The sequence below is a fragment of the Gordonia sp. YC-XJ4 genome (assembly GCF_059511865.1).
The window spans coordinates 5,229,392-6,139,392 of sequence record NZ_CM183447.1; the positions used below are offsets into that span (position 1 = coordinate 5,229,392).

Consider the following 910,001-nt stretch of genomic DNA (forward strand, 5'->3'; position numbering starts at 1 on the left):
CCTTCCGCTTGCCTTCGCAACCGGGACAACCCTACTGGTTCGGTCAGCTCGATACCCTATTCCCATGTCTTTCGCGGTCATCACGTCATCGCAGGTGTCGGCGTCGGGCCTTTCTCGCCGCGCGATCCGGGACGCGGTGGCGCAGCGGATCGCCGACCCCGCCGTCACCCGGCTGATCGTGGAACCCGCGGCCGAGTCCACAAGTGCAGACAGGGGGTCGTCGACCCACCCCGACGCCCACCTCGCGCAGGTCATCGCCGCTTTGATGCTCTCCGAACGCCTCGACGTCGAGGTCGCCTACGTGGCCGATCGCCCCACCGGCGCGACCCGCACGTACGGGTTGCCGCACGGGTCGGCGGCCCGCGATCTCGCCGAGCACGGCGACGCCGTGGCATTGCCGCTGATCCGCGACGACGCGGCGACCGTGCTGGTGGGCGTGGCCCGGCACCTCGGCGCCGAGGGGGCGCCATTGCACGGCGAGAGCTATGTCGACAGCGTCCGACTGTTCACCGGCGAGGTCCGCGGCATCCGGATCGAGCCCACCCCGCACGAGCCGGGTCTGCGGGCGCGCCTGGAGACCGGTGCGCTGGGCCGCTGGACGCGGCGAGGCCGATGGCACGACGGTCGGGCGATCCAGACCGGCGGCACCAATATCGTCGTCGAGCGGGAGGGCGTGCTCACCGATCGGGTGGTCAAACGGTCGACCTACTACCGTCATCACGTGGATCTCAACCTGGTGTGCCCCCGATGACCGGCCCGGCCTTCGGCAGACGCCGCAACCCGACGATGACCGAGATGGCCCGCGCCATCCAGCCCGGCGTCGTGTTCTTCGCGCTGATCGCGGTGGCGGTGCTCGGCGGCTGGCTCGCAGCGACCGCCGGCTCCGATCGCTCGTCGGGCAAGGCGACCCTGGGTGTGATCCTGCTCGTGCTCGCGGGTTGGGTGATCTCGTTGTGTCTGCACGAGTTCGGTCATGCGGTCACCGCCTACCGATTCGGTGACCGCGACGCCGAATTGCGCGGATATCTGACCCTGAATCCGTTGCGCTACACCCATCCGGGGCTGTCGCTGGGGTTGCCGTTGCTCATCATCCTGTTGGGCGGCATCGGTTTTCCCGGCGGGGCGGTGTACCTCAACGAGCGTGGCTTCACCAAGGCGCAGCGCACCATCGTGTCCCTGGCCGGTCCGGCGTGCAACATTCTGCTCGCCGTCGTGCTGCTCGGGGTGATCCGCGGGTTCGGTCCGTTCGTCGACAGCCCCATCGGACGCCTGCTGACCTCAAGCGACAGCATCAATCTGTGGGACGGACTGGCTATGCTGGCGTTCCTGCAGATCACCGCCGCCGTACTGAACCTGATCCCGATGCCCGGCTTCGACGGCTACAACGCGATCGAGCCGTACCTCTCGCCGCAAACCCGGCAGAGCGCTGCCGCCGTCGCACCGTACGGCTTCCTGCTCATCTTCGCCCTGCTGTTCATTCCGCAGCTCAACAAGGCGTTCTTCGACCTGATCTTCTGGCTGTTCGAATTGTCCGGCGTCCCATCCGGTCTGGCCGAGTGGGGGTGGGACACCTTCCTGTTCTGGCGGCGTTAGGGCAGCGTTGCGACTCCGGTCGACGCCGGGTCAGCTCACCCGTTCCCAGAAGGCGCCTGTCGCCCGGATCCAGCTGCGGGTGTTGACGCCCGTGCCGATGTAGCTGCCCTGACCGCAGTCGGTGGCGGCGAACCCGCTGCGATCGGTCACGGCGCTGGTGCGGTGATAGAAGATCCGGACACCCTGTGTCTCACCGGAATTGCGGCCCACCCCGACGCAGTCGAGTTCGAGGACCACCTTGACACCGGCCGGGCAGTTCACCGACGCCCCGGCCCAGTAGTTGTAGATACGGCAGTCCCGCGGCGATGCGGCCTGCGCATCACCCGGCGCAACGACGGCGGCGCCCAAGGCGATTCCGGACACGGCGAAGCCCGTGGCGATACGTGCGGCGATGGTCATGCGAATACCTGCTCTCCTGTGGGGGCCACGTCACCAGGACATTCGTCACAATTGCGGCAATCGTTACGCCCGTCGTCATGGGGGTCGGGGTCACGGGGTCAGGATCGCGGGGTCGAGAACCCGACGAGTTCAGGACGATCGACTCGTCCGGCACGAGCGGCGGTCACCGCCGCCGCCCCTAGGGCTGCGACGGCCAGCACGAAGCAGGCGATCGCATACGCCAGGCTGCCGGTCGGGGTGCCCGCAGCGGTGACGCCGTCGACGGCATCGAGGTAGGCCGGCAGCGCACTGATCCACAGCACCGCGAAGACGACGAGGTAGAGGGCCCCGAACACCACGATGAACGGCATCGCACTGCGCGGGTCGACACCGCTGGTGCGCTGCGGATCTCGCAGGTGACGGGCGAGCACGACCAGTCCGATCACCCAGAAGGCGGCGAGTTCGGTGGTCAGCACGATGGTCTGTGCGGCGACGTTGGGGGTGCCCTGGCCGAAGATCGCCGTGGGAATGGAGAACACCACCATGCCGATCGGCGCGCACACCCCGGTGACGACGATCCGCCATCCGAGCGAGAATCCGCGCGGTGGAGCGCCGGCCGCGCTGCTCACGCCGATCAGACGGACCGCAAGGTAGATCAACACCCCGAACGACACCGACGCGAACAGCCAGATGCTGTTCATCGGCACCGACGCCAGCATCGGGGAATTGGCCTTGTTGCCCAGATCGCTTGCGGTTCCGCCGAAGAAGGGTTCGTCGACGTTCCATGCCCACCACTTCATCTGAGGGCCGAGCTGATCGAAGATCTCGTAGAACGCCTGATACACCAACGCCGTGCACGCCGCTCCGGCCAGTGGGCCGCGGCGGGTGAACACCCCGAGGGCGCGGACGATCTCGTAGGCGAGCTGGCTGACCGCCGGATAGAACGCGACGATGTAGAGCGGCAACCGGTCGTACATGAACTGCACACTGAACACGTTGTGGGAGAACATGAAACCGACGGAGTGTTGCAGACCGAACCATTGTGGGAAGTACAGCGGCGGCTCGATGACGAACAGGTAGAGCAGCGATGCCAGCCAGATCGCCAAGTTCGTCGGATCACCGTCACGCCGCCACCGCCGCATTGCATGAAGCAGTGCCAGCACCGCGCCCAGAATGATCGTGTACTCCAGCACCGGCAGCGTCCAGTTGGCCAGCTGCGCCGGATTACGCAGGGTGACAACCGGATCGGCTGCCGAACAATCGAACCCCAGGTATCTCGTGATCAACTCCGCCGCCGACCCCGGCACACAGACACTCATGTCGAACCCCCTACTCGGCGGTTGCGGCCGTCACCGGCCCGCGGTGAGACCGGCGGCGTCGGGCAGCGGAATCACCTCGGCGTTGCGGCCCGGGGTGGCCCGCCCGTCGACCCAGACGTCGGCGGGCGGATGCCCGGTGGAATCGAATCCCGGTGGCAGTACGGTACGTCCCGTGGCGCGTTTGCACCAGTACCACGCCAGGCCGGCGAGAACCCGTGGACTGCGGACCATCTGCACCGCCGGTTCGTCGAGATTGAAGACCTTGGCGAAGTGGTCCTCGACCACCGAATCCTCCCGGGTGGTGCCGGAGATGAGGTTGAACACCGGCCAGGCGAGTCGCCCGACGATCCGCCGTCGCCACGGCGGCACCACCTCGGTGCCCTCCGCGCTGTCGTATCCCTGATCACGCGCCAACGCCAGCGTCCACGGGACCTTCAGCGACTTCGCCTGTGCGCGATAGAAGTCGGTGAAGAAGTCCCGATCCAGAGTTGTTCGGGCGGTGAGCTTCTCGTCGAGCAGCAGCGCCGAGCGGGCCGCCGAGCTCATCCCCTGGCCGTAGAGCGGATTGAACCCACAGATCGCATCGCCGATCACCACGAGGCCGGTCGGCGGGGCGTCGAGCAGATCGTAACGGCGCCAGGCGTTTCCGGTCGATTTGGTGACGAAGACCTTGGAGATCGGTTCGCACACGTCCACCGCCGCACCGAAGGTGGGGGCCCGAACCGCGTGGGCGGCATCGACGAAGTCGTCTTCCCGCAGCGGCATCTTGTGTCCCCACGACCCCATGGTGACCAGCACCCGATCCTTTTCGATCGGGAAGATCTGACAGAGGTAGTCGTCGACAGCGGGATGCTCGCCGGTGTCGGTGGTCGGCAGAACCGACAGGTGATGCCACCACCACCAGTCCGGTCTGCTTGCCCCCGTGGGCTTTTGGTACCACCGCGTCGAGTAGGTCGCACCGGCGTCGAGCGTGCGTACCGGCACCTGCGGCCATCCCGCCCGGTGCAGCCACTCGCTGACGCGTGAGCCGCGACCGAGCGCGTCGACGATGAGATCGGCCTCCACGACGTTGCCATCGGGCCCACCCGGGCGACCCGACAACCGGACGCCGGTGACCCGACGACCGTCGGCACCATCGGCCGTCTCGAGGCCGCTCACCCCGACACCCTCCTCCACGGTCACATTCGGTATGTCGCGCAGCATGTCCCGCAGAACGCGTTCGACGAGCAGCCGGGAGGAGTAGATCATCGTCATCGTCGACTCCTGCCGCGGAATCCAGCCACGACCCTCGCAGTGCGCGGCCGCCATCGACGGCATCAGTTGCATCCCACCGGCCTGAACCAGCGCGCGCTCGAAGCCGGGGAAGATCGTATCCATCGCGCGACGTCCGGAGTTGAGCAGAAAATGCGGGTGCCGGCTCTGCGGCACACCCCTCCGGTGTTCGGCACCGTCGGGCAGCACGTCGCGCTCGACGACGATCACCTCGTCGACGTGCCGCGCGAGGACCCCCGCCGCGCAGATCCCCGCGATACTCCCGCCCATCACCACAGCCCGCCCACCGTGCGACATCGCCACTCCTCTTTCGTCATTCGTCTTGATCATACATTATCGCTTATGTGTATGACCGTAACCACGAAGGCGACGCGGAGTCAATGGTGAACTCAACGGGACGGGTACCCGAATACGTACGATGGGGGCGGCCGACCTGCACCGATACGCTCGGCACCACCCCCAGACGTGCCGGCCACACCCGAGGACCGAGGATGATCCCCATGGAGTTCACCGATTGCGCCGAGAGCGTTCGCTGATGCGCACCCGAGGATGGAACGGCACCCCGCCGGCCAGCGACGACGAGGCACGCGAACGCATCCTCGATGTCGCACGCCATGCGATCACCGTCGACGGCGCGATCAACCTGAGCATCACCGACATCGCCAGGGAACTCGGGGTGACCCGGCAGACGGTGTACCGCTATTTCCCCAGTGCCGACGCCGTTCTCATGGAGGCAGCGCTGCGGTCGGCGACCGCGGGCTTCCTCGATCGTCTCGCCGGGCACCTCGTCGGCATCACCGACCCGGCCGAAGCCGTCGTCGAGGGTCTCGCGACCACCCTCGAGGTGCTACCGGTCGATCCCTACGTCAGCGTGGTACTCAGTCCCGGCCACTCCAGCAGCCTGCAGTCCGCGATCACCTCCGAGGTGGCCATCGAGCTCTGCCGATCGATGTTGATGCAATTCGACATCGATTGGGCGCAAGCAGGTTTCGATGATGCCGAACTGGAGGAGCTGGCCGAGTTCCTGCTGCGGATCCTGCAGTCGTTCATCCTCGATCCGGGCCACCCGCCTCGCCAGGGCGCACACCTGCGCCGATATCTGCGGCGCTGGGTCTCCCCGGCGGTACGGGTGGCCGGTCTATCCGAAGGCTCCGGCGAATCCCGGACCCGCGCAGGTAGAAACACATGACCGCCAGCACGCTGCCCAGCACCCCGGTGTAGGCGCCGAACACCTGCGCCTCGACGGTCGAACCGACCTTGGTCAACCCCACGGCGAGCATGACGAAGAACGCCAGCGGGGCGAGATCGAGGATCGGGTGCAACGGCGGCGACGAGTCGGCGCGGGCGAGCCGCGCGCCGGCAGCCCTGGGCCCGATGACCCTGGTCAGCACGACCACCTGCAGGAACACGAGCAGCGTGAATCCCGGGAACACGCGCAGCGGCATCGCCATGTGGTCGGAGCCGATCGGCGACCCCCAGTAGCCCGCCACCTGCCCCGACTCGATCTGCGGGTAGGTGTAGGCACCGATCTTGATGCAGATGGCCTCGTAGATGACCGGCATCCACGAGACGAACATGCCGGCGATCAACGCCACCGAGATGGTTGTGAGCCAACTCCGGCCACGGTGGTCGACGGAGTAGTCGCCGCACAAGATGATCGAGGCGGCGCAGAACGCCGGCCACACCAGCACCGCGATCGAGACGGGCGGCACGATCGGCACGCCGAACAGCTGCGGCCCCCACAGACTCGTGTACGCGAAATGCGCTCCGTACCAACCACCGTCGGTGGCGATGTCGACGTACTCCGAGACCAGTTCCAGCGCCATCATCGTCACGAAGTAGACGATCATCGCGCGCACACCGAGCACACGTGTGATGTGCATGAGCAGCATCACCGCGATCACCAGCACCTGCGGGATCAGCAACCAGGCCGGCAAGAACGCGCCTTGCGGCAGAAAGAGATTGGCCGCGATCGAGACCATCCCGAGCCCGATCACCACCAGCAGAATGCGATCGAAACGAGTCCTCGTCGCCGAGCGGAGAACGGCGCGGATCGTCACCGCAGGCCGGTCGGTCGTTTCCGTCATGAGCGCCTCCCGGGGACCTTCAGGTCATACATTTGCCGTGCAGTGTATGACCGAGCGGGCAGTCACGTCCAGGGGTCATTGTGAGAACGTTGCCGTGGCGCAGTTCGGCGCGGGAACACCGCACGACTCGACGCAGGACCTCAGCACATGAGCTGGAGGCAGACCGCTGTCACCAGTTGAGATCTTCCGAGCATCTGTGCTGATCGTCGGCGGGATCGATCTGGACGGTCGCGTGACCGAGCCCATGGCGTGACAGCACGGCCTGCGCGGCCGGGAGTACTTCGGCATTGGGCCGGTCGCTGCCGAGGTGCACCGTCGCGACGTCCATTCCGGTGGTCAGCGACCAGACGTGCAGGTCGTGCACATCGGTGACCGAGGGGATCTCGGACAACTCGCGACGCACCTGGTCGACGTCGACGTGGGTGGGCGCCTGCTGATTGAGGATACGGAGGGCGTCGACGGCCAGCCGCAGGGCACGCGGCACGACCCACAGCGCGATGCCGACGGCCACGATGATGTCGGCGTAACCCCATCCGGTGGTCAGCGCCACGATGCCGGCGACGAGTACCCCGACACTGCCGACCGCATCGGCCAGCACCTCGAGGTAGGCGCCGCGAACCGCGATGGACTCCTGCGAATCGGCCCGCAACAAGAACATCACCAGCACGTTCACGGTCAGACCGACCAGCGCCACGACGATCAGGGTGAGACCGGGGACCTGGGGGTCCGACCCGATGCGCTCGATCGCCTCGTACAGGACGAAACCCGCGACGCCGATCAGCAGGACCGCATTGGCGACCGCGGTGAACACCTCGGCGCGGTGCCAGCCGAAGGTCCGGGTGTCGGTGGCCTTGCCGTGCCGGGCGAGCAGTAACGCGATGAGGCCCATGACCAGGGCGACGACGTCGGTGAGCATGTGTCCGGCATCGGCGATCAGCGCCAGCGAGTTGACCGCGAAGCCGACCAGGAGTTCGACGACGAAGTACGACCCGATCAGCCCGACGGCCACCGCCATCGGCCAGATGCGACGCTGCGACGCATTCGTCACGTCCACATGCGAATGGCTGTGGGAGTGCGACGGCGCGGCGGAGTGTGAATGTGAATGTCCCATGGCCCCGCCAATATATGCACGAGTACGCATATATAGCAAGGCTTAGGTGTGCCTGACCCCCCCGCCTCCGCCATCCCCGCCGATCGGGCGCCTATCTCCGTCGGCTGGGCGCTCATCGACGTCGACCGGGCGCCAAATCTCGTCGACCGTGCGCCATTTTTCACCGATCGGGCACAGCCACCCGAAATCGAGAGCACTACTCTTGCAATCGGCACCTCCGACGCGGATACTCGGGGGCATGACCAAGAGCACCGCTCTCGAAAACTCTCGTTCCCCGCACTCGGACGCCGTCACGCCACTGCCTCTCCACGGCACGGAGTACCTCTGGGGTGCCGGGGTGTTCGCCGTCGAGATCACTCTCTGGGCGGGCAGCGCGGCAGCCGGATACCATTGGGGTGCCCGGGCGGCGGGCCCGATCGGTGGGATCGGCCTGGCTTTGGCCGTGTTGGCGCTCATCGGGGTCTGCTGGGGTCGATGGATGGCCCCGAAGGCCACGCGACGATTGCGGGTGGCACCTCGCGTGGCAGTCGGCGTGATGCTGCTCTGCGCGGTCACCGCCGCTGCACTGCCGATACTGGGCGCCGGTGTGGCGATCGGATGTCTCGCGATCGCCGTCGGGGTCTTCGCGATCGGTCAGGTACGGATCGACGGCAAGGCCTGATCGAGCGCTTCGATGCTCATCGCCGCGGTGTCACCGGCCTTCACCAGGATCAACATCTCGTCGGCCAGGCGCTTGCGACTCAGGGACACCACCCCACGATAGAGCCCAGGCTCGCCTTCTACAGGTCGCAGCAGGTGCCCGTCGGCCCACACGCGGACCCCTGTCGCCTCCTTGGTTACCGACTCTTGTTCGGCTACACGCACTTTCACGTCCCACGAGCGGTCGGTATGCCCGATGTCGACCGAGTACGTCGGAGCCGGCGAACCGCCGTCACCAACGTCACCAGCCGGCTCGATCTGGTTGGCGGGCAACGTCGGCGTGAGGAACGCGGGTTCACGGCGCGTCGTCGCGGCCTCGTAGGCGCCCGCCAGATCCAGCAACCTGTCGTCACTGTAGGCCGCTCCGGCGAAGGTCAGTCCGACCGGCATCTGGATGTCGCCCATGACGCCCATCGGCACCGTCACACTCGGGATACCCAGATGGCGCAGCACCCGGTTGCCGTTGGAGTAGACGACGCCGTTGCGCATGGCCTCCTCACGACTCTCGGTCCGGGAGAACAGATCGGCGCGACCGACGCCGCCGGCAGCCGGGAATACCACTGCATCCAAGCCATTTTCGGTCAACCAGTCCTCGAAGTCCGCGGTGCGCGCCTGCTCGAGCCCGCGTAACAGATGGTCGATGTCCGGCACGTCGTCGTAGGACTCCGGAAGCCCCTGCTTGACGAGTTCGGCGAGCCGCTGCCAGTCGAATCCGCCGCGCGCGCGGGTGATCCACACCGCCACCGGTGCATCGTCGGCGGGAAACACCGTGTCGCCGTCGACGTCGGCCCAGCTGTTCAACGCGGGATCTCCGTTCTCGCGCAGGAATTGATCGAGGGCCATCGCGGTGATCGTGCCGCCCTCGAGCGCACGCCAGTTCGGTGGGACGAGGCCACGTTCCGCCGGCCCGTCGGCACTCGGGCGGTCCTGCTCGTAGTTCGACACGACGGGGAAGTCGACCTCCACCACCTCGGCTCCGAGCGCACGCAGATCGCCGAATGCCCTGTCCCACAAAGCGCGAACCGACGGTGTGATCACCGGGGGATCGAGTGGTACGCGGTCCTCGCCGATGTACATTCGCGGTACGCCGAGCCGCACACCGTCGAGTCGACTCGGTCGCGGGCGATGCACCGGCTGCGGGAGGACCTCCTCCGGGCCGCGCAAGGCTACGCGGGTCTGCTCTCGCCAGAAGTCACCGGTGCGGATCGGGTCGTCGACCGCCAACACATCGAGCAGGATCAGCAGATCCTCGACCGAACGGGTATGCGGCACAACCACATCGCAGGTCGGACGCAACGGCCAATTGCCGCGGATCGACAGCACACCCCGGGACGGCGTGTAGGCGACCAGTGCGTTGTTGGAGGCCGGTGAACGCCCCGACGACACCGTCTCCTCGGCCATCCCGAAGCCGCAGAAACTTGCCGCCACCGCCGTTCCGGAACCGTTTGACGACCCGGAACCATATGCGGCGGTGAGGAACTCCGGGTTGTACGGACTGCGCGCGTAGTCGTACACGCCGGGCTGGACACCACCGGCCGCCATCGGCGGCATGTTGGTCTTGCCGAGTAGCACCGCACCGGCGGCACGCAACTGCGCGACCGTGGCGGCATCCTCTCCCGCGACGACATCGGCCAACGCGGGCGAACCGCAGGCCACGGTCATCCCCTTGACCTTGTAGCTGTCCTTCACGGTGAACGGGACGCCTTCGAGCGGCCCGGCCACTCCGGCTCGCCGACGACGGTCGGAGTCGGCGGCCTCGTCGAGACAATTCGGGTTGAGCACGGCGATGGCGCGCAGACACTGACCGGTCCGGTCGTAGTAGGCGATCCGGTTGAGGTAGGCACACACCAGATCGACACTCGTCACGAGACCGGACTCAAGCGCATCGAGCATCTCTGCGACGCTCATCTCCACGACGTCAACGCGGTCCACCATCGACCCACCGGCCTTTCTCGTCATTGTCGACACAGGGTTGCGCGACTGAATTCTTGTATTTGCCGATTCAGCATTACTTCTCGCCGACTCAGCGCAGTGTCGCCACCGCAGACGATCGCCGCAATCCGGCGACCATCAACAGATCGACGAGCAACGACCGGATCTCGGCGAGCAGCGCGGTCTCTGACATCCCGCGTTCGGCGACGAGTTCGGCTCGCGCCTTGCGGGCAATAGTGCGCAGGACGCGTGCGGCGTCGGCCGGGTCCGGCGAGTGCCCCGGGTCGGCGAGCATCATCTCGCGCAGTATCTCGAAAGCGTCCCCGAGATCGCCGATGATCTCGATGAGTTCGGGACGCACCTCCTCACCACGCTGGGTGATCCCCAGGGCCCGTCGCGCGATGATCCGAAAGTTGCGGACCCCGTTGTCGATCGGGTCCGCGGTCGCCGAAATCCGTTGCAGCCGAAGCCGTGACCCCCAGTACAGCGGGGACAGCGTGCTGATCTCGCGGCCGCCGCTCATGTCCTGTCGCATCGTGTTGATCGCCCCCTGGGTTCCTCGCGCCTTCTCCAGCGCGGCGAACACCATGGATTCGTCACCGGCACGCATTCCCTCGGCCAGTTGCCGGGCGGCATCGCGGACCGTCGCGAGGACGGTGGCCGCGTCCCGGCGGGCGCGGGCAGCAGGATTCGCGGGCAGCAACGCACCGACCAGGATTCCGATCAAACCGCCGGTCAGGGCGTCGATCGCGCGATGGAAACCGCCGATTCCACCCGGCGGTAGCAGGGTCGCCACGAGCACCGCCGAGGACGCCGCCTGCATCGGGATGAGCGGGCCGTCGTCGAGGAAGACGGCCACCGCCATCGCGAGCGCCACCACCACGACGATCTGCCAACCGCCACTGCCGATTTCGACGATCAACAGGTCGCCGACGAGGATGCCGATGGTGACGCCGGCGACGAGCTCGACCGATCGGCGCCATCGGCGGCCCAGGGAGAGCCCGAGGGAGATGACCGCGGCGATCGGGGCGAAGAACGGTTGCTGGTGACCCAGCACCTCCAGCGCGAACCACCATGCGAGGCCGGCGGCGATCGCGCACTGCGCAATCGGGACCGCCGACAGCCAGAGTCTGCGGATGCGCACCCGCAACAATCGCGGCAACGCCTCGTAGCGGCGGCGAGCCCAGGTGGTCATCGGCGTCACGAAATCGGGTCGGAAGGAGTCCGAGTCAGTTCAGACCGAGCTGTCCGGCGGCATTCGGGTCACTGTCGTTGAGCAGATCGAGGCATCGCAGGTACTCGTCCTCCTCGCCGACCGCCTGGGCAGCACGGGCCAGCGCGCCGACACAGCGCAGGAAGCCCTGGTTGGGTTCGTGGCTCCACGGCACCGGGCCGAATCCCTTCCAGCCGTGGCGCCGCAACTGGTCGAGGCCGCGGTGATATCCGGTGCGGGCGTAGGCGTAGGCCTCGATCACCTTGAGCGTGTCCGGTGTGCCGCTCAACGCACGTTCGGCCAGGTACGCCCAGGCGATCGACGCTGTCGGGTGCGCAGCGGCCACCTCGGCCGGCTCGGCACCGTTGAGCAGCGCCGATTCGGCGTCGTCGTCGCCGGTCAGCAGGACGGGTTGAGGACCCAGGAGGTCTCCGAAGGAAGTCACCCCACCATTCAAGCATCGAGGCACGCGCGACCACGACACGTCGCGCGAGGTCGACCCCGAGACGGGTACGTCGGATTCATCCGTTCGATCGGATGACCAAGTCTCCCCAGGTGATGATGTGCGCGACCGTTCGCTAGTGTGAATGACGCACTTCGTGGCGTGACGTTGTGTGATGCCGTTCTCAGTGTCGGACGGATTTCTCGTGGGCAAACTTCGAGCGTGGTGTTCGAGGAAGGTTGGGTGATGACCGATGGCGCAGTCTGACGACCGGAAGTCAGCTGTCACCAGGGCTTTCTCGAAGCTGCGCAAGATGCGGGAATCACGCGGGTCCGAGCCTGCCGACGTCGGCCGACCCCCGCGGCCCACGGCTCCCGGGTCGCGGCCGACGTCGAATGTGCCGCCCCGACCACAGTCCGGACCGACCGGCGCACCCGGTGGATCGCGCCAGGGTGGACCGACCGGTGGGCGTCCCGTATCCCCCGGCACCCCTCCCGCTGGTTCGGATGCCCAGACGAGGCCGCTCCGTACGCCGCCCGCCGGGCCTGCTCGCAACGCGTCGCCGTCCGAGCGACCTACAGCATCCGAGCGACCGGATGACCAGAGCAGCGCCGACGGTAGTAATGCAGACACCACCTCGCCGGATTCGGCCGACACCACGGATACAGGAGACAAGGTGACCGAACACCCGAGGCCGCGCGGGGGACGTGGCATCGACTCGGCGACCAAGGTCATCAGCCGATCCAACCTTCCCGACGCCGCCGACCTCGAGGATCTCGAGAACGTCGACCCCTACGGCGGTGCACGGGACGAGAGCGCTGCGACTTCCGACTCGGAAGACGCGGCCGAACAAAGCGCGGCAGGTGCGGAGAACACCACCGATTCGGTGCCCGCGGAGGCGGCCGCCGAGCAGTCCGACGACAGTCGTCCCGACGAGGACTCCGACACCGCGTCGGCACCCGTCGAAGCAGCCGGAGCAGCCGAGGCAGAGGACACGGGGAAGGGCGACTCCGAGGAGACCGGCTCCGAGAATACCGACGAGACTCCCGCCGACGAGACCAGCTCGGACAAGACCGACTCCGACGGGACCGATTCCGACGGCGACCACAAGGCCGCGGCCACCGTCGCCGCGGCAGGTGCCGCTGCCGCCGGTACCGCCGCAGCGGTCGCGGCAACGTCCTCGGACAAAGACGACGCCGACACCGACGGCACCGACACAGTCGCCGACACGAGCGAAGCCGACCGGCCCGAGTCCGACGCGGCAGATGACGCTGCGACCGCTGCCCCGGACACCGAAGACCCAGCCGCCGAGCAGGCCGTAGCCGAACCCGTCGCGCCAGACTCCGACGAACCGGCCACGCCGGATGCCGAGGTGAGCGAGGCCGCCGACTCGGAAGACACCGAGTCCGAGAACACCCAGTCCGAGAACACCGACTCCGAGGCCGCAGCTTCCGAGGACTCCACCGTCGAGACCCCTGCTTCCGAGACCCCCGACGCCGAGACCCCCGAGGCCGAGGAGCCTGCCGCCGAGGTTGCGGAGTCGGCAGGCGAAGAAATCGTGCCAGAGACCGAGACCGAGGCCGACTCCGACCAGACCGAGGAGCACGTCGCCGAGGCCGATGCGGACGAGGCGCTCATCGACGAGGACGTCGCCGACAAGGTCGACGCCGAAGAAGCCGAGACCGCTGAGGCAGACGACGAGTGGGACGAGATTCCCGCCGACGCCGAGTCCAGCGAGGCCGAGACCGCCAAGCTGCCGGCAGCACCGGCCGCACCGGACACTGCCACCGAGACCCCCGCCGACGAGACTGGGGCCAACGAGACTGGGGCCGATCAGGTCCCGGCGGACGACTCGAAGACCCAGATCCTCACCAAGCCCGCCGCGGCGGCCGGAGCAGGTGCTGTCGCCGCAGGCGCAGCCGCCGCGACCGGAACCGCTGCCACCCAGGGCTGGTCGACCACGGCCCACCAGCCGCAGGTCATCCCCGGTGATCAGGAGAAGCAGCCGAAGCCGGCGAAGTCGGGCGGCGGCCGCCGTCGGACGGGCATCCTGATTTCGGTGGTCGCCGCGATCGTCGTCGTTGCCGCGATCGTCATCGGCGTCTTCGCGTACTTCCAGCTGCGACCGCAAGCACCCGAGGACGCGGCCGCCGACGCCGCGAAGACCTATGGCAACGCGGTGTACAACGGCGACCTGCAGACATTGCGCAACGTCACCTGCGGCAACAAACTCGCCTACTACCAGAACATGCAGGACGGCGACTGGACCAAGCTCTACCAGTCGCAGAAAGCCCGCAACGAGCTGGTCAAGGTGGAGAGCATCAACGCCGTCCGCGTCGATGGCAACACCGCGCTGGTCGAGGTGACGGCCGTCAATACGAGTACGCCCAACCAGCCGCAACGCGTCGCGATCAACCTGCAAAAGCAGGGCGACAACTGGAAGGTCTGCGACCAGCAGTGACCGACGAGCGCACCGCGGGTGATCCGCCGGCGGACCACGCCGGCGCCGACGCGATGCCCACTCGACCATTCGACGGTCAAGGTCGCCACCAACGTCCGGCGCCGCCTCCCGACCGTCCGCCGCTGCCGATGGGAGTGCGCCCGGCGGTCCCCAACGGCCGACCTCCCGTACCCGGCGCACATCACGCTGATCGACCTGCACCACAACAGAATTCGGGATTTCCCGCGGCACCGGCAGCCGACTGGGGGCCGCCCCCGGCGGAGGCGGACAGCGTCTTCACACACGCCACCGAGCCCCTCGTCACTCCCGCGCCACCGGTGCCGGGGGAACCGAACCCGCGCAGGATGCAGGCCCCTCCGCCACGGGGCCCCGTCGCGCCGCAGACACCTGCTGCACACGCCGGCCCACACGCCTACGCGCAGCCGCCGACACCCGACGCAACCCGGAGCGCGACGTCGCGGCCCGGCTCAGCGCGGCCCGACTCCTCACGCGCCTCGTCGACACGGTCCTCGTCGACACGGTCCTCGTCGACACGGTCCTCGTCGACACGGTCCTCGTCATCGCACTCCTCGTCGGGCCACGACGCACAGAGTCGGGCCCACCGACATCGTCGCCCCGACCCGATGGTCATCGGTGCGGCGATCGTGATGGTCCTGCTCGCGGTCGCTGTTCTCGTCGGCATCCTCACTCTCTGAGGTCACACCCGAGCGCGCCGACAGCGCTGTCCCCCCACGCCCACAGCGCCCACCAGAGCGCCGTCGGCGGGGACGAAAGCACAACGGCGGCGCCCGGATTCACCGGACGCCGCCGCCGACACCCCCGGGGATGCTCACCGGAGAGCGTTCAACTACTTCAGGCGCTGATCGACTTACCCACCGACTTGAGGTCGGTGCAGGCCTCGACGACGCGCTCGCTCATCGAGGTCTCTGCCTTCTTGCTCCACACGCGCGGGTCGTAGGTCTTCTTGTTGCCCACGTCGCCGTCGACCTTCAGCACGCCGTCGTAATTGCTGAACATGTGGCCGGCCACCGGACGCGTGTAGGCGTACTGGGTGTCGGTGTCGACGTTCATCTTGACGACGCCGTAGCTCAGGGCCTCGTCGATCTCGCTCTTCAGCGAGCCGGAGCCGCCGTGGAAGACGAAGTCGAACGGCTTGGAGCCGTCGGCCAGGCCGAGCGTCTTGGTCGCCACTTCCTGGCCGGTGTTCAGCACGTCGGGACGCAGCTTCACGTTGCCGGGCTTGTACACACCGTGGACGTTGCCGAACGTGGCAGCCAGCAGGTACTTGCCCTTCTCGCCGACGCCGAGCGCGGCGACGGTCTTCTCGAAGTCCTCGGGGGTGGTGAACAGCTTGTCGTCGATCGCGGCCTCGACGCCGTCCTCCTCACCGCCGACGACGCCGATCTCGATCTCCAGGATGATCTTGGCTGCGGCGGCCTTGGCCAGCAGTTCCTGCGCGATCTCGAGGTTCTCGTCGATCGGGACCGCCGACCCGTCCCACATGTGCGACTGGAACAGCGGATCCTTGCCCGCGTCGACGCGCTCCTGGCTGATCGCGAGCAGCGGCCGGACGTAGGTGTCGAGCTTGTCCTTGGGGCAGTGGTCGGTGTGCAGGGCGATCGTCACGTCGTACTTTGCGGCGACGACGTGGGCGAACTCAGCCAGCGCGACCGCACCGGTCACCATGTCCTTGACGCCGAGACCCGAGCCGAATTCCGCGCCGCCGGTCGAGAACTGGATGATGCCGTCGCTGCCGGCGTCCGCGAAGCCTTTGATGGCCGCATTGATCGTCGACGACGACGTGCAGTTGATCGCCGGGAACGCGTAGCCACCCTCCTTTGCCTTCTGGAACATCTCGGCGTACTGCTCGGGGGTTGCAATGGGCATTTCACGTCCTCCAACCGGATAAGGTTTCACGCTTCGAGTCGGGTCACTCCTGTTCAGTATGGCAAGGTCGCTCACACCGCGCGCAGCGGCGTCCGAGGGTCGCCGACCGGCAGGTTCTGCGAACGCTCGCCTCCGACAGGTACCCTCGGGACCCGTGACCGAATTCGCATTTGCCGCAAACACGACAAATCTGGCCCTGCTTCCGGGGTTCCTCGATCCGGTCAACCTGCTCAACTCGTTCGGCACATGGATTCTCGCGGGCTTGCTGCTGGTCATCTTCATCGAGTCCGGCCTGCTGTTCCCGCTGCTACCCGGCGACTCGCTGCTGTTCACCGCGGGGCTGATCGTCGCCGCGAAGTCCGCCGACATCGAGCCGTTCGCTCCACTGTGGGTGCTGCTGGTGACCATCCCGATCGCCGCCTTCCTCGGTGACCAGGTCGGTTATCTCATCGGCAATCGCCTCGGATACTCCCTGTTCCGGCCGAACGCGAAGGTGCTGAAGGAGAAGTACATCGTCGAGGCACACGAGTTCTTCGAGAAGCACGGTCCGATCACCATCGTGTTGGCGCGCTTCGTCCCGATCGTGCGGACCTATGCCCCGCTCGTCGCCGGTGCGGCGAAGATGCGGTACTCGATCTTCCTCACCTACAACGTCGTCGGCGCGATCCTGTGGGGTGCCGGCGTGACGCTGCTCGGGTATTTCCTCGGCCAGATCGCGTTCATCCGCGACAACGTCGACTACATCTTCCTGCTGATCGTGTTCGTCTCGGTGCTGCCGATCATCTCCGAGGTCGCCAAGCGGGTTCTGCGCTCGCGTCGGGCGATCGTCGAGGAGCCGGTGGCCTCACCCACGCCGGCCGACCACTCCTGACCGCACCACCCGTCCCCGGTCCGGCCCCACGCCACACACCGACCCGCCAGCATCCATCTGGCTAACCCTCAGGCTGCCCGCGTAGCCTGGTGACCCGTGATCGACTCCGCACTTGCCCACACCACCACCACCGTGGTCGCGCTGCCGGGCATCCTCGACCCCATCAACGTGCTCAGCTGGTTCGGCGCCTGGGCGTTCTGGGGTCTGCTCCTGGTGATCCTCATCGAATCCGGCGTCCTGTTCCCGGTGTTGCCGGGCGACTCGCTGCTGTTCGTGGCCGGCATGGTCGTCGCCGCGGGTGCCGGGGGCACCGAGGGCATCGACAAGTTCGCCTCGCTGTGGCAGCTGCTCGTCTTCGTCCCGATCGCGGCGATCATCGGCGGTCAGATCGGCTACTGGATCGGCCGCTTCATCGGTACCGAGATGTTCAAGCCCGACGCCCGGTTCCTCAAGGAGCGTTACCTCGTCGAGGCCAACGAGTTCTTCGAGAAGCACGGACCGATCACCATCTTCTTGGCTCGCTTCGTGCCGATCGTGCGCACGCTCGCCCCGATCGTCGCCGGCGCCGCGCGGATGAAGTGGGCGGTGTTCGCCGTCTACAACGTGGTCGGCGCGATCGTCTGGGGTGCGGGCATCGTATTGCTCGGCTACTGGCTCGGACGGTTCGAATTCATCCAGAAGCTCATCGAGCCGATTTTCATCCTGATCGTCATCCTGTCGATCGCACCGATGCTCATCGAGTGGTATCGCAGGCGCCGGGCCGCCAAGCGCGCCCCGGTCCCAGACGTCGCCGCCGCCGACGTCACAGCAGCACCCGCCGACGACCGGCGGACCGACACCGTCTGAGTCGACGGTGCCGGCGGTCAGACGCTACCCGCTCACCGCGTACGCCGCGGCCAGGTCGATGCGCACCCATCCCCCGTTGACACCGGCCTGATCCAGCGGATAGCCGGCGGGAATGGCGGTGCGTCGCAGGATGTCGAGGCGCGCGGCGTCACTGAGGTGCGGGAATCGCGAGCGCAGGAGCGCCGCGGCCTGCGCCGGGATGGCGTTCACCTGGTTCGGGGAGATCCGCGGGAATCCGAATGTCATCAGCTCCTGGGCATTGGACACCGCCTGCGACGTCGAGGCCACGGTCGGGTCGTCGGCGAGCGCCCGGGCCACCGGCTCACCGAGCGCGGTTCGGAGCTGCTCGCGCAACTGATCACCGGCGGCGTCGACGAGCCGGGCGAATGCGGGATCGGAGAGCCGCTCGGAGGCGACGGTCAGACCCATGATCCGTCCGCCCATCACATCGAGCGGATAGTGCACGCCGAGCACCATGCGACTGAGTCCGATGTGGCCGGACTGGGCGAGGATCTGCGGTCCGGCCTCGGGCAGCCAGTAGGCCAGCAGCGCACCCTGCCAAAACGCCTGGCTGGAGTGGCCGGACGGGTACGAGCCGTTGCCGGCGAGGTCGCCGTAGAGATCCGACCCGGGCCGGTTGTAGCGCTTGATCTGCGCGGGCGCGACGACGAAGGGCCGCGGATTGTTGTAGTACTGCTTCTCGATCAGCGTGGTCTGCAACGGGATTCCGGCACGCGCGGTGTCACCCTTGACCAACTGCGCGACCTTGGGCAGTTTGCCCGCGGCCAACAGCTGCCGGAACGCGGTACCGACCTTGGTGCCCAACGCCTGCGACAGGGAGACGATCCGGTCGTCGTAGTTGATCGCAACGGCGTCGGCCTGCTGGGCCGGTGTCGCGGAGTTGTTGACCGACACCACCTTTGCGAGGTTCTGCTTCATGAGGTCGGGCCGCTGGGCGCGCAGCGCCGCGAAGCCGTCGAGCTCGGGGAGATACGTTCCGCCCGGCGGGACGTCGGAGGCGAACGGACCGACGAGCTGCGCGGTGGAGAATCCCGCGGGCGCGGTGGCCGGTGCCGGTGCCGCGTGCGCAACGGGCGCCCCGAGCATCAGGAGCACCGCGAACATCGAGAGCAGGACCGAGCGCACACGCAACGACATGGCCATCACTCTGACTGATGTCCGACTCTCCGGGCAAGGCGGGGGCGGCTGTTCACGTCGCATTCGCCGCACCGTCACCCACGCCGGGCAGCTCAGCCGAGTGCGACTACCAGGCCTGCCCGAGGTCGGCGTGCTGACGAATCCACGCGTGCATGGCAATTCCCGCAGCCACCCCGGCGTTGATGCTGCGGGTGGAGCCGAACTGTGCGATCGAGACGGTCAGATCGGCCTGCTCCTGCGCATCCGCGCTGACGCCCGGCCCCTCCTGACCGAAGAGCAGCACGCATTCGCGCGGTAGTTCGGCGGTCTCCAACGGCTGCGCGCCGGGGGTGTTGTCGACGGCGACGACCTTCAGATTCTTTTCGCGCGCCCACGCGATCAGGTCGGCGACGGTGTCGTGGTGTTCGAGGTGTTGATAGCGGTCGGTCACCATGGCGCCGCGGCGATTCCACCGTCGACGTCCGACGATGTGCACCGCGGCCACCGCAAAGGCGTTGGCGGTGCGCACCACGGTGCCGATGTTGGCGTCGTGGGCGAAGTTCTCGATGGCCACATGCAGTGGATGCCGCCGGGAGTCGATGTCGGCGACGATCGCTTCGCGCGTCCAATATCGGTAGGCGTCAACGACATTACGGGTGTCGCCTGCTGCCAGCAGGTGCGCGTCGTAGCGCGGGTCATCCGGCGGCGGACCGTCGTGCTCGGCCGCCCAGGGCCCCACCCCGACCGCCGGCGCCGACCCGAACTGCCACTCCGTCGGACCTGGCTCGTCGGCGGTCGGCTGCGGGTCGTCGTCTGACACGCCTCAGGCGAGGCCGAGATCGGCCAGCGTCAACAGCGACCGGTAGGGCACGCCGAGCGCCTCGATGACCTCATCGGCGCCGGTATCTCGATCGACAACGGTCGCCACCCCGATCACCGTCGCGCCGGCTTCGCGTGCCGCCTCGACCGCGGTCGACGGTGACGCCCCGGTGGTCGAGGTGTCCTCGACGACCAGCACGCGGCGCCCGGAGATGTCGGGGCCCTCGATCCGACGTTGCATCCCATGGGTTTTGGCGGCCTTGCGCACCACGAAGGCATCAATGGCACGGCCACCGGCATGCATGATCGACGTCGCCACCGGGTCCGCGCCCAGGGTGAGTCCGCCGACGGCGTCGTATTCCCAGTCGGCGGTGAGTTGACGCATGAGCGTGCCGATCAGCGGCGAGGCCTGATGGTGCAGCGTCGCCCGGCGCAGATCGACGTAATAGTCGGCTTCTTTGCCCGACGAGAGCGTCACCTTGCCGTGCACCACCGAGAGTTCTTTGACCAGTTCGGCGAGGACCTCTCGATCGGCGGTATCGACGGACGGAATCGCTGCGGACACTACAGAACTCGCTCTCTTCTCGCGGATCGGGCACCGGCCCCGACGGGTCGGTCGTGTGATCAGTTGCGGCGGTGACGGTTCCGTCGCGAGGGCATTTCACTCGGACCGGTCCGTGCCTGTCGCGTCGGCGGCGCGACATCGTCGTCGTCGAGATCGACGTCGTCGTCGAGCTCCGGCGGTCGAGTTGCCTTGCCGCGCACCGGCATCGGTGCCATCGGACGGCCGGCGGGCCGGGGATCGGCCGGAGCCGAACGGCCTTCGGCAGGCGGGGCGGCACGTCGCGGCCGCGGTGCCACCTCGGCCGGCTTGCGCAACGCGGTCGGCACCGCGGCGTCGGAGCCCGTACCGTCACGCTCCACCCTGTCTCGACCTGCGGCCTCCATGCGTGCGCGCCGGTTCTTGTCGCGCATGTTCTCGGTCTTCTCGTCGGCCAGCTCGGCGCGGGTCGGACCGTGCGGATCGCGCGGGTCGGGGGCGTCCTGCGGCTCACGCAGCGGCGGCAGCACCCGCAGCAGGTCGGCGAAGCGCCGCACGACCTCCAGTCCGGTGTCGAGTTCGGTGGCGTCGTCGGTCAGCGGTAGCGACCCCAGCGCCCAGTTGCCCTCGTTCCACAGCACCTCGACGTAGGCCGGGGCCTTGTTGGCCAGCGCGACCATGCGCCGGTCACACACGCGGCGGGCGGCGTCGAGATTGTTGGAGAACATCACGCGCGGGCCCATCGCGCCGAGCAGTTCCACGTCCTCTTCGGCGGGGGCGAGGACGTCCTCGTGCCGCAGGTCGACGACCACGGCGGACGGGGTCGACCGGCGGACCGCGATCACCGTGGCGGTCTCGGAGAGGTCGAAGACAACTGCCTCGGCGCCCCCGTAGTGCCCGTAGGCCACGTTCTCCACGGCGACGGTGTCGGGCACGTTCATGGTGGCGCGGCGGAACACCGTACGGAGCTTGGTGTCGGTCTCGCGGAACTTGAAGTCGTGCTCGTCACCCCAGATCGCGCGCTGGTGCCTCGTGACCGAGGAACGGCGGCGATCGAGCCACAGCAGGGCCACCGCCCCGGCCAAGGCAATGGCGGCGATCACGAAATAGACGATGGTCATCGCGCTACAGACTACTTCAGGGTGTGTGCGGATCGCGCCGCACGACGTACCCCCGGGCCTTGTCGACGACGTTGTCGAGGTGCGTTTCGAGGTCGTCATCACCGGCGCCGACGTATCGCCGCAGGTTATCGAGGATCTGCGCGCTCAGCACATCCCGCCATCCGACGACGTCACCGCTGAGATGCGCCGAGATCGCGACGTTGTCCATCCCCCACAGCGGGCTGTCGGCGGGCAGGGGTTCGGTGACGAACACATCGAGCGATACCGCACCGATCTCGCCCGTCTGCAGCGCCTCGATCAACGCCGGTTCGTCGACGAGGTCGCCGCGCCCCACGTTGATCAGATGGGCGTCGGTGCGCATCGCCGCGAGCACCTCGGCGTCGATCATGGCGCGCGTCGCCGCGGTCAGCGGGGCGATCGCGACGACCGTGTCGAACCCGCCGACGTACTCGGCCAGTTGTGCGGTCTCGTGGACCACGCCGAAGTCGGGGTCGTGGTCCCGAGCCCGTCGTCCGGCACCGGTGACCTCGATTCCGACCGCGCGCAGCAGCCGAGCGATCTCCCGGCCGATGCCACCGGTACCGATGACCAGGGCCGACGTACCGGTGGTCGAGCGCGTCTCCCGCCAGCGCCACTCACGACGCGCCTGTAGGCGCATCGATTCGTGCAAGAGTTTGTCGCGGGCCAGGATCGAGGCGAGGACGAATTCCGCGATGGGTCGATCGAAGACGCCGTGGGCGTTGGTCACCACCACATCGGAGTCGGTCAGCTCGTCGAACAGCAGCGAATCCACCCCGGCCGCGCACACGTGCACCCACCGCAGCGCGTCGGCCTGGGCCCAGTTGTCCCGCAGTGCGCGCGAGAAGAAGTCCCACACCACCAGCACATCGGCGCCCGGCAGCGCCGAGCCGAGTTCGTCGGCGGTCGTGTGCCGGATGTCGGCAATGGCCTCGAGCGCCGCGAGATCGGTCGGCGGCGGAACGTCCGGCGAGCCCAGTAGGGCGATCACGGGACGGACCTCGGTGTCTCCGGTTGCCATGGCTCCAACGTAGCGGCGAGCACCGCTGTGATGACAGCCTGTTGTCATATTGACACGATGCTGTCATAGTGGGTGTGGGCCGGGGAAGCCGGACCTCATCGACCGGACCTCATCGACAGGGAGCACCCATGCAGACCGTCCACCTCGCCGTGTACGACACCCTCGCCGACTGGGAGTACGGCTATCTCGCCGCCGGCGTCAACAACCCCGAATTCCAGCGCACGCCGGGCGAATTCCGGATCGAGACCGTGGGCGCGACCGCCGATCCGATCACCACGCTCGGCGGTGTCACGATCACCCCCGACATCACACTCGACGATGTCGATCCGGCCGCGAGCGCGATGCTCGTAGTTCCGGGCGCACAGACGTGGGACAGCGGGAACGACGAATTCATCGACGCCGCCCGACGGTTTCTCGACGCCGGGATTCCGGTCGCCGCAATCTGTGGTGCCACAGTCGGACTCGCGAGGGGCGGGCTACTCGACGACCGCGCGCACACCAGCAATGCACCGCAACAGCTCGCGGCCACCGGTTACTGCGGAGCCGACCGGTACCTCGACGTAGCGGCCGTCACCGACCGCGAGGTCATCACGGCAGGCGCGGTGGCGCCCATCGAGTTCGCACGAGAGGTGTTCGCCCGCTTGGGTGTTTACGACGACGCCGTGCTCGACGCGTGGTATCGGCTCTATGCGCATCACGATCCGGCCGGATTCCTCGCCCTGGGACAGCAGTGACCGATCATCCGACGTCTCAGGAACTACTGAGCCGAAGTGCGCTCGCCGCATTCCGGCTCAATGGCCAGTTCCTTGCTCTCGCCGAACAACTCGCCCGGCCGGCCGGGCTCACCGCAACACGGTGGCAGGTCCTCGGGGCGGTACTGCCGGGCCCGTTGACCGTCTCCGACATCGCCCGCGCCATGGGCATCACGCGCCAGAGCGTGCAGCGCACCGCCGACCTCCTGGCCACGGAGGGGCTCGTCGAATATCACACGAATCCGGCACATGCGCGCGCAAAGCTGGTGGCCCCCACCGACGCCGGACTCGCTGCGATCAACGACATCAACCCGCAGCACCGCGCCGCAGCCACCCGCATCGCCGCGCGCCTCGGATCCGATCAATGGCACGCCACACTTACCGCCCTCGAATTGCTCAGCGCATCACTTGCCGAGATCGATAATGACCCCGGCGAAATGTGAGTTCGACACAACCTGCACTATCCATCGCCGCGGAGTACCAGCCACTTCCGTATCCCGTGTGTCCCAGATCACAATTCAGGGTTCGGGAATTCGGTGGCGTATATTGCCCTAGGTGATCGCGACGCTGGACGACAAATATGCAACCCATGTGAGAAATCTCGGGCAATTCGCCCGTTTCGGCATCGTGGGCGCATCCGGGGTCGTCGTCAACATGCTCGTCGCGGTCCTGATGAACAAGGCGCATGGCGGTACCGCCAACGCGTTCAATGTGATCTGGCATATTCCGGGTTCGGCCTACAACGTGCGTTTCACCGTGCTGGTGTGGATCGTCGGGTTCCTCGTGGCCAACTTCGTCAACTTCCAGCTCAATCGGTCGTGGACCTTCAAGAGTTCCCGGCATGCGACGTGGTGGTCGGAATTCTGGCCGTTCCTCGCGGTGGGCAGTGTCGCCGCGATCGTCGGACTGTTCCTGAAGGTGGGCTTCACCAACCCCACCTCACCGCTCTACCTCTCGTCGTCGTTCTTCCATGAGGCGGCCGGGCTGCACTCCCGTGAGTACTGGGCGCAGATCATCACGATCGTCATCACGATGCCGATCAACTTCATCGTCAACAAGCTCTGGACGTTCCGGGCGGTCCGCTCGCCGGCGGAGCCGGCTCCCGTCGACGCCGGCACCCCTGTCTGAACACCACCGTCTGAGCACCACCCGTCTGAACAACGCGGCTGGGCAACCCGGCTGGGCAACCCGGCCTGGGCACCAGTGTCGGCCGAGACCCCTAGGCTGGTCCTCATGACACAGCGGGCGCGCATCGCCGTTCAGGTCAAGCCCCAGCACGCATCGTTCGCCGATCTGCGTCGTGCCGCGGCGTTGGTCGAGGAACTCGGCGCCGACATGCTCCTCACGTGGGATCATTTCTTTCCGCTGTCCGGTGATCCCGACGGCCGCCACTTCGAGGCCTGGACCACACTGGCGGCCTGGGCCGAATCGACCGACCGCGTCGAGTTGGGCGTTCTGGTCTCCTCCGTGGGTTACCGGAACCCGAACCTGTTGGCCGACATGGCACGCACCGTCGACCACATCAGTGCGCGCGACGGTGCGGGCCGGTTGGTCCTCGGCATCGGCGCCGGCTGGTTCGAGCGCGACTACACCTCCTACGGCTTCGAATTCGGCACGGTGGCACAACGTTTACGGACCCTCGACGACGATCTACCGGTGATCCGCGAGCGCTGGGGCCTGCTGAATCCTGCGCCCACCCGCAGAATCCCCATCCTCATCGGCGGTGGCGGCGAGAAGGTGACCCTGCGGATCGCCGCGCAGCACGCCGACATCTGGCACGGCTTCGGTGACGCCGAGACCATTGCCCACAAGCACCGGGTGCTCGACGACTGGTGCGCCCGGATCGGGCGCGATCCCGCTGAGATCGTGCGCTCGGCCGGGGTGAGCCCGAAGCCGGGACGCTTCCCCGAGGATCTCGACGACTACCCGGCGTCGGCGGAGAAGTTGTACGCCGTCGGTACGCGGATCTTCACCGTCGGACTCGAGGCCCCGACCTGGGATCCCGGACCCATCCGCGATCTGGTCGCCTGGCGCGACGCGCGTAACGCCTGACGTCACCACCGGCCACACCTCCGGCGACGCTGTCCAATTGTTGACAATCCGACGATTGGCCGTCACCGTGGTCCCATGACCGCCGTCGAACACCTCACCCAGACCGCGACCCTGTCCCCCATCCTCAAACAGGCCACGCCGGTGATCGTCGATCACGCGCAGGGCTCGTGGGTGCACGGGACCGACGGCCAGTCCTACCTCGACTTCACCACCGGCATCGGGGTCACCAGCACCGGCCATTGCCATCCGCGGGTGGTTTCCGCCGCTCAGGAGCAGTGCGCCAAGGTCATTCACGCCCAGTACACGACGGTCATGCATCCGCCGTTGCTCGAGTTGACGGCGAAACTCGGCGGGGTACTCCCACTCGGCCTCGACTCGGTGTTCTACGCGAACTCCGGGTCGGAGGCCGTCGAGGCCGCGATCCGCCTGGCCCGGATGGCCACCGCGCGGCCCAATATCGTTGTCTTCCAAGGCGGTTTTCACGGACGCACCGTCGCCGCAGCCAGCCTCACCACCGCGGGCACCCGGTTCTCCGCAGGCTTCTCCCCACTGATGGGCGGGGTCCACATGGCCCCGTTCCCCTACGCCTACCGCTACGGCTGGGACACCGAGACCGCCGTCGACTTCGCCCTCACCGAACTCGACTACCTGCTCACCTCACGCGTGGCACCCGACGACACCGCCGCCTTCCTCATCGAACCTGTCCTCGGCGACGGCGGCTATCTTCCCAGTCCCCCAAGGTTTCTCGCCGGACTACGCGAGCGCGCCGATCGCCACGGCATCCTACTGATCCTCGACGAGGTCCAGGCCGGCTTCGGTCGCACCGGACGGTTCTGGGGCCACCAGCATGCCCCGATCAGCCCCGACATCCTGATCACCGCCAAGGGACTCGCCTCCGGTTTCCCGATCTCGGCGATCGCCGCACCCACCGAGCTGATGACCAAGGCCTGGCCGGGCTCGCAGGGCGGCACCTACGGTGGCAACGCTGTGGCCGCGGCAGCCGCGATCGCCACCCTCGACGTGATCGCCGAGGAAAACCTCGTCGACAACGCCGCCATCCGCGGGGAACAACTCCTCGCCGGCATCCGCGAGGTGACCACCGGACTCGACGCCGTCGGCGACGTCCGCGGACTCGGGCTGATGATCGGTATCGAATTCGTCACCCGCGTCGGTGACCGCTGCATGCCCGACGCCGCTACCGCACTTGCGGTTCAGCGCGCCACGACGGCCCACGGGTTGCTGACCCTGACCTGCGGCCCGGCCGGCAACGTCGTGCGCCTGATCCCTGCACTCGTCGTCACCGCCGACGAGATCGCGCTCGGCATCGAACGCTTCGGCGCTGCGGTGCACTCGGTTCTCGGCGCATGATCAGCTCATGACGAGTGTGTCGCAACAAGCACTGGGCCCGGATCTCGATACCGACGACGCGGCCGGCGCACTCCTCGACGACCTGACCGCCCACGATCTGCTCGTCGACGCCTCGACCCGCCGGCGCGCGGAATACTCCTACGACGCCTCCAACTATCGGGTACCTCCGCTGGCGGTGGTGTTCCCCCGCAATGCTGACGAGGTCGCACTCACCGCACGGCTGTGCCACCGCCACGGGGTGCCGATCATCGCCCGTGGCGGCGGAACCTCCATGGCGGGCAACGCGATCGGCGCCGGCATCGTCATCGACCTGTCCCGACACATGCGAACCGTCGGCGTCGTCGACGCCGACGCACGCACGGTCACCGCCGATGCCGGGGTCATTCTCACCGAACTCGCCGCGCAGGTGCGCACCCGCACCGACGGTCGGCTGACCTTCGCCCCCGACCCGTCGTCGGCGTCACGCGCCACCCTGGGCGGTGCTATCGGCAACGACGCCTGCGGCAATCATTCGGTTCGCCACGGACGCACCAGCGATCATGTCGAGGCACTGCATCTGGTGACCTCCGACGGTCTACGCCTCACCGCCACCCGCACCGGGGTGCAGGCCACCGAGCCCGACGACGCCGAGTCCGATTCCCGCGCAACCGAACTCACCGCGGCACTGCGCGATCTCGTCGGCCGCAACCTCGCGATCCTGCGCACCGACCTCGATACCATTCCGCGCCAGGTGTCGGGGTATCACCTGTCACACCTGTTGCCGGAGCACGGTTTCGACGTCGCCCGTGCGCTGGTCGGCAGCGAGGGCGGCTGCGCGATCGTCACCTCGGCCGTCGTTCGTCTGGTACCCGTGCCGACCTCACAGCTACTGCTCTGTGTCGGCTATCGCTCCGCCGCCGACGCCGCACGCGACGTGCCGGCCATCCTGCCGTTCGAGCCCTCGGCGATCGAGGGAATCGACCGCAAGATCGTCACCACCATGGCCGCCCGACGCGGACCGGAGACGGTCGCCGGACTTCCCGACGGTGACGCATGGCTGTTCATCGATCTCGACGACACCAGCGCGGCAGCACAATCGGCGGTCGACGTACCCGCCACCATCGATCGCCTGCTCGCCGAGTTGCGTGCCGCCGGCCGCATGGTGGACGCGACCGTCGTCTCCGACCCCACGGTGCGGTCATCGCTGTGGCGGGTCCGCGAGGACGGCGCGGGACTCTCGGCCCGCCTGATCACCGAGGATCACACCCATGAGTCGTGGCCCGGATGGGAAGATGCCGCCGTCGCACCCGATCGCCTTGCCGACTACCTCGTCGACTTCGAGCGACTTCTCGACGAGCATGGCCTCACCGGAGTCATGTACGGACACTTCGGCGCCGGGTGTATGCACGTGCGCATCACCTTCGATCTACGCACCCACGAGGGCCGCGCGGTCATGCGCCGATTCTGTACGGATGCAGCACATCTGGTGGTATCCCACGGCGGATCGCTGTCGGGTGAGCACGGTGACGGGCGAGCACGTTCGGAGTTGTTGCCGATCATGTATTCACCGGAGATGTTGCGCGCCTTCGACGATTTCAAACGACTCTGGGATCCGTCCGGGCTCCTCAACCCGACAGCCGTCGTCGAGCCGGCACCGATCACCGCCGATCTCGCTCTCGCCGAGGTGCCGAATCGGGCGTGGATCGATGCCGGTTCGGTCACCCAACAAGGCTCGACCCCCACGGGATCGTTGGACTCCTTCATTCATTCCGTGCAGGGCTGCATCGGGGTGGGCCGGTGCCGTACCTCGTCCGGCGGCGTCATGTGTCCGAGCTATCGGGCCACCCGCGACGAGAAGGACTCCACCCGTGGTCGGGCCCGCGTACTGCAGGAGATGGTCCGCACCGTACCGACCGTCGAATCCGGTTGGCGATCCACCGATGTCGCCGACGCCCTGGACCTGTGCCTGTCGTGCAAGGCGTGTTCCACCGACTGCCCGACGGGCGTCGACATGGCGACGTACAAATCGGAGTTCCTCGACCACCACTACCACCGACGACTCCGCCCGGCCTCGCACTACTCCCTCGGCTGGATGCCGGCGTGGCTACCGCTCGCGACCGCGGCGGCACCGCTGATCAATCGGTCGATGAGCGTACCGTCGTTGCGCCGCATGGCAGCTCGGCTCGGCGGTCTCGACGCTCGCCGTGCGATGCCCGCCTTCGCCGCCCGTCGCGAGGTGCGTACTCACCTCGCCCCGCTGCCCGCGGTCACCGACACCACCGACACGGTCTTGTTTGTCGATACCTTCACCCGAGCCTTCCGACCGCAGGTCGCGACCGCCACCGCACGGCTGCTCGGCGCCACCGGAGACAGCGTCGGCTGCCGCAGCGACGCCTGCTGCGGACTCACCTGGATCTCGACCGGGCAACTGTCCCGGGCCCGAAAGACACTCGCGCACACCGCCGAGATCCTCGACGACGGCACCGACCGGCCGATCGTGGTCCCCGAACCGAGTTGCGCCGCAGCCTTGCGCAAGGATCTTCCCGACCTCGTCGACACCGCCGCGGCCCGACGGGTGTCCGCGCGTGTGCACAGCGTCGCCTCGATCGTCGGACACCTCCTCGACGCCGGGTTCGCACCCACCGGTCTCCCTGCGGCGGTCACGCTGCAAACCCACTGCCACGAGTACGCGACGTTCGGCGCCCGCACCGGTGCACAGGTACTGTCCCGGCTCGGCGTACAGGTCCGCACCGCCGACGGATGCTGCGGTGTGGCAGGCAACTTCGGATTCGAACGCGGCCACTACGACGTCAGTGTCGCCGTTGCCGAGCACGCCCTCGCACCGGCGCTGCGCGCCCACGCCACCACGCCGGTCGTGACCGACGGATTCAGTTGCGCGATGAGCGTCGAGCACCTCACCGCCACCGACCCATTGATCAACGCCACCGGTATCCACCTCGCCGAACTCCTCGCACCCCAGCCGACAGCGCCCGACACCCACGGAGGTTCCGCATGACCACCACCGAATCCCGCACCGTCCCGCCCCTCAGGGGCATCCACACCGACCTCCTCATCGACGGCCATTGGCAGCCTGCGGCATCGGGCCGGCGGTTCGATGTGGAGAACCCGGCCACCGGCGAGATCCTGGCGTCTGTCGCCGACGCCGGAGCCGACGACGCGCTGGCCGCGGTGCGGGTCGCCGCCGACACGCAGGCACGGTGGGCCGCGACGAGTCCCCGCGCGCGCAGCGAGATCCTTTATCGTGCTTACCAACTCATCATCGACCGCACCGACGAGTTCGCCGCGGTGATGACCGCGGAGATGGGTAAGCCGTTGGCCGAGGCGCGGGGTGAGGTCGCCTACGGCGCCGAGTTCTTCCGTTGGTTCGCCGAGGAAGCGGTGCGTATCGGCGGCGACGCCACCACCACCGGCGACGGCGGTAACCGGATCGTTGTCACCCGCCGCCCGGTCGGTCCGTGCGTCCTGATCACGCCGTGGAACTTCCCGCTGGCCATGGGAACCCGCAAGATCGGGCCGGCCGTCGCGGCCGGCTGCACGATGGTGTTCAAACCCGCCGAGCTCACCCCGTTGACGTCGCTGTTGCTCGCCGACGTGCTGCGCGAGGCAGGTCTGCCCGACGGTGTCCTCAACGTCGTCACCACCTCCGATCCCGGGGCCGTCGTCGGGGCGTGGATGGCGTCGGGTCTGGCCCGCAAGGTCAGTTTCACCGGCTCGACCGAGGTCGGCAAGCTGCTCATCGCCCAGGCCGCCGAGCACGTCATGCGCACGTCGATGGAGTTGGGCGGCAACGCCCCGTTCATCGTGTGCGACGACGCCGACGTCTCCCGCGCCGTCGACGCGGTGATGGTCGCGAAGATGCGCAACATGGGACAGGCGTGTACCGCCGCGAACCGGATCTTCGTACACCGCAGCGTGTTCGACGAGTTCGCCGACGCGCTCACCGACCGGATGAGCGCCCTGACCGTGGGTGACGGCGCAGTCGAGGGCACCACCGTCGGCCCGCTCGTGGAGGAGAAGGCCGTGGCCAAGGTCGAACGTCTCGTCGCCGACGCCGTCGGCCGTGGCGCCCAGGTGCGCTGCGGCGGTGCCCGCGTCGACGGCGCCGGGCACTTCTACCTGCCGACCGTGCTGACCGAGGTCGATCCCGATTCCGACCTCGTGCACACCGAGATCTTCGGTCCGGTCGCGGCCCTGATCCCCTTCGACGGCAACGGTATCGACGCAGATCAGAAGGTCCTCTCCCTCGCCAACTCCACGCCGTGGGGACTTGTCGGTTACGTTTGCAGTGAGAACGCCGACAGGCTGTCCGATCTCGCCGATGCCCTCGAGGTCGGGATGGTCGGTCTCAACACCGGGCTGGTCTCCAACCCGGCGGCACCGTTCGGCGGGATCAAACAGTCGGGCCTGGGTCGCGAAGGTGGTCGGCTGGGCATCGAGGAGTTCCTCGACGTCAAATACACCTCCAGCCCGGTCCGCCGGCACTAACACCCACCGGCCGAACCAGGAGAGGCCACGACGCCACGAAGGAGGCGATGAATGTACCTCGGCGCGCAGCTGTTCACCGACAGCGAATACGAGCGGAGGCTGACCCGGGTGCGTGAAGCGATGGATCTGCAAGGTCTTTCGGCACTCATCGTCACCGAGCCCGCGAATCTCTTCTATCTCATCGGCTACAACGCGTGGTCGTTCTACACGCCGCAGATGCTGTTCGTGCCCATCGAGGGCGACATGGTCTTCTTCGCCCGCGAGATGGATGCCCATGGCGCACACCGCACCACGTGGCTTCCCGAGGAGCAGATCGTCGGCTACCCGGAGAGCTACGTCCACCGGCCGCACGTCCACCCGTTCGACTGGGTCGCGTGGGCACTGCGGCAACGCCACCTCATCGCCCCGGCGTCCAAGGCCGGCTCGGTCGGCCTGGAGATGGATTCGCACTATTTCACACCGAAAGCCTATCGGGCGCTGTACAACGCGATCCCGGAGTGGAAACTCGTCGACGGCTTCGAGCTGGTCAACTGGGTCCGGTCGGTCAAGTCCGACGCCGAGATCCAGCTGATGCGGCAGGCCGGGATGGTGTGCTCGGAGGCGATGCGCGCGGCGATCGACACCATCGATGTCGGTGTGCGGCAATGCGATGCGGCCGCAGTCATCTCCCAGGCGCAGATCACCGGCACCGAGGAGTTCGGTGGCGACTACCCGGCCATCGTGCCGATGATGCCGACCGGCGCGGCCGCCGACACCCCGCATCTCACCTGGAATCAGGGAACATTCGTCGAGAACGAGGCCGTCGTCATCGAATTGACCGGCGCACACAACAGATATCACTGCCCACTCGCTCGGACCGTCGCGCTGGGCAAGCCGTCCAACGATCTGGATTACGTCGCCCAGGCCACCGCCGAGGGCTTGAACAATGTGCTCGACGCGATCCGTCCAGGGGTGCCGACCCGCGAGCTCGCCTCCACCTGGAACTGGACCCTCGCCAAGTACGGCCTCGAAAAGCCGTCCCGGCTGGGCTATTCCATCGGTATCGGCTATCCACCGGATTGGGGCGAACGCACCATCAGCATCCGCACCGAGGACGAAGCGATCCTGGAGACCAACATGACCTTCCACATCATCTGCGGAATGTGGATGGACAACTACGGTTTCGAGCTGTCCGAGTCGGTGCGCGTCAGCCCGACCGGTGTGGAGACCTTCACGAGTTTCCCCCGCGAACTGATCCAGAAATGAGGTGAGGACATGACCACCATCCACCCCGCCACCACACACCCCGGCGCTGCGCACTCGACCCCCACTATCCCACTCGCCGGGCGCGCCAAGGATCTCGTCGGGTCGATGATCGACTCCTCGACCTCGCTGCTGGCGGCACAGAGCCACGACATCGTGCGATTCGCGATGGGCTCCCCCGCCGACGAGGCGGTGCCCGCCGACGAGTTCCGGGAGATCGCCGGGGCGATCCTCGACAACACCTCGTTCACCTACGGCGCCACCGAGGGCGAACCACGACTGCTGCAGTTGCTCGTCGACTACCTCGCCACCACCCCGGACCCGTCGAGCCACGACCGGCTCGTCATCACCACCGGGGGCATGCAGGGCCTCGACTTGGCGTCCAAGCTGTTCGTCGATCCCGGTGACCTCGTCGTCGTCGAGTCGCCCACCTACACCAACGGCAGCGCCACGGCGCTGTCCTACGGTGCGCAACTGCTCGAGGTGCCGGTCGACGACGACGGCATGCAGGTCGACACCCTCGTCAACCTCGTCGCCCGCACCCGCCGCACGCCCAAGGCGATCTACACGATCCCGACGTTCCAGAATCCGTCGGGCGTCACGCTGTCCGAGGAGCGCCGCAGAGAACTTCTGCGACTGGCCCACCATTGGGGTGCGGTGATCATCGACGACGACCCGTACGGGCTCCTGCGCTTCGCCGGCGAGGACATCCCCACCTTCCAGACCCTCTCGCCCGCCGATCCGCTGGTGTTCTCGGTGCGCACCTTCTCCAAGATCCTCGCGCCGGGCTGGCGGGTCGGCTGGGTCGACGCCGACCCGTCGCTGCGGCAACTGCTGATCAACGGCAAACAGGCCATGGACACCTGCACCAACGTCCCCAATCAGCACATCGTCGCCGAATACATCTCGCGCGGCGGCCTGACCGATCACCTCGCCTCACTGCGCACCCTCTACCGGGCGCGCAAGGACGCGATGCTCGACTCCATCGGGCGTCATCTGGGTGAACGCGTCACCACCACCAACCCCGACGGCGGCTTCTTCCTGTGGCTGACCTTGCAGGGCGAGTTCGCCGAGATCGACACCCGCGAACTGTTCGAGGTGGCCTTGGCCGACGGCGTCGCCTTCATTCCCGGCCCGGCACTGTCCCCGGGTGGACGCTTCCGCAATGCGTTGCGTTTGTGCTTCGCCTCGAGCACTCCCGAGCGAATCGAGGAGGGCATCCGACGCCTGACCGGCAGTCTTGAGAAGATGGCCGGGTGAACGGTGCACCCGGACCCCTGCCGACCGACGCCCTGCCCATCGACGCCGACGAGATCACCGATCTGACGGTCGCGCTGGTGCAGGCGCCCAGCGAGAACCCCGGCGGCACCGAGGCACAGGCCGTCGCCGTCCTCGAAAAGGCGTGTCAGAACGCCGGGTTCGTGGTCGGCACGCACGAGGTCGCACTCGGCCGGCCGAATCTCGTCGCCACCCTGCCCGGCGGCAACGGCCCGGGTCTGATGTTCCTCGGGCACTCCGACGTCGTGCCCGCGGGCCCGGGCTGGACCGGCGACCCCTACCGTGCGCGCGTCGTCGACGGATCGATCATCGGCCGCGGCACCACCGACATGAAGGGCGGGCTCGCCGCGATCGTGACCGCCATGTCGGCCCTGGCGTCCTCCGGCATCGAGCTCACCGGTCCGGTGCAGCTGGTGTGCACCGTCGACGAGGAGGAACACGGCAGCGGCGTGCGTGATCTCGTCACCGATCATCCCGGCGAGTTCCTGGGGTGTGTGGTGGCCGAGCCGACCGATCTCACCGTGGTCCGCGGCTGCCGCGGCGCGTCCTACATCGAGATCGACGTGACCGGCCGCGCCGCGCACTCCGGACGCCCCGACGACGGCCGCAGCGCCATCTACGCCGCCGCCGCGATCGTCGAGCTCATTCGCGCCGACCACGAGGCGATGACCGCCCGTGCCGACGGCCTACTGGGTTCTGGGACATGGAATGTCGGCACCATCTCCGGCGGGCAGGGCATCTCCGTCGTCGCCCCGATGGCCGCGCTCGGCATCGACCGCAGGCTGATGCCCGACGAGACCGCCGACGGCGTCGCCGACGCGTTACGTGCCCGAATCACCAAGGCGGGCATCGATTCCGACGGCATCGGCGTCGATGTGCGGGTCACCATGGAGATGCCCGGCTTCGAAACACCCGCCGATCACCGCCTCGTCGCCACGGCTGTCGGCGCACTCGAGAGCCTCGGCGTCGCCACCTCCGTGGGCGGATGGAGCGCCGCCTGCGACGGCGGCTTCGTCAGCCGCGACCTCGGCATCCCGGCCGTCGTCTGCGGTCCCGGCGACATCAACACCCAGGCCCACCAGCCCGACGAGACCGTCCGGATCGCCGACGTGGTCACGGCCGCAAGGGCATACACCCAGATGGCCCTGACCCTCCTCGGCCCGCGCGCCTGAACGCCCCATGAATGTGCGAACGCGGGGTCAGTTGGCAAACGCCGCTGGTACACCAACCGCGTTCGCCAACTCGACCAGCGAAAATTTCGATGGAGCCTTTCGGCCGCTTGGTGCGTCCAACCTTGCATGACATCACTTCCCACAGACGAGCACGGCATCGTTTATCGACACGCGTGCATCGCCGCAGGCTTCACCGACGACGAACTCCGTAAGGCTCGCCGGTCCGGGGCCATCGTGCCACTGGTGCGGGGCGCCTTTGTGACCACCGCCGATCGCTCACGCGCCGAGATGCACCGTCTGGCAGTCATCGCAACGCACCAGTTCGGGCGGTTCGGCACGGCGGTGCCCAGCCATCAGTCCGCCGCCACGCTCCACCGCCTTCCCATGCTCAAGCCCAACCTTCAGCGCTTGCACACCACTACCGGAAAAGCGGTCAACGGCTCCCGTACGTCCACCCGACACGACCACGTCGGCACCATCCCCGACGAACAGATGACCACCGTCGACGGGATCGACGTCGCGACCATCGAACGAACGGCGGTCGACGTCGCGTGTACGTCGTCGATGGGTTTCCCCGGCGCCTTCGCCATCTTCAATTCGGCACTCCGCGCCGGCGCCGACCGCTCCACCATGGTCGAGATCCTGCGCACCCAACGGCGCGGCGTCGCCGTCGCACGGCGGGCCCTGCACCATGCCAACGGAGAGGCGGAGAATCCCGGCGAGGCCTGGAGCCACGCCGTCATGATCGAGGCCGGACTACCCACACCCCGGCAGCAGCACGAGTTCTTCGACGATGACCGACGATTCGTGGCACGCACCGATTTCGACTGGGCCGGGAAGCTGGTCGGCGAGTTCGACGGCAGGATCAAGTACATGAAGTACCTTCGCCCGGGCGAACAGCCCGCCGACGCGGTGATCCGGGAGAAGAAGCGTGAGGACACTCTGCGACGCATGGGCGTCATGGTGGTCCGCTGGGTGTGGGACGATCTCGAGCAAGGACGCGTCGCCGCGATGCTGACGGAATGGCTGGTCACGCTGGCGTTGATGGCCCCACGCCACTCGGCCTGAAACCGCCCACCGAAATGGTGAATGCGGGTGGCGCACCACCCGCGTTCAACACATCACACCGCGGCCGTCAGCTGCGCACCCCCGCGTTTTCGTCGGCTACCGCGAAATCCTCGGTCCGCTCCGGGATCTCGGTGCCGCGGATCGAGCAGCCCGCGGTCTCCTTGAGGAACACCATCGCGATCATGCCGATGGCACACGCGCCCATCATGTAGATGGCCGGGAACAGCAGCCAGCCGGTATCGCCGACGACGGCGTCGTTGACCAGCGGAGCGGTGCCACCGAAGGCTGCGGTGGCGACGTTGTAGGAGATGGCGAACCCCGCGTAGCGCACCTGGGTGGGGAACATCGCCGGGAAGGTCGCCGAGATCGTGGCGAGCTGCGGGATGTAGAGCAATCCGAGGACGACGAATCCGATGATGGCCCAGGCGAATCCCTGACCCATCAGCCAGTACAGCGGTAGCGCGAGTACGAAGAGGCCGATCAGCGAGCCCCACCACATCGGTTTTCGGCCGGTCCGATCCGACCACGCGCCGAAGAACGGGATCGCGACCATCATCGCGAGCTGACCGATGAGCACGACGGTCGAGCCCGACGACTCCGACAACCCGATCGTGCTCTTGAGGTAGGTGGGTTGGTAGGCGAGCAGGGTGTAGTTGACGACGTTCAACGCGATCACCATGCCGAACATGGTCAGGATCGGCTGCCAGTAGTTCGAGAGGAGATCCTTGAACCTGGTCCACGCCGTGCCCTTGATCTCGTTGTCCTGCTCGAGTTCCTGGAAGACCGGGGTGTCCTCCATCTGCGAGCGCAGGTACAGACCGATGAGACCCATCGGCAGCGCGATCAGGAATGGGATGCGCCAGCCCCACGTCTGCATCTGATCGTCACTGAGTAGCAGTTCGAGCAGCAGCACGATCGCGGTGCCGGCCGAGAAGCCGGCGAGGGTGCCGAATTCGAGGAACGAGCCGAATCGGCCTCGTTTGCGATCCGGGGCGTACTCGGCCATGAACGTTGCGGCACCGCCGTATTCGCCGCCGGTCGAGAACCCTTGGATCACGCGTAGCGCGATGAGCAGGATCGGCGCCCAGATCCCCGCCACCGCATGCGTGGGCAGCACACCGATCAGTGCCGTTGCCCCCGAGATGAGCAGGATAGTCATCGCCAGCACGGACTTTCGTCCGATCCGGTCGCCGATCGGTCCCCAGATCATGCCGCCGAGCGGACGCAACACGAACGAGATCGCGAAGCCGAGCATGGTGCCGATCGTGCCGAGATGACCGGGAAAGAATGCGTGGGTGAGATAGGTGGTGGTCGCGGCGTAGACGCCGTAGTCGTACCACTCGGTGGCGTTGCCGATCGCCGATGCGGCGATCGCTTTGCGCAGTAGCGCTTTTCCTTCGCGCGATTCCGGATCGGGCGCGAGATCCTCATATGTTGCCGAGGAGTTTGCCGTAGCCATCTGTGCCTTCCTGGTGGAGTCGGGGCCAGTGTCGTCGGGCTGACTCACATCGGTGGGCGATGATCTCGAGGGCGATGTCGATCGCGTTGCCCTACAACGCGATCCCCGCAGTGGACCCGGACCCCTCCTGTCCGCCCACGACGTCACCGATCAAGCGGTGCAGCCCATCCCTCATGTGTTCGATCATCAGCACGTCGGCCGCCTGCGGATCTCCTGCCGCGATGGCGTCCACCAATGCCTGGTGTTCGTCGATTCGTTCCTTTCCCGAGGCGTACGTTCCTCGCATGGCCCGCAGACACATTCGCGTCTCCACGCGGATCGTCTCGTGCAGCCGCGAAAGACGCTGACTACCTGCGGCTTCCACCAATCGCTGATGGAACCGCATATCCGCTTCGGCCATGGCTTCACCGTTCGGATCATCGACGCACTCGCGCATCATGGCCACCGCACCATTGAGGGCCGCAACCGATTCCGGGTCATCGGCGGAGATGACCTGCTCGATCGCGGCCCGTTCGACGGCGGTGCGTGCTATGTACATGTCGCGTATGTCGTCATCGTCCATCGAGACGACGAACAGACCCCGGTTGCGGTGGCTCACCAGCAGACCCTCTGCGGTGAGCCGCTGCATCGCCTCGCGCAACGGACCACGGCTGACCCCGAGGTCGGCCGCCAGACCCGATTCCGTCAACTGCGAACCAGGCGGAAAACTACCGTTGGCGATGGCCTCATGCAACTTCCGGGCGATGATCGCAGGTGTGGACTCCTGCACGATCGGCGCCAGCACGCGTTTGCGTGCCGAGGCCGATCTCCCATCACCAGTAGACCGCATATTCGCCATCTCTGTTCTTCCTTCTTACTCGCTACACGGCCCAATGTCAGCTTTCCGCTGCGCATTTCGGCCTGCTCGCGCCGCATGCAACCCGGTGAGCTGCGACGATGCACCCGAGGTGGTGATTCGTCACGGAGACCACCCTTCGCATGCCGCAGCGTTAATTGTTAGATTGTTGACAATCTACCCTGGCGGTTGGTCCGGTGACAACAACATCGGACTCATTCCCGAACGAACCGGTAGCCCATCCCCGCCTCGGTGAGCAGATGCCTGGGGTGAGCGGGGTCCTCCTCGAGTTTGCGGCGCAGGCTCGCCAGGTAAACGCGCAGATAGTTCGACTGGCCGGTGTAGGTGGGCCCCCACACACCGGTCAGGATCTCGCGCTGGCCCACCAATTTGCCTTCGTTGCGCACCAGCATCTCCAACACGCCCCACTCCGTGGGAGTCAGATGTACCCGTTCGCCGTTGCGCGTGACCTGTTTGGCACCGAGGTCGACCGTGAACGACCCCGCCGACACCACCGGGTTCTCGGCGGTCGGCTCCCCCGACGAACCGGCCCCGCGCCGGATCGCGGCCCGCAGGCGTGCGACGAACTCCTCCATCCCAAAGGGTTTGGTCACGTAGTCATCGGCACCGGCATCGAGGGCGGCGACCTTGTCGACGGCCTCGCCGCGGGCCGACAACACGATCACCGGCACGTTCGTCCACCCGCGCAGACCGGCGAGCACCTCGAATCCGTCGATGTCGGGGAGCCCCAGATCCAGTACCACCGCCTGCGGGTTGGTCTTGGCCGCCGCCGCCAGTGCGGCTGCGCCGGTCGCCGCGGTCGTCACGTCGAAACCACGTGCCTTCAGGTTGATCCGCAACGCCCGCAACAACTGTGGCTCATCGTCGACGACGAGCACGCGCGCCCCGTCAGCCATGCGCCACCCCCTCCGCGGGCGCGGACTGCTCCGACTGCTCGATGGCGGGCAGATCCACCACCATCGTCGTACCGCCACCGGGCGTGTCGACGACGGCGAGGTTGCCACCCATCGTCGAGGTGAAACCCTGGGCGACCGAAAGGCCCAGCCCCACACCGCCATCGGAGCCGTTGCGGTCGAAACCCTGGCGGAAGTCGTCGAAGATCTGCTCACGCCGTTCGACCGGAATCCCCGGCCCGTGGTCGACGACCTCGATGATCGTGCGCGGCGACTGCGGGTCCGACTCGTCGAGCGAGGTGGCCACCTCGACCTGCCCGCCGCCGTGGCGCACCGCGTTGTCGATGAGGTTGGCCAGCACCCGTTCCAGCAGCCCACCGTCGGTCCATGCCCAGACATGACCGAACCGGAAGGCGATACCCGCGGCGGCCGGTCCGCTGCGGTTGGCCGCCCGGTGCACCACCTCGACGAGGTAGGTGCGCGCCATGTTCGGGCGGATCGCACCGGCCTCGAGCCGCGAGGAGTCCAGCAGATTGGCGACCAGTGCCGAGAGCTGATCGACGGATTCCTCGATGGTGGCCAACAATTCGGCGGTGTCCTCCGGCGAGAACGTCACCTCCTCGCTGCGCAGACTCGACACGGCCGCCTTCGCACCGGCCAGCGGGGTACGCAGATCGTGGCTCACCGCCGACAGCAACGCCCGCCGGAGTTCGTCGGTCTGTGCGAGGGCCCGTGCGGCGGCGGCGCCCGCCTCGAGGTCGGCGCGTTCGAGTGCGGCGGCCGCCTGGGTGGCGACGGCCGTGAGCACCCGACGATCCTGCGCCTCCGGCGACGCCCCGCACAGCAGCAACTCGTATTCGTCGCCCCGCGCGGGCAGGACGGTATCGGCCTCCGAATCACGTTGTGGTGGGTCCTCTCCCACCGCAGCACTGACCTCGACGCTGCCGTCGGCACGGCGGTGCACCACCGACACCGCGCGTTGATCGTAGGTCTCCCGGACGCGTTCGAGCAGACCCGCCACGTCCGCGCCGCCGAGGACGGCGTCACTGAAGACCGCGAGCAACTCGGCCTCACGCGCCGCCCGTTGTGCCTGAACCCGCCGAACCGTGGCCGAATCGACCAGTGCGGCAACCGCTATCGCGATGACGAGCATCACCAGGATGGTGATCAGATTGTCCGGTTCGTTGATGGTCAGGGTGAACCGCGGTGCGGTGAAGAAGTAGTTGAGCAGAACACCGGAGACCACCGCCGACAATGCGGCCGGCGCAACACCGCCGAGCATCGAGATCGCCAGCACGGTGACGAAGAACAACGCTGTCTCACTGGCGAATCCGAGCCAGCGGTCGAGAATGGCCAGGATACCCGTCATCACCAGCGGTACCACCACCGCCAGGACCCAGCTCAGCGGCCGATGAAACCGGGTCTCGCGGATGTCGAGGCGGTTGCGTTTCGCGGTTTCCTCGTGGGTGACCATGTGGACGTCGATCCGTCCACTGCTGGCGACGACCGTCGCGCCGACCCCCTCGTCGAAGATGCGCTTCCACCGCGGTCGCCGAGACGTGCCGAGCACCAGCTGGGTCGCGTTGACCCCGCGCGCGAACTCCAGCAAGGTGGTGGGGATGTCGTCGCCGACGATGGAGTGCACGCGCGCACCGAATCCGGCGGCGAGTTCGGTCAGTTCGGACAGTTCCACACCGGAGCGTCCGGCCAGCCCGTCACCGCGGACCACGTGTACGACGATGAGCTCGGCACTCGACCGTGAGGCGATGCGGCTGGCGCGGCGGATCAGTGTCGACGATTCGGCGCCACCGGTGATCGCCACCACCACCCGCTCACGTGCCTCCCAGGTATCGGTGATCGCATGGGCCGCACGATAATCGGCCAGATTGTCGTCGACGCGATCGGCCAACCACAGCAACGCGAGCTCACGCAACGCGGTCAGATTGCCCTGACGAAAGTAGTTGGCGAGCGCGCCGTCGATCCGGCCGCTGGGATAGACCTTGCCCGCCGAGAGTCGTTGGCGCAGCGCCTGCGGGGCGATGTCGACGAGCTCGATCTGGTCGGCGGCGCGCACCACCGCGTCAGGGACGGTCTCCCGCTGGGTGACGCCGGTGATCTGGGCGACCACATCGTTGAGACTCTCGAGATGTTGGATGTTGACGGTGGTGAGCACGTCGATACCGGCGTCGCGGAGGACGTCGATGTCTTGCCAGCGCTTGGCATTCGCCGATCCCGGGACGTTGGAGTGGGCCAGTTCGTCGACGAGGGCCACCTGCGGGCGGCGGGCCAGCACCGCCTCGAGGTCCATCTCCTCGAGTTCGGCGCCGCGGTAGACGATCCGGCGCCGCGGGATGACCTCGATGCCCTCGATCAGCCCGGCCGTCGCGATACGACCGTGCGACTCCACCACCGCGATGACCACATCGGCGCCCTCACCGATCAGATCGTGTGCGTGGGCGAGCATCTCATATGTTTTACCCACGCCCGGGGCGCATCCGAGGAAGACCTCGAGCGAGCCCCGGGCGTCGGCAGTAGAAACCATGCCTCCGAGTCTATCGGCGAGAGTGCCTCACGACCGAGGGCACACGGTGTGTCCCAAGGCGAGATTCACCTGGAGCACATCGACCGTGGGCTGGCCCAAGAAACCCCATTGGCGTCCCGAGGTGTACTTGTCGATGATCGCCTGCACCTGCGCCTGGGTGCGGCCGCTGTTACGGGCGATACGCGGTACCTGTAGCTTCGCGTACCCCGGGCTGATGTCGGGGTCCAGCCCCGACCCGGAGCCGGTGACCGCATCGACGGGTACCGCCGCCGGCGCCACCCCCTCGCGCTGAGCGATGATCTTGCGGCGCGCCTCGATCATGGTGGCCAGATCCTGACTGTTCGGTCCGTCGTTGCTCGACGCGGAGGCGGACGGGTCGCCGGGGGCCATCGGGTTGTCCGACGAACCCAACACCCGCGCGTGCAGGAACGAATCGGGCTGCCCGGCAACGGGTTGCGGATCGATCCCGATGATCGACGACCCGGCGTTGCAGCCGCGGGCATCGGAGATCTGTGATCCCTCCGCGGCGTGGGTGTCGAGCCGCGAGGCCGCCCACACGACCGCCGGATAGGCGCCACCGAGAAGGACGGTCAGCGCGATCATTACCCCGATCGCGGCGACGCACTGCCGCGCGAAGGTGGAGATGACGGTGTTCATGTATTCCTCACCCCATTCCCGGAAGGAAACGGACCACGAGATCGATCAGCCAGATGCCGAGGAACGGTGACACGACGCCACCGAGGCCGTAGATCAGTAGATTGCGGCCGAGCAGGCGCGAGGCCGAGCTGGGCCGGTATTTGACGCCACGCAACGACAGCGGGATGAGCGCGACGATGATCAGGGCGTTGAACACGATCGCCGAGACGATCGCCGACTGCGCCGAATGCAGGTGCATGATGTTGAGCACGTGCAGTTGCGGATAGATGACCGCGAACATCGCCGGCAGGATCGCGAAGTACTTCGCGAGGTCGTTGGCCAGCGAGAACGTCGTCAGCGCGCCGCGGGTGATCAGCAGTTGCTTGCCGATGGCGACGACCTCGATCAGTTTGGTCGGATCGGAATCGAGGTCGACCATGTTGCCGGCTTCCTTGGCTGCCGACGTCCCGGTGTTCATCGCCAGCCCGACGTCGGCCTGCGCGAGCGCCGGGGCGTCGTTGGTGCCGTCGCCGGTCATCGCGACCAGCCGTCCGCCTGCCTGCTCGGACCGGATCAGGGCGAGTTTGTCCTCCGGGGTGGCCTCGGCGACGAAGTCGTCGACCCCGGCCTCGTCGGCAATCGCCTTGGCGGTCAACGGATTGTCACCGGTGACCATCACCGTGCGGATGCCCATCGCCCGCAGTTGCGCAAAGCGCGAGCGCATTCCGGGCTTGACCACGTCGGAGAGCTGGATGGTACCGAGGATGCGTGCGCCGTCGACGTCGTGGACGGCGACCAGCAGCGGCGTGCCACCACCCTGCGAGATCTCCGCGACGCGATCGGTGACGACCTCCGGTACCGAGCCGCCGAGCCGGCCGATCCAGCGGGTCACCGCGTCGGCGGCGCCCTTGCGGTAGGCGACGTCGGACGGGCCGTCGTGCAGATCGATTCCGCTCATGCGGGTTTCGGCGGTGAAGGCGACGACGTCGTAGTTCGGGTGAACACCACCGCGCGCCGCGTCGGCGTCATCGGCGGCCATCGGGGTCACCTGATGCTCCTGCAGACAGAGATCGACGATGCTGCGGCCCTCGGGGGTGTCGTCGGCGAGACTGCACCGATACGCGGCGGACGCGAGGTCGGCGGTGGAGGTGTCGGGGCCGGGGAAGATCTCGGTGGCCCGCCGGTTACCGAAGGTGATCGTGCCGGTCTTGTCCATCAGCAGGGTGTCGATGTCGCCGGCGGCCTCGACCGCCCGGCCCGACATCGCCAGCACATTGCGTTGCACCAGTCGATCCATCCCGGCGATACCGATCGAGGACAGCAGCGCCCCAATCGTCGTCGGGATGAGGCAGACCAGCAGCGCGATCAACTTGATCGGATCGGGGCTCTGCCCGGCGTACTGCTGCATCGGACCGACCGCGACGACGGCGAGCAGGAAGATCACCGTCAGGCTCGCGAGCAGGATGTCCAGCGCGATCTCGTTGGGGGTCTTCTTGCGGGCGGCGCCCTCGACGAGCGCGATCATTCGGTCGACGAACGTCTCTCCCGGCGCCGTGGTGATCTTGACGATGATGCGATCCGACAGCACGACGGTGCCACCGGTGACCGCGCATCGGTCCCCACCGGATTCGCGAACCACCGGCGCGGATTCGCCGGTGATCGCCGACTCGTCGACGGTCGCGATGCCCTCGATGACGTCGCCGTCACCGGCGATCACCTCACCGGCCTCGACGATGATCCGGTCGCCGACCACGAGATCGCTGCCCGATACCGAGACCGTCGAACCATCGGCGCCGATCCGTCGGGCCATGGTGTCGCGCTTGACCTTTCGCAGACTGTCCGCCTGTGCACGGCCGCGTCCCTCGGCGACCGCCTCGGCGAGGTTGGCGAAGATCACCGTGAACCACAGCCATGCGGCGATCAGCCAGGAGAACCACGACGGCCGCCAGATCGCGAGCACCGTGGTGACGATGGCGCCGAGGAACACCACGAACATCACCGGGTTGCGCGCTTGGTCCTTGGGGTTCAGTTTGCGCGCCGCCTGCGGCAACGAGGTGATCAGGCTGCGGGCGTCGAATGCACCGCCCGACACCAGTTCCGGGGCATCGGCGGACTCGTCGGTGGGCTTGTGCCCGCCGTCGGTCCGGTCGATCGTATCCACACTCACAGAGCTGCCTCCGCGATCGGTCCCAGCGCCATGGCCGGGAAGAAGGTGAGTCCTGCGACGAGCAGGATGGTTCCGAACAACAACGCGCCGAACAGGAGTCCGTGCGTCGGTAGGGTCGATGCGGTGTCGGTGCGGGCCTCGAGCGCGACCGCGCCACGGCTGTCGGCGTCTGCGTCGTCACCATCGGCCGCCCCCTGACCGCTGGTCGAGGTGCGAGGCGCCCCGGCACTCACTGCGTCGCCACCTCTCCCCTGACCGCTGGTCGAGGTGCGAGGCGCCCCGGCGCCGAGCCTCGAGACCTCCTGCCCCGGTGCTGGTTCCAGCCCATCGGCCTTCGCACCCCGCGGCCGCTGGCGCGCCAGCAGACCGGCCAGCGCCAGCACGAACACGATCGGCAGGAACCGACCGAGGAGCATCGCGAAGCCCAACGAGCTCTGGAACCAGTCGCTGGTCACGGTCAGCCCACCGAATGCGCTGCCGTTGTTGTTGGCCGCCGACGCGAACGCGTAGAGCACCTCACTGAATCCGTGGATCGACCCCGCGGTTCCGGGCGACCCACCGTTGCCCTGCGCGTCGAGCGTCGAGGAGAGGACCACCGTGATGCCCGCACCGATCAGCACGAGTGCCGGCATCACCAGCACATAGAGGGCTGCCATGGTGATCTCGTTCTGCCCGACCTTCTTTCCGAGGAACTCCGGAGACCGTCCGACCAGCAGTCCGCCGACGAAGACGGTGACCACCGCCATCATCAGGATTCCGTAGAGTCCCGAGCCCACGCCGCCTGGCGCGACCTCGCCGAGCAGCATGTTCCACAGCAACACACCGCCACCACCGGCGGAGAAACTGTCGTGGGCGGAGTTCACCGCGCCGGTCGAGGTTCCCGTCGTCGACACCGCGAACAACACCGACGCCGGGATGCCGAATCGTTGTTCCTTGCCCTCCATCATTGCTCCCGCGACCTGCGCGGCCACACCGTTGGTGCGCGACTCGAAGTACCAGGAGACGGCCAGCATGATGCCCCACAGTGAGGCCATCACACCGAGCAGGGTGTATCCCTGACGCCGGTCACCGACCAACGTGCCGTAGGTCCGTGTGAGGCACACCGGGATGATCAGCAGCGCAATGATTTCCACGATGTTGCTCAGCGGCGTCGGGTTGGAGAAGGGGTGGGCCGAGTTGGCCGAGAGGGTTCCGCCGCCGTTGGTTCCGAGTTCCTTGATCGCCTCCTGTGAGGCGAACGGTCCGACGACGCTGTGTGCCGACGCACCGTTGAGCGTGGTGAAGTCGAAGCCGGTCTTGAACGATTGGACGGCACCCTGTGTGATCAGGATGACGGCCATGATGATGCTCAGCGGCAACAGGATTCGGATGACGCCGCGGACGAGGTCAACCCAGAAGTTGCCGAGCTGACCATCGCCGCGCCGGTTCACCAGTCCGCGGATGAGCGCGACGGCCACCGCGAGGCCCACCGCCGCCGACGCGAAGTTCTGTACCGCCAGACCGATCATCTGGGTGAGGTTGCTCATCACCTGTTCGGGTGAGTACGACTGCCAGTTGGTGTTCGAGACGAAGGAGACCGCCGTGTTGAACGCGGTCGCCGGGTTGATCCCGGGTTTGCCGTCGGCCCAGGGCAATACACCCTGAAGTCGCTGCAGCAGATAGAGGAACAGAACACTGACGACCGAGAAGGCGAGCACCGCAAGCGCATAGCCGACCCAGGTCTGTTGGCGCTTCGGATCGATCCGGGCGAGGCGATACAGCACTCGCTCGGCCCCGAGGTCACGTTCGCTGCGATAGACCGAGGCCATGTAGTCGCCCAGCGGCACATAGGCCAGGCCCAGCACCACGAGGAGGAGCGCCACCTGCAAGGTGGCGGCCAGAGCGGGATTCATCGGGCTCAGAACCTTTCCGGGAAGATCAGCGCGACCATCAGGTAGACGGCCGTCACCACCGCGAGGGCCAGCAGGACGGCGTTGATCACGCCGTCGGCGGTCATCGCCGGATCCTCACGTCGACGGCGCGCACGGCGAGCACGCACAACGCGAAGCCCACCAATGCGGCGAGAACGTACAGGAAGTCAGCCACTCTCACTCCTCACACCGCAACCGTCGAGTCAACCGACGGCCATGCCGATGCACCGGCCGGCGGCCGGTGCGCAGGACCACTCTGCGCTCCCGATGCCGATCGGACGAAGTGCCTTAACGCGATCAATACGCGCGGGCAGGCAATGTTGACGCGACCTTCTCATCAGGGGGTGCGACGGCCGGCTCGTCGATCATCGGGCCACGACGCTCGAGGGCCTCCGAACAGCTCGCGGTGCGCGTCAAGGACGCGTCAAAATCCCAGCGCACGGCGTCGAGATCGTGTGAGAACCCCTTACCGCGCGATGAGCCGCGGATTAGACCTGAGGTCATGAGCAGCACAGCACCGCGGCGCATCGTCGCCGGCGACTATCGATGGGGATACGTGCAGATCGGTTACGCCCGCCAGTGGGTCCGTGACCGGATGGTGCTCTACCCGCCGGGGACCTCTGTCGAACAGCGCCGCTGGATGCGGGCGTGGCGCTGGCTTCCGGCGATCGTCGCAGCCATCGTCCTGGGCACGGCTTTCATCTGCGGATACGTCAATTCCGCGCTCGTCGTCGCGTTTGCGGTGGCGATCGCGGTGTCGGTGGGTTTGGTGATCGTGGTCGCCGAACGCACCCGGGGCATCCGTACGGCCTCGGTGTCCGTCGAGGGCTGGACGGGTCCCGACGCCGACCTGACGTCGCTGTCGAACATCGCGCTGATCCGGCGCATCTCCGCGCGACTACGCGATGCCGACTCCGACCTGCGCGACGGTCGGATCGACGAGGTGGAGTACGAGGTCATCTGGGCGAGCTGTCACACCGACATGGCCCAGACCCTGCGGCTGACCACCCCGGACAAGCCGGTGTTCGAGCGACCGCGGTTCCGCAAGGCGAGCACCCAGACACCGGAGCGGCGCCACAACTCGGCCCTCAGGCGACAGGCCTGATCGCGAACCCGATGGTGCCTGCTGATCCGCGACGCAGTTTGCTGCCGACGATCACGAGTCGGGCGAGTAGCCCATACTTTCCGACCAACAACTTCTTGGCGCGATCGGTGCCCGCCTCGTCGAGCAGCTCGGCCCGACCCTCAACCGGATTGCCCTCCAACGTCTTTCCCATGCGATCACACGCCTGGACGACGACCTTCTGATCACGGCGAAGACGTTTGATCTTCCACGAGTCGGCAGGTGTCCACATGAACATCTCGTTGCCCTCGGTGACGCCCCACAGCGGTGAGGACACCGGGGTGCCGTCCTTGCGGTAGGTCGTCAGGAGGACGAACTTGGCGGTGGTCGCGGCGTCGAAGGGCGCGCCGGTGTTGCCGTGCGGGTCGCTGGTCACGGGTCCATCGTAGAGCTGCGCCCGCCGCGAACTTCGCAGAAGGTGCAAGTCACGTGGGCGCCGGCGGTGTGGGCGTACAAAGTAACGATGGACCGGGACGGCGATAGGCGAGACAGGAGCGACCCGTCACGGGAGGCGCTACGCGCCGAGCGCGCACGCACCGCGGCACTGATCGACGCTCTGTCACAACGACTCTCGGCGGTCATCGAGGCGACGGCCGACGAGGCCGCCGACGACGAGCACGACCCCGAGGGTTCGACGCTCGCGGTGGAACGCGGCCAGCTGGTGGCCCAGGTCGAGCGATCGCGGGCGCGCCTCGTCGAGATCGACGCAGCCCTCGAGCGCGTCGGCCACGGCAAGTACGGGCGGTGCGAGACCTGCGGCTCGCCGATCGGCGCAGAACGCCTGGGGGTGCTACCGGCCGCTCGGCAGTGCGTGGCCTGCGCGATGCGCAACCCGACCTCGCGGTGGTGACGTCCGCCCCTACCCGCGACAGCGCCCTCCAGCACGCCGACAGCGCCTCCCACCCCCGACAGCGCCGTCGCGAGCTCGGCGTTATCAAACCGTTATCCGCGTTGCTAATCCGTCGCGTTTGGTCACGGGCCGTGGTGGCAACCCGAATCGGTACATAGCGTCGAGACGCAGAGGCCGGACACCGGTGATTCGCCACCGAATCCACATCGGATGTCTGACCACCCGGCATTTAAGGAGTCCGATGAGCACACACGACGACGATCTCGACGTGCTCTTGACGCGTGTCGGCTCCGGCGATCAGGTGGCCTTCGGGCGGTTCTACGACCTCACCTCGGCACGCGTTTACGGCATGACCCGTCGTGTGCTGCGCGACGCCGGAATGAGCGAGGAAGCCACTCAGGAGGTGTATCTCGCGGTGTGGCGCTCGGCGGATGGGTTCGCCGTCGGTAACGGCTCGGCGATCAGCTGGCTGATGACCCTCGCGCATCGTCGCGCGGTGGATCGCGTGCGGTCGGAGACAGCGAGCCGGCGCCGCACGATCGATTACGGCACAGCCGATCTCGGCTCGCGGGTCGAGCGCGATGTGGTCAGCGAACTCGCCGAGCGTCACGATACGAATCGTGAGATCCGATCGAGTCTGTCGGTTCTCACCCCACTGCAGCGCGAGTCGATCGAGCTCGCCTACTTCGAGGGGCTGACCTACCGGGAGGTGGCCGATCGTCTCGGCGTCGCGCTACCGACCGTCAAGTCTCGAATCCGCCAGGGACTCAAGCGACTTGCCCCGCAGATGTCGGGCGTTGCGGCGTAGCAGCCGGCTCAATCATCAGCGATCGGGATGTTCTGACCGGCTGTCACCCACCATCGTCCGTCCCGCTCGACCAGCACGTACATCGCCATCTCGGAGAATCCACCCCCGCGTGCGTGGCGTCCGATCTGGGCAACCACCACTCCGGGCGCGATCATTGCGGCCTGCGCCACCGAGAAGTCCGACGGTGGCGCCACGGCTTGAGCGAACAGCCGCTGATGAATCCAGTTCAAGGTGGAGAAGCCTTGCAATACCGCACCTTTGGGTGATCCCCAAAGAATGTCGGCGGCGAACATCGCGTCGTAGGCATCCGCGTCCGAGCGGTCCATTCCGAGCTGTAGCGCGGCGACGAGTCGATGTGCCACGTCGAGCGCGTCCGGATGGGCGGGCGCGAGGTACGGCCTATCACCGTGGTTCGTCATGACAACGACGGTAAGACCTCAAGCTCGATTGAAGTCAAACCGTCGTGGTACGCCGCCCTACTGCACCTGACGCCACCAGCGCCGCGCCAGCCGTCGCACACCGCCGCCGTCGCGGATCGGGATCTGCGTCACGCGGAGTGTGCCGAGTACCGGGATGCCAAGTCGCCGACGAAGGCGGAAGTCGATCATGTACGACCACAGCAAACCCAAGGCGAGTTGACGTCCGCCGACGCGGTCGAGCACGCGCATCCTTGCCAGCGCCCGGTCGAAGTTGCGTTGGTCGCGATCGGTCCAGTCCCACCCCATCAGCTCCCGGAATCGCGGCGGCAGGTTCGCGCGGGTCATGAATTGGTAGTGCTTGCCCAGCAACAGTGGGAACGGACGTCCGAGCGGCCCCCACGCCTCGAGAACGAACTCCATGTTCGACAGCGTCTCGAAGTCCCGCTTCACCTCTGCGGAGATGGACAGGTGCGATTGCATGCCTTCCCAATACTGGGTGAACTCCGCCCACGTCTGCGGCCAGGACGCCGGACGCACGTTGACGCCGGTGGCCAGCGGTTCACCGGCACGGACGAGGACGTCGAGCTCGGCGGTCGTCAGATCGCCGTAGAGGATCGTGTACTGGTCGAGATAGAAGCGGAAAAGGCAAGCAGCGACCCACAATTGGAGGTCAGGACTGTTGCCGCTGTAACGCACCGGACTGTCCGGGGTGGAAACGACGGGTTTGTGCATCTGCGCGACCTCTGCGCGCAGCTGATTCTTCTCATCCTCGGTGCCGAGCAACGCCACCGCGAGATAGGTACCGGTGGTGCGCGTGCGCTTCATCGGATACCGCCGCGGGCTACCGGACACGACGCGACTCTCGTTGACGCCCGCACCGACCGGCGGCAACGACAGTTGCATGATGATGTTCGCGACGCCGCTGGTGAGACCCTCGACGGTGATCAGGTCGAGCATCGTCGTCGGATGTCGGCGGCCGACCGGCGCCGTTCGGGTCGTCGTTGCGCTCACCATGACCCAGCCCCTATCTGGATACAACTGTTACCAAATGTGACGCTACTCTCACGCCCTGCCGTCGGTCAACGATCACCTCACGCCGGTCGCGGGTGTGCGGAGATCGCGGCATCGACGACCGGCCGGATCGCACAGTCGAACGCATGGTCGTTGACGAATCCGGCGGCCTGCATCAGCGCGAACATCGTCGTCGGCCCGACGAACCGCCACCCGAGCTTCTTGAGATCCTTCGACAGCGCCAGCGATTCGGGAGAGGTCGTCATCGAGCCCGGCACATGGTCCCGGTCGGGTGCGTACCGCCAGAAGAACGCCTCGAGCGAGCCCTCGGCGTCGATGAGATCCTCGGCGTGGCGCGCATTGTTGATCGACGCCTCGATCTTGCCGCGATGCCGGATGATGCCCGCGTCACCGAGAAGCCGCGCCACGTCGGCCTCACCGAAGCGAGCAACCGTCGCAATGTCGAAGCCACTGAACGCTTTCCGAAAGTTCTCCCGTTTGGTGAGGATGGTCCGCCAGCTCAGCCCCGACTGGAATCCCTCGAGACACACCCGCTCAAACAGGGCGGTATCCCCCGACAGCGGGAATCCCCATTCGGTGTCGTGGTAGGTGGTCTCGGGCTCCCGAGCCGCCCAGGTACAACGGGAGATCCCGTCGTCCCCGACGATCACATCCGACATTCCACTCTCCTCGCGTTCCACCCGGCGAACGTATCTGTCGGGTCCGACAAATCGATCGTAGCCACCGAGAGGCCTGCGACTTTTCGCTATGGCACTACCACTCTCAGCTCGAACACGCCGACGGAGGATCGAGGCCCGCCCTACGGATGGTCAAAGCGGTAGGGCGACGGCCCTGTTCCTCCCGGTGGCCCCGCACTTCCGCCACCCGATGTTCGACCGTTCCTCCCCGGTGGTCGAGGTGCGAGCCGCGTGCGGCGAGCCTCGAGACCCGGCGAGATGACAAGCATCGCAACCACATCCACTACCCACTCGACGCAATCGAGCGCCCACTCGACGCGTCGGAAAAAAGTTGTCCACAGATTTCTCGAGCCGCGCGATCGCCGGACCGGTTTTGTCGGTACCCCTTCGTACACTTGTTCTCATCAAGTCCGATCGCGGGGGGAGGTTGTTCCGATGTCGAGTCAGCTGACGTTCACCGATCCGGATGCCGACACTGCCGCGATCACAGCAATGTCGCGCGATGAACTCACCGAAACCGGCCCGGACCTGCTACGCGAGTCCCGCAAATACGAAGCCCGGACAGTGCTGGCAGCCGCCGCACTGGCAGAGCGGGTATTTCACGAGCATCTGGCCGATCGGCCCGAGACCGGTGTGTGGGGTTCGGTCGTCGAGCATGCCGAGAGACTCGGCCGGGCCGAAGTATCGTTGCAGTTCAAGGTCTCCCGTAGCAAAGCCGGGAGTTGGATAGCGCTGGCGGACCTCCTGGAGAAGCTACCGCTGATCCGTGCCGCCTATCTGAATGGGGAACTGTCCACGAATCGGGCTTCGATCATGGCGCGCGCCGCCCAACGTGGCGCGGACACCGAGACCGACAGCGACACCGACAGCGACAGCACCGACGGTGACGAGTCCGAGATGTCGTTCGAAGAGATCGTCCTGGATTACGGATCCCGCGCCACCACCGACCCAGTGCTCTCGCAACAACTCGACGCCGCACTGATCTCGATGAACCCCGACAGCGTTATCGAGGACCGCGACACCATCACCGACCTGGTGGGAAACGTCACCATCACCCCCGACGTTGCCGGGCACTCCGCTCTCGACGCGGTCGTCCCCGCCCATTACGGGGTATTCCTCACCACCCAGATCGAGGCGCTGATCGATGAACGCACCTGCCGCAAAGACCCCCGCCGCGTGGGGTCGCTGCGGGTCATCGCACTGGGTGAGATCACCGGCGTACCCGGCGCTCGGCTCGACTGCCAATGCGGCTTGGCCGATTGCGCCAAGGGCCGTCCTGGCGACAGGAACGACTCCGCCGGAACACCCGCTGACGCCGACAACGCGGCAGCGTGGGACGACCTGTTGCCGGAACCTGTCGCCGCCGACGCTCCTGAAGTCGAGTTGGTGGAGCCGGTCGTCGAACCCGAGATACCCGACCCGATGGATGAGCCGACGCCGGAGGAGGTGCCGGTGGCATTTGGGCGGGCCCTGGTGGTGCCCGGCGCACCTGTGTTGACGGTGTTGAAGGACCCGGACGGGATTCTCGTGCCCCGGTTGCAGGGATACGGGCCCATCGACCATGACTACGCCACCACCCTCGCCCAGATAGCGAAAACCATCCACTACCCCGAATCCGCCCGGGCCGCGGGACCACTCATCCCGCAGATCGCCGACCGACCCCAGGCGCCGCCGGCGGATCCGACCGGACACGGCGGTCACACCGTGCCACCCCCTGGGGCATTGACGTATGCACCCAGCGCCACACTGCGCGCTGAGGTGCTGGCCAACGACGCCTGGTGCCGATACCCCTACTGCGGGATGCCGTCACACCTGTGCGACCTCGACCACTGGCGACCGTTCAACCACACCGACCCCGAGGCCGGAGGCTGGACAGTGCTCGGCGACCTGATCCCGCTATGTCGGGCCGATCACCAACGCAAACACCTCGCCGAATGGGTACCGACGCTCTACACCGACCGACGGGTGGAGTGGCGGAACCGACCGAGTGGGCAGGTGATTGTCACCTACCCACGGTGACGGTCGCTTCGTCTGTGGGGTGGAACCAGCTGTGGCTCAACGGGTCTCGAGGATCCTCGCTGGCGCTCGTCGCACCTCGACCACCAGAGAATGGCTCCTCGACCACCAGAAAAAGACACCTCGACCACCAGGGAAAGGGCGCCTCGACCATCGGAGGAAGGGTTCTCGACCATCAGAAAAAGCGCACCCGAAGATGAGAGATGGGCTGCCCCACCGCAGTGGGACAGCCCATCTCTTGGGTGAAATCAGCCGAGCACCAACGACTCTCCGTCGGCGCTGACGTTGACCGGAACGATGTCACCGTCGCGGATGTCACCGGCCAGCAGGGCTCGGGCGAGCTGGTCGCCGATGGCCTGCTGCACCAGACGCCGTAGCGGCCGGGCACCGTAGAGCGGGTCGAATCCGCGCTCGGCCAGCCATTCCTTGGCCTTCGGCGTGACCTGCAGTTCCAGTCGACGCTGCGCCAGCCGCTTCTGCAGTTGTGCCAGTTGGATGTCGACGATGGACACCAATTCCTCGGGGCTGAGCGCATCGAAGATCACCACGTCATCGAGACGATTGATGAACTCCGGCTTGAATGCCGCCCGCACCGCCGCCATCACGTGATCGGCGTCGCCGCCGGACCCCAGGTTGGAGGTCAGGATCAGGATGGTGTTGCGGAAGTCGACCGTGCGGCCCTGGCCGTCGGTCAGGCGTCCTTCGTCGAGGACCTGCAGCAGGATGTCGAAGACGTCCGGGTGCGCCTTTTCGACCTCGTCGAAGAGCACCACCGTGTACGGCCGACGACGCACCGCCTCGGTCAGCTGACCTCCCTGCTCGTACCCGACGTAGCCCGGAGGGGCACCGACAAGTCGTGCCACGGCGTGCTTTTCGCCGTACTCACTCATATCGATGCGCACCATCGCGCGCTCGTCGTCGAACATGAACTCCGCCAACGCCTTGGCCAGCTCGGTCTTGCCGACGCCGGTCGGTCCGAGGAAGAGGAACGATCCGAGCGGCCGGTTGGGGTCGGCAACCCCGGCACGTGCACGACGCACCGCATCCGAGACCGCCACCACGGCGGCTTGCTGCCCGACGACCCGGCGCCCGAGTTCTTGTTCCATGCGAAGCAGTTTGGCGGTTTCTCCCTCGAGCATCTTGCCCGCGGGGATACCCGTCCACGCCGACACGACCTGCGCGACGTCGTCGGGACCGACCTCCTCCTGCAGCATCACGTCCTGGTCGGGATCGGTGCCGGTCTTCTCGATCGCGGCCTCGAGTTCCTTCTCCAAACCCGGGATTCGGCCGTAACGGAGCTCTGCAGCCCGTCCGAGATCACCGTCACGCTCGGCGCGATCGGCTTCTCCACGAAGGTTTTCCAGCTGTTCCTTGACGTCGCGGACGGCGTCGATGGCGGTCTTCTCCGACTGCCAGCGCGCCGAGAGCTCGTTGAGCTTCTCGCGCTGGTCGGCCAGTTCCTGACGCAACTTCTCCAGCCGGTCCTTGCTCGCCTCATCGTGCTCCTTCTCCAGCGCGACCTCTTCGACCTCGAGGCGTCGGACGACACGCTCGACCTCGTCGATCTCGACGGGGCGCGAGTCGATCTCCATCCGCAACCGCGAGGCGGCCTCGTCGACGAGGTCGATCGCCTTGTCGGGGAGGAATCGCGAGGTGATGTAGCGGTCGGAAAGCGTTGCCGCAGCGACCAATGCGGAGTCGGTGATGCGCACGCCGTGGTGCACCTCGTAGCGCTCCTTGAGGCCGCGAAGAATACCGATGGCGTCCTCGACGCTCGGCTCCCCGACGTAGACCTGCTGGAAGCGGCGCTCGAGCGCAGCGTCCTTCTCGATGTACTTGCGGTACTCCTCGAGCGTGGTCGCACCGACCAGCCGCAGCTCGCCACGGGCCAGCATCGGCTTGATCATGTTGCCCGCGTCCATCGCGGATTCGCCGGTGGCACCGGCGCCGACGATGGTGTGCAGCTCATCGATGAAGGTGATGACCTGACCGGCCGAACCCTTGATCTCGTCGAGCACGGCCTTGAGCCGCTCCTCGAACTCGCCGCGATACTTCGCGCCGGCAACCATCGAACCGAGGTCCAGCGAGATGACGGTCTTGTTGCGCAACGACTCCGGCACATCGCCCTCGACGATGCGCTGGGCGAGCCCCTCGACGATGGCGGTCTTGCCGACGCCGGGCTCACCGATGAGGACCGGGTTGTTCTTGGTCCGGCGGGAGAGCACCTGCACGACGCGACGGATCTCGGTGTCGCGGCCGATGACCGGGTCCAGTTTGCCCTCTCGGGCGGCCTTGGTCAGGTCGGTGGAGTACTTCTCCAGCGCCTGATAGGTCGACTCCGGGTCCTCGGAGGTCACCCGGGCGTTGCCGCGCACGGCGACGAAGGCCTCGCGCAATGCCTGCGGTGTCGCACCGGCGTTGTGCAGCAGTTTGGCGACCTCGGAGTCGCCGGTCGCGAGGCCGACGACGAGGTGTTCGGTCGAGACGTACTCGTCGTTCAATTCGGTCGCGAGCTGCTGGGCGGCACTGACCGCGGCGATCGACTCGCGTGACAGTTGCGGCTGAGCGCTGGCGCTGGCCACCGTCGGCGCGCGATCGACCATGCCCTGGGCCTGCGTACGAACAGTCGACGGATCGACCCCCACCGCCTTGAGCAGCGGCGAGGCAATGCCGTCGGACTGGTCGAGCAGAGCGACCAGGATATGGGCGGGACGCACGTCGGGGTTACCAGCAGCGGCCGCCGCCTGCACCGCAGCGCTCAACGCCTGCTGTGTCTTGGTGGTCGGGGTGAAGCTGTCCACTTCGGGTGCACCTTTCTCTACGTTCTTAAGTCGGTACGGCTCAAGTATGGCCGTTCGACTCCTAGAACGCGAGCAAGGTTGAGTGCATTCCGCTCAATTTATGCAGCTTGGTGATATGGGTCACACTCGGTGAGTGCCGCGCGCGGTCAAAGTCTGCGCATGCATCCATGCGGAGGTCTTGTCGGCGGTCGTCGCGTACCCCGGCGCGCCCAGGGCCCGGCTATAGGACGCGCCGGCGACGAACATGGTGGCGGCGACTGCGATCGCGGCGAACACCGCGACGCTCGACGTTGCGCGCCGACCGGACGCCACCGGACCGCGGACGCGGACGCGGACGTAACGACCTCGGCCGCGCCCCCGCGTCATCGCCGAACCTGCTGAGCAAGGCGCGGACTGATCAGACCGGCTGTGAGCCGTGTGAACACCCATCCGACCATTGCTGCGGCAACAACCGCGATCCCGTAGATACCGTCAACGGCGGACGAGAGGGCCGCGGGTTCAGTCGGACTCGGCTTGGCCACGCACCCCACGAGAACTGCAAGAGCGAATGTGAGCACGGTAGCGGTGACCGTGAACAGGGCTGCGATAGTCGGTGTGAGCGGAGCGTACGAATCGTGGTGGTCCTCCTGCGGATGGACCGGGCGCGGATTGATCATGAAACAGCCGTCGATCGAGCGGCGGTACGCGCCGTATGTTGTTCGATCCGGTCGATGTGGGTCACGCTGAGGTACACCACGAGAGGAATCATCACGACCAGAAATACAAGGTTGGTCACGGTGGTACCCACACCGAAGCCACCGGCGTCGCGGGGTTGGGTCAGCAAGTCACCCAAGGAGGCCCCCAGCGGACGAGTGACGATAAAGGCGGCCCAGAATGCCAGCACGGCATTGAGACGAATCAGGTAATGAGAGGTGGTAGTCGCAGCGATAATGGCCGCAACGATGAGCAGCGACGTGATGTAGCCCAGTGCGAGTTTCTCGGCGATACCATCAGCGTCCATGGAGCGCAGCCTCTTTCGTTGCGAGAGGATCGGTGGGCCGAGCCCAAATCGGGAGTCGGTTGGGGAACTGCCGTTGTGCTTGGCGGAGGCCAGCATGCACCAATCGGGGAGCGGTGAGCGCTGCAGCGGTGGCTACGGCCATCGCCGCAATAACGTCGCTTAACCAATGCACGCCCAGATAGAGCCGCGTGAGTGCGGCGATAAGGGTGATCGCCATGGCAAGTGTGACAGCGAGCCTCCGAACCGTTTGCGACGCAGTGGCTGTGACGACCAGAGCAGTCGTCAGCGCCAATCCCGCTGTGCCGGTGACATGTCCGGACGGATATGAGTACGTCATCTCGGTGATGCCGGGGTGGTAGTACATGGGTGGGCGGGGGCGGGCGACAACCAGTTTGATCAATTCAGTGATCATCGCTGCTCCGACGACCCCTGTGACAACTGCCAGCGCACGTTCGACCGACCGGTCACGCACGATCAGTATCGCGGCCACCACAACTGACCACAGACTTACCAGCAGCGGGCCAAACAGATACGACACCGTCGACACCGCCTCCAGGGGTGCGACGCGGTGTCCGGCGATCCAGTTCATCACCGCACCGTCGATCCAGAAGGGCCCACCGTCGTAGGCCAGGCCCACCCCAAAGATGCACACTGCAGCGATGAGCAGCGGGGGTAGTTGTGCTCGCCACCAGGAGATTCTCATGTCGATCATGCTGACCCGCAGATGCTTAGGGGACACTGAGCTGCGCTTAGTGGTGCGCCCGGCGCGGAGTTATGGTCCGTCCATAAACTGTATTCCTCGCGTTAATATTGATCGACTTCCCCGAATGGCTTAATTGACCCTTTCATATAGCCCGTTCTTGAGCTGTCATGACAGAGACTCAACGGTAATAACTCGTGGAACCACTAAACGGACAATATCATTCTCGGGCGGCTCGGATATGACGCAGTCGAACTTGACGGCAATCGCTGTGAGCTTCTGACCTTTTCCGAACACCTCGGTCAGCGGATCGCCCGCACGACTTGACCCGCAGAGTCGGGAGCCGGTGACGATACGGAGCGCGACTTCGTTGGTGCGCAAGCTGAACCGAGCAGTGTCGTCACACCGAGACCGGCCCCACCGTAAATGAACTGCCGCCGGTTCACCGGTCACCACCTGTGCGCAGGACCGGTCGGTTGGGGTCGTCCCGACGCGTTCTCCAGAGGACCAGAACGAGAATCGCGGCAAGAGCGACTGAGCCCAGAGCAACCACCCCGTCTCCCCAACCGATCCCGACCGGGGAAGGCTTGCCGAGCCAATCGGCGATCGATGCACCCAACGGCCTGGTGAGGATATACGCTGCCCAGAATGCAACGATACTGTTGAGGCGCAGGAACTTCCACGCAACTCCGGGTACCACGATGAGCGCCGCGTACAGCACGATCGAACCCCCGAATCCCAGACCGAGGAAGAACGCACTCCAGTCCCCCAGCGCCGTGCCCAGGGCAAACGTCAGAAGAACCGTCCCCCAATAGAAGAGCTCGCGTCGGCGCGTGGTGATGTCATGAATGCTGAGAGTCCCTTCGCTGCGATACCACAGCACCATCCACACACCCAGAACGACGGCATAGAAAAGGCTCGTCACCGTGGTGGACACACCGACCGCGTGCAGCCCATCTGCGCCGACCGTACCGAATATCGCGATCGCTGCGACCGCACTCCAGTACGTGGGGGCGTGGTAGCGACGGGCACGTAGCTGCCTCACCATGGCCACCGCCACCGCGATGACACCGACCAGCACAGGCAATGCGATGCTGAACTTTGCCAGAAAATCCGACATCGCCTCGCCCATACCGGTGGTGATCACCTTGACCACCCAGAACGAGACGCCGATGAGCGGAACCTTCAAACCCAAGGGCTCGTCGAGAAAGCCCGAAACGCCCGGATCAGTGCGGTCACGATATGCGGAACGACCGGTACCAGACGGTTCGGTCGACTCGAGTGCGGGATCGGTCATGATCATCCGTTCTGCTTCTCATCAGCGAAAGGGTGCGTGTCAACCCAGCATCCACCCCGATCCTCGGGGCAGCCTGCGACTCGGCTGTGCGCCGCACAACCTCATTGCACCCAAAAGTACGGTCGGCCAACTTGTTCCGGCAACCAGACTTACGCCAATCGGACTCAGCGCGGCTTAATGTTGTGACACGGGCACGATGCACCGCAGCGGAAGGGTGAATCCCACCGAAGCGCCACCCATTGCCGAATCGTCGATGATGACTTCGCCGCCATGCGCGTGGATGATCTCGGCCGTGATGGCCAATCCCAGCCCTGCTTGCCCGGCGGTCCGGGAACGAGCGGGGTCCAAACGGACGAATCGATCGATGACTCTCGACTTGTCGGCATCGGCGATGCCGGGACCGTCGTCGGACACCAAGACCCGCACCGTATCTGTCGGGGATTCGGTAGTCATCTCGACGACCAGCCTGCTTCTCGCATGACGCGCACCGTTGTCGATGATGTTGCGCAGTGCACGCCGAACCTTTTCGGAATCCGCGTTGAGCTGTACAGGCACAACCGCCGCCTCGATGTCGAGGGCGGAGATGGCCTCCAGCCGGGCGACCTCCTCGCTCAACAGATCGTCGAGGTCCACAGAGCTCACTCGGAGCTGGAGGCCGCGCTCATCCGAGCGCGCCAGAAGCAGAAGGTCGGCAACCATATGTTGCAGACGCTGCGCCTCGGGAAACAACACCGTCGACGCGGTATCCGCATCGATCGGTTCCCTGGTGACGCGGCACAGGTCGAGCAGCCCGACCACGGTCGTCAATGGGCTGTTCAGTTCATGAGAGGCGTCGTTTACGAATCGCAATTGCTGCGTTCGAGCGGTCTCAATTCGATCGAGCATGGCATTCATGGTTGATGCGAGAGTCGCGATCTCGTCCCCGGTACCGGGGACGGGAACGCGATGGGCGAGGTCACCTCCGGAGATCGCATCGACGCGCCGCCGAATGTCATCGACCGGCCGTAGCGCACGACCGACGAAGTGGTGGGTCAGCAGTGCCATACCGATCACCACGAGTGGGAACACGATTGCGCAGATCAACGCCACGGCTCCGACTGCAGCATGAATGGGTCCCTCGGCGGCGCCGACCTCGATGGTGAGTTCCCCGTCGGGTGTGGCGACCTGCGTGGTCGCGAGCCGTAGATCATGCGCCTGCACGCGTGACACATCGCCGTCGTGACGCGACGGGTCCCGGGTCGTCGGGTTCGCGGCGGCCTGCGACAGAGTCGGGTTGCTGCTCAGCCGTACTCGGCCCGACGAGTCGATGACCGTTATGACGGCGATGTTGTCGCCGTTCGTCATCATCGAGCGATCGATCCCGGCGATCCCCTCGTCGGTCGCCGCCGCTGCGATCTGTTCGGCGCGGGCCGACGTGGCCGAATCGGCATCATCGACGAGGACGTGCCGGAACAGCACGATGATGAGAAGTCCCGCGACCGCGAGGGTCGCAGCGACCAACCCGGCGGCGACCACCGTCAGCCGCATCCGCACCGGACGGCATCGAGTCCAGAGCTGCGCTACCAGCGCGTTGGCCGTCCGGACCATGTACCGTCCGCTGTCAGACCCGACAGTGTCGACCTCAGACCGCCGAAGACGCACGGCGCACCCGCCTCGCGCGAATGGCCTTGATGATCAACGGCGCTACAGAGGCCACCACGATCACCACGAAAATGGGCTCGATCAACTTTTGCACGACCGCGAACTGGCCCAGCCAGTATCCCAACATGGTGACGACGGTCGTCCAGGTGACCGCACCGATCACGTTGTAGGCCAAGTACGTTCGGTGGCGCATGCCAGCGGCTCCGGCGACGATCGGGGTGAGTGTTCGCACGACGGGCACGAACCGGGCGAGCACGACCGTCGCCGAACCTCGTCGCTGGAAGAACTCATGCGCGTCGTCGACGTAACTCTGCTTCAGGATCCTGTTGCCGGGACCGAACCAACGGGTACCTACTGTCCGACCGATGGCGAAACCAACTTCGGCTCCGACAATTGCGGCCAGTGGCGCGAGCAGCAACACCTGCCATAGCTGCGCGAATGCATCGACCCCGTCCTTCCCGCCGGCGGCGATCACCATCCCGACCACGAACAGCAACGAGTCTCCCGGCAGAACCGGGAAGAGAATCCCTGACTCGACAGCGAGGACCAGGAGTAGCCCGACCAACGCCCACGAGCCGAAGTAACCCAGTAGTGTGACCGGATCGAGGATTCCCGTCATCGATCAACCTCCCAATCAGTGTGTGGCGACGCTGTTCTCATTCGCCGAGCCAAATCTACGAGCGCGCGGCTTAAGGCGCGCTTAGTGTCTTCAGACACCGACATCGAAGGGGCCGTCTCGTGACTGACCGAACCGCGACGTTGATTCACCTCGGTCCGGCGCTCGTGGTGGGCGTGCTGGTACTGATCGCCATCGCCATCGCTGTCAACTGGACCACGAGTGCGGTCCTCGCTCGCGACACGGCCGTCGCATCGATTCGCGCCGTTGTCCAATTGGCCGCGCTGGCCGCGATCCTTGCCGTGGTCATCACCCGGTTGCCGGCGGCGTTGGCTTTCGTCGGGGTCATGGCCGTCGTTGCGTCCTGGACTTCGGCGAGTCGTGTCGTCGCTCACCGTCCGTCCCCTCGTCAGGTCGTGACGTGCCTTGTGCCCGTTGCCGTACCGACCATGCTCGTCGTGGCCTGCTTCGTCGCTGTGGGAGTGATTCCCGCAACCGGCATCGCGATCATCCCCACCACCGGAATCATGTTCGGCGGTGCGATGAATACCACGTCATTGGCAGGCCGCCGCGCTCACGACGAGTTGGTCAGTCGTCATGGGGAGGCGGACGCCGCACGGGCACTGGGCTTCCCCGAACGCGACGCCCGGCTGGAGATCATTCGCACCGCGGCATCCTCGGCACTCATCCCCGGTCTGGACCAAACCCGATCCGTCGGACTGGTGACCATTCCCGGCGCCTTCGTCGGGATGGTTCTCGGCGGCGCGTCGACGACAACGGCGGCGATCATGCAGTTGTTCGTTCTCATCTCACTGCTTGCCGTCAGCTCAATCGCAATGGCAGCAACGGTGGAATTGATTGCCCGCGAACATTTATGACTCTGACTGCGAACGTCTATGACCGCGTGAGCGCTGTGACAAAGCTCAGCGTGGTCGTCCGACATGTCGCCGAACGCCCACCCAGCCGACGAAATCGGGCAACCAATCTGCGTCCGAGAAATGTGGCAGGACCAAGGCCACTGTGACCAGGAGCACCACACAGATTGCACCGATCCAGAGGGCCCTCTTGAGCAGCGCGCGCGCACTCACCTCCGTACCCGCGCCTCTCGCGCCACACCGTCGCGGACATCGTCCTCGATTCGGTCAACACGGGACATCGTCAGGTAGGCCACCAGTCCGACCATCACCATCAGGAACACGATGTTGACGAGAGTCGAATCAATGGCGAGTCCGCCGACATCGGCAGGTTGGGTCAACAGATCGCCGAGTGACGCGCCGAGCGGACGCGTGACGATATATGCGGCCCAAAAGGCCACCACTGCAGTGAGACCGAGAAACCGATGGCACAGATAGATGGCTGCGATGACCACGGCGAAGCAGACCAGTGACGTCCGATATCCGAGGCCCATGCGCTCGGCGATGAGGTCGCCGGCGGCAGTGCCGAGCGCGAAAGTCGTGAGGATCGTGGCCCAGTAGAACCCTTCGCGGCGGCGGGTACGGATCGAGTGGATGGACAGTGTCCGTTCCACCCCGTACCACAAGGCCAGCAGCAGGATCAGAATCGCGGCGAACACGGCTGTCGACACTTCCAGCGGGACTCCCCAGTGGTCGGTGAGGTTGTCGGTGATCAGCGTGCCGGCAACACTGATGACCAGCACACACCACCAATAGATCGCGGGGACGTAGCTTCGCACACCGAACTGAGCGAAGAGCGCGACCACCAACAGGGCACCGGTTATCACGGACGTGAATTGCAGCCCGAATCCCAGGGTCATGTTGAGATAGTCCGCAGCCGTCTCACCCACCGTCGTGGCAAGGATCTTGATGATCCAGAAGTAGATGGTGACCTCGGGAACCTTGCTCAACCCCACGCCGTGTGGTGGTTCGCTGGACGGATTCGACGCTCGACCGCTCTTCATGCCCACCACCCTGCTCGCGCATCGCTTAGTGGAGGCTGAGCACAGTTGAGACGCGAATGCGACCCGCGGCTGAGAACTGACTGAGTGCAGCTTGCGGCGCTGATTCTCGTCCGTAATGTCGATTCCATCGTCGCCCACGCCCATGATCAGCGGATGCCGCCTCGACAGGAGGAACCAACGTGGACAGCCCTGAACCACCCGTGAGCCCGGCCGGGATCAATTGTCTGCGAACGATATACAACCTCATGGAGGACAGCGTCCCGCTGCGCCGGATCCGTGTGGCGCAGCGGCTCGGTGTCGCTGGTTCGACCATCTCCGAGACCGTCGCTCGACTGCAGGAACACGGGTTGCTGACGACGACACCGGACAACCTGATCGAACTCACGCCCGCCGGCCACCGTATCGCCGCCTCCGTCGTACGCCGGCACCGTCTTGCCGAGCGCATGCTGACCGACATTCTCGGGGTACCCGTGTCGCGCGTGCATTCCGAAGCAATACGGTGGGAACAGGTCATCAACGACGACACCGAACGTGCGATCAGCAATCTCGTGGACGGTTCGGTGAAGTCCCCGTGGGGGAACCCCATTCCGTCGGCGGACGATGGCGAGGAGAACCGAGTGGTGCCGGCGCACACCGGAACATCGTTGACCGAGTTGGTCGCCGGGCGTGCGCCCACCGATGTCATCGTCGAATCCATTTCCGAGGAAGCTCAGAATGATCCGGATACGGTGCGCGCGTTGGTAAATGCCGGGATCGTCCCCGGGTCTCGCATCACGGCTGTCGCGCGGCGTTCACACTATCTACTTCGCGGCACCCATGCCTACGAATTGCCTACCGACAGCGCCCATCTCATCCACGTTGTCAGAATGTGAACTCACCTGAGCCACCGATCACGTCTGCACCACGACTCTGATCGCATGGACGTACTTCGTCGGGATCTCCAACTTGTCGAGACCGTGGACGATGTAGCACCCGGCCGCAGAGCGGACGCGTGCAGGAGCCCCCGGGATGATGCCGGCCGCGATGAGCGCGTCGATCATCCCGGAGTCGCCCTGCGCATCCTCAGAGATCGACCTGATCGTGACACGACAGTCGTGCGGAGGTGTCCCGAGTTCATCGAGTCGCTGCCCCGGCAGCACGATGTCCGTATCCTCGCGACGTGGGTCGAGCCCGGGAATCGGTAGCCCCCAGGGAGAGTCGAGGTCGCCCAGTAGTCTTGCGGCTATGCCACGTTCGGCATCGTCACTGAGAACGTGCTCCCATCGCAACGCCTCATCATGAGCACGTACGATCGGAACGTCGAGCAGATCGACGAGCATCCGTTCGGCGAGCCGATGCCGTCGGGTGACCGACTCGGCGATCTCGAACCCGTCGGAGGTCAGCGTGATCAGTTGATCGTCTCCGACGCTGATCAGATCGTCACGCACCAGTCGCAGGACGGCCTTGGTCACCGTTGGGCCCGCCTGTCCGAGCCGGTCGCGCAGGCGAGCGCGACGGACCGGAACACCGTCTTCGATGAGGTTGTACACAGTGCGGAGATAGGCCTCGATGGCACTGCTGACCTGCCTCATCGGCGTTGACTCTCCTTTCGCGCCGATCACAATCGACATCGCGCACGGTAGATCAGTGGTGTGCCGAGCCCTAATCGCTCTCAGCGGGCACCAAGCTTTCTGTCCCAGGCGATGGAGGGACACACTTGCTTCGCAAGTGCGTCCCTCCACGGCGTCACGTCCCGAGTACGATTCCCGGCACTTGCGACAATGAAGCCGACAGGGCATCGATCTTGTTGGACAGATCTTTTCTCTGTTCCGCATCGACCTGGGTGTAGGTGACGTAACCGTCGCCGTCGCGGAATCGGTTGATCGTCGCTCGCACGTCGGCGAACTGGGCGGTGATCTTGTTCATCAGATCCGGGTTCTTCGCGCTGATCATCGGCTGCATCTCGGCGATGAGTGTTTCCGACCCATCAAGGTTCGCCGCAAAGTCCCAGAGGTCGGAGTGCGAGTACCGGTCCTCTTCACCGTTGACCTTGGTGCGCGCAACCTCATCGATCAGGGCCTGTGGACCGGCGACGAATTGTCTTGTCTCAAATGAGAAGTCCGGCTTGTCGATTTCATTACGCAGCTTTGTCACATCGGCGACCAGTCCGTCGGCGACCTCGGCAATGCTCGTGGCATTGTCGGTGGCTTTGGCGTTGGCGGCGTCGGCCGGCGCGATCTGGCCCTCGGCGTCACCGATCTCGGACGCCGCAGGCGGCCACAAGTAGCGTTCGATGCGGTGGAATCCGGTGAACGACTGCGAGCCGTTCTCGGTATCGTCCCAACGCATGTCGATCGCCGGGTCCAGATCGGGGAACGATTCGGCGACCGGCTCGATACGTTCGTAGAAGGTGCGAACCCGACCGAACTCCGCACGGGCGGCAGCGAGGTCACCACTTTTGACTGCAGCCACGAACTGTTCGGTCTGCGACTGCAATCCGGCCGCCTGGCCGCGAACATAGTCGAGGTACCGGGCCTTGGCGGCGTTCACGTCGGCGGGTGCGTCGGTCTTCTGCTTCTTCTCGCCCGACACCGTGATCTTCTTCTCGATACCGGTCCCCACCATGCCCGGTTTGCAGGCAACGGTGTAGGTGCCAGGATCGGTGATCTCGACCGTCAGGTTCCCCGACAGTCCTGGGCCGATGTTCTCGACCTCGCCGAGTACCCGATTGTTGTTGGCGTACACATAGAATTCGGTGACCTTGGAGCCTGAGTTGGCGACTTTGAAGGACACGTTGCCGGTCTGTGCGGTCGAACTCGACAGGTCACACGTGTCTGCGGTCGAGGTCACCTCGATGCTGCCGGTACCGGAGTCCTTGGACGTGCAGGCAGCGAGCACAGCAGGCACGCCCACCATTACTGCCACCACCGCCACCGGCGTGGCGAGTGTTCTCTTCACCTCGAACATTTCCTTTCAGTGACCGGCGTCTGGAGTTGCCGGAGTCTGGGAGGTCTCGGCATCGCGGGCGCCGGCTGCGGGCCGCGCGATGCGGTTGGACCGAACAAACAGCGACAGGACAACGCCGACATAGGCCGCCCAGGCCACCACCTGTAGCACCGTCGGATCGGGTCGGAAGTTGAAGATTCCCGCCAGGAGCGTTCCATACCAAGAGGATTGGTCGAAAACAGCGGAGATGTCGAACGCGAGGTTCGTCCCACCCGGTAACCATCCGACGGTCTGGAGGGCGTGCACGCCGTATCCGAGAATTCCGGCGGCGACGAAGATGAGAAAGACACCGGTATAGAGGAAGAATGCATGAAAGTTGAGGTTGACCGCTCCGCGGTAGAGTCCGACGGTGAGTGCGACGGCCACCGCGACGCCGATGACCAACCCCAACAATGGCCAGAGTCCGCCGGAGACGCTGTCGGCGTAGCCGACCATCAGCAATGCGGTCTCGAACCCTTCTCGACCCACCGCGAGAAACGCCAGGCCGTACACCGCGAACCGGCCTCTCGTCAGCGCCGTGGACATGCCCGACTTGAGGTCGGCGGAGATGTGCGCGGAGGCCTTGCTCATCCACAACAGCATCGATGTGACGATCACGACCGCCACCAGCGACGCGACTCCCGCGATGAGCTCGGCACCGAGCGTGCTGACGGTCGAGGTCCCGAAGTGGATCACCAGGAAGATGATCACCACCATCGCGACCGCCGTGGCGACACCGGCCCACACCCACTTCAAGGCGTCACGGCGATCAGCCTTGACCAGGAATGCGATCAATACCATGACGACGATGCCCGTTTCGAGCCCCTCGCGGAGCCCGATCAATCCGCTACCGAAGAGCTGGGCCGGAACGGATGGGCCGGCGAGAGACGTGTGAACGAGAGTCATGTCGGGGTTCCAATCGAGGCGCTGCTACTGGCGAGAACTGTTGAGGGAGAACGGCGCTCAGGCCTCGAACAGGCGTTGCCCCCACCATTCGTCTGTGGAGAGTCCAGGAGGACAGGCGAAGAGCGCCGACCCGTTGTGCGTGATGTACTCATTCATTGCATCCTTGGCTGCCAGCGCGCGTTGCATCGGCACGAACTGGCTTCGCGGATCACGGCAATAGGCGATGAAGAACAACCCGGCGTCGAGATGTCCGAACCCGTCGGAGCCGTCGGTGAAGTTGTAGCCACGCCGAAGGATCTGTACGCCGTCGAGATTGTCCGGGTGCGCCAGCCGCACGTGCGCCGTGCGGGCGATGACGGGCGCACTACCGTTGGTGATGTTGAAGTCGGGCCGGTCGAATTCTGCGGCTTGTCCGAGTGGTGCTCCGGTTCCCTTACTGCGTCCGATCACCAGTTCTTGCTCGGACAGTGATGCACGATCCCACGTCTCGATGCGCATCCGGATCCGGCGGGCCACCAGGTAGCTCCCACCGGTCATCCATGCGGCCGAGTTGCGTTGGTCGGGATCGTTGTTGTCCGAGTTCGCGACCCACACCCAGCGGTCCGACGTAGCCGTGTCCTCGGACTTGATGTTGGCAGTACCGTCCTTGAAGCCGAACATGTTTCGCGGAGTCTCTTGAGCGGCGCTGGTGCTGGAGGTGCGGCCGAAGCCAAGCTGCGACCAGCGCACGCTGACCACGCCGAAACCCATCCGAGCGAGATTGCGCACTGCATGCACCGCCACCTGGGGATCGTCGGAGCACGCCTGGATGCAGATGTCACCACCGCACCGCGCCGGATCGAGCTGATCACCGACGAACGCGGGCAGCGGTGTCAGGGCCGCCGGCCGCCGGCTGGCCAGACCAAACCTGTCGGAACGCGTGGGGTCGCTCGCATCGGGACCGAACAGGGAGGGACCGAAACCTATCGTCAACGTCAACCGTGACGGCGAAAGATTCAGCGCCTCGCCGGTATCGGAAGGCGGAAGGTACGCGCCCTGACCGACCGCGCCGTCCGGCTCGGTTTCGAGCCCTCTGGTCATGCGTTCGGCCGCTGCGGTCCATGAGCGCAACAACGTGATGAGTTCGGTCTTGTCCTCGGTGATGACGTCGAAGGCCGCGAAATGCAGTCGGTCCTGTGCTGCGGTGGCGATTCCCGCCTGATGCGAACCGCGGAACTCCACCACACCGGGCGACGACTGCGCGGAGTGTCCTGCCATGACGACACCGCCGGCCCCAGCGGCTGCACCCACCGCGACACCGACCCCGGCGCCCAACACGGTGCGCCGTGACATCCCGGCCCATCGCGCGGTATTCATGAAGGGCATCCTTGCCTGAGTAAGCTTAGGAGACGCTGAGTAGGCAAGGTGCTGTGGAGTTGCGCGATTGCGTCTCGACAGTTTCTCGTGGTTTCCTTCGACCGTGCGGTCGCCGTTTTCAGGAGTTCATCGCCGGCTCTTGGGGTGGGTCCGTCCGGTCCGGATGCGACTGACACTCACCGCCACCGCCCTGGTCACCATCGCGCTCGCCATCGCTGCGATCGTCGTCGTCGAAGCCCTCCATCATGTGCTGTTGCGCAGTGCCGACGCCGCCACGTTCACTCGCGCGGAGCAGATTGCCACGCAATTGCGCACCAACGGGATTCAGGGAATCGACGAATCCCTGCTGACTGGAAGCCAGAACGTCGCGGTGATCCAGATTCTCGATTCGTCGGGCCGCATCCGTACGGTGAATGAACCCACGTACAACCGTCCGATGTCGGGCGCCCTCGCCCCTGGCGAACGACGAACGATCCATGGCGCGTACGCGACCGACACGACCGAGGAGTTCCAGACAGCAGGGCTCGGCGTTGCCTCACCTGACGGTCCGCTGACAGTCCTCGTCGGTGCCGCCGAGGACCCGATCAATCGCACGGTGGTCTTGGTTGCAATCCTGTGTTGCATCGTTTTCCCGGTCATCGTCATCGTCATGGCATTGCTGACATATTTCTCGACCGGGCGAGCCCTGCGACCCGTCGACTCCATTCGCCAACGCGTCGAGGAAATCTCCGGTGGTGACCTGAGTAGGCGTGTGCCGGTTCCCCAGACCGGCGACGAGGTGGCGCAACTCGCCGACACGATGAACGCCATGCTCGGCCGTATCGAAGAGTCGCGTCAACGACAGCTCCAATTCGTCAATGACGCTTCTCATGAGCTGAACAGTCCACTGACCACGCTGGTGGGGCTGCTCGATCTCGCGGGAAGCAAACAGCAACCCATCGATCCCGATACCGCGACCGACGTCATGCTGCCGGATGCGCTTCGGCTCCAACACATGGTCGCCGACCTACTCCTTCTCGCCCGTGCGGACGAGAGCGGGGTACCACTGCTTCTCGATGATGTCGACCTCGACGATCTGGTCAACTCCGAAGTTGTTCGACTCGAAGCCATCTCCGACCTGACTGTGACTGCACGTCTGGTCCCGACGAGAATCATCGGCGATGAGGAGAAGCTGCGTCGCGCGTTGCGCAACATCATCGACAACGCGTCCCGCCATGCGTACGGAAGGATCGCCGTCACGATGACGCGGACCGGACCCGATCATCGCGTCACCGTGATGGTCGGTGACGACGGTCCCGGCATTGCCGACGTGGACAAGTCGCGGGTCACCGAGCGCTTCGTGCGACTCGACGCGTCGCGTCAGCGCTTATCGGGAGGCTCCGGCCTCGGCTTGTCGATCGTCAGCGAGATCGTTCACGCCCATCGTGGGGAGACTGTGGTCCGGGACTCCGAATATGGTGGCGCGGCGGTCGGTTTCACGGTTCCCGTACCCACCTCGGAGGCCTAGCCTCCGCCGTCGGCGGCAAACCGGTAACCAACACCCCGGACGGTCTCGATGGACCGGCATCCGAATGGCGTGTCGATGCGCCGCCGCAGATAGCTCACGTACACCTCGACGACGTTGTCGTCGCCGTGGTAGTTGGCGTCCCACACCGAGGTCAGGATCTCGGCCTTGGTCACGACCTCGCCCTTGTGACGCATGAGGAACTCCAGTAGCGCGAACTCCTTGGGAGTCAATTTCAGGGTGGTGACACCACGGGCAACGGTATGCGCCGCCGGGTCGAGCGTGAGACTCCCCGCCTCCAGCACGGTCGGGCGCTCCGGCGCGCCCCGCCGTGCCAATGCGCGCATCCGGGCGATGAGAACCACGAAAGAAAAAGGCTTCGTGAGGTAGTCATCGGCACCGAAGTCGAACGCCTCGGCTTGATCGTACTCACCGTCCTTGGCGGTGAGCATCAGAATCGGCGTCCACACCCGCGCCTTCCGCAGTTCCCGAACCACTTCATAGCCGTTCAGTCGCGGCATCATGATGTCGAGGATGATCACGTCGTAGCGGTCCGTGGATGCGGCCTCGAGACCGGCCGCACCGTCGTGGACCACATCGACCACCCAGCCCTCGGCCAGCATCATCCGGCGCACTGTCTCCGCCACGTGACGATCGTCGTCGACTACCAGAACCCGCATCTGCCCACTCTTGCCTCGTTCGCCGAATTCATGAAGATGATCACACCGCACCATACGTTCCGGTTGCCTCGACGTGCACCGAACAGGCAATCGCAAGCGGAACCGTGGCCGAAGCGCGGGAATTCGCCAGTACCACTGCGCTTTTACCGATGGTCGCCATGATCTCGACACCCGGTTCGATCCCGTTGTCCAGAAGGGCTGCCAGCGCATCAACGTTGCTCTGCAAGTACTCGGAGAACCGGCGGATGACACAACGCGTCGGGGTGTGGAGTGGTAGCTCGGAGATCGGGGTACCGATCACCGCGGGCACGTCGGAGACCCGAGCATCGAGAGGCCCGGTATGGGATTGCCCCATGGGTCGGTCGCCGGATAGCCCAGCAACGGAACGAGCCGTCGCTCCACGTCATCGACCATCGCCTGCTGCCAGCCGCACGCGATCTCGTGAACATCGATGCGTGGAATCCCGATCATGTCGGCGAGCATTCGTTCGGCCAACCGGTGGCGACGCACCCGTGTCACCGCCAATCGGTTTCCGGATGGGGTGAGAACTATGCGCCGGTCCTCGGTGATCTGCACCAGGTCCGACTCACGCATCCGCTCGATCTTCTGGGACACCGCAGACTTGCTGTGTCCCAACCGCGAACTGATGCGCGCCCGGCGCGGCACAACGCGATCCTCGTCCAGCTCGAAGATGGTCTGAAGATAGCGTTCGGTTGCCTCACTGCGCTCCCTCGCGATCATCGACGAGGTAGCTGCGGCCGACGCGGTTGCCCCCGCAAGGTCTCCATGGTTGACCGATCCTCTCGGACGGTCGCTTAGGAGACGCTGAGTAAGCGCCGATCCCGTCTTGCGCTACCCGGGCGACGCACTGCCGGCGATGCGCTGCGCCGACCTGACGAACCGCATCAACATCAGGGCCGCGGTGGTGGCGAGACCGCACGTGAGTCCCCACCAGACCCCTGCCGCGTTCAGTCCGAGCGGGAAGGCCAGGATCAGTGCGGTGGGCACGCCGACTACCCAGTAGCCGATCAACGACAAGCGAAAGCCGGACACGGTATCGCCGAGCCCGCGCAGGAGTCCCACGCCGATCGCGGCGTCGCTCGCCACCACGGTCGGGATGGTTCTCGGGGGCGCTCTCGTCGTGGAGACGATCTTCAACTACCCCGGCGTCGGCGCGGTACTCGCCGGCGCGGTCACCGACCGCGATGCTCCGGTCGTGGCCGCGGTCGTGGCGCTGACGGGTGTGGTGATCACCGGTTTGTTGATTCTCGCTGATGCGTTGCGTACATGGGCCGTTCGGGGGCGAGCGTGAAGCGCGCGGTGTACCCGCGGTCGCCGTTGGCGAGGGTCGGTGTCCTGATCCCGGCCGGACTGATCATCGGCATGGCCCTGCTGGCGCCCGTGTTCGTCGACACGTCACAGACCGGGGGCGACATCCCCTTCACCGGGCCTTCGGCGAACAGCTGGCTGGGGACCGACCACCTGGGCCGGAACATGTTGCCGCAGTTGCTGGTCGGCGGCCGTGAGATCATCGTCGTGGCGATGACGATCGCCGTCGTCGTCACTTTCCTCGCCGCAATTCTCGGGACCACGGCAGCTCTGCGCCCCCGGCTGGGCGTCGTCATCGAACGGACGGTTGACGGCGCGATGCTGGTGCCACCCATCCTGGCCATCATGCTGGTGCTCTTGTCGTGGCCCGCCGGCGGTACCGTGGGCCTCGTCCTGGTGGCGGTACTCGTCGGAACTCCATACTCGGCGCGCGTGTTCGCCGCTGCGGCAGGCGGAGTGGCCGCGACCGGATATGTCGAGGTGGCCGTGGTCGGCGGGGAGAGCCTGCCGTATCTGGTCACTCGCGAGATCTTGCCGAACATTCGCGATACCACCCGCACCCAGCTCGGGCTGCGCTTCGTCGAGGCGATGTATCTGGTCAGTACTGCTGCTTTTCTCCAGCTCCCGGCGTCCCTGGGAGAGTCGAACTGGGCCTTGAACGCCACCCGCACGAACTGTCCGGCGGGCAACGGCAACGCGTCGCCATCGCGCGCGCTCTGGCAGCGCGATCCAGGGTACTGATCTGCGACGAGATCACCTCGGCCCTCGACACCGAAACCGCCCACGACGTCATGGACCTCATCGCCGAGGTGGCCGCGCAGCGTCGCATGGCTGTGGTCGTGATCAGTCATGACATCGACCTTCTCGAGCGTTACGCGACAACCGGATTTCTCATCGAGCAGGGCCGCATCACCGCTCACGGACCGATTCGAACGCGCCTCGGCATGTGACGGGCCGGCGAGCGCAAACAGTGTCCCTGCTTGGGCGAGACGTTGCGGTTGCGGCCGCCTCAGTGCCCGCACCGCCACATCCGACCGAACTGCGGCGCACCATCGATCATTCGTGACGGCGCGTCGTGTGCAGCCTTGATCGCGCGGTTCTTGTGTCAAGACGGAACGCCTTTGGCGAAATCCGCTGCGCGGCGACGAACCCTCAACACCCAATTGCCCAGCGCATACACGGCAGCGGCGCCCAGCAGCCCTCCCGAGACCGTCAGCATGGCAGATGCGCCGAGCGTGGTTCCGGCAAAGTAACCGAACGTGGACACTCCGGCAACCCAGACCACGCCGCCCACGACATTGCAGATCAGGTATGTCGCAACGGCATCGAGTACATGCCCGACACCAGCGGCACCAAAGAACGCAGAACTCCCACCCAACGTCCACCCACTACCGCTACGACGCCACGGCTCTTCGTCAGTCGTTCTGCTCTGCGCCAACGCGCTTCGCCAACGCGTCGGCCCATCGCGCTGGTGCGAATACGCGAACCGAGCGTGCGACCGAAGGCATATCCGAGGCAGTCACCGGCTATCGCGGCCACCAGCCCCACGCCCATGACACCGATCAATGTCGCGTGACCGGCGCCGGCGAGCGCAGCACCGGCGAGCAGCACCGTCTCGCCGGGTAGGACGAGACCGAGCAGCATGGCCGACTCACCGAAAACCAGCAGCCCGACGAGGCAATAGACGTACACAGCGGGCATGGTTGCGAGGGGCGGCGAACTGGTGAGACATACGACAAGCCTGCCCGGTCAACGTTGTGGGGCCGCTGAGAGTGCCTTGGCGTCACCTGCACACCGACTGTCAGGTGACTGCGCCGCTCAGGTGGCGGCCAGCACCCCGGTTGAGAGCAGGCCTATGAGTATGGCCCCCAGAAGGATTCGATATCCAACGAAGTAGGTGATGGGGTGGTGGCTCACGAAGCGGAGCAGCCAAGCGATCGTTGCGTAGGCCACAATCGCACTGACCAGTGTCGCGATCACAGTCGCCGTCCATCCGACTCCACCGGAGATGTCCGTCGCGGTGGTGGCAGCTTCGTAGCCGCCTGCAGCCGTGAGCGCGGGGATCGACAAGAAGAACGAGAGTCTGGTCGCTGCAACCCGATCAAGACCCAGAAACAGTCCTGCCGAGATGGTTGCCCCGGACCGAGACACCCCGGGGACCAGGGCGATGCACTGCACGGCACCGACAATGACCCCGTCACGGATCGTGATCCCCCGATCGCCGCGACGCTGTGTTGCCCATCGCTCGGCGGCGTACATCACCGCACTCCAGGCAATCAACGCGCCCGCAACCACCCAGAGACTCCGCAACGGACCCGCAACGACGTCCTTGGCGAGGAAGCCGATGACACCGATCGGCATCGAACCGACGATCACCGCCCACGCCAAGCGGTACTCCGGCTCGCGCCGAGCGCTTTCCGAAGTCAACCCTCGGCCCCACGTCGAGATCAACCTCACGATGTCGTGCCGGAAGTAGATGACCACGGCTGCGATAGCACCCACCTGAATGATGGCGGTGAAGGCGGTCACCGACGCGTCGTCGATCGTCAGTCCCATCAGTTCCTCGACAATCGTCAGGTGGCCGGTGCTCGACACCGGTAGGAACTCCGTGAGCCCCTCCACCACACCGAGTATCACTGCCTGGACGATGTTCAATGTGCGTCTCCTATCGGCGGGTGGCGGTAGCCAGGTCTCCGACATCAGATCAGACAGTTGCTGTGTCAACGCTGAGTCATCGCATCCTGAAAGCGCTCTCAGCCGTTGACAGCGAGGACTCAGTCGCCCGGTCGCATCATCGTGGTGAATCGCGATCCGCGACACTGCACCGACGAGCGGTCGGACCAGCGACTCATCGCCAGTCCACGAAAGGTCTTTCATGTCTGACACACCATCTACGGAAGCCGTCCAGAGCATCCGACTCAGGGCCTCATCACGCGACCGCGAAGACGCCGCCACCGTCCTGAGAGCCGCCATGGCAGACGGAATGCTCACCGTCACCGAGTTCGACGACCGCTCCTCGTCGGTGTACTCCGCAACCTACCGAGACGAAGTCGCCGATCTGACCGCCGACGTCGATCATGTCCAACACCTCGCGCGCACAAAACCGACCACTTCTTCCGAAGGCCGTATTCGCCACAGCCGCTCGCAGATCTCTGCATTACTGCTCGTATCGACCGGCTACCTGCTGCAGCACCGCCGCGTCGCGGTCGTCATCGGGTCCCTGTGCCTGCTGTTGCTGATGGGCGTGTCGGCCCTGACCGGGGGATGGATCCTCGACGGGCACGAGCACCACGCTGGAGACCTGCACCATGGTGACGAGTGACCACGCCAACGAAAACGGAGTCCTCCACCCTCCCGTGACGCATCTTTGCCGCTGCGCGAATATGCTTCCAGGGAAACATGATCCATCGTCGGATACCTGGAATACCGTACGCAGCCTTCCACGCACCCATGTGCTCGGCGACGCCCCCTGGGTCGCCCGGCAGTGCCACTCAGCTGCCGATCGCACCTCTGTGTCGACCGGTCCGACGGATTCTGATCTAGCCTGGACCTTCTGATGGCATTCGTGGCCTCGGCAGCTCCTCAGCAATCGATGTAGGTACTGCTACGTCTCTCATTCGTCGGTGCTACCCCCAGACGACCGACGAGAAGAAAAACGAGGAACGCGTCGAGGGCTTTGCTGCGAAAGTGCGTCGAGGCCTGTCTAGCAACGTCGTTCGCCCCATAATAGACCGCGCTGAGGCGGATAATGCGCGATTCGGTGTGGGTAACTACACCGATGACGCCGTGTCCGGGGCACAGCTGACCGTGCCCATCTCAAAGTCGACTTCGTCGAATATACATCGCCACCGACTGTCACCGCGCTGCCCCGAGACCGAAGTGAATGCACCCGTTGGACAGGACCAGTGGCGGGCCCAGCTGGTCACGAAGCGTGCACGACTCGACCCCAGCCGGGTAGCTCTCCGTCGCCGGTGAACTGGAATACCGGAAGCCGATGCGCGGTGCCAACCTTGACCGACGGGAGCGTGCGGTGTGACAGCTGCTGACGCACCCACCCCGGAGTAACACCCAGTCTGCCTGCAGCGTCCACCCCGCGCGGCGATGAGTGCGTTTGTGTGCCGACTTCGCCGTCGTGTGTCCTGCAGGACACACATTCCCCGAGTCGGCACACATTCGTGGCGATTCAGCCACCGACCCCGGACTTACGCCTGCGCATCCCCCACACCCCGATCACTGCGACGGCGACGACGCTGACCGCGGTGAACCACGGCAACCCGATCGCCACGATCAGCGGCACCGACAGCGCGGTGATCAAGCCGCCACCGAGGAACGGCTCGTACGGTAGCTGTTTGTAGCCATAGGCATTCGCGGTCGAGGTCTCGCGTCGGGGATCGACCATGTCGGCGAGGACGAAGCCGGTCGCGACATTGCCCTGCGATTGCCCGAAGTCGGCGATGGCGTGCTCGAACCAATCCGCACCGTGGAATCGGCGCCCCAGCCAGATCAGACAGACCACACTCCACCCGACACCGACGACGGTGAACACGACGATCGCCGGGACGTTGGAGCCGATGGTCGCCAGCGACATCGTGCCGATCGCACACACCAACAAGACGTCGAGGGCGATCGACGAGATCCCCTCGATCGCACGCTTGTCGACCCGGTGGGCCTGCCCGGTTCTCGTCACCACCCATTGCACGATGAACCCGCCGATGACTGCCACCGGGAACAACGGCATCTTGTCCAGGATGTCGGAACCGAGTGCGGAGACGATGGCCCGCGCTCCCCACAGGATGCCGACCGACACCAGAATCGTCACGCCGATCAGGGCGAAGGCGAGGGTGGTGGGGTGCAGACCGGTCTCGTTGGCGGGCTTGGCATCTGCCGGGACCACGTGGATGTCGTCGACGTCGTAGTTCTCATCGGACCGGAGGGGCTCGTTGCGGCGCAGCGGGATTCGGGGATGGCGGACCGCCCAGCGCACCAGCATCGATCCGACGACCACACCGGTCACCATGCTGATCGTCGCCAGGCCGAGCCCGATGTCGACGAGTTCGGGAGCGCCTTCGTCGCTGAAGACCTGACCCATGCCCGCGATGGTGCCGTGACCGCCGGCAAACGACATCTCCAACAGGGAACCGGCTTCGGCGGGTAGTCCGAAGAAGGGAGTGAGGACCAGGAGCACCGCGAGACCCCCGAGAGCGAACTGTCCGAACGACAGGAACGCACCGAACAATGCGTGCGGTGCCGCGGCGTCCCACAGGGCCCGCGGGCTGGGCAGCGTCTTGCCGAGCATGATGGCCGCGAAGACCACGTTGATCATCAGTCCGGGGATCACCCGCCAGACCTCGATGACGTCCGAGGGGAACAACCCGTGGCTGTCGGTGAGCCGGCCGAGCACCTGGGGTCCGAGGATCAACACCAGGAATCCCGACACCACGCTCGCCGGGATGAACAAGGTGTGCAGGAATCCGACCTTCATGCGCACGGTCCACCCGACGACGAGTACCGCGCCGAGGATGGCCAGCGACAGTCCGACGGTCTGGGCCTCACTGAGTTGTGCGAGCACTACCGCGCCCCCGATTCGGCTGCATGCATCGCCCCATCGTAGGCACCGACGTCGGTGGCGGACGTGTCGGGATCGCCCTACGGAGGCCGTGATGAAGCGAAACCGACGAAGGTGTTGACACCGCTTACTTCGGGTTCTACCGTGAGCCGGGAGGCGTCCACAACAGGAAACGAACCTCCCGAGATCCGACCCGGCCTTCCGGGCGGCAACTCAGCGCGGGAAATGCATTCTCCACCATCGATTCTCGTGCCGCGGTTCTGACACAACCACCCGCGTCGAAAACCTCAACTGCCAGATGCGACTGCAATCGACGCACGCTTCCAGAGGAAAGAGGCTCACCCCATGCCCGAGATTCCCGCTCCCCTGCCCCCCTATCTCGAACCCGCGGCGCAAGAGCTGTGCGCCGCCACCGATCCCCACCCGCGCATCTACGAGGTACCACCCGATCAGGGACGTCAGATCCTGCTCGACCTGCAGAGCGACGAGAGCGTCCCCCGACCCGAGGTCGACGAGGAGTGGGTGGATGTCAACGCCGGCGAATGGGGCACCGTCAGAACCCGGATCATCCGGCCGAAGGGCGCGAGTGGCCAGCTGCCGGTCGTGTTCTACATTCACGGCGCCGGTTGGGTTTTCGGGGACGACAGAACCCATGACCGACTGTTCCGGGAACTGGCCGTCGGCGCCGGCGCGGCCGGGGTCTTCCCGGTCTATGACCGCGCACCCGAACACAAGTACCCCACGCAGATCGAGCAGAACTACGCCGTTGGCCAATGGGTACTCGAACACGGTTCGGAGCATGGACTCGACACCAGCCGCATCGCGGTGACCGGCGAGTCCGTCGGCGGTTGTATGTCGGCGGTGTTCGCACTGATGAACAAGGAGCGCGCTGGCATCGATCTCAAGGCACAGGTGCTGCTCTACCCCGTGGCCAACGCCGACTTCAACACCCCGTCCTACCTCCAATTCGCCGAGGGCTACTACCTCACGCGCGACGGAATGAAGTGGTTCTGGGATGCCTACACCACCGATCCGGCACAACGGGCAGAGCCCCACGCGTCACCGCTGCAAGCGAGTGTCGAAGAACTGCAAGGACTCCCGACAACACTGGTCATCACCGACGAAGCCGACGTGCTGCGTGACGAAGGCGAACAGTACGCGAACAAACTCCGTGAGGCGGGAGTGGACGTCACCAGCGTGCGGGTCGCCGGCATGGTCCACGACTTCCTGCTCCTCGACAGCCTACGAGATACCAAGGCCGCCAACGTGGCCCGCACACTCGCGATCGATGCACTGCGGAGTGCGTTGCAGGGCTGACTCTCAAAGATCGGCGGCACCGGCCACCGTGTACGAGGTGCTGGATCCCTACGCACGTCCGAACTGACCCCGATACTCCCTCGGCCGCATACCGGTGTGCCTTGTGAACAGGTCCGAGAACGCGCCGCCATCCTGGTAGCCGACGGCACGGTGGACGTCGCCGAGGGTGCGGTCGGTGGACGCCAGAAGGTGCTGCGCACGCCGGATGCGGGCCCGCTGTAGATAGGTCAGCGGCGACTCCCCGGTTTCGCGTTTGTAGGTCCGGAGCAGAGTTCTGGTACTCACCGACATCTGCGCCGCAAGGTCTTTGAGGCTGTACGGCTCGGTGAGGTGACGCTCGAGGTGGCGTTGTACCCGCGCAGCGAACGACGACCCGGCGGGCGGCAGCAGCGCGGTGTCGACGTAGGGCGTCTGGCTGCTACGGGCGTCGTCGAGCAGCGCGATCCGCGCGGTGCGACGCGCGACGTCGTCGCCGTGGCGGCTCTCGATGAGGTCGATGACGAAGTCGTACATGGCGCTGAATGCGGCGGTCGTGGTGACCCCCTCGTCGGTGACGACGAGCTTCTCGTCGTCGACCACCGCGCACGGAAAGGCTTGTCGCAGAGCATCGGCGAACAACCACGCGGTGGTGACCGTGCGGCCGTCGAGTACCCCGGACGCCCCGAGCAGAAAGGCGCCGACGCACACCGAGACGACGGGCCGGCCATCGCAAACGTGCCGGCCGATCACCTCGATCTCCGGCGCCAGATCTGCGAGTCTGTCCGAAACATTTTCCCCGGGAACGAATTCGAAACCAGGGATCACCAATACGTCGGTGTCGTCGCCGGCCGCGGACACCTGCAGCGGGATGTCACCGGAGGCGACGACGCGACTGCGCGGCGAGACGATCGAGGTCACCAGCGACGGCTCCTGGTGGTGCGCCCGGGCGACGTGGCCACCCATGGTGAGCACGTCGGTGATACCGAAGATCTCCGAGGCGAAGCACCCCGGGTATGCGAGGATGCCGACACGCGTCAGGTCAGCCATGTTCCTCCGCAACGGTTTCGGAGCCTCCGAGCAGGGCCACGGTCAGGTAGTCCACGATCTCGTCTCGCGCCCGGATGGTCGGATGACCGGCCTCGTCGACGAGATGGGCGGTCACCACGCTGTGCGGCGTGCCGACGACGTCGGCGAAGAACGGCGGCGGACTCGGATTCGCCGACGACCCCGGCAGCACGCGCCCATCGAACCGGTCGCCGAGCAGCTCGGCATAGGCGGCGAATCGTGCTGCGGTACACCACCGATCGGTGTCGAACCGATACCCGATCACCCGCAGGTCGTCGGCGTCGAGCCGGCGACGGAGGGCACGGCCGTCGGCCTCGGACAGTTCGAGACCGCCCGGGTCGTCGAGCGGCAGTGACGGGTGATTGACGACGGCAGCGACGACCGAGTCGTCGAGCATCATCGTGAGGGCGAAGTTGCCGGTGAAACACAACCCGACAGCGCCCACACCCGGCCCACCGCATTCGGCATGCGCCACCCGCGCCAGCGCGCGCAGCGTCGTCGCGATCGGACTCGTACCGCCACCGGCGAAGGCATTGAACTCCCGGCTCACGCACGCCCGCTTCATGATCGACGTGCCGGCCTCGGCCTGCGGGTAGGCTCCATCCACCCCGAACAGCGACGGCAGGTAGACGGTCAGTCCCGCATCGCGTATCCACCGACCGAACCGCAGCACGTCGGGGCTGATGCCCGGCATCTCCGGCAACAACACCACCGCGGGGCCTCTGCCCGAGGTCCACACCGTCAGTTCGTCGCCGGCGAGATCGAGGTGGCGAGCAGTGAAATCGGTCATCGGATCATCAGTCGCGGAGGTCGGGGTCATGTCTTCATGCTCGGTCATGATCAGGTCACGCCGACAGTGGCGGGATCGCCATCCTTCCGGGTGATCCCGCCACGATACATTGCACGTCGTGGACAATGGGGTTCATGGCCGACGACGACCTCCACTTCTATTTCGACCCGGTGTGCCCGTTTGCCTGGATGACCAGCAACTGGGTGCGTCAAGTGCAAGCGCAACGGAACTATTCGGTCGACTGGCGGTTCATCTCTCTACGCCAACTCAACGCGCACATCGACTATGCGGCCCACTTCCCGCCGGAGTACGAGGCCGGGCACACCGCGGGGCTGCGGCTGCTCCGAGTGTGCGCGAGTGTCCGACGGGAGCACGGGCGCGAGCTGATGAACCCGCTGTATCAGGCGTTCGGCAGGCGGATCTTCGACGAACACACCGGCACCTACCTCGTCGACGGTCGTGATGTCCGGGGCACCGATGAGTTCCTCCGGCCCGTCCTGACCGAACTCGGGCTTCCCGCACACCATGTCGAGGCCCTCGACGACACCTCGCTCGACGCCGAGATCCACGCCGAGACCGACGAGGCCCTCGCACTGACCGGCCGCGACGTCGGCACCCCGATCATCCATGTCGAACCGCCCACGGGTGTCGCCTTTTTCGGGCCGGTCATCAGCCGCCTACCCGACGACGCCGACGCCCTCGAGTTGTGGGATCACGTGGTCGGCCTGGCGCGATTCCCGGGCTTCGCCGAACTCAAGCGCAGCCTCCGAGAAAAGCCACAGCTCAAGAGTTTCGGTGTCGACGTCGACGCCGTCGGCGAACAAGAAGACTGGCGCGGCGGGTCTCGGCGGACCAAGCATTGACGGCCTGGTTACTGTTTGCTCATGACGACCGACTGGCGAGCAGCCCGCGCCGATGAGGTGCGCACCCTGATCCTGCAGGCCGACCCCGACATCACCGAAGAGATCAAGTGGCGCAAGCCGTCCAATCCCGATGGTGTACCCACATTCTCGCTCGACGGACTGGTCTGCACCCTGGAGACCTACAAGGACAAGATCAAGATCAGCTTCCGACACGGTGCTTCCTTGCCCGACCCGAGGAAGGTTTTCAACGCGAGCCTCACCGCGGGTAGCCGTCGGGCCATCGACCTCAAAGAAGACGATCAACTCGATGCCGATGCGTTTGTCGAGCTGATCCGCGCGGCGGTGGCGTTCAACCGGAAGTAGATCGTCCCCACCCGTGTTCATCAGACCTTCCCATGCAGGGTAGCCTTAGCTAATTCTGAGGGAAGGGTGGTCGTGATCGAGGCCGCAGCGACCCCGGTGCCGTTCATCGGTGCCGGCACATTGATGACGATGCTGCTCGCGCTCGCCGTGCTGCTCGCCTCGGCGATCGCGCTGGGCTGGCTCGCCCGTCGAGTCGGCATGCCCGCGGTGGTCGGCGAGATCCTCGCCGGCGTCATTCTGGGTCCGTCCATCCTCGGACAGGCGTGGCCATGGCTGCAGCACACCCTCTTTCCGACCGATGCCGCCCGGTTGAACCTGATCGACGCCATCGGTCAACTCGGAGTCATCCTGCTCGTCGGATTGGCCGGCGCCGAACTCGACCTCGCATTCGTGCGGCGCCGCACCAGCGTGGTGACCTCGGTCGGGGTGTTCGCGTTCGTCGTTCCACTCGGCGCGGGCATCGGGGCCGGATTCCTCATCCCCACGAGCATGCGCGCCGACGACGTCTCCCCCGCGGTGCTGGCGTTGCTGCTCGGGACGGCGCTGTCGGTCAGCGCCATCCCGGTGATCGCCAAGATCCTCACCGAGATGGGGTTGTTGCACCGCAACATCGGCCAGTTGATCCTCGCCGTCGGCAGCACCAACGACGCCGTCGCCTGGGTCCTGCTGTCGGTGACGTCATCGATGGCGACCGTCGGGTTGCGCAGCGGCAACGTCGCGGCCGCGCTCATCGCAACCGTCGGCGCGATCGGAATTGCGGTGTTCGTCCTCAAACCACTCATCCGGCCGCTGCTCGACAAGCTCGAAAAGACCGAGGCCGCAACGGGATACCTCGTCCCGGTCTGCGCCACCCTCGTCATCGCCTGCGCCGCCGTCACCCAAGCACTGAACCTCGAGGCGATCCTGGGTGCTTTCCTCGCCGGCGTGGTGATCGGTCCGCGCCGACCCGCCCTCATCGAGCCGCTGCGTCTGGTCACGATGACGGTGCTCGCGCCGATCTTCCTGGCGACCGCAGGTCTGCGGGTGGACCTGCGTCTGCTGGCCGATCCTACGGTCGCGCTCACCGCCGCGGTACTGCTGGTGCTCGCCGTCACGTCCAAATTCGCCGGCGCCTACATCGGCGCCCGCCTGGTGCGGCAAACCCGTTGGGAATCGGTGGCATTGGGATCGGGGCTGAACACCCGGGGCGCCGTGGAGATCGTCATCGCGATGACCGGATTGCGCATCGGGGTGTTCTCGGCCAGCGTCTACACGGTGATCGTGCTGATCGCCATCGTCACCTCCGTGATGGCACCGCCGATGCTCAAGTATGCGATGTCGCGCATCACCAGTACCGAAGAAGAACACGTCCGCGAGGCGCTGCGGAAGGTCTGAGGCGGGCACTACCGGTGTCGTGGGGTCGGGGAAACCAATCGTGATGACATCGAGATTTCCCCTCTGACGCCGCTCCTCAACCTCAGGCCCTGCCGTGTAGCGTCGACGTCGCACACTTGTCGAGAGCGGGGGCCGCAGATGTCGAAGATCGTGTTGTTCGGGGCGACGGGATACACCGGGCGGCTGACAGCCGCCGCGCTTCGGGCGCGGGGTGTCGAGCCACTGCTGGCCGCCCGCAACCGGTCCGCCTTGGCCTCGGTGGCCACCGACATCGGCGGCGCCGACACCGCCGTCGCCGATGTCACCGACCCGACATCGGTTCGTGCACTGCTGGAATCGGGTGATGTGCTGATCAGCACGGTTGGCCCATTCCTGCGGTACGGGCGGCCCGCGCTCGACGCCGCACTCGCCGCCGGTGCGCACTACCTCGACTCCACCGGCGAGGGGCCCTTCATCCGCGCCGTGTTCGACCGGGACGCCGAGGCCCGCGAGAAGAACATCGGGCTGCTCAGCGCCTTCGGATTCGATTATGTCCCCGGCAATCTCGCCGCGGGCCTGGCTCTCGCCGACAGTCTCGAGGCGACGGGGGTCCGAATATGTTACGGCATCGTCGATCCCGGCACCAGCGGCGGCACCCGGGCGTCGATGGCCGGCATGATGTTCGAGTCCGGATTCTCGTTGCGCGACGGGCGACTTCGTCCGGCACGTCTGGGAGAACGCGTGCACACCTTCACCGTCAACGGCGCCTCCCGCACCGCGGCGTCGATTCCGGCGTCGGAGCATCTCGCCCTGCCCCATTCGTATCCGGGTCTGCGCGACGTCGACGTCTATCTCAGCTCTCCGCCGGCCGCGGCACGCGCCCTGCAGATCGGCACCCGGGTCACCTCGATCGCCGCGCAGATCGCTCCGCTCAAGGCCTTTGGCGACGCCGTCCTCTCCCGGGTCGTGAAGGGATCGACGGGCGGACCGACCGCGGAGCAACGGGCGAGCACGTCGTCGTGGATCGTCGCAGAGGCGCTCGACGCGAACGGCGCGGTGCTGGCGTCGACGACGCTCACCGGTGTCGATCCCTACACCTTCACCGCCTCGATCCTCGCCTGGGGCGCCCAGCGGGCACTGTCGGGTGGCCTGCGCACCAGTGGCGCGCTCGGACCGGTCGACGCCTTCGGCCTCGAAGAACTCACCGCGGGCGCAGCTGAAGCGGGACTGACGGCCCAGTAGAGCTGATACGGCCGTCGAGACTCTTGCGGGCAGTCGGCACTCCCGGAAGTCCGCACCGGGCGGTAGTAGAGTCGACCTCGGGCCGGGGCCTGCCGAACACCGAAGTGGAGACCGCGTGCGGGTGCTGGTCGTCGACGACGACGCGAATGTGGCCGAGACCGTCCGCCGGGTACTCACCACCGCCGGGTGGAACGTCACGGTCAGCGGCGACGGTGTGGACGCCCTGGCCCAGGCGAGCGCCGAGGAGTTCGATGCGATCGTGCTCGACATCATCCTGCCCGGCCTCAACGGGTTCGAGGTGGTTCGCGAGTTGCGGCGACGTGAGGTCTGGACACCGGTGGTGATGCTCTCGGCCAAGGACGGCGAGTACGACCAGGCCGAGGCCCTCGATTTCGGCGCCGACGACTACCTGGTCAAACCCTTCTCGGTGGTGGTGCTCAACGCGCATCTGCGGGCCGTGGTGCGGCGCGGCGGCCGGGAGCGCCCCGCCGTGCTCACCGCCGGAACGCTCAGTCTCGACCCGGCCCAGCGGGTGGTCACCCGCTCCGGGCAGGTCATCACGCTGACACCCCGGGAATACTCGGTACTCGAACACCTGATGCGCCGCAAGGGCACCGTCGTGTCCAAACATTCCATCCTGCAATCGGTCTGGGATGAGAACTACACCGGAGACGAGAACATCATCGAGGTGTACATCGGCTACCTCCGCCGGCGTATCGACCAGCCGTGGCGCTCCTCACGTAAGAGTGGGTCATTTCCGCTGCGGCAGAGCGGGACACGCTCCCCCGCGGGTCAGGGTTGCCATGGCGATCAATGCTTGTGGACTGTGAAAGCCGTAGGACCGCTTGGTTAATGCGCGCAGGTGAGTGTTGGTGGCTTCCACACGACCGTTGGACATGTTGCAGGTGACCGCGTTGTAGATCTGTATCTCGCGTGAGCGGACCGACCGAGCGACCGTCTGCATCTCGCTGATACCGCTGTTCTCGGCGGTACTGAGCCAGCGTTGCAGCTGGCGCCAGGTGTGGCCGAACTTCCTGGTAAGAACTTGGCGGAGCAGCTCTTTGAGCTGATAGGCCCGTGCCAACACATCGTTGGCGGCGTTGATGACACCCTGTCGAGCATGTTCTTGTTCGTCGGTCAGATCCTCTGGATTCTTCAGTAACGCCCAGCGCAGACGCCGCCGATCGTTCTGCGAGAGGCCGTCAATCCCGCTCAGCACTCGCGACCGACACCGGTCGAGGGCTTGAGAAACCCACTGCAGCACATGAAACGGATCCATACACACGTACACGTCGGGTGCTCGTTCGGCCAACACGGTCGCGATAAACTCAGCCCCGTCGGCAGTGACATGCGTGAGCATCCGGGTCCGTCGCGGCCCGAGGTCATCGAAGAACCGGTTCAAGGTGTCCTTGGTGGCACCCTCGCCGGCCCACACCAACCGGCCGGTGTCGTGATCAACCACAACGAGCAGATAGCGCCTACCCTTGCGATAGGCAATCTCATCGATACCGATGCGCCGCAACCCATTCAACCGATCAGTCTCGCCGACGTGATCGGCGACGACACGATCGACGATCCGCGAGACCGTCGCCCACGACACGCGCATCATCTCCTGCACCGAGGTCATCGGACAGTGCGCGGCCAGCCACGCCACCTGATCGTCGAAGGCTCTCGTCATCCGCGCCCCAGCTCGCGCCCACGGTACCGATTCGGTCACCACGCCATGCGTCGGGCACGACACCCGCACGCAGGCCATCTCGACGACGCACCGCCACCCTCCCAGGTCGAGGTGTCGCCACCGGCGATTCGCACTGCGCTGGTCATAACGGGCGCAACGCTTCTCGCAATGCGGACACCGCCCAGCGGACCGTTTGTGCAACTGCAGCGTGACCACGAGGAACTCGCCGTCCTCATCGTCATCGAAACGAACACCGATCACGCGGGATTTCTCCAATCCCACGACCTTCTGCAGTACACTCACAGTGCGCAACGCCGACTCCTCTAGGTATTGATCTTCGCAACTCAAAACCTATGCGAGAGAAGGCGTTGCGCCTAATAGGCGCGCTGTGGATAACCCACTTCAGGGTCAGAAGTGCCCCAGCCGTTCGGGGTGTCCTCCATCGAAACCGTGCGCGGAGCCGGCTACCGGCTGCGGGAGGACTGAGCAGGGCCTTGGTCCGCCGAAGAGAGATTCTCGGCCGCCGGCATCGGTAGTCGCACAACGAAGTCGACACCGCCACCGGTTCTCTCGGCCACCACGACGCTGCCGTCGTGGGCACGAACGATCTCCCGCACGATGGCCAGGCCGAGCCCGGCACCGGATCCCTGACGCCGGTCGGCGTCAACTCGGGCGAACCTGTCGAAGATGCGCTCGCGCTGCGCTTCCGGGATACCCGGACCGTCATCGCCGACGGTGATCACCGCGTCGTCTCCGTCGGCGCGCAACGACAACGACACCAGGGAGCGAGCGTACCGGGCGGCGTTGTCGGTGAGGTTGCGGACGGCGCGCGCGATCATCTCCCGGTCACCGACCACTCGAACAGGCGCCAGATGCGGTTCCACCACAACGGTGTTCGACGATCTGAGCCGAGCGATCTCGGCGCCGACGATGTCGTCGAGGTCGACCTCGATCCGCTGCAGCGGCAGCCCACGTTCGTCGGCTCGGGCCAACAGCAACAGGTCGTCGACGATGTGTTGCATTCGTCGTGCCTCGGGAAGCAGCACGGCCCGAACCGTTTCCGTGTCGATCGCGGTGTGGGAATCGTCAGCGAGGTCGAGGAGTCCGACGACGGTGGTCAGTGGGCTGCGCAGTTCGTGGGAGGCATCACCGACGAAGCGCAGTTGTGCGTCGTGGCTGGACTCCAGTCGGCGCAGCATCCCGTTCATCGTCACTGCCAGCGCTCGGATCTCGTCGTGCGCCTCGGGTACCGGTACGCGTTGCCCGAGACGGCTCGCACTGATCTCATTGACCCGCCGGGAGATTCGTGACACCGGCCGCAGGGACCGGCCGACGAGGAGGTAGACCGCCCCGGCGCCGAGGATCACGACCATCGGCAGTTCGACGGCCATGATCGAGGCCATCGTCCATTCACTGCTGCGAATGCCGCTCGCGCGGTCGAGCGCGATGACCGAATAGCGTTGTCCCGCATACCTGGCCGTCACCGCTGTCGCGCAGTACTCGCCATGGAATCCGGGGATGTAGACATCGTCGGCGTAGACCGGTGAGTCGTCGGCCGGTACGGTGCCCGCCCCGGCCGACTGGTATCCGGCGAGTGTCACCGCGCCGGTCGGCGCCCCCGGTGAGGCCACCACGACCTCGCCCTGCTCGTCGAGCACCTGCATCACATCCACACCGGCGCCGGGGGCGAGATCGTCGGAGTCAACGGCGGCGGGTCCGCCGTGGGTGATGGCGGTGGCGATCTGGTAGGCCTGCCGGGCGGTGGATCGATACATCGCGTCGGTGTTCGCGCGGTGCAACATGTACAGCGTCACCGCGCCGCCGATCCCGAGAGCGACGGCCACCACGATCGCCGCGATCACCGTCGACTGCACTCGCACACCCCATCGGGCGATGGGCGACGACAAAGTTCTCTTCACTGCTCGGTCCGTCCCGCGTCCGGCGGTCACGAGTCGGCTGGTAAGGGCATCGGTCCGCGTGGAACGCTGGTCGCACAGTCTATTCGATGCTTCTGGCGTCGACCAGTGTCGGCTTTCAGCGGCTCTTCAGGTGATCCGGCGAAGAGTGCAGAGCATGGTTGCCGCAGGTACCGTCGCCGAGTGCATCCTCGAGGCCGCACGTGAGCACGGAATCAGCGCGGTGTTCGGGGTCCACGGCGCCAACATCGAGGACGTGTACGCCACCGGAGCGGTGATCGGCATGCCGATGGTGGTTGCCAAACACGAGTTCGCGGCGGGCGCGATGGCCGACGGGGTGGCGCGGATGACCGGGCGGCCGGGCATGGTCGTGACCACATCCGGCGGGGGCGCGCTGAATGTGGTTGCTGCGCTGGCGGAATCCTACGACAGCCGGGTTCCGGTACTCGCGGTGATCGGTGCACCCCCGACACCACTGACCGGGCGCGGTGCCTTCCAGGACATGCTCGATCCCCCCGACACCATCGATCTCACCGCCGTCCTCGGCGGCATCACCGGATACTGTGCGGTGGTGCGCTCGGCGGCCGACCTCGGGTCTGCACTCGCCCAGTCGTTCGCCGCGCTGCGCCGCGGCCTGCCCGCCGCCCTGATCGTGCCGAAAGACGTTCAGACGCAGCGCTATGACGGGACGGTCAGCACCGGCATCGGCACTGCGGACGTTACCGATGCCGCGGAGGAGACATCGGCAGCCCTCGACACCCTGGCCACGTTCCTCGCCGAGCGCGTCACCGCAGGCGCACACACGTGTGTGTGGGTCGGCGACGAGGTGTCGCGCTCCCATGCGGGCGAGACCGTCAGCGCGATCGCGACGATGCTCGGTGCCACGATCGTCGCCGCTCCCGGTGGCGCCGATGCCGTCACCGACCTCACCACGCACGCAGGGGTCACCGGGGTGATGGGCCATCCGTCGGCACGGCGGGCCCTCGCCGACGCCGACGTGTGCCTGGCGCTCGGCACTCGGATGACGGTCACCGATCGTGGTGACCTCGACGACCTGCTCGACGGTATCGAGCTGTATCACGTTGGCGAACAGCCTCCTCGGTATCCCAGCAAGACCGTCGCGGTCACCTCGATCGCCACGGCGCTCATCCATCTCGCGGAGTCCGCGTCCCTGCGTCGGCTCCCGCCGCGTCGCCCGCCGCGTGCGGTTGTCGAATACCTGACGACACCGCCGGCCCCCGATCCGCATCTGCCGGGCCTACCGGCACTCATGACGGCGATCGACGCACACCTACCCCACGATGCGCACGTCTTCGCCGACGCAGGCAACGCCGGAGCCGCTGCGTTACACCATCTGACGCCGCGCCGCTCCGGCCGCTTCACCGTCGCCCTCGGCATGGGCGGCATGGGATATGCGATCGCCGCGGGGATCGGGGCCGCCATCGACGATCCGTCCCGGCGAAGCGTGGTGATCGCCGGCGACGGTGCGTTCTTCATGCACGGCATGGAGTTTCACACCGCCGTGGAGCACGACGCCCCGGTCACCCTGATCGTCCTCAACAACAACGCCCACGGCATGTGCGTGACGCGGGAGAATCTGTACTTTCCGGAGACGGTCGGTGTCAACCGATTTCGCACGTCGGATATCGCCGGCGCCGTGTCGGTGCTGTATACCGGCGTGACGGTCCGCCATCCCCACGATGCGGCCGGCACAAGCGCCGCCTGCGCGGCGCTCTTCGCCGAGCGCGGACCCAATTGTCTTGTCGTCGAATGCCACAGCGATGAGGTTCCACCGTTCGCCCCCTTCCTGCCCCGAGAGGACTCCGCATGACCAGTCAGCCCGCCCCGCTCGCCGACCTCGGGGACCGCGTCGCCGACATCGACGGGCTCATCCGCGTCGAGACCCACCCCCGCACGGTGGCGACCCCGATCATCGTCGACATGCTGCGCTCGGTGTACCCGCACGACAAGATCTTCGGGCAGTTCTGCCCGATCCAGGGATACGTGGACGCACCGCCCCGCGAGCTGTTCTCCTGGCTCTCCGACACCCGCTCGCTGGAGGAATGGACCTACAGTCTGCGCGGATTCACCGAAACCGACGAGCCCGGCCTGTGGGTCGCCCAGGACCGGCTCGGTGACAACACCGACATCTACACCCGCACCATCTCCGACCCGAATGCGATGACCGTCGACTACCACTGTGCATGGGATCAGGGCGAACACCTGTGGATGATCTACCTGATGCGGGTCGTCGATGCGCAGGTGGTGTTGAATCGTCCGGGTTCGGTGGTGCTGTGGAACAACTGCCGGCATCCCTTCTACGACGAGAATCCCTACCCCGACACCGCGCCGCCCGATCGCCCGGTATGGGTCGGCGATTTCTGGGAGATGTTCTCTGCCGGACACCAACTCGAGCTCGACAATCTCACGGCGATCGCCGAGTTCCGCCACCACAACAACCTGCCCCTCACCCCGGAATGGATGACGTCATGACCGCCTCGACCAGACTTGATCCGACCCGCTCACCGGTGGTCCTGCGTGATCTCGCAGCCTATCTCCCCGACAACCGGGTCCCGGCCGACTATTTCGCCCGGTACGCCGCCGACGACGACCTTGCGGGCAACGTGATGTTCGCGGCACCCGCTTTTCGCCATCATGCCGCCGACGGTGAGACGTCGGCGGACATGATGGTCTCGGCGGCAGGCGTTCTCACCGATCGCCACGGGTCCGAGTACCTCGATGAGGTGAGCATCGTGCTCACCCACAGTCAGCTGCCCGAGGTCCCGGTGCGGGGGTGTGGTGGCGAGTTGGCGCATCGGCTGGGATTGCGGCCCCGGACCGTCCTCGACGTCCACAACGCGGGGTGTGCGGCGTTCATGCACATGATCGACATCGCCGGTTCGTTGCTTCGCGCCGACGGTGGTGGAGCGGCGTTGATCGCGCTCGCACAGAACAGCGCGGCACAGATCTTCACCCAGGAGCAGGTGCGGGGCAAAGCCCAGGCCGCCATCCCCGGCGATGGTTCGGCCGCAGCACTGTTGACCCTCGGTGACGACGGGTCGCCGATTCTCGGGTCGGCCGCCCACTCCTTCGGTGAGTACTCGGCGGACATGGCGTCGGTGTCGTCTCCTTCTCGCAAATACTGGGAGGCCGGGCCCGGACAAATCCACATCGGCTTCACCGAGTCGCGCATCACCAAGGTGCTCGCGCGCGGTAACCGCATGGTCCCCGAGGTGGCGATCGAGGTGGCCGATGCGATCGGTATCGCTCCGTCGGCGCTGGATTGGTTCATCACCAATCAGCCCAATCGAATCTTCTTGCGCAACTGGCGCGAAGCGCTCGAACTCCCCGCCGAGCGTCACCCCGACACCTTCGACGAGTGCGGCAACCTGTTCGCGGTCGGTGTTCCCACCACACTCGACACCGCGATCGACGACGGACGTGTCCGACCCGGCGACGTGGTGATGATGTCGGCGTTCGCCCACGCCGGCGACTTCGCTGCGGCCACCGCCATCCGCTGGGCCGGCAGACGATGACCCGTCACCTGCGCCCGGCTCCCGACCCACCCCTTCAAATCTCATCACAGAGATCTGCTGCACCGCAACGAGTCCGGCTCGATCTCAACGAATCCGCATACGGGCCGCTGCCGAGCCTGGCGCGCGCCCTGACCGATGCGGTGCCCTCGCTCAACCGCTATCCCGAGTTCCTGCCGCACCGCACGCGCCGCACCATCGCCGGACATCTCGGCGTCGACGACGACGCGGTGACGGTGGGTCCGGGTGCCACCGGCGTGCTCGCCGCCGCGCTGCACTGCGCCGTGAGCCATGGTGCTCGACGCGGCGTATCGTCACCCGAATTACTGACGCCGATACCCACGTTCGGTGGCTACCCGATACTCGCCGGCAGCCTCGGGCTACGGCTCCGCGGCCTACCCCTCGATGTTCACGGCCGCCCCGATCTGCAGAAACTGTACGAGCGGGTCGGCCCCGAGACCGTCGCGGTCGCAGTGTGCTCACCGCACAACCCGACCGGCGCGGTACTCGATTGCTCGGAATTACTCGACTTCTGTACCGCGCTACCCGACGACGTGACCGTGATCATCGATCAGGCCTATCTCGAATTCTCGGATACCGCACCGGATCTCGCAGAGATGCTCTCAACACATCCACGTGTCGTCGCGGTCCGGACCTTCAGCAAGGCCCATGGCCTTGCCGGATTGCGCGTCGGGTACGGGGTGGGCCCGATTCCGTTGATCGACGAATTACGTTCTCACGAAGTGCCTTTCGCCGTCGGATCACTCGCCGAACTCGCGGTTCCACTGACCCTGGACTTGTCCGACGAGTTGTCGGAGCGGGTACGGCGGATGCGGATCGAACGCAGATGTCTTGCCGACAGACTGCGAGCCGCAGGCGCCAACGCGCTTCCCAGTCAGGCCAACTTCTTGTTCTTGCCCGGCGCCGAGGGCGTCGCTCTCGGCGAGGTCCTCATCGCGTGCGGGATTTCGGTCACACCATATCGGCCACACGGTCTGCGGATCACCATCGGTGATCGGTACGACACCGAGCGCGTGATCCGCACCCTGGAAACGGTCGCGGCCTCGGCGTGACCGGTACTCGTGTCCGGTTGGTCTGACTCGCGCGGCAACACCACCGGCTCCCCTACGCTGGGACGGTGCGCATCCTGGAGCAGACCGCCGAGAAGTGGCGTCGTTTCCGCGGGTCGCGTTTCCTCCCGGCGACCGTGGTCACCCTGCTGTGCAGTGTGGCGGTTGCCCTGTTCGTCGGTTCCTACACGTACGCGACGGCCAATCCCCGGCCGGAGACCATCCCGATCGCCGTCGTCGGCAGCCTTCCGACCGCACAGTCACGAATGCTCGAGAGTGATCTCGAGGACGCGATCGGCAGCTCGCTCGACATCACCTCTGTGGCCGACCGGGCGAGCGGCGCCGAGCAGCTGGCCGAGCAACGGGTGTTCGCGATCGTGGAGATCTCGACGCCGAATCGGCTGATGACCCTTGATATCTCGAGTGCATCGGGTCAGGCGGTGGCATCACTGCTCACCGATACCCTTCCGCCCGCCGCGCAGCGGGCCGGGTACACGGTCACGGTTCGGGACCTGCATCCGTTGCAGGACGGCGACCCGCATGGTCTGACGGTCTTCTACATGACGATCGCGGCGGTCGTCGTCGGGTTCGTCGGCGCCATCCAGCTCGGTGTACACGCGGCCGCGCTGAAACCGTGGGAGCGTATCGGATTCACGAGCGCCTACTCACTTCTGGGCGGGCTGTTGGTGACCTTCACCGTCGACCGGGTGGTGGCCACGCTCGATCTGCCGTTCTTCGAGGCCTGGTTCATCGTGGCGTTCACCATGTTCACGAGCGGCATGATCTTCACGATGTTCAGTTCGCTGATGGGCCGGTGGGCGATCCTGCCGACGTGGGCGGTGATGATCCTGCTCGGCAACCCGTCGTCGGGCGGTTCGGTGGCGTGGCCGCTCCTACCGCGCATCCTGGCGAGCATCGGTGGGTGGCTTCCGCCGGGTTCGACGGTCAGTGCCTTGCACACCGCCATCTACTTTCCCCATCACCAGCACGCGGCACCCTTCGTGGTGCTCGCGGCATGGACCGCGCTGAGCACCGCAGTCTATCTGGTCCAACAACGCCGCTCCCTTGCTGTGGTGACCGCCGCGTCCGCCGACGCCGCGGCCTGACGGCCGGTCACCCCGAGCGGATTCACCGGATCGCCAAAACCAGCTGTGGGTATCGGCTTTTCAGCGATTCTTCAGCGGACGAGCGCAACACTTCTGGCCCATGGACACGATCAACGGTATCCCTGCGCATCCCCTGTTCGTTCACCTCGCGGTCGTGGCGATTCCGCTCGCCGCACTACTCGCCGGCGCCAGCGCGGTCTGGCCGAGCGCTCGCCGCCGTCTCGGCATCCTGCCGCCACTCGTCGTCACGATCGCCGTCGTCGTGACCCCGCTGACCACCTCGGCGGGCGAAGCCTTGCAGAAACGTGTCGCCGCCAACCCCGACCTCCTCCGCCATGCCGAGCTCGGCGATCAGATGATCGCTTGGGTGGCAACACTGTTCGCGCTCACCGTGCTGTGGTGGGCGGCGCATGACGAGCGCATCCTGGCCCGTGTGCCGTGGCGGCCGTCGGCTCGGGTCATCCGGATGACGACGGTCATCCTGGCGGCGGCGACCGTCGTCGTCGCCGTCGGCACGCTCGTGATGGTGGTCCTGGTGGGCGACGCCGGCGCCCGGTCGGTGTGGGTGGACTGAGCACGCTGTCACTCAGAGCACGCTGTCACTCACCGCCAGCGCAATGCCCGCACCGGACACAGCCGGATCGCGGTGGCACCGAGGTCGGGGTCGACGTGCTCGTCGTGCACGATGGGGTATCCCCACTCGTCCGAGGTGAAAGCCGGCGCCAACAGCTCCGAACAGATCCCGCGCCCCTCGCAGGCGATCCGGTCCACGGTGAGCCGGGCATCGGTATCGGGTGCGGCGATTCCGGCGAGACGATCACGGATCGACATCACGCGACCTCGCCATCGGTGGTGGTCGAGAACGCGGCGAGCGCCGGCAGACGGTGACCGGCCACTCGCAACGCGGATTCGACGAACCCGGCCACACCGTCGGGATGACGGCACGCCCCACGCCCGTGCAGCAACGACAGTCGCCGGGCGAGCAGTCGGCGGTCCGCGACGGTTCCGCGACCTTCGATCACCCGGTGCACGACCTCGGCCAGTGCGGGTAGACCGAACACGCAGGGACCGCATTGTCCTGCGGACTCGCTGATCGCCCGTGCCACCACACCGGCCACCAACCCCCAGATGTTCGTGTGGGCGGGAACCGCATGGACGATCGCCGGACCGACTCCCAGACCGTGCGGACGCAGACCTGCACGTGACCATCGCACCGTCTGCGCCACCTGAGTCGGGATCAGACCACCGCCGACTCCGTTGAGCCACAGGAACTCCGAAGGCCCCGTCGGCCCGCCCGCCAGATCGAGTAGGTGGGCGAGGCTAACCCCGGCCGCCGTCTCGTACACACCCGGGCGACGGACCGCGCCACCGATGGTGACCAGCCGGGGTCCCGGTTCGTCGTCGGTACCGTACGACCGGAACCACTCCGGCCCGCGCCGCGCGATCTGCTCGATGCGCCATACCGTTTCGGCGTTGAACACCACGGTGGGGGCGATCGGACGGCCGGCGGCGTCGCGGGCGCCGGAGGTGATCGGCGCGAATCGCATGAGGGGCTGTGCGGGACCACCGGCGGCGAGCGACGCCAACGACGATTCCTCGGACGCCACATAGCGATTCGGCACCTCAAGCCACCTCGCCCCGGCGGCCTGCAGCCGGGCGAGTGTGTCCGATCCCCGGTGAGCGGCGATCACCGTGTTGTCCACGGCAATGCGATGCGCGGCCGCGCGCACCTCGTCGAGATGTCGCGCGATCACGGTGGCGTCCTTGGCCGCTCCCGACTCCCCGTCACAGGCATTGATCACCAATATCGCGTTGCGCTCCTGCGCGGCACGCAGTTTGATCGCTGTCGAGAAACCCGCGCCGCCGCGACCGCCGAGCCCTGCGCGGGACACCAGGTCGACGAGATCGGTCATGTCCACTCCCGCATCGGAATCGCCGATCGAGACGGTCGGCTGTGCGCTGTCAGCACGGGTTTCAGGAGACGCCATACCACGGCCAGCGCAGCGAGCACCGTGGCGCCGATGGTGATCCCGGTGAGCACCGGGGTATCGGAGGCCGCCATCAGGAGTCCGTGGGTGAGTGCGCACACCGCCACCGCATAGGTGGCCCAGTGGATGGAGCGCCACCACCGCTCGGGAATTCGGTACCGCAGAACCGAACTCACGATCACGGCGAGTGCGAGGTCGGCGGCGACGGTTCCGAACGCCACGTCCATCCGCTGATAGCCCGATGCCAGCGGCATCAGTGTGGCCCACCAGCCGACATGCACATAGGTGTCGAGGACCGCGGTGAGCACGTGCACCCCGAGGAACACGATGGCCGCCATCGCGAGTGCGCGATGCACAGCGGTCACGACCGTCGTCGTGCGCGCCGACCGGATGCCATCACCCGCGGTGAGTACGCCGAGTACGAGCACTCCGGTGAACATCAGCAGGGTGATCACCCCGGCGGCTCGCGAGAAGTACCACAACCAGGTGCTGTCCATCAGATCGCCTCACCGGTCGAGGCCTCCGGCCATCCGGCGACCCGATACTCGTGGCCGTCGTGGTCGACGAGAAGTGCCGGTATTCTCCTGCGCGTCAACCACTCCGGTGCGTCGTCCGCGGCGATCACCGCTGCCGTCGAGGCAGCGTTGGCGAGGACGGTGTCTGCGGCCATACAGGTGACCTGCGCCCACGGTGTTCGCGCCGGTGTGCCGGTGCGGGGATCGATGATGTGGTGCACGATCCGTGCGCCACGCCGCCAGGTCCGCACGCGAGTGGACGAGGTGGCGAAGGCCTGATTGGCATGGACACGCACCGTCTGTCGGGTGCGGCCGGTCCAGTCACGCACGCCGATCCGCCATCCGTCGCGCGGAGGTGTTCCGGCACAGCCGATGTCGCCGCCGAGGTCGACCAGCACACCGACACCGACATACTCGGCGATCCGATTCGCACTCCGTTGCGCGGCATGAGACTTGGCGCTGGACCCGAGGTCGAGCATCGTGCCCGCCAGCAGGGTGAGTCGACATCCGGTGAGCCCGATGCGGGGTGTCGGAGTGGGCTGGGGGCGAACGGGTTCCGTCGTGGTCTCGCTACTGCGCACCACGTCGAGGTCGGCGTCATATCCAGCGGCCACCAGGGCAGCACCGGTCGCGGGAGTCACCAGGCCGTCGGTCAGGTTCTCCACGCGCTGCGCGACGGTGAGGAGTTCGGCCAGTTCGGGTGACACGGTCACCGTCAGCTGTTCGCGCCCACCGCCTGCCGTCGCCGCTGCCAGACCGTTGGTGCGAGACAGTTCGGAATCGGGACGAAACCGCGAGGCGACCAGGTCGAGCTGTGCGAGCGCGACGACGAGGAACTCGCGTGCCTGCGGCAGGGCCGCCGGCTCGGTCACGACCACCCGTACGTCGGTGCCGATCGCGCGCAGCGATGACGCGTACACCGGCCGTCCGACGTCGGTGGTGGTGGCGGTCATGACGCACCCGTGTGGGCGTGCGGGGCGCTCTCGGTGGTCTGCGCGGGAGCGGTCGGCGTCCACCCCGATCCGTCGTTGTCACCGGTGTCCGGTGACGACGACGTGGTCGGGGCGGTGGTGCCGGTCGGGGCGGTGGCGCCGGTCGAGGTGGTCGCGGCGTGCGAATCGCCGCTCAAGGCCAGTCCGCCGGCGATGGCGCCGGTGGCGACGACTGCACCGGCGCACACCCCGGCGGTGATCCATCGGGCATGAACAAGGGGTGGTGGGGTGGGCACGGGCAACTCCTGGCACCGCCGGGTCGTTCACCGTGATCGACAGGTCACCGGCGGTTGTCCACTCATTGTGCGAAGCGTTGCTGAAGGGCCGCTGAATGCGACGTTCCAGCTTGCTGTCCTCCCCGGCCTCTCGGTCCCGCGGTCAGTCGCCGGTCGGTGACGCCTGATCGTTGTCCTGCATGGCACCCCAGCCGTACCACCGCTGCACAGCCATCAGCGCAGTCGTCCGGGGCCGCTCGTGGTCGGGGTACGGCCGGCCGCCGTAGTGCCGGGAGATGCGGTCGATGTCGGCGAACCCGTCGTCGGCGCGGAAGTCGACGACCTCGCCGATCAACGTCACGTGCGTGTACCAGCTGTCTTCCGCGAGGACCGTCAGCGTGACCCGCGGGTCGTTGCGCAGATGCCGCAGCCGGACGCGTTCGTCGTCCATGTTGAGCAGCACGTGGTCGCCGTCGAGGAGGTACCACGTGGCCGCCGACACGGGTGCGCCGTCGGATCGTACGGTCGCCATGACTGCGGGGTTGGCCTTGGCCAACAACTCGCGGGCGGCCTCGGGAAGCGGTGGACGGGACATCTGATCTCCTCGGAGTGGTTGGTGTCATGGTGGAACGGTCAGCCGGGGTCGACCCCCACCAATTGTGCCGATGCCGACCACAACCCGTCGATCAGTCGTTGATCGTGAGCCTGACGGTTCTCGGGTCCCTTGGCTTTGTGCCGATGAAAGTACACCCCGTTGATCTCCGGGTCGGGGCCGCGGCGGGCCAACTCGATCAGCGGTTGCGCACCCTTGTCGGGCGTGATGGTCCCGATGTGGCGCAGCGGCGTGCGATACAGGAGTCCGACGAACGCCGAGTCACGGCCGAAACTCGTCGCCGCGGGACCGGGATGTACTGCGGCGGAGACGATTCCATCGTCAATCCACCGTTGGGCGATGCCACGGGTGAACAGGATGTTCATCAGTTTCGCGGTGCCGTAACAATGCAGACCGATGGGGCGTCGGCGTCGGTAGTCCAGATCGGACAGGTCGACGTGACCGGCCAGGTTACCGACGCTGGCGGTGTTGACCACCAGGCAGGCGTCCGGCGCCGCCAGTCGATCCCGGAGCAGATTGGTGAGCAGAAACGGTGCGAGATGGTTGATCTGGAAGTTGGGTTCGTGCCCGTCGGGCGTGGGGTGCCGGGGATCGAAGGTACCGCCGGCGTTGTTGAGCAGTACGTCGATGTGGTCGGTGTGCTCGCGGATCTTCTCGGCGAGCCGGCGGACGTCGTCGAGTTCCGCATAGTCGGCGGTGAATCCCACCGCACCGGTGTCGGCGGTGACGGCGTCGAGTTTGTCGGCGGAACGGCCGACGAGGATCAGGTCGATATCAGGTGCCGCAAGGGTTCGGGCAGTGACCGCCCCGATGCCGTCGCTGGCACCGGTGATCACGATGGTTGTGCGTGGACTCATGGAATGGCAATCACTTTCGGCGATGAGGGGCGTCGGTTGCGTAACGCGTCAGCGCGGCGCGTCGCACGCCGGTGCGGCCGCATCCTCGAACAGCGGCTTGCCCAACGGGATCAGGTAGAGCACGTCGAGCACCACCGGTTCGGTACCGAGGTTTCGCCCGATGTGAGTATTCACTTGTCCTGCAGGCTCTTTGATGATGTCGCCGGTGCGGTAGACGACGGGTGCGCAGTCGGCGCCGGGATGGGTCAGCGTGCCGGCCCGCACCAACCCGATCAATTCCCCGTCGTGATAATGCCACCCGGTGCTTCCGCCGGGTGCGATGGTGATCTCCCGGACCGCCACATGCACCCCACGCGGCACGAACGGCAGCAGGTCGGCGGGTATGTCACCTTCGGCCAGGGTCACCGCCGTGACACCCGACGACGGCGTGGCATGCGCTGCTGCGGGCACCAGGGCCCCGAGCGTGGCCAACGCGGCGAGGACGACCAGGACGCGGGTGAGTGACCTCATGTACGGACCGTACCCGGACGCAATCGGCAGCGGGAGCGATTGACGGGGCCGATGCGCGACCACCGGCCCTGTCCTCCCGCGCACCGGTGCCTACCATCACTGGAGAAGCGACCATCAACGCCCAACGGAGGACCACGATGCCGAGCACGCCCGACAACTTCACCGCCCTGCTGGCCACCGAAGCCGACGGACAGATCTCCCTCGACCGAACCACGTTGTCCGCGAACGATCTTCCCGACGGCGAGGTGACGATCGCCGTGCACTACTCCGGCGTCAACTACAAGGACGCACTGGCGGTCACCCCGCGCGGCGGGGTGGTCCGCACGTATCCGATCGTCCCGGGCATCGACGTCGCCGGGGAGGTCGTGGCCTCCGATCACCCCGATTTCGCCCCCGGTGATCGGGTCATCGCACACGGCGGACCGATCGGCACCGAGGCCAACGGCGGCTACGCCGACCATGCGCGCGTACCCGCTGCACAGGTGGTCGCGCTGCGATCACTGAGCACCCGCGAGGCCGCCGCCATCGGGACCGCGGGCTTCACCGCGGCGATGAGCGTCGCCGCGCTACTCGATCACGGCGTGCGCCCCGACGACGGACCGGTGCTGGTCACCGGCGCTTCCGGCGGTGTCGGCGCGGTGAGCGTCGATCTTCTCGCCGGGGCCGGCTTCACGGTCACCGCGTCGAGCGGTAAACCCGACGCCGAATCCCTGTTGCGTGAACTCGGGGCCACCGAGGTCATCGGACGGCTCGTGGACGAGGAGACGAAGATCCGGCCGCTCGGCAAGTCGGTGTGGGCGGGTGCGGTCGACTGCGTCGGCGGCAAGACCCTGGCGTATGTCCTGAGCACCATGAACCACAGTGGTGCGGTCGCCGCGAGCGGACTCACCGGCGGTGCGGATCTGCCGACCACGGTGATGCCGTTCATCCTCCGCGGGGTCGCACTGCTCGGAATCGACTCGGTGCTCATCGGCGCGGAGCTGCGCCGGTCGATCTGGTCGCGCATCGAAAGCGATTTGCGCCCATCGCATCTCGACCGCGTCATCAGCGAGATCGGACTCGAGGAGCTGCCCGCGGCGCTCGAGCAGATCAAGGCCGGTAAGCTCACCGGCCGCACCGTCGTGCGGGTCCTCGGCGACGGGTGACACCGGCGGCGAAAGCCGGCGTCACGGGGGCGGGGTGCCCGCCAGATCCACACTCTCGATGCGCGCCCCGCCACGCGCCTTCGCCCGATACATCGCCTCGTCCGCGGCGGCCAGCAGATGCCAGGCGGTCGAGGCGTCCATCTCACGCGGTGCCCGGATAGACACGGACGCCACCCCGATGCTGAGGCCGACCGGCGCGATCCCAGGAACCGTGACGCGCACCGGCATGAGTGCTGTCGTCGCATCCAGTTCGTATGCGGCGCCGAGTGCGAGGAACACCGCGAACTCCTCACCGCCGTTACGCGCGACGGTCCCGGCATCTCCGACGGCTTCGACGAGCGCCTGTGCCACGGCTACCAGCACTCGGTCACCGGTATCGTGGCCGTGCTCGTCGTTGACCGACTTGAAGTAGTCGACGTCGATGACCATCGCGCCGAGGACGCCACGGGGCTGCGTCCGGGACACGGATTCGACGTAGCGGTCGAGGCCACGGCGGTTGGCAATGCGTGTGAGCGCGTCGACCTCCGACAGTCGGGCACGACGCCGCTGGGAGGCCCACACGATCTGGATGGTCATCGGTAGGCCGAGTACACCGGCGATCACCACGTCGGTGCGGGCGATGACGGTCGGCCAGTTCAGACCCTCGCGCACCGACAAGGCCGCCATCGACAAGATGAATCCGAGGACGAAGACGACGTGGACACGCATCCACGAACGCGGCAGATAGAACGTGAAGAACGCTCCGGTCACGGCAAAGAGGACGCACCCCACCAGCGCCTCACCCGGGTCGGCGAAGGTGATCAGCACCGACGCGGTCCCGACGTCTGCCCAGATCCCGAAGGCTCGTGCGCCCACGCCACGCGTCATGACGTCGCTGACGAACCAGACCATCGCCACGACGACATCGACGACGATGCACGCGATCACCCACGCACGCCCGAGGCCGCCGACCGGCCCGCGCGTCGGATCGAGCAGCGTCACCGCCGCCACCACCGCGAAGTTCAGCGTCGACAAACCCACCGTCGTGCGCGTGATCCTCTGGAGTGTGGAACTCAACCGTCTCCCCGTCGGCCTGATGGATGGGCTAGAGGATAGCGAACCACCGATCCGCGGACGTATAGACGACCTAATTCACAGCGTGAGGACTGTCAGGGGGTGGCTGTGGAGTACCTGCGCGATGTCCGCAGAGGTCGATGCCGTTCTCGCTCGGCCCGTCCGACGCGTCGTGACGAAAGGACGCCGACAAGACGTCCGACGATGTACATCGCGGCACAGGTCGCGGTGACGAAGAAGCCGATCGGCCAATCGGTCTGCACGGACAGGACGATGGCGGCCCACACCGCGCCGACCGACAGCAGCACCGAGGCCGCGATCGACCGACCCGGGCTGCGGGTGAAGCATCGGGCCGTCGCCGCCGGACCCACGAGCAGGGCGAACATCAGTAGGGCCCCGACGATCGGCACGCTCATCGTGGTGGCACATGCCAGGACCAGCGCGAAGGCCATCGAGGTGTACCGGGTGTCGACGCCGTGACCGGCCGCCATGTCGGGTAGCACCGAGCCGAGCAGCAGCGGCCGGTACACGACGGCCACCGTCAGCACACACAGCGCACCGAGAACCACCATCGGGACGATGGCGATCGTCGACACTCCGAGGATCTGCCCGAACAGCAGGGCATACACCTGCGACGAGTATTGGTCGCCACGGCTGAGGAAGAACTCACCGAGCCCCAACATGAGCACGAGGCCCAGCGCCGTCGCCACGTCACGTCGGGCGCGCGCCCCCAGCGCGGAGATCGTCACCGCACCGGCGGTGGCCGCGACACCCAGACCGAGGAGTGGGTTGGCGCCCACCAGGACCGCGGCCGCGGCGCCGGCGAAGGCACCGTGCGGAACCGCATGCGCCAGAAACGAATCCCCGCGCAGCACGACGAAGAACCCCACCACACCCGCGATGATCCCGACCAGGGTGCCGGCGATCCAGGCATTGATCAGAAACGGCTCGAACATCAGCTCGGCACCGGTACTGCGACGGGGACGTGGCGTCGGCGGCCTGCCGATACCACGCGCGCGAGGAGGTAGGCGAGGAACACCAGCGTCACGATGCAGAAGCTGACCGGCCAATTGCCGTGCGTACCAGCCCAATAGTGGCTCTCATAGGAGAGCAGACAGCCCAGCCAGGTGGCGGCCACGCCGAGAACGACCGAGAGCAGGATCGCGGTGGACAACCGCCGGGTCACCAGCAGCGCGGTCGCCGGTGGCCCGATGAGCAGCGCGGTGGACAGGATGACGCCGATCGTCAGCGACGACAACTCCACCGCCAGGGCCAAGGCGATCAGGAAGGCGCAGCCGGACAGTCGAACTCGCACGCCGGCGGCGGTGGCGAGGTCATGGTCGACGAGGTCGAGTTGCAGCCACCGGTACATGGCTGCCACCAGGGCGAGTGCGACGAGGCCGAGGGCGACGACGACCGGCACCAGTGCCCGATCGATGACGAACAGCGATCCGAACAGCACCGACACCGTGGCGTCGTGTGCCGCGCCGGAACCGTTGGTGGTCGCCAGATACAACAGCAGCGAGGTCAGGCCCAGACCGAACCCGAGGATCACCCCGGTGGCCACGTCGCGACCCTGGATACGGCGAATCCCGATGGCCTCCATGAGAAGTGCCGCGAGAACGCCGGCCCCGACGAATCCCCAGAGCTGACTGATACCGAGGAGGAACGACGCCGAACCGCCGACGGCGCCGAGATCGGCGAGTGCGTGACCGGCGAAGGACTGCCCACGCACGACGGTGAAGACGCCCACGACGGCGGCGACCGCGGCGACGAAACCACCCACCAGCAATGCGGTCTGGACCGATTCGGTGGTGAAGAACCCGGTGAACCACTCGTTGCTGCTCATGAGGCCCCTACACCCCGAGCTCGTCGTGCGTGACGAGCCCGGGCGACGACATCCGGTCGTCGGCGAGCACCAGGATTCGCCCGTCGGTGCGGATGACGCGGATGGGTCGTCCGTAGAGCCCGCTGAGCACTTCGGTGGTGATCACCTCGTCGGGGCGGCCGTCGACGGCCGTGCCGCCGGCGAGGTACACCACGCGATCCATCACCGGCAGGAGCAGATTGATGTCGTGGGCGGTCATCACGATGCTCACCCCCGTGGTGCGGCGCAAGGTGTCGAGGAGATCCACGATGTCCGAGGCGCTGCCGGGGTCGAGGCCGGCCAACGGTTCGTCGAGGAGCAGCAGTTGCGGTTTCCGGATCAGCGCGTGCGCGAGCAGGACGCGTTGCTGTTGTCCCCCGGAGAGCTCGCCGATGCGCTTGTCGGCGAAGCGCGACGCGCCCACCGCGTCGAGCGCCTCGTCGACGACGGGCCGTAACCTGCTGCGCCGCAGCGGTATACCGAGTCGCCCGCCGTCGATGCCGAGGGCCACGATGTCGCGGGCCCGCAGCGGGGTGTCGGCGTCGACGCCGACCTTCTGCGGGAGGTACCCGATCGCGCCACGCGGGGGCCGATGTACCTGCCCGGAATGCGCCCGCAGAACTCCGAGCAACACGCGCAACAGCGTCGTCTTCCCGGCACCGTTGGCGCCGATCAGTCCCACGAACTCTCCCGGCGCCACCTCGACGGAGACGTCGTCGAGCACCGGCTGGCCGCCCAGACTCACCCGGATGTTGCGCGCGGCGAGCACAATCGAGTCCGCGGGCCCTCCCACCGGCTCAGAGTTTCTCGGTCGAGGTGCCGTCGGTGACGGCCTTGGACATGGCGTCGAGTTCGGCGGTCATCCACCGCTGGTAGGTGTAGCCGGTGGGCATCGTCTCGTATACGCCGACCACCGGAATGCCGTGTGACTTGGACAGTGCCAGATACTTGCTGGTGGTGTCGTCGGTGACCTGCTGGTTGTAGAGGAAGACCTTGACCTGCTTGCCGCTCAGCAGCGAATCCTGCAGCGTCGAGTCCTGAGGCGACGGGTCGGTGTCGTTCATGATCGCCGCCTGCAGCGTCCAGGGGGTCTTGATGTCGGTGCCTGCCGCCTGCAGCATGTAGTCGGCGACCGGTTCGGTGACGGCAACCGGTGTCGCGGGGTGGGTCTTGGCGAAGCTCGCCAGGGCGGTCAGCCAGGGCTGCAGCGAGGCGGTGAACGCCGCCGCGTTCTTCTCGAACTCGTCCTTGTGGGCGGGTTGCAGCGTGCCGAGATCGTCGGCGATGGCCTTGGCCACCGCGGGCATCGTCTTGGGGTCGTACCACAGGTGCGGATTGGGGGTGGAGTCCGGGAGTCCGAGCACCTGTTGCGCGACAACGACTTTACGCCCGTTGACCGGGGACGCCTGCTCGAGCTTGGACATGAAGTCGTCGTAGCCCAGCCCGTTCTGCACCACCAGTGTCGCGTCGCGGAGTTCCTTGGCCACTGCCGGGCTCGCCTCGTAGGTGTGCGGGTCGGTGTTGGGGTCGCTCATGATCGCCGAGACCGACACGTAGTGCCCGCCGACCTGCGAGAGCACGTCGGCGTACTCGTTCTCCGCCGCCACGGCGTGGATCGTCGAGTCCTCGGTCCCGCTCGACGAACTCGAACATCCTGCGATACCGATCATCACCGCCGCGGCAGCCACCGCCGCCACCGCCATTCTGCTGATGCGCACTCTCGATCCGTCCCGGGCTTCACGCCCTACTGGCAACGACAACCATTAACACGAGGAGGGTACGACGCGAACCGAGCGGCAGCCACCCCGTCGGGCGATTTGCGAAGAAGATCGTCTATCGGGCGATAAGTACCAGATGCGCTGGCGCGCATGAATTTTCACCGGGGATCGGACCCGGGCCGGGGCTCGGTGGGCGGTCGTCGTCGATCCCGACGGCCTTAGTGCCGCCATAGTGCCTCCCACCGTCTGGGCAATCACCGCATCACGGGCGATTACGGCTTTTCCGGTGGCGTGCGCTGCGAGTATGCGAGCGCGGCCATATGTGGAGCACAATGGATGGTGCAGGCAATCGATCAGAGCCGCGCCACTCCCCCGACATCCCCCGGGTTGCGGCGTGCGCTCGGGAAGGACACCCGTGACGACAACCGTCAACGCCTACATCGCCACCGCACCCGACCAGCCGCTGTCGAAGACCACCATCGAACGTCGGGACCTCGCGCCGCGCGACGTCCTCATCGACATCGCCTACGCGGGCATCTGCCACTCCGACATCCACACCGCCCGCAACGAATGGGGCGGCACCACCTACCCGGTGGTGCCCGGCCACGAGATCACCGGCACCGTCTCCGCGGTCGGTTCCGAGGTCACCCGGCACAAGGTCGGCGACCGCGTCGGCGTCGGCTGCTTCGTCCAGTCCTGCGGCGAGTGCGGCCCCTGCAAGGACGGCGACGAGCAGTACTGCGTGAAAGGTGCTGTGGGAACCTACAACTCCACCACCTACGAGGGCGAATTCACCCACGGCGGCTATTCACAGCAGGTCGTGGTGACCGAGGACTTCGTGCTGCGGATTCCCGACAGCCTGGAGCTGGACGTCGCCACTCCCCTTCTGTGTGCGGGCATCACGCTGTACTCGCCGTTGAAGCATTGGGGCGCCGGGCCGGGCAAGAAGGTCGCCATCATCGGCATGGGCGGGCTCGGGCACGTGGGCGTCAAGATCGCCCACGCCCTCGGCGCCGAGGTGACCGTGCTCAGCCAGTCGATGCGAAAAGAGGAGGACGGCAAGCGGTTCGGTGCAGATCACTATTACGCGACCAGTGACGAGTCGACCTTCCGCACGCTGCGCAACGAGTTCGATCTGATCCTGAACACGGTGTCGGTGAACCTTGACCTCAACCAGTACCTCTCGTTGCTCGCGGTCAACGGCACCTTCGTCGAACTCGGACTGCCCGAGCATCCCCTGCAGCTCAAGGCATTCCCGCTGCTGAACAATCGGCGGTCGCTGGCCGGTTCGATGGTCGGCGGGATCGCCCCGACCCAGGAGATGCTCGACTTCTGCGCCGAGCACGGCATCGGCGCAGAGATCGAGACGATCAGCGCCGACGGGATCAACGAGGCATACGATCGCGTCGTCGACAGCGACGTGCGCTACCGCTTCGTCATCGACGCGGCGACCTTGGCCGACTGATCTGCCGCATCGCGACCGCGTCAGGGAAAACAATTGCGGGGCAACGGTTCACACCGGTGCCCCGCAGTTGTCGTACCAGGAATTCTTGTTCGGTGCGCCGCCGGTCAGAGCACTTTGTCGATGTCGTCGGTGAGCTTCTCCGGCTTGACCGTCGGCGCGAACCGCGCCACCACCGCACCCGACTTGTCGACGAGGAATTTGGTGAAATTCCATTTGACCCGGCTGCCCAGGATTCCCGACTTCTGTTGGCGCAGCCACTGATACAGCGGATGGGCGTCGTCGCCGTTGACGTCGACCTTGGCGAACATCGGGAAGGTCACGTCGTAGGTCAACGAGCAGAAGTTCTTGATTTCGTCCTCGTCACCGGGCTCCTGGTGGGCGAACTGGTCACACGGGAATCCGAGGACCACCAGCCCCTGGTCGGCGTACTCGCGGTGCAACTTCTCCAGACCCTGGTACTGCGGGGTGAATCCGCATTTGGAGGCGGTGTTCACGATGAGCAGCGGATGGCCGCGATAAGTGCTCAGATCGACGGGATTGCCATCGATATCGGTGGCGGTGAAGTCGTAGGCAGTGGTCACGAGATCCCCCGGGGTCGTATGTCGGTGACGTCACATCGAGCCTACGCCCGCCGGTTCATACGGCGATGGCGGTGGCGACACCGTTGTCGGTGACGCCACCGCCATCGATTACCGCGTCGGCGACACGGGCTCCGTGTGCTCAGCGCGAACCGGGCGTGCGCTGCTCGCCGGGGATCAGCTCCTCCTCCGTGTCGGGACCGTCATCGTGGGGCGTGTACGGATACTCGTCGACGCCGGAGTCGTCGGTGACCTCGACGGTCTGCTCCACCCAGTCGGCCTCGTCGGCCTTCGGAATCGGTTCTTGCGCGGGCATGTTCATCACAACCTCCTGCGTTGTCCTCGGTTCCCCGGCCGGCCATGGGTTGCCTCGGCCCGACCGCTTGTCTCAGCCCGATGTTCCGGCCGCGATCGCGTGCGGATCGCTCTTGGTCTCGACGGCGATCTTGCGCGGCTTGGCCTCCTCTGCGAGCGGGATGCTCACATGCAGCACACCGTTGTCGTAGGTCGCCGAGATGCGCGCCGGGTCGATGCCGTCGCCCAGGGTGATCTGGCGGCGATAGCTCCCCGAGAACCGCTCACTGGCCAGCCATTGCACTCCGTCGTCGGACGGGGCGCTGCGCTGCGCCGAGAGGGTCAGCACGCCGTTGTCCACGTTGACGTCGATCGATCCGGGATCGGCGCCGGGCATGTCGGCGATCAGCATGTAGTGATCGCCGACCTTGTACAGATCCAGCGGCATGAACCGCGGGGCGCGCTGACTACCGACCATCGAGCCGGTCATCAATCCACGAGCAAGCGCGTCGACATCACTGAACGGATCAAAACGAAGCACAGCACTCACCTCCTGAAGACCAGGCTGCCTGCCACCCTTTGACAGGCAGCTCTCACGCTGTACGGGTCCCAATATAACCCCGCTGCGCGCGCTCGTCTAGCACTCGAAGCAAAAGAGTGCTAATAGTCTTCAACGACGTCGTCATCGATCGTCTCACGGCGAAAAGACAAGGAGGACAGCATGACCGACCGTGAACACGATGCACCCGCCCGCACCGACGTGGTGTGGCCCGAGCCGTCGCCGCTGTCGACCTGGTGGTCGACGGTGATGGCGACGCCGGTGCGCGGCGATCACCGCAACGAGTCGACGAAGACCGCCGCGATGGCCTCCAGTCCGCGCTGATCCTCGGCGGTGAAACGCTCCGGTACCGGGCTGTCGAGGTCGAAGACACCGATCAACTCGTCGTCGGCGCCGACGAGGGGCACGACGAGTTCCGAGCGGCTCTGCGCGTCGCAGGCGATGTGGTCGGGGACCGCGTGGACATCGGCGACGCGCTGCGTCGTGCGGGTGCGTGCCGCTGCGCCGCACACTCCGCGGTCGAGACCGATACGCACGCAGGCGGGCTTGCCCTGGAACGGCCCGACGACCAGCTCGGTACCGTCGAAGAAGTAGAAACCGACCCAGTTCAGCTGAGGCAGTGAGTGATACACCAGCGCTGAGATATTGGCCGCGTTGGCGATACGGTCGTGCTCGCCGGCGACAAGGCCTGCTGCGGCCTCGGCGAGCTCGGTGTAGGTGCCGGTCTGGGCGGTCGCGATGTCGAAGCTCATCACTCCATCATGGACTCCGCCCGGATGGTTCCGGGTGATGTTGTACCCGGATGCCGGGCATAAGATCACCCGCGATCCGAACTGGTGAGCGTGCGGGAACGGATGAGCACTTCGCACCCGTTCTGCGGTAGTGTTCGCGGCAACTTGCCATGATTGTCTTCTTCGCCGCATTTCTCGCGCTCATCACCTTCTGGCTGCATCGTCGCCTCGTGCGGGCCACAGCGCTGCCGCGCCCCTGGTCGGTGATCGCCGACGCCCTGCTCGTCGCGTTCTGGGCGTTGGCCGTCGTCGGTATCGCCACCGGGCGCGGATTGAATCCCTCGACCTTTCGTCCCCTGGCGTGGCTCGGGCTGACCTGGCTGGCGACGGTGTTGTACCTGGTGCTCGGGTTGGCGGTGGTCGGTATCGGCGCGTTCATCTGGCGGCTGGTCATCCGGCGGTCATCGAGTGAACTCGCCGAGCCGAGACGCCGGCGCCGCCTGCAGGCGGTCCGCGCGGCGACCGGGGCCGTGGCCGTCACAGCCGTCGCACTCACCGCGTACGGGGTGGTCGAGGCGGCCGACCCGCGGGTCACCCACACCGAGATCCGACTCGCCGACCTCCCCGAATCCTTCGACGGCACGCGGGTGGCGCTCATCTCCGATCTGCACGTCGGACCGGCCCGCGACGGCGACTTCACCCGGCGCGTCGTCGACCTGGTCAACACGCAGCGGCCGGACCTGATCGCGATCGCCGGTGACCTCACCGACGGAACGGTCGCCGAACTCTCCGGCGATCTCGCACCGTTGACCGCACTTCGCGCACCACTCGGGGTGTTCGGGGTCAGCGGCAATCACGAGTTCTACAGCGACGACGGCGGACGATGGCTCGACGAGTGGGAGCGGGTGGCGTGACCACGCTGCGCAACCAGCGAGTCGCCGTCAGCCGCGCCGGCGCGACGATCGACGTGGTCGGCATCCACGACCACAGCGCGCCCGAACCGTACCGGCCCGACCTGGCGGGCGCGCTGGCCGGCAGTGACCCGCAACGCTTTCGCCTGCTGCTCGCCCACGAACCCCGACAGGCACTGCAGGCCTCGGATCTCGGTGTGGATCTGCAACTCTCGGGTCACACTCACGGCGGTCAGATCTGGCCCATCCGCTATCTGGTGCCGCTGCAGCAGCCGTCGGTCGAGGGCCTCGACCGGGTCGGCGAGACGACGCTGTACACGACGCGCGGCGCCGGCGCCTGGGGCCCACCGGTGCGGGTCGGTGCGCCACCCGAGGTGGCGATCCTCACGCTACGACGCGGGTGACCCCTCGGCCCGGACCGACGAATCCCGGTTCGCACGAGCCAGATTGGAGTGCGTGCGGCCGTAGAAGAAGTAGATACCCAAACCGATCACCAGCCAGACCACGAACCGTATCCAGGTCTCGATCGCAAGGTTCACCATCAGCGCGGCGCAGCAGATCGCCGAGATGATCGGCAGTACCGGCGACCACGGAACCCGGAACGGACGCTTCATCTCCGGTTGGGTTCGGCGCAGGACGGGGACGGCGACGGACACGACCAGGAATGCAAAAAGCGTACCGATGGAGACCATCTCGGCAAGCGCGGAGAGCGGGACGAAGGCACCGAGGAGCACGACGACCGCGGTGGTCAGCATCGTGATGCGGTACGGCGTCTGCCATTTCGGGTGAATCTTGCCGGCCGAGTGCGGCACCAGACCGTCACGGGCGAGCGCGAACCCGATCCGCGACATACCGACGATGTCGACGAGGATCACCGACGTCAGGCCGGCGACCGCAGCGATACCGACGAGCACGCCCGCCCAGCTCAAGCCCACCTGATTGAACGCATCCGAGAGCGGCGCACCCTCACTGAGGTCGGTGTAGTGCACCATGCCGACCACGACGAAACACACCCCCACGTAGAGCACCGTGCAGATGAGCAGGGTGCCGAGTAATCCACGGGTCATGGCGCGGGCCGGATTCTTGGTCTCCTCCCCGAGATTCGCGACGATCTCGAATCCGCTGTAGGAGAAGAACACGACCGCCGAGGCGAACAGCACCCCGGCCACACCGAACGCCGTCGCCTCGACGCCGGTGGCCCACTGCCACAACGGTTGTCTCAACCCGCCGTCGCCGCCGGTCGGCTGCGCAGGCGGAATGAACGGGGTGTAGTTGGCGGCCTTGATGAAGAACAACCCGGCGATGATGATGAACACGCAGATGCTCACCTTGAGATACACCAAAGCGTTGGTCAGCCAACCGGATTCCTTGATGCCGATGGTGGCGACCACGCCGAGCACCAGAGCGATCGCCACCGCTCCGAGGTTGACCGTCGAACTCTCGCCGAAGAAGGTCGTCGGCAGATTGAACACATCCTGCAGATATCCGGACCAGCCGCGCGAGACCACCGCCGCGCCGAGGGCGAACTCCAGGATGAGGTCCCAGCCGATGATCCAGGCGATGATCTCGCCGAGCGTGGTGTAGGCGTAGGTGTAGGACGATCCCGCGGTCGGTACCGCCGAAGCCAGCTCGGCGTAACAGAATGCGGCGAACAACGCGATCACACCGGCCACGACGAACGAGATCATGATCGCGGGACCGGCGTTGTTCTTGGCCTGCACGCCGGTGAGGGTGAAGATGCCGGTGCCGATGACCATTCCGACGCCGAACCCGATCAGGTCACGGGTCCGCAGCGCCTGCTTGAGTCGCCCGCCCTCGAGCTGATGCCCCTCATCGTTCTGGTGGATGACCGTATCGACCGACTTCTTCCGGAAGATCCCCCGGCTCTGCGTCCTTGGTCTCTCGGTCGACGGTCTCTCAGTCATCGCTCGACGGTAACCCGCCGCCGGGGTTGACGTCACCGAACACGCCGTGGGCGGCGTATCGCGCCATACGAATCCGACATGGCCCGACTCACGCACTCGGGGTTGACCCCGACAACGATTCCGGGGTGCGATCCCGGGGTTCGACCGGATGTGCCACGGTGGGCATCGGCCGAGGATGAGTGCATGACAGCACGCGCGTCCACCGCTCTGGGTATCGCCGCCGTCCTCGGTCTCGTTCACGCCGGGGCCAGTATCTACTGGGGTCTGGGTGGCGACGCTCTGCTGAACACTGTCGGGCAGACTGCGGACAGAATCTCCGAGGGCCAATTCGCCGACGGCCGTTGGCTGTTGGTCCTCATCGGGATGGCCAAGGCAGTTCTGGCCATGGCACCCGCACTGACGGCTCGGCGACCAGGCGCCGGCGTGCTTCGGCCCGGCTACTGGCTGGGTGCCACGGCGCTGATCGCCTGGGGCGCCATCAACACCACCACGGCGGGGCTGCTGCTCCTCGGAGTGTTACCGCGGCCCGAGCCGTTCGACAGCGCGGCGGCCGTCGGCCACGCACTGCTCTGGGACCCACTGTTTCTCGCGTGGGGTGTGGCGTTGGCGGCCGGAATGTGGCTCACCGCACCGGCGGTGACCGATCTGCGGCGCCTCGAGTCACGCGGTGGTGGCGAGCCGACCGAATCCGCTGCGGTGGAAGATGAGCGGGCTGCCGGTCTCGGGGTGGTCGACGCCGTGCAGCTCAAGCAGGACGATGATGTGGTCACCGGCCTCGACCTCGCGATAAACAGTGCAATCGAATTGCGCGAGACCGTCATCGAGGGTGACAGCCCCTTCGTCGGACGCGTTGAGGAGTACCCCGTCGAATCGCTGGGCCACCGGACCGGCGAGCTGGCGGCAGAGGACGTCCTGATGGTCGGCGAGCACGGTGACCCCGAGATGATCGGCGCGACGCAGATCCGGCCAGGTCTTCGAGGTGTTCGCGATCGACACCGACACCAGCGGCGGATCGAGGCTGACACTGGTGAACGAGCTCGCGGCCAGACCGATCACCACGCCGTCGACCTCCGCGGCCACCGCGACGACGCCGGTGGGAAAGATCCCGAACGCCTTGCGAAGTCGCGCGGCGTCGAGGTCCTGGTTGGTTCGGAAGCCGCTCACGCATGCACCTCCAGCAATCGGGATACGACCGGCGCGGTTGCCGCCAACCAGTCGGCGTACGCCTCCGGATCGTCATGGCGGGAATCGACGACGTAGAGCCCGCGACCGGGGACGGTCCCGCCGATCTCGGTCAACACCGGCCGCAAGGTCAGCTCGGGTGCAAGCGAGTGCGCGGGCGAACCACCGAGCATGAGGGGAATCGCGATACCGGAAAGCCCTGTGCCACCGGCGAACCGATCGAGGAACAGTTTGAGCAGTCCGGTGTAGGCGGCCTTGTAGGTCGGGCTGGCGAACACGACGAGATCGGCGGCGCCGACCTGCGTCACCAGCTCGCCGATCCCCGGGTCGGACCAGTCGAGAATCGCCGTACCGAGGGTCGCGAGGTCGACGACGAGATCGGGTGCGCCACCGGCGAGTTGGGTGGCCACAAACGTCGCGGCATCCAGGGTTCGACTGGCCGGCTTGGGATTTCCGACGACGACGGCCGTCGTCACGAGGCCGACACCGCTTTGACCGGCGCACCGAAGGGCACTGCGGCGCGAGCGGCGCGCGGCGGCGCCGGATGCTCCCACAGTCCACGACGGGTCAGCTCCGGCAGCACGCCCTCGCCGAACCAGTACGCCTCCTCGAGGTGCGGATACCCCGACAACACGAACTCGTCGATACCCACGTCGCGGTAGGCCTCGATGAGGTCGGCGATCTCGGTGTAGGAACCGACCATCGCCGTACCCGCCCCACCGCGCACCAGGCCGACACCGGCCCACAGATTCGGATAGATCTCCAGGCCGTCCTTGGAACCCTTGTTGAGTGCGAGCATCCGCTGCTGACCTTCCGACGCCGAGCGCTTCAGACCGGCCTGGATGCGGGCGATGTCCTCGGCGGAGATGTTCTCCAGCAACCGATCCGCCTCGGCCCACGCCTCTTCCGAGGTCGCGCGGGCGATGGTGTGCAACCGGATGCCATAGGTCAGTTCCCGCCCCTGCTCTGCGGCCGCCCGACGAACGCGCGCGATCTTCTCGGCCACCGCCTCGGGCGGTTCACCCCAGGTGAGGTAGACGTCGGCGTGGTTGGCGGCCACCGCAATTCCGGCCGCCGACGAACCACCGAAGTAGATCTCGGGAAGCGGGTCCGGGATCTGATGCAGGGTCGCGTTCTCCACCGAGAGGTACTTACCCTCGAAGGTCAGCGTCTCCCCGGTCCACAGGCGACGGACGATCTCGAGGAACTCGTCGGCGCGGGCGTAGCGCTCCTCCTTGGTGCTGAAGTCACCGAACATGGCCTGCTCGGCATCCTCACCACCGGTCACCACATTCAGCAGCAGGCGTCCGCCGGACAGATTCTGGAAGGTACCGGCCATCTGCGCGGAGAGGAACGGAGCGGTGACACCGGGCCGGAAGGCCACCAGGAACTTCAGCCGATCGGAGACGCTGCTGAGCATGGCCGTCGAGACCCATGCGTCCTCGCACCAGGCCCCGGTCGGGGTGAGCGCCGCGGAGAAGCCGAGCTGTTCGGCACTGCGCGCGATCTGTCCGAGGTAGGGCACCGACGCCGGCCGCGACGAGGCCTGCGCCACCACCCCGTGGCCGCCGCCGACCACCGTCCGACCGTCGCCGCCGTTGGTGGGGAGAAACCAATGAAACTTCACGCCTGATCAATCCACTTCCGAATCGGGGATACCGTGCACAACCACACCATTGCACCCGACCTGCTCGGCTCACCCAAGAGTTTTCCGCGCGGTGAGTCAATCCCTGCGGCCCGGCGACCCGAGGGGCTACCGGGTGACCCACCCGTCCCGGTGGTCGAGGTGCGCACTCCCACCTACGCACCACCCCACCCGCCAACCCGTGCGACGAACGCTCCCATGCCGGTGGTCGAGGCGCACGCCCAGCCGACGTGCGACGCACCCATTCCCGGTGGTCGAGGTGCGCAGGAGCGCCAGCGACGGAGCCTCGAGACCTCTTGCACCGGTGCTGGTTTCGAGTTTCAGCCTCGCGTTCAGGGGTCTCGAGACGCATCGTGCTCGCTGCGCTCGCGCGAGGCTCCTCGACCACCGAAGAGAAAAGGACCGGCTCCTTGCCCACCGGGGAAAGGGACCCACTCCTCGACCACCGGAGAAGGACCACCGGGGGAAGGGACCACTCAGTCGTCGGAGGTGATCAGTTCGTGGATGAACTCCATCTTCTCCAGGACCTTCGGCGGCAGCACGAAGGGATAGAGATCCTGATGGCCCATCGAGCGGTTGATCTGGTTGAGCGCCCAGGTCAGCGGCAGCCACCATTCGATGATGCGATCGAAGCCCACCTGACCGGGGAGGTCGGCGTCGAGAGTGGCGCCGGCCGGGGCCAGGGCGAACGCGGCCGCCGTGTCGAGGGTGTCGCGGATGTGGAGGTAGTGGGCGAAGGTCTCGGCCCAGTCCTCGGCCGGATGCATGGTCGCATAGGACGAGACGTAGTCGTCCTTCCAGTTCTCCGGCGGCCCGTCGCCGTAGTGGCGATCGAGCGCGGCCTGATAGTCCTCGTCGGGATCACCGAACAGTACCTCGTAGCGCCCGCGATTGGGGCCGTCACCGACGAGCACCATCTGATAGAAGTGGCCGATCTCGTGGCGGAAGTGGCCGATGAGGGTGCGGTAGGGCTCGTCCATCGACACCCGCAGCTGTTCGCGGTGCACATCGTCACCCTCGGCGAGGTCGAGGGTGACCACACCGTTGGCGTGGCCGGTGATGACCTGTTGGGTGGCGCTGGAGAGCAGGTCGAAGGCCAGGCCGATCTCCGGGTCCTCGTCCTTGCCGAAGATCGGCAGCTGCAGTTCGTCGAGTTCGACGATGACGCGTCGCTTGGCGAGTTCGGCCTCGGCGAACGCGGCCATGGAGTCGGTGTCGGAGTCGTCGGGACGGGTGCGGGTCAGCCGGCACGACTCGCATAGCGCGGGCAACCCCTCACCGATCTCGACGAGCCAGTTGCACGCTGCGACGCCACTGTTGGCGCAGCGACCGATCAGCGCGTCGTCGACCTGCGCCTGCTCCTTGTCGTCGAGGACCTGGATGGTTCGGGAGGGCAGATGGAAGCCCAGCTTGCTCTCGCAGTTCAGACACAGCGAGTTCTCGAAAATCAGCTGCTGGCCGCATTTACGGCAGTGGAAATCGCGCAACGTTGCACTCCTTGGGTGAATTCGAGCTCGTGGATCGCGGGGTCGCGTGGATCTCAGATTGGCCCGGGTGCGGCCCCCGCACATGCTCGACGCGGACCTGGCCCATCGATCGTTCTGTCGGAACACATGGCCCAATGTGCACATGTGAGTGCCCGACATCACACTACGGAGTGGGGCCCACCGCCGCAGGCAACTCCGGATCGGCGGACCACTGCGACCACGACCCCGGGAACAAGGCGCCCGAGAACCCGGCGATGGCCAGCGCCGCGAGCTCGTGCGCGGCGTTGATTCCCGATCCACAGTAGGCGATGATCTGCGCATTCTCGGTGACCCCGGCTGCGGTGAACCGTTCGCGCAGTTGTTCGGGTGACAGGAACCGCCCGTCGTCGGCGAGATTCCCGGCCGTCGGAACGCTGACGGCGCCGGGCACATGTCCGGCGCGAGGATCCATCGGTTCGGTCTCCCCGCGATACCGTTCGCCGGCGCGGGCGTCGAGGATGACCACGTCGTCGCGGCCGTCCCGGATCTCCGCGGACAGTCGCGCGACCTCGTCGAGCGACACGTGCGGGAGGTCGCCGCCGGTCAGGGTGACGGTGCCGGGACGCGCGGCGGTGTCGCCGGCGGAGACACGCATCCCGGCCGACCGCCAGGCGTCGAGCCCGCCGTCGAGCATCCTGACGTCGAGGTGTCCGGCCCAGGTCAGCAACCACCATGCGCGGGCCGCCGCCAGGTTGCCGATGTCGTCGTACACCACCACCGGCGACGTGTCGTCCACACCCCAACGTCGTGCGGCGTCCTGCAGGCGATCCGACGACGGCAGCGGATGGCGCCCGAGTTCGGCCGACGGCGGGTCGGCCAGTTCGGAATCGAGATCGACGTAGACGGCTCCGGGGATGTGGCCCTCCCGATACCGGTCACGCCCATCGGTCCGCCCCAGCGCCCAGCGGACGTCGAGGATCACCGGCGGACGGTTCGAGAGCATCTCCTCGGTCAGTGCGTCGACGTCGATCAGGTTCTGCGCCATGAACATTCACTCCTCTGTCGTCGGGGTGGCACCCGACTTCGTTTCGCCGCCGCGGGCCGCGATGACCGCGGGGGCCATGACCGCAGCGAGGTCGGCGGCGACATCGCGGTCGCTCTCGGGCGGCATCGCCACGTAGCTCAGCGCCATGCGCGTGATTGCCCGCGCGATACGCACGGCGTCGTCGGCGGCGAGCCCGAGCCACGAGGTGGTGAGCATGTCGGTGAGACGCGCGCTCGCGGTCGTGATCAGCGGCGCGGCATCGGTGGTGATCAGCCGCAGCAGATCCGGCTTGGCCTCACCACGCTGCAGCGAGGTGATGAGCGGGTCGGCCGCGGCCACGGCGAAGAAGGCGGCGAACGCATCGTGCAGCGCGCCGTGGATATCGTGTGGGCGCTCGGCGACAGTCGACGCGACGATGCCGGCGAATTCCGTGGCCAAGCGCATCGCATACGCCTGCGCCAGACCGTGGCGGGAACCGAACTCGTTGTACACGGTTTGCCGTCCGACGCCCGACGTCCGGGCGACGTCGGCCATCGTGATCGACGGCCAGTCCTTGTCGACCAGCAGATCCCGCAGACCGTCGAGCAGAGTTGTGCGCAGGAGCGCCCTACTCGCCTCCGCATAGGTCTGTCGGGTGGTCACCTCGACGAGGTTACCGAGCCGGCCGGCGTGCCCATCGCGAGAGTCGAGGTCACGCGGGCCGGTACGAATTCCGAGCGACGGTCTCATCGATCCCCTGTCGATGGCCGAGTCCGACCCGGATTCGACCTCAAGACAAATTATGTCAATTTGTCTCCAGTACAGACAATCACTCTGTTATTGTCGGGCAACACCGAAACCCAGCGAAAGCGATGGTTGTCATGCGCGTTGTCGATCGACTCATCAACAAAGCCCAGGCAGTGGTTCCGATGGACCGCCAAATCCAGGGCCTGCATCTGTTCCAGCGCGCCAAGAGGCTGATGGTGGACGATGGCCGGCCACGCTTCGAGGCGTCGGAGATCCCCGACGTTGCGGACCTGGATCTCACCGAGATCGACGTCAGCAATCCGTTCCTGTGGCGTCAAGGACAGTGGCAGCCCTACTTCAGGAGGCTGCGAGACGAAGCGCCCGTGCACTTTCGGGCCGACAGCGCTTTCGGCCCATTCTGGTCGGTGACCCGCTACGACGACATCGTCACCGTCGACAAGGACTTTCAGACCTTCTCTGCCGAACCCCAGATCATTCTCGGCGAGCCGCCCGAAGGACTCGATATCGAGATGTTCATCGCGATGGACCCGCCGCGCCACGACCAGCAACGCGCCGCGGTTCAGGGCGTTGTCGCTCCGCAGAATCTGGAGGAGATGGAGGGCCTGATCCGTTCGCGGGTCCAGGATGTCCTGGACGCGCTGCCGGTGGGTGAGCCGTTCGACTGGGTCGACCGGGTCAGTGTGGAACTGACCTCACGGATGCTGGCCACGCTGCTGGACTTCCCGTACGAGGACCGACGCAAGCTGGTGCAGTGGACCGACTTGGTGGCCACCAGTGCATCGGCCACCGGCGGGGTCAACAACACCGATGAGATCTATCGGGGCGCCGCCGACATGGCGCGGAGTTTCAGCGCACTGTGGCACGACAAGGCGGCTCGTCTGGCGGCGGGCGAGAAGCCCGGGTACGACCTGATCACACTCATGCAGCTCTCCGAAGACACCAACGACCTGATCAACCGCCCGATGGAGTTCCTCGGCAACCTCGTGTTATTGGTCGTGGGCGGTAACGACACCACACGCAACTCGATGACCGGCGGTGTGCTCGCGCTCAACCAGTTCCCGGAAGAGTTCGACCGCCTTCGCACCAACCCTGGGCTCGTGCCGAAGCTGGTCCACGAGATCCTTCGATGGCAGACCCCGCTGGCTTACATGCGTCGGGTCGCCACACGCGACACCGTGTTGAACGGCCAGTTCATCCGTCAGGGCGACAAGGTGGTGATGTGGTACGCCTCGGCGAACCGGGACGAACGCACCTTCGACGACCCGGACAGCTTCGTGATCGACCGGCGCAATGCCCGCCACCACCTGGCCTTCGGGATCGGTACGCACCGGTGCATGGGGAGCCGGCTGGCGGAGTTGCAGTTGCGCATTCTGTGGGAGGAACTGCTGACCCGATTCGACGACATCGAGGTTCTCGCGGAGCCGGAGCGCGTGCAGTCGAACTTCGTGCGGGGTTACAGCTCGATGATGGTGCGCCTCACCCCGATCGGCGGTCGGCGGCCGGAGCCGGGCCCCTACCGCACACATCCACGCGAGGCCGGCGACAACGACTCTGCAGCAAGCGGTTCGGCGGCAGGCAGTTCAACTCCCATGCCCGCACGGCCATCTCGTGGAAACCGTGGTGCAGCAATGCAGACGCTCGATCTGCGGGTGGCCCGCCGGCGGACCGCGGCCGAGGATGTCGTCGAGCTCACCCTGACCGATCCCACCGGCGGTTCGCTACCCGCCTGGACCCCGGGTTCGCACGTCGAGCTCCTGTTGCGTCCGGGGATGTCGAAGCACTACTCCCTGTGCGGAAATCCCGCGGACCGATCGTCATGGACCGTCGCGGTTCTGCGTGAACGCAACGGTCGCGGCGGATCCGAGTTCGTTCACGACGAGCTGGCCGAGGGGTCGCACCTGCAGGTCAGGGGTCCCCGCAACCACTTCCCGCTCGTCGGCTCACCGCGATATCGGTTCATCGCCGGCGGCATCGGCATCACCCCGATACGCACCATGATCGCGGCAGCCCAGGCGGAAGGGGCCGAATGGAACCTGTTGTACTGCGGTCGGTCTCGGGACTCAATGGCATTTCTCGACGAACTGGGGTCCAACGATCGGGTGACGGTCTGGGCCGGCGACGAACACAGCGAGCGGTTCGATCTCGACGCGATCCTCGGCGAGCCGCGGGCCGACACCCTGGTCTACTGCTGCGGACCCGCCGCGCTGATGGACGCCGTCGAGGAGAAGTGCGCAGCATGGCCGGACGGGAGCCTGCACCTCGAGCGGTTCGTGGCCGCGACCGGCGACGCACCCGAGGGCGCACTCGACTCCTTCGAGGTGGAGTGCGCGGTCTCGGGGGTGACTGTCACTGTCGAACAGGGCACGACGATCTTCGCCGCGGTCGAGGAGGCCGGTGTCGACGTCATCGGGTCGTGCATGGAAGGAATCTGCGGTACATGTGAGGCCGACGTTCTCGGCGGCGCCCCCGACCATCGCGACTCCGTGCTGTCACGTGCCGAACGCGAACGCGGCGACACGATCATGACCTGCGTCTCCCGATCACTCTCGCCGAAGCTGGTGCTCGACCTGTAGAACTCTGCAGCGTCAACCAGAGGTCACCTCCGGGCAGACGGCGGTCGGCGCCATGGTCCGTACGATCGGTCATATGAAGCAGGCTGACGGCGAGTACTACGTGACGGCGCAAGAAGTGGCGGCGTTCGAGAAATCGGGCAAACGCTACTGGTACATGCGCGAGGACGGATCGACCAACCTCTACCTCGACGATCTCGAGATCACCCATGGCTGGCCGATCTTCCTGATGGAACGCGACGCCGCATGGTTCGCCAAGTGGGGCGGCGACTACGAGAAGGCCGTCGAGACCGATCTGAACCCGCACCTCATCAAGAACTTCGAGGAGCTCCTGACGCAGGGCAACTGGCCTCACGACCAGGACTGAACAGCGACTGACAACTAAGTTGGGGTAGCCTTACCTCATCATGGGTTTCTCGTTCGCGACAGTCACCGGTACCGACGACCTCACCCCGCACATCCGTCGGGTGCACCTGCACGTCGAGCATCTCGCCCGTCTACAACTGCCCGGCGGGCCCGACGACGCCGTCGGCCTCTACTTTCCCGAGCCCGGCCGAAGCCGACCTCCCGCAATGGAATTGCGCGACGAGGTGTGGGGTTATCACGACCTCCCCGAGCCGCCGGAGGGCCGCAACTACAGCATCCGCGCCGTCGACCACCGAACCGCGACCGTCGACGTCGACTTCGTCATCCACTCGCGGGGCCCGGCGACACTCTGGGCCCAACGAGCCGACATCGGTGATGCGGTGGCGATGTCGCACGCGCGCGGCTGGTACCGGCCCGCATCGGGCACCGACTGGCTCCTGCTGGGTACAGATCTCGCCGGACTCCCGGCCGCCGCCCGCATTCTCGACGAGCTCGCCAACGATCCGCGGCCGGTGATCCTGGTGGTCGAGGTGATCGACGAGGACGACCTCGCCTATCTGGGCCGACCCGTTGACGGCGTCGAGGTCATCAGCCTCATCGGCAGCGGCAACGGTATCTCGGCGAGCCGCTTGGGCACCACCATCGCCGCTCTCGACGTTCCCGCCGGCACCGGATACTGCTGGTTTGCCGGCGAGGCCGCCGAATCCCGAATGGTGCGCAAACACTTTCGCCGCGAACATCATTGGCCCGCGGACCGCTACGACATCATCGGTTACTGGCGCTACGACGGTGAGGCGTGGGCCCGACGCTACGCCGAGCACGGCGCGGAGCTGCTCGCGGTATATCAGCAGGCGATCGCCGACGGCAAGGGCGAGAAGCGCGCTGCCGAAGAGTTCGACGAGGCGCTCGAACGGGCCGGATTGTGATCCCCGCACTCGTTTGAGTACCTGGCGACTCAGTACCGCGCGATCTGACCGTCCTTGGGGGCGCGATACATTCGCCACAGCACCCGTGGGACAGCCCGCAATGGCACGGCCCGGGGCCAGTCCCGTGCGCGCAGCAATGCCTCGGTACCACCGTCGACGGTGATCACCGATCCGGCCATGAAATCGGCGGCGGGCGAGAGCATCAGCATCACCCACTGCGTGATCTGCTCCGGTGTTCCGTACCCGCGCAGCGGAATCGGGAAGGACCGGACGTTCTTCGACGACGCGCCGGTCAGTTGCGACTGCAGCAGCGGGGTCATCACCGGCCCGGGGGCGATGATGTTGACCGCGATCCCCTCCCCCGCCCATTCGGGGCGGGTGCCGTGGACCCGACACCATCGGGTGACCGCGATCTTCGACGCCGCGTACGCCGCGGGACCCGACAGCGCCTTACCCCGCCTGCGCAGGATCCGGGTGGCCCCCTCGGTGTCGCCGGCCTTGAGTCGGGCGACCGCGCGGCCTGGTACCAGCGGCGTCGCTGTTGTCGAATTGGAGCCGAAGACAACCACTTTCGACTTCTCGCCGGCAGCGAGCAGCGGGCGAAAGGCGGTGAGCAGTTCGGTCACCCCGAGAAGGTTCACATCGACGATGGTGCGTTCGGCCCCGCGCGCCGGGCCGAGACCGGCCGCGAGGACGGCTCCGGCGAGTGCGCCCTCGGCCCGGTCCAGGACCGCGGCGATCGCCGACGCACGCCCGTGCGGCGTCGAGAGGTCCGCGGTCACCTCGGCGCCGTCCCGATCGATCCCGATCACCGTATGCCCGGTCGCACGCAACGAATCGGCAACCGCCGCACCCATTCCCGACGCCGATCCGGTCACCACGTATGTCCCCACACGTTCTCCCTCAGCCGTGGTTGCGCGAACGCGCGCCCCGTTGTTCTGCTCGCAGCGTACGGTCATAGGCCTCGTTGAAAGCGCGCAGTTCGCGCAACAGGACTTCCGGGGTACCGGGGTCGAGATCGGCGAAGACCTGTTTGAGGCGACTCACCCGCAGCATGCCGTCATGGGTGAATGCGGCCCGTCCGCTCTCGGTCGGGCGGATGAGCCTGCTCATCGAGCCCTCGACGTCGAAGCGTTCGAGGTAGCCGAGTTTGATCGCGGCGTTGACCTGCCGGTTGACCGTGGACTGTTCGAGGTCGAGTTCGTCGGTGAGTTCCCGCAGGGTCCGTGCACGGCCGTCGGAGAGGACGAGCAGGATCGCGAACGCCGAGCTCTCGAGCACCGACTCGGCGGGGTGTTCGCTCTTGCGTCGATGAAAGCGGCTGAGTTCCTCGACGATGTCGCGGTAGAGCGGCGACGGCCACGGTGCGTGGTCGGCCCCGTCGAAGGTCACCGGCGCCGGACGTGACGTGCCGTTGCGCTCGCCCTCGCGGAATCCGCCCACTGCGACCTCTTTCGACATCCGGCTCACCAACATTCTGCCGCAGCCGCCCGGTATGTCCGATTGAGGAGCCTCACGAGCTGCGCGGCTTGCATATGTACCTTACATATGTACGCTACATACAGCTTAGGAGGTGCGATGTCAGACACCAATTCGTCGCCGGCAGCAGAGAACCCGGCACCAGTAGAGTCCGTTCCGCGCAACGGGTCGTCCAATGGCGCCGCGATCGCCACCGTCATCGCGCTGTGTTTCGGTGGCCTCGTCGCATCCTTGATGCAGACGCTGGTCATCCCGATCCAGCCCGAGTTGCCCACCCTGCTGGGCACCTCCCATTCCAACGCGTCGTGGGTGATCACCGCGACATTGCTGGCCGCCGCGATCGCGATGCCCATCGCCGGCCGCCTCGGCGACATGTTCGGCAAGCAGCGGGTCCTGCTGGGCAGCGCCGCGCTGCTCGTCGCCGGTTCCATCGTGTGCGCCCTGAGCAGTTCGGTCATCCCGATGATCGCCGGCCGCGCGATCCAGGGCCTGGCCATGGGCTTCATCCCGGTCGGCATCAGCCTCATGCGTGAGGTCACGCCACCCAAGATCACCTCGATGGCGATCGCCGCGATGAGCGCGACGCTCGGTGTGGGTGGTGCGATCGGTCTGCCGCTGTCGGCGTGGATCGCGCAGAGCTGGAACTGGCACGGCCTGTTCTGGGTGTCGGCGATCCTGTCGTTGGCAGTCCTCGCCCTGGTCGTCGTGGTCGTGCCGCACGTACCCGACGCGGTCGGTGGGCGTCTGGACGTCGTCGGCGCGATCGGCCTGGCCATCGGTTTGTCGGCCGCACTCATCGCCGTGTCCAAGGGCAACGACTGGGGTTGGACGTCGGGCACCACGCTCGGCACGCTGATCGGCGGTCTCGTCGTGCTCGGGGCGTGGGGTTTCTATCAGCTGCGAACCCCCGAACCGCTCGTCGACCTGCGGACCACCGCACGTCCGGCGGTCCTGCTCACCAACATCGCCGCCGTCGCCATCGGCTTCGGCATGATGGCGCAGTCGATCGTCATCCCGATGCTGCTCGAGATGGACGTGCGCACCGGAGTCGGACTCGGCCAGACCATGCTCGAGGCCGGCCTGTGGATGGCGCCCGGCGGACTGATGATGCTGGTCTTCGCCCCGGTCTCGGGCACGTTGATCAACAAGATCGGTGCCAAGTACACCTTGGCCATCGGCGCGACGGTGCTCGGTGTGGGCTATCTGCTCGCGATGTTCCTGATGAACTCGCCGTGGCAGCTGATGATCGCGTCGATCATCGCCGCGTCGGGCGTCGGCATCGGCTATGCGGCGATGCCGACCTTGATCATGGGCGCGGTGCCGATGACCGAGGCCGGTGCGGCCGTCGGACTCAACGGATTGATGCGCTCGATCGGCACCACCGTCTCCTCGGCGGTGATGGCGGTGCTGCTCACCACCTCGACGATCAGCATGGCGGGCAACGACATTCCCACCCACACGACGTTCAAGTGGTGCTTCCTGGTGGGTGCCGTCGCCGCGTTCGTCGGTGTGGCCATCACGCTGTGTATCCCCAAGCGCGGCCCCAAGCCGACCCCGACGGGCGTGGTGATCGCCGACTCGGCAGCATCGGGCTCGGCGACACCAGGCTCGGCGACACCGGGCTCGGCAGCACCGGCCACCTCGCACTGACCCCGCGCTCGGCCTCGTCAGACCAGCCGGTCGCCGGTCTCGGGGTGGAACAGGTGAACCGCGTTGTCGGCCTGCCGCAACCGGATTCCCTCTCCACGCTTGGCCGGCGCCCGCTGTGAGGAGCGTGCCACCACGACCATCGGATCGCCGTCGAGGTTGTGGACCGATTCGTCGGCCAGCGAGGCGTAGACGTAGGTTTCGCTGCCGAGCTCTTCGAGGAGTGCGACGTCGGCGTTGAGTCCGGTGCCGTCGTCGGAGAGCGCGAGGTGCTCGGGCCGGATGCCGACGACGACCGAGCTCAGCCCGGACTTGCGTAGTGCTGCCTGCGATGTGGCGTCGATGTCGATGTCGGCTCCGGCGATCGAGATGGCGCCGTCGCGGATCGGCGCGGTGAACAGGTTCATGGCCGGCGATCCGATGAAGCCGGCGACGAAGGCGTTGACCGGGTGGTCGTAGAGTTCGGCCGGGGTGGAGAACTGCTGGAGTACACCGTGTTTGAGCACGGCGACGCGGTCGCCCATGGTCATCGCCTCGACCTGGTCGTGGGTGACGTAGACGGTGGTGGTGCCCAGTCGGCGTTGCAGCGCGGCGATCTGGGTGCGTGTCTGGACCCGCAGTTTGGCGTCGAGGTTCGACAGCGGCTCGTCCATGCAGAACACCTGGGGTTCGCGCACGATCGCGCGGCCCATGGCGACGCGTTGACGTTGTCCGCCGGACAGTTTCGCCGGCTTGCGATCCAGGTAGTCGGTGAGGTCGAGGAGTTTGGCGGCCTCGGCGACCTTGCGCTTGCGTTCGTCGGCGGGGATGCCATGCATCTTCAATGCGAATCCCATGTTTTCCCCGACGGTCTTGTTGGGGTAGAGCGCGTAGTTCTGGAAGACCATGGCGATGTCACGGTCCTTGGGCGCGACGCCGACCATGTTGTCCCCGCCGATGCGGATCTGCCCGGAATCGATCTCCTCGAGTCCGGCGAGCATCCGCAGTGCCGTGGATTTGCCAGAGCCCGACGGTCCGACGAGGACCACGAACTCGCCGTCGGCGATGTCGAGGTCGAGGGAGTCGACGGCCAGTGACTCGGCGCCCGGGTAGACGCAGCAGGCCTTGTCGTAGGTGATGGTTGCCATGGGGTTCTCCTGTTGATACGAAAGCGCTTGGGTGAGTGGGTGACCGACGCGATTACTTGATCGCGCCGAAGGACAGGCCGCGGACGAGTTTGTTCTGGGCGATCCAGCCGCAGATCACCACCGGCAGCGCGGCCAGGACCGACGCCGCCGACAGTTGCGCCCAGTACAGGCCCTGCCCGGACATGAAGCCGGTCAGGAAGACCGGCATCGTCTGCCCGTTGACGGCGGTCATGTTGACGGCGAAGAAGAATTCGTTCCACGAGAAGATGACACAGATCAGTGCGGTGGCCGCGATACCCGGGGAGATCAGCGGCAGGATAACCTCACGGACCGAGGTCCACAGACTCGCACCGTCGATGCTGGCGGCCTCGAGCAGTTCGCCGGGCACCTCGAGGAAGAACGACCGCATCATCCACACCGCGATCGGCAGATTCATTGCGGTGTAGAGGATCACCAGGGTCCACACGTTGTCGAGCATCCCGATCTTGCCGACGATCACATACAGCGGGATGATCGCGGCCACGATGGGCAGCATCTTCGTGGAGATGAAGAAGAACAGCGCGTCCTTGGTCTTGCGCACCGGGCGCAGCGATAATGCGAATGCCGCCGGCACACCGAGGACCAGAACCAGAATCGTCGAGACGATGGTGGCGAACAACGAATTGAGCAGTGGCGTACCGATTCCGGCGTCGAAGACGTTGCGGAACTGCTGCAGGGTCGGGGCGAAGAAGAACGTCGGCGGGTTGGTGGCGGCGTCGCTTTCCTTCTTGAATGCGGTCAGCACCATCCACAGCACCGGGAAGAAGAACCCGATGGCCAGGATCCAGGTGAGTGCGGTCAGTCCCATCTGGCGCGGGTTGCGGCTGCGGCGTACTTCGGGTGCCGACGTCGAAGTGGTGGTCGGGGCGGGGCGGGTGTCGGTACTCATCAGGCCGGCTCCTCTGTTCCGGTGAATGACTTGAAGATCAGGCGCAGGGCCAGGGACGCGACGACGATCGTGCCGATCACCGTGACCACGCCCATCGCGGCGGCCTGCCCGATGTCGAATCCGAGGAAGGCACGCTGATAGATGTAGTAGGACAGGTTGGAGCTGGCCACACCCGGTCCGCCGGAGGTCATCATGTAGACCGCGTCGAAGGTGTTGACCAGGTAGATGGCGCCGAGCACCGTGCCGAGCTCGATGAACCGCCGCAGGTGCGGCAGGGTCAGTTCGCGGAAGAGCCGGAAGTTGGTGGCGCCGTCCACGCGTGCGGTCTCCTGGATGTCCCGCGGCATCGACTGCAGTCCCGCGAGGATCAGCAACATCATGAAAGGTGTCCACTGCCAGACGAGTTCGGCCATCACGCTGGCGAGTGGGAACTCCGAGAGCCAGTCGGTGTGAATGCCGAACGGGCTCAACGCCCAGTTGACCAGGCCGTTGGTCGGCGAGAGCAGGCTCGTCTTCCACAGCAGCGCCGCGGCGACCGGTGTCACCAGGAACGGGGTGATCAGCAGGGTCCGAACCACCCCGCGCCCCAGGAACTTCCGGTCGAGCAGCAGGGCGAAGATCAGTCCGAGCACCACCGAGATGATCACGGTGCCCACGATCAGCAGGATGGTGTTGAGGGTGACCGTCCAGAATTGGCTGTCACCGAACACCGCGACGTAGTTGTCGAATCCGACGAACCGACGTGAGCCCGGACGCACCAGGTTCCACGACTGCGTCGAGTAGTAGAGCGTGAACACGAACGGAACCTGGGTGACCACGATCATGAAGATCAAGGCGGGCAACAGGGGTCCGCGTCGACGCCAGCCCTCGGCGCGACTGATCTGGTCCTTCTTCGAGGTCACCGGCCGCCCCTGATCGGGGGGCACCTGCGCGCCTCGCGTGGATACTGCGGTGGCCATCTCTACTGCTCCCTCTGGTAGGACTTGCCGACGACCTCGGCGTACTGCTGGGCCTGTTCGAGTGCGTCGTGGACGCTGATCTGCCCGGCGATCGCCGCCGAGATCTGTTGGCTCACGCGGGTTCCGAGGTCCTGGAACTCAGGGATCGCCAGAAACTGGATTCCGGTGTAGGGCACCGGCGCCAGCGTCGGCTTGTCCTGATTTGCCGCCTGCATCGCCTGCAGGGTCTGCTGCGCGAACGGCCCGGAGATCTTCTGATAGGCCGGCAGCTGGTAGGTCGAGAGCCGGCTACCGGGCGGGACGTGGGTGGCACCCAGGGTGTTCGCCACATGTTCGATGTACTTGCGGTTGGTCATCCAGTCGATGAACTTCCACGCGTCGTCGCGGTGTTTGCTGCTCGACGGGATCCCGAGCGACCAGGTGTAGAGCCAACCGTTGTCGCCCTTGGCCATTCGTGGGGCCGGCAGGTAGCCGACGTCGCCGGCGATGGTCGAGGTGTCCGGGCTCTCGAGCACCGACACCGCCGAGGTGGCGTCGTACCACATCGCGACCTGGCCCTGCGACATCAGGTTTCCGCATTCCTGGAAGCCCGACGACGAGGCACCGGCCTCCCCGTACTTGCGCACCGTGTCGACGTAGAACTGGACGGCGGCCTCGACCTGCGGACTGGTCAGCTGGGCGTTCCAGTTCTCGTCATACCAGCGACCACCGTAGGCATTGATGACGGTGTTCAGCGGGGCGAGCACCTCACCCCAACCGGGCTTGCCGCGCAGGCAGATTCCCGCGGTACGGTCGTTGGTGAGTTTGCGAGCGGCGTCGGCGACCTGCGGCCAGGTGGGGTCCGCGGGCAGCGTCACACCAGCCTGCGAGAACAGCTTCTTGTTGTACATGAGGAATGACGACTCGCCGTAGAACGGGGCCGAGTACATCGAACCCTGGTACGAGAGCGCCGATTTCAGAGTCGGAATGAAATCGTTCGCGTTGTAGGAGGTGTCGGCGTCCATGTACGGGGTGAGATTGACCAGCCACCCGTTCTTCGCCCACATGGGTGTCTCGTAGTTACTGATCATCACCACGTCGAACTCACCACCGCCGGTGGCCACCGACGCGGTGATCTTCGCGCGCGCTTCGTTTTCCGAGAGTGTGACGAAGCGGACCTTGGTGCCCGGGTTCTCCTGCTCGAACTGGCCGGACAGCTTGATCGCGTCCTGCATCTGCGAATTCGAGACCATTGCGACCGTCACTTCGCGGTCACCGCCGCCGGTGAGCGAGCCGGCACCGGCACATCCGGTGGCCAGCAGACCGATCGTGGCGGCCAAGGCCACCAGTCCGGCCTTGCCGCGGCGGCGTGACGGGGAGAGATGCCCGCTCGGGAATCTCGCTCGTAGGGATCTCACTGCTGACCTTCCTGTTGTGAGACAAGCCATTCCGCGGTCGGGACGTCGGTGACCAGGATGGTCGCGTAGCCGCCGCGGAGTGCGCCGAGAATGGATTCGGCCCGGTGGGTGCCACCGGAAATCAAGATCGCCGTGGGGCAGGCCTTCACCGCGTCGAGGGGGACTGAGACGGTCCGCTCCACCAGACTCGATTCGACGGCGATGCCCTGTGCGTCGTAGAAGCGCCCGCCGATCTCGCCGACCGCGCCGAGTTCGAGCAGTTCGTCGAGGACGATCGCATCGATGAATGCGCCCTCGAACAGGGTCGTCGATGTCGACACCGAACCCACTCCGAAGAGCATCACCTGCGCGCCACGTGCTGCCGACAGAGCCTGGGAGACAACCGAATCACGATTGAGGGCGGCGACGGTGTCGGGGTCGACGAACAAGGGTGCGACCAGGCGCAGCGGCTGCGCGTGCAGACGCTCGGAGAAGCGGGCCAGCGCGTGGTCGACGCCGGTGTGGTATTCGACGGAGGTCATCGAGCCGTCCATCTGCACCACGCGTTGCGCCGCCGCGTTGGCGGTCATCGCGTCGGCGGTCGCGACCTGCTCAGGGCCCCAGGTGAAGCCGAAGGTGTCGGCGGGTTGGATGCGCCGCGACAGGACCGACGCACCCGCGCGGCCGAGGGCGGCATTGCCCGACGCGGTGCCGTCGGCGACCTCGTCGATGATCAGCACCTCGTCGAGACCGAAGATCTGCTCCACCGTGCGTTCGAGGTCGGTGTGAATCGACGCCGACAGATGCTCGGGAGCGGTCACCGACACCTGGACGAGTCCCTGAGCACGTGCTCGCGCGATGAGCCGCCCGGCCGTCGGACGTGACACCCCGAGTCGGCCGGCGATGTCGGCCTGCGTCAGTCCCTCGAGGTGATACATCGTCGCGGCGCGCACGAGCAGCCGCAGATCCTGACCGGTGTCGGCGGCGGGCCGGCCGGCTGACCCACGCCCGGTGGCCGGTCGTTTCGGTGGACCGTCGGGCGGGTCCTTCGCGGCATCTGCCACATCTTTGCGAGAAGGCACTCGTCGACTCCGTTCGATCGCGGTGGTTCCTTTGGACGTGGTGAGCATCTGCTCACTAGCCGTGCATGTGCTCAGTACGCTAACATCCTCGATGTGAGACACGCAACAATGATCGAAAAACGTGATGCGCTGTCGGGGACCATGCGCGCCGGCGTTCTGCATCCCGACCTCCGTCTGTCCGTCGAGGAGCGCCCCGTTCCCATCCCGACTGCCGGCGACGTGTTGGTGCAGGTCAGCGCGGTGGGAATCTGCGGGTCGGACACCCACTACGTGCGGCACGGACGCATCGGCGACTTCGTTGTCCGCGAACCCCTGATCCTCGGCCACGAGGCCGCGGGCACGATCGTCGCCGTCGGCGCAGACGTGGACGCGGCACGGATCGGCGAGCGCGTATCGATCGAACCGCAGCGGCCCGACCCGGCGTCGGCGGAGACCATGCGGGGTGCATACAACCTGTGCCCACACATGCGCTTCTACGCCACCCCACCCGTCGACGGCGCTCTCGCCGGATTCGTGACCATCGGCGCCGCCTTCGCCCACCCGATTCCCGACGAGATCAGCGACGAGGCGGCCGCACTCTTCGAGCCGTTGTCGGTGGGCATCGCCTCGATGCGCAAGGCGGGCGTTGGGACCGGTGACGCCGTTCTCATCGCCGGGGCTGGCCCAATCGGACTGATGTGTGCCCAGGTCGCCCGGGCGTCCGGGGTGACCCGCATCGTGCTCAGTGAACCCGATCCCGAACGTCGCACGCGAGCAGAGGATTTCGGCGCGACCGAGACCATTGCCCCCGGCACCGGGTTCGCGCCGGTGGATGCCTTCATCGATGCCAGCGGTGTCACGGCCGCGGTCACCGCGGGCCTGCGGGCGCTGCGGCCCGGCGGACGGGCCGTACTGGTCGGGATGGGCGCCGACACCATGGAGCTGCCGGTCTCACTGATCCAGAATCGTGAGATCGTACTGACCGGGGTCTTCCGCTACGCCAACACCTGGCCCACCGCGCGCGCATTGGTGACGTCGGCCGCCGTCGACCTCGACGCGATGGTCACTGCCCACTACGGGCTCGACGAGACCGCCGAGGCGCTGAACTCCGACCGCGTGCCCGGAATGATCAAAGCCATTGTCCATCCACAGGTTTCCCGATGCCGCACAGGTGCACGAACCGAACCGACTCGAAAGGACCGTTCGTGAGCACTCTCGCCGACGCCCTCCCACTCAACACCACCATGCTGGATTCTCTCGGCGACGTGCCAACGCCGCGCTACGACCGATCCTCGGTCACCGCGGGCATCGTGCACTTCGGGGTCGGCGGCTTCCATCGCGCCCACCAGGCCTTCTACCTCGACCAGTTGCTCGCGTCCGATCCGTCGTGGGGAATCTGCGGTGTCGGCGTGCGGCCTGCCGACGCGCGGATGCGGGATGCGCTTGTGCCACAAGACGGTTTGTACACCCTGACCCTCAAACATCCCGACGGTGCGGTGGAGACATCGGTGATCGGCTCGATCGTCGAATACCTCTATGCCCCCGACGATCCGGAGGCCGTTCTGGAGAGGCTCGCCGATCCGGCCGTCCGCATCGTGTCCCTGACGGTGACCGAGGGCGGCTACAACTTCTCGGCGGCCACCGGCGAGTTCGACGCCGACAATCCGGACATCGTTGCCGATCTCACCGGAAATGCCGCGCCGACAACCGTCTTCGGACTCGTGGTGGAAGGCTTGGCCCGACGCCGCGAGCGGGGCGTGCCCTCGTTCACCGTGATGTCCTGCGACAACATTGCCGGCAACGGCCATATGGCGCACTCGACGTTCCTCGCCTACGCTCGGCTGCGCGACCCGGAGCTGGCGGCGTGGATCGACGAACACACGCGGTTCCCGAATTCCATGGTGGACCGCATCACCCCGGCCACTCCCGCAGAACTGGCCGGCGAGGTCGCTGAGCGTACCGGGATCGCCGACGCCTGGCCGGTGGTGGCCGAACCCTTCACCCAGTGGGTACTCGAGGACAATTTCTCCTGCGACAGGCCGGCTCTGGAGAATGTGGGCGTGCAGGTCGTCGCCGACGTCACGCCGTACGAACTCATGAAACTCCGGCTGCTCAACGCCGGACATCAGGCACTGTGCTACTTCGCCCATCTGCTGGGGTACCGCTACGTTCACGACGCCGCGGTCGATCCCGATCTGCGGGAGCTGTTGCGCCGCTATATGTCCGAGGAGGGCAAGCCGACGCTCGCGCCCTTGCCCGACGTCGACGTCGACGCCTACATCGACACTCTGCTCGAGCGATTCGGCAATCCGGCCATCGCCGATACGATCGCCCGGCTGTGTCAGGACTCCTCCAACCGCATCCCGAAATGGCTGGTACCGGTGATCCGGGATCGCCTCGCGCAGGATGGTTCCGTGAGACTGGCGGCCGCGGTGGTGGCCGGCTGGACGCGCTACGCCGAGGGTGTCGACGAGCACGGCAATGCGATCACCGTCGACGACCCGCTGGCCGACCGCCTCGTCCCGCTGGCGCAGCGCTCACGTACCGAACCGCTGGCCTTCTTGTCCGAGACGTCACTGTTCGGCGACCTCGCTGAGGACGAGTCGTTCACCGAGCCGTATCGGTGGGCGTTGGAATCGTTGCGCAGCAAGGGTACCCGCGCAACCCTCCAGGAGCTGCTGTCATGACCCTCGTCGTCGGCGTCGACTCCTCGACACAGTCGTGCAAGGTGGTCGTCTGCGACGCGGATACCGGCGCCGTGGTGCGCTCGGGCAGCGCGCCACATCCGGGCGGTACCGAGGTCGACCCCGAGGACTGGTGGCTGGCGCTGATCGCGGCCATCAGGGCGGCGGGCGGTATCGACGACGTCGCCGCGCTGTCGGTCGCCGGGCAGCAACACGGGATGGTGTGCCTCGATACAGCCGGGCACGTGGTGCGGGAAGCTTTGCTGTGGAACGACACTCGTTCGGCCGGTGCCGCCGACGATCTCATCACCGAGCTCGGCGGCCCACATAAGTGGGCGGAGGCTGTCGGCGTCGTGCCGGTGGCGGCGATCACGGCCGCCAAGCTGCGATGGCTGGCCGACCACGAACCCGACCATGCCGACGCGACCGCGGCCGTCTGCCTACCGCACGATTGGCTCACCTGGAAACTCGCCGGCGGCACCGACATCGGCGCTCTGACGACCGACCGCAGCGATGCGTCAGGCACCGGCTACTTCTCCGCCGCTGACGAGGAGTATCGAACAGATCTGCTGCAATTGGCATTTCGCGATCGATTACCGGGGATTCCGCGGATCGTCGGACCCGGTGAGGCTGCTGGGAAGACATCCGGCGGTGTCGTGCTCGGGGCCGGTGTCGGCGACAACGCCGCCGCGGCACTGGGTTTGCAGGCAGGTCCCGGTGACGGGATCGTGTCGTTGGGAACTTCGGGTGTCGTCAGCGCTGTCGGCGACGTCGCGCCGCGCGATGCGTCAGGTATCGTCGCCGGATTCGCCGATGCGACCGGACGGCACCTTCCGCTGGTGTGCACACTCAACGGCGCACCGGTGTTGGCGGCGACCGCGCAGATGCTCGACGTCGATCTGGCGAGGTTCGCCGACCTCGCGCTGTCGGCTCCCGCAGGCGCCAACGGCCTGACGATGGTGCCCTACCTCGGTGGTGAACGCTCCCCCAATCTGCCTGCGGCGACGGGAACGCTGGCCGGGATCACCCCCGCCAACTTCACCCCTGCGCACGTCGCACGCGCCGCCGTCGAAGGCCTGCTCTGTTCGCTCGTCTACTGCCGCAACCGGATCGAGGATCAGGGCATCGACGTGCAGCGGTTCCTGTTCATCGGCGGGGGCACCAAGTCGTCGGCGGTACGCGCGATCGCTCCCGCCTTGTTCGACGGCACGGTTGTGCTGCCCGCCGACGGTGAATACGTGGCACTCGGCGCCGCCCGCCAGGCCGCGTGGGCGCTGACCGGCGAGCTCCCGGAATGGCGTGTCGAGTCCGAAACGATCACGGCTACACCAACTCCAGAAGTATTCGCGCAGTACGCCGCCGCAGCGAAGTGGTACTCGGCGGCTGTCGGCGGGTAACACCCGAGGCTTGCTGTTCGAGGCGTGTTGCGTCCACCCACCGGTACGGCGGGTCTCGAGGCCTCGTCGCTGGCGCTCCCTTTTCTCCCGCTGGTCGAGGTGCCGAGGACCGCTAGCGGACTTCCCTTTTCTTCCGGTGGTCGAGGTGCCGAGGAGCGTTAGCGACGAGCCTCGAGACCTGTTGCGCCGCTGCTGGTTCCAACCCCGGACCGAATACGTGACGGTCTAGAACCCGCGGTCACCGAGCAGTTGGGCGAGTTGGGTTTCGATCGGCGAGTCCGGGCTGGGGTCGGGGGTGAGGATTTCGACGAGGTCGTAGTAGCCGTGCCCGATGGGGATTCGGCTGCGGCGGATTCGGTCGGTGGGCAGCATCGAGTCCCGGTCGTCGCTTGTGGCGAGATCGGTATCGGCACCACTTGGTGGTGGGTCGGGTGGTGGATGCAACTCCGCCCGGACGCGGGCCAACGCCGCAGCGTAGGTGGTGCCGACGTCGGGGAGCGCGTTGGTGCGTTTCGGGTTCGGTTCGGCTGCCCCGACGGGGGTGTTTTTGCGCCACCAGCAGCGTCCAGCCCACGGCCCGTCCCGATAAATCCCGGTCGTGAATTGTCCGGGTTTGTCGCCGACCATGCGGTTGTGTTTGCCGCAGGCGGGGGCGAGGTCACCGATGTTGGTGAGCCCACCTTTCGCGTGGTCTTTGGTGGCGTGATGGATTTCGACGTGCGCGGCGGGTTGAGTACATCCGGGAAACGAGCAGTATTCGCCGCCGTCTTTGGCGAACAACGCGATCCGCTGTCCTTGACTCGCCAGGCGTGCCCGCCCCAAATACAGGGGAAGATTCGTGTGGTCGTCGAACACCGCCAGCCACGGCTGGCACTGAGCGGCGAGTGCGATGACATCGGTGATCGGGAGCAGGGTGCCGGTCGCCGTGACTCCCATTCCGGTCTGCGCAATCAGGTCGGACAGGGTGGCTTTGATGATCAGGTGTGGTGGTAGGCCGCGATGGGATTGGGGGCCGAGGCCGGCATCCAGTCCGGCGCGTAGGACTGCTTCCAGGGCGTCGTGGTTGCGTTGGACTTGGTCGCGGTGATCGCGGGCTGCGGCGGCCGTCAACGCGTCGGGGTCGGCGTCTTCGCGACTGCCGGTGGGGGAGTCGGGGTCGGCGGGGTTGTTCATTCCTGGGGCTGCCCACGCGGCGAGTACTGCTTCGAGGTGTGCGGTGAGGGTGGGGGTCATCTGCCCGGACAGGCCGCTCATTTTTTGGGCGTCTTGGCGGCCGATGCGGATCTGGCGGTGGCGTTGCCGGTCGGTGTCGTCGGTTAGTTGGCCGTCAGGGTCGAGGTGCGCCAACACCCGTGCCCCCAAGATCCGGAGGTCGGAGGGGGTGTGGGTGCGGGCGTAGCGGGCCATCGTGGCGTCGGCCGACATTTTCTCGTCGAACGGCACTGCCGCGGGGATGCGGTCCAGCACGTCGATCACCACCGCCGCGTGCGAGGAGCCGGCCGCCCCGGACGCCATCGCTTCGGCGAGTGCTGGATATTTGGGGGCGGCGACCTCACCGGTGAAGGTGTGGAAGGTGGCGGTCGCTTTCAGTTGTTTCCACCGCCGCCACGGTTCCGACACACGGAGTAAGCCGATCATGGCGTCGGTGATCGACCCGAACCCGTACTCGCGGGCCAAATGCCGGTCGGAGAATTCGACGATCTGCCGATCGCCTTGGACGGTGATGCGGGTGATCAACTGTTCGGTGGACTGGGCGACGGTGACCAGGTCGTCGTTGGACAGGCCGGTCAAATCATCGGTGGCCAGCGAATCGACCAAGCGGTGGGCGAGGGCGAGTTTCTGGGTGGTCGACAACCCCGACACGTCGGGTAACGCGGTGTCGACCATGATTGTCACCCCCCTGGCGATAGCGAACACGTGTTTGTGTGTTGTTGTGTTCGAGTGTATGCCGGGTTTGCCGGGTTGGCAAGAGGTTGTCGAAAGTTTTTTCGGGTGGGTTCCAGCTGGGGGTTCGGCTCGGTCTCGAGGCTCGGCGCCTGGGGCGCCTCGCACCTCGACCACCGATCCGGGACGCACCTCGACCACCGATGAACGGCTCGGCGCCTGGGGCGCCTCGCACCTCGACCACCGATCGGAAAGGGCTCGACGGGAAGGCGGAAGAGCGCCCTTACCACCGTGGGGACGGTTCACTCACCTCCAGAACCCGCGCTCCTCCAGGAGCGCCACCGCACGATGACCGCCGCGGAGGAAGTGGCCTTCGGTCAACGTGCGCGCCATACCCGGCGAGCGGCCGGCGAGTGCATCGACGATCTCGCGATGATCCCGCAAGGACGACGCGACCGAGTCCGGGTGGGAGTCGAAGAAGCCGGACGGGATTGCCCCACTGAGGAGTTTGAGCTCGGCGATCAGGCGCCGTGAGCGGGTGCCGAGGTTGATCAGCCGATGAAAGCGGAAGTTGAGGCGCTCGATCTCGAGGAGATCGGTCGTCTCCTCCATCTCGGTCGCCAACACACGCAGCTCGTCGAGGTCGGCGTCGGACAGAGTCGCCGACGCACGTTCGGCGGCCAGCCCGGAGATCACGCCGAGCATCCAGTAGTGATCGCGAATGTCCTCGCGGGACAGGTCGGCCACAAAGGCGCCGCGCCGCGGAATCGTCTCGATGATCCCCTCCCCGCTGAGTGAGATCAGCGCCTCACGCACCGGCAGTTTGCTCATCCCGAGAGATTCGGCGACCGCATCCTGATCGACCTTGGTTCCCGGCCGCATCTCGCCGGCGAAGACCATGCGGCGGATCTCCTGGGCCGCGATCTGCTTGAGCACCGACGATGCCGCCTCGACCGATCGACCACCCACGGGCTGTGCCACCACTGCCTCCTCGACTCGCATCAACGCGCAGAGATTATCAAACTCAACTATCACTCACCCGCTATGCAATCCATAGCCTGGACATATAGCTCGGATGGTTGGCACAACCTCACAGATTTGATAATTTCGATCGCATGGCTCCACCCGCACAGCAGCACACTCCCGCCGTCAGCGCGGACGACTTCGAGCAGATCCGCTCGGTGGTCCACGACTTCATCCGCACCAAGGTCGTGCCGCGCGAGAACGAGATCGCCGAGACCAACGCCATCCCCGACGACCTGCGCGCCCAAGCAGCCGAGATGGGCCTGTTCGGGTACGCGATCCCCGAGGAATGGGGTGGCCTCGGCCTCGATCTCACCCAGGACGTCGAGCTGGCGATGGAGTTCGGCTACACGACGCTCGCTCTGCGGTCGATGTTCGGCACCAACAACGGCATTGCCGGGCAGGTGTTGGTGAACTTCGGGACCGACGAGCAGAAGAAGGAGTGGCTCGAGCGCATCGCCTCCGGTGACGTCGTCGCCTCCTTCGCTCTCACCGAGCCCGGCGCCGGCTCGAATCCCGCCGGCCTGCGCACCAAGGCGACGCTCGACGGCGACCAGTGGGTGATCGACGGGCAGAAGCGTTTCATCACCAACGCACCGATCGCCGACCTGTTCGTCGTGTTCGCCAGAACCCAGCGCCGGGAGCGAAGCGAGCGGGCTGAATCAGAACAGTCCGCAGAAGGCAAGAACACAGGTATTGCCGTATTCCTGGTTCCTGCCGACACACCAGGGGTCGAGGTCGGAGTCAAGGACAAGAAGATGGGCCAGGAGGGGGCGTGGACCGCCGACGTCAGCTTCGACGGCGTGCGTGTGCCCACTTCGGCGCTCGTCGGCGGTGATGAGGAGACCGGATATCGCGCCGCGATGACCTCCCTGGCGCGAGGTCGGGTGCATATCGCTGCGCTCGCGGTCGGGCAGGCACAACGTGCCCTCGATGAGTCGGTTGAGTACGCGGCCAATGCCACCCAGGGCGGAAAGCCCATCGGCTCTTTCCAATTGGTGCAGGCCATGCTCGCCGACCAGCAGACCGGGGTGATGGCCGGGCGCGCACTCGTACGTGACGCCGCGCTCAAATACGTCACCGGCGAGGACCGACGGACCGCACCATCGGTGGCCAAGCTCTACTGCACCGAGATGGTCGGCAAGGTCGCCGATCTCGCGGTGCAGGTCCACGGCGGCACCGGTTACATGCGCGAGGTTCCGGTGGAGCGGATCTACCGCGACGTCCGCCTGCTCCGGCTTTACGAAGGCACCAGCGAGATCCAGCGACTCATCATCGGCGGCAACCTCATTCGTGCGGCAAGCAAGTAGCCCACCGCGCCACACCATCCCAGCACACTCACACGACAGGATTCCCATGCCCGGACCACTCTTGAAGGACCAGACCGCCGTGATCACCGGTGCCGCACAGGGTATCGGCTTCGCCATCGCGCAATTGTTCGTCGACGAAGGCGCCCACGTCGTCATCGGTGACATCAATGCCGAGGCCGCGCAGAAAGCCGCCACCGAACTCGGTGGAGCCGGTGTTGCCGTCGGCGTGGCGTGCGATGTGACCCGCGGCGACGACGTGGACGCGCTACTCGCCGCTGCTGCAGAACATTTCGGACCCGTCGACGTGATGGTCAACAACGCGGGCATCACCCGGGACGCCACCATGCGCAACATGACCGAAGAACAATTCGACCAAGTGATCAACGTCCACCTCAAGGGCACCTGGAACGGCACCCGCAAGGCGGCGGCGATCATGCGCGAACGCAAGAGCGGTGCCATCGTCAACCTGTCGTCCCTGTCGGGCAAGGTCGGCATGGTCGGACAGACCAACTATTCGGCAGCCAAGGCCGGGATCGTCGGCATGACCAAGGCTGCGGCGAAAGAGCTTGCACACCATGGGGTACGGGTCAACGCCATCCAGCCGGGTCTCATCCGCTCGGCGATGACCGAGGCGATGCCGCAGAAGGCGTGGGATCAGAAGATGGCCGAGATCCCGATGGGACGGGCCGGTGAGGTCAGCGAGGTCGCCACGGTCGCACTGTTTCTCGCAACTCACCTGTCCTCCTACATGACCGGCACGGTCATGGAGGTCACCGGCGGACGGTTCATGTGACATGAGCAGCAACCGGTTACGCCGCGCGGCGATCGTGGCACCCTCGCGCACCGCCGTCGGCACCTTCGGTGGCGCGTTGCGTGATGTTCCTGTCGAGGATCTCGGCGCCGCGGTCGCCAAGGCCGTCGTCGCCCGTTCGGGCATCGATCCCGAACGCATCGATGACGTCGTCTTCGCGCAGTCCTACGCCAATTCCGAGGTTCCGTGCGTCGGTCGTTGGATCGCTCTGCACGCCGACCTACCGATCTCGGTGGGCGGCATGCAACTCGATCGCCGATGCGGCGGTGGACTGCAGGCTCTGGTCACCGCCGCGATGATGGTGCAGACCGGCGCCGCCGACGCCGTGCTGGCCGGTGGGGTCGAGTCGATGAGCCGGATCGAGTACTACTCGACCACGAATCGCTGGGGCGCCCGCTCGGGCAATGTCACCATGTATGACCGCCTGGACCGCGGACGCGAACGCTCCCAACCGGTGTGGCGCTTCGGGGAAATCTCCGGGATGATCGAGACCGCCGAGAATCTCGCCGCCGATCACCACATCACCCGTGAGGCTGCGGACGCCTACGCCGCCCGCAGCCATCAGCGTGCCGCCGCTGCCTGGGAAGCTGGGCGTTTCGACGACGAGATCGTCGAAATCACAGTGCCGCAACGCAAGAAAGACCCGATCGTCTTCGCCCGCGACGAGGGCATCCGGCCCGACTCGACTCCCGAATCGTTGGCACGGCTGCGCACCGTCACGCCCGGCGGCACCGTCACCGCCGGCAACGCCAGTCAGCAGAACGACGCCGCAGCCGCCTGCCTGATCGTCGCCGAGGACCAGCTCGATGAGCTCGGGCTCGAACCGATCGGCTACCTCACCGGATGGGCTGCTGCGGGATGCGATCCGTCGAGGATGGGCATCGGGCCGGTACCGGCGGTCGAAAAGCTGGCCACCCGTGGCGGATTCGACTCCGCCGCGGCACTACTCGAGACGTGCGATCTCGTCGAGCTCAACGAGGCATTCGCCGTACAGGTACTCAGTGTGCTCGACGGTTGGAAGTGGGACGATCAGGATCGGTTGAACGTCAACGGTTCCGGGATATCGCTGGGCCACCCGATCGGCGCCACCGGTGCTCGGATGACCACCACCCTGCTCCACGAACTCCACCGCCGAGGTGGCGGCACCGGACTGGTCACCATGTGCATCGGCGGCGGTCAGGGCCTCGCCGCGACCGTCGAGGCGGTGTGACATGCCGACCGAGCATTCCCGTCCGCTGGACGGGGTTCGAGTGGTCGAGGTGTCGAGTTTCGTTGCCTCCCCCTTGTGTGGGCTGACCCTCTCACAACTGGGCGCAGAGGTCATCCGGGTCGATCCGATCGGCGGCGCCGCCGACGTGAATCGTTGGCCGCTCACCGACGACGGCACCACCTCGATCTATTGGACGGGTCTCAACAAGGGCAAGAAGTCGGTCACTGCCGATCTGCGTTCTGCCGAAGGTCAGCGGCTGGTCCAACGCCTCGTCACCGAATCCGGCCCCGGCGGCGGCATTCTCGTCACCAACTCGGGCGGCCGGGAGTGGATGAGCCACAACACCCTTGCCGCTCTTCGCCCCGACGTCATTCTCTTGGAGCTGCTCGGCGGTTCCGACGGCTCCCCCGCCGTCGACTACACCGTCAATGCGGGGCTGGGATTTCCGCAGATCACCGGCCCCGTCGACCACGACGGCCCCGTCAATCACGTGCTACCCGCCTGGGATGTGGTCTGCGGCCTGTATGCGGCGCTGGCCGTCACCGCCGCGGTGCGTCGGCGCGAGCAGACCGGCCAGGGCGCGTCGATCCGCCTGCCGTTGGAGGACACCGCACTGTCGATCGCCAGCACCCTGGGCTATCTGACCGAACCGCAGGTCAATGCGCATTCACGCCCGGCGACCGGCAACGATGTGTACGGCACCTATGGCACCGACGTCGTCACCGCCGACGGCGACCGCTTCATGCTCGTCGCACTGACACCGCGACATTTCCGGGATCTGGTTCGTATCACCGGAACCGAGTCCGTCATCGCCTCGCTTGAGCAGGCGCTCGACGCGGACTTCTCCTGTGAAGCCGACCGCTACACCCATCGCAGCGTGCTGAATGCGTTGTTCGGCAAGTGGTTCGCCGAACACTCCACCGACGAGGCGGCCACCGCCCTCGACGGGTCGTCGGTGCTCTCGCAGCGCTACCGCAGCTTCGACGAGGTGGTCAGATCGGGAGCACTCACCGACAACCCGCTGTTTGCCGAACTCACCCAGACCGGCATCGGGACCTACCTCGCTGCCGGACATCCGGCGTCGTTCGACGGCGAACACTATTTCACCGGGCCGGCGGCGCGATTGGGAGAGGATACGCCGGAGGGGTGAGGATGGCTCGAGCCGACTCATCGCAGCACCGCACCGTCGATATAGTGAGGTGGTGACGCTTAACCCAGAATCAAAATCTCGCTCGCGGAAGCCCGATCGGGAAATGAAATCCGCGAGGACGCGAGCACGCATCCTCGATGCCGCGGCGCGCGTACTGAGTGAGAAAGGGTATGCGGGGACCAGACTGACCGACGTGGCGAAAGTCGCGGAGTTGCAGGCGCCGGCCATCTACTACTACTTCGACTCCCGCGAGAAACTTGTCGAGGAGGTCATGTGGTCCGGGCTGGCCGAGATGCGCGCCTATCTCCAGGCCGCGCTCGATCAGGCCACTCCGGAGGACACCCCCATGGACCGCATCATGATCGCGGTCGACGCCCATCTGCGGCACGAGCTCGAGGTGTCCGACTACACCACGGCGTCGATCCGCAATGCCGGCCAGATTCCCGAGCACATCAGGGACCGGCAACGCTCGGAAGAGAAGAAGTACGGCGACATCTGGCGTCGCCTGATCAAGGACGCGTTCGACGAGGGCGAGGTCCGCGCCGATCTCGATCTCTTCGTGGCGCGCATGCTGATCCTGGGCGCGCTGAACTGGGCCGCTGAGTGGTGGCGCCCACGCCGCGGCTCTGTCGACTCCGTGGTGGCCACCGCACAATCGATGGTTCGGGCCAGCCTCTCCCCCCGCTGACCCCTTTTTCCGCGCCGCGCCTCAGATCTCCGCCAGCGCTCCGCTCGCAATCGCCTCGACGATCGCGAACTTGCGCACCTTCCCGGTGGGGGTCACCGGTAGCGCATCGGCGATGAACCACCTCGCCGGGATCTTGAAAGGCGTCAGACACGTCACCAGGTGAGCCTGGACCTGCTGACTCACGTCGGAAAGGTCGACGGAGGTGTCACGCAAACGCAGGACAGCTGCGACCGTCTCGCCGAGACGGGCATCGGGCAAGCCCACGACCGCCACCTCGACGACCCCATCGACCTCGAGAATCCTCGATTCGACCTCGGCCGGTGCGATGTTCTCGCCGCCACGGATGATCAGTTCCTTGAGTCGCCCGGTGATCGTCAGATATCCCCGGCTGTCCATCGAACCCAGATCACCGGTGTGCACGAAGCCCGCACCGTCGACGGCGCGGGCGGTCGCTTCCGGATCGTCGTGATAGGCGACGAATTGCTGATATCCGCGAGCACAGATCTCTCCGACCACACCGACCGGGACGACTTCGCGGGTCACCGGGTCCACCACCGTGCACTCCACCTGGGGTAGCGGACGACCGACCGTGCGCAGTTTGTCCTCACGTGAATCATCTGGCCTCGTCGCCGTGAGCACCGGCGCGAGTTCGGTCTGCCCGTACACGTTCACCAGGCGACCACCGAATGTCGCTTCGGCGGACTCGATGAGAGTCGCGGCAATGGTGGCCGCCCCACCAAGCATGACCCGCAACTCTGGCGCGCCATCTCCGGTACTGCGCACGTACTCGACGAGCGCCGATAACACCGCGGGCACGAAGAACAGGACGTTTGCCGATTCGGACCGCATCACGTCGATGACCGGTCCGGGTGCGAACTGTTTGACCAAGATCATCGTTCCCGCGGCGCTCAACGGCCCCAGCGTGCCGATGACGCATGCAGCGGTGTGGAACATCGGCAGCGGATTGACCGCCGTCAAGTGGTCGGGCATCCGTGCTTCACGCATCGTCAGTCGCGCGACATTGATCAGGGACCGATGACGGAGTAAGACACCCTTGGGATTTCCCGTGGTTCCCGAGGTGTACTGGAGCATCGCGACGTCGTCGGGCGATATCCGGCTTTCGGCCTCGACGTCCGGCGCCGAATCCGTTCCGCGCCAACGGTCTCGGTCCGACAGGCTCACCGTACGAACGTCTCCCACCGTGGCGGCGACCTCCTCGGCCACCGCCGCCATGTCGTAATCACGTCCCCGATCGGCATGGATGAGCACCGTGGCCCCCGAATGCCGGAGCACGTACTCCAACTCAGGCGGCCGCAGCGCGGGATTGACCGCGACGAGCACCACGCCGGCCAGGGCCGCTCCGTACTGGATGATCGGCCACTCGGCCACGTTCGGCGCCCACAGTGCGATCATCTGGCCAGGGGCGACGAGCTGGCGCAACCGTGTGGCCACCCGACGCGATTCGTCCAGCAACTCCGAATAGGTGAGGCGGACGGCCGACCCGTCATGCGCGGTGGCGATCAGTGCCACGACGGTCGGATGGTCGTGTGCCCGGCGCACCAGCACCGCGCCGATCGTCGACTCGTCGAGATCGATCGATGTGTCCTTCTCCCAACGCGATTCACTGCGCAATCCAGGAGTCTCAGTACTGGTCATGCTGCGGTCCTTCGGTTCATCGCCCGGCGGCGACCTTGCGCTTCTCAGCCAATTCGAGCGCCTCGGCCCAGGAGGCTCCGCGCATGATCAACATGCGGTATTTCATGATGACGTTCTGCCCGTTGACCGCCAGCGCACCGGTGATCCGGTCGCCGGTGCGATACAGGGCAACCCATCGACGATCGGCCCCCGGTGCACCCTCGACCGGCCGGATCTCGTCGGCATCGGTCACCCCGACGAACTGAATCCGGCTGTCGTACCAGTCCGACCAGAAGTAAGGAACTGTCGCATACGGTTTCGGGGATTCCGGATGCAGGGCGTTGTGGATGGCTGCGCTTGCCTGTTCGGCTGCGCTCGTCCAATGTTCGAGTCGCTGATGTCTGTCGAAGAGACCGTTGTACCAATTGGCGACGTCGCCGGCAGCGAACACCCCGGGGACTCCGGTGGCAAGGTACTCGTCGCAGAACACGCCGTTGTCGAGCCGAACCGCGCTCCCGGTCAGCCATTCCGTCGCCGGGATACTGCCGATGCCGACGATCACCAGGTCCGCAGGCAGCACACGGCCGTCGGCCAATTCCACGCCGGTGACCCGTCCGGCATCCGAGAGGATCTTCGATACCCCCACACCGCAAAGCAGTTCGGTTCCGTTCTGCTCATGCAATGCGGCGATGGCCGTGCCCATGTCGGCCCCGATCGCCCGGACGAGCGGCGTCGGCAGCGCTTCGACCACGGTCACCTCGAGACCTCGTTTGTTGGCATTCGACGCAACCTCCGATCCGATGAAACCGGCACCGATCACCACCGTGCGTGCGCCGGATTCCAGTGCTTCACGCACTGCCCTGGCGTCATCGAGTGTCCGCAACGCATGTACACCGTCAATGCCGTCGGTGCCGGGCAATGATCGCGCACCCGCACCGGTCGCGATGACCAGGATGTCGTAGGGAACTGTTGTCTCGCCGACGATCACACATCGAGCGTCGGTGTCGAGGCCGGTCGCCGCGGCCCCGAGCATCAGCTCCACTCGCAACTCCTCGCGAAAGGTGTCCTCGGTGCGAAAAAACGGGACCTGCGGATCGCCGTCGTCGAGGACGTCGAGATACGCCTTGGACAACGGCGGACGGTCGTACGGCAGATGTTCCTCGGCTCCGATCAGGGTGATCCTTCCTTCGAAACCCTGTCTGCGCGCGGCTTCGACGGCGCGGAGCCCGGCGAGCGACGCTCCGACCACCACGAGTCGGCGGGGTGGGTTGTCAGTCATGGTCTACTTCCTCGTCTGTATCGCGTTGTCGGTGCGGGCGTTCTCGGTCACGTGGCCCACCAACCGGAACTTCTGAACCTTCCCGGTGGGCGTTTTCGGGAGGTCCTCGGGATCGAGGAAGACGACGCGTTTTGGCACCTTGAATCGAGCCAAGTGTTCGCGACAGATGTCCACGACTTCCTCTGCGGTGATGTCGTACCCGGGAGTCCGCACGATCACCACGACGCCGATTTCTCCCCACCGGTCGTCGACAACTCCCACGGCGAACACCTGCGAAATGGCGTCGTGCGCGGCGAGCAGATCCTCTATTTCCCTGGGCATCACCAGCTCACCCCCACTCTTGTAGAGCTCCTTGCTTCGACCGGTGATCTCCAGGTAGCCGTCGTGCCGCACCCTTCCGAGATCACCGGAAAGCAGCAGACCGTTGTGCGTCGACGCCGCGGTTTCGGCAGGTTTGCGCCAATAGCCGAGCATCGTCGTGGGTCCTCTGGAGGCCAGTTCACCTTCTTCTCCGGCGGGTAACACCTCGTGGGTGAGTGGGTCGAGCGCAACGTATTCGGTCAGCCTGCCGTGTGGCGGCATTCCGGCCGGGCCGGCCATCTTCGGCGCTCCCGCGGTCTCGGACGTCAAAGCCAAGGGGTCTTCGGGAAGAGTCAGGGTCATGGCACCACCACATTCGGTCATGCCATACCCGGTGACGATCTCGTCCACACCGAACTCTTCACATACCTTGTGCCACAACCAGATCGGCGCGGGTGCCGAACCACACAGAATCGCGGTCAGACTGCTCAGGTCGTACCGAGCGCGATCGGGGTGTTCGACCATCGCCACGGCCATCGTCGGTACGCACAACAGGTCGGTGGCATGGTGCCGTTGCACTCCGGCCAGATACTGTTCGGCGGAGAAGGACGGATACATCACCACCGACCCGCCGACGTACATGGCGGAGAGCAACCCCTCCACGTAGCCGAACATGTGATAACACGGCAGCGAGAACAGGATTCGACGACCGTCCTCGTAAGCGCGCGTGTACGCCGACGCGAAACCCGTGCGCAGGACCGCATCGTGGGTGACCATGACCCCTTTGGGTGATCCCGTTGTTCCGGACGTGTACAGGATGTCACCGACATCCTGCGGTGCGGCATTCTCCTGGGCGGCACCCGGATTCCGACGTCCGACCTCGGCCAACCACTCGACGGTAGATGTACCCGGTGCGCGACCGCCGGTGTCAAGGGTGATGACGTGCCGCAACGTGGGAACGCCGTCGGCGTCGGTCGCACGCTCGGCGAATCCCTCGGTGTCCCAGCCCGGGACGATGTCATCGAGCATCGCGCACTGGTCCAGACCCGCGAAGGAGGTCATCGTGACGAGCACCGAACACTCGGACTGTGCGAGCACGTAGGCGAGTTCGTCGCGACGATAGAGATAGTTGAACGGGACTGCGGTGGCGCCGGTTCGGGCGATGGCGAACTTGATCGCCACGAAGTCGGGATAGTTGGCCATGAGCATGCCCACCCGGTCACCACGCCGAACGCCGAGCATGTGCAGCCCGTCGGCCAGGTCGCGTGACCGCGCGGCCACATCGCGATAGGTCCACGTGATCTCATCGGTGAGGATGAACGGGCGGTCACCGTATCGCTGCACGCAGTCATCGAGCCATCGGCTCAGCGTGCGTGGTTGCCACTCGGGATGATCGTCCAGAATGCGGCGACGGCGTTCGTGCACGCCCGCACCGCGGGTGCCGGAAAGGCGGACCGGCGCATCCATCGACATCACCCCTTCGGATCGCTTTTTGACTTCCTCTTCGAAAACTCTCGCTCGCGCCTGCGACCGGCATCCATGGCCCGGGTGCTCCCACGTCCGTGTGCGCCCGGAGTTCGTGTCAGCCCAGAGTCGACCCCACCACCGAGACGAATGAGACACACCCTCCCGGACGGCCACCGAGATTGTGGGTCAACGCGAGCTTCGGGTCGCCGATCTGCCGTTCGCCTGCTCGCCCGCTGAACTGCAGCCAGCATTCGTAGAGCATCCGGAGACCGCTGGCACCCACCGGGTGACCGAACGACTTGAGCCCGCCGTCGATGTTGACCGGCAAGACGCCATCGGCGTCGAATTCTCCGGTGAGGACGTCTTTGTATGCCTGACCACGGTCGGCGAAACCGAGATCCTCCATGAGCACGATCTCCGTCGGGGTGAAACAGTCGTGAACCTCGGCGAACGAGAACTCTCCGCGCGGATCGGTCACGCCGGCCTGCGCGTAGGCGTCCTGCGCGCTGCGCACCACCTCGGGAAAGGTGGTGAAATCGTATACGGGATCGGCGGCGCCCTGCGCCGGGCCCGCGGCAAGGGACAGCCCCTTCACATACATCGGGTGATCGGTGTATCGATGCGCGTCCTCGGCGCGCACGATCACCGCGCACGCCGCGCCGTCCGACACCCCCGAACAGTCGAAGACACCCAGCCGCCCGGCGACCTTCGGTGCCGCCTCGATCTTCTCGACCGAGACCTCCGACCGGAACTGGGCCTTCGGATTTCGGGCGCCGTTCACGTGGTTCTTCCACGCCACGTGGCTCATGGCCGCGCGCATCTCCTCTGCGGAGACACCATAGCGGGCGCAGTAGGCCGGGTCGAGAAGGGAGAACGCAGCGGGGGCGGTGAACGACACCTCCGACGCGGTCTGGTCGGCCGGCGGGTCTCCTCTGAGCAGGCCCGAGAAGCCGGAGTCCTTGAGCTTCTCGACGCCCACCGCCATCACTGTGTCGTAGGCACCCGAGGCTACTGCATAGCAGGCGTTCCGAAATGCTTCAGAGCCTGTCGCACAGTAGTTCTCGACCCGGGTCACCGGACGGTAGTCGATGCCGAGGGGGCGCGACAAGGTCATCCCGCTCTGCCCGGAGGCCAGGGTGCCGAGCCAGAACGCCTCGACGTCGGCGAATTCCAGGTTCCGGGAATCGCCCATGCATTCGCCGACCGCTTCGATGAGCAGATCGTCGGTCGAGGACTCCCAGCGTTCGCCGAATCGCGTGCAACCCATGGCCACCACCGCAACGGCGTCACGAATACCCCTGCTCATGCGGGTATCTCCTCTCGTCGGCTTCCGACACCGCTCGACCTGCCACCGTCCTCGCCCGACCCGTTCCCGCTGTCGACGGTGGACAGAAGTCGCGCCTTCCAGAAATAGTTGTGTACCGATCCCGCGGTGTACAGCCGCCGAAACGTCGTGGTGACGCGCGCCCCGACCTCGATGCCCTCGGCGCCGTCGGCCACCTCGAACGTGTAACGGCCACCACGATCGAAATCGATGACTGCTCCCACCACCGGTGGCGACGGCGAGTACGCCAGCCGGTCAACCGTGTACGTGGCCACCCTGCCGCCTCGTCCGGCCACCCGCTCACGGGCCATGAGGTCACCCGCACCACATGACCGGCAGATCCGCATTGGCGGTAGGTGCAGGAAACCGCAAGCGTTGCAGCGAGTCCCGGTCAGCGCGAACTTCCATTCGACGTTACGCATCGAGGGAGGTGCGGCGGGCCGATCCGGCTCGGGTCGTCGCGGACTCTCCCGCGACAGCAGCCCCCGCCACTGCAGATACCGCGGATAGTCCACGCGGGTGCCGTGGGCACGTGATTCGGCGACCGGAACATCTTGCCGCGCATCGAGAATTGCACCGGTGGTACGAAAGACGAGCACATCGACCCCGTCGGTGACAGACACGGCGACGACAACCTCGCCGGGTTCGGCGACGTCGAAGGCGGCTGCGAGCGCGATACCGAGGTCGGCCGCACCGGAGTACCCCACGGGTGAGGTCGTGGTGCGCTGGGCGGGAACGAGTCTCGACGCCCGCTTGACCACCGACGGATTCCCGGATGCCACCACGGCGTGATCGACGTGCTCGATACCGGCCTGCGCCAGCGCATGCGCGACCACCGTGCGCACGGCGGGCTCGTAGATCTCCTGGCCGAGGCGCTCTTCCCATCGCTCGCCGGTGGTCGATGACGGTGCTCGCCAGCGGTCCAGGATCTCGATGGATCGGCTTGCCGCCCCGATCAGTTCGGCGATGACAGGTTTGTCCTGGCCGGTGCCGAACAGGAATGCGGCCGCGCCATCGCCTCCGCTCTTCTCGTCGAGACTGCCGGGCAGTCCGACCCGGACATCGGAGAGGACAGCCAGTCCACTCGTATGGCCCGCCAGGGTGAGGCCGGCAACCGCCGACTTTCCGGTCCCGACGAGGTCGGCGGCAACCACGTCTGATTCGATGCCCAGTGCGGTGTGTACCGTGACGGCATTGGTCTTGTCGGCGTAGGCAGGGGAACTGGTCACCAGGTACACCCCGCCCACCTGGTCCCCTCCGGACAGTGCGGCATCGGCAGCCGCCACCGCCATCGTGGTGCTGTCCTCGTCGAAGCCGGCGACCACCCGGTCGCCGCGGGCGCCGATGTCGGTTCCGTCGAGTCGCCAGGTCGGCAGATAGGTTGCATAGGAGACGATCCCGGCCGTCATCGGTGATCTCCGTTGCGTTCGTTCCAGCGGTCGGCGGACGGATCGAGCAGCCGGTTCAGGTGTCCGTCGGTCAGCCACACGATCGTCTCGAGTTCCAAGGCGTCGAGGTGGCGCACGCGCCCGGTGCGCAGGTCCTCGAGGCGCAGTCGGCTCGAGTTGCCCGCATGGTCGACACTCACCCGCACCTCGGCGAATTCACTGCCGATGACGTCACCACTGGACAGGACGGCATCGTCACCGTCGTCGGTTCCTTTCATCTTGATCACCGCCATCGTGTCTCAGATCAGGAAACCCAGAGTGGGAATCGCCTTTTCGTGATCGACCAGGACGACCTTCTTGTACGACAGCCGAAATCCGTCCGGTGAGCGCCTCAGGTGGTAGGTGACCCGGCCGCCCCAGAGTTCGTTGCCACGCTCGCGGGACTCGAAGATGAGCACATTGGCCCCGACCTCGAGGTCGGAGTCGCCGGACGGAGCTGCGATCGTGCCCAGGATCTCCACGTTCGAGATCAACCGTCGCAGGTTCGACGGCGGAGCCTGGGCGTAGCGCTTACCGGTCCGAACCTGCTTCAAGCGTGTGCTGATTCGGTTTCGGTTGTCGAAGATGACCGAGACCATCGTCAACGGATCCCCGTCGGCGTCGGCCGCGGGCACCCAGTAGATCGCATCGTCGGTCCACAGGGCCTCCCAGGCGTCGTAGTCGTTCTCGTCGGCGTACCGTGCCTCGCGATACAGGAACGCCTCGACGTCACGAATATTGACCTCGGGGGTCACCTCGGGTGCGGTCGTCGTCATCGGTTGGCCTCCATCAATGTCTTGTAGTGGGACCAGAAGCCCCGCATGCCGGTCTCATCGGTGGCGGTGCCGATGGTGAACCCGTTGTCGTCGACCGCTTCCCGCACCACCCCGCGCCGCACGTCGAGCCATTCCGGTTCACGCATCTGCACGCCGCGCTGATTGCGTTCGTACATCTCGGTGTCGTCGGCCAGGAGCATGCCCGCCGGACCCACCGAGCCGATCGACTGGGAGATCATGCGTTTGTTCAGTTCCGGCGCGCCGACCAGTTGGACCGCCGTCGAGTACTGCACGCATTCATCGGCCGCAACGGGCTGGATGTTGAACACCTGTATCTCGGCAATGAAGAGATTGGGGAAGATCATCACGTGCGGTGCGCCCTCGACGAGGATGCGCTCGGCGTCCGCCCCATGCGTGGCACGCATCGCGGCGACGTAGTCGGGGACGCGGGACTCGGTCGTCCCGAACCAGCGCATCGGTTCGTTGAACTTGCGGAACTCCGGCCGCAGATCGTTCTCGCTGTGCCCGCCACCGAGGTTGCGCGTGACGGCCGTGGAATTGTCGCTGTAGAGCGCACCGATCGGCGATCCGGTCACCCCGAAGATCGAGCCGTGCACGAATTGCGGGTGATAGCCGTCGGTCTCGTTCTCCGCCAGCAACTTCCAGTTTGCCTTGGTCTTGTGTTGCAGCCAGCCGGCATTCAGGGCGACCTTGCCCTCGGGCGAGAGCCGGGCGAGCCGGTCGATTTCACCTGCGGCGGCGCCGAGGTGCTCGACGAGACTCGGCCCCTCGGCGGCGAAACTCCCGAACACGAAGCCCTGGTAGGAGTCGACCCGGGTCACCGACCCCATCTTCAGGTCCACGGCGTTCTTGCCGCCGTAGCCCTTGTTGTACGGGTAGCCGAGCAGTTCACCGCTGTTGCGGTAGGTCCATCCGTGGTAGGGGCAGCGAAATGAGCTGGAATTGCCCTGCGCGTCGTCGCAGACGAGGTTGGCGCGATGCGCACAGCGGTTGAGCAGCAGATGGATCTGTCCGTCACGGTCCCGGGTCATGATCACGTCTTGTCGGCCGAGCTTCTTGCGGACGTAGTCGTTGGGTTCGGGGACCTCACTCTCGTGACCGACGAAAACCCAGGTGGTGTACCAGATTTTCTCCAACTCACGCGCGAAGATCTCGGGATCGGAGTACAGCGAACCGTGTACACGGGTCGGCTGGATGAGAGCGTCGAGACGCTGCTCGAAGGTCCAATCGGGTGGCAACGTGGTGGTCATCGTCGATGTCCTCTCGTGTCGCAGAGGTTCTGCGTGATGGGCCGGGAGTGGATGAGGTGTCGGGGTCGATGAAGGTTCATCGACCGCGGAAGTTCGGTGGTCGTCGTTCGCCGAAGGCTGCGACGCCCTCGGCGAAATCGTCGCTGTCCCAGAGTCTGACCTGATGCTCGACCTCGTCGTCGAGATTCCGGTAGCGGTCCTTGGGCCATTCGTTGAGTTGGGATTTGATGGCCGCGAGCGCAAGGGGAGGCCCTTGCGCCAGTCGGCCGGCGTCGGCGAGCGCTTCGGCCAACGCCTGCCCAGGCCCGCACACCGAGTCGACGAGTCCCATCTCCAGCGCCTCGTTGCCGGTGATCCGACGGGGAAGCATCAGCAGTTGCCTGGCCGTCGGAACACCCACCCGGGCAGGGAGACTCGCGAAGATTCCCATGTCCCCGGCCAGGCCGACGCCGGTGAATGTCGTGCCGAAGAGTGCGTCGGAGGCCGCGATGACCCGATCACAGGCGATGGCCAAGGCGGTGCCCGCTCCGAACGCGGGGCCCTCCACCGCGGCCAGAACCGGCTTGGGGCCACTCCAGATGGCACGGATCACCCGCTGAGCCGCCTCGGCGCGCGGGCGGGTCTGTGACTCCGGTTGCCTGCTCATGGTGGAGATGTCTCCGCCCGAGCAGAACGCTCCCCCGGCGCCGGTCAGGACCACCACGCGCACCGAATCGTCGGTCATCGCGGTTTTGATGGCCTCCGCGAGGGCGTACCTCAGGGGCAGGTCGATCGCGTTGCGGCGCTCGGGACGGTTAAGGGTGATCACGCGCGCGGTGTCCTCGTCGGTGACGAGCACAGGCGATTCGCTCCCGCTCGCGGTCCGTGTCGACTCGCTCATCGTCCGGTGAACCTCGGTGCGCGGCGCTCGATGACGGCTGCCAGACCCTCGCGGGAATCGGCGGTGCCCGACAGTTCGGAAACCGTCCTGGCCTCGTCGGGCAGTTGCGCGGCGACGGTGGCACCCACACCGTCCCATACCAGGCGTTTGGTCTCCGACAGTGCTCGCGGTGCGGCGGCGGCCAACTCGTCCGCGAGATCGTCGACGGCGGCATCGAGCTCCGCGTCCGGCACGACCCGAGAGACGATGCCGAGTTCCTTGGCCTCCGCCGCACTGAGGGTGGGATTGGTGAGCAAGATGTCCATGGCCCGTCGTAAGCCCACCAGTTGGGTGAGGGTCACCGTGGTCCCGCCGTCTGGCGCCATTCCCACCCGGACTGCTCCGGAGAAGAGTTTCGCGGATTCGGCCGCTATGACGATGTCGGAGGCACAGGTGAGTCCGAATCCTCCCCCGCCTGCCGCGAATCCCTGGATCTTGGCGATCACCGGCGCTTTCAATGCAATCAAGGCCGCGGTGGCCAACTGCAGCCAGGCCGTGGCCTCGCGAAGATAATCCGGCAACGACTCCCCCTTGGCGGCAAAGGTTTTCACGTCGCCGCCGGCGCAGAAATTGCGTCCCTCGCCGGAAAGGACCACGACCCGCACCTCCGGATCCGCATGCGCGGCAAGGATGGCCTCGTGCAGTGCACGGAGCAGCTCGACGTTCATGCCGTTGGCCGCCTCGGGTCGGTTCAGCCGGATTCGCGCGATACCGTCGGCGACGGCGTAGAGCACGGGCGCCGTCGTCTGGGTTGCGGCGATCCCGGCGTCGGGGATCGTGGTCACGAACGTCCTCCTCGTCCCGCGAACCGTTGCGCACCACGTGCTCCGGTCCCGGCGATGATGTGATCGACAACTGCATCGGTCTCGGCTGCCAGCCCCTCGGCCAGTGAACCCGTCAGACCGGAACGGACCAGCTGCTTTATCCGGCCGACGGCGACCGGATCGAATCCTGCGATTCGGCTTGCGAATTGTTCGGTGCGATCCGCGAATTCGTGGTCGGCGTACATCTCGTAGGCCAGTCCCCACGCGACTGCCTGTGCCCCGTCGATCCGATCGCCGCTGAGCATGTGGCCGAGTGCGCGCTGCGTGCCGACCAGGCGGGGCAGGCGTTGGGAGCCACCGCCGCCGGGGATCATCCCGAATCGGATGTGATTGTCCGAGATCCTGGCCGAGTCGCTGACGAGGACGATGTCCGATGCCTGCAAGAGCTCGAATCCGCCGGCCATGGCGTCGCCGGCAACCGCGGCGATGACCGGCACCGGGACGTCCCCGATCGCGGCACAGGCCGCACCGAACTCGTCGAACAGGCCTCGCAATGCGTCGGCGCCCCGCGCGCTGAGCGCGGTGACCTCATCGAAATCGCCTCCGCTGCAGAAATGTCCGCCCGCACCGGAGAGCACGATGACCCGCACGTCGGGCCGGTGGCCCACATCGGCGATCGCCCGGCGAAGACCCACCGCGAGGGCCGTGGTGACCGCGTTGTGTTGATGAGGACGATTGAGGATGATGCGCGCGACTGCGCCATCGACCTCGGCCAGTACCGGCGCGTCATGGGCGACCTCGCCTGGACCGTGTCCCCCGGATCCGTGCCCGTTGAACGTTTTCACCGGCACCCCTTTCCAAAAGCTTGAATCGAATCTAAATTAAAGAACCATCCGAGTCAATCGTCACCGACGCCGAATCCTCGCGAACACCACCGGGGAACGCGCTCGAGAAAGGACAGATGCCGCATGAATCTCGGTCTCGCAGGAGCGCGGGTGCTGGTCACCGGAGGGGCGTCGAACATCGGTCGTGGCATCGTCCACGGTTTCGCCGCCGAGGGTGCCCGGATCATGGTCGCCGACATCGACGGCCCACAGGCCGAGAAGGTCGCCGAGGAGTCGGAGCGCCTCGGCGCCGAAGCGGTTCTGACGAGCGTGGGCGACCTCACCGAGCCGCAGGTGCCCGAGCGCATCGTGTCGGAGATGACCGCGGCCTGGGGTGGTGTCGATTGCTTGGTGAACAACGCGGGATGGAGTGTTCCCTGTTTCCTTGCCGAGGACACCGACCGGACCCGATGGCAACGTCTCGTCGAGGTCAATGTGTTCGCGTCGGTGGCCACCACCCAGGCCGTTCTGTCTTCCATGGTCGATTCCGGTGTCGGATCGATCGTGTTCGTCGCAAGCGATGCCGCCTTCGGCCAGATCCGCCAAGCGGTGTACGGCGCCACCAAGGCGGCGGTGGTCGCGCTTGCGCGGACCACCGCCAAAGAATTCGGCCGCAAGGGAATTCGCAGCAACATCGTGTGCCCCGGACTGGTGATACCGGACGGCCCCGAGGCGGTCGGCGCGCAGAGTCTCTGGTCGGGCGGCGACGACGCCGTGTTCGACGACAAGCAGACCGAGTTCATGGTCAAGGGCACGCCTCTTCGGCGCCTGACGACCGCCGCGGACGTTGCCAAGTCGGTGGTGTGGTTGTCCTCCGATGCCGCGGCCAGACAGATCACCGGGCAGATGTTCTCGGTGTCCGGCGGATACACGATGCCGTGAACACCCGGGACCGAATCCTGCACGCTGCGGCGCGGGTACTCAGCGAACGCGGCTACGCCGCGAGCAGACTCAGCGACATCGCCGATCTCGCCGGCCTACGTACCCCCGGCATGTATCACTACTTCGCCTCACGCGACGACCTGGTGCTGGAGGTGATGCGCGCCGGACAACAGCGAGTCTGGACGCATGTGCGCGAGGCCCTCGACGCCTGCGCCGACCAGTCTGCCGCGGCGCGACTGCTGGTCGCGGTGGAGGCTCATCTACGCATCGAACTCGAACTCTCCGACTTCGCGACCGCAGTGACCCGCAATCTCGGTCATGTTCCTCCGGCTATGCGCAAGGAGTTGAGCGTGGACAGCGACGCCTACCACGACATGTGGCGTGGCCTGCTCACCGACGCGGAGAGCGAAGGACTACTCGAGCCGGGGCTGGACCTCGGGGTCGCACGAATGATGATCATCGGCGCCCTGAACTGGACCCCGGAATGGTGGCATCGCGACGGGTCGACGATCGACGTCGTCGTGTCGACCGCCCAGGCGATGATCACGCGAGGACTATTCGGCGAAATCGACAGCGCCGTCGGGAGCAGCCGTGCCAACTGACCACCGGACCGGTACGCGGTTACCGTGGGGCCATGGCACCCACGGCGTCACGCGAAACCTACTTCGAGACCGGACTCGCCGTCCTGTCGTCCGCGGGATACGGCGCGCTGAAGCTTTCGGAGGTATGCCGGCGACTCGGGGTGACGACGGGATCCTTCTATCACTTCTTCCGGAACTGGGCCGACTACACCGACCAACTGCTGGAATTCTGGTTCGACTCCCACACCCGGGTCGAGGTGGCGGAGGTGCTCGCACAACCCGATCCTGCTACGCGTCTCGACAGCCTGCTCGCTTACGGCTTGTCCCTGCCGTACGGCGCGGAGGGAGCCATCCGCATCTGGGGAGCGATCGACCCGAAGGTGCATGCCGTCGTGTCTGCCGTCGACAATCGCAGATACCAACTGGTCCACGACGTCGTGAGCCCCATCCTCGGGGACGAATCCGCACATCGGTATGCAAGCTGGGCTGTCTTCTTGATGACGGGGTACGAGCAGACCACGCTGACTCGCGACGTGGCCGTCCTGGAGTGGGCGGCCCAACAGTTGCTCGAGTCGCTTCGTCGCGAGGCGGCCATCGCGACGGGAGCCACCCGCAGGCGCTGACATCGCAGAACCGGGTGGCCGGTTTGACCGTAGGTGAGGTCCCCGGTGTCTGACCGCATTCGCGCCGCACACGCGGCAACCCGCGACGCCGCACGATCAAAGGCGGTCGGCCGACAGCACGATCGGGGCAAGCTGACAGCCCGGGAGCGCATCGAGATCCTCACGGGCGGTGCGACTTTCGTGGAGTTCGGTGCGCTGGCAACCCCCGGCGACCAGTCCCGGGCCGTCGACGCACCAGGTGACGGGGTCGTCACCGGGATAGGCCGTATCGACGGGCGGCCGGCCGCGATCGTGGCGTTCGATTTCACCGTGCTCGGCGGCAGCAACGGCGAGGTGGGCATGAGCAAGATCGAGCGCTGTGCCGCCCGTGCCCTGCAGGATCGAATCCCCTTGGTCCTGCTGTGCGACGGTGGCGGCCATCGTATCCAGGAAGGCCTCGATTCCCGGTCGGCCGCGCTCGGCTCCCCGATGCTGGCCCGACTCATCGACCTGTCCGGGTTGGTACCCACCGTCGCGGCGATGATGGGCCCCGGGTTCGGGCTGGCGACAAACCTGGCCGCGCTGTGCGATCTCGTCGTGGTGGTCCGCGGTACCGGAACGATCGGCATGTCGTCGGCGCCCTTCGTACGTGCGGGCACAGGAGAGGACCTGACCAACGAGGAGATCGGCGGCGGCGACGTCCAGGCCGAGCGTGGTGTCGTCGACATCGCCGCCGACGATGAGCACGAGGCACTCGACGCCATCCGCGCCTACCTGGGTTACCTCCCCGCGCACGCCGACGGACCGGCACCGCGCGTATCGATGCCGCAGCAGGCCGTCGTCGATCTCGATTCGATCATCCCCGACTCCCCCCGACGCGCCTACGACATACTCGACGTCGTCGAAGGCCTGGTAGATCGCGACAGCGTCCTCGAGATCCGGCCGACCGCAGCACCGAACATCGTGACATGCCTGACCCGCATCGACGGTCACCCGATCGGGGTGATCGGCAATCAGCCCCGACATCTGGGCGGCGCACTGGACTCCGCAGCCTGTGAGAAGGCGGCACATCTCGCCGCGGTCTGCGACGCCTTCGGCCTGCCACTGCTGATCCTGATCGATCTGCCCGGGTTCCTCATCGGCAGCGCCGCGGAATCGACGCAACTGGCCCGCCGCAGCGGACGCCTGATGTTCGAGCTCGGCCGTGCCACCGTGCCCCGTTTCACCATCGTGGTCCGCAAGGGTTACGGCGCCGCCTACATCGCGATGGGCGGCGGCCGCAGCATCGATGCCGATCTGTCGCTGGCCTGGCCGACCGCCGAAATCTGCGCGATGCCCATCGAGGGAGCGGTCGACATCGCCTTCGGACGCGAGATCGCCGCCGCACCGGACCCGCACTCGCGTCGGGAAGAACTCGTCGAAGGTTTCCGGGCGAATGTCCACCCAGTGCGCGCCGCATCGGGATTCGGTATCGACGACGTCGTCGCGCCGTCGGCGACCAGAGAACTACTGATCGAGTCGCTGTCGCGGTGCCGCAGGCACGCGGATCGGGTACCGGGGAAACGGCGCACCATTTCCCCGATCTGACCTGCCCGTACCCGATCCGGCCGCCTGGACTCAGCCCGGCATCAGGTAGCTGGGCAGATCGGCGTGTGAGGTGCCGATGAGCCCGAGCCAATTGAACGGCAGGTGGTAGACGAACACCAGGGTCACCATGCAGAACCCGAGGACCGCGAAGTTACGCACCCAGCCCCGCAGAGCCGGACGCCAGTGCACGAGACCGGATTCGATCGGCGACAGCCCGTCGGGATGATCCTCGGCCTCCATTCGCATCCAGGTGAACACACAACCGACCGCGGCGACAAGGATGGATTCGTAGATCGGGAACTGATGGACCGATCCCGACCACAGTGTCAGCGGCTCATAGGTTTTGGCGAACGCGTAGGCGTGCGTGGTGCGAATGACGGTGTTCTCGACGATGAAGTCGAACAAGAACTCGGCGACGAAGATGCCGACGAAGAGGGTCACCTTGCTGATGTCGGGCCACCGACGACGCACCTTCTTGGCGTGGTGGCAGGCGACGATGGCCACGCCCGCGCAGAAGTAGACGTACATCGGCGGGCCCCAGATGAGCGACTCCGCATAGCGACTCGGCGCATCGGGATTGTGGAACGGCAGAAAGCGCACCCAGACACCCATGTTGACGTTGGCACTGTTCCACGCGAACAGGTACTGCTGCACGTTGAGGAACGCATCGGCGACGAAACAGATCAACCCGCCGATCACGAATCTGCCGTCGAGGCTGAGCTTGCCCGTCTTCCGAATCGGCTGCACGACACTGAACCAGAGGAACAGCGCGAGCACGATCAGGCTGATCACCTCGAAGACACGCAACGCGATCATGCGCCAGTCAGCCATCTCATCCGGGCCGATCCGGGGGGCCGGCCGGAATTCCTCACTCGAGGACACCCATCGGGCGACGGTCACCACGCACACCGCGAACCACACGAAGCCGACGGCCGCGAGAATCGTGGTGGACCCACGCCGGGTCAGTGGTTTGACGTCGGCAGCCCCCAGCCGTGCATTCGGCTCGCTCGCTGTCGCCCCGGGCGCCGATTGGCCACCGTCATGCGGCGTTCGCCTCACCGTCGGTTCGGCTCCGGGCACCTTCGCTGCGGTGCGGACTGTTGCCATAAGACCAACCTCTCCTTCTCCCTGTGGGCCGCGACGAGGGCAGTGTGCGGCATCGTGTGTTCCAGAGCACAGTAACCCAACTTATGGTAGATTTCGAATGCCCATTAAATTTCACATCGGGGAGTCCCCACCATGAACGTCACCCCCGGCATCAGCGAACTCCATGCCGCAGTGAGTCCCACCGGACAGTGGATCGCGACGATCCTCACCTACGCACTGGCCCTGGCCGCACTCGCATACGTGATACGAATCTGTGTGCGCGAGCGGATCATCTGGCCGTTCCTCCTGCTGGCCTCGGGTGGTCTGGCGTGCTTGATGGAGCCCCTGTTCGACCATCTCTACGGGCTTGTGTTCTACCGCGACGGCCAGTGGCACCTGTACACGACCTTCGGCAGCGCACAACCGATCTGGGTCCCGGCGGCCTATATCGCCTTCTACGGCGGGGCGTCGGTGATCATCGCGCGCACGCTCGCGCGCAGGCCGTCGATGCGCACCGTGTGGACGATGTACGCGTCGATCGCCGCGATGGCCCTGATCGCCGAGGTCACCTACATCAGCGTTCTGAGCGTCTACGGCTACCCCGATGAGCAACCGTTCAAGGTTCTCGGGTATCCGCTGTTCCTGGCCTTCACCAACGCCATGTCGGCAGTCGTCAGCGGAATCATCGCGTACCGCCTCGTCCCGCTCCTGTCCGGCGTCGGTCAGGCCTACCTCATCCCACTGGTACCCACCGGTTTCGCGGCCGGACTGTTCGGCGGCGGCATTCTCTACCTCTCGGTCCGGCATTCGGGCGACAGCCCGCCGATGGTCGCCCTCGCGCTGGCCGCGCTCACCGTCGTCGGCGCGATCGCGTGGACCATCGGAGTCCTGGGCACACATCTGGTGGCCGGTCAGCTGCCACGAGATCCGTCCCTGCGGCCGGCTCCTGCACCGGTCGCAGGCGGTGGCCGCTCCCGACAACCGATCTCGTGACCGCGGTGCGGCGAATCCCCCGCAGCCGACGAGGACGGTGACGTGGCCCGGACAACCGAATTCGACCTCCAGCGGTCGGAGTCGGTCCCTCAATTCGATTCTATGTTAAATTCGATTCGTGGGACGGTTGCATCCGTCCACCCCCTAACGCCGACCGGCACGTCCCGTCGAGCAGTTGTCCAACCCGAGGAGTAAGAGATGCCCGAGGCCTATATCGTCGACGCGGCGCGCACCGCTGTCGGCAAGCGCGGCGGAGGATTCGCCGATGCGCACCCGGCGGACATGGCTGCACATGTGATCAAGACACTGGTCGGCCGCCACGATGTCGATCCCGCCGCGATCGACGACGTGATCCTCGGTTGCCTGGACAACCTGGGCTCCCAAGCCGGCGACATCGCCCGCACCTCCGCTCTCGCCGCAGGGCTTCCGGAATCGGTCCCGGGGGTGACGATCGACCGCCAATGCGGATCAGCGCAACAGGCAGTACATTTCGCAGCCCAGGGCGTGATGAGCGGCACCAGTGACCTCATCGTCGCCGGCGGGGTACAGAAAATGAGTCAGTACCCGATCCTGTGTGCGTTCGGTGCAGGCGAGCCATTCGGTTCGGCCGATCCGTGGACCGACTGCACCGGCTGGGAAGCCCGCTACGGTACGCAGGAGATCTCGCAATTCCGCGCCGCCGAGATGATCGCCGATCGGTGGAACATCAGCCGCGCACAGTGCGAGGAGTTCGCGCTGCGCAGCCACGCGCGCGCAGTCGCAGCCATCGACGCACACCATTTCGACACCGAGATCGTTCCCATGATGGGTGTGACCGTCGACGAGGGGCCGCGTCGCGACACCAGCGCCGAGAAGCTGGCCGGGCTCAAAACCCTCAGTGAGGGGGGCAAGGTCACCGCAGGTGTGGCCAGCCAGATCTCGGATGCGGCCGCAGCGCTGCTGATCGCGTCCGAGGACGCGGTACGCCGCTTCGGATTCACCCCCCGCGCACGCATCCATCACCTCTCGGTACGCGGCGCCGATCCGGTAATGATGTTGACCGCACCCATCCCGGCAACGCAGCATGCGTTGAAGCGCACCGGTCTGAGCATCGACGACATCGACACATTCGAGGTCAACGAAGCCTTCGCCCCGGTCGTACTCGCCTGGCTCGCCGACACCGGAGCCGACCCGGCCAAGGTCAATCCCAACGGTGGTGCAATCGCGCTCGGCCACCCCATCGGATGTACCGGTGCACGGCTGATGACCTCGATACTGCACGAACTCGAGCGCACCGGAGGGCGATACGGACTGCAGACCATGTGCGAGGGCGGCGGTCAGGCCAACGTCACCATCATCGAGCGGCTCGACTCATGAAGCGCACGCTGTACAACGCCGACCACGAGGCCTACCGCGAGACCGTACGCGAGTTCCTACGGCGCGAGGTGGAACCCTTCAAGGACCAATGGGACGCCGATCGGTGGATAGACCCCACGGTCTTCGCCCGAGCCGCCAAAGCCGGCATCTATGCCCTCCAGATCCCCGAACAGTACGGTGGGGCAGAGGAATCGGACTACCGGTACCGCATGATCGTGTGTGAGGAATGCGCACGCATCAATGCACTGTCCTTCAACACCACCGTCAGTCTCCAGGACGACCTCGTCCTGCATTATCTGCTCGATCTCACCAACGACGAGCAACGATCACGCTGGCTTCCCGGCTTCGCCACCGGCGATCTGATCGGCGCACTGGCGATGACCGAACCCGGCGCGGGCAGCGACCTCCGCGGCATCCGGACCACCGCGGAGCTCTCCGGCGATCACTGGATTCTCAACGGGCAGAAGACCTTTATCTCCAGCGGCATCATGGCCGACCTTGTGGTCGTCGCCGCACAGACCGACCCGGCTGCGGGGTCACGGGGTTTCAGCCTGTTCGTCGTGGAGCGCGATACCCCCGGATTCGAGCGCGGACGCAAACTCGACAAGATCGGCCTGCCCGCTCAGGACACCGCCGAGCTCTTCTTCGATGATGCACGGGTACCGGCCGCCAATCTGTTGGGCGAAGCGGGCAAGGGTCTGCATTACCTGATGAGTCATCTCCCTCGCGAGCGACTCGGTGTGACGGCCAAGGCATTCGCGGTGACCCGGGCGATTCATCAGAAGACGGTCCGATACTGCCGGGATCGCAAGGCCTTCGGCGGGTCACTGACCGATCTGCAGCACGTTCGCTTCGAACTCGCGGAGATGAAGACCGAGATCGACATCGCGGAGGCGTACGTCGACAAGTCGGTGCATGCCTACAACGCCGGCGAACTGACGCCCGTCGATGCCGCCGAGGGCAAGTGGTACGTCAGCGAACTTCAGAAAAGGGTCATCGACCGCTGCCTGCAACTCCACGGCGGGTACGGGTACATGGCCGAATACGATGTCGGCCGAGCCTATGTCGACACTCGCGTGCAGACCATCTACGGGGGCACCACCGAGATCATGAAAGAGATCATCGGTCGTGACCTCGTCGCGGAGTGACGACCAAGCCCGGTGCACAAGGGCGCGGATGACCGGGCAGGAGCCCCAACCATGAAACAGCAACTGGACATGCTCGGTTCTGTGGCGCGCGTGTCCGTGGCACGCGCGACAGAGCGGGTCACGGGGCTCAAACCGGTGATCGGGCCCCACGAGGTGCCCGCGTCGGTGGACCAACTGACCCCGGAATGGCTCGGCGCCACGGTCGGACGCGCAGTGCCCGGCGCACGGGTGACCGCCATGGCGCTCGGAGACGGCTCGGACGGAACCAGCTCACGTCGAGCGATCTCCGTCGAATGGAACGCCGCCGGATCGACGGCCGGGCTGCCCACCGCGCTCTACACCAAATCGACTCCGTCACTACTCAATCGACTACTCGTCGGTATCACCGGCGCAGCGGGGGCCGAGGCACTCTTCTACACCAGAATCCGCCCGACGCTCGACATCGGTGCTCCCGAGGGATATCACGGTGCGTGGGACCCGAAGACCTGCCGTTCGATGGTCGTCACCGAGAACATCGCCACGTCTCGCGGGGCCACCTTCGCCGACGCCTCTCAGATCTACATCGACCGTCCGTCCGCGGAGTCGATGGTCGCCGAGCTGGCGCGCTACCACGGACAACTCTGGGACGATCCCCGACTCACCGGCGAGTGGGATCTGATGCCTGCCGACCAATGGCAGCGATCATTCAACGCGCGCATCGGTTTCGATCGGGGAGCCACTTTCGCCATGCGATTCCTCGACGAGGAGATTCCGGTTGCGTTGCAGTCGAAGAAGAAGGACATCCGACGCGGCCTCATGCAGTCGGTCACCTACGATGTCAGCGGGCCGATGACACTGCTGCACCAGGATGTCCATCCGGGCAACTGGTTCCGCCTGCCCGACGGTTCGCTCAACCTCTACGACTGGCAGGGAATCGGTTGTGGCGGATGGGCACTGGATGTCAGCTATGCACTGAGTACCGCACTCACCACCGAGGACCGCCGCGAATGGGAACGCGACCTCCTCGCCCTGTACCTCGAGCGTCTGGCCGCCGAAGGCGGGAAGCCACCCACCGAGGGGGAAGCGTTCCTCGCGTACCGACAGCAGATGTTCCGCGGCTTCATCTACTGGACCTACACCCACCTGGTCGGGAAGTTCTCCGAACTCCAACCCGATGCGCACGTCCGCACCCTGGTCCAGCGCACCGGACAGGCCCTCGTCGACCTCGAGTCCCTCGACAGCCTCGACCGACCCCCACGATGGTGACGATCGCTTCCGGCGTTGCGCCCGAACGTGATTCGACCCGTCACACCATCAATGATCGGACACCCTCATGTCAGTGAGTTCCACGGCGTCGTTGGCACACCAGGTGGCACGTGTCGCAGGGCACCGCATTGCCGAATCGGTGCGGCCCGGTCGGCTCGCCGCGCCGGGTACGGTACCGATCGGCATCGACAACATCACCACGGACTGGTTGACCTCGGCGTTGTGCTCGTCGACTCCCGGCGCACAGGTCCGCGGATTCACCGTGTCAGAGGGGTCAGCGGGAACCAGTGCCCGCCATCCCGTCACAGTGGAGTACAACAGCGTCGGTGCCGACGCCGGGCTCCCCACCGAATTGTTCACCAAGACCACGCCCGACATGAAGACAAGGCTGTTCACCGGTCTATCCGATCTCTTCGTCGGAGAATGCAACTTCTACAACCTGATCCGACCTCGCCTGACCATGGAGGCACCATTCGGATACCACTGTGATTACGATCGCGGGTCGTGCCGGTCCATCGTCGTCATGGAAGACATCGCCCGCACTCGCGGGGCACAGTTCGGTTCTCCGCAGACCCTGCACATCGACAGGTCCCGCGCGTTGGACATGGCCTCCACGATGGCGTCCTACCACTCGGCCTTCTGGGATCTGGACCTGGACTCCGAGTTCAATTGGCTCCGAACCAGTTCCGAGTGGCAACGGCATCTCGATTCGATCATCAACACCGAGGCAATGGTGCGGCGCGGGATCAAGCGAGCACATGACGTGCTCCCCCGGCACCTGCTACGTCGAGCAGACACCATCTGGCCGGCCTTCGTCACGTCACTGGACCTGAAGGTACGCGGCCCAGTCACCCTGCTCCACCACGACGTCCACTCGAAGAACTGGTATGTCAATGCAGAGGGAAAGATGGGTCTGTTCGATTGGCAGACCATCGCCGCCGGAACGTGGGCGATCGACTTCTCCTACGCCATCAACTGCGGCCTCGCCATCGATGATCGACGCGAGTGGCTCCCGGAGATCCTGGATCACTACCTCGACTCGTTGAGCGGGGTCTCGCGCGCACCCGCCCCGGCCGAGGCCCGACTGCTCTACCGCCAGCAGTCCATTCACGGTCTCATCTTCTGGCTCGCGACCATCGGCGCCGGACGATTCCAGCCCGATCTACACGACGAGAAGGACTGTCTGATCAACATCGAACGCCTGGCGAGCGCAGTCGACGACGAAGACACCCTCGATGCACTCCTGAATCTCCAGTGAAACCCACCCGAACGGAGCCGACCATGCGGCACACATCATTCCGGTCCCGCAAAGCACTCGGCGCAGCCTGTGCAGCGCTCCTGACGTGCCTCGCGCCGGGTGCATTCGTCGGCGGTCCCGCCCGCGCGGACACCCCGGTCAACTTCGAAGGGCCGGCCGTCCCGGCGACCGCCGACCTGAACCACGATGGGATGCCGGACGTCGTGTTCAGCAACTTCGCACTCGGCAACGGGATCTCGGTCTTCCTCGGCCAACCGGGCGGTGGATTCCGGCCTGCGGTTCACTACCACACCGGCGGACAGGCCGACTACGTGGCCATCGCCGATCTCAACCATGACGGGGTCCCGGATCTCGCGGTCACCAACTTCACCCCCAGCACCGTATCGATCCTGATCGGCCGCGGCGACGGTACCTTTGAGCCCGCCGTCGATTATCCGACGGGGCCCGCACCCGGGGCGGTGGTCGCCACCGACCTGAACCACGACGGGAACCTCGATCTGACGACCTCCAACCAGAGCCCCTTGCTCTCTGTTCTGCTCGGTCACGGCGATGGAACCTTTGGCGCCACCCGAACCGTGTCAACGGAGCTGGGGACCGGATCAGGTTCGCTCGATGCCGCCGATTTCGACGGTGACGGCAATGTCGATCTACTCCGCGGCAACTACGTCAACAGCACGATCCAGGTATACCGAGGACTCGGCAATGGCGGCTTCCAGCGCCCGATGACGCTCACGCAGGGGGGACTCACCGCCTGGTACGGACTTGCCCGCGATGTCAACGGCGATCACCGGCCGGACATCGTCTTCTCCAACCTCGTCGCGAATACGGTCTCGATTCGCTTCAATCAGGGCGGCATGAGATTCTCTGCGCCGCAGGTGTACCCGACCGGCGGAGTCCTGCCACAGTGTTTCGACTTCGGCGATGTCAATGGAGACGGCATCGCCGACCTGGTGGTCGCCGACGCCGGTACATCGAGTTTCAGCGTGCTACTCGGGACCGGTGGCGGGCGGTTCGGTCCGCCGCATGTCCACTCGACCGGTGGTGCGTTCCCGCTGTCCACTCCGCTGCTCGGTGACTTCAACGCCGACCACAAGCTCGACGTCGTCATCGGCAACACCGCGACTGGCAATGTCGTCCTGCGCTACGGCGACGGCGCCGGGGGATTCGGACCGGCGCTCGATTACCCGGCGTGATCCCCCGGCCCCGCACAGGGAACGCTCAGGCGGCACTCGTCGATACGATGTGCACAGTCCCACCCACCCCGTCAACGCTGACCGTGTCACCCGTGGTGATCACCCGAGTCCCGTTGCCGGTGTTCATGACACAGGGAATTCCCAGTTCGCGTGCCACCACCGCGGCGTGGCTCATCATCCCACCGATGTCGACCACCAGCGCCGACGACAGGAACATCAACGACACCCATGACGGGTCCGTGGTGTGTGCGATCAGGATGTCACCGTCGTCGACGTCGGTCGTAGCCGGATCCGTGACCACCACCGCGCGACCGGTCACCGTGCCGGGAGAAGCACCGACACCGTTCAGACAGACCTCGGTGTCCGCTGCCGCGGCCGGTGCATCCGGTGGCGACATACGTTCGGGCACCGGGTTTCCGGTCCACGTCGGCGGCAGGATCAGCGACTCGTAATCGGCGCGCTGCGCTCGTCTCTCACTTACGATATCGCCGGCGCCGGACGGCAGCGGCCGTGCGAGTTCATCGGCGGTGAAGTAGAACGCGTCTTCCGGATCACTCAGTGATCCACTCTCTGCCGCGTCGGCTCCGAGGCGACGTGCACAGGCGCGCAAGACATCCAGCGTCTGCAAATAGGTCACCTTCCCCACGCCGCGCAGGGGGATGAAACGTCTGGCGAGGCGCAGGGTCAGATCCACGCGGATTCGTCCTGCCGACGAGTTGGTGCGGAGCTTCTCGGTGGCACTGGCGCCGCGCTGCTCGAGCTCAGCGGCTCTCGCCCGCGGACTCTCGGTCTCCGGTAGCGATCCGAATCGCGCGACCATGCGTTGCACGTGGCCCGGGTCCTCTCGCCAACTGACCGAGGACACCTCACCCTCGCCCGCACAGTGATACCCGTGCCTGCTCATGAACTCGTCCATGTCGAGTTCACGTCGTGACACCGCCCACATGTCGGTCAGTACCACTGATTCCTCATGGGAGCCATGGCCTCTCAGGAGATCCGTGAGATCCACGCCGGCTGAGTCGGCCAGTGACGAGATCTGGTCCTGCACGGGTTGAATGGCACAGGCGCTGACAACTGCCTGGAGGGCCAACGCGTCGGTGAATCTCGTTCGTGCATCGATCAGAAGACCACGAGCCCCGTCGGCGGACAGTTGCCCGAGCGATGCCAGCGAACGACGCCACCACGCGTCGACCTCGCGGCGATCGCGTTCGATACGACGCGCGATGGTGGCCAACGAGCGTGGGTACCGCAAGGCGATGGCGGGAAGTCGCCGGTTCGACGGATGACTGACGAAGTCGGGTGGGACAAATCCGAAGAAGTCCCTCGACAACGACTCTCCCGATTGACCGGGTACGAGATCACCCATCTCGCAAAGGAAGTCCACCCGCACCGCCATCCTCCCGAAGAAGGCGCCGGTGATCCGATCGGCCGGATCCGCCGGGATCACAGCCTGACTCGGAGGTAGCACTCCCATCTCCCGGAATGGCTGCCGAAGGCCCATTTCACTGGCCGGGACCCACACGCTCGAGGTAAGAGGCGTCATCACTCCCGGCACCGCCTCGGCGAGATTGACCGAACTCCACGAGGCGTCGGACGGGGAGACGAAGTTGAGGATGTTCATGAGGAGGACTCCATTTCGGCGGGCACATCGTTCGTCGGTGCACGGCACTGGGGACAAGATAACCGAGATAGCCCATTTTTCGAAGAAGAATTAAATTACTACACCAAGATCGGCTGCGGCACAGGTTCTTCGAATAACAAGCATGCCCCCGTCGTTCACACGGTCAGGAAGCCCTCGACGATCAGCGTGAGGCCGGCCGTGAAGGATCGGTCGGTGAGCTCGGCACCGGCCAGGCGATCGCGCAGGCCGGGAGCGCTGACCGACGGTACGTCGTCGGGGAGAACGCGGCGCCCCATCGTCGAGAACTCGCGCGTTCGAGAGATCCGATACAGGGCCGCGCCCACGGTGTAACTGAACATGCTGACCAACAGATCGTCGGCACGGGCGTCGGGGACGCCGACTCTTCGCAGCAGCTCCAGGATTGCCGAAGCAGCCTCGGTCGCCACCGGCCCCTGAAGGCGCCTCGTAGACATCACCTGCGCAAGCGACGGGTGCCCGACCAGCAGCGCGTGAAACGCCGAACCCCATCTGGCGAGTTCGACACTCGGATCGCCGTCGATGTCGACGGGGTCGACCGTGCGAAGCGACTCGTCGACGACCAGGTCGATCAGCTCCTCCTTGCCCGCGACGTGTCGGTAGATCGCCATCGGCGTGACGCCGAGTTCCGTCGACACCCTGCGCATCGTCACGCCGCCGATGCCCTCGACATCGGCAACGGCGAGTGAGGCCTCGACGATTCTCCGACGGTCCAGACCAGCGCCATGTCCCACGTTCGCCTCCTCTTGTGAGCCTTGTCACGCCGAAGTATACGTTGTAGACTCGCGCTCAGTTTTTACGAACGATTCAAAAATCTATCCGGAGGTACCCGTGCCCGTCAGCTCACAAGCCGTCTCGTTCCATTCCACTTCTTCCATACAGACCACATCATGGGGCCCGTTGTCCGAACCGGTGCACGACGACGCAGCCGGCAGCGGCGACCCGGTGTGGAAGGACAACGCATACCTCTCCTACTGGGACGTCGAACGGAAGATATTCGGCAGCTTTCACGTCTCGACCTCACCGAACGGCGACGGCGCTCGCCGTGCTCGTTGCTCGCTGATCGTCGGCCACGACGAGGTCGAGATCATCGAGACCCTCGATCGAGGATCGTTTTCGAGTGAGTCCATCTCCTTCGGCCTGGATGGCACCATCACCGTCTCGCACCCCGACCTCGAGGCGTCCTTCACCAACACGCCGCTGCACACTCCCGCGGACTTCTCCCTCCACGAGCTCATCCCGCCCCTGGTTCCGGGGAAACCGTTGCAGCACTTCCAGCAAGCGTGCAACATCCGCGGCGATTTTACTATGCACGGCTCGCAGCATCACCTCGACGGGCTCGGAATGCGCGACCGCACATGGGGTTTCCGCGACGAAGCGGCCCAGTGGGCCGAGTACGCCGGTCTCGTCTGCGTCTTCGACGGAGCATTCCTGACCGCCATGAAGTTCCTCGGCACCGACGGCCAACTCGGCACCGACGGCTACCTCATCGATCACGAGGGAGCGCGCCATCTTCGCGAAGTGACGTTCCGTCGGACCGCAGCCGCCCAATTCCTCGCCGCCACCTTGACCTTCGACGACGGTTCGAGCCGCCGATGCACGATGCACAGTCGGGAAGCGGGGTTCTTCGTCCCGATGGGGGTAGAGACCGAGGGACCCGCTTTCGGTACCTACGACGATTTCATGACCCTCGACCTCGACGGCGTACCCGGAGCCGGCTTCTTCGAGCAAGGCATCGTCCACCGCGTTGCGTGAGGAGACCACAGTGACCGACACCATCAGCGTTCTGCAATTGCTCCGTCTCAAGGGGCGCACCACCGTGGCCGCTCTCTCGGAATCCCTTGGCATTCCCGAGGAATCATGCGAGACCCGGATTCGTCCGTTGATCGACGAGGGGCGGGCCATCGAGACGAACGGCCGGCTCCGGGCGACTCCCGAAGGACGGGAACACCTGACCCAACTCCTCGCCGAAGAGCGCGCCGTTCTCGACACCTCCGAGGTCGAGACGCTCTATCGCGAGTTCGATTACCACAATGACGAACTGAAGTCACTGATGACCCGATGGCAACTCAAGTCCGAGGACACCCCCAACGACCACTCGGACGCCGACTACGACGCAGCCATCATCGACGACCTGACGGCGTTGCACCAACGGTTCACCCCGCTGTTGGCGCGAATCGTGACCGTCATTCCCCGACTCGGGCACTACCCCGGACGATTCGACCGCGCGATCTCCCGTATCGGCGACGGCGACCACTCATGGTTCGCCAAGCCGCTCGCCGACAGCTATCACACGGTGTGGTTCGAACTGCATGAAGACCTCATCGGCGCCGCGGGGCGCACCCGAGCCGACGAAGCCGCCGCCGGACGTGCGCTATGAGTGCGTCCACCATGCAGCCGCAGGCCGAGGCCGACGTCATCGAGCTCGATGGGGGCACCACGCTCGACCGCTCGCTGATCGGCGGGAAAGCCTGGAGTGTTCAGGAGATGCGCATGCTCGGCATTCCTGTCCCGCCCGCCTTCGTGATCACGACGTCGGTATGCCGCGAGTATTACGCCAACGATCGTCAGGTGCCCGAACGCATCTGGGATCACGTTCGCGCACAGATGAATAAGCTGGAGTCAGCCACCGGCCAGGTGTTCGGATCCGCCGAGAAGCCATTGCTGGTGTCGGTGCGCTCCGGTGCCGCGACCAGTATGCCCGGAATGATGGACACGATCCTGAATCTCGGGATGACCGCCGGGATCGAATCCGCACTCGTCCGTCAATCCGGCGATCGCGAGTACGCGGGCGACACCCACCGCAGATTCGTCGAGCAGTTCACGTCGGTGGTCGGCCGACCGCCCCCGGGCGACCCATGGGAGCAACTCCGCCAGGCGATTCGATCGGTACTCGACTCTTGGCACAGCCCGCGCGCGGTCGCCTATCGCGGCGCCCGCGGCCTCGACGACGACGCCGGCACCGCGGTGACGGTGCAGGCGATGGTCTTCGGCAACCTCGGTGAGAACTCCGGTACCGGTGTCCTGTTCTCCCGCGACCCGTTGACCGGCTGCAAGGAAATCTACGGCGAATGGCTTCCCGGAGGGCAGGGCGAGGATGTCGTCTCGGGCCGGATGGACGCACTACCCCTGAACCGTCTCGCCCAGACCCTCCCCGGCGTCCACGAGCAACTCCTGTCGGTCACCGGCGTCCTCGAGAAGCACGGCCGCGATGTCCAGGACATCGAGTTCACCGTGCAGGAAGGCCGATTGTGGCTGCTTCAGTGCCGCGCGGCGAAACGCACACCCGAGGCGGCGGTCCACTGCGCGGTCACCATGGTCGACGAAGGGCTGATCACCCCGGACGAGGCGCTGGACCGGGTGAGCGGAGACCAGATACGCGCACTGTTGCGCCCGCACCTCGATCCGGCCGCCGCTGCGAAAGCCGTTGTCATCGCACGTGGGAAACCGGCCGCACCGGGAATCGCCGTCGGAATCGTGCACACCGACACCGATCGGGCCGAGGCCGCAGCCGACTCCGGTGTCGACGTGATCCTGGCGAGACCCACCACCGACCCCGATGACGTTGCGGCCATGGCGATCGCGAAGGCGGTGATCACCGAACTCGGTGGAGCGACGTCACATGCGGCCGTGGTGTGCCGGGAGATGGCCATCCCGTGCGTGGTGGGGTGCGGCTCGCACACGGTGTCCGAGATGGACGGACGAACGGTGACGATCGACGCCGGAAACGGTGTCATCTACGACGGAGAAGTTCCGACGTTCCACATCGAGTCCGAGTCGGCCGAACTCCACCGCCTTCTCGCTTGGGCCACAGATGATCTCGGATTTTCCGTAGCTCGTGACGATTCTCCCGCCGACCTGCAGCTGCTTGCCGGCCTTCTCGACACCCGACTCGCGGAAGGCAACTCCCGATGACGACACGAGAGCAGATGCTCACCACCCTCGACAGCGCCGGGGTCGCGCCGGAGACCACGTGGACCACCGGCAACGTCGCCGAGGCATTTCCCGGGGTCTTCACCGCCTTCGGCATCAGTTTCGTCTTCGAGCCGATGGAGATGGCCTTTCGGCGGATGTTCTACGACCTGGGTGCATTCTCCACGGCCGACCTCGTGGTCCCCGACTCCGTCGATGACTGCTTCTGGAGCCTGTTCGCCGGCCGGGGAGCGGGAAACATCGACAAGTTCCGCCAGGTCGCCGATGTCCTTCCGGGCACCTCCGCGACGGCCATCGAAGCGCAGCTGTTCGGTTACGTGCGTCCGGAAACCGTCGATGGGAACACGATTCGCCGCTATCCGATGATCCTCGCCAAGGCACCTCGGTGGGTGGCATCGACCCCCAAACGCCACGACAGCATGTTCGCCGGCCTGCGACGGTGGAGACTCGACCAACTTCCCGGGATCGGCATCGCCGACGAGTCGACCTGCTTGGCCGTCCTCGCCGACGCACGTCGCCGATTCGAGGACATCATGACCATTCATATGGGCGTGGCGTTCGTGAGTTCGGCGCTCGCCGACAAGGTTGCCGAATTCGCCTCGGCTGCAGGGGTGCCCGGACTCGAACAACACCTCCTGTCTGGTGTCGGCTCGGACGAGAACGAGGTCGCCCACGACCTGTGGGCACTGGCGCACGACGAGATCACCGAACTGGACTTCGTCGATCGGCACGGCTATCACGGGCCCGGCGAGGGGCAGTTGTCGGGCCGAACGTGGCGGGAGGATCTCGGGCCCGTCCGGCAGCGTCTCGATGATTACCGATCCATCCCGGCCGGTAGCCCGAAGGCACCTCGGTCCCGCAGTTCGGCCCAGGTGACGCTTCGCGACTCCGCTCTGCGACAGCTCCTCGCCGCCACACCCGCCGTCAAGCGACGGCCCACGGCACTGCTCGTGCGTTGGGCCGCACGGTTCCTCGCCCTCCGAGAGCAGGGCAAGGCCGGATATCTGATGACCTACGACGTCGCGCGAGCCGCGGCCCGGCGGCTGGGTGACCACATGGTCGGCCACGGCGTCATCGCCGACCGCGAACACATCTTCCATCTCCGCTACGACGCACTGGTCGCCGGAGTGTCGGGAGACCAGCGGGCACTGGTGAACGACCGAATCGCCGAGTACACCCAACGCACCGAGTTACGGCTACCGCAGGCCTGGCAGGGTACGCCGGAGATCGTGAAGGTCGGTGAGGGCAGCGGTGAACTGCTGGGCCCCAACCAAACCCTGAGCGGAGTGGCTGCGAGCGGCGGCGTCGTCGAAGGCCGTGCGCGGGTGGTGCACGACCCGTCGGAGGTCGAACTCGACGACGGCGACGTGCTGGTATGCGAGACCACGGACCCGAGCTGGGTCTCGCTGTTCCTGGTCGCCGGGGCGGTGGTCACCGATTACGGCGGACTACTCAGCCACGGACCCATCGTGGCACGCGAACTCGGACTGCCCTGCGTGTGCGGAACCGAGACGGGAAGCAACCGCATACCCGACGGCGCGCACATCCGCGTCGACGGCGACAAGGGTGAGGTCACGATACTGGCATGACGAACTCAGACACCATGTCGACGAAAACACAGATCATCAAGGGCAACAACCCTTTTCAGGTCCATCCCGACACCGACCTGCTCCACCCTCCGTCGTGGTCGGTACCCGGGTGGAGCGAGACCATGTTCTTCCACGTCTGGTCGCCCGAGAACGGGGTGGGCGTCTTCATCCATTGTGGCCGATGGCCAGCCGATCTCGAACTGTGGTGGGCCCAAACGATCGTCATGCTCCCGGACGGTGAATTGCTGGTCGACCGCTCCTGGGGCCGTGCGCCAGACCGGCGGGGCCCGGCCACCGGCAACCTTCGGGTCGAGTGCCTCGAACCGCACCGCCGGTGGCGCCTGGCCTTCGACGGCGCCGGCGAGTCCACCGATCTGGCACGGATGGTGAGCGGAGCGACCGGCGCCGGACCGGCCGTGGCAGTCCGTTTCGACATCGAGATCACCGCAGCCGCACCGGTGTGGGATATGCACGGCGCCTTGGGTTTCGACAACCTCTCGTGGGCGTCCTTCCACCACACGCAGGGTTTCATCGCGCGTGGCCGGATACACACCGTCGACCAGGAGTGGCTGATCCGGGGTGTTGCGGTACGCGACCACTCCAGCGGTGCTCGGGACGTGAGCCGACTTGGTGGACTGCACTTCTTCGTCTTCGTGTTCCCGGAGACGTCGCGGGTGACCAACGGGCTGGTCAATTGGCAGGTCGACGGCACCGTGGATCATCGTGTGTTCACCGACCAGCTTGCCGGCACCGCCGAGACCGGTACACAGACACGCTGCACCGGCCTCACCGACTTCCGGACCCATGAGCCGCAACGGATGTCGGTGTTCATCACCCGCTCCGACGGGCTCCATGAATTCGCGGCGCAACGATTACACGGCTACACGCTGACCTTTCTCGCACCGAACGAGAACATCAACGGTGTCGCCCTGGACACCGAGCCGGATGCACTGGTGGTCACCCAGTCGACGGTTCGGGTCACCGGTCCCGACGGCGCCATCGGCTATGGGGTCATCGAGCGCGATTACCGTCCCTCCCAACTACCTTCTCCCGAGGAGCGCTGACACGATGTCGCGATTACATGCCACCGACACCACCACTCCACCTACGAACGACCATATCTCCGATGACTTCTCGGATAGTCCGGTACACGTACCGGGTCACTCACTGCGATGGACCACCGCCAACGTCGACGAGGGACTGCCGGGAATCGTCACCCCACTCACATGGTCGTTGTACTTTCCGCCGACCGAGCAGACCATGCGGGACTGCTGGGTCGACCTCGGGGTGATGCCGAGATCGAGTCGCCCCATCCCCGAGGATGTCGATCGCCGTTTCCTTTCGGTGGCCTTCGGTCATGCAATCGCCAACGTCGACAACATGGGACAGATGGCGGCGCGCGTGCCCGGCGGATCCGCGGCGATGATGGAGGAACAGCTATTCGGATCGGTGCAGGCCGGCGGCCTCCCCGAACCACGCGGATGGGCAAAGGTCCGCAGGTATCCGATCGTGGCCATCAAGTTCCCGATCGCTCTGCGGCGCGCCACCAAGGAGTTCCGGTTCATGGCGGCCGAGACCGAGCAGTGGTGGCGTACAACGGTCAACAACCTGGCCGAGGCGAATCTCGAGGAGGCGCTGGCCACGCTCGTCGAGGCGCGCGCCATGTTCGAGCGGGGCCTGTCGGTGCACATGGTGCTCTCGATGGCCGCCCAGGGGCTCATGGGCCAAGTGGAGAACATGGCCGTTGCCGCCGGGCTCCCCTCGGGCGGCGAACTCATCAAGAGTGATGAGGGCACAGCGGAATTCGAGCTCGTCCGCGACCTGTGGCGGCTCTCCCGCGACGAGATCGACATCCCCACCTTCTGCGATGCGCACGGTTACCACGGGTCACGCGAGGGATTGGTGGACTCGGTGGTGTGGCGGGAAAACCCCACGGCCGTGGCGACACTCGTGGAGCGCTACCGCAACCGACAGGGTTTCGAAGACGTCGACGCACTCGTTGCGCGACGCCGCACCGAGCACGCCGAGTCCGTCCGCCGCCTGCACGCAGGGCTGCGACCAGTACGACGCCGGGTCGCCGACGTGCTCTTGGCAGTCGCCTCGCATGTTCCGGCATGGCGTGAGACCGGGCGGGCCAACATCCTGCGCGGCGTCGACGTCGCACGCGCGTCGGCTCGTGTCGTCGGCGCCCGTCTCGCCGAGTCCGGCCGACTCCGCCGGCCGGAGGACGTCTTCTTCCTGACCATCGACGAACTCACCGAGCGCAACTCGCAGGATCTCACCGCACTCGTCGATCACCGTCGCGCGCAACATCGCGCATACCAGAGCATCGAGCTACCGCACGTCTGGCGTGGTGTGCCCACACCCGTGACAGCGACACCTTCGCCGATCGACGGCGTCGCGCCGGAGGTGTCGATCAGTGGTCTCGGCGTGAGTGCGGGGATCGCCGAGGGCGTCGTCAAGGTCATCACCGACCTCGACGACGCCGATCTCGACGATGGAACCGTCATGGTCTGCAAAGCCACCGACCCCAGTTGGGCGTCGTTGTTCCCCTTGGCCGTGGCGGTGGTGACCGATGTGGGCAGCGCGATGAGCCATGCGGCCATCGTCTGCCGAGAACTAGGTCTGCCCTGCGTGGCCAATACTCGTAGCGGGACAACAGATCTCAGCGACGGAATGCTAGTCCGCGTGGATGGTTCCACCGGTGTCGTCGAAATCCTCTCGGCTCGATGACCCCCCGCGCCCCGGTGAATCTCCGAGACCTGGGCACCATGGTGGTGGTCGGCGGTGGCCGCACACGGGTGGGAGCACTGCTGCGCAGCGATGCACCCTACGACGGGGACGACCTCTCGATCCTCGACGCCGTACCGGTGAGGACGGTGATCGACCTGCGCTCCGAGCACGAAGCCGCCCGGCGGCCGTATCGCTGGTCTCCGACGGTCACCGTTCACCGGCGCCCGCTCTATGACGCCGGGGACCTCGGTTCGCTCTCGCCGGCCATGACGCTCACCGAGCTGTATCGCGACATGCTGGCGGCGTCGAGGTCACGAATCGCTGCGTTACCAAAGATCGTCGGCCACGGCGGCGCGACACTGATCCACTGCACCGCCGGGAAGGACCGCACCGGCATGGCCGTCGGCGCGCTCCTGCTCCTGGTGGGCGTCGACCCCACCGATGTCGCACGGGATTACCGGGCGACCCAGGACAACATGCCCGCCGTCCTCGAACGCGCGCACGACGCAGGCGTCATTCCGTCGACCCTGATGCGACCGGAGTGGGCGCAGGCGCCCGACGTCGCCATCGATGTTCTGATCGACGAGGTGACCCGGTGGCCCGGTGGTGCCCGTGCGTGGTTCCTCGATCACGGTGCGTCACCCGACGACCTGGACTCGACGATCGCGTGGTTGACCGCGCGCGAGAACTGACGACCCCCCCCCCCCCCCCCCCGAAAGGACTCCACATGCACGCTTCGAATGCCCCCACCGCCGATGACCTCAGTGCTTACCTGATTGCCGGGCGGGTCACCTCCAGCACACCCGACGACGCCACCTCTGAAACTGACTATCGTACTGTGGCACAGGGGATTTCCGACGGAAGTGAAGCTGAAGAACTCGGTTTCCGCAACGTCTTCCTCTCCGAACGATGGAACCTCAAGGAGGCTGCGGTGATCCTCGGGGCAGTCGGTGCCCGCACCGGCCGCGTGGGTCTCGCCACCGGGCTGGTCTCCCCCGCGCGCCGCCATGTATTGCACATGGCGGCCTTCGGCGCGACCATGCAGGCCGCCTTCGGCCCCCGGTTCATTCTCGGGTTGGGACGAGGGGATCACGCGTACCTGCGCCACGAGGGTCTACGTACCGCGGGTTTCGACGGTATCTGCGACTACGTCGACATCCTGCACCGACTCTGGCGGGGCGAGAAGGTCACCTACGACGGCCCGGCAGGCACCTACCGCAACATCAAACTCGGCGATGTCTACGAGGGCGAGCACCCGCGGGTCTGGTACGGCACATTCGGTATGCCCCGCGCCGCCGACGCCGTGGCGCGCTCGTTCGACGGCGTGATCCTGCCGCCGATGATGAGCCCCGAGGCCACATCACGGTCGGTGGCCCGCCTGCGGTCGGCGTGCGAGCGGATCGACCGGGACCCGGCAACCCTGCGGATCGTGCAATGCGTGGTGACCGCGCCGGACCTCGACGAGCGTGAAACACGAGCACTGGCTCACGCACGCGCGGTCACCTACCTGCAGGCACCCGAGTACGGCGACGCGCTGGTCCGGGTCAACGGATGGGATCACGAGCCGGTCACGCACTTGCGGGCGGCACTTCGCGTGGCACAGGAGTCGTCCGGCGACGAGTTGGTCGACACCGCCTTTCACCGTCGACAACTCCTCGACGCCGCGGATCGCGTCCCCGACTCGTGGATGAGCGACTCGTGCGCATTCGGCACATCTCGGGAGTGCGTCGAGCGTCTGCGCGCCTTCCGTGAGGCCGGGGCCGATGAGATAGCGACCTACGGCAGCACGCCGGCGCAGAACGCGAAGGTCATCGCCCAGTGGCTCGAGTGAGCATCAGATGAGCCGTCTTCTGGGGTCACCGTCCGTACAGGGCACCGGTCCACATGGCCACCAGCGGGGCGACAGCCGCTGACTCGTCAGGCAATTCGGGTTCGACTCCCAGACCGGCAACATGCAGCACCCGCTCGGTGCCCCAGAACAGCGACGTGGCGAGCAGTCGACTGTCCACCTCGGAACTGACCATCCCCTCGGAACGCTCACGGTCGATCTCCAGGGCGCCGGCGGCGACAAATCGTTCCACGATCGCCAGCCAACGTTCGCGTAATTCTGCGTCCTCGTGCCAATGGCGACTCGTGGCCCGCAGGACGAGTCGGTGTCGTCGCCACGCATCGGCCACCGCAGCGATGCTCGTTTCCAGTGCCCGTTCCGCATCGGTTCCGTCGGAAGGGATCAGGAACGGCGACACCTTCTCGAAGATGTCGTCCATTGCCCGCGACAGCAGTCCGCTGAGGACACCGAACTTCGATTCGAAGTAGTAGTAGAACGACGCACGGCTCACTCCCGCCTCGGCGAGCACATCGGCGACGCTGAGATCGCCGAACTCCTTACGGGCCATCAGCTGCAGGGTCGCGCCGTAGATCTCGTCGGCGACCGGCGCCCCTACCGGCGCAATCCCCTGGCGCCGCGCTTTGGAGCGGGTCGTGTTGGCCACGCCGTCGACGATACCGTCGTCGCCGGCCACGCGACCCGGAGCAACCTGCTCTGTATCGTTTATTTTATTTTCAAATACCCATACACATTGTCAGGCCATCCTGTTAGTGTGAGGCAGTACACACTCCGAAAGCCGCTTCCGGCGGTCAAGGAACCGTCCACGACCTGACCGAAAGGACCACATCGTGTCATCCGCACTGACCTTGGCCGATGGCTGGATTCTGGAATCCACCGAGGGTTGGCCGCCCAATATGCAGCCAGCGCCCGGGCCGTTCGATGCCAGCCTCACCGCCGAGATCATCTTCTTCTTCGTCGCCGGCGCACTGGTCGTCGTCTTCGCGCTGCCGTGGGCCATCCGGGCCGCCGTCAAGAGCAAGAACTACATTCCGCTGCTCGTGATGGGCAGCGGTCTCATCTGCAGCCTGCTCGAGCCGATGCTCGATCTGTTGGGTCACCTGCACTGGGCCCGGAACCTACTGCCGGCATTCACCAACTTCGGTATCACCGTGCCCGCGTTGATCCCGCTGTGTTACGTCGCCTTCCTCGGACTCGAGGCCTATTTCTGCTACTTCGTCATCCGCAACGGCGCACGGCGCAGTCACTTCATCATGTTGCTGGGTGTCGGCATCATCACCGACGCGCTCATGGAGACAATCGGCATCAATCTCGGGGTCTATCTCTACTACGGCACCCAGCCCTTTGAGTTCCTGAAGTTCCCGTACTGGTGGGGCTTCATCAATGGTGGTTCGTTCGTCACCATCGGCGCGATCCTCGCCTTCGCGGTGCCCCGCTTGCACGGCGTCTCCAAGCTCCTGCTGCTTCTGGTTGCACCATTCGGCATGATGGTCGCCTACTTCGGCGTCGGCTGGGTGCACATCCTCGCCCACAACTCAGCGCTGCCGACCTGGGTTCGCTGGATTGCCGCGGCAGTCATGATGGTCATGATGGTCGGCTGGATGTGCATATTGCACCAACTCGTGGGACGCAAGGACGACGAATCCGCGCCGGCATGGAACCTGTGGCGGCTCTTCGCCTACTCACGCTTCGGCTTCAGCAAGGCCAGCCGACAGCGCCTGTGGGAACGCATGCTCGACGACGCCGGACCGCAGGCGCGTGCCACACTCGCCCGCGACCCGGAGGATCCGGCGCAGGCCGTGGTCGGACCCACCCCGCCGGCACGCACGAACACGCCAGAGATGGTCTGAATCAGCGGATCTCGACACTCACCAGGAGTCGGCCGGCAGCAACCGCTGCCGGCCGACTCCTGTTGCACCCTCGGCGAACTCCTTCCCACCGAAGTGGATAGCATTCGATCGATGAGCAAATCACCTGTAAACGAATCACCCATGGACGAACCACCGACGACCGAACTACGCAGAGCGCTACCGATTTTCGATGCCGACAATGCGAGTGCATCGATGGGTATCACCCTTGATGCACTCGACGCCGACGGAGCCGAATTCATTCAGGTGACCCAACCCTGGTTCGCGGGCATGGACGGCCACATATCCAGAGCATCCCTGGGACCGCTGCTCGATGCCGTACTCGGCGCGATGGCCTACATCCACACTCCCGAGCGAACATTCGTCGTATCCGCACTGCACGCTGCGTTCGTCGGCGACTACGGGGACGGCGATGCGCTGATTGCACGTCCGACGTCGATCCTCACCGATGCCGTGTCGGACACGGTGGTCGTCACCGCGCAGGTGTCCCGCTCCGCTGACGACAACCAGGTGGTGGCCACGGCGAGCTGTCGTGCAGTTCCGGTCGAACGCCCGCGAACCGACGTCACCACCGCGCACGGCGTTCTCGCCCCAAACGATGCGATCGGCAGTGCGCCAATCGATCCCGGCGTCTCCGGTCGCGAACAACTCGACGCCTGCATCGGTGGGACGTCACTACCTGCACCGCTACCACGGACGCTGCAGATGACGGTGACCGGGATTCACGAGTCGAGGGTCACCGGGCGGTGGCTACCCGCAACGTGGATGACCAATCCGCTCGGCTCCGTGCAGGGCGGGATCGTGTTCGCGGTGGCCGCCGAAGCCGCGTCACTGGCGGCCACGCTCGTGCGCGCTCCGCACCAGCAGCTGCGCTTCGGCGATGTCGCCGTCGACCTGTTGGCCTCACCGCAGCCCGATCTCGACATCGCGTGGACCGCGATGCTGGTCCGATCCGGCCGGCGCCTGGTCTCGGTCGAGGTCACGATCGGCGATCCGGCGCACTCCTCGGTCTACGCCCGGGCGCGCTGCACATTCTTCCGCGTCGACTGAACCAATCAGCCTCACACCGGGATACGCACCCCTCTCGACGTATCCCGGGCCGCCTGCTATCGGTCGATCAGAATGGGTGCCGTGTCCGCGACATCGGCGCCGTGGGCCTGTGCCTGGGCGCGGATCTCGTCCTCCTGCTCCATCGACTCGCGGATCGCGCGCTGGGCGTTTTCCGGCAGCGACGGCAGCAGTTCCAGGACGCGTTCGCGGTGACGGGCAACCGCCTTGCGTTCGGGCATACCGGGATTGGGCTGCACCTGCGGGATGATCTCCGAGAAGTCGTCCTTGGTACCGCCACCACCGATACCCGCGGCCTGCATCGCCTCTTCCTGCTTCTGGACCGCCTCGTCCTTCTCCTCCGACATACCGATCGGACCGAACCGATCACCGGAGAGGAACTGCTTGACCACCGGCTGCTCCGAAGTCAACAACTGCTCCCGCGGACCGAACATCACCAGCTCCTTGCGGAACAACATCCCGATGTTGTCCGGAATCGTCCGAGCGATGTTGATGTTGTGCGTCACGATCAGAATCGTCGCATCGATCTGCGCATTGATATCGATCAACAACTGCGAAATATAGGCGGTACGCACCGGATCCAAGCCCGAGTCCGGCTCGTCGCACAAGATGATCTGCGGATCCAACACCAGCGCCCGCGCCAACCCGGCACGCTTACGCATACCACCGGAGATCTCACCCGGGAGTTTGTCCTCGGCACCGGCCAGACCGACCAAATCGATCTTCTCCATCACGATGTCGCGGACCTCGTTCTCCTTCTTCTTCGTGTGCTCACGAAGCGGGAACGCGATGTTGTCATACAAACTCATCGACCCGAACAGCGCGCCGTCCTGGAACAACACACCGAACAACTTGCGGATCTCGTACAGTTCCTTCGCCGAACACTGGGTGATGTCGGTGCCGTCGATGATCACCGACCCCTGCTCCGGATGCAGCAGCCCGATCAACGTCTTCAAGAACACCGATTTACCGGTACCCGACGGACCCAGCAGGGCCGACACCTCACCCTCGGGCAAGGTCAACGACACATCACGCCAAATATTCTGCGAACCAAACGACTTGGTGAGGTTGGCGACGCTCACTTCGACACCCATTGGTGTGTCCTCTCACTGATCCCGTGATTACTTGGGCGCGACCGCGCCGTCCAGACCACCGACGTCGGTGATCAGCCAATTCTTCGAGCTGTCCATCGTGACGGTGTAACTCGCCGTGGACTGCACGCCGTCAGGAGCCTGCGCATTCTTCGTCATCACGCTCACGAACGCCGTGACGACGTAGGTGTTGCCGTCATGGGATTTCAGCTGGGCCGCAATGGGCGAGGCTGTCGAATTCCACTGCAGCGGAACGATCACCTGCTGCATCGCCGTCGAGGCGTTCGTCAGCTTCGAGGCCAGCTCGGGTGACGTACCCGCAGTGAGACGCTTGTTCCAGGCATCAAGATCCTGATATCCCATTTGTGCAGCGCCAGTGGCGTAGTCGAGCGCGATCTTCTCGGCGTGTGCGGTGTCTGCCGCCGACGACTGCACGGCATCGAACTGGTTGCTCTTGTCGTGATACAGGTAGGCGAAGATGCCGGTCGTGATTGCCAGCGCCACGACGACCACCGCGACGGCCGACACAACGAGCGCCCACCGACCCCGCAGGACGCGGTTCCCAACCGGGGCCCGACCTTTCGTGCTCCGTTGCGCGGGTGGTGTTGTTCCTTCGTTGGTATCCGTCTCGGCAGTGTCGTCGTTGGATTCCTCCGGTGTCGCGGCGGAGGCGTCCTCGGTGGCGGAAGCGGTATCACGCGTATCGTCGGGCACTTCTCGGGTTTCGGGATGCGTATCGGTGTCGATGATCTTGGTGCTCATGTCGAGTCTCCTTGTCTCACAAATGTTATGCCGGTCCGATCGTCGCGAGGTTGGATGTCACCGACCACCGACCCGGACCACGAGGCCGTCTCCGGTTCCCGCGGTCGCCAGCGCCGTGCGCATGAGATTGCTCAGGTCGGCGGTCCGCAAGGTCGCCGACGCCGAACTCACTGCCGGGAAGGCCGCATCACCGAGCACTTTCAGGTCCGGACCGCTCCGGTCGAGGAATCGCTGCACGCTTTCCAGCAACGGCTTTGCTTGGTTGTTCAATGAGTCCGGCGAGTGCGTCGAGACGATGAAACCGTCTTTCCCGTCCGGACTTCCGCTGCCGGCCTTCTTGCCGCCCTCGGTGAGGAACAGCGCGAGACCATCGGCGAACCGTGCGACCGGATCACCCGAGGCGGCCATCGAATCGCTCACCTCCGACCCGCGTTGCAGGAGTGGCTGGAATCTGTTGAGCAGGTCGGTGAGTGAGCCGCGAGTGGTCAGGATCGTCGTCTCCAGCAGTGCACTGGCGTTCGCGATGTTGTTCAGGACCTGCTGATCTGCAACCAACCCAGTGTTGATCTCGCCGATGATGCCTCGCACCTTCTTGGCGTTCACCTGCTCGAGTAGACGGGTGAATCGTGCGGAGAGTTCATCGATGGTCGTCGGCACCTCGACCTTCGTCGCCGTGAGCGTCACACCATCGCCGAGAGTCGGGCCGCTGCTGACGTTGGGAGTGATACCGAGGTACGTCTCCCCCAGGGCCGACAGATTGTCCACCCGATAAGTGGAATTGACCGGAATCTCGTACTGGTCCTTGTAATTCCAGTCGACTGTGACACCCGACACCGAGGGCTGTACGGCGGTGATCTTTCCGATCGCGACCCCCCGGAACAGCACTCTCGATCCCACGACGAGACCGTTCGTCTCCGGAACGGTCATCGACGCGGTACGGACGCCGTAATTGTCGGTCACGCTAAGACCCACCGAACCCAGGTAGATGAGTGAGGCAGCCACCAGTGCGAGCAGCGCCACTATCGACGCCATGGTTCGGGCGCCGGCTGCAGTGAATCGTCGGATCATCGGATCGCTCCCATCATGCGCAGCAGCCGCGTCATGTCGCCGATCATCTCCTCGCCCTGCGGCGAGGTGGCCGAGACGATGTTCAGACTGGGTTTCTGCAGAAACGGGAAGAGATGGTCGGACAGGAACGAACGGATTGCCTGATCATTCTGGCCGACAGCGTCGATCCCATCGCGAACGGTGTGGATCGATCCGTCCACCGACGTCAGCAAGGGCATCAGCCAGAACCCGCCGGCGAACACGCTACCGATACTGGGAAGCACGATGCCGATCCCGGAGAAGAGCGCCGAGAGTTGGCTCCAATAGTGCATCCCCGGCGCCGAAAGCTCCTCGGTCAACAGCGGGAGGTGCGGGATCACAGCCTCGCTCGTGGTGTTGAGACCGTCCAGCATCGTGTCGATCCGCCCCGTGTCGGTGGCCAGGCTCCGGAAGTCTCGCGCAGCGATGTCGGCGACCCGCTGGGTTTGGGCGTGTTGAGGCAGTGCACTGTTGACCGAGCGGATGACGTCCTGCATGTTCTGGATGCTCCCGCCGTTCACGAAGTTCGAGAGCACGGCCAACGTGTCCTCGAGCGGTGGCGGTGATGTGGTGCGGGACAACGGGATCACGTCGCCGGCGGCGAGCGTTTGTTGTCCGCTGTCTTGGGATTCGATCGCGAGATACGGATCGCCGAGGACCGTGTTCTGGCGGATCGACGCGGTGGCGTCGGCACTGACGTGCGAGTCGCTCTGCACCCGCGCCCCCACGTCGACGTGATCACCCTTGAGTGCAACGGTGGTCACCGATCCGACTCGCAAACCGTTCAGTGTGACGTCGGCTCCTTCCGGGAGGTTCAGTGCGTTGTCGAATTGGACGGTGATCGGCGTTCCCGATCCGGCCGACCGCACCGCCGACGCCATGTCACCCGGGTTCAACGAGCACCCGGCCACCACCATCATGAACACCACGAGCACCGCCGGTAACGTGACCCGACCAACAGTTCGCGCCGTGCGCGGATTCGCGATCATCGCGCCACCCCCATGAGGAGATCGAGTGCCCCGATGCGGGCGGTACGAGCCTGGCCGTCGTCGACCACGCAGCTGCCTTTCTGTTGAGCGTTGAGGTTGCGGCAGAGCAGGTTTGCGTCCGCGCTGCGGACTCGCACCCACGGCGCGGCCACCTGCACTCCGGCGCCCTGGTCACGTCGGGAGACGAGTGTCGCGGTTGAGGCGAGGACCGGCAGCGCGGTCAACGCCTTCTGGATGCTGCCGACACTGGTTGCCGCGATGTGGATCGGACCGGGCAGGAAGTCGAGGAGTGCGAAGAACTCCGGGCCGTACTTCGGGACGAAGTCATAGATGGCTTGCAGCACCGGCGTCATCCCGTAAATCATGTGGACCGCGCCGGGCCACAGCACTCGTGCACCGGTGTCGGTCGCCGCCGGCAACTTGTTGATGATGGAGGCGACGTCCGACCACCGCGCCAACGCATCACCGGTGAGTGGTGCGGTGGAGGTGATGATGGAGCCGATATCGGAGATCATCCGTTCCGGGGACTGCACCGCGGCCGCAGCCGTCGTCATAAACGATGCGACGTCGGGTCCGGTGCCGGCGACCGCAGTGGACATCTGATCGATCGATCCCTCGACGGCGCGGGTGTTCCCGTTCGGGGCGATCTGGTCGATCAGGTCGGCCGCCGAACCGGTGATCTGCGAGATACTCTTCGGCGTGTAGGCGTTCGAGATCGAAATGCATTGTCCCGGCGACAGAGCGGGTCCGTTGCCGTCCCCGATCAGTTCAAGGGATCGATCGGCGAGGATCGACTTCGACCGGGTGACCGCCTTGGCGTCCGCGGGAACCGAATGGGACCCGTCGAGCGAGAATTCCACGCGCACCCCACTGTCCGACGGTGTGATCGAGGTGATCTTGCCGATGGGATAGCCCATCGTCGTCACGGGATTCCCGGCATAAAGTCCGATTGTGTCGGGGAGGATCGCACAATACCCCGACTGAGCTGTGGAGCTCTTGGCGTCACCGCGGCCGATCGTCACGCCACCGACGATCACCAGTGCAACACATAGCAGAACGATCAATGACCACAACACTTTTCGCTTCATCAGCATGCCCTTCCCGGAACCGGTAGACACATCGATGTGGCGTCGAGGACGAACCCGGCATTCTGGTCGGCCGCATTTGCAGGCCCGATCAGCCGCATCAACTCATCACGCAGCGGTACCAATTGATTGATGAACCCGGAGGTGGTGTCGTTGAGGCGCCTCAGCGTGTCACGGGCGGCCACGACCGCCGGATACACCTGGTCGGTGTGATTGAGGTAGAACTGCGCCAGCACGCCGACACGTTCGAGTACGCCACCAAGCCCTTTGTACGCCTGGGAGAACCCGGCTCGATAGGTGTAGTACTGCGACAGAGCGATATTCACCTTCCGCACGAGCTCGAAGACGAAGTCGCGACTGTTGTCGAAGGTCGTGAGGTATTCGTTCGCCATGTCCAGGATGGACCTCACCTGGACCTTCTGATCGTCCATGACGGTCGACAAGGTCTGAAGTCCGTCGATCGCGTTGCGAATCGACGGGTTGGCCTGACTCAGCCCGTCCGCCACCTGTTGCAGGGACTGATCGATCGGCTTTCCGTTCACGTTGTCGGTGATGCGTGGCAGTTCCTGGAGGGTGTCGGCGATGGTGTACGGCACCGAGACCCGATCGGCCGCGATGGTGCTGGAGTCGTCGGTCACCTTTCCGCCGGGGATCAGACTGACGAAGTAGCCTCCGACTGCGGTCAGCAACTGCACCTTGACCCGTGTGGCGTCTCCGATGTGCACCTTGCTGTCGACGTCGAGGGTGACCTGGACGTTCTTGTCGCCGAGTGAGACTCGTTCGACCTTGCCCACCGACACTCCCGCGACACGAACGTCTTCGCCGCCGGCGACCGACGACGCATCGCGGGTCGTGAAGCTGATCTCTTGTCGTCCGGGAGGCGACAGGTAGTAGTACGCCACACCGGCCACGACCGCCGCGATCACCAGCACCGCGATCAAGCCTGCCAGCAGGTCGTTCTCGGCCAGTCGTTCGCGGAATCTCCTCAGCTGCGACATACGATCACCCCACTTCCGTTGATCAGGACCTTGCCGAGGGCAGGCAGCGGCAACTCGCCGTGCGAACAGGTGTTGGTCGGGCTCGAGGCGGGCACCTGAAGGCCCTCGAAGACCGTGGGCAGCATCTGTAGGGACTTCCACAAACTGTCCACCGTCGGAAAGGCCTTGGACAGTTCACCGTCGATGTTGGTGGTCGGCTCTATTCCCAGCCCGGACAAGATCGAGTTCACCGTGCCAGTGAACGCCGGTCCGTACAGACTGGCCTTCCGGAACTCGTCGAGGACCGTCAAGGTGGAATCCACCGGCCGCTCGATGTCGTGGAGGAATTCGATGATCTGGGGTGATTTTCCACCGAGCGTCTCCGAGATCCGCGACATATTGGTCACGAGCGTGGAGATGATCTTGCTGCGATCCGCCGTGTAGCGGCTCAGGGTGTTGATGCTTTCGAGCATCGGGCCCAACCCACTGCCATCTCCCTGCATCAACGTGACCGCGTTGTTGGAGAATTCGTTGATCTCCTGGGGACTCAGGGTCTGCAATACCGGCTGCAACCCGTTGAACAACTCGGTGATGTCGAATGAGGGAATGGTGTTGTCCACCCCCAGGTCTCGCACCTGCGCGCCGGAGTCGTCGGCGCCGGAAACGTCGAGATAACGCACGCCGGAAAGGTTGGCGTACTTGACCGCGGCCTTGGACTTGTCGGTCAGGTGATGGTCAGCGGCCAGGGTGAAGCTCACCGTGGCCACCGCGACGTTGTCGCTGTTCTGTGACAAGTCGATCGCCGTCACCTTGCCCACCTTGACACCCCGGATGCGTACATCGGCGTTGGGGCGCAAGCCGGAGGCGTCGGTGAACTCGGCGGTGTACGCACTCGTCGGTGTGTCGACGGGACTCTTGATCCCGTTGATGATCACGACGAACAGGACCAGTGCCACCGCTGCCGCCGCAACCAATTTCCAGAGCGGCTTGATGATTCGGGAGGCGCTCATCAGTCGATGTCTCATCGCTCAACGCCCTCCTGTCGGCAGGCCAGCGATCGGGCCGGCCATGGCGGGCAGGCTCTGCAACGCGAGCTTGATCTTGAGCACCTGCTGCCCGTCTGCGCCCTGGGTGAAGGCACCGTCGAGCCGGGAGACCAGGTCGCTGACCGTGACCGGAGTGACCACGCCCTCGCCCACTGCCGGGAGCACACTCGCCGCCGAGGTGATCGTGTCGACCAGCGGGGTGAGGTTGCCCTGGTTGGACTTCAACAGCCGACCGACCATCGAGAAGAAGTTGTCGGAGATGGCCTTGAGGGTGATGGTGAAGTTGTTCTGTACCTCGTCGCCTGCCGGACGCAGCGCACTGTTGTAGAAGCTGTCGATCGCTGACAAGGCACCGTCGGCGAAAGGTGGTAGCGCAGTGACGATGTCGTTGTAGCGGTCGAGGAGATATGCCGGGGTCTGTTGCTGGGTACGGGCGACCACGTCGGCGAACACGACCCCCGTGTGGATCAGCGGTTGGAACGCAGCGGTGTAGACCAATACCCTCTTGATCGCATTCATGGTGTCGGGCATCAGGGTTCCGTTGGCGACGTCGGATCCCTGCTCGATCATCGTCGACATCGTGTAGTCGCCGATATCGCGTCGGGTGACATGGTCGCCGTCGGTCAGTTCACCGGCGGCCGGGTCACCGGGATTCACCACACTGATACCCGTGATGCCGAAGTAATTCTTCGGCCGGAAGTCAACGACGAAGTCCTGGCCCATACCCTGTGCGAGCGAGCGCTCGAGATCCACTGTGATCGACGATGTTCCGTCGCTGTTCACGTGCAACCCGGTGACCTTGCCGATCGGGGCGCCCCGGAGCACGACCTCGGTGCCGTCCTCGACGCCCGGGCCCACCGCAGGAGCATCGATCGTGACACTCATGAGGCTGTGGTCACGCGGGGTCAGGGCAGGCACGATGTATCCGAAAATCACCCCGACAATCACCACGGCGATGACCACGAACAGACCCGTCTTGCGAAGCACGTGCTTCCGATGTTGCTCGGAGCCGATGAGAAATCCTGAGACCATCGATCATCACCCCTTGAACACCAGGTCGGGATGAAGACCCCACAGCACGATCGTCATCAACAGATTCATCACGATGATCAACACCAGGCTGGCTCGGATCGCTCGCCCGGACGCACGCCCGACCCCTTCCGGTCCACCGGAGGCGAAGAATCCGTAGTAGCAGTGGATGATCGTCACCACCGCACAGAACGTCACGGCTTTGACCAGTGAGTAGAACACCTCGACCGGATCGAGGAACTGGCTGAAGTAGTGGTCGTAGGTTCCAGCCGGCGCGCCCTGGACCACCTTGACGAACGTTCCCGCGGTGAGGAATCCGATGGCAAGGCTGAGCAGGTATCCCGGGATCACGCAGAGCATGCCGCCGATCAGACGGGTGCCGACGACGAAGGGGATCGACCGGATGCCGAGTGTCTCGGTGGCGTCGATCTCCTCGGCAATACGCATCGACCCGATCTCGGCGGTCATGCGGCACCCCACCTGGGCGGCAAAACCGATACCGGTCATGATCGGGCCCATCTCGCGGATGTTGAGGAAGGCGCCGATCACGCCGGTCAACGGTCCGAAGCCGATGAGGTTCAGGGTGTTGTAGGCCTCGATGGCAACGGCGATCCCGATGGCCACACCCAGGACGACGAGCAGGGAGATGACCCCGCCGTCGACGATGATCGATCCGCGTCCCCAGGCCATGCTGTTCATGGTGCGGACGGTTTGCTTGCGATAGTGCTTGAGGGTGAACGGGATCGAGATGATCGTCTGTACGGTGAACAGGGTCCACCGACCGATTCCCTCACCGACGTTGAAGACGCTCGTGCTCAGCAGGCGTCCACCGCGGGCGAGCAGGCGCTGAGTCGAATACGAACTCGGAGCGGTCACCTCGCCTCACCCGACCTGACTCGGAAAGAACATGGACTGGATCTGGGTGGTCATCAGGTTGGTGATGAACACCGCGACGAACCCCAGGACCACCGAGGCGTTCACACCGTCGGCGACGCCGCGCGGCCCGCCTTTCGCCTCGAGCCCGCGGAGACTGGCAATGATGACGACCTCCATCCCGAAGAGCATCGTCTTGATGATCGCGAAGAAGAAGTCGGTCTGTGTCGCGAAGGCGCCGAACGATTGCCAGAAGCTGCCCGGGATCACCCCGTTGATCGTGATCGCCAGGGAGAAGCCCGCTGCCACAGCCGAGGCGACGATGATGACGCAGAGAATCGGGGAGATGATGAGGATCGCCAGGAAGCGCGGAAGAACAAGCCGCTGAACCGGATCGACGCCCATCACCCGCATCGCGTCGATCTCTTCCCGAATCGAACGCGCGCCGAGGTCGGCGGCGATTGCCGAGGCAGCAGCTCCGCCCATCAGGAGTCCGGCGGCGATGGGAGCACCCTGCGAGATCACGCCGATTCCGCTGGCCGCACCGGCCAGGGACTTGGCGCCCACCTGGTTCACCACCGCGCCGACCTGGATCGAGATCTCGGTCCCGAACGGCAGCGCGATGAGTACTGCGGGCAGGGCGGTCACGGTGAGGAGGAACCACGCCTGTTCGAGTGTTTCCACCATCGGGATGCGTGCACGGAACACGCCGGTGATCGCGTACCACACCACTTCGACCGCCAGCCGAGCCGCGCGGCCGATGGTCGCCAACGACTTGGCCGGTACGGTCTTGACATAGCGAACAATGCTTCTGCCGGCGCGTGCCACCACGTCACCGGCACCCGTCAGCACCGGTGGCGGGGCCACCGCTTCTGACGCGCCCATGCTGAGGCCTTGCATCCTCACCTCTTCCCCTGAGCCGGCCATTCGTGGACGTCTGGCCGGTTAATTGACTTTCAATTAAATTTCGTTGATATCGATCCTTTGTGTGTCCCGGGTCACATGGGACCTTAGCATAAGTCCACATATGGTCAACCCGGTTCAACGACATCTCTTTCGCGACCATCACTCGGACCCGTTGGCGGACACACCAAGACGGCGGCGCCCACCTGGGGACACCACCGTCTCGGCACTTGCGTGTCTACCTACTCGCTTGCGACAGAAGCCTTTTCATAACGCGCAGCGAGTGTGTTCTCGCGGAGCGCGGCCGACCGCACGCGGTCACCGAGGCTTCCGTTGTCTTCTTTACGGAAGTCCTTGAGCATCGTTTGCGCGGCATTCTGGCCGGGCATACCGGAGATTCCCGCCACCGGGTGTGTGCCTGCGCCCGTGAGGTAGAGCCCCGGAATCGGCGTGCGATACCCCGCGAACTTGTCTGCCGGCTTGAGCGGCCCGAAGCGCGAGATCACCGGATCGACGTGATACACACTGCCGTCGATCGCCCAGAACCTCTCCTCGATGTCGGGGAGCGCGAGATCTCGGCGCGCCACCTCCAGCGATTCGATTCCCTGATAGTAGTGGGACGCATCGTTGATGACGCGTTCGGTGATCTGCTTCTTCGCCTCATCCCAGCCGATCCGCGGGTCCGTAGGGGTCAGTCCGGTCCAGAACCAGAAGATGTCACAGCCATCCGGGGCGAAGCCCTTGTCGAAAGCCGTTGTCGCGTGACCGAGCCCGGGAATGTGGTCCGGTACGTCGCCCCGCACGCACGCCTTGGCCGCATCGAGGCTCTCCTGATAGGTGTTGAATGAGTTGCATCCGAGTCGGAGATCGATCCCGTCACCGCGCCACTTCTCGTGCTTCTCCATCGAGATCTTGCCGCTCAGAGCGACATTGAGCTTGTAGTCGGCGATACCGCGCCTGCGGGTCGGGATCTTCTCGGCCTTGTTCTTGAGCACCCGGGGCAGGACACCGTCAGGCAGCAACCGGGTCAGCGTCGTCTTCGGGCTGCACGCGGTGAGGACGGCACGTCGTGCCAGGAGTTCTTCACCACCCTGGAGTCGCACCCCGGTCACCTTTCCGTTGTGCACGAGTAGCTGCTCGACCGGCGCGCTGGTGCGGATACGGCCTCCGTGGGACTTCACGCTCTTGGCCAGTGCCGCCGGGAATGCGCCGGTTCCGCCGTGGAACATCGAGACCCCGTATTTGCTGAGAACCCCGAGGTAGATCAGTGACCATCCCGAGAGATCGGCGTCGAACGGCATGAACGGCAGGGCGATGGTCAACGGCGCCCGGATGGCGTCGCTTTCGAAGCTGTCCTCTATGGCCTCGACCTGCGAGGACGCCATCCATCGGCCGATCGCGGCGAGTTCCTTGCGGTTCTTCGCCATGCCCTTGGCCGCCTGCAACACCTTCTTGATGTCGGGCGTCACCGGGCTGGTCTGCATCAACGGCAGCCCGATCTCAACGGCCGCGTCGATCACGCGATAGAGGTCAATGAGCGCCTCGGCGTCCGACGGAGAAAAGTACCGCAACTCATCGGCGGTACGGCGGGGATCACGCCACAACGCCAATGATGTTCCGTCGTAATTGAGTTGGACATGCGCGGGATCGATGACGGTCTGCCGTAGGCCGAATTTCGACGAGAGACCGAGGTCCTTGTCGATGGTCGTCGTACGGAATAGCGACGCCTGCATCGATGCCTCGTTGATGGTGTATCCCGGAGCCTCCGGCTCGAAGGGGTTGGTCGAGGTCATGCCACCGATTGTCGGTGAGGCCTCCACCACGAGCACGTCGAGTCCTGCTTGAGCCAGGTATGCCGCGGACACCATGCCGTTGTGCCCGGCGCCGACGACGATGACGTCGGCCGTGTTCTTCACTGCTGTTGTCACTGATCTTCCTTTTCGATTGGCGGGCATACCTCACCCGAGCGGATTGGTTCCCGGGACGGCTTCGTTCATGTCGGTGATCTCGTCCCACCTCGCGGCGACCTCGTCGACGGTCGGGGGTTCGGCGAAGGTGACTCCCTTGTTCGCAAAGAGTTCCACTCGTTGGACCAGACCTCCCCCGACGACGAACACCTCTCCGGAGTCGGTGCACGCATCTCCGAGCAGGTGCACCACCACCGGCGCCACGTGCGCAGGCGGGAGCTTGTCGAGCACCTCGGCAGGTGCGACGTCGGCCGTCATGCGGGTCGCGGCCAGCGGTGCAACGGCATTCGCGGTGATGCCAGACTTGGCACCCTCGATCGAGAGGGTGTTGACGAGACCGAACAGCCCGGCTTTGGCTGCTCCGTAATTGGCCTGCCCGAAATTCCCGTACAGCCCGCTCGTCGACGTCGCGACCACGATCCGGCCGTGCTTCTGACTCCGGAAGTGCGGCCACGCCGCACTGATCACGTGAAAGCCGCCGTACAGGTGCACCTTGAGTACCGCATCCCAGTTCTCCTCCGTCATCTTCGCGAAGCTGCTGTCGCGAAGAATGCCGGCGTTGTGGACGACGCCGTCGATGCTGCCGAAGGAATCGAGAGCGGTACCGATCAAGGCGAGGCCACCCTCATGGGTGGCGATGTTGTCGTAGTTGGCAACCGCCGTCCCGCCGCGGGAGCGGATCTCCTCGACCACGGTATCCGCCATCGACGAACCGGAGCCGGATCCGTCCCGCGCGCCACCGAGGTCGTTGACCACCACGCGAGCACCCTGCGCTGCCGCGGTCAGCGCATATTCCCGGCCCAGGCCGCCGCCGGCCCCGGTGATTGCGACGACGCGCCCATCAAGACTCAGCATCTCTCAGTCCTTGTCAATCCGGAGGGCTTCGGTGGGGCAGCCGGCCACGGCTTCCTCGACTTCCTGTAGCTCGTCATCGGAGATCTCCTCCTTGAGTATCAACAGCGTTCCGTCATCACCGATTTCGAAGAATTCGGGTGCCAACGACTCACAGATTCCTAGGCCGGTGCATTTGGTTCGGTCGAGATGTACTTTCATTGATTCCTCCTTGGACGCAGGCTGAGTGGACGGCGTCTGAGCGGCCGGCGCTGGGATCAGAACAGCTTGCGCATGAGCTTGAGGTCACGCGCCGAGTAGGGCGGATAGACCAGGCGCGGATCGGGTTTGGCCGACTTCGAGAGCACCGCCTTGCGGTGGCTCAGTCGCTCGAATCCCCAACTACCGTGATAGTCACCGATTCCCGAGTCACCGACCCCACCGAACGGCAATGCCGGCACCAGACAGTGCATGGCGATGTGATTGATGACCGCACCGCCGGAGGAGATCGACTCCGTCAGGTGTGACGCAGTCCGCTTCGACGACGTGAACGCGTACATCGCCAGCGGTTTGGGCCTGGCGTTCACGAATTCGACTGCGGCATCGATGGAGTCGACGGTCAGAACGGGCAGGATCGGTCCGAAGATCTCGTCGGTCATCAGTGGTTCTTGCGGATCGGGATCGACGACCACCGTGGGTTGGAGTCGGCGTCGGGATTCGTCAGCGGCACCGCCGAGGACCCGACCGCTGGTCTGCGAGAGATAGCCGGTCAGACGCGCATGCTGTCGCTCGTTGACGATCGGCAGAGTGTCATCCGATGCGTCCGAGCGGAATTCGGCAATCGTTGCGGTGATTTTCACGATCAGTTGCTCAGCGATCGACCGATGCGCAAGAACGTAGTCCGGTGCGATACAGGTCTGCCCGGAGTTGAGCAGTTTCACCCATGCGATGCGTCGTGCCGCGACGTCCAGATCGGCGTCCTCGGCCACGATCACCGGACTCTTCCCCCCGAGTTCGAGGGTTACCGGTGTCAAAGTGGGCGCCGCCGCGGCCATGATCTTCTTGCCGATCTCGGTACCACCGGTGAAGACGGCGTGGTCGAAGCCGAGTGAGAGCAGCTCCTGGGTGACCGCGGCGTCACCCTCGATGACACTCACCGCGGACGGGTCGAGGTACTGGGGAACCAGCGCAGTCAGCAAAGCCGATGTCGCCGGCGCCAGCTCCGACGGCTTGAGCACCGCGCAGTTGCCTGCCGCGACTGCCGCGATCAAGGGACCTAGGGTGAGATACACCGGGTAGTTCCACGGGCCGATCACCAGAACGACGCCGAGTGGTTCGTACTGCACCCATCCGCGCCCCGGCAACTGGTTGAGCGGCAAGCGCACTCGCCGCTTCCTCATCCACTTCTTGAGGTGCTTGCGTGCGTAGGACGCCTCTCCGGCCGTGGAGGCGATGTCGCCGAGCCATGCCTCCTCGGCGCTGCGTCCGAGGTCGGCGGCCAGCGCTGCGGCGATGTCGGACTCACGTTCGGCGAGCAACCGCTCGATGTTTTCGAGCTGCCGGATACGCCAAGCATAGGGACGTGTGGTGCCGGACGCGAACGTCGAACGCAAGGCGTCGACCTGTTCGGCAACCGGGGATGCGGTGGACTGTCGAGCGGTGAGAGGAGTGGCCATGTCGCGTCTCAGATCTCGGGCGCCGGAACCACGCCGGAGAGCACGGCACCTGTCACACCGCCGTCGACGGCGATCGCCTGCCCGTTGATCCATCGGGCGTCGTCGGACGCCAGGAACACCAGTACGTCGGCGATGTCACCCGGTTCTGCGTGTCGTCCCAACAGATTTCGCAAGCCGTCGAGGGTGTCCTTGCCCATCGACTCCTCGAAGTCGACGAGGATCGGTGTCTCCACGGGGCCGGGAAGCACGGCATTGATGCGGAATCCCATCTCCGCGAAGGCCAATCCCATCGACATGGTGTAGACGGTCGTGACCTCCTTCGAGAAGTTGTATGTGTTGCCCTGCTGGGGGTGTTCCTTGAACCAGGCGACGCCGTCCTCGAAGGTGTCGGTGGCCAACAGATCTCGGATCTGCTCGAGACGATCGGCCCAGCCGAAGCCGGCGGTGGAGCTCACGATGGTCACCGATCCACCGGGGCTGAGGCGTTCGAAGAAGGCCTCACTCAGGTGGCGAACAGCGAGCGAATTCACGGCGAGAACCAGATCCGACGGGGCGGTTCCCGGGATACCGGCGACGTTCAACAGACCGTCGAAGGAGCCGTCCAGCTTCTCGAGAGCGGCATCGATGCTGTTGGGATTGGCGAGATCCACCTCGGTGTGGCTGGTGACCGCGACCGTCGGGGTGTTGCGATCGAGACTGTGCACTTCGGCGCCGGCACCCAGAAGTCGCTCGGCGGTGGCGGCACCGATTCCGGATGCCGCTCCGGTGACCACGAATCGTTTGTTGGAGAGATCGGTCATGAGAGGAACTCCTGTCAGAGGGTGTAGGGCATGGACTTGACCGCGCGGACGAAGTTGCCGGTGAGGTACTCCGGCTCGCCGACGCGCAAGGTGGGCGCACGGTGCAACAGTTGATCGAAGAGCTCGGTCAACTGCATCTTCGCGACGAAGCTGCCCATGCAGAAATGTGGTCCTCCGCCACCGAATCCGACGTGCGGGTTGGGCCAGCGCGCGATGTCGAACCGGTTTGGGTTCTCGAATACCGCTTCGTCGCGATTGCCGGAGGAGTACACCATCGCCACCCACTCGCCCGCCTTGATCTCCTGACCGCCGAGGACCGTGTCTTCAGTGGCCGTGCGACGGAAGGTCATCACCGGCGAGGCCCACCGCACGAACTCCTCGACCGCCGGTTTGATGCGTCCCGCGAAATCGTCGAGCAAGTACGTACGCTGACCGGGGAAGTCCTGGAAGGCCTTGGTGGTGAGGCTGATCGTGTTGCGTGTGGTGTCGTTGCCGGCCACCGACAACAGCACGAAGAACGAGGCGATCTCCTCGTCGGTGAGTGCTTCGCCGTCGACCTCGGCCTGCACGAGCCCGGTCATGAGGTCGGCCTTCGGATGCGCGCGGCGCTCTTCGGCGAATTCGAATCCCATCGACAGCAGCCCGACCAGGGATTCGTTGAGAACCTCTCCCGGTTCCCGTCCGGCGGCGACGTCCTCGTCGGCCCACGACACCATGCCATCGGCATGATGAGCGGCCTCTTCACGCTTGTCGAGGTCTTCCAGACCCATCATTTCGTAGATGGTCCACATGGGTAGACGCTTGGACACGACGTCGACGAAGTCGCCCTCGCCCTTCTCGATCAACTGGTCCACGATGATTCGCGACTGGTTCTTGATCTGCTCGTGAATCTTCTTGACCTGTTTGGGCGTGAACGCCGAGCTGACCAGCTTGCGCAGAGCCGCATGCCGCGGGTCGTCCATACCCAGGAACGAACCCGCAGCCGACAACACGTCGTCGGGGATCTCCTCGAACTGGAAACCCTGCCCAGAACAATACAATTCCGGATGCTTACTCACCTCGGAGATGAGTTCGTGGGAAGTAACCACCCAGACGCCGTCGTTCTCCGGGGGCATGATGGCCCCCTCGAGCGGTGCGTGCCAACTGATCGGGCGCTGCGCCCGCAAGAGGGCGAACGTCTTCTCTCGTTCCTCGGCGGTCTGAGCCCAGAAGTCGAGACCCGAGATGCTCAGTTCGTCATAGGGCCGAGCCGGGCTGTGCAGAGTACTGGTCATGTCACGCACCACTTTCCACGAGGTAGTTCTTTTCGATATCCCGCTTGATCAATTTTCCGGTGGCGGTTCGCGGCAGCTCGTCGACGAAATCGACCGATCGGGGAGCCTTGAAATGTGCGATCCGTTCTCGCGTGTACTCGATGATCTCGGCGGCGAGATCGTCAGAAGGAACTTCGCCGTCGCGCAGTGCGACCACCGCCTTGACCTGTTGACCCATCTCGGCGTCGGGCACGCCGATCACTGCGACGTCGAAGACCTTCGGGTGCAGGGTCAGGACATTCTCGATCTCCTGCGGGTAGATGTTCACGCCGCCGGAGATGATCATGAACGCCTTGCGATCGGTCAGGAACAGATACCCGTCCTCGTCGACATATCCGAGATCGCCGACGGTGGTCCAGTTCTCGTGTTCCGGATGCTGCGCATCCCTGGTCTTCTCGGGATCATTGTGATAGGTGAACGGCCGCGTATCCCGTTCGAAATACACCTGGCCGACTTCTCCGGTCGCCAGCTCGTTGCCGCCGTCGTCGCAGATGTGCACCGGGCCGAGCGCCGACTTGCCCACCGAGCCCCGCTTGGTCAGCCACTCCTGAGTGGTGATGATCGTGGTGCCGTGTTGCTCTGTGGCGCTGTAATACTCGACCAGGATGGGACCCCACCAGTCGATCATCGACTGCTTCACCTCGGGCGGGCACGGTGCAGCGGCGTGGACGGCGACCCGCATACTCGAGATGTCATAGGCGTCACGCGTTCTCGCCGGCAGTTGTAGCATCCGAACGAACATCGTCGGCACCATCTGGGTGATGGTGACCCGGTACTTCTCGATGGTCGCCAACGCCTTTTCCGCATCGAACTTCTCCATCACCACCACGGTTCCACCCAGCGCATGCACCGCTCCGCACCACTTCAGGGGGGCAGCGTGATACATCGGGGCCGGCGAGAGGTACACGTCGGCGTCGGTGACCTTGAAGACGTGTTGAACGAGGCCGGTGATCGGGTCGCCGGGTTGGTCAACCTGGATGGGAAGCAAGGTGGGCTTGATCCCCTTGGGGCGACCGGTCGTTCCGGATGAATACAGCATCTCCGAGCCTCTGGGCTGATCGGCCGACGGGTTCACGTCGGCGACGAGCAGGTCGTCGTACCGTCCGAAACCGTCGATCTGCCCACCGAAGGCGAACGTCGCCAGATCCGTCTCGCCGACCTCGGCCACGGCCTTGGTCGCCAGTTCACCCAGCCTCGCCGATGCGAACAGCACTTTCGCACCACTGTCGCTGATGATGTAGGCAACCTCGCCGGGTGCGAGGTGCCGATTCACCGCGGTGATGTAGAGCCCCGACCTGATCGCTGCCCAGTACAGCTCGAGTACCTCGGCGGTGTTCTCCGAGAGCACGGCGATGACGTCGCCCTTGCCAAGTCCATTGTCGCGCAGTGCTGCCGCGAGTGCCGCCGACCGTTGTTCCAGCTCGCCGTAGGTGACGGTGTGTCCACTACCCGCCATGATGATCGCCGGCTTGTCGGGATTCACCGCAGCATGAGTGCCGGGATACATTCAGATTCCTCCTTGTTGCAACTCGACCGTTTCGCCATCGATGACCTCGGGTGGACGCTCTCAGACCAGAAGGTCTTTGCGGCCGTCGGTCGTGAGGTTGTCGATATAGACCGGAAACAGCTTCTTGCCGAGCGGAGCCAGCTTGAGCAGACTCGCGACGTTGCCACTGACCGAGATCTTCTTCTTGGCCATGGCCAGCGGGAGATTCACCTTGCCCTGCCAGTAGGCGTTCCCGGTGTCGGCGGGCATCGCCATGGTGGCGTGTGGCTCAGGGCTTCCCTCAAAACCGTCATAGACCTTCTTGTTCACCGCGTCGACGACCACCACCGCCTCCGGCGCGGTGAAGTCGAAGGCGAAGACCAGCCCGCTGTCGACGAGCTTCGGCCCGATCTCCGCATCGTCGAATGCGGTCTCAAAGATCCCGCCGATGTACTTCCTGACCTCTGCCGCGTCTGCGAACGCCATGACTCTGTCCTCCTGATTGAAATATAACTTTGATTCAAAACAGTCCACAGACCGTCCCTGCGCTGCGGAAACCTTCAGGGCTTGACTATGAGCTGAGTCACAAAGACCATAGCATAAGTTCACTTATGGACAAGCCCCGATCTCGGGCCGAACACACGAGGAGCCGCGGTGTCGACAAATCACTCCCCCGACGCGTACTACGAGACGGGGCTCGCGATCCTCTCCGACCTGGGCTTCGGCGGCCTGAAGCTCGCAGAGGTATGCCGGAGATCCGGCGTCACCTCCGGGTCGTTCTATCACTACTTTCCGAAATGGTCGGCCTATACGACCGGCCTCATCGAGTACTGGCGGGAGGATCGGACGGTGCGGTTGATCGCCGGCCTGGACAGCGAACCCGATCCGTGGGCACGGCTGCGACACATCATCGAGATCGGGGTGTCACTCCCCCATGGCGCCGAAGCCGCCATTCGGACGTGGAGTCACCTCGATACCGCCGTCCGCGGAGTACAGGCAGACGTGGACCGACAACGTTTCGATGCGGTGGCATCCGCGGTCGCCGAGATCACCGGCGACCGCGACGCCGGTGATCTGTTCGCGCACTGGGCCGTCTATCTGCTCGTCGGCTTCGAGCAGAGCAACCTCGGATCCGACACCGCGGCGCTGGAGCAGGCGATGAATCGGCTTGCGGGAGAGATCGAATCACTGATTCCGACCGCCGAGTAAGGGACGGTGTGCAGTCTCTCAGAGCTGATGCCGCGCCAGGAACTCCTCGATCGCACCGGCGAACACCTGATTATCGTCACCGGCGACCATATGCCCCGCCGCACTGACGTCGGCGATCTCCGCGTGCGGGACAAGGGCTTTCATGGACGCGATTCCGGAATCACTGACCACGTCCGACTTTCCGCCGCGCACGATCAGGGTGGGGATAGTAACCTGGCGTGCCGCCGCGGTGAGTCGAGCCGGATCGGTGTGCCGGCGCGGCTCGTCGTCGTCGGAGGCGATGAAAGCCGGGTCCCAGTGCCAGTACCAGCGGCCGTCCTCATGCAGCCGGACGTTCTTGCGCAGCCCGTCGAGATTCTTGGGGCGTCGACGTGTCGGGTTGTAGGCGGCGATCGCGTCGGCGACCTCCTCCAGCGACGCGAAGCCGTCGATGTGGTCGGTCATGAACGTCTTGATCCGGTCGATCCCCTCGGGTTCGACGTCGACGACCACATCCACCATCACCAGCGCCGAGGCGAGGTCGGGATGCTCGCCGGCCACGCACAGGCTCGTGATCCCGCCCAGCGACGCGCCGATCAGCACCGGCTTGGCCGGCAGGGTGGCGAGTATCGCGACAAGATCGTCGACAAAGCCGTCGAGCGCATAGTTGCCATCGGGCGCCCACGAACTGTCACCATGCCCCCGGGAATCGAAGGTGTACACCTCGCGCCCCTGCTCGGCCAGCGCTTTCGCGCTCCGATCCCACGAATGCCTGGTCTGACCGCCACCGTGGAGCATGACGATCGGTGCCGAGTCTCCGGGCGAGCCCCATCGGTCGCCGATGATCGTCACCGAACCCGACTCGACGGAGATCTGTACTGCTTCGGCATCATGCGCGGGAGTCATGGCGAGTCCTTTCCGAGGTCACATGGCTTGCACCTCTGACATCGACATAACCAGACTCACGGCTGGACGTGCACGTCGGCCACCGGAACGGGACTCGGGGCACCTCCGATCCCCCGATGGTCGAGGTGTGAGGCGAGTGTGCCGAGCATCGAGACCAGCTGCACCGGTGCCGTTCTTGCTCCACCGCACATCGGATGCCGCTCGGCGCAGGGGGTCTCGAGGTTCCTCGCCCCAGGGGGCTCGTCTCACCTCGACCATCGGAAGGGTGGTCACCGCCGGCAACCGAAGCAGACACCTCGACGATCTGGAGGTGGCCACGGCCACCATTGGAACGTGGCGACTACCCGGAATTCGCCATCGTGCAAACCGAGATCGTGCAGACCGAGGCAGTGATCGATGAAGCGGCCGAGGACCGGGTTCCAGCCCGCGACTGAGCGTCCGATACTCGCCGACAGCGCCCGTCACAACGCCGACAGCGCCCAGCTGGGCGTCGAGAGCGCTCTGACGGGCGCTGTCGGCGGTCTACTGGGCGCTGTCAGCGAACTACAGAGCGCTCTCGGCGAAAAGCCAGGCGCCGTCGGGGCGGTCAGCGGAACCTGATCAGAGAGCGCCCTTGTCCGCATCACCTGCGGGCACCGCGGTGAAGGTCTTGACGTCGAGCGGGCCGGCCAGCAATCCGCCGATCGCCGCTCCGAGTTCGGTCAATGCGGGGGCACCGCCATGGACCTTGAGCGCGTCGGCGGATTCCCACTTCTCGATCATCACGAACTCGTTGCCGGTCGCCGACTGGTGCAGTGCGTACAGTTCGCAGCCCGGTTCCTGGTGCACCTTGTCGATGGCGGTGAGGATGGCCGCACGGACCTCCTCTTCCTTACCGGGTTGCGGGGAAATCGTTGCCACCACGATCACTGCGGACATCGTCGTCACTCACCTTCGTCTCGTCGAACACAATCGAAGGATGACGCTACGCCGGATCGCTACACAGCGGAACAGACTGATGCGGAACAGACTGCTGCAGAACGGGCTCAGGCCAACAGTCGCCACAGCCCGATCAGCCCGACCACGACGATGAGGATCCGTAGCGACGTCGGCGGGAGCCGGCGCCCGTATCGGGCGCCGAGGACTCCACCGACCAGCGACCCGACGGCGATCAACCCGGCCGCGGTCCAGTCGATGCCATCGAAGGCCACGATCGTGTAGGTCACCGCCGCAACCACATTCACGATCAGCGAGAGCAGGTTCTTGGCGGCGTTGAGGCGCTGGAGGTCGTCAGGGGCGATCACGCCGAGCGCCCCGATCAGCAGGATGCCCTGCGCGGCGGTGAAGTACCCGCCATAGATGCCGACAAGGAAGGTCGCCGTGGTCATCGCGGCGATCCTGGTGGGGCTCAGCGGAAACGCCTCGGTCACGGCTCCGGCATGGTCGAGGATCCCGGACCGCCTCAGCGACCATCGCTGGATGCGTGGTCCGGCGACGACCAGGATCAGCGCCCCGACCAACAGGACCGGCACGACCTTCTCGAACACCGTCTCCGGCAGATGCAGGAGCAGGAAGCACCCCAGCAGCGCGCCGAGGAAGGAGCCGGGCATCTGCCAGCGCAGCCGTGGCCACTGTCCCTACAGTTCACGGCGGTAGCCCCAGGTTCCCGACACACCGCCGGCGAACAGACCGATCGCGTTGGAGATCGTGGCCGTCACCGGCGGCACCCCGAACGACACGAGGGTGGGGAAGGTGATCAGCGTGCCGCTGCCGACCAGCGCGTTGATGGCACCCGCCCCCACTCCCGCAACGAGGACGGCGACGAGCTCCCAGGTGGACATGCGCTCCAGGGTGCCGGGTGGTCCGGGCGGGATGGTCAGGTGGGTGGGGTCGACGAGTCCGCTATTCCACGAAGGTGATCGGCAACGATCCCCACGCGCGCAGCGTGTTGTTGTGGTGTCGACGCGGCGTGGCGGTGAGTTCGATGCGTCGGAAACGGCGCGCAAGGGCGGTCAGGACGGCCTCGGCTTCCAGGCGCGCGACGTGCTGCCCGACGCACTGGTGAATGCCCATCCCGAATCCGACGTGACCGGACGGGTTGCGGGTGATGTCGAAGGCGTCGGGGTTGTCCCAATGGCGCGGATCGCGATTGGCCGATCCGAGGAACATCAGGATCTTCTTGCCCGCGGGGATCAGAACGTCGCCGACCAGGATGTCGCGGGTGGCGGTACGGAAGAAGGTCTGCACCGGGGCCTCGACACGCACGGCCTCGTCGAATGCGATACGGGCGAGAGAGGGATTGGCGCGCAACAGGTCCCACTGGTCCGGGTTGGTCGCGAAGGCGTGCAAGACCGCGGCCAACCCGTGCACGGTGGTGTCGACGCCGGCCGAGAGGAGCGACCGCACGATCGTCGGCGCCTGATCGGTGGTGATGTCACCGCGATCGGCCGCAGCCCAGATCTGCGCACCAAAGGTGCCGTGGCCATCGCGGCCGACCGGCGTCAACCGGTCCCGCCCGCATTGCTCGTTGACCCAGCCGGACACCGCGGCAATCCGGGGCTCACCGGCGACGACGAGGTCGTTGTGCGGGCCGAAGGAGTTGAACAAGTGATCGCCGTAGGGCAACAGGTTCTCCCGGCCGTCCGCCCCGATCCCGACCGCGTCGGGGAACACGCGCAGCGGGAACGCCTCGGCGATCTCCGGGACTGCGTCGATCGGCGTGTTCGCCGGGAGTGCGGCCACCAACTCGTCGGCATCGGCGCACCAGAGATCGCGTAAGCGTCGCAGGGCCCGCACACTCAGGATCTCCGAGAGGACGGCGCGGGGCGCATCGTGGTGCGGCGGATCGGTTTCGAGCAACAGGCTCGGTGGTCGCCAGGGCCTCTCGAGCCGGAAGTTGCTCAGTCCGACGCCGGCGCCGGATTCGAAGTCCTGCCAATCGGTCAGCGCCGCATGCACTTCGGCGTAGCGCCCCATGGCATACAGGTCGTAACGGTTCAGATACACCACAGGACCGGAGTCGCGCAGCATGGCGTGGAAGGCGTCGGGCGACTCGAGGATGTCGTGGCCGAAGGGGTCGGCGTCGCTGAGTGGGGCGTGTGTCCGGGCGGTGTCGGTGGCGGTGGTCATGGTCTTCTCTTCAGAGGTCGAGGACGAGTGTGTCGGTACAGGAACGGGATACGCAGATGAACATGCAGTCGTTCTGTTCTCGTTCGGAATCGGTCAACAATGAATCGCGGTGATCGGGACGGCCGTCGAGCACGCCGGTGTCGCAGGTACCGCACGTGCCCTGGCGACACGACGACAGGACCGCAACCCCGGCGTCGGAGACGGCCTCGAGGATCGACCGGTCCGGGGGCACGGTGACGGTTTGTCCCGACCGACGCAACTCCACCTCGAACGGCCGGCTCCGCACGGGTGCCGAGAGTTCTTTGGGGACAAAGTGTTCGACACGTACAGCGCCAACCGGCAGGGCCGCACCGGAATCGACGGCGGCCGCGGTGAGTTCGACGGGCCCGCAGCAGTAGATCGTGGTTCCGGCGCCGACGGCGTCCAGTTCGGCGGCGAGGTCGGGACGTGGCCCCTCGTCGGTGGCATGGACCCGCACCCGCGGATCGTCGGCGAGGTCGTCCAGGTAAGCCATGGTGCGTCGCGACCGCCCGACATAGATCAACGTCCAGTCGATGCCCAGCAGGTCTGCCTGTCGGCACATCGGCAGGATCGGGGTGATGCCGATCCCACCCGCGACGAAGAGATACCGCTCGGCGGGCACCAGCGCGAAGTTGTTGCGCGGCCCGCCGATCGGCAGCGCGTCTCCTACCGCCAGCTGGTCATGAATGTATCGAGAACCGCCACGTGACAAGGGTTCTCGCAGAACCGCAATCCGGTAGTGGAACGGGTCCCAACGATCTCCGCACAGCGAGTATTGCCGGATGATGTCGCCGGGTAGGACGACGTCGATGTGTGAACCGGGCGACCAGTCGGGAAGTCGGTGTCCGTGCGCCTCGGCCAGGGTCAGTTCGACGACGCCGTCGGCGACGGGCGTGCCGGCGACGACGGTCATCACCAGGCCGTCGGCGGCGGCTGCGGCCACCAGACGGACCGGCGTGGACGACGCGTGCGGTGATGTGGTCATGGTCACAAGGGTTGGATATCGCCGACACCGCCCACAAGACGATTCCCATTGAATGGGAGTGCTACCACCGCCGTCAGCGCCGGTCGATCGGGCGACGCAGTTCGCGACCGATCCCTCGAGCCGCCGCCTGGAGTACCGCGACGTGGCTGGTCGGCCGGTCGTCGCGGGGAACCACCACCGAGATGGCCGCGACCACGAGGTCTTTGGAATCGCGGATCGGCACCGCGATCCCCGTCGCATCCTCGTGGATGAAACCGGGGCACACCGCGACGCCGGAGCGTCGAACCTCGGCCAAGAACGCCCGCAGGTGACGTGGATCGACGATGGTCTGCGCCGTGTACCGCGGTACCGTCCGGCTCAGCACGCGTTCCTGGAATCCGGCGGGCGCGTGGGCAAGGAGCACCAGGCCCGCCGAGGACGCGTGCAGCGAGAGCCGCCCGGCCACGCGTGTCACGTTGATGACCGCGCCGGGACTCGACAGGCGCTCGACGAACAAGACCTCGGCGCCATCGAGCACACCGAGTTGCACGTGGTGTCCGACGATGGCGTGCACGTCCTCCAGAAACGGCATCGCCGCCTCCCGCAACCCGAGCGTCGGGGATGCCCGAGACGCCAACTCCCACAGCCGTACCCCGATCCGGACCCGACGACCCTCGTCGCGCCGGAGCAAGCCGAGACCGACGAGGTCGTCGGCGAGGCGCGACGCCGTCGACAACGGAAGTCCGGCGCGTTCGGCGATGTCGGTGATGGTGACGGTGATGTGGTCGGCGTCGAAGACCTCGAGGATCCGTACGGCGCGCTCGAGTACCGACTCCCCCGACGTCGACCGGGCCATCACTTCTCCTGTCGCGTGCCGGACGCGCGATGTCCGGCGCTTGGGCACTCAGCGTAGACGCAGTGATGCTACAGATGGTGGGGTGATGCGCATCGTTCCGAACACAGCTGCGCCCCGGGTCCTGGTATCGGTGCTGTGCGGCGCCGCCCTCGGGGTCGGGGTCGGCCTGCTCGCCCGGGATGCCGGGCATGGCGTCCTCGCCGGAATCGCGACGACCGCCGGGGTTTTCGTCCTTCTCGGCTGGGTGGCGTTGTGGCCCATGGGCGCCGCCGACACCCGAGCGCACGTGGGCCGGGAGGACTTCCGTCCCATCGTCGACGAGGTGATCGTGGTGGTCGCGGCGCTCTCGGCGCTCGGCGGGATCATCGGACTACTCATCGACGGCGGATCGCACGCCCACTGGATACCCGCGGCGATCGCCCTTCTGGGCGTATTCCTGTCCTGGGCGAGTCTGCACCTGATGTACGCAACCCGATACGCATTTCTCTACTACGCCAAGGGAAAAGCCGGCGGGATCGACTTCAACTCCGACGACCCGCCGGCCTTTCGCGACTTCTTCTACTTCAGCTACAACCTCGGTATGACCTATCAGGTGTCGGATACCTCGGTCTCCGACCGCGAGATCCGGTCGGTGGCCCTACGACACTGCCTGCTGTCCTACGTCTTCGGAGCAGTCATCCTGGCGACGACGATCAACCTCGTCGCGGGGATCGTGGTGGGTTAGGTCCACGATCGAGCCGGGCGGACTTAGTCCGATGGTCGAGGTGTGACGAGCCCCCTGGGGCGAGGAACCTCGAGACCACCGACAGCCGACGCTGGTCCGAAACCAGCACCGGTGCAAGAGGTCTCGAGGCCCGGCGCCTGGGGCACCGGACACCTCGACCATCGGCTGGCAAGGCACCGCCGCCAGGGTGGAGAACACCGCGGGCGGAACGAGCACCGCCGACGGCGAGGCCCCTACAGGCCCATATCCCGCCCGATGAGGTCTTTCATGATCTCGGTGGTGCCACCGAAGATCGTCTGGATGCGCGAGTCGGTGTAGGCGCGAGAGACCTTGTACTCGTTCATGTATCCGTAGCCACCGTGCAGCTGCACGCAGCGGTCGATGACCTTCTTGGCGAGTTCGGTGCACCACCACTTGTTCTTGGCGGCGTCGACGGCGGTCAGGTCACCGTCGAGGACGGCGCGCAGGCAGCGGTCGATGTACTGCTCGGCGATGTCGAGTTCGGTCGACATCTCGGCGAGGTAGAACCGATTCGCCTGGAACGCACCGATGGGTTGCCCGAAAGCCTTGCGGTCCTTGGCGTATTGCAGGGTCTCCTCGAAGACGGCGCGAGCGCCGGCGATGGCTCCGATACCGATCGACAGCCGCTCCGACGGCAGGTTCTGCATGAGGTGGTAGAAGCCCTTGTTCTCCTCGCCGAGGAGGTTTTCCCGGGGCACCCGGACGTCGGTGAAGTGCAGTTCGGCGGTGTCGGCCGCCTTGAGGCCCATCTTGTCGAGCTTGCGGCCCCGCTCGAAGCCCTCCATGTCGCGTTCGACGACGAGCAGCGAGAACGCCTTGTGCCCGGCGCCCGGGTCGGGATTGGTGCGGCACACGACCACCACCAGATCGGAGTTGATGCCGGCCGAGATGAAGGTCTTGGAGCCGTTGAGGATGTAGTGGTCACCGTCGAGGCGGGCCGAGGTCTTGATCCCGGCGAGGTCGCTACCGGCGCCGGGCTCGGTCATCGCGACCGCGAGAATCGTTTCGCCCGTGGCCATCCCGGGCATCCACCGAGCACGCTGTTCCTCGTTGGCCAGATGCAGGAAGTAGGGGACGAGAACGTCGTTCTGCAAACTCAGACCGGGTGCCGCGCTGCCGAAGCGGGCGAATTCCTCGACGATGACGGCGTTGAAGCGAAAGTCGTCGGTGACCCCGCCGCCGCCGTACTCCTCGGGGATGTTGAAGCCGAGAAGTCCGGCGTCGCCGGCCTTCTTGTAGGCCTCGCGATCGACCTGGCCTGCGGCCTCCCACTTCTCGACGTTGGGTGCGCATTCGCGGGCGAGGAATTCGCGGGCGGATGCGCGCAGCTGCTCGTGTTCGGCCTCGAAGACGGTACGTTTCATGGATTCAGATCCGTTCGATGATGGTGGCGTTGGCCATTCCGGCGCCTTCACACATGGTCTGCAGACCATAGCGTCCGCCGGTGGCCTCGAGGTGATTGACGAGCGTCGAGAGCAGTCGGGTTCCCGAGGACCCGAGTGCATGGCCGAGGGCGATTGCCCCGCCGCGCGGGTTGAGCTTGGCGGGGTCGGCGCCGAATTCGTGCGCCCACGCCATCGGCACCGGAGCGAAAGCCTCGTTGACCTCGTAGGCGTCGATGTCGCCGATCGACAACCCCGAGCGCTTGAGCACCTTGTGGGTTGCCGGGATCGGCGCGGTCAGCATGAAGATCGGATCGTCGCCGGCGAGGGAGAACGCGTGGAAGCGGGCACGCGGCGTCAGGCCGAGCTTGGCGGCCATGGTGTCACTCATGATCAACGCCCCGGAGGCACCGTCGGTCAACGGCGAGGAGTTGCCGGGAGTGATGTGCCAGTTGATCTCGGGGAAGCGCTCGGCGTATTCGGGACTGTAGAACGACGACTTCAGTCCGGACAGACCTTCCTGAGTGGTCTGCGCGCGCACCGTCTCGTCGACGGCGTGGGTGACCCGGTTGCCGTCGCTGTCGGCGACCTCGATCGGCAGGATCTCCTTGGCGAAGAAGCCATCTGCGGCAGCCTGAGCGGCACGACGATGCGACTCCGCGGCGAAGGCATCCACCGCATCCCTGTCGAACTTCCACTTCGCCGCAACGAGTTCCGCCGAGATGCCCTGGCCGACAAGGCCTTCGGGGTAACGAGCGGCGATGCTCGGTCCGTACGGACTCTGCCCGACGGTGGTGAAGCCCATCGGTACCCGGCTCATGGACTCGACGCCCGCGGCGATCACGATGTCGTACGCGCCCGCGATGACGCCCTGTGCGGCGAAGTGTGCGGCCTGCTGACTCGACCCACACTGCCGATCGACGGTGGTCGCGGGCACCGACTCGGGGAATCCGGCCGACAACAGCGCGGTGCGCGAGATGTTGAGCGCCTGTTCCCCGGCCTGGCCGACGCAGCCACCGATGACGTCGTCGACGAGCGCCGGGTCGAGGTCGTTGCGCTCGACGAGGGCGCGCAGCACGTGCGCGAGCAGTTCGACGGGTTTGGTCTGCGAGAGCGCGCCGCCGGGCTTGCCCTTGCCGGAGGCAAGGCGGACGACGTCGACGATGACGGCTTCGGGCATGGGGAGAACCTCCGGAGGATTCACGGCGCCCGGGTCGCGGCGGGGCGTACGTCGCCCACGCGAGAATCCGAACCACCGACTGATCGTTCGCTAAGTTTGTAACACGGCGGTGTGATGCAGATCAACAAGATCGCAGGCTCGGACGCCCCGCGAGTCGGCCGACGCCGCCGTCCACGACCTGCGTCCGCACGTTCTGACGGCGTACATGATCGGCGCTACTAAGATCGGACCCTATGGCCCGCGAGAGGAGATCGACACCGTCGCGATACGCGCGCGTGCGGTTCCTCGAGGCAGGTCTCACCGTCCTCGCCGAGGACGGATTCGGTGCGCTCAAACTCGCGGCGGTCTGCGCCCGCGCCGACGCCACCACCGGCAGCTTCTATCACGCCTTCGACAACTGGGCCGAGTTCACCTCGGCGCTGATCGCCTACTGGCGCGAGGAGAAGAGCCAGCGGCCGATCGCCGAAGCGCGCAAGGTCACCGATCCGGTCGAGCGCCTCACGGCACTGATGGACGTCGGCCTGACCCTGCCCCACGATTCCGAGCGGGCCATCCGCGTCTGGGCCGCCCAGGATCCGGAGGTCCGCAAGCATCAGGAAGAAGTCGACCTCGAACGGCGCGACTTCATCGCCGAGACCTACCGTGAGGCCCTCGGCGACGACTTCGCCGCCGAGGAGTACGCCACCATCTCGATGTATCTGCTCGTCGGATACGAAAGCGGGACGCTGCGCTCCTACGAGGCCCTCGATCTGGGATTTCGAATGTTCCTCCAGAGCGCGATCGGCCCGCTCGGCGACGGGGCCACGACCCCCGACCACTGACGTCCGCCCGGGCTTTTCGGATCTACCCGGCTGAGCCACACCTCTTGCCGAGTGTGACCCCTTGCACAAAAGTGTAAGTCATCTTATAGTCGATGCCACAACGCAAGGAGGCAGCCATGCTCAGGATCGACCGCAACCACGGCCTCGACCCCGACACCGACTTCGGCGAGATCTACCGCAATCTCGTCACCTACGAGTTCCCCTGGGACATGAACCAGGCACTGAGCTTTGCCCTCTTCCGCACCTACGCAGTGCCGAGCATCGGACGGCTGCTCGACGAGACCGGCGAGTTCACCGAACGCGTGCAGAAGCGTTACGACGACACCGGCTTACTCCTGGAAGTACCTCTACTGGAGGGGATTTCGAGTCCACAGGGCAAGGCGGCCATTCGCCGCATCAACCAGATGCACAAGATGTACGACATCACCAACGACGACATGCGTTACGTCCTGGCCACATTCGTCGTCGTCCCCAAACGGTGGATCGACGATTACGGGTGGCGTCGGATGACCTACGAGGAAGTGCGCGCGTCGGTGCTCTACTACCGCTCGCTCGGAAAGCACATGGGGATCACCGACATCCCGGAGACCTACGAGGACTTCAGACGCCTGCTCGACGAGTACGAGGTAGCGCACTTCGCCTTCGACGCCGGGGCCCGCCGCGTCGCGGACTCGACCATGCACCTGATGACGACTTTCTACCCGAAACCGGCGGCTCCCCTGATCGACATCTTCAGCCGCTCGGTGATGGACGACCCTTTGTTGCAGGCGTTTCACTATCGCAAGCCGAATGCGTTGGCGCGCTCGCTCTCCGTCGCCGGACTCCGGGCACGCGCCCGGGTCGTCGCAGTGCTGCCCTCTCGGCGCACACCCCGCCTGGTCCGGGACATGCCTCGAATCCGCAGCTACCCCAACGGCTTCGAGGTCGACAAGCTCGGCACCTTCGCCCCCGGATGCCCGGTCCACCGGACGACGGACGTGGTCGAGCAGGTGTCGGCAGGCTGACCGGACCCCCGATTTCAGCTGTCGTCGGCGGCGCCGAACTCTACTGCGGCGAACTCCACTGCGGCGAGCGCGATCCGCACGTACTCCGCCGCCGTCTCCGCGGGCGTCTTGGGCCCGTCGGGGTGATACCAGCTCGCGATGCCCTGACACATGGACAAGATCGCCCGTCGCGCGGAGTCGGGAACCGATGTCGCGAAAACCCCAGCGCGGCAACCGTCTTCGATGGCGTCACGCAGCTGTCCGTCGATGGTGTCGCGATGCTCGCGGTACCATCGGCCGTTCTCGGCAGTCAGTGAGCGGCGTTCGGAGTCCAAGAAGGCCAGGTCCCGGTGGTTGGCCATGTACAACGCGGTCGCCTCGACCAGCGCCGAGAGCCGGCGTACCGGATCGTCGCCGGCCTCGGTGAGCGCGGCGTCGATGTGGGCGCTGACCGTGCTCATCGCGTGGTCGAACAGCGCGACGAGGATCGCCTGCTTGTTCTCGTAGTGGTAGTACAGCGCCGGAACCGTCACGCCGACCTCGGCGGCGATGGTGCGCACACTGGTGGCGTCATAGCCGTGCTCGACGATCTGCGTGAGGGCGACGTCGAGGATCTTCGGCAGAGCCAGCGGCGGATAGTGCCGCCAGTCGTCGACGGGAACGTCCACAGCCGAACGGGCGTGCACCGGTGTGGCCTGGCCCATCGCCGCTCCCATCATTGACAAGTATGTTCGGTCTACAAGTGTTCGCGATCGGCGTCAATGCTAGACGGCCGGCTGTGTTTCGCGATGCTCACGCCCGCCGCAACCACGTACTACCCTGACCTCGTCCGGGCACTGGGCCCGAGCACTCCCGACCGAGGGGAATGTCGCCGATCATGAGCGCGGACCCGATCACCGAGCTGGAAGCCGAACTCGCCGACACCTGGCGGCGCGGCCGCAATCGGACGCGCTCGCGCGCACATGCGATCGATCCGCGACTCGACCCGTCGGCCTATCCGGTCATCACCATCCTCGCCGGCCACGAGTCGTTGCCGATGTCGCGACTCGTGCATGAGCTCGGTCTGGACAAGTCCACGGTCACGCGACAAGTCGACGCGGTGGTGCGCCTCGGGTTGGTCGAGCGCTCCCCCGACCCACATGACGCGCGGGCGCGGGTCGTCCGCCTCACCGACGCCGGACGCAGTCGATACGACGAGGTTGTCGCCTCGTCGGTGGTCGAGTGGCGTAAGCGCTTGGCCGAGTGGGATCCCGAGGACATCAGGACACTCACCGACCTGCTCCACCGACTGAGCGACGACACCGACGACGCCTGAGGCGTCGAGCGGGTGGAGGCAACCGCTGAGGTACCGATCACATCCGAATCGGACAGGAATATCTCCCGATAGTTGCATGTTGCATCTATTACGCTTATGGTTGCGCTAGTCAACTAATTGCTGCGCGTCGGCTCCGCGCATATCTCGACCGGGCGGACCACTGGTCCCCTCGTCGTGACACCCGACTTGTTCCCCGCGTTCCGCGGACGGATTCGACCTGATCTTTGGGAGGTTTTCGCATGAGTACGACCGTTTCGAAGCGCGCACCCGCTTCGTCGACGGGCGCGCCGATGACTCACCGGCAGCGCATCGAGGCACTCGTCGGACTGCTGCTCGGCATGTTCGTCGCATTTTTGTCCTCGACCATCGTGTCCAACGCATTGCCGGTGATCATCACCGACCTGCACGGCACCCAGGACCAATACACCTGGGTTGTCACCGCCACCTTGCTGGCCTCGACGGCCACCACCCCGTTATGGGGCAAGCTCTCCGACCTCATCAGCAAGAAACTGCTGGTTCAGATCGCTCTGACGGTGTTCACACTCGGCTCGATCCTGGCCGGATTGTCCCAATCGGTGGGCATGCTGATCGGCTTCCGCGTCATCCAGGGCCTGGGACTGGGCGGCCTGCAGGCGCTCGTCGTGATCGTCATCGCCTCGATGTTCAGCCCGCGCGAACGTGGCCGCTACCAGGGGCCGATCGCCGCGGTCATGTCGCTGGCCACCGTCGCCGGCCCGCTGATCGGCGGCGTCATCGTCGACACCAGCTGGCTCGGCTGGCGCTGGACGTTCTACGTCTGCGTACCGCTGGCGGTGATTGCGCTGCTCGTCATCCAGCGCACCCTGAACCTTCCGGTGATCCGCAAGGAGGTCCGCATCGATTACACCGGCGCCGTGTTGATCGCCTCCGGGGTCAGCACCCTGCTCATCTGGGTCACTTTGGCGGGCAAGAACTTCGACTGGATCTCGGTGTGGTCGATCGGTCTGGTCGTGCTCGGCCTGGCATTGATCGCGGCGGCGTTGTTCGTCGAGTCGCGGGCCAAGGACCCGATCATCCCGCTGCGCCTGTTCCGGGACCGGACGATCGCCCTGGCCACCGTCGCCAGCGTCGCGGTGGGCGTCGCGCTGTTCGGCAGCGCAGTCTTCCTCGGCCAGTACTTCCAGATCGCACGCGGCTACTCCCCGACCTCCGCAGGCCTGCTGATGCTGCCGATGATCATCGGTTCGATGCTCTCGGCGACGGTCTCCGGACAGCTGATCACCCGATTCGGCCGGTGGAAGGGCTTCATCGTCGCCGGCGCGGCGCTGATGACCGCAGGATTCGCCCTGCTGTCGACGATCGGCGCGCACACCAACATGGTGCTGCTCGGCGGATACCTGTTCGTCCTGGGTGTCGGCATGGGCATGAGCATGCAGAATCTCGTGCTGGCAGTGCAGAACAACGTGTCCCCGGCCAACCTCGGGTCGGCGACCTCGACGATCACGTTCTTCCGTTCACTCGGTGGCGCGGCCGGCGTGTCGGTGCTGGGAGCGGTGTTGTCCAATCACGTCGCGGATCTGATTGCCAAGGGGCTCAGCGCACTTGGCGTCGACACCTCGACGACGGGCTCGGCGGGACTGGCCAATCTCAACGATCTGCCCGCGCCGCTCGCCGACCTGGTCCGCGGCTCCTACGGCGACGGCACCGCCCGGATCTTCCTGGTGGCCGGCGTGATGGCGGCGATCAGCCTGATCGCGGTGCTGTTCATCAAGGAGGTCGCGCTCAAGACGCACAGCGCGCTCGACGAGCACCTCGAGAACGTCGACGTCATGGCCGACGACGAGCAGAAATCGTTGCCGGACAACGTCATCGACGCGGAGCTGATCGACGCCGATGACAGCCGGGCGCGGGCCGACGGCGCCCGGGTACCGGCCACCTGATCGTCCAATACTGCAGCGGCTCACGGTGATCCACCGTGAGCCGCTGGTCGTCACGGGAGCCTTTCGAGCATCGGCGTGGCGCGGCGAACATGCGCCCCTCACCGTCCTCACCACCTCGGTCGCGACCACCGCCGCAGCCGCCATCGGGCTCGCTCACCACCAGCAGGTCGGTGACCACCTGCAGTAACGGTCGTGACGCGGAGGCCCGGGCGCTGGTCGGCGCGCTCGGGGTGAACCTGGTACTCAACGCGGGGTGGAGCGTGGTGTTCTTCGGGGCGCACCGGCTCGGACCCGACACCGGCGGGTTCGGCATTCGCGGATAGAATTCTCATCGGACGCGGGGGGTCTGAGCCAATAGCTGTATTCGTGCGCTGCACACGGAGGGATGCGCACTTGTCCCCAGAGGCCGACGACCGACGTGACATCCCATCGGGTACCCACACGAGGACCTTCGCCGCGGCGACCGACGCTCCGCCACTGAGGCACAGTTGGAGCACGGCAGGTCGTGCGGTCGAGGACGCCGGCGGCAGGGAAATACTGCTCCAGCGTGGAATCGCGATCCTGACAGTGCTTTTCGGCATCCTGGGATTCATCGCCGCCACGACTCCCGCAGGAACCCAGGGGTCTGCGGTGCGGACGACGATCCTTCTTCTCGTGGTCGCGTCGACGATCCCGGTCGCCTTCTCTGTGTCCAAGATCAGCTTCGGCAACGTGTGGTGGTCACGCCCTCGGTCGATGCGAGCACACAACCATCTGTTCGTCGCCTACGCCGACATCGGTGTGGCCGCCGCACTGTGCACCTTTGCGAGTCCACTCCTTGCCCTGCACGGCGCCACCACGTTCGCGGTCGTCGGTGCCTATGTCGCGCACTTCGTCAGGTTCCGCGTCGTCATCGCGCACTTGGTGTTCAGCAGTACGGTGATCGTCGCGCTCGCGGCACGCGCCGTGTACGACGGTCACCCGATCGGCATGGTGCTCTACTTCGCGTTGGTGTCCCTGGTCGCCTCGAACGGCATCGTGCTCCTGTTGAGCGCGTACTCGACGGCGTTCAAGAGCACCATGCAGACGCAGCTGGACTGGGCCAACACCGACGCCCTGACCGGCGTGCTCAACCGTCGCGGGTTCTCCGTCGCAGCCGACAGCATCGTCGCCGCTACCCCACCCGTCGCCGTGATCATGCTCGACGTCGACCGGTTCAAGCAGATCAACGACGCGTACGGGCATTCGGTGGGAGACGCGATCCTGAGCCGGCTCGCGGCGCGCGTGCAGGAGTTGGCAGGCCCCGATGCCGTCGTCGGACGTCTCGGTGGTGACGAGTTCGCCGTCGCGCTGCGTTCGTCGCCGCAAGCGGTCCGCATTCTCATTCACGCGATCCAGCAGACCCCGCTCGACGTACTCAGCGGCTCCCCGGTGACGGTGAGCATCGGGGCCGCGATCTACCGGGAGGGGCCGACGCTCTCAGACGAGTACCGCGACCTACTCGAGCAGGCCACCGCGCTGGCCGATGAAGCCTTGCTCATGGCCAAGAACGCCGGACGCAACACCCACACCATCATCGATCACGATCACGTGGCCGAGCGAACACAGGAACAGCGCATCGCTCCGATCGACTCGCTCCGGTCACGCCGACGGCGTCTCATCCATTCGCCGAATACTCACGGACCCGGTCGGCACAGTTAAGTGGGCCTAAACGAGGTCTCCACCCAGTCCGGGACGGTTCAGTATCTGCCCGCTGGCGGTCATGAAAACTGCCCATAGCCCGGTCACGAGGGGGCGCCCGGTGGCGGACACGGTTTTGCCCACTGGGGTCGGCCACCGGCGGCGGGATTAGGTCTCAGTTAAGTGACACTTTGCGTTCTTAACAAACCGCGATCGTCTTGAGCATTTGAGCATTTTGACAATCCGCAGTTGTCAAACGTCTGAAAGTCACTGTCGCTGTGGGCGCGCAACACCGGCACGAGCGTGGATAACATACAACAGATCACATCGGGGGAAGGTCGGCGAACATCTGAGTGCTACCAACAAAGAGAGGTCAATTCTGTGTCATCCTCTCTTTCGGGGCAGCATCGCCGCGCCGTGCGTCGCCGCGGCAACGAGGACGACGGCGCCGGGAACCTCCGCGAACAACAGGTCTCCACATCGGCCAGGTCGGCACTGTTCCTCGCGGGCGGTCGTGATCGAGTCGCGCAGTGGGGAATTGCGGCGTTGACGTTGTGCTTCGGCATCGTCGCAGCCCTCGGCACGACAACTCCCGACGGCACCCGCGGATCGGTGGTGCGCACCGCCGTGGTGCTCGCATTGGCCGCCTCGACCATTCCGGTGGCCATCGTGATGACGAGGATGCGTATCTACACCTCGTGGTGGTCGCGGGCGGTGGGCACGAACTCGCTGACCTCGTTGAACAACATCTTCGTTCTCTACGCCGACCTCGGACTTCTCATCGGACTTCTCTCCGCCCGAGATCCGCTGCTCGCGGTGCAGGGCAGTGTCCTTTTCGCGGTGATCGGGGGATTTGTCGCGCATTTCGTCCGGCTCGGAGTGATGTACGCGCACATGGCTTTCAGCAGCCTGGTGATCGTCGGCCTCTCGGTCTGGGCCGGGATCGAAGGCGCAGCGGTGGGGACCGTCGCGTATTGCGTTTTCGTCGCCTTCGTGGCATCCAACGGAATCGTGTTACTCCTGCGCTCGTACTCTGCCGCGTTCAAGCGGGCACTGCGCACCCAATTGGATTGGGCGAACACCGATCCGCTGACCGGTGTGCTGAATCGCCGTGGATTCAACTCCGCGGCATCGGAGTTCCTCGAGTCGGGTCGACCCGTCACGCTGATCATGATCGACGTCGATAGGTTCAAACAGATCAACGACGTCCACGGCCATTCGCTTGGGGATGCGATCCTCAGTCGCCTGGCCACTCGGATCGCTGAGGTCGCCGGGCCCAACGCCGCGACCGGGCGACTCGGTGGTGACGAATTCGCGGTCGTCGTGCGGGCATCCGGCGACGCGGCCGTCGCGCTGATCGAACAGATCCGTGAAGCTCCGTCCGGTACACAGGGTGATTTCCCGGCCACGGTGAGCATCGGCGCGGTCGTCTACCGCGATGCGGATCACTCCACGAATCCCGAGCGCGTGAGGCCATCGCTGGCAGAAGCGATGTCGATCGCCGACGCGGCACTTCTCGCCGCGAAAGATGCGGGCCGCAATACTCATATCGTCGTCGACGCCGACATGTACGACGTCTCGGGCAAACCGGAACCGTCGAAGAGCGCCGGGTGTACTTCGCGGCCGACCATGCGCGCGCGTGTGCGCCCCCGACCCGCCGAGCGCATCGCCGCCAACGGCGACGTCGAAACCCTGGTGTGATAACCCGATTTCGCTACTGCGACTGCGCGTCACTCCCCGGCTCCACCGGCCTCGCCACCGCGCGCGACGCCGCCCACGCCGAGAGCAACCGCAACGCATCCGCCGACGCCGACCCGGGCATGGCGTTGTAGATGGTCAATGCGTGTCCGGGATCGCTGGGCAGATCCATCGTGTGATACGACAGTTCGATCTCACCGACGGCAGGGTGGGTGAAGTACTTGGTGCCCGCGAAGTGCAGGCGAACTTCGTGTTCGGCCCACATCGTCCGGAATTCGTCACTGCGCGTGGCAAGTTCACCGACCAATGACGACAGTGCCCGAGCATTCGGATGCTTACCCGCCGCCAGACGCAGTTGCGCGGCCGCCACCCGGGCCGCGCCGTCCCAGTTCGGATACAACTCGCGCGACGCGGGATCGAGAAAGGCGAACCGCGCGAAATTCGCCCGCCCCTGAGAATTGTTGTCGAGCATTGGTGAATACAGTGCGCGGGCAAGATGATTCATGGCCACGACGTCGAGGAACGGACCGGCGACGAGTGCGGCCGCATCTGTCATCGCGTCGACCATCCATTGCAGGTTCGGGCGGGGCGCCGGGCCACCCGGCCGGTGCCGCGGTACGCCGCCACGGCTGTTCATCGCGGCGATCAGGTCGAGAAGGTGCGTGTGCTCGGCGTCGTCGAGTTCGAGCACACGCGAGATCGCCTCGAGCACCGACTCCGACGGGTTGGCGACCTTGCCCTTCTCCAAGCGCGTGTAGTAGTCGGTGGAGACCCCCGCAAGCATCGCGACCTCCTCACGGCGCAGCCCGGGGACCCGACGCGCTCCGATCGCGGAGATCCCGGCGTGCTCCGGGGTGATGCGGGCACGGCGGGTCTTCAGCAGATCTCGGAGCTCGTCACGCGGTTCCACACCGACCACGGTACGACCTACACCGCATGCGTGGGAGGGGGTCTGTCGCACCCCCGGCTGCCGATAGGGGGTACAGACAGGACCCCCTCCCGCGCTGGCGCGGCACGACCACGACGGGGCACCATCGGGGGGTGTCCGCAATCGACATCGAGTCCCGCGTGGTCTGCCACTCCGAGGCTCACGCCCCACGTCCGCCCAACTGACGGACCAGCCACCTGACAACCCGAAAGGACCTTGATCCCAATGGAAATCACCCGAAGCTCGATCAGCACCGCCAAGGGCCCGGCGGACTGGTTCACCGGCGACGTCTACATCGACGCGGTTGCTGCCGCGCCCGCTCCGTCGCGGATCTCGGCGAACCTCGTGCACTTCATGCCCGGCGCGCGTACCTTCTGGCACCGACATCCGTTGAGCCAGACGGTGTTCGTCACCGAGGGCGTCGGCCTGTGCCAGCGCCGCGGCGGGCCCGTCGAGGTGATCCGGCCCGGCGACCGCGTCCTGTTCGAAGCCGACGAAGAGCACTGGCACGGCGCGGCACCGGATCGATTGATGGTGCACCTGGCGATCAACGAGGCCGACGACGATCACGCGGCGGTGCACTGGCTGGAGCCGGTGAGCGACGAAGAGTACCGGGTGACGCCGCAGTGACAGCACACCGCGATCACGTGACGACCATGAGTGACAAGACATTCGAGCTCTCTACGAACGGAGCGAAAACATGACCATCCTCGACGAGACCTACACCCTGTCCAACGGAGTGACCATCCCGAAGCTCGGCCTGGGAACCTGGTTCATCGACGACGTCAAAGCCGCCGAGGCCGTCCGTGCCGCAATCGAGATCGGCTACCGCAACATCGACACCGCGCAGGCATACGGCAACGAACGCGGCGTCGGTGAGGGAGTCCGGACCGCCGGCGTCGCCCGGGAGGACCTGTTCGTGTCCACCAAGCTCGCCGCCGAGATCAAGGACCACGACAAGGCCGTGGCCGCGATCGACGGATCACTGGAGAAGCTCGGCCTGGAGTACATCGACCTGATGCTCATCCACAGCCCGCAACCCTGGGACGACTTCCGCGGGGGTGACTACGCCGACGGAAACCGCCAGGCGTGGCAGGCGCTCGAAGAGGCCCACGGCGCGGGCAAGATCCGCTCGATCGGGGTCTCGAACTTCCTGGAGCCCGACCTGGAGAACATCCTGGAACACGGCAACGTCACGCCGCACGTGAACCAGATCCTCGTGCACGCCGGCAACACCCCGACCGAGCTGATCGCCTACTGCCAGGCCAAGAACATTGTCGTCGAGGCCTATTCCCCCATCGCCCACGGCGAGATCCTCACCAACCGCGCCGTGGGAGCGATCGCCGAGAAGTACTCGGTGAGTGTGCCGCAGTTGTGCATCCGCTACACACTCCAACTCGGCACCGTGTCGCTGCCCAAGACCGCCAATCCCGATCACATGCGCGCCAACGCCGAGGTGGACTTCACGATCTCCGACCACGACATGGAGACGCTGCGCGACCTGACCGAGAAGGACTACGGCGACAGCGCGGTGTTCCCGGTCTACAGCGGGAAGTAGCGACGCGGATGAGGACGGGCGTCCGGATCAATGCGAAGACCGGCCGGTCACGCCAGCACCCCGTCCACGAACTGCGCGACCCCGTCACCGAAGGACCAGTCCTCGCGAGTGTTCGCCGCCACCGAGATCACCAGATCGGCACGGCGCAAACCGGTTTCGGCATGCAAGCGGTCGGCCAGCGCGCCGAACGCGGCGCGTTTCTGATCGAGGCTGCGGCCCTGCTGGAAGATCTGGATGACCACCGCGTCGTCGGTGCGCTCGAAGCCGAGTCCGGTGTCCTCGAGGATGATTCGTCCGGGTTTGTGTTCGGTGATGATCTGATAGCGATCGCGCGCCGGAGCGGCGAAGTGCTCGAGCATGACCTCTTGCACCACGTCGGCGAAACGTCGTAGCTCGGCATCGGTTCGACGGCCCTCGGTCACATGGATGTGCACCAGCGGCATGTGGGTCCTCCTTATTTGTCCTGACAAAGTGTCATGGTTACAGTATGTCCTGACATATCGGTGTTGGCAATCCCAGCCGACGTCTTCGGCTGGCCCACTTCGGCGCGACTGCGCGCCACAGACCCGCTTGTCGCGTTCGGGAACTATGCGGTGCGCTCATCGAATGACGGCGGTTCGACTTCTCCCACAATGGATTCAGCATCTCGACGATGGTGGGTATTGTCGTGCGACAAGCGTCGGTGCCAGCCGGCGCTCACAACCGGGGCGGGAGAAGGACACATGATCATGGGCGGTCCGCAATTCGCGACGAATCCGACATCGGTGACCTGGCAGCAGGTCAAGCCCGGAATGTTGACCATCATCGGTATCTGGGCCGCTGTGACGGTGATCGAAATCGCCTCTCTGGCCATCTCCATCGTGGCCGGCTCCGGTCTCGCCGTCGCAGCGACCGGCATCTCTCTGGTCATCTCCATCATCGCGCTGGCGTCGACGGCATTCGTGACCCACGGCAAACTCTGGGCATGGTGGGTCCTCTATGTCCTGGGACTCATGTCAGGCGTGGCCGTGTTCCAGTCGTTCACCAATCACCTGTGGATGTCGGTCGCGATCAACGTGCTCGCCTTCCTCACCGTGATGCCCCTGAGCACCGATCCGATCAAGCTCTATTGCGGACGCAAGATCACCCGACGCCGTCGGTGATGCGGTGACCCGTGTTCGACGCGAATCGCGGCACCCAGCACAGGGACCCCGCGCGATAATCGGTGGATGACCCACCTGTCTGTAGCGATCGACGCAGCCCACGGCCAGGAGTGGCGACAGTTCGGCGAACTCCTGCTCGCATTCGTACTGTCGTCGGTGATCGGGCTGGAACGCCAATTCCGGGGCAAGAGCGCCGGATTGCGCACCCAGACCATCGTCGGTACGGCCTCGGCACTCATCGTGCTGGTCAGCAAGTACGGATTCGGCGACGTCCTGGAGAACGGACAAGTCGTCCTCGACCCCTCACGTGTGGCCGCCCAGATCGTCTCGGGGATCGGATTCCTCGGAGCTGGACTGATCATCACGCGACGTGGCGCCATCCGGGGGCTGACCACCGCGGCGTCGGTGTGGGAGACCGCGGCGATCGGTATGGCCGCAGGCGCCGGGCTGCCGCTGTTGGCGTTGCTGGTCACCGGCCTGCACTTCGTCATCGTCTTCGCCTACACACCGCTCGGACGATTCGTGAGCGCACGCGGCCTGGCGGAGCGCTCGTACACCATCACCTACGAGGACGGCCGCGGCGTGTTGCGCGACCTGCTCGCGACGTGCACCGCCCAGTCATGGACGGTGGACTCCCTCACCATCGCCGATCGACATCGCCCCCGAGCCGCCGACGGGAACGAGATCCCGCTCGTCATGATCACCCTGCGCTTCCACGGCCGCGGAGCCGATGCTGCCACCGGCACGCTGGCGGCGATCGATGGGGTGGTCCGGGTCGATCACGGGGACGAGGACGACGACTGAGCTGTGCGATAGAGCTGCGTCACATCGAAAAACGCAGCCGCCCGGCCAGCCGTACCGAGTACGACGTGCCGGGCGTGTGCGTTGATGCGTCGGGTCAGATGAAGCTGACGACCAGGTTCCAGACCGAGGCGAAAACGTTCCAGATGGCGATGATCATGTTGATTCCTTTTCTGTGGCAGCAGATTTCGTTGAGTCGCTGCGTTTCTTGCTGACATGATCAGTCTGCAATCGCCGCTTGCGGATCGACAATGGGGAGAACTCCCCGTCGACCCTCGCAAGCGCGTGAACTGCGGGAATTCAATCCACGATCATTCGAATGATTGATGGTTACGGGCATGACCGGTTGCCCGAGCGGGCACTCGCTCATCCGAGCGCGTGATGCTCGGTGTTCATCTGCTCCTGCCCTGCCGCCCAGGACGCGAGCAATGCCAGGCCGTCGGCTGCGGGGGTTCCGGCCGCGGCGGTGTAGATGTTCAGTTGCAGGCCCGGTTCCGAGGACAATTCCATGCTTTCGAAGTCAAGGTCGAGTCGCCCGACGACGGGATGGTGGATGCGCTTGTGTCCGCTGCGGTGGAAGCGCACATCCTGCGACGCCCACCGCTGTCGGAAACGTTCACTGCACGTGGATAATTCACCGACGAGTTGGATCAGTGCCTTGTCGTGCGGATTGCGGCCGGCCTCGAGTCGGAGCATGGCGGCTGCGTCGGCGGCGATCTGCTCGTAGTCGACGAAGAACTTCTCGGCTTCGTCCGGCCGAAGGTAGACGAATCGAGAGGTGTTGGCGGGGCGTCGAGGATCTGCGAGAACCGGTGAATACAGTGCGCGGGCAAGCTGATTCATCGCTACGATGTCGTGCCGACCGTTGCGTACCCAGGCCGGGGCGTCGGTGACGGCGTCGAGTACCTGCTGGATGACGGGCCGCACCGTCGTCGCCGGCGTGCGGGGACGTCGGGTGCCGGCACCGGTCTGCGACGCGCGGGCGAGCGCGAACAGGTGGTCGCGTTCGGCCTCGTCGAGTTGCAGGGCCTCGGCAAGCGCGGCGAGCACGCCGTCCGACGCACCGGCGAGATTGCCGCGTTCCATGCGGACGTAATAGTCGACCGAGACCCCGGCGAGCATGGCGACCTCCTCCCGACGCAGCCCCTTGACGCGACGATTGCCGCCGTAGGCGGGCAGACCCGCCTGTTCCGGGGTGATTCGTGCACGCCGCGAACCGAGGAAGTCGCGGATTTGGGTGCGTAGGTCGGTGGTGCCCATGTTCTTCAGGGTAGGTACGACACCGCCGACCTGACAGGTAATGCCAGTACCTGGTTCGATGAGCCCTCCCTCGCCGGTCCCGCCGCGCGTAGCGTCGGACCCATGGCGATTCCCACCTTTGAACTCAACAACAACGTCCTCATTCCGGCCGTCGGATTCGGCGTGTTCCAGACTCCGCCGGAGGAGACGACGGCGGCGGTGACCACGGCGCTGGAAGCCGGATACCGCCACATCGACACCGCCGCAGCCTATCTCAACGAGAAGGGCGTCGGCGAGGCCATCCGGCGCTCCGGGCTCGACCGTGACGAGCTGTTCATCGAGACCAAGGTGTGGATCAGCGATTACGGCTACGACGCCACCCTGCACGCCTTCGACAAGGCCACGGGCAAACTCGGCGTCGAACAGATCGACCTGCTGATCCTGCACCAAGCGCTGCCCGGGGAATTCGACCTCACCATCGACGCCTACAAGGCCCTCGAAACCCTGCTGGCCGACGGCAAGGTGCGGTCCATCGGCGTCAGCAACTTCATGCCCGAGCATCTGACCCGACTCTTCGACGCGACATCGGTGATCCCGGCGGTCAACCAGATCGAGGTGCACCCCTACTTCCGGCAATCCGCTCTGCTCGAGGCGAACGCCGAACACGGCATCCTTTCGCAGGCGTGGTCGCCGATCGGCGGTATCACCTTCTACCGCGACGGCTCGCACGGCTCCACCCTGCAGGACCCGACCATCGGGACAATCGCTGACACACATGGGAAAACGCCCGCCCAGGTGATGCTGCGCTGGCACCTCCAGCAAGGACGGCAGGTCATCCCCAAGTCCGTGACACCGTCGCGGATCGTGGAGAACTTCGACATCTTCGATTTCGATCTCACCGCCGACGAGCTCGCCGCGATCGATGCACTCGACACCGGCGTGCGCGGCGGTCCCGAACCCGACGTCATCACCCGCGAGAACTTCGGTCGCGACATCCCGGAAGCGTGAGGACACCACCCATGAGCACTTGGCCGGCTGATGCCGTACATACCCTGACCGCGCCCCAAGAGGTGCATCTCGCGACCCGCCGACACGACGGCAGCCTACGCAATCCGCGGATCATCTGGATCGTCAGCGTGGGCGACCGGATCTTCATCCGCTCCACCAACGGACGCAACGCATCCTGGTTCACCTGGGCCATCGCCACCGGCAACGGACAGATCACCGCACGTGGCAACAGCTTTGACGTCACCTTCACCGAAGTCGACAGCGAGGACGACCTCGCCGCCGTCGACCGCGCCTACCGCGACAAGTACGGCAGCTACGCATCCATCGTCGACCACCTCGAAGAACCCGGCCCGCGCGCCGCGACCCTCGAACTCACACCCGCCTGACACACACGACCAAGGAGACACGCACATGCAGACACGCCCGTTGGGACGCACCGGAGTTCAGGTCAGTCCACTGTGCCTGGGAGCAATGATGTTCGGCCCCTGGGGCAACGACGATCGCGCCGACTCGATCCGCATCATCCACACCGCCCTCGATGCCGGCATCAACTTCGTCGACACCGCCGACGTCTACTCCGGCGGCGAATCGGAAGAGATTGTCGGCGAAGCACTCCGCGGGCGACGCGACGACGTGGTGCTGGCCACCAAGTTCTTCATGCCGATGGGCAAGGACCCCAACCATCGCGGCGGAAGCCGTCGCTGGATCATCCGCGAGGTCGAGAACTCGTTGCGCCGGTTGGGTACCGACCACATCGACCTTTACCAGGTCCACCGACCCGGTCCCGACACCGACGTCGAGGAAACCCTCGGCGCGCTCACCGACCTCGTCCGGGCCGGCAAGGTCCGCTACATCGGATCGTCGTCGTACTCCGGTTCACAGATCGTCGAAGCCCAGTGGGCGGCCAAGGACAACCACTTCGCCCGCTTCGTCACCGAACAACCGCCGTACTCGATCCTCGTGCGCGGCATCGAAGAAGACGTCCTGCCCACCACCCAACGCCACGGTATGGGCACGCTCACCTACAGCCCACTCGCCGGTGGGTGGCTGTCTGGCCGGTGGCGCAAGGACGCCGCCTCCACGCCGACCTCCGCCGCTCGTCCCGGCGCCCGATTCGACATGAGCATCCCCGCGAACCAGCGCAAGCTCGACATCGTCGAAGACCTCGCGCAGCTCGCCGAGCAGGCCGGGCTGCCGCTGATCGAACTCGCCATCGCGTTCGTCGTCAACCACCCCGGTGTCACCGCCGCCATCGTCGGCCCCCGCACCATGGAGCAACTGCAGTCCTACCTACCCGCCGCCGAGACCACGCTGTCCGCAGACATTCTCGACCGCATCGACGAGATCGTCGCACCCGGCGTCACCATCAATCCGGACGACAACAGTTACGGCACACACGAACTGACCGTCGGCGCCCGACGGCGCTGATTGAAGACGGTCACCAGGCGGCTGCTCGCCGTCAAGCGACCTTGCGCCGTACTGTTGTGTCGCTCCTCCGTGGCGCAAAAGTACGGCGCCGAGGTGTTGACTCACCCAAAGCAGAAGTGGGACCGCATAGGAGTGCGATCCCACTTCTCGTACTTCACCCTGAAATCAGATCACGGCGTCGGCCTCACCGTGCTGATCGGCGAAGACGGGCTTCTTCCGATGCCACAGTGGTGGCAGTCGATGCAAGAAGATGAATGCCACACCGCCGACTATGAAGCCCACGAAGTAGGAGAGGTCGCCCAATTCGGGGAAGCTCTTGGCCATCGGCCCGACGAAGAAGGACAGATTCCAGAATGGCATCGAAGCGACCGTACCGATCAGCCATGCGACGAATCCCCACTCGAGTATGCGACGTGAATCGTAGAGCTCGGCGATCCGACGCCGGTCGTGGCGGTGGCCGAGTACGTAATCCAGCAAAAGCACGGCACCGTAGGGCGCGATCAGGTAGGCACCCATGAAGAGGAACGTCTTGAACTTGGCCTCGAAACCCTCGTCGGCCCACAGACCGACCACATACGCCGCCGCGCAGATGAGGATGACTGCAGTTCGCCGGCTGACCGGGATACGAAGTGTCTGAACCGAGATCGCTCCTCCGTAGACGTTGAGGAAGTTCTGCGAGAACGACGAGATCAGCACGATCAACAGGGCAACCACGTGGAAGGGACCGGTGAGGCGTTCCAGGGCTTCGATCGGGCTCTCGCCACTGGCGGCAGAACTCCCCAGCAATGCCCCTGCGATGCCCAACCACGACAGCGAGATGAAGTTGCCGGCGAAGGTCCAGACACCGGTGGCGCGATTGATCTTGTCGTCATCGGGAAGGTAACGAGAGTAGTCGGAGGCGAACGGCCACCAGGCGATCAGGAATGACAGGAAGTAACCGGAGAACGTGATCCACCCTCCCCAGCCACCGATCCATCCCGAGGCGTGCGGGTTTGTACCAAACCCTCCTTGCCATCCCCGGCTCACCGACACGATGGTGATCATGGCGAAGCCGAAGAACAACACAACGGCGAGGATGCGCTCGAGGTAGTGGATCATGTTGTAGCCGAACACTGCAACGATGAGCTGCAACACCACCAGGACGAGGGTACCCAGCCAGTACGGTATCGCCGGCACGAGTGCCTTCAATGCTTGGCCGCCGAGGATGACGGTGACCGCAGCCCAACCGATTCCGGCGAAGATGTTCACATAGGCGACGGGGATGAAGTTTCCGAAGAAACCCAGGGGCCCTCGAGCCTGGATCTGTTGTGCCACACCGAGCCGGCCGCCCATCCGGGAGAGCACACCCATCACGATTGCTCCGACCCCGGAGCCGATGACGATCGCGGAGATCGCCGCCGGCAGCGATAGTCCAAAGCTGACCGCGACGAAGCCGAGCACCATGATCGGGAAGTTCATCCCTGCGGCGAACCAGATGAAGAACTGCGAGACGGGCTTTCCGTGTCGCTCGGAGTCGGGGATGGCGTCAACCCCGTAGGGCTCGACTTTCGCGATCTTGTTGCGGTAGTGGTAGTCGGGCGTGACTTCACCCGTGGACGCGACGGAGACGTCTTGACTCATCGCGGTCACCTTTCGTTGAGGGAGCGGGTTCGAGTTACGAGAACTCGGGTACGACGTGTTTGATGAACATCTCGAGCGAGTCGCGCTTGCGTTCGTGGGAGAGACTGTTGTCGATCCAGAAGCTGAATTCGTCGACGCCGAGAGCTTGATACTCGTTGAGGCGCTTGATGACTTCATCCGGCGTGCCGATCATTGCCGTGCGGTGCAGCGAGTCCAGCTCGAACTCGGGCCGGGACTCGAACTTCGATTCCGGACTCGGCTCGAGGAAGCCGTCGACCGGTGTGGTCTTGTTTCCGAACCAGGCGTCGAAAGTGCGGTAGTACTTCGAGACGCCCTCGGCGGCGACGCGCCATCCGTCGGGATCATCGGGCGAATGCACGTGGGTGTGGCGCAGCACCATGATCTCGGGCCGCGGTACCTCCGGGTGGTTGGCCACGGCAGTATTGAATTTCCGCGTCAGGTCGACGACTTCTTCGTCGCCTTTCATCAGCGGCGTCACCATGACGTTGCAGCCCTCGCGAACGGCGAAGTCATGAGAATCGGGGTCGCGCGCAGCCACCCACATCGGCGGCGTGGGTTGCTGGATCGGCTTGGGCACACTGGTCGAGGTGGGGAACTGCCATATCTCGCCGTCGTGGGCATAGTCGCCCTGCCACAGCTTGCGGACCGCAGGCACCAGCTCACGCAGGTGCTTACCACCGTCGGTGGCGGCCAGACCCGGGGTCATCCGGTCGAACTCGAATTGGTATGCACCACGCGCCAATCCGACCTCAGCGCGGCCGTTCGAAATGACGTCGAGCAGAGCGGTCTCGCCGGCGGCGCGGATCGGGTTCCAGAACGGTGCGACGATGGTTCCCGCTCCGAGGCGGATGGTGGAGGTCTGGCCGGCGAGTTAGGCAAGCAGCGGCATCGGGCTGGGCGCGATGACGTACTCCATCGAATGGTGCTCGCCGATCCAGACAGTGCTGAAGCCGCCGGCTTCGGCCATCTGCGTGAGTTCGGTCAGGTTGCCGAAGAGTTCTCGGTGGCTGACGCTGTCGTCCCAGCGTTCCATGTGTACGAACAGTGAAAATCGCATGGTGGTCTCCTTGTCTACTGTTCTGTCGGTGCTGTTGTTGGGTCCGCGGAGTCGCGCTCGGCGATGCTCACGTCGTTGGACGCCCACAGGTCGCGCGGGACCTGTCGGACGATGATGTGAACGTTGCGCGGGAGCGCGTCGACGGTGCGCACCGCGGCCGCGTGCAATTCATGCATCAATGCTCTGAGCTGATCCGGCGTGCGGCCCTCGGCGATGCTGACCTCGATCAACGGCATGTCAGCTCCGCATCACGAAGGGATCGGCGACGGGCTCCTCGGCGGTGTTGATCCAGATGCTCTTGAGCCGCGTGTATTCCTTGATGGTCTCGGTACCGTGCTCGACGCCCACACCGCTGGTCTTGAATCCCTGCCGCGGCGACATCGGCGACATTGCGCGGTAGGTGTTGACCCAGATGGTGCCGGCTTCGAGACGGCCCGCCATCCGGTGTGCGCGTGAGAGATTCGTCGTCCATACCCCGGCTGCGAGTCCGTAGTCGGTGTCGTTGGCGAGGCCGACGACCTCGTCCTCGGTGTCGAACGGCATGATCGCGGCGACCGGGCCGAAGATCTCCTCCCGGACCACCCTCATGTCGTTGTGGACGTCCACCAGCACGGTCGGTTCGTAGTAGTAGCCGCCGAGTCCGCCGTCGCTGGTGCTTCCGCCGGTCAGGACGCGCGCACCCTCGCCGCGACCGAGGTCGACGTACGAGGCGACCTTGTCACGCTGAGCTTCGAAGGCGAGCGGGCCGAGTTCGGTGGCGTCATCGAGCGGATCGCCGATCTTGATCCGGCGCGCCCGGTCGGTCACCCGCTCGAGTAACTCGTCGTAGACGCCGCGCTGGGCGAAGATCCGGCTGCCGGCGATGCACGTCTGTCCGGCGGCGGCAAAGATACCGGCCACCACGCCCATGGCTGCGTTGGCGACGTTGGCGTCGTCGAAGACGATGTTCGGCGATTTCCCGCCGAGTTCCAGCGTCGATCCGATGAAACGGGAGGCTGTGGCCGCGGCGATCCGCGAACCGGTGGCGGTACTGCCGGTGAACGAGATCTTGGCCAGTCCGGGGTGGTCGACCAGCGCTTGACCTGCTTCGGCACCGAAGCCGGTGACGACGTTGACCGCGCCGGGCGGGAAACCGGCCTCCAGGGCCAGTTCGGCCAGGCGCAGAATGGTCGCCGAGGTGTACTCGGACGGTTTGATGACCACGGTGTTGCCGACGCACAGTGCGGGCGCCAGCTTGCTGGTCGTGAGGGTCAGTGGCGAATTCCACGGGGTGATCGCACCGACGACGCCGAGCGGTTCGCGGTTGGTGTAGTTGATCACCGCGCGATCCGATGTGGGGATGACATCGCCTTGGATCTTGTCGGCAAGGCCGGCGTAATAGTAGTAGTACTCCGGTAGCGTCGCGAGCTGGCCTCGCATCTCGCGCAACAGTTTTCCGTTGTCCTGACTCTCCGAACGGGCCAGATCCTCGGCGTTCTCGGCGATGAGGTCACCGAGCCGACGCAACAGATGTCCACGGCGGGTCTGACTCAGGTCCCGCCATCGGGGATCGTCGAAGGCGTTACGTGCCGCGATCATCGCCGCGTCGATGTCGGCGGCGTTGCCACGAGCCACCTCGTAGAGCAGTGCGCCGGTGGCGGGGTTGGTGCTCTGGAAGTAGTCGCCGGATTTCGGGGCAACGTGTTCTCCGCCGATGAAGTGGTCGCGTCTGGTGCGGTCGGCCACGGTGTGCTCAGACATGGGCGTACTCTCCGATGAAGGTGATCAGGTGATTCGCTAGTTCGGCGGGACACTGCACCGGCAGCATGTGCCGGCCACCGGCGACGATGGCTTCTCGGCATCCCGGAATCGATTGGGCCAGACGATGGGTCATCTCCGGAGTGGATCCGGGATCGAGCTCACCGGTGACCGCGAACGACGGGACATCGATATGGTCGAGCTCGGGCCCGATCTCGGCGTCTCCGGTGGCGAAAACCCGATAGCAATTGAGGAAACTGTCGCGATCGGTGGCGCGCAGCACCTTCCCGGTCTCCTCGACGGTCTCCGACGGCACCTCGGTGCCGTCGTACCAGCGACGCAGCGACGCCGCTGCACTCGCGCTGAAGTCCTTCTCGGCGACGTGCAACCGACCCAGGACCGCCTCACGCTCAGCAGGGGTGCGCTTGCACACCGAGCTGACCGACGTGAGCGAAGCGATCGAGTCGGGCCGGAAACGCGCAATATGCTGTGCCACAAGAGCACCCAGCGAGAATCCGACCAGATGAGACCTCGCCGGGATCTGCGAGGCCACACCATCGGCGAGGTCGCGCAGCGTGATACCCAGCGGTGCCGGCGGATTGACGCCATGACCGGGAAGATCGGGACTGATCACGGTCATACGGTCGCCGAGGCGGTTGATCAATGGCGCCCACATCTGGTGATCGAGCCCCACTCCGTGGAGAAGGACTATCGTCGGTCCGGTCATGGCGTTGTGCTCCTCAGGTTTCGATCAGGGGCGTGTCGTCAGAGCGTGCTGGATCAGCGCTCGGTCGACAGATCGGCGAGGCGTTGCTGCGGCCGCCCCTGTGCGGCGGCAGCGAGTGCGATGACGATCTCGTCGGGGTGCGGCGCATCTGCGATGCGCACCTCGACAGTCTGATGATGTGACCGGATCGTCGCGTCGGTGATGTGCTTGAGCGGGATATCGAAAATCACCCCGGCCGGCCCACGCTTCTCGACGGCAGGAAGCAGAGTGGTGGCATCGGCGGCCTTGCGGAAGTGATCACCGAACTTGAGGGTGTGGATCAGACCGGACCCGTGCTCGATCTCGCCGTTGAGACCGACGATCGCCGCCTTGCCGTAGGCCTGCGCCGGATCGCCGAGCGCCTCGAGGACCGACGGCGCCAGCAGCGCACCCAGGTCGGAGGCGTTGGCATCGATGCCGGGCGCCAGATCATCCACGAACCCTTGTCCAGACCAAGGATTTTCGATCACGGCGGCGACGATAGCCACACGCGCGGCGGGAGTCACGGCACGGCCGCCCTCGGTCCGGATTTCTTCAACGATGGTCACGATCTTGCGGATGTTCAGCATGGGACACCTTCCAGGGTTGTGATGGAGACTGCAGGGTCGGTCTTACGGTCGCCGATGCGCGGATGCGGCCGGGGACCGGTGGAGCCGGCGGCGACGATGACCAGTTCGTCGGCGCGTGGCGCGTCAGAGACGCGGGCGGACACGGTCTGATAGTGACTGCGGGTGGCGGCGGATGTCTTGTGCCAGAGCGGTACGACAAGTGTCTCGCCGGCGTCGGCACGGGTGTCGGCGAAGCAGATGATCGACTCGCCCTCGAGGAACTCACGCATCAAGTTGCCGAAGTACGGGGTGTGTATGAGGGCGCCGCCGTGCTCGATCTCACCGGCGGACCCGACGATTGCCGCCTTTCCGAATGCCTCGATGGCCTCCACGCCACCAAGCGCGTCGATCAACTTCTCGGTGACCAGGCGTGCCAGGCCCGGCGCAACAGCTTCGACCTCGCGGGAGAGATCGCGCGTGGGGCCGGTGCCGACCCACGGGTTGTGTACCACCACGGCGACGCTGGCCTGAGCGATCGGCCGGACGGGCTCGGCCTGCGCCTCGGTGACGATCTGTTCGCGGTACACCACGACTTTGCGTATTTCAGCGTGAGTACCCGGTTCGTTCTCTTGCATGCCACAGCACGCTATGCGATGCAGTGACACAGGTCAAGAGAATGGCAGAAATTCCCTGCCACAATGGCCCAAACGATGATCGGAAGCGATGAAAGTCCTGTTAGAAGCATGTTAAATCACCTGATGGGCACGCTTGGCGCCAATGAGACCGAGAGGCGATCTGGCGCACTCGTTGACACCGCTCGTGATGCGGCTTACATTCTGTTGTATGCAACAGGGTCTCAGGTATGAGATCGGCTTGTATACCAGCCACATCAAGAGAGGACGAGAAGATGTCCACATCTGCACTTCGGGCCGGTCGAATCCGCGAAGTTTGGGATGCAGCATGGGATCGCGGCGACGTCGATGCCTTCGACGATCTACTGGGACCCGACTACCGCAGGATCGGCAGTTCTGGTGACGCCCAGGGCCGCGCAGCATTCAAGGACTCGATCGTGGCCACGCGAGCGGCATTTCCGTCGTTGGTGACCACGATCGACGACATCGTCGAAGATGGCGACCGGGTTGCGATCCGGTGGCACAGCACCGGGGTACACCAGAACTCCTTCCTCGGCGTTCCGGCGACCCGGCGCGAGGTGACGGTCAGCGGCGCCACCTTCGCCCGATTCGCCGACGACGTCATCGTCGAGGAACACGTGACCTGGGATCCGCGGGCCCTTCTCGCGGCGCTCGGCATCATCAGCATCGGACAGGACCAGTGACCATGAGTACAGCCGACCATCACACGCGCATGCACCCGGATATCAACGTGATGAAGCAGGTCAACCGCCAGTTCGTCACCGGGGTGACGGTGGTGACCGCGATGGACGCCGACAAACCCCGCGGACTCGCCGTCAATGCCTTCTCCAGTGTGACGCTGGAGCCGCCGACGGTGATGGTCGCCGTGCAGCGAACGTCGTCGACGCACGAATGTCTTTATCGCGCAGAGCATCTGGCTATCAACATTCTCTCGGTCGATCAGCTCGACGTTGTCGGGGTGTTCGCGACCAAGTCGGACGACAAGTTCGCCGCCCTGGACTGGACACCCGGCCCGTTCGGCAGTCCGCTGATCGATCGCAGTAGCGCGCAGATGGAAGTCGAGATCCGCGAGCGGCTGCAAGCCAGCACGCACACACTGTTCGTCTGCCGGGTCCTACACGCGACGGCGAGCGACCGCGCTCCCATGGTGTACGGCGCGGGTAAGTTCTTCGACGGTGGCGCACTGACACCGATCAGCTGACGCCGATGTGCGAGGCGGATGCCGTGACGACGGAGTCGTTGGGATGAAGGAGAATGCGATGGTCATCAATGGGACAGGCAACGGATCGATCCAGGCACGTCTGGTCACCGAGATCCGTCGTCGTATCATCGCCGGCGAGATCCTACCCGAGGTCAACATCTCCGAATTGGCTCTCGCCGAAGAGTTCGGTGTCAGCCGAACACCGGTCCGCGAGGCATTCAAACAACTGCAGACCGAGGGGCTCATCGAGATACGGCCTCGCGTAGGTACTTTCGTCACCACGCCCTCGCGCCGCGAGATCACCGAACTCTTCGAGATGAAGGAACTACTCGAGGGCGCAGCGGCGCGCTTACTCGCCCAACGCGGACGCGTCCCTGAACTCGACCTCCTCGAAGAGAACCTCCGCCAAGCCGATGAGGCAGTGGCCCGCGACGACCGCGACCGCTACGCCGAACTCGTCGAGGAGTTCCACAACCTGCTCATCGTCGGTGCCGACAACAAGAAACTCGAAGCGCACTACCGGACTCTGATGAACCAACTCGCCTATGCCCGCCTGGTCCATACCTCACTCGGTCAGCCCGGTCGCGCACTGCAATCCGACCGAGAGCACCACCACGTCGTCGATCTGATCACCGCCAAGGATGGCGACAGCGCCGAACGCGTGATGCGCGAACATGTGCGCGCCAGCCGGCAGGCGTTACTCATCGGACTCGACTCCACCCCCAAGGGAGGGCCAACCTCATGACTGCCACCCTCGACCGTCCAGCTCACACAGCAGACGAGCCCACGCCATCGCCGAAGGCGCAGAACGCCCGCCGGTGTTCTTCCGAGACAATCCTTCTCGATGAATCAGGCGCCCTACTGGTGTTCGCCGCAGATGTCGCCACGACAGCACAACTGGCTTTCGCCATCAGGCATTCGTCCGGACTGGTACACGCCGCCATGCCCTCGTTTCTCCTCGACAAGCTCCGCATTCCCGATCAGCCCGTGTTTGCTTCCGAGGACTCGCGGCTGTCGTTCACCGTCGCAGTTGATGCTGCTAACGGAATCGGCACCGGCATCTCCGCGCACGATCGGGCGCGCACCCTGCGCGTACTGGCGGACGGTTCGAGTGTTCCGGACGACCTGGTCCGGCCCGGTCACGTAATGCCGGTCCGGTGTGATGACGGCGGCTACCGGAGTCGTCGGCGCTGCTGGGAACTCGCCGTCGAGCAGGTAACCGCACAAGGCCATGCACCTGTGGCCGTGGCCGTGCGGCTGGTCGACGAATCCGGCGACATCCTCGACCCGGCAGCGGCCTTCTCGTTCGGAGTGACTCACGGAATCTCGGTCTCCGATGTGCGCGAGTCCTCCTACTAGACCCTGACACCTCATGGCGTGTGGCGGCGGTCGGTCGCCGACGCCTGCCCCCCTGCCTGCCCCCTTGCGCACCCCACCCCTCCCAATTATTGTTTTCCATACAAACACTAGGGAGTCACCGTGACCACTGCACGTCGCGCCAGCCGCGAGGCCGGCAAGGCCACCCGCAGCGCACTGCTGCGTGCGGCCGGTGAAGTGTTCGCCGAGGTCGGGGAGACCGCGTCGGTGGCGCAAATCTGCGCCCGGGCCGACGCCTTTCCCAATCAGGTCACCTACTACTTCGGGTCCAAGGAACAGTTGTTCGTCGAGGTGGCGTGTGCGGCGGTGCTGCGCGCCGGTCGGCATGCCGAGCAGGCCGCGGCGTCGGCGACAACGGTCCGTGACTACACCCGCACCCTCGTCGAGACCCTCCTCGGCCCGCAGTCGCGCAACGTCGAACTGTTCACCACCGCCATGCTGCTGGTGTCACGTCGCACCGATCTACGCCCCCACATCACCGAAACGCTGTCCACCCTGCACGACCGCGGCGAGGCCGCGCTCCTCGACACCCTGGTCCGCACCGGATGGCAGCTGCGGGCCGAGATCGGCGTCGAGGCCCGGGCCTTCTGGTCGGCGATTTTCGGTTTGACCGTCCAAAATGCAGCCACCGGAGACGAATTGGGGACATCCGTCGCCGAGGCCGTCACCGTTCTGTTCACCAACATGGGCATCCCCGACAGCGTGCTCGACCAGCCGCTGACCCCCACCGGAAAGGCATCGCCGTGACCTCGACCGACCCGACCACCACCAACCCGAGCACCACCGCCGAAACGGCCCACCCGCAGCCGCATCTGACCCACACGGTCTTCAATCAGTCCGGACCGCGCGTCGACGTCAACGAGTACGAGCTGAATATCGTTCTGCAAGAAGCTGTTGCGCGTCACGACGCGGGATGGGCCGAGGCAGAGCTGCGTGAGGTCGGCGCGCTGGTCGGCAGCGCGGAGTTCCAGCGCGACGCGCACTTGGCCAACACCATCACCCCTGAACTGCACACCTTCGACCGGTGGGGCCACCGCATCGACGAGGTCGAGTACCACCCGTCGTATCACCGCATCATCTCCGCATCGATTTCCCATGGCGCCCATACCCGTTGCTGGGCCGACCCGCAGCCGGGCTCACATGTCGCCCGGGCCGCGGTGTTCATGCTCTTCGGTCAGATCGAGCCGGGCCATGCCTGCCCGGTGTCGATGACCCATGCGGTGATCCCGTCACTGGAACTGCAACCCGACGTCGCCGCCGCCTGGGTACCGAAAGCACTGTCCCGCAGCTACTCTCCCGAACTGTCCGCCGACAAGGCATCGGCGATCTTCGGGATGTCGATGACCGAGAAGCAGGGCGGGTCGGATGTCCGCGCCAACACCACCGTCGCCCGACCGGTCGGCGCGGGCGGCCCGGGCGCGGAGTACCTGCTGACCGGGCACAAGTGGTTCTGCTCGGCGCCGATGTCGGATGCGTTCCTGGTGCTCGCACAGGCGCAGGGCCCCGGCGGTGAGGGACTGTCGTGCTTCCTGCTCCCCCGCGTGCTACCCGACGGAACCCGCAACGTCTTCCGCATCCAGCGGCTGAAGAACAAGCTGGGCAACAAGTCCAACGCGTCCAGTGAGATCGAACTCGACGGCACCGTCGCGCTGATGGTCGGCGAGCCGGGCCGCGGAGTGCGCACCATCATCGAGATGGTCGCCCAGACCCGACTGGACTGCGTGCTGGGCAGTGCCGCCGGGATGCGGCAATCCGTCGCCGAAGCGGTGTGGCATGCCCGCCATCGCGCGGCATTCGGTGCGACGCTGGCCGACCAGCCGGCCATGACCGCCGTATTGGCCGATCTCGCACTGGAATCCGAGGCGGCCACGGTCACCGCGATGCGCCTGGCCCGCGCCCACGACGAGGATGCCTCGGACACCGAACGTGCCTTCCGTCGCCTGGCGACCGCGGTGGCCAAGTACTGGATCTGCAAACGCGGCCCGCATCACGCCTACGAGTCCCTGGAATGCCTGGGCGGCAACGGATACACCGAGGACTTCCCGCTCGCCATGCGCTACCGCGAACAACCGGTGATGGCCGTGTGGGAGGGTTCGGGCAACGTCATCGCCCTCGACGTGTTGCGCGCCATGACCCGTGAACCGGAATCGGTCGGCGCCTTCGACGCCGAAGTGAACCTGGCACGCGGTGCGCACGCCGACCTCGACGCCCACCTCGACCGGTTGCGCAACCAACTCGGCGAACTCGCCGGACTCGATGCCGCAGCCGCTCAGCGCAACGCGCGACGGGTCGTCGAATCGATGGCGCTGGCGCTGGAAGCGTCTCTGCTCGTACGGTTCTCACCGACCGAGGTCGCCGAGGCATTCATCGCCGCGCGACTCGGCACCGACCGCGGATTCGAGTACGGCACCCTACCCACCGGCACCGACCTGGAGCTCATTCTGTCTCGTCAGTGATCCCGACCGCGTCGAGGATGGCGTTACGGATCCTCGACGCGGTGTTGGGCAGCCACATGGCCATCACCGGGGTCATCGGCGGATCGTCGAACGAGACGACGCGAATCTGGTTCTGGTACAACCATCCCGGCTGATTGGTGACGAACGCACACGCATCCGGATGGGTGATCACCGACATGTGCGGTGGAGTGCCACGCAGATTCGACACGACGATCTCCGGCTCGAAACCCGCTCGGCGACAGTACGACACGATCATGTTCTTGTAGTCGTCCTCGAGTTCGGACACCACGATCGGATGATCGGCGAGATCGCGCATCGCACACGTCGGATTCTCCGACAGCGGATTGTCGGCGTTGACCGCCAGCCGCAGCTCGTGTCGAGTGGCGATGGCGCCGGCGAGATCGGTCGGCGCGGTGTGCGAGCGGGCGAGCACCATGTCGACGTCGCCGGACATGATGGCATCGCGGATGTCACCCGGCCAGAGCGGCTTGACCGTGATCAGCAACGACGGATCGGCCAACACCGCACCCTCGATGACCTGGAACACCTCCGACGGCGCCAACCCCGGCGTGTGCCCGATGGAGAACGGGTCGGGCTTGTTGTCGTCGATCATCTTGACCTCGGCCGCGAGATTCGACCCGCCCGCCAACAACGGGATCGCCCCCTCGTAGAGCGCAACCCCGGCCGGCGTGGGCGTCAGGGTTCGTCGCGACCGAGAGAACAACTCGACGTCGAGTTGCCGCTCGAGTTCGCGAATCGCGACAGAAAGCGCCTGCTGGGAGATGTAGAGCCGCTCGGCCGCCACCCGCAACGACGGGGCATCGACCACCGCCATGAACATCCGCAGCCGTCGAAGATCGAGATCGCGCATTACCGGCCTACCGCCTTTCTCGCCCCACCCTCAAGGTCGCCTTGTTGGAAGACAACATATCCGATATCGATGAGCGTCGTTTGTCATTCTATTGTTGTCAATACCCCCAGTGGTTGACCGCGTCCGGGTGGACAATGAGTCAGAGCCCATTTCCCGCACGCGATCGGCGTGGCATCGGGGGTGCCATGTCGTCGACCGGCAGCCGACAAACAGCCGCACGCTGGCGCTTTACCGCGGGGCGATCCACATCACGGCCCCGCACGCCGCGGCACAGAGGGGTTGCCGCGGCGTACGGTCACGTCCTTTCCCGCGGCCCGTCGATCGTGCATTCTCACAGGCGCATCGGTAGCGCCGCCTGGTCACATGGAACGATGGTGAGCACATGTCTCATGTGACCGGGAGGACACCGCATGACCCACGAGGCCCAGTTGCACGACCTCGATCCGCGCACCCCCGTCATCGTCGGCGTCGGGCAGGCGTCCGAGCGCATCACCGACGCCGACTACCGGGGTCTGGGTGAGGCCGATCTGGCCGCCCGCGCGCTCGATGCGGCACTGACCGACACCGGCGTCGTACCCACCGAGGTGGCACGGGCCGTCGACACCGTCGTGGCGGTGCGATCCTTCGAGGTGTCGAGTCCGCTCTCGTCGTCGCCGCTGGGCCGTCCGGACAACATGCCGCGCGCGGTCGCCGGCCGGATCGGGGTCACGCCGCGGCGCGCGGTGACCGAGGTGGTCGGCGGACAGAGCCCGCAGAAACTGGTCGACGAGTTCGCGCAGTCCATCGCCGACGGCAATGCGGACGCTGTGCTGATCTTCGGCTCGGAGGTGATGTCGACGGTTCGGCACGCGCTCAAGTCTCCGCCCGCCGAAGCGCGCCCCGACTTCTCCGAGACGGTGCCCGGCGATCACGAGGACCGCGGATTCGGGCTCAAGGGCCTCACCTCGGTGCAGGAGGCGCGACATGGACTCCTCGAGCCGATCACCCAGTACGCACTGCTGGAGAACGCCCGGCGGCACCGTCGGGGACTGTCCCGCGCCGACTACGCGCGGTCGATGGCCGAACTGTTCGCCCCGATGTCGGCGATCGCGGCCACCAATCCGCATGCGGCGTCACCGGAAGCGCGATCGGTCGAGGAAGTCGCGACGGTGTCGGACTCCAATCGCGAACTGGCCGAACCCTATACGCGCCTGTTGGTCGCGCGCGATCAGGTGAACCAGGCCGCGGGGGTCGTCGTGATGTCGGTGGCCAAGGCCACCGAACTCAGAATCGATCCCACGCGTTGGGTATTCGTGCACGGACACAGCGATCTGCGGGAGCGGCCGTTAATGGAACGCGACGACCTGTCGACGAGTCCCGCGTCGATCGCCGCGATGAACACCGCCCTCGACATGGCCGGCCTCACCCTCGACGACATCGCCTTCCTCGATTTCTACAGCTGTTTCCCGATCGCGGTGTTCAACATCTGCGATGCCTTCGGCCTGCGCGCCGACGATCCGCGTGGGTTGACCGTCACCGGCGGACTGCCGTACTTCGGCGGGCCCGGCAACAACTATTCGATGCACGCGATCGCCGAGGTCGTCGATCGAGTGCGTTCGCGCCCTGGCACTTTCGGTCTCGTTGCCGCCAACGGCGGGCTGATGAGCAAGTACTCGGTGGGCATCTACGCCACCACACCGACCCCGTGGCAGGCCGGCGACGATGCCCGCATCCAGCGAGAACTCGACAGCCGACCGTCCGTCGACGAGCGACGCAATGCCGACGGCGCCGCGACCATCGAGAGTTTCACCGTGTTGCCCGCCGACAAGAATGGGCGCCGTAAGTCCATCGTCGTCGTCGGCCGGCTCGGCGACGGCGCGCGCTTCGTCGCCAACGGCGCCGAGGGCGATGACGAACTCCTCGAATTGCTGACCGGGAGTGACGATCCCATCGGCTCACCGATCTACGTCCGGTCCTTCGCCCGCGGCAATCGCGTGACCGTTTCCGATGAGCGGATGTCCGAGTTGTTCCCGGTCGGACCGCCCGGCTTTCGGGCAGAGTACGAGAACGTCGTCGTCCGTCGGGACGGCCGTGTCCTCGAGGTGACGATCAACCGGCCCGCGGCGCGTAATGCACTCGACCCGGCGGCCAACGCCGAACTCGACGAGATCTTCGACGCCTACTTCGCCGACCCCGACCTCTGGGTGGCAATCCTCACCGGTGCGGGCGACAAGGCTTTCTCCGCCGGAAACGATCTGGCGCACATGGCCGGTGACGCGATGCTCGCGGTCCCGAAGAACGGCTTCGGCGGACTCACCTCGCGCCGGGAACTACCCAAGCCGGTGATCGCCGCCGTCAACGGCGTGGCCCTCGGCGGTGGCCTCGAGATCGCCCTGACGTGCCACGTCATCGTCGCCGACGAGAAGGCTAGTTTCGGTCTGCCCGAGGTGAAGGTGGGCCTGGCCGCTGCCGCGGGCGGACTGGTGCGGTTACCGCGCGCAATCGGCCCGGCACTGGCCCGCGACATGATCCTCACCGGCCGCCGCATCGACACCGCCGAGGCCTACCGCATCGGCCTCGTCAGCCGCATCGCCGACCACGGTCAGGTACTCGTCGCCGCACGTCAAGTGGCGCAGGAGATCCTGGCCGGCTCGCCGACGTCGGTCCGGGCATCGTTGCAGGCAATGGCCGACGCCGACGCCATCGACGATCCGGTCGAGGCGATCGAGGCGACCTCCTCGGTCCTGGACTCGCTGCTGATCAGTCAGGACACCATCGAGGGGATCAGCGCGTTCGTCAGCAAGCGTCCGCCGCGGTGGACGGGGCGGTAGCCGTCGCCGGTGCAGGGTTGTGGCTCGGAAGGCATTGTTTCTCACCGGGTCTCGAGGCTCGTCGCTAACGCTCCTCACACCTCGACCAGCGGGGAAAGGCATCGTCACCAAGCGGCCACCACCCCACCGATCGTCGAGGCGCCCGAGCCCGCCCGGGCGAGGGCCTCAAGACCCCGCGACACGACAACGCCGATACGGAACCAGCACCGGCACAACAGGTCTCGAGGCTCGTCGCTAACGCTCCTCACACCTCGACCAGCAGGAGGAAGGGTCGCCGGCGGGTAGAAGCAACTCAGCGGGAGGAAGGGTCACCGGGGAGTAAAGCACCCCAGCGGGAGGAAACGTCGCCGGCGGGTGTTAGCACCCCAGCGGAGGAAGGAGCCGCCACCCGGAGGGGCGAGTCAGAGGATCACACCGGGATTCAGCAGGCCGTCGGGATCGAGGGTGGCCTTGATGGCGGCGGTCAGCTCCATGACGTCTGGGCCGACCTGATCGGGGAGCCAGCCCTTCTTCAGTCGGCCGACGCCGTGCTCACCGGTGATCGTGCCGCCCAACGAGATCGCCAGGTCCATCACCTGGCCGAACGCCGTCTGGGCGCGGTCGTGCTCGTCGGCGTCGTCGGGATCGAACACGATGAGCGGATGGGTATTGCCATCACCGGCGTGGGCGATCACCGAGATCATCACCGCGTTGTCGCTCGCGATCCTGCCGACCCCGTCGATCAGTGCGGGCAGGGCCGGTAGCGGCACCCCGACGTCTTCGAGCAGCAGCGAACCGAGTTTCTCCACCGCGGGGATCGCCGCGCGACGGGCAGCGGTGAACGCCTCCCCCTCGACGGCGTCGGTGGTGTCGAAAACCTCGGCCGCGCCGCAGGATTCGAAGGCCTCGCGGATGATCTCGACCTCGGCCACACCGGCCGGGCCGGGCGCATCGGACTGCGCCACGAGCAGTGCTCCCGCATCCCGGTCGAGTCCCATCCGGAGCATGTCCTCGACGGCGTTGATCGAGACCTTGTCCATGAACTCCAGCATCGCCGGCCGAATCCTGGCGGTGATCGCGAGAACCGCCTCGCTCGCCGAATGCACCGACGAGAAGGTACCGACCACCGTGCACGCCGACGCCTGCGGTGGCAGCAGCCGCAAGGTGACCTCGGTGATGATCCCGAGCAGGCCTTCGCTGCCGACGAACAGTTTGGTCAGCGACAGCCCGGCCGAATCCTTGAGTTGCTTGCCGCCGAGGCGGATCGCGCGGCCGTCGGCCAGCACCACCTGCATACCGAGCACGTAGTCGGTGGTGACGCCGTACTTGACGCAGCACAGCCCGCCTGCGTTGGTGGCCACGTTGCCGCCGATCGAGCAGATCTCGAATGACGACGGGTCCGGCGGGTACCAGAGATCGTGTGCCGCGGCAGCGGCCTTCACCTCGGCGTTGAACAGCCCCGGCTGCACCACCGCGGTTCGGGTGGCGGTGTCGATGCTCATCTCGCGCATCTTCTCCGTCGAGAGCATCACGGCGCCGTCGACGGCCGTCGAACCGCCCGAGAGGCTGGTGCCCGCGCCTCGGGTGATGATCGGGACGCGATGAGCGGCACACCAGCGGACCACCGTCTGAACGTGCTCGGTGGTCGTTGGGCGGATGAGCGCGAGCGGTGTACCGGCCGTCGGGTCGAAGGCTCTGTCCTGCCGATACCCGGCAAGGATGTCGGGGTCGGTGACGATCATCTGGTCGGGGAGGTCGGCGCGCAGATCGGCGAGGTCCACGCTGCCGGTCTCGGTACTCGTGTGCACACTGCTCATGGGTTCAGCGTAGGCGTGGCCGCCGGGTGCCCGTGTCCCTTCCTGAGACCCGCACCGGCACGCCCCTGCGGTGAACGTTTGGCCAACGTCCACACTCCACCGGCGCCCTCACGCACTATGGAGTGATGACCGACTTCAACAAGACCATCATCGACGAGTTCCACGCCAACGACGGCACCGTCACCACCATGGGCTTCGGCCGTAACCTCGTCCTCGTTCACTCGATCGGCGCCAAATCGGGGGCGCAGCGGGTGTCGCCGCTGATGTCGCTGCCCGACGGCGCCGGAGGCCGCTTCATCGTCGGCAGCGCGGCCGGCTCTCCGAAGGATCCGGCGTGGGTACACAATCGGCTCTTCGAAGTTAGGCGGGCACTGCTCAGCAGTGGAATTGCTGGATGCTGGCCCGCTGGGCGCGGGTGCAGTGGAATCGTATCCGGCGGCGTGAGTTTTCGGTGTTTCGGAACCCGCAGGCCACGCGTTTGACCTGTTTGACCAGGCGGTTGTAGCCCTCGGTACGCGCGTTGGTCAGACCGGTGTGCAGGAACGCCAAGACCGCTGGCCACCAGGTCTCGATCGTGGTCGCCAGCCTGGTGACCTCGGGGATCTGGGTGTCGGCACACCAGCTGTAGAACCGATAGAGACGTGCGCGGATCTCGGCATCATCGACGCTGTCACGAGCGGCGGCGAGCAGTGTGCGGAGCTCTTCTTTGGCGATGTAGGCAGCCAAGATCTGGCCGGTCGGATCGTTGTCGATCAGGGCGTTCCACATATTCGCAAATGACTTGTCCGACAGACGTTCTCGCGATGTCAGCAGCCGTCTCCGGTTGGCCCATTCCGGGTCTTGTTTGCGGCCGCGGCGGCCGTGGGTATCGAAAGTGACCCTGCGCCGGACCGCGGTGACCATGTCGTTGGCCAGCTTGACCAGATGGAAGTGATCGACCACCACCTGCGCGTTCGGCAAGAGGGTGTCGGTGACTGCGGCGGCGTAGGCGGCCGACGGGTCGATGACCACATGCCTCACCGCGTGGCGGAACTGCGAGGTCTGCTCGCAGAGCCAGTCGGTGACCGCGGCACTGGTGCGGCCCTCGACCTGGCCGAGTAGGCCCTGAGTGCCGCCGAGATCGACGAACCCGGTGTCCCAAGGGTCGGTGCGTAGCCAGGACCGGTCGGCAGCATCACGAGTCCAGCGGGGCTTGCCGCGGCGGGTCTCGTCAATACCGAGTACCAGCACCGGTTTCGGGTCGGTCAAGACCTCGTCGGCGTGGGCGGCGAACGCGGCGTGTGCAGTCGGCCACGACACGCCCGCCCCAGCGGCAACCTCGGTCACCGAGCGGGCTGCTTCACCGATGCTGCGGCCGATCTGAGTCCGCAGTCTGGTGGTGGTACGTCGTCGTGCCGGTACCTGCGGGATCGATTCGGTAAACGAGCGACGCACACAGCCAGCGTTACGGCAGTAGTAGCGTGTCTTGTTCCACCGCAACTGAATTGGTGCATCACCATAGCGGATGTCACGTGGACTGGTGATCGCGCGGCCCTTCACAGAACTCGAAGCAACCCGACAGTCCGGACACCTCGCCGCCGCCCGATCGGCCGTCACGACATCAACGATCCGAGTCCCGTCGGCGCGCCGAGAAACCCCGACGACCTCCACTCCTTCCAACCCCAACAACAACGACGTAGCATCGGCCATGCCCCTGGTACTCCTTCACCGAAATCTTGAATGCTTCGCAACATCCAGATTTCCGGAGACCGGGGGCGTCTCACCTCAACGACACGCCGGCCCGCTGACCAGGCCTCGCCCGCTCAACCTTGAAGAGCCACACAATCTGCGCAAGAATCCGGAGATCACCATCGAATACGCCGGCGAGAAATCCGGGATCGAAAAGCATCCGGCGACCGCCACCGAACTCGATCCGGCGCAGCGTGAACAAGCGTGGCAGGGTTTCGTCTCGGCGTCCGAGCAATTCCTGAAATACACCGAAACCGCCGAAGGCCGCGTCTTCCCGATCTTTCGCCTGACGCCCAAGAAGTGATTTCGGCGCAAGCCGATATCCTGACGAGATGTTCGGGGTTGGCGAGACGGTCGCGGGTTTCGAGATCGACGCCGTCGTGGGTCACGGCAGCAGTGCCGACGTCTACCGGGTGCACCGCACCGGCGAGTCGACGCCGCTCGCGCTGAAGGTTCTGCACGCCGACGACGGCGACACCGGCCGGGCGCGAGAACGCTTCGAGCGAGAGTTCGGGATTGCGTCGCTCCTCGACCATCCGCACATCGTGGCCATGGTCTCGCGCGGTGAGGTACTCGTCGATTCGTCTCCGCCGCGGACGCAGCTGTGGCTGGCGATGCAGTACGTGGCCGGTCCGTCGGCGATGTCGCTGATCCCGCGTGAGGATCAACAGCCGCGGGTGCCCGCGGTACTGCGCGTGGCAGCGCAGATCGGCGACGCCCTGGACTACGCACACTCCCGCGAGATCCTGCATCGGGACGTCAAACCCGCGAACATCCTGCTGACGTCCACCTCCGACGACACCGACGCCGTGCTCAGCGACTTCGGTATCGCGCGACTCCTCGACGACACCCGGCCCCTCGCCCGCAACGGGCGGGTCCAGGGGTCCATCGCCTACGCTGCCCCCGAATTACTTCAGGCACAACAACTCTCCCCGGCCACCGACGTGTATTCGTTCGCGTGCTCGCTGGTGGAGTTGTTCACCGGGCTGCCGCCGTTCCCACGGTCCACGCCGTTCGCCATCACCTACGCCCACCTGCGTGACGAGCCGCCGAAGCTCACCCGGCGCCGCGATTGGCTTCCGTCGGCGCTGAATTCGGTGTTCGCCAAGGCACTCGCCAAGAAGCCCGAGGAGCGCTACCAGACGTGCACCGAGTTCGTCGACATCATCACCCGCGCTCTGCGTGACGTGCCGGTACCGGCACACAATCCGCGACGGCGGCGCCGCGTGCGCGGATATCCGGGCTGATCGGCGACACACAGCCGGCGTGACGCCGACCACACCCGGCCGTCATGTTAAATCGGACATCCGGCCCACATCCCGTTCGGGGCAGGTCTTTTCGTGCCCAGTGGTCCGATTTCCGGGTCGGCGAATCGCGAATCTGTTTACATGGATCTCCCATTCATGTCACAACCACTCCCTAACTTGGGTTCCCGTCCATCACACATGTGCCGCAGCGCAACCCGCTCGCGGCCGACGACGCCGGTCGACCCACCACCTGTCGACCCACACCAAGGGGAACCATTGACGGCCGAATCATCGACCTCGTACGACAATTCCGCTCTCACCCATGAGGACGAGGGCTACCACAAGAGTCTGAAGCCGCGGCAGATCCAGATGATCGCCATCGGCGGCGCGATCGGCACCGGCCTGTTCATGGGCGCCGGCAGCCGACTCCACGATGCAGGCCCGGGCCTGTTCATCACCTACGCCGTCTGCGGCGTGTTCGTGTTCTTCATCCTGCGCGCCCTCGGCGAGCTGGTGCTCCATCGCCCGTCATCCGGGTCGTTCGTCTCCTACGCGCGTGAGTTCTTCGGTGAGAAAACAGCTTTCGTCACCGGTTGGCTCTACTTCTTCAACTGGGCGGCCACCGCCATCGTCGACGTCACCGCGATCGCGCTCTACGTCCACTACTGGGGCATGTTCGAAGCGATCCCCCAGTGGCTGATCGCGTTGGTCGCCCTGTGCATCGTGATGGCGATGAACATCATCTCGGTGAAACTGTTCGGCGAGATGGAGTTCTGGGCATCGATCATCAAGGTCGCCGCACTGGTCACCTTCCTCGTCGTCGGCATCATCTTTCTCGGCGGACGCTTCGACATCGACGGCGCCGCCACCGGATTCAGCGTGATCTCCGACAACGGTGGCATGTTCCCGACCGGCATGTTCTCACTGGTGATCGTCACCTCCGGAGTCATCTTTGCTTACGCCGCAGTCGAATTGGTGGGTACCGCCGCCGGCGAGACCGCCGAACCGGCCAAGGTCATGCCGCGCGCCATCAACTCGGTCATCGTGCGCATCGCCGTGTTCTACGTGGGATCGCTGGTGGTGCTGGCACTGCTGCTGCCCTACACCACCTACAAGGCCGGCGAGAGTCCGTTCGTCACGTTCTTCTCCAAGATCGGCGTCCCCGCCGCCGGCGGCATCATGAACCTCGTCGTGCTCACCGCGGCACTGTCGAGCCTCAACGCCGGTCTCTACTCCACCGGCCGCACCCTGCGGTCGATGGCGATGAACGGCAGCGGCCCGGCGTTCACGGCCAAGATGAACCGCAACGGCGTGCCCTTCGGCGGCATCGCGCTGACCGGTGCGCTGACCCTGCTCGGCGTCGTACTCAACCTGTTCGTCCCGGCCGAGGCCTTCAACATCGCCCTGGATCTCTCGGCGCTGGGCATCATTTCGACCTGGGGCATGATCGTCGCCTGCCAGATCCAGCTGTACCGATGGGAGCAGAAGGGCATTCTCACGCGGCCGGCGTTCCGGCTGCCGGGCACGCCGTACACCAGCTACCTGACGCTGTTGTTCCTCGCGGCCGTCGTGGTGTTGATGTGCTGGGACAACTACTGGAATCTCATCGCCATCATCGTCGGGATCCCACTGCTGACCGGCGGTTGGTTCGCCTGCCGCGGCAAGGTGTTGGCGATCTCCCGACAGCGGCAGGGCTACACCGGCGAGTACCCGGTGATGCCGCAACCGCCGGTGCCCGAAGGCCCCGGCGAGGCCGACGCGAGGGATCGGGACTGACGGACCGTCGCGCGGGGTGAGGGGTGCCGGAGCCGCACGCCTCACCCCGCGCGCGTGTGTTCCGGCGTGGTGATGCCGTACACGCGGCGCGCGGTGTTGCGAAAGACGTTGCCCAGCACGTTGTCTCCCCAGGGTTCGAGGATCTCGGTCAGGCTCGCGATGACGGTGTCGATCGATGCATTCGGTTTGTCGATCGGGAAGTTGGAGCCGAACATGACCCGGCTCGCACCGAAGTGACCGACGACGTGTTGGACCAGCGGGCCGACCATCTGTGTCAGGGTCTCGCGGGTACCGATGTTGCCCCACGGTTCACGACCGTAGCCGAGGACCGGCATGGCCAGCCCGGAAAGTTTGACCACCACATTGCGTTCGGCGGCAATCGAGGTCATGCGCTCACGCCACAGGCGCAGGATGTCGGCGCGGGCCGCCGCGGTGGTCCCGGTGCGCAGCCCGACGGGGCCGAAAGCGCCGACCGGACAACCGAAATGGTCGACGATGACGGTGGTGTCGGGGAATTCGCGGGCGAGGGTGATCACGTCGTAGAGCTGATGGGAGTAGACGAAGACCTCCACGGCGAGCCCGCGGGCGGCGACCTTCTCGACACCGGAGAGGAAGTCGGCCGATGCGAGCATGCCGTCGACCGGCCCGGCCGACCGGACCTTCGGGTCCGGATGGCGCGTCGCGGTGACCTGGATACCGCGCACCCGATCGCTGAGCGCGCGTTGCGCGTCCAGGCGCGCCTCGAAGCCCTCGGCCCGCGGATCGCCGCGCACCATCACCGCACCGAGCGTCGGGGCCACGCCGACCCCGAACGGCAGTCCCTGCAGGTAGTCGATCTCGTCGACGGCCTGCCGGCTCGCGTCGGGCTCCTCGACATCGCCGAGGCGCCAGTACGATTCGGACACCACCACCGACTCGATACCCACCCCGACCACTTGCGCCACCGGCGCGATGTCGGCGCCGTAGTGCCGCGGCTCATACGCACGGCCGATGATGTGCGGGGTCAGCACATAATCGCGCTCGGCCTGGGGAACGGCGACCGAAAAAAGCCTGTCCCCCACTTTGGGGACAAATCGGTATCCACGCGCGACGGGATTACGCGACCACGGTGTCCGACGCGGATTCCATTGTTGGACGTGGGCGTCGACGATCCCCGATATCGTTCCGGCCAACATTGTCACCATTCGAGATTGCCATAGTTGTTGACGCATCTCATGCGTTCGACGGACGAAAAGAATTGCCGGTCGACGCCATCCTCGGATCGGCTGCGCCACGGCGACGGCCCGCGGGTGAACCGAACTGTCGGTGACGCAGGGCAGAATGGAGATGTTGTCGGTTGTCCGGTGATCGGTGACCAGTGATCGGTGGGAGGTGTGCGCAATGGCGAGTCATTCCCGCCATGTGCTGCATCAACTCCGCGACCTGATCGCCCGCGATCCCGACCGCTTCGCCCGCAACATCTACACGCGACTGTTCGCCATCGACCCCGACCTGCGCGAACTGTTCGGCGCGATGATGGCGCATCAGCGCGAGGCGTTTTACCACGTCATCGACCACGTCCTCGACGTCATCCCGAGCCCCGACGGACAGGCCGAACTCGTGGAGTTCCTGGCGCAACTCGGGCGCGACCACCGCAAGTACGGGGTGCAGCCCGAGCACTATCAGGCGATCTTCCGGGCATTGATGGGTGAGTTCGCGGTCACGCTCGGCGATCAGTGGGACGACGAGGCCCAGCGGACCGTCGGGCAGGCGATGATGCTCGTCACCGGTGTGATGCGCGGAGCGGCGCAGACCGCGTCGGGGCCGGCGACCTGGACTGCCCGCGTGGTGGAGAAGTTCCGCATCAGCCGCGGTCTGGCGGTGGTGCGACTCGTCACCGACACGCCACTGCGCTTCAACACGGGCCAATACCTCGAGGCCCAGATCCCCCAATGGCCGAAGGTGTGGCGCAACCTCTCCCCGGCGATTCCGCCCAACCCGCACGGCGAGTTGGAGTTCCACGTGCGCGCGGTACCCGGTGGCACGGTCAGCCCGGCGATCGTCGCTCAGACCCAGCCCGGCGACGTGTGGACGTTCGGTCAGTCGCACGGCACGCTGCACATCGACGGCGACCGCGAGGTACTCATGGTCGCCGGCGGCACCGGCCTGGCGCCCCTGCGCGCACTGCTCATCGAGATGTCGGCGCTGGCGACCTCTCCGCCCACCCACGTCTACTACGGGGCGCGGTATCCCGGTGAGCTGTACGACCTACCGGTGTTGCGTCAGATCGCGGCGACCAATCCGTGGCTCACGATCACCGCGGTGTCGGAGGAGCAGACCGATCCGTGGTGGCTCGACGACCCGGTCCGGCCCGCCGAGCTCGGCATCGACCATCGCATCGGTCGGCTCGTCGACGTCGTCGGCGCCGCGGGCAGCTGGGACGACCGGCAAACCCTGATCACCGGCTCACCGATGATGGTGGAGAACACCCGGCGCGGGCTGATCATCGCCGGGGTGCGGGCCAGCCTCATCCAGCACGACCCGATGTTCTAGGACCCGTCTCGACGCTGCTGCGGCCGCTACCCACCCGCGCCCGGGTTGCCGGGGCCCAGTTGCGGCGCGGTGACGGTCGTCGTCACCACCGAGGTGACGGTCTCCTGTTCGGTGACCGTGGCCGTCGCTGTCGCCGTTGCCGTCGAGGTGACGGTCTGGGTGGCCGTACTGGTGACCGGTGGCCGCGTGACGGTACTGGTGACGGTCTGCTGGTCGACGACCGTCTGGGTGTCGGGTTGGCCGGTGCGGGTGACGGTGACCTCGCTGGTCGGGCCGGGCACCGTGACGGTCGAGGTGACCGCGGCGGGCGTGCCCGAGTCGTCCTTGCCAGTGAACAGCGCCACCAGTGCGACCACGCATAGCAACGCGGCGAGCCCGGCGGCGCCGCCGATGATCCACCAGCGCACACCCACCCCGCCCATCGCCGTGGTCGGTGCCGCGGCGGCTGTCCCGACCGATGCCGCCGCGGCCGGTCCGACGGCGGCCGCGGCGACCGGGATCGCGCGGGTGTCGGCGGCGATCACCTCGGTGACGCCCTGCGCCAGCGCGAACACGGGCGCGGCGGCCACGGTCACCGGTGAGCCCGTCGCCGTCTCGATGGCACGCACGGAGTCGGGCATTTGCGCTCCGGAACCGGCCGCGACCACGCGAGTCGCACCCGCTCCGCGCGTCAGCGAGTTCAGATGCGCCACGAGGCCGTCGGCACCCTGCGGATCGGTCAGCGGCACCGACTGGGGCGCGGCGACGGCGGCGGAGGCGTGTACCGACGAGTGCTCGGCGTTGACGAGGGCGATCGAGGCGCCGGAGGCGAGGGCGCCGGACCGGTCGAGGACGACTGCGGCGACATCGCCGGTGGCGTCGCGGTGCGCAACCTGGGCCAGGGCGTGCGGGAGGTCGACGAAGCTCACCGCCGATGCCCACTCGGGTGCGCCGGGTGCGTTCATCGAGAACTCGAGGTGTGCTCGTACGTCGGGACGGGCGCAGGTCAGGACGATGTGGTCGATCGTGAAGGGAGCGGAGTCGACGAGTTCACGCAGCGCGTCGAGCGCCGAATTCGGAGACTCGTCGGCGAGCTCCACGTGATTGCTGGCGACGATCTCGCCGGTGGCGTCGCGGACGACGGTCGCGATCTCGTCGCCCACCACCGAGACCCCGAGCACTGCGGGTTCGGCGATGGAGATCTCGGGTGACTCACTCACCATTCGCCTCCCTTGTCAGGTCACCGACCTCGGATGACACGCCGCCACAGACTAACGCGCGATCGGTGCGCGGCCCACAGGCCGCTTACCGATCGCTGTCGTCGGGGATCAGTGAATCGTTACTCGGACGGTCACACTGCAGGAGGGTCACACTGCAGGGTGTCACTCCTCGGTGCGTCGGCGCCGGGGCTGCCAGACGACGAGCGCATTGGTCCGCGGGACGGGGACCAATTCGCCACCGCGGCGGGCACGGTGTGCGTCGACCTCGCGTTGGAGCTCGTGCACCCGCTGTTGGAGCGCGTCGACCTGGTTGGTGAGCTCGATGATGCGTTTGATGCCCGCGAGATTCACGCCCTCCTCCTGGGAGAGCCGCTGGATCTCGCGCAGCACCTCGACGTCGTGCGAGGAGTAGCGTCGCCCGCCGCCGCTGGTGCGTTGCGGGGTCACCAGCCCGAGCCGGTCGTAGGTGCGCAAGGTCTGCGCGTGCATTCCGGCGAGCTCGGCGGCCACCGAGATCATGAAGGTGGCGGTCGCGCTCACCTCGCCCTCGAAACCCTCGAAACCGCCGGCCGGCCCGGCGCCCTCAGCGCCGGGCCGCCCACGATTCTTGCGTTCTGCCATGGCTCATCGCCCCCAACCCGCCCGAGGATCGAAACCGCTGGACTTCTCGGCCTCGGCGTAGGCACGCATGGCCTCCACCGCGGCGTCGTCGAGTTTGCGGGGCACCTCGACCTTGACGGTGACGAGCAGGTCTCCGGCACCGCCTGCGCGCTTGGGCACGCCGCGGCCACGGACCCGAAGGGTGCGGCCGTCGCTGGTGTTCGGCGGGATCTTCACCCCGACCGATCCGTCGAGCGTCGGCACCGAGACCGTCGAGCCGAGCACCAGTTCGGAGATGCTCACCGGCAGTTGGACGCGCAGGTCGTGACCGTTACGGGTGAACACCTTGTCGGGGGTCACGTGGACCACGACGTACAGGTCGCCCGACGGTGCGCCCCGGCGTCCGGCTTCGCCTTGTCCGGCCAGCCGGATGCGCTGACCGTCCTCGACGCCGGAGGGGATGCGGACGTTGATGGTGCGCGAGCGCACCTTGACGCCGCTGCCGTCGCAGTCGCTGCAGGGGTCGTCGATGCGGGAGCCGGTGCCCTGGCAGTCCTGGCACGGCTCACTGAATCCGAACGCCCCCTGGTTACGGCTGACAAAACCGGATCCGTTGCAGTTCGGGCACACTCGCGGGCTGGTGCCCGGCTTGGCGCCGCTGCCGTGACAGGTGGTGCACGGCGCCGGGCTGGTCACCCGGAGTGGGACGGTCGTACCCAACGCCGCGTCCTTGAACGACAACGTGGTCTCGGTCTCGAGGTCGTTGCCGCGACGCGGCCGGGTCGCGGTCGAGGTGCGCGTGCCGCCCGAACCGCCGCGGTTGAACAAGCCCTCGAAGAGGTCGCCGAAACCGCCGGCACCCTCGCCCGCACCGCCACCACCGAACAGGTCGCCGATGTTGAAATCGGCACCGGTCTCGGTCGAGTAGCGGGTGCCGGCGCCGGGGAAGCCGCCGGGAAAACCGTTGCCGCCGCCGCGGAATCGTCCGCCGGCGAACATCGCTCGCGTCTCGTCGTACTCTTTGCGCTTGTCCGGGTCGGCGAGCACGCTGTGGGCTTCGGACACCCGCTTGAAGCGTTCTTCGGCTTGCGTGTCACCCGGATTGGCGTCCGGATGCAGCTCACGGGCGAGCTTGCGGTAAGCCTTCTTGATCTCTTCAGACGAAGCATCAGAAGCAACGCCCAGGTCCTTGTAGAAGTCACGCTCGAGCCATTCTCGTTGCGGAGCCACCAGACGTCACCTCCTTCTCAATGAACATGTCTGGATGAAGTATGTTCCGATATCCGGCGATGCGCGAAGCCGCGTGGGCGTCCGCGCATCGCCGGATGGTTGTGCAGGTGATTATTGTGCACCGGTCGGAGCGTCCTGCGGGCCGCTCTCCTGCGCTGCCGGCGCCGGGTCGGTGACGGTGACCATCGCGGTGCGGATCACCTTCTCGCCCAGGCGGTAACCGCTGCGATAGACCGCGCCGAGGACCGGCTCGGAACCGCTGCCGTCGTTCTGGACGGCTTCGTGCAGTTCCGGGTCGAAGACGTCGCCGGGTTCACCGAACTTGACGACACCCTCACCGGTCAGTGTTGCGGCCAGCTTGTCGGCGACCGCACGCAGCGGACCGGACTCGAGGTCGCCGTGCTCGCGGGCACGGTCGAGGTCGTCGAGGACCGGCAGCAGCTTCTCGATGAGAACCTGCTTGCCGTAGGCCACCCGGCCCTGCTTCTCCTCCTCGGTACGCCGCTTGTAGTTGGCGAACTGTGCGCGTTCGCGCTGCAGTGCCGCCGTGAGGTCGGCGACCTCGTCGGAGTGCGGGGTGCTCGGCTCGGGATCGGGGATCGCCGCGGCGGGCTCGGCCTCTGCGGGGCCCGGCCCGGCGGCCGAATCCTCGCGCACCTCACCCGTTTCCGGGTCGATGCGACGACGATCGGTCACCGTCACCGGCTCCTCGGAACCAGCTCCGCTCCCGGCGCCCGGAGCGACATTGGGCCCGCTCGCTCCGCTCCCGGCGCCCGGAGCGGTCACTTCTTCTCCTCGGGCTCGTCCACGACCTCGGCGTCGACGACGTCGTTGTCGCCTGCGGTCGCGCTGCCACCGTCGGCGGCGTCAGCGGCCTGACCCTCGGCGGCCGATGCCGCGTAGATGGCCTGACCCATCTCCTGCGATTCGGTCGAGAGCTTCTCGATCGCGCTCTTGATGGAGGCGATGTCGTTGCCCTTGAGCGCCTCGTTGGCCTCGGCGATCGCAGCGTTGACCTTGTCCTTGACGTCGGCGGGCACCTTGTCCTCGTTGTCCTTGAGGAACTTCTCGGTGTGGTTCACCAACGACTCGGCCTGGTTGCGAGTCTCGGCCTCCTCGCGACGCTTGCGGTCCTCTTCGGCGTGGGCCTCGGCGTCCTTGATCATCCGGTCGATCTCGTCCTTGCTCAGGCCCGAGCCCTCCTGGATGCGGATGGAGTTCTCCTTGCCGGTGCCCTTGTCCTTCGCGGTGACGTGCACGATGCCGTTGGCGTCGATGTCGAAGGTCACCTCGATCTGCGGAACACCCTGCGGCGCAGGAGCGATGCCACCGAGCTCGAAGGAGCCGAGCAGCTTGTTGTGCGAGGCGATCTCGCGCTCACCCTGATACACCTGGATCTGCACCGACGGCTGGTTGTCCTCGGCGGTGGTGTAGGTCTCCGACCGCTTGGTCGGGATGGTGGTGTTGCGCTCGATCAGCTTGTGCATCACGCCGCCCTTGGTCTCGATGCCCAGGCTCAGCGGGGTCACGTCGAGCAGCAGGACGTCCTTGACCTCGCCACGCAGCACACCGGCCTGCAGGGCAGCACCGACCGCGACGACCTCGTCGGGGTTCACGCCCTTGTTGGGCTCCTTGCCGCCGGTCAACTCCTTCACCAGGTCGGTGACGGCGGGCATACGGGTCGAACCACCAACGAGCACAACGTGATCGATGTCGCCGACGGAGATGCCGGCGTCCTTGATGACCGCCTGGAACGGAGCGCGGGTGCGCTCGAGCAGGTCCGAGGTGATCTTCTGGAACTCGCTGCGCGACAGCTGCTCGTCGAGGAACAACGGGTTCTTGTCGGCGTCGACTGTGATGTAGGGCAGGTTGATCGAGGTCGACTGCGATGCCGACAGTTCGATCTTGGCCTTCTCGGCAGCCTCACGCAGACGCTGCATGGCCATCTTGTCCTTGGTCAGGTCGATACCCGAGGAGCTCTTGAACTTCTCGACGAGCCAGTCGACGATGCGCTGATCCCAGTCGTCACCGCCGAGGTTGTTGTCGCCGGAGGTCGCGCGGACCTCGACCACTCCGTCGCCGATCTCGAGCAGCGAGACGTCGAAGGTGCCGCCACCGAGGTCGAAGACCAGGATGGTCTGTTCTTTCTCGCCCTTGTCCAGGCCGTAGGCCAGGGCCGCGGCGGTCGGCTCGTTGACGATGCGCAGCACGTTGAGGCCGGCGATCTGGCCGGCTTCCTTGGTGGCCTGCCGCTGGGAGTCGTTGAAGTAGGCGGGCACGGTGATGACCGCATCGGTGACGTCCTCACCGAGGTAGGACTCCGCGTCGCGCTTGAGCTTCATCAGCGTGCGGGCACTGATCTCCTGCGGGGTGTACTTCTTGTCGTCGATCGCGACGTTCCAGTCGGTCTCGCCCATGTGGCGCTTGACCGAGCGGATGGTGCGGTCGACGTTGGTGACCGCCTGGTTCTTGGCGGGCTGCCCGACGAGCACCTCGCCGTTGCGCGCGAACGCGACAACGGACGGAGTGGTGCGGGAGCCTTCGGCGTTGGCGATGACGGTCGGTTCGCCGCCTTCGAGTACCGACACCACGGAGTTGGTGGTGCCGAGGTCGATTCCGACAGCACGAGACATCTTTGCTATTCCTCCTGGTTTCTGGGTGTGCACCCAAGTCCTGCTCCCCCGCGGCAGGCTTGGCGCCCACCACGAGAGTGTGGTTTGTGGCAAACCTGTGCTCCGGGGGCAGACTTCAGTGCCTCCGACTCATGTCCTACCGGGTTGAGCCGGTCCAGGTCAACTCAAGTTGAGCCAGCATCGCTCAGGTTTCTCGATGGGTGCAACGGGTGGGGTGGCGCGGATGTTCCCGATTCGACCAAAAAAGTTGAGCGGAGTTCGCTCAGGTTTGGCCCGCGTGGCCGCAATTCTCACGCTTCGATCGTGAGATCCGCTCACGACCAGGCGCGATTGGGCCGATAATCCCCTCGGGGGTCGCGCTGCGTGGGGTCCACCAAAGCGGTGGCCGCCGAGTTCGAGGAGTCGAGATCATGAATCGTCGTGTCCTGTCCTTCGTGGCCCTGGCCATCACGATGCTCTACGGCATCGGCTTCGCGGTCATCGACACGAACACGCCGTATGCCGTCGTCGGCGGCGTGGTGGTGGCGTTGAGTTGGGTCGCGGTCGGGATGCTCGGGCGTGAGGAGGACGATCCCGAGTGAGCCGGCCGGCACGTCACAACGGTCACCACCGCAAGGGCGCAGTCCCCAGGAGTGTCGGCGCGCGGTGTGCCGGGGTCGACAGACCCTCGAAGACCATCGGCACCGAGGGTTCGACGAGGCGCCCGAGCGGACCATCGCAGCCCTCGGCGGACGCGACCGGCGGCCCGATCGGTCGCCCCGGACGGGCGTCGACGATCCCCAATGAGCGAACCCAGGTGCACACCCGCGCCAATTCGACTCGCACGCGCCATGTCCCGCCCTCGGTGGCCCGTCGGCGCAATCCCGCCACGGCCCCGGCGGCCCCCAAATAGGCGGCGAGATAGTCGTTGAGCAGTTGCGTCGGCGGCAGGGCCGGCACCCCTTCACCCTCCTCGAGAGCAAAACCCGTTGCCGAGCAGGCGAGCTGATCGAAGCCGCCGCGGTCGCGCCAGGCCGACGCAGATCCCCAGCAGTGGTAGTCGACGACGACGGTGCCCGGATGTTCGAGCGCGAGATCGTCTGCCGCGAGGCCCCGGTTCTCCAGTCCCAGATAGGAGTTGACGAAGACGTCGCCGGCGTCGATCAGCGTGTGCAACGCCGCCGCTTGATCCGGCTGTCGCACATCGCAGTACGCGTTGCGCTTGCCCCCACCGGTGAGGGCGACCATCGCCAGGGGATCGGGAAGGTCGGGGCGGCTGACGTGACACACATCGGCACCGAAGGTCGCGAGCAGCTTGGTCGACACCGGCCCGGCGATCACGTGAATCATGTCGACCACCCGTATCCCGTGGAGCGGCGGCCACACCGACGTGTGGGGAAGGGGCCGGGGCGGGGCGTCACCGATGCGCTCGAGTCGGATCACCGGATGCGTGGCGCTCTCCCGGCCCACGGGGTGCTCGGCCCATTCGTCGGCCGTGCGCACCGCGGTCGCCACGCCCCCGGCGGCGTACACGGCGTCCTCGAGATCGACCGCACCCCATTCGGCGGCCGCGGCCGCGATCTTCGATTTGACCGGCGGACAGTTCAGGACCACACACACCGCGTCGCGTTGATGAGGATAGGTGGTGATCAGAAAGATCCCCCGACCGTCGCTCGTACGGTAGAAGTCGTTGTTGCCCAAAGCCGAGGGGTCCTCGACGACGGTGTGGACATGCCGGCCGTTGAGGGTGGTGAGAAAGGCCGCCCGGAGTTGATCGAGCGCCGTGGCGAGGTCGACGGTCACGCGCGGACCGCCCGCAAGTGCGGCGAGTTGGACCCCGAGGGCACCGATCCCTGTGGCCGACGCCTCCGCGATCCGATGTGGCGACGAGGTCGTCGGCGCTTCTCCGGTGATCACGCATTCCCCGGTGTCGGTACCGAGCAGGGCGGTGAGGTCGAAGACCGTCGCGGGTACCGAGGTGAACGAGTCCGGGGACGAAGGTGTCGGGGCCATGTCCCTACTGTGGCCATCGCCGACAGCGCACCGACCAGGCTTTCGTATATACGTAAGGTGGTGGACATGCGCCGACATCGCGCCATTCCACGCGCGGACCACATCCTCGAGTGTGTCGCCCGCGCCGGAAAACCCTTGTCGCTGAGCGATATCGCGCGCGAAATCGAAGCGCCGGTCTCCTCGACCCACGACCTCGTCGACGACCTTCGGGTATGCGGTTACCTGACCCGCGTCGGCGCGGGCTATCGACTCGGCCAGCGCCTACGCACGCTGCGGCTCATTGCCGGCCACGCCGATCAGCCGCCGCTGACACCGGACGAACTCACCGAATTGAACGCCGTCATCGAGGCCCCGGTGGCGCTTGCGGTGTTGGTGGGATCCGACCTGGTGTACCTGCATGGGGTGGGTGAGGTTCCCGCGGAGATCGGCGCCGTGGTGCGCGATCACGTGCCTCGACCGTTGCTCGCCACGGCGGGTGGTCGGGCCATGCTGGCGTTCCTACCGGCGGACGAGCGCGCAGCACTGCTCGCCGAGCACGCCTCACCCGGCGAAGCCGTCGCCTTCGGCCGCGAGATCGATGAAATTCGCGCTTGCGGATATGCCCTCAGCGATGGTTCGGTGCAGTCGGCGCTGCGGGTGGCCGGGGTACCGGTATTCGGCGGGAGACGACTACTGGCCGCGGTGGTCGTCGCCGCGCCGAGGATCTCGGGTCGACCCTCACCGGCTCTCCAACATGCCGCGCGACGCACGGCTGCCTGGTTGGCGGCCCACGCCCGGACATGAGTGGTGCTGCTGCGCGACGCCTCACCGCCACTGCTCAGAGGGACTCGATGATCCGCTCGAAGAAGAGTTCCTGGGCGCCGAACCGCCGACCGGGAAAGTACCGGGACACGACCGCTTCCAGCGCCTCTTGTGTGCGGATCGACAGGAGATGGCACAGCGCCACTGCGTCATCGATGTCCCCCTGCGACTTGCGCGTCACCATCGCCTTCATTGCGAGGACGTACTCCGGTGACGCGATACTGATGACCAGCGCCGGACCGATCTGCTCGCTTCGGGGATGGTCATCGGGTAGCGGAGGCATGAGCTGGGCGACTCCGTCGCTCAGCCAATTGGGGTCGAGATCACCCTCGCGCGCAGCGACCGATGCGGCCGCTTGAAGCACGACGTCGCGCGGCTCGAATGTTCCGTCCACATCCTCGGTCGCCCGATCGGCGTTGTACGCCAAGGCCATTGCCGCCCCGCCGACGATGAAGAGAACGCCGGCCTTTCCTCTCGCCTGCAACTCCGAGTCGAGAGCACGCAACAGCTCCCGGATCTCGGACGCCGTCAACGTTCGCGCCACGCTCAGACTCCCTCGAGATTGCCGACCGGCAACACCACGTTGCGCGTCTGCAGCTCCACCGGGGTCCGGAGGTAGTCAGTCCAGAAATACTTGGGCGGCACGCCAAACGGGTCGAACATCGCATCCGTGCAGAACCGGTCCGGTTCAAAGCACCATGCCAAGATCTCCGGATCGCTGACACGATCGCGCCCGGTGATGTGCGCGACCCCGCCCAGTATGGCGTCCCATCCGCGCGTGCCGGTGGGTGGCGGACGCCGATGGACCTCATCGATGTCGACGACGTCGGTCAACCGCTGCGTCCGGAGAACCAGTTCACGGAGTAGTCGGACCGCCAGATGCCAGTCGTACTCGCCGGCGGCCAGGGATTCCGCGAGCTCCGCATAGGTGAGCAACGTCCCGCGTCTGCGGATGGGTCGACGGACGTCAGCGGTCACACAGTCGATGATATCGGCGCGCAACGAGTTCGCCGCGCCCTTGATGCCACCGTCAGTCCGGCTTGGGCGCCAACGCGTCGCCCGGGAATCCGCGGACCGGGTGGACGTCGAACTCGAAGACGCCGGCCTGCACACCCGGGTCGTCGTTCATGATCTTCGCGGTCGTCTCGACGTCCTTGTCGAAGATCCCGAAGCCGCGGATGTCGGAGTCGTCCTCGGTGACACCGAGGATGACGGCGAGATCGCCCTTGGCGCGCAGGGAGAAGTTGCGTCGACTGTGTTCCCAGATCAGGTCCTTGGCCTCGGGGGTGCCGAACTTCGGTCCCGCGCGCAGAACCACCACCGAATACGGCTGCGAGTACTGGATGATCGTCCGCATCTCTTGGTCGGTGATCTTGGGCAGGTCGGACATGGAGAGCTCCTTTGCTGACACATATACGAGACTTCGTCTTTCACCGTAGTCCTCGCGTTCGGCGCAGATGCGGACCGCTGGATTCAGGGTGATCGCAAGACTTCCGGAGGCCCGGTACCCCGCTGTTAGCGTGGTGACGTGCGCTTTCAAGTTCTCGACATCGTTCCGCACACACCCCATCCGGTCACCGGTGAACTCCTCTCCTCGCACACGCGTCTGGCGCGCGTCGTCGAGAACGCGGTACTCGCCGAGCAGCTCGGGATCGACTCGTATGCGGTCGGTGAGCGTCATGCCGGGGAGTTCTTGTCGTCGTCGCCGACGGTGCTGCTCGGTGCGCTCGCCGCGGCCACCGACCGGATTCTGCTGTCGACCGGGGTGACCGTGCTCAGCCTGCTCGACCCGGTGCGCGTCGCCGAGGACTACGCCACCATCGACCAGCTCTCCGGTGGACGCCTGGAGATCGTGATCGGCAAGGGCAACGAGGACAAGCACTTCCCGATGTTCGGCCGTCGGCTCGAGCATCAGTACGACTACCTCAGCGAGAACTACGCACTGCTCCGGCGGCTCCTGCGCGAGGAGAATGTCACCTGGCGGGGCGAGCATCATGCACCGCTCGACAGGGTGAGCACCGTGCCGCGGCCGTTTTCCGGGCCGTTCCGGATCTGGCACGGGTCGGCGACCTCCACCGTCGCCGTCGACCTCGCCGCCCGATACGGCGACCCGATCGTCACCGCCAACGCCCTGCAACCGCGCGAGAACTATCAGGTGCTCATCGATCGGTATCGGGAGAAGTATGCCGAGTACGGACACGATCCGGCCCGGGCATATGTGGGGTCCGGATCGGGCGGTCTGTTCCTGGCCGCCACCACCGACGACGCGATCGCCGAGTATCGACCGGTCTACGAGGGCATCGCCGCCCGTAATCGCGAGAAGTTCGCGGGCGAGACCCGGATCGGCAAGGTCAACATGTTCGCCACCATCACCGACGCCGTCGAACGCGGGCCCGCGCTGGTCGGGTCGTCGCAACGGGTCGCGGAGAAGATCATCGACTATCACCGTTCGTATCATCATGATCTGCAGTCGATTTCGATCAATCCGGTGTTGCCGTACGAGCGTCAGCGCGAGGTGCTCACCCAATTCGCCGAAGAGGTGATCCCACTGGTGCGCCGCGAGCTGTCGACGACGCTGTGGAGTACCGACGACCCCGGACGCGCCGCCGGCTTCACTGCCGGCGACTTTGCTTGCGGCGGAACAAACTTCGGAATTCCGGCAAATTCGTCCGATGGGGGCGCAACTGCATACCGATGAGTACTGTGGCGTTGTTGCGTCACCGGTGTCATGAGGAGTGCACATGGACGAGAACCAGGTCGATCAGGCCTATCAGCAACTGCAGCAGCAAGGACAGCAGACGGCGACGGCACTGTCGGCGCTGGCCCAAAAGCTCCAGGCGGCAGCCGCATCCGGCAATTCCGACGCCCGCGAGTGGGCGCTGGACCTCAAGGAGGTCGCGCTCGCGATCCGCGACGAGGAGGGGCAGATGACCAACCTGCTCCAGTCGATGCACGCGATGATCGATTCGCACATGCAGCAGGTGGAGCCGGCAGCCCCGCAACCGCAGTACCAGCAGCCGCAGTACCAGCAACCCCAGTATCAGCAGCCTGCCCAGTATGCGCAGCCCGCCTACGGAGCCCCACAGGGCGGCGGGATGCTGCAACGATTCCTCGGCAGCGGTTTCGGGCGATCGATCGCCATGGGCGCCGGATTCGGCATCGGCGACGACATCGTCAACGACATCTTCCGCTGAGCGAACGCCCTCGTGGTTACTCCGGTCCACCGGTCATTTCGCCGTTCGTCATCGCCGAACCAGGCCTACGTCACCACCGAGCCCGGGAAGGCATACCTCCCCGGGCTCGGTCTTGTCGTGAACCGTCGGCAGATCAGGCCGCGGCACTCACCTCGTCGGCGGCAGGCTCGAGAGCCTGCTTGACGATCTCGGCGACGTCGACCATCGGGTGCACCTGCAGGTCGTCGAGGACCTCGGCTGGAACGTCGTCCAGGTCGGGCTCATTGCGCTGCGGGACGAACACCGTCTTGAGGCCGTTGCGTTGCGCGGCAAGCAATTTCTGCTTGACGCCACCGATCGGCAGCACCCGTCCGTTGAGCGTGACCTCCCCGGTCATGCCGACGTCCGCGCGGACCTTGCGACCGGTCGCCATCGACACCAGGGCGGTGACCATGGTGACGCCGGCGCTCGGGCCGTCCTTGGGCACCGCACCCGCCGGCACGTGCACATGGATGGTGCCCTCGAGCGACTTCGGGTCGACGCCGAGTTCGGTTGCGTGCGAACGCACGTAGGACAGTGCGATCTGTGCCGACTCCTTCATGACGTCGCCGAGCTGGCCGGTCAATTGCAGTCGGGTACCGCCCGCCTCACCCGGCTCGGAGCCCGTTCCACCGACGCGACTCACCTCGATGAACAGCACGTCGCCGCCCATTCCGGTGACCGCGAGCCCGGTCGCGACGCCGGGTACCGCGGTACGCTCCTCCGATTCGGGGGTGAAGCGCGGACGGCCCAGCAGATCCTTGAGCTCTGGCTCGCCGACGGTGACCGGTACTGCGGCACTACCGTTCTCGATGTTGGTCGCCACCTTGCGCATCAGCTTGGCCAGCAACCGCTCGAACTGCCGCACACCCGGTTCACGGGTGTAGTTCGCGGCGATCTCGCGCAGTGCGTCGTCGGTGACCGTGATCTCCTCGGCGGTCAGGGCCGCGCGCTCACGCTGGCGGGGCAGCAGATAGTCGCGGGCGATGGCCACCTTGTCGTCCTCGGTGTAGCCGTCGATCGTGACCAGTTCCATGCGGTCGAGCAGCGCCGACGGGATGTTCTCGATGACGTTGGCGGTCGCGAGGAACACGACGTCGGACAGGTCGAGATCCAGGTCGAGGTAGTGGTCGCGGAAGGTGTGGTTCTGCGCGGGGTCGAGGACCTCGAGCAGCGCCGCCGCGGGGTCGCCACGGAAATCGGAGCCGACCTTGTCGATCTCGTCCAGCAGCACAACGGGATTCATCGATCCCGCTTCGCCGATGGCACGCACGATCCGACCGGGCAGCGCACCGACGTAGGTGCGCCGGTGACCGCGGATCTCGGCCTCGTCACGCACACCGCCGAGGGCGACGCGCACGAACTTGCGGCCCAGTGCTCGGGCGACGGACTCACCGAGCGACGTCTTGCCCACTCCGGGCGGGCCGGCGAGGACCATCACCGCACCGGAGCCGCGGCCGCCGACGACCTGCAGGCCACGCTCGGCCCGACGTGCCCGCACCGCAAGGTATTCGACGATGCGGTCCTTGACGTCATCGAGACCGTGGTGGTCGGCGTCGAGGATCTCGCGCGCGCCCTTGATGTCGGTGGAGTCGGTGGTCGTGACATTCCACGGCAGGTCGAGCACCGTGTCCAACCAGGTTCTGATCCAACCGCTTTCGGGTGACTGGTCGCTGGAACGCTCGAGTTTGCCGACCTCGCGCAGCGCAGCCTCGCGGACCTTGTCGGGCAGGTCGGCGGCCTCGACGCGACCGCGGTAGTCGTCGGCGCCGTCGGGCTCGTCCTCACCGAGTTCCTTGCGGATGGCGTTGAGCTGCTGACGGAGCAGGAACTCCTTCTGCTGCTTCTCCATCCCGTTGCGGACGTCGTCGGCGATCTTGTCGGAGACCTCGGTCTCGGCAATGTGCTCGCTGGTCCAGTCGATCAGCAGTTGCAGTCGCGCGGCGACGTCGTCGGTCTCTAGAAGCTCACGCTTCTGGACGTCGGTCAGCCATGACGAGTAGCCAGAGGTGTCGGCGAGATCCGACGGGTCGCTCATCTTGTTGACCGCGTCGATGACCTGCCACGCCTCACGACGCTGGAGCATCGCGAGGACGAGTTTCTTGTACTCGGCGCCGAGCGCCTTGGTCTCGGCGGTGGCCTCGGCCTCGTCGATTTCGGTCACCTCGACCCACAGCGCGGTGCCGTGGCCGGTGGTGCCGGTGCCGATGTGTGCCCGCTTTTCGCCCTTGACGACGGCCGCCTGGCCGCCGCCGGGGATGCGCCCGACCTGCACGATCGACGCAACCACCCCGTGGGTCGGGTACCGGTCGTCCAGACGCGGCGCAACCAGCAGTTTTCCGGGCTCGCTGGCCCGAGCCGCATCAACAGTCGCCTGGGCTGCGTCGTCGAGGGGGATCGGCACGACCATGCCGGGCAGGACGACGAGATCAGGAACGAACAGGACCGGCAGTGAATATGTCTGCTCAGACATCTAACCTCCAAAGTTCAGTCTGACGGACTCAACTCTGCTGGCAGGAAGTTTGTTCCCGGGGCGGTTTCCGCCGTGGGCGAACGGGTGTAGCTTCTCACCGAACGTGTCATTTTCTCATCGGCTTGTCATAGGCGTGTCATCGTTCTCATCGGGCTGTCATGCGGCACGATAGCAAAATGCCTGATCAGATCGGTGCGACCGAGATTCGCTTCGTTACCGAAGCCGGTGACGAGACCATCAGTCAGGTCAGGGATCACTCGATCAGCTCGATGGCCCGAGCCCAGCCAGTGCGCCTGCCACCGTCCCACGCCGGCCAACGCCACTATCCAGGTCTTTTTTGGACCCGTACAACAGCCGACCACGTGGTTTACGAAAGCCTTCTCGAACGCGACCGCATCTTGCTTGCCGACTTCGATCCCGAAGTCGTTTGGATCACGGCGCAACCTTTCTGGATCACCGGCGACGACAGAGGTACCGGCCGACGCCACTGTCCCGATCTCCTACTGACGCGGGCTGATGGGTCATATTTGGTCGTGGACGTCAAGAATCCACGAATCGCGCAGAAAGACGAGGTCAAGGCCGTGTTCACGTGGACCAAGGTGGTGTCCAAGCGCCTCTCCGCCGATTATGAGGTTTGGACCGGCGAGGACTCGGCATTGATCAACAACATCAGATTCGCTTCTCAGGCTCGCCGCGAGTCGCGCGCGGCCCTGTTCCAGACGGTGCTCGAACGATTTCCAGAGGAGCTCTCAATCGCGCACGCTGAAGCCACACTCGCAGCCGAGCGGATTGCACGGCCTCGACACATCGTCCTCGAGCTTCTGTGGACGGGCACCTTCACGGCCGATCTCACCCGGCCATTCGGCGACAACACCTTGATCCATCGAGCCGAGGCCGTATGAGCAACACTTATCGACTTGCTGTTGGCGATCGGGTGTGGATCGACGGATCCGTGGTCCGCATAGTCGAGATCAGCGACAGTCGGTCGATAGTCGAATCGGATCGCGGCACACGAGCGGTGAGCACTCCACACCTCGTGAGGTCTTCTCAGCCGCTCGACGCACCTCGCAGGCCCTGCGAGACGTCCGGACAACTGCTTTCGAATCTTACGAAGAAACAGCAAGAGACTTACAACGCACGGCTCGCCGTCGTCGAAGCAGTACTGGAGATGCATCACAACAGCGGCGACTCTATCTGAACCGTCCTGGGTCTGGTGGAGACCGTGATCTCACCAGGAGAATACGGATATGGGAGCACCACGGAAGTTCGACCAGGAGACCCGTGAGCGGGCGGTGAGGATGTATCGGGATCGGCTTGCCGAGCCCGGCGAGTCCAAGTCAGGAGCGCGTCGTCATGTCGGGGAGTTGCTCGACATCAATCCGGCGACGCTACGCAACTGGATCGAGAAGGACACTCCGATCGTCTCCGGATCGGGGACGACGGTGGCCGCCCATGACGCGGAATTGCGTGAACTTCGGCGGGAGAACGCCGAATTACGCAGAGCATTGGTTATCTCAGGTCTGTTCGGTCGTTTGAATGGTTGAACAGGGAGTTCGTGTCATGAACAGTGTCTATGACACTGCCTGCTTCGAGGCGATGAGTGCGGAGTTGGCCGTGGAGCCGGGCGACTTGGTCGCGCAATTCACGATTTTCGGTATCGAGTTCGCGGATGCGAACGTGCGCGAGAGCGAGACGCTGCCGCAGTGAGGCATCCGACCCCCGCTCGATACCGACGGTGGCGGCCGGGACCGCCGGCGAGGTGGTGAGGCGACGGATGTCATCGCGGAACTCGGCCTGGTTGTAGAGCCAGGCCCGGGAGACTCCGGCGCGGGCGGCAATGTCGGTGACAGTGAACCTTTTCCCGGTCTCCTTGAGCTCATGCAGGGTTCGTCGGGCACGGGCAAGAGTGTCCATTCGGCGTCGCTGGGCGGCTGCGACGAGGTGGTGACTGTTGTCAGTCGGCATCGGATGATCCCTCTCGGCAGCAGGATGTATCGGTCGCGGGGTCCTCACCGCAGCGGCAGTGACTGTCACCTTCGAGGGTGGTGATGATGGTGAGCAGGTTGGTTTCGACGGTGCGGTTCATCTCGGCGAGACGGGTGTGGCCGTCCGCGTCGGCGCGGGCGATCAGCGTTCGGGTGTCGTCGAGTTGTTTGTGATGGTGCGGTAGGAACTCGGCGGTGGTGACGAACAGTGGGCAGGTCAGGCACGCGTTGGCATGCGGGCACGATTTCTGTAGTGGCAGACCGCAATAGCCGTTCGGAAGGACCATGGTGGCTCGGGACAGGTTCTGTTTCATCCACTCGGCATCGGCGAGTGGGCCGTCGATGGTGGTGTCGACGGGTTCGCCGCGGATGTTGATCTTCTGGGCGCGTTCCCACTGCTCACGGATGGTGGTGTCCGCCAGGCGTGCGTAGACCGCGGTCATCGTATGGCTGGTGTGATCGAGCAGACGCCGGACCACTTCCTGAGGCACCTCGTTGTTGATCAGTCGAGTCGCGTAGGTATGCCGGAACTGGTGTGCGGTGACATACACCGGACTTCCGAGTTCGTCTGTGATATTTCTACTTTCAAGCCAGAGTCCGAGCTGGCGGACGAAGGTGGCGGTGGGCATCGGCAACCGGCCGTCGGGGTTGGATGTCGTGCGCGGCAGCAACACCGCGGTGGTCGGGAACCGCTGCCGGGTGCGTGCCTGTTGCGCCTCGATCATGGCGGTGAGCTCGTCGTCGATGGGCACGATCGCGTCGCGTCGCATCTTGTGGTTGCGGTAGCGCAGATAGACCGCGCTCTGTCGGTCTCGAATCAGACAGTCCAGAGGCAACCGGGTCGCATCGCCTACACGCAGGCCGGTGCGGATGAGGATCTCCACCAGGAGCCGGATCCGAGGGTCGGCGATCCGGTCGAGGTTGTCGGTGCTTTCGATCTGGTTCATGACGAACTCGGGAATGAACCGTGGCCGGGATGTCTCGTCGCGGCGAGGATGGTCACTGGGATACAACTCGGCGTCGGCCGACAACGACGCCCAACGGTGCTGACGGACAGCACGCAGAAACCCGGCGACGGAACTGATGTCGCTACTGCGGGTCTTCGGGTGGGGAACCTCGACAGCGAGTCGGGCCAGGTATCCCTCCAACGCTGCCCGATCGAGATGCGCCGGGCCGGGCGCCGTGGTCAACCCGGGTGTCAGCTGTGACAGTCGCACCAGCGCGATCCGGTCCTTGCGCAGCTGACCCACCCCGAGCCCACACGATATCCGCCAGCGGCACCAGCGTTTGGCCAGCTCACGGAGCCATGGTGGGTGCACAGGGGTGAAATCGCATCGAGCATCGTCCCCGGCGGCGATGCCGAGCCGCCGTAGCAGCCACACATCTCGCCGGTATTCACCGTCCCATCCGGTGTCGTCGCGCAGGTCGTGCAGTCGCTCGATCGCGAAGCCGAGAAATGCTCGAGGCGAGTTGGTCGCGGCGGAGGCCGGTAGCCCGGCGAGCCACTCGGTCAGTGAACGCTCGAGCAGCGATTCGACACCGGAGGTGGCCAGATGGTCCAACAGTGGTTTGATCGAGCGTGGTGTGGTGCGGGTCCGGTGCGTATCGACCCGGCATTGCAGCGTGTACTGGATCTCGAGCCGCAGGTGCGGTGGCATCGCTCGCAGATCGAATCGGTCCTCGCCGTAGTGGGCGCAGTAGCTGATGAACTCGTCGACAGGTGGGCGGCCCCGTTGGCGCCAGCGGACATGGTGGGAACGACACCAGCCTTGTCCCAACTCGGCCCACAAGCGGCATTCCGGGATCGCGCAGATCGTAGTCTGTTCGCCGTCCACGTGCGGATGCCACTGCGCCACCGGTGGTCGTCCTGCCTTGTCCCAGTCTCGGGAATGCTTGTAGCACAGCTGATACCGATGCTGACCGAACCCGCATTCGGTGATCGAACACGACTGCAGCGGTCGATGGCCTGTCACCTCGGGATCCGCGGTGGCTGCCCAGGTCTGTCGGTCCGGATGGCCGGCACGCGTCCACCGATGACGATGCGCCAGGCACAGCCCGCCGTAACGGCTCGAGTGCACGCATCCCCGGACCATGCACGCGGGCGTGCCGAGAATCGGATCACCGACTGCCGGCACCAACACATCGACGCGGAACTCCGGGCGTACCACGGACGTCAACTGTCGCGCCGCTGCGGGAACGAGGGTCCTCGCCGCCGCCTCGGCACTCATTGTTGTTCCTGCTTTTCCGGAAGCCAGCCCACTGCCACCAACGCTCGCCGCGCATCCTCGACTTTCAGGTGTGCGTAGGCGTCGCTGGTGGTGGCGATCGAGGCATGTCCGAGCAGATGCTGTACCACCTCCACCGGCACCCCGCGACGCAACAACTCCGTCGCATAGGAATGACGAAAGGTGTGCGGACCGAATCGGATTCCGGTCCGAGACCGGATCCGGCAGACCAAGTCGTAGACACTGGGATAGGTCAGCGGATACCCGATCCGACCGGACCACAGGTTGACGAACACGTAGTCGCTGTCCAGGTCGCCGTACTCGCCGTGCAGGTAGTCGGCATAGAGGCGGATCACTCGGGCTGGTACCGGTACCTGCCGGGATCGTCCGCTCTTGGCCCGCGCCCGATTCACGTTCACACGCGGCACCACCGACACCAGCCGAGATGCAGCGTCGATGTCACTGTGCCGCAACCCCAATGCCTCACCCACCCGAAGCCCGGACTCGGCGAGCAGGACGAGCAGGAACCGGTCCCGCAGCCGATCGCACGCGGCCACGATCACCGAGACCTGATCGGTGTCGAGCGTGTCGGGAATGCTCCGATCGTCCCGCAGCCGGATCCGTTTGGTACGTTCCAGTCGAGATCCCAAGTGCGCCAGCAACGGACGCCATGACCCACCGTGCACTTCGCGCCGTTGCCAGGTTGTCAGGAGATCACCCAGATCCACGCCGTGACGTTGATGGAACTCGTAGAACGCCGACACCGCGGACAGTTTCCGGTTCACCGTCGCTTCCGAGCACACGCTCTCCGCGGTCGGCAAAGCGGCCACGCCGGCCGCCCGTGCCACCAGCGGCAGTCGCAGCCACGCAACGAAACGGCCCACATCCTCGAGGTGCACCCGCGACCACACCAGTGCGCGCTGGTTCAGGAACTCGAACCAGTCCCGCAGGTCATACGCGTAGGCCTTGACGGTGTTCGGTGAGTGTTCGATCGCGTGCAGATGCGACAAGAACCCCTCGATCGGTGCCACCACCGATGAATCGCGATCGACAACCGTCCACGATTCCGAATCGCCGAATGGCATCGCCACCGACTGCACTCGCAGACTACGGCTCGTCATGGACACCAAAGATAACCTGTCTACGGCACACTTCCCGGCATCTCGACCGGCGTGTCGTTTACATCCTTGACTACCTTGGTCGGGCCTCAGATAACCAATGAGATTTTGAAGACAGCGTCGGCGTTTTTCGCCGCGGCGGAGATCGACCGCCGACTTCGTTGATCGTCGAGTATATCGACGCTCACCGCGACCGGTTCGGGGTCGATCCGATCTGCCGGGTACTCACCGAGTACGGAATGCAGATCGCCCCGTCCACCTACTACGCCCACAAACAGCGGGGCACGATCTCGGCAGCGACACTGTCCGAGGCGTATGCCGCGCACGCCGTCTACCAGCAGTTTGAGAAGAACCGCAGTGTGTATGGGGTGCGCAAGATGTATCACACGATGTGGCGTGCCGGTCATATGATGGGACGCGACCAGATCGGCCGGCTGATGGGGATCTGCGGAATCTCCGGCGCGGTTCGTGGCTCGCATCGCATCACTACGACCCGTCGCGACGAGACGGCACCGCGCTTCCCTGATCATGTTGAGCGGCAGTGGAATACACCCACACATCCCGATCAGTGGTGGGTCGCCGACTTTACCTACGTGTGGACATTGGCCGGGTTCGTCTACGTGGCGTTCCTCGTCGATGTGTTCTCACGGCGCATCCTCGGATGGCGGGTCATGACCAGCAAGCACACACCGTTGGTGACCAGTGTGGTCGAACAAGCACTGTTCACTCGACGGAGGTCCGGATTCGCTTTTACTTCAACGGGTTTGGTGCATCACAGCGATGCGGGAAGTCAGTACACGTCGTTGGCGTTCACCGCCGCCTTGACCGAGGCCAACATCACCGGTTCCATCGGATCGGTGGGCGATGCTCTCGACAATGCGCTCATGGAATCGGCGATCGGCCTCTACAAGACCGAGTTGATCGACACCGGCCGCACCTGGACCGATCGGGGCCACGTCGAACGAGAGACCGCCGCCTACGTCCACTGGTTCAACACAGAGCGACTGCACTCGTCTCTGGACTACTGCCCACCCATCGAATACGAGACGCGCTACCGTGACACCGTCGCCTCCAAAGCGGAGGTGGCCTAAACCAGGTCTCCATCCGATCCAGGACGGTTCAATCGGTCGCAGCTCCGAAACGGTCGCTCTCGCACACAACATGTCTGACCGCACCGTCAAACGCTGGGTGAAGGCGTATCAAGAGTCAGGACCAGCCGGCCTCGTCGAAGCAAGGAAGCAGCGCTCGCCGATCGACCCACTCTGGCGGGAGGCGTGCCTCGACGTACTCAATCGGTACACACGCGAATCCACACCCAGCAGAAACATAGTAATCGACCAGGCCAACAATCTGCTGACCGAGCGGTGTGGCGCCGATCTGGCGCCCACCCCATCCAATGCGACCGCCTACCGCTGGCTGGACGAGCTCTCCAAGGGTCGCTATTCATTTGGCAGCGGAAAGGCACGGCGAATCGCCGCCGACCGGCCGGAGGCCCCGTATGGCCGTTTGCGCGCCACGCGCCCCGGAGAGTACTTCGTACTCGACACAACGCGCCTCGACGTGTTCGCGATGGAGCCGATCACGCTGCGTTGGGTGCCGGTCGAACTCACTGTGGCGCAAGACCTCTATACACGCTGCATTGTCGGTCTGCGCCTGACCCCGATTTCAACCAAGGCAATCGACGTGGCCAATGTGTTACACCAGTCGGTGACGCCCCAAGAACCGGTCGACGACGGAGCGTGGCCGTTTCACGGCGTGCCTAGTTCGATCGCAATCGAACGCGACGACCCGACCGCAGACGATGCCACTCCGAGCATCCCAGGCTGCCTACCCGAGTCAATCGTTGTTGACCATGGCAAGATCTACCTCTCGCACCATGTCAGATCCGCCTGTGCGCGACTCGGAATCTCGATTCAGCCTGCGATCGTAAAGAAGGCGTCAGACAAGCCAACTGTCGAACGCTTCTTCAAGACCATTCGGCTCGGCCTGCTTCAGCAACTGCCGGGCTACAAGGGACCCGACGTCTATCACCGCGGTGAAGACATTGAGAGTCAAGCGTTCTACTACGTCGCCGAGCTTGAGTCGATAATTCGCGAGTGGACAGCTCGGGTGTACCACCGGTCGAAACACGAAGGCTTGTGTCTCCCTGAGACGCCCGGCCTCGAGCTATCACCGCTCGAAATGTACGAGATCGGCCTGGCTCGCGCCGGTGGACTCACCATCCCGTCCTCACCGGACCTTGCGTACGAGTTTCTCAATGTGGAGTGGCGCACGATCCAGCACTATGGCATAGAAGTGGATGGGCGCCGATACGATGGCGCGGCGCTCAACCCTTACCGGAATAGCAAGTCCAACTTCGGTGGTCCGAAGGCTAGAAAATGGCCAATCCACATAGACAGCGGCGATGTTCGACGCGTGTACTTCCGCGACCCCTCATCTGGCAAATGGTCGCCTCTGGTCTGGGAGCACGCAGGTGGACTCGACCAGCCCTTCTCCTCGGACGCCGCCGACTACACCAAGCTTCTGGCCGTCCGCGAAAACCGGCATGTCGACCCACAGGACGCCGTCCGCAACCTCCTCGATGAGTGGTCCAAAGGCAACACCAAATCCAAGCGCGACCGCGCCCTCGCACGACGCCTGGCCAGCACCCGTTCCACGGCAAGCGATACTGGCGATGGCCAACCTGACGACGAGATTGCATCACTGCCAGGAGTTATCGACCTTCTCGCGAGGAGAGCAGAACGTCGCCCTCCAGGTTGGGATTTGGACGATGACCTCGATGTGTTTGAGAAGTACCAAGGTGCAGACGATTCGAGCTATGAGGTATTCGACGAATGAGTAACCCATGGGCACTATGGCTTCGAAACAATCAACCGCATCGCTACAACCTGGCGTCAAAAGTGGGCTGGCACGACTTCGTGCATTCGCCGCCGCGCGCGAGCCTGGAACTCCTCACGAAGGGACAGATCGCAGCGCTCAGCGACGACGAGCGCGAAGACTACAACGAAGCTCGCTTTGTATGGAATGCCAACCTCCCGACTGTCAAGACAGCTCAACTCACGCACGCCTTCGCTGTCATCGATCAAGTCATGGCGTCCAACCGTCGCGATGGCGACCGCCTCCGCGGATCGGTCGTGATCGACGCCCCGCCAGGTCTCGGTAAGACCACCATCGCCATCCGCTACGCCAAGGCAGTTCCATCGAACTGCAATTCGCCGCCTCAGCAGCGAGACCGCCGCAGGCGATCAGCGTATTCCGGTCGCCTTCATCCCGCTCGATGCTGGAATCACCCTCAAGGGCCTGAACAGAAAGATCCTCGCCTTCTATGGCCATCTGGGGGTAGCTGGTGCGAATACTTCTGGTTTGGGTGCGCTCGCGGTCGACTGCGTACGGAGCTGCGAGACTCAGATAATTGTCATCGATGACCTTCACTTCATCGACTTTCGAGACCGTCACGGTCGCGAAGTAAGCAATCATCTGAAGGGCTTGGCCAACGAAATGGCGGTCACGTTCATTTACGTCGGTGTACGCCTCACAGAGAAGAAGTTCTTCGACGAGGGCCTGGGAGGCGATGACGGTGCCGTGTACGCACAGACTGCCCGCCGTGCCACACGTGCACGCGTCGCGCCGTTCAACACCGACTCCGATGCCAGCAACGTCGCCTGGATCTCGCTTCTCAACGCCCTCGAATTGCACCTAATGCTCGCCGCGCAAACGCCTGGGACACTATCCGATTTCGGCAAGGAACTCTTCCGCCGAACGCAAGGGCACATCGGTTCACTGACGAACCTGCTCGATCGGGCCGCCTATCTGGCTATTAAGACGGGCACCGAGCAAATTACTGCGAGCATCCTGGAGGAGGTCGTCGTTGACAATGCCGCTCAGCGGCTCACCACTCCCAAGAGGTGAGAGAACCGACGCGGAGCAACTACCCTCCGCAATTGCGATACCAGACGGGTACAACCCGCGGCGGCTTCCCATACTCGTCGCCCCCAGGGACGATGAGACCGCACCGAGTTGGCTGCGCCGTTTCGGCCACCGCTACGGACTCACCGCACGCGCGCTACTCCGAGAACTCGGGATTCCAACGAGTGCCTGGTCCCCCACACGAGTCTCTGCGCATATCGCTGAGCACAGTGATTTGATTGTGGATACGGTGGGGCTACCGGACGAACGAGCCCGATACCTCCGGGCAGGACTCATATCCGAGGCTGTTTCCGCATTTCGCACGCACTGGGAACGGTACGGTAAGTCTTCGGAATCGATGCCCCTCGACCCTTCCTACTGTCCCGAATGCCTTGCTCAGCAAGGATACTGGAACTCGACATGGTCACTGCCGCTACACCGCGTCTGTGTCGAACATGCGATCTTGATGCCTACCAACTGCCCTCGGTGTGCCGAGACGCCGTGGGCGGGCACGAGTTGGCCCAATAGCACCGACCCCAACTGGGCCTGTCCGCAGCGCGACAATCGCCCCCGAACACCAAGAACTCGACACGCATACTGCGGCCACGACTTGCGCGACGTCGAGTTCCGTAGGGTTGCCCCCGAGATCGTTGAAGCTCAGGTTTGGATTCTCGAACTCGCACGCGGTGCATCAGAGCCTTCGACGAACAGCTTTGGCGGTCAGCGGTTCAGTACACGCGAATACTTCGACGCGGCTCTGACGCTGGGCAAGCCCATTATGAGCTGTCAGGCAGCAAGCGACCCTGACGCCGCGTGCCTCGAGCAACTCCTCAAGGTAAAGTCCATCCTCTGCGAGGAGGACGTTCATGCGGCTCATTCGCTCGCCGTAGAGCAGAGCGTCCTTACTCCAGGAACCTGGCTTCTCAGGGACGGCCGAGATTTGCCCCGTAGTCGGACGAATGCGGTTATCGGCCACCTCGCCATCACCCCGCTCGCCGAAAAGCTATCGCCGACGGCACAACTGACGTTTCGAGTTGCTAGTGGGTGTGCCCGTTATCCGACGGCCCACGAGATCCCGGGCAACCACATTCCTCTCTCGTCGATACCTCAAGTTCACTGGACGGGATTCCGCGACTACACGACTGCGAAGGATCGCGCCGTCCTTTCCATGCTCCTTGCACGGTCTGGGACCGCGAGACCTTGGGGCCATATCGCTTTCGCGCTAGGACTGCCTCACGAATTCTCGCGCTACCCACCACTACTCATCCGCCAGATCAAGCGCAGCGGCGATTGGACCGACACCCTGGATCAGATCGAGAACCAGACCCGGGAACTGCTCACCGGCCCGCCTCCTATCGATTACCACCGCCGGCGGCTTCAACTTGCCAATCCAGATCTCACGATCTCCATTGCGAGAATTCTTAGCACGAGCCGCACGTTCAGAGCAGTGACTCCACACGCGCTAGTGGCGCGCGTCGTAACTGACTGAACGGTTGGTTTGCTGCGATAATGGGGTATGGCGAATCGTCCTGCTGCGGCGTTGATGTTGGGTGATGGTGATCGTGAGGTGCTGGAGTCGTGGACTCGCTCGGGCTCGGTGCAGGCGTCGGCGGCGAAGCGGGCGCGGATGGTGCTGCTTGCTGCTGATGGTGTGGCGAATCGGCGGATCGCGGAGTTGGTAGACGCGTCGCCGACGACGGTGATCGCGTGGCGCGAGCGCTACCTTGAGCGCGGTCTGGCTGGCCTGACTGATCGTCCTCGCTCTGGGCGGCCGCGACGGCTCGATAGGGATGCGATTATCGTCGCCACGCTCACGCCACCGCCGAAAAGCCTTGGGGTGACGCACTGGTCGACTCGGCTGCTGGCGAAGAAGCTGAAAATCTCCGACGCCTCGGTCGCCCGAGCATGGCGAGCGTATGGGATCAAACCGTTCAAGGCCGAGTCGTTTCGGTTCTCCACCGACCCGGAGTTGGTGGGCAAGGTCACCGACATTTGCGGCTTGTACTTGAATCCGCCGGAGAACGCGATCGTGCTCTGCGTTGACGAGAAGTCCCAGATTCAAGCGTTGGATCGAACGGTGCCGATCCTGCCGATGCAACCGGGCAAGGTCGAACGCCGCTCCTATGACTACTACCGGCACGGCACCACCACCTTGTTCGCTGCCCTCGATATCGCGACCGGGAAAGTCACCGCCGCACTCAAGCCCAAGCATCGCCACCAAGAGTTCCTGGCTTTCCTCAAGCAGGTCGAACGGGCCTACCGCGACACCGTCGATGACACCGGTAATCCGGTCGACTTACACCTGGTGATGGACAACTATGCAGCTCACAAACATGCCAACGTGAAGAAGTGGCTTGCCGAGCATCCTCGGGTCATCGTGCATTTCACCCCAACACACGCCTCCTGGATGAACCTCGTCGAGGTCTGGTTCGGCATCATCGAACGCCAAGCGATTCGCCGCGGAGTGTTCACCTCCGTCAAAGACCTCAACACCAAAATCCGCGCGTTCATCGACGGATGGAACCCCAGAGCCCACCCATTCGTCTGGACCAAAACCGCCGAACAGATCCTGGAAAAAGCCAACCGTCCAACAACTTCAAACTCGCGCCACTAGCCGTCGCGATTTGGGAGGTCTACACCGGCGGGGCCGCCGAGTTCGCGACAGAATCGCTCTACTCTGAGGATTCCAACGACGGCGATCTCAGCTCGGCGCGCAACCTGGTACGCGAGCAGTGGTCCACAATCCGATCAAACAGCCTGTTGCCTGACCTGGGATTCGGCGAGGAGCCACTTGAATGGCGCCCACCTTGAAGGAGCTACGTGCAGACAGGACACTCCGGCAACAGATCTGACTCGCGCTCGTCAGTGGCTTCGAGAATGCCCTCACTCTACCGCGGAACGCTTGAGGCGGATCAGCACATGTGCCGCGCAGATGTCTACGAGGCGAATGAGTCATACCGACGCCACGGGCTCAAAGGAGTCGGGCAACTCAACTCACTGATGGAAATCCTCCTGCAGCACACCTTCAACGCCGCAAGTCCACGCTATACACCGTGGGAAATTGATCGAGAACCACCAGGGCGTGCAATCTCCCTGCCGCCGACGGCATGGCCGCCGAGTTCGGAACCGACCCTTGCGACACGCTACCCGGATGGTCCGACGAACTGGTAGTCGAACGCCTCGGTCTTGATCGGGCATCGCCCGCAGGGTCGCGCGAGGTGTGGGCATTCGTCGGCGTCGCTTGCAACAATGCCCATGTGAAGTTCCGTCGCCGCAACCTCGAAGCTCTTGGAAACCTCGTCGTGGGCAACCTCGGACGCGACGATGCCCAGAACGTCGACGAAGTTCGGTACTTCCCGTATCGCTCCAGCATGTACATCACTGAGTTCTTTCAAGAGTTGGAGACGGAGTACCAGCACGACGGCTCCACCCGCCACCGGTGGGTTGCCGACGTGTGACGTGTAAGGGCTCGGGACATGCTTGACGTCGTGTCGTCGGGACATCGTTGACGTCTCACGCTTGTCGGTGGTCGCAGTCAGAGTGTGGGGGGTGTCCTTCTCTGCTGAGACTGAATCCGATGCTGAGATCGCTGCACGGGTGCGTGTGGAGGTCAGGTTCCGTGCGGTCACCGAAGTCGCCGACGGTGCTCCGGTCATCGAGGTCGCTAACCGTTACGGTGTCTCTCGCCAAACGGTCACGGCGTGGCGCAAGCGCTATGCCGCATCAGGTCTGGGCGGTTTATCGGATCGATCTCGCCGACCGCGTACTAGCCCGAACCAGATCTCTCCACAAGTGGAGGCGACGATCTGCGAAATGCGACGCACCCACCGGCGGTGGGGTGCCCGGCGCATCGTCTACGAACTCGGACGCCTCGACCCTTATGCGCCCGCGCCCGCGCGGGCCACGGTGCACCGCGTGCTGGTACGCAACGGATTGGTCAATCCTCAAGAGCAGCTACATAAACGGGTCTACAAGCGATGGGAGCGGGAAGCTCCGATGCATCTGTGGCAACTCGACCTGGTTGGAGGTGTGTTCCTGGCTGGCGGCCGGGAATGCAAACTGTTGACCGGCATCGACGACCATTCCCGCTTCGTCACCGTCGCCGCGGTTCTCGAGCAGCCCAGTGGCAGTGCCGTGTGTGAAGCGTTCGTCGGGGCGATGAATCGATGGGGCGTGCCGTTCGAGGTGCTCACCGACAACGGCAACCAGTTCACCGGCAGACACACGCGGCCGTTGCCGGTTGAGGTGCTCTTCGAGCGGACGTGTCGCGAGTACGGCATCACCGCGCGGTTGACCAAACGCCGGTCACCGACCACGACCGGCAAAATCGAACGATTCCATCGCACATTGCGCCGGGAGCTTCTCGACGAGACTGGCGCCTTCGACACCATCGAGACCGCGCAAACGGCTATCTGTCAACGGCGGCCGAAAACTGACCCCTTATCGACGGTTGAAATTTGACCCCCTTTTGGTGTGGTTACTGGTCGGCGTTGACGAGTTGTCGTCGGGTCTTGGTGCGGTAGGAGTCGCCGTCGATGGTGATGACCTCGGCGTGGTGGACGAGGCGGTCGATGAGTGCGGCGGCAACGACATCGTCGGCGAAGACTTCGCCCCAGCGGCCGAATGGCATGTTCGAGGTGATCAGGATCGAGCCTTGTTCGTAGCGGCTGGCGATGAGTTGGAAGAACAGGTTGGCGGTATCGGAGTCGAACGGCAGGTAGCCGATCTCGTCGATGATGATCAGCCGGTAGCGGCGGAGCCGTTTGAGTTCGGAGACCAGGCGGCCGGTGGTGTGTGCCTCGGTCAGGTGTGGTTCCCCCGGAATCGTGGAGGACTCCTCTATGCGGCTTCGGGCTCGGTGACTGCGGTGTTCTCGTAGTCGACCGGACTCATCATCCCGATCGCGCTGTGGCGACGCTGGTGATTGTAGAAGCCGTAGCACCACTCCAACACGACCGCCTGCGCCTCCATGATAGTATGGAACTCGTTGCGTGACAACACTTCCCACTCCAAAGAAGAGAAGAATGCCTCCGCTGCGGCGTTGTCGAAACACGATCCGACCCGGCCCATCGACTGCCGGATACCCATCTTCTGGCACAGCCTGGTGAACCGTCTCGCGGTGTACGTCGACCCACGATCGGTGTGGAAAATCAGCTTCTGCGCATCGTCATCACGCCATATCGCCTGCATGCCGCCCCGCGTGGCGACCGCCATCTCGATCGCCGCACACGCCAACGCTGCATCCGGGTGACGACTGGTGGCCGCCCCCAGCAGGCGGCGACTGTAGAGGTCGATGACCGTGGCCAGATACAGCTTGCCCGCCGCGGTCGGGATCTCGGTGATGTCGCCGACCCACCGCTGATCGGGGCACTGTGCGGTGAAATCGCGACCCAACAAATCGGGGAACTTCGGGGCGGTCTTGTCCTGACGGGTCAGCCCGTTGCGCCGGCGGATCCGCCGCGCGACCAGGCCCTGACGACACATCGAATCAGCGACAGTCTTCTCGGTCACCGTCCACCCGTCAGCACGCAGATCCGCATGCAGGCGCGGTGACCCGTGCAGGCCGCGGGCCTTGTCGAACGCCACCGCCACGGCCCGGTCGATGGTGTCCCGGCGATAGTCGCGGGTGGTGTGCAAACCCGTTGCCGCACCCGGCGATTGGGTCCGCTTATGCCATTTGTAGAACCACGCCTCGCTGACCCCGAGCAGCCGGCAGGACACCGCGTGTGGCACCCGATAGTTGGTCCTCTGGTCGGCGATAAAGCGTGCCACGCTCACTTCGTCGCCTCCTTCACCCACAGGACCACTGATCGCTTGAGGACATCACGCTCCATGCGCAGCTCGGCGACCTCGTCACGCAACCGTTTGAGCTCAGCAGCGTCATCAACGGTCAGCTCGCCGCGGCCCTCCCGCTCGGCGCGCGCCCGGTTGACCCAGTTACCCAAGGTGCCCTCGTTGACCCCCAGGTCTCGAGCGACCTGGGCGATCGGCTTACCTGTCTCCTCGACGATCCGGACCGCCCCATCACGAAACTCCCGGTCGTACTTCTTCCGCTTCTCTGGCATCGTGCTCCTCATTATCGATGCCTCTACGGTTCGGGGGGAACCTCATTGACCGAGACCACGCAGAACGTCCCGACGACCCCGGCGATGCCCATCGGAATCAGCATCAGCAGATGGCGTCGAGGCGGCATGCGGTCCCAGCCGTAGAGGTAGATCCCGAGGAAGATCGCCTCGACGAAGAACGACAGCCCTTCGAACGCGAATGGCAATCCCAGCACGTCACCGAACCGGCCCATCAAACCGGGCCACAGCAGACCCATCTCGAAGCTGAGGATCGTGCCCGAGACCGCGCCGATCGCGAACAGCACTGCCGACACCTTGGCCCACCGTCGGGCCAGTCCCATTGCGACAGGGCCGTCGCGCACGATGCCGCGACGGCGCATCACGAAGATCATCGTCGGGAACGCCACCCCGAAACACGCAAGGACGATGTGCCAGCCCAGGGACACCGCCATCTGCTGCCGGGCCGGCATCAGACCCGGAGGTTGCTGACCCTCCGCCACAACCAGCAATGCCTCGGCCAGGTACACGGTCGTCACCGTCGAGCAGGGCCGGTTGTTCCAGCCCGACACGTCGTCATCTGTACCGAAGGTAATCGCACGCAGATGAGGTTCCCGCCGGGGGTGGCCGGTAAACGCCACTGCCCCGCCGCCGGCTCGAGCTCGTGTCCGCAACGACGAGGGTGGGTCCGAGTTGCTCGACGACGATGAACAGCGCGTCGGGGACGGTCCGGCGGGTCAAGTCAGCGGCGGGATACGGTGTACCGGAAACCCGATTTCCGGGTGAAAAACTTTGTTTCGTACTCTTTTCCCCGTCAATCCCGCTGCTGCCGATGCGTTCGTGACCGAAACCACTTCGAGTGTTTGCGTGTGGTGCTCGTCCACCGACGAAATCGCGGAGTTCCGCGGCGAGAGGCGCGGACGGTGCTCAACCAGACGCGCACGCAGACTCCCCCGCGTGCTGCTTCCCGGCGGCGAAGCGTCGAACCGCGACGACGACTGCCCACGAAGGCAGGCGGGAAGGCGGTGGCCACCAAGCCGCAGAATGTCAGGTCCGGCGTCGCCGGGCCGGCGAACGTCTCACGACCCGACCGCGCCGAGCTCATGAGCCGGGCGCAGAGCCTCCTGGCGCAGCTCACCGAGATCGAGGAACGTCTGCAGGTCGCGCAGAAGGATGGCGGCTTGAGTGGCAAGGCCAAGGTGTCCGACCTGACCGCGAAGCGCGACTCCGTGTTGCGCACGCTCGCCGCGTTGGAGAAGGCCAAGCGGGCGCTCGAGCCGGCCTGAGGTGGACGCACCACACCCCGTACGCTTCGTGACGGGGCACCTCGCTGCGCGCGGTGCGTCAGCCGCGTAAGGCGGACGCAAAGAGCGACGGCAGCCGGGTGGCCTTCGGATCTGCCGCGAATGCAACCATCTTTCGGCCTACATGGTGCGCATGCGTGTTCCTGACGAACCACGCCGGCTTCGGCGTGATCGACAGCTGGCCGGTGATCAGAGATCGGCTCAGCGGGCGGAACGGGCCGGTCACGACCGTGCGCTCTGTGTCGTCCACCAGTGATGCGTTGTGTACCAATCCGATTCCGCTCTCGACATCGACGAGGGTCGCACCGGGAAAGCCGCCCCATGGTGCTGCTGCGGTGAGATAACCGACCCCCGTCCACGCGTTGATCGCAATCGTGCCGTAGCGGAGCGATTCCACGAACCACTCGAACTCTCGACCGAGCTTGCGGCGGTATCTCGGGTGCACCAAGACGTTGGCGCCGAGAGTGCCCTCGAGCCGCTCATTGACGAAGCGGCTCGCTGCCCGGAGGTAGGCAATCCCGTCTCCGGGGATCTCCACGACGGCCAGCACGGGCGAGAAGTACTCCACGGTGAAGGCCTCGGCCACCTGGTCCGGTGAGAGCCCCTCGATCAGCAGCCGGCCGTTCTCGCGTGCGTTGGCCGTGGCGTGCCGGTCGGCTGCCGCGGCGACCCGTTGGTCGCTTCCGGGGTAATAGGCTGGCCGCGCGGGAGCCTTGTCGATCTGGTCGCGGAGTTCCCGGAGGAACTCCCCTTTCTTGGACCACTCGGACGGGATCACGGCAACCTGGGCGGCGATGCAGTTGTAGCCGCCGTTGTGCAGACGCTGGGTGGCCAGGTGCTCCGCCTGGAAACGGATGTCCTTGGCCGACCACCCGGTGGGGACGACGACGGTGGGTGATACGCCGCCGAGTTCACTGGTGATGGTCTTGCCGAGCTTCGGTACGCCGGCCCGGCGACGGGCCTCGCCTTCCGGGCCGGTGCCGAAGACGATGGCGTCGTGACTTGCCGAGCTTCCGGTGATGTGGACATGCGCCACATTCGGGTGATCGACGAGATACGAGCCGACCTCGACACCGCCCCTGACGACCTCCACGAAGCCGCGCTCGGACAGGGGTCGCAGGACGGCGTTGATCGCGTCGAACATCTCGCCCAAGACGGGGTTCAGTTTGAGGATCACGACGCGATTGTGCGCGATCAGCTCGTACAGGGTGTCCAGCACGGCGATCGAGGTGATGTTGCCGGCGCCGAGGACGACTGACATGCCGTGCGTCGTCGCGGGGTCGAGTTGCGCCAATCCCGCCGCCGACCGCGCCTGGGTGACACTCACCCCCGGCTTCAGCCAGACCTTGGCCGAGACGCCCGACAGCAGTAGCCGATCCCAGATCTGATGGGGAAAGACGTCGAGCGCAACACGACCGCCGGGAGCGACGGAAGTCGGTACGTGGGCGATGGGACTGTCGCCGCTGCTCAGGTCGCGCAGAGAACGGGCCAGCGTGGCAGCGTTCGTGATGACCGGGTACGGCCCCGACAGCCATTCTTCGCCTGCGAGCGGCGATGAGGGCGAGATCCGCTTCGCTCGGCACGCGGCCTCAACCCAATCCGATGCCTGCTCGGCCGCCTGGTGCGCCACCTGTTGCAGAAGGTCGGCGCGCCGGGTCAGCGGGAGGTCTGCCCACCGGCGCTCGCCTGCGCTGAGTCGTAGCAGCGCACTGTCGAGCTCCGCGACTGTGGTGAAATCGGTGGTGAGAGTCATGAGTTGTTCTCCATGGTGTGGTGTGGATGGCTCAGGGTTTCCGCGGCTACACCGGTGTGAATTCGGAGATCTTCCAGCGATCGCCGTCCTTGGCCATCTGGACGCGAATGCGGCTGCCGTCGAGTCGCGGCCCCTCAGCGTCCTTCTTGGACGTCGTCTGGTTGACGAAGAGCAGGACGGTTGCGTGATCGGCGTCCGACGCGACGAGTGCGGCGTCGACCACCTCGGCGTTCGTGACGATCTGCTCCTTCTTGGCAGCAGGTTGAATAACTGATTCGCCCAGTTGGGTGTATTCGTCGAGGAACCTGCCGGTCAGCATGGTCTCGGCAGCTTCGGGCAGCGCGGTGTCGACTGTTCGGTAGTCATAACTGAGCAGTTTGGGGATGTCGGTACGTGCCGATGCAAGCGCGGACTGCCCCGCCGATGCCTCCGTCGTCGCCGCGCTCGTCGCGAACCACACGTAGCCGAGTCCACCGGCGCCGGCGATCACGAGTGCCGCCAGCACCCTGACCAACCCGTTACGCGCCTTTGTCGAAAGTCTGGCGGGCCAGCTCACAACGACGGGGCCGAGTCGTTTGACATGACCGCCGCGCACCTTGTCCTGCTTCTCGGCGCCGTCGGTAGGCGCCGCGTCGGTGTCGACGTCGCGATCCACCTCCGCCTCGGCGAACTCGGATGAGATATCTTGCTCCACAACCTTGTTCATGGCTTCCTCCTCGGTTCTGCCGCCTTCGCGTCGGTCGACGCCTCTTGGTCCGCGCTCCCCGCGTTCATGACACGAACTCCACGTTGCTGACCTTCCACGCATGGTCGGCGGCCGTCAGATCCACCTTCATCCGATAGACGCGTTGCTGCCCGTCGGGTGCCTCGGTGTTCTTGACGATCGAGCTGACCGCGGCCAGGACCCGCGCGGCGTCGTCGTCGGCGGTGATGATCCCCGCCTCCTTGACCGATCCAGTCGAGAGGACCTCGCCGGAGGAAAGGACCTGCTCGAACGACGTAGCCAGCTGTTCAAACTGCTGCTGAAAGGATCCGGTGGCGACGGACTTGATCCGATCCAGGTCGGCCTTCGACCGGCGGTAGTCGAGGCTGACGAGTCCGGCGACCACCTCGCGGGTGACGTCGAGTACCTCAGAGTTCCGCTTCTCGTCCTGCTTGGCCTGATAGAGATCGGTGCCCTTCACGCCGAGCAGCGCGAGCACCGCCACGAGGGCCGCCACCAGCGCCCACACGGTGACCACGGACCGGAGTGGAGCAGTGCCCGCCCCTTCGCCGGCGCTCTCCGGGCCGACCGCGTCGTCGTCGACTTCCGGACCGGTGGCCTCTACTTGATCAGTAACGACTGCCATGTCGCCTTTCCTTTCGCCGAAGCTGAGTTGGTGGGTGTTCCCACGAAGTACGTCACCCCGTCGGGCCCTCGGAACCTTCCGGTGGTCTCCGAATACGGCACCGGCTTCGACGCTGTACGTAAGCGCTTCGGCACCCTCTTCGCCCCTGGGTCACCGCCGGCGTCGCCCATAGAGTGCGGACGCGACAACATCTCCGGCCACGTGGACGGAAGTCCCCCGGGGCAATCGGCCACTAAGGGAGTCCTCACGCGGGGGTCGGTCGCGCACGGGACGTTCCGGGCGCCACGCGCCACCTTCGGGTTGTCGGGGCGCGCGTCGCAGTACTGGTCCGGAACCACCGGCACAGTCCGCATGTCCGATGCGTCACGACGTCGGCTGCCGCCATATCCCTCGGTGCACGGGGGCGGGTTCAGCGTGTTTCCGAGCTTGATGTCGAGTGGAGCCTGCGGACTCTGGCCGAGCGCGTAGCCGTCGACCGAGTTCAGGGTTCCCGACGTGAACGCCGGATAGACGGTCAGGATGTGCCGGAGGTTGGGGACGTTGACGCGCAGCACCTGTCCCACGGACTGGAGGTCGGCGAGCAGCGTCGGCAGCGTAGGCGTCAGCTCGGTCAGGGTGGCCGACACCTGGTCGGCTGCCGACGGGGTCTGGGTCAGCAGAGTCCGCAAGTGTTCATCGCTCAGCGCGAGCTGATCGGTGAACGACGCGAGGTTCGCCACCGCAGAGGTCAGGTCGGCGGCCACCCGGTTGCCAGTGGTCAACAGCGGTTCGGCGTCGTCGATCAGCCGGGTGGTGGGGCCGATATCGATCTGCGCCAACTCGAGCAGCCGCTGTGATGCGTCGATCAACCGAGCCAGGCGATCACCGGTCTGTCCTAGCCCGTCGGACACCTCGTCGACGGTCGTCTCCAGATTCTGGGGCGAGATCGTCGCAACGAGGTTCATGGTCCTCTCCAGGACGTCTTTTGTGGGCGTGGGCGCCTCATTGCCCTTGGCCGACAACACGTCTCCGTCCGTCAGCGCGGGCCCGCCGTTGTCGCGGGGAATCAGATCCACGTATTGTTCCCCGACCGCAGACTGACTCCTGATGTGCGCCGCACTGTTTCGCGGGATCGTGTTGTCCGAATCGATGCGCAGGGTGATGCGAACCGGCGCCGACAAGTCGGCCAGATCGACGTCTACCGAATCCACCCGTCCCACGGTTACACCTCGATAGGTCACCAGTCCGGTCTCGTAAATGCCGCCGGCGGTGTCGAACTCGGCGACCACGCGATACGATCCGATGCCGGTGACCCGACCGATGCCGACGTAGGTGACAGTCCCGTAGACTACGCTGACCACGGTGAGGACAGCGAATACGACGAGCTGCCATCGCACCAGTCTGGTGAGTTTCATCGGGGGCCCCCATCCCGGCGGGCTGCGGTGAGGTCTTTTTCGATGGGCTGTGATCCGTTGTGGGGGTGCGCAGTCCGAATGGAGCGCGGAGTGGGTCCGCGGCTTGCCGCGAGGTCGCCATCCTGGCCAGGGCCACCTTGGGAATACTGCCGAGCACCTTGTCGCGTATGGCGCCCACCGACAGGTCGAGGGTCAGGAAGAGGTTCTGGTAGTCACCCTTCATTCCCTTGTCGATGACGGTCACCGGGAACGGAACGGTGAGCCCGACGATGAGCGAGCCGACCAGGTCGTCGCCGGACTCCTCGAGCCCCTTCAGTGCGGGACGGAGTTCCGCGGCAATGGAGTTCAGATCGGCGTTGCTGCGTGCGATCACGCTGCCCACCTTTGCGCCGAACACTCCTACGCGATCGAGCATCGTGACCAGCTCCTCGCGTTGGTCCGCCAGCACGGTCAGGGCGGGTTCCAGGTTGTCGATGCCCTCCGCCACGGTCGAACTCTGATCGGCCAGCGTGGCGCTGAGCTTGCCGAGCGAATCGATGGCGCGGCCGATGTCATCACGTTGCTTGTGTAGTCCGGAGACGAAGGTCTTGAGTTGAGATATCGCTCGGTTGGCAGCGGCTGTGCGGCCATCGGTGGCGTCGTTGAGCTCGGTCATGATCGACCGGAGCTGTTCGAGGCCACTGCCGTTGAGGATCAGCGACAAGGCCGCCAGCACCGACTCGGTCGACGGATAGGCTGCGGAGCTGTTGACATCGAGTGTGTCGCCGGGCAACAGCTTGCCCGGCGTCTGCTCCGCGGGAGGAATGAACTCCAGGTACTGCGCGCCCAGCACCGAGGTCTGTGCCAGCTTCACGGTCGAACCGTTCGGGATCTCCACTCCCTCGGAGAGCTCCACGTCCACTTCGGCGAACGACTCGCGCACTGTGATGGACCGGATCTGCCCGACATTCGCGTTGTCGAGCTTGACCAGGGAGTTCGACACCAGGTTCTGCACGTCGGCTAACTGGACGGTGATGCTGTAGCTGTCACCGGAGACGGCGTCGCCTGGCAGTGACAACGAGTTGGCGCCGTCGAACCGACAGCCCGCCACCGTCGACATCGCGACGGCCGCCGCGATCAGTCCCGCGCCGACGTGAAAGCGCTTGTGTCCCATCAGCGTCCTCCCTCCTCGGGGCGACCGGTCGAGCGTGCCATCTCGGACGTGATGACCCGGGTCAGGGTGGTCTCGGCCTTCTGGCATTCCGACTTGGGAGCGTCCACGGTTGTCAGCAGTGCACAGATGAGCGACACCGGATCCGGGAAGTCGGCCACCGCGAGACCGGCCGTCAGTGAGTTCGAGTCCGGGTCGTAGATGTTGTAGAGGTTCGACAGCGCGGTCGGCGCCGTGTGCAGGATCTGAGCCAGATCGTCCTGCCTGTCGACGAGCAGTCGGGACACCCTGGTGAGGTCCTTGACGTCACGGCTTAGCGCACCCTGGTTCTGCTTCAAGTAGTCGCGCAGGCGTGGGGCCATCGAGTTGAGGGCACGGATCGCGGCATCGAGTTGCGTCCGATTGTCGTCGAGCACGGCCGACGCGTCGTCGAGTTGCGAGGCGAAACCGACGATCTGCTGGTCGGCGGTGCGCAGCGCGGTGACGACCTGCTGGAGATTGCGGACTGTGCTGAACAGGTCGGGGCCGGCCGCGGAGAGCGTCCTCATCGCGTCGGAGAGCGCATCGACCGACTTCCGGAGTGAGCCGCCGCTGGTGTCGAGCGCACCGGCCGAGGTGTCGATGAGTCGGCTGAGCGCCCCCTTCTCATCGCCGGTGGAAGGTCCGAGTTGGTGCGCGAGGTCGGTCACCTGCTTCTTGATCTCGTCGTACCCGACCGGGACCGCGGTCCGGCCGACCTCCACCACGGCATCGTCTTTCAGCGCACCAGCCGGCGATCGCTTGACCGGGTTGACGAACTGAACATACCGACCGGAGACGAGGGTCGGCGCCACGATCGCCGCCCGTGCCTCGGAGTCCACGTACGCCGAGTCGTCGTACGAGACCTCGACGCGAACCTTCGCCGGTGTGGCCTCCACTGCTTCGACAGTGCCGATGGTGACGCCGCGCATCTTGACCGGATCGCCGACGAACAGCCCGGTGCCGTCCGTGAACCAGATTGTGGCCCGTGAGGTGTGCGTGCTCTCCCATACCTTCGCCGCGGTCACGGCCACCATGGCGACGATGACGAGGGCGATGACCGCGGGCCCGCCGAGTCGGTTGACGGCTGATGACGTGCTCATCGCCCGCCTCCCGGACTGCCCGGCTGCTGGCCGCGGAGATTGGCCGGCGTGATGTTCTGGAGCAGTACTGAGAAGAACGGTCCGCTGCCCAGGACGTCGGCGAATTGCATGACGAATGTGCGCATCCCCTTGATCGACTTTTCGAGGTTGGCGTAGTTGGCGTTGAGCGTGGCCGTCACCTGACGGACCTCCTCGAGCATCTGTGGGGTGGACGATCCGGTGTCATGGACGAACGTCTCTATCTCGGTGGATACTGCGCGCAGGCTGGTGAGCAGCCTGCGGATCACCTCGGCCCGATCGACGAGGGTCTCGAACAGCACCGACCCGTCGTCGATGAGCCTGGTGATGTTGCCCTTTCGCTCGGCCAGCACGTCGGAAACCGAATCGGCCTTCTGCAGAAGCGTCCGGATTCCGGCATCGCGCGACGACACCGTCCGTGCCGCAGCGGCGACGTTCTCCAGGGAGCCGCCGATGTCGGACGGGAGATCGTTCATGACCTTGTCGAGGCTCTCGACCGCGTCGACGACGCTCTTCTTGTCGGTGTCTCCGACGGTCTCGGTGAGCTGGTCGAGTGACTCGGTGAGGTCGAAGCCGGAACTTGTCCGCGACACCGGGATTCGGTCGCCGAGCTCGCCGGGGCCGGCGGTCGTGAGTTGGACGAAGCGACGCCCGAGCGCGGTCTCGACCTTGATCGAGGCCGTGGTCTCGGAACCGAGCTTCTCCCAGCCGTCGGTGAGCCGCATCGTCACGTCGACGTGGTCCTCGGCGAGCTCGATCGACTGCACACTCCCCGCGGCCACGCCGGCGATGTGCACTTCGTCGTCGGGATTCAGGCCACTGGCGTCGGAGAACTCGGCGACCACGACGGTCACGCCGGGCAGGAACGGAATCGAGCGGTAGTTGAACGCGAGCGCGAGAACCGCGAGTATCGCCCCGATTCCGATGAGACCGGCCCGGATTCGACGGCGGGAGTCGTCAGATCTCATGATGTTTTGACCTCATCTGGTTGTCTCCCTCACTTACAGCGCCGAGCTGGGACTTGGACCATCGGTGTGTCCGCATGTCCGCCGTCGAGCGTCGGATAGCGGATCGCGAGGCCGCACACGAAGAAGTTCACAAAACTGCCGTAGCCCGACGACCTGCCCAGAAGCCGATAGGCCTCCGGCATCTTCGCGAGCAGCATGTTGATCGTTGAAGTGTTGCTGTTCAGGTTCTGGGCCAGACCGCGCAGATGCTCGATGTCGGAGGTGAGATCGGGGCGGGCTCGGGACAGCAGCTCGTCGAGCTCGGTGGTCGCGCCCGCGATGTTCGTGAGGCCGTCGGCGATCAGCCGGCGATCACCGGCAAGCTCGGAGACCAGCTCCTGCAACTGGACGACGACGCTGCCGAAGGCCTCCCGGCGATCCGCTACCGTTACGAGCACGGTGTTCAGATCGGTGACCACCGATCCGATCGTCGCGTCGCGATCGGCGATGGTTTCGCCGAGTTCACCCATTTGGGTGATCAGATCGCTGATATCGGCTGTGCGGCCGTTGAGTACCGAGACCAGCGCAGCGGACAGCTTGTTGGTCTGCTCTGGATTCACCCCGGTCAGTAGGGGTTTGAACCCGTTGACGAGTGCATCCATGTCGAGAGCCGGCTTGGTCTGCGATACCGGGATCACGCTGTCGGCTGACCGCCTCCTACCCACGTCTCCGGGGTCGGTCTTCAGCTCGAGGTACCGATCACCGATCAGGTTCTTGTACCTGATGTAGGCGTTGGTGGTGGTCGTCACCGGGATGTGGGAGTCGACGTCCATACGGACCTCTGCTCCCAGACCCGTCTGCGCAGCCGCACCGGAGTCCACGATGTCCACATCGGTGACCTTCCCGACCACCACACCGGCCACCTTGACGTCGTCGCCGGTCCGCAGGCCGGATGCGGACATGAACTGAGCGCGGAAAACCGTTGTCGGACCGAAACGCAGGTCGCCGACGATCACGAACAGAGCCGAGGTGATCAGCGAGCTGACAGCGAGAAAGATCCCCAGCTTGATGGCCGGTCCGGTGATTGTCATTTCGTCATTCCGTAGATCATCGAGGCGAACGGGTTTCCGATGACGTCTTCGATCGACTTCACATCGCGGTACGCGTGACTGCCGTCGTCGAAGTCGACGTGCCCCGGCCCCTTTTCGCCGGGTGCGCGCGGGTAGCCGTAGCAGCTCGGTCCCGCCGTTCCTGCCGTGTGTTCGGGCGCGTCGATGCCCGGTCGGTATGGCGGGTCGCCGATGAGCAGGGTGCCGACGATGTCGAGGCCCGGTCTCGCTCCGCCGAACGCCCGCTCGAGATATTTGCGGCTCGTGTTCAGTCCGTCCAGGAAGCACGGGTAGATCGGTCCGTAGTCTCCGAGCACCTGCGCCGGCGGCGCCAGGGCGTCGGCGGCCTTCACCAGTGGCGTGCCCGCGTTAGTCATGAACCGGTTGCCGGTGTTCCCGAACTCGGTGAAGCTCAACAGGAACGCAGTCAGCTGCGACTGGTTCTCCACAATCGTCTTCGAGGTGGTGGTGAGGTGACGGACGGTGGCCATCAGGTCCGGTGACAGTCCGGCGAATGTGTCGAGATTGTCCGCACCGAGCTCGAGATCCCGTTGCAGAGTTGGCAGTGACTTGTTGAAGGTCGCGAGGTAGGTGTTCACCGAGTCGACCAGCTCGCCGAGCTTCTCGCCCCGATCGACGGTGCCGGTCTGCACAGCGGTCAGGGTTGCATTCACCCGCGCCGGGTCCACACGGTCGAGAATTCCGACAAGCAACTCGAAAGTGTCGTAGACCTCGACCGGCGTTTGCGAGGTGTCGATGGTGGCACCGGCGCTCAACGTCGATGCCGCCGGCTGCTCCGGCATCGTCAGCGCGACGTACTTGCGGCCGAAGAGCGTGGTCGGCTCCATCTCCGCCCGGACGTTCGTCGGCAGATCGCCGAGCTGGTCTTCCTCCACCGCCAGCTCGATGCGAGCGTGATCGCCGTACACGTCGACAGATGCGACACGACCGATCACTACGCCGTACAGCTTGACGTCCGATCCAGGCACCAGCAGCAGCCCCGTGCGCGGGGCGTTCAGGTAGATGGACCCGGTGGCCTGGAACCTGCCGTTGTACGACATCAGCGCAGCCACGACGACGCCCACCACCACGGCGAAGGCGACGAACGCGTACAGCAGGTGTTGTCTGCGTGAGTGTTCGATCATCCCGACACCCGCACAGTCGCGTGGACGCCGCCGTACAAGGCGATACCGACGATGAAGTCGACCATCATGATGATGATCAGTGACGTGCGGACGGCGTGGCCGACAGCGACGCCGACCCCGGCCGGTCCACCGCTGGCGTTGTAGCCGTAGTAGCAGTGCACCGCCATCACGGCGACCGCCATGACGATCACCTTCAACAGTGAGATCGCGATGTCACCGGGCTGCAAGAACAGCCGGAAGTAGTGGTCGTAGGTGCCCGGCGACTGGTCCGACAGGAACACGCTCACGAACTTGGTGGCGGCGTACCCGGTGAAGAGGGCGATCGCGTACAGCGGCACCACAGCGGCGAGTCCCGCCGCGATCCGCGTCGACACCAGATAGGGCAGCGACTGAACCGACATCACCTCGAGCGCGTCGATCTCCTCGCTCACGCGCATGGCACCGAGTTGCGCAGTGAAACCGGAGCCCACCGTCGCCGTGAGTGCGACGCCAGCAATGACCGGGATCGCTTCGCGGGTGTTGAAGAAGGCGGAAATGAAGCCCGACATCGCTTCCACACCGACGCGCCCCAGTGAACTCGATCCCTGTTGACCGACCTCGTATCCGGCTGCAGCCGTGAGGAATCCGATGATCACGACGGTCCCGCCGATGATGGCGAGTGCACCTGCGCCGAGCGACACCTCAGCTAGCAGGCGCAAGGTCTCGCGACGATAGTGGGTCATCGCCTTGGGTACCGCCCGCAGCGCCACCCCGTAGAACGCCAGTTTCTCTCCGAAGGATTCGGCGGGCTTCAGCGCCTTCCCGGCGTCCAACCGGTCGGTCAGTCGCCGCGACGGTTCGGTGGGCATCTGAGTCGATGTCAACGTGGTCCCTGCTCTTGTGTTCGCGCAGTCATGTCGAGGCCTTCAGTGCAGTGCGAGCGTGGTGATGACCGCGTTCGCGAGGAACAGCAGCACAAAGCTGAAGACAACGGTCTGGTTCACGGCGTCGCCGACACCCTTCGGTCCGCCTCCCGCGTTGAAGCCGAGATGGCAGGCCACCAGTGCGGCCAGCAGACCGAAGATGCCGGCCTTGAGCTCGCTGATGAGTAGGTCGGGAATTCCGGTGAGGATCGGGATCGCGGTGATGTATTGACCCGGCGTGGCACCTTGGAGGAAGACGCCGTACACGTATCCCCCGGCCAGGCCGATGGCGGTCACCAGGCCGTTCAGGAACACCGCGACGCCGCAGGAGGCGATCACGCGCGGAACTGCGAGTCGCTGGATCGGGTCGATACCGAGCACCTTCATGGCGTCGATCTCTTCGCGGATGGTGCGCGAACCGAGATCGGCGCAGATCGCGGTGGCACCTGCGCCCGCGACGACGAGAACCGTGACGATGGGTCCGATCTCTCGGATGACGGCCACACCCGCGCCCGCACCGGACAGGTCGATCGCACCGATCTCGTTCAGCAGAACGTTGATCTGGAACACCACCATGACGCAGAACGGGATCGACATCAGCATGGTCGGGACAATCGATACGCTCGCGATGAACCACGCCTGCGCCACCAGCTCACGCCACTGGAAGGGACGCCGTGGGAGCATCTTGACGATGCCCCAGAAGGTGAGGAAGAAGTCGCCGACCATTTCGGTACCGTGGCGCGCCTTCTTGAGAACCGGTGCGAGCGTTGACGATTGGCGTCGTTCCGGGAGCGCTGTTTCGGGGGCGAGTGCGCTCATCGGGCGTCGGAGCTCTCACGCGTTGCGGCCCGCGAGATCTTCTCGTCTGCCACTCGACGGACAGGAATGATGGGCAGTCGCAGCGCTCCAGGCGCCGAGACCGGCACGATCGGCGACCGGGGTTCGGTGGGCTCGATGCGCCGATAACCCGAACCCTGGATCGGGCGAAGGTCCTTCTCCCCCTTGTTCGGCCACAACGCGGCGGCCCGCTCGGCCTGAGCAGCTATGGTCAGCGACGGGTTGACGCCCAGATTCGCGGACACGGCCGAACCGTCGACCACACTCAGCGACGGATAGCCGTACACGCGGTGATATGGGTCGATCACACCGTTGTCCTCATCGTCCCCGATCACGCATCCGCCGAGGAAGTGTGCGGTCATCGGCACGTTGAACACCTCGCCCCACGTTCCGGCGGAGGTGCCGCCGATCTTCTCGGCGATGCGCCGCGTGGCTTCGTTGCCCGCGGGGATCCAGGTGGGATTGGGCTCGCCGTGCCCCTGCTTGCTGGTGAGCCGGCGACCGAACAGACCGCGCTTTGTGAAAGTGGTGATCGAGTTGTCGAGGTTTTGCATCACCAGTGCGATCACGGTCCGCTCGCTCCAGCCCTTCACCGCCAGGACACGTGCTGTGGCGAGTGGATCCCGGAGCGCGACGCCGATGAATCGCAGCCATCGCGGCAACCGTCCGTCGCCGTCGGTCATCGGCGCCTGCAACAACCCCATCGCGTTGGAGCCCTTGCCGTATCGGACGGGTTCGACGTGGGTGTCCGGCGTGGGGTAGAACGACGACGTGATCGCCACGCCCTTGGTGAGGTCGAGGGATTCGTCGACGCGGTAACGGGTGGCCCCGAGGATCGACTCGGAGTTGGTCCTGGTCAACTCGCCCAGTCGCGTCGAGAGCTCAGGAAGGCGGCCGGAGTCCTTGAGCTTGTGCAGCAACTGCTGGGTACCCCAGGTACCCGCCGCGAAGACGACATTGTGAGCGGTGAACGCCTTCTCGCGCTTACGAATCCAGGCACCGGTCTTGACTGTGTCGACTGTCCAGGAGCCATCGGGTCGCTGACGCACGTCGGTGACGGTGGTCAGCGGATTCACCACCACTCCAGCGCGTTCGGCGAGCCCGAGGTAGTTCTTGAGCAGCGTGTTCTTGGCACCGTGACGGCAACCTGTCATGCACTCGCCGCACTCGATGCAGCCGGTGCGATCCGGTCCGACCCCACCGAAGTAGGGATCCGACACGGTACGACCGGGCTCGCCGAAGTACACCCCGACCGGAGTCTGGACAAACGTGTCGCCGACACTCATGTCGTCGGCCACCGACCGGATGATCTCGTCGGCAGGCGTCATGTGCGGGTTGGTGACCACGCCCAGCATGCGACGCGCCTGGTCGTAGTAGGGCGTCAGCTCGTCTTCCCAGTCTGTGATGTGCGCCCACTGCGGATCGCCGAAGAATGCTGATCCCGGCTGGTAGAGGGTGTTGGCGTAGTTGAGAGAGCCCCCCCCGACTCCCGCCCCGGCCAAGATGACACAGTCGCGAAGTAGGTGGATGCGCTGAATCCCGTACGCACCCAGCTTCGGCGCCCACAGGAATCGTCGAACGTCCCAGCTGGTCTTGGCGAAGTCCGCATCGTCGAATCTGCGGCCGGCTTCGAGAACGCCGACCCGGTAGCCCTTCTCTGCCAGGCGAAGGGCGGTGACGCTGCCGCCGAACCCGGAGCCGATCACCAGGACGTCGTAGTCGGTGTCTTTCTCGCTCGCCTCAGCGTTCATTGGATGCTCGCAATCGTCTGTGGGCGTGGGTATTACGTGGCTGATTGAGCCTCTACAGGAACACGTCCCTGTGATGACCGTGTGCCGGTCGCCGCTTCTGTCCGTCCTGGCCAAGCGGGGCGGTGCGGTCGGACACAGTGTGTTGACACTGTGAGATGAACTGTATTGTTTTTACACATAATTGCCTAATGTGTCAAACACTCAGGCGGGCGCCTTAGGCCTGCATGCCAATTCGGGCATGATGGACACATGGCTACGCCCCCGAGCTTCCACGACGAAGTACGCGACCTGCTGCGCGATCGCATACTCGACTCCGCTCGCGATCTCGTGGTGGAACGGGGATGGTCCGCGGTGAACATGTCCCGGGTGGCGCGCGAGGTCGGAATCAGCCGTACGACCCTCTACAACGAGGTCGGGACCAGGGATCAGCTTGCGGCATCGCTGATCGCACGCGAGGCAGACCGCTTCCTCCACGGGGTCGTCGAGGGCATCGCGGACGAACAGGACATCGTTGACGGACTCACAGCCGCCGCGGAGCGCACACTGACCCTTGGTGAGGACAACGAGCTTCTGATGTCGATCATCTCGGGCAGACTCCAGGGCGGCGAACTCCTGTCGCTGGTCACCGTCGACTCAGAGGTCGTCCTCGGGCGGGCGACGCAGGTGGTAGCCGATCAGATCCGTTCTCGGAAGCCCGATCTCGACGAATTCGCGCTGGAGTCGATCACCGAGATCTTCGTACGACTCACCGTGAGCCACCTGCTCCAGCTCCGGGGTTCGCGTGCCGAATCCGTCGTGCAGATCCACGCTGTCATTCTCGCCTTGTTCGCAAGCCCGCCAGCTCCCCCGGCGGGATGACGCGTGGACGGAACAAGCCAAGCCGAGCGCTTTGAGAACACTGATCCCCATCTTCGGGAATCGCTTGTGCAGCCAGGTGGCCAGCGCCATTCCCAGGGAAAGATGGCCTCACGCCGGTTGGTGCGTATCGCCCGGACAGTTCGTCGAGCGACGTCTTCGGGCTCCAGAACCGGAAACCACTGCGACATCCGGGGGTACCACCCCATGTCTGCATCGTTCCGTTCGAAGTAGTCGGTGTTGACCTCCGAAGGGCAGACGAGTGAGACTCCGATGCCATAACGACCGACTTCCTCGCCGAGACTGTTCGAGAACCCCACCATGGCGGCCATAACGGTGGCTAGAACGAACCGGCTGGTGTCCTCGGCGAGGCGGCAGACGTTGAGGTGTGGCTGAGAATTGCCGCGTAGGCGATGCTGGCTGACTTGTAACGACCGTGCGCTTCGGACGGGGCGGGCCCGGGTTACCGTATCGAAACGTTATGAACCAGTCGCGAAATTCGTTGTGGTGTAATCAGCTGACGCCCCGATTGGGCTGGTCGAGCATTCATGCGGCTGGCGGGCGTGCACGTCGAAGTCGAAACTGCGACGGGGAGCAGCCGACCCACCGAGCAAACGCATGAGAAAAGCTTGCGACGTCGCAGTACCCCAGTTCGGTAGCAATCTGGCCGATTCCGACGCCGGGATCGAGAAGTCGGAGGATGGCGTGCTCCTGCATGAATTGCTGTCGTAGGCGGCGCAGGGTGGTGCCCTCGGCGTGTAGGTGCCGTTTGAGTGTGCTTACCGATACCGACAGCTCTGCTGCGATCCGACTAGCGTTGACTCGAGCAGGGTCTGCATCAAACTGGGCTCGGACGCGCTGCGTGTACGAGTTGTGACGCCGCTGATCGCAGAGCCGTCGCAGTTCGGCGGTACCGATCCGGTAGGCGACGGGATCGGAAAAGCGGCACACCTCATGAAGCGCCTCGGCTGGTATGCGAACAAATGACGCTGGCGCATCGAAGACGACTCGATGCCCTATCTCTCCCACGTTCAGCGGCTCGGTCGGCGCCGGGCAGGTCAGGTGTAACTCTGCTGAGGACACATCTCCTGTGAGTATTTTCACCAGACGCAGAACGGTCAGGCCCCCATAAGTGACGGCAAAGCAGTCGGTACCCGCGCTGTCGGTGCGCCCTGCGAGACCGATGGTAAGACCACTGGCGCCATGATGAAAGTCCGCACTTAGCGCCGTCGAGATCAACGGCAGAAAACGAAGCAACTCGACGATGTCAACGACCGACCCGGCACTGACCAGCGGCAGGCTCAGTGGACCGAAGGAGGTCAGCTGAGCGTGCTCAGCGAATGCGAGGCCCAGCCGAAACCCGTCGTGCGGCCCCATCGTCGGATACACGTCATGAAACCATTGCATCGGCACCTGCGCTTCTTGCGTGATCAACGTTCTGAGGTCGGTGCCCTCCTGGGCCATTATCCGACCGAATGCGCTCGTCGCCTCCGTGCCCAGCGCACCGCTGTCGAGAAGCTGTGCAAACGCCAACGGGGGCACACCGGATTCACCGAGGGTCACGTGAGCCAGATTAACAACAGATTGCGACGTTCACACATGGATCGGTCGGGATCCGCACATTCACACTCAAGGGGAACCTCATACGTGCAAGGAGGTGGCCATGGCCACGATCACATACATCACCCACGATGGAGACGACTACGAAGCCGATCTCGTGGAGGGGAAGTCGCTCATGCAGACCGCCGTCGACGAAGCCGTCCCCGGCATCGACGGTGATTGTGGTGGCGAAGCGGCCTGCGGTACGTGTCACGTCATTGTCGACCCGGCGTGGATCAAGACCGTCGGGCGCAGCGGCGAGGGCGAGGAAGAGATGCTGAGCATGCATCCGGAACGGGAAGGAACCTCGCGGCTGTCCTGCCAGATGATCGCGACTGAGGAGTGGGACGGCCTGACTGTTCGCCTCCCGGAATTCCAACTCTGACCCGCAACGACGAAGGAATGCAATCATGAGCATCGCAGCCACCGTCGCCGAGAAGGCGCAATCAATGATCCCGATCGACCTTCAGATCCGGGGGGCGCATGTCTATGACAAGACCCGCCGAATCGTCACAAGGACCGACGGCCAGAAGATCTTCACCGAGACCCCGATCCCGCCGGTGGACGAGGTCGATCTCGCCGAAATCGACCTGAGTAACCCGTTCCTGTATCGCCAGGGTATGTGGCGCTCGTACTTCGAGCGTGTCCGCAACGAGGCGCCGGTGCACTTCCGTTCGGAGAGCCCCTTCGGTCCGTTCTGGTCGGTCACGCGACACGCCGACATCATCGCGGTCGACAAGAATCACGAGGCGTTCTCCGCCGAACCGTTCATCATCATCGGCAGGCCCCCGCGTTTCATGGACATCGCGATGTTCATCGCGATGGATCCGCCCCGGCACGACAAGCAGCGCGCCGCAGTGCAGGGCGTGGTGGCTCCGAAGAACCTTCGTGAGATGGAGGGGCTCATCCGCGCGCGCGTCCGCGAAGTCCTCGACGGACTCCCACTCAACGAGCCGTTTGACTGGGTCCAGACTGTGTCGATCGAACTCACTGCACGCATGCTCGCGACGCTACTTGACTTCCCTTACGACAAGCGGCACAAGCTGGTCGAATGGTCCGACCTCGCGACCTCGATGGAGCAGGCCAACGGCGGCCCCTCGGACAACGACAGGGTCTTCCGTGAGATGGTCGCGATGGCGCAAGGCCTGAGTTCGCTGTGGCGGGACAAGGCGGCACGTACCGTGGCCGGCGAAGAGCCTGGCTTCGACCTCATCACCATGCTGCAAAGCAACGAGGACACCAAGAACCTCCTCGACGATCGCCCCATGGAGTTCCTCGGTAACCTCGTGCTGCTGATCGTCGGCGGCAATGACACGACCCGCAACTCCATGAGCGGCGGAGTGCTGGCCCTCAACGAATACCCCGAGCAGTTCGAGAAGCTCAAGGCCAACCCCGACCTCATCCCCAACGCGGTGTCGGAGATCATCCGCTGGCAGACCCCTCTTGCTTACATGCGCAGGGTCGCCAAGAAGGACGTCATGCTCGGCGGCCAGTTCATCCGCAAGGGTGACAAGGTGGTGATGTGGTACGCCTCGGGCAACCGAGACGAGCGCGTCTTCGAGCGTCCAGACGAGCTCATCATCGACCGGGCCAACGCCCGCAACCACATCGCGTTCGGTTTCGGTGTACACCGCTGCATGGGCAACCGGCTCGCCGAGCTCCAGCTACGCATCCTGTGGGAGGAGCTCCTCCCTCGCTTCGACAACATCGAGGTGGTGGGTGAGCCGGAGTACGTGCAATCGAACTTTGTCCGTGGGATCAGCAAGATGATGGTTCGCCTGACCCCCAAGGGGGAAATGTGACGGCTGATCAGGTCGTCATCCTCGGCGCGAGCCACGCCGGCGTCCAACTCGCGGGCGCTCTCCGAAAGGAGAAATGGGCCGGGGATGTCTTGCTGATCGGCGACGAGGGCAGGCTCCCCTACCAGCGTCCACCGCTGTCCAAGGCATACCTGGCAGGTGCATCACAGCTTGATGACTGCGCGATCCGCGGACGTCAGTTCTACGACAAGCAGCGGATCGAGCTCGTGGACGGAACGGCGACGGCGATCAACCGTTCCGCGCACACTGTCACCCTCAACAGTGGAGACGTGGTGTCTTACGCCACGCTGGCACTGTGCACCGGCGCGCGCGCCCGCGCGCTGACCGTTCCGGGCGCCGAGTTGACGGGCGTCCACTACTTGCGCACCGCCACCGACGTCGAGGCCATCCGTGCCGCGGTGGTGCCAGGTTGCCGGGCCGTCATCGTCGGCGGCGGCTATATCGGCCTGGAGACGGCCGCCTCACTTCGAGCTCAGGGTGTGGACGTCACTGTTCTCGAGGCTGCGGAACGCGTGCTCGAGCGGGTGACCGCGCCGGTGGTCTCGAGGTTTTTCGACCGTACCCACCGGACCGAGGGTGTCGATGTTCGCACCAGCGCGTTGGTCGAGGGTTTTCGCGGGGAGGGGCGAGTCGAAGAGGTGGTGCTCGCCGACGGTGAGACCCTGGCCGCGGACCTCGTCATCGTCGGTGTCGGCATCATTCCCAACACGGATCTCGCGGTCGCCGCGGGCCTCGAGGTTGACGACGGAGTCATCGTCGACGACCATGCACGCACCAGCGACCCCGACATCGTCGCCGCCGGCGACTGCGTCAACCAACGGATCGCACGGTACGACAGGCGCGTCCGCCTCGAATGTGTGGCGGCCGCCACCGAGCAGGCCAAGGTCGCGGCAGCGACCATCTGCGGCAACGAAGCCGGTCTCACCGCGCTGCCTTGGTTCTGGTCCGATCAATACGATCTGAAGCTGCAGATCGCCGGGCTCAACACCGGGTACGACGAGGTACTGGTCAGCGGTGACCCTGACCACGACCGTGACTTCACCTGTTACTACTTCAACGACGGCGAGCTGATCGCCGCGGACTGCGTCAACAGACCCAAGGATTTCATGAACGCGAAGCGTACGATCGCACAGCGTTCGTCGCTCGACAGGTCCGAACTGATCGGAGCCACACCATGACCACATCACCCGCGGCAGCGGAAAGGCCGGCGGCGGCGCTCACAGCATCGACCTTCCTCGACATCCATCACGCGACCGTGCAGGCCTTCACCCAAGACGCGGTCGGCGACGCGGACACCGATCGCGAGAAGGCGCGGCGCCTCTTCGCCGCAGTCCGAGACCAGATCCGTTACGACCCCTACACCGTCTCTGACAAGCCCGATCATTACCGGGCCAGCCATGTCATCGAGTCCGGACGTGGGTACTGCGTACCCAAAGCGGTCGTACTGACAGCCGCGTTCCGCGCGGCAAACATACCGGCCCGGCTCGGCTTCGCTGATGTACGCAATCATCTGCAGACCGACGCGCTGCGCGAACTCATGGGAACCGACGTCTTCGTATATCACGGATACAGCCACGTCTACATCGAGGGGCGCTGGTTGAAAGCTACACCCGCGTTCAACATTGAATTGTGCACTCGATTCGGGGTCCCACCTATCGACTTCACCGGCGATCGCGACGCGTTGTTTCACGCGCACGCGGCGGACGGCTCCGCGCACATGGAGTACGTGCACGAACGCGGCGTCTACAACGACTTGCCCCTCGAGGAAATCCTGGCGGGCCTGCGGCATGCCTACGGCCCTCGGATCTTCTCGGGACGGCCAGCTCCGTCCGACGCATTCCGCGCATAGTGTGCGCTCCGGCGGGCTACCGCCGCAGGTTACTGCCCGCTCGAACACCCGTGCCACCACCTGTCGGCCAGATCCCGTCGCACAGTGTCCACCACCACTAGGGAGACCATGACAATGTCCGAGTCATTGCTCGACACCTATCCACACCGAATGGGCGGCCATTGCGGCTCCAGCGCGATGCGCGACTTGATGGAGTGGTCGGGACTAGGCTTCGACGGGCCACCGAACGAGGGTCTGGTGTTCGCTCTGGGCGGAGCACTCTCGCTCACGTATGTTCGCACCGACGCCCTCGTGCCGCCGTTGTATCTGGTAGGACGTGGTCCTGACTTCGAGATGGACCTCCCCCGCCGTCTCGGCGCTACGGTGGAGGTCCGGTCCACCGACGATCCCCAGCTAGGGTGGGATCTCGTCCGCGACGAACTCGACCGCGGCCGGCCCGCGCTCGTGTGGGCCGAAATTGCTGAATTGCCCTACCTGCGCGTTCAGTTGCGCATGAGTCGCCACGATATCGTCATAGTGGGCTACGACAGCGACGCAGAAATCGCTTACGTCGCAGACAACGATCGCGTCGAAATTCAACAGGTTCCCTTCGACGCGCTGGCGCGAGCCCGACGCTCGATGACCTTCCCCGAGCCGACCCGACATACGCTCTTCCGCATTGACTGGCCCGAGGCGCTACCGTCAATCGCCGTCGTGGCTGCGGAGGCGTTCGCGCAATCTGCGGCATGCATGCGCGCGCCCGCAGGATCCACGATCGCCGGCCCTGTCGAACACTCGGGGACACACGGAATAGACGCAGCCCTAGCACTATCCTCTGACGTGGTGCTCTGGCATGAGCTGCCCTCCGACGTGCTCGAAGTCCACCTATTCAGTCTTGGTGCATTCATCGAGAAGGCAGGTACGGGTGGTGGCCTGTTCCGACGACTACTCGCGTGTGGCTGCGACGAGATCGCCCGACTGACCGGCGATGCTGCAACCAGCGACCTTGCCAGAGATGCTCACCGAGCGGCTGCAGCATGGACATCAGTCGCTCAGGCGGCCGTACACAAGGGCTCGACCGCTGCTACCCGGCTCGACCACGTCATCGAGGCCGCGGCGGTTCTAACTGACACTGAGTCGAGCCTTGCCACCTCACTGGACTCCGCCGCCAGATCCCTAAGGTCCGCCGTTTAGAAGAACTGCCAGCACCGCATCGGTGAGTGGCTGGCCCTAGCCCCAATACCGTTCAGTTAAGGTTACATGGGTGTAGTTTGTAGGGTATGCTTCGTGCTGGGTGGGTGAAGCCTGAGTCGGATCGTCGGTTGTCGGATGTGGTGTCGGTGGGCGTGTTGACGCGGACGTTTCCGCCGGATGTGGTGGACGAGGTGATCGCAGCGGCGGGCCGGACCGAGGTGCGTCATCGGGCGTTGCCGGCGCGGGTGATGGCGTATTTCTCGATCGGGATGGCGTTGTATGCCGAGGGCTCGTATGAGGATGTGTTATCCCAGCTCACGGATGGTTTGTCGTGGGCGTCGGGGTGGGAGGAGTCCTATCGCGTTCCGGGGAAGTCGGCGATCTTTCAGGCGCGGTCTCGTCTGGGGTCGGCGCCGATGAAGGCGTTGTTTGAGCGGGTCGCAGTGCCGTTGGGGCGGGAATCGACGCCTGGGGTGTGGTTGGCGGGGCGGCGGCTGGTTGCTGTGGATGGGACGTGTCTTGATGTCGCCGACACGCCGGTCAACGATGAGTATTTCGGGCGGCCCGGGGTGAACAAGGGTGAGCGGGCGGCGTTCCCGATGGCGCGGGTGGTGGCGCTCGCCGAGTGCGGCACGCACGCCATTTTCGCCGCCGCGGTGGGCACCTACGCCCAGTCCGAGGCGGTGCTGATCGAGTCGTTGCTACCGCATCTGACACCGGGGATGCTGGTCACGGCTGATCGTGGAGTGTTCTCGTATGCGTTGTGGCGCAAAGCTATAGCGACCAACGCGGATCTGTTGTGGCGGGTGAAGACCTCAGGTACAGGGCCGTTACCACGACATGTGAAGGACTTTCCGGATGGCTCGTGGCTGGCCGAATTGCACCAGACACATTCGGCCGCGGCGCGGCGCGCTGAGCCGATGCTGGTGCGGGTGATCGACTACACCATCGATGACGGCCGGGAGAACGCCGACCACTATCGGTTGCTGACCACGATCCTGGACCCTGACGAAGTCGGTGCGGTCGAGTTGGCTGCGGCCTATACCGAGCGGTGGGAGATCGAGATTGCCTTCGATGAGCTGAAAACCCACCAGCGCGGGCCCCGTACCGTGCTGCGTTCGAAGTCTCCTGATCTTGTGCTGCAGGAGATTTGGGGGCATCTGTGTTGTCACTATGCGATCCGGTCGTTGATGGTCGAGGCCGCCGGTCACGCCGGCCACGACCCCGACAGGGTCAGTTTCGTTGCCGCACTGAGGATTACCCGCCAATCGGTCGCCCACCAGGGCGACTTTCCCCCCTCACGACCCTGACACCACCAGCCGCAGCTGGCTCACCTTCCTCACTCGCCTCACACGCAGACTCAACCCCGCACGTCGACGACGAGCCAACCCACGCGTCGTCAAACGCAAATACGTGAAATGGCACGTCAAACGCGCTCACCACGCCTCCTGGCCGCAACCGACACAGTCACCGATCTACACAACCGACCCGCTTAACTGAACGGTATTGGCCCTAGCCCGGCCCTTTCGCATCTGGATCGACTGAGGTGGGTCGCTACCGGAGTCCGACGGGGTGAACCACGAGATCGTGGGCATCAGTTCCTACGAGTTGATTCGGTCCTACTGGTCGCGCCAGACCTGGGGCCTGACTGGCTCGCCGGCTTCATCACCGGGGGCGACGTGATGACACTAGATCAGGTGGTAGACGACGAGTCGTTCGACCCGCCCATCCGACACTTGGACAAGTGCTCCTCGCGATAAGGAACACAGTTGTGATCAAATACTGAGGGCGGAGACTGGGGCGGCACCGTCTCTCGCGAGCGGGATCAGTCTAGTCCGAGGCGAGTGGCGAACGCGGGGTCGCCGAAGGGTCTGTCTCTGCGGAAGCGAACGCCCACTGTGGCCGCAGCGCCGTCAATGATCCCCCAGACGTCTGATAGAGGTGCGCGGAGAACAGGTCCTTGCTCATTCCATTGAGCCGACCGTGATCGATCCACCATTGGGTAGCTGATAGGCCCGCCCCAAGATGGATCATGTCGCACCCGGATGTCGCCGAGGCCGCGGTGAGGCCACCGGCACCCCCGACGACGACCTGACCGCAGGGAGCCGACGCGCCCGATTCTTGTGTTCCCACACCGTCACCGTGGTCCCAGTTCGAGGTTGCACGGCAATCCCGTCGGCGGCGAGCTCTTTCACGAGCGGGTACAGCCTTTTCCCGGCAGGTTCGCCTGCGATAGATACGCCGCCGCTCGACGCAGCACCTCGTTCTCCTGCTCAAGCAGGCGGATCCGCTTACGGGCCTCGCGCAGTTCAGCGGACTCGGTCGAGCGTGACGTGTGCGGTCTCAGGAGATGCGTGACGTCGTGTTCTCGGGAGATGCTTACCGGCGGTGGGGCCGGTGGGCGTTGAAGTTGCGAATGGTCTTGGTGGTGGTTCGTGCGTGCAGTGACAGTTCTCTGGCGCCGTCGAGCACTCGTAGGTGGTGATCGTCGACGATGATGGTGACGATGGTGCCGGCGTAGGTCGGACTGACTCGGAGGCGTTGGCCGGCCACCATGATCTGACCGCTCTTGGGAACCCGGCGCTGCACGCTCTGCGGCCCTGACGGTGGCGCAGGCGGCAGCGGGGTGCTGGCTTCCCGAACTCCGGTCAAGCGGCGAATATTCTCTAGGTCAAGAGGATTGGGTAGCGTCTTGATCAGGTGGGTGCCGTTGGTCGCGTGGATCAACTCGCCGTCGATCCGCAGGGTGACCCGGCTGCCGGCCGTCACGACGCCGAGGGCGAGTTCATGTCCACGAACAATGACGATGCCGTCGCGGTTCGCGGTCCGGTCGATCTCGATAGCTCGCGGCCGATGGGTGGCGGTGGAGGTGTCGAACGCGGCTTGCGCCGGTCTGGGCCGGCCCGGGCGGGTGCCGCGGGCGCGGAGTCGTTGCAGGTCTGCGGTGGTCAGCTTCGACCGGACCGTCTTGATCACGATGTCGTCGCAGATGATGTACACGCTCGACAGGTCAGCCCACATCACGACACTGCGCTGCGCATAGTTTCTTTCCGACCCACACCTGTTGCACACCGGCAATAGTCACTACACCGGACGGCGGCACGACAGTGTCGAACTCAATGGAGTAGTGCCCCTTAGAGTGGTGTAACTCGGTGGCCGAGCCCGTCTACGAATCCGTGTTGTGCACGAATGTAGAGCGGCCACCGTGTGATCCTTCGAGTCAACCGTCTAAAGAATCCTCGAGGAGTCATCACGATGACCGCACCCCATATTGTCGACCCTGCAGGCCTGCTTAGCCAAGCCCTCTCCGACGCATCACCGGATCTGATGCGCGAGCTGCTGCAGACCATGATCAACGCCCTGCTTTCCGCCGACGCCGACGCCGTGTGCGGCGCCGAATGGAACGCCCGCACCGCCGAACGCACCAACCGGCGCAACGGCTACCGCCACCGGCCCCTGGACACCCGCGTCGGCACCGTCGACGTCGCCGTACCGAAGCTGCGCTCGGGCAGCTACTTTCCCGAGTGGCTGCTCGAGCGCCGCAAGCGGGCCGAATCCGCGCTGATCACGGTCGTGGCGGACTGCTACCTGGCCGGCGTCTCCACTCGCCGGATGGACAAGTTGGTCAAGACCTTGGGCATCGACTCGCTGTCCAAGTCGCAGGTCTCACGCATGGCCCAAGATCTCGATGAGCAGGTCGCCGCGTTCCGCCACCGGCGCCTGGACGAGGCCGGGCCGTTCACGTTCGTCACCGCCGACGCGCTTGCGATCAAGGTCCGGGAGAACAAGCAGGTCGTGAAGGCTTCGGTGCTGCTGGCCACCGGGGTCAACGGTGACGGGCACCGCGAGGTCCTCGGTATGCAGGTGGCCACCAGTGAGACCACGGCCTCGTGGAACACCTTCTTCGCCGACCTGGTCGCCCGCGGCCTGGGCGGCGTGCGGCTGGTGACCTCCGACGCCCACGCCGGCCTGGTCGAGGCGATCGCAGCGAACCTGCCCGGAGCCGCGTGGCAGCGCTGCCGCACCCACTACGCCGCCAACCTTATGGCGGTGTGCCCCAAGTCCATGTGGCCGGCCGTGAAAGCGATGCTGCACAGCGTGTACGACCAGCCCACCGCGGACGCCGTCAACGCCCAGTTCGACCGGCTGCTGGAGTACACCGAGCACCGCCTGCCCGAGGTCGCTGAGCACCTCGGCGATGCCCGCGAGGACCTGCTCGCCTTCACCGCGTTCCCCGACGACGTGTGGCGACAGATCTGGTCCAACAACCCCACAGAACGGCTCAACCGCGAGATCCGCCGCCGCACCGACGTGGTTGGGATCTTCCCCAACCGTGACGCCATCGTCCGCCTCATCGGCGCCGTCCTGGCAGAACAGACCGACGAATGGGCCGAAGGCCGCCGCTACCTCGGCCTCGAAGTTCTGGGCCGCTGCCGACTCACCCTGACCACCGGTACCAACACCGGCTCCACGACGGAGGTGAGCACCGATGACCTGATGCAACTGCCCGCCTGATCACCAACGAAGGATCAAAAACCAGTTACACCACTTCTAGGGGCTTGACCCTCAATGGCGGAACTCGACTGATCGGCCACGGTTGGAGCTGGCCGAACGACTTCGGCTTCCGGTCGGATCTCGGCACCAACAGGCTTGCTGGGCATGGTGTCGGGATCGGTGCTGCGACTGCGGAACACGCTGGCAGGGGTGGCCATGTTCAGCGACTGATGCGGTCTGCAGGTGTTGTAGGCGTGGACCCATTCGTCGATAGCCGTTTGCGCGGTCTCGATGGTGTCGAAGGCGCCAGTCTCGTCGAGATGAATCACCCTAGGTTTGATGCCGTTTCCTTCTGAGTTAGGAAGGATGAGCGTTATGCCGAAGAAGATCGATCCAGAGGTCCGTGAGCGGGCGTTGCGGTTGTTGCAGACCCATGGTGGTGAGTATGCGTCGCTGACAGCGGCGGCCGAGGCTGTGGCCAAGCAGGTCGGCGTTGGGAAGGAATCGGTCCGCCGGTGGGCGGTGCAGAATCAAGTCGATACCGGGCAACGCCCGGGCGTGACCTCGGAGGAATCGGCCGAGATCAAGAAGCTCAAGGCCGAGAACCGGCAACTGCGTGAGGACGTGGCGGTGTTGAAAGCGGCGACGACTTTCTTCGCGGGGGAACTCGACCCCCGCAATCGATGATCATCGCGTTCATCGACACGATGCGAGCTGAAGGTGTAGCGGTCGAGTCGATCTGCCGAGTCCTGCGGGAGCAGGGTTGCCAGATCGCCGCACGCACCTATCGGGCCTGGCGTTCGCGTCGGCCCGCCGCACGCACCATCAGCGACGCCCAGACTGTCGATGCGGTGCGTGAGGTCGCGTGGCGGGTCGATCACCAGGGACGGCGGCGGCTCACCCCGGAAGGGCTCTACGGACGCGTGAAGATGCGTGCACTTCTGGACCGCACCAGCATGCCAGGGGTGTCCTACGGTGCGGTGGACCGCGCGATGAAGATGTTGCACCTCAATGGTATTCGTCGTTCCAAAGGTATCCGAACAACGATCCCGTCCACGGATGGAATCCGGGCCGGAGACCTGTTGAACCGCACGTTCTGTGCTGCCGAACCGAACCGTGTGTGGGTCACCGACTTCACTTACGTCCGAACGTGGTCCGGATGGGTGTACGTCGTGTTCATCATCGATGTGTTCTCCCGCAAGATCGTGGCCTGGCATGCCTCCACGAGCAAGGACGCCACCTTGGTGACCATCCCTCTACGGATGGCGCTATGGCAACGTGACCGCGATGGTCATCCTGTCAAAGATGGTGAGCTGATACACCATTCGGATGCAGGATCGCAGGGTGAATTCAACTGGTCGTCGCAACACCTTGATCTTGGAGGTGTTGGCTTTGGCTACAGCAGACTGGAGCAAGAAGACCAGCGATGCGCCCACGGGGGTTCGTCGGCAGTGGCGAGCTGATCGTGCGTTGCGGCCGGCGATGCGTTCGCCGGGCCGGCCCGAGCCGTCGCGGGCGGTGCGACGTCAGTTTTGGGGGTTGATCGCGACGGGGATGAGCACGGCGGAGGCGTCGGTGGCGGTCGGCGTGTCGGTGCCGGTGGGGTCGCGGTGGTTCCGCCACGCTGGCGGAATGACGCCACTGAGTCTGGACGAGCCGGCGGGTCGTTACCTGTCGTTCGCTGAACGGGAAGAGATCGCGCTGCTCCGCGCCCAACAGTGTGGTGTGAGAGAGATTGCTCGGCAGATCGGACGCAGTCCGGCAACGATTTCGCGTGAGTTGCGCCGCAACTCCGCTACCAGGAGTGGGAAACTCGAGTATCGAGCCTCGGTGGCGCAGTGGAAAGCTGAGCAGGCCGCCAAGCGCCCGAAAACAGCGAAACTCGTGGCCAACGTCGAGTTGCGGGAGTACGTGCAGGAGCGGTTGGCGGGCACTGTCCGTAGCCCCTACGGCACGATCGTCGCCGGCCCCACGCCGCCGCCGTGGAAGGGGCTCAACAAGCCGCACCGGGCCGACCGGCGGTGGTCTCTGGCATGGAGTCCGGAGCAGATCTCCCAGCGCCTGCGGGTCGATTTCCCCGATGATGAATCCATGCGCATCAGTCATGAGGCAATCTATCAATCCCTGTTCATCGAGGGCCGTGGCGCGCTCAAACGCGAGTTGGTGGCGTGCCTGCGGACCGGGCGGGCATTGCGGGAGCCCCGTGCTCGCTCACGCAACAAGCCGCAGGGTCACGTCACCTCCGATGTCGTCCTCAGCCAGCGCCCGCCTGAGGCCCACGACCGTGCTGTCCCCGGCCACTGGGAGGGTGATCTCATCATCGGTGTGGGTCGGTCGGCTATCGGCACTATTGTCGAACGGCGCAGTCGCGCAACGATTCTAGTCCATCTCCCACGCTTGCAAGGGTGGGGTGAGCAACCGCCGGTGAAGAACGGGCCGGCACTCGGTGGCTACGGCGCCATCGCGATGAACGCGGCACTGACGGCGTCGATAGCGGCGCTGCCGCAGCAGTTGCGCAAGACGTTAACGTGGGATCGCGGTAAGGAACTGTCCGCTCATGCCCAGTTCGCGATGGATACCGGAACGCAGGTGTTCTTCGCCGATCCGCATTCGCCGTGGCAGCGACCGTCCAACGAGAACACTAATGGGCTGCTGCGCCAATATTTTCCGAAGGGAACTGACCTGTCACGGTGGTCTGCAAACGACCTCGAAGCCATCGCATACACCCTCAACAACCGTCCCCGAAAGGCCCTCGGCTGGAAGACCCCCGCCGAAGTCTTTGAAGGACAGTTACACTCACTACAACAACCCGGTGTTGCATGGACCGATTGAACCCGCCCAGTACACGTCAACACGGTTGACGCAGAAACTCTCACTGGAGAGTATCTCTGCGTCGATCGGATCGGTGGGAGATGCCTACGACAACGCGCTGATCGAATCAGCGAACGGCCTCTACAAGACCGAGTGCATCCGCACGACGATCTTCCACCAGGGCCCCTACAAGACCATCGCCGACGTCGAGTACGCCACCGCAGCGTGGGTCGACTGGTACAACTGCAGCCGGCTGCACTCGAGCATCGGCCTGATCCCACCCAACGAGTACGAGGCCAGCTACTACGCTGGACTCACCACCGAGCAAACCCCCACATTGGAGGCGGCACAAAACTTGGGGTGATTCACCCGGTTGAAACTCGCCGCCCACGCACCCTACGTCGACCTCCTGCTCGACGGAATTGTGGTTCCCCCGGAATCGTGGAGGACTCCTCTATGCGGCTTCGGGCTCGGTGACTGCGGTGTTCTCGTAGTCGACCGGACTCATCATCCCGATCGCGCTGTGGCGACGCTGGTGATTGTAGAAGCCGTAGCACCACTCCAACACGACCGCCTGCGCCTCCATGATAGTATGGAACTCGTTGCGTGACAACACTTCCCACTCCAAAGAAGAGAAGAATGCCTCCGCTGCGGCGTTGTCGAAACACGATCCGACCCGGCCCATCGACTGCCGGATACCCATCTTCTGGCACAGCCTGGTGAACCGTCTCGCGGTGTACGTCGACCCACGATCGGTGTGGAAAATCAGCTTCTGCGCATCGTCATCACGCCATATCGCCTGCATGCCGCCCCGCGTGGCGACCGCCATCTCGATCGCCGCACACGCCAACGCTGCATCCGGGTGACGACTGGTGGCCGCCCCCAGCAGGCGGCGACTGTAGAGGTCGATGACCGTGGCCAGATACAGCTTGCCCGCCGCGGTCGGGATCTCGGTGATGTCGCCGACCCACCGCTGATCGGGGCACTGTGCGGTGAAATCGCGACCCAACAAATCGGGGAACTTCGGGGCGGTCTTGTCCTGACGGGTCAGCCCGTTGCGCCGGCGGATCCGCCGCGCGACCAGGCCCTGACGACACATCGAATCAGCGACAGTCTTCTCGGTCACCGTCCACCCGTCAGCACGCAGATCCGCATGCAGGCGCGGTGACCCGTGCAGGCCGCGGGCCTTGTCGAACGCCACCGCCACGGCCCGGTCGATGGTGTCCCGGCGATAGTCGCGGGTGGTGTGCAAACCCGTTGCCGCACCCGGCGATTGGGTCCGCTTATGCCATTTGTAGAACCACGCCTCGCTGACCCCGAGCAGCCGGCAGGACACCGCGTGTGGCACCCGATAGTTGGTCCTCTGGTCGGCGATAAAGCGTGCCACGCTCACTTCGTCGCCTCCTTCACCCACAGGACCACTGATCGCTTGAGGACATCACGCTCCATGCGCAGCTCGGCGACCTCGTCACGCAACCGTTTGAGCTCAGCAGCGTCATCAACGGTCAGCTCGCCGCGGCCCTCCCGCTCGGCGCGCGCCCGGTTGACCCAGTTACCCAAGGTGCCCTCGTTGACCCCCAGGTCTCGAGCGACCTGGGCGATCGGCTTACCTGTCTCCTCGACGATCCGGACCGCCCCATCACGAAACTCCCGGTCGTACTTCTTCCGCTTCTCTGGCATCGTGCTCCTCATTATCGATGCCTCTACGGTTCGGGGGGAACCTCAGAATAGCCAGACTCGCAGTGCTTCCCGCGCCGGCCTGACCACCAGGCTCGATCCGATCATCGATCCAGAAAGGATGCTCCACCTCGGGACCGTGAACCCCGACGCCCACCGACGCCTCGGGCAACACGCCACGGCCCACACCCGGAATGCGGTCCTCAAACCACACCATCCGGACCACTCAACAAGGGACCGCCACCTCACGAAAGATTGAGGTTAGAGTGGTTGGCGGCCCAGAACCTTGATGGGCTCGGCGTGCCGGTGCTCCTTCAGCGCGAGAGTGAAGGCAAGCTCGGGGTTGCGACACAGCGTGCGAGACTGCACCGGAGAATGACTAGTTGTCGAGCTGACAACCAAGCGATTAAGCTGCGACAGGCCCGACGGCTGTGCTTTGCACACTGTCCGCCATGTCAACTTCCTTCATTTCGGCACTGATCGAATAATCCAGAAACCATTCCGGCATGGGGCACGACTTCGCGCGCTTTGTCCCAACTTCATAAGTTAGCCACGTATTGTGAGGGGGACCCGTTTGGTGGTCCAGTCGCTATGCGGCTTGGGATTGGTGGGTCGTGGTCCACTGTAGAGCGAATTCAGCGGGGCTGAGTTCGCCGTGGGCGCTGTGGGGCCTGGCGGTGTTGTAGTCGGTCCTCCAATCCTCGGTGATCACTTGGGCTTCGAGCAGAGAATCGAAGCGCCACGAGTTGAGCAGTTCATCGCGTAGTCGACCGTTGAACGATTCGATCCAGCCGTTCTGCCATGGCGAACCGGGGTCGATGAACAAGGCTCCGGTGCCGGTGAATCGGCACCAGTCGCGTACGGCGTGGGCGACGAATTCGGGGCCGTTGTCGAACCGCACGTAGACCGGCGCCCCGCGGGTCAAAGCCAGCGTGTCAAGGACTGCGACCACTTGGTCGGCGTCGATTGACCTGCCGATCTCGATGGCCAGACACTCTCGGGTGTACTCATCAATGATGTTGAGTAGCTTGATCGTACGACCATCAGCGAGGGTGTCGAATTGGAAGTCCATCGCCCAGATCACGTTCGGCCGGATAGGACACATCGCCCCTACGGTGACACCGACGCCGGTCAACCGCTTCTTTTTGCGGCGCTGGGGCACTCGAAGTCCTTCCTCACACCATAGTCGACGAATACGTTTGTCGTTGACCGCCCATCCGGATTTGCGTGCCATCTTCGCTGCTCGCCGCCACCCCCACCGGGGCCGGTCGGTGGAGAACCTGCGTAGCCAGGCCCTCAGCCTGGTGTCCTCGTCGTCCGCTGGTTGTGTCCTCAGGCGCATCGTCGAGCGGTGGATACCGACCACCGCACACGCCCGACGCTGAGACACCCCGAACCGTTCTTGCAGCACCGTCACGGCGCGGCGTTTACGGTTCGGGGTCAAAAGTTTCCCGACGACAGGTCCTTGAGCATGTCAATGTCGAGGGCCTGGTTGGCCACGAGCTTCTTGAGTCGGGCGTTCTCCGCCTCGAGTTCTTTGAGCCGCTTGGCGTCATCAGCTTTCATGCCGCCGTACTGGGCCAGCCAGCGATGCCACGTGGACTCCGCGACTTCGAGGTGCCGGCACACCTCGTCGAGTTCCTGACCAGCGGCGAGGAGCATATTGCCCTCGGCGAGCTTGCGGATGATCTGCTCCGGCGTGTGCCGGCGGCGCTTGTTCGATGTCATGACGTCGTTGATTCTTCCTGCTCGAACAATCGAGCAACAGAGTCCCACAACGACTGGACCACCCAGGAGGGCTCACCTCAGTCGCGCCAGACCTGGGGGCCTGACTGGCTCGCCGGCTTCATCACCGGGGGCGACGAGATGACACTAGATCAGGTGGTAGACGACGAGTCGTTCGACCCGCCCATCCGACACTTGGACAAGTGCTCCTCGCGATAAGGAACACAGTTGTGATCAAATACTGAGGGCGGAGACTGGGGCGGCACCGTCTCTCGCGAGCGGGATCAGTCTAGTCCGAGGCGAGTGGCGAACGCGGGGTCGCCGAAGGGTCTGTCTCTGCGGAAGCGAACGCCCACTGTGGCCGCAGCGCCGTCAATGATCCCCCACGACGTCTGATAAAGGTGCGCGGAGAACAGGTCCTTGCTCATTCCATTGAGCCGACCGTGATCGATCCACCATTGGGTAGCTGATAGGCCCGCCCCCAAGATGGAGGCCACTACGACGGCGACGAGGGACTCGTCGGCACCGACCGATTGGAGGCTACGGGCGAACTCGTCGGAAATAATATCCATTGCCGATCTCAGCTGATCCGCGGCCCCTCCCTCGCCGGACTCAGAATACTGAAACATGTGGTTCGTCATGAGGAAGCGGACGACCGCCGGATGCTCGTCGACCAATGACACGTATGCGGAGATCGCTGACCGGAAGAGCTCGTCGACGGAGTCCTGCTGTCCGGAGAGCAGAGTTGACTGTGCGGACTCCCACATCATCGAACCCAAACGTGCTGCCACAGCGGAATAGAGCCCAGCTCGGTCACCGAAATGGCGATAAAGCTTCGGCTTCGACGCCCCTGCCTCTTCCGCGAAGTCGTCCATGCTCACAGCGTCGCCAAACTTCTCGATCGCGCGTATTGCCGCGTCGACGAGTTCAGCCTTCACGATAGCGCGGTGGTCGTCCCAACGCGTGCTTCGTGCATCGCGCACACGACGTTGCACTTTCACCGGGGCTGCGGAGATTCGACGGACTACAGACATGACCCACCACGCTACCAGGATGGTTGACCGTCGCCCCAATAAGCACGTGGCGCACGCATGCAGTCGGCAGAGACATGGGTCGAAACGAGCTTCAAGCGGATCTGTCTAACCTGGCCACAGCTGAATTGAAGTCTTCAACGGCCTCTAGGTTGGACATGTGACCGACCTTGTCGAGAAGAGTGAATTCAAATAGAACGCCCTGCCGACCCAGTCGCGCTGCGAGATCCACCGAATGGGCCGCCGGGGTCAGTCTGTCGGCATCGCCCACGATGACCGCCGCCGGCACTGTCAGCGAGTCAACACCCCTGCTGACGTCGATTGTCGCCAAAACCGCACCCCACATCCCCCGCACCTGTGGTGGGCATCGCAACACGATGTCGGCGCACTCATCGATTACCTCGACAGTCGCGCCCGGGCCCAGGGTTCCGTAACGAATCAGGCGGCGAGACAAACGCGTGTCCTGCATCTCGGGTCCCGCGACCGCAAGACTAGCCGCGAAGGCCCGTTCAAGTCTCGGTCGTAGCTGGCGGGGAACTTTGAGTAACGTTGACCGATCCACCAACTGTGATGGCCCGGTGCTTGCCAGTACTACTCCGCGGGCCAGCTCCGACACCGAGGCTGGGTACTCAGCTGCCCAGCTCATGATGGACATACCTCCCATGCTGTGTCCGACCACGACAGCCTTGTCGGTGGGAGTGGCTACCGCCCGAACTACGGACTCCAAGTCATCGGCCAGAAGTCTCGCCGAGAACGGTACCCGGCCCCGGTCGCTCCACCCGTGTCCGCGTTGGTCGTAGACCACTACCCTATGCGTCGCCGCGAACTGTTCGATCTGTGGCCGCCAGAAACGCCCCTGACAGGCCCAGCCGTGACTAAAGACTAGAAGTGGAGCATCCCGGCCCGAGCCGAATTCCTGGGCGAACAACCTGGTTCCGTCGGAGGAGAGGACCTCGAGGTGCCGCGATCCTCGCGACTCGCTCGCTATCTCAGAGGTCATCGAAGCTCACCGTGACTGCATCCGTCAGCGGAAGTGCCTGACACGCAAGCCGTTCACCGTCGGCAATGTCATCTTCAACGAGGATGTGGTTTTGTGCCATTTCTACATCACCCTCAACCAGCTTGCATACGCACGCGCTGCAGGCCCCTTCTCGGCAGGAGTACGGGGCATTGTGACCTTGGGCCAATAGCACGTCGAGCAACGGAGTGTTGCGCGGCCACTCAGTCGTGATGGACTGCCCATTCAGATAGACCGTGGCGGTCGCCACACCATCGTCGTCACTGAGCTGACGCATCGTGGCTGTCTCGAATGGATCTCCGGTCAGTGACTGAAAGACTTCTCGATGTACCGAGGCGTGCTCGACACCGCAGGCCTCCGCCGACTTCTGAACCAGATCCATGAACGGCGCCGGACCACAGGTGTAGATCTGTGCACCGCGGTGCTCACGTATGGCGGATTCGACATCCTCAGGTGCCGGAATCCCCATAGCCGACTCCAACCAGTGGAAGACCGTGAAACGCTCGGGGAACTCGGAGGCGATCTGCGCCAGTTGGCCCTCGTACATGATCGACTCGGCATCGCGATTCGCGTAGAACAGTGTGACTTCGCCCCCGCCGCACACAAGCGCCGACTTAATCAGCGACAAGACCGGAGTGATCCCACTTCCTCCTGCAAAGAATAGAAAATCGACGTCGAGATTCTTAGCCGTGAAGTGCCCCGACGGCGGGAGGACGGTCAACTCCATTCCCGTCATCGCGTTGTCGCACAGCCAGTTCGATGCGTAACCGTTCTCCGTCCGCTTGATCCCGATCTCGAGACGGAAGTCCTCGACGTGAGGCGAGCTGCTCAACGAGTAGCATCGTGCGACATGACCGGTCCGATCAGATGGGATCTTCACGGTGATGAATTGCCCTGGGACATGCTTGAACTCCTCGACCATGGCATCGGGGATCTCGAACGAAATGGTGACGGAGTCTTTCGTTTCCTGGGTCACTTCTGAGACGCGCAAGGTGCGTGAGCGGGCTGCGGCAGCCGGACGTGCATCGGGTTCGACGGTCACTTGAGGATCCCCTGTCTACGTGCGACCGCGTAACCCGCCCGTGTCAGTGGCGCCGCGATGTCCTGGTAGCGGGGACCGATCACCCGTGCCACGAAGTCGAAACCGCGGGCGTCCGCACCGATCAACACTCGTGCCTTCTTCTTGTCCATACCTTTGAGGATTGTCGCCGCTGCTTTATCCGGGGTGCTTCGTGCGATCCTGTCGAACAGCGAGGCGACAGTCGCGGTGTCTGCCCCCATGGCGGAAACGCCTCGGGCATTGTTGACGATGTTGGTTTTTACACCCCCCGGGTGCACACATGTCACTGTGACCGGGTATCGACTGATTTTCATCTCCTGTCGGAGCGCCTCGGTGAAGCCTCTGACGCCGAATTTCGCGGCATTGTATGCGCTCTGGCTGGGGATTCCGATCAAGCCGAAGACGCTCGACGTGTTAATGAGATGTCCGTCCCCGGACGCGATCAGGTGAGGCAGAAACGCCTTCGACCCGTTAACGACTCCGCCAAAGTTGATGCCCATGAGCCAGTCGAAGTCTTCCCAGGTCATGTCGACCACGTCGACGCCCAAGGCCACGCCGGCGTTATTGAACACCATGTCGACGTGGCCCGACTCTGACCGCACTCCGTCGGCATAGTCCTGAAACGCACTGCGGTCCGCAACGTCTAGTACGGCGGCGGTTACCGTCGCCGCATACGTGGTGCGGCAAAGTTCTGCAGTCTCCTTCAAGTGCATCTCATCAATGTCGGACAGTGCCAGTGCGGCACCTCGCTCCGCCAACTGGAGTGCCAGAGACCGACCGATCCCTGACGCGGCACCGGTGATCACTGCCACCTTGCCTGTGTAATCATGCCGGTCAGAATTGCTCACTGTCGTCTCACCATTTCTACGAATCGTGTCTCTCCGTGCGTTCGGGCTCAGGCGATGTCGTACTCGGCGGGGTCGAAATCTTTTGTGGCGCGCCAGTACTGCCATGTGAAGCCCGGCCACACGGTCCGGTTGACGCCCTGCGAGTCGAGATACCAACTCGTGCAGCCGCCGTTGGTCCACACTCCCTTGGCCAGCTTCCGCTGGATGTCGGTGTTGAACTGTTCTTGCACGGACGGGCGTACGTCAACCTTCTCAGCGCCTCGGCTTTCTACTGTGTCGATGGCCTTCATGATGTATTTGATCTGTTGCTCGATCATGAACACCACTGAGTTGTGGCCGAGGCCCGTGTTGGGTCCGAGGAGGAAAAACAGGTTGGGAAAACCCTTGGTCGTGATGCCCAGGTGCGTGTTAATCCCCGTCTGATGCCAGTGGGACGGGAGATCCTCGCCAGTGGCACCTTTCAGGGCGAGCTGATCGAAACCATCAGTCACGTGAAAACCGGTCGCATAAATAATTACGTCGATGAGGTGCTCGACGCCGTCTGAGGTGATGATGGAATCAGCGGTGACCCTCTCAATCCGATCGCTGATGACGGTGGTGTTGGGCGCCGCAAGTGCAGGGTAATAGTCGTTTGATCCCAGAATTCGCTTACAGCCGATGCGATATGACGGGGTCAGTTTCTTGCGTAGTGCCGGATCAGAGATGGAGCGTTCAATGTTCCACCGAGCGACCCGTTCGATTGGCCGCATAAGGTTGGAGTGACCGTTGAGGCCGAAGGCTAGGCTCTCCGCACCCCAGTACACCGACCACCTGGCGATACGACGTGCAATCGGGAGTCTGCTCAGAAGAGTCCGCAGGGCCGGCGGAACGGTGAAATTCTTGCGGGGTAGGACCCAGGCAGGGGTTCGCTGGAAGACCTTGAGGGACATGGCCTCCTTCTGTACGAACGGCACAAACTGGATAGCGCTGGCACCAGTGCCGATCACGGCGACACGCTTGCCCTCCAGATCCACCGAATGATCCCACTGTGCGGAGTGAAACGCTTCGCCTTTAAAGTCCTCAATCCCCGAAATTTCGGGAAAATTGGGGATATGCAGCGCACCGACTCCTGAAACTACGAACTGAGCAATGTACTCACGTCCGGACTCAGTACGCAGGTGCCACCGCGACTCTGACTCGCTCCAGTATCCGGAAACCAACTTCTGACCGAAATGAATCTTTTGTGTCACGCCGCGCTTGTCCGCGACGTCTTGTAGATACCGCTCAATTTCTGGTTGTGACGACCACACCTTCGACCAGCTACCTCGACTTTCGAATGAGTACGAGTACATCAGCGACGGGACGTCACATGCACAGCCCGGATAGGTATTGTCGCGCCAGGTTCCACCGACGGAGCTTGCCTTCTCCAGGATTAGAAAGTCGCTGTACCCGCGACGTCTTAGCTGTGCGGCCATCCCGAGACCAGAGAACCCGCTTCCGATGATCAGAATCTTGGTCGAAATCGGGTCGTCGGTTGAGTCGGTTTTGGCGGCGGCGCGCGAGGCGCGCCGGGTAGTTGAAGATGCCATGTTTATGCTTTCTCCCTCGTGGGTTCGTTGGCACAACACATCACCTGCGCACAGTGGCAGCGGGTGATCTGTTGAGGCGGAAGTGATCGCGAAGCCATCGAGAATGCTCCGCACAGGTCTAACTGATGTCGACCGTGACGGCTCGGCCGCGTGAACGGAGATCAGCGGAGATCGTCGGGAAGGCTCCGCGTCGCGCGCCACATGGCCATTGTGAACTTGCCTTCCAGCATTCCCGCCTCATGGAAGAACCGAATCATGGGCTCCGACATGAACTGCAGGTTGGTCCGATAGTTTGGGCTGGTTTGTTGTGCCCATACGCCACGCCAGCGGCTAATTCCCACTGCGGGGTACACTTTCGGATTAATGAGCAGCGGGTACGCCAGGTTCGCGATGACGGCAAGCACCCCTCGGTGCCAAGCGCGCGTCGCCTTACGTCGACGCTGCATGCCTTCGATCATCTCCAGTCGCGCAAAGGTAATGTGACGGGCTTCCTCGAGGACATGGATCTTCATGAGCTGGCGAAGCTGAGGCTGCATACTGGGGTCGTTCATCGCCTCGCGCTGGGCGCGGTCCAGGATTTCCTCGATCAGCAGCGTGGCTCCGGACACCGACGGTCCGAGCGGGACGAAATGCAGGATCTTTGCGAAGCTCAAGAAGCCCTTAGGGAGCTTGTAAGGGGGCACGCCTGTTTTGTTAATGAGGCGCGCGAACATAGTGGAATGGCGGGACTCATCGCCGATTTCTGTTAGCGCGTATAGGGACTTCTGATCGGTTAGGGCCCCCTTTGCCGACATGCGCAGGAGCGCCGAACTCAAGAGGTTCTCTGCGTAGATGCCGAAACTGAGGATGCTCACGATCTCGTGGCGTCCCAGCTCGCGACGCTGCTCCTCGGTCATCTTGTTCCATAGTTTGGTGCCGTATAGCGACACCCGGTGCTCTGGCAGAAAGTACTTGCCTTCCTCCCAGGGCGACTCCCAGTCGATGTCGATCTCCGCGTCGTAGAACTTCTCCGCGGAAGACCGCAACAGACGACCTGCAGATCGTTCCATGTCGACGGGCTTGCGCCCGTTCACCCGGGCCATGCCCTCCTGTGAAAAGTCGGGCTTGATATGGGCATCCTGCACGGTCATGTCTTCTCCTCGGTCGTTCAAGGCTGGGAGTCGGGGCCTGGCGCCCAGTACCCATTACTCGCAGTATCTGGTACTGCTAGTATCCACGAACCGCGTTATTTGTCAACGCTCAATGCGAAGAAGGTAGGGCTGCATGTCTGACGACCATGACCTCGACTACTCCGGCGAAGGAACCCTGGTGTGCCGTGGGACGGAGATCCATGTCGAAGCGAAAATAAGAGGTTATTTCCAGCCGCTGAACGGCTTATACACCTGGTATGGCCGGATTCAGAAGAATGATGAGCTCGACGGGCTCCTGAAAGGCGCCCGCGCGATCGCTGTATTTACGACCGCTGAGGGGCGGGCGGAGTGTGTCGTCGGGGATCCCGACTTCTGGGGCCGATACCGCATCTCAGGTAAGAGCACCCCCCCATACCACCTGCCCACCACTCTCGAGGAGGTCGAAGACATGGCCGAGCACCACCACAAGTGACAATCATCCACCGCACGGACGTTCGCCAGACGGATCCGAACGATTGGGTCGCCCACTTCAGGTCGAGAGGATATTGCACATGGTGAGTTCGTCTCCCATTCGAACCCGCTCGTCGAGAGGGGGCGAGAAACTCGGCGAATACAGTCCGACCCTTGAGCGGGTTGCATGGTTTACCCTCCGCCGCAAAGGGATTGTGACGCTGGTTTGGCTCGGTGCCGCTATCGGCTTAGGCCTTCTCTTTCCTCAACTGGAGTCAGTGGTACGGGAACAATCTGTGGATCCGATCCCGGCCGGAGTCCCGTCTTTTCAGACCTTGGACCGTATGGGCGCCTCTTTCGACGAGCGCGGCGCCAAGACCACCGTATTCGTTGTGATGGAGAACAGTGCAGGCCTGTCCGACAACACCCGCGATCGATACCACGTGCTTGTCGACACCCTGCGGGCGGACGACAAGCACGTCATCGCCGTCCGAGACCTGCTGAGCGATCCCCTCACTGCGAGTCAGGCTCTCAGCAAAGACAAGCAAGCCTGGTATCTGCCCGTGGGAGTGACCGGCACACTCGGGGGACCCGATACCGCGGAGGCGGTCGCAGCGGTACGCGACACCGCGGAGAGAATCTTTCGCGACACTGAGACGAGAGTCCGTGTGACAGGCCCACCCGCGACCTTTAGCGACCAACTCGCCGTGGGCGAGTCGGATCTGGTCCTGATCACTGTCGCCACCGTGCTGCTGATCGCCGTGATCCTCCTCGTCGTCTACCGTTCGGTGTTCACCGCGCTGATGCCGCTGCTTGTCGTGGGCATGAGTTTGGCCGTGGGTCGCGGAGTTCTATCTGGACTAGGCGAGCTGGGCATGCCGGTATCCCAGTTCACCTCGATGTTCATGACCGTCATCATCTTCGGTGCCGGAGTTGACTATTCGGTGTTCCTCATCAGCCGCTATCATGAGGGTATTCGAGCAGGCAACTCTCCTGATGCCGCTATTGCCCACGCGAATGCAACTATCGGCCGCGTGGTTCTCGCATCGGCGGGCACTGTGGCCCTAGCCTTCCTGGCTATGGCCTTCGCCAAGCTCAGTGTGTTCAACACTTTGGGGCCGGCCTGCGCAATCGCCATAGCATTCGCATTCTTGGCGACGGTGACATTGTTGCCCCCCGTGCTCTCCTTCGCTGCCAAGAGAGGGGCCGGCCTTCCCCGCCGTGACCTGACGCGGGATTACTGGAGAAGAGTCGGAGTCATGGTTATCCGGCGGCCGGTCCCTCTGCTCGCGATCAGTGTAGTCGCGTTGATTGGCCTCGCCCTGGTCGCCGCAACAATCCAGATCACCTACGACGATCGAGAGGGGCAGCCAACTGACACAGGGAGCAACGAAGGCTACGCGCTGCTCAACCGCCACTTTCCGAAAGACATCATTATCTCGGAATTCTTGGTGGTGGAGTCCGAGAACGACATGCGCACGGCTCAAGGCCTTGCCGACCTCGACCAGTTGGCATCCCGCGTCGCGCAGATTCCCGGCGTGACCAGGGTCATTGGCGTGACGCGGCCAACCGGTGAGAAGCTGCAGCAGGCGCAATTGTCTTGGCAGAACGATCAGATCGGTACCAAGATCACCGAGGAGACCGGAGATGTACAGGCCCGCAAGGGTGATCTGGCCGTCCTGAAGACCGGATCAGAGCAGCTCGCCGGAGGCCTGGCACTGCTAGAAGACCAGATCTCATCCAATCTCGCTCCGCTGTCGGGGTTGCTAGACGAGGTGTCGTCATTTGGCCCACAACTCGATGAGTACCGGCCGTTGGTGAACCAACTCGCGAGCGCCGCCCCAACGCTTCGACAGTTCTCCCAGCGAGCGCCTGAGCTGTCTCAACTCGCACGTCGGGCCCAGTCTGCGGCAGACGCGGTCGCGCCAGCGTTGTCCGCATTGGAAGCTCCGTGGTGTCAGCAGATCGCGCAGTGCTCGGCACTGCGCGCGCAAACGGCCGACATCCGGGCACTCGCGGATGATCAGTCGCTCGCGAGGGTGGCTAACTTTGCCGCGCAACTCGGCCGCGTGAGTGCGCCAGGCTCTACCGACATGGCACAGCTGCAGCGTTCTCTTCAAACGCTGAATTCTGCACTACAGACCATCGGTGGACAGGACCTCGGGAACAGGGTCTCGCAACTCGAGTCCGGCGTCGGCGCACTCGCCGACGGCGCACGTCAGTTGTCGAACGGAGTCGGGGCTTTGGTGGACAGCAACGTTCAGCTACTCGGTGGACTAGCACAGGTCGCCGCACAGCTTCGGGCTCCCGCCCGCGAGATCGGCGATTCTGATTCGGCAACCGGCTTCTATCTCCCCGCGGATGCGTTCAAGGACCAGCAGTTCAGTCAGGTCGCTCGACAGTTCATCTCGCCCGACGGGAAAACCGTGCGCTATGCGGTACAGACCTCCTACGACCCATACTCTGCCGATGCAATGACGCTGGCGAACGAGCTGTCTAGCGTCGCCGAGAACGCGATGCCGAACACCACTCTGGAGGGCGGACGTGCTTCGGTCGCGGGCTTTCCTGCGATCAATGCCGACGTCCAGCGGTTGTTGTCGTACGATTTCAAACTGCTTGGCATAGCCACACTTCTCATCGTGGGTCTGATCCTGATGCTGTTGTTGCGGGCCGTCGTTGCACCGGTCTATCTCCTTGCAACCGTCGTCTTGAACTATATGGCGGCTCTTGGTATCGGTGTGCTCGTACTTCAACACATCCTCGGTGCCGGGATCGCCTGGCCAGCTCCACTGGTGTCGTTCATCGTCTTGGTGGCGGTGGGCGCTGACTACAACATGCTGCTGGTCTCACGCCTGAGAGAGGAGACGAGAGCGAGCGTGCGGGTCGGAGTAATGCGTACCGTCGCCTACACCGGTTCGGTGATCACCTCGGCCGGGTTGATCTTCGCAGCCAGCATGTTCGGGCTGATGGTCGGCTCCATCGATGTGATGGTGCAAATCGGGTTCATCATCGGTGTCGGTTTGCTGCTCGACACGTTCCTGGTGCGGACCTTAGTAGTCCCGGCACTAGCGGTGCTGCTGGGCACTGCAAGCTGGTGGCCGGGTGACATCGACCGCTTCCGGCGCGCCCCGGGACCATCGCAAAAGACACGCGGACGAACCCATGGGGATCTGACAAGCGTCGGTCCCTGAACTTCCCGACCATCCCGTCAACAGGTAAGGATCGGCATAGGGCATGACGCGGCACGGTCGCTCGTGATAGACGAATTGCGTCCGTACAACGCTAGACGGTATGGGTGACTCCACGGCGATGTGTTGGGGGTTGCGGGCCGGAGCCTCACGCACAGGGACTGAACGACCCGAGGTTTTGTGCCGCCTCCATTGTGGGCTGGTCCTCGGGCCGAGGCCAGAGTAGTGGAGCGTTTCGAACTCGGTCGGGGGGATCTGGCCGATACTCGAGTGCAGCCTGCTGTTGTTGTACCAGTCGACCCAACCAGCGGCCGCGAACTCGACGTCGGAGACGGTCTTGTACGGGCTGGAGTGGAAGATCGTGGTCCCGCTGTACGCCGGCGGCATGACGTTGCGCGATATCCAACACCATTTGGCCGCCACGATCGGCACCGATCTCTCGCACGAGACGATCTCCAAGATCTGCGACGAGGTCCTCGACGCGGTCGACGAATGGCAGAACCGGCCGCTGGAGCCGTTGTGTCCCGGCATCTACCTCGACGCGCTGGTGGTGAACGTCAAAGACAGTTCTCATGTTCGAAACAAGCACGCCCACATCGCTATTGGCGTCGACATGGCCGGCGTCAAGCATGTGCTGGGAATCTGGATACAGGCCGAAGAAGGCGCCAAGTTCTGGGCCGGGGTGTGTGCGAATCTGGCCAACCGCGGCGTCAAGGACGTGCTGATCGTGTGCTGTGACGGGCTCACCGGATTCCCCGAGGCAATCGAGGTGACCTGGCCGCTGGCCACCGTGCAAACCTGTCTGGTGCATCTGATCCGCAACTCGATGCGGTTCGTGAACCACAAAGACCGCAAAGACGTGGCCCGGGCGATCAAACCGATCTACACCGCCCCCGACGCCGAGACCGCCCGCCGCGAGTGGGAAGCCTTCCGCGACTCGGAACTAGGCGCCAAATATCCGAGTGCGGCAATGGCTTTCGACCGAGTCTGGGATCGGTTCATCCCCTTCCTGGCATTCCCGCCCGAGCTGCGCAAAGTCATCTACACCACCAACTCGATCGAGTCATTGAACTACCAGCTCCGCAAGGTCATCAAGAACCGCGGACATTTCCCCAACGACATCGCGGTCCGCAAACTCTTGTGGCTGGCCATCTGCGACATCGAAGACAAACGAGCCGCTCAACGCCTCAAAGAACGCGGGACCAGGCGGTCACAGCCCCGTAAGGCCCTCGGACGACTGGTCGAGGGACAGGTCGTCACCAACTGGAAACAGGCCCTCGGACAACTCGCACTGGCCTACCCCGACCGGATCGAACCCCACCTCAGCTAGTGGCGCGCGTCGTAACTGACTGAACGGTTGGTTTGCTGCGATAATGGGGTATGGCGAATCGTCCTGCTGCGGCGTTGATGTTGGGTGATGGTGATCGTGAGGTGCTGGAGTCGTGGACTCGCTCGGGCTCGGTGCAGGCGTCGGCGGCGAAGCGGGCGCGGATGGTGCTGCTTGCTGCTGATGGTGTGGCGAATCGGCGGATCGCGGAGTTGGTAGACGCGTCGCCGACGACGGTGATCGCGTGGCGCGAGCGCTACCTTGAGCGCGGTCTGGCTGGCCTGACTGATCGTCCTCGCTCTGGGCGGCCGCGACGGCTCGATAGGGATGCGATTATCGTCGCCACGCTCACGCCACCGCCGAAAAGCCTTGGGGTGACGCACTGGTCGACTCGGCTGCTGGCGAAGAAGCTGAAAATCTCCGACGCCTCGGTCGCCCGAGCATGGCGAGCGTATGGGATCAAACCGTTCAAGGCCGAGTCGTTTCGGTTCTCCACCGACCCGGAGTTGGTGGGCAAGGTCACCGACATTTGCGGCTTGTACTTGAATCCGCCGGAGAACGCGATCGTGCTCTGCGTTGACGAGAAGTCCCAGATTCAAGCGTTGGATCGAACGGTGCCGATCCTGCCGATGCAACCGGGCAAGGTCGAACGCCGCTCCTATGACTACTACCGGCACGGCACCACCACCTTGTTCGCTGCCCTCGATATCGCGACCGGGAAAGTCACCGCCGCACTCAAGCCCAAGCATCGCCACCAAGAGTTCCTGGCTTTCCTCAAGCAGGTCGAACGGGCCTACCGCGACACCGTCGATGACACCGGTAATCCGGTCGACTTACACCTGGTGATGGACAACTATGCAGCTCACAAACATGCCAACGTGAAGAAGTGGCTTGCCGAGCATCCTCGGGTCATCGTGCATTTCACCCCAACACACGCCTCCTGGATGAACCTCGTCGAGGTCTGGTTCGGCATCATCGAACGCCAAGCGATTCGCCGCGGAGTGTTCACCTCCGTCAAAGACCTCAACACCAAAATCCGCGCGTTCATCGACGGATGGAACCCCAGAGCCCACCCATTCGTCTGGACCAAAACCGCCGAACAGATCCTGGAAAAAGCCAACCGTCCAACAACTTCAAACTCGCGCCACTAGACCCCACAGACCACAAGAAAATCAGGAGCCACGTTCTTACACAGACATCTTGACAAGCTCTCGAGCCCCCGCGCACCAAGAGACCGCCCCGCGGCAGAAGCCACGGGGCGGTGTGTTCTTCTGTGAAGCGCTCAAGCGGTAGCTTCGTCTGATCCGGACTCGATCGATCCGGTGACCAGTTCGCCGACGATGTCGGTAATGATTGCGCCCACGATAGCCTCGGCCATGATGGTGGCCCCTTCGATGTTGTGTGCTGATGACTGCGAATGTGGAGCGCTGGCTGCGATGTCCACCTCGCAAACTCTACGACGCTCGATAAAACGGCGCCCAACGAACGATGAGTGAGAGATGAATGGCCGCGCAATTCCCAGTGACGGTTCTGTCTTTCCCACCGGGGCCATCGGGCAGACGGATCGCTCCAATAAATACGTGCCCACCGAACGCTGAGGACGTTCGGTGGGCACATCTGTGCCTTACCTCGGCGGTGTCCTATCTCGGCCAGTGCGGACGCGAAGCCGACCCCGTGCGGCGCTAGTTCGATACAACCGGCAGCTCGCCCTGCTCATGCTTCGCGCGCAACACCTTCTTGTCGAACTTGCCCACGCTCGTCCGTGGTATCTGCTCCATGAACGTCCAGTTGTTCGGGATCCACCAGTGCGGGATCTCCTCCGGGCAATTTCTTAGGCACCACTCGTGGAGCGTGTCAGCCGACACTTCGCGACCCGGTGCCGGAACCACAACAGCGAGAGCTGTCTCCTGCCATCGGGGGTCGGGCATCGCGACAACCGCGGCCTCGGCGACATCCGGGTGCGACATGATCCAGTTCTCGAGCTCCACTGACGAGATCCATTCGCCCCCGGACTTGATGACGTCCTTGGACCGGTCGGTCAGCGTCAGATACCCGTCCGGACTGATGTGTCCCACGTCGCCGGTCCGCAACCAGCCATCCCGAAACCTCTCGGTGTCCTCGAGTCGGTAGTAGCTGCCTGTGACCCACGGACCCCGCACTTCGAGTTCACCGACGGACTTGTCGTCACGGGGAACAGGCAGGCCGCCCTCGTCGATGAGGCGCATCTCCACCCCGCAAATTGCCCGTCCCTGTCGCTTGCGGTAAGATATTTCCTTTGTGGGGCCGATCCCGGCGGGAGGCCGACCTACCGCTGCAAGCGGGGACGTCTCAGTCATACCCCACGCCTGAATAATCTGTACGCCGAAGCGGTCCGCAAACCCCTCGATCAACGACTGCGGGACGGGAGCTCCACCACAGGCGACAAGGTCGATCGATGACAAGTCGACACCCGGATTCGCGATACCGTACTGAAGAAGATCGTTCCAGATTGTCGGTACTGCTCCTGCCTTCGTGGGGCGATGTTGTTGGATCATGTCAGCGAGCGGCGCTGCTTGAAGGTATCGATCAGGCATCAGCAAGTCCGCGCCGGCCATCAGCGACGCGTAGGGCAGACCCCAGGCGCTGGCATGAAACATCGGCACGACGGGAAGTACACGATCGGCTTCTGCGATCGCCAGAGCGTTACCGGTACACGCTGCCATGGAGTGCAGAAACACCGAGCGATGACTGTAGACGACCCCCTTGGGATCGCCTGTAGTGCCGCTCGTATAACACATACCCGCAGCCGACCGCTCGTCGGGATCGACCCAAGAGAACACTGGGGATTCCGCTGCGAGCGCGTCATGATATCGCATCACGGTCACGCCGTGCCCGTCGAGCGGGGAGGTGTCGCCGTCGCCGGTAACGAACACAACCCGAACCGTCGCCAAGCCCGGTAGGACCGCCGCCAACAACGGAACCAGCGACCCGTCCACGATAATGACCTTGTCTTCGGCGTGGTTCGCGATGAACTGCAGCTGAGCCGGTGACAACCGGATGTTCAGCGTATGCAGCACCGCGCCCATCGCGGGTACCGCAGCGTACGCTTCGAGGTGCTCCTGGTTGTTCCACAGCATCGTTGCCACGCGGTCGTCGCCGACCACGCCGACCCGACGCAGAGCATTCGCCAGACGTGCGCATCGCTCTTCAAGATCGCCGTAGGTCGCATACCGGGCAGAGCCGTTCACGGAATAGGTAATCACCTGCCTAACAGTGTGATTGGTTGCGACGTGGCGCAGTATCGATGACACTGTCATCGGCACCTCCTGCATGGTGCTTTTCATCTAACTCTCCTTTCGCGGCGGACGCTGGATCATTCGGCAGGTCCGTAATCCTGGATCTGCCAGCCGTTATCGGTCTTCAGCACGACGACTTTCAACAGTGTGGGGAGTTCGCTCGGCTGAGGGTTCTGAACATTCTGGGTCTTCTGGGTGGCGAAGACCAGCACCGTGTATTCCCCCCGGTTCTCGCTGGCGCTGCCGGTGACGCTGGTCGCCAGTACGCGTCCCGCCGCTTGGACCTTGGCCTGTTTCATGATTTGGGTCAGGGTGGGTTCGACATCGTCGTATCGCTTGACCAACGCATCGCTGGCATTCTCTTTCACTTCGGTAAAGAATGCGTCGGTGTTTTGGTAGCTGTACGTGAGCGACTTTGTGGTGTAGTCCGATGCTGCCTGCGCTGCCTGCGCTCGTTGTGTGGCGGCGTCCTCCAGGGACGTCTTTGCTTGCCGCATGTCAATGTAGAGGTAAGCAAAGAGCCCGGCCAGCACCGCGAGTACTACCACGAGAGCACCGACGGCCACCACCTGGAGGCGTGCTGATCCCCAGCGCTGCTCGGCCTCGGACGTCGGGGGGCTTGCCTCGTCCGAGGCGGAAACGTCCTGTGACGTCGCAGGTTCTGTGGCACTAGTGGCGTCGCCGCGGTCTGCCTTATCGGAAGCCGTAGTCAGCTCATTTTCGGTGCCGCTGTCCTCGGATTCTGATCCGTTGTCGTGTGCGGTCATTTGCTGCCTTCTGTAAATGCTGGGGTAGGGGGGGGAGACATCGGGCGTCAGCGGGGTGATGGTGTGACGGCGATCGGGATTTGCGCCTGTCCCCGATGGGACGCGGGGAATGTTCGCGCCAGGAGATCACCGATCGATCCGAAGTCGACGTATGTGTCTGCGACTTTCGCCGTCGCCGGTTTGACCGCGCGGGTGATGGCGACAATGTCGGGCTGAAGTATCTGGATGTAACCGCTGAGCTTTTCCACTAGCTTCAGGATTGGTGGCCATTTGTCGTAGGACGTAGAGGTGAAAACGATGAACGCACGTTGGATTCTCGCCAAACCGTCGACGGCATCCGGGGTCCGGACCGACGCGGTACTGAGCACACCGCCCACGTTCGACATGAGGCCCAGGAGGAACTCGGCATTGTCCGCGGTGGTACGGACCGCACCGTCGTCACCGACGAAGTCCACGAGGCGGTGCATCATGTCTCCGATCGTGTCGAGGTCCTTTTGCCGGCCGTCGACTGCAGCCGAGATCGTTTCGTTGATGGTCTGAATCGATGCTGGATCGAGCGCGTCGGCCACTGCCGACATTTTCGGGAGCACCTGGGGAACGGATTGGGACACGTGGATGGCGCTGGCGGGCACTAGGTCCCCACTACGCAAGTACTCACTGGTGGTGGTATCCGGTGGGATGAAGTTGATGTATTGCTCTCCCGCGACCGAGAGGTTCTGGATCGTCATGACACTGCCGCGAGGGATCTTGTAGCCGGAGTCGATGGACATGTCGACGGCGAGCTGATTATCTGTGACGCGAATAGATGTCACCTTGCCCGCCGGCACCCCCTCTAGCATCACCGGCGATGTGTCGAGCAGGCCGCCCGAGCTCTTGAGTATGGCCGAGATCGTGTAGTCGGAGCGGAACGGGTTTATTCGTGCCACGTCGATGGTCAGGTATGTTGCTCCGACGAGGAAGACGACGACAAGGGCAACCAGGGATACGACGGTGCTGCGGATCATGGCATCATTCCGATCGCTCGCAATACGTTAATGAACGACCCGGCATCACGTCGGGCTAGATCTTGGCCGTCGATAGACACGTCGGAAACGTTGATATCTGGCGAGCTGACGAATGGGATGAGCTTCTCGCGTATTACACGCGTCGCCTTGTCGGAAACATCCTTGGAGTAGATGTCCGAGTACGCGATGGACGCGATTACCGGCGCGATCGCTCCTACCGTTTCCTTGATGCGGGAATACTCAGGGTCGACGATACGGCCGGCAGATACTGCGAAGTCGCGCAGGTTGGCGATAAGTAGCGCGACGTCAATTAGCGAATAGCCCAGACCATAGAAGTTCACTCCCCCCTTGGTCAACATTCGGTCAGTACCTGACGGGTCGGCCAGGATCACTTTCAGTGTGCGATCGGCCGACTGCAGGACTACGTCGAGTTTGTCGGTGTTGGCGGACACCTCAGACACGGTGCGCAACGTCGTGCGGTAAAGCGTATCGAATTGGGCGGGGTCACTCGGAAAGGTCGAGTTCAGTGTCGATATCGCGGTATGGATTTTATCGAGTTCACCCCCGCCCAGTACATTAGCCATCCCCCGCATCACGTCCTCGACGTTGGCAGCCGGTTCGGTGCGTGAGAGAGGTATTACCGATCCCGCGTGCAGCAAGGCTTGGGTGGACTGCTGTGCGGGGGGAAGGATGGCCACATAAATCTCGCCCAGGAGAGTGTCTTGGCGGAGTTCCGCGCGCGAATCTTCCTGCAGTTGGGCGTCTTTATCAATTCGGGCGGCAACCAGCGCGTGGCCTCCGTCGTACGTGACGCTGGTGACGGCACCGACGTCAATCCCTCGAGAGAGGACTTTGGCACGGGCAGGCAAGTTCAGAGCACTCGTGAACTCGATCTCGATGTCGTAGCCGTCTCGGGCGGATGATCCGCCGATGGTCGGCGGGTTGTCGGCGTTGATGCTGCAGGCGGCGAGGGCGATGGTCGCTGCGAACAGCGTCACGATCGCGGCCGTGACACGGCGAAGGTAGCCGTAGGTCATCATTGAGATTGCCCTCCGATCAAGTTAGCGATCGTCGCCACTTCGTTACCCGTCCTGCAGACGCCGTTGACGGGGGGAGAGGCACACGCCGTTCTTAGGGTCTGCAGTGGGACAGACACGGCGAATGCCCGCAGGATCGACTTCGCATCCGGATGCTTGACGATGAGGTCAGCCGTTCGAGCGGCGACGGTCGCCAGGATGTTCTCTTGCTTGCCTACTTGCGCGAGGAGTGGAACCGCAGCATCACCAATTGCGAAGATCGGTGGACCGAAGTCGGACGCCAATCGCGACAGGATGGGGACGAAGGTACCTGCGTACTCTGTTGCGGCGCCGAATGTTTGACCGAAAGCAACAATCACCTCGATTGCGCCGACGAAGTTGTCGAACAGCTGGGTCACCTCAGCACTGTTCTCGGTGGCAACACCGGTTAAGGTCGCGAGGTTGGCTACAATTCTGCGTATCTGACCATCACGCCGGGTCGGATCGTTGATCAGCGTGGCCGAGTCCTTGAGAATGCCAGAGATATCGCCCTGGGTTCCCTCCATGTTCTTGGAGACGAGCGTGAGCGCCTGGAGAATCGCATCGGTGTCACGTCCGCCGTCCTTGACGAGTTCATCGGAAAGAGTGCTGATCGCGTCGAGCGTTTGACTAATCCCCAGTGGAGTCCTGGTTTTGTTCAGTGGTATGCACTTGGCCGACTCGTAATGCTCTCCGCCGCGATAGGGATGGGTGAACTCGATTTGTCTTTCGGTGACAATCGAGGTGGACACCAGGGTGGCCCCCACATCCGCGGGAAGCGGCACGGTCTTGTCGATCCGCATGTCGACACGCACGCCCCTCTGGCCCTCCTCGTGAATGCCTACGACCCTGCCCACCTTCTTGCCGAGCATCGCGACGGAGTTGCCTTCGTACAGACCTGATGCGTCGGAAAACTCCGCACATAGTGGCCGCGTGTCGTCGTCGGCTGTCGCATAGTTGATTCCTACGGCCGCGATCACTACTGCCAGTGTGACGATGGTGGCGATCGGGATCAGATGCTGACGCATCCGCTCTGTCAGCATTTTTGATCACCACTCGGGATGCAGATGCGGACAGTCGGTTCAGGACTCGCTGGACCGACCTCTGGAGCGTCGAGAAGAATGCTCAGTCGTCTGGTGATCTGATCGACCTGGGTCAGCGCGTTTGCGTAGGCGGGCATCTGGGCCGACACCTTGTTCAGAAGGGTCTTGAACTGTTGTACCGATGGTTCTATTCCGTCGCGGTACGCGACAAGCGGTCGGGTCAGTAGCTTGAAAAGACGGCGCAGATAATCGAATCCGTTCTGGACGTTGGCGATGTCTGGTCCAAGGGTGCGGGCAAGGAAGCTGAGCTGGCGGAGGAAGTCCACGAGTACCTGCTTGCGGTTTGCGAGGGCGGCGACGTACTCATCGGACAACGTCATCGTCTTGTCGAGTTGTGCGTACTGACGTTGCAGTAGGTCCATCAGGCTGCTCGCGTTTTGCAGGGCATCAGGGATATTGGTGTTTCCGTCGGAGAAAGCATTCTGTAGCAGCGCCGCTGTGCGCCGTAGATCAACACCACGCACGTCACGGAACACCGGTGTGGTTGTCTCAAGCGTGCTGGAAATGTCGTAGGTGCTGCTTGTCTGCTCCAGTGGGATTGCACCGTCGAGGGCCGACGGGCCTGAACCTGGGTCGAGGTCCAATACACGTCCACCAATAGGGGTGATGAGACGGACGTTCGCCGTCGCGTCCGACCGAACGGCAATCGAGTCATCCAGCCGGAATCGCACGGTGATGAACGTTCCGGTCAGGTCGACTGACGCGACCTTGCCTTTCCTGATCCCGGCGATACGTACCTGGTCGCCGGCTTCCAATCCGCCGGTATTGACTAACTTGGCACTGTAGATAGTTTGTCCGGGCGGTGAGATGTACACAGCACCCGCCACGACGAGGCCGGCCACCGTGACCATCGTAACGACTCCCGCCAGGATGAGGTCGCGCCGACGCTGCGGGCGGTGATGCGGACGCTTATCGAAGAAGCGGGTCACTGGCACACCACCAGTCGTTGACCCATCAGGGCGATCTGCGCTGTTCTCGGTAGGTCGAGCACTCCTCGGGCGCACCCTGCCGCCGAGGACGAAGGTGTCGCTTTGGATGTAGTTTCCAGGGCGTCCAGGAGTGGCTTCAGGAGAACGGCACCGTTCAGTAAGCTTTCTGTATCCCCTGGCTCCCGCACCAATCTCTGATAAATGGCCGCGAAGCTGGTGTCGTAGGTCGACTCGATCTGCTCACCGGAGAGCACAGTCTTCGCCATCGAACGGTTGACCTCCCGCAGCGAGGCCCTCAGGCGATCGCTCACGCGGCTGAACGCATCGACGATTGACCCCAATTTGTCTATCAACTCGACCAGTTCGGCGGAGCGCCCCATCAACTGATCAGACACCTGTCCCAGGCTCGTCACAATGTTGGTGATGATCTCTGAACGCTGGTTCCCGTACTCGGTGATGTTCGCGACTTGCTTCATGACTGGTGCGATACCTCGACCGTCCCCCTGGGCGACCCGTAGCAGGTTCGACTGAAGCTCATTGATCTCGGCCGTATTCAATGTATCGAATACTGGTTTGAAACTGTTGAATAGTGTCGATACGTCGAACGACGGGACGGTCTTGTTGAGTGCCACCTGTGTGATCGACTCCTGGTCGGCGCCTTGTCCGGCATTGATGAGCTCCACATACCGCTGCCCCAGCAGGTTTTGGTAACGGACGGCGGCAGTCGTCGCGGGGGTAATCGAGACGCCGTCGTCCAGTTGGAAACGGACGATCGCTGTTGATCCCTTCAGGTCGACAGCCGTTACATATCCCACCTTCACTCCAGCGAGTCGTACCCCGTCGCGGGGCTTGAGTCCGGAAGCGTCGGCAAAAACCGCGGAACGCTGCGAACTGGAGGATCCTTCGTTGGTCGGCTGCAGAATCGCGATGATGACATACGTAAGGACGCCGATGACAGCGGTGAACGCGGTGATCTTAATGATTGTGGGTGTCAGAGACCTCAGAGTCATCCCGTGGGCCCCCCCATTCTCAATGCGCTTTGTAGAGCAGGTGAGGTCTGGACCACCAGTGCTAGCTGGAGCTGGACTCGGTCGCCGAATTTCGGCAAGGCTTTGTCGATGCCATCGAGGATCTGCGGGATCGTGTACACCGTGCGAACGAGCCCCGAGGCGGATCTGGCGACGGGCCGCGCTAGATCAAGGCCGACGTCTAACAGCGAACTCAGGGCCGGGTAATTCTTGTCGAGCAGTCCGCCGAGTGCACCGAACAGAACCTTTCCCGTGTCGCCGAGATTGCTTTTCGTGCGATCGATGTTCTGTTGAGTGGCGAAAAAGTCAGCGATATCGACGTTCTTCAAGACGCCAGGGACGAACGGCGTCATGAAGTCGGCGACTCCGGTGGACAGATTGGCTGCAATTTCTAGGTCCTCCCCGACCGGCCGTTTCTGGACATCCCGCGTGAGCTTCGCGATCTGGAATACGAGTTTTCCGCTATCAGACATTGCCTGCGAATCCTCGACGATGAACCTCACCACCGCTTCGAACGAGGGCTGGTCCAGTGCCTCGACCAGCGTGGAGATCTTGCGAACAAGTGTTGACACCGAGGTCTGTTCAGACTGCAACCTGCTTACGTAGACACTCCCGCCGGAACCGATGGGCGGTCCGTGTCCAGGATCTACGATTTCCAGTGCCGTCGGTCCCAGTGCGTTTGCCGAAGTGTAATTCACCGTCATGCCCTGCCGGAGATCTAGGTCGTTGCCGGAACCGGTGAAGTTGATTTTGACCGTCGCGCCACGGTCTCGAACCGAGATGCTCGAGACCTCGCCCACGGTGAACCCAAGGTACTTCACTTCCGATCCCCCCTTCAATCCGTCGCCTATCGCGTCGGTGTTGATGGTCAACGACGTGTGATCGCTGAAGTCACCGTTAGCGTCACTTATCAGTAAGTAGGCAGCTATCGCGCCGAGGATTAAGAGGGCGACCCCCCGAAGGACCAGGTTCCCGTGCGATGGTTCGCGCCCGGACGGATCATGAAAGACAGCCACTGAACCCCCCTACCCAGAAATCCGTACGCCGGAATCGAATCCCCACATCAGAAGTGTCAGAATCATGTCCTCCACGACGATGACGATGAGGCTCGTGCGGATCGCTCGGCCGGACGCCCGGCCTACCCCCTCAGCTCCGCCTGTGGCGAAGTAGCCCTGATAGCTATGGATAATCACTACGGAAACGACAAATACAAGAACTTTGATGAGCGAGAAGATAAGGTCCTGAGGTTTGAGGAACTGGTCGAAATAGAAATCATAAGTGCCGCCGGATTGGCCGTGTACCTGTGTGACGACGAGCTTAGCGGCCGCGAATCCGAGAATAAGCGCGATGATGTACAAAGGAATCACGGTCGTGATCGACGCCACTACGCGAGTGCTGACGACGAAGGGAATGGGACGTACCGCCATAGCCTCGAGAGCGTCGATCTCCTCGGAAATGCGCATCGAGCCTATCTCAGCTGTCAACCGGCAGCCGGCTTGTGCTGCGAACCCGATCGCAGCGATCATTGGCGCAAGCTCTCGGGTGTTAGCGTAGGAAGAGATGAATCCAGTCAGTGAACCCATCCCTACGAGGTCCAGCGAGGCGTAACCCTGGATACCGATTGAGGCGCCGACGGCGATGCCGAGGATGGCGAGGACGATGGCCGTTCCACCACCGACCAAGACTGCACCTCTACCCCAGGCGAATTCTTGTATGTAGAGCAGGGTTTGGCGCCGGTATGTGGTGATGACATGGCGGATGCCGAGGACCGCGGCGATCACAAAGGTCGCGACGTGCCCCAAGCGTTCAGGTACTTGTGCAACGGGCGCGATCACGGCACCGACCGGCCGGGTGGCGGCGGAGAACCTCCGGGAGGGAACGGTGGTCACGAGGCGTTTCTCATCCAATGGTTTGGGGGACGAACATGGTTGTTAGTTGCGTGATAAAGACATTGATCACGAAGCACGCGACGACACCCAGCACTACGGTGGCATTGACCGAGGTTGCGACGCCTTTAGGGCCGCCCTTCGTCGACAGCCCGCGGTGACAAGCAATCGTCACCACGACAAGTCCGAACACAAGCGATTTGCATAGAGCGACAACGATGTCGGTTACCGATGCGAACGACGCGAACGATGCGACATAGCTGCCGGGTGTGATGCCTTGGACATCGACGCTGATGGCGTAGCCCGCCAGCAGCCCGGTGAAGACGATCAGCATGCAGAGCATCGGCGCAGTGATCAACACAGATACGAACCGAGGTGCTACGACGCGCCTGGTGGGGTTGAGTCCGAGTGTCTCCATGGCGGCAATTTCTTCGCGAATCGTTCGAGCGCCCAAATCAGAGGCAATCGCTGATCCGGCCGCGCCCCCGAGTAGAAGGGCGGTAACGATGGGCGCTCCCTGTTGAATGATCCCGAGGCCCCCAGCGGCGCCAGCAATTGACGTGGCCCCAACTTGCTGAGTGAGGCTTCCCACTTGTACCGACACGATGACACCGAATGGCACAGCTACCAGAATCGCGGGCAGAGTCGTCACGACAATAACGAACCAAGTCTGCGATACGGCTTCGCGAAACGGAAACCGTCCCGTAGCAATGTCTACCGCTACCCACCGCAGGGCCTGGCCAGCCAAGCCGAGGGTGCTACCGAAAGTGGCGGCGCCGTCCAGGAAACGGTTGGCGCCGGTCCGAGTGGTGATGGACCTCTCCTTCCCTCGTACACGGGGTATGCGCCGCTTAATGCTGGTGCGCGTTATGGACGGTACCAGGTACTGGCAGTATTACCTATAGTGTTTACAGAAAGACCGTGTCGGGACCTGCTCCCACACCTCATCGACCCCCGCACCCTGTTTGAGTAGGTGGCGGCTTAGTAAGGACAACGATCAGAAGATGACCTCAGAAGCAAGACTGCCGGCGCACTCGTCCCAGTGCATGGGCTGCGGAAGCGAAAACCCCCACGGACTTCAACTTGAGGTCTACCGGAGTGGCGAGCGGGTGTACGCCGATCACACCTTCGACGAGAGGCACCTTGGCGCGCCCGGGTTGGCGCACGGCGGAGCGATCTCGGCCGCTTGCGACGACATCATGGGTTTCACCCTGTGGATCGCGCGGACCCCCGCGGTGACCCGCACCCTGACCGTCGAATACCGTCAGCCGGTCCCTCTGCACACTCCCATTCGCCTCTCTGCTTGGATTGACCACGAGTCGGATCGCCTACTGCACATCGCGGCCGTTGGATCGTTCGATGATCGAACGTATTTCACCTCTAGCGGTGTCTTCGTCAAGGTCGACGTCGCTCATTTTCGACGGTATGCCGACCTATCAACAATCGATGACTTCTTCGCCAACTTCACGCGTACAGACTGACGCCGCAGGGGGGACTGTCGCTGATTCGGTGTAAGTGGTTTGATCGCCCCCGGCGTGGGGCAGGAGGAATCACGACGATGACCGACACAGTCGAGGGCGTGGATGCCCTGGTGGCAGGGCCAGTTGAGACTGGTCAAGAACACGATGTCACCACCGCGGATGAGGTGCGTGAGTGAGTAGCCGGCCGATCTACGCCGCGATCGGGGTTGATCTCGATGGGCACAAAGACATCCTCGGCATGTGGGCTGGCGACGGCGGCAGCGAGTCGGCCACGTTCCGGCGGGCGGTGCTCACCGACCTCAAGAACCGGGGTGCCAGGGGCATCTTCTCCCTTGTCTGTGACGGCTTGAAAGGGTCGCCCGACAGTGTGTCTGCCGCGTTTCCGTTGGCCACGGTACAGACGTGCATCATCCATTTGATCCGGAACACCTTCAAGTACGCCTCCCGCAAGTATAGGGACAAGATCAGCGCCGATCTCAGACCGATCTACACCGCGCTGACCGCCGCTGAGGCCCGGCTGCGATGGGAGGAATTCGCTGAGAAGTGGGGCACGCCGTACCCGGCGATCGTGACCCTGTGGGAGAGTGCGTGGGAGGAGTTCATCCCGTTCCTTGACAACGACGTCGAAATTCGACGAGTGTTGTGCTCCACCAACGCTAGCGAAAGTCTCAACGCCCCGCTAGCGGCGTGCGGTGCGCGCTCGAGGGCACTTCCCGAACGAGCAGTCCGCACTCAAAACGCTCTACCTGGTGACGCGGTCGTTGGATCGATCCCGAAGGGTATGTTGACGGCGCCTGAAAACTGACCCCCTGACGACGGGTGAATTTTGACCCCCGTCTTGTTAGGAGGGTGATTTCAGTGGAGCAGTGGGCGGAGATCCGCCGTTTGCATCGCAGTGAGGGTGTGCCGATCAAGGAGATCGCGCCGGTTGGGGGTGGCCCGTAACACGGTGCGGGCGGCGTTGGCCTCAGACACCGCGCCGAAGTACTCGCGACCGGCGAAGGGCTCGGTGGTCGATGCGTTCGAACCGCAGATCCGGGCGTTGTTGCGGGAGTATCCGACGATGCCGGCGACGGTGATCGCGGAGCGGATCGGGTGGACGAGATCGTTGACTGTCCTCAAAGACCGGGTCCGGGTGATTCGCCCGGAGTTTCGTGGGGTAGATCCGGCCGATCGGGTGATCTATGAGCCCGGCGGCTGTTCGCAGTGGGATCTGTGGTTCCCGGACTACCGAATCCCAGTGGGCCACAATCAATTCGCCATGTTACCGGTATTGGTGATGACATTGGCGTTCTCCCGATACCGGTCGGCGGTGATGATCCCGTCGCGCCAGGGCGGAGACATCCTGACGGGGATGTGGCTGCTGCTGTCGCAACTGGGCGCGGTGACCCGCAAGCTGGTGTGGGACCGCGAAGCCGCGATCGGCCCCAAGGGCACACCCACCGCGCTGGCCGCAGGATTCGTGGGCACCTTGGGCACTCGGCTGGAGCTGGCGCCACCGCGAGACCCCGAGTACAAGGGCATGGTCGAACGCAACAACCGATTCTTCGAGACCTCGTTCCTGCCGGGCCGCCAGTTCGCCTCACCGGACGATTTCACCGCCCAGTTCGATCGGTGGCTGGCCGATCATGCCAACACCCGAGTGGTGCGCGCGATCGGTGATCGACGCCCGTGTGATGCGCTCGCCGAGGACCTCGAGCAGATGGCCGGGCTTCCCCCGACCGCACCTCATATCGGGTTGAGTAGCCGGGTGCGACTCGGTCGCGACTACTACGTACGTGTGGCCGGCAATGACTATTCGGTGCACCCGTCGGTGATCGGTCGCTTCGTCGACATCACCGCCGACCTGCAGCAGGTGCGCATCCAGTGCGGCGAGGTCACCGTCGCCGACCACGCTCGCAGCTGGGCCAACCACGTCACCATCGCCGACCCTCAGCACGTGCGGGCAGCCAAAGAACTGCGCCGCGACTACCGCCGCCAAGACCTCGCCAACCGGGCCCGAAACGCCGCCCGCATCCGCGCCCACCCCGACGGCCACGAGGTACCGATCCGGGCGCTACCAGACTACGACGACCTGTTCGGGGTGCACTTTGCTACCCCGTCAGGTGCTCAACCACCCACCCCGTCCACTATCACTGAAAGGTGAAATACCATGTCCGACAATCACACAGGTAAGCAGATCGAGTTCGCGGCGCGGGCGTTGAAGATGCCAGCGATCCGCCGCTGCTGGGCCGAGTTGGCCGAGCGGGCCCGCACCGACAACTGGACCCACGAGGAGTACCTCGCAGCGATCCTTGACCGCCAGGTCAGTGAACGCGAAGCCAACGGCACCGTGCTGCGGATCAGTGGCGCTCGCTTCCCCGCGGTCAAGACACTCGAGGACTTCAACTTCGACCGCCTTCCAGGATTGCGTCGCGATGTTATCGCCCATCTGGCCACCAGCACCTGGATCGCCAAGAGCGACAACGTGATCCTTCTCGGACCACCTGGAGTGGGTAAGACCCACCTCGCGATCGCGCTCGGGATCAAAGCCGCGCACAACGCCTACCCTGTGCTCTTCGACACCACCACCGGATGGGTCACCCGCCTTGAGGTTCCCCCCGAACCGTAGAGGCATCGATAATGAGGAGCACGATGCCAGAGAAGCGGAAGAAGTACGACCGGGAGTTTCGTGATGGGGCGGTCCGGATCGTCGAGGAGACAGGTAAGCCGATCGCCCAGGTCGCTCGAGACCTGGGGGTCAACGAGGGCACCTTGGGTAACTGGGTCAACCGGGCGCGCGCCGAGCGGGAGGGCCGCGGCGAGCTGACCGTTGATGACGCTGCTGAGCTCAAACGGTTGCGTGACGAGGTCGCCGAGCTGCGCATGGAGCGTGATGTCCTCAAGCGATCAGTGGTCCTGTGGGTGAAGGAGGCGACGAAGTGAGCGTGGCACGCTTTATCGCCGACCAGAGGACCAACTATCGGGTGCCACACGCGGTGTCCTGCCGGCTGCTCGGGGTCAGCGAGGCGTGGTTCTACAAATGGCATAAGCGGACCCAATCGCCGGGTGCGGCAACGGGTTTGCACACCACCCGCGACTATCGCCGGGACACCATCGACCGGGCCGTGGCGGTGGCGTTCGACAAGGCCCGCGGCCTGCACGGGTCACCGCGCCTGCATGCGGATCTGCGTGCTGACGGGTGGACGGTGACCGAGAAGACTGTCGCTGATTCGATGTGTCGTCAGGGCCTGGTCGCGCGGCGGATCCGCCGGCGCAACGGGCTGACCCGTCAGGACAAGACCGCCCCGAAGTTCCCCGATTTGTTGGGTCGCGATTTCACCGCACAGTGCCCCGATCAGCGGTGGGTCGGCGACATCACCGAGATCCCGACCGCGGCGGGCAAGCTGTATCTGGCCACGGTCATCGACCTCTACAGTCGCCGCCTGCTGGGGGCGGCCACCAGTCGTCACCCGGATGCAGCGTTGGCGTGTGCGGCGATCGAGATGGGGGTCGCCACGCGGGGCGGTATGCAGGCGATATGGCGTGATGACGATGCGCAGAAGCTGATTTTCCACACCGATCGTGGGTCGACGTACACCGCGAGACGGTTCACCAGGCTGTGCCAGAAGATGGGTATCCGGCAGTCGATGGGCCGGGTCGGATCGTGTTTCGACAACGCCGCAGCGGAGGCATTCTTCTCTTCTTTGGAGTGGGAAGTGTTGTCACGCAACGAGTTCCATACTATCATGGAGGCGCAGGCGGTCGTGTTGGAGTGGTGCTACGGCTTCTACAATCACCAGCGTCGCCACAGCGCGATCGGGATGATGAGTCCGGTCGACTACGAGAACACCGCAGTCACCGAGCCCGAAGCCGCATAGAGGAGTCCTCCACGATTCCGGGGGAACCACATAGGCAGCCGTAGCGGGTGAGGATGCGGTGCACCGTGGAGACGTTCAACCCCAGGTGGTATCCGATCCGGGCTGGCCCCCAGCGGCGGGAGACGCGTAACCCGACGACCCGGCGTTCCCGGCGCCGGCTGGTGCGATGCGGACACGATCGGGGCCGGCTGGACCGATCACCCATTCCGGCCGGCCCGTGGTCGCGGTAGCGATCCGCCCATCGCTTGGCCGTGGTGACTGACACGTTGAACCGGTCAGCTGCGCGGCGCAGTGGCCACCGGTCGTCCACAACACACCGAGCCAGACGCAACCGGCCAGTCGGGGACAGCGGTGAATTACGGTGGGACATGAAGACCTCCGGGTTGAGGAGCGGTTCTTAGACAGCTCCACACCTCACTCGGAGGTCTTCCCTATGTCACGTCGACTCGCCGAACGCCGTACCTAACGTCCCGGGTCGGTACAGCTAGGCCGGGTGCTCCTGATTGGCGTTCGTCGAAGGTTAGATCAGCGTAGACGTGGTCGTCATGCCTGTATACCTCGAGCTGGAGTCCGCTGGGGTTGTCGCTGCCACATCCCATACATGATGGCGAGTGCGCTGGTAGCCGCTGATCGAAGCCCATTGGGTGGTCCTCTCTGCGGTCCTCGTTCGGTGTTCGAGCACTCGCAGTTTCGTTCTGTTACCGACGGTATCGTTTGTGCTGTTGGTCTGGAGCGGGAAGTGGGCAAGGGTGGAGATCGCCGATATCGATGATGTGGACCCGAGGCGGGTTCGCTCGCGGGCGCGGTTGTTGGATGCTGCCGCGACCCTGCTCAGCAGCGGTGGGGTCGAAGCGGTCACCGTGGAGGCTGTAACCCGGCTATCTCGCGTAGCCCGCACCACGCTGTATCGACATTTTGCGAGCACCACGGACCTGGTGGCAGCAGCCTTCGAGCGGTTGTTGCCTCAGGTGGACAACCCTGAAACCTCGCAATCGATTCGCGATGACCTGGTCACATTGATGCAACGCCAGGCTGCTCTCATCGAACAGGCTCCGTTGCAGTTGACCACACTGGCTTGGTTGGCAATGGTTCCCAAGCAACCTGGCGAAGAACCAAACGCATTGGGGCCGTTGCGGATGCGCGTAGTCAACCAGTACCGAGAACCCTTTGATCGAGTGTTGACAAGTAGCGCGGCCGCCGCTGAACTCGACGATCCGGACTTGACCATGGCGATCACTCAGCTGGCAGGCCCTCTGGTCTTCGCCAAGCTCACCGGGATTCGCGCGATGGATGTCGCTGATCTCGAGCGCCTCGTCGATGACTTTCTTGCGGCGCACAGGCGGCGCCCGCCTACATAGCCTCACCGCCTTCCACTTTTACGCTACAACTTGTAGCGTAGCGCTACCGATGGTTCCACTGTGGGCCAGATGAGTTGGTGAGGTACTGCGTATGGTGGTCCATCGTCCCGATGACAAGCGCTTGGCAAGGCGGCCGTTGGTCGAGCGCAGCGAGTACAGCTCCACGTTGGGACGAATCGCGCGGTTCACTTTGACGCACAAGTCCCTGGTCATCGGGGTGTGGATAGCTGTCGGGGTGGTGTTGGCGGTGCTGTTTCCTCAGTTGGAGACGGTGGTGCGGCAGCAATCGGTAGATCCGATCCCTGCAGGGGTTCCGTCCTTTCAAGCTCTTGATCAAATGGGTGGCGCATTCGGGGAAAAGGGCGCTAAGACCACTGTCTTCGTGACCATGGAGAACCCGAATGGGCTTACAGAGGTCACGCGAGAGCGATACGACGCGTTGGTCCTACAGCTCCGTGAAAATTTTGACGATGTGCAATCGGTTCGTGACTTGCTGTCGGATCCGATCACTGCCCGCCAGGCGTTGAGTGAGGATGGCAAGGCCTGGTATCTGCCCGTCGGGGTCTCGGGGACCCTGGGCGGTCCGGCGGCGACTCATGCGGTGGAAACCGTCCGCGAAACCGCACGCCGGGTGTTTGAAGATACTGGTACCGCGGTTCATGTCACCGGACCCGCAGCCACCTTCAGTGATCAGATCGTGAGTGCCGAGAGCGACCTGGTCGTGATCACTTTGGCCACAGTCGCGCTGATCGCCCTGATCTTGCTGGTGGTGTACCGATCGCTGTTCACAGCACTGGTGCCGTTGCTGGTGATTGGTGTCAGCCTTGGGGTGGGCCGCGGCGTCTTGTCCGCACTAGGTGAGCTCGGAATGCCGGTGTCTCAGTTCACCGTCGCATTCATGACGGTCATTCTGCTCGGGGCCGGGGTGGACTACTCAGTCTTTTTCATCAGCCGCTATCACGAGCGGTTGCGCCAAGGCGCGCCTACCGCGGATGCTCTTGTGGACGCTACAGCGACGATCGGACGGGTCATCTTGGCCTCGGCGGCGACGGTGGCACTGGCATTCCTGGCTATGGCGTTCGGCGAACTGAGCGTCTTTTCCACCTTGGGTCCGGCCTGCGCGATCGCGATCCTCATCGGGTTCCTCGCCACTGTCACCTTGCTGCCGCCGGTGCTGCAGTGGGCAGCCCGCTTCGGTTGGGGCAACCCCCGACGAGACCTCACGCGCAAGTACTGGAATCGCGTGGCGGTGCTTGTCGTCCGCCGCCCAGTCCCCCTTCTCGCTATAACGATGGTGGGGCTGATCGTGCTGAGCACGATCGCGATGGGTATCCACATCACCTATGACGACCGCCAGGGCCAACCCGCGACGACCGACAGCAACCAGGGATATGCGCTGCTTGACCGCCATTTCCCCACAGATGTGACGGTTGCTGAGTTTCTTGTGGTGGATGCGCCGATCGACCTACGCACCGCCAGCGGACTTGCCGACCTCGAGCAGATGGCTTCGCGGGTATCCCAAATTCCCGGGGTGACTCGCGTCATCGGCGTCACCCGCCCCACCGGCGACAAACTCGAACAGGCCGAGCTGTCGTGGCAGAACGGTCAGATCGGGGACCAGGTGGCAGGCGCCGTCGCAGACGGCCAGCAACGAAAAGGCGACCTCGAGCAGTTGCGCTCCGGTGCCAACCAGCTCGCCGACGGGCTGGCCCAACTCGACACCCAGCTACGCCTCAACCTGACGCCACTCGCCGGTATCCTCACCCAAGCAAGCACCGCCGGTCAACAAATCCAGCAGTACCAACCACTCCTGCGCCAGCTCGCCGCGTCCGCGCCCGCACTCGACCGCGCCTCACAGAACGCCCCACAACTTGCCGCCCTGACCCGCCAAACATCCGCGGCGCTGACAACAGTGACCTCAATCCTACCCCTCCTCGACTCAGCGCCCTGGTGCGCCCAAGTCCCCCAGTGCGCAACCCTGCGCGCACAGATTCGCGACCTCAACGCCACACTAGGGAGTGGACTGCTCGACCAGATCACCACCCTGTCAACACAACTCGCACAACTAGACACACCCCTCACGACGGTCACCGACCAACTCACCGCAACCGTCAACTCCCTCAACTCCACCCTGAGCACCATCAACAACCAAGACCTGCCCGCTAAGATCACTCAACTCCAAACTGGCGTGAGTCAGCTCGCCGCAGGATCACGACAACTCGCCGACGGCGTGTCCGCGCTGATCGACAGCAACCTTCAGCAACTAGCCGGGATGGCCACCCTAGCCACGCAACTCCAAACCTCCGCCCGCGAAACCGCCGGAACAGACTCCGCGACCGGCTTCTACCTGCCACCTCAAGCCAACGCAGACCGCCGCTTTGTCGATGTCGCTCGCCAATTCGTCTCGCCCGACGGCCATACCGTGCGCTACGCAATACAAACCAGCTTCGACCCCTACAGCACCGAAGCCATACAACTGACCAACACCATCACCGATGTTGCAAACGCCGCCAGACCGAACACCACCCTGGAGGACTCCCACATCGCAATCGCCGGATTCCCCGCCATCAACGCCGACCTGCAACGCCTACTCGCCGACGACTTTCAACTCCTGGCACTGGCAACCCTCATCATCGTCGGCCTGATCCTAATCCTTCTCCTCCGAGCACTCATCGCACCGCTGTATCTCCTAGGAACCGTCGTCCTCAACTACACCGCGGCACTGGGCATCGGCGTCCTAATCTTCCAACACATCCTCAAAACCGAGATCGCCTGGCCTGTACCGCTATTGGCTTTCATAGTCCTCGTCGCCGTCGGCGCAGACTACAACATGCTGCTCATCTCTCGCCTACGCGAGGAATCCCAGAACAACATACGAATCGGCGTTCTACGAACCGTCACCAACACCGGATCGGTCATCACCTCGGCCGGCCTCATCTTCGCTGCCAGCATGTTCGGCCTCATGGCTGGCTCGATCTCCATCATGACCCAAGTTGGACTGATCATCGGTATCGGACTACTGCTCGACACCTTTATAGTGCGCACCATCGTCGTGCCGGCCATCGCGACACTACTAGGCAAAACCAGCTGGTGGCCGAACAACGAAACCGTTTAACGTACTCCTGGTTTAGTTCCCCAGTATCCGCGCGGGACTGTCGCTAGGGACTGCTGCACGGATAGGTGACATCTGATCTGGCTTGCCTTCGGGCGGTCGGGAAGGATGTAGCTGTGCCCAAGCCGTACCCCCAGGAGCTCCGAGACGATGCGATCCGGGTGGCTCGTGATCGTGGAGAAGGCGTCACGATCGAGCAGGTCGCCAACGACTTCGGTGTGCACCCGATGACGCTGCACAAGTGGATGCGACGCGCGAATATTGATGGGGGCCGCAGCCCTGGCGTGACCTCGACCGAGTCCGCTGAACTGCGCGAGGCCCGTAAGCGGATCCGCCTGCTTGAGCAGGAGAACGAGGTGCTGCGTCGAGCGGCGGCGTATCTATCGCAGGCGAACCTGCCGGGAAAAGGCTGTACCCGCTCGTGAAAGAGCTCGCCGCCGACGGGATTGCCGTCGCGTGTCGTGTCGGGTACTTCAGCTCTCGCGCCAGCCCTACTACCGGTGGCTGGCCAGCCCGGTCACCAATGCCAAGCTGGCCGCGGCGTATCGGGCGAATGCCCTGTTCGATGCCCACCGCGAGGACCCGGAATTCGGCTACCGATTCCTCGCCGGGGAAGCCGCCACCGTGGGTGAGTCGATGGCCGAGCGGACCGCGTGGCGGATCTGCCGCGACAACGCCTGGTGGTCGGTGTTCGGCAAGAAGCGAGGTCGTAACGGCCGACGACCGGGACCACCAGTCCACGATGATCTGGTCCAGCGCGACTTCACCGCCGAGGAGCCACATCGGTTGTGGCTCACTGGTATCACCGAACACCACACCCGTGAGGGCAAGCTCTATCTGTGTGCAATCAAGGACGTGAATCACCCTAGGTTTGATGCCGTTTCCTTCTGAGTTAGGAAGGATGAGCGTTATGCCGAAGAAGATCGATCCAGAGGTCCGTGAGCGGGCGTTGCGGTTGTTGCAGACCCATGGTGGTGAGTATGCGTCGCTGACAGCGGCGGCCGAGGCTGTGGCCAAGCAGGTCGGCGTTGGGAAGGAATCGGTCCGCCGGTGGGCGGTGCAGAATCAAGTCGATACCGGGCAACGCCCGGGCGTGACCTCGGAGGAATCGGCCGAGATCAAGAAGCTCAAGGCCGAGAACCGGCAACTGCGTGAGGACGTGGCGGTGTTGAAAGCGGCGACGACTTTCTTCGCGGGGGAACTCGACCCCCGCAATCGATGATCATCGCGTTCATCGACACGATGCGAGCTGAAGGTGTAGCGGTCGAGTCGATCTGCCGAGTCCTGCGGGAGCAGGGTTGCCAGATCGCCGCACGCACCTATCGGGCCTGGCGTTCGCGTCGGCCCGCCGCACGCACCATCAGCGACGCCCAGACTGTCGATGCGGTACGTGAGGTCGCGTGGCGGGTCGATCACCAGGGACGGCGGCGGCTCACCCCGGAAGGGCTCTACGGACGCGTGAAGATGCGTGCACTTCTGGACCGCACCAGCATGCCAGGGGTGTCCTACGGTGCGGTGGACCGCGCGATGAAGATGTTGCACCTCAATGGTATTCGTCGTTCCAAAGGTATCCGAACAACGATCCCGTCCACGGATGGAATCCGGGCCGGAGACCTGTTGAACCGCACGTTCTGTGCTGCCGAACCGAACCGTGTGTGGGTCACCGACTTCACTTACGTCCGAACGTGGTCCGGATGGGTGTACGTCGTGTTCATCATCGATGTGTTCTCCCGCAAGATCGTGGCCTGGCATGCCTCCACGAGCAAGGACGCCACCTTGGTGACCATCCCTCTACGGATGGCGCTATGGCAACGTGACCGCGATGGTCATCCTGTCAAAGATGGTGAGCTGATACACCATTCGGATGCAGGATCGCAGTACACGTCAACACGGTTGACGCAGAAACTCTCACTGGAGAGTATCTCTGCGTCGATCGGATCGGTGGGAGATGCCTACGACAACGCGCTGATCGAATCAGCGAACGGCCTCTACAAGACCGAGTGTGGTTCCCCCGGAATCGTGGAGGACTCCTCTATGCGGCTTCGGGCTCGGTGACTGCGGTGTTCTCGTAGTCGACCGGACTCATCATCCCGATCGCGCTGTGGCGACGCTGGTGATTGTAGAAGCCGTAGCACCACTCCAACACGACCGCCTGCGCCTCCATGATAGTATGGAACTCGTTGCGTGACAACACTTCCCACTCCAAAGAAGAGAAGAATGCCTCCGCTGCGGCGTTGTCGAAACACGATCCGACCCGGCCCATCGACTGCCGGATACCCATCTTCTGGCACAGCCTGGTGAACCGTCTCGCGGTGTACGTCGACCCACGATCGGTGTGGAAAATCAGCTTCTGCGCATCGTCATCACGCCATATCGCCTGCATGCCGCCCCGCGTGGCGACCGCCATCTCGATCGCCGCACACGCCAACGCTGCATCCGGGTGACGACTGGTGGCCGCCCCCAGCAGGCGGCGACTGTAGAGGTCGATGACCGTGGCCAGATACAGCTTGCCCGCCGCGGTCGGGATCTCGGTGATGTCGCCGACCCACCGCTGATCGGGGCACTGTGCGGTGAAATCGCGACCCAACAAATCGGGGAACTTCGGGGCGGTCTTGTCCTGACGGGTCAGCCCGTTGCGCCGGCGGATCCGCCGCGCGACCAGGCCCTGACGACACATCGAATCAGCGACAGTCTTCTCGGTCACCGTCCACCCGTCAGCACGCAGATCCGCATGCAGGCGCGGTGACCCGTGCAGGCCGCGGGCCTTGTCGAACGCCACCGCCACGGCCCGGTCGATGGTGTCCCGGCGATAGTCGCGGGTGGTGTGCAAACCCGTTGCCGCACCCGGCGATTGGGTCCGCTTATGCCATTTGTAGAACCACGCCTCGCTGACCCCGAGCAGCCGGCAGGACACCGCGTGTGGCACCCGATAGTTGGTCCTCTGGTCGGCGATAAAGCGTGCCACGCTCACTTCGTCGCCTCCTTCACCCACAGGACCACTGATCGCTTGAGGACATCACGCTCCATGCGCAGCTCGGCGACCTCGTCACGCAACCGTTTGAGCTCAGCAGCGTCATCAACGGTCAGCTCGCCGCGGCCCTCCCGCTCGGCGCGCGCCCGGTTGACCCAGTTACCCAAGGTGCCCTCGTTGACCCCCAGGTCTCGAGCGACCTGGGCGATCGGCTTACCTGTCTCCTCGACGATCCGGACCGCCCCATCACGAAACTCCCGGTCGTACTTCTTCCGCTTCTCTGGCATCGTGCTCCTCATTATCGATGCCTCTACGGTTCGGGGGGAACCTCATTCGTCGATAGCCGTTTGCGCGGTCTCGATGGTGTCGAAGGCGCCAGTCTCGTCGAGAAGCTCCCGGCGCAATGTGCGATGGAATCGTTCGATTTTGCCGGTCGTGGTCGGTGACCGGCGTTTGGTCAACCGCGCGGTGATGCCGTACTCGCGACACGTCCGCTCGAAGAGCACCTCAACCGGCAACGGCCGCGTGTGTCTGCCGGTGAACTGGTTGCCGTTGTCGGTGAGCACCTCGAACGGCACGCCCCATCGATTCATCGCCCCGACGAACGCTTCACACACGGCACTGCCACTGGGCTGCTCGAGAACCGCGGCGACGGTGACGAAGCGGGAATGGTCGTCGATGCCGGTCAACAGTTTGCATTCCCGGCCGCCAGCCAGGAACACACCTCCAACCAGGTCGAGTTGCCACAGATGCATCGGAGCTTCCCGCTCCCATCGCTTGTAGACTCGTTTATGTAGCTGCTCTTGAGGATTGACCAATCCGTTGCGTACCAGCACGCGGTGCACCGTGGCCCGCGCGGGCGCGGGCGCATAAGGGTCGAGGCGTCCGAGTTCGTAGACGATGCGCCGGGCACCCCACCGCCGGTGGGTGCGTCGCATTTCGCAGATCGTCGCCTCCACTTGTGGAGAGATCTGGTTCGGGCTAGTACGCGGTCGGCGAGATCGATCCGATAAACCGCCCAGACCTGATGCGGCATAGCGCTTGCGCCACGCCGTGACCGTTTGGCGAGAGACACCGTAACGGTTAGCGACCTCGATGACCGGAGCACCGTCGGCGACTTCGGTGACCGCACGGAACCTGACCTCCACACGCACCCGTGCAGCGATCTCAGCATCGGATTCAGTCTCAGCAGAGAAGGACACCCCCCACACTCTGACTGCGACCACCGACAAGCGTGAGACGTCAACGATGTCCCGACGACACGACGTCAAGCATGTCCCGAGCCCTTACACGTCACATCCGGGAACATCGCCACGACACCGGCCGGCGTTCGATCGCCCTTGTTCAGCCGGTCGGACGGTTCGACCATTCACAAGCCGCAGTTCACGTCGCGTAGCGGTCTCCTAGCAACCCGCCGCTTCAGCACTGCAACCTCGAACTATGACGCGCCGGCCGGGGAGCAGTGCTGGCCTGAGGATTCTGACAAGTTAGTGAGAACCCACAGGTGACAAGATCATGAGAAACCCCAGTTCGCGACTGACAAAGAGGATGAGATCCTACACGGGCGCGTTTGTGTGCCGACCCGGCCGATGTGTGTCCTGCAGGACACGCATTCCCGAAGTCGACCCACATTCAGGGATCGACCCGCCCTCCGACGCTGCTCGAGGCAGGTCGGGGAGGCCGACAGCGTGGAGGACTCACTTCCCGAACGCCCACCGGACCATCAGCGAGAGTTCCGTATTCCAGAACGCCCCACCGTGCGATCCGTCCCGCTCATGCATGACGACGTCCGCTCCGGCTCCGTGAAGTGCGGTCGCCCATCGCGCAGCGTTCTCGAGGAAGAACGGTTCCGAGGTGCCCGCGACGAGATACACGCGCGGCAGTTGGACCGGCATGGTCACGGGCGGACGGTAACCGGCACCGGGCGACGCGCCGAGCGCCACGCCGTAGATCGACGGGTGCCGAAGCCCGAGAGCCAGCGCCAATTCGGCCCCGGCGGAGACTCCGAACACGGCAGTCCGCGCCGGCGGCAGGTCCACACCGAACCGCGACGCCACCCATCGTCGTACGTCGCCGACGAAGAACCTCTCATGCGCGGCGAACCGTTCCGGCGCGATCGGCGGCGAATACTCCTGCAGACGCACCGTTTCATCAGCCGATCGGTGCGTTCCGACCACCATGGTGGATTCGGCGGTGCCCGCGTCGAGCGCTTGCACCCGACGCCGGGTCGACTGACCATCGCCGGCGAAAACGATGGCCTCCGGCCTCGCCGGCGGGATATACACCGTGACGGGCCGACCACCATCGTAATCAAGTGTCTCGGTTGCGAATTCGCCAGCCATTGCAGCGTCGGTCGTCTCATCGTCCATCGTCACCCCTTGCCGGAGGCAAACGTGTGCCGACCTGGCATCTGTGCGTCCTGCAGGACACACATCCCCGAGGTCGACACACATCCAGGAGATCGACGCGCCACCTCAAAACAACGTCCCCTGACCCGAACCCCGCGCGGAGCGTCGACGCGGGACCGGCGGAGGTGATACAGCAGGCCCATCCGCCATCTCCATACCGATCCAGCAGCACACCACGTCGCAGACGTAGTCGAGTTCCGCGGCCGTCAGCGCGCGTCCCGTAGCGATCCCGTGCAGTCGGTAAAGGCAACCCCGACAACAGGTTCCGGTGGCGTGCTGCGCACGGAACACCGGGTGACCACCCCACGGCGTCTGTTTTCCGTCGTTACGCGGATATGCCGGGGCAAGTCGGGCACCCAGCAGATCGGCGGCGTGAATTCGAATGAGCTTCATGCCGTCTCGGGCGACGATGGCCTGCTCGTGGCGTCGCAGATGAAAGCGGGAGCGGAACCGATAGCCGGTGATCCGCTGCACGACGGCGCGGACCTCCTCGGTTGGCTGCTCATGCATGGGACCAGGTTAGAGGCGCGTGACGATCAATGGCCTCGGCTCGATGGGTGAACCTCCTCAGAAGCGACGCGATATTGCCGTCACAATCTCGTCAGGTGCCTCCTCGGGGACGAAGTGGCCGGCGCGCGGCACCTCGATGACCTCGGTGTCGGCGAAGTCGCGCTGAATGCGGGGCAAGCACCCCCTGGGGCGAAACACCACGTCGCGCATGCCCCACACCGCGATGGCAGGTTTGCCTCCCAGCGCACCGGGGATCTCACGCTCGAGTCGGCACAACCATTCACGTGCCGCACGAATCTCCCGGGGCATCACGCCAAGTGCCACGCGCGCATCGCGATTCGGTTGTACCTCCCGATAGTGATCTGCCTCGAGCGGAGTGAGGACATCGCCGAGGCCGGCGATCAGGAACTTCTCAACCAGGAGATTGTTGTCGAGTATCCGCCGCTGACACGGCCGACTACTCATCACAGCGCTGAACGCGCGGTTGGGCATCGCGTCGATGGGCCACAAAGCGGTGTTACACAGTACGAGTCCCCGCACTCGCTCGGCACGCGGAACAGCTGCACCGACCCCGATCGGACCACCCCAGTCGTGGCCCACCACCACGAACCCGTCGAGATCGAGGTGATCGACCAACTCGCCGAGTACCTCGGTCAACTCGGCAATGGTGAAACCGAAATCACTCGGACGCTCAGACAGGCCGAAGCCCATGTGGTCCAGAGCAATACACCGGTATCGGTCACGCAGGCCGGTGATCACGCGCCGATAGAGAAAGCTCCACGTAGGCGATCCATGGCAGAACAGTATCGGCGTCCCATCGCCTTCATCGACGTAATGCACGCGTCCCGATGACGATGCGAACCATCTCGATCGGAATGGGTACACCTCGCCGTCGGGCATGAAGCCGATCCGCACCCCAACCCCCGTCCTCTTTGATCACAAAGTAACTAGAGAAGTTCCCTAGAGAGTTTCTCTAGTGTCTACCATGGCCGCATGCCCGCGCAAGCACTCGACATCTCCCGCCGCGACGCGATCCTCGCCGCAGCACTGGCGTTGTTCGACGCGGACGGTTACGCCGTCACCACGATGTCAGCGGTTCAGCGCGCAGCGAGGGCGAGCACCGGCAGCCTGTATCACCACTTCCCCAGCAAGGCTCATCTTGCTGCCGAGTTACAGGTGCGAGCGCTCACCGACTATCGAGACGGACTGCTCACCGCCCTGGACAATGGCGATGCCGATGATGCAGAGGGCGGCGTACGGGCGGTTGTGCACTTCCACCTCCGGTGGGTCACCGACAATCTCGACCGCGCACGACTGCTGTACACGCTGCATGATCCACAGGTGTCCGAACTGGCGGCTGAGCGGATCGAGGCCGTCAACACCGTGCTCTTCGACGACGTCGGCTCGTGGTACGAGCGTCAGCGATCCAGCGGCCGGGTACGCGATGTGCCGATCCACGTCCTGTCGAGTGTGTGGATCGGCCCCGCCCAGGAGATCGGACGTACGCACCTGACGCGACAATACGACCCCGCCGGCGTGCTCGAGTTCGCGGACGACCTCGCAACCGCGGCATGGCATGCGTTGCGCGCGTAGCCGATTGGCGTCAATTCGTCCGATCAGCAAAGCCTTCGGGCAACTCTCGCGGTGCCACCGAAATCACCGACTCGTCGTCGGCGCCGACGAATTCGAACAAGGTGATCCGGGCGAACTCGGGCACGACGAACATCGGATAGGTGGGCCCGGCGTCGCGCAGGGCGCGCATCTCGTCGAGGTGGTCGTTCTGGAACACGACGGTGGCGGAGCCGTTCTCCTCGACCCATCGTGGGAAGAAGATCGTTCCGTGCAGTCTGCGCTTTCCCGGCAGGACGTTGACGACGACGCTCGTTCCGGTTGGCTCGTTCCAGGACACCTTGTACACGTCGTCGTCGAGCTGCACGAGGTCGACGCGTTGATCCTTCACCCACCGACCACCCACCATCCCTGAATGAATGCGGTAGTCGATCGTCGACGCGTTCTTCACGTACATCTCGTACTGCCACCCATTGGCGTAGGTGTAGATGAAGCGATGCCCGACGAGTCCGGACAGGTCCTGGATCGGCTCGATGTTGCTCATGGTGCCGATTGTGCCCGCGTCCATCCAAGGCCCTTCCCACCCCGGGGACGACGCCTCCGAGTAAACGGACTAGAGTCCTGTTAGACCTATCGTTAGGAAGGTGAACCACCCATGCCTCGTAGCTCGAAGAATTCCCGGGCACTCGATGCCGGCCTGCTGACCCTGCGCGTCGCGGTCGGGGCCACGCTGTTCGCCCACGGCACCCAGAAACTCGCCGGATGGTTCGGCGGCCCCGGCATCGACGGCACCGCCGCCGGGATGGAGAAGATGGGCTTCAAGCCGGCCAAGCCGTCGGCGGTGGCCGCCGGCATCAGTGAGGCCGCGGGCGGACTCGTCGTGCTCGGTGCGGGCACCCGGGTCGCGGCGGCCGTCGGCACCGCAGCGATGATCGCCGCCGCCGACGTCCACCGCCCGAGCGGATTCTTCTCACAGAACGGCGGTTTCGAGTATCCCGCGGTTCTCGGATTGTCCTCTGCTGCAATCGTTCTGACCGGCCCGGGGCGCTACTCGCTGGACGCCGTCGTCAAGCACCCGCTCGCGCACGAGAAGGTCGGTGTCGCTGCACTGCTGGCATCGGTCGGCGGCGCCTTCGGCGTCCTCTCACGCCGCAAGAAGGCTCTGGCCGCACAGTCGGCCTGAGCCCGCCGTCAGATCACCGTGAACCGCACGGTGCACGTCACCGGCGCAACCGGCACCAACCCCTTGGGTTGAGCGCTGATCGACACGTCGAGCGGGCCCACCCCGGGGTGGAGGTAGAGCGTCGGCATGCTCGACATGTCGACGAAGGGCATCAGCAGCTGGTAGCGCTGAATCGTGTCGGAGAATCGTTGGGAGCCATGCTGTCCGGACACCGGATTGCGCCAGGTGAGTGTGCCGCTTGCTGAGTAGGGGGCGAGGAACGTCACCGGCTTGGTCAAGTACAGCGTCACGCTGTTGTGGACGATCGGCTTCTGGGTCTGCTGCACGCGGATTCCCACGCTGTAGGGCAAATCGACGATGTTGGGACTGACACCCTGACAAGTGCGGTCATCGAGCCGACCGAGGGTGTCGTCGGCCGACGCGGTACCCGCGCCGATCAGCATTCCCGCCGCCGTGGCGACCGTGAGCGCTCCGGCTACCAGCCGGTTTCTCCATGTGCTGTTCATGTGCTGAGTATCGGCTGTGCCTTCACGATCGTTAACCCGACTAATCAAATCCTGATCCCGTCGTCCCCGAGACGCGGCCCGAGGACGGAAACCCCTACGGGATCGGCCAGTCGGTCGTGGCTCGCGCACCCGCCACCACGTCGTCGGACAATTGCGACGGATCGACCCGCCGCGTCTTCTCCCACGCATGATGCACGGGGCAACGCTGCACGCGCATCGGCCCGAACCGCGCGGCCTTGAACGAGCCCAACGGCCACCAGATCGTCGAGTAGTAGGCGCCTCGATCGCACCGGACGATCACCCTGTTCATCCCGACTCCGATCTCCCAACATCCAAGGGTCGGTAAACCGCCGGAAAAGTGGCCCCCAACGAGCTGGGCCGAATTGTCGCAGTTCTCCCAATCACTTTACGCCGCAGTATAATTGGTGACAATAATCTCAGGCAATCCTTACCCCACGAAGGGCAGCCAAGGCATACCTTTCTTTCTCATGAACTGGGCTGACGCGGTGCCGAATCTGCTGATCGGACTCCGGGAAGGACTCGAGGCCGGACTGGTCGTCAGCATCTTGCTCGCCGCCCTGCACAAGGCCAATGCCACCCTCCCCGCCGGACGGCAGGTCTCGACCGCCGCGATCTGGCTCGGCGTCCTCGGTGCGGTCTCGCTGGCCGGCAGCTTCGCCGCGGTACTGACCTACTCCACCACCATCCTGTCGAGTTCGGCGCAGGAGGCGATCGGCGGCGCGCTCAGTGTGGTCGCGGTCGTTCTGGTGACCGAGATGATCTTCTGGATGCGCAAGACCGCACGCTCGCTGTCGGGGCAGCTGCGCGGCGACGTCGACCGTGCCCTGGCTATCGGCGCGGGCGCGCTCACGCTGACCGCGTTCTTCGCCGTCGGCCGTGAGGGTCTCGAGACGACGCTGTTCCTGTGGACCGCGGTGAAGGCGTCGGGATCGACGGTGGCGCCGTTGATCGGTGCCGCCATCGGAATCGTCATCGCAATCACGTTGTGCTGGTTGCTCTATCGGCGAGCGATTCACCTCGACCTCGGCAAGTTCTTCAACTGGACGGCACTGGCACTGATCGTCATCGCGGCGGGCGTCCTCGCGTACGGTCTCGGCGACCTGCAGGATGCCGGGCTACTCCCCGGAAGCTCGTGGGTCGCCTTCGATCTGACGGCCCACATCGATCCCACCTCCTGGTGGGTGACGCTGATCAGCGGCACCACCGAGCTCACCCCCAAGATGACGGTGCTGCAGATCGTGGCCTGGGCCGTCTACCTCGTGGTGGTGCTGACGATGTTCGTGCGCACCGACGCCGTTGTCCCGGCTCCCGCGAGCACCCCCGAGGAGAATCTCGCCGCGCGCGACACCACCGAGCCGGCACGGCCACGGTGGGAACGGTGGGCCCAACAACGCACCCTGCCGGTTGCCCTCACACTGATCGCGGTTCCGGTGCTCGTCGCGGTCGTGGTCATCCTCGCCCTCCCCACTCCCACCTCGACCGACACCGCCGTGACGGTCACCGCGGACAGCTGTGCGCACGAATGGAATTCGGCGCATTCGGGTACCCAGAGCATCGACGTGGCGAACAAGTCCTCGCACGCCGGGGAGATCAACCTCGACGACGCGTCCGGCGGTGTCGTCGGTGAGATCGAGACACTCGGGCCGGGAACCACCGCCACTCTCACCGCCACGCTCGGGTCGGGGACGTACTCGTTCGTGTGTCTGATGCCGGGGGGCACCACCCGCAGCGCGGCGGTGACGGTGACCGGGCACGACGTCGCGAATGTCCTTGCCGTCAAACCGGTCACCATCGCCGACCTCACCGGCCCCAACAATGCCTATCAGGCGTATGCCGCGCAGACGCTGACGACCCTGGCAGGTGACGTCGCCGCCCTGCGTTCGGCGGTGGCATCCGGAGATCTCGCGGGCGCCCAAAAAGATTGGCTGACGGCGCAACTCGACTGGGAGCGGGTTGGCGCCTCCTACGACAGTTTCGGCGACAAGGGGCAGGCCGTCGACGGATTGCCCGATGGTCTTCCCGGCGGGGTGAACGATCCGGGGTTCACCGGACTGCACCGCGTCGAGTACGGCCTCTACCACGGTCAGGGACCGTCCCAGTTGCTGCCGGTGATCGACCAATTGACCACCGACATCGGCGTCGTCCGGCAGAATCTGACGACCGACGACGAGGCCGGTGACCCGACCAACCTGCCCATCCGGGTCCACGAGATCCTCGAGGACGCCCAACGCGACCACCTCTCCGGGATCGACGATCTGGGCTCGCACACCGCCTATGCGGCCACCTCCGCCGACACCCAGATCACGCGCGTGGTGCTCGCCGAGGTCGCCCCGCTGGTGCAGGCTCGTGACCCCGGTTTGGTCGCCACCATCACCCGAGGTCTCAACACCCTCGACGCCGCGCTGAACACCACCCGCACCCCCAACGGCTGGCAGCCCAGCGACACGGTGACCCTGGCCCAACGTCAGCAGGTCAACGCCGCGCTGGGCGCCGTGCTGCAGTCGTTGTCCGACGAGCCCGGGCTGCTCGAGGTCCCGCCCAGCTCGTGACCGCCACCGACCTGATTCCGACTACCTTGTAGCGAGAGCCGAGAACCCCACATGCGCAAGCATTTCGACCCCAGCCCCTCCGCGGTGAACCGACGGAGTTTCCTGCGTGGCGCGGCCGCCGGGACCGCAGGTACCGCGTTGACCGCAGGGCTGATTGCCGGTGGCGTCACCGCCGATGCACGCTCGGCGGACTCCGGTCCGTCCGAAAGTGATTCGTATCCTTTTCATTCCGAGCATCAGTCGGGAATCCTGACACCGGGCCCGGCCGACAAGCAGGCGTTCTCGGCCGTCGCCGCCTTCGACGTCGTCGACGGCACCTCGCGCGCCGACCTCGTCGATCTCATGAAGACGCTGACCACCCGTGCCCGCACCCTCACCGCAGGCGGCGCACCGACCGATTCCGGGGTGTCGGCACCGCCCGCAGATTCCGACGTGCTGGGCCCGCAGATGCCCGCCGACGGACTGACCACCACACTGGGTATGGGTGCGAGTCTGTTCGACGATCGGTTCGGTCTGGCGTCGTCGAAACCGGTGCAGCTCAAGCCGATGCGGGTGTTTCCCGATGACTCCCCGGATCCGGCGTGGATGCACGGCGACCTCTCGTTGCAACTGTGCGCCAATCACCCCGACACCATTCATCACGCGATCCGCGACATCACCCGTCACACCCGCGGCGCGATGCAGATCCGGTGGAAGATCGAGGGATACAACTCGCCGCCGCGCCCTTCGGGGACGGCACGGAACCTGTTGGGGTTCAAGGATGGTACCGCCAACCCGACCGGGTCCGAGGCACAATCGCTGGTGTGGGTGGATGATCCGCGTGAACCGCGGTGGGCTCGGGGTGGCAGTTATCAGGTGGTGCGACTGATCCGGATGCTCGTCGAATTCTGGGACCGCGTGTCGATCAACGAGCAGGAGAACATGTTCGGCCGCCGCCGGGACACCGGTGCACCACTGGACGGCAACGCCGAGTTCGACACCCCGAACTACGCGGCCGACCCGAAGGGCACCGTCATCCCGCTCGACGCGCACATTCGCATCGCCAACCCTCGCACACCGGCCACCGAGAACCAGCGCCTCATCCGCCGCTCCTACAACTACGATCTGGGCGTCGACGCGAACGGCAACATCCAGGCCGGCCATGTCTTCCTCGCCTATCAGCAGGACGTGGTACGCCAGTTCGAGACGATCCAGTTGCGCCTCGTCGGCGAGCCCCTCATCGACTACGTGCAGCCGTTCGGGGGTGGCTATTTCTTCGTGGTACCCGGTGTCCGCTCGGCCGACGACTGGTATGCCAGTGGCCTGCTGGCCTGACGGCGGTCAATTCCGCCGGTCAGTGATGGCTAGGATTGGTTGCACCACCATGGTCGTGTGCACACGGCCGTACCACCAGTACCTGCGGGGGGAGGATGCCGAAGTCACCGCAATCGGTCACCCCTGTCTCCACCGGGCTCGACCGCATATTCTCGCCCTGGCTACGCGTCGACGACCTCGATCCCGTCGGCCCGCTGTGGCGGGCCGCGCAGATCTTCCGGCTCGCATCCTTCTGCTATGCACTGGGCTTTCAGATCGTCGTGAACCACGACCTGGATCGGCCGGGCCTGACGTGGGCGTTGTTCGGCTTGTTGGCCGTCGCCAACATCTGGTGGGCGGCGGGCTATCTCGTGGGATTCGGCCGGCGCTGGTGGTTCGTGGCGTCGGAAGTCGCGGTCTCGGCGGTGATGATGCTGTCGACCTCCTACGTCGCCGACATGGCTTGGGTGGCGAACAACCAGACCTGGCCGACGACACTCTGGATGACCAATTGCGTTCTCTCCAGCGCACTTCTGGGCGGGCCCTGGTGGGGCCTGCTGGGCGGGGCCGCGGTGGGGTTGACCAACTTCTTTGTGAAGGGCGAGATCATCCTCAACTTCGGCCGCAACGCCACCGCGTTGCTGCTGTTGATGACCGGCATGGCGATCGGGCTCGCCGCGTCGCGGGCGCGCGTCACCCATGAACGGCTGACCATCGCGATCCGCGCGGCCGCGCAGGCCGCCGAACGCGAACGCCTTGCCCGTGAGGTGCACGACGGCGTGCTGCAGGTGCTGGCACTGGTCGCCCGACGAGGCACCGAGATCGGTGGTGAGACAGCACAACTCGCGGCTCTGGCGGCCCAACAGGAGCAGCGCCTGCGCCGGCTGATCGCAGCGCGGCCGGTCGACGGTGGCTCCGACGCGCAAACCGATCTCGCTGCAGCGCTGCAAGCCCTGGCCGCCGAGGGGGTGTCGGTCAGCGCACCGCCCGATCCGGTTCCGCTACCGGCAACGGTTCTCGCCGAGGTCATGTCGGCCATCGACAACATCCTCACCAATTCCGCACTGCACGCCGGGCCGGAGGCACACAGTTATGTCCTTCTCGAGGATCTCGACGACGAGGTGATCATCAGCGTCCGCGACACCGGGGTGGGGATCGCGCCGGGTCGGCTCGCGCAAGCGAGAAGTGAAGGCCGGATGGGTATCGATCGTTCGATCGTCGGACGCATCGAGCACCTCGGCGGCAGGGCACAACTACATTCGGCGCCGGGCATGGGAACCGAGTGGGAGCTGACGATCCCGGTGGAGAAAGGCCGACGGCGATGACAGTACGTGTGATGGTGGTCGACGATCACCCGATGTGGCGCGACGGGGTCGCCCGCGACCTGACCGACGAAGGGTTCGAGGTGGTCGCCACCGCCGATGGGGTGCGCGCGGCAACCGTCCGCGCCGCGGCGGTCCAGCCCGACGTGGTGCTGATGGACATGCAGATGCCCGACGGCAGTGGCGCGCAGGCGACCACCGAACTCCTCGCCGTCTGCCCGGGCGCCCGGGTGCTGGTGCTCTCGGCGTCCGACGAACGCGACGACGTCCTCGACGCCGTCAAGGCAGGTGCCACCGGTTATCTCGTGAAGAGCGCTCACCGCGACGAATTGGTGGCGGCGGTCCGCGCAACCGCCGAGGGGCAGGCCGTGTTCACGCCCGGCCTGGCCGGGTTGGTCCTCGGCGAGTATCGGCGGATCGCGCGCGATCCGGGCCCCGACACCCCCGTACTCACCGACCGGGAGACCCAGGTGCTGCGTGAGGTCGCCAAGGGTCTGTCGTCGAAGCAGATCGCCACGAGGCTGTTGATCAGCCCGCGTACCGTCGAGAACCACGTGGGCGCGACCCTGCGGAAACTACAGCTGGCCAACCGGGTCGAATTGGCCCGGTACGCCATCGAACACGGCCTCGACGACGACTGAACACCATCCGACCGAACGACGCCGACCAGGGCTCCTCCGCAGGTCAGCGGGCTTCACTCACGGCATCCGGGTAGATCTACTCAAGATCGGCAGCCTCCGGGCCAGCACAGTTGTCCCCATGAACCACACACCTGCCCCCGGCGGGCCCACGCCCGCCCCGAGTGACACGACGGTCACGGTCCTCGAGCGGATCAGCGGCCAGTTTGCCGACATCGCCCGCTCCATGACCTCCATCTCCGACGACATGACCACGTTGCAGAGCATCCTCGGTGCCGCGCCCGTCCCGCCGCAGCCGTCTCCTCAACCGGTTCCGCCGCAAGCCGTCCCGCCCTCGCCTCATCAGCATCAGCCGATGCCTGCGCCCTATGCGATCCCCACCTATCAGCCGGTGCGGCCCGCACCGTACGCGATGCCGGCGGGACCGATGCCGGTGGGACCCATGCCGGTTGGGCCGATACCACCCCGCCCGTCCTATCCTCCGGCCGGCCATCGTCCACCGATACCACCGATACCACCGAGAAAGACGATGTCCGAACGGATCTCGCAGGCCGCTGAACGTGGACTCGTCGGCAAGCTCCTTGCCGCGGCCGGCGTCGGGATCACGTTGATCGGCGTGGTGCTGTTACTGGTTCTGGCCGCGCAGGCCGGTCTGCTCCGGCCGGAGCTACGGGTGGCCGGCGGCGCACTATTGGCTGTCGCACTCGTCGGCGTCGGTGCCGTTCTCGGCCGAGATGCCAGAAGGCGTTCGGGTGCTGCGGCTCTCGTTGCCACCGGCGTGGCCACCGCGCTGTTCGACGTGCTGGCGATCACCGCGATCTATCACTGGGTACCCGACTACGCCGCGCTCATTCTGGCGGCCGTCATTGCCGCAGGTGGTCTCGGGATAGCGCACTGGTGGGACAGCCAGGCACTGGCGTTGATGGTCGGAATCCCGCTGGTGGTGTTCGCGCCGTTCATCACCGGCGAGATCGACGACGTGCTCGTCGGTTTCTTGCTCGGTTACACCGCCGCCACTCTGTGGATTCAACTGGGACGCAACTGGATTGCGATGTTCGCAACCAATACGGCGGTCGCCACGCTCCCCCTGTGTTACGCGGTGGTCGAGGGCATGCTCACCTCCCCGGATGCTGTGCAGTGGTTCGTCGTCATCGCTCTGGGCCTCAACATGCTCCTTGCGACGGGCTCGGCGCTTGTCCTGCTTCGTAGTTCGACGCAACCGCTGATCGTGACGCTCGTCGCGAGCGCCACTTTGGTGCCGATGCTCGGGGCAACTCCGGTCGCAGGACCGATGGTCGCCTCGATCATGCTGGCGCTGACAGCCGTCGTTTTGGCGACTCTGGCGCTGGGTACCGACCACCTGCGCGGTGTCACATCCGCGGTACGGACGGTGTGGCTGGCGGCAGGTGCGGTTGCCACCTGCGGTGCGCTGATGGCCGGTCTCGACGGCCCCGGTCTCGTCATCGGGCTTGCCGGCGTCGGCTTCGTCGTCGCTGTTGGCGCTTGCGTCACAAATCAATTGGCGTTGCAGTTGCGGATCGTCGGCACCGTGTTCACCGGCCTCGCGCTGTTGGGGTCGATGTCCCTCGGAGCCATCGATCGCATGGTGCTCAGGAACTCGTTGTCAGCGACCACGCAGGCTCAGTTGGTGATCGTCGCGGCGGTATCGCTTGCCGCGGTCGCCACGCTGACCTGGTCGTGGGCCCGCGTTCGTCGCTGCGACGTGCCCACCATCGGGACCATCGGCAGCCTGATCTCTCTGGGACTGGTCACCGAGATCTGCGTCGGCCTCGGTGGCGCCATCAGTGGCGGCGCTGACAGCGGGTTCCGCGCGGGACACACCGTCGCGACCATCACATGGGTGCTGACCGCCGCAGCCGGCCTCATCTGGGCTCGTCGACTCCACGGCTCGTCCCGCACCCTCACGGTGACGGTGAGCCTGGTGATCGTCGCCGCCGCGGTCGCCAAGTTGTTCCTCTTCGACCTCGCCGCCCTCGACGGGCTGTTCCGGGTCATCGCCTTCATCGTCGTCGGATTGCTCCTGTTGACGCTCGGTGTGGTCTACGCACAGTCGTTGAACTCCGACGACGGCCGGGCGCACCCGAGGACCCCGTGACCGTCGTGGCCTCACACTCAGCTGCCGGCCGCAACGATCTGCTCTGCCAGACCATCGAATTGGTGTCCACCCGAGGGATATTCATGGACGCGGCCCGACGGCAGCAGCGCAGCGTTGAGGGCGAGGTGATCGGCGCCGACGACCATGTCATCGCGGCAGTGGTGCAACGAGACGGCGATCGAGGGCTGCGGACTCGTGAGTGCGTATTCGGCGAGATCCCAGCCGTCGGGGCCCCAGTTGGGCATGGCCAACAACATCACCGACGCCGGGGTCGGTCGGGCCGTCTCCGCGAGAACCCGCTGCAGGATCGACGCTCCGAAGGAATGACCGACGACGACGTCATCGGCGCGCGTGCGCGAGAGCGCGATACGGACGGACTTCGCCCAGCACTCGTAGGACATGTCGTCCGCAGGCATCCGCGGGTAACGCACCACCGCGTTGAGCGCGGCGCCGAGTTCGTCGGCGAGCGTGGCGTCGTCGACGAATCCGCCCGCTCCGTGCAGAAACAACAGTCGTCTGGTCATGATGGCCCCCTTGCGTCGGAGAGTTGCTCACGAGGTTTACCACCGGGACCGACAGAACTCATCGGCCCGTTTTCCCGACGGTTGAGAACTCCTTCCCCCCGATGATCAAGGGCTTTCATCACCCGACGCCTGGCCTTCCCCCGAAGGTCGAGCGCTTCCATCACCCGACGCTCGCCCCTTTCCCCGATGGTACGGATGACGGCCGTTTCCTGACCGATGTTCGACCGTTCCTCCCCGGTGGTCGAGGTGCGAGCCGCGTGCGGCGAGCCTCGAGACCCGGCGAGATGACAAGTATCGCAACCACATCGACGCCCACTTGACGCGCGCGGAAAGAGTTGTCCACAGATTTCTCGAGCCGCGCGATCGCCGCGCCGGTTTTGTCGGTACCCCTTCGTACACTTGTGCCCATAAGTTCGATCACCGATCGCGGGAGGGGGTATCTGATGTCGATTGTGTTGACGTTCACTGATCCGGATGCCGACGCTGCCGCGATCACATCGATGTCGCGCGACGAGCTCATCGAGACCGGCCCTGATCTGTTGCGCCAATCGCGTCAGCATGAGGCCCGGACGGTCCTGGCTGCCGCGGCGCTGGCGGAGCGGGTGTATCGCGAGCACCTCACTGGTCGATCCGAGACCGGTGTGTGGGGTTCGGTGATCGAGCACGCCGAGAGACTCGGCCGCGCCGAAGTGTCGTTGCAGTTCAAGGTCTCTCGCAGCAAAGCAAGGAGTTGGGTGGCATTGGCGGATCTGTTGGAGAAGTTCCCGTTGATCCGTGCCGCCTACCTGAACGGGGACTTCTCCACGAACCGCGTCTCCATCATGGTGCGGGCTGCACAGCGTGCCGGGGACATCGACACCGGCGACGACGCCGGGTCGACGTTCGAGGAAATCGTGTTGGATCACGGGTCCCGGGCAAGCACTGATCCGGTGTTGGCGCAACAGCTCGACGCCGCACTGATCTCCATGAGCCCCGACAGCGTCATCGAGGACCGCGACACCATCACCGACCTGGTCGAGAACGTCACCATCACCCCCGAGGTTGCCGGGCACTCCACCCTGGATGCGGTCGTCCCCGCCCACAATGGGGTATTCCTCACCACCCAGATCAACGCCCTCATCGACGAACGCACCTGCCGCAAAGACCCCCGCCGCGTGGGGCCACTGCGGGTGATCGCCCTCGGGGAGATCACCGGCGTCCCCGGCGCCCGGCTCGACTGCGAATGCGGACAAGATGACTGCCCAAAACGAGGAGGCGGCACCGACAGCAACGGGTCGGCCGAGACTCCCGCTGACGCCGAGGATGCGGCAGCGTGGGACGACCTGATGCCCGAACCCGCCGATGCCGACGCTCCCGAACTCGATCCGGTGGAGCCGGTCGTCGAACCCGAGATCCCCGACCCCATGGATGAGCCGACGCCGGATGAGGTGCCGGTGGCATTTGGGCGGGCTTTGGTCGTTCCCGGCGCACCCGTATTGACGGTGCTCACAGACCCCGACGGGATTCTCGTACCCCGGTTGCAGGATATGGGCCCATCGACCCCGACTACGCCACCACCCTCGCCGACGTCGCGAAAACCATCCACTACTGCGAACCGCCCGGGCTGCTGGACCACTCATCCCGCAGATCGCCGACCGACCGCAAGCCCCACCGGCGGATCCGACCGGACACGGTGGTCACACCGTGCCACCTCCTGGGGCATTGACGTATGCACCCAGCGCCACCTTGCGCGCTGAGGTGCTGGCCAACGACGCCTGGTGCCGGTTTCCCTACTGCGGCAGGCCGTCGCACCTGTGCGACCTCGACCATTGGCGACCGTTCAACCATGCCGACCCCGAGGCCGGAGGCTGGACGGTGCTCGGTGACCTGATCCCGTTGTGTCGGGCTGATCATCAGCGGAAGCATCTCGCCGAGTGGGTGCCGACGCTCTACACCGATCGGCGGGTGGAGTGGCGGAGTCGGTGGAGTGGGCAGGTGATTGTCACTTATCCGCGGTGACGACTTCTTTGTCTGTGGTGTGGAACCAGCTGTGGCTCACTGGGTCTCGAGGCTCCTCGCTGGCGCTCGTCGCACCTCGACCACCATGAAAAGGCACCTCGACCATCGGGGGCCAGGGTCTCGCCCGCACAGTAATTAACGGGTTCGGGTCGTGGCGTCCTGGCATGCGGAGTTGACCGCGGGCATGACTTGCGGGCGGAAGCCGGTACCTTTCCGAATGGTCAGCAGCGCGACGAGACCACCTGCGGCGCAACACGCTGCGGCGATGATCATGGCGACCTGGAATCCGCTTCCGAGTGCCAATGCGGCAGAGGTCAACGGTGCCACCGTGATCGTCATACCGAGCCCGAACATCACCACCCCGGGCAACACACCCCCCAGATATCCGACTCCGGGTACGGCACGCGCCATCAATCCCAAACCAACTGCGGCCACAAGGGGTCCCACGGTCATCGGAAGGCGAGGCCCGGTGCGCTGCGCGATCTTTCCCGACAGCGGCGACCCGAACAGCATGATCACCGTGCTCGGGAACATCGCAGCACCGGCTTCCAACGCCGAATACCCCATGCTCTGCTGCAACTGCAGGGCAAGCAGGAACAGCGCTCCCCCGAGCGCGGCATAAACTAGCAGGGTCGTCAGGTTGGCTCCGGTGAACTGACGTGACCGAAACAGGCTCAGCGGCAACAGCGGATCACGCACCCGCAGCTCGACGATCACGAAAACAACCAGCGCCGCGCACCCGACTCCGGCGGCGCCGACCGACAGCGCAGACCAGCCCCGGGCAGGTCCCTCGATCAGCGCGTAGATGATTCCTGCCAGCCCCAGAATCATGGTGCCGGCGCCGAGCACGTCGAGCCGTGCATGCTCGGTCTGATCACGCGACTCCGGAACATGGCGCAGCGCAATCCATATCGCTCCCACCGCCAGCGGGACACTCAGATAGAACACCCCACGCCACGACACCGAATCGACGAGCCACCCGCCGACGAACGGCCCCAGCGCACTGGTGGCCCCGGACATCCCGGCCCACAGGCCGACCGCGGCACCTCGATCGTCGGGCGCGATCTCCGAGTTGATCAGCGCGAGACTACCCGGAACGACGGCGGCCGCTCCGACGCCCTGCACGAGACGGGCGACGACGAGCCACTCGATACTCGGGGCGAGTGCGCAACCCACCGACGCGACCGCGAACACCACGAGCCCGCCGATGAACACCGCCCGCCTGCCATATCGATCACCGGCCACCCCACCCACCAGCAGCAACGCACTCAGGGTGAGCATGTACCCGTCCAGAACCCATTGCTGCCCACGTAGATCCGTGTCCAGATCACGCGCGATCGCCGGCAAGGCGACGTTGACGACGGTCCCGTCGAGGAACGCGACGCCGGAACCCAGGACGGCTGCGACGATCAGCCAGCGGCCGCGCGCCGACGCGGCGGCAAGCGTGCCCGACTGATCATCGTGGCCGTCGGAGGTCATCGGCCCTTACGCGCCCCGTAGTCGCCGGCAGCCAGTGCCCACAGCACCAGTACCGGTTGACCGAACAGGCGCCCCAATCGCTTGGCATCCGAATCGAGTCCGAAAGCGTCGATGTGCGCGACATATTGGTGGATGTTGCCCGGGAACACCGCGATGAAGAACAGCGCCGTGATGCCGGCAACGATCCGCCGGTACCTCGGCAAGGCGATGAGCGCCGCACCCAGACCGATCTCCACCACCCCGGACGCCAAGACGGTGGCATCCTTGCCGAGGGGTACCCAATCGGGCACCTGCGCCTGGAACTCGTTGCGCTGGAAGGTCATGTGTCCGATGCCGGCAAGCGCGAGAACAGCACCCAACGCGGTTCGGGCCACGGCACGGCCACGGGTCTGGGGCATCGGGGATGGGGCCGGCAGACTACTCGTCCAGATCATCGGTGGCCGTTTTCAGTCGTCGGCCAGTGAGAGCGTGACCTCGACGTTGCCGCGGGTCGCGTTCGAGTACGGGCACACCTGATGAGCCTTCTCGACGAGGTCGCGCGCGGCTGCGGCGTCCACCGCGGGCAGACTGATCTCCAGATCGACGGAAATGCCGAACTTCCCGGCGTCGTCGGAATCCAACGATACCCGCGCGCCCACAGCCGAATCCGTGACGTCGGCCTTCTCCGACCGTGCCACCATCCGCAGTGCACTGTGGAAACACGCCGCGTATCCGATCGCGAACAGTTCCTCGGGATTGGTGCCCTCGCCGCTTCCGCCGAGTTCCTTCGGCGTGGCCAGATCGAGATCGAGGCGGCCATCGGCGCTGCGCCCGTGCCCGTTTCGGCCGTCACCGGTGGCGAGCGCCTCGGCGGTATAGAGATGGTTCATGCTGATACTCCCTTGTTGTCGGACTTGTCGAGGTTGTTGAGCCTGTCGAGCTCTCCGATGAGGTTGTGGAGCAACGATCGGAGCGGAACGACGTCGTCGGGAACGAACTCCGGCTCCCCGGGCTGGTCGGCCGCCGCGGTCAGGCCCTCCAGCAGTGCCGCCAGAACGCAATCCGACCGCTCCCCCAGCGCCGTGCCGGCCGGCGTCAGTTCGACGATGATCGACCGCTCGTCCTCCGTCGAACGCCTGCGTTCGACGAGACCGGCCCCCTCGAGCCTGCGGACCAATGGCGACACGGTTCCGGAATCGAGGTGCAGACGTTCACAGAGCCGGCCGACCGCCACCGACCGTTCTTCCCACATCACCAGCATCACCAGATACTGCGGATAGGTCAGTCCGAGTTCTTGCAGCCCAGGCCGTTGCGCGGCGATGACCGCGCGCGAGGCGGCGTACAGCGCGAAGCACAGTTGGTCGTCGAGACGAGGAGTCGCCATGTGTCTGACCATAACCCTTAACTAGGTGCCACACAACTAGGTGTTGCACAACCTAGTTGCCAAAACCATTTTCACCCTCACTCGACCTCGACGCGTACCGCATCGGGATAGAAGGCCAGATGATCGGCGATCTCGGCCACCGCCCGATAGGGCTCGGCGTAGAACCACGCCTTATCCGGGACCTCGGTACCGTCGGCCTCGCGCAGACCGTGATAGCCGGCGTCGCCCTTGTACGGGCAGTAGGTGCTGTGCGCACTCGTGGTGAGCACGTCGGCGACGACGTCGTCGCGCGGAATGTACTGCACCGGTGGATAAGTGGCCTCCCGCAGCGTCATCGCGTGCGTGGTGTCGGCGATGAGTTGCTCGCCCAGCCACACCCGTACCCGGCCGGGCGTCGGTTCGACGGTGATCGGATGGGTGGCGTCCGGGGTGAGTCGTGGTCGGTCGCTCATGATGCCTCCTGTTGATGGTCGGTTATCTGTCTGTCTTCGAGAAGCCTTGCCGCAGTGCGCAGATCCGCGCCAAGCGCGGCGGGAGCGAGGACGCGGATGCCGAACAGTCCGGCAACGGCGACCAACGGCACGGTCAGATGGGCACGTGCCCGCACGAGCGTCGAATGTTCGCCCTGCGCCTCGAAGTCGAGACTCAACGCCGCATCGACCGGTCCCCACCGCCCGATCTCGCGCCACCGCTGCGCTCGGCGGCTCTCCACGACCTCCATGGTCGGCCGGACGAAGGGGACGGCGGTGACATCGATCCAACTCGAACCGGCCTCACCCGGTTCCCCCACATCGGCCTCGTCGGCGACCCGGAGCAGGCTGGCCTGCCATTCGGCGCGGCGGCCGGGATCGCTGAGATAGTCGTATGCGACCTCCGAGGCGACACCGAATTGCACTGTCACATCGGCGATCTGCAGACGGGCCGTCGACTTCATCCCGACGCCGTCAGAGTGCGGGCCAGGACTGCGGGCCCGAACTGCCCGCGGGGTAGTCCTCCAGCGGCACCTTGTTCGCCTCCCACGCGTCGATCACGGGTTGCACGATGCGCCAGCATTGTTCGGCCGCATCACCGCGGACCGCGAGGGTGGCGTCACCGTCGAGGATGCCCGAGAGCACCTCGGCGTAGGCCCGGACCGACCCGTGACCGAGGTCGGCGTCGAAGTCGATGGTTTTGACGGCGAACGGGTTGGTGCCGTCGTGGATGTTCAGCTGCACGTTCATCACATCCGGACCGAGCTTGAGCCGCAACACATTCGGTGCCACTTCGGTGCCGAACTGCGCGGGTAGATGACGCACCGGCCGGAACGTCAGCGCGATCTCCTTGACCGGCGGCGCCAGGGCCTTGCCGGAGCGCAGCGTGAACGGCACCCCATCCCAGCGCGCGGTGCGCACGCCGAACGTCGCCTCGGCCAGCGTCTCGGTGTGGCGTGCGGGATCGACGCCCTTCTCATCGACGTAGGACGGCAACTGCTTGCCGTCGACCTCTCCCGCGGTGTAGCGCGCCCGACGGGAATGGGCGACCGCGTCGTCGCCCCAGATCTGCACCGCACGCAGCGCCGCGCCCGTCGCATCTCGCAGGTCGCGTTCGCCGAGCGTCGCCGGCGAATCCATCGCCACCACGGCGAGCAATTGCAACAAGTGGCTCTGCACCATGTCCCGCAATGCGCCGGTGCCCTCGTAGAAATCGGCACGCCCCTCCAGCCCGAGATCCTCGTCATAGCGGATGACGACGGACTCGATGTGGTCGGCCGACCAGACCGGCTCGAACATCCGGTTCGCGAAGCGCACGCTGAGCAGATCGAGCAGCACCGACTGCCCGAGGAAGTGGTCGACGCGAAAGACCTGCTCCTCGGGGACGAGTTGGGTGAGCAATTGGTTCAGCGCGTGCGCACTGGCCTCGTCGGTGCCGAATGGCTTCTCCGGGGCGAGGATCGTTCCGTCCGGAATGTCCACATCCCGCAACGCTTCACACGATTTCTCGGTGACCGCCGGCGGCACCGCGAAGTACAGCACGGGACGTCCCTTGGCCTCGCCGAGGAGCCGCGACAGATCGTCGGAATCGGTCAGATCGCCCTGCCGGTAGACGGTTTCGTCGGCGAGAGCCAGGGCGCTGGGGCCGGCATCGTCGCCGAACGCCTCGCGTACCTCGCCGCGCCAGGTGTCGGCGTCACGCTCCGATCGACCGACCCCGATGAGATGCACCCGGCGATCCGGCTCCCGGTCGAGCAACTGCCCCAGGGCGGGCAACAGCAGCCGCTTGGTCAGATCACCGGTGGCTCCGAAGATGATCAGGGTGGTGTCCGTCATGGCTTCTCCTGGTGATCATGTCCGGTGAACACCGGACCGGTGGACGCAGCAGGCCTCGTCCGAAGCCTACTCACACCCGCGACCGCGCAGGTGTGGATGCGAGCTCGGGCGGGTACCCACCGCGGTAGCAATGCACGTCGAAGGAAAGGAGCTCGATGATGTCGGGCACGGAGCCGATCGATGACCTGTGCGCCACGATCTCCCATCTGGCCGACGGCGATCGGACCCGCACGCTGGCCGTCGCCGAATCGCTGACCGGAGGAAACATCGCCGCGGCGTTGAGTCGGGCGGAGAACTCGGGCGCGTGGTTCGCCGGTGGCATCGTCGCGTACCGCCCCGAGGTCAAACACGGGCTGCTCGAGGTACCGCCCGGGCCGGTCGTCTGCGCGGAGGCGGCGTCGGCGATGGCCACCTCGACGGCGCGTCTGCTCGGCGCCGACGTGGCGGTCGCGGTCACCGGTGAAGGAGGGCCGCAGCCGCAGGAGGACGAGCCGGGAACGGTGTGGTTCGGCGTGTTCAGCGGCGGCCACGCCGAGACGCGGCGTCGCCGATTCGAGGGCGAACCCGCCGAGATCGTCGAGGCCACCACCATCGAGGCGCTCCGATTGTTCGTGTCGACGCTGACCTGAGAGGCCCATGAGCCGGTCGAGTGAGGGCAGAATCGACGGATGACCACCCGCATCGAGGACCTCGGATTCGTCGGCGACTGCCGGACGGGGGCACTGATCTCCCGCACCGGACGCGTGAACTGGCTGTGCGTCCCACGATTCGATTCACCGTCGATCTTCGCGTCGCTGCTCGGCTCCCACGAACACGGAAGCTGGTCGCTGAAGCCCGCAGGCGACGCGACCCCGGTCAGCCGCCACTACGACGGCAACACGCTCATCCTGGTCACCCGGTGGGAAACCGAAACCGGTGTCGCCGAGGTCCACGACTTCATGCCCGTCGACGGCGGGCGCGTCGACCTGGTACGCCGCGTCGTCGGGATCACCGGCACAGTCGAGTTCACGACATCGCTGCGCATGCGCTTCGACTACGCCCGGTCGGTCCCCTGGGTACGTCAGGTCGGCGAGGACGAACCCGCCCTCCTGGCGATCGCCGGACCGGATGCCGTGATACTCCGCGGCGTCACCCTGCGCGCCACCGACCACGTCCACCGCGCAGGTTTCTCCGTCGACGCCGGCGAGCACCGCGACCTCGTCCTCACCTGGTATCACTCCTACCGGCCGCAACCCGCACCACTCGACGTCGACACCGCCCTCGAGACGACACGACAGTGGTGGACCGAGTGGGCGAGCCACATCGAACATCAAGGGCCGCACCGCGATCGGGTGGTCCGATCCCTGGTCACCCTGCGCGCACTGTCGAACCTCGACACCGGTGGCATCGTCGCCGCCGCCACCACTTCGCTACCGGAAATGCCTGGCGGGGAACGCAACTGGGACTACCGATATGTGTGGCTACGGGATGCGGCACTGACGCTGGACGTCCTGATCTGCCACGGCTTCCTGCATGTGGCCGATCATTGGCGCACCTGGTTGATGCGTGCGATCGCCGGTGACCCGAAACGGGTACAGATCCTCTACGGCATTGCCGGAGAACGTGATCTGCCCGAACGCGAGTTGCCGCTGCCCGGCTACGAGAACTCGACCCCGGTCCGGGTCGGCAACGCCGCCGTCGACCAGTTCCAGGCCGACACCATCGGCGAGGTGATGGTCGCGCTACACACCGCGCGGACGGCCGGACTCCCCGAGACGGATTTCTCCTGGCCCCTGCAACGGCACCTGCTCAAGCGCGTCGAGGCCTACCTCGACCAGCCCGACCAGGGCATCTGGGAGATGCGTGGCGAACCGAGGTTCTTCACCCATTCACGGGCCCAGGAGTGGGCGGCCTTCGACCGCGGCGTCAAGGCGATCGAGGACTTCGGCCTGACCGGCCCGCTGGACAAGTGGAAGCGGCACCGCGACGATCTGCGAGCCGAGATCGACAGCCGCATGGTCGATCCCGACGGCGGTTACTTCGTGCAATACGCGGGGACCGGCGAGGTCGACGCCGCACTCCTGCAACTGCCGCAGATCGGTTTCTGCGCGCCGGACGACCCGCGGATGCTGGCCTGCGTCGAGCGCATCGAACGCGACCTGATGCCCGACGGACTGGTGGCCCGCTATCGCTCCGAATCGGGCGTCGACGGCGTCTCGGGCACCGAACACCCCTTCCTGGCGTGCACGTTCTGGCTCGTCGAACAGTACGCCCGCAGCGGGCGCGTCGAGGACGCCGAGACACTGATGACCCGGGCCTGCGACACCGCCAGCGACCTCGGGTTGTTCTCCGAGGAATACGACCCGGGCGACCGGCGGCAGGTGGGCAACGTCCCTCAGGCCTTGTCGCACCTGGCCTTTGTGCGTGCCGCGGACGCCTTGGCAGGTGCGGTCGACTGAAAGTGCCCACGAAAGCTGCAGCAGACCATGATCATTGCTGCGGCACAGGCGAATTGACGAACCAGAGGATCTCTTCACGCATGCCGCGGCTGCGCCAGCCGTCGGCGGTGCGGACCATCGTGTGGTGGTAATAGCCGCCGCACGTACTCAGCTCGTCGAAGCCGGGTATCTGCATCGGGTTGTAGAACTGCGCGGTGACCGTGGCGGTGTCACCGCTGATGGTCGCGTCGATGTTCATCACGTAATGCATGGTCATCGGCAGTGCCGAGAGTCCCGCCTCCAACCACTCCACCACCTCGTCGACGGACCCGACGATCCCGAACGGCGATGAGCGGTAGTCGATCGTCGCGTCGGCGGTGAACAACGAGCGGTATCGCTCCCAGTCGCGGGTATCCACGGCCCTGGCGTACCCGGTCAACAGGTGCTGTATCTCCAGCGTGTCGGCCACGCGCTGCGCATCCATGGCGTCCGACGCTACCCGGCTCTCACGAACTGCGTTCCCGATCGTCGAACTCCTCGGCCGCGACGATCCGTGCCGCCACCTCCGCGACCGGGGTGTTGGACTCCTGGGAGAGGCGCCGGATGATCTCGAAGGCCCGGACCGCGTCCACGCGGAAGCGCTCCATGATCATGCCCTTCGCCTGCCCGATGAGGTCTCGGCTGGCCAGCGCGCTGCGGAACTGCTCGCCCCGGTGCGCGGTGTTGAGCGCTATCGCCGCATGCGTCGCGAGGGTCTCGGCCAGATCGCGGGCCTCCTCGTCGAAGGCGTGCGGGGTGCCGGAAAACAGATTGAGCGCACCGAGTTCGCGGCCGGACACATACAGCTGGATCGACAGATTGGACCGGATCGGGGTGCGTTCACGCACCGCCCGCATGAGTTCGGGCCACCGCGGCTCGGTCTCCACGTCGTCGATGCCGACGATCCGCTCGTTCCAGATGGCCTCGAAGCACGGGCCGTCGCCATACTCGTGCTGCAGCACGTCGAATTGGCGGGCGATCAGATCGGTCTCGGCCGTCGACTCGAGCGTGGGTGTACCCGCCGCATCACGCACGACCATGGTGAACCCGGCGTGGTCGACGTCGGGCAGGATCTGCACCGCCGATTCGGTGACGTGTCGGATGACGCGGTCCGGCCCGAACTCCGCCTCGGACACCCCGTGGACGGCGCGCGCGAGTTCGGCGATCTTCGCGTGGATGGATGCGCCGGAGTCCTCGGTGTGCGTCACCCTTCCCTGCGTACTCCCATTCACCCCCGTCCGCAGCCGACCGACGGGACCAAGGTCCCGAATCCGCGGCCGGTATCCGCAAAACGCCTGGACCGCACCACTGCGCGGCGGCAGCGAAGGTGACGCGGGTGGGGCAGGTGAGTAAGGTGATCATGCCCGAGCCCGCTGGCACTTCTACTGGATTCACGTGTGGAGGTTTCTCAGTGCTCGATGACGCCGGACGTGATGCTGCCTTCGACGCCACGGCTCGCGCCCACAACGTCGGGAGTTTCCGCTTCTTCTTCGCCACGCAGCGATGGGAATGGTCCGACGAGGTCGCCGCTCTACACGGCTACGCTCCCGGCGAGGTCGAGCCGACGACCGAACTGATGGTCGGTCACAAGCACCCCGACGATCGCGAGGACTTCGAGCGCCTCGTGGAGCGGATGCTCTCCGAGCACAGCCCGTTCTCCAGCCGACACCGCATCATCGACACGCGCGGCGTGCTCCATCACGTCGTGGTGATCGGGCATCCGCTCCTCGATGCGTCGGGGGTCGCAATCGGCACCGAGGGCGTCTACCTGGACATGGACGGGTGGGAGACGAACGTCGTCAAGGATCAGATCGACCACCACATCAACCGTTTCCGCGAGAGCCAGGGTGTCATCGAGCAGACGAAGGGAATGATCATGTTCGCCTACCGCGTCAGCGCCGAGCAGGCCTTCGAGGTACTCAAATGGCGATCGCAGACCACGAACGTGAAGGTCAGCAGCCTGTGCCGCAGCATCCTCACCGGCAGCCAGGCGATCGAGGTACCCGACGCCGTCCGGCAAGACTTCGACCACCTGCTACTCACCGCCCACGAGTCGGTCGACCCGGTCGAGTCCGAGGGGGCACAGGTGATCGAGCCATGAAGCCCGTGATCGAGCACAGCACGGCGAGCCCGGACCAGGTGTGGTCGGTCCTGTCCGACGGCTGGCTGTACTCGTCGTGGGTGGTCGGAGCCGCCCGCATCCGACAGGTCGACGCGGGGTGGCCGGCTGCCGGCACCCGTATCCACCACTCGGTTGGCGCGTGGCCCGCGCTGCTCGACGACAAGACCTGGGTTCGTCGCATCGACACCACGAGCCCGGACGCCACCACGCTCGAGTTGTCCGCGGCCGCATGGCCGTTCGGCAGGGCGCGCGTGGTCGTGACGGTCCGGCCCGACCCCGACGGCACACAGCTGGAGATGGTCGAGCACGCCGAGACCCCGCCCATGTCCTGGTTACCCGACGAGGTGCAGCACCTCGCCATGGCACCGCGGCTGCGCGAGTGCCTCCGCCGGCTGGCGTCGATGGCCGAAGGTGTCGATCGCAAGGCCTGACGCGCACCCGGCCAGGTCAGGTCCGCGTGAATGCTCTCGGGCCGAACATGTTTGACGCACCCCATGTTTGACGCACCGCCGACCTGGGCACGCTGACGGGAGACCATCAGCGACCAGGAGGAACAGATGCGAGCGGTGACATGGCAGGGCAAGCGCACGGTGTCGGTGGACGAGGTGCCCGACCCGAAGATCGAAGAACCCTCGGACGCGATCATCAAGGTCACCTCCACCAACATCTGCGGATCCGATCTGCACCTGTACGAGGTCCTCGGCGCCTTCATGACTCCCGGGGACATCCTCGGACACGAGGCGATGGGTGTCGTCGAGGAAGTCGGCGCCGACACCGGCGAACTGCGGGTCGGCGACCGTGTGGTGATCCCGTTCCAGATCTCGTGCGGCACCTGCCGCATGTGCGACGACCGGCTCTACACCCAATGTGAGACAACACAAGTCCGCGATCAGGGGATGGGTGCGGCACTGTTCGGCTACTCGAAGCTCTACGGGTCGGTGCCCGGCGGGCAGGCCGAGTACCTCCGTGTGCCGCAAGCACAGTTCACCCACATCAAGGTGCCCGACGACGCACCGGACTCCCGGTACGTCTACCTGTCCGACGTGCTGCCGACCGCCTGGCAGGGCGTGGAGTACGCGGGCATCCCCGACAACGGCACCGTCACGGTGCTCGGCCTCGGACCGATCGGTGACATGGCCGCCCGCATCGCCGCCCATCGGGGTGCGCGGGTGATCGCCGTCGACCGGGTACCCGAACGACTCGCCCGTGCCGAGGCCCGCGGCATCACCACCATCGACCTCGACGCCGTCGACGACGTGGCCGAAGCGGTCCGGGAACGGACCGACGGACGCGGCAGCGACTCGGTGATCGACGCCGTCGGCATGGAAGCCCATGGCTCGCCGGTCAATCAGATGGCCCAGCGTCTGGTCGGTCTGCTACCCGACGCGGTGGCCGAGCCACTCATGCAGCACGCCGGTGTGGACCGAATGGCCGCGTTCTACACCGCGATCGACGCCGTCCGCCGCGGTGGCACCATCTCGTTGAGCGGGGTGTATGGGGGCACGGCCGACCCGATCCCGATGCTCACGTTGTTCGACAAGCAGATTCAGCTCCGGATGGGTCAGGCGAATGTGAAACGCTGGGTTCCCGACATCTTGCCGCTCCTCGGCGACGATGACCCGCTGGGAGTGGATTCCTTTGCCACTCATGAACTCTCGCTCGACGAGGCGCCGCACGCCTACGACATCTTCCAGAACAAGCAGGACGGCGCGGTCAAGATCACCCTCAAGCCCTGACGGCACGCGACAATCGCGGTCACCCGGCGGAAGGAGCGTCCTCCTCGGGATCGGTCAGCTCCTCCCGCAGGGCCCGCAGGGTCCGGGAGAGCAGCCGCGACACGTGCATCTGCGAGATGCCGACCTCCGCGGCGATCTCGCTCTGCGACATCCCACGAAAGAAGCGCAGCGACAGGATGTTTCGTTCACGCTCGGGGAGTCGGGCCATCGCCGGGGCCAGCGTGACGTAATCCTCCACCGCAGCGAGGTGTTCGTCGTCGTCGCCGAGCGTGTCGCCGATCGACTGCCGCTGCTCGTCGGCCTCGGCATCGATGGAGATGGAGTTGTAGGCCGACCGGGCCATCAGACCGTCGATGACCTCGTCGACGGAGAGGTCGAGGAATTCGGCGAGTTCGCTGGGTCGCGGCGAACGCCCGAGGCGTTGCACCAGTTCGTCGGCGGCCCGGCCGATCCGCAGTGAGATCTCCTTGCTGCGACGCGGCACGCGCATACTCCACGTGCCGTCACGGAAATGGCGCCGGACCTCACCCATCACGGTCGGCACGGCGAACGACAGGAAATTCGCGCCGCGCTCGACGTCGAAGCGATCCACCGCGTTCACCAACCCGATCCGGGCGACCTGGACGAGATCGTCGAAGGCCTCCCCACGGTCGGCGAAACGGCGGGCCACATGCTCGGCCAGCGGCAGGCAGCGCTCGATCACCCGATCCCGCAGAACCGAACGATGGTCGGCGTCGGATTCGGCCCGCATCTCCGCCAGCATCGGGATGACGTCGGCGTACTCGTCATCACGGCGATCCTGTCCTTGCGTAGACGGCGACAAACAAATCCTCCATGGCCCGAGGTGGCGTTCTCGGACGATTGACCGGCAGATATGGCTCTCTTGTCACCGTACCCAGTTGCGCCGGACCCGAAACTCCCCTTGAAGACCTACCCGCCGGTCCGTACGGTTGGACACAGCGGTTCAGTCAAGCAGCTGCGAGCGGCGCGGACTGGACCATCTCCGTCTCGTCGCATCCTTTCACCGACTCCGATCTTTCACTGACTCCGATGTCACCTATGCGACGGAGGCCGCCATGAAACAGCTCGACACCAACATGACTTTCCATCCGGCGAACGACCCGGATGATTCAGCAGCGACGTACTCGGCGCCGCATCGTGATCGCGCGTCCACACCGATGGCCGTCGGACGGTCGTTCTGCGTGCAGCATCTCTCCGGCGCCATCGACATGCAGACCACCGCCGATTTCGCGGTGGCCCTCGACAGGGTGCTGGCCAAGCAGCCCGAGGGTGTGGTCCTCGACCTCACCGATGTCCGATTCCTCAGCGCATCCGGACTCGGGGTTCTGGTCGGTTTCCATGACGAGGCCGCTCACCAGGGCATTCCTGTCGCCGTGGTCGGCGGTACCCCGATCGCACGGCCGATCCGCGCATGCGCCGGGGAGACGGGTATCGACGTCTACGATTCGGTCGAGGCCGCCGGGTGGGCGGTGATCACCGCTGCCGCGTCTTACCGATCGTGACGGTGAGATCCCGGTGATCGGGACGATCGACACACTCGATGGTGTGCGCATCGGTGAGCGTGGTCACCACCCGCCACCCGAAACCTGTTGTGTCGATCTCGAATCCGGGGATCACCGGGCTCGCGGCGCGGGCCACCGCACCGGTCGGACCGACGGTCAGCGACAGGTGCACCCGCGCACCGGCAACGGCTGCGGAGATGAGCTGGGAGCAGATCTCGTCGATCGCGATCTTGACGTCGGTGACCTCGTCGACGGTCCAGTCGGCGAGGTACAGGGTGCGCTCGACGACCGACCGGATGATCGAGAGTCGGTCGGACTCCGCGCCGACGGCGAGCTCCACCGGTTCTCCGGAGGCGTCCAACAGGTCGACGATCACCGTCTGCCCGCCGCCACCACTCACGCCGCTGTCTGTCACTGATCCTCTCCTCACGATGGTTGGCTTCTGACTTGGTTCTTACCCATCCCTTCGCCGGGCAAAACCCCCGTTGTGCCGGCGGTCGTCTTCGGCCTGCCGGCGGGTGCGCTCCCGGTAGCCGTAGGTGGCGCGCAGGACGTCATCGTAGCTGTCGGCGCTCGACCCGATGGCGCCTGCGAACATTCCCAACGACGTCGCCAGCCACGCCAGGCTCAGGTAGTTCCACACGTCGACCGGCGCCCCCAGCGTCTGCGTCATGAACCCGGAGTCGATGACGATGACCGCGGCGAGCAGGGTCGCGGTGAACAATCCGAGATAGAGCACCGCCGCACTGAAGGCGACGGTGACCACGGTGGCGATGTTGTAGAGCCGCGCACGCCGCGCCGTCGTGCGGCGCGGGGTGTCCCACAGCCGATTGTTGACCACCAGCCAGACGGTCGCGAGAACCAGCGACAGCAGCGAGATGCCCAGCAGCCGCCACACGCTCAGCGCATCGGCCATCGACCAGATCGAGGTGAAGAACACCCCGAACGAGGCCGCGGCGGCCGCGGCCGCGGTCATGCCGGTGAGCGTGGGGATCAGCCGCCACGGCCGGTTGCCCCGAACCATGCCCAGTGTCAACCGCATTCGGCCGATTCGCCCGCCGTCGAGCAGTCGGTCGGTGCCTGCTGTCGGGTCGGTCGACCAGCGGCGCCCGCCCGGCTGGGGCTCTCGCCGACCACCGAGTCGGCCGGCGGCGAGGCCGATCGCGTCGATCAGTCGCCTCCGCGGGAACGGGCCGAAGGCCGGCGCGGAGATCACCGCCGACTCGCGCCCGGCGTCGACCTCGATCGACACCACATCGGGTGTGCGGGTACGACTCTCGGCGAATCTCGGTATCTCGGTGAGGAACACCACCGCTTCGGGGCCGAGTGTCTCGCCCGAGCGCACGGCCTCCAGGTTGGATTTGGGTTCCAGCTCCAGCGACGATTCGTCGGCCACCGTCAGCCCCGCGTACTCGAATGCGTTGGGCTCCAGAACGTCGCGGATCTCGTCCTCGGACTTCTCCACGATGGTGGCGGGCAAGCCGGGTTCGGCGATGATGCGTAAACCGGGTGCCTCGTCTGCTGCTCGTGTCATATGGTCCGGGGTACCCATCGCGAACGCGGGTCAATCGCGGCGTTCTACGGGTTTGACCTCGGCGTCCCCGGGTATCCCCGGACAGCGGGAAGTCTTCCCCACCATTCAGACGAGGAGACGGCTATGGCCATCTGCGACATGTGCGGCAACGAGTATCCGCGGGCGATGACGATCACGATCGGGACGGATCCGCACTCCGGCGGGGTCTTCGACAGCTTCGAATGTGCAATCGCCGCTCTCGCACCGCACTGCGGACACTGCCGGTGCCGCATCCTCGGGCACGGACTCGAGAGCGGCAACGACATCTTCTGCTGCGCGCACTGTGCACGCGAGGCCGGCCATCGTGGCCTGGTCGACCACATCGGGGCGGCCGACGGCGGGTCCGGGCGCTGGCGGGTGTTCGACGACCGTCATGCCGAATCTGTCGACTGACGGAATCGGGGAACTGACGTTGGAGCGCCCGCGCTATCGCGTGAATGGGTTGCCGTCGAAGCGTTCTCGCGTCACGAAGTCCTCGACGGGTTCCCGCCGTAGCCGGGTGAGTTGTTTGACCGGCTTGCCCAGCGGCAGCACCGCCGCCACCGCGTGGGTGTCGGGGATCGCCAGGAGTTCGCGGACGCCGGGTTCCTCGGTGACGGCCATCGTGGTGATCGTGCCGCCGAATCCGCGAGAACGTGCGGTGGTGAGGATGTTCCACACCAGCGGATAGATCGAGCCACCCGGGACCACGCCGATGCGGTCGAGGTCCTTGTCCATCGACGCCACGACCTCCAGGTTCACCGTCACCACCAGCAGCACCGGCGCAGCGGCGAGCGGGGCGACGAACTCGTCGACGCCTTCGGTGACGGCGAGGTCGGCGTCGGTGACCGCGCTGGGATGCACGACGTTCCACGGCATTTCGCCCGCGGCACGCTGGGCCAGGTAGCGGCGGGCACCGGTCTTGCTCACTTCGGCGATCGCCTGCTTGGTGTCCGGGTCTCGCACCACGATCACATGTGCGCCCTGGCGGTTACCGCCACTGGGCGCGAAGCGCGCGGTGTCGAGGATCTCCCACAGCACCTCGTCGGTCACCGGATCGTCGGTGAACTCGCGTGCGGCGAAAGTCGTGCGGATGACGTCGTCGAATTCCATGTCTCGATCCTCCCACCACGAATACGGCTTCCACGCGAGCGGGCTCCGGACCCGGAAAATCGGGGGTCGGAGCCCGCTCACGTGGTATCTGTATTCGGCAGCCGAGCTATACCTTCTGCTGCATCGACGAGCGCGCCGGATTGCCCTGCTCGGCCTTCTTCGGGTCGGGCTCGTCGGCCTTCTCGGTGACACCCTTCTTGATCTTGGCGCCCAGATCGGTGTCGACCCGGCTCCAGTACTCGAAGGCCCGGGCCAGCACGGGCTCGCTGACACCGTTGAGCAGGTGACCGACGATGTTGTCCACCAAGCGATCCCGGGCGGCGTCGTCGAGGACCTCGCGCACCATCGTGCCCGCCTGACCCCAGTCGTCGTCTTCGGGATGATCGACGTAGGCGCTGCGGATGATGTCGCCGTCGGCGGCCCACTGCGGCTCGGCCTGCCCGGCGAACGTCGCTGCCGGACCGCCCTTGGAGTTCGGCGCATACACCGGGTCGGTCACCGGATTGATCCGCATCGCACCGTCTTTGGAGTAGGTGTGTACCTCGTTGCGCGGGGCGTTGACCGGGATCTGCTTGTAGTTGGCGCCCAGACGGTGCCGGTGCGCGTCGGCGTAGGAGAACACCCGGCCCAGCAGCATCCGGTCGGGACTGAACCCGATGCCCGGCACCACGTTGTTCGGCTCGAAGGCGACCTGCTCGATCTGTGCGTGATTGTCGGTGGGGTTGGTGTGCAACGTCATCCGGCCCACCTCCTGCAACGGATAGTCGCCGTGCGGCCACACCTTGGTCAGGTCGAACGGATTGAACCGGTACGAGACGGCGTCGTCGTAAGGCATGATCTGCACCTTGAGCGTCCAGCTCGGATGGTCGCCGCCGGCGATGGACTCGAATAGATCCCGGGTATGGAAATCGGTGTCCGCCGCAGCCATCTGATCGCCCTCGTGCTGGGTGAAGAACTCGATGCCCTGATCACTGATGAAGTGGTACTTGACCCAGGACTTCACACCCTGCGCATTGACCCACAGGTAGGTGTGCGAGCTGTAGCCGTTCATGTGCCGCCACGTCTTCGGGATGCCCCGGTCACCCATCAGCCAGGTGACCTGGTGGGCCGACTCCGGCGAGAGGGTCCAGAAGTCCCACTGCATGTCGTGGTCTCGAAGGTTGTTGTCGGCGCGACGTTTCTGCGACCGGATGAAGTGCTGGAACTTCATCGGGTCCTTGACGAAGAAGACCGGCGTGTTGTTGCCGACCATGTCGTAGATACCCTCGTCGGTATAGAACTTGAGCGCGAAACCCCTTGGGTCACGCCAGGTGTCGGGGCTGCCACGCTCCCCCGCCACGGTGGAGAACCGGGCCACCATCTCGGTTTTCACCCCTGGCTGGAACAACCCGGCGCACGTGTACGCCGAGACGTCCTCGGTGGTCTCGAAGGTGCCGAAGGCACCGCTGCCCTTGGCGTGTGGCTGTCGCTCCGGGATGCGTTCCCGGTTGAACTGGGCCATCTGCTCGATCAGATAGTGATCGTGCAACACGATCGGCCCGCCGGCGCCGACGGTCAGCGAATGTTCGTCGCTGCCCGCCGGGGCCCCGGAATCACGGGTGGTGTAGAAATCGTTGTTCTCGGACATATCGCCTCCAACGGCCTTGAGCCGGATTGATTGTGTCCATCGCCGACGCCGGGCTGTGGCGCCGGCTCGCATCGCAAAGGCGAGCGCGAGGGTGCCAGGCTTCTCGAGCACCACTGCTTCGAGGGTAGCCGCTCGCCGGGCGCCGATGTCCAGGTCGGTGTCAGAACAGCAGCGGACCGAGCGCCGAGGAGAGCCCCTTCGCCGCGTCGACCAGCGAACGGATCGCGTCGAGCCGGGTGGAGACGCCGCCGATCATCACCGCGCCGCGGACGTCGCCGTCGGCGTCGAGGATCGGCACGGCGACGTGGGCGTGGTCGCAGACGAGCTCACCGTCGTCGATCGCGACATCGGTCCGGCGGATCTGTGCGATCTCATCGCCGAGGCGGGTGAGGTCGATGATCGTTGCCGGGGTGATCGGTGCCGGTGAGGCGCCGACCACCTCCCGCCACTGCGACAGCGACGCGAGCAGGATCTTGCCCGGCGCCGACGCGTGCGGATAGCGCATGAGTTCGCCGATACCGGTCAGCGGGTGGTCGGGGTCTGGGTCGAGGATTCGCAGCGTGGTGGGCCGGAAGTAGACCAGGTGCACCGCGAAACGCACCGATGACCGGAACTCGTCGATCAGCTCCCGCGCCCGCGCGGGCACCGGTGGTGGCAGCACCCCCGACAGCATCGTCGAGAGCCGGGCACCCAGCGCGAAGCCGCGCAGGTCGGCGGTCCGTACCAGGTATTCGTCGGCGACCAGTCCGTTGAGCAGCCGGTAGGTGCTGGCCTGCGGGAAGCCCAGATGACGGGCGATCTCGCTGCCGGTGGTGCCCAGCCCCAGATCGGCGACCGCCTCGATGATCTGCAGCGCCCGAGCCACCGAATCAGCACGGTCGGGTCGTCCTATCGCCACGGGTGCACCTGCCGCGTCATCGCAGGGTCCCGCGTCATCGCAGTGTCACCGTGAGGATGTCGTCGCGGCTCGTGGCGTCGAAGACACCGACGCGGCCGAATCGGGTTGGTGTGTATCGCGCGATCACGGTCACCGCGGCAACGACAACGATCATCGAGATCACATAGATCGCGCACAGCACCCGCCCGCTGCGATAGTGCCCCGTGATGTGGTGGGAATCGGTTCCGCGTCTGGTCAGTCGCAGTGATCAACGAGTTCCGTGTTTTGATCATATCCGTTGCTGGCGTTGAGGGCGTGCTGCTTGGCGGCGATGACGGCTCGGAGTTCGCCCATGGAGCTCTCTGAGAGGTAGCGGCGACCGACTTGCCATTCGTCGTGTTGGTCGATCACCACCGAGGTCGCCAGCCGCAGGAAGGCCTCCGGGTTGGGGAAGATTTCTACGACGTCGGCGCGGCGTTTGATCTCTTTGTTGAGCCGCTCGATGGGGTTGTTGGACCAGATCTTCTGCCAGTGTCCGCGGGGGAACGCGGTGAACGCCAGCACGTCCGTTTTGGCCTCGCGCATCATCTGGTGCGCCTTGGGGAACGAGCCGGCGAAGGTGTCGGCGACCTGGTCCCACTGCGCGGCCACATCCTTGGGGTCGGTGTGGGCGAAGATCGTCTTGACCGCCGCGGTCACCGCGGGTGCGTGCTTTGACGCCACCGTGCCGTGCAGGTTGCGCATGAAGTGCACCCGGCAGCGCTGCCAGGAGGCGCCCACAAACTGCTTGGCTACGGCCGCCTTGAGGCCCGCATGGGCGTCGGAGATGACCAGGTGCACCCCGGATAGCCCACGGGCCTTCAGGGAGCGCAGGAAGTCATTCCAGAACTCGTACGACTCACTGTCCCCGACCGCCGTGCCGAGCACTTCGCGGGTGCCATCAGCGGAAACGCCAGTGGCCACGACCATGGCATGAGATACCACGTGCGCACCGATACGGACCTTGCAGAACGTCGCGTCAGCGAACACGTACGGGAACTCGGTGTGGGCCAGCGTGCGGGTACGGAACGCCTCCACTTCGGCGTCGAGCTCGGCGCAGATGCGGGACACCTCAGACTTCGAGATGCCAGTGTCTACACCGAGAGCCCGTACGAGATCGTCCACTGCACGTGTAGAGACCCCGTGTACGTAGGCCTGCATGATCACCGCGTACAGGGCCCGGTCGATGCGCCGGCGCCGCTCGAGCAGAGCGGGGAAGAACGACCCCGATCGCAGCTTCGGGATCCGCGCCTCGATATCGCCGGCCGGGGTCGAGACAGTCTTGTTTCGGTACCCGTTGCGGTGCGTGGTGCGGTCCTCGTTGCGCTCGTACCTGCCGGCGCCGATCTTGGCTGAGGCTTCAGCCTCGATCAGCGCCTGCAGGCCGGCCCGCACCAGTTCGGCGAACATCGCCTGCGGATCGGCGGACAGGAGTGCATCCAACTGGGCGTGTACGCCAGAATGGGAGTGGGTCATCGCGTGGTGTGTCCTTCCGTGAGCTACTTGGTCGTAACTCATTGACCACTACGCGATGGCCCACCCCCTTGGCGGGCCGCCACACCGTCGTCAGCCCAAACCCCGGCCCCCAAACCCCACCACTCCAGGGGACTTACCCCCCGCTGCCGACGTCGGTGGTGAAGCCGGTGACGAGAAGTACCACGAGGATCGTCGCCGTCACCGCACCCAGCACGGTGATCGCGCGGCTCGCCTCGCCAATCCGACGCAACATCGCCGGCGCCGCCAGGCATGCGGTGAGGTAACTGCCCATGTAGCCCAGCGCGCTCAGCGTCAAGAAGTCGCGGATGCCGGTCTGCGGGTTGCCGCCGCACCACAGGAAGATCAGCGGCCCGGCGACGACGGCGCCCATCGCGCACACCGTCGCGAACGCCGGGGTGTGGAACCGCCGGTGCGCCCGGCCGAAACCGGCGGGCACGACCTGCTCGCGGCCAAGCGTGAACAGCACCCGGACCAGTGCATTCACCGAGGCCAGCGCGCAGGCGAAGAAGGAGGTCGCGATGCCGAGGTCGAGGATCACCGACGCGACGCGGGTGCCTTCGGACAGGAACAGGGCGGCCAGTGGGGTGGGACTCTCCCGGATGCGCTCGGGGGCGCCGGCCATCGCCACCGACTGCGAGGTGACCGCGAGCAGATAGATCACCGCAGCGGCCGGCGGCGTCCACATCAGGGTGCGGGGAACGCTGCGGAAGGGACGTCGGGCCTCGGCGGAGAGGGTGGTCGCGGATTCGAATCCGACGAATGCGCTGACCGCGACGACGATGTTGAGACCCATCGAGCCGGGGTCGATGTGCGAGGTGAAGGCCGCCGAATATCCGGCACCGCGGTGAGTGATCCCCAACCACAGCATCAGACCGACCATGATGACGACGGCGACGATCTCGATGCCGAGGATTGCCGTTGCCGAGACCTTGACCCCGCGCACCATCAATACCGTCATCACCGCCGCCGACGCGACGACGATGACACACATCGCGATCACCGACGGCGCGGCGGCCACGCCGAGGCTGACCGCGATATGGCTCAGATATAGCCCGACGGCGAGCAATCCGGCCATGCTCACCGAGCCGTAGCCGAGGATCGCCGACCACGCCGTCGGTAGCGCCACACGAGGTCCGAACCCTTGGGCCACATAGGAATACAGCCCGCCGACCACCGCCAGTCGCTGGGCCATCGGCCGGATGCACGCAGCGACGAGCATGATGACGACGGCGGCCGCGGCGAAGGCGAGCACGCCACCGGAACCACTGATCGCCGCGATCACGAACAGGGGCGTCACCGCCGACGTGCCGGCCGGGGCGATGGCCGCGACCGATTGCGCGAAGACGGGTATGAAGGGGAGTTGACGACGCGTGAGCCCCCGGACGGGCGACTCGTCGGCGACGAGTGGCGATCCGGTGGCGCGACGGCGAGAGATCGACGAGGACATGGCGCCCTCCACGGTGGCCGAGAGCGCGTTTCCGCGCGTCGTTTTCATGTTTCATCCGTGTTAACCAGCGTGAGAATGTCGGCGTCTGTGATTCTCGACATGCCTTACATGGGCGCCATTGTGACGTGACACACACCTCGTAGCGTCGATTCTCGTTCCCTTCCCGGCGAGACCGACGCCGATCTCGCCGCCCACCGAAAGAGGCGCCCATGAGCACCACCGAACACGGTCGCGTCGCCGACGCCACCGCTGCCACCACCGACTACCTGGACAAACGCCGACTCGCGACGGGCACCGCCGGGTGGGTGCTGCTCGCCGGGCTCGGCGTCAGCTACGTCATCAGCGGTGACTACTCCGGCTGGAACTTCGGCCTGGCCCAGGGCGGTTTCGGAGGTCTCGCGATCGCCGCGGTCATCATCGCCGCGATGTATCTGGCGATGGTGCTGGGCATGGCCGAAATGAGTTCGGCACTGCCCGCGGCCGGCGGCGGATACACCTTCGCCCGTCGTGCGCTCGGGCCGTGGGGCGGGATGGCCACCGGCACCGCTGTGCTCATCGAGTACGCGATCGCCCCGGCGGCCATCGCGACCTTCATCGGGTCCTACGTCGAATCGCTGCATCTGTTCGGCATCACCGACGGATGGTGGGTGTACCTCGCCGCGTACGCACTGTTCATCGGCATCCACCTCGCCGGCGTCGGCGAAGCACTCAAGGTGATGTTCGTGATCACCGCGATCGCATTGCTCGGGCTACTGATCTTCGCGATCGCGGCGCTCGGCGACTTCTCGTGGGCCAACCTGACCAACATCGCGCCCACCGACGCCGCAGGTGCGAGTTCGTTCCTCCCGCACGGATTTCTGGGCATCTGGTCGGCGATCCCGTTCGCGATCTGGTTCTTCCTCGCGGTCGAGGGTGTCCCGCTGGCCGCCGAGGAAGCCAAGGACCCGGCCCGCAACGTGCCGCGCGGCATCATCGCGGCGATGTGCGCGCTGATGTTCACCTGCGCGCTGGTCTTGTTCCTGGTGTCGGGAGCCGGTGGCGCCGAGGCCATGCAGGATTCGGGTAACCCGCTGGTCGAGGCGCTGGGCAGCGGCGCGGCGCACACCGTCGTCAACTACATCGGCCTCGCCGGCCTGATCGCGAGCTTCTTCTCCATCATCTACGCCTACTCCCGGCAGCTGTTCGCGCTGTCGCGCGCCGGCTATCTGCCGAAGTCGTTGTCGGTCACCAACTCTCGCAAGGCGCCGACGCTGGCGTTGATCGTGCCCGGCGTCATCGGATTCGGCCTGTCACTGACCGGTGAGGGCGCGATGCTGCTGAACATGGCGGTCTTCGGGGCTGCGCTCAGCTACGTGCTGATGATGATCAGTCACATCGTGCTACGTGTGCGCGAACCGCAGCTGCCACGCCCCTACCGCACGCCGGGCGGCATCGTCACCACCTCGTTCGCCCTCGTCGTCGCCGTCCTCGCGGTCATCGCGACCTTCCTCGTCGACATCACCGCCGCCACCGGCTGTCTGATCGTGTTCGCGGTGATCATGGGCTATTTTGGCTTCTACAGCCGCAAGCGGCTCGTCTTCGCCACCGCCGACGAAGAGTTCCAGGCCATCGCCGACGCCGAAGAAGGACTCTCGTGACCTACCGTCAGACATTGCGCGGACAGACCTACACCTTCGCCGACCTCGTCGAGGTGCTGGCCAAGGCCACGCCCGCACGCTCGGGCGACGAGCTGGCCGGGTGCGCCGCGGAGTCCGACGCCGAGCGCGCCGCCGCCGCCTGGGTGCTCGCCGACCTCCCGCTGACGGTATTCCTCGAACAGATGGTGGTGCCGTATGAGTCCGACGAGGTCACCCGGCTGATCATCGACACCCACGACCGCGAGGCCTTCGCGCCGGTGTCACACCTGACCGTCGGCGGCCTGCGCGACTGGTTGCTCGAACAGGTCGGTGATCCGGAAGGACCACGCCGGCTGCGTGCCGTCTCACCCGGGCTGACACCGGAAATGGTTGCGGCGGTGAGCAAACTGATGCGCAACCAGGACCTGATCGCCGTCGCCCGTCGCGTCGAGGTGATCTCGGCGTTCCGCACGACCATCGGATTGCCGGGCCGCCTGGCGACGCGGCTACAGCCCAACCATCCGACCGACGATCCGCGCGGCATCGCCGCCGGACTGCTCGACGGATTGCTGCTCGGTTGCGGTGACGCGGTGGTCGGGATCAACCCGGCAACCGACTCACCGCACGCCACCGCCACCCTGCTGAGATTGCTCGACGAGATCCGCACCCGCTTCGACATTCCGATGCAGTCGTGTGTGCTCTCGCACGTGACCACCACCATCGGGCTCATCGAGGAAGGCGCGCCGGTCGACCTGGTCTTCCAGTCCATCGCCGGAACCGAGGGCGCCAACCGCGGATTCGGTGTCGACCTCGCCGTGCTGCGCGAAGCCGACGAGGCCGGACGATCGTTGGGGCGCGGCACGGTCGGCGACAACGTCATGTACCTGGAAACCGGTCAGGGATCGGCACTTTCGGCGGGGGCGCACCTGGGCACCGGCGGCCGGCCGGTTGATCAGCAGACCCTGGAGACCCGCTCGTATGCGGTGGCCCGGGCGCTGGACCCGCTCCTGGTCAACACCGTCGTCGGATTCATCGGGCCGGAATACCTGTTCGACGGCAAACAGATCATCCGCGCCGGCCTCGAGGATCACTTCTGCGGCAAGCTCCTCGGCCTGCCGATGGGTGTGGACGTCTGCTACACGAACCATGCCGAGGCCGATCAGAACGACATGGACACCCTGCTGAGTCTGCTCGGCCTGGCGGGCTGCCCGTTCGTCATCACCGTGCCCGGCGCCGACGACATCATGCTGGGCTATCAGAGCCTGTCGTTTCACGACGTGCTCTACCTGCGCGAGGTCATGGGACTGCGCGCCGCACCGGAATTCGAGGCGTGGATGCAGACCATCGGCATGGCCGACGAGGGCGGACGGGTCACCCCCCTCGATCCGCACACCTCACCGCTGCGCGGACTGGCCGCCTCATGAGCACCGGCAACACCCCCGCCCACGACCCGTGGGACCTGATGCGGCGCACCACACAGGCGCGAATCGGTTTGCGGCGCAGCGGATACACCCTCTCGACGCGCGACGTCCTCACCTTCCAGGCCGATCACGCCGCCGCCCGCGACGCCGTCCACACCCCGATGGACATCGACACCGTCGGCAAGGGACTGCGGGAGTTGGGTTTCGGCGAACCGATCGCGGTGACCAGCCGGGCCTCCTCCCGCGCCGAATACCTGCGGCGGCCCGACCTCGGCCGGATGCCCGCGGATCTGTCATCGATCGAGTCGTCGGGCGCCGACATCGGCATCGTCATCGCCGACGGACTGTCGGCGACCGCCGTCGACACCCACGCCGTCGCCCTCATCGACGCCCTGACGTCGGCTCTGACACCGCAATTCACCGTCGCGCCACCGGTTCTCGCCTCCCAGGCCCGGGTGGCCCTCGGCGACCACATCGGTGAGGCACTCGGTGTGGAGATGCTGATCGTCATCATCGGCGAACGGCCGGGCCTGTCGGTGGCCGACAGTCTCGGTATCTACCTCACCTATGCGCCCGAGCCGGGTCGGCGTGACTCCGAACGCAATTGCATCTCCAACATCCACCCACCCGACGGTCTCGGGTACGCCGACGCCGCCCGGATCGTCGCGGCGCTGGTCGCCGGCGCCCGGCAACTCGGCGCGTCGGGTGTCGCCCTGAAGGACACCTCCGCGGGTGAGGCCGCGGTGGCTGCGGCGGAGCAGTCGGGGCTCACCTGAGGCACGCCGGGCGTGTGTGCCGACAGTCTTCACACGATTGCACCGAACGCCTCGTCGGCGACCTCCAGTGTTCGGACGATGTCGTCGGAGGTGAGGGCGGCGTTGATGAAGTGGTTGTGGTGGGAGGTGAGAAACACCCCGCGTCGAACACATTCGGCGATCCAGCGTTGATGCAACATCAACGACGGATCGTCGGCGATGCGAAGGTAGAACAGCGCGGGCTCGCCGGAGGCGACAAGGGTCAGACCGTGACCGGCGGCGACGTCGACGAGACCTTCGGTCAGAGAAGTGCCGAGTTCCCGGAACAACGCAGGCGCATCGAGTTCTTTGAGCTTGGCGATGGTTGCCATACCGGCGGCGAACGGGACCGCACTCATCCAGTAGCTACCGGTGTAGGTGATGCTGCTGACCGCCGACCGCAAGCTCTCCCGGCCGCACAGGGCGGACACGTTGTAGCCGTTGGCAATCGCCTTGCAGAAACAGATGAGGTCGGCAGAAAAGCCGTAGTGATGGTCACTGCCGGCGAGGTCGAGACGAAAGCCGGCGCGCACGTCGTCGACGATGAGCACCACTCCGTGTTCGTCACAGAGTGCACGAACCGCGGCCCAAAACCCAGGCGCTGGTAGCTCGTTGTCGGCGAAGTTCCCGTGTTGGTACGGCTGTGCAATGAGGGCGGCAATCTCACCGCGATGTTCGACGAAAGTCTCTCTGAGCGAGTCGATGTCGTTCCACTTGACCTCGATGTTGCCACCGACATCCTGCGGCAGGACGCCGGGATAGTCGAGCTTCTGTGCCCACGGGTCGACGCCGTGATAGTAGCCGGAGAAGAAGACGATTCGGCGGCGTGCGGTGGCGGCGCGCGCGGTCATGATCGCCAGCGTCGTCACATCGCCACCGTTCTTGGCGAAGAATGCCCAGTCGGCGCTCGCGACGGTGTCGACCATCACCTCGGCGAAGTCGACGAGCGCCACCGACGGAACCGAGACGGTATCTTCCTTGCGCGCTTGGACATCGGCTGCGGCAGCAACATCGGGATCACCGTAACCCAGGACGTTGGGACCGTATCCGCACATGTAGTCGATGAATTCATTGCCGTCGAGGTCCCAGAATCGGGTGCCCTGGGCATGTGAGGAGAACTTCGGGAAGGCCGATCGCGGGATGTGCATGCCCTCGGTGGGCGACAGGTGGCCGTAGACACCTCCGGGAATCACCTTGGCGGCACGGGCAAATGCGGCGTCGCTCGCCGCGTATGTGTAAGGGCGGCTGGGGGATTGGATGTCGGTCATGTGACGATCATGGCTCCAGGTAGGCCCCGACACGGTCGAGGATGCGGTTGAGGTTGTCGATGAGCGGGATCAGTCCGTACATGGCTATGCGGCCGTCGCCAACGCAGGCCAACGACGATTCGCGCCCGGCGAGCACGTCGCCGACCACGGTCAGGTCGGCGAAACGCAAGACCGCGGTCGGGCGGGCAGAGGTGACGTCGGTGCGTCGCATGTACGACGAGGCGACCCGGAATCGATAGGTGTATTCGTCACCGATCTGCATGTCGATGCGCCCGTCGGACATATGCGCCGCCGAGAATCGGCCGCTATCATCATGATTGGCAACAACGGTGAGTGCGCCGGCCACCACCTCGAGGGTCAGCAACGTGGAGATCTCCCGGAACCGCGGGTCGGCGAGACGCTGAGGGTCGGGTCTCAGATACTCACCGAGAAGGTTGGTCAGCGGTGTGAACACCGTGGTGAGGAATCGTAGCCCGCGCGGTCCGGCGGCCGGGATGGGCGACGAATCACCGGCGACGACCGCGTTGAGATGGCAGGCTGAGGTGAAGAACAACGTGGGACCGCCTGCGCCCCAACCAGGTCGGATACCGCCGCTCCCGAAGGTGTAGCGCGCGTTCAGTCCGCCGGGCGCCCGGAGTGTCAACGTGGTGTCCGAGCGCATGGGCGACAGGATGTCGCGGGCGTCGGGCACCAATTCGACCAGGGTCGGCAGTGCCCCGAACACGGCGTCGAGGTTGATCTCGGCGCGGACGCGCTCGTCGACGTCGATCAGCATGGGCGGCCATCCTTTTCTCGAGGGCCGCTGCCGGCCCGGGTGGTCGATCGGGCGCCGACGGTCAGCACCAGCCGACGCGGGGCACATCGGGCGGCGAACGCCTGGATCCGGTTGCCGAGGCCGACGGTGACCACCGGCCCGGACGTGGTGTCGAGCGCGGCGAATGCGGCATCGACGACCTCCTCAACGGTGCCGAGCCGACCGACCTTGAACTGTTCGGAGCCCGAAGCCTCGAAGAACTCGGTGGCGGTCGGCCCGGGGCAGAGAGCCAGGACGCGCAGACCGCTTCCGCGGCTCTCCTCCCAGATGGCCGAGGTCAGCGACGTCACGAAAGCTTTGCAGGCGGCATAGACGGCGAGATTGGGCACCGGTTGGTGGCCGGCGGTACTTGACACGGTGATCAGTGCGCCTGCCGGACCGGCCGCCAGCAACGAGGGCAGGAGGTGGCGGGTGAGCAGTGCCGGCGCCACCACATCAACCGTCATCTCCTCGAGGATCCGATCGGCGTCCTCGTCGACGAACCGACCGGCCGTGCCGAAACCCGCGCAGTTCACCAGGATTCCGATCTCGAGGCCAACCTCGCGAAGATGTGCGGCGAGCGCGCCCGGCGCGGCAGGGTCGGCCAGATCGGCGAGTACGACGGCCGCCGACACCCCGAATCGACGCTCGAGACTCTCGGCGAGGGCGCGCAGTCGCTCGACCCGACGCGCGACGAGCACGACGTTGTGGCCGTTCCTGGCGAACCGTTCGGCAAAGCCCTTGCCAATACCCGAGCTGGCGCCGGTGACCAGCGCCGTCGGCGCATCTGCGCTCACAGCTCCCGCTTCCCGGAGACAGCGTGCAGTCACACACATCCCCAATTTCTGGACAAATGACTCGTTCGGCTGGCGACGCTGCCGCAGAATTCTCGAGTTTCATCGACGTAAACACTGAAACTTCCCACTTGCGGCGTCGACTTCCCGCACTCTTAATGGGAGTAACCGGGACATTAGTCCAGACTCTGGAGTCCGGCAAGGTTTCGGCGTCCACCACGCCACGGCGCCGGTGATAATTGACCCGCACACCGACAGGGGGACCAGGCATGCAGATCACGCCGACAGGACCGGGCACGGTCGAGGGACTGCCCTCACTGCGGGTCCGCAAGACCGCGGTGGCCTGCGGATACGCCGCACAGGGACTCGGTTACGCCGCGGTCATGACGGCGTTGCCGACCTTCCAGGACACCTGGGGAATCGACGACCAGGGCGTCGCGGTGATCCTGCTCGGCACGTGCGTCATGGCCGGAATCGGCTCGGTGGCCGCCGACCTGATCTCGGTACGCCGGGGCAGCCGGGTCGCGGTCTGCACCGCCCTGACGGTGCAGGTGGCGGCGATTGCGACGATGGCCTTCGCGCCCGTGTTCGCCGCGTTCATCGCGGCGGTGGTGGTCTACGGCATCGGCCTGGGCACCATGGACGCCGCCGCGAACATGCAGGGCACCATGCTCGAAGCCCGCACGGCCACACCCCATCTCGGACGCTTCTATGCCGCCTATACCGCGGCGGCCGCCCTCGGTGCGCTGGCCATGAGCGCTTTCCTGTCCACCGCGGCGGGCGCGATCGGAGCGCTGCTGACCGCCGGCGCGATCCAACTCGCGGTTGCGGTGTTCGGCGTCGTCGGCCTCGATCCGTCCCGGGAGGCGGTCCACGCCCAGCGTGATACCGAGCAGTCACCCGCGCCGGATGCGGAGCGAATTGCGTTGCCGCGCCGCGCGATCTGGCTCGTCGGTGCCACGCTGATGGCGATCTACATGCTCGACTCCGCGGTGTCGACGTGGAGCACCGTCTACCTCACCAACGCCTTCGACAACCTCGCCCACCTCGCCCCGCTGGGGTATGCGCTCTATCAGGTCACCACCCTGCTGTCGCGCCTGGTGACCGACCGCCTGGAAATACGGGTGGGCATCACCCGTCTGGCCCTGGCAGCGATCGGCATCGGCGTCGCCGGCTGTGTGGTGATCGCCGCCGTCCCGGCCTTCGCCGGGGCGATCGTGGGCCTGGCCATCGCCGGCATCGGCGGCGGCATCCTGATCCCCGTGACCTTCGCCGCGGCCGGACGCATCCTGCCCGCACGCCGGGACGAGGTCATCGCACGGGTGAACCTCTTCAACTACGCGGGCGTCATCCTGGGCGCGGTGATCATCGGCGCCATCGCATCGGGCTCCGGGATCGGTCTCGGGTTCCTGATCCCCGCGGCCGGTCTCGTCGCGGTCATCCCACTGGCGCGACGCATCGACTCGACGCGCTGGCGTCCGGCCCCGAGCGCGGTGTGATGACCAGCCACCAGACCACCGAGCGGGGCGTCCGCGGACGCAGCCGTCAGCGTCGGCAGAAGCTGCTCGACGCGACCATCGAGATCATGGCCGAACAGGGGCTCGCCGCCGTCACCCACCGGGCGGTGGCCGCCGCGGCCGGATTACCGGCCTCGTCGACGAGCTACTTCTTCGAATCGATCGACGAGCTCATGGCCGAAGCGGTGACCGAGGCGATGGACCGCGAGGTCGCCCGGCTCGGCGCACTCGAGGGCGCGTTCGGTGACGGTCCCGCGTCGGCGGGCCGGTTGATCGGCAGCTTCGTCGACTTCATCCGCAGCGAACACGACCCGCACACCGTCGCCCAGTTCGAAATCTACCTCTACGCCTCGCGCAAGCCGGAGCTGCGCGAACGGGTCGTCACGATCATCGAGGCCACCCGCGAGATCGCCCGCCGAGCGCTGAATGCCGCAGGTGTCGAGAACCCGCTGGCCGCCGACGCCATGCTCGCGATGATCGACGGATTCTCGCTGCATCGCATCGCCGATCCCGACAGCACCGACGTCGAGGGCCTACTCCTCGGTCTCCGCGCGCTCCTCGTCGGGCTGTCGGCGCTCGAGGTGGTCGGCGATTCCGATCCTCCGGGTCAGCGCTGATCAAGACCCTCCGGGTCAGCGCTGATCAAGACCCTCCGGGTCAGCGCTGATCAAGACCCTCCGGGTCAGCGCTGATCCAGGTACGCCCGGATCATGTCCTCCAACTCGGCCAGCAACGCCGTGTCCGGGGTGGTCGCACCGTCCTCACCCACCGCACTGAACGCCTCGTGCATCACCGCGTCGGCCGCGGCGAACACGGTGCGCGCCACCGTCATATCGCATCCGGTCAGTCCACACGCCTGCATCAGCTCACACACCTTGACCGCCATCCGTGCCTTGTGCGCACGGCTGGGTCCACCGGGCAGCCGCGCGATGGACCGCACGATCTGCACGCTGCGTTCGTCGGTGTAGATCCCCGCGATGTGACCGATCACCTCGGCGACCGGGTCGGCGATCTCCTCGACCTCGATGCGATCGATGACGTCGTCCATCAGGTTCTCGATGCGCTCGTGGTAGCGGGCGACGAGGGCGGCGGCGATCGCGTCACGGTCGGGCAGATACTGATGCAGGGCGCCGACCGAGAGCCCCGCCTCCTCGGCCACCCTGGTCAGGGTCAGCGCGTCGACACCCTCGCGCACCGCGATCCGGTCGGCGGCCGCGAGGGCCTTGCTGACCTTCTCGCGTGATCGCGACTGGGTGGGCGTGCGCTTCAGGGGTACCGACGAAAGATCGTCTGTCGGCGGAGCGGCCGGAGCCGGCTCGTCTGGAGCGGAATACACCGGCCCACCATATCCGCCGAACGTCGAGCGACACACAACCAAACTTGACTTTGGTTTTCCGTCCACTCACGCTGTTGTGCGTGACAGTCGACACCACCGTTCTGCGCGAACGCGTCGCCGCAATGTCCCGCCACCTCGGCGAACGCGGGCTCTTCATCGGTACCGCGGGCAACGTCAGTGCCCGGGTCGACGGGGTGGTGGCCATCACCGCATCCGGGATCGATCTCACCTCCGCAGACGCCGACGAGGTCACCGTCGTCGACCTCGACGGCGCGGTACTCGACGGTCATCTGTCGCCGAGTTCCGAGGTGGATCTGCATCTCGGGGTGTACCGGCAGCCGCAGTTCGCGGGCCTGTCCGGGGTGGTGCACACCCACTCCCGATTCGCGACGGCGCTGTCCATCGTGTGCACCGAGTTGCCGGTGATCCACTATCAACAGCTCTCCCTGGGCGGATCGCTGCGTGTCGCGCCGTTCGAGACCTTCGGCACCCCCGAGCTCGCCACGGCGGTGCACTCGGCGCTGAGCGGACGCCTCGCGGCACTGATGGCCAATCATGGTGCGGTGGCTCTCGGCAACGATCTCGCCGCCGCCGCCGACAACGCGCTGCTCCTCGAGTGGTTGTGTGAGATCTATTGGCGCGCACATGCCATCGGTGCGCCCCGTACTCTGAACGAGTCCCAGCAGCACGGCGTCATCGAGCATGCGCTGCGCATCGGATACGGCGGCACGAAGGAGATCGGATGACCGCAACACCCGGGCGTCAACTGGCCACCGGTCGCACCGCCGACATCTTCGAGTGGGGTCCCGACCGGGTCGTCAAGGTGTTCACCGGGGCCCTCGACGACGCCGCCATCGCCACCGAGGTCCGCGATTCGATCGAGGCGAATACGTTGGGCATCACCCCGATTCGCTGTCACGGCACCGCTGCGCTCGACGACGGGCGGGTCGGAATCGTCTTCGATCGTCTCCACGGGGTGGCCCTCACCACCGTCGCCGAACGACGCCCCTACCGCATCCCGGCGGTGGCCCGGATGCTCGCCGCCGAGCACGCCCGCATCCACGCCGCCCGCAGCGACGTCTTCCCCGATGTGCGGGAGGTGGCCGTCTCGCTGCTCGACACCGCTCCGTTGTCCGACCTCGACGACCCCGAACGCGACGTGCTGCGCCGTCGAATCCGCGCACTGCCGAGTGGTGATTCGGTGCTGCACCTGGACTTCCATCCGCTCAACGTGTTCGAACACGACGGCGGACTGGCCACGATCGACTGGCAGTCGGCAGCGCTCGGCGACCCCGCCGCCGACGTCGCCGCGACGTCCTTGCTGTTCACCGAAGCCGAATTGTTCCCCGGCATTTCGACGCTGCAACGCGTTGTCTACCAATCGGTTCGGCGGGTGATGTTGCGGTTCTACCTCGCCGAGTACCGACGTCGCACCGGCATCGGACCCGAGCGGATCGCACCGTGGATGACCACTGCCCGCATCCTGCGTCTGGGTTGGCTCAACGTCGAGAGCGAACGTACCGATCTACTCGCCCGCATCCGAGCCGACCTCGGCGGGGCCGATCCTTCCGGGACCGGCCGATGAGTCCCGCACCCCGGTTGCGGCGCAACGACTTCGGCGGTCGCACGACGACGGTCGACGTCCTGGTCATCGGTGGCGGCATCACCGGTGCGGCGATCGCCTATGAAGCGGCGAGCCGCGGACTCGACGTCGCGCTCGTCGAACGGTCCGATTTCGGCGGTGCGACGTCGGCGGCGACGGGCAAACTGATCCACGGCGGACTGCGATACCTCAAGCAGTTCGATATCCGGCTGGTGCGCGAATCCCTGGCGGAGCGGCGGACCCTGATGTCGATCGCCCCGAACCTGGTCTCACCGATCCCGATGGTGCTGCCCGATCCCGGCATCGTCGAACGCCTCGGACTGACTACCTACGACCTCCTCTCGGCCGACCGCAACCGGATCGGCGATCCGACCAAACACATTCCGCGCCATCGCATTCTCGATCACGACGAGCTCGCCGCGCGCGGCCTGGCCGACCTGCATTCCGGCGCCCTGTTCCACGACGCGATGATGGCCTTCCCCGAACGCCTCACCCTGGCCTTCCTGCGCAGTGCCGCCGAGCACGGGGCCCTTGTCGCCAATGGTGTTGCGGTGCAAACGATCATCGGTGGCGGTGGACGTGTGGTCGGGGCGCACATCTGCGATCGGCTGACCGGGGAGGTCGGTGAGGTGCGCGCCCGCGTCACCGTCAACGCGACCGGGCCGTGGGCGCGCGACGTGCTGGCGGGCAGTCCGCTCACCGAAACCCTCGCCGGACCACCGCCGACGGTCCGGTCCGAAGGCATCTATCTCGTCACCCGTGAACTGTCGACGACGATGGTGCTCACCGTTTCCGGGCACGGACATTTCAGTTTCGCGCCGTGGCGTGGGCTCTCACTGATCGGGCCGACCGAGACCCCGTACCGGGGCGCGGTCGAGGACTGGCGACTGACCCGCGCGTCGATCGAGACCTTCCTCGACGCGATCAACTCCGCATCGATGGTCCCGGTCCGGCTCGATCTCGACGACGTCGTCGCGGCCTACGGCGGCTTGCGACCACTGACCGAGCAGAACGGCGAGGACACCTACAACGCCAGTCGCGCTTCGGAACTCGTCGACCACCGCAGGGACGGACTCGCCGGCATCGTCACCGCGACGGGCGGCAAGTACACCAATTCGCGGGCCTTCGCACAGAAGGCGGTCACCACGCTGAGCGAGCGTGAGGGACTGTCGGTACGCCGGAGTTCCAGCGCGTCAACACTTCTCGCGGGCTGCCTACCCACCGGCGAGCACGTCCGGCAGGCCGGCGGGCTCGATGCACGGACGGTCGCGATCGTCGAGCAGATCTTTGGCAGCGACGCCGACGACGTGCTGGCGCGGGCGATCGAGCGCCCGGACCTGGCGCGCACGGTCACCCACGACGGCATCCCCCTCGCGGCCGTGGCCCACTCCGCGCGACACGAATCGCCACGCACCCTGCTCGATCTGCTACTGCGACGCACCGGTATCGGGACGGTGGGTCGGCCCGCCGACGACGACCTCACCGAGATGGCACAGATCGCCGGCGCCGAGCTCGGATGGGACGCGGCGCGGATCACCCGAGAGATCGCCGATGCGCGCGCCGGCCTGGGCGTCCCGGTGGATTGACCGGGTCGTCGGGAATAGGCCCTGGTGGGTCGGCCTTGACAGGGATATGAGTACACACGAGATCACTCTCGAGAACTTCGGAGCCACCGTCGAACAGGACGGCATCGTGCTCCTCGATTTCTGGGCCGGCTGGTGCGGGCCCTGCCGCCAATTCGCGCCGGTCTTCGACAAGGCCGCCCAAGCCCACCCCGACATCACCTTCGGCAAGATCGACACCGAGGCGCAGCAGCAGCTCGCCGGGAGCCTGGGTATCCGTTCGATCCCCACGCTGATGGCCTTCCGCGACGGCGTCCTCGTCTTCAATCAGCCCGGCGCGCTGCCCGCAGCGCAGTTCGAGCAGCTCATCGACGCCGTCGAGGGCCTCGACATGGACGAGGTCCGCGCCGAGATCGCGAAGTCGGAGTCGGATCAGGCCTCGTCCTGACCGCTCTCCTCGGTCGGCGCGAGGTAGGCGACGATGGCGTCGGCGAGTCCGCGACGCGCGACGTCGAGGTCGCTGTAGCTGCCGAGTTGTTTCTCCGAGACCAGCCCCCGCATTGCGCCGGGTAAGAAGGCGGCCACCGCCGTCACACGCTGTGGGTCGATCGTGAGATCGCCGAATGCGTTCTGGCAGGCGGTGTTCCACTGCGGCGCCCACGAGCGCAGTTCGGTGGCGGTCTGCGGGTAGAGGCGTTCGAGTTCTGCGGACTCGCGCGGCAGAGCGGCGCGCAGGGTCTCGATCGCGCGCGAGTCCGGCGCGGTGAGTCCCTCGTACATCAGGTCGACGATGGCGTGGACACGCTCGCGCAGCGAGGTGTGGTGGTCGAAGGCGCGCACCGGTAGGGTCCCGCGGCGCTCCGCGGTACGGCGCAACACCGCCGCCCAGAGTCCGTCGATGTCGCCGAACTGGTATTTGACCGCTCCCCAGGTCGCCCCGATGTCCTTGGCGATGCGGTTGCCCGAGACCGATCCCGGATCACCGGTGGCCAACGACGCCACCGCGGCGTCGAGCATCGCGTCGCGTGTGGCCTGTCCCCGCTTGTTGGGGCGACGCACCGCAGCCTCTGTCATGATCTGGAGCCTACTGCGCGAGGCTTTTCGTAGAACCCTCTTGTATTTTTTCGTAGAGGGTTCTACTTTTCTGGTGGGAATATCGCTCGCGACAGCCCGCGGGCGAGGCGAACTGCCGGAAGGACCCGAGGTGGCCAAGACTCCGTTGTCGATGGAACCGACCGGCTGGTTCCAGGTCGCGTGGTCGGCGGAGATCGAGGTCGGCGCGGTTGTCCGGATGACCTATTTCGGCCAGGAGATGGTCGCGTGGCGGTCGGCGTCGGGCCGGGTCTCGGTCTTCGACGCCTACTGCGAACATCTCGGTGCCCACCTCGGATACGGCGGACATGTCGAGGGCGAGAACCTCGAGTGCCCGTTTCACGGCTGGCAGTGGAACAGCGAAGGGCGCAACGTGTGCATCCCGTACGAGGCGCGCCCGAACAAGGGCCGCCGTATCCGTAGTCACCCGGTCGTCGAGCGCAACGAGTCGATCTGGATCTGGTACGACAAGCACGGTCGCGCACCGTATTTCGAGGTGCCCGACATCTTCACCGCGTTCGGGGACGACGCCGACGCCGCGCGTCGCTACTATCCGCCGGTGCCCGCGGCGATCCGCTGTTGGCGCGGGCTCGAGCTGCACCCGCAGTACGTGCTGGAGAACGGCGTCGATTTCGCGCATTTCCTCTTCGTGCACAAGACACCGTTCATGCCGGAGTTCACCCGGCACGACTTCGACGGCCCGGTGTCCTATGTCGACTTCACCATCGCGTTCGAGGAGGGTAAGACCCTCGAGAATGCCGGCAGCGGAGTCTTTTCCATCAACGCCGGGCTCGGCTGCTCGGTGACGAGGTCCTGGGGCATGATCGAGAACCGGACGATGCCCGCGGTCACCCCGGTCGACGAGCACACCTGCGACGTCCGGTTCACCGTGTGGATCGGCCGCAAACCCGGCGAGGAGAACGCCACCGGGATGACCCCCTACGGGCAGACGATGGCCGACCTGGTCATCGAGCAGTTCGCCGCCGACGTCGAGATCTGGTCGCACCAGCGCTACTCCGACCCACCGGCGTTGTCCCGCAAGGAGTTCGCCGGGTTCACCGCCCTTCGACGCTGGGCTGAGCAGTTCTACCCCGACGGCGAGGATCTGGGAACCGACCCACGCATGCCGCACAGTGGGGCCATCGTTCCGTTGCATCCGTCCGCGCACGTGACCAGCGCCTGATCCCCGACACCACACCACGGCGAGAGGTAATCCCGATGAGCCTTCCCATCCGCGTATTCCAGGTCGCCACCGGCAATCTGGGCACCGAGACCATCAGCCGCATCCAGCGCCACCCGGATCTCGAGCTCGTCGGGCTGCACTGCTACACCGAGGACAAGATCGGCCGCGACGCCGGTGAGATCGTCGGGATGGAACCGATCGGAGTGCGCGCCACCGGGTCCGTCACGGAGATCATCGCCGCGCGCCCGGACGTGGTGACCTTTCACGGTGTCTTCCCCGACGAAGACCTCTACGTGGCGGTCCTCGAAGCGGGGATCGACGTCGTGACCACCGCCGATTGGATCACCGGCTACCACCGCGACACCAACCACCCGCATCCGTCGGGGCGACGCGTCAGCGAGGTGATCGCCGATGCCTGCGCACGTGGCGGGGCAACCTTCTACGGGACCGGGATGAATCCGGGGCTTTGTCAGATCCTCGGCATCGTCAATTCCGCCGACGTCGCCGACATCGAGAACATCACCGTCACCGAGTCGGTCGACGTGTCCTGCCATCACTCCGCGCAGACCTGGCGAGAAGTGGGTTACGGCCTGCCCGTGGATGATCCGCGTCTGCCGGACATGTTGTACAAATACACCGCGGTCTTCGCCGACTCGGTGTATCTGATGGCCGACGCCTTCGACCTCCCACTCGACGAGGTCACGTTCGGCTATGAGCTCGGCGCCTGCACCAAGGACGTCGATCTCGGCTGGTATCAGCTACCGAAGGGATCGCTGGGCGGCAGCTACATCCGGTATCAGGGCATGGTCGGCGGGGTCCCGCGTGTGGAGTCCCACCTCGAGTGGCAGATGACGCCGCACACCGATCCCTCGTGGGACATCAAGGGCTGCTACCTGACTCAGATCCAGGGCGATCCCTGTGTCTACAACAAGCACATGATCTTCCCGCGGCCCGGCGTCGATCTCTCCGATCCGCAGAATTTCGCGTCGATCGGGATGACGGTCACCGGAATGCCCGCGCTGCATGCGATCCGCGCGGTCGTTGCCGCGCCGCCCGGTATTGTCACCAGCGCCGACCTGCCACTGCGTGCGTTCGCCGGACGCTTCGCCGGTTGAGCCTCGCGCGCAGGCATCGTCAGACAGCGACATGCCCCGATCCTCACCGAGGATCGGGGCATGCCCGGTCATGTTCTACTTGACGCCGCTGAAGATGTACTGCAGCACAGCGAGCACGGTGTCGTTGGATTGAATCGCGTTCCACAAGATGTTGTCGATCATGACGGCTCCCCCTTTCACGTGAGACAGGACCACAGAATACAGAACAAACCTGACAGTTGAACCCCGGACTGTAACGTCGAGCAGCGATCAGGTCGTCACCGATCATGTCGTCACCAATCGGGGCCTTCCCGTTCCGGACGTACACCGTGGTAGATCCCACGCCGCACGATGACCGGCCAGAGCACTCTCTCGACCGCCCACGCGGGGAACCGGAACGCGCGGCCGTTGGGCGCGAACACCTGCAGACCGTCGGTCTGCGGACCGAGAACCGACCCCCACCGTCGGGGTGGCGGCCGATAGGTCCGCAGCCGGCCGCCCTGTAGGTGGGCACGGACGTTGTGGGCAACCAGCCGGTCGGCGCGATTGCGTGCCGACGACCTCAGCGGATCGGTGGCGGCGACGTCGCCGACAGCGAAGATGTTCGGATACAACGGGTTCTGCAGGGTCGGCGTCACCTGCACGAAGCCGTCGTCGTCGAGCAGCGCAGTCGGCAGTCCGTCGGTGTTGGGGGCGGTGCGGCCGACCGCCCACACCACGAGGTCGGCCTGCGCCGGGGGCTGGCCGGTGGACCAGTGCACGGTGCCTGCGTCGAGTCGGGTCGTGTCGACGTCGTCGAGGACGGCGCGATGGTCGGGGTGCAGTCGAACACCAGCGCGTTCGAGACGTTCACCGACGGTGCGCCAGGTGCGCGGATGATGCGTCCGCAACGGCGATGGACCGGGAAAATACAAGTCCACCTTGGTATCCAGGCTGTGGGCGGCAATGTTGGCGGCCGCACTGACCGCCGACGCCCCGCCGCCGACGACGATCACCGAACGCGCCTGGCGGACCTGCCGATGATGGTCGGCCAATTCCGCGGACACCTGCTCCTCGTCGCGGAACCGAGTGGTCCGCCAGAACCCGTTGGTGACACCGGTCGCGATGACCAGGGCGTCATACGACTCGTCGAGGGTCGTGCCGTCAGGTCGGGCGACGGTGAGTCGCCGCACGTCGGGGTCCAGTGACGTGATGCGTCCGTGCACGATCGTCGCGGCGTCGAGCGCGCGATATCGCCGGTAGGGCAACGCATATTCGTGTGCCCACGCCTCGGGACGGGTCAACCGCATGCCGAGTTCCTGCCCGCTGATCAGACCCGGTGCGACGGTGATCCCGACGACGTCGGCGCGACGTGCGAGGTGGATCGCGGTGAGGGTGCCGGTGTCGCCGAGCCCGGCGATCACCACCCGTGGTCTGCTCACGCCGGATCGGTCTGCACGGTCGGTCGTGGTGGCCAGGGCACGAACTTCGACACCCGGCCGATCACTCTCGCATAGTCGGGGCGCCGGTCGAGGCTGCGCCGTTCCATCATCGGAATGCTGGCGCCGAGGAACATCGCCAGCATCACCACCGCGCCGACGAACATCCACCACGCATCGGAAGGAGCCGCCGCCACCCCGAACAACGCCAGCGAAAGCCAGAATCCGAACTCGCCGAAGTAATTCGGGTGTCGCGACCACGACCACACCCCGCGATCCATGACCGCTCCGGGCGAGGCCGTCGCAACGAACGCATGCAGCTGACGATCGGCGACGGTCTCGAGACCAAGTGCGGCCACCCCGACCACCAGCGCGACCGCGGTCAGCCACGGCGCCTCGGTATCGGGTTGGCGCACTGCGATGTAGGCGGGCATCAGCGCGAGGAACACCTGCAGCGTCGGGATCAGATGAATCGCGGTGAGATCGACGACGATCTCGCCGCGCCCGGCCTGATCGCGCAACATCGGGTACCGCCAGTCCTCATGGTGGAGTCCGGGAAACCCCTTGGCCCAGTTGACCGTCAGCCGGATCGACCATGCCACGACCAGCGCGGTGAGCAGCCAGCAGTGCACCGCCCCGATTCCCGCGTCGCCGTCGACCCACCACCACACCACCAGCAGCGGCGGGATCACACTCCAATACGCGTCGTAGAAGCTCGAATTGTGGTGTGCCCGACTGAAGATGAAGATCACCAGCGTCGCGAGGACGTCGGCGATCAACGCGTCCAACCATGGCATCGACAGGTGCGGACCCCACAAGAGCCAGACCAGACCGACCGCGATCGCGAGGGTGTAGGCGATTCCGATACGCAGGAAGCCGGCTGATCGAGTCATCGGTCTGATCGTACGGGTCGACGGTCACGTGTACGGGTGAAATCGCCATCGCCCGATTCCCCTACAGATCGACATGCACCCCGGTGAGCTTCTCCGCGCACTCCCACAGCTGCCGGCCCAGTACGGGGTCGGTGGCCTTCTCGGCCAACGGGATCTGGACCGGCGGGCCGCTGAACCCGATGGCGCCCCGCGGGCCGTAGTACTGACCGCCGAGCACCGCCGGATCGGTGGCGGCACGCACGGTGATGAGCGCCCCGCCGGAGGCCTCCATGATGAAGGTGCGCCGCAGCCAGCGCAGTGACGGTGTGGTGAACAGCCACTGCAGGAGTGCGTTCTGATCGCGCATGACACCGGACTGTGTGGCGCCGGGATGCGCGGCGACCGACAGCGCGCGCTGCCCGGCGCGGGTGAGTCTCCGCTGCAATTCGACCGCGTACACCAGCTGGGCGAATTTGGCGCGGGAGTATGCACGTGCGGCGGTGAACCCGCGGTCCATGGTCAGGTCGTCGAAGTCGATCAGGCCCGCGAGATACACCTTGGAACCGACTGTCACGAAGCGCCCCGCCTCGGCGGCCGTCACCGCGCCGAGCAACAACCCGTTGAGCGCGTAATGACCGAGGAAGTTGGTGCCGAAGTCCATCTCGAAGCCGTCCACGGTGAGTTCGCGGCGCTGGCGCATCAGGCCCGCGTTGTCGACGACGAGGTCGATGACGGGATACTCGGCGCAGAGCTTGTCCGCGCACTCCCGAACCGACGCGAGATCGCTGAGGTCGAGGCGCGCGACGTCGAGGTCGGCGTCGGGCACGCTTGCCGCGATGGCGTCACGAGCGTCGGCGGCAGACCGCGGATTGCGGCAGGCCAACACCACCCGCGCACCCAATCCGGCGAGCTGACGTGCGGTTTCCAACCCGATCCCGGAGTTGGCGCCGGTCACCACCGCCACCCGTCCGTGCTGCGAGGGGGCATCCGCCAGACCCCAACCTCTACCGCGCATCGTTGCCCCTCCTGACCTGTGGTGTGCCCTTTGGGTATCACACAGCCGAAATGTCGGTGTCGGATGGGCGGTTCCGACGCGATGGCGACACAATGTGGAGGTGCCCACCGAGCGCGTACCCCCGTCGCCGTCGCGTGTCGCGCGAGTGCGGTCGACGCTCGCGTACGCGGTCGTGGCCCTGTGCGTCGTGCTCGGACTCGCGGCCTGCGCGGGCACCCATGACGCGGCGCCACCCCCGGTGCCCGTGGCACCCGCCGGACTCCGGATTCAGCGCATCGACTACCCGGTGCCCCACGCCGATCCGACTCAGAACTGGATGGATCTGTATCTCCCCGACCATCAGCACCTGGGCCGGATACCGCTGGTGATCCTGATCCACGGTGGTGGATGGGGCAAGACCATCGGCGCAGGCAGCTTCAACGTCTTCGCCGCCACCGTCGCCGACCGCGGCGTGGCCGTACTCAACGTCGAGTACCGCCGTGTGGGCAGCGGCGGTGGCTGGCCGACCACGTTCTCCGACGTCGCCGCCGCCGTCAACGACATCCCGGTCGTGGCCCGGGACTACCCGATCATCGATGCGCGACGATCTGTGGTCGTCGGTCACTCGGCCGGCGCCCAGCTCGCGGTGTGGACCGCCACCCGCGACTACCGCAGCGTCGACGCCCTCGGCGTACCGGTGAGATATCGGCCCGCGGTGGCGATGTCGATCGCCGGGCCGCTCGACATGCGTCGTGCCGCAGCGCTCGGCGACCGCAATGTGGTGCGGGTGCTCGGCGGCCCGCCGCAGCGGGTGCCGCGTCGGTACTCCGCTGTCGATCCGATCCAGAATCTCGACCCGCAGGTCCCGGTGATCGGGCTCGTCGGCAGCCTCGACACCACCGTGCCGGCGATTCTCACCCAGGACTACGTCACCGCCGACACCGCGGTCGGCGGCAATGCCCGACTCATAGTCTTTGCCGGACAAACCCATTCGTCGATCGTTTCGCCGTCGTCAAGAACCTTCGATCGCCTCGTGGACGAAATCGTCGCCGCCGTCGGCCTGACGGCACCGGCGCACGACGATCGCTGATCGAACGCCCCGCATACGAATACAGATTCCACGTGAGCGGACCCTCGACCCCGAAAATCAGGGTTTTTCGGCCAACTTGGTGGAATCTGTATTCGGATGACACAACCGCGGCGGTCGAGAGACCACCGGTGATACCGCTCAGGCGGGGACGGTTTCCTTCTGCTCGGGAGCGGCACTGAACTCCCCGGCCGGTGTGAACCGGGCCAGCACATCGTCGGCGGGCTCGCCGGCCACCGCGGAGATGAAGCCCAACACGTCGTCGCGAGACTTCAACGACAGCAACGGATTCGGATCGGACAGCAGACCGAACAGGGCGGAGGCGATGTCGGTGTTCACCGCCGCTGCCGGGAACGCCAGCTCGAGGTGGGTGGCGAAGTCCGGATCGCCGAGATACAGACGGGTGACCTCGGTGGCCGCGTGACCACGCCGCTCCCAGTGCTTTTCGAACTCGGCGGTCAGCCAGTTCTCGTCGAGGGCGGCATCCGGGTCGTCGGCCAGCCGGGCGCGTGCCGCCTTCACCAGTTCGGCGACCTGGATGAGGGTGTTCGCCGCCCCCTGACCCGCGACGGGGTCGACGGCGATCGCGGTGTCACCGATGGCGGCGACCACATGACCACTCGCGGTGTGTCCGACGGCCTTACGAACCGTCGGAGTCACCGCGCCGGTCAGCCAGGAGTACGGATCGGACTCGATCACCTGCAGCCGCGAGACCACCGGGGCGTCCTTCGGGAAGAACTTCTCGAAGATGTCGAGGACGGTCTGGCGCGCCGATCGCGCGTCGACGACGTTGTCGATGAGCGGCGCCCACTGCCCGTCGGGCTTGGCGAACACGATGAACGACCACGTCGATCCGGCATCCTTGTGCAGGAACGGGCCGACGAAGATCTCGCCGTTGTCGCTGTCGAGATTGAACAGCGAGTGCTGCCCGCCCTCGCGCGAGCGGTAGGCGAATGTGTCCGGGCCGTGGTCGACACCCTCGAGGGTCACCTGGAGAAGCCGGCGCTGCGGCTCGTGATAATGCGTGCGCGATCCGTCGACCTCGAACAGCGCCGACAGGCCACCCTTGCCGGTGGCCACGAGGGTGACGTCGTGGGCGCCGGCGATCTCGTCGAGGCGAGCGGCGTCGACATGTCCCACCTCGAAACGCCCGCCACGGTCCAGGAAACGGCCGAGTCGGTCGTCGGCCCGCAGTCGGAGGTCCACCGCCTGCGCCACATAGCCGTAATCGGGATTGAATGCGAGCACGTCCGCGCGCTCGTCCCCACTGCCCGAATGCAGCCGAACGCTGATGCCGGTGGTGTTACCGACCTCGTAGAGATCCTCGATGATCTCCGCGTCCCACTCCCGCGGCTTGCCGAACAGCACGCCCACCCCCGTCGGCGGCACCTTGTCGCGGAGCTCTTCGCGGTTACGGTCGCTGTAGAGGGTGACGTCGAAACCGGCGTCGGCGAACCCGAGCGCCGCGCTGGTCCCGGCGAGCCCAGCGCCCACCACCGCCACCGACCTCTTCCGCGCTTCCCCGTTGTGCTGATCTGTCATGTGTTGTCCTCTTCCCTTGTCGACCTCGTGGTCCGCTCGGATTCGACGTCGCGGGTCAGGCGTCGCAAGTCGCCCGAGCGGGCAGGTGCGAGTCAGGGTGCCGGGTCCTCAGGAACGGCAAAAGGATTTCGTTCAGTGCAATCTCATCGGTCGCCTGCAGGGAAAGATGAGGTCAGGGCGACGTGCATCAGAAGAGCACATGTCGGATTCGCGAAATTCATGTGATGTTGTTCACTTGGGAACGTACGTCCAGAATTGTCTCAGCGACCCGCAAGGTGGCGCTGATACTGTGACGCTTGATCACGGATAGATCACGACGGTCTTCGGATGCGACGCCGCGTCCGCACGTCGGCGGTGTCGCGGACCACCCCGCGCGACGTGGCGATCATCCGTCCCGAGCAGCCGTTCGAGAGTTGAGGAATGACGACAGCACTCACGCGCGCGACCACCACCGGCGTGCAGACGCAGGCACCTTCGGCCAGCGCCCCGTCCGTCGGGCAGCGCTCCAAGCGGGCCTACCTGCACCACGTCGACCTCATCCGCGCGACGACGTTCTCCCTCGTCATCTTCGTACACTGCCTCACCCAGACCACCGACGAGTTCACCAGCCTGCCGGTCAACACCACCTCGATGCTGTTGCACTTCACCCGCAACACCTTCTTCGCGCTCACCGGCTTCGTGCTGATGTACCAGAACTTCGACAAGCGTGACTTCTCGACGTTCGCCTTCTGGCGTCGGCGCATCAAGCTCGTCATCTTCCCCTACGTGATCTGGTCGTTCATCTACTGGGTCGTCGAGGACATGTGGGTACACGGACGGCTACGCGAGGTCCCGACGAGCCTCAACGAGTTCGGCAAACTCGCGATGTGGGGCCTGTCGGGCTTCCAGATGTACTTCCTGTTCGTGATGTTGCAGGTCTATCTACTCTTCCCGTTGGTCCTGTGGCTGGTGCGGGCGACCGTGGGCAAGCACAAGTGGGTGCTGCTGGCCAGCCTCGCCGCGCAACTCGCGATCACCGCCACCATCACCTATTGGGAACCGCCGGCCTCGATCGCCACCTACTGGTGGCACAACTACGCGACCTTCATCCCGTACCAGTTCTTCATCCTCTACGGTGCGGTCGCCGCAGTGCATCGTGAAGAGATCGGGCGCTGGCTGTCCGGAAAGGGCTGGTGGCTGTTCGGCGCGCTGCTGGCCACGGCCGCCCTCGCCCTGGGTACGTACCTCTACGGGGTGTGGTATGACGGAAAGCCGGTGCACGACAACAACTCCGCGTTCTACCCCGCGCTCGTGCCGTTTCTCGTCGTGGCGATGACGTGCCTGTATGCGGTGGCCGCGCATTGGGGTGAGCACTGGCGCGAGATGACGCCTCGGTTCGCCCGCGCGGTCTCGTTCGCCTCCAACCGGTCCTTCAGCGTGTTCCTCTGCCACGTACTGGTGTTGTTCTTCATCCTGTACCCGCAGATGAACGGCAGGCCCGCGATGCTGGTTCTCATCGGCGAGCCCTGGAGCACCTTCGTCGTGTACCTGCTGACCCTGGCCGGCTCGCTGCTCCTCGTCGAGATCCTGCGTCACCTTCCCGGGTCGCTCTACGTCACCGGACGCCCACGCTTGCCGGTCCCGATGCCGTGGCGTCGGGACCGGGTGTCGCAGAGCTGACCGGGCGCACCGCGAGCACCACGGCCGACGCCGGCCGATAGCAGCTCCGGGCGAGGCATTCCGTCCGCACAGCCGCGCGAATGCACAATGGACCCGTGACGTCATCGGGGACACACCACACCGCTCGGTACCTCGTCACGCTCCTGGTGATCCTCGCGGGTCTCGTCGCGGCTTGCGGCGCACCCGAACCGGCAGGCCCGGCATCATCGCCGGGTGGATCGCCCTCGGACATATCGCGGTCACCATCGGCGCCACCGACGAAGAAGTATGTGGCGCTGGGAAGTTCATATGCGGCGGGACCGGGTGGGACGCGGCTGACCGACAAGCGGTGCATGCGCTCGGCCGACAACTATCCCAGTCTGGTCGCGCGGCGCCTCGGACTCACACTCACCGACGCGAGTTGCTCGGGCGCCGTCGTGGCCGACGTGGTCGACCGCGCCCAACCGGGACGGGCGAGTCGACCACAGATCGACGTGCTCACCCCCGACACCTCGCTGGTGACCGTCACGGTGGGCGGCAACAACATCCGCTACGTCGGACGAGTCATGGCCTACAGTTGCCAGGCGGTCGGCCCGGTCGTCGGGGTACGTCCGGAGCACTGCAATGCCAAGCCCTCCCCACCTCCGGGTGCGCGCGAATTCGCCCATCTCACCGACGATCTGGTTCGCATGCTGCGAGCGATTCACCAACGCGCGCCGCGGGCGTCGGTCCTGTTCGTCGACTATCTCCCGCTCGTCGACGGCACGCAGTGCGACCTGCTGCCCTTGACCACCGAGCAGCAGGCCGAAACCGACGCCGTGTATCGCGGGCTGAACGCCGCCATCGCGACCGCGTCGAAACGCGGTGACGCGCGCGTCGTGGCGGTGTCGACGGCCGGGCGAGACCACGGGGTGTGCTCACCGGTTCCGTGGCTGCTCGGATACCAGGGGCCGGCCCCCTATCACGAGACTCCGGCGGGCAAGGCGGCAATCGCCGACTTGGTGTCCGAATCGGCGCGCGGCACAACCTGATCGGCATTACGGAACCGGAGCGTCGCCGTCACCATCCGGTCACCGCCGTCACCAGTGCTCTGGGTCGTGCGAGCAGCGCCTCACGGATCACGTTGCGCGCCTGCGTGATCACCGAGCACTCGCACCGCGCATCCACACCGGTGGCGTCGACACCGAGACTGCGGCACAACGCAATCGCACGCGGGATGTGGAAGTCCTGCGTGATGAGCACCGGACGATCGACGCCGTACACCGTGTGCAGGCGTCGACAGGTGTCCGCGGTATCGAACCCCGCGGGATCGTCGACGATCACCCCCGACGGCACACCCCGCTGTTCGAGATAGGCGCGCATCACCGCGGGCTCGTCACCGGCATCGGCAGAACCGTTGCCGGAGTTGATGATCCGAGCAACCGCACCGGATCGGTACAGGTCCAGCGCGGTGTCGAGACGGCCCCGGACATAGTCGCCGGGATCACCATCGGAGACCAGGGATCCGAAGACGACAACCGTCGAGCCGCGGGGCACCCGATCCGGCGCCAGCACACGACCATGGGCAGCGACGAACACCCATGTCGCCGCGATGGTGACGACGAGTTCGACGACGATCAGCGCCACCGGGATCGCACGCCGGGCCGCGCTCCGCAGATCCACCCGCCCACCGTAGCCCGACCCGCCAACGGGCACCCGGGACCTTTGGCCTGCGTCGATGGATCTCGTGTGGGCGCCTGCCGCAAGAGGCGGTAGTGTGATCCCAGCCACAGTTCGAGTCAGCAGGAGGGGGTGGCCCGCATGCCGTACATGCCGATCACGGAATCGATGTTTCTCATCGCCGAGACCCGCGAGCAGCCGATGCACGTCGGAGGGCTGCAGCTGTTCGTCCCGCGCGAGGGCCAGTCGTCGAACGAGCTGGCCGAGGAGATGGTCGAGCGATTTTACGCCTGCACCGAGCTGCATTCACTGTTCCGCAAGCGCCCGGCGAGTCCGGCCAGCGTCATGGGATATACGGCGTGGTCGTTCGACGAGGAGATCGACTTCGACTACCACGTGCGTCGCGCCGTTCTACCCCGGCCCGGCCGCGTCCGGGAGCTGCTGCGTTACGTGTCGCTGCACCACAGCGCGCTGCTCGATCGCAATCGTCCGATGTGGGAGGTGCACATCGTCGAGGGTCTCGACGACGGCCGCGTCGCGCTCTACACGAAGATCCATCACTCGCTCATCGACGGCGTCTCGGCGCTGCGGATGCTGCAACGGACCCTGTCCACCGATCCCGACGACCGGAGCGGGTCGGCGCCGTGGGATCCGGCGCTCTATCGGCGATCCCGTAAACCCAAGGCGCCGAGCCCCTCCCGCATCCCCGGCCTGTCCGGCGCGATGGGACTGGCGGGTGCGGCTCTCGAGGTCGGCGGACAGCTCGTCGGCATGGTCCCCGCCACCACCAAGATCGCGTGGACGGCGATGACCAACAAGGACTTCGCCGCACCGTTCCGTCCGGCACCCAAGACGATCCTCGACGTCCCGATCGGCAGTGCACGCAGGTTCGCCGCCCAGCAGTGGCCCACCGAGCGCCTGCGGGCGGTCGCCCAGCAGATGGACATCACCCTCAACGACGTGGTCATCGCCATGTGCTCGGGTGCGCTGCGGTCCTATCTGATCGACCGCGACGCCCTGCCGTCGGCGCCACTGATCGCCGCGGTCCCGGTGTCGATGCACCTCGGTGGCCCCGACGGCAAGGACGGCAACTCGATCACCGCGATCCTGGCGAACATGGCCACCGATCAGCCCGATCCCGAGCGTCGGCTGCACACCCTGGTGAATTCGATGCGCGAGTCGAAGAAGGTGATCCGCGGACTCGCCCCGCTCCAGGCGCTCGCGTACGGCGCCGCGACGATCGCCTCGCTGGCGTTCGCCACCATCCCCGGCTTCGTGCGGTACACGCCGCCGCAGTTCAACATCATCATCAGCAACGTGCCGGGCCCGAGTGAGCACATGTACTGGAATGGCGCCCGCCTCGACGGCGTCTACCCGGTGTCGGTCGCCATGGAGGGCCTCGCGCTCAACATCACCGTCACCACGACCGCCGAGCACGTGAACTTCGGCCTGATCGGCGCCCGTAAGGAATTGCCGAGCCTGCAGCGGCTGCTGACCCATCTCGACACCGCCCTCGAGGAACTCGAGAAGGTCGCAAATGTCACACCCGCCGGTACTGACTAGACAGTAAGTTACCGGCGGGTATTCTTTTCTGGACAACTCCGAAGACCGACCGAACGTTACTTAGGTCAGCCTTGGCAGCGCTTGCACGTCCTCAGCAATTACGGTTACCCGTAGTAGACGTCGGACCCCGCGCACATCAGCCCGCGCCGGAAGGTCTCTAGACAACCAGAGAGGGGCCGTGACGCCGTGAATGCCACGACGATCACCATCGGCACGATTGCCGCGGTCATCAGCCTGTTCTGCTGGGCGTTGTTCCTGCGCGGCGTGTGGACAATGATCCGCGCCATCGCACAGGGCCAGCGCGTCGACAGTTCACGCTACTTCCCGATCCTCCCGCGACTGTGGACGATGCTCAAGGAGTTCGTCGGCCACACCCGGATGGTGAAGTTCCGAACGGTCGGCTGGGCGCACTGGCTGGTGATGTTCGGCTTCCTCATCGGCGCGATCTTTTGGTTCGAGGCCTACGGGCAGATCTTCGACCCGCACTTCCACTGGCCGGTCATCGGCGCCTGGAACATCTACATCTTCGCCGACGAGGTCCTCGGCCTCGGCACCGTCATCGGCATCACCGTGCTGATGATCATCCGCCAGCTCAATCACCCGCGGGTACCCGAGCGCCTGTCGCGCTTCTCCGGCTCCCGTTTTGGTGCCGCGTACTTCGTCGAGTGGGTGGTGCTGCTCGAGGGTCTGGGCATGGTCTTCGTCAAGACCTTCAAGATCTCGGCCGGCCTCGAGAATCCGCCCATCTGGACCTCCTTCTTCACCCACTACTTCGCCCAGCTCTTCGAAGGGTCCTCGGAGTACTGGGTCACCGGTGCCGCGGTCATCAAGCTAATGAGCGGCATGATCTGGCTGGCCGTGGTGGGCTCCAACATCGACTGGGGTGTGGCCTGGCACCGCTTTGCCGCGTTCTTCAACATCTATCTCAAGCGCGAGGCCGACGGCGGTGTCGCACTGGGTGCGGCCAAGCCGATGATGTCGGCGGGCAAGGTCCTCGACATGGAGACCGCCGACCCCGACGTCGACGCCTTCGGTGCCGGCAAGGCCGAGGACTTCTCCTGGAAGGCGTGGTTGGACTTCACCACGTGTACCGAGTGCGGCCGTTGCCAGAGCCAGTGCCCGGCATGGAACACCGGAAAACCGTTGAGCCCCAAGCTGCTCATCATGTCGCTGCGCGATCACGCGCAGGCCAAGGCGCCCTACCTGATCGCCGGTGGCCGCACCGACATGGGTGGCGACGAGGTGGGTCTCGTCGACGCCGACGGCAATCCCGACGAGGCCAAGCTCGCCAAGATCCCCGAGGCCGCGCGTGCCGAGGCCGCCCGCAAGCTGGTCGGCGAGTCGGCCGGCACCGGGGCGATCGACGGTGAACTCGGTGCGGTCATCGACACCGAAACCCTGTGGAGCTGCACCACCTGCGGGGCGTGTGTGGAGCAGTGCCCGGTCGACATCGAGCACGTCGACCACATCATCGACATGCGCCGCTACCAGGTGCTCATCGAGTCGGACTTCCCGACCGAGCTCGCGGGCATGTTCAAGAACCTGGAGAACAAGGGCAACCCGTGGGGCCAGAACTCCTCGGCGCGCACCAACTGGATCGACGAGATGGACATCGAGATCCCGGTGTTCGGCCAGGACGTCGAATCGTTCGAGGGCTTCGAGTACCTGTTCTGGGTGGGTTGTGCCGGCGCCTATGAGGACCGCGCGAAGAAGACCACCAAGGCCGTCGCCGAGCTGCTCGACATCGCCGCGGTGAACTTCCTGGTCCTCGGCGAGGGTGAGACCTGTACGGGTGACTCGGCTCGCCGCGCGGGCAACGAGTTCCTGTTCCAGATGTTGGCGCAGCAGAACATCGAGATGATGAACGAGGTCTTCTCGACGGCTCCGCAGCAGCGCAAGAAGATCGTTGTCACCTGTGCGCACTGTTTCAACGCGCTGGGCAACGAGTACCCGCAGCTGGGCGCGACATACGAGGTCGTGCATCACACCCAGTTGCTGAACCGCCTGGTTCGGGAGAAGCGTCTGGTCCCCGTCGCGCCGCTCGGTGAGGGCGTGACCTATCACGACCCCTGCTACCTCGGTCGGCACAACAAGGTCTACGACGCCCCGCGCGAGCTGATGGCGGCCTCCGGGTCGAACCTGCGGGAGATGCCGCGCCACGGCGAACGGTCCATGTGCTGCGGCGCCGGTGGCGCCCGCATGTGGATGGAAGAGCAGATCGGCAAGCGCATCAACATCGACCGGGTCGACGAGGCACTCGACACCCTCGGCGACAAGATCGGTGGCGACGTCCCGCAGAAGGTCGCCACCGGTTGCCCGTTCTGCCGCGTGATGCTCACCGACGGGGTGACCGCCCGGACCTCGGGCACCGAGAACGAGGGCAAGGTCGAGGTCGTCGACGTCGCACAGTTGCTGCTGGAGTCGGTTACGCGTGGGGCCCCCGAGGTCAAGCGTGGTGGACGTTTCCTCGGTCCGATTCCCAAGCCGGCACCGGAGCCGGAGCCCGAACCCGAGGAGGAGAAGGCTCCTGCCGCGGCCGCCGCATCTGCCGGTGCCACGACCGAGGCCAAGCCGAAGCCGAAGGTCGGCCTGGGTATGAAGGGCGGCAAGAAGCCCGGTGCTGCCAAGGCCGCCAACGCGGATTCGGCTGAGGCCGGCTCGGGCGAGGCCGCGGCAGCCGAGAAGAAGCCTGCCGCCAAGGGATTCGGGATGAAGGGCGGCAAGAAGCCCGGGGCCGCCGCGAGTTCTGCCCCGGCGCCTGCTGCCGACGCCGGCTCGACCGAGACCGCAACCGCCGAAAAGAAGCCCGCCGCCAAGGGATTCGGGATGAAGGGCGGCAAGAAGCCCGGTGCCGCCGCGAAGTCCGCTGCGCCCGCACCGGCCGAGCAGGAGTCGTCGGCCGCGGTCGCCGACGCCGCCACCGAATCCGGTGAGACCAGCGGTGCTCCGAAGAAGGCCGCCGCCAAGGGCTTTGCGATGAGTGGCGGCAAGAAGCCCATGAAGAAGCCCGGGAGCGCTGCAAAGGCCCCGGCGCAACCGAATGCGGCCGCTGCCGACGCCGGAGTGACCGCCCCCGCGGAAAACCAGGTGGACGACGCCGAGTCCGCGCCCGACGCCGCGGCGACCGCCGATACCGAGTCGGCCGGCACGGCGAGCGCGGTGACCGAGGCGAGTACCGCCAAGGCCAAGGGCTTCGGTATGGCCGCAGGCAAGAAGCGCCCCGGGGCGAAGACTGCCGCCGCACCCGCCGCACCCGCGACAGCGCCCGAAACAACGTCGACAGCGCCCGAAGAAACCGCGACAGCGCCTGCTGAGGAGCCGACGGCGCCTGCCGAGGACGAAACCCCTGCGGCGTCGTCCGACGGATCGGCGTCCAACGGATCAACATCGGACGATCGGACGATCGGCGAGGTCGGTGCGTCGAAGGCCAAGGGCTTCGGATTGGCCGCGGGCAAGAAGCGGCCCGGTCACCGGTCGTGACGATCGACGCCTGAATATCCGCTCACAACGAGCCCGCCCGGTGAATTCCGGGCGGGCTCGTTGCTTTCGGCTCGTCGAAGGGCGCTGTCGACGCCATGAGGAGCGCTGTCGGCGAAATGAAGGGCGCCGTCGCGGGTTTACTGGGCGCCGTCGGCGAAAACAGAGGGCGCTGTCGGCGAAACAGGGGGCGCCGCGAGCGCGCTCACCAACCCCGAGAAATCGATTTGCCTGCGGCTGCGACAATTGAACCCGTGAGTAGGCCTTACGTATCCCACCTGAACCAGAACCTCAAGCCGCTCGAGCAGTCCCTGAAGCTGCAGAACGTGTGCTACGAGATCAGGGGGCCGGTGCACGCGCACGCGGCCCGGTTGGAGGCCGAGGGCCACCGGATCATGAAGCTCAACATCGGCAACCCGGCGCTGTTCGGCTTCGAGGCTCCCGACGTCATCATGCGCGACATGATCCACGCCCTGCCCTACTCCCAGGGGTACTCCGAGTCCGCGGGCGTGCTGTCCGCCCGGCGGGCCGTCGTGACGCGCTATGAGCTCATCCCCGACTTCCCGTACTTCGACGTCGACGACGTGATCCTCGGCAACGGTGTCTCCGAGCTGATCACGATGACGATGCAGGCGCTGCTCAACGACGGCGACGAGGTCCTCATCCCGGCACCGGACTATCCACTCTGGACCGCGATGACCGCGCTGTCCGGCGGTCAGCCGGTGCACTATCGGTGCGACGAGAGCAACGGCTGGAACCCCGACATCGAGGACGTCGAGGCCAAGATCACCGACCGCACCAAGGCCCTTGTGATCATCAACCCGAACAACCCGACGGGCGCGGTCTACTCACGCGAGGTGCTCGAAAAACTGGCCGACATCGCGCGCAGACATTCGCTGCTGATCCTGGCCGACGAGATCTACGACAAGATCCTCTACGACGACGCCGTCCACACCAACATCGCCTCCTTGGCCCCGGATCTGTTGTGCCTCACCTTCAATGGGCTCTCCAAGGCCTACCGCGTGTGCGGTTATCGCGCCGGCTGGGTGGTCCTCACCGGCCCGAAGGAGCACGCGCAGGGCTTCATCGAGGGCCTCGGCATCCTCGCCTCGACGCGATTGTGTTCCAACGTGCCCGGCCAGCACGCGATTCAGGTGGCCCTCGGCGGGTATCAGAGCATCGACGCGCTCGTCGAGCCGGGCGGACGGCTGTACGAGCAGCGCAACGTCACGTGGGAGAAGCTCAATCAGATCCCCGGCGTCAGTTGCGTCAAACCCAGCGGCGCGCTGTATGCCTTCCCCCATCTCGACCCCGAGGTCCACGAGATCCACAACGACGAGCTGTTCGTCCAGGATCTGCTGCTACAGGAGAAGATCCTTGTGGTGCAGGGCACCGGCTTCAACCTCGACGACCACAACCACTTCCGGATCGTCACCCTGCCGTGGGCACGTGAGCTCGGCGAGGCGATCGAGCGGATCGGCAACTTCCTCTCCTCGTACCGCCAGTAGCCAACCCGCAGTCACAGGTACCGACACACCGACGTCCGAGCCCCGGACGTCGGTGTTCTCGTATGCAGAGCCTGCCCATTGGCTATTCCTGTAACCGTTGGTAACGTGTACTCCCATCCAGGGGATCGAGGAGTCGATGGTGAGTTGGAAGCGGCGCAGAAACGTCAACAGCGCAGGGGTGAACCTCGCACTGTTCGAGGCGGTCGCCGACGACGGCACCGCCACCGACGACGACCTGCCGACAATCCTTCTCGTGCACGGTTGGCCCGATACCCACGCCGTGTGGGACGGCGTCGCCTCCCATCTGGCCCGCCACGCTCGGGTCTTCGCCTACGACACCCGCGGCATGGGTGACAGCGATCGCCCGCTGCCGGTGTCGGCGTATCGGATCGAGAATCTCGCCGACGATCTGTTCGCCGTGGCGGCCGCGGTCAACCCGGGCGGCAAGGTTCACGTCGTTGCCCACGACTGGGGATCCATCCAGAGTTGGGAGGCCGTCTCGCGCAGCGGCGCCGCAACGCAGATCGCATCGTTCACCTCGATCTCCGGGCCGAGCCTCGACCACGTCGGAGCCTTATTGCGCCACAACATCACTCACCCGACGCCACGCAATCTGGGCACCTCCATCTCGCAGATGGTCAGCTCCACCTACATCGGCCTGTTCCATCTACCGGTGCTGCCTCGACTGTTTCTCGGAGTTCTCGGCTCCCCGCGGGTGTGGCGCGAGTTCCTGCATCTGATGGACGGCACACCGCGCGATGCGATCACCACCGCCCCGACGCTACGCCGCGACATGAACTCCGGGGTCCGGTATTACCGCGCCAACATCCTTCGGCGCCTGCTGTTCCCGTCCCCGCGTACGGTCGCGGTACCGGTTCTCGAACTGCTCAACACCCGCGACTTCGCGATCCGTCCGGCAACGTTCTCGACCACCCACCGCTACGTCACCCGGCTGTGGCGCCGCGACGCCGCGACCGGGCATTGGCTGCCCTCGACGCACCCCGCCTACATCGCCGAGAACGTACGCAACCTCCTCGCCACCCTCGACGGCGATCGTCTCGTCCCCGAGAGCTTTTCGCGAACACGACGTTTCGGCCCCGGGCAGGCGTTCACGGGCCGGCTCGCGGTCATCACCGGAGCGGGCAGCGGTATCGGCCGCGAAACGGCACGGGCCCTCGCCGAACTCGGATGCGACGTCGTCCTCGCCGACATCGACACCACAGGCGCCGAGGAGACCGCCCGCCTGTGCAAGGAAAGCGGCTCGGCCACAGCGGTATACCACCTCGACGTCGCCGACACCGACGCCTTCATCGACTTCGCGAAGGACGTCGAGCGTGAGCACGGGGTCCCCGACATCGTCGTGAACAACGCCGCGATCGGGCTCTCCGGATCGTCGCTCGACGCCACCGACGAACAGATCGATCGCCTGTTGGAGATCGATCTTCGCGGTGTCCTCACCGGGTGCCGGGAGTTCGGCCGACAGATGGTGACCCGCGGAACCGGCGGCCACATCGTCAATCTCGCGTCCGCGGCGGCCTTCACCCCGCAACGGGGGCTGGGCATCTTCGCCGCGGCCAAGGCCGGGGTGTTGCTCTACAGCGAATCGTTACGCGCGGAGCTGGCCGAGCATCACATCGGCGTCAGCGCCATCTGCCCCACCGTGCGCGACACACCGGACGCCGACGAGGTCGCCACACAGATCGTCACAGCGATCCGAGCCGACAAGGCCGTGGTGCCGGTGACAACCGAAGCCCGGATCGGTTATCGCCTCTACCGTTTCACCCCGTGGATCTCTCGTGTCATCGCCCGACGTCAGGTCGTCGGCGCGACGCGACCGTGAAAGGAACGATCATGTCTGCCCAGGCCCATTCCATCAACGACTCCCGCGAGCCCGCCGACGCCGACGGGTCCGACCCCGGCCCCGTCGAATTGCACGCCCGCAACGTTGCTTTCGACTGGACGCAGACACCACTGCACTGGATTCCCGGACACCCGGTCGCATCGAACTTCATCAGCGTGCTCAATCTCCTTCTCCCCGAGGGAGAACGGTGGTTCGTACAGACCTACAACGAGGCACTGCCGCTGGTGCGCGACGACGAACTCGCCGCAACGATGCGCGGATTCATCGGCCAGGAGGCCATGCATGCCGAGGCCCACGACCACGTGCTGTGGGAGTTCCTCGACCACCACGGCATCGATCCGCGCCCGTTCTGTCGGCAGATGGAGTGGATCTTCCGGAAGTTGTTGGGGCCACTGGAGAAAGCCACTCCGGCGGCACGCCAGAAACACCTCATCGAACGTTTGTGGCTGATCGCAGCGCTCGAGCACTACACCGCCATCCTCGGTGACTTCGCGCTCAACAACACCTGGGTCGAGCACGGTGCCGACCCGGCGATGACGGATCTGTTCACCTGGCACGGCGCGGAGGAGGTCGAACATCGGGCGGTCGCTCACGAGGTCGCGGTGTATTTCGGCGACAGCTACCTGCGTCGCGGGCGGGCCATGCTGGTGGCACTGCCGGTCTTGCTGCTGCTCGTCAATCGTGGGTTCCGGTTCATCATGAAGTCCGACCCGACGATCGACTACAACTTCTTCCAGCGCGAGTACCACTACTTCCGCGGGGTCCGGGCCGGGGTCCTGCCGAAGATGTGGAAGATCGTCTTCTCGACCTTCAGCTACTTCCGTCCGGGGTTCCATCCCAACGAAATCGGTTCCACCGCGCAGGCCGTCGCTTATCTGGCGGCCTCACCGGCGGCCCGGAACGCGAGCTGAGGAGCTGCGACAAGATGAACCAGCGCGCACATCCCCACACGACGACGTTGACCTCTCCGCCACCGCATCTCTACGGGCGCTGGCGCCACGACCCGTTGCTGACCGTCGGCACGGCCATCTCGAAGATCTGGTGGCCACTGTGGCGGCCGTTGTCGCCGCTGCACGACACCGTCGCCGACAACGGCATCACCGTGGTGCGCGTCGTCAGCCGTGAGGTGGTCGCCGAGGACGAGAACGTCGTCGCACTGACCTTCGCCGACCCCGACGGCGGGCTCCTGCAGCGCTGGCACGCCGGGGCACACCTGGATCTGCTGTTGCCGTCGGGCCGGATGCGTGAGTATTCGCTGTGCGGCGATCCCGCCGATCAGTACACCTATCGCATCGCCGTGCGCCGCATCCCCGACGGCGGTGGCGGATCGATCGAAGTGCACGACACGCTGAAGGTCGGTGATCTCCTCTCGATCAAGGGCCCGCGCAACGCATTTCCGATCTCGCTTCCGGGTCATGGCTCCGCGGCGACAAAGCTGCGGTTCATCGCCGCGGGCATCGGGATCACACCGATCCTGCCGATGCTCGCCGCCGCCGAACGCTTCGGTCTGGACTGGTCGATGATCTACACCGGCCGCTCGCCCGAGTCGATCCCGTTCCGTGACGAGGTCGCGCGCTTCGGCGACAAGGTGACCATCCGCACCGACGACGCCGACGGACTTCCGACGATGGACGCACTCCTCGGTGACGTCGACCCCGAGACCGGTCGTGCCCCATCGGGTCTCGCGGTGTACTGCTGTGGCCCGGTGCCGATGCTGGAAAGTCTGCGCCGACATCTCGCCGACCGCCCCGACATCGAGCTGCACTATGAGCGATTCACCCCACCGCCGGTGGAGAACGGCCGTGAGTTCATCGCGACCATCGCCTCCACCGGTGCCGAGATCACAGTCGGTGCAACCGAATCGCTGCTCTCTGCTGTGCAGCGCGAGATCCCGTCGGTGCCGTACTCGTGTCGACAGGGCTTCTGCGGAACCTGCAAACTCGGGACCCTCGCCGGGGCGATCGACCATCGCGACAACATCCTCACCGAGCCCGAGCGCGCCGCAGGTCAGATCCTGACCTGCGTCTCACGCGCCCAGGGCGATCACCTCACGCTCGATCTCTGACCAAGACGTCGGCGGTATCACTTTCGGCAGCAACGGAATCCGCGGCGGGCGACACGCCACGCGGCGCTCCGCGCAACAGTGCCGCCGCGGCCACTGCCGCGGCCGTGGTGATGGCCACCGCGACCCACACCGCCGAGTGCAGCCCGTCGACGAAGACGTCTTGCACGGCCGCGCGCATGGCGTCGGCCGCGGCACCCGGCGCCCGCCCGGCGACCTCGACACCGGCCATCACCGACTGTTCGGCGATGGCGCCCGCCGCATGGGGAACACCAAGCGCGGCAAGCTTGTCCCCGACCCCCGAGGTGTAGACCGAGGTGAGCACCGACCCGAGCACCGCAACCCCCAGCGTGCCGCCGACCTCGCGCGTGGTGTCGTTGACGGCACTGCCCGCACCGGCTTGTTCGGGCTTGAGCGCATCCATGATCAGTTGGGTGCACGGGCCGGAGATGAACGCCAATCCCATGGCCATCAGCGACATCGACCAGATGATCAGTTCCCAATAACCCGAAGTACGCGTGGAGAATTCGACCAGCGCGAAGCCGCCGGCCATCAGCAGCGCTCCGGCCACCACCACCGGACGTGGCGAGAAGCGGTGCGACAGCGCCATCGCGACCGGCGAGAAGACGGCCATCACCACCGCGAACGGCAGTGTGCGCACACCGGCGTCGAGCGGGCCGTATCCCTTGACTGCCTGGAAGAACTGGGTGATGAGGAAGATGAATCCGAACAGCGCGAAGAATGCGACGCTGACCATGCCTGCGGCGGTGGCGAAGTGGCGATTGGCGAAGAGCCGGACGTCGAGAATCGGATGTGCGATGACGAGTTGGCGCCAGATGAACAGCCCGATCACCACCACGGCACCGGCGAGACCACCGATGGTCCGCGGATCGCCCCACCCGAAGTGCGGCCCCTCGATCAGCGAATAGACCAGCAGGCCGAGGCCGACGATCGAGAGCAGCAGACCGCCGATGTCGAAGCGGGACACCGTCGTCGGACGCGTTCCGGGTACGACGGCGACGATCGCGGCCGCCGCGATCACCCCCATCGGCAGGTTCACCCAGAACACCGACGACCAACTGAAGTGCTCGAGCAGCCACCCACCGAGCACCGGACCGATCGCGACCGCCACGCCCGACGTCGCCGCCCAGACCCCCACGGCCGCAGCACGTTCGCGCCCCTCGGCGAAGATCGTGGTGATGAGGGCCAGGGTCGCCGGAAAGACCAGTGCGGCAAAGAGTCCCAGTCCGCCACGGGCGGTGATCAACTGCCCCAGGGTCTGCGACTCGGCCGCGAGCGCCGAGACGGCAACGAATCCGGCGATGCCGAGCAGCAGCATCCGGCGATGCCCGTAGCGGTCACCGAGATATCCGCCGGTGACGAGGAGACCGGCGAACACGAGGGTGTAGGCGTCGACGATCCATTGCAGTCCGGAGATGCCGGCGTCGAGATCGCGCGACATGGTCGGCAGCGCGACATTGACGATCGTGTTGTCGATCATCACGAGTAGTTCGGCGAAGCACAGGGCGCCCAGCGCCCACCAACGAGTCCGCATCACACGTCCTTTCGGGAAACGGCCAGAAGAGTTCTGTAACGGCGATCCATTGTTGTAGCACGTTGTTCTACACAAGAAGAACACTGTTCTAGTAGGTTGTCAATATGGCCAGCCCCTCGACCCCCGGTTCTCCGACGCGCGCTTCCTCACCCCAGCGCCGCACCCCTGCCACCGAGGTTCGCGCCAATCTGATCCGCGCCGGGCGCCGCATTCTCGAGACCGACGGGGTCAACGGCCTCACCGTGCGGGCGGTCGCAAAGGCCGCGGGGGTCGCGCCGATGGGTGTCTACAACCACTTCGACGGCAAGGAAGGACTGCTCGACGCCCTGGTCAGCGACGCCTTCGTCGAGTTGGGACGGGTTGTTGCCACCACCGAGGCCGACGCCACCGAGCGACTGGCCCACAGCGGGCGGGCCTACCGGCAGTTCGCCCTCGATTACCCGATGCTCTACGCGCTGATGTTCTCCGCGGACTGCGATCCGTCGACCGAGGCCGCCGCGTCGGCGTTCGACGCACTCGCCGACGTGATTCGCTACGGTCAGGTCGCGGGCGTGATCCGGGTGGGCGACCCGCTGGAATTGGCGATGCAGGTGTGGTCGTGTGTCCACGGCGCGGTCAGCCTCGAGTTGGCGGACGCGGGTCCACCCTTCATCGATCCCGCGCAGAACTATGGCGCGGTGATCGCACTGATCGCGCGCGGACTGCGCCCCTGACCACTCGCAGTTCGCCGACCTGGCCGAACGTCGAGGCCCATCTGAGAGAATGTGCAATCGTGACCGAATACCGGATTGACGACCTGGCGCGCGCGGCCGGGACGACCACCCGGAATGTGCGCGGGTATCAGGACCGTGGCCTGCTACCGCGACCGCTCCGACGCGGGCGCATCGCCATCTACACCGATGCCCACCTCAAGCGCCTGAAGGTGATCAACGACCTGCTCAAGCGTGGTTTCACGATTCGCCACATCGGCGAATTCCTCACCGGGGTACAGCGCGGCGACGACCTCGCCGACGTCCTCGGGCTGCGCGAGGTGGTCTCCGAGCGGTGGTCGACGACGCAATCGGCGACGGTGAGCGCCGACGAACTCGCCGAGATGCTGCACACCACCGACCCCGACAACATCGCTCGGCTCACCGAGTTCGGCCTCATCCGGCCCGACTCCGACGATCCCGACCCGAAGGGTTACGTGATCCTCGACCCCGAGACCGTCGCCGGATACGGCCGCCTCGTCGCGCTCGGTCTCACCCTGAGTCACATCCTCGACGTCCACGCCGAACTCGATCGCGCGATGGATGCCGCCGCGAACACCCTCATCTCCGCGGGCCGGCGTCAGGTGACGCTGGGGCATGCCGACGGGTGGATTCCGCAGACTGCCGAGGAGTCCGAGAAGACCACCCGGCTCCTCACCGAACTCCGTCGCTCAGGCCAGGTTTCGGCGCACAATGCGCTCGACCGCGCACTCGATCGGGACATGGCACGCCAGCTCGCCGACTACCTCGACGCCGCACGCGAATCCGGCCAGGACCCCGAGCTCGCCGACTGACCCATCGGGCGCAGAACTCGCCGGGCTCGCGCGCCTCACGGAATGACGATGGGCGGGCGACCGGGGATCGGGATGGTCAGTCGGGGCGCGGGTCGCGGCTGAGCCCGGCGTGGTGGGTTGTTGGGGGTGCGCGAGTTGGTCTGAACCGGCGGCGGAGGCGGCGGTGGCGTCGTATAGACGACCGCGGGTTGACGCGCCTGCACCAGATCGGACGGGTCGGCGAACTGCGGTGGCGAGGTCGGCGTCGACGACGTCGCGGCGGCCTGCTCGGTGGTCGTCGAGACCGCGGCCGCAGGCGGTGCCGGTGCGGGCGAGCTACCGGCGGACGACACGGCCATCGCGGCCCCGAAGACGAGCAGCACCCCGGCCACGGCACCGCCGAGCAGCCAGCGCGGCCGCGAATACCATCGGCGATCAGCCGCGTGGAGCTCCGAACCGGCAAACACACCGTGGTCGTAGAGGGAATCCTCGTGAAGTGGATCGTCGCTGTGGGGATGATCGTCGCCGTGTAGTACCGGAATCTTGTCGGTCACCGTGAGGATCTCCTCGGTGACGGCGTCGGCGACCTCGGGCGTGGACTGCTCGGCGGCGAGTGACCCTGGGGCAGGCGGCTCGGCGGCAGGCGGCTCGGTGGCAAGCCCTGTGGCGATCGGTGCGGGCTCCACGACGCTGACGACGTCACCGCTGACCGGGCCGGGGGTCGGGAAATCGCCGGACGGCGTCGGTGTCACGCCATGGGTCGGCGTGTGCAGGCTGGCCTCGTCGTCGACGACGATGACCGGCTTGCGGCGCGCGTCGGCGAGCATCGCGGGCAGTCCGGGCCACTGCGTATGGGTGGTGGTGAGCACGACGGGTGCATCGGTGGACCCGGTCTGCGCGAGCACCGCGTCGAGATGTACCGCGAGGTCGGCGACCAGCGCGGCGGTGGCCACCTCGACGTCGCGTCGCGTCACGCGGAACAGCCGGACCTGCCGCTCACCCATGATGAACGCACCGCCCGACGCCGCGAGCCGGGTGCGGGCCCGGCCGGCCAGTTTGCGGAGTTCGTCGCGCCACTCGTCATCGGTGGGGCGGTTGACCCGCCCGACCGCGACGAGGTGGTCGGCGAGTGCGCGATCGAGCTCGCGCGGCGTGATGTCGTGCAGCGGGGGTGCAGCCAGAAGTACCTGGTCATCGACGGTGTCGGCGACCACGATCACCGCTCCGGTGACGTCGAGGTCCACGACCGCGGCGACATGCGCGCCCAGGGTGGAGACCCGCTGTCGGACCGGCTCGGTGAGAGCCGCGTCGATCACGCGGGTTGCGGTGTGTGACTGTTCGATCATCGTGGGTGACATTCCTGCGGTCGTCGGGGGCGCGGCACTCGTCGACCGATTACCCCGGTCGAACCGGGATGAATCCCGGTCGCCCGGACGCCCACCTGCGCCCATCGATTGTCAACTTAGCATGTGACCGCGTCGTGACCGGACCGATGAGAGAGCAGTCATCCGGTCGGCGGGCCCGGCGACCTCCGCCGATGTGGTCACCGGCGATGGTCGGCGAACCTCGCCGCCGAGGGCCCGATACTCCCAACCGGCCGCCCGCCACTGCGCTGCTGCGAGGCATCGGCGGCCATCGACGATGACGCGGTGCGCGACGACGCCGTCGAACTCGTCGGGGCTCATGTGGACGAATTCGGCCCATTCGGTGGCCAGTGCGAGGACGTCGGCGTCGGCGGCCGCGGCGCGTGCGGTGTCGGCGAAGTGGAGCATCGGGTACATGCGGCGCGCGTTGTCGGAGGCCTTCGGGTCGAAGACCGTCACCGACGCACCCCGCAACGCGAGCTGGCCGGCCACCGAGAGGGCCGGCGAATCACGGACGTCGTCGCTCTCGGGTTTGAATGCGGCGCCGAGGATCGCGATGTTCGCACCGATGAGATCACCGGGGCAGGCGTCCTCGATCAAATCGACCATCGCCGCACGCCGGCGCATGTTGATCGCGTCGACCTCGTGCAGGAAGCGCAAGGTGCGCCCGGCGCCGAGCTCCTCGGCGCGTGCCATGAACGCGCGGATGTCCTTGGGGAGGCAACCACCGCCGAAACCCAAGCCGGCGTTGAGGAATCGTCGACCGATCCGGTTGTCGTAGCCGATGGCGTCGGCCAGGGCCGAGACGTCGGCGCCGACGACCTCACACAATTCACTGACGGCATTGATGAACGAGATCTTGGTCGCCAGAAAGGCATTCGCGGAGGTCTTCACCAATTCCGCAGTGGCCCAATCGGTGGTAACCATCGGGACGCCGGTGTCGAGGATCTCGCGGTACACCTCGCCGATCACCGCGACCGCGGCGCTCGACGACGGATCATGCGCCGGGTCGGTGCCGACGACGATGCGATCGGGGCGCAGCGTGTCCTCGACGGCGAATCCCTCGCGCAGGAACTCCGGACTCCATGCCAGTTCGACGTCGGCGAGGTCGCCGGTGATCGCCGCGATCCGCTCGGCGAGTTCGGCCGAGGTTCCCACCGGGACAGTCGATTTCCCGATGATCAGGTGCTCGCCGCGCACGAGCCCGGCGAGCGTTTCCACAGCCGAGAAGACGTGTGAGGTGTCGGCGCCGTAGCCGCGCGCCTGTTGCGGGGTGCCCACACCGACGAAGTGCACGTCGCCGTGGTCGGCGGCCGCTTGCATCGACGTCGAGAACTCGAGGCGGCCGGCGGCGATGTTGCGGCGCAAGATGTCGGAGAGTCCGGGCTCGAAGAACGGCACCTCACCGGCGCGCAGGCGGGCGACCTTCTCGGCGTCGACATCGACCCCGAGGACGTCATGCCCGAGTTCGGCCATGCAGGCCGCGTGCGTCGCGCCGAGGTAACCACATCCGATCACGGTGAGCTTCATAGGAGTAGACGTACGCGCGGCGTCGGGCGCACAGCCCACCATGGCGTGGCGACGCAGCGACGCGTCGGTGAACTCCCGCCCTCTCCCCGATGGTCGAGGTCTTCCCTCCGACGACCGTCGCCTTTCCCGATCGTCGACACCTCCCCCGATGGTCGAGGCCTCCCCCCGATGGTCGACGCCTTCCCCCGATGGTCGAGGTGAGAGGAGCGATAGCGACGAACCTCGAGACCACCCTCACCGACGCCGGAACCCGCCCACGACCCTTCAGTCCGCGTCGCGCACGAAGTTCAGATACGCCTTCGACGGCGTCGGTCCCCGCTGCCCCTGGTATTTCGAGCCGACCGCGGCACTTCCGTACGGGTTCAGCGCGGCACTGGTCAGCCGCAGCAGACAGAGCTGCCCGATCTTCATCCCCGGCCACAGCGTGATCGGCAGGTTCGCCACATTCGACAGCTCGAGGGTGATGTGACCGGAGAACCCCGGGTCGATGAACCCCGCGGTCGAGTGCGTCAGCAGCCCGAGACGTCCCAGTGACGACTTGCCCTCGAGTCGGCCGGCGAGGTCGTCGGGCAGGGTGCACACCTCCAGCGTCGACCCGAGCACGAACTCGCCCGGATGCAGCACGAACGGCTCCCCCGGAGCCGGCTCGACCAGGGTCGTCAGCTCGTCCTGGCGCTGTGCGGGGTCGATGTGGGTGTAGCGGGTGTTGTTGAACACCCGGAACAACCCGTCGAGGCGCACATCGATGCTCGACGGCTGGACGAGAGCAGCGTCGAACGGGTCCAGCGCGAGGCGCCCGCTGTCGATGGCGGCATGGATGTCGCGGTCGGAGAGCAGCACACTGCGAGGCTATCGGACCAGCGTGCGCAGACGTAGCAGAAGGTTCGCCCAGGGAGTGACGTTCTGCTACGTCTGCGACGCTGGGAAGACGTACCGTCACTACCCATGGACGACGGGCAGCTCTTCGCCGAGATCGCCGATGAGCGTCGGCGTCTGGCCGACCAACTGAGCGGGCTGACCGACGAACAGTGGGCCACACCGTCGTTGTGCGCGGGCTGGACCTGTCGGGACGTCGTGGCGCATCTGGTGATGCCGCTGGTGGTATCGACGCCGACGATCGTCCTCGCGATGATCCGCGCGTTCGGCGACTTCGACAAGGCCAACGTCGCGGTGACGACCAAGGTCGCGCAGCGTTACGACGACCTGGCCGCAGTGCTGCGCGACAAGGCCGACAAGCGATTCACCCCGCCCGGCAACGGACCGCTTGCACCCTTGAGCGACATCGTGATTCATGGAGCCGACATCCGCCGACCACTCGGTCTGCCATCGACCACCGATCCCGACCGTCGTCGGACCGTCCTGGACTTCCTCGTCACCCCCAAGGCGTCGCGCGGCTTCACCGACGGTGTTGCCCCGGTCCGCTGGGTGGCGACGGATCTCGACTGGACCTTCGGCGACGGGCCCGATGTCCGGGGTCCCGCCGAGTCGTTGATGCTGGTCATGACAGGCCGTGGCATCGCCATGGCCGATCTCACCGGCGACGGGGTCGCGACGCTGACCTGAACGCGCCGCATGTCGCGACCTGCTGCGACGCGCTCGACAGATCCTTTGCTAGCATTGCCGTCGCGGGTCCTCGGGTCCGCACGCCGATGTAGTTCAATGGCAGAACATCAGCTTCCCAAGCTGAATACGCGGGTTCGATTCCCGTCATCGGCTCCGCAGGTCAGAGGGCATTTTCGCCCTCTGACCTTTTTCATTGGATAGGCGCTGCAACCAATCAGGGTTACGTCCACGCGCTCGAAGACCCGATCACACCGGTATGGCGCGACGGCCAGGACGCCGCCGACCAGTACCTCCACCAGTTACCCGGACCCGTCGCGCCGGCACTACTCGCCGCGATCCTCGACGCCACACGGGACAAGGACGGCGGACCGCACTACGAGGCCGGATTCCGTGAGCGTCGTCGCGAAGCTCTCGACCCCAGATCCTGTCCGCTGACTTCCGTTCGCCCCGGACAGTTCAGCCGTGGCCGCGTCATGCGGCATCGAGCCCCTGAGCGCGCGTTGCCGATTCCCGACCTCGCGCCCGTCGTTCTCATACCGCTCGAAGCAAACCAGCGGGCAGCATGTAGCCCAGTCCTCACCCGTGCCGTGAGACCACCACTCTCGATGTCGCGAATTGCGAGCCGGTGTCACAGCGATACCGCCTACCCCTCGGGTCAGGTGGCAATCGGTCGTTGGTCCATGCGGTAAGTGCATGGTCCGTCGGTCGATTCCAGCGATGGGGGTTCTGGCTTCTACCACCCTAATGATGTATTTGGCACCCTCCCACGGATGGATTACACCGTAGGTGCTGTTCCTGTCTCGTCGATTCACAGCAGGTAAAATCGGACATGAGGAGGTAACCGTGACACGACCACAACTCACAATGATCGCTGGTGCGATCCTCGCCGCCTTCGGAACCGGCGGAATGGTAGCGCGCGGCTCGTACACCGAAGCCGCTATCGTCGCCGCCGCGTGGCTGATCCTCGTCGGCCTGTTCTTCATCGTTCGCCCCCGGAATGACGCTGAAGCCTCGTAGCCCCAGAACGCAGAGAAGCGCCCCACCGAATCACTCAGAGCCAGTGGGGCACGCACACACCGCAACCGACCTTCGGCCGGCATCGTCTTCTGGTACCGGCGGAACCGGTCATTGACCACGCCCGTCTCGACGATCAGGCCGCGAGTGCCGGTGTCGATCTACGCGGCGGACGGCGGGGGCCCACCGAAAGGGGCCGCGGTTCCGCTGAACATGGACTCCGACTTGACGTTCCGCGGAACGCGACGACGGCGAAACGACCCGCGGAACGCCGGTGTTCACGAACTCAGGCGTCGGGCGACGGTGCGGACGTCGTCGAGCGCGGCACGAATGAGAACATCCATCGCCCGCCCATTGTCCTCGTCGATCCATTGCGCGAACGCCGAGTTGAACGCGGTGATGCCCATTTCGGCGGCGAGTCGGGCCGTCGTCTCGTCGACGCCGCGATCGCACAGCCCGGCGGTGAGAGCCGCGGTGAGGGTGGCCATCTTGAACAATTCCCGTTCCTGCAGTTCGGGATTCGCGTCGATCACGGTTTGTCGGCGTCGTGAGAACGGCTGGCGTTCCATGGTGAAGAACGCGGTCACCGCGGCTTCGAGGGCATCGCCCACCGCTTCGAGCGGGCCCACATCCGGTGCCACTGAGTCGAGCGCCGACATCGCGGCGTCCCGCAGCCCGGCACCGCCGTCAAAGAGCACTTCGCGTTTGTCGCCGAAGTGGCGGTAGAAGGTGCGCTCGGTGACCTCGGCGCGCTCGGCAATGTCGGCCACCGAGGTTTTGTCGAACCCGCGCTCGACGAACAGATCCAGGGCAGCGAGCATCAGCCGCTCCCGTGAACCGTCCGGCCATCGTCCCATGTGACGATGATAGGTGATGACAGGTTCTGACATCACAGGTAAGGTCTGTGATGTCAGACCATGACATCACTCACCACAGGAGTCTTCCATGCGGGTATTCATCACCGGCGCTTCCGGCCACGTCGCGTCGGCACTCATCCCAGAACTTGTTTCCGCTGGACACCAGGTCGCCGGGTTGGCGCGCTCGGACGAAGCAGCCGAGGTGGTCGCCGCACGAGGGGCTCAGGTGGTGCGCGGTGACCTCGGCGATCTCGACGTCCTCCGCGGTGCCGCGGCGGCCGCCGACGGTGTCGTCCACCTTGCGTTCCGGCATGACCTGATGCAGGTTGGCGACATGGTCGGAGCCGCCGACGCCGACCTGGCCGCGGTGAACGCGATCGCCGACGAACTGACCGGAACGGGCAAGGCGCTGGTCGGAACCTCCGGCACCGCGATGCTCGCGTTGATGGGGATCACCGGACGGCCCGGGCTCGAGTCGGACGCCTTCGACGGCGGCCCTCGTATCGACACCGAGAACCTGATCATCGGCTTGGCGGACAAGGGAGTTCGGTCATCGATCGTCCGGCTGCCACCGACCGTGCACAGCGACCTCGACCACCACGGTTTCGTCCCCGGACTGATCGGTTTCGCCCGCCAAAATGGTGCGGCCGGCTACCTCGGCGACGGTGCCAACCGGTGGCCTGCGGTGCACACCCGCGACGCCGCGCGCCTTTATCGGCTCGCGGTGGAATCGGCCCCGGCGGGAACGCGCCTGCACGCGGTCGCCGACGACGGGGTGCCGTTCCGTGCCATCGCGGCTGCGATCGGACGCGGGCTCGACCTCCCGGTGAAGTCGGTGGGAGCCGACGACGCTCCGCAGATGTTCGGTTATCTCGCCGGGTTCGTCGGGGTGGACAACCCGACCTCGTCGTCGGCGACTCGCGCGTTGCTGAGCTGGGAGCCGACCGAGCCGGGTCTCCTCGAGGATCTCGGTCAGCCACACTACTTCGCCTGAGCCAGCTCGATCCGAGTACCACTTTCGCCGAAGCAACACGCTCCCAAGCCGAGTACATCCTCGGCTCCGGCACGCGCGATTCATGCGCTACTGCCACCCCGACATCGCGCAAAACATACCGCCCGGTTTGTCAAAACCTACCGGTTGGTTTATTCTCGACTCGTGAGTCCAGCCGAACCATCGACCGCCAAAGGTGCCGCCACCCGCGCCCACCTGTTGACGGTCGCTGCCCAGCGCTTCGCCGAGAACGGTTACAGCTCAACCAAGTTCGCCGACCTCATCGCAGCATCTGGACTCACCAAGGGGGCCTTCTACTTCTACTTCCGGTCGAAGGCCGAGCTCGCGCGAGCGGTTGTCGACCATCAGGAAAAGCTGTGGATCGAGGCCGTGCAGACGCGGGTACTCGCTCAGCCGACGCCGGTGCTGCAACTCATGGAGGTGATCCCGGCCATGTTGAACCACCTCCAGAACGACCCGGGCGCATGGAGCGTCATCCGTCTGGTTCGTGAGCTCGCCGGCGAGGACACCGACTTCGTCAAACCCGTGGACGCGTGGATCGCGCTCGTCGCCAACATCATTCGCGAGGGGCAAGACGCAGAACAGATCCGCACCGACATCGATCCCGACGCCCTCGCCGCAGTACTCGTGGGCGCGTTCGACGGCATCAAGACCTTGGTCGACGCGGGGGCCGCCGACAGACGGGATCGAGATCTGGCTCGCTACACCGACATCCTCATGATGCTGGCCGCCTCCGGCCTCGACATCAAACCCGACAGGGACATCAAACCCGACAGGACGTGATCACCATGGAGTATCGCACCATCACCACACTCATCACCGGCGCCAGTGGCGGAATCGGTGAAGAGTTCGCCAGAACGCTTGCGGCCAAGGGCGCCAACGTCATTCTGGTGGCGCGCAGCGTCGACAAGCTCACCGCCCTCGCCGACGAACTGCGCAACAAGCACGGGATCCGCGCCGACGTGATCGGGTCGGACCTGTCCGTGCCCGGCGCCGCGACTTCGCTTGTCGCCGAGGTCGACAAACTCGGCGTCGACGTCGACTTCCTGATCAACAACGCCGGATTCGGCACCCACGGCGATCTGGCCGACGCCGACCCCGACCGGATCCGCGACGAGGTCGCCCTCAACGTGGCCGCGCTGACCGACCTCACCACCATCTATCTGCAGCGCATGACGGCCCGCAAGACCGGCTCGATCATCAACGTCGCGAGCACCGCCGCCTTCCAGCCGGTGCCGCATATGGCCGTCTACGCGGCGACCAAGGCCTACGTCCTCTCGCTCAGCGAGGCGCTGTGGTGGGAGGCCAAGCGCGACGGCGTCCGCGTGCTCGCACTCTGCCCGGGCGCCACCGACACCGCGTTCTTCGACGTCGCAGGCTCCGACGACGCGGCCGTCGGCACGCGACGCAGCACCCGGCAGGTCGTCGACGCCGCGCTCTCGGCACTCGAGGCCGGCAAGCCCAGCGTCGTCGACGGAGCGTTCAACAAGCTCAGTGCGGGCTCCAGTCGATTCGCGCCACGGCGACTGGTGTTGGCCGTCGCCGAACGTGCGGTGCGGTCGCGGTGAAACCCCTACCCGATCGACGCGAAACAGCGCCCGATCGATGTAAAACAGCGCCCGATCGACGCAGATGAGCGCACGGTCGACGCCGAGGCGAGCCAGCCGCTCAGCCCTGAGGCCCTCGATGTAGCTGCCGCTGCCCTACCGCCAGCCGGGAGGCACGATGGACACACCACACCGTCCAGAACGCCGAGCACACCGCCAACGTCAGCAATTCGCTTGTCAGCCACCACAATCGGCCGCCATCGACGGTGTTGGACGGGTCTTGGACGATGAGGACGGCAGCTCCCACGCCCAACGCTGCCACCACACCCGACGGCCAGGCGGCGCGTGCCTCGAGATGATGCTTCTCCTCGATGACCGCGGCCGCGCGCACCTCCCTGCCCGACACGGCGGCGTCGTCGTCGAGATCCGCCAGTGCGACGAAGAGGTCGGGGTCGCGCCGCACCTGCGCTGACCGTCGATACGACAGCACCCACCCGCCCACCGCAACAACGGCGACGAGGAGTGAGAGGTAGACCACAACCCAGGCTAACCCTCATGCGGCGCCGGGGCGCGATGAATTCGGCCACCGCGTCGGGTCTACCTGTCTGACCCTGTCCGGAACAGGACACCGCACAACCGCAGGAGACCTCCGATGCACAACATGCTGTTCCTGAACCTGCCCGTCGACGATCTCGCCCGCTCGCGGAAATTCTTCACCGACCTCGGCTACACCATCAACGAGAAGTTCTCCGACGAGAACGCGATCACCGTGGTCCTCGGCGAGAGCTTCGTCGCCATGCTCCTCACACGCGACTTCTTCGGCTCCTTCCATCCCGCGACCACCGCCGATGCCACGACCACCAAGGAGTGCATCATCTGCCTCGACGCCGAGTCCCGCGACGCCGTCGACGCCTTGGTCGACCGGGCGATCGCGGCCGGCGCCAAGCCGGGTGACACCGAGGATCACGGCTTCATGTACGGCCGCAGTTTCGACGACCCCGACGGCCACTCGTGGCAGATCGCGTGGATGGATCCGGCTGTCATGCAGGGCGATACGGCCGAGTCCTGAGCACGGGGTCGGGTGCGCCGAGATGCACCGCGAGCATCCGCCGCACCGACTCGGGCCACGCGAACGCGGCGGCCCGCTGCCGAGCAGCCCGTTCACGCTGCGCACGCGGCACCGTCAACACCCGCTCGATCGCGGAAGCGAAAGCGGCACCGGTGTTCTCGGCGACAGCACCGCAGGTGTCGTCGACGAGTTCGTTGACCGCGGACGAGCGGGAGGCGACGACGGGCGTCCCCGACGCGAGCGATTCGAGTGCGGCCAGGCAGAAGGTTTCGTGCGGACCGGGCGCCAGCGAGACGTCGGTGCTGGCCAACAGTGCCGCCACCTGCCCGCGATCGGGGACGTGACCGAGGAAGGTCACCGGTAAGCCGCGACCACGTGCGCTGTGCTGCAACGCCGTTCGCATCGGTCCGTCCCCGGCGACGACGAGATGCGCGGGTATCCCGGCGCGGTCGAGTCGGGCCACCGCGGCGATGCTGCGGTCGGCGCGCTTCTCCACCGACAGCCGACCGCAGTGCACCAGCAACGCGGCATGCGGTTCGGTCCACCGCTGGTGCAGTTCGGGATCGAGCCGACGCGGATCGAACAGGTCGAGGTCGACGCCGAGCGGTACGCGAACGAGGTTGTGCGCACCGATCTTCTCGAACTCGGTGGCGGCAAATGCGGTGGTGCACACCACCGAGTCGTAGGTGTCTGCGGTGGCACGGTTGGCGCGGTCGGCGAGGACTCGGGCCGCGGCGGCCGGCAGCATCAGGCCGAGGAGTCGGTCGAGTCGCTCGTGCGACACCATCGTCGAGTGGATGCCACGGCGTCGGGCCCAATTTCCGAAGCCGCGCAACGTGAGTCGGTCCGACACCTCGATGGCGTCCGGTCGCAGCGTCGCAAGGATGTCGGCCACACGTCGTGGTGGGGCCAGCCGGTAGCCGCCGGCGAACGGCACCCGCGGTGCGGGTACCGACACCTTCGCGACGCCGGATGGCAGCACCTCTTCGGCATATCGTGCGCCGGGCACGATCAGCACCACCTGGTGTCCGGCGCCGACGTAACCCGCACCCCACCGATCGACGGCAGTCCGTAGTCCACCGGATCGCTCTCCATAGAAGTTCGCGAGTTGCACGATACGCATGAGCCCAGTGAGCCGTGCGCGTGTGAACACCGCGCCATCGGCCGCCGACCTGCATGTGAACCGCACGAGTACGTGCCGGCGACGCCGCCGCTCAGGCCTCGGGACGGTCCCGGCGCAGCAGGTCGCCGACGTCGGGCACGTCACGAACCGCGGGCGACGTCGGCTCGAAATACTCTGCGCGGCCCACATGATGGGCCGCGGCCACCCACCCCGACGGCATCGATTCGATCCGGGTGTTCAGTGCGCGCACGTTGGCGTTGTAGAGCCGACGTGCGGCGGCGATCCGGTCCTCGGTGTCGGCGAGTTCACGCCGCAGCGCGTCGTATCCACGCACCGCCTGCACCTGCGGGTACTGCTCGGCCAGCGCCTCCATCCGGGTCAGCGAGGTGCTCAACGACTCCTCGGCTGCGGCGACAGCGACGACGTCGGCGTCGTCGCGCGCCGTCAACCGTTGTGCGTCGGCGCGGGCACGCGTGACCGACTCGAGCACTCCCTGTTCGAATGATGCCGCCTGACGCACGGCCGCAACGAGATTGGGTACGAGGTCATGGCGGCGCTGCAACTCGACGTCAACCTGCTTCCACGACTCGGCCACCAGGTTGCGCAGTCGAACGAAAGCGTTGAACGCCGACAGGTACCACAGCCCGACACCTGCGAGGACGACCACGACGACGATCACCACGATCCAGGTACTCATGACACGCTCCGCTCGCCCGGACTGGCTGACACCCCGAAGTCGGTCCAGATGAATCTCGGGATCCCGTCGGCGATCAGCGCCATCGCGGCGAACACCTCCGAGATCTGGTGTGGCCGATTCCCGAGGGTCGTGACGGCGACCAGGCTGTCGCCGACGATCTCGAACTTCGTCATGATCACCGCGCCGCTCGTGCGGCCCAGTTCGGTGAGGCGCTCGATGGTGCGTGGCGTGAACACCGCGTGCGCGAAGGCCGGATTCGTCGAGTAGACGCTGAATCTCTCGTTGAAGTCCGCCGATTCGAACAGCACGCGTTCTCCGGTGGTGGTGTCGATGGTGACGCCCATCGTCAGTCGCGGCAGCGCCGCAGGCAACCCGAGGGTGAACACGTTGCGGTAGTGCGTCGTCAGATTCACCCGGTTGTTGTTGAGCCAGGTGTAGTGAAAGTACGTCGCCGGATACTCGCCGATGCGACCGGTCATCGCGTCGCGCACCCGCTTGCGTCGGGCCCGCCCGACGGAGAACGGTGTGAAGTCCCACGGCGGTAACGGCCACCCGGACTCGGGAAGATGGTGAAAACCATTGGCGGACGCCCACTCCCGAACCCACCGCCGGCGCGCACACTTGATGATCACCCCGGACGGCACGAAGGCCAGAATCGGGGTGCCCAGCAGGAGAACCCACAACAGGGGCCGTCCGTGACCCTGCCACCACCACACGTGAAAGGCGATCAGCGCGAGAAAGGTCAGCGCCGACAACGTATTCAGGAACCACGTGCGTGACCACCAGGGACCCGAGACGGGCCCACCCGCGCGAGCCCCGTGGCGCCAGTCGTCGATCCCGATCATGGCGAACACGCTAGTCCAGGAGATCCCGTGATCACCGATCGGAGCGGCCCGCCGGTCATTCGGTCGGCTGCTTCCCCGCGATGACTTCTGGGCGCCCGGCGAGTCAGCATCCTCGGAGCAGGAAATCAGACGGCCGGCAGATCAACAGCAGTGGAGGGTGACCGATGGGTTCTCGGCGCGAGGTATGGCCGGTCGTGCACGCCGAACGCCGACGGCTCGTCGATGCACTCGAGAACGTCGACGAGGATGCCTGGGCCACACCGTCGCTGTGCCCGGGTTGGGATGTCCACGACGTGCTGGCCCATCTGGTCGACGGCGCCCGCACCACACGGACCGCCTTCGTGTGGCGGATGATGCGCTCGCGCTTCGATTTCGACGCCGACAACGACCGCGGGATCGTCTCGGCGAAGGCTCCGGACCCACGTGAGACCCTTGCCCGTCTAGCACGGTCGGCGCAGCTGCGCCGCACCCCGCCGGCGGCACCGGCGACGCGGCTCGTCGAGGTGTTCATCCATGGTGAGGACATCCGCCGACCTCTCGGTATCGACGCCGACCTCCCCGTCGAGCACGTCATGACCGCGCTGGTCCATCAGACGCGCACCCGGGTCGCCTGGGGAGGCGGGCGCGAGCGGGTGGACGGGATGCACCTCGTGGTCACCGACGCCGAGATGCTCTACGGCGAGGGCCCCACGGTGCGCGGTCGGGCGATCGATCTCCTGCTCGCGGTGTCGGGACGACCGGTCGCCGACGGGGCTCTCACCGGGCCGGGCGCCGCACGGCTCCGGACTTACGCCGTCGCCCACTGAACCACGTTCGGACGTCAGTGAAGATCGGCCCCATCGGGCAGACCCGACATCACCGATGTACGTAATGTCCGAATCTTCCTGATCTGCAGAATCTTTCGGCGAACTTGTAACCCACTTCACACCGATCCGACGAGCGATCTGACGGGTACTTCGCTTAGAGTAACTAAGTAATTAGTTACCCAAGGTCAACTATCAATCCGTTCGGTGGTGAGTCATGGACGAGATGTCCGGCGCAGCGTCCGTCGCGACCCTCAGCGACGCGGCCGCGATCCATCGCGACCTCATCCGGATCGGACGGGCCATCCGCGCCCGGTCCGACGCCGGACCGTTGTCGCCGGGTCAGCTGTCGGCGTTGTGGACGATCGCGCAAAACGCCCCGATCCGCGCCACCGAACTCGCCACGCGGGAGTCGGTGGCCGGCCCGACCATGTCACGGGTCGTCGCGTGCCTCGAGCAATCCGGCATGGTCACCCGCACCACCGATCCGCACGACGGCCGCGTCAGCCTACTGACCCCCACAGCCACCGGCTACCAGTACATGCGCGGTGCCACCTCGCGGAAGTCGGACCTGTTCGAGGAGGCACTCGACCGCCTCGAACCCGCCGACCGCCTCGCGGTCACCCGCTCGATGCGACTGCTCGCCGACACCGTCTGCGAGCTCGACCACCCGTCCACAGCCCCACACACTGCAGAGGAAGGAGCCTGATGGAACCCGCCATCAACGGTCACGGAGGTTCAGGCCTCAACAATTCGGGTCGCGGCGACTCGGTTGTCGGCCTGATCCAGGGCGTGGTCCACCGCCCGGACGGTGGCCCGATCGCCGATGCCACCGTCACCGTCATCGATCCCGGCGGCAGCCAGGCCGCCCGTACCATCGCCGGTGCCGACGGCACCTTCGGTGTGCGGGTCGCCGGCGCCGGCCACTACGTGCTCGCCGTCTCTGCGGCCGGCCACGAGCCGGCCGCGGTCACCGTCACCGTGGGGACCGCCCCGGTCGACACCGAGATCATCCTCGCGTCGATGGGGACCCTCGCGGGCATCGTGACCACCTCGGCCACCGGCGAGCCGGTCGCCCGCGCGACCATCGCCATCGCCGACCGCACCGGTCAGGTCGTGGCGACCACGGTCACCGACGGTGCCGGCCACTGGCAGATCGGCGGGCTCGGCGACGACACCCTCACCGTCATCGTCACCGCTGCAGGCTGCGATCCGGTCGCCGAGACAGTCCACCTCGCCGACGGCGAGATCACCACCGTGCTGCGCACCGCAGCCGAACTCACCGGCGTGATCACCGACGGCACCACCGGCGCCGGGACCCCCGTGGGGCACAGCCAGGTGGCACTGCTCAACGACGCCGGGGAGATGGCCGCGAGCACCCTCACCGACGAGGTGGGCCGCTACCTGTTCGCCAACCTCACCCCGGGTGACTACACCGTCGTCGCCAACGGCTACGCACCCGTGGCTGCCACCATCGACGTCGCGGCGGGTCGCGTCGCCAACCACGAATTCGTCTTGGGCGCAAGGGGGCAGGCATGAACGCCACCATCACCGCACGCGTCGTCAGTACCGCCGGACGGCCGGTTCGCGACGCCATCATGACGATCATGTCCGACGCCGGCGCGCAGCAGGCCGTCGCCCGCTCCGACGACAACGGCACCGCGGTCGCCGATGACCTCGGCACCGGGACCTACACCGTGGTCATCGCCGCCGAGGGCTACCAGCCGACCGCGCGGGTGGCCGTGGTGGCCGGCGCCGGGACCGTCAGTCTCGGCGAGATCACCGCGGTACGCGCAGGCGACGCACCCACCCCGAGTACCGGCCACTGGGAGATCGACCCGGGACACTCGTTGCTCGAGATCAGCGTGCGCCACTTCGGGATCTCCACCATCCGTGGACGTTTCACCGATTTCACCGGGCACATCGAGGTCCCCGAATCGGTCGAGCAGTCCTCGGTGTTCGCCGAGATCAAGACCGCCAGCATCGACACCGACAACCGGACGCGTGACGAGCATCTGCGCTCGGATGCGTTCTTCGACGTCGAGAGCTTCCCGGTCGCCACCTTCGCCGCCTCCGGCGTCCGGCCGCGTGGTGACGACACCTGGACCCTGGCCGGCACGCTGACGCTGCGCGGGCATGCGGTTCCGGTCGAGCTGGAACTGAGCTATCAGGGCGAGGTCGACGATCCCTGGGGTGGCCGTCGCGCGGCCTTCGGCGCGACGGGGACGTTGCACCGCAACGACTTCGGCATCAGCTTCGACGACACGCTCATCAGCGGTGTGGCCCAGATCGGTGGCACCGCACGGATTTCCCTCGAGGTCGAGGCGGTCCGGACCGACGGATGACTCCGTCACCCCAGTTGTTCGCGGACACGGTCAGCGCCGACCGCACAGAATTGACATATTGATCTGAAAGGCAGGACATGTCGAATACCGCAGTCGCCGAGACCGGCGCCGCTGCCGGACCGCCACGCCGGTCCCGGCAGCGCTCGCTGGAGGAGCTCGGTCCTCACTACAAGTGGATTGCGTTGTCCAACACCACGTTGGGCATGCTCATCGCCACCATCAACTCCTCGATCGTGCTCATCGCACTGCCCGACATCTTCAAGGGCATCAACGTCAACCCCCTCGACAGCAGCAACACCAGCTACCTGCTGTGGATGATGATGGGCTTCCTCGTCGTCACCGCCGTCCTCGTCGTCAGCTTCGGCCGCCTCGGCGACATGTTCGGCCGAGCCCGCATGTACAACATGGGCTTCGCCATCTTCACCATCTCCTCGATCTTCCTCGCCATCACCTGGTTCGACGGCAGCGAAGCAGCGATCTGGCTGATCTTCTGGCGCATCGTCCAAGGCGTCGGCGGCGCCTTCCTCATGGCCAACTCCTCAGCCATCCTCACCGACGCCTTCCCCGCCAACCAACGCGGACTGGCCATGGGCATCAACGGAGTCGCCGCCATCGCCGGCTCCTTCCTCGGCCTACTCATCGGCGGCATCCTCGCCCCCATCCAATGGCACTACATCTTCCTCGTCTCGGTACCCTTCGGCGTCATCGGCACCATCTGGGCGTATCTGAAGCTGCACGATCTCGGTGAACGCAAGCACGCCAAGATGGACTGGTGGGGCAACATCACCTTCGCCGTCGGCCTCATCGCGATCCTGATCGCCATCACCTACGGCATCCAGCCCTACGGAACCCACGCCATGGGCTGGACCAACCCCTGGGTGCTGACCGGGCTGATCGGCGGCGTCATCGTGTTGGCCGCGTTCGTGTTCATCGAAACCAAGGTCGACAGCCCCCTATTCGAACTCAGCCTGTTCAAGAACCGCTCATTCACCTTCGGTAACCTCGCCAACCTCGCCGGCTCCATCGGCCGCGGCGGTCTGCAGTTCATCCTCATCATCTGGCTGCAGGGCATCTGGTTGCCGCAGCACGGCTACGACTACTCCCGTACCCCGCTGTGGGCCGGTATCTACATGATCCCGATGACCATCGGCTTCCTCATCAGCGCACCGGTCTCCGGAGCACTCTCGGACAAACTCGGCACCAAATGGTTCACCACCATGGGCATGCTGATCACCGCAGGCACCTTCGGCGCGCTCATCGCGATGCCCGTCAACTTCACCTACTGGGTGTTCGCCCTCGTGCTCCTCATCAACGGCATCGGCATGGGCCTGTTCGCCTCCCCCAACCGCGCCGAGGTCATGAACTCCCTACCCATCACCTCCCGTGGTTCCGGTGCAGGCATGATGACCACCTTCCAGAACGCCGCCATGGTCCTGTCCATCGGCCTGTTCTTCTCGCTGATGATCGCCGGACTCTCCACCCACCTACCCGACGCCATGTACTCCGGACTGACCGCCAACGGCATGCCCGCACCCGCCGCCGACGGCATCGCCCACATCCCGACCGTCGGCATCCTGTTCGCCGCATTCCTCGGCTACAACCCGATCCGCGAGGTCGCCGGCCAAGCACTGCAAGGACTCCCACAGTCCAGCGTCGATCACCTCACCGGCCTCAACTTCTTCCCCCACCTGATCAGCGACCCCTTCTCCGACGGCCTCACCGCAGCATTCACCTTCGCACTCATCTGCTGCGTCCTCGGCGCCATCGCCTCACTGTTCACCGGCTCGAAGAAGAAGCCTGCGACTCCGGAGACCGTGGGTGCGGAGTTGGCCGCGGTGGCCGGTGATGTCGGCTTCGGCACGCCGTCCGAGTTGGTCACCGAGGAGGAGTCGACTCGCCCGATGGCTGCGCCGCGGCATCTGTTGACCTCGACCGGCGAGGCCGGGGCGCAACCGGTGCGGCCGCGAATCGCAGGGTTGATCACCTCGGGCGACGGGTCGCCGGTCACCGATGCGGCGATCACCGTCACCGATCTGCGCGGCCATCAGGTCGGCGCGACCGCGGTTCACCCCGACGGGTCGTATGCGGTGACCGATCTGGTCGACGGCACCTACACGGTGATCGCGACGGCTCCCGGGCTCTCGCCGCGGGCGCTGGCGGTCTCGGTGGTCGGGGATCTGGTCTTCCGGCGTGACTTCGCCCTCGGTGGCGGTGCGTCGCTGCGCGGTTGGGTCCGGGACGCGCATCGTCCGTTGCCCGCGAATCTGGTTGTCACCGACCAGTCGGGTGCGGTCATCGCCAACGCTCAGGCCGATTCGGACGGTCGGTTCACCGTCACCGGTCTGTCGGCCGGCGACACCCTCGCGGTGACGGCCTCGGCACCGGGCTATGCGCCGTCGAGCCAGCTGATCACGGTTGAGAACGGTTCTGCCGCTGAGGCCGAGATCGTGTTGTCGGCCACCGGCGGCGTCCAGGGCACGGTCCGGACCGTCGACGGCACCCCGTTGGTCGGGGCGACCGTGTCGGCGATCGGGCCGGATCAGACGATCGTCGCGTCGGTGACCACCGACGCGGACGGCCGCTACCGGATCGAGGGCCTCACCGACGCCCAATTCACGTTGGTCGCCAACATGTATGAGCCGACAGCGGTGCAGGCACGCGTCGTGACCGGCGAGCGCACCACCGTCGACATCGGCCTCGGCGTCGACCGCCCGACGGTGCGGTGAGCACCGCCGAGACGTAACGGCACGTCATTCACCAGCGACTGCGCGGTGTGCCCCCAACGGCACACCGCGCAGTCGTTTGTGGTGCGGGATCGTATGCGGGGCTGACCGTCTCAGCTCGCGCTCCACCCGCCGTCCATCGGGTAGGACGCACCGGTGACCATCGCCGCGTTCTCCGAGGCCAGCCAGACCACCAGGGAGGCCACCATGTCCGGGGTCGTCATCGACTTGATGGCACTTTCGGCGAGCAGCACGTTCTCGACCACCTCGGTCTCCGACATGTGGTGTACGCGTGCCTGATCGGCGATCTGCCGGTCGACGAGATCGGTGTGCACGTAGCCGGGATTGACGCAGTTGCTGGTGACACCGTGCGCGGCGCCTTCGAGTGCGGCGACCTTCGACAGTCCTTCGAGCGCATGCTTGGCCGAGACGTAGGCCGATTTGTATGCCGACGCCCGCAGCCCGTGGACCGACGAGATGTTGACGATCCGCCCGAACCCGTTGCGGTACATGGCCGGTAACGCCGCGCGCATCAGCAGGAACGGCGCCTCCGCCATCAGGCGGTGCATCCGGCGGAAGGTGTCCGGCGCCATCTCCTCGATCGGCGCGACCGATTGGATACCGGCGTTGTTGACGAGGATGTCGACGTCGAGGGTGAGATCGTCGAGTTCGGTGGTGTCGGTCAGATCGACCGTCCAGACCTCGCCGTCGAGGTCGGCGGCGACCTGTTTGGCGGCGATCCCGTCCACGTCGGCGATCGTCACCTGTGCTCCTGCGGCGGCGAGACCGCGGGCGCAGGCGGCGCCAATTCCGTTGGCGGCACCGGTGATCAGTGCCCGACGGCCACTGAGATCGACTCCGGCGGCGCTCATGCCGTGACCTCCGTCCGCACCTGCCGCACACCGAGATTGTCCCGGGCGTCGGCGGCGTCGATGGATTCCAGTGACGCACCACGGGTTTCGCGGGCGAAGGCGACCGCGATCAAGGTGACCACCGAGGCCCCGGCCAGATAGATCGCGATGGGCACGGAGGAGTGGAAGCTGCTCAGCAGTTCGGCGGCGATGATCGGCGCCAGCGATCCGGCGACGATCGAGGTGACCTGATAGCCCAGGGACACACCGGAATACCGCATCCGGGTGGGGAACATCTCGGCCATGATCGCCGGCTGACCGGCGTACATGAAGGCATGGAACACCAAGCCGATGATGATCGCCGACATGATCACCAGGTGATGACCGGTGTCCATCATCGGGAAGGCGAAGAATCCCCAGAATGCGGTGGCGAACGCGCCGAGGGCGTAGACGGGTCGGCGGCCGACGCGGTCGGAGAGCCGCCCCACCAAGGGGATCACGGCGAAGTGCACGGCGTTGGCGACCAGCATCCACCACAGGATGAGCTCGGTGTCGGCGTGCACGACGACCTTCAGATAGGTGATCGAGAACGTCACGACGAGGTAGTACATGATGTTCTCGGCGAAGCGCAGGCCCATCGCGGTCAGCACCCCGCGCGGGTAGAGCCGGATCACCTCGAGCACGCTGAACGAGGTGGCCTTGGCATCCTCGATCTCCTCTTGTGCGCGAACGAAAATGGGGGCGTCGGTGACCTTGGTGCGCACGTAGTAGCCGACGAACACGATGACCGCCGACAGCCAGAACGCCACCCGCCACCCCCAGCCGAGGAAGGCCGCGTCGCTCAACGTCGAGGTCATGATCAGCAGCACCATCGTGGCCAACAGGTTCCCGACGGGGACACCGGCCTGCGGCCACGACGCCCAGAAGCCGCGGCTGCGGTCGGGGCTGTGCTCGGCCACCAGCAGCACCGCGCCACCCCACTCACCGCCGACGGCGAATCCCTGGACGAACCGCAGCACCACCAGCAGCACCGGCGCGAGGTAGCCGATGGCGCCGAAGGTCGGCAGGCAGCCCATCAGGAATGTCGAGACGCCGACGAGCACCAGGCTCAGTTGCAGTAATTTCTTGCGGCCGAACTTGTCGCCGTAGTGACCGAAGACCACCCCGCCGAGCGGGCGGGCGGCGAAGCCGACGGCGTAGGTCACGAACGCGGCGATGATGGCGTCGAGTTCGTTGCCGCCCGCGGGGAAGAACACCTTGCTGAAGACCAGGGTCGCGGCGGTGCCGTAGAGAAAGAACTCATACCACTCGACGACGGTGCCGGCCATCGACGCCGCGACGACGCGCCGCAGCCGCGAGGGCCGATAGGTTTGCGCAGCGTCGGGGTTCGGCCCGTCTGCGATCTCACGGTTGGCCATGATCACTCCTCTTCCGGGCATCGGGTGTGATGCCACTCACATATCGTCCGAGTATCAATGCCCGCCAATGCGCTTTCAATGACCTCTTCGTCGCATCAGATCTGCAAAACTGCAGATATGCCGTCCACCAGCCCCAGCTCCGACGACCTGCTGGTGCTGCTGGCCGTGGGACGGACCGGCCGCTTCACCACCGCCGCCGACTCGTTGGGCCTCAACCACACGACGGTCGCGCGGCGAATCGAGAGCCTGGAGAAGGCCTTGGGCGGTCGCGCGTTGGCGCGCGGACCAGGCGGTTGGGAGCTCACCGATCTCGGCAGGCGGGCATTCGCCGCGGCCGAACAGATCGAGGCTGCCGTTCGCGACCTCGGTGCCGATGCGCGGGACGGTGTGTCGATCAACGACGTGGTCCGGATCTCGGCCACCGACGGCTTCTCCGCCCTGCTCGCCGCACCCGCCGCGGTCGCGGTGCGCACCCGGCATCCGGGTATCGGGGTCGAGATCGTCACCGCGACCCGCTTGGCCTCGCACACCCGCGCCGGTCTCGACATCGAGATCGTGGTCGGCGAGCCGCACGTCCATCGGGCCGAGGCGATGCGGTTGGCCGACTACCGGCTCGGGCTGTACGCGTCGCGGCGCTACGTCACCGAACACGCCATGCCGCACACCGCCACGGAGCTGACCTCGCATCCGCTCGTCTACTTCGTCGACTCGATGCTGCAGGTCGACGATCTCGACCTCGCCCGCACCCTGGTCCCGCAGATGGCCGAGGGGCTCACCTCGACCAACGTCTTCGTCCACGTCGAGGCGACCAGGGCCCACGCCGGGATCGGTTTACTCCCCTGCTATCTGGCCGATCGTCACGACGATCTGGTGCGCGTACTCCCGGATGTCAACGCCCAGTTGACCTATTGGCTGGTGACCCGGACCGAGGCTTATCGCCGGCCCGCGGTGGCCGCGATGGTCGAGGCGATCCGTGAGGTCGTCGAAGCACATCGGGAGGCGCTGTTGGGGGCGTGAGCGGGTGCCCTCCCGATGAGTTCACGTGCGCCGGGCGGTCTGTCTCTGTGCCACAACCACCGGCAGAGGAGAAGTCATGCGCCAGCTCGTCGTCACCCAGAACGTCACCCTGGACGGATCGATCGAGATGCTGACATCGTGGTTCGATCCGACGGACCAGACCCCGGACCTGATGGCCGAGAGTCACCGCCAGGATGCCGAATCCGACGCACTCCTGGTGGGACGCCGGACGTTCGAGGACTTTCGTGGCTACTGGCCGCACCAGCACGATGATCCGACGGGCATCACCGACTACCTGAACGCGGTCGACAAGTATGTGGTGTCGTCCACTCTCATCGATCCCGGGTGGCAGAACTCGACCATCGTGCCCGGCACGTCCGTGCCTGAATCCGTTGCGGCACTGAAACAACGCGACGGCCTCGACATCGTCGTCACCGGCAGCATCATGCTCACCCACGCACTCACCACGGCCGGCCTCGTCGACGAGTTCCGTCTGTTCATCTACCCCGCGGTGCAGGGCCGCGGCCGCAGGCTGTTTCCCGAGCACGGGTCGGCTCCTCAGCTACGCCTGCTGGAAGCGCGGTCGTTCACCAATGGGGTTGCACTGCTGCGATATTCGACTCATTGACCGGAATCATTGCCCGTCAGCGCCGCAATTCCGAGGGCGCCGCGAACTCCGCCGGACGATCGGACTGCCACGTGTGCCAACGCTCCCAATGAGCCACCGACCACTGCTGCAGACGCTCGTCGACGCCGGGCACGAGTCGTCGGGCCACCTCACCGACGAGTCGTGGCGGCACCTGCGCGAGCAGGAGCGCGACGCCGATCCAGCCGGCCGGGAGATCGAAACGCCGGCGATTCTGCGGCAGCATGAACAGTCGCGCATATCCCGATTGGGCCTGCAGGTGATACCAGGCGCGCCATCGATCGCGTCGGGTCATATCGGGTCGCGGCGCAAAGCCGGGCACGAACGATTCGACGAGTTCGGCTCCGGCAGAACCGGAATCGTGCGATCGGGTGGCGTCGAACAGATACAGCAGGCGTAGACCGTCGGAGATGGTCCGCGGATAGATGTCGTCGACGCGCACCCCGAGCAGATAGCCGAGGTAGCGATTGAAGACCAACGATGCCTCGAGTTCGGCCTTCGAGGTGAGGTAGCCCAATCCGTAGAGCCCCATCGCGGGCCCCACGCTACCGCCGAGCAGCGTCAGCATCATCTCGCTCTGGCTGATCGGCAGCCCCCACTTCTGGTCGTCCCACTCGTCGTGGCGCCGGACCCCGGCGCGCACCGAGACGTGCATCACCCGAACGCGCATGGTGATCGCGCGGGCCAGACTTCCCTGGCGCACAATGGCTCCCGGCCGCGAGACCTCGATCCACCAGCGGCTTGTCTCGAGATAGCGATTGAGTGCGCGTTCGCCGGCATAGCCTCCGGCCAACGACAGCGGCACCGCCAGCGAACCCTCGGTGTAGGTGTCCATCGTTCCGGCGTTGCCGACGCCGCCCAGCGCGTACGCCCACCGACGCCACACCGCGGCACCGGCTTCGATCTGGGCGGGATCGGCCCAGTCGGGCATCGCGTCGAAGTCGGCGAACAACGCGCGCATGGACTCGGGTGCATCGTCGACGGCGTCGATTCCCTCGTCCAGCGCGCGGTCGAGCAACTCGCGGCTGCGTTGCGGACCGAGTTCACCGCGGTAGGTGTCGGCGACGAACCGCTCGGCCACCGGGTCACCCGCGAGCAGCAACTCGCCGTAGCGCTGCGCGATGCGCTCGTCGGGCAGCAGGTCAACGCCGGTCCATCGCTTGACCCGCTCGGCCACTCGACGATGCGCGGAATCACCCAACGGCCAGCGGTACGCGGTCGGCAGTGCGCCGGCGCCCACGTCGCCACCGCCCGCGACAGAGGCGTCTGAGATGGATTCTGCAATTCGTCTCACGTGGTTAGGGTAGCCGATCGCGGCCGCCCGGGTCAGAGCATCGCGAAGTACCCCGCGGCGTACGCGACTGCCGGGGCCATCGTGCCGAGCACCTTCTGGTTGACGTTGGCGAAGGTGTCGCGGGCGGTGTGGTAGTTCTGATCGAAGATCTCACCCGCGGTCCCGCCCCAGAGTGTCGCCTGCTCGGGGGTCTTGACCTTGTCGGCACCGGAGTCGACGCCGCCGGTGGCGATGCCCGCCTGCGCGAACGCATCGTAGTCGGAGCGGCCGTCGAATCCGGAGGGCTCGGGGCCGACTCCTCTGCGGGTGAGGAAGTCGGTGAACACCCGCTCGATCTCCCCGGACCCTCGCGGCCCGGCGTAGGAGTCCGGCAGGTGCGACGACCCGTCGCCGTCGGAGACGAAGTAGCCACCATTGTGGGAGCCGAGCATATCGAAATTGAGGTACTGCCGGATCGAGGCACGGCCGGCGGCGGGCAGCGTCTCCACGTAGTGAGTGGAGCCGATCAACCCCTCCTCCTCGGCGCCCCAGAACGCGAAGCGCACCTTGTTCTTCACCGGCGCGAGTGCGGTCATCGCCAGCGCGGTCTGCAGCACGGCCGCGGAGCCGGAGCCGTTATCGTTGATGCCGGGGCCCTCGGGGACGCTGTCGAGGTGCGCGCCGAGCATGACCACCGAATTCGGCAGGCCGGTGTGGGTCTCGGCCAGGAGATTCCACGATGTCACGCGCGCGGTGCGGGCATCGACCGTCAGGGTCAGCGACCCCGCCTGCCGCACCTGCGATCCCAGGTCGCGTGACACCGCCACCGCCGGCAGCGGATCGCGGGCGTCTTCACCCAAAGTGCCTTGGAGCGGGCCATTCTCGGTGTTCACGATGACCACTGCGCGCGCCCCTGCGATCTTCGCGTTGGCCACCTTGTCACCGAATGGGCACACACCACGGTCGACCACGACGATCGCGCCGCGGGCGGTCGCCGGGAAATCGCCCGGCTGGCAACCGGGGGTGGTGTCGGTGGTCGGCACCGCGCTCACGGGCGCGGTGAGTGGCGCACTCGCCCCGGAATAGCCGAGAACCTGCGAATCGATCGGCGCGCCACCCGCGCTGAGCTGATGGCTCTTCTCCTCGAACATCGTCGCGCTGAATTCCTGCCGCGTCGGGGTGTAGCCGGCCTCGCGCAGCCGGGTCTCGACGTAGTCGAGGCTTCGGAGGTACCCGGCGGTGCCCAGGGCACGGTTGCCGCCGTTGCGGTTGGCGATGTCCTGCAGTGCCCGAAGGTGATTCGACACATTCGACGCCGTCACCCCACCGGCGACCGTGGTGCCGTATGTTTCGGGCAGCGTGCTCGCGAAAGCCGGTGCGGCAGCGGCACCTCCTGCCGTCGCGATCACCGTCGCGGCGATCACCGCCACGAGCGCCGTGCGGCGTACCGACCGTCGACCCCGAACCCGCATACCCGCACCGCCCCCTCGGCCCCCTGAGAGCCTTCTCGGTCGTGACCTGATCACCCGAATCGGGCAATCCTCTCGGGTACGGTAGCGCAGTTCTCGCCGAGCTGTGCGGTTCCCGCCGATCTGCACAGTGCTAAGCGATTTGCGGCACAACCTCTTTCGCCACGAGTTCGAGATGATCGAGATCGGCGAGATCGAGGACCTGCAGGTAAACGCGGCTCACACCGATGTCGCGGAAACGGCTGATCGTCTCGACGACCTCGTCGGGTGTGCCGGCGGCGCCGTTCGCACGCAGTTCGGCGACGTCCCGACCGATCGCCTGCGCGCGACGTGACAGTTCGTCTTCGCTACGGCCACAACACAACACGAGGGCGACCGAGTAGGTGAGATCGTCGGCGTCGCGGCCGGCGGCGGCGCACGCCGAGCGCACCGTGTCGAATTGTGCGGCCACGGTGTCGAGTGACTGGAACGGGATGTTGAACTCGTCGGCGAAGCGTGCGGCGAGGGCGGGCGTCCGTGTGCGGCCCATGCCCCCGATGATGATCGGCGGCCGCGGAGACTGCGTCGGCTTGGGCAATGCGGGGGAATTCTTCACCGTGTAGTGCGCGCCATGGTGGTCGAAGCGCTCGCCGACGGGTGTCTGCCAGAGTCCGGTGATGATCTCCAGTGATTCCTCGAGCCGGTCGAACCGTTCTCCGAGCGATGGGAACGGGATGCCGTAGGCGAGGTGCTCCTCTTCGAACCACCCCGCTCCGAGGCCCAATTCGACACGGCCACCACTCATCTGGTCGACCTGGGCGACCGAGACCGCCAGCGGCCCGGGGAGCCGGAAGGTCGCCGAGGTGACGAGCGTACCGAGTCGGATACGGGAGGTGTCGCGGGCAAGGCCGGCCAGCGTCACCCACGCGTCCGTCGGGCCGGGTAGGCCGTCGGCGTCGCCCATCGCCAGGAAATGATCCGACCGGAAGAACGCATCGAATCCGAGATCCTCGGTCGCCGTGGCCACGGCGAGCAACTGGTCGTAATCGGCGCCCTGCTGGGGTTCGGTGAAGATTCGGAAGTCCACGTGGCCACGGTACGTCAGCCCCGATCCACGATCGGTGTCCCCCGATAACAGGACACCGGCGGCGATTTTGTCAAGCTCGCCGTCACCGAGGACGGTTTGTGACATAAGCTCAATCGCATCACACGCATTATTCAACGATTCGGGGATTGAGAATGCGAAATTGCATAAAGCAATCCGTGTGGCGCCGCGAGGCCCTGTGAGTTCTTCGTCAGCGGTGTGGCAGCCTTTTCCGTGGTATTTGACCTCGATTCCTCACGCTCGGCCCGACACCATTGTTCGGCACCGTCTCAGCATCGCACTCGGGACCCTGGTGGGTGAGCACCGCGTGGTGGCGGTGAGCGCCCCGTCCGGCCACGGCAAGACCGTCGCCGTCGCCGACTGGGCCCGCGACACCAGGCTCCCGGTGGCGTGGCTGTCGATGCCCCGCACTGAAGCCGATCCCGCCGAGCTGTTACGCGGCATGATCAGCGCGATCAGTCGCCTGCCCGAACTCGGTGATCATCCGACGCTGGCCTCATTACACAAACCCACGGTGACGGCATCGATCAGGCCGTGCGAGTTCGCCGACGCGATCGACACCATCGGTCAACGCGTGGTCGTGGTCATCGACGACGCCCATCGCGTCGCCGACGCCCTCGCCGATCCCGGCATCGCCGACCTGATCGAGAACGGCCCGGACACTCTCCGGTTCGTCCTCGTCGGTCACAGCGGTGGACTGACCCACGCGCTCAGCCGCGCACTGCTGCACGGCACGTGCGCGATGGTCGATGCCTCCCACCTCACGTTCACCACCGAGGAGGTGGCGGGAACGTGTGCCACCTCCGGGGCATCCCTCGATCCGGCGGAACTCTGGGCGGCCACGGGCGGATGGCCGATCGCCGTCCACGCCGCGCTCATGGGCGGCGGCCTCACCCCCACCGGCCCCGACACCCCCTCCACCCTGCTGACCGACTACGTCGCCGCCGAGATCCTCGCGCCATTGCCGGCCGAGCTGGTCGAATTCATCCTCGACATGACCACCACGTCGCGCTTCGACCTCTCGCTGGCGCTGACACTCAGCGGCCGCGCCGACGCCGCCACCCTGGTCGCCGACTGCGTCGTCCGCGGGCTGTTCCTCAGCCGCGTCACCGACCGGCGATCGACGGACGGCGACCCGACCACCGTCTACACGTGGCATTCGCTCTTCGTCGAGCACTGCCGACTGATCCTGCAGCGCACCGACCCCGACCGTCAGCGCAAACGTCGAATCTCCGCCGCCGAACATCTTCGCGATTCCCACCCCCTCCACGCCGCCGAGCTGTCCCTGCTGGCCGACGACGCCGAACGTGCCGTCGACATCCTCACCGACAATTGGATCGGCCTCGTCATCTCTTCCGGCGTCACGGCAACCGAGACCACGGCCACCGCACTCGAGTCCCAGGTCGACGACCCGGTCCGCGCCTGCCGACTGACCTACATCCGTGCGTGCTGCCGGGCGATCCGGGGCGACGCGATCGGGGCTCGCCGATTGTTCGCCGACGCCGAAGCCCTCCACGAGCTCCACCCGAATCCCGATACCGACCTGACCCGCGCCGTCGCCACGCTGCTGTACCACGACGATCACCGCCTGCTGGTGCAGGCGCACACCCACATCGTGTCGGTACTCGACGATCCGGCGCAGGACGCCCGCATCCGACCGGTTTTCCGCGCCGGCTGCACCTTTCTCGTCGGATGGACCGCTCCGCGGCTGCGTATCGACCCCGCCCGAGGAGTCGACCTGCTTCGCAACGCAATCGAGGAATGCCGGGCCGCCGGACTGACCGCGATGGCCACACGCGCCGAGAGTAGCCACACCTTCGCACTTGCCTTCGCCGGGCGATTCACCGAGATCACCCGCGTCATCGCCGACTCCGACGGCGGGGATGAATGGGATTACTACGACGTCGGCATGAATGCTTTCACCCGCGGCTGGATCGATTTCTGGACCGGCGATCTCGACGCCGCGCTGCACAATTTTTCCCGCCACGACAATTCGCGATCCATGGACGGATATCCGCCGCTGGCGCGGGTGTATCGCCTGATCAGTGCGTCGATTCTGCGGCGTGGCGCCGAGGTCGACTCCGCGAGCGCCGACCTGGAGTGGGTCACCGACGAAGATCTGCACGGTGTGCCGTGGCCGGTCTACCGACGTCTGGCCCAGGCGCGGGCGGCGGAGTTCGGCAACGCCGACGACGAGGTCCGGCGACTGGCCGCCGAGGTGGAGAGCACCTCGGCGGTACCGGTGTCGCGCGCACTCTTCGCCGGCATGCTGCGCCGCCAGGGTGACCTCATCCAGGCGCGGCGGTTCACCCACGGACTCGACTCCGGGGCACTGCCCGCCTACGTCCGGGTGTATGCCACGCTCACGAACGCGATCGTCGCGTGGCAGTCGGGCGACCGGCGCGGGGCGCATCGCCTGCTCGACCGGTCGATCACCCTCGCCGCCCCCGAGTTCATCGCCTTGCCCTTCCTCGACAATCACGACCAGCCCACCACCGATCTACTCGCGGCGCACGCCCCCCCGGGTGTCCGAGCCCGGCTTCCTGGCCGAGATGTTGACTCGACGGCATACACTGTTGCGCAACGACTCCGAGTCCACCAGAGGGCTGACGACACGCGAACTCGAGGTGCTCGAATACCTCCGGACGCCGATGACCGTGCAGGAGATCGCGGCGGCGTTGTTCATCTCTCCCAACACGCTCAAGACGCACTGCCGCTCGCTGTATCGCAAGCTCGGCGTCGACAACCGGCGCGACGCGGTACGCGTCAAGGGGTTCCTGCGGCCCTGACCGGTTCGGGTCATCCCTTCGGGGTGAGAATTGCGCGTCACGCACGAGTCCGGTCACAAACAGACCGGAAAGATCGGTGTCCCAGTTATTCTCGGCGCAGATCACTTCGCCCTCGGCGAAGGAGGAGGCTCCGATGATCGGCATTCCCGAACACCTGGTCCCGACCAAGCAACGGCGCACCCTCGACGAGCTCGTCGATCGCCTGGACCTCGGTTCCGGAGAACGGTTGTCGAAGCAGTCGGCGTTCTGGGTGATGCTGACCCTCTCGGCCGTCATCGCCGTGGCCGGCGTGATCGGCGACAGTACCGCCACCGTCATCGGCGCGATGATCGTCGCGCCGCTGTCGACACCGATTCTCGGGATCGGGCTGGGGATCGTCACCGGTCGCGGTCGGCTCGTGCTGACGAGCATCGCCTACGTGCTCGCCGGGGTCGTGCTGGTGACCGTGCTCGGGGTGCTCTTCGCGCAACTGTTGCCCGATCCGACCAACGTGCTGACCAATTCGCAGGTGCAGGGCCGCACGTCACCGCGGCTCGTCGACCTCCTCGCGGCGCTGGCCACCGGGCTCGTCGGCGCGGTCGCGGTCACGCGCCGCGACGTCGGTGATGTGCTGCCGGGAGTGGCCATCGCCATCAGCCTCGTTCCGCCACTCGGTGTCGTCGGGGTGTGTCTGGGGTCGGGTGCGCCGTCATTGGCGTTGGGCGCCTTCGTGTTGTTCGCGTCCAACGTGGTGGCGATGGTGATCACGAGTGTCGTCGTGTTCACCATCGCCGGTGTCGCGCATCCCGCGCAGGCGACCGCAGAGTCGGCCGCGAGACCGCGCCGGGCGCGCGCCTATGTGGTGTTGCTGATCGCTTTGGTCGTTGTGGCCGTACCGATGGTCGTCAACTCGCTGACATCGCTGTGGGCCCAGCAGGTCGCCGACGCCACGCGTAGATGGCTCGACGACGCGCACGTGCCCTCGGCCGTGGTGACCAGTGCGTCGTGGAGCGGGGACACGGTGACCGTGCACGTCCTGGCGCCGGGCGATCTGCCGCCGGTTGCGGCATTACAGAAGACCGTCGATGGTCTGGTGCCCTGGAATCCGCAGGTCATCGTCGAGCACACCTCGGGTAGCCGCGAGACCGCCAACTGAGGTCGCGAGGTCCGAAGTCATCCGCCGAAGGTGAGGACACGACATGTCGTGGCCACCAGACTGGGAACGACTGCACCCGACCGTCGACCCACTCACTCGAGGTGAACGATGACCGACCCGCGCGACGCGACCCCGACCATCTCCGCAGCCAACGATCCCCAACAGTCGTCCTTGCCTTTCATGGACACTCGCGACCAGGCGGCCTCCGGACGCGGCTTCGTCGCAGCGCTGGACTCCCCGGTGATAGCGGGTGGCGACGGCAATCCGGTGTGGGACTGCTCGGAATTCGGTTTTCTGGAGGACTCGTGCCCGCCGACCGCGAATCCGAGTTTGTGGCGTCAATCCGGACTCGTGGCCAAACACGGCCTCTACGAGGTCACCGACCGCATCTACCAGGTCCGTGGGTTCGATCTGTCCAATATGACCATCGTCGAAGGTGATTCGGGTGTCATCGTGATCGATCCGCTCATCTCCAGCGAGACCGCCTCCGCCGGGTTGGCACTCTACCGCGCCCACCGCGGTGAGCGGCCGGTGACCGGCGTCATCTACACCCACTCGCACATCGACCACTTCGGCGGCGTCAAGGGGGTGACCACACAGGCGGCCGTCGATGCCGGGGAATGCGTGGTCATCGCACCGGCCGGGATGGTCGAACATGCCGTGGCCGAAAACGTCTACGCCGGAACGGCGATGGGCCGTCGAGCCGCCTACATGTACGGTGCGGCGCTACCCCGTGGGCCGCAGGGCGCGATCGGCGCGGGCCTGGGTCAGTCGACCTCGACAGGCACCGCCACGCTGATCCTGCCCACCGTCGACATCTCCACCACCGGTCATACCGAAACCGTCGACGGCGTCACCATCGAATTCCAGATGACCCCGGGCACCGAGGCGCCCGCGGAGATGAACTTCTACTTCCCGCAGATGCGCGCACTGTGCATGGCGGAGAACGCCACACACACCCTGCACAACCTGCTGACGCTGCGCGGAGCGCTGGTCCGCGATCCGCACGTGTGGGCCAAGTACCTCACCGAGGCCATCACCACCTTCGCCGGGCGGTCCGATGTGCTCTTCGCCTCCCACCACTGGCCCACCTGGGGCACCGAGGAGCTCACCGAATTCCTTGCACTACAACGCGATCTGTACGGCTACCTGCACGACCAAACACTGCGTGCCCTCAATCAGGGCAAGACCGGACTCGAGATCGCCGAGGACATCGAGTTGCCGCCCGCATTGACCAATGCCTGGCACACCCACGGCTATTACGGCTCGGTGAGCCACAACGTCAAAGCCATCTACCAGCGGTACATGGGCTGGTTCGACGGCAATCCCGCGCACTTGTGGGAACACCCGCCGGTGGCGTCGGCGACCCGTCACGTCGAATTCATGGGCGGCGCCGAAGAAGTGATTACCAAGGCCCGCAAGTCTTTTGACGACGGCGACTACCGTTGGGTGGCCACCGTGCTGAATTACGTGATCTTCGCCGACCCCGACAACGTCGACGCCAAGCGGTTGCAGGCCGACACCTACGAGCAACTGGGCTACGGCTCGGAGAACGGAACGTGGCGCAACTTCTATCTGATGGGCGCCTACGAGCTACGCCACGGACCGATCGGCACGCCGACCACCACCTCGGCTCCCGATATTGCCGCAGCCCTGTCGGTGGACCAACTGTTCGACGCAGTCTCGTTGCGGGTCAACGGACCTGCGGCATTCGATGCCCACATCATCATCGACTGGCGGATCACCGACGAGGAGCGGTTGCACCGCACAGAACTGCGCAACGGTCTTCTGGTACATCACGATCGCACACCCGACGACGGTTCAACCGCGGCCGGACTGACGGTCAGCTGCACCCGCGCAGAACTGCTTGCCATCGTTCTCGCCGGGGCCGATCCCGCGGCGGCGGTGGCCGATGGGTCGGTCGAGATCGAGGGCGACGGTGCACTTTTCGCCGAGCTCGCAGGCTACCTCGATTCGCCCGATCCGGATTTCGCGATCGTCACACCGTGACGCACGGGATCAGGCGAGCACCGAGATGCCCTTGCCGATCAGCACCACCCCGATGACGAGGAAGAGGGTGGCCATGACCGCTGTGTTGTTGGCCTGCAACCACTCCTTGAGTCGGTCCAGCGGCGCCCGCAACGCTTGTGCGGCAACCTGATAGGCCACCACCGGCACGATCACCGTGCATCCCGCCAGCACGGCGAACACAGCGACGGCCACCACCACCGACCCGCTGGTGAGTCCAGCTGCACCGATGGTGACGCCGGCGCCGATACACATCATCAGGTTCTTCGGATTGATGGCGGCGAGCGCGAATCCCAGCCCGAACGCCTTCGGCGGCTTCATGTCGTCGATGGCCGCCATCCACTTCGGGGTGGACACATCGCCGCCCCGGGCCCGCCACTCGCGTGCCCCTTCCAGGAGGAGGAGTACGCCGAGCGCCAGCTTGATCCAGCCCGTGAGGGTCGAGCCGCCTCCCGCGGAACCACCGATCAGCACGAAAACGACGGTGGCGATCACGATTCCGGCGAGCCATCCGGTCGCGAATCCCACGCTCGTCGTCCGCGCATGCCGGCCGAGCAACATGAGGATCGCGCCGATGATGGGGATCGGCGACACCGCAACACCCACCGCGAGTGGGAGGACATCGCCGATCACCGCACCCACGTCGTCACCTTTCGCCGCTCTGTGTCGCGCCCCATCGACTCACACTTCCAAGAACCACGTCGCCAGAGCAAGCGTTGGAGGGCGGCACATCCCGGAAATCACCTTCCACGGATGAGGCCGCACCGTCTCCGATGCCTAGGGTGAACACGTGAGATCGTGGCGATCTCGTCTCCGGCGCCCCTGGCAGAGCACCGCGCGGCCCACCGTGTCCGACGCGGTATCCGGTCTGGTCACAGCACTGTTCTCCATCCCGGAGGGCATGGCATACGCATCCATCGGCGGATTCACCCCGGTGGCGGGCCTGTACTCGGGCATGCTGCCGACGCTGGTGGGGTCGCTGCTGTCGCGGACCGTCCTCATGGTGACGACGCTGACGAGCGCGATCGCGCTGTCGGCGCATGGCGTGCTGGGGTCGGCCGGCCTCGCCGCCGACGACCTCGGCAACATTGCGCTGCTCACCCTGCTCGTCGGCGCCTTCATGCTGATTCTCGGTGTCCTGCGTATCGGCGCCGTCATGGACTTCGTTTCCAGCGCCGTGATGACGGGTTTCACGGTGGGCATCGCGGTGCAGATCGTCGCGGGCGTCGTCAAGGACGTCACCGGCTACACGCCCGACGCCCACAACACCCTGATGAAGTTCGTCGATGCCGCCGTTCACATCTCGCAGTGGTCCCTCGACGCGGTCCTGGTCACGGTGGCCACGATCGTCGTTTGGGCGTTGGCGCGGCTCTGGCAGCGGTTACGCGCCTTCGCCACGCTGATCGCGTTGCTCGCGGTCAGTCTCGGAGTTGCGGTGTTGCACACCGGGGTGGAGACGGTCGGCGACATCGGTGTGGTTCCGAACAGCTTGCCGCCCATCACCGTTCCCGATGTGTCGGCGTTGCCTCATCTCGTTCTCGGCGCGTTCGCCATCGCGCAGGTCGCCCTCGCCCAGGCGGCCGGTATCTCCGCCGCCGTACCGAACCCGGACAAGTCCCGGCCCGACGCGTCGGGTGACTTCACCGCGCAGGGCGCCGCGAACGTCGTCGGCGCGTTCTTCGGTGCATTGCCGGCCGGTGGTTCGTTGTCGCGCACCGGTGTTGCCGTGTCGGCGGGCGCCCGCACGAGATGGGCGGGGGTGTTCGCCGGGGCCTGGCTGATCCTTCTGGTGGTGATCGCCGGTTCACTCGCGCAGGCGATCCCGATGGCGGTGATCGGTGCCCTGCTGATCGTGATCGGTGCGGAGTTGATCGGTGGGCGCTGGGACGACATCGTCCTCGTGATACGCAGTGCGCCACTGAGTGCGGTGGCGATGCTGGTCACCTTCGTGGCGACCACCGGCCTCCCCTTGCAGAACGCGATCCTCCTGGGTGCCGTCCTGTCGCTCGTTCTGTTCTGCGTGCAGTCGGCGAGGATTGCGCAACTTGCGGGGCTCACTCGTGACAGCGGCCGGTGGGTCCTCGGTTCGCCGCCGAAAGAGCTACCGCCAGAACAGGTCACCGTGGTGCACTATTCGGGCACGTCACTGTTCGCGGAGGTGCCGCGAGTGGCCAGGGACTGGCCGCAGCTCGGACCCGATTCCCGTCGCTGTGTGCTGATCCTGAGCGTTCGCACCCTGCCGGACGTCCCGTCGGCGACCGTCCTCAAGCTGTTGGCCGCGCGCACGGCCGAACTCCGCAGTCGGGGCGGACGTTTCATTCTCGCCGGGGTCAACCCGGCGATGCGGCGCCGCCTCGACAGGTCCGGGCTGACCGCCACGCTCGGCGCCGAGAACATCGTCATGGCCACCGACGTCGTCTTCGAGGCCGCCGATCTCGCCTACGAGGAAGGCTGCCGCTGGCTCGCCGACGACTCGTGACGCCGGAATTCTAGTCACCCCAGGGTGATCGCGTCCAACCGCTCCTTGATGAACTCCCCGGCAATCACATCGGGCCGCCCCGAGACCCGACCGACCGGCGGAGCCAGCGGAGTCACGACGGCGTCGTGATCGAGCTCGTAGAAGAAGATCAACGACACGAGATCCTCCTCCGGGCTCTCCGGCTGCGGTGGCAGCACACGATGACGCCCGGCCGGCCACCGTCCACCCGACCAGTACTCGAGAAGATCGCCGATGTTGATCGTGAGTGCGGTTGGATCGTACGGGGCGTCGGCCCAACCACTTTCGTCGCTGTACACCTGTAGGCCACCGGCTCCCGGTTCACGGTCGAGAACGGTGACCGTGCCGAAGTCGGTATGCGGGCCGATCCGGAACTGCCCGGGCTCGGGGTCGCCGACAACCGTCATCGGCGGATAGTGGTTGATGTTCGACGTCCAGGTGGCATTGCCCGCCAGATTGCGGAACGGGTTGTCCTCACCGGCCTTACCCAGCGCCTCGGCCATCAGCGCGAGCAGGTCGTCGGAGAGAGCCTTCATCTGAGAGGTCCACGCGGTGAACAACTCCCGCAGTCGCGGGGTCTCGGCGGGCCAGACGTCGGGGGCGAACCAGTAGTCGTCGACCTCGGGAATCCCGACCGGAGTCTGTGCGCCGGAATTGTAGGTCTCCTTCAGGTCCGGTGGTGTTTCGGTGCCCTCGGCGTAACCGTTGGCCTCCAGACCCGGGCCGATCCATCCGCGACCGCCGACGCCGACCGCATACTGTGCCTTGACCTCGGCGGGCAGGGCGAAGAATTCACGGGCCGCGGCACGCAACGCCGCCGGAAGGAACGGATCGATCCCGTGTCCGGTCACCAGCAGGAAACCGGCCTTCTGCAGGGATTCGTCGACGGCGGCACACACCTGCGCTGCGGCGTCCCCGCCCTGCCGCCATTGCTGCAGATCGACGGTGAGGATGGGGCTGGCGGTTTGAGGGTTCGCGGTTCGGGGGTTCGCGGCGGTCATGCTGTCTCCTCGGCTGGGTCGGACACGATGTCGGCGACACCGATGTCCTCGTTCCACAGGTGCGGATGGCTCTCGATGAAGCCGCTCATCATCGCGATGCAGCGGTCGTCGTCGACGATGGTGACCTGCACTCCGAGCTCACGCAGCCAGTCCTGACCGCCGGAGAAGTTCGTCGTCTCGCCGATGACCACCGACCCGATCCCGAACTGTCGGATCAGCCCACTGCAGTACCAGCAGGGGGCGAGGGTGGTGACCATGATCGTCGAGGAGTAGTCCCGTTGCCGGCCGGCGGCGCGGAAGGCGTCGGTCTCGCCGTGCACCGACGGATCGTCATGCTGCACGCGCCGATTGCGGCCCTGACCGAGCAGGGTGCCGTCGGCGGCGAACAGGGCGGCACCGATGGGGATACCGCCCTCGGCGAGACCGGTCTGCGCCTGGCCGTAGGCGACGTCGAGCAGTGATCGCGGGTCGAGCCCGGTGTCGGCAATCGTGGAGGTCATGCTTCGAGGGTGCCGTCGGGCGCGGCCGTACTCAACCGACAAATCGTCCGGTCGCGAGTGAGCGTCAACGGGCATATCGTCTGCGTCGTGTCTGAATCTCCGCTGCCCGCCGCACCGTCGCTCACCCTGCGGCACATGGTCGAGACGCACCTCGCCCCGGCCGCCCCACGTGTCCTGACCGCGCACGACCGGCTCGACGCTGCGGTGAGCTGGGTGCATTCCAGCGAGATCTTCGAGATCGGCCCGCTGCTGACCGGTGGCGAACTCTTGCTCACCACCGGCCTGGGCTTGGCGGGCCTTGATGCCGGTACCCGTCGCCATTACGTGCGTGACCTGGCCGAACGCGGCGTCGCCGGGTTGGCGTTCGAGGTCGGCCGCAGCTTCGACGCGGTACCCGAGGAGATGATTCGCGAGGGTTCGGCCGCGCACCTCCCGATCATCGAATTGACGCGGATCGTGCCGTTCATCGAGGTCTGCCGGACGGCCAACACCGAGATCGTGTCCGAGGAGGTCGGCGACCTGCGGCTGCGCAGTGGACTCGACGCGACCCTGCACGACGACCTCGCCCGCGGCGCCGCGGCCGCGATGATCGAGCACATCGCCGAGGTGACCGGGACACCGATCGTCGTGGTGGGTAGTGGCGGCGCCCTGCTGGCGGTACACGGTGTGAACGACGATCGGGCCGCGTGGCGCGTGGTCGACGGCGCGATCGCCGCGCAACCGATCACCTTGCGCGGCCGCGAGATCGGGCAGGTCTTCGCGGGACAAAGCGCGTCCTCGATACCCGCCGCACGTGTGCAGGCGCTGCTCGGTGTCGGAGCCGGACCGCTGGCGGCGGTGCTGACCCGATCAGGTGGGCGGTCGTCCATCGGTGCGCAACTGGTGGCCGAGCTCGTCGACCGTCGGCCTCTGCGGCGCGCGGATCTTCTTGCGCGGCTGTCGACGTCGGGTTTGCCGGTCGGTGACAAGGCCGTGCTCGTCCCGGTGGCCGGCCACGCACCCGACACCCGGATGGTCGAGACGGCGTTGTCGGCGGCCACGGATCTCGGCGGACTCGTCCACGCCACCGTCGATGCGACCGTCTACGGCCTCGTCGTGACCACCGACGCCGGACTCACCGAACCGGCCGAGAAGGTCCGCGCGGCGCTGGCCGACGATCCGCGGCGCCTCGGCCGGCTCACCGTCGTCGTCGGGACGCCATGCCCGCTCGCCGGCACCGGCGCGGGTCCCGGCCTCGCCCTGACGTTGGCCGACGAACTCCGCATCTGTTCGGAAAGGCTGGGTGTGGCAGTCGAATTGCGCTCTGCCGGCGGCACGGCCACCGACATCAGGACCAGCCGTGAACTCGTCTCCGACGCCGCGGCGCGCGAGTTGTCGGACGGATTACGCAGCGAGCTGAGCCGCATCATCGAGCCGCTGGTACGCCAGGATGCGACGTCGTCCTCGCAACTCGTCCATACTCTCGAAGTTCATCTCACGTACGGATGCAGCGCCACCCGCTCGGCCGAGGCCCTCCACATCGGGCGCCAGAGTCTGTATCAGCGCCTCGATCGTATTCGCGCCTTACTCGGCTTCGACCCGACCGCCCCGGCCATGTACGCATCAATCCTGCTGGCCATCAACGTCTTCCACTCCCGGGCTGCACATCAGCGGTGAGTTCCCGCCGCAGCCATCCGCTGGTCGAGGAGTCCCTCCCCCGATGGTCAAGGACCCCGCTCCCCGAGCGCCCCCCCGATGGTCGAGGTGCGAGCCGCGTGCGGCGAGCCTCGAGACCCGGCGAGACAACAAGCCTCCCAACCACATCGAACATCCACAGCTGAATCCGCACCCCCTACCACACCCCACCGACAGAAAACTGCTCCCTGCAGACCACCGAAACCCGTTGTCCACAAGCACTTTTCCCTCCCCAGAATCATCGAACACCCTTGCCCTAATCCATATGTTCGAGTACCATGGAGGCATTACACCGATCACCCACCGGGGAGGGGCCCATGATCGAATCCACTACAGTCCTTGACGCGGAAACCGTTGACGCCGAAGCAGTCTTCGCCACCATCGTCACCCAACTCAGCGACCTGCAATGGAATCCGGAGATGACCGGGCCGCAAGCCTTCGGCGCGATGAAACAAGTCCTGTTGTTGCGCAATCTGGTCGATCACCACGCCACCACCCTCACCGGCGAGATGGACCGGCTGGGCGTGGCCGACCACAAGACCACCCGACTGCGGGAGTTGTTGATCAGCATGGGTTGCGCACCCGCCGTCGCAGGTCGGTATGTGCGGGTCGCCACCACCACCGATGTCGATCTGTTGTTGGCGCATGAAGCGGACGGGTCCATCTCTTCCGAACATGTGGATGCGATCGTGCGCGGGTTGGCGCACATCGACACCCGCTCCCCCGAACCCCTCGACACCGTGCGACGGTGTGAATACCTGCGGAAACTGCTGTCGCACTACTTCGCCGGTTTCACCCCCGCCGAAATCAACCTCTACGCGCGGCAGTTGGGTAACGAGTTGGCGGCCGACACACCGGGCGGGTTACCGGCCGCCGAAGACAAGACGATCAACTCCTACACCGACCGCATCACCGACGACGGACGACTGGAGATCTCGGCGAACCTCGACATCATCGCCGGGGAGAAAACACGCACCCTGATGGAAACCTTGTCGGCGCCCAAAGCTCAACCCGACGGATCCCCCGATCCCCGGACACCCGAACAGATCTGCGCCGCGGCGTTTGAAACGATCGTCGAACTCGCGGCACAGGGATTGGCGGACACCACATTCTCGGCGAAACCCACCAACGGACTGTTGTGGACCTGGTCTGCGGACAACCCGGCACTCGGTGGGGATTTGCAGAACCTGGGTGCGATCACCGAATCCACCGCCAAACTGTTGTCGTGTGACACCACGATCACCAAAATCATGCTCGATCCGAACGGTGTACCGCTCAGTGTTGGCGAAGCGAAACGCTTCTTCACACCGGGACAACGGAAAGCGTTGCTGGTGCGGGATCGCGGGTGCATCAAGTGTGGTGCCCACGCCGGACGCTGCCAAGGACATCATTCGCACCATTGGGCCGATGGTGGTCCCACCGACCTCGACAACGGATGCCTCCTCTGCACCAGCTGCCACGACGATGTGCACCACCACGGGTGGGACATCATCATGGGATTCGACCGGCACCCCTGGTTGATCCCACCCGCCAGCATCGACCCGAAACGCCGACCCGTGCCGTCGTATCACCGTAGAACCATGCGACTCGACGACGCCGCAGCCTGACCTACCCTGCCCCACTACCTGATTCCTTGCACCCGGCATCGCCGGGACCGCATCTGTTGTTTGAGAACTCCATAGAGATAATCCCCTCCCGATGGTCGAGGTGTGGTGCCGCCTGTGGCCCGGACTACTTTCGGCACAAGGGGTCTCGAGGCTCGTCGCTGGCACTCCTCGGCACCTCGACCATCGGGATGGGACGACCACCGGGAAGGGCGAGTATCCTTCCATGGCGAGTCGTCTCCCCCCGATGGTCGAGGTGCGAGCCGCGTGCGGCGAGCCTCGAGACCACTTGCAGCAGCGCTGAAACCGGACCACCGTGCCCCGGACTCCTTTCAGCACAACAGGTCTCGAGGCTCGTCGCTAGCGCTCCTCGGCACCTCGACCATCGGGATGGGGCGGCCATCGGATGGGAAGGCCTGGAGCATTCCGCGCGGGGTGGGACGGCCACCGGGATGGGAACGGTCCCTCCGCTGGTCGAGGTGCGAGCCGCGTGCGGCGAGCCCCGAGACCGCCGCAAGTAAACGCTGGAACCCTACGCCTCGTGTCAGCCGTACTGCTGCACCGACTTCTCGACCCGGGAGCGGGCCAGGAGGAGGTAGGCGATGAAGGCGATGGCGAAGCCGACGAAGGCGCCGATGTCACCGAGTTCGGGTACCGCCCGGACGACGAAGCCGATGAAGCGTTCCTGGTTGCAGAACAACAGGACCGAGGCGACGAGAGCGATGACGAAGGCGGCCAGACCACCCCAGTTGGTGTACTTGCGGTCGTAGAGGAGTTCGAGGGATGGCGGCTCGCGTCGCAGCACACGGTCGGCGAAAACCACGCCGAGCCAGGGACCGATCCAGTACGCGACCAGCAGCAGGAACGCCTCATAGGAGGCCGCGGCGTCGGCCAGCGCCCACCAGGCGACGAGGAACCCGACGACACCGAAGAACACCGACACCAGTGCCCGCTGCGCGCCGACCGGGAGTTTGAACCCCATTGTCACGAAAGCCATTGCGCCCGAGTACACATTGATGGCGTTGGCGGCGATCGCTCCCACCGCGATGGCCAGCAGGGTGAGGTCGGCGATGGCCGACGGGAAGTTGGCGGTGAATGCGTCCGTGGGATTGTCCGACGTCGGCGCACCGATCGTCATCGACGCGGCGCCGACCACCATCAGCAGCGTGCACGAGAGGAACAGGCCTGCCGAGGCGAACAGTCCGGTCTGCATCTTAGACACGGTCGGCGGCAGGTAGCGGGTGTAGTCCGCGGCGTAGGGCGTCCAGCCCGCCGTGTAGCCGAACGAGGCGCCCACGGCGAGGAGGAAGCCCCCCATCGAGAAACCACCCTCGGCCGAGCCCGCCGACACGTCGGACTTGCTGAAGATGATGACCGCGCCGATGAGGAAGACGATCGCGAGGATCGGGGCCGCCAGGCGCTCGAAGCGCTGCACCAGATTGTGGCCGAAGAACGCAAATGCCGTCTGTAGCACCACGATCACGATGAGTCCGGCGAGCGGCGTGATGCCGAGCAGGGTCGCCAGGGCGAAGGCGCCGCTGACGCTGTTGGTGGCAAACCACCCGACGCCGCACATCACCGCCATGAACGTCGCCGGCAGGATGTTGCCATTGTGACCGAAGGCCATGCGCCCCAACACCATCTGCGGTACACCGTGCAGCGGTCCCTCGGCGGAGAGCAGGAAGTGCGCGACCGCACCGAGCAGGTTGCCGAGCACCACGGCGCCGACGGCCTGCCAGAATGACAGCCCGAAGTAGGCGACCGAGATGACGCCGACGAAGATCGTGGCGAACTCCAGGTTCGGCGCCGTCCACGTCCAGAACAGGCCGCGGGGTTTGCCGTGCCGGGCCTCGAGAGGAATCGGCTCGTTGCCGCCGGGTTCGACGGCGAGAACCTTGCCGCCGTACTCGACGGCTGCCGGATCGGCGGAAATATCGGGTGTAGCTGTCATGGCGATACTGTGCTGCGTCCACCTCCACCCGGCAACCGACGATCTGTCAGTTGATCGCGGCCCACGGCGGGACAATCCGCCCACCCCGCTCTCAGCCCACGATCACCACGTGCAAGGTGCGCGGACCGTGCACGCCTTCAACACGGTCGAGTTCGATGTCGCTGGTGGCACTGGGCCCGCTGATCCAGGTTTGCGGGCGTGCGGCAGCACCGTCGGCGATCAGCCGAGCGACGGCCTCGGGGACGTCGCTGACGATCTGTGCGGCGTCGACGATGCAGAGGTGGACGTCGGGCACCAGCGACAACGCACGCCGACCCTGCCCGGCGCCGTGGTCCAACACGATGGTGCCGGTGTTGGCGATCCCGACGGCGGCCGTGGTCACCACCGCACCGACCCGGTCGAGCTGCGTCGGGGAGAGTGTCTCGTCATCGATCCAGTTCTCCTCGACGCCCAGTAGCGAGCGCAACGCCGGGTCGGCGAGCACCGGCCCGTCGACGTCGGCCAGCGCCGCAGAGATCCGTTGTGCCAGGTCGTGTTCTCCGACGCGTTCGACGACGGCACGGTAGTCGGCCACGCGCTCGGCGAATCGTTCGACGGTGTCGAGATCACCGGTCGGCACCGCTTGTCCGTAGTCCCAGTCGATGTCGCTTTCACGTGTGGCGTCGTCGACGTCGGAGATCGCGGCTCGCACACGGGTCAGGATCTCCTCGCGGGCGCTCATCGGTCCTCCTCCCCGGCCGCACGGTTCCCGCGTTCGCGTTTCCACCAGTCGCGGAACGATTCCGCGGGCGGCACCGGGACGTCACGGGCCGAGCTCCACGCCGACAACGGCCACGGCAGGGCACCGATCGTCGTCCGCTTGCCGAAGAACCGGTGACTGGTGGTGGCCGCCTTCTGCGCTGCCTTGAGCCGCCGATGGTCGGCGAACATCCACGCGCCGGCCTTCATCGCGGCCGCCTCACCGCTCGGCAGACCACCGCGCTTCTCATCGACGACACGAGTTCGTAAGTGCACCAATATGTCCGGGATGTTGATACGCACGGGACACACATCGAAGCACGCCCCGCACAAACTCGACGCGAACGGCAGCGACTTGTCGACCGCCGACGACGTACCCCGTAGCTGCGGTGTGAGGATCGCGCCGATCGGCCCGGGATAGACCGAGCCGTAGGCGTGTCCGCCGGCGCGCTCGTATACCGGACACACATTCAGGCAGGCCGAACATCGGATGCAGCGCAACGCATCTCGGCCGACCTCGTCGGCGAGCACGTCGGTGCGATGGTTGTCCAACAAGACGATGTGCACGTTCCGCGGTCCGTCACCGGGGGTGACGCCGGTCCAGATCGAGGTGTACGGGTTCTCGCGCTCCCCGGTACTCGACCGCGGCAAGACCTGCAGAAACACCTCGAGGTCAGACCAGGTGGGCAGGATCTTCTCGATCCCGACCACCGAGATCAGCGTTTCCGGCAGGGTCAGGCACATGCGGCCGTTGCCCTCGGATTCGACGACGACGAGACTGCCGGTGTCGGCGACCGCGAAGTTCGCGCCGCTGATGCCGACCTTGGCGCGTAAGAACTTCTCGCGCAGGTGAAGTCGTGCGGCCTCGGCGAGCCGCTTGGGATCGTCGGTGAGATCGTCGGGTGCCGGGCGGCCGACCTCTTTCATCCGTCGCCGGAAGATCTCGCGGACCTCGCTGCGATTGCGGTGGATGGCCGGCACGAGGATGTGACTGGGCCAGTCGTCGCCGAGTTGGACGATGAGTTCGGCGAGATCGGTTTCCCAGGCGTTGATCCCCGCCCCTTGCAGGGCTTCATTGAGTTCGATCTCCTGGGTGGCCATCGATTTGACCTTGACCACCTCGTCGGCTCCGGTCTGACGAACCAGGTCGACGACGATCCGGTTGGCCTCCCGCGCATCCCGGGCCCAGTGCACCACCGCCCCCGCGGCACTCGCCTTCTCCTCGAACTCGATCAGATAGCGGTCGAGGTTGCGCAGGGTACGGTTCTTGATCTGTTCGGCAGCGACGCGCAACTGCTCCCAGTTGTCGAGTTCGCCGACCACCCCGGCGCGCTTCGTGCGGATGATCCCGGTGGCGTGGGCGAGATTTCGACGTTGGGTGGTGTTGGCCAGCTCGGTCCTGGCGGCCTCGGGGAACTTCGGCATTCCGACGAAGGTCGAGGTGACCCCGACGTGCGGATGGCCGGAGCCCAACGCCAGTGACGGTGCCATCGTGGGCATCTCGTGCACCGGGTCGCGAGAGGTGGTCATGCCGGCTCCTTCTCGGTGGAGGCGAGGATCTCGGCGAGGTGCATCATCCGCACCCCGGCGCGTTCCCGGTTGAGTAGTCCGCCGATGTGGGCGAGGCAGGAATTGTCCCCCGCCACCAGCACTTCGGCGTCGGTCTCCTTGACATGTGCGGACTTGTCGGAACCCATCGCCACCGAGGTGTCGGGGTTCTTCATCGCGAAGGTGCCACCGAATCCGCAACATTGGTCGGCGGCAGGCAGTTCCACGAGGTCGATGCCTTTGACCGCCCGGAGCAGTTGCAGCGGTTTGTCGCCGACGCGCAGCATGCGCAGCGAATGACAGGTGGGGTGATAGGTGACCCGGTGCGGGAAGTACGCGCCGACGTCGGTGACACCGAGGACGTCGACGAGGAATTCGCTGAGTTCGTACACCTTCGGTGTGTAGGCAGCCACCGCGTCCTGCAACCCGTGGTCGCCCGAGCGAGCCGCCAGCCCCGGATGCTGGTGGCGCACAGAGCCGATGCAGGAGGCCGAGGGGGCGACGACCGCGTCGTACTCACCGAAAACCTGGGCGAACTGTCGCACACCGGGGATCGCCTCGTCGGCATAGCCGGTGTTGGTGAACATCTGGCCGCAGCAGGTCTGCTCGACGGGGAACTCGACCTCGACGCCGAGTCGCTCGAGGAGCAGCACGGTCGCCCGGGGCGTACCGGGCCACATCGTGTCGTTGAAGCAGGTGGCGAACAGGGCGACCCTCATCACGGGTGCCCCGACGGTGCGATCGATGGCCGGGAGAGCTGATCGGGGATGCGCATACGGACTCCGCGGGAGATGGCTGGGCTGTGAGCTGGAAAGACCTGTGGTCTGACCACACGATTCACGGTAAGGTGATCCCGTCGCGCCTGTCAACAGAGCGACCCGGATCGACGCGGGGCCACCGACTCCGCACGGAAGGTGGTTCCCATGACGATCGGCCGGTCATCTGCGACGGCGTCCGCGCCCAGCCCGAACTGGCAACCGGTGGCGCGTACCCGCACCTACGAGATGGTGATCGACGCGATCGAGGAGCAAATCCTCTCCGGAGCATTGGGTGTCGGCGATCCGCTACCACCCGAGCGCGATCTCGCCGCGCGCCTGCAGGTCAGCCGGCCCGCGGTCCGCGAGGCGTTGCGCGTCCTCGAGGCCCAGGGCGTGCTCCGATCGGCGGTCGGCAGCGGTTCCGGCGCCGGCACCTTCGTCGCCGCGATGCCCGCCGAGGCCCTGACCCACTTTCTGCGCCTGCACATCGCGCTGTCGAACTTCGCGTTCGCCGACGTCGTCGACGCGCGGGTGACCCTGGAGTGCTCGAGTGTGGAATTGGCCGCGCGGGCACACGATCCCGCGCGCCTTGCGCCGGTCCACGAGGCGATGGCCGCGATGGAGGCCGCCGTCGACGATCGAGCCGCCTTCAACGACGCCGATATCGCCTTTCACACCGCCATCGCCGAGGCCGGTGGCAATCGGCTCGTCACCGCCATGACGGTCGCCATCCGCAACGCCCAGCGTCGCGCGATCCTCGCCGCCTTCACCGACGTCGAGGGCTGGTCCGCCCTCCGCGCGGAATTGATGACCGAGCATCGCGAGATCCTCGACGCCATCACCGCAGGCGACGCCGGTCGCGCGTCCCGACTTGCCGCCCGCCACATCCGCAACGCCTATGACAGTCTGCCCACCCTGCACGACCACACGATCTGACGAATTCCTTCGATCCGCGCGACAGATCACCACCCGTGATGCATAGTTGACCGAACGATCAACTGATCCAGGGGGGATTCTCGATGCGCCGAATGACGTTCGACGAGCGACGTGCGGAGCTGATCGACGCCGCAATCCGGGTCATCGCGCGCGACGGACTCGCCGCGGCGACCACGCGGGCGATCGTCGGCGAGGCCGGCATGCCGCAGGGCGCACTGTTCTACATCTTCTCCTCACGCGAGGCACTGATCAGCGCCGTGATCGAGGAGATCACCAGCGCCGAACGGCTCGGCGCGCTGCTCAGCGTGGAACTCACCGACCCCGGTACCGGACTCACCGACGTGCTGACCGCGGCGATGGACGCCTATCTGCGCCTCCTGGAGAGCGATCCGAGGCGAGAGATCGCCTTGCTGGAGGTCGCCACTCACGCGATGCGCCACGATCCGGAAGCCGGGCGTCGCCAGTGGGAGGTCTATCGGTCGGCGGTTGCCGACGCCCTGCGCTTCATCGCCGACACGATGTCACTGCGGTGGACGATGCCGACCGACGAACTCGCCCACATCGTCACCTCGTCGCTCGACGGGCTGACGCTGTCGTGGCTGACCGATCATGACAGCGAAGCCGCGCGGCGCCATATCGCCGTGTTGGCCACCACTTTTGCCGCAATGGCGGCACCCGCCGACGATGCGGGCAGGACCGGTTCGGAGGGGCGACAACGATGACGGACACCGCGAGAGCAGCCGGGGTCAGCCGGCGAGGGTTACTGGCCGGAGCGGCGGTCGGGGCCACAGCACTCGGCTTGGCCGGTGTCGCCGGTACCCCCGGTCCAGCACAGGCGGCACCATCGGGCGGCTATCTCGTCGGCGCCGGACGCGGTGACATCACCGGAGCCATTGCCGGACAAGGCATGATGGGCTACTCCGATCTCTCGCAGGTGGCCACCGGCCTCCTGCAACGCGTGTGGGCGCGTGCCTACATCATCGCCGACGCCGCCACCGGTACCCGGATCGTCTTCGTCAACGCCGATCTCGCGTGCATCTTCGAATCCCACCGCGTCGGTGTGATGAAGGCGCTGGCACAACGCTTCGGCAACGCCTACACCAACGAGAACGTCAACATCAACGCCACGCACAATCACAACTCGTGCGGCGGTACCGCCTGGGATTATGCGTATGTCCTTGCCGCACTCGGGCATCGGGAGAACTCGTATCGCGCCGAGGTCGACGGAATCGTCGAGGCCATCGTCGCCGCGCACAACAGTCTCGCTCCGGGAACTCTCGAGCTCGGCCACAGCGAGCTGCACGACGCAAGTGCCAACCGGTCCGTGCAGGCGTTCGTCCGCAATCCGGCAGCCGACCAGAAGCACTTCCCCGAACACATCGACCCGCAGGTCACCGCGTTGCGACTGCGCCAGGGCGGCACCGTGATCGGCGAGATCACCTGGTTCGCCACGCACGGCACCTCGCTCACCGACGCCAACACCCTGATCTCCAGTGACAACAAGGGCTACGCCTCCTATCTGGCCGAGAGCGCGAATCCCGGCGTGGTGGCGGCATTCCCGCAGACCAACGCCGGCGACATGACACCGAACCTGTGGCTGCGCAAGATGCACCCCGGCGGACCCACCGCCGACCACCGCACCAACCGGCTGATGATCGGCGACCGCCAATATCGCGCCGCGCAACGTGCTTTCGCCGCAGCACGGCCGTTGACCGGCGCCATCAGCTACGCTTATCGCTTCCTCGATCTCTCCGACATCCGGATCGACGGCCACTACACCCCGGACGGCAAACCCACCCGCACCACCCCGGCGATCATGGGTGCGGCCGCCGCGGCCACCAGCACCGAGGACAACACGCGGAGCCAGCTGAGTTTTCTCCAGGAGGGTGTGACGCTGCCGTTCGCGCAGGCCCTCGGCGTCGACACCAGCGTGACGCCGCCGGACTGGGCGGTCGCGATCCAGGCACCGAAGTTCGACCTGTTCCCACTCGGCTACCTTCCCCCGCGACCCTGGATACAGCAGGTGCTGCCGATCCAGCTGATCCGGATCGGTGACCTCGTCCTGGCTTGCGGGCCTGCCGAATTCACCATCGTCGCCGGGTTGCGCATCCGACGCATCGTCGCCGACGCGCTGCACGTGCCACTGGAGAACGTGCTGATGCAGGGCTACGCCAACGGCTACAGCCAGTACGTGACGACGCCGGAGGAGTTCCTGTCGCAACAGTACGAGGGCGGCGAGACACTGTTCGGGCGCTACACGTTGTGCGCCTACATGCAGGAGTTCGACCGGTTGGCCCGCACGATGGCCGCGGGAAGACGCAGCGACCTCGGACCGACACCCGCCGACACCAGCGGGCTGCAACCGAATCTCCTCGCGCCGGTCCCCGCCGACACCCCGGTCCGCGACACCACCTTCGGCGCGGTCGTCGCCTCGCCGAGAACCACCTACGTTGCCGGACAATCGGTCTCGGTGTCGTTCTCCGGAGCACATCCGAGCAATCGTGTGCGACGTGTGCCCGCCGACGGGTCCCGGCCCACCGACGGCTACTACGTGATCGAGCGTTTCGACGGGGGACGCTGGATCACCGCGGAGGACGACACCGAGGCGGCGAGCGAACTCGAGTGGAAGCGCCCCGACGGTCAGGATTCGGCATCGATTGTGACCATCACGTGGCGAATCCCGCAGGGCGCAGCCGGTCGTCATCGCATCCGGTATTTCGGTGACGTCAAGTCGACGACCGGTCGTCTGCGCCCGATCGTCGGCGTCAGCCCGTCGTTCGAGGTGACCTGAGCACCGCTCAGGTGTCGTCGGAGGCCGATACCCCGCGTTCGGAGGCGTAGCGGCGCATCGCTTCTCGTTCCTTGGCCGCCTTCGGGTAGCACACGGCCACCAGCAGGGCCCCGCATCCCACGATGACGATGGCCGCCGCGTTTGCCCGGGCGTCGCCGTGCACGAAGGCCTCGCGTGCGGCGGTGATGATCTCGTCCGAGTACTGCGGATAGCGTTGTGCCAGATCCGCTGCGCTGGCAAAGGATTTGGTGAGCACCGCCTGGGTCTCGCTGCTGACGTGGTCGGCGTCGGGTGAGGCGGAGATCGCCGCCGTCAAGGTCTTGGCGTATCCGGCGGTGAGGATCGCCCCGAGTACCGACTGCATGATCGCGCCGCCGAGATCGCGCTGTAGATCCGAGGTGCTCGACGCCATTCCGGCGCGTGAGACCGGCACCGAGCCGGTCAACGAATGCGACGCCGGGGTTCCGGCGAATCCGACGCCCGCACCGATCAGCACGTAGGTACCGATCACCGACCAGATGGGCGCGGTGTCGTGCCACATGATCAGTGCCAGTGCCAGGCCGAGAATGATGAACAGATACCCGATGAGCAGGGTGTATCGAGATCCGATGGACTCCACGAGTTTCGCCGACTGCGGGGCGACCACCACCATCGCCGCGGCGGCGGGCAAGGCCATCGCACCCGAGGCGAGAGTGGAGTAGCCGAGCACGTTCTGCAGATACTGCTGACCGACGAACATCGCGCCCATCAGGGTGCCGAAGATGACGATGCCGCCGACCGCCGCCACCCAGAACGTCGGCCGAGATGCGATCCGGAAGTCGTAGAGCGGCACCCTGATCCGAAGCTGGCGCCACACGAACACGACGATCGAGACCACCGCGATCGCCGCGAGTACCCACACCGCGGTCCGCATGTTGCTCAGCGGGGCGAAGTTGATCGCCAGCACGGTGGAACCCACCAGCACGATCGATAGGACGCCGCCGAGGTTGTCGACGGCGACGGCGGTGTCACCGCCGTCGGCGGGCACCAGGAACCACGCGCCGGCCAGTGCGAGCACTGCAAGGGGCAACGTCACCAAAAAGACCGATTGCCAAGCGAATTGCTCCAGCAACGCCCCCGACACGACAGGGCCGGTCGCCGAGATCGCCGCGCCGATCGCCGACCACGCCGCGATCGCGCCGGTGCGGCGGGCACCGGTCCACAGGGCCGTGATGATCGCCAGGGTCGTCGGATAAGCCAGACCGGCCGAGATCCCGCCGAGGACACGTGCGGCGAACAAGACGTTCGGGCCCACCGCGAAACCGGCGATCAGCGACGCCGGCAACGTCAACAGCATGCCGGCGATGAGCAGCCGCCGTCGGCCGAAACGGTCGCCCAGTACACCGAAGTACAGCACCGACGCCGCCAGTCCCAGCGAGTAGCCGACGGCGATCAGATTCAGTTGCGTCGAACTGGCGTCGAGGGCCTTGCCGATATCGGGTAGTGCGACGTTGGCCACGGACAGATTGATGTTGGCGACACCGGCCACCAGGATCAGCGCCCCGAGTACCAGGGCCGCCCGTGGCGGACTCGTCTCCTTGTCGGCGTCGATGGCATCGGTCGTCATCACGCGTCGAGCCTACGACGGAGGTGCCCGTTTCACGGCGTATCGCCGCACTCGTCACCCCGGTCGGGTGACGCCATGGGTCACCGGTGGGTGAACCGCGGCTCCCGCTTCTCGACGAACGCGGCCATCCCCTCGGTCTGGTCATCGGTGGCGAATGTCGAATAGAACAGCGCGCGTTCGGCGCGAACACCTTCGGTGAGGCTCGATTCGAAGGCTCGGTTCACCGCGTCCTTGGCCAGCGCGGTCGCGATCGCCGACTTCGACGCGATGGTCGCCGCGACCTCGAGTGCGGTGTCGAGCGCTTCCTCGGTGGGCACCACCCGCGACACCAGACCCATCCGTTCGGCCTCGTCGACCTTCATCTGCCGGCCCGTCAGCACCATGTCCATCGCCTTGGCCTTGCCCACCGCGCGGGTCAGGCGCTGCGATCCGCCGATGCCGGGGATGACACCGAGGTTGATCTCGGGCTGCCCGAAGACGGCGTTCTCGCCGGCGATGATCGTGTCGCACAGCATCGCCAGCTCGCACCCGCCGCCCAGCGCATACCCGGTCACGGCGGCGATGATGGGGGTTCGGCTGCGCGACAGCTCATCCCACGCACCGATGAACGATTCGCCGACCACCTCGGCGTAGGTCTTCGACGACATCTCCTTGATGTCGGCGCCGGCGGCGAACGCCTTCTGCGATCCGGTCAGCACGATCGCCCCGATACCCGCGTCGGCGTCGAACTCCTTGACCGCGGCGACCACCTCGGTCATCAGTTCGGTGTTGAGCGCGTTGAGCGCCTTGGGACGGTTGAGGGTGATGAGGCCGACGCGGTCGCGGCGCTCGGTCAGGATCGTCTGCGGTTCGGTGGTGCTCATGATGACTCCTTCGTCAATGGCTTCGGTTCGTCAATGGCTTCGGTTCGTCAATGGCTTCGGTTCGTCAATTGCTTCGGCGGCGAGGCGATGATGCGAAAGATCAGGCGTCGGCGGAGGATTCGACCTCGAACGTCAGCTCGACGTCATCGGGCAGCGGCGCGAAGAACGCGTCGATCGCGGCGGCGTCGATCGCGGCGGCAGGCCGCCAGGCGGGGTTGCGGTCCTTGTCGATGACCTGAGCCCGGATGCCCTCGGCGAGGTCGGGAAACAGCAACGAGCGCAACGACACCCGGTATTCGCGGCGCAACGAGTCGGCCAGCGTCGCGTCGTGCTGCGCCTCCCGCAGCGAACGCAGCGCCACCCGCAGGGCCAGTGGGCTTTTCGCGGCGATCCGCTCGGCGGTCTTCGTCGCGAAGTCCGAGCCGACGGCACGGCACCGCGCGATGATCTCGTCGACGTCGTCGGCGGCGAAGGCCTCGGCGATCCACGATCGCTGCTCGAGCAGCCCCGCGGCGGGTGGTTCGATCGAGAACTGGGCGAGCACCTCGGCGGCCGGCCGGTCGGCGAGCGCTGCGACGAGTTCGTCGAGTATCTCGGCGGGCACATAGTGGTCGGCGAGTCCGAGGGCGATCGCCTCGGCGCCGTCGATCGGTGCGGCCGTCAGCGCGAGGTAGGTGCCGAACTGGTCCGGGACGTGCGCGAGCAGATGGGTGCCGCCGACGTCGGGCACGAAGCCGATGCCGACCTCGGGCATCGCGAGTTTGGTGCGGTCGGTGACGACGCGGGTGTTGCCGTGGGCGGAGATCCCGACGCCGCCGCCCATGACGATGCCGTCCATGATCGCGACGTAGGACTTGGGGTAGTGCGCGATGTACTCGTTGAGGAGGTATTCGTCGTGCCAGAAGCGTCCGGACGGGCTCGCCGCGGCGTCGTGGTCGTCGTGGGCGCCGCCATCGGCGTCGACGTTGCTGAGTTCGACGCCGTCGCGGTGGATGGCGACGATGTCGCCGCCGGCGCAGAGGCCTCGCTCACCGGCCCCGGAGATCACCACGGTCTCGATCGCGTCGTCCCTCGCCCACGCGTGCAGCGCGTTGTCCATGGTCAGCGCCATCTCGTGGTCGAGGGCGTTGATCGATTTCGGGCGGTTGAGTACCAGGTGAGCCACCCGCCCCCGGCGTTCCGTGCGGATCGACGCGTCGTCGGCCATCGGTTTCCTTCCCTCACGCTGTCACATGCTCGGCGCTGCTCGCCTGTCTGCAATAGTTGCATATCCTAGTTTCTCCCCGCACACAAGGTCCAGGCGCACGGGTCGGCCTACCATGGGAACAGGCATCGGTGGCGCCCCAAGTCGGCCCACGGCTGTGTTACATGAATCGGCCGATCCCTTATTCCTCCGGTAACCACCACGCAATACCCGAGGTCTGAAATTGGTGGCAGGTGATCGACCGGCCCACGCCGACTCCGATCCCCGTTCACATCCCGGGCAACGTCGCCCACCCCCTCATTCGCCGCGCACATCCACGCGCCGTCTCCACAGGAGAAGCCATGCCCGCATTCGACGAGACCATCACCGAGAACATCGCCGCCTCCCTCGCCGAGATCCCCCATCCGTCACTTCCCAAGGGCTCCAACATCTATGGCGGAACCAAGATCTTCCCCGATTACCAGGCGGAGAACGGCGAATCGTACTTCACCCTCGTCCACGGCATCGCCCACGAGTCATCGGTCTCGTTCGTCGCCGTCCTGCAGGCCACCCGGGCGCTGCGCAAGGGATTCGAGTCGGCCATCTACTTCTACGGGCCGGGCGCCATCAATTGCCTTGCCACCCGCGGCTTCCCGACCACCGGCGATTCGGGCTTCCCCGGCGAACAGAACATCAACGACTCCTTGGCGACCTTCATCTCCGAGGGCGGAACGGTCTTCTGCTGCCGGTTCGGGCTCGCCCTGCATGGCGGTCGCGAAGAGGACCTGATCGAGGGCGTGATCCCGGCACATCCGCTCGACGTGCAGGACGCGCTCATCCACTACGCCCGCAAGGGCGCGATCATCAACTCCACCTACATGGTGTGAGCCGAGTTCCGATGCCCACGACCAGGATCAGCTCATGACGACACTTGCCGCCGTCGCGGCCAACTTCACCCGCGATCTCGAGGACAATTATCGGGTGATCGCCGACCACGTCGAACGGGCCCGAGCAGCGGGAGTCGATTTCCTCGTCTTCCCCGAGGCCGCCATCGGCGGCTACCTCTCCTCGCTGGGCAATCACGGTGACACCGTCGCGACCACCAGTCGCTCACTGCCACCGGCCATTTCGCTCGACGGTCCGGAGATCAAGCGCGTTCAGGCGATCGCGGGCGACATGCTCATTGCGATCGGGTTCTGCGAACTCGCCGAGGACGGGGTCACGCGGTACAACGCCGCAGCCGTTCTCGATGGGGAGCGGATCTACGGCAGCTACCGCAAGGTGCATCAACCGTTGGGCGAGAACATGTCCTACTCGGCGGGCACCGGATACGGGGTCTTCGACACCCCGGTCGGGCGCGTCGGCCTGCAGATCTGCTACGACAAGGCCTTTCCCGAAGCCGCACGCATCATGGCGCTGCAGGGTGCCGAGATCATCGCGAGTCTCTCGGCGTGGCCGGCTGCCCGCACCGCAACGGCGGAGAACCTGCAGGAAGACCGCTGGACCTACCGCTTCAATCTCTTCGATACCGCACGCGCACTGGACAATCAGGTCTTCTGGATCGCCGCCAACCAGTCCGGGACCTTCGGTTCGCTGCGCTACGTCGGCAACGCCAAGATCGTCGATCCCGGTGGCAACGTACTGGATTCCACCCTCCTCGGCAGCGGGATGGCCGTCGCCGAGGTCGACATCGACGCCACCTTCACCGCCATGCGCGCCGGCATGTTCCATCTGCGCGACCGACGGCCCGATGCCTACGGGCTCATCACCGACACCGAGGCAGCCGCGTGGCGGGAACCCGCTCATGCCTGAGATGACCTTCGCGGTGCGCTGGCCGGACGGGCGTGTGCAGGAATGCTATTCACCGTCGCTGGTCGTTCACGACCATCTGAGCAGCGGGCATCACTACACGGTCGCCGAGTTCCGCGCCCGCAGCCTCGTCGCACTCGGTGAGGCGGCCGAACGCGTCCGTGCCAAGTTCGGTTTCGCCTGCACGTCGGCAGCTGCGACGGCCGAGGCGATCACCGTCACCGCAACGGATTTCGCCGACGACGCCGTCGTCGAAGTCCTGAGCATGCACCCGCCGCTCCCCCACCCCTGAATCCCCACATCGTTCGGAGCTCCCATGAGCACTTCCGCCCATCCCCCGCACATCCCCGTCGTCATCGTCGGCGGCGGCCAGGCCGGCCTGTCGGTCAGTTGGTATCTCGGCAACGCACACATCGATCACGTCGTCATCGAGCGCGACACACCGATGCACGCCTGGGCCGATACCCGTTGGGACAACTTCACCCTCGTGACCCCCAACTGGCACTGCCGGCTGCCCGGTTACTCCTACGACGGCGCCGACCCCGACGGGTTCATGACCCGCGACGAGGTGGTCGCCTGGCTCGCGGGCTGGCTGGAGACCTTCGAGCCGCCGCTGCGTACCCACACCACCGTGACGCGCCTGTCCCGGATCGCCGACGACCGATTCGAGCTGACCGTGAGCGGCGACGCCGGCGAGGAGGTACTCACCTGCGATCAGGTGGTCATCGCCACCGGCGGCTATCCACTGCCCGTCGTCCCGGCGTTCGCCTCATCGCTCGATCCCGTTGTCACACAAATTCATTCCGAGCAGTACCGCAACGCCGATCAATTGCCCGAGGGCGCGGTACTCGTTGTCGGGTCCGGTCAGTCCGGCGCACAGATCGCCGAGGATCTCCATCTCGCCGGCCGCGAGGTACATCTCGCGATCGGCAACGCTCCCCGGGTCGCGCGCACCTACCGTGGACGCGACTGCATGACGTGGCTGGCCGAGATGGGCCTCTACGACACCCCGGCGCAGGAGTATCCCGGCGGAAAAGCCGCCCGGGAGAAGACCAACCACTATGTCACCGGTCGCGATGGGGGCCGTGACATCGATCTGCGACGCTTCGCACTCGAGGGCATGCGGTTGTACGGCACCCTCATCGACGGCAAGGACGCGCACCTGCGATTCGCACCGACGCTGACCGCGGCCCTCGACAACGCCGATACGGTGTACAACTCCATCTGCGCCGACATCGACCGCCACATCGCGGCCAACGGCGTCGACGCACCCCCGCCGACCCGATACACGCCGGTGTGGCAACCGGATTCGCAACCCGAGTCCCTCGACCTGGCCGACGCCGGCATCACCTCCATCGTCTGGGCGATCGGCTACCGACCCGACTACCGGTGGATCGAGGCCAGCGCCTTCGACGGGTCGGGCCGTCCGATGCAGACCCGCGGCGTCACCGAGGTACCCGGACTCAGTTTCGTCGGTCTGCCGTGGATGCACACCTGGGGCTCCGGACGATTCCTCGGCATCGACCGCGACGCCCGCCACATCGCGGAAACGATCTGCGAGGGCATCACCCGCTCCCCGCTACGCCTCGCCGCCAGCCAATAACCCCTGCTCCCTCACCCCACCGATCGGAGGACGATCATGAGCGTCTCCACCCGCGTCGACCTCGCACTGCTGGGAATCCGGGGCACGCCGCCGGTCCATCGCACCGGCGGTGCCGGTCCGAGCGATGACGGGCACCTCGTCGTCGACGGACTGCACGCCGCGATCCCCCGGAACGACAACAGCCCCTTCATCTTCGACGGTGATCGCGTACTCCTCGACGGGGACGACGTCGGCGTGCAGATCACGCCGATCGGCCGGCCGAGATTCTACGATCTCGCCACCGCGGACGGCGTGCCGTACGAGCAGATCGCGAGGCTGCACGGTCAGAACGTCCTGGCCACCACCGTCGTTCAGACCTGTATCCGCTACGCCGAGGATCAACGCTGCCGGTTCTGCTCCATCGAGGAGTCGCTGCGAGCCGGTTCCACGACCGCTGTCAAGCGACCCCACGAACTCGCCGAGGTCGCGCGTGCCGCCGTCGACCTCGACGGTGTGACCCAGATGGTGATGACCACCGGGACATCGGCCGGACGTGACCGGGGCGCACGGCATCTCGCACGATGCGTCCGCGCGGTGAAGGATGCCGTCCCCGACCTCCCCATTCAGGTGCAGTGCGAGCCGCCCGCCGATCTCTCGGTTCTGGGCGACCTGCGCGACGCCGGTGCCGATGCGATCGGCATCCACGTCGAGTCCCTCGACGACGAGGTGCGACGCCGGTGGATGCCGGGGAAGTCGACGGTACCGCTCGCCGAGTATCGGGCAGCGTGGGCCGAGGCCGTCCGCGTGTTCGGCCGCAACCAGGTCTCCACCTACCTCCTCGTCGGGTTGGGCGAGGATGCCGACGAAATGATCTCTGGTGCCATGGAACTCGCCGACATGGGGGTCTACCCGTTCATCGTGCCGTTCCGCCCGCAACAGGGCACCCTGGCCGTCGATGTGGATGGGGCCACCGGCCCCGACGCGGCGACGGTGGAGAAGATCAGCCGCGAGGTCGCGTCCCATCTACAGCTGATCGACATGGCCGGCAGCGACCAACGCGCCGGATGCGCTGCCTGCGGTGCGTGCAGTGTGTTGGCGAACGTCGGTGGGTGAGAACATGCTCGATCATCGGAGCCTCCCCCACGCCGCGCCACCAGCTCCCGCTCGGGGCGACCTGTCGATCCTCGCGGGCACCCCGCATCGTCGACAGTCCGGCAACGAGACCGCCCACCTGATCCACGTCGCCGACTCCCGCGCCGAGGTGGACGCCTATCGGGCTCTGCGGCGCGCCGAATTCGTACTCCGTCAAGGACTTTTCGACGGTTCCGATGCCGACGACGTCGACGACGATCCACGCATGGTGGCGTTGATCGCGGTCACCGACGACGGTGCTGTGGTCGGCGGAGTGCGGGTGGCTCCTTGTCTGGACCCCGACATCGGATATTGGGCGGGCAGCCGACTCGTCGTCGACCCCGACCGTCCGATCCGCGGTGTGGGCGCGGCATTGATCCGGGCCGCGTGCGCGTACGTGGAGACCGCGGGCGCCCTACGGTTCGACGCATGCGTCCAGGACCGTTTCGCCGGGTTGTTCACCGGACTCGGCTGGGAGGACTGCGGCGCCGACGTCACCGTGCGCGGCCGGGCCCATCGCCGGATGCGCTGGCCGATCGGTCGCATCCAGCGAGCCGCCGACGCCACCAAAGCACCTCTGGCGCAGATCCTCACGCCGTTCCGGGCCCAGCCGACGGGGTTGGGTCCGGCGGGATTTCGCGGTGACGACGGTGCGCCGGTCCCGGGCACTGATCTGATTGCGGCCTGCGACGCGATCGTTCCGTCCATGGTCGAGCGGGATCCCGAGTGGGCCGGGTGGTGCTCGGTGTTGGTCAACATCAACGACCTTGCCGCGATGGGCGCGGCGCCGATCGGTCTGCTCGACGCGGTCGGCGGCCCGACCCGGGCACACGTCGAACGCGTGATCCGCGGTATCGCCGAGGCCGCTGACGCCTGGGGCACAGCGGTTCTCGGCGGCCATACACAGTTCGGGGTGCCGTCGGTGTTGGCGGTGACCGCGCTGGGCCGTACGGATCGTCCGATCGCCGCGGGCGCCGGCCGCGTCGGCGACGTCGTGTCTTTACTCGCCGACACCACCGGGGAGTGGCGGCCCGGATATCACGGAAGGCAATGGGACAGCACCAGTTCACGCGATCCCGAGGCGCTGCGACAGATGACGGAGTTGCCCGCGCGGCTGCGCCCGCGCGCCGCGAAGGACGTCAGCATGGCCGGGGTGGTCGGCACGTTGGGAATGCTCGCGGAAGCGTCGGGGACCGGTGCCGAACTCGATGTCTCCGCGGTGCCGCGGCCCACCGAAGCCGCGATGGGTGACTGGCTCACCTGTTTTCCGGGGTACGGCATGCTCCTCGCCGACACCCGACCCGCCGACCCCGGGTCGGCCGCACCCGTGGTGTCGGCGGCGTGTGGACGTCTGGTTGCGGGAGCCGGAGTACGGCTGCGCTGGCCGGACGGGGTCAGTACCGTCGCCGTGGCCGGCGGTGTGACCGGGCTCGGGGCGGCGTGAGTTACCCATCAACCGACCACCGCACTCGGTAGGCTGAACGTCCATGACAACCGTGACACTCGGAGCTCTCGCCGCGCACTTCGGCCGCGACGTCGAGCGCGCAGTGTCCAAGGCGCTGGGCATCATCGAGGCCGCCGCACGCGAGGGTGTGGACCTGCTCGTGTTTCCCGACGCTGCACTCGGCGGGTACATCGGTGATCTCCGCGCGCCCGACGTCGACGACCTGCCGCCGACCCTCGACCGGGATGGGCCCGAATTGGCGGCCATCGCTGCGGCCGCGGGAAAGATGGTGGTGTGCATCGGTTATGCCGAGGCAGCCGATGGGGTTCGGTACAACTCGGCGGTCTGTGTCAACGGTGATGGTGTGCTCGGAACACATCGCAAGGTCCACCAGCCCGCCGGCGAGTCCCTCGCGTACACGGCCGGTGATCGGTTCGAGGCGTTCGACACCCCGATCGGCCGGCTCGGCATGCTGATCGACTACGACAAAACCTTTCCGGAATCGGCGCGCACCCTGGCCCTCGACGGGGCGACGACCATCGCCGCGCTCTCGGCCTGGCCGGCCAGCGTCACCGACCGCGCCGCACGGCTACCCGCCGACCGACAGTCGCGCCTGTTCGACCTCTACGACAGTGCCCGCGCCGCGGAGAACCAGGTGTTCGTCGTGTCGTCGAATCTGACCGGCATCACCGGGTCGCTGCGATTCCTCGGCCAGGCCAAGGTCGTCGGCCCCGGCGGTGACATCCTGACGACCACCCGTTCCAAGGGTGGGCTCGCCAAGGTCACCGTCGACGTCGAGCACGAGATCGGCCGGGCTCGCAGGGTTCTGGACCATCTGGCCGAATTGCGTACCGACGCCTACCGATTGCCGAGCAACACCGAGATCCGGAGATGACGAACTCCATGCGCATCGCGCTCCTGACCTATTCGACCAAGCCGCGTGGCGGGGTGGTCCACACCCTCAATCTCGCCGAGGCACTGGTCGATCAGGGCGCCGAGGTGACGGTGTGGTCGTTGGCGCGGGGCGGCGACGAGGGATTCTTCCGAGCCGTGAATCCGTCGGTCGCGTTGCGTCTCATCCCGTTTCCCGATCGTGAGAACGAGTCCATCACCGACCGGATCATGCGGTCGATCACCACGATGCGTGAACAGTTCGACGCCACCGGCACCGACATCGTGCACGCCCAGGACTGCATCAGCGCCAACGCCGTCGGACGTTGCATCCGCACGATTCATCATCTCGACCAATTCACCACCCCGATCCTCGTCGATTGCCACGAGAAGGCCGTCGTCAACCCGTATGCGCGGATCTGCGTGTCACGATCGGTCGCCGAGGAGGTGCGAGCGGGATGGGGACTGCACCCCACGGTGATTCCCAACGGGGTCGACCACGATCGGTTCTCGGTCGCGGCGGGTGCAGACCCGGCGGCAACGGCCGCTCGGCAAGGATGGCGGGATCGGCTGGGCCCCTTCGTGTTGGCGGTCGGTGGCATCGAACCCCGCAAGGGCAGTATCGATCTCGTCGAGGCATTTGCGGTGCTGCGGGCTCGCGTTCCGGGCCTGTCGCTCGTCTTCGCCGGCGGTGAAACGCTTTTCGACTACCGCAACTACCGTGCGGAATTCGATCGGCGAGCACACGATCTCGGGGTCGAGCCCGTCGTCCTCGGGGCGGTCGCCGACGACGTGTTGCCACCGCTGGTCGCCGCGTGTGACGCCTTCGCCTTCCCGTCGACCAAGGAGGGATTCGGGCTGGCCGCCATGGAGGCACTGGCTGCCGGCCGTCCCGTGGTCGCCCGTGATCTGCCGATTCTCCGTGAGGTGTTCGGTGAGACCGTGCGGTATGCCACCGATCCTGCCGACCTCGCCGACCACCTCGCCGCCGCTCTCGCCGATCCCGATTCGCGCGTCGACGCCGGCCGCGTCCTGACCCGATCCCTCACCTGGGATTCCGCCGCGCGGGCACACCTGGACTTCTATCGCGAGCATCCGACCTGGTAGTCCGCCTGGTCCGGAACCAGCACTGCCACAAGCGGTCTCGAGGCTCGGCGCACGCGCCTCACACCTCGACCATCGGGTGGGAAACGCCCTGCCAACCGCCCCCTGGTGGGGAAACACCCCCGCTTCGGCGGCGCCCTAGCCGATGGTCGAGGTGCCGACGAGCGCCAGCGACGAGGCCTCGAGACCCTCCTATCCACCCAACTCGGTCAAAACCCCTGCCGGACTTGACCGTTACGGGAGCATGCGGCCACGAGTGTGTTACAGAAGTGACGAATGAGGTGTAAACCGATACGAGCAGACCTATCCTGGGGCGCATGATGCGCCGTCGTCTTGTCATGTCCGCCACCGTCGCGACGGTGGTGGGTGTCGCCGGCTCACTGACCGTTGCGCCGGCCACCGCGGCCCCGTCGGTCGGGCCGGACGTGTCGAGTTACCAGCATCCGAACGTGTCGCTGATCAACTGGTTCGCGGTGCGCGCCGCCGGCCAGCAGATCGCCATGGTGAAGGCGACCGAATCCCTCAACTATGTCAATCCGTACTTCGTTCCCGACAGCCTCACCATGCGTGCCGCCGGCCTCATCCGCGGCACCTATCATTACGCCGACCCCTCGCAGTCGGCCGCCGCGCAAGCACTTTTCTACGCCGGGGTCGTGCTCGGACAGAACGGAATGCTGGATCTCCCACCGGTTCTCGACCTGGAGAACTCCGGCGGGCTCAATCCGACGGACCTCGCCGCATGGGTGCGCGAGTTCTTCGCCACCCTGGAGTCGCTGACCGGGCGCAAGACGATCCTGTACACCTATCCGAAGTTCTGGGACACCGCGATGGGCAGCACCACCGAGTTCGCCGACCACCCGCTGTGGATCGCGTCCTACAACGGCCAGGCCGCACCGGAGATGCCGCACGGCGGCTGGAGCACCTGGACGTTCTGGCAGTACACGGATTCCGGCCAGCTACCCGGCATTCCGACGCCGGTCGATCTCAACCGATTCAACGGCACGCCATCGCAATTGCAGACGATGGGCAACGCCGCCTGAATGAGTACGACCGGCACACCGGCAGCTGAGCGGGGCGAGCCGTTCAGCGGGCCACGGCGTCGGCAACCGAGCGCAGGTCGTCGACGACCGAGGCGATCGCGGCGCGCGGATGCGGCCGGGTGAATGCCTCGTACACCCGCGCCGCACGAACTCCCTTGAGCTCCAACGCGACCACGTCGGGCTGCCGGGCCGCATGCCGCGGCATCAGGGCGATCCCGTGATCGGCGGCGACGAGCGCCTCGATCGTCGTGAAATCCAGCATCCGCTGGATCACCCGGGGTGCCACGCCGGTGAGCGCCGAGATCGATTGCAGCACATCATCGACCGGGAATCCGCCCTCCACGCTGATCCAGTCGCGGTCGGCGAGTTCGGAGACCGCGACCCGCCGCTGGCCGGCGAGATCCGAGGTGCGCGCCACGATCACATCCAGCGGTTCGCGCATCAGCTCGGTGACCGCGACCCGCGGATCGGTCAGCGCGGGCATCCGCTCGTCACGGTGGGTGACGACGATGTCGAAATCGGCCAAACCCGGTGCGGCCTCCGGATATCCGACATCGAGGTGGAAGGCGTGCACGTCGATTCCCGCCTCGGCGGCCCGCGTCAGCACGTCAGGAAGCAGCAGCGTCGCGCCCGACGGGAACATCGCCAGACGCACCGAGGCGTGACCGGATCGGTACGACGCCATCTCTTCCTGCGCTCGCTCCACCGCGGCGATGACGTCATCGGCGCGCAGCACCAGCGCGTGGCCCGCCCCGGTCAGGCGGATGCGTCGGCCATCCGGTTCGAGCAGCGCCACGCCGGCCTCTTCGGCGAGCACCTTGAGTTGTTGCGAGACCGCCGACGGCGTCATGTGCAGCGCGTCGGCGACCGCGCCGATCGAGCCGCGATCGGCGAACTCGCGCAGCAACCGCAGTCGGCGAACCTCCATGGCGCGATCCTATGACGGTGAGATCCCACGTCAGGGAAGCTCCACGCATGTCGGACCCGGCACGCATGATGGATGAATGCGTAGTCGCCACGTGAGTCACGTCATCGCCGCCTCGCCGGATCAGGTCTACGAGTTCGCGTCGGACCCGGGCAACCTGGCGCTCTGGGCGTCGGGGCTGGCGCAGGCACCGGTCACGCGCCGTGGCGACGACCTCCTCGTCGAATCCCCGATGGGCACCGTCACGGTGCGCTTTGTCCCGCCCAACGACTACGGGGTCATCGACCACGACGTCACCCTTCCGACGGGGTCGACGGTCACCAATCCGGTGCGGGTGCTGGCCCACCCCGACGGCTCGGAAGTGGTCTTCACCCTGCGCCAACTCGACCTCACCGACGAAGAGTTCGACCGTGACGCCGCGACGGTCGCGGCCGATCTTGCACGCCTCGCCGACCTGGTGGAACAAAGCGGACCCAAGTCCGGTTAACTGGTGTCATGAGCAAGAAGATTGGTTTCCTTTCCTTCGGACATTGGTCCCCGTCGGCCGGCTCGCAGACCCGCTCGGCCGCGGACACCCTGCTGCAATCCATCGACCTCGCGGTCGCGGCCGAAGAACTCGGCGCGGACGGCGCCTACTTCCGCGTGCACCACTTCGCACGGCAACTCGGTTCGCCGTTTCCGCTGCTCGCCGCGATCGGCGCGAAAACCGAGACCATCGAGATCGGCACCGGCGTCATCGACATGCGGTACGAGAACCCGATGTACATGGCCGAGGACGCCGGCGCGGCCGATCTGATCTCCGGCGGACGACTCCAGCTCGGCATCAGCCGGGGGTCCCCCGAGCAGGTGATCGAGGGTTACAAGTACTTCGGCTACGTTCCCGCCGACGGCGAGACCGACGCCGACATGGCGCGCTCGCACACCGACGTGTTCCTCCAGGTCATCGATGGTGCGCGCTTCGCCGAGCCGAATCCATCGCCGATGTTCCCCAACCCGCCGGGACCGCTGGGCATCGAACCCCAGTCACCGGGCCTGCGCGATCGCATCTGGTGGGGTGCGGGCACGCGCGCGACAGCCGAGTGGACCGCGGAGAAGGGCATGAACCTGATGTCGTCGACGCTGCTCACCGAGGACACCGGAGTGCCGTTCCACCAACTCCAGGCCGAACAGATCCAGCGGTTCCGCGACGCCTGGAAGCTCGCCGGACACGAGCGTGAGCCACGAGTATCGGTGAGCCGCAGTATCTTCCCATTGGTCAACGACATGGACCGGGCCTACTTCGGCCGGGACCGGCACAGCTCCGACCAGGTCGGTCACATCGATGGCGGTATCGCGCGGTTCGGCAAGTCCTACGCCGAAGAACCCGACAAGCTCATCGAACAGCTCCGGGAGGACGAGGCCATCGCCGCCGCCGACACCCTGCTGCTGACGGTGCCGAATCAACTCGGCGTCGAGTACAACGCGCATGTCATCGAGGCGATCCTGAAGGACGTGGCACCGGCACTCGGATGGCGGTAGCTCCACCGTTCGGCGATGACTGATACCCATTCGGCATTGATCGGTCCCAAAGTGGTCTTGGACATGTATTGATCCGGGTCCTACCGTCGAGACATGGCCCCACAATCCACGATTGCACCCGAGTCCACGCCGACCGAGTCCACGCCGACCGAGTCCACGCTGACCGGCCAGATGATCATCGCGGGCGAACTCGTGACCGGCGGCGGGGCAACGATCAGTGCCATCGACCCGGCCACCGGCGAACACCTCGAGCCCAGCTACCGGTACGGCTCCGCCACCGACGTGACATCGGCCTCGATCGCGGCCGATGCCGCGTTCGACACCTACCGGAGCACCGGCGCCACCGAGCGCGCAGCCTTCCTGGAGCGGATCGCCGAACGACTCGACGCACTCACCGACGACCTCGTCGCCCGTGCCGGCAGCGAAACCGGGCTTCCTGCAGCGCGACTCACCGGCGAGGTCGCTCGAACCAGCGGCCAGCTCCGGTTGTTCGCCGACACCCTGCGCGAGGGCAGCTGGCAGGGCGCGCGGATCGATCCCGCCCTCCCCGGCCGCACGCCCTTGCCGCGAGCCGACATTCGACAGCGCAAGGTCGCACTGGGGCCCGTCGCCGTGTTCGGCGCCAGTAACTTTCCGCTCGCCTTCTCGGTGGCCGGTGGCGACACCGCCTCGGCGCTCGCCGCCGGATGCCCGGTGATCGTCAAGGCCCACGACGCGCACCCGGGCACCTCAGAACTCGTCGGCCGCGCCATCACCGACGCCGCACGCGACACCGGCATGCCGGCCGGGGTGTTCTCGCTGCTCTACGGCGACGGACCCGACCTCGGAATCGCCCTCGTCACCGACCCGCGTGTCCAGGCCGTCGGCTTCACCGGTTCCCGCGGCGCGGGCCTGGCGCTCGTCGCGGCCGCCCAGGGTCGCCCGCGCCCGATTCCGGTGTATGTGGAGATGAGTTCGATCAACCCGGTGTTCCCGCTCCCCGCCGCTCTCGCCACCCGCGCAGCCGATCTCGGCGCCGCATTCGTCGGCTCCCTGACCCTCGGTGCCGGCCAATTCTGCACCAACCCCGGAGTCGTGATCGCCGTCGACGGCCCCGACCTCGACACCTTCATCTCCGCCGCTGCCAGCGCCGTCGCCGCAACCTCTCCGGCCACGATGCTCAGTCCGGGGATCGCGGCCGGCTATCGTGCCGGCGTCGACGACCTCCGACGCGTTGCCACCGTCGAGGCGCGTGGCCTCGACACCGACTCGCCCCACGCGTGCCGTGCCGCGCTGTTCTCCACCGACGCCGACACCTTTCTCTCGTCGGAGTCCTTGCGCCAGGAGGTATTCGGGGCGTCGAGCATCGTGGTCAAGTGCCGCGACACCGCGCAGGTCGCCGAGGTGGCGGCCGGTCTCGACGGCCAGCTCACCGCGACCGTCCACGCCGACGACGCCGACCTCGAGGCGGCGCGCGCCCTGCTGCCGACCCTGGAGCGCACTGCGGGCCGAATCCTGTTCAACGGCTGGCCAACCGGCGTCGAGGTGGGCCACGCCATGGTTCACGGTGGGCCGTTCCCGGCGACGTCGGACGCACGGAGCACCTCGGTCGGCTCACGCGCCATCGAACGCTTCCTGCGGCCGGTCGCCTACCAGGACGTTCCCGCCGCACTGTTGCCCGGCGCGATCGCCGACGGCAACCCGCAGAACATCTGGCGGCGCATTGACGGCGCACTCACCCGCGACTGATTCCACACCGGTTTTCCCTTCACCACAAGGAGATTGACATGCTCGACGGCGTTCTGTTCTTTCCCGTCACCCCTTTCGACGCCGACGGCGAGGTCGACTACGACCGACTCGCCGAGCACGTCGAGCGCGGTGTCGCAGCCGGCCCCGGCGGGGTGTTCATCGCCTGCGGCACCGGCGAATTCCATGCTCTCGGACTCGCCGAGTTCACCCGGATCGTGCGGTGCGCCGTCGACGTCGTCGCCGGTCGGGTACCGGTGTTCGCCGGCACCGGTGGTTCCCTCGTGCAGGCCAAGGAATTCGCCGCCGCCGCGGCAGATCAGGGCGCCGACGGACTGCTGCTGCTGCCGCCGTACCTGGTGACGATGCCGCCGGCCGGACTGGTCGCCTACACCACACAGGTTGCGGCGCAGACGAATCTACCGGTGATCGTCTACAACCGGGCTAACGCCGTCTTCGATGAGCAGGCCGCCGTCGAGGTGGCCGCGCTGCCGACGGTCATCGGCCTCAAGGACGGCACCGGAGACCTCGACACCATGGCACGCATCGTGGGTGCGGTGACCGATTCACTCGTCGGCTCCGGCAAGGAGTTCCTGTTCTTCAACGGATTGCCGACCGCCGAGATCACCCAGCAGGCCTACCGCGCAATCGGCGTGACGCTGTACTCATCGGCGACCTTCGCCTTCGCCCCGGAACTGGCGTTGGCCTTCTACCACTCGCTGGAATCCGGTGACACCGCGCTCACCGACGATCTGCTGCGTACGTTCTTCCATCCGCTCGTCCGTCTGCGCAATCGCGTTCCCGGGTACGCGGTGTCGTTGGTGAAGGCAGGCGTCACGCTCGAGGGCATCCCCGCGGGGTCGGTGCGCGCACCTCTGGTCGATCCGAGCCCGGCTCATCTCGACGAGCTGGCAGCGATCACCGCAGCCGGGCGTGCCGCGCTCGCCGGGGCGATGGCGGCTGAGGTCGGCGCCTGACCCGGCCCGTGCCGATCGACGAACCCGTACCGTGATATCCGAATCGGGTATCACGGTACGGGTTTGTCATGTGGAGAGTGGATCAATGTTCGCGTTGTCGCGCCTGACGGGGTTCATCGCGGTCGCCGAGGAACTGCATTTCGGCCGGGCGGCCGAACGACTGCACATGACCCAGCCGCCGCTGAGCCGCCAGATCCAGCAACTCGAACACGAGCTCGGCGTGCAACTCATCGACCGCACCAGCCGCACCGTCACCCTGACCGCCGCCGGACACGCCTTCCTCCCCGAGGCACGCCGCATCGTCCGGCTCGCCGAGAGCGCCTCCCTGATGGTCAAGCGCATCCCGGCGGGCGACCTGGGCACCGTCATCGTCGGATTCACCGGGGCATCCGCTCATGCCGTCCTGCCACGACTCCTCGACACCGCCCGACGAGTGCTGCCCGACGTCAAGATCGTGCTCCGCGAGATGGTCACCGACGCCCAGATGGAAGCCCTGACCGGCGGCGAACTGGATCTGGGATTGGTCCGTCCGGGCCCGGGCAGGCCCGGTGTCAGCAGCAGGCCACTGCACCACGAACGCCTGATCGCCGCGCTGCCCGACGATCACGACCTCGCCGACGCCGACGAGCTGACCATCGAGGATTTCGACGGGCGTGAAGTGGTGATGTACTCCCCGGTCGACGCCCGCTACTTCCACGAATTGCTCATCAGCACGTTCACCGCGGTCGGTGCGACCCCTCGCCACGTGCAGTACGTGACGCAGATCCACACCATGCTGGTGCTCGTACGTTCAGGGCTCGGCATGGCGCTCGTACCCGAGTCGGCGGCCACGATGCGGCCCGAAGGAGTGGTGTTCCGACCGGTCACCGCCGTCCGCGAGCGGCCGGTTCGGTTACACGCGGCGTGGCGGTCGGACAACACCAACCCGGCGCTGGCGCGGATGCTCGCCGACGTCCTGCCCACGCAGGAATGGGACTAGCCGCGCCATATCGGATTCAGTTGCGGCACAGTGCGGGCCGCTTGCTGTCGAAGGTCCATCCGGGTATGAGGTACTGCATTCCGACGGCGTCGTCGCGCGCTCCGAGGCCCTCGCGGCGGTAGAGTTCGTGCGCCGCCTCGACCCGATCCATGTCGAGTTCGACGCCGAGCCCGGGCTTGTCACCGACGGTGAGAAATCCGTCGGTGATCGCATGGGGCTCGGTGGTGAGGCGCTGACCGTCCTGCCAGATCCAGTGGGTGTCGATCGCGGTGATGGTGCCGGGCGCGGCAGCGGCGACGTGGGTGAACATTGCCAGCGACACGTCGAAGTGGTTGTTGGAGTGCGATCCCCACGTCAGTCCCCACGCGTCGCACAGTTGTGCCACGCGGACCGAGCCGTTCATCGTCCAGAAGTGGGGGTCGGCGAGCGGGATGTCGACGGCTCCGGAGCGGATGGCGTGACCCAACTCCCGCCAGTCGGTCGCGATCATGTTGGTGGCGGTCGGTAAACCGGTGGCACGCTTGAACTCCGACATCACCTCACGGCCGGAGAACGATCCCTCGGGTCCCACCGGGTCCTCCGCGTAGGCCAGGACATCGGTGAGGTCACGGCAGATGTCGACGGCCTCCCGCAACAGCCAACCACCGTTGGGGTCCAGGGTGATTCGTGCGTCGGGAAAGCGTTCGTGCAGCGCGCGCACCGCGGCGGCCTCCTCGACCGGGGCGAGGACACCGCCCTTGAGTTTGAAATCGGCGAATCCGTATCGCGCGTGGGCGGCCTCGGCGAGGGCGACCACCGCCTCGGGTGTCAGCGCCTCCTGGTGACGCAGGCGCATCCAGTCGTCGGCGTCGGTCGGCTCGTCGGAAGGCGCGGCGTAGGGCAGGTCGGTCTTGGTGCGATCACCGACGAAGAACAGATATCCCAACGCCTGCACCCGATCTCGCTGTTGGCCGTCACCGAGCAGCGCCGCCACCGGAACGTCGAGGTACTGACCGAGCAGGTCGAGCAACGCCGATTCGATCGCGGTGACCGCGTGCACGGTGACCCGAAGATCGAAGGTCTGCGCTCCCCGGCCGCCGGCATCGCGTCCGGCGAAGGTCGTCCGGATGGCACCCAGCGTGGCGTGGTAGCGGCCGATCGACGATCCGATCACCAGCTCACGCGCGTCCTGCAGGGTACGACGGATGGCTTCGCCGCCGGGTACCTCGCCCACACCGACGCGGCCGTCGGAATCGGTGAGCACCACCAGGTTCCGGGTGAAGTACGGGGCGTGGGCGCCGCTGAGATTGAGCAGCATGCTGTCGCGTCCGGCAACCGGATAAACGGCCATCTCGGCGACGACGGGAGTGGTGTGGCTTGACATCGGGCGCTCCTTGGGCGACGGGGTGGCAGCGACGGCGGTGGTCATCGGTCCACACCGTGCGCGGTCTTGTTCTCCGCCGCGCGGGTGGCCACGGCGTTGGCGGCGGTGGGGGTCACCGCCGGCGTGTCGGTGAGGACGTCGGTATTCACCGAAGCCTCCGACTCGGGAGTCGGGCGGCGCAGGAAGAACACCAGGATCGCGGCGATGACCGAGGCGATGGCCAGACCGTAGAGACCCCAGGTGACCTGTCCGGTGGCCTGTTTGACCAGACCGAAGCCGAAGGGCGCGACGAAACCGCCCAGGTTGCCCAGGGAGTTGATGATCGCGATCGCCGGTGCGAGCACCATCGGGTGCAAGGTCGACTGTGGGATCGACCAGAACAACGGGCTCGCGCTCTTGAAGCCCATGGCGGCGATGCACAGGAACACCAGCGCCGGCCACGGGGAGACGACGGCTGCGGCGTAGGTGCCCACTGCGGCCACCAGCAACGCGATCACCAGCAGCGGGCGGCGATTGCCGGTGCGGTCCCCGATGCGCGAGGAGACATACATGGCCACGACCGCACAGATCCACGGCAGCGACGACAGCAGCCCGACGGTGACGTCGTTGGTGCCCTGGATACGTCGCACGATCGAGGGTAGCCAGAAGGTGTTGGCATAGATCGACAGCTGGATGGCGAAGTAGATGACGCAGAAGATGATGAGCTGCCGATCGGCCAGCATGCTCCACCGCGAGGTCTTGTGCGCCACACCCGAACCGGCCGCCTTGCGACGTTCCTCCTCGGCGATCGTCGACGAGAGCGCGTCGCGTTCTTCGGTGGACAGCCACTTCGCATCGGAGATGTGTGAGTTGAGCAAGAAGTAGGCGATGATGCCCACGACCACCGACAACGAACCCTCGATGAGGAACAGCCACTGCCACCCGTGCAGTCCGAGCAGCCCGTGCATCGACAACAGCGGCCCGGACACCGGGCCCGAAATAGCTGCGGCGAGAGACGAACCCGCCACGAACAGTGCTGTGGCGCGACCTCGGGAACTGTTGGGCAGCCACTTGGCGAGGTAGAAAATGACGGCGGGGAAGAATCCGGCCTCGGCGGCGCCGAGCAAGAAGCGCAGGATGTAGAACATCATCTCGTTCTGTACGAACATCATGGCCGCGGAGATGACACCCCAGCTGATCATGATGCGGGTCAACCAGATCCGCGCCCCGAACTTCTCCATCATCATGTTGCTGGGCAGTTCGAAGATGGCGTACGCGATGAAGAACACGCCGGCACCGAATCCGTAGGCGGCAGCACCGATCCCGACGTCGGTGTGCAGGTATTCGGCGGCGTACCCGATATTGGCGCGGTTGAGCTGATTACAGATCAGCATGACGATGAACAGCGGCACCACCCGCCGATAGAACTTGGCGACCGCGCGGTCAACCGCGGCGCCGTGGGTGCGAGTGAACGACATCGCCCACTCCTTTCCGATCTGGCAGCCGTCGGGGACGAAACCCTGCGCTGCGACCTATACAACCAGCGTGACCCTCAGTGAGTCACCTCACACGACAGACGCTAGAGGCCTGCGGCGATGCCTGTCCAACACCGATTACACATGGATTAATGCTTGATCAGCATCAGTCCTCGAGACTGCGCAGATACTGAAGTGATTCCGAACAGTCAATGCAAAAGAATTCGATTGTTCTTCATCGAAGTCGGCCCGACGATGGACTCATGACCACTCGCGATCGCCTGCTCGGCCTCACCGTCGTCGTCCTCTGGGGCCTCAACTTCATCGCCATCCGCGTCGGTCTCGACCACTTCCCGCCGTTCTTCTTCGCGGCTCTGCGGTTCGCGGTGATGGCCGTCCCGGTGGTGCTGTTCGTGAAGTTCCCGCGCGTGCAGATGCGATGGTTCCTGCTGTACGCAGTGGGCTTCGGGTTCGGGCAGTTCGCGTTCCTGTTCCTCGCCATGAACCTCGGGATGCCCACCGGGCTGGCCTCGTTGGTCCTGCAGACCTCGGCGCCGTTCACCGTGCTGCTGGGCGTGTTCTTCCTTCGTGAGCGGTTGGTGCCCGCGCAGATCGTCGGCATCGCGATCGCCGTCGCCGGGATCGTCGTCATCGGCGTCGACCGCGCCGGACATTCGTCGATCGGTGTGGGCATCGTCGTCCCGATGGTGCTGACCGTGCTGGCGGGCCTGTCGTGGGCGTTCGGCAACATCGGCAGCCGCCTGGCCCAACCCGACGACGCCCTGCGGATGACACTGTGGATGTCGGTGGTACCGCCGATCCCGTTCCTGGCGTTGAGCTTTGCCACCGAAGGCCCTCGCGCCGACCTGACGTCGTTGACGACGCTGGGGTCGTCGTCCGGGCTGATCGCGCTGGCCGGCCTCGCCTACGTCGTGCTGCTGGGCACCATCGCCGGGTCCGGGCTCTGGACGATGCTGATGAAGCGGTACGAGGCCAGCCGGGTCGCGCCGCTGTCGTTGCTGGTACCCGTGGTCGGGATCAGCGCCGCCTGGCTACTGCTCGGCGAGGTGCCGAGCGGGGTCGAGATCGCCGGTGCCGCACTGGTCATCGCCGGATGCGCCGCCGGGGTGTTGGCGGCGCCGCGGTCGAGGGTGCGGGCCGGCGCGGGGGCGACCTCTGTCAGAGCACCCCACGCACCACGTCGTGCATCCCCGAGACCGCTTGTCGGGCAGCGGGACTGAAGCCGAGCATGTTCACGAAGCCGTGGATCATGCCCGACTCGCGTTGCAACGAGGTACGCACTCCGGCGCCGGAGAGGGCGTCGGCGTAGGCGATGCCCTCGTCGCGCAACGGATCGAAGCCGGCGACCACCACATGGGCGGGCGGCAGTCCGGTGAGGTCGTCGGCGAGCAGCGGGGAGATCCGCGGATCACTGCGCGGCACGCCGGCCGGGACGTAGCGCTCGGTGAACCACTCGATGCGCTCGGCGGTGAGGAAGTAGCCGGTGGCGAACTCCTCCCGCGAACCTCCGGATCGCGTCATGTCGGTGACCGGGTACAGCAGCAGCTGCAGACGCGGCGTCACCTCCTCGCCGCGCACGAGTTGGGAGAGCACCGCGGCCAGGTTCCCGCCTGCGCTGTCGCCGGCGACGATGAGGCGATCGGTGTCGACACCCCAGCGCGGGGCCGCACTCACCGCGAAGCGCCACGCGGCCAGGGCGTCGTCGACGGCCGCCGGAAACGGATACTCGGGGGCGAGCCGGTACTCGACGGATAGGACGTCGACGCCGGTGTCGAGGGCCAGTCGCCGACAGTAGGCGTCGTGGGTGGCCCGACTCCCCAGCGAGAACCCACCACCGTGGAAGAACAGCACCAGCCCCGTCGAGGAGACCTCGGCGCGGTAGCGGGTGGCCGGCAGGTCGCCGCCCGGCCCGTCGATCACCAGATCCTCGACGACCGCCAGCGGCGGGGTCCGCTCGGCGGAGATGGCCGAATTCACCTCGAGGTTGTGGCGGGCGCGCTCGACGGTCGCGCCGCTCATGTCGCCGCCGGGCATGAGTCGCGTGGCGACACCGGCGGCCAACATCTCCGGGGCGATGTGCTCGCCGTCGGAGTTCACCGGACAGATCCGGGAGGCAACGCCCAGCAGACCCGGCGGCAGGTGTCCGCCGAGGCGCATCACCGAACGGACGGCGCGGAACGGAAGCGGAATCGTCAGCGTTGTGGCCCTACTCACGGCCGCGAGGGTACCCCGCCGAGGTCCGGCGGCACCGCCGACGCCCCTGTGCCAGACTCGTCCCCATGTCCGACCGAGTTCCGCTGCGCACCTCGCTGGCCCTGGCCGCCGCCGCGTCCGCCCGCTGGGCCTCCCGCACCGCCGGACGCGGCAAGGGCTCGATGATCGGCGGGCTGGTCGCCGAGAAGATCGACCCGCAGATCATGACCCGCCTGGCGGCCGGCAAGCGTACGGCGCTGATCACCGGTACCAACGGCAAGTCGACGACGACGCGGATGACCGCGGCGGCGCTCGCCGAACTCGGCGAGGTCGCCACCCAGGCCGACGGCGCCAACATGGACGCCGGGATCATCGCCACGCTCAGCCTGCAACGTTCGGCGCCGATCTGCGCACTCGAGGTCGACGAATTGCACGTCCCGCACGTCGCCGACGCCACCGATCCGGAGGTGGTGGTGATGCTGAATCTCTCGCGCGATCAGCTCGACCGGGTGGGGGAGATCAACATGATCGAACGCGCCCTGCGCGCCGGCATCGCCCGCCACCCCGACACGATCGTCGTCGCCAACTGCGATGACGTCCTGGTCACCTCCGCTGCCTTCGATGCGCCGAAGGTGGTGTGGGTGGCGGCCGGGTCGAGCTGGGTCGGCGACTCGGTGAGCTGTCCGCGCACCGGCGAACCCATCGCGCGTGCCACCGCCGACTCCAGCGACGGACCGTCGATACCACCCGGCGGTATCGACTGGTATTCGACCGGTGACGAGAACTTCCGGCGCCCCACCCCCGACTGGTGGGTCGACGACGACAACATCTACGGCCCCGACGGGTTCATCGCGCCGATGACGCTCGCTGTCCCGGGCCGCGCCAACCGCGGCAACGCGGCGCAGGCGGTCGCTGCGGCCGTCGCGATGGGCGCCGACCCGGCCGAGGCGGTGGCGGCGGTGCAGACCGTCGGCGAGGTCGCCGGACGCTACGGCATCCATCAGGTCGGCAACCACTCGGTGCGCACCCTGCTGGCCAAGAATCCGGCCGGCTGGCAGGAAGCGCTGTCGATGATCGACCACGACGCCGACGGACTGGTCATCGCCGTCAACGGCCAGGTCCCCGACGGTGAGGATCTCTCCTGGCTGTGGGATGTGCGGTTCGAGGCGTTCGAGACGATGACGGTGGTCGCCGCAGGCGAACGCGCCGCCGACCTGTCGGTGCGGCTGCTCTACGCGGGCGCCGAGCACACCACCATCGCCGACCCGATGAAGGCCATCGCCTCATGTCCCCCGGGACGCGTCGAGGTCCTGGCGAACTACACCGCCTTCCGCGATCTCGGCACCGCGATGGAACGCGTACGGGAGGAACGCAAATGAGCGACTCGACACTGCGCATCGGGCTGGTGCTCCCCGACGTGATGGGCACCTACGGTGACGGCGGGAACGCACTGGTGCTGCGGCAGCGGGCCCGGATGCGGGGCATCGACGCCGAGATCATCTCGATCACCCTCGACGACGAGGTCCCCGACTCACTCGACGTCTACACCCTCGGTGGCGCCGAGGATTACGCGCAGCGGCTGGCCACCCGGCACCTCACCCGCTATCCGGGGCTGCAGCGTGCGGCGGCAGCAGGCCGTCCGGTGCTGGCGATCTGCGCGGCCATCCAGGTCCTCGGCCACTGGTACGAGACGTCGGCGGGCGAACGCGTGGACGGCATCTCGCTGTTCGACCTCACCACCGCACCGCAGCAGACCCGCAGCATCGGCGAGCTCGTCACCGACCCGGTGTTGCCCGGACTCACCCAGCCGTTGTCGGGATTCGAAAACCATAGGGGCGGAAGTACTCTCGGGGCCGATGCCACCCCGCTCGGGCGGGTGCGTCACGGCGTCGGCAACGGCGTGGGCGACGGCACCGAGGGTGTGGTCGCCGGCTCGGTGATCGGCACCTACCTGCACGGCCCGGCGCTGGCGCGCAACCCTGAGCTAGCCGATTTTCTCCTCGCCCGGGCGATCGGGACCGATTCGCTTGCGCCGCTGGACCTCCCAGAGGTTAACCGGCTGCGCTCCGAGCGACTCGCCGCCGCCCGGCGCTGAGCCGTCGGCCGCACCCGGTCCGCGCCGATGCCAGAAGCGGGGCCGGCGGAACCGCGAGCAGCCCGACGCCCCGCACAGGGCGCAGTCGGTGCCCGCGCGCAGATGGTCGTGCGCCGACCGCGGATGACCGCACCGGCACACCTGATCACCACGCTGGGACATGGCCTCACCCTACGCCGCACGACGACGGCGGATGTCGGGAATCCGCAGCCCGACGTACTGTGTCGCCATGACCACGATCTCGCCCTGCAGCGCCGACGATCACGATGACTGGCTGCCACTCTGGGACGCCTATCTGCGCTTCTACGAGACCGACCTGGATCCCGAGATCACCGCAATCACGTTCCGGCGCATCGTCTCCGGTGACGGTATCCACGGTGCGATCGCACGTGACGACCAGCGTCGCGCCATCGGTCTGGTCCACTGGCTCGCCCATCCGTCGACCTGGAGCCGCACCGGCTACTGCTACCTCGAGGATCTGTTCGTCGCCCCCGACAGCCGCGGGTCCGGCGTCGGGCGCGCCCTGATCGACCACGTCTGCGACGCGGCACGCAACGCCGGACTCACGAAGGTCTACTGGCTGACCCAACAGCACAACGCCACTGCGCGAAGACTTTACGACGCCGTCGCCACCGACACCGGATTCGTGCACTACGAGATCGATCTCGACACCCACTGATCGACAGCCCACGTGACCGACGGCTCAGCCGACGGCCGGCTCACCCGAGAGTGCGGTCGCGCGCGGGCAATCCGGCGTACCGGGCGGCCTCGACGATCACCGCCCGCAGCATCGCCGGGGTGAGCCGCCCGGTGAACGTGTTGTGCTGGCTGACGTGATAGCTGGCGAACACCGTCAGCTCGGCGCCGTCGTCACGACGGATGACCGTACGCGCACCGTGGCCGAATTTCGGTCGGGGACGGTCGATCTGCCAGCCGAGTTCCTCGAACGTCCGCAGCCCCACCTGCCATCCGAAGCCGCCGAGCACCATCACCGAGCGCACCGTGGGCGCCAGGAGGTCCAGCTCGGCACGTAACCAGTGGGCGCATCGGTCGCGCTCGGTGGTGGTCGGCTTGTTCTGCGGCGGAGCGCAATGCACCGGGGCGGTCATGCGTACCCCGAACAGCTCCATCCCGTCGTCGGCGGAGACGACGGTCGGTTGCGAGGCGAGTCCGACGTCGTAGAGCGCGCGAAACAGCACGTCACCACTCTGGTCCCCGGTGAACATGCGGCCGGTGCGATTGGCGCCGTGCGCGGCCGGCGCGAGCCCGAGGATGAGCATGCGGGAGTCGCCGGGCCCGAACCCGGGGACGGGTCGTCCCCAATAGTCCCAGTCGGCGAAGGCGGCACGTTTCTCCCGCGCCACCTTCTCGCGCCACGCGACCAGACGAGGGCAGGCACGACAGTCGATCAGCGCAGCGTCGAGGTCGGCGAGATCGCGGTATCGGGATCGTCGTCGGGCCATGCGGTACTCACCGAGCCGAGCTCAGTCGAGGACCTTGCAGCGCTCGCGGGTGCGATCGACGGCAAACCAGCCGCGCTCGAACTGCTGCCATCGTTGCAGCAGGGGGCGCGAGGATTCACCGTCGCGGGCGACGGCGCGTTCGAGCCGCGCGTCGGCGTCGCCGCCGTCGAGCCACAGGGCGTGGCTGAGCCGGTCGGCGATGCGACGCCGCGCCGACGACACGCCCTCGATCACCAGCAGCGGCTCCCACCGCACCCACACCCGACCACCGAGCTGCGGCACACCGTCGACCCACTCCCGTGGCCGATAGCGGTAATCGTGCCGACGCACAAAGGCATGCAGCACATCGCTTTCCAGCTCCGGCCACCACGCGACCGGGTTGTCCCACGTGGCGAAGTCATCGGTGCGGACGAGCACCACCCCGGTACCGCGGGCCCGCAGGCGGGCGACGAGGGCGTCGGCGACGGTCGACTTACCCGCGCCGGACGGGCCGTCGATGGCGACGATCCCGGAGATCATCTCCGCGGCGAGGTCATCGAGCCGGGCGTCGAGATCGGTGGACAGGGTGGGCGCGGTCATCGTCATGCCAGGATGCGGCGGCCCGACAGCGCACGGCCGAGGGTGAGTTCGTCGGCGAACTCCAGGTCGCCGCCCATCGGCAGCCCCGACGCCAGACGCGTCACCGACAGCCCCGGGAAGTCCTTGAGCATCCGCAGCAGGTACGTCGCGGTGGCCTCGCCCTCGGTGTTGGGGTCGGTGGCCACGATGATCTCGGTGACGTCGGTGCCGTCGGCGGTGGTGGCGAGCCGTCGCAGCAACTCGCGGATGCGCAACTGGTCGGGGCCGATCCCCGACAGCGGGTCGAGTGCGCCGCCGAGGACGTGATAGCGGCCGTGGAACTCCTTGGTGCGCTCGATCGCGTGAACGTCCTTGGGTTCCTCGACGACGCAGATCTTGGTCGCGTCACGTCGGGCATCCGAGCAGATCCGACAGAGATTGTTGGCCGAGACGTTGCCGCATTCGGCGCAGAAGGTGACGTTGTCGCGGACCTGGATGAGAGCCGCGACCAGCCGGTCGATCTCCTTCTTCTCGCCGGCCAGCAGCGCGAACGCGATGCGCTGGGCACCCTTCGGGCCGAGCCCGGGTTGTTTGGCGAGCTCGTCGATCAGATCCTGGATGGGGCCCTCGTACATCGGTGCGTCGTACCTCAGCCCAGGCCGGGCAGTCCGCCACCGAGGCCTCCGGCGAGCGGTCCCATCTTCTCGCCGGCGAGTTCCTCGCGCTTGTTCGAGAGGTCGGCGAGTGCGCCGAGCAGCAGATCCTGGAGGGTCTCGACGTCGTCGGGGTCGACGACCTTGGGGTCGATGGTGACCGCGGTGATCTCACCGGTCCCGTTGCCGGTCACGGTCACCAGACCGTTGCCCGCGGTGCCGGTGACCTCGGTCGCCGCGATCTCGTTCTGTGCTTCGAGCAGCTTGGCCTGCATCTGCTGGGCCTGCTGCAGCAACCCGGCCATCGGGTTGTCGCCGCCGGCACCGCCGCCGAAGAGTGCGCTGGGATCGAAAGGTTGATTCACGGGCCCCAGGGTAGTCGGCGGTGCCGACGGGGCGCGCGTGCCGGGCCGGACCGGATCACGAATACAGATTCCACCGCAGCGAGCCGAAAACCCGAAAAGTCGGGTCGCCGACCCGCTCAGGTGGAATCTGTATTCGCCTCCCGCGCCGGACTCAGCGCAACAGACGCTCGACGTGGGCCACGATGTCGTCGACGGTGTCGTCGCCGACCGGGGTGATCTCGAAGGACAGCTCCTCGTCACCGAAGAGCCGGCTTGCACGAGGGGTGAGGGCGAACTCGAGGCGATTGTGCTCGATGCGACGCCATTGCCGGATCGCATCGTAGATCGGGGCGCTGGCACCGGTGGAGATGCAGTACCGGTCGCCCGCGCGGTCCCCGCCGACAAGTTCGCGTTGGATCTGGAAGCAGGCCATCGATTCGTCGTCGATGAACACCACGGCCTCGCATCCCAGGTCGGGGTGGCGTTCGTAGGAGGCGAGGATGGTCACGGGGACAGCGTAACCAGTTCCCGCGGTGGTCAGTGGTGACCCTCGGTGAGGGTGCGGCGGGTTTCGAATCGACGGTGCTGCCCGGTCAACGGATCGACGAACGACAAGCTGTGCGCGACGAGTCGAAGGGGCTCGGAGAAGTCCCCGTGCTCGGGGCGCCCGGCCACGTCGGGCCGGACCTCGGGGTAGAGCGGGTCGCCGACGATCGGCACGTCGAGCAGCGCCATGTGCAGGCGCAGCTGATGGGTGCGGCCGGTATGCGGGACCAGCCGATACACCGACCCGCTCGCGGTCTGCTCGATCTCGGTGATCTCACTGATCGCGTTCACCGGGCCGTCGACGACGCGTGCCCGCAGGTCACCGGCAGTTTTCTCGATCCGATTGCGGACCACCCGGGTGTCGGCGATCCCCGCTGCCGGGGCGAGCGCCCGATACTCCTTCTCGGCCCTGCGCTGCGCGAACAGGTCCTGGTAGGCCGAACGCACCTCGGGTCGCAGCGTGAACAGCAGCACGCCCGCGGTGAGGCGGTCGAGCCGATGTGCGGGGGCGACGAGATCGGTGCCGAGTGCGCGGCGTAACCGCACCAGCGCGGTCTGGGTGACATGCTGCCCGCGCGGCATCGTCGCGAGGAAATGCGGTTTGTCGACGACGACGATGTTCTCGTCGCGATACAGGATCGGCAGATCGAAGGGAATCGTGATCTCGTCGGGCAGGTCGCGATAGAGGTAGACCGACGTGTTGACACGCGCGGGCTGCTCGAGCGTCAGCGGCCGGCCCTCGGCGTCGACGATCTCTCCCCGCTGCGCACGATCGGCGAGGTCGGCGTCGGTCAGCTCCTGCAACGACGGCGTGGCCCGCAGACAGTCACCGACGGTCGATTCCGGCCCCGACCGCAACACCACACGAGTGGCGTCGACGCCATCGCGCGGCGGCAGCGGTGCCGGCCGTGCGCGACCGCGATGTCTCCCGGTCCGGCGGCCCACCGCGGCGGGCTACTTCTCCAGCCGCGTCTTGAGATTCGCGAGCAGGGCGGCCTGGATGCGGGCGAGTCCCTTGGGCGCGAAGGTCTTCTCGAAGAAGCCGCCGATGCCGCTGGCGTTGCTGTTCCAGGTGGTCGTGGTGGTGACCTTGCTGCCCGAGCCGGCCGGCGACACCTGATAGGTGGTCACCATCGACGAATTCTCGTCTTTCTCGGTGATCGTGGCTGCGGCGTTCGGCCCGCTCGCTGCGCTCCCGGCGCCGGGTGTCACGGAGACGGTGGCCTTGACGTCACGCTGGCGCTTGGAGGTCGCCTGCAGAATCCAGTGCACGACGGTGCCGTCGCCGTTGCCGCCGCTGATCACCTGGTAGTCGCGGTACTGCTCGGGCAGGATCGCCGGGCGGGTGTCGGCGTAGTCGGCGAGCGCGCCGATCACGGCATCCGGGGACGCGGCCACCTCTGTCGTTTGACTGGCGGAAATCTGACCCACTGACCCAACTCCTTCACGATGTACTGATTGGCGGGCGTGCTGCTCACGTCCTAGGCTAGCCAAGTGAGCTCGGCACAGATGGAGATGGGGGCAGCGGCATTCGATGAGGGTGTGGCCACCCTCCTGGCCAGCTACCGCGCCATCGGGCCGCAGGCCACGGTCCGTCTGGCGAAGAAGACCTCCAACCTCTTCCGGGCGCGGGCCAAGAACCCGCACCCCGGTCTCGACGTCTCCGGCCTCGACCGGGTGATCTCGGTCGACGCAGCCGCCAAGACCGCAGATGTCGCGGGGATGTGTACCTACGAGAACCTCGTCGCCGCGACGCTGCCGTACGGGTTGGCTCCCAAGGTCGTTCCGCAACTCAAGACGATCACCCTCGGCGGCGCCGTGACCGGACTGGGCATCGAGAGCACCTCGTTCCGCAACGGTCTGCCCCACGAGTCGGTCCTCGAGATCGACATCCTCACCGGTGACGGCGAGATCATCACCGCGACCCCCACCAACGATTATGCGGATCTCTTCTACGGATTCCCCAACTCGTATGGGACGCTCGGTTATTCGGTGCGGCTGCGAATCGAACTGGAAGAGGTCGCCCCGTACGTCGCGCTGCGGCATGTGCGGTTCACCGACCTGTCGGCGTTGCAAGAAACGATGGATGCGATCGTCACCGACAGGTCCTACGACGGCGAGCGGGTCGACTATCTCGACGGCACGGTGTTCAGCGCCGACGAGGCCTATCTGACGTTGGGTCGGCAGACCGATGAACCCGGCTCGGTCAGCGACTACACCGGGATGGACATCTATTACCGGTCCATTCAGCACGATTCGACGCGCACCCCCCAGCGCGATCGGCTGACCATCCACGACTATCTGTGGCGGTGGGACACCGACTGGTTCTGGTGTTCCCGGGCGTTCGGGGCGCAAGAGCCCCGCATCCGTCGGCTGTGGCCGAAAAGGTTGCTGCGCAGCAGTTTCTACTGGAAGCTGATCGGCTACGACCAGCGCTTCGACATCGCCGATCGTCTCAACAAGCGCAAGGGTCTACCCGCCAACGAGCGTGTCGTGCAGGATATCGAGGTGCCGATCGAGCACACCACCGACTACCTCGACTGGTTCTTGACCACCGTGCCGATCGAGCCGATTTGGTTGTGCCCGTTACGGCTTCGGGAGAAGGTCGGCGGTAGCGCACCCGACGCGAATCCGCGGCGGCCGTGGCCGCTGTACCCGCTGCAGCCCGACCGCACCTATGTCAACGTCGGCTTCTGGTCGGCGGTTCCGGTGACCCCCGGCGATCCTGGGCACACCAACAAACTGATCGAACGCAAGGTGGCCGAACTCGATGGCCACAAGTCTCTGTATTCGGAATCCTTCTACAGCCCTGAGGACTTCGATGAGCTCTACGGAGGCGAGCACTACCGACTGCTCAAGAAGCGGTACGACCCACGCGGCCGGCTGCTCGATCTCTATGCGAAAGCGGTGAAACGGCAATGACGACGTACAAGGACAGCGCACCGTCGAAAAACGATGCGCAGCATGCCAAGATGACCCTTGCCCAGGTGTTCGAGTCCATCGTGGGCGGCAATCTCAACATCCGCGTCACCGCCTACGACGGCAGTGCTGCCGGTCCCGAGGATGCCGAGTTCGGCCTGAACCTGGTGACGCCGCGCGGCACCACCTACCTGGTGACCGCCCCCGGTGACCTCGGATTGGCCCGCGCATACGTCTCCGGTGATCTGGAGCTGATCGGCGCCCACCCCGGCGACCCCTACGGCGCGCTGCAGGCCCTGGCCGCCGACCTCGAGTTCAAACGCCCCTCCCCACTGGTGCTGGCGCAGGTGGCGAGGTCGCTCGGTATCGAACACTTCAAGCCGATCGCACCGCCCCCGCAGGAAGCGCTGCCGCGCTGGCGTCGATTCGCCGAGGGATTGCGGCACAGCAAGGCCCGTGACGCCGAGGTCATCCACCACCACTACGACGTCTCGAACACCTTCTACGAGTGGGTACTCGGACCGTCGATGACCTATACCTGCGCGGTGTACCCCGACCTCGACGCATCGCTGGAAGCCGCCCAGGAGAACAAGTACCGGCTGATCTTCGACAAACTGCGACTCAAGGCCGGCGATCGGCTCCTCGACATCGGTTGTGGCTGGGGCGGAATGGTACGCTACGCCGCCCGCCGCGGGGTGCACGTACTCGGCGTGACACTCTCCGCCGAGCAGGCACAGTGGGCCCAGCAAGCCGTCATCGACGAGGGGCTGTCCGAGTTCGCCGAGGTCCGCCACAGCGACTACCGCGACGTCGCCGAGTCGGGATTCGACGCGGTGTCCTCGATCGGTTTGACCGAGCACATCGGCGTCCACAACTACCCGGCGTACTTCTCGTTCATGCGTGACAAGCTGCGCGACGGCGGAATGTTGTTGAACCACTGCATCACCCGTCCCGATAACGCCAAGAGTTCGCGGGCCGGGTCGTTCATCGACCGCTACGTCTTCCCCGACGGCGAGCTGACCGGATCGGGCAAGATCATCTCCAAACTGCAGGACATCGGCGGCGTCGAGGTGCTGCACGAGGAAGACTTCCGCTATCACTACGCGATGACGCTGCGTGACTGGAACCGCAACCTCGTCGAACACTGGGACGAGGCCGTCGAGGAGGTCGGTGAGGGCACCGCGCGCCTGTGGGGCCTCTACATGGCCGGCTGCCGCATCGGCTTCGAACGCAACATCGTTCAGCTACATCACGTCCTGGGCGTCAAGCTCGACGACAAGGGTCGTCACGAGCTGCCGCTGCGGCCGTGGTGGGACGCGTAGGGCGAGTACACCTGCAGCGCACCGGGTCTCGAGGTTCCTCGCCTTGCGGCTCGTCGCACCTCGACCATCGGTTGTAGGGCCCGCCGGTCGACCACCTCAACCGCGGATGCAAACCCATCGGCCGACTACCTCGGCCACCGGTTGTAACCCCCGCCGGACGCCCTCCACCCCGCTGGTCGAGGTGCGCAGGCGCGCCAGCGCCGGAGCCTCGAGACCCCGTGCGCCACAGCTGGTTCGCTACTCGAGCGGCCGCGCACCCAGCTCGGTCTGAAGTAGATCCAGGGCGAGTTTGTCGGGGTCGATCCGCGCGTCGGGGGTGGCGTTGTGCGCGTCGGCGACCATCTCCGCCCGCTCGTCGTCACTGATCTCCTCGTCGGAGCGTGGCGGTTCGGGTTCCTCGGGTTCCGGATCGGGTTCGGGCGCGGGAGCACTTCCCTCCGCCGAGTCCGAGCGGGCACGACTCGGCCGCGAGAACGTCTGCCGTTTGGGTGCGGCAGCAGCCTGCGGACGCGCGGCCGCGGGCCCCGGCGTCGAGGTGTCACGGTGGACGGCGCGAACGTCGAGATCGGTGCCGAACACCTCCTGTAACGCCTCACGAATGATCGAGACCGCATGCGGTGCAGACAATCTGCCCACCAGCACGTCGATCGGATGAGCGAGGACGACGGTGGTGCCGTCGAGATCGTCGGCGACCGCCGCCGACAACATCGGTTCGAGGCTCTTCGATCGGGTCCGAACGGCGGTCCGCACCTCCTGGAACCGTTTGCGCACCGTGTCGGCGTCAAGGCCCGACTGCGGCGCAGGTGTGGGTTCGGGCTCCGGTGCGCTGCGCGGCGCCGCCGGGACCGGCTCGTCCGGGGGCGCGTCGTACTCGTCGAATGGCTCGTCGGGCAGCGGAATCTCGTCGTCGAAGCCGGCGACCTCCGGGATCGGCTCGGGTTCCGGCGTGGGCTCCGGCCGGGGCCGTGACGGCGGTTGGGGGGCAGTCGGATCCGCGGCCGACGACTGTTCCGACGACTGTTCTGCCGCGGCTTTCTCCGCTGCCGCCCTCTCCGCCGCCGCGCGCTCCGCTGCCGCCTTCGCAGCAGCAGCCTTCTCGGCCTCACGATCTGCCGCAGCCTTCTCTGCCGCAGCTTTCTCCGCTGCCGCCTTCTCGGCCGCCGCGCGCTCGGCTGCCGCCCGCTCCGCCTCATCCGGAGCACCGGCCGACGGCGGCGTGTCCTGTTGTCCGACTTGATCTTCGGTGCTCTTGCGCTGGGACGGCCGCACGTACTTCGGTGGCGGCTCGTCGGCGGGGGGCGCCGGGGTGGGGGCCACCGGGGCAGGCGCCGACGATACCGCCGGGGTCGGGGCCGCCGACGCCGCGGGTGCGGCCACGACCACCCCGGATTCGATCCGCTCGAGACGCTGCAGTAGTGCCGCGTCGTCGGCAGAGGTGGTGGGCAACAGCATGCGCGCGCACATCACCTCCAGCAGCAGGCGCGGTGAGGTGGTGCCGCGCATCTCGCCCAGCGCGTTGTGGACGATCTCGGCAAAACGCGTCAGACCGCCCGGGCCGAGACGATCGATCTGACTGCGCATCCGTGCCAGCTGATCGCCCGGTGCCTCCACCAAACCGCGGTCGGCGGCATCCGGAACCGCTTGCAGCAGAATCAGATCCCGGAGACGCTCGAGCAGATCGACGGCAAAACGGCGGGGATCGTGGCCGGCGTCGACGACCTGCTCCACCACGGTGAACAGCGCGGCTCCATCGGCGACGGCGAGAGCGTCCACGGCGGCATCGATCAGGGCGATGTCGGTGACACCGAGGAGGGCAAGCGCGCGCTCGTAGGTGACGCCCTCGTCGCCGGCTCCGGCGAGGAGCTGATCGAGGATCGACAGCGAGTCGCGCGGCGAACCGCCGCCGGCGCGGATCACCAGCGGATAGACGTCGGCGGCCACCTGCACGTGCTCCTTGGCGCAGATGTCCTCGAGGAGCCCGCGCATCACCGGCGGGGCGAGCAGTCGGAACGGATAGTGGTGGGTGCGCGAGCGGATCGTCGGCAGCACCTTCTCCGGTTCGGTGGTCGCGAACACGAAGATCAGATGCTCCGGCGGCTCCTCGACGATCTTCAACAGGGCGTTGAACCCGGCGTTGGTGACCATGTGCGCCTCGTCGACGATGAACACGCGATAGCGCGACTCGGACGGGGCATAGAACGCGCGATCCCGGAGCTCACGGGTGTCGTCGACACCACCGTGGCTGGCCGCGTCGAGTTCGATGACATCGAGGTTGCCCGGCCCGCCCGGCGCGAGTGCCACACACGACGAGCACTCACCGCACGGCGTCGACGTCGGGCCCTGCACGCAGTTGAGCGAGCGGGCGAGGATGCGCGCCGACGACGTCTTGCCGCAGCCGCGCGGCCCGGAGAACAGGTAGGCGTGATTGATCCGTCCGCTGTCGAGTGCGCGGCTCAAGGGGTCGGTGACGTGCTCCTGGCCCACGACTTGGGCGAACGTCGCCGGACGGTAGGTGCGATACAGGGCCACGCGTCGAGAGTACCGGCGAACCCCGACAGTCCGACCCGCTCCCCCACAGGTCGGATCGGTTGATCATCCCTGGGGGACGGGTGTGGAGAACTGCTCACGAAGCTGGTACTTGAGCACCTTGCCCGAGGGGTTGCGCGGCAGCGCGTCGACGAACTCCAGACGCAGCGGCAGCTTGTAGCGGGCCAGTTGGTCCTTGGCGAAGTCACGCAGTTCCTCGAGGGTGACCTCCTGGCCGGGGGCGGTGGCGATGACGGCGGTGACCGCCTCGCCCCACTTCGCGTCGGGCAGCCCGAGGATCGCGATCTCGGCGACCGCGGGATGGCTGTAGAGAACGCTCTCGACCTCGGCCGGGTACACGTTCTCGCCGCCGGTGATCACCATGTCCTTGACGCGGTCGACGACGTAGATGTAGCCGTCGTCGTCCTCGCGACCGATGTCGCCGGTGTGGAACCACCCCTCGTCGTCGATGACCGCGTCGGTGGCGGCCTGGTTGCGCCAGTACCCGACCATCACCTGCGGGCCGCGGACGCAGACCTCGCCCGGGGTGCCCACCGGGACAGGCGAATTGGTGGCGTCGACGAGTCGCACATCCGACAGCGGCAACACCTTGTTACCCGCGGCGCCGATCTTGGCCGCCGACTCGTCGAGTCCCATCACGAGTGCGAGCGGGGCGGTTTCGGTGAGTCCGTATCCCTGGGCGAAGGCCAGCCCCCGCTCGGCGTAGCGCCGCATCAACGGTTCGGGTACCGGCGCGCCACCGCAGATGAGGTAACGCAGGCTGGACAGGTCCGCGGTCTCGAACCGCGGCACCTGGGACATGAACAGGAACATCGCCGGCACACCGAACATCGTTGTCACACGGTACTTTTCGATGGTGTCGAGTGCCGCGGCCGGATCGAACGTCGGCGCCAGCACGATGTGACCGCCCTTCTGCAGGGTGACCAGTGTCGTGACGTTGAGTCCCCCGATGTGGAACAGCGGGGCGGCGCAATAGCTGATGTCGGAGGTCTCGACGTCGAGGCACAACAGCGAGTTCATGTTGTTCCAGAACAGGTTTCCGTGGGTGAGCATCGCCCCCTTGGGGCGGCCGGTGGTTCCCGAGGTGTACATGATGACCGCGATGGCGTCCGACGCCGGACGGGCGGGGTCGGCGATCGGCTCGGCATGGGCGATGACGGCTTCGGCCGACTCCCAGCCGACGTGCTCACCGACGGCGATGCACCGCTGCAGTGTGAGCTGATCGGCCACCTCGTCGACGACGGCCGCGAGCGCGGGGTCGGCGATCAGGGTGTGGGCACCGGCGTCGTTGATGATGTAGGCGAGCTCGGCTCCGGTGAGCCGAAAGTTCAACGGCACGAACGTCGCTCCGGCGCGCGCCGAGGCGAACATGGTGACCAGGAACATCGGATGGTTCAGGCCGAGGTAAGCGACGCGGTCACCGACGCCGACGCCTCCGGCGCGCAGCGCGGCGGCCAGTCGGTCGATGCGGTCGGAGAATTCCCGGAAGCTCATCGTCGTGTCGTCGAAGGTGATGGCGGGGCGGTCGGGACCGATGGCAGCCCGGCGGGCGATCCACGATCCGAGGTCCATCGATTCCGGGGTACTGATACTGGGCATGGCAGTTCTCCTCACACGCGGGCCGACTGAATCCAGCGATGGTCGGCGACGATGGCGTCAGGGTAGATCGCGGCGCACGGCGCCATGTCCGATTCGGTGAATTTCGACTAACCGGGAACCAGCTGGGCAGCCCCGAGATCAGCTGGGCAGCGCAGCGGTGTCCGTCGGGTCCGGATTGTCCTGGGTCGGGCGCGCGGGGCGGTCGAGCAGTCCGAACACGACGAGGGTCGCGATGGTCGTACCGAGGAAGATCGCGTTGTACGGGTAGACCAGGAACGCCTGTGCCCACGCCGGTCCCGTCTCTGCCTTGAAGAACAGCCCGGTGAAATACGCGTCCGGCACGGTGCGGTTCACGAACCACATCGGATAGGCGAAATGTGTGCGCCAGGCGAACGCCGTGAGTACCAGCGCAACGAGCCCGATGCCGGCGAACGTGCGGCGTATCGCCGACACATCGGTGCGCAGCAACAGATTCACACAGATCACGACGATCGGTACGAACCACACCCAGTGATGCCCCCAGGCCATCGGCGACACCGCACACGAGGTCATACCGACGATCGAGATCGCGAGCAACTCATGGCCGCGCCGATGGGCGAGCACCGCCGAACCCATCCCCAGCGCCAGCGCGATGAGCACGAGGACCATCCACACCGCGGTGTTGGGGGCGTCGGTGTGCACCAGATTGGCGATGAGCCCGCGCAACGATTGATTACCGAGAGTCTGCGGCGCGCCCACGCGATTGGAGTCGAAGATCTTGTCGGTCCAGTACGACCAGGATTCCTTGGGCAACACCACGAATCCGACGACGACGGTCAGTAGGAATCCGCCGAGGACCCCGGCCGTCGCACGCCAGCGCCGTAGCAGCGCGAAGTAGAGGACGAAGATCAGCGGCGTCAATTTGATGCCCGCGGCGATGCCGGTGCCGACGCCCTTGAGCCGTGAACCGTCGGGTCGGACGAGGTCGGCGAGGATGATCAACAGGAGGAACACGTTGATCTGGCCGTACCAGATGGTGGTGCGCACCGGTTCCAGGAGCATCGAGACGGCGACAAGGGCGATCGCCAGACATCGCAACGGCCAGTTCACGTCTCTGCCGAGGGCCCGGAAGCACAGGACGATCACCAGATAGAGCGCGATGACGATGCCGACGCTCCACACGATCCGGGCGGCCTCGAACGACATCCAGGCGAACGGCATCAACACGATGACCGACACCGGCGCGTAGGTGTAGTCCATCTGGCCGAGCAGTTTTGCGTCGTAGAGGCTGCCGCCGTCCCACACGGTCAGTGCGCCGGCGCGGTAGACGTCGAGGTCGAGTTGATAGTCGAACAAACCCCAGAACGGGGTGGAAAACGGCAGGATCAGGTGCTGGCACCACAGGGCGAGTCCGGCGATCGCGAGCGCAGCCACACACATGGCGAATCGGCGCCCGCGGCCACCTGTCACGATCGGTCACCCGGCACACCCACCGAAGATCGGCGCCTTTCAGGAACCGTGCGCGGAGAGCAGCGTCTCCGTCGCGGCGAGCAGCACGCAGGTGGCGACACCGTCCATCGCGACCTGCAGGTCGTCGATGCTCGGGAAGGTCGGCGCCAACCGGATGTTGCGGTCGTGCGGGTCGTTCTTGTACGGGAACGTCGAACCCGCCGGCGTCAGCGCGATACCCGCGTCCTTGGCCAACGCGATGGTCCGGCTCGCCGCGCCGTCGGGCACGTCGAGGTTGATGAAGTAGCCGCCCTCGGGTTCGGACCACGACGCGACCTTCGACTCCGCGAGCCGATCCTCGAGAATGCCGAGCACGGTCGCGAACTTGGGGGCGAGGATGTCCCGATGGCGGGCCATGTGGGCACGCACCCCGGCGGCGTCACCGAAGAACCGCGCATGGCGCAGCTGGTTCACCTTGTCGGGACCGATGGTCGCGAAGCCGATGTTCTCGACGAACCAGTCGACGTTGGCCTTCGACGATCCGAAGAACGAGACCCCGGCACCGGCGAAGGTGATCTTCGACGTCGAGCCGAGGACGTAGACGCGATTGGGATTGCCTGCGGCAGCGGCCATCTCGATCACCGGCAGGGGCGTCGGCGGCTCGTCGACGAGGGTGTGCACCGCGTAGGCGTTGTCCCAGTAGATACGGAAGTCGTCGGCGGCCGGCATCGACAGCAGGCCCTCGGTGACCTCCTCGGAGAAGGTGACGCCGGTCGGGTTGGAGTAGGTGGGTACCGCCCACATGCCCTTGATCGACGGGTCGGCGGCGGTCAGTGCCGCGCACGCGTCGACGTCGGGACCGTCGGGGTTCATCGGCACCGGCACCATCTCGATGCCGTACTGCTCGGTGATCGCGAAGTGACGGTCGTATCCGGGCACCGGACACAGGAATTTCACCGGACCCGACGACCACGGTTGCGACGAATCCACGGTGCCGCGCAGCAACCCGAACGTCGTCAGATGATGCATGATCTCGAGGCTCGCGTTGCCGTAGGCGATCAGATTCGCGGGATCGACCGCGAAGATCTCCCCGAAGATCTCCCGCAGTTCCGGCAGACCACGCAGGCCACCGTAGTTGCGGGTGTCGGTGCCGTCGGCGGCACGGAAATCGGCGCCGGGCAGTGACAGCAACTCATTGGACAGATCAAGTTGCTCGGGCGCGGGCTTGCCGCGGGTGAGATCCAGGGTCAGCCCGGCCGCGCACAGCGCGTCGTAGAGCTTTCGGAGGTCCTCCTGGGTGGCGCGAAGCTCGTCGGCACTCTTGGAGTGATAGTTCAACGGGGGACCTCATGTATCGGACTGAGATGTGTATCGGCGTGAGATGTATGGGGACCCCGCGCACCCGAGAGAGCCCGTTGACCCTTGCTGCCTTCCGGCCCTGGGGGAGTTCACAGGATGCACGCCGCGCGGGATCCGTCGTCAAGTGTAGCGAGTGGGTCGGCGCGTTCTGCAATCGGTCCGTGCGACGGTCCCCACCAGCGGCGATCCTCGCCGGGCAATGCCCGAAACCTCCCTCGAATCGGACAAAGTTCGCATCCGCTGCGAGTCCGTCGCACCCGCCGTAGATTCGGTCACCGCGCCCCCACAAGGGGCTGAATTCTGTGTGAACTCTCACCACCGTAGGAGACGCAACCCATGACCTCTGTCGACCGGCAATCCTCCGAATCGACCGCCGCGGGCGGCCACGGTTCGCTCGGGTCGAGCCTCAAGCCCCGACACATCACCATGATCTCGATCGCCGGCGTCATCGGCGCCGGTCTGTTCGTCGGTTCGGCGAATGCCATCGAGAAGGCCGGCCCGGCCGTATTGATCTCGTATGCGATGGCCGGCGCCCTGGTCGTGCTGGTGATGCGCATGCTCGGCGAGATGGCGACCGCCAACCCCGACACCGGCTCGTTCTCGGTGTACGCCGACCGCGCCCTCGGCCGCTGGGCCGGCTTCTCCGTCGGCTGGCTGTACTGGTGGTTCTGGGTGCTCGTGATCCCCGTCGAGGCGACGGCCGCGGCGTCGATCCTCACCGATCTCATCGGTGGCGCGCAATGGATCTGGGCTCTGGCGGTCACGGTGTTGTTGACCGTCACCAACCTGATCAGCGTCGGCAACTACGGCGAGTTCGAGTTCTGGTTCGCGTTGATCAAGGTCGTTGCGATCGTGTTGTTCATCCTCGTCGGCGTGGCGGCGATGCTCGGCTGGATTCCGAGTTCGGAGGTCAGCGGCATCCATCATCTGTGGCAGCCGGACGGCTTCATGCCCAACGGTTTCGGCGCGGTCATCGCAGGCATGCTCATCACGATGTTCTCGTTCATGGGTACCGAGATCGTCACGATCGCCGCAGCCGAATCACCCAACCCGGAAAAGGGCATCACCAAGGCGGTCAACTCGGTGATCTGGCGGATCTCGCTGTTCTACCTCGGATCGATTTTCGTCGTCGTGTCCCTGCTGCCCTACAACAAGCTGCCCGATGGCTCCTACCAGTCGGTGCTCGAGGCGATTGGCATCCCGCACGCCGCGCTGATCATGGACATCGTCATCCTGACCGCCGTCGCCTCGTGCCTGAACTCCGCGCTCTACACCGCCTCCCGCATGCTGTTCTCACTGGGCACCCGTCACGACGCACCGTGGGCCGTGCGACGGCTGACCCGCAACGGCGTGCCGTGGGTGTCGGTGCTGTTGTCGATGGTCATCGGATTCCTGGCGGTGATCGGCAACTATGTGTTGCCGGACAAGATCTTTGCGTGGCTGCTGGCCACCAGCGGCGCGATCGCGCTGTTCGTCTATCTGACCATCGCCGCCAGCCAGCTGAAACTCGGCCGCACGCTGCGTCAAGAAGGGCATCGGCCCGCGGTGACGATGTGGTTGTTCCCCTACCTGACCGGTGCGGTGATGGTGTTCATCGTCGCGGTACTGGTGCTCATGGTGTTCGACGCAGGACAGCGCCGGGCGATCATCTTCTCCGCGATCTCCGCGCTGATCATCGTCGCGGCCGGGGTGATCGTCCAGAAGCGCAGCACCGATCCGCATCCGGTCACCCCCGCGCAGCAGTAGCACTTTCGTCGGGAATGTCACATTTCCGGCAGCGGCGGCGATAGAGCAGTCAAGGAGGTCACTCATGACGATTCGCACTCTGATCCGCTCTTTCGCCGCCGCAGGCGTGGCCCTGGGAGCACTCGTTCTCGCACAACCCGCCGACGCGTCGGCGTCGGTCACGGCCATCGGGTTCCAGATCAACCCCGCGCCGTACGGGATTCCGACCGGCAGCCTCGACTCCACACCCGCCCGGTGTTTCGCCGAGGTCGGCCGCCACCGCGGCGAGGTCACCGTCACCGCCGAGGAATGGGCGCGGTGGTTCTGCCCACCGAATTCCGAGGTGCGGTGGATCAACCTGTCGACCGGTGCCACCGGCGTCGCCCGACTCAGCAACGGGCTCAACAACATACCGGCGCACGCCGACCTGCGCACCGGTCCGGGACAGGTCGCACTGACCTTGCTTCCCGGCGGGGTGTACACGCCGGGGTTCGCCACGGTTGCCGTGCCCTGACACCGGCCGACGAAGGTCACCCGCCCTCAGGCGACCTCACGGATCCATTCCGCGATCACCGCCGCGCCGATCTGATTGGGGTGACCGAAGACCGCGATCTCGCGCGGGACGGCTCCCTCGAACCACGGCTGAGCCGAGCACGGGTCATGTCCGGCCGAGCGCGCTCCGACGTCGACGAACGCTGCGCCGTATCGTGCCGCGATCCGCGCCTGAGTCGCATTGAACTGTGCGAGAAAGTCATTCATCCAGGCGGCGTCGCCATCGGAGGCGGGGACGAACGGCCAACATCCCCGTCTGCCGACCTGACCACCGTGGCCGACGAGCACGATGCGGGCGTTGGGTGCGGCCTTCTCGCGCACCGCGCGCATCACGCCGTTGACCTGGCCTTCCATGTAGGCGAGCATGCGATGCGCCGCAGCGATGTGCCCGACGTTGAATCGACAGCGCGCGTCGTTGCCGGGTAGTGGGACTTGGCACCGCTCGGCGATGGCTCCCCAGTTGAGGTCGTTTCCGCCGATGGAGATGGTGACGAGGTTGGTGGTCTTGCTGACGCCTCGGATCTGGGGTGGGATCGGCCCGAACGGCCCGTTCTCCGGCAGATGGGTGACGTTGGCCGCCCACGCACCCGCACACGAGCGGTCGACGAAGCTGCGCACGTGCGCGATGCGCGCCAGCACGCTGGGATATGACGTGGAACTCCGCCAGCAACCGTCGGACGGTTGCAGACCCGGCATGTTGCCGGAGGCGCGGGAGTCGCCGAGCGCGACATAGTTCAAGCCCGACGGCAGAGCATGAGCCGAGGGGCTCTCGACGACCGCGCCGAGCATCGAGGCGAGCAGAGCGACGATCCCGATCACGGTTCGCCGCAGCGTTGCGGCACCGGGCATATCTGGCATGGAAAGCAAGGTGCCATGTGGGGGTCACCGGTTCAACTTCGGTCGCCGGCAGGTCTGGCATGATCGTTCACCATGCGCGTGGCCGATCTCCCCGTGCCGTCAACGGCCGCTGCTCGCGGGGCTCTTGAGGTGGCCACCGAGTACTGCACGCCGGCGCTTCTCAACCACAGCCTGCGGTCCTACGTGTGGGCCGCCGCGCACGCCCACGCTTGTCACCTTCAACTCGATCACGAACTTCTCTACGTCGCCGCGTTGTTGCACGACATCGGGCTCGTCGCCGAGTTCGACAACCACTCTCTCGCCTTCGAAGACGCGGGCGGGCACATCGCCTCGGTCCTGACCGCCGGAGCAGGTTGGGACATCACCCGTCGCGCTCGCGCACGCAAGATCATCGTCGAACACATGGCGCCCGAACAACCCAACACCGACGAGGAATCTCGCGTGCTATGGCTGGCAACGGGTTACGAGATCTCGGGTGCGCCACTCCCCATGGACACCGGTTTCCGTGCTGAGGTACTCGACCGATACCCACGCCTGGACATTGCCTCCGAGTTCTCGACCAACTTACGTGATCAGGCCGGCCGAAAGCCCGGCTGCGCTGCTGCACACGCCGTCGCTGATGACATCCTGACGCGCATCGCCGCCAACCCGCTCGACGCTGAATAGACGTAACTCTGCAGCAGTACGAATGCGGATGACTCTGCAGCAGTACGAATGCGGATGCTTTCGCGGGACGAGAGCCGCTCACGTGGAATGCACTTGCCGGCCATCCATCTCGACGCACAAAAGCGATGAGCCGCGACACCGTATGTCAACGGTGTCGCGGCTCATGGCTTGGCGGAGGATGGGGGATTCGAACCCCCGAGGGCTGTTAACCCAACCCGCGTTCCAGGCGAGCGCCATAGGCCACTAGGCGAATCCTCCAACGACGGTCGATCATAACCGGGTGCGGGCGTCCAACCCAAACCGCGCCGTCATCACCGACCTCCGAACCCGCCCGACCGGGCCTCTGCTAGCGCAGGTTTGCGGGCAGCAACGAGACGGGGGCGATGAGGGTGTCGGTGTCGGAGCTACCGGCCGACAGGATGCCGATGACGTTGCCTTGCGCATCCCGGATGCCCGATCCGCTGTCGCCCTCGGCCGAGCGCAGGAGCGCGCGGACGCTGGTCGTCGTGTTCTGCAGCAGGAAGGGCGGGGCGAAGGAGTATCCGTATGCGGTGCGCATGGTCGGCTTGGGGTCGGTGATGGTGCCGGCACTGAACCGCGTGGTCACGCCGTTCTTGGTGACGCGTTCGCCCTTCACGATCGGAGCATTCCACGCGATCGAGTCGACCTGCGCGTGGGTGTTGCGTCCGAGGCTGATGACCGCGATGTCCAGACCCTTGGTGATCCGGTTGGCGGTGATGCGGCCGATCGTGTCGCCGTGCTCGTCGTACACCTCTTGACCGATGTGTCCGCAGTGGCCGGCGGTGATGGCCTTGGTTGGGGAGACGACGGCACCGAGCGTGCAGGAAGTGGCCGTGATGATCGTCTCGTCGACGTTGATCTCCATACCCGACCGCACCGTCGGCACAGCCGCCTGAGCGGAGGCAATCGGGGCTGCGACGAGTCCCGCGGCGCTGAGCACGAACGCGGCGGCCATCAATTTGATACGCATGTGTTCCGTCTTTCGTCAGGGTGGCGAACTGAGGGCAATCTATCAGGCAACTTTGAGATAGCAAATCTCCGGTTGCCCGATTGTCCCTATTTAGGAGGAACGTCCGTAGACTCGTGGCGCCGCCGTCGAAGGGAACCCACATGTCCACTGCGTCCACTTCCACCGGGCCGATCGCGGTCCTCGGCGCCACCGGAGGTCAGGGCGGCGCCGTGGTCGATGCACTCCTCGACGCCGGACGGAGCGTTCGGGCCGTCGTACGGTCGCCGGAGTCCTCGCGCGCGCAGGCACTTGCCGACCGCGGTGTCGAGCTGGCCGTCGCCGACCTCATGAGTGGCGACGGGCTGACCGAGGCGTTTGCCGGAGTCGCCGGAGCGTTCGCGCTCACCACACCGTTCGAGTCGGGTGTCGACGCCGAACTCACCCAGGGGGATGCGATCATCGCCGCGGCGCATGCATCAGCGCTGCCATATCTCGTGTTCTCGTCGGTGGCCAGCGCCGACCTGAATACCGGTGTCCCTCACTTTGATTCGAAATATCAGGTCGAGCAGCGTCTCGCCGCAACCGACATCGCCCACACCGTTGTCGGACCGACGTACTTCTACGACAACATCTTCGGCGATCGCGATGCACTCGCGGCCGGGTTGCTCCTGATGGCGATGCCGACCGAGAAGCCGCTGCAGCAACTCTCGCGAGCGGACCTGGGGTCGTTCGTCGCGAATCTCTTCGGCGATCCCTCCGCGCATGTCGGTGAGCGCATCGACATCGCTTCCGATTCGGTGACACCGGGCCAGATGGCCGCAGTCCTGTCGTCGGTCACCGGCAACGACGTGCACGCGGAATCCTATGATCCCGAACGCATTTCCTCACCGGACATGCGTGCGATGTTCGGTTTCCTCTCGACAACGGGCTACAGCGTCAACATCACCCAGCTGCATCAGCAGTTCCCCCAGGTCGGCTGGCAGTCGTTCGCCGAATGGGCGGCCGGCGCGTTCGGCCAGGGCATCGACACACCCTAGGAACGCCGGGTCACTCCACCCGGTTGCCGTGTTCATCCCAGTGTGCGGCAACCTTCTTGCTCGGTTGGACACGTGGCGGCTCGCCGGGCATCTTCGGGTAGCTCGGCGGGTACGGCATGTCGTGCAACCCGTCGGCGTCGTCGCGCTGCACCATCTCCAACAGCGGCTCGAGTCCGACGCGGTGCTCGGCGATGTCGGCCATCGGATCCCCGCGTCGGGCAACCAGATCGGGGACGGTGGCCATGGTCGCGTCGTCGGGATGTATCTCGGCGAGTTCGGCCCACGTCACCGGCGTCGACACGCGGGCGTTGGCGCTGCGGCGCACCGAGTACGGCGAGGCCATCGTGCGGTCCCGCGCATTCTGGTTGAAGTCGATGAAGATCCGTTCTCCGCGTTCCTCTTTCCACCAGGAGGTGGTCACCGCGTCGGGATCACGACGCTCCATCTCGCGCGCGATCGCGATCACCGCACGGCGGGTGGCGATGAAGTCCCACTGCGGCTCGATCGGCACGAACACGTGAATACCGCGCCCACCCGAGGTCTTGGGGAATCCGGTGTATCCGAGTTCGTCGAGCAATGGGGCGAGCACATCGATCGCCACTCGACGCACATCGTCGAAATCGGTGCCCGGCTGTGGATCGAGATCGATGCGCAACTGGTCGGGATGATCGTTGTCACCGTCATGGGTTGGCCAGCTGTGAAAGGTGACGGTACCGAGGTTCGCTCCCCACACGATGTCGGCAGGCGCTGTGGGGCACAGGGCATCTCCGGTGCGCCCGGAGGGGAACGTGATGCGGGTGGACGGAACGTGCTCGGGACGTTTCTTGGCGATGTGCTTCTGGTAGATCTCGTCGCCCTCGATACCGTCGGGGAAGCGCTGCAGAAAGGTGGGCCGGTCGCGCAGCGCCGTCATGATCGGACCGTCGCTGCCGTCGTCGAGCAGGGCCATCTGCCGGTAGTAGCCGACGAGATCGCGTTTGCGGCCGCCGTTCTCACCGAGTTCGGGGAAGTAGATCTTGTCGGGGTTGCTCATACGTACGGCGATACCGCCGACATCGAGTTCTTCGGCGGGCGAGCGAGAAGCCATGTCAGTCCAGCCCTTCCAGCACATCGTGCAGGTCGTAGGTCAGCGGCACGTCGAGCTGCTCGTATCCACAGCTGTCGGGCTCGCGGTCGGGACGCCACCGCAGGAACTTGACGGTGTGCCGGAAGCGGCCGTTCTCCATCTGGTCATAGGCAACCTCGGCGACGAGTTCGGGCCGGATCGGAATCCACTCCCCCGACTTCTCCGAACGCCACCGCGTCGGTTCCCCGGCGGAGGGTTTGTCCGGGTCGAGACGCATCGGCTCGAACATCTGCTGCAGCTCGGCGCGTTTGGCATCGGTGAAAGCTCCTGCGCCGCCGACCATTCGCAGCTCGCCGTCGTAGAACAGCCCGAGCAGCATCGACCCCAGACCGGTACCGCTCTTGTGCACGCGGTAGCCGATCACCACGCAGTCGGCGGTTCGCTTGTGCTTGACCTTGATCATCTCGCGCTTGTTCTCCACGTAGTGGCCGGCAAGGCGTTTGGCGACGACGCCGTCGAGTCCGGCGCCCTCGAACGCCGAGAACCAGTCCTCGGCGACGGCCGGATCGGCGGTCACCCGGCTGACATGGAATCGGCGATCGCGCCCGCCCGGTCCTATGGCCTCCACGAGCGCCTCGCGCCTGGTGACGAAAGACTCGTCGATCACACCGACGTTCCCGAGCGCCAGGGCGTCGAAGCCGATGAAGATCGCCGGTGTGGTCTCGGCGAGCATCGCGACCCGCGAGGCCGCCGGATGGATGCGCTGGGCCAGCGAGTCCCAATCGAGTCGATGGGTGTCGCCGATGAGCGAGGGCACACCGATCTCCCCGTCGAGCACCACTTTCAGGGGCAACTCCTCGCGGGCAGCGGCAACGATCTCGGGAAAGTAGCGTGCGAGGTCCTTGCCACCGCGAGAGCCGATGACGACCTCGTCGCCGTCGCGAAAGATCAACGCGCGGAATCCGTCCCATTTCGGCTCGTAGGACCATTCCGGATTGTCGGCGGGTTGGGCCGGAACCATGCTCGCCGCTTTGGCGAGCATCGGCGCGACCGGAGGAGTGACGGGGAGATCCACCTCACCATCGTCACCCACTTGTAGCCTCTAGGGCAATGACCGAACACCCTGGCGTTTCCGCGGCCGGCCCGGCAGGTCGATTCGCCCCGTCGCCCTCCGGAGACCTCCACGTGGGCAACCTCCGTACCGCCGTGTTGGCGTGGCTGTTCGCCCACACGACGGGACGACGGTTCTTGCTGCGCATGGAGAATCTGGACCGCACAGCCGTCGGCTCGGACGCCCGACAGATCGCCGACCTGCACGCACTCGGCCTCTCCTGGGAGGAGCCGGTGCTCTACCAAACCGATCGTCTGCCGCGCTACCGGCAGATCATCGACGATCTGACCGCGACCGGACGGACCTTCGAGTGCTTCTGCACACGTCGCGAGATCCTCGAGGCACCCAGCGCGCCGCACACACCGCCGGGCGCGTACCCGGGAACCTGCCGCACCCTGACCGTCGCGCAACGCGAGGCCAAGCGTGCGGCCGGCCGCCCACCGGCGATCCGGATCATCGCCGACCGCAGCACGTTCACCGTCGACGACGTACTCCACGGCCACTACACCGGTGCGGTCGACGACTTCGTCATCCAACGCGGTGACGGCACCCCCGCCTACAACCTGGCCGTGGTCGTCGACGACGCGGAGCAGGGCATCGATCAGGTCTGCCGCGGCGACGACCTGTTGTCGTCGGCGCCGCGACAGGCGTATCTGGCGACACTGCTGGGCTATTCGCCGCCGACCTACGCCCATGTCCCCATGGTGCTCAACCCCGACGGCGTCCGGCTCAGCAAGCGCGACGGCGCGGTCACCCTCGCCGATCTCGCAACCACCGGCATCGATGCCGGCATCGTCCTCGATCACATCGCCGTGTCACTGGGTCTCGCCGCAGCGGGCGAGCACATTGACATCGCCACGCTGGCAGCGAGATTCGATCCCGCTGTGCTACCGCGCACGCCGTGGATCGTGTCCGATCTCGAGTGGCGCTGACTGCGCTTGGCGCACCGGTCTCGGCTGCGCTCAGCTCGCGGTGGCAAGCAGTCGGGTCAGAACGTCGTCGATGGACAGCACCCCGATGACCCGGCCGTCGTCGACGACGACCGCGATGTGATTGCGGTACTGCCGCATTCGGCTCAGGGCGTCGTAGACCGGAAGTGCGGGCGTCATTTCCAGCACCGGCCGCATGAGGTCGGCGGCGCTCGCGTCGGGGGCGGCCTCGAGACAGTCCCGGACGTGGACGACACCGCTTACCCGCGGCCCGTCGCGGACCACGAGACGCAGATGCCCGCTGTCCCGGGCCCGTGCCTCGATGACGGCCGCCGTCACATCGTGATCGACCCCATCGGGATCGACCACCGTCGCCACGTCCGCCACCGTCAACGACGCGAGATCCAATGCGTTCGAGAGGTGTTCGTGATAGCGGGCCTCGAGCGTGCCGACGGTCGCCGAATGCTCGACGAGCTGGCGCAACGTCTCCGGATCCTGCCCGGAAGCGACCTGGTCGACGGCCTCCACACCGACCATCCGCAACACCCGGTTGGCCAGCCTGTTCAGTTGGACGATCACCGGGCGGGTGAACCACATGAACACCCGCATCGGGATGGCCAACAACACCGCCGACCGTTCCGGGTGGGCGATCGCCCACGACTTCGGCGCCATCTCACCGACCACCAGGTGCAGGAACGTCACGATGATCAGCGCCAGGACGAATCCGGCGATGTCGGCCAACCACAGTGGCGCGCCGATGTTCTCGAACGCCGGCGTCAGCCAGTGATGGACAGCCGGCTTGGTGACCGCACCGAGCGCCAACGTGCACACGGTGATCCCCAACTGCGAACCGGCGAGCAGTACGGACAGTTCCGACGCGCTGCGCAGGGCGGCACGTGCGGAACGGCTGGTCGCCGCGGCATCTTCGAGGCGGTGCCTGCGCGCGGCGATCAGCGCGAACTCCACGGCGACGAAGAAGGCGCTGGCCGCGATCAACGCGACCGTCACGGCGAGAACGACCCAGGGGTTGCTCATCGCTGACTCTCCTTCGGTGATTCGTCGGCGGCCGGGACGGTCTCGCGCGTCACGTGCACCATCGCGGGTACGCGGTGGGCGATCTCGACGACCGTGGCGATCAGTCGCGGCGGGAGCGCCGGTTGGTCGTCGACGAGGCCGGCCGGGTCGGGTTCGATCGGCAACACCACGCTGTCGCCGACGTCGGGCAGTTCCCCCGCGGTGGCGATGACCAGACCGCTCAGCGTTTCGTAATCCCCTTCGGGGAGTTCGTATCCGAGCGTGCGGGACACCTCGTCGAGGTGTGCGTCACCGCGGATCGCCCAGCCGTCGGCGAGCACCGCGATGGGGCCGGTGTCGGCGGGATCGTGCTCGTCGTCGATCTCACCGACGAGTTCCTCGGCCATGTCCTCGGTGGTGACGATGCCGGCGAATCCGCCGTATTCGTCGATGACGACCGCCATCTCGTCGCCGGCGGCGGTGATGTCGTCGAGTACCTGCGGCAGCGGCAGTGTCGTCGGGACGATCACCGCGGGGCGTGCGAGGTCGCGGGCGGTCCTTGCAGTCGGTGCCGGGGTCGCCGACCATTCCAGGATGTCGGCGAGGTGGACCACCCCGACGACGTCGTCGGTGCCCGCATCGATCACGGGATAGCGTGTGTGGCCGCTCGCCATCCGGCTACGGACCGCGGCGAGATCGAGGTCGGCGGGCACGGTGTCCACGCGCGGACGCGGGATCATCGCGTGATCGGCAGCGCGGGTGGGGAATTCGAGAACGCGATCGAGAAGCTGGGACAGTTCCGCGGGGATCTCCCCGGCCTGCGCCGACTCCGCGACGATGTGTTCGAGGTCGCGGGGCGTCGCCGAATGCTCGACGTCGTGCACCGGTTCGATGCGCAGCGCCTTGAGCAGCAGGTTGGACGCCGCGTCGAACACCGTGATGAGTGGACCGAAGATCTTGAGGTAGGTGCGGGTGGACAGCGCGAGTCGACGGGCGACCGGTTCGGGACGGGCGATGGCGAGGTTCTTCGGGAACAGTTCGCCGAAGACCATCTGGATCACCGTCGAGAACAGCACCGCGAGGATCGTGCCGATGGCCACGCCGACCGACACCGGGACCCCGACGTCGCCGAGCAGGTCACCGAAGCCGCTGCCGATGAGCGGTTCGGCGACGTAGCCGACGAGCAGGCCGGTGACGGTGATGCCGAGCTGAGCGCCGGACAGCATGAATGATGTGCGTCGGGTCACTGCGAGCGCACGGGTTGCGGCGGTGTCGCCCGCCTCGGCGCGTGCCTTGAGGCGGGATCGGTCGACGGCCATGTAGGCGAATTCCTGGGCGACGAAGTAGCCGGTCAGCGCCGTGATCGCGAAGACCACCAGGATGCCGATGAGGATTCCGAGCAATGTCAGCAGCATGATGCCCCGCTCTCGGGGAGCATGACCGCGGCTCGGTCAGAAAACGCTGCCCCCGGATGGGGGCCGGATCGTCGGGGTTTCTTGCGTTTGCGCTTCGCGCGGGTCATCAGAGCTTTCGGTCTCGGGTCGGGGGTGATTCACAGGATACGCAAAGCCAACGGGTCGGGCGCTCTCGGAGTTCCCGCGGGCGCCGTCGGCGTCAGGAAGAGCGCCGTCGGCGTTATAACGAGCACTGTCGGCGGGGAGAAGAGCGCCGTCAGCGCGCGGCACGGCCGGCGTAGTAGCGACCGAGGAAGTCGTCTCGGTAGGCCTCGTAGTCGCCGTTCTCGATGGCGCGGCGGGCCCCGTCGACCATGTCGATGACGAAGGAGACGTTGTGCAGGGTTGCCAGCGTCGCCGCGAGCCCTTCCTTGGCCTTGAACAGGTGATGCAAGTAGGCGCGGGTGTATTGCGAGGTGTAATTGGTGATCTCGGGGTCGATCGGCCCGAAGTCCTTGCGGTAGCGCGCGTTGGTGATGTTGACCCGGCCGTCGCGGGTGTAGACGGCACCGTTGCGCGCGACCCGCGTCGGCGAGACGCAGTCGAAGGTGTCCGCGCCGTTCTCGATGGCGGTGAAGATGTCATCGGGCTCGCTGATACCGAGGAGATGTTTGGGTGCGTTCTCCGGAAGCTCGGTGTTGACCCAGCCGACGATGGTGCCGAGGTTGTCTTTCTCCAACGCACCGCCTATCCCGTAGCCGCCGAAGCCTTTTCCGCCGTTCTCCCGGTCGATGCGGGACAGTTCGGTCAGATCCCGCGCGGCCTTGCGTCGTAGATCCTCGTACTGCGCGCCCTGCAACACGCCCCACAGCGCTTGCTGCGGGCGGTGGCTGCGCTCGACCGAGAGCCGATTGTGTTCGGCGAGACAACGAATCGCCCAGAGCCGGGTCCGCTCCAGCGAACTCTCCTGATAGCCACGGGTGTTCATCAGGGTGGTGAGCTCGTCGAAGGCGAAGATGATGTCGGCGCCGAGCTGATGCTGGATCTGCATCGACACCTCGGGGGTGAAGCGATGAAACGAGCCGTCGAGGTGCGACTTGAAGGTGACGCCGTCGTCGTCGACGTGGGAAAGTCGTTCGCGCCCTTCGGCGATCTTGTGATCATCCTGCTCACCGGTCACGTCCATCGAGATGACCTTCTTGAACCCGGCGCCCAGCGACATCACCTGGAACCCGCCGCTGTCGGTGTAGGTGGGGCCCCGCCAGTTCATGAACGCACCCAGCCCGCCGGCCGCGTCGATGATCTCCGGCCCCGGCTGCAGATACAGGTGATAGGCGTTGGCCAGCACCGCTTGTGCCCCGAGCGCGGCCACCGACTCCGGCAGCACGGTCTTGACCGTCGCCTTGGTCCCGACCGGCACGAACGCGGGCGTGGCGATCTCCCCGTGCGGCGTCGTGATGACACCGGTGCGCCCCAATGTGCCGGGGAGTCGGGTGCCGATCCGGAAGGTGTCGTGCGAACTCACCGGAGCATCTTCGCAGGCCATGAGCGTGCAGCTCAAACCGACGGTTGTCGTCTGTTCGTTCTCCGGGGCGGGTTCGCTACGGTGAAGACCATGTCGCATCCCACTTTGACGCGCTGGTCGGCCCGGTCGTTGGCGGTAGGCGGTATGGCCGCACTGGCCACGGTGTCGCTGGCCGCATGCGGTGACGAACAGCAGTCCGGTGCGCAGGACTCCTCCGCCGCCCCCTCGGTCACCACACCGAGCACCAGCGTGCCGGTCGTCGCCGGCCCGAGCCCACAGTCGCGCACCACCGAGGCGTCCTCGGGCGCTCAGTCGGCCTCGACCTCGTCGACGAGCAAGACCTGCGGCAGCGTGGCCGGCCCCGACGGCGCACTGCGAGTGCTCGTGCTCGCCGGCGACGTCGACTGCGAGACCGCGAAGAAGGTCGGCACCGAGTACAGCCCGAAGATCGCGACCGGCCAACAGCAGAAGGTCTCCGGTTGGACGTGCGGCCCGTCGGAGGTCCGCGGCATCCTCGCCGCCTGCCAATCGGGAGACAAGGTCCTCGGCTTCACGCCCTGACCGACCGCATCCCGATCCCACCGGCGCGACTTGACCCTCACGTGACGTCAGACCCGAAGGTGTGGGGAGTGAGCGAAGGACATCCCGAAGTGCTGACGGTCGGCGCCACGGCGCGGCTCGTCGGAGTCAGCGTGCGAACGTTGCACCACTACGACGAGATCGGCCTGGTGACGCCGTCGGCGCGCACACATGCCGGCTACCGCGTCTACGACGACGCCGACGTCGAACGGCTCCATCAGGTACTGACCTACCGGGAGCTGGGATTTCCTCTCGAACAGATAGCGACCCTGCTCGACGATCCGTCGGCCGACGCGCTGGAACACCTCTCCAACCAGCGCGATCTGCTGCACGTCCGTATCGCTCACCTCACCCGAATGGTCGCGGCTGTGGAGGACATGATGACTGCGAAGAAGACCGGTATCGCGTTGACGGCGGCCGAGCAGGCCGAGATCTTCGGCGACGACTGGCTCGGCGACGAGTACGCCGACGAGGCACAGGAACGTTGGGGTGACACCGCTGCGTGGCAGCAGAGCCAACAGCGCACCGCCGGATACTCAAAGGACGATTGGCGTCGGATCAAGGAGGAGACCGACGCCTTCGAGGCACGCGTGGCCGATGCGATGGGCCGCGGTGTGAGCCCCGGATCGGCGGAGGCCGACGCGCTGGCCGAACAACATCGGGCCGCCATCGAGAAGTTCTACGACTGCGGCTACGAGATGCAGGTGTGCCTGGCCGACATGTACGTCGCCGACCCGCGTTTCACCGCGCATTACGACGGTGTCGCGCCGGGCCTGGCGACCTACCTGCGCGAGATCATCCGGGCCAACGCCGAACACAAGAGCTGAGGAGATCGTTCGCAGGACCAGGCCGCGATGGCCGGTTCTGCGAACGACAGCGTCACGTCAACTCGGTTGCGTGCTGCGCACCAGCGTGCACAGGACGTCGAGCACGGGGGTCTCGACATGATGATCACGACCTCGTTGAACCACCGCCCCGGCGATGTTGTCGATTTCGGTCCGACGACCTGACTCGATATCTCCCAGCATGGATGTCTTGTGGTCGGTGTGGTGCGCGAATGCGGAGGACACGGCCGACATGATGCGGTCGTTGTCGATGTCCACTCCTTCGGCATGAGCAACGTCGACGACTTCGTCGACGACGTTCTCGACGAGAGCTCTGGTGCCGCCGTCGGTGCCGATCTGTCCCACCGTTTGCCGGGTGAGTGCGCTGATCGTGTTCAAGGCGGAATTGAACGCCACCTTCTCCCAGATCGGAACGCGCACGTCAGTCGTTTCGGCGACGGTGAAGCCCGCGGCGGAGAAGGTTTCTCGCACGCCCTGGGCCACCATGGCCCCGCGCGTCCCACCGATGGCCACCTTGCCTTCGCGCCGAGTGCGCACCAGACCTGGGCGAATGAGATCAGCAGGCAGATCCGTCATTCCGATCAGGGTGCGTTCTGATCCGAACTGCTGCTCCAGTACCACATCGTTGCCGAGCCCATTCTGCAGGGTGAGCCCGAAGGTCGCTTTCCCCACCAGATGGCCGATGGACTCGAGCGCCGCCTCGGTGTGAAAACCCTTCGTGAACATCATGACGAGATCAACAATCCCGCGGGCATCGGCCGCCGTGGTCGCCGATGCCACGACACTCGTGGTACCTGTACCGAAGTCGAGCGTGATGCCGTCGGCGTTCAACCTCTCGACGACCTGGGGATTCGCATCGACGAATGACACGTCGTTACCGCCGAGCGCCAGTCGAGCGCCGAACAACTGCCCCATCGCACCCGATCCCACCACCGCGATCTTCATCTGCCTGCCTCCACTCGTAGCACGATCCGCTGTTGCGGCATCTCGCTGCGCTGAACACAGTCGGCACAACGAGATGAGGCTCCCGACGCTAATGCTCCGGAGGTCCGGATGACACCGGTTTTCCGGATGCTGAGAGTCCCTGTGCCGCACCGCGTCGCGTCCTGGCAGAGTCGCCGGTGCGACGAACTCTTTTGGGCCGACCACGCATCGCCAGGTGGTCGCTCTCATTCGCCCGCCATCTATCTCGACCATCGGAGTCCCCATGCACACGGTCCGCGTTGCCACCTTCGACGTACTGCGTCATACCGGCATGACAACCATTTTCTCCAATCCAGGTTCCACCGAGGTCTCGTTCCTGACCGACCTTCCAGATGACCTGGAATTCGTTCTGGCACTTCATGAAGGCTCGGTGGTCGGCATCGCCACCGGGCACGCGCTCGCGACAGGCTCTCCGGCGCTGGTCGTCCTGCACACCACTGCCGGACTGGGAAATGCCGTCGGAGCCCTGGCAACGGCGCGGGTGAACCGAGCACCGCTGGTTGTGGTCGTCGGTCAGCAGGACCGCAGACACCTTGCGCTGGAGCCGTTCCTGGCCGGGCGGCTCAGTCAACTCGCCGGCGATTACCCGGTCTGGGTCGACCAACCGGTACGCGCGCAAGACGTCCCGGGAGCGATCCAGCGCGCATTCCGGGAAGCGACGATCGGTCGAGGGCCCGCGCTGGTCATCGTTCCCATGGACGACTGGCTGATGCCCGCCGGAGACACCGAGAACGCCGCGAGTGACCACCTCGTGATCGGTCGCCGGAGCAGTCCCGAATCGGTGACAGCAATTGCCGAATTGATCGACGAGAGTCGTTCACCTGCCCTCGTGGTCGGAACGGGTCTCGACAGCGACGCCGGATGGCGCGCCTCGACCGCTCTCGCGGAACGGCTGAATTGTCCGGTCTTCCAGGAGGCGTTCGGCGCCCGTGCCGGATTCCCGCAGGATCACCGATTGTTCGTCGGCCACCTTCCGGCGGCCCGGGCGGGATTACGCAGGACGCTCGAGCCATTTGATCTGGTCATCGTCATCGGCGCGCCGGTCTTTCGTCAGTATCCCTTCGACGAGGGGCCGCTCGTACCCTCCACGACTTCGGTGGTGGTGATCACCGACATCGACGCAGAGGCCTCCCGTAGTCCCGCTCGCCTTGCCGTGCTGGCCGACCCTGCAGCATTCGCCGACGACTTGTCGAAGTCGATCCGGTCTCGACCGGAAGGCACTGTGGTGCAGCAACATCCGATAAAGACTCCACCAACCGAACCGGGATCTGCGCTACGCGCCGCACACGTCCTGGGGTCTCTGAGCCGACGACTCCCACCCGACGCCGTCCTCGTGGAGGAAACCCCATCGAGCAGATCCGATCTCCATGAGCTGCTGCCCGCACGAGCCCCTTTGGGCTTCGTCAGCGCCGCGATGGGCGGCCTCGGATTCGCGATGCCCGCAGCGATCGGCCTGAAAATGGGCGCCCCGGATCGTCCGGTCGTGTGTGTGATCGGGGACGGATCATCGCTGTATGCGATTCAATCCCTTTGGACTGCAGCACGTTACAACGTCGGGACGGTGTTCGTCGTACTGGCCAACGGACGCTACGCGATCATGGATCGCCTTGCCGCCCGCGAAGGACGCGGGCCCGCACCCTGGCCGTCGTTCGAGGAGGTCTCGATCAGCACCCTCGCCGCGGGGCTGAACTGCCCGATCACGCGAGTGGTGAGCGCCGACGAACTCGACGTCGCGCTGGACGAGATCATCCCGTCACTCGCCGAGCGCACGAGTCCGCTGGTCGTCGAGGTCGACGTCGCCGCTGACCCTCGTCTCGAGCTCTGATGCAGCATGCCGCGGCGGTCACGCCCTGAGGGTTCGGGTGATGACCGCGGCGGCAACCCGCACACCTTGCGCCAGCGCACTGAGATTGGGATTCGCGGCGGGAACCACCACAGAGATCGCAGCGACCACCCGGCCGGACTTGTCGAAGACGGGTGCCGCCGCCGAGGCATTGCCCTCCGTCATCTCGTTGCGTGAGATGGCGAACCCGGTCGAGCGGATCTCCGCGAGCGCACGCTGCAGCGTGTGCGGATCGGTGATGGTCTGTGAGGCCATTCGGGGCAGCTCTCCCGCCAGGATCTCTTCACGCGTCTTGGAATCACCGAAGGCCAAGAGCACCTTTCCGGGGCCCGTGGCATGCAACGGTAGGCGGTAACCGACCTGTGAGGACACCGAGGCGCCCGCCCTGGCCCGAGGCTCGAGCTTCTCGATATAGAGAGCACGCAGGTCGTCGAGAACCACCAGGTGCACCACCTCGTGCGTCGTCTCGAAGAGGTCTTCCAGTACCGGCAACGCGACATCCCTGAGTTGGCGCTCCCGTGGCGCAAGCGCCCCGAGCTGCCACAACCGACGACCCACCGTGTACGTGCCGCGGCCGGTTCGGTCGAGGCCACCCCACTTGACCAACTCGGCCAGGTATCGATGCGCCGTGGCGGGCGGGAGGCCAGTGGCCGACACGATCGCCCTCAGTGTCTGTTCCGGCCGATCCTCGCTGAACGATTCCAGGATCGACAGCGCTCGGCTCAGGGAACTCCTCGATTCAGCCATGTCATCTCCGCCGTACCGTCACCGAGTCCTGCACCGACGTCACTCGACGCAATGCTACGAGCCTTTTCCGAATGATGAGAGGGCATGTGGTCAATGCCCCTGGACTTCCCAGACGATGAGTGAGCTGCAAGATAACCCGCCCGGCATGTGGCGGACTGCACGCCCCTTCTACCGCATGGAGTTTCACATGACCCCCTCACTCGACCTCCCGGACCAGGTCCGTGGAGACCTGCCCGCGAGTACCCGACGCCAGATGCGTCGCAACATCCTCGTCGGCTGCGCCGCTTTCGTTCTTCTCATGGCACTCACCCTGACGATGCTCTTCACGCCCCTTTTCGACGGGCACATCGGAGGCATCGGCGTGGGATACGTCATCGGGTTCATCGACTTTGTAGCCGTTCTCGGCATCGCGGCGACCCATTGCGTTCGAATGAACCGGGTCGACACCCGGGGAGGAGTCCTCTGATGGACACGTTATCGGTGGTCGTGGTGTCGACGATCGTCGCCATCACATTGGGGCTCGCGGTGCTCGCGTCCCGACGCAACAAGGATGCCGGCGACCACTACGTCGCCGGTCAGCGCGTCTCCGCCCTACAGAACGGGCTGGCACTGGCTGGCGAACAGCTCTCCGCCGCTTCACTTCTCGGCATCACCGGCGCCGTCGCACTGACCGGTTTCAGCGGCTTCTACCTCGCCCTGGGGATTCCCACCGCTTTTTTGCTCGTACTCTTGATCGTGGCCGAGCCATTGCGCAATCTCGGCAAATACACTTTGGCCGACGTTGTCTCCCACCGTTTCGACGGGCGGCTCCTGCGCGGGTCGATGGCGGTGACGACACTGCTGATCAGCATGATCTACATGATGATCCAATTCGTCGGCGCCGGGGTGCTGGCCGAACTCCTTCTGGGCGTGCCCTTCTCCGTGGCGGTGGTGGTACTTGCAGTACTCATGACCGCCTACATGCTCCTCGGCGGGATGGTCGCGGCAACCTACATCCAAGCATTCAAGAGCGTACTGCTGATCGCCGTCGTCTTCGTTCTGCTGATGTTCGTCATCGCCCACACCGGCTGGAATCCGCTGGGCCCCATCACCGAATCGGCCGATCGGTTCGGAAGTCAGATCGTCAGCGCACATCGGCTCGACGCCACGAACTCCTGGAACAACGTTTCGTTGATGGTCGGCCTCGCGCTGGGGGTGATGGGTCTGCCGCACGTCATGTTGCGGTTCCTCACCACCAAGGACACCCGAGCCGCGCGGTCGTCGACGTTGATCGCGATGATCATCTTCTCGGTCTTCTTCCTGCTTCTGCCGATCTTCGGCTATGCATCACTGAACGAGGTGGGGCGACAACAGATCCTCGACGACAACAAAGGCGGCAATCTGGCGATCGCCCGGCTCACGGAAGCCGTCAGCGGCAACATCCTGCTCGCCGTTCTCGCCGGCGTGGTCATCGCGACGATCCTCGCCGTACTCTCCGGGATCGCGATCGCCGCCTCGGGCGCTGCCGCGCACGATCTGTACGCGAATGTCATCAAACGTGGAAATGTCAGCCCGCGCCGAGAAGTCACGGTGAGCAGGATCGCCGGTCTGATCATTTCTGTGCTCGCGATTTTCCTCGCGCTGGGCGCGCAGAACCTCAATGTGGGCTTCCTGGCAAACGTGGCGTTCGCCATCGCCGCCGCCACACTGACACCGGTCATCGTGCTCACGATCTACTGGCGTGGGTTCACTCGCACCGGCGCCCAGGCGGCGGTAACGGGAGGACTGCTGCTCAGTATCGTGCTCGTGGCCCTGGGGCCCAACGTGATGGGCGACGACGCGATCTTCCCGCTCGGTATTCCCGCCATCGTCACCGTGCCGGTCTCCTTCGCTCTCGCTTGGCTCGGCAGCCTCGCAGGTCGCGGGCGGGGCGCGGCGCAGGGCCGCCCATACACGGAAATCGCCATGACGGCATTCCCGTCGCGCGCGACCGTGAATCGACGCCCGGATCCCCCTTCTCGGTTGGACGACACCACCCCCTGAGTCACACCAACCACCTCGATGCAGATCGGACACCATCCCATGAATGCCACATCCACACGACAGGCAGCGCCTGCCACCTCCCTGCTCGACTCCTGCGTCTGGTCCTCGAAGATCTTTGTCGGCGCATGGATTCGAGGAAGCGCACCAGACCACGTCGTGACAGAACCGGCCACCGGCGTAGAATTGGGCGTCATCGGCATGGCAACCCCGGACGATGTCGCCGATGCCGCCAATCGGGCACGTGCAGCGCAGCGCGAATGGGCGGAGAAACCCTATACCGATCGCGCCGCGGTCTTGCGTCGCGCAGGGCAACTCTTCGAACACCACACCGACGAGATCCACGAGTGGCTCATCCGCGAATCAGGCAGCGTCCGAGCGAAAGCAGGTATCGAAACCCACGCGGCAGCGGAAGAGTGTTACAACGCAGCAGCATTGGCGGCGCACCCATTCGGAGCGGTTCTCCGGTCCGAGCAGCAGCGGCTGAGTCTGTCTCGGCGGGTTCCGGTGGGCACGGTGGGGGTCATCGCCCCCTTCAACTTCCCCGTCATCCTGTCCATCCGCGCGGTCGCTCCCGCGCTGGCGTTGGGCAATGCCGTTGTACTCAAGCCTGATCCGCGTACCGCAGTCAGTGGCGGGGTGCTCCTTGCCCGGATCTTCGAGGAGGCCGGGCTCCCCGCGGGGCTCCTCAGTGTGCTCCCCGGCGACGCAGCGGCCGGAGAAGCCATCGTCGTGCACCCCTCGGTGCGAGTGATCGCATTCACCGGTTCCACCCAGGCCGGTCGCGCCGTGGGCGAACTCGCGGGCCGACATCTCAAACGAGCCCACCTCGAACTCGGCGGCAACAACGCACTGATCGTCCTCGACGACGTGGATGTCGAAACTGCAGTATCGGCAGGGGCTTTCGGCTCCTTCCTCCATCAGGGACAGATATGCATGGCGTCCGGGCGGCACATCGTCCACGAGAGCATCGTCGATGACTACACAGCTCTGCTGGCACAGCACGCACAACGACTTCCGGTCGGAGACCCTTTCGTCGACGACGTCGCGTTGGGCCCGATCATCGACGTCGGGCAGCGCGACCGGATCCATCGGCTGGTGACGGCCAGCGTATCCGCGGGAGCACAGCTCGCGGCCGGAGGTAGCTATGACGAACTGTTCTATCGCCCAACGGTCTTGGCCGGGTCGGCCCAGGATACTCCCGCGTTCCGGGACGAGGTCTTCGGCCCCGTTGCCCCGGTGATCTCGTTCTCCGACATCGAAGAGGCCACCCAGATCGCCACGAACAGCGACTACGGGCTCTCGCTGGGCGTCCTCACCGCCGACCCGATGCGCGGAATCGAACTCGCGTCGCGTATCCCCGCCGGACTAGTGCACGTCAACGATCAGACCGTCGGCGACGAAGCTGTAGTTCCCTTCGGCGGACTCGGTGCCTCCGGAAATGGCGGACGCGTGGGTGGCATCGACGCCAACCTGGACGCGTTCACCGAAACGCAGTGGCTGACCGCCCGGAGTGATATGCCGCGCTACCCCTACTGACGTCGGCGTGCACGACATGGGTCAGGCACTGTCACCCCAGTGCGTCGGCGACCCGCTCGAGTGCGGCCACCCGACTGCCCTTGACGAGCACCACATCACCCTCGGCGAGGTCGTCGAGGGCGGCGACGGCGGCCGCGACGTCGCCGACGTGCCGGGCAAACGTTCCGTAAGACGGTTCGTCGACGGCGATCACCTCGACCCCGAGTGACTGCGCCTGCTCCGCGATCTGCTCGTGCGCGGCCGGTGCATCGGCCCCGAGTTCGGCCATCGTGCCGAGCACCGCGATCCGACGGCGACCGTCGAGCGCGGCCAGCGACCGCAGCGCCGCGGCCATCGACGTCGGGTTGGCGTTGTAGGCGTCGTTGAGGATCGTGACGCCGGCGTCGGTGGTGTGCAGTTCCATCCGCAACCCCGACAGCGCCGCACCGAGCAGGCCGTCGGCCATGGCCTCGACGGGCACCCCCAGCCCGCCGGCGGCCGCGGCCGCGGCCAGCGCGTTGGACACCTGGTGTTCGCCGCGCGCACCCAGGCTCACCTGCGTCGACCCCCACGGCGTATGCAGCCGGAACGACGCGCGCAGGGCCGCGTCGACGGTGATGTCGGTGGCGCTGACGTCGGCCGACGGGGTCAGCCCATAGCTCAGCACCTGCGCCGAGGTGCGCCCGGCCATCGCGATCACGCGCTCGTGGTCGGCGTTGAGGACGGCGATGCCGTCGGCGGGCAGTGACTCGACGAGTTCGCCCTTGGCCCGGCCGACCGATTCGATGTCGCCGAACAATTCCAGGTGGACGCCCTCGACGCGGGTGACGATCCCGACGGTCGGGCGGGCGATGGAGCACAACTCGGCGATGTGCCCGACGCCGCGCGCCCCCATCTCGACGACCACGGCCTCGGTGTCGTCGGGGGCGTTCGCCAGCGTCAGTGGCAGGCCCAGTTCATTGTTGAACGATTTCTCGCTGGCGGCGGTGATGAAGGTCGTCGCGAGCACCCCGGCGAGCAGGTCCTTGGTGGAGGTCTTGCCGACCGACCCCGTCACCCCGACGACCCGTTCGGGCAGACGGCGACGCACCAGTCGTCCGACGTCGGCGAGCGCGGCCGCGGTGTCGGCGCAGGTGATCGCGGCGGCGGCGACCTCGGCACGCGGGGGCTGCGAGGTGAGGTATGCCGTGGCGCCCGCGGCGACGGCCGAACCGATGAAATCGTGTCCGTCGCGGGCGGCGACGATCGGGACGAACAGTTGCCCGGCGGCGACGGCACGCGAATCGATGGTCGCGCCGGTCACCGTGACGTCCTCGCCGTTGGTCAGCTCTCCGCCGACAACGTCGGCGATCTCACTTGCCTGGATGTGCACGCCCTAACGCTATCGTGACCCCATGGCCTCTCCCCTGCTGCGTCTGATCGTGCTCTACGGCGGTGTGTCCGCCGAGCACGACGTCTCCCGGGTCACCGCGGCGCACGTGATCGCCGCCGCCGACCCCGCCAAGTACGAGGTGAGGCCCATCGGCATCGCCAAGGACGGCACCTGGGTGCGCAACGACAAGGTGATCGCCGCGCTCGCCGAGGGCACCGAGCTGCCCGGTGAACTCGAGATCGCCGGTACGGCCGTCGAACCGCTCGCCGAGTTGCGCCGACAGTCCGACGACGCCATCGGTGTGGTGTTGCCGCTGCTGCACGGACCGCACGGTGAGGACGGCACGATCCAGGGCATGTTGGAGCTGTTCGGGCTGCCCTATGTCGGCGCCGGGGTGCTCAGCTCCGCGGTGTGCATGGACAAGGCGATGGCCAAGGTGGTTGCCGCGCAGGCCGGGATCCCGCAGTGCCGGTGGCTGGAGTTCCGCGATGGCGTCGACGATCCGCGCACCATCGCCTTCCGGGCTATCGAAGAGATGGGGCTTCCGCTGTTCGTCAAGCCCGCGAACATGGGCTCGTCGGTGGGGATCACCAAGGCCCACGATGCCGCCGAACTCGACGCCGCGATCAATCTCGCGCTGCGCTACGACGACGTCGTCGTCATCGAGGAAATGGTCGACGGCCGTGAGGTCGAGGTGGCCGTGCTCGGCAATGCGCTGCCGGAGACGTCGGTGCCCGGGGAGATCATGCCGGGCAGCGAATTCTACGACTACGAGGACAAATACATCACCGGTGCCGCGAAGCTGGTGATCCCGGCACCGCTGTCGGCGCAGGCCGCCGCCGACGTCCGCGAGCTCGCGGCGAAGGTGTTCACGGCGATGCGTTGCGCGGGCATGGCACGCGTGGACTTCTTCTACGAGGAGTTCGGTCGGGGCTGGCTCCTCAACGAGGTCAACACGATTCCCGGTTTCACCCCGGGCTCGATGTATCCGAAGCTCTGGGATGCCACCGGACTGCCCTACCCCGACCTCATCGACCGCCTGGTCACGCTCGCGCTCGAATCGCATCGCCGTCGTACCGGGTTCTCCACCGAACACTGACGTAGCATCGATCCCGTGAGCGGCACCGACCACGTGACCAGCACCGATGATGCTTTGCCCCAGCGACCTTCGGTGTTGCGGGTGTTGGTGTACTCCGACGACGCCGACACCCGTCGCCAGGTCATCGGCGCACTGGGCACCCGGCCTGTGCCCGATCTGCCGGAGTTGAGCTTCTTGGAGGTGGCGACCGGGCCGATGGTCTTCGCCCAACTCGATGCCGGCAACGTCGACGTCGCCATCCTCGACGGTGAGGCCTCGCCCGAGGGTGGGCTGGGCATAGCCAAGCAGATGAGCGACGAATATGATCCGCGGCCGCCGACGCTGGTGTTGATCGGTCGCGCCGCCGACCGCTGGCTGGCCGACTGGTCGCGGGCCGACGCCGCCGCGACGCTTCCGGTCGATCCGATCGAATTGCCGGCAGCCCTGGGCGACATGTTGCGCGGAAAGCTCTCGCAGCAACAGTCCTGAACAGGTATTTCGGCTCCCGGTCGGGACGGTCGTCCGAAAACTCCGCCAAATGTCTCGACACGGCGGCATGCGCTTGTAAGGTTGTGTTGTAGCTCACATCAGCTCGCTACTACCCAGCAGCTCACACCCACTGAGCGAGCGCACGGAGGGAGTCGATCGGCGATGAACGCCTATGTTCCGATCCTCGTTCTCGGTGCGATCGCGCTCGGCTTCGCGGTGTTCTCGGTCGTCATCGCCTCGGCGGTGGGGCCGCGCCGGGCCAACCGCGCCAAACTCGATGCCTACGAGTGCGGTATCGAACCCATCGGCGGCGGTTCGGGGACGTCCACCCTGTCCGACGTGAGACGGACTGTGGTGCAGAGAATTCCGGTCAAGTACTACCTGACCGCGATGCTGTTCATCATCTTCGACATCGAAATCGTCTTCCTCTACCCGTGGGCGGTGGCCTTCGACGCGCTCGGCTGGTTCGGCCTGGCGGCGATGGCCCTGTTCATCGTGAACGTGTCGGTGGCCTACGCCTACGAATGGCGCCGCGGCGGGTTGGGGTGGGACTGACGTGACAGATCCGGCACGAGTCGAGCACAAGGGAGCGCACCGATAGCGAGTTCGGCACACATGTGCCCGTGACCCGTCCGGCGCGGCGAGGAGGTAGGCGATGGGCCTCGAAGAGAGACTGCCCAGTGGATTCCTGCTGAGCACTGTGGAGGACCTGGCGGGATTCATGCGCAAGGGCTCGCTGTGGCCCGCGACCTTCGGCCTCGCGTGCTGCGCCATCGAGATGATGGCGAGCACCTCCGGTCGCTACGATCTGGCGCGGTTCGGGATGGAGGCTTTCCGCGCCTCGCCGCGTCAGGCCGACCTGATGATCATCGCCGGACGGGTCAGCCAGAAGATGGCGCCGGTGCTGCGCCAGATCTACGACCAGATGACCGAGCCCAAATGGGTTCTGGCGATGGGTGTTTGCGCCAGCTCGGGCGGCATGTTCAACAACTACGCGATCGTGCAGGGCGTCGACCACGTGGTACCCGTCGACATCTATCTACCGGGTTGTCCGCCACGCCCGGAGATGTTGCTCAACGCCATCCTCGCGCTGCACCGCAAGATCGGCGAGATGCCGCTGGGCGTCAATCGCGAAGAGGCCATCTGGGCGGCCGAACAGGCGGCCCTGCAGGCCACTCCGACGATCGAGCTGAAGGGTCTGCTGCGATGACCGACGACGAGACGACCGGCGCGGCCGCACCCGACGAGGTGATCGCGGTGCGCCACGGCCTGTTCGGGGTGCACGGCAGCGGCGACACCTCCGGATACGGCGGGCTGGTGCAGACGGTCACCCTGCCCGCCGCGACCCGGCCCTACGAAGGATACTTCGACCACATCGCCGACACACTCTCCGCCGCGCTCGACGCAAACGAGGGTCCGGGCTTCGACGAGGCCATCGAGAAGGTGGAGATCCACGCCGGGGAGATGACGATGTACGTCGTCGCCCGACATCTGGCCGTAGTAGCGCTGACGCTGCGCAACCACGAGGCGCTGCGCTTCGAATTGTGCTTGGGCGTCAACGGGGTTCACTATCCCGACGACACCGGCCGCGAACTCCACGCGGTGTATCCGCTGGCGTCGATCACCCACAATCGGCGGCTGCGGCTGGAGGTGGCGGTCCCCGACGCCGACCCGCGCATCCCGAGCCTGTGCGAGATCTACCCGACCAACGACTGGCACGAACGCGAGACCTTCGACTTCTTCGGCATCGTCTTCGACGGCCACCGCGCGCTCACCCGGATCTCGATGCCCGACGACTGGGTGGGTCATCCACAGCGCAAGGACTACCCGCTGGGCGGGGTTCCGGTGGAGTACAAGGGAACCCAGGTTGCACCACCCGATCGCCGGAGGTCGTACTCATGACCGATCTCGACCCGCGGCCGAGTCACGCCGCACGCCCCGAACACACCTACACCGTCTCCGGCCAGGATTGGGACGAGATCGTCGCCGAGGTGTCGGCGCGCGCCGCCGCCAACTCCGGCGAGGAGCGGATCGTGGTGAACATGGGTCCGCAGCACCCGTCCACGCACGGGGTGCTGCGGCTGATCCTGGAGATCGAGGGCGAGACGGTCACCGAGGCACGATGCGGAATCGGGTACCTGCACACCGGGATCGAGAAAAACCTGGAGTACCGCAACTGGATTCAGGGCGTCACCTTCGTCACCCGCATGGATTATCTCTCACCGTTCTTCAACGAGACGGCCTACTGCCTGGCGGTGGAGAAGCTCCTGGGCATCACCGAGGCCATCCCCGAGCGCGCCTCGGTCATCCGGGTGATGCTCATGGAGCTCAACCGGATCACCTCCCACCTGGTCGCCCTGGCCACCGGCGGTATGGAACTCGGTGCGGTGACCGCGATGTTCTCCGGTTTCGGTATCCGCGAACAGATTCTCGACATCTTCGAGCTCGTCACCGGCCTACGGATGAACCACGCCTTCATCCGGCCCGGTGGAGTGGCCACCGACCTCCCCGACGGCGCCGTGGAGCAGATCGCCGCGATCGTCGCCGGCCTGCCCGAGCAACTGGCCAAACTCTCGGACCTGTTGACCGACAACTACATCTGGAAAGCGCGCACCTGCGACGTCGGTTTCCTCGACCTCACCGGGTGCATGGCGCTCGGCATCACCGGGCCCGTCCTGCGATCCACCGGCCTCCCGCACGACGTCCGCAAGACCGAGCCCTACTGCGGGTACGAGGACTACGACTTCGACGTGATCACCGAGACCACCTGTGACTCCTACGGGCGCTATGTGATTCGCGTGCGAGAGATGAGTGAGTCGGTGCGGATCGTCGAACAGTGCCTGGCACGGCTGCGGCCCGGACCGGTGATGGTGACCGACGCGAACATCGCCTGGCCCGCCGATCTCACGCTCGGACCCGACGGACTCGGCAACTCCCCCGCCCACATCGCCGAGATCATGGGCGAATCCATGGAGTCGCTGATCCACCACTTCAAACTCGTCACCGAGGGTATGCGGGTGCCACCGGGCCAGTGTTATGTGGCGATCGAATCGCCGCGCGGTGAGCTGGGTGTCCACATGGTCTCCGACGGCGGAACCCGGCCCTACCGAGTGCATTTCCGCGATCCGTCGTTCACCAACCTGCAGGCCGTGGCGGCAATGTGCGAGGGCGGCATGGTCGCCGACGTGATCACCGCCGTGGCCAGCATCGACCCGGTGATGGGAGGCGTGGACCGATGAGCGAACCGGTGTACCTCGAACTGGGAATCGACGGGCCGCCACCCGAACCCGCGCCGGCCGAACCCGCCGCGTGCGTCGCACGCCCGCACGGACCGATCGAATTCGACGGTCCGGCAACCTATCCCGATGACGTCGCCGATCGTCTGCGACAGGCTGCCGCCCCGATCGTCGCGCGTTACCCGCAGTCCCGATCGGCGCTGCTACCCTTGCTGCACCTGATGCAGTCCCAGGACGGACACCTCACCCGCGCCGGTATCGCACTGTGCGCCGAGATCCTCGACCTCACCGACGCCCAGGTCGCCGCGGTGGCCACCTTCTACTCGATGTTCCGCCGCACGCCCACCGGCGAGTATCTGATCGGTGTGTGCACCAACACCCTCTGTGGGGTCCTCGGCGGTGACGAGATCCTACGCACGGTGTGTGAACACCTCGGTGTCGCACCCGGTGAGACCACAGAAGATCACCGCATCACCGTCGAGCACCTCGAATGCAACGCGGCCTGCGATCTCGCCCCGGTGGTGATGGTCAACTGGGAGTTCTTCGATCAGAAGACCCCGGAGTCGGTGGTCGAGCTCGTCGAGGACCTGCGGGCCGGGGTCGAGGTGACGCCCAGTCGTGGTGATCGGGCGGTGGCCGGATTCCGGGACACCGCAGCCGTATTGGCCGGAGTCGGAGAGGTCGCGCCGCCCACCGCAGGTGATGCCGGGGCCGGTGATGACGGGGCCACCGAGTATCCGGTCGAGGACGAGCCCGCAGCGCCGCCGGTCCTGTCGCGGCACTGGGCGGAGCCGGACTCGTGGACCCTGGACAACTATCTGCGCCACAACGGATATCGCGGTCTGCGGGCCGCGCTGGACCTGGCTCCCGACGCCGTCATCGAGGCGGTCAAGTCGGCGGGATTGCGCGGGCGCGGCGGGGCGGGCTTCCCGGTGGGACTGAAATGGTCGTTCATCCCGCAGAACAAAGGAGACGACCCGAATCCGGACGCGCCACCACACTATCTGGTGGTCAACGCCGACGAGTCCGAGCCGGGCACCTGCAAGGACATGCCGTTGATGCTCGCGTCTCCGCACGCCCTCGTGGAGGGGGCGATCATCGCGGCGTACGCGATCCGGGCACGCCACGCCTTCATCTACCTGCGCGGTGAGGTCGTCGGAGTGCTGCGTCGCCTACGGCAGGCCGTCGACGAGGCCTACACCGCAGGCTATCTGGGGCGTGACGTCCTCGGATCGGGAGTCGACATCGACCTCGTGGTGCACGCCGGCGCCGGCGCCTACATCTGCGGTGAGGAAACGGCATTGCTCGATTCGCTCGAGGGCCGTCGCGGGCAGCCCCGACTACGGCCGCCGTTCCCCGCGGTCGCCGGCCTGTACGCGAGTCCGACGGTGGTCAACAACGTCGAATCGATCGCCAGCGTCCCGGCGATCCTGCGCAACGGCATCGACTGGTTCCGCGCCATGGGCACCGAGAAATCGCCGGGATTCACCCTGTACTCGATGTCGGGACACGTCAACCATCCGGGCCAATACGAGGCTCCCCTCGGGATCACGTTGCGGCAGTTACTCGATCGGGCCGGTGGCGTCCGCGACGGGCACCACCTCAAGTTCTGGACGCCGGGCGGATCGTCGACACCGATGCTCACCGCCGACCATCTCGACGTACCGCTGGACTACGAGGGCGTCGCCGAGGCCGGATCGATGTTGGGTACCAAGGCCTTACAGATCTTCGACGAGACCACGTGCGTGGTACGGGCGGTGCTGCGCTGGACCGAGTTCTACGCGCACGAGTCATGCGGCAAGTGCACGCCGTGCCGGGAGGGCACCTACTGGCTGGTGCAACAGCTACGCGCCATCGAGTCCGGCGACCTCGACGCCGATGAGATGTCCGCGGCACTCGCGGTCCTCGCCGACGTCACCAACAGCATCGTCGGGAAGTCGTTCTGCGCACTCGGCGACGGCGCCGGAAGCCCGATCGTCTCGGCGCTCAAGTACTTCCGGGACGAGTTTCTCGCCCACACCCGCCCCGGGTCGGGTCCGGATGCGCGCGGGCGCTGTCCGTTCGATCCCGCCGCGTCGACCGTCTTCACCGACCACCGCACGCCGTACGTCCCGGGAGCGAGCCGATGACCGCACTGTCCGACCGGCCCTCGTCCGCCGAGCCCGTCGAACTCGTCACCGCGACCATCGACGGCACCGAGGTCCGGGTACCCCCCGGCACCTTGGTGATCCGGGCTGCCGAACGGGTGGGCATCCAGATTCCCCGATTCTGCGATCACCCGTTGCTCGCCCCGGTCGGTGCGTGCCGGCAGTGTCTCGTCGAGGTCGAGGGGCAGCGCAAACCGCTCGCCTCATGCACCACCACGGTCACCGAGGGCATGGAGGTCCGCACCCAACTCGGCTCGGAGATCGCCGAGAAGGCCCAGCGCGGGGTGATGGAACTGCTGCTCATCAACCATCCGCTGGACTGCCCGATCTGCGACAAGGGCGGTGAATGCCCGCTGCAGAACCAGGCGATGACCGCCGGGCGTCCGCGCTCGCGGTTCACCGGGCCCAAACGCACCTACACCAAACCGGTTCCGCTGTCCTCGGCGGTGCTGCTCGACCGGGAGCGGTGCGTGCTGTGCGCCCGCTGCACCCGCTTCGCCGACCAGATCGCCGGCGACCCGCTCATCGACCTCGCCGATCGTGGTGCGCTGCAACAGGTCAGCACCGCCGACGGAACCCCGTTTGACTCGTACTTCTCCGGCAACACCGTGCAGATCTGTCCCGTCGGTGCGCTGACCGGTACCGCCTACCGCTTCCGCGCCCGGCCGTTCGATCTGGTGTCCACCCCGAGCGCCTGCGAACACTGTGCGAGCGGCTGCGCCCAGCGCACCGACCATCGGCGTGGAAAGGTGTTGCGGCGCCTGGCCGCCGACGATCCCGCGGTCAACGAGGAGTGGAACTGCGACAAGGGACGCTGGGCGTTCGCCTACACCGCCGGCGCCGATCGGCTCACCACCCCGCTGGTCCGGGACCGGCACGGACAGCTGCGGGAGGTGTCGTGGGCGCAGGCGTTGCGCGCCGCCGCCGACGGACTGCAGGCCGCCCGGGGACGTACCGGAGTCCTCACCGGCGGCCGGATCACCGCCGAGGACGCCTACGCCTACGTCCGGTTCGCGCGAACCGTTCTCGGCACCAACGACATCGATTTCCGCTCCCGGCCGCACAGCGCCGAGGAGACCGCCTTCCTCACCCGCCACGTCGCCGCCCGCGCCGACGACCTCACCTACGACGCACTGGTCGCGGCGCCAACCGTGCTGCTCGCCGGATTCGAGCCGGAGGAGGAGTCACCGATCGTCTTCCTGCGACTGCGTCGCGCGGTGCGCACCACCGGCACCCGGGTCCACGCGATCGCGTCGTGGCGTAGTCCCGGCATCGAAAAGCTGAACGGCACAGTACTTCCCACCGTTCCCGGCGCCGAGGCCGCGGTACTCGATGACGACTCCACCGCGGCGCTGCTCGGCGACGCGGGATCGGTGATCATCGTCGGCGAACGTCTCGCCAGCGCTCCGGGCGCCCTCCCCGCGGCGATGCGACTCGCCGAACGGACCGGCGCACGACTGGTATGGATACCACGACGCGCCGGCGATCGCGGAGCGGTGGAAGTCGGCGCGCTGCCGACGCTGCTGCCCGGCGGCCGGCCGGTCACCGATGCCACCGCACGACTCCAGGTCGCCGGGCTCTGGCAGGCGCGCGATCTCCCGTCCATCCCTGGGCGCGACAGCGGTGAGATCCTCTCCGCCGCAACGACCGGCCGTCTCGACGCGCTGCTCGTCGGTGGCGTCGATCCGGCCGATCTCCCCGACCCCGCCGCCGCGATCGCCGCCCTCGACGCGGTGGGATTCCTGGTGAGCCTGGAGATCCGGACATCGGCGGTGACCGAACGCGCCGACGTGGTGCTGCCGGTCGCGGCGGCCGCGGAGAAGGCGGGGATGTTCCTCGACTGGGAAGGGCGGGCACGCCCGTTCCCGGCCGCCCTCGCCGACACCGGGCGTCTGTCGGATCATCGGGTCCTCGACGCGCTGGCGCAGGCGGCGGGTGTCTCGCTGGACTGCCGCGAGATCACCGATATTCGAGCACAATTGGGCCGCCTCGGGCCGTGGACGGGCCCTCGACCGGAGATACCGGTACCCCCGGTGTCGGCGGCCCGCACACCCGGCCCCGGTGAGGCGGTGCTGTCGACCTGGCATCTGCTGCTCGACGACGGCCGACTCCAAGACGGCGAGCCGTATCTCGCCGGCACCGCGCACCCATCGGTGGCACGGTGCTCGGCGGCCACGGCGAGCGCTGCCGGACTCACCGACGGACACGACGTCGAACTGAGTACCGACTCGGGCACACTGACCCTTCCACTGCTGATCAGCGACATGGTCGACGGCGTGGTGTGGGTGCCCACCTATTCGGTGTCCTCGCATGTCCGTTCGCAGCTGCATGCAGAATCCGGCGACGTCGTCGCCGTCCGTCCGGCGGAAGGGCAGTCGTGAACCTGGCAGCCACCGACTATCCCGATCTCGCCGACTTCGGTCACGACCCGTGGTGGCTCGTGCTCATCAAGGCGGTGGCGGTCTTCGCCTTTCTGGTGGCCAATCCACTCGTCGCGATCCTGGCCGAACGAAAGATCATGGCCCGCATGCAAGCCCGGCTCGGCCCGAATCGGGTCGGTCCGCACGGGATGCTGCAGAGCATGGCCGACGGTGTGAAACTCGCACTGAAGGAGGGCATCACACCGTTCGGCGTCGACAAGGTCCTCTACCTGGTCGCACCCGTCATCGCCGTGGTCCCGGCGATCATGGCGTTCGCGGTGATCCCGTTCGGCCCGATGGTGTCGGTGTTCGGCCACCACACCCCGCTGCAACTGACCGACCTGCCCGTCGGGGTGCTGTTCATCCTGGCGATGGCGTCGATCGGGGTCTACGGAATCGTGTTGGCCGGGTGGTCCTCCGGGTCCACCTATCCCCTGCTCGGCGGACTGCGCTCGACCGCACAGGTCATCTCCTATGAGATCGCGATGGGCCTGACCTTCGCCGCGGTGTTCCTCGACTCGGGCACCATGTCAACCTCGGAGATCGTGGCCGGACAACACAACTACTGGTACGGCCTGGTGTTGCTCCCGTCCTTCGTCATCTACGCGGTGTCCATGGTCGGCGAGACCAACCGTGCGCCCTTCGACCTCCCCGAGGCCGAGGGCGAACTCGTCGGTGGCTTCCACACCGAGTACTCCTCACTGAAGTTCGCGATGTTCATGCTCGCCGAGTACATCAACATGGTGACCGTGTCGGCACTGGCCACCACGCTGTTCCTCGGCGGCTGGCAGGCTCCGTGGCCGCTGAGTCTGTGGGACGGAGCCAATTCCGGCTGGTGGCCGATCCTGTGGTTCACCCTCAAGGTCTGGGTCTTCATGTTCGTCTTCATCTGGTTGCGCACCAGCCTGCCGCGTCTGCGCTACGACCAGTTCATGAATCTCGGCTGGAAGGTCCTCATCCCGGTGTCCTTGACCTGGGTGATGATCGTCGCGCTGATCCGCGCCGCATTCGGTTCGGCGAGTGACACGGTGCCACGAGCGTTGGTGTCGGCGGCCGTCGGGCTGGTGGTGACCCTCCTGTTGTTCTGGCTCGTCCGGCGCGTCGTGCGCCCGGCACCGCACACCCCGGTAGCCGACACCCCCGCGCCCCGAAGCGCGATCCCGTTCGACCCGATGGCCGGCGGCTTCCCGGTACCGCCCCTACCCGGCCAACTCCCCGCGAAGGAGACCACCGATGCCTGACTTCCTCAAGCCCCCCAAACCCTTGAGCGGCATGGGTGTGACGTTCTCGTCGATGTTCGCACCGACGGTGACCGAGCAGTACCCCGAGGAGAAGAAACCCACCGCACCGCGCTATCACGGTCGGCACCAACTCAATCGGCACCCCGACGGTCTCGAGAAGTGCGTGGGCTGCGAACTCTGCGCATGGGCCTGCCCGGCCGACGCCATCTTCGTCGAGGGCGCCGACAACACCGACGAGCAGCGCTATTCGCCGGGCGAACGCTACGGCCGCGTCTACCAGATCAACTACCTCCGGTGCATCGGCTGCGGCCTGTGCATCGAAGCCTGCCCCACCCGGGCATTGACGATGACCAACGACTACGAGCTCGCCGACGACAACCGCGCCGACCTCATCTACGAGAAGCAGCAGTTGCTCGCGCCATTACCGGCGGGCACCGCGCCGACACCGCACGATGTCAGCGCTGCGGCCGCAGCCGGGACCGCACCACGAGAGGCCGACTACTACCTGGGACGCGTGGGCCCCGACGGTACCGTGACCGGCCGGACCGCCGACACTGAGACCACCAGCGCCGAGGTCGTACCGTGAGCGCCTCGACAGTCGTGGCGCAATCGGGTGCGGCACTGACCGATGCAGTCCTCGCCGACGCCGCCCGCACCTCCACCGGTGAGGCGGTGCAGTTCTGGATTCTCGGCGTCGTGGCCGTCGCCGGCGCGTTGGGGGTGGTCTTCGCCACCAAGGCCGTGTATTCGGCGATGTTCCTGGCCACCACGATGATCGTGCTCGCCGTCTTCTACGTCGCGCAGGGCGCCCTGTTCCTCGGCGTCGTGCAGGTGGTGGTCTACACCGGCGCGGTGATGATGTTGTTCTTGTTCGTGCTCATGCTGATTGGCGTGGACTCGTCGGATTCCCTGGTCGAAACGCTACGCGGGCAACGGGTTGCCGCGGTGGTGTTGGGAATCGGGTTCGGCGCGTTGTTGTGTGGCGGTATCGGTGCGGCAACCGTCGCGATCACCGCACCGCCGGGCGCGGTGGCAGCCCGGCCACCGGGGAGCAACGGAGCCGTCGAGGCCATCGCCGAACTGATCTTCGTGCGCTACCTGTGGGCGTTCGAACTCACCGGCGCCCTGCTGATCACGGCGACGCTGGGCGCGATGGTGCTGGCGCACCGAGAACGCTTCGGGCCGAAGCGGACCCAGCGGGAGATCTCCATCGAGCGGTTCCGCAAGGGCATCGACGTCACACCGCTGCCGAGTCCGGGAGTCTTCGCCCGGCACAACGCCGTCGACATCCCCGCCCTGCTGCCCGATGGCACGCCGTCGGAGTTGTCGGTCAACGCACGATTGCGCGCCCGACAACCGGATCGGGGGACGGCGAAGTGAATCCCGAGAACTACCTGTATCTCTCGGCCCTGCTGTTCGCCATCGGTGCGGCCGGGGTGTTGTTGCGGCGCAACGCGATCGTCGTGTTCATGTGCGTCGAGCTGATGCTCAACGCGGCGAACCTGTCGTTCGTGACCTTCGCGCGCATGCAGAGCAGCGTCGACGGGCAGGTGATCGCGTTCTTCACGATGGTGGTCGCGGCCGCCGAGGTGGTCGTCGGACTCGCGATCATCATGATGATCTTCCGATCCCGGCGCAGCGCCTCGGTCGACGACGCTGCCCTGCTGCGGAGATAGGGACGGCCGGGAGATGAGGAGGGCGGCATGAGCACCGACACATCGGCGAGCATTCTCTGGGTTGTTCCCGCGCTGCCGCTATTGGGTGCGGCCGTCCTGCTGCTGGCGGGCAGGCGCACCGACCGCTGGGGGCACTATCTCGCATGCGTGCTGGCCGCCGCATCGTTCTGCGCCGGCGTCGCGCTGTTCGTCGGGATGCTCGGCCGGAACACCGCCGACCGTCCCGTACACCAGGTGCTGTTCACGTGGCTGCACATCACCCCGGCCGGCACCGGCAGCGGCGGCTTGAGCGTCGACATGGGGCTCTACCTCGATCAGCTGTCGATGTGCTTCGTGCTGTTGATCACCGGCGTCGGCACCCTGATCCACATCTATTCGATCGGCTACATGGCCTCGGATCCCGATCGTCGCCGATTCTTCGCCTACCTCAACCTGTTCCTCGCCGCGATGCTCGTGCTGGTACTCGCCGACTCCTACCTCGGCCTCTATCTCGGTTGGGAGGGAGTCGGTCTCGCGTCCTACCTGCTGATCGGGTTCTGGCAGCAGCGGCCCTCGGCGGCGACCGCCGCGAAGAAGGCGTTCGTGGTGAACCGCGTCGGCGACATCGGGTTGGCGGTCGCGCTGATGGTCATGTTCGCGACCTTCGGATCGGTCTCGTTCACCACCGTGTTCGCCGGCGCCGACGCCGCCGGACACGCCACCATGACCGCATTGGGTTTCCTGCTGTTGCTCGCCGCGTGCGGCAAATCCGCCCAGGTACCGTTGCAATCGTGGCTCGGTGACGCGATGGAGGGCCCGACGCCGGTGTCGGCGCTCATCCATGCGGCGACCATGGTGACCGCAGGCGTCTATCTGATCGCCCGTTCGCACGCGATCTTCGACGTCGCCCCCGACGCCCGTCTGGCCGTGGCGGTCGTCGGAGCGGTGACACTGCTGTTCGGCGCGATCATCGGTTGCGCCAAGGACGACATCAAGAAAGCACTGGCCGCCTCCACGATGAGCCAGATCGGATACATGGTGCTGGCCGCCGGATTGGGGCCGGCCGGTTACGCATTCGCGATCATGCATCTGCTCACCCATGGATTCTTCAAGGCCGGGTTGTTCCTCGGGGCGGGCTCGGTGATGCACGCGATGAACGACGAGACCGACATGCGCCGATTCGGCGGCCTGCGCACGCTCATGCCGATCACCTTCGTCACCTTCGGGCTCGGGTATCTGGCATTGATCGGGGTACCCCCGTTCTCGGGATTCTTCTCCAAGGACCCGATCATCGAGGCGGCCTTCGGTGCAGGTGGCGCACGCGGTGTACTCCTCGGTGGGGCCGCGCTGCTCGGCGCGGGCATCACCGCCTTCTACATGACCCGCATCATGCTGATGACCTTCTTCGGCGAGAAGCGTTGGGCACCTGAGGCACATCCGCACGAGGCGCCGGCCACGATGACCGGCCCGATGATCCTGCTCGCGCTCGGATCGGTCGCCGCGGGTGGGTTGCTGGTCAGCGGCGACGCACTGGTGCACTGGCTGACACCCGTGGTCGGCGAGCATCACAGCGAGCTGCCGGTGCCCACCTGGGTGGTGACGGTGGGTGTCCTGGTGGTGGTCGCGGCGGGTATCGGTGTCGCGTGGGCGCGATACGCCCAGGCTCCGATCCCGCTGACGGCACCGCGCGAGGTCACCGCACTGACGGTCGCGGCACGCCGCGACCTCTACGGCGACGCGTTCAACGAGCGCGTGTTGATGCGACCCGGCCAGGCACTGGCAAGAGGTCTCGACGTCCTCGAATCCGAGGGTGTCGACGGCGCCGGGGTCGGCGTCGGCACGCTGGTCACCGCATCGTCGAATCGAATACGGCTGTGGCAGAGCGGTTTCGTTCGATCATATGCGCTGTCGATGCTGGCCGGGGCGACCGTCGTGGTGGCCGCGCTGATGCTGGTCAGGGGGGTGTAGACGATGGGCTGGTTGACGATCCTCTGGCTGATCCCGGCGGTGGTCGCCGTCGGTGTGCTCGCGCTCCCGGCGCAGCGTCCCGATCTCGCGAAGTGGGCGGGTCTACTCGGCACGGTGGCCGCGCTGGTGGTGTCGGTCGGGCTCGCGATCGGTTTCGATCCCGACGGCCCCCGCTATCAGTTCGTCACGAACGTGCGGTGGATCCCATCCTTCGGCGCGCGCTACGAACTGGGTCTCGACGGCATCGGGCTGGTCCTGATCCTGCTCACCACCGTGCTCATGCCGATCCTCGTGCTGGCCGGCTGGCGTGACGCCGATCATGCAGGCTCCCTTGATCATTCGGGTGGACGTCGACAGAAGGGCCCGCACACCTACTTCGCGTTGATGCTGGCGGTCGAGGCGATGGTGCTGATGAGCTTCGTTGCCACCGACGTCCTGCTGTTCTACATCGTGTTCGAGGCCATGCTGATACCGATGTACTTCCTCATCGGCGGTTTCGGCAGCGGCGGCACGCAGGCCGCCGCCGCGGTGAAGTTCTTGTTGTACAACCTGTTCGGTGGGCTGCTGATGCTCGCGGCGGTGATCGGGCTGTACGTGGTGACCGCACGCTCGGGGATCGGCGCCGACGGCCGCGGCACCTTCAGTCTCCCGGCGATCTCCGACGCGGTGGCCGGCGGACGCCTCGACGCGAGCACCGGGGTGCTGGCATTACTGTTCGGCGGCTTCATGATCGCCTTCGCGATCAAGGCCCCGCTGTGGCCGTTCCACTCGTGGCTCCCCGATTCGGCGGTGGCGGCCACCCCGGCGTCGGCGGTGCTGATGATGGCCGTCGTCGACAAGGTCGGCACCTTCGCAATGCTGCGGTTCTGTCTGCAGCTCTTCCCCGAGGCGTCGAAAACCTTTGCCCCACTGATCATCGCGCTGTCGGTGATCGGTATCGTCTACGGCGCGATCCTGGCCATCGCACAAACCGACATGATGCGGTTGATCGCCTACACCTCGATCTCGCACTTCGGTTTCATCATCCTCGGCGTGTTCGCCATGACCAGCGAGTCCCAGAGCGGTGCGACCCTCTACATGGTCAATCACGGAATCTCCACCGCGGCACTGTTCTTGATCGCCGGGTTCCTCGTCTCGCGGCGTGGTAGCCGCCTCATCGCCGATTACGGTGGCATCGCGAAGGTCGCGCCGGTCCTCGCCGGCACCTTCCTCGTCGCCGGGCTGGCCACCCTGTCGCTTCCCGGCCTGTCGCCGTTCATCAGCGAATTCCTGGTGTTCATCGGCACTTTCACCCGGTACCCGGTCGCCGCGATCGCGGCGTCGAGCGCGTTGGTCCTGTCCGCCATCTACATTCTCTGGCTCTATCAACGCGTGATGGGTGGCCCGCCGACACCGGTGGAGGGTCCCGGCGCCGCCCGTCGGGCGATGCCTGATCTACACGGTCGCGAACGTCTCGTCGTGGCACCGCTGCTCGCCCTGCTGCTCGTCTTCGGGTTCTTCCCGCAGCCTCTGCTGAATCTGATCACCCCCACGGTCTCGCACACGCTGACCACCGTGGGACGCGGCGACCCGGCACCGGCCGTGGTGGTCCAGAACAACGGAGGTGGCAAGTGATGGCGGCACACGTGACCACGACGCACGAAATCACGGCGGCGCTGGCCGCGATCACCCCGCCCCACGTCGAATACTCTCTGCTGTCACCGATGTTGATCGTCTTCGGCGTCGGCGTGGTTGGTGTGCTGGTCGAGGCGTTCGCGCCGCGGGCCGGCCGGTGGCGCGCCCAACTGGTGCTGTCGACGGCGGGGCTGGTGGCCGCGCTGATCGCGGTCATCGTGCTGGCCGTCCATCTCACCGACGACGGTGGTCAGGGACGGACCGCGGTGTCCGGGGCGGTGGTGCTCGATCGGCCCGCCCTGTTCCTGCAGGGGCTGTTGCTGGTGATCTCCGTGCTCGCCGTGGCGTTCATGGCCGAGCGCGGACTCGAACGGGTCGTGGCACCGTCGACGCGCTTGGTGAAACACCCCGCCGGACGACGTCGGGTCAGTGATGGGCCGGGGGCGGCAGCACAGGCCACGCTGACCGGCGACCGCGCCGACATGTTCACGCCGTCGGGAGCGAGTACCCCGAATTCCGATGACGAATTCGACGCGACCCGAGCCGGTGGCGTGACCACCGAGGTCTTTCCGCTGACCCTGCTCGCGGTCGGCGGGATGATGCTGTTCGTCGCATGCGGTGATCTGCTCACCATGTTCATCGCGCTCGAGGTGTTCTCGCTGCCGCTATACCTGTTGTGCGCCCTGGCCCGGCGCCGCCGCCTGCTCTCCCAGGAGGCATCCCTCAAATATTTTCTGCTGGGCGCCTTCTCGTCGGCGTTCTTCCTGTTCGGCGCCGCCTTCGTCTACGGCGGCACCGGCTCGCTGGACCTGACGGTCATCGGGATCAGTGTCGATCGCGCCGCCGCCGGAACGTCGGGTGAGGTACTGCTCCCGCTGATCGGGTTGGCGTTGCTCTCGGTGGGGTTGCTGTTCAAGATCGGCGCGGTGCCGTTCCATTCGTGGGTCCCCGACGTCTATCAGGGCGCACCCACGCCGGTGACCGCGTTCATGGCCGCGGCCACCAAGATCGCCGCGTTCGGCGCGCTACTGCGTGTTTTCTACACGAGCTTCGGTGCGCTCGCCGACGATTGGAAACCGGTGTTGTGGGCGGTGGCGATCGTCACCATGCTCGGCGGTGCGGTGATGGCGGTGACCCAGTCCGACGTCAAACGCCTGCTCGCCTACTCCTCGGTGACACACACCGGCTTCATCCTGTTGGGGCTCATCGCTTTTGACGAAGCGGGCGTCAGCGCCACCCTGTTCTATCTGGCCGCGTACGCCTTCTCGACGTTCGGTGCGTTTGCCACGGTCTCGGTGGTTCGCGAGCCGACGACGTTCACCGGGTCGGCGCGCACCGGCGGCGCCACCGGAGCGCACCTGTCCGGACGCGAGGCCACCGGCATCGACCAGTGGGCCGGTCTCGGGCGGCGCTATCCGCTTGTGGGAGCAATGTTCTCGATGTTCCTGCTGGCGTTCGCCGGCATTCCGTTGACGAGTGGCTTCATCGCGAAATTCGATGTGTTCGCTGCGGTCTCGGGTAGCGGGGGTTCGGTGCTGGTGGTGATCGGTGTGATCAGCAGCGCCATCGCGGCGTACTTCTACATCCGCATCATCGTGGCGATGTTCTTCTCCGACGTCCCCGTCGACGCCCCGCATGTGGTGCGGCCCAGCGCTTTGACGACCACGTCGATCGCCTTGTGCACGGCGGTCACGATCGTGCTCGGGTTCTTCCCACAACCACTCCTCGACCTCGTCGGTGGAGCCGGATCGTTCCTGTGAATCAGGCGAACAGCGGCACCGTCGTGCCCGGTTCGGCTCCGTAGCGGTCGACGATCTTGTTCAGTTCGCTCTGCATGTAGAAGGTGTGCAGACCGAAGACGAAGCCGAGTACCCAGCACAGCAACGGATTACACGTCTCGGGCAGTCCGGCGCAGCGCTGGGCTTCACGGATGCGCTTGCCGGTGTTGTGGAAGCTGATGATCGGGGCGATGACCGTCCAACTGAGGAATATGATCACCAACAGTGGCCCGACCGCCGAGATCTCCTTGCGCCGATCGAAGGCGGCCATCTCCTTGTTGATCTTGTAGTACCAGACCAGCGAGTAGATCCCGAGGGTGATCAGCGGCAGGCCGATCCACACCGCAATCGGGTTGCGCTTCTTCATCGCCACGCCGTCGGCGACGGGGCGCCCGGTCGGAACTTGTCCGCCCGGTGCCGGAGGTTGTGCGTCCGGCCGTGCCGACGGGCCCGGCCGTCCGGGCGGTACCTGCGACTGCCCCAGGCCCGACTGCCCGGTCGCCGGCTGCTGCCCCATGCCGGGCTGGGCGGTCGGTGGGATATGGCGTGGCGGGCCGGCCGGCGGCGCTACCTGTGGCCGTGCGTGCACCCGCGTCGGCGCCTCCGTCGGCCTCGGCGCCGGCGGACGTTGGTACGCAGTGGTCCGCTGCCCGTCCGGACCCAGCGGCGCCCGACCCTGCTTCTGATAGTGGGTCGTCGGCTCGTTCGACGGTCCGGGCCGGTTCTGGTCGTTACCCGGCTGCTGCGGAGTGCTCATGCTGTTGATCATCGTCCCGTCATCCGCCCAGGTCCATGGGATTCACACGAACGATCGACGGCAGATACGGCCGCCATGCGCGGCGTGCCGTACTTTCAGGTCACCTGTGACCCACGAATACGGCACAAGCCTCCCCGGACAGCACAATGGCCCCCTATCTGCGAGGATAGGGGGCCATTGCCGGCGGTGGCGGAGGGATTTGAACCCTCGGTACGGGGTTACCGCACACAGCATTTCGAGTGCTGCACCTTCGGCCGCTCGGACACGCCACCGCCGAAGACTGTACCGCAGGCCCGTGTCCGGCCTTAAATCGGCTGGTCAGACGGGCAAACGGCGGGTATCAGTTACCGCTGAGCTTGTCCTTGATGTCGTCGACCTTGCCCTTGACGGCGTCGGCCGCGTCGGCGATCTTCTGCTTGCCCTGGGCGACGGCCTGGTCGCCCTTGCCCTCGTTCTTGAGGTCCTGGTCGTCGGTCAGGCTGCCTGCGGCTTCCTTCCCGCGTCCCTTGAGCTCTTCGGCCTTGTTCTTGGCGTCATCGGATAGTGCCATGGTGAGCCTCCTCTGCCGGGTGCGCGCGCGGCGCGCACGTCGAGGCGATCGGATGATGCGTCCACGCCTGGTCTCGACGGGCCGCATGGGAGGGGGGTTGCCCCGCCTTCCACCGTACCGACCGGCAACCGGTGGCGTCAGTTACCCAACTTGCCCCTCAGCTCGTCGAATTTCTCCTTGGCGGTGCCCAGCGCGCCCTGCACCTTCTCGTTTCCGGCGAGCTCACCGATCTTTTCCTTTGCGGTGTCGAGGGCTTCGTTGACCTTCGGGTTCTCCGCGAGCTCGCCGATCTTCTCTTTCGCCGTGCCGAGGGCCTCGGCGACCTTGGGGTTGTCGGCGAGTTCACCGAGCTTCTCCTTGGCCGTACCGATGACCTCGTTGACCTTGTCGCTTGCGTCGGCCATGCCGTCCTCCTGCGGTTCGGGGTGGAATACGGATTCGTCCGATGTCGTGCACCGTCAAATCTGCCACAGAGTCACAGGTCGCGGCGGATGGTGAAGAAGTCGACCATCAGCATTCGGCACCGTTGCTCGAGGATGCCGCCGCGTACCTGTGGTCGATGGGTCAGCCGCGGATCACGAACCACGTCCCAGAGTGAGCTCACCGCACCGGTTTTCGGCTCCCACGCCCCGAAGATCAGGGTGTCGAGGCGGGCGAGGCCGATGGCTCCGGCGCACATCGTGCAGGGTTCGACGGTGACGGCGATGGTGCATCCGGGTAGTCGCCATCCGTCGCCGAAGGCAGCGGCCGCCGCGCGCAACGCCAGGATCTCGGCGTGCGCGGTCGGGTCCGAATCGGCCTCTCGACGGTTGGCTGCGCGGGCGAGTTCGACGCCTGCGGGATCGAAGACGACGGCACCGATCGGTACGTCGTCGTCACCGGAGAGGGCCGCCGCGTCGAGGGCGGCATTCATCATCGACTCCCACACCCGCATCTGCGCGGCGCCGGCGGGAGTCGCGGAGCTCAATGCCCCAGTGAGTCGAGCACGCGGGACAGTTCGTCGGCGAACCCGAGCCGCGCGGCGATCATCCCGATCTGCTCGTCGGCATAGAGGTCGGTGTCGCCGACGATGACGCCCATGACGGCGTCGGGCAGGCCGAGGTCGGACAGGATGCCGAGATCGCCCTCTTCCCACGGGTCGACGTCGTCGAGTTCATCGGGGTCGATGTCGGGGACGTCGACGTTCAGTGCGTCGAGCACATCGGCGGCCACATCGTAGTCGATGCCCGCGGTGGCGTCGGAGAGCAGCATCCGCGCACCTCCGGGTGCCGGGCGGATGACGATGAAGAATTCCTCGTCGACGTCGAGCAATCCGAACACCGCGCCCGCCGACCGCAGGTCACGCAGTTGCCGTTCGGCGGCATCGAGATCGGTGAGCGCGTCCGGTTTGAGGGCGGTGACCTTCCAGGCGGCATCCTCGCGCACCACCGCGACCGCGAAACCCTCCACGCCGTCGACGACGTCGTTGCTGTTGGAACCCGATACTCCCGCGCCGGCACCTGCCATGCAGGTCACGGTAGCCCGTCGGGGGCGTACTCCCCAAGTCCTACCCGCACCACGGCGATGTGGAAATCTGGGATGGTGACAGACATCCGCTCCACCCCGGTCTGCATTCTCGGTCTCGGCCTCATCGGCGGGTCGATGATGCGGGCGCTCGATGCATCGGGCGCCTCCACCTTCGGCTACAACCGCTCGTCGGCGACCGTCGAGCAGGTCCGCGCCGACGGCCACGACGCGTCCACCGATCTCGTGGCGACGCTGCGCCGTGCCGCCGACACCGACGCGGTGATCGTGCTCGCGACCCCGGTCACCACGATCGAACCGATCGTGTCGGCGATCGCCGACCATGCGGCGGGCTGCCTGGTCACCGACGTCATCAGCGTGAAAATGCCTGTCGCCGAAATCTTTCGGCGGTTGTTCCCCGACGCCCGGTATGTCGGCGGGCATCCGATGGCCGGCTCGAGTCACTCGGGGTGGGAGGCCACCGATCCCGACCTGTTCACCGACGCGATGTGGATGGTGACCACCGAGGATTCCACCGACGCCGAGGACTGGCGGGTCGTCGCCGGGCTGGCGCGCGCGCTGGGTGCCGCGGTGGTGCCCGCCGCGAACGACGCGCACGACCGCGCGGTGGCTGCGATCTCGCATGTGCCGCATCTGACGGCCGCGGCGACGGCGGCGGTCGGTGCCGCGGAGAGCGAGTTGGCGATCCGGCTGGCCGCGGGCAGTTTCCGAGACGGCACACGTGTTGCCGGGACCGCTCCGCAGTTGCAGCGGGCGATGATCGAAGCGAACGGGATCGCGGTGCTCAATGCACTCAGCGAGGTGATCGACCGGCTGACCGCGGCACGCGACGAACTCCGCGATCACGGCACCACCGAGGTACTGATCGACGCCGGCTACCGCGCCCGGCACGCCTACGAGGCGATGGCGAATGCGCCGCGGGTGGCGATCACCGACGTCGAGCCGGGCGTCGCGGGCTGGCAAGCGGAGATGCGCCGCCAGGCGCACCGCGGGAGTGTATGGCTGGGCTGATCGCCCGGTCAGACGCGGCTGGCCAGTCCCTGGTAGTCGATGACGAAGCCGTTGTCGTCGACGGTCAATGTCGAGGTGGCGACCGGCGAGGACACGCCGATCCCGTCCGGGCCGGGCGTGTAGCGCAGGGTGGCCGGTTCGACGACCGCCGTCGGCAGGTAGACGTAGACGACGGGGACCTCGACGGTGCCGGATGCGTCGGCCGCGGCGAGGTGCAGTCGGCGGATGGGCAGGGCGTTGAACATCGGCGACAGAGCGAGGTCGACATCCTCCGCGCCACCGAAGTCCTTGCGGACGGTCTCGCCCCCGGTCTGCACGAGCCAGGTGTTCTCCTCGTCGCGAGCCATTCCGAGCTGCGTCTCACCGCCGGCCTGCACGAGGTGGATCGACAGCCGCTTGGTGACGCCGGCATCGTTGGTGACCAGCTCATATGACGCGGAGAACGCGTCGTGGTCGGCGGTCGCCGCGGCGATGATGCGGCCGTACGCCTTGACCCGAGCGCCTTGGACGTTGAGGCGGACCTGTTCGAGGCGGTCGGTGTCGACACCGCGCCAGGTGATCATGGTCTTGAACTCGGTGGCGTCGCTCGCCGACGCCTGCGGGGCTGCTTGCGGGGAACTCACACACATACGGTAGCGACCTCGGGCCGCCGACACACGCCGAGGACCCCGAACTGACCCGTGGGTCAGGCGATGCAGGTGGCCGTTCGCCGTGTCGAGGAGGCCTCGACGCTGTCGTCGGCGACCGGCCGGCCGGCGACGGTGATGGTGCAGTGCGCCGAGGATCCGTCGCCGGCGACGACCAACAGGCGCAGCGGATTGCGGCTTGCGGCGAAGGTGACCGTCCAGTTCGCTGGCGGGGTGAAGTCGGTCCGGACGCCGACGTCGTCGACGTAGAGGATGGTCCCGACGCCGTTGATGGTGACGGTGTAGGTGACCTGTGCGCCCGGCGTCGCACCACCGGAGCCACCGCCGGGCTGGTCGCCGCCGGGCTGCGAGGGCACGCCGGGCCGGGTGGGCAACACCGGTAGTGAATAGGTGTCGGTGGGGTCGGCGGTCGGCAGCGTGATGGTCGGGTTCTGTTGTTGGTGCAGCGATCGGACCCCGAAGACGACGAGTCCCACGATCACCAGGCCGACGACGGCGAAGATGACCACGGTGGCGCCGACCCCGCGTTCCTCCCCGGAGCGGCGTGGATGGTGCGGCGGCTCGGCATCGGTGCCGGCCATCCCCATCTCGACCCCGTCCGGGCCGTCCGACAACGGAACCGGCGCGACGTCATGGCGGGGGGCGGACTGCGGTGTCCCGCCTGCGGCGAGGTCGGCCGCGGTGTAGCGCGGGAGTCCACGGTCGGAGTAGCCGAGCGGCGGGTAGTTGCCCGGCAGCAGCGGGGTGCGGTAATCGTCGGCGCCGTCGGGCCGTTGCCCGGTGGGCTGTCCCATGTCGCCACTCCCGATCACTTCCGGGTCGCCGAGCCGGCGCACCCGTATCCAACACGTGCACCTTCGACCTTACTGACGGCGTCTCAGAGGCGGCTTTCCAGTCGGGCCGTGAGTCCGGCTTCCTGCAGGTCCAGGCGTTCGAGCATGGCGCGGACCGCCTCGTCCTCGAGGTGGCCGTTCTCTCGGCCGGCGACGAGAGCGTCACGTTGTGCCGAGAGCACGTTGCGGTACAGCGCGGCAAAGGCGTCGGTGCGGGCGGTGTGCGCGTCGGGGTCGGGCATCTCCTCGGCATCCCGGGACTGTCGTGCGACGGTCTCCTTGATGAAGTCGACGGTCACCTCGTCGAGGTCGGCCGGTGGGTTGTTGACGAAGCCCGCGATGACCTCGTCGGCCGCCCCGTGCACGATGGCCTCGGCGCGGGCGGTCTGTTCGTGGTCGTAGCGTTCTTCATCCTCGTTGCGCAGGTGTAACCGGTTGATCAGCCAGGGAAGGGTCGGGCCCTGGATGAGGATGGTCCCGACGGCCACGACGAACGCGATCGCCTGGATGGCCGAACGTTCGGGGAACTCGCTGCCGTCGGCGACGGTCAGCGGGATGCCGGAAGCGGCCGCCAGGGTGACCACGCCACGCATACCCGTCCAGGCGACCACCGTCGACTCCTGCCAGGTCAGTGGCCGGTTGTCGATGCGTTCGCGCAGGCGCCGCCGCCACTCCGGTGCCTGGTCGGGGTCGCGGCGTCCGGCGGCACCGCGACGCGGGGTGGGCGGGATCTCCACGGCGACCGTGGCGTCGAGATGGCGGCTGACGACTCCGCGACCGAACATCGCGAACACGCAGACCGGCCGGATCAGGAGCACCACGGCCAACACGAGGAGTGAGGCAATGGTGATCTGCAGCAACGATTCTCGCGCGTCGCGGAGGTCCTCGATGATGAACCTCATCTGTAACCCGATGTAGGCGAACACAAATGCCTCGAGCAGCACGTCGACCGAATTCCACACATAGCGTTCCTGCAGCCGCGTCTGATAGCCGGCGTGCACCGACCCCGACCCGACCACGAAGCCGGCGATCACCACCGCGAGTACCCCGGAGGCATGCAGGTGTTCGGCGGCCAGGAACGCCGCGAACGGAACCACGAAGCCCTGCACCGTTTCCAGTGCGGGGTTGCGCAGGTGGCGTCGAATCCAGAGGGTGAGGTAGCCGAGGACGGCACCGACGATGGGACCGAGAATTGCGTTGTAGCCGAACAGCGCCAACGGATTGTCGATGAACGCATGGGTGGAGGCGATCTGGGAGATCGCGATGGCGAACAGCGACAGCGCCGCGGCGTCGTTGACCAGACTCTCACCGGTGAGAATGGCCATCAGCCGCTTCGGCAGTCCGAGCTTGCGTCCGATCGCCACGGCGGTGACCGCGTCGGGCGGTGCGACGATCGCCCCGAGCAGCAACGCCAACGCGAAGGTGAACTCGGGGATCAGCAACGACGCGATCCACCCGACGGCGAAGGCGGTGATGACGACCATCGCCACCCCGAGCCCGAGGATCGGCTTGATGTTGCGCACGAAGCTCGGCACCGAGAAGCCCAGCGCCGCTGAATACAGCAGCGGTGGCAGCACGACGGTCAGCAGGATCTCGGATTCGAGTTCCACGTGCGGCATGCCCGGGACGAACGAGACCGCCAGCGCCACCACCACGATGATCAACGCGGGTTGCATGCCACGCCGGTCGGCGATCGCGGTGATGATGACGGCGCCCACGAGCACCAGGATCAACAGTTCCATGGGCAGTGATTCTCGCAGCGGCTGTCCGATTTCGCCGGTTGCGGAGTTCCGTCAAGTGCCTGCGTTCGCCGCCGCCGACGCGGTCAGGCGACCGGTGTCTCCTCGCGCGCCGACGAACCGTACTTGAACTTGCCGTCCTCGAACAGCAGTGGATAGATCAGGCCGCCGACGATACCGCCGATGAGTGGGGCGACCCAGAACGCCCACAGCTGGCCGGGCGCGCCGTCGCCGTTGAAGAACGCCACCGCCGTCGAGCGTGCCGGGTTCACCGAGGTGTTGGAGATCGGGATGGATACCAGGTGGATGAGTGTGAGGGTGAAGCCGATTGCCAACGGCCCGAATCCCTTCGGGGCCCGGCCGTCGGTCGCGCCGAGGACGACGATGAGGAAGAACGCGGTCAGTAGGATCTCGGCGATCAGGACCGCGGCGAGGGTGTAGTGGCCCGGACTGTGGTCGCCGTATCCGTTGGCGGCCATGTTGCCGGTGGCCGTCCAGCCGGGTTTGCCCTGCGCTATCCCATAGATCGCGAGACCGGCGAGCAGACCACCGGCGACCTGGGCGATCCAGTAGCCCGGAAGATCCTTCCATTCGAGTCGCCCGCTCACCGCAGCGCCGAGCGAGATCGCCGGATTGAAGTGCGCCCCGGAGATGTGGGCGAGCGCGTAGGCCATGGTGACCACGGTCAGTCCGAACGCCAGCGCGACGCCCAGATAGCCGACGCCCACCTGGATGAGCGTCCCCTTGTCGTCTCCCTCGGCGACTTGCTTGGCAGCGAAGACCGCGGTTCCGCAACCTCCGAGGACAAGCCAGAATGTGCCGAACAATTCGGCCGCGTATTTGGTGAACGGAGCAGGAATCATGACAGCCTCTCGAGGTCGTTGGGTGAGCACACACGTCACTGGCAGAACTTGAGCAACTTCAGTGCACACCATTCACGACCGTTTCCACCCAAAGGCGGCCAAAGGCGGCGAAACGGTGACCAGGCCGACATCCGACGGTGATGCGGAAAACAAATACCCCGCCACCGTTGTCGCTGGTGGCGGGGTATTGAGAGTGCGCCCGTAGGGATTCGAACCCCAAACCTTCTGATCCGTAGTCAGATGCTCTATCCGTTGAGCTACGGGCGCGTGATTATTCAGTTGTCGTGCTGTTCAGCTGTCGTGCTGTTCAGTTGTCACCGCGGTCGGCGCGACTGCGGTCGGCGGAGGCGAGAGGATTTGAACCTCCGGTCCCGTTTTAGCGAGACAACTCATTAGCAGTGAGTCCCATTCGGCCGCTCTGGCACGCCTCCTAGCGGAGTCCTTTCGAACTGCCGAAGCGAAAGATTACACACCGCACGGCGGCAGAAGCAAACCGCGCGGTCAGAGCCGGATCGCCGGGTCCGGGCATCGTCCGCCACGACCGTGGACCTACAGTTGGACGGTGACCTTTCGCATCCGTCCCGACCTCGCCGACCTGCCCGTCTACGTTCCCGGCAAGACGTTCCCGGACGCGGTGAAACTTGCCAGCAACGAGGTCACCTTCGGTCCGCTCCCCTCGGTTCTGCAAGCGATTTCACATGCCGCGGCCGGTGTGAACCGATACCCCGACAACGGGATGGTCGAGTTGACCGACGCGTTGGCGAAGAACCTCGGCGTCAGTCCTGAGGAGATCCAGGTCGGTTGCGGATCGGTGATCCTCTGCCAGAACCTGATCCTGATCACCTGCCGCCCCGGCGACGAGGTCGTCTTCGGCTGGCGCTCCTTCGAGACCTATCCCCTCGCGACGCGGCTCGTCGGGGCGACGCCCGTTCAGGTGCCTCTCACCGGCGACGACGTGCACGATCTTGCGGCGATGGCCGACGCGATCACCGACCGCACCCGCCTGATCTTCGTCTGCAACCCCAACAACCCGACCGGGACCGTCGTCACCGCCGACGATCTGCGCGCCTTCCTGCAGTCGGTGCCGTCGGACATCGTCGTCGCCCTCGACGAGGCGTACCTCGAGTACACCCGCCTCGACGACGACCACGCCTACGACGCTCTCGAGTTGCGCCGCGAGTTCCCGAACCTGGTCGCGTTGCGCACGTTCTCCAAGGCGTACGGGCTCGCCGGCCTGCGCGTCGGGTACGCGATCGGCGATCCGGAGATCATCACCGCCCTGGGTAAGGCGCATGTGCCGTTCTCGGTCAACAGCGTCGCGCAGGCCGCAGCTCTGGCCTGCCTGGAGGCCGGCGACGAGCTACTCGAGCGCACCGACGCGGTGGTCGCCGAGCGTCGGCGGGTCACCGAGCGGCTCCGCGCCGCCGGTTACCGGGTACCCGACTCGCAGGCGAATTTCGTGTGGCTCGACCTCGCCGAGAGGTCGTCGGAGTTCGCGCGCGCGGCAATCGATGCCGGGGTCGTGGTGCGGCCCTTCGCCGACGACGGCGTGCGGGTCACCGTCACCCATCTCGACGAGAACGACAGCTTCCTGTCCTTCGCCGAGCGGTGGATCCGCGCCGACTGAGGTCTGCGGCGGCACCGCTACGGCAGGCGGCTCAGTACAGGTGCCGCGAGACCGTTCCCCAGGCGGCGGGCAGGTCCTGCTCCCAGTAGGCCCAGGTGTGCGTGCCGATCAGGCGGAAGCCGTCGGTGTAGGGCACGTTGTGGGTGCGCAGGTCCCACGCGAACTCCAGTGAGCATCGGTAGGCGCCGGCCTCCAACGCCGAGGACGACGCGGTGACCGCTGCGGGCGGACCCTCGTCGGGCTCGATGCGACGCGTGATGTCCAGTGGGCCGATGGCGCCGGAGCCGGCGGAGATGAAGATGTCCTTGCCGCGCAACGCGTTCAGATGCAGGCTCGGGTCGTGCGCCTGCCAGCCGACGGACCCGAACGGGCCCCACATGTTGGTGGCGTCGCCGCCGTCGCGACCGACGGTGGTGCGCACGTAGGCCTCGTTGGCCGCCCCGGACACCGGCGGGCACCCACTGAGCGACGCGAGACCCGAATACAGCTCGGGATGGCGGATGGCCAGCGCGAACGACGCCTGTCCGCCCATCGACAACCCGATCACCGCGTTGCGGCCATTACCGTTGAACCGCGAATTGATCAGCGGGGGAAGTTCTTTGGTGAGGAAGGTCTCCCACATCGGCTTACCCAGCTTGGGGTCGGCGTGCTGCCAGTCGGTGTAGAACGTGCCCGCTCCGCCGACCGGGAGGACGACGTTGACGTTCTTGTTCGCGAAGAACGCGCCGGCGTGGCCCTTGGTGATCCAGTCGCTGACGTCGCCGTCGGCACCGGCGCCGTCGAGCATGTAGACGGTCGGGCGCGGACCACTGGAGTACGCCGGGGTCAGCACGCTGACCTTGATGCGCTGTTTCATCGACGGGGAATCCACCCAGACGTCGGTGCGCAATTCGCTCATCGGCTTGGTGGTGACGATGCGCGCCTCGACGCGTGGCGCCGCGTCCGCCACTGCTGGACCGAGCAAACCCGCACCCAGGACGCCGACGCCGAGTATGGTCGCCACCATTGCGGCCACTCGCCTTGTGCCCATCATCAATAACCTCATCCCACCCGCCGACGGCGGTAGCCCACGAACGCATTGCGGTACCGCACTTCGCAGGTACACCGCCCCCCATTATCGGGGACGCCGCGCGGATGGAAGACTACTAGCGGGTAACAAAAGCGTGAAGACCCGAACGTGTTTTCACAGCCGGCATTCAGGAGCGTGGGTCAGTGAGTACCGCAAACACCGGCCGCAACTCAGCAAACATCGCAGGTGAGAGCGGTTTGGGCGCACACGAATTCGCGTTCACCGCGGAGGTCGGGGTGCGCTGGTCGGACATGGATGCTTTTGGTCACATCAACCATGCCCGGATGGTCACGCTCATGGAGGAAGCCCGGATTGCGTGGCTGCTCTCCGCCGGCGAGGAGTACACCCCGCTGATCAAGAGCGCGATGATCGTGCACGTCGAGATCCGATATCAGAGTCAGCTCCGCCACGACGACTCGCCGTTGCGCATCGGCATGTGGATCAAGGGTTTTCGGTCCGTCGACTTCACGATCGGCTACGAGATCCGGGGTGCGCATGCCGATCCGGTGAGTAAACCGGCATGTGTTGCGAGCACTCAGATGGCTGTCGTCGACGTCGAGGCGCACAGTTTGCGTCGCCTCACCGATACCGAGAAGGGTTACTTGCGCGCCTGGTCACGCTGACCGCGGTCGAGCGACTTGGTGGTCAGGACGGTTCGTACCGTGCGGGGAGTTCCCGCGGAACCGCCGGCGAGAGACGAGAGATGTTTCCCTGCAACACATCCCGATAAATTCGTAGCTGTTCCTCACCACTGCGGACCTGTTCGGAGAGTCGCTTGGCATTGTCCATCGAGATCTCGCGATCACCGGACCGGGCGACCAGGGCATCGATCCGGTCGTCGATCGTCGCGGCCTTGTTGTATTCGGCCAGAATCCGCAATTCCGTTGCCGCGGACTCGACGACGTGCGCAACGTCGGACAACGCCTGTACCCGATCGATCAGCTCGGACCACACCGGCCGCAGCGTGGTCTCGCGGCGGTCGATCTGCTCGGCGAAGGCCTGGTCGAAGCCACCATTGCGCTTGGCCCGGTCCAGGTCGACGCGCACCGCACGCAAGGCGATGACGTCGGCGGCGATCTCGGCGAGTTCGGAGTGCAGGTTCACCTGCGTCCGCTGCACCGCGAAATGGTCTGAGCGCCAAGCAGGATTGGTCATGATCCGGTCGTAATAGTGGCCGGCGATGAACAGCAGCGCCTCGTATCCATCGACGAAGTTCGCCGACCCGGGCACCGCGGGCGCCTGGGCGTCGCGATCGGTCGCCGCGGTGACCTGCTCGGCCCACTGCTCCACCTGACGATTCCCGGACCGCGCCGCAACCTGCCCGACGACGCCGGCGATGCGCTCGACCGCAACAGTGCCCGCCCGGCGCACCGCGCGCATCGTGCCCACGTTGGGGGTCGGCGTACACAGCAGCCCGGCGAACAGCCGTTCGCGCTCGTCGAGCTCGAGATACACATTCTCGCGACGTTCGCGGCGGATGGCACGGGTACTGCCGGCGAAGACACCCTTACCGGTGACGAAAGCCTTGTGCGCGTCCTCGCGGCGCCGGACCAGCCCGTTGAGACGGTTACGCATCACCGCGGCGACCACACCGGGCACCATCGGACCCGACTGCTGCGCCTCGAGCTGGACGATGGCCCGCTGCAGACGCCGCATCTCGCCGAAGCCACCCGGCACGATCGGCAACGGCAGACCTGTGGACACGCGGCGAATGACGATCGCCCGGCCCGTCGGAGTCAGATAGCCGGACGCGACCAGGATCGCGGCCACATCGGACAGTTCCGGCCGTTCACCGGGCATCGCCGACCGGTCACACCACTGCCGGATCTCCCCGCTGCTCGGGCCGCTGATCCGTGCCGCCCCCCGCATTCCGCCGTCGTCGATCATGTACCCGCCTCGTCACCCTGCTTGTCGGCCATGCTGCTTCTGCGCCGTCTTGCTCACCCATGCTACCTGCGGGAACCGACGGTCCCGGGTGTCCGCGCACGCCACAGCGGCGAGGTCACACGGTGCAGCGCCCACGCAAGCACGACGCTGCTGACCGCGGTGAGACCGAACGCGATCAGCACGTTTCCGCTGAACACGTGGTAGCCGAGCGCGGCCATGACCACCTCGAGAACAACGACGTGCACGCAGAACAGCTCGTAGGAGACCTCACCGAGGAACACCATCGGTCGGCTGGCACACACCCGCGCCCACCAGGACCGCTGATCGGCGCCGGTGAGCGGGCCGACGAGACCGACGGCGATCACCAGATACAACACGTGCTTGACGATCGTCGCCGACGCAGTGGTCGGGGTGATCGTCGGCTCCCCCGCGATCGAGCCCCCGGACACCAGAAACGCGGCGATCGCGATGCCCACCCACGCGGTGGTGTTCCACCGGCGGATCAGCGGTGCGCAGGCCGCGAGCAACATGCCGCCGACGAACCAGCCGAAGAATGCCGGCGCCCACAAACGTGCTGTCGGATTCACCCCCGCACTGCCCGCGACGATCACCGACCACACGGGGCTGACCAGCAACAACGGCACCAGCGCCGCGATGAGAAGATCCGGTCGCCACCCGCCGCGCCTGCCCGACACACGCATCACACCGACGACGACCCAGCCGATCAGCGGCAGGACCAGGTAGAACACGACTTCGGCGGCCAGGCTCCACATCTGCGTCAGCCCGGAGTGCAGGTGCCCGAACCCGTACACCTGCGTCAGCGTCATGTTGCGCAGGAATCCCGACCAACCGGTGCCGGTCGGTGACGCCTCGCCGCCGGGTGGGGCGATGGCATACAGCAAATAGACGCCGATCACGGTGATCCAGTACGCGGGCAGGATGCGTCGTGCCCGGTGCCAGAAGTAGCGTCCGACACCTGGCAGTTGCGTGTCGCGGGTGTTCTCGCGCGCCGCCCGCACCCATGGCGTGAACAACAGGTACCCCGAGAGCACGAAGAAGATCGCGACCCCGATCTCGAAGCGCGCGAACAGTCGGCCGACGTAGTCATCGGTGTAGTGCCCGGTCCAGAACGCGGCGTGGGTCAGACACACCGACAGCGCGGCGATCGTGCGCACGCCGGTGAGTGAGGGAACGCGCGAGGCCATGCGCCGATCCTGCCAGCCACTGCGCCGCCCACCGCGCAGGTGGTGGCACGATGATGCCATGGCGGGCACACCGGATCCGGATCGCGGAACGCGCATTCGCGGCCAGATCTGGAAGAAGGGCCAGAAGGTCGACGGCTTCTCGATCGACGGCATCTCCGATCATCTCGACTGCGCCGACACGCTCATCTGGGCCGATCTCGACTGCCCATCTCACGACGATCTGACAGCGCTGGCACAAGAACTCGACCTCAACAGCTTTGCGATCGAGGACACGATCGCCGCCGCCGAGCGCGTCAAGACCGTGAATTACCGCGACTACACATTCATGACCGTCTACGCGATCACCGCCGCCCCGACCGGTGACGACGCGAACCCGTCGGCGGGCGACGAGAACCCGACGGCCGGCGACGCAGCGCGTCCGGATCAGCACTCCCCGTACGCGCAACGCGCCAAGTCCTTTGTTCTGCATCGCATTTCGATATTCGTCAAGCAAAACGCGTTGATCACGGTGCGGATGACACCGGGATTCGACATCGCCGTGGTGACCCAGCGGTGGGAGGAGATCGGCGGCGAACAGTACGGCATCGGCGCGTTGCTGCACGGTCTGCTCGACGTGGTCGTCGACGGTCACTTCGACGCGGTCCAGCGCCTCGACAACGACATCGAGGATCTCGAGGCCCTGCTCTTCGACGAGTCCGTCGCTGCTCGAACCCTCCAGCGCCGAACCTACGATCTCCGTAAGGATCTCGTGCTTCTGCGTCGAGTCGTGGTGCCCATGCGCGAGGTCATCGCGGCCATCCAGCGTCACCGCTACGAGAACGAGGCGCCACCGGAACTCGACCCCCACTTCTCCGACCTCTACGACCACGCGCTGCGTGCGGCGGAGTGGACAGAATCGTTGCGCGACATGGTCACCACGGTGTTCGAGACCAACCTGTCATTGGCCGACGCGCGCCTGAACACCGTGATGAAGAAGCTGACGGGGTGGGCCGCGATCATCGCCGTGCCCACCGCCATCACCGGCTTCTACGGGCAGAACGTCTCGTTCCCGTTCTTCCAGACCACCACCGGCTTCGTGGTCAGCTCGGTGTTGATCGTGGTCACCGTGATCGCCCTCTACACCACGTTCAAGCGGCGAGACTGGTTGTAGTCCAGCGCACTATGCTTGCACCTTTCTTCGATGCACGAACCCTTTCACCCCGTTGGTCGAGAACCCCTTCCTCCGATGGTCGGGCGGTTCCAGCACGTGGCGCTCGCCCCTCCCCCGATGGTCGAGGTGCGAGCCGCGTGCGGCGAGCCTCGAGACCTTGGTGAGATGACAAGTATCGCAACCACACCCACTACCCACTCGACGCAATAGAGCGCCCGGTCGACGTAAATCGACGCCCGGTCGATGAGTAGAAAAAGTTGTCCACAGATTTCATCGGCCCAACCTCCGCAGGCCCGGTTTTGTCGGTACCCCTTCGTACACTTGTTCTCATCAGGTCCGATCGTGGGAGGGGAGGTACCTGGTGTCGACGATGTTGACGTTCACTGACCCGGAAGCCGACGTCGCCGCGATCGCAGCCATGTCGCGCGATGAGCTCACCGAGACCGGCCCTGATCTGTTGCGCCAATCGCGTAAGCATGAGGCCCGGACGGTGCTTGCTGCCGCCGCGCTGGCGGAGCGGGTGTATCGCGAGCGTTTGGCGGGCCAGTCCGAGGTCGAGGTGTGGGGCTCGGTGATCGAACATGCCGACAAACTCGCACGCGCCGAAGTGTCTCTGCAGTTCAAGATCTCCCGCAGTAAGGCCGGCAGCTGGATAGCGCTGGCGGATCTGTTGGAGAAGTTCCCGCTCATCCGCGCCGCCTACCTGAACGGGGAACTCTCCACCAACCGGGCCTCGATCATGGCGCGCGCCGCCCAGCGTGGCGAGAACATCGACACCACCGACACCGACACCGTCGAGGCCGGGGACAAAGAGGAGATGACGTTCGAAGAGATCGTCCTGGAATACGGATCCCGCGCCACCACCGATCCGGTGCTGTCGCAACAGCTCGACGCTGCGTTGATTTCAATGAACCCCGACAGTGTCACCGAGGAACGCGAAGACATCGCCGACCTGGTGGGACACGTGACCATCACCCCCGATGTTGCCGGGCACTCCTCTCTGGATGCGGTTGTTCCCGCCCACTACGGGGTGTTTCTCACAACGCAGATCAACGCCCTCATTGACGAACGGACCTGCCGCAAGGACCCCCGCCGCGTGGGATCGCTGCGGGTGATCGCACTCGGGGAGATCACCGGCGTGCCCGGAGCCCGGCTCGACTGCGAATGCGGCCAAGATGATTGCCCGAAACGAGGTAGCGGCACCGACAGCAACGGGTCGGCCGAAACACCCTCTGACGCCGAGGATGCGGCAGCGTGGGACGACCTGCTACCCGAACCTGCCGACGCCGACGCTCCCGCAGTCGAGTTGGTGGAGTTGGTCGAGCCGGTCGCCGAACCCGAGATCCCCGACCCGATGAATCCACCGACGCCGGAAGAGGTTCCGGTGTCGTTCGGACGGGCCCTGGTCGTACCCGGCGCACCCGTACTGACCGTGTTGAAGGACCCGGACGGGATTCTCGTACCGCGGTTGCAGGGATACGGGCCCATCGACCGCGATTACGCCGCGACTTTGGCCGAGATTGCGAAGACCATCCACTACCCCGAATCCGCCCGCACGGCTGGTCCGTTGATCCCGCAGATCGCCGACCGCGCGCAGGCACCGCCGGCCGATCCGACCGGACACGGCGGTCACACCGTGCCACCCCCTGGGGCATTGACCTATGCACCCAGCGCTGCGTTGCGCGCTGAGGTGCTGGCCAACGACGCATGGTGCCGATACCCGTACTGCGGGATGCCGTCACACCTGTGCGACCTCGATCATTGGCGACCCTTCAACCACACCGACCCCAAGGCCGGAGGGTGGACGGTACTCGGTGACCTCATCCCACTGTGTCGGGCCGATCATCAGCGGAAGCATCTTGGGGAGTGGGTGCCGACGCTCTACGCCGATCGGAGGGTGGAGTGGCGGAACCGACGGACCGGGCAGGTGATTGTCACCTACCCGCGGTGACGGTCGCTTTTGCTGTGGGGTGGAACCAGCTGTGGCTCAACGGGTCTCGAGGCCCGGCGCCTGGGGCGCCGGGCACCTCGACCATCGGGGGGAAGGGTTCTCGACCATCGGGGGGAGGTCCTCGACCACCAGGGGAAGGCACCTCGACCATCGGGGGTTCCGACGACCCGGATCTCTCAGATCCCCATCACCTCGCGATAGTGGGCGTACGCACCGGCCACCTCGTCCTCGGTGAGACCGAACTCTTCGAGCGAATACCGGTGCACGCCATGGGCATTCTGCCGATGGGACTGTCGGTGCCGATGCATGGCGGCACGGGTCGGGCCGTCGAGTTCCAGGCCTGCGGCAGCGTAGATCCGGTCGATCTGCGCCATTGGGTCCGCAATGAGGTCGTCGTACCGCACGTCGACGAATCGGTCCGGATGGTGTTGGCGTACGACGAGCGCCCGTTCGGTCATGTCGACGTTGCGGCGCAACCAATGTCGCGCGACGGCGGCGGCATCGACGGAGTCGGAGAACATCGAATGGCCGTGAGCGAGCATGCTCGAGAACGAGGCTGTGGTGCGCACCGGGTCGCGGTGGGTGTTGACGATGACCGCGTCGGGAAACACGTCGAGCAGTGTGTCGAGGTGTTCGAGATGCGCGGGGGTCTTGAGCACCCAGTGCGGTCGTCGGTCCTGCCGCGCAAGTACCTGCAACAGCACCTTCAGATACTCGTACGACGGGCGGACGTCCTGGCGCGCCAACCACTCGGCATACGCAGGTACGTTCAGCATCGCCTCCGGCACCTGGGATAACAGTGAATACTCCTGCAGCAGAACATCTTCCTCCGGACCGTCGGCCTCGACGGCGTGGATGGCGAAGAACTGTGGGTTCAGGTATCGCAGGGCGAGTTCGGCGAGCTTGGTCTGCGCAATTCGCACACGTGGCCGTTCACCTGCCCGCTCCCATCGGCTCGGCAGCAGGTGCACCACCTCCCACGATTGCACCGCGCGCACCCGCGGATCAGCGCCGATCAGCCGGTGCAACATGGTGGTTCCGCTGCGCTGCAGGCCGGCGATCACGATCGGCGGCGTGATCGGCTCGTCGAGTACCTCGGGCTCGGCCTCCAGCAGTGCGGCCACGCGTAAGCGCGTCGTGAGCAGACCGTGCAGGCGTGCGCGAATCACCAGCGCCCCGAAATAGCTGAGGTTCGCCTCGTCGACAATCGAACGGGTCAACACATCGAGAGCTTCGTCGGTCAGCGCGTCGGCTTCCCATGCCCGCCTCGCCGACCTCTCGGCGCGCCGCCGCAGGGCGTCGGCGGACAGATCCGGACCGAGACCACGTCGAACCAGCTCGGCACCAACATGATTGAGCGCTCGGATACCACGTCGCCGAAACGGCACGAATCCGTCAGACATCGAGAGACCCGGGCGTCAGAGTTCGCGAACCTGAGCGACCGGCACCACCCGGGTCCGTGGTTGCGGATGATCTTGGGCCCGAATCCAACGGAAAGTCATTCCGCCACAGTCATGTCCGGTGGTGTGCAGCCAGTTCGGCACACCAGGGTCGGTGTGCGCGACGACGATTCGCACGCTCCCGTCGGGCCGATACTTGGCGGTGTGCTTGTTGACATGGATCGTCGAATACCGGTAATCCAGCGACTCGAGCCAGTGATTGTCGAGTTGGAAGTTCCACGCCTCGCACTCGGGGATCTCCGCGTCGATCACCAGCGCCTCATCGGGTCGCAGGCGCCAATAGCTGTGGTAGTAGATGATATTCGGGTCTCCACCGGCCTTCGTCGATTTCTCCGGATCGAACATGGGGAGTTCGTTGGTGTGCTCGGCGAAGTCATGCGCCCACTTGGCGAACAGCATCGACGCGCCGGCCACAAGCAGACTCGCCTTTCCGAGCCCGGCATCGAGCTGTGCGGCGGTGAGCGGCTCGGGCGCCGGTGGCGCCTGGTCGTTGCCGGCACCGACAGCCGGATCGTAGAGCTCGATGTGCAGATCGGCGGGCACCTCGGTGGTGCGATCGGCGAAGGTCTGACGCACGATCAGCAGCCCGGTATCAGCGGTCATCGGCAACCAATTGCCGTCCTGCCCCTCAGGCCAGGGGCGGGTCGCACTGACGATCAACTCGAAGGTGCCGTCGTCGGCGATCTGCAGGTCCGAGGCCTCGACGTATCCGGTCGTCGGCATCTGCCCGCCCTGACCGTAATTGCCCTCCTGCGTCCCGAAGCCGAGATAGTCGACGGTGCCGCGCGTTCCGCTGATGCGGTAGGTGAGCGTCCCGTCGATCGTCGCATTCTGGTAGTAGTTGTCGGGGTTGTCCGAGCCCATCTTGGCGGTCTCATGAATCATCCTGCGCAGCACGGGCGCTCGCGGGTCTGCGTATTCGACGAACGCTTCGAGTCCGGCGCGGGTGAGCCGCGACAGATAGCGATAACCCTCGGCCTGGGTCAGCGGATCGGTCGGCGTCCCCGGGTACATGATCGATGCGCCCGCCGATTTCAGCGTGTCGCAGAACTCCTCCCACGCCTTGCCGGTGGCCACCCGCGCCTCGGCGACGTCATCGGGAGTCTTGCCGCGTACCTTCAGCCAGGCCACGCGGGCCCGCCGGAATCCGTCGAGTGCCGAGGTCGCCAGTGTTCGGCCGTTCATGCCCGATCTCCGTTCATGCCCGCCTACATCGTCCAGTACTCACCTTACGACTCGGCGGGCCCGCTCAGAACGACTTGCGCGCAGTCTTCGGATCGCCGTAGGTGATGGCGCGTTCGCGACGGGTGTCGGTGAGCAGCGTCGCCGCCCAGGTCACCAGGGTTCCGGTGCGGTTGCGGACACCGGCGAGAAAGGCGATGTGGATCGCACCCCACGCCAGCCAGCCCACCCGACCCGACAGGCGCAGCGGACCGGTCTCCAGAATCGCGTTCTTCCGGGAGATGTAGGCGGCGCTACCGAAGTCCCGGTACCGAAACGCAGGTCGCTCGGAGCCTCCGGCGAGGAGCCCGGCAATCACCTCTCCGGCGTGCCTGCCACCCTGCATCGCCACCTCCGCGACGCCGGGCAACTCCTTGTAGGAGCTGATGTCACCGACGACGAAGATGTCCGGATGGCCCGGAACCGACAGGTCGTCCCCAACCGGGATGGTGCCGCCGTGGTCCTGTTTCACCCCGATCGCGTCGGCGAGCGCCTTCACGAACGGCACCGCCTCAACGCCGGTCGTCCACAGCGTGGTGCGGGCACCGAAGGTGCGCACCTCCCCGGACTTCTTCTCGGTGATCTCGACGGTGTCGGCACCGACGTCGGTGACGTGCACCCCGAAATGTGTTTCCACGCCCAGGCGTTCAAGGGTGCGCAACGCGCTCGTCGACAGCGACGGACTGAACGACGGCAACAGTCGGTCGGCCCCCTGGAACAGCATCACCCGCGCCTCATCCGGGTCGATGCTGCGGAACTCGCGCTCCAACGCGTTGTGCGCCAATTCCCGGATCTGGCCTGCCAATTCGACACCCGTGGGCCCGCCGCCGGCGATGGCGAAGGTCAGCCACGGCTTGCGCTGTTCGGGATCGGGCAGGGTCTCGGCGACCTCGAATGCGCCCATCACCTTGCGGCGGATGGCAAGTGCGTCGTCGAGGGTCTTCATCCCGATGGTGTGCTCCATCAGATGTTCGTTGCCGTGGTAGGCGGTGCGCATGCCGACCGCGACGACGAGGTAGTCGTATCCGACCTGCTCGACCGACGAGTCGAGCCGGGTGACGGTGACCGTGCGCGCCGCGGGATCGATGTCGGTCGCCTCGGCGCAGTAGACGTCGGCGTTGCGTTGCCTGCGCAGCAGGTGCCGGATCGGGCTGCTGATCGAGCCCTCCGACAGCAGTCCCGTCGCGCACTGATAGAGCAACGGCTGGAACAGGTGACTCGTACCGCGATCGATGACCGTCACCTTCGCGTTCGCGCGCCGGAGGCTGCGCGCCGCGTGCATACCGGCGAAACCGGCACCGATGATGACCACGTGCGGCCGGGTGTCCCGGCGGGGTTGGGACGCATTCACCTCGCCGATTGTGGCAGAAAGTCCGACGCCACGACGGGACCCTCAGCTCTTGACCGGTACCGCCGAGGTCACCGCGACGGTTACCGCCGCCGCTGCAGCGGTCGCCGCGAAGACCGACGGCCACGCACCGATCTTCTTCGCCAGGGGATGCGAGATGGCGAAGGCGGCAACGTAGCTGCCGAGCAGGCCGCCCGCGACCGCGGGTCCGCGCCGCAGCCATTCGCGGGTGCAGTAGGCGCCGGCCGAGGTGACGACGACGCCGCCGAGTTCGCGACGGCCCGTCGCACGAAAAGCGCCGAAACCGCCGACCAGGCCGACGGCGACACCAGCGACAGTGGGATCGAATGCCATGCTCGTCAGCCTACGCAGGTCACTCACCCAGCAGGTACTTGCGCTGCATCCGCTTCCACAGTTCGAGGTGCGGATCGGTTCGCGGGTCACGGCGGTCGATCAGATAGGTCGTGGCCACCCCACGCATGCTCGAGAGCAGCACCGGATACAGCGCCGCATATCCCGGCGCCGAGGTCAGTTCCGGGCCCAGGAATCCATCGACCGCCGACCTCACCGTCGCGCCGATCTCCCGTTCGGTGGGTAGCAGCGCGGTCCGCAACGCCTCGTTGGTGCGCGCGGCGATCCACAGTTCCATCGACGCGACGAAGTAAGGCTGGTGAAACGTCGACCACCCCACCTCGGTCGCCTGCGAGATCCGCTCCACCGGATCGTCGGGCCAGTCGATCCCGAAGGGCAACTCGGCCAGCCGCGTTCGGGCGAGATGCCCGACCGCGGCCATCAGCAACGCATCCTTGGACGGATAATGGTGCAGCATGCGCCCACGGGTCACACCCGCCTCGGCCTGGATCGCAACGGTGCTGGTGTGCGCATAGCCACGCTCGACCAGAACCCGAAGTGCCGCATTGAGAATCGTGACACGGGTCAGGTCACTTCGCCGCTGTCGCGGGGCAGGTCGGCCTCGGTCCGCGTCGTCGGGAAGCGAGGTCACATGTCCAGCCTAGGACAGTCACACGTCGAGAATGTGCGGCAGCCCGGCGCGATAGCGGTCCCGGTCCTGCGCCTTGAGCGGATCGAGCATCGGCAGTTCCCACAGCGGGTACACCGCGGCATGCGGCGCCGGACTGTCCGCGGCGTCGAGGATCGCATTGGTCACCCGACGCCCGGACTCGTTGGCACCCTCCATGGTTGCCAGATCGATGTTGGTGCGGACGTGGTCGCCGCCGATGAACAGATTCGCGATCGAGGTGGCGACGCCGGGACGATGCGGCAACGAGCCTGCGGTGTTGACCATCAGCGGGGTCGCGTTGGCGATGGTGGGGGACCAGGTGATCCCGGGATCGAGCGACCAGGTCACGATGTCCTCGCTTCGCAGGAGCTCTCGCCCACCGGAATTCATCGCCTTCGACATCTGCGCCCACACCTCCTTGGCGATCTCGTCACGGGTGCACTGCTTGGCGGTCCTGCCGTAGAGGATTCCCGGTGTGTCCCAATCGGAGATGTCGATCGACAGGCAATCCTTGCTGCGTCCGTCACCGTAGGTCCGGGCGAAGTCGACGCCCCACGGCGCCGCCTGGAACAGACCGGTCAACGCCCAGGGGGTTCCCAACGCCGCGATGTGGCCAGGCGGCAGATTCGAGCGGCGGGACAGGAAGTACTGGATGCCCACCATCCAATCATCCTGCAGGCGAGAGATTCCGGAGAGCTCCGGTGCTGCCCCGAGGACGGCCGACCCCAACAAGGGGCGGATCCGATCCAGCGGCATCGCGGCGACGTACCAGTCGGCGTCCACCCGCCGTCCGGAGCTGGTGTGAACCCCGGTGATCTGCTTGTCACCGACCTCGAATGCCGCTGCCCCCTCCCCCATCTCGAACCGCACACCCGCCCGGCGCAGATAGGCGACCCACGGGTCGATCCACGCATGATTGGTGGGGGCGTTGAGGATTCGGTCGACACCACCCTGGACCAGTCCCGCCTCGTAGTTGCCGATCAGGCCGGTCGCCGAGGTCGCCAACGCCAGGCCGATCTGCCCGATGGTCCGCGCCGAGGCGGTCTGCGATTTCGCCGCGACCAGCGCCCGGGTCAGCGCCCCGGCCAGATACCGCCGATAGGCCGGCGACTTGGTGTCGGCCTTGACGAACTGCATCCAGGATTGGTTCTCCCACTGGCCGACTCGGCGTTCGGTGCAACTCGTGGCGATGATGAGTTCCCGGGTGACGAAGTAGGCGAGTTCGGCCGGCGGTATGTCGACGACGAATTTCAGACCGGTCGTCAGCGCATTACGCACGTTGTCCAGGGCCGCGAGGGCCCCGGCATGGTCGATCATTCCCACGATGGAGGCGGGCGCGATCGTCGGGGCATACCCGGCGTCGGCGAATGCGACGACGGCGGTGTCGACGTCGACGAGGTGCCGGCTCTTCACGGTGCCGCCGCCGGGCACCGGAATCCGCGACATGGTATCGGGGACATGCTGATAGCAGCCGGGGAAGAAGCGGAAGCCGTGTTCGCCCGGCAGCGCCATCCGACCTCCGGCCGCAGTACCGGGCACGTCGTGGCTGCGCGCCTTACCACCGAGGTAGGCCGGCTCGTAGACGGTCACCGCGAATCCGCGCTCGACGAGTTCGTGCGCCGCCGACAGACCGGCCATCCCGCCGCCGAAGATCGCCACCCGCCGCCGTCGGGCCGGAGTCGGCGGTACCGCCCGCGCCGCCGGAACCGCGACCCCCGGCATCGCGACCGCGGTTCCGGCGAGCACGGCGGCCGCGGCCGCACCGGTCAGGAATCGACGGCGTGACACACCCGAGTCCTGTGCCGACGTCGCGTCGCCACGTGCATTCAGATCACTTCCCGACATTCGACTCCCCCGTACAAGTCGTCCACGACAGTCGGCCGACCATAACAGTCAGCCTTGACTCTTTCGGTAAGTAATTTCTACCACCATCGCCATCCTCGGTGGGACGTTTCGGCGAAAACGTATCGACGGCCGTCGTCGAGGCCTGCTGTCACACTGGACTGCATGGCCCGTCTGTCTGCAAACCTCACCCCGTGACCGAACCGATGCCCGGCACGGCCGCCGGACCCGAAACACCCACGCCGACCATCCTTCTCGTGACCGGCAACCACGCCAACGCCCTGTCCGACGAGTTCGGCCGCTACCGGCGCGACTACCACGTACGCTGCGTGTCCTCGGCGATCGAGGCCATCACCACCCTCGGACAACTGTCCTCGCAGGGTGAGCCGATCGCGCTCATCGTCGCCGAATCCGAACTATCGGACATGCCGATCCTCGAGGCACTCGGCACCTTCCGCAGCATCGTCCCCACCGCCCGACGCGTCGTCGTCATCCACTGGGACCGCTTCGCCACGACGTCGGAAGCACTTCGGATTCCGTTGCGCAAGGGCAAGTTCGACACATTCCTACTCATGCCGCGCGGAGCCCGGGACGAGGAGTTCCACTACGCGATCACCGAGATGCTCTCGGATTGGGGCGCCACGATCGCCGCGCCCGTCGTCGAATCGATTCGCATCATCGCCGACACGGAAAGCCCACTGACACTGGAGATCCGCGACCTCCTCGACCGCATGGGCATGCCGCACCGCACCCACACCCCCGACAGCCCCGCCGGACGCGAGGCGCAGGCGGCCTTCGACCACAGCGCAATCGACGGCACCGACACCACCGACGGCCCGAGGTTCCCCCTGGTCCAGTCGATGGTCAGCAAGTCCCACCGCACGGTCATCGCCCCGGACTCGGCGCGCGACGTGTCGGTGATGATGTACGGGCGCCCGTCGGATGTGGCCGAGGACTCCGTGGTGGATCTCGCGATCGCCGGAGCCGGCCCGGCCGGCCTGGCCGCCGCGGTCTACGCCGCCAGCGAGGGGTTGTCGACGGTGGTCATCGAGTCCTCGGCGATCGGCGGCCAGGCCGGCACGAGTTCGATGATCCGCAACTACCTCGGCTTCCCGCGCGGCATCTCCGGCATGCGGCTGGCCCAGCGCGCCCGCACCCAGGCGGTGCGCTTCGGCGCGCGGTTCTATTCGGGTTGGGCCGTCGAACGACTCGAAGTCGGCGTCGAGAACCGGCCGCATTGCCTGATCACCGACGGTGGCGACGTGCGCGCACACGCGGTACTCATCGCCAGCGGGGTCGCCTACCGCCGGCTCGGCGTCGACTCCCTCGAGGCACTCGTCGGGCTCGGGGTGTTCTACGGGGCGGCGATGTCGGCGGCACGCGAGATGGAGGGCCGCGACGTCATCGTCGTCGGCGGCGGCAACTCCGCCGGGCAGGCCGCGATCCACCTCGCCCGATTTGCGCGATCGGTGACGATTGTCGTCCGGCGCGCCGACCTCACCTCGACGATGTCGCAGTACCTGATCGGCGAGATCGCCTATCACCCGCGGATCAGCGTCTGCGGCGGGTGCGAGGTCGTCGACGGCGGTGGATCGCCGACGCTGGATCGGATCACGCTGCGCCACCGCAGCACCGGCACGCTCGAGGAGCGGGCCGTCGGCGGTCTGTTCCTGCTCATCGGCGCGGAGCCGCACTGCGAATGGATCCCCGACGACATCGCCCGTGACGCACGCGGTTTCGTTCTCACCGGGCGTGATGTTCCCAAGGATCGCTGGGGCGACGGGCTACCGCCGGCGAACCTGGCGACCAGCGCACCGGGCGTGTTCGCGGCCGGCGACATCCGTTCGGGGTCGATGAAGCGGGTCGCATCGGCGTCCGGGGAGGGTGCCGGTGTGGTCCCGCTGGTGCACCAATGGGTGGAGGCCAGAGCGCTCGGCTGACCGCAGCTCAGTCATCGAGCGCGGCGTGGAACTCCGCGACCCGCGGCCACGTCTGGCTTGTGGCCGCCTCACCGGCGATCAGGCCGAGATGGCTGGTCTCGACGGTGGTGAAGTGCACCTGCGGGGAATCGGCGAGCACTTCCACGCCGTGACGCACCGCCTGCCAACTGGCGATGGCGTCGCGGTGACTGCCGAACAGCGCGATCGGAACTGCGATCGAGGTGAGGTCCACGCGGCGTCCGCCGAAATCGACCACACCGGACGCGAGTTCGCCGCGGTAGACGAAGTTCTCCCACATCTGTTCCGACACCTTGCCCGCATATCCGGGCATCGAGTTCTGGAAACGATCGATGACCTGCATGCGTGCCAGCGCCTCGGTGTCGTGAGCGTTGCGCATGATGTAGCCGGGCTTCTTCAGTTCCCGCTGCCACGCGGTCCCGCGGTAGGCGATGCGCACCAGCGGGGCGGGGATGCCGCCGAATGCCCGCAATGCCGCGGTGACGGCCTTGCCGCCGGTCGGCTTCATCACCTTCTTGACCAGCGGATACGGAGGCACCGCGTCGTAATCCAGGGGTGTGCCGATGGCGGCGATCGAGCGGATCGGCAGTTCCGGGTGCGCGGCGGCCGTCAACAAGCTGATCGTGCCGCCGATACTCCACGCCACCAGATCCACCTGCTCGGCGCCCGGGTGGTCGTCGAGGACCCGGTCGATGGCCTGCGGGACGATGTCGTCGAAGTAGTCCTCGAACCCCATGTCCCGCTCGGCGCGACCGACCTCACCGAAGTCCACCACATACGGCACCCGACCAATCTCGAGGAACCGTTCGACCACCGATTGGCCGGGTCCGAGGTCGTAGCAACGCGCCGACACCGCGAGCGGCGGTACGAGCAACACCGGCGGCCGCCCCGTGGCGCGGGCCGCGGCGACCTGCTCGTCGGTGCCGTATCGCCGCAGCTCACGGTGTGCACCCGGATACAGGACGGTGTGCGGGGTCTCGATGTCCGGGGCCACCTGATGTCCACCCGCCAAACGCAGGACCAGCAGGGCACCATCCAGTGTCGACATGCGCCGCAATCTACGCGACCGGCCGCCGGCGATCTCTATGAGGCGTGCTCGCGGGAGTCGGCGTCGGAGTCCTCGTCCCAGAATCCGACGGCCTCGAGACTGCGGATCAGTCGGTCGCGGGCATCGGCGAATCGCGCGTGGATCTCCTCGCGGATCGCGCTCTCGTCACCGTCGCGCAGATAACCGATGAGACGACGATGACTGGCCACCGCCTGCCGGCCCCACTCGGAGTCCTGGGCGTACAGCTCATCGGGCGAATACTTGTTGGCGGAGAACAGGAACCACGCCAGCTTCTTGCTGTGCGCCATCAGGTTCACCCGACGATGAAAGGCGAACTCGCGATCCAGCACGCGGTCGGCGTTGCCCGCGGTCACCGCCTTCTCCAACTCGTCGACGATCTCGGCGAGGTCGGTGAGGCTTCTCGGGAGGTCCGGGTCGGCGATGGCGTGGGTCGCCAGCCGCGCCGACAACTCGGCCTGCATCCAGAAGATGTCGACGATGTCGCCGCGTCCCAGGCTCTCCACGATGAAGCCGCGATGCGGTGACGACCGGACCAATCCCTCCCCGCGCAGCGTCACCAGCGCCTCACGTACCGGTGTGACACTGCACCCGAGCGCCGATGCGGTCTCGTCGAGCCGGATGAACTCCCCCGGCCGGATCTCGCCGGTCATGATGCGCGTCCGCAGATGGTCGGCGACCTCGTCGGTGAGCTGTCGACGACCCAGCCGCACAGCAGCCATCGCCTGTCCTCCTGTCCTCATCCCCGTCCCGACGACTCGATGACCGAGGCCGGACGGGCGCGGTGGCGGCGCTCGTTCGGCCGTCGCAGGGCCGCGGGGTATATACGATCAGTCAACCGTACGGTGCGCACGCTCGCCAGCGGATGGATCGGGCAATTGTCACGTAGACGTGGACGGTGACCGGACACACTCACACCATCGGCCTGTCGTGCTTCATCCGGCTGCGCAGATCACGCATCAACATGCGGCTGCCGCCGAATCTGATCGACTTCGGCAGGAACTTGTTGACCACGGAGACGAAGGTGAACAGGTGCTCGAAACGTCTGCGGTCGTCGTCGGTCCATTCCAGGCCGAGCTGATCGCGGTAGATCGGCGGCAGCGAGCCGATCGTCAGAAAGCGCAGCAGATTCACGAACGGCAACCGGATCAGTGGGTTGATCATCCGCAGATCGACGAGGTCGTTGAGGAACTCACACGTCGTGTCGTCGATCACGATCCGTTGGCACGCCACGTTCCAGTAGTGGTCGAACTCCTTGCGGGTGGCCGGCCACATGTCCTCGGGGACCTGTAGGGTGGTGCCGAGTGTCTTGCCCGATTGGTAGAACTCGTCGGCTTCCTCCTCGGTCATCACCCCGTGCAGCAGGATGTGCATGTCCTCGATGCCGACGAACAGACACGCCGCCACCCACATTTGCAGTTCCCGGTTGAAGGCGTTGTATTTCACCGGACTCTGATCGTCGGAGCGGACGTGACGATGCGCGGAGTTGACGGCCTCCCGGAAGGCCGCCTTCTCCTCTTCGGTGCCGAGGATCGCGACGGCGAGGTACTGGCCGGTGGTGCGGGCCCGTTTCCACGGGTGGTGCATCAGCGAGCCCGATTCGACCTTGCTCTCCATGACGCCGTAGGCGACTTCGGGCCAGCCGAGTTGCATGACGACGTTGGCCGCACCGCCGGCGAAGGACCAGAAGTCGATGGCCTCCTGGATGCGGGCGGGTTTGCGCAGGCTCGTGGCGCGGCGTTTGCGGGTGGTGATCTTGATACGTGTTCTGGCGGTGGTGAGTTCGGGCGCGGTGTGGTCGAGATCAGGGAGATAGCTGGTGGCCATGACGGTCCCTTTCGTCGGTGGGAGGTGCTCGGGTGGGTGGCGCGACCTCAGATGGTCTCGACGTTGTCGACGAGCCAGTGGTCGCCGGATCGTTTGAGGGTGACCAGCATTCGGTACGGCTGGTTCTTTCCGTCGGGGGCGACGACGTTGGTGGCCTTCTGATTCACGAAGAGCAGGACCGTCGCCGTGCCGGCATCGATGTTCTCCACCGCGGCGTGGGGGACCTCGGCGGTCGCCTCCCCCTTGCCGTCGGTGACGATCTGGGTCAATGCCGACACCATCTCGCTGTACTTGGCCGCGAAGTTCTCCGTCGACATCGACGCGATCGCATCACGGTTCTTGTTGAGGTCCCGATAGTCGAAGCTCGAGAGCTTGATCGCGTAATCACGTGCGGTGTCGGTGGCCTGTGTGCGCATCTGCGCGGTCACCGCGCCGTCGGAGTCGTTGCCCGAGAACGCCTCGTACCCGAAGTATCCGGCGAGGGCGATCGCTGCGACGAGTAGCACCGCCAGCACGCCGGTGATCCACGGCAGCACCCGACGCCGCTCCGATGCCGATGTGCGCCCCGACGTCGGCGTGTTCACCGAGTCCTGTTGCGAGTCACCGGGTTCGGTGTCGGCGGGTTGGGTGGCCGCCGGCTCGGCCTCCGATGTGACCGCCGCGGCCTTGGTGCGCTTCTTGCCAAGCGGACTGTTCTTGGGCACCGACACCGCCACCTTTGCCGTCGGCTCGGTCCCGGTGCCCGAATCCTGTTGTGCCGAATCCTGTTGTGCCGTCTTCTCACTCGCGGTGATGTCAGTTGCCATGTTGTGCCCTTTCGAGGAGTTCGCGCCACCATTGCAGGAGTTCGGCGCCGTTGGGGATCAGGAGGGGATCGGTGACCGCCGGTGGACCCGACACCCCACCGGGACTCGTCCAGGAGGACGTTCCGAGATCGTCGGGACGCGGCGCGTTCATCGCGCCCCGCTGTTCGAGTCCGTTGCCGGGCGGGCAGTACCGGGTGAGGTTCGGGTCCGAGGGCGTGAGATCGCCGACGGTGCGCCGCGGTTCGTCGTAGAACATGCACACCGGCCCCTGGGTCCCGATGAGCGCGAAGTCGCCGCGGCCGTTCTTGACGATGGACCGCAGGTCGATCAGACCCTGCGGGATCGTTTGCAGGCCGGTCTGCAGGGCCGCCGAACGGTTGCTGATGACCGGTTCCACGGTGGCCAGGTTGGCCAGTACCCCACCGAAGGTCCCGCGGTACTTGTCGAACAGTTGTTGTGCGTGGTTCAGCGCTGCCGGGGAGTGATCGAGCAGGTAGACGAACACCGGTTGTTCGGAGTCGAGCTGATCGGTGAAGGAGGCCACCGATCGCATCCCGGTCTCGAACGATGCGGTGTTGTCACTCATCGCGTGCAGGACGTTGAGCCAGTCACCGAAGAGCCCCTGCAGGATCGGCGCATTGCGACTGACCAGATCCGACAGTTGGAGTCCGTTGGACACCAGGGTGTTCAACGAATCGGGGTTCTCGCCGAAGGCCTGGTACATCTCGTTGCCGACCGTCGCGAGGTTGCCCGGGCCGATGCTCTCGAGCACCTTGGCGGCCTGCGCGATGATCGCATCCATCTGCATCGGCTGCTTGTCGGCGGGCGCGGCGATGGTGTCACCGCTGTGTAGATAGGGCCCGTCGTCGGAACTCGGGATGATGTCGACGCTCTGGATGCCGGCCATCGTGGCCATGGTCACCTGCATGTACGCGTTCTTCGGGATGCGAGTGCTGCCACGCACGACGAGCTCGACATTCGCGGCATCTCCCGACCCGTCGAGCGTGACCGAGTGCACGGTGCCGATGTCGACCCCGCGCAGGGTGACGCCGGTCCCCGCGGTGAGGCCGAAGGCATTGTCCATCCGGGCGTGCAGGGTGAGCTTGTCGCCGAAGCCTTCCGGGCCGGCGACGAAGTTGATGCCGTAGGGGATGACGATCGCCGCGATGATCAGGAAGATCGCGAACTGGATCGATCCGGTCGGCAGCTCATATCGCTTGCCGTGCAGGGTGAGTGCCATGTCAGCGACCTCCGTTCGGTCGCGTCGGGCGGCCCGGCCGGTGGGCGCCGGGGAGTCCGCCGGTGAGGGCGTCGGTGAGATCGCCGGGTGTCGGCAGCGGCTGCCCCGACAGCAGCATCCCGCCGGTGAGGATCTTGTCGATGCCGCCGGGGATGTCGAGGGCACCGTCGAACACCAGGTAGTCGCCACGGATCGACCGGGTGAAGTTGGCCATGAACTGATTCATGTGCGTCAGCGTCTGCCCCACGTTGTCGTTGAAGGTGCCCAGCGAACTCACGAGCGCGTTCGCGTCGGTCACCAGCGAATTCAATTGTGGTTGCCGGCCCCGGGTGATCGCGTCGGCGCTGCGGGCCAGTGAGGTGGTCTGTGACATCAGGGTGGCCAGCTGATCACGTTGCGCGGCCAGCACATTGACCGCAGCCGGGGTCTGCGACAAGAAGTCCTCGACGAGATTCTGCTGTCCGGCGAGCGTGTCGGTGACGTCGGCAGCCGCCGACATCGCCGCGTTGAAATCGTCGGTGTAGCGCGATGATCGGGCGAGCAGGCGGTTCAGGGTGTCGATCAGCACACCCACCTTGTCCGAGCGTTGGTCGAACGCCTCGTTCAGGCTCGCCATCACAGACTGCAATTGGCTCACACCGCTGCCGGAGAGGACGTTGCCCAGGGCCGCGAGGGTCCCTTCCACCTGCGGACCGACGCTGGTGGCGTCGAGACCGATGCGGGCACCCCCGCCGAGATGGCCCTGCGGGTTCTGCGGTGGGGTCAGCCGGATGAACGGGGTGCCCAGCGCCGACGGGAGTTCCACCGAGGCACGGACATTCGCCGGCAGATCGGTGTGGTCGTCGAGGGACAGCGTCAGTTGTGCGTGCCCACCATCGAGGGCGATGTCGGTGACCCGGCCGACGATCTGCTGGCCGCTGCGCACGTCGGAGCCGTCGACGACGCCGTCCGCGGTGCTCAGTTCGGCGGTCACGTCGAAGGTGCCACGCGCACCGGCCAACGGCAGATCCTGCAGTCCCGTCGCACACCCGCTCACACCGCAGGCCACTGTCAGCGCGGCCACGGCACCGATCGCCGGCCGCCGCCATCCACCGGCGCCTCGCATCGCTGCCATCAGCGGCCTCCCTGTGGGGGAAGGGCGCCACCGGAGATCGCCGAGACGATGCCCAGCGGGTCCGACGAGCTGATCGGGAACGAGATCGGATTGGTCAGTCCCGCACCGACACACAGCGGCATCGGGAATCGGTCACACAGCGGTTTGAGGGTCTTGAACTGTGTCAGTGTCGTCGAGATGTTCAGCCGGATTCGCCCCCGATGGTCGGGGCCGATCGTGCTCGACAGGTTCTGCATCATCAGTGGTGCGAGATCCATGAATTCGGCCAGTCCCGACTTGTTGGCGGCGAGGGTGTCGCCGAGCGCCTTGAGGTTGTCGGCGACCACGCCGACATCGTTGCCGTGGGCCATGACGAAGGCGTTGACCTGATCGAAGATCACCTTGAGATCGTTGATCGGGGTGGTGATGTCCTGGTTGGCCGAGGCCCACTGGTTGCTCAACGCTCCCATCGAGTCGATCAACCCGTCGAGGGAAACCTGTTTGGCCTGGAAGGTCTGCATGAGTTGGTTGAGTGAGTCGATGAGATCCTGAATGTCGTCGGCGTGGGCGCCGACGATCCCGCTCGCCGATGCCAATTGGCCCATCGCCGTGTTGAATTCGGGACCGCCGCCATCCCAGGACTGTGCGGTGCGGGCCAGCAGGGTTCCCACATCCGCCGACTGCGGATCGGCCGACGGGCCGAGGATCTTGGTCAGCGTGCCGAGGCTGCCCATCAATTGGTCGAAACTGATCGGCGAGTGCGTCCGCTGTTGGGGAATCGTATCGCCGTCGGCGAATTCGGGGCCCTTGGTGTAGGCCGGTCCGAGTTCGAGGTGACGGTCACTGATCACCGACGGGTTCAGGACGTAGGCCTGCACGTCGGCGGGCAGCCGGACGTCCCCGGCGATGGTCATCTCCACATGAACGTGATCGCCACGCGGATCGACGGCGGTGATCTGGCCGACCGGCACCCCGAGGACCGTCACCTTGGAACCGGTGTACAGGCCGTTGACGAAGGCGAAATCGGCGTTGACGCTGGTGGTGTCGGGACTACGGCCGAAGATGTACCACGTCCCGGCGACCAGCGCGGCGACCACCAGTAGTGCGGCGAAGATCTTCCCGCCATAGCGTTTCCGGTGCCGGACCTCGCGAACCTGACGAAAGGTCATCAGCGGCACCCCTGCATCACACCGAGCACACACAGCATGTTGTCGGGGATCACCGCCGACGGTGAGACGACGTCGGCCCAGTTGCCGTTGCCGGTGGCGTCGGTGACGGTGCGCATGGCCGGCGGCAGTTGTTGCAGGATCGCGTTGATGTGGTCCACGTTGTCTTTCAGGGTCGTCGTCACCGATTCGATGTTGGTGGTCAATTGCCCCATCGGTACCTGCGGGAAGGTGGCCGCCATCTGCCCGAGCACGATGCGTAGGTTGTCAACGAGCCGGGTCAGCACCACACGCCGGACCACGAGGGTCTGCACGATCGCCTGCGCGCTCGACAGCGCGTCGGAGATCGAATCGGTCTGTGCCGCGGTGACGGTGGCCAGTCGTTTGGACAGCGACAGCAGCTGGTCGAGTTGGGAGCCGGTCCCGGTGATGACCGATGCGGCGCCGGCCGCACCGCGCAGTGAGGCGTCGAGCGTCGTCGAATCCGGGATGATCGACTTCATCGTCGACATCATCGCCCGCAGCACGTCGGGGTCGATCTGTGCGGACGCGTTGACCGAGGCGGCCGAGATGTCGTCGAGACTGTACGGACTGTCGGTGCGGGACAGCGGGATCGTGTTGTCGGGGCCCACCTGTCCGTGCCCGCCGGGGACGATCTCCAGATAGCGCTTGCCGAGTACGGTGCGCAACCGGACACCGGCGCGGGTCTGATCACCCAGCGGCTGACCGTTGTCGAGCCGAAAGCCCACGCGCACATGGTCACCGGCGAGGTCGATGCTCTCGATCCGCCCGGCCGGTACCCCGGAGACGAGAACGGGGTCGGCGGTCGTCAGACCGGACGCATTGGCGAGGTCGGCGGCGTACGGCGAGGTCCGTAGTTCGTAGCGCAGCTGCGGGACACCGATCGCCACGAGGACGAGGACGAGCAGGGTGATGATGCCCGCGGTACCGAGGACCGCAGGCGAGGCTCCTTGAGAACGCTTGTCGGACTTGAAGACGAACTCGAGGATGCCGACGAAGACGTCGATCAATCTGACCAGGAACATTCGTGATCACCTACACACCGAGGAATGTTGGGGCCCGAAGATGTTGGCCTCCAGATCGAAAGCCTTCAACGTGAAATTGCACAGGTAGAGCATCATGAATCCGCCGTAGCGTCCGCTCGCATTGATCTTCGCGGCCATCACCGGGAACTGCTCGAGAAACCGCGTGAACTGCTCGGTCTGCGGAATCCACGACGATGTCACGTCGCGCAGACCGGTCAGTGTCGAGGCGAACTGTCCGTCGGCGGCCGTCATCATCTGCGACAGCGACGACAACGCGCGATCGCCGCTGTCGAGCAGCGCGCCGAGCTGCCCGTTGTCGCCGATGATCGTCGACGTCAACTGATTCAAGCCGGTGAACAGTTCGGTCATCTGCGGGCTGCGTTTCTCGACCGTGGTCATCAGCACGTTCATGTTGGTCACCAGCCGGGTGAAGATGACACCGTTCTCCGACAGGTTCTGCCCCATGCTCGCGATCTGTCGCAACAGCAGTTCCACCGAACCGGCCCGACCCTCGAAGGTGTCGACGAATCCGCGGGCGAGTTCGTTGACCTGCTGCGGTTGCAGCGCACTGAACAGCGGCTGGAACCCGTTCATCAGTGCGGTCAGGTTGATCGGCGGAGTCGTTGCGGTGAGCGGGATCTCGTTGCCGGTGCGGGCCGGCTGATCGTCGCCGGCCGCGGTCAGCGCGATGTAGCGGGCGCCGAGCATGTCGCCGTAACGCACTGCGGCGTGGACGCGTTCGGGGATGACCTTGTCCTTTTCGACCTGCACGGTCACCGACGCCTGCGCGGTCCCGTTCGCTCCCGGCACCAGCGCGATCGAATCGACCCGACCGATGCGCACGCCGGCCATCTTGACCGGGTTGCCGGTGACGAGACCTTCCGCGTCGGCGAAGTGGATGACGTAGTCGTCGGTCGGCCCACCCACCGGCACCCGCAGTGTGTTCACGACGAGAACCGCGGCCACGATCCCGATGATCACGAACGAGACCGCCTTGATCAGGGTCCATGGGGACAGGGTGGTCATGACGGGCTCACCTGCGCTCCGCGGACCATCGGCCCGAGCATGACCACGGTCGCCGGATTCGGCTGTCCCCCGGCCTCATCGGCCGACGACCCGACGCCCACCATGCCCTCGAGCCGGCGCAGGGCGGGACGTTCGCCGGTACCGTCGATGGTCACGTCACCGGAGAACGCCGACGGTGTGGCGGTCGGGGCGGTCGGGGTGCGCACCGGCGGGTTGAGCACGGTGCCGTTCGGCTGACCGGGCGCGCGCACCGGACCGACGCCGATCTCGGCCCCTGTTCCGGTGCACTGTGATCCGCGCATGGTGCCGTAGGTTGGGCAGTCCGCCGCGGTGTACGGCATCGGTTGGGAGAAGGTGGGCACGGCGGTGATGTTGAACTTTCCGGTGGAGAACACCTGCGCTCCGGCGATGGCGAACTTGTCGGCCTCCGACAGGGTGCGAGAGAGCCCGTTCGGGTTGTCGGCGACGGTGGACAGGATCGTCGACGTCGAGGTCAGCACGGTGATCAGGTTCTGGCGTTGTGCGGCGACGAACGGCCCCGCCGTTCCCAGATAGCCTGCGGCCGAAGCGAAGAACGACGCCAGACTCTGCGAGTGCTCGAGGATGCCCTCGGAGATGTGGGTGACCGAGGCGAGGGTTTCGGTGATCGCCGGCGTGGCGCGCTTGAGGGATTCGACGACGCGCCGGAATTGCGGTGTGGCGTCGATGAACTCATCGACCGCCGATTCGAGTTGCTGCGACGCGGTGGCCCACTGGTCGATCATCAGACCCAGGTCGGTGCCGCGACCCCCGATGGCCTTGTTCACCGCCGCCAAGGCAACGGTCATCTTGTCCGGCTGTACCTCGGCGATGAGGTCACTCATCTTGGTGAAGATGTCGTAGAGGTTGATCGCGTCGGGACCCGAATCCACGGTGATCTCGTCGCCGTCGGATAGCGAATGCGCACTGTGTTCGAGCTGCGGGGCGGGGACGAGCTGAACATAGATGTCGCCGAAGAACGTTCGCGGCAGCACACGCATCATCACGTTCGACGGGATCGACCCGATCACCGAATCCTCGATCGTCAGGTTCACCTCGGAGGACTGGGTGCCCGCATCGATCGACGAGATCTCGCCGACCTTGACGCCGTGATATCGCACCGGCGCACCGGTGGTGATCAACCCGGCCTGAACCGGGACCTGGGCGTGGATGACGGGGTCGGAGTTGGTCAGATGCGTACTGCGGGCGACCATCCAGAATGCGAAGGCGCCGACCAGGATCATCGCGATGACCGCACGCACGATGTATCCGCCGCGAGACACCGGATTGCCCGGCAGCATGACCGTCACGTCAGATCCCCATTCCCGGGATCTGGGGCACCAGCCCCCACAGCCCGAATGTGAAGATGACGTCGAAGATGCCGATGGCCAGAATCGAGGTTCGCAGGGCGCGTCCGGCCGCCTGCCCGACGCCTTCGGGACCGCCGCTGGCGAAATATCCGTAGGAACAGTGCACGAGCGTGACGATCGCAGCGAAGACCACCGCCTTGATCGCCGAGTAGAGCAGATCGGCGGGCGTCAGTGCCAGGTGGAAGAAGTAGTCGTAGGTACCCGACGATTCGCCGTTGTACCAGACCACCACCAGTCGGGTCGCGATGTAACTGGCGAGCAGACCGATCATGTAAATCGGCAGGATGCAGACCATCGCCGCGATCATGCGGGTGGTCGCGAGGAACGGGATCGAGCGGATCGCCATCACGTCGAGCGCGGCGATCTCGTCGGAGATCCGCATGGCACCGACCTGCGCGGTGAAGCCGGTGCCCACCTTGGCGGCGAGCGCGATGGCGACGACGACCGGAGCGAGCTCGCGGGTGTTGGCGATCGCCGAGAGCATGCCCGACAAGGTGGTCATGCCGACGAGTTGCAGTCCGCGATAGGTTTCGACGCCCAGCATCATGGCCGCGGCCAGCGACATCGCCAGGACGATGCCCATCGTCCCACCGCCGGACAGCAGCGACTTACCGCCGAAGGTCACCTCGGCGATCTGGTTGAGTACATGCTTGCGGTAGTGCACGAGTGTGTAGGGCACCGCAGCGATCGCGCGCAGGATGAAGGTGACGTACTCGCCGAGCCGGACGAAGCCGTCGACGAATGCGGAGAGGCGGCGCGTCGAGCGCACCCGGATGCGGTAACCGATGTCTGCGCTGACCATCTAGTACGACCCCACAGCCGGCACCATCACCGAATAGAGCTGTGACAGAACGGTGTTGAAGATGAACACCAGAGCGAAGGCGATCACCACCGCCTCGTTGACGGCATCGGCGACTCCCCGTGGACCGCCGCGAGCATGTAATCCCTTGAAGCAGGCCACGATCGTCGACAGCAGCGCGAACACCGCCGCCTTCACCAGTGCCATCACGAAGTCCGAGGTGCGCCCGTACTGGCTGAATGTCGCCATGAACGCGCCGGCCGGAAGATGTTGCACGTAGACGTGATAGAGGTAGCAAGCCCCGACGCCGGTCACGGTGATCAGCGAGCACAGGACCAGCGACACGATGATCCCCGCAGCGATACGCGGGGCCACGAGCCGCTCGATCACGTTGAGGCCCATCACCTCCATGGCATCGACTTCTTCGCGGATCTTGCGGGAGCCCAGGTCGGTGCAGATCGCGGAGCCAGCGACGCCGGCCATCATCAGCGCGCTGACGAGCGCCGAGGCCTGTCCGACGATGATGAAGGCGACGACGGCGCCCGAATAGCCGCCGGCGCCGATGCGGCCGGCGAGTTCGCCGACCGACACCGCGATGAACACGCCGACCGGGATCATCAGCAGCAACGACGGACCGGTACTGACCCGGCCGATGAAGACCGTCTGATTCACCGTTTCGGTGATCGAGAGACGGAACCGGAAGATGGCGACCACGAGCGAACCGATCGCCTGTAGCGCAAATCCCAAAGTGTGTCCGGCCTCATTGGCCAGATCACGTAGCGGCCCCTTGGATGCGGGCAGCTCGAACGCCATACGACCCCCAGGTGTGGCATGTGATCGAGATCTCAACTGTCGATCGACACGCTAACATACTTCATATATGAAATGTGAAACACGAAGACTTTGCGCCGAATGGAGCTCGCCGACATGAGATCGATACCTGTCCGAATCGCCGTGACCACGGCGTTTGTTGTCATCACCGGTGCCGTGGGCGGTGTCATGGATATCGGGCCGGCATCGGCCGCGGTGGTCCCCACGCTCGCGGTCACCACCGCGGGCAGCGCCGACTGGACGATCACCTATGACACCGGAGCCGGCCCGCACACCGACGGTCGCTGCACCGTCGTTGTCGATTCGCGCACTCTCGTGCGCGACGGCACCGAACGCACGCTGACCTTGCCGGGCTCCGCTGTCCGACCCGGCCGGCATCCCGTCCGCGTGCGATGCGGCGCCGCCACCAGCCCGACCCTGTGGATCTACGCGCCCCGCGGCCAGCTCAACGACATCGGCACCTGGGCCTCCAACACCACCGCCGGCGTCCTGGGAATCTGAACGTCTCCTGTAGGCCGATGGTCGAACCAGCCTCGGCTGACGGCGGTCTCGAGGGTCGGCGCCAGGGGCGCCTCCCACCTCGACCATCGGGTGGGGGCCTTTCATCGATGGTCGAGGTGCGAGGCGCGTGCGCCGAGCCTCGAGACCACCTGCCACGGTGCTGGTTTGACAACCACCTCACCGGCATAATCGACACGATGAACTCCTCGTCGCGTGTCGCCGTGGTCGGCACCCTCAATCTCGACCAGGTGGTGCACGTCGAGCGTCTACCCGCCGACGGTGAGACGGTCCTCGGGCTGTCCCAGACGGAGCGGCCGGGCGGCAAGGGCGCCAATCAGGCCGCGGCAGCGGCAGCGATCACCTCGACGTCGCTGATCGCCGCGGTCGGCGACGACGCGGCGGGCACCACGATGCTCGAATATCAACGTGCTCAGGGTGTCGACGTCGAGCACGTTCGTCGCGTCACCGGCCTCAGCGGACGGGCGGTCATCGAGGTCGACGCCGACGGCACCAACCGGATCATCGTGCTCTCCGGTGCGAATGCCGAGCTGACCCCCGATCACGTCACGGCATCCTTGGACGCACTGGACCCCGAAGTGGTTCTCACACAGCTGGAGTCGCCCCGCGAGGTCACCGACGCCGCTGCACGGTGGTGCCGAGCCCATCTGAGGCGCTTCGTCCTCAATCCCAGTCCCGTCGCGGCACTGGATGATTCGATACTGGCACTGGCCGACCCGCTGGTCGTCAACGAGATCGAGGCCGCCTACTACGGCACAGCCGACGATCTCGAGTTGCTGGCGCAACGGCTTCGGTCACGCTGCACGTCGGCGGTCATCACCCTGGGCGCCGAGGGGGTGCTCGTCGTCGACGACGGTCGCGTCACCCGCATCAACGTGCGCGGAGTCACCGCCGTCGACACCACCGGCGCCGGCGACGTCTTCGCCGGAACCCTGGTCGCACACCTCGCCGCCGGCATCGAACTTCCCGAGGCTGCGTCGCTCGCCGCGGACACCGCAACCGATTTCGTGTCCCGGCCACGCACCTGACGACCCCGCGATCGATCCCCTCAGTCCGCGGCACCCAGCCGATCCTCGGGCCGAAACGGCTCGGCAACCGTCCCGGCGACCACCGACTCGGCGAGCGCCTCGCCGAGGACCGGTGCGTGTTTGAAGAGATTGTGTCCGGCAATCACGTAGGCGTTGCCCGACTTCCAGATCGCCACCCCGTCGTCACCCCAGGGCAGACGCGTGACCCAGCAGTGCACGATGCCGATCGGTTCGTGGACAAGCCCGGGAAGTGCTCGGGAGGCGTAGGCGATCGCGTTGTCGGCCGAGCGGGCCAGGGCGTCGACGTCGTCGATGGCTCCGTCATCATGCGCGACAACCGAATCGGAGAGACCGAGCCCGAACGCGGAGCGGTCGGGATAGGCAGCGGCATACACGCCCGACACCCCGAATGCTCCGCTGCCGTCCTGCAGTGTCGGCAGCCGGTCGGGAACCTCGCGCAGGGCGAACGAAACCCGAACGTGCGCACCGAGTTCGACCGGTATCGCCACCGAGAGCGCACGGGCCAGGGCAGCGGTGCCGCGTCCGGCTGCCACCACCGCCGCGCCGTGCGTGGATAGCGTTGTCGGGGTGCGTATCTCGACTCCGTTGGAGCGGTCGCGCACGGTGATCGCCTGCTCGGCGATCAGCCCGGCCCCGGTCGTTGCCTCTCGTGCCTCGTCCGCCAGACGCGCAATCGCCGTTCGGGTGTCGATCGACCCGCCATTCGGGTCGAATACCGCTCCGCCGTCGTAGTGGCCGAGTATCGGTAGCAGCGAGGCCAGTTCGTCACGGTCGACGAGTCGCGCCCCTATGTCTGGGTGATCTTCGAGGAGGGCCAGCCGTCGCACGGCGGTCGGTCCGAGTGCGAGCGCGCCGTCGTCGCTGACGAGTCGCACACCGAAGGTGTCCTCCCAGTCGCGCCACTGCCGTCGTGCCCGGACCGCGAGTGCCACCATCCGCGGATCGTCGTGCGCGTGCCGGAAGATTCGCGATACTCCGGCCGACTGTCCCGAACCGGGCGTTCCCGACTCGAAGACCGTCACCGAGTACCCACGGGAACGTACCGCGTGTGCCGCCGACAGTCCGACGATGCCCGCGCCGATGACGGCGACGTCCGAGGTGGTGGTCATGTGCCCGACAGTACAAGCGCACGGCTTCTGACACGACAGGGTTTGGACGCGACTGCTCTGGGGTAACCGGGACAGCCGGGGGAGAGAACAGACGCGAAAGGAGCAGCACCATGGCTGAAGAACTCAAGGGAATCACCGTCGCATTTCTCGTCGCACCCGAGGGCATCGAGCAGGTCGAGCTCACCGAGCCGTGGCGGGCGGTCGAAGAGGTCGGCGGCACGCCGAGATTGGTGTCCACCGACAGCGGCACCGTGCAGGCGTTCGAGCATCTCGACAAGGCCGACACCTTCCACGTCGACGCCACCACCGACACCGTCACCCCCGACGACTTCGACGCGCTCGTGTTGCCGGGTGGGGTGGCCAACCCGGACTATCTGCGCACGGTCGAGTCCGCGGTCGACTTCATCAAGGGCTTCTTCGACGCGGGCAAGCCGGTCGCCGCGATCTGCCACGCACCGTGGACCCTCGTCGAAGCCGATGTGGTCCGGGGTCGCTCGATCACCTCGTGGCCGAGTGTGAAGACCGACATCGCCAATGCCGGCGGCAACTGGGTGGACGAAGAGGTGGTGGTGGATCGCAACGGGACCAACACCCTCATCACCAGCCGCAAACCGGACGATCTGGCCGCCTTCAACTCCGCACTCGTCGTGGAGTTCGGCCGCAGAACTGCCGACGCCTGAGGACCGCCGACGCCTGAGTAGCGCCCCCGGCGTCGCGTATATCGATTCGCAGACGCCGGGGAACACCATGCTGTCCGATTCGGTCCGGACTGCGATTGAATAGGCATCAGTGTTGTCGCGTCGGGCGATGACCCCGGCGGAGGACCGCGACGATGTCACCGGACACCAGCACGAGTCAGAGTCCTACCCGCACCCTGCGCGTGGCGCTCGCCATGCGTGGCGGAGTGAGCATGGCGGTATGGATCGGCGGGGTGATCGCGGAGCTCGATCTGTTGCGGCGGGCCAACGACGACACCTCTGACACCTCGGGCCGTGCCGAGATCTATCGTCAGTTGCTCGGCGAAGCCAAGTACGAAGCCGTCGAGTTCGACATCCTCGCCGGAGCCAGCGCGGGTGGACTCAACGCCGTGCTCTTCGCACTCGCGCAGAGCTACGGGGTGGTCACCGACTCGATCGTGCGCAGCACGTGGGAAAACGACGGTGGTCTCTGGGATCTGCTGCGCAGCCCGTCCGACAACGCCGCAGCGGATCGCTGGTCGGGATTTCGCGCCGTCGACTCCGTGCTGTCCGGCGACGGGCGATTCCTGACTCTGGCCGTCACAGCGGTGAACAGGATCGCCGCCGCTCCGAGACTGTCGAAACGGCAGCCGCCGCAAGCACTGAGCGTTGAACTCGCCGCCACCCTGCTCCCCGACCCGGACAAGCAGGTGACCACCGCCCGCGGCGGTTTCTCCTTCACCCGCCGGCCCGGTGGCCTCGGCTCGCAGTACTCGACCATTCCCGGATTGGGCGACGACGAGTCCGCCGCCGAGGTCGCTCGGCAGGCCATGGCACTGGCGATCCGATCGACATCGTCGTTTCCGGGCGCCTTCGAACCGGCGACGGTGTATTCGATCGACTCACCCGAGCAGATCGCGCCGAACAGCGGCGGAAAACCCAACATGGACAGAGTGTTTCCGTTCGCTCGCGCTGCCACGGGTGACGACACGGCAGGCAGCAACACGGTGTCCGGGGAGGCACCTTTTCTCGTCATCGACGGTGGGGTCTTCGACAACATCCCGATCGACCGTGCGATCCGCGCCATCCAACGCGCGCCCGCGTCCGCGCCCACCGAGCGTGTGCTGATGTACCTCGACCCACAACCGCCCGCGCAACCCGAACCCATCCCGATGCCGGCGACGGACAATGCGCAGCGACGAGTGCTCGCCAAGCAAACCGCCCAATTGTCGCGCTGGCTCAACGTCATTCGCTCCGGCATGTCGATGAAGAGTCGACAGGAGTCGGCCGAGGACGAGATCACCTACATCCGCGAACACAACGACAGCGTGCTCGCGCTGCGCGGGCGCACCGAGGAACTCGCCGCGTGGTTGGGAACCACCAAGGGTCCTCTGCCGAGCATTCCGGTGAGCCGCTACATCCAGTCCCGGATCGGTTCCGACGCACAGCATTACAGCGAGATCCTCACCGCACCACACACAATGCTGTTCACCCCGCCGTTCCCGGCCGAGCCACGCACACCCATCGAACCACTGCTCAGCCTGCGCATCAAAGACGCACTCGCCCAGGCTTACACGAGGGTCACCCCGGGCTCGACCGCGGCTGGCTCCGACTCGCAGGCCGAGTCGGTGATGACCCGTGGGGACGTCACCGCCGCCATCGACGCGACACAATTCCTGATTGCCTGGGCACGTGCGCTCGAGGGTGCCGGGAAGGACGCGGCGAGCGCGCTCAAGCCCTCGCTGTATCGCTGCGGCGCCGTGCTCCTACAAGCCCGCCATCTCACCGTCGACACCGAGCTGGCGTCGGTGGCCGCGACCCCGGAGCAGTGGACCGATGCACTCGTCGACGGTATCGCCGCGCAGCACGCGCTGACCATCAGTGCTGATGTCAACAGTGCACTGGCCCAGGGCAACAGCGTCGACGACGCCACCTTCTACAGCGCCCTGTCACCGTCGACCGAGGCGAGCGGAGTCGGGCTCACCTCCGACGGTGGGACCGCGTCGCTCCTCACCACACTCTGGGGCCACCTCCACGCGCATCTGGCAGCCCTCGTGACAGCCTCTGCGCGCGCCAACGAGGAGTTCTGGAATGAGTCCTTGTATCACGCTCTGGCTCAGAGGCTTCCCGCGGAGACCACATACACCGCGTACGAGATCGTGCGCCTCATCGCGGTGTCGGGCGGACCCGACACCCAGTCGGTCATCCGCTACCACCAGATCACCGGCGACGAGCCTCCCGTCACCATCGGACCCGACTACCTCAAAGCCCTTCGCGCCGACGCCGTGGCCACCCAGTTGGAGGCATGGCTCAAGCACGACACCGCGATCGACGCCATCGATCCGCAACAGTTGTCCGAGTGGATGACCAAGATCGATGGTCTCCAACGCGCCGAGGACAAACTCTGCGGCACTCCCCTGGCCCGCTTCGCCGGCTTTCTCGACTGGCGGTGGCGTGCGAGCGACTGGCGATGGGGCCGAGTCAATGCCGCGTCGGGCATCGTCGACCTCCTCCTGCCGGACGATCCGCGTGCCGACGCCGAGCAGAAGACGCGGCAGGACGCGCGGCGGCACGACTACAAGGAGAGACTTCAGAGCGATATCGTCACCGAAGACCCCGACGCCCAAGCGATTCCCGCGCGGGGCCTCGGCGCCATCACCGACCTCCCGTCGTCGTATCGTGTGGGTCTCGTGTCGCGCGCGTCCGGTCTGGTGATCCGGGCGTTGCAGCCGGCGTCGATCTTTCCGAGCCCAGTCAAGAAGTCCGTCGTGATCCTCGGTGTCGCACTGTTGCGCGTCATCCCGGTCCTGTTGGGGTTGATCGTCGACCCGCTGCGCCTGCTGATCGCGCTGGCGGCGACTCTCCTGACGTCCTTTCTCCTGCCGGGCGATTCCGAGACGGGCCCGGTGCTCTGGTACACCGTCTCCGCTCTCACCGGCCTCATCGGCCTTCTGTTGGTCGCACGTTCCCTTGCCGCAGAAAGCAAGTGGCGCAAGATGGACGGCCGACTCGAACAAGCCGTCAGCGGCGGCCCACACCAGTCCTGGCTGACCACCCTGCGCTCCGCGGAAGAGAAGACACGAAAGTGGCGTCAGTGGACCGCCGCGGTGGGCGTCGGCTGTATCGCTGCCGCGGTGATCACCGGCGTCCTCACTTGTGAACGCGTGGTGACGCGCTACCAGATCGAGCCGTTGCTCATCGTGTGGGTGCTCGTCGCCGGTGGGGCGATCACGCTCGCCCTCCGTTGCACGAAAGTGCCTCCCGCACTGACATACGACCCACCGGCGGTGCAGGGATTCGGCCGACGTCTGCGGCAGCGGGTTCCCCTGATCGTCGCAGTGGTGTTCATCGTCGCGATCGTCGTCGCCGCGTTCTGGGGTGACGCCACCCCGCCGAGCGCCCCGATCTACACCGCGGTGCTCGCCGCGGCGTGCAGTGCCGTCCTCGTCGCGTGCTCACTGTGGGGGTGGACCTCGGCCGCCCAGGTCTACACCTACGCGGCTCCCGCCGCGATCCTCTCGGGGGCGATCGCCGCAGTCTTCGACGTCTGGGTCATCCCGGATTCGGCGCTGCCCCTGACCGTCCTCGTTCCGGTGATCGTGTGGTGGCTCTACCTCGCGGTGTTCCTGGGCAACGTCACACCACGCACCTCCGAGGAGATGGGCTTGCGCCCAACCGACTAAGCCTGAATCCACCGAACGATCAGCCGCGTAGCAGCGTGTCGAACTGAAGAAAGTGCCCCCTGAACTGGGAAGATTGGAGTTCTCACACAACAAATCCACCAGGTCACGAAAGGCACTTCCGGTGAAAGTGTCCCACAAGTTCATCGACGGCTCCGCCGTGTTCGACGAGGACAACCTCGTCTCGTGCGCCGGACTGGTCCCGGTCATGACACTGGCCGAACACACCCACCTGCCGGACCTGCTCACCGAGAAGGTCTCGATCACCACCACGAAGGTCACCTCCGGGGCCGCGAACCCGGCACCGAAACTGCTCACCCTGATCGCCGGGATGTGCGCCGGCGCCGACAGCATCGACGATATCGACCTGCTGCGCTCGGGCGGCATGCCACACCTGTTCGCAGGCGTCTACGCGCCCTCGACTGTGGGAACGCTGCTGCGCGAGTTCAGCTTCGGTCATGCACGTCAGCTCGAATCCGTGCTCCGCGAACACCTGATCGCACTCGCCGCCCGGGTCGAGATCCTGCCCGGTCTGGCCGAGCAGGCGTTCATCGACATCGACTCGCTGCTGCGCCCGGTCTACGGCCACGCCAAACAAGGCGCGAGCTACGGACACACGAAAATCGCCGGCAAACAGATCCTGCGCAAAGGCCTGTCCCCGCTGGCCACGACCATCAGCACCGCCGACTCCGCGCCGATCATCACCGGCATGCGACTGCGGGCCGGGAAGGCCGGCTCGGGTAAAGGTGCAGGTCGGATGGTTACTCAGGCCATCGTCACCGCCCGCCAGGCCGGCGCGACCGGGACCATCGTGGTCCGTGGGGACTCTGCGTACGGCACCCGCGCGGTCATCTCCGCGTGTCTGCGCGCGAAAGTGTGTTTCTCGCTCGTCCTGGCCAAGAACACCGCCGTCCAACGCGCGATCGACTCGATTCCCGACGAGGCGTGGACCGCGGTGAAATATCCCGGTGCCGTGCGTGACCCGGACACCGGTGCCTGGATCTCCGATGCCGAGGTCGCCGAAACCACTTACACCGCTTTCGCTGCCACCAGGACTCCGGTCACCGCCCGGTTGATCGTGCGCCGCGTCAAAGACGCCCGCTTCCCCGACGCGTTGTTTCCGGTGTGGCGATATCACCCGTTTTTCACCAACACCAGCGCCCACACCGTCGATGCTGATGTCACCCATCGCCGGCACGCGATCATCGAAACCGTCTTCGCCGACCTCATCGACGGGCCCCTGGCGCACATGCCGTCGGGGAGGTTCGGGGCGAATTCGGCATGGGTGCTCTGCGCGGCGATCGCCCACAATCTGCTGCGCGCGACCGGTGTTCTTGCAGGTGGCGGGCATTCGCGCGCCCGTGGGGCGACGCTACGCCGCAAGATCGTCAACCTTCCCGCCCGATTGTGTCGACCGCAACGAAGACCGATCTTGCGACTGCCCACGCACTGGCCCTGGTCGGCTGCCTGGCTTCGACTGTGGGCCAACACCATCGGCCACAGTCCGCCCTCGACCACCTGAACACTGACCGACCCGCCGAGACGGCACGACCGGAGCCGCACCGTGGAAAAGCTGGGCAAACCAGCGGTTACTTCACGCCCTGAGCCCGCACTCGTCTGGAATCCAGATCCGGATCGACCTTCAAGGACTCATCGGTGGATTCAGGCTTAGCCTCGATCCACCGATCGGCTTTTTGATGTCTCGTGAAATGTGTTGTGTATGTTCGGGGTGGCGGTGGGCGTGGGTGAGTCGCCGATCTCTGGTGTCGGCGTGTTTCACTGGGTTTCGTGTCGGGGCCGGTTCTGGCCGGTGGTTAGGGGTCAGGCTGAGTGTTGTCGTTTGATCGTGTTGTTGAACAACAGGTTCCACTCGCGTTCCCACGGCCATCGGGCGGGTAGATGCATCGTGATGCGCCGCGCTGAGGACGCGATTCGAGCGGGTATGCAGATCAGGGTGCGTCGGATGGTGGAGGTAGTCGCCTTCGCCAGACGCTGTCCACCGAGACAGGCGGCGGCGCGGGTCAGGTTGAACGCGATGACCGCACACACCAGCCAGGCGGCGTTCGCGCAGAACTTTCCCGAGGGCAGATGCGCCAATGCGGAGGCTTTGAGGTCGGCGTGGACTTGCTCGATGATCGCATGACCGCGGTGAGTCTTGTCGGCGGTCACGGTGTCCAGGTCGCTGGTGGTGAAGAACGCATGAAACCGCCACACGTCGAACAAGCCGTCTCCCTCGGCTGCGAAGTCAGGGATACGGCGCACCACCAGCCGTCCGGATACCTGCAGGCGCTTGGCTTTGGAGGTGAACGCGGTGAACGGTACTTCGGCGACCTCGGCCCGCGAGACCCACTGGCCGCTGTCTTCGTCGAAGACGGCGTCGGTGTACTCGATCGGCGTCCATGCATCTGCCGGTATCTCGCTGATCGCTGCTCGGACGTGGGAATCCTGACGCACGGTGACCGACACCTGCGCACCGGCCCGCAGCGCGGTGGTGATCGCGCGATGGCCGTAGAACGCTGAATCCGCTCGCAGCAGTATCGGTCCCGACGCATCGGACGACCGTAGCCGCCGCACGGTGGCCAGGGTGTCGGCGATCAACCGATGCGCCCCGCGCGCGGAGTTACACGCCCCTGTGCGCAGGCGTTGAGCGGCGATCACCGGCGCACCGTCACCACAGGTGAGGGTGGTGATCGCCGAGTTCAGCCCACGCACTCGGGTGTAGCCGAACCCGGCGCCCTGCTTGGCCGGGCCGTGGACCTCGATGATCGAGTCGTCGATATCGATCATCACCGGCCCGTCGACACCGCCAGCACCGGAGTATGGCGAGCCAGTCCCGCCAACAGCCGGGTGGCGATCGCGTCGGCTTGGCGGACATGCCCGAACCGGAACTCGCGAAGAAACGATCCCAACGTCGACGGGGCGTAAGGATGGTCGAACACCTTGCCCATCGCGCCGTGTCGCAACACGGCCATGTCGTCGATGCTGTCGGCGCCCGCCACCATCCCCGCCACCAGGGAAAACATTTTCCGATCCGGATGGGCGCCCTTGTCGGTGGGCACGCTCAGATGCTCGCGGGCCAACTCCGACAGGCTGGCGCGTTCGGCCAGCGCCATCACCGGCACCACCCCCGCAGCGGCGAGGAGATTCGGATCGTCACAGGATGCAGACCGGACCGGGTGAGTGTGAGACAATCGCATCTACGACATGCCCTCCTGTGTGTGTGGATGGAACCCTAGAGAAGTCCCATTCTGTCACTCAGACAGGGCATTTCGTTTATCCCTCACCGACCGATCACAAGCAAATCGGTGGATCGAGGCTAAGTGCCTCCGCGCGGAGTGGCGGTTAGGCCGAGCCAATCGATGGGGAGGCCTCGGCAAGTCTCGTCCGCTAGAACGGTTGGTTAGGCCTACCTGTCCAGAAGTTCACTTTGTCAAGCACGATGTGGGTTCTCCACTCTTCAACCTGACGTACAGTCGACCGATCTTGCGGAATGGGTGGTCGCTTCAGGATCAATGTAGACGCCGGTTACGTACCGGAAGGCCCTGAGTGGAGTGTTGTCAAGGCGGAGATAGGATTGCGAATCCTGGCCCATCAGTGCGGAGTACGGGTTGGCCGTTCGGGCCTTCCTCAAGATGACCATGCGGAGTTGAGGCCAGCGATGCGAATGTTCTCGCGACATTATGGACGAACTGACCGTCGACGTGGGCCACCAAATTGTGGCCTACAAAAGCGGTGTGTACGGGTAGCTCCGCGAGTCGCTGTAGTGACGATGCAAACACCGAGACGTCGCTATCGGGTAGATGCGCCCAATAAGTCGTAGTCAGCAACGTGTCTCCGCAAAACAGCAACCCAGACTGTTCCTCCCACAGGCAGATCGAGTCGGGAACGTGCCCCGGTGTGTGCAGGACGTGCAGACTACGGCCGCCCAGGTCGATGACGTCACCATCGTCGATGTCACCGGTTGGTGGTGTGGCGGGTATCGACCAGTCCGCCAGATCGGGTATCGGCCGCATCACGAGATCGTCGGGGCTGAGGAAGAACTTGACCTTGTCCATCTCTCGAAACCGTCGATAGTTGTCCAGCATAGTAGCCGCAGCCTGCGCGTACGCGGCCAACTCGGCCGGGTCCACCGCGTCGTAGAGCATGACACCTGTTGGGTGACACAAGAAGTCGACGGCATCGAGATGCTGATTCCCGCCGCGGTGATCGAAGTGGTGATGCGAATTGACCACCACGATGGGCAAGTCGGTGATGGATCGTACCGCGCGGTTGATGTCGGAGATGCCCAGGCCGGTATCGAAGAGGAGTGCGCGCTCGGTGCCGACGATCAGGTAGCTGTTGACGTGACCCGGCTCGGAGATCAGATGCACCCCGGAGTCGTAGGCGCGCAGCGCGAACCACTCCTCGGTCATGCCCACTCCTGAAAGTCGGACTTGCGGATGACGGTGTGGCAGCCCTTCACCTGATCGACCACCTGCGAGATTCGGACGTCGGCCGCCGCACTCAGGTAGGCGTAGCCGATCTCGTGTGCGATCCCGTATCGGTGGTCGAGAATATCCAGTGCGGCGCGGACACTCTCGCGGCATGCCTCATCCAGGTCGGGATCCAGGCCGATGCTGATCAGGAGCTCACTGGTCTCGGCGAACGGACGTCCATTGGCCGCCCGCGCGGCACCCGGTACGATGTCGACGCGCAGAGTACCCCGAAGCGGAGCCTCGAATGCGGTCAACGCGACTTCGCCATCTCCTTGCGCGTAATGCGGATCCCCGGCGTAGAACAGCGCATCGGGAACCTGAACAGGCAGGTACAGGGTGGCGCCGACCCCGAGATGGGTGATGTCGAGGTTGCCGCCGTAGAGCCCGGGTGGCACGGAGTTCGGTCGAAGGTTGCCGGTGGCGGCGACGCCCATGATGCCCAGGAAAGGCTTGAGCGGGAACCGGATCGATCGACCATCGCCGGAGTAGGCCGAATCATCTTGGCGTAGTGGCAGATAACCGACGTCACCGGTCGCGCGGCAGAACACACTGCTGATCTCGAAGGTCGGGAAGGTTTCCGGCAGAGCGCCTTTGCCATGGCGCGAGGAGACGATCCCGTAGTCGGCGCGACGCCGCAGATCGAGTACGGTCACCGCCAACAGGTCGCCGGGTGCAGCGCCGGCCACGGCGATCGGTCCGGTCACGACGTGCGGTCCGGGACCGGTCCGACGACCCGCGGCCGCGATGTCCACGGCGTCGGGCATCACGTCGGCTGGGGGAACCCCGAATCGCCCAAAGAACGAGTTCGGGTCGCCACCTTGGTCGGCCAGAATGCCTTCGTGACTGACGGTATCGATGGTGATCTGGTCACCCGGACGGATTGCCGACACCGGTGTGTCTGCGGCACAGGGAAGTTCGCCCCACAGTACGGTGTCCGGTGTCGACCTGATGTGGTGGGCGCCGACGATGTCGTCGGCGGATGTCGTCGTCACCGTGCGCCGGCTCCGGTGACTCCGGCGGAGGCCAGTACCGCGAGGTCGTCGGCGTCCAGTTCGGTTGGTGTGCCGCGCAGGATGAGGTCCTCGAAGCCGCCGTCGTTCTCCATCACGGTGATGGAGTACAGCTTTTCGGTATCGGAGGTGTTGACGATGTGGTGCACCGACCCCACCGGCAACACGATGACCGAACCCGCCGAGACCTCCGCGGTGTGCTCATCACTGTGCGCCGTGCCGTGGCCCCGCAGGAACACGAAGGTCTCGGTGGAGTCCGCGTGCGAGTTGTCCGGTTGCGCCCCCCGCGGCTCCCAGATCTCGAAACACACAGTGGTTCCCGAACCCGACGTCGTGGGACCCGACAACACCACGAGCACCACGGTGTCATCGGGACTGATCTTGTAGGCGGTCAACTCGGTGGCGTCGAGAACGACGGGGGCAACGGTCATGATGACTCCTCGATTCTTCTCACCAGCGCACTCAGTTGCGCTGTGAATCCATAACATTGGCGAATGTTGTACACGGTTGCATCCATGCAGAACGACGGTGACGTGGTGGCCACGGCATCCTCGAGCATGATCACGTCGTAGCCGAGACAGGCTGCGTCGACGAGCGTTGCGTAGACGCACTGGTCGGCGTTGACGCCGGCGAACAACACGGTGTCCACGCGCAGATTGCGTAGCACCGAATCCAGTTCGGTGTCGAAGAAGCCGCTCATCCGGAACTTGTCGACGGCGATATCCGAATCGTCGGGCTTGAGCTCGGAGGTGATGGCTGCGCCCCAACTATCCTGTGTGAGAACGGCGTCGGAGCGTCCGGCACGATCACCGATCCCACCTCCGCTGCCGTCGGCATCGTAGACGTACAGCACGCCCGGCGGCAGATTGGCTCGATCGGTGCGGTTTCCCCAGTTCAGCCAGATGACGGGCACGCCAGCGGCGCGCAGTGCGGGCAATCCAGCGTCGAGGGTGGTGATGGCGCCTGCGGCACCCGAGACATCGACACCGATCGAGTGCAGCCAACCCCCCTCGGTGAGGAAGTCGTTCTGCATGTCCACCACGATGATCGCGGTGCGCGTCAGGTCGATGGTGACCTCGCAATCGGCGCAGGCCAGCGAAACCGGATGCGGTGTCAGGGTTTTGCGTCGAAGGTCAGCGTTGCCGGGTCTGAGCTTCCAGCTGTTTCGGATCATGACCGGGTGGTTGCCGGGAAGCTGAAAGCCTGCACCTCCAGCAGGGATTCGGCCAACTGCGTGGCAATCGACTCCAGCATCACCTTCCCGACGTCTGCGGAGGCGTCAGTGGGATCGCCGATGGTGCCGGACGCGGAGATGTCGTCGGTCAGCCATGCGGTCGGAAGCACTCCCTCCAGGGTGAGGTGCTTGTACTTGTCGAACTCGGCGGCGGCGGCCTGCCCGTCGGCGAAGGCACGGTCATGGTGGACGAGTTCGGGTGCGATGGCCATCATGATCGATGTCTCGCCGAATCCTCCGTGGATGTCGAATCCATCGTGAGCGCGGTCGATCTCGGGGGAGGGGAAACGCATCGGCATTACCGGGAAGACCTCCAGGCCGGTCTGATGCCGGATGTCGCGTGCCACCACGTCGAGCAGTCCCGGTTGTCCGCCGTGTCCGTTGACGAAGACCAGTTTGCGAAAGCCGCTGGCTGCCAGCGAATGTCCCAGATCCAAGCAGACCGACATCAGGGTGGTCGCCGACATGGCGATGGTACCGGAGCGCCCGAGATGCTCGGTGGACTTGCCGTAGTGCAGCGTCGGCAGCACCCAGATGTTGCAGTCGTCGGGCAGGCCCTCCACGGCGGTCGCCGTGATGACCTCGGCGTGCATGGCGTCGGTGATGAGCGGCAGATGCGGTCCGTGCTGCTCGACCGCTCCGATCGGCTGGACCACCACTGCGGTGGACTTGTCGATCGCGTCGACGTCGGTGGTGGTCAGATGTGCGAGGTGATAGATGCGGGTCATGTCAGTATCTCCCTGGTTGGTCATTCGTCGTCGGCGAGAGCGGATTCATGCCAGCGCGACAACAGAAGTCGCTCGAGCAGCACCACGAATCCGAACAGCACGAGGGAAACCACACTGGCCATCACCACGGCGACAAACAGCTGCGGTGTGCGCAGCTGAACGGCGCTCTGGGTGATGATGTAACCCAGTCCGCCTTCGCCACCGCCAACGCCGGCGACGAACTCACCGACGATCGCGCCGATCACCGACGAACCCGCCGCGATCCGCATGCCGGTCAGAATCGACGGCGACGCCCCCGGTAGACGTAACGAGAGGAGGGTGACGCGTGGCGGGGCGCCGGCCATGGAATAGAGCTGCACGAGATTGCGGTCGATGGACTTCAGGCCGTGCAATGTGTTGGCTGCCACCGGAAACAGCGCGATCATCGCACCCACCAGCATGTTGGTGGTCTGTCCCGGGCCGATCCACACCACGAACAACGGTGCGATGGCGACGATCGGAATCGTCTGTAGCACGATCAGATACGGGTAGAAGGCACGTTCGTTCAAACGCCAACGAGCCATCAGCAAGGCCACCACCACACCGGCCACGGTGGCCACGATGAACGCGAGGTAGGACTCCTGGACCGTCACCCACGTCGGTTGCCAGATGGAGGTGCGCTCCTCCCACAGCGTCTGCAGCAGCATCCAGGGTGACGGCAGCATGTAGGACGGGATGTCGAACATGACGATGATCAATTGCCACAGGCCGATACCGAGGACGAACGCACCGATCGGCGGCAGCAGTCGCAGGATGCGGGCCAGTACTGCCGAGGACGATGCCGAGCTCCGTGTGGAGCGTGGTCGGACGATCTTGGTCAGCAAGGAGGAAGAATCGATGGTGGTCATTCGCGAAAGCTCCCGAGGGTGATGGAGATCTGTTCCTGCAGCGCACGTAACGCACGTTCGTCGCGCTCGAAGGTTGGGTCGAGGGACGGTGGACTGGGTGACTTCACGACCTCGACGATGTGGCCCGGCCCGGTGTTCATGATCGCGATCTGATGTCCCAGGGTGCAGGCTTCGTAGATGGAGTGGGTGATGAACAAGACACTGAACCGCTTCTCCCGCCACAACCGGAGCAACTCGGCTCCCATCTTTTCGCGGGTGAACTCATCAAGGGCGGCAAAGGGTTCGTCCATCAGGAGCAGTTCGGGATCACTGGTGACCGAACGTGCCAGGGAAGCGCGCATCTTCATTCCGCCGGACAATTCCCGCGGAAACGACTTCTGGAATCCGTCGAGGCCCACCATCGTGATGGCTTGCTCGGCCCGCCGGCGACGTTCGGCGCGCGGCACCTTCTGCAGCTTGGCGATCACCTCGACGTTGGCTTGCACACTGCGCCACGCCAGCAGCGTCGGGTCCTGGAACACATACGACATCCGATCGGTATCACGTGTCATCGTTCCCGACGTCGGTTCGGTCAAACCGGCCGCCATCCGCAGCAAGGTGGTCTTGCCGCAGCCCGACGGTCCCACCAGCACCGTGATCTCCCCTCGCCGGATCCCGAGGTCGATAGGTGCCAGCGCGCGAAAGCCATTGCCGTACACCTTGTCTGTGGCATGAAATGCCACCAGGTCTACGTCGGCCCGTGGCGTTCCGGTTTCGCTTGTCGTCATGGTCATCACATCACCGCCATGTCGTTGTGATTGGTGATCGCTGCGCGTCGAGAGCGCATCGATCGATGGATATCTCGTCGGTCGACGGTGAGGACCTCGCCGTCGGCCACCACTTGTTCGCCGGCCACCCACACACCGGCCACGTTGGCGGGAGTGCCGGCGAAGACCACACCACGCCGCAGCGTCGACGAGCCCGAATAGCCCGGCGATTCGACGTCGATGGTGACCAGGTCGGCGTGATAGCCGACTCGCACCGCCCCCACGCTGCCGGTCAGGCCTGCGGCGGCAGCACCACCGCGCCACACCATGTCCAACGCGTCGGTCTCATCCAGACGGCCGGCATCGAGGGTGCGCAGCCGGTCGGACAGCACCGACCACTTGATGGCCTCGAACATGTTCTGCCCGTTGTTGCTACCCGGGCCGTCGCACCCCACCGCGATCGGTACGCCATGTGCGCGCATGTCCGAGATACGTGCCGGGCCCGATGCCAGGTATGCGTTCGACGTCGGGCAGGTCACGACGCTCGCACCGGTCGCTGCGATCGTGTCGATCTCGTCGTCGTCGAGCCAGACGCAGTGGACGAGTTGGGTATTGGTCCCCACGAGGCCGAAGTCGGCGAAGTACTCCACTTCGCGACGGCCGTGACTGCGCACTGTCGATTGAACACTGGTGCGGGTTTCCGCGCAATGCGCATGCAGCCCGATACTGCTGTGCGCCAGATGATCACCGACGCGCCGACACAGCTGAGGTGACGCGAGCCAGGTGGTCTGGATAGCGGCTTCACATCGGATGCGCCCGGCTGCCGCACCGTCCCAGGTGGTGACGAAGTCGACGAGATTGTCGAGATACTCCTCGACGGTTTCCAAACGGGAGGTACGGGCGCCGGTGGCGTCCATGTCGACCCCGCCGCGGGCGATCAACCCGCGAATGCCGCTGTCCCGGAAGGCTCGCGCCACGAAGTCGGTGTTCGCGGCGTGGTGATGAACGTACTGGTTCTCCAGGACGGTGGTGACCCCGGACCGCAGATTCTCGATCAGTCCGGCGGTGGCGGCCAAGTACATGTCATCGGGGCTGAATCGTCCTGTGTAGGGCCAGATGTCGTTTGCCAGCCAGTCTTCCAGACATTGGGTGGTGCGGTTGACGCCGCGTAACATCGATTGGAACAGATGACAGTGAGCGTTGATGAAGCCGGGCATCACTGCCTGTCCCGATGTGTCCACCACCCGATCCGCCGACCTGACGAGGTCCCCCGTGGCTGCGCCGTCGCCGACAGCGGTGATCACACCATCGTCGACCACGACGAAACCGGCCGGAATCTCCGAGTAGGCATCGACGATGATCGAGCCTCCAGTGAATACCGTTCTCATTGCGGGGTTCCTCGTCAGTATCCGGTGGTGATCAGTTGGTACCCGACGGTGCCGCAGGCAGGTCGGTGGGTGCGGGAATCGTGGGAAGCAGGCTCGCGTCGAACAGTTCGGCTGTCGTCACGTCTTTCTGGATCTGGCCGAGCTTCTTGAGCTGATCGATGAGCGTTGTCCACCGCTGGTCGGTCATGGCGCCGAGTTGCCGTGCGCCGTCACCGGACACGATGTACTTGCGCTGGGCGTTCCAGGCGTACCACACCGATCCCTTGGACTGTTCGGTGTTGACCTTGAGGATCGCGTAGTTGGCCGCAGTGGCCACCTTGACGTCGGACATGTAGTCGTGCCAACCCTGAATACTCTTCTCCAGGAAGGTCTTCAACACATCCTTGTGAGATTCGAGGTACTGCTTCGACGTGAACACGACGTCGTTGTACGGATTGAACCCGGACTGCGAGTAGGGCATGAAGTTCACCGGGACGCCGGATTCTTCGGCTTGACGCACCTCGTTGGTGGGCCATCCCTGCTGCAGCAGCGACGGGTCCTTGAGGAAGTTGGCGATCGAACCCTGATACTGCATCGTCTGCAGCGGCACACCCAATTCCTTGTCCAGCCACACCGGATACAGGGCGCCGGCCTGGCTGACCAGGGTATGGCCCTTCATCGCCTCGAAGGAGGTGATGTTCTGATCCTTGTGCGACAGGATCCCCACCGGATTGTCCTGGTAGAGAGCGGCAATGGCGACGATCGGGATGCCCTGCTGCTGGGCCTGGACGATACCCGCGGCGTCGGTGTGCCCGATCTGCGCGCGGCCGGACGCGACCAGCTGGGTGGCCGATACCTGCGGCCCGCCCGGCTGCAGGGTGACGTCGAGCTTGTTGTCCTTGTACAGGTTCTCCGATTGGGCAGCGAAGTACCCGCCACCCTCGGGGTCTGCGTACCAGGGCAGGACAACGGTCATCTTGGTGGTGCCGGAGGAATCCGACGACGAATCCGAGCCGCAGGCGGCGACGCTCAGCGCCAGGGCGGAGGCAACCACGGCGACCGCCGCTTGGACGAGGCGGCGCCGGGGACGTGCTGAAACCATGAGTGAACTTTCTGTGTGTGCGGTGACGATGATTGATCGGCGTTGATCAGGATGGGTGGGGTCAGAAGGAGGGGTGATGTGATCTGGTCATCTCGGCGACCTCCGAAAGATGTTGCAACATAGCTTGTCTGGCTGCCTCAGGGTCGTGATCGCGCAAGCAGAGGTAGATGCGGTGGTGTCCGTCGTGGGAGAGGCGTCGAGATCGGGAGTCGGCATGTGACAAAGCTCGGGTCGATGACGTCCACTCGTTGGCGAGTGTGCCCAGTGCGACCAACAGTCGATTCTGTGATGCCTGTGCGATCAGCATGTGGAAGGCGATGTCATGCTCGATCGATTCATCCTGGGGGAGGGGACGTTTGGTCTTCTCGAGCACGGTTTCCAGGGCGATCAGCGTGGAATCTGTGATGCGACGAGAGGCGAGTTCGGCGAACCTCGGTTCGATCGTTTCGCGCAGTTCGGCGACGTCACGCAGTGTTCGCTCGGCTTCGGACATCCGCTCGTAGAGGTCGTTGGCGCGGGTGGTCGGTTCGGTGACGATGGTGCCGCGTCCCGGACGTCGGGCCACCATGTTCTTGACTTCCAACTCGTGCATGGCTTCTCGTAGCGACGTTCGTGAAACGTTCATCGACGACGCGAGATCACGCTCAGACGGCAGGCGGGTGCCGGGCGCCAACTCGCCGGTCGAGATCAGTCGCTCGAAGTGTGCGACGATCTCGGCGCCGAGTGACGCGGAACGTCGCTCGAACCCGGCGAGCTGCGGGAGATCGGTCATCGGTACCCCCCGAAGATGATGTACGTACGGATCGATTGGTCTGATTGGTCGGACCATCTGATGAACACATCGTATGGCGGTCACCGCATGGTTGGCGAGCCGTGCAGGCATGGTGCAACAAGCTCTTGACGCGTCGAAATATGGGCGTAACACAACCGGGTGACGGGGCGTGAGGTGGCGCCGACAGAAACACCAGGGCCCCGCGGGTGGCGGGGCCCTGGTGTGGCAGAAGTGGCTTGGTTAGATATGGAAAGTCAAGTGCTGCATGGCAAACCGAAGCAGGCCACGATCACGGTGTGCAGTGCCGACCGCGGACAATCCCACCGGCAGCCCTTCATCCGTCAGGCATGGTGCGCTCAGCGCCGGCCGACCGGACAGGCTCGCCAGGCAGGTCAGGTGCAGGGTGGCCGTGCGTGCGCGCTCTGCGGAGTCGGCCGACCGAGGCGGGGCGGCACTGGAGGTGGCGGGCAGGAGCAGTACGTCGCTTGCCGAGACGACGTCGTTGAGCTGGTCGCGTGCACGGGCGATGACCGTGCGCGCGTCGTCGGCGGCGCGATCAGTGATCGTGGCGGCGTGCTGGAAGCGCGCGGCGACGTCGGCGGCGACCGCTTCGGGATACTCGGTGAGGAAGTCGCCATGACTCTGCCAGGCCTCGAAGGCCTGGAGGGTGCGGAATGCGGTGAACCACTCCTCGAGCTGTCCGTTGGTCACATCGCGATACTCGACCCGAACCCGGCGTCGAATGATGCGTAGCGCTTCCCAGAATGACTGGGCCACTGCAGGGTCCGCGTAGGACACCAGGGCGGGATCCACTACCACGGTGCTGATCTCATCATCGGTCCCGGGCGGCAGCAGGGTGTCTGCGGCCGCCTGTACGGTCGCCAGATCACGGGCCAGCAGACCGACGGTGTCGAACGATGGCGCTAGTGGCAGAACGCCGGAGGTATCGATATCTCCATGGGTGGGTCGAAATCCCCAGAGCCCCTGGTAGGACGCGGGTACCCGGATGGAACCGGCGGTGTCGGTACCCAACCCGAGGTCGACCTCGCCGCCGGCCACTGCGGAGGCCGGACCGCTCGACGAGCCGCCCGGTATGCGGTCGGGCGCCGCATGATTCGGGGGTGTCCCGTAATGCGGATTGGTACCGCCAAGGCTGTAGGCGAGCTCATCGGTGTGCGCCAGGCCGGTGATGGCGGCGCCGTGATGGATCAGCGTCGCCACCGCGACCGCATGCTCGGACTCGGTGTGCGCATGTGCGAGGTACGTCGGTGTTCCGCCGCCGATGGACTCGCCTTCGATGGCGAACAGGTCCTTGACGGCCACCGTCAGACCGGACAGAGTCCCGTTGCCGGTCGGCGGGACCAGGGGAGCGCCGACCACCCGCCAGACTGTCGCATCCCGAGCCGCTCCCGCACTCACGTGGGCGTAGATGACCCGCCAACCCTCGTCGGAGAGCAACCACACCTGGCTCTGCAGCCCGCGCGCCCCGTCCCGGCGGCAGGTTTCGGCGAGCACGAGCGCGGTGTCGTCGGAGAGTTCCCGCACGTGCACGGCTGTGATCGTGCGTGGCGGTGCACCTTGGGTACGGCGGGCGCGAAACTCTGCAATGGCGTTGTAGCCGAGCAGAACTGCGGAATGGTCGACCCGCATGGTTTTCTCGTCGTGGTGGAACAGCTCATCCAGCGTTGCGACGTCATTGGCCATCAGCGCCGATTCGTAGTTCCAAAACGCCTGCATGAGAGATGAATTGGATTCATCGTCATGCGCAATCGGGGACACCACACCACTTGTCATGGCTTCAGGGTGCACTGTCAATGTTTCGACGATGTGACGAATCGGTTCAACATGTCTGACATGTGCTAGCGTCGGCGCCACCACGATCGAGCATGAGAGGCGATTGATGAACGCTGCGGTCACCACCTACCGGCTTCCGATCCGAACCCTGACCGAGGAGGCCTTCGCGCCCTTCGGGGTCGTACTGTCCGCGGTCCCCGACGGTGCACCGCCGCCGGCCGGCGAGCGTGTTCTCGATCTGTCTCGAGGCCGTCCACGGTTCTATGTGATGGAGCTCAAAGATCGACCGGCCCAGTTCAGTTCGATCACGAGGCATCGTGGGGTGACGCAATCGTTGGCCGCCGTCGGGGGTTCGCCGTGGCTGTTGGCGGTCGCCCCGCCAGGCGACGTCGATGACCCGGATGCGCGTCCGACCCATGACCAGATCGCAGTCTTCCGGGTTCCCGGAGACGTGGCCGTGTTGATGTACCGGGGCACTTGGCATGCCGGGCCGTTCTTCAGCGGAGAATGCATGTCGTTCTTCAACCTCGAACTCGACGACACCAATGTCGTTGATCATCAGAGCTGTTCGTTCGACGGTCTCGATTTCCTCGCGATCGAGGCCGAGGAGGAGTCGTAGTGATGCAGTCGATTCCGGTGGGCCTGCTCTACCAGATGTGGGAGGTACCCGATGTCCGGACCGCCGAACTCGTCGACCGCGCCCTCGACGACTTTCGGCTCGCCGCCGACCTGGGGTTCGACGCGGTGTGGGTCGGTGAACATCACTTCGTACCGGCAGGTCGCAGCTTCTATGGGCGCATCGCCCATCCCGAGATGCTGTTGGCGAAGGCCGCCTCGATGATCGACCGGATGAGATTCGGTACCGGAGTGAAAGTACTGCCCGATATCAGTGCCACCCGCGCTGCCGAAGAGATGTGCATGCTCGACCTGCTGTCCGGAGGCCGGGCCGACTTCGGGATCGGCCAGGGGACCGGGTACTCCGGAGCGCAGAGACTGCATCGGCAAGCGGTGTTCCGAGACAGACTCGACGAGATACTGGCGCTGCTCGCCGACCAACCGTCGGAAGAGCTGCCGATCTTGACCTTCGACGATCGGGCGCGCGTTCGAGACAACATCTGGGTGGCGTGCCGCGACGAGCGATCCGTGGAGCACGCGGCTGCGAACGGCTTGAACTTCGTCGTCGGGCAAGCCGAAAATGCATACGCCCAAGCCGAACACATCAGTCGTTACCGACGCGCCGGAGGATCCGGCCGCATTCGGGGTGTGCGCGCGATTTATGTGGCAGAGTCCCGCAGGCAGGCGTGGGACGAGTTCGAAGCAGCATTCGAGATGTACGCCACGATGATCACCGGACCCGAGAACAAGTACACCCGCGAGGCGATCGACGCGGGATACCTTCCGCAGCGCGCACGTACCGTCGACGAGTGGCTCCATCAGGCCAATGTCATCCTCGGGTCACCCACGCAAGTGGCGCAGGGACTGTCCGAGTACATCGCGGTCACCGGCATCGATCGCCTCGATCTGCTGGTGCAGTTCCCCGGACTGTCGGCCGAACGGACCCGCCGTTCTCTGCGGTTGTTCACCGACGCGGTGTGGCCTGAGCTGCAGCCGGTACTTGCGGTCGGCTGAGTTGACCGCTACTGGCGTCCGACGAGGCGAATCATGGTGTGCTGGAAGGCATTGGTCGAGTGCAGTTCTGATGCCCAATACGAGGTCAACCCGGATCTGCTGACGCCGACCACCTCCATTGTCAGAGCGGGTTTGCCCTTCGGAAGGTTCAGCAACGTCGCATCACGTGCGGATACCGCAGTGGCAGAGGGATAGACGATCTCCCACTCGGTGGGACCGGTTCCCACCGCGGCGGCGATGTCGAAGATCGGTATCGCCGGATCGATTGTGGCACTGGAAGCATCGCGCAATACGATACAGTCGTGTGCCCGGATGACCGGCTCGTCGTCGGCATACCAGACCTTCGTGGTCCGCATGATCGTCGAGGTCCGGGGTATCTCGAACTGCACCGATTCCTCTGCGGTGGGCGTGTCGATGTGGTTGTCCACCACCACCATCGACGCCGCGCGCCCGGTCGAGGCGATGAGTTCGGAGCGGTCGATCTGCTCATCGATGCGCGCGGTGATGTCGAGCATGCGACGGTTGATCACCGTGTCCGCACCTTGCCGTCGACGAATGTATCCGCGCTCCTCCAACCGGATCAGGGCCTCCCGAACAGCCGGACGCGATGCAGCCAGACGTTCGGCCAGGACGGGTTCGCCGGGCATTGCCGAACCCGACGTCGCCGATTCCCGCCACACCTCCTGGAGGCGTGCGGGCAAACCGCTACAAGCCGAGGCAATCTCACGACGGGCCGGTGACATGGGTTGAGTCTATCTGCAGCGTCTATCCGTGGACCACGGACAGCGGTTCATGATGGACCTCGATCTAGGCTTGCGGTCCCGGCGTAGTAATCAATGAGCATTCGCTCGTCATGCACGTTCGACCCGTTGCCTTCCTCGTAGCCGGTATTTCTGGCGGTCTTGATGAAGAGACGGTGATGGAACGTGCTGCGTTAGCAGACCGTATTAGTTGCTCATTACACGCGCCTTATGCATTGTCGTCGATTCTATCGATCCGGATCTGTTCTACGAACCGAACTTCAGGCTCAATACTTAGCCTGAATCCACCGAACGATCAGCCGCGTAGCAGCGTGTCGAACTGAAGAAAGTGCCCCCTGAACTGGGAAGATTGGAGTTCTCACACAACAAATCCACCAGGTCACGAAAGGCACTTCCGGTGAAAGTGTCCCACAAGTTCATCGACGGCTCCGCCGTGTTCGACGAGGACAACCTCGTCTCGTGCGCCGGACTGGTCCCGGTCATGACACTGGCCGAACACACCCACCTGCCGGACCTGCTCACCGAGAAGGTCTCGATCACCACCACGAAGGTCACCTCCGGGGCCGCGAACCCGGCACCGAAACTGCTCACCCTGATCGCCGGGATGTGCGCCGGCGCCGACAGCATCGACGATATCGACCTGCTGCGCTCGGGCGGCATGCCACACCTGTTCGCAGGCGTCTACGCGCCCTCGACTGTGGGAACGCTGCTGCGCGAGTTCAGCTTCGGTCATGCACGTCAGCTCGAATCCGTGCTCCGCGAACACCTGATCGCACTCGCCGCCCGGGTCGAGATCCTGCCCGGTCTGGCCGAGCAGGCGTTCATCGACATCGACTCGCTGCTGCGCCCGGTCTACGGCCACGCCAAACAAGGCGCGAGCTACGGACACACGAAAATCGCCGGCAAACAGATCCTGCGCAAAGGCCTGTCCCCGCTGGCCACGACCATCAGCACCGCCGACTCCGCGCCGATCATCACCGGCATGCGACTGCGGGCCGGGAAGGCCGGCTCGGGTAAAGGTGCAGGTCGGATGGTTACTCAGGCCATCGTCACCGCCCGCCAGGCCGGCGCGACCGGGACCATCGTGGTCCGTGGGGACTCTGCGTACGGCACCCGCGCGGTCATCTCCGCGTGTCTGCGCGCGAAAGTGTGTTTCTCGCTCGTCCTGGCCAAGAACACCGCCGTCCAACGCGCGATCGACTCGATTCCCGACGAGGCGTGGACCGCGGTGAAATATCCCGGTGCCGTGCGTGACCCGGACACCGGTGCCTGGATCTCCGATGCCGAGGTCGCCGAAACCACTTACACCGCTTTCGCTGCCACCAGGACTCCGGTCACCGCCCGGTTGATCGTGCGCCGCGTCAAAGACGCCCGCTTCCCCGACGCGTTGTTTCCGGTGTGGCGATATCACCCGTTTTTCACCAACACCAGCGCCCACACCGTCGATGCTGATGTCACCCATCGCCGGCACGCGATCATCGAAACCGTCTTCGCCGACCTCATCGACGGGCCCCTGGCGCACATGCCGTCGGGGAGGTTCGGGGCGAATTCGGCATGGGTGCTCTGCGCGGCGATCGCCCACAATCTGCTGCGCGCGACCGGTGTTCTTGCAGGTGGCGGGCATTCGCGCGCCCGTGGGGCGACGCTACGCCGCAAGATCGTCAACCTTCCCGCCCGATTGTGTCGACCGCAACGAAGACCGATCTTGCGACTGCCCACGCACTGGCCCTGGTCGGCTGCCTGGCTTCGACTGTGGGCCAACACCATCGGCCACAGTCCGCCCTCGACCACCTGAACACTGACCGACCCGCCGAGACGGCACGACCGGAGCCGCACCGTGGAAAAGCTGGGCAAACCAGCGGTTACTTCACGCCCTGAGCCCGCACTCGTCTGGAATCCAGATCCGGATCGACCTTCAAGGACTCATCGGTGGATTCAGGCTAAGCGGTGGTCGTGCGCCCTTGCGGCTCGCACTTCGAGAAGAGGTCCCTGGTTTGCTGGTCTGCCGGGAGGAATGTTTCGAGATGCAGCTCCTCCAAAGAGACGTCAGTCGCCGTCTCCAGCTGGGTCGAGACGCTGAAGAACCGCAGAGTCCCTTCGGCGGAATCGAGTTCGAGAGTGAGAACGGGCCCGGCTCCGGGTGGCGCGCTGAGCACATCTGGAACGTTCGACACGATGTCGTCGGCAAGCTCGAGATGGCGGGGATCGTGAGTGCGATTCGCCCGATGGGTGACCTGCCGGTACAGATGGCCGGCCCAGGTGTTGAGATTGCGGATGCGGGTGGAGATCCCGTCGGGATGCAGGCACACACGCAGCACGTTGACCGGCGGCTCGAGGAGTGCGGGTGCACATCCTGCCAATAGACCTTCCGTCGCATCGTTGGCGTCGATGATGTTCCAATAGCCGTCCAGAATGAGTGCAGGATAAGGGCGATGGGCATCGAGCAGACCGCGTAAGCCGTCCATCACGGCCGCGACCGAAGCGTCATCCCGATCACGGGCCTCGTACCGGGGCGCGTACCCGCCGGCAAGAAGCACTCGATTGCGCTCTCGAAGTGGTAGGTCCAATTGTTCGGCCAGATGGAGGAGCATGTCGACGCTGGGGTGCGCCTTGCCTGTCTCCACCCGGCTCACATGTCGACTGGACACACCGGAACGGTTCGACAGTTCCTGCTGGCTGAGCCTGCGGCGCTCTCGCCAGATCCGGAGCATGGCACCCGCGCTGTCGGCGTTCATGGGTGTCGCGGCCATGCACGAAAGAGTAGACGGCGCATGTCCGGTGGGCCATGACCTCCGAGGTCATGGCCACACGCATCGGTCATCGTCAGACTCCTTGCGGGAAGCCTATTCCCGCAAGGAAGGAAGAATGATGAACGACATCGCAGAGAAGTACCTGCAAACGTGGAACGCCACCGGGAACGACCGGGCGGATCTCCTTGCCGCCGTCTGGTCGCCTTCGGTCTCCTACGTTGATCCGCTCGCGGAAGTCAGCGGTCACGCCGGCGTGAGCGCCGTGATCGATGGCGTGCACGAACAGTTCCCCGAATTCGTGTTCTCCAAACTCAGCGAAGTGGACGCTCACCATCGGCAACTGCGATTCCACTGGGGGCTCGGGCCGGCCGGATCAGAGCCGGTGGTTGTCGGTTTCGACGTGATAGTCCTCGATGAGCAGGGCAGGATCCACGACGTCCGGGGATTCCTCGACAAAGTGCCGGCGTGACATTCCACGTCACCGGAACCGGTGGAGTGCCGCAAGTATCGCGGCACTCCACCCAACCTCTCCACGCAACCGCAGGCGCCACCCACTACCGTCAACGCATGAACACGGCGCACGACCCCACCCCGCCCGATCCCGCCCGACACCTGATTCGCTACGGCGGCAGCTTCTCGCCCGAGCTGATCGCCCGCGCCGAGGGCAGCTTCGTCTACACGGTCGACGGTCGGCGCATCCTGGACTTCACCTCGGGTCAGATGTCGGCGATCCTGGGGCACTCGCACCCCGAGATCGTGGCGACGGTATCGCGGCAGATCGCGACGCTCGATCACCTGTTCAGCGGGATGCTCTCCGAACCGGTCCTCGAACTCGCCGCGCGACTGGCCGATTCGTTGCCCGCGCCGCTGGAGAAGGTGCTGCTGTTGACCACCGGCGCCGAGTCGAACGAAGCTGCGATCCGACTCGCCAAACTCGTCACCGGCAAGCACGAGATCGTGTCGTTCGCGCGGTCGTGGCACGGCATGACGCATGCGGCCGCGGCAGCGACCTACAGCGCCGGTCGTGGCGGTTACGGTCCGGTGTCACCGGGGAACTACGCGCTGCCCACCCCGGACGCGTTCCGTCCCGATTTCACCCGCCCCGACGGCACCCTGGATTGGGAACGACAGCTGGACTTCGGTTTCGGGCTCATCGACGCCCAGTCGGTCGGCTCGCTGGCCGCGTGCATCGTCGAGCCGATCCTCTCCTCCGGCGGTGTCATCGATCTGCCGCCGGGCTATCTGGCTGCGCTGCAACGTAAATGCCGTGAGCGCGGCATGCTCCTCATCCTCGACGAGGCGCAGACCGGGTTGTGCCGCACCGGTGACTGGTATGCCTTCCAGCGCGACGGCGTGGTCCCCGACATCCTCACCCTGTCCAAGACGCTGGGCGCCGGACTGCCGCTCGCGGCGACCATCACCTCCGCGGAGATCGAGCAGACCGCCCACGACCGTGGGTTCTTGTTCTTCACCACCCATGTCTCCGACCCGCTCGTCGCCGCCGTCGGCAACACCGTTCTCGATGTGCTGGAACGTGATCGGCTCGACGAGCGCGCCACCGCCGCCGGAAAACTGTTGCGGGAGGGCTTGCGCGACATCGCTCGTCGCCACGCCGTCGTCGGCGACATCCGCGGGCGCGGGCTGCTGCAGGGACTCGAACTCGTCGAGCCCGGCGACCCCGACGCCGGCGCCGACCGGCTGGGCGCCGCGGTGACCCGTCGGTGCTTCGAGCTCGGGCTGCACATGAATGTGGTGCAGCTACCGGGTATGGGCGGCACGTTCCGGATCGCTCCGCCACTCACCGCATCCGACGCCGAGCTCGTGCTCGGCCTCGAGATCCTCGAGCAGGCGATCGCCGAGAGCGTCTGAGTCAGGCGTCTTTGGCGTCGAGCGCGGCGGCGACGTCCGCCGGGAACCCGCCGGTGGCGATCGGCCCCCACGACGTGGGCGTGACCCGGATCAGCGACTTGTTCTGCAGTCGCATCGCTGCACGGTATTCATCCCAATCGGGGTGCTCACCGGAGATCGACCGGAAGTAGTCGACGAGACCGTCCTCGGCGTCGGGCATGTCGAGGACCTCCGCGGTGCCGTCGACCTGCACCCACGGCCCGTTCCACTCGTCGGAGATGACGCACACGCTGACCTGCGGGCGCTTCTTGGCGTTGGTGGTTTTCGCGCGTCCCGGATAGGTGGCGATCACGATGCGCCCCTGGTCGTCGACGCCGCCGCTGACCGGCGAGATCTGCGGGGCGCCCGAGTCCCGGGTGGTGAGCAGCAACATCTTGTGGCGCGGCCGCAGGAACTCTTCGAGCTCGGCCTTCTCGACATCGGTGGCGGTGGCAATGGTTCTGGGCATGTCTCCACCGTAGGTGACGCACGGGTTCCGGCGGACACGTCTCGGTCCCGAGGTCGCCCGCCACGCCGGGCGCCGGGCTTATGGTGTGACAGACCCCGAGCGAAGGAGAGACCACCATGTCCGATGCTCCGACCGTGGTGGCCCCACCGCCCACCGCAGGGCTTCGCGAATTGACCGTGCGCGGCGTGATTCTCGGCGGCCTGATCACGCTGGTGTTCACCGCGGCCAACGTCTACCTGGGCCTCAAGGTGGGCCTGACCTTCGCCACGGCCATCCCGGCCGCGGTGATCTCGATGGCGGTGCTGCGCTTCTTCTCCCATCACTCCATCGTCGAGAACAACATCGTGCAGACGATCGCGTCGGCCGCGGGTACCTTGTCGGCGATCATCTTCGTCATCCCCGGTCTGGTGATGATCGGATGGTGGACCGGGTTCCCGTACTGGATCACCCTCGCGGTCTGCGCGGTCGGCGGCATCCTCGGCGTCATGTATTCGATTCCGCTGCGTCGGGCGCTGGTCACCGGCTCGGACCTGCCCTACCCGGAAGGTGTTGCCGCAGCTGAGGTCTTGAAGGTCGGCGAGACCTCCGAGGGCGTGGAGAGCAACCGGGCCGGCCTCAAGGCGATCATCATCGGTTCGGTCGGTTCGGCTCTGTTCGCCCTGCTGGCGAAGATGCGGATCTTCACCGACTCCGTGTCGGCGGTCTACCGGATCGGCAGTGGCGGAAGCATGTTCGGCGCGAGCCTGTCGCTGGCCCTGATCGGCGTCGGCCATCTGGTGGGCCTGACCGTCGGTATCGCGATGCTCGTGGGTCTGGTCATCTCGTTCTTCATCCTGATGCCGATCTACTCGTGGGGCGATTTCACGGCCGCGACCGGCGCCATCGGCGACACCATCGACACCGTTTTCTCCTCCGACGTCCGGCTCATCGGCGCGGGGACCATCGCCGTCGCCGCCGTGTGGACTCTCCTCAAGATCATGCGGCCGATCATCACCGGCATCTCCGGCGCGCTCACCTCCGCGCGCTCACGCCGCGCCGGGGTCGCCGTCGACATCACCGAGCGCGACATCCCGTTCCCCTACGTCGGCGGCACCGTCCTGGTGATGCTCATCCCCATCGGGCTGCTGCTGTGGGATTTCGTCCACACCGCGAAAGCCGGCTCGTCGTCGATGCCGCTCGTCGGGTCGGCCGGCGGCATCATCACCGTCACCATCGTGTTCGTCGCCATCATCGGCCTGGTGGTCGCGGCGGTCTGTGGCTACATGGCCGGACTGATCGGGTCGTCGAACAGCCCGATCTCCGGTGTCGGCATTCTCGTGGTGATCATCGCCGCGGTGCTGATCAAGGTCGTCTATGGCACTGCGACCGGCGACCAGACCGACGCACTGATCGCCTACACGTTGTTCGCATCGGCGATCGTCTTCGGCGTGGCCACCATCTCCAACGACAACCTGCAAGACCTCAAGACCGGTCAACTGGTCGGTGCCACACCGTGGAAACAGCAGGTCGCACTCATCATCGGCGTGCTGTTCGGGTCGGCGGTCATCCCGCCGATCCTCGGGCTGATGAACGATTCGTTCGGCTTCGCCGGTATGCCCGGCGCCGGCGAGGACGCCCTGTCGGCCCCGCAGGCGCAACTGCTGTCCACCCTTGCCAAGGGCGTGCTCGGCGGGTCGCTGGACTGGGGTCTCCTCGGCATCGGCGCGCTCATCGGGATCGGCGTCATCATCGTCGACGAGGTGCTCGGGCGGACGACCGGGCGATTGCGGTTGCCTCCGCTGGCCGTCGGTATGGGCATGTACCTGCCGATGTCATTGACGCTGATCATCCCGGTCGGCGCGATCCTCGGTGTGTTCTACAACAAGTGGGCCGACCGTAAGGGCGGCGACGTCGAGCAGAAGAAGCGGATCGGTGTGCTCATGGCCACCGGCCTGATCGTCGGCGAGAGTCTGTTCGGCGTCGTCTATGCGGCCATCGTCGCCGCCTCCGGTGACGACGGCGCGCTCGCCGTGGTCGGCGACTCCTTCGAGAATTACGCCAAATGGCTCGGCATCGTGTTCTTCATCCTGCTCATCCTCGGGCTCTACAAGTGGGCCCAGCGGATCGCGGGGTCGATGGGCGGCACCGGGGTCGGACCGAGCGAACCCGTCGACGTCACCAAACGCTGAGGCTGCTCACTGCGCGGGTGGCCCGTCGACGATGATCGCCGACAATGCCGCCAGCATCTGCGCACCCCATGCCTCGTCGAGACCGTCCTCACGATGCATGAGCGTGTGCAGAATGGCTGCGCCGCCGAGCATTTCGACGAAGATCGTCGGATCCACGTCGACGCGCAGCTCTCCACGTTCACGCGCGCACACGAGGCGTTCGGCGACGCCGCCGAAGACTCCGGCGAAGCCCGCGAGGACTCGCTGATGCACCGCCGGATCGGCGGCCATGTCGGCGATCAGGCCCGGTAGCGCCGCCCGCGTCACGGGACTGCCGAACACCGCGCACACCTCCTCGACCATCTGCGCCACGTCCTCGGAGATACGTCCGCTCTGCGGCACGAGCGTGGTGAACCGGCCGAACGTGGCGTCGTGTACCAGGTGCGGCTTGGACTCCCATCGCCGGTAGATCGCCGTCTTGGTGGTGCCTGCACGTTGCGCCACCGCGGCGATCGTCACCCCCGCATATCCGGTCTCGGCCAGCAGTTCACGCGCCGCGTCGAGTACCGCGGTATCGATGCTGTCGTCACGGGGCCGACCGGCGGTTTTCCGGATTCCGCTGCGGGCGCTCGTGTCCTCTGCTGTCATAACGCTACCGAGCGTAGCGGAATGAGGAAGGGATCACCGATGTCCGACACGGCGCCTCCACACAGCGGTCACACCCCCACGGTCGACACCCACGTCGACCCGTTGCAGCGGTCGGCACGCGACACCTCGGAGGTCCCGCTCATCCTCGCCGACTGGATCGGCAGCCGCGGGGACTCGCCTCGCGGCACACCCGAGTTGCACATCGACGCCGGTGTCGACGCGAACGGTATGTCGTCGGAGACGATCATGGTCGATGCGCATTGGCCCGACGGGGGTTCACCGACCGACGAGCGGTGGGTGATGCGCATGGCGCCGCGACCCGAGGACATCCCCGTCTTCGACACCTACCGGCTCGATCACCAATACGAGACGATGCGACTCGCCGCGGAGTCCACCGGCCTGCCGATCCCCCGGATGCGGTGGCTCGAGCCGACGGGCGCGCTGTTGGGGTCGCCTTTCTTCCTGATGGATCGCATCGACGGGCTCGTCCCACCCGATGTCATGCCCTACACCTTCGGCGACAACTGGCTCTTCGATGCACCTGTGGAACACCAACGTGCCCTGCAGGATTCGACGGTCGAACTGGTGGCGCGGCTGCACTCGATCCCCGAGGTGTCGACGAGATTCGGATTCCTACGAGAGGGCCAACCGGCCGCGGACTCTGACCTGCGCAGCCGCCTCACCTGGCTGGCGCAGTGGTACGAGTCGTCGACGACGATCGGCCGGTCCCCGCTGGTCGATCGGGCGCTGCCGTGGCTCGAGGACCACTTCCCCGACGACGTCGCCGCGTCGGATTCGGTACTCATCTGGGGTGATGCGCGGATCGGCAACGTGATCTACCAGGACTTCACCCCCGCGGCGATCCTCGACTGGGAGATGGCCACCCTCGGACCACGCGAGCTCGACGTGTCGTGGATGATCTTCGCGCACCAGGTCTTCCAGGAGCTCTGCGGACTCGCCGCGCTGCCCGGTATGCCACATTTCCTGCGGGAGAACGACGTCCGCGACACCTATCGAGAATTGACCGGAGTCGAACTCGGTGACCTGCGGTGGTTCTCGGTGTTCGCCGGGGTGATCTGGTGCTGTGTGTTCATGCGCGCCGGCGCCCGTCGCGTGCATTTCGGTGAGATCACCCGGCCCGCCGACGTCGACGCCGAACTCTTCTATCACCGCACCCTGCTGGAACGTCTCCTCGAGGAAGGACCGTAATGCTCGGACCCACCGACGAATTCCCCATTCATCAACTCCCCCAACCGATCGCATGGCCGGGTAGCTCCGACCGCAATTTCTACGACCGCTCCTATTTCAATGCCCACGACCGCACGGGTGAGATCTTCCTCATCACCGGCATCGGGTACTACCCGAACCTCGGCGTCAAGGATGCGTTCGTCCTCATCAGCCGCGGCGGCGCCCACACTGCGGTACACCTGTCCGACGCGATCGACGACGACCGCCTCAATCAGCATGTCGGCAACTATCGTGTCGAAGTCAGCGAACCTCTACGCTCGCTGCGTATCGTCCTCGACGAGACCGGCGGCATTTCTGCCGATCTCACCTTCACCGGACTGTTCGACGCGCTGCAGGAAATGCCGCACGTGATGCGCACCGGTCGGCGGATCACGTTGGACGCCCAGCGTTTCGCACAACTCGGCACGTGGCGTGGACAGCTGGTGATCGACGGTGAGGAGATCACCGTCGATCCGGCGACGTGGCTCGGGTCGCGTGACCGCTCGTGGGGTATCCGTCCCGTCGGCGAGGCCGAACCCGCGGGACGTCCGGCCGACCCGCCGTTCGAAGGGATGTGGTGGAACTACATCCCGATGGCGTTCGACGACTTCGCCCTTGTCCTCATCGTCCAGGAGAACCCCGACGGATTCCGAACCCTCAACGACTGTAGTCGCGTCTGGAAGGACGGTCGCGTCGAGCAACTCGGTTGGCCGCGGATTGCCGCGCACTACCGCTCGGGCACAAGGATTCCCACCGGTGCCTCGATCGAGATGACCGACTCCGCGGGCGGCACGGTCACGCTCGAGGTCAGGTCGTTGCTGGCCACACCGCTCCACGTCGGCGGCGGGTACGGCGGTGACCCCGACTGGACGCACGGCCTGTGGAAGGGTGAGGGCTTCACCGAGCGGGTGACCTACGATCTGGCCGATCCCGCTGTCGCCGGCCGCATTCCATTCGGGATGATCGACCACGTCGGCACCGCGACCTGCCGCGAAGCCGACGGCACCACCCGAGAGGGCTGGGGTCTGTTCGAGCACGGCGCCCTCGGTCGCCACGACCCGTCCGGCTTCGCCGACTGGCTGTCGGTGGCGCCGTAACCGGCGGTGCTGCGCGTCGCGCGCCTCCCCGATGTCGGCGGCCATTCCCCCGATGGTCGAAGCGCCTTTTCCTGGGGTCGAAGCGCCTTTTCATGGTGGTCGAGGTGCGACGAGCGCAAGCGAGGAGCCTCGAGACCCGGTGAGCCACAGCTGGTTCCACCCCACAGACAAAGAGACCGTCACCGCGGATACGTGACGATCACCTGCCCGGTCCGTCGGTTCCGCCACTCCACCCGTCGGTCGGTGTAGAGCGTCGGCACCCATTCGGCGAGGTGTTTGCGTTGGTGATCGGCCCGGCACAGCGGGATCAGATCACCGAGGACCGTCCAGCCTCCGGCCTCGGGGTCGGCATGGTTGAAGGCTCGCCAATGATCAAGGTCGCACAGGTGTGACGGCATCCCGCAGAACGGAAACCGACACCACGCATCATTGGCCAACACCTCAGCGCGCAACGCAGCGCTGGGTGCATACGTCAATGCCCCAGGAGGTGGCACGGTGTGACCACCGTGTCCGGTCGGATCCGCCGGTGGGGCTTGCGGCCGGTCGGCGATCTGCGGGATGAGTGGTCCCGCGGCACGGGCGGATTCGGGGTAGTGGATGGTTCTCGCCACGTCGGCGAGGGCGGTGGCGTAGTCGGGGTCGATCGGCCCGTATCCCTGCAACCGGGGCACGAGAATCCCGTCCGGGTCCTTCAACACCGTCAACACAGGTGCGCCGGGCACCACCAGCGCCCGCCCGAATGCCACGGGCACCTCATCCGGGATCGGCTCGTCCAGGGGGTCGGGGATCTCGGGTTCGGCGACCGGCTCCACCCGATCGAGTTCGGGAGCGTCGGCATCGGCGGGTTCGGGCAACAGGTCGACCCACGCTGCCGCATCCTCGGCGTCAGCGGGAGTTTCGGCCGACCCGTTGCTGTCTGTGCTGCCACCTCGTTTCGGGCAATCATCTTGTCCGCATTCGCAGTCGAGGTGCGCGCCGGGCACACCGGTGATCTCCCCAAGGGCGATCACCCGCAGTGACCCCACGCGGCGGGGGTCCTTGCGGCAGGTGCGTTCGTCGATCAGCGCATTGATCTGCGTTGTGAGGAACACCCCGTAATGCGCGGGGACGACCGCATCCAAGGTGGAGTGTCCGGCAGTTTCTGCGGTGATGGTGACGTTTTCCACCAGGTCGGTGATGGTGTCGCGGTCCTCGGAAACAGCGTCGGGGTTCATCGAGATCAGCGCTGCCTCGAGCTCCTGCGCCAGCACCGGATCGGTGGTGGCGCGCGATGCATAGTTCAGGACGATCTTCTCGAACGACATCTCCGCGTCGTCACCCTCGATGCCGTCGAGATCGATGTCTCCGGCACGTTGCGCGGCCCGCGCCATGATGGACACCCGGTTGGTCGAGTGCTCCCCGTTCAGGTAGGCGGCACGGATCAGCGGGAACTTCTCCAACAGATCCGCCAACGCCACCCAACTCCCGGCCTTACTGCGAGACCTTGAACTGCAACGACACCTCGGCGCGGCCGAGTTTCTCGGCATGCTCGATGACTGAGCCCCACACGCTGGTCTCGGACCGACCAGCGAGATGCTCGCGATACACCCGCTCCGCCAGCGCCGCGGCAGCCAGGACCGTCCGGGCCTCGTGCTGACGCGATTGGCGCAACAGATCAGGGCCGATCTCGATGAGCTCATCGCGCGACATCGACGTGATCGCGGCAGCGTCGGCATCCGGATCGGTGAACGTCAACACACTCGACATCAGATACCCCCTCCCGCGATCGGTGATCGAACTTATGGGCACAAGTGTACGAAGGGGTACCGACAAAACCGGCGCGGCGGAGGTAGGGCCGACAAAATCTGTGGACAACTATTTTCCACTCGTCGAGTGGGCGTCGATGTGGTTGCGATACTTGTCATCTCACCAGGGTCTCGAGGCTCGGCGCTAGCGCGCCGAACACCTCGACCATCGGGGGGAAGGGTGGACCATCGGGGAGGAACGGTCGACCATCGGTCAGGAAACGGCCATTTATCCGTTCCGATGGTCGAGGTGCCGAGGAGCGCCAGCGACGAGCCTCGAGACCCCGCTCGCCGACGAGCATCCGCACCACCTGCCGAGCCGGAACCAGGATCGGCACAAGCGATCTCGAGGCTCGACCATCGGGCGAAGCGAGGGCGTCCGCCGCGGGACCTAGCCGAACTGCCCCACCGCGAAGCCGATGAGAAGTACTGTTACGCCGCCGATCTCACCGAGGATGAGTGCGGCCATCGCCAGGCGAAGGGCGCGGTCGGGGTGAGCGAACTGATTGGTGGTGTCGCGACGCATGCCGTGCCCGATGTAGGTGAGGATTGCGCCGAGGAAGAACACGATCGGGATGCCGGCGGCCACGAGATCGAGCCACGCGGGCCACGCGCTGAACTGCACGAGCGCGGCGAGCAGAGCCGTGGCAAAGGAGTACATCAGCGCCGCACGGTGGGCGATGTCGACGTAGGGGTGCGCGAGGTGATCGGGAGCGGTCAGCATCTGCTGGTACTTCCACACCCCGAGGACCAGTGCCAGCAACAAGATCAGCCCGGCGACGAACAGGACGATCGCGGCCTCGGTGCTCATGCGATCATCGTGCCATGCGCGATCCCCTCTCCACCGGTGGTCTGACCCGTCGCGGGTTGATCATCGATGTGGCGATCGCCGTCGTGTTCGCATTGGTCGCCATCCCGATTCACCTCGGACAATCCACGTCGGCCGCGGTCACCGCGGCCGTCGTGTCGATCGCCCTGGCGCTGCGGCGGCCGGCACCCAGCGTGATGATCGTGCTGGCCCTGGCCTCGGCGACGGTGCAGGTGGCCACCGACCAGATCGCAGTCGTGGCCTCCTTGGCCTACTTCCCGCTGTTCGCCACCGTCGGCGGACACCCCGATCGTCGGGTGCGGTTCGGTTCCCTGTCGGTGGCGATAGCCGGATGTGTGATCGCCGGTTGGGAATTCCCACACGTCTATGCCTCGGCCGATATCGTGGCGGCGCGGCTGTTCGGATTTGCCGGTGCGGCCGTCGTCGTCATCGGCGGCTGGGCCTTCGGTTTCATCCGCTACCAGCGCCGCATGGTGCAGCAGGCGTCGATCGCCGAGACCATCGCCGAACTCGAGCGCAAACGGTTGCTTGACCTCTACGACGAACAATCGGAGCGCACCAGGCTCGCACGCGACATGCACGATGTGGTGGCGCATTCCCTCGCCGTGGTGGTGGCACAGGCCGAAGGTGCCCGGATGGTGCTCGACGCCGACCCGGAAGCAACGCGGAAGGCGTTGCACGTCATCGCCGATACCGCGCGCGGAGCCCTCGGTGACGTCCGTGGACTCCTCGAGCAGCTCCGCAACGAGGATGTGTCGTCGGCGTCGCGCTCGGATCGCGACACCCTGTTCGACCGGATGCGGGCGGCCGGAATGACCATCGACACCCGGGAAACCGGGAACGACGAGTCGGTTGATGCGAACATCACCCGGGTCGCCGGGCGGGTACTCAGCGAGGCACTCACCAACGCGCTCAAGTACGGTGACCTCGCTGTACCCGTCGTCGTGCGCATCGAGTGGACGCGCGGGTGCTCGATGACGGTGTGGAATGCCCTGTCGGACAATCCCTTGGCTCCAGGAGGCGCCGGACACGGTATCGCGGGTATGGCCGAGCGGGCAGCGCAGATCGGCGGAACGCTTCGCAGTGCCCGCGACAACCGCGACGGCTGGCTTGTCTCCCTGCAGATCCCCGCACCGGTCTCCGATACGACACGGAACACCCACGAATCCGGAGGGACACAGACCCGATGATCCGCATCGCCCTGATCGATGACCAACCGCTGTTCCGCGGAGGCATCGCCATGATCATCGGGAGCCAGCCCGACATGGAGGTGGTCACCGAGGAGTCGACCGCGATCGGCCTTGCCACGGTGGTCCGCACCACCCGACCCGACATCGTGTTGATGGATGTGCGAATGCCCGGCGTCGACGGCATCACCGCCACCGCCGACCTCATCGCCGATCTCGGCGACGATGCACCGAAGGTGTTGGTACTGACCACCTTCGACACCGATGAGGCAGCTGCGTCGGCAATCGCCGCCGGTGCCAGCGGGTTCGTGCTCAAGGACGCCCAGCCCGACTTCCTCCTCGCCGCCATCCGCGCCGTCGTCGACGGCAGCCAGGTGGTCGCCGCATCGGCGACCCGCCGGTTGTTCGAGACACATCGGACACGTGCGGGAGAACCCGGCCCGGAGTACGCGCAGTTGACCCCTCGGGAACGCGAGATCCTGGTGCGGGCCGCGCACGGCCTGTCCAACGCCGAGATCGCCGCGGCCGAGGTGCTGTCCGAGGCCACGGTCAAGACACACATCTCCCGCATCCTCACCAAACTCGCTCTGCGCGACCGTGTTCAGCTGGTCGTCTACGCCTACGATCACGGCCTCGTCTGACCCGGGGCACCCGTCCTGCGCGGCCCGAGGTACATCTCTGGATGTACGACCGACCGACCTGCGATGTACCCGATTTCCACACCGCGGCCGACGATCTCACGGACACACGAACGTAGCGTCGAGCCCATGAACGCACCCCACACACCTGCCGTCCTCCTGCGCGACGTGTCACGCACCTACGGCGACGCCGCCAACCCCATCCACGCACTGCGTCACGTCTCCCTCGATCTGCATCGCCGCGAGTTCACCGCGATCATGGGGCCCTCCGGGTCCGGTAAGTCGACGCTGATGAACGTCATCGCCGGACTCGACGACATCAGCTCCGGGCAGATCTGGCTCGGCGACACCCCGATCGCCGGACTCGACGACACCGCGCGAACCCTGCTGCGCCGCACCACCATCGGCTTCGTCTTCCAAGCCTTCAACCTGATTCCGACGCTCACCGCCGACGAGAACATCCGACTTCCACTCGTACTCGCCGGGATACGACCCGATGCCACACAGCAGGCGTGGATCGCACACCTCGTCGCGACGCTCGGCTTGCGCGACCGGCTCGATCACCTGCCGTCGGAACTATCCGGCGGACAACAACAGCGGGTTGCGATCGTGCGTGCTCTCGCATCCCGCCCGACGATCATCCTCGCCGACGAGCCGACCGGTGCCCTCGACACCCGCACGGGCCGAGAGGTGTTGACACTGTTGACCACCGCGGCCCGCGAATACGGTCAGGGCATCGCGATGGTCACCCACGACCCGGTGGCCGCGTCCTACGCCGACCGGATCGTGGTACTCACCGACGGCGCGATCGCCGGCGAGTACCGGGGTCTGAATCCCCGCCAGATCTCCGACCTGTTGATCGGGTTGCAGGAGGTTCCGGCATGAAGGCCACCTCAACGCGCCTGACCGTCGGGTCGCTGCGCGAGTTCGCCACGATCGGTGTGGTGTCGGCACTCTCGGCCACCTACGGCGCCGCCCTGGTCACCACGTCGCAGATGCTGTCGACGATCTCGGCGCACAAAGGCGGCTCCGCCGGGGCCGCCCTCGACGTCGTCGCCTCGGTCTTCATCATGATCGCCCTGTTCGTGTCGGCAATCGTCATCACCAACGGCGTCACCACCGTGATCGCCGGACGCCGCAACCAGTTACGGCTACTGCGGCTCATCGGCGCGAGTTCGGCACAGTTGCGTGCGAGCCTGACCCGGGCCGTCGCCCTCGACGCGGCCATCGGCGCCGTCATCGGGGTGATCCTGGGCACCGTCGGCACCGACATCACTCGAATCATATTGGTACACAACGGCACCATTCCCGGTCTCGACTATCCGTCGTTTCCACCCGGGGTGATCGTGGCCGGGCTCGCCGTCGTCGCCACCGCCGTGGTGGCTGCTCGGGTCGGCACCCGCGGCGTGCTGACCGGTATGGCAGCCGCCCCGGCACGAAGGGAGATCGGCATGGTTCGACGCGTCGTCGCCGCGGCACTGCTCCTGGCGGGTGCCGGTCTCCTCGCGCTGGCTGCACTGTTGGGCGAGCGCGGCAGCCTTGCGGGTTTCGTTGTCGCATTCTTCGGTGCCGCAACATTTTCCGTCGGCGTACTGATCGGCGCACCGTTGATCGTGCCGAGCCTCGTGCGGCTGAGCGGACGCACTCTCGGCGCCGGCGCGCCGTCGGTGGTAGCCCGCAAGAACGCGGTCAGCGACCCGCACCGCACCACCCGGTCGACCCTGGGCCTGTTGATCGGGGTCACCCTGGTGACCACGATCGCCACCGGTATGGCTGCGCTGACCCGTTCGGTCGACAGCTGGGACCTGTCAGCCGCCAACGCTGCGGCCACCCGTGAGACGTTGTCGGTGATCACAGCGATCTTGATCGCCATGGTCGCCATCTCGGTGATCATCTCCGCGGTCGGATTCGTCTCGACGATGTCGCTCACCGTCATCGGGCGAACCCGGGAGATCGGCATGCTCCGCGCGATGGGATTCACGACGGGACAGATCCGTTCGATGATCTTCCGGGAGTCGCTGGCGATGTCGGGGACCGCGGTCGCAGCCGGCCTGGTACTCGGCATCGTGTTCGGGACGGTCGGCAGTCAGTCGCTGGTCGGAGCACTCACGTCCGGTATTCCGCTCGGATTGCCCTGGGCGGCACTGGCATCGATCATCGTGGGAACGTTCGCGCTGGCTCTGGTGGCGTCACTGCCGCCGAGTCGGCGCGCGGTGGCGGTGACCCCGGTCGATGCCTTGGCGGTGCAGTGACCCAGCGGTGCAGTGACCCAGTGGTGCAGTGACCCCGATACCGGATCAGAGTAGCTGCGCCAGCGGCACATCGGCGTCCGCTGCCCGATCGAGATCGACGGGGCGGCCCGCGGTGATGAGCGCCTTGATGTCGTCGAGCTGATCCCAGATGTTGACCTGCATGCCGGCGAGCACCCGCGCATCCTCGGACACCCACAGCGCCACGAACTCGCGGGCCGCGACGTCGCCGCGCAGGATGACGGTGTCGTCGGCGCCGGCGAGTCCGGCGTATTCCATCCCGAGGTCGTACTGATCGGTGAAGAAGTACGGGAGGTTGTCGTACTCAGCCGACCCGCCCAGCAGATTTCGCACCGCAACCGCCGGCTGGTTCAGCGCGTTCGCCCAGTGTTCGGTTCGGACCCGCCGCCCAAGGACCGGGTGCTCGGCGTTGGCGATGTCACCGACGACGAAGACGTCGGGATTGCCACTACGCAGCCCGGCGTCGACGAGGACACCACCACCGTCGATGTCGAGGCCGGCGGACTCCGCAGGCCCGAGCGCCGGAACCGCCCCGGCGGCGACGAGCACCGCATCGGCGTCGACGGTGGTGCCGTCGCCGAGCCGGAGGCCGGTGGCGAAGCCCTCGGTCTCGAGGATCTCCTGCACCTGCACGCCGGTACGCAGATCGATGCCGTGCTCGCGGTGCAGGTCGGCGAAGACCTGCGCAACCTCACGGCCCATCACCGTGAGCAACGGCAGTTCACCGACCTCGGCCACGGTGACCTCGGCCCCGCGCTGGCGCGCCGACGCCGCGACCTCCAGGCCGATCCACCCGCCGCCGATGATCGCCAGCCGACGCCCGGGACCGATGTCGTCGCCGAGCGCGGTCGCCTCGTCGAGCGTGCGCAGATGATGCACGTGCGCAGCGTCCTCGCCGGCAAGGTTCAGGTGTCGGGAGGACGAGCCCGTGGCCAGCACCAGCTTGTCGTACGGGACGGTCGAACCATCGGGCAGCACAACCCGTTTGGCGTCGGCGTCGACGCGCTCGACGGTGGTGCCCGGACGGAGGTCGATGTTGTTGTCTCGATACCAGTCCGCGTCGTGGACGGTGAACTCGGCGGGTTGCTTCTTGCCCGCGAGGAATTCCTTGGACAGCGGCGGCCGCTCGTAGGGCAGGTGGTCCTCCGCCCCGATCAGGACGACGTCGCCGTCGAAATCCTGTTCGCGCAGCGCCTCGGCGGTCTTGGCTCCAGCCAGGCCGCCGCCGACGATCACCACTGAGGTCATGGCGTTCCTACCTTCCTGGTGGGTACTCGTCCCACCGTACGCGCGCCCATCCGGGGTCGGACCGGCTCCGAATGGTCCATGAGCATCCTGTCCACCCGACCTGTCCTGCCCGACCTGTCCCGTTCTGAGGAGGCCGAATGGATTCGTTGCGCGAGCATCCCGCATGCCGCGCGGCGGAGGTGATCCGCACGTGTGTCGACCGGATGCTGCTGGCCACCATCGACGGCCACGCGACGATCCTCACCGGCGTCGACCCGGACGTCGGGCGTCTCACCGACGCCATCCGCGGTGCCGCGATGGGCGGCAAGCGGCTGCGTGGGCAGTTCTGCGTCTGGGGCGCGCGGGTCGCCGCCGAGGTGAGCGGCACCGCCGGGGCCCCGAGCACGCCCGGCGTGTGGGAGACGGCCACCGCGATCGAGATGTTCCACCTGGCCGCACTCATCCACGACGACATCATGGACGGCAGCGACGCACGGCGCGGGATGCCGACGGTCCACCGCGCCTTCACCGATCGGCATGTGGCCGAGCACCTGTCGGGGGACGCGCGGGCGCACGGGTCGGCGATGGCGATCCTCGCCGGCGACCTGTGCCTGATGTGGTCGGACGAGTTGCTCGGCGACGCCGTCGCCGACCTCGATCGCGCCACCCGATCGGTCGTCCGGTCGATGTGGTCGACGATGCGCGATGAGGCCTTCGCCGGGCAGACCCTCGACATGCTCGCACAGACGCGAGAAACCATCACCCGCCAACGCGCCCGGACCATCCTGCACTACAAGAGCGCCAAGTACACGATCTCCCATCCGCTGCGGCTCGGGGGCGCGCTGGCCGGTGCGCCCGCCGACCTGCTCGCGCGGTACGACGAGATCGGCGTCCTGGCCGGCGAGGCGTTCCAACTGCGCGACGACGTCCTCGGCATGTTCGGCGACCCCGCCGAGACCGGCAAACCCGTCATCGACGACCTCCGCGAGGGCAAACGGACCCTGCTGGTCGCCCTGACCCAGGAGCGCGCCGACCCCGCCGGCAGGCGCCTGCTGAGCACGTCGCTGGGCAACCCGGAGGTCACCGACGACGACCTTCTCGCGGTGCGGGAGCTGATGGCGGCAACGGGCGCCCTCGCCGAGACCGAGGTCCGCATCGATGATCTGACCGCGGCTGCGCAGGAGGTGATCGATCGCATCGAGGTCGACGAATCCGCGCGTGAGGCACTGCGGGAATTGGTGCGGCAGTCGGTGAGGCGACGCTCATGACGGTGGCACCGTCGGCGAAACCGGTCGTCGAACTGCGCATCTGGGGCGTCGATCGGGTGGGACCTGCACTCCTGCGCGTCGCGTCGGGTCGTACGGCGTTGCGCCATCTGCCCGGCCTGCGGTTCGCGAAGGTGATGGGGACGGGATCGGCGCGCACGTTCACCCCGCGCGACGCCGACACCCATCATTGGGCGCTGCTGACGGTGTGGGCCGACGCCGATGCCGCGGCCACCGGTGCGGCGTCACGTTATCTGCGGTCCTGGGATCGAGCGGCGAGCGAGGCACTGACCGTGCGCATGGTGCCGCTGGCCTCGCGCGGGCGGTGGTCGCGGCGAGAACCGTTCGGCACCAACGCCCCTCGAGCTCGCCGTACCGACTGGACAGGCCCGGTGGCGGCATTGACCCGGGCCCGGCTGCGGCCCACGCGCATGGCGTCGTTCTGGCGGGCGGTGCCCCCGGTGGTCGGCGACCTCACTGCCGCACCGGGAGTGCGCCTGGCACTCGGAGTCGGCGAGGCACCGATCGGGCTGCAGGGCACCTTCTCACTCTGGGAGAACCCGTCTGCGCTGACCGACTTCGCCTACCGGAGTGCAGGTCACGTGTCGGCGATCCGCGAGACCGGCCCACAGCGCTGGTACGCCGAAGAATTGTTCGCCCGGTTCGGCGTCGAGTCGGTGATCGGAACCTACCGGGGGATTACGCCGTGACCGCCGACGACGTGGTCGATCGCACCGAAGCCACATCCCGACGGCGACCCCCGCCCCTACGGGTGGCGGCGTGGATTCTGTTGGCCACCAGTGTCGGTGTACAGATCGCGTTCCCCCTCACCGGTGGCGGCAACGTCGTGCTCACCACGATCGTCGTGGTGGCGATGTCGGCAGCAATGCTGTGTCATAGTGCGGCGACGCACGGTGTGCGGGGACTGCTCTGCCTGCTCGTCGTGGCCGGCGGTGGCGGTCTGCTCGCCGAGGCCGTCGGGGTTCACACCGGAATCCCGTTCGGGGACTATGCCTATACCGGAGCACTCGGTGGGGAGATCCTCGGCGTCCCGGTGGTGGTGCCGCTTGCCTGGATCATGATGAGCTGGCCGGCGTTCGTCGTGGCACGACGGATCTCGGGCCGAAAGCTCTGGGCGGTACCGCTTCTGGGCGCGTATGCGTTGACCGCGTGGGATGTGTTCCTCGATCCGCAGATGGTGGACGCCGGGTACTGGCGATGGTCGTCGCCGCATCCGGCGTTGCCCGGTGTCGAGGGGATTCCGCTGACCAACTTCCTGGGTTGGCTGCTGGTGTCGGCATTGATGATGGCGGTGCTCAGCGTGGCGATCGGGCGTCGGGAACCGGCATCGACGACCGATCGTCGCGCCGCGGAGTTGCTTCCGCTGGTCGCCTACCTGTGGGTGTATGGGTCGTCGGTGATCGCTCATCTGGTGTTCTTCGGTCGTCCGCCGGTCGCACTGGTCGGCGGACTGGTGATGGGCGTTGTCGCAATCCCGCTGGCCGTCAGCGTGTTTCGGGAGGTTCGACGATGATCATCCGGCCGCGGGACGTCCTCCGATGGGTCGTGAACTCCGGTACCGCATTGGCGTCGGCCTCCCTTGTGCTGACGATCTCCAATGCCCGACGGATTCGTACCCCGGATGTCGATGCGCTGCCCGTCGCCGAGCCGTTGTCGGTGCTCATCCCGATGCGCGACGAGGCCGCGAACGCGCCGGGGTGTCTGCGTGCGGTGCTCGCGGCGATCGATCGTTGGCCAGGGCCGGCCCGGATCGTGGTCGTCGATGATGATTCGACCGACGACACCGCGGAGATCCTCGCGATCTGCGCGGCCAACGACCCGCGCGTCACGGTTGTCGCGGGAACACCGCCGCCGGCCGGATGGCTCGGCAAGTCGTGGGCGTGTCATCAAGCAGCACAAAATGTTCCGTGTGGCGGGATTCTCGCCTTCGTCGACGCCGATGTGCGGGTCAGCCCGTTCGCCTTCACCGCGACCGTCGCGGCCCTGCGCGTTGCCGGGCTGGCACTGTTGTGCCCGTATCCCCGTCAACTCGCCGACAGCCCGGCCGAGCGGCTGATCCAGCCGCTGCTGCAATGGTCGTGGATGAGCACGCTGCCGCTCGGGATCGCGGAGCGGTCGTCGCGTCCGAGCCTGTCCGCGGCAAACGGCCAGTTCCTCGTCGTCGATGCCAAGATCTACCACCGAGCGGGCGGCCATGCGGCCGTCGCGGGTGAGGTTCTCGAGGACATCGCCCTGCTCCGTGCGATCAAGTCCGTCGGCGGCCTGGGCGGGGTGGGTGCCGGTGCGCACCTGGCGCAATGCCGGATGTATCACGGCCACCGCGAGATTCGGGAGGGCTACCGTAAGTCGTTGTGGTCGGCGTTCGGCTCACCCGCCGGGGCCGTCGGTGTGGTGGCGATGCTGGTGCTGGCCTACATCGTCCCGGCGGTGGCGGCGCTCACGGGTTCTCGGATCGGGCTGCTGGGATACGCCGCCGGGGTGGCGTCGCGAGCGATCTCGGCGTCTGTCACCGGCGGGCGCGCGTGGCCGGACGCGTTGGCTCATCCGTTGTCCATCGCGGGTTTCGCGGCGCTCACCGCGGATTCGCTGCAGGCGCATCGCCGAGACCGATTGCGCTGGAAAGGGCGTTCGCTTCCCGGGACGACACCGCGAGGGCGGGTGACTCGCCGTGGCTGAGGTCATCGTGGTCGGGGCGGGCGTCGGCGGGCTGGCCGCAGCCCTCCGGCTGCAGCACGCCGGGCATCGGGTGAGCGTCCTCGAGCAATCGACTGCGGTGGGCGGCAAACTCGGAACCCTGGAGCACGACGGCTTCGTCTTCGACACCGGCCCGTCGTTGGTGACGATGCCACACATCCTCGCCGAACTGTTCGCGGCGACCGGCGCACCCGTCGACGACGTTCTCGAACTGCAGCGGCTGCCGATCGCCGCCCGGTACCGGTTTCCGGACGGCACCGGTCTCGATCTTCCCGGCGATTTCGCCGAGATCCCTGCTGCACTCGACGCCGCTCTCGGAGCCGGATGCGGCGCGCAGTGGTCGGGGTTTCTCGATCGCGCCCGCAGGATCTGGGACGCCACCCACGGGCCCTTTCTCGAGGCGCCGATCAGCCTGCGCGACATGGCCACTCTGGCCCGCAGTGTGGACGATGTGCGGACTGTCGCCCCGTGGTCGTCGTTGCGGGGCCTTGCGTCCCGGTATCTGCGCGACCCACGGCTGCGCATGATGGCCGACAGGTATGCCACCTATACCGGCTCCGACCCGCGTCGCGCCCCGGCCGCGCTGGCGAGTGTTCCCTGGGCCGAACAGCGCTGGGGCTCCTGGTATGTGCGCGGCGGCCTCGGCCGCATCGCCGTCGCGCTCACCGATCGGCTCGCCGCCCTCGGTGGATGCGTCGAGACCGGGACCGCGGTGCGTGAGATCCGGGTCCGCGACGGCCGCGCCGACGGTGTCATCACCACGTCCGGCGATCTGCGTCGCGCGGATCTGGTGGTGGCCAATGCCGATACAGCTCAGGTGTATTCCTCACTCGTGCACACGTCGTCGGCGCGTCGGCAGCTTCGTCGGCTGCAGCGGAGCACACCGTCGTTGTCGGGGTTCGTCATCCTGCTCGCCCTCGGCGACGAGCCACCCGGACAGCCACATCATCGCGTGTTGTTCCCCGCCGACTATGACGCCGAGTTCGACGCGGTCTTCGGCCGCCACGGAGCACCACGTCCCGTCGCCGATCCCACCGTTTACATCACCGCACCGGACGACCCGGCCATCGTCCCCGCAGCGGGAACCGGCGCGTGGTTCATCCTGGTGAATGCGCCGCGCCACGACCCGGATTCGGGAATGGATTGGGACAGCGACGGTCTCGCTCATTCCTACGCCGACCACGTGCTGGAGGTGATGGCCGCTCGCGGAACCGACGTCCGCCATCGCATCCGACACCGATTCGTACTCAGCCCCGCCGATCTCGCCCGCCGCACCCTGACGCCCGGCGGTTCGATCTACGGGAGCTCATCCAACGGTCCGCGCGCCGCGTTCTTGCGCCCCGCCAACGCCTCCCCCATCCCCGGTCTCTACCTCGTCGGCGGTTCGGCCCACCCCGGCGGCGGCCTGCCGTTGGTTTTGCTGTCCGCGAAGATCACCGCAGGGCTCATCGGCCGGGCGTAGGCGAGCGCTCCATCGCCACACCGGATACCCTTCGGCACAAGAGGTCTCGAGGCTCCTCGCTAGCGCTCGTCGGCACCTCGACCACCGTATGGAAGCCGTCCCCCTCTCGATGGTCGAGGTGCGAGGCGCATGCGCCGAGCCTCGAGACCACCGTCGCCGGTACTGTTTTCGTCCCACCGTGGCCCGGAAACCCTTCAGCACAAGATGTCTCAAGGCTCCTCGCTAGCGCTCGTCGGCACCTCGACCAGCGTAGTAATACCTCGATGGTCGAGGTGCGAGGCGCATGCGCCGAGCCTCGAGACTGCCTGCCACAGAGTCGGTTTCACACCACCACTAGGGAGCCACCGACGGCCCGGTGGAATGGTCTCCGCGTAGGCGCTTGCGGATCAGTTCGGCGCTGATCAGGCACATGGGCAGTCCGATGCCGGGGCGGGTCGAGCCGCCGGCATAGTAGAGGCCGTCCACCTTGCGTGATCGATTGGTGGCGCGCAGGAAAGCGCTCTGGCGCAACGTATGTGCGGGTCCGAGCGCACCACCGGACCACGAGTTGACGTCGACGGCGAAATCGCCCGGACCCATCGTGCGGCGTACGACGATCCGATCGGCGAGGTCCTCGATGCCTGCCCAGTCGGCGACGAGTTCGATGGCGCGGTCCGCGGCCTGCTCGATCACGGGATCGCCTGCCCCGTCGACACCGCCGCGCCCCAGCGACGGGTCGGGCGGTACGGGTACCAGGATGAACAGATTCTCGTGCTCGCTCGGCGCCACCGTATCGTCGGTCGCCGACGGTCGACACACATACAGCGATGCGGGCTCGGGGACGCGGGTGGGTTCGGTGAAGATGGCGTCGAAGTTCGCGTGCCAGTCCTGCGTGAAGAACAGCGAGTGGTGCGCGAGTTGTGGCAGCCGCCCACGCACCCCGAGGAAGACCAGCACCGCCCCGGGCCCCGACATCCGGCGGTCCCACCACCGTTGCGGGAATGTCTGCAATCTTCGTGGCAACAAGCGGGTTTCGAGGTGATGCAGATCGGTCGCGCCGATCACGATGTCGGCAGGCAACACGTGCTCGGCACCGTCCGCAGCGGTCACCCGCACCCCGGTGACCATTGCCCGCCTTCCGACCGGTCCGCGACCCGAATCGCGGGTACAGATCTCCGTCGCCGCAACCCCCGTGTGCAGGCGCGCACCGTGATCGACGGCGACACCGACGAGCGCGTCGACGAATCGGGTGAAACCCCCTTGCGGGTATCGGACCCCGTCGTCGAGATCCAACCAGCTCATCAGGTGATACATCGCGGGCGCACGCTCGGGCGACGCCCCGAGGAACACTGCCGGGTAGCCGAGGATCTGCCGTAGCCTCCGGTCACGAAAGTGCCTGGCGGTGAACGACTCCAGGCTCTCGGTGAGCAGTCGCGCCAACCGGGGGAGGCGGCGCAGCAGTTCGGTGGCGGTGAACGCCCGAACCGACTCGAAGCTGGTGTACAGGAATCGTCGAACGGCCACGTCGTAGGTGTCGCGCGCCGACTCCAGGTACTCGTCGAATCGCACACCTGCGCCGGGTTCGGTGCGCTCGAACAACTCTCGGTTGCGAGCACGGTCACCGGAGATCTCCAGTGGATCCGGCTCACCTTCGAAGAACACCCGATATCCGGGTTCGAGTCGGGTGAGCTCCAGTTGCTCCGCCGTCGACGTCCCCAGCAACGCGAAGAAGTGGTCAAAGACCTGCGGCATCAGCCACCACGACGGTCCGGTGTCGAAGCGGAAGCCGTCCTTCTCCCAACTCCCGGCCCGCCCACCGGGATTCGCGTTCTTCTCGACGATATCGACGTCGTGCCCGTCGGCGGCCAACAACGCCGCAGTGGCCAGCCCGGCCACACCGCCGCCGATGACGACGACCTTCTTCGGTGTGGTCACCGGCTCGATACCCCTCCCGCTCGTGGATACCCGCGACGCACCGCTGCCGCCGCAGCGATACGGGCCTTCACCGGTCCGGGCACCCGTACGCGCGTGGTCACCGCGTCCACCGGTGCCACCTTGCGCAGACGCGCCGACAACTCGGCGAACAGATCATGGGCGGTACATACCGCGACCCGGGCCTCACCGGGCAGGTCGGGAATGATGCGCGCCGCGGCGGCCAGATCGTCGTCGACGTCGTCGAGCCACCGCCGCCACGCCTCATCGCTCGGGGCCTGCGGGTCCAGGCCGGTCAGATAGCGTCGGCCGAGTTCACCATCATCGACTCCGAGGTCGCGCAAGAAGTTGACCTTCTGAAAGGCGGCCCCAAGACGCTTCGCCCCCGGCGCCATCGCCGCGTAGCGGACGTCGCGGTCGGGTTCGTCGGCAAGGAACGCCCGCAGGCACATCAGCCCGACCACCTCGGCCGACCCGTAGATGTAGGTGGCCAGACTGTCCTCGTCGTGCACTCGGCAGGTCAGGTCGGTGCGCATGGAAGCGAAGAACGGTCCGGTCAGCGCGGCGTCGACGCCAACCCTGCGGGCGGTGCGGGCGAAGGCGTGGACCACCAGGTTGGTGCTCGCCCCGCTGTCCATCGCCGCGAGGGTGTCCGCCTCGAGCTGATCGAGCGCGACCCGCCTGCTCTCGACGTCCTGGCCGGGCCGCGGGGCGTCGACGATCTCGTCGGCCACGCGCACCAACGCATAGATGTTGCGCACGTCTCGGCGGATCGGGCCGGCCAGTAATCGAGAGGCGAGGCCGAAGGAGGACGAATACGAGCGGATCACCAGGTCGGCGCTGGCGTCGGCGACCTCGTCGTAGCGCACATACGGACGGGTCGTCGCAGCCGATCGGTGCGACCCCATCTGGCGCAGGCTCATGACGTCTCCCGCTCGGGCACACGGTAGGGGTGAGCACCGAGCGCATGCACCTGATCGACGAACCACGGGCTGAGCAGCCACGGGGTGCGTCGCGCCGCCGACCACACGTCGTCGACGTCGGTCCACGCGACGTCCATCACCTCATCGGGGTTGGGCCGCAGTGGACCGGCCGGGCGCGCGACGAACACCGGGCACACCTCGTTCTCCACCACACCGCTGGCATCGACGGCCCGGTAGCGGAAATCGGGTAGGACACAGCGCACATCGGTGACGTCGAGACCCAATTCCCGTTGCGCGTAGCGATGCACGGCGTCGACGGCACTCTCCCCGGGTCGGGGGTGTCCGCAGTAGGAGTTGGTCCACACACCCGGCCAGGTCTTCTTCGTCAACGCCCGGCGGGTCATCAGCAACCGGCCGGCTTCGACGAGATGGCAGGAGAAGGCAAAGTGCAGCGGGGTGGAGGTGGTGTGCACCGATGTCCGGTCGGCGGTACCGCACGGCGTGCCGTCGGGCTCGACGAGTACCACCAGGTCCTCGGTCAGGTCCTCGGTCATGCGCGGTCTGCTCCTCGTTGGTCGGTCGGGCCCCGATCGGCCCGGCGTGCCTCCAGACAACAGCACTTCGACGCCGACGCAAACTCGGATGGGCCCGGCCCGCAGCCCTCGTGAACGGGTGGCTCAGTCCCGATGCAGCAGCGGCAACAACCGCTCGGTCTTGTCCTGGGTCCAGCCGGGCGGTTGCAGGATGTCGGCCCACGAGTACGGGATGGCGCTCAGATAGTTATGGCCGTGCCCGTCGGGCACGTTCACCGACACGGCCATGTCCGCCGACACCTGCAGGAACGTGACGAACGGCATCCACGTCATCGCCCCGAGCACGTCACGGCCGTGCTCTTCCTTCAGCCACTCCGGCTCGTTGAGGATGAGCCGCGGCGACCACCAGGCGATCAGGTCCGACGCGTGCTGCAGGTAGACGACGCGGGGGTCGAGCCACGGCGTGTCGGGACGGTTCAGGTCCGAGGCGTCGGCGATGAACCGGACGTGCCGGCCGTCGTCGTAGATCGGCAGGACCTGTGGCGAACCGGGATCGCGGGCAGCGGTGGCGTCACTCCACAACTGGTTGTTGAACGTCGGCCCGACGAACAGGGCACCGTTGGTGCGGGCGACGACCGTCGGCACGGTACCGAAGGCGGCCTCGGCACCGAACGAACCGAGGCTCTCCCCGAACACGACGACCTTGGGTCGGCGGCCCTCCGGCAGTTGCTGGATACGTGCGTCGACGGCCTCGAACAACGCACTGCCGGCCTGACGCGCGCGTTCGCTGTCGACGAGGAACGACAGCCAACTCGGCAGATACGAGTACTGCATCGACACCGTCGTGACGTTGCCGTTGTACATGTACTCCAGCGAGTCGACCGTCGCCTTGTTCAGCCACCCCGATCCGGTGGCCGACCCGATGGCCACCACGGCCCGGTCGAGACCGCCGGCACGGACCAGCTCATCGGCGGCCAGGGTGGCGTTGGCGCGCAGATCATTTCCCGATCCGAGCCCGACGAACGCGCGGATCGGCTCCATCGCGGGCGCCCCGTTGAACGCCGAGAGCTGTTGCACGTCGGGGCCGTTCGCAACGAATCGCCGGCCCTCCCGGCCGAGCGAGCCCCACGTGACCAGCGAGCCCGGACCACCGGATCGAACCGTGGTCGTCGGTGCCGACGTGGTCGCATCGGTCTCGTCGTTCGCCGCGGCGAAGGAGGCATTGAGCCACTTCATCGAGTAGTTCGCGACCACGCCGTTGAGGATGAACACGGTGATCAGGACGATCACCGTCGCACCGGCGACCGCAGAAATACGGGGCGGCGCAAAGCGATTGAGCTTGCGCACCGACCAGACGACGAGTGCGGCCCAGAGTTGTCCGATCACCATCAGCAGCACGAACACGACCACGGAGACGACAATGATCAACGGGTAGGCCGTCCACGAGAGCTGGTCGACCTTCATCAGCGAGCGGATCTCGTTCTGCCACACCGAATACCAATAGAACATCACCGAGGTGCCCACCGCGAAGATCACACCCAGCGCGGCCCATAGGTACCACGGTGGTGAGGGCCATCGCCGATCCCTCGACAACATGAACCGCACCAGCCAGGCGAAGAAGGCGCCGAGACAGTAGCCGACGGCGGCCGCGGCGCCGCTGACGATGCCCTGGAACAGCGGCCCGCGCGGTAACAGTGACGGTGTCGCCGAGAACCAGAGGAATGCCGTTGCCACCGCCAGGCCGGAGTAACTGATCCGGCCGAGGTAGGCCACGGCGCGTTCCCGTGCCCGTGACCGGTGCGGCTGGGCGCTCACGTCCTGCGGGGCGTCGACGCCGTCGACGGCGTCCACATCAGATTCCGGCACTGGCCACGCTCCTGTCGTCCGCGCCCCGACGGTCGGGCACAATCGGTCGGAAACATCTTGTCAGACGGCATATCGCGGCAGAAGGGCAGAATGTATGTCTCTCCCGGGGCGCCGGTTCGCGTGGCTGTGCGTCGGCGTGGTGGCGGTTCTCGTCGGGGTGCAGGTGCTGATCTTCGTGACCCCGGTTCCCGGTGTGCAGTGGGCGGTGCCGATCGCCGCCGCGCTCATCCTCGTTCTTGCCAAGGTCGTTGGTCTCTCGTGGACGGATCTCGGTCTGGGTCGACGATCACTCGGTACGGGTCTGCGCTATGCGGCGGTCATCATCGGTGCGGTTGCCGTGGTCACCGCGGTCGGCGTCGCCCTTCCGTGGACGCGCGACCTGTTCCACAACGACGCCTATCGGGACGTCCACGCGGCGCTGGTGTCTGCACTCGTGCTCATCCCGATCCACACCATCCTGGCCGAGGAGGTGATCTTCCGCGGTGTGCTGCTCGGTGCGCTGCGGCGGATCTGCAGTCCCCGGACAGCGCTGATCGTGCAGGCCGGGCTGTTCGGACTGTGGCACGTCGGCTCGTCGATGGGGCTCTCGGCACACAATCAGGGCCTCGGTGACATCGTGGGCAGCGGCCCGTTGGCCACGTTCGCCGGTGTCGCGCTCGCCGTCGTCGTTACCGGCGGCGCGGGAATCTTGCTCGGCTGGTTACGGATTCGCAGCGGGAGCCTGCTCGCGCCGATCGCCTTGCACTGGTCGGTCAACGGCCTCGGCGCGATCGCCGCGGCGATCGCGTGGCAGCTGCCGGGGTGAACGGTCAGCTCGGGGCGTCGAGCATCGGCACCAGATAGCGCCGGGCGATGTCGGCGAGCTGATCGTCGTCGTCGGTGTCGACGAGCGCACTCGGCGTGGTCAGAAACGACGCCGAGATCCGCGCCATCATCTCGGCGGTGAGGTCGGTGTCGAGGTCGGCGCGCAGGGTTCCCGCGCGCTGCTCCTGGCGCAGCTGCTGGGCGATGAACTGTGCAACGGTGGCCAGCAGCCGCCCGTCGGCGCCGAGCGCACCGGCCAGCAGGGTGGGTTCGGTCTGCTGCAGCCCGCTGATCAGCGGGTTCGTCGACACCGCGCGATAGGAACTGACGAAGGCCAGCACCAGGCGCTCGGCGATGGTGCGCGCCGGGGCGATGTCGGCGAGAAACTGAACGAGGTAACGCCGGAACTCCCGCAGCATCACCTCCTCGACGAGCACCTCCTTGTTGGTGAATTTGCGGTAGATCGTGATGCGCGAGGTGCCCGCGCGCTTGGCGACCTCTTCCAGCGAGGTGCGTTGAATACCGAAACGACAGAATTGTGCATATGCGGCATCGAGCAATTTCTCTCGGGTCGCGTCCGCATTCGCGCTTTCTCCCCCTTCGGCAACGACGTCGTCATATGCCCTCTCCAACAACGACTTCGGTGCCGACGACGCCGAGACCACCATGAACCTCCAACGCATTCGGGGTGAATCTGTTGTGATGCCAATCACTGTATGCTACTCCTGATGTTACAACGTTACTCGCGTTGTTACATCGCGTCATCGAGTCGGGTGGCGATAGACGGGAGCACAACATCATGAAACAGCTCAACAGGCGCGCGGTCCTGCGCGCCACAGGCACGATCGGCGCCGCAGGCGCCCTCGCGACACTCACCCAGGCCACGCCCTGGACGTGGGCACCGGCCAACTCGATCCCGGGTGTGGGAACGGGAGCCGATCCGCGAACGATCTTCGACGACGAGGCCGACCAGGTGATCGCTCGGGTCATCGACAGCGGCAAGGTCGTCGAGGTCAACAATCTGCTCAATCAATGGCGCACCAACTCCCAGCCACTACCGGCCGGGTTGCCACCGGAATTGCGGGACTTCATCGAACACGCCCGCCAACTGCCGTCGTGGACCGATCGCGGCAAACTCGCTGCCGCGGTGCGATTCAATCAGCGACGGGGCACCTACCTCGGAGTGCTGTACGGCTTCGCCAGCGGCATGATGAGCACCGTCATCCCCAAGGAGGCGCGCGCGGTCTACTACTCCAAAGGCGGCTGGGACCTCAAGGACCGGATCTCCAAGACGGCCAAGCTCGGTTACGACATCGGGTCGCTCAATGCCTATCAGCCCGACGGTGAGATGGTCGTGACCTGCGTCAAGACCCGGATGGCCCATGCGGGTGTGCGGCATCTGCTGCCCAAGTCCGCACACTGGGTGCGCTCGGCTCCCGAGGAGAAGCCGATCAGCCAGGCCGACATCATGGTCACCTGGCACAGTCTGCCGACGACGGTGATGCGCAACCTCGAGAAGTGGAAGGTGCCCCTGCCGGCCGACGAGTCCGAAGGGTTCCTGCATTCCTGGCAGGTGACCGCGGCGATGCTCGGCGTGCAGGACCAATACATCCCCAACTCGTGGGCCACTGCCGATTCGCAGGCCAAGCAGGTTCTCGATCCGATCCTCGCATGGACGCCGGAGGGCCAGAAACTCGCCGACATGCTCCTCGATCTGGGGATGGATCTCGACCTCACCCTGCTGTCGCGCCCCATCCTCGGTGCGCTGACCCGGTTCATGCTCGGCGACAAGATCGCCGACTGGTTGCACATCCCCCGTGAGCCCGTCTGGACTCCGCTGTTGGAAACCGCTTGGGGCCCTTACGTCGCGGTCCGCGAGGGCCTGCTCAACGCCGGCCTGCCGCGGGAGACCTACTGGCTCTTCGACGAGTTCCTCCGGCAGTTCGTGCTGTTCTACATGGCCGAGTTGCGGATGCCGATCAGCATCCAGATTCCCTACTTCAACAACCCGAACTACAACTGACGCCGCGGCCCACGATCCCGCCGCACTATGCTCGATTGCGTGAATGTGCGTGCGGGAATCGTGGTCACCGGAACCGAGGTCCTCACCGGTCGGATCTCTGACGCGAACGGCCCGTGGGTGGCCCGGCGCCTCCTCGACCTCGGCGTCGACGTCGCCCACATCACCATCTGCGGCGACCGGCCGGACGACCTGACCGCGCAGCTACACTTCCTCGCCGCGTCCGGGGTGGACCTCATCGTCACCACCGGCGGTCTGGGCCCGACGGCCGACGACCTCACCGTGGAGACGGTCGCCCGGTTCTGCGGACGCCCGCTGCATCTCGACACGGAGATGGAAACCCATATCGCGCAGATCATCTCACGCTGGCAGCAGCAGCGCGGCGAGCCCGCGACGGAGTCGTCGCAGGCCGGCACCCGCAAGCAGGCGATGATTCCTCAAGGGGCGCAACCGATCCCTCCGGTCGGCACCGCGCCAGGAGTCGCGATACCCGCGGTCGCCGAGGACGCAAGGCGAGCACCGGCGATCCTCATCCTTCCGGGCCCGCCGCGTGAGCTGCAGGGCATGTATGACACGGCGATCGGTACCGAACCGATCGCCGCGGCGATCGCCGGACGCGGCGACTTCCGCGAACAGACCATTCGCGCCTTCGGGCTCTCGGAGGCCGACCTGGCCGCCACCCTGCGCACCATCGAGCCCGGGATCGACGGCGCCGACGAGTTGGAGGTCACCACCTGCCTGCGCCGAGGTGAGGTGGAAATCGTGACCCGTTATCCGATCGGCGCCCAACCCGCCTACGACGCCCTGGCCGGCGGGTTGCTCGAACATCATCGGACACAGATCTTTTCGGTCGACGGTTCCACCATCGACGATCTCGTCGCCGCGGCGCTGCACGGCCGCAGTGTGGCCACGGCCGAGTCGTGCACCGGCGGCATGATCGCGGCGCGCCTCACCGACCGCGCCGGATCCTCGGACTATGTGATGGGCGGGGTCGTCTCGTACTCCAACGACGCCAAGGCCGGAATGCTCGACGTCCCAGCCGAATTGATCACCGAACACGGCGCCGTGAGCGAGCCCGTCGCCGCGGCGATGGCGCAGGGCGCGGTCGGTCGCTTCGCTGTCGACATCGCCGTGTCGACCAGCGGGATCGCCGGCCCGGGTGGCGGAACCCCCGACAAACCGGTCGGCACCGTCTGTTTCGGTGTTGCGCTGGCCGGTACGGCACCGCGCGCACGGACGCTGCACCTGCCCGGTGACCGCGCCGCCGTGCGCGAGCGGTCGGTGACCATCGCGATGCATATGCTGTACCGCGCGCTGCGATCCGATGGTCGAGCTGACAGCCTCAGCTGACGGCGGTCTCGAGGCTCGTCGCTATCGCTCCTCACACCTCGACCATCGGGCAAAAGACCCCCAATTCCGATGGTCGAGGTGCGTAGGAGCGCCAGCGACGAAGCCTCGAGACCCCTTGCTACGGTGCTGGTTCCGCCCCACGAGCGTCCTTTGCCCGCGCACCGGGACGACGCGCCAGATCCCGGAGTAGGTCGAAATCGCCATCGATCAACGCTCGCCGCTTGCCGCGTGACCACCCCTGTATCCGCTTCTCGAGCCGGTACGCCTCTTCAACAGTCGGAAACTCTCGACTGAACACGACCCGCACCGGACGACGGCGACTGGTGTACGCAGCACCCTTCCCGTCATTGTGTTCGTTCACTCGTCGGTCGAGATCCACGGTGCTGCCAACGTAATAGCTGCCATCGGAGCACTCGAGGATGTAGACGAAGCCAGCCATGGGGTCAGTATCGCGTGCGATCGAGCGCTGGCCGGAAATCTATCCACAGGTAGGGAAACAGCCTTGGCTGACGGCGGTCTCGAGGCTCGTCGCTATCGCTCCTCACACCTCGACCATCGGGCAAAGATGGCCAAGAGAACACCGCGGCCGCTTTGAGCTACGGCGCTGGTTCCGGGCCGCGCTGGGCGTCGGACCACAACTCCGCGATGATGTCGGACGCCGACCCGCCGCGGATGGAGGCGAATGAGGTTCCGGCCCAGAGGTTCACGTCGCGTCGCTCACCCGCGGCGACTGCGGCCCTGCGAAGCGGGCTCGTCAGATGGTGGACGGCGGGGTACTCCGCCGGGGCGAGGGAGTCGTAGGTATCGACGAAGCTGTTACGTAGGGCCCGCGCCGGTCGGCCCGAGAATGCGCGTGTGACAACGGTCTCCGCCGACGACGGGCTCCGCAGAGCGGCGCGGTGAACCCCGTTGGTGCCCGCCTCGTCGGAGTCCAGGAGCGCGGTACCGATCTGCACGGCCGTCGCCCCGGAGGCCAGGGCCGCTGCGACAGCTCGGCCGTCACCCACCCCGCCGGCGGCAATAACCGGAACATCGGTCCTGGACACCACGTCTCGCACCAGATCCACGGTCGAGGTGTCGTTCGGCGTCGCGTCGAGATCCAGGGTGCCCCGGTGCCCACCCGCCTCGGTTCCCTGCACGCACAACACATCGACACCGACGGCCACCGCGCGATCGGCATCGGCAACGCTCGCCACGGTCGCTATCACCGTGATGCCGGCGTCGTGCAGCCGACCAACGACGTCGACCGACGGAAGACCAAAGGTGAACGACACCAACCCAACCCGTCTCTCGATGACGAGGTCGATCTTCGCGTCGAAGTGATCGTCGTCGGCGTCGACGATGTCCGGCAGGTGCACACCGTAGCGCTCGGCCACCGGAGCCAGCGCATCCCGGTAGCGTTGCACGGCACCACGATCACGGATCGGCGGTCCAGGCGTGAAGATGTTGACGCCGAACGGTATTCCCGCCTCGGCGACCGCGCTGATCTCCGATTCCAGGAGCTCGGGGGACTTGTATCCCGCTGCCAGGAAGCCGATCCCGCCGCCGTGCCCGGCCGCGATCACCAGACCCGGCGTCGACGGCCCGCCTGCCATCGGGGCCGCGATGATCGGCACCTCGAGATCCCGAAGATCGAACATGCTCACTCCTGTCCCACCGCATGGTCGGTGATACCGCCGGCGAATCGTCTGCGGTAAACGACCGGCGCCACCCCCACAGTCGTCGTGAAGTGGTGGCGTAGCAACGTCGCCGATGCGAATCCCGACAACCGGGCCACCTCCTCCACCGACAAATCGGTCGATTCCAGCAGGTTCTTGGCGTGCAGGACGCGCTGTTCGGTGAGCCACCGACGTGGCGGAATGCCGACCTCGTCGACGAATCGGCGCGCGAAGGTCCGTCCCGACATGTGCATTCGAGCAGCGAGGGCATCGACGGAGATGTCTCTGTCGAGGTGCGTGACCATCCAGTCCAGCAGCTCGCCGAAACCCTCGTCGGCGCAGGTGGGCATGGGCGCATCGATGAACTGCCGTTGACCGCCGTCGCGGTGCGGCGGGACCACCATGCGGCGGGCGATGCGATTGGCGATGGTCGGGCCCCACTCTTCGCGGACGAGGTGCAGCGCGGCGTCGATGCCTGCGGCGGTACCCGCACTGGTGGTGATCGGGCCGTCGTCGACGAAGAGGACGTCGGTATCGACCTCGGCCTCGGGGAACATCCGGGCGAGTTTGTCGCCGTAGCGCCAATGCGTCGTGCAGCGTCGCCCGTCGAGAAGTCCGGCAGCGCCGGCAGCGAATGCTCCGGAGCAGACCGTCAGCACCCGGCCGCCGCGCTCGACCACCGTGCGCAAGGTGTCGAGGATCTCCTGCGGATACTCGCCGGACGTACTGCCCCCGGGAATCGCGACGAGGTCGACGTCGAGGCAATCGTCGAGCGTGTACGGCGCGGCGATCGTCACGCCGCCATCGACCCGCAGCGCCGCATGCGGAGTCGGTGAGGCGACGCGGAAGTCGAAGGCGGGGACGCCGTCGTCGGTGCGATCGAGTCCGAACACCTCGTGCAACACCCCGAACTCGAAGAGTGCGACGCGTCCGTAGAGCAGAACGGCAACAGAATTCAACACCCCACCAGTCTGGCAGATAATTTGCGAAGCATGTCACTTCGGCCACTGGTGGCAGGTAATTTATGGGCGCATTGTTTCTGTCATGACCGCACTCATCGTTCTCCTCGCCGTACTCGTCGTCGTCCCGACCGTCGTCATCATCTACCGTGTACACCGCAAAGTCGATGACGCACAACCCATTCCGCTGGGACATCTCGCCGGTCTCGCGGTCGGCGACGATCGTCCATGGAAACGCGGACCGGACTCCGACCGCATCGCCGCGGAACTACGCGTACTCCATCTGCAACGGCGAGACTCGGCCTAGACATCCAAACATGGGATGTTAGGCTCTTTGGGTGCCGCCTCTGATCACCCCACCGCCCCGTACCAGTTCGCTCGTCGTCGATCGCATGCACGAGTTGATCCGGGACGGGGTGTGGGCGGTCGGAGCCCGAATCCCCGCAGAGCCCGAACTCGTCGAACAATTCGGCGTGGGCCGCAACACGATTCGTGAGGCGGTGCGCGCGCTCGAACACTCCGGGCTGCTGATGCCGCGCCGCGGTGACGGCACCTATGTGCGCAGCCGCAACGTTCTCGCCGCAGCGCTGCAACGCTGTGCTCCCGACCCCGAGATCACCGATCTGCTGAGCACCCGGCGGGCTCTCGAGACCGAGGCCGCCGACCTCGCTGCCCTGCGTGCCTCGGCCGCCGACGTCACCCGACTGCAGAACAAGCTCGACGCTGCGCTCGCCGCCATCGCCGCCGGAGACCTGGGCCGCTACGCCCGGCTCGACATCGAGTTCCACGCCACCATCGTCGAGATCTCGGGCAATCGGCTCCTGATCGAACTCTATGAGGGTGTCGGCGAGGTGATGCGCCGCACGCATGAGGCGATTGCCGCGGCAGCGGTCGACGACGGACATCCCGACGGTCACCGCGAGGTTGTCGCGGCGATCGCTGCCGCCGACCCGGCGGCGGCACGTGCGGCTGTGCACACCTACCTCGACCTCGCCCACGAGATCGTCCGATGAGCGTGGCCAACACCGCGCCCGTGACGTCCGAACCGCGTGGACGCCGACCTCTCGGCACGGTGATCACCGCCGTCGGCGTGATGCTGGTGGCGGCGAATCTGCGGCCCGTCGTCGTGTCGGTGGCACCGCTGATCGACGAGATCACCCGCGACGAAGGCTTTTCCAGCGCCACCGCCGGCCTGCTGACCACCCTTCCGGTTCTGTTCTTCGGGCTCAGCGCGCCCGTGGCGCCACGGTTGGCGGCCCGGTTCGGGATCGAACGCACCATCTTCGGGGCGCTGCTCCTGCTGACCGTTGGCACCCTCATGCGCCTGATCCCCGGTGCGCCGATGCTGTTCATCGGGTCGGCGGTGGTCGGTGCCGCGATCGGTATCTGCAACGTGGTGTTGCCTGCGCTGATCAAGCGCGATTTCGCCCATCGGTCGGGATTGATGACGGGGTTGTACTCGATGACGCTGTCCGGCGGTGCCGCCGTTGCCGCCGGAATCACCGTGCCCCTCGACAATGCGTTGGGCAACAACTGGCGGCTCACGATCACCTCGTGGGCGATTCTCGCCGTGATCACCGTCGTCATCTGGGCACCGCAGATCGTCCGGCACCGTCCGGAAACGGTCGCCGGCACCGGATCGTTGCGCCGCAACACGATTGCGTGGGCGATCACCGTGTTCATGGGCGCACAGTCGCTGGTGTTCTACACCTTCACCGCCTGGCTGCCCGCATTTCTCATCAGCGAGGGACATTCGCGGGCGTCGGCCGGCACCATCCTGGCCATCGGTCAGGTCGTCGCGCTGCTGGCGTCGTTACTCATCCCGATCATCGCCGGGCGCTACCGGGACCAACGTCTGATCACGCTCGTCGTGATCGTCCTTTGCGGAATCGGATTGGCCGGACTCCTGCTCAGCGACCACGCCACACTGCTGTGGACGATGCTGGTGATGTTCGGCCCCGGGTCGTCGATCAGCCTCGCGTTGTTGTTCATGGTGCTGCGCAGTTCTTCGGCCGAGCAGACCGGCCAGGTGTCGGGAATGGCGCAATCGGTCGGCTACATCCTGGCCGCGTTCGGGCCCATCGCCGTGGGAGCACTGCATGATTCGACCGGATCGTGGACGATCGCGCTGTCGGTGCTGGCGATCCCGCTGCTCGCGCAGGCTGCCTCGACCCTGATCGCCGGGCGTGATGTGAAGATGGACTGACCTCTTCCCCTTCCCCTTTCACTGTAACCCGCCGGTGGGGGCTTGCCGCAAGGCCCCACCTCGGGTTCACAATGGCGCCCATGGTTTTTCGCGCCTCGTGCGATCCTGCCGTCATCGGTGACGACGACCGGCATTTCGCCGTCATCACTGACCACCTCACCCACACCATCGCCGACCTCAACGAACGCCTCGACGCGCTACGTCTCGCCGACGGCGGTGGCGGCCGTCGCGCACTCGACCGCGACCTGGAGATCCACGAGACGAATCGCCGGCTCCGTGTGTTGCGCCGGTACAGCCTGGATCTGTGCCTCGGACGTATCGTCCGCACCGACGGCACCATCAGCTACATCGGCCGCATCGGGATGACCGATCGTTGCGGCGAACAATTACTGGTCGACTGGCGTACCCCGGCGGCCGCACCGTTCTTCGCCGCCACCCACGCCGATCCCCAGGGGTTGGCGAGTCGGCGGCGGTACCGGTGGAGTCAGGGACAGGTCGTCGACTTCTGGGACGAATCATTCGACGGTGAGATCGCACATCTCGCCCTCGACGACGATTCGGCGTTCCTCGCCGGCCTCGGCGCCTCCCGCGAGCCGCGTATGCGAGATGTGTTGGGCACCATCGCCGCCGACCAGGACGCCATCATCCGAGCCGACAGTCACGGTGCCCTCGTCGTCGACGGTGGCCCCGGCACCGGCAAGACCGTGGTCGCGCTACACCGTGCGGCGTATCTGCTCTACGCCGACCCGCGGCTGGCGGGCAATCGCGGTGAACTACTCGTCGTGGGACCTCACGAGGAGTACCTCGGTTACATCTCCGACGTCCTGCCCAGCCTCGGCGAGGACGGCGTCCGCACCTGCACCTTGCACGACCTCGTGCCCGAAGGTGACGGTGCGACAAACGAATCCGATCCCGTCGTCGCCGCACTCAAGGACGGCCTCGACCCGATCGCCATGATCGAGCGGGCCGTCGCCTTCTACGAACAGCCGCCCACCAACACCGTGGAAGTCGAGACACCCTGGGGTGAAACGGAACTCACGGCCCCCGAGTGGGCCGAGGCCTTCAGTACCCCCGAGCCCGGCACCAGCCACCACGAGGCGCGCGAACAGGTATGGGACGCACTCACCGACATCATCGCCGACGCTCTCGATACTCGTGATCTGCCCCGGCTCCGTCGAGCGTTGGCCGGCAACGACGACCTCGTCTCCGCGTTCACCACGGCATGGCCGATTCTCGACGCCCCCACCCTGGTTGGCGATTTGTGGTCGGTGCCGGCGTACTTGCGTCTGGCCGCGCCGGAGCTGAACACCACCGCACTCCGAACATTGCAGCGGGAGAACCCGACCGCGTGGACCACCTCGGATATCCCGTTCCTCGATGCGGCGCGGCGTCGGCTCGGCGATCCCGGCTTCTCCCGACGCCGACGCCGGCGTGAGGCGGTGTTGGCAGCCGGTCGAGACGCGATGGATCGCGTTGTCGACGACCTCCTTGCCGCACACACCTTCGACGACGGCGAGGGTCTCGCGCCGATGCTGCGCGGCGAGGATCTGCGGAACTCACTGGTCGACGACTCCGCTGCGCCTGGCGCCGAACATGATCCATTGGCCGGGCCGTTCGCCCACATCATCGTCGACGAGGCGCAGGAGTTGACCGACGCGCAGTGGTCGATGCTGGTGGCACGCTGCCCGTCTCGCAGCGTCACCGTGGTCGGCGACCGCGCCCAGTCGCGGCGCGGATTCACCGAAAGCTGGCCGGAGCGATTGCGCCGGGTCGGATTCGGCGAGGTCCGTGTCGCCGGTCTGTCGATCAACTACCGCACGCCCGAGGAGATCATGGCGCAGGCCGCGCCGGTGATCACGGCCGCGATACCCGACGCGAATGTCCCGACCTCCATCCGGAGCAGCGGCATAGAGGTCGGCCACGGCACAGTCGCCGACCTCGCTGCGATCCTCGACGAGTGGGAGCGGACTCATCCCGAGGGTGTCGCTTGCGTCATCGGCGATCCGAGCAGCCTGCCGGCACCGATCCACCGCCCGCGCGTGCGGTCGCTCGCACCCGAGCGCGTCAAGGGTCTCGAGTTCGACCTGGTGGTTCTCGTCGCGCCGGATCGCTTCGGTGCCGGCATCACCGGCGCCGTCGACCGTTACGTCGCGATGACCCGCGCCACCCAACAGCTGGTGATCCTCTCCTGAGCAGACGCCAGGCTTGCGCATCCCTCAATTTTCCATAGACTATTTTTTACAGAGTTGAGAGGAACACTGCCATGGCCATCAAGCTGTCCGTCGAAGAAGAAGCCATCGTCAAGACCGTTCGCGACTTCGTGGACAAGCAGGTGCGTCCGGTGGTGCGTGAACTCGAGCACGCCAACACCTACCCCGAAGAGCTCATCGAGACGATGAAGGAGCTCGGGATCTACGGCCTCGCGATCCCCGAGCCCTACGGCTTCGCGCAGGTGTCGATGCCCTGTTATGCGCAGGTCACCGAGGAGTTGGCCCGCGGCTGGATGAGTCTGGCCGGGGCGATGGGCGGGCACACCGTCGTCGCCAAGCTGCTGCTCACGTTCGGCACCGAGGAGCAGAAGCAGAAGTATCTGCCACAGATGGCCAGCGGCGAGCTGCGCGCGACGATGGCGCTCACCGAGCCGGGCGGCGGCTCGGACCTGCAGAACATGCGGACCGTCGCGGCCAAGGAAGGTGGCGAGTACGTCATCAACGGGTCCAAGACGTGGATCAGCAACGCACGCAAGTCCGGGCTCGTCGCACTGCTGTGCAAGACCGATCCCGCCGCGCAACCCGCACACACCGGCGTCTCGATCCTGCTGGTCGAGAAGGTGCCCGGCTTCACCGTCTCCAAGGATCTACCCAAGCTCGGATACAAGGGCGTGGAGAGTTGCGAACTCAACTTCGACGGCGCCCGCGTTCCCGTCGACGCCGTGCTCGGTGGCGTGGAGGGCAAGGGCTTCGCGCAGATGATGAAGGGGCTGGAGACCGGCCGCATTCAGGTGGCCGCCCGCGCGACCGGTGTGGCCCGCGCCGCCTTCGACGACGCACTGCAGTATGCACAGGACCGCGAGAGCTTCGGCCAGCCGATCTGGAAACACCAGGCCGTCGGCAACATGCTCGCGACGATGGGCACCAAACTCGCCGCCGCCCGCAGCCTGCTGCTCGACGCGGCCGAACGCGTCGACACCGGCAAGCGCGCCGACATGGAGGCAGGTATGGCCAAACTGTTCTGCTCGGAAACGGCGATGGAAATCGCCCTCGACGCGGTGCGCATCCACGGCGGATACGGCTACTCCACCGAGTACGACGTCGAACGGTATTTCCGCGACGCGCCGCTGATGATCGTCGGCGAGGGAACCAACGAGATCCAGCAGAACGTCATCGCCAAGCAGCTCATCAAGCGGGGTGGGTTGGACCTCTGAGGGGATCAGCGTTCGGGCAACGGGGAATTCGGTCCCGCGCCCGGACCCCGGCGCACTGTCACCGATCCCCGATCCACGTGCTCACCACACTCGGAGCACACCGGTTCGAGCGTCGTCGTGTGACCGCAGCCGGTGTGCACGAGCTCGACCGGAGCGCCGTCGGGTGCCGACCACTTGTCGCCCCATTGACGCAGGGCGTTGATCACCGTCCACAGATCGCGGCCTTTGTCGGTCAGCCGGTAGTCGTAGCGAACCGGATTGTCCTGGTACGGATCCCGGATCAGGATTCCATGCTCGACGAGCGTGTCGAGCCGCTGGGTGAGCACGTTGCGAGCGATACCCAGCCGGGTCGAGAAGTCGTCGAAGCGCGTCACCCCGAACAGCGCGTCGCGGATGATGAGTAGCGTCCACCACTCGCCGACGACCTCGAGGGTCTGCGCGACCGAACAATTCATTCCGGAGAAGCTGGCGCGGCGCATGCGTCGAGTCTAGTGGGTTGCGTCAGACAACTCAATCTGCTTTCCTCAGTTTCGTCACGAAACTCACGACTGAGGAGACCCCGATGACCGACGTGGCTCATGCCCAGGAATCCGGCGTCGCGTCGGCTCCTCGGCGTCCGGCATTGATCCTGGCGTTGCTGTCGCTGGCAGCTTTCATGGCGAGCCTGGATGTGTTCATCGTGAACGTGGCATTCGACGACATCGGACGCGACTTCCACGGCGTCTCACTGTCGGAACTGTCGTGGGTACTCAACGCGTACACCATCCTCTACGCCGCATTGCTCGTCCCCGCCGGCCGGATCGCCGACCGCTACGGACGCAAGGCAGGCTTCTTGATCGGCGTCACGATCTTCACGCTCGCCAGCGCGGCATGTGCTGCCGCTGAAGGTATTTGGTGGTTGGTCGCTTTTCGCGCCATCCAAGCGGTCGGGGCCGCGATCCTGACCCCGGCAAGCCTCGGGCTCGTCGTCGCCGCCATGCCGACGGAGGTCCGCGCGCGATCGGTGCGGATCTGGGCCGCGACCGGTGCAGTGGCCGCGGCCCTCGGGCCGGCCGTCGGCGGTGTACTGGTGGAGGCCTCCTGGCGGTGGGTGTTCCTCGTCAACCTGCCCGTGGGCGTGCTCGCGCTCGTCGGGGGCGCGGTGTTGCTCCCGCGATCGCGCAACGAGGCCGCCGAGCACCTGCCGGACCTTCTCGGTGCCGGTTTGCTCGCAATCACCATCGGCGCGTTGACCCTCGGCCTCGTCGAGGGGCCGACCTGGGGCTGGACCGACGGCCGGATTCTGCTGGCGTGGGCCGTCACCGTCGTCGGACTGATCGGTTTCCTGATCAGTTCGGCACGACACCGAGAACCGGTGATCGACCCGAACCTGTTGCGCGTGCGCGCATTCTCCTTCGCCAACATCACCGCCGTGCTCTTCTCCATCCCGTTCGCCGGTGCGCTGCTCGCGAATATCCTCTGGATGCAGCAGGTATGGGGGTACTCGGCCATCAAGACCGGATTCGCGGTCTCTCCCGGACCACTGATGGTCCCGATCTTCGCCGCCGTCGGGCACCGGCTCACCGCCCGGATTCCGGTCGGCGTGGTCATCGCTGCCGGATGTGCACTGTTCGGCCTCGGTGGTCTGCTGATCTCGCTGTCGATCTCGTCCACACCCGCCTACGCGACGGCACTACTGCCGGGCTGGCTGATCGGCGGCGTCGGTGTGGGCCTGGCGCTGCCGGCGATCCTGTCCTCGGCAACCGCGGATCTGCCTGCCACACAGTCGGCGACGGGCAGCGCCGTGGTCAACATGAGTCGCCAGATCGGGATGGCGTTGGGTGTGAGCGTCCTGGTCGCCATCATCGGCAGTCCCGTCGGCTACGACGCCGTACATGCGGTCTTCCAGCACGCATGGTGGACACTGGCCGTGGTCGCGGCAGCGGGTGCGATCACGGCATTCGGGATGACGCCTCGCCAGGGTGGCTCCGAGGCGTAGCGGGTAGAGACATCCGAGAAATCTTCCCGTCGCGGGCGGTGACCCGGCGACGAACCTCGAGACCGCCGACGCCGATGCGGTAAGGGCGCAGTACGAATACAGATTCCACATGAGCGGACGAAAACCCCGATTTTTCGGGGTCAAGCACCGCTCACGTGGAATCTGTATTCGTAGTCGGCGATGGTGGGGTGCCGCGGGCAACGCTATTAGGCTCACCCACGTGCCCGCCGCCGAATATCACGAGATCGCCCGCACCCGAGACCGGGTGCGGCTGGCGGTGCAGGTGCGCGGGTCCGGGCCGACGCTGCTACTCCTGCCCGGGCAGGCCAACAATCACCACTGGTGGGATCGCACCCGCGGCGACTTCGACGCCCACCACACCACTGTCACCTTCGACTATCGCGGGACCGGCGCAAGCGGTTCCGGTGGCGAACGCTACAGCACGCGATTGTTCGCCGAAGATGCTCTGGCGGTGATGGATTCGCTCGCCATCGACAAGTTCGCGGTGTACGGCACGTCGATGGGCGGTCGTGCCGCGCAGTTCCTGGCGGCATCGGCACCACGTCGAGTGCGCCGGCTGGTCCTCGGATGCACCACGCCCGGTGGGGTTCATGCCGTCGAACGAGACGAGTCGGTGCGTCGTGCCCTGGCCGGTCCGGACGCAACCGCGGCGCTGCTGGATTACATGTATTCGCCGCAGTGGCGTGCCGCCAATCCCGGCCCGTATCACGTACTCGGCGATCCGGACATGTCCGACGCCGACCGGCGGGCGCATCTGCTGGCGAGCAATCGACACGATGCGTGGGCGGTCCTGCCCGACATCGCGAGCCCCACCCTGATCCTGCACGGCACCGACGACCAGATGGCGCCGGTGGCCAACGCCGAGATACTCGCCGAGCGCATCCCCGACGCCCGCGCCCACGTTCTCGATGGCGCACGACACGCCTACTTCGACGAATACCGTTCGCAGACAGTGCCTCTCGTTCTGTCCTTCGTGACCGGCTAGGCTGGGTGCCATGCGTTTCGGCATCTGCATCCTGCCCGATCTGACCTGGCGAGAGTCGCGCCCCCGGTGGCAACGCGCCGAGGAGATGGGCTTCGATCACGCCTGGACCTACGACCACCTGGTCTGGGGTGGCCTGCCCGACTCCCGCTGGTTCTCCTGCATCCCGACCCTGACCGCCGCCGCGACCGTCACCCGACACATCGACCTCGGTGCGTTCGTCGTCTCCCCCAACTTCCGCCATCCGGTCGCGTTCAGTCGCGAGGTCGCCACCCTGGTCGACATCTCCGACGGCCGCTTCCTGCTCGGCCTCGGTGCCGGCGGGACCCCCGACGACACCGTCCTCGGCGGCGACCGCCTCCCACCCAAGCAACGCGTCGACCGCTTGCAGGAGTTCACCCTGCTGCTCGACCGCACCCTTCGTGACGATCACGTCGATGCCGACGGGCAGTATTACCGCGCCCGTGACATGCGCCTGGTCGGCGAACCGGTACGGCCGCGCGTGCCATTTCTGTTGGCGGGCAACGGTCCCCGATCGGTGCGCTTCGCCGCACGGCACGGCGACGGCTGGATCACCACCGGCACGCCGTCGGAGACCGTCGACGACTGGTTCGACGGGATCCGCGCGAGCTGCGATGTGCTCACCGAGACGCTCGGCAAGGACCGGATCACCGAGGAGTTCCCGCGCTACCTGAGTCTCGACGCCTCGCCGCGCAACGCTCTGGAGAGCATCGACCTCTTCGACGAAATGGTCGGACGCGCATCGTCTTTGGGATTCACCGACGTCATTGTGCATTGGCCGAGATCCTCGGAGCCCTACCTGGCTCCCGACCACGTCCTCGACGAGGTTGCCGCCCGACTGCAACCCGGGCGTACCGACACCGTCGATGTGACAGACTGAGTGGCCATGAGCAAGGGCACACCGATAGCGGGCAGGGTCATCGCCATCACCGGCGGCGCAGCGGGCATCGGACGCGAGATCGCCCGGCACCTCGCCGACGCCGGGGCACGGGTGGCCATCGGCGATCGCGACCTTGACGGTGCGCGTGTCACGGCGAGTGAGATACCAGGCGAGGCACATGCTTTCGCGCTCGATGTCACCAACACCGAGTCCTTCGAGGCCTTTCTCAATGCGGTCGAGTCGTCCGTCGGACCGATCGACGTCCTGGTGAACAACGCCGGGGTCATGTGGGTCGGCCCCTTCGACGCCGAGACCGATGCGGCAGCCGACGCGATGCTGGCGGTCAACCTGCACGGCGTGATCCGCGGGGTCCGACTCACCGCGCCGCGGATGCGCCACCGCGGACACGGCCACATCGTCACGATCGCTTCTGCCGCTTCCAAACTCGCCCCTCCCGGCGAGGCGACGTATGCCGCGAGCAAGCACGGCGTGCTCGGCTACCTGACCGCAGTCCGTGAGGAACTCCGCGGCTCCGGGGTTCTCCTGACCGCCGTCATGCCGACCGTCGTCGACACCCAACTCGCTGCGGGCACGGCGACCGGTTCGGCAGCCATGCTGCAGCCGGCCGACGTCGCCGCCGCCGTCGTCGCGGCGATCGAGAAGCCGCGCTTCGAGGTGACCCTGCCGTCCTTCGTGGGTCCCGCGGTGCGGGCGGCAGGGCTGCTCCCGCAGGCGATACGAGATCTGTTGATGCGCCGGATGGTGCCCAACCAGGTTGATGCGGTGCGCAATTCGACGACGCGAGCCGAGTACGAAGCCAAGGCGCTGGGCGACTAGGGCACCCCGACACCGGTGGCGATCCGAAGTTGTTCGGGGTCACGCCCGTTGGCGGCATTCATGTCGCATCGCACCGTTCCGTAGCCCTCCGGCAGGCCGTGCCCGTAGCCGTCTCCGTTGGTGTACTGGTGTGCGATCATCTGTCTGCGCAGATCGTCGGTGCCGGCCGGGAACCTCGGAAGGGCCCCGTAGGACGGGATGACGAAGCCGATCGGTGGCCGCACCCGCCAGATGCGTGCGTCATTCGGGTTGAGGTAGCCGATGACGCGGCGGGGCCGGCCGTCGATGTGCGGCCCGCGCCAATCACCGAGTCCCCACACCAGACGGTTGATGGAATCGCTGTTGTCGGTCCGGATCTGGCCGCCCCACGATTCCACGTCGACCATCGACACCACGTCGGGTCGGTTCTCGCCCTGCATCTCGATGTGCGTGGTCATCACGTCTCGCCAATTGGATCGGTAGACGCAGTACACGATCAGCCCGCGCAGTCGACCGGAGTCCAACCAGGAGCGGGCGATCGTCCAGTTCTCCTGGAAGTGTCGGTCCCGATAGGTCCCGTCGTTGGACCGGATGGACAGCCACCGGTACGGGTAGGAGTCGTCGAGCACGGGCTGCCATTCGGAGATGTCGGCGAACAGGATGTCGGTCATGGTCCTCCCGATTGACGGCGGTCGGGTTCTCTCGACGATCACGTATAGCCATCGATGTCGCACGGCAAACCCGCCGGGCCCCGCCCGACTCTCAGCAACTCGACAACCGGATGTCAGGAATCGGTTAGACCCAGGTCACATGCTCTGTTCATGCGACTGATCATGGGAATCCACCTGACCGACGACCAGGTGGTCGTCGTCACCGGGACGGCGGCCTCGGTCGCCGGCTCGCATCCCGGTCCACCGCACCTCTCGTCGCATCCGGCGCGGTTGTACTGGCCGCCGACCGCGGCACCGAGGTGGTCGCGTCCCGCCGACAACCCCGACGACGTCTATGGCCACTTCCTCACCCGCATCGCCGATCTGACCGCGGTGCGCACCGCGTCGGGTCGCGGCCGTGCTCCGCATCAATTGGTCACCGCAGCACTGCATGTGGCGATCGATGGCACCGAGCGCTCCGACCACGGGCACGTGGTGTCGGTGACGATCGCCCATCCCCCGCACTGGTCGGCCGAGCAGATCGGGATGCTACGACGTGCCGCGGGCCGCGCGGTCGGTGCGACCACGAGCGTGTCGGTGGTCTCCGAGTGCGCCGCGATCTCCCGTTGTGTGCGGTGGTCGGCGCAGATGGGTACCGCCGATCTCGTCGCCGACCACCCGTCGTTCCTGGGCGCGTGGGGCGCGGCGATGCTCGCCGCCACCGCCGTCACCCGGGTGCCGGTACCCACCGACCGGACCGCGCGCAGACCGGTTCGCACCGCCCCCGCGCACCGCATGGCGACGATCACCCATCCGATGCGCCACATCGTCGATTCCTCCGTCGCCGACCTGCGATTACGGTGGAACGCGCTGGGTCACGCCTGACCCGGCGCCGTTCTCACCGTCGCGAAAGGTCTCCCACATGCATTCACCTCTGGACATCGCCACCACCGGCGCGACCCAGATCTGGACGATCAACAAGCCCGAGGTCGGCAACGCGATCACCGACGTGGAGTTTGTCGAGGCCTTCGAGGCAGCGGTCGACGCCGCCAACGCCGACCTCGAGATCAGGGCGATCATCCTGACCGGGGCGGGCAAGATCTTCTCCGCGGGCGGCAATGTCAAGGAGATGGCAGACCGGACGGGCATGTTCGGCGTCGACGAGCGAGCGCAGCGACGTGCCTACGTGGCGGGTATCCAACGTCTGCCCCGTGCCCTGGCTCGCCTCGAGGTGCCGATCATCGCCGCGGTCAACGGTGCGGCCGTCGGCGCGGGCTGCGACCTGGCGATGATGTGCGACATCCGGATCGCCTCCGAGCGCGCATCCTTCGCGGAGAGTTTCGTGCAGGTCGGGCTGATCCCGGGCGACGGCGGAACGTGGTTCCTGCCGCGTGCCGTCGGATATGAGCGGGCCGCGGAGATGACGTTCACCGGCGACCGCGTGGATGCCGCGACGGCTGCCGAGTGGGGCATGGTGAGCCGCGTGGTCGGCCCCGACGCTCTCCTCGACGAGGCCCGTACGCTCGCCGAACGCATCACCAAGAACCCCGCTGAGGCGCTGCGGATGGCCAAGCGCCTGCTGCAGGAATCACGAACCAGCCCTTTGGAATCGGTCCTCGGCATGGCCGCGGCGATGCAACCCCTGGCCCATCTCTCGCCCGAGCACACCGAGCGGGTGGAGAAGTGGCGCTCCCGCTGACGACACCACGTAACCATTGACATTCTCAACGATTGCGTTCTATCGTGATCTCGATTACATCGGGCGATCGAGGAGTACACGATGCGCAATCAGGGCGTGGGCACGTGGCCGCTACGGGCCTCCCGGCAGGCGCCGGACACCGAGGCCATCGTCTTCCGTGACCAGGCGATCACCTATCCCGAACTCGACGAGCGCACCACGCGGCTCGCACACGCCCTCGCCGATCTCGGCGTCGGACGTGGCGACCGCGTCGCACTGCTCAGCGCCAACCATCCCGCGTATCTCGAGGCGCTCTTCGCGGCCGGCTTGCTCGGCGCCATCCTGGTGCCGCTCAACGCCCGGCTGACCACTCCCGAGGTCGCCTACGCCCTGACCGATTCCGGCGCCACGGTGCTGATCCACTCCGCGGCGTTGGCGGACGTGGCGATCGCGGCCGCGGCCGAAGCCGGCGCGACCACCCGCATGGTCGTCGACGGCGATCCCGACCCGGACGCCGTCGGCTACGAGACCAGCATCGCCGCCGCATCCACCGACCGCATCGATCTGCCCGTCACCCACGACGACCCGTGCTTCATCATGTACACCTCGGGAACCACCGGAAACCCGAAAGGTGTTGTCCTGAACCACGGGACGGTGACCTTCGCGGTCCTCAACCCGATCCTCGACCTCGACCTGCGCAGCGACGAGGTCGCACTGGTCGTGGCACCGTTGTTCCACACGGCCGCATTGAATTTCATCTCGCTGCCCATCCTGCTGAAGGGCGGCACCGTGGTGATCGAGGAAGGCTTCGAACCGGGCCGGGTGCTGCGGGTCATCGCCGAGCGCAACGTAACCTACGGCTTCGGGGTGCCCACCATGCTCGACGCCATGAGCTCCCACCCGGACTGGGCGTCAGCGGATCTGAGCTCCATCCGCCGCTGGATCGTCGCTGCGGCACCGGTTCCGCCCCGCACTCTGCACACCTACACCGAACGCGGCATCGCACTGTGCCAGGGCTACGGGCTGACCGAGACCGGGCCCGGTGCGCTGGTCCTCACCCCGTCGCACACCGCCCGCAAGCTCGGAAGTGCCGGTGTGCCACACTTTTTCACCGATGTTCGGGTCGTCGGTCCCGATGGGGACGAAACCGCGCCCGGGGAGCGCGGCGAGATCCAGATCCAGGGCTCCAACGTCATGGCCGGCTACTGGAATCGCCCCGACGCGACCGCCGCGGCGTTCACCGACGACGGCTGGTTCCGTTCCGGCGACGTCGGCGTCCGCGACGACGAGGGCTACATCACCATCGTCGATCGTCTCAAGGACATGATCATCTCCGGCGGCGAGAACATCTACCCGGCCGAGGTCGAGGCCGTCATCCTCTCGATGCCCGGAGTGGTGGCGTGCGGGGTGTTCGGGGTCCCCGACGACAAGTGGGGTGAGGTCGGTTGTGCGGCCATCACCCTGGCCGACGGCGCGACGCTGACCTACGAGCAGCTCGCGGCGTTCCTGGGTGAACGGTTGGCGCGGTACAAGATCCCGAAGTCGATGGTGTTGCTCGAGGAGATCCCGCGAAATGCCACCGGCAAGATCCGCAAGGACCGGTTACGGTCGATGTTTTCCGGCGCGCCCGTCCACGCCTGAGAAGGCGATGCGACGCAACAGTTCCCGTGCAGCCGCCACATCCCCCGCATCGGTGCCGGCCACGTACTCGGCGGTCACCGCGGCACTGCGCCTGCGCGCCTCGTCGCACAGCTCCGCCCCGGCCTCGGTCGCGACGATGAGCTTGTTGCGCCGGTCATTGATGTCGGTGGTGCGCTGCACCAGCTTCCGGTCCTCGAGATCGTCGACGAGAGCGACGATCTGACTGGGGTCGAGGCCCACCACGGTGGCCAGTCGACGCTGGGTGATGCCGTCGGGTTCGTCGCAGACGGCCGCGAGCGCACTGTACCCACGCACCTTCAGCCCCAGGGGCGCGATGGCGCGATTGGTCTCCTTGCTCAGCACCACGCTGGCGCGAGCCATCAAGAAGCCGAGATCGTCGTCGAGCATTCGCCGGGATGTCATGGGCCCTCCCATCGCGAGCACGTTACCACTTCCACAATCATTGACTTTCTCAATGGTTAGCGTTCTAATCGAATACGTATCCCGAGCCTGAGGAGGCAACCATGGATCTGAACGGAAAAGTCGCCGTCGTCACCGGCAGTGGGCAAGGGCTCGGTCTGGCCTACGCCCGCGAACTAGCCCGCCGCGGAGCGGCAGTCGTCGTCAACGACGTCTCGGAGGAGACCGCGCAGGCCGCCGTCGCCGCGATCACCGCCGACGGCGGCCGCGCCGTGGCAGTGGTCGCACCCGTTGGATCGACGGAGACCGCGCAGGCGCTGGTCGCCGCCGCCGTGGACACCTTCGGACGCCTCGACGTCATGGTCACCAACGCCGGCATCCTGCGCGACAAGGTGCTCTGGAAGATGACCGACGAGGATTTCGACGCCGTCATCAACGTGCATCTCAAGGGCACGTTCACGTGCGTGCGCGAGGCCGTGCTGCGATTCCGCGAGCAGGGCGACGGCGGCCGCATCATCTGCATCGGCTCGCCCGCCGGGCAGCGCGGCAACTTCGGGCAGACCAACTACTCCGCCGCCAAGGCCGGCATCGTCGGCATGGTCCGCACCTGGGCGATGGAACTGAAGAAGGCCGGGATCACCGCGAACGCCGTCTGCCCGGTCGCCGTGACCGCGATGACCGCCACCATCCCGATCTTCAAGCCGTTCATCGACGAGGCCGAGCGGACCGGCTCCCTCCCCGACGTCATCCGTCGCGAGGTCGGAATGGGCACGCCCGAGGACGTTGCCGGACTCATCGCGTTCCTCGCCTCCGATGCCGCCGCCGACATCACCGGTCAGGCCATCTCCATCGGCGGCGACCGTCTCGCTCTGTGGACGCACCCGGAATTGTCCGAAACCGCCTATCACAACAGCGGTTTCAGCGCCGAGGACGTTGCGGCGGTCTGGCCGGGCGCCTTCGCCAACCAGCTCGAGACGGTCGGCGAAAAGTTCCCCGACGAAGTACTGGCGGCCGCGAAATGAGCACCCGCTACGAGTGCGCGGTGGACTTCGATGCCATCGACGCCATCGACATCCACACCCACGTCGAGATCGACGGCTGCGGGCATCGTTCGCTCGACGACGAGTTGATGGCCGCCTCCGAGAAGTACTTCCGCTCCGGCGAAGAGCGCACGCCGGGAATCGAATCCATCGCCGAGCACTATCGGCAACGCAACATGGCGGCGGTGGTGTTCACCGTCGACGCGCACTCGGCGTCGGGCCACTCGCCGAACTCGGTGGAGGAGATCGCCGAGCGCGCAGCGGAGTTCAACGACGTCCTGATCCCGTTCGGTTCCGTCGACCCGCTGCAGGGCAAGGCGGCGGTCAAGCGCGTGCACCGGCTCGTGGACGAATTCGGCGTGCGGGGCTTCAAGTTCCACCCGAGCATGCAGGGTTTCGAACCCAACGACCGCCGGTACTATCCGGTCTACGAGGCGATCACCGAAGCCGGCGTGCCCGCACTGTTCCACACCGGGCAGACCGGAATCGGCGCCGGACTCCCCGGCGGGCACGGCATCAAGTTGCGCTATTCCGATCCGATGCTGCTCGACGATGTCGCCGCCGACTTCCCCGACCTCACCATCGTGATGGCACACCCGGCGGTGCCGTGGGTCGACGCCCAGATCTCGATCGCCACGCACAAGGCCAACGTCTACATGGATCTGTCCGGCTGGTCGCCCAAGTACTTCCCGCCCCAGTTGGTCAAGGCCGCCAATTCGATGCTGCGCCACAAGGTCTTGTTCGGATCGGACTTTCCGGTCATTCAGGTCGACCGATGGCGCAAGGACTTCGCCACCCTCGACATGAAGCCCGAGGTGCTGCCGTTGATCTTCAAGGACAACGCACTCACCGTCCTCGGCGTCAAACACTGAAACCCACCCAGAGAAGGACTCGTACCGATGACCACCGCGTCACCCACCACCACACACCTGGCCACCCTCGCCGAGCTCGACGATCTCGTCGGCACCGTCCTCGGCGTCAGTTCGTGGCTCGAGGTCACCCAGGAACGCATCAACACCTTCGCCGACGCCACCGGCGACCACCAGTGGATTCACGTCGACCCCGAGCGCGCTGTTGCCGAGAGCCCGTTCGGCGGGCCGATCGCCCACGGATACCTCACGCTGTCACTGATCATCCCGATGTGGGGTGAGGTGCTCGCCGTCGACAGCGTGACGATGGCGGTCAACTACGGGCTCAACAAGGTTCGGTTCACCAACCCCGTGCCCGCCGGCGGACGCGTGCGTCTCAAGGCGACTCTCGCCAAGGTGGAGCACCTGCCCAAGGGCGGCGTCCAGGTCACCGTCGAGGGCGTCATCGAACTCGAGAACAGTGAGCGTCCCGCCGTCGTCGCCGAGGTCGTGTACCGCTACTTCGAGTGATTTGCCGGTTTTCGCCTACATCGGCCGAACGACTTCGCACCTTTGAATGACGTCGCAGGGCAACCGGTCTGGATATTCTGCCCGGGTGAGAACGAACATCGCCGAGCCACGCCGCCGCATGGCCGTGGCCTGTGTCGCGGCGGCCGCATTCGTCGCGGTCGCCGCGAGCGCGTGCGGCACCTCCACCGCCCCGAGACCCGCCACCCCGGCGACGCCGCAGATGACGGTGGCGGCGGATGCCGCGAAAGTCGATTTCGCGTCCGCTGATTCGGCGACGATCACCCCCGGCGTCCAGACCTACACCGGCGATGCGCAATGCACCACCAACTACGTCTTCGTCGACAAATCCGGCAACGTCTACCTCGGACAGGCCGCACACTGCTCGGGAACGGGTAAGGACACCGAGACCAACGGGTGCCAGAACAACAGCCTGCCGATCGGCACCGCCGTCACCTTCAACAAGGGCGGCAACCCGATCACCGGCGTGGGCACACAGCTCGGTGCCGGCACCCTGGTCTACAACAGTTGGCTCACCATGCATCAGAAGGGCGAAACCGATCAGAACACCTGCAGTTTCAATGATCTCGCACTGATCAAGGTGAAGCCGGACGACGTCGGCAAGGTCAATCCGTCGATACCGTTCTGGGGTGGACCCACCGGCATCGACACCGACGGCACAACCCCCGACGAGAAGATCTACAGCTACGGCAGTTCGAGCCTGAAGTTCGGATTCAAGAAGCTGTCGAAGCAACACGGCGTCAGCAAGGCCGACCAACCCGCCGACAACGGCTGGTCGCACATCGTGGAGATGCGTTTCCCAGGCATCCCCGGAGACAGCGGCAGCGCCTACCTCGACGCACAGGGGCGTGCCCTCGGTGTGCTCTCCACCATCGGTCTGGCGCTACCCCCGCTCAACAACATCGGCGACATCAGCCACGAATTACAGTACGCACGAGCCAATTCCGGGATCGACGGGCTTCAGCTGGTACTCGGGACCGCACCGTTCAAGGGCGAGTAGGGGCGATCACACCTGGACCGTCACCTGGCCGGCAACGGTAGGACACAGAACTTTGACATCCTTCGAACCGACTTTCGTGCGTCCGCCGACACATACGTCGACGACGCACGCAAGGCTTTGTCTCTGTCGGTGTCGCCGGCCGCCAGTGCGTGATCGACAGCTTCCGAAAGCATTCCGTGCTCGCCGAACCACGTCGAGGCGATGCGGTGCAACTCCGAGACCTGCTCGGGCTGGTCGCGTTCGAGCCGTCGGCGCAGGAACTCCAAGAACAGCGGATGGAAGCCGAACCAGTCGCCATCGGCATCGATCCTGCGCAAGAACAGGTCTCGCGCCTCGATGTCCTCGAGCAACGCCTGCCCACGGATCTCACCGCTGAGCGCTGTCGCCAGACCCGCGCACACCTTGTCGGGGATCGACGTGGTGATCAGGAAGTGCAGGATCTCCGATGGGAGGGCACCGAGTACGTTCTCGGCGAGGAAGTCGCCGATCGCGCGGTGCCGACCGGAGATGTTGGAGATCAGCTCGGCCGGGGTGTCGCTGCCGCGCAACGAGACACAGGCGAGTTGCAGTGCGGCGACCCACCCGTCGGTGGAGTTCCACAGTTCGGTGATGTCACGGCTCTCGAGGTCGAGCCCGGAGACGTCGACGAGAAACGACCGGGCTTCGTCGGCGTCGAAACACAGTTGTGCGATGTCGATCTCGACGAGTTCGTCGAGCACGCGCATGCGGCTGATCGGCAGACGTGTCCGCGACCGGCTGGTGATCAGCAACTGCAGGTGATGGCAGCCGTGCTCGAGCAGGAAGTCCATCGACGCGACGGCCGCCGGATCGGTGACCCGATGCCAGTCGTCGACGATGACCAGCATCCGGTTTCCGCGGTCGTGGATCGCATTGATCAGCGTGGCCAGCGCATGCTGGTCGGAGTGTTCGCGTCGTTCGTCGAGCAGATCGTCGAGTCCGACGGTGACGTCGGGGTCGGTGCGTCGGATCGCCTCGATCAGATGCGTCACGAACCAGGAGGCGTTGTTGTCGTCGTCGTCGACGGTCAGCCAGGCCACCCCCACACCCTCACGGTGCAGGTATTCGGCCCACTGCGCGGCGACGGTGGTCTTGCCGTAGCCGGCCGGGCCGTGGATGAGGATGAGCCGTCGGCGTTCGCCTGCCCGCAGGATGTCCAGCAGTCGCTCCCGGACCACCTGTGCACGCGGACGCAATGGCGGCCGGAACTTCGTGGCCGGTGTCGGCGGTGCGGTATCGGTGCGCGACCTGCGAGCCGACGCCCCGGTCAGCGGATCCTGGGTGGCCTGCGCTGGGATCGCCATGTCGGCGACCGCCTGCCCGAATTGCGCCTGGATCGCCCGCAGTTCCTCGCCGTAGGCGGCCGCGCTGTCGGGACGGTCCTCGGGTACGCGGGCCATCGCGTGCTCGATCGCGCGGGACAGTTCGTCGGGGACATCGGTGGAACTCAGATCCGGGACGGGCTCACTGGCGATCCGCAGGAATTGCGCCACGACCTGCTCGCCGCTGCGTCGCTCGAACGCGGCGTGCCCGGTCAACGCGCAGAACAAGGTGGCGCCGAGGCCGTAGAGATCCGAGGCCACGGTCGGCGGATCGCCGGTGAGCAACTCGGGTGCGGTGAATGCCGGCGATCCGGTGACCATGTCGGCGCCGGTCTCGAAGCCGCCGACGATGCGGGCGATACCGAAGTCGGTGAGCTGCGGTTCGCCGTACTCGGTGAGCAGGATGTTGCCCGGTTTGATGTCGCGGTGCAGCGTGCCCGTCCAGTGCGCGGTCTCCAGCGCGCCGGCCATCTTGATCCCGAGACGCAACACGTCGGGCCAGTCGAGTGGGCCGTGCTTGCGGATGCGCGCGTCGAGCGAATCGTGCGGGTGATACGGCATGACGATGTAGGGCATGCCGCCCGGCGTCGACCCCACCTCGAGGATGTTCACGATGTGCGGGTGCCCCGACAACCGGCCCATCGCCCGCTGTTCGCGCAGGAATCGTTCCAGACTCGCTTCGTCGAGATGGTCGGTGAGGATCTTGATCGCGACGGTGCGCTCGAGGTTGGGTTGTTCGGCGCGATACACCGCGCCGAATCCGCCACGGCCGATCAACAGGGGATCGCTGAATCCGGCCGCAATGAGCTCCGAGGCGGCGTCCGGAACGACGTCTCGCTGCGTGTCCTGCGGATCGAACTCGACCATGGTGCCATCCAGCGTAGTCGGGTGTGACGCAGGACACAGTCCGAATTGGGGCGTCTACCTTCGCGGCGGAACCGGCGGCCGCCCGCACTGCACCCAGTTGCCCACGAGAACCGCGTGACACAGCACCGCGACGAGAAACCAACCCGACGCCACACCCAATCCGGTCTGCGTCGACCAGTAGCCGAGCACCGACAGCGGAACGGCGATCCCACTGACCGCGCCGGCCAGGACGCACCACCCGAATCGACGCCTTGTGGCCGCCGCTGCGGAGAGCACGGTGCCGCCGACGCCGAGCCCGATCGCGATCTGACCGAGCAGTGTCCGGTCGCCGCCGACGTCGCTGGTCACCCAGGCACCGATACTGGAGGCGGCCAGCACGACGATTGCCAGCCAGATCACCCGCACCGACCGGGGCCGCAACGGCACCTCGGCAAGCACCTGCCGCTCGATTTTGCGGAGCGAGGCCGCCAATCCCGGTTCGAGTTCCACCACCAACGCGCTTCCCCTACAGCCGGGCGAGCAGTTCGGCCTTCTTGGTTGCGAACTCCTCGTCGGTCAGGATGCCGCGCTGATGCAGACCGGCCAGCGACTCGATCGCGGCGAAGATGTCCTCGGAGCCGGCCGGAAGGTTCTGGGCCGGAGCATTCTGGGCGGGACCGTTCTGATCTGAAGGAATCTGGGCGGAGGAATACTGGGCCGAACCGTTCTGGGCTGGGGGTTCGGGCGCCGCCACCGGTGTGTCGACGATCTCCTGCCCACCGATTTCCCGCAGGCTCGAGACGTCGAAGGTGCCGTATTGGCTGGAGAAGCTCACCGAACCGGGGTACCCACCCTGTTGCTGCTGTACACCACCGATCTGGTGGTCGCCGGTGTCGAAAACCCTTGTCACACCGTTGACCTGGATGGCCAAACGCCGCGTCGCGGGGAACACCGCATAGCGGGAGTCGTTCTGTCCGCCGCTGGAGCTGGGCACCCCGAGGTCGGCGGGCCACCAGTTGTTGGCGGTACCGAAGCCGGCCCCGAACGAGCCGCCGAACGAATTGCTACTCGGCGCCGGCGGGAACACGATCGTGGTGGCGAGAAGCTGCGAGAGCTCGCTACACAGCGAGTCGACGCGGGCTTTGAGTGCGTTGTCGAACATGTTGCCGACCATCGTCATGCCGCCGCGCATCCACTGTCCCGACCCGCCGAGTTCGGGAATGGAGAACTGGGCCATGGTGCCACCGCCGCTGTTGACCGCGTACAACATCGCGAGCACCGCGTCGCGCGAGAGGCCGTACCGTGCGGCAATGTCGGCGACCGCGCCCTCTGCCTCGGGGGTGAGGGTTGCGTCCATGATGAGGCTCTTTCGTCGAGAGTGGATTCGCGTCCCGCACAGATCGTGCGGGTGAACTCCCCCAGTGTACGAGGGCTGCAGTACAAGGGCCGCACCGTCGCGGCCCTTTCTGGCCGGGTGATCTCCTGGCATGGTGGAACCATGAGTTCCGTCGATGATCTGCATGGTGACCCGCACGTCGAGGAGTACCTGAGGACCGGAGGTGAGCACGGCTATCACTGGAATGGCACCGAGATTCTCATCCTGTTCACCACGGGTAACAAGTCGGGCGAGGAACGCCGACATGCGCTGATCTTCCGTCCGTGGGGTGAGAACGCTTACCTCGTCGTCGCGTCCAAGGGCGGCACCGATGCGCCGCCGGCGTGGTTCCGGAATCTGGAGGCCAACCCGGACGCTGCGGTGCAGATCAAGGACGAGCGCTTCGCCGTGCGCGCCCGGGTCGCCACCGATGAGGAGAAGCCGCAGATGTGGGCGAGGATGGTCGAGGTGTGGCCCGACTACGATGCCTACCAGGCCAAGACCTCTCGCGTCATCCCGGTGGTCGTTCTCGAACGTGTCTGAGCGACAAGACTTCTGACGCCGGTGCAGCGGCCGCAGATGCTCGTCGCGACCCTTGTCGACCTCACGCGCGCCCTGCGGGAGTCGGCGGCTCTGCGCGAGTGCGCAGAGCGCGACGGGGTGCATCCCGACGAGTACGCCCGAACCGTGGTGTTCGGACTGGTTCTTGCGGTCGCCGAGGGCTCCGACCGTCACCTCACCGATGGTCGGTCCGCCGACCCGTTGCTCGCCTCGACGATCACCCCGATCGTGAGAGCGTTACGCGCGATCGATTGGGCCGCGCTCACCGCCGCCGACCCCGACCTCCACGTCTATCTCTACGAGCAGTTCCTACGCGTCGACGCGCCCACGCTCCGACGGTCATCCGGCACCTATTACACGCCGGTCCCGTTGGCGGACACCATGGTCCGGCTCATAGACCGGCTGCTGAGAACCCACTTCGACGCCCCCGCCGGGCTCGGTGACGATGCGGTGCGGATCGTCGACCCCGCAATGGGGACCGGCACGTTCCCTCTTGCGATCCTGCGCCTGATCGGCGCCGCCAAGGCGGGGCGACTTCACGGCGCAGAGCTGCACTCCGGCCCGTTCACCGTCGCCGAGTTCCGCATCCGAGCTCATGCACAGGGCCCGAACCTGTTCCGCGCCAACACTCTCGACGACCCGGACCGCTGGCTCGCCCTCGCCGGCGAGCGAGCCGAGCAACCGTCCGTCCGGGTCGTGATCGGCAATCCGCCCTATCGGGAGCGTGCACGCGGTCTGGGCGGGTGGATCGAGAACGGAACCGATCCGGCCACCGGGCGTCCGCCGCTCGACGCATTCCGGTTGCAGGCCAACGGCAGTACCGAGTTCGCGCTGTCCAACTCCTACATCCACTTCTGGCGCTGGGCGAGCTGGTGGGCGTTCGACACCCCGTGCGTCCAACAACCGTGCACCGAAGAAGCGTGCTCCGATCGACCGAGCCCGGGTCTCATCTGTTTCGTCACCGCCACCGGCTACCTCACCGGCCCCGGCTTCCGCGGGATGCGAGAGTATCTGCGCCGCAGAGCCTCTCACGGATGGATCATCAACCTCAGCCCCGAGGGCAAGAAACCACCCACCCGCAACGCGGTGTTCGCCATCGAGACACCGGTGTGCATCGGGATCTTCGCACGCACACCAGCAACCGATGACGACATCCCGGCCGACATCCACTACCTGGACCTCCACGGCACCAGCGCGGAGAAACTCTCCGACCTCGACACCCTGGCCTTCGACGATCCGCGGTGGAGACCGGTACGCACACAATGGCATTCGCCGTTCACACCGGCCGCCGCGAGCGGGTGGGACAACTTTCCCGAGGTGGCCACACTCATGCCGTGGCTGTCCACCGGCGTCACCCCCAACCGCAATTGGGTGAGCGCGCCGTCGGCGACGACCCTCGACACACGACTGCACACCCTCCTCGACGAGCACGACGCCGACCGCCGTTCGGTGCTGTTCAAGACCACCGACAGTCGCAGCCCGGACAGGCGCGGGGTGCGGCCGTTGCCGGGCGTTCCCCTCGACACCGCGCCGCCACTCGACGCGACCGCCTCAAACGACCACCGCGGACATCCGGTACCGGTGGAACGAATCACGTTCCGTGCCTTCGACCGTCAGTGGCTGATCGCCGACAACCGGCTGCTTGACCGCGCACGTCCGGACCTGTGGGCGGCACGCCGTCCCGGCCAGATCTTCGTCGTGGAGCAACACTCGATCCGCCCCGGTGCCGGACCCGCCCTGTACTTCAGCGCGCTGCTGCCCGACATCAACGCCTTCAACAATCGTGGTGGTCGTACGTTGCCGCGTCTGCATCCCGACGGCACGCCCAATGTGACGCCCGGTCTCGACGACGCACTGCGCACCCTCGTCGGAGCCGATGCCCGCGCCGAGGATCTCGTCTTCTACCTGGCGGCCCTCACCGGGCATCCCGGGTTCGTCGCTCACTTCGACGACGAGTTGGCGACCCCAGGCGTCCGCATCCCGATCACCGGGGACTCCGCGTTGTGGGATACCGCCGTGGAGCTCGGCCGGCGAGTGGTCGGGCTGATGACCTACTCCCCCGACGCAGTCATCGAGCTGGCCGCCCCGGGCGCCCCACCGCCGGAACAGACAGTGCCCGTGGGCACTCTGCGCCCGACGACGTTCTCCCACGACGCGCTCGCCCAGACTCTGCCCGTCGGGTCGGGACGGTGGGAGCACGTGCCGCAGGCGATCCTCGACTACCGCGTCGGCGGCATCGGCGTGGTGTCGTCGTGGCTGAAGTACCGGCTGGCCCGACCGGTCGGCAAGGTGTCCTCACCGCTGGACGAGGTGCAGGATCCCGCGTGGCCCGAACAGTGGTCGGACGAGCTGACCGAGGTGCTGTGCGCCATCGCCGCCCTCATCGCGCTCCACGACGACATGGATCACCTGCTCCGCGAGATCCTTTCCGGCCCCCTCGTCTCGGAGGCCGAGCTCACCGCGGCGGGTATGACGGCGCCGACGTCCGCGCTCGACCGAAAGCCCCGGCACTAGAGGAAATACATCGCGGTTACGACGTGGGGCCGTCGTGCGTCACGCTCGGTGCATTCAGACATCCGGACCGGTAGTAGAAGTTCTGGATGGTTGCGCTGTTGTAGCCCATGTCCGCGATCGCCGTGCTGATCATCCGGGCCGCTGCGCAGTAGCGGTGAAGGTACTGGTTCAAGCTGTAGGTTGCCGCGGCCGCGGACTTGTCGCCGATCACGTACGCGACGGCCTCGTTGTAGGTGAAGCGATTCATCGTCTGATCCCGGTAGGCCTCGGTGGCCACCTCGATATCGGTGCTGGCGTCGGTCACCGAACCGTTGAGCTGCGAGGGCGGGATTGCCTGTGCTGCACCGATTCCACCGAGCGCTGCGCCTCACGCAATGGCGATGCACACGATTCCACGCTTGACGATGGTCACCGTCTGTACTCCTTTGTCAGCAATCCGAACCACAGTCTTGACAACCTTCTCACGAAGGTCCGACAAAACGGTCACTCACAACCGGAGATGAGACCGATCGGAGGACAGCGGATCGGCTCGGCGGTTGTGCCTGACTTAGATTCCCGTGACGGCGTCGACAGGTAGGTGGTAGGCAAATTCCAACGGCTCCAACGCTTCCGGTTCGGGTCGCCACTGACCCCAACGACGTAGCCGTCCACCCGAACATTGGTAGCCGTCTTCGGTGACCTCGACGACGATCTCATCGACGACGATCAGCGACGTCACGTGGTCATCGGCATGCGATACCTCATTGCGGGTGAGGATCACCGCGTCGGCAGTCAGCATCGAGCCCTTCACTTCGACGTGCAAGTCTTCGATGCCGGGTCCGGTCGCGAGTAGGTCGTACGGCTTGCCGATGCGCTCGATCTCGGTGTAGCCCTCGGACTTGAGCAACTCGATGGCCTGGTCTTCGGCGTACACCTCGATCCGGCGCCGGAGCAGAGGGTCGACCGGTCCGCGAGCCCTGCGCACCACGCGAGCATCGGTGTCGTCGGGCGACCTATCTTGCTTGTCTTGAGCTCCGACCGCAGAGGTGAACTGTGTCGCCAACAACGGCACGGCATCAACGAGCGAGGAAGGGAACGCCACGAAGTACGTGACCGCCGCGCCGTGCAAATTCGGATCAGCCGACGATGCGTGGTCGATCTGGAACGGAAACTGCCTGTACTGCGGATCATCTCGTGTGTCGTGGTAGACATCGACGATGTCCAGCGTGCGGTCACGCAGATCGTCGAGTGTCACCGGCTCGGTAAACCAGACCATGTCGCGCAACGTGGTGGTGATTCCGTCATCGAGTACCTCCGGCGCGCCTTCGATGACCGACACTCCTCGAATCGCGTGCATCCAGTAATGCAAGACCAGGTCCCCGGGCTGCACCGTTCCAAGACGGGCGAAGGCTGGTCGCGCTGTGCCGTCCTCCTTGTATCGGTAGGCGTAGAGGTTCTCGCCGAAGCCGTCGGTGTTGCTCTCTCTGCGGATCTCCATCCAGATGCGCGGGCCCTGTGCTGCAGGAGCGGCGTCGAGGTCGATGGAGTCGATCGATGTCTGATCGACCGGCGGAATGGGACCGAGGTTGCCGCGGAAGCCGCCCGCGCGGGCACGATCGTACTTGTCGGCCTGGTCGGGGCGCGCGTCGCGAAGGTCCTCCAGGACAGTCTTCTTCGCGACGTATGCGATCTGCCATCCGTTGCCTTCATCGATGCCGACAACCGGTTGCTTGCGGAATCCCGACGTGTTCGCCCGCACATGATGCTCTAGCAGATCGAGCTGACGGCTGATCGCCTCGGGTGCTGACCCGGGTACACAGAAGTGTTCGTACGTCCGCCACCATCCGTACCGCGTAGTCATCGCGCCTCCTCGTTCCGCGTGGGTTCTCGACCACTCACGCTGTCTCACTCGGCTCGGAGTCGGACAGGTACTCCAGAGTGCTGTCGATCAGGGCGATGACGTCGACAGCGGATGCGAGGCGGAAGTCGACGTCCACGAGTGCTTCGAACCGAAGTGTGCGGTCCCCGTAGAAGCCGGGGCGCGTAGCGCGACGGCTGTTCTCCTTGCCGTTCGCCAGCGGTGCGCCGGAAAACCCGTGGCGCATGACCGCTTCCCAGTCGCCGCGTCGAGGTGGTCGACTCCGGCCTCGTGTGGAGACCATCGTCGCCAGTTCAGGCCGCGCTGAGTGCAGATGCCTGTGGAGAGGCTCAAAGTCCAGTTGGTCTTCCATCGTGCAGGCGAGATCGTAGGCTGCGCGTCGCAGACTTTCATCGACCGACTTCCCTGCCTCCGGATCGAAATCGACGCCGAACCTCAGTTCTCCGGTGAGCCTGTTCTCGCGCCAGCGAACCTCGGCAATGAAGTAGCGACCCTCGTGTTGGCTGCGGATGCGCGTCCATGCCTGGACGAAAGCCAACCCTCCGCTGCCACTGGATACCAGGGCTCGTGCATACGGATGCCGTGTGGCGAGATCCACTTCCATCCGACGAGTGACCACGCGAGCCAAGAACTTGTGAGTCAGCGACGACAGAGGGAGTGCGTCGGGATCGGTTCGCGGAGTGAACACCCCAACGACCAAGTCGTCCCAGCCCTGCAGGACCGAGGTGACTTCGCCGGCGATCACCCGCGCAGTCTCGTCGGCCACGTATTGCCACGAACCGAAGAGCTCCCTCAGGCTCAGAAACTTCCAGCGCTCGGAGCCCAGGTTGCTGAGGCGATCGCGGTCGGAGCTCAACGCGGCAAGATACAGCGTCGGTGCCCCGGGCAGGGCTTCGTACTTGCTCTGCTGTGACTGCCCGAGGATGTGTCCCAGCTTCACCTCAATGACGGCGCGCCCGCCGTCATCCGCCGTCAGCAACAGATCGGCGTTGTTGGCCGTGGGTTCCTCACGCGTGACCTCGGTCGGTTCGAATCCGACGAACTGCTGCCACGGCGAGCGGTCGCGATCGCTGAGGAGCTGAAGCATGTCGGAGAGCGACGGCTCGTAGGCGACGATGCGCTCCATTCCCCTACCGGCGGTCCACGTCGAATCCGTCATGTCAGACATGGTGGCACGGGTGTTCCTAGGCGAACGGCGATTCCTCCGACCGACCGACCCCGCCCGGTATCGGCGCCTGATTGATAGCCTCGGTACCTGCAGCTGTGACGGAACGTAGTAGGTGGGTGACGAGTGGCGGACGACCGGTGGATCGAGGTGTCCACGTCGGCGTTCGCCCACGAAACCGAGGGTCTGCGCCTGCTGCGTGAGATCGTCCCGAGCGCTTCGCCGTACCGTGCGTGGACCAACTTCGAGTTCATGGACAATCACGGCGGCTGGAATGAGATCGACGCCCTGATCCTGGGCCGCCGGCGGTTGCACATGGTCGAGCTCAAGAGCTGGAACGGCGTCCTGAGCGGCAACGAGAAGAACTGGATTCTCACCGGCAGTAATCGGCAGAGCCGCACCCAGCGGTCGGCGCTCCTGACCACTCGTCACAAGGCCCAGAAGCTGGCCTCACGACTCAAGGACGAGGTGCGCAAGGTCGCACAGGAGCATCACCTGAACGTCGACAAGGTGATGCGCCAGTTCCCGTTCATCCAAGAAGAGGTGTACTTCCACGGCGATCGCTTCGCTGTGAATCTCTCCGATCTCGCGAAGTCCAACCTCTTCGGTATCGACGGGCGCGAGAGCCAGACCGGCTTACCCGGGATCGCTGCACGCCTGCTGGAGCCACCGAACGAGGGCCGGGACGTGTACGGCGAGGACATGAGCGTCATCATCGCCCTCGCTCTACGCGAACTCGGTGCGACGCGACGTACCGAGCGTGACGCCGGATCGTGGACGCTGACCGGTGAGACCCTCGACAGCGGCGACGACTGGCAGGACTTCGATGTGGTCCACAAGGTGACCGGCGTGCACGGTCGCGCGCGGATCGTCACCACTCGTCGCGGTGCACCGGCACAGGCTCGCGCAGCGGCCCGGCGCCGCATCCAGCGGGAGTACGAACTGATCCGGTCGTTGCGGCAGGAGTCGATCGTTCCGCCGCTGGATCTGGCCACCGACGACGACGGCAACGCCGTTCTCGTCTACGAGAAGCTCGACGACTTCGCGCCGTTGGATCTGGCGCTGCTCACGCGCACGCTGACCGCCGAGCAGCAGCTCGAGGTCTTGACACAGGTGGCCGAGGCACTGGCCTACGCGCACCGCAACCAGGTCTCCAACCGTGGCCTGTCGCCGAGCACGGTCCTGATCAACACCAGCTGCCTCGATGATTCGGGCGCGATCCAGATTCGGCTCGCGGACTGGTCGTGGGCAGGCCGAATCCATGCGACCACGTCCGCGTCACCCACTCTGGCCGGTTCGCAGATCGCTGGAACCACCAGTGATGACGACGTCTATCAGGCACCTGAGGATCGCTGGTCGCCGACCGCGGACCGGATGGCGGTCGACCTGTTCTCGTTGGGGGCACTGGCCTACTTCGTGCTCAGTGGCGAGCCACCGGCGCGCGATCGCACCGACCTGCGGACCCGCCTGCGCGCACAGAACGGTCTCGACCTCGCAGCCGTGGACGGCCGGTTCGTCGACGAACGATTGCGCTCACTCGTCCTGCACGCCACCCGACCATCGGTCTCCGAACGCGTCGACCTCGACGCCAAGACCCAGCAGCCCCGATTCGGCGCGGCCGAGTTCCGCTCGGCGCTGCAGGAATACAAGAGCGATAGCGGCCCGGATCCCGAGGTGCGCACGGACCCTCTGAACCCCCAACCCGACGACGAACTCGCTGACGGCAGGTTCATCGTGCTCAAGGTCCTCGGAGCGGGTTCCACCGCTCGCGGCATCCTCGTGGCCGACAACGCTGCCGACGGCGAACACCGCGTCCTCAAGGTGGGCCTCGACGACTCCAAGACGGCACGGCTGTACGAGGAAGCCGAGGTGTTGACCGCGCTGGGAGAACTGACTCCCAAAGTCCCCGGCGTGGTGGAATTACTCGAGCCGCCCCTGCACATCGGTGGCCGAACCGCGTTGCTGCTCAGCGACTGCGGCGAACAAACCCTCTCCGACATCGTCCGGCACACCGCAGTCAGTGACGCTCAGCTGAAACTGTGGGGTACCCAACTCCTCGACACCGTGGTCGCCCTCGACGCCGCCGGGATAGCCCACCGTGACATCAAACCGTCGAATCTCGGGCTGGCCAAGCACGCGTCCGCCGGAAAGACCAAGCGCCCCAGGACGTCCCTCGCACTGTTCGACTTCTCGCTGTCGCGGGCCGGCGTGACGGAGACCGAGGCCGGCACACCGACCTACCGCGATCCGTTTCTGGGCATGGGTACAAGAACAGCGTTCGATTCCGCGGCCGAGCGGTATTCGGCCGCGGTGGTGCTGTACGAGATGGCCACCGGCACCACTCCGGTCTACGGCGATGGCCAGTCCGATCCGACGTCGATCACCAATGACGTGACCATCGACGTCGAGTCGTTCATCGACGCCGGACTCAGCCAGACCCGCGCCGACGCGCTGGCCGCGTTCTTCCGGACGGCACTCGCTCGCGAGGCACGTACCCGTCACGACACCGCAGCAGCGATGCGCGATGCGTGGCGAGCGGTGTTCGACGCGCGCAGCCCGGCACCGACCACCGATCCCACGCCCGTAAAGCCTCAGGGCGCGAAGGCATATCCGGCACCCGTGATCGTCATCGATGCGCCGGACGACGTCTCCATGCAGCCGGCGTTCACCTCGCTGCCGGAGTTCGTGAGCGCCCTCACCGAGCTCGCCGGCCGACGCCCGTCGGTGATGCGGCGCCAGGTACTCGAGATGCTGCTCGGGACTCACGAGGACGCACCCGACGATCCGTTCGTCACCTTCAACGAACTCGCGCTCCGGGTCCACCTCACTCCGGCCCGGATCTCGCAGATCTTCAGCGAGTTCCCGGCACTGCTGTCGACCGACGATCCGGTCCGCGCATTCGTCACCGGGCGCGTCAAGGCCACCGTCGACGACCTCTACCAGCGAGCGCAGACGTTGCTGACCGCATCCGGCGGCGCCTCCACGCCAGAGCTCATCGCCCGAGAACTGGTGGGACAGATGCAGATCGGTGATCTGCACGACGTCGGGCGCACCGCGTTGGGCGTACTCCGGTTCGTCCTCGCCTGCGCGCCCAAGCCGACTGTCGAGGACACCACCGCCGCCGACGCCCAGCCGACCGGCATCGAGATGGTCCGTCGCCAGGGTGCGGGAACGGTGGCGATGCTGGCGACCGCCGCAATCGATCGCCGGTTGCCGGCGATGCTTGCGCGCCGGGCCGAGCGCCTTGTCGCCGAAGCACAGGAGCAGGGCACCACGCTGGTGCCGTCCACCGATGCGGCACCCGAGCTCAAAGACGAGGTGGCGGCAGCGCTGGGCATTGCGCAGCAGAGCGAGGTGGAGATTCCCCCGCATGTTCTGCTGGCGATTGCGGTCACCTCGTCACCGGAGCTGGGACTCTCCTCGCGGAATGAGCTGCATTCGGCGTCACTGCCGGTGGAGTCAGCGTTGCGCGCAGTGCTGCAAGGACTCTCCGACACCGACACTTTCGGCCGAGCTGAACTCGAGACTCGTCTCCTCGCCCGGTTCCCGGCGCTGCGGGGTGCGTTGCCGCGGCGCCCGGCACTTGACGCAGTGGTGGCCACGGTTGCTCCCGGAATGGTGTGGGACGAGCCCAGTGCCCGTTACCGATTCCCGAGAACGGACGAGCCGAAGGGTTCGACCATCCCGACCTATCGGACCCGCACACCCCACCCCAACAAAGTGGTCGGCCCACGCTCGGACGTTCTCAGTGCACTGGGTGCTGGTGAGCGGGGGGGCGGTGAGCGCCGGTTCCGCGCGCTGGGGGTTCCCATAGGCCACAGCGACGCGGTCGCCGAAGCATTGAGCGAGCGTTTTGCGGCCACGCGTATCAACGTCACCGACGTCATCCTCGACGCGATGCGCGCCCGCGCCGCCGAGGTCGGGCTGGACTGGTCGATGATCCTCGCCGCCGACGCCGGCGCGACTGCCGATCGCGAGGGCTTGAAAGGGTTTGTCGCCCAATGTGCTCCCGCGATCATCGACGTGGTGGCCGCAGCCAACGGCCCCGTGGTTCTCACCGATCTGTCAACCCTGGCGGCCTACGGTCAGCTCAACATCGTCAGCGCCTGGACCGATCTGGCTGCACCTCCGCCGCACTCGGTGTGGGCGATGATCCCGCAGCCGCACACGACCGGCGGTGCCGGGCCACTTGTCGACGGCGTGGCGCTTCCACTCAATAGCCCCGAACAGTTCATTCCGCTCACCGACGACGACGTCGGAGCGCTGATCGCACCCGCCGACGCCGCCCCGTAACCAGCACCCGCACAGCAACAGTCACCACCAAGGAGCCGCACTGCCATGTCCCTCGCCACCATCGCAGGATCGCAGCTGACGGCAGACCTCAAGCCACAGTTGGCGTTGCTGGTCGAGGACATGCGCGCAGAACTCGACGCCGACGCCGATCTCACCGCCGCGTGGAAGTCCGAACACCAACAGGCACGTACACAGGAACGCACCGCCGCCTCGTGGACCGACTTCGTTGAGGACCACCTCGTACAGGCCGCCGTCGGCTGGCTCCTCACATCGGTATTTGTGCGTTTCTGCGAAGACAATCTGCTGCTCGGACCGACCGCGGTGTGGATCGCCGGACCCACACCAGCACTCCGGCAACGTGCACTCGACGCGGAAGACCAGTTCTACCGTGAAGAGCGCGGCGCCGAGCAGGGCACCCGCTCGTATCGCGAGTGGCTTGAGCAGGGATTCGCGGCGCTTCGCGCCAACCCGGGTACCGCGTCCTTGGTGGACGACCACGCCGCGATCGGTCTCATCGCACCGTCGTCATACGCGATCGAGCAGCTTCTCGCCTATTGGCGCCGCACCGATGACGACGGCGCGCTTCGATGGAGTTTCGCCGATCCGGAACTCTCGACCCGCTTCCTGGGTGACCTGTATCAGGATCTCTCCGACTACGCGAAGAAGAAGTACGCGCTCCTCCAGACACCGGAGTTCGTCGAGGAGTTCATCCTCGACCGCACGATGGAGCCCGCGTTGAAAGAGCGACCGCTGGAAGGGTTCACGCTCATCGACCCGACCTGCGGGTCCGGCCACTTCCTCCTCGGTGCGTTCACACGCCTGGTGCAGAGATGGGAAGAAGCCGCGCCCGGAATGGAGCCGAGGGCTCGGGCCGACAAAGCCTTGGCGTCGGTGCACGGCGTCGACATCAACCCGTTCGCCGTTGCCATCGCCAAGTTCCGGCTGATCGTGGCGGCCATGAAAGCCTCCGGCGATCGCGATCTGGTGAACGTCCCGAAGTACACGTTGAATCTCGCGACCGGGGACTCGCTGTTGTTCGGTCCTGAACGCGATGGACAACATGCCTTCGACCCAGCAGGCGGCTTCGTCGACAAAGATGCTGTAGCAAGCGGATTCGCGTACTCCACCGAAGACCGTGAAAGGTTGCAGTCGTTGCTGACACTGGGGCAGTACGACGTGGTGGTCGGCAACCCGCCGTACATCACCGTCGGCGACAAGGCGCTCAACGCGCGGTACCGGGAAATCTACAGCCACTGCAAGGGCGCGTACGCGTTGACGGTGCCGTTCATGGAGCGATTCTTTGCACTGGCCAAGCGCAGCGACCGACCCGGTTGGGTCGGCCAGATAACGTCAAACGCTTTCATGAAAAGGAGGTACGGGATACCTCTGATCGAAGATTTTTTCCCACAGCTCGACTTGACGAGCGTAGTCGATTCCGAAGGTGCCTGGATACCAGGGCACAATATGGATGGAACCCCGACCGTGATCCTCATTGGCCGAAACCGAGCACCGGTTTCAACGGTGGTGCGGACAGTTCAGAGCATGGGTGTCCGGGAAGTTCCGGAGGATGTAGGAGAAGGTGGCTACGGGCCCTACTGGGAGTCGATTGTCGAACACGTCGACGAACCGGGGTTCGAAGATCAGTGGATCTCGGTTGTTGATTTACCGCGCGTGAACCTCTCGCAACATCCGTGGAGTCTGGCGGGTGGTGGTGCGGTCGAATTGATGGCGGCCGTCGACGCGCATGCTGGTCGGTTATTGTCTGAGATTGTCGAAGAGGTTGGCTTTGGTGCGGTCACTCGCGAGGATTCAGCATATATGGTGGGGTTGGGAACCCTTCGTCGTGCGGGGATTCCGGCGGATCAGCGACGCCCTATGGTCCTGGGAGAGGATGTCCGGGACTGGAACCTCAACGATCTTATCGAGAGCATTTGGCCATACCACCTGCAAACGCTCAGTGCGTTAAAAGACCCTAACATTCAGCGATTTCTGTGGCCGGTAAGAACTATTCTCAGTGGGCGAGTGGCTTATGGGAGCACTCAGATTGAACGGGGCTTGGAATGGTTCGAGTATTCAATGTTCTTCAGGAACAGATTTAGGTCACCGTTGACCATCACCTTCGCCGAAATAGAGAGCCACAATCATTTCGTTCTCGACCGCGGTGGCAAGGTGTTCAATCGTACTGCACCTGTAATCAAACTGCCGGAGAGTTCAACTGAGGAAGATCACTTCGGATTGCTCGGAGTGCTAAACAGCTCGACCGCGCTGTTTTGGCTCAAACAAAAGACGAAAGCGAAGGGCGGTGCCGCCAGTCATGCGTGGGCCCGTACTTACCAGTTCAACGTAACTACCCTGCTCGACTTTCCCCTGCCGGAAGGTTTGCCAGGGTTCTCCGCGTCGGACCTCGATGATCTTGCGCTCGGCGCTGCTCGGGTTGAACCTGCGGCAACGCTCGCGGCTAATGGCCCCTCCCGAGAAGCCCTGAACGCCGCGCGGGAGCAGAGCGCGGCCATCCGCGCCAGCATGATTCGCGATCAGGAGAACCTCGACTGGGAGGTCTACCAGCTCTACGGCCTGATCGACCAAAACCTGAACCCCCCCGAAGGCAATCCGGGCCCCGGCCTCGCGCTCGGCGAGCGCGCCTTCGAGATCGCTCTGGCCCGTCGGATGGCGGCAGGGGAGGTCGAGACCGCATGGTTTGAACGACACGGCTCGACTCCGATCACCGAGATCCCCTCCCACTGGCCGCAGGACTACCGCAACCTCGTGCAGCGTCGTCTCGACGCCATTGAGAACAACCCGTACATCCGGCTGCTGGAGCGGCCTGAGTACAAGCGTCGATGGGCCGGCGAATCGTGGGACACCAAACTGCAGCGTGCGCTGCGGGATTGGTTGCTCGACAAGATCGAGCAGCCGCAGCTGTGGGTCAATGCGCAGGGCCTGCCGCAACCACAGTCGGTGGGTGAGCTGGCCGGGGCACTCGGGCGTGACGCAGAGTTCGTGCAGGGACTCGACCTGTGGGCCGGATACAAAGATGCGCCGGTCACCGAAACTCTGGTGAAGTTGCTCGACGATCAGGCGGTGCCCTATCTGGCGGCATACCGCTACAAAGACTCCGGACTGCGCAAACGGGCTGAGTGGGAACGCGTCTGGGACATGCAGCGCGACGAGGATGCTGGTGTGATCTCCGCGACCGACATCCCGGTCCCACCGAAGTACACCACCGCGGACTTCCGTAAGACCGCGTACTGGTCGCATCGAGGCAAGCTCGACGTGCCCAAGGAGCGATTCATTCTCTACCCCGACGCCGGACGCGAAACCGACCCGACTCCGCTGCTCGGTTGGGCTGGATGGGATCACGCGCAGCAGGGTGTGGCACTCGCCGCGATCTACGCCATGCGTGAGTCCGAGGGCATCGAGCGCGAGAAGCTCGTGCCGATCGTCGCCGGCATCGCCGAGTTGCTGCCGTGGGTCAAGCAATGGCACAGCGGAGTCGACCCGAACCTGGGCATCGACTTGCACGAGTACCTCACTAGCCAGTTGCAGGAGAAGTCACAGACGGTCGGGGTGCCGGTCAGCGAACTCGGGCAGTGGCGCGCACCCGCACCGGTTCGTGGCCGAAAGACGAAGGCAGGTCAATGATGTTCCCAGGAACCGCTTCCGGGCCCGCGCACACCCTGCGTGAGGTCTTCGACATCACCGAATCCGCGGGACGCAACGATTACGTCCTCAAGCTGTCGGACTCGGTGGGCGACGCGCAACTCACGCAGACCATCGACTCCTATGTGGTCACGCCGGCGTTGGCCGAGGCGTTCGACGTCGCCCTCGGGGTGGTCGACGAGGGGCTGCGCACCGGAGAGAACAAGGCGGCATTTCTCGACGGGTCTTTCGGTTCCGGTAAATCGCACTTCATGGCCGTGTTGTACGCCATCCTCGGACACGCCCCGCAGGCACTCGCCGTGCCCGAACTCCAGCCGATCATCGTCAAGCACTCGGCTATCGAGCAGAAGAAGCTGCTGCGCTTGACCTTTCACTTCCTCGGAGCCGAGACCGTCGAGTCCGCACTGTTCAGCCAGTACCTGCAGCAGATCGCCACCCTACACCCCGACACCGCACCGCCGGTGCTGCACTCGGCCGGCGGACTGTTCACCGACGCCGACAATCGACGGGCCGCCGACGGCGACGAGAAGTTCTTTGCCACGCTCAACGGCTCCTCCGCCTCTACCGGAGCAACCGTCGACTGGGGTAAGGCCAATGTGTCGGTGGGAGTGTGGAACGCCGAGACATACGCGCAGGCGAGTGCGGCCGACGCCGACCCGGCCGCGCGCGCGCGGCTACAGCAGGCCCTGATCGGCACGTACTTCACCAGTTACTCGCGCAACACCGATTGGCTACCACTCGAGGACGGCCTTGCGGTGATCGCCTCGCACGCGCAGGGGCTCGGCTACCAGGGCGTGGTGCTGCTGCTCGACGAGCTGATGCTCTGGCTGTCGTTCATCATCTCCGAGCGGGAGCGCTTCAACGGCGAGGTCCAGAAGCTGACAAAGCTCGTCGAGACCAGCCGGGGGCGCCTTGCGCTCCCGGTGATCTCGTTTGTGGCCCGGCAGTTTGATCTCACCCGATGGGTGGCCACCGGTACCGACTCGGGCGCCACCCAGCAGGCAGCCGAACAAGCCATCCGACACCAGGCCGGACGTTTCGCGAATGTGGTTCTCGGCGACGAGAACCTGCCGTACATCGCCCACAAGCGACTGTTGAAGGTGCGGGACGCACAGGCTCAGCAATGGCTCGACGCCGCCTTCGCAGCCATCGACCGCAACCCCAAGGTGTGGGACGTGCTGCTCGACGGGGTCAACACCGATGATGTGCACCGCGGCTCGGATTCCGCCGCGTTCACCCTCACCTACCCGTTCTCGCCGGCGCTCATCGCGACGCTGCGCAGCCTCTCCGGGGTGATGCAACGCGAACGTACTGCGCTCAAGGTGATGAAGCAGATGCTGGAGGACAACGCCGACCGGCTCACCGTGGAGAACGTGATCCCGGTGGGTGAGGCGTTCGACTACATCATCGACAGCGCCGGAAGCACTCCGATCAACGACGCCGTCGCCCAGAGCTTCAAGACGGCGCGCACCCTGTGGTTCGAGAAGCTTCGCCCGTTACTATTCACGCAGGCCGGCGTCGACCCCGATACCGCCGACGCCGACGTTCCCGCCGGCTTGCGCGCCGACATCCGGATCGCCAAGACACTGCTGATGTCGGCGCTCGCGCCGAATGTGCCCGCGCTCAAGCAGATCGACGCCTCACGGCTCGCGTCACTCAATCACGGCAGCATCATCAGCCTGGTACCCGGCGATCAGGTGGGCCAGATCGTCACCAAGGTTCGGCGGTGGGCAGCCGACGTCCCCGAGGTCACCGTCTCCGGCGACGCCAACCCGATCTTCTCGGTGACCCTGGAATCGGTGGACTACGAGCGGATCATCGAACGCGGCCGCGAGAACGACACCGATGGTGAACGTCGAAAACTGATGCGCGAGTTGCTCAGTGAGTACTTCGGCGTGGCCGGCGCCCAACAGACCGTCGACGGTGCCTACCTACGGACCGTCACCTGGCGGGCCACCAGCCGTGACGTGGAAGTGGTGTTCGGCAACATCCGCGACCACGGTTACCTCTCCGATGAGGCATTCCGGCCGTCCCGCGAGGGAGTGCTGCGGATGATCGTCGACCTCCCCTTCGACGAGGCCGGACACACCACCGCCGAAGATCACGATCGCATCGACGCACTCATGCGCACGGCCACCGACCGGTTCACCATCTGCTGGACGCCGGCGTTCTTCCCCGAGAAGATCACCCGTCAACTCGGTCGGCTGGTGATCCTCAACTACGTTCTCGCCGGCGACAGGTGGGCGAGCTTCGCCAACGAGCTGGCCGAGGCCGACCGTCCGGCCGCGCGATCGATTCTGCAGCAACAGCAGTCGCAGCTGCGGAGCCAGCTCGGCTCGGCCATCCAGGTCTATTACGGTGTGGCGTCGACAGCGGGCGCCGACGCGGCGTTGTTCGCCGATCAGCCGCCGTTGCGGTCGCTGCACGAGGGCTTCGTGGCGCAGCCGCCGATCGGCACCACCCTCGGTGAGGCTGTCGACCGACTGATCGCCGATGCATTCACCGCCCTGTATCCCGATCATCCGGATTTCACCCCGGCCGACAAGCTGATCACCCGCAAAGAGTTGTCGATGACGCTGGACCGGTTGCGGGAGGCCCAATCCGATCCCGAAGGTCGACTGGCGTTGGATCGCAGTGATATCCAGACCGTGCGGCGCATCGTCAGCCCGCTGGGGCTGGCCAAGACAAGCGAAACCCACCTGATCTTCTCAGCCGATCAGTTCGCCGGCTGGCGCACACGCATCACTCAGGAGCTGGGTCGCGCCGGTGTGTCGACGGACGAGTCGGGTGCGGCATCGGACTCCGAGGTACCGGTGGAGGCGGTACGGACCGCGATCGTCACCTCCGGTCCCCGGCGCGGCCTCACCGACGACGTCATCGACCTGATCACCGGCGCGTGGGCAGCGCAGACACGGCGGTCGTGGTTTCTGCACGGATCAGCCGTCGCCGAGCCTGCTCTCGGTGACTTCCGGCGGCGTGGGCTGGCGCTGCGGATCGAGCAACTGCCCGATCGGCAGGTGTGGGTCTCGGCCATTGCTCGCTGGACCACACTCACCGGCCGACGGGTCAACGACTTCCTCACTCCGTCGAATGTCGCGGCATTCGCCGGGGATGTGCGAGCGTACGCCTCCGAGCGAGCAGTGCGTCGTACCCGTCTCGCGCGTGCACTCGAGAAGGCCTACTCCGCGCGGCATCTGGACGGTGGTGCCCGGTTGTCCACGGCAACAGCACTCGACGGGCTCTTCGCGCCGGAGTTGGCCACGCTCAACAACCTCGAGATCGTGGCCCGTGTTGCCGATGCCGATCTCGGCGGTGCCACCGATGTACAGGCCAGTAGGGCGCTCGGAACAGAAGGTGCCGTTGCCGATGCCGTCGAGGCCTTCACCTTCCGTAGGCTCGAACCGCTGTTGACATGCGCCGGCACCGAGTCCGAGACGGAGGACGGGCGAGACGCAGCGAGTATCGTCGCAGAACTCGACGACGCACTCGTCAGCCACGAGCTCACGATTCCGCTGGTTGCCGCTCTGGCGAGAGTCGGCCAGCGTCGCGACGCGTGGGTCGATCGGCGATTGAGCCAGCGACCCGCGGTCGTCGACGATCCGCAGCCCACTCCACCACCACCGCCGCCGGGTCCGCGAGCCTTCCAGATGGAGGTGTCCGATCCGTCAGGCTTCTCGACCGTGGAACGCAAGCTCGCTGAGCTCTTGGCCGCTCATCCCGGTACCACTTTCACGGTGACCGTCACCGAGTCGACCGGAGCCACTGCGGCGCGATGACCACTGCAACGGGTTTGCCGGAGGCTGATCTCGCGTCGATCAAGGGCGTGATCGGTGAACTTTCGGGCAAGAACTACCGCCCCGGCGTGGTTGCGGTGGCGGCAGTCCCGCACTGGGCGGGTCCCGCGGAACTCGCCCATGCCGGGACGCGAGTACTGATCACCACCGCTTCCAGTGTGCTCGCCATCCGTGACGTGCTGCGACGGCGTACCGAGACCGATTGGCTGGTGATTCTCACCGACCGGCCGTCCACGGAGATTCCCGCGGGAATCGCCGAGCACCTGGTGACCGGCCGACTCCGCAACCTCGATCCGTTCCCCTTGTTGCGCAACGTTTTTGCTGCATCCAAGCAAGAGTTCGGTCTCTTGGGCGACCAGACAGAGATCGCTCGGGCGATGCTCCGGGAGATCGGCGAAAAGCCCACCCCGGCGCCCGGCGGGGTGCTGACCGACGACCACGTCTTCACCGAGCTCGGCCAGCGGAAGTTCGACCTCGCCCGTGCCAACATGACCCCCCATCACGTGGCCCGGTGGTCGATGGATCCGGTGGCGACGCAGCGCTACACGGCGTGGGCGGAGCATGCGCATCCGGCGCTCGTCGAGCGGTACCTCCTTTGGCTCACCCGGCAGCTCGGCGAGCTGGGGCCGATGTTGATGTCGGCATGGCGGCGCCAAGGACCGGCATCGATCGTGCCGCTCGGTCTGATCGCCGGCGTGGTCGCCGGCACACCGCAGCCCGATGAGGATGCGGCCGAATCGATCCCGCGTATTCGCACTCGGCTGGAGATGAAGGTGGACGACGTCGTCCTGTCCGAATCGCAGCTCGCCGCGTGGGGCGCGGTGGCGACCCTGGCGGTGGCCGGCGCCCACGATCCCGGACCGGCGCTCACCGCGGCCGAAGCGTTGGTCACCGAACTCCACGCCGAGCCGCTGGTGGCTCGCTCCGATGTTCTGCCGTCGGCGCTCGTGGTGCGTATCGCAGCGTTCGCAAGCCGGTTGGCCATTGCGACACAGCACGCCGTAGGGGGTGACACCGCTGCGGATGTGAACCCGGTGGATCTCACCCCGGTCGACAATGCGTGGGCCGCCGTGCGCGCACACCGCGATCACGATGCAGCCACCGCCCCCCGAGACGTTCCGGTGGGGGCTGCGGCGTTGCGCTTGATCCGCCGATTGGTCGAACCGTGGCAACACCCCGCGACACTGTCGGAATGGCTGACTCGGTACCGCACCGATTGGTCGTGGGTCGACAGTGCGGTCAATCGTGCCCACATCGGTGCCGACAACCCGCGACTCGCACACGCCGTTCACCAACTCCTCGGAGCAGTCCGCACGCGACGCGCGCAGATGGATCGCGAGTTCGCGACACGTCTGGCAGCCGCCGGCGTGCACCGCGAATCCGGTTCGGGTGCACCGCTCTACGCCGAGGACATCCTCGACGCCGTGGTTCTGCCACTCACGGCACGCGATCATGGCGCCACCGGCGCCGGACTCGGCGGCAGCGAACCGTCCCGCTCGCCGGTGCTCCTCATCGTCGCCGACGGTATGGACGTCGCGTCCGCCAACGACGTCGTGACCGATGCCACCCGGCACCGGCGTCCGCAATGGCAGGACTGCATCCGCGCCGACGACGACGGCCCGCTCACTGCGCTGTCGGTGCTCCCGAGCGTCACCAGGTTCTCGCGGTGCTCGTTGTTGACCGGCGCCCTTGCAGCCGGAAGTCAAGATCGCGAACGGTCGGGCTTCGCGGACTGGTTGCAGCAGCGAGGATTACGCGGCCAGGGGCAAGTGCTGTTCCACAAGGCCGACCTCGACGCGGTATCGAAGGGACACTCGTTGGCGCTCGACGTTCGCCAAGCCGTACAGGACACCGCCAGCCGCACAGTGGTTGCGTGTGTTCTCAACGACATCGACGACGCGCTGGATCGGTCCGATCCGATCGGGTCCTCGTGGACGGTTTCGTCGTTCAAACACCTCGACGCGCTGTTGACCGAGGCGGCCGCCGTCGGCCGGACGGTGGTGCTCGTCAGCGACCACGGCCATGTGGTGGAGCGTCGTGAGCAGCCCAGTGTGCAACGCGGAGATCAGATCTCGGCACGTTACCGCGGGGCGTCGGGAACACCTGCAGCAGATGGCGAGATGCTCGTCGACGGAGAACGCGTACTCACCGACGATCATCGCGCCGTCCTCGCCGTCGATGAGCAACTTCGCTACACCGGGCTCAAGGCCGGATATCACGGCGGGGCAGCCCTCTCGGAGGTGAGTATCCCGGTCTCGATTCTGGTCAACGGTGCCATTCGCTCGTCACTGCCGCTGGTTCCCTCGGGTTTCGCTCCCCCGTCATGGTGGGATCTCGATGATGCCGCGCCGACTCCGCTGCCCGCGCCGGTCACGCCGTCACCAGCTCCTGCGCCGGCGAAGCGACCGGCCAAGAACGCGAAGCCTGCTCCGACCTCGGGACAGGAATCACTCTTCGACGTCGGTGAAACCCCTGCGGGCTCAACGGCGGATGATGCGGTCGCCGACGCGGCATTCGATCCGATCGGTCGACTTCTCACCAGCGGACTGTTCCTCAGTCAGTTCAAGCAGTTCGGTCGTACGCTCACGCACCAGTCGGTGGGGTCGCTGCTCCGGGAATCTCAGGCGGCCAACGGCGTGCTGCCGATGAGCAGGGTGGCCGAGATCCTCGGACTGCGTCCGGCACAGGCCCGTGGGGCGGTCGCGCACCTGAGCCAGGTGTTCAACATCGACGGTGTGTCGGTGATCGCGCAACACGGTGACGACGTGACGATTTCTTCGGCATTACTGTTCGAGCAGTTCGGGGTGAGCCCATGAGTGGGTCGTCTCCGAACGGGCCGGCTCCGACCGGTCTGTCACCCGTGCGGCGCCGTGAGATCTTGACCGCGTTGCGCCAGGGCAGTGTGCCATCGGGCAACCTCGACGTACTGGCCGTCGGTATCGATTCCTTTGCTCCGACGATCGATGACGAGATCGCGGCAGTGGCGGCCGGCGGGTCGGTCTTCAAGGCAGTGCGCGGCGAATACGGCTCGGGTAAGACCTTTTTCGCCCGATGGGTGGAGCAGCGGGCGATACGACAGGGCCTCGCTGTCGCCGAGGTACAGGTCAGCGAGTTGGAGACACCGCTGCACAAGCTGGAGACGGTGTATCGGCGGACCACGGAATCGCTTCGGACATCGGCCTTCGCGCCATCGGCATTCCGGTCCGTCATCGATGCGTGGCTGTTCGAGATCGAGAATGACGCCGCTGCCTTGGTAGCCGGCGATGTACCGACCGCGGACGAAGTCGGCGCGCTGCTCGAACAGCGACTCGCGGCGGTGGCCACTGCAGCACCGGTATACCCCATGGTGTTACGTGCATACCGCAGCGCGGTGGAGTCGGGTGACGCGGTCACCGCCGATGCGTTGATCGCCTGGCTCGGCGGCCAGCCCCACGTGGCCGCCACAGCAAAACGCGCCGCCGGAGTCCGCCAAGACGTCGACCACTTCTTGGCGATGGGCTTCTTGCAGGGTCTGCTCGCGGTACTCAAGGGCGCCAGGCATCCTGGGCTGGTCCTGGTGATCGATGAGGTAGAGACCATCCAGCGCATGCGCTCCGACAGCCGGGCAAAGGCGCTGAATGCGTTGCGACAGTGGATCGACGAGCTCGACTCCGGGCGCTACCCCGGCCTGTACTTGCTGATCACCGGCACTCCGGCGTTCTTCGACGGCCGGATGGGTGTGCAGTCCCTGCCGCCGCTCGCACAGCGTCTGGCGACCGATTTCACCACCGACCCGCGCTTCGACAATCCGCGCGCACCACAGATCCGGTTGCGCAACTTCGATATTGACCGGCTCGTCGAGGTCGGTACCCGGGTCCGTGAGGTGTACGCCGACGGCGCCGGAGACCCGACGCGCATCCGGGCCGTGGTCGATGATGCCTACATCGGGGATCTCGCACGAGCGCTGGCAGGAAAGTTGGGCGGGCAGGTGGGGGTGGCGCCGCGACTTTTCGTCAAGAAGCTCGTCGTCGACGTCCTCGACCGGGTGGACCTACACGCCGACTTCGATCCTCGGCGCGACTACGCGCTGACGGTCTCGGGCAGCGAACTCACCGATACCGAACGCGCCGCGGCATCGCCCGACGACATCGAGTTGTAGCCGATGAGCGGATTTGAGTCCCTCGACCCGGCGATCCAGCATCACATCGTCAATACCCTTGGCTGGCCTGGTCTTCGGCCGCTGCAGGAGGAATCCATTCCCGCCATCGTCGGAGGTGGGGACGCGCTGTTGCTCGCTCCGACGGCCGGCGGCAAGACCGAGGCAGCGGTGTTCCCGGTACTTACGCGGATGCAGGAGCACCGGTGGGCCGGGACGTCGGTGCTGTATGTGTGCCCGTTGAAGGCGCTGCTGAACAATCTGGGCCCACGTCTCGCCGATTACGCCGCGTGGGTGGGACGTAGTGCGTCGGTGTGGCACGGTGACGTGTCGCAGGCAGCCCGTCGCGGGATCACCCGGGACCGACCCGATATCCTGCTCACCACACCTGAATCCCTCGAATCGATGCTGGTTTCAGAAAGCGTTGATGCACAACAGTTCTTGGGTGACGTCCGAACCGTGATCGTCGACGAGGTGCACGCCTTCGCCGGAGACGACCGAGGGTGGCACCTCCTCGCGGTGCTTGCCCGGCTGGAGTCTTTGATCAGCGATGCGAGTGGGCCGAATGCCCCCCGCCGGCGGCTGCAGCGGATCGGGATGTCGGCTACCGTCGGTAACCCTGACGAACTGCTGCGATGGCTCCGCGGAGGGGCGGCAGACGGTGGGCGAGTGGTGGCACCGGAGGCGTCGGCCGCGGTGGGTGCTGAGATCACCGTCGATGCCGTCGGCAGCGCCGAGAACGCTGCCACGGTCATCGCGGGACTACATCGTGGCGAGAAACGGCTCGTGTTTGTCGATTCACGTCGGTTGGCCGAGGAACTCGGGACGGCACTGCGAAGCCGCGGCATCACCACGTTCATCTCGCATTCGTCATTATCGGCGCAGCAGCGCCGCGAATCCGAAGCGGCCTTTGCCGAGGCCCGCGATTGCGTCATCGTCGCGACGTCAACGCTGGAACTCGGGATCGACGTCGGTGATCTCGACCGGGTCATCCAGATCAACTCACCGCGGACGGTCTCATCGTTCCTACAGCGACTCGGCCGGACCGGTCGACGACCCGGCACCACCCGCAACTGTCTGTTCTTGGCCCTCGACGATGCTTCACTCGCGCAGACGCTGGGAATGCTGCACTGCTGGGCGACCGGCTGGGTGGAGCCCGTGGTGGCCACTCCCGAGCCTCGCCACATCGCTGCTCAGCAGATCCTCGCGGCGGCCTTGCAGACCCGACGGCTTCCGCTCGTCGGGTGGCAGCATCAGTGGGCCGATCTACCGCTGTTCGGTGAGGACGGCGACGAGATCTTCGACCACCTGCTCAGCACGGGGTTCCTCGACCACGATGCCGGCAGCGCCTTCATCGGACTGGAAGCCGAAAGACACTTCGGGCGGCGTCATTTCCTGGAGCTCCTCGCGGTGTTCACCGCGGCTCCCGAGTTCCGGGTCTTCGAGGGCCGCAACGAGATCGGGATGGTGGAGGTCGGGGTTCTGACCCAGCGGACGGAGGGCCCTCGTGTACTGCTGTTGGGTGGTCGATCGTGGAAGGTGACCCATATCGACTGGAAGCGACGGCAGGTGTACGTGGAGGGCACCGATATCCACGGCACTGCACGCTGGCAATCGATACCGGACGGATTGTCGTTCGAGATCACTCGCGGCGTGCGCAGCGTGCTGCTGGGAGAGACACCCTCGGGAGTGACGTTGTCACGCCGTGCCGTCGAGGCGCTCGATGGTTACCGTGCGCAGCGCTCGGCGCACGTTCACCCGGCCAACCTGGTCATTGAGCGAGATGTGCGCGGCGACTGGCGGTGGTGGACGTGGGCCGGAACCAAAGCCAACCGCACTCTCGCCGCCTGGACTCGAGAGCTGGTGCCCGGGCGTCAGAGGATCAGCGGAGAGTCGATCCGGTTGCACTCGGACCTGCGAGTCGACGACATCGCGCGCGTATTGGCTTCGGTGCGGGGCAGCTCGCACCGTCCTCTGCCGGATGTCGATCGCGCCGCGATCAGCGGGCTGAAGTTCTCGGCGGCGCTCCCGGAAGGCCTGGCGCGCCGGACTCTCGCTGCACGGGTGGTCGACGTCAAAGGCGCGGAATCGGTTCTGACGAGACGTGTGTCATTCGCGAAATGCTGACTCAGAGGGAGCCGATCGCATGGCATTGAGTGTGTCGATGTTCCATCGACGGTTCAACTTGTCGGATACGCCCGATACGATCGCGGCGTGACAGAAGCGCGCTCCGACGACACCAAGTCGTCGCTGATAGATGCAGTGGCAGCAGCCACAGCTGCCGGCGCTGTGGCCCTCGACGAGCTGGAACTCGAGTCGAAGGCACTCATTCGCGACCTCGGCGAGTCGTTGACGGCGCCTGAGTTGACAGCTCACTTCGACGCCTATGTGCGCGACTCCCACCTGCTCCTTGATCGACAGCGAGAGCAGCTGTCGACCTTCAACATCGCGTTCTTCGGCAGGACCGGCGCCGGCAAGAGCACGCTCCTGTCTGCGTTCGGGCAGCTCGACGGCAGCGGAGTATCTCCCGGTGTCAGTGACTTCACCACCGACGTCATCCCCGTCGACTGGAATGGTTGCCGACTGTGGGACACACCGGGAATCAACGGATGGGGCCGGACCCGCCGACGCGCAGATCTGGAGGAAGCAGCACGGAAAGCAGTCGAGTCCGCCGACGTGGTCCTGCTCTGCTTCGACACCCAAAGCCAGCAGGCCTCCGAGTTCACGAAAGTTGCCCAGTGGGTGCAAGCCTTCGGGAAGCCTGCCATCGCCGTCCTCAACGTACGGAATCGACGCTGGCGGCACTCGGCCAAGGTCAGCCGGATCTCGGAGCGCGAACGTCATTCACGGTCGGTCCGTGAGCATGTCAACAACATCAGAACCGAGCTTGCGCGTATTGGTCTCGGCGGTGCCCCGGTGGTGGCCATCAACACTCAGCGGGCGCTCTTCGCGCGAGCCGCAACGCCGTTTCAGGGCCAGTCCGCCAAGGATTTCGACGCGAACCGAAGTGAATTCGGAATCGCCTACCTGCATGACGCATCGAACTTCGAGGTGCTCGAGGATCTTCTTGCCGCTTCGATCACCAGCGGCGGCACGGAACTGCGACTTACTTCCCTCTACGCAGGCATGCGCGCACTCCGGGAGAGACTTGCGAACCAGATCATCAACGAACGCAACGAGAGTGCGACGGCGATCGGACTCGGTGAGCGCGGTCTCGCCACGTTACTCAGGGTGCTCGGATATCCCGACGGCCCCGACCGCAACGCGCTACTCGGTGACAGCGAGCCCGCGTTCTCTCAACTCGAACAGATTCGCGGCGAATTCACCGAAGCTTCCGAGGGGAGCCTGGCGCGTCACAGCCGTGGCATCATCACCGCTGCGTTGGGAGCAGTTCGCGCCGATTCGCATCGGCGGGCTGAGAAAGTGACCGAGAAGATCCTGAACGGCGCAAAACTCTCATCCCAGCAGGTTCGGGACGCGATCTTCGACGCAGCTCGCATCGACGCCGCAGAGGAACTGGCGTGGAAATCGTATGAAACCTTTCTGCAAAGACAGCTGGATTTGGTACCCGGCGATCACACAAAGGCCGGTGCCGAACAGCAACCGACTGTCAGCACCCAAGCTGTCGGCCGCTTTTCATACCGGGCGACCCGGGTTGTCCAGGCCGCGGCAAAGGGAGCGGGGGCGGCTGGTGCGGTGCTCGGATTCACCCCGGCGGGTTGGGGAATCCTGGCAGTCGGTGCTGCGGGAGACTTCGCTGGAGGCAAACTCCTGCTCCATGCGCAAGGCCAACAGGCACTGACTCGCGCTGCCGCTTTCCGCGACGCTCGCGACACCGTCAATGGATATTTCGATGAGCTCGACACCCGTCTTCGCGAAGCGGTCCTCAGACATAGCTGGGCAACCGCTGGCCCAGTCCTGCGCCAGCATGTGGAACAGACACTCCGCCACCAGCGGGTTCACTCGCAGAGTCTCACCGCAGAAAGCCTCGTGAAGGGGATTGCGCCCGCTCGAAGCAGTGGTCCAACCGCCGACGATGTGCTCGCGCGAGCCACGTCGGCGGTCGAGAATGCGAGGACATTCAGCCGTGACGCGGAGGTATGGCTCGGCGAAGACTGGCTACTGACGGGGCAGCCGCGCAACCATATCGATCCGTCGACCTCTCTCGCAGTCAGCCAGTTCGACTACGGCACTGGCAAATCTGTCGGATTCCTCGAAGAAGCTTGGGCGCCTGTAGATCAGACCGCAGTAGATCTTTGGCTCAAACGTTGCGCACAGTTCGTACACGGCAGTGGAGACGATTCGGCTATCGCAAGTCCGAGAGTTGTCATTCTCGGTGACTACAGTGCGGGAAAGTCGACGCTGATCCGTCGTCTTCTCTTCGAAGCCGGTGAGCACATCGACCAAGAAATCGAGATCCGCGCGTCTGCGACAACGTCTGGCGCACGTGAATATCAGGTGGGCCGATATCGGCTCATCGACACGCCGGGCCTGCAGTCCGGGTCGAGCGCACATGATCTGACTGCGCGAGAGTCGCTCAGCGGAGCCTCTCTGGTTGTCGTCGTCCTGCAAGTGAACCTGCTCATCGGCGATGCGGAACTGATCCGCACTCTGATCGACGGCGGACACAATTCGCCGAGCAGGCGAAGTCGAACGCTCTTCGTGATCAATCGCGCAGACGAGCTCGGAGTCGATCCAGTCGCTGCGCCCTCGGACTTCGTGAACCTCCGGGAACAGAAAGCAGCCGAACTCATTTCCACCCTTGCCTCACAAGGCGTGGAAATCGACAGGGGTCAGATTCACATCGTCGCGGCTGATCCGTATGGAATCGTGGGTGGGGATCGCACCGCGACGCGCGAGAGCTTCAGTGCGCATCGTGAGTGGGATGGCGTGCAGGCCTTGATCGATATGTTCACTCACGCGACCGACGCGGAGGTGTTGACCGGGACTCTTCTCGGACAAGCAGATGCGACCATGTCGTCACTACTTGCGTATCGCGACCTACTGACCGCAGACAGCGACGCGTTGAGCGACGAGAACACTCGTCGAACTGACGACCTGTCGGCAGTGGCCAACGGGTTGGGCGACCTCCGGGTGCTCCTGGACGAGGTTCGCGAGAATCTACGCAGGGCCATAAACGAAGGTGCGGACGTCGCGCGGCAAGATATTGAGAATCTCGGCACCATTGATCGTGCCGCACTGGCGAAGGCTGTCAACAGTTGGCATGAAGACCCAAGCTTTGACCAGCGCATCGACGACGTGACATCAAGAGCGGCAGATGATCTGGCAGTCTGGGCCGACACCCAGACTTCTGTTATCGGCAGAAGATCAGCACTTGCACAATGGTCCGCCGGGGTTCAGACGGCTGTCGCCGCACCCTCCGCGCAGTCCGCCGCGTTTGCGAACGCACCAAAGGTAGTTGGTGATGCCGGCAAGTACGCCGCGAACGCGGCAAAGCTCCTCGGTCAGCGCAAATACCTCTATCCTGCCGCGAAAAAGCTGGGTGTTAATTTCAAGCCGTGGGGTGCGGTCAAGGCGAGCAAACGCTTCGCCAAAGCTGGTCCCATCCTCATGGCGGTAGGCGCGGTTGCCGACGGTGTGGCCATGTACCAAGATCATTCGGCGCACAAAGCCTGGGCGAAGGAAAAGTCTGAGGCGCGGCGGCTCATCGATCGGCAAGCACAAGAAATCGAGGACTCGATGATCACCGGGAGTAGCGGGCTCATCGACTCGGTCGCCCCAGTTGCCGAGCTGCTCTGCGAACTGCGCGAGCGTCTCGATGTCCTCACCGAGGCCACGGGCGTGCAAATCGACACCATGCGCTACCGACTGGATTCTGTTTCAGAAAGCATCGCAGCCGCACCTTACGTCCGCCACGAGTGAAAGCCGACAATGACCACCATCAACAGTGCTGAGCAATGGGTTCTTTCGTCATCAGACGCCGAGAGCGTGGCCAAGTGTCGCGAGGGTCTTGCCGAGTTCACGAGACAGTCCAAGCCCATCGTCACTGTCCTCGGGTCATACGACACGGGCAAGAGTAGTCTCATTCGACGGATTCTCGTCGATAGTGGCGTCAGCGTTCCCGAGTGGTTGACCATTAGTGCGCGCCACGAAACGTTTGCGGTCAATCAGATTGACTGCGGGGGCTACATTGTGCGGGACACACCCGGTCTGGCCATCGGTGCAGATGATGCCCGCGCCACCTCCAACACGTCTGATGCGTTCGATGCGGTCACCACTACGGATATCGCAGTCATCACGGTCTCTCCTCAATTGGCGACGGGCGAACGCGACGCCCTCCTCGATCTCATCAGTGTGGGATGGGCACCGGGGACGCTGTGGTTCGTGATCGGCAGATTCGACGAAGCTGGAGTGCCTTTCGACTCGGATCCCGACGGGTACCGCGGTGCCGCGGAACGCAAGACCCGCGAGCTTCGGGATTCCCTGAAACTGGATCCTGGTGTTCCGGTGTTCGTCGTGTCCCAGGACTTTGAGCAGATCGGTGGACCTGATCGAGATCTCGATTCAGACACCTGGGAGGAGTCCAGGGAGTGGGACGGTATGGCTTCCCTGGAGGACGCTCTGACGTCAATAACACAGGACCGACGTGATTTCTTGAGAGACGCTGCGGTCAAACGGTTCTGGGCAATCGCTGCCAAGCAGGTGGCCCAGGGTCTCGCAGGTGAGCGCCAAGATCTCAAGACACTGGAAGGCGTAGCGGACCGGGCCGCAAAGCAATTGGAACTCTGGGACGATCAACTCAACACGCTCAGCAGAGCAGCGGCGAGTGCGCTCGACAGCGAGATCGATCAGGAGTCTGCGCGCCTGACGAAGCTCCAATCAGATCTGGCATCCGTCACCACGGCTCTCACTCAGGTCCTGGACCGGTGGCACGCGAAACAGACCCAGAGCCTCGATCTGTTGCTGCAGGATGTCGACTTCGCCCAGACAACCGAGAAGGCCAGCCCCGATTGGCAAGATCTGTCCGACATTCTGCAACAAGCAACGGTCGGCGCCACCGCTGCGGCGCAGGGTCCTGACCCGATCTTCTCCAAGGTCACCGGACGACTGGGACCGGTGATTGTCGGTGCTCTGACCGATTACGCGAAGCTGAGCCGCCAGAAGACCTTGAAGGCGCGCGGTTCCGCTTTGCCCGCGGACACAGAGTGGTCCGCTCCCAAGTACGCTGCCGCCGCAGCGGCTGGACTACCGCTGTTGCAGGAAGTAGCCGGCTTCGTCGATGACGAGCGTGCGAAGGCGGCCGCGAAAGCGCAGTATGCGGCTCAGCTCTCGCAATATGCACAGCTCACCAAACAGAAGGCTGATGAGCAGTGGGCCATCACAATCGACCACGCACGCAACAGAGTGCAGGAGGCTTTCGGAGAACAGGCCGGCACCTTACCGGTCATCACCGACCGCATCGCCCAGATCGACAGTGCGCTGCAGCAGATCGGAGAGTGGGGCCGGTAGGCCGGGGCGATCAGCGACCAGACGTCGACGTCCGCCCTCGCCCAAAGCCCCGGCGCTAGAGCGGATTCGGCGCTATGCACCACCGGCGTCGAGCCGGCTCGTCACACGTTCGCGTACGGCGCGAAAGTACGGTGCGCGGTGCGGGTGGGCGCGATGATGCGGCGAGTCCGGGCCGTGCCGGTCCAGCATGTCGCGCATCCGGTCCTCGACGTCCATCACGGCGTGGCCGGTCGGGCTGGAGGTCTGGTCGGCCAGCGTCAGCGCGTCGGTCACCTCGTCCTCGACGAAGGTGAAGTCGCTCAGTGCTTCGTCGATGCCGCGTTCGGCCGCGATGTAGCGCGCGCCGGAATGGTGGGCGACGAGAGCGCACACCTCTTCGGGCCAGCCCCGCGCGCGGAGATACCGTGCGCCGTCGACGGGATGAAAGCCGGTGTCGCGCAGTGCGGGAACGTAGCCGATGTCGTGGAGCCAGGCGGCGGCGATCAACGCATCGCGCCGTCGCGGATCAACGGTTTGGGCATACCGGGTGGCCTGCGCGGCCACGCGGGTCACGTGGCGGAGCCGGTTCGGATCAGAGGCCAGGAGTCGTGCTGCGAGTTCTCGCGCCGCGTCCGTGAGCGCGTTCTCGTCGTCCACAACCTCTCCTCCGCGTCCCCCGACGGCCCGGCACGTGTGATTGTGCCACGACGCCCCACACCGGACGATAACGTCTGTCAGATGTCACGACCGTCGCCACACACCGTCGTCGTCGGAGCCGGCGTCGCCGGGTTGACCACCGCCAGGTTGTTGCACAGGTACGGCCACAGCGTCGTCGTGCTGGAGGCCCGCGACCGGATCGGTGGCCGCACCCACACCGACCGCTCCGACGGATATGTCACCGATCGGGGTGCCTCGTGGATTCACGGCATCGACGACGCCCCGTTGTTCGACGCCGCCCGCGCGTTCGGTATGCGGACCGTCGAGTTCACCGTGGGCAGTTATCAGCCACTGAGTCGGCCGACCGCCTACTACGGCCCCGACGGTTCCCGGCTGAGCGACGCACAGATCGCCGCGTTCGTCGAGGACATACAGACCGTCGACGCGCTGCTGTCGGACGCCATCGGCTCGGCCGGTCCGGGGCGCTCCTACTGCGACGCCGTGGAGGACACCTTGGCCGGGCTCGACTGGACGCCCGGCCGCGCCGAGCGGGTGCGGGAGTTCTTGGCGCACCGCACCGAGGAGCAGTACGGCGTGGAGAGTGGCGAGCTCGATGCCCACGGTCTCGACGACGACGAGACCCTCGGCGACGAGGTGGTCTTTCCCGACGGCTACGACCGACTGGCGTCGGCGCTGGCGCAGGGGCTCGACGTGCGGTTGGGCCACATCGTGACGCGGGTCCGGTGGTCGGCGGAGGGTGTCGTCGTGGCATCCGATGCCGGGGAGTTCGCCGCCGATCACGTCGTGTTGACCGTGCCGGTGGGGGTGCTGAAGTCGGGTGATCTGACCGTCGATCCACCGCTGCCCGAACCACTCGCCGGTGCGCTCGACCGGCTGGAGATGAACGATTTCGAGAAGATCTTCCTACGCTTCGAGCACCGATTCTGGGATGACGGTGTGTACGCGGTCCGGCGGCAGGGGCCGGCCGGTCGCTGGTGGCATTCGTTCTACGACCTGTCCGCATTGCACGGCACGCCCACGCTGCTGACCTTTGCCGCCGCCGACTGCGCCCGCGCGATCTGCGGCTGGTCGGACCGTCGGATCGCCGATTCGGTGCTCGACGCACTGCGCGAGATCTACGGCGATGCCGTGAGCACACCGATCCGTGTCGACGTCACCCGGTGGCGCGACGACCCGTTCGCGCGGGGATCGTATGCGTATATGACCGTCGGCTCGACGACCGCCGACCACGACGTGCTCGCCACCCCGGTCGGCGACGGCGTGCTCCACATCGCCGGTGAGGCCACGTGGACCGACGACCCGGCGACGGTGACCGCAGCGCTGATGTCGGGGCATCGGGCGGTGGGCAACATCCTCGGCCATCCGGTGCCGCTCGAGGAGTTGTGGCAGAAGGGCACGTGACCTCCTGGCCGAATCACCCAGCAAGGTCGCGTGAATCTACTCATGGCGCCACCGGGACCGGTTGCGATCGTTGTCGGCATGGCAACCTCAGAGATTCCCCAGAACCCCACCACCGCAGCGTTCTTCCTCCAGGCAGCGATCGCCTTCGGCGTCAGCCTCGCGACCGCCGTCGTCGGCGTCTTCTATCTGCCGATCGACGCCTGGCAGCGCGGTTTTCTCGCAATCACCTTGCTGTTCCTCACATCCAGTACGTTCACCCTCGCCAAGGTGGTGCGCGACCGGCAGGAGCAGACGTCGGTGCGGGCACGACTCGACGAGGCGAGGGTGGACAAGTTGATCGCCGAACACGATCCCTTCAGCAAGGTTTCATGATTCGGGTCTCGGAGTTCGGGGCGCGGGCTCGGTCAGAAGTAGTGGGCGCGTCCGCCCACCGCACGGCCGGTGGCACCGAGGATCGCGAGGATCAGACCGATCACCACCAGGATGATGCCGATGGTCCATAGGATCGGGATACCGAAGATGAGTCCGAGGATCAGACAGATGGCGCCGAGGATGATCATGAGAAGCCTCTCGAGATGACGCGGATGAGGACTGCTCGGCGCTGCTGCAAGCACCTTCCACCCTAGACCTCCCGCACCCCGACGTATACGGAGTCAGCAGATGATCGACAAGAATCCGGCCGACGCGGTACGGCAGGCGACCGGGCGCGGCGAGTTCGAGGCCCTGGCCCGCGCCGGTCACGTGGTGAGCGGGTTGTTGCATCTGTTGATCGCCTACATCGTCGTTCGACTTGCCTTCGGCGATCCGGGAAACGCCGATCAGTCCGGTGCGTTGGGTTTGTTCGCGTCGTCGACGGGTGGGCGAATGGCGTTGTGGGCTGCGGTCGTCGCCTTCGTCGCGATGGCGTTGTGGCGCATCGCCGAAACGATCATCGGACCGCATCCGGCCAACCCGAAGCCCGGTGAGGACGACGGCTGGCTCGATCGCGCCAAGGCCGCATCCCTGGCCGTGGTCTATCTCGGATTTGCTTGGTCAGCAGCGCAATTCGCGTCAGGCCATGGACAGTCCAGTGGCAGCCAGAACGCCGGGATGAGCGCCAGGCTGATGGAATCGGTTGCCGGCAAAGGACTTCTGATCATCGTCGGACTCGTCATCATCGGCGTCGGTATCTATCACATCTACAAGGGCGTCACGAAGTCGTTCCTTGACGACCTCACCATCGACGACAACCCGGCGCTCACGGTGACCGGCGTCGTCGGTTATGCGGCCAAGGGACTTGTGCTCGCCGGCGCCGGCGTGCTGGTGATCATCGCGGCGGCGACGGCCGACCCGGCCAAGGCCACCGGTATCGACGGTGCGGTCAAGACGGTCGCGGGATGGCCGGCCGGCCAGGTTCTGCTCGTCCTGGCCGGTCTCGGGTTGGCGGCCTACGGCATCTACTGCTTCGTGATGGCGCGTTTCGCGCGGATGTGACAGTGCGTTTCACGCGGAGGTGACAGTGCGTTTCGCGCGGATGTGACAGTGCGGCTTGATCACGTCGAATAGAGGCGTGTGGTCGTGGTGATCAGGTCACCGAGCGCTGCCGGCTCGTGATCGAGCCACCACGCCAGCCGGACCGCGATCCGTGGGCCGTCCTTGACGGGGCGGTAAGTGATGTCACCGCGCGCGTGGTGATGAGCCGTGGATTCGGCCGTGGTGCCGACGCCGCGGCCGGCGGCGATGGCGTCGAGCCAGCCCTCGACGTCGTGGATCTCGACGACCTCGGGTGAGCGTGCCGTCCCGGCCCACAGTTCGCGGTGGGTGGTGCCCGACCGGGTGTCGACGAGTACCGGGCGGGTGGCTACCTCGGCCATCGTCAGACTGCGTCGGCGCGCCCACTGCGGGTCGTCGGTGGCGAAGGCCACCAGCCGCCGTTCGAGGCCGACGATCGCCGATCCGAACCGCTTCTCGTCGACGGGAACCCGGACGATGGCCACGTCGCAGAGCCCGTCGGCGAGTCCGCCGGTTGCCGAATTGTGTCGCACGAGTTCGAGTTCGGTGTTCTCGTGCTGTCGGGCCCACTCGCGTTGCAGCGTCGTGGTGTGCTTTCCCAATGCGGCCCAGGCATATCCGAGCCGGAGAATGGCGTGGCGGCTGTCGAGGAACTGGGTGAATCGTTGTGCCTCGGCGAGTACTCGACGGGCGTGCGGCAGCACCTGTCGGCCGGTGCTGGTGAGTTCGCATCCGCGGGGAATCCTGCGCAACAGCGTCTCACCCACCGAACGTTCGAGGGAGGCGATGGTTCGCGATACCGCGGCCTGTGAGACGTACAGGCGCTCAGCCGCCTCGGTGAACGATCCGGCATCGGCAGCGGTGACGAAGAAACGAAGTTCACGCAGGTCCCACTCCATGACCAAAGCGTATACCTACGTCAATATATGCACTGGTCATCGGTATCGGCCACTCATACCGTCAAGGTATGCACATGTCTCGTCAGACGCGCGGCATCGGACTCGTCCTGGGCAGCGCAGCATCCAATCAGACCGGAGCCGCCCTGGGCGCCATGGCCTTTCCGACGCTGACCCCGGTCGGGGTGGTCGCCGTGCGGCAGATCGTCACCGCCGTTGCCCTCATGGCAACGATCCGTCCGCGGGTCCGCGGGCTGACCCGCCGACAATGGCTGCCGATCATCGGTCTGGCCGTAGTGTTCGGGGTGATGAATCTCGGCCTGTATTCGGCGGTCGACCGTATCGGGCTCGGTCTGGCGGTGACGCTGGAATTCCTCGGGCCGCTCACCATCGCGGTGTGCGGAGCACGCGGCACGGTGTCGGTCGGGTGTGCACTGACCGCGGCACTCGGCGTGGTGACACTGACCCGCCCCGGCCCGACGACCGACTACGTCGGGATCGGGTTCGCGCTGATCGCCGCGCTCTCATGGGCGTGTTACATCCTGCTCAATCGCTCGGTGGGCCGTCTGGTGCCCGGAGTGCAGGGCAGCGCCCTGGCCGGTCTCGTCGCCGCGGGTGTGTGGATGCCCATCGCCATCGGTTGGCTGCTCACCCACCGGCCCACCGTCACCGCGCTGGTTCTCGCGGGACTGTGCGGCGTGCTGTCGTCGATCGTGCCGTACGTGACGGACCTGACTGCGCTGCGCTGGATTCCCGCGCACCTGTTCGGGACTCTGACGAGCATCAACCCGGTGTGGGCCGCACTGATCGGCGTGATCGTGCTCGGTCAACGACTCGGGGGCCTCGAGTGGATCGGGATCGGGCTCATCGTCGTGAGCAACGCGGCCGCGCTTGTCGCCCACCGTGGTGCCGATGCTGGCGATGATCACCAGGACGATCGCCGTCAGCCGCAGGGCACCGGCCGCCTGTCCGAGCAGCACCCAGCCGGCGATGGTGGCGACGATCGGTTCGAGGCTGAGCAGCACTCCGAACACGTGCCGCGGCAGACGGCGTAGTGCCCCGAGCTCCAGGGTGTACGGAATGACCGACGACAGCAGTGCCGTGCCGAGAGCGGCGAGCGCGACAGTGGTGTCGAGGTGTCCGGCCGTCAGGCCACCCATGCCGAACGGCAGGACGCACACCGTCGCGACGACCAGTGCCATCGCCAATCCGCCGGAGCCCGGAACTCGTTGCCCCACACGCGCACTGGTGAGAATGTACAGAGCCCAGAACGCGCCGGCGATCACAGCGAACAAGACGCCGAGGGGATCGAGGCCCGCCGCCTCGGTCATGCTCTCGACTCCCAAGAGCACCATCGCGGCCAGCGCCAGGCCGACCCACACCAGGTCGGTGCGTCGTCGTGACAGCACAGCGGCGAGGATCAGTGGGCCCAGGAATTCGATGGAGACCGCCACGCCGAGGGGCAGCCGCGCGATGGCCTCGTAGAAGGTGCCGTTCATCCCGGCCAGCGCGACACCGAAGGCCACGACCGATCGCCACTGCCCGACGCTCCAACGCCATGCCCGCGGCCGCGCCATCATCAACAGGAGGATTGCGGCAAGCCCCAGACGCAGCGTGGTGACCCCGGCGGCGCCGAGCGCGGGGAACGCGATCCCGATGGCCAGCGCCGCGCCGAACTGCAGCGAGACGCACGAACCCAAGATCATCAGCACCGGCATGACTACCAGGATCACGCGTCGGCGCTGATCAATCCAGCGAATGTTTCTACTCATCTACCATTAGCAGAACTGAACAATTCTGGAGGTGGTGATGCTCAACGTCAGCCGCCTGCGCATCCTGCGGGAGTTGCATCTACGGGGCACCCTGGCCCAGGTCGCCGAGGCGTTGTCGTACACACCGTCGGCCATCTCCCAACAGCTGTCGCTACTCGAGCGCGAGGCGGGCGTGGCCCTGCTCGAGCGAGTCGGGCGAGGTGTCCGGCTCACCGATCAGGCGCTGACACTCGTCGCGCACGCCGAGGTGATCCTCGCCGAACTCGAACGCGCCGAGGTCGACCTCGCGCAGGCCCAGCCGTCGGTGCACGGAGTGCTGCGCGTGTCGTCGTTCCAGTCGGTGGTGGCCGAGATCGTCCCGCGGGTGCTGACGCTGCTCGAACGCAGCCATCCCGCGTTGCAGGTGGAGCTGACGCTGCGCGAGGTCGAGGGCGCGTATCGGGGATTGCTGTCACACACCTTCGATCTCATCCTCGGCGAACAGTTCCCCGGGCGGCCCTCACCGGTCCGGCCGGGCACCGATCGCGCCGACCTCATCCACGATCGGCTCCTGCTCGCCGTCCCGGCACAGGGACCGCTGGCGGTGGAGCCGTCCGGACTTGCCGAACTCGCCGAACTCCCGTGGGCACTCGAACCCGCGGGGACCGACAGCGGCGAATGGGCACGCGCCGTGTGTCGTTCGGCCGGCTTCGAGCCGCGAGTGCGGTTCGACGGCCCAGACACCCTGCTGCATTCGAGGTTCGTGGCCAACGGTCACGCACTCGCTTTCGTTCCCGCGTTGATCGCCGGCGACGACCCGCGACTGCGGCTCTACGCCCTACCCGGCGACCCGGAACGGAGTCTGTTCACCGCGGTCCGCACGGGCCGGTCCGGCCATCCCGCCGTACGTGCGTTTCGAGACGCGTTGGCGCAGGCGGCTGCTGAACGTGGGCCGCAGGTGCCGAGCGTCGAACTGTTCCGCGCGTAGATCACCCACTGACCTCACCAGGTGTGATGCCCGGCCGCATCGGCTCCGCGGTCGACTTCGGCCAGCAGCCGGTGCATGGTGGCCGAGCGCACGAGATATCGATCCAGGAGCGGGTTGGCTGCTCCGTGAACCCATTTGAGCGCTCGCCATCCGGCCGGCGCGAACGATTCGCCGTGCCGGTGCACGACGTTGCCGACGATGACCCGAGCCGCGTCGTCAGCTGAGATCCGTCGACTCAACGGCCACGGCAGCAGTCCGCCGATCTGACGTCCCAACTCGTCGGAATCGAGCATGTCGTGTGTCATATCGGTGTCAACTATCCCGAAGTAGACGACACCTGCGGAGGCTCCGTGGGGAGCGAGCTCGAGGCGGAGAGCACGGCCGAGCTGGCTGACCGCGGCCTTGCTGACCATGTACGGCGATCCACCCGCTCCGGGCGCGAACGAGGCCCCCGACGACACGATGACCACGTGGCCGCCGCCGGCGACGATCTGATCGAGCGCCGGCCGGACGGTGTTGTACACGCCGGTGATGTTGACACCGATCACCCGATCGAACTCGTCATCGTCGAGCGCACGGACGGTGGCCGGAGTCGGACTGACCCCCGCATTCGCGACGATCACGTCGATCGATCCGAAATGCTTTGTCACCGAACGCATCACCCGCCGCATGCATTCTCGGTCCCGGACGTCTGCCGCATAGGCCACCGCATTCGGGCCCAGATCTTTCGCGGCCGCATGCACCCCGACGGCGTCGCGGTCGACGAGCGCAACCCGTGCCCCGAGACGCACCATCCGCGCGGCAACTGCTCGGCCGATACCCTGTGCGGCGCCGGTGACGACGACGACCTTGCCTGCCGGGTCGAGGCGATTCATGAAGCACGCTCCGCCATGGGACTGCGTGGTCCGACGTCGAAGGCTGCAGCGTCGAAGTGCTCTGTGCGACGGGCATATTCGAAACTCCATCCCGGATACAGGCCGGCATTGCGACCGTCGGCGGTGTGGTAATAGCTCGTGTCGCACCCACCGGTCAGCCACACCGTGTGCTCACTGCGCCGGTTCATCTCGTCGACGAACTCGTCCTGTGCACCCGCGCGGACCTCCACCCGCACGACGCCGCGGTCCCGTAACTGACCGAGCGCGTCGACGATGTAGCGGCATTGGGCCTCGATCATGTAGATCGCCGACTGGTTGCCGACCGCGCCGAATGCACCGAGAGTGGTGAAGAAGTTCGGGTATCCGGCGGTCGCGGCGCCCAAGTAACTGCGCGGACACTCCCGATAGTCGTCGGCGTAGGTGCGTCCATCGAGGCCGTGAATTCGCTCGTACACCGCCGGCGGGACCTGGAATCCCGTCCCGTACACGATGGCGTCGACGGGGTGCTCGTGTCCGTCGCGTGTGATCACCGAGCTGTCGGTTATCTCGGCGATGCCGGCGGTGACGACGTCGACGTTGTCTCGGGTGAGCGCCGGGAGGTAGTTGTCAGAGAAGATCGCCCGTTTGCATCCGATGACATAATCGGGGGTCAGCATCCTCCGAAGTGTGCGATCGCGCACCTGCCGGCGCAACTGGAACCGCCCGAGCAGCTCGAAGGGGTATCGAAACCGCGCGTCGACGAAGCCGACGAGCCCGAAGCTCTCGATCGCCAGGTAGTAGATCGCGCGGAGCAGGCGGCGCAGGGCCGGGACGCGGCGCAGGAGTGATCTCTCGACGGCGCTGGTGGTGCGGTCCATCCGTGGCACGATCCACGGGGCGGATCGTTGGAACACCACCAGGTGCTCGACGTGCGGTTGCAGCTCCGGGATGAATTGGACGGCCGAGGCTCCGGTACCGATGACCGCCACCCGCTGCCCGGATGGGTCGAAGTCGGTGGGCCAATGCAGTGAATGAAAAGCCTTGCCGGCGAATCGTTCCCGTCCGGGTATCGCGGGGTAGCGCGCCTCTCCATAGACGCCGGCGCAGGTGATCAGGAACCGGGCGGTCATCGGTCCCCGGGAGGTGGTGAGACGCCACAGGGAGCCCGTGTCGTCCCAGTCGGCCCGGAGAAGCTCCGTGTCGTAGCCGATGTGGTCGAGCACCCCATGGCGGTCGGCAACCGTCTGCAGATACTCGAGAATCTCCGGTTGCGTGCCGTAGGTCCTCGACCAGTCGGGGTTGGGCGCAAAGGAATAGCTGTACAGGTGCGACGGCACATCGCACGCACACCCCGGATACACGTTGTCCCGCCATGTTCCGCCGAGTTCCTCGGCGCGTTCGAGTATCACGAAATCCTGCAGCCCAGCTTTGCGTAACGAGGCCCCCAGCGCGATCCCGGCGAAACCTGCTCCGACGACGACGATCTGATGGTCGGGTCCGTCGATCGCTTCGGGCCGGCGGTCGGTCATCGTCGGGCGAGTTTCTGTCGGAGACCTCGGGTGACCGCAGGCACCTTGGACAGGCCCATGAGGGCGCGAAACTGCCAGCTGTCGTCACGCGGAAGGATGCCCGCCCGCTGGACGCCGTCGAGAAAGTCATAGAGGGTCTCGCCCTCTTCCATGAGGCCGTCGGCGTTGAAGTGGTATCGGTCGACCGCGGGGGCCTGGATGAATCGGCCGTTCCCGTAGATGGTCGGAGCGGAATCGTCGTACGGGTGCAGCCTGAGCGGACCGCTCCAGTGGCCGCTGCCCATGTAGCGGATGACCGTCCGCACGGTGCCCTCGGGAGTGACGTCGATGTACACCTGGTCGGGAAGGGGGTCGTACCGCCAGTCCGGGATGGCATCGAAGAATGCGAAGTTGTACTTGACGAACTCGTCGATGCCGACGATGGTCCGGCCGAAGGTGGTGACGTCGGTGTACCGGATGTCCTGGGTGTACAGCTCGTCGTTGATGGTCATGTCCCGCACCAGGAAACTCCACCAGTACTTCTTCGCCCAGGTCATGACCCACGACAGATCCTTGTCGTGGACGTTGCTCAGGTAGTCGAGCTTCGTGGCGAAGGCGTCGAACCATTCCCGGGTGCTCGCCATCAGCTCGGCTTCGGGAATGGCCCTGATCGGCACTGCCCGGTTCGAATCGAGGTACTCGGGTACCGGACGCGAGAGACGCGGTTGGGCGAGGGATCTCTGGAACTCTTGTTCGTCGTACATGTCGACCTCCTGGACACCGTCGGATCGATCGAGCACCTGAGCCCGACCAAACATGAATCACATGATTCATCTGATATCGGGTGATGTCAATTGCGGGCCGACTCGGTCCGGCTCATCGAGGTGTGGTGCAGTATTGCGGTCATGAACACGTCCAAGGTGTGGGGTGGCCAGAGTCCACAAGACCGGTCGTCGAGCCGCCGGGAGTCACTCCTCTCGGCGGCCGAAGCCCTGTTGGGCGATGGGGGCGCCGTGGCCGTGACGATGCGCGCGGTGGTCCGCGCAGCGCAGCTGAGCCCTCGCTACTTCTACGAGAGCTTCGCCTCCCGTGAAGAACTACTGTTCGCCGTTCACGACCGGGTCGAAGACCAACTCCTGCAACGCCTTCAAAACGTGAGCAGTTCCGGTGACCTGCGCGATGCGGTGCGTTCATCGTTCGAGATCATCCGCGACTTCTTCGAGGAGGATCCGCGCCGCGCCCGCATCCTGTTACGCGAGCCCCTGGCCGACGACATGCTCCGCTCGCACAGCGCCACCCGTATCCCCATCTTCACCCGAGCCGTCATTCAGCTTCTCGCACAGGGTCATCCGGAGGTCGCCGAGGCTACCGGCGGCGACGAAGCGGACTGGATGATCAGATCCACGGCGCTCTCGGGCGCCCTGATCTCGTTGTACCTGGAGTACACCGATGGCCACATCGACGTCGAACCGGACCGCCTGGTCGATGCGGCCGTGGACCTCGTGTATGCGCTCGGGGGTTTACGCGATACGCGGCCCTAGTCGTCTCGCGAGTCCTCGGCGGCGGCAAGGATGTGGGACGTACGCGCCGTCTGCATCGCAGCGTTGCCCACCGCGACGGCCGCCGCAAGGACGATGATCACCCATGTCATCACTGGCGGCCAGTCGGCGATATGTACGAATTCCCACGTTTCTTTGATCGCGATGCAGGTGGCTCCCGCGGCGACGAGCAACCACCCCAGGGCGGTGTTGGAGAATGCCAGCATGCGCTGGACTTCCTCGGTGCTCATCACGCCGATCACTTCGCGTTTGATTCTGGTGCGTTCTCGGTGGTGCCGCCAGTAGGCGACCGGCGGTATCAGCCACCACCACGGGGAGATCGGTTGAGAAGGGGCGATCGTGTCGGGCAATGCCCGGCGCTGGGTCAATCCCTGGTCACGCAGTTCGGTAGCAGCTTGGTAGAGCGGCCCGGCCACCAAGAGCCATGCGCCCAGTGCGCCGAGGGCTGCGATGATCGGGTTTTCCACGTCAGGGCTCCTTGTCTGGACGGCGCTCGCGGGGCTACTCCGGTTCGGGTCGTCGCCGGTTCGTGGCGGCGACGCAGGCGTCGGCGTAGTCGACGAGCAGGGCCGCGAAGTCGCGGCGTTTTTGGGCGGGCCACTCGTGGGTGATCTCGAGGAATGCCTGTCGGTGTTGGCTGCGGAATCGGTCGCGCAGTCCGCGCCCGGCGTCGGTCAGTTCGATGATTGTCCGCCGCCCGTCGAGTTGCGATGCCTGCCGAATCAACAGGCCATCCTTGATCATCCCGGAGACCATGCGGCTGGCCTGAGACGAGTCGACACTCATCTGGTCGGCGACATACCCGACGGTTACCTCACCATCTGCTTCATCGACGATGTTGATGATCTGATTGCGCACCAGATCCTGACGGGTGACCGGCGGATCGACGTCGAAGAGCGCTGTCCGCCTCCGCAATCGGGCGAACGCGGCACCGACCTCGTCGAGTACCGCGTCGGGATCAGGTCTCGCGGCGGCACTCACAACAAATGACTGTAGTGCATGCGGTTGCCGATCAGCATTTCGCTGCTATCGTCAATTATGTGCAAATAGCAGCTATCTGTCGATCGCTTGCATCTGCCGCAGGGTCAGTCACCTCGCCGTGAGTGGATACGCTCACCGGCCTGTCCGCGGAAGGCGGAACGCATGACCACCACAGCAATCATCAACGCCCGAATCTTCGACGGAACCGACGTGCTCGAGGCCACCACACTGGTCGTCGACGGCACCGAGATCACCGCGGTGGGAGGTGAGATCCCCGAGGGCGCGCAGGTCTACGACGCGACCGGTGCCACCGTGCTGCCCGGCCTGTTCGACGCCCACGTCCACACCAGCGAATCCGCGCTGGCATTGGCGCTGACCTTCGGTGTGACAACCGAATTGGAGATGCAAGGCACGAATATCGGCGAGAAGCAGGCCGGTATCGGCCGCGACGACCGGCTGGCCGATGTACGCTCGGCCGGGTTCGGGCTGACTCCGCCCGGCGGTCACCCCAGCGAGCTGTTCCCCGAGGGCTTCCAGCCCGGTCCGCCGCCCGGGCAGGGCGGCCCACCCCCCGGTCCCGCGCCGGTGCGCCCCTTCGTGAGCACCCCGCAGGAGGCGATCGCCTACATCCCGCAGCTGATCGACACCGGTTCGGACTACATCAAGTTCATGGTCGACGACGGCAGCGTCGAAGGCCATCCCGGTATCCCCATGCTCGATCAGGCCACCCTCGACGCGGGCGTCGCCGAGGCCGCCCGATGCGGAATGCTCACCGTCGCACACGCATTGACGATTGATAGCACCCGGATGGCCCTCGACGCCGGGATCGGCGGACTCGCGCATCTGTTCATGGACCAACCGCACACCGACGAGATCATCGACCGCATCGTCGAATCCGGGGTGTTCGTCACCCCCTGCGTCGTCCTCAACGCCTCGATGATGGGCATCACCGGCGCCGAACTCGCCGACGACCCACGGGTCGCCTCGCGCCTCGACGAGGACTGGATGACCACTCTGCGCTCCAGCTTCAACCACTATCCCCAGGGCAGCCTCGACGACGTCCTCGCCTCGGTGAAGGCACTGCATGACCGTGGCGTCGACATCCTGTGCGGCACAGATGTTTCCGTGCCCCTACCGTTCATGGGCGGATTGGCTCACGGCGCCAGCGTGCACCACGAACTGCAGTACCTCGTCCGCGCGGGCCTGACCCCGGTCGAAGCCCTGCGGACCGCCACCAGTATCCCGGCCCGACGATTCGGCCTCGAGGATCGAGGGCGGATCGCACCAGGGCTGCGCGCCGACCTGCTCCTGGTCGACGGCGACCCGACCTCCGACATCACCGCGACCCTCAACACCCGCGAGATCTGGCGGCGCGGCACCCGACTGGGATCGTGAGGGTGGCCGCCGTCGGGAGAATCGACGTCCACGCCCACTACTTCGGCGGCGCCGTCGCCGACCTGATCGCCGGTCGGGGTCCCGGTGGCCCGGACCGCTGGACCGCCGACACCGCGCTGGATGTGATGACCAAGTTCGACATCGCCGCCCAGATCCTGTCGCTACCGTTCACCCCGATGGCGGCACCCGACGACCCGGGCTTCCCCACCCGCTTCGCCCGGCAGGTTAACGAGGACTACGCGGATCTGATCGCCGCCCACTCGGGCCGGTTCGGGGCGTTCGCCGTGCTACTCGGCACCGGTGCCGATGACATGCTCGACGAAATCGGCTACGCACTCGACACGCTGCACCTCGACGGTATCGCTCTGAACTCGAATATCGGCGGCCACTATCTCGGCTCAGATTTCATGGAACCCGTTCTCGCCGAACTCAATCAGCGGCGCACCCCGGTGTTCATCCATCCCACCGACTGCGCACACGCCGCCGACCTCGCGCTCGGACGACCACGCTCGGTCATCGAGTTCCCGTTCGACACCGCACGCAACATCGTCAACGCGCTCTACACCGGCGTCTTCCACCGCTATCCGAACCTGGTGCTCATCCTGCCGCACTGCGGCGGACCACTGCCCAGCCTCTCCTGGCGCATCGGCGAACACACCACCGTTGCCATCGGTCCCGACGACACCCCGATCACGCCACAACACGTCGCCGACGTGCTCGCCCGGCTGTATTACGACACCGCGATGGCCGGCGCTCCCGTCTCGCTGCTACCCACCCTGCAGGTCACCGACATCAGTCACATCCTCTTCGGCACCGACTGGCCGGCCGCACCCGAACCCACCGTCGGCCGCACCATCGACCAACTGGTCAACGCAGGCCTCACCGTCGATGAACTACGCGCCATCGAGCACGACAACACGGCAAAACTGTTGGGCCGCTTCGGCTGATACATAGCTGCCACCTCATGAGACCGAGCTCACTCGACAATAGCGAACATGTTCGTTAAGCTGGAAGCGACAAACGAACATGTTCGTTAACGACGACGAGAGGAGTAGGACATGCGGATTGGTGTGATCTTGGGATCGGTGCGGCAGGGCCGCAAAGGTGAGGGCGTGGCACGCTGGGTTCTGGAGTCGGCATCCACCCGTGAGGCCACCTACGAGTTGATCGATCTGGCCGAGCACGAGTTGCCACATCTGGCCGAGCCGATGCCGCCGATGATGGGCAAGTACACCGACGAACGCACCAAAGCGTGGGCGCACCTGATCGACGGGTACGACGCGTTCATCATCGTGACCGCCGAGTACAACCACGGCATCCCCGGCGTGCTGAAGAATGCTCTTGACCACCTGTATGCCGAATGGGGTGGTAAGCCAATCGGTTTCGTCGGCTACGGCGTTGTCGGCGGCGCCCGCGCGATCGACCAGTTGCGGGTGCTGGCCGGGGTTCTGGGCATGGCCGATGTTCAGCCCGACGTCCAGTTGCAGTTGTGGTCGCCGGCGTTCGACGACACCGGTGTCGCCGCCGAGGGCCCGCATGTCGCGGCGCTGGCTAGCGTGTTCGACGCGGTCGAGGACTGGACCCGGTTACTGCGCCCGAATACGGTTGCCGCCGAACAGAACTGATCGAGCCGATCATGAGTGACACGAAACAGCCACACAGTCGTCGGCGCGGTCCGGCGAAGACAATGCTCTCGCGGCAACGGATCGTCGACACGACCATCGAGATCATGCGTCGCGAAGGCCTGCGCAAGGCGACGATGCGGCGGGTGGCCCAGGAACTCGACACCGGGGCGGCGTCGCTGTACGTCTACGTCCGCAACACCGGCGAGTTGCACGCCGCCGTCATCGACGAGCTGCTCGGCACCATCGACGACCCGGGCACCGGAACGTGGCAACAGCAGCTCGTCGAACTCGTCACCGACTATCGAGACGTATTGATGCGGGATCACGGGCTGGCACGCTCGGCACTGGTGATCCGCCCCAACGGGCCTCACCTGTTGGCATTGTTCGACCGGATGATGACATTGCTCATCGAGGGCGGTGTCGGCCCGGTCAGTGCCGCGTGGGGCGCGGACATGCTGCTGCTTCACGCGACAGCAACCGCCGCCGAACACGCCGCTCCCGAAGACGGCGACGCCGATGCCGGTGATCTACCCGACGACGTCCACCACGCCCTGACCGTCGCCGTGCAGACCGCCGACTCCACATCCACGCCCGCGCTGGCCGAGCACGCCGACGCCGTCATGGCCGGCACCCCGGCCCAGCGGTGGGCATGGACACTGAACACCCTCATCGCCGGTATCGCAGCCGGCGAACGACCCCCCATCCCCTGACCGGCGTCACGCCGGAATACGTTGTGAAAGAAGGACAATCATGACCTCCACCCATTACCCCATCGCCATCATCGGCGGCGGTCTCGGCGGTCTGACCACCGCCCGGGTGCTGCACGCCAACGGCATCGACGCAGCCATCTTCGAACTCGAACCCGACCGCCACGCACGGACCCAGGGCGGCATGCTCGACATCCACGACGACAGCGGCCAGGAGGCACTGCGCGCAGCGGGTCTGCACGAACAGTTTCTCGCCCTGATCCATCCCGGCGGGGAATCGATGCGCATCCTCGACACGACCGGCACCGTCCTCTACGAAGAGACCGACACCGGAGAACTCGACCGCCCCGAAATCGATCGCGGCACCCTGCGCGATCTGCTGCTGGACTCACTACCCGAGGGCACCGTGCACTGGGGCAGCAAAGTCACCACGATCGCGCCCGACGACTCGCAGACCGGCCGGTACCGCGTCGAGCTCGCCGACGGTGACAGCTTCACCACCGATCTGCTCATCGGCGCCGACGGCGCCTGGTCGAAGGTGCGTCACGTGTTGTCCGACACCATGCCCGACTACACCGGCATCTCCTTCATCGAAGCCGACCTGTACAACGCCGACACCGACCACCCGGCCGAGGCCGCGGTGATGGGCACCGGCATGCTGTTCGCACTCGGCGGGCCCACAGGCATCCTCGGGCACCGCGAAACCGACGGCAGCCTGCACTTCTACCTCGGACACCGAGCCGACGAAAACTGGGTCGACACCATCGATTTCAGCGACACCACCGCAGCCAAAGCCGCGATCCTCGAACTCCTCGACGGCTGGGACGACGATCTACGCGGCCTGATCGCCAACGCCGACACCGCACTCACACCCCGCCGGATCAACGCACTGCCGGTCGGATACTCATGGCCACACACCCCGGGAGTCACCCTGCTCGGCGATGCCGCCCACGTCATGTCACCGTTCGCCGGCGAAGGTGCCAACCTCGCCATGTACGACGGATCCCGGCTGGCTCTGGCGCTCGCCGCGCACCCCGACGACACCGACGCCGCATTGAAAGCCTATGAGACCGAGCTGTTCACACGTTCAGCAGCCTCGGCCGGCGACTCCGCCGAAAGCCTCGAGATGATCTTCGCCGACGACGCACCACGCGGCCTGGTCGAGATGTTCACCGCGATGGACCGGCCCGGCGCCATCGACGACGCCGCCCAGCAAGCACCCAAGGCCGCTCACTAGCTGAACTCACAACCCCTGCGGATACCAGAACGCGCGGTAGGTGGTCATCATCCCCGACAGGGTCGCGTCGTAGATCAGGTGCCCGGTCCGGTCGAAGGACGCCACGTGTCCGGTGGTGCCCCATCCGCCGAACACCGAACCGTCGGACAGTGTTTCGACGTTGCCCATCGCCCAGGCGGTGAGGTGGTCGGGATGGGTCCACCGCGACACCAGGCTGACGGTGCCCTTCTTCCAGTCAGGCCGGATGGTGAGGATCGACGACGGGCCGCCGGTGCCGGGAAGGCTGGAGTTGTTGTCGAAGAGCCGAATCGTGCCGTCGGGCAACAGCTCCGCGTCGTGCTGATTGCGGAACGTCGCGTTGTCGGCGACCCGCATGGTGGACCGATTGCCGCCGATCACCGCACGCACGGCGCCGGTGGTTCCGTCGACGAGGTACAGCGCCGAGGTGTTGCGTGAGGACACCAGGTAGTTGCCCTTGCCGTCGGGGAAGATGCTGTTGATGTGGAAGTAGTCGAGTCCCTGGCCCGGCAAGGGCAACGGAGTGGTGGTTGCGGTCACCGGAACGTGAGACAGTGCGTCCCAAGAGAATTCGGTTCTGCCGCTGTCGATGTCGATGATGTAGAAGTGCGAGTCGACGACGGGGATCCGTGCTCCGTTGACCACGGCGGTGGTGCGCGCATAGCTGGTCACCGCGGCGCGGCGTCCGTCGGGCAGGATGCGGAACTCGTGCAGGTCACCGGAGGTGCCCACCGGCGTCCGGAGTTGGTGCAGCACATGGAAGTCGCGGTCGGCGATGAAGTAGGTCCCGTCGCCATGACCGGCACCGTTGGCACCCTGCCACCACGTGTACACACGCTGCCCGCGGTAGGTCTGTATCTGGAAGTTGCCGGCCTCCTGACCTTGTGGGATGACCCGTTGGTGCAGCAGCGCCCCGTTGCGGGCGCGGACCTGCAGCGTCACCGGGTCGTGGGCACCGATGGCCCCGATCGCTCGCGGTACGGCGGGGTTGTTCAGCAGGTCGGCGGGTGCCAGCAGAATCACGCCACCGAGACCGGGATTGCGATCCAATGTCACCGTGTAGCCGTTGGAGGCCGGTGGCGCAGCAGATGCCGTCGGCGCCAGCATCACGCCGAACCCGACGAGCGCCGACAAAAGGATCGAGAGCCACAGGCGCACGGCCACATTCTTCGTCACCCGAAGCACTCTGCCGCCGACCATCCCCCTGGGGCAAGTCTCTGCCCGATTTGAGTTCTTCCTGCGCGGATGGCGCGGGGCGAGTAGTCCGCTTCGCCCGATCCGCGTGCCGCACTACTCGTTACGTCGACGGTTGTCCGGCGCACAGTTCCTCCTACCGGCCCACTCCGGACCGGCCGCCAGAGAACCCAGCCCGAAAGGCCCCCGCCATGAACAAGAAACACCTCATCGGTGTCGCCGCGGTCGCGACCGGCATCGCCGCCGCAATCACGCCCGCCGCCACCGCCGCAGCCGCCGATCCCCCCGAAGCGCATATCCTGCTGATCGGTACCGACTCGGCTCAGGCCACGTGGAACACCCACGGCCGCACCGGATGCTCGGCCACTGTCACCGAAGGCACACAGGTGGAATCGGTCCCGAACATCCCTCCGACCGGTAGTGGCGGGATCATCAAGGTCACTCAGAATGCGACGTTGAAGATCACCTGCCCCGGCGGGGTCACGAGCGCCACCGCGCGGCTCTACGGACCGCGCAATCCATTCAACGACATGCGGACGAATTTCAACGATTCGACCGGTGATGCCTTCGGGTCGTGAGTGACCCTGGCGAGTCGTGACGGCGCCGCTCCCCCCGCGGCGGTGCCGTCACGGCGTCACTCAGGCCGAGAGCCCCATGCCGACCCGCTCACGCAACGCCTCGATCGCCGCCCGAGCACCCAGATAGTACGGTTTGGGCACCCGAATGACGTTGGGGCGCAACGCGGAGAGATGCTCGGAATCCTGCACCGAGCACGGCCAGAAATCGTCGGTGCCCGACGCGGGATGGTCGGTTGTCGAGAATTCGAGACAGCCGGTCAAAGCGCCACACCGATATTCGATGCCGGTGATGTCGGCCAGCGCGAGCACCTCGACATGCACTCCGGCCGCCGACCCGGACTCCCAGCCGGTCTTGCGGATTTCGACGCGGTCGTCGAAGGCTGCCAGCAATCCGTGCCGCCCCGCGTTGAGGACCATCCACGGGTAGTCACCGTCGCCGGCGTGCTCGTCGACGGCCTCCCACTGCGCCTCGGTCATCGGTTCGCCGTACACCGTCACCCGCCGTCGTTGCGCGCGTCGCCGTCGGGTTCGCTCGGCGGCTTCGGTGCGCTGTCGGCGCCATCTGGTCAGCGCGGGCGCCACATCGGCGCCCACCCCGGCGGAGTGCAGCGACTCGACGAAGTAGGTGAGGAACTCCGTCTCGTCCCGATGGAATTGCCCGAACACCCGCGGCCCGTCGACGGTGCGCAGTGTCAGCGTGGGCACCAGCCGTGCACCGATGAATTCGGCGCCGACGATGTCGTCGGCGGCCACCTGCATGGTGATGACTCCGCGACCGGACGCCGCGGCCGAGTTGAATCCGAGAATCCGGGCGTTCGTGATCGCCACGCCCTCGACGGTCGGTTTGAGTCGGTGCACGGCGACGAACGCGGTGATCGTCTCCCCTTCGAGGAGGTGCGGCTCGAGACAACGCTGCCACTGTGCGGCGCCCAACGCCGACACCACCGGACTCAACTTGCTCATATCGGGAGCGTACGCCCAGGTCACCGAGGTCGCAGCGCGAGCGAATCAGACACCGTTCTGGTTGGTGAGCGTTGCGCGGGACGCTCACCACTGCAGCGCAGCGTCGTCCTCCCAGAACGTGCCGGTCGGTCCGTCGGGCCCGAGTGAGGCGAGCCGGGCGACTGTCCGGGCGCTGATCTCGGGTGCGCGCCCGGGATGGCTGCCGGGCTCGCCGCCACCGAGTTCGGTTGCGGTGACCCCGGGTTCGACCGCGTTGATCTTGATGTCGGGATAGGCCTTGGCGTATTGGACGGTGAGCATCGACACCGCCGCTTTGCTGGAGCCGTACACGATGGACACGAAGTGCGACGCGGGCCGCGACGGTTCGTGGGTGGCCCAGAACGAGCCGAGAGCGCTGGACACGTTCACCACCACAGGATTCTCGGACTGCTGGAGCAGCGGCAGCGCGGCTTCGGTGACGCGGACGATGCCCACGGCGTTGGTGTCGAAGACCTCGAGAACGCTCGGACCGTCCATCGCCTCGGTGGCGCCACCGGCTCGTTTGGCGATGCCGGCGTTGTTGACGAGCACATCGAGTCCGCCCTCGGCCGCGATCGTCTCGAATGCGGAGGCCACCGACGCGTCGTCGGTGACGTCGAGCTGGACGAACTGCGCCCCGACCTCCTGCGCTGCTGCTCGCCCGCGACCCTCGTCTCGTGCACCGAGGTACACCCGGTGGCCTCGGTGCACGAGGAGGCGTGCGGTTTCCTTGCCGAGGCCCTTGTTGGCCCCGGTGATCACTGTGGTTGTCATGCATCGATACTCGCGCGTCGGCGGGTTGATAGGCAGCCGTCTGATTGTCGTAGGACTCGCAGTACCAGGACACCGCGCGGACTGCGGGAGCAAACTGAAGTGGTGCGCGTGGTGAAGAACGAGGAGTTCGGCAAGACCGTCCGGCGTCATCGGGAGCGCCTCTCACCAGAAGCGGTCGGCCTCCCGGGTGGTGGGCGGCGGCGCGCTCCGGGTCTGCGTCGCGAAGAGCTCGCCATGACCGCCGGTATCTCGGTGGACTATCTGACCCGGCTCGAGCAGGGCCGGGCGACGTCCCCTTCTCCGCAGGTCGTCGAATCGTTGACGCGAGCGCTGCGTCTTCCCGACGCGGACCGCGAACGGCTGTTCCTGCTCGCCGGCTATACAGCGCCCGGCATCGGGCTCATCCGCACCCGGATCGCACCGAGTGTCGCGCGGATGCTCGACCGCCTCGCCGGCACACCGGTCGTGGTGTATGACGCCGCGTGGAATCTGCTGATCGCCAACCCCGCCTATGACGCACTCATGGGCGACACGTCGGTCCTCACGCGTTGGGAGCGGAATGCTCTGTGGCGCAACATCCACGGCCCGGCATCACGTGCCCGTCAGAACGCGCAGGAGCACGACGCACAGATCGAGCGGCTCGTCGCCGATCTCCGCATGACGGCAGTACGCTATCCGACCGATCCGACGCTGCGCGATCTGATCGATGAATTGACCTCGTCGAGTGCGAGATTCACCGAACTCTGGGAGTCCGCCGACGATGCGCCGGCCCCCGACGCCGCACGTCACAAGGTGATCGATCACCCGACGGTCGGGCCGATCACCGTCGACTGCGACACCCTCGTCGTCGCCGGCGATGACCTGCGCATCATGATCTACACTGCGGAGCCGGACACTGCCGATGCCGAGAAGCTGGACCTGGCAATCGTTCTCGGCACGCAGGCACTGTCATTACGTGGACCGTGAGCGATCCCCGCGCCCCATCGCGTAGAACTCCTGGTTGGGCCGCAGGTTGGTGGCGTTGGCGATCCGGTTGGACATCCCGAAGAACGCCGAGATCGACGCGATGTCCCAGGCGTCCTCGTCGGTGAAGCCGTGGGATTTCAGTGCGTCGTAATCGGATTCGGACACCGCGTAGGCCTCGGTCGAGACCTTGAGGGCGAAATCGAGCATGGCGCGTTGACGATCGGTGATGTCGGCCTTGCGATAGTTGGCGGCGACCTGATCGGCGATCAGCGGATTCTTGGCCCGGATGCGCAGGATTGCACCGTGGGCGACGACGCAGTACTGGCATTGGTTGGGGCTCGACGTGGCGACGACGATCATCTCGCGGTCGGCCTTGGTCAGATTCCCGGGCTTGTCCATCAACGCGTCGTGGTAGGCGACGAATGCCCGGAATTCGTCGGGGCGCCGGGCCAGCAGGAGGAACACGTTGGGGATGAAACCCGACTTCTCCTGGACTGCGAGGATGCGGTCACGCACATCATCGGGAAGGTCCTCGAGTGTCGGCGTCTCAAACCTGCTGATCGGGTGGGCGTCGGTCATGGTTGCTCCGTCTCAGCCTGGGAGGTAGGTCAGCCCAGGAGATCTCGTGCCACCTGGGACACGGTGACCCTACCCTGCGGCTGACCACCCTGACCCGCAAGGTTGTTCATGATGGCGACGACGAATCGCTGGTTGTCGCCTGCGAATCCGATGGAGTTCATCACCGACCCGCCCTGCTCGTCGGACCAACCATTCTTGTTGCCGGGCGCCAGATTCGCGGGCAACGACTTGATCCCCCATTGCTGATCCGGTGCGACGCCGCGCATCTCGCCGATGAGGTAGGCGCGGTCGGTCGGCGCGGTGCGGGTGAGAACGTAGTCGACCAGTCGTGCGAGATCGCGCGGTGTGTCCTTCTGGAATCCCCAATAGGGATAGAACTCGGTGAATCCTCGCTGCGGCGCCAGCGACGTCATCCCGAACGCGCGGAAGTCGCGGTTGAAGGTCTGGTGATCAGGCCCGGCGAAGGCGAACCAGAGTCGATCGGTCGCCTCGTCGTCGGAGCTGTTGAGCATGGCGTGCATGTCGGCGCGATTGGCGGGCGAGAGCGTGATCGCACCCGACCTCGCCCGATTCAGCAGGTCGGTGGCGATCGCCAGCTTGATCGTCGACGCCGTCCACACCGGGGTGTCGGCGTTGCGATCTGCGTACGTCGCGCCGGTGACGCGGTCGATCACCACGATCCCGGTGTGGCCCGGCCGGGTGGCCGCGTAGGCGTCGGCTGCGGTCAGCCGACCCGGTAGCTCGACGGCACGCGCGGTATCACCCAGAGGTGCGGCGTGTGCTGGTGCTCCGGTGACGGCCACGACCGATGCCGCCACCGCCGAGAGCGCTGCGGCGAGGCCTGTACGAATCATGTGTCGTCGCATGGGCGCCACCGTACGGCACACCTTTCCTCGCGCCCCACATCGTGCCGGATATGAGGAGAAAAGGTGGTTATAAATCGGAAAAATCCGGCGCCCGATCCCTTTTCACGCGCAATTCAGTACGGTAAAAGTTCTTCTGTCTGCTAAGGAGTTCAGATGACCCAGACGAGTGCGAAGCCTGAAGCGGGTGACAATCGGAACCTGCGCAGAGATGTCGGTTTGATCGGTCTGCTGTTCGCCAGCGTCGGGTCGATCATCGGTAGCGGATGGCTTTTCGGCGCGATGAACGCCGCGCAGAAGGCCGGTCCCGCGGCGATCATCTCGTGGTCGATCGGTGCGGTCATGATCTTGCTGATCGCACTGACCTTCGCCGAGCTCGGCACCATGTTCCCGGTCTCCGGTGGTGTTGTTCGCTTCCCGCACATCGCCTTTGGCTCGTTCGCGAGTTACACCAGCGGTTGGATCCTGTGGATCGCGTGCGGCACGGTCGCGCCGATCGAGGTGGAGGGCGCGCTGCAGTACGCCACCAAGTACGCCGCGTTCACCTCCAAGTCGACGGTCAACGGCGACACGGTGCACACCCTGACCGGCCTCGGCTACCTCACGGCCGTGGTCCTCCTCGCACTCTTCGTGGTGGTCAACTACATCGGCGTCCGCTGGTTCGCCCGGGTCAACAACGTTCTGGTGTGGTGGAAGCTCGCGATCATCACCGTCGTCGTGATCGCCTTCCTCGTCACCCAATTCCATCCCAGCAACTTCACCTCCAAGGGCTTCATGCCCAACGGTTGGGAGGGTGTGTTCACCGCGATCGCCACCTCCGGAATCGTGTTCTCGTTCCTGGGTTTCCGTCAAGGAATCGAACTCGCCGGCGAAACGTCGAATCCCCGAAAGTACGTGCCCATCGCCGTCATCGGGTCGGTGATCCTCACCGGGATCATCTATGTGGCACTGCAGGTGGCGTTCATCGGCTCTCTCAATCCGCGTGACTTCATCCACGGATGGGCGACGATGGGGTTCACCAACGACTTCGGTCCGCTCGCCGCGATCGCCACCGCCATCGGACTGGGCTGGCTCGCCACACTGCTCTACATCGACGCGATCGTCTCCCCCGGAGACACCGGATTGATCTACACCACGGTCACCTCACGCGTGTCCTATGCCATGGCGCGCAACGGTAATGCACCGAAGATGCTGGCCAAGACGACCAACCGCGGTGTCCCGCTGGTCAGCCTGATCGTCGCCTTCGTCCTCGGTCTGATCATCCTGTTGCCCTTCCCGAGCTGGCAGCAGCTCGTCGGGTTCATCACCTCGGCGACCGTGCTGTCCTTTGCGGCGGGGCCTGTAGTCGTTGCGGCACTGCGTCGTTCGGACCCCAAGCGCGAACGGCCGTTCCGCGTGCCCGGCGGTGATGTGATCCCGCTGTTGGCGTTCGTCGCCTCCAACCTCATCGCGATCTGGTCGACATGGACGATCAACCTCAAACTGTTCATCGCCGTCCTGATCGGCCTCGTCCTGCTGGCCATCCTGGAGATGGTGTACGACCAGCCGGTCCTCGAGATGCGTTCGGGCTCATGGATGATCCTGTGGCTGGCCGGTCTCGCCCTGATCTCCTATCTGGCCGGCGATCTCGACAGCAGCGCCGTCCTCGGCTTCTGGTGGGCCAACATCATCACCGTGGTATTCAGCGTCGTCGTGTTCTATCTCGCCGTGCACTTCCGATTGAACAACACGACAATGGCCGAACACATGGACGCCGTCTTGACCGAGGCCCACGCCGAAGAGCAGGAACTCGGGCCCGCGGCGAGCTGACGATCAGCCCAGGATCAGCCATCCGAATCGCAGGACGACAGCGGTGACGCCGAAGACCGCCACGGCGAGGAGCCACCGCCGGGCGAGACGTTCCCGGGTGTCCCTGCCCTGGATGTCCCTGCCCTGGATGTCCCTGCCCTGGATGTCACGGTCGCGTCCCGGACGTTCGCGCAGATAGACGTAGGCGGAGGCGAGCGCACTGAACGCGGCGGCCACACCGACGACGGTGATGACCGTGATCATCACCAGGTCGGTCGTGCCGGCCGGTTCTCGCATGGCTCTGTCGATCCTACCCAGCACCAACTGGTGTCCTCGGTCCCTAGGCGTCGCCGTCGTCGGCGCGGACGATGGAAGGTGAACGAGGAGGTCAGCAATGATCCGAGAATTCTCGAACCTTCGACTCGACGATGCCGAGGACGCCGGCGGCAAGGGCGCCAATCTCGGCGAACTGTGCAGCGCCGGACTGCCGGTGCCACCGGGATTCGTCCTGCTGCGCGACTGCTATCGAGAGTCGATGTCGGTCGCCGGGTATGCCGAGGAGCTGGCGTCGAAGCATCGCGACGCCCTCGCCGCGGTCGCCGACAACGACAAACTCACCGCGCTGTGCAACGAGTTGCAGGAGACGGTCGGGCTCGCGGGTATCGACCCCCAGGTGCGCGAGGACATCCTCGACGCCTATCACCGGCTCGGCGACAACGTGCCGGTCGCGGTGCGCTCGTCGGCCACCGGTGAGGACGGCAAGGACGCCTCGTTCGCCGGCATGAACCGCACGCTGACCGACGTCGTCGGCGACATGGCGCTGCTCGACGCGGTGAGCGCGTGCTGGCAGTCGCTGTTCGGCCCCCGGGTCGTCGCCTATCGCGCCACAAGGGGATTCACCGACGAGCCCGCCATGGCGGTGGTCGTGCAGCAGATGGTCGCCTCGCAACGGTCCGGGGTGGCGTTCACCGCCGACCCGAGTACTGGTGCGCGCGACCGCGTCGCCATCGAGGCAGCACTGGGTCTCGGCGAGGTGGTGGTGTCGGGGATGGTGCAACCCGACACCTACATCATCGACAAGTCCACCGGCTCCATCCTCGAGACCCACATCGGGCATCAGGACTTCCGCATCGTGCGCGGTGCCGACGGCGTCGACCACACCGAAGACCTCGACGAGGATCTCGCGCAGGCCCGGGTCCTCGACGACGAGACCGTGCGACGGATCGCCGAGCTCGCGCTGGCCGTCGAGGACCATTACGGCTGCCCGCAGGATCTGGAATGGGCGATCGATCCCGGCGGCGCGGTGTGGCTGGTACAGGCACGCCCGATCACCACCCTCGGCGCCACCTCGTCGCCACCCGGAACGGTTCTGGCCCAGGGACTCTCGGCCGCTCCCGGCATCGCGAGCGGAGCGGTCCGCGTTCTGAACTCGCCGGCCGACGGCGGGCAGCTCGCCGATGGTGAGGTGCTGGTCGCGCCGATGACCAACCCCGATTGGCTGCCGACCCTGCGGCGTGCCGCGGCGATCGTCACCGACGCTGGTGGGATGACCTGTCATGCGGCGATCGTCGCCCGCGAGCTCGGCGTGCCCTGCGTCGTCGGAGCACGTTCGGCCACAAAGGATCTGCCCGCGGGTGAGGTGGTCACGGTTGACGGTACGCATGGCCAGGTCCGTGCCGGTGTACCCGAGACCACCGCCACGGTGGCCGTCACGTCGCCGGGCACGCCGACGGTGGCGCGCGCCGAGGTGACCGGGACCCGGATCTATGTGAATCTCGCGATGCCCGACAGCGCGGAGTCGGTGGCGGCTCTCGACGTCGACGGTGTGGGACTGCTGCGCGCGGAGTTCATCCTCACCGCGGCGCTCGGCGGTCGACATCCGCACGATCTCATCGCCAAGGGTGAGAGTGAGACCCTGGTGGATGCATTGGTGAGTTCGGTGGGCCGCATCGCGACGGCGTTCGCGCCGCGTCCGGTCATCTACCGCGCCACCGATTTTCGCAGTAACGAGTTCCGTACCCTGCGCGGCGGCGAGGAGTACGAGCCGGTCGAGCACAATCCGATGATCGGCTATCGCGGCTGCTTCCGCTATATCAAGGAACCCGAGTTGTTCGGTCTCGAGCTCGAAGCGCTGGCCCGTATCCGCGACACCGCACCGAATCTCGGGCTGATGATCCCGTTCGTGCGGACGAAATGGGAGCTCGAGGAATGCCTTTCGCTGATCGACGCCAGTCGTCTCGGACACCAGCGAGGGCTGAAGCGGTGGGTGATGGCCGAGGTACCCTCGGTGGTTCACTGGCTACCGGAGTACGTCGGGATGGGGATCGACGGGGTGTCCATCGGCAGCAACGACCTGACCCAGTTGATGCTCGGCGTCGACCGTGACTCGGAGATCTGCGCAGAGGTGTTCGACGAGTCCGATCCCGCGGTGCTCGACGCGATCGGCCAGATCATCTCCACCGGGCGGCGTCTGGGCATCACCACGTCGCTGTGCGGGCAGGCTCCGTCGACGAAACCCGAATTCGCCCAACGCCTCGTCGAACTCGGGATCACGTCGGTGTCGGTGAACCCCGACGCCGTTGACGCGACCAGACGAGCGGTCGCCGCGGCGGAACGGCGGTTGTTGTTGGCAGCGGCACGCTGACGAGGACGGCCGACGAACCGACCTCGGGGCTCACCGCGAGCGCCTCCTCGAGGAGCGCGGCCCCCTCAACCGCGCAGTGATGTGGTGATGGCGGTTGTCTCGGCCGCGGAGAGGGTGGTTGCCCGGCTGCAGAATGGTCAGAGGAGCGACGCGGGGGTCCAGGTGGGCCAGTCGGGTTCGCCGACGGCTATCCCTCACAGCGATACGAACTGGTAGCGGCGAGAAAATGGTCCTTGAGCCTTTGCGAAGACCACATCGCCCGGGAATCGACGCGATGAGTCACTAGGGTGGACCACATCCGAGAGGAGGCCCATGTCCACGCTCTACATCAAGCAGAAGATGCTCTCGCCGAGCGGCAAGTTCACCGTGCTCGATCAGGCCCAGCAACCGCGATACCTCGTCAGCGGCAGCTTCATGAAGATCCCCAAGAGCTTCACCATCACCGACACCTTCGACCGGCCGGTTGCCGAGATCACCAAGGCGGTGTTCAGCTTTCAGCCGAGGTTCACAGTCGAGATGAACGGTCAATTGGTGGCGACGATCCGCAAGGAGTTCAGCTTTTTCAAGCCCCGCTACACCATCGACGGTGCCGGCCTCGACGTCTCCGGCGATTGGTGGGACATGAATTTCAGCGTCCTGCGCGGCGGGCAGCCGGTCGCAACGATTCACCGAAAGCTGTTGAGCTGGGCCGACACCTACGAGGTCGAGGTGCTCGATGAGTCGCTCGAGGCGACGATCATCTCGCTGGTGGTCGCGATCGATCGGGTGCGCGCCGACAGCGACGGCGCAAACGCCTCAGCCACGTTCTGAGGTCACCAACGGCCAGAAGATGTCGTCGACGATCGAGTCGATGCGATCGTCGCCGACCCGCTCGAGGCGCATCAGCAGATCGTGCCGCATCAGGTCGAATGGCAGGTCGAGCACCGACTGCGGCACGTGGTCGAGGTCGATCTCGCCACGCTCGGCGGCCCGGGCGAAGATGTCGGCGGCGCGGGTGTTTCCGGCACCGTGCAGCATCTGCTCGCGAATCGCGGCGGGGGTGTATCCGGAACTGTCATGGAGTCCGGCGAAGGCCGCGCTGACGACGGCGAGCATGCCCGAGCGCGCGTCGTTCATGGTGTGGAGCAATTGCCGGATGTCTTCGCGCAGGCTCCCGGTGTCGGGGGCCTCGGCGGGAGTGTTGGAGGCGTAGTCGGTGAGAGCGGCCAACACCAGATCGTCCTTGTTGGGCCATCGGCGGTAGAGCACGCCGACGCCGGTCTTCGCGCGCGCGGCGACCGATTCCATGGTCAGTTTGGCGAATCCGACGTCGACCAGCTCGTCCCAGGCAGCCTGCAGCAATGCCTGTTCCAACTCGGGGCCACGGCGACGACGCCGTGGGGTGTCGGTGCGCTCGGCCGTCATGTCGACATCGTAGTCACCGCCGATAAATAAGGAAGGTTTACATTCCTTATCTTGCCGCGTAGCGTCTATAAGGAATGGATTCCTCTCTTAAAGACGGGAGGTCGTGATGACCACGACCGACACACCACTTGACGACAAGATCGACCCGCAGGTGCTCAAGACGGCGATGGTCCTCGTCGTCGGCGCCCTTGCCGTGGTCTTCGACACCACCATCGTCAGCGTCGCACTACACCAACTGGCCGTCGACCTACACGCATCGGTCACCACCATCCAATGGGTGATGACGGGTTACCTTCTCGCACTTGGCATTGCAGTGCCGCTGAGCACGTGGGCGCTGGCCCGGTTCGGTGGGAAACGCGTGTGGATGGTCTCACTCGCGGTGTTCCTGATCGGCTCCATCGGCTCGAGTCTCGCCTGGAGCGCCGGCGCCCTCATCGGATGGCGGGTGCTGCAGGGACTCGGCGGCGGACTGATGTTGCCGGTGATGACGACCATGATCATGCAAGCAGCCGCCGGCCGCGCCATCGGGCGCACGGTCACCTGGGTGGCGCTACCCGCCTTGCTCGGCCCCATCCTCGGACCGCTGGCCGGTGGCCTCATCATCAGTCACCTGAGCTGGCGCTATATGTTCTGGGTCAACGTCCCGTTCTGTCTCATCGGCTTGTTCCTCGCGTGGCGGTACCTCGAGAAAGAGCCGACGCCGCAGCAGTTTCCGCGTCTGGACGTCTGGGGTCTGGTCGCCTTCGCCCCGGGCATCGCGTGCGTGATCCTCGCGTTGTCGAACGCGGGCGGCGAGGCCGGATTCGCACACGCCGACGTCCTCGTGCCCCTGACCGTGGGCGTCGTCGCCCTGATCGTCTTCGCCCTCCACGCATTGCGAACGTCCTTACCGCTCATCGATATTCGCCTGCTGGCCACGCGATCGGTCGGCTCTTCGTCGACGGTGATGTTCTTGTCGGGATTCGCCCTGTACGGAGCAATGCTGGTGCTTCCGCTGTTCTATCAGGAGGCTCGCGGCGCCTCCGCGCTGATGGCGGGAATCATGCTGGTACCACAAGGAATCGGCACCTTGCTGAGCCGGCAGATCGCCGGTCCGCTCACCGATACGATCGGCGCCCGGATGATCGCCACCGTCGGTTTCCTGATCACGGCGGCGGCAACCATCCCGTTCTGCTTCGCCGACGCGCACAGCAACGCCTGGATGCTCGCGGCGTTCCTGGTGGTGCGCGGCATCGGACTCGGCGCCATCACGATGCCCGTGATGACCGCGTCCTACGTGGGCCTCGGCCGCGATGCCATCGCGCACTCCAGCGTGCTCACCCGGACCACCCAGCAACTCGGCGGATCATTCGGGACCGCGGTGCTCGCCGTGCTCCTGACCTCCCAGGGATTTCACGCCGCATTCTGGTGGGCAACGGGTTTCGCCTTGGCGGCCACCGTGCTGTGTGTCTGGCTCCCCGGGCGCAAGGAGGTTCTCGAAGCAGCTGCGGCGGCCCGTCGGTCAGCGTGATGATCAGACGTCCTGCGGTTGACCGGGCTGGTTGGGGTGCGCTATCAGTCGCGGTTTACCACCAGCCCCGCCACCAATGCCCTGACCGTCTTCGACACCGCGGTCCGGCGCGCTGGCCCGCAGATCCGGCGCCGATACCGTTCACCGTCGCCGCCTGCGAGCCAGCCGGCATCGGCGTGGTGCGGGTGCCCTGAACTCCCCTGCTACTCCGGGACCACCACGGCACGCCCGCGCAGGTCGTTCGCCGCGAGCTTGCGGTAGGCATCGAGGGCGTTGTCGAGGGTGAAGCGCTCCACCGCAACATCGAGCACACCGTCGCGCGCCAGATCGAGCACCTCCATGAGTTCGTCGCGGGCACCCCAGTAAGGGGCCCGCACCGACACCTCGTAGGGCTGGGCGAAGATGCCCACCTTGGCCGTGGCCACTCCGTCGCCGAGTCCGACGATGGTCACATCACCCATCGCGCCGACCACACCCATCGCGGTGTCGATGGTCGGCTGGTATCCGACGAAGTCGAAAACAGCGGTGGCACCGTCGCTTCCGGTGATCTTGCGGACATTGGCGATGGCATCGGCGTCACTGAGGACTGCCTCATGCGCGCCGACCTCCTTGGCGAAGGCGAGCTTCTCCTCGGTCACGTCGAGCGCGATGATCCGGGAGGGGGTGAGGTGACGCAGCATCTGGATCGCGACGTGGCCGAGCCCGCCGGAACCGATCACCACCGCCGTCGTGCCGCCGACGAGCTTGCTCAGCGACGGCTTGATCGCGTGATACGGCGTCAGGCCGGCGTCGGTGAGCGGGACGGTGGTCACCGGATCCAGGTCACCGATCGGAACGAGATGCCGCGCGTCGTCGACGATGAGGTACTCGGCCATCGCGCCATCGGTGCCCAGTCCGGGCGGGGTGATCCCCAATTCGATTGCACGCGAACAGTAGTTCTCCAGCCCTCGAGCACAGAAGTGGCACACCCCACATCCCCACGGGCCGTAGACCGCGACGGCGGTGCCCTCGGTCACCGACGAGACCCCCTGTCCCACTTCGGCAACGACGCCGACCCCTTCATGACCGAGGGTCATCGGCAGGGGATACGGGAAGTTCTCCGCCGGCATGTTGAGAACGAAGTCGTCGGAGTGGCAGGCGCCCGCTGCGGTGACCTTGAGCAGTACCTGCCCGGGGCCGGGCGCCGGCTTGCTCACCTCACGGAGTTCGGGCTCGGCACCGGGCTTGATCATCTGGACGGCCTTCATCTGGCATCACCTTTCGTACGGTCTCGGTCCCCCCTTCCGTACTACGCCCTCATGGCCGATTGCGCATATGTACTCACCCGGGGGTGATCCGGCTGGTCAGGAACTCGATGACACGACCGCGGCGATTGAGCACGAACCTGTGTGCGGTCCCGTCCTTGGTGTGGACGGTGAGGCCGTTGTTCACCAGTCCGAGCGTCCGGTACGTCGTGAGTCCGGCGATGTCCCGGTACTCGATGCGGGTGCTCCCCGTCTGGATGTTGAACCTGTGCGAGTCGAATGTCATGCCGGTCTCGTCGAAGCGGAGCTTGCCGCCGACCGCTTCTGCGCCGCGCCAGTAGTTCGCAGCGATCTTCTCCCCCGTGTAGTCATGCATGCGGGCGAGGGTAGACCGCCCGCCCCCGAGGTGGACGACGCCGACACGCCGTTTCCGAAACGTCCGCACCGTCGGTTTTGCGCGCAGTGCGCGCAATGATGGTCCTCGCGTGTCGGGGTCGTCAGGATCTCCTGGTGCCAGAACGTCCATACAGTGAGCCCGATCGCCCATGATCGAGGTCTCCCATCTCCACAAGGTCTTCACCACGCCCTCGGGACCGGTGACCGTCCTCGACGACGTGACCTTCTCCGTGTCCGGGGGCGAGGTCTTCGCCGTCGTCGGCCCGTCCGGTGCGGGCAAGTCCACGCTGACCCAATGCCTGAATCTGTTGCAGCGGCCCACCTCCGGTGAGGTGATCGTCAACGGCGAGAACCTCGCCCATCTCGACGCCGGCGCCTTGCGGGCCGCGCGGCGACGTATCGGAACCGTCTTCCAGTCGGCGAATCTGTTGTCACGCAGAACCGCAGCCGAGAACGTCGCACTCCCCCTCGAGTATCTCGGCGCGACCAAGGCGGCCATCCGGACGCGGGTGGGCGAGTTGCTCGATCGCGTCGGCATGGGTGACCGCGCCGATCTCTATCCCCATCAGCTCTCCGGCGGGCAGCGGCAACGCGTGGGAATCGCTCGCGCCCTCGCGCTCAAACCCGCCGTGTTGCTCTCCGACGAGGCGACCTCTGGTCTCGACCCGCAGGCGACAACGTCATTCTTGAACCTCCTCGGCGACGTCCGCGACGAGCTGGGGCTCGCCGTGGTGTTCATCACCCACGAGATGGATGTCATCACCCGGATCGCCGACCGCGCCGGTCGTCTCGACCACGGGCGCATCGTCGAGCAGGGGGCGGTGGCAGATCTCGTCCTCGACCCCGACTCGGTACTGGGAAAAGCGTTGCGCCCACGCGGAACCGCCGCACCCGCCGCACCCGGCCGCAGCAGCGTCGAGGTGACCTACAACTCGGCGGCCGTACCACCGGACTGGATCGCACGGGTGTCGAGCACGATCGGTACCACCGTCGGGGTGCTCGGCGCCAACATCCAAAGTGTTGACGGCGTCACTGCGGGCGCGTTGACCGTTTCCGTCGAGGACCACTCGCTCGACGCCTTCACCGCAGCGGCCGCCACCTACGGGATCACCGTCGGCGCAGGCCTACGTTCCCAGGAGGCCGCGGTATGAGCGACATCACCCATCTGGCGGCGATCACCGTACCGGTCAACGAGATTCCGTCGCTGCTGATCCCGGCCTTCATCGACACGGTCCTCATGGTGAGCATCGTGATGGTGATCGTGTTGGTCGTCGGGGTGCCGCTCGGTGCGCTGATCCACAACCTCGCCCCGGGCGGGTTGTTCGAGAACCGATCCCTGCACACGCCGCTGTCCTGGGTGATCAGCATCGGACGTTCCCTGCCGTTCCTCGTCCTGATGACGGCGATCATCCCGTTCACCCGGCTGCTCACCGGCACCAACATCGGGATCCCGGCCGCAGTCGTCCCGATGTCGATCGCCGGGATCGCCTTCTTCACCCGCATCGTCGAGAATTCATTGCGCTCGGTACCCACCTCTGTGGTGGAGGTGGCCAAGGCATCGGGCGGGTCGAACGCCCAGATCATCTGGACCGCACAGATTCCCGAGGCCCTTCCCAACATCGTCGGCGGGCTCACGATCAACACGATCGCGATGATCGAGTACTCCACGATCGCCGGCACCATCGGCGCGGGCGGCCTGGGATATGTCGCGGTCACCTACGGCTATCAGCGTTTCGATCACGGCGTGATGATCGCGACGATCCTCACCCTCATCGTCGTCGTCGCGTTGATCCAGGTGATCGGCGACGGCCTCGTCCGGCACCTCACCCCGGAGAAGTCCCTGCGCAGCAGAACCATTCGCGCCGATCGATCCAGTCGCAGCAAAGTCTGACCCATCCCGCTCCCCTGCTCAGTCCACACCCACACCCACACGAAGGGCGATACCCCATGTCGCAGACCACCGGACCCCAGATCGACTCCACCGATTCCTCGCCACCACCAACGGGCGGTGACATCGAACTGCGCACCCGGCGTCGTTGGCCGATCTACGCCGCGATCGGGGTGGTTGTCGTCGTCATCGCAGCGATCATCGGTTGGCGCTTCGCCGGATCGGATACCAAGTCCGCCAACGACACTCCCGGAGCGACGCTGACGGTCGTAACCGCCGAGGGCAACGCCGCCGAGGAAGCGCTCGTCGACTTCGTGTCGAAGAATGTCGCACCCCGCTATGGGATCACCGTGGCGTTCAAGGGACTCTCGGACTCCACGACGCTGAACCGGGCGGTCAGCGACGGCGAGGTGGCGGGCACCATCTACCAGCATCGCCTCTGGCTCTCGCAGGTGCTCGACGCGAACCCCGACTTCCAGGAGGAGGCCGCAACTCCGGTGTTCCGCTGGGGATTCGGTATCTGGTCGGACAAGTACACCTCGCCCGCACAGATCCCGCAGAACGGCACGGTGTCGCTGTACTCCGACCCCGCGAACGAAGCGCAGGGCCTGTGGCTGCTCGAGCGGGCCGGTCTGATCACCCTGAAGCCGGGGGTGGACAAGTGGAAGGCCACCCAGGACGACATCGCGACGAATCCGAAGAACCTGCAGTTCAAGTTGCTGGACTTCGCCGCACAGTCGCGTGCGTTGCCCGACCTCGACGCCACCGTCGGCTACACCGAGTACTACCTCGCCGCCGACATCGACATCGCCAAGCAGATCTTCTCGCCGCCTGCGCCCGACGAATTCGCCGGGCAGCTGACCATCGGGTCGAAGTGGAAGGACGCCGACAACATCAAGAAGCTGGTCGCCGCTTTCAAGGATCCCGCCGTCCAGAATTACCTGCGCACCGATCCGCAGGTGAAGAACATCCTCTTGCCGCTCTGATGAGAGATGTCGGAAAACCGGTCAGGAATCGAGAAGCCTGGGTGCGGTCACCAGTCCTACCGTGAGGACATGACCACAACCATCGATTCCCTGTCCCTCGGCGCCACCGATCCCGGAGACGCCAAAGCGTTCTACGACAAGGCCTTCGGACTCGGTGATCGGCTTCGTCTGCACCACAGCGACGAGCCGACCACCGGGTTCCGTGGGTTCGTGCTCTCCCTCGTCGTCGCCGATCCGGCGGTCGTCGACTCGTTCATCGACCCGGCACTCGATGCCGGAGCCGAGCTCCTCAAACCAGCACGGCGCTCCTTCTGGGGATACGGCGGTGTCCTGCGCGCGCCGGATGGCGCGATCTGGAAGATCGCCTCGTCGTCGAAGAAGAACACCGGCGCACCGCTGCGAACGGTCGAGGACGTCGTGATGTTGATCGGCGCCGGCGACATTGCGACGTCCAAGGCCTTCTACACCGACCACGGCTTTGAGGTCGCCAAGTCGTTCGGCCGCAAGTATGTCGAGTTCGCCGGCGGACCGATCACGCTCGCCCTCTACGGGCGCAAGGCCGCCGCCAAGGACGCCGGCGTCCGCCCGGAAGGCGAGGGTGCACATCGCATCCGGTTGTTCACCGGCACAGCCACGTTCACCGATCCAGACGGGTTCGTCTACGAGGAGTTGTGATCCGGGCTGGGCTCAGCCGCCGTCGGCGATGATCGTGGCGATGTTGCGTTCGGCGACGGCGGTGATGGTCAGCGACGGGTTGGACGCACCGGCCGAACCGGGCAGCATGGCGCCGTCATTGACGTAGAGGTTCCGGTATCCGTGGACGCGGCCGTAGGCGTCGCACGCCGTCCCCAGGGTGGCTCCGCCCATGCAGTGCGCCCAGGTCAGGTCGGGCTCGTAGACCACCGCATCGACCGGGAAGTCGGCGTGCCGCGCCATCACGTGACCGATCCGTTCGCAGTTCTCCGCGACGCCACCGTTGCCACCGGCCGGCCAGTCGAGGATGACCTGTTGCGAATCTCGGTGGTAGCGAAAGGTTCCGCGCGTCGGATCGACCGACGTGATGCCCATCTTGATCGCCGAGGTATTCATCGCTGCGGCAGCGGAATCCAGTGGTCCGAGAGAGAAGGTGCTGTTGACCATCACCCGGGCGAACTGCTCGGTGGTGTCGAAGAATCCGGCGGCACCGACGGCCGACTGCTGATCCTTACGACTGCCCCCGACTGCGATGTCGATGTTGCCGTTGCCGTTGTTGCCCCAGCCGGTTCCGATGTGTTCGTTCAGGTTCGGCAAGGTTCCGGTGTCGCGGGCACGCACCAGCAGTCTGTTGGTTCCAAGGCATCCGGCTGCGAGGACGAGGCGGTCGGTCGTCAGGGTCCGCCTGGTGAGGACGTCGCCGTACGGGCTGACGTAATCGACGTCGAGGACGAACCGCCCTGTCGGTTCGACGTGGATGTCGTTGACCTGATGGCGCGGATGAATTGTCGCTTTGCCGGTGGCCTCGGCGCGGGGGAGATAGCTGTAGGTCAGCGAGTTGAGGGAACCATTGGAGTTGGCGAGCGCGCTGCTGGTGGCCATCGGTGCGGCGCGACCGGCGATCTCGTCCCGCACAACGTTCCACCGCCAGTTGCCGGGAACGAAATATGGTGCATATCCGGCTTTCTGGCCGATGCGCCAGAAGTCTCGGCAATTGCTGAAGCTGTGATCGCGATACACGTCCGGCGGTACGACCGTCGCCCCGAGGCCCGCCAGAGCCTTCGGGTACCAGGTCGTGGCCATGTCGTCGTAATCCACGACGCCCTTGAACACCTGGTTGAACGGGTCCCGCTTGGACTCGGCGGTGATGCCGATGTAGACCACCGATCCGCCGCCCACCGCCGCACCGCACATGATCGCCGAGTTGTTGTGCCAGCTGATCTCGAAGATCCCGCCGAAGTCGTCGACGGCGGCCATCGCGCCGAGGGTCTCGGCGTAGGCGGGCACCGTGAGCGCCGACGACGCGGATCGCTCGGCAAGGGATCGTTGGGCGTGCCACAGCATCCGGCCGTCCCACCCGAAGATCTTGCGCCACGGGTCGTGTGGCCACCGCGATCCGCGTTCGAGCACGGTTGTCTGAATTCCGGCCTCCGCCAAGCGAAGTGCGCTGACCGAGCCGCCGAACCCGGAGCCGATGACGATCGCCTCGGAGTGTTGACGGGGCGGGGTGACCGGACGAAAGATCTCCGGCACCAGCGATTCGTATCTGCCGTGTGCCGCAGGTAGCGCAGCGCTGCGCCCCGCACCGACGGTCGCCGAGACGCCGGCAGCTGCGACTCCGGCAGCGGTCAACCGCATAAACGATCGACGATCCATCATCTTTCGCGCCCCCAGGGAACCCCATCCCGACCCCGTCGTAACGATGGCGATCTTATCGCACCCGCCCAATACCCATTGAACGACAAAAGATTCGAGAGTAGTGAACGGTTGAGGTTGACGTCGGGGATCGACCGAGTCGTCTACCCGCGGTCGAGTCCGTCGAACACCGCTGCCAGATGACCCCGCGCGGCGTCGACCTGCTCGGCGTCGTCGGCGAGGTGGTGCAGGAGTGCCCGCTGAAAGATTCCATCGAGCACGATATATGCGGTTGTCGGATCAAGCTGGGGCTCAACGCCTTTGAGATCACAGTAGCGAGACACCACACGCCAGATCATTTGTTCTCGACTGGCTTCGATCTCGAGCACCTGCGCACGGAAGGAGGAATCGAACAGACTCTGGTTGCGCATGTCGTACCACAGCCGGTGGATCGGGGCGTCGCGCAGCAGCGTGTCGAAGAAAGTGTCGCCGAATGACTTTCGGAGATCGTCGGCATCCGCAGAGTGCTGGACAACTCCGTCGTACCGGGTCACGCAGACGTCCTCGTACTGACGGACGGCCTCGGCGATCAGATCGAGCTTGTCGGAGAAGTAGTAGTGCAGGACCCCATGGGAGTACTCGGAATTCTGCGCGATCTCGCGCAGGCTCGTCCGCGCATATCCGAGTTCGGCGAGAGTGTGCAGGGTAGCGGTCGCCAGTTCTCGACGCTTCGCCTGGAACTTGTCGCGGGCACGCTCCTCGACACGGGCGCGCGGCTCCGACAGTTGGGCCATCGCGGTCGCTCCTCCCACTGGTCACGGGCGTGTCCCCGGAGTCTAGCCCGGCTGTCGATCCCCACCCCTTGACGGTCGTCCAAATTTTGCTTGACAGTCGTCCAGACTTCGCCTTAGTGTGATCCGCAGCACAGGTTCGGTCCGTGGATCACTCCGCCCCTTGTGCCTCATGCGTGTCCCTGACCTGCCAGTTCTCCTTGGCGGTCCATGGCGAGAGGAACGATTCATGCCCACCGACAAACGCGTCGTCGTCTACGGAGCCTCCGGCTACACCGGTCGATTGATCTGCGAGTACCTGCGCGAATACAACATCCCGTTCCTCGCCGCAGGCCGCGATCACAGCCGCCTCAAGGCGATCGTGGAGGCGGTGCCGGGGATCGAGACGGTCGATCACGACATCGTCGAGGTCGAACACTCGCTTCCCGCTCTCGTCGAGGCGTTCCGCGGTGCGGACGTCGTTCTCAACACGGTCGGGCCGTTCGCCAGGTGGGGCCATCCGGTGGTCGAGGCCTGCCTGGAGGTCGGCGCGCACTACACCGACACCAACGGCGAGCAGAACTGGATGATCGACGCGAAGGAGCGCTACGCAGTCGATTTCGCCGCGCAGAGTCTGGTCCTCACACCAGGTCTGGCGCAGATGTATTCGATCGGCGAGATCGCGGCGAACATCTGTCTGGAAACCCCGGGTGTCGACACACTCGACATCGAGGTGTTCTGGAAAGGCCATCCGACCGTCGCCTCGACAAACACGATCCTGACCAACGCGGCGTTCGCCAAGGCCTACTACCTCGAGCAGAACGAGTACGTCGAGTGGCCAGACGAAGACGGCGTGTATCAGATCGTCGTACCCGGCCAGCACGAGTTGGGACTGGCGCTGCCCTGGGGTGGCACGTCGCATCCGGTGTGGTTCAAGGACGATCCGCGGGTCGCCAATGTACGTGCGCTCGGCGGAGTGCTCAATCGTCCTCTGATGCTGGGGGTTCCGCAGATGGTTGGCGCGGCGCTCGAGCAGATGGATGGCAAGAGCGAGGCCGAGAAGTACCAGATCATCGATGCCATCTCGGCGTCGGTGCGCAGCGAGACACCGCCGCGGGAGAACCCCCGGATCAACACCTCTCTCGACTCGGTGTACGCGTCCGGGCCGCTGGGCCGCGTGCACTGCCTGATCAACGGCAACTGCAACTACAAGCAGACCGCCCTGCTCAACGCCTATGCGGCAGCCCACCTCCTCAAAGCCCCACCGCATGCGGTCGGGTTCGCCTCGAGTTGCCAGGCATTCGGACACCGCGAGCTGCTCGGTGTTCTACACGCCTTTGGCCTCGTTCTCGATCCGGTTGTCACGGTGAACAACTAAGAGGCCGGACACATGCGGCTATCGGACTACCTCGACAAAGGCGCGTCATTGGGCCGGGACGCACCGTGCATGACCGCCGGTCCCGTCACACTTACCTACGGCGAGGTCCACGACCGGACTGTCGACATCGCCGGAGCGTTGCAGCACAGCGGGATTCATGCTGGAGATCGCGTCGCTGTCCTCTCCGGAAACGATCCACGCGCGCTCACCTGTGTGTTCGGGATCTCCCGGGCCGGAGCGGTGTGGTGCCCGGTGAACCCACGCAACGAGGCCGAGGAGAACCGGCAGCTGTTCGCGCTGTTCGGTTGTCGATTCCTGTTCTTCCAGAGCGCATTCGCCGACCTGGTTGCAAGGATTCGGGATCGGCTCCCCGACCTCGAATGGCTGGTCTGCCTCGACGATGCGGTGGACGGGGCACTCACCTTCGACGACTGGCTGGCCGACCACCATGCCGAGGTGGAGACCGACCGCCGCCCGGACGGAGGCCTGTGCATGCTCGCAGGCACCGGCGGCACCACCGGTAAACCCAAGGGCGTGCGACTGACCGAGGACAACATGATGACCTCGACGGCGCTGGCGTTGATGAGCTATCCGTTCGGGGACCGGCCTCGCTACCTCGCGCTGGCCCCGCTCACCCATTCGGCGGGTGTGCTGACCTTTCCCATCCTCAGTCTCGGCGGCCACATCGTCATCATGGCGCGTCCCGACATCGGCGAGTTCCTGAGACTCATTGCGCATCACCGGATCACCCACGCATTCTTGCCGCCCACGGTGATCTACGGTGTCCTCGATCATCCCGATCTCGACGCCACCGATCTCTCCTCGTTGCGGTGCCTCTGGTACGGCGCCGCACCGATGTCACCCACTCGACTCACCGAAGCACTCGAGCGCATCGGGCCGGTACTGGGTCAGCTGTTCGGACAGACCGAGGCACCCAACATGATCGCGACCCTCGCACCCGCCGAGCATTTCCGCGCCGACGGCTCGGTGGCGACCGAACGATTGACGTCGGCGGGGTGTCCCACACCACTCACGACTGTCGCCATCATGGATTCCTCGGGGGAACTGGTGGCCCGCGGCCAACGCGGCGAGATCGTCGTACGCGGACCGCTCGTCATGGACGGGTACCACGAGAATCCCGAAGCCACTGCCGAGGTCAGCGCGTTCGGCTGGCACCACACCGGAGATATCGGCTACCTCGACGACGACAACTTCCTCTACGTGGTCGACCGCGCCAAGGACATGATCATCACCGGCGGCTTCAACGTGTACTCCGCCGAGGTCGAGCAGGCCCTGCTGGCCCACCCCGCGGTCAAGGAGAGCGCGGTGATCGGTCTGCCGGACGACAAATGGGGTGAACGGGTCGTCGCCGCAGTGCAATTGCGTGACGGCCGCGATGCCGCGCCGGCCGAACTCATCCAGTTCGTCAAGGACCGCATCGGAAGTGTCAAGACACCCAAGCAGATCGAGATCTGGGACGATCTGCCGCGCTCGAAGGTCGGCAAGATCCTCAAGAACGAGGTCCGCGCCACCATGCAGAACTGATCGCCCATACGTCGAAATTATCCACTCGAAAAGGAACCCCTCATGACCGAACTGAAAGACAAGCGGGTCTTCGTGACCGGCTCTGCGGCCGGCATCGGCAAGGCCATCGCCGCGCTGTTCATCGAGCGCGGCGCCAGGGTCATCATCAGCGACCGCGACAAGACCGCCGCCAACGACACCGCAACCGAACTCGGAGCCGCGGGAGTGGCCAACTGCGACGTCACCGACGAAGCACAGGTCCAGTCGGCGATCACCGAAGCCGTCGGCGTCCTCGGCGGCCTTGACGTGCTGGTCAACAATGCCGGCATCGAGATCTCGACCCCACTGCTCCAGCAATCCACCAGCAGCTTCGACGAGATCTTCGCCGTCAATGTCCGTGGTCCGTTCGTCGCGATGAAGGCGGCCATCGGGCACCTCGTCGAGTCCGGCGGCAACATCGTCAACATTTCCTCGATCGCCGGCATCGGCGGCAGCCCCCTGCTCGGATCATATTGTGCGACAAAGGCTGCGCTCATCCAGATGACCCGGGTGGCCGCGGTGGAGATGCGTCCCGCAGGAGTGCGCGTCAACGCCGTCTGCCCCGGATTCGCCGACACCAGCATGGTCGAACGACTGATCCCGGATTTCGAGGCCGCCACCCAGGTCCCGTTCGGAGACCTGGTGGCCGCCAAACAGGGGCGCCTGGGCACACCCGAGGACATCGCCGAGGTGGCGGCGTTCCTGGCCTCCGACCGTGCGTCGTGGGTGACCGGCAGCAGCTACGTCCTCGACGGTGGGCTCACGGCGTCGTTGGTGTGAGGCCAACCGGGGCCACCACTGACATGAGGCCGCGACAGTGGGCTGCCGTCGTGTTGTCCACCCCCCGTGCGGCTTTCACAAGTCGACCTTGGTCCACGTCATCCCGGACAGCGCTGCGGCTCCTCCGACAACCCAGGCCCACAACTGCCCGGGAAGCGAGCCGGCATCAGTGACAGTCGCGAAGTGTCGATCTGAAGAACCGTCGCGGTACTCCAGATCGAACGTCCCCTCGTCTCTGACGCGGGTCTGCACGTAGACCTCGCTGTCGCGTTCGATGACGAGAAACGGGTCGGGTTCTTCCAACCGGTCGACCAGAGCATCGAGCATTTGCGGGCTGAGCATGGGCAGGCGGCCGAGGCTGCCGTGCAAGACAGCGATCGGAACCGCGTGCTCGGTATCGATGTAGATGTTCTCCTGCGGGTCATATACATCGAAACCCCAAGTGGCAGCGAGCGGCATCACGATCTCACGACTTTGCTCGGCGTCTGACCACGACGCGGTGATGTAGGTCCCGGATCTCAGCGGTTCGGGTGTCTCGTGTTCGATTCCGCGTCGGCGCTGGCTGTCGACGATGTGGCTGATCAACGCTTGGACGGGCGAATCATCGGGGTGCTGAGTGGTTGGCGGACTCGCTTCCAAGTCCTGCTGCATGACCCGTGCCGCAGACTCGGCGTCGGTGGCCAAACGCCACGGCAAGGCGTAGAGGTCGTAGCTCATCGGCCGTCTCCTTCTCCTGAAAGCTTCTCCCTGTCAATCAATTTCAGCGCCTTTCTGCGATACCGGCAATGCGGGCGAAACGGCCCGGAGCGAGCCCCGGTTCACGGTGTTTGCCATGTCCACGAATCGATGCGCCACACGTGGTTTTCGACGATGACGCCGATGGTCCAACCTTGTCAGCCGGGGGCTACGAGTGTGGGATATATCGCGAGGAGCAGCTCGGGGGTCATCGGCCATGGTTCGGCGGTGAGGGGTCTGGGTGCGTTGTCGGTCCCGTCGATCACCTTCTCCGGCAAGTCGGGTCGGGTCGCGGATAACCACGCGATCACCCGTCTGCTTTCGGCGTCAATCAGTGCGGGCGCAATCCTTCCTGCGCGAGCGGATGCGTCCAGAGTCCGGCGTGCAAGCATGTCAGGATCGTTTTCGGGCAGAGGCTCGGGCAGTTCTACTGAGATGCCGAGCATCCGCGGGCCGTCGAACGTGGCGATACAACGATGGGTGTATCGGTGGACTACGCCGCGTAGGTCGATCCATTCCCCTGAACCCCGGAAGCCGATCGAGGCCCCCCGTATGTCCATGGCTATCCGGACCGCGTCAGCAGGGCGGACGAGTCGTGACAGTCGGTCGGTCAAAGTGTCGGCGAACACCTGCGGGATGCGCGGGCCAGTCACCGCGGTCGGCGCTACTCGATCTGCCAGATCCCACTCCCATGCTTGCGTCACGGGTTGGGCGGGCGGCGTCTGATCCGGATCCCCGATCCACATGAGCACGCCGTGTACCTGTCTCGACGGCCCCAGCACCGGGGAAGCCAACGCAAGTCGCGGGCCGGCGAGGTCGATGAGGACCTGTGATTGCTTGAGATTGTTGAGAACGGTCTCGACCAGCCGCAGAACCGTCTTGTGCACGGATCCGCGGAATTCGTTGGACAGCGGTCGCCACTTCTTGGATCGCTCACCAATCAGTAGCACCGCGGGCATCTCTCCGACGGTGTCCACGAGAAACCATCCTTCGGCCACCGAACGAGTATCGCCTATGCGGGGGCCGGTGCGGTTGTGCGACCCCAACTGCGAAGGCCGAAGTTGTCGCGCATCCATCCGATCATGTGGGCGACTTCGTCAGAGCCACCCGCCCATGCCACATAACCGTCGGGCCGGATGACGACGATTTCCGGGTACTCCGCGGGCAGTCCCGAGGACACTGGTGCGATCTGGGCAAACGGAAGGTCGGCAGTGGACACGAGCGCGGAAGCGGCCGTGGTCGGCACAAGGACCAGAAAGTCCCCTCCGTGGAGTAGTTCGGCGACTGTGGTTGGCGCACCATCGACGCTGAGCTCCACATCGGGGAAGAACTCTCCATCGAGCTGATGCGCGCCTCCTTGCCCTACTGGGTGCTTCAGCGAGGTGCCGTTGATCCGGGCAGCCAGCCAGTCATGGGCGCCAGGCTCGTGCAACCATTGCTCCACCACATTGCGTACCGGATCGTTTGCCGAGTCCGGATTCATGAGTGTCGACTGCAGTCGGGTGTTGTCGATCAGCCACTGACCGACCGGTTCACGCTCTGCCCCATAGGTATCGAGAAGCCTTTCGTCTGCGGCACCCGTGAGTACAGCTGAGAGCTTCCATCCCAGATTGACAGCGTCTCCGATTCCCGCGTTGAGTCCTTGGCCGCCCAGAGGGTAGTGAATATGTGCTGCGTCGCCGGCCACGAACAGCCGGCGATCGCGGTAGTTCTTTGCAACGCGACTGTAGTCACTGAACCGGTTGAGATAGTGCGGGGCAACGAGATCCACGTGCGAGCCCACGACCCGGTCTACCGCCGCCCCGAACTCTTCGGGGGTGACAGGTGCCACGCGATCGCTCGCGGGGCCGTCGAACTCGAAGACGATCAAGCGGCTGTCCCCGTACCGGTTCAGATTCAGCAACGTCCAACCGCGCGGGGTCGGTGTCCAGCCGGCGGGCAGCTGTTCGGGGTGGGGCACGCCGGCCAGGCCCAGGATCGCTCGCATCGTGGGTGGATGCTCGCGCACCGCGAAGGCTCCCGACTGCCGCACCACGCTGCGACCGCCGTCCGCGCCCACCGCGTACCGGGCCTCGAAGGATCGCTCGGCACCGTCGGGTCCCGTGGCGATGGCGCGCACACCGTTGTGGTCCTGCGTGACGCTGACAACCCTGTGCCGGCGCAGGACCCGCGCACCAGAGGCCTCTGCCCGCCGCGCAATCGCGCGTTCAAGGTCGGCTTGGGCGATCCCGAGCATGACAGGGCCGTCAATGGTGCGCCCCCGCATGCTGAGCCACGGGTAGCCCGCAAATTGAAACTGCTCGACCGTCTCCTCCCGGGGATCGGTCGTGAGTCGCGGCACAGTAAGGATGCCCCGCCGCGCCAGCGTCGCGATAGCCCGAGCGTGGTAGGTCCCAGCCTTGGGGTATTCGCTGACATCGCCCCGCTGCTCCAGGACGAGTACCGAATTCCCGTGCAGCGCCAGCTCGTTCGCGACGAGCATGCCGACCGGGCCGCCCCCGACGACGATGACGTCGCTGCCGTCCGCCACCCTCGTCATCGCCCCACCGCAGCGCTCGGGCGCAGCGCCACGGGTAGACGGATCGGCCGGCGGAGCCCGGTTCCCAGATCCCACTCGATCTCCTCGGGAGCCACGGCGAGCCGCAGATCAGGGAACCTCGCCACCAGGGTCTCGAGGACAGTGATCAGCTCGATCTGCGAGAGCGCCGACCCCATGCAGCGGTGCATGCCGTAGCCGTACTGCAGGTGCCGTCGTCCCGGACGCGTCGGGTCGATACGAAGCGGATCCCTGAAGACCTCCGGGTCGCGATTCGCGGCGTTGATATGCGGGTAGACGATCGATCCCACGGGAAGCGTGACGCCGCCGACCGATAGTGGCTTGGTCAGCTCGCGTGGGAAGGAGCCTGGCGTTCCGAGGGGCATCAGCCGCAGGATCTCCTCGACAAGCCCCTCAACGGTGACGTCTCCGTAGGACACGCGCCGATACAGTTCCGGAATCGCGAGCGCTGCGTACATCGTCTTCGTCAACATCGTCGCGACGTTGTTGTCGCCGCCCAGAACGATTCCCATGACCGTTCCGGCGATGAGAGCATCGTCGACAGCAGCGAACTCGGGTTGCCCGGCGCGGTGCCGGTAGGTCGCGATCAGGCCGTCGTCCGAGTAGGGCTCCTCCCCCGCCACCAGGCGCTGGACCCAGCCGTAGAGCTCCATCCAGGACCGCTCGATCGACGGGATGTCGTCGGGCGGGGCGAGCTGGATGCGACGCCCCAGTTCGTTCATCCAGGGGGCCAGTGTGTCCTCGACCCCGAGCAGCCGGCACACCACCCGAGCGGGGACTACGCGAAACACCTGCGCCACCAGATCGGGGCCGGAAGTCGCCTCGAGGTCGTCGAGTGCAGCTTCGGTCAGATCGGCGATCAGCGGTGCGAGACCGGCGATCGCCCGTGCGCTGAACTCGTGGGAAACGAACTCGCGCACAACCCCGTGCACCGGGGCGTCGAGATTGATCAGCACCTCGGGCGCCCAATTGGTCGGCATGAACGACGGTCCGCCGTCGACGTTGCACAGGACGCGGCTCGCCGTGCGGTCCAGCATGAGCGTCTTGACGTGCTCATACGCTGTCAGGCTGATCGCCTCGTGTCCGCTGGGGAGCTCGATGCGGGTCAGTCCGTCCGGTCCGGGCCATTCGCGGACATAGGGGGCAGGCGTGTCGAGCAATGGAATCTCAGTGACCAGGGGCCCGTCGGATATATCGGGCGTAGATGTCGTTGTCTCGGGCGTGGATCTGAACTCGGTGGTGGTCATCGAGGGGTCCTTTCGGAGATCGCTCGGGAATCGATTGTGTGCTCGTTCGCTGCTTCGGCGACGCCGATCGGATCACGCTGGGCCACAGAGGATGTCACGATGTTCACGTCCTCGGACGGATCGGGCGGTTCGGGCGTCCGGCGCAGCAGCACCACGACCACGACGGTGAGCACGGCGCTCGCGGCGGCGATCGCCCACAGCAGCGGTACCAGCCCCTCGGCGAAGGCCGTCCGCAGCGAGCCTGTTGCGACCCCCGTCACGTCACGGATCTCGCCCGTGATCACCCGGTCGACGATCGTGCGTTGCGCATCCGGGCTCAGGTTCTCCGGTAGCACCTGCCGCACCTTGCCGCCAACAACGGCCGAGAGGGCACCGGCGAACACCGCGACGACGACGGCTTCGCTGCCAAGGCGCACGGTGGACACCAGGCCCGACACCATGCCGGACTTCTCCTCGGGGACAGACCCGATTGCTTGCCCGTCGACCAAACCCACACCGAGCCCGAATCCCAACCCCAACAGGATGAATGGCCCAATCAGTCCGGGGACGTCGGCGGCCGTGCCCTCCCGGGTAAGCCACGCGGCGCCGATGACGTACAACCCGACACTGCCGCCGAGGATGATCCAGGCGGGCACGCCGCGGCCGTGTAAGGCCCCTGCGATGAGCGGCCCCACAATCACGGGCACCGTCATGATCAGCATGACGCCGCCGATGGCACCGGAACCCAGCTGCCACACGCTGGTGATGAACGTCGGGTAGTAGGTCAGTAGTGTGACGAATCCGATCGCTCCGGCTACGGGCACCAGCAGCAACCCGACGAGCCGGGGTGACCGGAGAAGGCTGAGGTCGAGAAGCGGGTTGGCGGTCACATGTTGTAGGAGGACGAAGACGGCGAGCAGCAGGACACCGGCAACGACAAGACCTATCGTTCCCGGCGACGCCCACCCCCAGGAATTGCTCTGTGCGACACCGGCGATCACGAGACTCAGCGATGCTGCGAAGACGACGGCACCGCGATAGTCGATTCGGCCGGCGTGCTCGACCGGGCTGTCGTGCACGCCCGAGGCGACCACGAGTGCTACCGAAACCACCATCGCGACGGCGTTGAACCAGAAGATCCCAGTCCAGCCGCCGAGTGCGATGGCGGCCGACGAAATGCTGGGCCCGAGCCCGAGCCCGACGCCGGCCGCGGTGCCGAACAGTGCGAAGGCGCGGGCTGCAGCCTTGCCGGAGAAGGTGATCGCGAGCAGTGCTCCCGAGCAGGCGAAGACGATCGCCGCACCGATGCCCGCGAGTGCACGAGCCAGGTCGAGCACGACGAGGTTCGGGGCGAGGGCGCTCAGAACACCTGCTGCGGTGAAAACGCCGCCGCCCAGCAGCAATCCACGGCGGCGGCCGAGGTGGTCTGCGATCGATCCGGCCACGAGGCTGAACACAGCGAACGTGAGGTTGAATCCGTTGACCACCCATTGCAGCTGCGCAGGCTGCGATCCGAGGTCTGCTGCGATGTGCGGAAGCGCGACGCCGGTTCCAGACACGCCGGTGGGGACCACAACGACACCGAGCAGAATTGCCGCGAGCAGGACAGCGGGATTCCCGTTCCGAGAGGACGATTCGTGGGCCATCAGGAACCGCCCTCAGAGGTCGTGGTGAGTAGGCGTGCGAGATCGGCCAGGGCACTGGAGGTTTCGACGAACTGCACCGCGCCCCAGCCGGCGTTCTCGGCCGCGTCGCAGTTCACTCGAAGGTCGTCGACGAGGATTGCCTTGGTCCCTGGCACACCAATACGCTCGGCCGCGAGGGCGAAGATTTCGGGGTCCGGTTTGCGGAGCCGCACCGCGTAGGAGTCGACGATGACGTCCACCTCGTCGTCCAACCCCACCATGGGACGCCAGTACGGTTCCCACTCGCGGACGTTGTTGGTCAGGATGCCGACTCGGTATCCGGACCCGCGCAACTGGACTGCCAGGTCGCGAATGACGGAGTTGACCTCGTGTCCGGCAAACCACTGACGCCCGAACTCCAACTCCGAGCGGGAGACGTCGATATTCCGCGCGGTCAGCCAGGTGTGCAACCCTTGCACCCACTCCTGCTCGGTGAGCATCCCCAGCTCGACCGGGGCCAGCACGTCGACGCCGAGGCGGTCGGCTACGCCGGCCATCGCAGCCTTGAGATCGGACGGCGCGATCCCCGTTTTCCGTTCATATTCGGCGAACAAATCCTCGATGGGTGGCGACAGGACACCGCCGAAATCGAGGAACACGGCCGAGTATTTCGATTCCGGGGTGTGGGGTGCGATATCAACGATGGCGGGGACGGTCATCGTTTACCTTCTGTGATGGAGCCGGTCTCGACGCTGACATTCCTGGAGAATCGGACGCGACCCGAGGTGATCGACTCGTCTTCCTGGAGGATCTCGACCTCGAAGGCGTATCCCGGGTCGGGCTCGTCGACGGGGCGAACCTGGATCACGGTGTGCAGGTCGAGCTCGCCGAACCGCGTGAACTCGGCTCGTAACGATTCCAGCACGAGCCGCCGGGCGCTGAGTCCATGGGTTTCATGCGCGGCGAGGATGCCCGCCTGCCGGATCGCCTCGAAGAGGACTGCGCCAGGGATGTGATCGAGCGGGTGGTCGAACAGACTCGGGTGGTGTTGATCGACGAGCACGTCGATATCGAGGCCGCTGGGTGTTGCGGTGACGTCGCCGAGTACCGAGTTGCGGTCGATCCTGCGGCCAAGTGTTTCCGCGGGATGCACGCCGCGGACGGTCCGTGGACCGCGACCGGGCAGTGGCGTGATCCCGGCGCTGTACTCGTCGAGGCCGAGTCGGGCTCGACCCTTGCCCCGCACACGGGCCCAGACGTCGCGGGGCATCCACTGGATGGTCATCGTGACGGTTGCCGCAACGGTCCCCCCGAGAAGGCACTCCATCTCGAGGGTGATGCCGATGACTTCGTCTCCGCGGACCTTCTCCTCCACAATGACGGCGCTGAGCTCACCGTTGCCCGGCGCCGTGGATCTCAATGCGGGAACGCAAGTGCGCTCCCGGGTATCGGAGGGCCTTGTCCCGTTGAATCGATGTATGTCAATATTGACGGGTGTCGAATAAGAACTTGCTTCTCTTGCCAGGCCGCGGCCTGAGTGGTGACGAGACCGGAGCGGTTACCCCGCTGCTGAAGGCGCTCGCGGATCCGGTTCGGCTGCGGTTGCTGTCGGAGGTCGCCGCGCATCCGGGAGGTGAGGCGTGCGTGTGCGACATCTCCGGGCCGTTCGAGCTGTCGCAGCCGACGATCTCGCATCATCTCAAGGTGCTGCGTCAGGCGGGTCTGGTGACGAGCGAACGCCGCGCGACCTGGGTGTACTACCGTGTGAACACCGAAGCACTGCAACAACTGTCGGTCCTGCTGGGCGATCTCGCCATGGTTGTGGGGGAAACTCGTTCGTGCGAGGCCGACCAGTGACCACCACCGACACCGCGGTCGCGGCGAAGTTGTCGATGCTCGACCGGTTCCTGCCGGTGTGGATCGGCGCAGCAATGGTCGCGGGCCTGATGCTGGGCCGCACCGTTCCCGGCCTGGGTGACGCCCTGGCGGCCGTGGAGATCGACGGCATCTCGCTGCCAATCGCTCTCGGACTGCTGATCATGATGTATCCGGTGCTGGCGAAGGTGCGCTACGACCGACTCGACTCGGTCACTGGCGATCGTCGCCTGCTCCTGGGATCGCTCCTGCTGAACTGGATCGTCGGACCCGCGTTGATGTTCGCGCTGGCCTGGCTTCTGCTCCCCGACCTACCGGAGTACCGGACCGGACTGATCATCGTCGGTCTGGCGCGCTGTATCGCGATGGTCATCATCTGGAACGACCTGGCGTGCGGCGACCGCGAGGCGGCTGCCGTCCTCGTCGCACTGAACTCGGTGTTCCAGGTGATCATGTTCGCCGTGCTGGGCTGGTTCTACCTTTCGGTGCTACCCGGATGGCTCGGCCTGGAACAGACGACCATCGACACCTCGCCGTGGCAGATCGCGAAGTCGGTGCTGATCTTCCTCGGAATCCCGCTGGTCGCCGGCTATCTCACCCGCCGCATCGGCGAACGGGCCAGAGGCCGCGAATGGTACGAATCCTCGTTCCTCCCGCGATTGGGGCCGTGGGCCCTCTACGGTCTGCTGTTCACCATCGTCATCCTGTTCGCCTTGCAGGGGGAGCAGATCACCTCTCACCCGTGGGACGTCGTGCGGATCGCGCTGCCGCTGCTGATCTACTTCGCGGTGATGTGGGGTGGCGGATTCGTCCTCGGCGCCGTGATGGCGCTGGGTTACGCACGGACCACCACGCTGGCGTTCACCGCCGCCGGCAACAACTTCGAGCTCGCCATCGCCGTCGCGATCGCGACCTATGGTGCGACCTCCGGCCAGGCTCTCGCCGGGGTCATCGGGCCACTGATCGAGGTCCCGGTTCTCGTCGCCCTCGTCTATGTGTCTCTGGCGTTGCGGAAACGCTTCACAACTCCCACTGCTTCTAGCCTAGATGTGTCGAAGGAGCCTGTTCGCGATGTCTGAGAATGTGTTGGACGAACAGCTGAGTCGCGGCGAACACCGCCCAACCCGAGCTGCTGATGCCGCATACCGTGCTCGCCCGTACCGCAGCTGACTTGGCCGCCAAGTACGAGGGGGTGGTGTCTCGACAGACGGTGGAACGCTGTGTTTTCGAGTCCTACACCGTGTTACGGCGTACCTCCCGGGTGCATGCGCATCTGACGACCTTGGCGGGCCGGTTCGCGGCTGATCGGTTACGCGCCCTAGCGCAGGCTGAGGGGGCGGTGCCCAAGGATGTGCCCGAAGTCCTGTTCATCTGCGTGCAGAACGCCGGCCGCTCGCAGATGGCTGCCGGATTGTTGACCCATCACGCCGCTGGGCGGGTACATGTGCGCTCGGCCGGATCGGGGCCGGCTCATTCGATCAACCCGACCGTCGTCGAAGCAATGAGCGAGATCGGCGTCGACTTGGGTACCGAGTACCCCAAACCGCTAACCGACGATGTGGTCGCCGCCGCTGACGTGGTGGTGTCGATGGGTTGCGGCGACGCGTGTCCGATCTATCCCGGTAAGCGGTATCTCGATTGGACGGTCTCCGATCCTGAAGGCCGTCCACTTGGCGAGGTTCGCGCGATCCGCGATGACCTTGATGCCCGGGTTCGTGAGCTCCTTGCCGAGCTCACGGCCGACCGTGTGTGACTTTTCGAGCTTTCCTCCACAGCTGAAAGGGCCTGTGTTTCATGTCTTCCTCTCGACCTAGCGTGCTGTTCGTGTGCGTCCACAATGCTGGCCGCTCACAGATGGCTGCGGGGTTCCTCACCGCTCTGAGCCAGGGCAGTGTCGAGGTCCGCTCCGCCGGATCTGCTCCCGCCGACTCGATCAATCCCGCCGCTGTCGCGGCGATGGCTGAAGTCGGTATCGACATCTCCGCGCAGTCACCGAAGGTCCTCACCCCCGACACGGTCGAATCCTCCGATGTGGTGATCACCATGGGCTGTGGCGATGCATGTCCAGTATTCCCCGGCGTCAGGTACCGCGACTGGGCCCTCGACGACCCAGCCGGCCAAGGCATTGACGCGGTCCGCCCGATCCGCGATCAGATCCGCGGACTCGTCGCGGACCTCCTCGACGAACTCGTACCCGCCGACCAGCAGGTCGGCCGGTGAGCACGACACCGCAGGTGCTGTTCGTGTGCGTGTCCAATCGCGGCAAATCGGTGATGGCCGAACATCTCACACCGACAGTCACCGCCCGGATCACCCCGTCCTCGGCCGGCACCAGCGCGAAAATCGGCGGCCAGGTCAACGAGCTGTCCGCCCAGGCGCTCGCCGAAGTCGGCGCCACCGTGGACGGGCATCAGCCGCGGCAACTCACCGACGAACTGATGCAAACTGCAGATCTCGTCGTGGTGGTCGGCACCGCCGACGTCACCCCACCCGACGGCGTCGCCCTCGAAGTGTGGAACACCGACGAACCCTCCGAACGGGGCATCGACGGTATCGAACGGATGCGACTAATCCGCGACGACATCACCAACCGGATCCGCGCCCTCGCCGACCGCATCGCGCGGTAGGCGAGAGCGCAAGCCACGACCCCTCAGCAGCAAGCAGTGCGCACCTCAGCCGGTTCGGCGGCGCTGCCACCGCAGCACACCGAACCCTGCTCGACGTCATCGTTGGCGTTCTGCTCCAACAGTTTCGGGCTGGTCCCGAACGTGTCGGAGTCGGCGAGCACGGTGTAGACCTCCCACTTCTCGTTCGCCGGTCCGGTCACCCAGACCTTGTCCTGGGTTGCGAAACAGCAGGTGGAGTTGATCTCCTCCTGGGTGAACAGGCCCTCCCCGGACAGCCTGGCGATCTCGGCGTGCACCTTCTCGCTCGATTCGACCTCGACGCCGAGGTGGTTGATCGTGCCGCCCTGGCCGGGGTTCTCTAGCAGCACCAGTTTCAGGGGCGGCTCGACGATCGCGAAGTTGGCGTATCCCGGCTTGCGTTTGGCCGGGGTGGTGTTGAACAGCTTGGAGTAGAACTCGATCGCGGTATCGAGATCATCGACGTTGAGCGCGAGCTGCATACGGGACATGACCATCACCTTCACCTGTGAGACATATATCGAACTAATGACACATGCAGGGTGCCACCTTTTCGACATATGTCAAGTAGGGGCGTACGATCTGGTCATGCCGAAGCCCTTGCCGATGGTCGACATCAGCGCCCCGATCTGCTGCGCACCGGTATCCGCGGCCCCGCTCGATGACGACACCGCGCTGCAGATCGCGTTGCGGCTCAAGGCGCTTGCCGATCCCGTTCGGATCAAGCTCGTCTCAATCCTGCTTACCGACACCGGTGACGGGACCTGCACCTGCGACCTCGCGACCGCGGTCGGCCTCACCGAAGCCACCACCAGTCACCACCTGGGGCAGCTCCGCAAAGCCGGCATGGTCACCCCCGAGCGCCGCGGCATGAACGTCTACTACCGAGCGCAACCGGACTCGTTGGAAGCACTACGCAACGTTCTCAGCGCTACGACGGGTTGCTGTTGAACGGCGACGGCACGAACTGAGCGAGCCTTATCCGGGTGTCCTTTTGGCAGGCCAACTCCGGTGTCTTTCAGCAGGTCAGCGAGCATGGCGAGCAATCCAGCTCGGCTGGTGGCGGGCAGATCGGATCGGTGATCACGGCGTGGCCGGCGCCAGCGAGGGCGGTGATGCGGGCGGCGACGCTGACCGCGTGCCCGAACAGGTCTCCGTCGCGGACGACTGCGCTGCCGTAGTGGATCGATCCCGGCGCGTAGGGCGATGAATCCGTCTTGACCGGCGGCCGCGGCCGCGGGGGCGGTGATCGTGGCGAGGATCACTTGGGGGGCGTCGGCGGTGAGCATCACCGCATCGCCGATGGCCTTGACCAGCCGCGTGCCCGGTCGTAGAGCCTGCCTGCCAGGTCTGAGAGGCCAACCGTATGGCCAGTTCTGCGGCTTCCTGGTCGCCGCAGAACTCGGTGAACACGCTGTATCCGGCGAGGTCGACGAACGCCACCGCGACGTCACGCTGCTCGAGCTCGGCGAGCTCGTCCGAGGGAGGGCCATGGTGATGCCCGTGCAGTGGTGGCGTGGTCATCGGTCACCGGCACGGCGGGCACGGAACCGGGCGAGCGCAGGGTTCTCGCGGACCGTGATGTCGGTCAGAGGCAAAGACGTCAGGCGCAGGCGGAGTTCGCCACGGGGGATGAACCGGTGCGGTGCCCCTTCGAGGTTGTGCAGCAGCCGCGCCGGTGCGCTGCCGAGCAGGTCGTAGCCGACCAGCATTCCGCCGGGCGCGAGCACTCGGGCGGCCTCGGCGATTGCGCGTTCCCAGTCGATGACGTGGTGCAACATGATGAACGAGACGACGGTGTCGAAGCTTCCGTCCTCGAACGGCAGGGCTGTGGCGTCGGCGACCTGGGCGTGAGCGCGGGCCCCGAAACCCTGCAGCCGATCGCTGGCGGCGGCGACCATGACCGGGTCGAAGTCGGTGACGGTCACATCCACGAGTTCGTCGGGGTTGGTGGTGAGGATCTGTTCGGTCATCGCGCCGGCGCCGCCACCGATTTCAAGGACCCGGCCTCGGGGATGGATGCCTTGCAGCGCCCACGGGAGTACCCACCTGCCGGTGGCCGCCTGCCACGGTGCGCTGCGGCAGAACAGAGACTCGATCGTCGACATCGACGGCATACCAACAGCTCCCACCATCTCGCCCGGCCGCGCCTGCTGCCACTTCTTCGTGATGATTCGATTACAGCACACAATGCCGCTATCATCGTCATATGACGATGAATGAGTGCTCGGTGGCGACTGGGGCGGACCTCGATCCCGCGGTGGCGTTGTTCCACAGCCTCTCCGATGGGACCCGTCTGGCAATCGCAACCCGCCTCGCGCACGGTGGCGAGGCCCGGGTGGCGGATCTGATGGCGGAGCTGGGGTTGGCGCAATCGACGGTCTCCGCACACGTGGCGTGCTTACGGGACTGTGGGCTCGTCGAAGGCCGCCCGCAGGGGCGGCAGGTGTTCTACAGCCTGGCCCGACCGGAGCTGATGGACGTGCTCGCCGCCGCCGAAACCCTCCTGGCAGCGACCGGAAACGCGGTTGTGTTGTGCCCGAACTACGGCACCGACGCCACCACCTCCTGCTGCACAACGGGCGACACGAAGGCGGGGGTGCGGCGATGAGCGACGCATGCGGATGCGGGCACGACGAACCGGCCAGTGAGGACGAGCAGGCTCCGGAGCACTGGTGGCAGGTGCGGGAGCTGCAGGCTGCCGCCGCGGCCGCGGTGTTCCTGCTCGCCGCGTACATCACCAGCTGGTCCGGCGGCCCCGAACCGGTCGCGCTCGCCCTGGAGTGGGTGGCGCTGCTGATCGGGGCGTGGACATTCGTCCCCTCGACCCTGAGCCGGTTGGCGAAGGGCAAAATTGGCGTCGGCACCCTGATGACGATTGCTGCGGTCGGCGCGGTGATCCTCGGCGAGGTCGGCGAAGCCGCGATGCTCGCTGTGCTGTTCTCCATCAGCGAAGGCCTTGAGGAGTACGCCGTCGCCCGCACCCGCCGCGGGCTGCGGGCGCTACTAAATCTGGTCCCGGACTCCGCGACCGTGCTCCGCGACGGCACCCCGGTCACCGTCTCCCCGGCGGAATTGGCCGTCGGGGACCAGATGTTGGTCAAACCCGGCGAGCGGATCGCCACCGACGGCACCATCACCGAAGGCCGCACCGCACTGGATGTTTCGGCGATCACCGGCGAATCCGTGCCTGTCGAAGCCGGACCCGGCACGCAGGTCTACGCCGGGTCGATCAACAGCACCGGCGCCCTGAGCGTGCATGTCACCAGCACGGCGGAGAACAACTCGCTGGCCAAGATCGTGCAGATCGTCGAGGCCGAACAGTCCCGCAAGGGCGACGCGCAACGCCTCGCCGACCGGATCGCCAAGCCCCTGGTACCGGCGATCATGATCTTCGCCGCCGCCATTGCGATCCTCGGCTCCCTGCTCGGTGACCCGGCCACGTGGATCGAACGGGCCCTGGTCGTGCTCGTCGCCGCGTCGCCGTGTGCGCTGGCGATCTCTGTGCCGGTGACCGTGGTCGCGGCGATCGGCGCCGCCAGCAAGATCGGCGTCCTGGTCAAAGGAGGTGCCGCCCTCGAAGCCCTCGGCCGGGTCCGCACCGTCGCCCTCGACAAGACCGGCACTCTGACCGCGAACCGGCCCACCGTCGTCGACATCGCCACCACCCCCACCGACACCGCTGCTCCTAGCACCGGGAGCAGCCTGGGCGACCGCACTCCGGGCCAGGAGCGGGTGCTCGCCGTCGCCGCGGCGCTGGAAGCGCACAGCGAACACCCGCTCGCCCGCGCGATCCTCGCCGCCCACGGCGAGACCACCGCCGCGCGCGATGTGCAGGCTGTTCCCGGGGCCGGCCTGACCGGCCTCGTCGACGGACGGCCCGCGCGGCTGGGCCGTCCCGACTGGATCGAGCCCGGCCCGCTCGATGAGCGGGTCGCGGCCATGCAGGCCGACGGCGCCACCGCCGTCCTGATCGAACACGACGGTCAGGTCATCGGCGCGGTCGCCGTCCGTGACGAGCTTCGCCCCGAAGCCGGCGCGGTAATCGAGCACCTGCACCGCATCGGCGCCACGGTCGCGATGCTCACCGGCGACAACACCGCCACCGCCAACGCGCTGGCGAAGATCGCCGGCATCGACGACGTACACGCCGACCTCCGCCCCGAAGACAAGGCCCGCATCATCGGCGACCTCCGAACGAACTCGTTCACCGCGATGGTCGGCGACGGCATCAACGACGCTCCCGCCCTGGCCACCGCCGACCTCGGCATCGCCATGGGCGCAATGGGATCGGACGTAGCGATCGAAACCGCCGACGTCGCCCTCATGGGCGAAGACCTCCGCACCCTCCCGCAGGCACTCGATCACGCCCGCCGCGCCCGGAAGATCATGCTGCAGAACGTCGGCCTGTCCCTCGCCCTGATCGCGATCCTCATCCCTCTCGCGCTGTTCGGGATACTCGGCCTCGCCGCCGTCGTCGCCGTCCACGAACTCGCCGAGATCGTCGTCATCGCCAACGGAGTCCGCGCCGGCCGGGTCAAAGCGCTAGCCCGGGCGAGGACCGGAACTGGCCAGCGGACTCCGTCCGTAGTGACGGTCGGGCAGTGATCACCGCGGTTCCGGTGGCGCACCGCCGCGTACGCCTCACACGGCGGTGCGGGCTGCTGGCCGTCGCTGTCGGACTCGCGGCCACCGATCTGGCCGTCAAGGCATGGGCCACAAGCGCGCTCGCGGACGGCGCAGTCATCGGAACGGGGCCGGTGCAGCTGCGGCTGGCATTCAATCCGGGCGCGGCGTTTTCGATCGCCGCCGATGCCCCGGCATGGGTGCTGCCCACAGTCACCGGAATCATCACCTTCATCGTCGCGGTCACCTCCTGGCGGATGGCGCCAGGCACCGGGCACCTCGGGCGGCTGGGGTTAGCAGCGATCCTCGGCGGGGCAAGCGCCAATCTCATCGATCGGTTCCCCGACGGAGTGGTCACTGACTATCTCCACACCGGTTGGTGGCCAACGTTCAACCTCGCTGACACATTCATCGTCGGCGGCGCTGCCATCTTGATCACCCTCACCGCATTCAGGAGTCCCGACGAACGAGCGCAGCATTCACCCGAGCGCTGACCCCCCCCCCCCGATCCGGCGCAGGGCCCGGCTGGCCGCGCTGGTCACTGCCCGGCTCACCGTCTGCCCGGAGTCTCGATGGTCCGCTCCCAGAGGAAACGCCAGAGACTCCTCGCTGCCGGATACAGAATCTGATCCGCTTGTAGCGCGCACCCATGAAGACTGAGAACAGACATCAGGTTCATACATTCCGGGCGCTACCCCGAAGGCAACCCCCGGCCTGATGAGACCGATCCTCATTCCCGCCGACATCGCCTCTACGTTGAACGTATGACCAGACCAACCAAGTTCGCGTGGGCGTTCTTCGTAACCATTATCGTCGGTATCGGAGTCGCCGTCCTCGTCGATCAGGACACTTCCACACCCGCCCCGTCCGATACCGCCGCGGTGTCTGATCTGGTGACCCGGCCCGACAGTCATCGGCTGACGTCGCCTGCGCAGAGCCGGGCGCAATTCGTCGAGTTCCTGGACTTCGAGTGCGAAGCCTGCGGAGCCATCTACCCGGTCATCGAGGATCTGCGGCGAACCTACGGCGACCGCGTTACGTTCGTCGTCCGCTACTTTCCGATGCCCGGACACTTCAACGCCGAACGTGCTGCTCGCGCGGTCGAAGCCGCCGCCCAGCAGGGGCGGTTCGAGCAGATGTACCAGCGCATGTTCACCACCCAAACCCATTGGGGCGAACAGCAAGTCCCCGCTGACGACCTGTTCCGTAGCTTCGCCGTCGACCTCGATCTCGATATGGCGGCCTTCGACACGGTCTACAACAGCCCGGCCACGCTCGAACGGATCCGCGCCGACGTCGCTGACGGTCTGGCTCTCGGGGTCCAAGGCACCCCCACATTCTTCCTCGACGAGAATCGGCTACAACCGAACACGATCGACGACCTCACCGCGGCGGTGCGTGCAGCGGCGTCTGAATGATCTCAGGGGCTAGTACTACAGCCGTAGATTGGGATCGGAGTGACCCTCGGCGTGTTTGCGCTGGTCAGCGCGGCTGTCGGGGCATATTCAGAGTTTGTGAAGAAACCAAAGACGCCCACGACAACCGCAGGTCCGAGCCTAGACCATGACCGGTGGCGTGCCGGGCTGGACGCGCTAATCGACACCATCACCCCACGGTTCACCCGACATGAAACCGCCCGCAACGCGGGAGCGTTCCTGCTGGGAGTGATCTCGTCGTTGGCGACCAAGAATTGCTGGACGATGGCCGAACTGTCCGGGCATTCCACACCAGACAAACTGCAGCACTTGCTCTCCCGCGCGAAGTGGGACGCCGACGACGTGCGCGAGGACTTGCAACAACTGGTCCTCGATGGCCTCGGCACCGACCAAGCAGTCCTGGTGATCGATGAGACCGGCGACCTGAAGAAAGGCACCAAAACAGTTGGTGTACAACGGCAATACACCGGAACCGCTGGACGCATCGAGAACTGTCAAGTCGCGGTGTACCTCACCTACGCCACAGCCCTCGGGCACGCCCTGATCGACCGGGCCCTGTACCTACCCCGATCCTGGACCAACGACCCGACCCGACTGGCCGAGGCCGGCGTACCCGAGGGCACCGAGTTCGCCACCAAACCCGTCCTGGCCGCCGGTCTGATCGCCCGCGCCCGCGCTGCGGGTATCACCACCCAATGGGTGGCCGGCGACGAAGTCTACGGCGATGACCCCAAACTACGAACCATGCTCGCCCACAATCATATCGGCTACGTCCTGACCGTAGGATGCCACCGCCAGGTCACCATCAACGGATACCGCAGACGCGCCGATACCATCGCCGCAAAGCTCCCCGCACGAGCGTGGAAACACGTCTCGGCGGGCCAGGGAAGCAAGGGTGAACGCTGGTACTCCTGGGCGAAAGTCACCATCACCGAACCCGACCTGCCCGGCCACCACTGGCTCCTGATCCGCCGCAACGACACCACCGGCGAACTGGCCTACCACCGCTGTTCGCACCCGCAACAAACCTCGCTGACGGAGTTGGTGCGCGTGGCCGGCCGCCGATGGACCATCGAGGAATCCTTCCAATCCAGCAAAGGGCTCACCGGACTCGACCAGCATCAGGTTCGCACCTGGACCTCCTGGCACCGCTGGACCATCCTGGTCATGCTCGCACACGCCTTCCTGGCCGTCACCACCGTCGCCCAACGCGCCATCGAAGCCGTCGACCCCTCCCTGATCCGACTGAGTATCAACGAATTCCGACGACTCTTCATCGCGCTTGTCCTCGCTCCGTTGCACACCAACACGCGACTCTTCGACTGGTCCCGATGGCGACGACTACACCAGAAACGCGCACAACTCTGCCACCAAAAACGCAGGTCAACACCACAATAGACTCAATCTACAGCTGTAGTACTAGGCGGCAGCCTCCGCGATGGGCGGGCCGGCGCCCCTCGGAGTCCATTCTCGGCCATCACGGATGAGTGCCCACACAACATCAATCAACCGTCTGGCCAGCGAGATGAGCGCATGCACGTGAGAGCGGTTCTCGCGTCGTTTGCGCTGGTAGAACTCCCGTGATGGTCCGTCGCGTTGCGAGCTGTTGAGTGCGGCCATGTAGAACACCTTCCGCAGACCCCGGTGGTAGCGCTGCGGTCTACGCAATGTGCCCCGCCGGTTACCTGAATCATGCGGGACGGGAGCAAGACCGGCGTAGGCAGCCAGTTTGGCAGCCGAGCCGAACGACGTGAGGTCGCCACCAGTGAACGCGATGAGTTCGGCACCACTTCGGGTGCCGATACCGGGTACGGATTCAAGAATCCGGGCGTGGCGGTCTCGGCGGAACACCTCGGCGATCTGTTTATCCAGGTAGGTGATCTGGCGAGTGAGCGCCATCAGCGAGGTAGCCGCCTGCTGCACCAGCAATGCCGTGGTCGCCTCACCAGGCAGAGCGACGGTCTGCGCGGCCGCGGCGGCACGCGCCTTGCTGATCATCTTCGGGATGGTCGGCCGGCGGACTCCTTGACCGCGTAGGTGGTCGTAAATCTCCTCGTCGGAGACCCCATCAATCGCCGACGGTGTGGTGAAGCGGGTGACGAACGCCAAACCAGTCAACGTCGAGTAGTCGAAGCACCGTTCGAGACCGGGGAAGATGCGGGTCAGCAGGCCGCGCAGTCGATTGATGCCTCGTGTGCGTTCGGTGACCAAGTCGCGGCGATGCCCGGTCAACAGGTCGAGTTCGATCGCGACGTCATCAGGGACCGCGACCGTCGCGAGATCACCACGCAGGCGCGCGGTCTGGGCGATCACCACCGCGTCGCGGGCGTCGGTTTTGCCTTCGCCGGCGAAAGCGCCGGTCATGCTGTGCACAACGCGACCAGGTACATAGCGAATGTGTTGGCCGCGGCGGGACAACACCCCTCGGAGGAGGGCCGATTCCGGCGCGGTCATGTCGATCGCCCACACCACCGATTCGACACGGCACGCCTGGTCCACAATCGCTTCGATGGCCGCCTGATCGTTCGGTACCCGACGTGACCACAGCACCGTCCCCGCGTCGTCCACAGCGGCGGCGTGGTGTGCGTGACGGCCGACATCGATTCCTACCCAGATTGTTTCGACCACATGAACCTCTCTGCTCGAACCTGGTGACCTCGTCAGGGGTTGTTTCGCCGGCGCACCTTTACACAGCGACAAGTTCGCGAACACTTCTCAATCAGCGGCCGAAACGACCCGTCACGGTCCGGGGTGGCCTTCCACGCCGAGCCACCGAGGGCACACAGGTGATTGTCGAGCCACGCCCCGAACCGCGGACGAGCGTCCGAGGCGACCGCCCCGGACGTACTCCAACGTAAAGGTGATTGTCGTTGCCTCGTGGGATACGACCTGGATGTCGGCGTCGTTGAAGATGAAGGCCTGGTCAAAGCCCGCGCCTACGTGACGGTGTGCGATCAGGATCGATGTTTGCCGGAAGCACTCGAGAATCAGCAGCGGGTCGTACCGAAACTCTGCAGGTCCGATGTGATCGCTGTAGTAGCTGTGCGACTTCGGCAGGTGGACGCCGATACGAAAGTTCGGGTACCGATCGCAGATGATGTCGGTCAGATAAACCTCCGACAGCGCATCCCGATGCACGTGTTCTCGCGGCACCAGAGTGGAGTGCGACAGTTGCGGTTGCAAGGTGTACGTCACGATAAGCCCCTTAATCAGTCTTGTTGGCAGCGAACGCCTTCCGACGGGTCGTCTACGCGACACCCGTGATGGCCACCGCCGGACGAGGCTTGGGTCTGCGAGCAAGGGGCTTCGAGAACGACTCTCAATCCGACGTCAGCAAGTATCGGCCAGCAGGGCGCGGTCCCGCAGAGTCCCACTCACGGCGAGCCGAACTTCTGACCTTTACGAAACAGAATCTGTGCACCTCACGGGTGAAATACCTACGGCTTCGTGAAGTCCGTCACACCAGTCGCCATTGGCGGTGCAGAGAGCTTCTGTCAGCATGGTGCAGAGAGTCGCACGCGGCATCAGGTCGTCGAAGCAAGAGGGTGCAGGTTCGACGACACGGCCACCGAGTTGCGTTCGTAGACGGCGTCGGCGATCCGGGGTGGGGATGGGGGTCGATGACGCGGACTCCCACACGTCAAACGTCTTGCCCGTGGGGAAGTTTGCCGCTTTGGGCCGGGAGGCGAGAATGGAGCGGGCGCGGCCAACGGATTCCTCGGTCAACAGGGCATTGATGACCTCGGTGGGTTCCCAGCGTTACAGCGAGGTACTGCTGTACTGCGACGACCTCCCCACCCCACCACGCGTCGGAAGACACCCCTCCGCTAGGGCACGAGAGTATGTGTCAGCGGTCATGTAATTCCCCAGGTTGATGGGGTTGTCCGTCACGTAATTCCTCACCCGTCGGTCACGTAATTCCCCACCTTGGGGCGTGTCGGGCGGGGTTGGGGTGCTGCTACAGGTTCGCTCCGTTCATGGCCCTGCCTGGGGCTGTGGAAGGGGCCTGAGGTGGCACGGAGGACGTGGACGATGACGCAGTTGTTGGAGTTGTTTCGGCATTGGTATGCCGGGCGCTCGCAGGTACAGATTTCCCAGGCGTTGGGTATGGATCGCAAGACCATCCGCAAGTATCTCGCGCCGGCGCTGGCCGCGGGTCTGAGCCCGGGCGCCGGGGGCGGGTTCGATGAGTCGGTGTGGCGGGAGTTGATCGGCGGCTGGTTTCCCGAGGTTGTTGATCCGTCGCTGCGGGCGGTGACGTGGCCGCCGATCGCCGAGCATCATGAGTGGATCAGCGGGCAGCTCGATGCGACGGTGACGGTGGCCACGATCGCGCAGCGGTTGCGCGACGACCGCCAGGTTGATGTGTCGGAATCGTCGGTACGCCGTTATGTGACAGCACATTTCGCTGACAGGATCAATGAGAAGCGGGCAACTCCACCGCGGCCACCGGTGCCGGCGGGTGAGGAAGCCCAGGTTGATTACGGCAAGCTGGGGATGTGGACCGACCCCGAGACCGGTAAGCGGGTGTCGGTGTGGGCATTCGCGATCATTTTGTCGTGCTCGCGATGGTTGTTCGTGCAGCCGGTCCTCAAGATGGACCAAACATCCTGGTGCTCTTCACATGTGGCCGCGTTTGAGTTCTTCGGTGGTACGCCGCAGCGGATCGTGTGTGACAACCTCAAGACCGGGGTGAGCAAACCTGACCTCTACGATCCGCAGATCAACCGCGCTTACGCGGAACTCGCCTCGTTTTACGGGGTGCTGATCGATCCGGCGCGCGCAGCCACTCCGAAAGACAAACCGCGCATCGAACGCCCGATGCCCTACATTCGGGATTCGTTCTTCAAGGGCCGCGAGTTCAGCAGCCTGCCGCAGATGCAAGACGCTGCGATCGGCTGGTGCACCGACGTCTACGGCCGCCACGCCCACCGCGGGATCGATGGGGTGCCGCCGGCCGAGTTGTTCGCACAGATCGAACAGCATGTGTTGAATCCATTGCCGCCCCGACGATTCGAACTCGTCACCTACCATGTGGGCAAGGTCGCCCCAGACTGTCATGTCAAGGCGGGTCCAGCGTTGTACTCGGTGCCGTGGCGGCTGATCGGCTCACACGTGCGGGTCCGCACATGCGGGGATATGGTCCAGGTGTTCTCCGGCGACGAGGTCGTGGCGACCCATGTGCTGCGCCTGGGTGGGCGGGCGACCAATCTCGAGCACTACCCGCCCTACAAGGTGGCCTTCGCCTCCCGCCCGGTGGCGTGGTGCCGCGGGCAGGCCGAGGAAATCGGTGAGCACGCGGTCGCGGTGGTCGCCGAACTCTGCGAGGTCAACGCGATCCATCGGCTGCGCGCAATCCAATCCATCGTCGGTTTACGCACGAAGTATCCCGATGACCGCATCAACGCCGCCTGCGCCCGGGCAATCGCCGTCGGCGATGTCGGGCCACGCACCATCAAGGGCATCCTGATCGCCGGTACCGAAGACGACGACACTGGCAGGTCCCCGATAGCCGGTCCAGGCCGTTCTAGAGCCAGTTCCTACTTGCAGTCGATCAGTCGATCTCGCAGCCCACGGGGTGATGCTGGTGGGTGCATTGGGCAGCGTACTCGGCGGGGGTCTGGTAGCCCAGCGCTGAGTGTCGGTGTCGGTGGTTGTGGTCGTCTTTGAAGTCGCCGATGACCACCCGGGCCTCTAGCAGGGTCGGCCAGCAGTTGCGGTTCAGGCACTCGTCGCGTAGTCGGTTGTTGAACGACTCGATGAACCCGTTGTTCCACGGTGTGCCGGGCGGAATGTAGGAGATGCCCACCAACCCTGCACAAAACGCCTGCAGCGCCTCAGAGATGAACTCAGGGCCGTTATCCATACGCAGCACCATCGGCGGTCCACCCCAGATCGCGAACACCTTCTCCAACTCCTCGATCAGGCGCTCGGCAGCGATCGAGCGGTCCACGATATTCAGCAACGACATCCGGGTGTGCTCATCGACCATCGACGCAATCTTCACCTTCTTCCCATCCATCGTGGAATCGAACTGAAAGTCCAACGCCCACACCACTTTCGGCGCATCAGCATCGATGATCGGCACCGACGACTGGCCGGCCCGCTTCCGGCGCGGGGCACGGCGGACCTGCAGGCCCTCCTCTTTCCACAACCGATGCACCTTCTTCTTATTGATCTCGATACCGTCGTCGAAGCGCAGATGCGCCCACGCCCGCCGGAACCCGTGCCGCGGATTCTTGCGGGCGTAGGTGCGCAGCTGCTCCCGCAGTGCGGCATCCGGGTCGGCCGGAGTCTGCGCCTGCGGCAGACACCGATACGCCGATCGGGAAAGCCCAACTACCTTGCACGCCATACGCTCTGACATGTTCTTCACATCTTTGAGCATGTCGATGGCGGCGCGTTTGGCGGTTGGGCTCAGAATTTTCCCTTGGCGATCTCCCGCAGCGCGTCCTTCTCCAGTTCAGCATCGGCGAGCAGGCGTTTGAGCCGACTGTTCTGCTCGCGCAGTTCCTTGAGTTCCTTGGCGGCATCGCCGTCCATACCGCCGTACTGGCGGCGCCAGTTGTACAACGTCGCGGCCGACACCTCGAGGTCGGCGGCGATTTCCTCGCCGGTCTTTCCCTCCGCCGCCAACTCATCAGCCCGGCGCAGCTTGCGCACGATGTCCTCCGCCGAGTGCCGCTTCCGTCCTGCCATGATCCCTATCGTCCCTTCGTGCCCTCATCAGGGCAATCAGGACTCTAGAACAACCCGGACCGGTTCACGGGGGACACGCCAACACCACCACACCACCGGCACCGATGCCACCGGCGTTTCTACGTGGCCCGCACGCCTTCACCGGCGACCTCGACACCGCAGCCAACCAGTAAGACCACTCCAAACACATTCACTAACAACATTTTTCACAAAGGACCCATTCTGATGAGCATTCATGACCCCAGCCTGCGAGCCGCGCTGAAAACGTTGAAGTTGACCGGCATGCTCGACACCCTCGACGCCCGTCTGGCCCAAACCCACGCCGGCGAACTGGGTCACCTTGAATTCCTGCAGGTGCTATGCGAAGACGAGATCGCCCGCCGCGAGACCGCCGCCCTCGCGCGGCGCGTACGCCGCGCCCGCTTCGAACAATCAGCCACCTTCGATGACTTCGACTTCACCGCCAACCCGAAACTGCCCGCCGCGATGCTGCGTGACCTCCTCGCGCTGCGCTGGCTCGACGCCGGTGAATCAGTCATCCTCTACGGACCCGTCGGAGTAGGCAAAACCCATGTGGCACAAGCACTCGGCCACCAAGTCGCGTTACGCGGACACGACATCCGATTCGTCAAATGCGCCCGCATGCTCGCCGACCTCGCCGGCGGCCACGCCGATCGCACCATCGGGCAACGCATGCGCGAATACACCCGGCCCACCGTCCTGATCATCGACGACTTCGCCATGCGCGAGCACACCACCACCGGCTCCGACGACCTCTACGACCTCGTCTCCGACCGCGCCATCGCCGGCAAGCCAGTCATCCTCACCAGCAACCGCGCGCCCAAAGACTGGTACCCACTGTTCCCCAACCCGGTCGTCGCCGAATCACTGCTCGACCGACTCATCAACACCAGCCACCAGATCCTCATGGACGGTCCCTCCTACCGACCACGCAAGCGCCCCGGACGGACACCGAAAAACAGCTGACCAGTCCTCGCAGCTACGCTCAACCCAGCACACCCAAACATGGGGAAATCCGTGACGGACACCCCTGAGGAATTACGCGACCGTCGACAAGTATGAAACATGTTGGGCAACAACACTATCGACGACACCAACGACGGAGAGTAGGGACGGCGACGACCTCCAGCCTGACCCCGACTCCGACGCTGCCGATCGAGGTCGAAGCGTTGATGAAACAACTCCGGCTACCGCGCCCACGCGATCGCCGCCGACGTACACGCCACCGCCCGCGCCCGACGGTTGAGTTGACCTGCTCCGCTCAACCCGTGACGGCCGAGAGCGCCGCGGGCTACGACCCCGCCATGCGCTCCAACCAATCGCCGAGCAGCGCGAAGACGGCAGCCGATCGGTCGAGATGAACGTTGTGCCCGCCGGCGTCGAACACGGCGAAAGTGGCGCGCGGATAGTGCTCGATCCTGGCCCACGCATCGTCGTAGCCGACAACCTGATCCTGCCGCGCCGTGATGAACAGCGACGGCTGAGTGAACGGCGCAGGAGACGCATCCTCGGGCTCAGCCGACAGCGCATAACGCTCAGAGATGCGATCCAATGCCTGCTGGTCTGCCGCAGCGAGCCCGGGGTGCGCATACTCCAGGAAGGCCTGCGCGTTCTCGCGAGTGTGAACCACGGCCATCTCGGCATACTCGGACCCCACGTCACCGAGTTCGCGCAGCACCGCTGCATCCTCCGACAAGACCGTCCGCTCAGGCACCGTCCGCTGGGAATGGTCCGCTACGAAGACGGCAGCAATGGTCGCCAACCCGAGCACACGGGATCGGAAGTCGTGTGCCAGTCGACGGGCCAGCATTCCACCGAACGAGTTCCCGAGCACCGCGAACGGCTCGTCACCAATCCGGTCACGAATCTCAGCCGTCACCGCGAGCACGACATCCTCCGCGCTCGACACGTCGCCGGCGGGACTCTCGCCGTGGCCCGGAAGGTCGAAGTACAGCCGCCGCCATCCGCCAGCAGCCTCGATCAACGGGTCCAGCGGCAACAGCAACCGATGATCAACAGAGAAACCATGCAACAGCACCAAAGGGACGCCCGACCCCCGCTCGACGACATGCATACCCCGACGGTAGAGGCCCGCAGCTGTCCCGCGTCAAGAGGACTGGCCGGACAGTGCTGACACGAGCTTGGAAACATCCGGATCTACTGACATTTCCACTGACACGAGCTTGGAAACTGACAATTTCTCGTGGAACCTACAACCGATAGCGGCAAGTAGTCAGCCCCTCGCCATATCCACGAACCTGCTCAAATGTAGTTGGTGCGCAACAGTAATCGTGGCGGTTGGACCATTGCGGTGCTTACCGACGATGATGTCGGCCTCGCCAGCGCGGGGGTCGTCGCGCTCGAATGCGTCGGGCCGATGAAGCAGGATGACCATGTCGGCGTCCTGCTCCAGGCTGTTGTGAACAGCGATGCCATCTGCGATGAAATTGTGGGTGCCTGGAACGGTTCCGTCGTAGACGTTTTGCACACCGACGGATTCGATCGAGACGATCTCGTCCCAGTACACGTCGTTGCTCACCGTGAGGTCGATGTCTGCACCATCGAGAAGCTCTGCGATCTCACTGAGGACTGAGCGATCGGCCACTGCGGTCCGCGACCGGGCAGCCGAGTCAAGGCTCGCCGGGACGAGTTCGAGAGCATCGAGAAGCTCGTGCATTCGCTTTGACGTCGTGACAGACCGGACATCGTCGGACTTGGACAAGGGCCGCGGCACGGCGAGACCCACGGTGGCTGCCAACTGCGAGAGCTGATCGTATCCGGTGACCTCAACGGTTCCGCTGGCGGTGATCACCGCGAACACACCCACACGTGCCAGGAGATACACCAAGTCCCGTGCGTGTTTAGCCGACTGGGCGGGCAATATCCACGCAACGTCAGTCATCCTAGCGCCGTTGACAATCAGGCCACGGAGCACCTCTGTCACCGAGTCGTCGGCGAGCCGGCGAACATCACCCTTCGGGTCCGCAGTCGATTCGCGGGGTTCGGGAACGTTCCGCGGAACGCCCAGCCGCTCGCCGACGCCGATCTCGGCCAACGGAATCCAGCCGTCGACGGTCATGAACGGATGATTCCCGGTCGCCTCGACCACGCGTCCCGATGCCATCCGCACGCGGAACACTTCCTTGCGTCCACTCGGGAACACCTTGACCATGGGCCTGGCAACCATGCGAAGGCGTTCGTCGAGCGACCACACGAGCGGTTGCTCTCCGGACTCCAACAACTCGCCGATGGTCACCTCGGACCCGTTGTCCGCACGAAGGATTCGCGTCGATGCGGGAAGACAACCCGATTCGCGCAGATCCGACACCTGCGGCTTCTTGTCGGTTCGCTGCTCGGGACCACGGTTCAGCTGGCTGATCGCGACCACCGGAACCTCGAGTTCCTTTGCGAGAAGCTTCAATTGACGGGAGAACTCCGAGACCTCTTGCTGACGTGACTCGACCTTCTTGCCGGAGGTCATCAGCTGCATGTAGTCCACCACAACGAGTTTCAGGTCGTTGCGCTGTTTGAGCCGTCGGGCTTTGGCGCGGATCTCCATCATGGTGAGGTTGGGTGAGTCATCAATGAACAGCGGCGCCTCGGAGATCTCACCCATACGTCGGGCCAGTCGGGTCCAGTCGTCGTCGGTCATCGAACCGCCGCGCATGTCACCGAGTTTCACCTTGGCCTCGGCCGAGAGTAGTCGCATGACGATCTCGACCTTGCTCATTTCCAGGGAGAACATGGCGCCGGTCATGTGGTGGTGAATTGAGCACGACCGCAGGAAGTCCATGGCGAGCGTTGAATTGTGGGTGGGTACCATCGCCTCACCGGCGAGGAACAGGTGATCATCGTTGTCGACCTGCACGCACCGCACCGGGACGCTGTCGACGGGACGCACCGCAACGATGCGCCGCACGCCTGCCGGGCGTCGGAGCTCCTTGTGCCGCAAGGCTTTGTGGTGAACGGTGAACACGTCGTCGTCGGCGTCGACGCGCAGCCACCCGGTGGCCGAACGACGGTAGGTGTAACCGAGCCCGGCGACGAGGTCGGCCACCACGGCCGTCATGTGCCGGGTGGCGGCGGGCACCGTGATCCAGCCGTCGTCGTCGACGGTCGCGCGTGCGTCCAGCAACCCGGCGAGCAGGGCGCGGCGCTGAGCGATGGACCCGCGCAGATACTCGTAGGGGATGCGCCCGCCGAGGTCGGCCATCAACGTCATCACGTCGACGGGCCCCTCGGCGTCGATGCGCATCCCGATCTCGGGATCATCGAAAGCCATGCCGGCCAACGCGGCGACGGTGTATGGCCCGTAGGCAAACCGCTTGCGCGGCAGTTCCAGTGGCTTGGTGTTGCGGATGAACGCGCTGCCGACGTGGGCACACATGCCCTCGGTGGTGACGACCTGACTGCTGCCGTCGACCTCGATGGCCCACTCGTGCCAGGCGTCGGCGAGGATGGTGTTGCCGTCGGCGAATTCGACCTCGTAGCAGGGCCGTTCGGTCATGACATCGGTCGCGGCCACGACAGTGGTGGGGCGGCCGTGGGCGTCGAGCAGTTTGTCGCCGACGGCGACGCGGCCCATCGTGGTCCAGCCCGTGGGCGTCGGTAGCGGTGTGTCCAGCGACAGCGCCTTGCCGACACCAGGACGTGCCGCCACGATGATCATCTGCCCCGGATGCAGTCCGTTGGTGAGCTTGTCGAGATCGGCGAAACCCGTTGGCACACCGAGTGACAGCCCGCCTCGCGAGGCGATCGAGTCGATCTCGTCCATCGTCGGCTGCAGGAGTTCCTCGAGGGGGACATAGTCCTCGGCGGTGCGGCGCTCTGTCACCTCGTACACCTCGGCCTGCGCGCGGTCGACGACCTCGGCGACGTCCTGGCCGTCAGCCCCGGAGTAGCCGAACTGCACGATGCGGGTCCCGGCCTCCACCAGTCGCCGCAGGATGGCCTTCTCGGCGACGATCTCGGCGTAGTAGCCGGCGTTCGCGGCGGTGGGCACCGTGGAGATGAGGGTGTGCAGATAGGGTGCACCGCCCACGCGGCGCAGCTCTCCGGCGCGTTCCAGCTCGGCGGCGACGGTCACGGCGTCGGCAGGCTCACCCTTGCCGTAGAGCTCGAGGATGGCGTCGTAGACGGCTTGATGTGCAGGCCGGTAGAAATCGGCCGGGCGGATCTTCTCGACGACGTCGGCGATCGCGTCCTTCGACAACAGCATGCCGCCGAGTACCGATTGCTCGGCGGCCATGTCCTGTGGCGGTTGGCGGCCGAACTCTTCGGTCGGGATCGGCGCTTCGTCGTCGAAACCCCCGGACCCCCCGCGTCCGGAATCACGCCGGGCGCCGTGCCCGCGATCATCGACAACCGCCACCGATGCCCCAACCTCTCGCGCCGATCACGGCAGATCCGCAACACGGATCCGCCCCTGCTCTCTCTGCCGTACTCAGTACCCGACGTACTCAATACCCGCGGCCACCGACAGAACCCGCGATCACGTCGCCGACACCGGTGCCGATTCACCCTGAGAGGTGACCCTAGGAGGAGACCGGCGCGCGTTCAAACGCGCCTGTGGACCGAGCTGTGCACCAATTGTGGACGCGTAGCGCGCGGCCTGTGGGTCGTCGGCGACGGCCTGTGGACAAGATGGGGAATGTTGACGCGATTTGTCCCATCACCACAGGTCAGACCATGTGCACGAATTCCACAGAGACGAGTTCTTTACTTCCTCGGCGTGTCGCTTGAATGTGGCGGCCGGGCGTGTTGCGAGTGACGGCAACCACTGGGCGTTTACCAGCTCGTGAACAGTCCGTGAGCCGGCGATGACACCGCGTTGGGACGCTCTCGAACCGCTCGGAGCGGAGCATCGGCCACGACGAGGATCAAACGCTCTCCCGCCTCCGCACGACTGTGATGCAATGAAGCCCGTGTCCAGGATTCGCACGTTCGGTACGTTCTCGCGCGCGCTCGCCACGGTCGGCGTTGCCGCGGCCTTAGCCGTCGTCGCGCCCGCCATGCTGGCATCGGATGCGTCGGCCGCTCCGCCGCCCCCGATGCCCGCAGAATTCGACCTGAGCCGCTACACCCCGGTGAGCCCCGACGCGTTCCGCTCGTTGGCCTACGAGGACAACGGGAGGTCGTTCTTCACCACCGGTCGCTACATGTGTCAGATCGGCCCGCAGTACCGCTACGTCGGCTGTGCGGGCAGCCCGGCCACCGCACCCGCCGACACCCCGACGTCGCAGACACTCGGCGCGACCATTGCCGGCGATCAGCAGGGGCCGTTCTGGGTGCGCACCAACTGGCCGTTCGCCCCGACCTATCGATTCGGCTCCACGACCGGGTTCCGCCCGCCGGTCCTGCACGTCGGGCAGCGGGTGACGATTGCAGGGGTCACCTGCACGGTGCCGACGCCGAACGAGGTCGCCTGCCGAACCGGTTCTCGCGCACTGATCTTCGCGCCCGGATGGCACAAGTTCTTCTATCCCGCATGGGATCAGTCACACGACGGCAATCCGGCGCCGCAGTATCTCCCTGCAGCGCTTCGGGGTTCGAGTCAACTGCCGGCGGCGCCTGTGGCGCCGGCGTGAGGTGCGTTGCAGCGCAAGGGTTACGCGGTCTCGAGGCTCGGCACCTGGGGCGCCTCGCACCTCGACCACCGATCAGAACGACCATCGATCGAATATCGACCGATACCCGACTTTCGATCAGAAAACGACCATCGATCGAAATGCACTTCGGCCCGCCGACCACGCATCATGTGCGTGATCGGCGGGCCGAAAGTTGTTGCGTGCGAGCCTGATCAGCCGGCGACGACGGCCAGCGACACGGTCGCGGCGACGTCGGGGTGCAGGTTCACCACGATCGGGAAGCTACCGGTGGCCTTGATGTGGCCCTTGGGCAGCTCCACGTTGCGCTTGTCGACGACGGGGCCGCCGGCCGAGCGGATGGCACCGGCGACGTCTGCGGCGGTGACCGAACCGAACAGCTTGCCCGAGTCGTGGGTCTTCACCGACAGCGAGACCTCGGAGAGGTTCTCGAGTGCCTGCTTGAGTTCGTTGGCATGCTCGAGGCCGCGGACCTCGCGGGCGGCCTGCGCCCGACGGATGGTCTCGACCTGCTTCTCGGCGCCACGGGTGGCCTTGATGGCCAGACCGCGGGGCAGCAGGTAGTTACGGCCATAGCCGTCCTTGACCTCGACGGAATCGCCGGCCTCACCGAGGTTTTCCACGGCAGCAGTCAGGATGAGCTTCATATCGTGTTCTCTCCCTTCGGCTTATCGGCTGGTCGAGGTGAACGGCAGAAGCGCCACCTCACGCGAGTTCTTGACGGCCACGGCGACGTCGCGCTGGTGCTGGACGCAGTTGCCGGTCACGCGACGCGAACGGATCTTGCCGCGGTCGGACAGGAAGCGGCGCAGCAGCGCGGTGTCCTTGTAGTCGATGGTGCTGGTGTTCTTGTCCTTGCAGAAGGAGCACGCCTTGGTCTTGGTGACCTTTTCGACGCGCACCTTCCGGCTGCTCTTTTGCTTAGCCATGTGATGCTCCAGTCAAAAATGTTTCTTAGAAAGGTGGTTCGTCGTCCCCGCCGCCGCCACCGAACGAGGAACCGCTCGCGGGCGCACTGCCCCACGGATCCTCGGGTGCGGACTGGCCCGATCCGCCGCCGCGGCTTGCGCCGCCACCGGACGAACCGAAGTTTCCACCGCCGGACGATCCGCCGCGCGAGGCGCGGTTGACCGATGCGGTGGCGAATTTCAGCGAGGGACCGATCTCGTCGACATCGAGTTCCACAACCGTGCGCTTCTCACCCTCACGGGTTTCGTAGGAACGCTGCTTGAGGCGACCCTGCACGATGACGCGGGTGCCCTTGGTCAGGCTCTCCGTCACGTTCTCCGCCGCTTCGCGCCAGATGCTGCACCGCAGGAACAGCGCCTCGCCGTCTTTCCATTCATTGGATTGACGATCGAAGGTGCGCGGAGTGGAGGCCACCGTGAAGCTGGCGACCGCGGCACCCGAGGGGGTGAACCGCAGTTCGGGCTCAGCAGTCAGATTGCCTACAACGGTGATGACGGTTTCGCCTGCCATGTGTCTCCCCTTGGTCGTGGTTGGGCACTCGATGATCGATGTGCACCGGACTAGTGATTCACCCTAGGGTCCGGTACCGACTATCTCGGGACATCGGAGAAAGCCTGTGTACTACTTCCGGAGAACCTTGGTGCGGAGCACCGACTCGTTCAGCTTCAGCTGACGATCCAGCTCGCTGACGGTGTTCGGCTCGGCGTTCAGGTCGATGACGGCGTAGATGCCCTCACTGTGCTTGGCGATCTCGTAGGCGAGACGGCGCTTGCCCCAGATGTCGACGTTGTCGACCTTGCCGCCGTCCTTGCGGACCACGTTCAGGAACGTGTCCAGGGACGGAGCAACGGTGCGCTCGTCGAGACTCGGGTCGAGGATGACCATCAATTCGTAATGACGCATGTGACCACATCACCTCCTATGGGCTCATCGGCCACGGACTGTCCGTGGCAGGAGGGTCGCCTGCGTCGGCAACCGTTCCAAGATACACGAGGTACCCCTGACCAGCGAAATCGCGCTCCACAGCCGATCGCGGACACGATCTGGCCGCTATCGGCTGCACGCTGGCGGCATCACATCCGAGAAAGGGCGCACCCTCATGTACTTCGCAGCCACCCGCATCCTCACCGACGACGTCGACGGTCTGGTCGGCTTCTACGAGACGGTCACCGGCCTACGCGCGAACCGTCTGCATCCGCTGTTCGCCGAGTTCACCACCGATTACGGCACCCTGGCCATCGCGTCGTCGACGACCATCACGGCGATGGGCGACGACGTACTCACCGCCGCGTCGAACCGCTCGGTGATCCTCGATTTCCTCGTCGGCGATGTCGACGAGGTGTATCGACGTCTCACCAACGGGCATCTGACCGACGTCGTCGACGGATTCGTCAATGACGGCCCCACCGATATGCCGTGGGGCAATCGCTCGTTTCTCCTGCGCGATCCCGACGGGAACCTGGTGAACTTCTACGCACCTCTCGCCGACCGGGACTGACCCCGCATCGGAGCGGCCCCGATCCCGACTGACCGGTCCGTCGGGATTGGGAGTGAGCCAAGTCACCGTTCGCCGGTCGATTTCATGGTGCGCGGGGCGTTCCGCTTACCCTGTAGCGCATGTCCGACCGCCTGAGCACGACGTTCCGCTACGGGCGCGTCACCCTGTCGCGTCGCGGGGATCTGATCCTGATCCTGACCGTGTCCCTGCTGTTGACCTTGCTGTTCATGTATTGGAGCTACGAGGTCAAGATCAAGTGCGTCGGTCCACCGTTCTTCCCGGACGGGCGCAGCCACAAGTGGCCGGTCGGCGATCCGCACGCGATCATCCCCTGCTACTCGGATCTGGCGTACCTGTGGGTGGGTCGCGACATCAACAACCACGTCTTCCCGTACATCCACGGCGGTATCGGCGCCAACGGCCAACTCTTCGGTGGTTCGGTGGAGTACCCGGTGCTCTCGGGAATCCTGATGTGGCTCGGTGCGATCGGCGCGCACACCGACGTCGACTTCTTCCGCCATTCGGCGGCGCTGCTCGCGCCGTTCGGTGTGGTGATCACCGCGATGCTCGCCGTGCTCACCCGCTGGAATGTGTTGTGGTGGGCGATGACCCCGCCGCTGATCCTCTACGCCTTCCACAACTGGGAACTGCCGGTGGTGGCGACCGCCGTCGGTGCCGTCGCCGTCATGGCCTGGGGGGCGAGCATCAAGCCGTCGACGGGCGAACGCCGAATGAGTTTGCGTACCAGCGCAATCCTCGCGTCGATCCTGCTGGCCATCGGATTCTGTCTGAAGCTCTACCCCGGATTCTTCGTGCTGCCTCTGGCGATCTATGTGTTGACCGGCGGTCTCCGCGGGCGCCGAGCGCTCGACTGGATCGGCGCGGCATGGGTGGCCATAACGGCTGCGCTCACCGTCGTCGTCATCCAGTTGCCCTTCATGGTGCTGGGATACGACGGGTGGCGCGCGGCGCTGACCTTCCAGGGCAAACGTCGCGCCGACGTGGACACCAACTCCATCTGGTACTGGGGCCTACGCCATCTCACCGGCGGCCAGGACGGCACCTACAACTCGATCGTCGGCGTGTTGTCGCCGACGCTCATCGTGTGCGCCTTCGTCGTCGCGGTGTATTTCGGCTGGCGGCAGTACAACCGGACCGGGCTGTATCCGTGGATCGGTGTCAGCGCGGCGATGCTCGCCGGTTTCATGGTGTTCCACAAGGTGCATTCGCCGCAGTACACGCTGTGGATTCTGCCGTTCTTCGTGCTGCTGCGAGTGCGCTGGCCGGTCATCGTGGCGTATCTGATCGCCGATTTCATCCTCGACACCACCATCTTCCGGTTGTTCGGCATCTATGTGTCGGGCGAGCCGATGAAGTGGTGGGTGATGGCCGGGGTCAACGTCGGCGTGTGGGTGCACGCGGTGTTGCTGGTCTATCTCATCGGCGCCTTCGTCAGCGCGGGTCTGCGCGAACCGCTCGCCTCGATCGGCCGACACCCAGACCTCACCGACGCGGCCTCGTCCGAACCCGACGACGCACCACCCGGGCAGCGCGTGCCCGCCGGGGCATGAGCGACTGGCTCGGCACCGGCCCGCTCGTCGGGGACCGGGTGACGTTGCGGCCGTTCACCATCGACGACGCCGACGCACTCGCACGGGTCGTCGGCGATCCGGCCCGATTCCGTTGGGTGCCCGGCGTCCCGACCGACGCCGACTCCGCGGCCCGATGGATCTCGGCGGCGCTCGCCGATCCCCAACGCCGCGTGGCCTTCGCCGTCATCGACAACACCGACGGCCGGCTCGTCGGCTCGACGAGTTTCTACGACATCGACCCGGCCAACCTGTCGGTTGCCATCGGCTACACGTTCTACGCCGAGGACGTTCAGGGCACCACGGTGAACCCGACCGCCAAATACCTGTTGATGCACCACGCCTTCGAGCAGTGCGGGGCCGTCCGGCTGGTTTGGCACACCCACGAGAGCAACACCCAATCCCGGGCCGCCATCGCCAAATTGGGCGCCACCTTCGAGGGGCTGCTCCGCAAACACCGACGCTTCGGTGACGGCTGGCGCACCACCGCGCAGTTCGCGATGATCGACGAGGACTGGCCGGCTGCGAAAGCTGCTCTGCGGGAGCGGATTCGGGGCTAGGGGTACGCCCCGACCTCCTCAATCACGGTCTCCTCGTCCGCAGCCCTCCGGGTGCGTCGCGTCCGCCCCAGCGATAGCCGATCCGCCGCACCGTCGAGCACCCCACCCGCCGGGTCGTCGAGTTCGTTGCCCTCGTTGTCGCGGCGCATCAGGTCGTTCTCGGGCCGCAGGACCTGCCAGATGACGATGATGCAGAGCGCGATCACGAACAGTGCCCGGATCACGATGATCGTGGTGAACCACTCCTGCGGCAACCACTTTCGGCTGGGATCGATGAACAGCGACATCCGCGGAATCCACACGAGGGCGTCGATGGTCATCCACGCGAGCAGCAGGCGCGTGTGCGGGATGGCCAGCACCGCCAGCGGCACCAGCCACAGCGAGTACTGCGGGCTCCACACCTTGTTGACGAGTAGGAACCCGGCAACGATCAGGAAGGCCACCTGCGCGACGCGGGGTCGGCGTGGCGCAGCCATGCACAACCACCCGATGCCGAGGACGACGAGAATCATCAGCCCCAACGAGACGATGTTGAGGACGTCGACCTTCCACGTGGCACCGACCGCCTTGGCGGCCAGACGCAACAGGGTGTCGGCGTCGGCGCCGCGGTCGGAATTGAGCCGGAAGAACTCGTACCAGCCGTGGGGATACAGGATGAGGATCGGTAGGTTCACCGCGGTCCACGCGATCACCGCCGCCGCGGCCGCCGCGCACCAGTCGCGCATCTTGCCCGACCGCAGACACAGGAAGAACAGCACCACCAGCAACAGCAGCGGATAGAACTTGGCGGCTGTCCCCAGACCGATGAACATGCCTGCGAGCCAAGGCTTCCTGCGCGCCCAGCACAGCAGGGCCACGGCCAGGGCTGCGGTGGCGATGGCGTCGAAGTTGGTGAAGGCATGCACGATCACCAGCGGGGAGACGGCCGCGAGCCACGCCGCCCAGATACGCGTCCGAGCGGTCAGTGCGGTGGCCCAGACCGTGACCAACCAGAACAGTGCCAAACCCAGAGCGGCGACGTCGAAATAGAGCACTGCGGGCAACGCACCCGGGATGCCCCAACGGTCCGATGCCGACGCCCATTCACGACCCAGCCAGGCCGTGGCGTACATGTACATCCCGGTGATCACCGGATATTCCATGTACCGCTTGATCTCCTGGCCGTCGCCGTTCTTCTCGAACCAGAAGGTCTTGTACGGGAATTCGCCCCTGTCGAGTTGTTCGGCACCGAAGAGCGAGATGACGTCGGAGTAGCAGAGGTCGGTGAACTGACGCTGATCATCGCGGTCGAGTTTCACCGCGGGCTGCCCCTGGCCCGGATTCACCACCACTTCCTGCTGCAGGCAACCGGCCTTGCCGAACCAGCTCAGCGCCAACGTGCACAGCGCGAGCAGAAACAACACCCGGATCGGCGTCCAATGACGGCTGCGTCCCACCGCTGCGTGCGCACCGAGGGGGCCGCCGACGGCCCGCGAGGCCTCGGCGACCACCGGATCGTGGTGGCTCGGGATCAGCCGACGCGTGTCGGTACGAAGGTCGGCGGCCGGCGGCGCGGGACTGTCGTCGGCGACCTCGTCGGTCGGCGGCGGAGTCCCGTCAGCCACCGGGCGCAGGGACCGCTCCTTCGTCGCCGGTACCGCCCTCGCCGCGGGTGCCGCCTCCGGTACCGCCGTTGCCGGTGCCACCACCGGTGCCGCCGTCACCGGCACCACCGCTGGTACCGCCGTCACCGCGCTCCGCGCCACCCGGGACCGGGATGGTGATGCCTGGTGCGATGGTGATCGCTCCCCCACCTCCCGGATAGTCGGGGGTCGGCGTCCGTTGACGCGTCGACGGATAGTTGTTGTTGTACGAGGTGGGCGGCGGCTCGTACGGGACGCCGGCCTGGCCACCGACCGCTGCGGGCTCGGGGAACTGCTCGATGGGCTGGCCCTCGAGTGCGTCGTCCATGCCGCGCTTCCAGATCTGCGCCGACAGACCGCTGCCGTAGACCATCGACCCGCTGGCGTTGACCAGGGCGGTGCCCTTGTCGGTGCCCACCCACACCGCGGTCGAGAGCTGCGGGGTGTAACCGACCATCCACGCGTCCTTGTTCTGGCCGGTGTTACCCAGCTGCGCGGTGCCGGTCTTGGCCGCCGACGGACGCGAACCCAGCTCGTCGTCGTAGAGGTTGTTGTTGTTGGAGTACGCCGCGATCGGCTCGAGCGCCGCGGTCACGTTGTCGGCGACCTTGGCCGGGAACACGCGCTTGCCCGGGTCGGGCTGGCGCTCGTAGAGCACGTCGCCGGTGGAGGTCTCCACCTTCTGCACGAAGTGCGGAGCACGGTAGATACCGGATGCGGCGAAGGTGGCGTAGGCCGAGGCCATGTCGATGACGCGGGACGGGTACTGCCCGAGCACCACACCGCCCTGCACGCTGCCGTTGGATTCCTGCAGAGTGTGCGCGATGTCGCCGAAGGACTCCGCGATACCGGCGGCATGCGCGGCATCGGCGACGTCCTGCGCCTGGTTCTTGAGGTCCATCATCAACCGGTAGTACACGGTGTTCAGTGACATCTTCATCGCGGTCGCGAGGTTGCACGAGCCGCAGCTCTCACCGTCGGAGTTCTCAATGGTCAGCCCGCTCGGGGTCTGATATGGCGCCGAGCTGTACACCTTCGACAGGGGGATGTCCTGCTCGAGCGCCGCGGCGAGGGCGAACACCTTGAACGACGATCCGGTCTGCAGACCCGCCTGCGCATAGTCCCAGCCCTGGGCGTCGTCGCCGCCGTAATAGCCCGCGACCCCACCGGTACGGGGATCGATCGACACGGCGGCGTCGCGGATCTGCGCCGGCTCGCCGACGAGAATCCCGTTGGGGCACTTGTAGATGTCGTTGTCGCGGCACGCCGCCTGCACGAGGCCGTTCTGCACCTGCGGATCGATCGTCGTGGTGATCTTCAAGCCCTCGGTGCGGACCTGCTGCTCGGAGATGCCGAGATCGGCGAGTTCGGCGAGCACCTGCCGCTTGATGAGGCCGTTGGGTCCGACAGTCTCACCGGTCGCCGTCGGCGGCGGCGCCACCTTGGGATAGCGGATCGCCGCACGGTCGGCCTGGGTGATCGAACCGATCTGCACCATGCCGTCGAGCACGTAGTTCCATCGGGCCGTCGCCGCCTCCTGATTGACCGCCGGGTCGTAATAGGAAGGTGAGCGGATCGCCGCGGCAAGCACCGCCGACTCGGCGGGTGTCAGATCCTTGACGTCCTTGCGGAAGTAGGCCTGCGCAGCGGCCCCGACGCCGTAGGCGCCCCGACCGAAGTAGATGGTGTTGAGGTAGGCCGCCATGATGTCGTCCTTGGACCACTCGCTCGACATCTTGGTCGCGATCACCAGCTCACGCAGTTTGCGCTCGTAGCTGTGTTCATCGCCGACCAGCGCGTTCTTCACGTACTGCTGGGTGATGGTCGATCCACCGCCCGCGAGATCGTTGTCGGTGATGCGACCCCACACCGCGCGGGACAGCCCTCGGATGGAGAAACCGTCGTTGGTGCGGAACTCGCGGTCCTCGGCGGCGATGACGGCGTCCTGCATCGACTTGGGGATGTCGTTGATGCTGACGTCGGTGCGGTTGCCCTCCGGCGGCACGATCTTGGCCAGGGTGTTGCCCTTGGTGTCGACGATCGTGGCGACCTGGTTCTGCTTGATGTCGCCCGGGCGCGGCACGGTGACCGTCGCATAGGCGATCAAGAAACCCACGATCGCGACCAACGCGACAACCGGGACGATCAGACCGAGCGCACCCACGATCCACGCGACCAGCCGGAACCGCGAACGCTTCGGGTCCTGACCGGTCTTGGAGTCGGTGGATGTGGTGCGCCGCGACGTCGTATCGCGTGACTCGCTCATCGTCGGACCTCCCAATGAACCGCATACACCATCGGCTCGACGTTCCTCACACTACTTGTCGGCATGATTGCCGCCTGTCGGCATGTTTGCCGCCCACCACTCTGACGCACCGACGAGCCGCAGCCAAAAGCCGGACATCGATGAGGCGGCCGCGGGCCGCTTACTCGGCCACCCGGCGACGACGGGCAGAGCGCGGAGGCAGACCGGCAACGTATGACTGCACGAGATGGTTCCAGCTGCAGGTCCGGCACACCTCGACGACGTGCACGGAGAATTCCTCGGCGGTCGTGTCCAGGCGGGAGATCTCCTCGGTGGTGCGCGCGGACCCCGACACCTGGCCGAGTCTCTCGCCGAACACCCACGAGACCAACGTCACGTGCTCTTTGCGGCAGATCGGGCAGAGCGTCGAACTGGGGCGACCGTGGAACTTCGCGGCGCGCAGGAGATAAGGACTCGCGTCGCAGACCTCGGCCACGCCAACCCGCCCGGAATGGACCTGCGACAGCCGCGATCGCCGCTGGAGGGCGTAGTCGACGATCTGGCGTTGCACGTGAACCAGCGTACGTGGTCGATATCGGCGTTGTCGGTGTGACCTGCCCGTCGATTCGGGCCTGTCGAGACCACGATCGCCACCCGCAAGTCGAGGCCGATATCGACAGCGTTTATATCGGTGCGATACATTGGGCGAAAGCATCGGCACGACGAACCATCGGAGAGGGGGTCAGCGGTGCTCGAAATGGCGATCCTCGGCCTCCTGCTCGAATCCCCCATGCACGGCTATGAGCTGCGCAAACGGCTCACCGGGCTGCTTGGCGCATTCCGCGCGTTCTCCTACGGTTCGCTGTACCCGACGCTGCGTCGGATGCAGGCCGACGGGCTCATCGACGAGACCAGCGCGCCGTCGGGAGTGAAGGTGCGTCGCGGACGTCGCGTCTATCAGCTCACCGACGCCGGACGCGAACGCTTCACCGAACTCGTCGCCGACACCGGGCCGCAGAACTACACCGACGACGGATTCGGCGTGCACCTTGCCTTCTTCAGCCGCACCCCGGCGATCGCCCGGATGCGCATCCTCGAGGGCCGGCGTCGTCAGGTCGAGGAGCGCCGTGAAGGCCTGCGCGAGCTCGTCGGTCGCGCCACCGGCGCCTCCGACCGCTACACCCGCCAGATGCACGAGTTGAGCCTGGAATCGAGCGAGCGCGAGGTCCGCTGGCTCAACGAGCTCATCGCCGCCGAGGCCTCGGAAGCGTCGTCATCGGCGGCGTCGGCATCAGCCCCCACAGATTTCCCGGCCACCACGTCACCGACGTCAGGTACGTCACCGACGACCGGTGCCGAGGAGCAGGAAGAAACCGAGCAGGACGAACCGCTCGGTCGAACCCCCGTGTCGCAGCCCAGTGCTGCGGCCCGACAAGAAAAAGGAGAACCCGACCATGGGTGAGCCCAATAAGGTGCGCGTGGCCATTGTGGGCGTAGGAAACTGCGCTTCATCCCTGGTCCAGGGCGTGCAGTACTACCAGGACGCCGACGAGAACGCGACCGTGCCCGGCCTGATGCACGTGAAGTTCGGCCCCTACCACGTGCGCGACGTCGAGTTCGTCGCCGCGTTCGACGTCGACGCCAAGAAGGTCGGCTTCGACCTGTCCGACGCGATCTTCGCGAGCGAGAACAACACCATCAAGATCGCCGACGTGGCGCCGACCGGCGTCACCGTGCAGCGCGGTCACACTCTCGACGGTCTCGGCAAGTACTACCGCGAGACCATCACCGAGGCCGACGGCGACGGCGTCGACGTGGTGCAGACCCTCAAGGACAACGAGGTCGACGTCCTCGTCAGCTACCTGCCCGTCGGATCGGATCAGGCCGACAAGTTCTACGCCCAGTGCGCGATCGACGCGAAGGTCGCCTTCGTCAACGCGCTGCCGGTCTTCATCGCCTCGGACCCGGAGTGGGCCAAGAAGTTCACCGACGCCGGTGTCCCGATCGTCGGTGACGACATCAAGAGCCAGGTCGGCGCGACCATCACCCACCGCGTGATGGCCAAGCTGTTCGAGGACCGCGGCGTCGCCCTCGACCGCACTTACCAGCTCAACGTCGGCGGCAACATGGACTTCAAGAACATGCTCGAGCGCGAGCGCCTGGAGTCGAAGAAGGTCTCCAAGACCCAGGCCGTGACCTCCAACCTGACCGGCTCGCTCGCCGGCAAGGTCGAGGACAAGAACGTTCACATCGGCCCGTCGGATCACGTCGAGTGGCTCGACGACCGCAAGTGGGCCTACGTCCGGCTCGAGGGTCGTGCCTTCGGTGACGTGCCGCTGAACCTCGAGTACAAGCTCGAGGTCTGGGACTCCCCCAACTCGGCCGGCATCATCATCGACGCCGTGCGCGCCGCCAAGATCGCCAAGGACCGCGGCATCGGCGGCCCGATCCTGCCCGCGTCGGCCTACCTCATGAAGAGCCCGCCGGAGCAGGTCGCCGACGACATCGCGCGCAAGCAGCTCGAGGAGTTCATCGAGGGCTGACGCCTGATCGTCCGACCCAGCGTTTCCGTGGCGGTTCTCCCGAAGGGGAGGACCGCCACGGTCGTTTCGGTGTCACCCGAACTCGTCCAGCAACTCCAGGAGCCGCCCGTACTCGACGTCAGGATCGCAGTGATCGGGGCCGCCGGCGGCGATGTCGATCAGCTCACTCTCACCGGTACACCACTCGACACCCTCGGTCGTGATCGTGAACGTTCTTGCGGCAGAGCCTTGCTCACGTTCACCAGGAGTCGCGTGGACATAGTGCAGTTGCGTGCCGGGAGGCTTCAGGATCCAGCCGATATCGAAGATCTGCGCCGGGTGCACGTTCCGGGCAGTCTGCTCCACGAACTCTGACGGGATGTCATACCGTCGATATCGACGCGTCCCGTCGGCGAATTCGAAGTCGGCCACGGGCCGTCCGTCGAAGATCAACTGGATGCACTCAGCCAGTTCGGACAGCAGCACCTCACCCGGCATCACCACTCTCCGCCACCGGACCACCCGGGAGTTCTCGACGAGCTCGACGCGAAGGGTGAGCACCGGATACTCGTCGTCCAGGTACTCCCCGTCATCGGGATAGAGGTCGTCCTCGCTGTCGGCGTCCCACGCCAGAAAGCGGTCCTCGTCGAGATGATGCGACGACAGCGGAGGCCGAATGTGGTTGTGCCGACGCATGTTCTGCGCTCTGCCGGCGGTACCGCGTCGGGCTTTGCGCCGAGCGCGTCGTGCGGACTTGTCGATCGATTGTCTCCCCATGCCGGTGACGATATCGGTGGGTACCGACAAATCCGACAGACCTCACATCACTACCGCCCCCGCCCTCGCCTCCGCGAATTGCTCTTGCGCCGCCGATGCTCTTCTCGACGAAGATACTGCTGGTGCTCGAACCCCTTCATTGCAACACTGAGCGGTCCCTCAAGACCTTGGGGCACAACGTATTTGCCGTCCTCCAGACGCATCCACCCGTAGGTGATCATCTCGTCGAGGGCCTCGCGGATCCCCCGGTTTGTCCACGTAATAGGGGTCGTCGTGAATCCGGAGTGCGATTTCCTCGGCAGCCTCGTTGTCCATCTCGTCGTCATCCTCGTCCTCGTCGTCCCACAGGGAGTCGAACCAGTCGACGCCGCGCGGGGTGGAGGACGACCCGGCATCGATGAACGCGCAGAACTCTTCGCCCGATCCGCGGTTGCTCATCGATCGTTGGTCGTCGAGGAGGCGAACCACCCACTCCGAGAAGGTATCCCGTACCTGATCGATCGGCGGGCGCCCATCGCGCCAGTCCTTGGCGCCGGGGCCGCGGTGGATCAGGCCGTCGCCGCCGTAGGAGATCAGGGCGTGCTCGGGGTTACTTGCGTACTGGATGAGCCGCGAGGCGAGCCCTGCGGAGATGCCGAGCTTCGTCGCGCACGTGTCCAGGCCCGCCGGCAGCTGGCCGCCCGGAGCGGTCGGTTTTCCCTTCCCGATCCACTTCAGGATTCCCAACAGGCTGCGCATGGGTTCGACGGACAGCAAGACCTGCCGTTCGGCGTCGAAGTCATCCAGACGCAGGCCGTCGATCGCGAAGTCCACCACGGTGCGCGCGGCCCGCAACGCCGCGGGCGTGCCGCTCCACTTTCCGGTGGACTCGGTGAAGATCAGGTACGTGTGCAGGGCGAAGCCGAGTTTCTCGCCCGGCACCAAGGTGTCGAGTGCGGCCCGAAAGGCGAGCCCTACCTCGGTGAGAATCTCGGCGTCGGTAGACGTCCAGGCGATCGGGTCGAAGTCCGGGTTCGCTTTGTCCGCCACCCGGAATGCGGCGAGAAGGTAGCGGCTCAGCAGCATTGACTCGTCGACGTCGATCTCGGGCACCTCGGCAAGCGCCCACAGGCGGTATTCGTCGACCAGTTCTACGCGTCGCGCCTCGCATTGCCGTTGTGCGGGGATGTCATCGGACATGTCTCGAGCCTACGAAGTCAGATCGGTCTCGGCGAGTCATCGGGAGCATCGATGGCGAGCACGATGCGGTCGTGAGTGTTTCCCGTGGAACAACGGTGACCTGGGCCGCCGCCCGCGGTGAGAAGGACCGTCGGGACGATCCGGCACAATCGGCCCATGCGACGACGACGTCTGGCGCTCGGGGCGTCCGTGGTTGCGATCGCCGTAGTCGCCGGCTGTGCCGCACCCGGGGACCCGGTGACCGTCACCTCACCCGGCGCGACCGCGGTGAATGACATCCCACCGAGCTCCGCGACGTCATCGTCCTCGGTCGGGACAACCGCGCCCACCGCGCTCTCCCCCGAAGCGGCGCTGGCGTGGTCGCAGCTGCGGGCTCTGCCGGTCAAGGGACGCGCACCCAAGACGGGTTACAGCCGCGCACAGTTCGGTCAGGCGTGGTCGGACGATGTGAACGTCGACGACGGTCACAACGGCTGCGATACCCGCAACGACATCCTGCGCCGCGATCTCATCGACATCGTCCTCAAGCCCGGCACGCGCGGATGCGTGGTCCTCTCGGGGACGCTGCACGATCCCTACACCGACAAGACCATCAGTTTCACGCGCGGCGCGGAGACGTCATCGGCCGTACAGATCGACCATGTCGTGGCGTTGTCGGATGCCTGGCAGAAAGGCGCGCAACAGCTGACACCGCAACAGCGCATCGACTTCGCCAACGACCCGCGCAATTTGCAGGCCACCGACGGGCCCACCAATCAGAAGAAGCGCAACGGCGACGCCGCGACCTGGCTACCCCCGAACCGTACGTATCGATGCACGTATGCGTCGCGGCAGATCGCCGTCAAGACCGCCTACCACCTGTGGGTGACCCCGGCCGAGCGGGATGCGCTGGCGCGCATCCTCGGTACGTGCTCCGTTCAGCCTTGAGCCTGGGGCCCGCAGTCCGGAGGCCGTAACCGTGAGGGCCGTAGCCTTGACGTCATGGGCCCTCGCACCGGCATCCCCACATGACCCCCGCACGCCGCTGGGTCGCCCTCGGCCCCGGCGGCCTCGATGATTTCGCCCTCACCGACGTCGATGTGCCGGCGCCCACACGTGGTGAGGTGACGATCGAGGTGACCGCCGCCGGGGTGAATCCGGCCGACCTCAAGCACGCGCTTGCCGCGACGGAGTTCCCGCTCCCGATCGGGTACGAGGTCGCGGGCCGGATCGTCGCCCTGGGCCCCGACACCGAGATCGGTTCGGGTGACGCAGCAGTCGGCGACGAGGTACTCGCCTTCCGGGTCAGAGGCGGGTACGCGACAGCGCTCACGGCGCCCGCGGAGAAGGTGTTCGCGCGGCCGGAGACCCTGGGTGTCGACGAGGCGGCCGGACTCCTGCTGGCGGGTACGACCGCCGCCGACATGCTTCGTGCGGCCAGTACCACGCGCGACGAGCTGATCGTGTTGCACGGTGCGTCGGGAGCGGTCGGGGTGGCGGTGCTGCAACTGGCGCGTCTGCGGGGAATCCGGGTCATCGGCACCGTAGGCCCCCGATCGTGCGAGCACGTACGCGACTTCGGCGGCCTGCCCGTCACGTACGGACCCGGCGTGCTCGACCGCATCCGGGCTGCCGCCGACGGTCGACCGATCGCCGCCGCGCTCGGCGCCGTCGGCACCGACGAGGCGGTCGACGCCTCACTCGATCTCGTCGCCGACCGTTCGCGGATCGTCACGATCGCCGCGCCACGGCGCGCGGCCGACGATGGGTTCCTCGCCCTCGGCGGCCGCCAGCCGGAGAGCGCAGATTTCCGGGATACGGTGCGCACCAATCTTATTCGTCTCGCCTCCGACGGCGATCTCGTCGTCCCCATTGGTGCGGTCTTCGGTCTCCAACAGGCCCGGGAGGCTCTGCGCCTGGTCTCCGACGGGCATGCCGGCGGGAAGGTCGTCCTCCGCACCGACCGGTGACCCGTCGAGCTAACACCCTCGACCAGACCTCCGGCGTGGGCGATCTGCTCGCGCAGAGCATCGGCTACGACATGTCCCCGTTACCTTCTTCGTAGCTCTTCACCAAGGGCTACGGTCGCCAGACCCGGTATGACTTCCTGCCCCTGTCGTACGCATGATCCGGGGGGTGGTGTCGCCGGGTGTGGTGGACGTCGATGGACCGCTGATAGGGACACGGCCGCTCGAACTTTGGGCAGGTCTCTTCGTAACGTGGGTGCCGGGCATGGACGTCGGATCGGCGGCCGTTCTCGCATCGACGAGGAAGGGTCTGATGAGCACTGAGTACGCCGTGTTCTGCGGCATTGACGTGGGCAAGTCCCGAACATCACGCGGTCGCGTTGACCGCAGAAGGGGCCCGTGTCTACGACAAAGCACTACCCAACGACGAAACCACACTGCGCGCGGTCTTCGACCGTATTGCTGGCTACGGCCCAATTCTGATGGTTGTGGATCAGCCGAACACGATCGGTGCACTGCCAGTCACCGTCGCTCGGGCCTGCGGACATGATGTCGGCTACTTGCCGGGACTGTCGATGCGCCGCGTGGCTGACCTGTACCCAGGTAGCGCAAAAACCGATGCCCGCGATGCGTTCATCATCGCCGACACTGCCCGCACCATGCCCCACACCCTGCGCCGCGTGGACACCGGTGATGAGACGCTGGCCGAACTCGAAGTCCTCGTCGGTTTCGACGACGACCTGGCCGGTGAGGCCACCCGGATCAGCAACCGCATCCGTGGACTACTCACCAGTATCCATCCCGCCCTCGAACGGGTCCTGGGACCACGTGTCACCCACCCGGCGGTGCTGGAAATCCTCTCCCGTCACGGCGGACCACAAGGACTACGCAAAGCTGGGCGCCGCAAACTGACCACCATCGCCACCAAGCACGCCCCCCGCATGGGTGCCCACCTCGTCGATGACATCGTCACCGCACTCGACACGCAAACAGTGACCGTGCCCGGCACCACCGCAGCCGACACCGTCCTACCCAAACTCGCGGACACCTTGAAAGAGACACTGCTACAACGAAAATCGGTCGCCGACCAGATCGAGGAGATGCTTGACGCGCACCCTCTTTCCGTAGTCCTGACCTCGATGCCCGGTATCGGAGTCAGGACCGCAGCCCGTATCCTCCTCGAAGTCGGTGACGGCTCCGCGTTCGCCACCGCCGGTCACCTGGCCGCCTACGCCGGCATCGCCCCGGTCACCCACCGATCCGGCACCTCCATCCGCGGCGAGCACCCAGCCCGATTCGGCAACCGAAACTCAAACGCGCCTTCTTCCTCTCCGCATTCGCCGCACTGCACGACCCCGCCAGCCGCGCCTACTACGACCGCAAACGCACCGAAGGAAAGAAACACAACGCCGCCCTCATCTGCCTGGCACGACGACGCTGCGACGTCCTCCACGCCATGCTCAGAAACCGCGAACTCTACCGCCAACCATCACCAGCAGCCGCTTGACAAGAACCATAGGGACACCCCCCTTTGTTGGCGGTGAAATTCACCGAGTCCACCTGATCTACGGTGTCGAGAGCTACGATGCCGACACCGGCGTCGTTATGCAGTCGAGCCTTTTTTGGAGCGACGATTCCCCGGTTCGCGAAGCGTTGACCCAGTTCGAACGCTATCTGGCAGAGGGACCGGGACTCGTTGGCCTCACGACCCACTCCCTCGCGCCGACGGGGATAACGGGCCAGCCAACCAGGGGACACTGCCTGGCTTGGAACCGAGGCCAAGACCGTTCGGCGTTTGTGGCAGGTCCCCTATAGTCGGTCCGGTCTGTTGTAGAGCCGTTCCTTCTTGTGGTTGATCAGTCGATCTCGCAGCCCACGGGATGGTGCCTGTGGGTGCATCCGGCAGCGTACTCGGCCGGGGTCTTGTAGCCCAGTCCCGAATGCCGGTGTCGGTGGTTGTGGTCGTCTTTGAAGTCGCCGATGACCACGCGGGCCTCGAGCAGCGTGGGCCAACAGTTGCGATTCAAACACTCATCGCGCAACCGGTTGTTGAACGACTCGATGAACCCTTTGTTCCACGGCGTGCCGGGTGGAATGTAAGAGATCCCCACCGACCCTGCGCAGAACGCTTGGAGGGCCTCTGAGATGAACTCAGGCCCGTTATCCATGCGCAGCACCAGCGGCGGGCCACTCCAGATCGCGAACACCTTCTCCAACTCCTCGATCAACCGCTCGGCGGTGATCGAGCGGTCCACGATGTTCAGCAGCGACTGCCGGGTGTGCTCATCAACCATCGACGCGATCTTGACCTTCTTACCATCAACGGTCGAATCAAACTGAAAGTCCAATGCCCACACTACTTTCGGTGCGTCAGCATCGATAATCGGCACCGAGGACTGCCCGGCGCGTTTGCGTCGCGGCGCGCGCCGGACCTGCAATCCCTCTTCCTTCCACAGCCGATGGATCTTCTTCTTGTTGATCTCGACCCCCTCGTCGAACCGCAGCCGCGCCCAGGCTCGCCGGAATCCGTGGCGGGGATGTGTGCGGGCATAGGTCCGCAACTGTTCGCGCAAGCCGGCGTCCGGGTCGGCGGGTGTCTGCGCCAGCGGCAGGCGCCGGTAGGTGGAGCGGGAAAGCCCAACAGCCTTGCACGCCAACCGTTCTGACATACCCATGGTGCTCTTGAGCATGTCGATGGCGGCGCGTTTGGCGGCCGGGCTCAGAATTTTCCCTTCGCCACCTCCCGCAGCGCATCCTTCTCCAACTCCGCCTCGGCCAGCAGCCGCTTGAGCCGGCTGTTCTGCTCACGCAGCTCCTTGAGCTCTTTGGCGGCATCGGCGTCCATGCCGCCGTACTGGCGGCGCCAGTTGTACAACGTGGCCGCCGACACCTCGAGCTCGCCGGCGATCTCCTCACCGGTCTTGCCTTCCGCGGCCAGCTCGTCAGCCCGGCGCAACTTGCGCACGATGTCCTCCGCCGAGTGACGCTTGCGTCCTGCCATGTTCCTCATCGTCCCTTCTACGCCCTCACCAGGGCAATCAGGACTCTAAAACAAGCCGGACGGATCTACGGGGGACACGCCATTTGCTTATGTGGGCATGTCGGGCACCGGCGCTGGTACCCGCGGGGGCATGGGCGTCACGTTCGAGGACTCCTATCCCCGAATAGGTCGACGACATCGCCGCCCGTCATCGCGACCTGAATGTCTTCGCAGCCCCGGTAGCGTGGCCGTGGCCATCGGAAATGATCGCCGTCTCGCCGCACAAGGCGAATGAGTGGATGGAACCTGGCGACTGGTCGCCGCGGTAGCCACCCTGCGGGCCCCGCAAACCGTGTGCGGTTTGCTCTCCATCGTGGCAGCAGGAGTGTCGCCGCGACCCCTTCAGAACTCGATTTCATTGGAACGGACTAAAGCCATACCAGGGGGTTGCTAGCTAGCCTGAGGCTATCGATAAGCAACGCAGGAGTTCGGAATCAGAGTGCCCGCTGTGTTCACAGCGGTTGTATCCGTGCCCAGAGTGTTATGGCGAGGGCGGCGGGTACAGCATCGCGGGACGCTTGACATGCATGAAGTGCGCGAGCACCGGCAAGATGTGTCCAACTCACGGTGGGGCCCGACTTCGATGAACGCAGAGGTCAACGCATCAACATTCGCTCACGATCAACCCAACCGTCCGCGATTAGTTCGACGAGGAGTTGCGCCCGATTGTTAACTGGCCGACCCGCTTCGATATAGCGGTTGATAACGCGCCGAAAGTGCGAACGGACCGTGCTCTCGGCAATGAAGTGCCGAGCGGCCGTGTCGCGGACCGACGATCCCAGCGCATAGGTGGTGAGCACTTCGTGCTCGCGACGGCTGAGATGCACCCGGACTCGGCCTGTGGACTCCGGGCCCACAATGCAGTCGAGCTCACGTCGCAAGCGTCCTGCGGAATGGGGCGAGTCCGCAAGCGCTATCCCACCCACGCGGTCGACGTTCACACCGATCCCGATGACCTTGGCAGGTCCTGCATAGTCGAGGTGCTCAGCCCTGCGGGCCACGACAACTTTCGTCGCCGGACTCAGGACGCTGCCACCGCGCAGGTCAGCAATGCACGCCCGATAGCCCGCGTCCTCGACCAAAGCCACCATCGCGACGTCTGTCAGGTCATGGCACGCACCCACCACAACCGGAGCGTCCGCCGCGCGATGGGTTGGGGCATTCCGCACTTGATCGGCTTGAATCGTCATCGGGCATCTCCGGTGGCAGATGGGACAGGCGGTGCAGGCGCAATGTGCGCCGGTCGGCAAACCCAAGCATCAACTGTTCGGCCCGAGAGTTCACGACCGTCCGAGACCCGTCCCCAGCGACTTTTCTTCATCTAACCCCTAAACACCCAATTCCAATGCCTGATCACGCATACATCTGACCAATAAGGCATGATTACGCATGTGACCGCTGGTTTGCGTATCCTCATTGCCTCCCCTCTCGGACACGTCGTGGCCGCACCGCTGCAGTCCGCATTCGACGACGTCACAGTGGTGGTGGCACGAGATCGCAACGAGTTTCTGAGCTCAATCTCGGCCCGTGTCCGTTTCGACGTGGTTAGCGCGGACCTGGTATTCAACCGGGCCGACCTGGAGTGGACCTTTGACGGCCTGGATGTGATCGAGGGCTTGCGAAGCGCCAACAGACTGGCTCCGGTCCTGCTCGCGACGCAAGGTCACTCAATGGAAGAGGACCACATTGCCGAAGCGCGGTTACGGTCAGACGTATCGGGTGTGGTGGCAAAGTCAGACGGCCTTGCGGTGTTCGTGGATGCACTAAAGACAATCGCTCTGGGACAGCGTCTGCCTGCGCCTCCTCCGAAGAGTCCCCGCCCCGCCCTGTTTGAGTTGTTCGGCGGCCGGCGCGGGACAACTGCGGCGCGCATGGCCGGTGCCATCGCGTCGGGCAACGCCGTCGACAACGCTTCCCTCGCCGTCGCCGCTCGCGTATCCCCGAACACCGCGAACAAGGTCGCCACCAGCTATATCGGGCCATTGATGCGGGCGCGCCACGAGCACGACGAACGGCTCACCCTCACGCAGCCCTCGGTGTACCGCTGGTGCGGCCTTCACGCCCGTTACATCGTCAGTTGGTGCCGACGACATGGCCATTCGGACGTGCTCGAGCTCCCACGCTGAGCTATCAGACACGACGGCGACGGGTGACCAACCCGCCGGTGTGGGTACCTCACGACGCGGCGCTGGTACCCACAACCGGGGGTGCTATACGGAGCCGAGGAGAAGTTCGTCGATGCGGACGCGTGCACGGCCCGAGAGCACGGTGTCACCACAGACAATTCTGCGTGCGACACATGCCCCGACCGCGCCGGCGACCGTGGAGGCCGTTCCCAGTTGCGGCCACGACGGAATCCGCCGGCCCACCACGGCGAGCGCCTCGGACACCCGCGAGGAGATGTCGTCGCCGACGATCGAACCGACGAGCCGCATCCGGTGCCTCGGATCGCGCAGATCAGCCTCACACCAGGATTCGATATCGCCCACACTTCCGTGGAAAGCGGGGTAGTCTGGATCGAGGTCATAGCGCTCGACGTCGACGATGACGTTGTCGCCGTCGTCGGTCACCATGACCAGGGGCGCGCCGGCAGCGCGTGCCTGTCGGCGGAGTTCAACCTTCGTGGGAAGGTCATCGACTTCTTCGAGGACGACGCCTGCCCGCGGGACTCCCTCTCCGCCAGATACGAACTCCCGAGCTGTCGATGGCGTGACCCCGGAGCTGAACACATCCACGCTCAAATACGGATCCGTCTCGAGCATGCGCCGATGCGCCAGTAGCGACTTCTCCATCCCGAGATCACAGACCGAACCGGTCAACCTGTTGAGGTTGGTCAAGCCGAGGGTGTCACAGTCGGCGATGCGGAAGCGACGGCCCCCCGTGAGCACGCATGTGTGCAACAGCGAGGCACCGACGCTGAGGCCTGCCACCGCAATCGTTGCCTCAGCCCACTGCTGCTGTTCGGTATCGGTGATGAGGTACCGGTTGCGGCCCGTGCGGAGACGATGAAACATGCCGGAGTCCGGGAGACGTACCAGCGTTGCACGCCACGGGAAATGGATCCATCGCGTGTGCGCATCGGGGTTGTCGCTGTCGATGGCGGGAAGGCCGGAGTCGAGTGCAGCCATCGCCGCGTACTCGTTCACGGCATCGGGCCAGGTGTCGACGATCCGAACATGACCTGCGGTCAGTTGTGTGACACGGCCACGATCTTTGCAAGGGTGCAGGATCTCGATCATCACGCCACCACCACATAGGCCTGCTTCACATCGGCACCGAACGGCCCCGTCCCGTACGCGTATAGTGTGATTCGGGGTTGGCAGCGGTCATCATCACGTTCGTCATCCAACGCTCGGAACTCCTCGTTGTTGGCTCGCAGCGACGACCGGCAGAGCCGAGAAAGTTCCTCGGGCAAGTCGTGCCCAGGTGACATCACCCCCGCCGCGAGCTCCACGTCGATCCTCAGGACCGGCTGATGATCTCCATCAGGCAGCCCGCTGACCCGGAACTTGTTCGTGATCATGTTCGCGACAGAGGGGTTCTCGAACGCCGGCACAAGGTCGCGCGGGTAGATGTTCGACGAGTAGAACGTCGTCGCGACGTCCGGCCTCCCGGTCAGCACGATGTAACCGGCATCAGGTTCAACGGCCTCTGCCAGCTCCGCGTGTGGGCACCGCTGCAAGAGAACGCCCAACTCCCGACCAGTGAACACCTTCCCGGTGTCGTTGATGCGGTAGCGAATCAGGGGAAGCGTTGAGTCAATGGTGAACAGCAGATGTCCGTCGGCATCAACCTCGGTGAACAGCCTCATCGGATTGAACTCAACAAACGTTGGCAGAGTGAGACTTTCGGCGCCAAACAGGCGCTTGCCCAGCTCGGTACCCGGTATAGCGGCCCGACGCAATGCAATGGTCAACGGCGTCTCGTGGCCCATCACACCCGCTTCGGCCGTCCCGTACATCACGCACACCCGGCGGTACTGGCCTGCGCGCCCGATCCGCTTCAGCACATGGTCACGCCACGTCTCCGTAATCGCTTCGCCCGCAAGCAGGATGCTGATGTCCTGGGCAAGCGCACTTTCGGGTGCCTGATCCAGGACGTCCTTCACCAGCGGCGGATACCCGGCGATCACCACCTTCTCGTAGTACGGCGCGAGTTCACTGAGATTCTTCACGGCCGCCCGGACATCGATTCCGGGTGTTGTCGCCGACACCCGATGTCCGCGAGCACGCAAGCCCAACACCGCCTGGTAGCTATAAGTGCCTCCGATCCACGTCCCCATGGCAAAACACACGATGACCAGCGTAGAACGATCGCCAACCTCGAAGTTCTCCGACAGTATCCGCCCGTAGATCTCGACACTCTCCGTGGCCGCAGCGCGATCCCGAGGAAAGAATGTCGGGCCGCCAGTCGACCCAGAGGTCGCCGACCACGTTCCCGCTCCAGCGATGTCGCCGTTCCAGACCATGTCCGAAAGTGACCGTCGCCGAAGATAATTGATCTTGGTGGTTACCGGAAGCGCCTCAAACTCTCGGGCACTTCCCACCGGCCGACCATCTCGGCCGTGCGCGCAGACGTGCTCCTGGTAGGCGGGGATGTGCGCGAGCGCACGGTTGGCCAAACTGATCGCATGGTCGAGATCCGGGGTTGTGGTGGTCATGAGTGGGTTCATGGTTTCCTCCTGTCGTCGTGACCTGGAGGCCGTTTCCCCACGCTGGTATCGCCACACGATAGCGACCTTTGTTTACTGCACGGATGTTGAGGATCACGAAGCGTCGAGGGTGCTCGTGCGTGATTACGCATCAACACGCAGGATTCGAGCGCGTTCTGACGCAATGCTCCGTCAAGCGTGTCGCAAGAAGTGATGACCCCCGTCCCCTTGTTCGGCAATGCTCGATCCATGAACTCACGAGCGCTGCACGACGACGATCACAACGGAGGCGACGAGATGATTGTTGCTGTGGTCATCGAGAACGACATCTTTGACTCGGCGTTGTGCGCGCTCATCGCGCGATTCGGGTTCAGCGCCGTGGCGGTGAGTCCCAGTAGTGCCGGATCCACCGAGGCCGTTGCCTCAGTGCCATCGTCGCCCAGCGTGACCTACGGCGCTGTGGTTGTACGGACAGCACATGCAAAGAAGCGAGTGCAGAGCGATCCCGCGTTCGACGACGCAGCCGTCATCGGACTCGGAATCGCTGCCGCGAACGACCGTGGAATCGACATTCCGAACGGCGCGCGCGCAACGTCGGAACTGGCGGGTTTCCTCTCCGAACTCGCGACCGGACGCGGCTCCTACGAGAACGTACGACTGACAGGCCGGGAACGTCAGATCCTGACGACCTACGCACTCGGGGCCACCATGAGCGAGACCGCAGCTGCTCATAATATCGCGGAAAGCACCGTTCGCGAGCACTATCGACGTGTCACCAACCGCTACGAAGACGCTGGGCGCCCCGTCGGCAACAAGGCCCAGCTACTCATTCGGCTCATGGCGGACGGCTGGGTCAACCCACGCGAGATCCTGCACGCGGCCTGCTGACAAGCAGGCAACCGACACTTCGAACTTGGACTGTCCGCGGGTTCCCACAAAAAGGGGATGCACACCCGCCGCCGGGTTGACCTACATTCATCGAATGGTTTACGGCACCCGATCGCAAGCTGTGGATGATGAGCGAAACAGCCTGGCCTATACCTATTTCGCGGGTCTGTTGTGCGCCATCGCCGCCGGCCAGCTGGCAGTCGCCGCCGGCTCACCCACTGGAGGCGGACCTCCGGCAGGCGGCATCATCGCGATCGTGGCGTCACTGGCCATGTGGGCCAATGCGACCCCGCTGCGCACAACGATCACCGTCGGTGCCGAGTGGTTCTTCGGCCTCATCGCCGTGGTAGCACTCATCCCGGCGCTCCTTGCGCTCTTCACCGGGGATTGTGGCGTTGGAACGAATGCGGCCGCGGCCATCTTAACGATGATCGTGTTCGTGTTGACCTTCGCCTGCACGCTGATCTTCTTTCTCTATCGGGGTCTACGGATCGGCCAACTTCGGTACATCGGGTTGGGCTTGTTCGGATTTGTCGAGATGGTTCTGTTCTGGAGTGAACCAGCGTCACGCACCTACCTCGGCGACGGGGCCGGAGTGCTGCTGATCGCCATCGCTGCAGCGGTACTCTCTGGCGTCGTGATCGCGATCGCCCCCCGCATCGGGATGACGCTGTTGGGTGCGGTCACCGCACTCGGTGCGATCTTCGGCGCCGCAAGCGGAACTGCCACTGAGTGCACCGCACACGACGGCACGCCATCGGCGCTCGGGTTGGTGATCACCTATCTCGTTGTCGCGGGACTCCTCGGCGGCCTCGCGGCGCGTCGGCAGAACCGATAGAACCTTTCGTGGCGCACCGAGTTGTCACCCGACTCGCCGGGATTCGCAGGCGCACGCCCACGGCGAGTCCAACCAACCGTCGGCAATCAGTTCGACCATCAACTGTGCTTTGTTCTCGACGAGTCGACCGGCAGCCTCATACTTCGCGACCACGCGCCGATAATGCGCCTTCACCGTGGAGGCCGCGATGAAGTGAATGGCAGCGGTTTCCGTGACTGTGGCTCCCATGGTGTAGCTTCCCAGGACCTCGCGTTCTCGATGCGAAAGGTGAACTCGGGGCCCACCCCTGCCATTCGATCCGGGGCCAACCGCCCGGTGGAGAATGCGGCCGAGTTGCCCCACCGTGTCCGTGCCCGATAGCCAGACCACTCCCCGCCGATGCCCCCTTGTCTGACTGTCGGAGGTTCGTATCCCGATGAGTGTGGTCGCGCTGGACAGCAGTTCCTTCGGCAGCGTCCTGAGCATCAGTTCGTCAGAAACGATCAGGACGTTCGCCTTGTGACTCAAGCCAAACTCGGGACCCGCAACCGTGGCCGAGTAGCCGCACTTCTCCACCAAGGCGACGAGGGCGTGGTCCAACGCCGTTCCCGATGCGATGACGACAACGTCGGCGGCATGGCTCGGAGTTTTCTGAATCAGCATGGTGTGGAATCCGTTTCGTGAGCAGGTTCCGATCAGATGTCGGGGTGTGCATCGTTGACCGTTTCCCCACCCGGCCGTAAGCAGGCATCGCGATATCGCTCACGAGAGTCAGCATCTCGTTCTGGGGGTCTGGGGAAACGGGACTACGGCAGCGCGACCGCGCAGTCGATAGATCCTGAGGAGGACTTCATGCTCGCGAACTTCAGAGCTCACCGGTACCGCCGCCGGACCCAGAAGGTGGCCGACGAGTACTATTCACGCGCCGTCGGGCAGATCAGGCGCCTGACCGAGGACGGTTCCGCCGACACCGGTGGTGCGCTCCTCGCCGGCGAGGCCGAGATGCTGTCCCTCACCTCACGCGCGGCGACCGCAGTTGAGTCGGCGTATGCCACGAAGCTCACCGACCTCCGCACCAGTCATCAGAGCGTCGAGACCCGGCTCTCGGGACTTCGTGAACAACGCGAACGCAGTACCTCGGAGCGCCATGTCGTGAACGATCCGTGTCAGGTGGGAGCCGGACCATTGACTCTCGACGAGATGAGCACTCGCGCAGCGGAACTGACAGAACTCATTGACGACGAGACCCGTCGCGGATCGACGCGACACCGGCATCATGTCTCACGGACCTGGCGAATACTGGCCACCGGCGTCGTCATCGTCGACGTCGCGGCACTGTTCATGCTGATGCTGACCATCGAGAACACCAGCTTCCGCGCCTTTGCGCTCGACCCTGCTGCGGAGGCCGCAAAGATGATCACGGCGGCGGGCTTCGCGCTGCTCGCTGCGACCGTGTTGGCCATCGCGTCACACACCTTGGGACACGCAGTGTTTCGCCGAATCCACCGTTCAGTTCATGCGAGTGACCAAGGGTTGGGGCACCTTGCCGATAGCCGCTCCGCCATTCTGACCGGCACCGCGATGATGGTCGTGCTTTCAGCCCTGGTCGGATGGTCCATCGACCGGCGGATCGTCACGGTCGCTGAAGGCACCAAGGTGTCCGGGCTCGCCGACTGGGTCGGTGCCACCATCGGACTGTGCGCGCTGTTCGCACCGATCGTCGTCGCGGCCATTGCTGCGCTTGGGAGGTCGCCGGAAGTGGAGTTCCGAGACAGCCTGGCAGCGTTGATCACCTCTGCCGACCAGCGCCGGGCGAAGATCGACGACGAGATCGTCGCGGTCACGAAGTTGATGTCGTCAGTCGACGAGAAGTGCCGCCAGCTGCTCGTCGAGGCCGATCGCGACCTCCGCGCCGCGTTTCTTCCTGCGAACCAGCTGATCTTGCGCCTCCGCACCGAGTTCGGTCACGCCGGTGAACTCTACGTTCCGTTGCACCTTCCCGGTAACTCAGATCGGCGCGAGCTCGGTGGATGGGCGCACCTCGAGCGATTGCGGGCACTGGTCGAGCCCAATGGCACCAATCACGGATACGGCGGTCCGCATGTGGTCACCGATGCTGCCTGACGACTCCACGAGCACACCAAAACACCCGTTACCACAACGGTACTGAGGGAACTGCGGCGAGCACTTGATCTAACTTGGGATCAAGGCTCGCCGCAAGTTCGCGCTGGTGCTTGAGAATCGGCTCGCCGGTTGAACCACTCAGGAGCGTCGGCGGCGGCGACATGGGCAATGAATCGGACAACAGAATGGATACGGAACCGTGCGTGATGGCAGCAGGCGTGTCCTCGACTGTAGATTGCGGCGGATCGAAGTCGATGGGGATGAGATCATGCTGGAAGCTCGATGGATCGCTCGAACCGCCGTGGTAGACACCCGCGTTGATTCCGGTCTCGATCAAGTCCGCGACGAGATCTCGCCTGCCCAGCTGCTCGGCCATGGCAAATGTCGTCGCAAGACGATCGGCCAACGTCTCCGACCACTTGACTCGATCCCGGGCCTGGGTGAACTGAAATCGTTGGTGCTCGAGCGCCACGAGCGATGACACGGCCGTATCGAACGCGTCCTTCGAGAGCTGAGCGCGTTCCCGCGGATTGACTGCCGCCTCCATAAGAAGGCGTTTCGTTCTATTCCATTGCAGGTTCGCGATGTGATGGTGCTGACCCGCGGCGCGTAGTCCCTCAAACGCTCGGCTGAACGCGACGTCGGCAGCGGAGTAGTCCCCTGTGATCGTGTAATAGTTGGCAAGGTTGTAGTCGCACACCGCGGTCTTGTCGTGCCGATCCTGCTGTGCGTAGTACTCCCGCGACCTTGTGACTATATCGATCGCCCGCGAGTACTGGCCTGCCATCAGAAGTACGTGACTCAGTGTCATCTGAGTGTCCTGGGCATCGTCCGATCGGCCCAAGGATTCGAATATCGCACTCGCGGAGTCGAGGTGGCGTCTCGCTTCCTCGATACGACTCGAGGTCGCATAGATGCTGGCGATCGAAGCGAGGCACTTGGCGTACTCTTCTGAGTCTGGGCGGAAGCCGGCGAGCAGATCCGTCAGAATCGTCTCGGCCTCTTTCGAGTCTCCTGCCAGAAGCAGATTGTTGGCCAGATTCACCATCGATTGCCGGGCATCGTCAAGCAGACCGTGGTCGATGTAGTACATGATCGCCGACCTGAGATATGTGTCGGCAGTCTCATATTCACCGAGGCGCGTCGCCATGGCGCCGACGTTGCTGTCGGCATCCGCCATCAGCCTCAATTCTCCGAGCGACTCCCATTCCTCGCTGGCCGTGTCGAAGGCGCCGAAAGCAGTCTCGTAGTCTCCGATGCTCTGAGCCAAGAAGCCGATCCCTGCGGCACAGTTCGCAGCGGACTCAGGATCATGCGTCAGAAACGCCTCTCGCGCGGTCAAGAGAAGTTCGATGACGACACCGTTTTCGGCGGCTCCGGCCAGGTGCTCTGCCAGATCCACATATCTCGCGCCGATGGCTTTGTCATCGCCGGACTCCATCGCTGCTTCCGCGCGCGCGTCCAGCTCGTCCAGCCGGCGCGACCATTCTTCGTACTCGGTGTCGACGTCATCCGGACTGCCGTCGCCGTCGTGAGAATGAGAGGTCGTCATGCTGATTGGCCTTTCTCGGTTCCGGCGAGTCGAGGCGATACAACTTCTCTTGGCGGACACGTATGGCATGCGGCCGCAGCCCACACCAGAGGAGAAGTCGCCGGACCTGGAGCAGCCATCCACTCCTGCAACTTCTGACGTTGCCAATCCCCGAGGGCGCGTACGGGATCCGTGTATTCATGCGTTGTGTCGACCGCGAGCGCGAGTTCGGTCGTCGGTCCGGGAACCGAGTCAACTCCGGCGTACTTGTGGAACCCGTTGTCCGACGGCAGCGTCCAACGCGTAGTGGTCACGACTTCGGCGCCGGCGTTGAAGATTGCCATGACCAGTCCGAATGTCTCGGACGTTCGGAAGTCGACCCCGCCCTCACACGCGATGATCGCCACGCGAGGTGGCATTGGCCATAACTCGGGGCCCCAACCAACTTCCGCCTCGAGCTCACTTTCACTCGCGTTCAGCTCGGCCCGGGCAGTGCCCAGCAGGAGGTCGAGGGCGGAAAGCGGGCGGTGCACCTTGTTGATCGCTTGAGTCACTCCCCAGACTCTGGCGTCATCACTGAGGTGCAAAGACGCCGATCCTGGTTCGCCGGGATCCGCGGTCACATGGCCGAAATACACCAAACGCCCCGGCACCTCATTCAGGTCGTCACTCAGATCCCATCGCCCGCAGACTTTTCCGACTCCGGATGATCGGGTCGTACTACGAGTGGCCAATCGATCCTTGAATACTCTCGCATTCGTGTTGCCGGCGGCCGCCGCGCCGCGCGGCAGAGTCGGGCCAAGCCCCGACCCAGCAGGAAGCTGAGGATCGATGAGGTAGGTAACCGGACGCGCCGCGGTCGTGGCCGACCAGGGCTCCGGCAAGCGCGACCGCCCCACATGGACCGCTGCGGGCGGCTCATAACACAGATCGGCCACCTCGATGAGCCGGGTTGAATCGTCAACAGGTAGGAGTTCAAAAGGAACTCGCGCCAGCATCCGGCTTGGAGTGATTCTCACGAGAACCCTGCACGATGATGGTGAAAGTAGCTGTTGGCAAACACTCTTGGGAAGTAGCAGAGCGGAGAGGGTTGCGCTGAGGCCCAGCTCTCCCACCCGACGAGTAAACGGTCCGGTGACAGCTTCGCGCACGGCTGCTTCGAGTGCCGCGTCATCGTCGCCCTGTTCATCGGGTACCTCCACCAGCGCCTTGGCCAGTGCGCCAAGTGCACGATCACGGCTTTGCGCCGGGATACGGTGCACCACTGGATTCTCTGAATCGTCAAGCCAGCGGAAGGACACATACGTGTCACCCGCGTCGTAAGCACGAAGGAGCAGGGTTCTTCCCGGCGTCATGTCAGCTCGACCAACTCGGCCAGTGTCGGTTCCAACGTCCCGGTCAGCATTGAGCGTTCCTCCATATGCTCGGCCAACCGTTGTACCGCGGCGGAGTAGCCGGCGATTGCCTCTCCGTCCGGCCCGCGGCGCGTACGGCGCGCCAGCTGGCGGACCAGACCGACCGCCGTCGACATGGCGTCGGTCGCGGTCAACTCTGCCTGCTCGGCCGCCAAACTCGAATTGTCTATGTCCGCACCGGTGCTGGATGCACCCACTCCGAACCTCAGGGCGCCCGCCGTACGGTGCATCGTCCACGCGTAGCGACAGAATCGATCAATCTGAGCGACCGCAACGCCCGTCGGATCGAGTCGTATCGCGTCAATATCCGTGTCAGCGGAAATCAGCATGTAATGGAGTCGATCTGTATCTGTGCCCACTTGCAATAGTGCCGATACCATGCCATGGCCGACTGTACACGGGCTCGAGGCGGTAATCGTGCCGGTGTCTGCGTCGGCTGCCACCGCAAACAACTCCGCCAGCTCAGCCGAGTCCTCGAGTGCATCGTCGCGAAGATCTGCTTGCACAGTGACAGATGTTCCACTCGAGGTGATTTCGAGGTCGGGGCGATCGGGACCGGTGAACCGGAGGATCCGTGGGGGAACCATACGCAGATCCAATAGTTGCCCGGTGACAACGGCAATGGATCCCAAGCTGGTCGCCAATGGATCCGCCTCCAGGAAGAACTGATGCTGCCAGCTAAACTCTGATTGTGCGTCCGTCTCCCGCAAGATGGTCATAACACGTTCCCATGCGTTGCCTACGAACATATCACGGGGCGACGCCTGGACAGCGTCCAGGAGGCCTGACACCAAGGGACCGGCCAGACGGTCATTCACGATGCGTTCAGTCAGTAGTTCGACTGCCGGGGCGGCGAAGGCGTACTGAGTTCGCGCAACATCTTCGGCCCCAACACGCCGGTAGGCGTGTGCGCGATCGAGACTGAGGATTCCCTCGTCCAGATCACCCAGGTGAATGGCGCGCACGGCCTGCACGGTCGCCAACCGTGCCAGATCAGCCCCGAGCGTGAGGCCCGCGACCTCCGATGTCGCGCCAGCCGCCACCCCCAACAACACGTCAACCGATTCCGCGTCGGCAAAGAGACCGGCGAGCGAACTCAATCGGTCGTTGCTTACGACTGCGAAGTCGACAACCGTGTCCGGAAAAGCCGCATCCACGACGAACACACAGCCGTCGAGCTCAAACGAGATCGGACCGAGCGCGACCGAGATGTCCGCGTGCCACGAGAGGCTTCCGTCGTCGGCTCTGACAGCGGTCCCCACCAGATCACTCATTGCGGCACATCCCCTTTCCACCGGCATCGGTTTCGCTCTGCAGGCGCTGCGCCGTGGATATCGCCGTTCGCATGAGCAGTGTCACATCCATGGCCGCGGCGCGGGCTGTTCGCGATCGCGAATTCGCGGGGTGCTCGGTCTCCCACGCCTCCTGAATGAATCGGGAAAGCTGTTGCGAACTCGCCTTGCCCGGCGAGACATCACCCCGCAGTATCGCAATCGCGAGATCCGCCTCCCATAACTGATTCCCGTCAAATACCAGTCCGGGGTCGTTGAGCAATACTTGCACCGCAAGTTCAATCAGTGCACGCGCACGGTAGATCTCTGAGTTCGAGGTTGCCGGGTCGTCAGCACCATCGTGAGCTCGGATGGTGTCCGGATCACCGTCCATATTCAACGGTTGCTCGTATTTGTCCCGTATTGCGGCGAGCCTGCCTTTCTCCTGTCGAATTGATTCAAGACGCATCCGCAGATATCCCTCTGTTCCCTCCAGGGGCTTACCGTGGCGCAATCGATTCACGTAGGTCTTGTGAACGCGTACGTACGCTTCCGCCAGATTGTCGAGGTCAACCTTCCGTATAGGTGGGCCATTGCTGATGGCGGCGTTCAGGAACTCGGTGGCCGCGCTGCGGTGAGCGTCCGAGACGTCAACTGCAGGGTCGTCCGTGGATTCAACGTGCAATGCCGCGCGCACCTCGGCCAGATGCTCCGCCAAGCGTCGACACGTCGCATCGTCTAGTTCTGCATCACCCACACGCGCAGCGGACACGAGGGTAACGAGCCCATCGACGTAGAACTGCCCTGCAGTCCGGATGTCAGTTTTTTCCCGAGAGCTCTGGTCGGAAATGAAGGCCGTCGTTTGGGATGCAGTTTGCGTGATCCCCGACGGCCCGACCAGTCCTCGGCGGACGGCGGCCGGCGTGCCACGCTCGTAGTTGCGTATCGCGGTTGCGACATTGCCGGGTAGTCGAGGCGGTCGTATCTGGCCGAACGCAGACGTCCATCCGCCCGTGTAACGGGTGAGCGGCTCCACGGTCTCGCGGCATGCTTCGATCGCGCTCTCCCACGTCTTGGTGTCCGAGGAACGGACCTTCGGCTCGCACATCACCAAGCCAGTGGTGTCGCCGTAGACGGCACGAAACCATGTCGTCGATCCGAGAGCGCCCGACCACGCCCGCAGTTCGTTGTCCGCCACCTTCTTCTCGGGCGGGGATGGAGACATCTTTCGGTACCACTGTTCGAGCATTCGGTTACGCGAGAGCCCCTCGGCGGGGATATCGAGCAGGTCGATGGACAACTCGGTTTCGATCGGCGGTATCACCGGTCGTTCGATCTTCACATTCACCCTCTCGATGTCACGTAGCTCTGCAAGTCTAAGGCCCGCATCGCATTAGTATGACTGTGAACTCCGGGTTCTCATCGAACGATCTCGATGATCACGGCGCGGTTGGCTTGTGCCATTTCATCTGGGCCGGCGTTCGGCGGAGTGATGATCTCGTCGTAGCCGACCCCACGAACCGTACGGATCTTGGATCGATGAAGTCCACCGGAAACCAGTGCGTCGGCGACTGCCTGCGCGCGCGACGTCGACAGTTCTCGGGCGCCCTCCGCTGGACCGACCCGCCAGGTATGACCAGTCAGATCGACAGCGGATCCCAGAGACGTCAGCCGCCGAGCCAACGTGTTCAGCTCACCGATCACTCCCGGCAGCAACTCAGCGGAATCAGGGCCGAACAGCGCGGAGGAGTCCAGCGAGATCTGATGGGTGTCCCGCGAAAACTCAGGCAGCGCAAAACTCGGAACCGTCACGATCTTCGCCGGCACCGTGGACGCTGCAGGCATGGTCGCCTCTCCCGAATCAACCACCTCACACTTATCTGCATTGCCGGCCGCACAGAGATCCATCCAGAACGACTCCAGTTTCCTGATCATCGGCTCGGGCAGCGCGGGCTGCTGTCCCGCTACTCGCCCCAAGCCCGCGAAGAAGACCCGGCGACCAGAGAGATCTGGCAAGAATCCGCCTTCCCGCAGTTTCTGAATCTCCTCTGCGTTACTGAAATCCCACCCGATAGCGGCGAAGTCCATGAGCCCTTCTGTCTGAAGCCCGCTGGACATCGCAACGATGGTTCCGGCATCCCGTCGCACCGACTCATTCAGTCCAGCAAGCAGATCCAGCGTCGGAGCGTTGGAGGCGACGTTCGACAATCGGGATGAAATCGTGTTGAGCAGCGCCGGAAGTCGTGTCGCGATCTCGGCCGGATCATTCTCGATATCGCCACTCTCGCGCCGAATCACAAGGTCAACTGGCGCTCCGACCGAATCGACCCGGGCACCGCGGGAGACCAGGATTTGCATCGATCCCTCTCCGGTCTGAGCTGCAATGGTGACGAGGCGGTCGAGCGCAGCGGGATACGCCGCCTGCGGTTCGTTCGAGGTCGCGGTTGTGACTACGACGAGGTGTGCGTCGCGTGCGCGTTCGGTGGCATCGCCGCAAGCGCTCAGTGTCGCGACAGCAGCACCTCCGATGAGTACGCAAGCGAGGATGCTTTGGATGTTTCGAATCATGGTCGTCCTTCGCGGTCGCCGCCGATTCTGTCGGCGGGCGGGTAGTGACGAATCCATGACCGCTTCCCCACCTCACACTGCGTCGGGTTCTCTGCCGGAGAGTTCGGTCCATCTGTTCTGGTCTCTGACCAACAGATCCGAGTTCGGATACCTTCACGCATGTGGAGTACACGGCAAGAATCGACCGCGCTATCACCACCGAGGCCATCGCACATGCCAGTCAGAACCGGAGAGTTTCGGGCGTACCTTAGTCTCTCACCCCATTGGAGTCGTCCTGATCACAGCCCAGTACACCGGCAACGAAGACGCCGTCATCGCCGCGTTGTTCCATGACGTCCTGGAAGACGTCTCACCAGACATTTACTCCGTGGATCGGATGCGTGACGAATTCGGTGAACGCGTCACAGAGATTGTGGCGAACGTATCCGAAATCAAGTCCGAGGGCGGAATTACGCGGCCGTGGCGCGCACGCAAAGAAGACTATATCCAGCATCTTCAATTGCTCGACGATACCGACTCGCTAATCGTAGGCGCCGCCGAAAAATGCCCCACCATCAACTCAATGGTGACGGATTTTGAGTCAGTAGGCGAGGAGACTATGAAAAGCCTTCAAGGCCTCAAAATCGGATGTTCTCTGGAATTACGACCAACAAATCAGAACTCTTGAGGAGAAGCCGATACCCGCATCCCTCAAGGAACGTTTGAGGGATGCGGGGGCTCACCTTCGGGCGATCGTCGCAAACGATAATTACCCGTTATGCAACAACCTCCTCCGCGTCGCTTGCTGGTGCGCCACCAGCAGAAGCGGAGGTCATAGGCTGATCGGCCTTTGCGGACGCGGCGCGCTTCGCCAGCCACTCGTCGAGGAAGCTCTTGTCCTTCGTCTCTGCACCTGCGCCGCGTGTCTCGGCGTCCCCTCGCCGATCGCCGTACTCTGACTCTGGGTCGAGAGCGTTCAGCGACAACCCGTAAGTCAGCGTCCGCGTATTGGCGAGAACGCTTCCAGCGCTGGCCGTGAGGCAGTCGCGCGTCGCTGTGTCGACCCGAACGGAGTGGGGCTTCGATGTGACACCGGTTGCGGCCATGCGAGTGACGATTGCCGTGAGAGTGGGAAGGCTCGTGAACGCCGACGGGCTCACTTGATCACCGGTCGCGGCCACCAGTGCTCCGACGTGGGGGCCATTTGAGCGGAACACCACGGACGTTCCCACATTGGCAGCCAATGCCTCTGCAACTTCGCGGTCAAGCTGACCCAGAAACTGATGCGCGGCCGTTACCGAGATGCCGAACTTTCGTCCTTCCGAGAGCATGCTGGACAACGAACCCGCCATCACCGAATGCGCCTCGTCCACAATCACGTGGAAGCGGCGCTCCGGTCGGGAACGGTTCATGGCAGCTACCCAGAATCGGTTCAGCAGTAAGTACCCGAGGAGCCTCGAGGTCGTCTCACCGATCCTTCCTTTTGCGAGATCCACCAGAATGATTCGTCCGTCATCCATCGCGCCGATCGGGTCGTAGCAGTCGTGACCGGACCCCAGAATTGCACGCAAGGCCGGACTCGCAGAGAATCTCTCGAACTTGCTGTTGCACCACGCCACGAGATCCGCATAGTCCGAGGACTTCTTGTTTCGCATCTCGTTCTGCCACCACAGCTTTTCCCTGGGGTCGGTCAGAACCGCAGCAAGGGTCTGGCGCATCCCCTCATGCTCGAGCATGAGGGGCACATCAAGCAGGCTTGCTTTTGGTCCGCGCAAGACCACCAGCCCCCGCAGGGCGTGAGCGATGCGATCCTCGAACCTAGGTCCCACAATCCCCGTATGTTTCGGATCAAACAGCTCGTAGAACATCTGCCCGATGTCAGCGATGGCTGTCTCCCGGGCAGCTTCATCGCGTGCTGCGAGCGGATTCAAGGGAAGCGGGTTCTCCAGATCGTCGGCACGAACGACGACGCACCGGTTGGCCACTGACTCGGGGAGTTCCGTCATGATCCGGTCGACCAGTGTCCCGTGTGGATCGAGGACCAGTGCGCCGTGATCGCTGTGAGCCAACTGATGGACCATATTCGACAGCAGGGTACTCTTGCCGGTCCCTGTCGCCCCGACCATATGAACGTGACGCAGCAGTTCGGAATCACTGAGGCGCTCGTCAATCAGGACACCCGCATCGGTGACCGCTGCGCCCAGGCTCAACACCTCGGCCTTGTCTTGCGCGCGCGCCGAAGTGAGCGCTACTGGCATTGCTGCAGCCGGAGCCACCAGAAAACCTGGCACGTGAGCGCGACCCAGCGGGAGGCCGACAGCAAGTACTGTTTCCGCTTCCGTTGTCTCGCCGACGAAGTCCCCCGAGCACTCGCCGGCTTCCCGAAAGGTCAGTCCAGGGAAGGCGTCTGTCATCGCACCACGTACAGCGAGGGTCGGAGCGCTTGAGCCCACGAGCCTGACGCCGATTCGGTAGGTTGAATCCGCGGCTGCGGCGAGCCGGATCTCGAGATATCCAGTCGGCCAATACGCGAGGGCGTGCCATACGCGTGCAAGTTCAGCCTCCACGGGCATCCGTGGTGCACGCCAATGACGCTGACCACCGGCAGTCGGAAAGAAGCCTAAGCCTGAGGCTTCGGGGCTGCCTGGCCATACATGCTCCTGCAGCATCGGAACGCACCGTCGTCGTGTGACCTCGGCAGTTTGACCAAACAGGTGCGCCATCTCTCCTCGCAGCTGCTCGGACGGGGTTTCCACATCGATGGTCAGATGCGCGGGACCTTGTCTCTCGCACACGCCCGCCCGCAGTGTCACCGAGACGTCCGGCAGCAGCTGCATCATGGAGAGAATGCCACGGGGAACGTCGACATCGCTGTCGCAGTCACTGCTGCGCAGGGCAGAGATCGTAAGGCTGTCGTGGCGGTTGTTGAGTGCTTCGTTCACTGGAAGTCCTCCTTTTCCCGACTTCGAATGACAGCCGCTACCCCGCTTCCCCATCGACAACCAGAGCGCTGATCCGCACTACAGTCTCGGAAACGATGCGCTCGACTTCTTCTTTGACGATTTGCTCGTACTGGGGGCACTCTGCTTGCAGGATCTGCAGCGTCAGCTCGTCGTCTCCGATGTCGAGCGCCTTTTCGAAAGCCTTCAATGCCAGCAGCGTGAACGTATCGTAGATCCGTTCGCCAGTACGCCGTTCGAGTTCCGCGTACGCGATCTGGGCAAGTTGCTCCAGCGCGTCTGAAGGCAGGGTGGAATGCAGTGCTTCTGCAAGTATTGCGTGGAGATCAATCATAGGAACCTCCTGGTCACGTCGTCATTACGCGCTCGGTACCGTTTCCCCGTTTGATTGATCTGATCCATGCGCCAGCCAGGCGTTTGGTGAAGTGGACGCTGGAGACTTTCCCCGTCCCGGAGTAGCGGACCACTTTGACGTATCGGCCGGCAGTCAGTTGGTGCACCTTGTCGCGTTCGAAGCGATAATTGTAAGGATGAATTAAAGCAGCCCTTGGTTGAGTCGGAAGAACAGGTTCGCGGTGTCGGAATCGAACGGCAGATACCCGATCTCGTCGATGTTGAGTAGGTGGCAGTGGCAGGTCCCCGGTAACCGGTCCAGGTAGTTCTAGAGCCGGTTCCTTGTTGTGATCGTCAGTCGATCTCGCAGCCCACGGGGTGATGTTGGTGGGTGCATCCGGCAGCGTACTCGGCCGGGGTTTGGTAGCCCAGCGCTGAGTGCCGGTGTCGGTGGTTGTGGTCGTCTTTGAAGTCGTCGATGACCACGCGGGCCTCGAGCAGGGTGGGCCAGCAGTTGCGGTTCAAGCACTCGTCGCGCAACCGGTTGTTGAACGACTCGATGAACCCGTTGTTCCACGGTGTGCCGGGCGGAATGTAGGAGATCCCGACCGACCCTGCACAGAACTCTTGTAGGGCTTCTGAGATGAACTCGGGGCCGTTGTCCATGCGCAGCACCATCGGCGGGCCACCCCAGATCGCGAACGTCTTCTCCAACTCCTCGATCAACCGCTCAGCCGGAATCGAGCGGTCCACGATGTTCAGCAACGACATCCGGGTGTGTTCGTCCACCATGGACGCGATCTTGACCTTCTTCCCATCCACGGTGGAATCGAACTGAAAGTCCAATGCCCACACCACTTTCGGTGCATCCGCAACGACGATCGGGACCGATGACTGGCCGGCCCGTTTGCGTCGCGGCGCACGGCGCACTTGCAGGCCCTCTTCTTTCCACAACCGGTGCACCTTCTTCTTGTTGATCTCGATGCCGTCGTCGAAGCGCAGGTGTGCCCACGCCCGGCGGAACCCGTGGCGGGGGTTCTTGCGGGCATACGTACGTAGCTGCTCGCGCAGTGCGGCGTCGGGGTCGGCCGGGGTGTGTGCTTGCGGCAGCCGTCGATAGGCGGAACGGGAAAGCCCAACTACCTTGCACGCCATGCGTTCTGACATGTTCTTGACGTCTTTGAGCATGTCGATGGCGGCTCGTTTGGCGGTTGGGCTCAGAATTTTCCCTTCGCGATCTCCCGCAACGCGTCCTTCTCGAGTTCGGCATCGGCGAGCAGTCGCTTGAGTCGGCTGTTCTGCTCCCGCAGCTCTTTGAGTTCCTTCGCGGCGTCGCCGTCCATGCCGCCGTACTGGCGGCGCCAGTTGTACAACGTGGCCGCCGACACCTCGAGATCGGCGGCGATCTCCTCGCCGGTCTTGCCTTCCGCGGCCAACTCATCGGCCCGGCGCAACTTGCGCACGATGTCCTCAGCCGAATGACGCTTCCGTCCTGCCATGTTCTTCATCGTCCCTTCTTCGCCCTCATCAGGGCAATCAGGACTCTAAAACCACCCGGGCCGGTTCACTGGGGACACGCCAGCAGCGGCGCAGCCGTTTGATCTCCGCGGCCAACCGTCCCGCGGTGTGGGCCTCGGGCAGCCTTGCCGCCCAGCCGGTCGCGGCATCGAAGAGCACCGGATACGAGTTGTCGGCGGCTTTCATCCCCAGCGCGATCGCCAAATACGTCTTCCCAACTCCGGGTGGCCCGAGGAGGGTCACGTTGTCTGCCTTGGCGATCCAGGTACTCGGGGCCAGATGTGCGATCACATCCCGCGGCAGAGAGGGCACATGATCGAAGGTGAAGTCCGCCACCGTCTTGACTGCCGGGAACCTCGCGGCGGTGATCCGCAGGGTAATTCCGTTGGCTTCGCGTTCGGAGACCTGGCGTGGGTGTCGAGCATCGTGTCGTACTGGGCGCCCACCGCGTCGGCGTCGGGTTGGTCATAGACCGAGTGCAGCAGCGCTTTGACGCCGGGCCACGCTGCTTTCGGGCACGCTCATCAGGTTGGCAGCGCAGTGGGTGCGACACCGCTGCCACGTCGCCCCGCCCAGCGTCGCTCGTATGGCCTCCACAAGGCCGGGCATGGGCATCGGAAGTCACCAACCTGACGCCGCTCAGCCCGCGGGCGCACAGGTCACGGAAGAACGCGAGCCAGCCGGCGTGGGTTTTGCTGGTCGCGATCTGCACCCCCATCACCTCACGATGCCCGTGGGCGTTGACTCCGGTCGCCACCATCACCGAGGCGTCGATGACCCGACCACCCTCCCGCACCTTCATCGTCAACGCGTCTGCCGCGTCGAATGTGTACGGACCAGAATCCAAAGGCTGACTACGAAATTCGGAGACTCTCTGATCGAGGTCGGCGGCCATCGTGGATACCTGCGACCTCGACAGGCCGGTGATCCCCAGAAACTGGACCAGCTTGCCCATCCGCCGGGTCGACACCCCCAGCAGGTAACAGGTGGCCACCACCGAACACAACGCGGCCTCAGCCCGGCGGCGCCGTCGAGCAGCCAATCCCGGAAATAGGTGCCCGACCGCAGCTTGGGGATCGCGACCTCGATCGTGCCCACCCGGGTGTCGAGGTCGCGGTGGCGGTAGCCGTTGCGGGAAGTGACGCGCTCATCGCTGCGGGCGTTGTAGGCGGCACCGCACACCGCATCGGCTTCGGCCGAGAGCCGGGCGTTGATGAAGGTGGTCAGCATTTCCCGCATCAGATCCGGGGACGCTTGGGTGAGGTGCTCATGAAGAAACCGGGCAGGGTCGATACCCGCCAGCGACAGCGGTCATAGTGGTCGTTCCTTTCGAGTGGGAATGTGAGAACTTCAACCTCGCCGACAAGTTGCCGGCCGTCCATGAGCATCTCGACACAGCCTGAGCCGACATCCTGGCGTTCACCGCGTTTCCCCGAGGAGGTGTGGCGCCAGATCTGGTCGAACAATCCCAACGAACGCCTCGACCGTGAAATACGCAGGCGCACAGAGATTGCCGGGGTCTTCCCGGACCCCAACTCGGTGATCCGACTCGTCGGGGCAGTCCTGGCCGAACAACACGACGAATGGATCGAAGGCCGCTGCTACCTCGACACGACCGAACGACCCAAGAAGGAGTTACCCGCACTCACCTAAAACGACACGCCCGAACGAAGGATCAACCTATACACCACGCCAGAGGACTTGACCCACTGAAGCGCGCCTGCACAACACACTACAGCCAGACGCCAGCTGGGGAAACGCCCGCAAGGTCGACATCCATGGGCATCCAGTCGCAGTCGAGTCCGGCGAGTCGCCTGCCGAAGCCTCTTGGGCCAAACAGCAACTTCCGTCGTGCCGTCGTGCTTGTCCAACGGCTACTGCGGACTGAGCCGGCCTGGATCAGCAACTGACTGAACGGCACAGCAGATCGTGGCGCCGGGAGTTCCGGCGCCACGATCAAGCTTCCTCACCGGTGATCGTGAGGACCCACACCGACGCGCCCACCGACACCGTTACACGATGGACAGGTCTTGCGGACCTCGGTTCGCAACTGCTTTCCGCGATAGTCTTTCTCGTACTTCACCTCGGTGACCGTGCCATCCCCCCTGCACTTCGCGCAGCGGTGACAGTTGCCACACGACGGGTTGTATCCGGGCATGCTAAATATCCCTTCGGGCGTCGACGCCGATGGTCGGCGGCGGGACCTGAACTCGATTCCATTCTGGAAGAACCCTCGATTCACCGACCGTATTAGTAGTAGGTCTGTGAGTCACCTCCTTCGGCACCCGCCGCGACAGCAGCATCAGGCCAGACGGCAACCAAGGTACGGTCGTCGTCAAACGTCTCACGGCTGAAGTCGGCGGCGTTGGCAAATTCCAGGAGTGATGGGACTCCGACGCCCAGAACGTCCTTGAAAAGGTTGCCGACACCACCTTCGCCACTTCCCAGCGGATCCCCGATACCGTCGGTGCCGACCAGCAGCACCTCGCCTGGTTCGAGTACCACAGACCTGACCTGCAGCGTCTGCGGCACTCGCGGCAGACCCGATACCGCTGAGCTCGTGATCCCGCCCTCGTCAGCCGACTTCCCGGCGATCAGCGATTCGAATCCTTCGCGTGAGAGGAGCCATGCGCCTGAATCGCCGACATCGGTGATCCGGACATCGGCACTGCCGTCGTCACGAGGATCGACGATCGCCACTACCAGTGTCGTGGAGAAGTCGCGCGCGGCCGCAGTTCGATCGGGTTCTTCCAGGCCCAGAGTGGTCTTCGCCTGTTCGACGATCGTCCAGGCCGCACCTCGGATCAGTTCGTCCCAATCGATCGCGGACCCAACCTCGGCAGCGTATGCCTGCACCCAGTGTGGGACATACCGGACGGCGCTGGTTGCACCGACATGTGCGTGCACGCAGTTGCCTACGCCATCGGCGACGGCGACCACGACCCGACCAGTCGGCAGCACGTGGACCACGAAGTCGTCTTGACGTGGTTGCCCGTAGTAGCGGTGTGCATGCCCTCGCAGCGACGCACCTCGCACCGTAACCTTCCCGGTACTCCATCCGTCGACGACAGTGTCGGGGCGGAACGGAAACGACCGGAACTTCTCGGACGTCGGCTTGGGCTCCAACCGCGGGCCCGGGGTACCCACCGAAACCGGCCGCCAACGTAGGGTTCCCATCACAGATGCGACCTGCTCGGAGTCATGCCCCGGTGGGGCACTCAGGTGCATACCCGCAGGCGTCCGTTGTGCTGACGCGAGTGGTGCGAACGTGTTGGTATCGGAATGGGCTATCTCGTCACGACCGGTCGAACCGGCGAACTCGGGTCCATGCACGGCGCTGCTGTGCGTACCCACAGTGGCGCGGTTGCGGACCTCAGCGGGCCTAAGCCACAGCCGCTCCCACCATCCGCGGATGGCCTCCCAGCCCGACACGTCACATCACTTCCGCGGCGATCTGGAATGACGCCGGGGGCTCGATCACGATCCCGCCACCCGTGCCGACGCTGTGGCCAGACGAGATCACCGATTGGGTCAGCGCCTCGATGAACTGGCTCAGCATGACACCGGTATCCGACCCCACTGCAGTCACGAATGCGTACGCCGGATCCGACGCCAGTTGCACGATTGTCGCGGTAACCGCGGACCCGATTCCGAACGCCAGCAGATTGGGATGCGTCCGCTCCCGCATCAATGCCGCGAGAACCGGTTCCCAGCCATCCCCAGGATTGGGGGCACCGTCAGTGAGGAAGAACACTGCCGGCCGGACCACCTCGTACCCTTCGTTCTTCATCTGTGGGATGTCGACCGATATCCGGTGACTGAGTTCTTCGAGCGCAGCGCGGTACGAGGTGGACCCGCTGATGGTCAGCGTCGGCATCTCCGGTAACAGTCTGAGATCCGTTGCCTCTAACCTGGTTACGGCACTGGTCCCGAACCCGACGATCGAGAATCGCACCTTGGAGGCTGCGAACGGCTCCTCTTGAAGTGCTGCCAGAAGACTCGTCAATCCTGTGTTGAGATGGTGTATCTCGCTGTCCATCGACCCGGACTCGTCCACCACGAGGTAGACCGGGAGTATCCTACCCTTGGGCTCTGGCATCGCTGTTTTCCTTTCCCTGATACGGATGTTGTGGTTCTGTGGGATGGACACTCGCGGGGCTCCTATTGGCCTATTGGTGCTGCCGGATGCCGTCGAGGCTGAACGAGACGGGGTATCCCCCGCTAGTGGCGAACTGCATCGAGGTGACCACCGGATTCACGGGCTCGTCGATTCCCGCGGCGGTGGTTGTCTGGACACCCAGCAGTCCCGAGTCCGCATTCAGCGGCTCCATCCAACCCGGATTGCTTATGGTCACCGGCGATTGGAACTCGAGGTCACTGCGTAGCTGTCGGTACCCGACAAATGTCCATCCGCGGTACACCTCGATCTTGTTGCACCCGGATGCGCTCACTGTCGACGTCAGGTACACCTGCCACAACTCGGCCTGTTGTAGTCCGTTCTCGCCGTTGAAGGTCCACACCTCACAGGTCTTGTATCGCTTTTGGAAGGGAAATGCCGTCGTACGGAGTTTCTCGGCCGCATCGGCCTCCGCTGACGCCCAAGCCGTCGACGCCTTCCCGGCAGCCACGAACGTTGAGATCAACAGCGCGGCACCAATGACGACCATAATCACTCGGCCGTGCCATGGGCGTAGTAGAAGGAACGCGGCCAACAGGGCAAGGATCACCACCACCCCGGCGAGGTAGTCCGCCAAGAAGGCATCGAAGACACCTCGAACTGCACCGTCGTACACGGCTTCTGACGGCGCAAGCAGTGCTGTACGCCTCATCACCAAATGGCCCAGAAGGTATGGGGCCAGCACGGTGACCACTGCCGTCACACCCCACCCGATGACGGTCCAATCATGTGCCAAGCGAGCCTTCACCATGGCAGAGGCAGCTGCGGCCTGCCGGTTCTGCGAAGTAGGAGGTGGACTGTTTCGCGTGGATGACGGTGTGGACGGCGTCGACGATGTGTATGCGGCTTGCGACGGGCCAGCAGTCGTGGCGACAGTGGCTCGCTGTCGTGTGGGCGGCGCACCGGCGGGCGTTGGTTTGGGCACGGCCACAAGATTCAGGACCTTGTGAGTCCGCAAGGCCGTGTCGAGAATCTGATGCCACTGAGCCGCCGACGGACGACCGGTCTTGGGGCCTGTGATCGATGCTCGAACGGCGGTCTTGATGGCACTCGGGGTTTTGGTGGGCAGCTGGTCGGGGCTTCTCGTTCCCTGGTCGCCGACCAGCACTCGGAGCACCATCAGCCCGAATTTGTACATGTCCGACTGAGCTGTGGCCAACTCCTCTCCTGATGGGATCTCCCATCCTGGAGTTTCGAGTTGCGTTGCCACTGAACGACTCGCAACTCGCATTGCGTCGGTGTCGATGAAGTAGACCGACACTGGTGGCGAGAGCGAGAACAAGAGATTCTTGGGCGAGATGTCCCCAACCGTCACTGACCGGGCATGGAGCTTGGCAAGCGCTTCAGCGACTTCCTTGAGTACTTCGACGCGCTGACGGTCGGTGATCTTCAGCCCCCGATTGGCATCCACCAGTCGGGAATTCATGATGTGCTGGACCTCCGCGGCGACACGCTTCGGGCCGCTCGCGAGGTTGATCGTCATGAAGAATCTCTGGGGAATGGCTGGCATCACGAATCCGGTGACCGAACCTGCGTTGGTCACCAGCGCGCATGGCCACGCCGCAAACTCGATGAGCTTCGACGCTTCCGAATGGCCCAATTTCTCGAGAAAATCCGGCATTGCGGCCAATGCACTCCGGCTGAGCTTGCTGATTACCTCCGGCTTGTACTCCTTGTACACCATATTGGAGGTGAAGGAGGTCTTTACTTTCGATGCATGGTAAACAGTCCCCTGACCGCCGGCAGCGATCTTCGTCGACCCGTCGATCGGGCCAATCGTCGAGCGTTCGAACGTGCGTGCCAAACCGGAACCTCTCTAGCTAGTAGCGAGAGGGTTAAATTCGTCGGCACGTCATGCTTTCAGTTATTCCTGAGCGCACCCAAGGATTTCCCTCGATCAAAGTCTGCGAGAAGTTTAGCGGCAAGATCGTGGAGGAGTCTGTCGTCCATCCATACGATTGTGTTGAGTCCGGGGATGGCCCCACGTCCCCATTACCTTTCGTAGCTCAAGAAACTGCCGACCCCGACCGCCACTAACAGTCACCAGACAGAAACCACAGGGACCCCTAATCGTAGTGCCACTGATTGATCCACCCACACGAACCTCAGCAGACCCGGTCTCTTGAACTCAGACGAGCAAAGGCACGCCGTCCGCGCTGTTCACGCGTTCGGGAGATAGACGCCCACCGCCGTTACATGGCAGAGTATTCCTTTCATGCACTGATGACCAGCCACTTTGGAGAGTTTCCGCCGTGACCCTCGCACACGCAGACCGGACCACGCCCACGTGGATCCGAGAGGTCGATATCGCCCTCGCCGCCAATCCTCAGGTGGTCCTCACCGGCAACCTTCGTGATTTCGCCCTGATACCGACCGATAAACCCGGAGGTCCGCCGTACCGGAGTTTCGACATCACTTCGGCCCTAGTCCACGCGCTGTCCCAGGCGGGTCACCAGAATATAGTCTCGTTCAATCCCGCCGAAGGACTCGGAATTCTCTCCGAGCAGGGACACGTCGCCTCAACACTCATCCGCGATGCCGAGAAGGTCGCGGGCAACGAAGCGTCCCTGACACGACAACTTCGAGTCCTCATCCGGCTGGTCGCCTCAGCAGAGGACTCTTGCTGCCTGGTTATTGAAGGTGCCTCCCGCCTCCGCACCGAGTCAGAAACGTTGGGGGAGAACTGCACGAACTCCTCGTCACCGCGGAGCGAGCACTTCTCACCGCTGTCCGTCATCGTGTTGCCGGCTCGCACCGCACGCCGCTCTACAACACGATCTTTTGGATGGTCGACCGCGAAGGCGACCTTCCCCACTGGATCGTTGGCAACGATCTGGTCCGAGTGATCTCGATTCCACTCCCGTCGCTTGGCGATCGACGCAATCTAATTCGACCTCTTATCAATTCACTCCCGAATGCAGTGCCCATCCCCTTCGACCGCGAGCTCGACGAGGCGTCGATTGAGCTGATCGACCGCTACGCCGGTCTTACGGGTGGCCTGACGTTGCGTTCGATCAATGAGATCAACCGACTGGCCATCGATCGCGGAATCCCCGGAGCCCGTATCGAAGATGCAGTTCGCACCTACCGTGTCGGCATTCCGGACAACCCGTGGCACGACCCGGCATTGAAAGCCAAGATCCGCGAGGCCGCGGCGACTCTGAACCGCAGTGTCCTCGGTCAGCCTGCCGCAGTTCGCAAGACCGTCGACATCCTCATCCGATCGACCATGGGACTAACCGGCGCCCAAACCGCGAGCTCCGGAGGGCGCCCGCAAGGCGTTCTCTTCTTCGCGGGTCCGACGGGTGTGGGCAAGACCGAGCTGGCAAAGTCTGTGGCCGAGTTGGTTTTCGGGCGTAACGACGCCTTTCTTCGATTCGACATGAGCGAGTTCGCACACGAGGGCGCCGAAGCGCGACTGATCGGCGCGCCACCCGGCTACATCGGGCACAACGCCGGGGGTGAACTGACCAACGCCGTCAGGCAACAGCCGTTCCGCCTGATCCTGTTCGACGAGGTTGAGAAGGCGCATCCGCAGATCTTCGACAAGTTTCTTCAGATCCTCGAGGACGGACGGCTGACCGACGGGAACGGATCGACCGTGTACTTCTCCGAGGCACTCATCGTGTTCACCTCGAACCTCGGGGTCTACACAGTCGGACCTGACGGACTGCGCACGCCACGAATCACCCGCGGTGCCGGATACCGAGAGGTGGAGACAACCATCCGCGCTGCGGTCGCAGAGCACTTCACCCGAGACTTAGGCCGGCCGGAGATTCTGAATCGCATAGGCGAGAACGTCGTCGTATTCGATTTCGTGTCCGAGGACGTCGGCAACGAACTGGTCGACGTGTTCGTGAACAACATAGGCAACCGTGTCCGCGAGACCACCGGAGCGCGACTGGTCATCTCCGACGAGGCCATCCAAACCCTCAAGTCCGGAGCCACACAGAACCTCGACTTCGGTGGCCGTGGCGTGGCCAACGTCGTCGAAGCCATGCTCATCAACCCGCTCGCCCGCGCAATGTTTGATCTTCCGACGGTGCCACCCGAAGTGGTGGTGACACGAATCAAGAGGTCCGGCGAAGCATGGAATGTATGGCTCCGCTGATGGGCTTCGGCTGCCCCGATGCGTCCGCATCACGGGCATCTCCCAGCGCATCCAGAAAGCATTGACCATTCACGCGATCGTTAGGGAACCGCCCGGTGTCGGCTGGGAGCTTTGGTCCGCGGGTGTGGTGCCGTGTTCAGGGGTGATAACCGAGGCGGTCCGGTGGACACGGCCTCGCGCCCTGCACCCGCGTGCCTTTGATGGCATGGGGAATGGTTGCCCGTGCCATCGCTCGGCGGCCGAGTCCCTGGGGGATCGCGTACTTGTCCGGCTTCGTGGATCAGCATTTCGCGGGCATCGGTCGCCTGGTTGAACCGCGACGACGAATCGAATCCCCCAACGCGCTGCGTCAAGGACTCACCAACGCACGCAGGCGAGCAACCAACGCCCACCCACGCGTACTGAGCAAGCCGGCCCACGGACTCCACACCAGAAGCGTTGCCAGAACTCACCCGCGGAGGCTCCTGCACCGAAATGTGTGTCCTTAGTCCCCCACGAGAACGCCAGGGATCCGAACCAACCCGGCTACTGTAACAAGCGACTGTACTCTTGCCGACTATCGCTCAGTTTCCGGTACCACAATGCGGACAATTCACTGTGACGCGATTCCATGATCGCTTTCCCCAGAACGCTCGACCGCAGTTGCGGCACTTGTGAACCTCGGTGTATTCGCCACTTCGAGATGACGAACCTGTCTCTGCCATTTACTAACCCTTCCTATCTGAAAACTGCGCAACAGTTCTCGTTGGTTATCACGGTGGTCAACTATATGTTGGGCGATGCGATACCCACTCAGCGGTGACCTCGGCCGGGCGCACAACGTATCCACCAACCTCGTAACCCTGCCGAATCCGCTCAACGATCCGCAGCTCATCGCTTTGATCACTTCGGCGAACATTGCTTCGCACCACACGGTGCCGGGCTTTGTCGACTTCGGTTCCCGGCGTGCACTCGATCGTCTCGACACCGAAATCTTCGAGAATGTCGAGCAGTTCGTCTACAAGGCTGGCGGTCAACGACCACGGATCTGCCTGTCGCCTCGAGGCCTCCAACTCCACCCGATCGATGAGCGCAGCCATCTGGCGCGCGATCGGGCGCAATAGTGAGTGCGATACACCGGTCTCCGCGGCCACCGCCCGGTCTCGCAGCACAAGCAGCGACTGCTCGTAGTTGCGCGCCACAATACCGCTTTCCGAACTGATCGCGCTCTCAATTCTGTCGAAGCGCCCGTGCATTTGAGCCAATAAAGTGGCGGCCTCTGCTGAATAAGGCGTACCACCCGGCATTCCAGCATCCTCGGCACCTTCCACATACTTTGCCGACGAGACCTCATGATAATCCACAGCACCTGCTCCGTAAGGGGTGGAATCACTGGACACGTCACTCGTAGGCGGTGCAGTTACTTCCGAATCCCACTGGAAATCTGGATCGATTCCCCGACTTTCAGGATTTCCGGATGTCGATGATTCATCAGCGGTCGTATTTGGCGGTGCAATAGGTTCAATCCGCCCCGAGTGGTCGTCGTAAACTTCTGAGTTTAGAGCTACGTCCACGTCGCTGTTGTATGGGGAACCGGGCTTTTGAAAAGTCATTGCACCACGATCGCTTTGCTCTGCTTACGTAGTGAGACCACATCTTCGGCCTTCAGGTTCGCCGTTCGTTCAACCACCATTTGTCCGATGAGTCGCCCATTGACGGCATCGTGAAGTTCGGCCTCGACCGTCTGATTTTCATTCACGACGAACACGACTCTCAGCGGAGCTTTGGCAGGCAAGTCGTAGTCAAGGTTGAGTAGCGATTCGCCCAAGATCTTTACGTACTGTAACTCTGCGCCATTCTCGTCGCCCTCGGTGATCTGCAAATTAATCTGGTTGGTCGCGCCTACCGTCGAGAACGAGCTCGCTTCGACTCGGTTCGGCACATGAGTGTTGGGTGCGACCACCACGCTATTCAACATCTTCGATCCATCGTCAGCGAGCACAGCGACCCCAAGGCCCTGCGCAACCACGTCTGACACATTGGCTTTGACGATTGGCGGTTTGCCACTCTCAGCGGCGTTACGCAGCTCAGCAACTATTGCCGCACCCAGCGCAACGGCTTCGTCAGGATGAACACTCTTGTCGGGCTCCAACCCGGTCCATTCCTTCACAGACCGCTCGATGATCTTCATGCGCGTTGATCCACCGACGAGTAGGAGCTTATCCACATCCGAGTAGGACATACCGGATTGGTCCATGACGTCTTCCAGAATGTACCGAGTCCTGGTGACCAAGTCCGCTACCGCGCGATCGAACTCATCGCGAACTACTGTGATGGACTCGGTTCCGATTCTGATCTTGGCCTTGTCACTCGTCGAAAGGCGATGCTTAGCCGCCTCTGCCTGCTCACGGATCAGCGCGAGTTGCTTGTCATCGTCTGGATCGAGCGTTCCCCCGAGTTCTCGATATCGGGCTTCGACCAGTCTGATCAGCTCGTTGTCGAAATCGAATCCGCCGAGGTTTCGATCGCCCGCCGAAGCCAAGACAGTAAAGTTATTGTTAGAGATGTTCATCAGTGTGACATCGAAGGTCCCACCTCCCAGATCGTAGACGAGAACCTTTCCGTTGTAGCCACCTTTGAGGCCGAAGCTCAGCGCAGCAGCCGTAGGCTCATTGATGACCTGCAGCACGTTCAGCCCTGCGATCTCACCCGCTTGCCGTGTTGCTGTGCGCTCGGCATCACCGAAGTAGGCGGGAACAGTAATGACGACATCCTCGACCTTCTCTCCAAGAAAGTCAGACGCATCGTCAACAAGGAATCGCAGGATGAATGACGAGATAATTTCTGGTCCATACTCGTCATCAGTTCGCTCTGGAATGAATCTGTAGTCCGGGTTCCCCATGTGTCGCTTGACATAGCGGACAACATTGTTAGGTAGGGATGTTTCGGCGTTTTTTGCCTGTTTTCCAACGGTTACTTCCCCGTCGTCGAACAAAACGGCAGAGGGAGTGGTGTTATCGCCTTCACGATTATGAATTATCGTCGATAACCCATCGGCGCCCAAGACCGCGACGGCGGAGTTCGTTGTTCCGAGGTCAATGCCTACGACCTTCGCCATCAGTGACCGGCCATCATCAGTGCAAGTGAGTTCTTACGCTGCGAACTCTTCCACCTGGGAACCCGCGATTGCCAGATGACCAATCCCGCAGCTACGAAAGACCCGATGATCAAAAGCGCTGCAAACCCACCTGAAAATCCGGCAACGACGAGGCCCAACAGGAAGGCTCCGACTATCCCGCCCAACCAGACGAAGGGAGCATCGGACACCGTCTTCGGCAAGCACCACACCACGTCTCGTTGCTTGTTCACGTACGCGAGGATATCCGTTGAGGCTTTTTGCACTTCTGGATCACGCGACAGTTGCTGCGCTTCGCCGGCTAGCGCTCCCATAGGGTGGATCTCGTCCTCTTGTGTGATCGCGTAGGCTCCGTCACGCTGTAGCTTCGGAATTGATTCAGCCTTCTCGAGCAATGCCATCGCAAGGTAGTAGCGGACAGGCTCTGAGCCCTGATGATTGGCGAACACACGACGGTACATATCGATCGCCTGGTCCAGAAGTCCGTTCTGCTGCAACACAGATCCCTGTGCGAGCGGGTAGACGAAGCTGGTCGGGTCCAGTTGCGTGGCAACCTGATACTCCTTCAGCGCCTTCACCCAGTCCTTGACCTGTTCATACACATTGCCCAGATTGAAGTGGTATTCCGCATTGTTGATCTCAATCTCGGTTGCCTGCCGCGCTTCATATAGAGCGTCCTGGACCCGCCCAAGTCCCAAGTTGGCGCGCGAGCGGAGGCTCCACGATTCCGCGTTCCCACCGAGCACGGTTGTTGCTTCCTTTGCCGCGTAGGCCGCCGAATGGTAGTCATTGGCTGCCAGAGCCGCACGTGCAGTAGCGACCCAGTCCGTGCCGCCCCCCGCAGCTGCCGGTTGCTGAACCGGCGCCGCCGCCGGCACCACTCCTTGCTGAAGCTCGCGGTCATACGCCATGCGCCTCTGCGGTCCCGACAACAGCACCTCTCGGGCCTCCCGGAGGCGCTTCATCTTCGTCTCGGCCTCGTGCCGTACGTCGATGTTCGGAGACGACGCGCGTTTGGTCCACTGTCGCGTCGCCCGCTTCGACGCGTCCTCGATCTCGGCCTGACTGGCAGTGGGTGGGACTCCAAGCAGTTCGTAGTAGTCGACTTCAACCATCGGGTGTTTCGCTCCAGTTCGATCGTCGCCAAATTTCGCGGCCATTGGTCTCTGCGACCGCGTCGACGCTGGCGCGGCAGCCCTGGCTTCTCCCAAGCTAAGAACTCAGAAGCTATCACTGCACCCAGGTCTAGCCTGTAGTCCGTTTGGATCAATCCGGCAGTGTGCTGGAACGATTGGCCAAGAATTAGTCCGTACGGTGGAGACCCTTGTAGCCACTGCCTACGGTTAGTCTCGGTTAGTCTGTTTGGACGAATCCACCAGTCATCCGATCGAGCGATCAGCGGTCGACCCAGGTAGTCCATAAGATTCTGAGATGGTGGCCGCGCGAGTTACCACCTTTGAACCCTGCAACCGAACCGTCGAGGGCAACTCAACTCATGCCAATTGACTACACCCATCCCAACAGGATCAACTACGAACACCCCCGGCGGAAGAGCCCTGCGAACGGCGCCGAGTCTCCACCTGCTGCCACCGGGCAGACGACTGCTCCGGCAAGATCCCGTGAGCTGCGTAGTCGACGAGATCGTGGGCTTCGGCCCGATACAGCAAAGTCGGGCCAAGCGGCGCCTACCGCCGACGTCCCCGAGCGCCAGCCCCACGGACCTACGTCACCAGCTTCCGAGATCGTCACGTGCGTCTGTGGGACCGAACAGAACCGAGCGGTGGTGACCCAATGCACCTGCTGCGGTGCGGATCTCTGGTCGCTGTCCTCATCTGACAACGACACTATTACAGGCACCGCCACTGCCCGCGCACGTCGTCCGATTGGCAACCTGCCCTCCACGCCGCCACCCCGCGCAAATACCGGCTTCATCGATCAGATGCAGGCATTTGACGAAGGCATCCGGGAGAGATTTAATGAGCTGCTCGAGTTGTCGGGGCCGACTCTCGATGCCCAGTGGCGTGATATCGCGGCAGCTATCCTGGCGCTGCACACATGGGATCCCTCTGCACTCAACATCGAGATCCTTCGCCTGAATGTCATGCGGTCGAAGATCAGCGAGTGGGCTGCACGCGGCGGCGAGGTCGACTTGGACCGTATCGGCTGGACCCACGTTCTCAATTTCATCGAGACCATCGATTCAGTCGAACGCCCCGGTGAACGTGACTGGACGACGGGCGCTATCGAATTGCAATATCGGGGCGCAATTCCAGTCGAATTCGATCATTTGGAATCGGTGCGACGAATTGCAGAAATGATCCAGGGGGTAGAAATTGAGGTTACCGAGCTCGTCGCCAAAATGGGCAATGTGTTCAACGCGCACATAGAAGACTTCGCACGTCAGAACAACTGCGAGCTCGAAATTCTCACGTCCGATATCACCGATGCAATACTATCCCGACAAGGATGGGAACTCGCGTGGATCTTCATTTGGCCGACCTACTTCGGCCAGTTAGGGGTGTATGCATACAATGCATGGGTCGACAAGCTTCCTGAAATTGAATGGTATATCGCCAAACATATAGTCGACGAGGCGAAAGGAGTGTGTGATGACCATTGACGTCCCACGCCTAAGTCAACTCACCAGCCAGGCCAAGGCTGTTGCAGACCGACTACGCAGCCAGCGTCGACCTCTGCAATTGGTTGGAGAGAAGCAAGAGAACCAGACCGTGCAGCGTTTCGGGAAGTTCGGTCGCATGGAGACAGTCACGCAGAAGGTGTCCGTACCGGTCTCACTCCCCGGTTGGCCATTGGGCATCAATCGAATGGTTCTACGATCTTCGGCGTCGCATTCGGTCGAAGAGGTGCTCTTGACACCCGAAGGAGCACTCGTCACTGTCGTCATCGATCCGAATGAGCCCGCGGAGTTCCGCGCGATCTCGAATCGCCCTCTTCATGCGGTGCGTGTCGCGCAGAGCGCCGGCGGAGATCCGACGTGGATACCGACAGGGAACAGCGGCGACAAAGTCGACGAGGTGGCTGCCAAGCACAAGGCCGTGATCACAGCCGGTGAAGCGGTCTATCGAATGGTCGATCTACTCGGGCGCCTCGGTTGATACGGCGCCGGCTGTTGGGGCCGACTTCTTTTACAGATCGACGACGTTCGCTCGGTTAGCAATGGCGGATGGGGTTAAGACGAGTTAAGACGTGACCTCTCCGGACGCCCCTGGCCGGCGTGGACGACCGTGGTGATGGAGGCCTCCATTGCCTACCCGTCAGTAGCCGGTGGTATCGCACTTATCGACGATCGCCGGGAGATGCCGTGGGAGTGATCGCAGCGCACTCGCTTTGACATGTGGACCGGCCCGGCCGGGTGCTCATCACGTTGATCGGGATACCGCAAACCCTCGCGGACTGGCCACTCGTCGTGGTCGATCTCGACGAGTGGCCGGCCGTTCTCGTCGGGGCTCGCTACTGGTGTGTTGGCGTGGTTGTGGCGACACCGGACCGCCGCCCGCCAGAATGAATTGGCCGTTCGGTGACCTGTGTGGTCCCGTGGCACAGTGAACCCGTGCTGCTGCCGTCGCTGATCCCCCACGCACCCGACCTTTCCGATGCCGTCGTCGTCGGTGACGATCGTCTGTCACGCGAAGACCTCGTCGGCGCCGCGACCGCGGTGGCCGAACGTATTCGCGGGGCACACACGCTCGCCGTCCTCGCCCGGCCGACGGCCTCGACGGTTCTCGCCGTCGTCGGCGGCCTGATCGCGGGGGTCGCGATCGTGCCGGTGCCGCCGGATTCCGGACGCCGAGAACTCGACCACATCCTGCAGGATTCCGGCGCCCAGGCCTGGTTGGGTGAGGCCCCCGCCGACACGTCGCTACCCGCCATCCCGGTACGCCGCTACGCCAAGTCGTGGCACTCCCACCCCGAACCGCCCGCCGACGCGACCGCACTGATCCTCTACACCTCCGGCACCACCGGTTTGCCCAAGGGCGTCCCGATCACCCGTCGCGCGATCGCAGCGGGCCTCGACGCCCTCGCCGGCGCCTGGGCATGGACGTCGGAAGACACACTCGCCCATGGCCTTCCGCTGTTCCACGTGCACGGCCTGATCCTGGGGGCGCTGGGACCGCTGCGGCGCGGCGGCCGGCTGATCCACACCGTCAAGCCGACTCCCGACCACTACGCCCGCGCCGCCGACGCAGGTGCGTCGATGTTCTTCGGGGTTCCGACGGTGTGGTCGAGGATCGGCGCCGAGCCGGAGTCGGCCCGCCGGCTGTCGGGGGCGCGGCTGCTGGTGTCGGGGAGCGCTCCCCTAGCCGTGCCGGTGTTCGACCGGATCCGCGCGGCCACCGGCCACGAGATCGTCGAACGCTACGGCATGACCGAGACGATGATCACCGTGAGCACCCGCGCCGACGGCGAACGCCGGCCGGGCTGGGTCGGACTCCCGCTCGACGGCGTGCAGACGCGGCTGGTCGAGGGCGATGCCGTGCTGCCGCACGACGGCGAATCCGTCGGCGACCTGCACGTCCGCGGCCCCATGCTGGCATCGGGATACCTCAACCGGCCCGAGGCGACCGCACAGAGCTGGCTCGACGACGGCTGGTTCGCCACCGGCGACGTCGCCGTCATCGACGGTGACGGCATGCATCGCATCGTCGGACGCCGCGCCACCGATCTGATCAAGTCCGGCGGATACCGGATCGGCGCAGGCGAGATCGAGACCGTCCTGCTCGCCCATCCGTCGGTCGCCGAGGTGGCCGTCATCGGCGTCCCCGACGACGATCTCGGCCAGCGCATCGTCGCCTTCGTCGTCGGTGAGCAGGCCGCCGACGGGCCCGGCAGCGACGGGTCCGGCAGCGACGACGACCTCATTGCGTTCGTGAGCGCCGAGCTCTCGGCGCACAAGCGTCCGCGCGAGATCCGCCGGGTGGAGTCGTTGCCGCGCAACGCAATGGGGAAGGTGCAGAAGAAGCTGTTGGGGTGAGCAGCGATCACCGTCCGGCCGTCGCCGCGCCTGGCGCAGTTTCCTTGTCATCCACAGTTCGTTCGGTCGGCTGACGCATCCCTGTCCGATGCCAAACTCTTCGCATAAGGTGTGTGGCATCGCACGTAGAGTTGCGGTTGGCCGTTCAACGAAAGAAAGGCATACGGACATGGGCGTGAGCCTGAGCAAGGGTGGGAACGTCTCGCTGACCAAGGAGGCCCCCGGTCTGACCGCGGTCGCCGTGGGTCTCGGCTGGGATGCTCGCAGCACCACCGGTACCGATTTCGACCTCGACGCCAGCGCGATCGCGCTCGGCGCCAACAAGAAGGTGCTCTCCGATCAGCACTTCATCTTCTTCAACAACCTGCGCTCGCCGGACGGATCGATCGAGCACACCGGCGACAACCTGACCGGTGAGGGCGAAGGCGACGACGAGGTCATCAACGTCGATCTCGCGGGTGTCCCGCCGGAGGTCGACAGCATCGTCTTCCCCGTCTCGATCTACGACGCCGACGCACGCAGCCAGTCGTTCGGCCAGGTCCGCAACGCCTACATCCGCGTCGTGAACCGTACGGGCGGCGCGGAGATCGCCCGCTACGACCTGTCCGAGGACGCTTCCACCGAGACCGCGATGGTGTTCGGCGAGCTCTACCGCAACGGTGCGGAGTGGAAGTTCCGGGCCGTCGGCCAGGGCTACGCCTCCGGCCTCGCGGGCATCGCCCGCGACTACGGCGTCAACGTCTGAGAAACCGACACATCGCGCGAATGCCGCACCCGCTCATGGCGACGGGTGCGGCATTCGTTGTACACACACCGCCGGTACACATGTCGTTTCGACTCCTGTCGCTCGTCCACATGTAGAAAGGCCACACTCTCGTGGTATTCCGAATATTCGGTCTCTCCATCGTCGTCACGGTCCTCTCGCTGATCGCCGCCTTTTTCTACGGCGGCACGACGGCCCTGTTCCTGACCCTCATCCTCGGCATCCTCGAGGTCTCGCTGTCCTTCGACAACGCCGTCATCAACGCCACCGTGCTGCGGCGGATGAGCGAGTTCTGGCAGAAGATCTTCCTCACCATCGGCGTGATCATCGCCGTGTTCGGTATGCGCCTGGTGTTCCCGCTCGTCATCGTGTGGCTGGCCTCGGGCCTGAACCCGGTCGAGGCGATGCGATTGGCGCTGAACCCGCCGGCCAATGGCGCCGACCACTTCCCGGACGGCTCGCCAAGCTACGAGTCGTACATCGTCGATGCCCACCCGCAGATCGCGGCGTTCGGCGGCATGTTCCTGCTGATGTTGTTCCTGGGCTTCATCTTCGAGGAGAAGGAGATCACCTGGCTCAGCTGGATCGAACGGCCGCTGGAGAAGATCGGCAAGCTCGATCAGCTCGAAGTGGTCGTCGCGGCGGTCCTGCTCATCATCACCGCCGAGTTCATCGCACCCGATCAGGAGCGGTCGACGGTTCTGTTCGCCGGCATCCTCGGCATGATCACCTACCTCGCCGTGAACGGTCTCGGTGAGCTGTTCAACACCGATGACGACGATCCCGACGAGTCCGATGACGAACGCGCACAAGCACAACGCACACCGGGTGTCGACGACGCCGCGGGCGTTGCCGACGCCGAGGTACGCCGCCGTTCGGGACCGAGTGATCTCGCCAAGGCCACCGGCAAGGCCGGCTTCTTCTTGTTCCTCTACCTCGAGGTGCTCGACGCGTCGTTCTCCTTCGACGGCGTCATCGGCGCATTCGCGATCACCGCGGACCCGATCATCATCGCGTTGGGCCTCGGCCTGATCGGCGCGATGTTCGTCCGTTCGCTGACCGTCTATCTGGTCCGCAAGGGCACACTGAGCGAGTACGTCTACCTCGAGCACGGAGCGCACTGGGCCATCGGCGCTCTCGCCCTGATCCTGTTCTACTCGATCGGCACCCACGTTCCCGAGGTCGTCACCGGCCTCGTCGGCGTCGTGCTGATCGTGGCGGCCTTCATCTCCAGCGTCGTCCGGCGCCGCAACGAGCCCGAGGACGCCAAGGATCACATCGAGATCTGAGTTCGACCGACACCGATACACCACACGGATACACCAACGCGGCACGAGCTCGTGGGCGCCCCCTCTGCGCGGGGCGCGTCTACGGGTTCGTGCCGCGTTCGCGCGTTGTGCTTGTCTCCTACTGCTGTTGCCCCAGCTGCTGGGTGATCTCCTGATTGATCTGCTGCAGTCCGGGCACCGACAGTCCGGGTAGGTGGCCCTGGATGGTCCGGACGATGGAGGTGTCGTTGCGGACCTTCTCGCTGGACTGGATGAGAACCGTTCCGCTGCCGGTGAAGTCGAACTGGCGCTCCTCGCCGGAGTTGATGCCGAAGCGCCGGCCGGCGGCGGCGATGAAGGAGTTCACCCACGCCTCGTCGAAGTGATGGCTCGGCGACGGGCAATCGGCCCATCCGACGAGGGCTTCGGGGTCGACGCGCACCGGCGGTTCGGCGAACATCACCGGCCCGTTGGACGACGCGAGGAACTTCCCGGTGCCGATGAGCGTCAGGAAGCCGGGCACGATCGACTGCTGCAGCGACAATTGTGGTTGGAAAGCAAGGAGATTGGCGGCCCGGATGGTGAGGTTGCCGTCGTCGAGGTCGTAGGCGTTGATGTTGTAGCCGCGGTCGCCGATGATGAGCTTGCCCTGACCCTCTGCCACCACGTAGTCGCCGAGGTGCAGGGGAGCCGAGAACTGTTGGGCCACCATGTGTAACAGCTGCCCGGAGAGGCCGTGGGTCAGGGCCGTGAAGTTCATCTGCCCGTAGTAGGCGATCATCGCGCCCTTGGACATGAACCATGGCTGGTTGAGGTCGATGCAGAAGGAGTAGTCGTTGTCGGGGATGTTGTCGTCGGTCGGTAGGGTCGCCGGATTCCAGACGGTGTTGAGCTGGCTCACAACTTCTCCTCCGATGCCTGTACGTAGACGACGCCTTGTCCGGCGCACTCCAGTTGCATTGCCTCACCGCCGGTTCGGCCGACGTTGCGCCAGCTGACGGTGGACCGCAGGGTGGTGTTGACCTGTCCGGCCGCCCCGACATAGGCCTGGGGGTCGACGGTCACCGGCGGCCGGTCCGGTGACACGGGAAGCTCGAAAACCCCTCCGTGACCGAGGATCACGACCTGTCCGGGTCCCGACAGCTGCGTGGTGAACATGCCCTGCCCGGTCATCGCGCCGGCGGCCGCCGACCGCATCGAGCGCAACAGTCCACCTCCACCACCGCCTCCGCCACCACCCTGGGAAGTCACCGACACGATGGACGCCTGCAGATTCGAGGTGTAGGCAAGTGTGCGTGAAGCCTCCACGCGGATCATCCCGCCGACGGCGCCGACGTCGATGATCTGGACCTCGATCCCACGAAAGCCGTAGTGCACCACGCCTTGTCCCTGGGCGACCATCGTCGACTCGTGTTCACCGGACATCATCCGCCCGGCCATTCCGGCAACTCCGCCCATGCCGCCCATCCCGCCGCCGGCACCGGCGACCTGGTGGGGTTGGAAGAAGACGTTGCCGGTGTAGAAGAGCATCGCCCCGCGCCGCGCGACGACCGGCCCGCTGCGGCTGATGTCGACCGAGACGACCTTGCTGTTGACCTTCTCGAACATGTCGGTGCTCCCCTATCGCTCGGCCGGTTGGATGGAGACCACGCCGGTACCGTCCCAGCGCAGCGAGAACGCCTCTCCGCCACCCTGTCCCAGCGCGCTGCGCCAGCTGACGTCGGTGACGAAGGACTGGCTCAACGCGCCGCGCGCACAGACGAAGGCGTCGGGGTCCACGACGAGCGGATACTGCGGGCTCACCTCGAGATGGATCAGTGGGCCGCCCTGCGAGAGCAAGGCGATCTGACCGTGGCCGGTGACGGTGGTGGTGAACAGCCCCTGACCCGCCGTCGCGCCGCGCACCCCGGCAAAGGTGACGTTGGTCTGCAGATTCCCGTTCAGCACCATCAACTGCTGGGATTCGACCTGCAGGGTCTCACCGTTCATCTCGATGATGGTGGTCTCGGCGGCGTTGTGGGCGAAGTACACCACCCCGCTACCGGAGGCCTCCATCAACGACAGTCCCTCACCGGTGGCACGTTGCTTCATCCCGGCGAGAAGCCCGTCGCCACCACCGAATCCGGCGGACTTGAAGTTGACCTGTCCCTCATAGGCGACCATCGACCCCGACAGTGCCCGGACCGCCGTGTTGTTGAGCCGGGCCTCCACCACCCGTTTGGAACGCTGTACGAGCTGCATACGCCACCCCTTCGCGATTGTGCCGTTCGTCCGATACGACACGCCTGCCGAAGAACCTAGTCGATAGCATCGGTGGCGTGCCCAGGAAGTTTGCGAGGAGATGGTTCGGGGCCAGCTCACGTGCACAAGCCGATCTCGATGCGTACACGACTCGAATGACGTCGGCGTTCCTCGCCTCCGAATCCGCACTCTCCGACATCGACTCCGCGGTGCAGACCGCACACGATCTCGATCCCCGATCCCGCGTCCGCGATCAGTGGACCTCGGTCCGCGAACGCTACGCAGAGGTGACCGCCGAGTATCTCCGACTCTCGGCCGCGGCGGGCGCGCCGGAGGGACCACGCCCGGGCGTCGAAGAGCTCACACGCTGCACCGACGCGCTGGGCGCGATGACCGAGGAGATGACCCGCTTCGGGCAGACCCACGCCGCCGAACTCGATCGCGCCCGGCATTCGATCACCGAACTCGGCGTGCTCGAGCAACGCGCGCGGGTCGCGGCGACCACGTCGGCGACCGCACTCGATCAGGCCCCACCCGAGCTCCTCGGGCTGCGTACCGTCTCCCGTGCCGCCGACGCATTGCGTGACGCGACGATCTCGTTCGGCAGCGCCGATGGCATCCGCTCCCGGAAGTCGGCGGCGACGGCGGTGCTCGCCGCCGCCGACCGCGTCGGGTCGGCGTTGTCGGACGCTCCCGGCTTCGCCGACCGCGCCCTGCGCGTCATCCGGTCGGTCGACACCCGCCGCAGCGCGATCGAGACCCGCCAGGCTCAGATCCCCGACCAACTCTCGGCCCTGCGACGCGAGTTCAGTGGGGACTGCTCGCAGGATCTGCAGAACTCCGACGCCGTCATCCGCGAGCACTTGCGGGCCGCCGACGCCCACCTCGAAGCGGCCCGGACCGCTTTGCGCACTATGCCCGACCAGGCCATTGACGATGCGGAGGCCGCCCGCGACGATCTCGACGCCGCCGAGCAGGCCGTCGATGCCGTCGGCGACCGGCTACGACTGCTGCGTGAGGTGCGCGCCGATCCGGCGGCCACCGAGCAGCGGGTGCGGTTCCGGTTACGAGACGCACAACACTTCGCGGTCAACAACGCTCTGGTTGACGAATGGGGCTCGGTGCTCGATGCTCAGGCCGACCGGATCTCGAGGGCGCGGGGGGTGCTCGACCGAGTTCACCCCGATTACTGGTCGTATCTGACACAGCTGCGTGCCGTGGACCAGCGCATCGTCGAGATCGTCGACCGCATGAGAGGACAGGTGGCCGCACGATGACCACGACCGCGCCGCGGGGTGTCGACTCGACGAATCAATTCACCGACTCGACGGCCGAAGTCACCGGCCCGAGGCATTTTCACCAGCTCGCTCCCGACGTCCTCGACCGGCTGTTCCTGCGTCGGCCCGAGCCGATCACGGCCCAGTGGTCGACGCAACGCACCGCCGTCGCCCTGGGTGCGACGCTCTACGTTCCGGCCACCCGCCCCGACCTGGCCGAGGTCATCGCACGACGTCATCGAGAGGGCGTCATCTCCATGGTCATCGACCTCGAGGACGCCGTCGCCGACGAGCATTCCGACGAGGCGATCGACGCGACCGTCGCCGCCCTGCACCAACTCGACGGCTCCGCGGCCGGGCAGATGTTGTTGTTCGTGCGGGTCCGGGAGGTCTCCCAGATCTCCTCCATCACCTCCAAGCTCGAGTCCGCCGGGGCGCTCTCCGGCTTCGTCATCCCGAAATTCTGTGCCGGCGAGGCGGATACGGCGTTGCAGGAGATCGATCGGTCCGCGCGACGTCTGGGGGTTCACCTGTGGGCGATGCCGGTGCTCGAATCGGCGGCGCTGGTGCACCGGGAGTCGCGTGATGACGAATTGGCCACCATTGCCACAGCTCTCGACGATCATCGCGATCAGGTGCTGGCGGTGCGGATCGGCGCCACCGACATGTGCGGGCTGTTCGGCATCCGGCGCGACCGCGATCTGACGATCTACGACGTGCGGGTGGCGGCCGACGCGATCGCCTGCGTCGTCAACATCCTCGGCCGCGCGGACGGGACCGGTCACGTCATCACCGGGCCGGTGTGGGAGTACTTCGCCGACCACGAGCGCCTTTTCGCCCCGCAACTGCGCACCACCCCGTTCCGCGATCACGACGCGGTGTGGTTCCGCCAGCAGCTCGTCAGCCGCGACATCGACGGCCTCCTCCGCGAGATCGCTCTCGATCGCGCGAACGGCATGCACGGCAAGACCGTCATCCACCCCGCACATGTGGCACCGGTGCACGCGTTGAGCGTGGTGACCCACGAGGAGTACCACGACGCGGTCGACATCCTGGCCGGCACGACCGGCGGGGTGGCCGCATCGGCGTACCGCAACAAGATGAATGAGATGAAACCGCACCGCAAGTGGGCCGAACGGGTGATGGACCGGGCCGCCGCATTCGGCGTCACCGCACCCGGCGTCAACTTCGTCGACCTGCTCACCGCGATGGACGCCGCGTGAGTTCACCGAGCCACACGAGTACCACCGCGCGGCCCGCGGACTGGGTGGCCGAACAGTTCGGGGTGTCGATGACCGGTACCGATGATCTGGTGATCCTCGGGCTGCGGCGCAACCGTCGGCGGGCGCACCTGCTGGTGTCGACGGTGCTCGGCAAGCACATCCCCACCCCGCCCGCCCGGGTTCGTGGTGCCGCCGACACCCTCGGCGACGCCGTGATCGACCTTGTCGGTGCCGACCTCGCCGCACGTGCCACGGTGCTCGGGTTCGCCGAGACCGCGACCGGCCTCGGACATTGTGTGGCTCACCGCTGTTCGGCGCGACTGTATCTGCACTCCACGCGGCGACACATCGCCGGTGTTCGGGTGTCGGGGACCTTCGAGGAGGGCCACTCGCACGCCACCACTCATCTGCTGCAACCGAGTTCGCGCGAACTGTTGTCACTGGACCCGGCGGCGCCCGTGATACTCGTCGACGACGAGATCTCCACCGGCTCGACCGCCTTGCGTGCGATCACCGCGCTGCAGCAGATCACCCCCCGCGACCGGTATGTGGTGGCGTCACTGGTGGACATGCGCACCGATGCCCACCGTGCCGAATCCGCGCGCGTCGCAGCCGAACTCGGCGTCCGGATCGATCACGTCGCACTCGCGGACGGGAGCATCGAGCTGCCCGAGGGGCTCGTCGACGCGGTGTGGGACAGCGTTGCCGACCCACTCAACCCGGTCGATGACCGACGTGGCCGCGTCACCGAGATCGCTCTTCCGTGGCCGACGGGCGTACCCGACGGTGGCCGACATGGGTTTGCGCACAGCGATTCCGAGGCTTTCGCTCATGCGGTCGCCGACGCCACCGCGGCGGTGGCCGACCACCTCGATCCGGCGCTCGAGGTGGTGGTCGTCGGTCACGAGGAGCTCATGTACCTGCCGCTGTGTCTCGCCGAGGAACTCGACCGGCGTGGCATCCCGACGCGATATCAGACGACCACCCGCTCACCGGCACACGTCCGCGACGTCGACGGTTACCCGTTGCGTCGCGGGTTCACGTTCACCGCACCCGAATCCGACCCCGGGACACCCCGTTTCGTCTACAACCTGGTGCCGGGCGCACCAGTGGTGATGGTCATCGACACCCCCGCCGACACCGACCTGCTGCGCGCGCCGGGCGGGCTGCTCGACGTGGTGACCGCCGCAGGCCACGACGTGTGCCTGGCGATCCTCCCGACCGGCAAGGGGCCCCGATGACCACACCAGCACCACCGCCGCTGCGCGGGCCCGCGTTCGGGTCGTACGACCCCGACGAGGTCACCTGGTTGCTGAAGGACCTCTCGCACGTGGCGCTCGAAGGTGAGCTGGCCGAGCGTGAGCGTCGCATCCAGTCCGGCGCCGCCCATTACGCCGAGTCCCTACCGATCGAGTACCAGCCGGGCACGCAATACCAGGAACTGTTCCATACGGCTCTGCGGGAGTCCGCTGCCCGGCTCGCGCACGCCACCGCAGTGGTCAGCGAACTCGTTGTCGCCGAACGTGACCGGCAGCCCACGCTGGTGTCACTGGCGCGCGCGGGCACCCCCGTCGGCATCCTGATGCGGCGGTGGATACGTTTCGCGCACGGCCTCGACGCACCGCACTACACGATCTCCATCGTGCGGGACCGCGGCATCGACACCGTCGCCCTCGACCACATCACCGCACGGCACCGCCCCGAGTCGGTGGTCTTCGTCGACGGGTGGACCGGCAAGGGCGCGATCGCGCGCGAACTCACCGACGCCCTCGACGCCTACGCCCGTGCCGGCGGCGCGCGGCTGGCCGACGAGCTCGCCGTCCTCGCCGATCCCGGGTCGTGTACCCGCACCTACGGCACCCGCGACGATTTCCTCATCGCCTCGGCGTGTCTGAACTCGACGGTGTCGGGATTGGTGTCGCGCACGGTGCTCAACGCCGACCACATCGGTCCCGGGGAGTTCCACGGCGCCAAGTTCTACCAACACCTCCGGGAATTCGACGTGTCGAACCTGTTCCTGGACACCGTGTCCGAGCGTTTCGCCGAGGTGGAGCCCGACGTCCGGAGAAGTATCGAGCGCATCCTCGACAGTGATCGAGAGCCGCGGTGGTCCGGCTGGGCGTCGATGGAGCGCCTACGCGACGAGTACGGGGTGTCTTCGGTGAACTTCGTCAAACCCGGTGTCGGCGAGACCACCCGCGTGCTCCTGCGGCGCGTGCCGTGGATGGTTCTCGTCCGCGAGCCGGATCTGCCCGAACACCACCACATCCGGGTGCTCGCCGCCGAACGCGGGGTTCCCGTCGAGGTGCGCTCTGATCTGGCCTACTCGTGCGTTGGGCTCGTCAAGGAGGATGCGTGAGCGGCCCTGCCACCCCGGGACAGTTCGCCACCGGTCTGGTCGCCACCGACCTGGATCGCACCCTGATCTACTCCCGAACGGCGATGGGCGAGAGCCAGTTTGCCGACGTCGATCCGGTGTGTGTGGAGATCTATCAAGACGCCCCGCTCTCGTACATGACCCGCCGGGCCCACGGCCTGTTGGCGCAGCTCACCGAGCTGGTGCCGGTGATCCCGGTGACCACCCGAACGCCGGCGCAGTTCGGGCGGATCACGCTGCCCGGCAGTCCGTTTCGCCATGCGGTCGTCTCCAGCGGCGGCCGCGTGCTGTGCGACGGCGCCGACGACGCGGCGTGGCGGGCCCACATCGAGCGACGCGTCGCCGCCACGTCGGCACCGCTGGCCGAGGTGACGGCCGGGCTGGCGGCCCGCATCGACGACGGCTGGGTGCGCTCGCTGCGCACCGCCGACGATCTGTTCTGCTACATCGTCGTCGACCTCGACGGCCAGCCTGCGACCTTCCTCGACGACTGGCGCGCCTGGTGCGCGGCCCGGGAGTGGACGGTCTCGCAGCAAGGCCGCAAGATCTACGCGCTGCCGCGCGAGGTCACCAAGTCCGCGGCACTCGCCCACGTCCGCGAGCGGCTCGTCGACGACGGCACGCTGGCCACCGAGAACGAGGTCTACGCCGCCGGCGACGGCCGCCTCGACATCGACCTGCTCACCTACGCCGACGCAGCCGTCCGACCGTGCCACGGCGAACTCGAGCAGATCGGTTGGACGCGCCCCGATCTGACGATCACCTCCGATCCCGGTGCCCTGGGCGGGGAGCAGATCGTCGAATGGTTCCTCGCCCGTGTCGGCGCGGATGCCAGGATGGGGACATGACCGTACTGACCAAGGGCCAGAACGCACCACTGCCGGGAAGTGAGGTCCTCGTCTCCGTCGATGTGGGAGCTCCGGCCGATCTGTCGGCGCTGCTGGTGACCGACGCGATGACGGTTCGCACCGACGCCGACTTCGTGTTCTACAACCAGCCCACCGGACCGGGCGTGGACCTGCAGAATCCGACGAACCGACCCGTGCTGCGGGTCCGGACCGACGCGGTGCCCGCCGACATCCACGCCGTACGCGCGGTGATCACCCTCGACGACGCGTCGTCGAGCTTCGGCCGACTCGGGGCTCTGGTCGCCCACGTGACCGACGCCCGCGGCACCGAACTGTTCACGTACACGATCGACGGGCTCTCCTCCGAATCGGTGGTCGTGGCGCTCGAGCTGTACCGCCGCGGCGCCGGCTGGAAGGTCCGCGCGGTCGGCCAGGGTTACGCGGGCGGATTCGCCGACCTCGTACGCGATCACGGCGTCTCGGTCGACGATGCGCCGGCCCCGACGCCGGCCGCCCCGGTGACCCCACCTCCGCCACCGCCACCCGCGCCGACATCCGGATATGCCCCGCCACCACCGGGATTCACTCCGCAGGGTCCCGCGCCGCAAGGATTCGCCCCGCCACCTCCGGTGCCGCCGACTCCCCCGGCACCGACACCGGCACCGGCACCGCCCAGCGCGCCCGGCGAGGTCAGCCTGACCAAGAATCGGCGCGTGGATCTGTCCAAGGGCCAGAAGGTGTCGCTGCGCAAGGACGGTGGCGTCGCGCTCACCCGCATCCGCATGGGCCTCGGATGGGACCCGATCAAGCGCGGCGGCTTCTTCGGCGGACGCCAACGCGACATCGACCTCGACGCCTCGGTGCTCATGTTCAGCCGCGGGCAGGTCGCCGACGTCGTCTACTACGGCAGCCTGCGCAGCGACGACAACTCGATCGTGCACTCCGGCGACAATCTGACCGGTCAGGGCGAGGGCGACGACGAGGTGATCAACGTCGATCTGACCGCGATTCACCCGGCCATCGACAATCTCGTCTTCACCGTCACCTCGTATCAGGGGCAGACCTTCCAGGAGGTCGACAACGCCTACTGCCGCCTCGTCGACGAGACCACGGGCGCCGAGTTGGCCCGGTTCACGCTTGCCGGCGGGATGGCGTTCACCGGGGTGACGATGGCGGTCATCTCCCGTGAGAACGGGGAGTGGAAGCTGCGCGCAATCGGTGACGGATTCCAGGGCAAGACCCCACGCGATGCGGTGCCGCACGCGGCACGGCATCTGGCCTGACGCACGCGATCCGGCCTGACGTCAGTCCGTCGGGCCGTACATCGCGCCGTACCACAGCGCGGTCATGGTGGCGATCGCCGTCTCGTCGTCGGGCGGCTCGACACCGATGTCACCGTTGCCCGCCAGCCATGTCCAGCAAAAGGATTCGAGCATCGAGATGATCGCCGACGCCATCGTCGGCAGGTCGATGCCGGCCAGATGGCCGGCCTTGCGGGCACGCTTGAGGTGCGTCATGACCCCGCGCATCCCGACCGCGCGCATCTCGCGCGCACGTTGCGCGTACCTCTCGTCGGTCATCGCCATCTGCGTCAGCCCGATCATCTCCGGCAGATGCTGGCGCGACGTCGTCCAGTACGCGGTGACCGCACCGCGCACACTCTGGTACGGGTCGTCGGACATCGCGGCCATCGACTGCTCCATCACCTCACCGGTGAACTGGTCGAGGAGGGCGTCGAGTAACTGCGCCTTGTTCTCGTAGTAGTTGTAGAACGATCCCGGCGAACGGCCCGCCGCGCGCGTGATGTCGGCGATCTTGGCGTTGAAATAGCCCTGCTCGGCAAACACCTCGCGGGCGGCGTCGAGCAGCGCCCCCTCGGTGCGCTCACCCTTGCGCTTGGTCGCCATCGCCGCTCTCTCTGTGTCCGTTCATGCCGGTGGTCACGCCGCGCGTGAATCCGGATTGGAGATTACGGGACCGGCCGATCTGACCGTAACCGAACGCGGAACTGTTTCTAAATCTAGACTCAGTTTCAGAATCAGCATGTTCGGAGGTACCGCCATGACCGCACAGGCCATCATCCACGACAGCATCGATGCCGCGGTCCGTCGGCGTGCCCGCGAGCACGCCGACGACATCGCCGTCGTCGACCCGTGTCGGTACCTCACGTGGAGCGATCTCGATGCGGCCGCCGACCGGCTGGCCGCGACGCTGGCGGCACAGGGCGTCGGGCGCGGTGATCGGGTGGCGTGGTTGGGGCCGAATGTCGCCGCGTATCCGATCACCGTGCTGGCCGCGTGGCGCCGTGGCGCGTCCATCGTCGGGCTCAATCTCCGTCTGCCGGCGGCGGATCTCGCCGCGATGACGCAGGCGGTGCGTCCCGCCCACCTGGTCTACGAGGCGCACTATTCGGAACTTGCTGCCGCCCTGGATGTTCCGGGCCGAACCGTGGTGGCTCCAGACGATGAGATGTGGCCGCCCATTGTGTCGGCGGGTGATGCCGGCGTCGATCGTGCGGCGATCGATACCGACGCCGACGACGAGGCGCTGATCTACTTCACCTCGGGATCGACCGGACACCCGAAGGCGGTGCCGTTGACCCGCGGCGCGATCGAGGCGACGCTGCCCTATGCAGCCGTCCACCGCTTCGACGAGAACTCCCGAGCGCTGGTGATCCCACCGAACTTCCATGCCGCCGGGGCGACCTGGGCCAACTACGGCATGTACATCGGGATGCGGCTGGTCTACATCGCCGACACCTCTCCGGCGGGCATCGCCGATGCCATCGTGGAGCACGGCATCACCCACATCTTGATGGTGCCCACCTTGATCCACTCTCTTCTCGGCGAACTCCGCGAGCACCCTCGAGCGCTTCCGTCGCTGCAGCACGTCGGCTACGGCGCCTCGTCGATCACCCAGCAACTGCTCGGTGACGCCATCGGACTCCTCGGCTGCGAGTTCGCACAGGTCTACGGTCTCTCCGAAACCGGTGGCGGCGTGGCCTTTCTGGAGGTCGAGGATCACCTGGGCGATCACCCCGAGCGACTGTCGTCGGCCGGAAAACCCGGTGCCGGTATCGATGTCGAGGTCCGCGGTCCGGACGGGTCGGTACTCGCGGCCGGCGAGTCCGGCGAATTGTGGTTTCGCTCGCCCTGTGTGACCCGTGGCTATCTCGACAATCCCGATGCCACTGCGCGGGTGCTCGTCGACGGCTGGTTCAACACCCGTGACATCGGCTTTCTCGACGACGAGGGCTACCTGTATGTGCAGGGCCGTTCGGACGACATGATCTGCACCGGTGGGGAAAACGTCCACCCGCAGGTCGTCGAGGAGGTCCTCGCTGCGATGCCCGGTGTCGAGGAATGCGCGGTGTTCGGCGCGCCAGACCCGCATTGGGGCCAACGGGTGTGCGTGGCGGTGGTCGCCACGGAACCGATCAGCGATGTCGAAGTGATCGCTTGGTGCACCGAGCGTCTCGGGGGCTTCCAAGTTCCCAAGTCGGTGGTGTTCCTCGACGAACTGCCGCGCACGGCGACCGGGAAGGTCAAGAGGTCGGCGTTGAGTGTGTGATCGACCGCGTGTGGGATCGACCGCGTGTCACGCCACATCGATCGCGACCGGCACCGCTTTCGGCATTGATCGCCGGACCGTATGAATAGTCCGATATTCCGTCCTTGTCTTACATGGATGGCAAACCTAGCGTGGCAGAGGTATGGGGTGGATCACAGCTGAGAGGTCGCATATGTCCACATTCGTTCTCGTCCACGGTGCTTGCCATGGCGGATGGTCATGGCGACCGGTCGCCGAGATCCTGCGCGAACAGGGTCACACCGTCTACACGCCGACGCTGCCGGGGCTCGGCGCCGAAGACGCGCGAGCAGAGGTTCGGCTATCGGATTCCGTTGCAGCGCTTGTGGATTACGTCGCGGCGCGGGACTTGCACGATATCGTTCTCGTGGGACACAGCTGGGGCGGGTTCCCCGTGTCCGGCGCTGCCGCGGCGATCGCCGACCGGATCGACCGACTCGTCTACTGGAGCGCGTTCGTTCCGCTCACGGGCGAATCGCTGATCGATCTGTGCCCACCGGCCTACGGCGACATGTTCCGGGCCTCGGCCCAGTCGTCGCGGGACAACTCGGTCATGTTTCCCTTCGAGGTCTTCGCAGCAGCGTTCATGCAGGACGTCGGCGCCGAGGTCCAGCGAGTCATCCACCCGCTCCTCGAACGCCAGCCGTTCCACACCATGAACGACTCGCTCGACCTCGATGACTGGGCGCGGCTCGCACTTCCCTCGGTGTATCTGCTCGCCGAGGACGATTTGGCGCTGCCCCCAGGCGAATACGGTTGGGAACGCTTCGCCGAGCGCCTCCCCGCAGGCTCGCTGGTGCTGCGGACGCCTGGCAGCCATGAAGCGCAACTGTCCTCACCCGCGACACTCGCTGCGAGCTTTGTCGAGGCGGCGACGGTGCCACTGCAACCGAAGGTGTCCTCTGCTCGGCGGTAGCCGAGCGGAGGAGTGAGACGTGCACAGCCCACGCATCGCAATCATCGGTGCAGGTATCGGCGGCCTGACGCTGTCACTCGCGCTTCGGCGCCATGGCATCGCGAGTGAGATCTACGAACGCACCGAGGAACTCCGGGAGGTCGGTGCAGCCGTCGCGCTGTCGGCGAACGCGACGCGCTTCTATGAGGGTCGGCTCGAACTCGGTGACCGGTTCGCGAAGGTGTGGGCCGAGATTCCCGAGCTGATCTTCCGTGACGGCCGCTCCGGCGAGGTCATCGGCCGGCAATACGGCGGCGAGGAGTACCGCCGGCGTTACGGCGCGCCCTACGCCGGCGTGCACCGGGCCGATCTCCAGGCCATCCTGTCGGAGGCAGTGGGTCCCGACACCCTGCATCTGGGCCGCACGCTCACCGGCATCGACGACAGTGGCACCGAGGCGGTTCTGACCTTCCACGACAGCTCCACCGCCGCAGCCGATCTCGTCATCGGTGCCGACGGTGCCCGCTCCACCGTTCGACGACTCGTGCTCGGCTACGACGATGCCCTCTACTCGGGCTGTTCCGGCTTTCGTGGCATCGTCGACCCGTCGCACCTGAGGTCACTACCGGACCCCGCGGCCATCCAGTTCTGGATGGGGCCCGGTGGTCACCTGCTGCACTACCCGATCGGATCCGGCGCACATAACTTCTTACTCGTCGAACGTGGCCCGGCACCGTGGCCGTATCCTGCCTGGACGGATCCGGCCACGGATTCCGAACGGATGGAACGTTTCTCGCGCTGGCATCCGGCGGTGACGGAGATGGTCGAGGCGGCCCCTGTCGGGGATCGCTGGGCGTTGTTCCACCGCCCGCCGCTCGCGCGGTGGAACCATGGCCGCGTCACACTACTCGGCGACGCCGCGCACGCCCTCGTCCCGCACCACGGTCAGGGCGCCAACCAGTCCATCGAGGACGCCATCGTCCTCGCCGACCAACTCGCCGCGGGCACCGATCTCGACGCCGCGCGCGCCGGCTATGAGGACCTCCGGCGAGACCGCACCCGGCGGGTGCAGTACGCCTCGATCACCACCGCCGACGTGCTCCACCTCCCGGACGATTCGCCACTTCTCCACGGGCGCAACGCCCGTCTGGGAGCACCCGGCCTACCCGCTCGCCATCTCGACTGGATTCACGGCTTCGTTGCCTCCCACTCCTGAGGTCACGAGGTCCAGGCATCCGTCCAACACCGCACGATCGTAATACTCCGCCGGGGTTCCGCCGGCCACCGCGAGGGTTCGAGCGTGCCGAAAGTGGAGGTGCGCGTCGTGTTCCCAGGTGAATCCGATGCCACCGCTGACCTGGATGAGTGAGCTCGACGCCGCCAGATAGGTCTCGCCGGCCGCGGCATGGGCCAATGACGCGAGGTGCACTGCGGTATCGGGGTCGGCAAACGTCGCACGGTCCAGCGCCGCGGCGCCCGCGGTCACCAGTCCGCGGGCACCGACCACGTCGACCGCGGTCTGCGCGCAACGGTGCGCAATGGCCTGATAGCTGCCGATCGGGTGGCCGAATTGCTCTCGCACTCCGGCGTATTCGACCATCAACGACACACACCCCGCAGCGCCGCCGACCTGCTCGGCGGCCCGCAGCAGCGCGGACGCATCGCGGAATCGTTGCAGCGCAGCATCATCGCCGGGCTCGGTGACGAGCAGGGCCGGCGCATCGGTGACGGTCACATCGGCGCGCGGCAGTGCAAAGTCGACGGTGGGTCGGGATCTCCGGTCGGCGGAGTCGTCGAGTACCACCAGCGCGGCGGCAACGCCGTCGTCGGTGCGCACCTCGGTGACCGCGAGCCCGGCAACAACACCGTGCGACAGTGCCGAGAGCACACCGGTCGCCGCGCCGGCACGCCAGAGCGGCAGAGATTGCGGCTCTGTGATTTCGGTGCCGAGAGTCGACCCGGGGACGACCATTCCGGAGAGTAGACCGTCGATGGTTCCGGTGAGGTCGACGGCATCAGTGAGGCCACCCAGCGCCCCCTCCCCCAGAGCCCCCTCACCCAGCGCCCAAGTCGCGAGCACGGCGGCCCGCACCGGTCCTGGATACAGAGCGGCTCCACACTCCTCGACGGCGGCCACCAAACAATCCAGACCCAAACCCAGACCACCCCACCGCGGCGGAATTCCCAAGCTGCACAGCCCGACGTCCGTGGCGAGCGTCCGCCAGCTGCTCTCGTCGAATCCACTCGGCTGCCGGCCATCCCTGGTGCGGCGTACCTCGTCGAGACCTGGACGGGTCGCGAAGTAATCGCGCAGGGCGGCACGCACCTCGTCCGGTGAGATGTCGGGTGTGGTGCCGGCCGGACGGGTGCTGCTCAGAGACTCGTCCATGACCGCTCGCCCAGCCACTCGGTGATGGTGCCGACCGCCTTCTTCAGGTACGGCAGCTGCGCGCGCCCCGAATAGTAGTGGGTAGCACCGACGATGGTGCGCATCTGCTTGTCCGGGTGGCCGACGGCGTCGTAGAGACGTTGGGTGTGGCTCGGCGTGCACGCGTTGTCGGCGCTGTTGCCGAGTACCAGCGTCGGCACGGCCAGATCGGCGGCACACCGCGGACCATCGCCGTTGGCGTCGTCGAAACTCCACTGCGACAACCAACTCCGTAAGGTGGTGAAGCGGGCCAGACCCACCGGTCCCATGTTGACGATCCTCGGGTCGCCGAGGTAGCAACCCGGTTCACGGTCGTTGGGGTCCTGGGTGAGGTCGAGCCACCGGGGGTCGGCCATGGTGCCGTGCACGACGAATCCCCGCTCCATCAACGGTTCTCCCTTGGCCCGCAGATCCTCGAGTTGCTCGCGCACCCACGCCGTGATGCGCCGGTTTCGGTCGATCTGGGCCGCACGGTATCGGGTGAGGAATTCGTCGGTGTACGGCGGCTGATTCGGGTTGTTCGGGTTGTAGAGATCGAGTTCGGGATCACGCTTGTCGGGATCGGTCTCGTCGAGGATCGACGGGTCCATCCATTCGGTGAGCGTGCCGTGCCTGCTGACATGTGCGGCGAGCAACATCATCCCGTCCGCCGCAGGCAGATCGAGCTGCGTCAGATCGGGCGGCTCGCCGGCGGGGGTCGCGGTGACCGTCGCATGTTGCGCCTGCTGCTGGTAGTACAGCGACAACGCTCCGCCGCCACTCCACCCGGCGAGAACGACATTGCGGTACCCGAGCCGATCGCGGGCATCGGCGACGCACGCGCCGAGATCCTGGACGACCTTCTCCATGATCAACGCGCTGTCGACACCCCGATAGCGGCTGTTGCAGTAGATGACGTGGTGCCCGGCGCGGGCCAGCGCATTGGTCATCGGTAGGTAGGCTCCACCGCCGATGGGGTGCATGAACACGATGACGGTGTCCGAGCTGATTCCTTTGGGCTGCAACAGATAACTCTCGAGCACCACGCTCTCGGTGACACCGCCGTAGGTGTCCCGGTAGGCCGAGGTGTCGTCGAAGACGACGAGATACGGGATGCGGTCGTAGTCGAATTTGCGCGCCGTCGAATCCGTGGGGCTCATACCTGTGCCTCCGCGGCGACCTCGGCGGCAGCTGCGGCCGTCATCACCGGGGTGGCGGTGAGTCGAAGACGGGTGTCGATCGCGATGACCTGCCATTCGACGCGTTGGTCGACCTCGAATCGGCGCCGGGCTCGTTCGCGCGCGCGTTCGGGAATGCCGTGGTGGATTCCTTGTGGCGCATGCGAAATCAGACCGGGCGGCATGTCGATGCCGAAGACGCTGCCGCCGTGATAAAAGGCGATCTCGTCGAAGTCGGTGTTGCGGTGATACCAGGGCAACCGTTCGGTGCCCGGGCGGCCCTCGACGGGCCGGGGCAGGAAGTTCATCACGTACACGCCGGTGGCCTGCATGAACAGATGCACCGTCGGTGGCAGATGCACTGTCTCGGAGGTGATCACATCGTAGTCCTCGATGTTGAAGGTGAACGCGAAGTTGTCTCCGCGCCAGCCTTCGACGTCGAGCGGGTTGAACGGGTAGAAGAGCGACGTGGCGCCCTCACGCTGCCGGAACCGCACCTCGTACTCTTCGCGCCCGTCGTCGCCGAACACCTCCGCCTCGGGCACGACCACCAACGACGGGTCGAACGGGAAGAAACGTCCCAGCACGCCTGCGTCGGGGACCCGGTATTCCTCGGTGGCCTCGATGATCAGGAAGTGGCAGCGATCGTCGGGGATCTGCCGGAAGGTGGTGCCCTTCGGGAGGTAGACCCAATCGCCCGGGCGGTAGGCCAGACGCCCGAATTCTGTCTCGAAATGACCGGTGCCGTCGTGGACGAAGATCAACTCGTCGCCATCGACGTTGCGGGTGTAGAAGGGCGCCACGGTGTCTCGACGCGACAGCGAGATCCGACAATCGGCGTTGTGGAACATGAGCAGCGGCTCACCGGCCGGGTCGATCTGATCGGTCGGCGTCAGATCCGTTGTCGCGCGGTCGACCCCGGCGAGATCTCCGACGGCACGGTACTGCGTCGGGTCGTTGCGGCGGTACAGGTGTGCGGTTCGCCCGGTGAACCCGTAGCGGCCGAGCTCGTCGTCCTTGAGGTCCTCGACGTCGCGGTGAACCTGACGAGGCGTCCGGCCCTTGCGGTGGGTGATGAACGACTCCATCTCGACACTCCTTCGTGGGTGGTGCGGCACGGTCGTGCCGGAAACTATCGGCGGGGCAACCCGAGTCCGCGTTGGGCGATCACGGAGAGCTGGATCTCGTCGGTGCCGCCGGCCAGGTGCAGGGCGGGGACGCCGAGGATGAATTCCGACCACGCGAAGGTGTCGGGGTCACCGTTGTCGACGAATGCCCGCTCCCCGAGCACTTCGGTTGCCAGGCGGGCGATCTCGTCGGCGGCGCGGACCATCAGCAACTTGAGCACCGATCCGCTGACCGGCGCCATCCGGTGGCTCCACGATCCGGGGCTGAGCCCGGCCGCGGCACGCATGGCGGTCACTGCGGTTACGGTACGCGCGATCTGCGGCCGATGGACCGGATCCGCCTCGGCGTCGAGGCGGCGCACCAACTCGACGAGCCGCGCCATCACGACCGGCGTCAGCGGGCCACCGGGTCCGCTCATCGTCGACCGCTCGCTACCCAGGCTCGTCGATGCCACCGCCCAGCCCTCACCGATCCCCCCGATCCGACGGCTGTCGGAGACCCGGACCCCATCCAGAAAGACCTCGTTGAACGCCGCTCCACCGGTCATCTGCCGGATCGGGCGCACCGTGATCCCGGGCGCATGCATGTCGAGCAGGAACATGGTGAGGCCGGCGTGTTTGGGCGCCTCGGGATCGGTGCGCACCAGGGCCTCGCCGACGTCGGCGAGATGGCCCATCGAGGTCCACACCTTCTGACCGGTGATCACCCAGTCGTCACCGTCACGCACCCCACGGGTGGTCACAGACGCGAGATCCGATCCGGCGCGCTCGCTGAACAGCTGGCAGCCGATCAGATCGCCCCGGAACAGCGCGGGCAGCACGGAGTCACGCAAGTGCGCGGGCGCGTGTCGGAGCAGGGCCGGCGCGACGATGTTCAATCCGACGAAAAGTGCTTCGCGGGACGGGAATCCGAGCTCGTCGAGGACATTCTCCAGGACCTCGTCGTGTGCCGCGGACAGCCCGAGACCGCCGAGTTCGACCGGCCCGCCGGGCCATGCGACACCCGCGTCGAACAGCGCCCCCTGCAGTCGGCGCATCCGCGCGACCACCTCCTCGTGACCCGCACGAAGCTCTTCTACCGCCGCGATCCGGTCGCCTCCGGATTCACCGGCGTCGGGATCTTTGACCTCAGAACAGAACTCACCGGTCATGTCTGCGAGGCGACGCCGCAGATATCGGGCGAAGGCGTCGAGCCCCGTGGGAATCCCGGTGAGCGTCATGCCAATCCCGCGAGCTCCAGAGCCGCGCGCTTGGCCTTGTCCATGTCGTAGTGTTTGCGTGCCACCAGACGTTGCGCGTAGAGTCCGCCGCCGGACTGCAGCATCGTCACCAGCTGCCAGCCACCATAGGCGTCGGCGGTGAAGTCGCGGATGGCGTGGAACAGTCTGGTGCGGTAATCGCCGTCGATGCCGTCCTTGGTGCGCATGTACTTCTTGATCAGCGGGCCCACCTCGTCGTTGTCGAGGTCGGCGGTCGACGGTGCGGTGAGGATCGAGCCGCCGCCGATGTCATGGAGATGTCGCACCATCAGGCTGTAATCGGCTGCGGCGTAATGCTTCGCGGCATTGGTGTAGAGCTCGCTCGGAAAGTACCAGCCCTCCGGGCTCTCCTCGGCGTTGGCGATCGCCGCCTCGAGGCCGGACCGGACCATGGTGGCGTAGATGACCATTTCGGCGATCTTCTCGCGAATGTGGTTGATGCGTTCGGTGCCGTTGGCCTCGGCGATCAGCTGCGCCAGCCCGACGAGTTGATCGGCGAACTCCGACATGTGGGCGGTTCCGCCGAGACGCTCCCACAGTCCGAGCGCGTGGGCGAAGGTCGCCGAATGGCCGACCTGACCGTCGAGGAAGACCCGCTCGGCGGGGACGAAGACGTCGTCGAAGATGATGAAGCCCTCGGGCATATTGTGTTTCGCGCTGACCGGGAAGTCGCCTTCGCGCTCACGGGGTGCGTAGCTGGTGTTGACGATGCGCACGCCCGGCGCGTTGACCGGCACCGCGCATGCGATCGCGTAATCCTCCTCGCCCGGTTTCATGTTCTTGGTGGGCATGACGACGAGTTCGTGACAGACCGCCGCCGACGAGATGTGCAGTTTGGCGCCACGGATGACGACGCCGTCGGGGCGGCGCTCGACGATCCGCGTGTAGACGTCGGGATCCTCCTGCGCCCCCGGCGGCAGCCGACGGTCGCCCTTGGCGTCGGTGATGGCCTGCACGCAGCGCAGGTCGTTGCGCCGGCAGTAGTCGAAGTAGTCCTCGATGCGTGCGGACGCCTCGGGGTGATCGGCGCGCATGCGGGCGGCCGCGGTCAGCAACGCGAGCAAGCCCTGGCTGGTGGTGACGGTGACCATGTCCCAGTGCAGCAGGTCCGACAGCAATTCCTTGAGTTGGGCAGGGCTGCGCGGGATGTCGAAGTACGGACCGCTCGCATCATCGCCCGGTCGGTAATGGTCGGCGTAACCCTGGCCCACGAGTTCGATGGCGGTGGCGAATTGCGGGTGCCGCGAGAGATCTTTGACCTGCTCCCCCTCGGCGAAGATCCGGCGACCGTCGTCGAGGGACGCGACGTAGGAGTCCCTGGTCATCATCGCCATGTGAGGCCTCTTTCGGGTGAGGGGAATGGGCGCGCGAGTTGGGCTCGACTTTTCTGATGCTAGATTCAGATTCAGAAATATACAAGCGCTTGAGTGCTGTCCATTGCACCTGCACGCCGAGTGGGTGAGGCTGGTTGTCATGACCGTGCAGGCCGCGAGGTGCGATCGCACCACCTTCGCGACGAACCGCAGGATCTCCCCCACGTCGACGACCTCGACGACTGGTCTCTCTGGTGTGCGCGGATCCGGCCGGGTCACCGCACGACCGGGCTCGTGCACCCACTCATCGCCGGTGCCGTCGACTTCGCACGGGATCGGGGCGCACCAGCGGTCGAGGCAAACCCCGTGGACAACCGCGGCGAACGCGTCGACCTCACGATGGCCTACGTCGGCACCCGCGCCATGTTCGAGACCGCCGGTTTCGTCAAGGCTTCCGACACGACGTCGGTGCTCAACGGCTTTCCGCGGGTCATCATGCGATTGCCGCTGGGGTAAGGGTGTGCCGTGGCCGGATACCCATCGGCGCACGGGGTCTCGAGGCTCCGTCGCTATCGCTCCTACGCACCTCGACCACCGGGAGGACAGCCCCCGCTGGGGTGGAGGTGCACCTCGACCACCGGGGAGAAGGCCTCCCCACTCGATGGTCGAGGTGCGAGCCGCGTGCGGCGAGCCTCGAGACCGCTTGCCACGGTGCTGGTTCCGGCTCACCCCGACGAGCAAAGCGCATCCAACGAGCAGTCGGGAACGTGAATCCAGCCCTCCCGCAGCGCCACCGATCGGTCGGCGTCGTCCGGTAGACGAGTGTGCCCCAGCTGCGCGGCACGGGCGATGAGTGCGGTGACGACGGCGTCGAAGGCGTTGTCGTCACGGCACATGAGCGCGTGGTGATCGCCGAGATCGAGCCACCCGGCAGCGTCCTGCAGCGCCGCCACGAGATCGGCCAGCGACTCCCGGTTGCCCGCCCGCTTGTAGCCGCGGGAACGCAGGCCCCAATGTCGCAGAGCGCCTGCGGGATACGCCTCCACTGCCCAGCCGTCCACACGATCGACGACGCCGAGGTCGGCCAGTAGCCCGGCGCAGCGGAACGCGACATGGGCGATCTGATCGGCGGACACGCTCAATGGCCGTCCCAGTCCGTGCTCGACGAGAAACCGGTCGGTGCGCCGAAATGCCAAGGGACGTCGGCGGTCGATCGCGTCGAGCCCGCTGCCGGTCGGCGTCGCGCCGCGGTGGTGGGCGACGACGAAGTCGACGAACTCCTCGGGCCACCCGAACGGCGAATCGATCCCCACCCGCGCCGACCCGGCCACCAGGGCCCGGATAGTCGCATCGTCGGCGGGTGTCACCAGCTCGACCAGCCGCGCGACGCCTGCCGACCAGTCGATCACCGCGACCGCGGTCGATGCCGGTGCGGCCGCGAGATCGACTCCGGCGGTGCGTGTCACACGTGTGACCGGTCGAGAAGCACTCAGGCCATCATGCCGTCGAGGAACTCCGCGTAGGCGGGCAGATCGAGCTGACCGTGGCCCGACAATCCGATGACGATGACCTGCTCGGTGGGATCGTCGGCGACGTGTGCCGCGGCTGCGGCGATGGCATGCGTCGACTCCGGCGCGGGCACGATGCCTTGGGTCCGCGCGAACTGGACGCCGGCCTCGAACGCCTTGCGCTGGGCGATCGCGATGCCCTGCACGAGTCCGAGTTCGACGGTGTGGCTCAGCGCGGGCGCCATGCCGTGGTAGCGCAGGCCACCGGCGTGGATCGGGTCCGGCACAAAATCCATTCCGAGCGTGTGCATCTTGAGTAGCGGGGTCAGTCCGGCGACGTCACCGTGGTCGTACCGGTACTCACCCTGCGTGATCGACGGGCAGGCGGCGGGTTCGGCGGCAACGATCCGCGGATTCGACCGTCCGGCCAGCTTCTCCCGCAGGAACGGGAACGAGAGACCGGCGAGGTTCGATCCGCCTCCGGCGCAACCGAAGACGACGTCGGCGCCGCCCGGCTCGACGCCGGCGAGCTGCTCGACGGCCTCCTGGCCGATGACACTCTGGTGGAGCACAACGTGATTGAGGACGCTGCCGAGCGCATACCGGGTGTCGTCGTGGGTCGCGGCGACCTCGACGGCCTCACTGACCGCCATGCCCAGGCTCCCGGTGGTGTTCGGGTCCTTGGCGAGCATCGCGCGGCCGGCCTCGGTGAGGTCGGACGGACTCGGGTGCACCGTCCCTCCGTAGGTCCGCATCAGATATCCGCGGTACGGCTTGGAATCGTAGGACGCACGCACCTGCCACACCTCGACGTCGATGCCGAACTGCGCTCCGGCGAAGGCCAGCGCGCTACCCCACTGGCCCGCCCCGGTTTCTGTCGTCAGCTTGCGCACTCCGTCGACGGAGTTGTAATAGGCCTGCGCGACAGCCGAATTGGTCTTGTGACTGCCGACCGGGCTGACGCCCTCGTACTTGACATAGATCCGCGCACCGGTGTTCAGCGACTCCTCGAACCGTCGCGCGCGAATCAGCGGCGACGGCCGCCACATCCGGTAGATCTCCCGAACCGGCTCGGGGATCTCGATGTAGGGCTCGGTCGACACCTCTTGAGCGATCAGCCCTGCCGGGAAGAGCGCGGCGAGATCGTCGGGACCGACCGGCTCTTTGGTGCCCGGGTGCAGGTGCGGCGGGATCGCCTCGTCGAGCTCGGCTGCCAGGTTGTACCAGTGCGTCGGCACGTCCACGGTGATCAGATCCGGGCTGGTGGCATCCACGTGCGTCGTCATGGCTGACAACTGTAGCGGGCCCACGCACGACAAGTTGCCGGGTCGTCGGACGCGGGGATCTGCGAGATTGCGGAGAGTTTGCTATGTTCAATTCTCAATCAGTTGTACTCACGTCGTGAGTACTAGCGACAAGGGGAGGTTGTTGACGTGCACAAGAAACTTGTGGGCCTACTGGTGGCACTGGCTGCCGTGACCGGGCTGCTACTCATCGGGGGCGGGCACGCGAGTGCGGCTGACGTTCGGGACACACCGACAAGAGTGTGGGTGGGTTTCACCCCCGCCGAAACCAAGCAGATCGCGGCCAGCGGGGTCGAGTCGATCTTCGACACCCCGCAGCTGCGCCCGTACTGGTACGCCAATCCGGACCGCGACTCCCGGTACAAGACGTTCTACGTCCCGGGTAAGGGCTACGTCGTCTACACCAGCGCCCAGGCGATGGTCAAAGAGGCCGCAAGCCACCCCAACGGCCGAGTCTGGGTGTCGTACAACAAGACACTGCCCAAGCCGCTGACCTTGTGGACCGAGTTCTGATCCAGTGACGTTCTGATCCGGTAACGGGCAACGGCACCCGGCGAGACGTTCGCCGGGTGCCGTGCTGTCTCCACTCGGGCGCATCTCACCCACCTCGGCGGTTATCGGACACCAACGTCATCGGACACCGACGATTTGTCTGTCCGGCTCGATGAGTGCCACCGTGCGGTCGCGGGAGTAGGGCCGGCCGGTGTACTTCATGGCGATCCGGTCGATGATCTGCCACGCGCGGTCGCCGTCGAGCCAGGCGACGACGTGCCCACGGATTGCAATGGGGTGGAATGGATTGTCGGTCGGGGCGATGGACAGGGCGACCCGCGGATCGCGACGCAGGTTCCTGGCCTTGAGTGAGTGTGGTCCGGTGAAGATCACGATCTGGTCGTCTTCGGTGCCGACGAAGACCGGAACCGCATGGGGTGAACCATCTTCTCCGACGGTGGCGAGGTGTGCGATGGATGCGCCATCGAGAACGTGACGGACTTCTGGATCGAGCATGATGCGCTCCTTCAGCGGGAATGGGTGCGGCGCCAGGTGAGATAGTCCGCAATGGCCTCGGGCAGGTCGTAGGCGGGTACGAATCCGGTCTCGGCTCGCAGACGGGTGACGTCGAGGTGCGGGATCGGTTGCGGCTCAGACGTTCCCGGCTGAATTTCGAGCGGCCACGCCGGGTTGATCGTGCGGAGGGCGTCGACGAGTTCCTGATTCCGATACGTCTGTCCGCCGGAGACGTTGTACACGTCGTGCCGCAGGTCGGGCGCCGTCATGAGCAGCGCGATCGCTCGCCCGGCGTCCGGCGCGTAGCAGCAATCTCCGCCGCCATGGGGGTCGAGTGGCGCGGGACGCTGTCCGCGTAGTAGCGCGCTGATGTAGGTGACGATGCCCTCGAACGGTGAGAACGGATCGAACAGCGGTCCCCAGATGCTGCCGATCCGTAACAGGACGGGCTGGATGTCGGTGCCGAGCAGTGCGTTCAGGACGATCGGCTCGGCGGCCTTCTTGAAGCCGACGATCAAATGCGGCGACGGCACCGTCGGCAGGGCGAGGTCTTCGGTCCACGGCACCTCCGGCCGACCGGCGTACACACCGAGGCTGCCGGCGACCGCAAAGCGACGCACCTTCCACTCACGCGCGGCATCGAGTAGTGCGAACAGCCCCGCCATGTCGTTGCGGAAGAACGCGATCGGGTCCTCGCCCGGGACCGTACCCGCCAGATGCACGATGTCACGGATGTCGTGACGGCGTCCCAGTTCGCGCACGGCGTCGCGGTCGGTGACGTCGAGGGCCTCGACGGCAACGCGGCCATCGAGAAACGCCGGGACGTCGGTGCGCTTGTGAGCAGTGACGACGACCTGCCTGCCCAGGTCGGCCAGAGCGCGGGCGGTGTGGGCGCCGATCATTCCGAGGCCGCCGGTGACCAGGATCATCGCTGCACCTCGTAGTGCAGGTGGGTGACGTCGGGGGCAGTCACCACGTCGACGATCCGCAGGGCGATGTGCTCGGGCAATTCGTGGAAGAAGCGTCTGCCGACGCCGAGGAGGACGGGCACCTGGTGCAGGATCAGCTCGTCGACGAGGCCGGCCTTGAGCGCTTCGGTGACGAGAACCCCGCCCATCAGGGCGACATCCTTGTCGGCAGCGGCCTCGCTCGCGGCAGCGACTGCCTCCTCGATCCCGGTGGTGATCAGCCGCTGGCGGTCACCCATCGCGGGTGCGGGCCGGTGACTGAGAACGAACAGGGGTGCGGTGGGATGCGGGGCGCCGACATCTCCGAATCGTTCGGAGTGGTCGTAGGTGGTTCGGCCGGCGAGGCTCGCACCCACCCGGCCGGCGAGTGCGTCGAAGAACGGCGCGCTCTGCGGGCTCAGGTGGAACCCCTCGAAGACGCTGCTGGGCACCTCACCGCTGCCGAACCAGTTGAACAGCTCATCGCCCGCGCCGAGGCCGTGCCCGGCGCGCGCGTCGCGTCCGGTGATGTAGCCGTCGACCGATACCGATAATCCGCAGATCACCTTGCTCATTGGCCTGTACCTTTCCTCGCTGGTTGGTCCTCGCACGTCCGGATCGTGCGACATCCTCACTCTGCGCGGCAGCGGTGGCGGGCAGTAGTGGCCGAGCGCAGGAGTGCTCCGGGCGTTGTGCACTCGGCAACCGTGCAAAGTGCACGACTGCCGAATGGACCCTGACCGAGCCCCGTGCCGGTCCTAGAGTTGAACCGTGCAGCCGAGCATCGCGAAGGATGTGCCCGGCGGGGACTCTCCGCGGGCCGCTGCGGAGTGCTCGGATCGGCCACGCCCGGACTTCGCTCCCGGCGCGGCGTCGGGGGCCAGGCCACTGGTGGTGGCGTATCTGGGAAGCCTGTTGATCAGCAAGCTCGCCGATGCGAACCAGCACCCCGATCTCCGCTATATGCCTGTGGTCGCACTGTGTTTCGTCCTGCCGTTCTGGTACGCGAGCGGCTGGGCACGTGCTCCCTGGCGACGGTGGGGTCGGTGCTTGCTACTCGGGCAGGCCGCGGTGACCTACCTCGGTTTTGCGCTCTTCGGAGATCACTGGGTCGGCGGGGTCTCCGGGCTGTTGGGCGCCCTGGTGCTGCTCGTGGTCCGACCACCGTGGCGCTGGTGGGTCTTCGGCGCCGTCGCGGCCGGCGAACTCGCCCTGTGGCTGGTGGTGGGTCTGCCGTACCGACCGGCGGTGAACGCGGCCGGGTGGCTGCTGATCGTCTTCGGGAACGTCAGTTTGGGAGTGTTCGGCCTGACCCGGCTCTCGGAGTTGGTGGAAGGCCTCGCCGCCACTCGGGAAGCTCTCGCCGAGGCGGCGGTGACGGCGCAGCGAGTCGCTGCGGCGACCGATGTCCGCATGCGGATCATGCACCACCTCGGCGACGTGCGGGCGCATGTTCGCAAGGCGCTCGCCGGGGCACCGCATGTCGAACGGGACGAATTGCGACAGGCCGGCGATGCGGCGCGCACAGCCGCGGCGTCGGCGCGGCGGATCGCCATCGATCTGCCCGAGTCGCCGGCCCATGCGACCGATCGGATCGATCGGACCACTCCAACCCTTGCCCGTCGTGTGGTCATCGCGGTCGTGATCTTGTTCGCCGGTCAGTACTTGCTGAACCTGATCGTCCCGGCCGAAGGGGGCGCCACACCAAGCCTGGCGACCACGCTGCTCGCGGTGTCGATCGCGGTGGTCATGGTCGCTCTCCAGTTGCGGCACTCACGCTGTCGCCCCGACGACCGACGGCCGCCGGGTTGGCCGTGGACATTGGGAGTGCAGGCCGTGCTCTGCTTCATCGCCTACCCGGTCTTCGGGGTGGTGAGCGTCGTCTTCCTCGCCTTCCTCAGCGGCAGCATCCTGTTGTTGATCAAGAGCCCGCTCCGCTGGGCACTCTTCGGTGTCGTCGTGATCTGCGTACCGATACTCACTGCGCTCGGTCCGGCAGATCTCGTCGGAGTGGCGTTACAGATTCGCTGGTCCATCTATGCCGCGTCGACGCTGGCCGCAGCGGGTCTGTTGATCTACGGTCTCTCGCGATTCAGCCGCACCGCCACCGAATTGGATCTGGCCCGACGAGAGCTGGCCGAGGCCGCCGTGACTGCAGAGCGGCTCCGGATCGCCCAGGACACCCACGACACTCTCGGCCTCGGACTGTCGACCATCGCCCTCAAGAGTGACCTCGCCCAGACCCTCCTCGATCGCGACGAGCCACGAGCACGACGCGAGATCGTACAGATGCTGCACCTGGCCCGCACGGTGACGTCGGACGCATCCGCCCTCGTGAACGGCACGTTGCGCCTCGAGTTGGACGACGAACTCGCGACCGCCCGGGACGTCCTCACGACTTCCGACGTGGTGACCACGATCGCCTGCGCGACGGTCTCCGCGGGGGCCGACGTCGAATCGGAGGTCGCGGCCATCCTGCGAGAGTCCGTCACGAATGTCCTTCGGCACAGCACGGCACGGGAATGCCGGATACAGCTCGCCTGCCAGGAGGGTTGGCTGTCACTTCGGGTCGTCAATGACGGCGCGTCCTGCGTGGGCGAGGTGACGCGGGGACAGGGGCTGACGAATATCGCTGCGCGGGCCACACGTCTGGGCGGATCGGTGAGCGCCCGAGTCGAGGATGACCGATTCACACTTGTCGCCGGCGTGCCGGTGGGAACGGGAGCGGGCGAATGATCCGGGTCCTGATCGCCGAGGATTCGGCCATTCTGCGCGACACGCTCGTCGCGGTACTCGATCTGGAAGAGGACTTGGCCGTGGTCGCCGCTGTCGCCACCGGCCCGGAGATCGTCCCGGCAGCCCTCGAGCGGTCGCCGGACGTTGCCGTCCTCGACATCGATCTACCGGGCACGGATGGACTGACCGCCGCGGGTCGCCTCGCCACCGCACTGCCCACCTGTCGGGTGCTGATCCTGACCGCTCATGCCCGGCCCGCCAATCTGCGGGCTGCCCTGGACGCTCACGTCGCGGGATTTCTCGCCAAGGACACCTCGGCGCGGGAACTCATCGCCGCCATCCGCACGATTGCCGCTGGGGGACGGGTCGTGGATCCCGACGCCGCGATCGCCGCGATCTCGACCCGACCGAGCCCTCTGACGGCACGCGAGACCGAGGTCCTGCGACTCCACGCCAAGGGCGCGAACCCCCGTGACATCGCGAACACGCTGTTCTTGTCGTACGGCACCGTCCGCAACTACCTGGCCTCGGCGACCGACAAGCTCGGCGCACGAAACCGCACCGACGCGGCAATCATCGCGGGCGAACGAGGCTGGCTCTAGCCCGGATCAGCTCCAGGTCCAGTCCCGGACCTCGGGGAGGTCTTCGAAGTGCTCGCGCACATAGTCGGCGTGCCGGGCCAGTTGTGTGCGGCAGTACTCGACGAGTTCGGCGCCCTTCTCCGGGGCGCGTCGCGAGCGGCGCAGCGCCTCGAGAACCAGGTGATAGCGACTCATCTTGTTGAGCACCACCATGTCGAACGGCGTTGTCGTGGTGCCCTGTTCGGAGAATCCGCGGACGTGGAACCGCCCGGGATGAGTGCGGCCGTGCACGAGTTGATGGACCGCGCGCGGGTAGCCGTGGAAGGCGAAGACGACGTCGGTGTCGCGGGTGAACAGGTCGATGAACTTCTCCTCGGACAAGCCATGCGGATGATCGTTCTGCGGCAACAGCACCATCAGGTCCATCACGTTGACCACCCGCGTGCGCAGATAGGGCACCCACTCCCGGAGCAGTTGTGCGGCCGCGAGGGTCTCCTGGGTCGGGACGTCCCCGGCGGCGGCGAGCACCACGTCCGGCGGTGCGGCGTCGTCGAACCCGTCGTCGGCGGACTCGGTGCCGGCCCACTCCCAGATCGAGGCGCCCGCGGCGGCCTGCTCGTTGGCCTCATCGAGCGTCAGGTATTGCAGATGCGGCTGTTTGTCGACGACGAGGACGTTGACGTGATCGCGGCTGCGGAAGCAGTGATCGGCGATCGACAGCAGCGAGTTGGAGTCCGGCGGCAACCACACCCGCACGACCCCCGGCGACAGCGGCAACACCAGGTCGATGAGCCCGGGACCCTGATGGGAGAAGCCGTTGTGGTCGTTGCGCCAGCACGTGGACGTCAGCAGGATGTTGAGCGAGGCGACCGGCTCGCGCCACGGGAGTTCGGCGGCGTGTTGAAGCCACTTGGTGTGCTGCACGACCATCGACGCACTCACCATCGCGAACGCCTCGTAGGTCGCGAACAATCCGTGCCGCCCCGACAATGTGTAGCCTTCGAGCCAGCCCTGGCACAGGTGCTCGCTGAGAACCTCCATCACCCGCCCGGACGCCGAGAGCCCGTCGTCGAACTCGGTGGTCGGGAGCTGCCAGCACCGGTCGGTGGCCTCGAAGACCGCACCGAGGCGGTTGCTCGACGTCTCGTCCGGACAGAACAACCGGAAGTTGCCGCCGTCGTCGGGAGTCCCGTTCTCCCGATAGATGTCGCGCATGAACTCGCCGAGCACGCGCGTGGTCTCGTGCAGGACCACGCCCGGCGACTCGATGTCGAGGGCGTAGGACGAGATCGGTGGCAGACGCAGGGGTCGGAGCAACCGGCCCCCGTTGGCGTACGGGGTGGCGCCCATCCGCAGATCACCCTTGGGCGCGAGCGCGCGGATGGAGTCGACGACGCCGCCGTCCTCGTCGAACAGCTCCTCGGGCTTGTAGGACCGTAGCCAGTCGGAGAGGATCGCCAGATGTTCCGGGTTCTCCCGGACCCCCGACAGCGGCACCTGATGCGCCCAGTGCGTGCCCTCGATCTTCTTGCCGTCCACGAACTTCGGGCCGGTCCAGCCCTTCGGCGTCCGCAACACGATCGCCGGCCATGCGGTGTCCGGGCGCGGCCCGTCGCCGCGCGCGGCGGCCTGGATCTCCCGGATCGTGCGATAGGAGTCCACCAGCGCCGTGTGCAAGGCGGGGAACACCTCCCGCGGGTCGTCGCCCTCCACGAATACCGGCCGCCAACCCTGCCCACTGAGGTAGTCGCTGATCTCGGCGTCGGTGCTGCGACCGAGGACGGTGGGCCCGGCGATCTTCGCCCCGTTGAGATGCAGGATCGGCAGAACCGCACCGTCGCGGGCCGGATTGAGGAACGCCGGTATCTTCCACGACCCCGACAACGGACCCGTTTCGGCCTCACCGTCACCGACCACCGCGGCGACGATCAGGTCGGGATGGTCGTAGGCCGCGCCTGCGGCGTGCACGAGCGCGTAGCCGAGCTCGCCGCCCTCGTGGATGCTCCCCGGCGTCTGCACGCTGACGTGGCTGGGGATGCCACCGGGTGTCGAGAATTGCCTGCACAGCGCCCGTACGCCGGCGGCATCGAGGGAAATGTGCGGATAGATCTCGGTATAGGTGCCCTCGAGATATGTGTTGGCCACCAATGCCGGACCGCCATGCCCGGGTCCGGTGATATACAACCATTCCGACCCGGTGTCGTTGATGATTCGGTTGAGCACCGTGTAAATCGCCGACAATCCCGGGCTCGTGCCCCAATGGCCGAGCAACCGCGGTTTGATGTGGTCGACGGTCAGCGGCTCGGTCAGTAAAACGTTGTCCTGCAAGTAGATCTGCGCAATGTTGAGGTAGTTGGCGGCGGCCCACCAGCGCAGGTCTGCGTCGATGTCGGCGTCGTCGTAGCTGCTTTCGTCCTGGGGACGGTGGGCAATTCCGGTGCTGTGGGACATCGTGGGGCCTCTCACGGGCGTTGGGTGATTTCCGCAGTTCCTCTTCCATTCATACGTGCCGGGAGCGATCCGCGTCAGCCGGAAACGACAAAACGCCGAGACACGACCCATTCGGTCACCGGGCGGTCACCGACCGATAACCCTTGCGCCCACATCCCTGGCGCGCAGCACCGCCGTGGCCGTGGCCGCGACGGTGGGGTCGACGTCGGCGGTCATCTCTTCCAGCAGACGCTGCCCGTCCACGCCGGGAATCTCGGCGAGTGCCTGGACAATTCGCAATCGCACGGCCGGATCGGCGGCGTCGAGATGAGGACGGAGCCCGGCCAGGACGCGGCCCGAGCCTCCTCGCTCGGCGAGGGCGCCGAGGTACTCGGCGGCCTCGACGTCGCGCCGCCCGGCGACGATCATCGAGACCAGCGGGTCGATCGACTCCGCCGAACCACGCGCGGCCAGCGCCGTCGCGGCACGATCGCGCACGTCGTCGTCGGCATCGGCGAGTACGGGCAGAAGGATCATGGCGGTCCGCTCGGAGTCGATGGCGGTGACGGCCTCGACGGCGCGCAGCCGCACCCGCGGATCGGTTGCGGCCAGGCCGTCGGCGAGGTGGTCGAGTGCGGCGTCACCGGCGCGCGCCAACGACCACCGCAGTGCCCCGAACACATTCGGATCATGCTCGGCCAGAGCAGCTTTCGCCAACTCGGCGACGGGTGGACGGGTGTCGTCGCCACTGAGTGCGGCCCGGATACGTTGCGCGCCCGATGGTGACTGCAACGCGCGCAGCATCGCGACCGCGTCGAGCACGTCGGCCCACTGCGTGGGCGCGGTGGCGGCGACGCGCTGCAGTCGGGCCAGCAGTTCCTGTTCGGCGGCGATCCGGTCCCGGGTGCGGTCGATGAGGTCCTCCACCACCTGCATCGGCTCGTAGGCCGCCTCGTCTAGCGCGGCACCGACCTCCGGCAGTGTGAGGCCCAGCGTGCGCAGACTCTCCACCTCGAACAACCGGCGAACGTCGGCGTCGGAGTACTCGCGATAGCCGCCCGACGTCCGCCCGGTGGGGGTCACCAGCCCGAGCCGGTCGTAGTGACGCAGCATGCGAGTGGAGACCCCCGAACGGCGGGCGAGTTCACCGATGAGCATCGGCGAACCCCGAGTCGGGATCATCGAACAACCGGATCGTCGCCGCGGCGTGGTCGGCGACCGCGGCGACCGGATGCGTCAGCCTCGCTTGCGCGACGTCGCGCCCGGGCTGGCCGAGCCCGATGAGAGCCCGGCTCAGACTCCGGCGCACCTCGTCGGTGCCGCGTCCGAACTCGGTGGCCAGATCCGCTGCGAGGATGTCGACGGCGTCGGCGGGCACGAGCGCGACGGCCGCACGCCACGCGGTTCGCGCCACCTCGTCGTGGTCCTCATGCAGCATGGTCGACACGAACGGCCATGCCCTGCCATCCCCGATCTTCGAAAGGGTGTGCAGTGCTTGGCTTCTCGCCTGCACGACGTCGGAGTCGAGCTCCTTGAGCAGCTGCGGAACCGTGACGTCGGCGGGCTGGCGGCACAGCGCCCACGTCAGCATGTCGCGGACGAAGAAGTCCGGCTCGATCGCGCAACGCTCGATCAGACGGTCGGTCACCTCCTCGGCGTCGAGATCGGCTCCGGCCGTTCCCACCGCCATCGCTGCGCGCAGACGTACCGACTGATCGGGGTGCTCGAGTGCTTGCCACATCGTCCACCACCTCCTTTCCCCGTCCACTCCACACCTTGTCACCGTGTCAAGGTCAAGTCGTGGTGGCCGGCCCGCGGCGTCGGGTCACGCCTGGTCCTTGCTGCCTGCCCAGATCAGATAACCGAAGACGACGGCGATCACCGCGCCGGCGAGGGTGTCGAGCAGTCGGATCTCCGGGCCGAGGACGTCCGGGGCGCCCACCGACGCGGACAACAGTGCCGAGAGGGTGATGCCGACGACTCGGAGCCCGTACAACTTGGGTCCGGTGAGCACGGCGAAGGCCAACCCGACCGACGCCGCCACCGCGACCACGATGCCGCTGGGCCAGATCGCGACCACCGCGGCGGCCACTGCGGCACCGATCAGCGTGCCCGCCACCCGGTTCACCGTTCGCCCGACCACCGATCCGTACTCGGGCCGGACGATGACGGCTACCGTCAGCGGCAACCAGAACCCGTGCTGCGGGGCGTGTGCGGCGACGGTGATCGCGGTGGCGACGCCGAGGCACAGCGCCGTCCGAGCACTGTTGTGGACCGCTGCCGGGGTGCGCATCCTGTTCAGGACCCGAACGGCATCGCCTCTGATCGAGTGCGGCTGCGTGTCGGTCGTCGTATCGAGCGGAGATCGTCGGACGCCGGCCCGGAACGGCCACTCGGCGAAGTGGGCCACGCCGACCACCAATGCGCCGACGAGGTACCACACCGCCTGGTTCAGCGGGCTCAGCCCCGAACCACCGAACTGGCCGTAGGCGACACCGATACTGAGCATCATCCCGAAGGCGGGTCCGCCTGGCCCGACGACGCCGACCAGCCCCGACACCGCTGCGGCCACCACCGCGACGACGATGATCGGCAGCACGCCGTGGCCGGTCGTCGAGCCACCGACGACGATCCCCACCGCGGCACCCGCAGACGCCGCCGCGAGCACGGTGAACCGGACCCGGTAGCTTTCGCCGAGCACGAACGCCACCGAACACGCGGCGCCGAGATAGGCGACCCCCAGCCTGGCCCAGTCGCCGAGCAGCACACCGAGTATCAGGAGGGTGCCGCCAGCCGCGAGCGCGCGTAGCGCACCCGCCGTGTCCAGCGGGGCGTCCGACATGCGAAATGCCGACAACCAACCTCCTCGCACGACACACATCATCGCGCGCCGGCGCCACGACCGGTCACCCCGGCGCAGCGACTGGCCGTAATGGCCAGTTTCGCCGGGCCGGTATCCCGATAGGCTCCTCCGCGGGGCGCTCGCCCACCAGGAGGAATCGAGGAATCAATGAAGGCACCATCGAAACTCGGGTCCGCCCTCCGCGCGTGTGCCGCCGTCGTGCTGCTCGGTGTGGGCACGCTAAGCGTGCCGGCTCTCGCGCAGGCGACGCCTTCGCCGGACGCCGTGCAGGCTGCGGCGAACGGCTACGTCTACGGGGTGGCACCGGTCGCGGTGGTCCGAACCCGGTCGACTTTGCTGTGCGGTCGGGCCCCGAACACCTTGATCAACCTTCCGATACCGGCGAATCCGGCTATTCGCCAGATCGTCGCGCCCAACTCGGACACGTTGTACAGCAACGCATTCCTCGATCTGCGGAACGGCCCGGTGACCATCAGCTATCCGGCATCCCACGGCCGATATGTGGTGCTGCAATTCCTGGACGCCTACACCAACGTGATCGGTAACATCGGCAGCCGCACCACCGGATTCGGACCGACATCGGTCACCCTCGTACCCCCTGGCTATCACGGACCCGTACCCGCCGGCGCGCATCGCCTGCAGTCGACGACGTGGGACGTGTGGATGCTCGGCCGTATCCTCGACACCGGCAACCAGTGGCCGCCGGCCCAGCTTCTGCAGGCGCAGACACGGCTGACGGTCGGTCCGCGCGTGGGATATCCGGCGGTGGTGCCGCCGCGGCTGTCGACGCCCACGTGTACCGGGAGGTCGCCGCAGAAACTCGACGCCGACGGCACGGTATTCTTCGACGAACTCGCCGATGTGTTGGCCGCCGATCCGCCCCCGGCAGCCGATCGGTCTGTGGTGACCTCGCTGGCGAGTGTCGGCGTCACGCCCGGGTCGCGCCCCGGCTCCGGTCCGGACGCCGGGGTGCTCGCCGCGGGCATGCGCGTGGGCACACACACCGTCGACGACGCGGTTGCCGACAACCTCAGCCACCACGGATCGTGGACAACGCTGGCCACCGCCGGGCATTTCGGTACCGACTACGCCACCCGAGCGGCCGTCGCGCGGTGGGCACTGGCCGCCAACGAGCAGGGCGAGTCGCGCTACTTCTTGTCGGCGGTCGACAGCACGGGTGCGGCGTTCACCGGCACGAAGTCCTATCGCCTCCATCTCCCAGCCCGCTCTCCGCTGGTTCCGGTCGACGCCGCCAAGGGCGGATGGTGGTCGGTCACAATGTACGACGCGTCGAACTTCTTGGTGCCCAACCCCATCGGCCGCTACTCACTGGGGAGCAACCCGTCGGCACTGACCCGGAATCCGGATGGATCGGTGGACATCGTGTTGTCCTCGACCCCGCCGCGCGACCTGCGGATGCTGCCGAACTGGTTGCCCGCGCCGAACGGGGCGTTCCGCCTGATCTTCCGGCAGTACGTGCCCACCGATCTGCAATGGTTCCCGCCGTCGCCGGGAGCCTGATCGTGGCCGGCGTGCGCCCTATCCGTCGGGCGCATGGCGGTCAGCCCGCGCGCACCAGCGACACCAGCTCGTGCCGCGACGTCGTGTCGGTTTTCGCATACGCGTTGGACAGGTGGAAGGCGACGGTACTGCGGGTCACGTATAGCTCCTTGGCGATCTGGGCGTAACTGAGACCTTCCAGGACAAGCGCCACGACTTCGCGCTCGCGCGCGGACAGTATCGCCAACGGATCCGCGTGGTCGGTGGTCCCCGCATCGTCGTTGTCCGGCAGCATCATCGGCGCATAACCGTCGGCACCCAACGCCACCAGCGCATCGAGCGCACGCGCACGAATGCGGCCTGACTCCCGATGATGTTCGGCGGCAGCAGCATTCGCGGCATCGGCCCACAGCATCACGCCGACGGCAGCGATATCGGGTAGTCCTCGTTCGGCGCAGGCGATCAGGCGATCGGCGGCGGCGGCGCCACGACACCGATCCGCCAGGGCCCGCAACCACTCGACACCGACGACCCGCCACAGCCCACCGTCGAGCGGCTCGAGGCGATCAGCCCAGCTGTCGACGGCGCCGGCGTCACCCGCCCAGGACGCCCCAACCCCCATCATGAGCAGCCACAGATACGGTACGACCGTCGCGGGATGGGTGCGGGGATCGCCGAAGTCTCCGATCCGCAGACCCAGCCAGTCGTGCCGCTGCTGGTCTGTCCCCGCATAGGCCATCGCGATCACAGAGGAGATGTCCCCGGCTTGCACGGCCGAGGCCAAGGGTGCCGCGATGCGGGCGCGTCGGCTTCGCTCCAGAGCCGCACCGACGTCCTCGTGCGCCGTCAACGATGTCAACGGATCGAGGGCCGCGACCGCCGGATGCACCGCCCGCGCGTTGGCTGCATCATTGAGTGCGACAGAGATATTCGCGGCTCCGCGACGCCAGGCTCCCCCCATCCATTGCGCGTGTCCGAGCAGAGCGTGGAAGACTCCGTCGGTGAAGTCGACCCTACCGTCGTCGACCGCGCCGACCACGACGGCCAGGTCGGCGACCGCCTTCGCCGAAGACCCGGTCAGCGAGTAGATCGCGCCCCGCCACGCGAGCCGGAGCAGCCCCTCCGTCGATGCTGCGAGCTCGGCCCGGTCGATGTCGACGGTGGACTCCAACCCCCACAGATCGTCGTTTCCGACAGTGGTGGCCTGGACGGCCTGGCCGTAAGCGAACGTGAACTGGGCACGCAGCGCCGGATCGATCGCACCGTCGGCGAGTGCCCGGTCGAGGTAGGGCCGGGCATCGATCGGGTCCCGTCCCGCCGCGATGATCGTCCATCCCCGCAGTATCAGGGCGCGGCCACGATGCTTGGCATCCCACTGTTCGAGTTCGTCGTAATCGATGGCGTCGAGTATGTCCGCCGCCTGCGCCCATCGCTTCTCGGCGACGGCCTTCATGGCGTGCACAACACGGAGCAGATCGGGCGAGTCGTCGTCGAGGTCGTCGAGCACGACCTCATCGAGATCATGTGCCGCAATGGATTCGAAGTCTGCGTCCAAGGACCGGACTTCGCGCTCGGGGTCGGACCGCGAGATCGCCGCGGCCATCCGGTGGTGCCGGGCGGCCTCTCGAAATCGTTCCCGCGCATGGAGATCGGCGGCTTGTCGATCGAGATCGAACGCGAGGCCCTCGTCGGGTCCGGCGCTGGCCGCGAACCGGTGCCGGAGTCGTTGCGTCGCGCTCGTCGACCGCGCAGCGGCCGCGGCATGTAGTCGGCGTCGTGGTTCGTGTGGGATCGTGGCGTACGCGGCCGCACGAATCACCGCGTGCGAGATGCGTATCCGGGTGGCGGAGTTGCCCACGTGCACGGCAACCAGCCCCTCATCGCGCAGGATGCGGACAACGGTGTCCGGGTCGGTGATCGCACCCAGCGCAGACACGGTTGCGGTGTCGTGCCATTCGTCGCCGAGCACCGCCAGCACGCGCATCATGGTCGCCACCTGCGGGTCGAGGCCGGCGATCCGCGTCTCGATGACTGCCGCGAGCTCGGTGGGGGCGGGGAGTTCGCCACGATCGGCGAGGACAGCCAATTCGCTTGCGGGATACTCGCGTAACAGGGCACGCATGTGCAAAGGGCTGCCGCCGGTGTGCGCGATCAGGTGCTCGGCCAGGCCCGGCGGCGCATCCGGTGCCATCGACGTCACCAGGTCCTGCGCCGCCGTCGGGTCGAGGCCGGCCAGTTCGATGACGCGCACTCGGGGTGCCGGCGCCTCATCGAGCAGTCGTCGAAACGCCGGATGGCGCAGTCCCAGTGGCCGAAATGCCACGACGATCAGGATGCGGTCGCCCTGTGCACGCTCGGCGAGTGCCGTCACCGCGGCCATCGATTCGGGGTCGATCCACTGCGCGTCGTCGATGACGAGAGCGACCGGGCCGGTCGGTGCACGGTGATCGACCAGGTCGGCCAGCTGGCGATACGCCTGCATCGTGTGCGTCGGACGCGCGGCACCTTCCGGGGCGGCGTTCCACTCGTCGAGGAGTTGCCACGATTCGGCCCGCAACACCTCCTCCCCCACAGCCCGAAGGACATGGAACCCCGCCAACCGGGAAAGCACGAGGGACACCAGCGTGCTCTTGCCGAAACCGGGAGCCCCCTCGACGGCCAGGACCGTCGGGGTGCCTTCTCGCGCAGCGGAGATCGCATCGTCGATCGTCGAGGTCACCTCGGGACTCCAGTGCATCTCCGCCTGCCTTCTCCACCTGGTCGCGGAACTGTACTTTTCGGCCAGTCGGCCGAACCCGGGCGCCGCGCAGACTCAGTCTATGAGCGGTCGACCGACCGCGGACACCGTCGAAGGGCACCCGATGAATCCAGTCAAGATCATCCTCGGTTTCATACCGTTTCTCCTGTTCAGCGTGCTCGCCCACTGGCTGGCCACCGGATGGTCGGCCCTCATCGCCTTCGCGGCTGCGCTCATCCTGATCGCCCTCACGGCTCGCGGCGGCCTCAAGATCCTGCCGGTCGTCCAGGCCGTGATCATGGGTGTCATCGCACTCGTTGCCGCCGTCGGCGGCTCCGGTGTCGACGACTTCCTGAGGCTCAACGCACGCGGCGGCGCCTCCCTGCTGCTCGGCGCCTTCATCGTCGCCACCGCTTCCGTCGCCCCGTTCACCGCGGACTTCGCCAAACAAGAGGTGCCACAGCAGTACTGGAGCACTCCGGGCTTCCGCGCGATCAATCGGAAGCTGAGCACCGTGTGGGGCGTCACCGTGCTCGTGGTCGGCATCTGTCACATCGTCTCGGCACACCTCGATGCCGCCGGAACACGGCCGATCGTCGTCGTGCTCATCGAGTGGGTCCTCCCGATCCTGGCCCTGCTGCGCGCGGTCAAGGTCACCCGCGACGTTGCCGCCCACCGCCCCGCCGATGCGACCGGTAGTCCGGTCTGAACCCACCCTGACATCCGCCCATCCCCGAAGGAGAATCCCATGTCGACCCCCACCACCAGCACAACGCCCGCAGCCGGCACAGCTCTGACCGTCGCGGAGCTCGACCGCCATGGCACGCCGTCACACGAGGTCTTCACTGCCGGCTTCTACACCGATCCGGCCCGCGATTTCCAGGTCCGCACCATTCTCGGGAAGTCGACACGCGGCGGTTCCGACGTCGGCGAAGTCTTGTCGTTGATCGCCGGGATCGCCCCCGATGACGGTGAGTCCTGGTTCACCGGGTGGCTCGACCTCGGTCGTCGGATCGCCGCGATCGGTGAGGCGAGCGCGGCCGCCGGACATCGGGTCAGCGCCGCCCGGGCGTATCTTCGGGCCGCGGATTACCTTGGGGTTGCGTACAACTCGATCGACGGACGCGCCGACACCGATGCCCTCCTGCCCACCTTCGGCGAGCATCGGGTGGCCTGGGAGGGGTTCGTCGCCACCACGCACTGGCCGGTCGAGCGGGTCGACATCCCGTACGAGGGCGGCAGCATGCCCGGTTGGTTCTTCCGCCCGGACCCGTCGACGGCTCCGCGGCGCACCGTCGTGGTCAACGGCGGCAGCGACGGCTCGGTCAGTGGCGTCTGGTGCGAGGCAGGCGAGGCCGCCCTCGAACGCGGCTACAACACCTTGCTGTTCGACGGTCCGGGTCAGCAGTCGATGCTGTTCGAGCGTGACATCCCGTTTCGGCCGGACTGGGAGAAGGTCCTGACACCGGTGGTCGACTTCCTTGCGCAACGCGACGACGTCGACACGGACAAGCTCGCCGTTTACGGGGTGAGCCAGGGCGGATACTGGGTGAGCCGCGCGATCTGCTTCGAGCATCGCTTTGCCGCGGCCATCGCCGACGGCGGGGTGGTGAACGTCGGCCGCGACTGGGCGGACAAGATTCCCACCGAACTGATGTCGCTCTACACCGGTGGCGACAAGGCGAAGTTCGACGAGGTCATGACGGAAGCTCTGGAGGCGCCGGATTCCCGGAGCGCCCGTGAGGCGTGGGCCTTCCGTGCCCGACCTTATGGCGTGCACGGGTACTCCGCGGTGATCGACCAGGTGATGCGCTACGACCTGACCGACTACGCCCACCTGATGACCACCTCGCTCTTGATCACCGACCCCGACGGCGAGCAGTTCTTCGGCGGTCAGCCCGCCGAGCTCGCGGCACTGGCACCCGGCTCAACCCATGTCCGGTTCACCCAGGACGAAGGCGCAAGCTACCACTGTCAGCCGCTGGCACGGGAACTCACCGAGCAGAGGATGTTCGACTGGTTGGACGAGCAGATCGGGTGATCGGTGCCCCATCACGTGCGCGGCTTGCGATACTCCTGTCGCGGACGTCCGGTGCCGCCGTACTGCAGCGACATGACCAACCGGCCCGCCGACACCAGCGCCGCGAGGTGGCGGCGGGCGGTGGCCGCTGAGATGCCGATGGCGTCGGAGACCTGATCGGCGAACAATCCCTCGTCGGTGTCGTCGAACAATTCGAGGATCCGCTGCTCGGTCGGCGAGGCGCCCGAGGCCCGTTCGGCGGGCACCGTGCCGAACCGCAACCCCGACAACGCCGCATCGACCTGGGCCTGGTCGACCCGAGGCGCGTCGAGCACCCGCCGATAGTGCGCGTAACCGGCCAGGCGACGCGCCAACTCGGTGTCGGCGAAGGGTTTGATCAGGTAGGCCAACGCACCCCCGCGGGTGGCCGCGCGCACCGCCCGCGCGTCGGTCTCGGCGCCGACGATGAAACAGTCACAACGCAATTCGGCAAGCAGGTCGATGCCGGAACCGTCGGGCAGGTAGACATCGAGCAACACCAGCTCGATGTCGGGGTGCTCGGCGAGCGCGGTGCGCGCCTGCGCCAGGGTCCCGGCGCGGGCGACCACACGGAACCCGCGGACCGCTGTGACGATCGCGGAATGCAATGCGGCAACCCGGAAGTCGTCGTCGACGATCAGCACGCCGTGACCGTCGGTGCTTGGCGTCTCGCCGGTCATGACCGGCCTCCCTCCTCGATCACGCCCGGTAGCCGGGCCACGAATACCGCACCGCCGCGCCCGGTTCCGCCCGGCTCGGCGATGGTCACGTCACCGCCGATTCGCCGCGCGAGTTGCCGGACGATCGACATGCCCATCCCGCGGCCGCCGGGGACGGCCGGGTCGGTCTTGGTGGTGACGCCCTCGGTGAAGACCTCCGCCGGGTCGTCGAAGGCGATACCGGGTCCCGAATCGGCCACCGTCACCAACAGTGTCGCGTATGTCGTGCCGTCCTCGGCGTCCGTGCCCGGGTCGGTCAGCAGTTCCACCTCCACCTCGGCGTCGGCGCTGCCGGCCGCGGCGTCGATGGCGTTGTCGACGAGGTTGCCGACCACCGCGGTCACCGTGACCGCATCGGTGAGCGCGCCCGCGACCCACGTCTGGGGTCCGAGGCGCAGCGTCACACCCCGCTCGCGCGCGTGGCTGGCCTTGGCCTCGAGGAAAGCCTGCAGGTGCGGTTCGTCGACGTTCTCGATGCCGTCGATGGTGCGGGCGTGCGGTCCGGTGAGGTCGTCGAGGTAGGCGCGGGCCTCGTCGACGTTGTCGTGCCGCAGTAATCCCGCAAGCACGTGCATGCGGTTGGCGGTCTCATGGCGTTGCGCGCGCAGGGCCATGCTCATCGCGCGCACGGCGTCGACCTCGCGGGTGAGTTCCTCGACGTCGGTGCGATCCACCACTGACAGCACCATGCCCAGGTCACGTCCGTCGGCGGTGACCCGATGGGACGACACGAGCACGATCCGATCCCCGACGGTGGCCGCCACCGGCTCGGGCGTCGGCGTCTCGACCACACCGCGCACCCGGGGCGTCAGGCCAAGCGCGTCGACGGAGGCTCCGACCGGCGCGGAGACCTCCAGCAGTCGGCGGGCGCGTTCGTTGGCGACCCGCAGCACGTTCGCGCTGTCGACGGCGAGGACTCCGTCATCGAGCGAGTGCAGCACGGCCCGTTGCTCACGCACGAGTTCGGCGAGGTCGTCGGGCTCCAGTCCGAGGGTCAAGCGCCGCCATCGGCGGGCCAGCAGCACCGACCCCACCGCACCGACGGCGAGGGCCACGAGCGCGATGAGCCCGGTGGCGAGGATGTCGCGGCGGGTGTCGCGGGTGAGTTTCTGCGTCGAGACGCCGACACTGACCAGGCCGATCGGACGGGTGAGCCCGGGTTGGAGGATGGGCACCTTTGCGCGGACCGAGTCGCCGAGTGTTCCCCTGTCGGTGGTGATGTCGATCTGGCCGGCCAGCGCCCGGGACGGATCGGTGGAGACGTGCACGCCCACCTCGTCGATGTCGGGGTGGGCCAATCGGATTCCGTCGGCGTTGGCGATGACCACGAAGAGCGCACCGGTGCTGCGGGCCACGGCGGTCGCCTGGCGTTGCAGGGACGAGTTCACGAGTTCGGCTCGGTCGAGGTCGGTGCCCTGATGTGCGGCGACGGAGGCGACGACGTCGGGATCGTCGGCCATGGTCTGGGCGATGGCCAGGGCCCGTTGGGCGTACTCGTCGCGGACCCGGTCGTCGGATCCGTAGACCACGACGCCGAAACCCACGCCGAGGCTGACCGCGATGACGGCGAGTTGCAGGAGCAGTACCTGCGTTCGCAATCGCATGCGGTCAGCCTAGGCGTGGGAGGGATCGGCCGACAGGGAGATCATCCTGTTTGCGGTGACCCGGTCGGGAACTCCTCAGAAGGGGATGGCGCCGAACAGGCAGCCGGCGAGGAGCATCACCAGCGAGACCACCGCCGCACGCCACAGCACCTTCTTGTGGTGATCGGCCAGTCCGACGCCGGCGAGCGCGACGAGCAGCAGGATCGCCGGAACCAGCGGGCTCTGCATGTGGAAGGTCTGACCGGTGATCGATGCGCGCGCCATCTCGGAGGGGTCGATGCCGTAGCGGGTCGCGGTCTCCGAGAGCACCGGCAGCACCCCGAAGTAGAAGGCGTCGTTGGACATCAGGAAGGTCAGCGGGATCGACAGCACGCCGATGACCACGGCCATGTGCGGGCCCATCCAGGTCGGGATGCCGTCGGCCATCCAGTGCGCGATCGCGTCGACCATGCCGGTTCCGCTGAACACGCCGGTCAACACCGCGGCGGCGAGCACCATGGCGACCACCGAGACGATGCTCGAGCTGTGCCGGGTGATGGCCTCCTGCTGATCCTTGATGTGCGGGAAGTTCACCGCGAGAGCGATTCCGGCGAAGATCATGAACAGCACGGGGATGGCGACGACGTCCATGCCGAGGATCGCCAGCAGCGCCACGGTGAGTGCGGCGTTGATCCAGAACAGTTTGGGCCGCAGCGACTTCCGGTTCGGGTCGAGCACGCCGGTGAAGGAGGCCGTGGCGTCGGAGTCGTCGTGGGCAGCATCGTCGTGGGGTTGGGCGGGCAGGTCGCCGGTCGAGGCGGGGCCGGAACGGTCGCCACCGGCGCCGGTTGACCCGGAGCCCGAACCGGTTGCACCACTGCCATTTCCGCGACCGAAGAGACGGCGACGACCGGTGGGCGTATCGGTGCCACTGCCACCGCCTGCGCCGGCGAGGACGAGTTCCTCACTCGGGGCCAGCATCGACTCCTTGATCTCCATGCGGCCGATGCGGCGACGCTCGAGCACGCCGAGGTGGTAGGCGAAGGCAAGGACGACGAGCATGCCGATCGCGAGCGCGGGCACCATCGGAAGGAAGACGTCGTTGGTGTCGATCTTGAGCGCACTGGCCGCGCGGGCTGTCGGCCCACCCCACGGGAGGATGTTCATGGTGCCGTTGGCCAGGCCGGCGACGACGGTCAGAACCACCGGGGAGACGCCGAGTTTCAGGTACAGCGGCAGGAGTGCCGCGGTGGTGATGATGAAGGTGGTCGATCCGTCACCGTCGAGGGACACCACGGCCGCGAGGACCGCGGTACCGACGACGAGCCGGGCCGGATCGTTGCGCACCATGCGGACGATGAAGCGGATGATCGGGTCGAAGAGGCCGACGTCGATCATGATGCCGAAGAAGATGATCGCGAAGAACAGCATCGCCGCGGTCGGAGCGAGCTCCTTGATGCCGTCCTTGATCATGTCGCTGATCCCGAGGCCCGCGCCGGCGAAGAGGCCGAAGGCGACGGGAACCAGGATCAGTGCGACAACGGGTGTCGCGCGTTTGGTGATGATGAGGAACATGAAGGTGGCGACCATCGCCAACCCGAGTGCTACCAACATTGCCTGAACTTTCTGCCGTGCTTCCCGACGACTCTGCGGTGTCGTCGGCTACACGAGGAGTCTGTGGGTAATGCGGATCACAGTCACTGTTGTGCTCGTAAGTCGTGTTTTGCGCGTTTTGCGCACCGTGTCGTCCGGTTCAGTCGGGCAGCATCGGGGCGTCGTCGCCATGGTCGCGTCCTACGAGCACTGCTCGGGTGACGGAGTCCCGGCCGAAGCGGTTACGGAGTTCGTCCATCGCGGCGTCGAGTTCCGGTTGATGGTCGTCGTCGAAGGGCAGGGTCATCTGCAGCGAGTCGGAGTCGTCGAGGTTGGCCAGCGACAGCCCGATCAGCGTGCACCCGCGTTCCCGGATGAGGGGCAGGGCGTCGTCGAACAACGCCCGGGCGCAACCCATCAGCACCTGGGTGCGGTCGGTGGCCTCGGGCAGTGTGCGCGAGCGCGTGGCGCGGGAGAAGTCGTCGAAACGCAAGCGCAGCACCACGGTTCGGCAGACACGATCGGCACCGCGCAGTCGCTTGCCGAGCCGCTCCACGATGGCGATGATCGTCGCCTCGATCTCGGCCTCGGGCCGGGGCCTGCGGCCCAAGGCCCGCTGAGAGCCGATCGAACTGCGCCGCTTGCCGGTCTCGACACGCCTCGGGTCCTGCGCGAGCGACAGCGCGAACAGGTGGCGGCCGGCGCCGGGACCGACGATGTGGCACAACGCCTTCTGGCCCAGACGCGCCATGTCGCCAACCGTCGCAACCCCGGCGTCGGCGAGTTTGGCCTCCGTCACGGGGCCGACACCCCAGAGTCGGCGAACCGGAAGCGGGTGCAGAAAAGCCAGTTCGGTACCCGGCGCGACCTCGAGAAGCCCGTCGGGCTTGCCGACGGCGCTTGCCACCTTGGCGAGGAACTTCGTGCGCGCGAGGCCGACCGTGATCGGTAGGCCGACCTCGGTGCGTACGCGGGACCGCAGGGTCTCGGCGATGGCGACCGGATCGCCGACGAGACGCCGGAGACCGGCCACATCGAGGAATGCCTCATCCACGGAGATCCCCTCGACGAGAGGCGTTGTGTCGCGAAAGATCTCGAAGACCGCTCGACTGGCCTCCATGTACGCCTCGAACCGTGGGCGAACCTCGATCGCATCGGGACACAGTGCTCGCGCCTCCCGGCCGGGCATGGGCGTGCGGACACCGCGCGCCTTCGCCTCGTAACTGGCGGCCAGCACCACTCCGCCGCCGACGATGACCGGTCGACCACGCAGAGCCGGGTCGTCACGCTGCTCGACGGAGGCATAGAAGGAGTCCAGGTCGGCGTGCAGAATCGACGCCTCCCGCCTCGTCCCGCTGTCGATACGCATCGGTCGAGCCCTTCTATTCGGCGCATATGCGCATCGAACGTATGGGCGAATACTACCTCGGCGCTGCCACTGCTGGGACGCTTACCCATCGGCGATCGAGACGCACCCCATCGGTGGTCGAGCCCTCGAATCGGTGACCGAGCCCTTCTATCGGTGGTCGAGGTGCGTCCCGGATCGGTGGTCGAGGTGCGAGGCGCCCCAGGCGCCGAGCCTCGAGACCGAGCCGAACCCCCAGCTGGAACCGGCCCGAAAGAACTTTCGACAACCTCTTGCCAACCCGACAAGCCCGGCATACACTCGAACGCAACAACACACAAACATGTGTTCGCTATCGCCGGGGGGTGAGAAATGATGGTCGATACCGCGTTACCCGACGTGTCCGGGTTGTCGACCACCCAGAAACTCGCCCTCGCCCACCGTGTGGTTGATTCGCTGGACACTGATGATTTGACCGGGCTGTCCAACGACGACCTGGTGTCGGTCGCTCAATCCACCGAACAGTTGATCACCCGCATCACGGTCCAGGGGGATCGGCAGATCGTCGAATTCTCCGACCGCCACCTCGCCCGCGAATACGGGTTCGGGTCGATCACCGACGCCATGATCGGATTGTTGCGTGTGTCGGAACCGTGGCGGCGGTGGAAACAATTGAAAGCGACCGCCACCTTCCACACCTTTACCGGTGAGGTCGCCGCCCCCAAATATCCAGCACTCGCCGAAGCGATGGCGTCCGGGGCGGCCGGCTCGTCGCACGCGGCGGTGGTGATCGACGTGCTGGACCGCATCCCCGCGGCAGTGCCGTTCGACGAGAAAATGTCGGCCGACGCCACGATGGCCCGCTACGCGCGCACCCACACCCCGTCCGACCTCCGGATCTTGGGGGCACGGGTGTTGGCGCACCTCGACCCCGACGGCCAACTGACCGACGACACCGATCGGCAACGCCGCCGCCAGATCCGCATCGGCCGCCAAGACGCGCAGAAAATGAGTGGGTTGTCGGGGCAGATGACCCCCACCCTCACCGCGCACCTCGAAGCAGTACTCGCCGCGTGGGCGGCCCCCGGAATGAACAATCCCGCCGATCCGGATTCGCCGACCGGGAGGCGGGAAGACGCTGATCCCGAACAGGTGGCGGCTGCCGCGGCCCGCGATCATCGTGATCAGGTGCAACGCAACCATGATGCGTTGGAGGCGGTCCTGCGCGCCGGACTGGATGTCGGTCTCGGCCCCCAATCCCATCGCGGCCTACCGCCGCATCTGATCATCAAAGCCACCCTGTCGGAGTTGATCGCGCAGACCGGGATGGGGGTGAGCGCGACCGGCACCCTCCTCCCGATCCGGGATGTGATCGCATTGGCTGCTCAGTGCCAGCCGTGGTTGGCGGTGTTCGACGACCACACCAGTCTTCCCCTGTATTTGGGGCGCGCGCGGTTGGCGAGTCAAGGCCAGCGGATCGCGTTGTTCGCCAAAGACGGTGGTGAGTACTGCTCGTTTCCCGGGTGTACTCAGCCCGCCGCGCACGTCGAAATTCATCACGCCACCAAAGATCATGCGAAAGGTGGGCTCACCAACATCGGTGACCTCGCCCCCGCCTGCGGCAAACACAACCGGATGGTCGGCGACGGCCCCGGACAATTCACGACCGGCATATATCGGGACGGGCCGTGGGCCGGACGGTGCTGGTGGCGCAAAAACACGCCCGTCGGGGCAGCGACACCGAACCCGAAACGCACCAACGCACTCCCCGACGTCGGGGCCACCTATGCCGACGCGCTGGCCCGCATCCGCGCGGAATTGCATCCACCACCCGACCCACCACAGGGTGATGCCGATACCGATCTCGCCGAGCGCGAGGACCGGGGATCGATGCTGCCCACCAACCGGATACGCCGCAGCCGAGTCCCGCTCGGGCACGGCTACTACGACCTCGTTGAGATCCTCACCCCCGACCCTGGCTCGCCGGTCGAGAACCGACTCGCCCAACTACTCGGTGACCGCGGACTCGAGACCCGGGGCGTGCACCCGTTCGGGGTCGGAACCAGCAGCGGCGCAACAGGTCTCGAGGCTCGTCGCTAACGCTCCTCGGCACCTCGACCACCGAAAGAACGGCTCGTCGCTAACGCTCCTCGACACCTCGACCACCGGAAGAAAAGGGAACTCCGCTAGCGCTCCTCGACACCTCGACCACCGGGACGAAAGATCCGATGGGCTGCTCGACCACCGAAAAGAACGGCTCGAGACCCCCGACAGCCGACATCGAAAAGCCCGCAGCGGTGCTAGACAAGAGGACATGACCAGTCGAGAGCTGCCGAGACCGGCGACACCGTCGCTGGCGGAGCTGCGTCGGCGCAACAGCGAGAAGTGGCGCACCTACCCCGACGACGTGTTGCCGTTGTTCGTGGCGGAGATGGACTATCCGATCGCGCCGGTCGTGGCCAACGCCATGCGCACCCAGATCGAGACCTCCGACCTCGGCTACGCCGGCACCACCGGCAGTGTGGGACCGGCGTTCTCCGGGTTCGCCGAACGGCACTGGGGCTGGCGCGTCGACCCCGACGACGTTCACCTCACCACCGACGTCAGCGTGGTGATCGTCGAAGCACTCCGGGCCGCGATCTCACCCGGCGACCGAGTGATCATCACGCCGCCGGTGTACCCGCCGTTCTTCGAACTCATCCCGGAAGCCGGCGGCCGCCTCCACCAGGTACCCCTGGTCGCAGACTCGACCCGTCCCACCGGCTACCGCCTCGATCTCGACGCGATCGGCGCGGAATTCGCTGCAGGGACACGCGCAATCCTGCTGTGCCATCCGCACAATCCGCTCGGCCTCGTGCATCCGCGCGAGGATCTCGTCGCCCTGGCCGAGATGGCCGACGATCACGGTGCTGTCGTCGTCAGCGACGAGATCCACGCCCCGCTGGTGCACCCGCCGGACATCACGCCGGAGGCTCCACCCTTCGTGCCGTTCCTGTCCGTCAGCGGTGCCGCTCGCAAGGTCGGCATCGCCGCCCATTCCGCGAGCAAGGCGTTCAACATCGCCGGCACCAAGTGCGCGCTCACCGTAGTCGGCAGCGACCTCATGCGCGCCGTCGTTCGACGCCAACCGCACGAGGTCGCCTTCCGGACCAGCATTCTCGGCCGTGCAGCCTCCGCGGCCGCCTACACCCACGGCGACGACTACCTCGCAGCGACGCTCAACACCATCGGCGACAGCCTCGACCTGCTGGAGCAGCTTCTCGCGCAACATCTTCCACAGATCCGCTACACCCGACCGCACGCGTCCTACCTCGCCTGGCTCGACTTCGGCGACACCGGCCTCGGGGACGACCCGGCCGAACCGATCCTCGACGAAGGGCGCGTCGCCCTCCACCGGGGTCCCGCCTTCGGCGATCAAGGCAAAGGATTCGCGCGAATCAACGTCGCGTCCTCACCCGAGGTACTGACCGAAGCGATCGAACGGATTGCGCGCGTCGTCGACGCTCACGGCCAGAACTAGCACCTACGTGCGCCGCGCCCGCAGCACCACGTCGTTGATGTGGTGACCGCCGCCGGCGGGGCGCCCCCGTTCCCGCGTCTCGTGTGTGATCACCTGCCAACCGTCGCCCAGCATCTCGGCGATGTCGTCGGGCTGAACGTAGTCGGCCGGATCGAAGCCGTGGGCACGCACACCCTCGGGGGCATGTGCCACCATCAGCAGCGTTCCGCCTGGTCCGACCGCGTCGATGAGCTTGCGCGCCACCGCCACATCGGCCGCCGCGATCGGGAAGTAGTGGGCGGTGACCAGTGCGAAATCGCGACCCGGGACATCGTCGGCGACGAGATCGGCCTGCAACCAGGTGATCGCCGGACGCGTATCGATCTCCCGCGCGCGGTCGACGGCGACCTGGGAGATGTCGAGCGCGGTGACCTGCCAGCCGTGGTCGGCGAGCCACCGGGCGTCTGCTCCCTCGCCGGAACCCACCTCGAGCGCAGTACCGGGCGTCAGGTCCGAAACCTCGATCGGTAGTGCGGGATTGACGTCGCTCGTCCACAACCTGTCGGTATCGCGATACCGCGCATCCCATTCGTCCGCGGTGTGGGGATTGCGGTCTGTAGTGCTCATGCCTCGACTCTGGCACGACCGCACCCGAACGTCGACGCCCCTTGCCCCAGCGGCAAGAAGTATCCCCCAGGGCGACAAAGTCCACCGCGGACAAACCGGGGGGTGCGCACACCCGTCCCGTGGGGGCAGACTGGGACCCATGGCATTCCCCATTCGCATCGGTGTCCAGATCCAGCCCCAGCACGCTCCCGACTACTCCCTCATCCGCGACGCGGTCCTGCGCGCCGAGGATGCCGGCGTCGACGTCATCTTCAACTGGGATCACTTCTACCCGCTCTACGGCGATCCCGTGGGCGCCCACTTCGAGTGCTGGACGATGCTCGGTGCCTGGGCCGAACAGACCGAGCGCGTGGAGATCGGCGCGCTGGTCACCTGCAACTCCTATCGCAACCCCGAATTGCTCGCCGACATGGCGCGCACCGTCGACCACATCTCCGGCGGCCGGTTGATCCTCGGCATCGGCGCCGGCTGGTTCCAGAAGGATTACGACGAGTACGGCTACGAGTTCGGGACCGCGGGGTCGCGACTCGCCGACCTGGCAGAGGCGTTGCCGCGCATCGACTCACGGCTGAAGAAGCTCAATCCGGCGCCCACCCGCCACATCCCGGTGCTGATCGGCGGCAGCGGCGAGCGCAAGACGCTGCCCCTCGTCGCGCAGTACGGCGACGCGTGGCACGGCTTCAACGACGTCGAGACCTACCGCCACAAGTCCAAGGTGCTCGCCGAGCACTGCGCCGCCGCCGGCCGCGACCCGGAGACCATCGAGCGGTCCGCGGGCGTGCAGTACAAGGACGACGTCGATGCCCTGCTCCGCGACGCCGACGCCATCAGCGCCGAAGGCGTGACGCTGCTGACCGTGGGCATCACCGGCCCCGACTACGACATGACCGCCGTCGAGGCGCTGTGCCGCTGGCGCGGATGAGCTGACGCCATGTCGGTGCTGTGGGTCGTCGGAATCGTCGCGGCGGTCGTCTGTGCGGGTTGCTGGGTGGCGTCGCTGATCACCGGCGACACCTCGTGGGTGGATCGGATCTGGTCGATCACCCCGGTGGTCTACATGTGGATCTTCTGCGGCGCAGCCGGTTTCGACGACCCACGGCTGTGGGTGATGACGGTGCTGGTCACCGCGTGGGGCGCACGACTGACGTTCAACTTCGCCCGACGCGGTGGTTACACCGGCATGGAGGACTATCGGTGGCAGATCCTCCGGTCGAAGATGAGCGGATGGCAGTTCGCTCTGTTCAACTTGTTCTTCATCGTCATCTACCAGAACCTGCTGCTGGTGTTGATCACCCTGCCGGGTTACACCGCGCTGCGCCATCCCGGCGGTTTCGGTGTGCTCGACGTGATCCTCGCCCTGCTGTTCGTGGCGTTCCTCGCCGGTGAAACCGTTGCCGATCAGCAGCAATGGGAGTTTCATCGCCGCAAGGCGGAGACGCTGGCGCAAGGTGTCGAGCCGCCGTCCCGCTTCCTCACCGAAGGACTGTTCCGGTTTTGCCGACACCCCAATTACTTCTGCGAGCAGGCACAGTGGTGGGTGATCTTCGCGTTCGGCGCGTCGGCGGCCGGCTCGGTGCTGCAGCCGACCGTCCTCGGCGCCGTCCTCTTGACCCTGTTGTTCGTCGGGTCGACGAAGTTCACCGAGTCGATCACCCTGGGCAAGTACCCGGAGTACGCCGACTACCAGCGCCGCACTGCGGGTTTCGTGCCGATGCCACCGCGGCACCGCGCGCTCGGCGCCACGCCGTGACGCCGAGCGCTGGGCCTCATACTTCGGGCGCTACGGCTCACCCCTTGAACGCCGGATCGAGCGAGACCTGGTCGGAGTCCGAGTCGTAGTCGAACATCTCCCCGTAGCGTCCCCAGTCCACGGCGATCGCGAACTGCCGTTCGGCGTCGGCGGTACCGAATCCGCGGCTGAGCAGGTCGAGGAAGAACCCGGCCCGCAACTTACCGTCGGCACTGCTGCGCAGGGCGCGGATGATGGTGCGTACCAACGGCGCCCGCGTACTGGCCTGAGTGGCGAAGATCTCCTTGCTGTCCTGGATGCTGGCGCCGTCAAAGCGTGTGCCGACCTCGGTGATGTGCAGGTCACCGTCACGGGCCTCCATCAGGCCGAGCAGCACCGCGGCGTCGACGAGCGGGAGGAGGTCGTCGATCTCGAAGTTGAGGGTGGTGGCGAGGTCGGGCAGATCGGCGTCGCCACCTTGCGCGACGAGGATCTCGATGAGTCCGGCGATCCCACCGACCGACGCGGCGGGCAGCGGCCGGTTCACCGGGGTCGCTTCGGCAGCAACGGCATTCGGCTCGGACGCCGGCACCGACCCGTTCGGGTCGAACCGTCCGGTGAGCACGCCGTACAGCTCGTCGACCAACGACACGAACTGCGGCGACTCCCGATCCCGGGGCCGGGGCATCGGAACCCGTGCCTCGTGGATGATGCGGCCGGGCTTGGAACCGAGGACGACGACGCGGTCGGCGAGCAGCACCGCCTCCTCGATGTTGTGGGTCACGATGCAGATGCTCTTGGTCGGGAAGTCCGATCCGGTCCACAGATCGATCAACTCGTTGCGCAGGTTCTCCGCGGTCAGCACGTCGAGGGCGGAGAACGGCTCGTCCATCAGCAGCAGGTCGGGCTGCAGCACCAACGCCCGCGCGAATCCGACGCGTTGCCTCATGCCGCCGGAAAGCTCACGCGGGTAAGCGGATTCGAATCCGTCCAATCCGATGGTGTCGATGGCGGCCAAGGCCCGCCGACGCCTCTCGTCGGGGCTCACACCGAGTGCGGCCAGCCCGAGCTCGACGTTGGCCTGCACCGTCAGCCAGGGCATCAGCGCGAACGACTGGAAAACCATGGCCGTCGACGCGTTGGCCCCCGACAACTCCTTGCCGTTGGCGAGTACCGACCCGGTGCTGGCCGGGATCAGCCCGGCGATGATGCGCAGCAGCGTCGACTTACCCGATCCGGAACGGCCGAGAAGGGCGACGATCTCACCCGGTTCGATACGGAGGTCGATGCCGTCGAGCACGGTCAGCACGTCACCGCGCGGGCCGTCGAAACTCTTGGTCAATCCGCTGATCTCGATCAGGGGTGCGGGCCCGGTGGCACCACGGGTCTGCTCGTCGGTGATGGTGACAGTCATGAGATTTCCTCTTTCGCAAGCTGTTTCACAGTGAGTAGCGGCGCTCGGCAAGGGCATAGAGCCGGCGCCAGAAGACGGCGTTGGTGGCGACGACGAACAGACACATCACGACGATGCCCAGCAACAGCAGCGCGGTGTGTCCCGGCGCCGACGATGCGGTCTGTTCGGCGATGTAGTTGCCCAGTCCGTAGGCATGGTGGTCGGTCCCGTTGTAACTGACGAATTCGGCGACGATGGAGGCGTTCCACGCCCCGCCGGCCGCGGTGATGCCGCCGGTCACGAAACTGGCGAAGATGCCCGGCAGCAACACATATCGCCAACGCAACACCCGGGGCAGCCGCATGTCCCGGGACGCCTCGAGCAGATCGTTGGGGATTGCGCCCGCCCCGGCGATCACGTTGAACAGGATGTACCACTGCGTACCGAGGGCCATCAGGACGATGCCGCCGATGTTCAGCGGAATGTGCCAGGCGATGAACACGGCCATCACCATCGGGAACAAGAAGTTCGCCGGGAAGCTGGCACACACCTGCACCACCGGCTGCAACATCCGGGTCAGCCTCGGGTTGAGGCCGATGATCACACCGATCGGCACCCAGATCGCGCTGGCGACGATCATCAGCGCCACCACGCGGGCCATGGTCGCCAGGCCCATTGCGAATACACTGCCGACGGTGGCGAGATCGGCCCAGGCCGCGATCGATTCGACCACCCGCCAGGTCGTGTAGACCAGAACCGCGAGCACCGCGACGACGAAGACCACATCGCCGGTGCGGCGGCGGGCCGCCGTGGTCGTGGTCACCGGTTGCGTACGGCCACCGAGGAATCCGCAGACCCGATCGAGGAAGGCGGCCACCGGCGCGAACACGATACCCGCGGCCCGGCCGGCGTTCGAGCGGCGCAGCAGCGAGAGCATCATCGATTTGGGTTCCACCCCGGATGCCGAGTTCTCGATACGGAACCGCTCGACCCAGGCGGTCAACGGGCTCCAGAACACCGCGTTGAGGGCGACGACGACGATCACCATCGTCAGGATCGCCCACCAGATCCGGGACAGCTGACCGGCATCCGACGCCGAGGCGACGTAGGCGCCGATCCCCGGCAGTGCGTAGGACTTGCCGCCGACGGTGACCGCCTCCGACGCTGTGAGAAAGAACCACGCACCACCGAAGCTCATCATCGCGTTCCACACCATCGGGATCAGGCCACTGGGCACGTCGAGTCGCCAGAACCGTTGCCAGCGCGTCATTCTCAGGTTCACCGCGGCCTCGGTGAGATCGCGGGGCTGGCTGACGAGCGACTGGTAGAAGGCGAACGTGATGTTCCAGGCCATCGAGGTGAAGATCGCGAAGATCGACGCGCACTCCAGGCCGAGTTCCGATCCGGGGAACAGGGCGACGAAGAACGTCACGGTCACCGACAGGAAGCCGAGAATCGGAACCGATTGCAGGATATCGAGAATCGGCAACAGCACCGTCCGTGCCCGCCGCGACCGGGCTGCCAGCGTCGCGTACACGAGGGTGAACACGATCGACAACCCCAGGCCGATGAACATCCGGAGAAGCGAACGTGCCGCGTAGTAGGGAAGTTTCGCGGGATCGGTGTCGATCGACGATGGGGCGCCGGCCAAATCGGCGGGTGCGCCCATGGCGTGGGCCAGGGTGATGATGCACCAGATCAGGGCAGCCGCCCCGACGAGCACCAGGATGTCGGCAGGCCAGGCGCGCGGACGTACCCGTTCGGGCCGCCCGGCGGTCGGCGGCGCGCCCCGACGCAGAACTGTGGTCATGTCTGAAAGCCTTTCGCGGACAGCGCAGTTGGTGGACAGTGCCGTTGGCGGACAGTGCCGGTGGCACAAGGGACTCCTCGGGCGTTAGCTACCCGATGGCACAGCAATGAGCGGCCGCGTCGGACCCGTCGTGCGGCAGCGCGAGCACGACGACGGACCGGCGGGCAGCCGGAAGAGTCAGTTGATCAATGGGGGTGGTACCCGCGTCAGCGCCGGGTACCGGATATAGACGGGCCGTCACTCATGTGCCCACCTCCTACGTCTCCTCGTCAGACCTTTGGCACTTCGCGGCGTCACCCGTACGACGACGGGAGCCAATCGGGACTCACCCTTGATCCGAATGAATCTGTCCTGACCCTTGGCGTCTCTCGACGTTCGGGGTCGCTGGCCTGTTTCCGCGAAGGAGCCTCAGCGAACAAGCGCACCTTGCGAAGCAAGGTTGGCACCGAAGTGCGCCGCGCGCAAGCCCGGCACCGCCGACCCCGGCAATCCCGACGACCTGCCACCGTCTGCGGGCCGCATTTCGGGCAAGCCGGTCGCTGCCCGACGCACCTCACCTCGCCGGAACCCGCGCCCCGATGCCCTAGATTGAGTGACATGCTGTGTTCGGGATCGCCGGGGCAGACCCGGCACGCGATGCGATCGTCGGGGCCTGTCTCGCCGGCCACCCGCGGACTCGCGGCGTTGGTTTTCCTCGCTGCCGTTCTGTTCGGACCGCTTCTGCTCGGGACGGGCGCGGCCCACGCCGAGCCGCCGACCCGTCTACCCGAGCCGATCTCCGATCCGGCGGGTGTCCTGTCGGTCGATCAGCGCGCCCAGATCCAGACGGCGACCGACAATCTGTACAACGATCACAGCGTTCAGCTGTGGGTGGTCTACGTCAAGAATTTCGACGGCCAGAACCCCGAGGAATGGGGCCGCAAGGCCGCCGAGCTCAGTGGGCTCGACGACCACGAGGTGCTACTCGCCGTCGCCACCGAGGACCGTGCCTACTGGTTCGGCACCATCGGCTCCGTTGACGGGGTGACCCAGTCGAATCTGTCGGACATCGCGACCGGCGACATCGTTCCCGCTCTCAAGAAGGGCAACTTTCCGGACGCCGGGGTCGCTGCCGCCGACGGCCTCTCCGATGCCCTCACCCCGTCGCACACCGGACTGATCGTCGCCGGCTCGGTGGCCGGTGTCGCCGTCGTCGGTGCCGGAGGGGCGTGGGTTTACTCCCGTCGGCGCAAACGCCGCGCCCTCGACAGCGGACTCGAGACGCTGCGGGAGCAGGAACTGACCGTCGACCAGTTGGCCGCGCAACCGCTCGATGTGCTCGACCCGTGGTCGCGGGAGGTGCTCACCGACACCGACAATGCGATCCGCACCAGCGAGGAGGAATTGCGGCTCGCGGTCGGCGAGTTCGGTGAGGCGCAGACCGCTCCGTTCACCGCCGCGGTGGCGCGAGCGCGAGAGGCGCTGGCGGCGTCGTTCACGGTGCGCCAGCGTCTCGACGACAACATCCCCGAGACCCCCGACGAGCAACGATCGATGCTGCTGCAGATCATCACCGCCTGCACCGACGCCGACGGCGCCCTCGACGAGCAGGTGGCGGCGTTCGACGAGATGCGCAACCTGCTGATCAACGCCGACGCCCGGTTCGACGAGATCACCCGCCGGCTGGTCGATCTGCGTACCCGCGCCGACGCCTCGGCCGGGCAGCTCGAGGCGCTCGTCTCACGTCACGGTGCGCAACAGTGCGCGTCGATCCTGCACAACGTGGAGCTGGCGCGTCAGGAGATCGGATTCGCCGAGCGCAGCGCCGATCAGGGGCGCGAGGCGATCTCCCGGCCGGCCGGAGAACAGGGTCCGGCGGTCGCCGACATCCGCGCCGCGGAGGGCGCGATCACCCAGGCGACCCACCTGCTCGACGCCATCGACAACGCCGAGGGCAACATCGCCGCCGCGCACTCCCAAATGCCCGCGCTGATCACCGAGGTCGAGGGAGAGCTGGCCGAGGCCGCGCAGCTCGGTGCCGACGGCGGGCCGGCGCTGGCGTCGGCGGCCGCGACGGCGACCACGGCCCTGCAGGCCGCGCGCACCGGATTCGACGCCGACCCGCTCGGCGTGTTCACCTCCCTCGTCGACGCCGACGCCGCGCTGGACAAGGCTCTCGACGCCGCGCGCGGGGCGGCTGCCGAACGCACCCGGCGGTCCGAGATGCTCGGTGCGGCACTGACATCGGCGCAGGCGAAGGTGTCGGCGGCACGCGATTTCATCGGTACCCGACGCGGTGCGGTGCAGTCGGTCGCGCGGACCCGCCTCTCCGAGGCCGAGCGATTGCTGGCCAGCGCGCAGAACACCGGCGCCACCGATCCCCTCGCAGCCGCCGATGCGGCCCGGCGCGCCGGCTCGCTGGCCGATCAGGCGCTGATGGCCGCGCAGGGAGACGTGGTCGGCTGGCAGCAGGGTCAGCAACCGCGAGCGCACGGATCATCCACGGCCGGAGCAGTTCTCGGTGGCATCCTGGTCGACAGCTTCCTGCGTGGAACGATGCGCGGCGGTGGCGGTTTCGGTGGTGGGGGTGGTTTCGGGGGCGGCTACACCAGTGGTGGGCGTAGTCCCGGGTCGTTCGGCGGATCGTCGAGTTCCGGCCGGATCGGGGTCGGCGGTCGCTTCTGAGCGTGCCCGGTCGGTGAGGTCGGGTGGTGCTGCGGCACAACGGGTTCACACAAGGGGTTGCGCGGCACGAGGTTTCAGCGGGCGGCGTTCTTGACGAACTCGGCCGGGGCGCCGGCCGGTGGCCGGGTCCCCGCGAAGAACCCGCCGCGCACATGTCGGCGGGTGGTGTCGTCGTCGGTGGCGCGCGCTGCGGAATGCCACAGGTATCCGTCGTGCAGCAGGATGTCGCCGCGCTCGAGGTAGACACCGATCTCGCCGGGCACCTTCTCGAATCCGAGCGGCATCGCGAACGGCGGTGCGGCGTCGGTCCATCCGCGGGCGGGCACCGCGGTCGCCGGTACCTCGACGTTGTTGATGTTGCGAAACGGTGCGGGTGTGGCCCAGCGATGACTGCCGGGCACCACGCGGAGGAAGCCGTTGGCCGGGGAGGTGGCGTCGATGTGGATGGTGAAGGCCGCCGACGGCCAGATGTCCATGCTGGGGCTGGCCTGCCAATCCGAATGCCAGCCGATGCGCGAGTACCCCGACTCGCGGCCCGGGCGGGCATCTTGGTAGACCACTCCGAACCCGTCGTCGGAACGCAGCCACGCGTTCTCACCGATCGCCGCCCGGACCGCGGCGAGCAACGCCTCGTCGGCCAGGAGTGCGGGCACCGACGGGGCGAGTTCGTTGACGTACTCGACGTAGTTGGCGAATCGTTGCGCCTTCGATGCGTCGTCGAGGAACACCGTCGAACCGTAGCGGGCGTCGAGCTCACCACGAATCACCCTGTCCTGAGCCGAAACACACTCGCGTTCGATCACGGCGATTCCCTCGGCGTCGAGTAGTCCGCGCAGCGTCGCGTACCCGTTCGCGTGATAGAACCGCGCGAGTTCGGTGGTCTGGTCGGGGGTGAAGATGCCCGGTTCGCCGATCATGGGCGTCACGATAGTCCGGTGCGTCGCACCTCGCCGTGCGAGCGCGCACCGGCTGTTCGTCCCGCGTTCACCCGGAGATCTCCGCCGGTTCGACCGGCCTCCCTACGGTCTGACAAGGTTCGCAAACAGCCCTTTGCGGACAATCGTCGTCCACCCCAGTTCCGGAGGTCTTCCTCGTGCGTATTCCGTTGCAGCTGTTCACCTCCGCAGATGACGCCGCCCGCAATGCCGGCGTCGGCACCTCTGCGCGCGCCCGGATCACCTGCCGATACAAGTGCGGTGAGGCCTGCTGGCACGAGCCCGGCAACACCAGCGACAACGCCTACTTCCGAGACATCGTGCGCGCCGGGGTGTCTCGACGTGGATTCCTCAAGGGGTCGGCCGTGGTGGCGGGCAGCGTCGCGGCCACCTCGCTACTCGCGGCCTGTGGTGACGACGCGGCGAGCACCGCGTCGCCGACACCGCGGCCCGGCATGGATTTCACACCGGTGGCCCCCAACACCACCGACGCGGTGGTGATCCCGGACGGGTATCGTCAGCAGGTGGTGATCCGGTGGGGTGACCCGGTGCTGCCCGGTGCACCCGCTTTCGACTTCGACAACCAGACGCCGCAGGCGCAGGCAATGCAGTTCGGCTTCAACAACGACTTCGCCGGGCTCATCCCGATCGACGGCGTCAATGGTGGCAGCGGTGCTCCCGACCACTTCTATCTGGTGGTGAACCAGGAGTACACGACCGAGGAGTTCATGTTCCGCGGATATGTGCCCAAGGAGCCGACCGAGCAACAGGCCCGCATCTCGATGGCCGCGCACGGGATCACCGTCGTCGAGGTGGCCGCGGTCCCCCGCTCGGGTGCGTTGACTCCGGTTGTCGGGGAACGGAATCGGCGTATCACCGCGTCGACCCCGTTCCGGTTGACCGGGCCGGCGGCCGGCAGCGAATACGTTCGCACCTCGGCGGATCCGGCCGGAACGACCGTGCTCGGCACGATCGGCAACTGCTCCGGTGGCATCACTCCGTGGGGCACGATGCTCTCCGGTGAGGAGAACTTCAACAACTACTTCTCCAACGCGAGTCGGGTGACCGAACCCGCCGCCGTCGAGAACCTCGAGCGCTACTCCTTTGCCGACGACGCCGACTATCACCAGTGGGGTCGCTACGAGACACGCTTTGATCTCGCGCAGGAACCCAACGAGGCCAACAGGTTCGGTTATGTCGTCGAGGTCGATCCGCAGGACCCGGCGTCGACGCCGATCAAGCACAGCGCGCTGGGGAGGCTCAAACACGAGTCGGCGACCATCCATGTGGTGCGGGGTGGTTCAAATGCCGGCACCGTCGTCGCCTACAGCGGCGACGACGAACGCTTCGAGTACATCTACAAATTCGTCTCGAGCCGCAAGGTCTCCGAGGGACGCTCGAAGATCGCGCGTGCGGCGAACCTACGAATCCTCGACGAGGGCACCCTCTACGTCGCGAGCTTCACCGGTGATCATCCCGAACGGATCGACGGCAGCGGCCGGGTACCCGACGGTGGGTTCACCGGCACCGGCCGCTGGCACAAGCTGCTGACCGTCGACGAGAACGGTTCGGCCACTTCTCATGTCGAGGGCATGACACCGCAGCAGGTGGCGGTGTTCACCCGGGTCGCCGCCGACAAGGCCGGTGCCACCAAGATGGACCGTCCCGAGGACATCGAGCCGCATCCGCAGACCGGCAAGGTGTATTGCGCGCTGACCAACAACACCAAACGCGGCACCAAGGGCAAGGCCGCCGCCGACACCGCCAATCCGCGCAACGAGAACAAGAACGGTCAGATCATCGAGATCGACGACGACCACGCGGGCACCGAGTTCACCTGGAATCTGCTTCTGGTGTGCGGGGATCCGGCCGAGGCCGACACTTACTACGCGGGTTTCGACAAGACCGCGGTGAGCCCGATCTCGTGCCCGGACAACGTGGCCTTCGATCCGCACGGCAACCTGTGGATCTCCACCGACGGCAACGCCCTCGACAGCAACGACGGCCTCTTCGCGGTCGCGCTCGACGGACCTCGGCGCGGCGAGACCAAGCAGTTCCTCACCGTGCCGGCCGGCGGTGAGACGTGCGGACCGATCATCACCGACGACCGCGTCGTGGTGTGCGTGCAGCACCCGGGCGAGGATGACGACCACTCCGCGGACAATCCGATGTCGCACTGGCCCGACGGTGGAAACGCGCAACCGCGGCCCTCGGTGGTGGCCGTGTGGCGCGACGGTGGTGCGATCGGCGTCAACGCCTGACTTCGCGGCCCCAGACGAAGTACGCGATGGGGCCGAAGTAGTTCACGAAGGACGCGGCCACCCACGCTCGTTTGGTGCCGCGGATCTCGGCTGCCGGGCGGCGGGACAGGTCCCACAGTGCCGCCGCCTGCAGCGCGATCTGCGCGAATGCGCCGACGCGGATCGCCGTCCGCGACCGTGGGGACAGTTCGGAGAACTTCTTCTTGCGTCGGGTCACACAGGTCACAGTACCCACCACTTTTATTTCGTATCTCTAAGTATTAGACTTACGAAGTGTGACCGCCACGCATCAGGACACCGCTTCCCTCGCCCGAGCCATTCGCCCGGACCTGACCCGTCTGTACCTGATGTTGCGACGCCACACACCGATTCCCGAGTATTCGTCGGCCCAGGCGTCCGGCCTGGCGACCCTGCTCGACCACGGACCGATGCGCATGGGTGACTTCGCCGCACGCGAATCCATCCGCATGCCCACCGCCACCAGCCTCGTCGACGGTCTCATCCGCAACGGGCTGGTCTTACGCGAACCCGATCCCACCGATCGCCGCGCCGTGCTGGTCTCTCTGACCGACCACGGCCGGGCGGTACTCCAACGGGTCCGCGAACAGCGCGATGACGTGCTCGCCCACGCCATCGCCGAACTCTCCGACGACGACCGCGCCGCGCTGGCCGCCGCCGCACCGGCCCTGCGAGCGCTGCACGAAGTGCTCGAGGGCACCGTTCCGACACGTCAGCGAGGAGATCAATGACCACCCGAACACCGGCTGCCACAGCCACATCCGACGACCACTCACTGCTCGCCACCTTCGCCGCACAACCCCGTACCGTCTGGGTGACCGCGTTCGCCGCGGTCATCGCGTTCATGGGGATCGGCCTGGTCGACCCGATCCTCAACAGCATCGCCGAGGCGCTCAACGCGCCGCCGGACAAGCTGACGCTGCTCTTCGGCGTGTACGTCGGCGTACAGTGCGTCGCCATGCTGATCACCGGGTGGTCTGCCTACCGCTTCGGCCCGAAACGCACACTGACCGTGGGCCTTTCACTCATCGTCATCGCCGCTGCCATCTCCGCGTTCGCCGGCGGTATCGACCAGCTGATCGCCTACCGGGTGATCTGGGGACTGGGCAACGCGCTGTTCATCGCCACCGCACTCGCCTTCATCGTGAGCTCGGCCAAGGGCTCCACGCACGGTGCGATCATGCTGTACGAGGCCGCACTTGGCGTCGGCCTGGCCGTCGGACCATTGCTCGGGGCGATCCTCGGCTCGTGGACCTGGCGTGCACCGTTCGGTGGCACCGCGATCCTCATGCTGATCGGCGCCATCCTGTGCGCGGTGATGCTCCCCGCCGACGGGCCGCGCACGTCCCGTGAGCCGGTGGCGATCCTCGATCCCATCAAAGCGCTGCGCAACCGTACATTGCTGATCACCTCGATCGGCTCCGCCTTCTACACCGGCGCTCTGTTCACCGTCATCGCCTGGGCGCCGATTGCCATGGGGCTCAAGCCCATCTGGGCCGGACTGATCTTCTTCGGATGGGGTCTGCTCACCGCACTCGCCGGTGTCTTCGTCGCACCGCGCATCGCCGAGACGTTGGGCCAGCGAGGTGGAGTGATGTCGGCGATCGCCGCGTACGCCGTGGTGATGGCACTGGCCGGCGTCGGCACGTTCACCGGTCACGTATGGCTGATCGGCCTCGCCGTCGTCCTGTCGGGTATTCCGTCCGGTGTGCTCAACACGCTGTTCACCGGTGTCGCGATGGGATCGGGTGACAGCTCGACGCCGCGGTCGGTCTCGAGCGCCGGCTACTCGTTCCTGCGGTGGGCCGGTGCGGCGGTGGCCGCCGTCCTCGTCGCACATCTCGCCGAGTGGTTCTCCTCGACGGCCGCCCCGTGGTGGTTCGCCGCCGCGTACTGCGTCGTCGCGGTCATCGCGGTGAGCTTCGTCCGCACCACCAGCGCCGAATCCCACGAGGTGGCCGAAGAAGCGGTGCTCGTCGGGGCCGAGGAGTACTGAGGTCGGAAGTGCTGGGGTCACGCCGAGTCACACGTCGAGGAGTTCGTTGGCCACGGCATTCAGCGACTTACCCGTGCGGGCCGCCCGCTCAGCGAGTCGACGATGCACCTTCGGGGTGGTGCGGACCAAGAACTTGCCCGAGTACTCGCGCTTGGACAACGGCACAGGCGCATCGTCGCCGAGTTCATCGAGTGCCTCGGCCACGGCATCGCGGATCCCGTTGAGCGCATCGAGCTGGGAGCCGGCCAGGCACGACAGGCTTGGAAACTCGTCGACCAAGCCGACGTGCTCCTGGTCTTCTTCGGACCAGGTCACTCGGTAGCTGTATTGCTCTGCGTTATACATGGTCACTGACCTTCACCTTCCAGTTTGTCAATGGCGTCCAGGAGCTGCCTGACCTGGTACGCCTTGGCTTTTCCGTCGTGTCCCTTCTGGATGATGACTCGCGGATCACCTGCCCAAGGCATCGCATACACGCAATGACTCGTGCCCTTGCTTCTCGGCTTACCGAACAGGTGATCGCAGAGATTCTTCACATCGTCGACCTGACACCCGCGGGATTGTTCCGCATCGCAGAGATCAGCTTGCCGTGATTGCTCACAGGGCAATGATACCACTAGTGATACCATTGCCAAGTTCGGCAGCGCTGCAGGCTCGGTGCGCTCAGCGGCCCGAGATCGTGTGTCAGTCCAACCAATCCAGCACCGACGCGGCGGTCCAACTCTGCTGCATGCTGCCGAGCGGTTCGCCGGTGAAGGGTTCGTAGTATTCGGCGAAGGCGCCGTCGGTGGCCTGACGCAGACCTTCCTCGCGCAGTCGCGCCGACCGCTCGGGCCAGCCCCGACGCGCGAACGCCCAACTGAACAACCACGTCATCACCGGCCAGACCGGGCCGCGCCAGTACTCGCGCGACCGGAAGTCCGCGGAGATCGGCGACGTCGACGGCGGTACGGCGTAACGCAGGTCCGGATGTCCGCAGAATCGCGGCCCGTCGAACAGGCGGAGCAGTGCGCGCTCCTGCTCGCGCGACAACCCGCCGCACAACAGCGGCGCGAACTGCGCGATCGTCTCGGTGGTGATCCACCTGTCGGCCCGGAGGTCGAAATCCCTTGCTGCGCCGTTACGTTCGTTGGACGCCGCGGCCACACCGGTCCGGTAACGATCGGCCCAGGCCCGAAGGTCCCGGACGTCGGACCGCGGTTTGGAGTAATCCTCGCCGATGGTCGCCAGCACGTCGCAGGCCAGCGAGAAGATGGCGCTGACGAAGACGTCCTCCACGGCGAAACTCATCACCTTGGGGAGCAACTCGTCGTCGTAGTTGGCGCGCTTCATCTCCTCGACCAGCCAGATATAGCGGTCGTACTCGTGGTCGGTGGGTCGCATCGACAGGTCGGTGACGTGGTCGAGGTCGGCGCGCTGGTACGGGGGGAGATCGTCGCCGGGGGTCACGCCCGCGTAGGGCTTGTCCCAGCGCGGGGAGTTGTCCATGCCGGACTCCCACCCGTGATAGATCGTGATGCGTCCACGACCGTTGGGGTCACGGGCGTGCGCGAGCCAGCGGTGCCAGCGCACCAGGGCGCCCCAGCGCCGGTCGATGAACTCGTTGGCCATCGAGCGGGTGGTGCGACCGTGGCGTCGCGAGTGGTCCAGGATGCGTTGCACGGCGATCGCGTGCACGGGCGGCTGGGTGATCCCGGAGGTGTCGGGGTAGTCGGGCGCGCACTCGGCCAGCCGCGCGCACTCCCAGCGTCGGGGTCCGGGGAAGTAGCCGTCGCGGCCGTTGGCGAACACGATGTGCGGGATCATCCCGTTGGACCACTGCGCCGAGAGCAACGTGTCCATCTCGATGACCGCGCGTTCCACCGACAGCGGCGCCAGTCCCACGGTGACGAACGCCGCATCCCAACTCCACATGTGCGGGTACAGACGAGGGGCGGCACTGGTCATCGTGCCCAGGTCGTTGCCGCGCAGCAAATACGCGGCACGAGCCGCGAGCTGAGTCGGGGTGAAACCGTTGCGCGCCATGCGGCGATTCTGCCCCGCCGTGGTCATCGGCGCCGGATGAGGATCGGCGGACAACGCGACGCCGGGTTCTAAGCTCGGCTCATGCCCACCGCATTGATCACCGGGGCCAGTCGCGGCCTCGGCGCCGCCATCGCCCGTCAGCTTGCCCCGACCCACGATCTCCTGTTGGGCGGACGACCATCGGCTGAGCTCGACGCGCTGGCCATCGAATTGGACGGCGCCGGGAGCGGAGCGAGCGGGCCGAATAGTCACGGCGCCGGGAGCGGAGCGAGCGGGCCGAATAGTCACGGCGCCGGGAGCGGAGCGAGCGGGCCGCATGCCAACCGCGCATCAACATTTGCGGTCGAGTTGACCGATCACGAGGAGGTGGAGGCGGCCGCGGAGGCCATCTCGTCGCTGGATGTGCTCGTGCACAACGCGGGTGTCGGGAGCAGTCTGTTGCCGGTCGCCGAGACTCCCGTCGACGAATGGCGTCACATCCTCGAGGTCAATCTCATCGCGGCGGCGGAGCTGACCCGCGTCCTGCTCCCGGCGCTGCGTGCATCGGGCGGGCACGTCGTCTTCATCAACTCGGGTGCGGGCCTGCGCGCCAATCCGGGCTGGGCCGCCTATGCGGCGAGCAAGTTCGGGTTACGCGCGCTCGCCGACGCGTTACGCATCGAAGAACCGTCGTTGCGGGTGACATCGGTCTTCCCCGGTCGGATCGACACCGACATGCAGCGCGACCTGATCGCGATCGAGGGAAAGGAGTACGACCCGGGTCAGTTCCTCAAGCCGGAGACCGTCGCGTCGGCCGTCGTGCATGCCATCGCGACGCCCGCCGATGCCCATCCCGCCGAGATCGTGCTGCGGCCGACGGGCCGATGACCGCCGATCAGTGTGACGTTGTGCCCGGTTTCCGGGCTCAACGTCACACGTGATGGCGACTCAGAGCTGGACGAGATCGCTGGGTTGCCACACCGCCCGCATCGAGGCGATCTTGCCGTCGGCGTCGAAGACCATGATGTCGACCGGGGTGATCTCGAAGCGCATGCCGGAGGTTCCGGTGACGAGGGTGAATTCGAAGACCGCGGTGTCGCCGGCGATCTTCTTCCACTTGAGCGTCGCGGTGCGCTCGTCCATGTTCGTGATGATCGAGTAGAACTCGACGAGTTGCTCGCGGGTGTTGCGAACGTCGGCGCCGATCGGGTCCTCGACGGTCGCGTCGAGTGCGTAGAGGTCGGCGATCTGTTCGGCGGTGCCGTTGGTCAGGAAGTCGATGTAGTTCTCGACGACCTCGGTGATCCGGGCCTGCGCCTCATCGGAGTCCTGCGCACTGCTGTCCTGCTCGACGCTCATCGAGTGTCCCCTCTGCTCAAGAATTAGAACGTGTTCTCGTTTGACGATAGCAGCGGCATGCCGGGCCCGGAATGGGTTCTTCGGTCATCCGGACAACCGATACCCACAGCTGTCCGCACAGCATCGGACATCGCGAATTTGATAGGTTCGCGCACACACTGTGTGTCCGACAACGGCGCGGACGCGATCATCGGTTCGTCGAGGGAGCCCCATGAGCCAGCCACCGGGAGACGGCTCTCGGCATTCGGGGTGGGTGGCGCCGGGAGCGGAGCGAGCGGGCCAAGATCCACTGGCGCCGGGAGCGGAGCGAGCGGGCCACGATCCACTGGCGCCGGGAGCGGAGCGAGCGGGCCAGGACGCGCCAGCGCCATCAGGCCCGGCCGACGAATGGACGCCGACGCCACCGCCTCCGCCGATCACCGGCCCCCAGTGGGGGACTGCGGTCGGCGGGCAGCCGGGCGCCGCCTCGCAGAATCCCCGGTATATGCCAGGCCACTCGGGTCCTCCGCCGACACACAAACCGGGCATCATCCCGCTGCGTCCGCTGAACGTCGGCGATCTGATCAGCGGGACGTTCGCGGCGATCTTCGGTAATCCGCGCGTCTACTTCGGGTGGTCGGCGGTGGTGAGTGCGGTCGTCACGGTCGGCGGCCTCCTGGTCTTGGTGGTTGTTCGGATGGTGAGCGACTCGGGACTCTTCGATGCGGAAGCATGGCTGGCCGGCGGGCCCGACGCGATATCGGACGCCGCGTGGGTCGGGCGATGGATGCTCGCCGGACTGGTGGCGTACCCGGTAGCTCGCGATGTCATGGGTGCCCGCTCGGGGTGGGTCGAGTCGTGGCGATTCATGCGCGGATCGATCTGGCGAATCCTCGGCGGCACAGCGCTTCTCGGGCTGGTGACTCTCGTGTGCTTCATTCCTGCCCTCGTTGTGATCGAGCTCGGTCTCGATTCGGCAGGCGTCGGTACGCTCGTCACGGTGCTGATCGTCACCGCGGTGCTGGTGCTCGGATACTCGTGGCTCTACATCCGGATGTCGCTGACGGTGCCCGCGGCTGCCGTCGAGGGTCTGGGTCCCGTTGCCGCCCTGGCGCGTTCGGTCACACTGACCCGGCGATCGTTCGGCCGCTACTTTGCTGTGGTCCTGTTGCTGAACCTCATCACCGTGGTCATCGAGTTCGCGCTGTCGCACGTCGTCGATGCGGTGACCGGCCTCGGCGGTGGTGTGCTCGGCGATGTCGTCGCCATCGTGCTGGCAGCGCTCGTCGCAGCGCTCGTACAGCCGCTGATCGCGGTGGCGTCGGCACTGATGCATGTCGATGCCCGAATCCGCAAGGAGGGCTTCGACATCGAGCTGTCCCGGGCCTTGGCCGGAGGGGGTGTTCCGTGGGCGCCGCGCTGACCGTGCTGGCCGACGGCTTGACGCCCGGCAACGACGAGGCTCGCCAGTGGGCCCGCGATGCGTGGTCGGATTCACGCGGATCGGGGCCCAGCGCCGCCGACCGGCTCGGCGACGACATCGGACGCTGGATCACCGATCGCCTGCTCGATGTGGTGGGTGCGGGCAAGACCGTGCCGGGCATCATCGCGATCATCGCGGCACTCGTGGTGGTCGCCCTGCTGATCTACGGCATCAGATTCATGCGCCGTACCCCGCGTACCGCTGCTGCCGACGTCGATCACAGTGTGCTGTCCGACGACCCGTCATCGGCGCGCACCTTGCGCGCCCGCGCCGAATCATTGCTCGCAGAAGGAGACACGAACGGTGCCGTCGTCTTCGCGATGCGCGCTCTGACCCGACGCTGCATCGAGCGCACCGTGCTCGACGACCTGCCGTCGTTGACCGCACACGAGGTCGCGACCCGGCTGCGCCCGGTGTTCGCCGACCACGCGGCCGATCTGCGCGCGGCCGCCGACCTGTTCGACCAAGTCGCCTACGGTCATGCATCGGCGACCGCCGACGAGGCCCGACGACTGTTGGCCCTCGACGCCGAGCTGCGTTCGGCACGACCGTCCGCAGCGACCGGAGTCGGCTCCGGCGCAACGTACGCGGTGCCACGATGAGCGCGCCGAATCCCACACAGACACTCGAGAAGTCAAGTGGGAAGCCGAATTCGAGCCTGGACACTCCGGGATCCGGACGGACACGATCGCGGCGTTGGGTGTGGTGGGTGGTCGGCGGTGTCGTCGTTGCGGTGGTCCTCGTACTCGCGGTGCTCGCGCTGGTCTCCGCGGCCGGGAACCGCTCGTCGAACACCACCCCGCTCGATCCCGGCAATCGTGGCTCCGACGGAACGAGCGCGCTCGCGTCCATCATCGACGACCACGGCGTGAACGTCTCGGTCGTCCGCGGTCTCGACAGCCTGCGGACGACTTCGACCCCCGGTGCCGACACCACCGTGGTCATCAGCGGCCAGACGGTGATCTCCACCGATGTCGCCGAAGCCATCTACGACCGGGTGCGGTCGGCGCATCGGGTCGTCCTGATCGATCCGTCGTACCCGCTGCTCGCCGCCTTCACCTCGCAGGTCAGCACCTCCTACGGCGAAAGCCTCCTATCGGTGAGCAAGGCCGACTGCACCCTTGAGGGCATCTCACCCTCCGACGTCGTCACCTCCGACCCGGGAAACGGCTTTGCCGGCGGACTGAATACGACGACCGGTGTGACCCAATGTTTCTCACGCGGACAGAACAACGGCGTCAACATGGTCAGCGTGCCCGCCGATCTGGGCGGCCCGCCGGTGGTGGCGATGACCGCCCCGATGACCCTCAACCAGAATCTGGCGCGCTACGACAACTCCGGCGTCGCGATACGCACCATTGCCACCACCGATCATGTCCTCTGGTACGTCCCGCAACGCGATGACAAGGTGTCGGATCAAAATTCGAACTCCGACCAGCACAGCTCTCAATCGGTGTTCCCGCGGGCCGTCGGGCCGTTGTTCCTGCTGGCGTTCTTCGCGGTGCTGGCGCTGATTCTCTGGCGGGGACGGCGCTTCGGCCCGCTGGCGACCGAGCCGTTGCCCGCCGTCGTCAAGGCCATCGAGACCACCCGGTCGCGCGGCCGCATGTACCGCCGGGCCGCCGCCGCCGACCGGGCGGCGGCCGTGCTGCGTGTGCACACCATCGCCGGGATCGCCGGGTATCTGGGACTGCCGTATGACCCCGGCCATGCTCTCGACACCCTCGACGAGCCGGGCGTCCACACGTCCTCGACCGATCCCGCTCTGGCTGCGATCATCTCGGCCGTCGCCGACGCCACCGGCCGGGACCCGGCGCAGGTGAGCGCTCTACTCGCCGGCCCGCTGCCGACCACCGATCCCGACCTGGTTCGGTTCACCGACGCCCTGACCGCCCTCGACAAGGAAGTCCTCCGCAGACCATGAATCCCGAGACACCCGCCGCTTCCACGTACTCCCCCACCGACATCCCGCCGCGTGATCTGCGTGCCGCGCTGAGCGCGGTGCGCGGCGAGGTCGCCAAAGCCGTCGTGGGTCAGGACCCGGCCGTCGCCGGTATCCTCATCGCATTGCTGTGCCGCGGCCACATCCTTCTCGAAGGTGTTCCGGGCGTGGCGAAGACGTTGCTGGTGCGCTCGGTCGCGGCAGCGCTGTCCGTCGACACCAAGCGCGTGCAGTTCACCCCCGATCTGATGCCCGGTGACGTCACCGGATCGCTGATCTTCGACAACGCCACCTCCGAGTTCACCTTCCGACCCGGACCGGTGTTCACCAATCTCCTTCTGGCAGACGAGATCAATCGGACACCGCCGAAGACGCAGGCATCGCTGCTCGAGGCGATGGAGGAGCGGCAGGTCTCGGTCGACGGTGTGCCCCGCCCGCTCCCCGACCCGTTTCTGGTGGCCGCGACCCAGAATCCCGTCGAGTACGAGGGCACCTATCCGCTGCCGGAAGCGCAGCTCGATCGCTTCTTGCTCAAGGTGACCCTTCCCGTCCCACCCCGTGACGATGAGATCACCGTGCTCGCACGGCATGCCGCGGGATTCGACCCGAAGGATCTCGGCGCGGCCGGGCTGCGACCGGTGGCCTCCGCCGCCGACATCGTCGCGGCAGCCGATGCCGTCCGCCACGTTGCGGTGGCCCCGCAGGTGGCGGCCTACATCGTCGACATCGCCCGGGCCACCCGGACCTCACCGTCACTGGCGCTCGGGGTCAGCCCGCGCGGCGCCACCGCCCTGTTGTCGACCAGCCGGGCGTGGGCGTGGCTGGGTGGACGCGACTTCGTCACGCCCGACGACGTCAAGGCGCTCGCCCAATCGACGCTGGCACATCGTCTTTCGTTGCGACCGGAGGCCGAGCTCGAAGGCGTGTCGGTGGCGGCGGTCCTCGACGCCGCCATCGCCTCGGTACCCGTACCGCGCTGATGGTGCTCACCGGCCGCTTCTTCGCACTGGTGGTGGCGGGCGCGATCCCGGTGATCGCCTACCCGCGTTACTGGGTGGCCCTGCTGTGGGTTCTGGGATGCGTGATCCTCATGGTCGTCGATGTCGTCGCCGCCGGATCGACGAGAACCCTGCGGCTCTACCGGCTTCCGTCTGCGCCCATCCGCCTCGGCGAGACCGGGAGCTCGGTTCTGATGGCGCACAACGTGACCGCCCGCCGGTTCCGGGCGCGGATCAACGATTCGTGGCAGCCCTCGGCGGGCGCGTCGAACGCCGTGCACGCGGTGTCGCTGGCTCCCGGCGAGCAGCAACAGTTGGTGACCGGGCTGCGGCCCACCCGGCGGGGGGATCGGCTCACGCATCGGGTGACGGTACGGCGGATGGGTCCGCTCGGACTGGCCGGGCGGCAGTCGGGCTATGTCGTACCCGGCTCCATCCGGGCACTCCCGCCGTTCGACTCCCGAAAGTTGTTGCCGTCCCGTCTCGCCCGCCTCCGTCAGCTCGATGGCCGCTCGGCGGTGCGGATTCGTGGGCAGGGCACCGAATTCGACTCCCTGCGTGACTACGTCGACGGCGACGACGTGCGCAGCATCGACTGGCGCGCCACCGCCCGGCGACGGTCGACGGTGGTGCGGACCTGGCAGCCCGAGAAGGACCGGCACATCGTGATCGTGCTGGACACCTCGCGCACCTCCGCGGGCCGCATCGGCGATGCTCCGCGTCTCGACGCGGCGATGGACGCGGCGTTGTTGCTCGCCGCCCTCGCCGCGCATGCCGGTGATCGCGTCGATCTGATCGCCGGGGATCGCGTCGTGCACCGGCGCGTGGTCGGCGCCTCCGGGACCACCGTGCTCGGCGATCTGGTCAACGCGATGACAGCGTTGGAACCGGCACTACTGGAGGCGGATTGGCCGCTGCTGGCTGCCGAGGTGAGCAGACTGACCCGGCAACGCGCGCTGCTCGTGTTGTTGACGCCCCTGGAACCGGCCGCCATCGAGGAGTCGATGCTGGCACCGCTGTCGGTGCTGGCCCAGCGGTACAAGGTGGTGATCGGATCGGTCCGCGACCCGCAGCTCGCCGCGATGGCGGCGCTGCGCGACGACGCAGCAGACATCTACGACGCCGCCGCTGCCGCCCGCACCCTGGCGCTACGCGGACGTACCGAAGCGGCGGTGTCGCGCCTGGGCGTCGACGTCGTCGACGCCGACCCGGCAGATCTGCCGGCGGCGCTCGCCGATCATTACCTCACCCTCAAGTCACGCGGCTTGCTCTGAGCCTGTCGGTCTGCTCCCCAACCCGGTCTGTTCACTCCCCTATTGGTTGTCAGACGCCCCAATCTGGTTGACAACCACCGCTACTCGCCACCTGGACACCATCATCGTGTAGCGTCCGGGGCGGGTTGGGGTTTGCTCAGGAGGGGAAATCCGTTGCGCCCGAATCACCTCAGCTCCCCCATATCGGTGGCCGCACTGTCTCTGATCGCTGCGGCCGTCGCGGCCGGTCATGGGGTCAGTCCTGGGGTCAATGCCGCGGATTCCGCATCGGTGACTTTGTCCCCGGCGAACGTTCGCCTGGCGTCGACCGTGCTGACAGTCGCGGGCAACACCTCCGTCGTGAGCACTCCCATGCCACAGGAGCTCCGAGGCGAACTCTGTCACTCGCCGAATACGTGTCAGGTGGTGGTCTATCCGTCCGGCGCGATCGGCGGCGGCGCGCTGCAAGAGGGCGCCACCGCTCTCACCGCCGACATCGCGAGCACGCCGGGCAAGAAGATCGTCTTCGCGTACTCGCAGGGCGGCATGATCGCGACTACGTGGCTCCAGGACACCGCTGGCTCGCCGAGCGCCCCGCCGGCATCGGATCTGGTCTTCGTACTCGTCGGCAATCCGCAACGGGGCCTCAACGGCCAGGCCCCGACCCTGGGCGTCGGGTCGGCGACGCCCACCGACACCGGGTACACCGTCATCGACGTCTCCCGCGAGTACGACGCCGAATCGGACTTCCCGAACAACCCCTTCAACGGGCTCGCCGTGGCCAACGCGATCGCCGGCTACTTCCTGGTGCACACCGATTACACCGGGGTCGACGTCGACGACCCGAACAATCTGGTCCAGACCGTCGGCGGCACCACCTACGTCCTCGTACCCACCACGAATCTCCCTCTGCTCGAACCACTCCGGATGATCGGCCTGAGCGGCGTGGCCGACCAGCTCAACGGTCCGCTCAAGACGATCGTCGATCAGGGATACAACCGGACCGGCTACACCACCCTCGGCGACGATCCGGCCGCGCAGCAGACGATTGGCAGTGTCTTCGGGACCACTGCCACCACGAACGCCGCGAGATCCGCCGAGAACACCGCATCCCGCGCCGCGGCCCGTCAGGGCGTCGCGGCTCCGGCGGCGACCGGCTACGCCGTGACGACAAGCGCAACCTCGGCCCTCGGAACACCCACCCCGACATCGGCTCCCGCTGCCACCACGACAACGTCTGCCCCCCAGACACCCATCGCCCCGGCCTCGGCTACCCCGAGTACAACAACATCGAGTTCACCGACATCGGAGTCCGGCGGCTACGTCGGACGGCACCGTGCTCCCGAGGCCACCGCCGACCAAGGCTCTTCCGGGCAGGGCTCCGCCGGCCAGGACGCCGCTCAGACCGCCACGGGCACTGCGTCACCGCGGTCGGGGTCGGGGATGTCGCCGCGCTCGCCGTCGTTGTAGGCCCACCGGCCGGCGGTGAACACGTAGACGAAGAATCCCACCCAGACGAACACGCCGATCCCGACACGTGCCCACGTGGGCAGCCCCGACGGTGTCACGAATGCCTCGATGAGCCCGGTGATCAGCAGTAGGACAACCAGTCCCAGCGCGATGCCGATCGCCGCGCGACCCTGTTCGGCCAGCGACTGCATCCGTGTTCTCGGGCCGGGCGCGATCCACGACCAGAAGACCCGCAGACCCACCCCGGCGGAGACGAACAGACAGGTCATCTCCAGCAGTCCGTGCGGGGTGATCAAGCCGAAGAACACGTCGGCGCGACCGTGCCGGATCATGATCGACGCGGTGACCGCGACGTTGAGGATGTTGCTCCATACCACCATCACGATCGGAAAACCGAAGACGCCGAAGGCGATACAGGTGGCGGCGAGCCAGAAGTTGTTGGTCCAGACCCGCAACGCGAACGACGTCGCGGCGTTCTCGGTGTAGTAGTTCGCGAAGTCGTTGTCGACGAGTCGTTGGATGTCGGCCGGGCTGCCGAACGCGGTCTCGGTGCTGGGATGGTCCAGGAACCACCACGTCATCGCGAACATTCCGACGAACGACACGATCAGAACACTGAGCCACCACCAGCGCATCGCATACAACGCCGCGGGGAACGTCCGCCCGAAGTAGCGGCCGACGATCGCCCAACTGCTCTCCTTGACACCGGCGGATCGGGTCCGCGCCTTGGCCAACAACGCGGAGAGATAGCCGACGAGGGAGGCGTCGGGAGCGGTGGACCGGATGACCGAGAGGTGGGTGGCCACCCGCTGGTAGGTGTCGATCAGTTCGTCGGCCTCCGCGCCGGAGAGCCGGCGGCGCTTGGTGAGCTGCTCGAGCCGCTCCCAGGTCGGCCGCTTGTCGCCCACGTAGGCATCGAGATCCACCTCGACAGCTTAGAACGCCGGGCGACGGTGGAGTGCGGATGTGAACCGGTTGATCGACGCCGCGGCCGGCGTGGTGGCCTAGAGTGTGGCGCATGTATCCGCAGCAGATGCCCTATCCGGTGCGGCCGTATCCGCCGGTCACCTGGGGTCGGGGCGCGGTCGGCACGGTCGGCGTCGGACGCGACGACCAGGTGTCGGGTGAGGCGGTGGCGCTCGACTTGCCGGCCGCCTCGTTCGGGCTGCGCATCCTGTCCGGGGTGATCGATCTGATCCTCGGTTACCTCGTGCTGATCCTCGGCATCTACCTGTCGTTCAAGCTGGCCTACGACGTCGACGACGCGTTGTTCGGCGCCTGTCTCACGGTGTCGACGGTGATCGCATTCGCCGCGGTGCCGACGACGTGGGAGACGCTCACCCGCGGAAAAACCCTCGGGCACGTGATACTCGGGTTGCGGACCGTCCGCGACGACGCCGGGCCGATCCGATTCCGCCACGCCCTGACCCGGGCGATGATCGGCGTGGTCGAGATCTACACGTTCTTCGGTGTCCCGGCGATGATCTGCGCGGCGGTGAACCGCCGCAACAAACGCATCGGCGACCTCGTCGCCGGCACATACGTGATCCGCGAACGATTCACGATCGCGCTGCCCGAACCGATCCCGATGCCGCCGCCACTGGTCCCGTGGGCGAGAGCCGCCGACATCGCCGCTCTCCCGGACCCGTTGGCGGTGTTGGTACGGCAGTTCCTCAACCGGCGCGAAGCCTACAGCCCGGCGGCGCGGTCGGCTCTCGCCGAGCGTCTGATCTTCGCGATCGCGCCATATGTCGCGCCCGCTCCTCCGCCGCAGGCGCCGGCCGAGGATGTCCTCGCCGCGGTCATGGCAGCGCGCCGCGAACGCGACACGGCACGCCTGGTCCGCGAGGACCTGCTGCGAACACGATTGTTGGGCTGAGCTTTTCGGTCATCGGACTCGGCGTCCGTTGAACCCGTCGCTCACTTGAGGTCGGCGCTGGACTTTCCGAGGATACGGCGGGCGATGATCAGCTGCTGGATCTGCTGCGTGCCCTCGAAGATGTCGAGGATCTTGGCGTCGCGAGCCCACTTCTCGAGCAGCATGGTCTCCGAGAATGCCGCGCTCGCACCGAGTTCCACCGCCTTGTTGGTGATGTCGGTGACCGTGCGGCCGGCCTTGGCCTTCGACATGGACGCCTCGGTGGAGTTGGGCTGGGAGTTGTCGGCCATCCAGGCTGCCCGGATCGCGAGCAACCAGGAAGCCTCCCAATCGGATTCGAGCCGGATGAACTCGGCGACCGCAGCATGCTGGGTGGCCGCGGGGGCGTCGTAGTCGATGGTGTGGCCGGCGTCGCCGAGCAGGCTGCGCAGTTCTTCCAGCGCAGCCCGGCCGAGTCCCACGGCCATCGCCGCGACCACCGGGCGGGTGTTGTCGAAGGTCTGCATGACCCCGGCGAACGCCTTCTTGGTCTCCACTTCCGGTGAGCCGAGCAGGTTCTCGGCGGGCACGCGCGCGTTCTCGAAACGCAGGACCGCGGTGTCGGAGGCCTTGATGCCCAGCTTGTGCTCGAGGCGCACCACGCTCACTCCGTCGGCGTCGAGAGGCACGACGAAGCTCTTGATCGCGGCGCGACCGGCGCTCTTGTCGACGGTCGCCCAGACGACCACGTGGTCGGCGCGGGATCCGGCGGTGACGAAGATCTTCTCGCCGTTGATGACGTATTCGTCGCCGTCGCGCGTGGCCGTCGTCGACACCGCCGCCGAGTCGGAGCCGAAGCTCGGTTCGGTGATCGCCATCGCCGCCCAGACACCGGAGAACTTCTCGAGCTGTTCCGGCGTGGCCACCGCGGAGATCGCCGCGTTGCCCAGACCCTGATACGGGATGGACAGCATGAGGGCGACGTCGCCCCAACCCATCTCGACGCCGTGCAACACACCGCGGATGTTGGCGCCGTTGACGGTGCCCGCATCGGCATCGGAGCCGCCCGACTTGTCGGACTCCTTGGCCGCCTCGCGCGCCTTCTTGGCGAGTGCGCCCAGGTCGTCGAGTTCCTTGGGGTATTTGTGCTCGGCCTTGTCGTACTTGCGCGAGACCGGTCGGAAGATGTGCTCGGCCGCGAGGTGGGCTTGCTCGACCGCCGAATCGAACTTCTTCGGGAGCTCCAGGTTGATCGCCATGCGGGCTATCTTACTCAGAAGTAAGATGCTGTCCAGCCCACTGTTCCGCGCTTGATGCCTACCCTCTAGTGGTGGCCTACGACGATGAACTCGCGTTTCGTATCCGCGCGTTGCTGAGCGGTGAGAGCAATGTGGACGAGAAGCCGATGTTCGGGGGGCTCGCCTTCCTCATCAACGGCAACATGGCACTGGCCGCGAGCTCCCGCGGTGGACTCATGGTGCGGGTCCCACCCGAGGAGACCGAGGCGCTGTTGGAGTATCCGCATACCGAGCCGATGATCATGTCCGGCCGCGAGACACGCGGCTGGCTCCGCGTCGGCGACGACGGCGTGCGCACCGAGCGCCAGTTGAGCCGATGGGTCACCCTCGGATCGGACTACGCGCGCAAGCTGCCGCCGAAGTAGTGACGTCTGCCGAATCACGGCGGTCTGAGGTGCCGAGAATCAGGGAATGAGTCTCCGCTCCCGAAGTTGCTGAAAGATCCGGGTGAACATGGCGTCGGTCTCAATGTAGTCATGGAATCCGGCGCGTCGGCTCTTGGAGGTATCGGCGATCACGTCGTAGTCCCAGCCGAACACGAAATCGCCGAATTGCCAGGAGGAGACGTCCTCGTACGGGGTGGGCTCCAGTCCGTACTCGGCGACCATCGCGTCCCATACCTGCTGCTTGTCGGCCATCACCTCGGACAACGACATGGGCAACGGATCCGCGACCGGGATGTCGAAGAAGTCGGCGACCACCGACCACATGCGCTGCCACCGGAACATGTCGCCGTTGGTGATGTTGAAGGCCTCGTTGGCGGCCGACGGAGTCGTCGCCGCCCATTCGGTGGCGCGCGCGAGCAGGCCCGCGTCGGTCATTTCGATGAGGCTGGTGTAGGCGCCCGGCTTGCCGGGAAAGCGCAGTGGGATTCCGAGTTCCTTGCTGATCGACGCGTACACGGCCAGCACCATCGCGATGTTCATCGGATTGCCCACGGTGACTCCCGCAACGACCGACGGGCGTATCGCCGACCACGACCAGCTCTGGCCACGCTGCGGTCGCTCGAGCAATTGCTGCTGATCGACGTTGAACTCGGGGGGCATGTGCGGCGGATCGCTCTCCTTGGCAGGCGTCGCGAACGGACCGAGATGGGCCCCGTAGACCTTGTAGCCCTGCATCAGGCTGACGTGCTCCAAGGCGGGTAGGAGATCCACCGAATCCAGGACGTTGCGCAGCATCGTCACGTTCGGTTCGACGAGGTCCGACCAGTTCGGACGGTCCTGGTAGGCGGCGTAGAACAGATGCGTCGTCTCCGCGGCACGACCGATCGCCCGCGTGGAGTCGAGATCGAGGAGATCTGCGCGCTCGTGGCGTATGCGTGGCCGGTTCTCTGCGCCACGTCGGGATATCCCGACCACATCCCAGTTGTCCGTGCCTGACAGGTGCTCGACCAGGTTGCCGCCGATGACCCCCCGTGCACCGATGACCAGAGCGTTCCCGCGTACCGACATGAAGCCTCCATCGTTAGATCGTGATTTTACGATGAATGTATATCACAAGATCGCGATGAGCAGATATGCTGGAGCGATGAACAGCAGTGAGTTGCTCGACACCGACGAGTGGGTGGTCACCGCTCTCAAGGCGATCGCGCATCCGCAGCGGATGGCGATCATGCGATGGCTGCGCGACCCGGAAAGTTTCCCGCCCCAACTCGAACCCGCAAGCGAAGTGGGCGTCTGCCTCAAGCACATTCAAGCCCGGATGGGTGCATCGCAGTCGACCGTCTCGCAGTATGTGGCGGTCTTGCAGCGCGCAGACCTCGTGCACTGCACCAAGATCGGCCAGTGGTCACACTATCGACGCAATGAGGATGCCCTCGCGCGCCTCAATCAGCTTCTGCCCGAGATCATCTGATACTCGGCTCGCGGTGATGGTGGCCGGCGGGCACCATCACCGCGAGCCGTCATGGAACGATGTTGACCAATCGCCCCGGCACGATGATCACCTTGCGGGGCTCCCCGTCGAGCAGGGCGACGATCTTCTCGTCGGCCAGCGCCACCTCACGTAGCGTGGCCTCGTCGGCATCGGCGGCAACGGTGATGCGGCTCTTGACCTTTCCCTTCACCTGCACGGCGATCTCGACGGAGTCGGCGACGAGCCACTGCGGGTCGGGGTCCGGGAAAGGCCCCCGAACCAGCAGTTCATCGTGGCCCAGGCGGTGCCAGAGTTCCTCGGCGATGTGCGGGGCCAGCGGGGCGAGCATGGTGACCAGCGGCTCGACGGCGGCGCGCGGGGCACCACCCTCGAACTGCTTGGTGAGGTGATTGGTGAGTTTGATCAGCGCCGCGACCGCGATGTTGAAACGCAGCCCGGCGAACTCCTCTCGCACCTCCGCGATCGTCGTGTGCAGCAACCGCTTCGTCACGTCGTCGAGCTCGGCGTCGGTGACGCGCACCGTGCCGGTCTCCTCGTCGACCACCAGACGCCACACCCGCTGCAGGAATCGTTGCAGTCCCACAACATCTTTGGTGGCCCACGGGCGAGACTGGTCGAGCGGCCCCATGTACATCTCGTAGAGACGCAGGGTGTCGGCGCCGTAGTCGGCGGCGATGTCGTCGGGGGTCACCGAGTTCTTCAGCGACTTCCCCATCTTCCCGTACTCCTGGGAGACCTCGTCGCCGTTGTAGAAGAACTTCCCGTCACGCTCGGTCACCTCCTCGGCGGGCACGTAGATGCCGCGCGAGTCGGTGTAGGCGTAGGCCTGGATCATGCCCTGATTGAACAGCTTTCGGTACGGCTCACGGCTGGTCACATAACCGAGGTCGAAGAGGACCTTGTGCCAGAAGCGCGAGTACAGCAGGTGCAACACCGCATGCTCGACGCCACCGATGTAGAGGTCGAGGCCGCCGGGATCATTCGGCCCGTGCAGCGCCGGCCGCGGGCCCATCCAGTAGGCCTCGTTCTCTTTGGCGCACAACGTCTCGTCGTTGGTGGGATCGATGTAGCGCAGCTGATACCACGAGCTGCCCGCCCACTGCGGCATCACATTGGCGTCACGGGTATAGGTCTGACGACCGTCGCCGAGATCGAGCTCGACGGTCATCCACTCGGTCGCCTTGGCCAGCGGCGGGGACGGCTCCGACCCGGAATCCTCCGGGTCGAAGGAGACCGGTGCGTAGTCATCGACCTCCGGGAGTTCCACCGGCAGCATCGATTCCGGCAACGCGTGGGCCTGACCGTCGGCGTCGTAGACGATCGGGAACGGTTCGCCCCAATACCGCTGCCGGGCGAAGAGCCAGTCGCGCAGCTTGTACTGGATGGTGCCCTCACCGGCACCGCGCTCCTCGAGCCACGCGGTGATCGCGGCCTTGGCCTCGTCGACGCGCAAGCCGTCGAGGAAACCGGAATTGACCAGCGGCCCGTCGCCGACGAACGGTTCGGTGGCCACCCCCTGCTCGGATCCGATGACCTCGAGGATGGGCAGGCCGAAGACGGTGGCGAACTCATGGTCACGACCGTCGTGAGCGGGCACCGCCATGATCGCCCCGGTGCCGTAGCCCATCAGCACGTAGTCGGCGATGAACACCGGGATCTCGCGCCCGTCAACGGGATTGGTGGCGTAGGTGCCGGTGAAGACGCCGGTCTTCTCCTTGTTCTCCTGCCGCTCGAGATCGGACTTGGCGGCGATCGCGGTGCGGTAGGCCGCGATGGCGGCGGTCGGGGTGTCGGCACCGCCACCGGTCCATCGGGGATCGGTGCCGTCGGGCCAGGCGTCGGCGGTCAGCTCGTCGACGAGCGGATGCTCGGGTGAGAGCACCATGTAGGTGGCGCCGAACAGCGTGTCGGGGCGGGTGGTGAAGACCTCGATCGTCGTCCCGCCGGCGGCAAAGCGGACCTGCGCGCCCCGGGAACGCCCGATCCAGTTGCGCTGCATGGTCTTGACCTTCTCCGGCCAATCCAGGTCCTCGAGGTCGTCGAGGAGGCGGTCGGAGTAGGCGGTGATGCGCATCATCCACTGCCGCAAGTGCTTACGGAACACCGGGAAGTTGCCGCGGTCGCTGCGACCGTCGGCGGTGACCTCCTCGTTGGCGAGCACGGTACCCAGCCCGGGACACCAGTTGACCAGCGAATCACTTTGATAGACCAGACGATAGGAGTCGACGACCTCGTTGCGCTCGGCCGGCGACAGATCGGCCCACACACGCCCGTCGAACTTGTCGTGACCATCGAGAGTGCGTGCACCCGAATCGAATTCGGCGATCAGCTCGGAGACCGGCCGCGCCTTGCGCTGCTCGGCGTCGTAGAAGGCGTTGTAGATCTGCAGAAAGATCCACTGCGTCCAGCGATAGAAGTCCACGTCGGTGGTGGCCACGCGTCGTCGTTCGTCATGACCGAGCCCGAGCCTGCGGATCTGACCGAGGTAGCGCTCGATGTTCGCCTCGGTGGTGGTCCGCGGATGGGTACCGGTCTGCACCGCGTACTGCTCGGCAGGCAGACCGAAGGAATCGAAACCCATCGTGTGCAGGA

The 910,001-nt window shown here is 65.8% G+C and carries 815 protein-coding genes, 5 tRNA genes, 1 other RNA gene, 38 pseudogenes, 1 riboswitch and 1 other annotated feature (1 of these 861 cut by a window edge); of the genes and pseudogenes, 406 read left to right on the top strand and 453 right to left on the bottom strand.

What is annotated here, in order from left to right; genetic code table 11:
• Positions 1-64 precede the first annotated feature (64 nt).
• Positions 65-751, top strand: a complete 687-nt coding sequence (locus AC5ZH6_RS23255; protein ID WP_006371888.1) for a hypothetical protein — start codon at positions 65-67, stop codon at positions 749-751.
• On the top strand, positions 748-1,593 hold the full coding sequence (locus AC5ZH6_RS23260) for a site-2 protease family protein (protein WP_006371887.1): 846 nt from the start codon (positions 748-750) through the stop codon (positions 1,591-1,593). Before AC5ZH6_RS23255 ends, AC5ZH6_RS23260 begins: the two co-directional genes overlap by 4 nt.
• 30 nt (positions 1,594-1,623) lie before the next feature.
• Here AC5ZH6_RS23260 and AC5ZH6_RS23265 read toward each other — a convergent pair whose 3' ends face one another.
• The 3 genes from AC5ZH6_RS23265 to AC5ZH6_RS23275 form a co-directional block, all read right to left on the bottom strand.
• Positions 1,624-1,992: a hypothetical protein gene (locus tag AC5ZH6_RS23265; protein ID WP_006371886.1), complete on the bottom strand. Its 369-nt coding sequence runs from the start codon at positions 1,990-1,992 to the stop codon at positions 1,624-1,626.
• A gap of 98 nt (positions 1,993-2,090) precedes the next feature.
• Entirely contained in the window at positions 2,091-3,290 is a 1,200-nt protein-coding gene (locus AC5ZH6_RS23270) for a hypothetical protein (RefSeq protein WP_006371885.1), read from the bottom strand.
• A gap of 30 nt (positions 3,291-3,320) precedes the next feature.
• Complete coding sequence (locus AC5ZH6_RS23275) at positions 3,321-4,859, bottom strand: FAD-dependent oxidoreductase (RefSeq protein WP_006371884.1); 1,539 nt, start codon at positions 4,857-4,859, stop codon at positions 3,321-3,323.
• A 238-nt stretch (positions 4,860-5,097) separates the two neighbouring features.
• Here AC5ZH6_RS23275 and AC5ZH6_RS23280 point away from each other — a divergent pair, with 238 nt between their 5' ends.
• Complete coding sequence (locus AC5ZH6_RS23280) at positions 5,098-5,751, top strand: TetR/AcrR family transcriptional regulator (RefSeq protein ID WP_006371883.1); 654 nt, start codon at positions 5,098-5,100, stop codon at positions 5,749-5,751.
• 1,067 nt (positions 5,752-6,818) lie between these two features.
• On the opposite strand, the gene AC5ZH6_RS23285 is transcribed toward AC5ZH6_RS23280, so the two are convergent.
• Positions 6,819-7,760, bottom strand: a complete 942-nt coding sequence (locus AC5ZH6_RS23285; RefSeq protein WP_006371881.1) for a cation diffusion facilitator family transporter — start codon at positions 7,758-7,760, stop codon at positions 6,819-6,821.
• A gap of 238 nt (positions 7,761-7,998) precedes the next feature.
• On the opposite strand from AC5ZH6_RS23285, the gene AC5ZH6_RS23290 reads away from it, so the two are divergent.
• Complete coding sequence (locus AC5ZH6_RS23290; protein WP_006371880.1) at positions 7,999-8,421, top strand: YrdB family protein; 423 nt, start codon at positions 7,999-8,001, stop codon at positions 8,419-8,421.
• On the opposite strand, the gene AC5ZH6_RS23295 is transcribed toward AC5ZH6_RS23290, so the two are convergent.
• From AC5ZH6_RS23295 to AC5ZH6_RS23305, 3 genes are all read right to left on the bottom strand, one after another.
• Positions 8,394-10,394: an amidase gene (locus AC5ZH6_RS23295; protein ID WP_006371879.1), complete on the bottom strand. Its 2,001-nt coding sequence runs from the start codon at positions 10,392-10,394 to the stop codon at positions 8,394-8,396. The two genes, AC5ZH6_RS23290 and AC5ZH6_RS23295, sit on opposite strands and share 28 nt — an antisense overlap.
• Before the next feature lie 88 nt (positions 10,395-10,482).
• Positions 10,483-11,586, bottom strand: coding sequence for an FUSC family protein (locus AC5ZH6_RS23300; RefSeq protein ID WP_014361592.1), 1,104 nt, complete (start codon positions 11,584-11,586; stop codon positions 10,483-10,485).
• A gap of 34 nt (positions 11,587-11,620) precedes the next feature.
• Complete coding sequence (locus AC5ZH6_RS23305) at positions 11,621-12,049, bottom strand: DUF3151 domain-containing protein (protein WP_006371877.1); 429 nt, start codon at positions 12,047-12,049, stop codon at positions 11,621-11,623.
• Between the two features lie 673 nt (positions 12,050-12,722).
• Here AC5ZH6_RS23305 and AC5ZH6_RS23310 point away from each other — a divergent pair.
• Complete coding sequence (locus tag AC5ZH6_RS23310) at positions 12,723-14,507, top strand: Rv0361 family membrane protein (RefSeq protein ID WP_006371876.1); 1,785 nt, start codon at positions 12,723-12,725, stop codon at positions 14,505-14,507.
• Between the two features lie 412 nt (positions 14,508-14,919).
• Here the strand turns inward: AC5ZH6_RS23310 and AC5ZH6_RS23315 are convergent, their stop codons facing one another.
• Together AC5ZH6_RS23315 and fbaA are read right to left on the bottom strand one after the other, a co-directional pair.
• Positions 14,920-15,189 carry a hypothetical protein gene (locus AC5ZH6_RS23315; RefSeq protein ID WP_035728608.1) on the bottom strand — a complete coding sequence of 90 codons (270 nt, stop codon included), beginning with the start codon at positions 15,187-15,189 and terminating at the stop codon, positions 14,920-14,922.
• Positions 15,190-15,359: 170 nt separating this feature from the next.
• A complete protein-coding gene (gene fbaA, locus AC5ZH6_RS23320) occupies positions 15,360-16,394 on the bottom strand; it encodes a class II fructose-bisphosphate aldolase (RefSeq protein ID WP_006371874.1) in 1,035 nt (344 codons plus the stop codon).
• A gap of 154 nt (positions 16,395-16,548) precedes the next feature.
• On the opposite strand from fbaA, the gene AC5ZH6_RS23325 reads away from it, so the two are divergent.
• Both AC5ZH6_RS23325 and AC5ZH6_RS23330 read left to right on the top strand, forming a co-directional pair.
• Positions 16,549-17,265 carry a VTT domain-containing protein gene (locus tag AC5ZH6_RS23325; protein ID WP_006371873.1) on the top strand — a complete coding sequence of 239 codons (717 nt, stop codon included), beginning with the start codon at positions 16,549-16,551 and terminating at the stop codon, positions 17,263-17,265.
• A gap of 96 nt (positions 17,266-17,361) precedes the next feature.
• Complete coding sequence (locus tag AC5ZH6_RS23330) at positions 17,362-18,111, top strand: DedA family protein (protein ID WP_006371872.1); 750 nt, start codon at positions 17,362-17,364, stop codon at positions 18,109-18,111.
• Positions 18,112-18,135: 24 nt separating this feature from the next.
• Here the strand turns inward: AC5ZH6_RS23330 and AC5ZH6_RS23335 are convergent, their stop codons facing one another.
• From AC5ZH6_RS23335 to AC5ZH6_RS23355, 5 genes are all read right to left on the bottom strand, one after another.
• Entirely contained in the window at positions 18,136-19,278 is a 1,143-nt protein-coding gene (locus AC5ZH6_RS23335; protein ID WP_035728606.1) for a phosphatase PAP2 family protein, read from the bottom strand.
• Between the two features lie 97 nt (positions 19,279-19,375).
• Positions 19,376-20,068 (bottom strand): TrmH family RNA methyltransferase, encoded by a 693-nt coding sequence (locus AC5ZH6_RS23340; protein ID WP_006371870.1) that lies wholly within the window; start codon positions 20,066-20,068, stop codon positions 19,376-19,378.
• 3 nt (positions 20,069-20,071) lie between these two features.
• Entirely contained in the window at positions 20,072-20,632 is a 561-nt protein-coding gene (pyrE, locus tag AC5ZH6_RS23345) for an orotate phosphoribosyltransferase (RefSeq protein ID WP_006371869.1), read from the bottom strand.
• 59 nt (positions 20,633-20,691) lie between these two features.
• On the bottom strand, positions 20,692-21,729 hold the full coding sequence (locus tag AC5ZH6_RS23350; protein ID WP_006371868.1) for a TtfA family protein: 1,038 nt from the start codon (positions 21,727-21,729) through the stop codon (positions 20,692-20,694).
• 16 nt (positions 21,730-21,745) lie between these two features.
• Positions 21,746-22,768, bottom strand: a complete 1,023-nt coding sequence (locus tag AC5ZH6_RS23355) for a D-2-hydroxyacid dehydrogenase (RefSeq protein ID WP_006371867.1) — start codon at positions 22,766-22,768, stop codon at positions 21,746-21,748.
• 128 nt (positions 22,769-22,896) lie between these two features.
• Between AC5ZH6_RS23355 and AC5ZH6_RS23360 the strand changes: the two genes are divergently transcribed.
• The 11 genes from AC5ZH6_RS23360 to AC5ZH6_RS23410 all read left to right on the top strand — a co-directional run bounded on the left by AC5ZH6_RS23360 (position 22,897) and on the right by AC5ZH6_RS23410 (position 36,185).
• A complete protein-coding gene (locus AC5ZH6_RS23360) occupies positions 22,897-23,502 on the top strand; it encodes a DJ-1/PfpI family protein (protein ID WP_006371866.1) in 606 nt (201 codons plus the stop codon).
• On the top strand, positions 23,499-23,963 hold the full coding sequence (locus AC5ZH6_RS23365; protein ID WP_006371865.1) for a MarR family winged helix-turn-helix transcriptional regulator: 465 nt from the start codon (positions 23,499-23,501) through the stop codon (positions 23,961-23,963). The genes AC5ZH6_RS23360 and AC5ZH6_RS23365 overlap by 4 nt, the downstream gene beginning before the upstream one ends.
• A gap of 112 nt (positions 23,964-24,075) precedes the next feature.
• Positions 24,076-24,648, top strand: a complete 573-nt coding sequence (locus AC5ZH6_RS23370; protein ID WP_006371864.1) for a GtrA family protein — start codon at positions 24,076-24,078, stop codon at positions 24,646-24,648.
• Between the two features lie 105 nt (positions 24,649-24,753).
• Positions 24,754-25,572, top strand: coding sequence for an LLM class F420-dependent oxidoreductase (locus tag AC5ZH6_RS23375; protein WP_035728604.1), 819 nt, complete (start codon positions 24,754-24,756; stop codon positions 25,570-25,572).
• Positions 25,573-25,647: 75 nt separating this feature from the next.
• Complete coding sequence (locus tag AC5ZH6_RS23380) at positions 25,648-26,940, top strand: aspartate aminotransferase family protein (protein ID WP_006371862.1); 1,293 nt, start codon at positions 25,648-25,650, stop codon at positions 26,938-26,940.
• 7 nt (positions 26,941-26,947) lie between these two features.
• Complete coding sequence (locus tag AC5ZH6_RS23385) at positions 26,948-29,935, top strand: FAD-binding and (Fe-S)-binding domain-containing protein (protein ID WP_288337482.1); 2,988 nt, start codon at positions 26,948-26,950, stop codon at positions 29,933-29,935.
• Positions 29,932-31,425: an NAD-dependent succinate-semialdehyde dehydrogenase gene (locus AC5ZH6_RS23390; RefSeq protein ID WP_288337481.1), complete on the top strand. Its 1,494-nt coding sequence runs from the start codon at positions 29,932-29,934 to the stop codon at positions 31,423-31,425. The genes AC5ZH6_RS23385 and AC5ZH6_RS23390 overlap by 4 nt, the downstream gene beginning before the upstream one ends.
• Before the next feature lie 51 nt (positions 31,426-31,476).
• Positions 31,477-32,670 carry a M24 family metallopeptidase gene (locus AC5ZH6_RS23395; RefSeq protein ID WP_211543584.1) on the top strand — a complete coding sequence of 398 codons (1,194 nt, stop codon included), beginning with the start codon at positions 31,477-31,479 and terminating at the stop codon, positions 32,668-32,670.
• Between the two features lie 9 nt (positions 32,671-32,679).
• On the top strand, positions 32,680-33,927 hold the full coding sequence (locus AC5ZH6_RS23400; protein ID WP_288337480.1) for an aminotransferase-like domain-containing protein: 1,248 nt from the start codon (positions 32,680-32,682) through the stop codon (positions 33,925-33,927).
• The gene (locus AC5ZH6_RS23405) at positions 33,924-35,117 is read left to right on the top strand and encodes a M20 family metallopeptidase (protein WP_006371849.1); all 1,194 of its coding nucleotides are present in this window, start codon (positions 33,924-33,926) and stop codon (positions 35,115-35,117) included. The genes AC5ZH6_RS23400 and AC5ZH6_RS23405 overlap by 4 nt, the downstream gene beginning before the upstream one ends.
• Positions 35,118-35,243: 126 nt before the next feature.
• On the top strand, positions 35,244-36,185 hold the full coding sequence (locus tag AC5ZH6_RS23410; protein ID WP_006371848.1) for a hypothetical protein: 942 nt from the start codon (positions 35,244-35,246) through the stop codon (positions 36,183-36,185).
• A gap of 67 nt (positions 36,186-36,252) precedes the next feature.
• On the opposite strand, the gene AC5ZH6_RS23415 is transcribed toward AC5ZH6_RS23410, so the two are convergent.
• From AC5ZH6_RS23415 to AC5ZH6_RS23455, 9 genes are all read right to left on the bottom strand, one after another.
• Positions 36,253-37,644: an MFS transporter gene (locus AC5ZH6_RS23415; RefSeq protein ID WP_006371847.1), complete on the bottom strand. Its 1,392-nt coding sequence runs from the start codon at positions 37,642-37,644 to the stop codon at positions 36,253-36,255.
• A gap of 91 nt (positions 37,645-37,735) precedes the next feature.
• Complete coding sequence (locus AC5ZH6_RS23420) at positions 37,736-38,482, bottom strand: GntR family transcriptional regulator (protein ID WP_006371846.1); 747 nt, start codon at positions 38,480-38,482, stop codon at positions 37,736-37,738.
• Positions 38,483-38,694: 212 nt separating this feature from the next.
• Positions 38,695-39,396, bottom strand: coding sequence for a response regulator (locus AC5ZH6_RS23425; RefSeq protein ID WP_006371845.1), 702 nt, complete (start codon positions 39,394-39,396; stop codon positions 38,695-38,697).
• Positions 39,389-41,935, bottom strand: a complete 2,547-nt coding sequence (locus AC5ZH6_RS23430; RefSeq protein ID WP_006371844.1) for a DUF4118 domain-containing protein — start codon at positions 41,933-41,935, stop codon at positions 39,389-39,391. The genes AC5ZH6_RS23425 and AC5ZH6_RS23430 overlap by 8 nt, the downstream gene beginning before the upstream one ends.
• 27 nt (positions 41,936-41,962) lie before the next feature.
• Positions 41,963-42,592: a potassium-transporting ATPase subunit C gene (locus tag AC5ZH6_RS23435; RefSeq protein ID WP_006371843.1), complete on the bottom strand. Its 630-nt coding sequence runs from the start codon at positions 42,590-42,592 to the stop codon at positions 41,963-41,965.
• Between the two features lie 7 nt (positions 42,593-42,599).
• Positions 42,600-44,738: a potassium-transporting ATPase subunit KdpB gene (gene kdpB / locus AC5ZH6_RS23440; protein ID WP_006371842.1), complete on the bottom strand. Its 2,139-nt coding sequence runs from the start codon at positions 44,736-44,738 to the stop codon at positions 42,600-42,602.
• Positions 44,735-46,630 (bottom strand): potassium-transporting ATPase subunit KdpA, encoded by a 1,896-nt coding sequence (gene kdpA, locus AC5ZH6_RS23445; protein WP_006371841.1) that lies wholly within the window; start codon positions 46,628-46,630, stop codon positions 44,735-44,737. Before kdpA ends, kdpB begins: the two co-directional genes overlap by 4 nt.
• A gap of 5 nt (positions 46,631-46,635) precedes the next feature.
• Positions 46,636-46,734 (bottom strand): potassium-transporting ATPase subunit F, encoded by a 99-nt coding sequence (locus tag AC5ZH6_RS23450; RefSeq protein WP_081482548.1) that lies wholly within the window; start codon positions 46,732-46,734, stop codon positions 46,636-46,638.
• Positions 46,735-46,945: 211 nt separating this feature from the next.
• Positions 46,946-47,152: a hypothetical protein gene (locus AC5ZH6_RS23455; RefSeq protein ID WP_276115312.1), complete on the bottom strand. Its 207-nt coding sequence runs from the start codon at positions 47,150-47,152 to the stop codon at positions 46,946-46,948.
• Here AC5ZH6_RS23455 and AC5ZH6_RS23460 point away from each other — a divergent pair.
• Positions 47,151-47,753 carry a DUF6611 family protein gene (locus AC5ZH6_RS23460; protein WP_006371838.1) on the top strand — a complete coding sequence of 201 codons (603 nt, stop codon included), beginning with the start codon at positions 47,151-47,153 and terminating at the stop codon, positions 47,751-47,753. The genes AC5ZH6_RS23455 and AC5ZH6_RS23460 overlap by 2 nt on opposite strands.
• Here AC5ZH6_RS23460 and AC5ZH6_RS23465 read toward each other — a convergent pair.
• Positions 47,737-48,147 (bottom strand): PPOX class F420-dependent oxidoreductase, encoded by a 411-nt coding sequence (locus tag AC5ZH6_RS23465; RefSeq protein WP_006371837.1) that lies wholly within the window; start codon positions 48,145-48,147, stop codon positions 47,737-47,739. The two genes, AC5ZH6_RS23460 and AC5ZH6_RS23465, sit on opposite strands and share 17 nt — an antisense overlap.
• 87 nt (positions 48,148-48,234) lie before the next feature.
• Here AC5ZH6_RS23465 and AC5ZH6_RS23470 point away from each other — a divergent pair, with 87 nt between their 5' ends.
• Both AC5ZH6_RS23470 and sigK read left to right on the top strand, forming a co-directional pair.
• A complete protein-coding gene (locus AC5ZH6_RS23470; RefSeq protein ID WP_006371836.1) occupies positions 48,235-48,621 on the top strand; it encodes a TraR/DksA family transcriptional regulator in 387 nt (128 codons plus the stop codon).
• Positions 48,622-48,862: 241 nt separating this feature from the next.
• A complete protein-coding gene (gene sigK / locus AC5ZH6_RS23475) occupies positions 48,863-49,429 on the top strand; it encodes an ECF RNA polymerase sigma factor SigK (RefSeq protein ID WP_006371835.1) in 567 nt (188 codons plus the stop codon).
• Between the two features lie 8 nt (positions 49,430-49,437).
• Here the strand turns inward: sigK and AC5ZH6_RS23480 are convergent, their stop codons facing one another.
• The 3 genes from AC5ZH6_RS23480 to AC5ZH6_RS23490 all read right to left on the bottom strand — a co-directional run bounded on the left by AC5ZH6_RS23480 (position 49,438) and on the right by AC5ZH6_RS23490 (position 51,539).
• Positions 49,438-49,848: a nuclear transport factor 2 family protein gene (locus tag AC5ZH6_RS23480; RefSeq protein ID WP_496167885.1), complete on the bottom strand. Its 411-nt coding sequence runs from the start codon at positions 49,846-49,848 to the stop codon at positions 49,438-49,440.
• A 57-nt stretch (positions 49,849-49,905) separates the two neighbouring features.
• Positions 49,906-50,862 carry an oxygenase MpaB family protein gene (locus AC5ZH6_RS23485; protein ID WP_020169928.1) on the bottom strand — a complete coding sequence of 319 codons (957 nt, stop codon included), beginning with the start codon at positions 50,860-50,862 and terminating at the stop codon, positions 49,906-49,908.
• Positions 50,863-50,939: 77 nt separating this feature from the next.
• On the bottom strand, positions 50,940-51,539 hold the full coding sequence (locus tag AC5ZH6_RS23490) for a DNA-3-methyladenine glycosylase I (RefSeq protein ID WP_006371832.1): 600 nt from the start codon (positions 51,537-51,539) through the stop codon (positions 50,940-50,942).
• Positions 51,540-51,992: 453 nt separating this feature from the next.
• Between AC5ZH6_RS23490 and AC5ZH6_RS23495 the strand changes: the two genes are divergently transcribed.
• Positions 51,993-53,576 (top strand): HNH endonuclease signature motif containing protein, encoded by a 1,584-nt coding sequence (locus AC5ZH6_RS23495; protein ID WP_455410314.1) that lies wholly within the window; start codon positions 51,993-51,995, stop codon positions 53,574-53,576.
• Positions 53,577-53,821: 245 nt separating this feature from the next.
• Here AC5ZH6_RS23495 and clpB read toward each other — a convergent pair whose 3' ends face one another.
• The 7 genes from clpB to AC5ZH6_RS23530 all read right to left on the bottom strand — a co-directional run bounded on the left by clpB (position 53,822) and on the right by AC5ZH6_RS23530 (position 61,631).
• Complete coding sequence (gene clpB, locus AC5ZH6_RS23500) at positions 53,822-56,374, bottom strand: ATP-dependent chaperone ClpB (RefSeq protein ID WP_211543568.1); 2,553 nt, start codon at positions 56,372-56,374, stop codon at positions 53,822-53,824.
• A 120-nt stretch (positions 56,375-56,494) separates the two neighbouring features.
• Positions 56,495-56,740 carry a hypothetical protein gene (locus AC5ZH6_RS23505; protein WP_211543566.1) on the bottom strand — a complete coding sequence of 82 codons (246 nt, stop codon included), beginning with the start codon at positions 56,738-56,740 and terminating at the stop codon, positions 56,495-56,497.
• A 286-nt stretch (positions 56,741-57,026) separates the two neighbouring features.
• Positions 57,027-57,374, bottom strand: a complete 348-nt coding sequence (locus AC5ZH6_RS23510) for a COG4705 family protein (protein ID WP_249154873.1) — start codon at positions 57,372-57,374, stop codon at positions 57,027-57,029.
• Positions 57,364-58,011: a phosphatase PAP2 family protein gene (locus AC5ZH6_RS23515; RefSeq protein WP_288336021.1), complete on the bottom strand. Its 648-nt coding sequence runs from the start codon at positions 58,009-58,011 to the stop codon at positions 57,364-57,366. The genes AC5ZH6_RS23510 and AC5ZH6_RS23515 overlap by 11 nt, the downstream gene beginning before the upstream one ends.
• A 505-nt stretch (positions 58,012-58,516) precedes the next feature.
• Positions 58,517-59,377 carry a COG4705 family protein gene (locus AC5ZH6_RS23520; RefSeq protein ID WP_035728596.1) on the bottom strand — a complete coding sequence of 287 codons (861 nt, stop codon included), beginning with the start codon at positions 59,375-59,377 and terminating at the stop codon, positions 58,517-58,519.
• A gap of 168 nt (positions 59,378-59,545) precedes the next feature.
• A complete protein-coding gene (locus tag AC5ZH6_RS23525) occupies positions 59,546-60,958 on the bottom strand; it encodes a sensor histidine kinase (RefSeq protein WP_006371816.1) in 1,413 nt (470 codons plus the stop codon).
• A 34-nt stretch (positions 60,959-60,992) separates the two neighbouring features.
• The gene (locus AC5ZH6_RS23530) at positions 60,993-61,631 is read right to left on the bottom strand and encodes a VTT domain-containing protein (RefSeq protein ID WP_288336024.1); all 639 of its coding nucleotides are present in this window, start codon (positions 61,629-61,631) and stop codon (positions 60,993-60,995) included.
• A gap of 119 nt (positions 61,632-61,750) precedes the next feature.
• Between AC5ZH6_RS23530 and AC5ZH6_RS23535 the strand changes: the two genes are divergently transcribed.
• The gene (locus AC5ZH6_RS23535) at positions 61,751-62,506 is read left to right on the top strand and encodes an ABC transporter permease (RefSeq protein WP_014361635.1); all 756 of its coding nucleotides are present in this window, start codon (positions 61,751-61,753) and stop codon (positions 62,504-62,506) included.
• A gap of 206 nt (positions 62,507-62,712) precedes the next feature.
• Here the strand turns inward: AC5ZH6_RS23535 and AC5ZH6_RS23540 are convergent, their stop codons facing one another.
• Complete coding sequence (locus tag AC5ZH6_RS23540; RefSeq protein WP_288336029.1) at positions 62,713-63,546, bottom strand: COG4705 family protein; 834 nt, start codon at positions 63,544-63,546, stop codon at positions 62,713-62,715.
• Positions 63,547-63,746: 200 nt separating this feature from the next.
• Here AC5ZH6_RS23540 and AC5ZH6_RS23545 point away from each other — a divergent pair, with 200 nt between their 5' ends.
• On the top strand, positions 63,747-64,418 hold the full coding sequence (locus tag AC5ZH6_RS23545) for a metal-dependent transcriptional regulator (protein ID WP_288336130.1): 672 nt from the start codon (positions 63,747-63,749) through the stop codon (positions 64,416-64,418).
• 18 nt (positions 64,419-64,436) lie between these two features.
• Here the strand turns inward: AC5ZH6_RS23545 and AC5ZH6_RS23550 are convergent, their stop codons facing one another.
• From AC5ZH6_RS23550 to efeB (AC5ZH6_RS23565), 4 genes are all read right to left on the bottom strand, one after another.
• Positions 64,437-65,117 carry a metal-dependent transcriptional regulator gene (locus tag AC5ZH6_RS23550; protein WP_288336031.1) on the bottom strand — a complete coding sequence of 227 codons (681 nt, stop codon included), beginning with the start codon at positions 65,115-65,117 and terminating at the stop codon, positions 64,437-64,439.
• Between the two features lie 154 nt (positions 65,118-65,271).
• Positions 65,272-66,441, bottom strand: coding sequence for an iron uptake system protein EfeO (gene efeO / locus AC5ZH6_RS23555; RefSeq protein ID WP_455410360.1), 1,170 nt, complete (start codon positions 66,439-66,441; stop codon positions 65,272-65,274).
• 57 nt (positions 66,442-66,498) lie between these two features.
• On the bottom strand, positions 66,499-67,416 hold the full coding sequence (efeU, locus tag AC5ZH6_RS23560; RefSeq protein WP_288336035.1) for an iron uptake transporter permease EfeU: 918 nt from the start codon (positions 67,414-67,416) through the stop codon (positions 66,499-66,501).
• A 57-nt stretch (positions 67,417-67,473) separates the two neighbouring features.
• Positions 67,474-68,781 carry an iron uptake transporter deferrochelatase/peroxidase subunit gene (gene efeB / locus AC5ZH6_RS23565; protein ID WP_288336037.1) on the bottom strand — a complete coding sequence of 436 codons (1,308 nt, stop codon included), beginning with the start codon at positions 68,779-68,781 and terminating at the stop codon, positions 67,474-67,476.
• A gap of 130 nt (positions 68,782-68,911) precedes the next feature.
• Here efeB (AC5ZH6_RS23565) and AC5ZH6_RS23570 point away from each other — a divergent pair, with 130 nt between their 5' ends.
• Positions 68,912-70,279 (top strand): ATP-binding protein, encoded by a 1,368-nt coding sequence (locus tag AC5ZH6_RS23570; protein WP_020169909.1) that lies wholly within the window; start codon positions 68,912-68,914, stop codon positions 70,277-70,279.
• On the opposite strand, the gene AC5ZH6_RS23575 is transcribed toward AC5ZH6_RS23570, so the two are convergent.
• From AC5ZH6_RS23575 to AC5ZH6_RS23590, 4 genes are all read right to left on the bottom strand, one after another.
• Positions 70,276-70,956 (bottom strand): response regulator transcription factor, encoded by a 681-nt coding sequence (locus tag AC5ZH6_RS23575; RefSeq protein ID WP_026919844.1) that lies wholly within the window; start codon positions 70,954-70,956, stop codon positions 70,276-70,278. The two genes, AC5ZH6_RS23570 and AC5ZH6_RS23575, sit on opposite strands and share 4 nt — an antisense overlap.
• A 40-nt stretch (positions 70,957-70,996) precedes the next feature.
• A complete protein-coding gene (locus AC5ZH6_RS23580; RefSeq protein ID WP_288336042.1) occupies positions 70,997-71,266 on the bottom strand; it encodes a hypothetical protein in 270 nt (89 codons plus the stop codon).
• Positions 71,254-71,697, bottom strand: coding sequence for a metal-dependent transcriptional regulator (locus tag AC5ZH6_RS23585; protein WP_253194080.1), 444 nt, complete (start codon positions 71,695-71,697; stop codon positions 71,254-71,256). The genes AC5ZH6_RS23580 and AC5ZH6_RS23585 overlap by 13 nt, the downstream gene beginning before the upstream one ends.
• Positions 71,698-71,808: 111 nt before the next feature.
• The gene (locus AC5ZH6_RS23590) at positions 71,809-72,066 is read right to left on the bottom strand and encodes a hypothetical protein (protein ID WP_370530154.1); all 258 of its coding nucleotides are present in this window, start codon (positions 72,064-72,066) and stop codon (positions 71,809-71,811) included.
• A 7-nt stretch (positions 72,067-72,073) separates the two neighbouring features.
• Between AC5ZH6_RS23590 and AC5ZH6_RS23595 the strand changes: the two genes are divergently transcribed.
• From AC5ZH6_RS23595 to AC5ZH6_RS23605, 3 genes are read left to right on the top strand one after another with little or no spacing between them, the layout of a single operon-like run.
• The gene (locus tag AC5ZH6_RS23595; protein ID WP_020169905.1) at positions 72,074-72,268 is read left to right on the top strand and encodes an ABC transporter permease subunit; all 195 of its coding nucleotides are present in this window, start codon (positions 72,074-72,076) and stop codon (positions 72,266-72,268) included.
• Positions 72,265-73,026: an ABC transporter permease subunit gene (locus tag AC5ZH6_RS23600; protein ID WP_288336045.1), complete on the top strand. Its 762-nt coding sequence runs from the start codon at positions 72,265-72,267 to the stop codon at positions 73,024-73,026. Before AC5ZH6_RS23595 ends, AC5ZH6_RS23600 begins: the two co-directional genes overlap by 4 nt.
• Positions 72,990-73,235, top strand: a complete 246-nt coding sequence (locus AC5ZH6_RS23605) for an ABC transporter ATP-binding protein (RefSeq protein ID WP_288336131.1) — start codon at positions 72,990-72,992, stop codon at positions 73,233-73,235. The genes AC5ZH6_RS23600 and AC5ZH6_RS23605 overlap by 37 nt, the downstream gene beginning before the upstream one ends.
• A 355-nt stretch (positions 73,236-73,590) precedes the next feature.
• On the opposite strand, the gene AC5ZH6_RS23610 is transcribed toward AC5ZH6_RS23605, so the two are convergent.
• Together AC5ZH6_RS23610 and AC5ZH6_RS23615 are read right to left on the bottom strand one after the other, a co-directional pair.
• Positions 73,591-73,986 carry a DedA family protein gene (locus AC5ZH6_RS23610; RefSeq protein ID WP_288336048.1) on the bottom strand — a complete coding sequence of 132 codons (396 nt, stop codon included), beginning with the start codon at positions 73,984-73,986 and terminating at the stop codon, positions 73,591-73,593.
• A gap of 117 nt (positions 73,987-74,103) precedes the next feature.
• A complete protein-coding gene (locus AC5ZH6_RS23615; protein WP_079930998.1) occupies positions 74,104-74,940 on the bottom strand; it encodes an undecaprenyl-diphosphate phosphatase in 837 nt (278 codons plus the stop codon).
• Positions 74,941-75,160: 220 nt separating this feature from the next.
• On the opposite strand from AC5ZH6_RS23615, the gene AC5ZH6_RS23620 reads away from it, so the two are divergent.
• The gene (locus tag AC5ZH6_RS23620) at positions 75,161-75,607 is read left to right on the top strand and encodes a DUF1707 SHOCT-like domain-containing protein (RefSeq protein ID WP_079930999.1); all 447 of its coding nucleotides are present in this window, start codon (positions 75,161-75,163) and stop codon (positions 75,605-75,607) included.
• 861 nt (positions 75,608-76,468) lie between these two features.
• Here the strand turns inward: AC5ZH6_RS23620 and AC5ZH6_RS23625 are convergent.
• The gene (locus tag AC5ZH6_RS23625) at positions 76,469-77,854 is read right to left on the bottom strand and encodes a sodium/glutamate symporter (RefSeq protein WP_006371784.1); all 1,386 of its coding nucleotides are present in this window, start codon (positions 77,852-77,854) and stop codon (positions 76,469-76,471) included.
• A 342-nt stretch (positions 77,855-78,196) separates the two neighbouring features.
• On the opposite strand from AC5ZH6_RS23625, the gene AC5ZH6_RS23630 reads away from it, so the two are divergent.
• Positions 78,197-79,168: an alpha/beta hydrolase gene (locus tag AC5ZH6_RS23630; RefSeq protein WP_006371783.1), complete on the top strand. Its 972-nt coding sequence runs from the start codon at positions 78,197-78,199 to the stop codon at positions 79,166-79,168.
• 48 nt (positions 79,169-79,216) lie between these two features.
• On the opposite strand, the gene AC5ZH6_RS23635 is transcribed toward AC5ZH6_RS23630, so the two are convergent.
• Together AC5ZH6_RS23635 and AC5ZH6_RS23640 are read right to left on the bottom strand one after the other, a co-directional pair.
• Positions 79,217-80,194: a GlxA family transcriptional regulator gene (locus tag AC5ZH6_RS23635; protein ID WP_006371782.1), complete on the bottom strand. Its 978-nt coding sequence runs from the start codon at positions 80,192-80,194 to the stop codon at positions 79,217-79,219.
• A complete protein-coding gene (locus tag AC5ZH6_RS23640) occupies positions 80,187-81,032 on the bottom strand; it encodes a dienelactone hydrolase family protein (protein ID WP_035728638.1) in 846 nt (281 codons plus the stop codon). Before AC5ZH6_RS23640 ends, AC5ZH6_RS23635 begins: the two co-directional genes overlap by 8 nt.
• A gap of 95 nt (positions 81,033-81,127) precedes the next feature.
• On the opposite strand from AC5ZH6_RS23640, the gene AC5ZH6_RS23645 reads away from it, so the two are divergent.
• From AC5ZH6_RS23645 to AC5ZH6_RS23665, 5 genes are all read left to right on the top strand, one after another.
• On the top strand, positions 81,128-81,865 hold the full coding sequence (locus tag AC5ZH6_RS23645; RefSeq protein ID WP_496167894.1) for a mycothiol-dependent nitroreductase Rv2466c family protein: 738 nt from the start codon (positions 81,128-81,130) through the stop codon (positions 81,863-81,865).
• A 21-nt stretch (positions 81,866-81,886) separates the two neighbouring features.
• Positions 81,887-82,228: a DUF1801 domain-containing protein gene (locus AC5ZH6_RS23650; RefSeq protein WP_288336061.1), complete on the top strand. Its 342-nt coding sequence runs from the start codon at positions 81,887-81,889 to the stop codon at positions 82,226-82,228.
• Between the two features lie 72 nt (positions 82,229-82,300).
• Positions 82,301-83,602 (top strand): cation:proton antiporter, encoded by a 1,302-nt coding sequence (locus AC5ZH6_RS23655; protein WP_288336063.1) that lies wholly within the window; start codon positions 82,301-82,303, stop codon positions 83,600-83,602.
• 138 nt (positions 83,603-83,740) lie between these two features.
• Positions 83,741-84,823 carry a saccharopine dehydrogenase family protein gene (locus AC5ZH6_RS23660; protein WP_271354284.1) on the top strand — a complete coding sequence of 361 codons (1,083 nt, stop codon included), beginning with the start codon at positions 83,741-83,743 and terminating at the stop codon, positions 84,821-84,823.
• 115 nt (positions 84,824-84,938) lie between these two features.
• Positions 84,939-85,676, top strand: coding sequence for a response regulator transcription factor (locus AC5ZH6_RS23665; RefSeq protein ID WP_496167896.1), 738 nt, complete (start codon positions 84,939-84,941; stop codon positions 85,674-85,676).
• Here AC5ZH6_RS23665 and AC5ZH6_RS23670 read toward each other — a convergent pair.
• Both AC5ZH6_RS23670 and AC5ZH6_RS23675 read right to left on the bottom strand, forming a co-directional pair.
• The gene (locus tag AC5ZH6_RS23670; protein WP_440939899.1) at positions 85,575-86,813 is read right to left on the bottom strand and encodes an ISL3 family transposase; all 1,239 of its coding nucleotides are present in this window, start codon (positions 86,811-86,813) and stop codon (positions 85,575-85,577) included. The two genes, AC5ZH6_RS23665 and AC5ZH6_RS23670, sit on opposite strands and share 102 nt — an antisense overlap.
• 152 nt (positions 86,814-86,965) lie before the next feature.
• Positions 86,966-88,420 (bottom strand): sensor histidine kinase, encoded by a 1,455-nt coding sequence (locus AC5ZH6_RS23675; protein WP_271354285.1) that lies wholly within the window; start codon positions 88,418-88,420, stop codon positions 86,966-86,968.
• A 154-nt stretch (positions 88,421-88,574) separates the two neighbouring features.
• On the opposite strand from AC5ZH6_RS23675, the gene AC5ZH6_RS23680 reads away from it, so the two are divergent.
• The 6 genes from AC5ZH6_RS23680 to AC5ZH6_RS23705 all read left to right on the top strand — a co-directional run bounded on the left by AC5ZH6_RS23680 (position 88,575) and on the right by AC5ZH6_RS23705 (position 94,700).
• Complete coding sequence (locus AC5ZH6_RS23680; RefSeq protein ID WP_271354286.1) at positions 88,575-90,248, top strand: thiamine pyrophosphate-binding protein; 1,674 nt, start codon at positions 88,575-88,577, stop codon at positions 90,246-90,248.
• Entirely contained in the window at positions 90,245-90,910 is a 666-nt protein-coding gene (locus tag AC5ZH6_RS23685) for an SRPBCC family protein (protein WP_271354287.1), read from the top strand. Before AC5ZH6_RS23680 ends, AC5ZH6_RS23685 begins: the two co-directional genes overlap by 4 nt.
• A complete protein-coding gene (locus AC5ZH6_RS23690) occupies positions 90,907-91,953 on the top strand; it encodes a 3-oxoacyl-ACP synthase III family protein (RefSeq protein ID WP_079931010.1) in 1,047 nt (348 codons plus the stop codon). Before AC5ZH6_RS23685 ends, AC5ZH6_RS23690 begins: the two co-directional genes overlap by 4 nt.
• Positions 91,950-93,023, top strand: a complete 1,074-nt coding sequence (locus AC5ZH6_RS23695; RefSeq protein WP_271354288.1) for a pyridoxal phosphate-dependent aminotransferase — start codon at positions 91,950-91,952, stop codon at positions 93,021-93,023. Before AC5ZH6_RS23690 ends, AC5ZH6_RS23695 begins: the two co-directional genes overlap by 4 nt.
• A gap of 65 nt (positions 93,024-93,088) precedes the next feature.
• Complete coding sequence (locus AC5ZH6_RS23700; protein WP_496167898.1) at positions 93,089-94,126, top strand: ABC transporter permease; 1,038 nt, start codon at positions 93,089-93,091, stop codon at positions 94,124-94,126.
• Between the two features lie 100 nt (positions 94,127-94,226).
• Positions 94,227-94,700 carry a DUF2231 domain-containing protein gene (locus AC5ZH6_RS23705; RefSeq protein WP_006367950.1) on the top strand — a complete coding sequence of 158 codons (474 nt, stop codon included), beginning with the start codon at positions 94,227-94,229 and terminating at the stop codon, positions 94,698-94,700.
• Between the two features lie 29 nt (positions 94,701-94,729).
• Here AC5ZH6_RS23705 and AC5ZH6_RS23710 read toward each other — a convergent pair whose 3' ends face one another.
• From AC5ZH6_RS23710 to AC5ZH6_RS23745, 8 genes are all read right to left on the bottom strand, one after another.
• Complete coding sequence (locus tag AC5ZH6_RS23710) at positions 94,730-94,957, bottom strand: ferredoxin (RefSeq protein ID WP_496167899.1); 228 nt, start codon at positions 94,955-94,957, stop codon at positions 94,730-94,732.
• Positions 94,957-96,039, bottom strand: coding sequence for an NADH-ubiquinone oxidoreductase-F iron-sulfur binding region domain-containing protein (locus AC5ZH6_RS23715; protein WP_014361672.1), 1,083 nt, complete (start codon positions 96,037-96,039; stop codon positions 94,957-94,959). The genes AC5ZH6_RS23710 and AC5ZH6_RS23715 overlap by 1 nt, the downstream gene beginning before the upstream one ends.
• Positions 96,036-96,611 carry a ferric reductase-like transmembrane domain-containing protein gene (locus AC5ZH6_RS23720; RefSeq protein ID WP_014361673.1) on the bottom strand — a complete coding sequence of 192 codons (576 nt, stop codon included), beginning with the start codon at positions 96,609-96,611 and terminating at the stop codon, positions 96,036-96,038. The genes AC5ZH6_RS23715 and AC5ZH6_RS23720 overlap by 4 nt, the downstream gene beginning before the upstream one ends.
• On the bottom strand, positions 96,611-97,582 hold the full coding sequence (locus AC5ZH6_RS23725; protein WP_014361674.1) for an FAD:protein FMN transferase: 972 nt from the start codon (positions 97,580-97,582) through the stop codon (positions 96,611-96,613). Before AC5ZH6_RS23725 ends, AC5ZH6_RS23720 begins: the two co-directional genes overlap by 1 nt.
• Complete coding sequence (locus tag AC5ZH6_RS23730; RefSeq protein ID WP_014361675.1) at positions 97,579-97,857, bottom strand: hypothetical protein; 279 nt, start codon at positions 97,855-97,857, stop codon at positions 97,579-97,581. Before AC5ZH6_RS23730 ends, AC5ZH6_RS23725 begins: the two co-directional genes overlap by 4 nt.
• 142 nt (positions 97,858-97,999) lie before the next feature.
• Positions 98,000-98,431, bottom strand: coding sequence for a PPOX class F420-dependent oxidoreductase (locus tag AC5ZH6_RS23735; protein ID WP_014361676.1), 432 nt, complete (start codon positions 98,429-98,431; stop codon positions 98,000-98,002).
• 38 nt (positions 98,432-98,469) lie between these two features.
• Complete coding sequence (locus tag AC5ZH6_RS23740; protein ID WP_014361677.1) at positions 98,470-99,306, bottom strand: SDR family NAD(P)-dependent oxidoreductase; 837 nt, start codon at positions 99,304-99,306, stop codon at positions 98,470-98,472.
• A gap of 48 nt (positions 99,307-99,354) precedes the next feature.
• Complete coding sequence (locus tag AC5ZH6_RS23745; protein ID WP_014361678.1) at positions 99,355-99,816, bottom strand: cupin domain-containing protein; 462 nt, start codon at positions 99,814-99,816, stop codon at positions 99,355-99,357.
• A gap of 137 nt (positions 99,817-99,953) precedes the next feature.
• On the opposite strand from AC5ZH6_RS23745, the gene AC5ZH6_RS23750 reads away from it, so the two are divergent.
• Positions 99,954-100,961 carry an acrylyl-CoA reductase family protein gene (locus AC5ZH6_RS23750; protein ID WP_014361679.1) on the top strand — a complete coding sequence of 336 codons (1,008 nt, stop codon included), beginning with the start codon at positions 99,954-99,956 and terminating at the stop codon, positions 100,959-100,961.
• Positions 100,962-100,982: 21 nt separating this feature from the next.
• On the opposite strand, the gene AC5ZH6_RS23755 is transcribed toward AC5ZH6_RS23750, so the two are convergent.
• The 5 genes from AC5ZH6_RS23755 to AC5ZH6_RS23775 form a co-directional block, all read right to left on the bottom strand.
• A complete protein-coding gene (locus AC5ZH6_RS23755) occupies positions 100,983-102,017 on the bottom strand; it encodes a GGDEF domain-containing protein (RefSeq protein WP_288336091.1) in 1,035 nt (344 codons plus the stop codon).
• Positions 102,018-102,109: 92 nt separating this feature from the next.
• Positions 102,110-102,970: a metal ABC transporter permease gene (locus AC5ZH6_RS23760; protein WP_014361681.1), complete on the bottom strand. Its 861-nt coding sequence runs from the start codon at positions 102,968-102,970 to the stop codon at positions 102,110-102,112.
• Positions 102,970-103,863, bottom strand: coding sequence for a metal ABC transporter permease (locus AC5ZH6_RS23765; protein WP_094601169.1), 894 nt, complete (start codon positions 103,861-103,863; stop codon positions 102,970-102,972). Before AC5ZH6_RS23765 ends, AC5ZH6_RS23760 begins: the two co-directional genes overlap by 1 nt.
• A gap of 7 nt (positions 103,864-103,870) precedes the next feature.
• The gene (locus AC5ZH6_RS23770) at positions 103,871-104,674 is read right to left on the bottom strand and encodes a metal ABC transporter ATP-binding protein (protein WP_094601170.1); all 804 of its coding nucleotides are present in this window, start codon (positions 104,672-104,674) and stop codon (positions 103,871-103,873) included.
• Between the two features lie 4 nt (positions 104,675-104,678).
• The gene (locus AC5ZH6_RS23775; RefSeq protein WP_240524012.1) at positions 104,679-105,599 is read right to left on the bottom strand and encodes a metal ABC transporter solute-binding protein, Zn/Mn family; all 921 of its coding nucleotides are present in this window, start codon (positions 105,597-105,599) and stop codon (positions 104,679-104,681) included.
• A 415-nt stretch (positions 105,600-106,014) separates the two neighbouring features.
• Here AC5ZH6_RS23775 and AC5ZH6_RS23780 point away from each other — a divergent pair, with 415 nt between their 5' ends.
• A complete protein-coding gene (locus AC5ZH6_RS23780; RefSeq protein ID WP_020169857.1) occupies positions 106,015-107,064 on the top strand; it encodes an NAD(P)-dependent alcohol dehydrogenase in 1,050 nt (349 codons plus the stop codon).
• 104 nt (positions 107,065-107,168) lie between these two features.
• Here the strand turns inward: AC5ZH6_RS23780 and AC5ZH6_RS23785 are convergent, their stop codons facing one another.
• The 3 genes from AC5ZH6_RS23785 to AC5ZH6_RS23795 form a co-directional block, all read right to left on the bottom strand.
• Positions 107,169-107,645 (bottom strand): glutathione peroxidase, encoded by a 477-nt coding sequence (locus AC5ZH6_RS23785; RefSeq protein WP_006367966.1) that lies wholly within the window; start codon positions 107,643-107,645, stop codon positions 107,169-107,171.
• A 139-nt stretch (positions 107,646-107,784) separates the two neighbouring features.
• Complete coding sequence (locus AC5ZH6_RS23790) at positions 107,785-107,964, bottom strand: hypothetical protein (RefSeq protein WP_079931026.1); 180 nt, start codon at positions 107,962-107,964, stop codon at positions 107,785-107,787.
• Between the two features lie 66 nt (positions 107,965-108,030).
• The gene (locus AC5ZH6_RS23795) at positions 108,031-108,477 is read right to left on the bottom strand and encodes an Hsp20/alpha crystallin family protein (protein WP_006367968.1); all 447 of its coding nucleotides are present in this window, start codon (positions 108,475-108,477) and stop codon (positions 108,031-108,033) included.
• A 180-nt stretch (positions 108,478-108,657) separates the two neighbouring features.
• Between AC5ZH6_RS23795 and AC5ZH6_RS23800 the strand changes: the two genes are divergently transcribed.
• A complete protein-coding gene (locus AC5ZH6_RS23800) occupies positions 108,658-108,819 on the top strand; it encodes a hypothetical protein (RefSeq protein WP_165776308.1) in 162 nt (53 codons plus the stop codon).
• Here the strand turns inward: AC5ZH6_RS23800 and AC5ZH6_RS23805 are convergent.
• Positions 108,768-109,247: a GAF domain-containing protein gene (locus tag AC5ZH6_RS23805; RefSeq protein WP_205741434.1), complete on the bottom strand. Its 480-nt coding sequence runs from the start codon at positions 109,245-109,247 to the stop codon at positions 108,768-108,770. The genes AC5ZH6_RS23800 and AC5ZH6_RS23805 overlap by 52 nt on opposite strands.
• Positions 109,248-109,396: 149 nt before the next feature.
• On the opposite strand from AC5ZH6_RS23805, the pseudogene AC5ZH6_RS23810 reads away from it, so the two are divergent.
• A pseudogene (locus tag AC5ZH6_RS23810) lies at positions 109,397-110,541 on the top strand (metallophosphoesterase).
• On the opposite strand, the gene AC5ZH6_RS23815 reads toward AC5ZH6_RS23810, so the two are convergent.
• Complete coding sequence (locus tag AC5ZH6_RS23815) at positions 110,527-112,062, bottom strand: APC family permease (RefSeq protein ID WP_094601173.1); 1,536 nt, start codon at positions 112,060-112,062, stop codon at positions 110,527-110,529. The pseudogene AC5ZH6_RS23810 and the gene AC5ZH6_RS23815 overlap by 15 nt on opposite strands.
• Before the next feature lie 183 nt (positions 112,063-112,245).
• Between AC5ZH6_RS23815 and AC5ZH6_RS23820 the strand changes: the two are divergent.
• A pseudogene (locus AC5ZH6_RS23820) lies at positions 112,246-112,656 on the top strand (DUF3995 domain-containing protein); the annotation flags it as partial.
• Positions 112,657-112,722: 66 nt separating this feature from the next.
• Here AC5ZH6_RS23820 and AC5ZH6_RS23825 read toward each other — a convergent pair.
• The 6 genes from AC5ZH6_RS23825 to AC5ZH6_RS23850 form a co-directional block, all read right to left on the bottom strand.
• Positions 112,723-113,226 (bottom strand): flavin reductase family protein, encoded by a 504-nt coding sequence (locus tag AC5ZH6_RS23825; protein ID WP_020169853.1) that lies wholly within the window; start codon positions 113,224-113,226, stop codon positions 112,723-112,725.
• Complete coding sequence (locus AC5ZH6_RS23830; protein ID WP_094601174.1) at positions 113,223-113,720, bottom strand: NAD(P)H-dependent oxidoreductase; 498 nt, start codon at positions 113,718-113,720, stop codon at positions 113,223-113,225. The genes AC5ZH6_RS23825 and AC5ZH6_RS23830 overlap by 4 nt, the downstream gene beginning before the upstream one ends.
• The gene (locus AC5ZH6_RS23835; protein WP_020169851.1) at positions 113,717-114,871 is read right to left on the bottom strand and encodes an LLM class flavin-dependent oxidoreductase; all 1,155 of its coding nucleotides are present in this window, start codon (positions 114,869-114,871) and stop codon (positions 113,717-113,719) included. Before AC5ZH6_RS23835 ends, AC5ZH6_RS23830 begins: the two co-directional genes overlap by 4 nt.
• Before the next feature lie 494 nt (positions 114,872-115,365).
• Positions 115,366-116,376 carry a zinc-binding metallopeptidase family protein gene (locus AC5ZH6_RS23840; RefSeq protein ID WP_288336111.1) on the bottom strand — a complete coding sequence of 337 codons (1,011 nt, stop codon included), beginning with the start codon at positions 116,374-116,376 and terminating at the stop codon, positions 115,366-115,368.
• A 163-nt stretch (positions 116,377-116,539) separates the two neighbouring features.
• On the bottom strand, positions 116,540-117,406 hold the full coding sequence (locus AC5ZH6_RS23845) for a sulfurtransferase (RefSeq protein WP_288336112.1): 867 nt from the start codon (positions 117,404-117,406) through the stop codon (positions 116,540-116,542).
• Complete coding sequence (locus AC5ZH6_RS23850; protein WP_288336113.1) at positions 117,407-118,042, bottom strand: TetR/AcrR family transcriptional regulator; 636 nt, start codon at positions 118,040-118,042, stop codon at positions 117,407-117,409.
• Between the two features lie 218 nt (positions 118,043-118,260).
• Between AC5ZH6_RS23850 and AC5ZH6_RS23855 the strand changes: the two genes are divergently transcribed.
• The 3 genes from AC5ZH6_RS23855 to AC5ZH6_RS23865 all read left to right on the top strand — a co-directional run bounded on the left by AC5ZH6_RS23855 (position 118,261) and on the right by AC5ZH6_RS23865 (position 122,009).
• On the top strand, positions 118,261-120,720 hold the full coding sequence (locus AC5ZH6_RS23855; protein WP_288336115.1) for a cytochrome P450/oxidoreductase: 2,460 nt from the start codon (positions 118,261-118,263) through the stop codon (positions 120,718-120,720).
• Between the two features lie 73 nt (positions 120,721-120,793).
• Positions 120,794-121,084 carry a hypothetical protein gene (locus AC5ZH6_RS23860; protein WP_288336116.1) on the top strand — a complete coding sequence of 97 codons (291 nt, stop codon included), beginning with the start codon at positions 120,794-120,796 and terminating at the stop codon, positions 121,082-121,084.
• 40 nt (positions 121,085-121,124) lie between these two features.
• Positions 121,125-122,009 carry a siderophore-interacting protein gene (locus tag AC5ZH6_RS23865; RefSeq protein WP_288336118.1) on the top strand — a complete coding sequence of 295 codons (885 nt, stop codon included), beginning with the start codon at positions 121,125-121,127 and terminating at the stop codon, positions 122,007-122,009.
• Positions 122,010-122,038: 29 nt separating this feature from the next.
• Here the strand turns inward: AC5ZH6_RS23865 and AC5ZH6_RS23870 are convergent, their stop codons facing one another.
• Both AC5ZH6_RS23870 and AC5ZH6_RS23875 read right to left on the bottom strand, forming a co-directional pair.
• Positions 122,039-122,902 (bottom strand): SDR family oxidoreductase, encoded by an 864-nt coding sequence (locus AC5ZH6_RS23870; protein ID WP_094601178.1) that lies wholly within the window; start codon positions 122,900-122,902, stop codon positions 122,039-122,041.
• A gap of 10 nt (positions 122,903-122,912) precedes the next feature.
• A complete protein-coding gene (locus AC5ZH6_RS23875; protein ID WP_020169845.1) occupies positions 122,913-123,470 on the bottom strand; it encodes a MarR family winged helix-turn-helix transcriptional regulator in 558 nt (185 codons plus the stop codon).
• A 117-nt stretch (positions 123,471-123,587) separates the two neighbouring features.
• On the opposite strand from AC5ZH6_RS23875, the gene AC5ZH6_RS23880 reads away from it, so the two are divergent.
• The gene (locus AC5ZH6_RS23880) at positions 123,588-125,138 is read left to right on the top strand and encodes an MFS transporter (RefSeq protein WP_020169844.1); all 1,551 of its coding nucleotides are present in this window, start codon (positions 123,588-123,590) and stop codon (positions 125,136-125,138) included.
• 17 nt (positions 125,139-125,155) lie between these two features.
• Here the strand turns inward: AC5ZH6_RS23880 and AC5ZH6_RS23885 are convergent, their stop codons facing one another.
• Genes AC5ZH6_RS23885 through AC5ZH6_RS23905 form a run of 5 tightly spaced genes read right to left on the bottom strand, consistent with a single transcriptional unit; the run spans position 125,156 to position 130,607 of the window.
• Entirely contained in the window at positions 125,156-126,262 is a 1,107-nt protein-coding gene (locus AC5ZH6_RS23885; protein ID WP_288336121.1) for an ABC transporter ATP-binding protein, read from the bottom strand.
• A gap of 52 nt (positions 126,263-126,314) precedes the next feature.
• Positions 126,315-127,190 (bottom strand): carbohydrate ABC transporter permease, encoded by an 876-nt coding sequence (locus AC5ZH6_RS23890; protein ID WP_020169843.1) that lies wholly within the window; start codon positions 127,188-127,190, stop codon positions 126,315-126,317.
• A complete protein-coding gene (locus AC5ZH6_RS23895; RefSeq protein WP_496167907.1) occupies positions 127,190-128,149 on the bottom strand; it encodes a carbohydrate ABC transporter permease in 960 nt (319 codons plus the stop codon). The genes AC5ZH6_RS23890 and AC5ZH6_RS23895 overlap by 1 nt, the downstream gene beginning before the upstream one ends.
• Positions 128,150-128,151: 2 nt before the next feature.
• On the bottom strand, positions 128,152-129,546 hold the full coding sequence (locus AC5ZH6_RS23900) for an ABC transporter substrate-binding protein (protein ID WP_440939898.1): 1,395 nt from the start codon (positions 129,544-129,546) through the stop codon (positions 128,152-128,154).
• Positions 129,543-130,607, bottom strand: coding sequence for a sugar-binding transcriptional regulator (locus AC5ZH6_RS23905; RefSeq protein ID WP_026919833.1), 1,065 nt, complete (start codon positions 130,605-130,607; stop codon positions 129,543-129,545). Before AC5ZH6_RS23905 ends, AC5ZH6_RS23900 begins: the two co-directional genes overlap by 4 nt.
• Positions 130,608-130,715: 108 nt before the next feature.
• Between AC5ZH6_RS23905 and AC5ZH6_RS23910 the strand changes: the two genes are divergently transcribed.
• From AC5ZH6_RS23910 to AC5ZH6_RS23920, 3 genes are read left to right on the top strand one after another with little or no spacing between them, the layout of a single operon-like run.
• Positions 130,716-131,795 carry an NAD(P)-dependent alcohol dehydrogenase gene (locus AC5ZH6_RS23910; RefSeq protein WP_211545176.1) on the top strand — a complete coding sequence of 360 codons (1,080 nt, stop codon included), beginning with the start codon at positions 130,716-130,718 and terminating at the stop codon, positions 131,793-131,795.
• Positions 131,792-133,273 (top strand): mannitol dehydrogenase family protein, encoded by a 1,482-nt coding sequence (locus tag AC5ZH6_RS23915; RefSeq protein ID WP_288336125.1) that lies wholly within the window; start codon positions 131,792-131,794, stop codon positions 133,271-133,273. The genes AC5ZH6_RS23910 and AC5ZH6_RS23915 overlap by 4 nt, the downstream gene beginning before the upstream one ends.
• A complete protein-coding gene (locus AC5ZH6_RS23920) occupies positions 133,270-134,667 on the top strand; it encodes a xylulokinase (protein ID WP_265077032.1) in 1,398 nt (465 codons plus the stop codon). Before AC5ZH6_RS23915 ends, AC5ZH6_RS23920 begins: the two co-directional genes overlap by 4 nt.
• Positions 134,668-134,892: 225 nt before the next feature.
• On the opposite strand, the gene AC5ZH6_RS23925 is transcribed toward AC5ZH6_RS23920, so the two are convergent.
• Both AC5ZH6_RS23925 and AC5ZH6_RS23930 read right to left on the bottom strand, forming a co-directional pair.
• Positions 134,893-136,554, bottom strand: coding sequence for an HNH endonuclease signature motif containing protein (locus AC5ZH6_RS23925; protein ID WP_265077033.1), 1,662 nt, complete (start codon positions 136,552-136,554; stop codon positions 134,893-134,895).
• A 303-nt stretch (positions 136,555-136,857) separates the two neighbouring features.
• Entirely contained in the window at positions 136,858-137,553 is a 696-nt protein-coding gene (locus AC5ZH6_RS23930) for a GntR family transcriptional regulator (protein ID WP_020169835.1), read from the bottom strand.
• A gap of 113 nt (positions 137,554-137,666) precedes the next feature.
• Between AC5ZH6_RS23930 and AC5ZH6_RS23935 the strand changes: the two genes are divergently transcribed.
• The 5 genes from AC5ZH6_RS23935 to AC5ZH6_RS23955 all read left to right on the top strand — a co-directional run bounded on the left by AC5ZH6_RS23935 (position 137,667) and on the right by AC5ZH6_RS23955 (position 142,743).
• The gene (locus tag AC5ZH6_RS23935; protein WP_006369846.1) at positions 137,667-138,884 is read left to right on the top strand and encodes an acyl-CoA dehydrogenase family protein; all 1,218 of its coding nucleotides are present in this window, start codon (positions 137,667-137,669) and stop codon (positions 138,882-138,884) included.
• Positions 138,885-138,930: 46 nt separating this feature from the next.
• On the top strand, positions 138,931-139,677 hold the full coding sequence (fabG, locus tag AC5ZH6_RS23940; protein ID WP_014361708.1) for a 3-oxoacyl-ACP reductase FabG: 747 nt from the start codon (positions 138,931-138,933) through the stop codon (positions 139,675-139,677).
• Between the two features lies 1 nt (position 139,678).
• Positions 139,679-140,905, top strand: coding sequence for an acetyl-CoA C-acetyltransferase (locus AC5ZH6_RS23945; RefSeq protein WP_094601185.1), 1,227 nt, complete (start codon positions 139,679-139,681; stop codon positions 140,903-140,905).
• Position 140,906: 1 nt separating this feature from the next.
• Entirely contained in the window at positions 140,907-142,055 is a 1,149-nt protein-coding gene (locus AC5ZH6_RS23950; protein ID WP_265077034.1) for a CoA transferase, read from the top strand.
• A 103-nt stretch (positions 142,056-142,158) separates the two neighbouring features.
• Positions 142,159-142,743, top strand: a complete 585-nt coding sequence (locus tag AC5ZH6_RS23955) for a TetR/AcrR family transcriptional regulator (RefSeq protein WP_094601187.1) — start codon at positions 142,159-142,161, stop codon at positions 142,741-142,743.
• 21 nt (positions 142,744-142,764) lie between these two features.
• Here the strand turns inward: AC5ZH6_RS23955 and AC5ZH6_RS23960 are convergent, their stop codons facing one another.
• The 11 genes from AC5ZH6_RS23960 to AC5ZH6_RS24010 form a co-directional block, all read right to left on the bottom strand.
• Positions 142,765-144,399: a class I adenylate-forming enzyme family protein gene (locus AC5ZH6_RS23960; protein WP_265077035.1), complete on the bottom strand. Its 1,635-nt coding sequence runs from the start codon at positions 144,397-144,399 to the stop codon at positions 142,765-142,767.
• Positions 144,400-144,415: 16 nt separating this feature from the next.
• Positions 144,416-145,657, bottom strand: coding sequence for an NAD(P)/FAD-dependent oxidoreductase (locus AC5ZH6_RS23965; protein WP_265077036.1), 1,242 nt, complete (start codon positions 145,655-145,657; stop codon positions 144,416-144,418).
• Between the two features lie 3 nt (positions 145,658-145,660).
• Complete coding sequence (locus AC5ZH6_RS23970; protein ID WP_265077037.1) at positions 145,661-147,424, bottom strand: class I adenylate-forming enzyme family protein; 1,764 nt, start codon at positions 147,422-147,424, stop codon at positions 145,661-145,663.
• Between the two features lie 115 nt (positions 147,425-147,539).
• On the bottom strand, positions 147,540-148,730 hold the full coding sequence (locus AC5ZH6_RS23975) for an acetyl-CoA acetyltransferase (protein ID WP_094601190.1): 1,191 nt from the start codon (positions 148,728-148,730) through the stop codon (positions 147,540-147,542).
• Positions 148,727-150,157, bottom strand: a complete 1,431-nt coding sequence (locus AC5ZH6_RS23980; protein ID WP_265077038.1) for an OB-fold domain-containing protein — start codon at positions 150,155-150,157, stop codon at positions 148,727-148,729. Before AC5ZH6_RS23980 ends, AC5ZH6_RS23975 begins: the two co-directional genes overlap by 4 nt.
• On the bottom strand, positions 150,154-150,414 hold the full coding sequence (locus AC5ZH6_RS23985) for a hypothetical protein (protein ID WP_094602090.1): 261 nt from the start codon (positions 150,412-150,414) through the stop codon (positions 150,154-150,156). The genes AC5ZH6_RS23980 and AC5ZH6_RS23985 overlap by 4 nt, the downstream gene beginning before the upstream one ends.
• 21 nt (positions 150,415-150,435) lie before the next feature.
• Complete coding sequence (locus AC5ZH6_RS23990) at positions 150,436-150,951, bottom strand: aromatic-ring-hydroxylating dioxygenase subunit beta (RefSeq protein WP_265077039.1); 516 nt, start codon at positions 150,949-150,951, stop codon at positions 150,436-150,438.
• On the bottom strand, positions 150,948-152,222 hold the full coding sequence (locus AC5ZH6_RS23995) for an aromatic ring-hydroxylating oxygenase subunit alpha (RefSeq protein WP_265077040.1): 1,275 nt from the start codon (positions 152,220-152,222) through the stop codon (positions 150,948-150,950). The genes AC5ZH6_RS23990 and AC5ZH6_RS23995 overlap by 4 nt, the downstream gene beginning before the upstream one ends.
• A gap of 76 nt (positions 152,223-152,298) precedes the next feature.
• The gene (locus AC5ZH6_RS24000; protein ID WP_265077041.1) at positions 152,299-153,102 is read right to left on the bottom strand and encodes an enoyl-CoA hydratase/isomerase family protein; all 804 of its coding nucleotides are present in this window, start codon (positions 153,100-153,102) and stop codon (positions 152,299-152,301) included.
• On the bottom strand, positions 153,099-153,917 hold the full coding sequence (locus tag AC5ZH6_RS24005; protein WP_265078074.1) for an enoyl-CoA hydratase/isomerase family protein: 819 nt from the start codon (positions 153,915-153,917) through the stop codon (positions 153,099-153,101). Before AC5ZH6_RS24005 ends, AC5ZH6_RS24000 begins: the two co-directional genes overlap by 4 nt.
• A gap of 5 nt (positions 153,918-153,922) precedes the next feature.
• Positions 153,923-154,681: an enoyl-CoA hydratase/isomerase family protein gene (locus tag AC5ZH6_RS24010; RefSeq protein ID WP_265078075.1), complete on the bottom strand. Its 759-nt coding sequence runs from the start codon at positions 154,679-154,681 to the stop codon at positions 153,923-153,925.
• Between the two features lie 192 nt (positions 154,682-154,873).
• Between AC5ZH6_RS24010 and AC5ZH6_RS24015 the strand changes: the two genes are divergently transcribed.
• The 4 genes from AC5ZH6_RS24015 to AC5ZH6_RS24030 are packed head-to-tail and all read left to right on the top strand — an operon-like array spanning position 154,874 to position 158,441.
• Positions 154,874-155,671: an SDR family NAD(P)-dependent oxidoreductase gene (locus AC5ZH6_RS24015; protein ID WP_265077042.1), complete on the top strand. Its 798-nt coding sequence runs from the start codon at positions 154,874-154,876 to the stop codon at positions 155,669-155,671.
• Entirely contained in the window at positions 155,668-156,273 is a 606-nt protein-coding gene (locus tag AC5ZH6_RS24020; protein ID WP_240524013.1) for a TetR/AcrR family transcriptional regulator, read from the top strand. The genes AC5ZH6_RS24015 and AC5ZH6_RS24020 overlap by 4 nt, the downstream gene beginning before the upstream one ends.
• A gap of 32 nt (positions 156,274-156,305) precedes the next feature.
• Positions 156,306-156,875: a TetR/AcrR family transcriptional regulator gene (locus AC5ZH6_RS24025; RefSeq protein WP_094601196.1), complete on the top strand. Its 570-nt coding sequence runs from the start codon at positions 156,306-156,308 to the stop codon at positions 156,873-156,875.
• Between the two features lie 45 nt (positions 156,876-156,920).
• Positions 156,921-158,441 carry an acyl-CoA carboxylase subunit beta gene (locus AC5ZH6_RS24030; RefSeq protein WP_165776309.1) on the top strand — a complete coding sequence of 507 codons (1,521 nt, stop codon included), beginning with the start codon at positions 156,921-156,923 and terminating at the stop codon, positions 158,439-158,441.
• A gap of 30 nt (positions 158,442-158,471) precedes the next feature.
• Here the strand turns inward: AC5ZH6_RS24030 and AC5ZH6_RS24035 are convergent, their stop codons facing one another.
• Positions 158,472-159,548 carry a spirocyclase AveC family protein gene (locus AC5ZH6_RS24035; RefSeq protein WP_094601198.1) on the bottom strand — a complete coding sequence of 359 codons (1,077 nt, stop codon included), beginning with the start codon at positions 159,546-159,548 and terminating at the stop codon, positions 158,472-158,474.
• 132 nt (positions 159,549-159,680) lie between these two features.
• On the opposite strand from AC5ZH6_RS24035, the gene AC5ZH6_RS24040 reads away from it, so the two are divergent.
• From AC5ZH6_RS24040 to AC5ZH6_RS24065, 6 genes are all read left to right on the top strand, one after another.
• Positions 159,681-160,520: a hypothetical protein gene (locus tag AC5ZH6_RS24040; protein ID WP_205741435.1), complete on the top strand. Its 840-nt coding sequence runs from the start codon at positions 159,681-159,683 to the stop codon at positions 160,518-160,520.
• A 198-nt stretch (positions 160,521-160,718) separates the two neighbouring features.
• Positions 160,719-161,876 (top strand): acetyl-CoA C-acetyltransferase, encoded by a 1,158-nt coding sequence (locus AC5ZH6_RS24045; protein ID WP_094601199.1) that lies wholly within the window; start codon positions 160,719-160,721, stop codon positions 161,874-161,876.
• Positions 161,873-163,024: an acyl-CoA dehydrogenase family protein gene (locus AC5ZH6_RS24050; protein WP_094601200.1), complete on the top strand. Its 1,152-nt coding sequence runs from the start codon at positions 161,873-161,875 to the stop codon at positions 163,022-163,024. Before AC5ZH6_RS24045 ends, AC5ZH6_RS24050 begins: the two co-directional genes overlap by 4 nt.
• Before the next feature lie 51 nt (positions 163,025-163,075).
• Positions 163,076-164,269, top strand: coding sequence for a phosphotransferase (locus AC5ZH6_RS24055; protein WP_094601201.1), 1,194 nt, complete (start codon positions 163,076-163,078; stop codon positions 164,267-164,269).
• Positions 164,270-164,342: 73 nt separating this feature from the next.
• Positions 164,343-165,527, top strand: a complete 1,185-nt coding sequence (locus AC5ZH6_RS24060) for a phosphotransferase (RefSeq protein ID WP_165776310.1) — start codon at positions 164,343-164,345, stop codon at positions 165,525-165,527.
• A 23-nt stretch (positions 165,528-165,550) separates the two neighbouring features.
• Positions 165,551-166,720, top strand: coding sequence for an FG-GAP repeat domain-containing protein (locus tag AC5ZH6_RS24065; protein WP_133092119.1), 1,170 nt, complete (start codon positions 165,551-165,553; stop codon positions 166,718-166,720).
• A 25-nt stretch (positions 166,721-166,745) separates the two neighbouring features.
• On the opposite strand, the gene AC5ZH6_RS24070 is transcribed toward AC5ZH6_RS24065, so the two are convergent.
• A complete protein-coding gene (locus AC5ZH6_RS24070; protein WP_288337370.1) occupies positions 166,746-168,263 on the bottom strand; it encodes a PEP-utilizing enzyme in 1,518 nt (505 codons plus the stop codon).
• 233 nt (positions 168,264-168,496) lie between these two features.
• Positions 168,497-169,111, bottom strand: a complete 615-nt coding sequence (locus AC5ZH6_RS24075) for a TetR/AcrR family transcriptional regulator (RefSeq protein ID WP_094601205.1) — start codon at positions 169,109-169,111, stop codon at positions 168,497-168,499.
• 166 nt (positions 169,112-169,277) lie between these two features.
• On the opposite strand from AC5ZH6_RS24075, the gene AC5ZH6_RS24080 reads away from it, so the two are divergent.
• Genes AC5ZH6_RS24080 through AC5ZH6_RS24115 form a run of 8 tightly spaced genes read left to right on the top strand, consistent with a single transcriptional unit; the run spans position 169,278 to position 178,463 of the window.
• On the top strand, positions 169,278-170,132 hold the full coding sequence (locus AC5ZH6_RS24080) for a DUF7064 domain-containing protein (protein ID WP_240524014.1): 855 nt from the start codon (positions 169,278-169,280) through the stop codon (positions 170,130-170,132).
• A 10-nt stretch (positions 170,133-170,142) separates the two neighbouring features.
• On the top strand, positions 170,143-170,757 hold the full coding sequence (locus AC5ZH6_RS24085) for a winged helix-turn-helix domain-containing protein (RefSeq protein ID WP_094601206.1): 615 nt from the start codon (positions 170,143-170,145) through the stop codon (positions 170,755-170,757).
• Positions 170,754-172,292, top strand: coding sequence for a pyruvate, phosphate dikinase (locus AC5ZH6_RS24090; protein WP_240524015.1), 1,539 nt, complete (start codon positions 170,754-170,756; stop codon positions 172,290-172,292). The genes AC5ZH6_RS24085 and AC5ZH6_RS24090 overlap by 4 nt, the downstream gene beginning before the upstream one ends.
• The gene (locus tag AC5ZH6_RS24095) at positions 172,289-173,899 is read left to right on the top strand and encodes a PEP-utilizing enzyme (protein WP_288337366.1); all 1,611 of its coding nucleotides are present in this window, start codon (positions 172,289-172,291) and stop codon (positions 173,897-173,899) included. The genes AC5ZH6_RS24090 and AC5ZH6_RS24095 overlap by 4 nt, the downstream gene beginning before the upstream one ends.
• Positions 173,896-174,963 carry a DUF7064 domain-containing protein gene (locus AC5ZH6_RS24100; protein WP_288337367.1) on the top strand — a complete coding sequence of 356 codons (1,068 nt, stop codon included), beginning with the start codon at positions 173,896-173,898 and terminating at the stop codon, positions 174,961-174,963. Before AC5ZH6_RS24095 ends, AC5ZH6_RS24100 begins: the two co-directional genes overlap by 4 nt.
• Before the next feature lie 4 nt (positions 174,964-174,967).
• Positions 174,968-176,632, top strand: a complete 1,665-nt coding sequence (locus AC5ZH6_RS24105; protein ID WP_288337369.1) for a PEP-utilizing enzyme — start codon at positions 174,968-174,970, stop codon at positions 176,630-176,632.
• A complete protein-coding gene (locus tag AC5ZH6_RS24110; RefSeq protein WP_094601208.1) occupies positions 176,629-177,324 on the top strand; it encodes a tyrosine-protein phosphatase in 696 nt (231 codons plus the stop codon). The genes AC5ZH6_RS24105 and AC5ZH6_RS24110 overlap by 4 nt, the downstream gene beginning before the upstream one ends.
• Before the next feature lie 35 nt (positions 177,325-177,359).
• Positions 177,360-178,463 carry a TIGR03857 family LLM class F420-dependent oxidoreductase gene (locus AC5ZH6_RS24115; protein WP_094601209.1) on the top strand — a complete coding sequence of 368 codons (1,104 nt, stop codon included), beginning with the start codon at positions 177,360-177,362 and terminating at the stop codon, positions 178,461-178,463.
• A 25-nt stretch (positions 178,464-178,488) separates the two neighbouring features.
• Here AC5ZH6_RS24115 and AC5ZH6_RS24120 read toward each other — a convergent pair whose 3' ends face one another.
• Positions 178,489-179,085: a TetR/AcrR family transcriptional regulator gene (locus AC5ZH6_RS24120; RefSeq protein ID WP_265078076.1), complete on the bottom strand. Its 597-nt coding sequence runs from the start codon at positions 179,083-179,085 to the stop codon at positions 178,489-178,491.
• A gap of 289 nt (positions 179,086-179,374) precedes the next feature.
• Between AC5ZH6_RS24120 and AC5ZH6_RS24125 the strand changes: the two genes are divergently transcribed.
• Both AC5ZH6_RS24125 and AC5ZH6_RS24130 read left to right on the top strand, forming a co-directional pair.
• Positions 179,375-180,328, top strand: coding sequence for a hypothetical protein (locus tag AC5ZH6_RS24125; RefSeq protein ID WP_094602099.1), 954 nt, complete (start codon positions 179,375-179,377; stop codon positions 180,326-180,328).
• 111 nt (positions 180,329-180,439) lie between these two features.
• A complete protein-coding gene (locus AC5ZH6_RS24130) occupies positions 180,440-181,396 on the top strand; it encodes a PaaI family thioesterase (protein ID WP_496167913.1) in 957 nt (318 codons plus the stop codon).
• A gap of 56 nt (positions 181,397-181,452) precedes the next feature.
• On the opposite strand, the gene AC5ZH6_RS24135 is transcribed toward AC5ZH6_RS24130, so the two are convergent.
• The 18 genes from AC5ZH6_RS24135 to AC5ZH6_RS24220 form a co-directional block, all read right to left on the bottom strand.
• Positions 181,453-182,508 (bottom strand): ABC transporter ATP-binding protein, encoded by a 1,056-nt coding sequence (locus tag AC5ZH6_RS24135; RefSeq protein ID WP_496167916.1) that lies wholly within the window; start codon positions 182,506-182,508, stop codon positions 181,453-181,455.
• A 27-nt stretch (positions 182,509-182,535) separates the two neighbouring features.
• The gene (locus AC5ZH6_RS24140; RefSeq protein ID WP_240524018.1) at positions 182,536-183,267 is read right to left on the bottom strand and encodes a hypothetical protein; all 732 of its coding nucleotides are present in this window, start codon (positions 183,265-183,267) and stop codon (positions 182,536-182,538) included.
• A gap of 57 nt (positions 183,268-183,324) precedes the next feature.
• Complete coding sequence (locus AC5ZH6_RS24145; RefSeq protein ID WP_265077044.1) at positions 183,325-184,335, bottom strand: MlaD family protein; 1,011 nt, start codon at positions 184,333-184,335, stop codon at positions 183,325-183,327.
• Positions 184,332-185,342 (bottom strand): MlaD family protein, encoded by a 1,011-nt coding sequence (locus AC5ZH6_RS24150; RefSeq protein ID WP_288337978.1) that lies wholly within the window; start codon positions 185,340-185,342, stop codon positions 184,332-184,334. Before AC5ZH6_RS24150 ends, AC5ZH6_RS24145 begins: the two co-directional genes overlap by 4 nt.
• Positions 185,339-186,430, bottom strand: coding sequence for an MlaD family protein (locus AC5ZH6_RS24155; RefSeq protein WP_165776311.1), 1,092 nt, complete (start codon positions 186,428-186,430; stop codon positions 185,339-185,341). The genes AC5ZH6_RS24150 and AC5ZH6_RS24155 overlap by 4 nt, the downstream gene beginning before the upstream one ends.
• Positions 186,430-187,425, bottom strand: coding sequence for an MlaD family protein (locus AC5ZH6_RS24160; RefSeq protein ID WP_094601215.1), 996 nt, complete (start codon positions 187,423-187,425; stop codon positions 186,430-186,432). The genes AC5ZH6_RS24155 and AC5ZH6_RS24160 overlap by 1 nt, the downstream gene beginning before the upstream one ends.
• Positions 187,413-188,414: an MlaD family protein gene (locus tag AC5ZH6_RS24165; RefSeq protein WP_165776312.1), complete on the bottom strand. Its 1,002-nt coding sequence runs from the start codon at positions 188,412-188,414 to the stop codon at positions 187,413-187,415. Before AC5ZH6_RS24165 ends, AC5ZH6_RS24160 begins: the two co-directional genes overlap by 13 nt.
• An 18-nt stretch (positions 188,415-188,432) precedes the next feature.
• Positions 188,433-189,482, bottom strand: a complete 1,050-nt coding sequence (locus tag AC5ZH6_RS24170; RefSeq protein ID WP_094601217.1) for an MlaD family protein — start codon at positions 189,480-189,482, stop codon at positions 188,433-188,435.
• A gap of 6 nt (positions 189,483-189,488) precedes the next feature.
• Entirely contained in the window at positions 189,489-190,355 is an 867-nt protein-coding gene (locus AC5ZH6_RS24175) for an MlaE family ABC transporter permease (protein WP_496167919.1), read from the bottom strand.
• A gap of 6 nt (positions 190,356-190,361) precedes the next feature.
• Positions 190,362-191,237: an MlaE family ABC transporter permease gene (locus AC5ZH6_RS24180; protein WP_094602102.1), complete on the bottom strand. Its 876-nt coding sequence runs from the start codon at positions 191,235-191,237 to the stop codon at positions 190,362-190,364.
• 260 nt (positions 191,238-191,497) lie between these two features.
• Positions 191,498-193,210, bottom strand: a complete 1,713-nt coding sequence (locus AC5ZH6_RS24185) for a phytoene desaturase family protein (protein ID WP_496167920.1) — start codon at positions 193,208-193,210, stop codon at positions 191,498-191,500.
• Between the two features lie 3 nt (positions 193,211-193,213).
• A complete protein-coding gene (locus tag AC5ZH6_RS24190) occupies positions 193,214-194,077 on the bottom strand; it encodes an SDR family oxidoreductase (protein WP_094601219.1) in 864 nt (287 codons plus the stop codon).
• A gap of 3 nt (positions 194,078-194,080) precedes the next feature.
• Complete coding sequence (locus AC5ZH6_RS24195; RefSeq protein WP_094601220.1) at positions 194,081-194,275, bottom strand: ferredoxin; 195 nt, start codon at positions 194,273-194,275, stop codon at positions 194,081-194,083.
• 56 nt (positions 194,276-194,331) lie between these two features.
• Positions 194,332-195,729: an aldehyde dehydrogenase family protein gene (locus AC5ZH6_RS24200; protein WP_288336911.1), complete on the bottom strand. Its 1,398-nt coding sequence runs from the start codon at positions 195,727-195,729 to the stop codon at positions 194,332-194,334.
• 8 nt (positions 195,730-195,737) lie between these two features.
• Positions 195,738-196,529 (bottom strand): coniferyl-alcohol dehydrogenase, encoded by a 792-nt coding sequence (locus tag AC5ZH6_RS24205; RefSeq protein WP_288336912.1) that lies wholly within the window; start codon positions 196,527-196,529, stop codon positions 195,738-195,740.
• A gap of 14 nt (positions 196,530-196,543) precedes the next feature.
• Positions 196,544-197,803, bottom strand: a complete 1,260-nt coding sequence (locus AC5ZH6_RS24210; protein ID WP_288336913.1) for a cytochrome P450 — start codon at positions 197,801-197,803, stop codon at positions 196,544-196,546.
• A 1-nt stretch (position 197,804) separates the two neighbouring features.
• Positions 197,805-199,349 carry an acyl-CoA synthetase gene (locus AC5ZH6_RS24215; RefSeq protein WP_288336914.1) on the bottom strand — a complete coding sequence of 515 codons (1,545 nt, stop codon included), beginning with the start codon at positions 199,347-199,349 and terminating at the stop codon, positions 197,805-197,807.
• Between the two features lie 60 nt (positions 199,350-199,409).
• Complete coding sequence (locus AC5ZH6_RS24220; RefSeq protein ID WP_094601224.1) at positions 199,410-199,814, bottom strand: SCP2 sterol-binding domain-containing protein; 405 nt, start codon at positions 199,812-199,814, stop codon at positions 199,410-199,412.
• A 168-nt stretch (positions 199,815-199,982) separates the two neighbouring features.
• Here AC5ZH6_RS24220 and AC5ZH6_RS24225 point away from each other — a divergent pair, with 168 nt between their 5' ends.
• Positions 199,983-200,537 carry a TetR/AcrR family transcriptional regulator gene (locus AC5ZH6_RS24225; RefSeq protein ID WP_288336915.1) on the top strand — a complete coding sequence of 185 codons (555 nt, stop codon included), beginning with the start codon at positions 199,983-199,985 and terminating at the stop codon, positions 200,535-200,537.
• Between the two features lie 18 nt (positions 200,538-200,555).
• On the opposite strand, the gene AC5ZH6_RS24230 is transcribed toward AC5ZH6_RS24225, so the two are convergent.
• Entirely contained in the window at positions 200,556-201,422 is an 867-nt protein-coding gene (locus AC5ZH6_RS24230; RefSeq protein WP_094601226.1) for an alpha/beta fold hydrolase, read from the bottom strand.
• 396 nt (positions 201,423-201,818) lie between these two features.
• On the opposite strand from AC5ZH6_RS24230, the gene AC5ZH6_RS24235 reads away from it, so the two are divergent.
• A complete protein-coding gene (locus AC5ZH6_RS24235; protein WP_211543491.1) occupies positions 201,819-202,022 on the top strand; it encodes a hypothetical protein in 204 nt (67 codons plus the stop codon).
• Here AC5ZH6_RS24235 and AC5ZH6_RS24240 read toward each other — a convergent pair whose 3' ends face one another.
• The 5 genes and pseudogenes from AC5ZH6_RS24240 to AC5ZH6_RS24260 form a co-directional block, all read right to left on the bottom strand.
• Positions 202,023-202,340, bottom strand: coding sequence for a putative quinol monooxygenase (locus tag AC5ZH6_RS24240; protein ID WP_006369853.1), 318 nt, complete (start codon positions 202,338-202,340; stop codon positions 202,023-202,025).
• A gap of 107 nt (positions 202,341-202,447) precedes the next feature.
• Positions 202,448-203,242: pseudogene (locus AC5ZH6_RS24245) on the bottom strand (sulfite exporter TauE/SafE family protein).
• A gap of 61 nt (positions 203,243-203,303) precedes the next feature.
• Positions 203,304-204,530: a cytochrome P450 gene (locus AC5ZH6_RS24250; protein WP_288336916.1), complete on the bottom strand. Its 1,227-nt coding sequence runs from the start codon at positions 204,528-204,530 to the stop codon at positions 203,304-203,306.
• A gap of 10 nt (positions 204,531-204,540) precedes the next feature.
• On the bottom strand, positions 204,541-205,536 hold the full coding sequence (locus AC5ZH6_RS24255; protein ID WP_094601233.1) for a PDR/VanB family oxidoreductase: 996 nt from the start codon (positions 205,534-205,536) through the stop codon (positions 204,541-204,543).
• 73 nt (positions 205,537-205,609) lie between these two features.
• Positions 205,610-206,371: an IclR family transcriptional regulator gene (locus AC5ZH6_RS24260; RefSeq protein ID WP_288336917.1), complete on the bottom strand. Its 762-nt coding sequence runs from the start codon at positions 206,369-206,371 to the stop codon at positions 205,610-205,612.
• Positions 206,372-206,456: 85 nt separating this feature from the next.
• On the opposite strand from AC5ZH6_RS24260, the gene AC5ZH6_RS24265 reads away from it, so the two are divergent.
• A complete protein-coding gene (locus tag AC5ZH6_RS24265; RefSeq protein ID WP_094601235.1) occupies positions 206,457-207,095 on the top strand; it encodes a DUF1345 domain-containing protein in 639 nt (212 codons plus the stop codon).
• Positions 207,096-207,328: 233 nt separating this feature from the next.
• Here the strand turns inward: AC5ZH6_RS24265 and AC5ZH6_RS24270 are convergent, their stop codons facing one another.
• Together AC5ZH6_RS24270 and AC5ZH6_RS24275 are read right to left on the bottom strand one after the other, a co-directional pair.
• On the bottom strand, positions 207,329-208,480 hold the full coding sequence (locus AC5ZH6_RS24270) for an acyl-CoA dehydrogenase family protein (RefSeq protein WP_014361719.1): 1,152 nt from the start codon (positions 208,478-208,480) through the stop codon (positions 207,329-207,331).
• Between the two features lie 4 nt (positions 208,481-208,484).
• The gene (locus AC5ZH6_RS24275) at positions 208,485-209,678 is read right to left on the bottom strand and encodes a thiolase family protein (protein WP_006369871.1); all 1,194 of its coding nucleotides are present in this window, start codon (positions 209,676-209,678) and stop codon (positions 208,485-208,487) included.
• 233 nt (positions 209,679-209,911) lie between these two features.
• Between AC5ZH6_RS24275 and AC5ZH6_RS24280 the strand changes: the two genes are divergently transcribed.
• Both AC5ZH6_RS24280 and AC5ZH6_RS24285 read left to right on the top strand, forming a co-directional pair.
• Positions 209,912-210,499 carry a TetR/AcrR family transcriptional regulator gene (locus tag AC5ZH6_RS24280; RefSeq protein WP_094601236.1) on the top strand — a complete coding sequence of 196 codons (588 nt, stop codon included), beginning with the start codon at positions 209,912-209,914 and terminating at the stop codon, positions 210,497-210,499.
• Between the two features lie 116 nt (positions 210,500-210,615).
• Positions 210,616-211,503: an oxygenase MpaB family protein gene (locus AC5ZH6_RS24285; RefSeq protein WP_020169821.1), complete on the top strand. Its 888-nt coding sequence runs from the start codon at positions 210,616-210,618 to the stop codon at positions 211,501-211,503.
• A 14-nt stretch (positions 211,504-211,517) separates the two neighbouring features.
• On the opposite strand, the gene AC5ZH6_RS24290 is transcribed toward AC5ZH6_RS24285, so the two are convergent.
• Positions 211,518-212,186 carry a TetR/AcrR family transcriptional regulator gene (locus tag AC5ZH6_RS24290; protein WP_006369874.1) on the bottom strand — a complete coding sequence of 223 codons (669 nt, stop codon included), beginning with the start codon at positions 212,184-212,186 and terminating at the stop codon, positions 211,518-211,520.
• Positions 212,187-212,359: 173 nt separating this feature from the next.
• On the opposite strand from AC5ZH6_RS24290, the gene AC5ZH6_RS24295 reads away from it, so the two are divergent.
• The 5 genes from AC5ZH6_RS24295 to AC5ZH6_RS24315 all read left to right on the top strand — a co-directional run bounded on the left by AC5ZH6_RS24295 (position 212,360) and on the right by AC5ZH6_RS24315 (position 218,076).
• On the top strand, positions 212,360-212,797 hold the full coding sequence (locus AC5ZH6_RS24295) for a MarR family winged helix-turn-helix transcriptional regulator (protein WP_006369875.1): 438 nt from the start codon (positions 212,360-212,362) through the stop codon (positions 212,795-212,797).
• Between the two features lie 290 nt (positions 212,798-213,087).
• Positions 213,088-214,716: an MDR family MFS transporter gene (locus tag AC5ZH6_RS24300; RefSeq protein WP_094601237.1), complete on the top strand. Its 1,629-nt coding sequence runs from the start codon at positions 213,088-213,090 to the stop codon at positions 214,714-214,716.
• A 170-nt stretch (positions 214,717-214,886) separates the two neighbouring features.
• Positions 214,887-215,039 (top strand): TspO/MBR family protein, encoded by a 153-nt coding sequence (locus AC5ZH6_RS24305; RefSeq protein WP_240524020.1) that lies wholly within the window; start codon positions 214,887-214,889, stop codon positions 215,037-215,039.
• Positions 215,040-215,109: 70 nt separating this feature from the next.
• Positions 215,110-216,396: a GGDEF domain-containing protein gene (locus AC5ZH6_RS24310; protein WP_094601238.1), complete on the top strand. Its 1,287-nt coding sequence runs from the start codon at positions 215,110-215,112 to the stop codon at positions 216,394-216,396.
• A 360-nt stretch (positions 216,397-216,756) separates the two neighbouring features.
• Positions 216,757-218,076 carry a GGDEF domain-containing protein gene (locus AC5ZH6_RS24315; RefSeq protein WP_006369879.1) on the top strand — a complete coding sequence of 440 codons (1,320 nt, stop codon included), beginning with the start codon at positions 216,757-216,759 and terminating at the stop codon, positions 218,074-218,076.
• Between the two features lie 13 nt (positions 218,077-218,089).
• Here AC5ZH6_RS24315 and AC5ZH6_RS24320 read toward each other — a convergent pair whose 3' ends face one another.
• Entirely contained in the window at positions 218,090-218,992 is a 903-nt protein-coding gene (locus tag AC5ZH6_RS24320; RefSeq protein ID WP_094601239.1) for a helix-turn-helix domain-containing protein, read from the bottom strand.
• Positions 218,993-219,226: 234 nt separating this feature from the next.
• On the opposite strand from AC5ZH6_RS24320, the gene AC5ZH6_RS24325 reads away from it, so the two are divergent.
• Both AC5ZH6_RS24325 and AC5ZH6_RS24330 read left to right on the top strand, forming a co-directional pair.
• Positions 219,227-219,631: a (R)-mandelonitrile lyase gene (locus AC5ZH6_RS24325; RefSeq protein WP_006369881.1), complete on the top strand. Its 405-nt coding sequence runs from the start codon at positions 219,227-219,229 to the stop codon at positions 219,629-219,631.
• Between the two features lie 70 nt (positions 219,632-219,701).
• Positions 219,702-220,559 carry an aldo/keto reductase gene (locus tag AC5ZH6_RS24330; protein WP_094601240.1) on the top strand — a complete coding sequence of 286 codons (858 nt, stop codon included), beginning with the start codon at positions 219,702-219,704 and terminating at the stop codon, positions 220,557-220,559.
• Positions 220,560-220,606: 47 nt separating this feature from the next.
• Here AC5ZH6_RS24330 and AC5ZH6_RS24335 read toward each other — a convergent pair whose 3' ends face one another.
• Positions 220,607-221,002, bottom strand: coding sequence for a tautomerase family protein (locus tag AC5ZH6_RS24335; RefSeq protein WP_094601241.1), 396 nt, complete (start codon positions 221,000-221,002; stop codon positions 220,607-220,609).
• Between the two features lie 285 nt (positions 221,003-221,287).
• Between AC5ZH6_RS24335 and AC5ZH6_RS24340 the strand changes: the two genes are divergently transcribed.
• Both AC5ZH6_RS24340 and AC5ZH6_RS24345 read left to right on the top strand, forming a co-directional pair.
• The gene (locus AC5ZH6_RS24340; protein WP_271354317.1) at positions 221,288-221,701 is read left to right on the top strand and encodes a hypothetical protein; all 414 of its coding nucleotides are present in this window, start codon (positions 221,288-221,290) and stop codon (positions 221,699-221,701) included.
• Between the two features lie 66 nt (positions 221,702-221,767).
• Entirely contained in the window at positions 221,768-222,505 is a 738-nt protein-coding gene (locus AC5ZH6_RS24345) for an MgtC/SapB family protein (RefSeq protein ID WP_271354318.1), read from the top strand.
• A gap of 363 nt (positions 222,506-222,868) precedes the next feature.
• On the opposite strand, the gene AC5ZH6_RS24350 is transcribed toward AC5ZH6_RS24345, so the two are convergent.
• Entirely contained in the window at positions 222,869-223,762 is an 894-nt protein-coding gene (locus AC5ZH6_RS24350; RefSeq protein WP_271354319.1) for a helix-turn-helix domain-containing protein, read from the bottom strand.
• Between the two features lie 102 nt (positions 223,763-223,864).
• Here AC5ZH6_RS24350 and AC5ZH6_RS24355 point away from each other — a divergent pair, with 102 nt between their 5' ends.
• The 3 genes from AC5ZH6_RS24355 to AC5ZH6_RS24365 are packed head-to-tail and all read left to right on the top strand — an operon-like array spanning position 223,865 to position 226,177.
• The gene (locus AC5ZH6_RS24355; RefSeq protein ID WP_271354320.1) at positions 223,865-224,749 is read left to right on the top strand and encodes an aldo/keto reductase; all 885 of its coding nucleotides are present in this window, start codon (positions 223,865-223,867) and stop codon (positions 224,747-224,749) included.
• Positions 224,750-224,760: 11 nt separating this feature from the next.
• On the top strand, positions 224,761-225,135 hold the full coding sequence (locus AC5ZH6_RS24360; protein ID WP_271354321.1) for a DUF2255 family protein: 375 nt from the start codon (positions 224,761-224,763) through the stop codon (positions 225,133-225,135).
• Positions 225,136-225,160: 25 nt separating this feature from the next.
• Positions 225,161-226,177, top strand: a complete 1,017-nt coding sequence (locus AC5ZH6_RS24365; protein WP_271354322.1) for an aldo/keto reductase — start codon at positions 225,161-225,163, stop codon at positions 226,175-226,177.
• Positions 226,178-226,342: 165 nt separating this feature from the next.
• Here AC5ZH6_RS24365 and AC5ZH6_RS24370 read toward each other — a convergent pair whose 3' ends face one another.
• From AC5ZH6_RS24370 to AC5ZH6_RS24400, 7 genes and pseudogenes are all read right to left on the bottom strand, one after another.
• Positions 226,343-227,797 carry a purine-cytosine permease family protein gene (locus tag AC5ZH6_RS24370; protein WP_006369890.1) on the bottom strand — a complete coding sequence of 485 codons (1,455 nt, stop codon included), beginning with the start codon at positions 227,795-227,797 and terminating at the stop codon, positions 226,343-226,345.
• A 34-nt stretch (positions 227,798-227,831) separates the two neighbouring features.
• Positions 227,832-228,875 (bottom strand): annotated as a pseudogene (locus AC5ZH6_RS24375) (LLM class flavin-dependent oxidoreductase).
• Positions 228,876-228,889: 14 nt separating this feature from the next.
• A complete protein-coding gene (locus AC5ZH6_RS24380; protein ID WP_006369892.1) occupies positions 228,890-229,111 on the bottom strand; it encodes a tautomerase family protein in 222 nt (73 codons plus the stop codon).
• Position 229,112: 1 nt separating this feature from the next.
• The gene (locus AC5ZH6_RS24385; protein WP_211543467.1) at positions 229,113-230,615 is read right to left on the bottom strand and encodes an aldehyde dehydrogenase; all 1,503 of its coding nucleotides are present in this window, start codon (positions 230,613-230,615) and stop codon (positions 229,113-229,115) included.
• Complete coding sequence (locus AC5ZH6_RS24390) at positions 230,608-231,339, bottom strand: alpha/beta fold hydrolase (protein WP_006369894.1); 732 nt, start codon at positions 231,337-231,339, stop codon at positions 230,608-230,610. The genes AC5ZH6_RS24385 and AC5ZH6_RS24390 overlap by 8 nt, the downstream gene beginning before the upstream one ends.
• A 53-nt stretch (positions 231,340-231,392) precedes the next feature.
• Entirely contained in the window at positions 231,393-231,947 is a 555-nt protein-coding gene (locus AC5ZH6_RS24395; protein ID WP_006369895.1) for an amino acid synthesis family protein, read from the bottom strand.
• Positions 231,941-232,561 (bottom strand): amino acid synthesis family protein, encoded by a 621-nt coding sequence (locus tag AC5ZH6_RS24400; protein WP_035727825.1) that lies wholly within the window; start codon positions 232,559-232,561, stop codon positions 231,941-231,943. The genes AC5ZH6_RS24395 and AC5ZH6_RS24400 overlap by 7 nt, the downstream gene beginning before the upstream one ends.
• A gap of 272 nt (positions 232,562-232,833) precedes the next feature.
• Here AC5ZH6_RS24400 and AC5ZH6_RS24405 point away from each other — a divergent pair, with 272 nt between their 5' ends.
• The 6 genes from AC5ZH6_RS24405 (at position 232,834) to AC5ZH6_RS24430 (ending at position 237,613) form a co-directional block, all read left to right on the top strand.
• Complete coding sequence (locus tag AC5ZH6_RS24405) at positions 232,834-233,262, top strand: ester cyclase (protein ID WP_006369899.1); 429 nt, start codon at positions 232,834-232,836, stop codon at positions 233,260-233,262.
• 2 nt (positions 233,263-233,264) lie between these two features.
• The gene (locus AC5ZH6_RS24410; protein ID WP_006369900.1) at positions 233,265-233,780 is read left to right on the top strand and encodes a flavin reductase family protein; all 516 of its coding nucleotides are present in this window, start codon (positions 233,265-233,267) and stop codon (positions 233,778-233,780) included.
• Between the two features lie 43 nt (positions 233,781-233,823).
• Positions 233,824-234,525: a GntR family transcriptional regulator gene (locus AC5ZH6_RS24415; RefSeq protein ID WP_035727828.1), complete on the top strand. Its 702-nt coding sequence runs from the start codon at positions 233,824-233,826 to the stop codon at positions 234,523-234,525.
• On the top strand, positions 234,522-235,139 hold the full coding sequence (locus AC5ZH6_RS24420; RefSeq protein ID WP_006369902.1) for a 3,4-dihydroxy-2-butanone-4-phosphate synthase: 618 nt from the start codon (positions 234,522-234,524) through the stop codon (positions 235,137-235,139). Before AC5ZH6_RS24415 ends, AC5ZH6_RS24420 begins: the two co-directional genes overlap by 4 nt.
• A gap of 120 nt (positions 235,140-235,259) precedes the next feature.
• Positions 235,260-235,904 (top strand): TetR/AcrR family transcriptional regulator C-terminal domain-containing protein, encoded by a 645-nt coding sequence (locus AC5ZH6_RS24425; RefSeq protein ID WP_006369903.1) that lies wholly within the window; start codon positions 235,260-235,262, stop codon positions 235,902-235,904.
• Complete coding sequence (locus AC5ZH6_RS24430) at positions 235,901-237,613, top strand: acyl-CoA dehydrogenase family protein (protein WP_271354323.1); 1,713 nt, start codon at positions 235,901-235,903, stop codon at positions 237,611-237,613. Before AC5ZH6_RS24425 ends, AC5ZH6_RS24430 begins: the two co-directional genes overlap by 4 nt.
• On the opposite strand, the gene AC5ZH6_RS24435 is transcribed toward AC5ZH6_RS24430, so the two are convergent.
• Complete coding sequence (locus AC5ZH6_RS24435; RefSeq protein WP_006369905.1) at positions 237,594-238,484, bottom strand: LysR family transcriptional regulator; 891 nt, start codon at positions 238,482-238,484, stop codon at positions 237,594-237,596. The two genes, AC5ZH6_RS24430 and AC5ZH6_RS24435, sit on opposite strands and share 20 nt — an antisense overlap.
• Positions 238,485-238,894: 410 nt before the next feature.
• On the opposite strand from AC5ZH6_RS24435, the gene AC5ZH6_RS24440 reads away from it, so the two are divergent.
• Positions 238,895-241,294, top strand: coding sequence for an acetyl-CoA acetyltransferase (locus tag AC5ZH6_RS24440; protein WP_288336918.1), 2,400 nt, complete (start codon positions 238,895-238,897; stop codon positions 241,292-241,294).
• Between the two features lie 401 nt (positions 241,295-241,695).
• On the opposite strand, the gene AC5ZH6_RS24445 is transcribed toward AC5ZH6_RS24440, so the two are convergent.
• On the bottom strand, positions 241,696-243,090 hold the full coding sequence (locus tag AC5ZH6_RS24445; protein ID WP_094601253.1) for an FAD-binding oxidoreductase: 1,395 nt from the start codon (positions 243,088-243,090) through the stop codon (positions 241,696-241,698).
• Positions 243,091-243,215: 125 nt separating this feature from the next.
• On the opposite strand from AC5ZH6_RS24445, the pseudogene AC5ZH6_RS24450 reads away from it, so the two are divergent.
• Positions 243,216-243,437, top strand: a pseudogene (locus AC5ZH6_RS24450) (nitroreductase/quinone reductase family protein); the annotation flags it as partial.
• A gap of 28 nt (positions 243,438-243,465) precedes the next feature.
• Here AC5ZH6_RS24450 and AC5ZH6_RS24455 read toward each other — a convergent pair.
• Positions 243,466-244,779 (bottom strand): ISL3 family transposase, encoded by a 1,314-nt coding sequence (locus AC5ZH6_RS24455; RefSeq protein WP_496167932.1) that lies wholly within the window; start codon positions 244,777-244,779, stop codon positions 243,466-243,468.
• Between AC5ZH6_RS24455 and AC5ZH6_RS24460 the strand changes: the two genes are divergently transcribed.
• The 3 genes from AC5ZH6_RS24460 to AC5ZH6_RS24470 all read left to right on the top strand — a co-directional run bounded on the left by AC5ZH6_RS24460 (position 244,778) and on the right by AC5ZH6_RS24470 (position 247,841).
• On the top strand, positions 244,778-245,122 hold the full coding sequence (locus AC5ZH6_RS24460; protein ID WP_496167934.1) for a PNPOx family protein: 345 nt from the start codon (positions 244,778-244,780) through the stop codon (positions 245,120-245,122). The two genes, AC5ZH6_RS24455 and AC5ZH6_RS24460, sit on opposite strands and share 2 nt — an antisense overlap.
• A 28-nt stretch (positions 245,123-245,150) precedes the next feature.
• The gene (locus AC5ZH6_RS24465; protein ID WP_006369909.1) at positions 245,151-246,065 is read left to right on the top strand and encodes a serine/threonine-protein kinase; all 915 of its coding nucleotides are present in this window, start codon (positions 245,151-245,153) and stop codon (positions 246,063-246,065) included.
• Positions 246,066-246,341: 276 nt separating this feature from the next.
• Positions 246,342-247,841 carry an amino acid permease gene (locus tag AC5ZH6_RS24470; protein WP_006369910.1) on the top strand — a complete coding sequence of 500 codons (1,500 nt, stop codon included), beginning with the start codon at positions 246,342-246,344 and terminating at the stop codon, positions 247,839-247,841.
• Between the two features lie 41 nt (positions 247,842-247,882).
• Here AC5ZH6_RS24470 and AC5ZH6_RS24475 read toward each other — a convergent pair whose 3' ends face one another.
• Positions 247,883-249,016 (bottom strand): amidohydrolase family protein, encoded by a 1,134-nt coding sequence (locus tag AC5ZH6_RS24475; protein ID WP_020169791.1) that lies wholly within the window; start codon positions 249,014-249,016, stop codon positions 247,883-247,885.
• Between the two features lie 205 nt (positions 249,017-249,221).
• On the opposite strand from AC5ZH6_RS24475, the gene AC5ZH6_RS24480 reads away from it, so the two are divergent.
• Entirely contained in the window at positions 249,222-250,373 is a 1,152-nt protein-coding gene (locus tag AC5ZH6_RS24480; protein WP_006369912.1) for an FAD-binding oxidoreductase, read from the top strand.
• 26 nt (positions 250,374-250,399) lie between these two features.
• On the opposite strand, the gene AC5ZH6_RS24485 is transcribed toward AC5ZH6_RS24480, so the two are convergent.
• The 5 genes from AC5ZH6_RS24485 to dnaK form a co-directional block, all read right to left on the bottom strand.
• Positions 250,400-251,575 (bottom strand): hypothetical protein, encoded by a 1,176-nt coding sequence (locus AC5ZH6_RS24485; protein WP_288337526.1) that lies wholly within the window; start codon positions 251,573-251,575, stop codon positions 250,400-250,402.
• A 159-nt stretch (positions 251,576-251,734) separates the two neighbouring features.
• Complete coding sequence (locus tag AC5ZH6_RS24490) at positions 251,735-252,091, bottom strand: heat shock protein transcriptional repressor HspR (RefSeq protein ID WP_170320197.1); 357 nt, start codon at positions 252,089-252,091, stop codon at positions 251,735-251,737.
• A 105-nt stretch (positions 252,092-252,196) separates the two neighbouring features.
• The gene (gene dnaJ, locus AC5ZH6_RS24495) at positions 252,197-253,402 is read right to left on the bottom strand and encodes a molecular chaperone DnaJ (RefSeq protein ID WP_006369915.1); all 1,206 of its coding nucleotides are present in this window, start codon (positions 253,400-253,402) and stop codon (positions 252,197-252,199) included.
• Between the two features lie 111 nt (positions 253,403-253,513).
• A complete protein-coding gene (gene grpE / locus AC5ZH6_RS24500; RefSeq protein ID WP_370530157.1) occupies positions 253,514-254,188 on the bottom strand; it encodes a nucleotide exchange factor GrpE in 675 nt (224 codons plus the stop codon).
• Entirely contained in the window at positions 254,185-256,035 is a 1,851-nt protein-coding gene (dnaK, locus tag AC5ZH6_RS24505; RefSeq protein WP_006369917.1) for a molecular chaperone DnaK, read from the bottom strand. Before dnaK ends, grpE begins: the two co-directional genes overlap by 4 nt.
• Before the next feature lie 410 nt (positions 256,036-256,445).
• On the opposite strand from dnaK, the gene AC5ZH6_RS24510 reads away from it, so the two are divergent.
• Positions 256,446-256,616, top strand: a complete 171-nt coding sequence (locus AC5ZH6_RS24510) for a hypothetical protein (protein ID WP_006369918.1) — start codon at positions 256,446-256,448, stop codon at positions 256,614-256,616.
• A 22-nt stretch (positions 256,617-256,638) separates the two neighbouring features.
• Here AC5ZH6_RS24510 and AC5ZH6_RS24515 read toward each other — a convergent pair whose 3' ends face one another.
• Positions 256,639-258,027 carry a CoA transferase gene (locus tag AC5ZH6_RS24515; protein ID WP_288438652.1) on the bottom strand — a complete coding sequence of 463 codons (1,389 nt, stop codon included), beginning with the start codon at positions 258,025-258,027 and terminating at the stop codon, positions 256,639-256,641.
• A 66-nt stretch (positions 258,028-258,093) separates the two neighbouring features.
• Here AC5ZH6_RS24515 and AC5ZH6_RS24520 point away from each other — a divergent pair, with 66 nt between their 5' ends.
• A complete protein-coding gene (locus AC5ZH6_RS24520; RefSeq protein WP_288337249.1) occupies positions 258,094-258,810 on the top strand; it encodes an IclR family transcriptional regulator in 717 nt (238 codons plus the stop codon).
• A gap of 34 nt (positions 258,811-258,844) precedes the next feature.
• On the opposite strand, the gene AC5ZH6_RS24525 is transcribed toward AC5ZH6_RS24520, so the two are convergent.
• Genes AC5ZH6_RS24525 through AC5ZH6_RS24535 form a run of 3 tightly spaced genes read right to left on the bottom strand, consistent with a single transcriptional unit; the run spans position 258,845 to position 260,218 of the window.
• The gene (locus tag AC5ZH6_RS24525) at positions 258,845-259,372 is read right to left on the bottom strand and encodes a hypothetical protein (RefSeq protein WP_288337248.1); all 528 of its coding nucleotides are present in this window, start codon (positions 259,370-259,372) and stop codon (positions 258,845-258,847) included.
• A 2-nt stretch (positions 259,373-259,374) separates the two neighbouring features.
• Entirely contained in the window at positions 259,375-259,806 is a 432-nt protein-coding gene (locus tag AC5ZH6_RS24530; RefSeq protein WP_288337247.1) for a hypothetical protein, read from the bottom strand.
• A 52-nt stretch (positions 259,807-259,858) separates the two neighbouring features.
• Positions 259,859-260,218, bottom strand: coding sequence for a hypothetical protein (locus tag AC5ZH6_RS24535; protein ID WP_006369923.1), 360 nt, complete (start codon positions 260,216-260,218; stop codon positions 259,859-259,861).
• 138 nt (positions 260,219-260,356) lie between these two features.
• Between AC5ZH6_RS24535 and AC5ZH6_RS24540 the strand changes: the two genes are divergently transcribed.
• Together AC5ZH6_RS24540 and AC5ZH6_RS24545 are read left to right on the top strand one after the other, a co-directional pair.
• Positions 260,357-261,526, top strand: coding sequence for an LLM class flavin-dependent oxidoreductase (locus tag AC5ZH6_RS24540; protein ID WP_288337246.1), 1,170 nt, complete (start codon positions 260,357-260,359; stop codon positions 261,524-261,526).
• 43 nt (positions 261,527-261,569) lie between these two features.
• Positions 261,570-262,022: a hypothetical protein gene (locus AC5ZH6_RS24545; RefSeq protein ID WP_288337245.1), complete on the top strand. Its 453-nt coding sequence runs from the start codon at positions 261,570-261,572 to the stop codon at positions 262,020-262,022.
• A 133-nt stretch (positions 262,023-262,155) separates the two neighbouring features.
• Here the strand turns inward: AC5ZH6_RS24545 and lon are convergent, their stop codons facing one another.
• Positions 262,156-264,513, bottom strand: a complete 2,358-nt coding sequence (lon, locus tag AC5ZH6_RS24550) for an endopeptidase La (RefSeq protein WP_288337244.1) — start codon at positions 264,511-264,513, stop codon at positions 262,156-262,158.
• 176 nt (positions 264,514-264,689) lie between these two features.
• Between lon and AC5ZH6_RS24555 the strand changes: the two genes are divergently transcribed.
• Positions 264,690-265,415: a TnsA-like heteromeric transposase endonuclease subunit gene (locus tag AC5ZH6_RS24555; RefSeq protein ID WP_006369927.1), complete on the top strand. Its 726-nt coding sequence runs from the start codon at positions 264,690-264,692 to the stop codon at positions 265,413-265,415.
• Between the two features lie 345 nt (positions 265,416-265,760).
• A pseudogene (locus AC5ZH6_RS24560) lies at positions 265,761-266,018 on the top strand (transposase); the annotation flags it as partial.
• 4 nt (positions 266,019-266,022) lie between these two features.
• Here AC5ZH6_RS24560 and AC5ZH6_RS24565 read toward each other — a convergent pair.
• The 3 genes from AC5ZH6_RS24565 to AC5ZH6_RS24575 are packed head-to-tail and all read right to left on the bottom strand — an operon-like array spanning position 266,023 to position 269,844.
• Entirely contained in the window at positions 266,023-266,478 is a 456-nt protein-coding gene (locus AC5ZH6_RS24565; protein WP_496167482.1) for a DUF6262 family protein, read from the bottom strand.
• On the bottom strand, positions 266,468-268,726 hold the full coding sequence (locus tag AC5ZH6_RS24570; RefSeq protein ID WP_496167484.1) for a tyrosine-type recombinase/integrase: 2,259 nt from the start codon (positions 268,724-268,726) through the stop codon (positions 266,468-266,470). Before AC5ZH6_RS24570 ends, AC5ZH6_RS24565 begins: the two co-directional genes overlap by 11 nt.
• On the bottom strand, positions 268,723-269,844 hold the full coding sequence (locus AC5ZH6_RS24575) for a tyrosine-type recombinase/integrase (protein ID WP_496167486.1): 1,122 nt from the start codon (positions 269,842-269,844) through the stop codon (positions 268,723-268,725). Before AC5ZH6_RS24575 ends, AC5ZH6_RS24570 begins: the two co-directional genes overlap by 4 nt.
• A gap of 96 nt (positions 269,845-269,940) precedes the next feature.
• On the opposite strand from AC5ZH6_RS24575, the pseudogene AC5ZH6_RS24580 reads away from it, so the two are divergent.
• From AC5ZH6_RS24580 to AC5ZH6_RS24620, 9 genes and pseudogenes are all read left to right on the top strand, one after another.
• Positions 269,941-270,932: pseudogene (locus AC5ZH6_RS24580) on the top strand (IS3 family transposase); the annotation flags it as partial.
• Positions 269,964-270,095 (top strand) — a sequence feature (AL1L pseudoknot). Its footprint overlaps the pseudogene before it by 132 nt.
• Before the next feature lie 70 nt (positions 270,933-271,002).
• Positions 271,003-272,679: a TnsB C-terminal domain-containing protein gene (locus AC5ZH6_RS24585; protein ID WP_496167940.1), complete on the top strand. Its 1,677-nt coding sequence runs from the start codon at positions 271,003-271,005 to the stop codon at positions 272,677-272,679.
• 447 nt (positions 272,680-273,126) lie between these two features.
• A pseudogene (locus tag AC5ZH6_RS24590) lies at positions 273,127-273,312 on the top strand (ATP/GTP-binding protein); the annotation flags it as partial.
• A gap of 15 nt (positions 273,313-273,327) precedes the next feature.
• Complete coding sequence (locus AC5ZH6_RS24595; RefSeq protein WP_496167942.1) at positions 273,328-273,750, top strand: hypothetical protein; 423 nt, start codon at positions 273,328-273,330, stop codon at positions 273,748-273,750.
• Positions 273,716-274,198, top strand: a pseudogene (locus AC5ZH6_RS24600) (TniQ family protein); the annotation flags it as partial. The gene AC5ZH6_RS24595 and the pseudogene AC5ZH6_RS24600, both read left to right, overlap by 35 nt.
• Positions 274,199-274,357: 159 nt before the next feature.
• Entirely contained in the window at positions 274,358-275,236 is an 879-nt protein-coding gene (locus tag AC5ZH6_RS24605) for a hypothetical protein (protein WP_496169294.1), read from the top strand.
• A gap of 27 nt (positions 275,237-275,263) precedes the next feature.
• On the top strand, positions 275,264-276,361 hold the full coding sequence (locus AC5ZH6_RS24610) for an IS630 family transposase (RefSeq protein ID WP_496167943.1): 1,098 nt from the start codon (positions 275,264-275,266) through the stop codon (positions 276,359-276,361).
• A 493-nt stretch (positions 276,362-276,854) separates the two neighbouring features.
• Positions 276,855-277,205 (top strand): hypothetical protein, encoded by a 351-nt coding sequence (locus AC5ZH6_RS24615; RefSeq protein WP_010844931.1) that lies wholly within the window; start codon positions 276,855-276,857, stop codon positions 277,203-277,205.
• 127 nt (positions 277,206-277,332) lie between these two features.
• A pseudogene (locus AC5ZH6_RS24620) lies at positions 277,333-278,160 on the top strand (IS481 family transposase); the annotation flags it as partial.
• A gap of 64 nt (positions 278,161-278,224) precedes the next feature.
• Here the strand turns inward: AC5ZH6_RS24620 and AC5ZH6_RS24625 are convergent.
• The 4 genes and pseudogenes from AC5ZH6_RS24625 to AC5ZH6_RS24640 form a co-directional block, all read right to left on the bottom strand.
• Positions 278,225-278,554: pseudogene (locus tag AC5ZH6_RS24625) on the bottom strand (ATP-binding protein); the annotation flags it as partial.
• A gap of 32 nt (positions 278,555-278,586) precedes the next feature.
• A complete protein-coding gene (locus AC5ZH6_RS24630; RefSeq protein WP_211541884.1) occupies positions 278,587-279,525 on the bottom strand; it encodes an IS3 family transposase in 939 nt (312 codons plus the stop codon).
• Entirely contained in the window at positions 279,522-279,812 is a 291-nt protein-coding gene (locus AC5ZH6_RS24635; RefSeq protein ID WP_005195137.1) for a transposase, read from the bottom strand. The genes AC5ZH6_RS24630 and AC5ZH6_RS24635 overlap by 4 nt, the downstream gene beginning before the upstream one ends.
• Before the next feature lie 23 nt (positions 279,813-279,835).
• Positions 279,836-280,381, bottom strand: a complete 546-nt coding sequence (locus AC5ZH6_RS24640) for a cytochrome ubiquinol oxidase subunit I (protein ID WP_005201356.1) — start codon at positions 280,379-280,381, stop codon at positions 279,836-279,838.
• 453 nt (positions 280,382-280,834) lie between these two features.
• On the opposite strand from AC5ZH6_RS24640, the gene AC5ZH6_RS24645 reads away from it, so the two are divergent.
• Positions 280,835-281,095, top strand: coding sequence for a hypothetical protein (locus AC5ZH6_RS24645; RefSeq protein ID WP_010844852.1), 261 nt, complete (start codon positions 280,835-280,837; stop codon positions 281,093-281,095).
• Between the two features lie 58 nt (positions 281,096-281,153).
• Here the strand turns inward: AC5ZH6_RS24645 and AC5ZH6_RS24650 are convergent, their stop codons facing one another.
• The 12 genes and pseudogenes from AC5ZH6_RS24650 to AC5ZH6_RS24705 all read right to left on the bottom strand — a co-directional run bounded on the left by AC5ZH6_RS24650 (position 281,154) and on the right by AC5ZH6_RS24705 (position 294,589).
• The gene (locus AC5ZH6_RS24650) at positions 281,154-282,866 is read right to left on the bottom strand and encodes an aldehyde dehydrogenase family protein (RefSeq protein WP_020169775.1); all 1,713 of its coding nucleotides are present in this window, start codon (positions 282,864-282,866) and stop codon (positions 281,154-281,156) included.
• A 46-nt stretch (positions 282,867-282,912) separates the two neighbouring features.
• The gene (locus AC5ZH6_RS24655) at positions 282,913-283,572 is read right to left on the bottom strand and encodes an Rv1363c family protein (protein WP_005201351.1); all 660 of its coding nucleotides are present in this window, start codon (positions 283,570-283,572) and stop codon (positions 282,913-282,915) included.
• Positions 283,573-283,636: 64 nt separating this feature from the next.
• Complete coding sequence (locus AC5ZH6_RS24660; RefSeq protein ID WP_026919819.1) at positions 283,637-284,215, bottom strand: Rv1363c family protein; 579 nt, start codon at positions 284,213-284,215, stop codon at positions 283,637-283,639.
• Positions 284,191-285,609, bottom strand: coding sequence for an MCE family protein (locus AC5ZH6_RS24665; protein WP_005201346.1), 1,419 nt, complete (start codon positions 285,607-285,609; stop codon positions 284,191-284,193). The genes AC5ZH6_RS24660 and AC5ZH6_RS24665 overlap by 25 nt, the downstream gene beginning before the upstream one ends.
• Before the next feature lie 262 nt (positions 285,610-285,871).
• A pseudogene (locus tag AC5ZH6_RS24670) lies at positions 285,872-286,849 on the bottom strand (MCE family protein); the annotation flags it as partial.
• Positions 286,762-287,880: an MCE family protein gene (locus tag AC5ZH6_RS24675; protein ID WP_020169772.1), complete on the bottom strand. Its 1,119-nt coding sequence runs from the start codon at positions 287,878-287,880 to the stop codon at positions 286,762-286,764. The gene AC5ZH6_RS24675 and the pseudogene AC5ZH6_RS24670, both read right to left, overlap by 88 nt.
• The gene (locus AC5ZH6_RS24680) at positions 287,877-288,866 is read right to left on the bottom strand and encodes an MCE family protein (RefSeq protein ID WP_005201341.1); all 990 of its coding nucleotides are present in this window, start codon (positions 288,864-288,866) and stop codon (positions 287,877-287,879) included. The genes AC5ZH6_RS24675 and AC5ZH6_RS24680 overlap by 4 nt, the downstream gene beginning before the upstream one ends.
• A 29-nt stretch (positions 288,867-288,895) precedes the next feature.
• Positions 288,896-289,936, bottom strand: coding sequence for an MCE family protein (locus AC5ZH6_RS24685; RefSeq protein ID WP_005201339.1), 1,041 nt, complete (start codon positions 289,934-289,936; stop codon positions 288,896-288,898).
• Complete coding sequence (locus AC5ZH6_RS24690; RefSeq protein WP_005201337.1) at positions 289,933-291,099, bottom strand: MCE family protein; 1,167 nt, start codon at positions 291,097-291,099, stop codon at positions 289,933-289,935. The genes AC5ZH6_RS24685 and AC5ZH6_RS24690 overlap by 4 nt, the downstream gene beginning before the upstream one ends.
• Complete coding sequence (locus tag AC5ZH6_RS24695; protein ID WP_006369842.1) at positions 291,096-291,947, bottom strand: MlaE family ABC transporter permease; 852 nt, start codon at positions 291,945-291,947, stop codon at positions 291,096-291,098. Before AC5ZH6_RS24695 ends, AC5ZH6_RS24690 begins: the two co-directional genes overlap by 4 nt.
• Positions 291,948-292,004: 57 nt before the next feature.
• On the bottom strand, positions 292,005-292,820 hold the full coding sequence (locus AC5ZH6_RS24700) for an MlaE family ABC transporter permease (RefSeq protein WP_005201333.1): 816 nt from the start codon (positions 292,818-292,820) through the stop codon (positions 292,005-292,007).
• Positions 292,817-294,589 (bottom strand): GMC oxidoreductase, encoded by a 1,773-nt coding sequence (locus tag AC5ZH6_RS24705; RefSeq protein WP_005201331.1) that lies wholly within the window; start codon positions 294,587-294,589, stop codon positions 292,817-292,819. Before AC5ZH6_RS24705 ends, AC5ZH6_RS24700 begins: the two co-directional genes overlap by 4 nt.
• Positions 294,590-294,838: 249 nt before the next feature.
• Here AC5ZH6_RS24705 and AC5ZH6_RS24710 point away from each other — a divergent pair, with 249 nt between their 5' ends.
• Complete coding sequence (locus tag AC5ZH6_RS24710) at positions 294,839-295,447, top strand: TetR/AcrR family transcriptional regulator (RefSeq protein ID WP_005201328.1); 609 nt, start codon at positions 294,839-294,841, stop codon at positions 295,445-295,447.
• A gap of 543 nt (positions 295,448-295,990) precedes the next feature.
• On the opposite strand, the gene AC5ZH6_RS24715 is transcribed toward AC5ZH6_RS24710, so the two are convergent.
• Entirely contained in the window at positions 295,991-297,007 is a 1,017-nt protein-coding gene (locus tag AC5ZH6_RS24715; RefSeq protein WP_005195135.1) for a helix-turn-helix domain-containing protein, read from the bottom strand.
• A gap of 100 nt (positions 297,008-297,107) precedes the next feature.
• On the opposite strand from AC5ZH6_RS24715, the gene AC5ZH6_RS24720 reads away from it, so the two are divergent.
• From AC5ZH6_RS24720 to AC5ZH6_RS24745, 6 genes are all read left to right on the top strand, one after another.
• The gene (locus tag AC5ZH6_RS24720; protein ID WP_005195134.1) at positions 297,108-297,428 is read left to right on the top strand and encodes a 2Fe-2S iron-sulfur cluster-binding protein; all 321 of its coding nucleotides are present in this window, start codon (positions 297,108-297,110) and stop codon (positions 297,426-297,428) included.
• Positions 297,429-297,453: 25 nt separating this feature from the next.
• The gene (locus tag AC5ZH6_RS24725; protein ID WP_005195133.1) at positions 297,454-298,845 is read left to right on the top strand and encodes a cytochrome P450; all 1,392 of its coding nucleotides are present in this window, start codon (positions 297,454-297,456) and stop codon (positions 298,843-298,845) included.
• Positions 298,842-300,041, top strand: a complete 1,200-nt coding sequence (locus AC5ZH6_RS24730) for an NAD(P)/FAD-dependent oxidoreductase (protein ID WP_005195132.1) — start codon at positions 298,842-298,844, stop codon at positions 300,039-300,041. The genes AC5ZH6_RS24725 and AC5ZH6_RS24730 overlap by 4 nt, the downstream gene beginning before the upstream one ends.
• Positions 300,038-300,712 carry a transglutaminase-like domain-containing protein gene (locus AC5ZH6_RS24735; RefSeq protein ID WP_266063774.1) on the top strand — a complete coding sequence of 225 codons (675 nt, stop codon included), beginning with the start codon at positions 300,038-300,040 and terminating at the stop codon, positions 300,710-300,712. The genes AC5ZH6_RS24730 and AC5ZH6_RS24735 overlap by 4 nt, the downstream gene beginning before the upstream one ends.
• Before the next feature lie 114 nt (positions 300,713-300,826).
• Positions 300,827-301,885, top strand: a complete 1,059-nt coding sequence (locus tag AC5ZH6_RS24740; RefSeq protein WP_370530226.1) for a BtrH N-terminal domain-containing protein — start codon at positions 300,827-300,829, stop codon at positions 301,883-301,885.
• 86 nt (positions 301,886-301,971) lie between these two features.
• Positions 301,972-303,195 (top strand): IS4 family transposase, encoded by a 1,224-nt coding sequence (locus AC5ZH6_RS24745; protein ID WP_496167491.1) that lies wholly within the window; start codon positions 301,972-301,974, stop codon positions 303,193-303,195.
• 515 nt (positions 303,196-303,710) lie between these two features.
• Here the strand turns inward: AC5ZH6_RS24745 and AC5ZH6_RS24750 are convergent.
• A pseudogene (locus tag AC5ZH6_RS24750) lies at positions 303,711-303,910 on the bottom strand (TetR/AcrR family transcriptional regulator); the annotation flags it as partial.
• A gap of 354 nt (positions 303,911-304,264) precedes the next feature.
• Positions 304,265-304,906, bottom strand: a complete 642-nt coding sequence (locus AC5ZH6_RS24755; RefSeq protein ID WP_026920504.1) for a Mu transposase domain-containing protein — start codon at positions 304,904-304,906, stop codon at positions 304,265-304,267.
• A 234-nt stretch (positions 304,907-305,140) separates the two neighbouring features.
• Here AC5ZH6_RS24755 and AC5ZH6_RS24760 point away from each other — a divergent pair, with 234 nt between their 5' ends.
• Positions 305,141-306,400 (top strand): IS256 family transposase, encoded by a 1,260-nt coding sequence (locus tag AC5ZH6_RS24760; protein WP_336874021.1) that lies wholly within the window; start codon positions 305,141-305,143, stop codon positions 306,398-306,400.
• A 173-nt stretch (positions 306,401-306,573) separates the two neighbouring features.
• Here AC5ZH6_RS24760 and AC5ZH6_RS24765 read toward each other — a convergent pair.
• Positions 306,574-306,861: pseudogene (locus AC5ZH6_RS24765) on the bottom strand (integrase core domain-containing protein); the annotation flags it as partial.
• Here AC5ZH6_RS24765 and AC5ZH6_RS24770 point away from each other — a divergent pair.
• The 3 genes and pseudogenes from AC5ZH6_RS24770 to AC5ZH6_RS24780 form a co-directional block, all read left to right on the top strand.
• Positions 306,755-307,725, top strand: a pseudogene (locus AC5ZH6_RS24770) (IS3 family transposase); the annotation flags it as partial. The pseudogenes AC5ZH6_RS24765 and AC5ZH6_RS24770 sit on opposite strands and share 107 nt — an antisense overlap.
• A gap of 136 nt (positions 307,726-307,861) precedes the next feature.
• Positions 307,862-309,211 carry an IS30 family transposase gene (locus AC5ZH6_RS24775; protein WP_422393741.1) on the top strand — a complete coding sequence of 450 codons (1,350 nt, stop codon included), beginning with the start codon at positions 307,862-307,864 and terminating at the stop codon, positions 309,209-309,211.
• 1 nt (position 309,212) lies between these two features.
• Positions 309,213-309,554 (top strand): annotated as a pseudogene (locus AC5ZH6_RS24780) (integrase core domain-containing protein); the annotation flags it as partial.
• 90 nt (positions 309,555-309,644) lie between these two features.
• On the opposite strand, the gene AC5ZH6_RS24785 reads toward AC5ZH6_RS24780, so the two are convergent.
• The 9 genes from AC5ZH6_RS24785 to AC5ZH6_RS24825 form a co-directional block, all read right to left on the bottom strand.
• Positions 309,645-310,583: an IS3 family transposase gene (locus tag AC5ZH6_RS24785; RefSeq protein ID WP_211541884.1), complete on the bottom strand. Its 939-nt coding sequence runs from the start codon at positions 310,581-310,583 to the stop codon at positions 309,645-309,647.
• On the bottom strand, positions 310,580-310,870 hold the full coding sequence (locus tag AC5ZH6_RS24790; RefSeq protein ID WP_005195137.1) for a transposase: 291 nt from the start codon (positions 310,868-310,870) through the stop codon (positions 310,580-310,582). The genes AC5ZH6_RS24785 and AC5ZH6_RS24790 overlap by 4 nt, the downstream gene beginning before the upstream one ends.
• Positions 310,871-311,456: 586 nt before the next feature.
• Positions 311,457-312,595, bottom strand: a protein-coding gene (locus tag AC5ZH6_RS24795; RefSeq protein ID WP_085949120.1) for an IS3 family transposase whose coding sequence is annotated in 2 segments (ribosomal slippage) — positions 311,457-312,325 and positions 312,325-312,595 — 1,140 coding nt in all. Because the reading frame shifts where the segments join, the coding sequence is not laid out codon by codon here.
• Positions 312,596-312,876: 281 nt separating this feature from the next.
• A complete protein-coding gene (locus AC5ZH6_RS24800) occupies positions 312,877-313,626 on the bottom strand; it encodes a TetR/AcrR family transcriptional regulator (RefSeq protein WP_026919816.1) in 750 nt (249 codons plus the stop codon).
• 91 nt (positions 313,627-313,717) lie between these two features.
• Entirely contained in the window at positions 313,718-314,623 is a 906-nt protein-coding gene (locus AC5ZH6_RS24805; protein WP_006369630.1) for an alpha/beta fold hydrolase, read from the bottom strand.
• Positions 314,613-315,683: a ferredoxin--NADP reductase gene (locus AC5ZH6_RS24810; protein ID WP_005195189.1), complete on the bottom strand. Its 1,071-nt coding sequence runs from the start codon at positions 315,681-315,683 to the stop codon at positions 314,613-314,615. Before AC5ZH6_RS24810 ends, AC5ZH6_RS24805 begins: the two co-directional genes overlap by 11 nt.
• Positions 315,680-316,549 carry an SDR family NAD(P)-dependent oxidoreductase gene (locus AC5ZH6_RS24815; RefSeq protein WP_006369629.1) on the bottom strand — a complete coding sequence of 290 codons (870 nt, stop codon included), beginning with the start codon at positions 316,547-316,549 and terminating at the stop codon, positions 315,680-315,682. The genes AC5ZH6_RS24810 and AC5ZH6_RS24815 overlap by 4 nt, the downstream gene beginning before the upstream one ends.
• 47 nt (positions 316,550-316,596) lie before the next feature.
• Positions 316,597-318,117 (bottom strand): flavin-containing monooxygenase, encoded by a 1,521-nt coding sequence (locus AC5ZH6_RS24820; protein ID WP_005195187.1) that lies wholly within the window; start codon positions 318,115-318,117, stop codon positions 316,597-316,599.
• Positions 318,118-318,278: 161 nt separating this feature from the next.
• Positions 318,279-319,247: an AurF N-oxygenase family protein gene (locus AC5ZH6_RS24825; RefSeq protein WP_005195186.1), complete on the bottom strand. Its 969-nt coding sequence runs from the start codon at positions 319,245-319,247 to the stop codon at positions 318,279-318,281.
• A 133-nt stretch (positions 319,248-319,380) separates the two neighbouring features.
• On the opposite strand from AC5ZH6_RS24825, the gene AC5ZH6_RS24830 reads away from it, so the two are divergent.
• On the top strand, positions 319,381-319,719 hold the full coding sequence (locus tag AC5ZH6_RS24830) for a DUF4873 domain-containing protein (RefSeq protein ID WP_005195185.1): 339 nt from the start codon (positions 319,381-319,383) through the stop codon (positions 319,717-319,719).
• Positions 319,720-319,798: 79 nt separating this feature from the next.
• Positions 319,799-322,888 (top strand): MMPL/RND family transporter, encoded by a 3,090-nt coding sequence (locus AC5ZH6_RS24835; RefSeq protein WP_006438828.1) that lies wholly within the window; start codon positions 319,799-319,801, stop codon positions 322,886-322,888.
• Positions 322,889-323,080: 192 nt separating this feature from the next.
• Here the strand turns inward: AC5ZH6_RS24835 and AC5ZH6_RS24840 are convergent.
• Positions 323,081-323,251 (bottom strand): annotated as a pseudogene (locus AC5ZH6_RS24840) (integrase core domain-containing protein); the annotation flags it as partial.
• Between AC5ZH6_RS24840 and AC5ZH6_RS24845 the strand changes: the two are divergent.
• Positions 323,244-324,215: pseudogene (locus AC5ZH6_RS24845) on the top strand (IS256 family transposase); the annotation flags it as partial. The pseudogenes AC5ZH6_RS24840 and AC5ZH6_RS24845 sit on opposite strands and share 8 nt — an antisense overlap.
• Before the next feature lie 50 nt (positions 324,216-324,265).
• A complete protein-coding gene (locus tag AC5ZH6_RS24850; RefSeq protein WP_496167943.1) occupies positions 324,266-325,363 on the top strand; it encodes an IS630 family transposase in 1,098 nt (365 codons plus the stop codon).
• 131 nt (positions 325,364-325,494) lie between these two features.
• Here AC5ZH6_RS24850 and AC5ZH6_RS24855 read toward each other — a convergent pair whose 3' ends face one another.
• The 11 genes from AC5ZH6_RS24855 to AC5ZH6_RS24905 form a co-directional block, all read right to left on the bottom strand.
• Positions 325,495-325,656: a hypothetical protein gene (locus AC5ZH6_RS24855; RefSeq protein ID WP_005195129.1), complete on the bottom strand. Its 162-nt coding sequence runs from the start codon at positions 325,654-325,656 to the stop codon at positions 325,495-325,497.
• A 238-nt stretch (positions 325,657-325,894) separates the two neighbouring features.
• Positions 325,895-327,535, bottom strand: coding sequence for a long-chain fatty acid--CoA ligase (locus AC5ZH6_RS24860; protein ID WP_266063751.1), 1,641 nt, complete (start codon positions 327,533-327,535; stop codon positions 325,895-325,897).
• A 29-nt stretch (positions 327,536-327,564) separates the two neighbouring features.
• Entirely contained in the window at positions 327,565-328,254 is a 690-nt protein-coding gene (locus AC5ZH6_RS24865; protein ID WP_005195127.1) for a hypothetical protein, read from the bottom strand.
• A 47-nt stretch (positions 328,255-328,301) separates the two neighbouring features.
• On the bottom strand, positions 328,302-329,258 hold the full coding sequence (locus tag AC5ZH6_RS24870; RefSeq protein ID WP_005195126.1) for an MlaD family protein: 957 nt from the start codon (positions 329,256-329,258) through the stop codon (positions 328,302-328,304).
• Positions 329,255-330,298, bottom strand: a complete 1,044-nt coding sequence (locus tag AC5ZH6_RS24875; RefSeq protein WP_005195125.1) for an MlaD family protein — start codon at positions 330,296-330,298, stop codon at positions 329,255-329,257. Before AC5ZH6_RS24875 ends, AC5ZH6_RS24870 begins: the two co-directional genes overlap by 4 nt.
• Complete coding sequence (locus tag AC5ZH6_RS24880; protein ID WP_005195124.1) at positions 330,295-331,356, bottom strand: MlaD family protein; 1,062 nt, start codon at positions 331,354-331,356, stop codon at positions 330,295-330,297. Before AC5ZH6_RS24880 ends, AC5ZH6_RS24875 begins: the two co-directional genes overlap by 4 nt.
• Positions 331,350-332,345: an MlaD family protein gene (locus AC5ZH6_RS24885; protein WP_005195123.1), complete on the bottom strand. Its 996-nt coding sequence runs from the start codon at positions 332,343-332,345 to the stop codon at positions 331,350-331,352. Before AC5ZH6_RS24885 ends, AC5ZH6_RS24880 begins: the two co-directional genes overlap by 7 nt.
• A complete protein-coding gene (locus tag AC5ZH6_RS24890) occupies positions 332,342-333,355 on the bottom strand; it encodes an MlaD family protein (protein ID WP_005195122.1) in 1,014 nt (337 codons plus the stop codon). The genes AC5ZH6_RS24885 and AC5ZH6_RS24890 overlap by 4 nt, the downstream gene beginning before the upstream one ends.
• Positions 333,352-334,389, bottom strand: coding sequence for an MlaD family protein (locus AC5ZH6_RS24895; protein ID WP_005195121.1), 1,038 nt, complete (start codon positions 334,387-334,389; stop codon positions 333,352-333,354). The genes AC5ZH6_RS24890 and AC5ZH6_RS24895 overlap by 4 nt, the downstream gene beginning before the upstream one ends.
• 9 nt (positions 334,390-334,398) lie before the next feature.
• Positions 334,399-335,262 (bottom strand): ABC transporter permease, encoded by an 864-nt coding sequence (locus AC5ZH6_RS24900; RefSeq protein WP_006369623.1) that lies wholly within the window; start codon positions 335,260-335,262, stop codon positions 334,399-334,401.
• Between the two features lie 10 nt (positions 335,263-335,272).
• Positions 335,273-336,007 carry an MlaE family ABC transporter permease gene (locus AC5ZH6_RS24905; protein ID WP_005194985.1) on the bottom strand — a complete coding sequence of 245 codons (735 nt, stop codon included), beginning with the start codon at positions 336,005-336,007 and terminating at the stop codon, positions 335,273-335,275.
• 256 nt (positions 336,008-336,263) lie between these two features.
• Between AC5ZH6_RS24905 and AC5ZH6_RS24910 the strand changes: the two genes are divergently transcribed.
• From AC5ZH6_RS24910 to AC5ZH6_RS24935, 6 genes and pseudogenes are all read left to right on the top strand, one after another.
• Entirely contained in the window at positions 336,264-336,740 is a 477-nt protein-coding gene (locus AC5ZH6_RS24910) for a PaaI family thioesterase (RefSeq protein WP_005194983.1), read from the top strand.
• A 172-nt stretch (positions 336,741-336,912) separates the two neighbouring features.
• A pseudogene (locus AC5ZH6_RS24915) lies at positions 336,913-337,507 on the top strand (IS256 family transposase); the annotation flags it as partial.
• Positions 337,508-337,589: 82 nt separating this feature from the next.
• Positions 337,590-338,886, top strand: a pseudogene (gene istA, locus AC5ZH6_RS24920) (IS21 family transposase).
• A 6-nt stretch (positions 338,887-338,892) separates the two neighbouring features.
• A pseudogene (locus AC5ZH6_RS24925) lies at positions 338,893-339,330 on the top strand (ATP-binding protein); the annotation flags it as partial.
• Between the two features lie 44 nt (positions 339,331-339,374).
• Positions 339,375-339,665 (top strand): transposase, encoded by a 291-nt coding sequence (locus tag AC5ZH6_RS24930; RefSeq protein ID WP_005195137.1) that lies wholly within the window; start codon positions 339,375-339,377, stop codon positions 339,663-339,665.
• On the top strand, positions 339,662-340,600 hold the full coding sequence (locus AC5ZH6_RS24935) for an IS3 family transposase (RefSeq protein ID WP_496167630.1): 939 nt from the start codon (positions 339,662-339,664) through the stop codon (positions 340,598-340,600). Before AC5ZH6_RS24930 ends, AC5ZH6_RS24935 begins: the two co-directional genes overlap by 4 nt.
• A gap of 40 nt (positions 340,601-340,640) precedes the next feature.
• Here the strand turns inward: AC5ZH6_RS24935 and AC5ZH6_RS24940 are convergent.
• Both AC5ZH6_RS24940 and AC5ZH6_RS24945 read right to left on the bottom strand, forming a co-directional pair.
• A pseudogene (locus AC5ZH6_RS24940) lies at positions 340,641-340,970 on the bottom strand (helix-turn-helix domain-containing protein); the annotation flags it as partial.
• A 112-nt stretch (positions 340,971-341,082) separates the two neighbouring features.
• Positions 341,083-341,241 (bottom strand): annotated as a pseudogene (locus AC5ZH6_RS24945) (PaaI family thioesterase); the annotation flags it as partial.
• Between the two features lie 108 nt (positions 341,242-341,349).
• On the opposite strand from AC5ZH6_RS24945, the gene AC5ZH6_RS24950 reads away from it, so the two are divergent.
• From AC5ZH6_RS24950 to AC5ZH6_RS24970, 5 genes and pseudogenes are all read left to right on the top strand, one after another.
• Positions 341,350-341,958, top strand: coding sequence for a TetR/AcrR family transcriptional regulator (locus AC5ZH6_RS24950; RefSeq protein WP_288338148.1), 609 nt, complete (start codon positions 341,350-341,352; stop codon positions 341,956-341,958).
• A gap of 91 nt (positions 341,959-342,049) precedes the next feature.
• The gene (locus AC5ZH6_RS24955) at positions 342,050-345,073 is read left to right on the top strand and encodes an MMPL/RND family transporter (RefSeq protein ID WP_005194693.1); all 3,024 of its coding nucleotides are present in this window, start codon (positions 342,050-342,052) and stop codon (positions 345,071-345,073) included.
• 113 nt (positions 345,074-345,186) lie between these two features.
• Positions 345,187-345,495: an IS3 family transposase gene (locus AC5ZH6_RS24960; protein ID WP_005194694.1), complete on the top strand. Its 309-nt coding sequence runs from the start codon at positions 345,187-345,189 to the stop codon at positions 345,493-345,495.
• Positions 345,496-345,526: 31 nt separating this feature from the next.
• Complete coding sequence (locus AC5ZH6_RS24965; RefSeq protein WP_187589362.1) at positions 345,527-345,961, top strand: hypothetical protein; 435 nt, start codon at positions 345,527-345,529, stop codon at positions 345,959-345,961.
• Positions 345,962-345,980: 19 nt separating this feature from the next.
• A pseudogene (locus AC5ZH6_RS24970) lies at positions 345,981-347,098 on the top strand (IS3 family transposase); the annotation flags it as partial.
• Positions 347,099-347,102: 4 nt separating this feature from the next.
• On the opposite strand, the gene AC5ZH6_RS24975 reads toward AC5ZH6_RS24970, so the two are convergent.
• From AC5ZH6_RS24975 to AC5ZH6_RS25000, 6 genes and pseudogenes are all read right to left on the bottom strand, one after another.
• On the bottom strand, positions 347,103-348,041 hold the full coding sequence (locus tag AC5ZH6_RS24975; RefSeq protein WP_211541884.1) for an IS3 family transposase: 939 nt from the start codon (positions 348,039-348,041) through the stop codon (positions 347,103-347,105).
• On the bottom strand, positions 348,038-348,328 hold the full coding sequence (locus AC5ZH6_RS24980; protein ID WP_005195137.1) for a transposase: 291 nt from the start codon (positions 348,326-348,328) through the stop codon (positions 348,038-348,040). The genes AC5ZH6_RS24975 and AC5ZH6_RS24980 overlap by 4 nt, the downstream gene beginning before the upstream one ends.
• Before the next feature lie 48 nt (positions 348,329-348,376).
• Positions 348,377-349,207, bottom strand: a pseudogene (locus AC5ZH6_RS24985) (IS481 family transposase); the annotation flags it as partial.
• Between the two features lie 531 nt (positions 349,208-349,738).
• Positions 349,739-350,410 (bottom strand): alpha/beta hydrolase, encoded by a 672-nt coding sequence (locus tag AC5ZH6_RS24990; RefSeq protein WP_020173282.1) that lies wholly within the window; start codon positions 350,408-350,410, stop codon positions 349,739-349,741.
• 105 nt (positions 350,411-350,515) lie between these two features.
• Positions 350,516-350,959 (bottom strand): DUF4186 domain-containing protein, encoded by a 444-nt coding sequence (locus tag AC5ZH6_RS24995; protein WP_014361751.1) that lies wholly within the window; start codon positions 350,957-350,959, stop codon positions 350,516-350,518.
• A gap of 57 nt (positions 350,960-351,016) precedes the next feature.
• A complete protein-coding gene (locus tag AC5ZH6_RS25000) occupies positions 351,017-351,859 on the bottom strand; it encodes an alpha/beta fold hydrolase (RefSeq protein ID WP_414537580.1) in 843 nt (280 codons plus the stop codon).
• Positions 351,860-351,952: 93 nt separating this feature from the next.
• Here AC5ZH6_RS25000 and AC5ZH6_RS25005 point away from each other — a divergent pair, with 93 nt between their 5' ends.
• Positions 351,953-352,552, top strand: a complete 600-nt coding sequence (locus AC5ZH6_RS25005) for a TetR/AcrR family transcriptional regulator (protein WP_020173281.1) — start codon at positions 351,953-351,955, stop codon at positions 352,550-352,552.
• A gap of 10 nt (positions 352,553-352,562) precedes the next feature.
• Here the strand turns inward: AC5ZH6_RS25005 and AC5ZH6_RS25010 are convergent, their stop codons facing one another.
• Positions 352,563-353,072, bottom strand: a complete 510-nt coding sequence (locus AC5ZH6_RS25010; RefSeq protein WP_196813443.1) for a phenolic acid decarboxylase — start codon at positions 353,070-353,072, stop codon at positions 352,563-352,565.
• A 111-nt stretch (positions 353,073-353,183) separates the two neighbouring features.
• Here AC5ZH6_RS25010 and AC5ZH6_RS25015 point away from each other — a divergent pair, with 111 nt between their 5' ends.
• A complete protein-coding gene (locus AC5ZH6_RS25015; RefSeq protein ID WP_020173279.1) occupies positions 353,184-353,711 on the top strand; it encodes a DoxX family protein in 528 nt (175 codons plus the stop codon).
• Between the two features lie 8 nt (positions 353,712-353,719).
• Here AC5ZH6_RS25015 and AC5ZH6_RS25020 read toward each other — a convergent pair whose 3' ends face one another.
• Positions 353,720-354,217 carry a hypothetical protein gene (locus AC5ZH6_RS25020; protein WP_020173278.1) on the bottom strand — a complete coding sequence of 166 codons (498 nt, stop codon included), beginning with the start codon at positions 354,215-354,217 and terminating at the stop codon, positions 353,720-353,722.
• A 94-nt stretch (positions 354,218-354,311) separates the two neighbouring features.
• Positions 354,312-354,527: a hypothetical protein gene (locus AC5ZH6_RS25025; protein ID WP_288336789.1), complete on the bottom strand. Its 216-nt coding sequence runs from the start codon at positions 354,525-354,527 to the stop codon at positions 354,312-354,314.
• Positions 354,528-354,705: 178 nt separating this feature from the next.
• Here AC5ZH6_RS25025 and efeU (AC5ZH6_RS25030) point away from each other — a divergent pair, with 178 nt between their 5' ends.
• The 5 genes from efeU (AC5ZH6_RS25030) (at position 354,706) to AC5ZH6_RS25050 (ending at position 362,156) form a co-directional block, all read left to right on the top strand.
• Positions 354,706-356,787, top strand: a complete 2,082-nt coding sequence (efeU, locus tag AC5ZH6_RS25030; RefSeq protein ID WP_496167958.1) for an iron uptake transporter permease EfeU — start codon at positions 354,706-354,708, stop codon at positions 356,785-356,787.
• Positions 356,788-356,838: 51 nt separating this feature from the next.
• Positions 356,839-358,101 (top strand): iron uptake transporter deferrochelatase/peroxidase subunit, encoded by a 1,263-nt coding sequence (gene efeB / locus AC5ZH6_RS25035; protein WP_094601271.1) that lies wholly within the window; start codon positions 356,839-356,841, stop codon positions 358,099-358,101.
• Between the two features lie 95 nt (positions 358,102-358,196).
• Complete coding sequence (gene macS / locus AC5ZH6_RS25040) at positions 358,197-359,405, top strand: MacS family sensor histidine kinase (protein ID WP_288337936.1); 1,209 nt, start codon at positions 358,197-358,199, stop codon at positions 359,403-359,405.
• Positions 359,402-360,043, top strand: a complete 642-nt coding sequence (locus AC5ZH6_RS25045; RefSeq protein WP_288337935.1) for a response regulator — start codon at positions 359,402-359,404, stop codon at positions 360,041-360,043. The genes macS and AC5ZH6_RS25045 overlap by 4 nt, the downstream gene beginning before the upstream one ends.
• Before the next feature lie 118 nt (positions 360,044-360,161).
• A complete protein-coding gene (locus tag AC5ZH6_RS25050; protein ID WP_288337934.1) occupies positions 360,162-362,156 on the top strand; it encodes a DUF2339 domain-containing protein in 1,995 nt (664 codons plus the stop codon).
• A gap of 17 nt (positions 362,157-362,173) precedes the next feature.
• Here the strand turns inward: AC5ZH6_RS25050 and AC5ZH6_RS25055 are convergent, their stop codons facing one another.
• Entirely contained in the window at positions 362,174-362,680 is a 507-nt protein-coding gene (locus AC5ZH6_RS25055) for an alpha/beta fold hydrolase (protein ID WP_288337933.1), read from the bottom strand.
• A gap of 443 nt (positions 362,681-363,123) precedes the next feature.
• On the opposite strand from AC5ZH6_RS25055, the pseudogene AC5ZH6_RS25060 reads away from it, so the two are divergent.
• Positions 363,124-364,678, top strand: a pseudogene (locus AC5ZH6_RS25060) (HNH endonuclease signature motif containing protein).
• A 135-nt stretch (positions 364,679-364,813) separates the two neighbouring features.
• Here AC5ZH6_RS25060 and AC5ZH6_RS25065 read toward each other — a convergent pair.
• The 7 genes from AC5ZH6_RS25065 to AC5ZH6_RS25095 all read right to left on the bottom strand — a co-directional run bounded on the left by AC5ZH6_RS25065 (position 364,814) and on the right by AC5ZH6_RS25095 (position 369,826).
• Entirely contained in the window at positions 364,814-366,157 is a 1,344-nt protein-coding gene (locus AC5ZH6_RS25065; protein WP_288338025.1) for a DHA2 family efflux MFS transporter permease subunit, read from the bottom strand.
• On the bottom strand, positions 366,154-366,555 hold the full coding sequence (locus AC5ZH6_RS25070; RefSeq protein ID WP_020173272.1) for a DoxX family protein: 402 nt from the start codon (positions 366,553-366,555) through the stop codon (positions 366,154-366,156). Before AC5ZH6_RS25070 ends, AC5ZH6_RS25065 begins: the two co-directional genes overlap by 4 nt.
• 48 nt (positions 366,556-366,603) lie before the next feature.
• On the bottom strand, positions 366,604-367,026 hold the full coding sequence (locus AC5ZH6_RS25075; RefSeq protein WP_006369947.1) for an organic hydroperoxide resistance protein: 423 nt from the start codon (positions 367,024-367,026) through the stop codon (positions 366,604-366,606).
• On the bottom strand, positions 367,023-367,520 hold the full coding sequence (locus AC5ZH6_RS25080; protein ID WP_014361767.1) for a MarR family winged helix-turn-helix transcriptional regulator: 498 nt from the start codon (positions 367,518-367,520) through the stop codon (positions 367,023-367,025). The genes AC5ZH6_RS25075 and AC5ZH6_RS25080 overlap by 4 nt, the downstream gene beginning before the upstream one ends.
• A 77-nt stretch (positions 367,521-367,597) precedes the next feature.
• Entirely contained in the window at positions 367,598-367,972 is a 375-nt protein-coding gene (locus AC5ZH6_RS25085; RefSeq protein ID WP_006369949.1) for a DUF427 domain-containing protein, read from the bottom strand.
• The gene (locus tag AC5ZH6_RS25090) at positions 367,969-368,454 is read right to left on the bottom strand and encodes an SRPBCC family protein (RefSeq protein WP_006369950.1); all 486 of its coding nucleotides are present in this window, start codon (positions 368,452-368,454) and stop codon (positions 367,969-367,971) included. Before AC5ZH6_RS25090 ends, AC5ZH6_RS25085 begins: the two co-directional genes overlap by 4 nt.
• A gap of 10 nt (positions 368,455-368,464) precedes the next feature.
• Positions 368,465-369,826 carry a glucose-6-phosphate dehydrogenase gene (locus AC5ZH6_RS25095; protein ID WP_006369951.1) on the bottom strand — a complete coding sequence of 454 codons (1,362 nt, stop codon included), beginning with the start codon at positions 369,824-369,826 and terminating at the stop codon, positions 368,465-368,467.
• A 155-nt stretch (positions 369,827-369,981) separates the two neighbouring features.
• Here AC5ZH6_RS25095 and AC5ZH6_RS25100 point away from each other — a divergent pair, with 155 nt between their 5' ends.
• Complete coding sequence (locus AC5ZH6_RS25100; protein WP_006369952.1) at positions 369,982-370,455, top strand: CinA family protein; 474 nt, start codon at positions 369,982-369,984, stop codon at positions 370,453-370,455.
• Between the two features lie 39 nt (positions 370,456-370,494).
• Positions 370,495-372,264 (top strand): glycoside hydrolase family 15 protein, encoded by a 1,770-nt coding sequence (locus tag AC5ZH6_RS25105; protein ID WP_006369953.1) that lies wholly within the window; start codon positions 370,495-370,497, stop codon positions 372,262-372,264.
• 31 nt (positions 372,265-372,295) lie between these two features.
• Here AC5ZH6_RS25105 and AC5ZH6_RS25110 read toward each other — a convergent pair whose 3' ends face one another.
• On the bottom strand, positions 372,296-372,727 hold the full coding sequence (locus AC5ZH6_RS25110) for a nuclear transport factor 2 family protein (protein WP_006369954.1): 432 nt from the start codon (positions 372,725-372,727) through the stop codon (positions 372,296-372,298).
• A gap of 22 nt (positions 372,728-372,749) precedes the next feature.
• Complete coding sequence (locus tag AC5ZH6_RS25115; RefSeq protein ID WP_006369955.1) at positions 372,750-373,490, bottom strand: GAF and ANTAR domain-containing protein; 741 nt, start codon at positions 373,488-373,490, stop codon at positions 372,750-372,752.
• 203 nt (positions 373,491-373,693) lie between these two features.
• Between AC5ZH6_RS25115 and AC5ZH6_RS25120 the strand changes: the two genes are divergently transcribed.
• From AC5ZH6_RS25120 to AC5ZH6_RS25130, 3 genes are all read left to right on the top strand, one after another.
• The gene (locus tag AC5ZH6_RS25120; RefSeq protein ID WP_006369956.1) at positions 373,694-374,383 is read left to right on the top strand and encodes a PAS and ANTAR domain-containing protein; all 690 of its coding nucleotides are present in this window, start codon (positions 373,694-373,696) and stop codon (positions 374,381-374,383) included.
• Positions 374,380-374,835, top strand: coding sequence for an SRPBCC family protein (locus tag AC5ZH6_RS25125; RefSeq protein ID WP_006369957.1), 456 nt, complete (start codon positions 374,380-374,382; stop codon positions 374,833-374,835). Before AC5ZH6_RS25120 ends, AC5ZH6_RS25125 begins: the two co-directional genes overlap by 4 nt.
• Before the next feature lie 126 nt (positions 374,836-374,961).
• Positions 374,962-376,140, top strand: coding sequence for a zinc-dependent alcohol dehydrogenase (locus tag AC5ZH6_RS25130; RefSeq protein WP_006369958.1), 1,179 nt, complete (start codon positions 374,962-374,964; stop codon positions 376,138-376,140).
• Between the two features lie 19 nt (positions 376,141-376,159).
• On the opposite strand, the gene AC5ZH6_RS25135 is transcribed toward AC5ZH6_RS25130, so the two are convergent.
• On the bottom strand, positions 376,160-376,903 hold the full coding sequence (locus AC5ZH6_RS25135) for a SigB/SigF/SigG family RNA polymerase sigma factor (RefSeq protein ID WP_006369959.1): 744 nt from the start codon (positions 376,901-376,903) through the stop codon (positions 376,160-376,162).
• Between the two features lie 313 nt (positions 376,904-377,216).
• On the opposite strand from AC5ZH6_RS25135, the gene AC5ZH6_RS25140 reads away from it, so the two are divergent.
• Entirely contained in the window at positions 377,217-377,663 is a 447-nt protein-coding gene (locus AC5ZH6_RS25140; RefSeq protein ID WP_006369960.1) for an STAS domain-containing protein, read from the top strand.
• Here AC5ZH6_RS25140 and AC5ZH6_RS25145 read toward each other — a convergent pair.
• Together AC5ZH6_RS25145 and AC5ZH6_RS25150 are read right to left on the bottom strand one after the other, a co-directional pair.
• A complete protein-coding gene (locus AC5ZH6_RS25145; protein ID WP_006369961.1) occupies positions 377,635-378,078 on the bottom strand; it encodes an anti-sigma factor in 444 nt (147 codons plus the stop codon). The genes AC5ZH6_RS25140 and AC5ZH6_RS25145 overlap by 29 nt on opposite strands.
• Positions 378,079-378,117: 39 nt before the next feature.
• The gene (locus AC5ZH6_RS25150; RefSeq protein ID WP_035727875.1) at positions 378,118-379,197 is read right to left on the bottom strand and encodes a hypothetical protein; all 1,080 of its coding nucleotides are present in this window, start codon (positions 379,195-379,197) and stop codon (positions 378,118-378,120) included.
• 123 nt (positions 379,198-379,320) lie between these two features.
• On the opposite strand from AC5ZH6_RS25150, the gene AC5ZH6_RS25155 reads away from it, so the two are divergent.
• On the top strand, positions 379,321-379,629 hold the full coding sequence (locus AC5ZH6_RS25155; RefSeq protein WP_006369963.1) for a metallothionein: 309 nt from the start codon (positions 379,321-379,323) through the stop codon (positions 379,627-379,629).
• A 33-nt stretch (positions 379,630-379,662) separates the two neighbouring features.
• Here AC5ZH6_RS25155 and AC5ZH6_RS25160 read toward each other — a convergent pair whose 3' ends face one another.
• The 5 genes from AC5ZH6_RS25160 to AC5ZH6_RS25180 form a co-directional block, all read right to left on the bottom strand.
• Positions 379,663-380,328 carry a nitroreductase family protein gene (locus tag AC5ZH6_RS25160; RefSeq protein WP_006369964.1) on the bottom strand — a complete coding sequence of 222 codons (666 nt, stop codon included), beginning with the start codon at positions 380,326-380,328 and terminating at the stop codon, positions 379,663-379,665.
• 106 nt (positions 380,329-380,434) lie between these two features.
• Positions 380,435-381,955 carry a catalase gene (locus AC5ZH6_RS25165; protein ID WP_006369965.1) on the bottom strand — a complete coding sequence of 507 codons (1,521 nt, stop codon included), beginning with the start codon at positions 381,953-381,955 and terminating at the stop codon, positions 380,435-380,437.
• 160 nt (positions 381,956-382,115) lie between these two features.
• Positions 382,116-382,853, bottom strand: coding sequence for an IclR family transcriptional regulator (locus AC5ZH6_RS25170; RefSeq protein WP_079931130.1), 738 nt, complete (start codon positions 382,851-382,853; stop codon positions 382,116-382,118).
• A 234-nt stretch (positions 382,854-383,087) separates the two neighbouring features.
• The gene (locus tag AC5ZH6_RS25175) at positions 383,088-384,347 is read right to left on the bottom strand and encodes an IS256 family transposase (RefSeq protein WP_163376561.1); all 1,260 of its coding nucleotides are present in this window, start codon (positions 384,345-384,347) and stop codon (positions 383,088-383,090) included.
• A 133-nt stretch (positions 384,348-384,480) separates the two neighbouring features.
• Complete coding sequence (locus AC5ZH6_RS25180; RefSeq protein WP_496167964.1) at positions 384,481-385,863, bottom strand: APC family permease; 1,383 nt, start codon at positions 385,861-385,863, stop codon at positions 384,481-384,483.
• Between the two features lie 161 nt (positions 385,864-386,024).
• On the opposite strand from AC5ZH6_RS25180, the gene eat reads away from it, so the two are divergent.
• The 3 genes from eat to eutC are packed head-to-tail and all read left to right on the top strand — an operon-like array spanning position 386,025 to position 389,628.
• The gene (gene eat, locus AC5ZH6_RS25185) at positions 386,025-387,452 is read left to right on the top strand and encodes an ethanolamine permease (RefSeq protein ID WP_006369968.1); all 1,428 of its coding nucleotides are present in this window, start codon (positions 386,025-386,027) and stop codon (positions 387,450-387,452) included.
• A complete protein-coding gene (locus tag AC5ZH6_RS25190) occupies positions 387,449-388,855 on the top strand; it encodes an ethanolamine ammonia-lyase subunit EutB (RefSeq protein ID WP_006369969.1) in 1,407 nt (468 codons plus the stop codon). Before eat ends, AC5ZH6_RS25190 begins: the two co-directional genes overlap by 4 nt.
• Entirely contained in the window at positions 388,852-389,628 is a 777-nt protein-coding gene (gene eutC / locus AC5ZH6_RS25195) for an ethanolamine ammonia-lyase subunit EutC (protein WP_006369970.1), read from the top strand. The genes AC5ZH6_RS25190 and eutC overlap by 4 nt, the downstream gene beginning before the upstream one ends.
• A 29-nt stretch (positions 389,629-389,657) precedes the next feature.
• Here eutC and AC5ZH6_RS25200 read toward each other — a convergent pair whose 3' ends face one another.
• Genes AC5ZH6_RS25200 through AC5ZH6_RS25210 form a run of 3 tightly spaced genes read right to left on the bottom strand, consistent with a single transcriptional unit; the run spans position 389,658 to position 392,504 of the window.
• Positions 389,658-390,914, bottom strand: a complete 1,257-nt coding sequence (locus tag AC5ZH6_RS25200) for an aminotransferase class III-fold pyridoxal phosphate-dependent enzyme (protein ID WP_006369971.1) — start codon at positions 390,912-390,914, stop codon at positions 389,658-389,660.
• A 7-nt stretch (positions 390,915-390,921) separates the two neighbouring features.
• On the bottom strand, positions 390,922-391,689 hold the full coding sequence (locus AC5ZH6_RS25205; protein ID WP_006369972.1) for a hypothetical protein: 768 nt from the start codon (positions 391,687-391,689) through the stop codon (positions 390,922-390,924).
• Positions 391,683-392,504, bottom strand: coding sequence for an SDR family NAD(P)-dependent oxidoreductase (locus tag AC5ZH6_RS25210; RefSeq protein WP_035727878.1), 822 nt, complete (start codon positions 392,502-392,504; stop codon positions 391,683-391,685). The genes AC5ZH6_RS25205 and AC5ZH6_RS25210 overlap by 7 nt, the downstream gene beginning before the upstream one ends.
• Positions 392,505-392,770: 266 nt before the next feature.
• Between AC5ZH6_RS25210 and AC5ZH6_RS25215 the strand changes: the two genes are divergently transcribed.
• Complete coding sequence (locus AC5ZH6_RS25215) at positions 392,771-394,000, top strand: MFS transporter (RefSeq protein ID WP_006369974.1); 1,230 nt, start codon at positions 392,771-392,773, stop codon at positions 393,998-394,000.
• Positions 394,000-394,635 (top strand): TetR/AcrR family transcriptional regulator, encoded by a 636-nt coding sequence (locus tag AC5ZH6_RS25220; protein ID WP_006369975.1) that lies wholly within the window; start codon positions 394,000-394,002, stop codon positions 394,633-394,635. The genes AC5ZH6_RS25215 and AC5ZH6_RS25220 overlap by 1 nt, the downstream gene beginning before the upstream one ends.
• Before the next feature lie 65 nt (positions 394,636-394,700).
• Here AC5ZH6_RS25220 and AC5ZH6_RS25225 read toward each other — a convergent pair whose 3' ends face one another.
• On the bottom strand, positions 394,701-395,354 hold the full coding sequence (locus AC5ZH6_RS25225) for a TetR family transcriptional regulator (RefSeq protein WP_006369976.1): 654 nt from the start codon (positions 395,352-395,354) through the stop codon (positions 394,701-394,703).
• An 80-nt stretch (positions 395,355-395,434) separates the two neighbouring features.
• Here AC5ZH6_RS25225 and AC5ZH6_RS25230 point away from each other — a divergent pair, with 80 nt between their 5' ends.
• Genes AC5ZH6_RS25230 through trxA form a run of 4 tightly spaced genes read left to right on the top strand, consistent with a single transcriptional unit; the run spans position 395,435 to position 398,967 of the window.
• Entirely contained in the window at positions 395,435-396,100 is a 666-nt protein-coding gene (locus AC5ZH6_RS25230) for a class II aldolase/adducin family protein (protein WP_020173253.1), read from the top strand.
• A complete protein-coding gene (locus tag AC5ZH6_RS25235; RefSeq protein ID WP_265077079.1) occupies positions 396,097-396,939 on the top strand; it encodes a phosphotransferase family protein in 843 nt (280 codons plus the stop codon). Before AC5ZH6_RS25230 ends, AC5ZH6_RS25235 begins: the two co-directional genes overlap by 4 nt.
• The gene (locus tag AC5ZH6_RS25240) at positions 396,936-398,543 is read left to right on the top strand and encodes a glycerol-3-phosphate dehydrogenase/oxidase (protein ID WP_006369979.1); all 1,608 of its coding nucleotides are present in this window, start codon (positions 396,936-396,938) and stop codon (positions 398,541-398,543) included. Before AC5ZH6_RS25235 ends, AC5ZH6_RS25240 begins: the two co-directional genes overlap by 4 nt.
• Before the next feature lie 46 nt (positions 398,544-398,589).
• Positions 398,590-398,967: a thioredoxin gene (gene trxA / locus AC5ZH6_RS25245; protein WP_014361789.1), complete on the top strand. Its 378-nt coding sequence runs from the start codon at positions 398,590-398,592 to the stop codon at positions 398,965-398,967.
• Here trxA and AC5ZH6_RS25250 read toward each other — a convergent pair.
• The gene (locus AC5ZH6_RS25250; RefSeq protein WP_288337111.1) at positions 398,952-399,593 is read right to left on the bottom strand and encodes a TetR/AcrR family transcriptional regulator; all 642 of its coding nucleotides are present in this window, start codon (positions 399,591-399,593) and stop codon (positions 398,952-398,954) included. The genes trxA and AC5ZH6_RS25250 overlap by 16 nt on opposite strands.
• 130 nt (positions 399,594-399,723) lie before the next feature.
• Between AC5ZH6_RS25250 and AC5ZH6_RS25255 the strand changes: the two genes are divergently transcribed.
• Together AC5ZH6_RS25255 and AC5ZH6_RS25260 are read left to right on the top strand one after the other, a co-directional pair.
• A complete protein-coding gene (locus AC5ZH6_RS25255) occupies positions 399,724-400,794 on the top strand; it encodes a Rieske 2Fe-2S domain-containing protein (protein WP_288337110.1) in 1,071 nt (356 codons plus the stop codon).
• A gap of 35 nt (positions 400,795-400,829) precedes the next feature.
• Positions 400,830-401,909 carry an NAD(P)H-dependent amine dehydrogenase family protein gene (locus tag AC5ZH6_RS25260; RefSeq protein ID WP_288337109.1) on the top strand — a complete coding sequence of 360 codons (1,080 nt, stop codon included), beginning with the start codon at positions 400,830-400,832 and terminating at the stop codon, positions 401,907-401,909.
• Positions 401,910-402,181: 272 nt separating this feature from the next.
• On the opposite strand, the gene AC5ZH6_RS25265 is transcribed toward AC5ZH6_RS25260, so the two are convergent.
• From AC5ZH6_RS25265 to AC5ZH6_RS25275, 3 genes are all read right to left on the bottom strand, one after another.
• Positions 402,182-403,309 carry an FAD-dependent oxidoreductase gene (locus tag AC5ZH6_RS25265; RefSeq protein ID WP_288337108.1) on the bottom strand — a complete coding sequence of 376 codons (1,128 nt, stop codon included), beginning with the start codon at positions 403,307-403,309 and terminating at the stop codon, positions 402,182-402,184.
• A complete protein-coding gene (locus AC5ZH6_RS25270) occupies positions 403,306-404,199 on the bottom strand; it encodes a DUF1295 domain-containing protein (protein WP_288337107.1) in 894 nt (297 codons plus the stop codon). The genes AC5ZH6_RS25265 and AC5ZH6_RS25270 overlap by 4 nt, the downstream gene beginning before the upstream one ends.
• A 61-nt stretch (positions 404,200-404,260) precedes the next feature.
• Positions 404,261-405,193, bottom strand: a complete 933-nt coding sequence (locus tag AC5ZH6_RS25275) for an oxidoreductase (protein ID WP_288337106.1) — start codon at positions 405,191-405,193, stop codon at positions 404,261-404,263.
• A 100-nt stretch (positions 405,194-405,293) separates the two neighbouring features.
• On the opposite strand from AC5ZH6_RS25275, the gene AC5ZH6_RS25280 reads away from it, so the two are divergent.
• The gene (locus AC5ZH6_RS25280; protein WP_244421145.1) at positions 405,294-406,262 is read left to right on the top strand and encodes an alpha/beta hydrolase family protein; all 969 of its coding nucleotides are present in this window, start codon (positions 405,294-405,296) and stop codon (positions 406,260-406,262) included.
• Between the two features lie 138 nt (positions 406,263-406,400).
• Here the strand turns inward: AC5ZH6_RS25280 and AC5ZH6_RS25285 are convergent, their stop codons facing one another.
• On the bottom strand, positions 406,401-407,801 hold the full coding sequence (locus tag AC5ZH6_RS25285; RefSeq protein ID WP_271354343.1) for a styrene monooxygenase/indole monooxygenase family protein: 1,401 nt from the start codon (positions 407,799-407,801) through the stop codon (positions 406,401-406,403).
• A gap of 420 nt (positions 407,802-408,221) precedes the next feature.
• On the opposite strand from AC5ZH6_RS25285, the gene AC5ZH6_RS25290 reads away from it, so the two are divergent.
• Positions 408,222-409,460 carry an acyltransferase gene (locus AC5ZH6_RS25290; RefSeq protein WP_288337105.1) on the top strand — a complete coding sequence of 413 codons (1,239 nt, stop codon included), beginning with the start codon at positions 408,222-408,224 and terminating at the stop codon, positions 409,458-409,460.
• A gap of 332 nt (positions 409,461-409,792) precedes the next feature.
• On the top strand, positions 409,793-410,470 hold the full coding sequence (locus AC5ZH6_RS25295) for an SGNH/GDSL hydrolase family protein (protein WP_288337104.1): 678 nt from the start codon (positions 409,793-409,795) through the stop codon (positions 410,468-410,470).
• A gap of 28 nt (positions 410,471-410,498) precedes the next feature.
• Here AC5ZH6_RS25295 and AC5ZH6_RS25300 read toward each other — a convergent pair whose 3' ends face one another.
• Positions 410,499-411,101, bottom strand: a complete 603-nt coding sequence (locus tag AC5ZH6_RS25300; protein WP_288337103.1) for a SanA/YdcF family protein — start codon at positions 411,099-411,101, stop codon at positions 410,499-410,501.
• A 138-nt stretch (positions 411,102-411,239) separates the two neighbouring features.
• Between AC5ZH6_RS25300 and AC5ZH6_RS25305 the strand changes: the two genes are divergently transcribed.
• The 6 genes from AC5ZH6_RS25305 (at position 411,240) to AC5ZH6_RS25330 (ending at position 421,572) form a co-directional block, all read left to right on the top strand.
• Positions 411,240-412,661 carry a WS/DGAT/MGAT family O-acyltransferase gene (locus tag AC5ZH6_RS25305; protein WP_035727905.1) on the top strand — a complete coding sequence of 474 codons (1,422 nt, stop codon included), beginning with the start codon at positions 411,240-411,242 and terminating at the stop codon, positions 412,659-412,661.
• A gap of 186 nt (positions 412,662-412,847) precedes the next feature.
• On the top strand, positions 412,848-416,141 hold the full coding sequence (locus AC5ZH6_RS25310) for a heterodisulfide reductase-related iron-sulfur binding cluster (RefSeq protein ID WP_288337102.1): 3,294 nt from the start codon (positions 412,848-412,850) through the stop codon (positions 416,139-416,141).
• A 251-nt stretch (positions 416,142-416,392) separates the two neighbouring features.
• Entirely contained in the window at positions 416,393-417,646 is a 1,254-nt protein-coding gene (locus tag AC5ZH6_RS25315) for a pyridoxal phosphate-dependent aminotransferase (RefSeq protein WP_014361800.1), read from the top strand.
• 136 nt (positions 417,647-417,782) lie between these two features.
• Complete coding sequence (locus AC5ZH6_RS25320; protein WP_020173235.1) at positions 417,783-419,486, top strand: SDR family oxidoreductase; 1,704 nt, start codon at positions 417,783-417,785, stop codon at positions 419,484-419,486.
• 11 nt (positions 419,487-419,497) lie between these two features.
• Positions 419,498-420,418, top strand: a complete 921-nt coding sequence (locus AC5ZH6_RS25325) for a metal-dependent hydrolase (protein ID WP_020173234.1) — start codon at positions 419,498-419,500, stop codon at positions 420,416-420,418.
• Between the two features lie 14 nt (positions 420,419-420,432).
• Entirely contained in the window at positions 420,433-421,572 is a 1,140-nt protein-coding gene (locus AC5ZH6_RS25330; protein WP_020173233.1) for a PDR/VanB family oxidoreductase, read from the top strand.
• On the opposite strand, the gene AC5ZH6_RS25335 is transcribed toward AC5ZH6_RS25330, so the two are convergent.
• Positions 421,556-423,124 carry an MFS transporter gene (locus tag AC5ZH6_RS25335; protein WP_020173232.1) on the bottom strand — a complete coding sequence of 523 codons (1,569 nt, stop codon included), beginning with the start codon at positions 423,122-423,124 and terminating at the stop codon, positions 421,556-421,558. The genes AC5ZH6_RS25330 and AC5ZH6_RS25335 overlap by 17 nt on opposite strands.
• Before the next feature lie 104 nt (positions 423,125-423,228).
• On the opposite strand from AC5ZH6_RS25335, the gene AC5ZH6_RS25340 reads away from it, so the two are divergent.
• Both AC5ZH6_RS25340 and AC5ZH6_RS25345 read left to right on the top strand, forming a co-directional pair.
• Complete coding sequence (locus AC5ZH6_RS25340; protein ID WP_006370000.1) at positions 423,229-423,837, top strand: TetR/AcrR family transcriptional regulator; 609 nt, start codon at positions 423,229-423,231, stop codon at positions 423,835-423,837.
• Positions 423,838-423,896: 59 nt separating this feature from the next.
• Positions 423,897-424,667 (top strand): MerR family transcriptional regulator, encoded by a 771-nt coding sequence (locus AC5ZH6_RS25345; protein ID WP_006370001.1) that lies wholly within the window; start codon positions 423,897-423,899, stop codon positions 424,665-424,667.
• A 35-nt stretch (positions 424,668-424,702) separates the two neighbouring features.
• Here the strand turns inward: AC5ZH6_RS25345 and AC5ZH6_RS25350 are convergent, their stop codons facing one another.
• The 3 genes from AC5ZH6_RS25350 to dcd all read right to left on the bottom strand — a co-directional run bounded on the left by AC5ZH6_RS25350 (position 424,703) and on the right by dcd (position 428,380).
• Positions 424,703-425,992: a hypothetical protein gene (locus AC5ZH6_RS25350; RefSeq protein ID WP_265077091.1), complete on the bottom strand. Its 1,290-nt coding sequence runs from the start codon at positions 425,990-425,992 to the stop codon at positions 424,703-424,705.
• 111 nt (positions 425,993-426,103) lie between these two features.
• Complete coding sequence (locus AC5ZH6_RS25355) at positions 426,104-427,540, bottom strand: UDP-glucose dehydrogenase family protein (protein ID WP_006370003.1); 1,437 nt, start codon at positions 427,538-427,540, stop codon at positions 426,104-426,106.
• Between the two features lie 264 nt (positions 427,541-427,804).
• Positions 427,805-428,380: a dCTP deaminase gene (dcd, locus tag AC5ZH6_RS25360; RefSeq protein WP_014361808.1), complete on the bottom strand. Its 576-nt coding sequence runs from the start codon at positions 428,378-428,380 to the stop codon at positions 427,805-427,807.
• Between the two features lie 105 nt (positions 428,381-428,485).
• On the opposite strand from dcd, the gene AC5ZH6_RS25365 reads away from it, so the two are divergent.
• The 3 genes from AC5ZH6_RS25365 to AC5ZH6_RS25375 all read left to right on the top strand — a co-directional run bounded on the left by AC5ZH6_RS25365 (position 428,486) and on the right by AC5ZH6_RS25375 (position 430,120).
• Complete coding sequence (locus AC5ZH6_RS25365; protein ID WP_271354352.1) at positions 428,486-429,103, top strand: maleylpyruvate isomerase family mycothiol-dependent enzyme; 618 nt, start codon at positions 428,486-428,488, stop codon at positions 429,101-429,103.
• A gap of 82 nt (positions 429,104-429,185) precedes the next feature.
• Positions 429,186-429,256: transfer RNA gene (locus AC5ZH6_RS25370), tRNA-Gly, on the top strand.
• Positions 429,257-429,946: 690 nt separating this feature from the next.
• Positions 429,947-430,120 carry a hypothetical protein gene (locus AC5ZH6_RS25375; RefSeq protein WP_158512645.1) on the top strand — a complete coding sequence of 58 codons (174 nt, stop codon included), beginning with the start codon at positions 429,947-429,949 and terminating at the stop codon, positions 430,118-430,120.
• Between the two features lie 275 nt (positions 430,121-430,395).
• Here the strand turns inward: AC5ZH6_RS25375 and AC5ZH6_RS25380 are convergent, their stop codons facing one another.
• Entirely contained in the window at positions 430,396-430,974 is a 579-nt protein-coding gene (locus AC5ZH6_RS25380) for a TetR family transcriptional regulator (RefSeq protein ID WP_014361810.1), read from the bottom strand.
• Positions 430,975-431,062: 88 nt separating this feature from the next.
• Between AC5ZH6_RS25380 and AC5ZH6_RS25385 the strand changes: the two genes are divergently transcribed.
• The 3 genes from AC5ZH6_RS25385 to AC5ZH6_RS25395 all read left to right on the top strand — a co-directional run bounded on the left by AC5ZH6_RS25385 (position 431,063) and on the right by AC5ZH6_RS25395 (position 433,554).
• On the top strand, positions 431,063-431,968 hold the full coding sequence (locus tag AC5ZH6_RS25385; protein WP_271354353.1) for an SDR family oxidoreductase: 906 nt from the start codon (positions 431,063-431,065) through the stop codon (positions 431,966-431,968).
• Positions 431,969-432,130: 162 nt separating this feature from the next.
• Positions 432,131-432,769: a TetR family transcriptional regulator gene (locus AC5ZH6_RS25390; RefSeq protein ID WP_271354354.1), complete on the top strand. Its 639-nt coding sequence runs from the start codon at positions 432,131-432,133 to the stop codon at positions 432,767-432,769.
• A 5-nt stretch (positions 432,770-432,774) separates the two neighbouring features.
• A complete protein-coding gene (locus AC5ZH6_RS25395; RefSeq protein WP_271354355.1) occupies positions 432,775-433,554 on the top strand; it encodes an SDR family NAD(P)-dependent oxidoreductase in 780 nt (259 codons plus the stop codon).
• A 100-nt stretch (positions 433,555-433,654) separates the two neighbouring features.
• Here the strand turns inward: AC5ZH6_RS25395 and AC5ZH6_RS25400 are convergent, their stop codons facing one another.
• Complete coding sequence (locus AC5ZH6_RS25400) at positions 433,655-434,071, bottom strand: hypothetical protein (RefSeq protein ID WP_006370033.1); 417 nt, start codon at positions 434,069-434,071, stop codon at positions 433,655-433,657.
• A 114-nt stretch (positions 434,072-434,185) separates the two neighbouring features.
• On the opposite strand from AC5ZH6_RS25400, the gene AC5ZH6_RS25405 reads away from it, so the two are divergent.
• Positions 434,186-434,602, top strand: coding sequence for a VOC family protein (locus AC5ZH6_RS25405; protein ID WP_006370034.1), 417 nt, complete (start codon positions 434,186-434,188; stop codon positions 434,600-434,602).
• On the opposite strand, the gene AC5ZH6_RS25410 is transcribed toward AC5ZH6_RS25405, so the two are convergent.
• From AC5ZH6_RS25410 to AC5ZH6_RS25420, 3 genes are all read right to left on the bottom strand, one after another.
• Positions 434,574-435,725: a glycosyltransferase gene (locus AC5ZH6_RS25410; RefSeq protein WP_271354356.1), complete on the bottom strand. Its 1,152-nt coding sequence runs from the start codon at positions 435,723-435,725 to the stop codon at positions 434,574-434,576. The genes AC5ZH6_RS25405 and AC5ZH6_RS25410 overlap by 29 nt on opposite strands.
• 91 nt (positions 435,726-435,816) lie before the next feature.
• On the bottom strand, positions 435,817-436,422 hold the full coding sequence (locus AC5ZH6_RS25415) for a LemA family protein (protein WP_271354357.1): 606 nt from the start codon (positions 436,420-436,422) through the stop codon (positions 435,817-435,819).
• A complete protein-coding gene (locus AC5ZH6_RS25420) occupies positions 436,419-437,267 on the bottom strand; it encodes a DUF3137 domain-containing protein (protein ID WP_271354358.1) in 849 nt (282 codons plus the stop codon). The genes AC5ZH6_RS25415 and AC5ZH6_RS25420 overlap by 4 nt, the downstream gene beginning before the upstream one ends.
• 164 nt (positions 437,268-437,431) lie before the next feature.
• Between AC5ZH6_RS25420 and AC5ZH6_RS25425 the strand changes: the two genes are divergently transcribed.
• The 5 genes from AC5ZH6_RS25425 to AC5ZH6_RS25445 all read left to right on the top strand — a co-directional run bounded on the left by AC5ZH6_RS25425 (position 437,432) and on the right by AC5ZH6_RS25445 (position 443,141).
• On the top strand, positions 437,432-438,073 hold the full coding sequence (locus tag AC5ZH6_RS25425; RefSeq protein WP_271354359.1) for a maleylpyruvate isomerase family mycothiol-dependent enzyme: 642 nt from the start codon (positions 437,432-437,434) through the stop codon (positions 438,071-438,073).
• 214 nt (positions 438,074-438,287) lie between these two features.
• On the top strand, positions 438,288-438,779 hold the full coding sequence (locus tag AC5ZH6_RS25430) for a MarR family winged helix-turn-helix transcriptional regulator (protein WP_006370039.1): 492 nt from the start codon (positions 438,288-438,290) through the stop codon (positions 438,777-438,779).
• Positions 438,779-439,609: an MSCRAMM family protein gene (locus tag AC5ZH6_RS25435; RefSeq protein WP_006370040.1), complete on the top strand. Its 831-nt coding sequence runs from the start codon at positions 438,779-438,781 to the stop codon at positions 439,607-439,609. The genes AC5ZH6_RS25430 and AC5ZH6_RS25435 overlap by 1 nt, the downstream gene beginning before the upstream one ends.
• Positions 439,606-440,415: a YceI family protein gene (locus tag AC5ZH6_RS25440; RefSeq protein ID WP_006370041.1), complete on the top strand. Its 810-nt coding sequence runs from the start codon at positions 439,606-439,608 to the stop codon at positions 440,413-440,415. Before AC5ZH6_RS25435 ends, AC5ZH6_RS25440 begins: the two co-directional genes overlap by 4 nt.
• A gap of 77 nt (positions 440,416-440,492) precedes the next feature.
• Positions 440,493-443,141, top strand: a complete 2,649-nt coding sequence (locus AC5ZH6_RS25445) for an MFS transporter (protein ID WP_496167969.1) — start codon at positions 440,493-440,495, stop codon at positions 443,139-443,141.
• A 110-nt stretch (positions 443,142-443,251) separates the two neighbouring features.
• Here the strand turns inward: AC5ZH6_RS25445 and AC5ZH6_RS25450 are convergent, their stop codons facing one another.
• Positions 443,252-444,010 (bottom strand): 3-hydroxybutyrate dehydrogenase, encoded by a 759-nt coding sequence (locus AC5ZH6_RS25450; protein WP_288337336.1) that lies wholly within the window; start codon positions 444,008-444,010, stop codon positions 443,252-443,254.
• Positions 444,007-445,407, bottom strand: a complete 1,401-nt coding sequence (locus AC5ZH6_RS25455; protein ID WP_288337337.1) for an MFS transporter — start codon at positions 445,405-445,407, stop codon at positions 444,007-444,009. Before AC5ZH6_RS25455 ends, AC5ZH6_RS25450 begins: the two co-directional genes overlap by 4 nt.
• A 117-nt stretch (positions 445,408-445,524) precedes the next feature.
• On the opposite strand from AC5ZH6_RS25455, the gene AC5ZH6_RS25460 reads away from it, so the two are divergent.
• Positions 445,525-446,424, top strand: coding sequence for a LysR family transcriptional regulator (locus AC5ZH6_RS25460; RefSeq protein WP_288337338.1), 900 nt, complete (start codon positions 445,525-445,527; stop codon positions 446,422-446,424).
• A gap of 76 nt (positions 446,425-446,500) precedes the next feature.
• Positions 446,501-447,052 (top strand): dihydrofolate reductase family protein, encoded by a 552-nt coding sequence (locus AC5ZH6_RS25465; RefSeq protein WP_288337339.1) that lies wholly within the window; start codon positions 446,501-446,503, stop codon positions 447,050-447,052.
• Positions 447,053-447,068: 16 nt separating this feature from the next.
• Here AC5ZH6_RS25465 and AC5ZH6_RS25470 read toward each other — a convergent pair whose 3' ends face one another.
• From AC5ZH6_RS25470 to AC5ZH6_RS25480, 3 genes are all read right to left on the bottom strand, one after another.
• Complete coding sequence (locus AC5ZH6_RS25470) at positions 447,069-448,310, bottom strand: oxygenase MpaB family protein (protein ID WP_288337346.1); 1,242 nt, start codon at positions 448,308-448,310, stop codon at positions 447,069-447,071.
• Between the two features lie 86 nt (positions 448,311-448,396).
• Positions 448,397-449,815 (bottom strand): M28 family peptidase, encoded by a 1,419-nt coding sequence (locus AC5ZH6_RS25475; RefSeq protein WP_288337341.1) that lies wholly within the window; start codon positions 449,813-449,815, stop codon positions 448,397-448,399.
• Positions 449,816-449,945: 130 nt separating this feature from the next.
• Positions 449,946-450,878, bottom strand: a complete 933-nt coding sequence (locus AC5ZH6_RS25480; RefSeq protein ID WP_014361818.1) for an LLM class F420-dependent oxidoreductase — start codon at positions 450,876-450,878, stop codon at positions 449,946-449,948.
• Between the two features lie 1,012 nt (positions 450,879-451,890).
• On the opposite strand from AC5ZH6_RS25480, the pseudogene AC5ZH6_RS25485 reads away from it, so the two are divergent.
• The 4 genes and pseudogenes from AC5ZH6_RS25485 to AC5ZH6_RS25500 all read left to right on the top strand — a co-directional run.
• A pseudogene (locus AC5ZH6_RS25485) lies at positions 451,891-452,049 on the top strand (hypothetical protein); the annotation flags it as partial.
• A gap of 1,498 nt (positions 452,050-453,547) precedes the next feature.
• Positions 453,548-453,685 carry a helix-turn-helix transcriptional regulator gene (locus AC5ZH6_RS25490; RefSeq protein ID WP_238534938.1) on the top strand — a complete coding sequence of 46 codons (138 nt, stop codon included), beginning with the start codon at positions 453,548-453,550 and terminating at the stop codon, positions 453,683-453,685.
• Positions 453,686-453,818: 133 nt separating this feature from the next.
• Positions 453,819-454,820 (top strand): TIGR00341 family protein, encoded by a 1,002-nt coding sequence (locus AC5ZH6_RS25495; protein WP_006371607.1) that lies wholly within the window; start codon positions 453,819-453,821, stop codon positions 454,818-454,820.
• 108 nt (positions 454,821-454,928) lie between these two features.
• Positions 454,929-456,830 (top strand): alkyl/aryl-sulfatase, encoded by a 1,902-nt coding sequence (locus AC5ZH6_RS25500; RefSeq protein ID WP_006371608.1) that lies wholly within the window; start codon positions 454,929-454,931, stop codon positions 456,828-456,830.
• Positions 456,831-456,839: 9 nt separating this feature from the next.
• Here the strand turns inward: AC5ZH6_RS25500 and AC5ZH6_RS25505 are convergent, their stop codons facing one another.
• Positions 456,840-457,490 carry a GAP family protein gene (locus AC5ZH6_RS25505; protein WP_006371609.1) on the bottom strand — a complete coding sequence of 217 codons (651 nt, stop codon included), beginning with the start codon at positions 457,488-457,490 and terminating at the stop codon, positions 456,840-456,842.
• A 148-nt stretch (positions 457,491-457,638) separates the two neighbouring features.
• Here AC5ZH6_RS25505 and AC5ZH6_RS25510 point away from each other — a divergent pair, with 148 nt between their 5' ends.
• Entirely contained in the window at positions 457,639-459,327 is a 1,689-nt protein-coding gene (locus tag AC5ZH6_RS25510; protein ID WP_108772645.1) for a SulP family inorganic anion transporter, read from the top strand.
• Positions 459,328-459,341: 14 nt separating this feature from the next.
• Here the strand turns inward: AC5ZH6_RS25510 and AC5ZH6_RS25515 are convergent, their stop codons facing one another.
• Positions 459,342-460,346 (bottom strand): isopenicillin N synthase family dioxygenase, encoded by a 1,005-nt coding sequence (locus AC5ZH6_RS25515; protein ID WP_014361823.1) that lies wholly within the window; start codon positions 460,344-460,346, stop codon positions 459,342-459,344.
• Entirely contained in the window at positions 460,343-460,846 is a 504-nt protein-coding gene (locus AC5ZH6_RS25520) for a nucleoside deaminase (protein WP_094601312.1), read from the bottom strand. Before AC5ZH6_RS25520 ends, AC5ZH6_RS25515 begins: the two co-directional genes overlap by 4 nt.
• Before the next feature lie 9 nt (positions 460,847-460,855).
• On the opposite strand from AC5ZH6_RS25520, the gene AC5ZH6_RS25525 reads away from it, so the two are divergent.
• Complete coding sequence (locus AC5ZH6_RS25525) at positions 460,856-462,502, top strand: helix-turn-helix domain-containing protein (RefSeq protein WP_006371613.1); 1,647 nt, start codon at positions 460,856-460,858, stop codon at positions 462,500-462,502.
• A gap of 335 nt (positions 462,503-462,837) precedes the next feature.
• Positions 462,838-464,127, top strand: a complete 1,290-nt coding sequence (locus AC5ZH6_RS25530) for an HNH endonuclease signature motif containing protein (protein ID WP_496167974.1) — start codon at positions 462,838-462,840, stop codon at positions 464,125-464,127.
• Between the two features lie 541 nt (positions 464,128-464,668).
• Here AC5ZH6_RS25530 and AC5ZH6_RS25535 read toward each other — a convergent pair.
• The 4 genes from AC5ZH6_RS25535 to AC5ZH6_RS25550 all read right to left on the bottom strand — a co-directional run bounded on the left by AC5ZH6_RS25535 (position 464,669) and on the right by AC5ZH6_RS25550 (position 469,080).
• A complete protein-coding gene (locus AC5ZH6_RS25535; protein WP_094601313.1) occupies positions 464,669-466,075 on the bottom strand; it encodes a purine-cytosine permease family protein in 1,407 nt (468 codons plus the stop codon).
• Positions 466,076-466,166: 91 nt separating this feature from the next.
• Positions 466,167-466,796, bottom strand: a complete 630-nt coding sequence (locus AC5ZH6_RS25540; RefSeq protein ID WP_006371616.1) for a LutC/YkgG family protein — start codon at positions 466,794-466,796, stop codon at positions 466,167-466,169.
• Entirely contained in the window at positions 466,793-468,343 is a 1,551-nt protein-coding gene (locus tag AC5ZH6_RS25545) for a LutB/LldF family L-lactate oxidation iron-sulfur protein (RefSeq protein WP_288337589.1), read from the bottom strand. Before AC5ZH6_RS25545 ends, AC5ZH6_RS25540 begins: the two co-directional genes overlap by 4 nt.
• Positions 468,340-469,080 carry a (Fe-S)-binding protein gene (locus AC5ZH6_RS25550; protein ID WP_288337588.1) on the bottom strand — a complete coding sequence of 247 codons (741 nt, stop codon included), beginning with the start codon at positions 469,078-469,080 and terminating at the stop codon, positions 468,340-468,342. The genes AC5ZH6_RS25545 and AC5ZH6_RS25550 overlap by 4 nt, the downstream gene beginning before the upstream one ends.
• A gap of 204 nt (positions 469,081-469,284) precedes the next feature.
• Here AC5ZH6_RS25550 and AC5ZH6_RS25555 point away from each other — a divergent pair, with 204 nt between their 5' ends.
• The 3 genes from AC5ZH6_RS25555 to AC5ZH6_RS25565 all read left to right on the top strand — a co-directional run bounded on the left by AC5ZH6_RS25555 (position 469,285) and on the right by AC5ZH6_RS25565 (position 472,846).
• Positions 469,285-470,055, top strand: coding sequence for a FadR/GntR family transcriptional regulator (locus tag AC5ZH6_RS25555; protein WP_288337587.1), 771 nt, complete (start codon positions 469,285-469,287; stop codon positions 470,053-470,055).
• An 83-nt stretch (positions 470,056-470,138) separates the two neighbouring features.
• On the top strand, positions 470,139-470,777 hold the full coding sequence (locus AC5ZH6_RS25560; protein ID WP_014361831.1) for a TetR/AcrR family transcriptional regulator: 639 nt from the start codon (positions 470,139-470,141) through the stop codon (positions 470,775-470,777).
• The gene (locus AC5ZH6_RS25565; protein ID WP_496167977.1) at positions 470,774-472,846 is read left to right on the top strand and encodes a neutral/alkaline ceramidase; all 2,073 of its coding nucleotides are present in this window, start codon (positions 470,774-470,776) and stop codon (positions 472,844-472,846) included. The genes AC5ZH6_RS25560 and AC5ZH6_RS25565 overlap by 4 nt, the downstream gene beginning before the upstream one ends.
• 7 nt (positions 472,847-472,853) lie before the next feature.
• On the opposite strand, the gene AC5ZH6_RS25570 is transcribed toward AC5ZH6_RS25565, so the two are convergent.
• From AC5ZH6_RS25570 to AC5ZH6_RS25580, 3 genes are all read right to left on the bottom strand, one after another.
• Positions 472,854-474,452, bottom strand: a complete 1,599-nt coding sequence (locus AC5ZH6_RS25570; RefSeq protein ID WP_043456810.1) for an MFS transporter — start codon at positions 474,450-474,452, stop codon at positions 472,854-472,856.
• An 80-nt stretch (positions 474,453-474,532) separates the two neighbouring features.
• A complete protein-coding gene (locus AC5ZH6_RS25575) occupies positions 474,533-475,315 on the bottom strand; it encodes an enoyl-CoA hydratase (RefSeq protein WP_006371623.1) in 783 nt (260 codons plus the stop codon).
• Positions 475,316-475,415: 100 nt separating this feature from the next.
• Entirely contained in the window at positions 475,416-476,522 is a 1,107-nt protein-coding gene (locus AC5ZH6_RS25580; protein ID WP_006371624.1) for an enoyl-CoA hydratase/isomerase family protein, read from the bottom strand.
• Positions 476,523-476,860: 338 nt separating this feature from the next.
• Between AC5ZH6_RS25580 and AC5ZH6_RS25585 the strand changes: the two genes are divergently transcribed.
• From AC5ZH6_RS25585 to AC5ZH6_RS25625, 9 genes are all read left to right on the top strand, one after another.
• Positions 476,861-477,385 carry an MSMEG_0572/Sll0783 family nitrogen starvation response protein gene (locus AC5ZH6_RS25585; protein ID WP_006371625.1) on the top strand — a complete coding sequence of 175 codons (525 nt, stop codon included), beginning with the start codon at positions 476,861-476,863 and terminating at the stop codon, positions 477,383-477,385.
• Positions 477,386-477,419: 34 nt separating this feature from the next.
• Complete coding sequence (locus tag AC5ZH6_RS25590; RefSeq protein WP_006371626.1) at positions 477,420-478,310, top strand: carbon-nitrogen hydrolase family protein; 891 nt, start codon at positions 477,420-477,422, stop codon at positions 478,308-478,310.
• Positions 478,303-478,599: an MSMEG_0570 family nitrogen starvation response protein gene (locus tag AC5ZH6_RS25595; RefSeq protein ID WP_006371627.1), complete on the top strand. Its 297-nt coding sequence runs from the start codon at positions 478,303-478,305 to the stop codon at positions 478,597-478,599. Before AC5ZH6_RS25590 ends, AC5ZH6_RS25595 begins: the two co-directional genes overlap by 8 nt.
• A 24-nt stretch (positions 478,600-478,623) precedes the next feature.
• Complete coding sequence (locus tag AC5ZH6_RS25600; RefSeq protein ID WP_006371628.1) at positions 478,624-479,910, top strand: MSMEG_0569 family flavin-dependent oxidoreductase; 1,287 nt, start codon at positions 478,624-478,626, stop codon at positions 479,908-479,910.
• 36 nt (positions 479,911-479,946) lie between these two features.
• Entirely contained in the window at positions 479,947-481,002 is a 1,056-nt protein-coding gene (locus tag AC5ZH6_RS25605; protein WP_006371629.1) for an MSMEG_0568 family radical SAM protein, read from the top strand.
• Positions 481,003-481,006: 4 nt separating this feature from the next.
• Positions 481,007-482,464, top strand: coding sequence for an MSMEG_0567/sll0787 family protein (locus tag AC5ZH6_RS25610; protein ID WP_006371630.1), 1,458 nt, complete (start codon positions 481,007-481,009; stop codon positions 482,462-482,464).
• A gap of 43 nt (positions 482,465-482,507) precedes the next feature.
• The gene (locus tag AC5ZH6_RS25615; protein ID WP_006371631.1) at positions 482,508-483,359 is read left to right on the top strand and encodes a carbon-nitrogen hydrolase family protein; all 852 of its coding nucleotides are present in this window, start codon (positions 482,508-482,510) and stop codon (positions 483,357-483,359) included.
• An 8-nt stretch (positions 483,360-483,367) separates the two neighbouring features.
• A complete protein-coding gene (locus AC5ZH6_RS25620; protein ID WP_006371632.1) occupies positions 483,368-484,462 on the top strand; it encodes an MSMEG_0565 family glycosyltransferase in 1,095 nt (364 codons plus the stop codon).
• 335 nt (positions 484,463-484,797) lie between these two features.
• Positions 484,798-485,499 (top strand): glycoside hydrolase family 25 protein, encoded by a 702-nt coding sequence (locus AC5ZH6_RS25625; RefSeq protein ID WP_006371633.1) that lies wholly within the window; start codon positions 484,798-484,800, stop codon positions 485,497-485,499.
• A gap of 43 nt (positions 485,500-485,542) precedes the next feature.
• On the opposite strand, the gene AC5ZH6_RS25630 is transcribed toward AC5ZH6_RS25625, so the two are convergent.
• Complete coding sequence (locus AC5ZH6_RS25630) at positions 485,543-486,427, bottom strand: LysR family transcriptional regulator (RefSeq protein WP_006371634.1); 885 nt, start codon at positions 486,425-486,427, stop codon at positions 485,543-485,545.
• A gap of 76 nt (positions 486,428-486,503) precedes the next feature.
• Between AC5ZH6_RS25630 and AC5ZH6_RS25635 the strand changes: the two genes are divergently transcribed.
• From AC5ZH6_RS25635 to AC5ZH6_RS25655, 5 genes are all read left to right on the top strand, one after another.
• Positions 486,504-486,911: an SRPBCC family protein gene (locus tag AC5ZH6_RS25635; RefSeq protein ID WP_006371635.1), complete on the top strand. Its 408-nt coding sequence runs from the start codon at positions 486,504-486,506 to the stop codon at positions 486,909-486,911.
• Positions 486,912-486,919: 8 nt separating this feature from the next.
• A complete protein-coding gene (locus tag AC5ZH6_RS25640) occupies positions 486,920-487,942 on the top strand; it encodes an LLM class flavin-dependent oxidoreductase (RefSeq protein ID WP_006371636.1) in 1,023 nt (340 codons plus the stop codon).
• 93 nt (positions 487,943-488,035) lie between these two features.
• On the top strand, positions 488,036-489,670 hold the full coding sequence (locus AC5ZH6_RS25645) for an aldehyde dehydrogenase (NADP(+)) (RefSeq protein WP_006371637.1): 1,635 nt from the start codon (positions 488,036-488,038) through the stop codon (positions 489,668-489,670).
• Positions 489,671-489,708: 38 nt separating this feature from the next.
• Positions 489,709-490,644 (top strand): 5-dehydro-4-deoxyglucarate dehydratase, encoded by a 936-nt coding sequence (locus tag AC5ZH6_RS25650; protein WP_006371638.1) that lies wholly within the window; start codon positions 489,709-489,711, stop codon positions 490,642-490,644.
• An 85-nt stretch (positions 490,645-490,729) separates the two neighbouring features.
• A complete protein-coding gene (locus tag AC5ZH6_RS25655; protein ID WP_006371639.1) occupies positions 490,730-491,623 on the top strand; it encodes a LysR family transcriptional regulator in 894 nt (297 codons plus the stop codon).
• A gap of 16 nt (positions 491,624-491,639) precedes the next feature.
• Here the strand turns inward: AC5ZH6_RS25655 and AC5ZH6_RS25660 are convergent, their stop codons facing one another.
• Together AC5ZH6_RS25660 and AC5ZH6_RS25665 are read right to left on the bottom strand one after the other, a co-directional pair.
• Positions 491,640-493,031: an enolase C-terminal domain-like protein gene (locus AC5ZH6_RS25660; RefSeq protein ID WP_006371640.1), complete on the bottom strand. Its 1,392-nt coding sequence runs from the start codon at positions 493,029-493,031 to the stop codon at positions 491,640-491,642.
• A complete protein-coding gene (locus tag AC5ZH6_RS25665) occupies positions 493,028-494,443 on the bottom strand; it encodes an MFS transporter (protein WP_006371641.1) in 1,416 nt (471 codons plus the stop codon). Before AC5ZH6_RS25665 ends, AC5ZH6_RS25660 begins: the two co-directional genes overlap by 4 nt.
• Positions 494,444-494,703: 260 nt before the next feature.
• Between AC5ZH6_RS25665 and AC5ZH6_RS25670 the strand changes: the two genes are divergently transcribed.
• On the top strand, positions 494,704-495,681 hold the full coding sequence (locus tag AC5ZH6_RS25670) for an EamA family transporter (protein ID WP_006371642.1): 978 nt from the start codon (positions 494,704-494,706) through the stop codon (positions 495,679-495,681).
• Here AC5ZH6_RS25670 and AC5ZH6_RS25675 read toward each other — a convergent pair.
• On the bottom strand, positions 495,620-496,675 hold the full coding sequence (locus tag AC5ZH6_RS25675) for an alpha/beta hydrolase (protein ID WP_006371643.1): 1,056 nt from the start codon (positions 496,673-496,675) through the stop codon (positions 495,620-495,622). The two genes, AC5ZH6_RS25670 and AC5ZH6_RS25675, sit on opposite strands and share 62 nt — an antisense overlap.
• Positions 496,676-496,740: 65 nt before the next feature.
• Here AC5ZH6_RS25675 and AC5ZH6_RS25680 point away from each other — a divergent pair, with 65 nt between their 5' ends.
• From AC5ZH6_RS25680 to AC5ZH6_RS25690, 3 genes are all read left to right on the top strand, one after another.
• Entirely contained in the window at positions 496,741-498,033 is a 1,293-nt protein-coding gene (locus tag AC5ZH6_RS25680) for a MurT ligase domain-containing protein (protein ID WP_006371644.1), read from the top strand.
• Positions 498,030-498,749 (top strand): type 1 glutamine amidotransferase, encoded by a 720-nt coding sequence (locus tag AC5ZH6_RS25685; protein WP_006371645.1) that lies wholly within the window; start codon positions 498,030-498,032, stop codon positions 498,747-498,749. Before AC5ZH6_RS25680 ends, AC5ZH6_RS25685 begins: the two co-directional genes overlap by 4 nt.
• Before the next feature lie 229 nt (positions 498,750-498,978).
• On the top strand, positions 498,979-499,428 hold the full coding sequence (locus AC5ZH6_RS25690; protein WP_244421183.1) for a GNAT family N-acetyltransferase: 450 nt from the start codon (positions 498,979-498,981) through the stop codon (positions 499,426-499,428).
• A gap of 40 nt (positions 499,429-499,468) precedes the next feature.
• On the opposite strand, the gene AC5ZH6_RS25695 is transcribed toward AC5ZH6_RS25690, so the two are convergent.
• The 7 genes from AC5ZH6_RS25695 to AC5ZH6_RS25725 form a co-directional block, all read right to left on the bottom strand.
• Positions 499,469-500,212 (bottom strand): uracil-DNA glycosylase, encoded by a 744-nt coding sequence (locus AC5ZH6_RS25695; protein WP_014361845.1) that lies wholly within the window; start codon positions 500,210-500,212, stop codon positions 499,469-499,471.
• A 21-nt stretch (positions 500,213-500,233) separates the two neighbouring features.
• Positions 500,234-500,791, bottom strand: a complete 558-nt coding sequence (locus AC5ZH6_RS25700) for a uridine kinase family protein (protein WP_006371648.1) — start codon at positions 500,789-500,791, stop codon at positions 500,234-500,236.
• A gap of 2 nt (positions 500,792-500,793) precedes the next feature.
• A complete protein-coding gene (gene recR / locus AC5ZH6_RS25705; protein ID WP_006371649.1) occupies positions 500,794-501,405 on the bottom strand; it encodes a recombination mediator RecR in 612 nt (203 codons plus the stop codon).
• Positions 501,406-501,419: 14 nt separating this feature from the next.
• On the bottom strand, positions 501,420-501,788 hold the full coding sequence (locus tag AC5ZH6_RS25710; protein WP_006371650.1) for a YbaB/EbfC family nucleoid-associated protein: 369 nt from the start codon (positions 501,786-501,788) through the stop codon (positions 501,420-501,422).
• 151 nt (positions 501,789-501,939) lie between these two features.
• Entirely contained in the window at positions 501,940-502,275 is a 336-nt protein-coding gene (locus AC5ZH6_RS25715; RefSeq protein WP_006371651.1) for a hypothetical protein, read from the bottom strand.
• 29 nt (positions 502,276-502,304) lie between these two features.
• The gene (locus AC5ZH6_RS25720) at positions 502,305-503,258 is read right to left on the bottom strand and encodes a pseudouridine synthase (RefSeq protein ID WP_006371652.1); all 954 of its coding nucleotides are present in this window, start codon (positions 503,256-503,258) and stop codon (positions 502,305-502,307) included.
• A 9-nt stretch (positions 503,259-503,267) separates the two neighbouring features.
• Positions 503,268-503,744: an SRPBCC family protein gene (locus AC5ZH6_RS25725; protein WP_006371653.1), complete on the bottom strand. Its 477-nt coding sequence runs from the start codon at positions 503,742-503,744 to the stop codon at positions 503,268-503,270.
• 84 nt (positions 503,745-503,828) lie between these two features.
• On the opposite strand from AC5ZH6_RS25725, the gene AC5ZH6_RS25730 reads away from it, so the two are divergent.
• Together AC5ZH6_RS25730 and AC5ZH6_RS25735 are read left to right on the top strand one after the other, a co-directional pair.
• Positions 503,829-505,235 carry an FAD-binding oxidoreductase gene (locus tag AC5ZH6_RS25730; protein ID WP_035728535.1) on the top strand — a complete coding sequence of 469 codons (1,407 nt, stop codon included), beginning with the start codon at positions 503,829-503,831 and terminating at the stop codon, positions 505,233-505,235.
• Complete coding sequence (locus tag AC5ZH6_RS25735; RefSeq protein WP_006371655.1) at positions 505,232-506,554, top strand: class I SAM-dependent methyltransferase; 1,323 nt, start codon at positions 505,232-505,234, stop codon at positions 506,552-506,554. The genes AC5ZH6_RS25730 and AC5ZH6_RS25735 overlap by 4 nt, the downstream gene beginning before the upstream one ends.
• A 237-nt stretch (positions 506,555-506,791) precedes the next feature.
• Here AC5ZH6_RS25735 and AC5ZH6_RS25740 read toward each other — a convergent pair whose 3' ends face one another.
• The 5 genes from AC5ZH6_RS25740 to ffs form a co-directional block, all read right to left on the bottom strand.
• On the bottom strand, positions 506,792-509,083 hold the full coding sequence (locus tag AC5ZH6_RS25740) for a DNA polymerase III subunit gamma and tau (RefSeq protein ID WP_496167984.1): 2,292 nt from the start codon (positions 509,081-509,083) through the stop codon (positions 506,792-506,794).
• A gap of 63 nt (positions 509,084-509,146) precedes the next feature.
• Positions 509,147-510,700, bottom strand: coding sequence for an acyl-CoA synthetase (locus AC5ZH6_RS25745; RefSeq protein WP_006371657.1), 1,554 nt, complete (start codon positions 510,698-510,700; stop codon positions 509,147-509,149).
• Positions 510,701-510,838: 138 nt separating this feature from the next.
• On the bottom strand, positions 510,839-512,119 hold the full coding sequence (locus tag AC5ZH6_RS25750) for a glycosyltransferase 87 family protein (protein WP_006371658.1): 1,281 nt from the start codon (positions 512,117-512,119) through the stop codon (positions 510,839-510,841).
• Between the two features lie 69 nt (positions 512,120-512,188).
• Positions 512,189-513,466: an aspartate aminotransferase type Ic gene (locus tag AC5ZH6_RS25755; protein WP_006371659.1), complete on the bottom strand. Its 1,278-nt coding sequence runs from the start codon at positions 513,464-513,466 to the stop codon at positions 512,189-512,191.
• Between the two features lie 45 nt (positions 513,467-513,511).
• An RNA gene (gene ffs / locus AC5ZH6_RS25760) (signal recognition particle sRNA small type) lies at positions 513,512-513,606 on the bottom strand.
• A gap of 217 nt (positions 513,607-513,823) precedes the next feature.
• Between ffs and AC5ZH6_RS25765 the strand changes: the two genes are divergently transcribed.
• Positions 513,824-515,233: an amino acid permease gene (locus tag AC5ZH6_RS25765; RefSeq protein WP_006371660.1), complete on the top strand. Its 1,410-nt coding sequence runs from the start codon at positions 513,824-513,826 to the stop codon at positions 515,231-515,233.
• Between the two features lie 64 nt (positions 515,234-515,297).
• Positions 515,298-515,726, top strand: a complete 429-nt coding sequence (locus AC5ZH6_RS25770) for a hypothetical protein (RefSeq protein ID WP_006371663.1) — start codon at positions 515,298-515,300, stop codon at positions 515,724-515,726.
• Between the two features lie 26 nt (positions 515,727-515,752).
• Here the strand turns inward: AC5ZH6_RS25770 and AC5ZH6_RS25775 are convergent, their stop codons facing one another.
• Complete coding sequence (locus AC5ZH6_RS25775) at positions 515,753-516,622, bottom strand: SGNH/GDSL hydrolase family protein (RefSeq protein WP_244421184.1); 870 nt, start codon at positions 516,620-516,622, stop codon at positions 515,753-515,755.
• Positions 516,623-516,694: 72 nt separating this feature from the next.
• Between AC5ZH6_RS25775 and AC5ZH6_RS25780 the strand changes: the two genes are divergently transcribed.
• Positions 516,695-517,288 carry an HD domain-containing protein gene (locus AC5ZH6_RS25780; RefSeq protein WP_006371666.1) on the top strand — a complete coding sequence of 198 codons (594 nt, stop codon included), beginning with the start codon at positions 516,695-516,697 and terminating at the stop codon, positions 517,286-517,288.
• A 169-nt stretch (positions 517,289-517,457) separates the two neighbouring features.
• On the opposite strand, the gene AC5ZH6_RS25785 is transcribed toward AC5ZH6_RS25780, so the two are convergent.
• Together AC5ZH6_RS25785 and AC5ZH6_RS25790 are read right to left on the bottom strand one after the other, a co-directional pair.
• Positions 517,458-517,546: transfer RNA gene (locus AC5ZH6_RS25785), tRNA-Ser, on the bottom strand.
• Between the two features lie 88 nt (positions 517,547-517,634).
• Positions 517,635-518,279: a trypsin-like serine protease gene (locus AC5ZH6_RS25790; RefSeq protein ID WP_006371667.1), complete on the bottom strand. Its 645-nt coding sequence runs from the start codon at positions 518,277-518,279 to the stop codon at positions 517,635-517,637.
• Between the two features lie 140 nt (positions 518,280-518,419).
• Between AC5ZH6_RS25790 and AC5ZH6_RS25795 the strand changes: the two genes are divergently transcribed.
• The gene (locus AC5ZH6_RS25795) at positions 518,420-519,295 is read left to right on the top strand and encodes an NmrA family NAD(P)-binding protein (protein WP_006371668.1); all 876 of its coding nucleotides are present in this window, start codon (positions 518,420-518,422) and stop codon (positions 519,293-519,295) included.
• A 10-nt stretch (positions 519,296-519,305) separates the two neighbouring features.
• On the opposite strand, the gene AC5ZH6_RS25800 is transcribed toward AC5ZH6_RS25795, so the two are convergent.
• Positions 519,306-520,382, bottom strand: coding sequence for a DNA polymerase domain-containing protein (locus AC5ZH6_RS25800; protein WP_496167986.1), 1,077 nt, complete (start codon positions 520,380-520,382; stop codon positions 519,306-519,308).
• A 1-nt stretch (position 520,383) separates the two neighbouring features.
• Positions 520,384-521,436, bottom strand: a complete 1,053-nt coding sequence (locus tag AC5ZH6_RS25805; RefSeq protein WP_006371670.1) for an ATP-dependent DNA ligase — start codon at positions 521,434-521,436, stop codon at positions 520,384-520,386.
• Between the two features lie 35 nt (positions 521,437-521,471).
• On the opposite strand from AC5ZH6_RS25805, the gene gluQRS reads away from it, so the two are divergent.
• Positions 521,472-522,404: a tRNA glutamyl-Q(34) synthetase GluQRS gene (gene gluQRS, locus AC5ZH6_RS25810; protein WP_081482540.1), complete on the top strand. Its 933-nt coding sequence runs from the start codon at positions 521,472-521,474 to the stop codon at positions 522,402-522,404.
• Positions 522,405-522,434: 30 nt separating this feature from the next.
• Here gluQRS and AC5ZH6_RS25815 read toward each other — a convergent pair whose 3' ends face one another.
• The 3 genes from AC5ZH6_RS25815 to tgt all read right to left on the bottom strand — a co-directional run bounded on the left by AC5ZH6_RS25815 (position 522,435) and on the right by tgt (position 526,355).
• The gene (locus AC5ZH6_RS25815) at positions 522,435-523,436 is read right to left on the bottom strand and encodes a hemolysin family protein (RefSeq protein ID WP_006371672.1); all 1,002 of its coding nucleotides are present in this window, start codon (positions 523,434-523,436) and stop codon (positions 522,435-522,437) included.
• Positions 523,433-524,830 carry a hemolysin family protein gene (locus AC5ZH6_RS25820; RefSeq protein ID WP_006371673.1) on the bottom strand — a complete coding sequence of 466 codons (1,398 nt, stop codon included), beginning with the start codon at positions 524,828-524,830 and terminating at the stop codon, positions 523,433-523,435. The genes AC5ZH6_RS25815 and AC5ZH6_RS25820 overlap by 4 nt, the downstream gene beginning before the upstream one ends.
• A gap of 256 nt (positions 524,831-525,086) precedes the next feature.
• Positions 525,087-526,355: a tRNA guanosine(34) transglycosylase Tgt gene (gene tgt, locus AC5ZH6_RS25825; protein ID WP_035728506.1), complete on the bottom strand. Its 1,269-nt coding sequence runs from the start codon at positions 526,353-526,355 to the stop codon at positions 525,087-525,089.
• A gap of 123 nt (positions 526,356-526,478) precedes the next feature.
• Between tgt and AC5ZH6_RS25830 the strand changes: the two genes are divergently transcribed.
• Both AC5ZH6_RS25830 and AC5ZH6_RS25835 read left to right on the top strand, forming a co-directional pair.
• Entirely contained in the window at positions 526,479-526,895 is a 417-nt protein-coding gene (locus tag AC5ZH6_RS25830) for a hypothetical protein (RefSeq protein WP_006371675.1), read from the top strand.
• Between the two features lie 68 nt (positions 526,896-526,963).
• A complete protein-coding gene (locus AC5ZH6_RS25835) occupies positions 526,964-527,740 on the top strand; it encodes a MerR family transcriptional regulator (protein WP_035728508.1) in 777 nt (258 codons plus the stop codon).
• A 57-nt stretch (positions 527,741-527,797) separates the two neighbouring features.
• Here the strand turns inward: AC5ZH6_RS25835 and AC5ZH6_RS25840 are convergent, their stop codons facing one another.
• Positions 527,798-528,703 carry a ketopantoate reductase family protein gene (locus tag AC5ZH6_RS25840; RefSeq protein ID WP_006371677.1) on the bottom strand — a complete coding sequence of 302 codons (906 nt, stop codon included), beginning with the start codon at positions 528,701-528,703 and terminating at the stop codon, positions 527,798-527,800.
• A 262-nt stretch (positions 528,704-528,965) separates the two neighbouring features.
• Here AC5ZH6_RS25840 and AC5ZH6_RS25845 point away from each other — a divergent pair, with 262 nt between their 5' ends.
• On the top strand, positions 528,966-530,567 hold the full coding sequence (locus tag AC5ZH6_RS25845; RefSeq protein WP_006371678.1) for a thiamine pyrophosphate-dependent enzyme: 1,602 nt from the start codon (positions 528,966-528,968) through the stop codon (positions 530,565-530,567).
• Between the two features lie 18 nt (positions 530,568-530,585).
• Here AC5ZH6_RS25845 and AC5ZH6_RS25850 read toward each other — a convergent pair whose 3' ends face one another.
• Positions 530,586-531,332, bottom strand: coding sequence for an IclR family transcriptional regulator (locus tag AC5ZH6_RS25850; protein ID WP_006371679.1), 747 nt, complete (start codon positions 531,330-531,332; stop codon positions 530,586-530,588).
• A gap of 187 nt (positions 531,333-531,519) precedes the next feature.
• Between AC5ZH6_RS25850 and AC5ZH6_RS25855 the strand changes: the two genes are divergently transcribed.
• From AC5ZH6_RS25855 to AC5ZH6_RS25865, 3 genes are read left to right on the top strand one after another with little or no spacing between them, the layout of a single operon-like run.
• Positions 531,520-531,798, top strand: a complete 279-nt coding sequence (locus AC5ZH6_RS25855) for a hypothetical protein (protein WP_035728537.1) — start codon at positions 531,520-531,522, stop codon at positions 531,796-531,798.
• On the top strand, positions 531,798-533,354 hold the full coding sequence (locus AC5ZH6_RS25860; protein ID WP_006371681.1) for a sodium/solute symporter: 1,557 nt from the start codon (positions 531,798-531,800) through the stop codon (positions 533,352-533,354). Before AC5ZH6_RS25855 ends, AC5ZH6_RS25860 begins: the two co-directional genes overlap by 1 nt.
• Before the next feature lie 18 nt (positions 533,355-533,372).
• The gene (locus tag AC5ZH6_RS25865) at positions 533,373-534,890 is read left to right on the top strand and encodes a benzaldehyde dehydrogenase (RefSeq protein WP_050955298.1); all 1,518 of its coding nucleotides are present in this window, start codon (positions 533,373-533,375) and stop codon (positions 534,888-534,890) included.
• A gap of 31 nt (positions 534,891-534,921) precedes the next feature.
• Here the strand turns inward: AC5ZH6_RS25865 and AC5ZH6_RS25870 are convergent, their stop codons facing one another.
• Positions 534,922-536,241, bottom strand: coding sequence for a UDP-N-acetylmuramoyl-tripeptide--D-alanyl-D-alanine ligase (locus tag AC5ZH6_RS25870; RefSeq protein WP_006371683.1), 1,320 nt, complete (start codon positions 536,239-536,241; stop codon positions 534,922-534,924).
• Positions 536,242-536,263: 22 nt separating this feature from the next.
• On the opposite strand from AC5ZH6_RS25870, the gene AC5ZH6_RS25875 reads away from it, so the two are divergent.
• The 15 genes from AC5ZH6_RS25875 to nuoN all read left to right on the top strand — a co-directional run bounded on the left by AC5ZH6_RS25875 (position 536,264) and on the right by nuoN (position 553,849).
• Positions 536,264-537,340, top strand: coding sequence for a D-alanine--D-alanine ligase family protein (locus AC5ZH6_RS25875; protein ID WP_006371684.1), 1,077 nt, complete (start codon positions 536,264-536,266; stop codon positions 537,338-537,340).
• A gap of 15 nt (positions 537,341-537,355) precedes the next feature.
• Positions 537,356-537,808, top strand: a complete 453-nt coding sequence (locus AC5ZH6_RS25880; RefSeq protein WP_035728510.1) for a DNA-binding transcriptional response regulator — start codon at positions 537,356-537,358, stop codon at positions 537,806-537,808.
• Between the two features lie 162 nt (positions 537,809-537,970).
• A complete protein-coding gene (locus AC5ZH6_RS25885; protein ID WP_006371686.1) occupies positions 537,971-538,363 on the top strand; it encodes an NADH-quinone oxidoreductase subunit A in 393 nt (130 codons plus the stop codon).
• A gap of 100 nt (positions 538,364-538,463) precedes the next feature.
• Positions 538,464-539,018 (top strand): NuoB/complex I 20 kDa subunit family protein, encoded by a 555-nt coding sequence (locus AC5ZH6_RS25890; RefSeq protein ID WP_288336941.1) that lies wholly within the window; start codon positions 538,464-538,466, stop codon positions 539,016-539,018.
• The gene (locus tag AC5ZH6_RS25895) at positions 539,015-539,710 is read left to right on the top strand and encodes an NADH-quinone oxidoreductase subunit C (protein ID WP_288336942.1); all 696 of its coding nucleotides are present in this window, start codon (positions 539,015-539,017) and stop codon (positions 539,708-539,710) included. The genes AC5ZH6_RS25890 and AC5ZH6_RS25895 overlap by 4 nt, the downstream gene beginning before the upstream one ends.
• On the top strand, positions 539,707-541,047 hold the full coding sequence (locus tag AC5ZH6_RS25900) for an NADH-quinone oxidoreductase subunit D (RefSeq protein ID WP_014361874.1): 1,341 nt from the start codon (positions 539,707-539,709) through the stop codon (positions 541,045-541,047). The genes AC5ZH6_RS25895 and AC5ZH6_RS25900 overlap by 4 nt, the downstream gene beginning before the upstream one ends.
• On the top strand, positions 541,044-543,173 hold the full coding sequence (gene nuoF / locus AC5ZH6_RS25905; protein WP_288336943.1) for an NADH-quinone oxidoreductase subunit NuoF: 2,130 nt from the start codon (positions 541,044-541,046) through the stop codon (positions 543,171-543,173). Before AC5ZH6_RS25900 ends, nuoF begins: the two co-directional genes overlap by 4 nt.
• Entirely contained in the window at positions 543,170-545,572 is a 2,403-nt protein-coding gene (locus AC5ZH6_RS25910) for an NADH-quinone oxidoreductase subunit G (protein ID WP_288336944.1), read from the top strand. Before nuoF ends, AC5ZH6_RS25910 begins: the two co-directional genes overlap by 4 nt.
• A complete protein-coding gene (nuoH, locus tag AC5ZH6_RS25915; RefSeq protein ID WP_288336945.1) occupies positions 545,569-546,852 on the top strand; it encodes an NADH-quinone oxidoreductase subunit NuoH in 1,284 nt (427 codons plus the stop codon). The genes AC5ZH6_RS25910 and nuoH overlap by 4 nt, the downstream gene beginning before the upstream one ends.
• Positions 546,845-547,438, top strand: coding sequence for an NADH-quinone oxidoreductase subunit NuoI (gene nuoI, locus AC5ZH6_RS25920; RefSeq protein ID WP_288336946.1), 594 nt, complete (start codon positions 546,845-546,847; stop codon positions 547,436-547,438). Before nuoH ends, nuoI begins: the two co-directional genes overlap by 8 nt.
• Positions 547,439-547,452: 14 nt before the next feature.
• On the top strand, positions 547,453-548,232 hold the full coding sequence (locus AC5ZH6_RS25925) for an NADH-quinone oxidoreductase subunit J (protein WP_288336953.1): 780 nt from the start codon (positions 547,453-547,455) through the stop codon (positions 548,230-548,232).
• Complete coding sequence (gene nuoK / locus AC5ZH6_RS25930) at positions 548,229-548,528, top strand: NADH-quinone oxidoreductase subunit NuoK (protein WP_006371695.1); 300 nt, start codon at positions 548,229-548,231, stop codon at positions 548,526-548,528. The genes AC5ZH6_RS25925 and nuoK overlap by 4 nt, the downstream gene beginning before the upstream one ends.
• 27 nt (positions 548,529-548,555) lie before the next feature.
• Entirely contained in the window at positions 548,556-550,475 is a 1,920-nt protein-coding gene (nuoL, locus tag AC5ZH6_RS25935) for an NADH-quinone oxidoreductase subunit L (protein ID WP_288336947.1), read from the top strand.
• Between the two features lie 3 nt (positions 550,476-550,478).
• The gene (locus tag AC5ZH6_RS25940; RefSeq protein ID WP_288336948.1) at positions 550,479-552,089 is read left to right on the top strand and encodes an NADH-quinone oxidoreductase subunit M; all 1,611 of its coding nucleotides are present in this window, start codon (positions 550,479-550,481) and stop codon (positions 552,087-552,089) included.
• Complete coding sequence (gene nuoN / locus AC5ZH6_RS25945) at positions 552,089-553,849, top strand: NADH-quinone oxidoreductase subunit NuoN (RefSeq protein ID WP_288336949.1); 1,761 nt, start codon at positions 552,089-552,091, stop codon at positions 553,847-553,849. The genes AC5ZH6_RS25940 and nuoN overlap by 1 nt, the downstream gene beginning before the upstream one ends.
• 1 nt (position 553,850) lies before the next feature.
• On the opposite strand, the gene AC5ZH6_RS25950 is transcribed toward nuoN, so the two are convergent.
• The 6 genes from AC5ZH6_RS25950 to AC5ZH6_RS25975 form a co-directional block, all read right to left on the bottom strand.
• On the bottom strand, positions 553,851-554,624 hold the full coding sequence (locus AC5ZH6_RS25950; protein ID WP_288336950.1) for a DUF4234 domain-containing protein: 774 nt from the start codon (positions 554,622-554,624) through the stop codon (positions 553,851-553,853).
• Between the two features lie 184 nt (positions 554,625-554,808).
• Positions 554,809-554,896 (bottom strand) — tRNA-Ser (locus AC5ZH6_RS25955).
• A gap of 68 nt (positions 554,897-554,964) precedes the next feature.
• Entirely contained in the window at positions 554,965-555,174 is a 210-nt protein-coding gene (locus AC5ZH6_RS25960; protein ID WP_006371700.1) for a CsbD family protein, read from the bottom strand.
• Between the two features lie 137 nt (positions 555,175-555,311).
• Positions 555,312-555,578, bottom strand: a complete 267-nt coding sequence (locus AC5ZH6_RS25965; protein WP_079928558.1) for a hypothetical protein — start codon at positions 555,576-555,578, stop codon at positions 555,312-555,314.
• A gap of 71 nt (positions 555,579-555,649) precedes the next feature.
• Positions 555,650-556,108: a nucleoside deaminase gene (locus AC5ZH6_RS25970; RefSeq protein WP_020173157.1), complete on the bottom strand. Its 459-nt coding sequence runs from the start codon at positions 556,106-556,108 to the stop codon at positions 555,650-555,652.
• A gap of 29 nt (positions 556,109-556,137) precedes the next feature.
• Entirely contained in the window at positions 556,138-556,680 is a 543-nt protein-coding gene (locus tag AC5ZH6_RS25975) for a tRNA adenosine deaminase-associated protein (RefSeq protein WP_006371703.1), read from the bottom strand.
• 72 nt (positions 556,681-556,752) lie between these two features.
• On the opposite strand from AC5ZH6_RS25975, the gene AC5ZH6_RS25980 reads away from it, so the two are divergent.
• The gene (locus AC5ZH6_RS25980) at positions 556,753-557,709 is read left to right on the top strand and encodes a prephenate dehydrogenase (protein WP_020173156.1); all 957 of its coding nucleotides are present in this window, start codon (positions 556,753-556,755) and stop codon (positions 557,707-557,709) included.
• A gap of 8 nt (positions 557,710-557,717) precedes the next feature.
• Here AC5ZH6_RS25980 and AC5ZH6_RS25985 read toward each other — a convergent pair whose 3' ends face one another.
• The 6 genes from AC5ZH6_RS25985 to AC5ZH6_RS26010 form a co-directional block, all read right to left on the bottom strand.
• Positions 557,718-558,338 (bottom strand): putative glycolipid-binding domain-containing protein, encoded by a 621-nt coding sequence (locus AC5ZH6_RS25985; protein WP_014361887.1) that lies wholly within the window; start codon positions 558,336-558,338, stop codon positions 557,718-557,720.
• Positions 558,339-558,394: 56 nt separating this feature from the next.
• Positions 558,395-559,150: a hypothetical protein gene (locus AC5ZH6_RS25990; RefSeq protein WP_210739388.1), complete on the bottom strand. Its 756-nt coding sequence runs from the start codon at positions 559,148-559,150 to the stop codon at positions 558,395-558,397.
• 83 nt (positions 559,151-559,233) lie between these two features.
• Entirely contained in the window at positions 559,234-560,931 is a 1,698-nt protein-coding gene (locus AC5ZH6_RS25995) for a cation:proton antiporter (protein ID WP_020173155.1), read from the bottom strand.
• A gap of 83 nt (positions 560,932-561,014) precedes the next feature.
• A complete protein-coding gene (gene aqpZ, locus AC5ZH6_RS26000; RefSeq protein ID WP_006371708.1) occupies positions 561,015-561,791 on the bottom strand; it encodes an aquaporin Z in 777 nt (258 codons plus the stop codon).
• Between the two features lie 194 nt (positions 561,792-561,985).
• Positions 561,986-562,058: transfer RNA gene (locus tag AC5ZH6_RS26005), tRNA-Arg, on the bottom strand.
• Positions 562,059-562,133: 75 nt separating this feature from the next.
• A tRNA-Ser gene (locus AC5ZH6_RS26010) sits at positions 562,134-562,222 on the bottom strand.
• A gap of 131 nt (positions 562,223-562,353) precedes the next feature.
• Here AC5ZH6_RS26010 and hisC point away from each other — a divergent pair.
• Positions 562,354-563,418, top strand: coding sequence for a histidinol-phosphate transaminase (gene hisC / locus AC5ZH6_RS26015; protein WP_020173154.1), 1,065 nt, complete (start codon positions 562,354-562,356; stop codon positions 563,416-563,418).
• Positions 563,419-563,449: 31 nt separating this feature from the next.
• On the opposite strand, the gene AC5ZH6_RS26020 is transcribed toward hisC, so the two are convergent.
• Positions 563,450-564,448: an alpha/beta hydrolase gene (locus AC5ZH6_RS26020; protein ID WP_026920477.1), complete on the bottom strand. Its 999-nt coding sequence runs from the start codon at positions 564,446-564,448 to the stop codon at positions 563,450-563,452.
• Between the two features lie 182 nt (positions 564,449-564,630).
• Here AC5ZH6_RS26020 and AC5ZH6_RS26025 point away from each other — a divergent pair, with 182 nt between their 5' ends.
• Positions 564,631-565,110, top strand: coding sequence for an acyl-CoA thioesterase (locus tag AC5ZH6_RS26025; protein ID WP_020173152.1), 480 nt, complete (start codon positions 564,631-564,633; stop codon positions 565,108-565,110).
• A gap of 22 nt (positions 565,111-565,132) precedes the next feature.
• Here the strand turns inward: AC5ZH6_RS26025 and AC5ZH6_RS26030 are convergent, their stop codons facing one another.
• Positions 565,133-566,374: a hypothetical protein gene (locus tag AC5ZH6_RS26030; protein WP_020173151.1), complete on the bottom strand. Its 1,242-nt coding sequence runs from the start codon at positions 566,372-566,374 to the stop codon at positions 565,133-565,135.
• A 62-nt stretch (positions 566,375-566,436) separates the two neighbouring features.
• Complete coding sequence (locus tag AC5ZH6_RS26035; protein WP_026920476.1) at positions 566,437-567,579, bottom strand: acyltransferase family protein; 1,143 nt, start codon at positions 567,577-567,579, stop codon at positions 566,437-566,439.
• Between the two features lie 58 nt (positions 567,580-567,637).
• Between AC5ZH6_RS26035 and AC5ZH6_RS26040 the strand changes: the two genes are divergently transcribed.
• The gene (locus tag AC5ZH6_RS26040) at positions 567,638-568,729 is read left to right on the top strand and encodes a magnesium transporter CorA family protein (RefSeq protein ID WP_020173149.1); all 1,092 of its coding nucleotides are present in this window, start codon (positions 567,638-567,640) and stop codon (positions 568,727-568,729) included.
• A gap of 361 nt (positions 568,730-569,090) precedes the next feature.
• The gene (locus AC5ZH6_RS26045) at positions 569,091-570,680 is read left to right on the top strand and encodes an HNH endonuclease signature motif containing protein (protein WP_496167989.1); all 1,590 of its coding nucleotides are present in this window, start codon (positions 569,091-569,093) and stop codon (positions 570,678-570,680) included.
• Positions 570,681-570,856: 176 nt separating this feature from the next.
• Here AC5ZH6_RS26045 and AC5ZH6_RS26050 read toward each other — a convergent pair whose 3' ends face one another.
• The 6 genes from AC5ZH6_RS26050 to AC5ZH6_RS26075 form a co-directional block, all read right to left on the bottom strand.
• Positions 570,857-572,083, bottom strand: coding sequence for a sulfotransferase family protein (locus AC5ZH6_RS26050; protein ID WP_020173123.1), 1,227 nt, complete (start codon positions 572,081-572,083; stop codon positions 570,857-570,859).
• 15 nt (positions 572,084-572,098) lie between these two features.
• Positions 572,099-573,325, bottom strand: a complete 1,227-nt coding sequence (locus tag AC5ZH6_RS26055; protein WP_020173122.1) for a DUF1214 domain-containing protein — start codon at positions 573,323-573,325, stop codon at positions 572,099-572,101.
• A 64-nt stretch (positions 573,326-573,389) separates the two neighbouring features.
• Positions 573,390-574,712: an NAD(P)/FAD-dependent oxidoreductase gene (locus AC5ZH6_RS26060; protein ID WP_006371719.1), complete on the bottom strand. Its 1,323-nt coding sequence runs from the start codon at positions 574,710-574,712 to the stop codon at positions 573,390-573,392.
• A gap of 42 nt (positions 574,713-574,754) precedes the next feature.
• Positions 574,755-575,063: a hypothetical protein gene (locus AC5ZH6_RS26065; protein ID WP_020173121.1), complete on the bottom strand. Its 309-nt coding sequence runs from the start codon at positions 575,061-575,063 to the stop codon at positions 574,755-574,757.
• Between the two features lie 19 nt (positions 575,064-575,082).
• On the bottom strand, positions 575,083-575,712 hold the full coding sequence (locus AC5ZH6_RS26070) for a TetR/AcrR family transcriptional regulator (RefSeq protein ID WP_014361913.1): 630 nt from the start codon (positions 575,710-575,712) through the stop codon (positions 575,083-575,085).
• A gap of 18 nt (positions 575,713-575,730) precedes the next feature.
• Positions 575,731-577,575, bottom strand: a complete 1,845-nt coding sequence (locus tag AC5ZH6_RS26075) for a hydroxysqualene dehydroxylase (protein ID WP_288336181.1) — start codon at positions 577,573-577,575, stop codon at positions 575,731-575,733.
• A 203-nt stretch (positions 577,576-577,778) separates the two neighbouring features.
• Between AC5ZH6_RS26075 and AC5ZH6_RS26080 the strand changes: the two genes are divergently transcribed.
• A complete protein-coding gene (locus AC5ZH6_RS26080; protein ID WP_288336199.1) occupies positions 577,779-579,512 on the top strand; it encodes an NAD(P)/FAD-dependent oxidoreductase in 1,734 nt (577 codons plus the stop codon).
• A 7-nt stretch (positions 579,513-579,519) separates the two neighbouring features.
• Here the strand turns inward: AC5ZH6_RS26080 and AC5ZH6_RS26085 are convergent, their stop codons facing one another.
• The 12 genes from AC5ZH6_RS26085 to AC5ZH6_RS26140 form a co-directional block, all read right to left on the bottom strand.
• Complete coding sequence (locus AC5ZH6_RS26085; protein WP_006371724.1) at positions 579,520-580,578, bottom strand: alpha/beta hydrolase; 1,059 nt, start codon at positions 580,576-580,578, stop codon at positions 579,520-579,522.
• Positions 580,579-580,613: 35 nt separating this feature from the next.
• Positions 580,614-581,318 (bottom strand): GntR family transcriptional regulator, encoded by a 705-nt coding sequence (locus AC5ZH6_RS26090; RefSeq protein WP_006371725.1) that lies wholly within the window; start codon positions 581,316-581,318, stop codon positions 580,614-580,616.
• A 190-nt stretch (positions 581,319-581,508) separates the two neighbouring features.
• Positions 581,509-582,423 carry an oxygenase MpaB family protein gene (locus tag AC5ZH6_RS26095; RefSeq protein ID WP_006371726.1) on the bottom strand — a complete coding sequence of 305 codons (915 nt, stop codon included), beginning with the start codon at positions 582,421-582,423 and terminating at the stop codon, positions 581,509-581,511.
• A 47-nt stretch (positions 582,424-582,470) separates the two neighbouring features.
• Positions 582,471-583,229, bottom strand: coding sequence for an Rv1363c family protein (locus tag AC5ZH6_RS26100; RefSeq protein WP_288336183.1), 759 nt, complete (start codon positions 583,227-583,229; stop codon positions 582,471-582,473).
• Complete coding sequence (locus tag AC5ZH6_RS26105) at positions 583,219-584,469, bottom strand: MlaD family protein (protein WP_288336185.1); 1,251 nt, start codon at positions 584,467-584,469, stop codon at positions 583,219-583,221. The genes AC5ZH6_RS26100 and AC5ZH6_RS26105 overlap by 11 nt, the downstream gene beginning before the upstream one ends.
• A 1-nt stretch (position 584,470) precedes the next feature.
• Positions 584,471-585,583: an MCE family protein gene (locus AC5ZH6_RS26110; protein ID WP_006371729.1), complete on the bottom strand. Its 1,113-nt coding sequence runs from the start codon at positions 585,581-585,583 to the stop codon at positions 584,471-584,473.
• Positions 585,583-586,731 (bottom strand): MCE family protein, encoded by a 1,149-nt coding sequence (locus AC5ZH6_RS26115; protein WP_288336188.1) that lies wholly within the window; start codon positions 586,729-586,731, stop codon positions 585,583-585,585. The genes AC5ZH6_RS26110 and AC5ZH6_RS26115 overlap by 1 nt, the downstream gene beginning before the upstream one ends.
• Entirely contained in the window at positions 586,731-587,774 is a 1,044-nt protein-coding gene (locus tag AC5ZH6_RS26120) for an MlaD family protein (protein WP_014361923.1), read from the bottom strand. Before AC5ZH6_RS26120 ends, AC5ZH6_RS26115 begins: the two co-directional genes overlap by 1 nt.
• Before the next feature lie 6 nt (positions 587,775-587,780).
• Positions 587,781-588,800: an MlaD family protein gene (locus tag AC5ZH6_RS26125; RefSeq protein ID WP_094601354.1), complete on the bottom strand. Its 1,020-nt coding sequence runs from the start codon at positions 588,798-588,800 to the stop codon at positions 587,781-587,783.
• Positions 588,797-590,128 carry an MCE family protein gene (locus tag AC5ZH6_RS26130; protein ID WP_288336189.1) on the bottom strand — a complete coding sequence of 444 codons (1,332 nt, stop codon included), beginning with the start codon at positions 590,126-590,128 and terminating at the stop codon, positions 588,797-588,799. The genes AC5ZH6_RS26125 and AC5ZH6_RS26130 overlap by 4 nt, the downstream gene beginning before the upstream one ends.
• 1 nt (position 590,129) lies before the next feature.
• Complete coding sequence (locus AC5ZH6_RS26135) at positions 590,130-590,990, bottom strand: MlaE family ABC transporter permease (protein ID WP_006371734.1); 861 nt, start codon at positions 590,988-590,990, stop codon at positions 590,130-590,132.
• Positions 590,991-591,800 carry an MlaE family ABC transporter permease gene (locus AC5ZH6_RS26140; RefSeq protein WP_006371735.1) on the bottom strand — a complete coding sequence of 270 codons (810 nt, stop codon included), beginning with the start codon at positions 591,798-591,800 and terminating at the stop codon, positions 590,991-590,993.
• A 114-nt stretch (positions 591,801-591,914) separates the two neighbouring features.
• On the opposite strand from AC5ZH6_RS26140, the gene AC5ZH6_RS26145 reads away from it, so the two are divergent.
• The gene (locus AC5ZH6_RS26145) at positions 591,915-592,319 is read left to right on the top strand and encodes a hypothetical protein (protein ID WP_094602117.1); all 405 of its coding nucleotides are present in this window, start codon (positions 591,915-591,917) and stop codon (positions 592,317-592,319) included.
• A 197-nt stretch (positions 592,320-592,516) separates the two neighbouring features.
• The gene (locus tag AC5ZH6_RS26150; RefSeq protein ID WP_094601356.1) at positions 592,517-593,365 is read left to right on the top strand and encodes a ribokinase; all 849 of its coding nucleotides are present in this window, start codon (positions 592,517-592,519) and stop codon (positions 593,363-593,365) included.
• Positions 593,366-593,385: 20 nt separating this feature from the next.
• Here the strand turns inward: AC5ZH6_RS26150 and AC5ZH6_RS26155 are convergent, their stop codons facing one another.
• Entirely contained in the window at positions 593,386-594,495 is a 1,110-nt protein-coding gene (locus AC5ZH6_RS26155; protein ID WP_094601357.1) for an NAD(P)/FAD-dependent oxidoreductase, read from the bottom strand.
• A 110-nt stretch (positions 594,496-594,605) separates the two neighbouring features.
• Here AC5ZH6_RS26155 and AC5ZH6_RS26160 point away from each other — a divergent pair, with 110 nt between their 5' ends.
• The 3 genes from AC5ZH6_RS26160 (at position 594,606) to AC5ZH6_RS26170 (ending at position 600,374) form a co-directional block, all read left to right on the top strand.
• Positions 594,606-595,175 carry a type 1 glutamine amidotransferase domain-containing protein gene (locus AC5ZH6_RS26160; protein ID WP_288336195.1) on the top strand — a complete coding sequence of 190 codons (570 nt, stop codon included), beginning with the start codon at positions 594,606-594,608 and terminating at the stop codon, positions 595,173-595,175.
• A gap of 152 nt (positions 595,176-595,327) precedes the next feature.
• Entirely contained in the window at positions 595,328-598,855 is a 3,528-nt protein-coding gene (locus AC5ZH6_RS26165) for a DUF3376 domain-containing protein (protein ID WP_288336197.1), read from the top strand.
• A 121-nt stretch (positions 598,856-598,976) separates the two neighbouring features.
• Positions 598,977-600,374, top strand: coding sequence for an IS1380 family transposase (locus tag AC5ZH6_RS26170; RefSeq protein ID WP_288338282.1), 1,398 nt, complete (start codon positions 598,977-598,979; stop codon positions 600,372-600,374).
• A 299-nt stretch (positions 600,375-600,673) separates the two neighbouring features.
• Here the strand turns inward: AC5ZH6_RS26170 and AC5ZH6_RS26175 are convergent.
• The 12 genes and pseudogenes from AC5ZH6_RS26175 to AC5ZH6_RS26230 all read right to left on the bottom strand — a co-directional run bounded on the left by AC5ZH6_RS26175 (position 600,674) and on the right by AC5ZH6_RS26230 (position 612,967).
• Positions 600,674-602,049: pseudogene (locus AC5ZH6_RS26175) on the bottom strand (IS1380-like element ISGbr1 family transposase).
• A 360-nt stretch (positions 602,050-602,409) separates the two neighbouring features.
• Positions 602,410-603,222, bottom strand: coding sequence for an MBL fold metallo-hydrolase (locus AC5ZH6_RS26180; RefSeq protein ID WP_496167995.1), 813 nt, complete (start codon positions 603,220-603,222; stop codon positions 602,410-602,412).
• 38 nt (positions 603,223-603,260) lie between these two features.
• The gene (locus tag AC5ZH6_RS26185) at positions 603,261-604,319 is read right to left on the bottom strand and encodes an acetamidase/formamidase family protein (protein ID WP_288336232.1); all 1,059 of its coding nucleotides are present in this window, start codon (positions 604,317-604,319) and stop codon (positions 603,261-603,263) included.
• The gene (locus tag AC5ZH6_RS26190; RefSeq protein ID WP_288336230.1) at positions 604,316-604,768 is read right to left on the bottom strand and encodes a cupin domain-containing protein; all 453 of its coding nucleotides are present in this window, start codon (positions 604,766-604,768) and stop codon (positions 604,316-604,318) included. The genes AC5ZH6_RS26185 and AC5ZH6_RS26190 overlap by 4 nt, the downstream gene beginning before the upstream one ends.
• A complete protein-coding gene (locus AC5ZH6_RS26195; RefSeq protein WP_288336229.1) occupies positions 604,765-605,511 on the bottom strand; it encodes a cysteine hydrolase family protein in 747 nt (248 codons plus the stop codon). The genes AC5ZH6_RS26190 and AC5ZH6_RS26195 overlap by 4 nt, the downstream gene beginning before the upstream one ends.
• On the bottom strand, positions 605,508-606,299 hold the full coding sequence (locus AC5ZH6_RS26200) for a creatininase family protein (RefSeq protein ID WP_288336227.1): 792 nt from the start codon (positions 606,297-606,299) through the stop codon (positions 605,508-605,510). Before AC5ZH6_RS26200 ends, AC5ZH6_RS26195 begins: the two co-directional genes overlap by 4 nt.
• 20 nt (positions 606,300-606,319) lie before the next feature.
• Entirely contained in the window at positions 606,320-607,186 is an 867-nt protein-coding gene (locus tag AC5ZH6_RS26205) for an ABC transporter permease (RefSeq protein ID WP_288336225.1), read from the bottom strand.
• Positions 607,183-607,953 carry an ABC transporter ATP-binding protein gene (locus AC5ZH6_RS26210; protein ID WP_288336223.1) on the bottom strand — a complete coding sequence of 257 codons (771 nt, stop codon included), beginning with the start codon at positions 607,951-607,953 and terminating at the stop codon, positions 607,183-607,185. The genes AC5ZH6_RS26205 and AC5ZH6_RS26210 overlap by 4 nt, the downstream gene beginning before the upstream one ends.
• A 5-nt stretch (positions 607,954-607,958) precedes the next feature.
• A complete protein-coding gene (locus tag AC5ZH6_RS26215) occupies positions 607,959-609,320 on the bottom strand; it encodes an amidohydrolase family protein (RefSeq protein WP_288336221.1) in 1,362 nt (453 codons plus the stop codon).
• Between the two features lie 31 nt (positions 609,321-609,351).
• Positions 609,352-610,401 carry an ABC transporter substrate-binding protein gene (locus AC5ZH6_RS26220; RefSeq protein WP_288336219.1) on the bottom strand — a complete coding sequence of 350 codons (1,050 nt, stop codon included), beginning with the start codon at positions 610,399-610,401 and terminating at the stop codon, positions 609,352-609,354.
• A 61-nt stretch (positions 610,402-610,462) separates the two neighbouring features.
• Entirely contained in the window at positions 610,463-611,173 is a 711-nt protein-coding gene (locus AC5ZH6_RS26225) for a FadR/GntR family transcriptional regulator (protein WP_288336217.1), read from the bottom strand.
• Positions 611,174-611,413: 240 nt separating this feature from the next.
• Positions 611,414-612,967, bottom strand: coding sequence for an AtzH-like domain-containing protein (locus tag AC5ZH6_RS26230; protein WP_288336216.1), 1,554 nt, complete (start codon positions 612,965-612,967; stop codon positions 611,414-611,416).
• 106 nt (positions 612,968-613,073) lie between these two features.
• Here AC5ZH6_RS26230 and AC5ZH6_RS26235 point away from each other — a divergent pair, with 106 nt between their 5' ends.
• Positions 613,074-613,586, top strand: coding sequence for an ureidoglycolate lyase (locus tag AC5ZH6_RS26235; RefSeq protein WP_288336215.1), 513 nt, complete (start codon positions 613,074-613,076; stop codon positions 613,584-613,586).
• Between the two features lie 2 nt (positions 613,587-613,588).
• Entirely contained in the window at positions 613,589-614,596 is a 1,008-nt protein-coding gene (locus tag AC5ZH6_RS26240) for an LLM class flavin-dependent oxidoreductase (protein ID WP_288336213.1), read from the top strand.
• Positions 614,597-614,604: 8 nt separating this feature from the next.
• Here AC5ZH6_RS26240 and AC5ZH6_RS26245 read toward each other — a convergent pair whose 3' ends face one another.
• Positions 614,605-615,339 (bottom strand): GntR family transcriptional regulator, encoded by a 735-nt coding sequence (locus tag AC5ZH6_RS26245; RefSeq protein WP_288336211.1) that lies wholly within the window; start codon positions 615,337-615,339, stop codon positions 614,605-614,607.
• Between the two features lie 415 nt (positions 615,340-615,754).
• Between AC5ZH6_RS26245 and AC5ZH6_RS26250 the strand changes: the two genes are divergently transcribed.
• Positions 615,755-617,152: an IS1380 family transposase gene (locus AC5ZH6_RS26250; protein ID WP_288338282.1), complete on the top strand. Its 1,398-nt coding sequence runs from the start codon at positions 615,755-615,757 to the stop codon at positions 617,150-617,152.
• A 145-nt stretch (positions 617,153-617,297) separates the two neighbouring features.
• Here AC5ZH6_RS26250 and AC5ZH6_RS26255 read toward each other — a convergent pair whose 3' ends face one another.
• Positions 617,298-618,107, bottom strand: a complete 810-nt coding sequence (locus AC5ZH6_RS26255) for a helix-turn-helix domain-containing protein (RefSeq protein WP_288338283.1) — start codon at positions 618,105-618,107, stop codon at positions 617,298-617,300.
• A 115-nt stretch (positions 618,108-618,222) separates the two neighbouring features.
• Here AC5ZH6_RS26255 and AC5ZH6_RS26260 point away from each other — a divergent pair, with 115 nt between their 5' ends.
• Together AC5ZH6_RS26260 and AC5ZH6_RS26265 are read left to right on the top strand one after the other, a co-directional pair.
• Positions 618,223-618,576 carry a nuclear transport factor 2 family protein gene (locus AC5ZH6_RS26260; protein WP_079931498.1) on the top strand — a complete coding sequence of 118 codons (354 nt, stop codon included), beginning with the start codon at positions 618,223-618,225 and terminating at the stop codon, positions 618,574-618,576.
• A gap of 98 nt (positions 618,577-618,674) precedes the next feature.
• Positions 618,675-619,976: an aspartate aminotransferase family protein gene (locus AC5ZH6_RS26265; protein ID WP_288338284.1), complete on the top strand. Its 1,302-nt coding sequence runs from the start codon at positions 618,675-618,677 to the stop codon at positions 619,974-619,976.
• Position 619,977: 1 nt separating this feature from the next.
• Here AC5ZH6_RS26265 and AC5ZH6_RS26270 read toward each other — a convergent pair whose 3' ends face one another.
• Positions 619,978-620,463 carry a PPOX class F420-dependent oxidoreductase gene (locus AC5ZH6_RS26270; RefSeq protein ID WP_006371744.1) on the bottom strand — a complete coding sequence of 162 codons (486 nt, stop codon included), beginning with the start codon at positions 620,461-620,463 and terminating at the stop codon, positions 619,978-619,980.
• Positions 620,464-620,579: 116 nt separating this feature from the next.
• Between AC5ZH6_RS26270 and AC5ZH6_RS26275 the strand changes: the two genes are divergently transcribed.
• Positions 620,580-622,631 (top strand): OPT family oligopeptide transporter, encoded by a 2,052-nt coding sequence (locus AC5ZH6_RS26275; protein WP_288338285.1) that lies wholly within the window; start codon positions 620,580-620,582, stop codon positions 622,629-622,631.
• A 6-nt stretch (positions 622,632-622,637) separates the two neighbouring features.
• Here the strand turns inward: AC5ZH6_RS26275 and AC5ZH6_RS26280 are convergent, their stop codons facing one another.
• Positions 622,638-623,258 carry a TetR/AcrR family transcriptional regulator gene (locus AC5ZH6_RS26280; RefSeq protein ID WP_288338286.1) on the bottom strand — a complete coding sequence of 207 codons (621 nt, stop codon included), beginning with the start codon at positions 623,256-623,258 and terminating at the stop codon, positions 622,638-622,640.
• Positions 623,259-623,297: 39 nt separating this feature from the next.
• On the opposite strand from AC5ZH6_RS26280, the gene AC5ZH6_RS26285 reads away from it, so the two are divergent.
• Positions 623,298-624,467 (top strand): phosphotransferase family protein, encoded by a 1,170-nt coding sequence (locus AC5ZH6_RS26285; RefSeq protein WP_288338287.1) that lies wholly within the window; start codon positions 623,298-623,300, stop codon positions 624,465-624,467.
• Positions 624,467-625,582 carry an Rv3169 family protein gene (locus AC5ZH6_RS26290; RefSeq protein ID WP_288338288.1) on the top strand — a complete coding sequence of 372 codons (1,116 nt, stop codon included), beginning with the start codon at positions 624,467-624,469 and terminating at the stop codon, positions 625,580-625,582. The genes AC5ZH6_RS26285 and AC5ZH6_RS26290 overlap by 1 nt, the downstream gene beginning before the upstream one ends.
• A 179-nt stretch (positions 625,583-625,761) precedes the next feature.
• Here AC5ZH6_RS26290 and AC5ZH6_RS26295 read toward each other — a convergent pair.
• Positions 625,762-627,328: pseudogene (locus tag AC5ZH6_RS26295) on the bottom strand (HNH endonuclease signature motif containing protein).
• A 429-nt stretch (positions 627,329-627,757) separates the two neighbouring features.
• The gene (locus AC5ZH6_RS26300) at positions 627,758-628,177 is read right to left on the bottom strand and encodes a hypothetical protein (protein ID WP_020173103.1); all 420 of its coding nucleotides are present in this window, start codon (positions 628,175-628,177) and stop codon (positions 627,758-627,760) included.
• A gap of 14 nt (positions 628,178-628,191) precedes the next feature.
• Between AC5ZH6_RS26300 and AC5ZH6_RS26305 the strand changes: the two genes are divergently transcribed.
• From AC5ZH6_RS26305 to AC5ZH6_RS26320, 4 genes are all read left to right on the top strand, one after another.
• Positions 628,192-629,385, top strand: a complete 1,194-nt coding sequence (locus tag AC5ZH6_RS26305; protein WP_271354407.1) for a sensor histidine kinase — start codon at positions 628,192-628,194, stop codon at positions 629,383-629,385.
• Entirely contained in the window at positions 629,382-630,023 is a 642-nt protein-coding gene (locus tag AC5ZH6_RS26310; protein ID WP_020173102.1) for a response regulator transcription factor, read from the top strand. Before AC5ZH6_RS26305 ends, AC5ZH6_RS26310 begins: the two co-directional genes overlap by 4 nt.
• A gap of 126 nt (positions 630,024-630,149) precedes the next feature.
• A complete protein-coding gene (locus AC5ZH6_RS26315) occupies positions 630,150-630,905 on the top strand; it encodes an ABC transporter ATP-binding protein (protein ID WP_455410215.1) in 756 nt (251 codons plus the stop codon).
• Entirely contained in the window at positions 630,902-632,272 is a 1,371-nt protein-coding gene (locus AC5ZH6_RS26320; RefSeq protein WP_455410214.1) for an ABC transporter permease, read from the top strand. The genes AC5ZH6_RS26315 and AC5ZH6_RS26320 overlap by 4 nt, the downstream gene beginning before the upstream one ends.
• 45 nt (positions 632,273-632,317) lie before the next feature.
• Here the strand turns inward: AC5ZH6_RS26320 and AC5ZH6_RS26325 are convergent, their stop codons facing one another.
• Complete coding sequence (locus tag AC5ZH6_RS26325) at positions 632,318-633,538, bottom strand: NAD(P)/FAD-dependent oxidoreductase (RefSeq protein WP_455410213.1); 1,221 nt, start codon at positions 633,536-633,538, stop codon at positions 632,318-632,320.
• 137 nt (positions 633,539-633,675) lie between these two features.
• On the opposite strand from AC5ZH6_RS26325, the gene AC5ZH6_RS26330 reads away from it, so the two are divergent.
• The 5 genes from AC5ZH6_RS26330 to AC5ZH6_RS26350 are packed head-to-tail and all read left to right on the top strand — an operon-like array spanning position 633,676 to position 638,959.
• Positions 633,676-634,785 carry a polyprenyl synthetase family protein gene (locus AC5ZH6_RS26330; protein ID WP_271354411.1) on the top strand — a complete coding sequence of 370 codons (1,110 nt, stop codon included), beginning with the start codon at positions 633,676-633,678 and terminating at the stop codon, positions 634,783-634,785.
• On the top strand, positions 634,782-635,492 hold the full coding sequence (locus AC5ZH6_RS26335; RefSeq protein WP_455410212.1) for a monooxygenase: 711 nt from the start codon (positions 634,782-634,784) through the stop codon (positions 635,490-635,492). The genes AC5ZH6_RS26330 and AC5ZH6_RS26335 overlap by 4 nt, the downstream gene beginning before the upstream one ends.
• Positions 635,489-636,316 carry a carotenoid biosynthesis protein gene (locus tag AC5ZH6_RS26340; RefSeq protein ID WP_006368729.1) on the top strand — a complete coding sequence of 276 codons (828 nt, stop codon included), beginning with the start codon at positions 635,489-635,491 and terminating at the stop codon, positions 636,314-636,316. The genes AC5ZH6_RS26335 and AC5ZH6_RS26340 overlap by 4 nt, the downstream gene beginning before the upstream one ends.
• A complete protein-coding gene (locus tag AC5ZH6_RS26345) occupies positions 636,313-637,479 on the top strand; it encodes a glycosyltransferase family 2 protein (RefSeq protein ID WP_455410211.1) in 1,167 nt (388 codons plus the stop codon). The genes AC5ZH6_RS26340 and AC5ZH6_RS26345 overlap by 4 nt, the downstream gene beginning before the upstream one ends.
• Positions 637,472-638,959 (top strand): phytoene desaturase family protein, encoded by a 1,488-nt coding sequence (locus AC5ZH6_RS26350; protein WP_496168000.1) that lies wholly within the window; start codon positions 637,472-637,474, stop codon positions 638,957-638,959. Before AC5ZH6_RS26345 ends, AC5ZH6_RS26350 begins: the two co-directional genes overlap by 8 nt.
• Positions 638,960-639,292: 333 nt before the next feature.
• Here AC5ZH6_RS26350 and crtI read toward each other — a convergent pair whose 3' ends face one another.
• The 4 genes from crtI to AC5ZH6_RS26370 all read right to left on the bottom strand — a co-directional run bounded on the left by crtI (position 639,293) and on the right by AC5ZH6_RS26370 (position 644,177).
• Entirely contained in the window at positions 639,293-640,873 is a 1,581-nt protein-coding gene (gene crtI / locus AC5ZH6_RS26355; protein WP_455410209.1) for a phytoene desaturase family protein, read from the bottom strand.
• Complete coding sequence (locus tag AC5ZH6_RS26360) at positions 640,870-641,793, bottom strand: phytoene/squalene synthase family protein (RefSeq protein ID WP_020173093.1); 924 nt, start codon at positions 641,791-641,793, stop codon at positions 640,870-640,872. The genes crtI and AC5ZH6_RS26360 overlap by 4 nt, the downstream gene beginning before the upstream one ends.
• Entirely contained in the window at positions 641,790-642,347 is a 558-nt protein-coding gene (idi, locus tag AC5ZH6_RS26365; protein WP_020173092.1) for an isopentenyl-diphosphate Delta-isomerase, read from the bottom strand. The genes AC5ZH6_RS26360 and idi overlap by 4 nt, the downstream gene beginning before the upstream one ends.
• A 123-nt stretch (positions 642,348-642,470) precedes the next feature.
• Positions 642,471-644,177, bottom strand: a complete 1,707-nt coding sequence (locus AC5ZH6_RS26370) for an alpha/beta hydrolase (RefSeq protein ID WP_496169274.1) — start codon at positions 644,175-644,177, stop codon at positions 642,471-642,473.
• A 109-nt stretch (positions 644,178-644,286) separates the two neighbouring features.
• Here AC5ZH6_RS26370 and AC5ZH6_RS26375 point away from each other — a divergent pair, with 109 nt between their 5' ends.
• Entirely contained in the window at positions 644,287-644,997 is a 711-nt protein-coding gene (locus AC5ZH6_RS26375) for a CPBP family intramembrane glutamic endopeptidase (RefSeq protein WP_094601373.1), read from the top strand.
• A 4-nt stretch (positions 644,998-645,001) separates the two neighbouring features.
• Here AC5ZH6_RS26375 and AC5ZH6_RS26380 read toward each other — a convergent pair whose 3' ends face one another.
• Complete coding sequence (locus tag AC5ZH6_RS26380) at positions 645,002-645,679, bottom strand: TetR/AcrR family transcriptional regulator (protein WP_020173090.1); 678 nt, start codon at positions 645,677-645,679, stop codon at positions 645,002-645,004.
• Positions 645,680-645,795: 116 nt separating this feature from the next.
• Between AC5ZH6_RS26380 and AC5ZH6_RS26385 the strand changes: the two genes are divergently transcribed.
• Both AC5ZH6_RS26385 and AC5ZH6_RS26390 read left to right on the top strand, forming a co-directional pair.
• Positions 645,796-647,019, top strand: a complete 1,224-nt coding sequence (locus AC5ZH6_RS26385) for an oxygenase MpaB family protein (protein ID WP_496168002.1) — start codon at positions 645,796-645,798, stop codon at positions 647,017-647,019.
• 39 nt (positions 647,020-647,058) lie between these two features.
• Positions 647,059-648,366 carry a competence/damage-inducible protein A gene (locus AC5ZH6_RS26390; protein WP_496168004.1) on the top strand — a complete coding sequence of 436 codons (1,308 nt, stop codon included), beginning with the start codon at positions 647,059-647,061 and terminating at the stop codon, positions 648,364-648,366.
• Between the two features lie 118 nt (positions 648,367-648,484).
• On the opposite strand, the gene AC5ZH6_RS26395 is transcribed toward AC5ZH6_RS26390, so the two are convergent.
• The 3 genes from AC5ZH6_RS26395 to AC5ZH6_RS26405 form a co-directional block, all read right to left on the bottom strand.
• Positions 648,485-648,805, bottom strand: a complete 321-nt coding sequence (locus AC5ZH6_RS26395; protein ID WP_496168006.1) for a GIY-YIG nuclease family protein — start codon at positions 648,803-648,805, stop codon at positions 648,485-648,487.
• Positions 648,806-648,962: 157 nt separating this feature from the next.
• Positions 648,963-650,006, bottom strand: coding sequence for an NAD(P)H-dependent flavin oxidoreductase (locus tag AC5ZH6_RS26400; RefSeq protein WP_496168008.1), 1,044 nt, complete (start codon positions 650,004-650,006; stop codon positions 648,963-648,965).
• Positions 650,007-650,008: 2 nt separating this feature from the next.
• Entirely contained in the window at positions 650,009-650,986 is a 978-nt protein-coding gene (locus tag AC5ZH6_RS26405) for a GlxA family transcriptional regulator (protein WP_014361953.1), read from the bottom strand.
• Positions 650,987-651,068: 82 nt separating this feature from the next.
• Here AC5ZH6_RS26405 and AC5ZH6_RS26410 point away from each other — a divergent pair, with 82 nt between their 5' ends.
• The 5 genes from AC5ZH6_RS26410 (at position 651,069) to AC5ZH6_RS26430 (ending at position 656,613) form a co-directional block, all read left to right on the top strand.
• Entirely contained in the window at positions 651,069-651,290 is a 222-nt protein-coding gene (locus AC5ZH6_RS26410; RefSeq protein ID WP_006368744.1) for a hypothetical protein, read from the top strand.
• 31 nt (positions 651,291-651,321) lie between these two features.
• Entirely contained in the window at positions 651,322-651,996 is a 675-nt protein-coding gene (locus tag AC5ZH6_RS26415; RefSeq protein ID WP_006368745.1) for a FadR/GntR family transcriptional regulator, read from the top strand.
• On the top strand, positions 651,993-653,189 hold the full coding sequence (locus AC5ZH6_RS26420; RefSeq protein WP_006368746.1) for a CynX/NimT family MFS transporter: 1,197 nt from the start codon (positions 651,993-651,995) through the stop codon (positions 653,187-653,189). The genes AC5ZH6_RS26415 and AC5ZH6_RS26420 overlap by 4 nt, the downstream gene beginning before the upstream one ends.
• Before the next feature lie 71 nt (positions 653,190-653,260).
• Positions 653,261-655,381, top strand: coding sequence for an RNA polymerase recycling motor ATPase HelR (gene helR, locus AC5ZH6_RS26425; RefSeq protein WP_006368747.1), 2,121 nt, complete (start codon positions 653,261-653,263; stop codon positions 655,379-655,381).
• 71 nt (positions 655,382-655,452) lie between these two features.
• A complete protein-coding gene (locus tag AC5ZH6_RS26430; protein WP_006368748.1) occupies positions 655,453-656,613 on the top strand; it encodes an acyl-CoA dehydrogenase family protein in 1,161 nt (386 codons plus the stop codon).
• Between the two features lie 5 nt (positions 656,614-656,618).
• Here the strand turns inward: AC5ZH6_RS26430 and AC5ZH6_RS26435 are convergent, their stop codons facing one another.
• The gene (locus tag AC5ZH6_RS26435) at positions 656,619-657,092 is read right to left on the bottom strand and encodes a winged helix-turn-helix transcriptional regulator (protein WP_006368749.1); all 474 of its coding nucleotides are present in this window, start codon (positions 657,090-657,092) and stop codon (positions 656,619-656,621) included.
• 83 nt (positions 657,093-657,175) lie between these two features.
• Between AC5ZH6_RS26435 and AC5ZH6_RS26440 the strand changes: the two genes are divergently transcribed.
• The 4 genes from AC5ZH6_RS26440 to AC5ZH6_RS26455 all read left to right on the top strand — a co-directional run bounded on the left by AC5ZH6_RS26440 (position 657,176) and on the right by AC5ZH6_RS26455 (position 661,332).
• Positions 657,176-658,591, top strand: a complete 1,416-nt coding sequence (locus AC5ZH6_RS26440) for an MFS transporter (protein WP_006368750.1) — start codon at positions 657,176-657,178, stop codon at positions 658,589-658,591.
• A 220-nt stretch (positions 658,592-658,811) separates the two neighbouring features.
• Positions 658,812-659,597 carry an alpha/beta fold hydrolase gene (locus tag AC5ZH6_RS26445; protein WP_020173087.1) on the top strand — a complete coding sequence of 262 codons (786 nt, stop codon included), beginning with the start codon at positions 658,812-658,814 and terminating at the stop codon, positions 659,595-659,597.
• Positions 659,598-659,607: 10 nt separating this feature from the next.
• A complete protein-coding gene (locus AC5ZH6_RS26450; RefSeq protein WP_006368752.1) occupies positions 659,608-660,495 on the top strand; it encodes an LLM class flavin-dependent oxidoreductase in 888 nt (295 codons plus the stop codon).
• Between the two features lie 6 nt (positions 660,496-660,501).
• Complete coding sequence (locus AC5ZH6_RS26455) at positions 660,502-661,332, top strand: SDR family oxidoreductase (protein WP_170320181.1); 831 nt, start codon at positions 660,502-660,504, stop codon at positions 661,330-661,332.
• Here the strand turns inward: AC5ZH6_RS26455 and AC5ZH6_RS26460 are convergent.
• The gene (locus AC5ZH6_RS26460) at positions 661,329-661,982 is read right to left on the bottom strand and encodes a hypothetical protein (RefSeq protein ID WP_006368754.1); all 654 of its coding nucleotides are present in this window, start codon (positions 661,980-661,982) and stop codon (positions 661,329-661,331) included. The two genes, AC5ZH6_RS26455 and AC5ZH6_RS26460, sit on opposite strands and share 4 nt — an antisense overlap.
• Positions 661,983-662,132: 150 nt before the next feature.
• On the opposite strand from AC5ZH6_RS26460, the gene AC5ZH6_RS26465 reads away from it, so the two are divergent.
• From AC5ZH6_RS26465 to AC5ZH6_RS26475, 3 genes are all read left to right on the top strand, one after another.
• Positions 662,133-662,846: a hypothetical protein gene (locus AC5ZH6_RS26465; RefSeq protein ID WP_006368755.1), complete on the top strand. Its 714-nt coding sequence runs from the start codon at positions 662,133-662,135 to the stop codon at positions 662,844-662,846.
• A 37-nt stretch (positions 662,847-662,883) separates the two neighbouring features.
• Entirely contained in the window at positions 662,884-663,660 is a 777-nt protein-coding gene (locus AC5ZH6_RS26470; protein WP_006368756.1) for a crotonase/enoyl-CoA hydratase family protein, read from the top strand.
• An 81-nt stretch (positions 663,661-663,741) separates the two neighbouring features.
• Positions 663,742-665,280, top strand: a complete 1,539-nt coding sequence (locus AC5ZH6_RS26475) for an acyl-CoA synthetase (RefSeq protein ID WP_006368757.1) — start codon at positions 663,742-663,744, stop codon at positions 665,278-665,280.
• Here AC5ZH6_RS26475 and AC5ZH6_RS26480 read toward each other — a convergent pair.
• Positions 665,242-665,703: a MarR family winged helix-turn-helix transcriptional regulator gene (locus tag AC5ZH6_RS26480; protein ID WP_006368758.1), complete on the bottom strand. Its 462-nt coding sequence runs from the start codon at positions 665,701-665,703 to the stop codon at positions 665,242-665,244. The genes AC5ZH6_RS26475 and AC5ZH6_RS26480 overlap by 39 nt on opposite strands.
• Before the next feature lie 101 nt (positions 665,704-665,804).
• On the opposite strand from AC5ZH6_RS26480, the gene AC5ZH6_RS26485 reads away from it, so the two are divergent.
• The 4 genes from AC5ZH6_RS26485 to AC5ZH6_RS26500 all read left to right on the top strand — a co-directional run bounded on the left by AC5ZH6_RS26485 (position 665,805) and on the right by AC5ZH6_RS26500 (position 669,137).
• Positions 665,805-666,722 (top strand): SDR family oxidoreductase, encoded by a 918-nt coding sequence (locus AC5ZH6_RS26485; RefSeq protein WP_006368759.1) that lies wholly within the window; start codon positions 665,805-665,807, stop codon positions 666,720-666,722.
• Positions 666,719-667,612 (top strand): 4-hydroxyphenyl-beta-ketoacyl-CoA hydrolase, encoded by an 894-nt coding sequence (gene couO / locus AC5ZH6_RS26490; RefSeq protein ID WP_006368760.1) that lies wholly within the window; start codon positions 666,719-666,721, stop codon positions 667,610-667,612. The genes AC5ZH6_RS26485 and couO overlap by 4 nt, the downstream gene beginning before the upstream one ends.
• A 27-nt stretch (positions 667,613-667,639) precedes the next feature.
• On the top strand, positions 667,640-668,119 hold the full coding sequence (couM, locus tag AC5ZH6_RS26495; protein ID WP_006368761.1) for a p-hydroxycinnamoyl-CoA hydratase: 480 nt from the start codon (positions 667,640-667,642) through the stop codon (positions 668,117-668,119).
• A gap of 118 nt (positions 668,120-668,237) precedes the next feature.
• Positions 668,238-669,137, top strand: coding sequence for a hypothetical protein (locus tag AC5ZH6_RS26500; protein ID WP_006368762.1), 900 nt, complete (start codon positions 668,238-668,240; stop codon positions 669,135-669,137).
• 122 nt (positions 669,138-669,259) lie between these two features.
• Here AC5ZH6_RS26500 and AC5ZH6_RS26505 read toward each other — a convergent pair.
• The 3 genes and pseudogenes from AC5ZH6_RS26505 to AC5ZH6_RS26515 all read right to left on the bottom strand — a co-directional run.
• A pseudogene (locus AC5ZH6_RS26505) lies at positions 669,260-671,344 on the bottom strand (serine/threonine-protein kinase PknK); the annotation flags it as partial.
• 54 nt (positions 671,345-671,398) lie between these two features.
• Complete coding sequence (locus AC5ZH6_RS26510; protein WP_496168014.1) at positions 671,399-671,836, bottom strand: hypothetical protein; 438 nt, start codon at positions 671,834-671,836, stop codon at positions 671,399-671,401.
• Between the two features lie 13 nt (positions 671,837-671,849).
• Positions 671,850-672,680 carry an SHOCT domain-containing protein gene (locus tag AC5ZH6_RS26515; protein WP_006368767.1) on the bottom strand — a complete coding sequence of 277 codons (831 nt, stop codon included), beginning with the start codon at positions 672,678-672,680 and terminating at the stop codon, positions 671,850-671,852.
• 141 nt (positions 672,681-672,821) lie between these two features.
• On the opposite strand from AC5ZH6_RS26515, the gene AC5ZH6_RS26520 reads away from it, so the two are divergent.
• Positions 672,822-673,241 (top strand): nitroreductase family deazaflavin-dependent oxidoreductase, encoded by a 420-nt coding sequence (locus tag AC5ZH6_RS26520; protein WP_006368768.1) that lies wholly within the window; start codon positions 672,822-672,824, stop codon positions 673,239-673,241.
• A 21-nt stretch (positions 673,242-673,262) separates the two neighbouring features.
• Positions 673,263-675,773: a type ISP restriction/modification enzyme gene (locus AC5ZH6_RS26525; protein ID WP_006368770.1), complete on the top strand. Its 2,511-nt coding sequence runs from the start codon at positions 673,263-673,265 to the stop codon at positions 675,771-675,773.
• A gap of 16 nt (positions 675,774-675,789) precedes the next feature.
• Here the strand turns inward: AC5ZH6_RS26525 and AC5ZH6_RS26530 are convergent, their stop codons facing one another.
• The 3 genes from AC5ZH6_RS26530 to AC5ZH6_RS26540 form a co-directional block, all read right to left on the bottom strand.
• On the bottom strand, positions 675,790-676,077 hold the full coding sequence (locus tag AC5ZH6_RS26530) for a hypothetical protein (RefSeq protein ID WP_006368772.1): 288 nt from the start codon (positions 676,075-676,077) through the stop codon (positions 675,790-675,792).
• Positions 676,078-676,320: 243 nt separating this feature from the next.
• Positions 676,321-677,613, bottom strand: a complete 1,293-nt coding sequence (locus tag AC5ZH6_RS26535; protein WP_006368773.1) for a protein NO VEIN domain-containing protein — start codon at positions 677,611-677,613, stop codon at positions 676,321-676,323.
• Positions 677,614-677,647: 34 nt separating this feature from the next.
• Positions 677,648-678,757, bottom strand: coding sequence for a hypothetical protein (locus tag AC5ZH6_RS26540; RefSeq protein WP_020173081.1), 1,110 nt, complete (start codon positions 678,755-678,757; stop codon positions 677,648-677,650).
• 165 nt (positions 678,758-678,922) lie between these two features.
• Here AC5ZH6_RS26540 and AC5ZH6_RS26545 point away from each other — a divergent pair, with 165 nt between their 5' ends.
• The 8 genes from AC5ZH6_RS26545 (at position 678,923) to AC5ZH6_RS26580 (ending at position 702,148) form a co-directional block, all read left to right on the top strand.
• A complete protein-coding gene (locus tag AC5ZH6_RS26545; protein WP_006368777.1) occupies positions 678,923-683,089 on the top strand; it encodes a protein kinase domain-containing protein in 4,167 nt (1,388 codons plus the stop codon).
• A 45-nt stretch (positions 683,090-683,134) separates the two neighbouring features.
• Positions 683,135-686,731 carry a BREX-2 system adenine-specific DNA-methyltransferase PglX gene (gene pglX / locus AC5ZH6_RS26550; RefSeq protein ID WP_006368779.1) on the top strand — a complete coding sequence of 1,199 codons (3,597 nt, stop codon included), beginning with the start codon at positions 683,135-683,137 and terminating at the stop codon, positions 686,729-686,731.
• Positions 686,728-690,525 (top strand): DUF6079 family protein, encoded by a 3,798-nt coding sequence (locus AC5ZH6_RS26555; RefSeq protein WP_020173080.1) that lies wholly within the window; start codon positions 686,728-686,730, stop codon positions 690,523-690,525. Before pglX ends, AC5ZH6_RS26555 begins: the two co-directional genes overlap by 4 nt.
• A complete protein-coding gene (gene pglZ / locus AC5ZH6_RS26560; RefSeq protein WP_006368782.1) occupies positions 690,522-693,359 on the top strand; it encodes a BREX-2 system phosphatase PglZ in 2,838 nt (945 codons plus the stop codon). The genes AC5ZH6_RS26555 and pglZ overlap by 4 nt, the downstream gene beginning before the upstream one ends.
• Entirely contained in the window at positions 693,356-694,681 is a 1,326-nt protein-coding gene (brxD, locus tag AC5ZH6_RS26565; protein ID WP_006368783.1) for a BREX system ATP-binding protein BrxD, read from the top strand. The genes pglZ and brxD overlap by 4 nt, the downstream gene beginning before the upstream one ends.
• A gap of 3 nt (positions 694,682-694,684) precedes the next feature.
• A complete protein-coding gene (locus tag AC5ZH6_RS26570) occupies positions 694,685-696,805 on the top strand; it encodes a DEAD/DEAH box helicase (protein ID WP_006368784.1) in 2,121 nt (706 codons plus the stop codon).
• Positions 696,806-696,892: 87 nt separating this feature from the next.
• Positions 696,893-700,561, top strand: a complete 3,669-nt coding sequence (locus AC5ZH6_RS26575) for a GTPase (protein ID WP_006368785.1) — start codon at positions 696,893-696,895, stop codon at positions 700,559-700,561.
• Positions 700,562-700,570: 9 nt separating this feature from the next.
• Positions 700,571-702,148 (top strand): GTPase, encoded by a 1,578-nt coding sequence (locus tag AC5ZH6_RS26580; RefSeq protein ID WP_006368786.1) that lies wholly within the window; start codon positions 700,571-700,573, stop codon positions 702,146-702,148.
• A gap of 72 nt (positions 702,149-702,220) precedes the next feature.
• On the opposite strand, the gene AC5ZH6_RS26585 is transcribed toward AC5ZH6_RS26580, so the two are convergent.
• The gene (locus AC5ZH6_RS26585; protein ID WP_006368787.1) at positions 702,221-702,784 is read right to left on the bottom strand and encodes an HD domain-containing protein; all 564 of its coding nucleotides are present in this window, start codon (positions 702,782-702,784) and stop codon (positions 702,221-702,223) included.
• Positions 702,785-702,865: 81 nt separating this feature from the next.
• Here AC5ZH6_RS26585 and AC5ZH6_RS26590 point away from each other — a divergent pair, with 81 nt between their 5' ends.
• A complete protein-coding gene (locus AC5ZH6_RS26590; RefSeq protein WP_006368788.1) occupies positions 702,866-704,206 on the top strand; it encodes a flavin monoamine oxidase family protein in 1,341 nt (446 codons plus the stop codon).
• 78 nt (positions 704,207-704,284) lie between these two features.
• On the top strand, positions 704,285-704,578 hold the full coding sequence (locus tag AC5ZH6_RS26595) for a YiaA/YiaB family inner membrane protein (protein ID WP_035727355.1): 294 nt from the start codon (positions 704,285-704,287) through the stop codon (positions 704,576-704,578).
• A 32-nt stretch (positions 704,579-704,610) separates the two neighbouring features.
• Here the strand turns inward: AC5ZH6_RS26595 and AC5ZH6_RS26600 are convergent, their stop codons facing one another.
• Positions 704,611-704,766: a DUF6131 family protein gene (locus tag AC5ZH6_RS26600; protein ID WP_006368790.1), complete on the bottom strand. Its 156-nt coding sequence runs from the start codon at positions 704,764-704,766 to the stop codon at positions 704,611-704,613.
• A 100-nt stretch (positions 704,767-704,866) separates the two neighbouring features.
• On the opposite strand from AC5ZH6_RS26600, the gene AC5ZH6_RS26605 reads away from it, so the two are divergent.
• Positions 704,867-705,679: a DUF1206 domain-containing protein gene (locus AC5ZH6_RS26605; RefSeq protein ID WP_006368791.1), complete on the top strand. Its 813-nt coding sequence runs from the start codon at positions 704,867-704,869 to the stop codon at positions 705,677-705,679.
• 59 nt (positions 705,680-705,738) lie between these two features.
• Here AC5ZH6_RS26605 and AC5ZH6_RS26610 read toward each other — a convergent pair whose 3' ends face one another.
• The gene (locus AC5ZH6_RS26610; protein WP_035727335.1) at positions 705,739-706,596 is read right to left on the bottom strand and encodes a LysR family transcriptional regulator; all 858 of its coding nucleotides are present in this window, start codon (positions 706,594-706,596) and stop codon (positions 705,739-705,741) included.
• A 305-nt stretch (positions 706,597-706,901) separates the two neighbouring features.
• On the opposite strand from AC5ZH6_RS26610, the gene AC5ZH6_RS26615 reads away from it, so the two are divergent.
• Entirely contained in the window at positions 706,902-707,648 is a 747-nt protein-coding gene (locus tag AC5ZH6_RS26615) for an EamA family transporter (protein ID WP_231387078.1), read from the top strand.
• Here AC5ZH6_RS26615 and AC5ZH6_RS26620 read toward each other — a convergent pair.
• Positions 707,559-708,365, bottom strand: a pseudogene (locus AC5ZH6_RS26620) (EamA family transporter); the annotation flags it as partial. The gene AC5ZH6_RS26615 and the pseudogene AC5ZH6_RS26620 sit on opposite strands and share 90 nt — an antisense overlap.
• A gap of 37 nt (positions 708,366-708,402) precedes the next feature.
• Between AC5ZH6_RS26620 and AC5ZH6_RS26625 the strand changes: the two are divergent.
• Complete coding sequence (locus AC5ZH6_RS26625) at positions 708,403-709,332, top strand: LysR family transcriptional regulator (RefSeq protein ID WP_006368794.1); 930 nt, start codon at positions 708,403-708,405, stop codon at positions 709,330-709,332.
• Positions 709,333-709,346: 14 nt separating this feature from the next.
• Here the strand turns inward: AC5ZH6_RS26625 and AC5ZH6_RS26630 are convergent, their stop codons facing one another.
• Genes AC5ZH6_RS26630 through AC5ZH6_RS26640 form a run of 3 tightly spaced genes read right to left on the bottom strand, consistent with a single transcriptional unit; the run spans position 709,347 to position 712,458 of the window.
• Positions 709,347-710,207 carry a short-chain dehydrogenase/reductase gene (locus tag AC5ZH6_RS26630; RefSeq protein ID WP_006368795.1) on the bottom strand — a complete coding sequence of 287 codons (861 nt, stop codon included), beginning with the start codon at positions 710,205-710,207 and terminating at the stop codon, positions 709,347-709,349.
• Entirely contained in the window at positions 710,204-711,715 is a 1,512-nt protein-coding gene (locus tag AC5ZH6_RS26635; protein WP_020173071.1) for a flavin-containing monooxygenase, read from the bottom strand. The genes AC5ZH6_RS26630 and AC5ZH6_RS26635 overlap by 4 nt, the downstream gene beginning before the upstream one ends.
• Entirely contained in the window at positions 711,712-712,458 is a 747-nt protein-coding gene (locus tag AC5ZH6_RS26640; protein WP_006368797.1) for a hypothetical protein, read from the bottom strand. The genes AC5ZH6_RS26635 and AC5ZH6_RS26640 overlap by 4 nt, the downstream gene beginning before the upstream one ends.
• Positions 712,459-712,599: 141 nt before the next feature.
• On the opposite strand from AC5ZH6_RS26640, the gene AC5ZH6_RS26645 reads away from it, so the two are divergent.
• Positions 712,600-713,235, top strand: a complete 636-nt coding sequence (locus AC5ZH6_RS26645; protein WP_026920464.1) for a TetR/AcrR family transcriptional regulator — start codon at positions 712,600-712,602, stop codon at positions 713,233-713,235.
• Here the strand turns inward: AC5ZH6_RS26645 and AC5ZH6_RS26650 are convergent.
• Together AC5ZH6_RS26650 and AC5ZH6_RS26655 are read right to left on the bottom strand one after the other, a co-directional pair.
• Entirely contained in the window at positions 713,232-713,720 is a 489-nt protein-coding gene (locus tag AC5ZH6_RS26650) for a hypothetical protein (protein WP_006368799.1), read from the bottom strand. The genes AC5ZH6_RS26645 and AC5ZH6_RS26650 overlap by 4 nt on opposite strands.
• A gap of 34 nt (positions 713,721-713,754) precedes the next feature.
• Positions 713,755-714,234 carry a MarR family winged helix-turn-helix transcriptional regulator gene (locus AC5ZH6_RS26655; protein ID WP_006368800.1) on the bottom strand — a complete coding sequence of 160 codons (480 nt, stop codon included), beginning with the start codon at positions 714,232-714,234 and terminating at the stop codon, positions 713,755-713,757.
• Between the two features lie 162 nt (positions 714,235-714,396).
• On the opposite strand from AC5ZH6_RS26655, the gene AC5ZH6_RS26660 reads away from it, so the two are divergent.
• From AC5ZH6_RS26660 to AC5ZH6_RS26680, 5 genes are all read left to right on the top strand, one after another.
• Entirely contained in the window at positions 714,397-715,629 is a 1,233-nt protein-coding gene (locus AC5ZH6_RS26660) for an amidohydrolase family protein (RefSeq protein WP_496168021.1), read from the top strand.
• Positions 715,626-716,576 carry an amidohydrolase family protein gene (locus AC5ZH6_RS26665; RefSeq protein ID WP_265077158.1) on the top strand — a complete coding sequence of 317 codons (951 nt, stop codon included), beginning with the start codon at positions 715,626-715,628 and terminating at the stop codon, positions 716,574-716,576. The genes AC5ZH6_RS26660 and AC5ZH6_RS26665 overlap by 4 nt, the downstream gene beginning before the upstream one ends.
• Positions 716,577-716,687: 111 nt before the next feature.
• Complete coding sequence (locus AC5ZH6_RS26670) at positions 716,688-717,254, top strand: NADPH-dependent FMN reductase (RefSeq protein WP_265077159.1); 567 nt, start codon at positions 716,688-716,690, stop codon at positions 717,252-717,254.
• Positions 717,255-717,265: 11 nt separating this feature from the next.
• A complete protein-coding gene (locus AC5ZH6_RS26675) occupies positions 717,266-717,964 on the top strand; it encodes a TetR/AcrR family transcriptional regulator (protein ID WP_265077160.1) in 699 nt (232 codons plus the stop codon).
• A 40-nt stretch (positions 717,965-718,004) separates the two neighbouring features.
• A complete protein-coding gene (locus AC5ZH6_RS26680; protein ID WP_006368805.1) occupies positions 718,005-719,198 on the top strand; it encodes an FAD-dependent oxidoreductase in 1,194 nt (397 codons plus the stop codon).
• Positions 719,199-719,204: 6 nt separating this feature from the next.
• Here AC5ZH6_RS26680 and AC5ZH6_RS26685 read toward each other — a convergent pair whose 3' ends face one another.
• On the bottom strand, positions 719,205-720,392 hold the full coding sequence (locus AC5ZH6_RS26685; protein ID WP_265077161.1) for an arylsulfotransferase family protein: 1,188 nt from the start codon (positions 720,390-720,392) through the stop codon (positions 719,205-719,207).
• A gap of 209 nt (positions 720,393-720,601) precedes the next feature.
• On the opposite strand from AC5ZH6_RS26685, the gene AC5ZH6_RS26690 reads away from it, so the two are divergent.
• The gene (locus tag AC5ZH6_RS26690; RefSeq protein ID WP_006368807.1) at positions 720,602-720,988 is read left to right on the top strand and encodes a hypothetical protein; all 387 of its coding nucleotides are present in this window, start codon (positions 720,602-720,604) and stop codon (positions 720,986-720,988) included.
• Between the two features lie 60 nt (positions 720,989-721,048).
• Here AC5ZH6_RS26690 and AC5ZH6_RS26695 read toward each other — a convergent pair whose 3' ends face one another.
• Together AC5ZH6_RS26695 and AC5ZH6_RS26700 are read right to left on the bottom strand one after the other, a co-directional pair.
• Entirely contained in the window at positions 721,049-721,951 is a 903-nt protein-coding gene (locus tag AC5ZH6_RS26695) for a hypothetical protein (protein ID WP_210739390.1), read from the bottom strand.
• Positions 721,952-722,035: 84 nt separating this feature from the next.
• Positions 722,036-722,743 carry an SDR family NAD(P)-dependent oxidoreductase gene (locus AC5ZH6_RS26700; protein ID WP_026920462.1) on the bottom strand — a complete coding sequence of 236 codons (708 nt, stop codon included), beginning with the start codon at positions 722,741-722,743 and terminating at the stop codon, positions 722,036-722,038.
• Positions 722,744-722,845: 102 nt separating this feature from the next.
• On the opposite strand from AC5ZH6_RS26700, the gene AC5ZH6_RS26705 reads away from it, so the two are divergent.
• Positions 722,846-723,709, top strand: coding sequence for a helix-turn-helix transcriptional regulator (locus AC5ZH6_RS26705; protein WP_231386882.1), 864 nt, complete (start codon positions 722,846-722,848; stop codon positions 723,707-723,709).
• Here AC5ZH6_RS26705 and AC5ZH6_RS26710 read toward each other — a convergent pair.
• The gene (locus AC5ZH6_RS26710) at positions 723,695-724,288 is read right to left on the bottom strand and encodes a peroxidase-related enzyme (protein WP_014361990.1); all 594 of its coding nucleotides are present in this window, start codon (positions 724,286-724,288) and stop codon (positions 723,695-723,697) included. The two genes, AC5ZH6_RS26705 and AC5ZH6_RS26710, sit on opposite strands and share 15 nt — an antisense overlap.
• 29 nt (positions 724,289-724,317) lie before the next feature.
• Complete coding sequence (locus AC5ZH6_RS26715) at positions 724,318-725,142, bottom strand: serine hydrolase (protein ID WP_265078086.1); 825 nt, start codon at positions 725,140-725,142, stop codon at positions 724,318-724,320.
• Between the two features lie 165 nt (positions 725,143-725,307).
• Here AC5ZH6_RS26715 and AC5ZH6_RS26720 point away from each other — a divergent pair, with 165 nt between their 5' ends.
• On the top strand, positions 725,308-726,960 hold the full coding sequence (locus tag AC5ZH6_RS26720; protein ID WP_006368813.1) for an APC family permease: 1,653 nt from the start codon (positions 725,308-725,310) through the stop codon (positions 726,958-726,960).
• A 3-nt stretch (positions 726,961-726,963) separates the two neighbouring features.
• Here AC5ZH6_RS26720 and AC5ZH6_RS26725 read toward each other — a convergent pair whose 3' ends face one another.
• Positions 726,964-727,236, bottom strand: a complete 273-nt coding sequence (locus AC5ZH6_RS26725) for a hypothetical protein (protein ID WP_020173063.1) — start codon at positions 727,234-727,236, stop codon at positions 726,964-726,966.
• Between the two features lie 97 nt (positions 727,237-727,333).
• On the opposite strand from AC5ZH6_RS26725, the gene ppsA reads away from it, so the two are divergent.
• Both ppsA and AC5ZH6_RS26735 read left to right on the top strand, forming a co-directional pair.
• Positions 727,334-729,583, top strand: coding sequence for a phosphoenolpyruvate synthase (gene ppsA / locus AC5ZH6_RS26730; RefSeq protein ID WP_265077162.1), 2,250 nt, complete (start codon positions 727,334-727,336; stop codon positions 729,581-729,583).
• Between the two features lie 312 nt (positions 729,584-729,895).
• A complete protein-coding gene (locus AC5ZH6_RS26735; RefSeq protein WP_265077163.1) occupies positions 729,896-730,393 on the top strand; it encodes an LURP-one-related/scramblase family protein in 498 nt (165 codons plus the stop codon).
• Here the strand turns inward: AC5ZH6_RS26735 and AC5ZH6_RS26740 are convergent.
• Entirely contained in the window at positions 730,379-730,987 is a 609-nt protein-coding gene (locus AC5ZH6_RS26740; RefSeq protein ID WP_265077164.1) for a TetR/AcrR family transcriptional regulator, read from the bottom strand. The two genes, AC5ZH6_RS26735 and AC5ZH6_RS26740, sit on opposite strands and share 15 nt — an antisense overlap.
• A gap of 106 nt (positions 730,988-731,093) precedes the next feature.
• Between AC5ZH6_RS26740 and AC5ZH6_RS26745 the strand changes: the two genes are divergently transcribed.
• The gene (locus tag AC5ZH6_RS26745; RefSeq protein ID WP_265077165.1) at positions 731,094-732,497 is read left to right on the top strand and encodes an MDR family MFS transporter; all 1,404 of its coding nucleotides are present in this window, start codon (positions 731,094-731,096) and stop codon (positions 732,495-732,497) included.
• 203 nt (positions 732,498-732,700) lie between these two features.
• Here AC5ZH6_RS26745 and AC5ZH6_RS26750 read toward each other — a convergent pair whose 3' ends face one another.
• Together AC5ZH6_RS26750 and AC5ZH6_RS26755 are read right to left on the bottom strand one after the other, a co-directional pair.
• Positions 732,701-733,744: an NAD(P)-dependent alcohol dehydrogenase gene (locus AC5ZH6_RS26750; protein ID WP_006368819.1), complete on the bottom strand. Its 1,044-nt coding sequence runs from the start codon at positions 733,742-733,744 to the stop codon at positions 732,701-732,703.
• A 73-nt stretch (positions 733,745-733,817) separates the two neighbouring features.
• Positions 733,818-734,117 carry a hypothetical protein gene (locus AC5ZH6_RS26755; RefSeq protein WP_020173058.1) on the bottom strand — a complete coding sequence of 100 codons (300 nt, stop codon included), beginning with the start codon at positions 734,115-734,117 and terminating at the stop codon, positions 733,818-733,820.
• A 169-nt stretch (positions 734,118-734,286) separates the two neighbouring features.
• Between AC5ZH6_RS26755 and AC5ZH6_RS26760 the strand changes: the two genes are divergently transcribed.
• From AC5ZH6_RS26760 to AC5ZH6_RS26775, 4 genes are all read left to right on the top strand, one after another.
• The gene (locus AC5ZH6_RS26760; RefSeq protein ID WP_006368821.1) at positions 734,287-735,288 is read left to right on the top strand and encodes a methionine ABC transporter ATP-binding protein; all 1,002 of its coding nucleotides are present in this window, start codon (positions 734,287-734,289) and stop codon (positions 735,286-735,288) included.
• A complete protein-coding gene (locus AC5ZH6_RS26765; RefSeq protein ID WP_006368822.1) occupies positions 735,285-736,028 on the top strand; it encodes a methionine ABC transporter permease in 744 nt (247 codons plus the stop codon). Before AC5ZH6_RS26760 ends, AC5ZH6_RS26765 begins: the two co-directional genes overlap by 4 nt.
• A gap of 56 nt (positions 736,029-736,084) precedes the next feature.
• On the top strand, positions 736,085-737,011 hold the full coding sequence (locus AC5ZH6_RS26770) for a MetQ/NlpA family ABC transporter substrate-binding protein (RefSeq protein ID WP_006368823.1): 927 nt from the start codon (positions 736,085-736,087) through the stop codon (positions 737,009-737,011).
• Between the two features lie 69 nt (positions 737,012-737,080).
• On the top strand, positions 737,081-737,686 hold the full coding sequence (locus AC5ZH6_RS26775; protein WP_020173057.1) for a VOC family protein: 606 nt from the start codon (positions 737,081-737,083) through the stop codon (positions 737,684-737,686).
• A 12-nt stretch (positions 737,687-737,698) separates the two neighbouring features.
• Here AC5ZH6_RS26775 and AC5ZH6_RS26780 read toward each other — a convergent pair whose 3' ends face one another.
• Entirely contained in the window at positions 737,699-739,342 is a 1,644-nt protein-coding gene (locus AC5ZH6_RS26780; RefSeq protein WP_006368825.1) for a GMC oxidoreductase, read from the bottom strand.
• A gap of 161 nt (positions 739,343-739,503) precedes the next feature.
• Positions 739,504-740,133, bottom strand: a complete 630-nt coding sequence (locus AC5ZH6_RS26785) for a TetR/AcrR family transcriptional regulator (protein ID WP_006368826.1) — start codon at positions 740,131-740,133, stop codon at positions 739,504-739,506.
• Positions 740,134-740,359: 226 nt separating this feature from the next.
• Between AC5ZH6_RS26785 and AC5ZH6_RS26790 the strand changes: the two genes are divergently transcribed.
• Genes AC5ZH6_RS26790 through AC5ZH6_RS26800 form a run of 3 tightly spaced genes read left to right on the top strand, consistent with a single transcriptional unit; the run spans position 740,360 to position 743,830 of the window.
• Positions 740,360-741,487, top strand: coding sequence for a DUF5938 domain-containing protein (locus tag AC5ZH6_RS26790; protein WP_006368827.1), 1,128 nt, complete (start codon positions 740,360-740,362; stop codon positions 741,485-741,487).
• A 12-nt stretch (positions 741,488-741,499) separates the two neighbouring features.
• Positions 741,500-743,032: an AMP-binding protein gene (locus AC5ZH6_RS26795; protein ID WP_006368828.1), complete on the top strand. Its 1,533-nt coding sequence runs from the start codon at positions 741,500-741,502 to the stop codon at positions 743,030-743,032.
• A gap of 42 nt (positions 743,033-743,074) precedes the next feature.
• Entirely contained in the window at positions 743,075-743,830 is a 756-nt protein-coding gene (locus tag AC5ZH6_RS26800; protein WP_006368830.1) for an SDR family NAD(P)-dependent oxidoreductase, read from the top strand.
• 75 nt (positions 743,831-743,905) lie between these two features.
• Here AC5ZH6_RS26800 and AC5ZH6_RS26805 read toward each other — a convergent pair whose 3' ends face one another.
• The 7 genes from AC5ZH6_RS26805 to AC5ZH6_RS26835 all read right to left on the bottom strand — a co-directional run bounded on the left by AC5ZH6_RS26805 (position 743,906) and on the right by AC5ZH6_RS26835 (position 751,393).
• Positions 743,906-744,547: a hypothetical protein gene (locus AC5ZH6_RS26805; RefSeq protein ID WP_006368831.1), complete on the bottom strand. Its 642-nt coding sequence runs from the start codon at positions 744,545-744,547 to the stop codon at positions 743,906-743,908.
• A 176-nt stretch (positions 744,548-744,723) separates the two neighbouring features.
• The gene (locus AC5ZH6_RS26810; protein ID WP_006368832.1) at positions 744,724-745,542 is read right to left on the bottom strand and encodes a GAF domain-containing protein; all 819 of its coding nucleotides are present in this window, start codon (positions 745,540-745,542) and stop codon (positions 744,724-744,726) included.
• Between the two features lie 35 nt (positions 745,543-745,577).
• Positions 745,578-747,104 (bottom strand): FAD-dependent monooxygenase, encoded by a 1,527-nt coding sequence (locus tag AC5ZH6_RS26815; protein WP_026920460.1) that lies wholly within the window; start codon positions 747,102-747,104, stop codon positions 745,578-745,580.
• Positions 747,101-748,369: a cytochrome P450 gene (locus tag AC5ZH6_RS26820; RefSeq protein ID WP_006368834.1), complete on the bottom strand. Its 1,269-nt coding sequence runs from the start codon at positions 748,367-748,369 to the stop codon at positions 747,101-747,103. The genes AC5ZH6_RS26815 and AC5ZH6_RS26820 overlap by 4 nt, the downstream gene beginning before the upstream one ends.
• Complete coding sequence (locus AC5ZH6_RS26825; protein WP_006368835.1) at positions 748,366-749,994, bottom strand: MFS transporter; 1,629 nt, start codon at positions 749,992-749,994, stop codon at positions 748,366-748,368. The genes AC5ZH6_RS26820 and AC5ZH6_RS26825 overlap by 4 nt, the downstream gene beginning before the upstream one ends.
• Positions 749,994-750,692, bottom strand: coding sequence for an HAD-IA family hydrolase (locus AC5ZH6_RS26830; RefSeq protein ID WP_006368836.1), 699 nt, complete (start codon positions 750,690-750,692; stop codon positions 749,994-749,996). The genes AC5ZH6_RS26825 and AC5ZH6_RS26830 overlap by 1 nt, the downstream gene beginning before the upstream one ends.
• Complete coding sequence (locus AC5ZH6_RS26835; protein ID WP_020674444.1) at positions 750,689-751,393, bottom strand: AfsA-related hotdog domain-containing protein; 705 nt, start codon at positions 751,391-751,393, stop codon at positions 750,689-750,691. The genes AC5ZH6_RS26830 and AC5ZH6_RS26835 overlap by 4 nt, the downstream gene beginning before the upstream one ends.
• A 74-nt stretch (positions 751,394-751,467) precedes the next feature.
• On the opposite strand from AC5ZH6_RS26835, the gene AC5ZH6_RS26840 reads away from it, so the two are divergent.
• From AC5ZH6_RS26840 to AC5ZH6_RS26860, 5 genes are read left to right on the top strand one after another with little or no spacing between them, the layout of a single operon-like run.
• Positions 751,468-751,830 (top strand): ArsR/SmtB family transcription factor, encoded by a 363-nt coding sequence (locus tag AC5ZH6_RS26840; RefSeq protein ID WP_020173050.1) that lies wholly within the window; start codon positions 751,468-751,470, stop codon positions 751,828-751,830.
• Positions 751,827-752,927 (top strand): ACR3 family arsenite efflux transporter, encoded by a 1,101-nt coding sequence (gene arsB / locus AC5ZH6_RS26845; protein ID WP_496168030.1) that lies wholly within the window; start codon positions 751,827-751,829, stop codon positions 752,925-752,927. Before AC5ZH6_RS26840 ends, arsB begins: the two co-directional genes overlap by 4 nt.
• A gap of 56 nt (positions 752,928-752,983) precedes the next feature.
• Positions 752,984-753,601, top strand: coding sequence for an arsenate reductase/protein-tyrosine-phosphatase family protein (locus AC5ZH6_RS26850; RefSeq protein ID WP_496168031.1), 618 nt, complete (start codon positions 752,984-752,986; stop codon positions 753,599-753,601).
• Positions 753,602-753,642: 41 nt separating this feature from the next.
• Positions 753,643-754,068: an arsenate reductase ArsC gene (locus tag AC5ZH6_RS26855; RefSeq protein ID WP_496168033.1), complete on the top strand. Its 426-nt coding sequence runs from the start codon at positions 753,643-753,645 to the stop codon at positions 754,066-754,068.
• Complete coding sequence (locus AC5ZH6_RS26860) at positions 754,065-754,475, top strand: arsenate-mycothiol transferase ArsC (RefSeq protein WP_496168035.1); 411 nt, start codon at positions 754,065-754,067, stop codon at positions 754,473-754,475. The genes AC5ZH6_RS26855 and AC5ZH6_RS26860 overlap by 4 nt, the downstream gene beginning before the upstream one ends.
• Positions 754,476-754,498: 23 nt before the next feature.
• Here the strand turns inward: AC5ZH6_RS26860 and AC5ZH6_RS26865 are convergent, their stop codons facing one another.
• A complete protein-coding gene (locus AC5ZH6_RS26865; RefSeq protein ID WP_010844638.1) occupies positions 754,499-754,984 on the bottom strand; it encodes an ArsI/CadI family heavy metal resistance metalloenzyme in 486 nt (161 codons plus the stop codon).
• Positions 754,985-755,081: 97 nt separating this feature from the next.
• On the opposite strand from AC5ZH6_RS26865, the gene AC5ZH6_RS26870 reads away from it, so the two are divergent.
• Positions 755,082-755,444 carry an Rv2640c family ArsR-like transcriptional regulator gene (locus tag AC5ZH6_RS26870; protein ID WP_005193682.1) on the top strand — a complete coding sequence of 121 codons (363 nt, stop codon included), beginning with the start codon at positions 755,082-755,084 and terminating at the stop codon, positions 755,442-755,444.
• A gap of 569 nt (positions 755,445-756,013) precedes the next feature.
• On the opposite strand, the gene AC5ZH6_RS26875 is transcribed toward AC5ZH6_RS26870, so the two are convergent.
• Positions 756,014-756,610, bottom strand: a complete 597-nt coding sequence (locus tag AC5ZH6_RS26875; RefSeq protein WP_020173046.1) for a class I SAM-dependent methyltransferase — start codon at positions 756,608-756,610, stop codon at positions 756,014-756,016.
• A gap of 92 nt (positions 756,611-756,702) precedes the next feature.
• On the opposite strand from AC5ZH6_RS26875, the gene AC5ZH6_RS26880 reads away from it, so the two are divergent.
• The 5 genes from AC5ZH6_RS26880 (at position 756,703) to AC5ZH6_RS26900 (ending at position 761,953) form a co-directional block, all read left to right on the top strand.
• Entirely contained in the window at positions 756,703-757,104 is a 402-nt protein-coding gene (locus tag AC5ZH6_RS26880; RefSeq protein WP_010844639.1) for an ArsR/SmtB family transcription factor, read from the top strand.
• Positions 757,101-759,101 (top strand): heavy metal translocating P-type ATPase, encoded by a 2,001-nt coding sequence (locus AC5ZH6_RS26885; RefSeq protein WP_005193676.1) that lies wholly within the window; start codon positions 757,101-757,103, stop codon positions 759,099-759,101. Before AC5ZH6_RS26880 ends, AC5ZH6_RS26885 begins: the two co-directional genes overlap by 4 nt.
• A complete protein-coding gene (locus AC5ZH6_RS26890; protein WP_005193672.1) occupies positions 759,098-759,613 on the top strand; it encodes a signal peptidase II in 516 nt (171 codons plus the stop codon). Before AC5ZH6_RS26885 ends, AC5ZH6_RS26890 begins: the two co-directional genes overlap by 4 nt.
• A gap of 270 nt (positions 759,614-759,883) precedes the next feature.
• Positions 759,884-760,537, top strand: a complete 654-nt coding sequence (locus AC5ZH6_RS26895; RefSeq protein ID WP_005193670.1) for a DsbA family protein — start codon at positions 759,884-759,886, stop codon at positions 760,535-760,537.
• Between the two features lie 177 nt (positions 760,538-760,714).
• Entirely contained in the window at positions 760,715-761,953 is a 1,239-nt protein-coding gene (locus tag AC5ZH6_RS26900) for an IS701 family transposase (protein WP_138944083.1), read from the top strand.
• A gap of 21 nt (positions 761,954-761,974) precedes the next feature.
• Here AC5ZH6_RS26900 and AC5ZH6_RS26905 read toward each other — a convergent pair whose 3' ends face one another.
• The 3 genes and pseudogenes from AC5ZH6_RS26905 to AC5ZH6_RS26915 all read right to left on the bottom strand — a co-directional run.
• Positions 761,975-763,183 carry an IS110 family RNA-guided transposase gene (locus AC5ZH6_RS26905; protein ID WP_005193666.1) on the bottom strand — a complete coding sequence of 403 codons (1,209 nt, stop codon included), beginning with the start codon at positions 763,181-763,183 and terminating at the stop codon, positions 761,975-761,977.
• Positions 763,184-763,294: 111 nt separating this feature from the next.
• The gene (locus AC5ZH6_RS26910) at positions 763,295-763,750 is read right to left on the bottom strand and encodes an AfsA-related hotdog domain-containing protein (RefSeq protein WP_006368844.1); all 456 of its coding nucleotides are present in this window, start codon (positions 763,748-763,750) and stop codon (positions 763,295-763,297) included.
• A gap of 408 nt (positions 763,751-764,158) precedes the next feature.
• A pseudogene (locus tag AC5ZH6_RS26915) lies at positions 764,159-764,314 on the bottom strand (ATP-binding protein); the annotation flags it as partial.
• A 273-nt stretch (positions 764,315-764,587) separates the two neighbouring features.
• On the opposite strand from AC5ZH6_RS26915, the pseudogene istA (AC5ZH6_RS26920) reads away from it, so the two are divergent.
• Positions 764,588-766,078: pseudogene (gene istA / locus AC5ZH6_RS26920) on the top strand (IS21 family transposase); the annotation flags it as partial.
• Between the two features lie 31 nt (positions 766,079-766,109).
• Here istA (AC5ZH6_RS26920) and AC5ZH6_RS26925 read toward each other — a convergent pair.
• Positions 766,110-767,254 (bottom strand): IS3 family transposase gene (locus tag AC5ZH6_RS26925; RefSeq protein ID WP_085949113.1). Its coding sequence is split into 2 segments (ribosomal slippage): positions 766,110-766,987 and positions 766,987-767,254, totalling 1,146 coding nucleotides; the frame shifts between segments, so codons are not numbered across the junction.
• A gap of 225 nt (positions 767,255-767,479) precedes the next feature.
• On the opposite strand from AC5ZH6_RS26925, the gene istB reads away from it, so the two are divergent.
• Entirely contained in the window at positions 767,480-768,241 is a 762-nt protein-coding gene (istB, locus tag AC5ZH6_RS26930; protein WP_006373156.1) for an IS21-like element helper ATPase IstB, read from the top strand.
• A 325-nt stretch (positions 768,242-768,566) separates the two neighbouring features.
• Here the strand turns inward: istB and AC5ZH6_RS26935 are convergent, their stop codons facing one another.
• Positions 768,567-769,349: an alpha/beta fold hydrolase gene (locus AC5ZH6_RS26935; RefSeq protein WP_006373157.1), complete on the bottom strand. Its 783-nt coding sequence runs from the start codon at positions 769,347-769,349 to the stop codon at positions 768,567-768,569.
• 159 nt (positions 769,350-769,508) lie between these two features.
• The gene (gene dnaB, locus AC5ZH6_RS26940; RefSeq protein WP_496169278.1) at positions 769,509-772,562 is read right to left on the bottom strand and encodes a replicative DNA helicase; all 3,054 of its coding nucleotides are present in this window, start codon (positions 772,560-772,562) and stop codon (positions 769,509-769,511) included.
• A gap of 628 nt (positions 772,563-773,190) precedes the next feature.
• Between dnaB and AC5ZH6_RS26945 the strand changes: the two genes are divergently transcribed.
• Positions 773,191-773,862, top strand: coding sequence for a hypothetical protein (locus AC5ZH6_RS26945; protein WP_035728932.1), 672 nt, complete (start codon positions 773,191-773,193; stop codon positions 773,860-773,862).
• 212 nt (positions 773,863-774,074) lie between these two features.
• On the opposite strand, the gene rplI is transcribed toward AC5ZH6_RS26945, so the two are convergent.
• From rplI to rpsF, 4 genes are all read right to left on the bottom strand, one after another.
• On the bottom strand, positions 774,075-774,527 hold the full coding sequence (gene rplI / locus AC5ZH6_RS26950) for a 50S ribosomal protein L9 (protein ID WP_006373161.1): 453 nt from the start codon (positions 774,525-774,527) through the stop codon (positions 774,075-774,077).
• Between the two features lie 21 nt (positions 774,528-774,548).
• A complete protein-coding gene (rpsR, locus tag AC5ZH6_RS26955; protein ID WP_006373162.1) occupies positions 774,549-774,809 on the bottom strand; it encodes a 30S ribosomal protein S18 in 261 nt (86 codons plus the stop codon).
• Between the two features lie 25 nt (positions 774,810-774,834).
• Positions 774,835-775,359 (bottom strand): single-stranded DNA-binding protein, encoded by a 525-nt coding sequence (locus AC5ZH6_RS26960; protein WP_006373163.1) that lies wholly within the window; start codon positions 775,357-775,359, stop codon positions 774,835-774,837.
• Between the two features lie 111 nt (positions 775,360-775,470).
• Positions 775,471-775,752: a 30S ribosomal protein S6 gene (gene rpsF / locus AC5ZH6_RS26965; protein ID WP_006373164.1), complete on the bottom strand. Its 282-nt coding sequence runs from the start codon at positions 775,750-775,752 to the stop codon at positions 775,471-775,473.
• Positions 775,753-775,948: 196 nt separating this feature from the next.
• Between rpsF and AC5ZH6_RS26970 the strand changes: the two genes are divergently transcribed.
• From AC5ZH6_RS26970 to AC5ZH6_RS26980, 3 genes are all read left to right on the top strand, one after another.
• A complete protein-coding gene (locus tag AC5ZH6_RS26970) occupies positions 775,949-776,347 on the top strand; it encodes a VOC family protein (RefSeq protein ID WP_006373165.1) in 399 nt (132 codons plus the stop codon).
• A gap of 119 nt (positions 776,348-776,466) precedes the next feature.
• On the top strand, positions 776,467-777,918 hold the full coding sequence (locus AC5ZH6_RS26975) for a membrane protein (RefSeq protein ID WP_006373166.1): 1,452 nt from the start codon (positions 776,467-776,469) through the stop codon (positions 777,916-777,918).
• Positions 777,915-778,496 carry a GNAT family N-acetyltransferase gene (locus tag AC5ZH6_RS26980; protein ID WP_006373167.1) on the top strand — a complete coding sequence of 194 codons (582 nt, stop codon included), beginning with the start codon at positions 777,915-777,917 and terminating at the stop codon, positions 778,494-778,496. The genes AC5ZH6_RS26975 and AC5ZH6_RS26980 overlap by 4 nt, the downstream gene beginning before the upstream one ends.
• Here AC5ZH6_RS26980 and AC5ZH6_RS26985 read toward each other — a convergent pair.
• The 3 genes from AC5ZH6_RS26985 to AC5ZH6_RS26995 all read right to left on the bottom strand — a co-directional run bounded on the left by AC5ZH6_RS26985 (position 778,493) and on the right by AC5ZH6_RS26995 (position 782,934).
• A complete protein-coding gene (locus AC5ZH6_RS26985; protein ID WP_006373168.1) occupies positions 778,493-780,100 on the bottom strand; it encodes a glycosyltransferase family 87 protein in 1,608 nt (535 codons plus the stop codon). The genes AC5ZH6_RS26980 and AC5ZH6_RS26985 overlap by 4 nt on opposite strands.
• Complete coding sequence (locus AC5ZH6_RS26990; protein WP_006373169.1) at positions 780,093-782,384, bottom strand: transglycosylase domain-containing protein; 2,292 nt, start codon at positions 782,382-782,384, stop codon at positions 780,093-780,095. The genes AC5ZH6_RS26985 and AC5ZH6_RS26990 overlap by 8 nt, the downstream gene beginning before the upstream one ends.
• 160 nt (positions 782,385-782,544) lie before the next feature.
• Positions 782,545-782,934, bottom strand: coding sequence for a DUF5318 family protein (locus AC5ZH6_RS26995; protein ID WP_006373170.1), 390 nt, complete (start codon positions 782,932-782,934; stop codon positions 782,545-782,547).
• Positions 782,935-783,111: 177 nt separating this feature from the next.
• On the opposite strand from AC5ZH6_RS26995, the gene AC5ZH6_RS27000 reads away from it, so the two are divergent.
• Positions 783,112-783,825 (top strand): PadR family transcriptional regulator, encoded by a 714-nt coding sequence (locus tag AC5ZH6_RS27000; protein WP_006373171.1) that lies wholly within the window; start codon positions 783,112-783,114, stop codon positions 783,823-783,825.
• Complete coding sequence (locus AC5ZH6_RS27005; RefSeq protein ID WP_006373172.1) at positions 783,818-784,906, top strand: inositol-3-phosphate synthase; 1,089 nt, start codon at positions 783,818-783,820, stop codon at positions 784,904-784,906. Before AC5ZH6_RS27000 ends, AC5ZH6_RS27005 begins: the two co-directional genes overlap by 8 nt.
• Positions 784,907-784,978: 72 nt before the next feature.
• Here the strand turns inward: AC5ZH6_RS27005 and AC5ZH6_RS27010 are convergent, their stop codons facing one another.
• Together AC5ZH6_RS27010 and AC5ZH6_RS27015 are read right to left on the bottom strand one after the other, a co-directional pair.
• Positions 784,979-785,662 (bottom strand): IS1096 element passenger TnpR family protein, encoded by a 684-nt coding sequence (locus AC5ZH6_RS27010; RefSeq protein ID WP_240524039.1) that lies wholly within the window; start codon positions 785,660-785,662, stop codon positions 784,979-784,981.
• A 159-nt stretch (positions 785,663-785,821) separates the two neighbouring features.
• Entirely contained in the window at positions 785,822-786,841 is a 1,020-nt protein-coding gene (locus AC5ZH6_RS27015; RefSeq protein WP_288338263.1) for a hypothetical protein, read from the bottom strand.
• 156 nt (positions 786,842-786,997) lie between these two features.
• On the opposite strand from AC5ZH6_RS27015, the gene AC5ZH6_RS27020 reads away from it, so the two are divergent.
• The 3 genes and pseudogenes from AC5ZH6_RS27020 to AC5ZH6_RS27030 all read left to right on the top strand — a co-directional run bounded on the left by AC5ZH6_RS27020 (position 786,998) and on the right by AC5ZH6_RS27030 (position 790,294).
• Positions 786,998-787,768, top strand: a complete 771-nt coding sequence (locus tag AC5ZH6_RS27020; protein WP_288338262.1) for an HNH endonuclease family protein — start codon at positions 786,998-787,000, stop codon at positions 787,766-787,768.
• A gap of 80 nt (positions 787,769-787,848) precedes the next feature.
• Positions 787,849-788,790, top strand: a complete 942-nt coding sequence (locus AC5ZH6_RS27025) for a quinone oxidoreductase family protein (protein WP_288338261.1) — start codon at positions 787,849-787,851, stop codon at positions 788,788-788,790.
• A 310-nt stretch (positions 788,791-789,100) separates the two neighbouring features.
• Positions 789,101-790,294, top strand: a pseudogene (locus AC5ZH6_RS27030) (IS110 family RNA-guided transposase).
• Positions 790,295-790,643: 349 nt separating this feature from the next.
• Here the strand turns inward: AC5ZH6_RS27030 and AC5ZH6_RS27035 are convergent.
• Positions 790,644-791,788, bottom strand: a protein-coding gene (locus tag AC5ZH6_RS27035; protein ID WP_496168045.1) for an IS3 family transposase whose coding sequence is annotated in 2 segments (ribosomal slippage) — positions 790,644-791,521 and positions 791,521-791,788 — 1,146 coding nt in all. Because the reading frame shifts where the segments join, the coding sequence is not laid out codon by codon here.
• 635 nt (positions 791,789-792,423) lie between these two features.
• Positions 792,424-793,017 carry a helix-turn-helix transcriptional regulator gene (locus tag AC5ZH6_RS27040; RefSeq protein WP_155828444.1) on the bottom strand — a complete coding sequence of 198 codons (594 nt, stop codon included), beginning with the start codon at positions 793,015-793,017 and terminating at the stop codon, positions 792,424-792,426.
• 201 nt (positions 793,018-793,218) lie between these two features.
• Between AC5ZH6_RS27040 and AC5ZH6_RS27045 the strand changes: the two genes are divergently transcribed.
• Positions 793,219-793,953: an MSMEG_1198 family transcriptional regulator gene (locus AC5ZH6_RS27045; RefSeq protein WP_139765870.1), complete on the top strand. Its 735-nt coding sequence runs from the start codon at positions 793,219-793,221 to the stop codon at positions 793,951-793,953.
• Between the two features lie 84 nt (positions 793,954-794,037).
• Here AC5ZH6_RS27045 and AC5ZH6_RS27050 read toward each other — a convergent pair whose 3' ends face one another.
• Complete coding sequence (locus AC5ZH6_RS27050; protein ID WP_288338265.1) at positions 794,038-795,066, bottom strand: ThiF family adenylyltransferase; 1,029 nt, start codon at positions 795,064-795,066, stop codon at positions 794,038-794,040.
• Entirely contained in the window at positions 795,066-796,487 is a 1,422-nt protein-coding gene (locus AC5ZH6_RS27055) for a phenylacetate--CoA ligase family protein (RefSeq protein WP_288338259.1), read from the bottom strand. The genes AC5ZH6_RS27050 and AC5ZH6_RS27055 overlap by 1 nt, the downstream gene beginning before the upstream one ends.
• A 240-nt stretch (positions 796,488-796,727) precedes the next feature.
• On the opposite strand from AC5ZH6_RS27055, the gene AC5ZH6_RS27060 reads away from it, so the two are divergent.
• A complete protein-coding gene (locus tag AC5ZH6_RS27060) occupies positions 796,728-797,366 on the top strand; it encodes a helix-turn-helix transcriptional regulator (RefSeq protein ID WP_288338258.1) in 639 nt (212 codons plus the stop codon).
• Between the two features lie 121 nt (positions 797,367-797,487).
• Positions 797,488-798,204, top strand: coding sequence for a hypothetical protein (locus AC5ZH6_RS27065; RefSeq protein WP_020173012.1), 717 nt, complete (start codon positions 797,488-797,490; stop codon positions 798,202-798,204).
• 24 nt (positions 798,205-798,228) lie between these two features.
• Here AC5ZH6_RS27065 and AC5ZH6_RS27070 read toward each other — a convergent pair whose 3' ends face one another.
• Complete coding sequence (locus AC5ZH6_RS27070; RefSeq protein WP_020173011.1) at positions 798,229-798,846, bottom strand: response regulator transcription factor; 618 nt, start codon at positions 798,844-798,846, stop codon at positions 798,229-798,231.
• A 189-nt stretch (positions 798,847-799,035) separates the two neighbouring features.
• Between AC5ZH6_RS27070 and AC5ZH6_RS27075 the strand changes: the two genes are divergently transcribed.
• Positions 799,036-800,307: a hypothetical protein gene (locus AC5ZH6_RS27075; RefSeq protein WP_020173010.1), complete on the top strand. Its 1,272-nt coding sequence runs from the start codon at positions 799,036-799,038 to the stop codon at positions 800,305-800,307.
• Positions 800,308-800,335: 28 nt separating this feature from the next.
• Here AC5ZH6_RS27075 and AC5ZH6_RS27080 read toward each other — a convergent pair whose 3' ends face one another.
• The 5 genes from AC5ZH6_RS27080 to AC5ZH6_RS27100 all read right to left on the bottom strand — a co-directional run bounded on the left by AC5ZH6_RS27080 (position 800,336) and on the right by AC5ZH6_RS27100 (position 807,092).
• On the bottom strand, positions 800,336-801,859 hold the full coding sequence (locus AC5ZH6_RS27080; RefSeq protein ID WP_020173009.1) for a tetratricopeptide repeat protein: 1,524 nt from the start codon (positions 801,857-801,859) through the stop codon (positions 800,336-800,338).
• On the bottom strand, positions 801,856-803,193 hold the full coding sequence (locus tag AC5ZH6_RS27085; RefSeq protein WP_288338256.1) for a CHAT domain-containing protein: 1,338 nt from the start codon (positions 803,191-803,193) through the stop codon (positions 801,856-801,858). Before AC5ZH6_RS27085 ends, AC5ZH6_RS27080 begins: the two co-directional genes overlap by 4 nt.
• Positions 803,190-804,527, bottom strand: a complete 1,338-nt coding sequence (locus tag AC5ZH6_RS27090; protein ID WP_288338255.1) for a hypothetical protein — start codon at positions 804,525-804,527, stop codon at positions 803,190-803,192. Before AC5ZH6_RS27090 ends, AC5ZH6_RS27085 begins: the two co-directional genes overlap by 4 nt.
• On the bottom strand, positions 804,520-805,872 hold the full coding sequence (locus tag AC5ZH6_RS27095) for a hypothetical protein (protein WP_020173007.1): 1,353 nt from the start codon (positions 805,870-805,872) through the stop codon (positions 804,520-804,522). Before AC5ZH6_RS27095 ends, AC5ZH6_RS27090 begins: the two co-directional genes overlap by 8 nt.
• Before the next feature lie 71 nt (positions 805,873-805,943).
• Positions 805,944-807,092 carry an OmpA family protein gene (locus AC5ZH6_RS27100; protein WP_288338254.1) on the bottom strand — a complete coding sequence of 383 codons (1,149 nt, stop codon included), beginning with the start codon at positions 807,090-807,092 and terminating at the stop codon, positions 805,944-805,946.
• A 55-nt stretch (positions 807,093-807,147) separates the two neighbouring features.
• Here AC5ZH6_RS27100 and AC5ZH6_RS27105 point away from each other — a divergent pair, with 55 nt between their 5' ends.
• Positions 807,148-807,759 carry an HD domain-containing protein gene (locus AC5ZH6_RS27105; protein WP_172399006.1) on the top strand — a complete coding sequence of 204 codons (612 nt, stop codon included), beginning with the start codon at positions 807,148-807,150 and terminating at the stop codon, positions 807,757-807,759.
• An 88-nt stretch (positions 807,760-807,847) separates the two neighbouring features.
• Here AC5ZH6_RS27105 and AC5ZH6_RS27110 read toward each other — a convergent pair whose 3' ends face one another.
• The 5 genes and pseudogenes from AC5ZH6_RS27110 to AC5ZH6_RS27130 form a co-directional block, all read right to left on the bottom strand.
• Positions 807,848-810,013 (bottom strand): type IV secretory system conjugative DNA transfer family protein, encoded by a 2,166-nt coding sequence (locus AC5ZH6_RS27110; RefSeq protein WP_288338253.1) that lies wholly within the window; start codon positions 810,011-810,013, stop codon positions 807,848-807,850.
• A gap of 37 nt (positions 810,014-810,050) precedes the next feature.
• Positions 810,051-810,365, bottom strand: coding sequence for a DUF5663 domain-containing protein (locus AC5ZH6_RS27115; RefSeq protein ID WP_020173004.1), 315 nt, complete (start codon positions 810,363-810,365; stop codon positions 810,051-810,053).
• 353 nt (positions 810,366-810,718) lie between these two features.
• Positions 810,719-811,863 (bottom strand): IS3 family transposase gene (locus tag AC5ZH6_RS27120; RefSeq protein ID WP_496167732.1). Its coding sequence is split into 2 segments (ribosomal slippage): positions 810,719-811,596 and positions 811,596-811,863, totalling 1,146 coding nucleotides; the frame shifts between segments, so codons are not numbered across the junction.
• A 37-nt stretch (positions 811,864-811,900) separates the two neighbouring features.
• Positions 811,901-812,263 carry an ATP-binding protein gene (locus tag AC5ZH6_RS27125; RefSeq protein ID WP_496169280.1) on the bottom strand — a complete coding sequence of 121 codons (363 nt, stop codon included), beginning with the start codon at positions 812,261-812,263 and terminating at the stop codon, positions 811,901-811,903.
• Positions 812,264-812,298: 35 nt separating this feature from the next.
• Positions 812,299-813,190 (bottom strand): annotated as a pseudogene (locus AC5ZH6_RS27130) (IS256 family transposase); the annotation flags it as partial.
• Positions 813,191-813,237: 47 nt separating this feature from the next.
• On the opposite strand from AC5ZH6_RS27130, the pseudogene AC5ZH6_RS27135 reads away from it, so the two are divergent.
• Positions 813,238-813,535: pseudogene (locus AC5ZH6_RS27135) on the top strand (transposase); the annotation flags it as partial.
• A 597-nt stretch (positions 813,536-814,132) separates the two neighbouring features.
• On the opposite strand, the gene AC5ZH6_RS27140 reads toward AC5ZH6_RS27135, so the two are convergent.
• The 3 genes from AC5ZH6_RS27140 to AC5ZH6_RS27150 form a co-directional block, all read right to left on the bottom strand.
• Positions 814,133-815,110: a protein phosphatase 2C domain-containing protein gene (locus tag AC5ZH6_RS27140; RefSeq protein WP_139765873.1), complete on the bottom strand. Its 978-nt coding sequence runs from the start codon at positions 815,108-815,110 to the stop codon at positions 814,133-814,135.
• A gap of 205 nt (positions 815,111-815,315) precedes the next feature.
• Positions 815,316-815,981 (bottom strand): vWA domain-containing protein, encoded by a 666-nt coding sequence (locus AC5ZH6_RS27145; protein WP_020172999.1) that lies wholly within the window; start codon positions 815,979-815,981, stop codon positions 815,316-815,318.
• Between the two features lie 70 nt (positions 815,982-816,051).
• Positions 816,052-817,863 (bottom strand): hypothetical protein, encoded by a 1,812-nt coding sequence (locus AC5ZH6_RS27150; RefSeq protein ID WP_288338252.1) that lies wholly within the window; start codon positions 817,861-817,863, stop codon positions 816,052-816,054.
• 526 nt (positions 817,864-818,389) lie between these two features.
• Between AC5ZH6_RS27150 and AC5ZH6_RS27155 the strand changes: the two are divergent.
• Both AC5ZH6_RS27155 and AC5ZH6_RS27160 read left to right on the top strand, forming a co-directional pair.
• Positions 818,390-818,856: pseudogene (locus tag AC5ZH6_RS27155) on the top strand (AAA family ATPase); the annotation flags it as partial.
• Positions 818,857-819,288: 432 nt separating this feature from the next.
• On the top strand, positions 819,289-820,170 hold the full coding sequence (locus tag AC5ZH6_RS27160; protein ID WP_496169282.1) for an AAA family ATPase: 882 nt from the start codon (positions 819,289-819,291) through the stop codon (positions 820,168-820,170).
• A 761-nt stretch (positions 820,171-820,931) separates the two neighbouring features.
• Here the strand turns inward: AC5ZH6_RS27160 and AC5ZH6_RS27165 are convergent.
• From AC5ZH6_RS27165 to AC5ZH6_RS27175, 3 genes are read right to left on the bottom strand one after another with little or no spacing between them, the layout of a single operon-like run.
• Positions 820,932-821,762, bottom strand: a complete 831-nt coding sequence (locus AC5ZH6_RS27165) for a nucleotide exchange factor GrpE (RefSeq protein WP_079931872.1) — start codon at positions 821,760-821,762, stop codon at positions 820,932-820,934.
• The gene (locus AC5ZH6_RS27170) at positions 821,759-823,267 is read right to left on the bottom strand and encodes an Hsp70 family protein (RefSeq protein ID WP_020172994.1); all 1,509 of its coding nucleotides are present in this window, start codon (positions 823,265-823,267) and stop codon (positions 821,759-821,761) included. Before AC5ZH6_RS27170 ends, AC5ZH6_RS27165 begins: the two co-directional genes overlap by 4 nt.
• A complete protein-coding gene (locus tag AC5ZH6_RS27175; protein ID WP_020172993.1) occupies positions 823,267-824,400 on the bottom strand; it encodes a tetratricopeptide repeat protein in 1,134 nt (377 codons plus the stop codon). The genes AC5ZH6_RS27170 and AC5ZH6_RS27175 overlap by 1 nt, the downstream gene beginning before the upstream one ends.
• A 668-nt stretch (positions 824,401-825,068) precedes the next feature.
• Between AC5ZH6_RS27175 and AC5ZH6_RS27180 the strand changes: the two genes are divergently transcribed.
• From AC5ZH6_RS27180 to AC5ZH6_RS27200, 5 genes are all read left to right on the top strand, one after another.
• Entirely contained in the window at positions 825,069-825,905 is an 837-nt protein-coding gene (locus AC5ZH6_RS27180; protein WP_231386862.1) for a hypothetical protein, read from the top strand.
• Complete coding sequence (locus tag AC5ZH6_RS27185) at positions 825,895-826,401, top strand: hypothetical protein (RefSeq protein WP_026920454.1); 507 nt, start codon at positions 825,895-825,897, stop codon at positions 826,399-826,401. The genes AC5ZH6_RS27180 and AC5ZH6_RS27185 overlap by 11 nt, the downstream gene beginning before the upstream one ends.
• A gap of 455 nt (positions 826,402-826,856) precedes the next feature.
• Positions 826,857-828,278, top strand: a complete 1,422-nt coding sequence (locus tag AC5ZH6_RS27190) for an acyl-CoA synthetase (protein WP_026920453.1) — start codon at positions 826,857-826,859, stop codon at positions 828,276-828,278.
• 169 nt (positions 828,279-828,447) lie between these two features.
• A complete protein-coding gene (locus AC5ZH6_RS27195; protein ID WP_020172988.1) occupies positions 828,448-829,023 on the top strand; it encodes a TerD family protein in 576 nt (191 codons plus the stop codon).
• A gap of 131 nt (positions 829,024-829,154) precedes the next feature.
• On the top strand, positions 829,155-830,330 hold the full coding sequence (locus tag AC5ZH6_RS27200) for a DUF475 domain-containing protein (protein ID WP_020172987.1): 1,176 nt from the start codon (positions 829,155-829,157) through the stop codon (positions 830,328-830,330).
• A 118-nt stretch (positions 830,331-830,448) separates the two neighbouring features.
• Here the strand turns inward: AC5ZH6_RS27200 and AC5ZH6_RS27205 are convergent, their stop codons facing one another.
• From AC5ZH6_RS27205 to AC5ZH6_RS27215, 3 genes are read right to left on the bottom strand one after another with little or no spacing between them, the layout of a single operon-like run.
• Positions 830,449-831,210, bottom strand: a complete 762-nt coding sequence (locus AC5ZH6_RS27205; protein WP_006373184.1) for an AIM24 family protein — start codon at positions 831,208-831,210, stop codon at positions 830,449-830,451.
• Entirely contained in the window at positions 831,207-831,917 is a 711-nt protein-coding gene (locus AC5ZH6_RS27210) for an AIM24 family protein (protein WP_006373185.1), read from the bottom strand. Before AC5ZH6_RS27210 ends, AC5ZH6_RS27205 begins: the two co-directional genes overlap by 4 nt.
• 12 nt (positions 831,918-831,929) lie before the next feature.
• On the bottom strand, positions 831,930-832,550 hold the full coding sequence (locus AC5ZH6_RS27215) for an AIM24 family protein (protein WP_006373186.1): 621 nt from the start codon (positions 832,548-832,550) through the stop codon (positions 831,930-831,932).
• Positions 832,551-832,705: 155 nt separating this feature from the next.
• On the opposite strand from AC5ZH6_RS27215, the gene AC5ZH6_RS27220 reads away from it, so the two are divergent.
• The 6 genes from AC5ZH6_RS27220 (at position 832,706) to AC5ZH6_RS27245 (ending at position 839,558) form a co-directional block, all read left to right on the top strand.
• Entirely contained in the window at positions 832,706-833,827 is a 1,122-nt protein-coding gene (locus tag AC5ZH6_RS27220) for a hypothetical protein (RefSeq protein ID WP_094601408.1), read from the top strand.
• Positions 833,824-835,050 (top strand): HpcH/HpaI aldolase/citrate lyase family protein, encoded by a 1,227-nt coding sequence (locus AC5ZH6_RS27225; RefSeq protein ID WP_094601409.1) that lies wholly within the window; start codon positions 833,824-833,826, stop codon positions 835,048-835,050. The genes AC5ZH6_RS27220 and AC5ZH6_RS27225 overlap by 4 nt, the downstream gene beginning before the upstream one ends.
• Positions 835,047-836,291 (top strand): phosphoribosyltransferase family protein, encoded by a 1,245-nt coding sequence (locus tag AC5ZH6_RS27230; protein WP_043456881.1) that lies wholly within the window; start codon positions 835,047-835,049, stop codon positions 836,289-836,291. Before AC5ZH6_RS27225 ends, AC5ZH6_RS27230 begins: the two co-directional genes overlap by 4 nt.
• Complete coding sequence (locus AC5ZH6_RS27235; protein ID WP_014362047.1) at positions 836,288-837,409, top strand: cysteine protease StiP family protein; 1,122 nt, start codon at positions 836,288-836,290, stop codon at positions 837,407-837,409. Before AC5ZH6_RS27230 ends, AC5ZH6_RS27235 begins: the two co-directional genes overlap by 4 nt.
• 83 nt (positions 837,410-837,492) lie before the next feature.
• Complete coding sequence (locus AC5ZH6_RS27240; RefSeq protein ID WP_043457389.1) at positions 837,493-838,275, top strand: haloacid dehalogenase; 783 nt, start codon at positions 837,493-837,495, stop codon at positions 838,273-838,275.
• A complete protein-coding gene (locus AC5ZH6_RS27245) occupies positions 838,272-839,558 on the top strand; it encodes a TerD family protein (protein ID WP_094601410.1) in 1,287 nt (428 codons plus the stop codon). Before AC5ZH6_RS27240 ends, AC5ZH6_RS27245 begins: the two co-directional genes overlap by 4 nt.
• 21 nt (positions 839,559-839,579) lie before the next feature.
• Here the strand turns inward: AC5ZH6_RS27245 and AC5ZH6_RS27250 are convergent, their stop codons facing one another.
• On the bottom strand, positions 839,580-840,182 hold the full coding sequence (locus tag AC5ZH6_RS27250) for a TetR/AcrR family transcriptional regulator (protein WP_006373193.1): 603 nt from the start codon (positions 840,180-840,182) through the stop codon (positions 839,580-839,582).
• 154 nt (positions 840,183-840,336) lie between these two features.
• Between AC5ZH6_RS27250 and AC5ZH6_RS27255 the strand changes: the two genes are divergently transcribed.
• From AC5ZH6_RS27255 to AC5ZH6_RS27265, 3 genes are all read left to right on the top strand, one after another.
• Positions 840,337-841,845 carry a class I adenylate-forming enzyme family protein gene (locus AC5ZH6_RS27255; RefSeq protein WP_240524041.1) on the top strand — a complete coding sequence of 503 codons (1,509 nt, stop codon included), beginning with the start codon at positions 840,337-840,339 and terminating at the stop codon, positions 841,843-841,845.
• Positions 841,846-842,017: 172 nt separating this feature from the next.
• A complete protein-coding gene (locus tag AC5ZH6_RS27260; protein ID WP_094601412.1) occupies positions 842,018-842,779 on the top strand; it encodes an alpha/beta fold hydrolase in 762 nt (253 codons plus the stop codon).
• A 19-nt stretch (positions 842,780-842,798) separates the two neighbouring features.
• The gene (locus AC5ZH6_RS27265) at positions 842,799-843,974 is read left to right on the top strand and encodes an FAD-dependent monooxygenase (protein ID WP_094601413.1); all 1,176 of its coding nucleotides are present in this window, start codon (positions 842,799-842,801) and stop codon (positions 843,972-843,974) included.
• On the opposite strand, the gene AC5ZH6_RS27270 is transcribed toward AC5ZH6_RS27265, so the two are convergent.
• From AC5ZH6_RS27270 to AC5ZH6_RS27290, 5 genes are read right to left on the bottom strand one after another with little or no spacing between them, the layout of a single operon-like run.
• Entirely contained in the window at positions 843,921-845,147 is a 1,227-nt protein-coding gene (locus AC5ZH6_RS27270; RefSeq protein ID WP_240524042.1) for an acyl-CoA dehydrogenase family protein, read from the bottom strand. The genes AC5ZH6_RS27265 and AC5ZH6_RS27270 overlap by 54 nt on opposite strands.
• On the bottom strand, positions 845,132-846,325 hold the full coding sequence (locus tag AC5ZH6_RS27275) for an alpha/beta hydrolase family protein (RefSeq protein ID WP_094601414.1): 1,194 nt from the start codon (positions 846,323-846,325) through the stop codon (positions 845,132-845,134). The genes AC5ZH6_RS27270 and AC5ZH6_RS27275 overlap by 16 nt, the downstream gene beginning before the upstream one ends.
• The gene (locus tag AC5ZH6_RS27280) at positions 846,322-847,431 is read right to left on the bottom strand and encodes a homogentisate 1,2-dioxygenase (RefSeq protein ID WP_006373199.1); all 1,110 of its coding nucleotides are present in this window, start codon (positions 847,429-847,431) and stop codon (positions 846,322-846,324) included. Before AC5ZH6_RS27280 ends, AC5ZH6_RS27275 begins: the two co-directional genes overlap by 4 nt.
• Positions 847,432-847,475: 44 nt before the next feature.
• The gene (locus tag AC5ZH6_RS27285; RefSeq protein WP_496168054.1) at positions 847,476-848,690 is read right to left on the bottom strand and encodes an acyl-CoA dehydrogenase family protein; all 1,215 of its coding nucleotides are present in this window, start codon (positions 848,688-848,690) and stop codon (positions 847,476-847,478) included.
• Positions 848,687-850,063: a 4-hydroxyphenylacetate 3-hydroxylase N-terminal domain-containing protein gene (locus AC5ZH6_RS27290; protein WP_006373201.1), complete on the bottom strand. Its 1,377-nt coding sequence runs from the start codon at positions 850,061-850,063 to the stop codon at positions 848,687-848,689. Before AC5ZH6_RS27290 ends, AC5ZH6_RS27285 begins: the two co-directional genes overlap by 4 nt.
• Positions 850,064-850,232: 169 nt before the next feature.
• Here AC5ZH6_RS27290 and AC5ZH6_RS27295 point away from each other — a divergent pair.
• Positions 850,233-850,558: pseudogene (locus AC5ZH6_RS27295) on the top strand (GNAT family N-acetyltransferase); the annotation flags it as partial.
• A 209-nt stretch (positions 850,559-850,767) separates the two neighbouring features.
• On the opposite strand, the gene AC5ZH6_RS27300 reads toward AC5ZH6_RS27295, so the two are convergent.
• Both AC5ZH6_RS27300 and AC5ZH6_RS27305 read right to left on the bottom strand, forming a co-directional pair.
• On the bottom strand, positions 850,768-851,508 hold the full coding sequence (locus AC5ZH6_RS27300; protein ID WP_006373203.1) for a DUF429 domain-containing protein: 741 nt from the start codon (positions 851,506-851,508) through the stop codon (positions 850,768-850,770).
• Between the two features lie 23 nt (positions 851,509-851,531).
• The gene (locus AC5ZH6_RS27305; protein ID WP_035728935.1) at positions 851,532-852,836 is read right to left on the bottom strand and encodes a TrpB-like pyridoxal phosphate-dependent enzyme; all 1,305 of its coding nucleotides are present in this window, start codon (positions 852,834-852,836) and stop codon (positions 851,532-851,534) included.
• Between the two features lie 147 nt (positions 852,837-852,983).
• Between AC5ZH6_RS27305 and AC5ZH6_RS27310 the strand changes: the two genes are divergently transcribed.
• On the top strand, positions 852,984-853,367 hold the full coding sequence (locus AC5ZH6_RS27310; protein ID WP_006373205.1) for a hypothetical protein: 384 nt from the start codon (positions 852,984-852,986) through the stop codon (positions 853,365-853,367).
• A 117-nt stretch (positions 853,368-853,484) separates the two neighbouring features.
• Here the strand turns inward: AC5ZH6_RS27310 and AC5ZH6_RS27315 are convergent, their stop codons facing one another.
• Genes AC5ZH6_RS27315 through AC5ZH6_RS27325 form a run of 3 tightly spaced genes read right to left on the bottom strand, consistent with a single transcriptional unit; the run spans position 853,485 to position 855,384 of the window.
• Positions 853,485-853,862: a TIGR03618 family F420-dependent PPOX class oxidoreductase gene (locus AC5ZH6_RS27315; RefSeq protein WP_006373206.1), complete on the bottom strand. Its 378-nt coding sequence runs from the start codon at positions 853,860-853,862 to the stop codon at positions 853,485-853,487.
• An 11-nt stretch (positions 853,863-853,873) separates the two neighbouring features.
• Complete coding sequence (locus AC5ZH6_RS27320; RefSeq protein ID WP_094601416.1) at positions 853,874-854,791, bottom strand: NAD-dependent epimerase/dehydratase family protein; 918 nt, start codon at positions 854,789-854,791, stop codon at positions 853,874-853,876.
• Complete coding sequence (locus tag AC5ZH6_RS27325; RefSeq protein WP_006373209.1) at positions 854,788-855,384, bottom strand: dihydrofolate reductase family protein; 597 nt, start codon at positions 855,382-855,384, stop codon at positions 854,788-854,790. Before AC5ZH6_RS27325 ends, AC5ZH6_RS27320 begins: the two co-directional genes overlap by 4 nt.
• Before the next feature lie 196 nt (positions 855,385-855,580).
• Here AC5ZH6_RS27325 and AC5ZH6_RS27330 point away from each other — a divergent pair, with 196 nt between their 5' ends.
• Positions 855,581-857,545 (top strand): sensor histidine kinase, encoded by a 1,965-nt coding sequence (locus tag AC5ZH6_RS27330; RefSeq protein ID WP_006373210.1) that lies wholly within the window; start codon positions 855,581-855,583, stop codon positions 857,543-857,545.
• A complete protein-coding gene (locus AC5ZH6_RS27335; RefSeq protein WP_006373211.1) occupies positions 857,542-858,147 on the top strand; it encodes a response regulator transcription factor in 606 nt (201 codons plus the stop codon). The genes AC5ZH6_RS27330 and AC5ZH6_RS27335 overlap by 4 nt, the downstream gene beginning before the upstream one ends.
• A gap of 6 nt (positions 858,148-858,153) precedes the next feature.
• On the opposite strand, the gene AC5ZH6_RS27340 is transcribed toward AC5ZH6_RS27335, so the two are convergent.
• The 4 genes from AC5ZH6_RS27340 to AC5ZH6_RS27355 all read right to left on the bottom strand — a co-directional run bounded on the left by AC5ZH6_RS27340 (position 858,154) and on the right by AC5ZH6_RS27355 (position 863,413).
• Positions 858,154-860,577, bottom strand: a complete 2,424-nt coding sequence (locus tag AC5ZH6_RS27340; protein WP_006373212.1) for a phosphoketolase family protein — start codon at positions 860,575-860,577, stop codon at positions 858,154-858,156.
• Positions 860,578-860,703: 126 nt separating this feature from the next.
• Positions 860,704-861,714, bottom strand: a complete 1,011-nt coding sequence (locus tag AC5ZH6_RS27345; RefSeq protein WP_094601417.1) for a MerR family transcriptional regulator — start codon at positions 861,712-861,714, stop codon at positions 860,704-860,706.
• Positions 861,701-862,297 carry a HEAT repeat domain-containing protein gene (locus tag AC5ZH6_RS27350; RefSeq protein WP_094601418.1) on the bottom strand — a complete coding sequence of 199 codons (597 nt, stop codon included), beginning with the start codon at positions 862,295-862,297 and terminating at the stop codon, positions 861,701-861,703. The genes AC5ZH6_RS27345 and AC5ZH6_RS27350 overlap by 14 nt, the downstream gene beginning before the upstream one ends.
• A gap of 84 nt (positions 862,298-862,381) precedes the next feature.
• Positions 862,382-863,413 (bottom strand): FUSC family protein, encoded by a 1,032-nt coding sequence (locus AC5ZH6_RS27355; protein ID WP_165776316.1) that lies wholly within the window; start codon positions 863,411-863,413, stop codon positions 862,382-862,384.
• 153 nt (positions 863,414-863,566) lie between these two features.
• Here AC5ZH6_RS27355 and AC5ZH6_RS27360 point away from each other — a divergent pair, with 153 nt between their 5' ends.
• Positions 863,567-864,940 carry a DUF1254 domain-containing protein gene (locus tag AC5ZH6_RS27360; RefSeq protein ID WP_094601420.1) on the top strand — a complete coding sequence of 458 codons (1,374 nt, stop codon included), beginning with the start codon at positions 863,567-863,569 and terminating at the stop codon, positions 864,938-864,940.
• A gap of 40 nt (positions 864,941-864,980) precedes the next feature.
• Here the strand turns inward: AC5ZH6_RS27360 and AC5ZH6_RS27365 are convergent, their stop codons facing one another.
• The gene (locus AC5ZH6_RS27365) at positions 864,981-867,656 is read right to left on the bottom strand and encodes an AAA family ATPase (RefSeq protein ID WP_094601421.1); all 2,676 of its coding nucleotides are present in this window, start codon (positions 867,654-867,656) and stop codon (positions 864,981-864,983) included.
• Between the two features lie 124 nt (positions 867,657-867,780).
• On the opposite strand from AC5ZH6_RS27365, the gene AC5ZH6_RS27370 reads away from it, so the two are divergent.
• Together AC5ZH6_RS27370 and AC5ZH6_RS27375 are read left to right on the top strand one after the other, a co-directional pair.
• Positions 867,781-868,365 (top strand): hypothetical protein, encoded by a 585-nt coding sequence (locus tag AC5ZH6_RS27370; RefSeq protein ID WP_265077175.1) that lies wholly within the window; start codon positions 867,781-867,783, stop codon positions 868,363-868,365.
• Between the two features lie 39 nt (positions 868,366-868,404).
• Entirely contained in the window at positions 868,405-869,697 is a 1,293-nt protein-coding gene (locus AC5ZH6_RS27375) for an alpha/beta hydrolase family protein (protein ID WP_094601423.1), read from the top strand.
• Positions 869,698-869,708: 11 nt separating this feature from the next.
• On the opposite strand, the gene AC5ZH6_RS27380 is transcribed toward AC5ZH6_RS27375, so the two are convergent.
• The 4 genes from AC5ZH6_RS27380 to dinB form a co-directional block, all read right to left on the bottom strand.
• Positions 869,709-870,395, bottom strand: coding sequence for a response regulator (locus AC5ZH6_RS27380; RefSeq protein ID WP_020172961.1), 687 nt, complete (start codon positions 870,393-870,395; stop codon positions 869,709-869,711).
• Positions 870,392-872,038 carry an ATP-binding protein gene (locus tag AC5ZH6_RS27385; RefSeq protein WP_094601424.1) on the bottom strand — a complete coding sequence of 549 codons (1,647 nt, stop codon included), beginning with the start codon at positions 872,036-872,038 and terminating at the stop codon, positions 870,392-870,394. The genes AC5ZH6_RS27380 and AC5ZH6_RS27385 overlap by 4 nt, the downstream gene beginning before the upstream one ends.
• 75 nt (positions 872,039-872,113) lie before the next feature.
• Positions 872,114-873,631 (bottom strand): CitMHS family transporter, encoded by a 1,518-nt coding sequence (locus AC5ZH6_RS27390; RefSeq protein ID WP_006373217.1) that lies wholly within the window; start codon positions 873,629-873,631, stop codon positions 872,114-872,116.
• 139 nt (positions 873,632-873,770) lie between these two features.
• Positions 873,771-874,979, bottom strand: a complete 1,209-nt coding sequence (gene dinB, locus AC5ZH6_RS27395) for a DNA polymerase IV (RefSeq protein WP_014362067.1) — start codon at positions 874,977-874,979, stop codon at positions 873,771-873,773.
• A 351-nt stretch (positions 874,980-875,330) separates the two neighbouring features.
• On the opposite strand from dinB, the gene AC5ZH6_RS27400 reads away from it, so the two are divergent.
• On the top strand, positions 875,331-877,055 hold the full coding sequence (locus AC5ZH6_RS27400; RefSeq protein WP_240524151.1) for an HNH endonuclease signature motif containing protein: 1,725 nt from the start codon (positions 875,331-875,333) through the stop codon (positions 877,053-877,055).
• A gap of 214 nt (positions 877,056-877,269) precedes the next feature.
• Complete coding sequence (locus AC5ZH6_RS27405; protein WP_094601425.1) at positions 877,270-878,475, top strand: MalY/PatB family protein; 1,206 nt, start codon at positions 877,270-877,272, stop codon at positions 878,473-878,475.
• A gap of 3 nt (positions 878,476-878,478) precedes the next feature.
• Here the strand turns inward: AC5ZH6_RS27405 and AC5ZH6_RS27410 are convergent, their stop codons facing one another.
• Positions 878,479-879,081: a class I SAM-dependent methyltransferase gene (locus AC5ZH6_RS27410; RefSeq protein ID WP_043456884.1), complete on the bottom strand. Its 603-nt coding sequence runs from the start codon at positions 879,079-879,081 to the stop codon at positions 878,479-878,481.
• Between the two features lie 139 nt (positions 879,082-879,220).
• On the opposite strand from AC5ZH6_RS27410, the gene AC5ZH6_RS27415 reads away from it, so the two are divergent.
• A complete protein-coding gene (locus AC5ZH6_RS27415; RefSeq protein WP_094601426.1) occupies positions 879,221-880,003 on the top strand; it encodes an LLM class F420-dependent oxidoreductase in 783 nt (260 codons plus the stop codon).
• A gap of 9 nt (positions 880,004-880,012) precedes the next feature.
• The gene (locus tag AC5ZH6_RS27420) at positions 880,013-880,831 is read left to right on the top strand and encodes a DUF1295 domain-containing protein (protein WP_014362072.1); all 819 of its coding nucleotides are present in this window, start codon (positions 880,013-880,015) and stop codon (positions 880,829-880,831) included.
• A gap of 37 nt (positions 880,832-880,868) precedes the next feature.
• Here AC5ZH6_RS27420 and AC5ZH6_RS27425 read toward each other — a convergent pair whose 3' ends face one another.
• Together AC5ZH6_RS27425 and AC5ZH6_RS27430 are read right to left on the bottom strand one after the other, a co-directional pair.
• Entirely contained in the window at positions 880,869-882,224 is a 1,356-nt protein-coding gene (locus AC5ZH6_RS27425) for an ABC transporter ATP-binding protein (RefSeq protein ID WP_014362073.1), read from the bottom strand.
• Positions 882,225-882,249: 25 nt separating this feature from the next.
• Entirely contained in the window at positions 882,250-884,013 is a 1,764-nt protein-coding gene (locus tag AC5ZH6_RS27430) for an ABC transporter permease (RefSeq protein ID WP_094601427.1), read from the bottom strand.
• Positions 884,014-884,267: 254 nt separating this feature from the next.
• Positions 884,268-884,440: riboswitch (M-box (ykoK) riboswitch) on the bottom strand.
• A gap of 170 nt (positions 884,441-884,610) precedes the next feature.
• On the opposite strand from AC5ZH6_RS27430, the gene AC5ZH6_RS27435 reads away from it, so the two are divergent.
• Positions 884,611-886,677 (top strand): TPM domain-containing protein, encoded by a 2,067-nt coding sequence (locus AC5ZH6_RS27435; RefSeq protein WP_094601428.1) that lies wholly within the window; start codon positions 884,611-884,613, stop codon positions 886,675-886,677.
• A gap of 74 nt (positions 886,678-886,751) precedes the next feature.
• On the opposite strand, the gene AC5ZH6_RS27440 is transcribed toward AC5ZH6_RS27435, so the two are convergent.
• Entirely contained in the window at positions 886,752-887,594 is an 843-nt protein-coding gene (locus AC5ZH6_RS27440) for a phytanoyl-CoA dioxygenase family protein (RefSeq protein WP_094601429.1), read from the bottom strand.
• Between the two features lie 176 nt (positions 887,595-887,770).
• Here AC5ZH6_RS27440 and AC5ZH6_RS27445 point away from each other — a divergent pair, with 176 nt between their 5' ends.
• The gene (locus AC5ZH6_RS27445) at positions 887,771-889,873 is read left to right on the top strand and encodes a PhoX family protein (RefSeq protein WP_094601430.1); all 2,103 of its coding nucleotides are present in this window, start codon (positions 887,771-887,773) and stop codon (positions 889,871-889,873) included.
• On the opposite strand, the gene AC5ZH6_RS27450 is transcribed toward AC5ZH6_RS27445, so the two are convergent.
• On the bottom strand, positions 889,863-890,090 hold the full coding sequence (locus AC5ZH6_RS27450) for a PLDc N-terminal domain-containing protein (protein ID WP_094602122.1): 228 nt from the start codon (positions 890,088-890,090) through the stop codon (positions 889,863-889,865). The two genes, AC5ZH6_RS27445 and AC5ZH6_RS27450, sit on opposite strands and share 11 nt — an antisense overlap.
• Positions 890,091-890,148: 58 nt before the next feature.
• On the opposite strand from AC5ZH6_RS27450, the gene AC5ZH6_RS27455 reads away from it, so the two are divergent.
• Both AC5ZH6_RS27455 and AC5ZH6_RS27460 read left to right on the top strand, forming a co-directional pair.
• Positions 890,149-890,622, top strand: coding sequence for a MarR family winged helix-turn-helix transcriptional regulator (locus tag AC5ZH6_RS27455; RefSeq protein WP_006368011.1), 474 nt, complete (start codon positions 890,149-890,151; stop codon positions 890,620-890,622).
• Positions 890,619-891,887: an MFS transporter gene (locus tag AC5ZH6_RS27460; protein ID WP_094601431.1), complete on the top strand. Its 1,269-nt coding sequence runs from the start codon at positions 890,619-890,621 to the stop codon at positions 891,885-891,887. Before AC5ZH6_RS27455 ends, AC5ZH6_RS27460 begins: the two co-directional genes overlap by 4 nt.
• Positions 891,888-891,914: 27 nt before the next feature.
• Here AC5ZH6_RS27460 and AC5ZH6_RS27465 read toward each other — a convergent pair whose 3' ends face one another.
• Both AC5ZH6_RS27465 and ggh read right to left on the bottom strand, forming a co-directional pair.
• Positions 891,915-892,232, bottom strand: a complete 318-nt coding sequence (locus AC5ZH6_RS27465; protein ID WP_094601432.1) for a type II toxin-antitoxin system HicB family antitoxin — start codon at positions 892,230-892,232, stop codon at positions 891,915-891,917.
• A gap of 339 nt (positions 892,233-892,571) precedes the next feature.
• Positions 892,572-893,912 (bottom strand): glucosylglycerate hydrolase, encoded by a 1,341-nt coding sequence (gene ggh, locus AC5ZH6_RS27470; RefSeq protein WP_006368013.1) that lies wholly within the window; start codon positions 893,910-893,912, stop codon positions 892,572-892,574.
• An 81-nt stretch (positions 893,913-893,993) separates the two neighbouring features.
• On the opposite strand from ggh, the gene AC5ZH6_RS27475 reads away from it, so the two are divergent.
• Positions 893,994-894,779 carry an SDR family oxidoreductase gene (locus tag AC5ZH6_RS27475; RefSeq protein ID WP_094601433.1) on the top strand — a complete coding sequence of 262 codons (786 nt, stop codon included), beginning with the start codon at positions 893,994-893,996 and terminating at the stop codon, positions 894,777-894,779.
• Between the two features lie 60 nt (positions 894,780-894,839).
• Here AC5ZH6_RS27475 and AC5ZH6_RS27480 read toward each other — a convergent pair whose 3' ends face one another.
• Positions 894,840-895,250, bottom strand: coding sequence for a nuclear transport factor 2 family protein (locus tag AC5ZH6_RS27480; protein ID WP_094601434.1), 411 nt, complete (start codon positions 895,248-895,250; stop codon positions 894,840-894,842).
• Between the two features lie 484 nt (positions 895,251-895,734).
• Here AC5ZH6_RS27480 and AC5ZH6_RS27485 point away from each other — a divergent pair, with 484 nt between their 5' ends.
• The 6 genes from AC5ZH6_RS27485 (at position 895,735) to AC5ZH6_RS27510 (ending at position 902,375) form a co-directional block, all read left to right on the top strand.
• Positions 895,735-896,652: a hypothetical protein gene (locus AC5ZH6_RS27485; protein ID WP_094601435.1), complete on the top strand. Its 918-nt coding sequence runs from the start codon at positions 895,735-895,737 to the stop codon at positions 896,650-896,652.
• Complete coding sequence (locus AC5ZH6_RS27490) at positions 896,637-897,314, top strand: DUF4129 domain-containing protein (protein WP_094601436.1); 678 nt, start codon at positions 896,637-896,639, stop codon at positions 897,312-897,314. Before AC5ZH6_RS27485 ends, AC5ZH6_RS27490 begins: the two co-directional genes overlap by 16 nt.
• A gap of 107 nt (positions 897,315-897,421) precedes the next feature.
• Positions 897,422-898,636 carry a DUF4350 domain-containing protein gene (locus AC5ZH6_RS27495; protein ID WP_240524043.1) on the top strand — a complete coding sequence of 405 codons (1,215 nt, stop codon included), beginning with the start codon at positions 897,422-897,424 and terminating at the stop codon, positions 898,634-898,636.
• A complete protein-coding gene (locus AC5ZH6_RS27500; protein WP_094601438.1) occupies positions 898,633-899,634 on the top strand; it encodes an AAA family ATPase in 1,002 nt (333 codons plus the stop codon). The genes AC5ZH6_RS27495 and AC5ZH6_RS27500 overlap by 4 nt, the downstream gene beginning before the upstream one ends.
• Positions 899,634-900,926 (top strand): DUF58 domain-containing protein, encoded by a 1,293-nt coding sequence (locus AC5ZH6_RS27505; protein WP_094601439.1) that lies wholly within the window; start codon positions 899,634-899,636, stop codon positions 900,924-900,926. The genes AC5ZH6_RS27500 and AC5ZH6_RS27505 overlap by 1 nt, the downstream gene beginning before the upstream one ends.
• Before the next feature lie 186 nt (positions 900,927-901,112).
• Entirely contained in the window at positions 901,113-902,375 is a 1,263-nt protein-coding gene (locus tag AC5ZH6_RS27510; RefSeq protein WP_496168062.1) for a PE-PPE domain-containing protein, read from the top strand.
• On the opposite strand, the gene AC5ZH6_RS27515 is transcribed toward AC5ZH6_RS27510, so the two are convergent.
• Entirely contained in the window at positions 902,306-903,301 is a 996-nt protein-coding gene (locus tag AC5ZH6_RS27515) for a stage II sporulation protein M (protein WP_094601441.1), read from the bottom strand. The two genes, AC5ZH6_RS27510 and AC5ZH6_RS27515, sit on opposite strands and share 70 nt — an antisense overlap.
• An 83-nt stretch (positions 903,302-903,384) precedes the next feature.
• Between AC5ZH6_RS27515 and AC5ZH6_RS27520 the strand changes: the two genes are divergently transcribed.
• Positions 903,385-904,254, top strand: coding sequence for an RDD family protein (locus tag AC5ZH6_RS27520; protein ID WP_288337519.1), 870 nt, complete (start codon positions 903,385-903,387; stop codon positions 904,252-904,254).
• 41 nt (positions 904,255-904,295) lie between these two features.
• Here the strand turns inward: AC5ZH6_RS27520 and AC5ZH6_RS27525 are convergent, their stop codons facing one another.
• Positions 904,296-905,492, bottom strand: a complete 1,197-nt coding sequence (locus tag AC5ZH6_RS27525) for an acyl-CoA dehydrogenase family protein (protein ID WP_288337521.1) — start codon at positions 905,490-905,492, stop codon at positions 904,296-904,298.
• A gap of 71 nt (positions 905,493-905,563) precedes the next feature.
• On the opposite strand from AC5ZH6_RS27525, the gene AC5ZH6_RS27530 reads away from it, so the two are divergent.
• Positions 905,564-905,896: a TfoX/Sxy family protein gene (locus AC5ZH6_RS27530; protein ID WP_271354484.1), complete on the top strand. Its 333-nt coding sequence runs from the start codon at positions 905,564-905,566 to the stop codon at positions 905,894-905,896.
• 39 nt (positions 905,897-905,935) lie between these two features.
• Here the strand turns inward: AC5ZH6_RS27530 and AC5ZH6_RS27535 are convergent, their stop codons facing one another.
• The gene (locus AC5ZH6_RS27535; RefSeq protein ID WP_288337522.1) at positions 905,936-906,985 is read right to left on the bottom strand and encodes an SDR family oxidoreductase; all 1,050 of its coding nucleotides are present in this window, start codon (positions 906,983-906,985) and stop codon (positions 905,936-905,938) included.
• Positions 906,986-907,061: 76 nt separating this feature from the next.
• Between AC5ZH6_RS27535 and AC5ZH6_RS27540 the strand changes: the two genes are divergently transcribed.
• Entirely contained in the window at positions 907,062-907,388 is a 327-nt protein-coding gene (locus AC5ZH6_RS27540; protein WP_006368582.1) for an ArsR/SmtB family transcription factor, read from the top strand.
• Positions 907,389-907,437: 49 nt separating this feature from the next.
• On the opposite strand, the gene leuS is transcribed toward AC5ZH6_RS27540, so the two are convergent.
• Positions 907,438-910,001: the 3' portion of a leucine--tRNA ligase gene (gene leuS / locus AC5ZH6_RS27545; protein WP_271354486.1), read on the bottom strand. It continues 313 nt past the right edge of the window; only the last 2,564 of its 2,877 coding nucleotides appear in the window; the start codon falls outside the window, past its right edge; it ends in the stop codon at positions 907,438-907,440.

What these genes read in the sequence shown, in the direction of transcription:
- AC5ZH6_RS23255 (WP_006371888.1), top strand. Translation starts at nt 65, where the DNA reads ATGTCTTTCGCGGTCATCACGTCATCGCAGGTGTCGGCGTCGGGCCTT.
- AC5ZH6_RS23260 (WP_006371887.1), top strand. Translation starts at nt 748, where the DNA reads ATGACCGGCCCGGCCTTCGGCAGACGCCGCAACCCGACGATGACCGAG.
- AC5ZH6_RS23265 (WP_006371886.1), bottom strand. Translation starts at nt 1,992, where the DNA reads ATGACCATCGCCGCACGTATCGCCACGGGCTTCGCCGTGTCCGGAATC.
- AC5ZH6_RS23270 (WP_006371885.1), bottom strand. Translation starts at nt 3,290, where the DNA reads ATGAGTGTCTGTGTGCCGGGGTCGGCGGCGGAGTTGATCACGAGATAC.
- AC5ZH6_RS23275 (WP_006371884.1), bottom strand. Translation starts at nt 4,859, where the DNA reads ATGTCGCACGGTGGGCGGGCTGTGGTGATGGGCGGGAGTATCGCGGGG.
- AC5ZH6_RS23280 (WP_006371883.1), top strand. Translation starts at nt 5,098, where the DNA reads ATGCGCACCCGAGGATGGAACGGCACCCCGCCGGCCAGCGACGACGAG.
- AC5ZH6_RS23285 (WP_006371881.1), bottom strand. Translation starts at nt 7,760, where the DNA reads ATGGGACATTCACATTCACACTCCGCCGCGCCGTCGCACTCCCACAGC.
- AC5ZH6_RS23290 (WP_006371880.1), top strand. Translation starts at nt 7,999, where the DNA reads ATGACCAAGAGCACCGCTCTCGAAAACTCTCGTTCCCCGCACTCGGAC.
- AC5ZH6_RS23295 (WP_006371879.1), bottom strand. Translation starts at nt 10,394, where the DNA reads ATGGTGGACCGCGTTGACGTCGTGGAGATGAGCGTCGCAGAGATGCTC.
- AC5ZH6_RS23300 (WP_014361592.1), bottom strand. Translation starts at nt 11,586, where the DNA reads ATGACCACCTGGGCTCGCCGCCGCTACGAGGCGTTGCCGCGATTGTTG.
- AC5ZH6_RS23315 (WP_035728608.1), bottom strand. Translation starts at nt 15,189, where the DNA reads ATGCCGACGAGAACAGCGACCGCGAGCAGGACCATCACGATCGCCGCA.
- fbaA (WP_006371874.1), bottom strand. Translation starts at nt 16,394, where the DNA reads ATGCCCATTGCAACCCCCGAGCAGTACGCCGAGATGTTCCAGAAGGCA.
- AC5ZH6_RS23350 (WP_006371868.1), bottom strand. Translation starts at nt 21,729, where the DNA reads ATGACCATCGTCTATTTCGTGATCGCCGCCATTGCCTTGGCCGGGGCG.
- AC5ZH6_RS23355 (WP_006371867.1), bottom strand. Translation starts at nt 22,768, where the DNA reads ATGGCAACCGGAGACACCGAGGTCCGTCCCGTGATCGCCCTACTGGGC.
- AC5ZH6_RS23360 (WP_006371866.1), top strand. Translation starts at nt 22,897, where the DNA reads ATGCAGACCGTCCACCTCGCCGTGTACGACACCCTCGCCGACTGGGAG.
- AC5ZH6_RS23375 (WP_035728604.1), top strand. Translation starts at nt 24,754, where the DNA reads ATGACACAGCGGGCGCGCATCGCCGTTCAGGTCAAGCCCCAGCACGCA.
- AC5ZH6_RS23380 (WP_006371862.1), top strand. Translation starts at nt 25,648, where the DNA reads ATGACCGCCGTCGAACACCTCACCCAGACCGCGACCCTGTCCCCCATC.
- AC5ZH6_RS23385 (WP_288337482.1), top strand. Translation starts at nt 26,948, where the DNA reads ATGACGAGTGTGTCGCAACAAGCACTGGGCCCGGATCTCGATACCGAC.
- AC5ZH6_RS23390 (WP_288337481.1), top strand. Translation starts at nt 29,932, where the DNA reads ATGACCACCACCGAATCCCGCACCGTCCCGCCCCTCAGGGGCATCCAC.
- AC5ZH6_RS23395 (WP_211543584.1), top strand. Translation starts at nt 31,477, where the DNA reads ATGTACCTCGGCGCGCAGCTGTTCACCGACAGCGAATACGAGCGGAGG.
- AC5ZH6_RS23400 (WP_288337480.1), top strand. Translation starts at nt 32,680, where the DNA reads ATGACCACCATCCACCCCGCCACCACACACCCCGGCGCTGCGCACTCG.
- AC5ZH6_RS23410 (WP_006371848.1), top strand. Translation starts at nt 35,244, where the DNA reads ATGACATCACTTCCCACAGACGAGCACGGCATCGTTTATCGACACGCG.
- AC5ZH6_RS23415 (WP_006371847.1), bottom strand. Translation starts at nt 37,644, where the DNA reads ATGGCTACGGCAAACTCCTCGGCAACATATGAGGATCTCGCGCCCGAT.
- AC5ZH6_RS23420 (WP_006371846.1), bottom strand. Translation starts at nt 38,482, where the DNA reads ATGGCGAATATGCGGTCTACTGGTGATGGGAGATCGGCCTCGGCACGC.
- AC5ZH6_RS23425 (WP_006371845.1), bottom strand. Translation starts at nt 39,396, where the DNA reads ATGGCTGACGGGGCGCGCGTGCTCGTCGTCGACGATGAGCCACAGTTG.
- AC5ZH6_RS23430 (WP_006371844.1), bottom strand. Translation starts at nt 41,935, where the DNA reads ATGGTTTCTACTGCCGACGCCCGGGGCTCGCTCGAGGTCTTCCTCGGA.
- AC5ZH6_RS23435 (WP_006371843.1), bottom strand. Translation starts at nt 42,592, where the DNA reads ATGAACACCGTCATCTCCACCTTCGCGCGGCAGTGCGTCGCCGCGATC.
- kdpA (WP_006371841.1), bottom strand. Translation starts at nt 46,630, where the DNA reads ATGAATCCCGCTCTGGCCGCCACCTTGCAGGTGGCGCTCCTCCTCGTG.
- AC5ZH6_RS23450 (WP_081482548.1), bottom strand. Translation starts at nt 46,734, where the DNA reads ATGACCGCCGACGGCGTGATCAACGCCGTCCTGCTGGCCCTCGCGGTG.
- AC5ZH6_RS23460 (WP_006371838.1), top strand. Translation starts at nt 47,151, where the DNA reads ATGAGCAGCACAGCACCGCGGCGCATCGTCGCCGGCGACTATCGATGG.
- AC5ZH6_RS23455 (WP_276115312.1), bottom strand. Translation starts at nt 47,152, where the DNA reads ATGACCTCAGGTCTAATCCGCGGCTCATCGCGCGGTAAGGGGTTCTCA.
- AC5ZH6_RS23470 (WP_006371836.1), top strand. Translation starts at nt 48,235, where the DNA reads ATGGACCGGGACGGCGATAGGCGAGACAGGAGCGACCCGTCACGGGAG.
- sigK (WP_006371835.1), top strand. Translation starts at nt 48,863, where the DNA reads ATGAGCACACACGACGACGATCTCGACGTGCTCTTGACGCGTGTCGGC.
- AC5ZH6_RS23480 (WP_496167885.1), bottom strand. Translation starts at nt 49,848, where the DNA reads ATGACGAACCACGGTGATAGGCCGTACCTCGCGCCCGCCCATCCGGAC.
- AC5ZH6_RS23485 (WP_020169928.1), bottom strand. Translation starts at nt 50,862, where the DNA reads ATGGTGAGCGCAACGACGACCCGAACGGCGCCGGTCGGCCGCCGACAT.
- AC5ZH6_RS23490 (WP_006371832.1), bottom strand. Translation starts at nt 51,539, where the DNA reads ATGTCGGATGTGATCGTCGGGGACGACGGGATCTCCCGTTGTACCTGG.
- AC5ZH6_RS23495 (WP_455410314.1), top strand. Translation starts at nt 51,993, where the DNA reads ATGTCGAGTCAGCTGACGTTCACCGATCCGGATGCCGACACTGCCGCG.
- AC5ZH6_RS23505 (WP_211543566.1), bottom strand. Translation starts at nt 56,740, where the DNA reads ATGACGCGGGGGCGCGGCCGAGGTCGTTACGTCCGCGTCCGCGTCCGC.
- AC5ZH6_RS23510 (WP_249154873.1), bottom strand. Translation starts at nt 57,374, where the DNA reads ATGGACGCTGATGGTATCGCCGAGAAACTCGCACTGGGCTACATCACG.
- AC5ZH6_RS23520 (WP_035728596.1), bottom strand. Translation starts at nt 59,377, where the DNA reads ATGATCATGACCGATCCCGCACTCGAGTCGACCGAACCGTCTGGTACC.
- AC5ZH6_RS23525 (WP_006371816.1), bottom strand. Translation starts at nt 60,958, where the DNA reads ATGGTCCGGACGGCCAACGCGCTGGTAGCGCAGCTCTGGACTCGATGC.
- AC5ZH6_RS23530 (WP_288336024.1), bottom strand. Translation starts at nt 61,631, where the DNA reads ATGACGGGAATCCTCGATCCGGTCACACTACTGGGTTACTTCGGCTCG.
- AC5ZH6_RS23540 (WP_288336029.1), bottom strand. Translation starts at nt 63,546, where the DNA reads ATGAAGAGCGGTCGAGCGTCGAATCCGTCCAGCGAACCACCACACGGC.
- AC5ZH6_RS23550 (WP_288336031.1), bottom strand. Translation starts at nt 65,117, where the DNA reads ATGAGGCAGGTCAGCAGTGCCATCGAGGCCTATCTCCGCACTGTGTAC.
- efeO (WP_455410360.1), bottom strand. Translation starts at nt 66,441, where the DNA reads ATGGTGGGCGTGCCTGCTGTGCTCGCTGCCTGCACGTCCAAGGACTCC.
- efeU (WP_288336035.1), bottom strand. Translation starts at nt 67,416, where the DNA reads ATGACTCTCGTTCACACGTCTCTCGCCGGCCCATCCGTTCCGGCCCAG.
- efeB (WP_288336037.1), bottom strand. Translation starts at nt 68,781, where the DNA reads ATGCCCTTCATGAATACCGCGCGATGGGCCGGGATGTCACGGCGCACC.
- AC5ZH6_RS23575 (WP_026919844.1), bottom strand. Translation starts at nt 70,956, where the DNA reads ATGCGGGTTCTGGTAGTCGACGACGATCGTCACGTGGCGGAGACAGTG.
- AC5ZH6_RS23585 (WP_253194080.1), bottom strand. Translation starts at nt 71,697, where the DNA reads ATGATCGCGAGGGAGCGCAGTGAGGCAACCGAACGCTATCTTCAGACC.
- AC5ZH6_RS23595 (WP_020169905.1), top strand. Translation starts at nt 72,074, where the DNA reads ATGGTTCTCGGGGGCGCTCTCGTCGTGGAGACGATCTTCAACTACCCC.
- AC5ZH6_RS23610 (WP_288336048.1), bottom strand. Translation starts at nt 73,986, where the DNA reads ATGCCCGCTGTGTACGTCTATTGCCTCGTCGGGCTGCTGGTTTTCGGT.
- AC5ZH6_RS23620 (WP_079930999.1), top strand. Translation starts at nt 75,161, where the DNA reads ATGTCTGACACACCATCTACGGAAGCCGTCCAGAGCATCCGACTCAGG.
- AC5ZH6_RS23630 (WP_006371783.1), top strand. Translation starts at nt 78,197, where the DNA reads ATGCCCGAGATTCCCGCTCCCCTGCCCCCCTATCTCGAACCCGCGGCG.
- AC5ZH6_RS23635 (WP_006371782.1), bottom strand. Translation starts at nt 80,194, where the DNA reads ATGGCTGACCTGACGCGTGTCGGCATCCTCGCATACCCGGGGTGCTTC.
- AC5ZH6_RS23640 (WP_035728638.1), bottom strand. Translation starts at nt 81,032, where the DNA reads ATGACCCCGACCTCCGCGACTGATGATCCGATGACCGATTTCACTGCT.
- AC5ZH6_RS23645 (WP_496167894.1), top strand. Translation starts at nt 81,128, where the DNA reads ATGGGGTTCATGGCCGACGACGACCTCCACTTCTATTTCGACCCGGTG.
- AC5ZH6_RS23650 (WP_288336061.1), top strand. Translation starts at nt 81,887, where the DNA reads ATGACGACCGACTGGCGAGCAGCCCGCGCCGATGAGGTGCGCACCCTG.
- AC5ZH6_RS23660 (WP_271354284.1), top strand. Translation starts at nt 83,741, where the DNA reads ATGTCGAAGATCGTGTTGTTCGGGGCGACGGGATACACCGGGCGGCTG.
- AC5ZH6_RS23680 (WP_271354286.1), top strand. Translation starts at nt 88,575, where the DNA reads ATGGTTGCCGCAGGTACCGTCGCCGAGTGCATCCTCGAGGCCGCACGT.
- AC5ZH6_RS23685 (WP_271354287.1), top strand. Translation starts at nt 90,245, where the DNA reads ATGACCAGTCAGCCCGCCCCGCTCGCCGACCTCGGGGACCGCGTCGCC.
- AC5ZH6_RS23690 (WP_079931010.1), top strand. Translation starts at nt 90,907, where the DNA reads ATGACCGCCTCGACCAGACTTGATCCGACCCGCTCACCGGTGGTCCTG.
- AC5ZH6_RS23695 (WP_271354288.1), top strand. Translation starts at nt 91,950, where the DNA reads ATGACCCGTCACCTGCGCCCGGCTCCCGACCCACCCCTTCAAATCTCA.
- AC5ZH6_RS23705 (WP_006367950.1), top strand. Translation starts at nt 94,227, where the DNA reads ATGGACACGATCAACGGTATCCCTGCGCATCCCCTGTTCGTTCACCTC.
- AC5ZH6_RS23710 (WP_496167899.1), bottom strand. Translation starts at nt 94,957, where the DNA reads ATGTCGATCCGTGATCGTCTCGCCGGAATCGCCGCACCCGATACCGAT.
- AC5ZH6_RS23715 (WP_014361672.1), bottom strand. Translation starts at nt 96,039, where the DNA reads ATGACCGATCTCGTCGACCTGGTGTCCCGCGCAGGGCTCGGCGGTCGC.
- AC5ZH6_RS23720 (WP_014361673.1), bottom strand. Translation starts at nt 96,611, where the DNA reads ATGGACAGCACCTGGTTGTGGTACTTCTCGCGAGCCGCCGGGGTGATC.
- AC5ZH6_RS23725 (WP_014361674.1), bottom strand. Translation starts at nt 97,582, where the DNA reads ATGACCGCCACCACCACCGACGTCGGACGGCCGGTGTACGCGTCATCG.
- AC5ZH6_RS23735 (WP_014361676.1), bottom strand. Translation starts at nt 98,431, where the DNA reads ATGTCCCGTCCACCGCTTCCCGAGGCCGCCCGCGAGTTGTTGGCCAAG.
- AC5ZH6_RS23740 (WP_014361677.1), bottom strand. Translation starts at nt 99,306, where the DNA reads ATGAGTCCACGCACAACCATCGTGATCACCGGTGCCAGCGACGGCATC.
- AC5ZH6_RS23745 (WP_014361678.1), bottom strand. Translation starts at nt 99,816, where the DNA reads ATGAGGTCACTCACCCGCGTCCTGGTCGTCCTCGCCGCGTTGGCCACG.
- AC5ZH6_RS23750 (WP_014361679.1), top strand. Translation starts at nt 99,954, where the DNA reads ATGCCGAGCACGCCCGACAACTTCACCGCCCTGCTGGCCACCGAAGCC.
- AC5ZH6_RS23760 (WP_014361681.1), bottom strand. Translation starts at nt 102,970, where the DNA reads ATGTTCGAGCCGTTTCTGATCAATGCCTGGATCGCCGGCACCCTGGTC.
- AC5ZH6_RS23765 (WP_094601169.1), bottom strand. Translation starts at nt 103,863, where the DNA reads ATGAGCAGCAACGAGTGGTTCACCGGGTTCTTCACCACCGAATCGGTC.
- AC5ZH6_RS23790 (WP_079931026.1), bottom strand. Translation starts at nt 107,964, where the DNA reads ATGAACATGCCCGCGCAAGAACCGATTCCGAAGGCCGACGAGGCCGAC.
- AC5ZH6_RS23800 (WP_165776308.1), top strand. Translation starts at nt 108,658, where the DNA reads ATGACCGACCGTGAACACGATGCACCCGCCCGCACCGACGTGGTGTGG.
- AC5ZH6_RS23805 (WP_205741434.1), bottom strand. Translation starts at nt 109,247, where the DNA reads ATGAGCTTCGACATCGCGACCGCCCAGACCGGCACCTACACCGAGCTC.
- AC5ZH6_RS23815 (WP_094601173.1), bottom strand. Translation starts at nt 112,062, where the DNA reads ATGACTGAGAGACCGTCGACCGAGAGACCAAGGACGCAGAGCCGGGGG.
- AC5ZH6_RS23845 (WP_288336112.1), bottom strand. Translation starts at nt 117,406, where the DNA reads ATGTTCATGGCGCAGAACCTGATCGACGTCGACGCACTGACCGAGGAG.
- AC5ZH6_RS23855 (WP_288336115.1), top strand. Translation starts at nt 118,261, where the DNA reads ATGCGCGTTGTCGATCGACTCATCAACAAAGCCCAGGCAGTGGTTCCG.
- AC5ZH6_RS23860 (WP_288336116.1), top strand. Translation starts at nt 120,794, where the DNA reads ATGAAGCAGGCTGACGGCGAGTACTACGTGACGGCGCAAGAAGTGGCG.
- AC5ZH6_RS23865 (WP_288336118.1), top strand. Translation starts at nt 121,125, where the DNA reads ATGGGTTTCTCGTTCGCGACAGTCACCGGTACCGACGACCTCACCCCG.
- AC5ZH6_RS23875 (WP_020169845.1), bottom strand. Translation starts at nt 123,470, where the DNA reads ATGTCGAAAGAGGTCGCAGTGGGCGGATTCCGCGAGGGCGAGCGCAAC.
- AC5ZH6_RS23880 (WP_020169844.1), top strand. Translation starts at nt 123,588, where the DNA reads ATGTCAGACACCAATTCGTCGCCGGCAGCAGAGAACCCGGCACCAGTA.
- AC5ZH6_RS23885 (WP_288336121.1), bottom strand. Translation starts at nt 126,262, where the DNA reads ATGGCAACCATCACCTACGACAAGGCCTGCTGCGTCTACCCGGGCGCC.
- AC5ZH6_RS23890 (WP_020169843.1), bottom strand. Translation starts at nt 127,190, where the DNA reads ATGAGTACCGACACCCGCCCCGCCCCGACCACCACTTCGACGTCGGCA.
- AC5ZH6_RS23895 (WP_496167907.1), bottom strand. Translation starts at nt 128,149, where the DNA reads ATGGCCACCGCAGTATCCACGCGAGGCGCGCAGGTGCCCCCCGATCAG.
- AC5ZH6_RS23910 (WP_211545176.1), top strand. Translation starts at nt 130,716, where the DNA reads ATGATCGAAAAACGTGATGCGCTGTCGGGGACCATGCGCGCCGGCGTT.
- AC5ZH6_RS23920 (WP_265077032.1), top strand. Translation starts at nt 133,270, where the DNA reads ATGACCCTCGTCGTCGGCGTCGACTCCTCGACACAGTCGTGCAAGGTG.
- AC5ZH6_RS23925 (WP_265077033.1), bottom strand. Translation starts at nt 136,554, where the DNA reads ATGGTCGACACCGCGTTACCCGACGTGTCGGGGTTGTCGACCACCCAG.
- AC5ZH6_RS23930 (WP_020169835.1), bottom strand. Translation starts at nt 137,553, where the DNA reads ATGCGAGTCGAGGAGGCAGTGGTGGCACAGCCCGTGGGTGGTCGATCG.
- AC5ZH6_RS23935 (WP_006369846.1), top strand. Translation starts at nt 137,667, where the DNA reads ATGGCTCCACCCGCACAGCAGCACACTCCCGCCGTCAGCGCGGACGAC.
- fabG (WP_014361708.1), top strand. Translation starts at nt 138,931, where the DNA reads ATGCCCGGACCACTCTTGAAGGACCAGACCGCCGTGATCACCGGTGCC.
- AC5ZH6_RS23945 (WP_094601185.1), top strand. Translation starts at nt 139,679, where the DNA reads ATGAGCAGCAACCGGTTACGCCGCGCGGCGATCGTGGCACCCTCGCGC.
- AC5ZH6_RS23950 (WP_265077034.1), top strand. Translation starts at nt 140,907, where the DNA reads ATGCCGACCGAGCATTCCCGTCCGCTGGACGGGGTTCGAGTGGTCGAG.
- AC5ZH6_RS23955 (WP_094601187.1), top strand. Translation starts at nt 142,159, where the DNA reads ATGAAATCCGCGAGGACGCGAGCACGCATCCTCGATGCCGCGGCGCGC.
- AC5ZH6_RS23960 (WP_265077035.1), bottom strand. Translation starts at nt 144,399, where the DNA reads ATGACCAGTACTGAGACTCCTGGATTGCGCAGTGAATCGCGTTGGGAG.
- AC5ZH6_RS23965 (WP_265077036.1), bottom strand. Translation starts at nt 145,657, where the DNA reads ATGACTGACAACCCACCCCGCCGACTCGTGGTGGTCGGAGCGTCGCTC.
- AC5ZH6_RS23970 (WP_265077037.1), bottom strand. Translation starts at nt 147,424, where the DNA reads ATGGATGCGCCGGTCCGCCTTTCCGGCACCCGCGGTGCGGGCGTGCAC.
- AC5ZH6_RS23975 (WP_094601190.1), bottom strand. Translation starts at nt 148,730, where the DNA reads ATGAGCAGGGGTATTCGTGACGCCGTTGCGGTGGTGGCCATGGGTTGC.
- AC5ZH6_RS23980 (WP_265077038.1), bottom strand. Translation starts at nt 150,157, where the DNA reads ATGACGGCCGGGATCGTCTCCTATGCAACCTATCTGCCGACCTGGCGA.
- AC5ZH6_RS23985 (WP_094602090.1), bottom strand. Translation starts at nt 150,414, where the DNA reads ATGAAAGGAACCGACGACGGTGACGATGCCGTCCTGTCCAGTGGTGAC.
- AC5ZH6_RS23990 (WP_265077039.1), bottom strand. Translation starts at nt 150,951, where the DNA reads ATGACGACGACCGCACCCGAGGTGACCCCCGAGGTCAATATTCGTGAC.
- AC5ZH6_RS23995 (WP_265077040.1), bottom strand. Translation starts at nt 152,222, where the DNA reads ATGACCACCACGTTGCCACCCGATTGGACCTTCGAGCAGCGTCTCGAC.
- AC5ZH6_RS24000 (WP_265077041.1), bottom strand. Translation starts at nt 153,102, where the DNA reads ATGAGCGAGTCGACACGGACCGCGAGCGGGAGCGAATCGCCTGTGCTC.
- AC5ZH6_RS24015 (WP_265077042.1), top strand. Translation starts at nt 154,874, where the DNA reads ATGAATCTCGGTCTCGCAGGAGCGCGGGTGCTGGTCACCGGAGGGGCG.
- AC5ZH6_RS24025 (WP_094601196.1), top strand. Translation starts at nt 156,306, where the DNA reads ATGGCACCCACGGCGTCACGCGAAACCTACTTCGAGACCGGACTCGCC.
- AC5ZH6_RS24035 (WP_094601198.1), bottom strand. Translation starts at nt 159,548, where the DNA reads ATGGCAACAGTCCGCACCGCAGCGAAGGTGCCCGGAGCCGAACCGACG.
- AC5ZH6_RS24040 (WP_205741435.1), top strand. Translation starts at nt 159,681, where the DNA reads ATGAACGTCACCCCCGGCATCAGCGAACTCCATGCCGCAGTGAGTCCC.
- AC5ZH6_RS24045 (WP_094601199.1), top strand. Translation starts at nt 160,719, where the DNA reads ATGCCCGAGGCCTATATCGTCGACGCGGCGCGCACCGCTGTCGGCAAG.
- AC5ZH6_RS24050 (WP_094601200.1), top strand. Translation starts at nt 161,873, where the DNA reads ATGAAGCGCACGCTGTACAACGCCGACCACGAGGCCTACCGCGAGACC.
- AC5ZH6_RS24055 (WP_094601201.1), top strand. Translation starts at nt 163,076, where the DNA reads ATGAAACAGCAACTGGACATGCTCGGTTCTGTGGCGCGCGTGTCCGTG.
- AC5ZH6_RS24065 (WP_133092119.1), top strand. Translation starts at nt 165,551, where the DNA reads ATGCGGCACACATCATTCCGGTCCCGCAAAGCACTCGGCGCAGCCTGT.
- AC5ZH6_RS24070 (WP_288337370.1), bottom strand. Translation starts at nt 168,263, where the DNA reads ATGACGCCTCTTACCTCGAGCGTGTGGGTCCCGGCCAGTGAAATGGGC.
- AC5ZH6_RS24090 (WP_240524015.1), top strand. Translation starts at nt 170,754, where the DNA reads ATGAGTGCGTCCACCATGCAGCCGCAGGCCGAGGCCGACGTCATCGAG.
- AC5ZH6_RS24095 (WP_288337366.1), top strand. Translation starts at nt 172,289, where the DNA reads ATGACGACACGAGAGCAGATGCTCACCACCCTCGACAGCGCCGGGGTC.
- AC5ZH6_RS24100 (WP_288337367.1), top strand. Translation starts at nt 173,896, where the DNA reads ATGACGAACTCAGACACCATGTCGACGAAAACACAGATCATCAAGGGC.
- AC5ZH6_RS24105 (WP_288337369.1), top strand. Translation starts at nt 174,968, where the DNA reads ATGTCGCGATTACATGCCACCGACACCACCACTCCACCTACGAACGAC.
- AC5ZH6_RS24110 (WP_094601208.1), top strand. Translation starts at nt 176,629, where the DNA reads ATGACCCCCCGCGCCCCGGTGAATCTCCGAGACCTGGGCACCATGGTG.
- AC5ZH6_RS24115 (WP_094601209.1), top strand. Translation starts at nt 177,360, where the DNA reads ATGCACGCTTCGAATGCCCCCACCGCCGATGACCTCAGTGCTTACCTG.
- AC5ZH6_RS24125 (WP_094602099.1), top strand. Translation starts at nt 179,375, where the DNA reads ATGCAGCCAGCGCCCGGGCCGTTCGATGCCAGCCTCACCGCCGAGATC.
- AC5ZH6_RS24130 (WP_496167913.1), top strand. Translation starts at nt 180,440, where the DNA reads ATGAGCAAATCACCTGTAAACGAATCACCCATGGACGAACCACCGACG.
- AC5ZH6_RS24135 (WP_496167916.1), bottom strand. Translation starts at nt 182,508, where the DNA reads ATGGGTGTCGAAGTGAGCGTCGCCAACCTCACCAAGTCGTTTGGTTCG.
- AC5ZH6_RS24140 (WP_240524018.1), bottom strand. Translation starts at nt 183,267, where the DNA reads ATGAGCACCAAGATCATCGACACCGATACGCATCCCGAAACCCGAGAA.
- AC5ZH6_RS24145 (WP_265077044.1), bottom strand. Translation starts at nt 184,335, where the DNA reads ATGATCCGACGATTCACTGCAGCCGGCGCCCGAACCATGGCGTCGATA.
- AC5ZH6_RS24150 (WP_288337978.1), bottom strand. Translation starts at nt 185,342, where the DNA reads ATGATCGCGAATCCGCGCACGGCGCGAACTGTTGGTCGGGTCACGTTA.
- AC5ZH6_RS24155 (WP_165776311.1), bottom strand. Translation starts at nt 186,430, where the DNA reads ATGAAGCGAAAAGTGTTGTGGTCATTGATCGTTCTGCTATGTGTTGCA.
- AC5ZH6_RS24160 (WP_094601215.1), bottom strand. Translation starts at nt 187,425, where the DNA reads ATGTCGCAGCTGAGGAGATTCCGCGAACGACTGGCCGAGAACGACCTG.
- AC5ZH6_RS24165 (WP_165776312.1), bottom strand. Translation starts at nt 188,414, where the DNA reads ATGAGCGCCTCCCGAATCATCAAGCCGCTCTGGAAATTGGTTGCGGCG.
- AC5ZH6_RS24170 (WP_094601217.1), bottom strand. Translation starts at nt 189,482, where the DNA reads ATGGTCTCAGGATTTCTCATCGGCTCCGAGCAACATCGGAAGCACGTG.
- AC5ZH6_RS24180 (WP_094602102.1), bottom strand. Translation starts at nt 191,237, where the DNA reads ATGGGCGCGTCAGAAGCGGTGGCCCCGCCACCGGTGCTGACGGGTGCC.
- AC5ZH6_RS24185 (WP_496167920.1), bottom strand. Translation starts at nt 193,210, where the DNA reads ATGCCCGCCAATCGAAAAGGAAGATCAGTGACAACAGCAGTGAAGAAC.
- AC5ZH6_RS24190 (WP_094601219.1), bottom strand. Translation starts at nt 194,077, where the DNA reads ATGCTGAGTCTTGATGGGCGCGTCGTCGCAATCACCGGGGCCGGCGGC.
- AC5ZH6_RS24195 (WP_094601220.1), bottom strand. Translation starts at nt 194,275, where the DNA reads ATGAAAGTACATCTCGACCGAACCAAATGCACCGGCCTAGGAATCTGT.
- AC5ZH6_RS24200 (WP_288336911.1), bottom strand. Translation starts at nt 195,729, where the DNA reads ATGGCCACTCCTCTCACCGCTCGACAGTCCACCGCATCCCCGGTTGCC.
- AC5ZH6_RS24205 (WP_288336912.1), bottom strand. Translation starts at nt 196,529, where the DNA reads ATGACCGATCTCTCCAACAAACGATTCGTGGTCACCGGAGCGGCATCC.
- AC5ZH6_RS24210 (WP_288336913.1), bottom strand. Translation starts at nt 197,803, where the DNA reads ATGACCAGTACTCTGCACAGCCCGGCTCGGCCCTATGACGAACTGAGC.
- AC5ZH6_RS24215 (WP_288336914.1), bottom strand. Translation starts at nt 199,349, where the DNA reads ATGTATCCCGGCACTCATGCTGCGGTGAATCCCGACAAGCCGGCGATC.
- AC5ZH6_RS24220 (WP_094601224.1), bottom strand. Translation starts at nt 199,814, where the DNA reads ATGGCGTTCGCAGACGCGGCAGAGGTCAGGAAGTACATCGGCGGGATC.
- AC5ZH6_RS24230 (WP_094601226.1), bottom strand. Translation starts at nt 201,422, where the DNA reads ATGACTCCCGCGCATGATGCCGAAGCAGTACAGATCTCCGTCGAGTCG.
- AC5ZH6_RS24235 (WP_211543491.1), top strand. Translation starts at nt 201,819, where the DNA reads ATGAAGCGGCCGAGGACCGGGTTCCAGCCCGCGACTGAGCGTCCGATA.
- AC5ZH6_RS24240 (WP_006369853.1), bottom strand. Translation starts at nt 202,340, where the DNA reads ATGTCCGCAGTGATCGTGGTGGCAACGATTTCCCCGCAACCCGGTAAG.
- AC5ZH6_RS24250 (WP_288336916.1), bottom strand. Translation starts at nt 204,530, where the DNA reads ATGACCACCGCCACCGACACCGCCCGGACACACGCCCCACTCAGCGAC.
- AC5ZH6_RS24255 (WP_094601233.1), bottom strand. Translation starts at nt 205,536, where the DNA reads ATGACCACATCACCGCACGCGTCGTCCACGCCGGTCCGTCTGGTGGCC.
- AC5ZH6_RS24260 (WP_288336917.1), bottom strand. Translation starts at nt 206,371, where the DNA reads ATGGCCCGGTCGACGTCGGGGGAGTCGGTACTCGAGCGCGCCGTACGG.
- AC5ZH6_RS24265 (WP_094601235.1), top strand. Translation starts at nt 206,457, where the DNA reads ATGCGCATCGTTCCGAACACAGCTGCGCCCCGGGTCCTGGTATCGGTG.
- AC5ZH6_RS24270 (WP_014361719.1), bottom strand. Translation starts at nt 208,480, where the DNA reads ATGAAACGTACCGTCTTCGAGGCCGAACACGAGCAGCTGCGCGCATCC.
- AC5ZH6_RS24275 (WP_006369871.1), bottom strand. Translation starts at nt 209,678, where the DNA reads ATGCCCGAAGCCGTCATCGTCGACGTCGTCCGCCTTGCCTCCGGCAAG.
- AC5ZH6_RS24280 (WP_094601236.1), top strand. Translation starts at nt 209,912, where the DNA reads ATGGCCCGCGAGAGGAGATCGACACCGTCGCGATACGCGCGCGTGCGG.
- AC5ZH6_RS24285 (WP_020169821.1), top strand. Translation starts at nt 210,616, where the DNA reads ATGCTCAGGATCGACCGCAACCACGGCCTCGACCCCGACACCGACTTC.
- AC5ZH6_RS24290 (WP_006369874.1), bottom strand. Translation starts at nt 212,186, where the DNA reads ATGGGCCAGGCCACACCGGTGCACGCCCGTTCGGCTGTGGACGTTCCC.
- AC5ZH6_RS24295 (WP_006369875.1), top strand. Translation starts at nt 212,360, where the DNA reads ATGAGCGCGGACCCGATCACCGAGCTGGAAGCCGAACTCGCCGACACC.
- AC5ZH6_RS24300 (WP_094601237.1), top strand. Translation starts at nt 213,088, where the DNA reads ATGACTCACCGGCAGCGCATCGAGGCACTCGTCGGACTGCTGCTCGGC.
- AC5ZH6_RS24325 (WP_006369881.1), top strand. Translation starts at nt 219,227, where the DNA reads ATGGAAATCACCCGAAGCTCGATCAGCACCGCCAAGGGCCCGGCGGAC.
- AC5ZH6_RS24330 (WP_094601240.1), top strand. Translation starts at nt 219,702, where the DNA reads ATGACCATCCTCGACGAGACCTACACCCTGTCCAACGGAGTGACCATC.
- AC5ZH6_RS24335 (WP_094601241.1), bottom strand. Translation starts at nt 221,002, where the DNA reads ATGCCGCTGGTGCACATCCATGTGACCGAGGGCCGTCGAACCGATGCC.
- AC5ZH6_RS24340 (WP_271354317.1), top strand. Translation starts at nt 221,288, where the DNA reads ATGGGCGGTCCGCAATTCGCGACGAATCCGACATCGGTGACCTGGCAG.
- AC5ZH6_RS24345 (WP_271354318.1), top strand. Translation starts at nt 221,768, where the DNA reads ATGACCCACCTGTCTGTAGCGATCGACGCAGCCCACGGCCAGGAGTGG.
- AC5ZH6_RS24350 (WP_271354319.1), bottom strand. Translation starts at nt 223,762, where the DNA reads ATGGGCACCACCGACCTACGCACCCAAATCCGCGACTTCCTCGGTTCG.
- AC5ZH6_RS24355 (WP_271354320.1), top strand. Translation starts at nt 223,865, where the DNA reads ATGGCGATTCCCACCTTTGAACTCAACAACAACGTCCTCATTCCGGCC.
- AC5ZH6_RS24360 (WP_271354321.1), top strand. Translation starts at nt 224,761, where the DNA reads ATGAGCACTTGGCCGGCTGATGCCGTACATACCCTGACCGCGCCCCAA.
- AC5ZH6_RS24365 (WP_271354322.1), top strand. Translation starts at nt 225,161, where the DNA reads ATGCAGACACGCCCGTTGGGACGCACCGGAGTTCAGGTCAGTCCACTG.
- AC5ZH6_RS24370 (WP_006369890.1), bottom strand. Translation starts at nt 227,797, where the DNA reads ATGAGTCAAGACGTCTCCGTCGCGTCCACGGGTGAAGTCACGCCCGAC.
- AC5ZH6_RS24380 (WP_006369892.1), bottom strand. Translation starts at nt 229,111, where the DNA reads ATGCCGTTGATCGAGGTCAGCATCGCCGAGGGCCGCACGCCGGATCAG.
- AC5ZH6_RS24385 (WP_211543467.1), bottom strand. Translation starts at nt 230,615, where the DNA reads ATGTCTGAGCACACCGTGGCCGACCGCACCAGACGCGACCACTTCATC.
- AC5ZH6_RS24390 (WP_006369894.1), bottom strand. Translation starts at nt 231,339, where the DNA reads ATGACCGGACCGACGATAGTCCTTCTCCACGGAGTGGGGCTCGATCAC.
- AC5ZH6_RS24395 (WP_006369895.1), bottom strand. Translation starts at nt 231,947, where the DNA reads ATGCTGAACATCCGCAAGATCGTGACCATCGTTGAAGAAATCCGGACC.
- AC5ZH6_RS24400 (WP_035727825.1), bottom strand. Translation starts at nt 232,561, where the DNA reads ATGCAAGAGAACGAACCGGGTACTCACGCTGAAATACGCAAAGTCGTG.
- AC5ZH6_RS24405 (WP_006369899.1), top strand. Translation starts at nt 232,834, where the DNA reads ATGTCCACATCTGCACTTCGGGCCGGTCGAATCCGCGAAGTTTGGGAT.
- AC5ZH6_RS24410 (WP_006369900.1), top strand. Translation starts at nt 233,265, where the DNA reads ATGAGTACAGCCGACCATCACACGCGCATGCACCCGGATATCAACGTG.
- AC5ZH6_RS24415 (WP_035727828.1), top strand. Translation starts at nt 233,824, where the DNA reads ATGAAGGAGAATGCGATGGTCATCAATGGGACAGGCAACGGATCGATC.
- AC5ZH6_RS24420 (WP_006369902.1), top strand. Translation starts at nt 234,522, where the DNA reads ATGACTGCCACCCTCGACCGTCCAGCTCACACAGCAGACGAGCCCACG.
- AC5ZH6_RS24435 (WP_006369905.1), bottom strand. Translation starts at nt 238,484, where the DNA reads ATGCGCGATCTCGATCTTCGACGGCTGCGGATGTTCATGGCGGTGGTC.
- AC5ZH6_RS24440 (WP_288336918.1), top strand. Translation starts at nt 238,895, where the DNA reads ATGACCCACGAGGCCCAGTTGCACGACCTCGATCCGCGCACCCCCGTC.
- AC5ZH6_RS24445 (WP_094601253.1), bottom strand. Translation starts at nt 243,090, where the DNA reads ATGAGCAGTGTGCACACGAGTACCGAGACCGGCAGCGTGGACCTCGCC.
- AC5ZH6_RS24460 (WP_496167934.1), top strand. Translation starts at nt 244,778, where the DNA reads ATGCCCCTGGTACTCCTTCACCGAAATCTTGAATGCTTCGCAACATCC.
- AC5ZH6_RS24455 (WP_496167932.1), bottom strand. Translation starts at nt 244,779, where the DNA reads ATGGCCGATGCTACGTCGTTGTTGTTGGGGTTGGAAGGAGTGGAGGTC.
- AC5ZH6_RS24465 (WP_006369909.1), top strand. Translation starts at nt 245,151, where the DNA reads ATGTTCGGGGTTGGCGAGACGGTCGCGGGTTTCGAGATCGACGCCGTC.
- AC5ZH6_RS24475 (WP_020169791.1), bottom strand. Translation starts at nt 249,016, where the DNA reads ATGTTGGCCGGAACGATATCGGGGATCGTCGACGCCCACGTCCAACAA.
- AC5ZH6_RS24480 (WP_006369912.1), top strand. Translation starts at nt 249,222, where the DNA reads ATGGCGAGTCATTCCCGCCATGTGCTGCATCAACTCCGCGACCTGATC.
- AC5ZH6_RS24485 (WP_288337526.1), bottom strand. Translation starts at nt 251,575, where the DNA reads ATGGTGAGTGAGTCACCCGAGATCTCCATCGCCGAACCCGCAGTGCTC.
- AC5ZH6_RS24490 (WP_170320197.1), bottom strand. Translation starts at nt 252,091, where the DNA reads ATGATCTCGGTGGCCGCCGAGCTCGCCGGAATGCACGCGCAGACCTTG.
- dnaK (WP_006369917.1), bottom strand. Translation starts at nt 256,035, where the DNA reads ATGTCTCGTGCTGTCGGAATCGACCTCGGCACCACCAACTCCGTGGTG.
- AC5ZH6_RS24510 (WP_006369918.1), top strand. Translation starts at nt 256,446, where the DNA reads ATGAATCGTCGTGTCCTGTCCTTCGTGGCCCTGGCCATCACGATGCTC.
- AC5ZH6_RS24515 (WP_288438652.1), bottom strand. Translation starts at nt 258,027, where the DNA reads ATGGCCCCGACACCTTCGTCCCCGGACTCGTTCACCTCGGTACCCGCG.
- AC5ZH6_RS24520 (WP_288337249.1), top strand. Translation starts at nt 258,094, where the DNA reads ATGCGCCGACATCGCGCCATTCCACGCGCGGACCACATCCTCGAGTGT.
- AC5ZH6_RS24535 (WP_006369923.1), bottom strand. Translation starts at nt 260,218, where the DNA reads ATGTCCGACCTGCCCAAGATCACCGACCAAGAGATGCGGACGATCATC.
- AC5ZH6_RS24545 (WP_288337245.1), top strand. Translation starts at nt 261,570, where the DNA reads ATGGACGAGAACCAGGTCGATCAGGCCTATCAGCAACTGCAGCAGCAA.
- lon (WP_288337244.1), bottom strand. Translation starts at nt 264,513, where the DNA reads ATGTCTGAGCAGACATATTCACTGCCGGTCCTGTTCGTTCCTGATCTC.
- AC5ZH6_RS24555 (WP_006369927.1), top strand. Translation starts at nt 264,690, where the DNA reads ATGCCTGATCAGATCGGTGCGACCGAGATTCGCTTCGTTACCGAAGCC.
- AC5ZH6_RS24565 (WP_496167482.1), bottom strand. Translation starts at nt 266,478, where the DNA reads ATGCCGACTGACAACAGTCACCACCTCGTCGCAGCCGCCCAGCGACGC.
- AC5ZH6_RS24570 (WP_496167484.1), bottom strand. Translation starts at nt 268,726, where the DNA reads ATGAGTGCCGAGGCGGCGGCGAGGACCCTCGTTCCCGCAGCGGCGCGA.
- AC5ZH6_RS24575 (WP_496167486.1), bottom strand. Translation starts at nt 269,844, where the DNA reads ATGACGAGCCGTAGTCTGCGAGTGCAGTCGGTGGCGATGCCATTCGGC.
- AC5ZH6_RS24585 (WP_496167940.1), top strand. Translation starts at nt 271,003, where the DNA reads ATGTCTGACCGCACCGTCAAACGCTGGGTGAAGGCGTATCAAGAGTCA.
- AC5ZH6_RS24610 (WP_496167943.1), top strand. Translation starts at nt 275,264, where the DNA reads ATGGCGAATCGTCCTGCTGCGGCGTTGATGTTGGGTGATGGTGATCGT.
- AC5ZH6_RS24615 (WP_010844931.1), top strand. Translation starts at nt 276,855, where the DNA reads ATGGCCGCCGAGTTCGGAACCGACCCTTGCGACACGCTACCCGGATGG.
- AC5ZH6_RS24635 (WP_005195137.1), bottom strand. Translation starts at nt 279,812, where the DNA reads ATGCCAGAGAAGCGGAAGAAGTACGACCGGGAGTTTCGTGATGGGGCG.
- AC5ZH6_RS24650 (WP_020169775.1), bottom strand. Translation starts at nt 282,866, where the DNA reads ATGACTCTCACCACCGATTTCACCACAGTCGCGGAGCTCGACAGTGCG.
- AC5ZH6_RS24655 (WP_005201351.1), bottom strand. Translation starts at nt 283,572, where the DNA reads ATGAACAAGGTTGTGGAGCAAGATATCTCATCCGAGTTCGCCGAGGCG.
- AC5ZH6_RS24660 (WP_026919819.1), bottom strand. Translation starts at nt 284,215, where the DNA reads ATGGCAGTCGTTACTGATCAAGTAGAGGCCACCGGTCCGGAAGTCGAC.
- AC5ZH6_RS24665 (WP_005201346.1), bottom strand. Translation starts at nt 285,609, where the DNA reads ATGAAACTCACCAGACTGGTGCGATGGCAGCTCGTCGTATTCGCTGTC.
- AC5ZH6_RS24675 (WP_020169772.1), bottom strand. Translation starts at nt 287,880, where the DNA reads ATGAGCACGTCATCAGCCGTCAACCGACTCGGCGGGCCCGCGGTCATC.
- AC5ZH6_RS24680 (WP_005201341.1), bottom strand. Translation starts at nt 288,866, where the DNA reads ATGAGATCTGACGACTCCCGCCGTCGAATCCGGGCCGGTCTCATCGGA.
- AC5ZH6_RS24685 (WP_005201339.1), bottom strand. Translation starts at nt 289,936, where the DNA reads ATGACAATCACCGGACCGGCCATCAAGCTGGGGATCTTTCTCGCTGTC.
- AC5ZH6_RS24690 (WP_005201337.1), bottom strand. Translation starts at nt 291,099, where the DNA reads ATGATCGAACACTCACGCAGACAACACCTGCTGTACGCGTTCGTCGCC.
- AC5ZH6_RS24695 (WP_006369842.1), bottom strand. Translation starts at nt 291,947, where the DNA reads ATGCCCACCGAACCGTCGCGGCGACTGACCGACCGGTTGGACGCCGGG.
- AC5ZH6_RS24700 (WP_005201333.1), bottom strand. Translation starts at nt 292,820, where the DNA reads ATGAGCGCACTCGCCCCCGAAACAGCGCTCCCGGAACGACGCCAATCG.
- AC5ZH6_RS24705 (WP_005201331.1), bottom strand. Translation starts at nt 294,589, where the DNA reads ATGAACGCTGAGGCGAGCGAGAAAGACACCGACTACGACGTCCTGGTG.
- AC5ZH6_RS24710 (WP_005201328.1), top strand. Translation starts at nt 294,839, where the DNA reads ATGGCTACGCCCCCGAGCTTCCACGACGAAGTACGCGACCTGCTGCGC.
- AC5ZH6_RS24720 (WP_005195134.1), top strand. Translation starts at nt 297,108, where the DNA reads ATGGCCACGATCACATACATCACCCACGATGGAGACGACTACGAAGCC.
- AC5ZH6_RS24725 (WP_005195133.1), top strand. Translation starts at nt 297,454, where the DNA reads ATGAGCATCGCAGCCACCGTCGCCGAGAAGGCGCAATCAATGATCCCG.
- AC5ZH6_RS24735 (WP_266063774.1), top strand. Translation starts at nt 300,038, where the DNA reads ATGACCACATCACCCGCGGCAGCGGAAAGGCCGGCGGCGGCGCTCACA.
- AC5ZH6_RS24740 (WP_370530226.1), top strand. Translation starts at nt 300,827, where the DNA reads ATGTCCGAGTCATTGCTCGACACCTATCCACACCGAATGGGCGGCCAT.
- AC5ZH6_RS24745 (WP_496167491.1), top strand. Translation starts at nt 301,972, where the DNA reads ATGCTTCGTGCTGGGTGGGTGAAGCCTGAGTCGGATCGTCGGTTGTCG.
- AC5ZH6_RS24755 (WP_026920504.1), bottom strand. Translation starts at nt 304,906, where the DNA reads ATGTGGGCTGACCTGTCGAGCGTGTACATCATCTGCGACGACATCGTG.
- AC5ZH6_RS24760 (WP_336874021.1), top strand. Translation starts at nt 305,141, where the DNA reads ATGACCGCACCCCATATTGTCGACCCTGCAGGCCTGCTTAGCCAAGCC.
- AC5ZH6_RS24775 (WP_422393741.1), top strand. Translation starts at nt 307,862, where the DNA reads ATGCGTTCGCCGGGCCGGCCCGAGCCGTCGCGGGCGGTGCGACGTCAG.
- AC5ZH6_RS24790 (WP_005195137.1), bottom strand. Translation starts at nt 310,870, where the DNA reads ATGCCAGAGAAGCGGAAGAAGTACGACCGGGAGTTTCGTGATGGGGCG.
- AC5ZH6_RS24800 (WP_026919816.1), bottom strand. Translation starts at nt 313,626, where the DNA reads ATGTCTGTAGTCCGTCGAATCTCCGCAGCCCCGGTGAAAGTGCAACGT.
- AC5ZH6_RS24805 (WP_006369630.1), bottom strand. Translation starts at nt 314,623, where the DNA reads ATGACCTCTGAGATAGCGAGCGAGTCGCGAGGATCGCGGCACCTCGAG.
- AC5ZH6_RS24820 (WP_005195187.1), bottom strand. Translation starts at nt 318,117, where the DNA reads ATGGCATCTTCAACTACCCGGCGCGCCTCGCGCGCCGCCGCCAAAACC.
- AC5ZH6_RS24825 (WP_005195186.1), bottom strand. Translation starts at nt 319,247, where the DNA reads ATGACCGTGCAGGATGCCCATATCAAGCCCGACTTTTCACAGGAGGGC.
- AC5ZH6_RS24830 (WP_005195185.1), top strand. Translation starts at nt 319,381, where the DNA reads ATGTCTGACGACCATGACCTCGACTACTCCGGCGAAGGAACCCTGGTG.
- AC5ZH6_RS24835 (WP_006438828.1), top strand. Translation starts at nt 319,799, where the DNA reads ATGGTGAGTTCGTCTCCCATTCGAACCCGCTCGTCGAGAGGGGGCGAG.
- AC5ZH6_RS24850 (WP_496167943.1), top strand. Translation starts at nt 324,266, where the DNA reads ATGGCGAATCGTCCTGCTGCGGCGTTGATGTTGGGTGATGGTGATCGT.
- AC5ZH6_RS24860 (WP_266063751.1), bottom strand. Translation starts at nt 327,535, where the DNA reads ATGAAAAGCACCATGCAGGAGGTGCCGATGACAGTGTCATCGATACTG.
- AC5ZH6_RS24865 (WP_005195127.1), bottom strand. Translation starts at nt 328,254, where the DNA reads ATGACCGCACACGACAACGGATCAGAATCCGAGGACAGCGGCACCGAA.
- AC5ZH6_RS24870 (WP_005195126.1), bottom strand. Translation starts at nt 329,258, where the DNA reads ATGATCCGCAGCACCGTCGTATCCCTGGTTGCCCTTGTCGTCGTCTTC.
- AC5ZH6_RS24875 (WP_005195125.1), bottom strand. Translation starts at nt 330,298, where the DNA reads ATGATGACCTACGGCTACCTTCGCCGTGTCACGGCCGCGATCGTGACG.
- AC5ZH6_RS24880 (WP_005195124.1), bottom strand. Translation starts at nt 331,356, where the DNA reads ATGCTGACAGAGCGGATGCGTCAGCATCTGATCCCGATCGCCACCATC.
- AC5ZH6_RS24890 (WP_005195122.1), bottom strand. Translation starts at nt 333,355, where the DNA reads ATGACTCTGAGGTCTCTGACACCCACAATCATTAAGATCACCGCGTTC.
- AC5ZH6_RS24910 (WP_005194983.1), top strand. Translation starts at nt 336,264, where the DNA reads ATGACCTCAGAAGCAAGACTGCCGGCGCACTCGTCCCAGTGCATGGGC.
- AC5ZH6_RS24930 (WP_005195137.1), top strand. Translation starts at nt 339,375, where the DNA reads ATGCCAGAGAAGCGGAAGAAGTACGACCGGGAGTTTCGTGATGGGGCG.
- AC5ZH6_RS24955 (WP_005194693.1), top strand. Translation starts at nt 342,050, where the DNA reads ATGGTGGTCCATCGTCCCGATGACAAGCGCTTGGCAAGGCGGCCGTTG.
- AC5ZH6_RS24980 (WP_005195137.1), bottom strand. Translation starts at nt 348,328, where the DNA reads ATGCCAGAGAAGCGGAAGAAGTACGACCGGGAGTTTCGTGATGGGGCG.
- AC5ZH6_RS24990 (WP_020173282.1), bottom strand. Translation starts at nt 350,410, where the DNA reads ATGGACGATGAGACGACCGACGCTGCAATGGCTGGCGAATTCGCAACC.
- AC5ZH6_RS24995 (WP_014361751.1), bottom strand. Translation starts at nt 350,959, where the DNA reads ATGCATGAGCAGCCAACCGAGGAGGTCCGCGCCGTCGTGCAGCGGATC.
- AC5ZH6_RS25000 (WP_414537580.1), bottom strand. Translation starts at nt 351,859, where the DNA reads ATGCCCGACGGCGAGGTGTACCCATTCCGATCGAGATGGTTCGCATCG.
- AC5ZH6_RS25005 (WP_020173281.1), top strand. Translation starts at nt 351,953, where the DNA reads ATGCCCGCGCAAGCACTCGACATCTCCCGCCGCGACGCGATCCTCGCC.
- AC5ZH6_RS25010 (WP_196813443.1), bottom strand. Translation starts at nt 353,072, where the DNA reads ATGAGCAACATCGAGCCGATCCAGGACCTGTCCGGACTCGTCGGGCAT.
- AC5ZH6_RS25015 (WP_020173279.1), top strand. Translation starts at nt 353,184, where the DNA reads ATGCCTCGTAGCTCGAAGAATTCCCGGGCACTCGATGCCGGCCTGCTG.
- AC5ZH6_RS25020 (WP_020173278.1), bottom strand. Translation starts at nt 354,217, where the DNA reads ATGAACAGCACATGGAGAAACCGGCTGGTAGCCGGAGCGCTCACGGTC.
- AC5ZH6_RS25025 (WP_288336789.1), bottom strand. Translation starts at nt 354,527, where the DNA reads ATGAACAGGGTGATCGTCCGGTGCGATCGAGGCGCCTACTACTCGACG.
- efeU (WP_496167958.1), top strand. Translation starts at nt 354,706, where the DNA reads ATGAACTGGGCTGACGCGGTGCCGAATCTGCTGATCGGACTCCGGGAA.
- efeB (WP_094601271.1), top strand. Translation starts at nt 356,839, where the DNA reads ATGCGCAAGCATTTCGACCCCAGCCCCTCCGCGGTGAACCGACGGAGT.
- macS (WP_288337936.1), top strand. Translation starts at nt 358,197, where the DNA reads ATGCCGAAGTCACCGCAATCGGTCACCCCTGTCTCCACCGGGCTCGAC.
- AC5ZH6_RS25045 (WP_288337935.1), top strand. Translation starts at nt 359,402, where the DNA reads ATGACAGTACGTGTGATGGTGGTCGACGATCACCCGATGTGGCGCGAC.
- AC5ZH6_RS25050 (WP_288337934.1), top strand. Translation starts at nt 360,162, where the DNA reads ATGAACCACACACCTGCCCCCGGCGGGCCCACGCCCGCCCCGAGTGAC.
- AC5ZH6_RS25055 (WP_288337933.1), bottom strand. Translation starts at nt 362,680, where the DNA reads ATGACCAGACGACTGTTGTTTCTGCACGGAGCGGGCGGATTCGTCGAC.
- AC5ZH6_RS25065 (WP_288338025.1), bottom strand. Translation starts at nt 366,157, where the DNA reads ATGACCTCCGACGGCCACGATGATCAGTCGGGCACGCTTGCCGCCGCG.
- AC5ZH6_RS25070 (WP_020173272.1), bottom strand. Translation starts at nt 366,555, where the DNA reads ATGCCCCAGACCCGTGGCCGTGCCGTGGCCCGAACCGCGTTGGGTGCT.
- AC5ZH6_RS25075 (WP_006369947.1), bottom strand. Translation starts at nt 367,026, where the DNA reads ATGAACCATCTCTATACCGCCGAGGCGCTCGCCACCGGTGACGGCCGA.
- AC5ZH6_RS25080 (WP_014361767.1), bottom strand. Translation starts at nt 367,520, where the DNA reads ATGGCGACTCCTCGTCTCGACGACCAACTGTGCTTCGCGCTGTACGCC.
- AC5ZH6_RS25085 (WP_006369949.1), bottom strand. Translation starts at nt 367,972, where the DNA reads ATGAGCGACCGACCACGACTCACCCCGGACGCCACCCATCCGATCACC.
- AC5ZH6_RS25090 (WP_006369950.1), bottom strand. Translation starts at nt 368,454, where the DNA reads ATGAAGTCGACGGCCCGTCTGCAGATCGCCGATGTGACAGTGCAATTC.
- AC5ZH6_RS25095 (WP_006369951.1), bottom strand. Translation starts at nt 369,826, where the DNA reads ATGACGGACACCACCCTGATCATCTTCGGAGCCACCGGTGATCTGACC.
- AC5ZH6_RS25100 (WP_006369952.1), top strand. Translation starts at nt 369,982, where the DNA reads ATGATGTCGGGCACGGAGCCGATCGATGACCTGTGCGCCACGATCTCC.
- AC5ZH6_RS25105 (WP_006369953.1), top strand. Translation starts at nt 370,495, where the DNA reads ATGACCACCCGCATCGAGGACCTCGGATTCGTCGGCGACTGCCGGACG.
- AC5ZH6_RS25110 (WP_006369954.1), bottom strand. Translation starts at nt 372,727, where the DNA reads ATGGATGCGCAGCGCGTGGCCGACACGCTGGAGATACAGCACCTGTTG.
- AC5ZH6_RS25125 (WP_006369957.1), top strand. Translation starts at nt 374,380, where the DNA reads ATGAAGCCCGTGATCGAGCACAGCACGGCGAGCCCGGACCAGGTGTGG.
- AC5ZH6_RS25130 (WP_006369958.1), top strand. Translation starts at nt 374,962, where the DNA reads ATGCGAGCGGTGACATGGCAGGGCAAGCGCACGGTGTCGGTGGACGAG.
- AC5ZH6_RS25135 (WP_006369959.1), bottom strand. Translation starts at nt 376,903, where the DNA reads ATGCTGGCGGAGATGCGGGCCGAATCCGACGCCGACCATCGTTCGGTT.
- AC5ZH6_RS25140 (WP_006369960.1), top strand. Translation starts at nt 377,217, where the DNA reads ATGAAACAGCTCGACACCAACATGACTTTCCATCCGGCGAACGACCCG.
- AC5ZH6_RS25150 (WP_035727875.1), bottom strand. Translation starts at nt 379,197, where the DNA reads ATGACACGAGCAGCAGACGAGGCACCCGGTTTACGCATCATCGCCGAA.
- AC5ZH6_RS25155 (WP_006369963.1), top strand. Translation starts at nt 379,321, where the DNA reads ATGGCCATCTGCGACATGTGCGGCAACGAGTATCCGCGGGCGATGACG.
- AC5ZH6_RS25160 (WP_006369964.1), bottom strand. Translation starts at nt 380,328, where the DNA reads ATGGAATTCGACGACGTCATCCGCACGACTTTCGCCGCACGCGAGTTC.
- AC5ZH6_RS25165 (WP_006369965.1), bottom strand. Translation starts at nt 381,955, where the DNA reads ATGTCCGAGAACAACGATTTCTACACCACCCGTGATTCCGGGGCCCCG.
- AC5ZH6_RS25175 (WP_163376561.1), bottom strand. Translation starts at nt 384,347, where the DNA reads ATGACCCACTCCCATTCTGGCGTACACGCCCAGTTGGATGCACTCCTG.
- AC5ZH6_RS25180 (WP_496167964.1), bottom strand. Translation starts at nt 385,863, where the DNA reads ATGAAAACGACGCGCGGAAACGCGCTCTCGGCCACCGTGGAGGGCGCC.
- eat (WP_006369968.1), top strand. Translation starts at nt 386,025, where the DNA reads ATGAGCACCACCGAACACGGTCGCGTCGCCGACGCCACCGCTGCCACC.
- eutC (WP_006369970.1), top strand. Translation starts at nt 388,852, where the DNA reads ATGAGCACCGGCAACACCCCCGCCCACGACCCGTGGGACCTGATGCGG.
- AC5ZH6_RS25200 (WP_006369971.1), bottom strand. Translation starts at nt 390,914, where the DNA reads ATGACCGACATCCAATCCCCCAGCCGCCCTTACACATACGCGGCGAGC.
- AC5ZH6_RS25205 (WP_006369972.1), bottom strand. Translation starts at nt 391,689, where the DNA reads ATGCTGATCGACGTCGACGAGCGCGTCCGCGCCGAGATCAACCTCGAC.
- AC5ZH6_RS25215 (WP_006369974.1), top strand. Translation starts at nt 392,771, where the DNA reads ATGCAGATCACGCCGACAGGACCGGGCACGGTCGAGGGACTGCCCTCA.
- AC5ZH6_RS25220 (WP_006369975.1), top strand. Translation starts at nt 394,000, where the DNA reads ATGACCAGCCACCAGACCACCGAGCGGGGCGTCCGCGGACGCAGCCGT.
- AC5ZH6_RS25235 (WP_265077079.1), top strand. Translation starts at nt 396,097, where the DNA reads ATGACCGCAACACCCGGGCGTCAACTGGCCACCGGTCGCACCGCCGAC.
- AC5ZH6_RS25240 (WP_006369979.1), top strand. Translation starts at nt 396,936, where the DNA reads ATGAGTCCCGCACCCCGGTTGCGGCGCAACGACTTCGGCGGTCGCACG.
- trxA (WP_014361789.1), top strand. Translation starts at nt 398,590, where the DNA reads ATGAGTACACACGAGATCACTCTCGAGAACTTCGGAGCCACCGTCGAA.
- AC5ZH6_RS25250 (WP_288337111.1), bottom strand. Translation starts at nt 399,593, where the DNA reads ATGACAGAGGCTGCGGTGCGTCGCCCCAACAAGCGGGGACAGGCCACA.
- AC5ZH6_RS25260 (WP_288337109.1), top strand. Translation starts at nt 400,830, where the DNA reads ATGAGCCTTCCCATCCGCGTATTCCAGGTCGCCACCGGCAATCTGGGC.
- AC5ZH6_RS25270 (WP_288337107.1), bottom strand. Translation starts at nt 404,199, where the DNA reads ATGACTCGATCAGCCGGCTTCCTGCGTATCGGAATCGCCTACACCCTC.
- AC5ZH6_RS25275 (WP_288337106.1), bottom strand. Translation starts at nt 405,193, where the DNA reads ATGCGCGGTAGAGGTTGGGGTCTGGCGGATGCCCCCTCGCAGCACGGA.
- AC5ZH6_RS25285 (WP_271354343.1), bottom strand. Translation starts at nt 407,801, where the DNA reads ATGACAGATCAGCACAACGGGGAAGCGCGGAAGAGGTCGGTGGCGGTG.
- AC5ZH6_RS25290 (WP_288337105.1), top strand. Translation starts at nt 408,222, where the DNA reads ATGACGACAGCACTCACGCGCGCGACCACCACCGGCGTGCAGACGCAG.
- AC5ZH6_RS25295 (WP_288337104.1), top strand. Translation starts at nt 409,793, where the DNA reads ATGCGCTCGGCCGACAACTATCCCAGTCTGGTCGCGCGGCGCCTCGGA.
- AC5ZH6_RS25305 (WP_035727905.1), top strand. Translation starts at nt 411,240, where the DNA reads ATGCCGTACATGCCGATCACGGAATCGATGTTTCTCATCGCCGAGACC.
- AC5ZH6_RS25320 (WP_020173235.1), top strand. Translation starts at nt 417,783, where the DNA reads ATGGTGAGTTGGAAGCGGCGCAGAAACGTCAACAGCGCAGGGGTGAAC.
- AC5ZH6_RS25325 (WP_020173234.1), top strand. Translation starts at nt 419,498, where the DNA reads ATGTCTGCCCAGGCCCATTCCATCAACGACTCCCGCGAGCCCGCCGAC.
- AC5ZH6_RS25330 (WP_020173233.1), top strand. Translation starts at nt 420,433, where the DNA reads ATGAACCAGCGCGCACATCCCCACACGACGACGTTGACCTCTCCGCCA.
- AC5ZH6_RS25335 (WP_020173232.1), bottom strand. Translation starts at nt 423,124, where the DNA reads ATGCGGACTCGTTGGTGGGCGCTGGGCGCCCTGTGCTTCGCCGAACTA.
- AC5ZH6_RS25340 (WP_006370000.1), top strand. Translation starts at nt 423,229, where the DNA reads ATGGCCAGCCCCTCGACCCCCGGTTCTCCGACGCGCGCTTCCTCACCC.
- AC5ZH6_RS25350 (WP_265077091.1), bottom strand. Translation starts at nt 425,992, where the DNA reads ATGATCGAACAGTCACACACCGCAACCCGCGTGATCGACGCGGCTCTC.
- AC5ZH6_RS25355 (WP_006370003.1), bottom strand. Translation starts at nt 427,540, where the DNA reads ATGAAGCTCACCGTGATCGGATGTGGTTACCTCGGCGCGACGCACGCG.
- AC5ZH6_RS25365 (WP_271354352.1), top strand. Translation starts at nt 428,486, where the DNA reads ATGGACGACGGGCAGCTCTTCGCCGAGATCGCCGATGAGCGTCGGCGT.
- AC5ZH6_RS25380 (WP_014361810.1), bottom strand. Translation starts at nt 430,974, where the DNA reads ATGGGACGATGGCCGGACGGTTCACGGGAGCGGCTGATGCTCGCTGCC.
- AC5ZH6_RS25385 (WP_271354353.1), top strand. Translation starts at nt 431,063, where the DNA reads ATGCGGGTATTCATCACCGGCGCTTCCGGCCACGTCGCGTCGGCACTC.
- AC5ZH6_RS25395 (WP_271354355.1), top strand. Translation starts at nt 432,775, where the DNA reads ATGGAGTATCGCACCATCACCACACTCATCACCGGCGCCAGTGGCGGA.
- AC5ZH6_RS25405 (WP_006370034.1), top strand. Translation starts at nt 434,186, where the DNA reads ATGCACAACATGCTGTTCCTGAACCTGCCCGTCGACGATCTCGCCCGC.
- AC5ZH6_RS25410 (WP_271354356.1), bottom strand. Translation starts at nt 435,725, where the DNA reads ATGCGTATCGTGCAACTCGCGAACTTCTATGGAGAGCGATCCGGTGGA.
- AC5ZH6_RS25415 (WP_271354357.1), bottom strand. Translation starts at nt 436,422, where the DNA reads ATGAGTACCTGGATCGTGGTGATCGTCGTCGTGGTCGTCCTCGCAGGT.
- AC5ZH6_RS25420 (WP_271354358.1), bottom strand. Translation starts at nt 437,267, where the DNA reads ATGATCGGGATCGACGACTGGCGCCACGGGGCTCGCGCGGGTGGGCCC.
- AC5ZH6_RS25425 (WP_271354359.1), top strand. Translation starts at nt 437,432, where the DNA reads ATGGGTTCTCGGCGCGAGGTATGGCCGGTCGTGCACGCCGAACGCCGA.
- AC5ZH6_RS25430 (WP_006370039.1), top strand. Translation starts at nt 438,288, where the DNA reads ATGGACGAGATGTCCGGCGCAGCGTCCGTCGCGACCCTCAGCGACGCG.
- AC5ZH6_RS25435 (WP_006370040.1), top strand. Translation starts at nt 438,779, where the DNA reads ATGGAACCCGCCATCAACGGTCACGGAGGTTCAGGCCTCAACAATTCG.
- AC5ZH6_RS25440 (WP_006370041.1), top strand. Translation starts at nt 439,606, where the DNA reads ATGAACGCCACCATCACCGCACGCGTCGTCAGTACCGCCGGACGGCCG.
- AC5ZH6_RS25445 (WP_496167969.1), top strand. Translation starts at nt 440,493, where the DNA reads ATGTCGAATACCGCAGTCGCCGAGACCGGCGCCGCTGCCGGACCGCCA.
- AC5ZH6_RS25450 (WP_288337336.1), bottom strand. Translation starts at nt 444,010, where the DNA reads ATGAGCGCCGCCGGAGTCGATCTCAGTGGCCGTCGGGCACTGATCACC.
- AC5ZH6_RS25455 (WP_288337337.1), bottom strand. Translation starts at nt 445,407, where the DNA reads ATGGCCAACCGTGAGATCGCAGACGGGCCGAACCCCGACGCTGCGCAA.
- AC5ZH6_RS25460 (WP_288337338.1), top strand. Translation starts at nt 445,525, where the DNA reads ATGCCGTCCACCAGCCCCAGCTCCGACGACCTGCTGGTGCTGCTGGCC.
- AC5ZH6_RS25465 (WP_288337339.1), top strand. Translation starts at nt 446,501, where the DNA reads ATGCGCCAGCTCGTCGTCACCCAGAACGTCACCCTGGACGGATCGATC.
- AC5ZH6_RS25475 (WP_288337341.1), bottom strand. Translation starts at nt 449,815, where the DNA reads ATGCGGGTTCGGGGTCGACGGTCGGTACGCCGCACGGCGCTCGTGGCG.
- AC5ZH6_RS25490 (WP_238534938.1), top strand. Translation starts at nt 453,548, where the DNA reads ATGACCGTGCAGGAGATCGCGGCGGCGTTGTTCATCTCTCCCAACACG.
- AC5ZH6_RS25495 (WP_006371607.1), top strand. Translation starts at nt 453,819, where the DNA reads ATGATCGGCATTCCCGAACACCTGGTCCCGACCAAGCAACGGCGCACC.
- AC5ZH6_RS25500 (WP_006371608.1), top strand. Translation starts at nt 454,929, where the DNA reads ATGACCGACCCGCGCGACGCGACCCCGACCATCTCCGCAGCCAACGAT.
- AC5ZH6_RS25515 (WP_014361823.1), bottom strand. Translation starts at nt 460,346, where the DNA reads ATGACCGCCGCGAACCCCCGAACCGCGAACCCTCAAACCGCCAGCCCC.
- AC5ZH6_RS25520 (WP_094601312.1), bottom strand. Translation starts at nt 460,846, where the DNA reads ATGACCTCCACGATTGCCGACACCGGGCTCGACCCGCGATCACTGCTC.
- AC5ZH6_RS25530 (WP_496167974.1), top strand. Translation starts at nt 462,838, where the DNA reads ATGATCGAATCCACTACAGTCCTTGACGCGGAAACCGTTGACGCCGAA.
- AC5ZH6_RS25535 (WP_094601313.1), bottom strand. Translation starts at nt 466,075, where the DNA reads ATGACAGCTACACCCGATATTTCCGCCGATCCGGCAGCCGTCGAGTAC.
- AC5ZH6_RS25540 (WP_006371616.1), bottom strand. Translation starts at nt 466,796, where the DNA reads ATGAGCGCCCGCGAGGAGATCCTGACCCGTGTGCGAGCCGCGATCTCC.
- AC5ZH6_RS25545 (WP_288337589.1), bottom strand. Translation starts at nt 468,343, where the DNA reads ATGACCACCTCTCGCGACCCGGTGCACGAGATGCCCACGATGGCACCG.
- AC5ZH6_RS25550 (WP_288337588.1), bottom strand. Translation starts at nt 469,080, where the DNA reads ATGAGGGTCGCCCTGTTCGCCACCTGCTTCAACGACACGATGTGGCCC.
- AC5ZH6_RS25555 (WP_288337587.1), top strand. Translation starts at nt 469,285, where the DNA reads ATGACGATCGGCCGGTCATCTGCGACGGCGTCCGCGCCCAGCCCGAAC.
- AC5ZH6_RS25560 (WP_014361831.1), top strand. Translation starts at nt 470,139, where the DNA reads ATGCGCCGAATGACGTTCGACGAGCGACGTGCGGAGCTGATCGACGCC.
- AC5ZH6_RS25565 (WP_496167977.1), top strand. Translation starts at nt 470,774, where the DNA reads ATGACGGACACCGCGAGAGCAGCCGGGGTCAGCCGGCGAGGGTTACTG.
- AC5ZH6_RS25570 (WP_043456810.1), bottom strand. Translation starts at nt 474,452, where the DNA reads ATGACGACCGATGCCATCGACGCCGACAAGGAGACGAGTCCGCCACGG.
- AC5ZH6_RS25575 (WP_006371623.1), bottom strand. Translation starts at nt 475,315, where the DNA reads ATGAGCACCACCGAACCGCAGACGATCCTGACCGAGCGCCGCGACCGC.
- AC5ZH6_RS25580 (WP_006371624.1), bottom strand. Translation starts at nt 476,522, where the DNA reads ATGGCCGACGACGCGTCGATCCGCACGGAACGCCGGGGGCGGGTGGCT.
- AC5ZH6_RS25585 (WP_006371625.1), top strand. Translation starts at nt 476,861, where the DNA reads ATGCCCGCATTCGACGAGACCATCACCGAGAACATCGCCGCCTCCCTC.
- AC5ZH6_RS25590 (WP_006371626.1), top strand. Translation starts at nt 477,420, where the DNA reads ATGACGACACTTGCCGCCGTCGCGGCCAACTTCACCCGCGATCTCGAG.
- AC5ZH6_RS25595 (WP_006371627.1), top strand. Translation starts at nt 478,303, where the DNA reads ATGCCTGAGATGACCTTCGCGGTGCGCTGGCCGGACGGGCGTGTGCAG.
- AC5ZH6_RS25600 (WP_006371628.1), top strand. Translation starts at nt 478,624, where the DNA reads ATGAGCACTTCCGCCCATCCCCCGCACATCCCCGTCGTCATCGTCGGC.
- AC5ZH6_RS25605 (WP_006371629.1), top strand. Translation starts at nt 479,947, where the DNA reads ATGAGCGTCTCCACCCGCGTCGACCTCGCACTGCTGGGAATCCGGGGC.
- AC5ZH6_RS25610 (WP_006371630.1), top strand. Translation starts at nt 481,007, where the DNA reads ATGCTCGATCATCGGAGCCTCCCCCACGCCGCGCCACCAGCTCCCGCT.
- AC5ZH6_RS25615 (WP_006371631.1), top strand. Translation starts at nt 482,508, where the DNA reads ATGACAACCGTGACACTCGGAGCTCTCGCCGCGCACTTCGGCCGCGAC.
- AC5ZH6_RS25620 (WP_006371632.1), top strand. Translation starts at nt 483,368, where the DNA reads ATGCGCATCGCGCTCCTGACCTATTCGACCAAGCCGCGTGGCGGGGTG.
- AC5ZH6_RS25625 (WP_006371633.1), top strand. Translation starts at nt 484,798, where the DNA reads ATGTCCGCCACCGTCGCGACGGTGGTGGGTGTCGCCGGCTCACTGACC.
- AC5ZH6_RS25630 (WP_006371634.1), bottom strand. Translation starts at nt 486,427, where the DNA reads ATGGAGGTTCGCCGACTGCGGTTGCTGCGCGAGTTCGCCGATCGCGGC.
- AC5ZH6_RS25635 (WP_006371635.1), top strand. Translation starts at nt 486,504, where the DNA reads ATGCGTAGTCGCCACGTGAGTCACGTCATCGCCGCCTCGCCGGATCAG.
- AC5ZH6_RS25640 (WP_006371636.1), top strand. Translation starts at nt 486,920, where the DNA reads ATGAGCAAGAAGATTGGTTTCCTTTCCTTCGGACATTGGTCCCCGTCG.
- AC5ZH6_RS25645 (WP_006371637.1), top strand. Translation starts at nt 488,036, where the DNA reads ATGGCCCCACAATCCACGATTGCACCCGAGTCCACGCCGACCGAGTCC.
- AC5ZH6_RS25650 (WP_006371638.1), top strand. Translation starts at nt 489,709, where the DNA reads ATGCTCGACGGCGTTCTGTTCTTTCCCGTCACCCCTTTCGACGCCGAC.
- AC5ZH6_RS25655 (WP_006371639.1), top strand. Translation starts at nt 490,730, where the DNA reads ATGTTCGCGTTGTCGCGCCTGACGGGGTTCATCGCGGTCGCCGAGGAA.
- AC5ZH6_RS25660 (WP_006371640.1), bottom strand. Translation starts at nt 493,031, where the DNA reads ATGACCACCGCCGTCGCTGCCACCCCGTCGCCCAAGGAGCGCCCGATG.
- AC5ZH6_RS25665 (WP_006371641.1), bottom strand. Translation starts at nt 494,443, where the DNA reads ATGTCGTTCACTCGCACCCACGGCGCCGCGGTTGACCGCGCGGTCGCC.
- AC5ZH6_RS25670 (WP_006371642.1), top strand. Translation starts at nt 494,704, where the DNA reads ATGACCACTCGCGATCGCCTGCTCGGCCTCACCGTCGTCGTCCTCTGG.
- AC5ZH6_RS25680 (WP_006371644.1), top strand. Translation starts at nt 496,741, where the DNA reads ATGTCCGACCGAGTTCCGCTGCGCACCTCGCTGGCCCTGGCCGCCGCC.
- AC5ZH6_RS25685 (WP_006371645.1), top strand. Translation starts at nt 498,030, where the DNA reads ATGAGCGACTCGACACTGCGCATCGGGCTGGTGCTCCCCGACGTGATG.
- AC5ZH6_RS25690 (WP_244421183.1), top strand. Translation starts at nt 498,979, where the DNA reads ATGACCACGATCTCGCCCTGCAGCGCCGACGATCACGATGACTGGCTG.
- AC5ZH6_RS25695 (WP_014361845.1), bottom strand. Translation starts at nt 500,212, where the DNA reads ATGGCCCGACGACGATCCCGATACCGCGATCTCGCCGACCTCGACGCT.
- AC5ZH6_RS25700 (WP_006371648.1), bottom strand. Translation starts at nt 500,791, where the DNA reads ATGACCGCGCCCACCCTGTCCACCGATCTCGACGCCCGGCTCGATGAC.
- recR (WP_006371649.1), bottom strand. Translation starts at nt 501,405, where the DNA reads ATGTACGAGGGCCCCATCCAGGATCTGATCGACGAGCTCGCCAAACAA.
- AC5ZH6_RS25730 (WP_035728535.1), top strand. Translation starts at nt 503,829, where the DNA reads ATGGGGGCAGCGGCATTCGATGAGGGTGTGGCCACCCTCCTGGCCAGC.
- AC5ZH6_RS25735 (WP_006371655.1), top strand. Translation starts at nt 505,232, where the DNA reads ATGACGACGTACAAGGACAGCGCACCGTCGAAAAACGATGCGCAGCAT.
- AC5ZH6_RS25745 (WP_006371657.1), bottom strand. Translation starts at nt 510,700, where the DNA reads ATGCCCAGTATCAGTACCCCGGAATCGATGGACCTCGGATCGTGGATC.
- AC5ZH6_RS25750 (WP_006371658.1), bottom strand. Translation starts at nt 512,119, where the DNA reads ATGTGTGTGGCTGCGCTCGCGATCGCCGGACTCGCCCTGTGGTGCCAG.
- AC5ZH6_RS25765 (WP_006371660.1), top strand. Translation starts at nt 513,824, where the DNA reads ATGACCTCTGTCGACCGGCAATCCTCCGAATCGACCGCCGCGGGCGGC.
- AC5ZH6_RS25770 (WP_006371663.1), top strand. Translation starts at nt 515,298, where the DNA reads ATGACGATTCGCACTCTGATCCGCTCTTTCGCCGCCGCAGGCGTGGCC.
- AC5ZH6_RS25775 (WP_244421184.1), bottom strand. Translation starts at nt 516,622, where the DNA reads ATGCCAGATATGCCCGGTGCCGCAACGCTGCGGCGAACCGTGATCGGG.
- AC5ZH6_RS25780 (WP_006371666.1), top strand. Translation starts at nt 516,695, where the DNA reads ATGCGCGTGGCCGATCTCCCCGTGCCGTCAACGGCCGCTGCTCGCGGG.
- AC5ZH6_RS25790 (WP_006371667.1), bottom strand. Translation starts at nt 518,279, where the DNA reads ATGCGTATCAAATTGATGGCCGCCGCGTTCGTGCTCAGCGCCGCGGGA.
- AC5ZH6_RS25795 (WP_006371668.1), top strand. Translation starts at nt 518,420, where the DNA reads ATGTCCACTGCGTCCACTTCCACCGGGCCGATCGCGGTCCTCGGCGCC.
- AC5ZH6_RS25800 (WP_496167986.1), bottom strand. Translation starts at nt 520,382, where the DNA reads ATGGCTTCTCGCTCGCCCGCCGAAGAACTCGATGTCGGCGGTATCGCC.
- gluQRS (WP_081482540.1), top strand. Translation starts at nt 521,472, where the DNA reads ATGACCGAACACCCTGGCGTTTCCGCGGCCGGCCCGGCAGGTCGATTC.
- AC5ZH6_RS25815 (WP_006371672.1), bottom strand. Translation starts at nt 523,436, where the DNA reads ATGAGCAACCCCTGGGTCGTTCTCGCCGTGACGGTCGCGTTGATCGCG.
- AC5ZH6_RS25820 (WP_006371673.1), bottom strand. Translation starts at nt 524,830, where the DNA reads ATGCTGCTGACATTGCTCGGAATCCTCATCGGCATCCTGGTGGTCTTC.
- tgt (WP_035728506.1), bottom strand. Translation starts at nt 526,355, where the DNA reads ATGGCCTGCGAAGATGCTCCGGTGAGTTCGCACGACACCTTCCGGATC.
- AC5ZH6_RS25830 (WP_006371675.1), top strand. Translation starts at nt 526,479, where the DNA reads ATGGCCGCACTGGCCACGGTGTCGCTGGCCGCATGCGGTGACGAACAG.
- AC5ZH6_RS25840 (WP_006371677.1), bottom strand. Translation starts at nt 528,703, where the DNA reads ATGAAGATCGCGGTGGTGGGATCGGGTGCGATGGGGCAGTTGTTCGGC.
- AC5ZH6_RS25845 (WP_006371678.1), top strand. Translation starts at nt 528,966, where the DNA reads ATGCACACGGTCCGCGTTGCCACCTTCGACGTACTGCGTCATACCGGC.
- AC5ZH6_RS25850 (WP_006371679.1), bottom strand. Translation starts at nt 531,332, where the DNA reads ATGGCTGAATCGAGGAGTTCCCTGAGCCGAGCGCTGTCGATCCTGGAA.
- AC5ZH6_RS25855 (WP_035728537.1), top strand. Translation starts at nt 531,520, where the DNA reads ATGACCCCCTCACTCGACCTCCCGGACCAGGTCCGTGGAGACCTGCCC.
- AC5ZH6_RS25860 (WP_006371681.1), top strand. Translation starts at nt 531,798, where the DNA reads ATGGACACGTTATCGGTGGTCGTGGTGTCGACGATCGTCGCCATCACA.
- AC5ZH6_RS25865 (WP_050955298.1), top strand. Translation starts at nt 533,373, where the DNA reads ATGCAGATCGGACACCATCCCATGAATGCCACATCCACACGACAGGCA.
- AC5ZH6_RS25875 (WP_006371684.1), top strand. Translation starts at nt 536,264, where the DNA reads ATGGCCTCTCCCCTGCTGCGTCTGATCGTGCTCTACGGCGGTGTGTCC.
- AC5ZH6_RS25885 (WP_006371686.1), top strand. Translation starts at nt 537,971, where the DNA reads ATGAACGCCTATGTTCCGATCCTCGTTCTCGGTGCGATCGCGCTCGGC.
- AC5ZH6_RS25890 (WP_288336941.1), top strand. Translation starts at nt 538,464, where the DNA reads ATGGGCCTCGAAGAGAGACTGCCCAGTGGATTCCTGCTGAGCACTGTG.
- AC5ZH6_RS25895 (WP_288336942.1), top strand. Translation starts at nt 539,015, where the DNA reads ATGACCGACGACGAGACGACCGGCGCGGCCGCACCCGACGAGGTGATC.
- AC5ZH6_RS25900 (WP_014361874.1), top strand. Translation starts at nt 539,707, where the DNA reads ATGACCGATCTCGACCCGCGGCCGAGTCACGCCGCACGCCCCGAACAC.
- nuoF (WP_288336943.1), top strand. Translation starts at nt 541,044, where the DNA reads ATGAGCGAACCGGTGTACCTCGAACTGGGAATCGACGGGCCGCCACCC.
- AC5ZH6_RS25910 (WP_288336944.1), top strand. Translation starts at nt 543,170, where the DNA reads ATGACCGCACTGTCCGACCGGCCCTCGTCCGCCGAGCCCGTCGAACTC.
- nuoI (WP_288336946.1), top strand. Translation starts at nt 546,845, where the DNA reads ATGCCTGACTTCCTCAAGCCCCCCAAACCCTTGAGCGGCATGGGTGTG.
- nuoL (WP_288336947.1), top strand. Translation starts at nt 548,556, where the DNA reads ATGAGCACCGACACATCGGCGAGCATTCTCTGGGTTGTTCCCGCGCTG.
- AC5ZH6_RS25940 (WP_288336948.1), top strand. Translation starts at nt 550,479, where the DNA reads ATGGGCTGGTTGACGATCCTCTGGCTGATCCCGGCGGTGGTCGCCGTC.
- nuoN (WP_288336949.1), top strand. Translation starts at nt 552,089, where the DNA reads ATGGCGGCACACGTGACCACGACGCACGAAATCACGGCGGCGCTGGCC.
- AC5ZH6_RS25950 (WP_288336950.1), bottom strand. Translation starts at nt 554,624, where the DNA reads ATGAGCACTCCGCAGCAGCCGGGTAACGACCAGAACCGGCCCGGACCG.
- AC5ZH6_RS25960 (WP_006371700.1), bottom strand. Translation starts at nt 555,174, where the DNA reads ATGGCACTATCCGATGACGCCAAGAACAAGGCCGAAGAGCTCAAGGGA.
- AC5ZH6_RS25965 (WP_079928558.1), bottom strand. Translation starts at nt 555,578, where the DNA reads ATGGCCGACGCAAGCGACAAGGTCAACGAGGTCATCGGTACGGCCAAG.
- AC5ZH6_RS25970 (WP_020173157.1), bottom strand. Translation starts at nt 556,108, where the DNA reads ATGCGGGTGTGGGAGTCGATGATGAATGCCGCCCTCGACGCGGCGGCC.
- AC5ZH6_RS25975 (WP_006371703.1), bottom strand. Translation starts at nt 556,680, where the DNA reads ATGGCAGGTGCCGGCGCGGGAGTATCGGGTTCCAACAGCAACGACGTC.
- AC5ZH6_RS25980 (WP_020173156.1), top strand. Translation starts at nt 556,753, where the DNA reads ATGGTGACAGACATCCGCTCCACCCCGGTCTGCATTCTCGGTCTCGGC.
- AC5ZH6_RS25985 (WP_014361887.1), bottom strand. Translation starts at nt 558,338, where the DNA reads ATGTGTGTGAGTTCCCCGCAAGCAGCCCCGCAGGCGTCGGCGAGCGAC.
- AC5ZH6_RS25990 (WP_210739388.1), bottom strand. Translation starts at nt 559,150, where the DNA reads ATGGGACAGCCCACCGGGCAACGGCCCGACGGCGCCGACGATTACCGC.
- AC5ZH6_RS25995 (WP_020173155.1), bottom strand. Translation starts at nt 560,931, where the DNA reads ATGGAACTGTTGATCCTGGTGCTCGTGGGCGCCGTCATCATCACCGCG.
- aqpZ (WP_006371708.1), bottom strand. Translation starts at nt 561,791, where the DNA reads ATGATTCCTGCTCCGTTCACCAAATACGCGGCCGAATTGTTCGGCACA.
- AC5ZH6_RS26020 (WP_026920477.1), bottom strand. Translation starts at nt 564,448, where the DNA reads ATGGGCACAAGGCGAGTGGCCGCAATGGTGGCGACCATACTCGGCGTC.
- AC5ZH6_RS26030 (WP_020173151.1), bottom strand. Translation starts at nt 566,374, where the DNA reads ATGATCGACGACGGCGGAATGCGGGGGGCGGCACGGATCAGCGGCCCG.
- AC5ZH6_RS26035 (WP_026920476.1), bottom strand. Translation starts at nt 567,579, where the DNA reads ATGGCCTCGCGCGTTCCCTCACTCACCGGCGTGCGCACGATCGCCGCG.
- AC5ZH6_RS26040 (WP_020173149.1), top strand. Translation starts at nt 567,638, where the DNA reads ATGGCGGGCACACCGGATCCGGATCGCGGAACGCGCATTCGCGGCCAG.
- AC5ZH6_RS26050 (WP_020173123.1), bottom strand. Translation starts at nt 572,083, where the DNA reads ATGTCTGACGGATTCGTGCCGTTTCGGCGACGTGGTATCCGAGCGCTC.
- AC5ZH6_RS26055 (WP_020173122.1), bottom strand. Translation starts at nt 573,325, where the DNA reads ATGAACGGCCGAACACTGGCGACCTCGGCACTCGACGGATTCCGGCGG.
- AC5ZH6_RS26065 (WP_020173121.1), bottom strand. Translation starts at nt 575,063, where the DNA reads ATGGCATTCGATCCCACTGTCGCTGGTGTCGCCGTCGGCCTGGTCGGC.
- AC5ZH6_RS26075 (WP_288336181.1), bottom strand. Translation starts at nt 577,575, where the DNA reads ATGTCGGGAAGTGATCTGAATGCACGTGGCGACGCGACGTCGGCACAG.
- AC5ZH6_RS26080 (WP_288336199.1), top strand. Translation starts at nt 577,779, where the DNA reads ATGCCCGGCACGGCCGCCGGACCCGAAACACCCACGCCGACCATCCTT.
- AC5ZH6_RS26085 (WP_006371724.1), bottom strand. Translation starts at nt 580,578, where the DNA reads ATGTCGACACTGGATGGTGCCCTGCTGGTCCTGCGTTTGGCGGGTGGA.
- AC5ZH6_RS26090 (WP_006371725.1), bottom strand. Translation starts at nt 581,318, where the DNA reads ATGGCTGCTGTGCGGCTGGGTCGTCGACAGCTCACCGACGAGGTCGCC.
- AC5ZH6_RS26095 (WP_006371726.1), bottom strand. Translation starts at nt 582,423, where the DNA reads ATGGCCACCAGCTATCTCCCTGATCTCGACCACACCGCGCCCGAACTC.
- AC5ZH6_RS26100 (WP_288336183.1), bottom strand. Translation starts at nt 583,229, where the DNA reads ATGGCAACTGACATCACCGCGAGTGAGAAGACGGCACAACAGGATTCG.
- AC5ZH6_RS26105 (WP_288336185.1), bottom strand. Translation starts at nt 584,469, where the DNA reads ATGGCACTCACCCTGCACGGCAAGCGATATGAGCTGCCGACCGGATCG.
- AC5ZH6_RS26110 (WP_006371729.1), bottom strand. Translation starts at nt 585,583, where the DNA reads ATGGCAGCGATGCGAGGCGCCGGTGGATGGCGGCGGCCGGCGATCGGT.
- AC5ZH6_RS26115 (WP_288336188.1), bottom strand. Translation starts at nt 586,731, where the DNA reads ATGACCTTTCGTCAGGTTCGCGAGGTCCGGCACCGGAAACGCTATGGC.
- AC5ZH6_RS26120 (WP_014361923.1), bottom strand. Translation starts at nt 587,774, where the DNA reads ATGTTCCTGGTCAGATTGATCGACGTCTTCGTCGGCATCCTCGAGTTC.
- AC5ZH6_RS26125 (WP_094601354.1), bottom strand. Translation starts at nt 588,800, where the DNA reads ATGACCACCCTGTCCCCATGGACCCTGATCAAGGCGGTCTCGTTCGTG.
- AC5ZH6_RS26135 (WP_006371734.1), bottom strand. Translation starts at nt 590,990, where the DNA reads ATGGTCAGCGCAGACATCGGTTACCGCATCCGGGTGCGCTCGACGCGC.
- AC5ZH6_RS26140 (WP_006371735.1), bottom strand. Translation starts at nt 591,800, where the DNA reads ATGGCGTTCGAGCTGCCCGCATCCAAGGGGCCGCTACGTGATCTGGCC.
- AC5ZH6_RS26145 (WP_094602117.1), top strand. Translation starts at nt 591,915, where the DNA reads ATGAGATCGATACCTGTCCGAATCGCCGTGACCACGGCGTTTGTTGTC.
- AC5ZH6_RS26150 (WP_094601356.1), top strand. Translation starts at nt 592,517, where the DNA reads ATGAACTCCTCGTCGCGTGTCGCCGTGGTCGGCACCCTCAATCTCGAC.
- AC5ZH6_RS26155 (WP_094601357.1), bottom strand. Translation starts at nt 594,495, where the DNA reads ATGACCACCACCTCGGACGTCGCCGTCATCGGCGCGGGCATCGTCGGA.
- AC5ZH6_RS26160 (WP_288336195.1), top strand. Translation starts at nt 594,606, where the DNA reads ATGGCTGAAGAACTCAAGGGAATCACCGTCGCATTTCTCGTCGCACCC.
- AC5ZH6_RS26165 (WP_288336197.1), top strand. Translation starts at nt 595,328, where the DNA reads ATGTCACCGGACACCAGCACGAGTCAGAGTCCTACCCGCACCCTGCGC.
- AC5ZH6_RS26190 (WP_288336230.1), bottom strand. Translation starts at nt 604,768, where the DNA reads ATGACCGTTGCCCCCGTCGTTCTCGACGCCACCGAGTTGACCGCCTAC.
- AC5ZH6_RS26195 (WP_288336229.1), bottom strand. Translation starts at nt 605,511, where the DNA reads ATGATCCGAAACAGCTGGAAGCTCAGACCCGGCAACGCTGACCTTCGA.
- AC5ZH6_RS26200 (WP_288336227.1), bottom strand. Translation starts at nt 606,299, where the DNA reads ATGACCCGCATCTATCACCTCGCACATCTGACCACCACCGACGTCGAC.
- AC5ZH6_RS26205 (WP_288336225.1), bottom strand. Translation starts at nt 607,186, where the DNA reads ATGACCACCATCGATTCTTCCTCCTTGCTGACCAAGATCGTCCGACCA.
- AC5ZH6_RS26210 (WP_288336223.1), bottom strand. Translation starts at nt 607,953, where the DNA reads ATGACGACAAGCGAAACCGGAACGCCACGGGCCGACGTAGACCTGGTG.
- AC5ZH6_RS26215 (WP_288336221.1), bottom strand. Translation starts at nt 609,320, where the DNA reads ATGAGAACGGTATTCACTGGAGGCTCGATCATCGTCGATGCCTACTCG.
- AC5ZH6_RS26220 (WP_288336219.1), bottom strand. Translation starts at nt 610,401, where the DNA reads ATGGTTTCAGCACGTCCCCGGCGCCGCCTCGTCCAAGCGGCGGTCGCC.
- AC5ZH6_RS26225 (WP_288336217.1), bottom strand. Translation starts at nt 611,173, where the DNA reads ATGACCGATCTCCCGCAGCTCGCCGGGTTCGAGCGACGTTCCGCGTCA.
- AC5ZH6_RS26230 (WP_288336216.1), bottom strand. Translation starts at nt 612,967, where the DNA reads ATGACAAGTGGTGTGGTGTCCCCGATTGCGCATGACGATGAATCCAAT.
- AC5ZH6_RS26235 (WP_288336215.1), top strand. Translation starts at nt 613,074, where the DNA reads ATGAACGCTGCGGTCACCACCTACCGGCTTCCGATCCGAACCCTGACC.
- AC5ZH6_RS26240 (WP_288336213.1), top strand. Translation starts at nt 613,589, where the DNA reads ATGCAGTCGATTCCGGTGGGCCTGCTCTACCAGATGTGGGAGGTACCC.
- AC5ZH6_RS26245 (WP_288336211.1), bottom strand. Translation starts at nt 615,339, where the DNA reads ATGTCACCGGCCCGTCGTGAGATTGCCTCGGCTTGTAGCGGTTTGCCC.
- AC5ZH6_RS26255 (WP_288338283.1), bottom strand. Translation starts at nt 618,107, where the DNA reads ATGGCCGCGACACCCATGAACGCCGACAGCGCGGGTGCCATGCTCCGG.
- AC5ZH6_RS26260 (WP_079931498.1), top strand. Translation starts at nt 618,223, where the DNA reads ATGATGAACGACATCGCAGAGAAGTACCTGCAAACGTGGAACGCCACC.
- AC5ZH6_RS26265 (WP_288338284.1), top strand. Translation starts at nt 618,675, where the DNA reads ATGAACACGGCGCACGACCCCACCCCGCCCGATCCCGCCCGACACCTG.
- AC5ZH6_RS26270 (WP_006371744.1), bottom strand. Translation starts at nt 620,463, where the DNA reads ATGCCCAGAACCATTGCCACCGCCACCGATGTCGAGAAGGCCGAGCTC.
- AC5ZH6_RS26275 (WP_288338285.1), top strand. Translation starts at nt 620,580, where the DNA reads ATGTCCGATGCTCCGACCGTGGTGGCCCCACCGCCCACCGCAGGGCTT.
- AC5ZH6_RS26280 (WP_288338286.1), bottom strand. Translation starts at nt 623,258, where the DNA reads ATGACAGCAGAGGACACGAGCGCCCGCAGCGGAATCCGGAAAACCGCC.
- AC5ZH6_RS26285 (WP_288338287.1), top strand. Translation starts at nt 623,298, where the DNA reads ATGTCCGACACGGCGCCTCCACACAGCGGTCACACCCCCACGGTCGAC.
- AC5ZH6_RS26290 (WP_288338288.1), top strand. Translation starts at nt 624,467, where the DNA reads ATGCTCGGACCCACCGACGAATTCCCCATTCATCAACTCCCCCAACCG.
- AC5ZH6_RS26300 (WP_020173103.1), bottom strand. Translation starts at nt 628,177, where the DNA reads ATGAGCACCGAGGCCGCGATCGTCCTGTTCGTCGCCGGGCTGATCTTG.
- AC5ZH6_RS26305 (WP_271354407.1), top strand. Translation starts at nt 628,192, where the DNA reads ATGCGCGATCCCCTCTCCACCGGTGGTCTGACCCGTCGCGGGTTGATC.
- AC5ZH6_RS26310 (WP_020173102.1), top strand. Translation starts at nt 629,382, where the DNA reads ATGATCCGCATCGCCCTGATCGATGACCAACCGCTGTTCCGCGGAGGC.
- AC5ZH6_RS26315 (WP_455410215.1), top strand. Translation starts at nt 630,150, where the DNA reads ATGAACGCACCCCACACACCTGCCGTCCTCCTGCGCGACGTGTCACGC.
- AC5ZH6_RS26320 (WP_455410214.1), top strand. Translation starts at nt 630,902, where the DNA reads ATGAAGGCCACCTCAACGCGCCTGACCGTCGGGTCGCTGCGCGAGTTC.
- AC5ZH6_RS26325 (WP_455410213.1), bottom strand. Translation starts at nt 633,538, where the DNA reads ATGACCTCAGTGGTGATCGTCGGCGGCGGCCTGGCTGGAGCCAAGACC.
- AC5ZH6_RS26330 (WP_271354411.1), top strand. Translation starts at nt 633,676, where the DNA reads ATGGATTCGTTGCGCGAGCATCCCGCATGCCGCGCGGCGGAGGTGATC.
- AC5ZH6_RS26335 (WP_455410212.1), top strand. Translation starts at nt 634,782, where the DNA reads ATGACGGTGGCACCGTCGGCGAAACCGGTCGTCGAACTGCGCATCTGG.
- AC5ZH6_RS26345 (WP_455410211.1), top strand. Translation starts at nt 636,313, where the DNA reads ATGATCATCCGGCCGCGGGACGTCCTCCGATGGGTCGTGAACTCCGGT.
- AC5ZH6_RS26360 (WP_020173093.1), bottom strand. Translation starts at nt 641,793, where the DNA reads ATGAGCCTGCGCCAGATGGGGTCGCACCGATCGGCTGCGACGACCCGT.
- idi (WP_020173092.1), bottom strand. Translation starts at nt 642,347, where the DNA reads ATGACCGAGGACCTGACCGAGGACCTGGTGGTACTCGTCGAGCCCGAC.
- AC5ZH6_RS26375 (WP_094601373.1), top strand. Translation starts at nt 644,287, where the DNA reads ATGTCTCTCCCGGGGCGCCGGTTCGCGTGGCTGTGCGTCGGCGTGGTG.
- AC5ZH6_RS26380 (WP_020173090.1), bottom strand. Translation starts at nt 645,679, where the DNA reads ATGCGTTGGAGGTTCATGGTGGTCTCGGCGTCGTCGGCACCGAAGTCG.
- AC5ZH6_RS26385 (WP_496168002.1), top strand. Translation starts at nt 645,796, where the DNA reads ATGAAACAGCTCAACAGGCGCGCGGTCCTGCGCGCCACAGGCACGATC.
- AC5ZH6_RS26395 (WP_496168006.1), bottom strand. Translation starts at nt 648,805, where the DNA reads ATGGCTGGCTTCGTCTACATCCTCGAGTGCTCCGATGGCAGCTATTAC.
- AC5ZH6_RS26400 (WP_496168008.1), bottom strand. Translation starts at nt 650,006, where the DNA reads ATGTTCGATCTTCGGGATCTCGAGGTGCCGATCATCGCGGCCCCGATG.
- AC5ZH6_RS26410 (WP_006368744.1), top strand. Translation starts at nt 651,069, where the DNA reads ATGACCGCACTCATCGTTCTCCTCGCCGTACTCGTCGTCGTCCCGACC.
- AC5ZH6_RS26420 (WP_006368746.1), top strand. Translation starts at nt 651,993, where the DNA reads ATGAGCGTGGCCAACACCGCGCCCGTGACGTCCGAACCGCGTGGACGC.
- helR (WP_006368747.1), top strand. Translation starts at nt 653,261, where the DNA reads ATGGCGCCCATGGTTTTTCGCGCCTCGTGCGATCCTGCCGTCATCGGT.
- AC5ZH6_RS26430 (WP_006368748.1), top strand. Translation starts at nt 655,453, where the DNA reads ATGGCCATCAAGCTGTCCGTCGAAGAAGAAGCCATCGTCAAGACCGTT.
- AC5ZH6_RS26435 (WP_006368749.1), bottom strand. Translation starts at nt 657,092, where the DNA reads ATGCGCCGCGCCAGCTTCTCCGGAATGAATTGTTCGGTCGCGCAGACC.
- AC5ZH6_RS26440 (WP_006368750.1), top strand. Translation starts at nt 657,176, where the DNA reads ATGACCGACGTGGCTCATGCCCAGGAATCCGGCGTCGCGTCGGCTCCT.
- AC5ZH6_RS26450 (WP_006368752.1), top strand. Translation starts at nt 659,608, where the DNA reads ATGCGTTTCGGCATCTGCATCCTGCCCGATCTGACCTGGCGAGAGTCG.
- AC5ZH6_RS26455 (WP_170320181.1), top strand. Translation starts at nt 660,502, where the DNA reads ATGAGCAAGGGCACACCGATAGCGGGCAGGGTCATCGCCATCACCGGC.
- AC5ZH6_RS26460 (WP_006368754.1), bottom strand. Translation starts at nt 661,982, where the DNA reads ATGACCGACATCCTGTTCGCCGACATCTCCGAATGGCAGCCCGTGCTC.
- AC5ZH6_RS26465 (WP_006368755.1), top strand. Translation starts at nt 662,133, where the DNA reads ATGCGACTGATCATGGGAATCCACCTGACCGACGACCAGGTGGTCGTC.
- AC5ZH6_RS26470 (WP_006368756.1), top strand. Translation starts at nt 662,884, where the DNA reads ATGCATTCACCTCTGGACATCGCCACCACCGGCGCGACCCAGATCTGG.
- AC5ZH6_RS26475 (WP_006368757.1), top strand. Translation starts at nt 663,742, where the DNA reads ATGCGCAATCAGGGCGTGGGCACGTGGCCGCTACGGGCCTCCCGGCAG.
- AC5ZH6_RS26480 (WP_006368758.1), bottom strand. Translation starts at nt 665,703, where the DNA reads ATGACATCCCGGCGAATGCTCGACGACGATCTCGGCTTCTTGATGGCT.
- AC5ZH6_RS26485 (WP_006368759.1), top strand. Translation starts at nt 665,805, where the DNA reads ATGGATCTGAACGGAAAAGTCGCCGTCGTCACCGGCAGTGGGCAAGGG.
- couO (WP_006368760.1), top strand. Translation starts at nt 666,719, where the DNA reads ATGAGCACCCGCTACGAGTGCGCGGTGGACTTCGATGCCATCGACGCC.
- couM (WP_006368761.1), top strand. Translation starts at nt 667,640, where the DNA reads ATGACCACCGCGTCACCCACCACCACACACCTGGCCACCCTCGCCGAG.
- AC5ZH6_RS26500 (WP_006368762.1), top strand. Translation starts at nt 668,238, where the DNA reads ATGGCCGTGGCCTGTGTCGCGGCGGCCGCATTCGTCGCGGTCGCCGCG.
- AC5ZH6_RS26515 (WP_006368767.1), bottom strand. Translation starts at nt 672,680, where the DNA reads ATGGACGCAACCCTCACCCCCGAGGCAGAGGGCGCGGTCGCCGACATT.
- AC5ZH6_RS26520 (WP_006368768.1), top strand. Translation starts at nt 672,822, where the DNA reads ATGAGTTCCGTCGATGATCTGCATGGTGACCCGCACGTCGAGGAGTAC.
- AC5ZH6_RS26535 (WP_006368773.1), bottom strand. Translation starts at nt 677,613, where the DNA reads ATGACTACGCGGTACGGATGGTGGCGGACGTACGAACACTTCTGTGTA.
- AC5ZH6_RS26540 (WP_020173081.1), bottom strand. Translation starts at nt 678,757, where the DNA reads ATGGAGCGCATCGTCGCCTACGAGCCGTCGCTCTCCGACATGCTTCAG.
- pglX (WP_006368779.1), top strand. Translation starts at nt 683,135, where the DNA reads ATGTCCCTCGCCACCATCGCAGGATCGCAGCTGACGGCAGACCTCAAG.
- AC5ZH6_RS26555 (WP_020173080.1), top strand. Translation starts at nt 686,728, where the DNA reads ATGATGTTCCCAGGAACCGCTTCCGGGCCCGCGCACACCCTGCGTGAG.
- pglZ (WP_006368782.1), top strand. Translation starts at nt 690,522, where the DNA reads ATGACCACTGCAACGGGTTTGCCGGAGGCTGATCTCGCGTCGATCAAG.
- brxD (WP_006368783.1), top strand. Translation starts at nt 693,356, where the DNA reads ATGAGTGGGTCGTCTCCGAACGGGCCGGCTCCGACCGGTCTGTCACCC.
- AC5ZH6_RS26570 (WP_006368784.1), top strand. Translation starts at nt 694,685, where the DNA reads ATGAGCGGATTTGAGTCCCTCGACCCGGCGATCCAGCATCACATCGTC.
- AC5ZH6_RS26580 (WP_006368786.1), top strand. Translation starts at nt 700,571, where the DNA reads ATGACCACCATCAACAGTGCTGAGCAATGGGTTCTTTCGTCATCAGAC.
- AC5ZH6_RS26590 (WP_006368788.1), top strand. Translation starts at nt 702,866, where the DNA reads ATGTCACGACCGTCGCCACACACCGTCGTCGTCGGAGCCGGCGTCGCC.
- AC5ZH6_RS26595 (WP_035727355.1), top strand. Translation starts at nt 704,285, where the DNA reads ATGGCAACCTCAGAGATTCCCCAGAACCCCACCACCGCAGCGTTCTTC.
- AC5ZH6_RS26600 (WP_006368790.1), bottom strand. Translation starts at nt 704,766, where the DNA reads ATGATCATCCTCGGCGCCATCTGTCTGATCCTCGGACTCATCTTCGGT.
- AC5ZH6_RS26605 (WP_006368791.1), top strand. Translation starts at nt 704,867, where the DNA reads ATGATCGACAAGAATCCGGCCGACGCGGTACGGCAGGCGACCGGGCGC.
- AC5ZH6_RS26610 (WP_035727335.1), bottom strand. Translation starts at nt 706,596, where the DNA reads ATGGAGTGGGACCTGCGTGAACTTCGTTTCTTCGTCACCGCTGCCGAT.
- AC5ZH6_RS26615 (WP_231387078.1), top strand. Translation starts at nt 706,902, where the DNA reads ATGAATCTCGGCCTGTATTCGGCGGTCGACCGTATCGGGCTCGGTCTG.
- AC5ZH6_RS26625 (WP_006368794.1), top strand. Translation starts at nt 708,403, where the DNA reads ATGCTCAACGTCAGCCGCCTGCGCATCCTGCGGGAGTTGCATCTACGG.
- AC5ZH6_RS26630 (WP_006368795.1), bottom strand. Translation starts at nt 710,207, where the DNA reads ATGAATCGCCTCGACCCGGCAGGCAAGGTCGTCGTCGTCACCGGCGCC.
- AC5ZH6_RS26635 (WP_020173071.1), bottom strand. Translation starts at nt 711,715, where the DNA reads ATGACCGACCGCCGGCCCGAAGCGATCGACGGACCCGACCATCAGATC.
- AC5ZH6_RS26640 (WP_006368797.1), bottom strand. Translation starts at nt 712,458, where the DNA reads ATGTACGACGAACAAGAGTTCCAGAGATCCCTCGCCCAACCGCGTCTC.
- AC5ZH6_RS26645 (WP_026920464.1), top strand. Translation starts at nt 712,600, where the DNA reads ATGAACACGTCCAAGGTGTGGGGTGGCCAGAGTCCACAAGACCGGTCG.
- AC5ZH6_RS26660 (WP_496168021.1), top strand. Translation starts at nt 714,397, where the DNA reads ATGACCACCACAGCAATCATCAACGCCCGAATCTTCGACGGAACCGAC.
- AC5ZH6_RS26670 (WP_265077159.1), top strand. Translation starts at nt 716,688, where the DNA reads ATGCGGATTGGTGTGATCTTGGGATCGGTGCGGCAGGGCCGCAAAGGT.
- AC5ZH6_RS26675 (WP_265077160.1), top strand. Translation starts at nt 717,266, where the DNA reads ATGAGTGACACGAAACAGCCACACAGTCGTCGGCGCGGTCCGGCGAAG.
- AC5ZH6_RS26680 (WP_006368805.1), top strand. Translation starts at nt 718,005, where the DNA reads ATGACCTCCACCCATTACCCCATCGCCATCATCGGCGGCGGTCTCGGC.
- AC5ZH6_RS26690 (WP_006368807.1), top strand. Translation starts at nt 720,602, where the DNA reads ATGAACAAGAAACACCTCATCGGTGTCGCCGCGGTCGCGACCGGCATC.
- AC5ZH6_RS26695 (WP_210739390.1), bottom strand. Translation starts at nt 721,951, where the DNA reads ATGAGCAAGTTGAGTCCGGTGGTGTCGGCGTTGGGCGCCGCACAGTGG.
- AC5ZH6_RS26700 (WP_026920462.1), bottom strand. Translation starts at nt 722,743, where the DNA reads ATGACAACCACAGTGATCACCGGGGCCAACAAGGGCCTCGGCAAGGAA.
- AC5ZH6_RS26710 (WP_014361990.1), bottom strand. Translation starts at nt 724,288, where the DNA reads ATGACCGACGCCCACCCGATCAGCAGGTTTGAGACGCCGACACTCGAG.
- AC5ZH6_RS26715 (WP_265078086.1), bottom strand. Translation starts at nt 725,142, where the DNA reads ATGATTCGTACAGGCCTCGCCGCAGCGCTCTCGGCGGTGGCGGCATCG.
- AC5ZH6_RS26720 (WP_006368813.1), top strand. Translation starts at nt 725,308, where the DNA reads ATGACCCAGACGAGTGCGAAGCCTGAAGCGGGTGACAATCGGAACCTG.
- AC5ZH6_RS26725 (WP_020173063.1), bottom strand. Translation starts at nt 727,236, where the DNA reads ATGCGAGAACCGGCCGGCACGACCGACCTGGTGATGATCACGGTCATC.
- ppsA (WP_265077162.1), top strand. Translation starts at nt 727,334, where the DNA reads ATGATCCGAGAATTCTCGAACCTTCGACTCGACGATGCCGAGGACGCC.
- AC5ZH6_RS26735 (WP_265077163.1), top strand. Translation starts at nt 729,896, where the DNA reads ATGTCCACGCTCTACATCAAGCAGAAGATGCTCTCGCCGAGCGGCAAG.
- AC5ZH6_RS26740 (WP_265077164.1), bottom strand. Translation starts at nt 730,987, where the DNA reads ATGACGGCCGAGCGCACCGACACCCCACGGCGTCGTCGCCGTGGCCCC.
- AC5ZH6_RS26745 (WP_265077165.1), top strand. Translation starts at nt 731,094, where the DNA reads ATGACCACGACCGACACACCACTTGACGACAAGATCGACCCGCAGGTG.
- AC5ZH6_RS26750 (WP_006368819.1), bottom strand. Translation starts at nt 733,744, where the DNA reads ATGAAGGCCGTCCAGATGATCAAGCCCGGTGCCGAGCCCGAACTCCGT.
- AC5ZH6_RS26755 (WP_020173058.1), bottom strand. Translation starts at nt 734,117, where the DNA reads ATGCATGACTACACGGGGGAGAAGATCGCTGCGAACTACTGGCGCGGC.
- AC5ZH6_RS26760 (WP_006368821.1), top strand. Translation starts at nt 734,287, where the DNA reads ATGATCGAGGTCTCCCATCTCCACAAGGTCTTCACCACGCCCTCGGGA.
- AC5ZH6_RS26765 (WP_006368822.1), top strand. Translation starts at nt 735,285, where the DNA reads ATGAGCGACATCACCCATCTGGCGGCGATCACCGTACCGGTCAACGAG.
- AC5ZH6_RS26770 (WP_006368823.1), top strand. Translation starts at nt 736,085, where the DNA reads ATGTCGCAGACCACCGGACCCCAGATCGACTCCACCGATTCCTCGCCA.
- AC5ZH6_RS26775 (WP_020173057.1), top strand. Translation starts at nt 737,081, where the DNA reads ATGACCACAACCATCGATTCCCTGTCCCTCGGCGCCACCGATCCCGGA.
- AC5ZH6_RS26780 (WP_006368825.1), bottom strand. Translation starts at nt 739,342, where the DNA reads ATGCGGTTGACCGCTGCCGGAGTCGCAGCTGCCGGCGTCTCGGCGACC.
- AC5ZH6_RS26785 (WP_006368826.1), bottom strand. Translation starts at nt 740,133, where the DNA reads ATGGCCCAACTGTCGGAGCCGCGCGCCCGTGTCGAGGAGCGTGCCCGC.
- AC5ZH6_RS26790 (WP_006368827.1), top strand. Translation starts at nt 740,360, where the DNA reads ATGCCCACCGACAAACGCGTCGTCGTCTACGGAGCCTCCGGCTACACC.
- AC5ZH6_RS26795 (WP_006368828.1), top strand. Translation starts at nt 741,500, where the DNA reads ATGCGGCTATCGGACTACCTCGACAAAGGCGCGTCATTGGGCCGGGAC.
- AC5ZH6_RS26800 (WP_006368830.1), top strand. Translation starts at nt 743,075, where the DNA reads ATGACCGAACTGAAAGACAAGCGGGTCTTCGTGACCGGCTCTGCGGCC.
- AC5ZH6_RS26805 (WP_006368831.1), bottom strand. Translation starts at nt 744,547, where the DNA reads ATGAGCTACGACCTCTACGCCTTGCCGTGGCGTTTGGCCACCGACGCC.
- AC5ZH6_RS26815 (WP_026920460.1), bottom strand. Translation starts at nt 747,104, where the DNA reads ATGACGAGGGTGGCGGACGGCAGCGACGTCATCGTCGTCGGGGGCGGC.
- AC5ZH6_RS26820 (WP_006368834.1), bottom strand. Translation starts at nt 748,369, where the DNA reads ATGACCACCACCGAGTTCAGATCCACGCCCGAGACAACGACATCTACG.
- AC5ZH6_RS26825 (WP_006368835.1), bottom strand. Translation starts at nt 749,994, where the DNA reads ATGGCCCACGAATCGTCCTCTCGGAACGGGAATCCCGCTGTCCTGCTC.
- AC5ZH6_RS26830 (WP_006368836.1), bottom strand. Translation starts at nt 750,692, where the DNA reads ATGACCGTCCCCGCCATCGTTGATATCGCACCCCACACCCCGGAATCG.
- AC5ZH6_RS26850 (WP_496168031.1), top strand. Translation starts at nt 752,984, where the DNA reads ATGCCGCATACCGTGCTCGCCCGTACCGCAGCTGACTTGGCCGCCAAG.
- AC5ZH6_RS26855 (WP_496168033.1), top strand. Translation starts at nt 753,643, where the DNA reads ATGTCTTCCTCTCGACCTAGCGTGCTGTTCGTGTGCGTCCACAATGCT.
- AC5ZH6_RS26865 (WP_010844638.1), bottom strand. Translation starts at nt 754,984, where the DNA reads ATGTCCCGTATGCAGCTCGCGCTCAACGTCGATGATCTCGATACCGCG.
- AC5ZH6_RS26870 (WP_005193682.1), top strand. Translation starts at nt 755,082, where the DNA reads ATGCCGAAGCCCTTGCCGATGGTCGACATCAGCGCCCCGATCTGCTGC.
- AC5ZH6_RS26875 (WP_020173046.1), bottom strand. Translation starts at nt 756,610, where the DNA reads ATGCCGTCGATGTCGACGATCGAGTCTCTGTTCTGCCGCAGCGCACCG.
- AC5ZH6_RS26880 (WP_010844639.1), top strand. Translation starts at nt 756,703, where the DNA reads ATGACGATGAATGAGTGCTCGGTGGCGACTGGGGCGGACCTCGATCCC.
- AC5ZH6_RS26885 (WP_005193676.1), top strand. Translation starts at nt 757,101, where the DNA reads ATGAGCGACGCATGCGGATGCGGGCACGACGAACCGGCCAGTGAGGAC.
- AC5ZH6_RS26895 (WP_005193670.1), top strand. Translation starts at nt 759,884, where the DNA reads ATGACCAGACCAACCAAGTTCGCGTGGGCGTTCTTCGTAACCATTATC.
- istB (WP_006373156.1), top strand. Translation starts at nt 767,480, where the DNA reads ATGAGCATTCATGACCCCAGCCTGCGAGCCGCGCTGAAAACGTTGAAG.
- AC5ZH6_RS26935 (WP_006373157.1), bottom strand. Translation starts at nt 769,349, where the DNA reads ATGCATGTCGTCGAGCGGGGGTCGGGCGTCCCTTTGGTGCTGTTGCAT.
- AC5ZH6_RS26945 (WP_035728932.1), top strand. Translation starts at nt 773,191, where the DNA reads ATGAAGCCCGTGTCCAGGATTCGCACGTTCGGTACGTTCTCGCGCGCG.
- rplI (WP_006373161.1), bottom strand. Translation starts at nt 774,527, where the DNA reads ATGAAGCTCATCCTGACTGCTGCCGTGGAAAACCTCGGTGAGGCCGGC.
- rpsR (WP_006373162.1), bottom strand. Translation starts at nt 774,809, where the DNA reads ATGGCTAAGCAAAAGAGCAGCCGGAAGGTGCGCGTCGAAAAGGTCACC.
- AC5ZH6_RS26960 (WP_006373163.1), bottom strand. Translation starts at nt 775,359, where the DNA reads ATGGCAGGCGAAACCGTCATCACCGTTGTAGGCAATCTGACTGCTGAG.
- rpsF (WP_006373164.1), bottom strand. Translation starts at nt 775,752, where the DNA reads ATGCGTCATTACGAATTGATGGTCATCCTCGACCCGAGTCTCGACGAG.
- AC5ZH6_RS26970 (WP_006373165.1), top strand. Translation starts at nt 775,949, where the DNA reads ATGTACTTCGCAGCCACCCGCATCCTCACCGACGACGTCGACGGTCTG.
- AC5ZH6_RS26975 (WP_006373166.1), top strand. Translation starts at nt 776,467, where the DNA reads ATGTCCGACCGCCTGAGCACGACGTTCCGCTACGGGCGCGTCACCCTG.
- AC5ZH6_RS26980 (WP_006373167.1), top strand. Translation starts at nt 777,915, where the DNA reads ATGAGCGACTGGCTCGGCACCGGCCCGCTCGTCGGGGACCGGGTGACG.
- AC5ZH6_RS26990 (WP_006373169.1), bottom strand. Translation starts at nt 782,384, where the DNA reads ATGAGCGAGTCACGCGATACGACGTCGCGGCGCACCACATCCACCGAC.
- AC5ZH6_RS27005 (WP_006373172.1), top strand. Translation starts at nt 783,818, where the DNA reads ATGGGTGAGCCCAATAAGGTGCGCGTGGCCATTGTGGGCGTAGGAAAC.
- AC5ZH6_RS27010 (WP_240524039.1), bottom strand. Translation starts at nt 785,662, where the DNA reads ATGGGGAGACAATCGATCGACAAGTCCGCACGACGCGCTCGGCGCAAA.
- AC5ZH6_RS27015 (WP_288338263.1), bottom strand. Translation starts at nt 786,841, where the DNA reads ATGTCCGATGACATCCCCGCACAACGGCAATGCGAGGCGCGACGCGTA.
- AC5ZH6_RS27020 (WP_288338262.1), top strand. Translation starts at nt 786,998, where the DNA reads ATGCGACGACGACGTCTGGCGCTCGGGGCGTCCGTGGTTGCGATCGCC.
- AC5ZH6_RS27025 (WP_288338261.1), top strand. Translation starts at nt 787,849, where the DNA reads ATGACCCCCGCACGCCGCTGGGTCGCCCTCGGCCCCGGCGGCCTCGAT.
- AC5ZH6_RS27040 (WP_155828444.1), bottom strand. Translation starts at nt 793,017, where the DNA reads ATGACGATTCAAGCCGATCAAGTGCGGAATGCCCCAACCCATCGCGCG.
- AC5ZH6_RS27050 (WP_288338265.1), bottom strand. Translation starts at nt 795,066, where the DNA reads ATGATCGAGATCCTGCACCCTTGCAAAGATCGTGGCCGTGTCACACAA.
- AC5ZH6_RS27055 (WP_288338259.1), bottom strand. Translation starts at nt 796,487, where the DNA reads ATGACCACCACAACCCCGGATCTCGACCATGCGATCAGTTTGGCCAAC.
- AC5ZH6_RS27060 (WP_288338258.1), top strand. Translation starts at nt 796,728, where the DNA reads ATGAACTCACGAGCGCTGCACGACGACGATCACAACGGAGGCGACGAG.
- AC5ZH6_RS27070 (WP_020173011.1), bottom strand. Translation starts at nt 798,846, where the DNA reads ATGCTGATTCAGAAAACTCCGAGCCATGCCGCCGACGTTGTCGTCATC.
- AC5ZH6_RS27075 (WP_020173010.1), top strand. Translation starts at nt 799,036, where the DNA reads ATGCTCGCGAACTTCAGAGCTCACCGGTACCGCCGCCGGACCCAGAAG.
- AC5ZH6_RS27080 (WP_020173009.1), bottom strand. Translation starts at nt 801,859, where the DNA reads ATGACGACCTCTCATTCTCACGACGGCGACGGCAGTCCGGATGACGTC.
- AC5ZH6_RS27085 (WP_288338256.1), bottom strand. Translation starts at nt 803,193, where the DNA reads ATGACGCCGGGAAGAACCCTGCTCCTTCGTGCTTACGACGCGGGTGAC.
- AC5ZH6_RS27090 (WP_288338255.1), bottom strand. Translation starts at nt 804,527, where the DNA reads ATGAGTGATCTGGTGGGGACCGCTGTCAGAGCCGACGACGGAAGCCTC.
- AC5ZH6_RS27100 (WP_288338254.1), bottom strand. Translation starts at nt 807,092, where the DNA reads ATGATTCGAAACATCCAAAGCATCCTCGCTTGCGTACTCATCGGAGGT.
- AC5ZH6_RS27105 (WP_172399006.1), top strand. Translation starts at nt 807,148, where the DNA reads ATGACCGCTTCCCCACCTCACACTGCGTCGGGTTCTCTGCCGGAGAGT.
- AC5ZH6_RS27115 (WP_020173004.1), bottom strand. Translation starts at nt 810,365, where the DNA reads ATGATTGATCTCCACGCAATACTTGCAGAAGCACTGCATTCCACCCTG.
- AC5ZH6_RS27140 (WP_139765873.1), bottom strand. Translation starts at nt 815,110, where the DNA reads ATGCACCTGAGTGCCCCACCGGGGCATGACTCCGAGCAGGTCGCATCT.
- AC5ZH6_RS27145 (WP_020172999.1), bottom strand. Translation starts at nt 815,981, where the DNA reads ATGCCAGAGCCCAAGGGTAGGATACTCCCGGTCTACCTCGTGGTGGAC.
- AC5ZH6_RS27160 (WP_496169282.1), top strand. Translation starts at nt 819,289, where the DNA reads ATGGGACTAACCGGCGCCCAAACCGCGAGCTCCGGAGGGCGCCCGCAA.
- AC5ZH6_RS27165 (WP_079931872.1), bottom strand. Translation starts at nt 821,762, where the DNA reads ATGACTTTTCAAAAGCCCGGTTCCCCATACAACAGCGACGTGGACGTA.
- AC5ZH6_RS27170 (WP_020172994.1), bottom strand. Translation starts at nt 823,267, where the DNA reads ATGGCGAAGGTCGTAGGCATTGACCTCGGAACAACGAACTCCGCCGTC.
- AC5ZH6_RS27175 (WP_020172993.1), bottom strand. Translation starts at nt 824,400, where the DNA reads ATGGTTGAAGTCGACTACTACGAACTGCTTGGAGTCCCACCCACTGCC.
- AC5ZH6_RS27185 (WP_026920454.1), top strand. Translation starts at nt 825,895, where the DNA reads ATGACCATTGACGTCCCACGCCTAAGTCAACTCACCAGCCAGGCCAAG.
- AC5ZH6_RS27195 (WP_020172988.1), top strand. Translation starts at nt 828,448, where the DNA reads ATGGGCGTGAGCCTGAGCAAGGGTGGGAACGTCTCGCTGACCAAGGAG.
- AC5ZH6_RS27210 (WP_006373185.1), bottom strand. Translation starts at nt 831,917, where the DNA reads ATGTTCGAGAAGGTCAACAGCAAGGTCGTCTCGGTCGACATCAGCCGC.
- AC5ZH6_RS27215 (WP_006373186.1), bottom strand. Translation starts at nt 832,550, where the DNA reads ATGCAGCTCGTACAGCGTTCCAAACGGGTGGTGGAGGCCCGGCTCAAC.
- AC5ZH6_RS27220 (WP_094601408.1), top strand. Translation starts at nt 832,706, where the DNA reads ATGACGTCGGCGTTCCTCGCCTCCGAATCCGCACTCTCCGACATCGAC.
- AC5ZH6_RS27225 (WP_094601409.1), top strand. Translation starts at nt 833,824, where the DNA reads ATGACCACGACCGCGCCGCGGGGTGTCGACTCGACGAATCAATTCACC.
- AC5ZH6_RS27235 (WP_014362047.1), top strand. Translation starts at nt 836,288, where the DNA reads ATGACCACACCAGCACCACCGCCGCTGCGCGGGCCCGCGTTCGGGTCG.
- AC5ZH6_RS27240 (WP_043457389.1), top strand. Translation starts at nt 837,493, where the DNA reads ATGGGCGAGAGCCAGTTTGCCGACGTCGATCCGGTGTGTGTGGAGATC.
- AC5ZH6_RS27245 (WP_094601410.1), top strand. Translation starts at nt 838,272, where the DNA reads ATGACCGTACTGACCAAGGGCCAGAACGCACCACTGCCGGGAAGTGAG.
- AC5ZH6_RS27250 (WP_006373193.1), bottom strand. Translation starts at nt 840,182, where the DNA reads ATGGCGACCAAGCGCAAGGGTGAGCGCACCGAGGGGGCGCTGCTCGAC.
- AC5ZH6_RS27255 (WP_240524041.1), top strand. Translation starts at nt 840,337, where the DNA reads ATGACCGCACAGGCCATCATCCACGACAGCATCGATGCCGCGGTCCGT.
- AC5ZH6_RS27260 (WP_094601412.1), top strand. Translation starts at nt 842,018, where the DNA reads ATGTCCACATTCGTTCTCGTCCACGGTGCTTGCCATGGCGGATGGTCA.
- AC5ZH6_RS27270 (WP_240524042.1), bottom strand. Translation starts at nt 845,147, where the DNA reads ATGGACGAGTCTCTGAGCAGCACCCGTCCGGCCGGCACCACACCCGAC.
- AC5ZH6_RS27275 (WP_094601414.1), bottom strand. Translation starts at nt 846,325, where the DNA reads ATGAGCCCCACGGATTCGACGGCGCGCAAATTCGACTACGACCGCATC.
- AC5ZH6_RS27280 (WP_006373199.1), bottom strand. Translation starts at nt 847,431, where the DNA reads ATGGAGTCGTTCATCACCCACCGCAAGGGCCGGACGCCTCGTCAGGTT.
- AC5ZH6_RS27285 (WP_496168054.1), bottom strand. Translation starts at nt 848,690, where the DNA reads ATGACGCTCACCGGGATTCCCACGGGGCTCGACGCCTTCGCCCGATAT.
- AC5ZH6_RS27290 (WP_006373201.1), bottom strand. Translation starts at nt 850,063, where the DNA reads ATGGCGATGATGACCAGGGACTCCTACGTCGCGTCCCTCGACGACGGT.
- AC5ZH6_RS27305 (WP_035728935.1), bottom strand. Translation starts at nt 852,836, where the DNA reads ATGACGACGCACGTGGATGCCACCAGCCCGGATCTGATCACCGTGGAC.
- AC5ZH6_RS27315 (WP_006373206.1), bottom strand. Translation starts at nt 853,862, where the DNA reads ATGCTCGATCCAGAAGTCCGTCACGTTCTCGATGGCGCATCCATCGCA.
- AC5ZH6_RS27320 (WP_094601416.1), bottom strand. Translation starts at nt 854,791, where the DNA reads ATGATCCTGGTCACCGGCGGCCTCGGAATGATCGGCGCCCACACCGCC.
- AC5ZH6_RS27325 (WP_006373209.1), bottom strand. Translation starts at nt 855,384, where the DNA reads ATGAGCAAGGTGATCTGCGGATTATCGGTATCGGTCGACGGCTACATC.
- AC5ZH6_RS27335 (WP_006373211.1), top strand. Translation starts at nt 857,542, where the DNA reads ATGATCCGGGTCCTGATCGCCGAGGATTCGGCCATTCTGCGCGACACG.
- AC5ZH6_RS27340 (WP_006373212.1), bottom strand. Translation starts at nt 860,577, where the DNA reads ATGTCCCACAGCACCGGAATTGCCCACCGTCCCCAGGACGAAAGCAGC.
- AC5ZH6_RS27345 (WP_094601417.1), bottom strand. Translation starts at nt 861,714, where the DNA reads ATGCTCATCGGTGAACTCGCCCGCCGTTCGGGGGTCTCCACTCGCATG.
- AC5ZH6_RS27350 (WP_094601418.1), bottom strand. Translation starts at nt 862,297, where the DNA reads ATGTGGCAAGCACTCGAGCACCCCGATCAGTCGGTACGTCTGCGCGCA.
- AC5ZH6_RS27360 (WP_094601420.1), top strand. Translation starts at nt 863,567, where the DNA reads ATGAAGGCACCATCGAAACTCGGGTCCGCCCTCCGCGCGTGTGCCGCC.
- AC5ZH6_RS27365 (WP_094601421.1), bottom strand. Translation starts at nt 867,656, where the DNA reads ATGCACTGGAGTCCCGAGGTGACCTCGACGATCGACGATGCGATCTCC.
- AC5ZH6_RS27370 (WP_265077175.1), top strand. Translation starts at nt 867,781, where the DNA reads ATGAATCCAGTCAAGATCATCCTCGGTTTCATACCGTTTCTCCTGTTC.
- AC5ZH6_RS27375 (WP_094601423.1), top strand. Translation starts at nt 868,405, where the DNA reads ATGTCGACCCCCACCACCAGCACAACGCCCGCAGCCGGCACAGCTCTG.
- AC5ZH6_RS27380 (WP_020172961.1), bottom strand. Translation starts at nt 870,395, where the DNA reads ATGACCGGCGAGACGCCAAGCACCGACGGTCACGGCGTGCTGATCGTC.
- AC5ZH6_RS27385 (WP_094601424.1), bottom strand. Translation starts at nt 872,038, where the DNA reads ATGCGATTGCGAACGCAGGTACTGCTCCTGCAACTCGCCGTCATCGCG.
- AC5ZH6_RS27390 (WP_006373217.1), bottom strand. Translation starts at nt 873,631, where the DNA reads ATGTTGGTAGCACTCGGGTTGGCGATGGTCGCCACCTTCATGTTCCTC.
- dinB (WP_014362067.1), bottom strand. Translation starts at nt 874,979, where the DNA reads ATGCGTATCGACAGCGGGACGAGGCGGGAGGCGTCGATTCTGCACGCC.
- AC5ZH6_RS27400 (WP_240524151.1), top strand. Translation starts at nt 875,331, where the DNA reads ATGGTCGATACCGCGTTACCCGACGTGTCCGGGTTGTCGACCACCCAG.
- AC5ZH6_RS27405 (WP_094601425.1), top strand. Translation starts at nt 877,270, where the DNA reads ATGACCAGTCGAGAGCTGCCGAGACCGGCGACACCGTCGCTGGCGGAG.
- AC5ZH6_RS27410 (WP_043456884.1), bottom strand. Translation starts at nt 879,081, where the DNA reads ATGAGCACTACAGACCGCAATCCCCACACCGCGGACGAATGGGATGCG.
- AC5ZH6_RS27415 (WP_094601426.1), top strand. Translation starts at nt 879,221, where the DNA reads ATGGCATTCCCCATTCGCATCGGTGTCCAGATCCAGCCCCAGCACGCT.
- AC5ZH6_RS27420 (WP_014362072.1), top strand. Translation starts at nt 880,013, where the DNA reads ATGTCGGTGCTGTGGGTCGTCGGAATCGTCGCGGCGGTCGTCTGTGCG.
- AC5ZH6_RS27425 (WP_014362073.1), bottom strand. Translation starts at nt 882,224, where the DNA reads ATGACTGTCACCATCACCGACGAGCAGACCCGTGGTGCCACCGGGCCC.
- AC5ZH6_RS27430 (WP_094601427.1), bottom strand. Translation starts at nt 884,013, where the DNA reads ATGACCACAGTTCTGCGTCGGGGCGCGCCGCCGACCGCCGGGCGGCCC.
- AC5ZH6_RS27435 (WP_094601428.1), top strand. Translation starts at nt 884,611, where the DNA reads ATGCTGTGTTCGGGATCGCCGGGGCAGACCCGGCACGCGATGCGATCG.
- AC5ZH6_RS27440 (WP_094601429.1), bottom strand. Translation starts at nt 887,594, where the DNA reads ATGATCGGCGAACCGGGCATCTTCACCCCCGACCAGACCACCGAACTC.
- AC5ZH6_RS27460 (WP_094601431.1), top strand. Translation starts at nt 890,619, where the DNA reads ATGACCACCCGAACACCGGCTGCCACAGCCACATCCGACGACCACTCA.
- AC5ZH6_RS27465 (WP_094601432.1), bottom strand. Translation starts at nt 892,232, where the DNA reads ATGTATAACGCAGAGCAATACAGCTACCGAGTGACCTGGTCCGAAGAA.
- ggh (WP_006368013.1), bottom strand. Translation starts at nt 893,912, where the DNA reads ATGGCGCGCAACGGTTTCACCCCGACTCAGCTCGCGGCTCGTGCCGCG.
- AC5ZH6_RS27475 (WP_094601433.1), top strand. Translation starts at nt 893,994, where the DNA reads ATGCCCACCGCATTGATCACCGGGGCCAGTCGCGGCCTCGGCGCCGCC.
- AC5ZH6_RS27480 (WP_094601434.1), bottom strand. Translation starts at nt 895,250, where the DNA reads ATGAGCGTCGAGCAGGACAGCAGTGCGCAGGACTCCGATGAGGCGCAG.
- AC5ZH6_RS27485 (WP_094601435.1), top strand. Translation starts at nt 895,735, where the DNA reads ATGCCAGGCCACTCGGGTCCTCCGCCGACACACAAACCGGGCATCATC.
- AC5ZH6_RS27500 (WP_094601438.1), top strand. Translation starts at nt 898,633, where the DNA reads ATGAATCCCGAGACACCCGCCGCTTCCACGTACTCCCCCACCGACATC.
- AC5ZH6_RS27505 (WP_094601439.1), top strand. Translation starts at nt 899,634, where the DNA reads ATGGTGCTCACCGGCCGCTTCTTCGCACTGGTGGTGGCGGGCGCGATC.
- AC5ZH6_RS27525 (WP_288337521.1), bottom strand. Translation starts at nt 905,492, where the DNA reads ATGGCGATCAACCTGGAGCTCCCGAAGAAGTTCGATTCGGCGGTCGAG.
- AC5ZH6_RS27535 (WP_288337522.1), bottom strand. Translation starts at nt 906,985, where the DNA reads ATGTCGGTACGCGGGAACGCTCTGGTCATCGGTGCACGGGGGGTCATC.
- AC5ZH6_RS27540 (WP_006368582.1), top strand. Translation starts at nt 907,062, where the DNA reads ATGAACAGCAGTGAGTTGCTCGACACCGACGAGTGGGTGGTCACCGCT.